At 72.3% G+C, this 902979-nt stretch carries 876 protein-coding genes, 11 tRNA genes, 16 pseudogenes and 3 riboswitches (2 of these 906 running past the window's edge); of the genes and pseudogenes, 391 read left to right on the top strand and 512 right to left on the bottom strand.

Annotated features, from left to right (window positions below):
• Positions 1-308, bottom strand: the 5' portion of a protein-coding gene (locus ACQP26_RS04795) for a hypothetical protein (RefSeq protein ID WP_433495045.1). It extends 46 nt beyond the left edge of the window; only the first 308 of its 354 coding nucleotides appear in the window; it begins with the start codon at positions 306-308; its stop codon lies off the left edge, out of view.
• The gene (locus ACQP26_RS04790; RefSeq protein WP_269702130.1) at positions 305-772 is read right to left on the bottom strand and encodes a hypothetical protein; all 468 of its coding nucleotides are present in this window, start codon (positions 770-772) and stop codon (positions 305-307) included. The genes ACQP26_RS04795 and ACQP26_RS04790 overlap by 4 nt, the downstream gene beginning before the upstream one ends.
• Before the next feature lie 205 nt (positions 773-977).
• Between ACQP26_RS04790 and ACQP26_RS04785 the strand changes: the two genes are divergently transcribed.
• The 5 genes from ACQP26_RS04785 to ACQP26_RS04765 all read left to right on the top strand — a co-directional run bounded on the left by ACQP26_RS04785 (position 978) and on the right by ACQP26_RS04765 (position 7543).
• Positions 978-2768, top strand: coding sequence for an N-acetylglutaminylglutamine amidotransferase (locus tag ACQP26_RS04785; protein ID WP_433495044.1), 1791 nt, complete (start codon positions 978-980; stop codon positions 2766-2768).
• Positions 2769-2770: 2 nt separating this feature from the next.
• Entirely contained in the window at positions 2771-4609 is a 1839-nt protein-coding gene (gene ngg, locus ACQP26_RS04780; RefSeq protein WP_433495043.1) for an N-acetylglutaminylglutamine synthetase, read from the top strand.
• Entirely contained in the window at positions 4606-5790 is a 1185-nt protein-coding gene (locus ACQP26_RS04775; protein WP_281578992.1) for an osmoprotectant NAGGN system M42 family peptidase, read from the top strand. The genes ngg and ACQP26_RS04775 overlap by 4 nt, the downstream gene beginning before the upstream one ends.
• Before the next feature lie 317 nt (positions 5791-6107).
• The gene (locus tag ACQP26_RS04770; RefSeq protein ID WP_433495042.1) at positions 6108-7037 is read left to right on the top strand and encodes a ribonuclease Z; all 930 of its coding nucleotides are present in this window, start codon (positions 6108-6110) and stop codon (positions 7035-7037) included.
• Positions 7034-7543, top strand: a complete 510-nt coding sequence (locus ACQP26_RS04765; RefSeq protein WP_433495041.1) for an N-acetyltransferase family protein — start codon at positions 7034-7036, stop codon at positions 7541-7543. Before ACQP26_RS04770 ends, ACQP26_RS04765 begins: the two co-directional genes overlap by 4 nt.
• Positions 7544-7631: 88 nt before the next feature.
• On the opposite strand, the gene ACQP26_RS04760 is transcribed toward ACQP26_RS04765, so the two are convergent.
• Both ACQP26_RS04760 and ACQP26_RS04755 read right to left on the bottom strand, forming a co-directional pair.
• A complete protein-coding gene (locus tag ACQP26_RS04760; protein ID WP_210873750.1) occupies positions 7632-9002 on the bottom strand; it encodes a cystathionine beta-synthase in 1371 nt (456 codons plus the stop codon).
• A gap of 76 nt (positions 9003-9078) precedes the next feature.
• Positions 9079-9435 carry a YkvA family protein gene (locus ACQP26_RS04755; RefSeq protein WP_013474058.1) on the bottom strand — a complete coding sequence of 119 codons (357 nt, stop codon included), beginning with the start codon at positions 9433-9435 and terminating at the stop codon, positions 9079-9081.
• Between the two features lie 140 nt (positions 9436-9575).
• Here ACQP26_RS04755 and ACQP26_RS04750 point away from each other — a divergent pair, with 140 nt between their 5' ends.
• From ACQP26_RS04750 to ACQP26_RS04735, 4 genes are all read left to right on the top strand, one after another.
• The gene (locus ACQP26_RS04750) at positions 9576-10622 is read left to right on the top strand and encodes an SGNH/GDSL hydrolase family protein (RefSeq protein WP_433495040.1); all 1047 of its coding nucleotides are present in this window, start codon (positions 9576-9578) and stop codon (positions 10620-10622) included.
• Positions 10623-10698: 76 nt separating this feature from the next.
• Positions 10699-11511 (top strand): SGNH/GDSL hydrolase family protein, encoded by an 813-nt coding sequence (locus tag ACQP26_RS04745; protein WP_433495039.1) that lies wholly within the window; start codon positions 10699-10701, stop codon positions 11509-11511.
• Between the two features lie 58 nt (positions 11512-11569).
• Positions 11570-12832, top strand: coding sequence for an acetyl-CoA C-acetyltransferase (locus ACQP26_RS04740; RefSeq protein ID WP_281578994.1), 1263 nt, complete (start codon positions 11570-11572; stop codon positions 12830-12832).
• Between the two features lie 40 nt (positions 12833-12872).
• Positions 12873-14357: a CHAD domain-containing protein gene (locus tag ACQP26_RS04735; protein ID WP_433495038.1), complete on the top strand. Its 1485-nt coding sequence runs from the start codon at positions 12873-12875 to the stop codon at positions 14355-14357.
• 105 nt (positions 14358-14462) lie between these two features.
• Here the strand turns inward: ACQP26_RS04735 and ACQP26_RS04730 are convergent, their stop codons facing one another.
• The 4 genes from ACQP26_RS04730 to ACQP26_RS04715 all read right to left on the bottom strand — a co-directional run bounded on the left by ACQP26_RS04730 (position 14463) and on the right by ACQP26_RS04715 (position 16791).
• Positions 14463-14783: a hypothetical protein gene (locus ACQP26_RS04730; protein ID WP_433495037.1), complete on the bottom strand. Its 321-nt coding sequence runs from the start codon at positions 14781-14783 to the stop codon at positions 14463-14465.
• Positions 14784-14872: 89 nt separating this feature from the next.
• Complete coding sequence (locus ACQP26_RS04725; RefSeq protein ID WP_433495036.1) at positions 14873-15628, bottom strand: Bax inhibitor-1/YccA family protein; 756 nt, start codon at positions 15626-15628, stop codon at positions 14873-14875.
• Positions 15629-15754: 126 nt separating this feature from the next.
• Entirely contained in the window at positions 15755-16600 is an 846-nt protein-coding gene (locus ACQP26_RS04720) for a Bax inhibitor-1/YccA family protein (RefSeq protein WP_433495035.1), read from the bottom strand.
• Between the two features lie 110 nt (positions 16601-16710).
• A tRNA-Leu gene (locus ACQP26_RS04715) sits at positions 16711-16791 on the bottom strand.
• A 90-nt stretch (positions 16792-16881) separates the two neighbouring features.
• Here ACQP26_RS04715 and ACQP26_RS04710 point away from each other — a divergent pair.
• A complete protein-coding gene (locus ACQP26_RS04710) occupies positions 16882-18714 on the top strand; it encodes a hypothetical protein (RefSeq protein WP_433495034.1) in 1833 nt (610 codons plus the stop codon).
• A gap of 67 nt (positions 18715-18781) precedes the next feature.
• Here ACQP26_RS04710 and ACQP26_RS04705 read toward each other — a convergent pair whose 3' ends face one another.
• From ACQP26_RS04705 to ACQP26_RS04670, 8 genes are all read right to left on the bottom strand, one after another.
• A complete protein-coding gene (locus tag ACQP26_RS04705; RefSeq protein ID WP_047891391.1) occupies positions 18782-20113 on the bottom strand; it encodes an NAD(P)/FAD-dependent oxidoreductase in 1332 nt (443 codons plus the stop codon).
• Positions 20114-20216: 103 nt separating this feature from the next.
• Complete coding sequence (locus tag ACQP26_RS04700; RefSeq protein ID WP_269702147.1) at positions 20217-20780, bottom strand: hypothetical protein; 564 nt, start codon at positions 20778-20780, stop codon at positions 20217-20219.
• Between the two features lie 55 nt (positions 20781-20835).
• Positions 20836-22197, bottom strand: a complete 1362-nt coding sequence (locus ACQP26_RS04695) for a DUF58 domain-containing protein (RefSeq protein WP_433495033.1) — start codon at positions 22195-22197, stop codon at positions 20836-20838.
• Positions 22197-23195, bottom strand: a complete 999-nt coding sequence (locus ACQP26_RS04690; RefSeq protein ID WP_194798551.1) for an AAA family ATPase — start codon at positions 23193-23195, stop codon at positions 22197-22199. The genes ACQP26_RS04695 and ACQP26_RS04690 overlap by 1 nt, the downstream gene beginning before the upstream one ends.
• Positions 23195-23755, bottom strand: a complete 561-nt coding sequence (locus tag ACQP26_RS04685) for a hypothetical protein (protein WP_269706914.1) — start codon at positions 23753-23755, stop codon at positions 23195-23197. The genes ACQP26_RS04690 and ACQP26_RS04685 overlap by 1 nt, the downstream gene beginning before the upstream one ends.
• Before the next feature lie 20 nt (positions 23756-23775).
• Positions 23776-24504 carry a DUF4129 domain-containing protein gene (locus ACQP26_RS04680; RefSeq protein ID WP_433495032.1) on the bottom strand — a complete coding sequence of 243 codons (729 nt, stop codon included), beginning with the start codon at positions 24502-24504 and terminating at the stop codon, positions 23776-23778.
• A 19-nt stretch (positions 24505-24523) separates the two neighbouring features.
• On the bottom strand, positions 24524-25237 hold the full coding sequence (locus tag ACQP26_RS04675) for a uracil-DNA glycosylase (protein ID WP_433496088.1): 714 nt from the start codon (positions 25235-25237) through the stop codon (positions 24524-24526).
• 19 nt (positions 25238-25256) lie between these two features.
• Positions 25257-25943 carry a dienelactone hydrolase family protein gene (locus ACQP26_RS04670; RefSeq protein ID WP_269696141.1) on the bottom strand — a complete coding sequence of 229 codons (687 nt, stop codon included), beginning with the start codon at positions 25941-25943 and terminating at the stop codon, positions 25257-25259.
• A gap of 177 nt (positions 25944-26120) precedes the next feature.
• Between ACQP26_RS04670 and ACQP26_RS04665 the strand changes: the two are divergent.
• Together ACQP26_RS04665 and ACQP26_RS04660 are read left to right on the top strand one after the other, a co-directional pair.
• A pseudogene (locus ACQP26_RS04665) lies at positions 26121-26482 on the top strand (type II toxin-antitoxin system RelE/ParE family toxin).
• Positions 26479-26796 (top strand): helix-turn-helix domain-containing protein, encoded by a 318-nt coding sequence (locus tag ACQP26_RS04660; protein WP_433495031.1) that lies wholly within the window; start codon positions 26479-26481, stop codon positions 26794-26796. Before ACQP26_RS04665 ends, ACQP26_RS04660 begins: the two are co-directional and overlap by 4 nt.
• A gap of 83 nt (positions 26797-26879) precedes the next feature.
• Here the strand turns inward: ACQP26_RS04660 and ACQP26_RS04655 are convergent, their stop codons facing one another.
• From ACQP26_RS04655 to eno, 9 genes are all read right to left on the bottom strand, one after another.
• On the bottom strand, positions 26880-27833 hold the full coding sequence (locus ACQP26_RS04655) for an HAAS signaling domain-containing protein (protein WP_433495030.1): 954 nt from the start codon (positions 27831-27833) through the stop codon (positions 26880-26882).
• Positions 27830-28162 carry a PadR family transcriptional regulator gene (locus tag ACQP26_RS04650; RefSeq protein ID WP_026268078.1) on the bottom strand — a complete coding sequence of 111 codons (333 nt, stop codon included), beginning with the start codon at positions 28160-28162 and terminating at the stop codon, positions 27830-27832. The genes ACQP26_RS04655 and ACQP26_RS04650 overlap by 4 nt, the downstream gene beginning before the upstream one ends.
• 156 nt (positions 28163-28318) lie before the next feature.
• Positions 28319-28696 carry a type II toxin-antitoxin system death-on-curing family toxin gene (locus ACQP26_RS04645; protein WP_116504050.1) on the bottom strand — a complete coding sequence of 126 codons (378 nt, stop codon included), beginning with the start codon at positions 28694-28696 and terminating at the stop codon, positions 28319-28321.
• Positions 28693-28896, bottom strand: coding sequence for a ribbon-helix-helix domain-containing protein (locus ACQP26_RS04640; RefSeq protein ID WP_073824963.1), 204 nt, complete (start codon positions 28894-28896; stop codon positions 28693-28695). The genes ACQP26_RS04645 and ACQP26_RS04640 overlap by 4 nt, the downstream gene beginning before the upstream one ends.
• 35 nt (positions 28897-28931) lie before the next feature.
• Positions 28932-29873: an exopolyphosphatase gene (locus tag ACQP26_RS04635; protein ID WP_433496087.1), complete on the bottom strand. Its 942-nt coding sequence runs from the start codon at positions 29871-29873 to the stop codon at positions 28932-28934.
• 52 nt (positions 29874-29925) lie between these two features.
• Positions 29926-30435: an amino-acid N-acetyltransferase gene (locus ACQP26_RS04630; RefSeq protein ID WP_194798555.1), complete on the bottom strand. Its 510-nt coding sequence runs from the start codon at positions 30433-30435 to the stop codon at positions 29926-29928.
• Position 30436: 1 nt separating this feature from the next.
• Positions 30437-30994, bottom strand: coding sequence for a DUF501 domain-containing protein (locus tag ACQP26_RS04625; protein ID WP_194798556.1), 558 nt, complete (start codon positions 30992-30994; stop codon positions 30437-30439).
• A gap of 23 nt (positions 30995-31017) precedes the next feature.
• Positions 31018-31653: an FtsB family cell division protein gene (locus tag ACQP26_RS04620; protein WP_269702154.1), complete on the bottom strand. Its 636-nt coding sequence runs from the start codon at positions 31651-31653 to the stop codon at positions 31018-31020.
• A 28-nt stretch (positions 31654-31681) separates the two neighbouring features.
• Positions 31682-32965, bottom strand: a complete 1284-nt coding sequence (eno, locus tag ACQP26_RS04615) for a phosphopyruvate hydratase (RefSeq protein WP_013284093.1) — start codon at positions 32963-32965, stop codon at positions 31682-31684.
• 212 nt (positions 32966-33177) lie between these two features.
• Here eno and ACQP26_RS04610 point away from each other — a divergent pair, with 212 nt between their 5' ends.
• Both ACQP26_RS04610 and ACQP26_RS04605 read left to right on the top strand, forming a co-directional pair.
• Positions 33178-33870 carry a hypothetical protein gene (locus ACQP26_RS04610; protein WP_433495029.1) on the top strand — a complete coding sequence of 231 codons (693 nt, stop codon included), beginning with the start codon at positions 33178-33180 and terminating at the stop codon, positions 33868-33870.
• Between the two features lie 20 nt (positions 33871-33890).
• Positions 33891-34691: an NAD(+) diphosphatase gene (locus ACQP26_RS04605; RefSeq protein WP_433495028.1), complete on the top strand. Its 801-nt coding sequence runs from the start codon at positions 33891-33893 to the stop codon at positions 34689-34691.
• 33 nt (positions 34692-34724) lie between these two features.
• Here ACQP26_RS04605 and ACQP26_RS04600 read toward each other — a convergent pair whose 3' ends face one another.
• The 4 genes from ACQP26_RS04600 to mfd form a co-directional block, all read right to left on the bottom strand.
• On the bottom strand, positions 34725-36344 hold the full coding sequence (locus ACQP26_RS04600; RefSeq protein ID WP_433495027.1) for a DUF885 domain-containing protein: 1620 nt from the start codon (positions 36342-36344) through the stop codon (positions 34725-34727).
• A gap of 281 nt (positions 36345-36625) precedes the next feature.
• Positions 36626-37606, bottom strand: coding sequence for a nucleoside triphosphate pyrophosphohydrolase (locus tag ACQP26_RS04595; protein ID WP_433495026.1), 981 nt, complete (start codon positions 37604-37606; stop codon positions 36626-36628).
• Complete coding sequence (locus ACQP26_RS04590) at positions 37603-38373, bottom strand: SurA N-terminal domain-containing protein (RefSeq protein ID WP_433495025.1); 771 nt, start codon at positions 38371-38373, stop codon at positions 37603-37605. The genes ACQP26_RS04595 and ACQP26_RS04590 overlap by 4 nt, the downstream gene beginning before the upstream one ends.
• 158 nt (positions 38374-38531) lie before the next feature.
• Entirely contained in the window at positions 38532-42188 is a 3657-nt protein-coding gene (gene mfd / locus ACQP26_RS04585) for a transcription-repair coupling factor (protein WP_433495024.1), read from the bottom strand.
• Between the two features lie 155 nt (positions 42189-42343).
• Between mfd and ACQP26_RS04580 the strand changes: the two genes are divergently transcribed.
• Positions 42344-43255: a cyclase family protein gene (locus ACQP26_RS04580; RefSeq protein ID WP_433495023.1), complete on the top strand. Its 912-nt coding sequence runs from the start codon at positions 42344-42346 to the stop codon at positions 43253-43255.
• 212 nt (positions 43256-43467) lie between these two features.
• Here the strand turns inward: ACQP26_RS04580 and ACQP26_RS04575 are convergent, their stop codons facing one another.
• Positions 43468-44508, bottom strand: a complete 1041-nt coding sequence (locus ACQP26_RS04575) for a S66 family peptidase (protein ID WP_433495022.1) — start codon at positions 44506-44508, stop codon at positions 43468-43470.
• A gap of 84 nt (positions 44509-44592) precedes the next feature.
• Here ACQP26_RS04575 and ACQP26_RS04570 point away from each other — a divergent pair, with 84 nt between their 5' ends.
• On the top strand, positions 44593-45621 hold the full coding sequence (locus ACQP26_RS04570) for a hypothetical protein (RefSeq protein WP_433495021.1): 1029 nt from the start codon (positions 44593-44595) through the stop codon (positions 45619-45621).
• Positions 45622-45744: 123 nt separating this feature from the next.
• Positions 45745-48531: a phosphoenolpyruvate carboxylase gene (ppc, locus tag ACQP26_RS04565; RefSeq protein ID WP_269702165.1), complete on the top strand. Its 2787-nt coding sequence runs from the start codon at positions 45745-45747 to the stop codon at positions 48529-48531.
• A gap of 80 nt (positions 48532-48611) precedes the next feature.
• Here ppc and ACQP26_RS04560 read toward each other — a convergent pair whose 3' ends face one another.
• The gene (locus ACQP26_RS04560; RefSeq protein WP_433495020.1) at positions 48612-49415 is read right to left on the bottom strand and encodes a hypothetical protein; all 804 of its coding nucleotides are present in this window, start codon (positions 49413-49415) and stop codon (positions 48612-48614) included.
• A gap of 54 nt (positions 49416-49469) precedes the next feature.
• Between ACQP26_RS04560 and ACQP26_RS04555 the strand changes: the two genes are divergently transcribed.
• Positions 49470-50648, top strand: a complete 1179-nt coding sequence (locus ACQP26_RS04555; protein WP_269702167.1) for a DNA recombination protein RmuC — start codon at positions 49470-49472, stop codon at positions 50646-50648.
• 148 nt (positions 50649-50796) lie between these two features.
• Positions 50797-54090, top strand: a complete 3294-nt coding sequence (locus ACQP26_RS04550; protein ID WP_433495019.1) for a S8 family serine peptidase — start codon at positions 50797-50799, stop codon at positions 54088-54090.
• Between the two features lie 61 nt (positions 54091-54151).
• On the opposite strand, the gene ACQP26_RS04545 is transcribed toward ACQP26_RS04550, so the two are convergent.
• Both ACQP26_RS04545 and ACQP26_RS04540 read right to left on the bottom strand, forming a co-directional pair.
• Positions 54152-54562, bottom strand: coding sequence for a hypothetical protein (locus ACQP26_RS04545; protein WP_269702169.1), 411 nt, complete (start codon positions 54560-54562; stop codon positions 54152-54154).
• Positions 54563-54600: 38 nt separating this feature from the next.
• Positions 54601-55590, bottom strand: coding sequence for a 4-hydroxy-3-methylbut-2-enyl diphosphate reductase (locus tag ACQP26_RS04540; RefSeq protein ID WP_433495018.1), 990 nt, complete (start codon positions 55588-55590; stop codon positions 54601-54603).
• A 195-nt stretch (positions 55591-55785) separates the two neighbouring features.
• Here ACQP26_RS04540 and xseA point away from each other — a divergent pair, with 195 nt between their 5' ends.
• Entirely contained in the window at positions 55786-56952 is a 1167-nt protein-coding gene (gene xseA / locus ACQP26_RS04535; protein WP_433496086.1) for an exodeoxyribonuclease VII large subunit, read from the top strand.
• A gap of 12 nt (positions 56953-56964) precedes the next feature.
• The gene (locus ACQP26_RS04530; protein ID WP_135243344.1) at positions 56965-57177 is read left to right on the top strand and encodes an exodeoxyribonuclease VII small subunit; all 213 of its coding nucleotides are present in this window, start codon (positions 56965-56967) and stop codon (positions 57175-57177) included.
• 40 nt (positions 57178-57217) lie between these two features.
• Here ACQP26_RS04530 and ACQP26_RS04525 read toward each other — a convergent pair whose 3' ends face one another.
• Both ACQP26_RS04525 and ACQP26_RS04520 read right to left on the bottom strand, forming a co-directional pair.
• Positions 57218-58057 (bottom strand): hypothetical protein, encoded by an 840-nt coding sequence (locus ACQP26_RS04525; protein ID WP_269702172.1) that lies wholly within the window; start codon positions 58055-58057, stop codon positions 57218-57220.
• 92 nt (positions 58058-58149) lie between these two features.
• Positions 58150-58839, bottom strand: a complete 690-nt coding sequence (locus tag ACQP26_RS04520) for a DUF4245 family protein (protein WP_433495017.1) — start codon at positions 58837-58839, stop codon at positions 58150-58152.
• A gap of 147 nt (positions 58840-58986) precedes the next feature.
• Here ACQP26_RS04520 and glpX point away from each other — a divergent pair, with 147 nt between their 5' ends.
• Both glpX and ACQP26_RS04510 read left to right on the top strand, forming a co-directional pair.
• Positions 58987-60018 (top strand): class II fructose-bisphosphatase, encoded by a 1032-nt coding sequence (glpX, locus tag ACQP26_RS04515; RefSeq protein ID WP_120573972.1) that lies wholly within the window; start codon positions 58987-58989, stop codon positions 60016-60018.
• Positions 60019-60110: 92 nt separating this feature from the next.
• A complete protein-coding gene (locus ACQP26_RS04510; protein WP_433496085.1) occupies positions 60111-60995 on the top strand; it encodes a DMT family transporter in 885 nt (294 codons plus the stop codon).
• Here the strand turns inward: ACQP26_RS04510 and ACQP26_RS04505 are convergent.
• The gene (locus tag ACQP26_RS04505) at positions 60992-61930 is read right to left on the bottom strand and encodes an NAD-dependent epimerase/dehydratase family protein (RefSeq protein WP_433495016.1); all 939 of its coding nucleotides are present in this window, start codon (positions 61928-61930) and stop codon (positions 60992-60994) included. The genes ACQP26_RS04510 and ACQP26_RS04505 overlap by 4 nt on opposite strands.
• A 140-nt stretch (positions 61931-62070) precedes the next feature.
• Between ACQP26_RS04505 and ACQP26_RS04500 the strand changes: the two genes are divergently transcribed.
• Positions 62071-62757, top strand: coding sequence for a TetR/AcrR family transcriptional regulator (locus tag ACQP26_RS04500; protein WP_269702175.1), 687 nt, complete (start codon positions 62071-62073; stop codon positions 62755-62757).
• 11 nt (positions 62758-62768) lie between these two features.
• Here ACQP26_RS04500 and ACQP26_RS04495 read toward each other — a convergent pair whose 3' ends face one another.
• The 6 genes and pseudogenes from ACQP26_RS04495 to ACQP26_RS04470 all read right to left on the bottom strand — a co-directional run bounded on the left by ACQP26_RS04495 (position 62769) and on the right by ACQP26_RS04470 (position 68014).
• Positions 62769-63737, bottom strand: a complete 969-nt coding sequence (locus ACQP26_RS04495) for an NAD(P)/FAD-dependent oxidoreductase (protein WP_269702176.1) — start codon at positions 63735-63737, stop codon at positions 62769-62771.
• Positions 63738-63843: 106 nt separating this feature from the next.
• Positions 63844-64503, bottom strand: a complete 660-nt coding sequence (locus ACQP26_RS04490; protein WP_269702177.1) for a rhomboid family intramembrane serine protease — start codon at positions 64501-64503, stop codon at positions 63844-63846.
• Between the two features lie 102 nt (positions 64504-64605).
• The gene (locus ACQP26_RS04485; protein ID WP_269702178.1) at positions 64606-65295 is read right to left on the bottom strand and encodes a transglycosylase SLT domain-containing protein; all 690 of its coding nucleotides are present in this window, start codon (positions 65293-65295) and stop codon (positions 64606-64608) included.
• Positions 65296-65528: 233 nt separating this feature from the next.
• Positions 65529-66935 (bottom strand): PhoH family protein, encoded by a 1407-nt coding sequence (locus ACQP26_RS04480; RefSeq protein ID WP_269702179.1) that lies wholly within the window; start codon positions 66933-66935, stop codon positions 65529-65531.
• 316 nt (positions 66936-67251) lie between these two features.
• A pseudogene (locus tag ACQP26_RS04475) lies at positions 67252-67676 on the bottom strand (hypothetical protein).
• Positions 67673-68014, bottom strand: a complete 342-nt coding sequence (locus ACQP26_RS04470; protein WP_269702181.1) for a hypothetical protein — start codon at positions 68012-68014, stop codon at positions 67673-67675. The pseudogene ACQP26_RS04475 and the gene ACQP26_RS04470 overlap by 4 nt, the downstream one beginning before the upstream one ends.
• Positions 68015-68278: 264 nt before the next feature.
• Here ACQP26_RS04470 and ACQP26_RS04465 point away from each other — a divergent pair, with 264 nt between their 5' ends.
• The 3 genes from ACQP26_RS04465 to otsB all read left to right on the top strand — a co-directional run bounded on the left by ACQP26_RS04465 (position 68279) and on the right by otsB (position 70128).
• On the top strand, positions 68279-68719 hold the full coding sequence (locus tag ACQP26_RS04465) for an XRE family transcriptional regulator (protein ID WP_269702182.1): 441 nt from the start codon (positions 68279-68281) through the stop codon (positions 68717-68719).
• Positions 68720-68882: 163 nt separating this feature from the next.
• Positions 68883-69236: a hypothetical protein gene (locus ACQP26_RS04460; RefSeq protein WP_013284062.1), complete on the top strand. Its 354-nt coding sequence runs from the start codon at positions 68883-68885 to the stop codon at positions 69234-69236.
• A gap of 67 nt (positions 69237-69303) precedes the next feature.
• A complete protein-coding gene (gene otsB, locus ACQP26_RS04455) occupies positions 69304-70128 on the top strand; it encodes a trehalose-phosphatase (RefSeq protein WP_269702183.1) in 825 nt (274 codons plus the stop codon).
• Positions 70129-70272: 144 nt separating this feature from the next.
• Here otsB and ACQP26_RS04450 read toward each other — a convergent pair whose 3' ends face one another.
• The 4 genes from ACQP26_RS04450 to ACQP26_RS04435 form a co-directional block, all read right to left on the bottom strand.
• On the bottom strand, positions 70273-71043 hold the full coding sequence (locus ACQP26_RS04450; protein ID WP_269702184.1) for an isoprenyl transferase: 771 nt from the start codon (positions 71041-71043) through the stop codon (positions 70273-70275).
• A gap of 31 nt (positions 71044-71074) precedes the next feature.
• Positions 71075-72235 carry a geranylgeranyl reductase family protein gene (locus ACQP26_RS04445; protein ID WP_433495015.1) on the bottom strand — a complete coding sequence of 387 codons (1161 nt, stop codon included), beginning with the start codon at positions 72233-72235 and terminating at the stop codon, positions 71075-71077.
• Between the two features lie 91 nt (positions 72236-72326).
• Entirely contained in the window at positions 72327-73190 is an 864-nt protein-coding gene (locus ACQP26_RS04440; protein WP_433495014.1) for a hypothetical protein, read from the bottom strand.
• A 40-nt stretch (positions 73191-73230) separates the two neighbouring features.
• The gene (locus tag ACQP26_RS04435) at positions 73231-75072 is read right to left on the bottom strand and encodes a phosphoenolpyruvate carboxykinase (GTP) (RefSeq protein ID WP_433495013.1); all 1842 of its coding nucleotides are present in this window, start codon (positions 75070-75072) and stop codon (positions 73231-73233) included.
• Positions 75073-75563: 491 nt separating this feature from the next.
• On the opposite strand from ACQP26_RS04435, the gene ACQP26_RS04430 reads away from it, so the two are divergent.
• Together ACQP26_RS04430 and ACQP26_RS04425 are read left to right on the top strand one after the other, a co-directional pair.
• The gene (locus tag ACQP26_RS04430; RefSeq protein WP_332367328.1) at positions 75564-76100 is read left to right on the top strand and encodes a GtrA family protein; all 537 of its coding nucleotides are present in this window, start codon (positions 75564-75566) and stop codon (positions 76098-76100) included.
• A gap of 62 nt (positions 76101-76162) precedes the next feature.
• Positions 76163-76855: a GtrA family protein gene (locus ACQP26_RS04425; RefSeq protein WP_269702190.1), complete on the top strand. Its 693-nt coding sequence runs from the start codon at positions 76163-76165 to the stop codon at positions 76853-76855.
• 55 nt (positions 76856-76910) lie between these two features.
• Here ACQP26_RS04425 and ACQP26_RS04420 read toward each other — a convergent pair whose 3' ends face one another.
• Positions 76911-77480 carry a PH domain-containing protein gene (locus ACQP26_RS04420; RefSeq protein ID WP_269702191.1) on the bottom strand — a complete coding sequence of 190 codons (570 nt, stop codon included), beginning with the start codon at positions 77478-77480 and terminating at the stop codon, positions 76911-76913.
• A gap of 143 nt (positions 77481-77623) precedes the next feature.
• Positions 77624-78496, bottom strand: coding sequence for a biotin--[acetyl-CoA-carboxylase] ligase (locus tag ACQP26_RS04415; protein ID WP_269702193.1), 873 nt, complete (start codon positions 78494-78496; stop codon positions 77624-77626).
• A gap of 72 nt (positions 78497-78568) precedes the next feature.
• Between ACQP26_RS04415 and ACQP26_RS04410 the strand changes: the two genes are divergently transcribed.
• Positions 78569-80152 carry an acyl-CoA carboxylase subunit beta gene (locus ACQP26_RS04410; protein ID WP_433495012.1) on the top strand — a complete coding sequence of 528 codons (1584 nt, stop codon included), beginning with the start codon at positions 78569-78571 and terminating at the stop codon, positions 80150-80152.
• 43 nt (positions 80153-80195) lie between these two features.
• Here the strand turns inward: ACQP26_RS04410 and ACQP26_RS04405 are convergent, their stop codons facing one another.
• From ACQP26_RS04405 to ACQP26_RS04390, 4 genes are all read right to left on the bottom strand, one after another.
• Positions 80196-81080: a hypothetical protein gene (locus ACQP26_RS04405; protein ID WP_433495011.1), complete on the bottom strand. Its 885-nt coding sequence runs from the start codon at positions 81078-81080 to the stop codon at positions 80196-80198.
• Positions 81073-81576, bottom strand: a complete 504-nt coding sequence (locus ACQP26_RS04400) for a SigE family RNA polymerase sigma factor (RefSeq protein WP_269702199.1) — start codon at positions 81574-81576, stop codon at positions 81073-81075. Before ACQP26_RS04400 ends, ACQP26_RS04405 begins: the two co-directional genes overlap by 8 nt.
• Before the next feature lie 59 nt (positions 81577-81635).
• Positions 81636-82619, bottom strand: a complete 984-nt coding sequence (locus tag ACQP26_RS04395) for a ketopantoate reductase family protein (protein ID WP_433495010.1) — start codon at positions 82617-82619, stop codon at positions 81636-81638.
• 61 nt (positions 82620-82680) lie between these two features.
• Positions 82681-83424: a M50 family metallopeptidase gene (locus ACQP26_RS04390; RefSeq protein ID WP_433495009.1), complete on the bottom strand. Its 744-nt coding sequence runs from the start codon at positions 83422-83424 to the stop codon at positions 82681-82683.
• Between the two features lie 99 nt (positions 83425-83523).
• Between ACQP26_RS04390 and ACQP26_RS04385 the strand changes: the two genes are divergently transcribed.
• On the top strand, positions 83524-84084 hold the full coding sequence (locus tag ACQP26_RS04385) for a Uma2 family endonuclease (protein ID WP_433495008.1): 561 nt from the start codon (positions 83524-83526) through the stop codon (positions 84082-84084).
• Between the two features lie 128 nt (positions 84085-84212).
• On the top strand, positions 84213-84965 hold the full coding sequence (locus ACQP26_RS04380; protein WP_269702215.1) for a GH25 family lysozyme: 753 nt from the start codon (positions 84213-84215) through the stop codon (positions 84963-84965).
• Positions 84966-85028: 63 nt separating this feature from the next.
• On the opposite strand, the gene ACQP26_RS04375 is transcribed toward ACQP26_RS04380, so the two are convergent.
• On the bottom strand, positions 85029-85241 hold the full coding sequence (locus tag ACQP26_RS04375; RefSeq protein ID WP_194798598.1) for a hypothetical protein: 213 nt from the start codon (positions 85239-85241) through the stop codon (positions 85029-85031).
• 88 nt (positions 85242-85329) lie between these two features.
• Positions 85330-87318: a serine/threonine-protein kinase gene (locus ACQP26_RS04370; RefSeq protein WP_269702217.1), complete on the bottom strand. Its 1989-nt coding sequence runs from the start codon at positions 87316-87318 to the stop codon at positions 85330-85332.
• Between the two features lie 92 nt (positions 87319-87410).
• Here ACQP26_RS04370 and ACQP26_RS04365 point away from each other — a divergent pair, with 92 nt between their 5' ends.
• The 6 genes from ACQP26_RS04365 (at position 87411) to ACQP26_RS04340 (ending at position 91982) form a co-directional block, all read left to right on the top strand.
• Positions 87411-87623 carry an acyl-CoA carboxylase subunit epsilon gene (locus ACQP26_RS04365; RefSeq protein WP_013474005.1) on the top strand — a complete coding sequence of 71 codons (213 nt, stop codon included), beginning with the start codon at positions 87411-87413 and terminating at the stop codon, positions 87621-87623.
• Between the two features lie 100 nt (positions 87624-87723).
• Entirely contained in the window at positions 87724-88176 is a 453-nt protein-coding gene (locus tag ACQP26_RS04360; protein WP_269702219.1) for a hypothetical protein, read from the top strand.
• A complete protein-coding gene (locus tag ACQP26_RS04355; protein WP_433495007.1) occupies positions 88173-89525 on the top strand; it encodes a hypothetical protein in 1353 nt (450 codons plus the stop codon). The genes ACQP26_RS04360 and ACQP26_RS04355 overlap by 4 nt, the downstream gene beginning before the upstream one ends.
• A gap of 2 nt (positions 89526-89527) precedes the next feature.
• Complete coding sequence (locus ACQP26_RS04350) at positions 89528-90652, top strand: S8 family serine peptidase (RefSeq protein WP_433496084.1); 1125 nt, start codon at positions 89528-89530, stop codon at positions 90650-90652.
• Positions 90653-90662: 10 nt separating this feature from the next.
• Positions 90663-91319 carry a Maf family protein gene (locus ACQP26_RS04345; RefSeq protein ID WP_433495006.1) on the top strand — a complete coding sequence of 219 codons (657 nt, stop codon included), beginning with the start codon at positions 90663-90665 and terminating at the stop codon, positions 91317-91319.
• Positions 91320-91328: 9 nt separating this feature from the next.
• Positions 91329-91982 carry an O-methyltransferase gene (locus ACQP26_RS04340; RefSeq protein WP_269702226.1) on the top strand — a complete coding sequence of 218 codons (654 nt, stop codon included), beginning with the start codon at positions 91329-91331 and terminating at the stop codon, positions 91980-91982.
• Between the two features lie 66 nt (positions 91983-92048).
• On the opposite strand, the gene ACQP26_RS04335 is transcribed toward ACQP26_RS04340, so the two are convergent.
• From ACQP26_RS04335 to ACQP26_RS04320, 4 genes are all read right to left on the bottom strand, one after another.
• The gene (locus ACQP26_RS04335; RefSeq protein ID WP_433495005.1) at positions 92049-93329 is read right to left on the bottom strand and encodes an MFS transporter; all 1281 of its coding nucleotides are present in this window, start codon (positions 93327-93329) and stop codon (positions 92049-92051) included.
• 64 nt (positions 93330-93393) lie between these two features.
• Positions 93394-94149: an ABC transporter permease gene (locus ACQP26_RS04330; protein WP_433495004.1), complete on the bottom strand. Its 756-nt coding sequence runs from the start codon at positions 94147-94149 to the stop codon at positions 93394-93396.
• Between the two features lie 17 nt (positions 94150-94166).
• Complete coding sequence (locus ACQP26_RS04325) at positions 94167-95126, bottom strand: ATP-binding cassette domain-containing protein (RefSeq protein ID WP_071096823.1); 960 nt, start codon at positions 95124-95126, stop codon at positions 94167-94169.
• 117 nt (positions 95127-95243) lie between these two features.
• On the bottom strand, positions 95244-95843 hold the full coding sequence (locus ACQP26_RS04320; RefSeq protein WP_269706918.1) for a PadR family transcriptional regulator: 600 nt from the start codon (positions 95841-95843) through the stop codon (positions 95244-95246).
• 132 nt (positions 95844-95975) lie between these two features.
• On the opposite strand from ACQP26_RS04320, the gene ACQP26_RS04315 reads away from it, so the two are divergent.
• The gene (locus ACQP26_RS04315) at positions 95976-97727 is read left to right on the top strand and encodes an acetyl/propionyl/methylcrotonyl-CoA carboxylase subunit alpha (RefSeq protein WP_433495003.1); all 1752 of its coding nucleotides are present in this window, start codon (positions 95976-95978) and stop codon (positions 97725-97727) included.
• Positions 97728-97852: 125 nt separating this feature from the next.
• Positions 97853-99292: a GuaB1 family IMP dehydrogenase-related protein gene (locus ACQP26_RS04310; protein ID WP_269702232.1), complete on the top strand. Its 1440-nt coding sequence runs from the start codon at positions 97853-97855 to the stop codon at positions 99290-99292.
• Between the two features lie 13 nt (positions 99293-99305).
• Here the strand turns inward: ACQP26_RS04310 and ACQP26_RS04305 are convergent, their stop codons facing one another.
• Positions 99306-99845: a TetR/AcrR family transcriptional regulator gene (locus ACQP26_RS04305; protein ID WP_269702233.1), complete on the bottom strand. Its 540-nt coding sequence runs from the start codon at positions 99843-99845 to the stop codon at positions 99306-99308.
• Positions 99846-99933: 88 nt separating this feature from the next.
• Here ACQP26_RS04305 and ACQP26_RS04300 point away from each other — a divergent pair, with 88 nt between their 5' ends.
• Positions 99934-100377 (top strand): DoxX family protein, encoded by a 444-nt coding sequence (locus ACQP26_RS04300; RefSeq protein ID WP_433495002.1) that lies wholly within the window; start codon positions 99934-99936, stop codon positions 100375-100377.
• A gap of 34 nt (positions 100378-100411) precedes the next feature.
• Here the strand turns inward: ACQP26_RS04300 and ACQP26_RS04295 are convergent, their stop codons facing one another.
• Complete coding sequence (locus tag ACQP26_RS04295) at positions 100412-102034, bottom strand: MFS transporter (RefSeq protein ID WP_433495001.1); 1623 nt, start codon at positions 102032-102034, stop codon at positions 100412-100414.
• Positions 102035-102087: 53 nt separating this feature from the next.
• On the opposite strand from ACQP26_RS04295, the gene ACQP26_RS04290 reads away from it, so the two are divergent.
• From ACQP26_RS04290 to ACQP26_RS04275, 4 genes are all read left to right on the top strand, one after another.
• Positions 102088-102603 (top strand): MarR family winged helix-turn-helix transcriptional regulator, encoded by a 516-nt coding sequence (locus ACQP26_RS04290; protein ID WP_281579031.1) that lies wholly within the window; start codon positions 102088-102090, stop codon positions 102601-102603.
• Positions 102604-102664: 61 nt separating this feature from the next.
• Complete coding sequence (locus ACQP26_RS04285; protein WP_269702240.1) at positions 102665-103186, top strand: MarR family winged helix-turn-helix transcriptional regulator; 522 nt, start codon at positions 102665-102667, stop codon at positions 103184-103186.
• A complete protein-coding gene (locus ACQP26_RS04280; RefSeq protein ID WP_433495000.1) occupies positions 103180-104913 on the top strand; it encodes an ABC transporter ATP-binding protein in 1734 nt (577 codons plus the stop codon). Before ACQP26_RS04285 ends, ACQP26_RS04280 begins: the two co-directional genes overlap by 7 nt.
• 101 nt (positions 104914-105014) lie before the next feature.
• Positions 105015-106970, top strand: coding sequence for an ABC transporter ATP-binding protein (locus tag ACQP26_RS04275; RefSeq protein ID WP_433496083.1), 1956 nt, complete (start codon positions 105015-105017; stop codon positions 106968-106970).
• Positions 106971-107040: 70 nt separating this feature from the next.
• Here the strand turns inward: ACQP26_RS04275 and thrS are convergent, their stop codons facing one another.
• Positions 107041-108255, bottom strand: coding sequence for a threonine--tRNA ligase (gene thrS / locus ACQP26_RS04270; RefSeq protein WP_433494999.1), 1215 nt, complete (start codon positions 108253-108255; stop codon positions 107041-107043).
• A 496-nt stretch (positions 108256-108751) separates the two neighbouring features.
• On the opposite strand from thrS, the gene ACQP26_RS04265 reads away from it, so the two are divergent.
• From ACQP26_RS04265 to ACQP26_RS04250, 4 genes are all read left to right on the top strand, one after another.
• Entirely contained in the window at positions 108752-109375 is a 624-nt protein-coding gene (locus ACQP26_RS04265; RefSeq protein WP_269702246.1) for a DedA family protein, read from the top strand.
• 46 nt (positions 109376-109421) lie between these two features.
• The gene (locus ACQP26_RS04260) at positions 109422-109790 is read left to right on the top strand and encodes a type II toxin-antitoxin system RelE/ParE family toxin (RefSeq protein ID WP_120571659.1); all 369 of its coding nucleotides are present in this window, start codon (positions 109422-109424) and stop codon (positions 109788-109790) included.
• Positions 109787-110119, top strand: a complete 333-nt coding sequence (locus tag ACQP26_RS04255; RefSeq protein ID WP_269702248.1) for a helix-turn-helix domain-containing protein — start codon at positions 109787-109789, stop codon at positions 110117-110119. Before ACQP26_RS04260 ends, ACQP26_RS04255 begins: the two co-directional genes overlap by 4 nt.
• A gap of 95 nt (positions 110120-110214) precedes the next feature.
• The gene (locus tag ACQP26_RS04250; protein ID WP_433494998.1) at positions 110215-110868 is read left to right on the top strand and encodes a DUF998 domain-containing protein; all 654 of its coding nucleotides are present in this window, start codon (positions 110215-110217) and stop codon (positions 110866-110868) included.
• 24 nt (positions 110869-110892) lie between these two features.
• Here the strand turns inward: ACQP26_RS04250 and ACQP26_RS04245 are convergent, their stop codons facing one another.
• Positions 110893-112296 (bottom strand): NAD(P)H-quinone dehydrogenase, encoded by a 1404-nt coding sequence (locus tag ACQP26_RS04245; protein WP_269702251.1) that lies wholly within the window; start codon positions 112294-112296, stop codon positions 110893-110895.
• A gap of 219 nt (positions 112297-112515) precedes the next feature.
• Between ACQP26_RS04245 and ACQP26_RS04240 the strand changes: the two genes are divergently transcribed.
• Positions 112516-112926 (top strand): gamma-glutamylcyclotransferase, encoded by a 411-nt coding sequence (locus ACQP26_RS04240; RefSeq protein ID WP_254188068.1) that lies wholly within the window; start codon positions 112516-112518, stop codon positions 112924-112926.
• A gap of 75 nt (positions 112927-113001) precedes the next feature.
• Here the strand turns inward: ACQP26_RS04240 and ACQP26_RS04235 are convergent, their stop codons facing one another.
• The 4 genes from ACQP26_RS04235 to ACQP26_RS04220 are packed head-to-tail and all read right to left on the bottom strand — an operon-like array spanning position 113002 to position 116349.
• The gene (locus ACQP26_RS04235) at positions 113002-113964 is read right to left on the bottom strand and encodes a GNAT family N-acetyltransferase (protein ID WP_433494997.1); all 963 of its coding nucleotides are present in this window, start codon (positions 113962-113964) and stop codon (positions 113002-113004) included.
• A gap of 42 nt (positions 113965-114006) precedes the next feature.
• Entirely contained in the window at positions 114007-114747 is a 741-nt protein-coding gene (locus tag ACQP26_RS04230) for an SCO6745 family protein (protein ID WP_194798620.1), read from the bottom strand.
• A gap of 43 nt (positions 114748-114790) precedes the next feature.
• Complete coding sequence (locus tag ACQP26_RS04225; protein WP_433494996.1) at positions 114791-115717, bottom strand: hypothetical protein; 927 nt, start codon at positions 115715-115717, stop codon at positions 114791-114793.
• Between the two features lie 2 nt (positions 115718-115719).
• Positions 115720-116349, bottom strand: a complete 630-nt coding sequence (locus tag ACQP26_RS04220) for an MBL fold metallo-hydrolase (protein WP_433494995.1) — start codon at positions 116347-116349, stop codon at positions 115720-115722.
• Positions 116350-116473: 124 nt separating this feature from the next.
• On the opposite strand from ACQP26_RS04220, the gene ACQP26_RS04215 reads away from it, so the two are divergent.
• The gene (locus ACQP26_RS04215; protein ID WP_433494994.1) at positions 116474-117454 is read left to right on the top strand and encodes a DUF4349 domain-containing protein; all 981 of its coding nucleotides are present in this window, start codon (positions 116474-116476) and stop codon (positions 117452-117454) included.
• Here the strand turns inward: ACQP26_RS04215 and ACQP26_RS04210 are convergent.
• The gene (locus tag ACQP26_RS04210; RefSeq protein WP_269702258.1) at positions 117411-118670 is read right to left on the bottom strand and encodes an amidohydrolase; all 1260 of its coding nucleotides are present in this window, start codon (positions 118668-118670) and stop codon (positions 117411-117413) included. The genes ACQP26_RS04215 and ACQP26_RS04210 overlap by 44 nt on opposite strands.
• 471 nt (positions 118671-119141) lie before the next feature.
• Positions 119142-120725: an acyl-CoA mutase large subunit family protein gene (locus tag ACQP26_RS04205; protein WP_174534108.1), complete on the bottom strand. Its 1584-nt coding sequence runs from the start codon at positions 120723-120725 to the stop codon at positions 119142-119144.
• Between the two features lie 203 nt (positions 120726-120928).
• Here ACQP26_RS04205 and ACQP26_RS04200 point away from each other — a divergent pair, with 203 nt between their 5' ends.
• Both ACQP26_RS04200 and ACQP26_RS04195 read left to right on the top strand, forming a co-directional pair.
• Positions 120929-122944 carry a serine/threonine-protein kinase gene (locus tag ACQP26_RS04200; RefSeq protein ID WP_269702260.1) on the top strand — a complete coding sequence of 672 codons (2016 nt, stop codon included), beginning with the start codon at positions 120929-120931 and terminating at the stop codon, positions 122942-122944.
• Positions 122945-122993: 49 nt separating this feature from the next.
• The gene (locus tag ACQP26_RS04195) at positions 122994-124658 is read left to right on the top strand and encodes a phospho-sugar mutase (protein WP_269702261.1); all 1665 of its coding nucleotides are present in this window, start codon (positions 122994-122996) and stop codon (positions 124656-124658) included.
• Positions 124659-124746: 88 nt separating this feature from the next.
• On the opposite strand, the gene ACQP26_RS04190 is transcribed toward ACQP26_RS04195, so the two are convergent.
• Both ACQP26_RS04190 and upp read right to left on the bottom strand, forming a co-directional pair.
• A complete protein-coding gene (locus ACQP26_RS04190) occupies positions 124747-125421 on the bottom strand; it encodes a GOLPH3/VPS74 family protein (protein ID WP_269702262.1) in 675 nt (224 codons plus the stop codon).
• A gap of 98 nt (positions 125422-125519) precedes the next feature.
• Positions 125520-126152 carry a uracil phosphoribosyltransferase gene (upp, locus tag ACQP26_RS04185; RefSeq protein ID WP_120571672.1) on the bottom strand — a complete coding sequence of 211 codons (633 nt, stop codon included), beginning with the start codon at positions 126150-126152 and terminating at the stop codon, positions 125520-125522.
• A 136-nt stretch (positions 126153-126288) separates the two neighbouring features.
• Between upp and deoC the strand changes: the two genes are divergently transcribed.
• The 10 genes and pseudogenes from deoC to ACQP26_RS04135 all read left to right on the top strand — a co-directional run bounded on the left by deoC (position 126289) and on the right by ACQP26_RS04135 (position 137446).
• A complete protein-coding gene (deoC, locus tag ACQP26_RS04180) occupies positions 126289-127248 on the top strand; it encodes a deoxyribose-phosphate aldolase (protein ID WP_269702263.1) in 960 nt (319 codons plus the stop codon).
• Positions 127249-127253: 5 nt separating this feature from the next.
• On the top strand, positions 127254-128684 hold the full coding sequence (locus ACQP26_RS04175) for an aldehyde dehydrogenase family protein (RefSeq protein WP_433494993.1): 1431 nt from the start codon (positions 127254-127256) through the stop codon (positions 128682-128684).
• Positions 128677-129501 (top strand): aldehyde dehydrogenase family protein, encoded by an 825-nt coding sequence (locus ACQP26_RS04170; RefSeq protein ID WP_433494992.1) that lies wholly within the window; start codon positions 128677-128679, stop codon positions 129499-129501. Before ACQP26_RS04175 ends, ACQP26_RS04170 begins: the two co-directional genes overlap by 8 nt.
• 55 nt (positions 129502-129556) lie before the next feature.
• Positions 129557-130003, top strand: a complete 447-nt coding sequence (locus ACQP26_RS04165) for a BlaI/MecI/CopY family transcriptional regulator (RefSeq protein ID WP_269702267.1) — start codon at positions 129557-129559, stop codon at positions 130001-130003.
• A gap of 10 nt (positions 130004-130013) precedes the next feature.
• Positions 130014-130919, top strand: coding sequence for a M56 family metallopeptidase (locus tag ACQP26_RS04160; protein WP_433494991.1), 906 nt, complete (start codon positions 130014-130016; stop codon positions 130917-130919).
• Positions 130920-131022: 103 nt separating this feature from the next.
• Complete coding sequence (locus tag ACQP26_RS04155; RefSeq protein WP_332367329.1) at positions 131023-132270, top strand: cytochrome ubiquinol oxidase subunit I; 1248 nt, start codon at positions 131023-131025, stop codon at positions 132268-132270.
• 11 nt (positions 132271-132281) lie between these two features.
• On the top strand, positions 132282-133289 hold the full coding sequence (locus ACQP26_RS04150; RefSeq protein ID WP_433494990.1) for a cytochrome d ubiquinol oxidase subunit II: 1008 nt from the start codon (positions 132282-132284) through the stop codon (positions 133287-133289).
• Complete coding sequence (cydD, locus tag ACQP26_RS04145) at positions 133286-134965, top strand: thiol reductant ABC exporter subunit CydD (RefSeq protein ID WP_433494989.1); 1680 nt, start codon at positions 133286-133288, stop codon at positions 134963-134965. Before ACQP26_RS04150 ends, cydD begins: the two co-directional genes overlap by 4 nt.
• Positions 134887-136701 (top strand): annotated as a pseudogene (gene cydC / locus ACQP26_RS04140) (thiol reductant ABC exporter subunit CydC); the annotation flags it as partial. The gene cydD and the pseudogene cydC, both read left to right, overlap by 79 nt.
• Before the next feature lie 61 nt (positions 136702-136762).
• Positions 136763-137446, top strand: a complete 684-nt coding sequence (locus ACQP26_RS04135) for a permease prefix domain 1-containing protein (protein ID WP_433494988.1) — start codon at positions 136763-136765, stop codon at positions 137444-137446.
• A gap of 14 nt (positions 137447-137460) precedes the next feature.
• On the opposite strand, the gene ACQP26_RS04130 is transcribed toward ACQP26_RS04135, so the two are convergent.
• On the bottom strand, positions 137461-137802 hold the full coding sequence (locus ACQP26_RS04130; protein WP_013473973.1) for a PadR family transcriptional regulator: 342 nt from the start codon (positions 137800-137802) through the stop codon (positions 137461-137463).
• 145 nt (positions 137803-137947) lie between these two features.
• Between ACQP26_RS04130 and ACQP26_RS04125 the strand changes: the two genes are divergently transcribed.
• The 3 genes from ACQP26_RS04125 to ACQP26_RS04115 all read left to right on the top strand — a co-directional run bounded on the left by ACQP26_RS04125 (position 137948) and on the right by ACQP26_RS04115 (position 142693).
• Positions 137948-138892 (top strand): DNA primase, encoded by a 945-nt coding sequence (locus ACQP26_RS04125; RefSeq protein WP_281579039.1) that lies wholly within the window; start codon positions 137948-137950, stop codon positions 138890-138892.
• A gap of 40 nt (positions 138893-138932) precedes the next feature.
• Positions 138933-141350 (top strand): transposase, encoded by a 2418-nt coding sequence (locus ACQP26_RS04120; protein WP_269702280.1) that lies wholly within the window; start codon positions 138933-138935, stop codon positions 141348-141350.
• Between the two features lie 122 nt (positions 141351-141472).
• The gene (locus tag ACQP26_RS04115) at positions 141473-142693 is read left to right on the top strand and encodes an ABC transporter substrate-binding protein (RefSeq protein ID WP_269702282.1); all 1221 of its coding nucleotides are present in this window, start codon (positions 141473-141475) and stop codon (positions 142691-142693) included.
• Positions 142694-142817: 124 nt separating this feature from the next.
• Here the strand turns inward: ACQP26_RS04115 and ACQP26_RS04110 are convergent, their stop codons facing one another.
• The 4 genes from ACQP26_RS04110 to ACQP26_RS04095 form a co-directional block, all read right to left on the bottom strand.
• Complete coding sequence (locus tag ACQP26_RS04110; protein WP_269702284.1) at positions 142818-143411, bottom strand: GTP-binding protein; 594 nt, start codon at positions 143409-143411, stop codon at positions 142818-142820.
• Between the two features lies 1 nt (position 143412).
• Positions 143413-143790 carry a DUF742 domain-containing protein gene (locus ACQP26_RS04105; RefSeq protein ID WP_091416218.1) on the bottom strand — a complete coding sequence of 126 codons (378 nt, stop codon included), beginning with the start codon at positions 143788-143790 and terminating at the stop codon, positions 143413-143415.
• 100 nt (positions 143791-143890) lie between these two features.
• On the bottom strand, positions 143891-144295 hold the full coding sequence (locus ACQP26_RS04100; protein ID WP_013283992.1) for a roadblock/LC7 domain-containing protein: 405 nt from the start codon (positions 144293-144295) through the stop codon (positions 143891-143893).
• Positions 144292-147945, bottom strand: a complete 3654-nt coding sequence (locus ACQP26_RS04095) for a nitrate- and nitrite sensing domain-containing protein (protein WP_433494987.1) — start codon at positions 147943-147945, stop codon at positions 144292-144294. Before ACQP26_RS04095 ends, ACQP26_RS04100 begins: the two co-directional genes overlap by 4 nt.
• A 502-nt stretch (positions 147946-148447) precedes the next feature.
• Between ACQP26_RS04095 and ACQP26_RS04090 the strand changes: the two genes are divergently transcribed.
• Entirely contained in the window at positions 148448-148744 is a 297-nt protein-coding gene (locus ACQP26_RS04090) for a hypothetical protein (RefSeq protein ID WP_269702288.1), read from the top strand.
• Here ACQP26_RS04090 and ACQP26_RS04085 read toward each other — a convergent pair whose 3' ends face one another.
• Genes ACQP26_RS04085 through ACQP26_RS04070 form a run of 4 tightly spaced genes read right to left on the bottom strand, consistent with a single transcriptional unit; the run spans position 148745 to position 151475 of the window.
• A complete protein-coding gene (locus tag ACQP26_RS04085; RefSeq protein WP_252453230.1) occupies positions 148745-149821 on the bottom strand; it encodes an adenosine deaminase in 1077 nt (358 codons plus the stop codon).
• 51 nt (positions 149822-149872) lie between these two features.
• Positions 149873-150295, bottom strand: a complete 423-nt coding sequence (locus tag ACQP26_RS04080) for a PPOX class F420-dependent oxidoreductase (RefSeq protein ID WP_433494986.1) — start codon at positions 150293-150295, stop codon at positions 149873-149875.
• Positions 150292-150867 carry an NADPH-dependent FMN reductase gene (locus ACQP26_RS04075; RefSeq protein WP_433494985.1) on the bottom strand — a complete coding sequence of 192 codons (576 nt, stop codon included), beginning with the start codon at positions 150865-150867 and terminating at the stop codon, positions 150292-150294. Before ACQP26_RS04075 ends, ACQP26_RS04080 begins: the two co-directional genes overlap by 4 nt.
• Complete coding sequence (locus ACQP26_RS04070) at positions 150855-151475, bottom strand: YczE/YyaS/YitT family protein (RefSeq protein ID WP_433494984.1); 621 nt, start codon at positions 151473-151475, stop codon at positions 150855-150857. The genes ACQP26_RS04075 and ACQP26_RS04070 overlap by 13 nt, the downstream gene beginning before the upstream one ends.
• Before the next feature lie 57 nt (positions 151476-151532).
• Here ACQP26_RS04070 and ACQP26_RS04065 point away from each other — a divergent pair, with 57 nt between their 5' ends.
• Together ACQP26_RS04065 and ACQP26_RS04060 are read left to right on the top strand one after the other, a co-directional pair.
• A complete protein-coding gene (locus ACQP26_RS04065; protein ID WP_269702299.1) occupies positions 151533-152006 on the top strand; it encodes a MarR family winged helix-turn-helix transcriptional regulator in 474 nt (157 codons plus the stop codon).
• A gap of 3 nt (positions 152007-152009) precedes the next feature.
• On the top strand, positions 152010-152861 hold the full coding sequence (locus ACQP26_RS04060) for a putative RNA methyltransferase (protein ID WP_433494983.1): 852 nt from the start codon (positions 152010-152012) through the stop codon (positions 152859-152861).
• A gap of 6 nt (positions 152862-152867) precedes the next feature.
• Here ACQP26_RS04060 and ACQP26_RS04055 read toward each other — a convergent pair whose 3' ends face one another.
• The 12 genes from ACQP26_RS04055 to ACQP26_RS04000 all read right to left on the bottom strand — a co-directional run bounded on the left by ACQP26_RS04055 (position 152868) and on the right by ACQP26_RS04000 (position 167909).
• On the bottom strand, positions 152868-153548 hold the full coding sequence (locus tag ACQP26_RS04055; RefSeq protein WP_269706920.1) for a DUF4272 domain-containing protein: 681 nt from the start codon (positions 153546-153548) through the stop codon (positions 152868-152870).
• A gap of 101 nt (positions 153549-153649) precedes the next feature.
• On the bottom strand, positions 153650-154930 hold the full coding sequence (locus tag ACQP26_RS04050; RefSeq protein ID WP_433494982.1) for a thymidine phosphorylase: 1281 nt from the start codon (positions 154928-154930) through the stop codon (positions 153650-153652).
• A gap of 143 nt (positions 154931-155073) precedes the next feature.
• Entirely contained in the window at positions 155074-155778 is a 705-nt protein-coding gene (locus ACQP26_RS04045; protein WP_433496082.1) for a cytidine deaminase, read from the bottom strand.
• Between the two features lie 104 nt (positions 155779-155882).
• The gene (locus ACQP26_RS04040) at positions 155883-157163 is read right to left on the bottom strand and encodes an ABC transporter permease (RefSeq protein WP_433494981.1); all 1281 of its coding nucleotides are present in this window, start codon (positions 157161-157163) and stop codon (positions 155883-155885) included.
• A gap of 2 nt (positions 157164-157165) precedes the next feature.
• The gene (locus ACQP26_RS04035; protein WP_433496081.1) at positions 157166-158353 is read right to left on the bottom strand and encodes an ABC transporter permease; all 1188 of its coding nucleotides are present in this window, start codon (positions 158351-158353) and stop codon (positions 157166-157168) included.
• 173 nt (positions 158354-158526) lie between these two features.
• On the bottom strand, positions 158527-160023 hold the full coding sequence (locus ACQP26_RS04030; protein ID WP_433494980.1) for an ABC transporter ATP-binding protein: 1497 nt from the start codon (positions 160021-160023) through the stop codon (positions 158527-158529).
• Between the two features lie 279 nt (positions 160024-160302).
• On the bottom strand, positions 160303-161373 hold the full coding sequence (locus ACQP26_RS04025) for a BMP family lipoprotein (RefSeq protein ID WP_269706923.1): 1071 nt from the start codon (positions 161371-161373) through the stop codon (positions 160303-160305).
• Between the two features lie 277 nt (positions 161374-161650).
• Positions 161651-161992, bottom strand: coding sequence for a hypothetical protein (locus tag ACQP26_RS04020; protein ID WP_269702305.1), 342 nt, complete (start codon positions 161990-161992; stop codon positions 161651-161653).
• 167 nt (positions 161993-162159) lie between these two features.
• Positions 162160-163971, bottom strand: a complete 1812-nt coding sequence (locus ACQP26_RS04015; protein ID WP_433494979.1) for a glycoside hydrolase family 13 protein — start codon at positions 163969-163971, stop codon at positions 162160-162162.
• A gap of 142 nt (positions 163972-164113) precedes the next feature.
• Positions 164114-165019 carry a sugar ABC transporter permease gene (locus tag ACQP26_RS04010; protein ID WP_269702308.1) on the bottom strand — a complete coding sequence of 302 codons (906 nt, stop codon included), beginning with the start codon at positions 165017-165019 and terminating at the stop codon, positions 164114-164116.
• The gene (locus ACQP26_RS04005) at positions 165016-166659 is read right to left on the bottom strand and encodes an ABC transporter permease subunit (RefSeq protein WP_433494978.1); all 1644 of its coding nucleotides are present in this window, start codon (positions 166657-166659) and stop codon (positions 165016-165018) included. The genes ACQP26_RS04010 and ACQP26_RS04005 overlap by 4 nt, the downstream gene beginning before the upstream one ends.
• The gene (locus tag ACQP26_RS04000) at positions 166659-167909 is read right to left on the bottom strand and encodes a sugar ABC transporter substrate-binding protein (RefSeq protein ID WP_269702311.1); all 1251 of its coding nucleotides are present in this window, start codon (positions 167907-167909) and stop codon (positions 166659-166661) included. The genes ACQP26_RS04005 and ACQP26_RS04000 overlap by 1 nt, the downstream gene beginning before the upstream one ends.
• 199 nt (positions 167910-168108) lie before the next feature.
• Here ACQP26_RS04000 and ACQP26_RS03995 point away from each other — a divergent pair, with 199 nt between their 5' ends.
• The 3 genes from ACQP26_RS03995 to ACQP26_RS03985 all read left to right on the top strand — a co-directional run bounded on the left by ACQP26_RS03995 (position 168109) and on the right by ACQP26_RS03985 (position 171802).
• Positions 168109-169185, top strand: coding sequence for a LacI family DNA-binding transcriptional regulator (locus tag ACQP26_RS03995; protein ID WP_281579047.1), 1077 nt, complete (start codon positions 168109-168111; stop codon positions 169183-169185).
• Between the two features lie 459 nt (positions 169186-169644).
• Positions 169645-171279 (top strand): glycoside hydrolase family 13 protein, encoded by a 1635-nt coding sequence (locus ACQP26_RS03990; RefSeq protein ID WP_433494977.1) that lies wholly within the window; start codon positions 169645-169647, stop codon positions 171277-171279.
• A 160-nt stretch (positions 171280-171439) separates the two neighbouring features.
• Positions 171440-171802 (top strand): VOC family protein, encoded by a 363-nt coding sequence (locus ACQP26_RS03985; protein ID WP_433494976.1) that lies wholly within the window; start codon positions 171440-171442, stop codon positions 171800-171802.
• 6 nt (positions 171803-171808) lie between these two features.
• Here the strand turns inward: ACQP26_RS03985 and ACQP26_RS03980 are convergent, their stop codons facing one another.
• The 6 genes from ACQP26_RS03980 to ACQP26_RS03955 all read right to left on the bottom strand — a co-directional run bounded on the left by ACQP26_RS03980 (position 171809) and on the right by ACQP26_RS03955 (position 176380).
• A complete protein-coding gene (locus tag ACQP26_RS03980; protein ID WP_269702317.1) occupies positions 171809-172252 on the bottom strand; it encodes a hypothetical protein in 444 nt (147 codons plus the stop codon).
• Between the two features lie 73 nt (positions 172253-172325).
• Positions 172326-172700: a GntR family transcriptional regulator gene (locus tag ACQP26_RS03975; RefSeq protein ID WP_269702319.1), complete on the bottom strand. Its 375-nt coding sequence runs from the start codon at positions 172698-172700 to the stop codon at positions 172326-172328.
• Positions 172697-173638 carry a YhjD/YihY/BrkB family envelope integrity protein gene (locus ACQP26_RS03970; RefSeq protein WP_269702321.1) on the bottom strand — a complete coding sequence of 314 codons (942 nt, stop codon included), beginning with the start codon at positions 173636-173638 and terminating at the stop codon, positions 172697-172699. The genes ACQP26_RS03975 and ACQP26_RS03970 overlap by 4 nt, the downstream gene beginning before the upstream one ends.
• A gap of 56 nt (positions 173639-173694) precedes the next feature.
• Entirely contained in the window at positions 173695-174282 is a 588-nt protein-coding gene (locus tag ACQP26_RS03965) for a 2'-5' RNA ligase family protein (RefSeq protein WP_433494975.1), read from the bottom strand.
• 22 nt (positions 174283-174304) lie between these two features.
• Complete coding sequence (gene trpS / locus ACQP26_RS03960) at positions 174305-175330, bottom strand: tryptophan--tRNA ligase (RefSeq protein ID WP_269702323.1); 1026 nt, start codon at positions 175328-175330, stop codon at positions 174305-174307.
• Positions 175331-175363: 33 nt separating this feature from the next.
• Positions 175364-176380, bottom strand: a complete 1017-nt coding sequence (locus ACQP26_RS03955; RefSeq protein ID WP_269702325.1) for a hemolysin family protein — start codon at positions 176378-176380, stop codon at positions 175364-175366.
• A 177-nt stretch (positions 176381-176557) separates the two neighbouring features.
• Here ACQP26_RS03955 and galE point away from each other — a divergent pair, with 177 nt between their 5' ends.
• Positions 176558-177544 carry a UDP-glucose 4-epimerase GalE gene (gene galE / locus ACQP26_RS03950; protein WP_433494974.1) on the top strand — a complete coding sequence of 329 codons (987 nt, stop codon included), beginning with the start codon at positions 176558-176560 and terminating at the stop codon, positions 177542-177544.
• The gene (galK, locus tag ACQP26_RS03945; RefSeq protein WP_433494973.1) at positions 177541-178692 is read left to right on the top strand and encodes a galactokinase; all 1152 of its coding nucleotides are present in this window, start codon (positions 177541-177543) and stop codon (positions 178690-178692) included. The genes galE and galK overlap by 4 nt, the downstream gene beginning before the upstream one ends.
• Positions 178693-178781: 89 nt before the next feature.
• Here the strand turns inward: galK and ACQP26_RS03940 are convergent, their stop codons facing one another.
• The 10 genes and pseudogenes from ACQP26_RS03940 to ACQP26_RS03895 form a co-directional block, all read right to left on the bottom strand.
• On the bottom strand, positions 178782-180083 hold the full coding sequence (locus ACQP26_RS03940; RefSeq protein WP_269702330.1) for a sulfate adenylyltransferase subunit 1: 1302 nt from the start codon (positions 180081-180083) through the stop codon (positions 178782-178784).
• Positions 180083-180994 (bottom strand): sulfate adenylyltransferase subunit CysD, encoded by a 912-nt coding sequence (gene cysD / locus ACQP26_RS03935; protein ID WP_269702332.1) that lies wholly within the window; start codon positions 180992-180994, stop codon positions 180083-180085. The genes ACQP26_RS03940 and cysD overlap by 1 nt, the downstream gene beginning before the upstream one ends.
• A 79-nt stretch (positions 180995-181073) precedes the next feature.
• Complete coding sequence (locus ACQP26_RS03930; protein WP_281579056.1) at positions 181074-181907, bottom strand: inositol monophosphatase family protein; 834 nt, start codon at positions 181905-181907, stop codon at positions 181074-181076.
• Positions 181908-181960: 53 nt separating this feature from the next.
• Positions 181961-182551 carry an aminoacyl-tRNA hydrolase gene (gene pth / locus ACQP26_RS03925; RefSeq protein ID WP_269702335.1) on the bottom strand — a complete coding sequence of 197 codons (591 nt, stop codon included), beginning with the start codon at positions 182549-182551 and terminating at the stop codon, positions 181961-181963.
• A gap of 100 nt (positions 182552-182651) precedes the next feature.
• The gene (locus tag ACQP26_RS03920; RefSeq protein ID WP_281579057.1) at positions 182652-183347 is read right to left on the bottom strand and encodes a 50S ribosomal protein L25/general stress protein Ctc; all 696 of its coding nucleotides are present in this window, start codon (positions 183345-183347) and stop codon (positions 182652-182654) included.
• Between the two features lie 283 nt (positions 183348-183630).
• Positions 183631-184611 (bottom strand): ribose-phosphate diphosphokinase, encoded by a 981-nt coding sequence (locus ACQP26_RS03915; RefSeq protein WP_013283956.1) that lies wholly within the window; start codon positions 184609-184611, stop codon positions 183631-183633.
• 56 nt (positions 184612-184667) lie between these two features.
• Positions 184668-186134: pseudogene (glmU, locus tag ACQP26_RS03910) on the bottom strand (bifunctional UDP-N-acetylglucosamine diphosphorylase/glucosamine-1-phosphate N-acetyltransferase GlmU); the annotation flags it as partial.
• A 159-nt stretch (positions 186135-186293) separates the two neighbouring features.
• A tRNA-Gln gene (locus tag ACQP26_RS03905) sits at positions 186294-186365 on the bottom strand.
• 15 nt (positions 186366-186380) lie between these two features.
• On the bottom strand, positions 186381-187133 hold the full coding sequence (locus tag ACQP26_RS03900) for a resolvase (RefSeq protein ID WP_433494972.1): 753 nt from the start codon (positions 187131-187133) through the stop codon (positions 186381-186383).
• On the bottom strand, positions 187126-187974 hold the full coding sequence (locus ACQP26_RS03895; RefSeq protein ID WP_433494971.1) for a helix-turn-helix domain-containing protein: 849 nt from the start codon (positions 187972-187974) through the stop codon (positions 187126-187128). The genes ACQP26_RS03900 and ACQP26_RS03895 overlap by 8 nt, the downstream gene beginning before the upstream one ends.
• Before the next feature lie 72 nt (positions 187975-188046).
• On the opposite strand from ACQP26_RS03895, the gene ACQP26_RS03890 reads away from it, so the two are divergent.
• Positions 188047-188715, top strand: coding sequence for a TetR/AcrR family transcriptional regulator (locus ACQP26_RS03890; RefSeq protein WP_269702340.1), 669 nt, complete (start codon positions 188047-188049; stop codon positions 188713-188715).
• A gap of 30 nt (positions 188716-188745) precedes the next feature.
• Here the strand turns inward: ACQP26_RS03890 and ACQP26_RS03885 are convergent, their stop codons facing one another.
• From ACQP26_RS03885 to ACQP26_RS03860, 6 genes are all read right to left on the bottom strand, one after another.
• On the bottom strand, positions 188746-189213 hold the full coding sequence (locus ACQP26_RS03885) for a DUF4383 domain-containing protein (RefSeq protein WP_104113785.1): 468 nt from the start codon (positions 189211-189213) through the stop codon (positions 188746-188748).
• Between the two features lie 116 nt (positions 189214-189329).
• Positions 189330-189785 (bottom strand): DUF4383 domain-containing protein, encoded by a 456-nt coding sequence (locus ACQP26_RS03880; protein ID WP_269702345.1) that lies wholly within the window; start codon positions 189783-189785, stop codon positions 189330-189332.
• Between the two features lie 97 nt (positions 189786-189882).
• Positions 189883-191682 (bottom strand): ABC-F family ATP-binding cassette domain-containing protein, encoded by a 1800-nt coding sequence (locus ACQP26_RS03875; RefSeq protein WP_433494970.1) that lies wholly within the window; start codon positions 191680-191682, stop codon positions 189883-189885.
• A gap of 65 nt (positions 191683-191747) precedes the next feature.
• A complete protein-coding gene (locus ACQP26_RS03870; protein WP_269702348.1) occupies positions 191748-192701 on the bottom strand; it encodes a 4-(cytidine 5'-diphospho)-2-C-methyl-D-erythritol kinase in 954 nt (317 codons plus the stop codon).
• A gap of 86 nt (positions 192702-192787) precedes the next feature.
• Positions 192788-193657, bottom strand: a complete 870-nt coding sequence (gene rsmA, locus ACQP26_RS03865; RefSeq protein WP_433494969.1) for a 16S rRNA (adenine(1518)-N(6)/adenine(1519)-N(6))-dimethyltransferase RsmA — start codon at positions 193655-193657, stop codon at positions 192788-192790.
• Positions 193658-193736: 79 nt separating this feature from the next.
• Positions 193737-194642, bottom strand: a complete 906-nt coding sequence (locus ACQP26_RS03860) for a TatD family hydrolase (RefSeq protein WP_433494968.1) — start codon at positions 194640-194642, stop codon at positions 193737-193739.
• A gap of 81 nt (positions 194643-194723) precedes the next feature.
• Here ACQP26_RS03860 and ACQP26_RS03855 point away from each other — a divergent pair, with 81 nt between their 5' ends.
• Together ACQP26_RS03855 and ACQP26_RS03850 are read left to right on the top strand one after the other, a co-directional pair.
• On the top strand, positions 194724-195968 hold the full coding sequence (locus ACQP26_RS03855; protein WP_433494967.1) for a hypothetical protein: 1245 nt from the start codon (positions 194724-194726) through the stop codon (positions 195966-195968).
• A gap of 61 nt (positions 195969-196029) precedes the next feature.
• A complete protein-coding gene (locus ACQP26_RS03850) occupies positions 196030-196881 on the top strand; it encodes an alpha/beta fold hydrolase (protein WP_269702353.1) in 852 nt (283 codons plus the stop codon).
• A gap of 57 nt (positions 196882-196938) precedes the next feature.
• Here the strand turns inward: ACQP26_RS03850 and metG are convergent, their stop codons facing one another.
• Entirely contained in the window at positions 196939-198741 is a 1803-nt protein-coding gene (metG, locus tag ACQP26_RS03845) for a methionine--tRNA ligase (RefSeq protein WP_269702354.1), read from the bottom strand.
• Positions 198742-198868: 127 nt separating this feature from the next.
• On the opposite strand from metG, the gene ACQP26_RS03840 reads away from it, so the two are divergent.
• Positions 198869-199696, top strand: coding sequence for a hypothetical protein (locus tag ACQP26_RS03840; RefSeq protein WP_433494966.1), 828 nt, complete (start codon positions 198869-198871; stop codon positions 199694-199696).
• A gap of 60 nt (positions 199697-199756) precedes the next feature.
• Here the strand turns inward: ACQP26_RS03840 and rsmI are convergent, their stop codons facing one another.
• Complete coding sequence (gene rsmI, locus ACQP26_RS03835) at positions 199757-200596, bottom strand: 16S rRNA (cytidine(1402)-2'-O)-methyltransferase (RefSeq protein ID WP_433496080.1); 840 nt, start codon at positions 200594-200596, stop codon at positions 199757-199759.
• Between the two features lie 92 nt (positions 200597-200688).
• Between rsmI and ACQP26_RS03830 the strand changes: the two genes are divergently transcribed.
• The 3 genes from ACQP26_RS03830 to ACQP26_RS03820 all read left to right on the top strand — a co-directional run bounded on the left by ACQP26_RS03830 (position 200689) and on the right by ACQP26_RS03820 (position 204727).
• Positions 200689-202359, top strand: a complete 1671-nt coding sequence (locus ACQP26_RS03830; protein WP_433494965.1) for a dolichyl-phosphate-mannose--protein mannosyltransferase — start codon at positions 200689-200691, stop codon at positions 202357-202359.
• A gap of 305 nt (positions 202360-202664) precedes the next feature.
• Entirely contained in the window at positions 202665-203951 is a 1287-nt protein-coding gene (locus ACQP26_RS03825) for a VWA domain-containing protein (RefSeq protein WP_433494964.1), read from the top strand.
• A 2-nt stretch (positions 203952-203953) separates the two neighbouring features.
• Entirely contained in the window at positions 203954-204727 is a 774-nt protein-coding gene (locus ACQP26_RS03820) for a peptidase (RefSeq protein WP_269702361.1), read from the top strand.
• 67 nt (positions 204728-204794) lie between these two features.
• On the opposite strand, the gene ACQP26_RS03815 is transcribed toward ACQP26_RS03820, so the two are convergent.
• Positions 204795-205070 (bottom strand): hypothetical protein, encoded by a 276-nt coding sequence (locus tag ACQP26_RS03815; protein ID WP_269702362.1) that lies wholly within the window; start codon positions 205068-205070, stop codon positions 204795-204797.
• 126 nt (positions 205071-205196) lie between these two features.
• Between ACQP26_RS03815 and ACQP26_RS03810 the strand changes: the two genes are divergently transcribed.
• From ACQP26_RS03810 to ACQP26_RS03790, 5 genes are all read left to right on the top strand, one after another.
• Entirely contained in the window at positions 205197-205853 is a 657-nt protein-coding gene (locus ACQP26_RS03810) for a 4'-phosphopantetheinyl transferase family protein (RefSeq protein WP_433494963.1), read from the top strand.
• Between the two features lie 74 nt (positions 205854-205927).
• Positions 205928-206977: a hypothetical protein gene (locus tag ACQP26_RS03805; protein ID WP_433494962.1), complete on the top strand. Its 1050-nt coding sequence runs from the start codon at positions 205928-205930 to the stop codon at positions 206975-206977.
• Between the two features lie 132 nt (positions 206978-207109).
• Complete coding sequence (locus ACQP26_RS03800) at positions 207110-207826, top strand: VOC family protein (protein ID WP_433494961.1); 717 nt, start codon at positions 207110-207112, stop codon at positions 207824-207826.
• A gap of 98 nt (positions 207827-207924) precedes the next feature.
• Positions 207925-208116, top strand: coding sequence for a general stress protein CsbD (locus ACQP26_RS03795; protein WP_269702368.1), 192 nt, complete (start codon positions 207925-207927; stop codon positions 208114-208116).
• A gap of 63 nt (positions 208117-208179) precedes the next feature.
• Positions 208180-208644 (top strand): hypothetical protein, encoded by a 465-nt coding sequence (locus ACQP26_RS03790; protein ID WP_433494960.1) that lies wholly within the window; start codon positions 208180-208182, stop codon positions 208642-208644.
• Positions 208645-208650: 6 nt separating this feature from the next.
• On the opposite strand, the gene ACQP26_RS03785 is transcribed toward ACQP26_RS03790, so the two are convergent.
• From ACQP26_RS03785 to ACQP26_RS03775, 3 genes are all read right to left on the bottom strand, one after another.
• A complete protein-coding gene (locus tag ACQP26_RS03785) occupies positions 208651-209514 on the bottom strand; it encodes an alpha/beta fold hydrolase (RefSeq protein ID WP_269702370.1) in 864 nt (287 codons plus the stop codon).
• A 110-nt stretch (positions 209515-209624) separates the two neighbouring features.
• Positions 209625-211727 carry a cellulase family glycosylhydrolase gene (locus ACQP26_RS03780; RefSeq protein WP_433494959.1) on the bottom strand — a complete coding sequence of 701 codons (2103 nt, stop codon included), beginning with the start codon at positions 211725-211727 and terminating at the stop codon, positions 209625-209627.
• Between the two features lie 133 nt (positions 211728-211860).
• On the bottom strand, positions 211861-212871 hold the full coding sequence (locus ACQP26_RS03775) for a saccharopine dehydrogenase NADP-binding domain-containing protein (protein WP_433494958.1): 1011 nt from the start codon (positions 212869-212871) through the stop codon (positions 211861-211863).
• A gap of 94 nt (positions 212872-212965) precedes the next feature.
• On the opposite strand from ACQP26_RS03775, the gene ACQP26_RS03770 reads away from it, so the two are divergent.
• The 3 genes from ACQP26_RS03770 to rox all read left to right on the top strand — a co-directional run bounded on the left by ACQP26_RS03770 (position 212966) and on the right by rox (position 215750).
• On the top strand, positions 212966-213904 hold the full coding sequence (locus tag ACQP26_RS03770; RefSeq protein ID WP_433494957.1) for a helix-turn-helix domain-containing protein: 939 nt from the start codon (positions 212966-212968) through the stop codon (positions 213902-213904).
• A gap of 39 nt (positions 213905-213943) precedes the next feature.
• Positions 213944-214210 (top strand): hypothetical protein, encoded by a 267-nt coding sequence (locus tag ACQP26_RS03765; RefSeq protein ID WP_433494956.1) that lies wholly within the window; start codon positions 213944-213946, stop codon positions 214208-214210.
• Between the two features lie 112 nt (positions 214211-214322).
• The gene (rox, locus tag ACQP26_RS03760; RefSeq protein WP_433494955.1) at positions 214323-215750 is read left to right on the top strand and encodes a rifampin monooxygenase; all 1428 of its coding nucleotides are present in this window, start codon (positions 214323-214325) and stop codon (positions 215748-215750) included.
• A gap of 25 nt (positions 215751-215775) precedes the next feature.
• Here rox and ACQP26_RS03755 read toward each other — a convergent pair whose 3' ends face one another.
• Positions 215776-216525 carry a hypothetical protein gene (locus ACQP26_RS03755; RefSeq protein WP_433494954.1) on the bottom strand — a complete coding sequence of 250 codons (750 nt, stop codon included), beginning with the start codon at positions 216523-216525 and terminating at the stop codon, positions 215776-215778.
• Positions 216526-216650: 125 nt separating this feature from the next.
• Here ACQP26_RS03755 and ACQP26_RS03750 point away from each other — a divergent pair, with 125 nt between their 5' ends.
• The 5 genes from ACQP26_RS03750 (at position 216651) to ACQP26_RS03730 (ending at position 219829) form a co-directional block, all read left to right on the top strand.
• Positions 216651-217289 carry a DUF1963 domain-containing protein gene (locus ACQP26_RS03750; protein WP_433494953.1) on the top strand — a complete coding sequence of 213 codons (639 nt, stop codon included), beginning with the start codon at positions 216651-216653 and terminating at the stop codon, positions 217287-217289.
• A gap of 27 nt (positions 217290-217316) precedes the next feature.
• Positions 217317-217664 carry an ArsR/SmtB family transcription factor gene (locus ACQP26_RS03745; RefSeq protein ID WP_364773394.1) on the top strand — a complete coding sequence of 116 codons (348 nt, stop codon included), beginning with the start codon at positions 217317-217319 and terminating at the stop codon, positions 217662-217664.
• A complete protein-coding gene (locus tag ACQP26_RS03740) occupies positions 217661-218140 on the top strand; it encodes an SRPBCC family protein (RefSeq protein ID WP_269702382.1) in 480 nt (159 codons plus the stop codon). Before ACQP26_RS03745 ends, ACQP26_RS03740 begins: the two co-directional genes overlap by 4 nt.
• A 55-nt stretch (positions 218141-218195) precedes the next feature.
• Positions 218196-218978, top strand: a complete 783-nt coding sequence (locus tag ACQP26_RS03735) for a methyltransferase domain-containing protein (RefSeq protein WP_269702383.1) — start codon at positions 218196-218198, stop codon at positions 218976-218978.
• Between the two features lie 155 nt (positions 218979-219133).
• Positions 219134-219829: a proteasome protein gene (locus tag ACQP26_RS03730; RefSeq protein WP_269702384.1), complete on the top strand. Its 696-nt coding sequence runs from the start codon at positions 219134-219136 to the stop codon at positions 219827-219829.
• A 32-nt stretch (positions 219830-219861) separates the two neighbouring features.
• On the opposite strand, the gene ACQP26_RS03725 is transcribed toward ACQP26_RS03730, so the two are convergent.
• The 7 genes from ACQP26_RS03725 to ACQP26_RS03695 form a co-directional block, all read right to left on the bottom strand.
• A complete protein-coding gene (locus ACQP26_RS03725; RefSeq protein ID WP_281579073.1) occupies positions 219862-220071 on the bottom strand; it encodes a hypothetical protein in 210 nt (69 codons plus the stop codon).
• Between the two features lie 120 nt (positions 220072-220191).
• Positions 220192-220265: transfer RNA gene (locus ACQP26_RS03720), tRNA-Ala, on the bottom strand.
• Between the two features lie 190 nt (positions 220266-220455).
• A complete protein-coding gene (gene sepX / locus ACQP26_RS03715; RefSeq protein WP_269702409.1) occupies positions 220456-221238 on the bottom strand; it encodes a divisome protein SepX/GlpR in 783 nt (260 codons plus the stop codon).
• Between the two features lie 169 nt (positions 221239-221407).
• The gene (locus ACQP26_RS03710; RefSeq protein ID WP_433494952.1) at positions 221408-222049 is read right to left on the bottom strand and encodes a GNAT family N-acetyltransferase; all 642 of its coding nucleotides are present in this window, start codon (positions 222047-222049) and stop codon (positions 221408-221410) included.
• The gene (locus tag ACQP26_RS03705) at positions 222046-223359 is read right to left on the bottom strand and encodes a molybdopterin molybdotransferase MoeA (RefSeq protein WP_135243213.1); all 1314 of its coding nucleotides are present in this window, start codon (positions 223357-223359) and stop codon (positions 222046-222048) included. Before ACQP26_RS03705 ends, ACQP26_RS03710 begins: the two co-directional genes overlap by 4 nt.
• The gene (locus tag ACQP26_RS03700) at positions 223356-224345 is read right to left on the bottom strand and encodes a UTP--glucose-1-phosphate uridylyltransferase (protein WP_269702412.1); all 990 of its coding nucleotides are present in this window, start codon (positions 224343-224345) and stop codon (positions 223356-223358) included. The genes ACQP26_RS03705 and ACQP26_RS03700 overlap by 4 nt, the downstream gene beginning before the upstream one ends.
• A 9-nt stretch (positions 224346-224354) precedes the next feature.
• On the bottom strand, positions 224355-226544 hold the full coding sequence (locus tag ACQP26_RS03695; protein ID WP_433494951.1) for a diguanylate cyclase: 2190 nt from the start codon (positions 226542-226544) through the stop codon (positions 224355-224357).
• Between the two features lie 82 nt (positions 226545-226626).
• On the opposite strand from ACQP26_RS03695, the gene ACQP26_RS03690 reads away from it, so the two are divergent.
• The 3 genes from ACQP26_RS03690 to ACQP26_RS03680 all read left to right on the top strand — a co-directional run bounded on the left by ACQP26_RS03690 (position 226627) and on the right by ACQP26_RS03680 (position 228544).
• On the top strand, positions 226627-227274 hold the full coding sequence (locus ACQP26_RS03690) for a 5-formyltetrahydrofolate cyclo-ligase (RefSeq protein WP_433494950.1): 648 nt from the start codon (positions 226627-226629) through the stop codon (positions 227272-227274).
• Positions 227275-227337: 63 nt separating this feature from the next.
• Positions 227338-227694 (top strand): FmdB family zinc ribbon protein, encoded by a 357-nt coding sequence (locus ACQP26_RS03685; RefSeq protein ID WP_433494949.1) that lies wholly within the window; start codon positions 227338-227340, stop codon positions 227692-227694.
• 373 nt (positions 227695-228067) lie between these two features.
• Positions 228068-228544 carry a flagellar biosynthesis protein FlgA gene (locus ACQP26_RS03680; RefSeq protein WP_433494948.1) on the top strand — a complete coding sequence of 159 codons (477 nt, stop codon included), beginning with the start codon at positions 228068-228070 and terminating at the stop codon, positions 228542-228544.
• A 59-nt stretch (positions 228545-228603) separates the two neighbouring features.
• Here ACQP26_RS03680 and ACQP26_RS03675 read toward each other — a convergent pair whose 3' ends face one another.
• Entirely contained in the window at positions 228604-228780 is a 177-nt protein-coding gene (locus ACQP26_RS03675) for a hypothetical protein (protein WP_433494947.1), read from the bottom strand.
• A 120-nt stretch (positions 228781-228900) separates the two neighbouring features.
• Here ACQP26_RS03675 and ACQP26_RS03670 point away from each other — a divergent pair, with 120 nt between their 5' ends.
• Complete coding sequence (locus tag ACQP26_RS03670) at positions 228901-229509, top strand: hypothetical protein (RefSeq protein WP_433494946.1); 609 nt, start codon at positions 228901-228903, stop codon at positions 229507-229509.
• 10 nt (positions 229510-229519) lie between these two features.
• Here the strand turns inward: ACQP26_RS03670 and ACQP26_RS03665 are convergent, their stop codons facing one another.
• Complete coding sequence (locus tag ACQP26_RS03665) at positions 229520-230002, bottom strand: DUF2231 domain-containing protein (RefSeq protein ID WP_269702421.1); 483 nt, start codon at positions 230000-230002, stop codon at positions 229520-229522.
• Positions 230003-230164: 162 nt separating this feature from the next.
• Between ACQP26_RS03665 and ACQP26_RS03660 the strand changes: the two genes are divergently transcribed.
• Entirely contained in the window at positions 230165-230593 is a 429-nt protein-coding gene (locus ACQP26_RS03660) for a Fur family transcriptional regulator (protein WP_030501115.1), read from the top strand.
• Between the two features lie 47 nt (positions 230594-230640).
• Positions 230641-231492, top strand: coding sequence for an oxygenase MpaB family protein (locus ACQP26_RS03655; RefSeq protein WP_433494945.1), 852 nt, complete (start codon positions 230641-230643; stop codon positions 231490-231492).
• Positions 231493-231505: 13 nt separating this feature from the next.
• On the opposite strand, the gene ACQP26_RS03650 is transcribed toward ACQP26_RS03655, so the two are convergent.
• From ACQP26_RS03650 to ACQP26_RS03600, 11 genes are all read right to left on the bottom strand, one after another.
• Positions 231506-232339 carry a RecB family exonuclease gene (locus tag ACQP26_RS03650; protein ID WP_269706929.1) on the bottom strand — a complete coding sequence of 278 codons (834 nt, stop codon included), beginning with the start codon at positions 232337-232339 and terminating at the stop codon, positions 231506-231508.
• Between the two features lie 123 nt (positions 232340-232462).
• Positions 232463-233077 carry a MarC family protein gene (locus tag ACQP26_RS03645; protein WP_269702423.1) on the bottom strand — a complete coding sequence of 205 codons (615 nt, stop codon included), beginning with the start codon at positions 233075-233077 and terminating at the stop codon, positions 232463-232465.
• 31 nt (positions 233078-233108) lie between these two features.
• Complete coding sequence (locus ACQP26_RS03640; RefSeq protein ID WP_269702425.1) at positions 233109-233975, bottom strand: PHP domain-containing protein; 867 nt, start codon at positions 233973-233975, stop codon at positions 233109-233111.
• A gap of 10 nt (positions 233976-233985) precedes the next feature.
• Entirely contained in the window at positions 233986-235203 is a 1218-nt protein-coding gene (locus tag ACQP26_RS03635) for a hypothetical protein (RefSeq protein ID WP_433494944.1), read from the bottom strand.
• Positions 235204-235259: 56 nt separating this feature from the next.
• On the bottom strand, positions 235260-235961 hold the full coding sequence (locus ACQP26_RS03630; protein ID WP_433494943.1) for a SigE family RNA polymerase sigma factor: 702 nt from the start codon (positions 235959-235961) through the stop codon (positions 235260-235262).
• A gap of 106 nt (positions 235962-236067) precedes the next feature.
• Complete coding sequence (locus tag ACQP26_RS03625) at positions 236068-236919, bottom strand: PH domain-containing protein (protein WP_269702430.1); 852 nt, start codon at positions 236917-236919, stop codon at positions 236068-236070.
• A 6-nt stretch (positions 236920-236925) separates the two neighbouring features.
• A complete protein-coding gene (locus tag ACQP26_RS03620; RefSeq protein ID WP_013283898.1) occupies positions 236926-237084 on the bottom strand; it encodes a hypothetical protein in 159 nt (52 codons plus the stop codon).
• 118 nt (positions 237085-237202) lie between these two features.
• Positions 237203-237901 (bottom strand): DUF6758 family protein, encoded by a 699-nt coding sequence (locus tag ACQP26_RS03615; protein ID WP_332367305.1) that lies wholly within the window; start codon positions 237899-237901, stop codon positions 237203-237205.
• A 90-nt stretch (positions 237902-237991) separates the two neighbouring features.
• Positions 237992-238615 (bottom strand): TrmH family RNA methyltransferase, encoded by a 624-nt coding sequence (locus tag ACQP26_RS03610; protein ID WP_269702431.1) that lies wholly within the window; start codon positions 238613-238615, stop codon positions 237992-237994.
• Positions 238616-238650: 35 nt separating this feature from the next.
• Positions 238651-239142 (bottom strand): hypothetical protein, encoded by a 492-nt coding sequence (locus ACQP26_RS03605; RefSeq protein ID WP_433494942.1) that lies wholly within the window; start codon positions 239140-239142, stop codon positions 238651-238653.
• 97 nt (positions 239143-239239) lie between these two features.
• Positions 239240-239755 (bottom strand): MaoC family dehydratase, encoded by a 516-nt coding sequence (locus ACQP26_RS03600; RefSeq protein ID WP_433494941.1) that lies wholly within the window; start codon positions 239753-239755, stop codon positions 239240-239242.
• Positions 239756-240303: 548 nt separating this feature from the next.
• Between ACQP26_RS03600 and trxA the strand changes: the two genes are divergently transcribed.
• From trxA to ACQP26_RS03585, 3 genes are all read left to right on the top strand, one after another.
• On the top strand, positions 240304-240666 hold the full coding sequence (gene trxA, locus ACQP26_RS03595; protein ID WP_269702434.1) for a thioredoxin: 363 nt from the start codon (positions 240304-240306) through the stop codon (positions 240664-240666).
• Between the two features lie 140 nt (positions 240667-240806).
• Positions 240807-241247 carry a hypothetical protein gene (locus ACQP26_RS03590; protein WP_269702436.1) on the top strand — a complete coding sequence of 147 codons (441 nt, stop codon included), beginning with the start codon at positions 240807-240809 and terminating at the stop codon, positions 241245-241247.
• Positions 241244-242140, top strand: coding sequence for an MFS transporter permease (locus tag ACQP26_RS03585; protein WP_433494940.1), 897 nt, complete (start codon positions 241244-241246; stop codon positions 242138-242140). The genes ACQP26_RS03590 and ACQP26_RS03585 overlap by 4 nt, the downstream gene beginning before the upstream one ends.
• Positions 242141-242158: 18 nt before the next feature.
• Here ACQP26_RS03585 and ACQP26_RS03580 read toward each other — a convergent pair whose 3' ends face one another.
• Positions 242159-242578 carry a thiol-disulfide oxidoreductase DCC family protein gene (locus tag ACQP26_RS03580; RefSeq protein ID WP_433494939.1) on the bottom strand — a complete coding sequence of 140 codons (420 nt, stop codon included), beginning with the start codon at positions 242576-242578 and terminating at the stop codon, positions 242159-242161.
• Between ACQP26_RS03580 and ACQP26_RS03575 the strand changes: the two genes are divergently transcribed.
• Together ACQP26_RS03575 and ACQP26_RS03570 are read left to right on the top strand one after the other, a co-directional pair.
• Entirely contained in the window at positions 242577-244703 is a 2127-nt protein-coding gene (locus ACQP26_RS03575) for an intein-containing Rv2578c family radical SAM protein (protein WP_433494938.1), read from the top strand. The genes ACQP26_RS03580 and ACQP26_RS03575 overlap by 2 nt on opposite strands.
• Positions 244704-244740: 37 nt before the next feature.
• Positions 244741-245148 (top strand): CoA-binding protein, encoded by a 408-nt coding sequence (locus tag ACQP26_RS03570; protein WP_433494937.1) that lies wholly within the window; start codon positions 244741-244743, stop codon positions 245146-245148.
• Between the two features lie 10 nt (positions 245149-245158).
• Here ACQP26_RS03570 and ACQP26_RS03565 read toward each other — a convergent pair whose 3' ends face one another.
• Positions 245159-246355, bottom strand: coding sequence for an acyl-CoA dehydrogenase family protein (locus ACQP26_RS03565; RefSeq protein WP_433494936.1), 1197 nt, complete (start codon positions 246353-246355; stop codon positions 245159-245161).
• Positions 246356-246527: 172 nt separating this feature from the next.
• Here ACQP26_RS03565 and ACQP26_RS03560 point away from each other — a divergent pair, with 172 nt between their 5' ends.
• Positions 246528-246929 carry a DUF4190 domain-containing protein gene (locus ACQP26_RS03560; RefSeq protein WP_269702443.1) on the top strand — a complete coding sequence of 134 codons (402 nt, stop codon included), beginning with the start codon at positions 246528-246530 and terminating at the stop codon, positions 246927-246929.
• Positions 246930-246932: 3 nt separating this feature from the next.
• On the opposite strand, the gene ACQP26_RS03555 is transcribed toward ACQP26_RS03560, so the two are convergent.
• Entirely contained in the window at positions 246933-247823 is an 891-nt protein-coding gene (locus ACQP26_RS03555) for an SDR family NAD(P)-dependent oxidoreductase (protein WP_433494935.1), read from the bottom strand.
• Between the two features lie 116 nt (positions 247824-247939).
• On the opposite strand from ACQP26_RS03555, the gene ACQP26_RS03550 reads away from it, so the two are divergent.
• Positions 247940-248503: a DUF4190 domain-containing protein gene (locus ACQP26_RS03550; protein ID WP_433494934.1), complete on the top strand. Its 564-nt coding sequence runs from the start codon at positions 247940-247942 to the stop codon at positions 248501-248503.
• Positions 248504-248546: 43 nt separating this feature from the next.
• Here the strand turns inward: ACQP26_RS03550 and ACQP26_RS03545 are convergent, their stop codons facing one another.
• Entirely contained in the window at positions 248547-249503 is a 957-nt protein-coding gene (locus ACQP26_RS03545) for an HpcH/HpaI aldolase/citrate lyase family protein (protein ID WP_433494933.1), read from the bottom strand.
• A 124-nt stretch (positions 249504-249627) separates the two neighbouring features.
• Between ACQP26_RS03545 and ACQP26_RS03540 the strand changes: the two genes are divergently transcribed.
• Both ACQP26_RS03540 and ACQP26_RS03535 read left to right on the top strand, forming a co-directional pair.
• Positions 249628-250452 (top strand): SDR family NAD(P)-dependent oxidoreductase, encoded by an 825-nt coding sequence (locus ACQP26_RS03540; protein ID WP_433494932.1) that lies wholly within the window; start codon positions 249628-249630, stop codon positions 250450-250452.
• A 42-nt stretch (positions 250453-250494) separates the two neighbouring features.
• The gene (locus ACQP26_RS03535; RefSeq protein WP_433494931.1) at positions 250495-250782 is read left to right on the top strand and encodes a hypothetical protein; all 288 of its coding nucleotides are present in this window, start codon (positions 250495-250497) and stop codon (positions 250780-250782) included.
• Positions 250783-250784: 2 nt separating this feature from the next.
• On the opposite strand, the gene ACQP26_RS03530 is transcribed toward ACQP26_RS03535, so the two are convergent.
• Both ACQP26_RS03530 and ACQP26_RS03525 read right to left on the bottom strand, forming a co-directional pair.
• Positions 250785-252917, bottom strand: a complete 2133-nt coding sequence (locus ACQP26_RS03530; RefSeq protein WP_433494930.1) for an APC family permease — start codon at positions 252915-252917, stop codon at positions 250785-250787.
• A 66-nt stretch (positions 252918-252983) separates the two neighbouring features.
• Positions 252984-253976: a DMT family transporter gene (locus ACQP26_RS03525; RefSeq protein ID WP_433494929.1), complete on the bottom strand. Its 993-nt coding sequence runs from the start codon at positions 253974-253976 to the stop codon at positions 252984-252986.
• A 105-nt stretch (positions 253977-254081) separates the two neighbouring features.
• Between ACQP26_RS03525 and ACQP26_RS03520 the strand changes: the two genes are divergently transcribed.
• Positions 254082-254777: an HAD family hydrolase gene (locus ACQP26_RS03520; protein WP_269702451.1), complete on the top strand. Its 696-nt coding sequence runs from the start codon at positions 254082-254084 to the stop codon at positions 254775-254777.
• 85 nt (positions 254778-254862) lie between these two features.
• Here the strand turns inward: ACQP26_RS03520 and ACQP26_RS03515 are convergent, their stop codons facing one another.
• Both ACQP26_RS03515 and ACQP26_RS03510 read right to left on the bottom strand, forming a co-directional pair.
• The gene (locus tag ACQP26_RS03515) at positions 254863-255396 is read right to left on the bottom strand and encodes a hypothetical protein (RefSeq protein ID WP_269702452.1); all 534 of its coding nucleotides are present in this window, start codon (positions 255394-255396) and stop codon (positions 254863-254865) included.
• Between the two features lie 158 nt (positions 255397-255554).
• Positions 255555-256424, bottom strand: coding sequence for a PhzF family phenazine biosynthesis protein (locus tag ACQP26_RS03510; protein WP_433494928.1), 870 nt, complete (start codon positions 256422-256424; stop codon positions 255555-255557).
• A 33-nt stretch (positions 256425-256457) separates the two neighbouring features.
• On the opposite strand from ACQP26_RS03510, the gene ACQP26_RS03505 reads away from it, so the two are divergent.
• The 3 genes from ACQP26_RS03505 (at position 256458) to ACQP26_RS03495 (ending at position 259566) form a co-directional block, all read left to right on the top strand.
• Positions 256458-257744 carry a magnesium transporter MgtE N-terminal domain-containing protein gene (locus tag ACQP26_RS03505; protein ID WP_433494927.1) on the top strand — a complete coding sequence of 429 codons (1287 nt, stop codon included), beginning with the start codon at positions 256458-256460 and terminating at the stop codon, positions 257742-257744.
• Positions 257737-258345 (top strand): DUF1003 domain-containing protein, encoded by a 609-nt coding sequence (locus ACQP26_RS03500; RefSeq protein ID WP_269702455.1) that lies wholly within the window; start codon positions 257737-257739, stop codon positions 258343-258345. The genes ACQP26_RS03505 and ACQP26_RS03500 overlap by 8 nt, the downstream gene beginning before the upstream one ends.
• Positions 258346-258417: 72 nt before the next feature.
• Positions 258418-259566: an Mrp/NBP35 family ATP-binding protein gene (locus ACQP26_RS03495; RefSeq protein ID WP_071096918.1), complete on the top strand. Its 1149-nt coding sequence runs from the start codon at positions 258418-258420 to the stop codon at positions 259564-259566.
• A 155-nt stretch (positions 259567-259721) separates the two neighbouring features.
• On the opposite strand, the gene ACQP26_RS03490 is transcribed toward ACQP26_RS03495, so the two are convergent.
• Positions 259722-260138 (bottom strand): preprotein translocase subunit TatB, encoded by a 417-nt coding sequence (locus tag ACQP26_RS03490; RefSeq protein WP_433494926.1) that lies wholly within the window; start codon positions 260136-260138, stop codon positions 259722-259724.
• A 72-nt stretch (positions 260139-260210) separates the two neighbouring features.
• The gene (locus ACQP26_RS03485) at positions 260211-261515 is read right to left on the bottom strand and encodes a S1C family serine protease (protein WP_433494925.1); all 1305 of its coding nucleotides are present in this window, start codon (positions 261513-261515) and stop codon (positions 260211-260213) included.
• 290 nt (positions 261516-261805) lie between these two features.
• Between ACQP26_RS03485 and ACQP26_RS03480 the strand changes: the two genes are divergently transcribed.
• Positions 261806-262378, top strand: a complete 573-nt coding sequence (locus ACQP26_RS03480) for an O-methyltransferase (RefSeq protein ID WP_018788951.1) — start codon at positions 261806-261808, stop codon at positions 262376-262378.
• A 24-nt stretch (positions 262379-262402) separates the two neighbouring features.
• Here the strand turns inward: ACQP26_RS03480 and ACQP26_RS03475 are convergent, their stop codons facing one another.
• Positions 262403-263890 (bottom strand): leucyl aminopeptidase family protein, encoded by a 1488-nt coding sequence (locus tag ACQP26_RS03475; protein WP_433494924.1) that lies wholly within the window; start codon positions 263888-263890, stop codon positions 262403-262405.
• Positions 263891-264035: 145 nt separating this feature from the next.
• On the bottom strand, positions 264036-264203 hold the full coding sequence (locus tag ACQP26_RS03470; protein ID WP_013283866.1) for a DUF3117 domain-containing protein: 168 nt from the start codon (positions 264201-264203) through the stop codon (positions 264036-264038).
• 190 nt (positions 264204-264393) lie between these two features.
• On the opposite strand from ACQP26_RS03470, the gene ACQP26_RS03465 reads away from it, so the two are divergent.
• Both ACQP26_RS03465 and ACQP26_RS03460 read left to right on the top strand, forming a co-directional pair.
• Positions 264394-265212: a PaaX family transcriptional regulator gene (locus tag ACQP26_RS03465; RefSeq protein ID WP_018788949.1), complete on the top strand. Its 819-nt coding sequence runs from the start codon at positions 264394-264396 to the stop codon at positions 265210-265212.
• A gap of 3 nt (positions 265213-265215) precedes the next feature.
• Complete coding sequence (locus tag ACQP26_RS03460; protein ID WP_433494923.1) at positions 265216-266007, top strand: enoyl-CoA hydratase/isomerase family protein; 792 nt, start codon at positions 265216-265218, stop codon at positions 266005-266007.
• A 23-nt stretch (positions 266008-266030) separates the two neighbouring features.
• Here ACQP26_RS03460 and ACQP26_RS03455 read toward each other — a convergent pair whose 3' ends face one another.
• From ACQP26_RS03455 to ACQP26_RS03440, 4 genes are read right to left on the bottom strand one after another with little or no spacing between them, the layout of a single operon-like run.
• A complete protein-coding gene (locus ACQP26_RS03455; RefSeq protein ID WP_269702464.1) occupies positions 266031-266654 on the bottom strand; it encodes a hypothetical protein in 624 nt (207 codons plus the stop codon).
• Positions 266655-266690: 36 nt separating this feature from the next.
• On the bottom strand, positions 266691-267275 hold the full coding sequence (locus ACQP26_RS03450; RefSeq protein ID WP_433494922.1) for a DNA-3-methyladenine glycosylase I: 585 nt from the start codon (positions 267273-267275) through the stop codon (positions 266691-266693).
• A 54-nt stretch (positions 267276-267329) separates the two neighbouring features.
• Positions 267330-267830, bottom strand: a complete 501-nt coding sequence (locus ACQP26_RS03445) for an SRPBCC family protein (protein ID WP_269702467.1) — start codon at positions 267828-267830, stop codon at positions 267330-267332.
• Positions 267827-268498: a DivIVA domain-containing protein gene (locus ACQP26_RS03440; protein WP_433494921.1), complete on the bottom strand. Its 672-nt coding sequence runs from the start codon at positions 268496-268498 to the stop codon at positions 267827-267829. The genes ACQP26_RS03445 and ACQP26_RS03440 overlap by 4 nt, the downstream gene beginning before the upstream one ends.
• Positions 268499-268650: 152 nt before the next feature.
• Between ACQP26_RS03440 and folP the strand changes: the two genes are divergently transcribed.
• Positions 268651-269520: a dihydropteroate synthase gene (gene folP / locus ACQP26_RS03435; RefSeq protein WP_433494920.1), complete on the top strand. Its 870-nt coding sequence runs from the start codon at positions 268651-268653 to the stop codon at positions 269518-269520.
• A 14-nt stretch (positions 269521-269534) separates the two neighbouring features.
• Here folP and ACQP26_RS03430 read toward each other — a convergent pair whose 3' ends face one another.
• Positions 269535-269912, bottom strand: coding sequence for an NADH-quinone oxidoreductase subunit A (locus ACQP26_RS03430; protein WP_030273665.1), 378 nt, complete (start codon positions 269910-269912; stop codon positions 269535-269537).
• Between the two features lie 125 nt (positions 269913-270037).
• On the opposite strand from ACQP26_RS03430, the gene ACQP26_RS03425 reads away from it, so the two are divergent.
• The 3 genes from ACQP26_RS03425 (at position 270038) to ACQP26_RS03415 (ending at position 274524) form a co-directional block, all read left to right on the top strand.
• Positions 270038-271453 (top strand): hypothetical protein, encoded by a 1416-nt coding sequence (locus tag ACQP26_RS03425; protein WP_433494919.1) that lies wholly within the window; start codon positions 270038-270040, stop codon positions 271451-271453.
• Positions 271454-271649: 196 nt separating this feature from the next.
• On the top strand, positions 271650-273497 hold the full coding sequence (locus tag ACQP26_RS03420) for a 2-oxoacid:acceptor oxidoreductase subunit alpha (RefSeq protein ID WP_269702474.1): 1848 nt from the start codon (positions 271650-271652) through the stop codon (positions 273495-273497).
• Positions 273490-274524, top strand: a complete 1035-nt coding sequence (locus ACQP26_RS03415; protein WP_433494918.1) for a 2-oxoacid:ferredoxin oxidoreductase subunit beta — start codon at positions 273490-273492, stop codon at positions 274522-274524. Before ACQP26_RS03420 ends, ACQP26_RS03415 begins: the two co-directional genes overlap by 8 nt.
• A gap of 81 nt (positions 274525-274605) precedes the next feature.
• Here ACQP26_RS03415 and ACQP26_RS03410 read toward each other — a convergent pair whose 3' ends face one another.
• Complete coding sequence (locus ACQP26_RS03410) at positions 274606-275253, bottom strand: FMN-dependent NADH-azoreductase (protein ID WP_433494917.1); 648 nt, start codon at positions 275251-275253, stop codon at positions 274606-274608.
• Between the two features lie 86 nt (positions 275254-275339).
• Between ACQP26_RS03410 and ACQP26_RS03405 the strand changes: the two genes are divergently transcribed.
• On the top strand, positions 275340-275822 hold the full coding sequence (locus ACQP26_RS03405; RefSeq protein WP_269702480.1) for a MarR family winged helix-turn-helix transcriptional regulator: 483 nt from the start codon (positions 275340-275342) through the stop codon (positions 275820-275822).
• Positions 275823-275847: 25 nt separating this feature from the next.
• On the opposite strand, the gene ACQP26_RS03400 is transcribed toward ACQP26_RS03405, so the two are convergent.
• On the bottom strand, positions 275848-276861 hold the full coding sequence (locus ACQP26_RS03400; protein ID WP_269702482.1) for a potassium channel family protein: 1014 nt from the start codon (positions 276859-276861) through the stop codon (positions 275848-275850).
• A 154-nt stretch (positions 276862-277015) separates the two neighbouring features.
• On the opposite strand from ACQP26_RS03400, the pseudogene ACQP26_RS03395 reads away from it, so the two are divergent.
• Together ACQP26_RS03395 and ACQP26_RS03390 are read left to right on the top strand one after the other, a co-directional pair.
• Positions 277016-277650 (top strand): annotated as a pseudogene (locus tag ACQP26_RS03395) (helix-turn-helix domain-containing protein).
• A gap of 126 nt (positions 277651-277776) precedes the next feature.
• Positions 277777-278367: an ATP-dependent Clp protease proteolytic subunit gene (locus ACQP26_RS03390; RefSeq protein ID WP_269702486.1), complete on the top strand. Its 591-nt coding sequence runs from the start codon at positions 277777-277779 to the stop codon at positions 278365-278367.
• A gap of 47 nt (positions 278368-278414) precedes the next feature.
• Here the strand turns inward: ACQP26_RS03390 and ACQP26_RS03385 are convergent, their stop codons facing one another.
• Positions 278415-280214 (bottom strand): adenylyl cyclase, encoded by a 1800-nt coding sequence (locus tag ACQP26_RS03385; RefSeq protein WP_281579094.1) that lies wholly within the window; start codon positions 280212-280214, stop codon positions 278415-278417.
• Positions 280215-280271: 57 nt separating this feature from the next.
• The gene (locus tag ACQP26_RS03380) at positions 280272-281111 is read right to left on the bottom strand and encodes an HAD-IIB family hydrolase (RefSeq protein ID WP_433494916.1); all 840 of its coding nucleotides are present in this window, start codon (positions 281109-281111) and stop codon (positions 280272-280274) included.
• Between the two features lie 228 nt (positions 281112-281339).
• On the opposite strand from ACQP26_RS03380, the gene ACQP26_RS03375 reads away from it, so the two are divergent.
• The 10 genes from ACQP26_RS03375 (at position 281340) to ACQP26_RS03330 (ending at position 288714) form a co-directional block, all read left to right on the top strand.
• Positions 281340-282422: a family 43 glycosylhydrolase gene (locus ACQP26_RS03375; protein WP_433494915.1), complete on the top strand. Its 1083-nt coding sequence runs from the start codon at positions 281340-281342 to the stop codon at positions 282420-282422.
• A 41-nt stretch (positions 282423-282463) separates the two neighbouring features.
• Complete coding sequence (locus ACQP26_RS03370; protein ID WP_269702493.1) at positions 282464-283288, top strand: hypothetical protein; 825 nt, start codon at positions 282464-282466, stop codon at positions 283286-283288.
• 275 nt (positions 283289-283563) lie between these two features.
• Positions 283564-283737 (top strand): hypothetical protein, encoded by a 174-nt coding sequence (locus ACQP26_RS03365; protein WP_013283846.1) that lies wholly within the window; start codon positions 283564-283566, stop codon positions 283735-283737.
• Between the two features lie 74 nt (positions 283738-283811).
• Complete coding sequence (locus ACQP26_RS03360; RefSeq protein WP_269702494.1) at positions 283812-284474, top strand: DUF6882 domain-containing protein; 663 nt, start codon at positions 283812-283814, stop codon at positions 284472-284474.
• 275 nt (positions 284475-284749) lie between these two features.
• Entirely contained in the window at positions 284750-285304 is a 555-nt protein-coding gene (locus ACQP26_RS03355; protein ID WP_269702497.1) for an alpha/beta hydrolase, read from the top strand.
• Positions 285305-285811: 507 nt separating this feature from the next.
• Positions 285812-286318 (top strand): hypothetical protein, encoded by a 507-nt coding sequence (locus ACQP26_RS03350; RefSeq protein ID WP_269702498.1) that lies wholly within the window; start codon positions 285812-285814, stop codon positions 286316-286318.
• Positions 286319-286801: 483 nt separating this feature from the next.
• Positions 286802-287242, top strand: coding sequence for a DUF4259 domain-containing protein (locus tag ACQP26_RS03345; RefSeq protein WP_269702500.1), 441 nt, complete (start codon positions 286802-286804; stop codon positions 287240-287242).
• Between the two features lie 430 nt (positions 287243-287672).
• Positions 287673-288059 (top strand): hypothetical protein, encoded by a 387-nt coding sequence (locus ACQP26_RS03340; protein ID WP_269702501.1) that lies wholly within the window; start codon positions 287673-287675, stop codon positions 288057-288059.
• The gene (locus tag ACQP26_RS03335; RefSeq protein WP_269702502.1) at positions 288056-288226 is read left to right on the top strand and encodes a hypothetical protein; all 171 of its coding nucleotides are present in this window, start codon (positions 288056-288058) and stop codon (positions 288224-288226) included. The genes ACQP26_RS03340 and ACQP26_RS03335 overlap by 4 nt, the downstream gene beginning before the upstream one ends.
• On the top strand, positions 288223-288714 hold the full coding sequence (locus tag ACQP26_RS03330) for a tyrosine-type recombinase/integrase (protein WP_269702504.1): 492 nt from the start codon (positions 288223-288225) through the stop codon (positions 288712-288714). The genes ACQP26_RS03335 and ACQP26_RS03330 overlap by 4 nt, the downstream gene beginning before the upstream one ends.
• Positions 288715-288735: 21 nt before the next feature.
• Here ACQP26_RS03330 and ACQP26_RS03325 read toward each other — a convergent pair.
• From ACQP26_RS03325 to fxlM, 13 genes are all read right to left on the bottom strand, one after another.
• Positions 288736-288811: transfer RNA gene (locus tag ACQP26_RS03325), tRNA-Arg, on the bottom strand.
• A 502-nt stretch (positions 288812-289313) separates the two neighbouring features.
• On the bottom strand, positions 289314-292601 hold the full coding sequence (locus tag ACQP26_RS03320) for a CHAT domain-containing protein (RefSeq protein WP_433494914.1): 3288 nt from the start codon (positions 292599-292601) through the stop codon (positions 289314-289316).
• A gap of 83 nt (positions 292602-292684) precedes the next feature.
• Positions 292685-293275 carry a hypothetical protein gene (locus ACQP26_RS03315; protein WP_433494913.1) on the bottom strand — a complete coding sequence of 197 codons (591 nt, stop codon included), beginning with the start codon at positions 293273-293275 and terminating at the stop codon, positions 292685-292687.
• 26 nt (positions 293276-293301) lie between these two features.
• The gene (locus tag ACQP26_RS03310; RefSeq protein WP_433494912.1) at positions 293302-293580 is read right to left on the bottom strand and encodes a hypothetical protein; all 279 of its coding nucleotides are present in this window, start codon (positions 293578-293580) and stop codon (positions 293302-293304) included.
• Positions 293581-293830: 250 nt separating this feature from the next.
• Entirely contained in the window at positions 293831-294583 is a 753-nt protein-coding gene (locus ACQP26_RS03305; protein WP_433494911.1) for a hypothetical protein, read from the bottom strand.
• Between the two features lie 123 nt (positions 294584-294706).
• The gene (locus tag ACQP26_RS03300) at positions 294707-296413 is read right to left on the bottom strand and encodes a PQQ-binding-like beta-propeller repeat protein (protein ID WP_433494910.1); all 1707 of its coding nucleotides are present in this window, start codon (positions 296411-296413) and stop codon (positions 294707-294709) included.
• Between the two features lie 957 nt (positions 296414-297370).
• Positions 297371-298003: a nucleotidyltransferase family protein gene (locus ACQP26_RS03295; protein ID WP_433494909.1), complete on the bottom strand. Its 633-nt coding sequence runs from the start codon at positions 298001-298003 to the stop codon at positions 297371-297373.
• On the bottom strand, positions 297975-298409 hold the full coding sequence (locus ACQP26_RS03290; RefSeq protein ID WP_433494908.1) for an NUDIX hydrolase: 435 nt from the start codon (positions 298407-298409) through the stop codon (positions 297975-297977). Before ACQP26_RS03290 ends, ACQP26_RS03295 begins: the two co-directional genes overlap by 29 nt.
• Positions 298410-298439: 30 nt before the next feature.
• Complete coding sequence (locus ACQP26_RS03285; RefSeq protein WP_433494907.1) at positions 298440-299222, bottom strand: thiopeptide-type bacteriocin biosynthesis protein; 783 nt, start codon at positions 299220-299222, stop codon at positions 298440-298442.
• A gap of 13 nt (positions 299223-299235) precedes the next feature.
• Positions 299236-300309, bottom strand: a complete 1074-nt coding sequence (locus tag ACQP26_RS03280) for a lanthionine synthetase C family protein (protein WP_433494906.1) — start codon at positions 300307-300309, stop codon at positions 299236-299238.
• Positions 300306-303089 carry a lantibiotic dehydratase gene (locus ACQP26_RS03275; RefSeq protein ID WP_433494905.1) on the bottom strand — a complete coding sequence of 928 codons (2784 nt, stop codon included), beginning with the start codon at positions 303087-303089 and terminating at the stop codon, positions 300306-300308. Before ACQP26_RS03275 ends, ACQP26_RS03280 begins: the two co-directional genes overlap by 4 nt.
• Before the next feature lie 68 nt (positions 303090-303157).
• A complete protein-coding gene (gene fxlA / locus ACQP26_RS03270; RefSeq protein WP_088643751.1) occupies positions 303158-303313 on the bottom strand; it encodes an FxLD family lanthipeptide in 156 nt (51 codons plus the stop codon).
• 12 nt (positions 303314-303325) lie between these two features.
• Positions 303326-304567 (bottom strand): methyltransferase, FxLD system, encoded by a 1242-nt coding sequence (gene fxlM, locus ACQP26_RS03265; protein WP_433494904.1) that lies wholly within the window; start codon positions 304565-304567, stop codon positions 303326-303328.
• Positions 304568-305101: 534 nt separating this feature from the next.
• Between fxlM and ACQP26_RS03260 the strand changes: the two genes are divergently transcribed.
• Positions 305102-306487 carry a helix-turn-helix domain-containing protein gene (locus ACQP26_RS03260; RefSeq protein ID WP_433494903.1) on the top strand — a complete coding sequence of 462 codons (1386 nt, stop codon included), beginning with the start codon at positions 305102-305104 and terminating at the stop codon, positions 306485-306487.
• Here the strand turns inward: ACQP26_RS03260 and ACQP26_RS03255 are convergent.
• From ACQP26_RS03255 to ACQP26_RS03245, 3 genes and pseudogenes are all read right to left on the bottom strand, one after another.
• Positions 306460-307648, bottom strand: a pseudogene (locus ACQP26_RS03255) (alpha/beta hydrolase family protein). The gene ACQP26_RS03260 and the pseudogene ACQP26_RS03255 overlap by 28 nt on opposite strands.
• An 883-nt stretch (positions 307649-308531) precedes the next feature.
• A complete protein-coding gene (locus ACQP26_RS03250) occupies positions 308532-309248 on the bottom strand; it encodes a creatininase family protein (protein WP_433494902.1) in 717 nt (238 codons plus the stop codon).
• A 3-nt stretch (positions 309249-309251) separates the two neighbouring features.
• Positions 309252-310482: pseudogene (locus tag ACQP26_RS03245) on the bottom strand (helix-turn-helix domain-containing protein).
• 283 nt (positions 310483-310765) lie between these two features.
• Between ACQP26_RS03245 and ACQP26_RS03240 the strand changes: the two are divergent.
• The 5 genes from ACQP26_RS03240 (at position 310766) to ACQP26_RS03220 (ending at position 315973) form a co-directional block, all read left to right on the top strand.
• On the top strand, positions 310766-312172 hold the full coding sequence (locus ACQP26_RS03240) for an APC family permease (RefSeq protein ID WP_433494901.1): 1407 nt from the start codon (positions 310766-310768) through the stop codon (positions 312170-312172).
• A gap of 5 nt (positions 312173-312177) precedes the next feature.
• Positions 312178-313182, top strand: a complete 1005-nt coding sequence (locus ACQP26_RS03235; protein WP_433494900.1) for an acetamidase/formamidase family protein — start codon at positions 312178-312180, stop codon at positions 313180-313182.
• A gap of 14 nt (positions 313183-313196) precedes the next feature.
• Positions 313197-313880, top strand: a complete 684-nt coding sequence (locus ACQP26_RS03230; protein WP_209959900.1) for a GOLPH3/VPS74 family protein — start codon at positions 313197-313199, stop codon at positions 313878-313880.
• A gap of 44 nt (positions 313881-313924) precedes the next feature.
• Positions 313925-314575 (top strand): GNAT family N-acetyltransferase, encoded by a 651-nt coding sequence (locus ACQP26_RS03225; RefSeq protein WP_433494899.1) that lies wholly within the window; start codon positions 313925-313927, stop codon positions 314573-314575.
• Positions 314576-314860: 285 nt separating this feature from the next.
• Positions 314861-315973, top strand: coding sequence for a tetratricopeptide repeat protein (locus tag ACQP26_RS03220; protein ID WP_433494898.1), 1113 nt, complete (start codon positions 314861-314863; stop codon positions 315971-315973).
• On the opposite strand, the gene ACQP26_RS03215 is transcribed toward ACQP26_RS03220, so the two are convergent.
• Both ACQP26_RS03215 and ACQP26_RS03210 read right to left on the bottom strand, forming a co-directional pair.
• Positions 315893-316174, bottom strand: coding sequence for a class I SAM-dependent methyltransferase (locus ACQP26_RS03215; RefSeq protein ID WP_433496079.1), 282 nt, complete (start codon positions 316172-316174; stop codon positions 315893-315895). The genes ACQP26_RS03220 and ACQP26_RS03215 overlap by 81 nt on opposite strands.
• A 178-nt stretch (positions 316175-316352) precedes the next feature.
• Positions 316353-317813, bottom strand: coding sequence for a site-specific integrase (locus tag ACQP26_RS03210; RefSeq protein ID WP_433494897.1), 1461 nt, complete (start codon positions 317811-317813; stop codon positions 316353-316355).
• A gap of 214 nt (positions 317814-318027) precedes the next feature.
• On the opposite strand from ACQP26_RS03210, the gene ACQP26_RS03205 reads away from it, so the two are divergent.
• Complete coding sequence (locus ACQP26_RS03205) at positions 318028-319416, top strand: hypothetical protein (RefSeq protein WP_433494896.1); 1389 nt, start codon at positions 318028-318030, stop codon at positions 319414-319416.
• Between the two features lie 68 nt (positions 319417-319484).
• Here ACQP26_RS03205 and ACQP26_RS03200 read toward each other — a convergent pair whose 3' ends face one another.
• Positions 319485-319976 carry a DNA-binding protein gene (locus ACQP26_RS03200; protein WP_433494895.1) on the bottom strand — a complete coding sequence of 164 codons (492 nt, stop codon included), beginning with the start codon at positions 319974-319976 and terminating at the stop codon, positions 319485-319487.
• A 752-nt stretch (positions 319977-320728) separates the two neighbouring features.
• On the opposite strand from ACQP26_RS03200, the gene ACQP26_RS03195 reads away from it, so the two are divergent.
• From ACQP26_RS03195 to ACQP26_RS03180, 4 genes are all read left to right on the top strand, one after another.
• The gene (locus ACQP26_RS03195) at positions 320729-320953 is read left to right on the top strand and encodes a hypothetical protein (RefSeq protein ID WP_433494894.1); all 225 of its coding nucleotides are present in this window, start codon (positions 320729-320731) and stop codon (positions 320951-320953) included.
• Positions 320905-321345, top strand: a complete 441-nt coding sequence (locus ACQP26_RS03190) for a hypothetical protein (RefSeq protein ID WP_433494893.1) — start codon at positions 320905-320907, stop codon at positions 321343-321345. The genes ACQP26_RS03195 and ACQP26_RS03190 overlap by 49 nt, the downstream gene beginning before the upstream one ends.
• A 634-nt stretch (positions 321346-321979) precedes the next feature.
• Positions 321980-322864: a replication-relaxation family protein gene (locus tag ACQP26_RS03185; RefSeq protein WP_433494892.1), complete on the top strand. Its 885-nt coding sequence runs from the start codon at positions 321980-321982 to the stop codon at positions 322862-322864.
• An 876-nt stretch (positions 322865-323740) separates the two neighbouring features.
• The gene (locus ACQP26_RS03180; RefSeq protein WP_433494891.1) at positions 323741-326518 is read left to right on the top strand and encodes a restriction endonuclease; all 2778 of its coding nucleotides are present in this window, start codon (positions 323741-323743) and stop codon (positions 326516-326518) included.
• A gap of 74 nt (positions 326519-326592) precedes the next feature.
• Here the strand turns inward: ACQP26_RS03180 and ACQP26_RS03175 are convergent, their stop codons facing one another.
• Positions 326593-327180, bottom strand: a complete 588-nt coding sequence (locus ACQP26_RS03175) for a hypothetical protein (RefSeq protein WP_433494890.1) — start codon at positions 327178-327180, stop codon at positions 326593-326595.
• A 493-nt stretch (positions 327181-327673) separates the two neighbouring features.
• On the opposite strand from ACQP26_RS03175, the gene ACQP26_RS03170 reads away from it, so the two are divergent.
• The 3 genes from ACQP26_RS03170 to ACQP26_RS03160 all read left to right on the top strand — a co-directional run bounded on the left by ACQP26_RS03170 (position 327674) and on the right by ACQP26_RS03160 (position 332517).
• Positions 327674-331393: an NACHT and WD repeat domain-containing protein gene (locus tag ACQP26_RS03170; protein WP_433494889.1), complete on the top strand. Its 3720-nt coding sequence runs from the start codon at positions 327674-327676 to the stop codon at positions 331391-331393.
• Positions 331394-331536: 143 nt separating this feature from the next.
• Positions 331537-331971, top strand: a complete 435-nt coding sequence (locus tag ACQP26_RS03165; RefSeq protein WP_433494888.1) for a hypothetical protein — start codon at positions 331537-331539, stop codon at positions 331969-331971.
• A 372-nt stretch (positions 331972-332343) separates the two neighbouring features.
• A complete protein-coding gene (locus tag ACQP26_RS03160; protein ID WP_433494887.1) occupies positions 332344-332517 on the top strand; it encodes a DDE-type integrase/transposase/recombinase in 174 nt (57 codons plus the stop codon).
• Here the strand turns inward: ACQP26_RS03160 and ACQP26_RS03155 are convergent.
• Complete coding sequence (locus ACQP26_RS03155; RefSeq protein ID WP_433494886.1) at positions 332483-333232, bottom strand: IS3 family transposase; 750 nt, start codon at positions 333230-333232, stop codon at positions 332483-332485. The two genes, ACQP26_RS03160 and ACQP26_RS03155, sit on opposite strands and share 35 nt — an antisense overlap.
• Between ACQP26_RS03155 and ACQP26_RS03150 the strand changes: the two are divergent.
• Positions 333193-333604, top strand: a pseudogene (locus tag ACQP26_RS03150) (transposase); the annotation flags it as partial. The gene ACQP26_RS03155 and the pseudogene ACQP26_RS03150 overlap by 40 nt on opposite strands.
• A 383-nt stretch (positions 333605-333987) precedes the next feature.
• On the opposite strand, the gene ACQP26_RS03145 reads toward ACQP26_RS03150, so the two are convergent.
• On the bottom strand, positions 333988-335310 hold the full coding sequence (locus ACQP26_RS03145) for an endonuclease NucS domain-containing protein (RefSeq protein WP_433494885.1): 1323 nt from the start codon (positions 335308-335310) through the stop codon (positions 333988-333990).
• A 124-nt stretch (positions 335311-335434) separates the two neighbouring features.
• Positions 335435-336626 (bottom strand): annotated as a pseudogene (locus ACQP26_RS03140) (IS110 family transposase).
• A gap of 546 nt (positions 336627-337172) precedes the next feature.
• Here ACQP26_RS03140 and ACQP26_RS03135 point away from each other — a divergent pair.
• Positions 337173-337733, top strand: coding sequence for a hypothetical protein (locus tag ACQP26_RS03135; protein WP_433494884.1), 561 nt, complete (start codon positions 337173-337175; stop codon positions 337731-337733).
• A gap of 39 nt (positions 337734-337772) precedes the next feature.
• Here ACQP26_RS03135 and ACQP26_RS03130 read toward each other — a convergent pair whose 3' ends face one another.
• The 4 genes from ACQP26_RS03130 to ACQP26_RS03115 all read right to left on the bottom strand — a co-directional run bounded on the left by ACQP26_RS03130 (position 337773) and on the right by ACQP26_RS03115 (position 340817).
• Positions 337773-338618 (bottom strand): hypothetical protein, encoded by an 846-nt coding sequence (locus ACQP26_RS03130; protein ID WP_433494883.1) that lies wholly within the window; start codon positions 338616-338618, stop codon positions 337773-337775.
• On the bottom strand, positions 338615-339196 hold the full coding sequence (locus ACQP26_RS03125) for an RNA polymerase sigma factor (protein WP_433494882.1): 582 nt from the start codon (positions 339194-339196) through the stop codon (positions 338615-338617). The genes ACQP26_RS03130 and ACQP26_RS03125 overlap by 4 nt, the downstream gene beginning before the upstream one ends.
• Before the next feature lie 130 nt (positions 339197-339326).
• The gene (locus ACQP26_RS03120; protein WP_433494881.1) at positions 339327-340478 is read right to left on the bottom strand and encodes a hypothetical protein; all 1152 of its coding nucleotides are present in this window, start codon (positions 340476-340478) and stop codon (positions 339327-339329) included.
• A gap of 6 nt (positions 340479-340484) precedes the next feature.
• The gene (locus ACQP26_RS03115) at positions 340485-340817 is read right to left on the bottom strand and encodes a hypothetical protein (RefSeq protein WP_433494880.1); all 333 of its coding nucleotides are present in this window, start codon (positions 340815-340817) and stop codon (positions 340485-340487) included.
• Positions 340818-340878: 61 nt separating this feature from the next.
• Between ACQP26_RS03115 and ACQP26_RS03110 the strand changes: the two genes are divergently transcribed.
• The 3 genes from ACQP26_RS03110 to ACQP26_RS03100 all read left to right on the top strand — a co-directional run bounded on the left by ACQP26_RS03110 (position 340879) and on the right by ACQP26_RS03100 (position 344538).
• The gene (locus ACQP26_RS03110) at positions 340879-343227 is read left to right on the top strand and encodes a TOTE conflict system archaeo-eukaryotic primase domain-containing protein (protein ID WP_433494879.1); all 2349 of its coding nucleotides are present in this window, start codon (positions 340879-340881) and stop codon (positions 343225-343227) included.
• Between the two features lie 94 nt (positions 343228-343321).
• Positions 343322-343888: a hypothetical protein gene (locus ACQP26_RS03105; RefSeq protein ID WP_433494878.1), complete on the top strand. Its 567-nt coding sequence runs from the start codon at positions 343322-343324 to the stop codon at positions 343886-343888.
• A gap of 2 nt (positions 343889-343890) precedes the next feature.
• Positions 343891-344538 (top strand): nucleotidyl transferase AbiEii/AbiGii toxin family protein, encoded by a 648-nt coding sequence (locus ACQP26_RS03100; protein WP_433494877.1) that lies wholly within the window; start codon positions 343891-343893, stop codon positions 344536-344538.
• Between the two features lie 436 nt (positions 344539-344974).
• On the opposite strand, the gene ACQP26_RS03095 is transcribed toward ACQP26_RS03100, so the two are convergent.
• The gene (locus ACQP26_RS03095) at positions 344975-347392 is read right to left on the bottom strand and encodes an FtsX-like permease family protein (RefSeq protein WP_433494876.1); all 2418 of its coding nucleotides are present in this window, start codon (positions 347390-347392) and stop codon (positions 344975-344977) included.
• Positions 347386-348159 (bottom strand): ABC transporter ATP-binding protein, encoded by a 774-nt coding sequence (locus tag ACQP26_RS03090; RefSeq protein WP_269702506.1) that lies wholly within the window; start codon positions 348157-348159, stop codon positions 347386-347388. Before ACQP26_RS03090 ends, ACQP26_RS03095 begins: the two co-directional genes overlap by 7 nt.
• A gap of 169 nt (positions 348160-348328) precedes the next feature.
• Between ACQP26_RS03090 and ACQP26_RS03085 the strand changes: the two genes are divergently transcribed.
• The 3 genes from ACQP26_RS03085 (at position 348329) to ACQP26_RS03075 (ending at position 351051) form a co-directional block, all read left to right on the top strand.
• Positions 348329-349486 (top strand): sensor histidine kinase, encoded by a 1158-nt coding sequence (locus tag ACQP26_RS03085; RefSeq protein ID WP_269702507.1) that lies wholly within the window; start codon positions 348329-348331, stop codon positions 349484-349486.
• A complete protein-coding gene (locus ACQP26_RS03080) occupies positions 349483-350151 on the top strand; it encodes a response regulator (RefSeq protein ID WP_269702509.1) in 669 nt (222 codons plus the stop codon). The genes ACQP26_RS03085 and ACQP26_RS03080 overlap by 4 nt, the downstream gene beginning before the upstream one ends.
• A gap of 63 nt (positions 350152-350214) precedes the next feature.
• Complete coding sequence (locus tag ACQP26_RS03075; protein WP_433494875.1) at positions 350215-351051, top strand: LLM class flavin-dependent oxidoreductase; 837 nt, start codon at positions 350215-350217, stop codon at positions 351049-351051.
• Positions 351052-351122: 71 nt separating this feature from the next.
• Here ACQP26_RS03075 and ACQP26_RS03070 read toward each other — a convergent pair whose 3' ends face one another.
• Both ACQP26_RS03070 and ACQP26_RS03065 read right to left on the bottom strand, forming a co-directional pair.
• Entirely contained in the window at positions 351123-352211 is a 1089-nt protein-coding gene (locus ACQP26_RS03070) for an alkene reductase (RefSeq protein WP_433494874.1), read from the bottom strand.
• 61 nt (positions 352212-352272) lie between these two features.
• Entirely contained in the window at positions 352273-353205 is a 933-nt protein-coding gene (locus ACQP26_RS03065) for an NADP-dependent oxidoreductase (RefSeq protein ID WP_433494873.1), read from the bottom strand.
• Between the two features lie 133 nt (positions 353206-353338).
• Here ACQP26_RS03065 and ACQP26_RS03060 point away from each other — a divergent pair, with 133 nt between their 5' ends.
• On the top strand, positions 353339-353896 hold the full coding sequence (locus ACQP26_RS03060) for a MarR family winged helix-turn-helix transcriptional regulator (RefSeq protein ID WP_433494872.1): 558 nt from the start codon (positions 353339-353341) through the stop codon (positions 353894-353896).
• 156 nt (positions 353897-354052) lie between these two features.
• On the opposite strand, the gene ACQP26_RS03055 is transcribed toward ACQP26_RS03060, so the two are convergent.
• The gene (locus ACQP26_RS03055; RefSeq protein ID WP_433494871.1) at positions 354053-354676 is read right to left on the bottom strand and encodes a TetR/AcrR family transcriptional regulator; all 624 of its coding nucleotides are present in this window, start codon (positions 354674-354676) and stop codon (positions 354053-354055) included.
• 116 nt (positions 354677-354792) lie between these two features.
• On the opposite strand from ACQP26_RS03055, the gene ACQP26_RS03050 reads away from it, so the two are divergent.
• Together ACQP26_RS03050 and ACQP26_RS03045 are read left to right on the top strand one after the other, a co-directional pair.
• Positions 354793-355326 carry an SDR family NAD(P)-dependent oxidoreductase gene (locus tag ACQP26_RS03050; protein ID WP_433494870.1) on the top strand — a complete coding sequence of 178 codons (534 nt, stop codon included), beginning with the start codon at positions 354793-354795 and terminating at the stop codon, positions 355324-355326.
• Positions 355323-355976: an NADPH-dependent F420 reductase gene (locus ACQP26_RS03045; protein ID WP_433494869.1), complete on the top strand. Its 654-nt coding sequence runs from the start codon at positions 355323-355325 to the stop codon at positions 355974-355976. Before ACQP26_RS03050 ends, ACQP26_RS03045 begins: the two co-directional genes overlap by 4 nt.
• 204 nt (positions 355977-356180) lie before the next feature.
• Here the strand turns inward: ACQP26_RS03045 and ACQP26_RS03040 are convergent, their stop codons facing one another.
• Positions 356181-357566 carry a glycoside hydrolase family 6 protein gene (locus ACQP26_RS03040; RefSeq protein ID WP_433494868.1) on the bottom strand — a complete coding sequence of 462 codons (1386 nt, stop codon included), beginning with the start codon at positions 357564-357566 and terminating at the stop codon, positions 356181-356183.
• A gap of 156 nt (positions 357567-357722) precedes the next feature.
• Here ACQP26_RS03040 and ACQP26_RS03035 point away from each other — a divergent pair, with 156 nt between their 5' ends.
• Positions 357723-359006: a GAF domain-containing protein gene (locus ACQP26_RS03035; RefSeq protein ID WP_433494867.1), complete on the top strand. Its 1284-nt coding sequence runs from the start codon at positions 357723-357725 to the stop codon at positions 359004-359006.
• A gap of 68 nt (positions 359007-359074) precedes the next feature.
• On the opposite strand, the gene ACQP26_RS03030 is transcribed toward ACQP26_RS03035, so the two are convergent.
• The 3 genes from ACQP26_RS03030 to ACQP26_RS03020 all read right to left on the bottom strand — a co-directional run bounded on the left by ACQP26_RS03030 (position 359075) and on the right by ACQP26_RS03020 (position 361467).
• Entirely contained in the window at positions 359075-359293 is a 219-nt protein-coding gene (locus tag ACQP26_RS03030; protein ID WP_433494866.1) for a hypothetical protein, read from the bottom strand.
• Between the two features lie 113 nt (positions 359294-359406).
• The gene (locus tag ACQP26_RS03025) at positions 359407-360474 is read right to left on the bottom strand and encodes a DUF2855 family protein (protein ID WP_433494865.1); all 1068 of its coding nucleotides are present in this window, start codon (positions 360472-360474) and stop codon (positions 359407-359409) included.
• A gap of 87 nt (positions 360475-360561) precedes the next feature.
• Positions 360562-361467 (bottom strand): oxidoreductase, encoded by a 906-nt coding sequence (locus tag ACQP26_RS03020; RefSeq protein ID WP_433494864.1) that lies wholly within the window; start codon positions 361465-361467, stop codon positions 360562-360564.
• 133 nt (positions 361468-361600) lie between these two features.
• Here ACQP26_RS03020 and ACQP26_RS03015 point away from each other — a divergent pair, with 133 nt between their 5' ends.
• Complete coding sequence (locus tag ACQP26_RS03015; RefSeq protein WP_433494863.1) at positions 361601-362482, top strand: helix-turn-helix transcriptional regulator; 882 nt, start codon at positions 361601-361603, stop codon at positions 362480-362482.
• 5 nt (positions 362483-362487) lie between these two features.
• On the opposite strand, the gene ACQP26_RS03010 is transcribed toward ACQP26_RS03015, so the two are convergent.
• On the bottom strand, positions 362488-362964 hold the full coding sequence (locus tag ACQP26_RS03010) for a TspO/MBR family protein (RefSeq protein ID WP_269702531.1): 477 nt from the start codon (positions 362962-362964) through the stop codon (positions 362488-362490).
• Positions 362965-363133: 169 nt separating this feature from the next.
• On the opposite strand from ACQP26_RS03010, the gene ACQP26_RS03005 reads away from it, so the two are divergent.
• Together ACQP26_RS03005 and ACQP26_RS03000 are read left to right on the top strand one after the other, a co-directional pair.
• Positions 363134-364297 carry a peptidoglycan DD-metalloendopeptidase family protein gene (locus ACQP26_RS03005; RefSeq protein ID WP_433494862.1) on the top strand — a complete coding sequence of 388 codons (1164 nt, stop codon included), beginning with the start codon at positions 363134-363136 and terminating at the stop codon, positions 364295-364297.
• A 39-nt stretch (positions 364298-364336) separates the two neighbouring features.
• The gene (locus ACQP26_RS03000; protein WP_433494861.1) at positions 364337-364777 is read left to right on the top strand and encodes a hypothetical protein; all 441 of its coding nucleotides are present in this window, start codon (positions 364337-364339) and stop codon (positions 364775-364777) included.
• Positions 364778-364784: 7 nt separating this feature from the next.
• Here ACQP26_RS03000 and ACQP26_RS02995 read toward each other — a convergent pair whose 3' ends face one another.
• The 5 genes from ACQP26_RS02995 to ACQP26_RS02975 are packed head-to-tail and all read right to left on the bottom strand — an operon-like array spanning position 364785 to position 369903.
• Positions 364785-365495, bottom strand: coding sequence for an ABC transporter ATP-binding protein (locus ACQP26_RS02995; RefSeq protein WP_269702535.1), 711 nt, complete (start codon positions 365493-365495; stop codon positions 364785-364787).
• Positions 365492-366460, bottom strand: coding sequence for an ABC transporter ATP-binding protein (locus ACQP26_RS02990; RefSeq protein ID WP_269702536.1), 969 nt, complete (start codon positions 366458-366460; stop codon positions 365492-365494). The genes ACQP26_RS02995 and ACQP26_RS02990 overlap by 4 nt, the downstream gene beginning before the upstream one ends.
• Positions 366457-367323: an ABC transporter permease gene (locus ACQP26_RS02985; RefSeq protein WP_269702537.1), complete on the bottom strand. Its 867-nt coding sequence runs from the start codon at positions 367321-367323 to the stop codon at positions 366457-366459. The genes ACQP26_RS02990 and ACQP26_RS02985 overlap by 4 nt, the downstream gene beginning before the upstream one ends.
• Positions 367316-368338 (bottom strand): ABC transporter permease, encoded by a 1023-nt coding sequence (locus ACQP26_RS02980; protein ID WP_269702539.1) that lies wholly within the window; start codon positions 368336-368338, stop codon positions 367316-367318. Before ACQP26_RS02980 ends, ACQP26_RS02985 begins: the two co-directional genes overlap by 8 nt.
• Positions 368305-369903, bottom strand: a complete 1599-nt coding sequence (locus tag ACQP26_RS02975; protein ID WP_433494860.1) for an ABC transporter substrate-binding protein — start codon at positions 369901-369903, stop codon at positions 368305-368307. The genes ACQP26_RS02980 and ACQP26_RS02975 overlap by 34 nt, the downstream gene beginning before the upstream one ends.
• Before the next feature lie 203 nt (positions 369904-370106).
• On the opposite strand from ACQP26_RS02975, the gene ACQP26_RS02970 reads away from it, so the two are divergent.
• A complete protein-coding gene (locus ACQP26_RS02970) occupies positions 370107-371375 on the top strand; it encodes a PP2C family protein-serine/threonine phosphatase (protein ID WP_269702543.1) in 1269 nt (422 codons plus the stop codon).
• On the opposite strand, the gene ACQP26_RS02965 is transcribed toward ACQP26_RS02970, so the two are convergent.
• Positions 371355-371696, bottom strand: a complete 342-nt coding sequence (locus tag ACQP26_RS02965) for an STAS domain-containing protein (RefSeq protein WP_433494859.1) — start codon at positions 371694-371696, stop codon at positions 371355-371357. The two genes, ACQP26_RS02970 and ACQP26_RS02965, sit on opposite strands and share 21 nt — an antisense overlap.
• A 146-nt stretch (positions 371697-371842) precedes the next feature.
• The gene (locus tag ACQP26_RS02960) at positions 371843-373093 is read right to left on the bottom strand and encodes an MFS transporter (protein ID WP_433494858.1); all 1251 of its coding nucleotides are present in this window, start codon (positions 373091-373093) and stop codon (positions 371843-371845) included.
• A gap of 108 nt (positions 373094-373201) precedes the next feature.
• Between ACQP26_RS02960 and ACQP26_RS02955 the strand changes: the two genes are divergently transcribed.
• Both ACQP26_RS02955 and ACQP26_RS02950 read left to right on the top strand, forming a co-directional pair.
• Positions 373202-374620 carry a PLP-dependent aminotransferase family protein gene (locus ACQP26_RS02955; RefSeq protein ID WP_281579145.1) on the top strand — a complete coding sequence of 473 codons (1419 nt, stop codon included), beginning with the start codon at positions 373202-373204 and terminating at the stop codon, positions 374618-374620.
• Positions 374621-374754: 134 nt separating this feature from the next.
• On the top strand, positions 374755-376338 hold the full coding sequence (locus ACQP26_RS02950) for a mucoidy inhibitor MuiA family protein (RefSeq protein WP_281579146.1): 1584 nt from the start codon (positions 374755-374757) through the stop codon (positions 376336-376338).
• 68 nt (positions 376339-376406) lie between these two features.
• On the opposite strand, the gene ACQP26_RS02945 is transcribed toward ACQP26_RS02950, so the two are convergent.
• The 11 genes from ACQP26_RS02945 to ACQP26_RS02895 form a co-directional block, all read right to left on the bottom strand.
• Positions 376407-376676, bottom strand: a complete 270-nt coding sequence (locus ACQP26_RS02945) for a GlsB/YeaQ/YmgE family stress response membrane protein (protein ID WP_269702551.1) — start codon at positions 376674-376676, stop codon at positions 376407-376409.
• 111 nt (positions 376677-376787) lie between these two features.
• Positions 376788-377612 carry an ion transporter gene (locus tag ACQP26_RS02940; RefSeq protein WP_433494857.1) on the bottom strand — a complete coding sequence of 275 codons (825 nt, stop codon included), beginning with the start codon at positions 377610-377612 and terminating at the stop codon, positions 376788-376790.
• A 234-nt stretch (positions 377613-377846) separates the two neighbouring features.
• The gene (locus ACQP26_RS02935; protein ID WP_433494856.1) at positions 377847-378953 is read right to left on the bottom strand and encodes a magnesium and cobalt transport protein CorA; all 1107 of its coding nucleotides are present in this window, start codon (positions 378951-378953) and stop codon (positions 377847-377849) included.
• Between the two features lie 58 nt (positions 378954-379011).
• A complete protein-coding gene (locus ACQP26_RS02930; RefSeq protein ID WP_269702555.1) occupies positions 379012-379692 on the bottom strand; it encodes a response regulator in 681 nt (226 codons plus the stop codon).
• The gene (locus ACQP26_RS02925) at positions 379689-382235 is read right to left on the bottom strand and encodes a sensor histidine kinase (RefSeq protein ID WP_269702556.1); all 2547 of its coding nucleotides are present in this window, start codon (positions 382233-382235) and stop codon (positions 379689-379691) included. Before ACQP26_RS02925 ends, ACQP26_RS02930 begins: the two co-directional genes overlap by 4 nt.
• Positions 382236-382315: 80 nt before the next feature.
• The gene (locus ACQP26_RS02920; protein WP_433494855.1) at positions 382316-383197 is read right to left on the bottom strand and encodes a potassium-transporting ATPase subunit C; all 882 of its coding nucleotides are present in this window, start codon (positions 383195-383197) and stop codon (positions 382316-382318) included.
• Positions 383197-385371: a potassium-transporting ATPase subunit KdpB gene (kdpB, locus tag ACQP26_RS02915; protein ID WP_433494854.1), complete on the bottom strand. Its 2175-nt coding sequence runs from the start codon at positions 385369-385371 to the stop codon at positions 383197-383199. Before kdpB ends, ACQP26_RS02920 begins: the two co-directional genes overlap by 1 nt.
• Positions 385372-385391: 20 nt before the next feature.
• The gene (gene kdpA, locus ACQP26_RS02910) at positions 385392-387047 is read right to left on the bottom strand and encodes a potassium-transporting ATPase subunit KdpA (protein WP_433494853.1); all 1656 of its coding nucleotides are present in this window, start codon (positions 387045-387047) and stop codon (positions 385392-385394) included.
• Positions 387047-387136, bottom strand: coding sequence for a K(+)-transporting ATPase subunit F (gene kdpF, locus ACQP26_RS02905; RefSeq protein ID WP_433494852.1), 90 nt, complete (start codon positions 387134-387136; stop codon positions 387047-387049). Before kdpF ends, kdpA begins: the two co-directional genes overlap by 1 nt.
• Before the next feature lie 184 nt (positions 387137-387320).
• A complete protein-coding gene (locus ACQP26_RS02900) occupies positions 387321-387740 on the bottom strand; it encodes a hypothetical protein (RefSeq protein ID WP_433494851.1) in 420 nt (139 codons plus the stop codon).
• Between the two features lie 137 nt (positions 387741-387877).
• The gene (locus ACQP26_RS02895; protein WP_433494850.1) at positions 387878-388582 is read right to left on the bottom strand and encodes a GAF and ANTAR domain-containing protein; all 705 of its coding nucleotides are present in this window, start codon (positions 388580-388582) and stop codon (positions 387878-387880) included.
• A gap of 196 nt (positions 388583-388778) precedes the next feature.
• Here ACQP26_RS02895 and ACQP26_RS02890 point away from each other — a divergent pair, with 196 nt between their 5' ends.
• Together ACQP26_RS02890 and ACQP26_RS02885 are read left to right on the top strand one after the other, a co-directional pair.
• Positions 388779-389171 (top strand): STAS domain-containing protein, encoded by a 393-nt coding sequence (locus ACQP26_RS02890; RefSeq protein ID WP_433494849.1) that lies wholly within the window; start codon positions 388779-388781, stop codon positions 389169-389171.
• A 180-nt stretch (positions 389172-389351) separates the two neighbouring features.
• Positions 389352-390062 carry a GAF and ANTAR domain-containing protein gene (locus ACQP26_RS02885; RefSeq protein WP_269702569.1) on the top strand — a complete coding sequence of 237 codons (711 nt, stop codon included), beginning with the start codon at positions 389352-389354 and terminating at the stop codon, positions 390060-390062.
• An 8-nt stretch (positions 390063-390070) separates the two neighbouring features.
• Here the strand turns inward: ACQP26_RS02885 and ACQP26_RS02880 are convergent, their stop codons facing one another.
• Positions 390071-390289 (bottom strand): hypothetical protein, encoded by a 219-nt coding sequence (locus tag ACQP26_RS02880; RefSeq protein ID WP_120574013.1) that lies wholly within the window; start codon positions 390287-390289, stop codon positions 390071-390073.
• Positions 390290-390374: 85 nt separating this feature from the next.
• On the opposite strand from ACQP26_RS02880, the gene ACQP26_RS02875 reads away from it, so the two are divergent.
• Positions 390375-391130, top strand: a complete 756-nt coding sequence (locus ACQP26_RS02875) for an SAM-dependent methyltransferase (protein ID WP_281579159.1) — start codon at positions 390375-390377, stop codon at positions 391128-391130.
• Between the two features lie 38 nt (positions 391131-391168).
• The gene (locus ACQP26_RS02870) at positions 391169-391594 is read left to right on the top strand and encodes an ATP-binding protein (RefSeq protein WP_433494848.1); all 426 of its coding nucleotides are present in this window, start codon (positions 391169-391171) and stop codon (positions 391592-391594) included.
• A 41-nt stretch (positions 391595-391635) separates the two neighbouring features.
• On the opposite strand, the gene ACQP26_RS02865 is transcribed toward ACQP26_RS02870, so the two are convergent.
• Positions 391636-392484, bottom strand: coding sequence for a DUF3152 domain-containing protein (locus tag ACQP26_RS02865; RefSeq protein ID WP_433494847.1), 849 nt, complete (start codon positions 392482-392484; stop codon positions 391636-391638).
• A 139-nt stretch (positions 392485-392623) separates the two neighbouring features.
• Between ACQP26_RS02865 and ACQP26_RS02860 the strand changes: the two genes are divergently transcribed.
• The 3 genes from ACQP26_RS02860 to ACQP26_RS02850 all read left to right on the top strand — a co-directional run bounded on the left by ACQP26_RS02860 (position 392624) and on the right by ACQP26_RS02850 (position 395515).
• On the top strand, positions 392624-393814 hold the full coding sequence (locus ACQP26_RS02860) for a DUF2786 domain-containing protein (RefSeq protein ID WP_281579162.1): 1191 nt from the start codon (positions 392624-392626) through the stop codon (positions 393812-393814).
• A 100-nt stretch (positions 393815-393914) separates the two neighbouring features.
• Positions 393915-394277: a YciI family protein gene (locus ACQP26_RS02855; RefSeq protein ID WP_433496078.1), complete on the top strand. Its 363-nt coding sequence runs from the start codon at positions 393915-393917 to the stop codon at positions 394275-394277.
• The gene (locus ACQP26_RS02850; RefSeq protein WP_433494846.1) at positions 394274-395515 is read left to right on the top strand and encodes an RNA polymerase sigma factor; all 1242 of its coding nucleotides are present in this window, start codon (positions 394274-394276) and stop codon (positions 395513-395515) included. The genes ACQP26_RS02855 and ACQP26_RS02850 overlap by 4 nt, the downstream gene beginning before the upstream one ends.
• A gap of 22 nt (positions 395516-395537) precedes the next feature.
• Here ACQP26_RS02850 and ACQP26_RS02845 read toward each other — a convergent pair whose 3' ends face one another.
• From ACQP26_RS02845 to ACQP26_RS02805, 9 genes are all read right to left on the bottom strand, one after another.
• On the bottom strand, positions 395538-395981 hold the full coding sequence (locus ACQP26_RS02845) for a hypothetical protein (RefSeq protein WP_433494845.1): 444 nt from the start codon (positions 395979-395981) through the stop codon (positions 395538-395540).
• A 15-nt stretch (positions 395982-395996) separates the two neighbouring features.
• On the bottom strand, positions 395997-396506 hold the full coding sequence (locus ACQP26_RS02840) for an EndoU domain-containing protein (RefSeq protein WP_269702582.1): 510 nt from the start codon (positions 396504-396506) through the stop codon (positions 395997-395999).
• Positions 396507-396512: 6 nt separating this feature from the next.
• Positions 396513-397007 (bottom strand): hypothetical protein, encoded by a 495-nt coding sequence (locus ACQP26_RS02835; protein ID WP_269702584.1) that lies wholly within the window; start codon positions 397005-397007, stop codon positions 396513-396515.
• 2 nt (positions 397008-397009) lie between these two features.
• On the bottom strand, positions 397010-397333 hold the full coding sequence (locus tag ACQP26_RS02830) for a hypothetical protein (RefSeq protein WP_433494844.1): 324 nt from the start codon (positions 397331-397333) through the stop codon (positions 397010-397012).
• Complete coding sequence (locus tag ACQP26_RS02825; RefSeq protein WP_281579166.1) at positions 397333-397749, bottom strand: YbaB/EbfC family nucleoid-associated protein; 417 nt, start codon at positions 397747-397749, stop codon at positions 397333-397335. The genes ACQP26_RS02830 and ACQP26_RS02825 overlap by 1 nt, the downstream gene beginning before the upstream one ends.
• 175 nt (positions 397750-397924) lie before the next feature.
• Positions 397925-398098 carry a CsbD family protein gene (locus ACQP26_RS02820; RefSeq protein ID WP_269702589.1) on the bottom strand — a complete coding sequence of 58 codons (174 nt, stop codon included), beginning with the start codon at positions 398096-398098 and terminating at the stop codon, positions 397925-397927.
• Between the two features lie 67 nt (positions 398099-398165).
• Positions 398166-400421 (bottom strand): heavy metal translocating P-type ATPase, encoded by a 2256-nt coding sequence (locus ACQP26_RS02815; protein WP_433494843.1) that lies wholly within the window; start codon positions 400419-400421, stop codon positions 398166-398168.
• A 17-nt stretch (positions 400422-400438) separates the two neighbouring features.
• The gene (locus ACQP26_RS02810; protein WP_281579168.1) at positions 400439-401419 is read right to left on the bottom strand and encodes a hypothetical protein; all 981 of its coding nucleotides are present in this window, start codon (positions 401417-401419) and stop codon (positions 400439-400441) included.
• A gap of 36 nt (positions 401420-401455) precedes the next feature.
• A complete protein-coding gene (locus tag ACQP26_RS02805) occupies positions 401456-401662 on the bottom strand; it encodes a heavy-metal-associated domain-containing protein (RefSeq protein WP_281579169.1) in 207 nt (68 codons plus the stop codon).
• Between the two features lie 80 nt (positions 401663-401742).
• Here ACQP26_RS02805 and ACQP26_RS02800 point away from each other — a divergent pair, with 80 nt between their 5' ends.
• The 4 genes from ACQP26_RS02800 to ACQP26_RS02785 all read left to right on the top strand — a co-directional run bounded on the left by ACQP26_RS02800 (position 401743) and on the right by ACQP26_RS02785 (position 405133).
• Complete coding sequence (locus ACQP26_RS02800; protein WP_013283780.1) at positions 401743-402042, top strand: metal-sensitive transcriptional regulator; 300 nt, start codon at positions 401743-401745, stop codon at positions 402040-402042.
• 124 nt (positions 402043-402166) lie between these two features.
• Positions 402167-402376: an SHOCT domain-containing protein gene (locus ACQP26_RS02795; RefSeq protein ID WP_210895789.1), complete on the top strand. Its 210-nt coding sequence runs from the start codon at positions 402167-402169 to the stop codon at positions 402374-402376.
• A gap of 164 nt (positions 402377-402540) precedes the next feature.
• Complete coding sequence (locus ACQP26_RS02790) at positions 402541-403815, top strand: YibE/F family protein (RefSeq protein WP_433494842.1); 1275 nt, start codon at positions 402541-402543, stop codon at positions 403813-403815.
• Between the two features lie 154 nt (positions 403816-403969).
• Positions 403970-404100, top strand: a riboswitch (cyclic di-AMP (ydaO/yuaA leader).
• Between the two features lie 4 nt (positions 404101-404104).
• Positions 404105-405133, top strand: a complete 1029-nt coding sequence (locus tag ACQP26_RS02785) for a coiled-coil domain-containing protein (RefSeq protein WP_433494841.1) — start codon at positions 404105-404107, stop codon at positions 405131-405133.
• A gap of 57 nt (positions 405134-405190) precedes the next feature.
• On the opposite strand, the gene ACQP26_RS02780 is transcribed toward ACQP26_RS02785, so the two are convergent.
• Positions 405191-405844, bottom strand: a complete 654-nt coding sequence (locus tag ACQP26_RS02780) for a carbonic anhydrase (RefSeq protein WP_269702604.1) — start codon at positions 405842-405844, stop codon at positions 405191-405193.
• Between the two features lie 167 nt (positions 405845-406011).
• Between ACQP26_RS02780 and ACQP26_RS02775 the strand changes: the two genes are divergently transcribed.
• Positions 406012-406353, top strand: a complete 342-nt coding sequence (locus ACQP26_RS02775) for a helix-turn-helix transcriptional regulator (protein ID WP_135243016.1) — start codon at positions 406012-406014, stop codon at positions 406351-406353.
• Between the two features lie 56 nt (positions 406354-406409).
• Positions 406410-407648, top strand: coding sequence for a type VII secretion-associated serine protease mycosin (gene mycP / locus ACQP26_RS02770; protein WP_281579172.1), 1239 nt, complete (start codon positions 406410-406412; stop codon positions 407646-407648).
• 63 nt (positions 407649-407711) lie between these two features.
• Here the strand turns inward: mycP (ACQP26_RS02770) and ACQP26_RS02765 are convergent, their stop codons facing one another.
• From ACQP26_RS02765 to eccCa, 7 genes are all read right to left on the bottom strand, one after another.
• The gene (locus ACQP26_RS02765) at positions 407712-407993 is read right to left on the bottom strand and encodes a WXG100 family type VII secretion target (protein WP_030503508.1); all 282 of its coding nucleotides are present in this window, start codon (positions 407991-407993) and stop codon (positions 407712-407714) included.
• A 28-nt stretch (positions 407994-408021) separates the two neighbouring features.
• Positions 408022-408330 (bottom strand): WXG100 family type VII secretion target, encoded by a 309-nt coding sequence (locus ACQP26_RS02760; protein ID WP_269702607.1) that lies wholly within the window; start codon positions 408328-408330, stop codon positions 408022-408024.
• Positions 408331-408513: 183 nt separating this feature from the next.
• Complete coding sequence (locus ACQP26_RS02755) at positions 408514-408783, bottom strand: hypothetical protein (RefSeq protein WP_433494840.1); 270 nt, start codon at positions 408781-408783, stop codon at positions 408514-408516.
• Between the two features lie 12 nt (positions 408784-408795).
• Complete coding sequence (locus tag ACQP26_RS02750) at positions 408796-409524, bottom strand: hypothetical protein (RefSeq protein WP_269702611.1); 729 nt, start codon at positions 409522-409524, stop codon at positions 408796-408798.
• A 31-nt stretch (positions 409525-409555) separates the two neighbouring features.
• Positions 409556-409849 carry a hypothetical protein gene (locus ACQP26_RS02745; protein WP_269702613.1) on the bottom strand — a complete coding sequence of 98 codons (294 nt, stop codon included), beginning with the start codon at positions 409847-409849 and terminating at the stop codon, positions 409556-409558.
• Between the two features lie 18 nt (positions 409850-409867).
• Positions 409868-410278, bottom strand: a complete 411-nt coding sequence (locus tag ACQP26_RS02740) for a YbaB/EbfC family nucleoid-associated protein (RefSeq protein ID WP_269702615.1) — start codon at positions 410276-410278, stop codon at positions 409868-409870.
• A 75-nt stretch (positions 410279-410353) separates the two neighbouring features.
• Positions 410354-414319 carry a type VII secretion protein EccCa gene (gene eccCa, locus ACQP26_RS02735; protein ID WP_269702617.1) on the bottom strand — a complete coding sequence of 1322 codons (3966 nt, stop codon included), beginning with the start codon at positions 414317-414319 and terminating at the stop codon, positions 410354-410356.
• A gap of 169 nt (positions 414320-414488) precedes the next feature.
• Here eccCa and eccD point away from each other — a divergent pair, with 169 nt between their 5' ends.
• Positions 414489-415886 (top strand): type VII secretion integral membrane protein EccD, encoded by a 1398-nt coding sequence (gene eccD / locus ACQP26_RS02730; RefSeq protein WP_281579176.1) that lies wholly within the window; start codon positions 414489-414491, stop codon positions 415884-415886.
• On the opposite strand, the gene ACQP26_RS02725 is transcribed toward eccD, so the two are convergent.
• Complete coding sequence (locus ACQP26_RS02725; RefSeq protein ID WP_281579177.1) at positions 415870-417042, bottom strand: type VII secretion protein EccE; 1173 nt, start codon at positions 417040-417042, stop codon at positions 415870-415872. The two genes, eccD and ACQP26_RS02725, sit on opposite strands and share 17 nt — an antisense overlap.
• Before the next feature lie 162 nt (positions 417043-417204).
• Between ACQP26_RS02725 and eccB the strand changes: the two genes are divergently transcribed.
• The 8 genes from eccB (at position 417205) to ACQP26_RS02685 (ending at position 423741) form a co-directional block, all read left to right on the top strand.
• The gene (gene eccB / locus ACQP26_RS02720; protein WP_433494839.1) at positions 417205-418674 is read left to right on the top strand and encodes a type VII secretion protein EccB; all 1470 of its coding nucleotides are present in this window, start codon (positions 417205-417207) and stop codon (positions 418672-418674) included.
• Positions 418675-418789: 115 nt separating this feature from the next.
• Positions 418790-419161: a hypothetical protein gene (locus ACQP26_RS02715; protein ID WP_269702623.1), complete on the top strand. Its 372-nt coding sequence runs from the start codon at positions 418790-418792 to the stop codon at positions 419159-419161.
• Entirely contained in the window at positions 419154-420440 is a 1287-nt protein-coding gene (locus ACQP26_RS02710; protein WP_269702625.1) for a WXG100 family type VII secretion target, read from the top strand. The genes ACQP26_RS02715 and ACQP26_RS02710 overlap by 8 nt, the downstream gene beginning before the upstream one ends.
• Positions 420441-420600: 160 nt before the next feature.
• Entirely contained in the window at positions 420601-421038 is a 438-nt protein-coding gene (locus ACQP26_RS02705) for a hypothetical protein (protein ID WP_433494838.1), read from the top strand.
• Between the two features lie 156 nt (positions 421039-421194).
• Positions 421195-422025 (top strand): hypothetical protein, encoded by an 831-nt coding sequence (locus tag ACQP26_RS02700; protein ID WP_269702629.1) that lies wholly within the window; start codon positions 421195-421197, stop codon positions 422023-422025.
• Between the two features lie 189 nt (positions 422026-422214).
• A complete protein-coding gene (locus ACQP26_RS02695; RefSeq protein WP_269702631.1) occupies positions 422215-422559 on the top strand; it encodes a YkvA family protein in 345 nt (114 codons plus the stop codon).
• A gap of 12 nt (positions 422560-422571) precedes the next feature.
• On the top strand, positions 422572-422985 hold the full coding sequence (locus ACQP26_RS02690) for a pyridoxamine 5'-phosphate oxidase family protein (protein ID WP_269702633.1): 414 nt from the start codon (positions 422572-422574) through the stop codon (positions 422983-422985).
• Between the two features lie 147 nt (positions 422986-423132).
• On the top strand, positions 423133-423741 hold the full coding sequence (locus ACQP26_RS02685; protein ID WP_433494837.1) for a C39 family peptidase: 609 nt from the start codon (positions 423133-423135) through the stop codon (positions 423739-423741).
• A gap of 49 nt (positions 423742-423790) precedes the next feature.
• Here the strand turns inward: ACQP26_RS02685 and ACQP26_RS02680 are convergent, their stop codons facing one another.
• A complete protein-coding gene (locus ACQP26_RS02680) occupies positions 423791-423973 on the bottom strand; it encodes an antitoxin (protein WP_269702636.1) in 183 nt (60 codons plus the stop codon).
• Between the two features lie 130 nt (positions 423974-424103).
• Here ACQP26_RS02680 and ACQP26_RS02675 point away from each other — a divergent pair, with 130 nt between their 5' ends.
• Complete coding sequence (locus ACQP26_RS02675) at positions 424104-425270, top strand: AI-2E family transporter (protein WP_433494836.1); 1167 nt, start codon at positions 424104-424106, stop codon at positions 425268-425270.
• Between the two features lie 16 nt (positions 425271-425286).
• On the opposite strand, the gene ACQP26_RS02670 is transcribed toward ACQP26_RS02675, so the two are convergent.
• Positions 425287-425940 (bottom strand): dienelactone hydrolase family protein, encoded by a 654-nt coding sequence (locus tag ACQP26_RS02670; protein WP_269702639.1) that lies wholly within the window; start codon positions 425938-425940, stop codon positions 425287-425289.
• Between the two features lie 225 nt (positions 425941-426165).
• Between ACQP26_RS02670 and ACQP26_RS02665 the strand changes: the two genes are divergently transcribed.
• The 3 genes from ACQP26_RS02665 to ACQP26_RS02655 all read left to right on the top strand — a co-directional run bounded on the left by ACQP26_RS02665 (position 426166) and on the right by ACQP26_RS02655 (position 427116).
• Positions 426166-426558, top strand: coding sequence for a MerR family transcriptional regulator (locus ACQP26_RS02665; RefSeq protein WP_013283752.1), 393 nt, complete (start codon positions 426166-426168; stop codon positions 426556-426558).
• Positions 426528-426875, top strand: a complete 348-nt coding sequence (locus tag ACQP26_RS02660; RefSeq protein ID WP_269702641.1) for a thioredoxin family protein — start codon at positions 426528-426530, stop codon at positions 426873-426875. The genes ACQP26_RS02665 and ACQP26_RS02660 overlap by 31 nt, the downstream gene beginning before the upstream one ends.
• Before the next feature lie 61 nt (positions 426876-426936).
• Positions 426937-427116, top strand: a complete 180-nt coding sequence (locus tag ACQP26_RS02655) for a hypothetical protein (RefSeq protein WP_281579182.1) — start codon at positions 426937-426939, stop codon at positions 427114-427116.
• Between the two features lie 41 nt (positions 427117-427157).
• Here ACQP26_RS02655 and ACQP26_RS02650 read toward each other — a convergent pair whose 3' ends face one another.
• Genes ACQP26_RS02650 through ACQP26_RS02640 form a run of 3 tightly spaced genes read right to left on the bottom strand, consistent with a single transcriptional unit; the run spans position 427158 to position 430794 of the window.
• Positions 427158-429530 (bottom strand): glycoside hydrolase family 65 protein, encoded by a 2373-nt coding sequence (locus tag ACQP26_RS02650; protein WP_281579183.1) that lies wholly within the window; start codon positions 429528-429530, stop codon positions 427158-427160.
• Entirely contained in the window at positions 429527-430279 is a 753-nt protein-coding gene (locus tag ACQP26_RS02645) for an HAD family hydrolase (protein WP_433494835.1), read from the bottom strand. Before ACQP26_RS02645 ends, ACQP26_RS02650 begins: the two co-directional genes overlap by 4 nt.
• Before the next feature lie 47 nt (positions 430280-430326).
• Positions 430327-430794, bottom strand: a complete 468-nt coding sequence (locus ACQP26_RS02640) for a DUF4442 domain-containing protein (protein ID WP_433494834.1) — start codon at positions 430792-430794, stop codon at positions 430327-430329.
• A 131-nt stretch (positions 430795-430925) separates the two neighbouring features.
• Here ACQP26_RS02640 and ACQP26_RS02635 point away from each other — a divergent pair, with 131 nt between their 5' ends.
• The 3 genes from ACQP26_RS02635 (at position 430926) to ACQP26_RS02625 (ending at position 433108) form a co-directional block, all read left to right on the top strand.
• On the top strand, positions 430926-432104 hold the full coding sequence (locus ACQP26_RS02635) for a Fic family protein (protein ID WP_269702651.1): 1179 nt from the start codon (positions 430926-430928) through the stop codon (positions 432102-432104).
• Between the two features lie 87 nt (positions 432105-432191).
• Positions 432192-432716: a hypothetical protein gene (locus ACQP26_RS02630; RefSeq protein WP_269702653.1), complete on the top strand. Its 525-nt coding sequence runs from the start codon at positions 432192-432194 to the stop codon at positions 432714-432716.
• Between the two features lie 62 nt (positions 432717-432778).
• Positions 432779-433108 carry a hypothetical protein gene (locus ACQP26_RS02625; RefSeq protein ID WP_269702655.1) on the top strand — a complete coding sequence of 110 codons (330 nt, stop codon included), beginning with the start codon at positions 432779-432781 and terminating at the stop codon, positions 433106-433108.
• 13 nt (positions 433109-433121) lie between these two features.
• Here the strand turns inward: ACQP26_RS02625 and ACQP26_RS02620 are convergent, their stop codons facing one another.
• Positions 433122-434078, bottom strand: a complete 957-nt coding sequence (locus tag ACQP26_RS02620) for a sulfotransferase family protein (RefSeq protein ID WP_433494833.1) — start codon at positions 434076-434078, stop codon at positions 433122-433124.
• On the opposite strand from ACQP26_RS02620, the gene ACQP26_RS02615 reads away from it, so the two are divergent.
• Together ACQP26_RS02615 and ACQP26_RS02610 are read left to right on the top strand one after the other, a co-directional pair.
• Positions 434077-434826, top strand: a complete 750-nt coding sequence (locus tag ACQP26_RS02615) for an AAA family ATPase (RefSeq protein ID WP_269702658.1) — start codon at positions 434077-434079, stop codon at positions 434824-434826. The genes ACQP26_RS02620 and ACQP26_RS02615 overlap by 2 nt on opposite strands.
• Positions 434808-435185 carry a nuclear transport factor 2 family protein gene (locus ACQP26_RS02610; protein ID WP_269702660.1) on the top strand — a complete coding sequence of 126 codons (378 nt, stop codon included), beginning with the start codon at positions 434808-434810 and terminating at the stop codon, positions 435183-435185. The genes ACQP26_RS02615 and ACQP26_RS02610 overlap by 19 nt, the downstream gene beginning before the upstream one ends.
• Here ACQP26_RS02610 and ACQP26_RS02605 read toward each other — a convergent pair.
• From ACQP26_RS02605 to ACQP26_RS02575, 7 genes are all read right to left on the bottom strand, one after another.
• A complete protein-coding gene (locus tag ACQP26_RS02605; RefSeq protein WP_433494832.1) occupies positions 435175-436116 on the bottom strand; it encodes an aminoglycoside phosphotransferase family protein in 942 nt (313 codons plus the stop codon). The genes ACQP26_RS02610 and ACQP26_RS02605 overlap by 11 nt on opposite strands.
• Before the next feature lie 64 nt (positions 436117-436180).
• A complete protein-coding gene (locus tag ACQP26_RS02600; protein ID WP_269702663.1) occupies positions 436181-437494 on the bottom strand; it encodes an ABC transporter ATP-binding protein in 1314 nt (437 codons plus the stop codon).
• Between the two features lie 157 nt (positions 437495-437651).
• A complete protein-coding gene (locus tag ACQP26_RS02595; RefSeq protein ID WP_433494831.1) occupies positions 437652-439835 on the bottom strand; it encodes a bifunctional glycosyltransferase/CDP-glycerol:glycerophosphate glycerophosphotransferase in 2184 nt (727 codons plus the stop codon).
• Between the two features lie 16 nt (positions 439836-439851).
• Positions 439852-441804, bottom strand: coding sequence for a DUF5941 domain-containing protein (locus ACQP26_RS02590; protein ID WP_433494830.1), 1953 nt, complete (start codon positions 441802-441804; stop codon positions 439852-439854).
• Positions 441801-442544, bottom strand: a complete 744-nt coding sequence (locus tag ACQP26_RS02585; RefSeq protein ID WP_013283732.1) for an ABC transporter ATP-binding protein — start codon at positions 442542-442544, stop codon at positions 441801-441803. The genes ACQP26_RS02590 and ACQP26_RS02585 overlap by 4 nt, the downstream gene beginning before the upstream one ends.
• On the bottom strand, positions 442545-443372 hold the full coding sequence (locus ACQP26_RS02580; RefSeq protein WP_433494829.1) for an ABC transporter permease: 828 nt from the start codon (positions 443370-443372) through the stop codon (positions 442545-442547).
• A gap of 66 nt (positions 443373-443438) precedes the next feature.
• The gene (locus ACQP26_RS02575) at positions 443439-444809 is read right to left on the bottom strand and encodes an L-serine ammonia-lyase (protein WP_433494828.1); all 1371 of its coding nucleotides are present in this window, start codon (positions 444807-444809) and stop codon (positions 443439-443441) included.
• A gap of 1056 nt (positions 444810-445865) precedes the next feature.
• Between ACQP26_RS02575 and ACQP26_RS02570 the strand changes: the two genes are divergently transcribed.
• Complete coding sequence (locus tag ACQP26_RS02570) at positions 445866-446069, top strand: PspC domain-containing protein (RefSeq protein WP_013473752.1); 204 nt, start codon at positions 445866-445868, stop codon at positions 446067-446069.
• Positions 446070-446151: 82 nt separating this feature from the next.
• Here the strand turns inward: ACQP26_RS02570 and ACQP26_RS02565 are convergent, their stop codons facing one another.
• The 7 genes from ACQP26_RS02565 to pdxH all read right to left on the bottom strand — a co-directional run bounded on the left by ACQP26_RS02565 (position 446152) and on the right by pdxH (position 452056).
• Complete coding sequence (locus ACQP26_RS02565; RefSeq protein ID WP_269702670.1) at positions 446152-446922, bottom strand: DUF4230 domain-containing protein; 771 nt, start codon at positions 446920-446922, stop codon at positions 446152-446154.
• 116 nt (positions 446923-447038) lie between these two features.
• Positions 447039-448199, bottom strand: a complete 1161-nt coding sequence (locus ACQP26_RS02560; protein WP_269702672.1) for an acyl-CoA dehydrogenase family protein — start codon at positions 448197-448199, stop codon at positions 447039-447041.
• 31 nt (positions 448200-448230) lie between these two features.
• Complete coding sequence (locus tag ACQP26_RS02555; protein WP_013283726.1) at positions 448231-448536, bottom strand: type II toxin-antitoxin system VapB family antitoxin; 306 nt, start codon at positions 448534-448536, stop codon at positions 448231-448233.
• 53 nt (positions 448537-448589) lie between these two features.
• Complete coding sequence (locus ACQP26_RS02550; protein WP_281579191.1) at positions 448590-449192, bottom strand: nitroreductase family protein; 603 nt, start codon at positions 449190-449192, stop codon at positions 448590-448592.
• A 2-nt stretch (positions 449193-449194) separates the two neighbouring features.
• Entirely contained in the window at positions 449195-450121 is a 927-nt protein-coding gene (locus ACQP26_RS02545) for an aldose 1-epimerase family protein (protein WP_433494827.1), read from the bottom strand.
• 16 nt (positions 450122-450137) lie between these two features.
• Positions 450138-451430, bottom strand: a complete 1293-nt coding sequence (locus ACQP26_RS02540) for an MFS transporter (protein ID WP_433494826.1) — start codon at positions 451428-451430, stop codon at positions 450138-450140.
• The gene (pdxH, locus tag ACQP26_RS02535) at positions 451427-452056 is read right to left on the bottom strand and encodes a pyridoxamine 5'-phosphate oxidase (protein WP_433496077.1); all 630 of its coding nucleotides are present in this window, start codon (positions 452054-452056) and stop codon (positions 451427-451429) included. Before pdxH ends, ACQP26_RS02540 begins: the two co-directional genes overlap by 4 nt.
• Before the next feature lie 272 nt (positions 452057-452328).
• On the opposite strand from pdxH, the gene ACQP26_RS02530 reads away from it, so the two are divergent.
• Positions 452329-453435, top strand: a complete 1107-nt coding sequence (locus ACQP26_RS02530; protein ID WP_210892938.1) for a citrate synthase 2 — start codon at positions 452329-452331, stop codon at positions 453433-453435.
• A 66-nt stretch (positions 453436-453501) separates the two neighbouring features.
• On the opposite strand, the gene ACQP26_RS02525 is transcribed toward ACQP26_RS02530, so the two are convergent.
• Complete coding sequence (locus ACQP26_RS02525) at positions 453502-453900, bottom strand: hypothetical protein (protein WP_433494825.1); 399 nt, start codon at positions 453898-453900, stop codon at positions 453502-453504.
• Positions 453901-454131: 231 nt separating this feature from the next.
• Between ACQP26_RS02525 and serC the strand changes: the two genes are divergently transcribed.
• The 3 genes from serC (at position 454132) to ACQP26_RS02510 (ending at position 457589) form a co-directional block, all read left to right on the top strand.
• Positions 454132-455259, top strand: coding sequence for a phosphoserine transaminase (gene serC / locus ACQP26_RS02520; protein WP_433494824.1), 1128 nt, complete (start codon positions 454132-454134; stop codon positions 455257-455259).
• A 191-nt stretch (positions 455260-455450) separates the two neighbouring features.
• On the top strand, positions 455451-456539 hold the full coding sequence (gene sepH, locus ACQP26_RS02515) for a septation protein SepH (RefSeq protein WP_269702681.1): 1089 nt from the start codon (positions 455451-455453) through the stop codon (positions 456537-456539).
• A 63-nt stretch (positions 456540-456602) separates the two neighbouring features.
• Positions 456603-457589: an aldo/keto reductase gene (locus tag ACQP26_RS02510; protein ID WP_433494823.1), complete on the top strand. Its 987-nt coding sequence runs from the start codon at positions 456603-456605 to the stop codon at positions 457587-457589.
• A gap of 16 nt (positions 457590-457605) precedes the next feature.
• Here the strand turns inward: ACQP26_RS02510 and thpR are convergent, their stop codons facing one another.
• The 5 genes from thpR to ACQP26_RS02485 all read right to left on the bottom strand — a co-directional run bounded on the left by thpR (position 457606) and on the right by ACQP26_RS02485 (position 462146).
• A complete protein-coding gene (gene thpR, locus ACQP26_RS02505) occupies positions 457606-458208 on the bottom strand; it encodes an RNA 2',3'-cyclic phosphodiesterase (protein ID WP_433494822.1) in 603 nt (200 codons plus the stop codon).
• 4 nt (positions 458209-458212) lie between these two features.
• A complete protein-coding gene (locus ACQP26_RS02500; protein ID WP_269702685.1) occupies positions 458213-458722 on the bottom strand; it encodes a hypothetical protein in 510 nt (169 codons plus the stop codon).
• Positions 458723-458798: 76 nt separating this feature from the next.
• Positions 458799-460085 (bottom strand): MFS transporter, encoded by a 1287-nt coding sequence (locus tag ACQP26_RS02495; RefSeq protein ID WP_269702686.1) that lies wholly within the window; start codon positions 460083-460085, stop codon positions 458799-458801.
• Positions 460086-460153: 68 nt separating this feature from the next.
• A complete protein-coding gene (locus tag ACQP26_RS02490; protein WP_269702687.1) occupies positions 460154-460603 on the bottom strand; it encodes a MarR family winged helix-turn-helix transcriptional regulator in 450 nt (149 codons plus the stop codon).
• Between the two features lie 61 nt (positions 460604-460664).
• Complete coding sequence (locus ACQP26_RS02485; RefSeq protein WP_013283713.1) at positions 460665-462146, bottom strand: NCS2 family permease; 1482 nt, start codon at positions 462144-462146, stop codon at positions 460665-460667.
• 94 nt (positions 462147-462240) lie between these two features.
• Between ACQP26_RS02485 and ACQP26_RS02480 the strand changes: the two genes are divergently transcribed.
• On the top strand, positions 462241-462504 hold the full coding sequence (locus ACQP26_RS02480) for a DUF2530 domain-containing protein (RefSeq protein ID WP_135242968.1): 264 nt from the start codon (positions 462241-462243) through the stop codon (positions 462502-462504).
• 4 nt (positions 462505-462508) lie between these two features.
• On the opposite strand, the gene ACQP26_RS02475 is transcribed toward ACQP26_RS02480, so the two are convergent.
• Positions 462509-463348, bottom strand: coding sequence for a DUF3027 domain-containing protein (locus ACQP26_RS02475; protein ID WP_433494821.1), 840 nt, complete (start codon positions 463346-463348; stop codon positions 462509-462511).
• A gap of 87 nt (positions 463349-463435) precedes the next feature.
• Between ACQP26_RS02475 and ACQP26_RS02470 the strand changes: the two genes are divergently transcribed.
• Together ACQP26_RS02470 and ACQP26_RS02465 are read left to right on the top strand one after the other, a co-directional pair.
• Positions 463436-465049, top strand: a complete 1614-nt coding sequence (locus ACQP26_RS02470) for an MFS transporter (RefSeq protein ID WP_269702689.1) — start codon at positions 463436-463438, stop codon at positions 465047-465049.
• Positions 465046-465750 (top strand): futalosine hydrolase, encoded by a 705-nt coding sequence (locus ACQP26_RS02465; RefSeq protein ID WP_433494820.1) that lies wholly within the window; start codon positions 465046-465048, stop codon positions 465748-465750. Before ACQP26_RS02470 ends, ACQP26_RS02465 begins: the two co-directional genes overlap by 4 nt.
• A 54-nt stretch (positions 465751-465804) precedes the next feature.
• On the opposite strand, the gene ACQP26_RS02460 is transcribed toward ACQP26_RS02465, so the two are convergent.
• The gene (locus ACQP26_RS02460) at positions 465805-466788 is read right to left on the bottom strand and encodes an NAD(P)-dependent alcohol dehydrogenase (RefSeq protein ID WP_433494819.1); all 984 of its coding nucleotides are present in this window, start codon (positions 466786-466788) and stop codon (positions 465805-465807) included.
• Between the two features lie 118 nt (positions 466789-466906).
• Between ACQP26_RS02460 and ACQP26_RS02455 the strand changes: the two genes are divergently transcribed.
• Together ACQP26_RS02455 and ACQP26_RS02450 are read left to right on the top strand one after the other, a co-directional pair.
• The gene (locus tag ACQP26_RS02455; RefSeq protein WP_433494818.1) at positions 466907-467617 is read left to right on the top strand and encodes a TetR/AcrR family transcriptional regulator; all 711 of its coding nucleotides are present in this window, start codon (positions 466907-466909) and stop codon (positions 467615-467617) included.
• A gap of 34 nt (positions 467618-467651) precedes the next feature.
• Positions 467652-468482, top strand: coding sequence for a 1,4-dihydroxy-6-naphthoate synthase (locus ACQP26_RS02450; protein WP_281579200.1), 831 nt, complete (start codon positions 467652-467654; stop codon positions 468480-468482).
• On the opposite strand, the gene ACQP26_RS02445 is transcribed toward ACQP26_RS02450, so the two are convergent.
• Together ACQP26_RS02445 and ACQP26_RS02440 are read right to left on the bottom strand one after the other, a co-directional pair.
• The gene (locus tag ACQP26_RS02445) at positions 468443-468829 is read right to left on the bottom strand and encodes a cold-shock protein (RefSeq protein ID WP_030503574.1); all 387 of its coding nucleotides are present in this window, start codon (positions 468827-468829) and stop codon (positions 468443-468445) included. The genes ACQP26_RS02450 and ACQP26_RS02445 overlap by 40 nt on opposite strands.
• A gap of 28 nt (positions 468830-468857) precedes the next feature.
• The gene (locus ACQP26_RS02440) at positions 468858-469481 is read right to left on the bottom strand and encodes an HAD family hydrolase (protein ID WP_262015387.1); all 624 of its coding nucleotides are present in this window, start codon (positions 469479-469481) and stop codon (positions 468858-468860) included.
• Between the two features lie 37 nt (positions 469482-469518).
• Between ACQP26_RS02440 and ACQP26_RS02435 the strand changes: the two genes are divergently transcribed.
• On the top strand, positions 469519-471981 hold the full coding sequence (locus tag ACQP26_RS02435) for a helicase-associated domain-containing protein (RefSeq protein ID WP_433494817.1): 2463 nt from the start codon (positions 469519-469521) through the stop codon (positions 471979-471981).
• A 1-nt stretch (position 471982) separates the two neighbouring features.
• Here the strand turns inward: ACQP26_RS02435 and ACQP26_RS02430 are convergent, their stop codons facing one another.
• Together ACQP26_RS02430 and ACQP26_RS02425 are read right to left on the bottom strand one after the other, a co-directional pair.
• Positions 471983-472219: a hypothetical protein gene (locus ACQP26_RS02430; RefSeq protein WP_269702695.1), complete on the bottom strand. Its 237-nt coding sequence runs from the start codon at positions 472217-472219 to the stop codon at positions 471983-471985.
• A 123-nt stretch (positions 472220-472342) separates the two neighbouring features.
• The gene (locus ACQP26_RS02425) at positions 472343-473218 is read right to left on the bottom strand and encodes a L,D-transpeptidase family protein (RefSeq protein WP_269702696.1); all 876 of its coding nucleotides are present in this window, start codon (positions 473216-473218) and stop codon (positions 472343-472345) included.
• Positions 473219-473391: 173 nt separating this feature from the next.
• Between ACQP26_RS02425 and ACQP26_RS02420 the strand changes: the two genes are divergently transcribed.
• Positions 473392-475071, top strand: coding sequence for a DNA repair helicase XPB (locus tag ACQP26_RS02420; RefSeq protein ID WP_269702697.1), 1680 nt, complete (start codon positions 473392-473394; stop codon positions 475069-475071).
• Positions 475072-475119: 48 nt separating this feature from the next.
• Here the strand turns inward: ACQP26_RS02420 and ACQP26_RS02415 are convergent, their stop codons facing one another.
• The 7 genes from ACQP26_RS02415 to ACQP26_RS02385 form a co-directional block, all read right to left on the bottom strand.
• Positions 475120-476073, bottom strand: coding sequence for a zinc metalloprotease (locus ACQP26_RS02415; RefSeq protein WP_433494816.1), 954 nt, complete (start codon positions 476071-476073; stop codon positions 475120-475122).
• Between the two features lie 141 nt (positions 476074-476214).
• Positions 476215-476556 (bottom strand): type II toxin-antitoxin system HicB family antitoxin, encoded by a 342-nt coding sequence (locus tag ACQP26_RS02410; protein ID WP_433494815.1) that lies wholly within the window; start codon positions 476554-476556, stop codon positions 476215-476217.
• A complete protein-coding gene (locus ACQP26_RS02405) occupies positions 476556-476714 on the bottom strand; it encodes a hypothetical protein (RefSeq protein WP_433494814.1) in 159 nt (52 codons plus the stop codon). The genes ACQP26_RS02410 and ACQP26_RS02405 overlap by 1 nt, the downstream gene beginning before the upstream one ends.
• Before the next feature lie 49 nt (positions 476715-476763).
• Complete coding sequence (locus ACQP26_RS02400; protein ID WP_433494813.1) at positions 476764-477066, bottom strand: hypothetical protein; 303 nt, start codon at positions 477064-477066, stop codon at positions 476764-476766.
• Positions 477059-477916, bottom strand: coding sequence for a GNAT family N-acetyltransferase (locus ACQP26_RS02395; RefSeq protein WP_433494812.1), 858 nt, complete (start codon positions 477914-477916; stop codon positions 477059-477061). The genes ACQP26_RS02400 and ACQP26_RS02395 overlap by 8 nt, the downstream gene beginning before the upstream one ends.
• A 380-nt stretch (positions 477917-478296) precedes the next feature.
• Positions 478297-478995, bottom strand: coding sequence for a TIGR03089 family protein (locus ACQP26_RS02390; RefSeq protein WP_269702704.1), 699 nt, complete (start codon positions 478993-478995; stop codon positions 478297-478299).
• A gap of 27 nt (positions 478996-479022) precedes the next feature.
• Positions 479023-479601: a TetR/AcrR family transcriptional regulator gene (locus tag ACQP26_RS02385; protein WP_269702706.1), complete on the bottom strand. Its 579-nt coding sequence runs from the start codon at positions 479599-479601 to the stop codon at positions 479023-479025.
• Positions 479602-479688: 87 nt separating this feature from the next.
• On the opposite strand from ACQP26_RS02385, the gene ACQP26_RS02380 reads away from it, so the two are divergent.
• Both ACQP26_RS02380 and ACQP26_RS02375 read left to right on the top strand, forming a co-directional pair.
• Positions 479689-480063: a DUF4267 domain-containing protein gene (locus ACQP26_RS02380; protein WP_433494811.1), complete on the top strand. Its 375-nt coding sequence runs from the start codon at positions 479689-479691 to the stop codon at positions 480061-480063.
• Between the two features lie 95 nt (positions 480064-480158).
• Positions 480159-481340 carry a hypothetical protein gene (locus tag ACQP26_RS02375; protein WP_433494810.1) on the top strand — a complete coding sequence of 394 codons (1182 nt, stop codon included), beginning with the start codon at positions 480159-480161 and terminating at the stop codon, positions 481338-481340.
• Here the strand turns inward: ACQP26_RS02375 and ligD (ACQP26_RS02370) are convergent.
• Together ligD (ACQP26_RS02370) and ligD (ACQP26_RS02365) are read right to left on the bottom strand one after the other, a co-directional pair.
• The gene (gene ligD, locus ACQP26_RS02370; protein ID WP_433494809.1) at positions 481267-482181 is read right to left on the bottom strand and encodes a non-homologous end-joining DNA ligase; all 915 of its coding nucleotides are present in this window, start codon (positions 482179-482181) and stop codon (positions 481267-481269) included. The genes ACQP26_RS02375 and ligD (ACQP26_RS02370) overlap by 74 nt on opposite strands.
• Complete coding sequence (gene ligD / locus ACQP26_RS02365) at positions 482171-483109, bottom strand: non-homologous end-joining DNA ligase (RefSeq protein WP_433494808.1); 939 nt, start codon at positions 483107-483109, stop codon at positions 482171-482173. Before ligD (ACQP26_RS02365) ends, ligD (ACQP26_RS02370) begins: the two co-directional genes overlap by 11 nt.
• 87 nt (positions 483110-483196) lie before the next feature.
• On the opposite strand from ligD (ACQP26_RS02365), the gene ACQP26_RS02360 reads away from it, so the two are divergent.
• Entirely contained in the window at positions 483197-484189 is a 993-nt protein-coding gene (locus tag ACQP26_RS02360) for a Ku protein (RefSeq protein ID WP_433494807.1), read from the top strand.
• 49 nt (positions 484190-484238) lie between these two features.
• Here ACQP26_RS02360 and ACQP26_RS02355 read toward each other — a convergent pair whose 3' ends face one another.
• On the bottom strand, positions 484239-484631 hold the full coding sequence (locus ACQP26_RS02355; protein ID WP_269702716.1) for a PPOX class F420-dependent oxidoreductase: 393 nt from the start codon (positions 484629-484631) through the stop codon (positions 484239-484241).
• Between the two features lie 63 nt (positions 484632-484694).
• Here ACQP26_RS02355 and ACQP26_RS02350 point away from each other — a divergent pair, with 63 nt between their 5' ends.
• From ACQP26_RS02350 to ACQP26_RS02335, 4 genes are all read left to right on the top strand, one after another.
• A complete protein-coding gene (locus ACQP26_RS02350; RefSeq protein WP_269702718.1) occupies positions 484695-485444 on the top strand; it encodes an FKBP-type peptidyl-prolyl cis-trans isomerase in 750 nt (249 codons plus the stop codon).
• Between the two features lie 139 nt (positions 485445-485583).
• Positions 485584-486441 carry an SCO6745 family protein gene (locus ACQP26_RS02345; protein ID WP_269706935.1) on the top strand — a complete coding sequence of 286 codons (858 nt, stop codon included), beginning with the start codon at positions 485584-485586 and terminating at the stop codon, positions 486439-486441.
• 106 nt (positions 486442-486547) lie between these two features.
• Positions 486548-487198: an HAD family hydrolase gene (locus tag ACQP26_RS02340; RefSeq protein ID WP_433494806.1), complete on the top strand. Its 651-nt coding sequence runs from the start codon at positions 486548-486550 to the stop codon at positions 487196-487198.
• A gap of 65 nt (positions 487199-487263) precedes the next feature.
• Positions 487264-488277 (top strand): NADPH:quinone reductase, encoded by a 1014-nt coding sequence (locus tag ACQP26_RS02335; RefSeq protein ID WP_433494805.1) that lies wholly within the window; start codon positions 487264-487266, stop codon positions 488275-488277.
• A gap of 180 nt (positions 488278-488457) precedes the next feature.
• Here the strand turns inward: ACQP26_RS02335 and ACQP26_RS02330 are convergent, their stop codons facing one another.
• Positions 488458-490107 (bottom strand): fatty acid--CoA ligase, encoded by a 1650-nt coding sequence (locus ACQP26_RS02330; RefSeq protein WP_281579214.1) that lies wholly within the window; start codon positions 490105-490107, stop codon positions 488458-488460.
• A gap of 85 nt (positions 490108-490192) precedes the next feature.
• Between ACQP26_RS02330 and ACQP26_RS02325 the strand changes: the two genes are divergently transcribed.
• Complete coding sequence (locus ACQP26_RS02325; RefSeq protein ID WP_281579215.1) at positions 490193-490684, top strand: NUDIX domain-containing protein; 492 nt, start codon at positions 490193-490195, stop codon at positions 490682-490684.
• 7 nt (positions 490685-490691) lie between these two features.
• Here the strand turns inward: ACQP26_RS02325 and ACQP26_RS02320 are convergent, their stop codons facing one another.
• Both ACQP26_RS02320 and ACQP26_RS02315 read right to left on the bottom strand, forming a co-directional pair.
• Positions 490692-492359, bottom strand: a complete 1668-nt coding sequence (locus ACQP26_RS02320) for an MDR family MFS transporter (RefSeq protein ID WP_281579216.1) — start codon at positions 492357-492359, stop codon at positions 490692-490694.
• Positions 492360-492415: 56 nt separating this feature from the next.
• Positions 492416-492970, bottom strand: coding sequence for a type 1 glutamine amidotransferase domain-containing protein (locus tag ACQP26_RS02315; protein WP_269702727.1), 555 nt, complete (start codon positions 492968-492970; stop codon positions 492416-492418).
• A gap of 118 nt (positions 492971-493088) precedes the next feature.
• Between ACQP26_RS02315 and rfaE2 the strand changes: the two genes are divergently transcribed.
• A complete protein-coding gene (gene rfaE2 / locus ACQP26_RS02310; RefSeq protein ID WP_433494804.1) occupies positions 493089-494915 on the top strand; it encodes a D-glycero-beta-D-manno-heptose 1-phosphate adenylyltransferase in 1827 nt (608 codons plus the stop codon).
• Positions 494912-495784, top strand: a complete 873-nt coding sequence (locus tag ACQP26_RS02305; protein ID WP_281579218.1) for a glycosyltransferase family 2 protein — start codon at positions 494912-494914, stop codon at positions 495782-495784. Before rfaE2 ends, ACQP26_RS02305 begins: the two co-directional genes overlap by 4 nt.
• Here ACQP26_RS02305 and ACQP26_RS02300 read toward each other — a convergent pair.
• Genes ACQP26_RS02300 through ACQP26_RS02290 form a run of 3 tightly spaced genes read right to left on the bottom strand, consistent with a single transcriptional unit; the run spans position 495759 to position 497953 of the window.
• A complete protein-coding gene (locus ACQP26_RS02300) occupies positions 495759-496907 on the bottom strand; it encodes a glycosyltransferase family 9 protein (RefSeq protein WP_433494803.1) in 1149 nt (382 codons plus the stop codon). The two genes, ACQP26_RS02305 and ACQP26_RS02300, sit on opposite strands and share 26 nt — an antisense overlap.
• A gap of 6 nt (positions 496908-496913) precedes the next feature.
• Complete coding sequence (locus ACQP26_RS02295) at positions 496914-497450, bottom strand: Hsp20/alpha crystallin family protein (RefSeq protein WP_433494802.1); 537 nt, start codon at positions 497448-497450, stop codon at positions 496914-496916.
• On the bottom strand, positions 497447-497953 hold the full coding sequence (locus ACQP26_RS02290) for a DUF2231 domain-containing protein (protein WP_433494801.1): 507 nt from the start codon (positions 497951-497953) through the stop codon (positions 497447-497449). Before ACQP26_RS02290 ends, ACQP26_RS02295 begins: the two co-directional genes overlap by 4 nt.
• A 222-nt stretch (positions 497954-498175) precedes the next feature.
• Here ACQP26_RS02290 and ACQP26_RS02285 point away from each other — a divergent pair, with 222 nt between their 5' ends.
• Positions 498176-498739, top strand: a complete 564-nt coding sequence (locus tag ACQP26_RS02285) for a pyridoxamine 5'-phosphate oxidase family protein (protein ID WP_051611552.1) — start codon at positions 498176-498178, stop codon at positions 498737-498739.
• 15 nt (positions 498740-498754) lie between these two features.
• Here ACQP26_RS02285 and ACQP26_RS02280 read toward each other — a convergent pair whose 3' ends face one another.
• Positions 498755-499303 carry a DUF3592 domain-containing protein gene (locus tag ACQP26_RS02280; protein WP_433494800.1) on the bottom strand — a complete coding sequence of 183 codons (549 nt, stop codon included), beginning with the start codon at positions 499301-499303 and terminating at the stop codon, positions 498755-498757.
• Positions 499304-499339: 36 nt separating this feature from the next.
• The gene (locus tag ACQP26_RS02275) at positions 499340-501514 is read right to left on the bottom strand and encodes an acyltransferase family protein (RefSeq protein WP_269702740.1); all 2175 of its coding nucleotides are present in this window, start codon (positions 501512-501514) and stop codon (positions 499340-499342) included.
• Positions 501515-501642: 128 nt separating this feature from the next.
• Here ACQP26_RS02275 and ACQP26_RS02270 point away from each other — a divergent pair, with 128 nt between their 5' ends.
• Complete coding sequence (locus ACQP26_RS02270; RefSeq protein ID WP_433494799.1) at positions 501643-502470, top strand: TrmH family RNA methyltransferase; 828 nt, start codon at positions 501643-501645, stop codon at positions 502468-502470.
• 26 nt (positions 502471-502496) lie between these two features.
• On the opposite strand, the gene ACQP26_RS02265 is transcribed toward ACQP26_RS02270, so the two are convergent.
• Complete coding sequence (locus tag ACQP26_RS02265; RefSeq protein ID WP_433494798.1) at positions 502497-502919, bottom strand: Atu4866 domain-containing protein; 423 nt, start codon at positions 502917-502919, stop codon at positions 502497-502499.
• Position 502920: 1 nt separating this feature from the next.
• Entirely contained in the window at positions 502921-503643 is a 723-nt protein-coding gene (locus ACQP26_RS02260) for an SDR family oxidoreductase (protein ID WP_433494797.1), read from the bottom strand.
• Positions 503644-503739: 96 nt separating this feature from the next.
• Between ACQP26_RS02260 and ACQP26_RS02255 the strand changes: the two genes are divergently transcribed.
• Entirely contained in the window at positions 503740-504600 is an 861-nt protein-coding gene (locus ACQP26_RS02255; RefSeq protein WP_433494796.1) for a helix-turn-helix transcriptional regulator, read from the top strand.
• A gap of 82 nt (positions 504601-504682) precedes the next feature.
• On the top strand, positions 504683-505339 hold the full coding sequence (locus ACQP26_RS02250; RefSeq protein WP_433494795.1) for a hypothetical protein: 657 nt from the start codon (positions 504683-504685) through the stop codon (positions 505337-505339).
• Positions 505340-505390: 51 nt separating this feature from the next.
• Here ACQP26_RS02250 and ACQP26_RS02245 read toward each other — a convergent pair.
• Positions 505391-505464, bottom strand: a tRNA-Thr gene (locus ACQP26_RS02245).
• 133 nt (positions 505465-505597) lie between these two features.
• Here ACQP26_RS02245 and ACQP26_RS02240 point away from each other — a divergent pair.
• Complete coding sequence (locus tag ACQP26_RS02240; RefSeq protein ID WP_433494794.1) at positions 505598-507328, top strand: metallophosphoesterase family protein; 1731 nt, start codon at positions 505598-505600, stop codon at positions 507326-507328.
• Between the two features lie 116 nt (positions 507329-507444).
• On the opposite strand, the gene ACQP26_RS02235 is transcribed toward ACQP26_RS02240, so the two are convergent.
• From ACQP26_RS02235 to tmk, 6 genes are all read right to left on the bottom strand, one after another.
• Positions 507445-508287, bottom strand: a complete 843-nt coding sequence (locus tag ACQP26_RS02235) for a PSP1 domain-containing protein (RefSeq protein ID WP_269702750.1) — start codon at positions 508285-508287, stop codon at positions 507445-507447.
• Between the two features lie 260 nt (positions 508288-508547).
• Positions 508548-509216, bottom strand: coding sequence for a hypothetical protein (locus ACQP26_RS02230; RefSeq protein ID WP_281579227.1), 669 nt, complete (start codon positions 509214-509216; stop codon positions 508548-508550).
• On the bottom strand, positions 509216-509521 hold the full coding sequence (locus ACQP26_RS02225) for a hypothetical protein (RefSeq protein ID WP_269702754.1): 306 nt from the start codon (positions 509519-509521) through the stop codon (positions 509216-509218). The genes ACQP26_RS02230 and ACQP26_RS02225 overlap by 1 nt, the downstream gene beginning before the upstream one ends.
• A 1-nt stretch (position 509522) precedes the next feature.
• The gene (locus ACQP26_RS02220) at positions 509523-509852 is read right to left on the bottom strand and encodes a YbaB/EbfC family nucleoid-associated protein (protein ID WP_269702756.1); all 330 of its coding nucleotides are present in this window, start codon (positions 509850-509852) and stop codon (positions 509523-509525) included.
• 128 nt (positions 509853-509980) lie between these two features.
• Positions 509981-511249 carry a DNA polymerase III subunit delta' gene (locus ACQP26_RS02215; protein WP_433494793.1) on the bottom strand — a complete coding sequence of 423 codons (1269 nt, stop codon included), beginning with the start codon at positions 511247-511249 and terminating at the stop codon, positions 509981-509983.
• Positions 511246-513312: a dTMP kinase gene (gene tmk, locus ACQP26_RS02210; protein ID WP_433496076.1), complete on the bottom strand. Its 2067-nt coding sequence runs from the start codon at positions 513310-513312 to the stop codon at positions 511246-511248. Before tmk ends, ACQP26_RS02215 begins: the two co-directional genes overlap by 4 nt.
• 304 nt (positions 513313-513616) lie before the next feature.
• Between tmk and ACQP26_RS02205 the strand changes: the two genes are divergently transcribed.
• On the top strand, positions 513617-514825 hold the full coding sequence (locus ACQP26_RS02205) for an amino acid deaminase/aldolase (protein ID WP_433494792.1): 1209 nt from the start codon (positions 513617-513619) through the stop codon (positions 514823-514825).
• Positions 514826-514905: 80 nt separating this feature from the next.
• Here ACQP26_RS02205 and ACQP26_RS02200 read toward each other — a convergent pair whose 3' ends face one another.
• Positions 514906-515481 (bottom strand): TetR family transcriptional regulator, encoded by a 576-nt coding sequence (locus tag ACQP26_RS02200; RefSeq protein WP_269706936.1) that lies wholly within the window; start codon positions 515479-515481, stop codon positions 514906-514908.
• 219 nt (positions 515482-515700) lie between these two features.
• Here ACQP26_RS02200 and ACQP26_RS02195 point away from each other — a divergent pair, with 219 nt between their 5' ends.
• A complete protein-coding gene (locus tag ACQP26_RS02195) occupies positions 515701-517017 on the top strand; it encodes a D-arabinono-1,4-lactone oxidase (protein WP_433494791.1) in 1317 nt (438 codons plus the stop codon).
• Positions 517018-517129: 112 nt separating this feature from the next.
• Positions 517130-518050, top strand: a complete 921-nt coding sequence (locus tag ACQP26_RS02190) for a DUF559 domain-containing protein (protein ID WP_269702764.1) — start codon at positions 517130-517132, stop codon at positions 518048-518050.
• Between the two features lie 46 nt (positions 518051-518096).
• Here ACQP26_RS02190 and topA read toward each other — a convergent pair whose 3' ends face one another.
• From topA to ACQP26_RS02160, 6 genes are all read right to left on the bottom strand, one after another.
• Positions 518097-520961 (bottom strand): type I DNA topoisomerase, encoded by a 2865-nt coding sequence (topA, locus tag ACQP26_RS02185; protein ID WP_433494790.1) that lies wholly within the window; start codon positions 520959-520961, stop codon positions 518097-518099.
• A 269-nt stretch (positions 520962-521230) separates the two neighbouring features.
• Complete coding sequence (locus tag ACQP26_RS02180; RefSeq protein WP_281579233.1) at positions 521231-521839, bottom strand: hypothetical protein; 609 nt, start codon at positions 521837-521839, stop codon at positions 521231-521233.
• Positions 521830-522372: a hypothetical protein gene (locus tag ACQP26_RS02175; protein WP_269702769.1), complete on the bottom strand. Its 543-nt coding sequence runs from the start codon at positions 522370-522372 to the stop codon at positions 521830-521832. Before ACQP26_RS02175 ends, ACQP26_RS02180 begins: the two co-directional genes overlap by 10 nt.
• Positions 522373-522473: 101 nt before the next feature.
• Positions 522474-524822, bottom strand: coding sequence for a sodium-translocating pyrophosphatase (locus tag ACQP26_RS02170; RefSeq protein ID WP_433494789.1), 2349 nt, complete (start codon positions 524820-524822; stop codon positions 522474-522476).
• A gap of 306 nt (positions 524823-525128) precedes the next feature.
• Positions 525129-525566 carry an ATP-binding protein gene (locus ACQP26_RS02165; RefSeq protein ID WP_013283650.1) on the bottom strand — a complete coding sequence of 146 codons (438 nt, stop codon included), beginning with the start codon at positions 525564-525566 and terminating at the stop codon, positions 525129-525131.
• Positions 525566-525916, bottom strand: a complete 351-nt coding sequence (locus tag ACQP26_RS02160; RefSeq protein ID WP_269702772.1) for an STAS domain-containing protein — start codon at positions 525914-525916, stop codon at positions 525566-525568. The genes ACQP26_RS02165 and ACQP26_RS02160 overlap by 1 nt, the downstream gene beginning before the upstream one ends.
• Positions 525917-526008: 92 nt before the next feature.
• On the opposite strand from ACQP26_RS02160, the gene ACQP26_RS02155 reads away from it, so the two are divergent.
• From ACQP26_RS02155 to ACQP26_RS02145, 3 genes are all read left to right on the top strand, one after another.
• A complete protein-coding gene (locus ACQP26_RS02155) occupies positions 526009-528510 on the top strand; it encodes a DEAD/DEAH box helicase (RefSeq protein WP_433496075.1) in 2502 nt (833 codons plus the stop codon).
• Positions 528511-528763: 253 nt separating this feature from the next.
• Positions 528764-528970, top strand: a complete 207-nt coding sequence (locus tag ACQP26_RS02150; protein ID WP_269702775.1) for a hypothetical protein — start codon at positions 528764-528766, stop codon at positions 528968-528970.
• 158 nt (positions 528971-529128) lie between these two features.
• A complete protein-coding gene (locus tag ACQP26_RS02145; RefSeq protein WP_433494788.1) occupies positions 529129-529707 on the top strand; it encodes a hypothetical protein in 579 nt (192 codons plus the stop codon).
• 169 nt (positions 529708-529876) lie between these two features.
• Here ACQP26_RS02145 and ACQP26_RS02140 read toward each other — a convergent pair whose 3' ends face one another.
• The 7 genes from ACQP26_RS02140 to ssd all read right to left on the bottom strand — a co-directional run bounded on the left by ACQP26_RS02140 (position 529877) and on the right by ssd (position 535033).
• A complete protein-coding gene (locus ACQP26_RS02140; protein WP_433494787.1) occupies positions 529877-530311 on the bottom strand; it encodes an Rv3654c family TadE-like protein in 435 nt (144 codons plus the stop codon).
• A 41-nt stretch (positions 530312-530352) separates the two neighbouring features.
• Positions 530353-530727, bottom strand: coding sequence for a TadE family type IV pilus minor pilin (locus ACQP26_RS02135; RefSeq protein ID WP_281579930.1), 375 nt, complete (start codon positions 530725-530727; stop codon positions 530353-530355).
• Positions 530728-530825: 98 nt separating this feature from the next.
• Entirely contained in the window at positions 530826-530993 is a 168-nt protein-coding gene (locus ACQP26_RS02130; RefSeq protein ID WP_216931686.1) for a DUF4244 domain-containing protein, read from the bottom strand.
• Between the two features lie 23 nt (positions 530994-531016).
• Entirely contained in the window at positions 531017-531745 is a 729-nt protein-coding gene (locus ACQP26_RS02125) for a type II secretion system F family protein (RefSeq protein ID WP_269702779.1), read from the bottom strand.
• A complete protein-coding gene (locus ACQP26_RS02120; protein WP_433494786.1) occupies positions 531745-532413 on the bottom strand; it encodes a hypothetical protein in 669 nt (222 codons plus the stop codon). Before ACQP26_RS02120 ends, ACQP26_RS02125 begins: the two co-directional genes overlap by 1 nt.
• 308 nt (positions 532414-532721) lie before the next feature.
• A complete protein-coding gene (locus tag ACQP26_RS02115) occupies positions 532722-533933 on the bottom strand; it encodes a TadA family conjugal transfer-associated ATPase (RefSeq protein ID WP_433494785.1) in 1212 nt (403 codons plus the stop codon).
• Complete coding sequence (gene ssd, locus ACQP26_RS02110) at positions 533930-535033, bottom strand: septum site-determining protein Ssd (protein ID WP_433494784.1); 1104 nt, start codon at positions 535031-535033, stop codon at positions 533930-533932. Before ssd ends, ACQP26_RS02115 begins: the two co-directional genes overlap by 4 nt.
• Before the next feature lie 325 nt (positions 535034-535358).
• Between ssd and ACQP26_RS02105 the strand changes: the two genes are divergently transcribed.
• The 3 genes from ACQP26_RS02105 (at position 535359) to ACQP26_RS02095 (ending at position 538128) form a co-directional block, all read left to right on the top strand.
• Complete coding sequence (locus ACQP26_RS02105) at positions 535359-535976, top strand: hypothetical protein (protein WP_433494783.1); 618 nt, start codon at positions 535359-535361, stop codon at positions 535974-535976.
• Positions 535977-536018: 42 nt separating this feature from the next.
• Positions 536019-536987 (top strand): phosphotransferase enzyme family protein, encoded by a 969-nt coding sequence (locus ACQP26_RS02100; RefSeq protein ID WP_433494782.1) that lies wholly within the window; start codon positions 536019-536021, stop codon positions 536985-536987.
• Between the two features lie 334 nt (positions 536988-537321).
• Complete coding sequence (locus ACQP26_RS02095) at positions 537322-538128, top strand: HAD family hydrolase (RefSeq protein ID WP_013283636.1); 807 nt, start codon at positions 537322-537324, stop codon at positions 538126-538128.
• A gap of 15 nt (positions 538129-538143) precedes the next feature.
• Here the strand turns inward: ACQP26_RS02095 and ACQP26_RS02090 are convergent, their stop codons facing one another.
• Positions 538144-538890 (bottom strand): oxidoreductase, encoded by a 747-nt coding sequence (locus ACQP26_RS02090; protein ID WP_269702790.1) that lies wholly within the window; start codon positions 538888-538890, stop codon positions 538144-538146.
• A gap of 222 nt (positions 538891-539112) precedes the next feature.
• On the opposite strand from ACQP26_RS02090, the gene acs reads away from it, so the two are divergent.
• The 5 genes from acs (at position 539113) to ACQP26_RS02065 (ending at position 548453) form a co-directional block, all read left to right on the top strand.
• The gene (acs, locus tag ACQP26_RS02085; protein WP_269702792.1) at positions 539113-541101 is read left to right on the top strand and encodes an acetate--CoA ligase; all 1989 of its coding nucleotides are present in this window, start codon (positions 539113-539115) and stop codon (positions 541099-541101) included.
• A gap of 231 nt (positions 541102-541332) precedes the next feature.
• On the top strand, positions 541333-544116 hold the full coding sequence (locus ACQP26_RS02080) for an immune inhibitor A domain-containing protein (protein ID WP_433494781.1): 2784 nt from the start codon (positions 541333-541335) through the stop codon (positions 544114-544116).
• A 356-nt stretch (positions 544117-544472) separates the two neighbouring features.
• Positions 544473-546875, top strand: coding sequence for an immune inhibitor A domain-containing protein (locus ACQP26_RS02075; RefSeq protein WP_433496074.1), 2403 nt, complete (start codon positions 544473-544475; stop codon positions 546873-546875).
• A gap of 175 nt (positions 546876-547050) precedes the next feature.
• On the top strand, positions 547051-547389 hold the full coding sequence (locus ACQP26_RS02070) for a hypothetical protein (RefSeq protein WP_433494780.1): 339 nt from the start codon (positions 547051-547053) through the stop codon (positions 547387-547389).
• A gap of 131 nt (positions 547390-547520) precedes the next feature.
• Entirely contained in the window at positions 547521-548453 is a 933-nt protein-coding gene (locus tag ACQP26_RS02065; protein ID WP_433494779.1) for an alpha/beta fold hydrolase, read from the top strand.
• Position 548454: 1 nt separating this feature from the next.
• Here ACQP26_RS02065 and ACQP26_RS02060 read toward each other — a convergent pair whose 3' ends face one another.
• On the bottom strand, positions 548455-548820 hold the full coding sequence (locus ACQP26_RS02060) for a hypothetical protein (RefSeq protein ID WP_433494778.1): 366 nt from the start codon (positions 548818-548820) through the stop codon (positions 548455-548457).
• A complete protein-coding gene (locus tag ACQP26_RS02055) occupies positions 548817-552074 on the bottom strand; it encodes an SseB family protein (protein WP_433494777.1) in 3258 nt (1085 codons plus the stop codon). The genes ACQP26_RS02060 and ACQP26_RS02055 overlap by 4 nt, the downstream gene beginning before the upstream one ends.
• A gap of 152 nt (positions 552075-552226) precedes the next feature.
• On the opposite strand from ACQP26_RS02055, the gene mycP (ACQP26_RS02050) reads away from it, so the two are divergent.
• Positions 552227-553441 (top strand): type VII secretion-associated serine protease mycosin, encoded by a 1215-nt coding sequence (mycP, locus tag ACQP26_RS02050; RefSeq protein WP_433494776.1) that lies wholly within the window; start codon positions 552227-552229, stop codon positions 553439-553441.
• 51 nt (positions 553442-553492) lie between these two features.
• On the opposite strand, the gene ACQP26_RS02045 is transcribed toward mycP (ACQP26_RS02050), so the two are convergent.
• Positions 553493-553786, bottom strand: a complete 294-nt coding sequence (locus ACQP26_RS02045) for a WXG100 family type VII secretion target (RefSeq protein ID WP_269702805.1) — start codon at positions 553784-553786, stop codon at positions 553493-553495.
• A 20-nt stretch (positions 553787-553806) separates the two neighbouring features.
• Positions 553807-554124, bottom strand: a complete 318-nt coding sequence (locus ACQP26_RS02040) for a WXG100 family type VII secretion target (protein ID WP_269702807.1) — start codon at positions 554122-554124, stop codon at positions 553807-553809.
• 244 nt (positions 554125-554368) lie between these two features.
• Between ACQP26_RS02040 and eccE the strand changes: the two genes are divergently transcribed.
• The 4 genes from eccE to rarD all read left to right on the top strand — a co-directional run bounded on the left by eccE (position 554369) and on the right by rarD (position 558140).
• Positions 554369-556171 carry a type VII secretion protein EccE gene (eccE, locus tag ACQP26_RS02035; RefSeq protein WP_433494775.1) on the top strand — a complete coding sequence of 601 codons (1803 nt, stop codon included), beginning with the start codon at positions 554369-554371 and terminating at the stop codon, positions 556169-556171.
• Positions 556172-556238: 67 nt separating this feature from the next.
• A complete protein-coding gene (locus tag ACQP26_RS02030; protein WP_433494774.1) occupies positions 556239-556625 on the top strand; it encodes a phage holin family protein in 387 nt (128 codons plus the stop codon).
• 97 nt (positions 556626-556722) lie between these two features.
• Positions 556723-557211 carry a GNAT family N-acetyltransferase gene (locus tag ACQP26_RS02025; protein ID WP_281579247.1) on the top strand — a complete coding sequence of 163 codons (489 nt, stop codon included), beginning with the start codon at positions 556723-556725 and terminating at the stop codon, positions 557209-557211.
• Positions 557208-558140, top strand: coding sequence for an EamA family transporter RarD (rarD, locus tag ACQP26_RS02020; protein ID WP_433494773.1), 933 nt, complete (start codon positions 557208-557210; stop codon positions 558138-558140). The genes ACQP26_RS02025 and rarD overlap by 4 nt, the downstream gene beginning before the upstream one ends.
• Positions 558141-558239: 99 nt before the next feature.
• Here the strand turns inward: rarD and ACQP26_RS02015 are convergent, their stop codons facing one another.
• The gene (locus ACQP26_RS02015; protein WP_269702815.1) at positions 558240-558929 is read right to left on the bottom strand and encodes an anti-sigma factor family protein; all 690 of its coding nucleotides are present in this window, start codon (positions 558927-558929) and stop codon (positions 558240-558242) included.
• Complete coding sequence (locus tag ACQP26_RS02010; protein ID WP_030274508.1) at positions 558926-559420, bottom strand: sigma-70 family RNA polymerase sigma factor; 495 nt, start codon at positions 559418-559420, stop codon at positions 558926-558928. Before ACQP26_RS02010 ends, ACQP26_RS02015 begins: the two co-directional genes overlap by 4 nt.
• 246 nt (positions 559421-559666) lie before the next feature.
• Between ACQP26_RS02010 and ACQP26_RS02005 the strand changes: the two genes are divergently transcribed.
• Positions 559667-561784, top strand: coding sequence for a PhoX family protein (locus ACQP26_RS02005; protein WP_433494772.1), 2118 nt, complete (start codon positions 559667-559669; stop codon positions 561782-561784).
• 73 nt (positions 561785-561857) lie between these two features.
• Here ACQP26_RS02005 and ACQP26_RS02000 read toward each other — a convergent pair whose 3' ends face one another.
• Positions 561858-562640: an IclR family transcriptional regulator gene (locus ACQP26_RS02000; RefSeq protein ID WP_269702819.1), complete on the bottom strand. Its 783-nt coding sequence runs from the start codon at positions 562638-562640 to the stop codon at positions 561858-561860.
• A 153-nt stretch (positions 562641-562793) separates the two neighbouring features.
• Between ACQP26_RS02000 and ACQP26_RS01995 the strand changes: the two genes are divergently transcribed.
• A complete protein-coding gene (locus ACQP26_RS01995) occupies positions 562794-564002 on the top strand; it encodes an MFS transporter (protein WP_433494771.1) in 1209 nt (402 codons plus the stop codon).
• 94 nt (positions 564003-564096) lie between these two features.
• Here the strand turns inward: ACQP26_RS01995 and ACQP26_RS01990 are convergent, their stop codons facing one another.
• The 22 genes and pseudogenes from ACQP26_RS01990 to ACQP26_RS01885 all read right to left on the bottom strand — a co-directional run bounded on the left by ACQP26_RS01990 (position 564097) and on the right by ACQP26_RS01885 (position 587681).
• Positions 564097-565137: a polyprenyl synthetase family protein gene (locus ACQP26_RS01990; RefSeq protein WP_433494770.1), complete on the bottom strand. Its 1041-nt coding sequence runs from the start codon at positions 565135-565137 to the stop codon at positions 564097-564099.
• A gap of 86 nt (positions 565138-565223) precedes the next feature.
• Positions 565224-566777: an NADH-quinone oxidoreductase subunit NuoN gene (nuoN, locus tag ACQP26_RS01985; protein ID WP_269702825.1), complete on the bottom strand. Its 1554-nt coding sequence runs from the start codon at positions 566775-566777 to the stop codon at positions 565224-565226.
• On the bottom strand, positions 566774-568306 hold the full coding sequence (locus ACQP26_RS01980) for an NADH-quinone oxidoreductase subunit M (protein WP_120572072.1): 1533 nt from the start codon (positions 568304-568306) through the stop codon (positions 566774-566776). The genes nuoN and ACQP26_RS01980 overlap by 4 nt, the downstream gene beginning before the upstream one ends.
• 64 nt (positions 568307-568370) lie before the next feature.
• Entirely contained in the window at positions 568371-570332 is a 1962-nt protein-coding gene (gene nuoL / locus ACQP26_RS01975; protein WP_433494769.1) for an NADH-quinone oxidoreductase subunit L, read from the bottom strand.
• Between the two features lie 7 nt (positions 570333-570339).
• The gene (gene nuoK, locus ACQP26_RS01970; RefSeq protein WP_013283611.1) at positions 570340-570639 is read right to left on the bottom strand and encodes an NADH-quinone oxidoreductase subunit NuoK; all 300 of its coding nucleotides are present in this window, start codon (positions 570637-570639) and stop codon (positions 570340-570342) included.
• A complete protein-coding gene (locus ACQP26_RS01965; RefSeq protein WP_269702828.1) occupies positions 570636-571406 on the bottom strand; it encodes an NADH-quinone oxidoreductase subunit J in 771 nt (256 codons plus the stop codon). The genes nuoK and ACQP26_RS01965 overlap by 4 nt, the downstream gene beginning before the upstream one ends.
• Entirely contained in the window at positions 571403-572050 is a 648-nt protein-coding gene (nuoI, locus tag ACQP26_RS01960; RefSeq protein ID WP_013283609.1) for an NADH-quinone oxidoreductase subunit NuoI, read from the bottom strand. The genes ACQP26_RS01965 and nuoI overlap by 4 nt, the downstream gene beginning before the upstream one ends.
• A 1-nt stretch (position 572051) precedes the next feature.
• On the bottom strand, positions 572052-573407 hold the full coding sequence (gene nuoH / locus ACQP26_RS01955; protein WP_269702830.1) for an NADH-quinone oxidoreductase subunit NuoH: 1356 nt from the start codon (positions 573405-573407) through the stop codon (positions 572052-572054).
• The gene (locus tag ACQP26_RS01950) at positions 573404-575845 is read right to left on the bottom strand and encodes an NADH-quinone oxidoreductase subunit G (protein WP_269702832.1); all 2442 of its coding nucleotides are present in this window, start codon (positions 575843-575845) and stop codon (positions 573404-573406) included. The genes nuoH and ACQP26_RS01950 overlap by 4 nt, the downstream gene beginning before the upstream one ends.
• The gene (nuoF, locus tag ACQP26_RS01945) at positions 575845-577161 is read right to left on the bottom strand and encodes an NADH-quinone oxidoreductase subunit NuoF (protein WP_269702834.1); all 1317 of its coding nucleotides are present in this window, start codon (positions 577159-577161) and stop codon (positions 575845-575847) included. Before nuoF ends, ACQP26_RS01950 begins: the two co-directional genes overlap by 1 nt.
• Positions 577158-578251, bottom strand: a pseudogene (nuoE, locus tag ACQP26_RS01940) (NADH-quinone oxidoreductase subunit NuoE). The gene nuoF and the pseudogene nuoE overlap by 4 nt, the downstream one beginning before the upstream one ends.
• Positions 578248-579573, bottom strand: coding sequence for an NADH-quinone oxidoreductase subunit D (locus tag ACQP26_RS01935; protein WP_269702838.1), 1326 nt, complete (start codon positions 579571-579573; stop codon positions 578248-578250). The pseudogene nuoE and the gene ACQP26_RS01935 overlap by 4 nt, the downstream one beginning before the upstream one ends.
• A 55-nt stretch (positions 579574-579628) precedes the next feature.
• Entirely contained in the window at positions 579629-580363 is a 735-nt protein-coding gene (locus ACQP26_RS01930; protein WP_281579253.1) for an NADH-quinone oxidoreductase subunit C, read from the bottom strand.
• Positions 580360-581040: a NuoB/complex I 20 kDa subunit family protein gene (locus ACQP26_RS01925; protein WP_013283602.1), complete on the bottom strand. Its 681-nt coding sequence runs from the start codon at positions 581038-581040 to the stop codon at positions 580360-580362. Before ACQP26_RS01925 ends, ACQP26_RS01930 begins: the two co-directional genes overlap by 4 nt.
• Before the next feature lie 11 nt (positions 581041-581051).
• Positions 581052-581417: an NADH-quinone oxidoreductase subunit A gene (locus ACQP26_RS01920; RefSeq protein ID WP_013283601.1), complete on the bottom strand. Its 366-nt coding sequence runs from the start codon at positions 581415-581417 to the stop codon at positions 581052-581054.
• Positions 581418-581536: 119 nt separating this feature from the next.
• Entirely contained in the window at positions 581537-582811 is a 1275-nt protein-coding gene (locus ACQP26_RS01915) for a geranylgeranyl reductase family protein (protein WP_433494768.1), read from the bottom strand.
• A gap of 134 nt (positions 582812-582945) precedes the next feature.
• Positions 582946-583164 (bottom strand): hypothetical protein, encoded by a 219-nt coding sequence (locus ACQP26_RS01910; protein WP_269702843.1) that lies wholly within the window; start codon positions 583162-583164, stop codon positions 582946-582948.
• Positions 583165-583238: 74 nt separating this feature from the next.
• Positions 583239-583886, bottom strand: coding sequence for a demethylmenaquinone methyltransferase (locus tag ACQP26_RS01905; protein WP_433496073.1), 648 nt, complete (start codon positions 583884-583886; stop codon positions 583239-583241).
• A gap of 162 nt (positions 583887-584048) precedes the next feature.
• Positions 584049-585302: a cell wall anchor protein gene (locus ACQP26_RS01900; RefSeq protein ID WP_433494767.1), complete on the bottom strand. Its 1254-nt coding sequence runs from the start codon at positions 585300-585302 to the stop codon at positions 584049-584051.
• Between the two features lie 429 nt (positions 585303-585731).
• Complete coding sequence (gene mqnC, locus ACQP26_RS01895) at positions 585732-586922, bottom strand: cyclic dehypoxanthinyl futalosine synthase (protein WP_030500766.1); 1191 nt, start codon at positions 586920-586922, stop codon at positions 585732-585734.
• Between the two features lie 73 nt (positions 586923-586995).
• On the bottom strand, positions 586996-587406 hold the full coding sequence (locus tag ACQP26_RS01890; protein WP_043327321.1) for a type II toxin-antitoxin system VapC family toxin: 411 nt from the start codon (positions 587404-587406) through the stop codon (positions 586996-586998).
• Complete coding sequence (locus ACQP26_RS01885) at positions 587403-587681, bottom strand: type II toxin-antitoxin system Phd/YefM family antitoxin (protein WP_128137404.1); 279 nt, start codon at positions 587679-587681, stop codon at positions 587403-587405. Before ACQP26_RS01885 ends, ACQP26_RS01890 begins: the two co-directional genes overlap by 4 nt.
• A 104-nt stretch (positions 587682-587785) precedes the next feature.
• Here ACQP26_RS01885 and ACQP26_RS01880 point away from each other — a divergent pair, with 104 nt between their 5' ends.
• Positions 587786-588430, top strand: a complete 645-nt coding sequence (locus ACQP26_RS01880; RefSeq protein ID WP_281579257.1) for a hypothetical protein — start codon at positions 587786-587788, stop codon at positions 588428-588430.
• Positions 588431-588449: 19 nt separating this feature from the next.
• On the opposite strand, the gene paaE is transcribed toward ACQP26_RS01880, so the two are convergent.
• From paaE to paaA, 5 genes are read right to left on the bottom strand one after another with little or no spacing between them, the layout of a single operon-like run.
• A complete protein-coding gene (gene paaE / locus ACQP26_RS01875) occupies positions 588450-589562 on the bottom strand; it encodes a 1,2-phenylacetyl-CoA epoxidase subunit PaaE (RefSeq protein ID WP_433494766.1) in 1113 nt (370 codons plus the stop codon).
• The gene (paaD, locus tag ACQP26_RS01870) at positions 589559-590035 is read right to left on the bottom strand and encodes a 1,2-phenylacetyl-CoA epoxidase subunit PaaD (RefSeq protein ID WP_135242884.1); all 477 of its coding nucleotides are present in this window, start codon (positions 590033-590035) and stop codon (positions 589559-589561) included. Before paaD ends, paaE begins: the two co-directional genes overlap by 4 nt.
• 55 nt (positions 590036-590090) lie before the next feature.
• Positions 590091-590813, bottom strand: coding sequence for a 1,2-phenylacetyl-CoA epoxidase subunit PaaC (paaC, locus tag ACQP26_RS01865; protein ID WP_433494765.1), 723 nt, complete (start codon positions 590811-590813; stop codon positions 590091-590093).
• Positions 590810-591154 carry a 1,2-phenylacetyl-CoA epoxidase subunit PaaB gene (paaB, locus tag ACQP26_RS01860; RefSeq protein WP_433496072.1) on the bottom strand — a complete coding sequence of 115 codons (345 nt, stop codon included), beginning with the start codon at positions 591152-591154 and terminating at the stop codon, positions 590810-590812. The genes paaC and paaB overlap by 4 nt, the downstream gene beginning before the upstream one ends.
• 53 nt (positions 591155-591207) lie before the next feature.
• A complete protein-coding gene (paaA, locus tag ACQP26_RS01855; RefSeq protein ID WP_433494764.1) occupies positions 591208-592275 on the bottom strand; it encodes a 1,2-phenylacetyl-CoA epoxidase subunit PaaA in 1068 nt (355 codons plus the stop codon).
• A 359-nt stretch (positions 592276-592634) separates the two neighbouring features.
• On the opposite strand from paaA, the gene ACQP26_RS01850 reads away from it, so the two are divergent.
• Positions 592635-593615, top strand: coding sequence for a hypothetical protein (locus tag ACQP26_RS01850; RefSeq protein ID WP_269702860.1), 981 nt, complete (start codon positions 592635-592637; stop codon positions 593613-593615).
• A complete protein-coding gene (locus tag ACQP26_RS01845) occupies positions 593615-594550 on the top strand; it encodes a hypothetical protein (protein ID WP_433494763.1) in 936 nt (311 codons plus the stop codon). Before ACQP26_RS01850 ends, ACQP26_RS01845 begins: the two co-directional genes overlap by 1 nt.
• A gap of 60 nt (positions 594551-594610) precedes the next feature.
• Here ACQP26_RS01845 and ACQP26_RS01840 read toward each other — a convergent pair whose 3' ends face one another.
• The 5 genes from ACQP26_RS01840 to ACQP26_RS01820 form a co-directional block, all read right to left on the bottom strand.
• Positions 594611-595462, bottom strand: coding sequence for a menaquinone biosynthetic enzyme MqnA/MqnD family protein (locus tag ACQP26_RS01840; RefSeq protein WP_194802049.1), 852 nt, complete (start codon positions 595460-595462; stop codon positions 594611-594613).
• 136 nt (positions 595463-595598) lie between these two features.
• Positions 595599-596849, bottom strand: coding sequence for an MFS transporter (locus tag ACQP26_RS01835; protein ID WP_433494762.1), 1251 nt, complete (start codon positions 596847-596849; stop codon positions 595599-595601).
• A 41-nt stretch (positions 596850-596890) separates the two neighbouring features.
• Positions 596891-597472 (bottom strand): ArsR/SmtB family transcription factor, encoded by a 582-nt coding sequence (locus ACQP26_RS01830; RefSeq protein ID WP_269702864.1) that lies wholly within the window; start codon positions 597470-597472, stop codon positions 596891-596893.
• Between the two features lie 55 nt (positions 597473-597527).
• Positions 597528-597848, bottom strand: coding sequence for a helix-turn-helix domain-containing protein (locus ACQP26_RS01825; protein ID WP_269702866.1), 321 nt, complete (start codon positions 597846-597848; stop codon positions 597528-597530).
• Entirely contained in the window at positions 597845-598216 is a 372-nt protein-coding gene (locus tag ACQP26_RS01820) for a type II toxin-antitoxin system RelE/ParE family toxin (RefSeq protein WP_269702867.1), read from the bottom strand. Before ACQP26_RS01820 ends, ACQP26_RS01825 begins: the two co-directional genes overlap by 4 nt.
• 223 nt (positions 598217-598439) lie before the next feature.
• Here ACQP26_RS01820 and ACQP26_RS01815 point away from each other — a divergent pair, with 223 nt between their 5' ends.
• A complete protein-coding gene (locus tag ACQP26_RS01815; RefSeq protein ID WP_281579264.1) occupies positions 598440-600485 on the top strand; it encodes a HelD family protein in 2046 nt (681 codons plus the stop codon).
• Positions 600486-600523: 38 nt separating this feature from the next.
• Here the strand turns inward: ACQP26_RS01815 and ACQP26_RS01810 are convergent, their stop codons facing one another.
• The 4 genes from ACQP26_RS01810 to ACQP26_RS01795 are packed head-to-tail and all read right to left on the bottom strand — an operon-like array spanning position 600524 to position 602748.
• Positions 600524-601123 (bottom strand): hypothetical protein, encoded by a 600-nt coding sequence (locus tag ACQP26_RS01810; protein ID WP_281579265.1) that lies wholly within the window; start codon positions 601121-601123, stop codon positions 600524-600526.
• A 4-nt stretch (positions 601124-601127) separates the two neighbouring features.
• Positions 601128-601481: a YbaB/EbfC family nucleoid-associated protein gene (locus tag ACQP26_RS01805; protein ID WP_269702870.1), complete on the bottom strand. Its 354-nt coding sequence runs from the start codon at positions 601479-601481 to the stop codon at positions 601128-601130.
• Between the two features lie 9 nt (positions 601482-601490).
• Entirely contained in the window at positions 601491-602417 is a 927-nt protein-coding gene (locus ACQP26_RS01800) for a WXG100 family type VII secretion target (RefSeq protein ID WP_269702871.1), read from the bottom strand.
• Between the two features lie 10 nt (positions 602418-602427).
• Positions 602428-602748, bottom strand: a complete 321-nt coding sequence (locus tag ACQP26_RS01795; RefSeq protein WP_433494761.1) for a type VII secretion target — start codon at positions 602746-602748, stop codon at positions 602428-602430.
• Positions 602749-602898: 150 nt separating this feature from the next.
• Between ACQP26_RS01795 and ACQP26_RS01790 the strand changes: the two genes are divergently transcribed.
• The 3 genes from ACQP26_RS01790 (at position 602899) to ACQP26_RS01780 (ending at position 605386) form a co-directional block, all read left to right on the top strand.
• Positions 602899-603786, top strand: a complete 888-nt coding sequence (locus ACQP26_RS01790) for an ABC transporter ATP-binding protein (RefSeq protein WP_433494760.1) — start codon at positions 602899-602901, stop codon at positions 603784-603786.
• A 9-nt stretch (positions 603787-603795) separates the two neighbouring features.
• Positions 603796-604533 (top strand): ABC transporter permease, encoded by a 738-nt coding sequence (locus ACQP26_RS01785; protein WP_281579268.1) that lies wholly within the window; start codon positions 603796-603798, stop codon positions 604531-604533.
• 94 nt (positions 604534-604627) lie between these two features.
• Positions 604628-605386 (top strand): VOC family protein, encoded by a 759-nt coding sequence (locus ACQP26_RS01780; protein WP_433494759.1) that lies wholly within the window; start codon positions 604628-604630, stop codon positions 605384-605386.
• Between the two features lie 383 nt (positions 605387-605769).
• Here the strand turns inward: ACQP26_RS01780 and ACQP26_RS01775 are convergent, their stop codons facing one another.
• From ACQP26_RS01775 to ACQP26_RS01760, 4 genes and pseudogenes are all read right to left on the bottom strand, one after another.
• A complete protein-coding gene (locus ACQP26_RS01775) occupies positions 605770-606549 on the bottom strand; it encodes an ABC transporter ATP-binding protein (RefSeq protein WP_269702877.1) in 780 nt (259 codons plus the stop codon).
• On the bottom strand, positions 606546-607640 hold the full coding sequence (locus ACQP26_RS01770) for a FecCD family ABC transporter permease (RefSeq protein ID WP_269706941.1): 1095 nt from the start codon (positions 607638-607640) through the stop codon (positions 606546-606548). The genes ACQP26_RS01775 and ACQP26_RS01770 overlap by 4 nt, the downstream gene beginning before the upstream one ends.
• Positions 607641-607717: 77 nt before the next feature.
• Complete coding sequence (locus ACQP26_RS01765; protein WP_433494758.1) at positions 607718-608650, bottom strand: ABC transporter substrate-binding protein; 933 nt, start codon at positions 608648-608650, stop codon at positions 607718-607720.
• A 107-nt stretch (positions 608651-608757) separates the two neighbouring features.
• A riboswitch (cobalamin riboswitch) is annotated at positions 608758-608851 on the bottom strand.
• 120 nt (positions 608852-608971) lie between these two features.
• A pseudogene (locus tag ACQP26_RS01760) lies at positions 608972-610291 on the bottom strand (M14 family metallopeptidase); the annotation flags it as partial.
• A gap of 207 nt (positions 610292-610498) precedes the next feature.
• Here ACQP26_RS01760 and ACQP26_RS01755 point away from each other — a divergent pair.
• The gene (locus ACQP26_RS01755) at positions 610499-611839 is read left to right on the top strand and encodes a C39 family peptidase (RefSeq protein WP_433494757.1); all 1341 of its coding nucleotides are present in this window, start codon (positions 610499-610501) and stop codon (positions 611837-611839) included.
• 111 nt (positions 611840-611950) lie between these two features.
• On the opposite strand, the gene ACQP26_RS01750 is transcribed toward ACQP26_RS01755, so the two are convergent.
• From ACQP26_RS01750 to mqnE, 3 genes are read right to left on the bottom strand one after another with little or no spacing between them, the layout of a single operon-like run.
• Positions 611951-612229, bottom strand: a complete 279-nt coding sequence (locus ACQP26_RS01750) for a DUF4229 domain-containing protein (RefSeq protein WP_269702882.1) — start codon at positions 612227-612229, stop codon at positions 611951-611953.
• A gap of 26 nt (positions 612230-612255) precedes the next feature.
• Positions 612256-612684, bottom strand: coding sequence for a hypothetical protein (locus ACQP26_RS01745; RefSeq protein WP_269702884.1), 429 nt, complete (start codon positions 612682-612684; stop codon positions 612256-612258).
• Positions 612685-612691: 7 nt separating this feature from the next.
• On the bottom strand, positions 612692-613861 hold the full coding sequence (gene mqnE / locus ACQP26_RS01740) for an aminofutalosine synthase MqnE (RefSeq protein WP_269702886.1): 1170 nt from the start codon (positions 613859-613861) through the stop codon (positions 612692-612694).
• 222 nt (positions 613862-614083) lie between these two features.
• On the opposite strand from mqnE, the gene ACQP26_RS01735 reads away from it, so the two are divergent.
• From ACQP26_RS01735 to ACQP26_RS01725, 3 genes are all read left to right on the top strand, one after another.
• Entirely contained in the window at positions 614084-615736 is a 1653-nt protein-coding gene (locus ACQP26_RS01735) for an NlpC/P60 family protein (protein ID WP_433494756.1), read from the top strand.
• A 109-nt stretch (positions 615737-615845) separates the two neighbouring features.
• Positions 615846-617564 (top strand): hypothetical protein, encoded by a 1719-nt coding sequence (locus ACQP26_RS01730; protein WP_269702888.1) that lies wholly within the window; start codon positions 615846-615848, stop codon positions 617562-617564.
• A gap of 188 nt (positions 617565-617752) precedes the next feature.
• Positions 617753-619714, top strand: a complete 1962-nt coding sequence (locus ACQP26_RS01725; RefSeq protein WP_269702890.1) for a DEAD/DEAH box helicase — start codon at positions 617753-617755, stop codon at positions 619712-619714.
• 76 nt (positions 619715-619790) lie between these two features.
• Here ACQP26_RS01725 and ACQP26_RS01720 read toward each other — a convergent pair whose 3' ends face one another.
• Both ACQP26_RS01720 and ACQP26_RS01715 read right to left on the bottom strand, forming a co-directional pair.
• On the bottom strand, positions 619791-620012 hold the full coding sequence (locus tag ACQP26_RS01720) for a hypothetical protein (protein ID WP_269702891.1): 222 nt from the start codon (positions 620010-620012) through the stop codon (positions 619791-619793).
• Positions 620005-620256: a flavin reductase gene (locus ACQP26_RS01715; RefSeq protein WP_269702893.1), complete on the bottom strand. Its 252-nt coding sequence runs from the start codon at positions 620254-620256 to the stop codon at positions 620005-620007. The genes ACQP26_RS01720 and ACQP26_RS01715 overlap by 8 nt, the downstream gene beginning before the upstream one ends.
• Before the next feature lie 186 nt (positions 620257-620442).
• Here ACQP26_RS01715 and ACQP26_RS01710 point away from each other — a divergent pair, with 186 nt between their 5' ends.
• The 3 genes from ACQP26_RS01710 to ACQP26_RS01700 all read left to right on the top strand — a co-directional run bounded on the left by ACQP26_RS01710 (position 620443) and on the right by ACQP26_RS01700 (position 621600).
• Entirely contained in the window at positions 620443-620658 is a 216-nt protein-coding gene (locus ACQP26_RS01710) for a helix-turn-helix transcriptional regulator (RefSeq protein ID WP_036311366.1), read from the top strand.
• A gap of 16 nt (positions 620659-620674) precedes the next feature.
• Positions 620675-620905 carry a helix-turn-helix transcriptional regulator gene (locus ACQP26_RS01705; RefSeq protein ID WP_433494755.1) on the top strand — a complete coding sequence of 77 codons (231 nt, stop codon included), beginning with the start codon at positions 620675-620677 and terminating at the stop codon, positions 620903-620905.
• Positions 620906-620979: 74 nt separating this feature from the next.
• Positions 620980-621600 carry a putative glycolipid-binding domain-containing protein gene (locus tag ACQP26_RS01700; RefSeq protein ID WP_433494754.1) on the top strand — a complete coding sequence of 207 codons (621 nt, stop codon included), beginning with the start codon at positions 620980-620982 and terminating at the stop codon, positions 621598-621600.
• A gap of 9 nt (positions 621601-621609) precedes the next feature.
• On the opposite strand, the gene ACQP26_RS01695 is transcribed toward ACQP26_RS01700, so the two are convergent.
• From ACQP26_RS01695 to ACQP26_RS01685, 3 genes are read right to left on the bottom strand one after another with little or no spacing between them, the layout of a single operon-like run.
• The gene (locus ACQP26_RS01695) at positions 621610-622704 is read right to left on the bottom strand and encodes a PLP-dependent cysteine synthase family protein (protein ID WP_433494753.1); all 1095 of its coding nucleotides are present in this window, start codon (positions 622702-622704) and stop codon (positions 621610-621612) included.
• 22 nt (positions 622705-622726) lie between these two features.
• A complete protein-coding gene (locus ACQP26_RS01690; RefSeq protein ID WP_433494752.1) occupies positions 622727-623557 on the bottom strand; it encodes an SDR family NAD(P)-dependent oxidoreductase in 831 nt (276 codons plus the stop codon).
• Between the two features lie 41 nt (positions 623558-623598).
• A complete protein-coding gene (locus tag ACQP26_RS01685; RefSeq protein WP_030500728.1) occupies positions 623599-624057 on the bottom strand; it encodes an Lrp/AsnC family transcriptional regulator in 459 nt (152 codons plus the stop codon).
• Between the two features lie 257 nt (positions 624058-624314).
• Between ACQP26_RS01685 and ACQP26_RS01680 the strand changes: the two genes are divergently transcribed.
• Complete coding sequence (locus ACQP26_RS01680) at positions 624315-624581, top strand: BldC family transcriptional regulator (RefSeq protein WP_013473529.1); 267 nt, start codon at positions 624315-624317, stop codon at positions 624579-624581.
• A gap of 57 nt (positions 624582-624638) precedes the next feature.
• Here ACQP26_RS01680 and ACQP26_RS01675 read toward each other — a convergent pair whose 3' ends face one another.
• Positions 624639-625283, bottom strand: a complete 645-nt coding sequence (locus ACQP26_RS01675; protein ID WP_281579278.1) for a UbiX family flavin prenyltransferase — start codon at positions 625281-625283, stop codon at positions 624639-624641.
• Between the two features lie 144 nt (positions 625284-625427).
• Here ACQP26_RS01675 and ACQP26_RS01670 point away from each other — a divergent pair, with 144 nt between their 5' ends.
• A complete protein-coding gene (locus ACQP26_RS01670; protein WP_281579279.1) occupies positions 625428-626393 on the top strand; it encodes a terpene synthase family protein in 966 nt (321 codons plus the stop codon).
• A 51-nt stretch (positions 626394-626444) separates the two neighbouring features.
• Here the strand turns inward: ACQP26_RS01670 and mqnP are convergent, their stop codons facing one another.
• The 3 genes from mqnP to ACQP26_RS01655 form a co-directional block, all read right to left on the bottom strand.
• Positions 626445-627347: a menaquinone biosynthesis prenyltransferase MqnP gene (gene mqnP / locus ACQP26_RS01665; protein ID WP_433494751.1), complete on the bottom strand. Its 903-nt coding sequence runs from the start codon at positions 627345-627347 to the stop codon at positions 626445-626447.
• Positions 627347-628804 (bottom strand): menaquinone biosynthesis decarboxylase, encoded by a 1458-nt coding sequence (locus tag ACQP26_RS01660; RefSeq protein ID WP_269702900.1) that lies wholly within the window; start codon positions 628802-628804, stop codon positions 627347-627349. The genes mqnP and ACQP26_RS01660 overlap by 1 nt, the downstream gene beginning before the upstream one ends.
• Positions 628805-628897: 93 nt before the next feature.
• The gene (locus tag ACQP26_RS01655) at positions 628898-629452 is read right to left on the bottom strand and encodes a carboxymuconolactone decarboxylase family protein (RefSeq protein ID WP_433494750.1); all 555 of its coding nucleotides are present in this window, start codon (positions 629450-629452) and stop codon (positions 628898-628900) included.
• 63 nt (positions 629453-629515) lie between these two features.
• On the opposite strand from ACQP26_RS01655, the gene ACQP26_RS01650 reads away from it, so the two are divergent.
• The gene (locus tag ACQP26_RS01650) at positions 629516-629986 is read left to right on the top strand and encodes a MarR family winged helix-turn-helix transcriptional regulator (protein ID WP_433494749.1); all 471 of its coding nucleotides are present in this window, start codon (positions 629516-629518) and stop codon (positions 629984-629986) included.
• Between the two features lie 44 nt (positions 629987-630030).
• Positions 630031-630255, top strand: coding sequence for a hypothetical protein (locus ACQP26_RS01645; protein WP_269702905.1), 225 nt, complete (start codon positions 630031-630033; stop codon positions 630253-630255).
• Here ACQP26_RS01645 and ccsB read toward each other — a convergent pair.
• Genes ccsB through hemL form a run of 6 tightly spaced genes read right to left on the bottom strand, consistent with a single transcriptional unit; the run spans position 630221 to position 636294 of the window.
• Positions 630221-631198, bottom strand: a complete 978-nt coding sequence (gene ccsB, locus ACQP26_RS01640; protein ID WP_269702907.1) for a c-type cytochrome biogenesis protein CcsB — start codon at positions 631196-631198, stop codon at positions 630221-630223. The genes ACQP26_RS01645 and ccsB overlap by 35 nt on opposite strands.
• Positions 631198-632817 (bottom strand): cytochrome c biogenesis protein ResB, encoded by a 1620-nt coding sequence (gene resB, locus ACQP26_RS01635; protein ID WP_433494748.1) that lies wholly within the window; start codon positions 632815-632817, stop codon positions 631198-631200. Before resB ends, ccsB begins: the two co-directional genes overlap by 1 nt.
• Positions 632817-633731 (bottom strand): cytochrome c biogenesis CcdA family protein, encoded by a 915-nt coding sequence (locus ACQP26_RS01630; protein ID WP_433494747.1) that lies wholly within the window; start codon positions 633729-633731, stop codon positions 632817-632819. The genes resB and ACQP26_RS01630 overlap by 1 nt, the downstream gene beginning before the upstream one ends.
• The gene (locus ACQP26_RS01625; protein WP_269702912.1) at positions 633731-634306 is read right to left on the bottom strand and encodes a TlpA family protein disulfide reductase; all 576 of its coding nucleotides are present in this window, start codon (positions 634304-634306) and stop codon (positions 633731-633733) included. The genes ACQP26_RS01630 and ACQP26_RS01625 overlap by 1 nt, the downstream gene beginning before the upstream one ends.
• Entirely contained in the window at positions 634306-634953 is a 648-nt protein-coding gene (locus tag ACQP26_RS01620; RefSeq protein ID WP_184681158.1) for a histidine phosphatase family protein, read from the bottom strand. The genes ACQP26_RS01625 and ACQP26_RS01620 overlap by 1 nt, the downstream gene beginning before the upstream one ends.
• 3 nt (positions 634954-634956) lie before the next feature.
• The gene (hemL, locus tag ACQP26_RS01615) at positions 634957-636294 is read right to left on the bottom strand and encodes a glutamate-1-semialdehyde 2,1-aminomutase (protein ID WP_269702915.1); all 1338 of its coding nucleotides are present in this window, start codon (positions 636292-636294) and stop codon (positions 634957-634959) included.
• A 146-nt stretch (positions 636295-636440) separates the two neighbouring features.
• On the opposite strand from hemL, the gene ACQP26_RS01610 reads away from it, so the two are divergent.
• On the top strand, positions 636441-636773 hold the full coding sequence (locus ACQP26_RS01610) for an STAS domain-containing protein (protein WP_013283540.1): 333 nt from the start codon (positions 636441-636443) through the stop codon (positions 636771-636773).
• Positions 636774-636859: 86 nt separating this feature from the next.
• Here the strand turns inward: ACQP26_RS01610 and ACQP26_RS01605 are convergent, their stop codons facing one another.
• On the bottom strand, positions 636860-638452 hold the full coding sequence (locus ACQP26_RS01605; RefSeq protein WP_433494746.1) for an ABC transporter permease: 1593 nt from the start codon (positions 638450-638452) through the stop codon (positions 636860-636862).
• Positions 638449-639429, bottom strand: coding sequence for an ABC transporter ATP-binding protein (locus ACQP26_RS01600; RefSeq protein ID WP_433494745.1), 981 nt, complete (start codon positions 639427-639429; stop codon positions 638449-638451). Before ACQP26_RS01600 ends, ACQP26_RS01605 begins: the two co-directional genes overlap by 4 nt.
• A 53-nt stretch (positions 639430-639482) precedes the next feature.
• Here ACQP26_RS01600 and ACQP26_RS01595 point away from each other — a divergent pair, with 53 nt between their 5' ends.
• Positions 639483-640007 carry a GbsR/MarR family transcriptional regulator gene (locus tag ACQP26_RS01595; RefSeq protein ID WP_269702921.1) on the top strand — a complete coding sequence of 175 codons (525 nt, stop codon included), beginning with the start codon at positions 639483-639485 and terminating at the stop codon, positions 640005-640007.
• 4 nt (positions 640008-640011) lie between these two features.
• Here ACQP26_RS01595 and ACQP26_RS01590 read toward each other — a convergent pair whose 3' ends face one another.
• Both ACQP26_RS01590 and ACQP26_RS01585 read right to left on the bottom strand, forming a co-directional pair.
• On the bottom strand, positions 640012-640569 hold the full coding sequence (locus tag ACQP26_RS01590; protein ID WP_269702923.1) for a response regulator: 558 nt from the start codon (positions 640567-640569) through the stop codon (positions 640012-640014).
• Positions 640566-644930, bottom strand: coding sequence for a HAMP domain-containing protein (locus ACQP26_RS01585; RefSeq protein WP_269702924.1), 4365 nt, complete (start codon positions 644928-644930; stop codon positions 640566-640568). The genes ACQP26_RS01590 and ACQP26_RS01585 overlap by 4 nt, the downstream gene beginning before the upstream one ends.
• 170 nt (positions 644931-645100) lie before the next feature.
• On the opposite strand from ACQP26_RS01585, the gene ACQP26_RS01580 reads away from it, so the two are divergent.
• A complete protein-coding gene (locus ACQP26_RS01580; RefSeq protein ID WP_281579287.1) occupies positions 645101-647161 on the top strand; it encodes a SpoIIE family protein phosphatase in 2061 nt (686 codons plus the stop codon).
• Between the two features lie 537 nt (positions 647162-647698).
• On the opposite strand, the gene ACQP26_RS01575 is transcribed toward ACQP26_RS01580, so the two are convergent.
• Positions 647699-649282: an FAD-binding oxidoreductase gene (locus ACQP26_RS01575; RefSeq protein WP_433494744.1), complete on the bottom strand. Its 1584-nt coding sequence runs from the start codon at positions 649280-649282 to the stop codon at positions 647699-647701.
• Positions 649283-649382: 100 nt separating this feature from the next.
• Between ACQP26_RS01575 and ACQP26_RS01570 the strand changes: the two genes are divergently transcribed.
• Positions 649383-651476: a S9 family peptidase gene (locus tag ACQP26_RS01570; RefSeq protein ID WP_433494743.1), complete on the top strand. Its 2094-nt coding sequence runs from the start codon at positions 649383-649385 to the stop codon at positions 651474-651476.
• A gap of 6 nt (positions 651477-651482) precedes the next feature.
• Here the strand turns inward: ACQP26_RS01570 and ACQP26_RS01565 are convergent, their stop codons facing one another.
• Positions 651483-652427: a threonine ammonia-lyase gene (locus ACQP26_RS01565; RefSeq protein ID WP_433494742.1), complete on the bottom strand. Its 945-nt coding sequence runs from the start codon at positions 652425-652427 to the stop codon at positions 651483-651485.
• 22 nt (positions 652428-652449) lie between these two features.
• On the opposite strand from ACQP26_RS01565, the gene ACQP26_RS01560 reads away from it, so the two are divergent.
• Complete coding sequence (locus tag ACQP26_RS01560; RefSeq protein WP_166455678.1) at positions 652450-652593, top strand: hypothetical protein; 144 nt, start codon at positions 652450-652452, stop codon at positions 652591-652593.
• A 171-nt stretch (positions 652594-652764) separates the two neighbouring features.
• Here the strand turns inward: ACQP26_RS01560 and ACQP26_RS01555 are convergent, their stop codons facing one another.
• A complete protein-coding gene (locus ACQP26_RS01555) occupies positions 652765-653331 on the bottom strand; it encodes a TIGR03086 family metal-binding protein (protein ID WP_269702938.1) in 567 nt (188 codons plus the stop codon).
• 31 nt (positions 653332-653362) lie between these two features.
• Between ACQP26_RS01555 and ACQP26_RS01550 the strand changes: the two genes are divergently transcribed.
• Positions 653363-654151, top strand: a complete 789-nt coding sequence (locus tag ACQP26_RS01550) for a DUF6597 domain-containing transcriptional factor (protein WP_433494741.1) — start codon at positions 653363-653365, stop codon at positions 654149-654151.
• Positions 654152-654457: 306 nt separating this feature from the next.
• Here the strand turns inward: ACQP26_RS01550 and ACQP26_RS01545 are convergent, their stop codons facing one another.
• Genes ACQP26_RS01545 through ACQP26_RS01520 form a run of 6 tightly spaced genes read right to left on the bottom strand, consistent with a single transcriptional unit; the run spans position 654458 to position 660038 of the window.
• Positions 654458-655996, bottom strand: coding sequence for a SpoIIE family protein phosphatase (locus ACQP26_RS01545; protein WP_269702942.1), 1539 nt, complete (start codon positions 655994-655996; stop codon positions 654458-654460).
• A gap of 2 nt (positions 655997-655998) precedes the next feature.
• A complete protein-coding gene (locus ACQP26_RS01540; RefSeq protein WP_433494740.1) occupies positions 655999-657345 on the bottom strand; it encodes a sensor histidine kinase in 1347 nt (448 codons plus the stop codon).
• Entirely contained in the window at positions 657342-658355 is a 1014-nt protein-coding gene (locus tag ACQP26_RS01535) for a SpoIIE family protein phosphatase (RefSeq protein WP_433494739.1), read from the bottom strand. Before ACQP26_RS01535 ends, ACQP26_RS01540 begins: the two co-directional genes overlap by 4 nt.
• Complete coding sequence (locus ACQP26_RS01530; RefSeq protein ID WP_121684395.1) at positions 658352-658771, bottom strand: ATP-binding protein; 420 nt, start codon at positions 658769-658771, stop codon at positions 658352-658354. Before ACQP26_RS01530 ends, ACQP26_RS01535 begins: the two co-directional genes overlap by 4 nt.
• Positions 658768-659178, bottom strand: a complete 411-nt coding sequence (locus tag ACQP26_RS01525) for an STAS domain-containing protein (protein ID WP_194802097.1) — start codon at positions 659176-659178, stop codon at positions 658768-658770. Before ACQP26_RS01525 ends, ACQP26_RS01530 begins: the two co-directional genes overlap by 4 nt.
• Positions 659178-660038, bottom strand: coding sequence for an STAS domain-containing protein (locus tag ACQP26_RS01520; RefSeq protein ID WP_269702949.1), 861 nt, complete (start codon positions 660036-660038; stop codon positions 659178-659180). The genes ACQP26_RS01525 and ACQP26_RS01520 overlap by 1 nt, the downstream gene beginning before the upstream one ends.
• 159 nt (positions 660039-660197) lie before the next feature.
• Here ACQP26_RS01520 and ACQP26_RS01515 point away from each other — a divergent pair, with 159 nt between their 5' ends.
• On the top strand, positions 660198-660554 hold the full coding sequence (locus tag ACQP26_RS01515) for an STAS domain-containing protein (RefSeq protein WP_018789120.1): 357 nt from the start codon (positions 660198-660200) through the stop codon (positions 660552-660554).
• Positions 660555-660564: 10 nt separating this feature from the next.
• Here the strand turns inward: ACQP26_RS01515 and ACQP26_RS01510 are convergent, their stop codons facing one another.
• The gene (locus tag ACQP26_RS01510; RefSeq protein ID WP_433494738.1) at positions 660565-661833 is read right to left on the bottom strand and encodes an MFS transporter; all 1269 of its coding nucleotides are present in this window, start codon (positions 661831-661833) and stop codon (positions 660565-660567) included.
• A 49-nt stretch (positions 661834-661882) separates the two neighbouring features.
• Between ACQP26_RS01510 and ACQP26_RS01505 the strand changes: the two genes are divergently transcribed.
• The 4 genes from ACQP26_RS01505 to ACQP26_RS01490 all read left to right on the top strand — a co-directional run bounded on the left by ACQP26_RS01505 (position 661883) and on the right by ACQP26_RS01490 (position 663797).
• Positions 661883-662566 carry a FadR/GntR family transcriptional regulator gene (locus ACQP26_RS01505; RefSeq protein WP_281579297.1) on the top strand — a complete coding sequence of 228 codons (684 nt, stop codon included), beginning with the start codon at positions 661883-661885 and terminating at the stop codon, positions 662564-662566.
• A gap of 40 nt (positions 662567-662606) precedes the next feature.
• Entirely contained in the window at positions 662607-663077 is a 471-nt protein-coding gene (gene mscL / locus ACQP26_RS01500) for a large conductance mechanosensitive channel protein MscL (RefSeq protein ID WP_187690944.1), read from the top strand.
• Positions 663078-663153: 76 nt separating this feature from the next.
• Entirely contained in the window at positions 663154-663402 is a 249-nt protein-coding gene (locus ACQP26_RS01495; protein ID WP_026268772.1) for a hypothetical protein, read from the top strand.
• Between the two features lie 29 nt (positions 663403-663431).
• Positions 663432-663797: a hypothetical protein gene (locus tag ACQP26_RS01490; RefSeq protein ID WP_269702955.1), complete on the top strand. Its 366-nt coding sequence runs from the start codon at positions 663432-663434 to the stop codon at positions 663795-663797.
• 4 nt (positions 663798-663801) lie between these two features.
• Here ACQP26_RS01490 and ACQP26_RS01485 read toward each other — a convergent pair whose 3' ends face one another.
• Positions 663802-665013 (bottom strand): benzoate/H(+) symporter BenE family transporter, encoded by a 1212-nt coding sequence (locus tag ACQP26_RS01485; protein ID WP_433494737.1) that lies wholly within the window; start codon positions 665011-665013, stop codon positions 663802-663804.
• A 59-nt stretch (positions 665014-665072) separates the two neighbouring features.
• On the opposite strand from ACQP26_RS01485, the gene ACQP26_RS01480 reads away from it, so the two are divergent.
• The 5 genes from ACQP26_RS01480 to ACQP26_RS01460 all read left to right on the top strand — a co-directional run bounded on the left by ACQP26_RS01480 (position 665073) and on the right by ACQP26_RS01460 (position 669752).
• Positions 665073-665636 (top strand): helix-turn-helix domain-containing protein, encoded by a 564-nt coding sequence (locus ACQP26_RS01480; RefSeq protein WP_433494736.1) that lies wholly within the window; start codon positions 665073-665075, stop codon positions 665634-665636.
• Positions 665637-665729: 93 nt separating this feature from the next.
• A complete protein-coding gene (locus ACQP26_RS01475) occupies positions 665730-666449 on the top strand; it encodes a PP2C family protein-serine/threonine phosphatase (RefSeq protein WP_269702961.1) in 720 nt (239 codons plus the stop codon).
• A 52-nt stretch (positions 666450-666501) separates the two neighbouring features.
• A complete protein-coding gene (locus ACQP26_RS01470) occupies positions 666502-667701 on the top strand; it encodes a GNAT family N-acetyltransferase (protein WP_433494735.1) in 1200 nt (399 codons plus the stop codon).
• A gap of 39 nt (positions 667702-667740) precedes the next feature.
• Complete coding sequence (locus ACQP26_RS01465; protein ID WP_269702965.1) at positions 667741-668490, top strand: ZIP family metal transporter; 750 nt, start codon at positions 667741-667743, stop codon at positions 668488-668490.
• A 113-nt stretch (positions 668491-668603) separates the two neighbouring features.
• The gene (locus ACQP26_RS01460) at positions 668604-669752 is read left to right on the top strand and encodes a hypothetical protein (RefSeq protein ID WP_433496071.1); all 1149 of its coding nucleotides are present in this window, start codon (positions 668604-668606) and stop codon (positions 669750-669752) included.
• Positions 669753-670193: 441 nt separating this feature from the next.
• On the opposite strand, the gene ACQP26_RS01455 is transcribed toward ACQP26_RS01460, so the two are convergent.
• Both ACQP26_RS01455 and ACQP26_RS01450 read right to left on the bottom strand, forming a co-directional pair.
• Entirely contained in the window at positions 670194-671276 is a 1083-nt protein-coding gene (locus ACQP26_RS01455) for an NAD-dependent epimerase/dehydratase family protein (RefSeq protein ID WP_433494734.1), read from the bottom strand.
• A 36-nt stretch (positions 671277-671312) separates the two neighbouring features.
• On the bottom strand, positions 671313-671612 hold the full coding sequence (locus tag ACQP26_RS01450; RefSeq protein ID WP_269702968.1) for a hypothetical protein: 300 nt from the start codon (positions 671610-671612) through the stop codon (positions 671313-671315).
• A gap of 183 nt (positions 671613-671795) precedes the next feature.
• On the opposite strand from ACQP26_RS01450, the gene ACQP26_RS01445 reads away from it, so the two are divergent.
• Positions 671796-672179 carry a DUF6223 family protein gene (locus ACQP26_RS01445; protein WP_433494733.1) on the top strand — a complete coding sequence of 128 codons (384 nt, stop codon included), beginning with the start codon at positions 671796-671798 and terminating at the stop codon, positions 672177-672179.
• 48 nt (positions 672180-672227) lie between these two features.
• Here ACQP26_RS01445 and ACQP26_RS01440 read toward each other — a convergent pair whose 3' ends face one another.
• The 4 genes from ACQP26_RS01440 to ACQP26_RS01425 all read right to left on the bottom strand — a co-directional run bounded on the left by ACQP26_RS01440 (position 672228) and on the right by ACQP26_RS01425 (position 675826).
• On the bottom strand, positions 672228-672890 hold the full coding sequence (locus tag ACQP26_RS01440) for a response regulator (RefSeq protein ID WP_013283505.1): 663 nt from the start codon (positions 672888-672890) through the stop codon (positions 672228-672230).
• On the bottom strand, positions 672887-674053 hold the full coding sequence (locus tag ACQP26_RS01435; RefSeq protein ID WP_433494732.1) for a sensor histidine kinase: 1167 nt from the start codon (positions 674051-674053) through the stop codon (positions 672887-672889). The genes ACQP26_RS01440 and ACQP26_RS01435 overlap by 4 nt, the downstream gene beginning before the upstream one ends.
• 131 nt (positions 674054-674184) lie before the next feature.
• Complete coding sequence (locus ACQP26_RS01430; protein ID WP_433496070.1) at positions 674185-674643, bottom strand: very short patch repair endonuclease; 459 nt, start codon at positions 674641-674643, stop codon at positions 674185-674187.
• Between the two features lie 52 nt (positions 674644-674695).
• On the bottom strand, positions 674696-675826 hold the full coding sequence (locus ACQP26_RS01425) for a DNA cytosine methyltransferase (protein WP_433494731.1): 1131 nt from the start codon (positions 675824-675826) through the stop codon (positions 674696-674698).
• 350 nt (positions 675827-676176) lie between these two features.
• Between ACQP26_RS01425 and ACQP26_RS01420 the strand changes: the two genes are divergently transcribed.
• From ACQP26_RS01420 to ACQP26_RS01380, 9 genes are all read left to right on the top strand, one after another.
• Positions 676177-679284: a hypothetical protein gene (locus ACQP26_RS01420; protein ID WP_433494730.1), complete on the top strand. Its 3108-nt coding sequence runs from the start codon at positions 676177-676179 to the stop codon at positions 679282-679284.
• A gap of 30 nt (positions 679285-679314) precedes the next feature.
• Complete coding sequence (locus tag ACQP26_RS01415) at positions 679315-684777, top strand: DEAD/DEAH box helicase (protein WP_433494729.1); 5463 nt, start codon at positions 679315-679317, stop codon at positions 684775-684777.
• A 31-nt stretch (positions 684778-684808) separates the two neighbouring features.
• Entirely contained in the window at positions 684809-685651 is an 843-nt protein-coding gene (locus ACQP26_RS01410) for a hypothetical protein (protein ID WP_433494728.1), read from the top strand.
• Positions 685652-685692: 41 nt separating this feature from the next.
• Positions 685693-686976, top strand: coding sequence for a ParB N-terminal domain-containing protein (locus tag ACQP26_RS01405; RefSeq protein ID WP_433496069.1), 1284 nt, complete (start codon positions 685693-685695; stop codon positions 686974-686976).
• A complete protein-coding gene (locus tag ACQP26_RS01400) occupies positions 686973-688862 on the top strand; it encodes a DEAD/DEAH box helicase (RefSeq protein ID WP_433494727.1) in 1890 nt (629 codons plus the stop codon). Before ACQP26_RS01405 ends, ACQP26_RS01400 begins: the two co-directional genes overlap by 4 nt.
• 25 nt (positions 688863-688887) lie before the next feature.
• Positions 688888-689778 carry a DUF3883 domain-containing protein gene (locus ACQP26_RS01395; RefSeq protein ID WP_433494726.1) on the top strand — a complete coding sequence of 297 codons (891 nt, stop codon included), beginning with the start codon at positions 688888-688890 and terminating at the stop codon, positions 689776-689778.
• A 280-nt stretch (positions 689779-690058) separates the two neighbouring features.
• Positions 690059-690130, top strand: a tRNA-Lys gene (locus ACQP26_RS01390).
• 143 nt (positions 690131-690273) lie between these two features.
• A complete protein-coding gene (locus ACQP26_RS01385) occupies positions 690274-690549 on the top strand; it encodes a type II toxin-antitoxin system Phd/YefM family antitoxin (protein ID WP_433494725.1) in 276 nt (91 codons plus the stop codon).
• Positions 690546-690803: a Txe/YoeB family addiction module toxin gene (locus tag ACQP26_RS01380; RefSeq protein WP_433494724.1), complete on the top strand. Its 258-nt coding sequence runs from the start codon at positions 690546-690548 to the stop codon at positions 690801-690803. Before ACQP26_RS01385 ends, ACQP26_RS01380 begins: the two co-directional genes overlap by 4 nt.
• Here the strand turns inward: ACQP26_RS01380 and ACQP26_RS01375 are convergent.
• Genes ACQP26_RS01375 through ACQP26_RS01365 form a run of 3 tightly spaced genes read right to left on the bottom strand, consistent with a single transcriptional unit; the run spans position 690788 to position 692888 of the window.
• Positions 690788-691504 carry a hypothetical protein gene (locus tag ACQP26_RS01375; RefSeq protein ID WP_433494723.1) on the bottom strand — a complete coding sequence of 239 codons (717 nt, stop codon included), beginning with the start codon at positions 691502-691504 and terminating at the stop codon, positions 690788-690790. The genes ACQP26_RS01380 and ACQP26_RS01375 overlap by 16 nt on opposite strands.
• 22 nt (positions 691505-691526) lie before the next feature.
• Complete coding sequence (locus ACQP26_RS01370) at positions 691527-692204, bottom strand: hypothetical protein (RefSeq protein WP_433494722.1); 678 nt, start codon at positions 692202-692204, stop codon at positions 691527-691529.
• 45 nt (positions 692205-692249) lie between these two features.
• Positions 692250-692888, bottom strand: a complete 639-nt coding sequence (locus ACQP26_RS01365; RefSeq protein WP_269702979.1) for an NAD(P)-dependent oxidoreductase — start codon at positions 692886-692888, stop codon at positions 692250-692252.
• Between the two features lie 72 nt (positions 692889-692960).
• Here ACQP26_RS01365 and ACQP26_RS01360 point away from each other — a divergent pair, with 72 nt between their 5' ends.
• From ACQP26_RS01360 to ACQP26_RS01350, 3 genes are all read left to right on the top strand, one after another.
• Positions 692961-693473: a MarR family winged helix-turn-helix transcriptional regulator gene (locus tag ACQP26_RS01360; RefSeq protein WP_269702980.1), complete on the top strand. Its 513-nt coding sequence runs from the start codon at positions 692961-692963 to the stop codon at positions 693471-693473.
• A gap of 174 nt (positions 693474-693647) precedes the next feature.
• Positions 693648-696503, top strand: coding sequence for a hypothetical protein (locus ACQP26_RS01355; RefSeq protein ID WP_433494721.1), 2856 nt, complete (start codon positions 693648-693650; stop codon positions 696501-696503).
• Between the two features lie 89 nt (positions 696504-696592).
• The gene (locus ACQP26_RS01350; RefSeq protein ID WP_269702983.1) at positions 696593-697105 is read left to right on the top strand and encodes a cupin domain-containing protein; all 513 of its coding nucleotides are present in this window, start codon (positions 696593-696595) and stop codon (positions 697103-697105) included.
• 83 nt (positions 697106-697188) lie between these two features.
• Here the strand turns inward: ACQP26_RS01350 and ACQP26_RS01345 are convergent, their stop codons facing one another.
• The gene (locus tag ACQP26_RS01345) at positions 697189-698661 is read right to left on the bottom strand and encodes an endo-1,4-beta-xylanase (protein ID WP_433494720.1); all 1473 of its coding nucleotides are present in this window, start codon (positions 698659-698661) and stop codon (positions 697189-697191) included.
• Between the two features lie 288 nt (positions 698662-698949).
• A complete protein-coding gene (locus tag ACQP26_RS01340; protein ID WP_433494719.1) occupies positions 698950-699381 on the bottom strand; it encodes a winged helix-turn-helix transcriptional regulator in 432 nt (143 codons plus the stop codon).
• A 114-nt stretch (positions 699382-699495) separates the two neighbouring features.
• On the opposite strand from ACQP26_RS01340, the gene ACQP26_RS01335 reads away from it, so the two are divergent.
• Positions 699496-700410, top strand: a complete 915-nt coding sequence (locus tag ACQP26_RS01335; protein WP_433494718.1) for an NADP-dependent oxidoreductase — start codon at positions 699496-699498, stop codon at positions 700408-700410.
• A gap of 103 nt (positions 700411-700513) precedes the next feature.
• Here the strand turns inward: ACQP26_RS01335 and ACQP26_RS01330 are convergent, their stop codons facing one another.
• The 5 genes from ACQP26_RS01330 to ACQP26_RS01310 form a co-directional block, all read right to left on the bottom strand.
• Positions 700514-701308, bottom strand: a complete 795-nt coding sequence (locus tag ACQP26_RS01330; protein ID WP_433494717.1) for an ABC transporter permease — start codon at positions 701306-701308, stop codon at positions 700514-700516.
• Positions 701305-702210, bottom strand: coding sequence for an ABC transporter ATP-binding protein (locus ACQP26_RS01325; RefSeq protein WP_433494716.1), 906 nt, complete (start codon positions 702208-702210; stop codon positions 701305-701307). The genes ACQP26_RS01330 and ACQP26_RS01325 overlap by 4 nt, the downstream gene beginning before the upstream one ends.
• On the bottom strand, positions 702207-702578 hold the full coding sequence (locus ACQP26_RS01320; RefSeq protein WP_433494715.1) for a hypothetical protein: 372 nt from the start codon (positions 702576-702578) through the stop codon (positions 702207-702209). The genes ACQP26_RS01325 and ACQP26_RS01320 overlap by 4 nt, the downstream gene beginning before the upstream one ends.
• The gene (locus tag ACQP26_RS01315; protein ID WP_433494714.1) at positions 702578-703180 is read right to left on the bottom strand and encodes a helix-turn-helix domain-containing protein; all 603 of its coding nucleotides are present in this window, start codon (positions 703178-703180) and stop codon (positions 702578-702580) included. The genes ACQP26_RS01320 and ACQP26_RS01315 overlap by 1 nt, the downstream gene beginning before the upstream one ends.
• Before the next feature lie 71 nt (positions 703181-703251).
• Positions 703252-703713 carry a MarR family winged helix-turn-helix transcriptional regulator gene (locus ACQP26_RS01310; RefSeq protein ID WP_433494713.1) on the bottom strand — a complete coding sequence of 154 codons (462 nt, stop codon included), beginning with the start codon at positions 703711-703713 and terminating at the stop codon, positions 703252-703254.
• Between the two features lie 94 nt (positions 703714-703807).
• Between ACQP26_RS01310 and ACQP26_RS01305 the strand changes: the two genes are divergently transcribed.
• The gene (locus ACQP26_RS01305; RefSeq protein WP_433494712.1) at positions 703808-704899 is read left to right on the top strand and encodes an epoxide hydrolase family protein; all 1092 of its coding nucleotides are present in this window, start codon (positions 703808-703810) and stop codon (positions 704897-704899) included.
• Positions 704900-704908: 9 nt separating this feature from the next.
• On the opposite strand, the gene ACQP26_RS01300 is transcribed toward ACQP26_RS01305, so the two are convergent.
• Positions 704909-705391 (bottom strand): carboxymuconolactone decarboxylase family protein, encoded by a 483-nt coding sequence (locus ACQP26_RS01300; RefSeq protein ID WP_433494711.1) that lies wholly within the window; start codon positions 705389-705391, stop codon positions 704909-704911.
• 167 nt (positions 705392-705558) lie between these two features.
• Between ACQP26_RS01300 and ACQP26_RS01295 the strand changes: the two genes are divergently transcribed.
• Positions 705559-706440, top strand: a complete 882-nt coding sequence (locus ACQP26_RS01295; protein ID WP_433494710.1) for an RNA polymerase sigma-70 factor — start codon at positions 705559-705561, stop codon at positions 706438-706440.
• Positions 706441-706490: 50 nt separating this feature from the next.
• On the opposite strand, the gene ACQP26_RS01290 is transcribed toward ACQP26_RS01295, so the two are convergent.
• Positions 706491-707228 (bottom strand): SAM-dependent methyltransferase, encoded by a 738-nt coding sequence (locus ACQP26_RS01290; protein ID WP_433496068.1) that lies wholly within the window; start codon positions 707226-707228, stop codon positions 706491-706493.
• Between the two features lie 151 nt (positions 707229-707379).
• Here ACQP26_RS01290 and ACQP26_RS01285 point away from each other — a divergent pair, with 151 nt between their 5' ends.
• Positions 707380-707862, top strand: a complete 483-nt coding sequence (locus ACQP26_RS01285) for a hypothetical protein (RefSeq protein ID WP_433494709.1) — start codon at positions 707380-707382, stop codon at positions 707860-707862.
• Here ACQP26_RS01285 and ACQP26_RS01280 read toward each other — a convergent pair.
• Both ACQP26_RS01280 and ACQP26_RS01275 read right to left on the bottom strand, forming a co-directional pair.
• Positions 707835-710210 carry a glycoside hydrolase family 65 protein gene (locus tag ACQP26_RS01280; RefSeq protein ID WP_433494708.1) on the bottom strand — a complete coding sequence of 792 codons (2376 nt, stop codon included), beginning with the start codon at positions 710208-710210 and terminating at the stop codon, positions 707835-707837. The two genes, ACQP26_RS01285 and ACQP26_RS01280, sit on opposite strands and share 28 nt — an antisense overlap.
• 108 nt (positions 710211-710318) lie before the next feature.
• Complete coding sequence (locus ACQP26_RS01275; protein ID WP_281579322.1) at positions 710319-711095, bottom strand: prepilin peptidase; 777 nt, start codon at positions 711093-711095, stop codon at positions 710319-710321.
• 559 nt (positions 711096-711654) lie between these two features.
• Here ACQP26_RS01275 and ACQP26_RS01270 point away from each other — a divergent pair.
• From ACQP26_RS01270 to ACQP26_RS01215, 12 genes are read left to right on the top strand one after another with little or no spacing between them, the layout of a single operon-like run.
• Positions 711655-712221, top strand: coding sequence for a hypothetical protein (locus ACQP26_RS01270; protein ID WP_433494707.1), 567 nt, complete (start codon positions 711655-711657; stop codon positions 712219-712221).
• Positions 712215-713168: a hypothetical protein gene (locus ACQP26_RS01265; RefSeq protein WP_433494706.1), complete on the top strand. Its 954-nt coding sequence runs from the start codon at positions 712215-712217 to the stop codon at positions 713166-713168. The genes ACQP26_RS01270 and ACQP26_RS01265 overlap by 7 nt, the downstream gene beginning before the upstream one ends.
• Positions 713165-713833, top strand: a complete 669-nt coding sequence (locus tag ACQP26_RS01260) for an SAF domain-containing protein (RefSeq protein ID WP_269703005.1) — start codon at positions 713165-713167, stop codon at positions 713831-713833. Before ACQP26_RS01265 ends, ACQP26_RS01260 begins: the two co-directional genes overlap by 4 nt.
• Positions 713833-714666, top strand: coding sequence for a ParA family protein (locus ACQP26_RS01255; RefSeq protein ID WP_433494705.1), 834 nt, complete (start codon positions 713833-713835; stop codon positions 714664-714666). Before ACQP26_RS01260 ends, ACQP26_RS01255 begins: the two co-directional genes overlap by 1 nt.
• Entirely contained in the window at positions 714656-716194 is a 1539-nt protein-coding gene (locus tag ACQP26_RS01250) for a CpaF family protein (RefSeq protein ID WP_433494704.1), read from the top strand. The genes ACQP26_RS01255 and ACQP26_RS01250 overlap by 11 nt, the downstream gene beginning before the upstream one ends.
• Positions 716137-717090, top strand: coding sequence for a type II secretion system F family protein (locus ACQP26_RS01245; RefSeq protein WP_433494703.1), 954 nt, complete (start codon positions 716137-716139; stop codon positions 717088-717090). The genes ACQP26_RS01250 and ACQP26_RS01245 overlap by 58 nt, the downstream gene beginning before the upstream one ends.
• Positions 717087-717950 (top strand): type II secretion system F family protein, encoded by an 864-nt coding sequence (locus tag ACQP26_RS01240; RefSeq protein WP_281579327.1) that lies wholly within the window; start codon positions 717087-717089, stop codon positions 717948-717950. Before ACQP26_RS01245 ends, ACQP26_RS01240 begins: the two co-directional genes overlap by 4 nt.
• Before the next feature lie 25 nt (positions 717951-717975).
• Positions 717976-718185 (top strand): hypothetical protein, encoded by a 210-nt coding sequence (locus ACQP26_RS01235; RefSeq protein WP_013283462.1) that lies wholly within the window; start codon positions 717976-717978, stop codon positions 718183-718185.
• Complete coding sequence (locus tag ACQP26_RS01230) at positions 718185-718667, top strand: TadE family protein (RefSeq protein ID WP_269703015.1); 483 nt, start codon at positions 718185-718187, stop codon at positions 718665-718667. Before ACQP26_RS01235 ends, ACQP26_RS01230 begins: the two co-directional genes overlap by 1 nt.
• Positions 718664-719137 carry a TadE/TadG family type IV pilus assembly protein gene (locus ACQP26_RS01225; RefSeq protein WP_433494702.1) on the top strand — a complete coding sequence of 158 codons (474 nt, stop codon included), beginning with the start codon at positions 718664-718666 and terminating at the stop codon, positions 719135-719137. Before ACQP26_RS01230 ends, ACQP26_RS01225 begins: the two co-directional genes overlap by 4 nt.
• Positions 719134-719565: a hypothetical protein gene (locus ACQP26_RS01220; RefSeq protein WP_269703018.1), complete on the top strand. Its 432-nt coding sequence runs from the start codon at positions 719134-719136 to the stop codon at positions 719563-719565. The genes ACQP26_RS01225 and ACQP26_RS01220 overlap by 4 nt, the downstream gene beginning before the upstream one ends.
• A gap of 14 nt (positions 719566-719579) precedes the next feature.
• Complete coding sequence (locus tag ACQP26_RS01215; RefSeq protein WP_269703020.1) at positions 719580-720596, top strand: LysM peptidoglycan-binding domain-containing protein; 1017 nt, start codon at positions 719580-719582, stop codon at positions 720594-720596.
• A gap of 1 nt (position 720597) precedes the next feature.
• On the opposite strand, the gene ACQP26_RS01210 is transcribed toward ACQP26_RS01215, so the two are convergent.
• Positions 720598-721449, bottom strand: a complete 852-nt coding sequence (locus tag ACQP26_RS01210) for a Rieske 2Fe-2S domain-containing protein (RefSeq protein ID WP_281579329.1) — start codon at positions 721447-721449, stop codon at positions 720598-720600.
• Positions 721450-721559: 110 nt separating this feature from the next.
• Here ACQP26_RS01210 and ACQP26_RS01205 point away from each other — a divergent pair, with 110 nt between their 5' ends.
• From ACQP26_RS01205 to ACQP26_RS01195, 3 genes are read left to right on the top strand one after another with little or no spacing between them, the layout of a single operon-like run.
• A complete protein-coding gene (locus ACQP26_RS01205; RefSeq protein WP_064448355.1) occupies positions 721560-721769 on the top strand; it encodes a type II toxin-antitoxin system VapB family antitoxin in 210 nt (69 codons plus the stop codon).
• Positions 721766-722191 (top strand): PIN domain nuclease, encoded by a 426-nt coding sequence (locus ACQP26_RS01200; RefSeq protein ID WP_433494701.1) that lies wholly within the window; start codon positions 721766-721768, stop codon positions 722189-722191. The genes ACQP26_RS01205 and ACQP26_RS01200 overlap by 4 nt, the downstream gene beginning before the upstream one ends.
• 40 nt (positions 722192-722231) lie before the next feature.
• Entirely contained in the window at positions 722232-722996 is a 765-nt protein-coding gene (locus tag ACQP26_RS01195) for a crotonase/enoyl-CoA hydratase family protein (protein ID WP_433494700.1), read from the top strand.
• Between the two features lie 4 nt (positions 722997-723000).
• Here the strand turns inward: ACQP26_RS01195 and ACQP26_RS01190 are convergent, their stop codons facing one another.
• Positions 723001-724485, bottom strand: coding sequence for a dihydrolipoyl dehydrogenase family protein (locus tag ACQP26_RS01190; protein ID WP_433494699.1), 1485 nt, complete (start codon positions 724483-724485; stop codon positions 723001-723003).
• A 92-nt stretch (positions 724486-724577) separates the two neighbouring features.
• Here ACQP26_RS01190 and ACQP26_RS01185 point away from each other — a divergent pair, with 92 nt between their 5' ends.
• Positions 724578-725678: a serine hydrolase domain-containing protein gene (locus ACQP26_RS01185; RefSeq protein WP_433494698.1), complete on the top strand. Its 1101-nt coding sequence runs from the start codon at positions 724578-724580 to the stop codon at positions 725676-725678.
• A gap of 523 nt (positions 725679-726201) precedes the next feature.
• Here ACQP26_RS01185 and ACQP26_RS01180 read toward each other — a convergent pair.
• Positions 726202-727524 (bottom strand): cryptochrome/photolyase family protein, encoded by a 1323-nt coding sequence (locus ACQP26_RS01180; RefSeq protein ID WP_433494697.1) that lies wholly within the window; start codon positions 727522-727524, stop codon positions 726202-726204.
• Entirely contained in the window at positions 727521-728447 is a 927-nt protein-coding gene (locus ACQP26_RS01175) for a phytoene/squalene synthase family protein (RefSeq protein WP_269703030.1), read from the bottom strand. The genes ACQP26_RS01180 and ACQP26_RS01175 overlap by 4 nt, the downstream gene beginning before the upstream one ends.
• Before the next feature lie 64 nt (positions 728448-728511).
• Here ACQP26_RS01175 and ACQP26_RS01170 point away from each other — a divergent pair, with 64 nt between their 5' ends.
• The 8 genes from ACQP26_RS01170 (at position 728512) to ACQP26_RS01135 (ending at position 734039) form a co-directional block, all read left to right on the top strand.
• Positions 728512-729666, top strand: coding sequence for a polyprenyl synthetase family protein (locus ACQP26_RS01170; RefSeq protein ID WP_269703032.1), 1155 nt, complete (start codon positions 728512-728514; stop codon positions 729664-729666).
• Between the two features lie 29 nt (positions 729667-729695).
• A complete protein-coding gene (crtI, locus tag ACQP26_RS01165) occupies positions 729696-731177 on the top strand; it encodes a phytoene desaturase family protein (RefSeq protein ID WP_433494696.1) in 1482 nt (493 codons plus the stop codon).
• Entirely contained in the window at positions 731174-731767 is a 594-nt protein-coding gene (gene idi / locus ACQP26_RS01160; RefSeq protein WP_269703036.1) for an isopentenyl-diphosphate Delta-isomerase, read from the top strand. Before crtI ends, idi begins: the two co-directional genes overlap by 4 nt.
• Positions 731757-732704: a MerR family transcriptional regulator gene (locus ACQP26_RS01155; protein WP_433494695.1), complete on the top strand. Its 948-nt coding sequence runs from the start codon at positions 731757-731759 to the stop codon at positions 732702-732704. Before idi ends, ACQP26_RS01155 begins: the two co-directional genes overlap by 11 nt.
• 76 nt (positions 732705-732780) lie before the next feature.
• On the top strand, positions 732781-733566 hold the full coding sequence (locus tag ACQP26_RS01150) for a polysaccharide deacetylase family protein (RefSeq protein WP_269703040.1): 786 nt from the start codon (positions 732781-732783) through the stop codon (positions 733564-733566).
• A gap of 143 nt (positions 733567-733709) precedes the next feature.
• A tRNA-Glu gene (locus ACQP26_RS01145) sits at positions 733710-733782 on the top strand.
• A 33-nt stretch (positions 733783-733815) separates the two neighbouring features.
• Positions 733816-733889: transfer RNA gene (locus ACQP26_RS01140), tRNA-Asp, on the top strand.
• Positions 733890-733965: 76 nt separating this feature from the next.
• Positions 733966-734039 (top strand) — tRNA-Phe (locus ACQP26_RS01135).
• Positions 734040-734102: 63 nt separating this feature from the next.
• Here the strand turns inward: ACQP26_RS01135 and ACQP26_RS01130 are convergent.
• Entirely contained in the window at positions 734103-734999 is an 897-nt protein-coding gene (locus ACQP26_RS01130) for a LysR family transcriptional regulator (protein WP_433494694.1), read from the bottom strand.
• A 79-nt stretch (positions 735000-735078) separates the two neighbouring features.
• Between ACQP26_RS01130 and ACQP26_RS01125 the strand changes: the two genes are divergently transcribed.
• The gene (locus tag ACQP26_RS01125) at positions 735079-735903 is read left to right on the top strand and encodes an NAD(P)-dependent oxidoreductase (protein WP_433494693.1); all 825 of its coding nucleotides are present in this window, start codon (positions 735079-735081) and stop codon (positions 735901-735903) included.
• A complete protein-coding gene (locus tag ACQP26_RS01120; RefSeq protein ID WP_269703045.1) occupies positions 735903-736313 on the top strand; it encodes a RidA family protein in 411 nt (136 codons plus the stop codon). Before ACQP26_RS01125 ends, ACQP26_RS01120 begins: the two co-directional genes overlap by 1 nt.
• Positions 736314-736399: 86 nt before the next feature.
• Here ACQP26_RS01120 and ACQP26_RS01115 read toward each other — a convergent pair whose 3' ends face one another.
• Positions 736400-736837 carry an ArsI/CadI family heavy metal resistance metalloenzyme gene (locus tag ACQP26_RS01115; RefSeq protein ID WP_269703046.1) on the bottom strand — a complete coding sequence of 146 codons (438 nt, stop codon included), beginning with the start codon at positions 736835-736837 and terminating at the stop codon, positions 736400-736402.
• Positions 736838-736913: 76 nt separating this feature from the next.
• On the opposite strand from ACQP26_RS01115, the gene ACQP26_RS01110 reads away from it, so the two are divergent.
• From ACQP26_RS01110 to ACQP26_RS01100, 3 genes are read left to right on the top strand one after another with little or no spacing between them, the layout of a single operon-like run.
• Positions 736914-737273, top strand: a complete 360-nt coding sequence (locus ACQP26_RS01110) for an ArsR/SmtB family transcription factor (RefSeq protein ID WP_433494692.1) — start codon at positions 736914-736916, stop codon at positions 737271-737273.
• Positions 737270-738007, top strand: coding sequence for an aquaporin (locus ACQP26_RS01105; RefSeq protein ID WP_269703051.1), 738 nt, complete (start codon positions 737270-737272; stop codon positions 738005-738007). The genes ACQP26_RS01110 and ACQP26_RS01105 overlap by 4 nt, the downstream gene beginning before the upstream one ends.
• Positions 738004-738414, top strand: coding sequence for an arsenate reductase ArsC (locus ACQP26_RS01100; protein WP_433494691.1), 411 nt, complete (start codon positions 738004-738006; stop codon positions 738412-738414). The genes ACQP26_RS01105 and ACQP26_RS01100 overlap by 4 nt, the downstream gene beginning before the upstream one ends.
• Before the next feature lie 112 nt (positions 738415-738526).
• Here ACQP26_RS01100 and ACQP26_RS01095 read toward each other — a convergent pair whose 3' ends face one another.
• The gene (locus ACQP26_RS01095; protein ID WP_433494690.1) at positions 738527-739456 is read right to left on the bottom strand and encodes a hypothetical protein; all 930 of its coding nucleotides are present in this window, start codon (positions 739454-739456) and stop codon (positions 738527-738529) included.
• Between the two features lie 197 nt (positions 739457-739653).
• Between ACQP26_RS01095 and ACQP26_RS01090 the strand changes: the two genes are divergently transcribed.
• Entirely contained in the window at positions 739654-740169 is a 516-nt protein-coding gene (locus tag ACQP26_RS01090; protein ID WP_269703056.1) for an SRPBCC family protein, read from the top strand.
• 45 nt (positions 740170-740214) lie between these two features.
• On the opposite strand, the gene ACQP26_RS01085 is transcribed toward ACQP26_RS01090, so the two are convergent.
• Both ACQP26_RS01085 and ACQP26_RS01080 read right to left on the bottom strand, forming a co-directional pair.
• The gene (locus ACQP26_RS01085; protein ID WP_281579343.1) at positions 740215-740919 is read right to left on the bottom strand and encodes a DUF2786 domain-containing protein; all 705 of its coding nucleotides are present in this window, start codon (positions 740917-740919) and stop codon (positions 740215-740217) included.
• A gap of 46 nt (positions 740920-740965) precedes the next feature.
• The gene (locus tag ACQP26_RS01080; RefSeq protein ID WP_043327529.1) at positions 740966-741355 is read right to left on the bottom strand and encodes a hypothetical protein; all 390 of its coding nucleotides are present in this window, start codon (positions 741353-741355) and stop codon (positions 740966-740968) included.
• Positions 741356-741521: 166 nt separating this feature from the next.
• Here ACQP26_RS01080 and ACQP26_RS01075 point away from each other — a divergent pair, with 166 nt between their 5' ends.
• Positions 741522-742859: an ABC transporter substrate-binding protein gene (locus tag ACQP26_RS01075; RefSeq protein ID WP_269703061.1), complete on the top strand. Its 1338-nt coding sequence runs from the start codon at positions 741522-741524 to the stop codon at positions 742857-742859.
• A 57-nt stretch (positions 742860-742916) separates the two neighbouring features.
• On the opposite strand, the gene ACQP26_RS01070 is transcribed toward ACQP26_RS01075, so the two are convergent.
• Positions 742917-743660 (bottom strand): enoyl-CoA hydratase/isomerase family protein, encoded by a 744-nt coding sequence (locus tag ACQP26_RS01070; RefSeq protein ID WP_433494689.1) that lies wholly within the window; start codon positions 743658-743660, stop codon positions 742917-742919.
• Positions 743661-743712: 52 nt separating this feature from the next.
• Positions 743713-744570 carry a 3-hydroxyacyl-CoA dehydrogenase family protein gene (locus ACQP26_RS01065; RefSeq protein ID WP_433494688.1) on the bottom strand — a complete coding sequence of 286 codons (858 nt, stop codon included), beginning with the start codon at positions 744568-744570 and terminating at the stop codon, positions 743713-743715.
• 162 nt (positions 744571-744732) lie between these two features.
• Here ACQP26_RS01065 and ACQP26_RS01060 point away from each other — a divergent pair, with 162 nt between their 5' ends.
• The gene (locus ACQP26_RS01060; RefSeq protein WP_043327533.1) at positions 744733-745020 is read left to right on the top strand and encodes a hypothetical protein; all 288 of its coding nucleotides are present in this window, start codon (positions 744733-744735) and stop codon (positions 745018-745020) included.
• Positions 745021-745073: 53 nt separating this feature from the next.
• On the opposite strand, the gene ACQP26_RS01055 is transcribed toward ACQP26_RS01060, so the two are convergent.
• Positions 745074-745853 (bottom strand): class I SAM-dependent methyltransferase, encoded by a 780-nt coding sequence (locus tag ACQP26_RS01055; RefSeq protein ID WP_433494687.1) that lies wholly within the window; start codon positions 745851-745853, stop codon positions 745074-745076.
• A 54-nt stretch (positions 745854-745907) separates the two neighbouring features.
• Here ACQP26_RS01055 and ACQP26_RS01050 point away from each other — a divergent pair, with 54 nt between their 5' ends.
• Complete coding sequence (locus ACQP26_RS01050; protein WP_269703065.1) at positions 745908-746306, top strand: PPOX class F420-dependent oxidoreductase; 399 nt, start codon at positions 745908-745910, stop codon at positions 746304-746306.
• Positions 746307-746361: 55 nt separating this feature from the next.
• On the opposite strand, the gene ACQP26_RS01045 is transcribed toward ACQP26_RS01050, so the two are convergent.
• The gene (locus ACQP26_RS01045) at positions 746362-746571 is read right to left on the bottom strand and encodes a BldC family transcriptional regulator (protein WP_007073996.1); all 210 of its coding nucleotides are present in this window, start codon (positions 746569-746571) and stop codon (positions 746362-746364) included.
• A gap of 256 nt (positions 746572-746827) precedes the next feature.
• Entirely contained in the window at positions 746828-747667 is an 840-nt protein-coding gene (locus ACQP26_RS01040; RefSeq protein WP_269703066.1) for a hypothetical protein, read from the bottom strand.
• Positions 747668-747842: 175 nt separating this feature from the next.
• Between ACQP26_RS01040 and ACQP26_RS01035 the strand changes: the two genes are divergently transcribed.
• Positions 747843-748925 carry a Leu/Phe/Val dehydrogenase gene (locus ACQP26_RS01035; RefSeq protein ID WP_269703067.1) on the top strand — a complete coding sequence of 361 codons (1083 nt, stop codon included), beginning with the start codon at positions 747843-747845 and terminating at the stop codon, positions 748923-748925.
• 290 nt (positions 748926-749215) lie between these two features.
• Positions 749216-749431 (top strand): DUF3073 domain-containing protein, encoded by a 216-nt coding sequence (locus ACQP26_RS01030; RefSeq protein WP_013283429.1) that lies wholly within the window; start codon positions 749216-749218, stop codon positions 749429-749431.
• 149 nt (positions 749432-749580) lie between these two features.
• Here ACQP26_RS01030 and amcA read toward each other — a convergent pair whose 3' ends face one another.
• The 5 genes from amcA to ACQP26_RS01005 all read right to left on the bottom strand — a co-directional run bounded on the left by amcA (position 749581) and on the right by ACQP26_RS01005 (position 754244).
• Positions 749581-749793, bottom strand: coding sequence for a multiple cyclophane-containing RiPP AmcA (gene amcA / locus ACQP26_RS01025; RefSeq protein ID WP_269703069.1), 213 nt, complete (start codon positions 749791-749793; stop codon positions 749581-749583).
• Positions 749774-750865 carry a cyclophane-forming radical SAM peptide maturase AmcB gene (amcB, locus tag ACQP26_RS01020; protein WP_433496067.1) on the bottom strand — a complete coding sequence of 364 codons (1092 nt, stop codon included), beginning with the start codon at positions 750863-750865 and terminating at the stop codon, positions 749774-749776. Before amcB ends, amcA begins: the two co-directional genes overlap by 20 nt.
• 127 nt (positions 750866-750992) lie before the next feature.
• Positions 750993-752147, bottom strand: a complete 1155-nt coding sequence (gene purM / locus ACQP26_RS01015) for a phosphoribosylformylglycinamidine cyclo-ligase (RefSeq protein ID WP_120572279.1) — start codon at positions 752145-752147, stop codon at positions 750993-750995.
• A 57-nt stretch (positions 752148-752204) separates the two neighbouring features.
• Entirely contained in the window at positions 752205-753722 is a 1518-nt protein-coding gene (gene purF / locus ACQP26_RS01010) for an amidophosphoribosyltransferase (protein ID WP_091414138.1), read from the bottom strand.
• Between the two features lie 168 nt (positions 753723-753890).
• On the bottom strand, positions 753891-754244 hold the full coding sequence (locus ACQP26_RS01005; protein WP_269703075.1) for a sterol carrier family protein: 354 nt from the start codon (positions 754242-754244) through the stop codon (positions 753891-753893).
• Positions 754245-754404: 160 nt separating this feature from the next.
• Here ACQP26_RS01005 and ACQP26_RS01000 point away from each other — a divergent pair, with 160 nt between their 5' ends.
• Positions 754405-756693 (top strand): carboxypeptidase regulatory-like domain-containing protein, encoded by a 2289-nt coding sequence (locus tag ACQP26_RS01000; protein WP_433494686.1) that lies wholly within the window; start codon positions 754405-754407, stop codon positions 756691-756693.
• Between the two features lie 68 nt (positions 756694-756761).
• On the opposite strand, the gene ACQP26_RS00995 is transcribed toward ACQP26_RS01000, so the two are convergent.
• The 4 genes and pseudogenes from ACQP26_RS00995 to purS all read right to left on the bottom strand — a co-directional run bounded on the left by ACQP26_RS00995 (position 756762) and on the right by purS (position 761223).
• A complete protein-coding gene (locus tag ACQP26_RS00995; protein ID WP_269706947.1) occupies positions 756762-757511 on the bottom strand; it encodes a 2-phosphosulfolactate phosphatase in 750 nt (249 codons plus the stop codon).
• Between the two features lie 322 nt (positions 757512-757833).
• A pseudogene (purL, locus tag ACQP26_RS00990) lies at positions 757834-760215 on the bottom strand (phosphoribosylformylglycinamidine synthase subunit PurL); the annotation flags it as partial.
• Between the two features lie 64 nt (positions 760216-760279).
• On the bottom strand, positions 760280-760963 hold the full coding sequence (gene purQ / locus ACQP26_RS00985) for a phosphoribosylformylglycinamidine synthase subunit PurQ (RefSeq protein WP_018785472.1): 684 nt from the start codon (positions 760961-760963) through the stop codon (positions 760280-760282).
• Positions 760960-761223, bottom strand: coding sequence for a phosphoribosylformylglycinamidine synthase subunit PurS (gene purS / locus ACQP26_RS00980; RefSeq protein WP_013473439.1), 264 nt, complete (start codon positions 761221-761223; stop codon positions 760960-760962). Before purS ends, purQ begins: the two co-directional genes overlap by 4 nt.
• Positions 761224-761695: 472 nt before the next feature.
• Here purS and ACQP26_RS00975 point away from each other — a divergent pair, with 472 nt between their 5' ends.
• Both ACQP26_RS00975 and ACQP26_RS00970 read left to right on the top strand, forming a co-directional pair.
• On the top strand, positions 761696-762379 hold the full coding sequence (locus ACQP26_RS00975) for a S1 family peptidase (RefSeq protein WP_269703080.1): 684 nt from the start codon (positions 761696-761698) through the stop codon (positions 762377-762379).
• Between the two features lie 12 nt (positions 762380-762391).
• Positions 762392-762967, top strand: coding sequence for a YbjQ family protein (locus ACQP26_RS00970; protein ID WP_433494685.1), 576 nt, complete (start codon positions 762392-762394; stop codon positions 762965-762967).
• 87 nt (positions 762968-763054) lie between these two features.
• Here ACQP26_RS00970 and purB read toward each other — a convergent pair whose 3' ends face one another.
• From purB to ACQP26_RS00950, 4 genes are all read right to left on the bottom strand, one after another.
• Entirely contained in the window at positions 763055-764479 is a 1425-nt protein-coding gene (gene purB / locus ACQP26_RS00965; RefSeq protein WP_433494684.1) for an adenylosuccinate lyase, read from the bottom strand.
• 88 nt (positions 764480-764567) lie between these two features.
• A complete protein-coding gene (locus ACQP26_RS00960; RefSeq protein ID WP_433494683.1) occupies positions 764568-765317 on the bottom strand; it encodes a hypothetical protein in 750 nt (249 codons plus the stop codon).
• The gene (locus tag ACQP26_RS00955) at positions 765314-765829 is read right to left on the bottom strand and encodes a SigE family RNA polymerase sigma factor (RefSeq protein ID WP_433494682.1); all 516 of its coding nucleotides are present in this window, start codon (positions 765827-765829) and stop codon (positions 765314-765316) included. Before ACQP26_RS00955 ends, ACQP26_RS00960 begins: the two co-directional genes overlap by 4 nt.
• Before the next feature lie 111 nt (positions 765830-765940).
• Entirely contained in the window at positions 765941-767233 is a 1293-nt protein-coding gene (locus ACQP26_RS00950; protein WP_433494681.1) for an acetyl-CoA C-acetyltransferase, read from the bottom strand.
• Positions 767234-767288: 55 nt separating this feature from the next.
• Here ACQP26_RS00950 and ACQP26_RS00945 point away from each other — a divergent pair, with 55 nt between their 5' ends.
• The 7 genes from ACQP26_RS00945 to ACQP26_RS00915 all read left to right on the top strand — a co-directional run bounded on the left by ACQP26_RS00945 (position 767289) and on the right by ACQP26_RS00915 (position 774398).
• Entirely contained in the window at positions 767289-768647 is a 1359-nt protein-coding gene (locus ACQP26_RS00945; RefSeq protein ID WP_135242738.1) for a 3-oxoacyl-ACP reductase, read from the top strand.
• Positions 768648-768856: 209 nt separating this feature from the next.
• Complete coding sequence (locus ACQP26_RS00940; RefSeq protein ID WP_433494680.1) at positions 768857-769705, top strand: MaoC/PaaZ C-terminal domain-containing protein; 849 nt, start codon at positions 768857-768859, stop codon at positions 769703-769705.
• Positions 769706-769791: 86 nt separating this feature from the next.
• The gene (locus tag ACQP26_RS00935) at positions 769792-770544 is read left to right on the top strand and encodes an NUDIX hydrolase (protein WP_121684963.1); all 753 of its coding nucleotides are present in this window, start codon (positions 769792-769794) and stop codon (positions 770542-770544) included.
• On the top strand, positions 770541-771524 hold the full coding sequence (locus ACQP26_RS00930; protein ID WP_269703096.1) for a serine/threonine protein kinase: 984 nt from the start codon (positions 770541-770543) through the stop codon (positions 771522-771524). The genes ACQP26_RS00935 and ACQP26_RS00930 overlap by 4 nt, the downstream gene beginning before the upstream one ends.
• 10 nt (positions 771525-771534) lie before the next feature.
• Complete coding sequence (locus tag ACQP26_RS00925; RefSeq protein ID WP_281579356.1) at positions 771535-772494, top strand: hypothetical protein; 960 nt, start codon at positions 771535-771537, stop codon at positions 772492-772494.
• The gene (locus tag ACQP26_RS00920; protein ID WP_433494679.1) at positions 772491-773750 is read left to right on the top strand and encodes an adenylosuccinate synthetase; all 1260 of its coding nucleotides are present in this window, start codon (positions 772491-772493) and stop codon (positions 773748-773750) included. Before ACQP26_RS00925 ends, ACQP26_RS00920 begins: the two co-directional genes overlap by 4 nt.
• Positions 773751-773774: 24 nt before the next feature.
• Positions 773775-774398 (top strand): DedA family protein, encoded by a 624-nt coding sequence (locus tag ACQP26_RS00915; RefSeq protein ID WP_433494678.1) that lies wholly within the window; start codon positions 773775-773777, stop codon positions 774396-774398.
• A 45-nt stretch (positions 774399-774443) separates the two neighbouring features.
• Here the strand turns inward: ACQP26_RS00915 and ACQP26_RS00910 are convergent, their stop codons facing one another.
• Positions 774444-775085: a TetR/AcrR family transcriptional regulator gene (locus ACQP26_RS00910; RefSeq protein ID WP_269703104.1), complete on the bottom strand. Its 642-nt coding sequence runs from the start codon at positions 775083-775085 to the stop codon at positions 774444-774446.
• A 78-nt stretch (positions 775086-775163) separates the two neighbouring features.
• Between ACQP26_RS00910 and ACQP26_RS00905 the strand changes: the two genes are divergently transcribed.
• From ACQP26_RS00905 to ACQP26_RS00890, 4 genes are all read left to right on the top strand, one after another.
• Positions 775164-775616 (top strand): SCP2 sterol-binding domain-containing protein, encoded by a 453-nt coding sequence (locus ACQP26_RS00905; protein WP_013283405.1) that lies wholly within the window; start codon positions 775164-775166, stop codon positions 775614-775616.
• Position 775617: 1 nt separating this feature from the next.
• Positions 775618-776832: an acyl-CoA dehydrogenase family protein gene (locus tag ACQP26_RS00900; RefSeq protein ID WP_281579361.1), complete on the top strand. Its 1215-nt coding sequence runs from the start codon at positions 775618-775620 to the stop codon at positions 776830-776832.
• Between the two features lie 166 nt (positions 776833-776998).
• Entirely contained in the window at positions 776999-778564 is a 1566-nt protein-coding gene (locus ACQP26_RS00895; RefSeq protein ID WP_433494677.1) for an AMP-binding protein, read from the top strand.
• Between the two features lie 78 nt (positions 778565-778642).
• Positions 778643-780130: a N,N-dimethylformamidase beta subunit family domain-containing protein gene (locus tag ACQP26_RS00890; protein WP_433494676.1), complete on the top strand. Its 1488-nt coding sequence runs from the start codon at positions 778643-778645 to the stop codon at positions 780128-780130.
• Here ACQP26_RS00890 and purD read toward each other — a convergent pair.
• The 3 genes from purD to ACQP26_RS00875 form a co-directional block, all read right to left on the bottom strand.
• The gene (gene purD / locus ACQP26_RS00885) at positions 780114-781361 is read right to left on the bottom strand and encodes a phosphoribosylamine--glycine ligase (RefSeq protein WP_433494675.1); all 1248 of its coding nucleotides are present in this window, start codon (positions 781359-781361) and stop codon (positions 780114-780116) included. The genes ACQP26_RS00890 and purD overlap by 17 nt on opposite strands.
• 90 nt (positions 781362-781451) lie before the next feature.
• Positions 781452-782381: a type IV toxin-antitoxin system AbiEi family antitoxin domain-containing protein gene (locus tag ACQP26_RS00880; protein WP_281579365.1), complete on the bottom strand. Its 930-nt coding sequence runs from the start codon at positions 782379-782381 to the stop codon at positions 781452-781454.
• A gap of 211 nt (positions 782382-782592) precedes the next feature.
• Positions 782593-783882, bottom strand: a complete 1290-nt coding sequence (locus ACQP26_RS00875; RefSeq protein WP_120572356.1) for an adenylosuccinate synthase — start codon at positions 783880-783882, stop codon at positions 782593-782595.
• Between the two features lie 121 nt (positions 783883-784003).
• On the opposite strand from ACQP26_RS00875, the gene ACQP26_RS00870 reads away from it, so the two are divergent.
• Together ACQP26_RS00870 and ACQP26_RS00865 are read left to right on the top strand one after the other, a co-directional pair.
• Complete coding sequence (locus ACQP26_RS00870; RefSeq protein WP_269703115.1) at positions 784004-785002, top strand: diacylglycerol kinase family protein; 999 nt, start codon at positions 784004-784006, stop codon at positions 785000-785002.
• Positions 785003-785076: 74 nt separating this feature from the next.
• Positions 785077-787014 carry a MinD/ParA family ATP-binding protein gene (locus tag ACQP26_RS00865; protein ID WP_269703117.1) on the top strand — a complete coding sequence of 646 codons (1938 nt, stop codon included), beginning with the start codon at positions 785077-785079 and terminating at the stop codon, positions 787012-787014.
• 51 nt (positions 787015-787065) lie between these two features.
• Here ACQP26_RS00865 and ACQP26_RS00860 read toward each other — a convergent pair whose 3' ends face one another.
• Positions 787066-787494, bottom strand: coding sequence for a DUF3151 domain-containing protein (locus tag ACQP26_RS00860; protein ID WP_269703120.1), 429 nt, complete (start codon positions 787492-787494; stop codon positions 787066-787068).
• Between the two features lie 262 nt (positions 787495-787756).
• Here ACQP26_RS00860 and ACQP26_RS00855 point away from each other — a divergent pair, with 262 nt between their 5' ends.
• The gene (locus tag ACQP26_RS00855) at positions 787757-788968 is read left to right on the top strand and encodes an LOG family protein (protein ID WP_269703122.1); all 1212 of its coding nucleotides are present in this window, start codon (positions 787757-787759) and stop codon (positions 788966-788968) included.
• 92 nt (positions 788969-789060) lie between these two features.
• Here the strand turns inward: ACQP26_RS00855 and fbaA are convergent, their stop codons facing one another.
• Positions 789061-790083: a class II fructose-bisphosphate aldolase gene (fbaA, locus tag ACQP26_RS00850; RefSeq protein WP_269703123.1), complete on the bottom strand. Its 1023-nt coding sequence runs from the start codon at positions 790081-790083 to the stop codon at positions 789061-789063.
• Between the two features lie 162 nt (positions 790084-790245).
• A complete protein-coding gene (locus ACQP26_RS00845) occupies positions 790246-790629 on the bottom strand; it encodes a phage holin family protein (protein ID WP_030500566.1) in 384 nt (127 codons plus the stop codon).
• A 137-nt stretch (positions 790630-790766) separates the two neighbouring features.
• Here ACQP26_RS00845 and ACQP26_RS00840 point away from each other — a divergent pair, with 137 nt between their 5' ends.
• Complete coding sequence (locus tag ACQP26_RS00840; RefSeq protein ID WP_018785499.1) at positions 790767-790976, top strand: hypothetical protein; 210 nt, start codon at positions 790767-790769, stop codon at positions 790974-790976.
• A 12-nt stretch (positions 790977-790988) separates the two neighbouring features.
• Here ACQP26_RS00840 and ACQP26_RS00835 read toward each other — a convergent pair whose 3' ends face one another.
• Both ACQP26_RS00835 and ACQP26_RS00830 read right to left on the bottom strand, forming a co-directional pair.
• Positions 790989-792044, bottom strand: a complete 1056-nt coding sequence (locus ACQP26_RS00835; RefSeq protein WP_433494674.1) for an LCP family protein — start codon at positions 792042-792044, stop codon at positions 790989-790991.
• On the bottom strand, positions 792044-792526 hold the full coding sequence (locus ACQP26_RS00830; protein WP_433494673.1) for a SigE family RNA polymerase sigma factor: 483 nt from the start codon (positions 792524-792526) through the stop codon (positions 792044-792046). The genes ACQP26_RS00835 and ACQP26_RS00830 overlap by 1 nt, the downstream gene beginning before the upstream one ends.
• A gap of 166 nt (positions 792527-792692) precedes the next feature.
• On the opposite strand from ACQP26_RS00830, the gene ACQP26_RS00825 reads away from it, so the two are divergent.
• The 4 genes from ACQP26_RS00825 (at position 792693) to ACQP26_RS00810 (ending at position 799363) form a co-directional block, all read left to right on the top strand.
• Positions 792693-794267, top strand: a complete 1575-nt coding sequence (locus ACQP26_RS00825) for an LPXTG cell wall anchor domain-containing protein (RefSeq protein ID WP_433494672.1) — start codon at positions 792693-792695, stop codon at positions 794265-794267.
• Positions 794268-794484: 217 nt separating this feature from the next.
• Positions 794485-795993 carry a 3' terminal RNA ribose 2'-O-methyltransferase Hen1 gene (locus ACQP26_RS00820; protein WP_433494671.1) on the top strand — a complete coding sequence of 503 codons (1509 nt, stop codon included), beginning with the start codon at positions 794485-794487 and terminating at the stop codon, positions 795991-795993.
• Complete coding sequence (locus ACQP26_RS00815; protein WP_433494670.1) at positions 795990-798506, top strand: polynucleotide kinase-phosphatase; 2517 nt, start codon at positions 795990-795992, stop codon at positions 798504-798506. The genes ACQP26_RS00820 and ACQP26_RS00815 overlap by 4 nt, the downstream gene beginning before the upstream one ends.
• 23 nt (positions 798507-798529) lie before the next feature.
• A complete protein-coding gene (locus tag ACQP26_RS00810) occupies positions 798530-799363 on the top strand; it encodes a DedA family protein (protein ID WP_433496066.1) in 834 nt (277 codons plus the stop codon).
• A gap of 176 nt (positions 799364-799539) precedes the next feature.
• On the opposite strand, the gene ACQP26_RS00805 is transcribed toward ACQP26_RS00810, so the two are convergent.
• From ACQP26_RS00805 to ACQP26_RS00725, 17 genes and pseudogenes are all read right to left on the bottom strand, one after another.
• A complete protein-coding gene (locus ACQP26_RS00805; protein WP_007454255.1) occupies positions 799540-799917 on the bottom strand; it encodes an ArsR/SmtB family transcription factor in 378 nt (125 codons plus the stop codon).
• Positions 799918-799974: 57 nt separating this feature from the next.
• Complete coding sequence (gene pyrE, locus ACQP26_RS00800) at positions 799975-800514, bottom strand: orotate phosphoribosyltransferase (protein ID WP_091413808.1); 540 nt, start codon at positions 800512-800514, stop codon at positions 799975-799977.
• A gap of 163 nt (positions 800515-800677) precedes the next feature.
• Positions 800678-801478 (bottom strand): annotated as a pseudogene (locus ACQP26_RS00795) (SDR family NAD(P)-dependent oxidoreductase).
• On the bottom strand, positions 801475-802197 hold the full coding sequence (locus tag ACQP26_RS00790) for a hypothetical protein (protein ID WP_433494669.1): 723 nt from the start codon (positions 802195-802197) through the stop codon (positions 801475-801477). Before ACQP26_RS00790 ends, ACQP26_RS00795 begins: the two are co-directional and overlap by 4 nt.
• A gap of 72 nt (positions 802198-802269) precedes the next feature.
• Complete coding sequence (locus ACQP26_RS00785) at positions 802270-803040, bottom strand: hypothetical protein (RefSeq protein WP_269703132.1); 771 nt, start codon at positions 803038-803040, stop codon at positions 802270-802272.
• A 67-nt stretch (positions 803041-803107) separates the two neighbouring features.
• The gene (locus tag ACQP26_RS00780) at positions 803108-804106 is read right to left on the bottom strand and encodes a hypothetical protein (RefSeq protein ID WP_269706949.1); all 999 of its coding nucleotides are present in this window, start codon (positions 804104-804106) and stop codon (positions 803108-803110) included.
• 64 nt (positions 804107-804170) lie between these two features.
• Complete coding sequence (locus ACQP26_RS00775) at positions 804171-805739, bottom strand: polyamine aminopropyltransferase (protein WP_269703133.1); 1569 nt, start codon at positions 805737-805739, stop codon at positions 804171-804173.
• The gene (locus tag ACQP26_RS00770; RefSeq protein WP_269703134.1) at positions 805736-806509 is read right to left on the bottom strand and encodes a hypothetical protein; all 774 of its coding nucleotides are present in this window, start codon (positions 806507-806509) and stop codon (positions 805736-805738) included. The genes ACQP26_RS00775 and ACQP26_RS00770 overlap by 4 nt, the downstream gene beginning before the upstream one ends.
• Positions 806509-806931: a DUF350 domain-containing protein gene (locus ACQP26_RS00765; RefSeq protein WP_269703136.1), complete on the bottom strand. Its 423-nt coding sequence runs from the start codon at positions 806929-806931 to the stop codon at positions 806509-806511. The genes ACQP26_RS00770 and ACQP26_RS00765 overlap by 1 nt, the downstream gene beginning before the upstream one ends.
• 31 nt (positions 806932-806962) lie before the next feature.
• Entirely contained in the window at positions 806963-807388 is a 426-nt protein-coding gene (locus ACQP26_RS00760; protein ID WP_281579377.1) for a DUF4247 domain-containing protein, read from the bottom strand.
• Positions 807385-807879, bottom strand: a complete 495-nt coding sequence (locus ACQP26_RS00755; protein ID WP_433494668.1) for a DUF2617 family protein — start codon at positions 807877-807879, stop codon at positions 807385-807387. The genes ACQP26_RS00760 and ACQP26_RS00755 overlap by 4 nt, the downstream gene beginning before the upstream one ends.
• A 1-nt stretch (position 807880) precedes the next feature.
• On the bottom strand, positions 807881-808519 hold the full coding sequence (locus tag ACQP26_RS00750) for a DUF4178 domain-containing protein (RefSeq protein WP_433494667.1): 639 nt from the start codon (positions 808517-808519) through the stop codon (positions 807881-807883).
• An 85-nt stretch (positions 808520-808604) separates the two neighbouring features.
• The gene (locus tag ACQP26_RS00745; protein WP_281579380.1) at positions 808605-808979 is read right to left on the bottom strand and encodes a hypothetical protein; all 375 of its coding nucleotides are present in this window, start codon (positions 808977-808979) and stop codon (positions 808605-808607) included.
• A gap of 86 nt (positions 808980-809065) precedes the next feature.
• Positions 809066-810289 carry an MFS transporter gene (locus ACQP26_RS00740; protein ID WP_433494666.1) on the bottom strand — a complete coding sequence of 408 codons (1224 nt, stop codon included), beginning with the start codon at positions 810287-810289 and terminating at the stop codon, positions 809066-809068.
• 270 nt (positions 810290-810559) lie between these two features.
• Positions 810560-813151, bottom strand: coding sequence for an ATP-dependent chaperone ClpB (gene clpB / locus ACQP26_RS00735; RefSeq protein WP_433494665.1), 2592 nt, complete (start codon positions 813149-813151; stop codon positions 810560-810562).
• 159 nt (positions 813152-813310) lie between these two features.
• Positions 813311-813565: a hypothetical protein gene (locus ACQP26_RS00730; protein WP_120572377.1), complete on the bottom strand. Its 255-nt coding sequence runs from the start codon at positions 813563-813565 to the stop codon at positions 813311-813313.
• Positions 813562-813879, bottom strand: a complete 318-nt coding sequence (locus ACQP26_RS00725; protein ID WP_433494664.1) for a DivIVA domain-containing protein — start codon at positions 813877-813879, stop codon at positions 813562-813564. The genes ACQP26_RS00730 and ACQP26_RS00725 overlap by 4 nt, the downstream gene beginning before the upstream one ends.
• Before the next feature lie 204 nt (positions 813880-814083).
• On the opposite strand from ACQP26_RS00725, the gene ACQP26_RS00720 reads away from it, so the two are divergent.
• The 4 genes from ACQP26_RS00720 to ACQP26_RS00705 all read left to right on the top strand — a co-directional run bounded on the left by ACQP26_RS00720 (position 814084) and on the right by ACQP26_RS00705 (position 816701).
• A complete protein-coding gene (locus ACQP26_RS00720) occupies positions 814084-814302 on the top strand; it encodes a winged helix-turn-helix domain-containing protein (RefSeq protein WP_013283372.1) in 219 nt (72 codons plus the stop codon).
• An 81-nt stretch (positions 814303-814383) separates the two neighbouring features.
• Positions 814384-814884: a cation:proton antiporter regulatory subunit gene (locus ACQP26_RS00715; RefSeq protein WP_269703145.1), complete on the top strand. Its 501-nt coding sequence runs from the start codon at positions 814384-814386 to the stop codon at positions 814882-814884.
• A 5-nt stretch (positions 814885-814889) separates the two neighbouring features.
• Complete coding sequence (locus tag ACQP26_RS00710) at positions 814890-816107, top strand: cation:proton antiporter (RefSeq protein WP_269703147.1); 1218 nt, start codon at positions 814890-814892, stop codon at positions 816105-816107.
• A gap of 165 nt (positions 816108-816272) precedes the next feature.
• Complete coding sequence (locus tag ACQP26_RS00705; protein WP_135242700.1) at positions 816273-816701, top strand: hypothetical protein; 429 nt, start codon at positions 816273-816275, stop codon at positions 816699-816701.
• A 59-nt stretch (positions 816702-816760) separates the two neighbouring features.
• On the opposite strand, the gene ACQP26_RS00700 is transcribed toward ACQP26_RS00705, so the two are convergent.
• From ACQP26_RS00700 to dnaK, 5 genes are all read right to left on the bottom strand, one after another.
• A complete protein-coding gene (locus ACQP26_RS00700) occupies positions 816761-816967 on the bottom strand; it encodes a hypothetical protein (RefSeq protein ID WP_043327580.1) in 207 nt (68 codons plus the stop codon).
• 176 nt (positions 816968-817143) lie between these two features.
• The gene (locus tag ACQP26_RS00695; RefSeq protein WP_120572381.1) at positions 817144-817584 is read right to left on the bottom strand and encodes a heat shock protein transcriptional repressor HspR; all 441 of its coding nucleotides are present in this window, start codon (positions 817582-817584) and stop codon (positions 817144-817146) included.
• Positions 817585-817608: 24 nt separating this feature from the next.
• Positions 817609-818796: a molecular chaperone DnaJ gene (gene dnaJ, locus ACQP26_RS00690; RefSeq protein WP_281579383.1), complete on the bottom strand. Its 1188-nt coding sequence runs from the start codon at positions 818794-818796 to the stop codon at positions 817609-817611.
• A 79-nt stretch (positions 818797-818875) separates the two neighbouring features.
• Complete coding sequence (grpE, locus tag ACQP26_RS00685; RefSeq protein ID WP_269703150.1) at positions 818876-819610, bottom strand: nucleotide exchange factor GrpE; 735 nt, start codon at positions 819608-819610, stop codon at positions 818876-818878.
• Between the two features lie 48 nt (positions 819611-819658).
• Entirely contained in the window at positions 819659-821521 is a 1863-nt protein-coding gene (gene dnaK / locus ACQP26_RS00680; RefSeq protein WP_013473404.1) for a molecular chaperone DnaK, read from the bottom strand.
• A 210-nt stretch (positions 821522-821731) separates the two neighbouring features.
• Between dnaK and ACQP26_RS00675 the strand changes: the two genes are divergently transcribed.
• The 3 genes from ACQP26_RS00675 (at position 821732) to ACQP26_RS00665 (ending at position 826565) form a co-directional block, all read left to right on the top strand.
• Positions 821732-823552, top strand: coding sequence for an ABC transporter (locus ACQP26_RS00675; protein WP_433494663.1), 1821 nt, complete (start codon positions 821732-821734; stop codon positions 823550-823552).
• A gap of 76 nt (positions 823553-823628) precedes the next feature.
• Positions 823629-825287: a GTPase gene (locus ACQP26_RS00670; RefSeq protein WP_281579935.1), complete on the top strand. Its 1659-nt coding sequence runs from the start codon at positions 823629-823631 to the stop codon at positions 825285-825287.
• A 51-nt stretch (positions 825288-825338) separates the two neighbouring features.
• Positions 825339-826565 (top strand): hypothetical protein, encoded by a 1227-nt coding sequence (locus ACQP26_RS00665; protein WP_269703153.1) that lies wholly within the window; start codon positions 825339-825341, stop codon positions 826563-826565.
• 89 nt (positions 826566-826654) lie between these two features.
• On the opposite strand, the gene ACQP26_RS00660 is transcribed toward ACQP26_RS00665, so the two are convergent.
• Complete coding sequence (locus tag ACQP26_RS00660) at positions 826655-827419, bottom strand: hypothetical protein (RefSeq protein WP_433494662.1); 765 nt, start codon at positions 827417-827419, stop codon at positions 826655-826657.
• 485 nt (positions 827420-827904) lie between these two features.
• On the opposite strand from ACQP26_RS00660, the gene pdhA reads away from it, so the two are divergent.
• From pdhA to ACQP26_RS00630, 6 genes and pseudogenes are all read left to right on the top strand, one after another.
• The gene (gene pdhA, locus ACQP26_RS00655) at positions 827905-829083 is read left to right on the top strand and encodes a pyruvate dehydrogenase (acetyl-transferring) E1 component subunit alpha (RefSeq protein WP_433494661.1); all 1179 of its coding nucleotides are present in this window, start codon (positions 827905-827907) and stop codon (positions 829081-829083) included.
• Positions 829083-830072, top strand: a complete 990-nt coding sequence (locus tag ACQP26_RS00650) for an alpha-ketoacid dehydrogenase subunit beta (protein ID WP_128138856.1) — start codon at positions 829083-829085, stop codon at positions 830070-830072. Before pdhA ends, ACQP26_RS00650 begins: the two co-directional genes overlap by 1 nt.
• A gap of 5 nt (positions 830073-830077) precedes the next feature.
• Positions 830078-831553, top strand: a complete 1476-nt coding sequence (locus ACQP26_RS00645) for a dihydrolipoamide acetyltransferase family protein (protein WP_433496065.1) — start codon at positions 830078-830080, stop codon at positions 831551-831553.
• A 225-nt stretch (positions 831554-831778) separates the two neighbouring features.
• Positions 831779-831916 carry a hypothetical protein gene (locus tag ACQP26_RS00640; protein WP_013283356.1) on the top strand — a complete coding sequence of 46 codons (138 nt, stop codon included), beginning with the start codon at positions 831779-831781 and terminating at the stop codon, positions 831914-831916.
• A 2639-nt stretch (positions 831917-834555) separates the two neighbouring features.
• Positions 834556-835095: pseudogene (locus ACQP26_RS00635) on the top strand (LppU/SCO3897 family protein); the annotation flags it as partial.
• Between the two features lie 119 nt (positions 835096-835214).
• On the top strand, positions 835215-837047 hold the full coding sequence (locus ACQP26_RS00630; RefSeq protein WP_433494660.1) for an NHL domain-containing thioredoxin family protein: 1833 nt from the start codon (positions 835215-835217) through the stop codon (positions 837045-837047).
• Positions 837048-837107: 60 nt separating this feature from the next.
• On the opposite strand, the gene ACQP26_RS00625 is transcribed toward ACQP26_RS00630, so the two are convergent.
• From ACQP26_RS00625 to ACQP26_RS00615, 3 genes are read right to left on the bottom strand one after another with little or no spacing between them, the layout of a single operon-like run.
• Positions 837108-837857: a LamB/YcsF family protein gene (locus ACQP26_RS00625; protein ID WP_269703161.1), complete on the bottom strand. Its 750-nt coding sequence runs from the start codon at positions 837855-837857 to the stop codon at positions 837108-837110.
• Positions 837841-838704 carry a biotin-dependent carboxyltransferase family protein gene (locus ACQP26_RS00620; protein WP_433494659.1) on the bottom strand — a complete coding sequence of 288 codons (864 nt, stop codon included), beginning with the start codon at positions 838702-838704 and terminating at the stop codon, positions 837841-837843. Before ACQP26_RS00620 ends, ACQP26_RS00625 begins: the two co-directional genes overlap by 17 nt.
• Entirely contained in the window at positions 838701-839315 is a 615-nt protein-coding gene (locus ACQP26_RS00615; protein WP_269703165.1) for a 5-oxoprolinase subunit B family protein, read from the bottom strand. Before ACQP26_RS00615 ends, ACQP26_RS00620 begins: the two co-directional genes overlap by 4 nt.
• A gap of 75 nt (positions 839316-839390) precedes the next feature.
• On the opposite strand from ACQP26_RS00615, the gene trhA reads away from it, so the two are divergent.
• Positions 839391-840068 carry a PAQR family membrane homeostasis protein TrhA gene (trhA, locus tag ACQP26_RS00610; RefSeq protein WP_091413751.1) on the top strand — a complete coding sequence of 226 codons (678 nt, stop codon included), beginning with the start codon at positions 839391-839393 and terminating at the stop codon, positions 840066-840068.
• 70 nt (positions 840069-840138) lie between these two features.
• Here the strand turns inward: trhA and ACQP26_RS00605 are convergent, their stop codons facing one another.
• The gene (locus ACQP26_RS00605) at positions 840139-840429 is read right to left on the bottom strand and encodes a DUF6458 family protein (RefSeq protein ID WP_091413749.1); all 291 of its coding nucleotides are present in this window, start codon (positions 840427-840429) and stop codon (positions 840139-840141) included.
• A gap of 117 nt (positions 840430-840546) precedes the next feature.
• On the opposite strand from ACQP26_RS00605, the gene ACQP26_RS00600 reads away from it, so the two are divergent.
• Positions 840547-841083 (top strand): SixA phosphatase family protein, encoded by a 537-nt coding sequence (locus tag ACQP26_RS00600; protein ID WP_433494658.1) that lies wholly within the window; start codon positions 840547-840549, stop codon positions 841081-841083.
• A 9-nt stretch (positions 841084-841092) separates the two neighbouring features.
• Here the strand turns inward: ACQP26_RS00600 and ACQP26_RS00595 are convergent, their stop codons facing one another.
• Positions 841093-841503, bottom strand: a complete 411-nt coding sequence (locus ACQP26_RS00595) for a winged helix-turn-helix transcriptional regulator (RefSeq protein WP_433494657.1) — start codon at positions 841501-841503, stop codon at positions 841093-841095.
• Between the two features lie 129 nt (positions 841504-841632).
• Between ACQP26_RS00595 and ACQP26_RS00590 the strand changes: the two genes are divergently transcribed.
• Positions 841633-842499 carry an aldo/keto reductase family oxidoreductase gene (locus tag ACQP26_RS00590; RefSeq protein WP_433494656.1) on the top strand — a complete coding sequence of 289 codons (867 nt, stop codon included), beginning with the start codon at positions 841633-841635 and terminating at the stop codon, positions 842497-842499.
• Positions 842500-842505: 6 nt separating this feature from the next.
• Here the strand turns inward: ACQP26_RS00590 and ACQP26_RS00585 are convergent, their stop codons facing one another.
• The 4 genes from ACQP26_RS00585 to ACQP26_RS00570 form a co-directional block, all read right to left on the bottom strand.
• Positions 842506-842775 carry a DUF6458 family protein gene (locus ACQP26_RS00585; RefSeq protein WP_013283345.1) on the bottom strand — a complete coding sequence of 90 codons (270 nt, stop codon included), beginning with the start codon at positions 842773-842775 and terminating at the stop codon, positions 842506-842508.
• Between the two features lie 184 nt (positions 842776-842959).
• Positions 842960-844816 carry an acyl-CoA dehydrogenase gene (locus ACQP26_RS00580; RefSeq protein ID WP_281579395.1) on the bottom strand — a complete coding sequence of 619 codons (1857 nt, stop codon included), beginning with the start codon at positions 844814-844816 and terminating at the stop codon, positions 842960-842962.
• Positions 844817-844932: 116 nt separating this feature from the next.
• Positions 844933-846060, bottom strand: coding sequence for a PP2C family protein-serine/threonine phosphatase (locus ACQP26_RS00575; protein ID WP_269703178.1), 1128 nt, complete (start codon positions 846058-846060; stop codon positions 844933-844935).
• A gap of 68 nt (positions 846061-846128) precedes the next feature.
• Positions 846129-846761: a septal ring lytic transglycosylase RlpA family protein gene (locus ACQP26_RS00570; protein WP_281579396.1), complete on the bottom strand. Its 633-nt coding sequence runs from the start codon at positions 846759-846761 to the stop codon at positions 846129-846131.
• 190 nt (positions 846762-846951) lie between these two features.
• Here ACQP26_RS00570 and ACQP26_RS00565 point away from each other — a divergent pair, with 190 nt between their 5' ends.
• Both ACQP26_RS00565 and ACQP26_RS00560 read left to right on the top strand, forming a co-directional pair.
• The gene (locus ACQP26_RS00565) at positions 846952-847491 is read left to right on the top strand and encodes a phosphoribosyltransferase family protein (protein ID WP_281579397.1); all 540 of its coding nucleotides are present in this window, start codon (positions 846952-846954) and stop codon (positions 847489-847491) included.
• Positions 847492-847544: 53 nt separating this feature from the next.
• Complete coding sequence (locus ACQP26_RS00560; protein WP_433494655.1) at positions 847545-847958, top strand: ASCH domain-containing protein; 414 nt, start codon at positions 847545-847547, stop codon at positions 847956-847958.
• Here ACQP26_RS00560 and ACQP26_RS00555 read toward each other — a convergent pair.
• The 4 genes from ACQP26_RS00555 to ACQP26_RS00540 form a co-directional block, all read right to left on the bottom strand.
• A complete protein-coding gene (locus ACQP26_RS00555) occupies positions 847955-848866 on the bottom strand; it encodes an LLM class flavin-dependent oxidoreductase (protein ID WP_269706953.1) in 912 nt (303 codons plus the stop codon). The genes ACQP26_RS00560 and ACQP26_RS00555 overlap by 4 nt on opposite strands.
• Before the next feature lie 20 nt (positions 848867-848886).
• A complete protein-coding gene (locus ACQP26_RS00550; protein ID WP_433494654.1) occupies positions 848887-849939 on the bottom strand; it encodes a MerR family transcriptional regulator in 1053 nt (350 codons plus the stop codon).
• A gap of 76 nt (positions 849940-850015) precedes the next feature.
• Positions 850016-850582, bottom strand: coding sequence for an NUDIX hydrolase (locus ACQP26_RS00545; RefSeq protein ID WP_433494653.1), 567 nt, complete (start codon positions 850580-850582; stop codon positions 850016-850018).
• A 32-nt stretch (positions 850583-850614) separates the two neighbouring features.
• Positions 850615-851508, bottom strand: coding sequence for a LysR family transcriptional regulator (locus ACQP26_RS00540; protein ID WP_433494652.1), 894 nt, complete (start codon positions 851506-851508; stop codon positions 850615-850617).
• Positions 851509-851595: 87 nt separating this feature from the next.
• Between ACQP26_RS00540 and ACQP26_RS00535 the strand changes: the two genes are divergently transcribed.
• Both ACQP26_RS00535 and ACQP26_RS00530 read left to right on the top strand, forming a co-directional pair.
• Positions 851596-851991 carry a VOC family protein gene (locus tag ACQP26_RS00535; protein WP_433494651.1) on the top strand — a complete coding sequence of 132 codons (396 nt, stop codon included), beginning with the start codon at positions 851596-851598 and terminating at the stop codon, positions 851989-851991.
• A 9-nt stretch (positions 851992-852000) separates the two neighbouring features.
• A complete protein-coding gene (locus ACQP26_RS00530) occupies positions 852001-852507 on the top strand; it encodes a GNAT family N-acetyltransferase (RefSeq protein ID WP_269703187.1) in 507 nt (168 codons plus the stop codon).
• On the opposite strand, the gene ACQP26_RS00525 is transcribed toward ACQP26_RS00530, so the two are convergent.
• Positions 852486-853097: a dihydrofolate reductase family protein gene (locus ACQP26_RS00525; protein ID WP_433494650.1), complete on the bottom strand. Its 612-nt coding sequence runs from the start codon at positions 853095-853097 to the stop codon at positions 852486-852488. The genes ACQP26_RS00530 and ACQP26_RS00525 overlap by 22 nt on opposite strands.
• A gap of 77 nt (positions 853098-853174) precedes the next feature.
• Between ACQP26_RS00525 and ACQP26_RS00520 the strand changes: the two genes are divergently transcribed.
• Positions 853175-853477: a hypothetical protein gene (locus ACQP26_RS00520; protein WP_269703189.1), complete on the top strand. Its 303-nt coding sequence runs from the start codon at positions 853175-853177 to the stop codon at positions 853475-853477.
• A 54-nt stretch (positions 853478-853531) separates the two neighbouring features.
• Here ACQP26_RS00520 and ACQP26_RS00515 read toward each other — a convergent pair.
• A pseudogene (locus tag ACQP26_RS00515) lies at positions 853532-853836 on the bottom strand (helix-turn-helix domain-containing protein); the annotation flags it as partial.
• Positions 853837-854334: 498 nt separating this feature from the next.
• Between ACQP26_RS00515 and ACQP26_RS00510 the strand changes: the two are divergent.
• A complete protein-coding gene (locus ACQP26_RS00510; protein ID WP_269703190.1) occupies positions 854335-854553 on the top strand; it encodes a hypothetical protein in 219 nt (72 codons plus the stop codon).
• Positions 854554-854747: 194 nt separating this feature from the next.
• Here the strand turns inward: ACQP26_RS00510 and ACQP26_RS00505 are convergent.
• A tRNA-Gly gene (locus ACQP26_RS00505) sits at positions 854748-854821 on the bottom strand.
• A gap of 270 nt (positions 854822-855091) precedes the next feature.
• Here ACQP26_RS00505 and ACQP26_RS00500 point away from each other — a divergent pair.
• Positions 855092-856084, top strand: coding sequence for a zinc metalloprotease (locus ACQP26_RS00500; RefSeq protein WP_269703191.1), 993 nt, complete (start codon positions 855092-855094; stop codon positions 856082-856084).
• Between the two features lie 67 nt (positions 856085-856151).
• Here ACQP26_RS00500 and ACQP26_RS00495 read toward each other — a convergent pair whose 3' ends face one another.
• Positions 856152-856697: a pyridoxamine 5'-phosphate oxidase family protein gene (locus tag ACQP26_RS00495; RefSeq protein WP_269703192.1), complete on the bottom strand. Its 546-nt coding sequence runs from the start codon at positions 856695-856697 to the stop codon at positions 856152-856154.
• A gap of 78 nt (positions 856698-856775) precedes the next feature.
• On the opposite strand from ACQP26_RS00495, the gene dcd reads away from it, so the two are divergent.
• A complete protein-coding gene (gene dcd / locus ACQP26_RS00490) occupies positions 856776-857354 on the top strand; it encodes a dCTP deaminase (RefSeq protein WP_269703193.1) in 579 nt (192 codons plus the stop codon).
• A 159-nt stretch (positions 857355-857513) separates the two neighbouring features.
• A complete protein-coding gene (locus tag ACQP26_RS00485) occupies positions 857514-858422 on the top strand; it encodes an IS5 family transposase (protein ID WP_433494144.1) in 909 nt (302 codons plus the stop codon).
• A gap of 38 nt (positions 858423-858460) precedes the next feature.
• Here the strand turns inward: ACQP26_RS00485 and ACQP26_RS00480 are convergent, their stop codons facing one another.
• Positions 858461-859492: an NlpC/P60 family protein gene (locus tag ACQP26_RS00480; protein ID WP_269703194.1), complete on the bottom strand. Its 1032-nt coding sequence runs from the start codon at positions 859490-859492 to the stop codon at positions 858461-858463.
• 13 nt (positions 859493-859505) lie between these two features.
• Positions 859506-859640: riboswitch (cyclic di-AMP (ydaO/yuaA leader) on the bottom strand.
• A 238-nt stretch (positions 859641-859878) separates the two neighbouring features.
• On the opposite strand from ACQP26_RS00480, the gene ACQP26_RS00475 reads away from it, so the two are divergent.
• On the top strand, positions 859879-861912 hold the full coding sequence (locus ACQP26_RS00475; RefSeq protein ID WP_433494649.1) for an N-acetylmuramoyl-L-alanine amidase: 2034 nt from the start codon (positions 859879-859881) through the stop codon (positions 861910-861912).
• 65 nt (positions 861913-861977) lie between these two features.
• On the opposite strand, the gene ACQP26_RS00470 is transcribed toward ACQP26_RS00475, so the two are convergent.
• From ACQP26_RS00470 to ACQP26_RS00460, 3 genes are all read right to left on the bottom strand, one after another.
• Positions 861978-862988, bottom strand: coding sequence for a C40 family peptidase (locus ACQP26_RS00470; protein WP_433494648.1), 1011 nt, complete (start codon positions 862986-862988; stop codon positions 861978-861980).
• Positions 862989-863158: 170 nt separating this feature from the next.
• Positions 863159-864163: a hemolysin family protein gene (locus ACQP26_RS00465; RefSeq protein ID WP_433494647.1), complete on the bottom strand. Its 1005-nt coding sequence runs from the start codon at positions 864161-864163 to the stop codon at positions 863159-863161.
• A complete protein-coding gene (locus ACQP26_RS00460) occupies positions 864156-865463 on the bottom strand; it encodes a hemolysin family protein (RefSeq protein ID WP_433494646.1) in 1308 nt (435 codons plus the stop codon). The genes ACQP26_RS00465 and ACQP26_RS00460 overlap by 8 nt, the downstream gene beginning before the upstream one ends.
• 82 nt (positions 865464-865545) lie before the next feature.
• Between ACQP26_RS00460 and ACQP26_RS00455 the strand changes: the two genes are divergently transcribed.
• Positions 865546-866223, top strand: a complete 678-nt coding sequence (locus tag ACQP26_RS00455) for a GOLPH3/VPS74 family protein (RefSeq protein ID WP_433494645.1) — start codon at positions 865546-865548, stop codon at positions 866221-866223.
• 67 nt (positions 866224-866290) lie between these two features.
• Here the strand turns inward: ACQP26_RS00455 and ACQP26_RS00450 are convergent, their stop codons facing one another.
• Both ACQP26_RS00450 and ACQP26_RS00445 read right to left on the bottom strand, forming a co-directional pair.
• On the bottom strand, positions 866291-868489 hold the full coding sequence (locus tag ACQP26_RS00450; protein WP_433494644.1) for a (Fe-S)-binding protein: 2199 nt from the start codon (positions 868487-868489) through the stop codon (positions 866291-866293).
• Between the two features lie 179 nt (positions 868490-868668).
• Entirely contained in the window at positions 868669-868932 is a 264-nt protein-coding gene (locus tag ACQP26_RS00445; RefSeq protein WP_269703207.1) for a cell division protein CrgA, read from the bottom strand.
• A gap of 230 nt (positions 868933-869162) precedes the next feature.
• Between ACQP26_RS00445 and ACQP26_RS00440 the strand changes: the two genes are divergently transcribed.
• Genes ACQP26_RS00440 through ACQP26_RS00425 form a run of 4 tightly spaced genes read left to right on the top strand, consistent with a single transcriptional unit; the run spans position 869163 to position 872616 of the window.
• The gene (locus ACQP26_RS00440) at positions 869163-869969 is read left to right on the top strand and encodes a DUF881 domain-containing protein (protein WP_269703208.1); all 807 of its coding nucleotides are present in this window, start codon (positions 869163-869165) and stop codon (positions 869967-869969) included.
• On the top strand, positions 869966-871684 hold the full coding sequence (locus tag ACQP26_RS00435; protein WP_433494643.1) for a class E sortase: 1719 nt from the start codon (positions 869966-869968) through the stop codon (positions 871682-871684). Before ACQP26_RS00440 ends, ACQP26_RS00435 begins: the two co-directional genes overlap by 4 nt.
• 3 nt (positions 871685-871687) lie before the next feature.
• Entirely contained in the window at positions 871688-871960 is a 273-nt protein-coding gene (locus tag ACQP26_RS00430) for a hypothetical protein (RefSeq protein ID WP_269703211.1), read from the top strand.
• A 5-nt stretch (positions 871961-871965) separates the two neighbouring features.
• Entirely contained in the window at positions 871966-872616 is a 651-nt protein-coding gene (locus ACQP26_RS00425) for an aminodeoxychorismate/anthranilate synthase component II (RefSeq protein ID WP_269703212.1), read from the top strand.
• Positions 872617-872828: 212 nt separating this feature from the next.
• Here the strand turns inward: ACQP26_RS00425 and pknB are convergent, their stop codons facing one another.
• Genes pknB through ACQP26_RS00390 form a run of 7 tightly spaced genes read right to left on the bottom strand, consistent with a single transcriptional unit; the run spans position 872829 to position 881788 of the window.
• Positions 872829-874664 carry a Stk1 family PASTA domain-containing Ser/Thr kinase gene (gene pknB / locus ACQP26_RS00420; RefSeq protein ID WP_433494642.1) on the bottom strand — a complete coding sequence of 612 codons (1836 nt, stop codon included), beginning with the start codon at positions 874662-874664 and terminating at the stop codon, positions 872829-872831.
• Positions 874661-876037, bottom strand: coding sequence for a serine/threonine-protein kinase (locus ACQP26_RS00415; protein WP_269703214.1), 1377 nt, complete (start codon positions 876035-876037; stop codon positions 874661-874663). Before ACQP26_RS00415 ends, pknB begins: the two co-directional genes overlap by 4 nt.
• A 1-nt stretch (position 876038) precedes the next feature.
• On the bottom strand, positions 876039-877547 hold the full coding sequence (locus tag ACQP26_RS00410) for a peptidoglycan D,D-transpeptidase FtsI family protein (RefSeq protein ID WP_269703216.1): 1509 nt from the start codon (positions 877545-877547) through the stop codon (positions 876039-876041).
• On the bottom strand, positions 877544-879037 hold the full coding sequence (locus tag ACQP26_RS00405) for an FtsW/RodA/SpoVE family cell cycle protein (RefSeq protein ID WP_433494641.1): 1494 nt from the start codon (positions 879035-879037) through the stop codon (positions 877544-877546). The genes ACQP26_RS00410 and ACQP26_RS00405 overlap by 4 nt, the downstream gene beginning before the upstream one ends.
• A 28-nt stretch (positions 879038-879065) precedes the next feature.
• A complete protein-coding gene (locus ACQP26_RS00400) occupies positions 879066-880511 on the bottom strand; it encodes a protein phosphatase 2C domain-containing protein (RefSeq protein WP_433494640.1) in 1446 nt (481 codons plus the stop codon).
• On the bottom strand, positions 880508-880993 hold the full coding sequence (locus tag ACQP26_RS00395) for an FHA domain-containing protein FhaB/FipA (protein WP_269703220.1): 486 nt from the start codon (positions 880991-880993) through the stop codon (positions 880508-880510). Before ACQP26_RS00395 ends, ACQP26_RS00400 begins: the two co-directional genes overlap by 4 nt.
• 6 nt (positions 880994-880999) lie before the next feature.
• The gene (locus ACQP26_RS00390) at positions 881000-881788 is read right to left on the bottom strand and encodes an FhaA domain-containing protein (RefSeq protein WP_026267912.1); all 789 of its coding nucleotides are present in this window, start codon (positions 881786-881788) and stop codon (positions 881000-881002) included.
• Between the two features lie 209 nt (positions 881789-881997).
• Between ACQP26_RS00390 and ACQP26_RS00385 the strand changes: the two genes are divergently transcribed.
• From ACQP26_RS00385 to ACQP26_RS00370, 4 genes are all read left to right on the top strand, one after another.
• A tRNA-Leu gene (locus tag ACQP26_RS00385) sits at positions 881998-882083 on the top strand.
• 71 nt (positions 882084-882154) lie between these two features.
• Positions 882155-883264, top strand: a complete 1110-nt coding sequence (locus ACQP26_RS00380) for an NAD-dependent epimerase/dehydratase family protein (RefSeq protein WP_433494639.1) — start codon at positions 882155-882157, stop codon at positions 883262-883264.
• Positions 883261-884067, top strand: a complete 807-nt coding sequence (locus ACQP26_RS00375) for a WecB/TagA/CpsF family glycosyltransferase (protein ID WP_269703223.1) — start codon at positions 883261-883263, stop codon at positions 884065-884067. Before ACQP26_RS00380 ends, ACQP26_RS00375 begins: the two co-directional genes overlap by 4 nt.
• A gap of 90 nt (positions 884068-884157) precedes the next feature.
• Positions 884158-884760, top strand: a complete 603-nt coding sequence (locus ACQP26_RS00370) for a hypothetical protein (RefSeq protein WP_269703224.1) — start codon at positions 884158-884160, stop codon at positions 884758-884760.
• On the opposite strand, the gene ACQP26_RS00365 is transcribed toward ACQP26_RS00370, so the two are convergent.
• The 3 genes from ACQP26_RS00365 to ACQP26_RS00355 form a co-directional block, all read right to left on the bottom strand.
• The gene (locus ACQP26_RS00365; RefSeq protein WP_262012857.1) at positions 884728-885126 is read right to left on the bottom strand and encodes a hypothetical protein; all 399 of its coding nucleotides are present in this window, start codon (positions 885124-885126) and stop codon (positions 884728-884730) included. The two genes, ACQP26_RS00370 and ACQP26_RS00365, sit on opposite strands and share 33 nt — an antisense overlap.
• A 148-nt stretch (positions 885127-885274) precedes the next feature.
• The gene (locus ACQP26_RS00360; protein ID WP_013283299.1) at positions 885275-885496 is read right to left on the bottom strand and encodes a DUF397 domain-containing protein; all 222 of its coding nucleotides are present in this window, start codon (positions 885494-885496) and stop codon (positions 885275-885277) included.
• Positions 885466-886347 carry a helix-turn-helix domain-containing protein gene (locus ACQP26_RS00355; RefSeq protein WP_269703227.1) on the bottom strand — a complete coding sequence of 294 codons (882 nt, stop codon included), beginning with the start codon at positions 886345-886347 and terminating at the stop codon, positions 885466-885468. Before ACQP26_RS00355 ends, ACQP26_RS00360 begins: the two co-directional genes overlap by 31 nt.
• A 731-nt stretch (positions 886348-887078) precedes the next feature.
• Here ACQP26_RS00355 and ACQP26_RS00350 point away from each other — a divergent pair.
• The gene (locus tag ACQP26_RS00350) at positions 887079-887366 is read left to right on the top strand and encodes a hypothetical protein (RefSeq protein WP_018785581.1); all 288 of its coding nucleotides are present in this window, start codon (positions 887079-887081) and stop codon (positions 887364-887366) included.
• A gap of 98 nt (positions 887367-887464) precedes the next feature.
• Positions 887465-887947, top strand: a complete 483-nt coding sequence (locus ACQP26_RS00345) for a hypothetical protein (protein ID WP_433494638.1) — start codon at positions 887465-887467, stop codon at positions 887945-887947.
• Positions 887948-887950: 3 nt separating this feature from the next.
• Here the strand turns inward: ACQP26_RS00345 and ACQP26_RS00340 are convergent, their stop codons facing one another.
• Together ACQP26_RS00340 and ACQP26_RS00335 are read right to left on the bottom strand one after the other, a co-directional pair.
• A complete protein-coding gene (locus tag ACQP26_RS00340) occupies positions 887951-888853 on the bottom strand; it encodes a PASTA domain-containing protein (RefSeq protein WP_433494637.1) in 903 nt (300 codons plus the stop codon).
• 99 nt (positions 888854-888952) lie between these two features.
• Positions 888953-889624, bottom strand: a complete 672-nt coding sequence (locus tag ACQP26_RS00335; RefSeq protein WP_269703233.1) for a PASTA domain-containing protein — start codon at positions 889622-889624, stop codon at positions 888953-888955.
• A gap of 103 nt (positions 889625-889727) precedes the next feature.
• Here ACQP26_RS00335 and ACQP26_RS00330 point away from each other — a divergent pair.
• Positions 889728-890807, top strand: a pseudogene (locus ACQP26_RS00330) (hypothetical protein); the annotation flags it as partial.
• A gap of 529 nt (positions 890808-891336) precedes the next feature.
• Here ACQP26_RS00330 and ACQP26_RS00325 read toward each other — a convergent pair.
• Together ACQP26_RS00325 and ACQP26_RS00320 are read right to left on the bottom strand one after the other, a co-directional pair.
• Positions 891337-892815, bottom strand: coding sequence for a glutamate--cysteine ligase (locus ACQP26_RS00325; RefSeq protein WP_433494636.1), 1479 nt, complete (start codon positions 892813-892815; stop codon positions 891337-891339).
• 255 nt (positions 892816-893070) lie between these two features.
• Entirely contained in the window at positions 893071-893652 is a 582-nt protein-coding gene (locus ACQP26_RS00320) for a YceI family protein (RefSeq protein ID WP_281579414.1), read from the bottom strand.
• 101 nt (positions 893653-893753) lie between these two features.
• Here ACQP26_RS00320 and ACQP26_RS00315 point away from each other — a divergent pair, with 101 nt between their 5' ends.
• Entirely contained in the window at positions 893754-894245 is a 492-nt protein-coding gene (locus ACQP26_RS00315) for a MarR family winged helix-turn-helix transcriptional regulator (RefSeq protein WP_269703237.1), read from the top strand.
• A 232-nt stretch (positions 894246-894477) separates the two neighbouring features.
• On the opposite strand, the gene ACQP26_RS00310 is transcribed toward ACQP26_RS00315, so the two are convergent.
• The 6 genes from ACQP26_RS00310 to ACQP26_RS00285 all read right to left on the bottom strand — a co-directional run.
• Positions 894478-897012 carry an ATP-binding protein gene (locus ACQP26_RS00310; protein ID WP_433494635.1) on the bottom strand — a complete coding sequence of 845 codons (2535 nt, stop codon included), beginning with the start codon at positions 897010-897012 and terminating at the stop codon, positions 894478-894480.
• 100 nt (positions 897013-897112) lie between these two features.
• Positions 897113-898261, bottom strand: coding sequence for an acyl-CoA dehydrogenase family protein (locus ACQP26_RS00305; RefSeq protein WP_269703241.1), 1149 nt, complete (start codon positions 898259-898261; stop codon positions 897113-897115).
• 118 nt (positions 898262-898379) lie between these two features.
• The gene (locus ACQP26_RS00300; protein WP_269703242.1) at positions 898380-899912 is read right to left on the bottom strand and encodes an acyl-CoA carboxylase subunit beta; all 1533 of its coding nucleotides are present in this window, start codon (positions 899910-899912) and stop codon (positions 898380-898382) included.
• A gap of 206 nt (positions 899913-900118) precedes the next feature.
• Positions 900119-901039 (bottom strand): hydroxymethylglutaryl-CoA lyase, encoded by a 921-nt coding sequence (locus tag ACQP26_RS00295; protein WP_433494634.1) that lies wholly within the window; start codon positions 901037-901039, stop codon positions 900119-900121.
• 25 nt (positions 901040-901064) lie between these two features.
• A complete protein-coding gene (locus ACQP26_RS00290) occupies positions 901065-902402 on the bottom strand; it encodes an acetyl-CoA carboxylase biotin carboxylase subunit (protein ID WP_281579937.1) in 1338 nt (445 codons plus the stop codon).
• A 77-nt stretch (positions 902403-902479) separates the two neighbouring features.
• Positions 902480-902979: the 3' portion of a TetR/AcrR family transcriptional regulator gene (locus ACQP26_RS00285; RefSeq protein WP_120572441.1), read on the bottom strand. 115 nt of this gene lie beyond the right edge of the window; 500 of the gene's 615 nt are visible here — the last part of the coding sequence; the start codon falls outside the window, past its right edge; its stop codon occupies positions 902480-902482.

Here is a 902979-nt window from a genome sequence, read left to right as displayed (position 1 = left end):
CAGGTTCGGGTCTGGTCGTCGACCAGGTACCAGATGCGGCCGCCGGCGGTGACCTCGTACTGCCACTGCGGCAGTGACCGCCCGTTGTGCACCGCGGTGGCGAGGGAGCCCTTGAGGGGGTGCTGGCGGCTGGTCGGCGGAGACGGGCACGGGTGCGCCTCGATCGCGTCGAACGCGCCGCGGGTGTTCGACGCAGCCTGCCGACACAGCTCCTCCCAGCCCTTGGCCGCGTCATTGGTGGCGAAACGCAGGGTGTACCCACCGGGTCGGGGTGGCGGGGCAGCGCGGTCGCCGCGCTTCGCGCTCACTCGCCGGTCGGGCGCGTGACCGGCCCGAAGTCGTCGGCGCTGGGCGCGGACAGGATCCGATGCAGGTCGGGATCGGCGTGCACCTCGGCGGTGTGCCGCCATTCCGCGAGCAGCTGGGACACCGCCGCGGTGCTGCCGACAGCGGCTGCGGCCTCGGCCGTGGCGATGAACTCATCGGTCATCTGCTCGGCGTCCCCCTGCGGGAGAAACCGCATCCAGGGCAGCACGGTCGGGAGCGTCTCCCGGACCAGGGCCGGCTCTCGCCGCGCCAGGCCGGCCAGCAGCCGCGCGGTCAGATCGACCACCGCCCCTTCGGCCTCAGCCCGTTCGGCGGACATCAGCACCAGGTCGGCGGCGTCCCGGCGACGCAGCCGCAGTGCCCGGGTACGGGCCAGTCGTTCCGCGGTTTCCGTGGGCTGGCGCAGCAACTCGGAGAACGGCACCGATTCCAGGGGCATCGACATGACATCAATACTACTTCAGAAGTAACACGCTGCGGCATTCCTCACACCCTCGCGGGTGCCGAATCCGGAGATCTGGTGGAGTGCGGCAGGAACAGCAGGCGTGACAGGCACCCACCCTGCGTGACGGCGCATCGTAGCAAGCTGTCACACGTTCGTCATCGTCTCAACAGGCGAACTGCAACATGCTCTGGCAGCATTGGCTCGTATGTGCGGACTTGCGGGAGAGTTCCGCCGTGACGGTTCACGCGCCGATGTCTCGGCCGTGGAGCGGATGGCGGCCACGATGAGTGACCGAGGGCCCGACGACAGCGGCGTCTGGTCGCAGGGCCCGACAGCGCTGGGACACCGGCGCCTGAAGATCATCGACCTGTCCGCGGCGAGCGGCCAACCCATCGTTGACGCCGCCGCCGGACTGACCGGCGTCTTCAACGGCTGCATCTACAACTACCGGGAACTGCGCGCCGAGCTGCAGGCCAAGGGCCACCGCTTCTTCTCGTCCGGCGACAGCGAAGTAGTGGTCAAGGCGTACGCCGAGTGGGGGCTCGACTTCGTCGACCACCTGATCGGCATGTTCGCGGTCGCGATCAGCGAGCGCGACACCGGCCGCCTGGTGCTGGCCCGGGACCGCCTCGGCATCAAGCCGCTCTACCTGGCCGAGAGCCCCGGCGTGGTGCGGTTCGCCTCCACCCTGCCGGCGCTGCTCGCCGGTGGCGGCATCGACACCACCATCGACCGGGTGGCGCTCGCCCACTACCTGAGCTTCCACAGCATCGTGCCGCCGCCGCGCACCATCCTCGCCGGCGTCACCAAGCTGCCGCCGGCCACGGTCCGGGTGTACGAGGCGGACGGCTCCACCCACGAGCGGGTGTACTGGGACCCGACCTTCGGCCGTGCCGCCGAGCGGGCCGGCTGGTCCGAGCGGGACTGGCAGGACGCGCTGCTCGACTCGCTGACCACGGCCGTACGCCGCCGCATGGTGGCCGACGTCCCGGTGGGCGTGCTGCTCTCCGGCGGCCTCGACTCCAGCCTGGTCGTCGCGCTGCTGGCCGGCGAGGGGCAGGCGCAGTCCGGCCTGGCCACGTTCTCCATCGGCTTCGACGCGGTCGGCGGCCGGGAGGGCGACGAGTTCGTCTACTCCGACCTGGTGGCGAAGACGTTCGGCACCGATCACCACCAGATCCGGGTGCCCACCGGTGACCTGCTGCCGCCGCTGGAGGCCGCCGTCGGGGCCATGAGCGAGCCCATGGTCAGCCATGACTGCGTCGCGTTCTGGCTGCTCAGCCAGGAGGTCGCGAAGCACGTCAAGGTGGTCCAGTCGGGCCAGGGCGCGGACGAGATCCTGGGCGGCTACCACTGGTACCCACCGCTCGCCGGCGTGGACCGGGAGCAGGCGCTCGAGACGTACGCGAAGGCGTTCTTCGACCGCGACGCGGCCGGACTGGCCCGGGTGCTCAACCCGGCGTGGCTGGCCGACGGCGACCCGGCGCGGGAGTTCGTGGCCGCGCACCTGGGCCGCGCGGGCGCGCAGACCGCCGTCGACGCCGGCCTGCGGATCGACACCCAGGTCATGCTGACCGACGACCCGGTGAAGCGGGTCGACAACATGACCATGGCGCACGGGCTGGAGGCCCGGGTGCCGTTCCTCGACCACGAGTTCGTCGAACTGGCCGCGAGCTGCCCGCCGGAGCTGAAGCTGGCCCAGGGCGGCAAGGGCGTGCTCAAGGAGATCGGTCGCCGGGTCCTGCCGCACGAGGTCATCGACCGCCCCAAGGGCTACTTCCCGGTGCCCGGCCTCACCCACCTGGAGGGCAAGCTCCTCGACCGGGTACGCGACGCGCTCACCGCCCCGGAGGCGCGCCGACGTGACCTGTTCCGCGCCGACTACGTCGACGCGCTGCTCGCCGACCCGAATGCCGAACTGACCCCGTTGAACGGAAACAAGCTGTGGCAACTGGGACTCCTGGAAATGTGGCTCCAGAGCCACGGAATCGACTGACCGTGACCGACACCCTCGCCACCGGAACGGCGCGTACCGACCGGGAACGGGTGCTGGGCCGGCGCCGGGAACGCACCGGCCCGGGCGGTGACCCGATCGCACCGGGTACGCCGGAGCCGCGGCGGCCGGAGACCGCGTCCACCGACGCCTCGGGCGTGGTGCTGGACTGCGGCTGGGGCCGGCTCGTGTTCGGGCAGACGTTCGACGACCAGGTGCACGTGGCCGACGTGCTGCGCTCCGAGGCGGTCGGCGCCCGGGACATCTGCATCTACCTGCGCGATCCGCACGTGCTGGTGTCCCGCCTGCCGGACGAGCTGTTCATCGACCCGTCGCTGACGTACCGGCTGCCGCTGGGCGCGAAGCGGCCCGCCGCCACCGAGGGTGGTGACGTGCCCGGGCTGACCGTCCGGCCGCTGCGCGACGCCGCCGACGCCGAGGCGGTGAACCGGATCTACGCGCGCAACGGCATGGTCACCGCCCCGGTCGAGGTGCTGGTGGACAACGCCGGCACGGACCGGTTCCTGCACCTGGTGGCCGAGGACGCCACCGGTGAGGTGGTCGGCACCATCACCGGAGTGGACCACGTCGCGGTGTTCGGCGACCCGGAGAACGGCGCCAGCCTGTGGTGCCTGACGGTGGACTTCAACACCGCCCCGCCCGGCACCGGGCAGGCGCTGCTCACCGCGCTCGCCGACCGGCTCGACGGGCGTGGCCGGGCGTTCGTGGACCTGTCCGTGCTGGCCGAGAACGCGGGCGCGATCCGGCTGTACGAGCGCCTCGGCTTCCACCGCACCGGCACGCTCTGCGTGAAGCGGAAGAACCCGATCAACGAGCGCCTGTTCCTGCCCGCCATGCCCGAGGGGTACGACGAGCTGAACCCGTACGCGAAGATCGTCGCGGACGAGGCGATGCGCCGCGGCATCCGGGTCGAGGTGACCGACCCGAACTGGGGTGAGCTGAAGCTGACCACCGGCGGCCGGACCATCCACACCCGCGAGTCGCTGTCGGAGCTGACCTCGGCGGTGGCGATGAGCCGCTGCGACGACAAGCGGGTGACCCGGCGCATCCTCACCGAGGCGGGGCTGTCGGTGCCGCGCGGCCGCACGGCCACCGGCGAGCCCGACGACGTCGCGTTCCTGAACGACGTGGGCCCGGTGGTGGTCAAGCCGGCGCGGGGCGAGCAGGGCAACGGCATCACCGTCGGCGTGCGTACGCCGGAGGCCCTGACCGCGGCCGTCGAGCTGGCCCGCCGGTTCTGCCCGGACGTGCTGATCGAGGAACTGCGCGCGGGCGAGGACCTGCGGGTCGTGGTGATCGACCACGAGGTGGTCGCCGCCGCGGTCCGCCGCCCGGCGCAGATCACCGGCGACGGGGTGCACGACATCACCGAGCTGATCGAGCGGCAGAGCCGCCGCCGGGCCGCCGCCACCGGCGGTGAGTCCCGCATCCCGGTCGACGACATGACCCGCGAGGTGGTGGCGGAGGCCGGGTACCGGATGCACGACGTGCTCCCGGAGGGCGAGGTGCTCGCGGTCCGCCGGACGGCCAACCTGCACACCGGCGGCACGATCCACGACGTGACCGCCGAGCTGCACCCGGCGATCGCCGAGGCGTGCGTCACCGCGAGCCGGGCGCTGGACATCCCGGTCACCGGGCTGGACCTGCTGGTTCCCGCCCCGGACCAGCCGGAACACGTGTTCATCGAGGCGAACGAGCGGCCCGGACTGGCCAACCACGAGCCGCAGCCCACCGCCGAGCGTTTCGTCGACCTGCTCTTCCCGGGTACCCGGGCACCGCAGCGACTCTGGTCGCCGGCCGGTGCGGCAAGCTCTGGGGCATGACCGCACGCAAGCCCCAACCGCTCAAGCTCGACCTCGACTACCTCCGCCAGGTGCTGGTGGAGCTGCTGGAGATCCCCAGCCCGTCGGGGCGCACCGACCACATCCAGCAGTACGTCGGCGAGCGGCTCTCCGCGATCGGGATCAGCTCCACGCTGACCCGTCGCGGGGCGCTGAGCGCCTGCCTGCCCGGTCCCCGGGAGACCGGCGCCGACCGGGCGATCGTGGTGCACACCGACACCATCGGCGGCATGGTGAAGCGGCTCAAGGAGAACGGGCGGCTGGAGGTCAACCCGATCGGTACGCACAGCGCCCGCTTCGCCGAGGGCGCCCACGTGCGGATCTTCACCGACGACCTGGAGCGGGTCGTCACCGGCCAGGTGCTGCCGCTGAAGGCGAGCGGCCACCGCTACAACGAGGCAGTCGACCTTCAGGGCGTCGGCTGGGAACTGGTCGAGGTGCGGGTGGACGAGCCGGTGCACGACGAGGCCGGGCTGCGGGCGCTCGGCATCGACGCCGGGGACTTCGTCGCGTTCCTGCCCAACCCCACGATCACCCCGAACGGGTACGTCAAGTCCCGGCACCTGGACGACAAGGCGGGCGTGGCGGCGGTGCTGACCGCGTTCAAGGCGATGGTCGACGCCGGGATCACCCCGGCGGTCACCGCACACCTGCTGGTCACCGTCACCGAGGAGATCGGCCACGGCGCCAGCCACGGGCTGGACCCGGACGTCGCGGAGATCGTCTCGGTGGACGCGGCGGTGGTCGCGCCGGGCCAGCAGTCCCGGGAGACCGCCGCCACGCTGGCGATGGGCGACGGGGTCGGCCCGTTCGACTACCACCTGACCCGCAACCTCGCCTCGATCGCCAAGGAGCACGGCGTCGACCTGGTCCGGGACGTGTTCGACTACTACCGCTCGGACGTGGCCGCCGCGGTCGAGGCCGGCGCGCACGCCCGGGTGGCGCTGCTCGGGTTCGGCGTGGACGCCACCCACGGCCACGAGCGCACCCACCTCGACGGCCTGCACCAGCTCACCCAGCTGCTCTGCCTCTACCTGCAGAGTCCGCTGGTCTTCCCCGAGTGGGACGCCGAGCCGGAGGGCGACCTGGCCGACTTCCCGTCGCTCGCCGTGCAGCCGGCGAACGAGGAGGGCCCGCGCGAGGGCCCGATCGGCCTGGACTGACCGGGGCCTGTGATCGAAATCCGTTGCCGTGGCCGCCGCGTAGTGGATAGCGTGGCGGTACACGGGAAAGGAGGTGGTCCAGACTTGTATAGCAATCGGACTCGTGAGGTGGCTGTCCGCTAGCCGCTGTCCTCGACAGTGAAAACTCGCCCGCCGCGAGGCGGGCACCTGCAGGATCGTCGAGACCGTGTGGCAGCGGTGCGGCGAAACCACGACAGCCACCCGACCCCCGGGGTGCCGGCCCAGTCCAGCCGGCCCGCGCGCGAGCGCGGAAGCCCCGGGGGTCGCTTTTTGCCTTCTGCCTTCCGGAGGATGCCGTGTCCATGCGTGAGCTGGTGGTGCTCGGTACGGCCAGCCAGGCCCCGACCCGGCAGCGCAACCACAACGGCTACCTGCTGCGCTGGGACGACGAGGTGATCCTCTTCGACCCGGGCGAGGGCAGCCAGCGGCAGATGCTGCACACCGGGATCACCGCCACCGACCTGACCCGGATCTGCGTCACCCACTTCCACGGCGATCACTGCCTCGGCCTGCCCGGCACGATCCAGCGCCTCTCGCTGGACCGCGTACCGCGCCCGGTGGCGGTGCACTTTCCGGCCGGCGGCGCCGAGTACTTCGCCCGGCTGCGCCACGCCTCCAGCTTCTACGAGACCGCCGAACTCGCCGTCGAGCCGATCGACACCGACGGGCAGCGGATCACGCTGGGCATCGGCACGCTTGAGGCCCGCCGGCTGCGGCACCCGATCGAGACGTACGGGTACCGCCTGGTCGAGCCGGACGGCTGCCGGATGCTGCCGGAGCGGCTGGCCGCGTACGGCATCGCCGGTCCGGACGTGGGGCGGCTGCTGCGCGACGGCCACCTGGACCGCGACGGGCGCCGCGTCACCCGCGACGAGGTGAGCGTGACCCGGCCGGGGCAGCGGTTCGCGTTCGTGATGGACACCGGGCTCTGCGACGGCGTGTACGCGCTGGCCGAGCACGCTGACCTGCTGGTGATCGAGTCGACGTTCCTGGAGTCGGAGGCGGCGCTCGCCGCCGAGGTCGGGCACCTCACCGCCGGCCAGGCCGCGCGGGTGGCGGCCGAGTCGGGGGTACGCACGCTCGTGCTCACCCACTTCTCCCAGCGGTACGCCGACCCGCGCCGCTTCCACGACGAGGCCCGCGAGCACTTCACCGGTGATCTGGTGATCGCCGAGGATCTGCTCACGGTTCCGGTGCCGCCCCGGCGGGTACCGTCGCCCGGGTGACGATCTCCCTACGTTCCGCGACCGAGGCCGACCTGATGGCGGTCGGCGCCCTGCACCAGCGCTCCCGGGTGGCGGCGTACTCGTCGTTCCTCCCGCCCGAGGCGCTCGCCGACCCGACGCCGGAGGCGATGGGCCGCTACTGGGTGGAGCGGCTGACCTGGGAGGGCGCCGACCACCGGATGACAGTGGCCGAGCGGGACGGGCGGCTGGTGGGGTTCAGCTACCTCGGGCCGGACGACGAGGGCGACCCGGCGACCGGGCTGCTGAACGCGATCCACCTGGAGCCGTCCGAGCGGGGCCGGGGCACCGGGCGGGCGCTGATGGTGGACGCGCTGGACGCGATGCGGGCCCGGGGATGGACGCGCGCGGTGCTATGGGTGCTGCGGGACAACGCCCACGCGCGCCGGTTCTACGAGCGCGGCGGCTGGACCGCGACCGGTGAGCAGCGGGACGAGCACATCGGTGCGGTGCTCGTCCCCCAGCTCCGCTACGCCCGCCGGGTGTAAGGAAGGGCCCCTTATTAACGCCTCCGGTAGAGGAAGGGCCCCTTGTTAACACCCGGTGTTAACAAGGGGCCCTTCCTTACAAGCAGGGTCAGCGGGCGCCCAGGTGGGCGAGCAGGTCCTGCCGGGTCAGCACGCCCTTGGGCTTGCCGTCGACCAGCACCAGCGCGGCGTCGGCCTTCTCCAGCAGCCCGACCGCCTCGCTCACCGGCTGGCCGCCGCCGATCATCGGCAGCGGCTCGCCCATGTGCCGCTCGATCGTGTCGTGCAGGTGGGCCTGGCCGGTGAACAGGGCGTCGAGCAGGTCCTTCTCCGCGATCGAACCGGCCACCTCACCGGTCACCACCGGCGGCTCGGCCTTCAGCACCGGGAGCTGCGAGACGCCGTACTCGCGCATGTAGTCGATCGCGTCGCGGACCGTCTCGGTCGGGTGCACGTGCACCAGCTCGGGCAGGCCACCGGGCTTGCCGGCGAGCGCGTCGGCGACGGTCGGCTCGGTGCCCGAGTCGTCCAGGAAGCCGTACCGGGCCATCCACTTGTCGTTGAAGATCTTCGACAGGTAGCCCCGGCCGCCGTCCGGCAGCAGCACCACGATCACGTCGTCCGGGCCGGCCTTGCGGGCCACCTCCAGCGCACCCACCACGGCCATGCCGCAGGAGCCGCCGACCAGCAGACCCTCCTCGCGGGCCAGCCGGCGGGTCATCTCGAAGGACTCCTTGTCCGACACCTCGACGATCTCGTCGGCGATCTTCCGGTCGTACGTCTCCGGCCAGAAGTCCTCACCGACGCCCTCGACCAGGTACGGCCGGCCGGTGCCGCCGGAGTAGACCGAGCCCTCCGGGTCCGCGCCGATCACCTTCACCCGGCCCTCGGACGCCTCCTTGAGGTAGCGGCCGATGCCGGAGATGGTGCCGCCGGTGCCGACGCCCGCCACGAAGTGGGTGATCTTGCCCTCGGTCTGCTTCCACAGCTCCGGGCCGGTGGTCTCGTAGTGCGAGCGCGGGTTGGCCGGGTTGCTGTACTGGTTGGGCTTCCACGCGCCGGGGATCTCCCGGGCCAGCCGGTCGGAGACGTTGTAGTAGGAGCGCGGGTCCTCCGGCGCGACGGCGGTCGGGCAGACCACCACCTCGGCCCCGTACGCGCGCAGCACGTCCTGCTTGTCCTGGCTGACCTTGTCCGGGCAGACGAAGACGCACCGGTAGCCCTTGAGCTGGGCCACCAGGGCCAGCCCGACGCCCGTGTTGCCGCTGGTCGGCTCCACGATCGTGCCGCCCGGCCGCAGGATGCCCGCCTTCTCGGCGTCCTCCACCATGCGCATCGCGATCCGGTCCTTGACCGAGCCGCCCGGGTTCACGTACTCCACCTTCGCCAGCACGGTGGCCTGGATGCCCTCGGTGACGTTGCGCAGGCGTACCAGCGGGGTGTTGCCGATCAGCTCGACGACGTTGTCGTAGTACTGCACCTCGTTGTGCCCTTCGTCGCGCCGCCGTCGTGGGGCGGTCGGTCAGCCGTCAGTTCGCCGACCAGCGTACGTGGCGTCAGGGCACCACATGCCCGGGGATGACGGAGCTGCGACGTGCCTCCCACTCCAGGAAACGCTCGGTCTCGGCGAGCACGCTGCCCGCCAGCCAGGTCACCATGACCGCGTCGTCGGCCAAGCCGAAGATCGCCAGCGGGATCTCCGGCAGCAGGTCGATCGGGGAGACGATGTACGCCGTCGCCCCGGCCATCAGCGCCAGGCGCAGACCGCCGTCGTACTCGCCCCGGGTGGTCGCCCGGATCATCCTCGGCAGCGCCGCCAGCCGGGCACCGAGCGACGGCCCGCCCCGCGTGCCCGCCGCCAGCGCCCGGGCCAGCGCGGCGAACGCGGCGCTGCGCTTCAACGTCTTCCCCATGATGTCGCCCCTCTCCGCTCGACCATGGTGAGGCCCGGTGGCAAGCCCGCGCCCGCTGCCCCATCGGTACCCAATCCGGGCACCGCCCAGCCATCCGATCACGGACAGCAGTGGTCGTACCGGCGCGATACTGTCGGTTCATGGGGGACGCTGGTTCCGTCGCGCCGGTCCGCCGGCAGCGCGCCCGGCAGATCGCCCGCCTCGCGGCGATCGGCACGGGCGCCACGGTGGCGGCCACCGCCGCCACCGGCGGGGTGCTGCTCGGCCAGGCCCGGCAGGCCCGCCGCACCATCCCGATGGCGCAGGCCCCGCCACCCCGCTGCGACGGCGTCTACGGCGCGAAACTTCCCGGCCCACCGGTCACCATGGTGATCCTGGGCGACTCCTCAGCGGCCGGCTACGGCGTGCACAGGCGCCGCGAGACACCGGGCTCGCTGCTGGCCACCGGGCTGTCCCGCCGCCTGCACCGGCCGGTCCGGCTGCACCGGTTCGCCGTGGTCGGCGCGCTGTCGTCCGGGCTGAAGCCGCAGATCGAGTCCGCCCTGGAGGTCGAGCCGGACGTGGCGGTGATCCTGGTCGGCGGCAACGACGTCACCAACCGCACGCCGTTCTCGGTGGCGGTGCGCTACCTGACCGACGCGGTCCGCACGCTGCGGGCGGCCGGCTGTGAGGTGGTCGTCGGCACCTGTCCCGACCTGGGCACCATCCGGCCGATCCAGCCGCCGCTGCGCTGGCTGGCCCGGCGCTGGAGCCGCCAGCTCGCCGCCGCGCAGACGGTGGGCGTGGTCGAGGCCGGCGGCCGTGCCGTCTCGCTCGGCGACATGCTCGGGCCGCGGTTCGCCGCCGAGCCCGCCCGGATGTTCGCCTGGGACCGGTTCCACCCCTCCGCCGAGGGGTACGCGATAGCCGCGGCGGCGTTGCTGCCCACCGTGCTGTCCGCGCTGGGCGCGGTCCCGGAACGCAGGCCTGTCCTGCCCGGCGTCGAAGGCGTACGGTCGCTCCCGGAGGCCGCCCACCAGGCGGCCCGGCACGCCGGCACGGAGGTCAGCGGCGCCCAGCTCCGGGGTCGCGACCGCGGGCCGGGCGGACGGTGGGCGCAGCTTCGCCGGCGGGCCTTCTTCGGCGTCGGCGCGGTGCCACCGACCGGCAGCGCCGCCGACTCGGCAACGCTGGAGGGAACGGCATGAGCGAGCGCAGCGAGCGAATCGGCCAGCTCAGCGCGGAGGTGCCTCATGGCGGCACGGAGCGAAGCGGAGTGACGGCATGAGCGAGCGGAACGAGGTGGCCCGGTGGGGCCGGGCCGCGGCCCTGTCGCTGCTGGCCGGCACGGTGGGTGGCGCGGCTGTCCTCGCCGGCCAGGCCATCGCCGCCCGCACCCGCGAGTACGCCCAGCCCGAGCTGGGTCTGGTGCTGCGCGCGACGGTCGGCCGTGCGGACGCGCCGCCGCTGCGGCTGGTGCTGCTCGGTGACTCGTCGGCGCTCGGCGTGGGCGTGGACCGGTTCGAGGACACCATCGGCGGTCAGCTCGCGAACCTGCTCGCCGAGGGGCCGACCGGCCGCCGGGTGCAGCTGTCCAGCGTCGGGGTCTCCGGCTCGCGCGCCACCGACCTGGCGACCCAGGTGGCCCGGGCACTGCTGGGCGAGCGGCCGGACGTGGCGGTGGTGCTGATCGGGGCGAACGACGCCACGGCGATGGCCCGGCCCGGTGACGCGGCGGCCTACCTCGGCTCGGCGGTACGCCGGCTGCGGGAGGCACACGTCGAGGTCGTGGTGGGCACGTGTCCCGATCTCGGGGCGGTACGCGCGGTTGCCACACCGCTGCGTCAGGTGCTCGGCTGGTCCGGGCGGCGGATGGCGCGGGCCCAGACGGCGGCCGTGCTGGACGCCGGGGGCACCGTGGTCGACCTGGGCACCGAGACCGGTCCGGTGTTCCGCGCGGACGCGGGCACGCTCTGCCACGACGGCTTCCACCCGTCCGCAGACGGCTACCGGGTCTGGGCGCACGCCCTGCTGCCGGCGGTCGAGGCCGCGGCGGCCGTGGCGTTCCGGCACCACCGCCGACCGCCCACGGGGTGACATTTCCCGCCCGCCGCACACCTTCCCGCGCATGTTACTGGCGCGTTAACGTTGGCTCATGCCGATTGAGTCGCCCCGCGACGCCGTCATCGTCGCCACCGCCCGGTCCCCCATCGGCCGCGCGTTCAAGGGTTCCCTCCGCGAGGTCCGCCCGGACGACCTCGCTGCCACCATCGTCCAGGCCGCCCTCGACAAGGTTCCGGCGCTCGATCCCACCACCATCGACGACCTCTACCTCGGGTGTGGCCTGCCCGGCGGCGAGCAGGGCTTCAACATGGCTCGGGTGGTCGCCACCCTGATGGGCCTCGACGGCCTGCCCGGCGCCACGCTGACCCGCTACTGCGCGTCCTCGCTCCAGACCACCCGGATGGCGATGCACGCGATCCGGGCCGGTGAGGGCGACGTGTTCATCTCCGCGGGTGTGGAGATGGTCTCCCGGTACGCCCGGGGCAACTCGGACGCGCTGCCGCCGGAGGCGCAGGCCCTCGTCGGTGGCGGCTGGGAGAACCCCCGCTTCGCCGAGGCCCGGGAGCGTTCCGCGGCCCGCGCCCAGGGCGGCGCCGAGGTGTGGACCGACCCGCGCGAGTCCGGGCAGCTGCCCGACATCTACCTCGCCATGGGGCAGACCGCGGAGAACCTGGCCCAGGTGTACGACGTGACCCGCGAGGACATGGACGCGTTCGGCGTCCGCAGCCAGAACCTCGCCGAGAAGGCGATCGCCGACGGCTTCTGGGCCCGCGAGATCACCCCGGTCACCACGCCGGACGGCACGGTGGTCAGCACCGACGACGGCCCGCGTGCCGGGGTGACGCTGGAGGCGGTGGCCGGCCTGAAGCCGGTGTTCCGCCCGGACGGCCGGATCACCGCGGGCAACTGCTGCCCGCTCAACGACGGCGCCGCCGCCGTGGTGATCATGAGCGCCGAGCGGGCGTCCGAGCTGGGGCTCACCCCGCTGGCCCGGATCGTGTCCACCGGTGTCACCGGGCTCTCCCCCGAGATCATGGGCCTGGGTCCGGTCGAGGCGTCGAAGCAGGCCCTGAAGCGGGCCGGCATGACCATCGACGACGTCGACCTGGTCGAGATCAACGAGGCGTTCGCCGCCCAGGTGATCCCCTCGTACCGGCAGCTCGGCATTCCGGAGGAGAAGCTGAACGTCGCCGGTGGCGCGATCGCTGTCGGCCACCCGTTCGGCATGACCGGCGCCCGGATCACCGGCACGCTGCTCAACGCCCTGGAGTGGCACGACAAGACCATTGGTCTGGAGACCATGTGCGTCGGCGGCGGCCAGGGCATGGCGATGGTGCTCGAACGACTGAGCTGAGACCGGTTCGCCGGGGCACGGGCCGGGTACGGGAGGCCGCATGGCCACCGTCGTGGAACGTGAGCGCAAGTACTCCGGCGACGAGGGTTTCCGGCTGCCCGACCTGACCGGGTGCGGTGGCGTCGTGACCATGTCCGACGCCACCGTCTCGGATCTGGACGCCGTCTACTGGGACACCGACGACCTGCTCCTGCTGCGCAGCCGGCACGCGCTGCGCCGGCGTACCGGTGGGCACGACGCGGGCTGGCACCTCAAGGTGGGCGCTGTGGGTGGCGCCCGGGTCGAGCACCAGTTCCCGGCCGGGGCGTCCGACGACGGCCCGCCGCCCGAGCTGGTCGCGCTGATCCGGGGCGCGTCGCGCGGTCGTCCGGTCGCCCCGGCGGCCCGGGTCGGGAACCGTCGCCGGGAACACCGGCTGCGGGACGCGGACGGCCGGGTGCTGGCCGAGGTGGCCGAGGACGACGTCCGGTCCGAGGATCTGGTGGACGGCACCGCGCGGACCTGGCACGAGATCGAGATCGAGCTGGTCGACGGCGACGAGGCGCTGCTCGACGCCCTCGGTGAGCGGCTGCGCGCGGCAGGCGCCCGGGAGGTGGCGGTCAGCAAGTCGCACCGGGCCGTCGCCGGCCGGATCGCGCGCTTCGACGCCCGGGAGCCGGATGGCCCGGCGGAGCCGGTCCTCGCGTACGTCAGGGCGCAGCGCGACGCGATCGTCGGCAACCACGCGGCCGCCTACCAGGGGGACGAGGACGCGGTCCACGACATGCGCGTGGCGACCCGCCGGTTGCGGGCGACGCTGCGTACCTTCCGGGGCCTGTGGGACCGCCGGGAGGGCGAGGCGCTCCGGGCCGAGCTGCGCCGCCTCGGCGGGGAGCTGGGCCGGGTCCGCGACACCCAGGTGATGGCCGCCCGGCTCACCGACGCGGTGCACGACCTGCCGGACGAGCTGGTGCTCGGTCCGGTGGCGGCACGGATCGGCGAACGGTTCGCCGCCGACCGGGCCGAGGCGACCACCGCGCTGCGGTCCGCGCTGGACGCCGACCGCTATCCCGAACTGCTGGCCCGCCTGGACCGGCTGGCCGACGGCCCGCCCGCCGACGTCGGCCGGCGGTGGGTGGACCGCAGGGTCCGCAAGGCGGTACGCCGCGCCGACACCCGGCTGGACCGGGCGCTTGCCACGACCGGGCCGGACGGGGACGCCGCGCTGCACGAGGCGCGCAAGAAGCTGAAGGCCGCCCGCTACGCGGTGGAGGTGCGCCAACCGGCTGCCGGCAGGCACGCCGCTCGCCTGGTGAAGCGGTTCAAGGCGCTCCAGGACCTGCTCGGCACCCACCAGGACTCGGTGGTCACCCGGGAGGTGCTGCGGCGGCAGGCGCTCCAGGCGTACGCCGAGGGCGAGAACACGTTCACCTACGGTCTGCTGCACGCGAGGCAGGCCGAGGCCGCCGGCCACGACCGCCCGGCGGTCCTGCGGGCGCGCGACCGGTCACGGCACCGAAAGGTACGCCGCTGGCTCAAGCCCTGACGGCTCCTCCCCCCACTCGGTCGATCATGAACTTGACGGGGATCCGCGTCCGTTTTGTCGCCGCCAACTTCATGATCAACGCGGCCGGGGCCCAGGGGGCGGGGGTCAGAGTGCGGCGCGGGTTCGGGTCACGGCGGCGGCGGCCTCGGCCAGCACGGGCTCGGGGGGCGCGGCGAGCGTCAGGTCGGCTGCCACCACGCGGAGCTGGTCGGGCAGGGCCAGATCGGAGGGCAGGCGGGGCACGTCGCGGCGCGGCTCGCCGGCCGCGTCGGCGGCCAGGTTGGCGATCTCCTGGACCAGCTTGTGCATTAGGTCGGCCCGGGACACGTTGCCGCCGTCGGCCTTGGCTGACCAGCGCGGCTGCTGCCAGTGCCCGACCTGTCGGACCAGCAGGGTCACCGCCCGGTCCAGTTCCGCTTCGCTCATCGCCGCCAAGTCTACGGCCGCCCCAGGCCGCGACGCGGCGACAGGCGCCGGAACCGGCATCAGCGGGCGACAGGCGCGCCGGACCGACGTCAGCGGCGGACGTAGCTGAGCAGGCGGAGGATCTGCCAGTACAGGAAGATCAGCCCGACCAGCAGACCGAACGCGCAGTACCAGGCGTAGCGGCGGGGCAGCCGGCCGGCGGACCGCTCGACCAGGTCGAAGTCGAGGATGAAGCTGAGCGCGCCCGCGATGATCGCCACCACCGAGAACAGGTACGGCAGCCAGCCCACCCGGTCACTGAGGCTGTAGACGACCACCCCCTGCCGCCCGGTGAACAGGTACGCGAACAGGTTGACCAGGCCGATCGCCACGATCCCGACGAGCGTGCCGATGACCAGCCGGGCCAGGCGCGGGGTGGCGCGTACCAGCCGGGCCCGGTAGAGCACCGCCATGCCGAGGAAGACGCCGAACGTGCCGACCACCGCCTGCACCACGATGCCCGGATAGACCATCTCGAAGGCGCGGCTGGCCACCCCGAGCAGCAGGCCCTGGAGCACCGCGTACCCGACGACGACCGGCGGGCTGGTGATCTGCTTGAGCGAGATGACGAGCACCAGCGCGAGGCTGGCCAGTGCGCTCCCGGCGAGCGCGGCGGAGATCCACGCGGCCTGCGGCACCACCACCCAGGACACCGCCGCCGTGACGCCGGTGACCAGCAGCAGCCCCACGGTCCGGCTGACCACGTCGGCGACAGTCATCGTGTCGGCGGTCCCGACCCCGAGCACCCGCCGCTCGGCGCGGCCGACGTCGTCCAGCCGGTCCAGCACCGGGTTGGCACTGCGCACCGTGACCACCTCCCGCCCCCGTACCCGGATCCCACTCTGCGCCGGGCGGACCGGCCGGGTCGGGGAAACGGCGACGCCCGCCGCCGCGGATGCGGCAGGCGGGCGTCGTCGGGGAGGACCGTGCGGTCAGTCGTCGCCCTGGAAGTAGCTGAGCAGCCGCAGGATCTCGATGTAGAGCCAGACCAGGCCGACCACGATGCCGAAGGCGGCGGTCCAGGAGTAGCGCTGCGGGAGGCCCATCCGGACCCCCTGCTCGATCTCGGCGAAGTTGAGCACGAAGCTCAGCGCCGCCACCACGATGCAGACCAGGCTGAAGCCGATCGCGAGCGGGCTGCCGTCCCGCAGACCGGTGTTCACGCCGAACAGCGCCAGCACCAGGTTGACCATCATCACGCCGAACAGGCCGGCGATGACCGCCACCATGATCCGGGTGAACTTCGGCGTGGCCCGGATGATCCGCGCCTTGTAGATCATCGCCATCAGGAAGAAGACGCCGAACGTGGCCACGACCGCCTGGAGCACGATGCCGTCGTAGAGCGACTCGAACGCCTTGCTGACCATGCCGACGAAGACGCCCTCGATGATCGAGTACGCCACCACGAGCGCCGGGTTGGCCATCCGGGAGAACGAAATGATCAGGCCGAGCACCAGGCCGACCACCGCGGCGCCGATCCACGCGACGCCGACCAGCGAATCCGGCACGAGCACCCAGGCCGCCGCGGCCGAGGCGCCGAGGATGGCGAGCATGAGGACCGTCTTGACGACCACGTCGTCGAGGGTCATCGGGGTCACGGTGGGCGGAGCCACCGGCTGGCCGTAGCCGCCCGGGTAGGGCTGGGCGTAGGGCTGCTGGGGGTACTGCTGCTGGGGGTATCCGGGCTGACCGTACGGCCCGGGCTGGGCGTACCCGGCCGCCCGCTCACGCTCTGCCGCCTGGCCGAGCCGGGCGAGCACCGGGTTCGAGGACTTCACTTCTCAGGCCTCCCTCAGGGGGTCGATCGCACGTAGACGTGCTACTCCAGGGTAGACGTGGGCGCAAACGCGCGCGTGACCGCTAGCTGTGGGAAAGCTGAGAGTTCTCGTGCCCGGGGCGGGGGTCGAACCCGCACGCCTTGCGGCAGCCGCTTTTAAGGCGGCCGTGTCTGCCGTTCCACCACCCGGGCGGGTGACACCGGCGCGTCGACACGCGGCGGTGCAGATCTCACCGTAGCGGCTCGGCCGTGACGCGGCGTACCCCGACGGGTGCGGCCGTTATGGTCGAGGCCGTGACCAGCGCCGCCCGCACGGCCCTCGGGCCCGACCGTGACCGGGCGGCCCGCCCGGCGGCGATCACGCGGCGGGTGACCGCCGCTCTCCGGCGGCACCGCGCGGACCTGCTCGCGGGGTTGGCGTTCGTCGCGCTCGCCAGCTGGCTCACCCACGGTCTGTGGCCGGCGCCGGGCACGCGGGTGCTCGCGCTCAACCCGGCCGACCAGACGCTGTACGAGTGGTTCCTGGCGCTCGACGCGCGCGCCCTGCGCGGCGAGCTAAGCCTGGTCACCGGCCGGCTGAACGCGCCGGACGGGGTCAACCTGATGGCCAACACCTCGGTCGTGGCGCTCGGCGTGCTGCTCGCCCCGATCACGCTGGCGTTCGGGGCGCCCGTCACGTTCGCCCTGCTCGTCGCCGCGAACATGGCCGGTACGGCGCTGGCCTGGTACCTGCTGTTCACCCGCCTCCTGTGCGCCCGCCCGGCCGCTGCCGCACTCGGGGCTGCGCTCTGCGGCTTCGGACCGGGCATGGTCTCGCAGAGCAACGGCCACCTGCACATGACCGCGCAGTGGCTGGTCCCGGTGCTGGTCTGGCTCGTGGTCCGGCTGCTGCGCGCCGCCGACCCGGCCGGTCGACCGGACGGCCCGGACCGCCGCCGGATGGCGTCCTCGGCGGTCGGGCTCGCCGCGGTCGTCACCGTGCAGGTCTTCGTCGGCGAGGAGGTGCTGTTCCTCGCCGCGCTCACCCTGGCGGTGGCCGCCGTCGCGTACGGGTCGGCCGACCGGGACCTGCTGCGCCGGGCCGGTTCCGGCTTCGCCGGAGGGCTGCTCGCCGCCGCCGGGCTGGCGCTGCTGGTGCTGGCGTACCCGCTGTGGGTGCAGTTCGCCGGCCCGCAGGGCGTCGCGGACGGCCTGTTCCCGCCCGCCTACTTCTCCGCCGACCTGGTCGGCTGGACCCGCCTGTCCGCGCTGACGGTGTTCGGCAGCCCGGAGGCGGTCCGGCTCACCACCGGGCCGGCCGAGTTCACCACGTTCCTGGGCTGGCCGCTGCTGCTGGTCGCCGTGGGCTGCGCGGTCTGGCTGGCCCGGCGCGCACCGGTGGTGGTGGCGCTGGTGGCAGCCGCGCTGGTGACGGCCGCGCTCGCGCTCGGCCCGCAGGTGGTGGCCGGTGGCGAGCGGACCGGGATCCCCGGCCCGTACGCGCTGCTGGCCGGCCTGCCGGTGGTCGACGGCGCGCTGCCGATGCGTTTCGCGCTGGCGGTGCTGCCACTCGTCGGCACCGTGCTCACCCTCGCCGTGCACCGGGCGCTCGGCGAGTCCGGCCGGGCCCGGCGGCTCGTCCCGGTCGCGGTCGGCGCGGCGCTGCTCAGCGTCTTCCCCACGCCGCTGCCCACGATGGGCCGGCCGCCGCTGCCCGAGTTCGTCACCGGCGGCCACTGGCGGCAGTGCGTACGCCCCGGCGGCGTGCTGGTGCCGGTGCCCACCGCCACGCCGCAGGACCCCTGGCCGATGCGCTGGGCCACCGCCACCGGGGTCGCCTTCGCCATGCCGGAGGGCTTCTTCATCGGCCCGTACGGCCCGGACGGCGAGGCCACCATGGGCACCTGGGCGCGTCCCACCTCGGCGTTGCTCGCCGACGTGGCCCGTCGCGGCGTGGCACCGGTGGTGGGTGACCGGCAGCGCCGCCAGGCCGCCCGGGACATCGAGTTCTGGCGTGCCTCGTGTGTCGCGGTGACCGACGGCACGCCGCACGCGGAGATGCTGCGCCGGACCCTGGAGCAGCTGTTCGGCCGGCCGGGTACGCGGCTCGCCGACGCCTGGACCTGGCGGTTCTGAGGGCGGTTTGGGCCCGGACATGACGAAGGGCCCCTCCCGTGCGGGAGGGGCCCTTTCGCGGAACGCGTCAGACGCGCGCGGCGACCGGCGGGGCGGACGCCTCGGCGAACTCCTCGCGCGGGTCGTGCAGCTGGCCCAACGCGACCACCTCACGCTTGAGGAAGAACGCCAGCGTCCAGTCGACCACCACGCGCACCTTGCGGTTGAACGAGGGGATCCGCGACATGTGGTACGTCCGGTGCATGAACCAGGCCGGCCAGCCGGTCATCTTGATGCCGTAGACCTGCGCCACGCCCTTGTGCAGGCCGAGGCTCGCCACGCTGCCGGCGTGCTTGTGCTTGTAGTCGACCGGCTCGCGCCCGCGGATCACGTTGGCGATGTTGTCGGCCATCCGGGCCGCCTGCCGCACCGCGTGCTGGGCGCTCGGGGAGCAGAAGTTGCCCGGCTCCTTGGTCAGGTCCGGTACGGCGGCGCAGTCGCCGGCGCTCCACGCGCCCTCGACCACCCGGTCGCCGTCCACGATCTGCAGCGTCGGCCGGCAGGTGACCCGGCGACGCTCGTCACGCGGGAAGTCCGTCGCGTCCAGCATCGGCGACGGCTTCACACCGGCGGTCCAGACGATGGTGTCCGACGGGAAGCTGTCGCCGTCGGAGAGCTTCACCACACCGTCGACGCAGGACTCCAGCCGGGTGTCCAGGCGGATGTCCATGTCCCGCTTCATCAGCTGCTGCACCGTGTAGGCGCCCATGTCCCGGTCGACCTCGGGCAGCACCCGCTGGGTCGCCTCGACGAGCACCCAGCGCATGTCCTCCGGCTTCAGCTCCGGGTAGTAACGCAGCGCGTCGCGGGCCATGTCCTCCATCTCGGCGAGCGCCTCGATGCCGGCGTAGCCACCGCCCACGAAGACGAACGTCAGCGCGCGGCTGCGGACCGCCGGGTCGGTGGTGGAGGCCGCCACGTCGAGCCGATCCAGCACGTGGTTCCGCAGGAAGATGGCCTCGCCGATGGTCTTGAACCCGATGCCGTTCTCGTGCAGGCCGGGGATCGGCAGGGTGCGGGAGACCGAACCGGGGGCGACGACCACGTGGTCGTACCGGATCTCCCGGGCCGGGCCGCTGATCGGCTGCACCACGGCGGTCATGCGGTCGTGGTCGATCCGGGTGACGGTGCCCGCCACCACGGTGCACTTGCGCAACTCCCGCCGCAGCGGCACGACGGCGTGCCGAGGGGAGATGTTGCCCGCCGATGCCTCGGGGAGGAACGGCTGGTACGTCATGTGCGGCTGCGGGTCGACGACGATGACCTCGGCCTCACGCCTGCTCAGCTTCTTGGACAGGCGCAGAGCGGCGTACAGGCCCACGTGACCGGCACCCACGACAAGGATCCGCTTCGGGTTCACGTCATCTATCTTTCCCCGGGTGCTCCGGGTAATCCCGCGCGAGACCCCCTTCTGTGACGGAGCACAACCGGTGTGACCTGCGCAACGTCGCCGGAACGCTGGGTCACCTGCGCCGAAGCAGCCAGCCCAGCAGCCCGCTCAGCCCCACCGCCACCAGCAGTCCCGCCACCGTCGCCGCCTGGGTGCCGTCGGTCCCGCCCAGTCCCCCGAGCCACGCCAGCACCACGCCGAGCACGGCACTGGCGAGCACCACGCCGCCCGCCCGGCCCAGCCACCGCAGGACCACGTCCGGGTCGATCAGGCCGTCGTAGGGCAGCAGCGCCGCCAGCGCGCAGAGCGAGTGCGCCAGGTAGAGCAGCGTCGCCACGGCGAGCAGCCGCCACAGCGCCGGCGGCCGGTCGAAGCCGAGCGTGGCCAGCAGCCAGCCGCCGACTGTCACCAGCGCGGTGAACGTCGGCCAGATCCGGCGCGGCCCGGCCGCCGGCAGCACCGCGGCCACCGTCAGGGCCAGCAGCGAGCGCGCGGTGAGGGCCTGCACCGGGTACGCGAGCAGGAAACCGGCCAGCACGGTGAGGAAGATGCCGCCGCGGACGAGCAGCGGCAGCGGGCTGACCCGGGCGGCGGCGTACCGCAGCGCCCGCACCCGCTCGACCAGGGCATCCGTCACTGAGCCGGCCTTTCGTTCGCGACTGCGGGACTCCGCTTCGCTGCGTTCCTCGCGCTCACCGCAACCCTGCCTTCGGGGCGGTCGCCAACCGGGCCACGTCGCGCAGCACCTCGTCCAGGCTGCCGGCGCCGGCCCAGCGCACCACCGGCACGCCGTGCTCGCGGAGCTGGCCGATCATCGTGTCCCGGTCCAGCCGCCACAGCCGGTACGCCACCTCGGCCCAGCCGCGTTCCTTCGGCACCGGCAGCTCGGCCGGCAGCGTGTCCACCGCCACCACGAACCGTCCGCCCCGGGCCAGCCGGGCCAGCATCTGCGCGGACCGCTCGTCGAGCAGCGGGGTGAGCACCACCACGAGCGCGTCCGAGGAGAGCACCTGCGGGCCGAAGACCTGGTCGTACGGCTCGTGCGGCGACGACTCGGCGTGCACGTCGAGCAGCCACTCCAGCACTGTCAGGTACTGCCGCCGCCCGGTGGCCGGACGCAGCCGGCGGGCGGCCGGGCCGTACTCCAGCATCGACACCCGGTCGCCGCGGTGCAGGTAGTGCTCGGCGATCGCGGCGGCCGCCCGCACCGTGGTGTCCAGCACGGAAGCGGGCCCGTTGACGCCACCGGAGCGGCCCGCCTCGGCCAGCACGTCCAGTAGCACCACCACCTCGGCGTCCCGATCCGAGAGCGTCGACGCGACGTGCAGCTGGCGGGCCCGCAGCGACACCCGCCAGTCGATGCGGCGCAGCCGGTCGCCGGGTGCGAACACGCGTACCCCGGCCAGCTCGCCGCCCTCGCCCGGCCGCCGCGAGCGGTGCGCGCCGACCAGGCCGGCGGCCCGGGGCATCGCCTCGACCGCGTCGAACGGCTCGGTACGCGGATAGACCCGGGCCCGGATCGGCTCGGTGATCACCGCACGGGAGACCAGCAGGCCGTCAGCGGCGGCGACCCGGACACCGGCCGGGCCGATCGGGTGCCGCCCCCATCGCAGGGCGGTGCCGGTCAGCTCCAGGTCGACGGCGCTGCCCCGGGGTACGGAGGTGACGAACGGGCGGTCCGCGCCGCCGGAGCGGCTCACGTCCAGCCCGGCGCCGCCGAAGCCGACCTGCTCGACCCGCAGCCAGCGCGACATCCGGGTCCGGACCACCGCCAGGTCGTACCCGATCAGGTCGGGGTTGGCCACCGCGACGGTGGCGGCCAGCGGCGCGCCCTCGACCAGGTGGGTGTCCCCGACGCCGAGTTCCAGCTCGGGCAGCGCGGCGGGGCGGCGGCGCAGCGCGTACGCGGTTCCGAGCGCGAACGGTGTGGCGAGCACCACCAGGTCGATGCGGCCGAGCAGGACGGCGACGACGACCAGCACGCCGGTGAGCAGCACGGCCCGGCCGAGCGCCCAGGTGGGCGCCCAGCCGCTCGCCGCGTCGGCCCGGTCCATCAGCGTCCGGCGGCGTAGCTGGGCAGCGCGCCGCTGGCCGGGGCGGGGGTCGACTCCAGCACCTCGCCGACGACGAACGACGGGTCGACCCGGCGCAGCCACATCTCGGGGCGCAGCGTGATCCGGTGCGCCAGCGCGGGCGCCGCCACGGCCTTGACGTCCTCCGGCACCACGTAGTCGCGGTTGGCGAGCACCGCCCGTACCCGGGACAGCAGCAGCAGCGCCAGCGAACCGCGCGGGGACGCGCCGACCAGCACCGACGGGTGCTCCCGGGTGGCAGCGGTGAGCGCCACGATGTACCGCCCGACCGAGTCCTCGACCACCACGTCCTCCAGCGCGGCCTGCATGGCGCGCAGCGTGGCGGCGTCCACCACCGGCTTGATCTCCGCCTCCTCGCGGCGGCGGGCGATCCGGCGGCGCAGCACGTCCCACTCCTCGTCGTGGCTCGGGTAGCCGAACGACACCCGCAGCAGGAACCGGTCGAGCTGCGCCTCCGGCAGCGGGTACGTGCCCTCGTACTCGATGGGGTTGGCGGTGGCGAGCACGTGGAACGGCTCGTCGAGGCGGTAGGTCACGCCCTCCACCGACACCTGCTTCTCCTGCATCGCCTCCAGCAACGCCGACTGCGTCTTCGGCGGCGTCCGGTTGATCTCGTCGGCGAGCAGCAGGTTGGTGAACACCGGCCCGGCCCGGAAGGCGAAGTCGCCACTGCTCTGGTCGTAGAGGAACGAGCCGGTCACGTCGGCGGGCAGCAGGTCCGGGGTGAACTGGAGCCGCCGGAAGTCCAGCCCGAGCGCCTGCGCGAAGCAGCGCGCGGTGAGCGTCTTGCCCAGGCCGGGCAGATCCTCCAGCAGCACGTGACCACCGGCGAGGATGCCGGCCAGCACCAGCTCCAGCGCGTCCCGCTTGCCGACCACGACGGTGCCGACCGCCTCCAGGACGGCCCGGGCGAGCCGGCCCACCTCGGCGGGGGCCATGCTCCGGTCCACGTCGTTCATCAGATCTTCTCCAGTTCGGCGACGATCGCCGCGAGGTCGCGCGGCGACGGAGGGCGGCGGACGGGGGTGGCGAGGAACGTCCACAGTGGCTCGCCCAGCAGGGCTCGGGCACGGGCCGGGTCGGACTCACGGGTGACGCCGTGCCGCTGACGCAGCCGTTCGTCGGCCAGTTCGCCGAGCCGCGGCAGGATGCGTTCGGTGAACCGCTCCCGGTTGTCGGAGGACCAGTCCAGCGGGCGCTCCCAGCCGTTGATCGCGGTACGCAGCGCGTCCCGGGCGGACCAGTTCCAGGTGCCGGGCTCCTCACCGGCGGGCGCCCGGGTGCCCGCCCGGGGCGGCGGCGGAGGTGAGAGCGCGGTGGTGACCCGGCGTACGGCGAGCACGGCGAGCACGCCGGCCACGATGATCCAGATCGGCACCTTCAGGCCGACCGCGCGCAGCCCGACCACGATCACCACGACGACGGCGGCGGTGACCGCCACGGTCCGCAGCAGCGCGCGCGCCCGCCCGCCACCGGACGGACGCTCGGCCTCCCCGGCCGGCTCCTCGCCGAACGACATCAGGTCGTCGATGCTGGTGCTCACGACGCCTCCCCCGCCAGGCTGGTCAACTCGCCGCGCAACCGGCGCAGCGCGGCGCGGGCCTGGTCCCGGGTGCGCTCGTCGACCGGGTGCGTGGCGTAGCGGGCCTCCCGGTAGACGTGCGCGAAACCGTCGAGCACGTCGGCGCTGGCGATCGCCGGGATGCCGGCCGCCGGGTCGCCGCGCAGCAGCCGGCCCACCAGATCGGTCGGGGTGTCGCCGGTGTGCCGGGGCACGCCCGCGTCCTCGGCGGCCTCCTCCAGGCGTACCCAGCAGGCGATCACAGCGGTTCGCGGGTCGGTGGAGCGGTCGTCGAGTTCGACGAGCCCGGCGTCGAGCGCGGCCACCACCTCGCGGGCGGTCCCCTCCGCGGTACGCCGGGAGCGCCGCACCGGCACCGCCCGGGTCGTCCGCCGCAGCGCGCCCCGGAGCACGTTCCACAGGACGTACCCGATGGCGCCCAGCACCGCCGCGAACAGCAACGCCACGGCGGTGGTGGCCAGCCAGTCGGGCACACCGCCCGACGTGGACTCACCCACGTCGCGGGGTTCCACCGGGTACGACGGCATCGCCTCCGGCGACGGGTACTCCGGCACGTACGGGATGGTGTCGGCGGCCGGCGGGATCCGGCTGGCCCCGATGGCGGAGTGACCGGCGGCGAACGCGGCGAGCGCGAGCAGCACCGTCACCGCGGCGACCGGCCACCTGCGCAGTACGCCGAAATCCATCACACCGCCTCAGGTGTTCTCAGTCCACCCCGGCCAGGTCCTTCGCCCGGGTGAACACGTCGTCCAGCATCGCCGGTGTGAGCCGGCCGGTGAACGTGTTCTGCTGGCTGACGTGATAGCAGCCCAGCAACGCCGGCACCGACTCGCCGGACCAGTGTGCCCCATGACCGAACGCCGGTCGCGGTGTGGGCGGTCGCTGCCCGTACACCTGGCGTAGCACCGGCCACCACGCGGCCCACGCAAAGGCACCCAGCGCGACCACGACGCGCAGCGTGGGCCGGATCAGTTCGACCTCGCGGTGCAGCCACGGCGCGCAGGTGTCCCGCTCGACCGGGGTGGGTTTGTTGTCCGGCGGCGCGCACCGCACGGCCGCGAAGATGCGGGTGTCGCGCAGCGCCAGGCCGTCGTCGGCGGCCACGCTCGTCGGCTGGTTGGCCAGCCCGGCCCGGTGCAGCGCGGCGAACAGCACGTCGCCGGACCGGTCCCCGGTGAAGATCCGGCCGGTGCGGTTGCCGCCGTGCGCCGCCGGCGCCAGACCGAGAATCGCGATGCGCGCGTCCTGCGGACCGAGGCCCGGCACCGGCCGTCCCCAGTAGTCCTGGTCGCGGAACGCGGCCCGCTTGACCCGGGCGACCTCCTCCCGCCACGCCACCAGGCGCGGGCAGGCGAAGCAGTCGCTGACCGCGCCGTCGAGGTCGGCCAGGTCGGCCGCCCGCGCGGCGCGGGCGACCACGTCCTGCGGGGTACGCGACTCAGCCAAGCTTCGCCCGGAACAGTTCCAGCGTGCGGGCCCAGGCGGTGGCGGCGGCCCGCTGGTCGTAGTGCTCGGGCCGGTCCTCGTTGAAGAACGCGTGCGCGGTGCCCGGGTAGTCGAACGTCTGGCAGGTGCCACCGGCGGACTCGATGGACCGGCGTACGCTCTGCACCCCGTCGGCGGCGGACAGGCCGTCCGCCTCGGAGCAGTGGATGAGCGCCGCCTTCCCGGCGTAGTCGGCCCAGTCGGTGGCCATGCCCTCCCACGGCAGACGCGGGTAGAACCCGGCGGTGGCCACGATGCGCTCGGAGAACGTGCCGGACCACAGGGCCAGGCTCGCGCCCGCGCAGAACCCGGCACAGCCCACCTTGCCCGCGACCTCCGGCCGGCTCGCCAGGTATTCGGCGGCGGCGGCGATGTCACTCGCCGCCTCGTCCATCTGGGAGCTGTTCAGCATCAGCCGCGGCTCGGTCGGCTTCACGGCCGGTCCGCCGTGCCGGAAGTCGGGCGCGAGCGCGACGAAGCCGGCCTCCGCGAAGCGGTCGACCACGGCCCGGACGTGGGGCACCAGTCCCCACCAGTCCTGGATGACGATGACCGCCGGGCTGGCCGCACCGCCGGAGGGTATCGCGAGATACCCCTCGCTCGTCCCTCCGTTGCCGGTGAAGCTCACCATCTCGCCCATGGGCCCGTCCTCCTAGCGGTCAGTCATCATTGGCTGGTCGCCCAGTTGGCTGATACGTGCCGGTAGCGTGCCACGCGGTCACCGGCCCGGGGAAGACGGAACAACAGTGGCATTCACCTCCTGTTGAACCGCCGGACAGGTACACACGCTTGGTATAGCGATTGCTAAACTGGCCGCGTGGTAGCTGGAGACTGGGACGTCTACCTGGTCGATGAGGTGCGGCAGTGGCTCGACACGCTCGATGCCTCCACCCACGCACGGGTGGTGCAGGCGATCGATCTCCTGGCAGAGCACGGGCCAGGACTCGGGCGACCTCTTGTCGACACCATCCACGGTTCGTCCATGGCGAACTTGAAGGAGTTACGGCCGGGCACCGTGCGTATCTTTTCGCGTTCGACCCGTGGCGTTCGAGCATCCTCCTGGTCGCCGGCGACAAGTCCGGCCGCTGGAAGACGTGGTATCAGGAGGCCATTCCCGTCGCCGAGCACCGCTACGAGCTCTACCTCAAGGACCGGGCACGAGAGGAGGGGAGCGCATGAGCGACTACTCCCGATGGCAGGACATTCGCGCCGACCACGTCTCCCGGGCCGGCGGCGAAGGGGCGGTCGACGCGGGTAAGCAGGAACTCCTCGCCCATGTCATCGGTCACCGCCTCGCGGAGGTACGGCGAGCGCGCGGCCTGACCCAGCAGCAGGTCGCCGACCGGATGGGCGTCACCAAGGGACGGGTTTCCCAGATCGAGCAGGGAAAGATCTCCGGCCAGGAGGTGGTGGCGCGGTTCGCCGCAGCGCTGGGTGGCCGCCTCCACCAGGCGATCTACTTCGACGACGGTGACATCGCCGCCATCGCCTGACAGCCAACCCCCCGCGAGATCTTGGAGGATTCCGGCCCCTATGAGGGCCGTTTCCTACCAAGATCTCGCGGGGTTGAGTCGCTCTACCGCGTGGGCGTGGGTTCCGGGGAAGCGCTGGGGGTGGACGGGGCGGGCGTCGGGGTAATGCTGTCCGTGGGCGCGAATGCTGGCGGGGCGATCGACGGTGAGACCGGCGGGCCGAACGGGGCCCGCTCCGGACAGTACGGGTAGGTGTTACGCATCTCCGGCACCGCGCCCGTGTCGGCCATGCAGCTCGGCCAGCCGAGCGTGATCGGCACGCCGTTCTGGTCGAAGAGCCGCGCGTCGCGGATCAGCCGTCCCTGCTGGTCGTAGACGAAGACGTCCTCGATCCGCTCGTACCGGTGGTCCACCGACGTCTGCTCGTAACTGCCGTAGACGTCGGTGTCGGCGCGCTCGTCCACCTCGGCCAGCACGGCGATGGAGAACAACAGCAGCGCGGCGGTGGCGATCTGGTGCAGTTGTCGCCGCCACCCGGTGATCCCGGCGGATCGGCGACCCCACCACATGGACGCCACGATCGCGCCGATGAGCAGCAACAGCCCCATCGAGCTGTTGCCGTCCAGCCGGGGCACCAGGCCGGACCGGCCGTCCACCATCCAGGCCACGATCAGCGCGGCCAGCCAGCCGCGCACCAGCCACCAGGCCGGGCGCAGCGGACGCAGGAAGTCGCTCACCGTCTCGTGCCCGAGCACCGGGCCGAGTTGGCGGTCCAGCAGGCGGAGCTGCGTGGCCGCCTGCTCCCGCGCCTCGGCCAGCCGGTGGAAGCGCGCCGGTCGCCGCCCCTCCCCGGCGCCGGCGGCGGCGCGCAGCTCGGCCGCGTACGCCTCGGGCGTGCCCAACCGGTCCACGAGCGCGCCCTCGCCCTCGGCGGCCACCTCGGCGAGGTGTTCCGGCAGGTCCTCGGTCAGCTCGTCACGGACCCCGGGCGGCAGGTCGACGAGCGCCGCGCGAACCCGGTCGGCGTAGTCCGTGATCTCCTGCCCAGTGACGGTCATGCCGCCATCCCCCGATCGTCGAGCAGTGCGTCCATGGTGGTGGCGAACGAGCGCCAGGTCTTGCCGGAGCGGGTGAGCTGGTCACGCCCGGCGGCGTTGAGCGAGTAGTACTTGCGGTGCGGCCCGGACTCGCTCGGCACCACGTACGTGGTGAGCAGACCGGCCGCGAACAGCCGGCGCAGCGTGCCGTAGACCGAGGCGTCGCCGACCTCGGCGAGACCGGCCTCGCGCAGGCGCCGCAGGATGTCGTAGCCGTACCCGTCCTCGTCCTTGAGCACGGCGAGCACCGCCAGGTCGAGCACGCCCTTGAGGAGCTGCGTGGTATCCACGCTCCGCACACTAGTGCGCAATCCGCACTACCGTCAACGACACAGCACCATGTCGCCCACCGGGGCCGGTGATCAAGGAGTTGGCGTCCTCAGAGGCGCCCGGATCGGACACAAACTCCTTGATCACCGCCGGAAGGGCAACCTTCCGTCGACGGCTCAGACGTAGAGCTTGCGGAGTTCGCGGGCGATGTCCGAGACCTCGGTCAGGGTGCCGCTCGCCACCGACATCACGAGAGCCTCGGCCTGATCAACGTCGACATCCTGGATCGGCACCTCGTTGAGGGCCAGAAACACCCGCCCCGCCGCCCAGGCGAGACGCTTGTTCCCATCAATCAGCGCGTGGTTCATGCAGACCGAGTGCAGCAGCGCGGCGGCCTTGGTCCAGAGATCGGGATAAGCCTCCTGGCCGAACGCCACGGTGGCCGGGCGGACCACCGCCGAAGAGAGCAGACCGAAATCACGGACCTGCGGCGTCCCACCCAACACGATCGAGGCGATCTCCACGAGGTCGTCGACCTCGAGATAGTGGATCACTCCGCCAACCGCCGCAGCAGCTCGGCGTCACGCTCGGCAACCTCCCGCGCGAGATCCCGCACGCGGGCACGATGACTGCGCGCCGAGACGTACTCCTCGACTGCGACAACGATGGTGGCGTTCATCGACCGGTGCTCCTGCTCGGCAAGCTGCTTGAGCCGTTCGTGCAGTCCGTCGGGAAGATTGACAGTGGTGACCATATGGAAATCATACCGGCCGCACGCAGGGGAACCACCTATCTCGAGATCGCCCCCAGGCTCCAGGCGATGCCGTCGAGGATGTCGTGCTCGGAGGCGACCACCGACGGCATCCCGGCCCGTTCCATGATCACTCGCAGCACCAGCGCGCCCGCGCCGATCACGTCGGCCCGCCCCGGGTGCATCACCGGGTACGCCAGCCGCTGCTCGCTGCTCTTGCCGAGCAGGTCGGCGGTCACCTCGGCCACCTGCTCGTACGAGATGCGGGCGTGGTGGATGCGGCTGGGGTCGTACTCCTGGAGCCCCTGCGCCAGGGCGACCACAGTGGTGACCGAACCGGCGAGCCCGACCAGCGTGGCGGCCTCGCGGCCGGGCACGGCGGCGAGCGCGCGGTCGACGGCGGCGGCGATGTCCGCTTCGGCGGCGGCGATCTGCGCCGCCGTCGGCGGGTCGCCGTGCAGGTGGCGTTCGGTCATCCGGACGCAGCCGATGTCCACCGAGATCGCGCCGCGCACACCGTCGGCGCGGGTGCCGACGACGAACTCGGTCGAGCCGCCGCCGATGTCGACCACCAGGTACGGCGGCTCGGCGTCGGCGGGCAGGCCGCGCACCGCGCCGGTGAACGACAGGCGCGCTTCCTCGTCACCGGTCACCACCTCGGGCGGTACGCCGAGCGTGCGCTCGACCATCGCGCGGAAGTCGGCGGCGTTGGAGGCGTCGCGGGAGGCCGAGGTGGCGCACATGCGTACCCGGTCGGCGCCGGACTTCTCGATCTCGGCCGCGTAGTCGGCGAGCGCCACCCGGGTCCGCTCGATGGCCTCCGGGGCGAGCTTGCCGGTCTGGTCGACGCCCTGCCCCAGCCGCACGATCTCCATCCGCCGGGTGACGTCGCGCAGCGGCGCCGCCTCCCCGGCCGACGCCTCGGGCAGGTCGGCGATCAGCAGTCGGATCGAGTTGGTCCCGCAGTCGATGGCGGCCACACGCGCACTCACGGCGCCCACCCTACGGCAGCCCGCCCCCGGGCCCGCGCGATCAGAGGCGCAGCAGCATTCGAGTGTTGCCCAGCGTGTTGGGCTTGACCCGTTCCAGGTCCAGGAACTCCGCGACGCCCTCGTCGTACGAGCGCAGGAGCTGCTCGTACACCGGCTGCGGCACGGGCGCGCCGTCGATCTCGCGGAAGCCGAACGAGCCGAAGAAGCCGGTCTCGAACGTGAGCACGAAGATCCGGCGGATGCCCAGGTCGCGCGCCGAGTCGATCAGCTCACCGACGATCCGGTGCCCGATCCGGTGGCCCCGGCAGGACGGGTCGACCGCCACCGTCCGGATCTCGGCCAGGTCCTCCCACATGACGTGCAGCGCGCCGCACCCGACCACCGTGCCGTCCGAGGTCACCGCGACCCGGAACTCCTGCACGTCCTCGTACAACGTCACCGTTGCCTTGCTGAGCAGCCGCCGGTCGTCGGTGTAGGTGTCCACCAGCCGCCGGATGCCGCGCACGTCGGTGGTGCGGGCCCGGCGGACCGTGATCTCGTCGGCGCTCATCTCACTGGACCGGCGGCACGTCCACGCAGGGGCCGGCCGCCCACCACTTCTCCACCAGCGCCAGCGTCTCGTCGCCGAACGGGTTGACCCCCGGCCCGGCGGCGAGCGCGTGCCCGAGGTGCACGTGCAGGCACTTGACCCGCCCCGGCATGCCACCGGCCGAGATGCCGGCGATCTCCGGCACCTCGCCGATCGCCTCCCGGCGGGTCAGGTAGTCCTCGTGCGCCGCCCGGTACCGCGCCGCCAGCTCCGGATCCTCCGCGAGCCGCTCGGCCATCTCCTTCATCAGCCCGGCCGACTCCAGCCGGCTGCACGCCGCCGTGGCGCGAGGGCAGGTCAGGTAGAACAGCGTCGGGAACGGCGTGCCGTCGGCCAGCCGGGGCGTCGTCTCCACCACGTCGGGCAGGCCGCAGGGACACCTGTGGGCCACCGCGCGGGTACCGCGCGGCGGGCGTCCGAGCTGCGCGGCCACCGCGGCCAGGTCGGCCTCGGTGGCCGGTTGGCGTTCCGGCGGGGGTACGGAGTCCGCCGCCGGCTCCTGCGGTGGTACGACGCTCAAGGTTGTGCCTCTCGAATCAAAGCTCACTTGTCCCCGCGATCGGCGTTGGCCGCCCGAACGCTCGACCACAGGGTGTCGTACCAGGGCTCGGGCTGCTTCGGCGCCCCCGGCTTCGCGTCCTTGCCGGCGTCCTTCGCGGCGCCCTCCGGGTCGGAGAGCACCACGAGCAGCGTCTCGCCCGGCTTGCCCATGAAGAACCGCTCCCGGGCCTGCGTCTTGACGTACTCCGGGTCCTTCCACTTGGCTGCCTCGGCGGTGAGCCGCTCGATCTCGGCCCGCTGGGCGGCCTGCGCGGCTTCCATCCGCTCGATGTCGGCCTGCTGGTCCAGGTAGACCCGGACCGGATAGGTGTACGCCAGGGCGAGCGCGATCAGCACCGCGAACAGCACTGTGGCGCGCCCGGTGAAGCGCCGGGGTTGGGGTGCGGTGAGCCGCTTGACCGGGCCACCGGCGGCGGTACGCCGGGCCGCGGCGGGGCGGCTCGCGGAGCGTACGCCGTCGGTAGCACGCGACGCGCCGGGTGACCGGCCGGCGGCGCGCGCCTCCGCGCGGACGCCGTTGTCGCGGGCCGTGGACCGGACCCGGGCACCGCCCGTCCGGCCGGGCTGACCCGGCCGACGGGCGGGCCGCTGGCCACCCGGTGTGCGGCGCTGCTGCATCGTCACACCCCTCCCCCGGAGCGCTCGCTCAGGCCGAACGGTAGCGCGGGAACGCGCCGGCACCGGCGTACCGCGCCGCGTCGGCCAGCTCCTCCTCGATCCGCAGGAGCTGGTTGTACTTGGCCACCCGGTCCGAGCGGGCCGGTGCGCCGGTCTTGATCTGCCCGCAGCCGGTGGCGACGGCCAGGTCGGCGATGGTGGTGTCCTCGGTCTCGCCGGAGCGGTGGCTCATCATGCACTTGAAGCCGGCCCGGTGGGCCAGGTCGACGGCGTCGAGCGTCTCGGTGAGCGAACCGATCTGGTTGACCTTCACCAGCACCGCGTTGGCGGCCTGCTCGGCGATGCCCCGGGCGATGCGCTGCGGGTTCGTCACGAACAGGTCGTCGCCGACGATCTGGATGCGGTCGCCGAGCGCGGCGGTGAGGGTGGCCCAGCCGCTCCAGTCGTCCTCGGCCAGCGGGTCCTCGATCGACACGATCGGGTAGTCGCCGGCGAGCTTGGTGTAGTAGTTGCTCATCTCCTCGGCGCTCTTGGCGCTGCCCTCGAACGTGTAGGTGCCGTTGTCGAAGAACTCGGTGGCGGCCACGTCGAGCGCGAAGACGATGTCGGTGCCGAGCCGGTAGCCGGCCTTCTCCACCGCCTCGGCGATGAGGTCCAGCGCGGCGGCGTTGGTGGGCAGGTTCGGGGCGAAGCCGCCCTCGTCGCCCAGGCCGGTCGACAGGTCCTTCTTCTTCAGCACCGACTTCAGCGCGTGGTAGACCTCGGCGCCCGAGCGCAGCGCGTCCCGGAACGTCGGCGCGCCGATCGGCGCGATCATGAACTCCTGGATGTCGACGTTCGAGTCGGCGTGCGCGCCACCGTTGAGGATGTTCATCATCGGCACCGGGAGCAGGTGCGCGTTCGGGCCGCCCAGGTAGCGGAACAGGCTCAGCTCGGCGCTGCCGGCGGCGGCCTTCGCCACGGCCAGGGAGACGCCGAGGATGGCGTTCGCGCCCAGCTCGCCCTTGTTGTCCGAGCCGTCGATGTCGATCATCTTCTGGTCGATCAGCCGCTGCTCGCTGGCCTCGTAGCCGATGAGCTGGTCGACGATCCGGTCCTCGATGTTGGCGACGGCCTTCTCGACACCCTTGCCCAGGTAGCGGTCCTTGTCACCGTCGCGCAGCTCGACCGCCTCGAAGGCGCCGGTGGAGGCGCCGGACGGCACCGCGGCGCGGGCGATCGTGCCGTCGTCGAGCCCGACCTCGACCTCGACCGTCGGGTTGCCCCGCGAGTCCAGGATCTCCCGGGCGACGATTCCCTCGATGGTTGCCACTGAGTCGCTCCTCGTTTGTGTGGTTCCGGTCCGTATGGGCCGCGACGGTGCGGCTGAGGCAGGTGTTGAACGCAGCGTATCGGTCCCCGCCCTGCCGTACCCCGCTCGGGGCGGCCCCCGAGGCGCTTGCTGAGACGGACATTCCCGGATTACCGGTCGTCAACCGGCAACCGGTTTGCGAGACGTTGCGTCAATCGACAAGGCTGGGCATCATGCCTGCCGCCTCGACGACTCTCCGCGTGCTCGCCGCCTCGGTCATCGCGTCGCTCTCGGTCACCGGCTGTCAGGCCCTGGACGACGCGAACGTCGCACTCGGTCGCGCCGACCTGGTCAACGACCTCGCCGCGCGGATGGACCGGGCGCTGGAGCAGACCTGGGCCGCCGACTACCAGCTCGACGGCGGCCGGACCGCCTCGATCGCGCAGACCAGGAAGCCGCTGCGGTCCACGTACACCTGGCCCGGTGGCAAGATCACCGTGACCCAGGAGTCGGTGACCCGGTGCGCCAGCACCGCCGCCCGTACCTCCTGCACCGTCTCGCCACCGGTGCTCACCGCCGGGAAGCCGTCGGTGATCGTCTACGACGAGGCGCGCAAGCAGGGCCTGGTCACGCCGCCCGCGGTGATCCGGCTGCTCACCGACGCGGCGCTGGCGCCGGAGGCGGTCATCGAGCAGAGCGACACCACGCTCGCCGGCCGCCACGCCACCTGCGTCGACGTCACCCACGACGGGGAGCGCTTCAACGCCTGCGTGACGAACGAGGGCGTGCTGGCCAGCTTCTCCGGCACGCTCGACGGCAAGCCCGCCGAGGTGACGCTGAGCCGCTACACCGAGAGCGTCGAGGCCGCCGCGTTCGCGGTTCCGGCCGGCGCCGGTGTGGTGGACCGCCGCCCGTCCACGTCGTGACCACGCCCGGGTTCCGGCCCGTGGCGGATCACGGGCGGCCGCCGCGACCGGACGACCTGGCGCTGCCGGTGGCCGGCCGGAAGCTGCTGACCGGCCCGGACGAGCAGCCGCTGCGCATCGGAGCGCTGTCCGGTGACCTCGCCTGGACCCCGGTCGGCACGCTCGACGGCGTCCCGGCGTGGGCGGCCGAGGTGACCGATCCGGAGTCGCTGCCGGGCCGGTGGCGCAGCTGGCGCGGCCTCGCCGCCGAGCTGCCCGCACCCCGCGCCGACCTGGCCGGGCGGGCCCTCGCCGTGGTCACCTGGCGGCGTACCCACAGGTGGTGCGGGTCCTGCCGGGCCGAACTGGCCGACGTACCGGGCGAGACCGCCCGGCGCTGCCCGGACTGCGGGCTCACCGTGTTCGTCCCGCTGTCCGTCGCGGTGCTGACCGCGATCACCCGCCCCGGCCCGGCCGGCGGCACCGAACTGCTGCTGGTGCGGCACGCGCAGGGGCCGACGCAGCTCTGGGCGCTCGTCGCCGGGTTCGTCGAGGCGGGCGAGTCGCTGGAGGCGGCGGTACACCGCGAGGTCACCGAGGAGGTCGGCCTGACCCTGCGGCGACCGGAGTACGTGGACAGCCAGCCGTGGGCGCTGTCCGGGCCGGGCACGCTGCTCGCCGGATTCACCGCCGAGGTCACCGACCCGGGCGCCGAGCCGGTCGTCGACGGCACCGAGCTGACCGAGGCGCGCTGGTTCCCGGCCGACGCGCTGCCCGCCGAGCTGCCGCCCGCGTACTCCCTGTCCCGCTGGCTGATCGACGCGGTCGCCGCCCGGCGGTGACCGCAGGCCCGGGCCGCCGCCCGGCGGTGAGCCTCACACCCCCAGCAGCGTCCGCAGGTGGCGCGGCGGCGGGCAGTCGTACGCCAGCATCGCGTCGTGCCAGTCCCGCAGCGGCACACCGTCCGGCCGGGCGGCCGCGATGTCGGCCATCTCGCTGTAGCCGACGAAGTACGTGGACAGCTGCGTCGAGGTGAGCAGCGCCCGGCGCCACTTGCCGGCCGCCTCGCCCTCCTCCTGGAAACCGCGCCCGGTCATCAACGCCATCGCCTCGGTCTCGGGCAGGTCGTCGCAGTGCACGAGCTGGTCCAGCAGCGCGTTGATGGTCATCCGGAGCTGCATCTTGAGCTGCTGCAACCGCACCGGCAGCCCACCGAAGCCGAGCCCGGCCATCAGCTCCTCCGCGTAGACCGCCCAGCCCTCGACGAACACACCCGACTCGGTGAGCGCGCGTACCCGGGTCGGGCCGTCGTACCGCCGGGCGTGCGCGAGCTGGAGGAAGTGACCGGGCATCGCCTCGTGCACCGTCAGGTTGCGGATCATGTGGTCGTTGTACTCGCGGTAGAACGACTCGACCCGCTGCGCCGGCCAGTCCGCCGGGGTGGGCGAGATGCAGTAGAACGTGGGCACGTCGGCCGTCTCCAGCGGGCCCGGCGAGTCGCAGTACGCCACCGCCACGCCCCGCGCGAACTCCGGCATCTCCTGAATGACGCACGGGTCGCCGACCATGCTGACCAGGTCGTGGTGGCGGACGAAGTCACTCGCCTCGTCCAGCGTCACCGAGGCGAGGTCGACAATCGTGGCGTCGTCCGGGTGCTCGGCGGCGAGCAGGTCCAACGCCCGGCGTACCGTCTCGTCGTCGGCCGGACCACCGACCAGCTCGACCGACGCCGCGCGGATCTCCTCGGTGACCCGGTCGAGGTTCGCCCAGGCGCGGCGCTGCACCTCGGCGGCGCTCAGCTCGGTGTCGAGCGTGTGCCACAGCCGCGCCTCCCACCGCCGCCGGCCCAGCCGCGGGTCACGCCCCGGGCCGGCGTCGGCGGCCAAGCCCTGCCGCAGCCAGGCCACGAACTCCTCGAGCGCGGCGATCGCGTCGGTGGCCACCGGTCCGACGCGGTCCCGCAGCGCCGGCGCCTCGGCCAGCAGGCCGGGCACCTCGTCGCGGATCAGCGCCGCCGTACCGGTGAACTGCCCGACCGCCGTCTCCGCGTGGACCCGCGGCATGTCCCGCAGCGTCGCGCGCGCCGTCGACAACGCATCGGGTACGGCCGACAGACGCCCGGCGAGACTCGTCAGGCGCTCCTCGGCCGGGGCGAACGGACGGGCCAGCAGGGCGTGCAGCAGCGGCCCCGGATTGTGGCGCAGCGGATCCCACTCGTGCCCGCGGATCTCGGTGGCCTCGAACAGTCCCCGGTCGACGAGGCTGGTGAGCAGCGCGTGGTCGACGCTCTCCGCCAGGTCGAGCGCGTCCGGGTCGATCTCCGCGAGCGCGTCGGCCGCGTCCTTGAGCATCGCCTGGTCGGCGGCGAGGGCGTCGGCGGAGAGGTCGGGCAGCCGATCGTCGTAGCGGTGGTCTCCGACGGAGGTGGCCAGCCCGGGCCGGCTCTCCAGCAACGCCTCCACGATCCGCTCCGCCAGCGGCACGAACGACTCCATCCCCCGACCCTACCGATCACCCCGCCCACTCCCCCGCCCTCACCACCCGCCCTCACCGCCCGCCCGCTCTCGCGTTGATCAAGGAGTTTGTGTCCCCCTCACCCCTCCATCGCCACACAAACTCCTTGATCAACGCTCTCAGGCAGGCGAGAGCGGGTCGGGCAGGTACACCCGGCGATCTTGCGGTTGCTGCCCGGGCGAGTGGGGCATTTGCGACACCACACGGGCCGGAAGTGCAAGATCGCGGGGGAAGGGGGCGGTGCCTGCGCGGTGCCGGGGGGTCAGGCGGGAGGGGTGCGTTCGGTGGCTCGGACTGCCTCGGCGTACGCCAAGGTGGCTCGCCGGAGCGCGGCCTCCGGGTCGATGCCGGCCTGCCGGGCGGCGGCCACTGTGGCCAGCAGGCTCGCGCCGAGCCGGGCCTCCGGGTCCACCTGCGACTCGGCCAGCGGGGGCGGTACGGCGAGGCCGACCCGCCCGGCCCGGTCCAGGATCTTCGCGGCCAGCGACAGCGCGGGCTGGCTCAGCGCGATGCCGTCCAGCACCGACTCGCGGGTCTTCTCGGCTCGCTTGATCCGTTCCCAGTTCGCCTCGATCTCCTCGATCGAGCCGGCCGGCTCACCCGAGAACACGTGCGGGTTGCGCCGCACCATCTTGTCGACCAGGGTGCCCGCGACGTCGTCGACGGTCCAGCTCTTGCCCTCCGGCAGGTTCTCCGCCAGCCGCGCGTGCAGCAGCACCTGGAGCAGCACGTCGCCCAGTTCCTCGCGGAGCGCGTCGGTGTCGTCGGCGCTGATCGCGTCGTACGCCTCGTAGCACTCCTCGAGCAGGAAACCGGCCAGGGTGCGGTGGGTCTGCGCCCGTTTCCACGGGTCGCCGCCCGGGGAGGCCAGCCGGTCCATCACCTCGACCGCGTCGAGCAGCCGGGCGCCGGGCGGATCCCACGAGCCGTACATCAGCTCCAGTTCGGCCAGGCCGGGCTCACGGGCCAGCCGCAGCCCCAGCTCGCGGGCCAGCGACTCGTCGCCGGCCGGGCCGGCCAGCCACACCGCGCCGCCGTGCGCGGCCGCGGCGTCGAGCAGCGCCTGGGTCGCGCCCTCGGTCACCACGCTCACCTCGGCGCCGGCCGTCCGGACCGCCCGGGTCAGCTCGCTCTCCGCACCGACGAGGACCGGCGCGGAGCGTACGGCGTCCCACGCGGCCGAGGTCAGCAGGCCGGCGGGCAGCCGGGGCGAGGTGACGAGCAGGACGATGCGGGCGGTCATGCGGCTCCGGGAGCCGGCGAACCGGAGGCCGGTGCCTCCGGCGTGGAGATGTCGGTGACCGGGCCGTCCTGGTCGACGTACGGCAGGGAGTAGAAGACGAACGACTGGCCGGTGTTGACGAGCGACGGCACGCCCGTCACGCCGAACCGGGGGTTGACGCGGACGTCCGACTTCTCGGCCTGCGCCTGCAGCGCGCTGCTGAGCGCGGTGGCGGTGCGGACGAACCCGGCCTCGCCGAACGCCTGCCGGACCTGGTCGACGCTCAGGCCCGGCTGGATCGCCCCGGTCTTCTCGAGGGCGCGGTAGACGGCCATCAGGGATTCGTCGCTGAGGTCGGCCGGGGGCAGGCTCTGCTGGAGCGTGCCGGAGAGGTCGACCCACTCGCCCCACAGCTTCGTGTACTCGGTGGTCGCCGGCATCCGGAGCGCCTGCTGGATCTGCTCCGGGGAGATCTGATCGGTGACCTGGAGACCCTTGTCGGCCGCTACGCGCTTGCCCAGGTCGATCGCGACCAGCAGGTTCAGCACGTCCTGCCGGGTCACCGAGGACCGCAGCTCCGCCGGCGACGGCGTCTGCGGGGACTGGCTACGGACGGCGTCCGCGTACTGCCGCTGCGCGTCCTCGTAGATCGCGTCGACCCGGTCGACGGAGTAGCGGGTGTCGCCGACGTACGCGGCGACGTCCGGGGCGGAGCGGCCGCAGGCGGCGAGAGAGAGCGCGGCGAGGGCCGCGACGCTGACGGCGACGAGGGAACGGCGAGCACGCATGAGGGCCACTCTCTCACGGCGAGTACGGACCTGTGACTCCGCCCACCTCATCGCGCACCCGCCGGGACCGCACCGGCCAGCTCCTCGGGCTTGCTGTGTCATCGTCCGCTCGCCACTGCGGGGCTGGCAACACCGGCCAGCTCCTCGGGCTTGCCGTGTCATCGTCCGCTCGCCACTGCGGGGCTGGCAACACCGGCCAGCTCCTCGGGCTTGCCCAGGACGTCGGCCAGGAGCTGCCCGCACCACTCCAGCAACGCCTGGTCGCGCAACGGCTCGCCGCCGATCCGCCGGGTGCTCGGCCGGGGCACGCTCACCTGGTCGAGCGCCTGCTTGTAGACCGAGTCCGGGTGGTACCGCTTGAGTCGCATCTGCTTCGAGTCGGGCAGCGGCAGCGGGCCGAACCGGATGTGCTTGCCCTGCATCGACACGTCGGTCAGCCCGTAGCGGCGGGCCAGCAGCCGGAACCGCGCCACCGCGACCAGGTTCTGCACCGGCGCGGGCGGCTCGCCGTACCGGTCGGTCATCTCGGCGACCACCTCGCGCAGGCGTTCCTCGTCGCGGGCCTCGGCGAGCTTGCGGTACATCTCCAGGCGCAGCCGCTCCACCGCGACGTAGTCGTGCGGCAGGTGCGCGTCGATCGGCAGGTCGACCTTGACCTCGGCCTCCTCCTCCGTGCTCTCGCCCTTGAAGGCGGAGACCGCCTCGCCGACCATCCGGACGTACAGGTCGAAGCCGACGCCCTCGATGTGGCCGGACTGCTCGCCGCCGAGCAGGTTTCCGGCGCCGCGGATCTCCAGGTCCTTCATCGCCACGTACATGCCCGCGCCGAGTTCGGTGTGCTGGGCGATGGTGGCCAGCCGCTCGTGCGCGTTCTCGGTGAGCGGCTTCTCCGGCGGGTAGAGGAAGTACGCGTACGCCCGCTCCCGGCCCCGGCCGACCCGGCCGCGGATCTGGTGCAGCTGGGCCAGGCCGAGCAGGTCGGCCCGCTCCACGATGAGGGTGTTGGCGTTCGGGATGTCGATGCCGGACTCGACGATGGTGGTGCAGACCAGGACGTCGAACTCCTTCTCCCAGAAGCCGACCATCACCTTCTCCAGCGCCTCCTCGCCCATCTGGCCGTGCGCCACCGCGACCCGGGCCTCCGGCACCAGCTCCCGCAGCTTGCGGGCGGTCTTCTCGATCGACTCGACCCGGTTGTGCAGGTAGAAGACCTGACCGTCGCGCAGCAGCTCACGGTGGATGGACGCGGCCACCTGCCGGTCGTCGTACGCCCCGACGAACGTGAGGACCGGGTGCCGCTCCTCCGGCGGGGTGGCGATGGTGGACATCTCCCGGATGCCGGTGATCGCCATCTCCAGCGTCCGCGGGATCGGGGTGGCCGACATGGCGAGCACGTCGACCGAGGCGCGCAGCGTCTTCAGGTGCTCCTTGTGCTCGACGCCGAACCGCTGCTCCTCGTCGATGATCACGAGGCCCAGCTGCTTGAACCGGGTGGACGCCTGGAGCAGCCGGTGGGTGCCGATGACGATGTCGACGGTGCCGGCGGCGACCATCTCCAGCGTCTGCTCGGTCTCCTTCGGCGTCTGGAACCGGGACAGCTGCCGGATCGACACCGGGAACTGGCTCATCCGCTCGGCGAACGTGTTGTAGTGCTGCTGCACCAGCAGCGTGGTCGGCACCAGCACCGCCACCTGCTTGCCGTCCTGCACCGCCTTGAACGCCGCCCGTACCGCGATCTCGGTCTTGCCGTAGCCGACGTCGCCGCAGATCAGCCGGTCCATCGGGACGGTCTGTTCCATGTCCCGCTTGACCTCCTCGATGGCGGCCAGCTGGTCGGGCGTCTCCTGCCAGGGGAACGCGTCCTCCAGTTCCCGCTGCCACGGGGTGTCGGGGCCGAAGTTGTGCCCCTTGGACGCCTTGCGCGCGGCGTACAGCTGGATGAGCTGCGCGGCGATCTCCCGGACCGCCTTACGCGCCCGCGCCTTGGACTTCTGCCAGTCCGAGCCGCCCATCTTGTGCAGCGTGGGCTGCTCGCCACCGACGTAGCGGGACAGCTGGTCGAGCTGGTCGGTGGGGACGAACAGGCGGTCGCCGGGCTGGCCGCGCTTGCTCGGCGCGTACTCGATGACCAGGTATTCGCGGCTGGCGCCGTTGACAGTGCGCTGCACCAGCTCGACGTACCGGCCGATGCCGTGCTGCTCGTGCACGACGAAGTCGCCGGCCTTCAGCTCCAGCGGGTCGATGGTGTTGCGCCGCCGGCTGGGCATCTTGCGCATGTCGCGGGTGGAGGTGCCCCGGCCGCCGGTGACGTCGTTGCCGGTGAGCAGCACGAACTTCGACGCCTCGTCGACGAACCCGGCGGTCAGGCAGCCGCAGGACACGAGCAGCTCGCCCGGTGCGGGCGCGGCGGGCACCTCCTCGGTGAGCCGGGCGCCGAGACCGGCGTCGCGCAGCACCTCGACGGCCCGCTGGGCGGGGCCGTGCCCCTCGAAGACGAGCGCGATCGACCAGCCCTCGCCGGCCCAGCGCTTGAGGTCGTCGACCACCCGGGCGGTCTCGCCGTGGTACAGCGGCGCCGGCTGGGCGGCCAGGCTCACCGCGATGGCGTCGTCGGGGGTGACGTCGACCTCGGCGGGCTCGTCCTCCCAGGGCTGCCGGACCGGTGCCGCGTCCGCCTCGACCAGGCCGAACGGCGCGAGCGTCCACCAGGGCTGGCGCAGGGCGCGGGCTGCCGTGCGTACCTCGGCCAGGGTCTTGAAGGCGGCGGCGCCGAGGTCGACCGGGGCCTGGCCGCCGACGGCGGCCGCGGCCCAGCTGGCCTGGAGGAACTCCTCCGAGGTACGGACCAGGTCGTGCGCGCGGGTGCGGATGCGCTCGGGGTCGCAGAGGAGTACGTGGGTACCGGCCGGCATGCAGTCGACGAGCAGTTCCAGCGCGTCGGCGCCGATCAGCGCGGGGGCGAGGGACTCCATGCCCTCGACCGGGATGCCCTCGGCCAGCTTGTCCAGGATCTCGGCCAGCTCCGGGTGCTCGGCGGCCAGCGCGGCGGCCCGCTCCCGCACCGCCGGGGCCAGCAGCAGCTCCCGGCAGGGCGGCGCCCAGAGCTGCGCGACGCCCTCGATGGTGCGCTGGTCGGCGACCGCGAAGGTGCGGATCTCCTCCACCTCGTCGCCCCAGAACTCGACCCGGGACGGGTGCTCGTCGGTGGGCGGGAAGACGTCCAGGATGCCGCCGCGGACCGCGAACTCACCGCGCTTGGTGACCAGGTCGACCCGGGCGTACGCCATGTCGGTGAGCCGGCGGGCGACCTCCTCCAGATCGGCCTCGTCCCCGGCGGCGAGCTGCACCGGCTCCAGGTCGCCGAGGCCCTTGAGCTGCGGCTGGAGCAGCGACCGGACCGGCGCCACGACGACACGCAGCGGGCCGGTGCGGCCGTGCGCGTCGGCGGCGTCCGGGTGGGCCAGGCGGCGCAGCACGGCGAGGCGCCGCCCGACCGTGTCGGAACGGGGCGACAGGCGCTCGTGCGGCAGCGTCTCCCAGGACGGGAAGACCGCCACCTGCTCCGGCGGCAGCAGACTGCCCAGTGCGGAGGCCAGGTCGTCGGCCTCGCGGGTGGTGGCGGTGACCGCGAGCACGGGGCGCCCCGCGCCACCGGCCGGCTCGTCGGCGGCGACCGCGGCGACAGCGAACGGGCGCAGCGCGGCCGGGGCGGTGAGGTCGAGCCCGTCGACCTGCGCGGCACCGGAGCGCGCCAGGTCACGCGCCCGGGCCAGCCCCGGGTCGGCCAGGGCGGCGGAGAAGAGTCCGGTGAGCATCAGTGATCACTTCCAGCGGATCGACACACGACGACGACCCCGCGTCCAGCCGGACGGGGGGTGCACCGTTCGAGCCTATCCCCCTCCACCGACTATCCGGGGCCGCCCGATGTTGGATCTTGACCAGCCGCGACCGGGCGTGGTGCGGTGGGTGGATGGTCGAGTATCGGACGGTCTTCGACGCCGAGGTGGATTTCTCCAACGGCGGTGGTCTGCGCACCGACGGGTTCCGGCTGGACGTGCCGCACCCGGACGTCACCGACGACGAGGTGGCCGCGCTGCTGGTCCGGCACCTCGGGCTGCTCATGGTCGGCGAGGTACGGATCACCAACCGGACCGTCGTCGAGGAGCCGCACAAGGGCGGGCGGGGGGTGGCCGCCCCGGCCGCCTCCGGCGGGCGGAAGCTCGTCGAGCTGAGTCACGTGATCACCGAGGGCCTGGTCACCCTGCCCGGCTGGCCCGGACCGTCGATCACCGACTGGCTGACCCGGGAGGAGTCCCGGAAGCGGTACGCGCCGGGTGTCGAGTTCCACGTCGCGCGGATCAACATGATCGCCAACACCGGCACGTACGTGGACACGCCGTCGCACCGCTTCGCCGACGGCCCGGACCTGACCGGGATGCCGCTGGACCGCCTCGCCGACCTGCCCGGCCTGGTGGTACGCGTGCCGGCCGGTACGCGCGCGGTGGACCGGCTGCTGCTCGCCCCGTACGACGTGGCCGGGTGCGCGGTGCTGCTGCACACCGGCTGGGACGCGCACTTCGGCACCGACGCGTACGCCGCTCCGGAGGCGCCCTACCTGACCGGTGACGGCGCGCAGTGGCTGGCCGAGGCGGGCGCGGCGCTGGTCGGCATCGACTCGATCAACATCGACGACATGACGGCGGCGGCAGCGGGTCAGCGCCCGGCGCACACCGGTCTGCTGGCCGCCGGCATCCCGATCGTGGAGCACCTGACCGGCCTTTCCGAGTTGCCGCCGACGGGTTTCCGGTTCACCGCCGCCCCGCCACGGGTGGCCGGGATGGGCACCTTCCCGGTCCGCGCCTTCGCCGTCGTCGACGCCTGACCCGCGCCGCCGCCCGCCGCCCGCCAAGCGCCGGCTGGAACGCCATGGGTGTCAAAAGGGCGCTGAGACACCCATAGCGTTCCACTGACCGGCACTTCGACGCGTGAGTGGAACGGCATGGGTGTCAAACGGGGACGTAGACACCCATGGCGTTCCACCGAACGGGCGGCGGGCGGCGGGGTGAGGGGTGGGGGCGGGGGGTGGGGGGCGGGTCAGTAGCGGACGGCGATCCGGCGCTCGACCGCGTCCACCCGGATCTCGCCGCCGTACGGGATGATCACCTGCGGGTCGGTGTGGCCCAGGTCGACGTCGAAGACCACCACCGGGTCGTCGGCGTAGGGAGCGAGCGCCGACAGGATCGCCTCCCGCTGGTCGGCGGCCCAGGCCAGCCGCTCCGCGACCGAGTGCGGCCGGTCGAAGTCCCACGCCTTGGGGCGGCCCACCACGATCGCCGGGAAGCCGGCGAGCAGCCCTCGCTCGCCCATGTTCCGCACGATCCGGAAGACCTCCTGCGCGGGCGGCAGCTCGTTCGACGTCTCCAGCACCAGCACCGACCCGGCCAGTTCGGCGGCCGAGGGAACGCGGTCGGTCGCCATCAGCCAGTGCACGATCTCCAGGCAGCCGCCCCACGTCCGGCCCCGCACCACCCGGGCCGGGCCGTGCCAGCGCCAACCGTCGGACGGGTACATCGGCGGCTCCTCGGCCAGCGCGGCCGGATCACGCCAGTCGCACGGCTCGTCACCCCACTCGGGCGCGGCGGTCAGCTCGTACCAGCCGGTGGTGAACAGCGCGGCGCGCAGCGAGTCGAGCGTGAGCGGGTGCGGCTTGCCGGAGCGACCGAGGTGCACCAGCACCGAGCCGCCGTGATAGCCGACGACGCCCAGCCGGTACAGGTGGTTGAGCACGTTGGTGTTGTCCGAGTAGCCGAAGTACGGCTTCGGGTTGGCCCGCAGCACGTCGTCGTCCAGGTACGGGGTGACGGTGATCAGGTCGTCCCCGCCGACCGTCGCCAGCACGGCGGTGATCGTCGGGTCGGCGAACGCGGCGGTCAGGTCCCGCGCCCGGTCGCGCGGGTCGGCGCCCATGACCCGGGTGGTCGGATACTCCACCGGTTCCAGCCCCAGTTCGTCGCGGAGCCGGCGCAGCCCCAGCTCGTACACGTGGGGGAAGAGACCCGGCAGGCCGGCGGAGGGTGAGACGACCGCGACGCGGTCGCCCGGCTGCGGTTTGGCGGGGTAGGCGGGCACCTGCATGATCCGACGTTAACGGCGCGGACCAGCGGTTTTCGGCTGACGAAACCCCATGAGCCGGGCATATGCCCGCAATAGGCTGAGGCCGTGAACGACGAGCCGGAGCTGCGTACCCGGGACTGGCTGCCCCGCACGGCGGCGCTGATCCTCGGCACCCTGGCGCTGGCGAGCGCGTTCATCGCCGCCTACGTCGGCGCGCTGCACAAGCCGGACCCGCGCGACGTGCCGGTCGCCGTCGTCACGAGCGACCAGCAGGCCCAGGCCGTGATGTCCGCCGTCCGCGCCCGCACCGACACGATCAAACCGATCGGGTACGACAGCCGCGGCGCCGCCTCCGACGGCCTCACCGACCGGTCGGTGTACGCGGTCCTCAGCTCCGCCCCGGACGGCGGCCTGACGCTCGCCACCGCCAGCGCCGGCGCGCCCGCCGCCACCGAACTCGTCACCGACGTGTTCACCGAGGCGGCCCGGCAGGCCGGGGTGCCGCTCGAGGTCACCGACGACGTGCCGGTCTCCGCCGACGACCCGCGCGGCCTGGTCCCGTTCTACCTGGCCGTCGGCGTGGTGCTCGGCGGCTACCTGGCGTCCACGGCGCTCGGCATCTCGCTCGGCACCAGCCCGCGCGACCTGCGCCGCGCCGGGCTGCGGATCGCCACGCTCGCGGTGCACGCGGTCCTGCTCGGCGTCATCGGCGCGATCCTCGTCGGGCCGGTGCTCGGCGTGTTCGCCGGTCACGTGGCGACGGTGGCGGTGGTCGGCGCGCTCGCCGCGTTCGCGGCCGGGACGGTCGCCGCCGCCGTGCAGGGCTGGCTCGGGCTGCTCGGCACCGGCATCGTGATCCTGCTGCTCGTGGTGCTCGGCAACCCCGGCTCCGGCGGCATCTACGCGCCGGAGTTCCTGCCGCCGTTCCTACGCGGGATGCACCGCTGGAACGTGCCCGGCCTGGCCACCGACCTGTTCAAGTCGGCGATCTACTTCGACTGGCGCGGCGGCGGCTGGGCGCTGACCGGGCTGCTGGTCTGGGTGGTCGTCGGCCTGGTCGGTCTGCTCACCGCGACCATGTTCCGCGCCCGCCGGCGACCCGCGCCGGGGCGGCACGCCGCCGATCAGGGCTGACCGGCGAACCGTCCCAGAGTGCAGATCATCACGGTGTCCCCCTCCTGTCCCCCGGGCCCACGCGGATACCATCCAGAGGAGTCGGACAGCGCTGTCCTTCGTCCTCGCGTAAGGAGCGCAACCGTGACCGACCAGCATGACCACGACGGCCCCGACGCCGCTCTCCGGGCCGACATCCGCCGCCTCGGCACGCTGCTCGGGCAGACGCTCGCCCGTCAGGAGGGCCGGCCGCTGCTCGACCTGGTCGAGGAGATCCGCGCCCAGGTCCGCTCCGACGCGCCGGCCGCCGCCCAGCGCCTCGCCGGGCTCGACGTCACCACCGGCACGAAGCTGGCCCGCGCCTTCTCCACCTACTTCCACCTGGCGAACATCACCGAACAGGTGCACCGCGCCCGGGACCTGCGCCGTCGCCGCGCGACCCACGGCGGCTGGCTGGACCAGGCGGCCAAGATGATCGCCGAGCGGGGCGTACCGGCCGAGGAGATCGCCGCGGCGGCCCGCCGGCTGGCCGTACGCCCGGTCTTCACCGCGCACCCGACCGAGGCGGCCCGCCGGTCCATCCTGTCCAAGCTGCGCGCGGTCGCCGACGAGCTGGACACCGAGACCGCGAACGCGATCCTCTACGGCGCCAGCGACGAGGGCCCGGCCAACCGCCGCCTCGCCGAACTGCTCGACCTGATGTGGCAGACCGACGAGCTGCGGCTGGACCGGCCGGACCCGACCGACGAGGCGCGCAACGCGATCTACTACCTGCGCGACCTGTACGCCGAGGCCGCGCCGCAGGTCCTCGACGACCTCGCCGACACGCTGCGCACGCTCGGCGTGGAGACGTCGCCGACGTCCCGCCCGCTGAGCTTCGGCACCTGGATCGGCGGCGACCGCGACGGCAACCCGTTCGTCACGCCCGTGGTCACCCGCGAGGTGCTGCGCATCCAGCACGAACACGGCATCGCCGCCACCGAGAAGGCGATGGACGACCTGATCACCGAGGTCAGCGTCTCGCGGCGCCTGCGCGCGGTGTCGCTCGACCTGTCCGCCAGCCTGGCCAAGGACCTGGACGCGCTGCCCGAGGTGGCGCCCCGGTTCCGCCGGGTCAACGCGGAGGAGCCGTACCGGCTCAAGGCGCGGTGCGTGAAGGCGAAGCTCGCCAACACCCGGGAGCGGCTGCGCGCCGACACCCCGCACGTGCCGGGGCGCGACTACCGGGGCTCAGCCGAGCTGATCGCCGACCTGGAACTGCTGCGCGCGTCGCTGGCCCGCAACTCCGGCCAGCTCACCGCCGTCGGGCGGCTCGCCTCGGCCATCCGTACGGTGTCCGCGTTCGGCCTGCACCTGGCCACCATGGACATCCGGGAGCACGCGGAGAAGCACCACGAGGTGCTGGCCCAGCTCTACGAGGCGGTCGGCGAGGTGTCCGACTACCCGGCGCTGTCCCGGCTGGAGCGCACCAAGCTGCTCGCCGACGAGCTGACCGGCCGCCGGCCGCTCTCCACCCAGGACAGCCCGCTCACCGAGTCGGCCCGCAAGACGTTCGACGTGTTCGCGGCCATCCGTGAGGCGCAGGACCGGTTCGGCCCGGAGGTCATCGAGTCGTACATCATCTCGATGACGCTCGGCGTGGACGACGTGCTCGCCGCCGTGGTGCTGGCCCGCGAGGCCGGCCTGGTGGACGTGCACTCCGGGCGGGCCCGCATCGGCATCGTGCCGCTGCTGGAGACCCCGGCCGAGCTGAACGCCGGTGGTGAGCTGCTGGACGAGCTGCTGTCGCTGCCCGCGTACCGGGCGCTCGTGGCGGCCCGGGGCGACGTGCAGGAGGTGATGCTCGGCTACTCCGACTCCAACAAGGAGGCGGGCATCACCACCAGCCAGTGGTCCATCCACCGGGCGCAGCGCGCGCTGCGGGACGTGGCCGCGCGGCACGGCGTACACCTGCGGTTGTTCCACGGCCGGGGCGGCACCGTCGGCCGCGGTGGTGGCCCCACGCACGACGCGATCCTGGCCCAGCCGTACGGCACGCTGGACGGCGCGATCAAGGTGACCGAGCAGGGCGAGGTCATCTCCGACAAGTACACGCTGCCGGCGCTCGCCCGGGAGAACCTGGAACTGACAGTGGCGGCGGTGCTCCAGGCCACGCTGCTGCACACCGCGCCCCGGCAGCCGGCCGAGATGCTGGAGCGCTGGGACGCGGCGATGGACGTGGTGTCGGAGTCGGCGTTCCGGTCGTACCGGTCGCTGGTCGAGGACCCGGACCTGCCCGCGTACTTCTGGGCCTCCACCCCGACCGAACTGCTCGGCGCGCTGAACATCGGCTCCCGGCCGGCGAAGCGCCCGAACACCGGTGCCGGCCTGTCCGGCCTGCGGGCCATTCCGTGGGTGTTCGGCTGGACGCAGACCCGGCAGATCGTGCCGGGCTGGTTCGGCGTGGGCTCCGGGCTGGCCGCCGCGCGCGCCGCCGGGCTGGCCGACGTGCTCGCCGAGATGAACCGGAACTGGCACTTCTTCCGCACGTTCCTGTCGAACGTCGAGATGATGCTGACCAAGACCGACCTGGACATCGCCCGGCGCTACGTCGAGACGCTGGTGCCGAAGAAGCTGCACCCGATCTTCGACAAGATCCAGCAGGAGTACGAGCTGACCAAGCAGGAGGTGCTGGCGGTCACCGCGTCACCGGCGCTGCTGGAGAACTCGCCGGTGCTCCAGCGCACGCTCGCCGTGCGGGACACCTACCTGGAGCCGCTGCACCACCTGCAGGTGGCGCTGCTGCGGCAGTACCGCGAATCGGGCGCCGCCGGGCGGGCGGTGGTGACCGCGCCGGGCGGACGGCGTGCCCCGAACGACGGTACGGCGCTGGAGCGGGCGCTGCTGACCACCGTCAACGGCATCGCCGCCGGCATGCGCAACACCGGCTGAGGTGTAAGGAAGGGCCCCCTCTTAACGCCTCGTGCATAAGAGGGGGCCCTTTTTAACGGCCGCGTGCGCCGCGAGGTCGGCTAGAAGTCGCCGCCGCCGAAGTCACCACCGAAGTCCCCGCCGCCGAAGCCACCGAAGTCGCCGCCGCCGTAGTCCCCGCCGCCGAAGTCGCCACCGGCGTAGTCACCGCCGCCCGCGTCGCCGCCCATGTCGCCGCCCTGGTCGCCGAAGTCCTGGCCGTCGCCGAAGCCCTCCTGGTAACCGGCGTCGTACCCCGGGTCGGCGAACGCGGGTGAGAACAGCGCGTCCGCGATCAGGAGACCGCCGACCACACCGACGCCCGCGCCGAGCGCGGTCTTCCACCAGGGCGTGGAGTACCAGCCGGCCGGCACCGGCCGCCCCTGGAACCGGCCGCCCGGGTAGTAGTAGGGCGTCGCGTTCCCCGGCTGCGGGCCGGCGCGGAACGTCTGACCCTGTACGTCGACCTGGCGCTCCTTGGTGAGCGCGCCGGCACCCTGGGCGGCGGCGAGCGGTGGCAGCTCCGGGCCCGGGTCGATGCCCATCGCGGTCCGCGCCGCCCGGATGTACGCCAGCCCTTCCAGCGCGGTCTCCCGGGCCAGCCCGAACTGACGCGGCGTGGTCGCCTGCTCCAGCTGCGAACCGGCGGCGTTGTAGCGCTCACCGGCGTCGGCGAGCGCCTGCCGGACCGCCGGGGCATCGCCGTGCAGGTTCATCAGCTGGCCGCCGAGCCGCTCGTACCACCGCTGCGCCTCGGCGCGGGCGTCGGCCAGTTCGTTCGACCGGCGCGATCTGCTCCCCCTCCGCCAGAACACGAACGCACCTCCGAGCAGCAGGATCAGGACCAGCCACAACGCGAACTCCATGACTCGAACGTACCCACCGGGCGCTCGTCGTACCCGTTTGGCAAGCTCTTGGCCATGAGCTTTGCGACGCTGGCCGTGGTGGTGCTCTGCCTCGCCGCGGGCGGCGCGGTGGGCTGGCTGGCCGCGCGGGCGCGCGCGGCGGCCGACATCGCCCGCCTGGAGGCGACGCTCGCCGCCACCCGGGCCGGTGAGGGGCGGCTGGAGCAGTCCATGCGGGCGCTGAGCTACGAGGCGACAGCGCAGTCCCAGGAGGCGGTCGCCCGCGCGGTGGCGCCACTGCACGACACGCTGCGCCGCTACGAGCAGCGGGTGGCGGAGCTGGAGCGGGACCGGGTGGACGCGTACGCCGAGCTGCGAGAGCAGGTGCGGTCCATGAGCGCCGTCTCGGGCGAGCTGCGCACCGAGACCAAACAGCTGGTCGCTGCGCTGCGCGCGCCGCAGGTGCGCGGCCGCTGGGGTGAGCACCAGCTCCGCCGGATCGTCGAGGCCGCCGGCATGCTGGAGCACTGCGACTTCAGCGAGCAGGTCACCGCCGCGACCGACCACCAGGGGGTACGCCCCGACCTCGTGGTGCGGCTGCACGGCGGCCGGACGGTGGTGGTGGACGCGAAGGCGCCGTTCGACGCGTACCTGACCGCGATGGAGGCGCGCGACGAGCGCGGGCGCGACACCCACCTGGACGCCCACGCCCGGCACCTGCGTGCGCACGTGGACGGCCTCGCCGCCAAGTCCTACTGGTCGGCGTTCGACCAGACGCCCGAGTTCGTGGTGCTGTTCGTGCCGGCGGATCCGTTCCTCGACGTGGCGCTGCAACGCGACCCGTCCCTGTTGGAGCACGCGTTCGCCCGCAACGTGGTGCTCGCCACACCGGCCACGCTGGTGGCGCTGCTGCGCACGGTGGCCTACTCGTGGCGGCAGGAGGCGCTGGCCCGCAACGCCGCGACGGTCCACTCGCTGGCTCGCGAGCTGTACGGGCGGCTGTCCACTCTGGGTGACCACGTGGGCAAGCTCGGCAGTTCGTTGAGCGGGGCGGTGACGGCGTACAACCGCGCGGTGGGGTCGCTGGAGGCGCGGGTGCTGGTCAGCGCCCGCAAGCTGGCCGAGCTGGGCGTCTCCGACGACGAGCTGGCCGCGCCGGCGCAGGTGGAGCTGGCGCCGAGACAGCCGCAGGCGCCGGAGCTGTTGGGCGCGCCGTCCACATCGGCCGAGAGGTCGACAGACGTCGACGCCTAACACGTCGCACGTGATGACGTAGACCGATTCGTGTCACGGACTGATCACAAACCCAGGCCGGGTAGTGACACGTGTCGTCCTGACACGCAGGATCACCGTCACACGTGCCCTGCCCCTCGAGGGCCCTGTTCTCTGGAGGAAGAGAACGTTGAGTAAACCCCGCACGCGCAGCCGGCGTCCGTCCGCCGCGCTCCTGGCCTCGGTCCTCGCGGCCGGTGCCCTGACCGTCGGAGGTGGCGCCGGCACCGCGAGCGCCGCCCCCGCCGCCCCGCAACCCTCGCAGCCGACCGCCGCGAAGGCACTGGGCGCACACGACGCCAAGTTGCTCGACGAGGCCGAGGCGAAGAACGCGCCGACCGTCACGATGATCATCGCGGCGAAGAAGGGCTCGGCCAAGAAGGTCGTCGACGGCCTGACCGGCCTCGGTGCCACCGTCAGCCAGCGGTACGACCAGATCGGCTACGTGCTGGCGAAGGTCCCGACCGCGAAGGCGCTCAAGGCCGCCACGCTGCCCGGTGTCGCCGCCGTCGACCTGGACGAGACCATCAAGCTCCCCGACCCGGCGCCCGAGGCTGCTCCGAAGGGCGCGAAGACCGCCACCGGCGCCCAGACGCTCGCCGGGCCCGGCGGTGACACCGGCGCGGTGAACCCGTACATGCCGACGAACGAGACCGGCGCGGAGGCCTTCAAGGCCGCGAACCCGCAGTGGGACGGCCGCGGCGTCACCATCGGCATCATGGACTCCGGTGTGGACCTCGACCAGCCGGCGCTCCAGACGACCACCACCGGCGAACGCAAGATCGTCGACTGGGTCACCGCCACCGACCCGCTGGAGGACGCCTCCTGGCGCCCCATGCTGACCGAGGTCAGCGGCCCGTCGTTCACCACCTCGCTGGGCACCTGGACCGCGCCGGCCGGCAACTACCGGTTCAACGTCTTCCGCGAGAACATCACCGCGAACAGCGACGCGCGGGGTGACCTCAACCGCGACGGCGACACCACCGACTTCTGGGGCGTGCTCTACAACCCCACCACCGGTGACGTCCGCGTCGACGCGAACCAGAACAACGACTTCACCGACGACGAGGTGATGCGGCCGTACAAGGAGAAGTTCCAGGTCGGCCACTTCGGCACGGACAACCCGGCCACCGCGGTCCGCGAGCAGATCCCGTTCGTGGTCGAGTACCGGCGCAACGTGAACACCGCCCCGGTCGGCGGCCCCGGCCTGGTCGACTACGTCAACATCGGCATCATCGAGAGCACCCACGGCACCCACGTCGCCGGCATCACCGCCGCCAACGACATGCTTGGCAACAGCGCCTTCGACGGCGCCGCGCCGGGTGCCAAGCTGGTCTCCGCCCGCGCCTGCTCCTGGGGTGGCGGCTGCACCGCCGCGGCGCTCACCACCGGCATGGCCGACCTGGTGATCAACCGCAAGGTCGACGTGGTGAACATGTCGATCGGCGGTCTGCCGGCGCTCAACGACGGTTCGAACGCCCGCGCGGTCCTCTACAACGACCTCATCAACACCTACGGCGTGCAGCTGTTCATCTCGGCCGGCAACTCCGGTCCGGGCGTGAACACCGTCGGTGACCCGTCGGTCGCCACCGACGTGGTCAGCGTGGCGGCGAGCGTCAGCAAGGACACCTGGCTGGCCAACTACGGCTCGGTGGTCCGCAAGGACAACGCCCTGTTCAACTTCTCGTCGCGCGGCCCGCGTGAGGACGGCGGCTTCAAGCCGAACATCGCCGCCCCCGGCTCGGCCATCTCCACCGCGCCGACCTGGCAGCCGGGCAACCCGGTGCCGGAGGCGGGCTACCCGCTGCCCCCGGGCTACCAGATGCTCAACGGCACCTCGATGGCCGCACCGCAGGCCACCGGCGCCGCCGCGCTGCTGCTGTCGGCCGCCAAGGCGACCGGCAAGGGCGTCACCCCGGCCGCGCTGCGCCGGGCCGTCTACACGTCGGCCCAGCCGATCACCGGCGTCCCGACGTACGCGCAGGGCTACGGCATGTTCAACGTGCCGGGCGCGTGGAGCCTGCTCGCCAAGGGCGTGCAGACCCGCACCTACACCTCCGAGGCGCCGGTCTGCACCGAGCTGTCGCCGAACCTGACCCGCTACGACCGGGCCTCCGGCACGTTCGTGCCGAACCCGAACGTCGGCACCGGCCTCTACAACCGCTGCGCCGCCGACCGTGGTGGCCAGAAGGTCAAGGAGAGCCGCCACTACGAGGTGAAGCTGACCCGCACCAGCGGCCCGAACAAGGGCATCAAGCACGAAGTCGCCTTCCGGGGCAACGACGGCACCTACAGCGCCCCCAAGGTGGTCTGGCTGCCGCTGAACAAGACCGTCACGGTCAAGGTGAAGGCCAAGCCGATGACCGCCGGCGCGCACGGCGCCATCATGACCGTCGACGACCCGGCCACCAACGTGGTCGACTTCGAGGTCGCCACCGTCGTGATCGCCTCGAACCCGGTGTCCGCTCCGGCGTACTCCTTCTCGGCCGAGGGCTCGGTCGAGCGGAACAACTTCCGGTCGTACTTCGTGACCGTCCCGCCGGGTGCGGGCGCGCTCCAGGTCAACCTGTCCGGCATCGCGACCGGCTCGCAGACCCGGTTCATCGCCATCAACCCGTACGGCGTGCCGGTCGAGAGCACCGCCAGCACCGCCTGCTACACCAACTTCTCCGACGCGGCGGTCTGCAAGCCGCAGGAGCGGGACTACCAGAACCCGCTGCCGGGCGTGTGGGAGATCGAGGTGGAGGCGCGTCGCACCTCGCCGGCGCTGGACAACCCGTTCCGGCTCCAGGCCCGCGTTCAGGGCGTCACGGTGGAGCCGGCCGTGGTCCAGCTCCCGTCGGTCACCGCCGGCACCCCGGCGCCGGTGAGCTGGAAGCTGACCAACACCTTCGGCCCGGTCCAGGTGACCGGCGTCGGCGGCCCGCTGGCGAGCGTCCGGGCCGAGCGGCCCAGCATCACCGAGGGCGCGACCCAGGAGTACGTGGTGGAGGTGCCCGCGGGCGCCACCTCGTTCACCGCCCGGATCGGCAACCCGTCCGACCTGAGTGCCGACCTGGACCTGACGGTCTTCCGCGGCACCACCCAGGTGGGGCAGTCGGCCGACGGTGACTCGGAGGAGGCGGTCACGCTGACCAACCCGACTCCCGGCACCTACCGGGTCGTGGTGGACGGTTACTCGATGAGCGACCCGAGCACCGCGTACGACTACCGGGACTCGTTCGCGTCCCCGGCGCTGGGCACGCTCTCCGCGCCGTCCACGCCGCTGTCCCTGGCCAACGGCGCCACCGCCACCCTCACCGGCGCGGTGACCGCCCTGTCCACCCCGGCCGAGGGCCGGGAGCTGTACGGCGACATGGCCGTAACCACCACCGAGGGCGCTGTCGTCGGCCGCGGTTCGGTGGAGATCCTCGCGGTCAACTGAGCCGCTGACACGACGGAGCCCCGTCCCCTCTCGCAGGGGGCGGGGCTCCTTCGCGTCGTCGTCAGGCGGGGCGGGCGGACTCGACCACGAACGGGGTGCCCTGCTGGCAGGTGGTCATCATGCCCGGTTCGGGACGGCCGGTGACCTCGACCTTGGCGCCGGCCTTGAGCACGTCACGCGGCCCGCCGACGAGCAGGTGGCCGTCGAGCAGCAGGCAGTTCGGCTCGACGCCGGCCTGCACGGTGCCGCTGATGACGGTGCCGCCGACACCCGGCGGGGTAGACGGGCCGCCCTTCCAGGAGGGGCCGGGACGCTTCGGGCTCGTGCCGGGGTCGGGCTGGCTGGTCACGGGGGCGGCTCCCGTCGTACTCGGGCTCGGGCTGGGATCGGCGGACCCGTCGCCGGGTGCGGCGCAGGCGGTCAGCGCGAGGCCGGCGAGCAGTGCGACGAGCACCGTACGAGGAGTCTTCATGGTCGGTTGGACGCGGCGGCCGGCCGATCCGTTCCCGGTCAGCCGCGGGCCGCGGCGGCGGCCTTCATGTCGCGCTTGAGTTCCTGCGGCAGCGAGAACGTCAGCCGCTCGTCGGCGGTGGTGATCTCCTCGACGTCGCCGAAGCCGCGCTCGGCCAGGTGCGCGAGCACCTGCTGGACCAGCTCGTCGGGCACGCTCGCGCCGGAGGTCACACCCACGGTCCGGGCGCCGGTGAGCCAGGCGTCCTCGATCTCGTGCGCGAAGTCGACCAGGTGCCCGGCACGGGCCCCGGCGTCCAGCGCCACCTCGACCAGGCGGACCGAGTTCGAGGAGTTGCGCGAGCCGACCACGATCACCACGTCGCACTCGGGGGCGATCTCCTTGACCACGTGCTGGCGGTTGGAGGTCGCGTAGCAGATGTCGTCGCTGGGCGGCGACTGGAGCAGCGGCAGCCGCTTCTTGAGCCGGGCCACCGTCTCCAGCGTCTCGTCCACCGACAGCGTGGTCTGGGAGAGCCAGACCACCTTCTCCGGGTCGCGCACGGTGACCTTGTCGACCCCGTCCGGGCCGTCCACGAGCTGGATGTGGGCGGGCGCCTCACCGGCGGTGCCGATGACCTCCTCGTGCCCCTCGTGGCCGATGAGAAGAATGTCGTAGTCCTGCGCGGCGAACCGGCGGGCCTCGTGGTGCACCTTCGTGACGAGCGGGCAGGTGGCGTCGATCGCCCGCAGCGAGCGCTGCTTGGCCTGCTCGTAGACCTCGGGGGCGACGCCGTGGGCGGAGAAGATGACGGTGGCGCCCTCGGGCACCTCCTCGTTCTCCTCCACGAAGATCGCGCCCTGGGCCTCCAGCGTGCGCACCACGTGCTTGTTGTGCACGATCTGCTTGCGCACGTAGATCGGCGCGCCGTAGAGCTTCAGCGCCTCCTCGACGGTCTGCACCGCCCGGTCCACGCCCGCGCAGTAGCCGCGGGGGTTGGCCAGGAGCACGCGCTTGCCGGTCCGGGGAGTCGTCTCAGCGTCAGTCACCCGCCCATCGTACGTGCCGCTCTCCCGCGCGGCAGCGGCCGCGAGGCGCACGCGGGCGCTGTCGGTCCCGGGCCGTAGGGTGGGCGGGTGAGCGCGGGAGAGGACGGCCGGGGGGCACCGGACGGGCGGAGCAGCCCGGACGGGCGGAGCAATCCGGACGGACGGAGCACGGCCGAGGAGCCGTGGCCGGTCCGGGTGGTCAGCCAGAAGGTCGGCGCCTGGATCGCCCGCCTCGGCTGGGTGTGGGTCGACGGCCAGGTCGCGCAGATCAGCCGGCGGCCCGGCGCGAGCACCGTCTTCCTCACGCTGCGTGACCCGTCGGCCGATCTCAGCCTGACCGTCACCACCAACCGGGACGTGCTCGACGCGGGCGCTCCGGAGCTGCGCGAGGGCGCCCGGGTGGTGCTGCACGCCAAGCCGGAGTTCTACGCCGCGCGGGGCACGCTCAGCCTGCGCGCCGACGAGATCCGCCAGGTCGGTCTCGGTGAGCTGCTGGCCCGGCTGGAGAAGCTCAAGAAGCTGCTCGCCGCCGAGGGCCTGTTCGACCGGGCCCGCAAGCGGCGGCTGCCGTTCCTGCCGGGCCGGGTCGGCCTGATCACCGGCCGCGCCTCGGCGGCCGAGCGGGACGTGCTGACGAATGCCCGCCGCCGCTGGCCCGCCGTCGACTTCCGCACGATCAACGTGGCGGTTCAGGGGGCGAGCGCGGTGCCCGACATCGTGGGCGCGCTGAAGGTGCTCGACGCCGACCCGGCGGTCGACGTGATCGTCATCGCCCGGGGCGGCGGCGGCATCGAGGATCTGCTGCCCTTCTCCGACGAGGCGCTGTGCCGGGCGGTCTTCGCCTGCCGCACCCCGGTGGTCAGCGCGATCGGCCACGAGACGGACGCGCCGCTGCTCGACTACGTGGCCGACGTGCGCGCCTCCACCCCTACCGACGCGGCGAAGCGCATCGTGCCGGACCTGACCGAGGAGGTCCGCCTGATCGGCCAGGCCCGGTCCCGGCTGGAACGGGCCGTTCGTCACCTGGTCGACCGGGAGCAGCACCGGATCGACCTGCTGCGCTCCCGCCCGGTGCTGGCCCGGCCGCAGGTCATGGTCGAGCAGCGCGCGGTGGAGGTGTCCGCGCTGCGCGACCGCGCCGGCCGGTCGCTGGAGCACCGGCTGCGGGGCGCCACCGACGACCTGCGGCACACGCTGGCCCGGCTGCGCGCACTGTCCCCGGCCGCGACGCTGGAGCGCGGCTACGCGATCGTGCAGCGCGCCGACGGCCACGTCGTGCGCGCGGCGTCCGAGGTCGCCAAGGGCGATCCACTGCGGGTACGCCTCGCCGAGGGCGAGCTGACCGCCACCGTCGACGGCTGAGGGATGAGGGACATGACCGGGACGAAGCAGGACGAACAGCTCAGCTACGAGCAGGCCCGCGCCGAGCTGGCCTCGGTGGTGGAGAAGCTGGAGGCGGGCGGCACCTCGCTGGAGGAGTCGCTGGCCCTCTGGGAGCGCGGCGAGCAGCTCGCCGGGGTGTGCCAGCGCTGGCTGGACGGCGCCCGCGCCCGCATCGACGCCGCGCGGCAGCGTACCGAGGACTGACGGTGGGGTTCGGCGATCGCGCCGAACCCCACCGCAGAGGTCAGTTGAACAGGTTGTACAGCTCGGCGGGGGCCTCCACGACCTGGTCCGCCGAGGGCTTCTGGGCCGGGGCCGCGTTGCCGTAGTCGGTGTAGGTGATCTTCAGATCCTGCGCGGCGTTCTGGCCGGCGGCCGGGATCTTGAGCACCATCTCGCTGAGCCGGCCCTGCGTGTCGACCTTGGCGGTGAACGGCACCGACTGGGCCTGCGCCCCGAGCGCGGTGATCACGGCCGGGTCGAGCGAACCCGCCTCGGCGGCCTTCGACACGTCGACGGTGCCCTCGTACGCGCCCTCGCCGGTCTGCCGTACCTCGGTGATGCCCTGGGTGAGGACGGCGCTGCCGGCCGGGTCGAGCTTCTCGAAGTCGAAGCCCAGCGACCGGTTGCCCTTGATCCGGTTCTGGTCGAGGTGGTGGTACTTGCCGGTGTTCAGGTTCTTCACGCCGGGGATCTGCGCGGCCGCCGAGCCGCCGAGTTCCAGCTTGACCCAGCTGTCCGGCTTGGCGTGGATGAGGTCCAGCTTCATCATCAGGTCCGACGCCGGGTCGCCGATGGTCATCCGCATGTCGGCGCTCTGGCTCGGCTCGTGCACCTGCCCTTCGGCGGTGGAGCCCGCGCCGGTCATGGTGAACTTGAAGTTGCCCTCGCGGATCGCGTTCGTGGAGTCGAGCAGAGCCTGCTTGGCCGCGCTGCTGGACGCCGTGGCGCTCGGTGCGACGCTGCCGGAGGCACTCGGGGTCGCGGAGGCGCCGGAGGTCGTCGCGTCGCCGTTGCAGGCCGCCAGGCCGGGAATGAGCAGCGCCGCGGCGAACGCGGTGGCGCTGAAGCGTCGTATCTTCACGTCAACCTCTCCAGGTGGGTCGTCCGGGCTCGATGTCCCTTCTGTTCCCGGAAGCGGGGTTCCGCAATCCCGCCTCACCCGGAGGGAGGACGTCAGCGCAGCGACGTGGCGAGCTTGCGCAGCTCCGTCTCGCCCGCGTCACCGACCACGATCACGGTGCGGTCCGGCTCCAGCAGGACGAGTGCCTGCTCGTTGCCGCGCGCCGTGTAGCGCTGCCAGCTCAGCCCGTCGGGCAGGTCGGCCGCGCCCTGCGGCTGCCCCTCGGTCAGCTCCGCGGGCAGCAGCTTCTCCGCCGGGACGTTGCTCTCCACGAGCTGCGCGCCCCGGCCCTCCGGGGTCACGTACCCGATCCGCAGCGTCGAACCGTCCGCCTCGGTGCGGAAGCGGGCATTCACCGTACGCCAGTCGTCACCCAGCCCGGTCGGTTCGCTGACCGGGAACACGTTCGCGGAGCGGGCCTGCTCCAGCGCGGGCGCCGGGTCGACGGTCACCGGCGAGTCACCGCCGAGGAAGCCCCGATAGAAGGCGAGCAGCAGCGCGATCGGGACCAGCAGGATCAGCAGGGACAGCGCCATGTCCTTCGGCGACCGCTCGGACCGGGCCTTCTCCTTGCCGGCGGGCGGCGCGGGGGTGTCCGCCACGGCGGCCGGCTCGCCCCGGTCCGCGACGAGCGCGGGCTGCCCCTCGGGCGGGGTCGGGCCGCCGTCCGGTCGGACCGGCGGCTGTCCCTCCGGCGGGGTGGCGTCGGTCGGTGTGCGGTCGGCAGGCTGCGCGGCTTCCACCCGGCCATTGTCGCAGCCCACCGGGGGACGTGATCCTGGCCTCCTCCGCCCCGCCGGGACGGCGAACCTGAGATCGTGTGAGGATCAGCGACAAAACCGGCGGCGGTGGCCGCCGGTCCCACCCCGCAACGTCGCGAGGAGGCCGCCATGACAACCACCAGTACGCGGACGCCCCAGGATCTCGACCGCAACCTCGCCCTCGATCTGGTCCGGGTGACCGAGGCCGCGGCGATGGCCGCCGGCCGCTGGGTCGGCCGGGGCGACAAGGAGGGCGGCGACGGCGCAGCGGTCGACGCCATGCGCAAGCTGATCAACTCGATTCCGATGCGCGGCGTCGTGGTGATCGGCGAGGGCGAGAAGGACAACGCCCCGATGCTGTTCAACGGCGAGGAGGTCGGCGACGGGACCGGCCCCGAGGTGGACGTGGCGGTCGACCCGATCGACGGCACCACGCTGATGAGCAAGGGCATGCCGAACGCGCTGGCGGTGCTCGCGGTGGCCGAGCGCGGCGCGATGTTCGACCCGAGCGCGGTCTTCTACATGGAGAAGCTGGCGGTCGGCCCGATGTACGCCGACGTGGTGGACATCAACGCCGGCGTGGCCGAGAACATCAACCGGATCGCCAAGGTCAAGGGCACCGACGCCGCCGAGGTGACCGTGTGCGTGCTGGACCGGTCGCGCCACGACGACCTGGTCAAGCAGATCCGGCGTACCGGCGCGGGGATCCGGTTCATCTCCGACGGCGACATCGCCGGCGCCATCGCGGCGGCCCGCGGCGAGTCGGACGTGGACGTGCTGATGGGCATCGGCGGCACCCCGGAGGGCATCACCGCCGCGTGCGCGCTCAAGTGCATGGGCGGCATGATGCAGGCCAAGCTCTGGCCGAAGGATGACGACGAGCGCCGCAAGGCGCTGGACGCCGGGCACGACCTGGACCGGGTGCTGTTCACCGACGACCTGGTCACCGGCGACAACTGCTTCTTCGTGGCCACCGGCGTCACCTCCGGCGACCTGCTGCGCGGCGTGCGCTACCGCTCCGGCGGGGCGTACACGCAGTCGATCGTGATGCGTTCCAAGAGCGGCACGATCCGGGTGATCGACTCGTACCACCGCCTGGAGAAGCTCGCCCTCTACTCGGCCGTCGACTTCGACGGCCGCCCGCTGGCCGAGCAGGAGTGAGCCGAGCCGGGACGGCGGCACCACCGGCACCGCCGACGCTGTCGACCGGGCGACGTGTCGCCGGTGTCGGGTTGGCCACCGCCTCGGGCGTGATGGTCGCCGTCCAGTCCCGGATCAACGGCGAGCTGGGCGTACGCCTGGCCGACGGGATCGCCGCCGCGGTGGTCTCGTTCGGTGTGGGTCTGCTGATCCTGCTGGTGCTGGTCCCCGCCACCCCCGGTGGACGGCGGGGACTGGCCGCCCTGCGGGGTGCGTTGCGCGCCGGCTCGCTGCGCCCGTGGCAGTGCCTGGGCGGCGTGTGCGGCGCTTTCCTGGTGGCGACGCAGGGGCTGACCATCGGCGCGCTCGGCGTGGCGGTCTTCACCGTCGCGGTGGTGGCCGGGCAGTCCGGCAGCAGCCTGCTCGTCGACCGGGCCGGCATCGGCCCGGCCGGCCGTCAGCCGGTCACCCCGAACCGGCTGATCGGTGCGGTGCTCACCGTGCTCGCCGTCCTGCTGGCGGTGGGCGACCGCCTCGGTGACCCGCAGGCGCTGGCGCTGGCCCTGCTGCCGCTGGCGGCCGGGGTGGGCATCGCCTGGCAGCAGGCGGTGAACGGGCGGGTCCGGGCGGCCGCGGGCAGCGCCATGACCGCCACGCTCGTGAACTTCAGCGTCGGCACGGCGGCACTGCTCGTGACCTTCGCGGTGGACCTGGCGGTACGCGGCCGACCGGCCGGCGCGTTCCCGGACGAGCCGTGGCTCTACCTCGGCGGCCCGCTCGGCATCGTGTTCATCGCGCTGGCCGCCGCCCTCGTCCGGTTCACCGGGGTGCTGCTGCTCGGCCTGGCCACGATCGCCGGGCAGATCGTCGGCGCCGTGCTGCTGGACCTGGTGCTGCCGACCGCCGCCTCGCACCCCGGGCTGGACACGCTGCTCGGCGCGGCGCTGACCATGGTCGCCGTGCTCGTCGCCGCCTTCGGCCCGGCCCGCCGCCCCTAACGGGCGGCGGCGGGCGCGGCGGCGCGCAGGCCGGTGACCATCTCGTCGACGACCCGGTCCAGCGGCGTCCCCTCGATCCCGAACGTCTCGCTGGCGGCGGTGGAGTCCATCACGAACGGCCCGGCGAACTGGTGCGCGGTCTCCCGCATCTCCCGGGCGAACGGGTCGGCCAGGCCACCGAGCCAGAGCACCGGGTAGGGCATCCGGGTCAGCCGGGGTGCCGGCGCCCCGGCCCGCTCCGCCGCCCGGTCGGCGAGCGCCCGCATGGACATCGGGGGCGCGCTCGGCACGTGCCAGGCCCGTCCCCAGGCCCTCGGGTCGGTGGCGGCGGCCACGAGGGTACGGGCGACGTCTCCCACGTACGTCCAGGTGTGCGGCGCGTCCCAGGCGACCGGCAGGAACACCCGCTGCCCGGCGACCACCTTGGGCAGCACCATCATGGGCAGCGACTTGCCGCCGAGGCCGATGTAGTCGGAGCCGCGTACCTCGGTGATCCGGGCCCGGCCGGCGCGGTGGGCGTCCAGGGCGTCGGCCCACATCCGGTTGCGGACCCGGCCCTTGACGCCGGTGGCGGCGAGCGCGGTGGCCTCGGTCATCGGTGCGTCGACCGGGCCGTACCCGTAGAGGTTGCCGACTGTGGCGAGCACGGCGCCGCTGCGCTCGGCGGCGGTGAGCAGGGCGGCGGCGAGCGGCGGCCAGTCCGTCTGCCACGTGTGGTACTCCGGGTTGGCGCAGTTGTAGAGCGCGTCTGCGCCCTCGGTGAGCGCGGCGAGCCGGTCCGCGTCGGCGGCGTCGGCGGCCACCCGCTCGATCGCCGGGTGCTCGGGGCCGGTGCCGCGCCGGGTCATCATGCGCACGCGCTCGCCGCGCTCGGCGAGGAGGCGGGCGGTGGCGGTGCCGACGGGACCGGCGCCGACGATCACGTGCAGTGCCATGACAGGTTCCACCTTTGCTGAAGCAGTTGTCCGAAGCGAGAGCACCGCTCTCGAAACAGAGCATGACTCATGCGGGCGGTACCGTCAAGAGCAGTGCTCTCTCTTTTGATTGCTGCTCTCATCCGTGGCAGAGTGAGGGCATGGTCGCTCCCTCGCTCCGCGCCCGGGTCCGCGCCGGGATGATCGAAGAGATCAAGACGGTGGCCCGCCGACACCTGGACACCGACGGCGCGAACCTCTCCCTGCGCGCGGTGGCCCGCGACCTCGGCATGGTCTCCTCGGCGATCTACCGCTACTTCCCCAGCCGCGACGACCTGCTCACCGCGCTGATCCTCGAGGCGTACGACGCGCTCGGCGACGCGGTGGAGGCGGCCGACGCCGGCGCCGACCCGGCCGACCTGCGCGGACGCTGGCTCGCCGTCTGCCGGGCCGCCCGCGCCTGGGCGCTGGCCCACCCCGCCGAGTACGCGCTGCTCTACGGCAGCCCGGTGCCCGGGTACGCCGCCCCCGACGAGACGGTCGCGCCGGCCCAGCGCCCACCGGTGACCCTGATCGGCATCCTGCGCGACGGACTGGCCGCCGGCCGGCTCGCCCCGCCCGGCGAGGAACTGCCCGAGCCGCTACGCGGCGACGTGACCGAACTGGTCGAGCAGATCGGCATGGACGTGCCACCCGCGCTGCTGGCCCGCGGCATGGCCGGCTGGACCCAGCTGTTCGGGCTGATCAGCTTCGAGCTGTTCGGCCGGATCAACCGGGCGCTGCCGCACCGCGACGAGTACTTCGACCACCAGATCGGCCTGATGGCGGACCTCATCGGCCTGCCCTGACGCCGTCGGCGTCAGGTGCCGTCGGAGGAGTGACCGGGGAACAGGTGCGCGGTCGGGTCGATGACGACAGCCGCGTTGTTCACAGCCGTGGCGGCCTCGCCGAAGCCGGTGGCGATCAGGCGGACCTTGCCCGGATATTCGGTGATGTCGCCGGCGGCGAACACACGGGGCAGGTTGGTGGCCATCGCGCTGTCCACCACGATGTGCCGCCGGTCGATGTTCAGCCCCCACTCGGCGAGCGGGCCGAGGTCGGCGGTGAAGCCGAGCGCGGCCACCACCGTGTCCACCGGCAGCGTCTCCACCTCGCCGCCGCGTACGGTCAGCTCGGCGCCGGTGACGGTCTCCTCGCCGTACAGTCGGCTCACCTCGGCGTTGACGACGATCCGCACCGGCAGCGCGCGGACGCGCTCGATGGTGGCGGCGTGTGCCCGGAAGCGGTCGCGTCGGTGCACGAGCGTCACCGACCGGGCCAGCGGGGCGAGCGTGGCGGCCCAGTCGAACGCCGAGTCGCCGCCGCCGACGATGAGCACGTGCCGGTCGGTCAGCTCCGCCGGCTGCGGCACGAAGTAGACGATGCCGCCGCCGGTGAAGCTCTCCGCGACCGGCAGCGGCCGGGGCGTGAAGCTGCCGAGCCCGCCGGTGACCACCACCGCGCCGCAGCTGAACTGCTCGCCGCCCGCAAGGCCCAGCACCGGCCGGCCGTCGAGGTAGGACAGCTTCTCCGCGCGTACGCCGAGCACGTAGTCGGGGTGGAACGGCGCCGCCTGGGCGACCAGGTTCGCGACCAGCTCGCGGCCCTTGATCGCGGGGAAGCCGGCGACGTCGAGGATCAGCTTCTCCGGGTACATCGCGGTGACCTGGCCGCCCGGCTCGGGCAGCGCGTCGATCACAGCCACGGAGAGTCCACGGAAACCGGCGTAGTAGGCGGCGAAGAGCCCGGCGGGACCGGCCCCGATCACGGCGACATCGACCTCGCGCATGGCTCACCGTCACTTTCCGCTTCGGGATCAACCCACGCTGATGCGGAAACGGTAGGCGGGCGGGTGGCCGCGGGCAAGCATGTCCCGGGGTCTGATCAACGCGCCGTCAGGGCAGCGTCATCCTCGGTGAGCCGAGGCGGTCGGCGTCGTCGGTGTCCCTGCGGCGGCGGAACAGGATCGCCGCCACGACGCCGCCGAGCAGCCCGAACAGGTGGCCCTGCCAGGAGACGCGCTCGTCGGTGGGGAGGATGCCGAGCAGTTGCCAGCCGTAGAGCAATCCGACGAGCAGGCCGACGGCGAAGTTCCACCAGCTCCGCTCGACGACGCCCCGGGTGAGCAGGATGCCGAGGTAGCCGAAGATCACGCCGCTGGCGCCGACCACCACCGAGTTCGGCGACCCGGTGAACCAGACGCCCAGACCGCTGACCAGGATGATGACCCCGGTGGACCAGAGGAACCGGCGGGTGCCCGCGGCGAGCACGAACGTGCCCAGCAGGATCAGCGGGATGCTGTTGCTGTAGAGGTGGTTCCAGCCGGCGTGCAGGAACGGTGAGAAGAAGACGCCGTCGAGGCCCTGGATCCGCTGCGGGATGATGCCGGCGGTGTAGTCCAGGCCGAGCCGCAGGCCGACGTCGAGCGCCTCGATGAGGAACAGCACCGGCACGACCGCACACATGGCGACGAAGGCGCGGCCGAGCGCCGCGTAGAACGCATCGGTGCCGAACCGGTGAGGGTCGCCGCCGCGGAGGCTGTCGGGCCAGGTCACCTACCAAGAGCTATCAGCAAAAGTGGCAGCCCGCCAGTCGAGGGCCGATACGACGACGGCGGGACACCGGGTCTCCCCGTGTGTCCCGCCGTCGTCGTGATGTCAGTACCAGCCCGAACTCTGCGACTTCTGCCAGGCGCCGCAGGGGGTGTCGTACCGGCCCTTGATGTAGCCGAGCCCCCACGTGATCTGGGTCGCCGGGTTGGTCTTCCAGTCGTCGGCCACCGAGGCCATCTTGCTGCCCGGCACGGCCTGCGGGATGCCGTACGCCCCGGAGGAGCTGTTGGAAGCCTTCGGGTTCCAGCCGCTCTCCTTGGTCCAGAGCTTGTCCAGACAGGGGAACTGGTCGATGCCGAAGCCCTTGTCGAGCATGATGGCGCAACCGACCTTCCGGTTGCCGCTGTACTCCGCGCACGAGGACGGGATCGGGCCGTTGTACGGCTTGACCTTGGCCTCCGCCTCCTCCTCGGCCGCGGCCCGCTCCTTCTTGCGGGTGGCGGCGGCCGCCTCGGCCTTCTTGGCCCGCTCGGCGGCCTCCTTCGCCGCCGCGGCGGCACGCAGCTTCGCCTGGTACTCGGCGGCACGCTGCCGGGACGAGTCCACGCGGTGGTCGGACAGCCGGTCACGCTGGTACGCGTACTCCGCCTGGTCGACCTCCAGGCCGACCTGCGCGGTCAGGCCCTGCTGCTGGGTCTGTCGATCCTCACCCAGATAGAAGCCGCCGGCGACGCCCACGGAGAGCAGCGCGACAGCGGCCGTACGGGCGCCGAACCGGCTCCAGAGCCGACTCACGAAGTTTCCCTTCGTCGGGGGCAGGGACACGGCACGCGCATGACCGGGTTCGGGTCACGCCGGTGCCGTGAGCGCACCGGTACCGGTGTGACTCCGGGCCGTGTCCGGCTCCCGAGTGGTAGGTGACGCTCGATGGACACCATTGCGCACAGTGAGGCCGGTGGGAAATGGCCGGGCCCAAAAGTGATCTGCGTCACCCTAAAAATGCGTACAAAGTAGGGCAAATGCGGCAGTCAGCCGGGGATGTCCTCCAGCAGATCGGTGACCATAGCGGCGATCGGAGAACGCTCCGATCGGCTGAGCGTGACGTGCGCGAAGAGGGGATGCCCCTTCAACGCCTCGATCACCGCCGTCACCCCGTCGTGCCGGCCGACCCGCAGATTGTCCCGCTGGGCCACGTCGTGGGTGAGCACCACCCGCGACCCCTGACCGATCCGGGACAGCACGGTCAGCAGGACGCCCCGCTCCAGCGACTGCGCCTCGTCCACGATGACGAACGCGTCGTGCAGGCTCCGGCCGCGGATGTGGGTCAGCGGCAGCACCTCCAGCAGCCCGCGCGAGGTGACCTCCTCCAGCACGTTCTCGTGCACCACCGCGCCGAGCGTGTCGAAGACGGCCTGCGCCCAGGGCGACATCTTCTCCGACTCCGACCCGGGCAGGTAGCCGAGTTCCTGACCACCCACCGCGTATAGGGGACGGAACACGATCACCTTCTTGTGCCGGCGCCGCTCCATCACCGCCTCCAAGCCGGCGCAGAGCGCCAGCGCGGACTTGCCGGTGCCGGCCCGTCCACCCAGCGACACGATGCCGATCGACTCGTCCAGCAGCAGGTCGAGCGCGACCCGCTGCTCCGCCGAGCGTCCGTGCACACCGAACGCCTCCCGGTCGCCCCGGACCAGGCGGATCGTCTTGTCCGGCAGCACCCGGCCCAGCGCCGAGCCGCGTCCCGAGTGCAGCACCAGGCCGGTGTGGCAGGGCAGGCCCGCCGCCGCGTCGACGTCGAGCGCCTCCCCCGCGTACAGCCGGCCGATCTCCTCCTCGGCCAGGTCCAGTTCGGCCATTCCGGTCCAGGTCGGGTCGCTGGCCTGGCCGTGCCGGTACTCGTCGGCGCGCAGGCCCACCGAGGCCGCCTTCACCCGCAGCGGCATGTCCTTGCTGACGAGCGTCACCTCGCGCCCCTCGGCGGCCAGGTTGAGCGCCACCGACAGGATGCGCGCGTCGTTGGACTCGTTGCGGAACCCGGGCGGCAGCACCCCGTCGTCGGTGTGGTTCAGCTCCACCCGCAGCGTGCCGCCCTGGTCGTTGGCCGGCACCGGCCGGTCCAGCCGGCCGTGGCGCACGCGCAGCTCGTCCAGCATGCGCAGCGACTGACGGGCGAACCAGCCCAGCTCGGGATGGTGCCGCTTGCCCTCCAGCTCGGAGATGACCACCAGCGGCAACACCACCTCGTGCTCGGCGAAGCGGTGGAACGCCGCCGGGTCGGACAGCAGAACCGAGGTGTCCAGGACGAAGGCCGGTCCGGCTGGTCGGGGCTCCTCGGCCTCGGCGGCGGCGCCACGGCGGCTGCGGGTGGTCCGGCGGGTCGGGGCGGTCGAGGCCGGGGTCTGCTCGGCTCCGGCGGGGGTACGGCGAGTGGTCACAGGCCTGCTCCGCGGATGGGCACCCGGCCACCCGAGTTCCGCCTCTTCCGGTGCCCGGAGGACACGGGGTCGGATGCGGGCCCCGTGCGCGAGGACGCAGGTCCGGGCTGTCCGGATGGCCGGGAAAACCCCGTGCCATGCCTAGACGCTAATCGCCACGGGGCCGCGCGGCTAGAGGCGCGCGTGGATCATCGTGCGGTCGTCGCCGGACGTACACCCGTTCGAGTGACCGGCGCACCGGAACCGGCCGGGATGCATGCCCCCTGCGCGCACCCCGGCCGGTCGTCCACTGCGGCGCCGCGTCGCGGCGCGGGCCTCAGCCCTGCCGGCGCACCAGCGTGCCGGCCCGCGGTCCGGCGCCGCCGCACCGAAGGACGATCCGGTGTACGTGGTGCCCACCCGGCCCACGGCGCCGAGCTGGGCGGTGGCGGTGACCCGCACGGCCGGGGCGGAGCCGGGCCGGGCCGCGACCGCCGCGGGTACGGAGGTACCGGCGAACGGCACGGCCGAGCGCCCGGCCGAGGTCACCACCGTGGGACTGGGACCGGACAGTGCGGAGGCGATCGCCGCCTGGGCGTCGCGGCGGCGGCGGTTCCAGGCGCCGCGGTCGCCGTCGAAGTAGCCCTGGCGGTAGCCGAACCGGTAGCCGATGCGGTAGCTGAGCTGGCCGTGCAGGCGACCGGCCGCGTAGCAGGTCGACCCGAGCACCAGGACGAGCACCACGGCGAGAAAGGGGGTCATCGCTCGTCCGTCCCGGTGAGTGGGTCGGCCACGAGCAGCCGCTCCAGGTCGTCGGTGCTGACCTCCTCGACCAGCTCGACGCTGATCCGGCAGCCGTCGAGGATCACCTCGGCCACCGACGACCGGCGGATCTCCCCGCCGGAGTCGTAGACGCGCACGCTCAGCTCGGGGCAGCCGAGGTGGGTCCGCCAGGCGTCCCACTCCCCCCGGTCGCCGACGCTGAGCGAGAGGTACCGGCACCCGCGGGCGAGGTAGAGACGCCAGGGGGCGCTCAGCCCGGCGGAGACTCCGTCCGCGATCAGCCCGAAGGCCTGGGCGCGGGTCGCGAGCTCGGTCACGAAACCCCCTCGGCACCCGCGGAGTGACGCATGTGAGCACTCGTCGTCTCAAGCACGTGACACACCGTAAGTTGTCTCATGAGCGTGACAGTATCAGCTTTTCAGGCCGTTGCCGCCGTACTGGCGTCCATCTATTCTGCCCGGGTGACACCCCTCAGGAGCAGCACTCAATCGTTTACCGGAAACTCCGGACCATCGTCACGTCGGCGTGACAGCAGCGTGCCGAGCCAGCCTCTCGGGACCGACTGGCCGTACCGTCACGGGGTGACCGAGACGACCAACGCACGGAAGATCGCGTTCGCCACCTTCGTCCGGCGCGCGCTCGACGACGCCCGCGCGCTGCGGGCCTGGAGCGGCACCGAGGTCTCCCGGCGCACCGGCGTCTCCCGCCAGACCATCAACCGATGGGTACGCGGCGACTGGGCCAGCGACCCCGAGGCGGAACGGGTGGTCGCCTTCTGCGAAGGGCTGGGCCTCGACCCGGCAGCCGCGTTCACCGCACTCGGCTGGGACCGGGCCGCCGGGCCGCGTACCGCGCCGACACCGCCCCCGATGGACCCGGACGTGGAGGCGCTGCTGCGCCGGCTGGTCGACCCGAGCGTGTCCGACGCGGAGAAGTTCCACATTCGAGAAACCATTCGTTACCTCGCATACCGCCCAACCTTGCCGGGCGGTGTCCGAAATAGGGGTAAACAGGCCGGGTAGTTCCTCAGATGGCGAAAGAACGGAAGGTCAGACCCGATCGTTTCGCCTCGGGGACGGATCGGACCCGCTAGCGTCCACGTTTGTACTGCTGAGGGCTCGTCATCGGCGGGGGGACGGGATACAGCCGAACCCAGCCCTGCGGGACAGAAGGAGGGGTCTGTCCATGACCCTGAAATGGTTGGCAGTCGTGGTCGCGGTGGTGTCGCTGACATCGTGCGTGACCGGCAACGTGGTGGTCGGCGTACTGGACGGCGGGCAGCTTCCCCTGGTCGTCAACCTTTTCGCGCTCACCACGGCCGGCACCGCGGTCATCCTCGCCGTCGTCGCCGAGCTGCACGATCGGCTCAACGACCGGGTCAGCGCGCTCACCGAGTTCCTGGTGGCGCGGCTCAACGAGATCGAGGCGCACACCGGCGACCGCAACACCGGCTTCGTGGAGGGCTACCTGCTCAGCCACGGGCAGGAGGCGGCCGTGGTGCCGTTCGGTCGCCGGGGACGAGGAGCCGCCGAACGCTGATCCCCGACGTTCCGACGTCACATCTCGGCCACGAATACGCCGCCCGGCGCGGGGTACGCTGACGCGCGTGCCGCCGTTGAATCTGGGCAACCAGCAGCCGAAGACCCCGCTGAACGCGGAGCACGCCTGGCGTGCGACCGCCGCCCGCGCGGGTGACGTCGTCCTCTTCTTCGACTTCGACGGCACCTTGGCGCCAGTCGACGACGACCCCACGGCCGTACGGCCCGCGCCCAACGTGCTCACCGCGCTGGAGGCGCTCGCCCCGCACGTCCGCCGGATCGCCATCGTCTCCGCCCGCCCGGTGGACTTCCTCCGCGACCACCTCGGCGGCCTCGCCGGCATCGACCTGTACGGGCTCTACGGCCTGGAGCACAGCCACTCCGGCGGCGAGACGGTCACCGAGCCGGCCGCCCTGCCGTGGGTGCCGACCATGTCCGAGCTGGCCGAGCAGGCCCGTGCCGAGCTGCCGCCCGGCGCACTGGTCGAATACAAGCGGCTCTCCGTCGCGCTGCACTGGCGTACCGCCCCGCAGCTCGGCGACCTGGTGCAGGAGTGGGGCCGGGCCCAGGCCGAGCGGCTGGGCCTGCGCGCCCAGCCGGGCCGGATGGTGCTGGAACTGAAGCCCCCAGTCGACCGGGACAAGGGCATGGTGATCGGCGAGACGGTCCGGGACGCCGGTGGCGCCTGGTACTTCGGTGACGACGTCTCCGACATCAAGGCGTTCGCCGCGCTGCGCGCCCGCGCCGCCGACGATCCCGACTTCATCGGTGTCTGCGTCGCGGTCGCCAACCCGGAGACGGGTCACGAGGTGGCCGACGCCGCCGACCTGACGCTGGACTCCCCCGCGGCCCTGGCCGACTTCCTCACCGCCGCCCTCCCCCACCTCCGCTGACGCCCCCGGCCCCGCCCCCGAGGCCCGACCTCTCCGCGATCTTGCACTTGCCGCCCCGGCAAAAGGGGGCATAAGCCGCGCCCTCGGGGCCGAAAGTGCAAGATCGCCGGGGCGGGGCGTGGCGAGGGGGGCGGGGCGAGGGGGTCAGGTGCCGAAGCGGCGCTGGCGGGTGGCGTAGGAGCGCAGGGCACGCAGGAAGTCGACCTTGCGGAAGTCGGGCCAGTTCAGCTCGCAGAAGTAGAACTCCGAGTGCGCGCTCTGCCAGAGCATGAAACCGGAGAGCCGCTGCTCGCCGCTGGTCCGGATGATCAGATCCGGGTCCGGCAGCCCCTTCGTGTAGAGGTGCTCGGAGATGTGGTCGACGTCGAGCGAGGTGGCCAGCTCCTCGATCGTGCCGCCGCTCGCCGCGTGCTCCACCAGCAGCGAGCGGACCGCGTCGGCGATCTCGCGCCGGCCGCCGTACCCGACCGCGATGTTGACCTGAGCCCCGCCGTCGCGGTCGCGGGTGCGTTCCTCGGCGGCCTTGAGCGCGGCGGCGTGCTGCGCCGGCAGTACGTCGAGCGCACCGACCATCCGCAGCCGCCAGGGGTTGCCCTCCTCGGCCAGCTCGGTGGTGAGGTCCTCGATGATCTGAAGCAGCGGGTCCAGCTCGGCGGCCGGGCGGGAGAGGTTGTCGGTGGAGAGCAGCCAGAGCGTGACGTGCCCGACGCCGGCCGCGTCGCACCAGCGGAGCAGCTCCTTGATCCGTTCGGCGCCCATCCGGTGGCCGTCGTTCGGGTCGACGAAGCCCATCTCCCGGGCCCATCTGCGGTTGCCGTCGCACATCACGCCGACGTGTGCGGGTACGGGCTTGCCCGCGAGCTTCGCCGTCAGCCGGCGCTCGTACACGGAGTAGAGGAGTTTCCGCAGAGTCATCACCTTGCAGGGTAGCGACCCGCGGGAGAGATCAGTGTCTCGGTGGCATATCACCTGAGGGTGTGCCGGTCCGGCGCGGTCGTGGCAGGTCCGCGCCGATCGCCATCAGGGTGCGCGCGTCCAGCCGGCCGTCGCCGAGTCCCAGCTCCACCACCGTGCGGTAGACGCGCTCGTCCCGCCCGGCCGCGCCGACCGCCGCGTCGACCACCCGGCGCCGACGGGCCAGCCACGCCGCCACCGAGCTGTGCCGCAGGTGGGTGCCGAGCCGGGCGCGCAGCGCGGCGGCGTACGCCCGGGCGGCCCCGGCCGGGTGGCCGGCCGCCGCCGCGCCGGCGAGCGCACCCGAGCGCAGCGCGTAGAAGATGCCCTCGCCGGTGAACGGGTTGATCAGCGACAGCGCGTCCCCGGCCAGCAGCACCCGTCCCCGGCCGGGCGCCGGGCGGTGGGTGGACAGCGGCAGGTGGTGCGCCCGCAGGTCGGTCACCGTGGCCGGGTCGACGTCGGGGAGCAGCACGGCCATCCGGGCCAGCAGGTGCGCGCGGGTCAGCGGCTCGCCGCGCAGCACCTCCCCGTACCCGACGTTCGCGCGACCGTCGCCGATCGGAAAGGCCCAGGCGTACGCGGGCCAGCGCGCCGCCGACGTGACGATGAGCTGTTCGGGCGGCCCGGCCGGGGCGGGCGCGTAGCCCCGGATTGCGAGGGCCAGGTGCCGGTCCGGGTTGACCGGGTGGCCGAGCGCGCGGCGTACCACCGATCCGGCGCCGTCCGCGCCGACCACCGCCCGCGCGGACAGCTCTCCGTCGAGCAGCACCCGGTCGGCGGCGATCTCCACCCGGCGTACCGTGTGCCGCCGCAACTCCGCACCGGCGGCGACCGCCGCCGCCACCAGGCGCGCGTCGAACACCTGGCGGGGCACCGTGTACGCCGGCCGCGGCAGCGTCCTCGCGACGGTGCCGCCGCCGGGGCCGACCAGGCGCAGCGCGGGCAGCGGTGCGTAGCCGTCGACCGCCCCGGTCACGCCCAGCTCGGCGAGGACGTCCAGCGCGTGCGCGGCGATGCCGTCCCCGCACGCCTTGTCGCGGGGGAAGTCGGACCGGTCGAGCAGCAGCACCCGCGCGGCCCCGGCCCTCCGCGCACCGAGCGCCGCCGCGGCCCCAGCGGGCCCCGCCCCCACCACCACCACGTCCCACACCCCCTCATCCTGCCCCGCCGCGCCCCGCCCCGGGCGACGATCATGAGGTTGACGGCATCAACGGAGATCGAAATCGCCGCCAACTTCATGGTCAACGGGGTGGGGTGGGGGTGCGGGTGCGGGTGGCTCGGTGCAGGGACCAGAGGGTCAGGGCGGCGGCGGTGACCAGGGGGGCGCCGTCGCGGATCAGGCCGTCGGTGCCGAGCAGCCACCAGCACAGCGGCAGGTCGATCGCGAGGACGCCGAGGGTGACGACCACCAGGGCCTTCCGCGCCCACGCCTTGTCGCGCAGCAGGAAGGCGGTGCAGAACAGCACGGCGTAGCTGACCGCGATGCCCGCGCCGAACCAGAAGATCACTGCTGGTACGGCGGCCAGCCGCCCGTCCAGCACGGCACCCGTCGCCACCAGCGCCGGCACCAGCATCAGCGGGCTGTAGGTGAACGCCGCGACCCGGGCGGTGAGCAGCCAGCCGTTCGCCTGCGGGCGCTTCGGCGCCATCTCCCGCCAGGCGATCGTCCCGCCCTCGACGACCAGGCCCTTGCGGTGCCGGACCAGGTGGGCGCGGATCGCCTCGGAGCGGTACAGCAGCACCACCACGGCGACGCAGAGCGCGGTGAGCACGGCGAACCCGACCAGGCCGGGCAGCGCGGGCACCCCCTGCCGGGGCACGATCAGCCGCCCGACCGCGAAGATCGTGGTCACCGCCAGGATCAGCCCGAACGGCCGGGCGCCCACCCGGCCCTTGTTCACGTGGCCGATCAGCAGCAGGAAGCCGAGCGACCGGAGCATCGCCCAGCCGGTGCGTACGGCCAGACCGAACTCCTGCTCCGGGGCGTACCAATAATTGAGCAGCTCGACCACGACGGTGGCCGCCGCGGTCACGGCGAGCAGCGTGGTGAGCGCCCGGACGGCGGACGGCCGCCGGACCTCGACAGGTTCAGCGGCCGTCCTCATGGCATCCGATGGTGCCCGGCTCGGGCAACCGGCACACCTGTTACTTCTGCGGCTCCGCGTCGAGGCGGGCGCGCAGCGCGTCCAGCTCGGCCCAGAGCACGCCGGGGAGCTTGTCCCCGAACTTCTCGAACCACTCGTTGACCAGCGGCAGCTCGTTGCGCCACTCGTCCGCGTCGACCTTCAGCGCGATCCGGACGTCCTCCGGGGTCATGTCCAGGCCCTCGACGTCGAGCGCGTCCTGGGCCGGGACCATGCCGATCGGCGTCTCCACGGCCTCGGCGCGGCCCTCCAGCCGCTCGATGACCCACTTGAGCACGCGGGAGTTCTCGCCGAAGCCCGGCCAGAGGAAGTTGCCCTCGGCGTCCTTGCGGAACCAGTTCACGTAGTAGATCTTGGGCAGCTTGGACTCGTCGCCGTCCGCGCCCTTGCCCATCTCGATCCAGTGCCGGAAGTAGTCGCCGGCGTTGTAGCCGATGAACGGCAGCATGGCCATCGGGTCGCGGCGGACCACGCCGACCGCGCCGGAGGCGGCGGCGGTCGTCTCCGAGGAGAGCGTGGCGCCCATGTAGACGCCGTGCACCCAGTCGCGCGCCTCGGTGACCAGCGGGATGGTGTCCCGGCGACGGCCACCGAACAGGATCGCGTCGATCGGCACGCCGTTGGGGTCGTAGTAGTCGTCGGCCAGGATCGGGCACTGCGTGATCGGGGTGCAGAAACGGCTGTTCGCGTGCGAGGAGAGGTTCTCGCTCTCCGGCGTCCAGTCGTTGCCCTTCCAGTCGATCAGGTGCGCCGGCGGCTCACCCATGCCCTCCCACCAGATGTCGCCGTCGTCGGTCAGCGCCACGTTGGTGAAGATGGAGTTGCCCCGGTCCAGCGTCCGCATGGCGTTCGCGTTGGTCTTCCAGTCGGTGCCGGGCGCGACGCCGAACAGGCCGTACTCGGGGTTGATCGCGTAGAGGCGGCCGTCCTGGCCGAACCGCATCCAGGCGATGTCGTCGCCGATGGTCTCGACCTTCCAGCCCGGGATGGTCGGCTCGAGCATGGCGAGGTTGGTCTTGCCGCAGGCCGACGGGAAGGCACCGGCGATGTGGTAGACCTTGCCCTCTGGCGAAGTGATCTTGAGGATCAGCATGTGCTCGGCCAGCCAGCCCTCGTCGCGCCCCATCACGCTGGCGATACGCAGCGAGTAGCACTTCTTGCCGAGCAGCGAGTTGCCGCCGTAGCCGGAGCCGTAGGACCAGATCTCCCGGGTCTCCGGGAAGTGCGAGATGTACTTGGTCTCGTTGCACGGCCACGCCACGTCCTGCTCACCCGGCGCGAGCGGCGCGCCGATGGAGTGCAGCGCGTGCACGAAGTCGGCGTCGTCGCCCATCGCCTCCAGGATCGACGACCCCATCCGGGTCATGATCCGCATCGAGGCGACGACGTACGGGCTGTCGGTGATCTCCACGCCGAACATGGGGTTCTCGGCCTCGATGGGCCCCATGCAGAACGGGATGACGTACATGGTGCGCCCGCGCATGCTGCCGCGGTACAGCTCCGTCATCGTCCGCTTCATCTCGGCCGGCGCCATCCAGTTGTTGGTGGGGCCGGCGTCCGCCTCGTCGACGGAGCAGATGAAGGTGCGCTCCTCCACCCGGGCGACGTCCGTGGGGTCGGTACGCGCGTAGAACGAGTTGGGCTTCTTCTCGGGATTCAGTCGGATCAGGGTGCCGTTCTCGACGAGTTCGTCGGTGAGGCGGCGCCACTCCTCATCAGACCCGTCCACCCAGACCACGCGGTCGGGGGTGGTCAGTTCCGCGACCTCACGTACCCAGGCCAGCAGCTTGGGGTGGGACGTCGGGGCCTGATCGATACCCCGAACAGCAGCCGGAGCAACCATGTCACTTCTCCTTGTGGTCGACGCTGACCGATCTATGGGGTGCACGAGTTCCGGCGGGCTGGTACGCCGCCTCGTGGAAACCTGGGATTGGGCTCAGCGTAAACCGGACTGCCTCGTCAGTCAGTGGGACTGGTTGTGAAGAACTGCACAAGGTACGGCCACGCTGCGGCATCACGATCTGATACCCGCTTTCGCGCGCAGTTTCACGCAAATCCTGCGGTGAACCTTCGACGGCCGGGTCCGGCCCCGGAGTGACCGTGACGTCCGATCCGGGGAGGCGTACGAACATGTCGTGAAAGACGATTCCGTGATGCGCTCCACAGATTCGCACAGCGCGTTACGCTCTGCTCACGGATATCGAGAACGGGCGAGGCCTCCCCCGAGGCGGGTGGCCCGACGGCGACGGCCGCGGCGACCGCGTCGTGGCCGACTCGCCGTTGGAGTCCGCCCGGATACCGGACAACCGGTACTCTCGGCGGGTGGCCGCGACGATGACCGGAGACCAACCGGGCGCTCCGCAGACCCGTCGGGGTCCGATCGGAGCACTGCGCGACCGTTTCGGTCACCTCATCCACGAGTTGAGCAAGTTCGCCACCGTCGGCGGCTTCGCCTTCGTCGTGGACTTCGTCCTCTTCAACTACCTGTCCAGCGGCCGGGACATGCCGCCCCTGGCCGCGAAGACCATCTCCACGGTGATCGCCGCGACCGTCGCCTTCCTCGGCAACCGGTTCTGGACCTGGCGGCACCGGCAGCGGTCGAACCCGGCACGCGAGTACGCACTGTTCTTCTTCTTCAACGCGGTCGGCCTCGGCATCGCGGTGGCCTGCCTGGCGATCAGCCACTACGGGCTGGGCGCGATCTGGCCCGCGGTGTTCCAGACCCCCCTGGCCGACAACATCGCCAGCTTCATCGTCGGCACCGGCCTGGGAACGCTCTTCCGGTTCTGGTCGTACCGACGGTTCGTCTTCGTCGAGGCGGGAACACCTCCCGTTCCGGCAACGAGCCACGACCGAGAGTCCGGGGCGTGACGAACCGCCCATCCCGACCCGCCGGGCCCCGCCGGCCCAGCCAACTGCCTAAGGTGTTCCGCATGCCTGGAGTCCGTCTGCTGCCCGAGCGCTGGCAGAAGTTCATCCACGAGGCGCTCAAATTCGGCATCGTCGGTGGCATCAACACCGTCATCAATTACGCGGTGTTCAATGCTCTGGCACTCACGGTTTTCCGCGACGGCCAGCTGAAGGCGACAGTGATCGCGACGATTGTCGCCACGATCACGTCGTATCTGATGAATCGTCACTGGACGTACCGCGATCGACCGAAATCTGCACTTCGCCGCGAATACGTCCTGTTCTTCGTTTTCAACGGTGCTGGTCTGCTGATCGAACTCGGCGTCCTGGCCCTGGCCAAGTACGGCCTCGGCGTACACGGCCTGCTCGCGCTGAACGTCGCCAAGACCATCGGTGTCCTGCTGGCCACGCTGTTCCGCTTCTGGTCCTACCGGACGTTCGTCTTCCAGCCGGTGCCCAAGCACGCCGAGGAGACCTGGCACTCGGTGCCGCGTGACGAGTGGGACAACGTCGCCGAGATGGACCCGGTCGCCGAGCTGGCCGAGTCGGTGAGCGAGCTGGAGGAGGAGGAACCGCCGCCGAGCGCCGGACGGGCGGCCGACTTCCCGCCACCGCGGGGCCGTCCCGCACCCGCCGACGCCGGGCTCGGCGCGCTCGGTGCCGACCTGGACGCCGAACTCGCCGCGGAACTCCAGCCCCGCCGCGCCCGCCGCTGAACGACGAAAGGCCGGCACCCCTTCTCCGGGGTGCCGGCCTTCTCTGTCCGACGGGTCAGGGCTGGTCGCGCAGGGACTTGCCCTCGGACATGTCGGCCAGGATCTCGCGCATCTCGCCGTCACCCAGGCTGTGCTTGTCGTGGTGCGCCTCGACCAGCTCGTAGAGCTTCGTCTGCACCCTGTCCACGCCCGGCACGTCGTGCAGCACCGACTGGCCGCGCTCACCCGCCGACTCGATGGTCAGCGTGCCGCAGCCGAGCAGCCGCTCCACGAAGCGCTGGTTCATCGCGTGGTCGTTGATCCGGGTCAGCGGCAGGTCCCGCCGGTTGCGCGACAGCACCCCCTGCTGGAGCAGGACGCGCTCATTCGTGAACAGGTAGTGCGTGGTGCGCCAGACCAGAAACGGCCACAGGCCCAGCCACAGCACCAGTGCCAGGGCGACCACGGCGATCGCGTAGAGCGCGATCGTGCCGCCGCTGCCGTCGGGCAGCAGAAGCCAGCCGGCGACGACCGCCGCGACGGCGAGCACGAGCACCAGGACCGGCCGGATCAGGGCCTTCCAGTGCGGGTGCAGGTGCAACACGACGTGCTCGTCCTCGGTGAGCACGTCTTCGGGGAACGCCACGGGGGAACCTCCTCGCAGAACAGGACGCGCTGACCGTAACCGGTCGCCGCGTCCGCCCGGCATCGGCCGCGCGGACGGCTGCCCGTGGTCTGTTAACAGGGGGCCCTTCCTCTACCGGAGGCGTTAACAAGGGGCCCTTCCTTTCACCGCAGGTGCAGCACGTCTCCTGCCGCCAGCCGCAGCGTCTCGGCGCCCGTCTCGACCAGGAGCTGCCCGTCGCCGTCCACGCCGGTGGCGGTCCCGCGCGCCTCGCTGCCGTCGGGCAGCAGCACCCGCACCTGGCGGCCGACGGTGGCGCACCCGGCCAGGTACGCCTCACGCAGCCCACTGGCCTCCGCGTCCCCTCCGGCGTCACGCCAGCGCTCGTACCAGTCGGCGAGCGAGCGCAGCAGCGCCCGCAGCAGCGGATCCCGGTCGGTGGCGGTGGCGCCCGCGAGCTGGAGCGAGGTGGCCGGCAGCCCGGTCGGGTTCTCCGGCAGCTCGTCGGCGCGCAGCGTCACGTTCAGCCCGACACCGACGACGATCGCGGGCGGCCTGTCGTTCTCCCCGGGCACCGCCTCGGCCAGCACCCCGGCGCACTTCGCGCCGTCCACCAGCAGGTCGTTCGGCCATTTCAGCCGCGCGTCCAGCTCGGCCAGCAGGCGTACCGCCTCGACCAGCGCGACACCGGCGAGCAGCGGCAGCCAGCCGTACCCGGTGACCGGCACCGGCGACCAGCCACGCTCGGCGTCCGCCTCGCCGGGCCGCAGCAGCACGCTCGTGGCGAGACCGGCGCGCGGCGGCGACTGCCAGACGCGGCCCCGCCGCCCCCGCCCGGAGGTCTGCCGCTCGGCGACCACCACCAGGCCCTCCGGCTCGCCGGCCCGCGCCGCGGCCACCGCGTCCGCGTTCGTCGAGCCGGTCTCGGCCAGCAGCTCCAAGCGTCGCCAGGGCCCGTTCGGCGCGACCAGCGCGCGCCGCAGCCGGGCCGCCGACAGCGGCGGTCGGTCCAGATCGGTGTACGGCGAACCGGGCATCCCGCCAGCCTACGGCCCGGGTGAGGCGCACTGCACAGCCTCAGACACCTGAACCATCGTTATATTCCACGGGTGACTACCGACACCGGGTTCAACATCCACACCACCGCCGGCAAGCTGGCGGACCTGGAGCGACGGCTCGACGAGGCGGTGCACGCCGGGTCGGCACGGGCGGTCGAGAAGCAGCACGCGCGGGGCAAGAAGACCGCCCGCGAGCGGATCGAGATGCTCCTCGACGAGGGCTCGTTCGTCGAGCTGGACGAGTTCGCCCGGCACCGCTCGACGAACTTCGGGCTGGAGAAGACCCGCCCGTACGGGGACGGCGTGGTGACCGGCTACGGCACCGTGGACGGCCGGCAGATCTGCGTCTTCTCGCAGGACTTCACCGTCTTCGGCGGCTCCCTCGGCGAGGTCTTCGGCGAGAAGATCGTCAAGCTGATGGACCTCGCCATGAAGATCGGCTGCCCGGTCGTCGGCATCAACGACTCCGGCGGCGCGCGGATCCAGGAGGGCGTCACGTCCCTCGGGCTCTACGGCGAGATCTTCTTCCGCAACGTCCGGGCCAGCGGCGTGATCCCGCAGATCTCGCTCATCATGGGCCCGTGCGCGGGCGGCGCGGTCTACTCCCCGGCGGTCACCGACTTCACCGTCATGGTCGACCAGACCTCGCACATGTTCATCACCGGTCCCGACGTGATCAAGACGGTCACCGGCGAGGACGTGGGCATGGAGGAGCTGGGCGGCGCCCGCACCCACAACACCCGCAGCGGCAACGCGCACTACCTCGGCACCGACGAGGAGGACGCGATCGAGTACGTCAAGGCGCTGCTGTCGTACCTGCCGTCGAACAACCTGGACGAGCCGCCGGTCTTCGACGCCCCCGCGATCCTCGACGTCACCGAGGAGGACCGGGAGCTGGACACGCTGATCCCGGACTCGGCGAACCAGCCGTACGACATGCACCGGGTCATCGAGCACGTGCTCGACGACGGCGAGTTCCTCGAGGTGCAGCCGCTGTACGCGCAGAACATGGTGGTCGGCTTCGGCCGCGTCGAGGGACGCCCGGTGGGCGTGGTGGCGAACCAGCCGATGCAGTTCGCCGGCACGCTGGACATCGCCGCGTCGGAGAAGGCGGCCCGGTTCGTGCGCACCTGCGACGCGTTCAACATCCCGGTGCTCACCTTCGTGGACGTGCCCGGCTTCCTGCCCGGCACCGGCCAGGAGTGGGACGGCATCATCCGCCGCGGCGCGAAGCTCATCTACGCGTACGCCGAGGCCACCGTTCCGAAGGTCACCGTCATCACCCGCAAGGCGTACGGCGGCGCGTACGACGTGATGGGCTCCAAGCACCTGGGCGCGGACCTGAACTTCGCGTGGCCGACCGCGCAGATCGCGGTGATGGGCGCGCAGGGTGCGGTGAACATCCTCTACCGCGCGGATCTGGCGAACGCCGAGGACCCGGCCGCGGTCCGCGCCGAGAAGATCGCCGAGTACGAGGACACGCTGGCCAACCCGTACATCGCCGCCGAGCGCGGCTACGTGGACGGGGTGATCCCGCCGCACGAGACGCGTACCCAGATCGTGCGGGCGCTGCGGGTGCTGCGCACCAAGCGCGAGACGCTGCCGCCGAAGAAGCACGGCAACATCCCGCTGTAGTGCGCCGGGTGCCCCCGCCGGTTCAGCGGCGGGGGCACCGGCGTCAGCAGCCCGGGTTCGCGGCCACGCACATCCGCTCGGCCGCGACCCGGGCCATCTGCCGTACCTGTTCCTCGGTCACCCTGCCCTCGGGCGCCTGGCCCATGGGCAGGTCGGTCCGCAGCCGGCCGGCCGGGATCAGTACCGTCACCAGGTCACCCACCCGTACGACGAAGCGGTCCTCGAACAGCGGCGCGTAGCCGGGCGGCCGGCCGTTCGCCTCGTCCGCCGCCACGCTCGCCTCGTGCCGCAGCAGCAGCGCCTCGTCTCCGGCGAAGCCGCTAGCCGCGACGTACCAGCGGTGCACGACCTCGGCGCCGGTCATCCCCCGCTCGGTGTAGACCTGGCCCGTCGTCCGCCACGCGCCGCAGGCCGCGACGGTGCCCTCCAGGTCGGCGACGAACCGGCCCGCCGCGCCGGGCGCCATCCGGTAGACGTCCTGGGTGAGGACCGTTCCGATGGTGGTCGCGGGCTCGGTCGGCGGCTCCAGCAGGGTCTGCGACCGCGAGTAGCGCGAGCGCGGTTCCTCGGCCGGCCGCCCCTGTTCCCGGGCGCAGACCTGGAGGAGGTCGTCGACCCGGACCGGCTCGTCGAGGCCGGTCTCGCTGAGTCGCTCGCCGGTCGAAACGGGGATGTCGGCCGGTTCCAGCATCGCCTCGGCCGCGATCTCCCCCCGTCCGTCAACGGCACCGGCGGCGGGCGGCGGCGCACCGGCCCGGTCCACGAGGGTCGCGGTGAGCGCCGCGACGACCACCACCGAGGCCGCGGCGAGCGCGGCGGAGCGTCGGCTGCGCCGCCGGGCGGTGGCCCGGATCACCTCCGGCTCCGGCCAGGTGACGTTGCGCAGATCCTGGTGCAGCAACTCCACGAGTGCGACGTCGTCAGGCATCTGCCGCCTCCTCCTCCAGATCCACCACGGCGAGCAGCCCGGCGAGTGCGGTCCGCCCCCGGGAAAGCCGGGCCTTGACGGTGCCGATCGGTGCCTCGGTCTCCCGCGCCACCTCGGCGACCGGCATGCCGAGCAGGTAGTGCATGGCGATCGCGGTGCGCTGGGCCTCGGGCAGCCGGCGCAGCGCCTCGACCACCTCCAGCGTCTCGGTGCTCGGCGCCGGCACGTCCGCCACCGCGCCGTGCCGCAGGTAGGCGCGGGCCCGGCTGCGCAGGCTGCGCCAGCGGCTCACCGCGATCCGGCTCGCCACCACCCGTACCCAGGACTCCGGGTCGTCGTACCCGCGCACCGTGGACCACCGCTGCCAGGCCTTGATGTACGCCTCCTGCACGGCGTCCTGCGCCTCGGCGAGGTCACCGGTGAGCACGTAGACGAAGCCGAGCATCCGCTGCCGGCTGCCCCGGTAGAACTCGTCGAAGCCCTCGCTGTCGGGCACCTGCCACCTCCCCGTCTTCGTGAGGGGACACGCCTGGCGGCGCGGCGCGGGTTGCCCGCTCAGCCGAGCAATTTCTCCAACTCGCCGAGCGGGAAGCCGCCGGCCGGAATCCGGTCGCGGACCGCCCGGCGTACCGCGACCTGCACCGCCGCGTTCGCCGGGGTGGGCACGCCGTGCAGGCGCCCGAGCAGCACGATCTCGCCGTTGAGGTGGTCGGTCTCGGCCGAGCCCGCGCCACGGGCCAGACTCTGCCAGGTGGAGCCGCCGGAGCGTTCCTCCCCGTCCACCGGCCGGTGCGACACCCGGTCGCCGCGCTCGGCGGCCTCCTCGTCGACAGTGGTGTGGGCGATGCCCGCGGCGGCGAGCGCCGCCTCGCCCTCGGCGCGTACCCGCTTCGACAGGGTTTCCGGCACGTCCCGGCCGAGCAGGGCCTGGAGGCCGTTGCCGAGGTTGGCGAGCAGCTTGCCGTACTTCCAGCGCATCACGTCGTCCCGGACCGGCGCGACGAACCCGGCTGCGGTCAGGTCGGCGGCGACCGCCCGGGAGGTGTCGTCGGCGCCGCTCGGGTAGCGGCCGATGTGCAGCATGCCCGGGTGCGGATGGCCGTTGGCGACCACCACGCCCGGCTCCAGGTGCGTGGCGGGCAGCCACACGCACACCGGGTGTACGCGGGCGAAGCGACGCAGCGCGGCGGGCTCGTTCGCCACGCCGTTCTGGGCCAGCACCACCGGCAGTCGCTCGCCCGCCGTCCCGCCGCCCTCGACCGGGGCGTCCGCCCAGGCGTCGAGCGCCGCCACGGTGTCCTGCGACTTCACGGTGAGGACCAGCACGGTGTCGGCCGGCAGCGGCGGCCCGTCCGGCCCGGCCACCGCCGGGAGCCGGCCGGTCACGTCACGGTCCGGCGTGCGCAGCGTCAGACCCCGCTCCCGCAGCGCGTCCAGGTGCGCGCCGCGGGCCACGAGCGTCACGTCGCGGCCGGCGTCGGCCAGGAGTACGCCGATGGTGCCGCCGACCGCGCCCGCTCCGATGATCACGTATCGCACGGGTCCGATTCTGCCCTGCCGCGAGGCGGCCCGCTCCGCGACGCGATGCGGATCGGCGTGGTCAGGCGGTGAGGCCCGTGTCGGCCAGGATCGGGCCGGCCAGCAGCAGCGCGCCGGCGGCCAGCGCGCCCACGCTCACCAGCAGGAACAGGCCCACCCAGAACAGTGCCGGGAACGGGGTGATCCGGGCGAGCTGGTCGGCGTCGGACTGTGGCATCCGCCCCCGGGCGCGTTGCCGGTGCAGCTCGAACACCGGCCGTACGCCGCCGATCAGCAGGAACCAGACCGACGTCCAGGCGAACGCGGCCTGCACCTCGGGCGAGGTGTACCAGGAGACGGCGAGCACCACGCCGCCCGTGACCAGCAGCGACAGCACGCCGAACAGGTTGCGGATCATCACCAGCATGGCCAGCAGCAGTGCCACCGCGAGCCAGAGCAGCAGCGTGATCCGGTTGCCGGCCAGCAGCCAGGCGCCGCCGAGGCCGAGCAGCGACGGCGCGACGTATCCGGCGAGCAGCGTGAGGATCATGCCGGGCCCGGTGGGACGACCGGCGGAGAGCGTCAGCCCGGAGGTGTCCGAGTGCAGCCGGATGCCGTGCAGCCGCCGGCCGGTGAGCAGCGCGACGAGCGCGTGGCCGCCCTCGTGCGCGATGGTCACCGCGTTGCGGGCGATCCGCCAGGGCAGCCGGGCCACGACCACCGCGAGCGCGACCACGGCGGTGACCACCACGAGCAGCGGCGGCGGGTCCGGCTGGGCGCTCATCAGCGTGTCCCAGAGCGTGGTGAGACCGTCGATCAGGGGCATGGGCGGGGAGCCTACCGCCCCGAGCCGTGTCGCTCGACCGACCGAGTCTCATAGAGTGTGAGACTGATCGGACGAGGCGCCGGAGCGGAGGTGAGGTCGGTGAGCGCAGCTCCCTTGGAGCCCTACAGCTCGCACGTCGGTCCGTGGACCGAGGCCGACTACCTCGCGTTGGACGACAGCCACGACCGCATCGAACTGCTCGACGGGAGCCTGATCGTGAGCCCTGCCCCGAGCCGACGGCGCCAGCGGGTGGCGCGACGCCTGGCGAACTCCGTCGAGCTGGCGGCCGAGCCGTCCGGCCTGTTCGTCTACGAAGCCATCAACGTGCGGCTGGGCGTGGACCGGATCGTGATCCCGGACCTCGTCGTCACGGACGCCGACGACGACGGCGTGGTCCTCGACGCCGAGCGCGTGGCGCTTGTCGGCGAGATCGTCTCGCCCGGCAACGCCGCCGCTGACCGGCTGGTCAAAATGCAGCTCTACGCGATCGCCCGAATCCCGTGGTACCTGCTCGTCGAGCAGGACGGCGACAGTCACTCGCTGCGGCTGCACCGGCTCGACGGCGCGCACTACGTCGAGGATGCCGTCGCCAAGGCGGGCGAGACGCTGAGTGTCACCGAGCCGTTCCGCTGGGCGATGGACCCGAGCGACCTGCGCTGATCAGCAACTGTCGCGCCATCAGGGCGAACGACGGCCGTCGATGAAAATTTCCTTTCCCCCTATTGCGATCTAGGGCACTAAGCTCCAAAGATGGGCGTCAATAGACGGACGTCCCTCTGGAGGCAACCATGCCCAGCACCAGACTCTCCGTACGCCGGCTTCTCGCCGCCGGCCTGGCCGCCGCCGCCACCGCGGCCGCGGCCCTCGTGGCGACCGCCGGACCGGCCGCCGCCGCGACCACGCCCGGGATCGACGTCTCCCGCTACCAGGGCAGCATCAACTGGACCAGCGTGCGCAACTCGGGCATCCAGTTCGCCTTCATCAAGGCCACCGAGGGCACGAGCTACAAGGACCCGAACTTCAACGCGAACTACGTCAACGCGTACAACGCCGGGGTGATCCGCGGGGCGTACCACTTCGCCCGCCCGAACATCTCCGCCGGCTCCACCCAGGCCAACTACCTGGCCAGCAACGGTGGCGCCTGGTCGGCCGACAGCCGTACGCTGCCCGCCGCGCTGGACCTGGAGGGCAACCCCTACAGCGGCGGCTACTGCTACGGCCTGAGCACCACCGGCATGCGCAACTGGGTCCAGGACTTCCTCAACACCTACCGCTCCCGCACCGGCCGGTACGCGGTCATCTACACCACGACGAGCTGGTGGAACCAGTGCACCGGCAGCTGGAGCGGCCCGTGGGCCAACCACCCGCTGTGGATCGCCCGCTGGGCCAGCTCGCCCGGCACCCTGCCGGCCGGCGCTCCGTTCTACAGCTTCTGGCAGTACACGAGCACCGGCGCCGTCTCCGGGATCAGCGGCAACGTCGACCGCAACTACTGGAACGGCGACCGCAGCCGGCTGATCGCGCTGGCGAACAACACCTGACAGGCACGCGACACCGGCGGGACCGCCTCGTCTCGGGGCGGTCCCGCTGTCGTCGTACCGGAATCAGGCTCGGCGGCGCGCGGTGGCCGGGACGGGCACCGGCGTGCGGCGCGTCAGGCGCCACGCCGCCACACCCACGACCGTGAGCGTCAGCACGCCGAGGACCGCGACCGGCGCGGACAGGCCGGCGCTGATCAGGAGCAGTACGACGTCGCCGAGCGCAACGAGCATCCACAGTGCCAGCCGCGGGCCGGTGTACCTCCGTCGGTAACCCATGTCGCGCCTCCTTCCGTCGTCGGAGGGATTCATACCCCCGAGGACGGAAAGCCATGCGAGCGAGTTTCGTGACCGGCGGGATTCCCGGTCAGTTCTTGCGGTCCGGCACGAAGCCCTTGGTGATGATCTCCCAGTTGGCCAGGTTGGCGTCCCAGTCCTTCGCGGGCACCTCCCAGCGCAGCGCGAAGCCCCGGTTGCTGGCCGTCGCCACACCCCGGTTGCGCACGTGGAAGCGGGTGTCGCCGTTGCGCGTCTCCAGCCAGTCCCAGTCGGCGCAGGTGCGGAAGTAGGGGTCACACTTGGTGATGCCGACCAGCTTGTAATCCCGAACGCGAGAAGCGCGGTACGGCTCCTGGCCCTTCCAGTCGGCGAAAGCGTCGGGCTTCGGCGACGGCGTCCACTGGATGAACAGCACCCGCCGGCTGCCGCCGACCTCGTAGAGTACGACGTTGTCCCGGCCGACCCGCGCCTCGAAACCGTTCGGGATCGGCACCTTGAAACCGTTCGGGCCGGTGTAGAGACGCCACCCGGCCGGCAGCGTGAACCCCGAGGCCGACGGGCTGGCCGACGGCGTGGGGCTGGCCGACGCGCTCGCCGCCGGGGCGCTCGGCGACGCGCTCTCGCTCGGCGCGGGCGGCGCCGCCGCCGACGCCGAGGTGCCTGCAGTCGGCTCACCGCCGTCGCCGTCGTCACCGTTGTTCAGCAGCGGCACGGCCACCACCAGGCCGACGAGCAGCAGCAGAACCAGTGCGCCGATCAGCAGGTTGCGCCGGTTGGGCGCGGACTTCTCGACCGGCAGCACCGTCGCGCGGCCGGTCGACGACGCCTCCTGCACGGGAGCCGGGCTGACCGGCGCGGAGCCGGTCACGGCCGGACTCACCGGCGCCGGGGTGTCGATGACCGGCTCTCCGTCGAGCCGCGTCTCGTCCAGCGCCGGGTCGACGCCGTCCACCCGCGCCTCGTCGTCCACACGCGTCTCGTCGGCCGAGGGCGCCGGGTCGAGCTTCGCCGTCGGGTCGGCGGGCGGCGGGGTCACCTTAGCGGTGGGCCGGGCGTCCGAGGTGGGTGCCGGCACCTTCGCCGTCGGGTCGGCGGCTGCCGCCGTACCCCCGGTTGCGGAGACCCCGGACGCGGCGCCCGCCGATCGCTCGGCCTGGTCGGCCGGGCGCGGCGCGGGCACCAGCGGCGGGCGCGGCACGCGTGGACCGTTCGGCCCCGGCCGGCGTACGCCGTCCAGCAGCGAGATGCTCTTGGCCCGACGGCCGGCGGCCTTGCGCAGCATGCGCTCCGCCACCTCGGCGGTGATCCGCTCGTCCGGGTCCTTGCGCAGCAGGCCCTGGAGCACCGGCTTGAGCGGCCCGGCGTTGCGCGGCGGCGGCATCGGCTCGGTGGCGAGCGCGGCCAGCGTGGCGATCGCCGACGGGCGGGCGTACGGCGACTTGCCCTCGACGGCCGCGTAGAGCGTGGCGCCGAGCGACCAGAGATCCGCCTCCGGGCCCGCGGTGCCGTCGCGGGCGCGCTCCGGCGAGATGTACGCGGGTGAGCCGAGCACCATGCCGGTACGCGTCACGTTCGGGTCGCCGGGGATGGTGGCCAGGCCGAAGTCGGTGAGCACCACGCGGCCGTCCTCGCCGAGCAGCACGTTGCCCGGCTTGACGTCGCGGTGCATGATGCCGGCCTTGTGCGCGGCCTTCAGTGCGTTCAGCACGCCCAGGCCGATCTCGACCGCCTTCGCCGCCGACACCGGGCCGTCCTCGGCGATGGTGTCCTGCAACGACTTCGACGCCACGTACTCCATGACGATCCACGGGTCGCCGTCGGTGCGCAGCACGTCGAAGATGCGGACCACGTTGACGTTGTTGAGGCGGGCGATCGCCCGCGCCTCACGCAGCGAGCGCTCGCGCATCTCGCGGCGCTCCTCCGGAGTGAGGCCGGGGGGCGGGACCAGTTCCTTGATGGCCACGTCCCGGTGCAGCACCTCGTCCCGCGCCTTCCAGACGCGGCCCATGCCGCCTTGACCGAGCGGCGTGAGAAGCCGGTACCGGTCGGCGACGAGTTGGGGGAGCGCGTTCGACATCGCAGAGAACCGTACCCGGCCGCTGCGACGCCCACACCGTCGGCACGCCACTGTACGGCGAAGGTCGAATTCGCGACGCGTACCCTGGGGTCATGTCTGCCGAGGAGCCGCTGTTCCGGATCGTCCGTGGCGTGCCCACCGCCGAGGAGCTGGCCGCTCTGGTCGGCGCGATCGTGGTGCGCACCCGCCCGGCCCAGGCCGCCGCGCCGGCCCCCGTGTCGCAGTGGGCGCGCAGCGCGCGGCCCGCCCTGGCCGGGCCGGTCGCCGGCCCCGGCGCGTGGCGGGCCTCCGGCCTGCCCCGCTGACATCCTCCTCCGCTCGCGGCGCCGGGCGGGGCTGCCGGGATCCACGTGGAGCCATTAACCTCACTCAGGGAAACCGTGTGGTGACGGGCAGGAGGCTCCGATGATCCCGGAGGACAACCAGCCAGCCGGCTGGCTGCGCGGCTACGGCGGCATCGAGGCCGACATCCGACAGATGCGGGAGTTCGCCGACCGCCTCCAGGACGAGGTGACGCGCAACTACTCGCCGCACCTGTCCTACATCGCCGACGACATGAAGGCGCCGGTGCCCAACCCGGCAGACGCCTTCATCGAGTTGGTCCAGTTCCTCCAGGCCCACCACGACACCCAGACCGCGGCGGTGAGCGCGGTGTGGGATCTCGCACCGGCGACCGGGCGGCTCGCCGACGCCGCCGGGCGGATCGCCGCCCGCTACGGCGACGCCGACGCGTTCTCCTCCGCACGCGTGGCCGACGTCGAACGGGCGCTGGCCGGGCCGTCCAGCGCCGTCGCCCGCCCGATGCCACCCCTGGCCGACCCCACAGCCCCCGAGCAGAGCCGGGTGATCCTGCCGTGATCGAACGGGGCAGCGGACGCACCTCCGGGCTGACCGACTGGCGGCTGATGGACGTCCTCAGCATGTGGGCGTGCGTGCAGGACCAGGACACCGCCGGCCAGTGGAAGCAGGTCGCCGGTTGGCGCAAGGTCTGCGACCTCGCCCTGACCCACCTGAGCCGCCTGCGCGAATACCGGCGCGGCCTGGCCGACGCGTGGCCACCGGAGACCAACGCCGCCGCGCGGGCGTACATCGCCGAACTCGACCAGCTCATCGAGCGCGTGCAGCGCACCCACGACGCCGCCGCCGCGAACTACGACGCGCTGGCGGCCGCCGCCCGCGCCATCGGCAGCGCGCGGGCCGAGCTGCAACCGCTGCACGAGGAGTACGAGAAGAAGCTGCGGCAGAAGCAGGCGTACGAGGCGACGATCGCCGACCCGAAGGCGGTGGCGGGCAGCCGGTTGCCGGAGCGGCCCCCGGTGACGGACGACGACCTGGAGCAGTTGAACGTACGGGCGCGCGGGTTGATGACGGGATTGAGCGGCGAACTCCAGCACGCCCAGGTCATGCTTCGCCAGCCGCCACCTCCGGTTCGGCCTCCCCGCGACGTCGCTGCAGACGAAATCGGAGGAAGCGGCGGCGGCGCTGTTCCTCTCATTCCCCCCATCGTTCCTGTGGCGACTGGCCCAAGTAACAGGTCTGTCAATGCCGTGGGGCGTTCAGGAAGACGACTTCCACCAGCTGTAGTGCCGAACCAAGCACCCGTGATCGGGCCCGTGCTTGGAGGCGTCCCGTCTGGCGCAGCAGGAACGATCTCGCAACCCACCACCCCGGCCAACACTGCGCCTCCTGCCCCTGCTGGCCCCGGCACGCCGCCAGTGCTTCCTCCTAACCTACCGGCGAGCAACATTTCCCCAGGTGGGGGAAGACCGTTCGCTACTCCACAACACCCGGACGGCCAGCGCAACGGCTCAGCCGCTGCTCCACGCACCACCCCGCCTGGGCTTATCGGTGGCGCGCCTGCTGCTGGACAGGGGCAAGCGAACCGCTCGGCCCCGCGCAAAATCAATCCAGTTGGCGGCGTTATCGGCGGCGGCGGAGCAGGCACCTCTCCCAGCGGGGCTGCGGGTTCTCGACCCGGCGGCGCTCGAGCATCTGGCCCTTTCGCAGTTCCTGCAAGCGGTCACGCGGCGGGAAGCCCGTTGGGTTACCAACCGAAGACTAGCCGCGGACGTACCGATCAGACGAAAGATTCGGCGTGGGATCCGGATAATCCTTGGGAAACTCAAAAGGGCGTCGAGCCAGTGATGCGACCTCCCGAGGACGAGGGGCCGATTGATCCAGGGCCAGCAATCGGCTTCAGCAGGTGAGCCTGGGGCGAGGCTCGGCATATGTCGCACTGCTGGCAACGCTAGCGGCATTGACAGCCGCAGCAGCAGCAACGCCCGACCACCTCGAACTGAAGTCATCTTCAGCCGAGCAATGGCACTTGCAGTACTTGAAAGCGGAGCAGGCACATGGCCTAACCCGGGGCGAAGGCGTAACCGTTGCAGTGCTAGATACTGGCGTTTCCCCTCATCCCGACCTCGCAGGCAACCTACTCGAAGGCGCAAATTTGATCCGAGGCGGAACGAGTGACGGCCGAAGCGACTCGAGTGGCCACGGCACAGGAATGGCGGGCCTGATCGCAGCAACAGGGCGCGAGGGCTCCGCTCAGGGAATTGCACCACGGTCCAAAATTCTCCCGGTAGTGGTCACTCCGCCGGACGGCCGCGGCGATCCTGATGTGCTAGCGGAAGGCATAGACTTCGCCGCCTCCCGGGGCGCGAAGGTGATTAGCATTTCCAGTGTAGGCGGCGCAAGCCCGAACCTTGTTCGATCAATCCGGAATGCAATAGCGGCAGACATCACTATTGTTGCCGCTGCCGGCAACCGACCTGAGGATGCGTTTGTCGGCTACCCGGCCGTCGAGGAATCGGTAATTGCCGTTGGGGGAGTAGACAGGACAGGGAACCACGCCGCAGTCTCGGTTGCCGGGCCGGAAATTGATGTCGTGGCGCCGGCCGTGGACATCTACAGCACCGGGCTGAACGGAGGCTATCGAGTCGGCACCGGCACGTCGGATGCGACTGCGATCGTTGCCGGGGCTGCTGCTCTCATCCGCTCCAAGTACCCCAACCTCCCCGCCCAGGAAGTCGCCCACCGGCTGACCGCCACCGCCGTCGACAAGGGACCACCGGGCCGCGACGACCAGTACGGCTACGGCGTCATCGACCTCGTCGCCGCGCTCACCGCCGACGTCCCCCCGCTCGGCTTCGAGTCCTCCCAGGTGACTCCACCGGCATCGGCGGAGGCAGCCCCGAAGCAGGACGGCGACAATGCCGCGACCGTACGCGGGCTCGCCACCCTGGGTGTCCTGGTGGCGGCGGGCGGCGGGTACCTGTTCTGGCGGCGGCGCCGACGTGCCGGCGACCCGCCGCCCCGGGTCAGCCGGTAGCGTCGGCGGGGTGTCGACCTCCGTACCGGTGCGCCTCGTGCTCGCCTCGCAGTCTCCCGCCCGCCGCAAGTTGCTCCAGGCCGCCGGGATCGAGCCCGACGTGCTGGTCAGCGGTGTGGACGAGTCGCAGGTGGTCAGCGATCGGGCCGAGGATCTGTGCCTGGAGCTGGCCCGGCTGAAGACGCAGGCGGTACGCGATCGGCTGTGGCCCTCGCCGGACGAGCGCACGCTGGTGCTCGGCTGCGACTCGGTGCTGGCCTTCGACGGCGAGATCCTCGGCAAGCCTGATAACGCGGCGGACGCCACCCGCCGGTGGCAGCGGATGCGCGGGCGCAGCGGCGTCCTGCACACCGGCCACTGCCTGATCGACGTGACGCACGAGTCCCGCGCCGAGGCGGTCGCCTCGACCACCGTGCACTTCGCCGACATCAGCGACGACGAGATCGCCGCGTACGTGGCGACGGGCGAGCCGCTGGCGGTGGCGGGCGCGTTCACCATCGACGGGCTGGGCGGGGCGTTCCTGACCGGGATCGAGGGCGACCCGGGCACTGTGGTGGGGCTGTCCCTGCCGTTGCTGCGCCGGCTGCTCGCCGAGGTGGAGCTGAGCATCGTCGACCTGTGGACGAAGATCGCGCCCGGGGGCCAGGAGATCGAGCATCTCGGCTAACGTCCGGACATGACCACGAAGCCGTTGCCGCTCACTCCGGAACTGCACGCCTACCTGGTGGCCCACGGGTCCACCCCGGACGAGGTCGTCCGGGACCTGGCCGAGGAGACCCTTGCGGCCCTGCCCGCCGAGGCGGTCATGCAGGTCGCGCCGGAGCAGGCAGCGTTCCTGACGTTCCTGACCCGGCTGCTCGGCGTACGGCAGGCCGTGGAGGTGGGCACGTTCACCGGCCTCTCCTCGCTGGCGATCGCCCGAGGACTGGCCGAGGGCGGCCGGCTGACCTGCTTCGACATCTCGGAGGAGTACACGGGCGTGGCCCGGCGCTACTGGGAGCGCGCCGGCGTGCAGGACCGGATCGAGCTACGTATCGGCCCGGCCGCGGAGACTCTGCGCGAGCTGCCCCGCGAGCGTTATCTGGACTTCGCGTTCATCGACGCGGACAAGGTCGGGTACCCGCTCTACTGGGACGAGCTGGTGCCCCGCATGCGTCCCGGCGCGGTGATCGCCGTCGACAACACGCTGCGCGACGGCCGGGTGCTCGCCCCGCGCAACGCCGACGACCGGGCGATCGCCGCGTTCAACGACGCGGTGATCGCTGATGTCCGGGTCGAGGCGGTCATGCTGCCGATCGCCGACGGCGTCACGCTCGCCCGCGTGCTCTGAGCCGGCCGAAGACCACCTCGGCGAGGTGGCGGTGTTCCTGAGCGCGGGATGCCGAAGTGGGGTCGATCAAGCCGCGCGGACCGGGGCAGGCAGGGCACGCCCCAGCCGCACGGCGAGCAGCACCGCCACCGCGATGAACGCGGGCAGCAGCAGGAACGCCGGGTGCGGGCCGACGCCGTCGGCCACCCACCCGAGCGCCACCGGCGCGATCCCGAAACCCACACCCATCGAGTACGCGGACCAGCCCGCCGCCTTGTCGGCGGCCGGACCGGCCACGGCCAGGGCAATCGAGATCGCCAGCGGGTAGTGCAGCGCGTTGCCGAGCCCGAGCACGACCAGCCCGGTGACCGCGAGCCACCCGACAGTGCTCCCCCAGAACAGTGCGAACCCGGCCAGGGAGACGGTGAGCGCGCCGAGCAGCAGCGGCACCGGCGCCCAGCGCAACGCCGCGCGGCCACCGGCGAGCCGGCCGGCGAACATGCCACAGACGATCGCGGCGACCGCCGCCGAGGCCCCGCCCGCGCTCAGCCCGGCGTGGGTCCGCAGCACGTCGGCGGTCCAGAGCGACAGGCAGACCTCGATCGACCCGGTGACGGACATCAAGACCCAGGCGATCCAGTACGCGCGCGGCAGCCGCCCCGACGACGGCACCCCGGGGACGGGCACCTCCGAAGCGGGGGCGGGCACGGCGGCCTCGGACGCCACCGAAGCGGGGACGGCGGGTACCCGGGTGGAGGCGGCGACGAGGACCGGTGCGCCGGCAGCCGCGACAGCGGGGGCACGTCGCGGCCCGCGTACCCGGAACGTCAGGGCGGCGAGCGCGACAAGCGTGATCAGCCCGACCTCGACGGCCATCAGCGGTCGCCAGCCGAGACCGGCGTCGACGCTCGCGCCGATCGTCAGCGGCGCGAGGATGCCCATGCCGGCGCAGGCCGCGTTGGCCTCGGTGAGCGCGGCCGGGGCGGCGGGTCCGTGGCGGGCGGTGAGCACCACGCTGACGCCGCTGACGACCATCATGCCGAAGGTGGCGATGAGCGCGACGGCGGCGAGCGTGGCCGGTAGCGGGCGGAGCAGGCCGAGCGCGGTGACGCCGGCGGCGACACCGGCGAGGCCGAGCCAGATGGCCGCGCCGCGACCGAATCGGCGGGCGACCGGGGCGAACAGCGCGCCACCGGCGAGCGCGCCCACCGCGATGCCGGTGCTGTGCAGGCCGGCGACGGCGGCGCTGGTGCCCTGTTCGTCGCGGAGCAGCGGTACGACCGGGCCGAACCCGTAGAGGAAGAAGCCCCACAGACCGAGCTGTGCGTACGTCAGCCAGGTGATCCGGTCACGGGTGAGGCGAGGCACTGGCCTTACGCTACGCGCGCCCGGCCGGTGCCCCGCCCCTGCTGAGAGGTAGCTCTCCCCCTGCTCAGCGCACGCTGCGGGCGAACTGACGGGCGGCCCAGACCACACCGGCGGCGGCGAGCACCGCGATGATGCCGAGGCCCTGCCAGACCCGGTCGTTGCCGAGGTCGCCGTTGAACAGCGCGCGGGTGCCCTCGACCGCCCAGGAGAACGGGTTCCACTTGGCCACGCCCTGCAGCCAGCCGGGGGCGAAGGTGAGCGGCAGCAGGATGCCGGAGAGCAGCAGCACCGGTTGCGCGACGGTGTTCATCAGCGGGGCGAGCGCGTCCTCGCTCTTGACCTTGAGTGCGATGCCGTAGGAGACGGCCGAGGTCATCAGTGCGATGAGGGCGAGCATCAGGTACGCCAGGAGCAGGTTCCCGATGAACACACGCAGGTCGAACGCGAGCGCCAGCAGCGTGATGATGATCGCCTGCACGATCAGCGAGACCACATCGCGCAGCGAGCGGCCGAGCAGCAGGGCGAGCCGGCTGACCGGGGTGACCCGGGAGCGTTCGATGACGCCGGCGCGCAGCTCGGCGATCAGGCCGAAGCCCTGGAACAGGCCGCCGAAGATGGCCAGCAGCACGAGCAGGCCGGGCACGAAGATCTTGTACGCGTCGGCCTGGGTGGGCGCGTTCAGCGCGGGCTTGAGCAGCGGGGCGAACAGGAGCAGGTACATCACCGGCTGGAAGACGCCGACGAAGATCCACACCGGGTTGCGCAGCAGTAGTTGCGTCTGGCGCTGGAAGATCAGCCAGGTGTCGCGGGCGAGTTTCATGACAGCTACTCCGGGGGTCAGGACTCGCGCAGCGAGCGGCCGGTCTTGGTGAGGAAGACGTCGTCGAGGCTGGGGCGGTGCAGCTCGATCGAGCGCAGGTCCAGCCCGGCGTGGTCGAGGCGGCGCAGCACCTGCGGGATCGCGGTGGCGCCCTCGTCGACGTAGAGACGCAGGCCGCCCTCGTCGACGGTCTCCAGCTTGCTCACGTACGCCTCGGTGTCGAGCAGCTCGGCCGCGCGCGGAGTGGTCGCGGCGTCCAGGCCGACGATCACCACCTCGCCGGAGATCTCCCGCTTCAGCTCGGCCGGTGTGCCCTCGGCGACCACCTCGCCGTGGTCCATGATCGCGATGCGGTCGCAGAGCGCGTCCGCCTCGTCCAGGTAGTGCGTGGTGATGAAGACGGTCATCCCCTCGGTACGAAGCCGGCGGATCTCGTCCCACATGTGCGCGCGGCTCTGCGGGTCGAGGCCGGTGGTCGGCTCGTCCAGGAAGACGATCTTCGGCTCGTGGATGATGCCGAGCGCGATCTCGACGCGCCGGCGCTGTCCGCCGGAGTAGGTCTTGCTCTTGCGGTCGGCGTACTCGGTGAGCTGGAAGGCTTCGAGGGCGCGCTCGGCGCGGCGGTGCGCCTCGGCCTTGCTGATGCCGTAGAGGCGGGCCTGGAGCACCAGCTCCTCGCGGGCGCTCGACTCGTCCCAGGTGCTGCCGCCCTGGGCCACGTAACCGATCCGGCGGCGCACCTCGGCCGGGTTCTTGCGCAGGTCGGCCCCGGCCACCGTGGCCTCCCCGCCGTCCGGCTCGATGAGCGTGGCGAGCATCCGCAGCGTGGTGGTCTTGCCGGCGCCGTTGGGCCCGAGGAAGCCGAAGATCTCCCCCGCCGCGACGTCGAGGTTGACGCCGCGGACCGCGTCCACGGTCTTCGTCTCGCGACCCGCGCGGGAGCGGTACGACTTCCGCAACCCCCTGGTCTCGATCATTTCTGCTCCTGGTCGTCCGGGCGGACCTGAGCGGCCGCCGATCGTCCGCGAGGACGCACGAATCCCCCGCGATTCCCGCCGAGGCTAACGCGATATAGCTCTTGTAGTCAACGTTGATTATGTCGTGTCACCGGAGCCGTCGGTCCAGCCCGACCAACCCTCGGCCCGTTCCATCCCATCGGGCAGGTACGACACTCCCGACTCGATCCGCTCCGCGATCCGCTCGCACCAGGCCGTCTCCGCCTCGGCGCGGGCCAGCCACAGCTCGAACATCCACCCGACGTGCACCGGCTTGCGGGTGCGCACCCAGTCCGAGTCGAGCGAGGCGCGCATCGACTCGACACCGGCCCGGAGCAGGTTCGCCCGGTTGCGCAACGCCGCCGCGGCCTCCTCGCGCGGCATCGCCGGCAGGAACGAGAACGCCGCCACGAACGGGTCCGGCGGCTCCTGGACCTGCCACCACTGCGCCCGCAGCAGCGTCTCGAACTCGTCCTCCCCCTTCGGCGTCACCTCGTACGTGGTGCGCGCCGGACGGGCGCCCACCTGCTCCACCGAGACGGTCCGGAGCAGGCCCTCGTCGGTGAGCTTGCGCAACGCGTGGTAGATCGAGCCCGGCTGCACGTTGGCCCACTTGTCCGCGCTCCAGCTGAGCAACTCGCGGCGCACGTCGTAGCCGTGCACCGGCTGCATCCACCGGACCAAGCCCAGAATCATCATCCTCGTTGCCGACACGGGACAAGCGTAATAACCAAGTTTGACTACAGTGCCGCATCCCACACTGAGCGATCGTTAGGCCTCGCAGCTCGGCCGCTAAACTCCCGGCAACGACCTCCCGGGAGGAGCCCCAAGGTGCGCAAGGTTCTCATCGCCAACCGCGGCGAGATCGCCGTCCGCGTCATCCGCGCCTGCCGCGACGCCGGGCTGGCCAGCGTCGCCGTCTACGCGGACTCCGACCGGGACGCCCTGCACGCCACGCTCGCCGACGAGGCGTACGCGCTCGGCGGCGACACCGCCGCCGACAGCTACCTGCGCATCGACAAGCTGATCGACGTGGCGGCCCGCTCCGGCGCGGACGCGGTGCACCCCGGCTACGGCTTCCTCTCCGAGAACGCCGACTTCGCCCAGGCCGTCCTCGACGCCGGCCTGACCTGGATCGGCCCCACCCCGCAGGCGATCCGCGACCTCGGCGACAAGGTGACCGCCCGGCACATCGCGCAGCGGGCCGGCGCGCCGCTGGTGCCCGGCACCCCGGACCCGGTCGCCAACGCCGACGAGGTGATGGCGTTCGCCGTCGACCACGGCCTGCCGGTCGCCATCAAGGCCGCGTTCGGCGGTGGCGGGCGTGGCCTGAAGGTCGCCCGCACGATGGAGGAGATCCCGCACCTGTTCGAGTCGGCCACCCGCGAGGCGGTCGCCGCGTTCGGCCGGGGCGAGTGCTTCGTCGAGCGCTACCTGGACAAGCCGCGCCACGTCGAGGCGCAGGTGCTGGCCGACCAGCACGGCAACGTGATCGTGGTGGGCACCCGGGACTGCTCGCTGCAGCGCCGCCACCAGAAGCTGGTCGAGGAGGCGCCCGCGCCGTTCCTCACCGACGCCCAGCGCGCCCAGATCCACGACAGCGCCAAGGCCATCTGCCGGGAGGCCGGCTACCACGGTGCCGGCACCGTGGAATACCTGGTCGGCGCGGACGGCACGATCTCGTTCCTGGAGGTGAACACCCGGCTCCAGGTCGAGCACCCGGTCACCGAGGAGACCTCCGGCATCGACCTGGTACGCGAGCAGTTCCGCATCGCCGACGGGGAGAAGCTGCGCTTCACCGAGGACCCGACGCCGCGCGGGCACGCCATCGAGTTCCGGATCAACGGCGAGGACCCGGGCCGCAACTTCCTGCCCGCCCCGGGCACCGTCACCGCGCTGCGCCTGCCGTCGGGGCCGGGCGTGCGGGTCGACACCGGCATCTCGGCCGGCGACGTGATCGGTGGCAACTTCGACTCGCTGCTCGCCAAGGTGATCATCGTCGGCGAGACGCGCGCCGAGGCGCTGGAGCGGGCCCGACGGGCGCTCGACGAGATGGTGGTCGAGGGCATGGCCACCGCGCTGCCCTTCCACCGCCTGGTGATCCGCGACGAGGCGTTCACCGCCGAGCCGTTCACCGTGCACACCCGGTGGATCGAGACCGAGTGGGACAACACCGTCCCGGCCTTCACCGCCACCGCCGGCGCCGCCGACGAACCGGCCGAGCGCGAGACCGTCGTGGTCGAGGTGGGCGGCAAGCGGCTGGAGGTCGTCCTCCCCGCCGGGCTCGGCGCGGGTACGGCGGCAGCCGCGCCCGCCGCGAAGAAGCCGGCCCGCCGGGGTGGCGGGGGCAAGGCGGGCGCCGCGGTCAGCGGTGACACGCTCACCTCCCCGATGCAGGGCACGATCGTCAAGATCGCCGTGGCGGACGGCGACGAGGTGGCCGAGGGCGACCTGGTCGTGGTGCTGGAGGCGATGAAGATGGAGCAGCCGCTGCACGCGCACAAGGCGGGCAAGGTCAGCGGGCTCGCCGCGGAGGTGGGCGCGGTGATCACGTCCGGCGCCGCCATCTGCACCATCGCCTGAGGTGTAAGGAAGGGCCCCTTCTTAACGCGTGCGGTAGAGAAGGGGCCCCCTCTTAACAGCGCGGGGCCGGGTGGTCTGAGCCACCACCGAGGGCGGGAGCGCCGCCGGGCGGGAATGATGGCCGGGTGCGGTTCCTTCACGGCGCGGTCCCCGCGCACGACCTGACCTACAACGACGTCTTCATGGCGCCCAACCGTTCCGAGGTGGGCTCCCGGCTCGACGTCGACCTGGCCACCACCGACGGGACCGGCACCACCATCCCGTTGGTGGTGGCGAACATGACAGCCGTCGCCGGGCGGCGGATGGCCGAGACGGTGGCGCGGCGCGGCGCGGTGGCGGTGATCCCGCAGGACATCCCGATCGAGGTCGTCGCCGACGTGGTCGGCTGGGTCAAGCAGCGGCACCTGGTGCACGACACGGCGATCACGCTCGGGCCGACCGACACCGTCGGCGACGCCATCCACCTGTTGCCGAAGCGGTCGCACGGCGCGGTGGTGGTGGTCGACGCGGACGGCCGCCCGATGGGCGTGGTGACCGAGGCGGACACCGTCGGGGTGGACCGCTTCGCCCAGCTCCGGCACGTGATGTCGACCGAGCTGCACACCGTGCCTGCGGACGCGGACCCGCGTACCGGATTCGACCGGCTGTCGGCGGGCCGCCGGCGGCTCGCGCCGGTGGTGGACGGCGACGGCCGCCTGGTCGGGGTGCTGACCCGGCAGGGCGCGCTGCGCGCCACGCTCTACAGCCCGGCCGTGGACGACCGGGGACGGCTGCGGATCGCGGCCGCCGTGGGCATCAACGGCGACGTCACCGGCAAGGCCGCCGCGCTGCTGGAGGCCGGTGTGGACACGCTCGTCGTGGACACCGCGCACGGGCATCAGGAGCGGATGCTCCAGGCGCTGCGGGCGGTCCGCCGGCTGGACCCGCCGGTGCCGGTGGCGGCCGGGAACGTGGTGACGGCAGACGGCGTACGCGACCTGGTCGACGCGGGCGCGGACATCGTGAAGGTGGGCGTCGGACCGGGTGCGATGTGCACCACCCGGATGATGACGGGCGTGGGTCGTCCGCAGTTCTCCGCGGTGCTCGACTGCGCGGCGGCGGCCCGTTCGCTGGGGCGGCACGTCTGGGCCGACGGCGGCGTACGCCACCCGCGCGACGTGGCGCTGGCGCTGGCCGCGGGCGCGTCGAACGTGATGATCGGCTCCTGGTTCGCCGGCACCTACGAGTCGCCCGGCGACCTCTACACCGACGCCGACGGGCGGCGCTACAAGGAGAGCTTCGGCATGGCGTCGTCGCGCGCGGTGAGCGCCCGTACGGCCGAGGACAGCGCGTTCGACAGGGCCCGGAAGGCGATCTTCGAGGAGGGCATCTCCTCGGCCCGGATGTATCTGGACCCGAACCGGCCCGGCGTCGAGGACCTGATCGACGAGATCATCTCGGGCGTGCGCAGCGCGTTCACGTACGCGGGGGCGCGCAGCCTGGAGGAGTTCCACGAGCGGGCGCTCGTCGGCGTGCAGAGCGCCGCCGGCTACACCGAGGGGATGCCGCTGCCGACGAGCTGGTGACGCCCTGCCGGGCTCAGCCGAACAACCGCCTGATCACGGTGCGGGCGGCGGCCTCCGGGTCGTCGCCCACCCGTGGCGGCAGCGCGCCGGAGAGCCAGAGCGTGGCGAAGCCGTGCACGATCGACCAGGCGGCCAGCGCGTCGGCGTCCGGCTCCCGCCCGGTGTGCCGGGCCACGCCGCCGCGCAGCAGCTCCCCGGACCGGGCGCGGGCGGCGATCAGCTCCGGGTCGTCGGCCCGGTAGAGCTCGGGCCGGAACATGACGTCGAAGTGCGCCCGGTGCCGCACCGCGAACCCGACGTAGGCCACGCCGGTGTCGAGCAGGTCGTCCCCGGCCTCCCGCAACGCGTCGGTCAGCAGGTCGAAGCCCTGGACGGCGAGCGCGGTGAGCAGCCCGGCCTTGTCGCCGAAGTGGTGCGCGGGCGCGGCGTGCGAGACCCCGGCCCGGCGCGCCAGTTCACGCAGGCTCAGCGCGGCCGGCCCGGACTCGGCGATCGCCTCGGCCGCGGTGCTCAGCAGGACGCGACGAAGGTCGCCGTGGTGGTACGAGGCCATGCCGTCACCCTAACTTGTCATTGACAAGATGGCATCCGCCGACGCAATCTTGTCATCGACAAGATGGCTGGAACCGGAGGGATCGACCATGGCACCCCTGATCGCACTTCTCGCCGGCACCGCGCTGGCTCGGATCGCCGGCCTGCTCGGCGTGAACGCCCTGGACGGGTGGCACCCCGCCCTGCGGGTCGGGCTGGCGCTGATGTTCGTGCTGACCGGCGTGGCCCACTTCGCGTCCCGGCGGGCCGACCTGATCGCCATGGTCCCGCCGTCGCTGCCCCGGCCCGGCCTGCTGGTCACCGTCACCGGCGTGCTGGAACTCGCCGGCGCGCTCGCCCTGCTGGTCCCGGCCACCGCGCGCTGGGCGGCAGCCGGGCTGGTGCTGCTGATGCTCGCCATGTTCCCGGCGAACGTGTCGGCCGCGCGGCGGCGCCTCACCCTCGCCGGGCGCCCGGTGACGCCGCTCGGTGTCCGTACCGTGCTGCAGGTCGTCTTCGTGGGCGCGGCGCTGGCGGTGGCCCTCGGCGGATGAGCCCGGCGGGCCGGGCGGGGTGGCCCGGCGCGGCTCAGGCCCGGGCCGGCTCCGTCTCGGCGGGCGGGGAGTCCCCGGTCTCCTCGTGACGAACGGTCGGCAGGCGCAGGCAGGCGACCAGGCCGACCAGCAGGAATCCGGCTCCGGCGAAGGCCGCGTACCGGGTGGCGTCGGAGAACGCCGCCTTCGCCTCCTCGGCGATCGGCGCGGTACGCGGGTCCGCCTCCAGCCCGCCGATCGCCGCGCCGGCGCTCTCCTTGACCGCGCTGACCACCTGGTCCCGCTGGGCCGGGTCGAGGCCGGGCTGGTCGGCCAGGCGGTCGCCGAGCAGCCCGCCGAGGCCGGCGAAGAGCACGGTGCCGAGGACCGCGATGCCGAGCGCGGAGCCGACCTGCCGGGCGGTGCTCTGCAGGCCCGAGCCCTGGCCGCTGCGGCGTACCGGCACCTCGGACAGCGAGACGCCGGTGAGCTGGGCGGTGGCCAGGCCGACGCCGACGCCGTAGACGAACAGGAAGCCCACCGGCGCCCACCAGCTGGTGTCCGGCGCGACCACGAATCCGAGCCCGGCCACGCCGACCAGTTCGGCGGCGACACCGAGCTGGACCACCCGGGCCGCGCCCCAGCGCTGGGTCAGCGGCGCGCCGATGCCGCTGGCCAGGAAGCTGCCGACGGCGAGCGGCAGCAGCGCCAGGCCGGTCCGGAAGGCGCTGTAGCCGAGCACGTTCTGGAACCACAGCGGCAGCGCGAACAGCAGGCCGAACTCGCCCAGGCTGACGATCGCGGCGGCCAGGATGCCGTTGCGGAACGAGCCGATGCCGAACAGCGACAGGTCGAGCAGTGCCGGACGGCCGGCCCGGTTGCGGCGTACCTGCTGGGTCAGGAAGAGCCCGAGCGCGGCGAGCCCGAGGAGCGCGGCCACCGGCACCGGTGAGATCGACGCGGTCCAGTCCAGCCCGAAGAGGCTGAACGGCCGTTCCCGCTCCCACCAGCCGTAGGTGCGGCCCTCGATCAGCGCGAAGACCACGCCGGTCATGCCGATCACGGAGAGCAGCGCGCCGGTGAGGTCCAGGCCGCGTTCGGCCCGGTCGTCGCGGGACTCGGCCACCAGCACGAGCGTCGCCACGATCACGGCGAGGCTGACCGGGACGTTGATGCCGAAGGCCCACCGCCAGGAGTACGTGGTGGTGAGCCAGCCGCCGAGCAGCGGCCCGAGCGCTGCTGCGCCACCGATGGTGGAGCCCCAGACGGCGAACGCGATGCCCTTCTCCCGGCCGGTGAAGTTGGCGTTGAGCAGGGAGAGCGAGGTGGGCAGCATCATCGCCCCGCCGACGCCCTGGAGCACCCGGGCGGCGATGAGCGTCTCGCCGGAGCCGGCGAGCGCGGCGAGGACGCTGGCGACCACGAACACGGTGACGCCGACGAGAAACATCCGCCGCCGCCCGGACCGGTCGGCGAAGCGGCCGGCGACCAGCAGCAACGCGGCGAAGACCAGGGTGTACGCCTCCTGCACCCACTGCGCGTCGGTGGAGGTGATGTCGAGATCCCGGATGATCTGCGGCACCGCGACGTTCACGATCGTCGCGTCCACGATGATCATCGCTACGCCGAGGCTGAGGGCCAGCAGCCCGAACCAGCGTCCGCGTCCGTCGCCGCGCATCTCGCCTCCCTTTAGCTAGATTTTCTAGCTACCCGAGATGCTAGCTTTATCCCATGGAGGGGGTGCCGTCAACCGCAGAGCCCACGCCGGGTCCACCACCGAGCAGCGAGGCTTCCCGCGCGCTGCGCGACGTACTGCGGATCGCCGGTGACACCCGGGCCGCGCTGGCCCGCCGCCTGGGCCTCAACGCGACCGACGCCGCGGCCATCGACCATCTGGTCTCCAGCCCCGAGCCGCTGGGCCCGGTGGAGCTGGGCAACCGGCTCGGCATCCGGTCCGCCTCGGCGACCACTCTCGTGGACCGGCTCGTGCAGGCCGGTCACGTCGCCCGGACCCCGCACCCGCACGACCGGCGGCGGCTCAGCCTCCAGGTGACCGAGAGCGCCGTCGGCGAGGTGCTGGAGGCGCTGCGCCCGATGCTCGTCGGCGTCGACCGGGCGGTCGCCCGGCTCACGCCCGAGCAGGCCGAGGCCACCACCGCGTTCCTGCGCGAGGTCACCGAGGTGATGCGGGAGTACGTCGCCACCGCCCCGGACGAGCCGTCCCGGGCGCGCGCCGACCGCGGCTGAGGAGATTCTCAGAATTAGTTTGGGCCCTGATGATTCGGGAGCTAATCTGACGCTCGTGAACATGGGCCCGCTCGTCCGCTTCCCCGATGCCTTGCACCACGCGCCACTCGGCCGGCTGATCTCGATCGCCGGGCACGTCGTCGAGCAGCACTGGGGGCGTTACCTCGCCGAACACCACGGGCTCACGTCCGCCGGCATGCGGGTCCTGATGATCCTCCTCCGAGCCGGCGACGTGAGCCACCGGGAAATGGCGGAGCTGTGCTTCGTCCGGCCCGCCACGCTCACCGGCATCGTGGACACCCTCGAACGCGACGGCTTCGTCAGCCGCCGTCGCGCGCCGGAGGACCGGCGCACGGTCCGGCTCACCCTGACCGACAAGGGCGGCGAGCACGCCCGCGCCATCATCGACATGATCCACAGCGACCGGCCGTTGACGTCGGTCGACGCCGACCCGGCCAACCGGGCGGTGATCCGCGAGTTCCTGATCGAAATCATCACCGGCATGTCCGACGGGGACCTCCGTCGGTTGAACCGGGACAGCGAGTCCGACACCGAGCCGCCAACGGGGAGCCATCCGTGTTGATCCGCCTGCTCCGCTCACATCTGCGCCCGTACCGACGATGGCTGGCCGCCGTGGTGGCCTTCCAGTTCGTCGGCACCATCGCCTCGCTCTACCTGCCGAGCCTGAACGCCGACATCATCGACCGGGGCGTCGCCGTCGGCGACACCGACCAGATCCTGCGTACGGGCGGGTGGATGCTGGTGGTCAGCCTGCTCCAGATCGCCTGTTCGATCGCCGCCGTCTACTTCGGCGCGAAGACCGCGATGGCGTTCGGCCGCGACGTCCGCGGCTCGATCTTCCGGCGGGTCAACAGCTTCTCCGCCCGCGAGGTCGCCCGGTTCGGGGCGCCGTCCCTGATCACCCGTAACACCAACGACGTCCAGCAGGTGCAGATGCTGGTGCTGCTGAGCTGCACCATGCTGGTGGCCGCACCGATCATGAGCGTCGGCGGCGTGGTGATGGCGCTGCGCGAGGACGTCGGGCTGTCCTGGCTGATGCTGGTCTGCGTACCGGTGCTCGCCGTCGCGCTGGGCCTGATCATCCGCCGGATGGTGCCGGGCTTCCGGCTCATGCAGACCCGTATCGACACCGTCAACCGGGTGCTGCGCGAGCAGATCACCGGCATCCGCGTGGTCCGGGCGTTCGTCCGTGAGCCGTACGAGACCGACCGGTTCCGGGTCGCGAACACCGACCTGACCACCACCGCGCTGCGGATCGGACGGCTCCAGGCGCTGATCTTCCCGATCGTGATGCTGGTCCTGAACGTCTCCAGCGTCGCGGTGCTCTGGTTCGGCGCGGCACGGGTCGACTCCGGTCAGATCCAGGTCGGCGCGCTCACCGCGTTCCTCCAGTACCTGATGCAGATCCTGATGGCGGTCATGATGGCCACCTTCATGCTGATGATGGTGCCCCGGGCCGCGGTCTGCGCCGAGCGCATCGAGGAGGTGCTGGACACCGACTCGTCGGTGGTGCCGTCGCCCGACCCGGTCACCGAGGTCACCGGCCGGGGCGAACTGGAACTACGCGGCGCCGGCTTCCAGTACCCGGGCGCGAGCGCACCGGTCCTGCACGACATCTCGTTCCGGGCCGAGCCGGGCCGGACCACGGCGATCATCGGTTCCACCGGCGCCGGCAAGACCACGCTGCTGACGCTCATCCCCCGGCTGGTCGACCCGACCGCCGGCGCGGTCCTGGTCGACGGCGTGGACGTACGGGACCTGGCCCCGGACGAGCTGTGGCGGCGGATCGGGCTGGTGCCCCAGCGGCCCTACCTGTTCACCGGCACGGTCGCGAGCAACCTGCGTTACGGCAACCCGGACGCCACCGACGCCGACCTGTGGGCCGCGCTGGAGATCGCCCAGGCACGCGACTTCGTCGCGGAGATGCCGGGCGGACTGGAGGCGCCGATCGCGCAGGGCGGCACGAACGTCTCCGGCGGCCAGCGGCAACGCCTGGCCATCGCCCGCGCGCTCGTCCGCAAACCGGAGATCTATCTCTTCGACGACTCCTTCTCCGCGCTCGACCTCGGCACGGACGCCCGGCTGCGGGCCGCCCTCAAGCCGGTCACCGCGGACGCGGCGGTGGTGATCGTGGCCCAGCGGGTCTCCACGATCGTCGACGCCGACCAGATCATCGTGCTCGAGGACGGGGGTGTCGTCGGGATGGGACGACATGAGGAACTGCTGGAGAGCTGCCCCACGTACGCCGAGATCGTCGCGTCGCAGCAGACGGCGGAGGTGGCCGCGTGAGCGCGAGGAGCGGGTCGGTACCGCAGCAGAAGAACGAACCGTCGCGACTACCCCCGGCCGGACGCCGGCCCGGCGGTGGCCCGCCGCACATGAGCATGGGCATGCCGGCCGAGAAGGCGATGAACTTCGGGCCGTCGGCACGGCGGCTGCTGGCGCGGCTGCGGCCGTACCGGCTCCAGCTCACCGGCGTGCTCGCGCTGGCCCTGGCCAGCGTCGGGCTCAGCGTCATCGGGCCGAAGGTGCTCGGCCACGCCACCGACATCATCTTCAGCGGGGTGATCGGGCGGCAGCTGCCGCCCGGCACCACCACCGAGGCGGCCGCGGAGGCGGCCCGCGCCGAGGGCAACGGCAACTTCGCCGACATGCTGGCCCGGATGGACGTGATCCCGGGCACCGGCATCGACTTCGACGCGCTGGGCCGGGTGCTGGCGTTCGCCGTCGTGCTCTACGTCGGCGCGAGCATGCTCCAGTGGGCGCAGGGCTGGGTGCTCAACGGCGTGGTGCAGCGCACCGTGCTGACGCTGCGCGCCGACGTGGAGGACAAGCTCAACCGGCTGCCGCTGCCCTACTTCGACAAGCAGCCCCGCGGTGAGCTGCTGAGCCGGGTCACGAACGACATCGACAACGTGTCGCAGACGCTCCAGCAGACGCTGAGCCAGTTGCTCACGTCGCTGCTCACCGTCGTCGGCGTACTCGGAATGATGTTCTGGATCTCGCCGTTGCTGGCGGTCGTCGCGCTCGTCGCGGTGCCGATGTCGGTGGTGGTCACCAGCCTGATCGCCAAGCGGTCGCAGGGCAAGTTCATCGCCCAGTGGAAGCACACCGGCGAGCTGAACGGCCAGATCGAGGAGGCGTACACCGGGCACGAGCTGGTCAAGGTCTTCGGCCGGCAGAAGGAGGTCGAGGCCGCCTTCCACGCCAAGAACGAGGAGCTGTTCCGGGCCGGCTTCGGCGCGCAGTTCGTCTCCGGGCTGATCATGCCGGCGATGTTCTTCATCGGGAACCTCAGCTACGTCGCGATCGCCGTGGTCGGCGGCCTGCGGGTGGCGTCGGGCTCGATGAGCCTCGGTGACGTGCAGGCGTTCATCCAGTACTCGCGGCAGTTCACCCAGCCGCTCACCCAGGTCGCGTCGATGGCCAACCTGTTGCAGTCCGGGGTGGCCTCGGCCGAGCGGGTCTTCGCGGTGCTCGACGCCGACGAGCAGAGCCCGGACCCGGCCGAGCCGGCCCGGGTCGCCGACCCGCACGGGCGCGTCGAGTTCGAGCACGTCTCCTTCCGGTACGACCCGGAGAAGCCGCTCATCGACGACCTGTCGCTGGTCGCCGAGCCGGGTCACACGGTCGCCATCGTCGGTCCCACCGGCGCCGGCAAGACCACGCTGGTCAACCTGGTCATGCGGTTCTACGAGCTGGACGGCGGGCGGATCACGCTGGACGGGGTGGACATCTCCACGATGCGCCGCGACGACCTGCGCGGCCGGATCGGCATGGTGCTCCAGGACACCTGGCTGTTCGGCGGGACCATCCGGGACAACATCGCCTACGGCCGGCCGGACGCCACCGAGGAGGAGATCCTCGCCGCCGCCCGGGCGACGTTCGTGGACCGGTTCGTCCGCAGCCTGCCGGACGGCTACGACACGGTGATCGACGAGGAGGGCAGCAACGTCAGCGCCGGCGAGAAGCAGCTCATCACCATCGCCCGGGCGTTCCTGGCCGAGCCGTCGCTGCTGATCCTGGACGAGGCGACCAGCTCGGTGGACACCCGGACCGAGGTGCTGCTCCAACGCGCCATGGCGGCGTTGCGGTCGGACCGGACGAGCTTCGTGATCGCGCACCGGCTCTCCACCATCCGCGACGCCGACCTGATCCTGATGATGGAGCAGGGCCGGATCGTCGAGCAGGGCACCCACGACCAGCTCGTCGCCGCCGGTGGCGCGTACGCCCGGCTCTACCGGGCGCAGTTCAGCGGCGCGGTCATCGAAGACGAGGTGCCGGCACCCGCCCCGGCCGGCCCGCCGGGAATGCGTGCCGGCGCCGGCACGCCGGTCGGGAACTGACGTGGACCCGGCCACCGGCCCGGCGCCGGTCCCCGTCCGGGCGCCGGGCAGGCACCCGGACGGGCCGGAGTCAGGCCGGGAGCAGCGCCGCCGACCGGCTCGCGACCACCGCGCAGACCAGGCCCAGCGCCTGCGCGGCGGGCATCGGGTCGAGCACCCGGCCGTCGCGCAGGCGCAGCGAGACCGAACCGTCGGCCGCCTCCCGGGGGCCCAGAACCCCGGTGTACGGGACGCGGCGGCGGGACGCGTCCCGGATCCGGGCACCCAGCGAACCGGCGTGGTCCACCTCGACGCGCAGCCCGGCCGCCTCGGCCCGGCGGGCCAGCCCGACGGCCGCCTCGGCCTGCGCCGCGTCGACCGGGAGCAGCAGCAACTGCACCGGGGCGTACCAGACGGGGAACGCGCCCTCGTGCACCTCGATCAGGTACGCGAACAGCCGCTCCATGCTGCCGACGAGGCTTCGGTGCACCATCACCGGCCGTTTCCGGCGGCCGTCCGAGTCGGTGTACGACAGGTCGAACCGCTCCGGCTTGTCGAAGTCGAGCTGGACGGTGGAGATGGTCGACTCCCGGCCGGCCGCGTCCACGATCTGAATGTCGATCTTCGGGCCGTAGAACGCGGCCTCGCCGGGCGCCTCGACGACGTCCACCCCGTCGAGCGCGGCGCGGAGCAGTTCCTCGGCGCGTGCCCAGCCGGCGTCGTCGCCCACGTACCGCTGGTCCTGCCCGCGCAGCGACAAGCGGAACCCGGCGGGACGGACGCCGAGCGCGGCGTGCGCCTCGCCGATCAGCCGCAGGATCTCGCGGACCTCGTCGCCGACCTGCCCCAGCGCGCAGAAGTTGTGCGCGTCGTTGAGCGAGATGGCGCGCACCCGGGACAGCCCGCCCAGCACCCCGGAACGCTCCGCCCGGTACATGCCGCCCAACTCGGCGACCCGCAGCGGCAGCTCCCGGTAGGAGCGGCCGCGGGCGCGGAACACCAGCGCGTGGTGCGGGCAGAGCGCCGGGCGCAGCACGAACTCGTCGTCGGCACTCAGCCGCATCGGCGGGAACATGTCGTCGGCGAAGTAGCCCAGGTGCCCGGACAGCTCGAACAGTTCCCGCTTGCCCAGCGGCGGCGAGTAGACGTGCTGGTAACCGGCCCGGCGCTCCAGCTCCCGGACGTACTCCTCGACGGCGTGCCGGGCGGCGGCGCCGGCCGGCAGCCAGATCGGCAGCCCGGCGCCCGCGAGCGGGTCGGAGACGAACAGCTCCAGGTCCCGGCCGAGCCTACGGTGGTCGATCATGTCGCTCTCCTTGATCGGGTACGACCCGGAGGCGAGCAGGCCCGGTACGCCGCGAGGCCCCGGAGCGGATCGCCCCGGGGCCTCGTCGACGGAAACGTCAGTGCGGCACGCCGGGAACACCCGGCGTCGTGGTCACTACCGCGCTGCGCATGCCACGACGGTAGGCGCGCGGATATCGACGGCGCATCCGAGTTTCGGAGAGAGGGTGCGGGTCGCCGACACGGGACCTGTCGGCGACCCGCCGCGGCCAGGGCATCGGGAACGGGGGACCCGACGGCTCCGGTGCCGCGTCCCGTCAACGGTACGCCGCGATCCGTCGATCCGCCGCCCCGCCCCGGGGCCCCGCCCACCCGTCACCTCCGGCCGGGTCGGCTCGTTGCACACCTGCGGCCCGTCGGTGTCGCCTGTCACCGCCAGGCGGGGCCGGTGGTGGTGACGCCCGACACGGCGTCAGGCTCGATCCGGTCGAACGGAGAACTCCGGCGAGGTGGCGGTCGTGGCCGAACTCATCTCTGACGTCGCGTCGCCCATGTGGGCGTACGCGCTGCTGCTGATCCTGCTGATCGCCGACGCCTTCGTCCCGGTGGTGCCGACCCAGCTCGTCATGATCACCAGCGGGGCGCTGACCGTGTACGGCGGACTCAGCCTGCCGCTCACCATCGCGGTCGGCGCCGCCGGCGTGTTCATCGGGGATCTGGCCTGCTATCTGATCGGCCGCACCACGCCGACCCGCCGCCCGGCCCGCGCGACGACACCCGGACGGGCACGTCGGGCCGTCACCCGGGTCACTCGCGGGCTGCGCGAACCGGGGCCGCTGGTGATCCTGCTCTGCCGCTTCGTGCCCGGCGGCCGGATGGCGGCCTGCTTCTCGGCCGGGCGCAGCCGCTACCCGTACCGCCTCTTCCTGCCCTACGAGGCGGCGGCGGCTCTCGCCTGGTCCAGCTACGGGGCGCTGGTCGGTCATCTGGGCGGTACGGCGCTGACCCACTCGGCGTGGCGGCTGCTGCTGATCGGCGGGGTGGCCGCGGCCGGGTTCGCGCTGGCGGGGTGGGCGATGACCTGGATCAGCAGCACCCGGCAGACCCGCGCCGAGGCCACCGCCGACTCGACCGGCAGCTGACGCGGAGTTGACCCACGCGCTTATAAGTTCTGTTTATATTGACCAGGTGTGGGAGATCAGGCTTCATCCCGAGGTCGAGCGTTGGTTCCTGGACCTGTGCGCGAGTGAACCGAGCACCGCTGACCTCGTCAGCGAGGCACTCGACCTACTGGCGGAGCATGGTCCCGCACTGGGCCGGCCACTGGTGGACCGACTCAAGGGCAGCGCGTATCACCACATGAAGGAGCTGCGACCAGGCTCGAGCGGCGCCTCAGAGGTTCGGATGATCTTCGCGTTCGACCCCTCCCGTGAAGCCATCTTCCTGGTGGCCGGGGACAAGGCGGGGCAGTGGCAGAGTTGGTACCGGCTCGCCATTCCGCTGGCGGACGAGCGGTTCCAGGAGCACCTGATCAACTTGAAGGAAGAACAGCCATGAGTGGTGGGGCGAACTGGCGCGACGTCAAGGCGAAAGCCCGAAGTATCGATCCCTCGTGGGACGACAGCGAGCGTGTGGCCAGGCGGGGACAGTTGCGAGAGCAGATGCTGGCTTCGGTCAGCGGCGCGCAGCTGGCGGAGATCCGCAAGCAGCTGGGCATGACCCAGGCCCAGCTGGCGGAAGCGGCCGGCTTGTCTCAGGCACGGATCAGCCAGATCGAGAACGGCGAGAGTGTCAACCTGGACATCCTGCGCGCCTACGTCACCGGGCTGGGCGGACACCTCGATGTGGTCGCTCGAATCGGGAACATCCGCCTCGACGTGGCCTGACGCGTTCTCGGGGGTCCGGTAGGGGACGACCCGGGTAGCGAAGTGGGTGGTGGTCCCGGATCCGTCTGGGGCGGTTCCGGCGACAGGCTGGCCGTATGCCTGGAACGCGGAGAAGTGGCCTGTTGGCACTCGGCGGGATCGTCCTGGCGGCGGTGCTCGCGACGGTCGGTCATCTTGAGGTGAACGACGATCTGGATCCCTGGTCGCTGACCGTCAGCGACTTCGCCGTCTCCGATCGGGGCGGCGTCATCGACACGGCGATGGCGGTGCTCGCGGCGGCCAGTCTCGTGCTGCTGCCGGCGCTGCGCCGGGCGGGCGCGGGCCGGGTGCCGCTCGTGCTGCTGACCGCCTGGTCGGCCGGGTTGCTGGCCGCCGCCGTGGTGCCCACCAACGAGCCGGGTACGCCGATGGACACCGCCGCGTACGTGCACCGGTACGCCTCGGTGCTGTCGTTCCTGGCGCTGCCGGTGGCCGGCTGGCTGCTCGCCCGGCACCCGGTCGCCGGGGCGGCCGCCTGGCTGCGCGGCCTGACCGCAGCCAGCGTGGTGCTCGCGGCCACGATGATCTGGTCCGCCTACCCGGGTGACCGAGCCCTGCTCGGCCTGATCGAACGCGCGCTGATCCTGACCGAGACGGCCCTCCTGGCCACCCTGGCCCTGCACCTCACCCTGACCAAAGTCGTCGATCATGCAGTTGTGACCCCGCACAGACCGGGCATACCGGTCGGATCGGGGACCGCAACTCCATGATCGACGAGCAGAAGGTGGCGCGCGCTACTCCAGCTCGTGGAGCATGAGCTGGCGGGCGGCCTCGGTGATGGAGCCGGACAGGCTCGGGTAGATGGTGATGGTGTGGGCCAGCTCGTTGACGGTGAGGTTGTTCTCCACCGCCATCGTGATCGGCAGGATCAGCTCGCTGGCCTTCGGCGCCACCACCACGCCACCGATCACCTGGCCGCTCGCCGGCCGGCAGAACAGCTTGACGAAGCCGTCGGCCAGGTCGTCCATCTTCGCCCGGGCGTTGCCGGACAGCGGCAGCATCACCTGGCGGGCCGGGGTCTTGCCGGCGTCCACCTCGTCCTGGGAGACGCCGACGGTGGCCAGCTCCGGGTCGGTGAAGACGTTCGCCGCGACCGTACGCAGCCGTAGCGGCCGGACCGCCTCGCCCAGCGCGTGCCACATCGCGATGCGGCCCTGCATGGCCGCGACGCTCGCCAGCGGCAGCACGCCGGTGCAGTCACCCGCCGCGTAGATGCCCGGCACGTTGGTACGGGAGACCCGGTCGACAGTCACGTAACCGCCCCGGGCCAGCTCCACGCCGTACTCGGCCAGGCCCAGGTCGGCGGTGTTCGGGATCGAGCCGACAGCGATCAGCGCGTGCGAGCCGGTGACCTGGCGCCCGTCGGAGAGCACCACCTCGACCCCGTCGCCGACGCGGCGGACCGCCTCGGCGCGGGAGTTGTTCAGGATGCTCATGCCCCGGTTGCGGAACACCCGCTCGATCGCCGACGCGGCGTCGGCGTCCTCGTGCGGCATGACCCGGTCGCGGCTGGACACCAGCGTGACCTTGACGCCCATGGCGAGGTACGCGCTGGCGAACTCGGCGCCGGTCACGCCGGAGCCGACCACGATCAGGTGCTCGGGCAGCTCGGGCAGGTCGTACACCTGGCGCCAGGTCAGGATGCGCTCGCCGTCCGGTACGGCGGTGGGCAACTGGCGGGGGGTCGCGCCGGTGGCGACGAGCACCGTCGAGGCGGCGATGGAGTATTCGGCGCCGCCGCCGGCCGGGGTGACGATCACCCGGTGGGTGTGGCCGAGCGTGTCCTCGCCCAGCCGGGCGGTGCCGGCGACGAACTCGACACCGGCCTTTACGAGCTTGGTGTGGATGTCGGCGGACTGGGCCAGCGCGAGCCGCTTGACCCGCTCGTGCACCGCGCGGGCGTCGACGGTGACCGCCTCCAGGCCGTCGGAGTGCACGCCGAACTCCTCGGTGTCCCGGTAACCGGTGACCACCTCGGAGCTGGCGATGAACGTCTTGGAGGGCACGCAGTCGGAGAGCACGCAGGCGCCACCGGCCCCCTCCGCCTCGACGACGGTGACCTCGGCGTCCAACTGCGCGGCGACCAGAGCCGCCTCGTACCCGGCCGGTCCGCCGCCGATGATCACGATCTGGCTCACCGAGCCATCCCTTCGTTCGCGACTGCGGGGCTCCGCTCCGCTGCACTCCTCGCGCTCACGGAGCCATCCCTTCGTCGAAGCTCACAGTGCTCACAGTGACTTTCTTCTCCCCGTCCCGTCCGACACGCACTGTCGTATTCTCCCCCACCCGCCCGCCGGGCTATCGTCGTCGCCGTGGGTCTCTACGCTGCTTACGGCTCGAACCTGGATCCCGCCCGCATGCGCGCCTACTGCCCGCATTCGCCGATGGTGGGCACCGGCTGGCTCGAGGGCTGGCGGCTCACCTTCGCCGGCGAGGACGTCATCGGCTGGGAGGGCTCGGTCAGCACCGTGGTCGAGTCGCCGGGTGACCGGGTGTTCGTGGCGCTCTACGACATCCACCCGTACGACGCGGCGCAGCTCGACGAGATCGAGGGCGTGACCGCCGGGACGTACCGCAAGCTGACCGTCCGCGTCTCGACGCTCGACGGTGACGTGACCGCGTGGGTCTACGTGTTCGACGGGTACGAGGGCGGGCTGCCCACCGCGTGGTACCTCTCGGAGCTCGCGAACGCCGCGGAGAAGGCGGGCGCGCCGGACGACTACGTCACCGAGCTGCGGTCCCGCCCCACCGGCACCGCGTCCGCGTAGCGCGTCTCCCACACCGAACAGTGTGCTCCGGACAGCGTTCCGGCCGCTCGGCGACCCCGGTAGGCGGGTGCCGGGTCACACCCGCGAGGCGGGCACGCTCCGCTCGTACATGTCGGTCCAGCGCTCCTCCACCAGCCCGACGGAGCGGTAGAGCGTGACCGGCGCGGTCGGGTTGGCCAGGTCGACGCCGAGCCCGGCGCCGGTCCGGCCCTTCGCCGCGTAGATCGCGAAGGCCCGGCGCAGCAGCGCCGCACCCACCCCGCGGCGCCGGTACGCGGGCAGCACCGACAGCGTCCGCACCCACCCCAGGTCCTGGTCGAGCGCCTGGTCGGAGGACTGGAGCGCACCGGCCGGCTCGCCGTCGACCTCGGCCAGCAGCCACTCGTCCCAGACCTTGCCGTACGACGGCAGCAGGTCCCGCCACCGCTCGAAGTCGAGCGGGTCGTGATCGGGGGTGTCCCGGAACGCGGTGTCGTAGATCCGGTGGAACAGCCGCAGGTCGTTCTCGTCGTCGGCGCGCAGCGGCCGCACCGTCACGCCGGGCGGGGGCGTCGGCTCGGCGGGCAGGTCGGCGAACGTGCGGCTCATCCGGATGTAGCGCTTGATCCGGGTGAACCCGGCCTCGGCCAGCTCACCGGCCCAGCGGGTCTCCGGCGCGTACACCCCGGTGCGCGCGGTCAGCGCGGGCAGGCCGCGCTCGGCGGCCCGCTCGGCGACCCGTTCCAGCAGCCGCGCCAGCAGCGGCGCGCGCAGGTCGGCGCCGCGGTCGGGGTCGACGAGGACATCCACCCACTCCCGGCCCACGCCGCTCGGGTTGGCCAGGATCGACCACGCCACCGCCGTCCCGTCCGGGTCGGTGACCAGCCAGGAGTCCCGGGCCGGGTCGACGAACGGCGCGGTCAGCGCGGACCGCACGTCCTCGTCGTCGAAGTCGGGGTAGCCCACGGCGAACGTGTCGGAGGCGTGCACCACCGCCAGGATCGCGGGTATGTCGTCGAGGGTCGGGCGGCGGGCCGACCAGCCGGCGGGGAGCGTCACGGGCCAGATCGTGGCAGCCGGACCGGCCGGATCGCCTCCCATTTATCCGCCGCGGGCGCGCTGCCGCGCGGCGCCGAGCAGACCCAGCAGCTCGGCGCCCTCGGCCGCGCTCAACGCGCGGAACGCCGCCGACGCCAGCCGGTCGGTCACCGCCTCGGCCCACAGCCGGCGCCGCACCAGCGGCCCGACCGGCGGGTACGGGGGCACCCAGCCGCACGCCGCGGCGCCCGCCTCGCCCTCCGGACCGGCCAGCACCGCCTCCAGCGGCGTCAGCCCGGCGGCGCGCACCGCCAGCAGGTACGCCCCGGCGAAGTGCTCGCGCAGCAGCAGCATGCCGACAGCCGCCCGCGCACCGGGCGAGGGATCGGGTACCGGCATGGCCCGCCAGGCGGCGAACAGCGGCATGCCGCTGCCGTCCGCCGCGTCGACAGCGCGGCCCAGCAGCGCGGCGAGCCGGGACGACTCGGCGCCGTCGCCCAGCCGGGCGGTGCCCCACCGGCAGCACTCGGCCAGGTTGGCGGCGGCCACCTCCAGCGGCGGGACGGTCCGAGCGGCGGCGTCCCAGCCGTCCGTGACCGCCTCGGGTGCGATGAAGCCGAGCGCGGCGGCGACCGTCTCGGCGCGGACGTCACCGAGCGCACCGGCCCGCCCGGTGATGTAGAAGGCCCAGCCGGAGATGCCCAGCAGCCGCGCCCGGCGCAGCGTCGACGGGCAGCGGGCGAACGCCTCCCCGAGTTCCAGCACCAGCGGTTTGCAGGCGGCGGCGAGTTGTTCCGGGGTCATCGGCCGCCCGTCGCCGTGACTCCACCGTAGCCATTCATCACGCTCAGTCTGCCGGGTGGTCACCGGTGTCGGCATCCCCCTCTTCGGCGTCGAGCGCCTCCAACACGGCCTCGACCTCACCGGCCCGGCGCCGGGCGGCGGTGACCGCCCGTTCCGCGCCCCGGCGGGCCAGCCGGGCCCGGCTCAGTTCCTGCTCGGCCACGGCCCGGCGGCGCTCCAGCTCGGCCAGTTCGGTCTCGATCCGGTCCAGCGTCGCGGCGCCGTCCCGCTCGGCCGCGTCGGCCGTCGCCAGCTCCTTCTCCGCCCGGTCCAGGTCCGCGCGGGCCCGGGTCAGCTCCCGGGTCGCGGTCCGCCGCCGCCCGGCCCGTTCGGCCCGCGCCGCCCGCTCGTCGCGGGCCCGGCGCGCGTCGGCCCGCTCGGCCGCCCGATCCGGTACGACGGGCGGCTCCTCGCCCCCTGTCACGAGCCGCAGCTGGGGGCGGGGCACCTCGCCGAACCCGGCGTAGTGGCTGGCCCGCAGCAGGCGTCCGGCGCGCACCTGTTCGGCCACCTCGGTGTCGGACAGCGCGGCGTTGAGTGTCGCCTCCACCTCGCCCAGCGGAAGCTTCCCGGCCGGGGGCGCGGCGGGTTCGGCGGCGGCGAGCCGGCGTACCTCAGCCACCAGCGCGCCCACGACGGCGCGCCGCTGCGCGGAGAGTTCCCGCAGCCTGCCGCCGCGCAGGTCGCGTTGCGCGGCACGCAGCGACTCGGCGAGCTGAGTGAGGTCGGCGACCAGCTCGGGTCGGCGGATCGCCAGCAGGTTGACCAGCCAGGCCGCCACCGTGGGCCGGCGCAGCCTGCCGATCTCCCGGGCGGTACGCGGGTCGCCGGACTGCCGCGCCTGCGCGATGGCGGCGTCCCGGGCCGCGACGAACCGGTCCGGCGGCGTGGCGTAGAGCTGCCGGATCACCTCCGCGGGCACCTCGGCCATGCTCAGGCGTCGATCCGGGTGCCCGGCTCCAGACGGCGGTAGTCGGTGTTGGACATCGCCGTGTACTGCCGGTCCAGCACGCCGAAGCCGTTGTCGTTGAGCAGCCCGTCGTGCAGCGCGTACGCCCGGCGCGGCGCGACCGCCCGGATGAAGTCGAGCACCTCGGAGAACTTCGACCAGGGCGCGTGAATCGGGGCGAACAGCGTGTCCACCTGCACGTCGTCGGGCACGAACAACGCGTCGCCCGGGTGGTAGACCACGTCGGCGAACAGGTAGCCGATGTTCTGGATCACCGGGATGTCCGGGTGGATGACCGCATGCTGCCCGCCGTACGCCCGCACCGGCACCCCGGCGACGGTGAACGACTGTCCGGGCTCGACCGTCACCAGCGCCTCGGCGGCGTCGCCGAGCACGCCGGCCAGCGAGGCGGGGCCGTGCACGGGCACCGGCCGCCGTTCCAGCGCCCGGGTCAGCGTGGCGACGTCCACATGGTCCGGATGTTCGTGGGTGATCAGCACCGCGTCCGCCCCGTCCAGCGCCGCCGGATCGCTGAAGACACCGGGGTCGACGACGAGCACCGCACCGTCGTGCTCCAGCCGGAGGCAGGAGTGCGTGTACTTGGTCACCTGCATCGTGACTCCTCGAATACCGAATCGTGATGTCCTGAGCGCAGTCTGCCGGAACCGGCGCGACCACGCGTCACGTCCGAGGTATCGGTCCCGGCTGGCGGGGCCGCCGACGATCGGAGTACGGGGCATGGGTGGACGACGACTCCGGGGCGTGGCCCTGGTGGCTGTGGGTCTGATAGTTGCGCTGGGTGTGAGCGCGTGCAGCGCGGGCGGTGACAGTGGCAGCGACTCGGCCGCGCCGGCCGCCGACGGAGGCGCGGGGCGCGAGCAGGCCGCCGAGGGCGGCGCGGACAGCGATCAGGCGGCCCCGGGCGGCACCGGCGGCGCGGACCTGCGGGTCGACCAGCGGTCCATCATCTACACCGGCACCATGCAGGTCCGGGTGGACGATGTGGAGGCCGCCGCGCGGGAGGCGATCACCGCGGTGACGGCGGCCGGCGGATTCGTCGGCGCCGACCGGCGGTCGAGCCGGGCCGCCGAGGCGCGGGCGGCGCTGACGCTGCGCGTGCCGGCGGACCGGTTCTCCGCGGTGATCGACCGGCTCGCCGGTCTCGGCCGGCAGGAGCGCCGGGAGATCCGCACCGAGGACGTCACCGAGCAGGTGGTCGACCTGGACGCCCGGATCGCCACCCAGCGGGCGCGGGTGGAGAGTTCCCGCAAGCTGCTCGCCCGGGCCACGTCGGTGGACGAGCTGGTGCGGCTGGAGAACGAGGTGGGCACCCGCCAGGCCGACCTGGCCGCGCTGGAGGCCCGCAAGCGCCGGCTCGCGGACCTGACCGCGCTCTCCACCATCACCGTGACGTTCCTCGGTCAGGACGCCAGCACCGCCGAGGAGGAGGCCGACCTCGGCTTCCTGGCCGGGCTGGGCGGCGGCTGGACGGCATTCCTGGCCTCGGCCCGGGTCCTGCTCACCGTGCTCGGCGCGGTGCTGCCCTTCGCGGTCGTGATCGGCGTACCGCTGTGGTTGCTGCTCCTGTGGCGGCGCCGGGTGCGGGCCCGGCGGACGCCGCCGCCCGGCCCGGGCGCGATGCCGCCGGGCCCGGCCGGGCCCGCCGACGGTCCGGTCAGCGCGCCGCCGCCAGTGCCCGCAGCGCGGTCTGGACCATGAGGCGTACGCCGACCTCGATGGCGCGCTCGTCCACGTCGAACGACGCCCGGTGCAGGTCCACGTTGGGCCCGCTGCGGCCGACGCCGAGACGGGCGAGCGCGCCCGGCACGTGCTCCAGGTACCAGGAGAAGTCCTCGCCGCCCATGCTCTGCGGCGTCTCGGCGATGCCGTCGGGGCCGAGCGCCGCGGCGGTGGCCGCGGTGAGCACGCCGATCGCGCCGGCGTCGTTCGTCACCGGGGGCCGGCCGCGCAGGTATTCCAGGTCGACTGTGGCGCCGGTGGGGGCGAGCACGTCCCGCACCACCTGAGCCACGATCTCGGGGGCCTGGTCCCAGGTGTCGCGGTCCATCACCCGCAGCGTGCCGGCCGCGCACGCCTCGGACGGGATGACGTTGTAACGGGTGCCGGCCGAGGCGTGGCCGAACACCAGCAGCAGCCCGCTGTTGGCCGGCACCCGGCGGCTGATCAGCGTGGGCACCTCGGTCACCAGCCGGCCGAGCGCGTCCACCAGGTCGACGGTCAGGTGGGGGCGGGCGGTGTGCCCGCCCGGCCCGGTGAGCCGGACCGTGACGTTGTCGGCGGCGGCGGTGATCGGGCCGACCCGCAGGCCGACCTTGCCCACCGGCAGGTTCGGGTCGCAGTGCAGCGCGAAGATCTGCACCACGTCCTCCAGGCCGCCGGCCTCGATGACCTCGAGCGAGCCGCAGGGCAGGATCTCCTCGGCCGGCTGGAAGATCAGCCGGACCCGGCCGTCGAGCCGGCCGGTGTCGGCGAGCTGGGCCAGCAGCATGCCGACGCCGAGCATCACCGACGTGTGCACGTCGTGGCCGCAGGCGTGGCAGACGCCCTCGACTGTCGAGCGGTACGACACGTCCTTCGGGTCGCTCAGCGGCAGCGCGTCGATGTCGGCGCGGAGCGCGATCACCGGCCCGTCCGGGCGCCCGTTGATGTCGCAGATGACGCCGTTGCCCTTCGGCAGCAGACGCGGCTTCAGCCCGGCCAGGGACAGCTCGCGGTGCACCAGGGCGGCCGTCTCGAACTCCTCGCCGGACAACTCCGGGTGGGAGTGGATGTGACGGCGCGTTTCGATGAGGCCGGGTACGCGCAGCGCGAGCAGATGGTCGAGCTCGAAGGGCAGGGGCTGGTAATCGGTCGGCGTCTCGGACCGGGACGACGCCAGCAGGCCGCCGGAAGGCAGCGTCAACGCACTCGTCACGTCGAATTCTCGATCACTAGAAGTGGATGGATCTTCGGGTCGGACAGCAGACAGCCTAGACCTCCGGCGGTGACGCTGCGCAACATCTTTCGCGTAGCGGTCGGACCGCGCAGCGTCACGAATGCCCTGGTGGGAGGGCTCGAATATCTGCGGGACAGCAGGTAGATCGCGGTCGAACGCCGTCATCCGCCTCCCACCTCCTACAACGCGTAACCGTTTCATCGGTCACAAATAACGACCCGTCGTTCCGAATTGTCGCATTAGTCGCGGCAATTAACTGCCGCTCCGACAATTGCACGACAACTGTCGGCTGCCGGAAGACTCCCGACGGTGACACGAGCGTCCGACCGCCGACCGCACAGGCTGTCCGTCCCGTTCACCCGATCCGGTTACCCGGAACGGCGAATCGCACACGCGAAAGCGGCCCGCGCCGCGCACTCAGGGTGCACGGCGGGGCCGCCTCCGGACGACTCAGAACCGGTCGCTGGGCCGGTAGATCCCCCACACCTCGCGCAGCGTCCCGCAGACCTCGCCGACGGTGGCGCGGGCGCGCAGCGCCTCCTTCATCGGGTAGAGCACGTTGGCGTCCCCCTCGGCGGCGGCACGCAGCTCCGCCAGGGCCCGCTCGACCGCGCCCGAGTCCCGCTCGGCGCGCAGCCGGGCCAGCCGCTCCCCCTGCGCCGCTTCGATCGCCGGGTCGACCCGCAGCGGCTCGTACGGCTCCTCCTCGTCGATCTGGAACCGGTTGAGCCCGACCACCACCCGCTCGCCCGAGTCGATCTCCTGGGCGATCCGGTACGCGGACTGCTCGATCTCCCGCTTCTGGAAACCGGCCTCGATCGCGTCCACCGCCGAGCCGTGGTCGAAGACCCGGTCCATCAGCTCGGTGGCCGCCGCCTCCACCTCGGCGGTCATCGCCTCCACCACGTACGACCCGGCGAACGGGTCGACGGTGGCGGTCAGGTCCGTCTCGTACGCCAGCACCTGCTGGGTGCGCAGCGCCAGCCGGGCCGCCTTCTCGGTGGGCAGCGCGATGGCCTCGTCGAAGCTGTTCGTGTGCAGCGACTGGGTGCCGCCGAGCACGGCGCCGAGGCCCTGCACCGCCACCCGGACCAGGTTCACCTCCGGCTGCTGCGCGGTGAGCTGCACGCCGGCGGTCTGGGTGTGGAACCGCAGCATCATCGACTTCGGGTTCTTCGCGCCGAACTCGTCGCGCATCAGCCGGGCCCAGATGCGCCGGGCCGCGCGGAACTTCGCGACCTCCTCGAGCAGCGTGGTGCGGGCCACGAAGAAGAACGACAGGCGGGGCGCGAAGTCGTCGACGGCCAGCCCGGCGGCGAGCGCCGCGCGGACGTACTCCACGCCGTTGGCGAGGGTGAACGCGACCTCCTGCGCGGGCGACGCGCCGGCCTCGGCCATGTGGTAGCCGGAGATGGAGATGGTGTTCCACTTCGGCACCTCGGCCCGGCAGTAGGCGAAGGTGTCGGCGACCAGCCGCAGCGAGGGCTTCGGCGGGAAGATGTACGTCCCCCGGGCGATGTACTCCTTGAGGATGTCGTTCTGGATCGTGCCGTTGAGCGCCGCCCCCGGCACGCCGTTCTCCTCGGCCACGAGCTGGTAGAGCAGCAACAGCACCGAGCCGGGCGCGTTGATGGTCATCGACGTGGAGACCTTGTCCAGCGGGATGCCGCCGAACAGCGTGCGCATGTCCTCGATGGAGTCGATGGCCACGCCGACCTTGCCCACTTCGCCGTGCGCGATGGGGTCGTCCGAGTCGTACCCCATCTGGGTGGGCAGGTCGAAGGCGACCGACAGGCCCATGGTGCCGGCGCGCAGCAGCTGGTGGTAGCGCGCGTTGCTCTCGGTCGCGGTGCCGAACCCGGCATACTGTCGCATGGTCCAGGGCCGGGACGTGTACATCGTCGGGTACACCCCGCGGGTGTACGGGAACTCGCCCGGCTCACCCAGCCGGGCGTCCAGGTCCGCCGGAAGGTCTGCCGCCGTGTAGACGCCCTGGATCGGGAAACCCGACTCGCTTGACCGCGCATCGCTCATTACCGGATGGTAGGACGCGCAGACCGCCTGGTGGGTGAGGGATACCGCACACCTCCCGGTGGCGGCGCACCGGAGGTGAACAACCGACCACATACCGTCGAGTAGGTAAACGCCCGCCGCGTCGGGTTTCGCATCGGGCGTCGGAACCAGCAAGATAGAGGGGTTGTGTCCCAGCCCCCTCGATATCCCCCGGTGGCTTTTCTGTGACTCAGATTCCGACGTGGAGCGGCGGACCGGCCAGTCCCCCCACTGGACGCGCGGCGCCCGGCACCACCATCGGTGGTCGCTACTCGCTGCGCTCCCCGGTGGGCAACGGAGGCATGGGCACGGTCTGGCGGGCCACAGACACGTTGCTGCGCCGTGATGTGGCGGTCAAGGAGGTCGTCCTCCCGCCGGGGCTCGCCCCGAGCGACCGCGACGCGCTCTACGAACGGACGCTGCGGGAGGCACGCGCCGCCGCCGCGATCCAGCACCCGGCAGTGGTGCAGGTCTACGACGTGGTCACCGAGGGTGGCCGTCCGTGGATCGTGATGGAGCTGCTGGACGCCCGCAGCCTGGCCGACATGGTGATCGAGGACGGGCCGGTCGCGCCGCGCGCCGTCGCCAAGATCGGCATCGCGCTGCTCGGCGCGCTGGAGGTGGCGCACGCGATCGGCGTGCTGCACCGCGACGTCAAGCCGGCGAACGTGCTGATCTGCACCGACGGCCGCTGCGTGCTCACCGACTTCGGCGTGGCCCGGATGCCCACCGACGTGCAGCTCACCACGCCCGGGATGGTGCTCGGCTCGCCGCACTTCATCTCCCCCGAGCGGGCCATGGGCCAGGAGTTCGGGCCGCCGAGTGACCTGTTCTCGCTCGGCGTGACGCTCTACACGGCGGTCGAGGGCCGGCCCCCGTTCGACAAGGGCGACCCGATCGAGACCATGCACGCAGTGGTCGAGGACCCGCCCGCCACACCGCAGCGCAGCGGCCCGCTCACCGGCGTGCTGATGGGGCTGCTGGAGAAGGACCCGGCCCGCCGGATGGACGTGCACCGTGCCCGCGCCAACCTGCGTGAGCTGCTCGCCGGGCCGCTGACCAGCACCGCCACCGCCGTCAACTCGGTCACCGACCCGTACGCGGTGGTGCCGGTGCCGCGCCCGACCACGCCGCCGGCGATCGCCGCGGAGCCGAAGCCGAGCGGGCAGATCGGCGGCCGGGCGATGATCGGCCCGGACGAGTCGCTAACCGACCGCCTCGCGGCCCTGCGCCGCGGCGAGCGGCCCCAGGCCGAGAAGGCCGCGGCGGGTGCCGCCGCGCTCGACGAGACCAGCGCCGACGCGCTGGCCGGCCCGCTGCACACCCCGACCGGCGCGATGTCCGGGCCGGGCACGCCGGAGGCCACCCAGCGCATCTCGCCGGACGCCACGGTCCGGCTCGGGGCGGGCGCCGGTGCGGACGCGACCCAGGCGGTACCCGCCACCTACGGCCGCACCGTCGACGCCACCCAGCCGGTGTACGGCGGCGGCAACCAGTGGTCGGTGCCCGGCACCGGCCAGGCGTGGACCACCCCGGCGACCGCGCCGGCCGCCGGTGGTGCCGGCACGCTCGGCACCGCCAAGGGCCTGCTCGGCCGGGTGAAGGCGTGGCCGCGCAAGGTCCAGCTCGCCGCCGCCGGTGGCCTCGCCGTGGTGCTGCTGGTGAGCGTGATCGCGCTGACCAGCGGCGGCGACGACGCGCCGCCGCCGATCGTGGGCACGCTGCCCACCACCTCGGCGGCGGCCGCGCCGGAGATGCAGGAGCGGACCGTCAAGGGCGTCACCATCCAGGTCCCGAAGGGCTGGCAGCAGCAGACCGGCGGCCTCTACGTCGACTACGTCGACCCGGAGGACGAGGGCCGCAAGGTGCGGGTCATCGCCGAGAAGTGGGGCGGCACCTCGATCAGCTGGGCCGAGTTCGCCTCGCGGAACCTGAAGAGCAAGACCGCGAACAGCAAGACCTGCCCGGCCCCCTACACCGAGTTGTCCGTCTCCGAGCAGCCACTCGCCGGCCAGACCGCGGGCCAGCTCGAATACACCTGCGGCGAGGGCGAGACCATGCGGCACGGCATCTGGCGGGGCCTGGTCAAGGACGGCAAGGTCTACTCGTTCTACCTCTCCACGACCGACGCGCGATTCGCCGAGAGCAAGCCGATCTTCGACGCGATGGTCGACTCGTTCCAGCTCACGGCGGCCAACTGAGTCGAGGCCGACGGTCGGTGGTGATCCGCCGCCGTGCTTTCATGAGGCAATGGCGGCGGAAACCACTGACCTTGACGACCTTCGCGTACGAGCCGAGCGCTGGCTCGCCGACGACCCCGACCCGGCCGGCCGCGCCGAGCTGCGCGCCGTCCTCGACGGGCTGCCCGGCACGGCGGCCGACCTGGCCGACCGGTTCGCCGGTCCGCTGACCTTCGGCACCGCCGGGCTGCGCGGCCCGCTGCGCGCCGGGCCCAACGGCATGAACCTCGCCGTGGTCACCCAGGCCGCCGCCGGGCTCGTCGGCTGGCTCGCCGCCCAGGGCGGCGAGGGCCCCCTGGTGATCGGGTACGACGCCCGGCACGGCTCGCTGGCCTTCGCCGAGCGCACCGCACAGGTGGCCACCGGTGCGGGCCGGCCGGCGCTGCTGCTGCCCCGGCCGCTGCCCACGCCCGTGCTGGCGTTCGCGGTCCGGCAGCTCGGCGCGGTCGCCGGAGTGATGGTCACCGCCAGCCACAACCCGCCGCAGGACAACGGCTACAAGGTCTACCTGGGCGCGCAACTCGGCGGTGACCTGGGCGCCGGAGCGCAGATCGTGCCGCCCGCCGACGCCGGTATCGAGGCGGCCATCCGGGCGGTCGGCCCGCTCGCGGCGGTCCCGCTCGGCCCGGCCGGGCAGGTGCTCGGCGACGACCTGGTGGCCGCGTACGTCGAGCGGGCCGCCGCCGTGGTGGACCCGGCCGGACCCCGCGACCTGAAGGTGGCGTACACGCCGCTGCACGGGGTGGGCGCCGCCGTGCTGACCGCCGCGTTCGCGCGCGCCGGATTCGGCGTGCCCGGCGTGGTGCCCGAGCAGGCCGAACCGGACCCGGCGTTCCCGACCGTCAGCTTCCCCAACCCGGAGGAGCCGGGCGCGGTGGACCTGCTCGTCGCGCTCGCCGACCGCACCGCAGCGGACCTCGCCATCGCCAACGACCCGGATGCGGACCGCTGCGCGGTGGCCGTCCGCGACGCCGGGTCCTGGCGGATGCTGCGTGGCGACGAGGTGGGCGCCCTGCTCGCGGACCACCTGATGCGGCGCGGTGTGACCGGCCTGTACGCCACCACGATCGTGTCGTCGGCGCTGCTGCGGGCCATGGCGGCGGCCCGGGGTCTGCCCTACGACGAGACGCTCACCGGGTTCAAGTGGATCGTCCGGGCCGGCGGCGGCCGGGAGCCGCTCGTGTACGGCTACGAGGAGGCGCTCGGCTACTGCGTCGCGCCGGGTCACGTACGCGACAAGGACGGCATCACCGCCGCGCTGACGGTCGCCGAGCTGGCCGCCGGTCTCAAGGCCGAGGGCCGTACCCTCCTCGACCGGCTGGACGAACTCGCCGCCGAGTTCGGCGTGCACCACACCGAGCAGCTCTCGGTCCGGGTGGAGGACCTGCGGGTGATCGCGGACTCGATGGCCCGGATCCGGGCGGCCACCCCGACCACGCTGCTCGGACAGCCGGTGACCGAGGCGTCCGACCTGCTCCCCGACGCGGACGTGGTGATCCTGCGTACCGACGCCGCCCGGGTGGTGATCCGGCCGTCCGGCACCGAGCCGAAGCTCAAGGCGTACCTGGAGGTGGTGGAGCCGGTGGCCGGCGGCGACGTGCCGGCGGCCCGGCAGCGCGCGCGGGCCGCGGTGACGGAGCTGCGCAACGAGATCGCCGCCGCCCTCGGCCTCTGACCCCGGATGTAAGGAAGGGCCCCTTGTTAACGCCTGGCGTTAACAAGGGGCCCTTCCTCTACCGGAGGCGTTAAAAGGGGGCCCTTCCTTACCGCTTGCCCAGGGCGGCGTCGACGGCCTGGCCCAGCGCGGCGATGACCAGGCTGATCGACGGGCGCACCACGCTGTCGTCCAGGCTCACCGTGCCGGAGAACCCGGCGCCCGCCGCGATCTCCTCCAGGCGCCGGCCGGCGTCCTCGGCAGCCGGGCCGGTCAGCCCGAGCGCCGGTTCCATCCGCAGCACCGCGACGAGCGTGGCGAGCGCGGCGGTCCGCTCGTCCGGGAGCTGCCCGCTGGTCAGCGCCTCGGCCAGCCGCTGCCGGATGTCCGCCTCGACAGTCGGGTCCGCCATGGGGTAGCGGTGCACGTGGATGAAGCCCAGCTCGGTCTCCTCCACGTCCCGGACCACGCCCCGGCCGCAGAGGTCGGTGAGGATCCGGTCGCGCAGCCCGTGCCGCAGCCGCTGCACCCACGACGACGGCGTGTGCGGTGTCTCTGCGGCGATCTTGGCGAGTACGGCGTCCGCGATCGGCTCGCCGGTCGGGGCCGGGTCGACCACCGCCAGGTTCCCGTCCGCGTACGCGATCCGTCCGGCCAGGGCCAGCTCGACCAGCACCGCGGCGGCCATGCCCAGGTCGAGGCTGATCCGCGGCATGGTGGCCTTGCCGGTTTCGTCGTCATACGCGAGGAGCAGCAACTCCTCGGCGAGCGCAACACCAGTCATGGCCCGGAACGCTAGCGCCTCCCCGCACCCCCGCGCATCGACTCGCCGGGTGGGTCCGGTTCACGGTGCGGAGGGCGGCCCTCCGCACCGGACCGGTCTCAGAAGCGGGGCATGCCGCCGAACTGGCGGTCACCGGCGTCACCCAGGCCGGGAACGATGAACTTCGAGTCGTTCAGTCCCTCGTCGATCGAGGCGGTGACCAGGCGCAGCGGCAGGCCGGAGCGCTCCAGCCGCTCGATGCCGACCGGCGCGGCCAGCACGCAGAGCACTGTGATGTCGGTGCAGCCGCGGTCGGCGAGCAGCCGGCAGCAGTGCTCCAGCGAGCCGCCGGTGGCGAGCATCGGGTCGAGCACCAGCACCGGCAGGCCGGCGAGGTCGCGCGGCAGGGACTCCATGTACGCGCGGGGCTCGTACGTCTCCTCGTCGCGGGCCAGGCCGACGAAGCCCATCGACGACTCGGGCAGCAGGCCGAGCGCGGCGTCGGCCATGCCGAGACCGGCCCGCAGCACCGGCACCAGCAGCGGCGGGTTCGCCAGCCGGCTGCCTTCGGTGGCGGTGACCGGGGTCTGGATCGAGTACTTCTCGACCGGGAAGGAGCGCGCGGCCTCGTACACCAGCATGGTGGTGAGTTCGCGCAGCGCCGCCCGGAACGACGAGGAGTCGGTCCGGGCGTCCCGCATGGCGGTCAGCCGCGTCTGGGCGAGCGGATGGTCAATGACTGTTACGTCCACGATCGCTCAACCTACCGTTTGCCGGCCCGGCACAGGGCGGGTGCGGTACGACCAGCGACACCGCTCACGTATGACGCTCACGACCGCTCGTTCGTGAGCAAGATCACTCGACTCGCGGGTGCGTACTATTCGGGGCATGACGGCGACAACGACGTCGGCCCGGTCGGACCTCACCGAGCTGGGACGATCCGAGACCGCTCTGCGGACCTTCCTGCACGGCCTGCCCGGCGTGGACCAGGTCGGCGCGGAGCAGCGGGCGGCACAACTCGGCACCCGCTCCATCAAGACCACCGCGAAGGCCGAGGCGATCGACCTGGCGATCCGGATGGTCGACCTGACCACCCTCGAAGGGGCGGACACCCCGGGCAAGGTGCGGGCGCTGGCCGCCAAGGCGCTGCGTCCCGACCCGGCCGACCCGAGCTGCCCGCACGTCGGCGCCGTCTGCGTCTACCCGTCGATGGTTCCGTACGTGGCCGAGGTGCTGCGCGGCAGCGGCGTGCACCTGGCCAGCGTGGCCACAGCGTTCCCGTCCGGTCAGGCCCCGCTGGAGATCAAGCTCGCCGACGTGCGGGCGGCGGTCGAGGCGGGCGCGGACGAGATCGACATGGTGATCAACCGGGGCGCGTTCCTGGCCGGGCGCTACCAGGAGGTCTACGACGAGATCGTGGCCACCAAGGACGCCTGCGGGGACGCCCACCTCAAGGTCATCCTGGAGACCGGTGAGCTGGCCACGTACGACAACGTGCGCCGGGCGTCATGGCTCGCCATGCTCGCGGGCGGCGACTTCATCAAGACCTCCACCGGCAAGGTCCCGGTCGCGGCGACCCTGCCGGTGACGCTGGTGATGCTGGAGGCGGTCCGCGACTTCCGCGCCGCCACCGGGCGTCAGGTCGGCGTCAAGCCGGCCGGTGGCATCAAGACCACCAAGGACGCGATCAAGTACCTGGTCATGGTCAACGAGACCGTCGGCGCCGACTGGCTGAGCCCGGACTGGTTCCGGTTCGGCGCGTCGAGCCTGCTCAACGACCTGCTCATGCAGCGCACCAAGCTGACGACCGGCGTCTACGCCGGCCCCGACTACTTCACCCTGGACTGAACGCGATGTTCGAATACGCACCCGCCCCCGAGTCCCGCTCGGTGGTGGACATCAAGCCCTCGTACGGGCTCTTCGTCGACGGCGCGTTCGTCGACCCGGCCTCCGGCGGCAGTTTCAAGTCGGTGAACCCGGCCTCCGAGGAGGTGCTCGCCGAGATCGCCGAGGCCGGCGCCGAGGACGTGGACCGCGCGGTCCGCGCCGCCCGCAGCGCGTACGAGAAGGTCTGGGGTCCGATGCCGGGCCGGGACCGGGCCAAGTACCTGTTCCGGATCGCCCGGATCATCCAGGAGCGCTCGCGTGAGCTGGCGGTGCTGGAGTCGCTTGACAACGGCAAGCCGATCAAGGAGTCCCGCGACGTCGACCTGCCGCTGGTCGCCGCGCACTTCTTCTACTACGCGGGCTGGGCGGACAAGCTCCCCCACGCGGGCTTCGGGCCGGACCCGAAGCCTCTCGGCGTGGCGGCGCAGGTCATCCCGTGGAACTTCCCGCTGCTCATGCTGGCGTGGAAGATCGCCCCGGCGCTGGCCGCCGGCAACACGGTGGTGCTCAAGCCGGCCGAGACCACTCCGCTCACCGCGCTGCTGTTCGCCGAGGTCTGCCAGCAGGCCGACCTGCCCGCCGGTGTGGTGAACATCGTCACCGGCGCCGGCGACACCGGCCGGGCGCTGGTCGAGCACCCGGGCGTGGACAAGGTCGCGTTCACCGGCTCCACCGAGGTGGGCCGGGCCATCGCCCGCTCGGTCGCGGGCACCCGCAAGAAGCTGACGCTGGAGCTGGGCGGCAAGGCCGCGAACATCGTCTTCGACGACGCACCGATCGACCAGGCCGTCGAGGGCATCGTCAACGGCATCTTCTTCAACCAGGGGCACGTCTGCTGCGCCGGTTCCCGGCTGCTGGTCCAGGAGTCGGTGGCCGACCGGGTGCTGGAGTCGCTGAAGCGCCGGATGGCCCAGCTGCGGGTCGGTGACCCGCTGGACAAGAACACCGACATCGGCGCGATCAACTCGGCCGAGCAGCTGACCCGCATCCGGGAGCTGTCCGACGCCGGGTCCGCCGAGGGCGCGGAGCGCTGGTCGCCGCCGTGCGAGCTGCCCGAGCGCGGCTTCTGGTTCGCGCCGACCATCTTCACCGGCGTCACCCAGGCCCACCGGATCGCCCGCGAGGAGATCTTCGGCCCGGTGCTGTCCGTGCTGACGTTCCGCACCCCGGCGGAGGCCGTCGAGAAGGCAAACAACACGCCGTACGGGCTGTCGGCCGGGATCTGGACCGACAAGGGTTCCCGGATCCTGTGGCTGGCCGACCGGCTGCGCGCGGGCGTGGTGTGGGCCAACACGTTCAACAAGTTCGACCCGACGTCGCCGTTCGGCGGCTACAAGGAGTCGGGCTACGGTCGCGAGGGCGGCCGGCACGGGCTGGAGGGGTACCTCAATGTCTGAGCGGGTCGCGGTACGCAAGACGTACAAGCTCTTCATCGGCGGGAAGTTCCCGCGCAGCGAGTCGGGACGGTCGTATCTCGTGCAATCGGCGAACGTGTCTCTTGCCTCCCGGAAGGACGCGCGGGACGCGGTCGTGGCCGCCCGCGGCGCGGTGAAGGGCTGGGCCGGGGCGACCGCGTACAACAGGGGTCAGATCCTCTACCGGGTCGCCGAGATGCTGGAGGGCCGGCGCGATCAGTTCGTCGCCCTGGGCGTCCCGGCCGACGAGGTGGACGCGGCGATCGACCGCTGGGTCTGGTACGCGGGCTGGTCCGACAAGGTCGCCCAGGTGTACGGCGGCGCGAACCCGGTGGCCGGCCCGTACTTCAACCTGTCCGCGCCGGAGCCCACGGGCGTGGTCGCGGTCGTGGCCCCCGAGGAGCCCGCGCTGCTCGGCCTGGTGAGCGTGGTCGCCCCGGCGATCGTCACCGGCAACACGGTGGTGGTGGCCGCGTCCCCGGCGGCGCCGCTGGCGGCGGTGACGCTCGCCGAGGTGCTCGCCACCTCCGACCTGCCCGGCGGGGTGGTGAACATCCTCACCGGCCGGCTGACCGAGACCGTGCCGACGCTCGCCGCGCACATGGACGTCAACGCGATCGACCTGACCGGTGTCGCCGACGCCGACCTGGCGGCCGACCTGGAGGTCAAGGCGGCGGAGAACCTCAAGCGGGTGCTGCGGCCGGCCCCGGCCGACCACGACTGGTACGCCGATCCCGGCATCACCCGGATGACCACGCTGCTGGAGACCAAGACGGTCTGGCACCCGAAGGGCGTCTGACCCGGGCGGTCCCCGGGGGTCGAAGGGGATCTACTACCGGGGGTAGGATTGACGGGTGACTCGGCTGGGGGACCTTGAGCGTGCGGTGATGGACGTGCTGTGGGACGCGGCGCCCGCCTCGTCGGGCGGCGTGACGGTGCGCGAGGTCGCCGACGCCCTGGACGGCCGGGAACTCGCGTACACGACGGTGATGACCGTGCTCGACCGGCTCGCCGGCAAGGGCATGGTGCAGCGCGAGCGGGAGGGGCGCGCCTGGCGTTACCGCCCGGCCGCCACCCGCGAGGCGCACATCGCCCAGCTCATGCTCGAAGCCCTCGATCTCGGCGGCAGCCGGGACGCCGCGCTCGTGCGCTTCGCCCGCTCGGTGACCGGCACGGAGGCGGACGTGCTCCGCGCCGCGCTCGGCGCCGAGGCGGGGGCGACAGTTGAGGACGGGCCGACCGGCCGGGTCGAGGACCCGCGGGCCGGGCGGCCGGCGCTCGACGAGGCGACGGACCGGTAGGGCGGCTGCCGTGGCGTACGCCCTGCACTTCGCCGCGATCATCCTGGCCTGCTGGCTGACCGCGCAGGTCCTCGCCGCCGCGCGCTGGACCTGGCGGGCGCCCCGGGTGGCGATCATCTGCTGGCAGGCGGTCGGGCTGGCGCTCGGCCTGTCCGCCATGGGGCTGCCGATGGCGCTGGGGCTCGACGCGTACGACCGGGCGACCGGGTACGCGCTGCTGGCCCTGGTCGACGACCTGGCCCACGGCACGCTGCCCGCCGGGGTGGGCGCGGTGCACCTCAGCCTGGTCGGCGTCGGTCTCGGCATCGGCGCGGTGCTGCTCACCACGACGGTACGCAGCCTGCACGGCGCGGTACGCGCCCAGCGCCGGCACCGGGAGCTGCTGCACCTGGTGGCCCGGCGGGACCCGACGGTGCCCGGCGCGCTGGTGCTCGACCACCCGAGCGCCGCGGCGTACTGCCTGCCCGGGGTGCGTCCCCGGGTGGTGGTGAGCGCGGGCACGCTCGACCTGCTCGACCCGGCCGAACTGGCGGCGGTGCTCACCCACGAGCGGGCGCACGCCCAGGAGCGGCACGATCTGGTGCTGCTGCCGTTCACCGCGCTGTGCCGGGCGCTGCCCTGGTTCCGGTGGGTGCGGGACGCGCACGCGCGGGTGGCGCTGCTGGTCGAGATGCGCGCCGACGACAAGGCCCGCGAGTTGCACGCGGACGCGCCGCTGGCCGGTGCGCTGCGCCGGTTCGCCGCCGCCGAGCACCGGGTGCAGCCGGCCGGCACGCTCGGACTCGGTGACCGCGATCTCGACGTACGCGTGCAGCGGCTGCTCGTCGCGGGCCGCCCGCCGCGGGTGCGGAGCGCGATGGCGCTGGCGGTCGCCGGCACGCTCGTCTCGCTGCCGTTCGCCCTGTTCCTGAGCTGATCCGCCGCCCCCTAAGGGACTTCTCCGGGTTCGCGCGCCGGTATAGGTAGCGAGACTACGTGTAGGTTGACTACGACAAGCGAGCCAACCCATGGGGGACACAGTGGACCCGCTGCTCCTCGCCCGCCTCCAGTTCGCCACCACCACCTCGATCCACTTCCTGTTCGTGGCGGTCACGCTCGGCCTGGTCACGCTCCTGGTCGGCCTGCAGACGGCCGGCTACCTGACCGGCAAGCCGGTGTACGAGCGGCTGACCCGGTTCTGGGGCCAGCTCTACGTGATCAATTACGTGCTCGGCATCGCCACCGGCATCGTGATGGAGTTCCAGTTCGGCCTGAACTGGAGCGGGCTGTCGCGCTACGTCGGGAACGTGTTCGGCGCGCCGCTGGCCATCGAGACGCTGGTGGCGTTCTTCCTGGAGTCCACGTTCCTCGGCATGTGGATCTTCGGATGGCACCGGCTGCGGCGCGGCGTGCACCTGGCGCTGCTCTGGGGCGTGGCGATCACCGCGTACGCCTCGGCGTTCTGGATCATGGTGGCGAACGCCTGGCTGCAGAACCCGGTCGGGTACGAGGTCCGCGACGGCGTCGCCCACCTCACCGACTTCGGCGCGCTGCTCACCAATCCCACGTTCGGCATGGCGTTCGGCCACGTGATCTCGGCGAGCCTGGTCACCGGCGGCCTGCTGATGGCCGCGGTGAGCGCCTGGCACCTGCTGCGGCGTACGCCCGACTACGCGCTGTTCCGCACCTCGCTGCGGCTCGGCCTGGTCACCGCGGCGCTCTCGGTCACCCTGCTCCAGGGCTTCGGCTTCGCCCAGTTCGGGCCGGTCGCGCAGGTCCAGCCGACCAAGTTCGGCGGCGGGCCGGACCGGGACGCGCTCGTCGCCGACTGGACCGCACGGTTCGGCCCCGGCGACTGGGATCCGCCGGTGCTCTCCAACGTCGGTCTCGGCTTCATGATCCTGATCGGCTTCGCGCTGGGCACCCTCTGGCTCCTGCTGCCGCTGCTCTGGCGGGACTGGATCATTCGGTTGAAGGTCCCCCTCTGGCTGATCCTGCTCGGCCTGCCGCTGCCCTTCGTGGCGATGCTGCTCGGCTGGATCGCCCGCGAGGTCGGCCGCCAGCCCTGGGCCGCGTACGGGCTGCTGCCCACCGCGCAGGCCGTCTCGCCGGTCTCGCCCGGGCTGATGCTCGCCTCGCTGATCGGGTTCAGCCTCCTGCTCGGCGCGCTCGCGGTGACCAACTGGACGCTCATGGCCCGGCACGCCGCACGCGGCGCGCACGACCCCGCCCTCGGCCGCCCGCCCGCGCCCGACACCGACGCCCCCCACCAGCCCGTGCTCGTCTGAGGGAGCCCGCCGTGGAACTCGCCTGGTACGCCCTGCTCGGCCTCTTCTTCGCCACCTACCTCGTGCTCGGTGGCTACGACTACGGCGTCGGCCTGCTGCTGGCCCGGCGCGGCCCGAGACCGGGAAGCCGCGCCACGCTCACCGCGCTCGGGCCGTTCTTCCTCGGCAACGAGGTCTGGCTGGTCGCCGCCGTCGGCATCCTGTTCGGCGCGTTCCCCCGGCTGGAGGGCGAACTGCTCTCCGGCTTCTACCCGGCGGTGCTCGCCGCGCTGGCCGGTGTGGTCCTGGTGACCGCCGGGGTGCAGTTGCGCAGCCGCCCGGCCTCCGCCACCGCTCGCGCCGGTTGGGACCGGGTGGTGGTGGCCGGCGGCATGCTCGCCGCGCTGGGCTGGGGCGCGGTGCTCGGCGGAGTGCTCCAGGGCGTGCCCTTGAGCGCGGACGGGCACGTGGTCGGTGTCGGTCATCTCGCCACCCCGTTCGTCGCCGCCGCCGCGCTGGCCCTGCTCGCGCTGGTCGCGGTGCACGGTGCGACGTTCCTCACGCTCCGGCTGCCGGCCGCCGACGCCCCGGCACTCGCCCGGCTGGCGAGCGGCCTGGTGCCCGCCGCACTGGTCGCGGTCGGCTCGGCCACCGTCCTGGGCCTGCTCTCCGATCGGGTACGCGCCGCCGTGGCGCGACCGGCTGTGGCCGTACTCCTGCCGTTGGCGCTCGTGGCGGCGCTGCTGGCGGCCCGCGCGGCGCTGCGGCGGGGCCGGGCCGGGGTGGCCTTCGTGGCGACCGCGACCGCGCTGGCGCTGCCCGCGCCGCTGATCGGGGCCGCGCTCTGGCCCCGGATCCTGGTCTCCACCGCCGACCCGGCGGCGTCGCTGACGGTGGCCGAGGCGGCCGCGAGCCGTCCGACGCTGGCCCTGTTGGGATGGCTCGCGCTACCGCTCCTGCCGGCCCTACTAGGCTTTCAGGCAATGTGCTGGTGGGTGTTCCGGGGACGGATCGACGGCAGGGCACCGGTGTACTGGTGAACCGCCGCCCGTTCGACCCGCGTCTGCTGCGTCGGGTCCCCGCGGCCCGGCGCGACCTCGCCGTGCTCGCGGTGCTGGGCGGGCTCACCGCGCTGCTGGTGATCGCGCAGGCCACCGCGCTGGCGACGCTGCTCGCCACGGCGTTCGACGGCCGGCTGCACCGGCCGGCACTGGCCGGGTTCGTGGCGGCGGTGGCCGGGCGGGCGCTGGTGAGCTGGGCGCAGGGCACCGTGGCGGCGCGGGCCGCCGCGACGGTCAAGGCGGCGTTGCGCGCCGACCTGCTCGGCGCGGTCGGCCGGCACGGCCCCACCTGGGTCGCCGGGCAGCGGGCCGGGCAGCTCGCCACGCTGGCCGGGCGCGGCCTGGACGCGCTCGACCCCTACTTCACCGGCTACCTGCCGCAGCTCGTGCTCAGCGTCACGGTGCCGGTGGCGGTGCTCGCCCGGATCGTGTTCGCCGACTGGAGCTCGGCGCTGATCATCGCGCTGACCATCCCGCTCATCCCGATCTTCGGCGCGCTGCTCGGCTGGCAGGCGCAGGCCGCCACCGAGCGGCAGTGGCGACGGCTGTCGCTGCTCGGCGGGCACTTCCTCGACATGGTGGCCGGGCTGCCCACGCTGCGCGCGTTCGGTCGGTCCCGGGGGCAGGTCGACGTGGTACGCCGGATGGCCGACGGCCACCGCCAGGCCACCATGAAGACGCTGCGGATCGCGTTCCTGTCCGCGCTGGTGCTGGAACTGGTCGCCACGCTCTCCGTCGCGCTGGTCGCGGTGCCGATCGGCATCCGGCTGCTCGGCGGCGGCATCACGCTCTCCACCGCGCTGCTGGTGCTGCTGCTCACCCCGGAGGCGTACCTGCCGCTGCGGGCCGCGGGCAGCCGGTTCCACGCCAGCATGGAAGGCCTAACCGCGCTGGACGAGGCGCTCACGCTGTCGGCGGCCGACGCGCCCGCCACCACCGAGCCGCGCCATCCGGCGCCGGGCGGCCGCAGCGAGATCCGCTTCGAGGGCGTCACAGTCGCGTACGACCGGACCACGGCGCTGCGCGACGTCACGCTGACCGTCCGGCCCGGCGACCGGGTGGCGATCATCGGGCCCAGCGGCGCGGGCAAGAGCACGCTGCTCAACCTGCTGCTCGGCTTCGTCGCCCCGACATCCGGCCGGATCACCGTCGACGGGGTGGACCTGGCCGGGGTCGACCTCGACGCCTGGCGGCGCGAGCTGGCCTGGGTTCCGCAGCGGGCGCACCTGTTCGCCGGGTCGCTCGCCGACAACATCCGCCTCGGCGCACCGGACACCCCGGATGCCACGCTCGCCGCCGCGGTCACCGGCGCCGCGCTGGACGAGGTGGTGGGCGCCCTGCCCGACGGGCTGGACACCCGCCTCGGCGAACGCGGCCACGGCCTGTCCAGCGGGCAGCGGCAACGCGTCGCGCTGGCTCGCGCGTTCCTGCGGGACGCGCCGATCGTGCTGCTCGACGAGCCGACCGCGCGGCTGGACAGCGCCAGCGAGGCAGTGGTGCTTGATGCGACGCGGCGGCTGGTCGCCGGGCGTACCGCACTGCTCGTCGCGCACCGGCCCGCGCTGCTCGCCGACGCCGACCGGATCCTGCGCGTCGAGGACGGCCGCGTCACCGAACTGCACCCGACCGCCACCGGCCCGGCGGTGCCCCGATGATCCCCGGCGCGGAACGCGCGGTGCTGCGCCTGGCCCGGCCGTACCTGAACCGGCTGCTCGGCGCCGGGCTGCTCGCCGCCGCTACCGAGTTCGCCGGCCTGGCGCTGATGGCCACCGCCACCTGGCTGCTGATGAGCGCCGCCGGCCGGCCGCCGCTGGACCGGCTGACGGTGGCCATCGTCGCCGTCCGGGCGCTGGCCGTCAGCCGGGGCGTGTTCCGGTACACCGAACGGCTCGCCGGGCACGACGCCGTCCTGCGCATGATCACCGACGTACGGGCCCGCGTCTTCGCCACGCTCGCCGCCCGGCGCGAGACCGGCCGCCGTACCGGGGACGCGCTGAGCCGGCTGGTCTCCGACGTGGAGGCGGCCCAGGACCTGCTCCTGCGCGTCCTGGTGCCGGGAGCGGCGGCGGCGCTGGTCAGCGTGCTCGCCGTCGGCGTCGCCGCGCTGATCTCACCGCCGGCCGCCGGCATGCTCGCGATCGGCCTGCTCGTGGCAGGCGTGGCGCTGCCCGCGCTCGCCTCCCGGATCACCCGCCGCGCCGCCGACGAGGTGGCCCCGCTGCGCGGCGCGCTCGCCGTGGACGCTGTCGACCTCACCCACGGCGCCGCCGACCTGGCCGCGTTCGGGGCCACCGGCGCCGCGCTCGCCGCCGCCGACGAGCGGGCCGGACGGCTGGCCCGCCTGGAACGCCGGCTCGCCGCGACCGGCTTCGCGGTGGACGCGCTCGGCGTCCTCGTGGCCGGCCTCACCGCCGCCGCCGTCGTGGCCGTCGCGCTGCGCGCCGACGTCGGCGGCGTGCTCGTCGGCGTCCTCGCGGTCGGCTCGCTCGCCGCCGTGGAGGTGGCCCTCGCGCTGGTCGCGGCGGCCCGTCAGCGCACCCAGTTGCGGGCCGGGCTGGCCCGGGTCGCGGACCTGCTCACCGAGCCCGCCACGGCGACGCCGCGGACCGCGCCGGAGCCCGCGCTCGACGGCCACGACGTGCGGTTCACCGACGTGACGGTCCGCTACCGGGCCGGCGCCGCCCCCGCCCTGACCGGGTTCGACCTCGACCTGCCGGCCGGCCGCCGGGTGGCGGTGGTCGGGCCGAGCGGCGCCGGCAAGAGCACCCTCGCCGCCGTGCTCACCGGCGCGGTACGCCCCGACACCGGCCAGGTCACCGTCGGCGGCGTGCCGGTGTCCGAGATCCCGGCCGAGCATCTGCCCCGGGTGGTCGGCGGCCTGCTCGCCGAGGCGTACGTCTTCCACGCCACAGTCAAGGAGAACCTGCTCCTCGGCCGGCCGGACGCCACCGAGGCGGATCTGGTCGCCGCGACCCGGGCGGCCGGCCTGCTCGACTGGGTACGCGAGCAGCCCGACGGCTGGGACACGGTGGTCGGCGAGCAGGGCGGGCAGCTCTCCGGCGGGCAACGGCAGCGGCTCGCGCTGGCCCGGGCGCTGCTGGCCGCCCCGCCGGTGCTGGTGCTCGACGAGCCGACCGAAGGGCTCGACCCGGCGGCCGCCGACGCGGTGCTGGACTCCACGCTCGCCGCCACCCCGGCCGGGCACTCGGTGCTGCTGATCAGCCACCGGCTCAGCGGCCTGGCCGGACTGGACGAGATCGTGGTGCTCGAGGACGGCCGGATCGCGCAGCGCGGCCGGCACGACGAGCTGGTGGCACGACCCGGCTGGTACCGGGAGCAGTGGCTGCGCCAGGAGGCGGCCGAGCGCGGCTACCTGGCGATCACGCCCTGACACCCGGCCGATCGGGGTTTTCCCTGACGCGGCCGTCGCCCTCCGGTGGCAGGCTGGGCGCATGCGGGTGCATGAGGAGGCAGTGGTCGACCAGCGGCTGCACGAGTTGTCCACGCGGCTGCACGGGCCTAACCGGCTCAAGACCGACCTGCTGACCGAGGCGCGGCACGCGCTGGAGGACGCCGTCGAGGCGTACCGGGAAGGGGGCCTGCCGCGCGCGGAGGCGGAGCGGCGGGCGGTCGCCGAATTCGGCAGTGACCGGCAGCTCGTGCCGGAATTCCAGGCCGAGCTGGCCACCGGGGCGCTGCGCGGGCTGGCGCTGCGCACGCTCCTGATCTCGGTGCCGCTGATCGCCGCCGGTGACCTGACCTGGCAGGGGTCGAGCTGGAGCGGCGGTCCCCCGCCGCCGCAGAGCTACCTGCTGCTCTCCGCCGGGCTGGACGTCATCTGGGTCGTGGTCGCCACGCTGGCGCTGGCCGCGCTGCTGGTCGGCCCGCTCGCCGCCCGGTGGGGGTCGCCCCGGCTCGCCCGCTCGGCCCGGCTGATCGGTTTCGGTCTGACCGGCAGCCTGCTGCTCGGCGCGGTCGCCGGCGGCGCGCTGTTCGGCTGGTCGATCGGGCTGTGGGACGCCGCGCTCACCTGGCCTCCGATGATCATCGGCATGGTGGTGGTCTCCGCGGCCTGGTTCGCGCTGGCCCGGGCGGCCCGCTGCTGGGTGCTCGCCGAGCGGCGGCTGGCCGCCTGAGCGGCCGGGCACCGTCAGGCCGGGGCGGTGGGCGGTTCGTCCGCCCCGAGGAACCGGCCGACTGTGGCGCTGAACTCGCGCCAGCCGGCCCGCTCCCCCGCCAGCGCCCGGCCACCGGCGTCGGTCAGCTCGTAGGTCCGGCGCTCCCGGCCGTTCACCGTGCTCCACGTGCTCGCCACCAGCCCGGCCCGCTCCAGCCGGCGCAGCGCCGGATAGATGGTGCCGGTGGGCAGATCCAGCGTGCCGCCGCTGCGGGCACGCAACGCCTCGATGATCGCGTAGCCGTGCAGCGCGCCCCGTTCCAGCACGGCGAGCAGCAGCGCGTCCAGGTGTCCGTGCAGCGCCTGCGCCTTCATAGGTAGCAACGCTACTTGTCGTGCCGCCGCGACGCCATGGGGTGCGACTCCCGGTCGGAACGGTCGCCCACTAGGGTATGTGCGCAGAGTCACTCGGCAGCGCGACGCCGCCGGGTGGGCAACCCGAACGCACACGGAGGTCAGCGTGGCCCGCCAGTCGCCCCAACGGCCCGACGCCGACGAGCCCGAGCTCGACGACACCGACGCCGCCGCCGCGGCCGACGAGGTCGAGGAGGACCGCCCGCCGGCCGACCGCGCGCTCTGGGAAGAGGTGCGGATCGACCCGGTGGAGATCGCCCTGCCCGCCGGCACCGGCTTCACGCTGCGGGCCTACCGGTCGGCGCGCGAGCTGACCCCGACCGACGTCGCCGAGCGCGACCAGGACGACCCGTTCCTGGCCCGCCGCCAGGTCGTCGAGACCGAGGAGGACGAGGAGGTGGTGATCCTCGACGAGGAGTTCGCCGCCCTCTCCGCCGAGGAGGACGACGAGGACGAGGAGAAGGACGCCAAGTCCCGCCGCAAGGACAAGGCCGACGCCTCGGACGACGACAAGGCCGAGGACGACGAAGCCGAGGACGACGAGGACGAGGACGAGGCGGGCGACGAGGAGGTACCTGTCTTCCTCACCCACAAGGGCCGGCTCCTGCTGTTCAAGACCCCTGAGTCATTGGTCACTTTCATCCGTTCCGGTGCGCCCAACGACCTGTCCCAGCTGGACAGTTGGAACGAACTGTCCGAACGGCTGGAACCGGCCGACATCGCCCCGCTGGACGAGGACACGTACGAGCTCGACCTGGTGGTGGAGAACCTGCGTGGCGGCCACGACGCGTGGGATCACCAGCTGCTCATCGAAGCCGGTGAGATCGCCCGTGACCTGGCGTACGCCCTGCGGCTACCCGCCGTGCTGGACATGCTCTCGGCCGGCTCCAGCCTGGACGACCTGGACGAGGCGCTGCGGGCTTCCGTCAACGGGGGTGTCGGTGGTTTCCTGGGCCGTCGCCGCCTGAAGAAAATCGGGGCACAAACCGCAAGTCTCGGTTGGCGCACCATTGTCGGCAAGATCTCTGCGGTTGTGGACTGGCGCGACTGACCCAGAGCGGGGAGCATCAGTCTCTGGCAGTGCAAGACCTGTGTCCCGGGAGGAGGACGACGCCGTGGCGCTCGTGCGCGTGTACTGCGGTCTGGCCTCGGCAGATCCGGCCGACCGAACGGCTTCGGCCGGAACGACGCTGACGTCCGCTGTGGTCGACGACGCAGGCCGTCTGCTGCACGTCTGCGAGATCGGTGACGATCCCGCCGGTTACGCCCGGCTGGTCGCGCTGCTGGTGGAACGGTCCGGCGGTCCGAGCGGCGCGGCCATCGCCGCCGACAGCGACGACCACATCGTCACCTCTCTGCTGAGCGCCGCCGGCCGGCCGCTGGCGATCGCTGACGACGACTCGGTCGACGACTTCGCCGAGCGCTTCGCCGACGACGACTCCCTGGAGGAGATGCAGTCCCCGCCCGCCGAGCGCCGCGCGGTCGGGCTGGCCCGTGCGCTCCAGGCCGGCGCGCTCTCCGCGGTGACCCTCCCGGCGCCGCGTGAACTCGCCGGATACACGCAGGTCCTGGCCGCGCACGCGGCGCTGGCAAGCGGCCGGCACTCCGCCGCGGTGACGCTGCGCGAGGTGCTCCGCGAGCTCTACCCGGCCGCGCTGCGCGCGTACCCGGACCCCGCCGACCGGGTCGCCCTGGCGGTGCTCGACGCGCTGCCCGAGCCGGGCATGCTCACCGGTCCCGCGGGCCGTGGCGGCCGGGACGGCGCACTGGCCGCCGACGCCGTGGTCGCGCAGCTGTCCGGCGAGGGGGTGGCCGACGCCGACGCCGTCTCCGACGCGGTGACCGCGCTCCGGGTCGCCATCTCCGAGACGCCCCGGCGGGCCACCGTCAACCGCACGCTCACCGCAGCCGTCGCCGAGACCGTCCGGCAGGCCGTCGCCTCGGTGCGGACCTGTGACGCCGGCTGTGACGCGCTCGTCGGCGCGCTCGCCGAGCGCACCTCTCCCGCCCCCGCGACCGGCCGCCGGGCCGCCGCGCGGCGGGGCGAGCAGGTCGACGAGCTGGCCTCGACGCCCGCGGCCGACCTGCGTCCGGTGCGGTCGATCCCGCCGGAGCCGTACCGCGGCCGTCCCGAACCGGCCGGCGCACCCGAACCAGCCGGCGCACCCGAGCCGGCCGGCCGTCGCGGCCTTCCCGAGCCGGTCCCCGGTGGACGACGCAGCCGTCCGGAGCCGGTGTCCGGTCCGGCCGCCACGACGACGCCCCGGCCGCTCGGCCCGCCTCCTGTCGCGCCCGCGCCCGTCACGCCGCCGCCGGTCGCCCCGGCCCCGGTCACGCCCGCCGCTCCGGCGGCAGCACTGGGCCGCCCGGGATCGGTTCCCCCGGCCCGGCCCGAACCGACCGGCGCACCGCTGCCGTCGCGGGTGGACGGCCCCACCAACCGGCCGATCTCCGCGCCGCCACCGCCGCCACCCGGGATCACGCCGATCGCCCCGTCCCCGCGCGGCGCCGTGCCGCCGGCCGAGGCCGGCGAGCCGTTCCGCCCGACGCTCACCACCGCGGCGATCAACAAGGCGCGGGCCGAGCGGCAGCGCACCGTCATCCCGCCCCGCCCGAAGACCAACCAGAACCCGCACCAGGAAGCGCCCACCGGTGGATTCAGCGCCACCGACCTGAGCATCCCGGTGCCGGCCCCGCGCCCGCCCGCGCCGGAGGCGCCGCCGGGCTCCCGCGCGAACTGGCCGCTGGTGAACAACGAGGACGACAGCGCGCGGGAGCGGGAGGGCACCACCTACTCGTACGGGCGGGGCGTGGACGCGCCGAGCGACCCCGGCCGCGTCACCCCGCCGTGGCTCGCCGACGACCTGCCGCAGGAGCCGCCGATGCTGCGGCTCGTGGAGCCGCCGCCGCTCGCCGACCGGGCACTGCGCGACGAGATGAGCCGACCGGCCGACCCCGGCCTGGAGACGCCCCCGCTGCGCCTGGTCGACCAGGGCGACCCGGGTCGCGTCCCGCTTCCCGCCGCACCCGAGCGGCGGCCCGCCCCGAAGGAGCACCGTCCGCCGCCCGTCTCCGACGAGGGTGACGGCGACCTGCTGATCTTCGCGCAGGCGAAGTCCGCCTGGTTCGTCGGGCACGGCGACGAGGCCGACCTGGAGTGGTCGAGCACCGCCGACACCGGCTGGCAGGCGGCCGAGCAGGCGGCCCGCCCGTCCGTGGGCGCGGAGACCAAGGCCGGCCTGCCGAAGCGCGTGCCGCAGGCCAACCTGGTGCCGGGCTCCCCGCTGCGCGAGGAGCGGCCACTGCGGATCGTCCGGAACGCGGCGAGCCTCGCCGAGAACACCACCGGCTACTTCCGCGGCTGGCGGCGCGGCCAGGAGATCGGCGGCTTCGCCGTGGGTGGCCGCCCGGGCCGCGAGGCGGCCGGCGGCTGGGACTTCACCCGCGACACCGGCGACCGCGACGACGACCGGGAGTACGAGTACCGCTCGGCGGGCTACCGCTCCTGACCGGGGCTCGACGGGGTGTTTCATCCCACACCGGGGCGATTTGACGCTGGGCTGGACCGGCCGGGAACATACCCGGCGGACCAGCGGCGGCGCCTGTTCGCCGGGGTGGGAAGGCGATTCCATTGGCGACACCGGCGTTCGACTCCACTGTGCTCACCCGGCGGGGCGTCCTCGCTGCCGCTGCCGGTAGCCTGCTGCTCGCCGGGTGCGCGCCGCAGGGCCAGCGGCCCGACGACGGCCCGTCCAGCAGCGCGCCGAGCGACCAGGACCTGACCGTCGGCGCGAGCCTCGAGCTGACCGGTGCCGGGGCGCTGCTCGGCGTCGCCCAGCGACGTGCCCTGGAACTCACCGCCGACTCGCTCAACCGCACCGGCGTACCGGTCGGGAACCTGGTCCGGTCCGTCCGGCTCCAGATCCTGGACAACGGCAGCAATCCCGAGGTCGCCGCCCGCCATGCCGCCGATCTCACCCGGGCCGGCGCGCAGGCCCTCATCGGCGGTGTGCTCAGCGAGACCTCGGTGGCCCTCGCCGCTGCCGCCCAGCGGGTCAAGACGCCCTTCCTGTCCCTCGGCTACGGTGACCGCATCGTGGCGCCGCTGGACGAGCGCACGTTCACCTACAAGCTCACCCCCGACGCCGTGGACATGGCGCGTCGCCTCGTGGAGCTGTTCGAGTCGAAGCGGATCCGCCGGGTGTCCGTGCTGGCGGCCACCGGGCTGCACGGCGACTCGGGCGTACGGGCGATGCGGGAGGCGCTCACCGAGAGCAGCGTCGACCTGGCCCGCACGGTACGCCTGCCGGCGACCGGCCGGCGCTTCCGTGCCGCCGCCGAGCGGGTCGCGGGCGGCGAGCGGGACGGCGTGGTGGTCTGGGGTACCGCACCCGACTCCGGTGCCGCGGCGCGGGAGTTGCGCGCGGCGGGCCACCGCGGCCCGATCTTCTTCGACGCGGGCGCGGTCGCCGACGACACCGTGCAGGGGGCGAACGCCGACGCCGTGGAAGGCGCGTACGCGGTTCATCCGGCCTGTCTGGACGTCTCCGGGGCCACCGCCACCACGACGGCGCAGCTGGCCCGCCGTGACTTCGTCAACCGCTACACGCAGCGGCACGGCGTCAGCCCGGACTTCGCCCCGTACGCCTCGGACGCGCTCCAGCACCTCGCCACGTCGGCGCGGATGGCGACGAGCCTGGACCGGGGCCGGCTGCGGGCCCTCCTGCAGGCGCAGACAGTCGAGGGCATCGCCGGCGGGTACGCGTTCCGCGCCGACCGGCACGGCGGCATGGAGCCCGACTCGCTCGCCGTCTACCAGGTGTTCCGGGGCACCTGGACCCGGTACGCCTGACCTCGAGCGCCGTCCGGTGACCGTCCCACGTGGAGGGTCACCGGACGATCGCGCAACGTGTCCGACCCCGGACGGCAGGAAGCGCCCGGTGGCCCTGAGGCCGCCGGGCGCTTCCGCGCGTCGGTCAGGCGGGCGCGACGGCCCGCGAGCGCCGCATGGTGAGCACGTACTCGACAAGCGAGATCAGCACGTGCTTCGTGGACTCCCGGTTACGGGCGTCGCACGGCACCACCGGCACGTCGCGGGAGATCGCCAGCGCGTCCCGGACGTCCTGCGGATCGTGGTACTGCATGCCGTCGAAGCAGTTGATGGCCACCAGGTACGGCAGCCGCCGGTGCTCGAAGAAGTCGATGGCGGCGAAGCAGTCGGCGAGCCGCCGCGTGTCGACCAGCACCACAGCGCCGATCGCACCCCGGACCAACTCGTCCCACATGAACCAGAACCGCGTCTGACCCGGCGTACCGAACAGGTACAGGATCAGATCCCGGTCGATCGAGATACGACCGAAGTCCATCGCCACCGTGGTCGTCGTCTTGCCCGGCACCTGCCGGGTGTCGTCGACGCCGACACCGGCGGAGGTCATGATCGCCTCGGTGGTCAGCGGCGTGATCTCCGAGACCGAACCGACCAGCGTCGTCTTGCCGACGCCGAACCCACCGGCGATAACGATCTTCGCCGACGTCACGCGGCCGCTCTGGGCCGGCGGCCGGTGCGACATGTCAGAGCCTGCGAAGTCCACTCAGCACCCTCTCCAGCAGTTCAGTGCCCACCGCGTCGTCGGAGTCGTCCAAAATGGTCGGCTCGTGGACCGCGACCAGGCCGTCCGTCGCCATGTCGGCGATGAGCACCCGGGCCACGCCGAGCGGAAGCTGCATCCGCGCCGCGATTTCGGCGAGCGACTGCACACGTCCGTCACACAACGCGGCGATGTACTGGTGTTCACGACCTTGGCCACCATTGCCAGTGGCAACCGCTCGGCCGCGCACCGTCGTCTCGACGAGTGCCTCCAGGGCGATGTCGAGCCGGGGACGGGTACGACCGCGGGTAACGGCGTACGGCCGGACCAACGCTCCGGTCGGCTCGTCACGATCCGCCATTTCGCCGCTCACCTCCCTCGCACCCGGCACCGGCTCGCCCCGGTGACATCCGTCGCTGTCGTTGTTGTTCCCGCACCTGACCCACCGGCCAGCGCGTCATTCAGCCCATCATCCCCACAGCCGTGCGCGGCTGCGGCGTCAGGGCATCGCCCACCCGGTCCACGAGCAGGGCCATCTCGTACCCGACCTGGCCCACGTCGCAGCTCCGCGCCGCCAGCACGGCGAACGACGAACCGTCGGAGATGGACATCAGGAACAGGAAACCGTTGTCCATCTCGACGACTGTCTGCAACACCGCCCCGCCCTCGAAGCAGCGGGCCGCGCCCTGGGTGAGGCTGACCAGACCGGACGCGATCGCGGCGAGCTGGTCGGCGCGGTCCCGCGGAAGGTCACGGGACGAGGCGAGAAGCAGGCCGTCGGCCGAGACCGCGACCGCGTGCGCCACACCGGGCACCCGGTCGGCGAAGTTGGCGAGCAGCCATCCGAGATCCTGCGTAGTAGTCATCCTTGTTGCTCCTTCTGCCCGCTCCCGGCCACCGGGCCTGAGCCAGACTGCGAGGACTGCTGCCCGCCCGGAGTGCCCTCCGGGCCGGTCGTGTTGCTGTCGGTGTTACGCCCGCGCTGCACGCCCCGATGGTAGGCCGAGAGCAGGCCCCGGACCCCCTCCGGCGTCCGGCGCTGCACCGAGGCAGAAGGCTTGTCGATGCTGCCCGGCACGAGCTGCGCCATCGGCTTCCGCTTCGGCAGGCCCTTCTGGGTGGTCTCCGCAACCGGGACCTCGGTGGCCGCCGAGGCGGCACGCCAGCCGTCGTCGGCCGCCGTCTGCCACGGGGAGGAGGGCTGCGGCGGCGCGGCCGGCTGCCGGGTGGGCAGCCCGCCGGTGTACGCGGGACGCGTGTTCCCGTTCGCCGCGCCGTTGTCACGCGGTGCTCCGCCGGCCGTCGGAGTGTGTGCCATCGGCGTGTTACCTGTCGTTGCGGGTGTCGGCTGCGGCACGGGCCGGCCGGCGGTGTCCACCTTGGCGAACTGCTGGGTGGCGTCGCCACCGTTCGCCGTCGGGGCCGGGGCCGCCGACTCCTCGTTGGGCCCGGGCCGGCGGGTGCGGAACCACGCCGACTCCAGCTCCCGGAAGATCGGCAGCTCCATCGTCTCGTCCGCGTACCGCTGGCGGTTGCCCGGCTGCTGCGGCACGGCCGGTCGTGACGCCGGAGCCGCCGGGGTGGCGGGCCGGGCCTCGGACGGCCGGTCCGCGGGCGGGGCGGCGGCGGGACGGCCGCTCGCCTGCTGCGGGGTGGCCGGCATCTCCGTGCGCGGCACCCGGGGCAGCTCGGTGGTCATGTCCATGCCGCTGGTGGGCCGTTCCGGCGCCACCGGCGCCGGGGTCGGCGCGACCGGGGGCCAGACCGGCGGGGCGCTGACACCCGGTGCGGGCACCGGACGCGCGGGCAGCTGGTTCGCCGGCGGCGCGGAGGCCGGGTGACCGGCGGTGGGCTGACCGGAGACCGGTGCGGCCGACGCGGGGTGCCCGGAGACCGGAGCGGCCGAGACCGGACGGTACGGCAGCGGGTCGCCGGAGACCGGCGCCGCGGAGACCGGGCGGCCCGAGAACGGGTCGCCGGAGACCGGGGCGGCCGAGACCGGGCGGTACGGCAGCGGGTTGCCGGAGACCGGCGCGCCGGAGACCGGGGGCAGCGGCGGCGCCGACACCGGCGGGACCGGCGGCGCGGAGACCGGCGGCGGGCTGTAGGGCCGCGCCTCCGGGCTGCTCGGCAGCTGGCGCGGGATGGCCGGCTGCTGACCGCTGGTGCCCGGGTCGCCCTCGCCCGGGTTGCGCCGCTGCGGCAGCGAGTCCATCGACTGGCCGTTGGAGGGCCGGCCGCCGAAACCGCCGTCCCCACCGGACGGGTTGGCACCGGTCAGGTCGGACCAGGCCGGCATGGCACGGCCGCCACCGGCGTTCGCCGGGGTGCCCGAGCCGTTGCGCGGCGCCGGGTCGAAGGCGCGTCCGCCGAGCGTGACCTGGTTGCCCGAGGAGCCCGGGTGCGGCGCCGGCGGCAGGCTCGGCGGGTTGTTGTTGCCGAAGGCGGCGAGGGCGCCGAACGCGGGCGCCGGACCGCCCTGCTGCGGACCGGCGGCCGGCAGTGCCGGTGCGCCCGGACCACGACCGGCCAGGGCACGCGGCACCAGGACCGAGGTCGGCAGCGTCACGTCGGCGACGGTGCCCCGGTCGGCTCCGGGTCGCAGCTCGACCCGGACGCCGTGCCGGGCGGCCAGCCGCGCGACCACAACCAGGCCCATCATCCGGGAGACCGCGACATCCACCTGCGGCGGCGTGGCCAGCCGCTCGTTGAGGTCACGGAGCTGCTCCGGGCTGATGCCGATGCCCCGGTCCTCCACGTACAGGGAGGCGCGGTCACCGACCCGCCGGGCCTCCACCATGACCTGCGAGTCCGGCGGGGAGAAGGCGGTGGCGTTGTCGAACAGCTCGGCGACGAGGTGCACCAGATCGTTGACCGCGTGGGCGGCGACCTCGATGTCCCTGTCGATCACGCCGAACTCGATCCGGGTGTAGTGCTCGACCTCGGACTGGGCGGCGCGGAGCACGTCGATCAGGGCGGCGGGCTCGCGCTGCACACGGGTGGAGTCCGCGCCGGCGAGGACCAGCAGGTTCTCGTCGTTGCGGCGCATCCGGGTGGCCAGGTGGTCGAGCTGGAACAGCTCGGCCAGGCGGTCCGGGTCCTCCTCGCCGCGCTCCAGCCGGTCGAGGTGGCCGATCAGCCGGTCGACCAGGATCTGCGAGCGGCGGGCCAGGTTGACGAACATGGTCGCGACCGACGCCCGCAGGGCAGCCTGCTCGGCGGCGGTGCGGACGGCCTCCAGGTGGACCGCGTTGAACGCCTCGGTCACCTGGCCGAACTCGTCCTTGCTGCGCACCGGCAGCGGTTCGGCGATCTGGTTCGCCAGCTGGACCGGGGAGAGCTGGCCGGTCACCTGCGGGTCACGCAGCCGGGCGACCGCCTGCGGCAGCCCGTACTGGGCCACCGCCAGGGCGCCCTGGCGCAGGTCGCGCAGCGAGCGGGCCATCGAGCGGGCCACCAGGTACGCGAACAGGATGGCCAGCAGCAGCATGGTGAGCAGCAGGCCGGTCTCCAGGAACACCTGGCGCTGGGTGTCCGACCGCAGCGCGTCGGCCTGCCGGACCACGTTGCCGTCGAGCCGGGACTCAACGGTACGGATCAGCTTGGCGTTGGCGACCATGGTCTGGTCCCACTGGTCCGCCCCGAACGGGGCGTTCTCCATGGAGCCGTTGTTGTTGCCCGAGACGAAACTGGTGAAGCGGTCGGCCTTGCGCAGGTCGGGCCCGGAGACGGTCTGCTCGTAGAACAGCTTGTCGGGCTCGGTGGCGACCGCCTGGAACGTCGCCAGCGACTGCGACTGGCCGGTGCCGCTGGCGATGAACTGCTCGCGCAGCGCGGCGGTGTACTGGTTCTGGGTGAGTGCCTGGTGGACGACCACCCGGCGCTGGGTCAGGTATTCCTTCTGCCGGGCCACGGCGGCCGACGCGCGCATCCGGTCGCTCAGGTCGTTGTTGCCGGCGAGCTGGGTGGCCGAGTCGCGGATCGCGAGCAGGTCCTCGATCAGCTGCCGGTACGCCTGGTCGGCGTCATTGATCTTGAGCTTGCCGTTCAGCACCTGGCTCCGGGTCGCCGGAAGGTCCTTCAGCTGGGTGTCGATCGTGTCCAGCAGCCCGACGAAGTTGCGGGGCAGGTCGTCGATCTCGCCACGCTGCCGCAGGTAGGGCGACTTCGCCTGGTCCACCCGCTGGTTGGCCCGGTTGTAGCCCTCCTGGTACTGCGCCCGGGTCTGGAACTCCTTCGCGCCGAGGAAGAGCACGGCGCCGACCCGCTCGTCCTGCACGGTGTCGACCAGGTCACCCGAGTAGCCGATCAGGTTGGCCAGATCCCCCGCCCGGTTGGCATTGTTGAGCGTCTCCAGGTGGTCGACCAGACCACTGGTGCCCACCACGACCGTGGCGATGGTCGGCACGATCATGATCAGACCGAGCTTGGACCAGATCGGCATGTCGCGCAGCCGACTCATCGGCCGGCGCAGCCGCGACAGGAAGGAGCCCGCCGTCGTTGGCCGTTTGCTCACGTCACCGCCCTCGCATTACCGCGCCCCGCGCCACCCTGAGGGCAACGCCGAGCGACCGACCCGGCGGGTCGGACCTCCGAGATTCCATCACGCCGCTCCGCAAAGAGAAAGACCAGGTTGTCCCTCACCAGAGGTGTGATGAGATGTTGATGCAATTTGATAGCAATCCGTCTGGCCGGAGTCACTGAAGGTAATGGAACACCCGCACCGCGTCGTCCTGCTCGCCGGCCCCTCCGGGTCGGGAAAGTCATACATAGCCCAGCGAACCGGACTTCCGGTGCTCTGCCTGGACGACTTCTACAAGGACGGCGATGACCCTACGTGTCCGCGTCGAAACGGACAGGTGGATTGGGAGTCCCCCTTGTCCTGGGATGCGGACATGGCGGTGCAAACAATCGCCCGACTGGCCCGGGAGGGCAAGGCCGAAGTGCCGGTTTATGCGATCGGCGCGGACCGTCGGGTAGCCACCCGGCCATTCGATGTCGACGGATCGCCAATCTTCGTGGCCGAGGGGATCTTCGCGGCCGAGATCGTGGCCGAGTGCCGGCGACTCGGGCTGCTCGCCGGGGCGTACGCGCTGCGCCGCCCGCGCGGCGCGACGTTCCTGCGCCGCCTCGCCCGGGATCTCACCGAGCAGCGCAAGGCGCCCCGGGTGCTGCTCCGGCGCGGAGTCGCGCTGCTGCGCGCCGAGCCGGCCGTGCTGCGCCGGCAGACCGGGCTGGGCGCCGAGGCGGCCCGGGCCGGACAGGTGCTGCGCGGGGTGGCCGCACTGCTCTCCGGCCACCCCCGCCGGTCGTGATCAGCCGATCATCTCGGCGTACGCCGGCTTGATCACCTCGTCGATGATCCGCAGCCGCTCGTCGAACGGGATGAAGGCGCTCTTCATCGCGTTGATGGTGAACCACTGGAGTTCCTTCCAGCCGTAGCCGAAGGCCTCCACCAGCAGCGCCATCTCCCGCGACATCGAGGTGCCGCTCATCAGCCGGTTGTCGGTGTTCACAGTCACCCGGAACCGCAGGTCGCGCAGCAGACCGATCGGGTGGTCGGCGATCGAGGCCGCCGCTCCGGTCTGCACGTTCGACGACGGGCACAGCTCCAGCGGGATGCGCTTGTCCCGCACGTACGCGGCCAGCCGGCCCAGCACCGGCGGGTTGCCCGGGGTGATGTCGTCGACGATGCGGACGCCGTGGCCGAGCCGGTCGGCGCCGCACCACTGGATCGCCTGCCAGATGGACGGCAGGCCGAACGCCTCACCGGCGTGGATGGTGAAGTGGAAGTTCTCCCGCTGGAGGTACTCGAACGCGTCCAGGTGCCGGGTGGGCGGGAAGCCCGCCTCCGCGCCGGCGATGTCGAAGCCGACCACCCCGGTGTCGCGGTGCCGCACGGCCAGCTCGGCGATCTCCTGCGAGCGGGCCGCGTGCCGCATCGCGGTGAGCAGCGTGCCGATCCGGATCGGGGTGCCGGCCTCGGCGGCCAGCGCGCTGCCCTCCCGGAACCCGGTGACCACCGCGTCGACCACCTCGTCCAGGGTCAGGTTCTGCTCCAGGTGCTGCTCCGGCGCGAACCGCACCTCGGCGTAGACCACGCCGTCGGCGGCCAGGTCCAGCGCGCACTCGCGGGCGACCCGGCGCAACGCGGCAGGGGTCTGCATGACCGCCACCGTGTGCGCGAACGTCTCCAGGTAGCGCTCCAGCGAGCCGGAGTTCGCCGCCTCGGTGAACCAGACACCGAGCGCCGCCGGGTCGGTGGTGGGCAGTTCGTGACCGACCTCAGCGGCCAGCTCGACGATCGTCGCGGGCCGCAGGCCGCCGTCGAGGTGATCGTGCAGCAGCGCCTTCGGGACCTTGACGATGTCCTCGTACGAGATTGCGACCATGCTCAGACCCTAGTCACCCCCGGTACGGGCGTGGCGGTGGACCGGGCCGGTTCAGGGACGCCAGCCGTACACCCGCTCCACCGCGAGCCGGAGCACCACCCGCCCGTCGGCCACCATCGCGGCCCGGTACTCGGCCCAGTCCGGGTGCTCGCCCCGGATCCGGCGGTAGACCTCGACCAGTTCCTCGACCGTGGCGTCGTCGGTGGCGGCGGCCGGCGGGGTGAGCGTCACGGTGCCCTCGGCGACCGCGTACGCCCCGCCGTCGGCGGTGGTCACGTGGAAGCTGGCCCGGGGGTCGCGGCGCAGGTTGCGCACCTTCGCCCGGTCACCTGTGGTGGAGCAGCGGATCAGGCCCGGCTCGGCCAGGTAGTCGAGGTTGGACAGCTGGGGGCGGCCGTCCCGGCGCAGCGTGGCGAGCACCCCGCGCCCGCGCTCGCCGAACAGCTCCCACAGCCGGGCGTTCACCGCGCTCACCGCGCCACTCCGGTCCGCAGCGGCGCGAGCGCGGTGGCCAGCCGGGCGAGCCGGTCGAGCATCAGCGCGGCGGCCTCCTCGCGGCCCGGGTCGGGTCGCAGCTCGCCCGCCTCGTCCAGCGCCTGCCGCAGGAAGACGACCACCTGGTCGTTGACCGGGGTCATGTTCAGCGTGGTCACCACCTGCTTGATCATCTGCACCGCGCGCAGGCCCCCGGAGGTCATGCCGTAGCTGACGAAGCCCACCGGCTTGTGCTGCCACTCGTGGTAGAGGTAGTCGATCGCGTTCTTCAGGGGCGCGCTGAAGCCGTAGTTGTACTCCGGCATCACCAGGACGAAGGCGTCCGCGGCGTCGATCTCGGCGCTCCAGGCGCGGGTGTGCTCGTGCAGGTAGACCCGCTCGGACGGATGGTGCGGCTCGTCGTGGAAGGGCAGTCCGACGTCGGCCAGGTCGAGGAGGCGTACCTCGTCGAAGCCGGCGTGGCGGACGGCGGCGGCGGTGAACCAGTCACCGATGCGGCGGCCGACCCGGCCGGGGCGGGTGCTGGCGACGATGACGGTCAGGCGGGGCATGGTGAGGTCACTCCTGTCGGGACGGCGGCCGGGGCGGTGAGCCGGGGAACGAACCAGGCGACGATCGGCCCGATGCCGATCGCGTAGAGCAGGGTGCCGGGGCCGACGGCGCCGCCGAGCAGCCAGCCGACCGCCAGCACCGTCACCTCGATCCCGGTGCGGGCCGGGCCGAGCGGCAGGCCGCGGGCGGCCAGGCCGGTCATCAGCCCGTCCCGCGGGCCGGGGCCGAGGCGGGCACCGAGGTAGAGCGCGGTGGCGAGGCCGTTGAGCAGGACGCCCGCGACCAGCAGGCCGATCCTGCCGGCGAGCGGGTCCAGCGCCGGCAGCACTGCCAGCGTCGCGTCGAGGGCCAGGCCGACGAGTGCGACGTTCGCGACGGTGCCGATGCCCGGGCGCTGCCGCAGCGGGATCCACAGCAGCAGCACCAGCAGCGCCACTCCGTTGACCAGCAGACCCATCGGCAGGCCGGTGCGGTCGGCGAGGCCCTGGTGCAGCACGTCCCAGGACGCGAGCCCGAGGTCGGCGCGGACCATCAGCGCGACGCTGACGCCGAACAGGGCCAGGCCGGCGACCAGCCGCACCAGCCGCGACGGCAGTTTGGTTGACATGTCATCAACCTAGAGCCCAACTTGGTGACATGTCAACAACACCGGTACGATCGCCGCATGGACGAACCGCGCTGGCTGGACGAGCAGGAGGACCGCGCCTGGCGCGGCTACCGCCGCATGCGCCGCCTGCTCGACCTGGAACTGGCCCGGGAGCTGATGCAGGACGCCGGTCTCTCCGAGCCGGACTACGACGTCCTGAGCGACCTGTCCGAGACCCCGGAACAGCGGCTACGCCTCAGCGAACTGGCCGACCGGATGCTCTGGTCCCGCAGCCGCCTGTCCCACCACATCTCCCGGATGCAGCAACGCGGCCTGGTCACCCGGGAGGAGTGCGCCACCGACGGCCGCGGCTCGGTCGTCGTCCTCACCCCGGCCGGGCGCCGGGCCGTCGAGGCCGCCGCGCCCGGGCACGTCGCGGCCGTCCGCCGGCACCTGATCGACCGGCTCACCCCGGCCGAGGTGGCCGCGCTCGGCACGCTCAGCCAGCGGGTGATCGACCACCTCACCGGCCGCCCGGCAGCGGAGGGCTGAGCCGTGGACGATCGCATCCTCGCCCGGCTGCGCTGCCCGGTCTGCGCCGAGCCGCTCACCGGGACCACCGCCGGCACCGCACGGGCACTGCGCTGCCCGCGCGGGCACAGCTTCGACATCGCCCGGCAGGGGTACGTCAACCTGCTCACCGGGCGCGCCCCGCACACCGGGGACAGTGCCGAGATGGTCGCCGCCCGCGCCGGCTTCCTCGCCGCCGGCCACTACGACACCGTCGCCGCCGCGCTCGCCACCACCGCGGTACGCGTCGCGGGCGTCGACCCGTACCCCCTGGTGGTCGAGCCCGGCGCCGGGACCGGGCACTACCTCGCGGCGGTGCTGGCGGCGCTGCCGGACGCCGCCGGCCTGGCCCTGGACGTCTCCAAGCCGGCGCTGCGCCGCGCGGCCCGGGCGCACCCGCGCGCCGCCGCCGCGCTGGCCGACACCTGGCAGCGGCTGCCGCTGGCCGACCGGTCCACCGCCGTGCTGCTGAACGTGTTCGCGCCGCGCAACGGCCCGGAGTTCCACCGGGTGCTCGACCCCGGCGGCGCGCTCCTGGTGGTCACCCCGGCCGCCGACCACCTGACCGAACTCGTCGACGCGCTGGACCTGCTGCGGGTGGACCCGGACAAGGCCGACCGGGTCGCCGGCAGCCTCGGCGCCCACTTCACCGAGGAGTCCGCGACAGCGCACCGGGCCCGGCTCGCGCTGACCCGCGCCGAGGTCAGCACGCTCGTCGGGATGGGACCGAGCGCCTGGCACGCCGACCCGCAACGGCTCGCCGCGCGCATCGCCGCGCTGCCCGAGCCGGTCCCGGTCACGCTCTCGGTCCGGCTCGGCGTGCACCGCCCGCGCTGACCCGGCTCAGGTGGAGAGGTCGACCTCTTCCCAACCCGGCGGCTCGTCGTGGTACGGCCCGCGCAGCACCACCGCCCACTCCAGCGCCCACCGGCGCTGCCCGATCGCGTTGGCGTCCACCAGCCCCGGCAGCGCGCGCCCGGCCTTCTCGGTCTCCAGGTACGCCCAGTCCAGGCAGTAGTGCAGGTCGAGCAGCGCCGCAGCATCACCGGGGTGCTGCGGCGCGGCCAGGATCCGGGCCCGCCACTGACCGAACGTCTCCCCCGCGACCAGGTTCGGCATCCGCTCGACCAGCCGCTCGTCCACCGGCACCGTCGGGTCCAGTTCCTTCGCCAGCCCGAGCACCCAGGCCAGCGAGAACAGCGCGTCGTGGTGCAGCACGAACGACCTGTGGTCGCCCCGGCCGCCCATCACGAACTGCCACTCCGGCGGCGTCACCGAGTCGACCAGGTGCGACTCCAGCAGCCAGCTCATCGCCGCCTGCGCGGGCATCCCGAAGCAGCGGGCCAGGATCACGTGCAGCACCGCGATCCGCGACTCGATCTCCGGGGTCGGACGTAGCTCGATCTCGTCGCCCGGCTCCCAGACCAGGGGGAACTGCGGCGGTGGAAGCGGAAGACCCAGCCGGGACAACTCGTCCAGGCTCGCCTCCCGGACGGCCCGGGGATCGGGAGCGGGTACGCGCACGGTCAAGCCCCTGTCTGCTCACCTCGGCTCGTCGCCGGCCGATCCCCCCTGGCCTGGGAGGATAGCGGCACCGGCCGGGCCGGCACCATGGCCGGTCCCGGTCAGCCGATCCGCTCGACGACCAGTGGCGTCGCGTCCGGCGCGTCCGGCGCGATCCGCACCGCGCGGCGCGCCTCGGCCAGCGCGGCGGGCATCCGCTCGGCGTGTTCGGCCCGCAGCTCGAACAGCGGGTCGCCGACACGTACCCGGTCACCGCGGCGCTTGTGCAGCACCACGCCGGCCGGGATGCTCACCGGGTCCTCCTTGCGGGCCCGGCCCGCACCGAGCCGCCAGGCGGCCACCCCGATCGCGTACGCGTCGACCTCGGCGACCCAGCCGTCCTCGGTCGCGGTGACCAGCTCGACCTCGTTCGCCGTGGGCATCGGGGCGTCCGGGTCACCGCCCTGCGCCCGGATCATCGTGCGCCAGGCGTCCATCGCCCGCCCGTCGCGCAGCGCGGCGGCCGGGTCGGCGTCCGGCAGGCCGGCCGCGTCGAGCATCTCCCGGGCCAGCGCCAGCGTCAGCTCCACCACGTCGGCCGGGCCGCCACCGGCGAGCACCTCCACCGACTCGGTCACCTCGACCGCGTTACCCACTGCGAGGCCGAGCGGGGTGGACATGTCGGTGAGCAGGGCGACGGTCCGTACGCCGTGCGCGCCGCCCAGCTCGACCATGGTGCGGGCCAGCTCGCGGGCGTCGTCGACGTTCTTCATGAACGCGCCGGAGCCGACCTTCACGTCGAGCACCAGCGCGCCGGTCCCCTCGGCGATCTTCTTGCTCATGATCGAGCTGGCGATCAGCGGGATCGCCTCGACCGTACCGGTGACGTCGCGCAGCGCGTACAGCTTGCGGTCGGCCGGGGCGAGCGCGTCGCCGGCCGCGCAGATCACCGCGCCCACGTCGCGGAGCTGGGCGATGAACTCGTCGTTGGTGAGCGCCGCCCGCCAGCCCGGGATCGACTCCAGCTTGTCCAGCGTGCCGCCGGTGTGGCCGAGGCCCCGGCCGGACAGCTGCGGCACCGCCGCGCCGCACGCGGCCACGAGCGGGGTCAGCGGCAGGGTGATCTTGTCACCGACGCCGCCGGTGGAGTGCTTGTCCACCGTCGGCCGGGACACCGGCGACAGGTCGAGCCGCTCGCCGCTGGCGATCATGGCGGCGGTCCACCGGGCGATCTCCGGCGCGGTCATGCCGCGCAGCAGGATCGCCATGGCCAGCGCCGACATCTGCTCGTCGGCGACCAGACCCTTGGTGTACGCGTCGACCACCCAGTCGATCTGCCCGTCGCTCAGCACACCCCCGTCCCGCTTCGCCCGGATGACGTCAACCGCCGTAAAAGCACTCACTTCTCAAGATCCAATCAATTTGATCGCGCGTGGCCGCACCGACCCGCGAACGGTGACCGTCGAGGAATCGGGCCGACCGTGACCGGCGGAGGGATCAAGCCTGACCGCCCGGAGCCGGTCACGGTCGGCCCGATTCCCCCACCTCAACCACCCCAACGAACCGGAATCTCCGTAGGCGGCTCACCCTCACCAGCCCAGAAGATCGTCCCCGAGGCGTCCACCACAACCACGCGCGGCGTCCGCGCCAGCCCCCACGCGATCGCCTCGGCCGGGTCGTCCCAGGTCGAGCCCTCCTCCAGCACGCCGGTCTCGGCGTCCTCGGTCTCGCCGGACGACCGCTCCCAGTACGTCGTCCAGACCTGCTGCCCGGCCGACAGGTCGGGGTGCACGAACACGGTGCCCCGGCCCCGCCAGGCGGCCAGCCGGTCCGGCACCACAGGCACCGGATGCTCGCCGGTCACCGCCTCGATGTCGGCCACGTCGAACGCGTGCGGCAGCAGCTCGGCCATCCGCAGCGGCCCGCCCTTCGCCTCGACCAGGCACTCCGGCCCGCCCTGTTCCCAGAGCAGCTGCCGGCACCTGCCGCACGGCATCAGCGGCTCACCGGTGGCGTCGACGCAGGACAGCGCCACGATCCGGCCACCGCCGGTCGCGTGCAGCTGCGAGACCACGCCGCACTCGGCGCAGAGCGTGACGCCGTAGCCGGCGTTCTCCACGTTGCAGCCGACCACGACGCGACCGTCGTCGACGAGCGCGGCGGCACCCACCGGGAACTTCGAGTACGGCACGTAGGCGTGCCGCATGACCTCGGTGGCGGCGGTACGCAGCCGCTCCCAGTCGATCTCCATCACGACTCCCATTCTGCCCAATTCAACGCCGATCGGTCGCGGACGCGGCCGGAGACGACGGTGCCCGGCGGGTCGCCCCGCCGGGCACCGTGTCGCGCGGGCGGTCAGCCCTTGATGTACGGCTTGCCGTCGGCGGCCGGCGCCCGGACCTTGCCGACCAGCCCGGCCACGGCCAGGATCGTCGCCAGGTACGGCAGCATCGCCAGGAACTGGCTCGGGATGCTGCTGCCGATCGCACCCAGGTAGGTGGCGAGCTGGTCGGCGAAGCCGAAGAACAGCGCCGCGAGCAGCGCACCGGTCGGGCTCCACCGGCCGAAGATCAGCGCGGCCAGGGCGATGAAGCCCTTACCGCCGATCATGTTCTTGGTGAACGAGTAGAGCGCCAGCGTGTACGAGGCGCCGCCGACGCCGGCCACCAGACCGGCCAGGATCACGTTGCGGTAGCGCAGCCGCAGCACCTTCACGCCCAGCGTGTCCGCCGCGGTCGGGTGCTCGCCGACCGAGCGGGTCCGCAGGCCCCACCGGGTACGGAACAGCGCCAGGTGGATGACCAGCACCAGCAGCAGACCGAGGTAGAGGAAGATGTTGCCCCGGAACAGCGCCGGACCGAGCAGCGGGATGTCGGACAGCAGCGGGATCTCCCAGTTGCTGAACCGGGGCGCGCTGTTGTACTTCGCCGCGTCGGTCTGCATCAGCCGCTCGTAGAGGAAGCCGGTGATGCCGACCGCGAGCAGGTTGAGCACGATACCCATGACCACCTGGTCGACCAGGTAGCGGATGGAGAACACGGCCAGCAGGAACGAGATGAACGCGCCGCCGATGGCGGCGGCCACCAGACCCACCCAGACGCTGCCGGACATGCTGCCGAACAGCGCACCGGAGAACGCGCCCATCAGGAGCTGGCCCTCGATCGCCACGTTCACCACGCCGGAACGCTCGCAGAGCACACCGGCGAGCGCACCGAAGATCAGCGGAAGAGCCAGGATGAACGTGCCGCGGACGACGTTCACCAGCGGCATGAAGTTGCGCCCCTCGGGCGCGGCGGAGACCTGCCAGCACAGGAAGCTCAGCACGAAGGCGACCAGTCCGGCGCCGAGCAGCAGCATGAACCAGCGCTTGGGCACACCGGCCAGCAGCGCGCCTCCGGCCGCGGCGGTGATCAGCCCGAACAGGATCGCGCCGACCGTACCGTTGATCTCCAGGGCGGCCCCGCCCTCGGTCTCGCTGAGCGTGAACCGCGCGTGCTGGTCGGTCGCGAGCGCGCCGAACAGCACCGCCGCGAGCACACCGAGCGACAGCAGGACCGCGCCGATCTTCCGGTTACGGGTCCAGAAACCCTCGTCGACCGCGGTAACGGCGACCTCGGGGACAGCGGTGGTGGACATGCTCACCAGCCCTTCGCGAGGCTCGTCTGCAACCGGGCGGCGCGGGCCGCCCGGAGCTGGAAGATCGTCTTCACCAGGGCAGGCGCGGCGATGAAGATGACGATGAGCGCCTGGAGCACGGTGACCAGTTCCAGCGAGATGCCGGAGTAGGACTGCATCCGGTTGCCGCCGGCCTGGAGCGCGCCGAACAGCAGTGCGGCCAGGAGGACGCCCCACGGCTTCACGCGGCCGAGCAGCGCGACCAGGATGCCGTCGAAGCCGATCTGGGCGATCACCAGCGGGGTCAGCGCGGTGGCGGTGGTGCCGAGCACCATGGTCGAGCCGCCGAGACCGGCAAGCATGCCGGCGAACACCATCACCAGGACGTACGTCTTGGTGACGCTGATGCCGGCGGTCCGGGCCGCGTCCGGGTTCGCGCCCACGGCCCGCAGCTCGAAGCCGAGCGTGGAGCGGTTGAGCAGCCAGGCGATGAACCAGGTGGCCGCCACCGCGAGCAGGATGCCGGCGTGCACCCGCAGGTCGTCGCCGAGCAGGCGGGGCAGCTGCGCGGTGGACTCGACCGGCTTGCTGATCGCGTCCGACCGGTTGGGGTTCTGCACCCCGTTCTGGACGATGATCCAGGACAGGAAGTAGACCGCCACGTAGTTGAGCATGATCGTGTTGATCACCTCGTGCGCGCCCGCCCGTGCCTTCAGGATGCCGGGGATGAAGCCCCAGAGCGCGCCGCCGAGCGCACCGGCGATCAGCGCCACCAGCAGGTGCACGACGGGCGGCAGCGGCAGCGCGAAGCCGGCCACGGCGGCCAGGATGACGGCGATCGTCGCCTGGCCCTGGGCGCCGATGTTGAACAGGCCGCCGCGGAAGGCCAGCGCCACCGACAGACCGGTGAAGACGAGCGGCGCGGCGTAGGTGAGCGTCTCCGAGATCGGGCTCAGGGCGGCGGTGAAGCCGACCGCTTCCGGGTCGAAGATCGCGCCCTTGAACAGGTTCGCGTACGCCTCGCTGACCACCGTCCAGCTGGCGTTCAGCGCGTCCGAGGGGCGAGCCGTGATGTAGCTGTAGGTGGCGAGCACCTCCGGGTCGGACACGATGATCAGCACCGCGCCGACCACCATGGCCAGCAGCACCGCGAGCACCGTCACGGTGAACGTGTTGGCCGCCCAGAGGTTGTCCAGGAACATCCGGCCCATGCCGGGACGGGACTCCCCGGCCGGCTCCGGCCTCTTCGCGGTCGCGGTGGCGGGCACCGTCTGCTCGGTGTCACCGGCCGGCTGCGTCGGCGTCGCCCGGGCCTCGCTCAGCGACTCCTGCGCCTCGGTCGCCGGCTCCTTGTCCGGCGAGCCCGAGACGGGGTTCGGGTTGGTCATGCCTCGTCCTCGTTGCCAGGGCCGTCCTCGGTCGCGGTGGGGGCGTCCGGGGTGGCGGCGTCCGGGGTGATACCGGCCATCAGCAGGCCGATCTCCTCGCGCGGGGTGTCCGGGCCGACGACGCCGATGATCCGGCCGCGATACATGACCGCGATCCGGTCGGCCAGGCCGATCACCTCGTCCAGTTCGCTGGAGACCACCATGACCGCGGTGCCGATGTCCCGCTCGCGGATGACCCGGCTGTGGATGAACTCGATCGAGCCGACGTCCACGCCCCGGGTGGGCTGGGCGGCGATGAAGAGCTTCAGCGGCCGGGACAGCTCCCGGGCCACGATCACCTTCTGCTGGTTGCCGCCGGAGAGTGTGCCGACCGCCGCGTCGGCCGAGGAGGTACGGACGTCGAACTGCTCGATCCGCTCCCGCGCCGACTTGGCGATGGCGTCGGGCTTCAGCGACAGGCCCTTGCCGAACGGCGGCCGGTCGTAGATGTCCAGCACCAGGTTCTCCGCCACGGAGAACTCCTTGACCAGGCCGTCCACGCTGCGGTCCTCCGGCACGTAGCCGACGCCGGCGCGGAGCACCTTCTTGGTCGACCAGCCGTGCGTCGGCTCGCCGTCGAGGCTGATCGTGCCGGCGAGCACCGGGCGCAGGCCCATGATCGCCTCGATCAGCTCGGTCTGGCCGTTGCCCTGCACGCCCGCGACGCCGAGCACCTCGCCGGCGTGCACGGTGAGGTCGACGCCGTCGACCGCGCGTACCTGCCGGTCGTCGTCCACGACCAGGCCGGAGACCTCCAGGACCGGCTTGCCGGGGGTGGCCGGCTTCTTGTCCACTGTCAGCCGGACGCTGCGGCCCACCATCAGCGCGGCCAGTTCATCCCGGCTGGCGCTCGGCTCGGCGGTGCCGACGGTCTTCCCGCGCCGGATCACCGTGATCCGGTCGGCGATCGCCTTCACCTCGCCCAGCTTGTGGGTGATGAACACGATCGACTTGCCGGCGGCCTTGAGCGACCGCATGACGGTGAGCAGTTCCTCGGTCTCCTGCGGCGTGAGCACGGCCGTGGGCTCGTCGAGGATCAGCAGGTCGACGTCGCGGGTGAGGGCTTTGACGATCTCCACCCGCTGCTGGATGCCGACCGGCAGGTCCTCGATCACCGCGTCCGGGTCGACCCGCAGGTTGTACCGCTCGGACACCTCGGCGACCTCGCGCCGGGCCCGCCGCCGGTCGAGGATGCCGGCGAACGGCCCCCTGACCTGCTCGGCGCCGAGCATCACGTTCTCGGCCACGGTGAAGACCGGCACCAGCATGAAGTGCTGGTGCACCATCCCGATCCCGGCGGCGATCGCGTCCGACGGACCCTTCAGCTTCAGCGGCTTGCCGTCGACCAGGATCTCGCCCTCGTCCGGCTGGTAGAGGCCGTAGAGCACGTTCATCAGGGTCGACTTGCCGGCGCCGTTCTCGCCGAGCAGGGCGTGGATCTCTCCAGGCTCCACCGTCAGGTCGATGTGGTCGTTGGCGACCAGATCACCGAACCGTTTGGTGATGCCGCGCAGTTCGAGTCTCAGCGCAACCTCCTGGAGTGCGAGCGATGGTGCAGCGTAGCGATCTGCCGCGCCGCCACCGCGCCGGGTGGGGGTGTGAGGGGATTCAAGGTGATCGGCCGCCCCGGCGCTGGGGTGCGGACCCCGTTGCGCCGGGACGGCCGGATCGTCATGCCTGGTGCCCGCCGGCCCCCGCTGCCGATGATCGCACCGTGGGGACCGGCCGGACGGTCACTTGGTCGGCTGGGCCTTCGAGGTGACGGTGATGGTGCCGGCGGCGATGTCCGCCTTGATCTTGTCGACCTCGGCCTTCAGGTCCGCCGGGACCTTGCTGTCGAAGTCGTGGTACGGCGCGATCGAGACGCCGTTGTTGGCGAGCGTGCCCACGAAGCCCGGGGTGGACGCCAGCTTCTCGCCACCGGCGGCCTTCAGCGTGGCCTCCTTGACGGCGTCCGGGATGTTCTTGACCACGGTGGTCAGGATCGCCGCGCAGTCCGGGGTGCTCTCGCAGCCGTCGATGTCGACCCAGACGACCGAGTACTTGCCGCCCGAGGCCTTGGCCGCGGAAGTGGTGCCCAGACCGGCGCCACCGGCGACCGGCATCACGATGTCGGCGCCCTGCGCGACGAGCGCGTCGGAGACCTTCTTGCCCTCGTCCTGCTTCTCGAACGAGTTGGCGAAGGAGCCCTTCTGGGCGGCCTTGTCCCAGCCCAGCACCTGGACGTTCTTGCTCTTGGCCTTGTTGTAGTACGCCACGCCGTCGGCGAAGCCGTCCATGAAGATGGTGACCGGCGGGATCGGCAGGCCGCCGTAGGTGCCGACCTTGCCGGACTTGCTCATCCCGGCGGCCAGGTAGCCGGCCTGGAACCCGGCCTGCGCGGTGTCGAACTGCATCGGGTAGACGTTCGACACACCCGGGTTGGCGTCGACGATCGCGAACTGCTGGTTCGGGTTCTTCTCAGCCGCGGCCTTGGTGGCGTCCGACATCAGGCCACCGACGGCCAGGATGAAGTCGCACTTCTGGTTGACGAACCCGGTCAGGTTGACCTCGTAGTCCGCCTCGGCCTTCGACTGGACGTACTTGATGTCGATCTTGTCGTTCTCCTTCTGCGCCTCCTGCAGGCCCTTCCAGGCCGAGGCGTTGAAGGACTTGTCGTCGACGCCGCCGACGTCGGTCACCATGCAGGCGCTGAACTTCTTGCCGCCGTCGCCGCCGGCGTTGTTGTCGTCGTCCGGAGCCTCACCACAAGCGGCAGCGCCCAGCACGAGTCCACCCGCCGCAATGACGGAGGCAATCCGCATCCCACGCACAGAGCGCAAGACGTCTCCTTCCCCTTGCACCCCGCGTCGTGCGCGGTGTGCAGCCCTTTCGCCGGCCTGCGGTGTGCCGCCGGCGTCCCACGTTACGGACGGGAGCGTACGCCCGCGCCCACCCACCGGCCGACAATCGTGCACGACTGTTGAGCGTCCGTTACCCCGGCGTAACCCTTGGGTGGGGCACGTCACTTCTCCGGCCGGTAGGCGTGCGCGGTGGTGTCGCGAACGTCCGTTTTCCCGAGCTTCCCCGACTCGCGGCGAACTAACGCCAGAACACCGCGACGGCCGCGTTGACCAGCGTCAACCCGACGATCGCGAGGAAGTGGCCACGGTTGACGGTCTCCCGCTTACGGGAGAAGAAGACCATGACGAAGATGAGCAGCGCGAGCACCAACTTGGTAACAAGTTTCGCCGGGGCGGGCTCGTCCCCGTCGCGCAGCGGAGCGGACAGCCCGATGCCGGTGAGCACCTGGATGATCGCGCCCCAGAGCATGGCCGCGTTGATGCGCAGCTTGCCGGTGACGTACTGGGCGATCCCGCCGCCGAGCAGCAGCGCGAAACCGATCAGATGGACGTAGAGAAGAATCAGTCGAAGAGCTTCCACGCGCCCCATCCTCTCCCATCAACGACGCAACGTAGTAGCCACCCCGCCGACCTGCCGTCATACCGTGACCACCCTCCCCCGCGATCTTGCAGTTTCCGCCCCGGCATCCGGGACGAAAGCCGCGCGACACGGGCCGGAACCGCAAGATCGCGGGGTGGGGACAGGGGTCAGCGGAGGCGCCAGACCTGGAACGTGGGGCCCTCGGCCGGGAGGGTCACCGTGCCCTCGGCGTCGGGGTGGAGGGCGGGGGCGTTGCCGTAGACGTTGTCTGCGGCGCCCACGCCGGTCAGGCGGACCGGGGTGCCTGCGGCGCGTCTCGCCAGCACCAGCACCGTCGACGTGGCCGACTCGCGCAGGAAGACGAGCGTGTCCGCGTCGGCGTGCACCCACCGCAGGCCGCCGTGCCGCAGCGCCGGCTCGTCGCGGCGCAGCGTCAGCAACGACCGGTACGCCTCGAACGTGCGCCGGTCCCAGCTCTCCGGCCGGTGCCACGGCATCGGGGTACGCGAGCCCTCCCCGTTCGTACCGGTCAGGCCCAGCTCGTCCCCGGCGAACACCACGGGCGTACCGGGCATGGTGGCGAGCAGTCCGGCCGCGACCTCCTGCCGGGCCGCGTCGCCGACCACGGTGCGGATCCGGGCCGAGTCGTGCGAGCCGAGCAGCTGCCACGAGTGCGTGTACGACCGCCAGGACACCAGCGACCGGTAGACGTTCATGGTGGCGAGCACCGCGCCCGCGTCGCGCCGCCGTACCCCGCCCGGGGTGCCGAGGAAGTTCGGCACCGGGTCGTCGCCGTGGCGCAACCAGGACCAGACCGGGTCGGTGAAGCCGACGTAGTTCATCGTCCCGTGCCAGCCGTCGCGGTCCAGGTCACCGGTGTGGTCGTGGCCGTGCTCGGCGAGCAGCAGCCCGTCCGGCCGGGTTTCGGCGACCACCTCGCGCAGCAGCCGCGCCACCTCGTGGGTGTACGCGTCCGCACCCCGCCGCCCGGTCATGTTCGCCACGTCGACCCGCCAGCCGTCCAGCCCGTACGGCGGGCGCAGCCAGCGGCGCAGCAGCGAGTCCTCGGCGGTGGCGAACCGGCGGCGCAGTTCCGCGCTGCTCCAGTTCAGCTTCGGCAGCGACTTCACCCCGTTCCACGACTCGTAGTCCGAGCCGGGCAGGTCGAAGTAGTACAGCTCGCGCTCCGGCGCGTCGACGTCGGAGACGGCGGCGGTGAACCAGTTGTGGGCGTCGCCGGTGTGGTTGCTGGTGATGTCGCCCACCAGCCGCCAGCCCCGGGCGTGCACCGCGTCGGCGAGCCGGGCCAGCGCCGCGTCGCCGCCGAGCAGCGGGTCCACGGTGTCGAAGCTCGACGCGTCGTACCTGTGGTTGGAGCGGGCCGGGAAGACCGGCGTGAGGTAGACGGTGTTGACGCCGAGCCGGTCCAGGTGGTCCAGGTGTTCGGTGACGCCGTCGAGGTCGCCGCCGTAGAACTGGCGGGGCGTCTCCGGGCCGCGACCGACGACCGGGGTGTCCCAGTCGCATCCGATGGCCCAGTCCGGCACGGTCCGGCCGTCGGCGGCGGCCGAGCGGGCGAACCGGTCCGGGAAGATCTGATAGATCACCGCGTCCCGCGCCCAGGCCGGCGGCGGGGCGTAGCTGACCAGCTTGAAGTCGCCGTTGTCCGGCACGTCGTGCCCGGCCAGGCCGGCGGCGTTGAGCCATCGGGTGCCGCGTTCGCCGTCGAGCAGGAAGCGGTAGTTGCTGACCGGGTTGCGGACCTCGACGTCGGCCCGCCACCACACGTCGCCGTTCTCGGTGCGGTCGACCCGCGCCTCGGCGAAGCGCGGCTCGCCGTCGCCGGTGGTGCGGACGTGCACCTGGGAGACGCCGGAACCGGCCGGCACCCGCACGAAGACGGGGACGGTCTGGCCGAGCGCGGGCTCCTGCTCCGGGACGTAGGTGGCGGAGCCGTCGTGGTGCGGCTGAAGGGACATGGCGCTGCCTTTCGCGTCGTACCGACAGGGAGAGGGGGCGGGCACCCGCCGCGGCCGGTTCACCCGACCGCGGCGGTCCGCCCGAGAACCGCTCCGGTGTACGCCGACACGACGCCCTTGCCGCAGCGTGAGCCGAGGAGGCTCAGCCCTTTACCGCTCCGGAGGTGAGCCCGGAGACGATGTAGCGCTGGAGCAGTTGGAACACCAGCACCGTCGGGATCGCGGTGAGCAGCGTGCCCGCCGCGAACATCCCGAAGTTGTTGTTGCGCTCGCCGGCCACCAGGCCGTACATGCCGACCGCGAGCGTCTTCGCCTCGGGTTCGGTGAGGAACACGTTGGCGATGATGAACTCGTTGATCGACCCGATGAACGCGAGCAGGCCGGTCACCGCCAGGATCGGCGCCACCAGCGGCAGCATGATCCGGAAGAAGACCTGCACGTGCGACGCGCCGTCCATGGTCGCCGACTCGTCCAGCTCCTTCGGCAGCGTGTCGAAGAAGCCCTTCATCAGCCAGGTGTTCGCGCCCAGCGCGCCACCCATGTAGAGCAGGAACAGGCCCCACGGGGTGTTGAACCCGATCGACGGGTAGAGGTCGGTGAGCGTGGTGAAGATCAGGAAGATCGCCACGATCGCCAGGAACTGCGGGAACATCTGGATCAGCAGCAGCGCGAGCAGGCCGACCCGCCGCCCGGCGAAACGCATCCGCGAGAACGCGTACGCCGCGAGCGACGACAGGAAGATCGACGCGAAGCTGGCCACGCCCGCCAGCAGCAGCGAGTTGAGGAACCAGTGGGCGAACGGGGTCTGATCGAACAGGTTCGTGAAGTTCTCCAGCGACGCCCCGGTCGGCAGCAGCTCGGTGGAGGAGAGCGTGCCGAGCGGGTTGAACGCCGCCGAGATCACGAACAGGATCGGGAAGAGGCTGAACGCCACCGCCAGCACTCCGACCACGTGCCGCCAGCCGACCTGCGCGAACCAGCGTCCACGCGACCGGCGGGCCGGCCCGCGGGTGGCAGTGGGTGCGGGCGTCTCCGCGATGGTGGTCACGAGTACACCTCCTCCTGCTTGCGGGTCCGCCGGAAGCTGATCGCCGAGACCGTCGCCACGATCGCGAAGATGAAGATCGAGACGGTGGCGGCCAGGCCGAACTCGGCGCCCTGTGCGCCGAACGCGAGCCGGTACGTGTAGGTGATCAGCAGGTCGGTGGCACCGTTACGCGGGTTGTCCGGCGCGAACGGTCCGCCCTCTGTGGTGAACAGGATCGCGTTGACGTTGTTGAAGTTGAACGCGAACGACGCGATCAGCAGCGGCGAGAGCGCGACCAGCAGCAGCGGCAGGGTGACCGCCCGGAACGACTGCCAGGGCGACGCGCCGTCGACCGAGGTCGCCTCGGTCAGCTCCCGTGGGATGGCCTGCAACGCGCCGGTGGCCACCAGGAACATGTACGGGTAGCCGAGCCACAACTGCACCAGCAGCACCGCGATCCGGGCCGACCAGTTGCCGCCGAACCAGTCGACGTTCAGCCCGAACAGGTTGTTGAGCAGGCCGAAGTCGGTGTTGAACATGTCCCGCCAGATCAGCAGCATCGCGAACGACGGCATGGCGTACGGCAGGATCAGCAGCACCCGGTAGAAGTTCGTCCCGCGCATCCGGGGTGAGTGCAGCGCGAGCGCGATGGCCATGCCGAGCAGGAACGTCAGGCCGGTGGAGCCGATCGCGAACGCGAAGTTCCAGGCGAGCGTGCCGAAGAACGGGCCGGAGATGTTCGGGTTGGTGAGCACGGTGCTGAAGTTCTTCAGCCCGACGTTGACCTTCCAGCCCTGGGCGAGGCGCTCGCCGTCGGCGGCGACGAAGGAGCCGGACTTCTCGTCGGCGGTCCACGTCTTGCCGGTCTCGCTGTCCTTGACGCAGTCGCACCCGGCGTCGTACGCCCGGACGGCCTTGCCCTCGTACGCCCGGGTCAGGCCGTTGGAGCGGATGGCGCCGTCGTCGGTGGGCACGATCAGCGCGGTGATCGCGTCGCTGCGACCGCTGGCCTGCCCGATGTTCAGCAGGGTGTAGCCGTCCGCGGCGGTGATCTTGCCGCTGAGGCTGCTCACCTCCACGTCGGCGGCGTCGAGCTTGCGCAGCCCGTCCGCGTCGCCGGCGAAGACGTCCTTGGTCTTCGGGTCGCTGAGCAGGAAGATCAGCGAGCCGGTCGCCGGGTCGCCCTTCGTGGCGATGGTGAGGTTGTACTCGGTCGAGCCGGGCACCTGCTTCACCGACGAGGTCTGCACGGCGACGATCGCCTCGTCCTTGCTGCCGCGGTGGCCGTCGCCGAAGTTCGTGAACGCGGTGCTCGCGGTGTAGAGCACCGGGAAGACCTGGAACGCGATCAGGAACAGCGTGCCGGGGACGAGGTACTTGGCCGGGATGTGCCGGCGGCTCAGGTAGAGGTAGAACAGGGCGGCGGTGGTGACCGCCAGGACGCCCAGCGCGAGCCAGTGTTCGGCCTCGATGAGCGGGAAGGCCGCCCAGATCGCGATCCCGGCCACCAGGCCGAGCAGGACCACCTTGACGACGAGGCCGGTCGCGGTGATCGGCGCGTGTTGCCGCGCGGTACGGGACGTGCGCGGGAGCCCACGGCGTACGGGCTCCCGGCCCGGGGTCTGCGGTGCAGACCCCGGGCCGGACAGCGGCGTGCTCATTACTTGATCTGACCCTGGATGGTCTTGCCGGCGGCCGTGATCGTCTTGGCCGGGTCGGCGCCGCCGATGATGGCGGCCTCCGCCTTGCCGAACGGGTCCCAGATCGCGGCCATGGCCGGGATGGCCGGGAGCACCTGGCCGTTCTTGCCGGCCTCGGAGAACTTGGCCAGGTCCGGGTCCTCGCCCTTGACCTGGTCGAAGGCGGCGGTCAGCGCCGGCGGGCGCGGCTCGGCCTTGTACAGCGCGACGGCCAGCTCGGGCTTGGTCACGTAGTTGGTGACGAACTCCTGGGCCAGGGCCTTGTTCTTGCCCTTGGAGGCCACGTAGAACGCCTGGACGCCCACGAACGGCTGGGCCTCCTTGCCGCCGGCGAAGCCGGGGACCGGGGAGATGTCGTAGGAGATGTTGGCCTTCTTGGCGTCGGCCACGGCCCACGGGCCGGAGACCAGGAACGCGCACTTCTTGCCGGTGAAGGTGGCGATGGAGTTCTCGCCGGTGATGGAGCGCTTCAGCGCACCCTCGCCCTTCTCACCCAGCTTGGCGATCTTCTGGAAGGCAGCGATCGACTCCGGCTTGCCCACGCCCAGGTCCTTCGGGTCGTAGTCGCCGTTCGCCGCGGTGCCGAACAGGTAGCCGCCGCCCGAGGTGTAGAGCGGGTAGATGTGGTACGCGTCGCCGTTCTGGCCGGACTGCAGGCACAGGATCTCGCTGGCCTTCTTCTCCGCCTTGAGCTTCTTGCCGGTGGCGACGAGGTCCTCGATCGTCTTCGGCGCCTCGGGGGCCAGCTCGGTGTTGCGGATCAGCGCGACGTTCTCGGTGGCGTAGGGCACGCCGTAGAGCTGGCCGTTGAACGTGACGGCCTTGATCGCGGTCTCGTTGAAACCGGACTTCTGCTCGGCCGCGAGCTGCACCGGGTCGATGGCGCCGTTCTGGACCAGGTTGCCGATCCAGTCGTGCGCGCCGACCACGACGTCCGGGCCGCTGCCCTGCTGCGAGGCGGTGACGAAGTTGGTCTGCAGGTCCTTGGAGACGGCCTGGACCTCGACGGTCACGCCGTTCTCCTTGCCGAACTCCTCGGCGAACGGCTTGAGGGCGGCCGTGCGCTTGTCGTCGGCCCAGATGACCAGCTTGCCGCCGGTCGCCTTGGACTCGCCGGCGGCCGGCTTGTCGTCGCTGCCGCTGTCACCACAGCCGGAGGCGGCGAGCGCCAGGCCGAGGACGGCGACCACACCCGCGGTACGGATGCGCATCGGTACTCCTGTCGTCATGGCGGCCCGCCGGGGGAAGGGCGGCCCGCCAGTGGAAACCTCTGAAAGTTCTTGCTGACCGGCGCCGAGATGCTGCGCCGCTGCTCTCGCATGTTGCGGGGACGTTAGCAAGAGGTTGCAGAGAATGGAAGGGCTTGCAGAAGTGTACGCAAGACTTTGCCGTTGGGCTAAAGTGCCGCACATGCGCGCTCGACTGTCCGACATCGCCCAACAGGCTGAAGTCAGCGAGGCCACGGTGTCGCGGGTGCTCAACGACCGCCCCGGTGTGGCCCCCGAGACCCGGCAGGCGGTTCTCACCGCCCTCGATGTACTCGGCTACGAACGGCCCGCCCGGCTGCGCAAGCGCAGCGCCGGACTGGTCGGCCTGGTCGTGCCGGAGCTGGACAACCCGATCTTCCCGGCGTTCGCCCAGATCATCGAGTCCGCGCTCGCCCCCACCGGCTACACACCGGTGCTCTGCACGCAGACCCCGGGCGGCGTCCGCGAGGACGAGTACGTGGAGATGCTGCTGGACCGGCAGGTCTCCGGCATCGTCTTCGTCTCCGGCCTGCACGCCGACACCGCGGCGGACCACGACCGCTACCGCACGCTGCTGGCCCGGCCGCTGCCGATCGTCATGATCAACGGGTACGCCCCGGGCATCCCCGCGCCGTTCGTCTCCTGCGACGACAGGGAGTCCGCCGAACTCGCGGTCGCCCACCTCGTCGCGCTCGGGCACCGCCGGATCGGCCTGATCACCGGCCCGGACCGGTTCGTGCCGGTGCAGCGCAAGGTCGCCGGCTACAAGGCCGCGATGGGGCGCCTCACCGACATCACCTCCGACGAGTTGGCCGAGCTGACCGAGCTGTCGCTGTTCGGCGTCGAGGGCGGCGAGGCCGCCGCCGGCCGGCTGATCGAGCGCGGCGTGACCGGACTCGTCTGCGGCTCGGACCTGATGGCGCTCGGCGCGATCCGGGCCGCCCGCCAGCGCGGCCTGTCGGTGCCCGGCGACATCTCCGTGGTCGGGTACGACGACTCCCCGCTGATGGCGTTCACCGACCCGCCGCTGACCACAGTGCGCCAGCCGGTCGCCGCCATGGCGGTGGCAGCGGTGCGGGCCCTGGTCGACGAGATCAACGGGCACCCCTCACCGAACTCCGAGTACCTGTTCCGGCCCGAGCTGGTCGTGCGTGGCTCCACCGCGGTGACCCGCCCCGCCGACCCCCCGAAGCGCCAGCGCCCCGCCACCCCCACCCCGCCCCTCCCCATCCCCGCCTGACCCCCGCGCACCTCCCCTCCGCACCCTCCCCGCACCCCTCCCCGCCTCCCGGTTGATCAAGGAGTTCGCGTCCAAGTCGACCTCCCTCCCGGACACAAACCCCTTGATCACCGCCCCGGTCCAGCTCGACCCTCGACGCGTCGATCATGAAGTTGACGGCGACAAATCGGACGCCAAACACCGCCAACCTCATGATCACGCGAGCCATCCCGGCCGCGCTCACTCCGCGCGCACTCCTCCTTGATCACCGCCTGCGGGGCGGGTCGGTCCGGCGGGGGCGGCCGGGTTGGGGTGGCGGGTGTGGGTGTCTCGGGATTCGGGAGAGGGCTCTGAGGTGACGGCGGGTGATGGCTGTCATTTCTTGCGCAAGGAATGCTTGACTCTTGCAGGGCCGTGGCGGCATCCTTCTCAGACACCCTGCGCCGCACCAGAAGCCGCCACAGAACGGGATCGACAGCGATGACCTCCGCCCCCAGCACCACCCCGCGCACCGCCGACGACGACTGGTGGCGGTCCGCTGTCGTCTACCAGGTGTACGTCCGCAGCTTCGCCGACGCGAACGCCGACGGTGTGGGTGACCTCCAGGGCATCCGGCAGCGCCTGCCGTACCTGCGCGATCTCGGCGTGGACGCGCTCTGGCTGACGCCGTTCTACACCTCGCCGCAGGTCGACGCCGGCTACGACGTGGCCGACTACCGGGACGTCGACCCGCTGTTCGGCAACCTGACCGACTTCGACGAGATGATCACCGACGCGCACGCGCTCGGCCTGCGGATCATCATCGACATGGTGCCGAACCACACCTCCAGCGCGCACCCGTGGTTCACCGCGGCGCTCGCCGCCGGACCCGGTTCGCCGGAGCGTGAGCGCTACCTGTTCGCCGACGGCAAGGGCGAGCAGGGCGAGCTGCCGCCGAACGACTGGGAGAGCATCTTCGGCGGCCCGGCCTGGACGCGCGTGGTCGACGGCCAGTGGTACCTGCACCTGTTCGACCCGGCCCAGCCCGACCTGAACTGGCGCCACCCGGAGGTGCGGGCCGAGTTCGAGGACGTGCTGCGCTTCTGGCTGGACCGGGGCGTGGACGGTTTCCGGATCGACGTGGCGCACGGCATGATCAAGGCCGAGGGCCTGCCGGACGTCGGCTTCAACTCGATAACCACCGGCCAGCGCCAGTCCGAGCTGCTGGGCAAGGGCCGGCTGCCGTACTTCGACCAGGACGAGGTGCACGACATCTACCGCGCCTGGCGGCCGATCCTGGACAGCTACCCGGGCGGCCGGATGGCCGTGGCCGAGGCGTGGGCCGAGACGCCGCAGCGGCTGGCCCGCTACATCGGCCCGGACGAGCTGCACCAGGCGTTCAGCTTCGACTTCCTCGACGCCACCTGGTCGGCCGACTCGTTCCGCAAGGTGATCGACACGGCGCTGGCCGAGTCCACGATCGTGGGCGCGCCGACCACCTGGGTGCTCTCCAACCACGACCGGCAGCGGCACGTCACCCGGTACGGCGACGGCGAGGTCGGCCTGCGCCGCGCCCGCGCCGCCGCGCTGCTGATGTTCGCGCTGCCCGGCTGCGCGTACGTCTATCAGGGCGAGGAACTGGGCCTGCCGGAGGTGCTGGACCTCCCCGACGAGCTGCGTCAGGACCCGGCGTTCCGGCGTACCGGGGAGAGCCGGGACGGCTGCCGCGTGCCGATCCCGTGGGGCGGCGAGCTGCCCCCGTACGGCTTCGGGCCGGACGGCAGCGAGCTGAGCTGGCTGCCGGCGCCGGCGACCTGGCGGTCGCTGTCGGTGGCCGCCCAGACCGGTGCCGCCGGGTCGACGCTGGAGCTGTACCGGGCCGCGCTGCGCATCCGGCACGAGCATCCCGCGCTGGCCGGCCTGGACGGCATCACCTGGCTGGAGACCGAGCCCGGCGTCCTGGCGTTCCGCCGCACCGCCGGGGACGCCGAGGTGACGTGCGTGGTGAACATCAGCGGCGCCGAGGTGACGGTGAGCGGCCACGGCCGCCCGCTCGTCGCCAGCGCCGACCTCACCGAGCGGGGCGACGGGTACGTCCTGCCGGTGGACGCGGCTGCGTGGTTCGAACGGCGCTGAGCCGGGTAACCCGCCAACGACCTGGCCGTCCGTTGTGCCCCGCGCCGACGGGCGGCTGGGCTGCCGACCCCTTGTGGTGGGGGGTGAGGTGGCCCCGGCCCCTCGGGATGCGCTCCCGGGGGGCCGGTGTCCATCGGGGAGCACGGGGTACCACCGGGGGATGACCGCACACGTGGCGCAGTACACCCTCGACGTCACCGACCTGGACCTGATGGCCCGGTTCTGGTCGGCCGCCCTCGGCTACACCGTCTCCCAGGGCGGCGACGGCAACGCGAAGCTGTATCCGCCGCCCGGACGGGCGGGCCCGACCGTCTGGTTGCAGGGCTGCGGCACGCCGAAACCGGGCAAGAACCGGCTCCACCTGGATCTGGTCGCCGACGGCGGCCAGGCCGCCGAGGTCGACCGGCTGATCGGGCTCGGTGCGCGACGCGCCGACGTCGGCCAGACCGGCGCGGAGGGCTTCGTGGTGCTCGTCGACCCGGAGGACAACGAGTTCTGCGTGCTCGACGGGCCGCCGCGCTGAGCGTCCTCAGCCGCCCTTGGCGGTGAGCAGCGCGGCGATCCGGGCGAACCCGGCCCGGATCTCCTCCCGGTCGGGCGCCTTCGCCGGCTCGGGCTCCGGCTCACGCTCGGCGGCCAGTTCCAGCTCCTCGTCGATGACGTCCTCGAAGTCGCCGTAGAGGTCCGCCTGGTCGATCTCGGCCGCCTCGTCCTCGGCGGCGATCTGCGCGGCGGCGATCTCGCCGCGGATCTCCTCCGGCGTGAGCGCCGGCAGCAGCGGCTCCACCACCGCCATCAACTGCTCGTCGGCCACCACCGCCTCGGCGAGCGCCAGCGCGTGCGGTCGCTCGTACGGGCCGCAGACCACCGGCTCCCAGTCGTCCTCGGCACCGAGCGGGCCGAACGTGATGATCCACGGCAGGCCCCGGATCGGGGAGTCGTCCGGCAGGTCCAGTGTCACGAGTGCGCCCACCGGCCCATCATGGTCGCCGCGCGTCGGCCCGGGGAACGCAAACATCGGACTCTCCCCGCTTCGGGGACCACGCTCAGCCACGCGTACCGGCATCGAGCGCCGCACGGACCAGCGCGACCGCACGGTCCGGTGGGACGCCCAGGCGACGCGCCTCGTCGGCGTACCCGGCCGCGGCCCGCTGCAGCCGGTCGGTGGCGTCGTCCCGGCCGGGAGCCACCACCGTGCCGTGCCGGCCACGCGTCTGGACCAGCCCGGCGCCCTCCAGTTCCCGGTACGCCCGCGCCACGGTGTTCACCGCCAGCCCCAGGTCGGCGGCGAGCTGCCGCACGGCCGGGAGCCGGGTGCCCACCGGCAGCCGCCCGTCGCCGATGCGCGCGGCGAACTGCGCCCGCACCTGCTCGTACGGCGGCACCGCCGAATCGGCGTCGATCCGGATCCGCGCGCTCATCCCGCCCCTCCCGGCGTCCCCGGTTCGGTTTCCTCGTCGAGCACGTCCGCCTCCACGTCCACCTCCCGGGCCCCGCCCTCGGCCAGGTCCACCACCCGGCCGTACCGGCTGGTGGCGGCGAGCGCGGCGCCGAAGAGCACCAACTGGTTGAGCAGGTAGAGATAGAGCAGCAGGCCCACGGCGGTGGCGACCACGGTGTACGCGGGGTTCCGCTCGGTGCGTACCACGTAGTAGCGCCCCACGGTGTTGAGCAGGGTGATCCCGACGGCGATGGTCAGAATCGCCGGGCGCAGCCGGCGCCGGCTCATCCGCAGCCGGGGCACCGCGAGCAGCAGCGCGGCGGCGAGCACGGCGTTGACGAGCACGCTCAGCACCGCGCTGACCGTGGTCAGGCCCACCGAGCCGGTGCTGCGCAGCAGGAAGCGCAGCAGCGACTCCAGCGCGTCCACTGCGGCGACCGAGACGAACAGCAGCACGAAAACCGCGACCAGCACGCCCAGGTCGACCAGGCGCCGCACCACCAGGTTGCCGGGCTGCTGGTTGAAGCCGTACATCAGCCGCTGCGAGGAGCGGATCGCCTCCACCCAGCCGATGCCGGTGAAGACCAGGATGACCAGGCCGACCACGCCGACGGTGCCGCTGCTCTCGGAGATCTGCGCCGGGTCGAGGAAGGGCAGGTTCTCCTCCAGGAAGTGCGCCGCGCCGCGACTGATCTCCTCGTTGTCCCGCAGCACCGCGCCGAAGATCCAGTAGGCGACGAGCGCGAGCGCGAACACGGCGAAGAAGCCGTAGTACGCGATGGCGGCGGCGAGCCGCCCGGCGAGCAGGTCGGCGTAGAGCGTCCCGGCCCGCCAGACGTGGTCGAAGACCGACGAGCGGCTCCGGGCCGCGTCGATGCGGCGCCCCACCGCCGCCTCGATCCGGCCGAAGACGTTCACCCCGTCATCCTCGCCGATCTCCGCCCGTGACGGAGGTGGCCCGGCCGGTCGGATGTTCAGCTCCGGCCGCCGAGCCGGAAGTCGCGGCGGGGCTGCCACCGGGTCGCCCCGCTGTGCGAGAACAGCGTGAACGCGTCCACCTGGAACAACGCGGAGAAGTCCGCCAGATCCTCGTACGCCTTGTCGAGCACCTCGGGTGGCACGTCCTGCGCCACCGTGACGTGCGGGTGGTACGGGAAACGCAGCTCGCGGCGCAGCTCGGGAGCGGAGTTGATCGCGGCGGCCAGCAGTTCGCACTCGCTGATCCCGGCCGCCACGGCCACGAAGACCACCTGGGTGACCGGGCGGAACGTGCCGGTGCCGCGCAGGTGCAGCGTGAACGGCAGGTGCGTGGCGGCGACCCGGGCCAGGTGCTCCTCGACGGCGGGCAGCGCGCGTACCGGGATCTCGGTGGGCCCGAGGAGGGTGACATGCGCGGGGACGGCGAGCGGGTCGCCGGCCTCGACCCGGCGGCGGGTGAGCATCCCGCCCCAGGGCTCGGGGACGTCGACCGCGATCCCGATCTGGATCGTGTCCGCGCCGCCCGGCGCCGTGTCACTGCCCGCCACGTCGCGCGCCACCCCTCCGGCCACCGGCTGCGTCACCCGTCTCCGCCCGTCCGGGCCGTTACTCGAACCGCACCGGAGGGAAGAAGCCGACCCGCTCGTACACGTCCCGCAGCGTCCCGGCGGCCACCGCCCGGGCCTTCTCCGCGCCCCGCACGAGCAGTTTGTCGAGCTGGGCCGGGTCGTTGAGGTAGGCGTTCGTGCGTTCCTGGATCGGCGTGACGAACTCCCGCACCACCTCGGCGAGGTCCTTCTTCAGGTCGCCGTAGCCCTTGCCGTCGTACGCGGCGACCAGGTCGTCGATGGACCGGCCGGACAGCGCGGAGTAGATGGTGAGCAGGTTGCTGATGCCCGGCTTGCCCTCGGCGTCGAAGACGATCTCGCGGCCGGTGTCGGTGACCGCCGAGCGGATCTTCTTGGCCGAGCGGGCCGGGTCTTCCAGCAGGTCGATGATGCCGGCCGGGGAGGACGACGACTTCGACATCTTGGCCGTCGGGTCCTGCAGGTCGGTGATCTTCGCGGTGTCCTTCACGATGTGCGGGGCGGGCACGGTGAAGGTGCGGCCGAACAGCGAGTTGAAGCGCTGCGCCAGGTCGCGGGAGAGCTCCAGGTGCTGCCGCTGGTCCTCGCCGACCGGCACCGCGTTCGCCTGGTAGAGCAGGATGTCCGCGGCCTGGAGGATCGGGTACGTGAACAGGCCGACGCTGGCCCGCTCGCTGCCCTGCTTCTGCGACTTGTCCTTGAACTGGGTCATCCGGCCGGCCTCGCCGAAACCGGTGATGCAGCCGAGCACCCAGGCCAGCTGCGAGTGCTCGGGCACCTGCGACTGCACGAACAGCGTGCTGCGCTCCGGGTCCAGGCCGAGCGCGAACAGCTGCGCGGCGGCCACCCGGCTGCGGCGCTTGAGCACCTTGGGATCGTGCCCGGCGGTGATCGCGTGCAGGTCGACGACGCAGTAGTAGGCGTCGTGGCTGTCCTGCAACGCCACCCAGTGCCGCAGCGCGCCCAGGTAGTTGCCGAGGTGGAACGAGTCGGCCGTCGGCTGGATGCCGGAGAAGACGCGCGGGCGGGCGGGTACGTCGGACATGGCGGCAATTCTGTCAGCAAGCCCCGGCGTCCGTCATGACGGGCCGGTGGATCGGGCGGGTACGGGCGGAAGCGGACCGTTCACCTCACGCCGGGGCTCGGGCAGCCGCGCGGCGGAGACCGCCAGGCGGGACACGCGGCGGCCGTCGAGCGTGAGCACCCGCAGCAGCCAGCCCGCCGGATCGGCGGGCACCGATCCGGTGGCCGGGTCGAGCGCCACCGGCACCTCGTCGCCCGCGACCGGCAGCCGGCCCAGCGCGGCCATCACGTACCCACCGACCGTCTCGTACGGCCCGGCGGGCAGCGACACCCCGGTGCGCTCGGCGAAGTCGGTCAGGTTGAGCCGGCCGTCGACGACCGCGGGCAGGCCGGCGGGTTCCGGTTCGAGCGGGCCGTGCTCGTCGTCCCGGATCTCCCCGACCAGCTCCTCGACCAGGTCCTCGCAGGTGACGATGCCGGCCGTGCCGCCGTACTCGTCGACGACGACGGCCAGGTGGTGGCCCTCCCGGCGCATCTCGGTGAGCGCCGCCAGCACGCGCTTGCTGTCCGGCAGGCGTTTCACCTCCCGGATCAGCTCGCCGACCAGCAACGGCCGGTCCGCGTCCGGACGCAGCAGCACGTCGCGCAGGTGCACCAGGCCGACCACGTCGTCGTGGGTGCCGTCGACCACCGGGTAGCGGGTGTGCGGGTCGGCCCGGACCAGCCGCTGCGCCTGTGCCAGCGGGAGCGCGGCGCTGAGGAAGACCACCTCGGTGCGGGGCACCATCACCTCGCGGACGAGCCGGGCGCCCGCGACCAGCACCTCGTCGATGATCCGCCGCTCGTCCGGGTCGAGCAGGGTGTTCGCCGCGACCAGGTCCCGCAGCTCGGCCTCGCTGATCCGCTCCCGCCCGGCGGTGGGGCTGGCCCCGAGCAGGTCGGTGACCAGGCGGGTGGCGCCGTCGGCACCGCGCACCACGAGACGGGCCACGGTGCGGGCCAGCGGGCCGGGTTCGCGTCGGGGCCGCCCCGACGGTCGCCGCCGGGGCCCGGGACCACCACCCTCCCGCATGAGAAGGATGGTAGACAGCGACCACCGTGCGCTCGGGCGAATGTTCGGATCTGTTCAATCGTGAAGGATTATGATGGAATGGAGGGCGGCTCGACTCGACAGCCGCGACACAGCCCCCGGCCGTAGGGTGAGCGCGGGACGGCCGCCGCGGGACGCGGCCCAGGCAGGAGGACCGACGTGAAACTGCTCGTCACCGGCGGCGCCGGCTACATCGGCAGCGTGGTGACCCGGATGCTGCTCGACCACGGCCACCAGGTGACCGTGCTGGACGACCTGCGCACCGGTCACCGGGAAGCCCTCGCCCCCGACGCCACCCACGTCGAGCTGCCGGTGCACGAGGCCGCCCAGGTGCTCACCCCCGACGCCGGGTTCGACGGCGTGCTGCACTTCGCCGCCCTGATCGCCGCCGGCGAGTCGATGATCCGCCCCGAGCTGTACTGGCACACCAACACCGTCGGCTCGATCGCGCTCATCGACGCGGTCCGCGCCGCCCGGGTGCCGCGGATGGTCTTCTCCTCCACCGCCGCCGTCTACGGCAACCCCACCGAGCTGCCCATCCCGGAGACCGCCGTCAAGGCCCCCACCAGCACCTACGGCGCCACCAAGCTGGCCGTCGACATGGCGCTCACCTCCGAGGCGATCGCGCACGACCTGGCCGCCGTCTCGCTGCGCTACTTCAACGTCGCCGGGGCGTACCTGCGCGACGGGCAGGCCATCGGCGAGCGGCACGACCCGGAGACGCACCTCATCCCGATCGCGCTCGACGTGGCCGCCGGCTGGCGGGAGAAGCTCCAGCTGTTCGGCGACGACTACCCCACCGTCGACGGCACCTGCGTCCGCGACTATATCCACGTCGAGGACCTGGCCCGCGCCCACCTGCTCGCGCTCGACGCCGCCACCCCGGGCCGGCACCGCATCTACAACCTGGGCAACGGCAACGGCTTCACCAACCGGCAGGTGGTCGACGTGGTCCGCGAGGTCACCGGGCATCCGGTACCGGTCGAGGTGGCCCCGCGCCGCGAGGGCGACCCGGCCGAGCTGGTCGCGTCCTCCGCGCTGGCCCGCGACGAGCTGGGCTGGACGCCGGCCAAGCCGACCCTGCACGACATGGTCGGCGACGCCTGGGCGTTCTACCGCGAGCACGTGGCGGGCCGGCCCTCATGAGCGTCGCCGACCGCGCCACCGCCGGCTTCCGGCAGCGGTACGGCGCCGAGCCGGCGGGCCGCTGGGCGGCTCCCGGCCGGGTCAACCTGATCGGCGAGCACACCGACTACAACGACGGCTTCGTGCTTCCCTTCGCGCTGCCGCTGCGTACCGTGGTCGCCGCCGCGCCCGCCCCCGACGGGCGCTGGACCGTCTGGTCGGAGCTGGACGACGAGCCGGTCGAGTTCGGCGCGGCGGAGGCCGACGAACCCGGCCGGGTCGACGGGTGGGCCGCCTACGTGGCCGGGGTGGTGTGGGCGCTGCGCGCCGACGGCCACGACGTGCCGGGCGCGCGGCTCGCCGTGGCCTCCGACGTGCCGGTCGGCTCCGGGCTCTCCTCGTCGGCGGCGATCGAGTCGGCGGTGCTGGCTGCCCTGGTCGACCTCGGCGGGCTCGACCTGCCCGCCGGTCGGTGGCCCCGGCTCGCGCAGCGGGCCGAGAACGACTACGTCGGCGCGCCCACCGGGATCATGGACCAGTCCGCGGTGATCCGCGGCCGGGCCGGGCACGCCCTGTTCCTCGACTGCCGCACCGAGGAGATCGAGCAGATCCCGTTCGACCTGGACGACGCCGGGCTGGCCGTGCTGGTGATCGACAGCCGGGCGCCGCACCGGCACGCGGACGGCGAGTACGCGGCCCGGCGCCGCAGTTGCGAGCAGGCCGCCGCGACGCTCGGGGTGACCGCGCTGCGCGACGTCGGCGTGGCCGACCTCGACAGCGCGCTGACTCGCCTCGACGACGACGAGACCCGCCGCCGGGTGCGGCACGTGGTGACCGAGAACCAGCGGGTGCTCGACACCGTCGCGCTGCTGCGCGCCGGGCGGGTCCGCGACACCGGTCCGCTGCTGACCGCCTCGCACGCCTCCATGCGCGACGACTTCGAGATCACCGTGCCGGAGATCGACACCGGGGTCGAGGCCGCGCTGGCCGCCGGGGCGTACGGCGCGCGGATGACCGGCGGTGGCTTCGGGGGCTGCGTGCTCGCCCTGGTCGACGCGGGCGCCGCCGACGCGGTGGCGGCCGCCGTCACCCAGGCGTACGCGACGCGCGGCTTCACCGCCCCCGGCACGCTCACGGTGCTCCCGGCCGGCGGCGTCACCCGGCTGTAAGGAAGGGCCCCTTCTTAACGCCTGCGGTAGAGGAAGGGCCCCTTGTTAACAGCAGCTGTCAACAAGGGGCCCTTCCTTGCACGCAGGGGTCAGCCGGCCTCGACGATCATGCCGGCGCCGACCGTACGGTTCGTCGACTCGTCGATGATCACGAAGCCGCCGGTGGTGCGGTTACGCCGGTACTCGTCGGCGAGCAGCGGAACAGTGGTCCGCAGCCGGACCCGGCCGATCTCGTTGAGCTTCAGCTCAGCGGCCGTCTCGTCGCGGTGCAGCGAGTTGATGTCCAGCCGGTAGTGCAGCCCGCGCACGATCGCCCGCGCCGAGCGGGTCGTGTGCTTGATCGCGTACCTGCCGCCGACCTGCAACGGCCGCGTCTCGTCCATCCAGCAGACCATCGCCTCGATGTCCTGCACGGGCGTCGGGGCGTTGTTCGGCCGGCAGATCATGTCGCCGCGGGAGATGTCCAGCTCGTCGGTAAGCCGGACCGTCACCGACATCGGCGGGAACGCCTCGTCGACCGGGCCGTCGGCGGTCTCCACCGCGGCGATCCGGCTGGTGAACCCGGACGGCAGCACCATCACCTCGTCGCCCGGCTTGAGCACGCCCGAGGCCACCTGGCCGGCGTAGCCCCGGTAGTCGGTGACGGTGGTGGACTGCGGCCGGATCACGTACTGCACCGGGAACCGCACGTCGACCAGGTTGCGGTCCGAGGCGATGTGCACCCGCTCCAGGTGGTGCAGCAGCGACGGGCCCTCGTACCAGGGCATGTTCTCCGAGCGGGTGACGATGTTGTCGCCCTGCAGCGCGGAGACCGGCACCACTGTCAGGTCCGGCACGTCGAGCTTCGCGGCGAACGCGGTGAACTCGTCCGCGATCCGCTCGTAGACCTCCTGCGACCAGTCCACCAGGTCCATCTTGTTCACGCACAGGACCAGGTGCGGCACCCGCAGCAGCGAGCAGAGGAACGCGTGCCGGCGGGACTGCTCCACCAGGCCCTTGCGCGCGTCCACCAGGATCAGCGCCAGGTCGGCGGTGGAGGCGCCGGTGACCATGTTCCGGGTGTACTGGATGTGCCCCGGGGTGTCGGCGATGATGAACTTCCGCCGCGGGGTGGCGAAGTAGCGGTACGCCACGTCGATGGTGATGCCCTGCTCCCGCTCGGCGCGCAGGCCGTCGGTGAGCAGCGCCAGGTTGGTGTACTCGTCACCCCGCGCGGCGCTGACCGCCTCGACCGCGGCGAGCTGGTCGCTGAACAGCGACTTGGTGTCGTAGAGCAGACGGCCGATCAGCGTCGACTTGCCGTCGTCGACGCTGCCCGCGGTGGCGAACCGCAGCAGGTCCATCGGCCGGGTGGTGTCGCTCTCGGCCGGGGCCAGGGTCTCGACGCTCATCAGAAGTAGCCCTCTCGCTTGCGGTCCTCCATGGCGGCCTCGCTGACCCGGTCGTCGCCGCGGGTAGCGCCGCGCTCGGTGATCCGCGTGGCGGCCACCTCCTCGATCACCTTCTCCACCGTGTCGGCGTCCGAGCGGACCGCCGCGGTGCAGGAGGCGTCGCCCACGGTCCGGTACCGCACCTGTTCGGTGAACGGCTGCTCACCGGCGCGGGCCCGGAAGAACTCGTTCACCGCGTAGAGCATGCCGTCGCGCTCGATCACCTCGCGCTCGTGCGCGTAGTAGATCGACGGCAGCGGGATCCGCTCCCGCGCGATGTAGTGCCAGACGTCCAGCTCGGTCCAGTTCGACAGCGGGAACACCCGGATCGACTCGCCCGGGTGGTGCCGGCCGTTGTAGAGCGCCCACAGCTCGGGACGCTGGTTCTTCGGATCCCACTGGCCGAACTCGTCGCGGAAGCTGAACACCCGCTCCTTGGCCCGCGCCTTCTCCTCGTCGCGCCGGGCGCCGCCGAACAGCGCGTCGAAGCGGTGCTTCTCCACCGCCTCCAGCAGCACCGGCGTCTGGATCCGGTTGCGCATGCCGTCGGCGGACTCGCGGACCAGGCCCTTGTTCAGCGCCTCCGGCACGCTCGCCACGATGAGCTGCAGGCCCAGCTCGGCCACCCGCTGGTCGCGGTAGGCGAGCACCTCGGGGAAGTTGTGGCCGGTGTCCACGTGCATCACCGGGAAGGGGATGTTGGCCGGCGCGAACGCCTTCTGGGCCAACCGGAGCATCACGATCGAGTCCTTGCCGCCGGAGAACAGCAGCACGGGCCGTTCCATCTCGGCGACGACCTCACGCATCACGAAGATGCTCTCCGCCTCGAGCGCGTCGAGGTGCGACACCTGGTACGCGGCGGGGGACGTCATGACACGAACTCGATTCGCACGGATCCGTACATCGGATTCCAGACCTTTCAGGTCGGACTCGTGAAGAAGAACGCTCAGGTTACCCGGAATGCCGCTGCAACGCTGCAAGCAACCGACTCGCGAGATCCTTGCGGCAGACCAGCAGATCCGGTAGGCGCGGGTCGGCCCCGTTGTATTTCAGCGCAGAACCGTCGATCCGGGAAGCATGCAGACCGGTGGCCGTCGCCACAGCGACCGGAGCGGCCGAATCCCACTCGTACTGACCGCCCGCGTGGATGTACGCGTCGACCTCACCGGTGACCACGGCGGCGATCTTCGCGCCCGCCGAGCCCATCGGAACCAGATGAGCGCCGACGTCCTCCGCCAGGTCGGTCAGGAAAACCGGCGGACGGCTACGGCTGGCCGCCAACCGGATGACCCGCGCGCCGGCCCCGGTGGCCGCCTCCACAGTCATCGGCGGGTACGCCGGCGGGTGGTCCGTGCCGAGCACCCGGTGCTGGGCCGGCAGGGCCACCGCGCCCGCCACCAGGCCGTGCGGCGTCGACGCGTTACGCGACCAGAGCGCCACGTGCACCGCCCAGTCCGCGCGCCCCTCCTCCGCGTACTCCCGGGTGCCGTCCAGCGGATCGATGATCCAGACCCGGTCGGCGTTCAACCGCGACGACGCCTCGTCCGTCACCTCCGCCGTCCAGGCCAGCCGCGACCCCTCGTCCTCCTCGGACAGCACCGCGTCGGCCGGCCGCCACTTCGCCAGCTCGGTCCGGATCACGTCGTGCGAGACCTTGTCCCCGGCCGACCGGAGCGCGCCCGCGTCGGCGAACCCCATCTCCGCGCGCAGGGCCGTCAGCGCCTGACCGGCCCGGGCCGCCAGCCAGCGGGCGAAGCCGCCGTCGATCATCGGAGGACTACCCATGCTGCTCCCGTCGCCCGCTCCCGTCACCAGAGCCGCAGACTACCGATCGCCGCTCAAGCCCCGTGGTAGAGGTTCTGCGTCGGTTCCACGCCCTTGAGAACGACGGACTCCACCACGTCCGCCGCGCGGTCCACCAGGAACTCCAGCTCCTTGCGCTCCGCCGAGGAGAAATCCGAGAGTACGTAGTCAGCCGGGTCCTGCCGGCCCGGCGGCCGGCCGATGCCGAACCGCACCCGCACGTAGTCCTTGGTGCCGAGCGACTTCGACATCGACCGCAGGCCGTTGTGCCCGCCCTCGCCGCCGCCGCACTTCACCCGCACCTGCCCGTACGGGATGTCCAGCTCGTCGTGCACCGCGATCACGTGCGCCGGCGGGATCTTGTGGAACTGCGCCAGCCCGGCGACCGGGCCGCCGGAGAGGTTCATGTACGTCAACGGTTTGAGCAGCACCAGCTTCGGGCCGCCGAACCCCAGCCGCCCCTCGGCGGCCTCGGCCATCGCGCGCTTGTGCCGCCCGAACTTCGCGCCCACCCGGGCCGCCAGCAGGTCGGCCACCATGAACCCGACGTTGTGCCTGTTGTTCGCGTACTCCCGGCCGGGGTTGCCCAGGCCGACCACCAGCCACGGCCCCGCCTCGTCCGTCACCCGACGCCCCTTCCCGCTCGTTCGCCCGACCAGCCGTCCCGATACGCCGACAGGCGCCCCCGGGAACCGGGGACGCCTGTCGCACAGCCTTGCGGACCGGTCAGGCCTCGGTCTTCGCCTCGGCCGGGGCCTCCTCGCCCTCGGCGGCCGGAGCGCCCTCGGCACCCTCGGCGGTCTCCTCGCCGGCCTCGGCCTCGGCCTCCTCGGTGGCCTCCTCGACCTCGGGGAGGGTGGCCTCGAGCTGCTCGGCGGTCGGAGCGGCGGTCACCGAGGCGACAGCGGTCTCCTCGTCGGTGGCCAGCTCGACGCCGGACGGCAGCTGGACGTCGGCAGCGGTGATCGTGGTGCCCGGCTCGGCGCCCTCGATCGACGCCTCCAGGTGGTCCGGCACCTTGGTCGCGTCGGCGGTCACCGACAGCGTGTCGTGGTCGTGCACGATCAGCGTGTCCTTCGCGGCCTCACCGGTCAGCTGGACCGGGACCTCGACGGTGACCTTCTCGCCGCGGCGGACCAGCAGCAGGTCCACGTGCTCGAAGGTGTCCTTGATCGGGTCACGCTGGATCGCCTTCGGCAGCGCCAGCACCTGGGTGCCGTCGCTGACCTCGATCGCGAAGAGCTGGTTCGCGCCGCCCTTGCGGATCGCGGCGGCGAACTCCCGCGCCGGAAGCGCGATGTGCTTGGGCTTCTCGCCGTGGCCGTACAGCACGGCGGGCACCTTGCCGGCCCGGCGGGTACGACGGGCACCACCCTTGCCGAACTCGGTACGGGGCTCGGCGCTGATCTTTACCTCGGACACGGGGAAACTCCTGATGCTTCGCTGCGGCGGCTTGTCGTCTGGCGGTGCTGGGGCGAGGGGCTCGCTGGGGCTAGGGTCATGAACGACCGCCCGGAGCACCGCGTCGATGACGGCGCCTCCGTGCGGTGCTTGTCAGCAGCCCGCCGGGCACCCTCGCCGTGGCAACCGCACCAGTCTACCCGAGGGATTTCCCGGCTCTCCGGCAGTCCCCCATATCACCGCTCCACCGGTTCCGCAGGGCATCGGCCCGGCCGCCGGAGCACCGGCGGCCGGACCGGCGCGCTCAGCTCAGGCCACCGAACAGGGTGGTCACCGAGCCGTCGTCGAAGACCTCCCGGATCGCCCGCGCCAGCAGCGGGGCGATCGACAGTACGGTCAGCTTGTCCAGCTGCTTCTCCGACGGCAGCGGCAGCGTGTTCGTCACGACCACCTCGCTGATCGGGCTGTTCTTCAGCCGCTCCGTCGCCGGGTCGGACAGCAGCGCGTGGGTCGAGGCGACCACGATCTCCGCCGCGCCCTGCTCCTTGAGGATGTCCGCCGCCTTGGTGATCGTGCCACCGGTGTCGATCATGTCGTCCACGATCAGGCACACCCGGCCCTCGACCTCACCGACCACCCGGTTCGCCACCACCTGGTTCGGCTTGAGCGGATCGCGGGTCTTGTGGATGAACGCCAGCGGGCAGCCGCCCAGCCGGTCGGTCCAGCGCTCCGCCACGCGTACCCGGCCCGAGTCCGGCGCGACCACAGTCATCGGCCGGCCCGCGTACTTGTGCTCCACGTACTCGGCCAGCACGTCCATCGCGAACAGGTGGTCCACCGGGCCGTCGAAGAAGCCCTGGATCTGCGCGGTGTGCAGGTCGACGGTCAGGATCCGGTTCGCACCGGCGGTCTTCAGCAGGTCGGCGATCAGCCGCGCCGAGATCGGCTCCCGGCCGCGGTGCTTCTTGTCCTGCCGCGAGTACGGGTAGAACGGCAGGACCACGGTGATCCGCTTGGCCGAGCCGCGCTTCAGCGCGTCGACCATGATCAGGGTCTCCATGACCCAGGTGTTCACGCCGTGCGTCACGGACTGCACCACGAAGGCGTCCGAACCACGGACCGAATCCTTGTACCGTACGAAGATCTCGCCGTTGGCGAAGTCGTACGCGTCGGCCGGCGTCGGCGCGACGCCGAGCACCTCACCGATCTCCTTGGCCAGCTCCGGAAAACCCCTCCCGGAGAAGAGCATCAGGCTCTTGCGGTTTTCGGCGACGATGCTGCCCATGGGCCCGTCTGCTCCCGTATGTCGGTGGTGCCCGGCGGCGGTGGGGCCGGGGACTGTTCGGTTGCAGTATGCCCCCGGTTCAGCGATCCACCCACGGCCCGGCGATCCCCGTGGAGTCAGTCACCTTCGCTTGCGGCGCCGCCCGTGTCGGGCGCACCCTCACCGGCCCGCCGCGCCGCCTCCGCGGCCTCCGTACCGGCCCGCTTGCGCAGCACCCAGCCCTCCACGTTGCGCTGCTGACCCCGCGCCACCGCCATCGCACCCGGCGGCACGTCCCCGGTGATCACCGAACCCGCAGCGGTGTACGCGCCGTCGCCCACCCGCACCGGCGCCACGAACATGTTGTCCGCTCCGGTACGCGCGTGGCTGCCGATGGTGGTGTGGTGCTTGCGTACCCCGTCGTAGTTGACGAAGACGGTCGCCGCGCCGATGTTGCTGTGGTCCCCGATCGTCGCGTCGCCCACGTACGACAGGTGCGGCACCTTCGAACCGTCACCGATCGACGCCTTCTTGGTCTCCACGAACGTGCCGACCTTCGCCTTGCGGCCCAGCCGCGACTCGGGCCGCAGGTACGCGTACGGACCGACGCTCGCCTGCGGGCCCACCTCGGCGCCGAGCGCGTGGCTGCGCACGATGCTCGCGCCCGCCCCCACCACCGTGTCCACCAGCGTGGTGTCCGGGCCGACGAGCGCGCCCTCACCGACCACGGTGGCGCCCTGGAGCTGCGTGTTCTGGTCGATCACCGCGTCCCGCTCGACGGTCACCGTCACGTCGATCCAGGTGGTGTGCGGGTCGAGGATGCTGACCCCGGTCCGCATCCAGCCCTCGTTCACCCGGTCCCGCAGCAGCCGGCGCAGCGCGGCCAGCTCGACCCGGTCGTTGCAGCCGAGCGTCTCCACGTGGTCGGCGGCGCAGTGCACCGCCACCGGCTCCCCCGCGTCGCGCAGCAGCGCGAAGACGTCGGTCAGGTACTCCTCGCCCTGGTCGTTGTCGGTGGAGAGCTTGCCCAGCGCCTCCCGCAGCCGGGCCGCGTCGAACGCGTAGATCCCCGCGTTGATCTCCCGCAGCGCGCGCTGCTGGGGGGTGGCGTCGCGCTCCTCGACGATCTGCTCCAGCTGCCCCTGCACGTCCCGCACGATCCGGCCCAGGCCGGTCGGGTCGGGCACCTCGGCGGCGAGCACCGTGGCCGCGGCCGCGGCCTCCTCGTGCGCCTCGACGAGCGCCTGGACCGTCTCCGGCCGCAGCAGCGGCACGTCCCCGTTGATCACCACGACCGTGCCGGCCGCGTCCGGCACCGCGTCCAGCGCGATGCGGACCGCGTGGCCGGTGCCGAGCTGGCGTTCCTGGAGCACCGGCGTGGCGCCGGGGGCGACCTCGGACAGGTGCTCCCGGACCTGGTCGGCGCCGTGGCCGACCACGACCACGGTGCGGTCCGCGCCGAGCGGCCCGGCCGCGGCCAGGACGTGACCGAGCAGGGTACGGCCGAGCAGCGGGTGCAGCACCTTGGGCAGGGACGACTTCATCCGCTTGCCCTCACCGGCGGCGAGCACGACAACGGTGCGGAGGTGGGGCTGGGACACGACGTGGCTCCCGTCGGGACGGCGACAGTCTCGCGGTCATGCTAACCAGAGCAGCCCGCAGGTTGCCGCGTACCCCAAGAAGGGCACCTATACCTGGAATTGCTCGGCCGCCAGGATTCGAACCTGAAACACAAGAACCAAAATCTTGGGTGTTGCCAGTTACACCACGGCCGAAGGGACGCAGACAGCTTAGCGGGTGTCGTCCACCTCGGGAGGTCTCGGATCGGGGGCAGAGGCCGCGGCCATGCCCTCCACCACGCCGGTCATCCACAGGTACAGGTCGCGCGACCGCGGCACTCTCACGACGAGACATCCCCGGTAGTCCGCCCCGACATTGGTCCGCGTGGTCCGGGGATGGTGTCTCTTCAACGTCGGGCGCTGGAAACAACCGACGTCCACGCCCAGTTCGGCCGCCCACCATCGACCGGCCGCCTCGGCGTCCGCGTTCTCATGGATGGCCACGCGGTATCTCAGCTCATGGCGGCTTCGCCCGGTCGTCTCGACGAAGCGGACGAACAGTTCCACCAGGCGGATGTCGCTGTTGGTGAACGTCAGGTCGTATCGGGGATTGGCCGGTTTACTCTTCGTGCCCTCGCACATGTAGAGCACCGCACCGACGAGTAGCAGTTCCCGCGACGCGAGCGCTCCGACCCAGTCGGCCGCCCGTCTCCGCGCCTCGCACTCGGCCGCCTCGCGCAGCGTCCGCTTCCCCGCCCATCTGAGCGCACGCCGGGCACCGGCCGCCTGACGGCGCTGCGCTGCGGAGTCGGAGGAGGCGTCGAGCGGTATGTGCCCCACCCAGCGATAGGCGGTCGACTTGGCGACGCCGAGCCGGTCTGCGATCTCCCCGACGGTGCAGCCCTCCTCGCGCAGCCGATCTGCGGCCACCTTCAGCTCCGCACGCCGGCCGCGGTCACCGTTGGCATCCGGCCGATCACTCATCTCGCGCCTGTTCCACCGCGCGCCCGACTTCGGCCATCACGCCCTCGATGCGCCAGTAGAGCCACCGGCTGCGCGGAACGGTGATCACCAGGCAGCCGTGGTAGTCCGCCCCGTTGTTCCGCCGCACCGTCGCCGGGTTGTGCCGTTTGATGGTCGCCCGGCCGAACCGCCCCGGCGGAAGAGCCAGTCGCTCCACCCACCAGCGCTCCGCCGCCGCGACATCGGCGGACTCATGGATCAGGAGCCGATAGGCCGGCAGGTCGCGTTCGATCCCACAGCAGGCCAGAAACGCGAGGAACAGGGCGAGCAGCCCGGGGTCGCTGTTGACGAACTCCAACCGGCCCTGGGACCGCCAGGGCTTCGACTTGGCGCCCTCGCACCAGTAGATCGCCGCGCCCAGCATCAGCAGATCCCGCTCGCTGAGCCCGCCGACCATCACGGCCGCCCGGGCGTGCTCCGCCGCCTGCGCAGCGTCCCGCGACTCCCGGTACGCGCTCCAGCGTGCCTCCGTCATCGCCTTCGAGTGCTCGCGGCGCCGCTCCGCGCTCGCGTCGTCGGGATCCAGCGGCAGGTGCCGCACCCACTGGTAGGCGGTCGACTTCGCCACCCCTAGCCGCACCGCGATCTCGTTGACCGACCGGCCCATCGCGCGCAGCCGCAGGGCCTCGGCACGGGCATCGTCCCGGGCTCGCGGCCGCCGGGTCCACTCCGGCGGCGGGATGCCGCGCAGCAGCGCGTACACCCGGTCGCGGCCGATGCCCAGGCGAGCCCGGATCTCGGCGACGGAGAGCTGCTCGTCCACGCGTAGGCGCCGCGCCTCGGCGGCGAGTGGGTCGACCACCGGCACAACGTAGAACGTACGTACGACAGCGACCGGTCGGACCGGGGACGCCGCGCCTGGCAGGATGGACGGGTGACCGACGTTTCCGGCAGCGACCGCACCCGTCGGCGGCCCGTGCCGGCGGCGAAGCCCTCCCGGGTGCGGATGTCCGCGACGCAGCGGCGCGAGCAGCTGATCTCGATCGCCCGGCAGATCTTCGCCGAGAAGGGCTTCGACGCGACCTCGATCGAGGAGGTGGCGGCGCGCGCCAAGGTCTCCAAGCCGGTGGTCTACGAGCACTTCGGCGGCAAGGAGGGGCTCTACGCGGTGGTGGTGGACCGGGAGGTCCGCGCCCTGCTGGACCGGATCACCACGGCGTTGACCGCGGGCAACCCGCGGGAGTTGCTGGAGCAGGCCGCATTGACGCTGCTGACCTACATCGAGGAGGAGACCAGCGGTTTCCGGGTGCTGGTCCGGGAGTCTCCGCTGATGTCGGCGACGGGCAACTTCAGCAGCGTGATGAACGACGTGGCGCACCAGGTGGAGCACATCCTGGCGGGCGAGTTCTCCATCCGGGGGTACGACCCGAAGCTGGCGGAGCTCTACTCCCAGGCGCTGGTGGGCATGGTGGCGCTGACCGGCCGCTGGTGGCTGGAGGTGCGCAAGCCGCGCAAGGAGACGGTGGCGGCGCACCTGGTGAACCTGGCGTGGAACGGGTTGTCGCACCTGGAGTCGAAGCCGGGCCCGATCCCCCGCGGCTGAGGCCGCATCAGCACACGACGACAGCCGCGCTCAGCGCTCGCCGATCGGGTGGTAGCGGCGCTGCCGTTCCTCCTCGGCGTGCTCGGCGGTGCCGACCTTGTCGTAAAGGCCGGTGGCGAGCAGGACCAGCCCGAACAGCAGCGACACGATGACCGTCGACATCGAGAAGTTCAGGAAGTTCGCCGAGGTCTGGAGCACCGACATCATCAGGATGCCGGTGACCAGGAAGACCACGCCGGCGGTGAGGTTCATGTAGTGGCCGAGGTTGTTGCGGCGGGACGCGCCGACCAGCAGGACCGCGCCGAAGACCACCGAGACCAGCGAGAAGGCCAGGTTGGTGCGCAGGCCCAGCGCCCAGTTGCTGCCCCGGCCGAACAGTCCCTCGCCCCAGGTCAGGAAGACGCCGTAGACGCCGAAGACCAGGATGTAGAGGCCGATGAGCCCGGACAGCACCCGGTAGAGCGGCCGCGCGGGGTGGTTCACCGGGAAGTGCGCCATGATGCCCTCCAGGCCGTATGACTGATTCGGGGCAATTGTCGCTTGGGTTGTCTGCTCGCGTCCGGAAAACACCGAAGGCCCGGCGCGTCGCGCCGGGCCTTCGGTGGGAGACGGGATCAGAGCACCAGGCGGGCCTTCTGCCAGGCCTCGTGCTCGTCGTCGGAGCCGACCTTGCCGTACATGCCGACCATCAGGAGCACCAGCGACAGGGTCAGGACCACGACGTCGGTCATGATCGAGAAGTTGAAGATGTTGGCGTCGGTCTGCAGGAACGCCAGCGCGGCCAGGCCGATCACCATCAGCGTGTAGGCCAGCCACTGGTTGATCGCCACGTCGAGGTTGCGGCCGATCGCGGTGCCGACCAGGATCACGACGCCGAACAGCACCGACAGCAGCGAGAACGCCATGTTGGTGCCCTGGCCGAGGACCTTGGTGTCGTCCTGGGCGAGAAAGTCGTTGCCGGCGCTGGCGATGATGCCGAGGCCACCGAAGACGACGAAGTACAGACCAACGAGCCCGCCGATCGCCCGGTAGATCGGCCGCGCGGGGTGGTTGACGGGGGTGTGGGCCATCTCTGCGTCTCCAAAAGACCGTTCGGACGAGGGTTCCACCGGTAATTGTCCCGTACGCCGGTCAGTGACGCCGCACACCCCCCACCCAGGCGGCAGGTCAGCCGCCCGGCAGTTCCTCGGCGAGGGCCAGCCAGGTCTCCTCGGTGCGGTCCCGCTCGGCCCGTACCTCCTTGAGCTGTGCGTCCAGCTCGGCGACCCGCGCGTAGTCGGTGGCGTTCGCGGCGAGCTGCTCGTGCAGGCCCGCCTCCTTCTGTTCGAGCTTGGCGATCTGCCGTTCCAGCCGGTTCAGTTCCTTCTTCGCGACGCGTACCTCGGCCGCTGACATGCCCTCGCGCGCCGGCGCCGCCGTGGCCGGGGTGAGGTCGGCGGGCGCCGGGCCGCCGGCCGCGGCGGCGCGTGCCAGGTACTCGTCGACGCCGCCGGGCAGGTGCACCAGCCGGCCGTCGCCGAACATGCCGTACGCGACGTCGGTGACCCGCTCGATCAGGTAGCGGTCGTGGCTGGCCACGACGATCGTGCCAGGCCACGAGTCGAGCAGGTCCTCCAGCGCGGCGAGCGTGTCGGTGTCCAGGTCGTTCGTCGGCTCGTCGAGCAGGAGCACGTTGGGTTCCCCGGCGAGCAGCCGCAGCATCTGCAGGCGGCGGCGCTCGCCGCCGGACAGGTCGCTCACCGGGGTCCAGAGCCGCCTGTCGTCGAAGCCGAAGATCTCGGCGAGCTGGGAGGCGCTGATCTCCCGGTCGCCGAACTGCACGCGCCGGGCCACCTCCTCGACGGCTTCCAGCACGCGCAGGTGGCCGGGAAGCTCGGCGAGTTCCTGGGACAGGAACGCGGGCCGCACGGTCTGCCCGGCGGCGAAGCGCCCACCGTCGGGGCTCGTCACCCCGGCGAGCAGCCGCAGCAGGGTGGTCTTGCCGGCGCCGTTACGGCCGAGGATCGCGACCCGGTCGCCGGGACCGACCTGCCAGGTCGTGTCGTGCAGGATCTCCTTCGGACCGGCGTACAGCCGGACGCCTTCGAGGTCGTACACCTGCTTGCCGAGCCGGGCGGTGGCGAGCCGTTGCAGCGACATGGTGTCGCGGGGTTCCGGCACGTCGGCGATGAGCGCGTTCGCCGCGTCGATGCGGAACTTGGGCTTGGAGGTGCGGGCCGGCGCCCCGCGGCGCAGCCAGGCGATCTCCTTGCGGAGCAGGTTCTGGCGGCGGGCCTCGGTGGCGGCGGCGACGCGCTGCCGCTCGACGCGGGCGAGCGTCCACGCGGCGAAGCCGCCCTCGTACGCCCGGACGGTCTGGTCGGCGACCTCCCAGGTGGTGGTGCAGACGGCGTCGAGGAACCAGCGGTCGTGGGTGACCACGACGAGCGCGCCCTTGCGGGTGACGAGGTGCCGGGCCAGCCAGTCGACGCCGCCGACGTCGAGGTGGTTCGTGGGCTCGTCGAGGACGAGCAGGTCGGCGTCGCGGACCAGCAGCGCGGCGAGCGCGACCCGGCGGCGTTCCCCGCCGGACATCGGACCGACCGGGGTGTCCAGGCCGAGGTGGGGCATGCCGAGGCCGTCGAGGATCGCGCGCACGCCGGCGTCGCCGGCCCACTCGTGTTCGGCGCCCATGCTCTCGCCGAGCCAGGCGGTGCCGAGCACCACGTCCCGCACTGTCAGTTCGGGGGCCAGGTCGAGGCGCTGCGGCAGCCAGGCCACCCGCAGGTCGCGGCGGTGCGTGACGCGGCCGTCGTCGGGTTCCTCGATGCGGGTCAGCAGCCGCAGCAGCGTCGACTTGCCGGCGCCGTTGAGGCCGACCACACCGACCCGGTCGGCGTCGTCGAGGCCGAGCGAGACGTCGGTGAGCAGCGGCCCCGCGGCGCCGTACCCCTTGGACACCCGGTCCAGGTTGACGATGTTGGCCACTGACCCACCCCTCACGACTCAGGCGTCCCGGGGGCCCGGGACGCCTGAGTCAAGGGTACGGGGCCTCAGACCACGCGGGCGCCGGCGACCGGACCGTGCGCGACGCGGGCCTCCCGGCACACCCCGGCGGCGGTGATCTCGGCGGCGATCCGGACCGCGTCGGACTCACCGGTGGCCAGGAAGACACAGGTGGGCCCGGAGCCGGAGACGAGGCCGGCGAGCGCGCCGGCCGCCTCGCCGGCCTTGAGCGTCTCGGCCAGCGACGGGCGCATGGTCAGCGCGGCGTCCTGGAGGTCGTTGCCGAGCGTGGCGGCGAGCACCCGCGGGTCGCGCTGGCGCAGCGCGGCGAGCAGCGCGTCGGTGCTGCCCAGCGGCGTGCCGGCGGCTCCGGTGTCGCGCAGCCGGTCCAGTTCCCGGTACGCGGCCGGGGTGGACAGGCCGCCGTCGGCGATCGCCACCACCCAGTGCCAGGAGGTGGGGCGGGCCAGCACCGGGCTGACCGCCTCGCCCCGGCCGGTGCCGAGCGCGGTACCGCCGTGGATCAGGAACGGCACGTCGGAGCCGAGGTCGGCGGCGATGCCGGCGAGTTCGTCGCGGGACAGCCCGGTGCCCCAGAGCGTGTCGCAGGCGACCAGCGCGGCGGCGGCGTCGGCGCTGCCACCGGCCAGCCCGCCCGCGAGCGGGATCTGCTTGCGCAGATGCAGCCGGGCGTGCGGGGCGACGCCCGCGTAGCCGGCGAGCGCGTGCGCGGCCCGCAGCACCAGGTTGGTGTCGTCCAGCGCCAGTTCGCCGGCGCCCTCGCCCTCCATGGTGAGGGTGAGCGTGTCGCCACGACGGGCGGTCAGCTCGTCGTAGATGGAGATCGCGTGGTAGACGGTGTTCAGCTCGTGGTAGCCGTCACGCCGCAGCGGCCCGACCCCGAGGTGCAGGTTGACCTTGGCGGGCACCCGCACCTTCACCGGGCCGCTGGACCCGCGCCGCTGCCCGTCCTCGTCCTCCGGTCGCCATGCCTCGGTCACCGGGTGGACTCCACCGGACGTGGGCGGATGTCGAACGGCTTCGGCACGGTCAGCTCCTCGGCGAGGGGTCGGGCAACGGCGCCAGCCTACTGCTCGCCGCCGTGGGCGTCCGGGGCCGACGCGGCGATGGCGGCGAACTGCTCGACGGTGAGCGATTCGCCCCGGGCGCCCGGATCCACGCCGGCGGCGGTGAGCGCGGCGGCGGCCCGGTCCGCGCCGCCGGCCCAGCCGGCCAGGGCGGCGCGCAGCGTCTTGCGGCGCTGCGCGAACGCGGCGTCGACGACCGCGAACACGGCCCTCCGGGGTACGTCCGGCCGGGGCGGCTCGCGCCGGGTGAACGCGACCAGGCCGGAGTCGACGTTCGGCACCGGCCAGAACACGTTCGGCGGGACCTTGCCGGCGGCGCGGGAGCGGGCGTACCAGGCGAGTTTGACCGACGGGATGCCGTACACCTTGGAGCCGGGACCGGCGACGAGCCGGTCGGCGACCTCCTTCTGCACCATCACCAGGCCGTGCCGCAGCGTGGGCAGCTCGGCGAGCAGGTGCAGCACGACCGGCACGGCGACGTTGTAGGGCAGGTTCGCCACCAGCGCGGTCGGCGCCGGGCCGCCCAGGTCGGCGGCGGTGACCCGCAGCGCGTCGGCCGGGTGGACGGTGAGCCGCTCGGCGGCCTGGCCGGCGAAGCGCGCGGCGGTCTCCGGCAGCGCGGCGGCGAGCGCCGGGTCGAGTTCCACGGCGTGCACGTGCGCGGCGACGGGGAGCAGGGCGAGCGTGAGCGAGCCGAGCCCCGGGCCGACCTCCAGCGCCACGTCGTCCGGGGTGAGCCCGGCGGTGGTGACGATGCGGCGGACCGTGTTGGGGTCGTGCACGAAGTTCTGGCCGAGCTTCTTGGTCGGCGTGACGCCGAGGCGCGCGGCGAGTTCCCGGATCTCCGCCGGGCCGAGGAGTCCGGTCACGCCCCGTAGCGTAAGCGCCCCCGGCCGCGGGGAAGGAAGGGCCCCTTCTTAACGCCTCGCGATATGGAAGGGCCCCTTCTTAACGCCACGGCCCGAACGCGCGCTCACCGTTCGTGGAGATGGTGGCGCAGAGGGTGTCCAGGTCGGCCCCGGTGGTCTCGGCGAGGAAGCGGACCGTCAGCGGGATCAGGTACGACGCGTTGGGTCGTCCCCGGTGCGGCATCGGGGTGAGGTAGGGCGCGTCGGTCTCCACGAGCATCTGCTCCGGCGGGGTGACGGCGGCGGCCTCGCGCAGCGCGCTGGCGCTGCCGAACGTGACCGTTCCGGCGAAGCTGAGCAGGAACCCGCGCCGGACGCACTCGCGGGCGAAGTCGGCGTCGCCGGAGAAGCAGTGCATGACCACGGTCTCCGGGGCGCCCTCGTCGTCGACGATGCGCAGCACGTCGGCGTGCGCGTCCCGGTCGTGGATGACGAGCGCCTTGCCGTGCCGCTTGGCGATGGCGATGTGCGCCCGGAAGCTCTCCTCCTGCGCGGCGCGCCCGTCGTCGCCGGTACGGAAGAAGTCCATCCCGGTCTCGCCGACGCCGCGGACCCGGTCCCGGCCGGCGAGCGTCTCGATCTCGCGCAGCGCCTCGTCCAGGTCGGCCAGCCGGGGCGCCTCGTTCGGGTGCAGCGCGACGGTGGCGAGCACCGGGGCGTACCGGTCGGCCACGTCGGCGCTCCACCGGGACGACTCGACGTCCACCCCGACCTGCACGAGCCGGTCCACGCCGACGCGGGCGGCGACGTCGATCGCGGCGGCCACCGGGTCGTCGCCGGGGGTGCCGCCCGGCGGCGTGCCGAACTCGCCGACGGTGATGTCGAGGTGGGTGTGGCTGTCCAGCACGGGTACGGGCAGCGGCTCGGGGGCGGGCGGGAACTCCCCGGCCCGGCGGGCGGCGCGCTGCTTGCGGGTCTCGGTCTGCTCGGTCATCGCGGCCAGCATCACACACCGGCCCGGTGCGGCGTTCCCGGACCGCCACCGCCTGTTCACGTGCCCCACATCTGGCGGGCTTAGCGTCTTGGAGTGACAGTCACCGACCAGGCCGGCGGGCCCGCCTCCGACCGGGCCGGGTTGCGCGTGACGTACGGCGGCCGGGTGCACCCGGCCGAGGAGATCGCCCGGGGTGCGGCGTACGAGTTGTTCAGCGCCGACGAGGCACCCGGGTTCGAGTGGTGTCCCCGGCCGGGCGGCGGCTATCCGTGGCGCCGGTTCGTGCACGTGACCGAGGTGGACGCGGTGCACGGGGGCGCCGGGCCGGCCGACGACACGGACGCGCCGCTGCTGATGCCGGTGCACCGGGACCGGGGCTGGGCGTACGTACACCGGCTCAGCCAGCAGCCGGGTGCGGCGGCCGATCCGACGCTGGCCGCGGTACGGGCGTCGGCGGTGATCCGGCCCGGTACCCGGATGGTGAAGGTGCTCTCGGCCCGGCAGCTCGCCGGGTACGTGCGCGGCTGGCTGCCGCACGGCTTCTGCTACCGGGAGCACGACGTGGCGCACCTGCGGACACCGGCCGGGATGGCGGTGCTGCGGGGCGACTCCGAGGGCGGTGACGTGGCGTACGCGCTGCGCTGGCGGGCCGCCGACCCGGCCGACTACGACGTACCGGTGGGCGCGGCGCACCGGGGGCTGATGGCGTTGCCGCCCCGGGACCGGCTCGGGCCGCCGGTGCTCGGTACCGGGTTCGTGCCGAGCAGCGCGCAGCTCGTGCCGGAGTTCGTCACCCGGGAGTTCGCCGACCTGCCGATGCCGGCGAACGCCACGCTGCTGGCCTACCCGGCCGAGGGGGTGGAGGTGGTGCTCTACACCTACCAGGCGGAGCAGCGGGGCTGGCTGCGCCTGGCGGGTCCGCAGTGGCGGCACCTGCTCGCCGCGGTGCCCGGGCTTTCCGCCGACCAGGAGTACGTGCCGACCGGCGACGCGCCGCGCTCCACCCGGCTCGTCGGCACGTACGCGGGTTCGGAGTACGAGGCGGTGGCCGACCAGCCGGGCGGGTTCCGGGTGCTGGCGATGACCCGGGCGGCCCGGTACCCGGTGGACGCGGCGGCCCGCCGGGTGCGCACGGCGGCGTGGCGCGGCGCGCCGTGCCTGGTGCTGCGGGAGGAGGGCGGCTGGTTGCGGTTGCGGCTGCGCCGCCCGGATCCGGACGCGGTGGCCGCGACGGGTGCGCAGTGTCTGGAACGTGGCGTGTACGAGGTCTGGGCGCCGGGCGCCGAGCTGACCGACGACCGCGTGGTGGACCTGCCGTATCCGGCCCGGCACGCATAGACGGGGGCACGTCGGGAAGGCGTGGGGCGTCCGAGAAACCCGCGCGAGGGGGAATCCCGACATGCCTTTCGTCACCGTCGGTACGGAGAACTCCGCACCCATCGACCTGTACTACGAGGATCACGGTTCCGGTCAGCCGATCGTGCTGATCCACGGTTTCCCGTTCAACGGGGCGACCTGGGAGAAGATGAGCGGTCCGCTGCTGAACGCCGGATACCGGGTGATCACGTACGACCGGCGGGGGTTCGGCAACTCCGCCCAGCCGGCCATGGGCTACGACTACGACACGTTCGCCGCCGACCTGGACGTGTTGATGACCGAACTGGACCTGCGCAACGCGATCCTGGTCGGGCATTCCATGGGCACCGGTGAGGTGACCCGCTACCTGGGCGCGTACGGGTCGGACCGGGTGGACCGGGCCGTCATGATGGCCCCGTTGGCGCCGTACCTGCTGAAGGCGCCCGAGGACCCGGAGGGCGTCGACAAGAGCATGTTCGAGGGGTTCCAGAAGGCGATCATCCAGGACCGGTTCGCCTACCTGACCCAGTTCTGCGACGCGTTCTTCAACGCCAGCGAGAACCGGGGGAAGCTGGTCAGCGACGAGGCGTACCACGCGCACTGGCAGATCGGCGCGCAGGCGTCGGCCAAGGGCACCCACGACTCGGTGGACGCCTGGCAGACCGACTTCCGCGGTGACCTGCCGAACATCGACGTGCCGGTGCTGATCATCCAGGGCGACAAGGACAACGTGCTGCCGTACCCGGTGACGGGCCAGCGGCTGGTGAACATGCTGCCCGACGCCAAGCTGGTCACGCTGAAGGGTGCGCCGCACGGCACGCCGTGGACCCATCCCACCGAGGTCAACAAGGCCATCATGGAGTTCATCGGCAAGCCGAGCATGGCGACCGCCTGACCCGGCGGACGACCGCGGCCCCGGGGAGATCCCCGGGGCCGCGGTTCGCGCGCGTGTTCAGCCGGCCAGGCGGGCCAGCTCCTCCTCGACGATGGACGGGTCGAGCTTGCGGAACACCGGCTTCGGCGCCGCGAGCGGCCGGCCCACTTCCAGGGGTACGGACTCCCAGCGCGCGCCGACCGTGTAGTCACCGGTCAGCACCGGGTACGACGGTCCGCCGTCGAGGTCGTCGACCTCCTCGATCACCGGCATCGGGGCGTGCGTGCCGGTGCCGCCGAGCAGCTCGTGGATCTTCTGGGCGGAGTGCGGCAGGAACGGGGTGAGCAGCGTGTTGGCGTCGCTGACCACCTGGAGCGCGACGTGCAGGATGGTGCCCATCCGGGGCTTGTCGTCCTCGCCCTTGAGCTTCCAGGGCGCCTGCTCGGAGAGGTACTTGTTGGCTTCGGCGACGACCTTCATGGCTTCGCCGATGGCCTGCTTCTGCCGGTGCCGGGCGATCAGGTCGCCGACGGTGGCGAAGCCGGCCTTCGCGGTGTCCAGCAGGGCCTGGTCGGCCTCGGTGAGCCCGGCCGGGTCGACCGGCGGGATCGCGCCGAAGTTCTTCGCCGCCATCGACACCGACCGGTTGACCAGGTTGCCCCAGCCGGCGACCAGCTCGTCGTTGTTGCGGCGCAGGAACTCGGCCCAGGTGAAGTCGGTGTCGTTGCTCTCCGGGCCGGCCACCGCGATGAAGTAGCGCAGCGCGTCGGCGTCGTAGCGCTCCAGGAAGTCCCGGACGTAGATGACCACCTTGCGGGAGGACGAGAACTTCCGGCCCTCCATGGTCAGGTACTCGCTGGACACGACCTCGGTGGGCAGGTTGAGCCGGCCCAGCTCGCCCGGCTCGCCGTCGCGGGCGCCCTCGCCGGAGTAGCCGCCGAGCAGCGCCGGCCAGATCACCGAGTGGAAGACGATGTTGTCCTTGCCCATGAAGTAGTAGGAGCGGGCATCCTTCCCCTCCCCGTCGGCGGACCACCACTTGCGCCAGGCCTCCGGGTCGCCGGTGCGCCGGGCCCACTCGATGGAGGCCGACAGGTAGCCGATGACCGCGTCGAACCAGACGTAGATCCGCTTGTCCGGGCGGTCGCGCCAGTCGTCGAGCGGGATCGGCACGCCCCACTCCAGGTCGCGGGTGATGGCCCGGGGCTGGAGGTCGTCGAGCAGGTTGCGGGAGAACCGCAGTACGTTCGGGCGCCAGCCGTCGCGGTTGTCCAGCCACTGCCGCAGCGCGTCGGCCAGGGCGGGCAGGTCGAGGAAGAAGTGCTCGGTCTCGACGAACTCCGGCGTCTCCCCGTTGATCTTCGACTTGGGGTCGATCAGGTCGATCGGGTCGAGCTGGTTGCCGCAGTTGTCGCACTGGTCGCCGCGCGCGCTGTCGTAGCCGCAGATCGGGCAGGTGCCCTCGATGTAGCGGTCGGGCAGCGTCCGGCCGGTGGACGGGGAGATCGCCCCGGTGGTGACCTTCGGGACGATGTAGCCGTTGCGGTAGAGACCCGTGAACAGCTCCTGCACGACCGCGTAGTGGTTGCGCGTGGTGGTGCGGGTGAACAGGTCGTACGACAGGCCCAGCGCCCGCAGGTCCTCGGCGATCACCCGGTTGTAGCGGTCGGCCAGCTCGCGTGGGGTGACGCCCTCGGCGTCGGCCTGCACCTGGATCGGGGTGCCGTGTTCGTCGGTGCCGGACACCATGAGCACGTCGTGACCGGCCATCCGCATGTACCGGGCGAAGACGTCGGAGGGAACGCCGAATCCGGATACGTGGCCGATGTGGCGCGGGCCGTTGGCGTAGGGCCAGGCGACCGCGGCGAGAACGTGACTCATGAGCAGCAAGCCTAGTGATTGCCGTGGGTGCGCCGCGAACCAATGGGCGGCAGGCTCCGACCGTACGTCCGATTTGTCGCCGACACGCGGCGTGAGCTTCACCGCAAGCCGGGCGTATCGGTGTGAAATGAACATCGTGACCAACAGACCAGCGGCGCCGGAGCCGTCGGCGGCGACCACCCGGCGGGCGCGGCCCGCTCCGGCGGGCGCGCCCGTCGCGCCGCAGCCACGGCTCGACCCGGCGGATCCGCCGGTCGAGGTGGAGCCGACCACCGGGGCGCCGGTGGACGCGGTGCCGAGCCGGGTGCCGGTACGCCAGCCGCGCTGGCAGCGCGCGGCCGCGCCGTCCGGCGGCTGGGCGCCGATCGAGGAGGTGCACTGGGACGGCACCCCGCTGCGCGACGAGCCGCGTCCGGGTCCCGACCGGCTCCCGGCGCGGCGGGAACGCGCCCGCCCGGTCGCGCCGCCGAGCCCGCCCGCCGGCCTGGCCGTGCTACTGACGCTGAGCCTGCTCGCCGCGTTCTTCGCCTGGGTGAGCGCGGGCCCCTTCTGGCTGGCGGCCGGGCACTCGACAGGCGGCACCGTGATGATCACCGAATGCGCGGGGAGCGGGCTCACCCAGCGCTGCCGGGGCATCTTCTCGGCCGACGGCGACCGGTTCCAGGCCCACGGGGTACGGGTCAGCGGCGTACCGGCCGCTCGCACCGACACCGGCAGTTCCCTGCGGGCGCGGATGACCGGGCCGGACGGGTCGACCGCGTACGCGGACACCGGCGTCGGACGGCACCTGCGCTGGCTGCTGGGGCTGACCCTGGTGGCCGGTTGCGCCGCCGGGATCGCCCGGTGGACCGGCGCGACCCGGCTCGCGGACGAACGGCAGCGGCGCTGGGCGGTCGGCCTGGCGCTCGCCGGACCGGCGTTGATCACCGTCGGTTTCCTGGCGGCCGCCTGGTGAGGCGGGGTGTTAAAAGGGGGCCCTTCCTCTACCGCAGGCGTTAAGAAGGGGCCCTTCCTTTCAGCTGTGCACGACGGCGTACACCTCGCGCCGCCGCAGCCCGTACGCGGTGGCGACCTCGGTGATCGCGTCGCGGCGGGACAGGCCGCCCGCCTCGCGCTCGGCCACCGCGGCGCGCAGCGTCTCGTCGTCCGGCCGGACCGCGGGCGTGGCCGGTGCGCCCGCCACGACGAGCGTGATCTCGCCCCGGGGATCCCCCTCGGCGGCCCACTCGGCCAGCTCACCCAGCGGCCGGCGGACGACCTCCTCGTAGGTCTTCGTCAGCTCGCGGCAGAGCGCGGCGGGCCGGTCCGGACCGAACGTCTCGGCCAGGTCGGCGAGCGCACCGGCGATGCGGTGCGGCGCCTCGAAGAACACGAGCGTGCGCTCCTCGGCGGCGAGCGCGCGCAGCCGGGAACGGCGGGCCCCGGGGGTACGCGGCAGGAAGCCCTCGAAGCAGAACCTGTCGCAGGGCAGCCCGGACAGCGCCAGCGCGGTGGTGACGGCGCTCGGCCCGGGCGCGGCGGTGACCGGCACGCCGGCGTCCAGCGCGGCCCGGACCAGCCGGTATCCGGGGTCGGAGACGCTCGGCATGCCGCCGTCGGTGACCAGCGCGACCGTGTAGCCGGCGGCGAGCACCTCGGCCAGTTCGGGGGTACGCCGTTCCTCGTTGCCCTCGAAGTACGAGACGATCCGGCCCGGCACCGTCACGTCCATGTCGCGGGCCAGCCGGGTGAGCCGCCGGGTGTCCTCGGCGGCGACCACGTCGGCGGCGGCCAGCACCTCGCGGAACCGGGCGGACGCGTCGGCCGGATTACCGAGTGGCGCACCGAGCAGCACGAGCCGCCCCACCTCGGACATTTCCCCCACGGCGTGTGCTCCTTCATCGAAGGTCGTACCAATTTCGGAGACGACAGACGCCACCGGGCACCCTCGCAGCCTACGATCGCCGGGTGACGAGTGCGTCGACAGCACAGAGCGCGAACCCGGACCCTTCCACCACCGACCGGGGCGACGGCGCCGGACGCGGGCTTCCCGCCGCCGTGCGGCGCCGGCTCGCCACCGTCGACGACCGCATCGGCAGAGGTCAGGCGTGGCTGGCGACCGCGGTGGTGGTGGCCGTCGCGGCGATCCTGCGCTTCGTGGGGCTCAGTTTCCCGCCCGGGAAGATCTTCGATGAGACCTACTACGCCAAGGACGCGTACGGGCTGATCGACCGCGGCTTCGAGTGGAACTACAAGGACAACGGCCCGTCGTACGTGGTGCATCCACCGCTGGGCAAGTGGATGATCGGCATCGGCGAGTGGGCCTTCGGCTACCAGGACGCCGACAGTGGCGTCTCGGTGCCGGGCCACCTGATCACCACCTCGCCGGAGTTCGGCTGGCGCTTCGGCGCGGCGGTGGCCGGCACCCTGTCGGTGCTGCTGCTGGTCCGCATCGGGCGGCGGATGTTCCGCTCCACGGTGCTCGGCTGCGCGGCCGGTCTGCTGCTCGCCCTCGACGGCTACCACCTGGTGCTGTCCCGCACGGCCATCCTCGACATCTTCCTGCTGCTGTTCGTGCTCGCCGCGTTCGGCGCGCTGGTGCTCGACCGGGACGCCCGGCGGCGGCGCTGGGCACGGGCGCTGGAGGCCGGGCTCGACCCGACACAGCCGGGCCGGGCCGGACGGCCGTCGTCGGGCTGGCGGGACTGGCCGTGGTGGCGGCTGGCGGCCGGTGTGCTGCTCGGCTGCGCCTGCTCGGTGAAGTGGAGCGCGGTCTACTTCGTACCGGCGTTCGCGTTGCTGGTGCTGCTCTGGGAGGTCGGTGTCCGCCGCTCGTCCGGGGTACGCCGGCCGTGGCGCGACGCCGTGCTCGACGAGCTGCCGTGGCTGCTCGCCGCCGGCGTGCTGATGCTGGTGACCTACGTGGCGACCTGGTCGGGCTGGCTGCTCGGCCAGGACGGCTACTACCGCCTGGCGGAGCGCTACCCGAACAACCCGGAGCTGAGCGACACCCCGTTCGTCGGGGCGCTGATCAACCTGTGGGAGTACCACAAGGCCGCGTACGGCTTCCACACCCAGCTCGACGACCCGCACAAGTACCAGTCCTGGCCGTGGCAGTGGCTGCTGCTCGGCCGTCCGGTGGCGTTCCACTGGTCCGGGGACGGCAGTTGCGGCGCGCCGAGCTGCGCCTCGGAGGTGCTGCTGCTGGGTACGCCGCTGCTGTGGTGGTCGTTCCTGCCGGCGATCGCCGCGACCGCCTGGCTCGGCCTGGCCCGGCGCGACTGGCGGGCGGGCGCGATCCTGCTCAGCGTCGCGGCCGGCCTGCTGCCGTGGTTCTGGTTCGCCTTCGACGGCCGGACGATGTTCTCCTTCTACGCCGCCCCGGCGGTGCCGTTCCTGGTGCTCGCGGTGGTCTACGTGCTCGGCGCGATCGCCACCCCGGCGCCGGTGACGAACCCGGCCACGCCACCGGACCCGCAGCAGGTCCACGACCGGCGGTTGGTGGGCGGGATCATCGCGGGCGCATACGTGTTGCTCGTGGCGCTCTGTTTCGCCTACTTCTACCCGATCTTCGTGGGCCGGGTGCTGCCGTACGCGGACTGGTCGGCCCGGATGTGGCTGGACGGCCGCTGGATCTGAGGCGGGGGCGCCGGGCACTGCACGGCGCCGGGCACATAGAAGCGCGCCCCGATCGCCTGCCACGGGGGAAGCGGGCGATTGGGGCGCGCAAGACAGAGCTTAACCACACTCCGGCAACCGCACAACGGGTGCGGGCCGGTCAGATTTCCGACGAGTACCCCACCGGCCGAAAGGTTTACATGGTGCAGCTAACGGTGGGTGGCCGAGCGCGGCCGTGACGGCCCCGGCGGACGCCGGAAACCGGGCTTCGGCGGGCACCCCGACCCGGATGATCTTCCAAAGTGGATCTCACTACACTTCGCCCGGTGATCAACAAGAGACGATCGACGGCTGTCCTCGTCGGACTGCTGGCGGCGGCCGCGCTGATCGGGCCGAGCCCCGCCGGGGCCGACGACGAGACCACCGAGCCCGTCGCCGAACCACCGAAGGTCGAGCTGGTCCTCGACGTCAGCGGATCGATGCGGGCCCGCGACATCGACGGGCGCAGCCGGATCTCCGTCGCGCAGCAGGCGTTCAACGAGGTGGTCGACGCCCTGCCGGACGAGACACAGCTCGGCATCCGGGTGCTCGGCGCCACCTACCGGGGCAAGGACAAGAAGCAGGGCTGCCTGGACACCCAGCAGATCGTGCCGGTCGGCCCGGTGGACCGCACCCAGGCCAAGGCCGCCGTCGCCGGGCTGCGCCCGACCGGCTTCACCCCGGTCGGGCTGGCGCTGCGCTCCGCCGCGCAGGATCTCGGCACCGGCAGCACCACCCGGCGGATCGTGCTGATCACCGACGGTGAGGACACCTGCGCCCCGCCCGACCCGTGCGAGGTGGCTCGCGAGCTGGCCGCCCAGGGCACCCGCCTGGTGGTCGACACGCTCGGCTTGGCGCCGGACGAGAAGGTACGCAAGCAGCTGCTCTGCATCGCCGGCGCGACCGGAGGCACCTACACCGCCGCGCAGAGCGCCGACGAGCTGACCGGCCGGATCAAGCAGCTGGTCGACCGCGCCCGGGACACGTACACCGCCACCCCGGCGGTGGTCGGCGGCGGCGCGGCGTGCGAGGGCGCCCCGCTGCTCGCCCCCGGCGTCTACAGCGACCGGGAGGCGTTTTCCGAGCACCGCTGGTACCGGGTGCCGGTGCGTGCCGGGCAGGAGCTGCGCGCCTCGGTCAGCGTCGCGCTGGACCGGCCGGTCAACCCGGACTACGGCGTGCTGCTGCGCGCCACCGCGCCGGACGGGCGCGAACTCGTCCGGGGCGTCGACGCCGGCAGCGGGCGTACCGACGTGGTCTCCGCCGGGCTGCGCTGGTCGGCCGCCGACGAGGACGAGGACGGCCCGAGCCCCGAGCCGAGCGCCGGCGCGGAGCAGACGACCGTCTGCCTGGTGGTCAGCAACTCGTTCGCGGCCAAGCCCGGCACCCGGGCCCGGCCCGGCATGCCGGTCGAGCTGACGGTGGACGTGGTTCCCGCCTCTCCCGCGCCGGACGGGCCGGACCTCGGCCGCGGCTGGGTGCTGCTGCTTCTGCTCACGCTGGCCGGACTGCTCACCGGGCTGGTCGCCGGGCTGCTCACCCGCTGGTGGGTGCACACGTGGAGGGTGAACTGAGCATGCGTACGCTGATCCGCGCCGCGGCGGCCACGACCGTCGCGGGACTCGCCCTCACCCCGGCGGCGGCCCTGGCCGCGCCCACCCCGTCGCCGGGCGCGACCCCGGTGACCAAGGCCGGCACCTCGTTCCTCACCGCCACGACCGTCACCGCCGGCCAGCCGGTGCAGGTGGGCGCGTCGACGGGTGACCACCTGTACTGGTCGTTCCGCGCCGACGCCGGGCAGGTGCACGAGATCACCGCCACCGTCACCTTCCCGAAGGCACGCGGCGGCGCGTCCACCTGGACCGTCGACGTCTTCGACGGGTTGCGCCGCCGGCAGGCGTGCACGGCGGGCGCGCAGACCCCCACCGCGGACGCCACCGCGACGAGCGTCGCGCTCGGCTGCACGCTGCGCCGGGTACGGCCGTGGGCCGAGCCCTGGTCGGGTGACCCGCTGCCCGGCACCTACTACGTCCGGCTCTCCGTCACCGACCTGCCCGAGCCCGACCTGGGTCAGCCGATCGAGGTGGAGATGCTCGTCGGCGCGACCGACGAGGGCGGAGCGTCCGGCGACGACGGCGAACTGGCCGCGCCGCTGGTGCCGAACACCAGGGCCGGCACCGTGCTCGGCGCGGAGCCGACGCCCGAGCCGGTGGCCGACGAGGAGATCGACCTGACCGGATGGCTCCCCGAGGCCGGATCGCGCTGGGTGTGGACAAGCGTGGGCGGCGTGCTCGCCGCCGTGGCCGGCGTGGTCGGCTTCGCGCTCACCCGGCGGCCCCGCCGCCCCTGAGCACCGCCGCCCCTGAGACCGCAGCCGGTGGCCGCCGCGAACCCGACGCGGCGGCCACCGGACGCGCTCACGCCTCGGCGATACGCGGACCGCGCGGCACCCAGCCGATGAACCGGTCCTGGAGCGCGGTGACCGGCACGGAGCGCAGATCCTGCGTCGCCGCGGCGAGGCAGGATCCGAGATAGACGCTCAACGACGCCCGGTCCACCTGGTACTCGCGCAGCAGGTGATGACGTTTCGTGGCACAGGGCCAGTCGTCACCGCACGAGCCGCAGGTCCAGTCCGGGGTCACCGGCACGTGCTCGCCGTCGGTACTCCCCGAAACCTCCGCGCCAGGCGTCATCGGCCGCTCCTTCCGAGTCAGGAATGGTGGTGATGGACCGGTTGCCTCCCCGCAACGTTCCTTCAGCGCCGCGGCACGCCCCACCGTTACGGTACGTTCACCGCGTGTCCCCGTCATCCACCTCTCGTGCGTGATCTGCTTCCGGCCGTGGTCGCCGTGGCGGTGGCCGGGCCGGCCGACTGGGCCGGTGACCTGCTCCCGGCCGAGCTGGCGGCCCTCGGCGAGCGCGCGGTGCCCGGCCGTCGCCGCGACTTCACCGCCGGGCGGGTCTGCGCCCGCCGGGCACTCGCCGCGCTCGGCCTGCCCGCCACGCCGGTACCCGCCGGCGCCGACCGGGCCCCGATCTGGCCGCGCGGCGTGGTCGGCGCGATCACCCACACCCGCGACTACTGCGCCGCGGCCGCCGCCCGGGCCGCCGACGTGCGCGCCGTCGGCATCGACGCCGAGCGCCACCGGCCGCTCTCCCCAGGGGTACGACGAAAGGTGTGCCGCCCCGACGAGGAGGCGGACCTGGCCCGGCTGCCGTCCGGCACGCCCTGGCCGACGGTGCTGTTCAGCGCGAAGGAGACCGTCTACAAGGTCTGGCACCCGCTCGTCGGAACGTGGCTGGGCTTCGCCGACGCGCGCGTCACGCTTGACCCGGAGGCGGGCACGTTCCACGCCGAGATCGCACCGGCCCGGCTCGCCGCCGCGCCGGTGCCGGATCCGCCGTCAGCGGTGACGGGGCGGTTCGCCGTGGACGACGACCTGGTCCGCACCGCTGCCGTCCTGCCACACCGATGAGGCACCACCGGCCGGTTGCCCCCTGCCGGTACCGTCGTTGCGACTGAAAATCCAAAGGCGCCCCTAGGAGTACGGTGAGCCACCCTCAGCCTCCATCCGGGTCACCGGACCCGAACCAGCAGCCGCCGGAACCGCCGACGCAGGCGTTCCCCACCGCACCGATGCCGCCGGCGCCGGACAGCCCGTACGCGCCACCGCCCGTCTCCGGTCCGCCGCAGCCGCCGGTGTCCGGGGCGCCCTACCCGCCGCCGGGCAGCGAGTACCAGCCCCCGGGCGGTACGTACCCGCCGCCGGGGTCCGAGTACCAGCCCCCGGGTGGCGCGTACCCGCCGCCCGGGTCCGAGTACCAGCCCCCGGGCGGGACGTACCCGCAGGCGGGGTCCGGGTACCCGCAGGCGGGTGGGGCGTACCAGCCGCCGGGCGCCTATCCGCCTCCGGGCGGTTACCCGCCGCCGGGTGGTGGCGCGTACCCGCCGCCGCCGGGAGCGCCGTTCGGGCCGCCGGCGAAGAAGTCGAACAAGAACGTCTGGATCACGATCGGCGTCGTCGCCGTGATCCTGCTGCTGCTGTGCTGCGGTGGCGGCATCTTCGCCATCTACAGCGGCGCGCAGAAGACGCAGGATGCGATCGACTCGCTGCCCACCCCGGGCGTCACCGACGGCCAGCCGACCACTGCCGCCCCGACGGGCGCGCCCGCCAACACGTCGCCGGGCAACTCCGACGGCAAGACGTTCAACCTGCCGGCCGGCGAGAAACTGTCCGTCAACGACGACCGGGGCACCATCGAGATCACCGTCGGCAACTTCCGGACCCGGAACGCCGCCTGCAGTGAGGTCATGCCCGGGCCGAAGAACGGCATGTTCCTGATCGCCGACGTGACCGCCGAGATCGTCGAGGGCACCGGCTCGATCAACCCGTTCTACTTCACCTGGGTCGCCGCGGACGGCACCGAGGAGAGCGGCATCGGCGGCGCCTTCTCCGGCTGCGGCAAGCTCATGACCTCGGGCACCAACCTGCCCGCGGGTTCCAAGCGCAGCGGGCAGCTCATCTTCGACGTGAAGGACCAGAACGGCGTCGTCGAGTACCGGCATCTCTTCCGTCCCGCCGGTTCCTGGAAGCCCTGACCCACACGTGACCCCGCACGGGGGGGGGCCGGTCCGCAGCGGACCGGCCCCCCGTGTCCGTTCGGACGGCGCCGACAGCCGTTCGGACATTTCCATGGGCGCATGACGGCTCTCGTTCGCCAGGCTCGGGGCATGGCGAACGAGATGACAATTCCCCTGCTGCCCTGCCGCTCTGTGGACGACGTGGCGCCCTTCTACCAGGCCCTCGGCTTCGAGGTCACGTACCGGCAGGAACGCCCGAACCCGTACGTGACGCTGCGGCGGGAGGACCTGCACCTGCACTTCTTCGGGATGCCACAGTTCGATCCCGCCGACTCGTACGGCTCCTGCCTGGTCCTGGTGGACGATCTGGTCGACATCCACAGTGCCTTCGCCGACGGCATGCGTGCCACGTACGGCAAGGTGCTCGTCTCCGGCGTACCCCGGATGACCCGGCCCCGGCCCCGCCGCAACCAGGAGGGTCACTTCGGGTTCAGCATCGTCGACCCCGGCGGCAACTGGATCCGGTTCGTCGGCCGGGCCGCCCCGCCGGAGACCGACGACAGGGGCGGCCTGGCCCGTACGCTGCACAACGCGGTGGTGCAGGGCGACTCGCGCGGCAATCCGGCGCAGGCCGCGCGGATCCTCGACGGCGCGCTGGGCCGCCCGGAGCCCGACGACGACCCGGCCGTCCGGGTGGAGGCGCTGGTCTACCGGGCGGAGCTGGCGCTGCAACTCGACGAGCCGGAGTCCGCGCGGGAGCTGGTGCGGCAGGCCCGTTCGATCCCGCTGGACGACGGTGCGCGCGACGCGCTGGCCGACACGCTGCGGCACGCCGAGGACCTGATCGCCGGCCTGCCACCCGCATGACGTCAGCCGGATCGGCGGCGGCGGTTTGCCGTCCGGGTCAGCGGGGACGCGACGCGGCAGGCGGCGAGCGCCGCCACGCGACGATCCGGGGAGGCGGCATGAGCGTCGAGCGCGCGAGGAACGACCTGGAAGACCTGGCCGGTCCGGCCCGGGCCCGGCTCGGTGACCTGAACCAGGACGAACACGCCGAAGCGGACCGGGTACGCGAACAGGACGAGATCCGGGGCAAGCGCCCCGGCGAGCACATCCAGGCGGACGCCCGCGACGCGGACGACAACTTCTCCACCTGACCCGGCGCCACCACAGATCTTGTGTGGAGGAGCGGTGTCGGGGGTGGTTCCTATCCTGGGGCGATGGTTCTCACCGACGTCACCGGGGCCTGGGCCGGCACCAACGGGTTCCGGCTGATGCCCGCCGATCCGCTCGCCGAGTCGCCGGCCGCGCTCACCGTCGCCACCGCCGCCGGCGGTCACCTGACCACCGTGTCGTACTCGTGGGCCCATCCGGACGACGGCCCGCAGGACGGCCTGCTGGTGATCGCCGCCGGCGACCGGCCGGGCTCGGTCGTCGCCTGGTGGGGCGACTCGTGGCACCAGCAGCCGACGCCGATGACGCTCGCCGGCACGGCGGGCGGCGCGGCGGCGGTCGAGCTGAGCGCCGGCTACGGCGGCGGCTGGGAGTGGCGGATCGTCCTCGACACCGCCGACCCGGCCCTCCTGCGGCTACGGATGGAGAACGTCGTCCCCGCGGACCAGGCCGGGCCCGGCACACCGGCCGGGCCCTACCCCGCGATGCTCACCGAGGTGCGCCGGGCCTGAACTCGATCAGGCGTCGAGGATCTCCCGTAGCCTGCGCGCGAACGCCTCCGGCTGCCCGGCGTAGCCCATCCCCTCGCCGAGGAACCCGCCGTGGTGGCTGGGGAAGACCGCGGCCTTCCCGCCGAGCAGCTCGGCCGTGGCCACCGACGTGCGTCCGGTGAGGGTGTCCGCCGACTCCTCGCCCACCGCGACGACGACCCGGGTACGCGCCGCGCGCAGCGCGTCCACGTCCGGCCGGAAACGGGTGACCGCCGCCGCACGGTCGGAGAGCAGCGGGTCGTCCCGGCTGCCGTCGTCCTCGGTCGGCATGCCGAACGCGGCCGGGTCTGGCAGCGGCTGGGCGAAGTACTCGTCGGTGAACTCGCCCCGCCACGACGTCATGGCCACGAACGCCGCCATGCCCGCGCCCCAACCGCTCTTTTGGTACGCCTCCTGGCAGGCGGCCGTGGCTCGGCGGGCAGCCTCGGCGTCGGGCAGCACCTGGATCAGCGGTGGCTCGTGCGCCACGAGCGTGGCCAGCGCGTCCGGGTACGCGGCCACCAGGGCGAGCGCCGTGACCGCGCCGCCGCTGCTGGCGAACATGTCCACCGGTCCCGCGCCGAGGGCCTCGATGATGTCGCGTACGTCCCGGGCCTGGACCTCGGGCACGTCGTCGCCGCGGCCGTCCTTGCGGACGCTGCGCCCGAGCCCGCGCGGGTCGTACGTGACGACGGTGCGGTCCGGGAAGTACGACGCGAGCGTGGTGAAGCCGTCGGCGCACATGGGCTGGCCGATCATGAACAGGGGACGGTGCCCGGTCTCGGCCGCCGTGGGGGCGTGGACGTCGTAGACGAGGTCGACCTCGGGCGTCTGCAGAGTGAGCGTCTTCATGCCTGTGTCGACCGGCGCCGGCCGGAAAACTCATCGGTCCTGCGGAAACGTGTGCCGGGCGCGGCTCGCGGCGGTGTCGACGCCCACCGCCGCGAGCCGTGCCGTTGCCGTCAGCTCACCGTGCCGGTGACGGTGCTGCCGGACCTGGTGACGTAGTAGGTCAGCTTCGTGCCGCTCCAGAAGTGGAACGTCAGGGTGACCCGCTGCCCGTCGTTGACCTCGGCGAAGAACTCCGGCTTCAGCGCGATCGTGTTGCCGGTGTAGTTCGGCGCGAACGTCACGTCGAACTCCTTGTACGAGGTCCAGTTGTGCGGTCCGGCGTTGCTGCCGTCGGCGTACTTCGCCTCCATCGTGGCGAGCTGGTCGCCGCGGAACTGCGCCGGGAGCGTGAACGCGGCGGTGGTGCCGGTCGCGTTCGACAGCACCGGCGGGTCGTACGTGATGATGCTGATCCGCCACGGCACACCGGCGGAGAAGCGGGCCTGGAGGTTGGCGTTCACCCCGTACGCGCGGGAGCCGACCAGCCGGGTCAGCGCCGACGCGGTGAGCGTGAGGGTGCTGCCGGAGACCGTGTAGTCGGTGCCGTTGACCAGGTCGGTGGTGCCCTGCCGCAACCCTTGGAACGTGGTGCCGTTCAGGTTGAGCGTCAGGCTCTTGGCGGTGATCGAGCCGGTACGCGGCACGTACACCTGGTCGCTGGACGCGGTGCCGGAGCGGGTGGTCCAGCTCGACTTGATCTGCGCGAACAGCTCCGGGTCCTTCCAGACGAAGGACGTCCGGTCGAAGTGCTGGCCGTTGTCCCAGAGCTGGGTGGTCAGTTTGCGGCTGCGCGCGTAGTGGCCGAGGAACTCGAAGAACTTCAGCTTCTCGCCCTGCTCGATGGTGCCGGTGTGCCGGTCGAAGCCGAGCAGCCCGTACTCGCCGATGATCACCGGGATGTTGCGGGTGACGAAGGCGTTGTAGACGCGGTCGAACTGGTCGGTCAGGTCCTGCTGGACCGTGGCGTCGAACCGGGTGCCCCCGGCGACGTTCACGCTGAACGGCCAGTACCCGTAGAAGTGCACGGTGGCGATCAGGTTCGGGTCGTTCAGCGTGTTGAACGTGCTGACCAGCTCGTCCACCCGGGCCTGCTCGGCGGAGGTGTGCAGGGTCGGCAGCACCAGCAGCCGGGTGGCGTTGTTCCCGCCGGACTGGCGGACGATGCGGTGGAACGAGGTGTTCAGCTCGTTGAGCAGCGTGGCGTTCTGCGCGTCGCCGGAGCTGCCGGTGAACTGCGGCTCGTTGACGCTCTCGAAGGTCAGCTTCGGCGAGGAGTCCTTGAACGCGGCGGCGATCTGGGTCCAGAGCGCGTTGTAGCGGTTCAGCACGCCTGTCCGGTCGGTGGGCATCGTGTTGATCCACTGCCACGAGTCGTGGTGGATGTTGAGCACCACGTAGAAGCCGTCGGCGAGCGCCCAGCCGACCACCTCGCGCACCCGGCTGAGCCAGGCCGCGTCGATCGTGTAGTTCGGCGCGGCGCCGTGGTGGTTGCTCCAGGTCACCGGGATGCGGATGCTGTTGAAGCCCTGCGCCCGGACGTTGTCGAGCAGCGCCTCGGTGACACGCGGGTTGCCCCACGCGGTCTCGTCTGCGCCGACCGCGTCGAAGGAGTTGCCGAGGTTCCAGCCGGGCTGCATGGCGGCGACAGCGGCCATGGCGTTGCCGGCCGGCGGCGGCGTGGTGGGCGGCGGAGTCGTGGGCGGCGGCGTGGTCACCGGGGGCGTGGTGGCCGGCGCGGTGGTCCCGACGACACCGCCGGTGCAGGCGACCCCGTTCAGCGAGAACGCGGTGGGCGCGGCGTTGGTGCCGGTCCAGGAGCCGTTGAAGCCGAACGAGACGCTGCCGTTCGTGGCGATGGCGCCGTTGTAGCCGACGTTCGTGGCGGTGACGTCGGCGCCGGAGGAGGTGACGTCGGCGCTCCACGCCTGGGTGACCCGCTGGCCGGACGGGAACGTCCAGCGCAGGGTCCAGCCGTTTATCGGGTCACCGAGGTTGGTCACGTCGACGTTCGCGGTGAAACCGCCGGGCCACTGGCTGGCGGTCGTGTAGTTGACGCGGCAACCGGCCGCCGCCTGGGCGTTCGTCGCCATGACGGCGGTGCCGGTCACGAGCGTGGCGGCGGTCGCCGCGACCAGGCCGACCCGCAATCGGGCGGTACGGGGAGAGCGGAACATGGTGGTTCCTTCGTGGTGGGGTGGGGCGCGTGGACGGGGAAGGCGGGGCGCGCACCCGCCCAGCGCGAGAGTAAGTTTGGAATCTAAACATTGTCAATCGGCAGACGTAGATGCGGCAACCCGTCGGGGCCCGTCAGGCGGCCGGCCGCGTCTCGACGGTGAGGTGCGCCGACAGAGCGTGCAGGAAGTCCGGCGCGTCGAAGATCCGCCCGGCCGAGGCGACACCGGTCGCCCGCGTCCGCCCGGTCAGGATCCGGTGGACCGCCTCGACCGCCAGCGGCGCGCTGATCGCGTAGATGTCCTGCCCGTGGGCCACCACCCGCCGACGGACGTCACCCGACCGCACCACCACGTCGACGGTGAACGTCTGCGCCGACCGGCCGCGCTCGTCCACAGCGGCCGGAGCGTCCCCGGCGGCCAGGTCCCCCGCCGCGTTCGCGGTCATGTAGGTGCACACCTCCGGGATGTCCAGGTGGCTCGGCACCGTCACCACGTCGGCCATGGTGAACTCCCCGAGCACCGGCCGCACGCCCAGCGGCGCCGGGAACTCCCAGTCCCGCCGGGGCAGGTCGCCGTCGGCGTACACCAGGCGCCCGCCGGTGAAGCGGACCCGCCGGCCGTCGCGGCGCTCGCGCGAGACGACGCCGGAGGCGACCGTCCCGGCCGTCGGGTGCCAGCTGCTCAGCCCGTACGCGACGTGCGCCTCGTCGGCCGCCGTCCAGTCCCCCGTCGCGGTGGTGACCAGCAGGTCCCCGAGCCCGCCGAAGAACGCCATGGCGGGCACCACAGCGACTCCAGCGGCCTCGGCGCGCTCGGCGTAGTCGGCGAACGTGTCCCGGTTCGCCTCGATCTCGGCCGCCACGTCGACGTAGGGGATCCCGGCCCGCATCGCGGCCTCGATCAGCGGCCCGGCGGTCGAGGCGAACGGTCCGGCGCAGTTGACCACCGCCGCCACCCCGGCCAGCGCCTTGTCCAGCGTGGCCGGGTCGTCGACCGACGCCACCCGCTGCTCCGTCCCCGGAAACGCCGCCGCCAGCTTCCCGGTGTCACGTCCCACCGGCAGCGGCTCGTACCCCCGCTCCCGCAGCTCCGCCACCACGAACCGTCCGGTGTGCCCGTACGCCCCGAACACCGCCACCTGCATGACACTCCCCCTCGAAGATCGACTGGAATGATCCTCGCCGGGATCCGAGGGCCGGGCCAGTGTCGCAAACGCCAATGCCCGTACAGTTTCGGACATGACCCTGATCGCGCTCGCCGCCACCGACGGGATGCTGCACTTCGAGCTGGCAGCGGCCTGCGAGATCTTCGTCCGCGACCCGACCGGCCTGGCCGACCCCTGGTACGACCTGGTGGTCTGCGGTCCCGACCCGGTCGGCGTCGGCCGGTTCGCGGTCACGCCCGACCACGGGCTGGACCACCTCGCCCGCGCCCACACGGTGATCGTCCCGGCGATCGAGGACACCGACGCCGAGCCGCCGTCCGACCTGGTCGAGGCGGTCCGCGCCGCGCACGGGGCGGGCGCCCGGATGGTCTCGTTCTGCACCGGCGCGTTCGTGCTCGCCGCCGCCGGCGTCCTCGACGGGCTGCGCGCCACCACCCACTGGGCGCACACCGACGCGCTCGCCGCCCGCTACCCGCGCGTGCGGGTCGACCCGGACGTGCTCTACGTGGACAACGGCGACGTGCTCGCCTCCGCCGGGAAGGCCGCCGCGATCGACCTGTGCCTGCACCTCATCCGCCGCGACCACGGCTCGACTGTCGCCAACGCCGTCGCCCGCCGCCTGGTGGTGCCGCCGCACCGCGCCGGCGGTCAGGCCCAGTACGTCACCACCCCGGTCCCGGCCCGCGAGGACCACCCGCTCGCCGCGCTGCTCCCCTGGGCGATGGCGCGGCTGGACCGCCCGCTCACCGTCGCGGACCTGGCCCGCCGGGCGAACATGAGCACCCGCAACCTGGTCCGGCACTTCACCGCCGCGACCGGCGCCACGCCGTCGCATTGGCTGGCCACGCAGCGCATCCGGCGGGCGCAGGAACTGCTGGAGAACACCGACGACAGCATCGACGCCGTCGCGGAGGCATCAGGCATGGGTACGGCGACGACACTGCGCCGGCACTTCCAGCGCACAGTGGGCGTGCCGCCGGACACCTACCGCCGGACGTTCCGCCGCGGCTGACCGGGTTGCCGCGGTGTCCCGCCGGGTAGCAGAGGTGTCATGGATCGACGTACCCGATCGATGCAGAACCGGTGGAACACCTACCCGGCGGCCACCAGCGGGCAGCGGACCACAGCGATCGTCCTGGCCCTGGCCCTGTCGGTGCCGACCACCTTCCTCTGCGTGTGGCTGGCCATGTCGCTGCTGAGCGGGACCCACTGGCTGCTGCAGACGCTCGCCTTCGCGGTCGTCGGTCTCGTCATCGGCGGTGGCGCCCTCGTCCTGCTGTCGAAGCTCGCCGGACGCGGCGGACGCCGGGCGGCCTGAACGAATCTGCCGTCTGCCTGCCCTACGGGGCCCGGGCGTTCCGGCCCGAGGGCTATGGTCGGTTCGTGCCGCCCGACGGGACGGTCGCCTCACACCCGGCACGGGGGATCGTGTGTTCGACGTGATCGTGGTCGGCGGTGGGCCGACCGGCATGATGCTGGCGAGCGAGCTGCGCCTGCAGGGCGTCGGCGTCCTCGTGCTGGAGCGGGACGCCGAACCGCCGCCGTACGTGCGCTCGCTCGGGCTGCACGTCCGCAGCATCGAGGTGATGGACCAGCGCGGGCTGCTGGAACGGTTCCTGGAACACGGCGGCACGCACCCGATCCGGGGCTTCTTCGCCGGCATCGACAAGCCCGCGCCCGCCGACCTGGACACCGCCCACCCGTACGTCCTCGGCATCCCGCAGACGCTCACCGACCGGCTGCTCGCCGACCACGCCGCCGAGGTCGGCGCCGAGATCCGGCGCGGCCGTGCGGTCACCGGGCTGGAGCAGGACGACGACGGCGTGACGGTCCACCTCGACGACGCCGGCGCGCCACCGCTGCGCGCGCGGTTCGTGGTCGGCTGCGACGGCGGGCGCAGCACGGTCCGCAAGCTGCTCGGCGTCGGATTCCCCGGCGAGCCGTCGACGATCGACACGCTGCTCGGCGAGATGGAGGTGACAGCGCCGCCGGACGAGATCACCAGGATCATGACCGAGGTACGCCGCACCGAGAAGCGGTTCGGGCTCGGACCGTCCGGCAGGCCGGGCGTGTTCCGGGTGGTCGTACCGGCGGCCGACGTCACGTCGGTGCCGCCGACGCTCGACGACGTCAAACGGCAACTGACCGCGTACGCGGGCACCGACTTCGGCGTGCACTCCCCCCGCTGGCTGTCGAGGTTCGGTGACGCGACCCGCCTGGCCGAGCACTACCGGGTCGGGCGGGTGTTCCTGGCCGGCGACGCCGCGCACGTCCACCCGCCGCTGGGCGGGCAGGGGCTCAACCTGGGCATCCAGGACGCGTTCAACCTGGGCTGGAAGCTGGCGGCGACGGTGAACGGCTGGGCGCCGGACGACCTGCTGGACACCTACGAGTCCGAGCGGCGCCCGGTCGCCGCCGACGTGCTGACGAACACCCGCGCGCAGATGCTGCTGACCACGAACGAGCCGGGACCCCACGCCGTGCGTGAGGTGCTGACGCAGCTCATGGACTTCGACGAGGTCAACCGCTTCCTGATCGAGAAGGTCACGGCGATCGGCGTCCGGTACGACGTCGGCGAGGGGCACGCCCTGCTCGGGCGGCGGCTGCGCGACGTACCGCTGCGCGGGGGACGCCTGTACGAGCTGATGCGTACCGGCGGCGGGTTGTTGCTCGACGGAACCGGGAAGCTGTCGGTGGACGGCTGGGCCGACCGGGTCGGGTTCGTCGCCGGTACCGGCGACGAGCTGGACGTGCCGGCGGTGTTGCTGCGGCCGGACGGGCACGTGGTGTGGACGGGCGACGACCAGCGGACGCTGGAGGGTGCGCTGACCCGGTGGTTCGGCGGCGCGACGCGGTGAGCTGCGACCGATCGCCCGAGGGCGCTCAGGGTCCGGTCGTCTGGTAGCTGCGGAGCGCGGCTTCGGCGAGTCGGGTGAGGTGATCGTCGCCACCGGGCTCGTTGCCCTGCTCCTGAACGACCACCAGGGTGGAGCCGACCCGGACGAGGATGCTGTCCCATCCCAGGGTGACCGATCCGGAATTCGTGCTGGAGTCGACACGCATGCTCTCGTCGCCCAGTCGTGGCCCCGGTACCACCGCGAAACGGTAGCTGCCTCCGTCCTGGCCCGGTGACGCGACGGTGGGGCACCGGCCGATGAACGTCCGGAGGTCCGCCATCGCCCCTCGGGCGCCGTCGTCGGCGTACGTCCGGAGGACTTCGTTCGCCACCCACGGGTAGTCGGGGCCCTCGGCAGAGCTGACTGTGGCAGCGGCCATCGCCGACGGAGTACCGGTCAGCCGCTTGGCCGACAACAGCGGAATCATGTCCGCACAGGGCACCTCGGGGCCGGGGCGCTGCCGGCCCGCATCCGGGGCCATGACCGTCGCGGTCTCCACGGTGAATCCCGGTGGCAGCGCGTCAGTGGTCACCAGCCGCGCCGACAACGACGCGGAGTAGCCGGCGCCACCGGTCGCCGGAATCGCGGACGGATTCCCGGTGGTGGGCGCGCCGGTCGCCGGGGTCGTGGCGTTAACGGCTTCGTCCGCCGAACGATCCGCTGGACCAGCAGTCGAGGGTCCGCACGCGGCGATCACGCAGACCGCGCCCGTCGCGGCCATCCACCGCAGCACCATCCTGAGCACCGGGCAGACTCCATCTGTCGTACGGGACGCGTCAGGTTACCAACGGACGTGACTCCAGTCGGCCGCCGGCCGCGGGCCGGCTGCCGGACGGGCCGGGGGCGCCTCCGCGCTCCCCTATGCTGCGCCGCGTGACGGTTCTGATGATCTACAGCGGTGACACGGCGCCGGATGCGCCCGGCACGCGTACCGGTGGTGTTCCGCTCGTGCCCGCGGGCTTCGACTGGCCACTGTGCGGCGAGTGCGACGGGCCGATGCAGTTCCTGGCCCAGGTCCGGCTCGACGACATCGACGCGGCCGACAACGAACTTTTGTCGGTCTTCATGTGCCAGAACGATCCGGGCCTGTGTGACGAGTGGGATGCGACAGCCGGCGGCAATCGCGCGTTCGTCTTCCCCCTCGGGGCGTTGGCTCCGTCTGCCGTGCCCTCCGGCGACACCGTCCTGGTGGCCGAGACGTCCGCCGTCACGTACGCGCCGATGCAGGACTCCGACGGTTACGACGAGGCGCGCGAACGCTGGCGCAGTGCGTCCGGCCGACCGCTGCGAGACGTCCTCGGTCAACTCGGCGGCCTGCCGGCGTGGCTCCAGTTCGACCAGACACCCACCTGTCCCGCCTGCGCTCTGCCGATGTCGTTCGTCGTCCAGCTGGAGGAGGGCCACGATCACCGCACCGGCTTCAACTTCGGTGGCGGTGGCTGCGGGTACGGATTCCGCTGCCGGCCGTGCTCGACGGCGGCGTTCCTGTGGCAACAGTGACCCGCTTTTCCAGCTTGACGAACGCCAATGGTTAGCCGTAGCTTACCGTTCGTGGCTACTTACCGAACCGAGGACGGGTGGGACGCCCTGGGCGACCCGACACGGCGGGCGATCATCGCGTGTCTCGCGGAGCAGCCGCGGGCGGTCGGCGAACTGGCCGCGGTGCTGCCGGTCAGCCGGCCGGCGGTGTCGCAGCATCTGCGGGTGCTGAAGGACGCCGGCCTCGTGACGGACCGCACCGCGGGCACGAAGCGTGTCTACCGGCTCAATCCCGCCGGCGTGGCCGCCCTACGAGATCAGCTCGACACCTACTGGAGCCGCGCGTTGGACGGCTTCAAGGACGTCGCCGAGCGCCCTGACGAGGAGGAATCATGAGTGGAACGGATGCGGTGGTACGGCGGCAGATCGTGGTCGACGCGCCGGTCGAGCGCGCCTTCGCGGTGTTCACGGAGCGGTTCGGCGACTTCAAGCCGAAGGAGCACAACCTGCTGTCGTCGCCGATCGCGGAGACGGTGTTCGAGGCGAAGGTCGGTGGGCACATCTACGACCGCGCCGAGGACGGCAGTGAGTGCGCCTGGGCGCGGATCCTCGTCTTCGAGCCGCCGGACCGGCTCGTCTTCAGCTGGGACATCAGCCCGGCATGGCAGCTCGAACAGGATCTGGACAACGCCAGCGAGGTCGAGGTCCGGTTCGTCGCCGAGACACCGCAGCGGACCCGGGTCGAGTTGGAGCACCGCAACCTGGACCGGCACGGTCCGGGCTGGGAGTCGGTTCGTGACGGCGTCGGCCACGACGAGGGCTGGCCGCTGTACCTGAACCGCTACGCCGACCTGTTCACCGAGGCGAGATAGCGCAGACCCTGCGCCGTTGCCGCAAGAGCCGACGCGGCGCAATAGGCTCCGGATCGTGCACGGATTCACCGACGTCGACCGGCAGTCAGACCCGGACTCGTGGGTCGGCGTGCTCGACCGCCTCGCCGACGAGCCCTTCTACCAGGCATATCAGCATCGGGTCCGCGAGCTGCTCCATCCGGTGCCCGGCCGGCGCTACGTCGAGGTCGGTGCGGGCACCGGGGCGAGCGCGGCCCGCCTCCGAGACGAACACGACGCCGGCGTGGTCGCCGTGGACCGCGCCGCGACCATGGCTGCCGCCATGCAGGCGCGCGGCTTGACGCAATGCGCCGTCGCCGACGCCCACCGACTGCCGTTCCTCGACGACTCCTTCGACGGCGCCTGGTCCGACCGCACCGTGCAACACCTCGCCGATCCCCGTGCCGCGATCGGGGAACTCGTCCGGGTCGTCCGGCCGGGTGGCCGCATCGTCCTCGCGGACCCCGACTACGACACGCAGGTGCTCGACATCGCCGACCAGGATCTGGCGCGACGTGTGCTGCGGTTCCGGGCGGACGTCCTCCTCCGCAACGGCACCCTGGCCCACCAGCATGCCGGCATTCTCGCCACGCTTGGCCTGACCGACGTCACCGTCGAACCCCGAACGCTGCTGGTTCGCGACCCGGCCGCCGCCGACAACGTTCTGGGCCTGCGCAGCTGGGCCGCCACAGCGGCTCAGCGCGGCGTACTCGAACCCGGCGAAGCTCGCTCGTTCGAAGACCAGTTCGACGAGGCCGTCGACGCGGGCCGGTTCACCTACGCGGTCACGTTCTTCCTCACCGCGGCCACCGTCACCTGAGGCGGACGTCGGCCACGGCAGCGACCGCCCCGAGACCTCGGACACACTGACCCGCCTTCGTGGGGCAGTGAGCGGGCCGACACCTGCCGGGGTGTAGGCGAACGGGATGCCGGGTACCTCGCGCCTTACCCCGCACCCCTGCCCAGGAGGACCATATGACCGTCGTACTCGCCGTTGTCTGCAAAGACGGGGTGGTGATCGGCGCGGACTCCCAGATCACCGAGAGCGATCGCGGTCTGAGTTTCCCCGCCCAGAAGCTGCACCCCCTGGGCGACTGCGCCGCCTGGGGCGGCAGCGGCGCGCGGGGGGTACTCAACGACCTGCGCCCCCTTCTCCAGGACTCGGCCACCGCCATCCTCGAAGCACCGGACATCGGCGACGAGTTGCAGGAGCGCGTCCTGCCCGTCTTCAAGAAGCACTACGAGAACTACATCCCGGACGTGCCCGGCGAGGGCAGCGGCGGCGGGGTGTCGGCGTACCTGCTCGCGGCCGGCTACAGCCAGGGCGGGCCGTGGATCGTGGAGATCAACCCCAACGGGCTCATCGGCCGCTACGAGGACGTGGGCTTCCACGCCATCGGCTCCGGCGCGCCCATGGCCCAGCAGGCCGGCGCGCTGCTGTCCCACTTCCGGATGACCACGCGCACCGTCGAGTACGGCGTGGTGGGCGTGGTGCGGGTGCTGGAGGCGCTGGAGCGGACCTCGCCGTCGGTCGGCGGGCCGTTCAGTGTGGCGTGCATCCGCGAGGAGGGCGCCCACCACCTCGACGAGAAGGAGATCGCCAAGGCGCTGAAGGACGCCGAGCGCTGGCGCGACCTGGAACAGAAGGCGCTCGACGGCCTGTTCGACTGACGGCGGCGTGTTGGGCGGCCGGGTTCGGAACGTCAGCGGAGCAAGGGCCGCGCGCGCCCAGGTGATAGCGCGTGCGGCCCGTCCAGGGTTGCCCTGACAACGCCCAGCGGAGTCTGCTGCTGCACGTGCTGACGGAAGACATTGCCCGCGCTGACGACCTGCAGGGCGAGGGCGTCTGCCAGAGCCGACGCAGCGGAGGCCAGGTCGACGACCGGTCCGGAGATGAGGGCCACGTTGGGCATGTGTGCTCCCCTGTTGTGCGCCGAAGAGAGCCAAGCCAGCAGTGCACGTGGTTTCGGTGGGCTGCCCCGCACGATCGAAAAAGGCCGTCTCCGACTGGCGGAAACGGCCTTTGAACTGGGTGGAGCTGAGGGGATTTGAACCCCTGACCCCCTCGATGCGAACGAGGTGCGCTACCGGTCTGCGCCACAGCCCCTCCGCCGGCGAACCGGCGTCGGTCCCACCCAGCTTTCACCGGGTGGGCCGGCGACAAGGCTAACAGGTCGCGGCCCCGCGATGCGAACCGACCCACCGCCCCCGTAGATCTTGGAAGCAAGTGGCCCCCAGAGGGGCCCAATTCCTCCAAGATCGCCACCAGGCCCACGCTCGCGAGGCAGGTGAGGGGGTCAGGCGCCTCGGCCGGACTGGTAGGGGCGCCCGCGCAGGCCACCGGCCCGCCGGTAGGACACCGAGCCGCCGCTCGCCGCCGGCGGCAGGTCGGCCGGGCGGTCCAGCCCCATCGCCGTACGCCGGACCGCCTCGCGCTGGGCGGCCAGCCGGCGCTGCGCCTCCCGCCGGGCCGCCGCGCGCCGGGCCTGCTCGCGGCGCACCTCGGCCTGGCGGGCGGCCAGCCAGGCCGCCTCGCGGGCGTCCGCGCGCCGCCGCCGACGCTCGGCCAGGGCACGCTGCCGCAGGTGTACGACGTACGCGACGAGCAGCGCGCCGGTGACCGAGACGCTGATCCAGAACCCGGGTCCGACGAGCACCACGCCGCCCAGCTCGACCAGGTTGAGCAGCAGCAGTGCGGCCAGCACCCGGCGCCGGCGGTAGATCGCCGGGGTGTGCCGCCGCCGGGGCGGGTGCCGTCGGCGGGACTGGGCCGGCACCGCGGAGACCGGCCGCAGTCGCCCCGAGCGCAGACGCAGCGGCGGCGCGGAGACCGGCCGGGCGAGACCACCCGTGTCGGAGTCTTCACTGAGGGTTACGACGAGGGAGCGCGGCGGGTGCAGCGGTCGCCGCCCGGGCACGGTGCGCCGACGACGCCGGCGCTGGAGCACCCGCGCCGTCGACTGCGCCCGCTCCGCCACCAGCCGCTCGGTGGCGTCGTACCGGCGGACCAGCGCCGGAGCGAGGGCGAGCAGACCGGCGGCGGCGAGGACGGCGAGGAGCACCGACGTGGGCACCCTCACCCCTCCCGTCACCAAAGTTCGCCGGCTAGCGCCGCCCGCCGCAACTTCTTCCGTCGGCCGTCGTTTACGGCGCACTTCGTGCGGGCGGGCAGCGCTTGCCGCAGCTTGCAGTTACTTGAGGTTACGGGCCGCCGACCCGGTTCACAGTGCGCCGCGCCGGGCGTTCGCCTCAGCGGCGGTTGTCACGTACGCGGTGCCACCGCGCCAGCAAGCCGCCCTCGGCGACGAGTTCCTCGCCCGTCATCGCGTATCCGATGTGGTCGCGCCACGCGCCGTCGATGTGCATGTAGCGCACGTGATAGGCCTCCTCGCGGAAGCCGAGTTTCTCCACCACCCGCCGGGACGGCGTGTTCTCCGGCCGGATGTTGACCTCGATCCGGTGCAGGCCGCCCGGCCCGAACGCGTGGTCCACGGCGAGCGCCACAGCGGTCGGGATCACGCCGCGACCGGCCACCCTGGAGTCCACCCAGTAGCCCACGTACCCGGAGCAGAACGCCCGCCGCACGATGCTGCCGATGTTGACGTGACCGACCAGCCGCTCCCGGCCGTCCTCGCGCAGGCAGACCGCGAACGGCATGCCCTCACCGGTACGCGCGGACTTGCGCTGGTCGGCGTGCACCAGGCGGAACGCAGCAGGGGAATTTGTCTCGTACCAGCCGCCGGGCACATGGGACTCCCACGGCGCGAGCCAATCCCGGTTGGCGCGCCGGATCTCCGACCAGGCGACGGCGTCCGAACGCCGGTACGGCCGCAGCACCACCGGACCGTCCACCAGCACCGCCGGCCACCCCGGCGCCCGCCGGAACCTCACCGGCGCCGGTCCAACAGGAGCACATCCACGGTAGACCCCGCGGCCGCCGTGGTGACCCGCTCACCGAGCACCAGCAGGCCGTTCGCGTCGGACAGGCCGGACAGCGTGTACGGGCCCCCGGCGAGCGGCTGCACCGTGTACCCGCCGCCGCGTCGCTCGGCCACGTGCGCGGGCCGGAACTCGCGCAGCCCGACCGGGGACGAGACCGTCTCCAGCAGGTGCGCGCGGACGCTCGGCCGGAACACCGGCTCGGCGCCGGCCAGCAGCTGGATGGCCGGTCGGGCCAGCACCTCGAAGCCGATCAGCGCCGCGCCGGGCTCACCGGGAAGACACACCACCGGCACCTCCTCGGCGCCGACCGTACCGAACCCGAGAGCCGTTCCGGGATAGAGGGCCACCTCTGTGAAGGTGACCGGCCCGGCCCGGCCGCCGTCGCGCCGCGACAGGATGCGGCGGACCATGTCACCGGGGCCGGTGCCGGTGCCGCCGGTGGTGATGATCAGATCGGCGCGCAGCGTCTGGTCCTCCAGCAGGCCGCGCAGCGCCTCCGGGTCGTCGTCGCAGATCCCCACCCGGTACGCGAGCGCGCCCGCCTCCGCGGCTGCCGCGGTCAGCGCGTGCGAGTTGGTGTCCACCACCTGGCCGGGCTGGCTGCCCCGGCCCACGTCCACCAGCTCGTCGCCGGTCGCCACGATCACCACGCGCGGGCTGGGCCGCACCACCACGTGCCCGATGCCGGTGGCGGCGAACACCGCTACCAGGGCCGGGGAGACGTACGCGCCGGCGCGGGCGAGGAGCGTGCCGGCGACCAGTTCCTCCCCGGCGCGGCGCAGGCCGTACCCCCGTTTGGGGGCGCGGAAGATCTCGACGGCGGCCATGCCCTGGTCGGTCCACTCCACCGGGACGACCACGTCGGCGCCGATCGGCAGCGGCGCGCCGGCCGCCACCGAGAAGCAGGAGCCGGGGGTGAGCCGCACCGGCCGCCAGCTGGCAGCGCCCAGGTCACCGACCACGTTGAGCCGGATGCTGCGGCCGCCGGGCATACCGGAGGGGGCCGGGACGTAGCCCGGCCCCCGACTCCCACCGGAGATGTCCTCCCAGCGCGCGGCGTACCCGTCCACCGCCGCCTGGTCGAAGGCGGGGTACGAGTGCGGGGCGACCACGTCCTCGGCGAGCACGTTGCCGTACGCCTGGGTCAGGTCGAGGTCGAGTGGAGGCAGCGCGCGTAACCTGCGCAGCACACTGCCCAGGTAGTCGGCGAGCGGCGTCAACTCGTTCGCGGCCGCCTCGGCGTCGGCCGTCGCGGTCATGTATCGGCACCGCCGGACGCGTCGCGGATGCCGTTGAGGACCGCAGCGGTGACCGTCTCGTCGCCCTTGTTGACGAACTCGGCCAGCCACTTGCGGAACTCGGCGCCCAGGTCCTCCCGCTCGGCGGCAATCTGCACCACGGTCTGGAGGTAGCCGAGCGGCATGCCGGTGTCGTAGCGGGTGCCCCGGTAGACGATGGCGTGCACCGGCACCCCCTCGGTACGCAGCAGCTCCATCGCGTCGGTCAGCTGGATCTCACCGCCGCTGCCCGGCTCGGTACGCCGGATCGCGTCGAAGATCTTCCCGGGGAGCACGTACCGGCCGAGGACGGCGAGGTTGCTGGGGGCGTCGGCCGGGCTGGGCTTCTCCACCATGCCGGTGACCTTGACGACCTCGGCGATGTCGGAGTATTCCGACTCGGCCGGCTCGACCGACGCGATGCCGTAGCGGCTGGTCTCGGCCGGGTCGACCTCGAAGAACGCGAGCACCACGCCGCCGGTGCGGGCCTGGAGTTCCAGCATGGCCGGCAGCAGGGGCTCGGACGGCTTGACGAACTCGTCGCCGAGCAGCACCGCGAAGGGCGCGTCGCCGACGTGCGACTCGGCGTACCCGACGGCGTGCCCGAGGCCGAGCTGTTCCGGCTGGCGGACCGTGTAGATCGCGGCGAGTTCCTCGGTGCGCTTGACCTCGGCCAGCAGCTCGGGCTTCTTGGCGAGCCGTTCCTCCAGGTCGGGCCGGCGGTCGAAGTGGTCCACCATCGAGGTCTTGCCGCGACCGGTGATCAGCAGGATGTCGTCGATGCCGGCCTGGGCGGCCTCCTCGACGATGTACTGCAGCACCGGCCGGTCGACGACCGGCAGCAGTTCCTTGGGAACCGCCTTGGTGGCCGGCAGGAACCGGGTGGCCAGGCCGGCGGCCGGGATCACGGCCTTGACCGCGCGGGAGCGACCGTGGGCCGCTGAGGGGTTCGCTGAGTGCTCCGACATGTCGCGAGACTATCGGCCACGGCTCTGCCGCGGCGGGTGAGGACCGGAAGACGCGCCGCCCTGGACGATGCCCGCCGGGTCCGCCGCGCCGGCCCGGGGCAGCCCGTCCGGCGGGCTGAGACCGGCCGCCACCACCGGGATCTCCTGGGTGGGCACCGGATCGGGCGCCGGCGCGAGCCGGTAGCCGTCGCGTCCGGCGGCCTTCGCCGCGTACAACGCGTCGTCGGCGGCGTCGAGCACCTGCTGGCCGTCGGCGGCGTGGTCCGGGTAGACGGCGATGCCGATGGAGACGGTCACCGGCACCCGCACCGGATCGTCGCCGCTCCCCTCCACCGTGACCGGCTGGTCGCGTACCACCGCGCCGAGCCGCTCGGCGACGATCGTCGCGCCCCGGGCGTCGGTCTCCGGCAGCAGCACCACGAACTCCTCGCCGCCCTGCCGGAACGCCAGGTCCACCTCACGGATCACGCCGCGTACCCGGCGGGCGAACTCGACCAGCACGGCGTCCCCGGCCGCGTGCCCCCAGGTGTCGTTGACGTTCTTGAACCGGTCCAGGTCGAGCGCGAGCACGCTGAGCATCCGGCCGAACCGGTTCGCCCGTTCCACCTCCCGGCGGATCGACTCGCGCAGGTAGCGGTAGTTCCACAGCCCGGTCAGCGGGTCGGTGAGGGAGAGCCGTTGAGCCTCCTCGTGCACCCGGACGTTCTCCACGGCGACCGCGGCGTGCCCGGCGAACGTCCGTAGCGTCACCACGTCGTCGTCGTGGAACTCGTGCCCGCCGAGCCGGTCGTAGAGGACCAGCACGCCGAGCGCCGCGCAGGCCGAGCCGGGCGGGTCGCCGTCGGCGGGCGGGTGGCCGGGCCGGTCCGGGCCGCGCGGCTCGGTGCCGCCGGGGGTGGCGAACGGCACCGCCACGTACGTCTCGCAGGACGGCTCCCCGGTCGGTACGTCCGGCGGCGTCCACCGTCCGCGCCGCGGTTCGCCGGTGGCGGCGACCGCGCCGAGCACCCCGGCGCCGACCGGCACCCGCAGCGTCGCCGGATCGGCCGGATCACCGGTCGGCCGGCGTCCGGCCATGCCTTCCACGCACCGGCCGACGAGGACGCCGTCGCCGTCGACGAGCAGCACCGCGCCGGCCCGCGCACCGGTGGCGGCGATCGCGCTGTCCAGGATCACCCGCAGGATGCGTTGCAGGTCGTGCGTGCTGGCGAGCGTGTCTCCGAGTACGGCGAGGTGGTTGCGGAGCTGGTCCCGGCTGCTGGTCAGCGCCGACACGTAGCTGCCGGTCTCCCGGGTCATCCGGTTGAACGCGCTGGCGAGCCGTCCGATCTCGTCGCGGCTGCGCACCGGCACCCGGGCGCTCAGGTCGCCGCGCGCCACCCGGTCCACCGCGCCGGCCAGCTCACCGAGCGGCCGGGTGGTCACCCGGGCCAGCCGCCAGGCCGCGAGCACTGCCAGCAGGGCGGCGAGCGCGACCGCGGCGATCAGTGCCCCGTACAGGCCGGGCGCACGTTCCCCCGGCACCGACAGCACCAGCGGCAGCGGCTGACCGGGAGACGGACCGACGCGCCGCACGTACCGGCCGTCGCCGGTGCCTGTCACCCGGTTCCCGTCCGCCTTGCCGGCGGCGGCCAGCACCGCTGCGCGTACCCCCTGCTCCTCAGTCGTGTGGGTGATGCCGCCGGGGTCGTCGAGGAGGGTGACCCCGACGCCCGTCACGGCGGCGAGCCGCGCCACGAAGGCCCGGTCGACGGGCTGGGCGGCGGCGACCGCGCCCAGGTCGGTGCCGGCCGGGTCGCGGAGCCCGACCTGGGCGGAGAGCGCCCCGACTCCGCTGGCGGGCGTGCCGGCGCAGTCCTGCCAGCGCCCGGCCGGCCCGCCGGGCGTGGCGTAGGTGGTGCGGCCGGCGGCGTCGGCCATCCGCACGGCGGCGGCCAGGCCCCGGGCGACCACCTGGTCGGCCGCACGCGACCGGACGGCCGGGTCGCCCACCAGGGCGACCGCGTCGGCCGCCGCGCGGAGTTGCTGGCAGAGCGCGTCGATCGAGGTACGGACGCCGGCCGCGGCCAGGCCCAGCCGTTCGGTGGCGCGGCTGTGGTCGACGGCGCTGAGCGTGGCCCCGACGAAGAACGCGCCGAGCAGGACGGGGCCGAGGACCACCGCGAGGAAAGCCGCCGTCAACCGCCCGCGTAGCGTCAATCTTCCCCCCGGAAGTTCCGCTCCCTTGGTGCGATGCTGACACAGAGCGACCATTAGGCAAGCGTTGCGTCAGGAGTGTTGCGTGCCGGAATTTTCGGATGAAGCGCACGATGCGAAGCGGGAGATGCGCATCGCGCTACTCGCCGCGCGCCGGTCGCTGTCCGCGGCCGACCGCGCGGTCGCGGCGGCCGCCGTCCAGGCCGAGCTGGTGACCCTGGTACGACGGCTGCGACCGGCCCGGATGAGCGCGTACGTCCCGGTCGCGTCCGAGCCCGGCGGGGACGACCTGCCGGACGTGCTGCGCGCCGCGCTGCCGCCCGACGCCGAGTTGCTGCTGCCGGTGCTCCGCGACGACCTGGACCTCGACTGGGCCCCCTACACCGGCCCGGAGTCGCTGCGCGCCGCCGGCCGGGGTCTGCGCGAGCCGACCGCACCGCCCCGGGGGCGTTCCGCCGTAGCCGGAGCCGGCCTGGTCGTGGTGCCGGCGGTGGCGGTGGACCGCCGGGGCATCCGGCTGGGCCGGGGCGGCGGCTCGTACGACCGCGCGCTGGCCCGGGTGCCCGCGACAGTGCCGACCGTGGCGCTGCTGCACGACGGCGAGTTGGTGGAGGCGGTGCCCGCCCTGCCGCACGACCGCCCGGTGCACTGCGTGATCACCCCGGCGGAGGGGCTGGTGGCGGTCCCGGGTGTGGGCCCGGGCGCTTCCGCTGGACGAACCCGGGGGTCATGACGCACCATTGGCACTCGAAGACCAGGAGTGCCAACAGGCCGTGCCGAAGATCCGGAGGAGAACGTGCCCACGTACCAGTACGCCTGCACCGCGTGCGGCCACCAGCTCGAGGCGGTGCAGTCCTTCTCGGACGAGCCGCTGACCGAGTGCCCGGCGTGTGAGGGGCGGCTGCGCAAGCTCTTCAACTCGGTAGGCATCGTGTTCAAGGGCTCCGGCTTCTACCGCACGGACTCCCGTACGTCCGGCGCCGACAACGGTGCCTCGACCACGAGCAAGCCGGCCAAGTCCGAGTCGTCGTCCTCGTCGTCTGACTCCTCGTCGTCGACGACGTCCTCGTCGTCCGGTTCGTCCTCGTCATCTTCGTCGTCCGGTTCGGGATCGACGGCGAGCAAGGCACCGGCGGCGTCCAGCTCGTCCTGACCCCCCTCTCGCACGCGACAGGTGGCCGTCCCCGTTCGGGGGCGGCCACGTCTTTGCGGGTTGCCGTTTGCCACTCGCAGGTGGCCGGGTGGTTGTTGCCGGGTGATCCGCTCGCCGGCGCGAGCCCGGCGGATCCGCCTTCTCCGCCGTCGCCGCTTGCCTGGCGGATCCGCCGTTCTCCGCCGTCGTCAGCAGGCCCCGCGAGGGCTCACCGTCGGCCACCTGATCGGCGCGTTGGTCCGGGCTTCGGTCGGCGGGCTGACGTTGTCCACAGGAAGGCGGGTTATCCACAGGGGCGGGCGACGGGGCGGCGCGCGCCGGCAGGCCGGGCCTAGCCTGCGGTCGGACGGTAGGTCGGCGGCGGGAGGCAGCGGTGACGGATGACGAGGGGACGTTGCGTCCGGTCCGCTGGCGCGGGCTGCCGCGGCGCCGGACGCTGCTGCGGGTGACACTCGTCGCGGTGCTGCTGGGGTTGGCCGCGGCGGTGCTCCAGACACCGCCGTCCTGCCCGCCGCCCGGCTCGTCCCCGGCCGCCTCGGCGACGGCGTCACCGTCCGGCGGCATCCCTGCCCTCCCGGCCGGTGCGGTGGGCGTCCCGATCCGGCTGGCCGAGCCGGCGGCCCTCGCGGTGCTGCGCCCGGGTGCCCGGGTCGACCTGCTCGTCCTGCCCGCCGGCGGTACGCCCGACCCCACGCTGCTGGCTCCCCGCGCGCTGGTGCTCGACGTGGTCGGCGCCACCGGAGCTGTCGACGGCTCCTCGGCGCTCTACCTGGCGCTGCCGCCGGAGCAGGCCCGGCGGGCGGTCGGGTTGCCGGAGGGCAGCCGCTTCGCCGTGGTGGTACGCGGCTGACGCGAGGCCGCGGTCAAGGGCCGCCGCCCGCGCGAAAGCCCGGCACGAGCCGAAGGCGATCAGCCCCAGTGCGGCGGGCGCTCGGCGAGCAGCCAGTCGTCGTTGCCGCCGGGGCGCTCGCCCCAGCCGCGATCGGTGTCGTCGCTGGTCTGCTCGGGCAGCACCACGAAGTCTTCGCTGAGGTCGACCACGCGGTCGTCGTCGCCGCGCGGTGTCCGGATGACGGGGTCGGTCACGATCAGCAACGATACCGCCGAACCGGCCGCCGGCTCGATCCCGGAAGCGTGGCGGGCCGGGCGGCGGTGATCGACGCGTCGGGCGGCCGACCGGCCGGGGCGTTGGTAGCGTCGGACGGCGTGACGACGCCGAGCGGTGGCAGCCGCGACGACGAGACCTGGCGACGCCCGGAGGGCCATGATCCGGACCGCACCGACGATCCGACAGTGACCGCCGGGCAGCCCGAGCCACGCACCACCGCCGCAGACCGGGCCGTCGCCGGCGGGATCGACACCGCCGGAGCCGCCACCGGAGCCGCCGGAGCCACCGGAGCCACCGGAGCCACCGGAGCAGCCGACACGCCGGAAGCCGCCGAGGCGGCGGACACGCCGGAAGCGGCCGGGAACGCCAGCCCGTGGTCACGCGAAGCGGCCACCGAGAGTCCGTGGGCACGTCCGGAGGCGGCAGGCGGTTGGACGGTGGCCGGCGGCGCGTGGCCGGGCTCGCCCGGCGGTGGCCCGCCGCCGTCGGGTTACGCGGGACCGCCACCGAGCACGCCTCCGCCGCCCGGCTGGCGGCCACCGGTACACGTGCAGCCGTCACCGCCCCGCCGGCTCCCGCCGCAGGACATGGCCGCGATGGACCAGGCCGAGCAGCGCGCCCAGCGGCTCACCTACGGCATCGGAGCGGCCGTGGCGGTGGTGCTGGTGCTGCTCACCTGCCTGCTCTGCTCGCGGGTGCTGTTCTGAGCCGCAGCGGTCAGACCACGCCGTCCCAGACCACCTTGGCGCCACTGTCCCCGGTCAGGTAGACGTACACGAGCGCGAAGACCGCGAGCACCGCCACCACGACGGTGAGCACCACCGGGAGCCAGCGGGGCAGGTTCCGGCCCGCGACGAAGCGGCTCGTCGACAGCACCAGCAGCAGCGCCGCGACGCCGAGCCCGAGCGCGTACCAGAACAGCGTGTCGCCGTACGACGCGTGCTCGCTGATCTGCTGGAGCCGGTCCGGCGGGTAGCCCTTCGCGCGCAGGACCCCCTCGAGTTCCTCACCGGACTCGGTCGCCACCCAGGCGAGGATCGGGGTGATCACGGCGAGCGCCGCGACCGCCCAGTCGAGGCGGGGCCGCCAGCGGGGCAGCACCCCGTACGCGACGGCGAACAGTGCCAGCAGCGGCACCAGCACCACCACCGCGTGGATGACGAGCACATGGACCGGCAGACCGTTGATTTCCCTGAACACCGACACCTCCGGCGAGTGCGTGGTTTGGCGCGCTCAGCGTACGGCGTGACGCCGCCTACCTCCGATACACGCGAGCGCGGCGGCACCGGTTCACCTGTGGCCCCGGCCACGGGTGAACAACGCTCGCTTGTCGGCCCGCCTGCCCCGTGCTGTCATGGATCCATGTCCACGGGTGAGGAGCTGCTCCGGTCGAGGGGCCTACGCGTCACCCGGCCGCGTCTCGCCGTGCTGGACGTGCTCTCCGCCGGCGGTCACCTGGAGGTCGACGAGATCACTCGGCGGGTCCGCCAGCGGATCGACTCGGTCTCCACCCAGGCCGTCTACGACGTGCTCGGCGCCCTGTCGCGGGCCGGGCTGTCCCGCCGGATCGAACCGGCCGGCAGTCCGGCGCGGTACGAGGCCCGGGTCGGCGACAACCACCACCACGTGGTGTGCCGGGGCTGCGGCGAGATCGCCGACGTGGACTGCGCGGTCGGCAGCGCCCCCTGCCTGGACCCGAACGTGGCGCACGGCTTCGAGCTGGACGAGGCGGAAGTGACCTTCTGGGGCCTCTGCCCGGCCTGTCAGTCCCGCCGCTCCGCCGACGACTGACCGCCGCACCGAGGACGCCCGGCGACGGCGCGTGGCACTCTTGATCGGTGGACACCGAAGATCTCGGCCTCTTCGGTCCGGGGTCGGTCACGTGGAAGGTGCACGAGGAACCGATCCTGATCGTCGCCGGCCTGCGCTCGCTCTACCTCCAGGCGCTGCATCCCCGCGCGATGGCCGGCGTCGCACAGAACAGCAACTACCGCACCGACGCCTGGGGCCGGCTGGTCCGCACGGCGAACTACGTGGGCACGACGATCTACGGCACCACCGCCGAGGCGGAGGCGGCCGGGCGACGGCTGCGGACGCGGCACGCCCGGATGCGCGCCACCGACCCGGTCACCGGTGAGGAGTTCCGCATCGACGAGCCGGAGCTGCTGCGCTGGGTGCACGTCACCGAGGTCGAGTCGTTCGTGAGCACCGCCCGGCGGGCCGGTCTGGCGCTCACCGACGACGAGGTGGACGGCTACTACTCCGAGCAGCGCCGGTCGGCGGCCCTGGTCGGGCTGGACCCGGACGACGTACCGGGCACCGCCGCCGAGGTGGCGGACTACTACCGGGACGTGCGCCCGCAGTTGCGGATGACCCGCGAGGCGGCCGAGACCGCGGTGTTCCTGACCGCGCCGCCGATCCCGTGGAAGCTCAGCATGCCGGCGCGGGTCGGACTGAACCTGGGGCCACCGCGCTGGGCGTACTTCGGGATCGCCGCCACCGCGCTGGGGATGCTGCCGCCCTGGGCGTTGCGGCTCTACGGCGGGCTGGGCCTGCCCACCACCGCCCTGTCGGCGGACCTGAGCGCGCGGGCGCTGCGACTGGCGCTGGCCGCGGTGCCCCGGCGCTACCGGGAGGGCCCGCTGCAGCAGGCCGCCAAGGAACGCGCCGCCCGCCTGGCCGCGGCCTGACGGCGACCCGCGTTCACTCCGGGTCGGTGAACCGCTCGACGGCCGACCAGGGCTCCTTGCCGGGGGTCTGCGCGCCGGTCGGGCACGTACGCCGGTAGTCGCACCAGCCGCAGCGCGGACCCGGCTCGGTGGGGAACGCCGTGTCGGGGTCGGCGCCGTCGGCCACCGCGTGCTCGGCGGCCATGATGTCGCGTGCGGTGTCCTCGGCGCGGGTGAGCTGCCGGTGCAGGGACTCCGGCGTGTGCTCGTGGGCGGCGACGGTGCCGGTGGGCAGGTGGTGCAGCTCGACCCGGCGGCACGGCTTGCGGAACACCCGCTCGGCCGCGTACGCGTAGAGCGCGAGCGCCTGCGAGCCGCGCGCGTCGTCGGCGTCGAGCCCGGTGCGGCCGGTCTTGTAGTCGACGATGACCAGCTCGGGCCGCCCGTCCGGGCCGGGACGCGAGTCGATCCGGTCGGTGCGGCCGTTGAAGGCGAGCACCGCGGTCTTCACCGCGACGACCCGTTCCACGCCGACCGGCTCGTCGGCCGGGTCCAGGCCCGCCACGTAGCTCTCGAGCCAGGTCAGGGCCCGCCGGAAGGCGTCGCGCTCCTGCTCGTCGTCGCGGTAGCCCTCGCGGACCCAGGTGCCCTTGAGCAGCGTGCCGAGCACCTCGGGGCGGCGGCGGTCGGGGGCCAGCGCGTACCAGTTCTTCAGCGCGGTGTGGACGCTCGCGCCGAGCGAGTTGTGCGCCCACGGCGGGCCCTTGGGCGGCGCGGGGCGGTCGACGTAGGCGTAGCGGTAGCGGCGGGCGCAGTCCGCGTACGCGCCGAGCTTGCTCGGTGTGCAGACGAACAGGCGCTCCGGCATGCCCTCGAAGCCGAGCTGCTCGGACTGCTCGGTGCGGGGTCGGGGAGCCCGGGAGCCACTGGCTGCTGACTGTCGTCGCACCCGGCAATCCTGCCATCCGGGTACGACACCGGACGGACCCGCTCAGGCGTTGTTGAGGTACTGGGTCACGAACGCGGCGATCGCGTCGGCGATGAGCTGCACGGCGATGGCGGCCAGCAGCAGACCGGCGATCCGGGTCAGCACCTCGATGCCGCCGGGACGCAGCACCTTGACGATGCCGCCGGAGAAGCGCAGCACCACCCAGACGGTCACCATCACGGCGACGATGGCGAGCCCGATGGCGAGGTAGTCGACGGCGCCGCCGGCCTGCTGCACGAACAGCATGGTGGCCACGATGGCGCCCGGCCCGGCCAGCAGCGGGGTGCCGAGCGGCACCAGCGCGATGTTCGAGGTGACCTGCTGGCTCGGGTCGTCCGCCTTGCCGGTCAGCAGCTCCAGCGCGACGAGGATCAGCAGCAGCCCACCCGCCGCCTGGAGGGCGGGCAGGTCGACGTGCAGGTACGCCAGGATCGTCTGCCCCGCCACCGCGAAGATCACGATGACCCCGAGCGCCAGCGCCACGGCCTGCCAGGCGGCCCGGTTCCGGTCACGCGCGGGCAGCGGCCCGGTCAGCGCGAGGAAGATGGGCATCATTCCGGGCGGGTCGACGATCACCAGCAGGGTCACGAAGACCTCGCCGAAGAGCTTGAGATCCACGCGGACACGGTAGCCGTGCCGTCGGATCGCTTCAGCTCGAAGCGACAGGGGTCACCCCGCGGGCCAGCGCGACGATCCGCTCGTACGCCTCGGGCCCTGTGGTGTGCGCGCCGAGCCGGACGGTCTTGTGCGTGCCGTGGAAGTCGGACGAGCCGGTGACCAGCAGTCCCAGGTCGGCGGCGAGCCGGCGGACGTGCGCCCGCTCGGCCGGGTCGTGGTCCTCGTGGTCGGCCTCCAGCCCGGCCAGGCCGGCCGCCGCCAGGTCCGCGACCAGCTCGTCCGGCACGATCCGGCCGCGCCTGCTGGCCTTCGGGTGGGCGAAGACGGGCACGCCGCCCGCCGCCCGCACCAGCGCCACCGCCTGGAACACCTCGATGTCGTCCTTCGGCAGCCGGTACCGCTCGCCGAGCCAGTCCGGCCCGAACGCCTCGGTGGTGGTGGCGACCAGGCCGGCCCGGATCAGCGCCTGCGCGATGTGCGGGCGGCCGACGGTGCCGCCGCCCGCGCCGGCCAGGATCTCCGTCCAGCTCACCGGGATGCCGTCGGCCTGGAGCAGCCGCACGATGCGCTCGCCGCGTTCCTCGCGGGCCCGGCGGACCCGGGCCAGCTCCGCGGCCAGTTCCGGCTCGTCCGGGTCGAACAGGTACGCGAGCAGGTGCAGCGGGAGGGCCGGCTCGACGCCGAACCACCGGCAGGAGATCTCCGCGCCGCGGATCAGGGTGAGCCCGGGCGGCAGGGCGGCGACGGCGGGCGCCCAGCCCGCGGTGGTGTCGTGGTCGGTGAGTGCCACCACGTCGAGCCCGGCATCGGCGGCGGCCCGGACCAGCTCGGCGGGGGTCAGGGTGCCGTCGCTTGCGGTGGAGTGGGTGTGCAGGTCGATGCGGGCCGGGACGCTCACCCGCCCGACGCTACGCCCCGTCCGGCACCGCGGGGACGTCGGCCACCACCACCGGGCGGTCCTCCGGCGCCAGCCCTTCGACGCGCGAGGCCGTCGGCCGGTCACCGGCCAGCACCCGCTCGGGCTTGACCCGGACCAGCCCGCCGGTCGCGTCCACGTGCAACGCCACCCCGGCCCGGGTCCAGGACACGCCGCCGGCCAGCAGCGGGCCGGCCGGGTGGGTCACCGGGCTGGCCGGGTCGCGCAGGTCGACCAGGAGAGCGGTGCGCGACGTGCCGTTGGCGAGCAGCCACCGGCCGTCGAAGGAGACGGCGCCGAGCCCGTCGGTGGCCAGCTTCAGACCGCATCCGGTACGCACCGGGGCGAGGTCGCGTGCCGGGTCCAGCAGGGCCAGGCAGAGTTGCTCGTCCCGCCCGGCGGCGACCAGGCCGACCACCCGGCCGTCGGGCCGCGTGCCGTAGACGGTGCGGACGTCCGGGTTCACCGGGCCCGGCTGCCCGCCCAGCGCGCGGTCCCACACGCTCATCCCGCCGTCGCCGGGCTGCTGGATCAGCACGGCGTCCCCGGCGAATCCGACCGGCACGGCGCCCTCCGGCGCGGCGATCCGGACCGGCGCGATGAGCTGGCCGGCGACCACACCGGCCGCGATCAGGTCCGTGCCGTCCCGCCAGGCGACCTGGCGTCCGTCCGCGGAGACCGCCACCGCGTCCGCGGCGGCGAGCATCACCTGGGGCGTGGCGCCGCTGACCGGCACCCACCAGAGGGTACGGCCGGCGACGGTGGCCGCCGAGGTGAGCAGCCAGCCTTCCTGCTCGTGGATCCGCTGCGCCCGTTCGACGCCGCTCACACCGGTCAGCTGCCGCCGTTCGCCGCCGCTGGTGTCCAGCCGGTCACCGACGAGCAGGTCGAGTTCGGCGCGGACCGGCCCGAACCGGGTGATCGAGGACGGCCCGGCGGTGTCCGGGGACGGGAAGAGGACGGGCGGGTCGCCGAGCACCACAGTGGGCGTGCCGCCGTCGCCGCCCGACGCGCTGAACTGGGCCACTCCGGTCGTGATGAACACGGTGGCGACCCCGGCCAGGGCCAGACCGGTGAGCGTACGCCGCCGGCCCGTGCGCCGCGCCCGGCGCAGGATCTCCCCGGCCGGGTCGACGGGCAGCGGGCGGGGCGTGGCGACGCGGCGGGACAGGGTCTCCCGCAGCGCCCGCTCCAGCTGGTCGTCGCTCACGGGGAATGGACGCTCCGAGCTGCCCGTCCGGTTGTCACCGTGGTGCCGGGTGCCGCTCATCGGCTCTCCGCCGCGATCGGGACGGCGGGACGGACCGCAGTCGCGGGCGGGGCCGGTCGCGGCACCCGGGCGGCGGGCCGCCGCGCAGGGGTACGGGCCGGCTCGCCGCCCCGGGCCGGCGGGACGGACCGGCCGGACGTGGCGGGCGCGGTCGGGGCGGCCGGGTTGGGCGTGGGCGCGTCGGCGGGCGTGGGCAGGCTCAGCGCCGCCTCGGAGCCGAGCCGGCGGCGCAGCGTGTTCAGCGCCCGGGAGGTCTGGCTCTTCACAGTGCCCGGGGAGATCTCCAGCAACGCGGCGGTCTGCGCCTCGGACATGTCCTCGTAGAAGCGCAGCACCAGCACGGCCCGCTGCCGGGCCGGCAGCGCCTGGAGGTGCCGCCAGAGCGCGTCCCGGTCGAGTTGCTGCTCGATCTCGTCGACACCGGCGCGCTCCGGCAGCACCTCGGTGGGGCGCTCGCCGTGCCAGCGGCGCCGCCACCAGCTGGTGGACGTGTTGACCATGACCCGGCGGGCGTACGGCTCGATGGCGTCGATCCCGCCGAGCCGCTTCCAGGCCAGGTAGGTCTTCGTGAGCGCGGTCTGGAGCAGATCCTCGGCGGTGGCCCAGTCACCGGCGAGCAGGTAGGCGGTGCGCAGCAGGGCGCCGGAGCGGGCCGCGACGAACTCGCGGAACTCCTCCTCCAGCGGATCTCTGCTCACCACCACACCCATTCTCCCCCCGTCCTGCCTGGCAGAATGCCACGGCCGGGCCGCCCGGGTCGATGGCGGAAGGTGTGCAGTTCATCCGATGTTCGGACGAAAAGTTTCAGGCTCCGTCGTCGGCCTTGGCCTCGTCGGCCTCCTTGCCCAACCGCGCCTCGACCGCCTGCGGCTCGTACATCTCCTCGACCACACGCAGGTAGAGCTCGTTCGGGTTGGGCAGGTTCTTGATCACCCGGAGCGCCTGTTCCTGGCCGGCCGACTCCAGCACGAACGTGCCGTAGTTGAGGGCACGGCCGGTCGGGCTCTGCTCGTACTTCATGTCGGTGACCCGGGTGAGCGGCATCATCGCGACCTGCCGGGTGATGATCCCGTTGACCACCATGACCCGCTTGTTGGTCAGGATGAACCGGTCGTACCACCAGTCGGCGACCTTCCAGGCGACCCAGCCCATCACGCCGAACCAGAGCAGCACGGCGACGGTGGTCAACGCGCCGACGTCCCGCCCGGCGAGGAAGCCGGACAGGTAGCCGAGCACGAACGTGGCCGCCACGCCGACGATGATCGGGGTGGTGAGGTGGATCCAGTGCCGCTTCCACTCGCCCCGGTAGCGCTCGGTGGGGAAGAGGTAACGCGCCACGAGTGAGCTGGGCTCGTCCTCCAGCGGCAGCACCCGGCGGGGTGCCATGCCGGTGGCGTCGGACCGCAGCCCGGCCAGCTCCTCCTCGGAGATCGGCTGGTCCGGGAAGCCGTCCGGATCGCGCGCCCAGGCCCGGCCGGACCGCCCCTCACCGGCATAGGCGCTGCCGTAGCCGGCGTCGTCCGCGTCCGCGTACGGGCCGGGGCCGTAACCGGCCGGGTCGTCCGGGTCGATCCGGGGGATCGGCTCGGTGTCGCGTTCCCGGCGTGCCCGGTCGGGGTCGTCCGGGTCGAAGGGTGGACCGGAGGGGCTTCCCATGGGCGGCTAGGCGACGAGGTTGGTGAAGAAGTCGCCGAAGCCCTGCGCGATGTCCATGATGCCGCCACCGAGAGACTTGAAGACGTCGGCGGCGGAGTTGGGCCGGTACGCAACAAAGAAGATCAAGAATGCGATGCCGGCCCAGGTGAGGACCTTCTTGACCATAGCGGGCCATCCTCTCGCGCGGCGCCGGGTCCGTTTACCGCAGCGGCACCCAGAGTATCAGCATGGTGTCTTACCGTGAATATCTGCGTCCGCTCCCCGACTCGCCGTGACGGGCCGGTCAGGCCCGCCCGTGCAGATACGGAGACGGTGCGCCGTACACGAGTTCGGGCGGTGTCCACTCGGTGAGGTCGTGCAGCACGACTTCTTCCGCGAGGAGGTGACCCGCACTCGCCGGCCAGGCTATCGCATGGAGCCACATTCCCCGAGCCTCGCCGGCGTACGCGCTTCGATCCGTTTCGGAGCGCACCAGCCACAGTGGAGTCGGGTGCCCCCCCACCCGGATCTTCGCGTGCGGCAACCGCTCGGGATGACCAGGGCCGGGATCGGTGAGCGCCTCCTCCACCTGCGGGCCCGGATCGGGTCCGGGCAGTCCCGCGAAGCGGGATCCGAGACCGACGCCGGGCTCCTCGGCGACGAAGATCAGATCGGCCGGCCCACCGTCCAGGGGGGCCGGTCCGGCACACGCGACCAGGGTGGCCCGGACACCGCCGCGGTCGTCGCCCGCCCAGGCCACGCCGGTGAGCGTCCAGCCCGGAGGCAGCGGCCACGGGCACCACAGCGGCATCCGGAGCCGGCCGGCCGGGTCGGGGTCGGCGGCCATCCGCTCGACCACACTGGCCATGATCTCGGCGCTGATGTGCTCCGGCACGTGCAGCGGCGCGATCGGCCCGCACCGCACGCACCGGTGATCGGCGTGCATCAGGTCCGGCTCGCGCACCGGGCCCGCGCACTTCGGACAACTCACCGCGACAGTCACACCCTCACCGTCGCCCCGGACCGGCGAGGCGTCAAGCGGGGCGGGCCGACGAGCGCGGGATTTCCATCCGGTGGTGGAACCACGCCGAGGTCAGTCGGGCGGCGGGCCGGCGTACGACCGGATCCAGGCGTGCATCGCGATGCCGCTGGCCACGCCCGCGTTGATGGACCGGGTCGAGCCGTACTGGGCGATGGAGAACAGCGCGTCACAGGCCGAGCGGGCCACCGGCGACAGCCCCGGCCCCTCCTGCCCGAACAGGAGCACGCAGCGGCGCGGCAGCACCGCCGTCTCCATCGGCCGGGAGCCGGGCAGGTTGTCGATGCCGACCACCGGCAGCCGCTCGTCGCGCGCCCACGCGACGAACTCCTCGATCGTGGCGTGGTGCCGGACGTGCTGGTAGCGGTCGGTCACCATGGCGCCCCGCCGGTTCCACCGCCGCCGTCCGACGATGTGCACCTCGGCGGCGAGGAAGGCGTTGGCGTTGCGGACCACGGTGCCGATGTTGAAGTCGTGCTGCCAGTTCTCGATCGCCACGTGGAAGTCGTGCCGGCGCCGGTCCAGGTCGGCCACCACCGCCTCGCGCCGCCAGTAGCGGTAGCGGTCCACCACGTTGCGCCGGTCCCCGGTCGCGAGCAGCTCCGGGTCGTAGCGCGGGTCGTCCGGCGGGTCACCGGGCCACGGCCCCACACCCACGTCGAGCTGGTCGTCGGTCACGGTCTGCAGAGGGTACGGCCCGGCGGCGTCATCGGTCAGCGCAGGTCGAGCGCGCCGCCCAGCCGGTCGAGGAAACGCGTGTCGGCGGGACTCGGCACGGTCTCCCCGGTCCGGCACACCCGAGCGGCGACCGACTCCACCCACTGCCGGTACGCCGCCGAGTCGGCCGGATCGGCGCGGCGGCGCAGCACCCGTACCGCGGCCCGGGCGGCGGCCAGCAGGTCGACCAGGTCGGTCAGGCGCTCGTCCCGCTCGGCGGCGCCGTCGTGGCGGGCGTAGATCGCGGCCACCACGGCGCGGACGAGATCGCTGTCGAAGGCCCGCCCGGCGGCCACCGCGTCCAGCCCGGCCAGGCCGGCGGCGACGCCGCGCGGCGGACGACCGGGACCGGGTGAGGCGGCGGCGACGAGGACGCGGCCCGGCAGGTCGGTCAGCAGGTCCCACTCCGCCGCGGAGTAGGCGGCGGTGGTGAGCGGCGCGGCGCGGCGGCCGGCGGAAGGCGGCTCTCCGGCTACGGAGTGGCTCATCGGCAACCTCCAGCCCGAGCATAAGCCCCCGGACGAGGTCCGGGCCCCGTCCCCGCCGAACGGAGAACGAGGCCCGGTGAGCCGGGGAGACGCGAGGTCAGCGCGGCTCGGGGAAGCTGGGACGCTCCGGGTCGACGCCGGCCGGGACGGCGGCGGCCGCGTACTCCTTCTTGGGGACCATGACCTTGCGGCGGAACACGCAGACGAGCGTGCCGTCCTGGTTGTAGCCGCGGGTCTCGACCGCCACCACGCCACGGTCGGGCTTCGAGGCCGACTCCCGCTTGTCCAGCACCGTCGTCTCGCCGTAGATGGTGTCGCCGTGGAAGGTCGGCGCGACATGGCGCAGCGACTCGATCTCCAGGTTGGCGATCGCCTTGCCGCTGACGTCCGGTACGGACATGCCCAGCAGCAGCGAGTAGATGTAGTTGCCGACCACCACGTTGCGCTTGAACTGCGAGGCGGACTCGGCGTAGTGCGCGTCCATGTGCAGCGGGTGGTGGTTCATGGTGAGCAGGCAGAAGAGGTGGTCGTCGTACTCGGTGACCGTCTTGCCCGGCCAGTGCCGGTAGACCGCGCCGACCTCGAACTCCTCGTAGTAGCGGCCGAACTGCATCCTTGTCCCCTTCACGGGCGGCGATGGAGTTCGGCACAGCATGCCTTATCGCTTGTTAAGGCGAGGAGCGGGGCGTTCGCCCGGCGGAAATGTCACACCGGGGGTCCACCGAGGTCTGGACGCAATGAGCGGCGGGGCCCTCCCCGGCACCCGCCGCCCACGCTCTGATGCGAAGAATTCTGCCGTACGACCACCCGCCGCCAACAGAGACGGAGGTCACATTTATCTTTTCGTAACACTACTCAGAGTAATCGACGCGAGGTCGGTAAGCGATCTCCGCAGGCAGGATAGATGCTCGTCAAGGCCAAAGTTACCGATACGTAGCCGCAACTGAGCGTGATCTCCTTGGAAACGCTCCCATCACGTCCCGTCACGCAAGTGCGGCGTGCATTTGCGTTCCGCACGGGCGGAGGGAACAGATGGTGTTCGATGTGCCCAGGGTCACCATCCGGGCGCTCAGCGTTTCGTCACCCGCACGGCGGGAATTCGGACGGACCGACCCTGGTTCCACCGGACGTACGACAATCCGCGGTGATCGGAGAGAGCAAATGGCAACGGTTGAGCTGACCACGGCCAACTTTGACGAGGTGACCGGGCGCGACGGGATCGTCCTGCTCGACTTCTGGGCGGACTGGTGCGGCCCGTGCAAGCGCTTCGCCCCGGTCTACGAGCGCTCCTCGGAGAAGCACCCGGACATCGCCTTCGGCAAGGTCGACACCGAGGCGCAGCAGGAGCTGGCGGTGAAGTTCAACATCAGCTCCATCCCGACGATCATGGCAATCCGTGACGGCGTGATCGTCTTCGCCCAGCCGGGCGCGCTGCCAGAGTCGGCGCTGGAGAACCTCATCGAGCAGGTCCAGGCGCTGGACATGGACGACGTCCGCAAGAAGCTGGCCGAGCACAACCACTGACGTTCCACACGCCGCCGGCCGATCCCACCCGGGACCGGCCGGCGGCGTTCTCGCGCCCGCCGGACCGGCGGGACGGACAGTGAGGAATGGCCGACTGAGGGACACTTTCGGCCGCTTCACTCCCGTATCGTCACCACGCGATGGAGACCTTGACCGCCCGCGGGCGCGCGGTCCGAGTAGGGGTCACCCTGCTCGGCCTGGCGCTGCTGCTCCTGGGCACCGTGCGCGGCACCGACGACGACTTCCCGTTCGGGCCGTTCCGGATGTACTCCACCTCCGACCCACCGAACGCGCCCGCCCCGGACACCCGGGTCGAGGGCGTGGACCGCACCGGCGCGGTGGTCCCGCTCGGCCAGGAGGCCACCGGCATCCGCCGCGCCGAGATCGAGGGCCAGCAGGGCCGGTACGCCGCCGACCCGAGCCTGCTGCGGACCGTCGCCGACGCGTACGCCGAACGCCACCCCGGCGCCCCCGACCTGGTCGAGGTGCGCATCGTCATCCGCTGGTTCGACATCCAGGGCGGCCGCCCGACCGGCAAGTGGACCGACGAGACAGCCGTGCGCTGGGAGACCGGCGGATGACCGCCTGGCTGACCGAGGCGGTCCCGCGCGGCCGGATCGCCGCCTTCCGCACCCTGGTCTACCTCTTCGTCGCCGCCGACCTGGTGATCTTCACCCCCTGGGTACGCACCCGGGTCGACGTACCCGGCGACCTCTACCAGCCGCTGCTCGTCGGGCGGCTGCTCCCGCTGCCCACCCCCACCCCCGCCCTGGTCGGCGTGGTGTTCTGGGCGCTGCTGGTCACCGCGCTGCTCGCCGCCACCGGCCGGGCGCACCGGCTGCTCGGCTGGACGGTCTTCGCGCTGTACTTCGAGTGGATGATCGTGGCGATGAGCTACGGCAAGGTCGACCACGACCGGTTCGCGCTCCTGGTGGCGCTGGCCGTGCTGCCCACCGCCGGCCGCGCCCGGCACGGCGATCCGACCCGTACCGAGGCGGGCGGCTGGGCGCTGCGGGTCACCCAGATCTCGGTCATCTGCACGTACTTCCTCGCCGCCTGGGCCAAGTTCCGCTTCGGCGGATGGGACTGGGCGAACGGCTCGGTGCTGGCCCGGGCGATCATCCGGCGCGGCACCGACCTCGCCGACCTGATCGCGCAGGTGCCGCACCTGCTGATCGTGGCGCAGTTCGGCATCCTCGCGTTCGAGTTGCTCAGCCCGCTGGTGTTCGTGCTGCCGTCGCGGTGGCGGACGACGACCGTCGGCTTCTTCTACTCGTTCCACCTGGTGACCATCGCGACGATCACCATCTCGTTCGCGCCGCACCTGGTGGCGATGACCAGTTTCCTGGCGCTGGAGAAGGTCCGCCCGGTGGTGTTCGTCAGGCGCCTGCTCGGCCGCCCGCCGCCCGCCGCGCCCACGTCGCCGGCGACGGCGCCGCTCTCTCCCGCGCCGGCCCCGTCCTCGACCGCCTGAGCACCGGCACGCAGCCGCTCAGGCGGTCGGCCCCGGACGGCCGGTCGGCCCGTACAGCCGTTCCCGGGCCTCCTGGGGCAACGCGCAGGCGGCGGTGCCGCCCGGCATGCGGTGCCGGTTGCGGGCCACCCAGCGGTACGCGGGCCAGGCCGCCGCGCGGACCGGCGCGAGGCGCAGCCCGGCCCCGGCGAACCGCCAGAGCGGCCCGCTGTCGCCGAGCAGCCGGGCGATGGCGTCCGGCCCGGCGGCGCGGGAGCCGTCGGCGCCCACCCACTGGACCGCCTCCTCGCACTCGGCCTCCGTCAGGCCCAGCGCCGCCAGGTCGGCGAACTGCCACGGCACCACCCGGGCGCCGGTCGGGATGCGACGCTCGATGAACTGCGCGCAACTGGTGCAGAAGGCGCAGTCGCCGTCGTAGACGAAGGTCGACGTCTTCATGCCACCATCCTGCACCCGTCCCGGGCGCGGCGGCGCGCGGTGTCCGGAGCGTCACTTGCGCTTTGTTCGTACACATGTTCGAATGGGGTCCATGCGCTGGGACAACCTCTCCGCTCCCCCGGACGAGGGGACTCCCGATCGGGCGGCGCCGGCGGCTCCACCCCTGCCGCTGGCGCTGCCCGGCGCCGTCACCCGCACCTTCGACACGCCGGACTTCGCCGGCATGACCTTCTACGAGGTCCACGCCAAGTCGATCATCAACCGGGTGCCCGGCGAGTCACGGGTGCCGTTCGAGTGGACGATCAACCCCTACCGGGGTTGCTCGCACGCCTGCGTCTACTGCCTGGGCGGTGACACCCCGATCCTGATGGCCGACGGCCGCACCAAGGCGATCAGCGATCTGGAGCCCGGCGACCGCATCTACGGCACCGCGCGGCGCGGCGCCTACCGCCACTACGTCGTCACCACCGTGCTCGACAAGTGGTCCACTGTGAAGCGGGCCCACCGGGTCACGCTGGCCGACGGCACCACGCTCGTCGCCAGCGGCGACCACCGGTTCCTGACCGAACGCGGCTGGAAGCACGTCACCGGCACCATGCGCGGCGGCGGGCGCCGTCCCCACCTGACCACCCGCAACCGTCTGCTGGGCACCGGCCGGTTCGCGGTGGCGCCGAAGCGCTCGGCCGACTACCGCATGGGTTACCTGCACGCCCTGATCCGCGACGACGACCGGGCCGGCGCCCGGTTCCGGCTGGCCACCGCCGAGGCGGAGGCGCTGGACCGGGCCGAGCGCTACCTGACCGACGCGGGGGTCACCGTCGAGCGGGCCACCGTCGCCCGGGTCGGCCGCCGGGCGACGACCACTGTGGTACGCACAGCCGGCCCGGCCGAGGTGGTCACCGGGTTGTTCGAGCCACCCGACGAGACGACTGACGACTGGGCGCTCGGCTACCTGGCCGGCATGTTCGACGCCACCGGGACGTGCCACCGGGGCGTGTTCCGGATCAGCGTCGCCGACGACGGGAGCCAGGCCCGCGCCGCCGGGGCGCTGGACCGTTTCGGCTTCACGTGGGCGCTCGACGTGCCGGGTGCACGGGGCGCGGCGCGTCAGCTCCGGCTGACCGGCGGGCTGCCCGAGCGGCTGCGCTTCTTCCACCTCACCGACCCGGCCGTCACGGCCCGGCGCTCGATCGAGGGCATGGCGCTCAAGTGCGCGGCGCGACTCCAGGTGACCGCCGTCGAGGATCTCGGCCTCGACCTTCCGCTGTGGGACATCACCACGGGCACCGGCGACTTCATCGCCAACGGCGTGGTCAGCCACAACTGCTTCGCCCGCAATACACACACCTATCTCGACCTCGACCCGGGCGCGGACTTCGACCGCAAGGTGATCGTCAAGGTCAACGCAGGCGAGCTGGTCCGCCGTGAGCTGGCCGCCCCACGCTGGCGCGGCGCGCATGTCGCCATGGGCACCAACGTGGACTGTTACCAGCGGGCCGAGGGCCGCTACCGCCTGATGCCGCCGATCATCGAGGCGCTGCGCGACTTCGCGAACCCGTTCTCCATCCTGACCAAGGGCACCCTGCTGCTGCGCGACCTGCCGCTGTTGCGTCAGGCGGCCGAGGTGACACGGGTCGGGCTGTCGTACTCGGTGGGGTTCGTGGACGAGACACTCTGGCGTGCGGCCGAGCCGGGTACGCCGAGTCCGCGCCGCCGCTTGGACGCGGTCCGCCGGCTCACCGACGCCGGATTCTCCGTCGGCGTGCTGATGGCGCCGATCCTGCCCGGTCTCAGCGACGACGAGGAGTCGATCGACGCCACGGTCGCGGCCGTCGCCGCCTCCGGAGCGGCGAGCGTGACGCCGCTACCGCTGCACCTGCGGCCCGGCGCCCGTGAGTGGTACGCGCGCTGGCTGGCCCGGGAGTTCCCCCATCTGGTCCCCCGCTACCGGCAGCTCTACCAGGCCGGCTCGTACGCGCCGCAGGCGTACCAGCGGGAGGTGACAGCGCGGGTACGGATGGCGGCACGCCGGCACGGGCTGCACCGGGGCGAGAACGGCGACAATCGCCGGCTACCGGAGACCCCGCCGCCCGCCCCGGCCGCGGAACAGCTCTCCCTGCTCTAGCGGGGAGAACCCGCACCGGCGGGGCTAGTCTCGGGGAATGCGTTCCGCTCAGCAGATCCTCGCCGACTCCGCCGTGATCGCCGTCGTGGGCGCCTCCCGTGATCCGGGCAAGGCCGCACACCGCGTGCCGCTGGAGATGCAGCGGCACGGTTGGCGGATCATCCCGGTCAACCCGACGGTGGACGAGTTGTTCGGCGAGAAGGCGTACCCGACGCTGGCCGACATCCCGCACCCGGTCGACCTGGTCGACGTGTTCCGTCCGGCCCGGGACGCGGTCGACGTGGTCCGGCAGGCGGTGGCGATCGGCGCCCCGGCGGTGTGGTTGCAGCTCGGGATCTTCTCAAACGAGGCGCGCCGGATCGCCGAGGAGGCCGGCCTCGACTACGTCGAGGACAGGTGCCTCATCGTGGAGCGGGCCGCTGCCGGACTGACCCGGCGCGCCTGACCGGTTCGCGCTACTGCTTGTACTGCTTGAGCAGGCCGCGCGAGATGATCGTCTTCTGGATCTCCGAGGTGCCCTCGCCGATCAGCAGGAACGGCGCCTCGCGCATCAGGCGCTCGATCTCGTACTCCTTGGAGTAGCCGTAGCCGCCGTGGATCCGGAACGCCTCCTGGACCACCTCGGCGCAGTACTCGGACGCGAGCAGCTTCGCCATGCCAGCCTCGACGTCGTTGCGCTGGCCGGCGTCCTTGAGCCGGGCCGCGTTGACCATGAGCGCGTGCGCGGCCTCGATCTTCGTACCCATCTCGGCGAGCTTGAACGCGACGGCCTGGTGCTTGGCGAGCGGCTGGCCGAAGGTGTGGCGCTGCTGGGCGTACGCGACGGCCAGCTCGAACGCCCGGATCGAGATGCCGCAGGCGCGGGCGGCGACGTTGACCCGGCCGACCTCGATGCCGTCCATCATCTGGTAGAAGCCACGGCCGACCTTGTCCTCGCCGCCGAGCACGGCGGAGGCGGGCACCGTGACGCCGTCGAGCACCATCTCGGTGGTCTCGACGCCCTTGTAGCCCATCTTGTCGATCTTGCCGGGGATGGTGAGGCCGGGCGCGGTCTCACCGAAGCCGGGCTCCTTCTCCAGCAGGAAGGTGCTCATGTTGCCGTAGACCGATTCGGCCCCGGTGTCGGTCTTGACCAGGGTGGCCACCACCGACGAGTACGCGCCGTTCGTCAGCCACATCTTCTGGCCGTTGAGGACGTAGTTGTCGCCGTCGCGGACGGCCTTCGACTTGATCGCCGAGACGTCCGAGCCGCACTCGGGCTCCGACATCGAGAACGCGCCGCGCACCTCACCGGTGGCCATCCGGGGCAGCAGCCGGGCCTTCTGGTCGGCCGAGCCGTGCTGGGAGATCAGGTACGCCACGATGAAGTGGGTGTTGACGATGCCGGAGATCGACATCCAGCCCCGGGACAGCTCCTCGACCACGAGGGCGTAGGTCAGCAGGGACTCGCCCAGGCCGCCGTACTCCTCGTCGATGGTGAGGCCGAACAGCCCCATCTCACGCATGCCGTCGAGGATGTCGCTCGGGTACTCGTCGGCGTGCTCCAGCCGCTGCGCGTGCGGGATGATCTCCTTGTCGGCGAACTCCCGGACGGTTTCCAGGATCGACCGCTGCACGTCGGTCAGTCCGGGTGTCTGGGCGAGTCGGGCCATCTCAGCCTCCGGGGTCGGCGCCTTACTCATGGGTAACTGAACGCTCGGTCAGTATCGGCCCCGGGACCGGCCCCGCCAAGGTGACCAGTCCACACAACCGCTGTGAAAAGGTTCACCGCTGCGGGTAGCGTCCGCAAGTAAGAGGGCCGTTGACCTGGGGGAAGGGGCGCTGGTGACCGACGAGCAGCCACCGTCGCCGTACGAGCCGCCGTCGCACGGCCAGCCGTACGGGCAGCCGCAGTACGGCCAGCAGCACCCGCAGTGGGGCCAGCAACCGCCGTACGCGCCGCAGCCGCCCTACGGCCAGTACGGGCCGCCCGGCCAGGGGCCGGGACCCCGTGGCACGAACGTGCTCGCCATCCTGTCGCTCGTCTTCGCGTTCGTCTTCGCGCCCGCCGGCATCGTCTGCGGCCACCTGGCGAAGCGGCAGATCCGGCAGACCGGCGAGGACGGCGACCAGCTCGCCAACTGGGGCCTGATCCTCAGCTACATCTTCACCGTGATCGGCATCCTGGTCTGCTGCGGCTGGATCGGGCTGGCGTTCTGGGCCAACTCCGACACCAGCACCTACTGACGGTCAGCGGAACTGCGCCTCCCGGACGCTGTTGCCGCCGTCGACCACGAGCATCTGCCCGGTGATGTACGAGGCGGCCGGCGAGCAGAGGAACGCGATCGCCGCGGCCACCTCGTCCGGCGTGCCGGGACGCCCGACCGGCGTACCGAGGCCCTGCTTGATCTCCGCCATCGTGGACGCCGCCGTGTGGATGATGCCGGGCGCCACCGCGTTCACGGTCACCCCGTCGGCGATCATCTCCATCGCCAGCGCCCGGGTCAGCCCGACCACGCCGGCCTTGGCCGCAGCGTAGGCCGCCTCGGTGGGCAGCGCGTTGACCGGCCCGGCGGTGGCGGCCAGGTTGACGATCCGGCCCCAGCCCCGCTCGGCCATGCCGCCGATGAACGCCCGGCTGCACAGGAACGCGGTGGTCAGGTTGCGGTCGATCTCGCCACGCCACTCGTCGTACGTCAGCTGGGCCACCGGCCGCAGCACCTCCGGGCTGGCCCGGCTGGCCAGGCCCGCGTTGTTCACCAGCACCTCCACGTCGCCGAGCTGCTCGGCCACCGCGTCGGCGAGCGCGCCCACCTCCGACTCGTCGGTGAGGTCGGCGACGAAACCGGTGACGCCCAGCTCGCCCGCGCGTTCGTGGATGCGCCGGGTGGTGGACACGATCGCCACCCGGGCGCCCAGGTCGGACAGCCGGCGCGCGGTCGCGTACCCGATGCCGTCCGGGCTGCCCGCGCCGGTCACCAGCGCGACCCGGCCGTCCAGGCGCATGGTGGCCGGTTCCGGCAGCGGCGCCGGCCGTTCGGAGTCGGCGGGGCCGACCGGCTCGCCGCCGCGCGGGCGCCGCACCGACCCCGGCCGGCTCATGTCCCGTCGTGACCGACCCCCACGCGCGTCAAGTGCCATGCCGAGGATCCTGCCCGGTGCCGACCCCACGGGCAACGCGGTGGCCGGAAAGGGGACGTCCGTGTCGCGCGCCGGGTGGCTACCCTGAGCGCGACCACGTACCTGGAGATGATCAGATGACCTATCCCCCACCGTCCGGTGGCTGGCAGGACCCGTTGGCGGCCGGACAGCAGTCGAGCCCGCCGGCCGACCCGATGACGCCGATGGCCGGCAACCCCATCCCGACCCAGCCCACCTCGGCGGACCCGTACGCGTCTCCCGACCCGTACGCCGGCATGAAGTCCGCCGACCCGTACGCGGCGGCCGGTTACCCGCCGGGCGCCTATGCGCAGCCCGGCGGGTACCCGTCCCCGGCTGGTTACCCCGGATACGGGTACGCGCCCGGCCCGAAGCAGAACGGCCTGGCCATCGGCGCGATGATCGTCTCGATCATCGGGGCGCTCGGCCTCTGCGGTTACGGCCTCGGCGGCTACATCGGCCTGGTGGGCGCGATCCTCGGCCACGTGTCCCGTAAGCAGATCAGGGAACGCGGCGAGGGCGGCGAGGGATTCGCCACCGCGGGCATCATCGTCGGCTGGATCTCCACCGCGCTGGCCGTGCTGGCCACCGCCGCCTTCGTGATCCTCATCATCTGGGCGGCCAACCAGGACTCGTCCGGCTACGGCAGCACGAACTACTGAAACCCGGCGGGCCGCCCCGCGAACTCGGGGCGGCCCGGGCCGGTCACTCCGAGGGCGGGGTGAACGAGGACGTACGGGCCATGCCGGCGGCACGGCCCTTCGCGGCGATCACCAGCGCCATCTTGCGGGACGCCTCGTCGATCATCTCGTCGCCGAGCATCACCGCGCCGAGCTTCCCGCCCGCCTCCGAGGTGTAGTAGTCGTACGCGTCGAGGATCAGCTCGGCGTGGTCGTAGTCGGCCTGCGCCGGGGAGTAGACCTCGTTCGCGGCGTCGATCTGGCCGGGGTGCAGCACCCACTTGCCGTCGAAGCCCAGCGCCGCCGAGCGCTTCGCCACCTCGCGGAACGCGTCCACGTCCCGGATCTGCAGGAACGGACCGTCGATGGCCTGCTTGTCGTGCATCCGCGCGGCCATCAGGATGCGCATCAGGATGTAGTGGTACGGGTCACCCGGGTAGTCCGGAATCAGCGCGCCGACCACCAGCGACTTCATGTTGATCGAGGCCATGAAGTCGGCCGGGCCGAAGATGATCGTCTCGACCCGGGGCGAGGCGCCCGCGATGGCGTCGACGTTCACCAGCCCGGCCGCGTTCTCGATCTGCGCCTCGATGCCGATCCGGCCCACCTCAAGGCCGAGCGTCTTCTCGATCTGGGTGAGCAGCAGGTCCAGCCAGTGCACCTGCTCGGCGTTCTGCACCTTCGGCAGCATGATGCAGTCCAGGTTCGCCCCGGCGCCCTCGACCACCTCGATGACGTCCCGGTAGGTCCACGGCGTGGTCAGGTCGTTCACCCGCACCACGCGGGTCTTGCCCGCCCAGTCGCCCTCGTTGAGCGCGGCCACGATGTTCTTGCGCGCGTCCGGCTTCGCCAGCGGGGCGACCGCGTCCTCCAGGTCCAGGAAGACCTGGTCGGCGGGGAGGCCCTGGGCCTTGCCGAGCATTTTGACGCTGGAGCCGGGTACCGCCAGGCACGATCGGCGGGGGCGACCGACAGCGGTCATGGATGCGCTCCTTCCAGCGTCCGGCGCAGGCGCCGGCGCAGCGGTGGATTTCGAGAACTTAACGATCCCAAAGGGCGTGGTGACGCCACGGTAACCTCGTGCCGTGACCGGGGTGAATGGACCTGTGGAAGATCTCACTGAGCGTCGGATCGTGGTGCTGACCGGGGCGAGCTCCGGCATCGGCCTGGCCGCCGCGGAGGAGCTGGCGCGCCGCGGCGACCAGGTGGTGCTGGTCGGCCGCGACCCGGCCCGGCTGCGCGCCGCGGGCGAACGGGTCCGCGAGTGCTGCGGCGAGCAGCCGGAGCTGTTCCGCGCCGACTTCGCGGTGCTCGACGACGTACGCGGGCTCGCCGAGCGGCTGCGCGAGCGGTACGACCGGATCGACGTGCTCGCCAACAACGCGGGCGCGATCGTGCTGGAGCCGATCACCACGGTCGACGGTTTCGAGCTGAGCATGCAGGCCAACCACCTCGCCCCGTTCCTGCTCAGCAACCTGCTGCGAGACCGGATCGGGCGGATGGTGGTCACCGCCTCGGACGCCCACCGCAGCGGCGTGCTCGACCCGGACGACCTCAATTCCGCGCTGCGCTCGTACCGGCCGTTCCGCGCGTACGGCACCAGCAAGCAGGCGAACATCCTGTTCACCGCCGAGGCGGCCCGGCGCTGGCCGGAGGTGCCGGCGCACGCGTTCCACCCCGGCGTGGTGCGTACCCGCTTCGGCAACGAGAGCCGGATCGTGGCGCTCGGCATGCGGCTGCTGCCGTTCCGCAGCCCGGAGAAGGGCGCGGAGACGCTGGTGTGGCTGGCCTGCCAGGATCCGTCCCGGCTGATCGACGGCGGCTACTACGCCGACCGCAAGCCGCACCGGTCCCGGGCCAAGGCGGCCGACTCGGCGCTGGCCGCCCGGCTCTGGACGGCCAGCGCGAAGGCCGTCGGCATCGACGCCTGAGCGGGTCACCACGACCGCCGGTCCGCTGGGACACTCGACGCCATGACGACGGGAAACGAGGTCCTGCTCGTCGCGCTCGTCGACCTGAGCGCCGACGCGGACGCCGGACGGCGGTACGAGGACGCGGTGCTGGCGCTGCTCGGCCGGCACGGCGGCGAATTGCAACGGCGGCTGCGTACCGGCGACGGGGTGACCGAGGTGCACGTGATCCGATTTGCCGCGCGCGCCGGGCTGGACGCGTTCCTTGTCGACCCGGACCGCGTCGCGCTGCGCGCCGAACTCGGCGACGCCGCGCCCGCCACCCGGGTGCTGGAGGTACGCGACGTCTGAGGTCACGACACGTGCACCGGGACGCTCGTGACCACCACGCCGGGCAGCGCGCGCAACGCCGCCCGTAGCCGCTGCTCGGCGCGGCTGTGCAGCAGCCGGTACCGCCGCCGGCGCAGCACCACCTCCGGCACGATCACGGTGAGCGTCAGGTCCGGGTTCGCGGCGTGCAGCGCCTCCAGGTAGTGCGCCAGCGGCCCGATCACCGACCGGTACGGCGACACGATCGTCTCCAGCCGCAGGTGGTCTCCCCAGGCCCGCCACTGTTCCCGGAACCGGTCCGCCTCGGCCTCCTCCGGCGCGAGGTGCACGGCGAGCGTCGGCCGCCCGAGCGAGGTCGCGTACGCCAGCGCGCGCAGCGACGCCCGGTTCAGCCGGGCCACCGGCACGATCACCAGGTGGCGTACCTGCTGGGGCAGTTCGTCGCACTCGGCGGGCGGCGCGGACGGCGGCGGGTGCAGCGCCAGCGCGCGGTGCAGCCGGTCGTAGTGCCTGTGGATCCGGCGGAACAGCAGCACCAGCAGCGGCACGGCGAGCACCACCACCCACGCGCCCTCGGTGAACTTGGCGACCGCCGCGGTCAGCAGCACCAGCCCGGACAGCGCCGCGCCGACCGCGTTGACCGCGAGCCGGCGGCGCCACCCCGCTCCCCGGCGGCGGCGCCAGTGCACCACCATCCCGGTCTGGGACAGCGTGAAGGCGAGGAAGACGCCCACCGCGTAGAGCGGGATCAGCCGCTCGGTGTGCCCGCCGAACGCGACGAACACCACCGCGGCGGTCAGCGCCAGCGCCACCAGTCCGTTGCTGAACGCCAGCCGGTCGCCCATGTGCAGGAACCGGCGCGGCGCGTGGCCGTCCCGGGCCATGAAGAACAGCAGCCGGGGGAAGTCGTTGAACGCCGTGTTCGCCGCGAGCAGCAGGATCAGCGCGGTGGTGGCCTGGAGGATCGCGTACCAGGGCCCGCTCGGGAACGTGACCCGGCCGAGCTGGGACAGCAGCGTCTCGTCCGCCCGGGGCACCAGTCCGTCGAGGTGGATCAGCCCGACCAGGCCGGCGAACAGCGTCACCAGCATGGCGACCATCCAGCCGAGCGTGGTCCGGGCGTTGCGCCACTCGGTCGGGCGGAACGCCGGCACCGCGTTCGAGACCGCCTCGATGCCGGTCATCGACACCGCGCCGGAGGAGAACGCCCGCAGCACCAGCAGCAGGCCCAGGCCCTCGGCGGCGGGCACCGAGGGCGGCGGCAGCGGCGCGAAACCCCGCGAGGCGGCCTTCGCGTACCCCACCGCCAGCACCGCGACGAGCACCACCACGAACGCGTACGTGGGCAGCACGAAGATGTTCCCGGCGGTGCGTACGCCGCGCAGGTTCCCGGCCAGCAGCACGGCGATCACCAGCACGCCGAGCGGCACCGCCCACCGGTCGAGCCCGGGTAGCGCCGAGGTGACCGCGTGCACCCCGGCCGCGATCGACACCGACACGGTCAGCACGTAGTCGAGCATCAGCCCGGCCGCGGCGGCCAGTCCCGGCGTACGCCCGAGGTTGTCCCCCGCGACGATGTACGAGCCGGCGCCGTGCGGATAGGCCGGGATGGTCTGCCGGTAGGAGAGGCCGACAGCGACCATCAGCAGCACCAGCAGGGCGGCGAGCGGCAGGGCCAGACCGAGCGCGGCGCTCCCGGCCAGCACCAGCACCGCGAGCATCGCCTCCGGCCCGTACGCCACGGAACTGAGCAGGTCGGAGGAGAGCACCGGCAGCGCGACCAGTTTGCGCATCCGCTCGTACAGCACCGACGCGCTGGACAGCGGCGGCCCGAGCAGCGCCCGGCGTACCCGGGCGACCGACCGGCCGGTCCGGTCGCCGGGCAGGTCGGCCGCACCGGTGGCGACCAGCTCGTCCGGCTGCGCCACGGTGAACATGTCGATCGGCGCCAGCCGCCCGAAGCGGGTCGGCGCCGGGTGGTGGTCGTGCCGCCCCAGCGTCGGGTCGACCGGCAGGTCGTCGGCGCGGCGCGGGCCGCGCCAGCGCTCGCCGATCCGGCCGAGCGCCGCGCGTTCCTCGTCGCCGAGCGGCGGGAACTCGGCCGAGGGCGTGACGACGGTGCCCGTCTCCGCCGCGTCGTCCCGGTCCGCCCCCACCCTGAGCACTTTTGTGCAAACCGGACGGCCCGGTGGCCGGAACGGCGCGACTTCGCCCCGACCGGCTCAGTCGGGCGCGGTGCCGGGTCGCCGCGTCTGTTCCGCGTCGCCGAGCGGCGTCGGGTCGGCCGGTGCGGCGACCGGCGTGACGCGGCGACCGGCCCGCGCACCGCCGAGCACCACCACCGCCACGCCGGCCAGCAGCAGCGCCAGACCCGGCAGGGCCAGCGGCCGGGGCAACTGTCCGAGCAACACCCAGCCGATCAGCGCCGCGCCGGGCGCCTCCAGCAGGATCAGCACGCTGACTGTGGTCGCGGAGACCCGGTGCAGGGCGTAGTTGAACATCGAGTGGCCGAGTAGTTGGGCGCCCGCCACCAGGGCGAGGATCGCCAGCCAGGTGGGGCCGTCGAAGCCGTGCAGGCGTACCCCTCCGACCAGGCACACCACGAGCAGGACCGCCGCGCAGACGCCGTAGCAGACGGTGGTGTAGGTGGTGGTGCTGATGCTGGCCCGGGCCCGCTCGCCGAAGGCGGTGTAGACGGCCGCGAAGAGGCCGCCGACCACCGCCAGCAGGTCACCGGCGAACGCCCGGCCGGACACGCCGAAGTCGGCGCCGGTGGCGAGCACCGCGCCGAGCACCGCCACCGCGATGCCGGCCCACACCGCCGCCGGCAACCGCCGTCCCTGCCCTCGGGCGATCAACCCCTGCCACACCGGCTGCGTCGCGCCGAGCGCGGTCGCGGCCGCCACCGAGGTGAGCTGCGCGCTCGGCATCCAGGTGGCGAAGTGGGCGGCCAGGGCGACCCCGGCGAGTACGCAGTAGAGCCCCTCACGCCGGGCCGGCCCGACGGTCAGCGCGCGGAGTTCGGCGCGCCGCCGGATCAACGCGACCGGGCCCAGGACCGCCGCCGACAGCGCGGTACGCCAGAACGCCACCGCCAGCGCCGACGCGGCAGCGAACGCCACGAGCGGCGCCGAGGACGAGACCGACGCGACGGCCAGGGCGAGCGCGCCCACAGTCAGCGCGTCGATCGGCGGGCGTTGCGGAACGGTCGGCACGAACGGTAATCCTCACACGGACACCCGACAGACACGGAACGTCAGCACTCGGTTACGATCAGCGTCCCGGCGATCTCCCCCCTCGACGTCCGGAGGCGTTCCCTCATGCCCGGATTCCAGGCGGTGCTGTTCGACTTCTTCGGCACCCTGACCCATGGTGTACGGCGCGGAGCCGCCCACCGCGCCACCGCCGACCTGCTCGGCTGCTCCACCGAGGCCCTGGTGGAGGTGCTGGACAGCAGCTTCCACGAACGGGCCAGCGGATCCTTCGGGGACGCCGAGTCCACCATGCGCTGGGTCTGCGACCGGCTCGGCGTGCGCCCGTCCGACGCGGAGGTCCGCGCCGCCGTCGCCACCCGGCACCGGGCCGTACGCGCCGACACCCGGCTCCGCGCGGAGGCGGTACCGGTGCTGGCCGCGCTGCGCCGCCGGGGCGTGCGCACCGGGCTGGTCAGCGACTGCACGCACGAACTGCCGGCGTTCCTGCCACAGCTCGCCGTGGCGCCGCTGCTCGACGCCCAGGTCTTCTCCGTACGCCTCGGCCGCTGCAAACCGGACCCGGCGCTCTACCTGGCCGCCTGTTACCGCCTCGGCCAGCTCCCGGCCGACTGCCTCTACGTCGGTGACGGCGACAGCCAGGAACTGACCGGCGCGGAGCGGGCCGGGCTGAGCGCGGCCCGGCTTGCTGCCCCGGACCTCGCCGACCACGTGGTCCTCAACGCCGACCACGGCTTCGACGGACCGTCGTTGACCTCGCTGACGGATGTGCTCGACCTGCTCGACCCGGTCCCCGTCGCCTGACCGGGCTTGTCGAACGCGGCCCGGCCCGTCGGACGCGGCCGGGTCGCATCGGGCGTCGGCCGCCTGACACCCCGGTGGTTCGCGGTCAGCGGCGGCGGACGCGGTGCAGGCGGAACGGCTTGCGGACGGCCCGTACCGCGGGGGCCGGGCGGGGCTGCTCGCTCAGCGAGCCGTCCGGCAGGTCGGCGCCGGACACGGCGGTGCCGGCCGGCGCGAGCCGGTTGAGCGCGCACCCCTGCGCCGCCCACCGCTCCACCAGCTCCGTCGCGGAGCCGGAGGCGTTGAGCCGCTTCGCCGCGACCAGCGGCGCGACGGTGTCCCACTCCTCGGTGCCGGGTCGCAGCCGGGTCACCCGCGCAGGCCAGGTGACGATCCGGCCGCCGTGGTCGCCGCGCAGCGTCACGTCGGCCGTGTCGCTGTCGGCGAGCCCTGGTGCGGCCTGCTCACCCGGACCGCTGACCACGAGCAGGGTGCCCTCCAGCGGCAGGCACCACAGCGCGTACGCCGGGCCGGCACCGGTGCTCACCCAGCAGACAGCGGCCTTCTTCACCGCCTCGTCCACCAGGGGCGGCGTCACCCGCTCGTCCACCTCGTCACTCACCCCGCCATCCTCCCCCATCCCGGCCCGTCCCTACCGCCCTCACCCGCCCACCCGCCCCGCCCTCGACCGGTTGATCAAGGAGTTTGTGTCCTCCAGGGGCCGGTTCGCCGACACAAACTCCTTGATCACCGAGGCAAGGCGTCCGGGCGGAGGGCGGCGGGGCAGGGGGCAGGGGGTCAGCCGATGAACGGGGGGACGGTGATCTCGCCTCGGGCCACCGGCATCACCTGGCCGGAGACCGTCGCGCCCAGGGCCAGCCCGCCGGATGCGGTCACCGTGCAGGCCAGCGTGGAGGGGCGGTTGATCTCTATGCCCTGCCGGACGGTGTACTCCGCACGCCCCTCGCCGGGCAGCAGGCCGCTGGCGACCAGCCACACGCCCAGCCCCAGGGCGGCCGAGCCGGTCGCCGGATCCTCCGGTACGCCGAGCCCCGGCACGAAGACCCGGGCGTGCGCGGTTTGCGAATCGGCGTCCCAGGAGAAGAGGCTGACGTGCTCCACTCCGTACCGCTGCGCCGCCGTCGTGTTCAACCGTGCCCGGGCCACCGCGTCCGGGCGTACCGGAAGGTAGGGGAACTCCAGACCGCACCCGGCGACCCGCGGTGGCGGTCCGACGTGGTCGGGGCCGGTCAGGCCGACCATCTCCAGCAGCGGCTCCGGGTCGAGTTCCGGGCCGAGCGTGGGCGTACCGCCGGTGAGCGTCGCGCCGGTCGCCGTCACCTCGATCGGCAGGACGCCGGCGCCGCACTCCTGGGTGACCCGGCCCGCACCGATGACGCCGCGTCGGCTCGCGGTCACCGCGGCGCCGACGCTCGGGTGCCCGGCGAACGGCAGCTCGTCGGCGGGGGTGAAGATGCGGGCCCGGTAGGTGGCGCCCACCTGCGTCGGGGGCAGCACGAAGACCGTCTCGGACAGGTTGAACTCCAGCGCGAGCGCCTGCATCTGCTCGGTGGCGAGCCCTTCCGCGCCGAACACCACGGCCAGCGGGTTGCCGGCGAAGGGGCGGTCGGTGAAGACGTCCACGATCTCGTAGCCCAAGGTCGACATGTTGTTAGAGGGTAGGCCCTTAGGCTGGTGGCCGTGAGCACGCCGAACCGGGTCTACCTCGCTCGACTCGCCGGAGTCGCCGTTTTCGACCCGAACGGCGACCAGGTCGGCCGTGTCCGGGACGCGGTGGCCCGGATGCGCGCGACCCAGCGACCGCCGGAGGTGGTCGGTCTGGTCGCCGAGATGCCGATGCGGCGCCGCATCTTCCTGTCCATCAACCGGATCACCTCCATCGATCCGGACGGAGTGGTGCTCGGCAGCGGCACGCTCAACCTGCGCCGCTTCGAAAAGCGCCCGAACGAGCTGCTGGTGCTGCAGGAACTGCTCGACCGCCGGGTCCAGCTCGACAGCGGGCAGGCCGGCTCGGTCGTGGACGTGGCGATGGAGTGCAGCCGCGGCGGCGAGTGGGCGCTGAGCCGGGTCGCCGTCCGCGAGCAGACCGGCCGGCTCACCCGCCGCGGCCATCTCCACCAGGTCGACTGGGACCGGGTCCGCGGCCTGGGCGTGGTCGGTGACAACCGGGGTACGGCGAACCTGCTCGCCGTCCTGGAGGACATGCGCCCGGCCGACCTGGCGAACGCCCTCCAGGACCTGCCGGACGCCCGGCGCAACGAGGTGGCCGCCGCGCTCGACGACGAACGCCTCGCCGACGTGCTGAGCGAGCTGCCCGAACGCGACCAGGTGGAGATCCTCGCCGCGCTGGACCGGCAACGCGCCGCCGACGTCCTGGAGGAGATGGAGCCGGACGACGCGGCCGACCTGCTCAACGAACTGCCCCCACCGGAGCAGGACGTGCTGCTGGACCTGATGGAACCGGACGAGGCCGACCCGGTACGCCAACTGCTGCGCTACGCCTCCGGCACCGCCGGCAGCGTGATGACCTCGGAGCCGGTGATCCTGCCGCCGGACGCCACGGTGGCCGAGGCGCTGGCCCGGATCCGGGAGCCGCAGCTGTCGCCCGCGGTGGCCGCCCAGGTCTTCGTGACCCGCGCCCCACTGACCACGCCCACCGGCCGCTACCTGGGTATGGTGCATTTCCAGCGGTTGCTCCGGGAGCCTCCGGCCGATCTGCTCGGCGGCATCGTGGTCAACGACATCGACCCGTTGCGGACGTCGACGCCGCTGCCCGAGATCACCCGCCGGATGGCGACGTACGACATGGTCGGCATGCCGGTGGTGGACCGGAACAACCGCCTGGTCGGCGCGGTGACAGTGGACGACGTGCTCGACCACTCCCTGCCACGGGACTGGCGGGACCGGGACGCGGCATCCCCCTCGTCCGCCACCCACGACGGCATCCTGGACGGCGACGATGAGTGATCAGCGACGGGGCGAGCGGCTGGACCAGCCGCGCACCCCGCGGAACCTGCGCCTGCGCCGGATCGACGCGGAGACCTTCGGCCGCTGGGCCGAGGGCATCGCCCGGGGCATGGGTACGGCGAACTTCCTCGTCTACATGACGCTGATCCTGGTGGCCTGGTTCCTGTGGAACACGCTGGCGCCGGCAAATCTGCGCTTCGACCCGTACACCTTCACGTTCCTGACCTTGATCTTGTCGTTGCAGGCGTCGTACGCGGCGCCGCTGATCCTGCTCGCGCAGAACCGGCAGGCGGACCGGGACCGGATTGCGCTGGACGAGGACCGGCGGCGGGCCACGCTCCAGAAGGCCGACACGGAGTACCTGGCGCGGGAGATCGCGGCGCTGCGTATCGCGATGGGTGACGTGGCGACCCGGGACTTCCTGCGCTCCGAGCTGACCCGGCTGGGTGAGGAGCTGGACGAGGCGGCCGAGCGGCGGCGGAAGCTGGAGCGGCGGCAGCAGGAGCGCGAGGGCCGGCGGACGGGCGGCGGCGAGCCGCTGGACGAGCCCCGGGACGAGCTGGACGGCGACTACGTGCGGGACGGCCGGCGCGACGGCTGAGCGGCCATCGAATCGCTCACACCGCCCCCGCCAGCGGCGGTGGCCGATGACCCGCGACGTAGCATTGCGGGCATGTCAGCACCCGTCAGCACCGTCTCCGACGCGATCCAGGCCGCCCTGGCCACCGTCAACGACCCGGAGATCCGCCGGCCGATCACCGAACTCGGCATGGTCCAGTCCGCCGAGCGCGGCGAGGACGGCGTGGTCCGGGTGGAGCTGCTGCTCACCGTGGCCGGCTGCCCGCTGAAGGACAAGCTGCGCAGTGACATCACCGCCGCCGTGGGCGCGGTACCCGGCGTGAGCGGCGTCGAGATCATCTTCGGCGTGATGAGCCCGGAGCAGCGCCAGGAACTGCAGTCGAAGCTGCGCGGCGGCGGCGCCACCGCCGAGCCGGTGATCCCGTTCGCCCAGCCGGGCTCGCGGACCCGCGTCTACGCGGTCGCCAGCGGCAAGGGCGGTGTCGGCAAGTCCAGCGTCACCGTCAACCTGGCCGCCGCGCTGGCGTCCCGGGGCCTGTCGGTGGGTGTGGTGGACGCGGACATCTACGGCCACTCGGTGCCCCGGATGCTCGGCGCGGACGGCGCGCCGACCCGCGTCGAGGACATGATCATGCCGCCGCAGTCGCACGGCGTGAAGGTCATCTCGATCGGCATGTTCACGCCCGGCAACGCCGCCGTGGTCTGGCGCGGCCCGATGCTGCACCGGGCGCTTCAGCAGTTCCTCGCCGACGTCTACTGGGGTGACCTGGACGTCCTCCTGCTCGACCTGCCGCCGGGCACCGGCGACATCGCGATCTCGGTGGCCCAGTTGCTGCCGAACGCGGAGATCCTGGTCGTCACCACGCCGCAGGCGGCCGCCGCCGAGGTGGCCGAGCGGGCCGGCGCGATCTCGCTGCAGACCCACCAGCGGGTGGTCGGCGTGATCGAGAACATGTCCTGGCTGGAGATGCCGGACGGCTCCCGGATGGAGGTCTTCGGGTCCGGTGGCGGCGCGGCGGTGGCCGAGTCGCTGACCCGCACGATCGGCGCACAGGTGCCGGTGCTGGGGCAGATCCCGCTGGACACCCGGGTCCGCGAGGGCGGCGACGCCGGTCAGCCGATCGTCCTGGCGCAGCCGGATGCCCCGGCCGCGAAGGCCCTGTTCCAGGTCGCCGACCGCCTGGCCGTCCGCCGCGAGTCCCTGCTCGGCAAGCCCCTGGGCCTCAAGCCCGCAGGCCGCTAGACCCCGCCTTCTGCTCCCACGCTCCCCCACCGCCCCTTCCCGCCGCACGCGGGAGGGGGCGGTGCCGTCTCAGGGGTCGATCATGAGGTTGGCGGTCGCCGGAGCGGCGTGTCGCGCCGTCAACCTCATGATCGACGGCGCCGGAGGGGGCGCGCTCAGGTGGCGTCGTCGTAGGACGGGCGGGGGGCCGGCGGCGTGGGGGTGGGGGTGCCGGTGGCCACGCTCGGGGTACGCAGGTCGGCGGCCTTCGCCACGTCCTTCAGCTCGTCGTGCACGCCCGTGACGTCCGAGCGCAGGTTGTCGTACATGCCCTGCAGCGGCTTGCGGATCGCCTGCTCGTCTTCCTCGCTGAGCAGGTGCTTGCGGATGAACGCCTTGGGGTGCAGATCCTCCAGCTGAATGTCCGTGCCCAGCTCGCGGCTCAGGTCGCCGGTGGCGTTGCGCGCCATGTTGCGCAGGTTGCGGACCATCCGGAGACCGTCGTTGATCACGTTGGGCAGCCGGTCCCCGAAGATCAACAGCGCCAGGAGCAGCAGGACGCCGATCTCCCACCAGTTCAGGTTCTCGAACACCGCGGCCTCCTCGTCCGTGTCAGGGCAAGACTACGCACGTCAGGTGACCATCGGGGAGGGGGTGACGGGTCCTCACTTCGCATCCGCGGCGAGCGTCACCGACGCGTTCTGCCGCGACGACCCGCGCCGGTACTCGACCGTCACCACCGAACCGGGCGCGTACTTGCGTACCAGGGCCACCAGATCGGTCGGGTCGGTCATCGGGTGGCCGTCCAGCCGGAGCACCACGTCCCCGGTACGCAGACCGGCCGCCGCCGCCGGGCCGGCCGGCTCGACCGCGTTGAGGCGTACCCCGCCGCCGGTGGCGCCGGTGCCGCCCACCTGGGCGCCGATGACCGTACGCCGGGCCTTGCCGGTGCCGATGATGTCCTCGGTGATCCGCTTCGCCTGGTTGATCGGGATGGCGAAGGCGAGGCCGATGTTGCCCGCCTCCTGCCCGTCGGCCACCAGCGACTTGATCGTCGAGTTGACACCGACCACCCGTCCGGCGCCGTCCACCAGCGGGCCGCCGGAGTTGCCGTGGTTGACCGCGGCGTCGGTCTGGATCGCCGCGTAGTAGCGCGTCGGCCCGCCCGGCTCGCCGGCCTGCATGGTCCGGTCCAGCGCGCTCACGATGCCGGCCGTGACGGTGTTGGCGAGCGACAACGGCGACCCGATGGCGAGCACCGGGTCACCGACGGCGAGCGCGTCGGAGTCGCCGAACTGCACCGGGGTCAGCCCGCTGCGCGAGACCTTGATCACTGCGAGGTCCGACTCCGGGTCCTGGCCGACCACGGTGCCGGCGGCGGTGCTGCCGTCGTTGAACACGACGGTGGCCTTGCCGGGGCCGTCGGCGACCACGTGGTCGTTGGTGATGATGTGGCCCTCGTTCGTCACCACGAAGCCGGAGCCCTCGCTGGTGCCGCCGAGACTGACCACCCGGATGGTGACCACGCTCGGCAGGACCCGCTCGGCCACCCCGGCCAGTGACTCGGGCTTGCGCTGGGCCAGCGCGGGGGCCTGGCCGCTCTGCGCACCGATCGTCGGCACGTCACCGCCGCGCAGGAAGGCGTACGTCAGGGCGCTGCCCAGGGAACCGGCCAGCAACGCGGTGACCAGGGAGATCAGCACGACCTGGCGCAGCCCGGGCCGGGCCGGCAGGTCCGGGTCGGTGACCGGCTCCGGCTCCCCCGCCCCCGGCGTCGGCGCCGCCGGAACCACCACGGCGGCGGGTGCGTACGGGTCCCGCCAGGGGTCGGCCAGCGCGTCGGACCACCACGGCGACGTCGCCTGATCCGGGGCGTTGTGCGGCGGTCGTCCGGACGCCGGCCCACCCGGTGCCGGCGATCCGCCGGGCCGCCGCCAGTCCCAGCCGTCGGTCACGTCGGTGCCTCCCACTCCGTCCCGCTGGCCCCGCGCCGGCGACCGGCGGAGCCGGACGACAGTGACGCGCGGGACACATCCAGGATTACACGGATGGCGCGAATGGAGTCAGGGGTTGCCGTCCGTGATCGTCCGACGGCGGACTCGCGGCTGCGCCGGTACCGCCCCGCCTCTACGCTCACAGTGCATACCGCCCCTCGCACCAGTCCGCCCCTCGGAGGTGTCCCATCGCCACGGTCGCCGGTCACGGCAGTTCGACGGCCCAGGCGCTCCACTTCGCCGAGTCTTTCGTCACCGAGGATCTCGTGCTGCGCACGGCCCGCGCCCTCGCCCACGAGGTGGGGGTGGAGGCGGTCACGCCCGGGTCGGGTGCCGCGCTGCGGCTGCTCGCCGCCGCCGGGAACGCCCGGGCGGTGGTGGAGATCGGCACCGGCACCGGGGTGAGCGGCGTGTGGCTGCTGCGCGGCATGCGGCCCGACGGCGTGCTCACCACGATCGACGTCGAGGTCGAATACCAGCGCATCGCCCGGCGGCTGTTCCAGGAGGCGGGCTTCCCGTCGGGGCGTACCCGGATCATCACCGGCCGCGCCCTCGACGTGTTGCCCCGGCTCGCGGACGGTGCCTACGACCTGGTCTTCGTGGACGCGGTGTCGACCGGCTTCGCCGCGTACGTGGACGCGGCGCTGCGGCTGCTGCGCCCCGGCGGGGTGCTCGCGCTCAACGGCGCGCTGGCGGCCGGCCGGATCGGCGATCCGGCCGCCCGGGACGTCGAGACGGTCACCGTGCGGGAGACGATCAAGGCGATCCGCGAGTCGGAGCACTGGGTGCCCGCGCTGCTGCCGGTCGGCCACGGCCTGCTCGCCGCCGTGAAGGCCTGACAGCCGGCCCGGCGCACCGGAACGTCAGCCCAGCGTCGCCAGCCAGCGCAGCAGCCCGCGCACACCCCAGCCGGTGGCGCCCTTGACCAGCTCGCCGTGCGTGTCGTCGGACCACGACGGCGCGGACATGTCCAGGTGCACCCACCGGTCCCGCAGGTCGCCGGTGAACTCCCGCAGGTACAGCGCGGCGACCACCGAACCGGCGCCCTGGGCCGGCGAGCTGTGCAGGTCGGCGACGTCGCTGGCCAGGTATTCCACGTAGTCGTCGGCGAGCGGCATCCGCCAGGCCCGCTCCCCGGCCGCGGTGATCGCGTCGAGCATGCCCGCGGCGAGCGCGTCGTTCTCGCTGTAGAGCGCGGCGTGCCGCTTGCCCAGGGCGACGGCGTTCGCGCCGGTGAGCGTCGCCAGGTCGACAAGCAGGTCGGGTTTCAGCTCGCGGACCGCGTACGCCAGCGCGTCGGCGAGCACCAGCCGGCCCTCGGCGTCGGAGTTGGTGCTCTCGCTCGTGAGCCCGCCGTAGTGCCGGATCACGTCGCCGGGGCGGAACGCCGAGCCGCTGACCATGTTCTCGGCGAGCGGGGCGAGCGTGGTCACCCGTACCGGCAGGCGCAGCTCGGCGGCGCCGAGCGTCGCGGCGATCACGGCGGCGGCGCCGGCCATGTCCTTGCGCATGAGCTTCATGGCGGGCACCGGCTTGATCGAGATGCCGCCGGTGTCGAACGTGATGCCCTTGCCGACGAGCACCACGTGGGTACGGGCGCCCTCCGGCCGCCAGTCCAGCTCCACCAGGCGCGGGCCGCTGGCGGAGCCGCCGCCGACGGCCAGGATGCCGCCGAAGCCCTCGGCCGCCAGTTCCTCCGGGCCGCGTACCCGCAGGTGCAGGTCGGGCCGCCCGGACGCGGCCTCGGCCACCTGGGCGGCGAACCACTCCGGGTTCTTGGTCGACGAGGGCATGTTCGTCAGGTCCCGGGCGAGCCGGGTCGTCTCGGCGGTGGCCCGGGCGGCGGCGAGCGTGCCGGCGAGTGCGTCCGGGTCGTCGACGAGCACCTCGACCTCGGCCAGGGCGGGTCGCCCGCCGGCCTCGGTGAGGCGGAAGCGGTACGAGCCGAGCAGCAGCCCTTCGGCCAGGCCGCGAAGGGCGGTGGTCGCCTCCGCCGGAAGCGCGATGGTGATCTGCGTCTCATCCTTCGCCGCGCGGGCCAGCGCGGCGCCGGCGGTACGCCAGTCGCGCTCGTCGCCGTCGCCGACGCCCAGCAGCCACAGCCGCGACGGAGATCCGCCGGGACGCAGGTGCTGGCGCACCTCGCCGGCCGAACCGGTGAGCCGGGCGGCGGGCAGTACGGCGGCGGCCTCGTCCCGGACGTCGTCACCGGGCGGCACGGCGGTCGGGACCAGCTGGGCCGAGGAGGCCGGGGCGGCCGGCGAGTCCGGCGAGTCCGGCCCTCCGGGACGGACGGGCAGGACGAGAGCGTCGGGCCCGGCGGGCCCACTCACCAGACGAATGACCAGCACGCTGGACCGTACCTCCGAAATGGGTGGAACGGGCACGTTCTGCCACGCGCCCGTCGAGGAAAGACCCTGAGCCACCGGGGATCCCGGTGGCTCAGGGTAGGACGAACCGCCCGCGCGGCGGACGCCACGCGGGACACTCCTCGAATCAGCCCGCGGCCGCCTTCAGCGCGTCACCGAGCGCGGTGGCCTCGTCGGGAGTCATCTCGACGACGAGCCGGCCACCACCCTCCAGCGGGACTCGCATGACGATGCCCCGGCCCTCCTTGGTGACTTCCAGCGGACCGTCGCCCGTCCGCGGCTTCATCGCCGCCATGTTGTCTCCCCTCAGACCTACACCAGGGTCGGTGAGTTGCCCCACAGCCACTTCGCCATCGCCTTCCGCAACCCTCGCGGAAGGCTCGACCAACGATTTTCCCTGATGAACACCGCCGGACCCAAACCGAAGCAGCATTGATGTAACAGCATCTAGCTTATCTTGGATAGGCCTGTCACAATGTGCGGTCATGCAGGCACGGTCGGCACTCTTCGACCTGTACGGCGACCACCTCCGGGCCCGGGGCGGCCGCGCACCGGTCGCCGCCCTGGTCAAGCTGCTCGCCCCGCTGGGGATCGCCCCACCGGCGGTACGCACCGCGGTGTCCCGGATGGTCCGCCAGGGCTGGCTGGAACCGCTCCGGCTCGCGTCCGGACCGGGATATTCGATCACCCCGAAGGCGGCTCGTCGACTCGACGAGGCAGCGTCCCGGATCTACCGGACCGGACGGCACAGCTGGGACGGGCGGTTCGATCTCCTGGTGCTCACCGCGCCCTCCTCCCGCCGGGACCGGCAGCGGCTCGCCGCCAACCTCGCCTTCCTCGGCTACGGCACGCTCGACGACTGCACCTGGGTGGCCACCCGCCCGGGTGAGGACGTCGACCTGCTGCTCGACGAGGCGGGCGTACGCTACGAGCGCTTCACCGCCGCGCACGCGGCCGGCACACCGGGTGCGATGGGCGTGGTCCGCCGCGCCTGGGACCTGGCCGAGATCGGCCGGGCCTACGAGCGCTTCGTCGCCGAGCAGAAGCCGCTGCTCTCCGGCGTCACGGTGCGCAGCAGCGACGAGGACGCGTACGCGGCCCGGTTCCGGCTCGTGCACGCGTGGCGTACGTTCCTGTTCCGGGACCCGCAACTGCCCCCGGCACTGCTGCCCGAGCGCTGGCCGGGCACCAGCGCGGCCAGTTTCTTCGACCGGCACGCGGCCCGGCTCCGGCCGGCCGCCGACCGGTACGTCGAGCAGTGCCTCGACGCCGGCAACCGCCTCGCCCGACAGAAGGGTCGTTAGAACGTGACCGAGCCGCTCCTCGTCGACCGCACCGACGCCGTCGTCACCCTGACGCTGAACCGCCCGACGGCGATGAACTCGCTCGACGTGGCGCTCAAGGAGGCGCTCCGGGACACCCTGGCCGAGCTGGAGACCGACAGGTCCTGCCGGGCGGTCGTGCTCGCGGGTGCCGGCGGCTCGTTCAGCGCCGGGCAGGACCTGCGCGAGCACGTGCGGACGCTGGAGACCTCGGACGCCGACCCGCTGGGCACGGTGCGGGCGCACTACAACCCGATCGCCGCCCGGCTGGCCAACCTGCCCAAGCCGGTGGTCGCCGCGGTGCGCGGGATGGCCGCCGGGGCCGGCGCCTCGCTGGCGTTCCTCGCCGACTTCCGCATCGGCGGCCCGAAAACCCGGTTCCTGATGGCGTTCGCCGGGGTGGGGCTCGCCGCCGACACCGGCGCCTCCTGGACGCTGCCCCGGCTGGTCGGCCACGCCAAGGCCGTCGAGCTGCTGATGCTCGCCGAACCGGTCGGCGCCGAGGACGCCTGCCGGCTGGGCCTGCTGACCAAGCTGGTGGACGACGACGAGCAGGTGCTCCCCAGCGCGCAGGAACTGGCCGCCCGGCTCGCCGCCGGCCCCACGATCGCGTACGGGGCGATCAAGCGCCAGCTCTCCATCGCCGACGCGGGCACGCTCGCCGACGCGCTGGCCGCCGAGGCGGAGGCACAGGCGATCTGCGGTGCCACCGCCGACCACCGGGCCGCCACGAAGGCGTTCGTCGACAAGCAGAAGCCGGTCTTCGAGGGGCGCTGAGCGCCCCTGCGGGCACGGTGGGGTCAGTCGTCCTCTTCCGGATCCTGGTTGGCCTCGACGCCGAGCACGAACGCCTGCATGGCCAGCTCGTCGCCGTAGGGCGAGACGAACGCCGGCAGCTCCCGCGGGCCCAGCTCCTGCACGTAGGACCAGAAGATCCGCACCGCCTCGGCGCGCGACGCGGCCTCGATCGGCAGGTCCAGGCTGACCAGCCAGGTGCTGCGGGCGGGCGGCGGACCGAGCCGGTCGGCCAGCGACCGCCAGCGGGCCGGGTCGATCGCCACGACCGGGCCGTCCGGCGCCGGGCCGTCGACGGGCACCGGCTCGTCGAGCACCCGCCGGGTGTACGTGACCACGAGCGGCCCGGCCGCCGCGTCGGACTGCGGGTCGTCCGGGTCCTCCGCGGTCTCGGACGACGCGGGTGCGACCCGGCCGAGCGCGACCAGGCGCAACGGCTCGTCGACGAGCACCGCGACCCGGTCACCGGGCCGGGGGCGGGCCGCCTCGGACAGACCGGTCAGCTCCAGCAGGTCGTGGTGCACCAGACGCTCGGCCTCGAAGCGCTCGGTGGGCAGCAGCACCGCCCAGGCTCCGGTCGTGGTCGCACCGTCTGTCGTCCCGCTCGTACGCGGCTCGGTGTCGGTCATGCCCCAATCCCATCACGTCGGCGGTGGCGCGCTCCGTCACACCCCGGCCCGGTCACCGCTCACGTGGCAGTCGGCCAGGTGGTCGTCGACCATGCCGGTGGCCTGCATCAGGGCGTACGCGGTGGTGGGGCCGACGAACCGGAAGCCCCGCTTCTTGAGCGCCTTGGCCATCGCGACCGACTCCGGGCTGGTGGCCGGCACCTCGGCGAAGGACCGGGGACGCGCCGCCCGGGGCGGGGGCGCGAACGACCAGAGCAGCGCGGACAGGCCCTCGGGCAGCGCCGACGCGGCCCGGGCGTTGGCGATCGCCGCCTCGATCTTGGCGCGGTTGCGGACGATCCCGGCGTCGGCCATCAGCCGGGTCACGTCGGCCTCGCCGTAACGGGCCACCGACTCGATCCGGAACCCGGCGAAGGCGTCCCGGAACGCCTGCCGCTTGCGCAGGATGGTCAGCCAGGACAGGCCGGACTGGAACGCCTCCAGCGTCAGCCGCTCGTAGAGCGCGTCGTCGCCGCGCAGCGGCCGGCCCCACTCCTCGTCGTGGTAGACGGCGTAGTCGGGGGTGCTCGCTCCCCACGCGCAGCGCGGCAGCCCGTCGGCGCCGGTCACCAGGTCAGTCACGTCGTCCACGATAGGCCGGGCCACCGACAGTCCCGCCGCGCCGACGACCGCCCGTCAGGGCAGGCGGCCCTGCTCGACCAGCCGGGCGAACTTCTTCAGCGCCTGGGTCAGGCTGAACTTCGAGCCGGGCCAGAGCACCGGCCAGGCCACCCGGCCGGCCCGCCCGCCCGGCAGGTGGAACCACTCGTGCCAAACCACCTGCGTGCGGTCGCGGTCCATCGGGGTGCAGCGCAGCACGCCGGGCCCGCGCAGCAGCTTGCCGCAGTGCACCACCCCGACCTCGTACGGCGCGTCGACCCGCACCACACGCATCTCGTCGCGGAGCACTGCCGGACCGAGCGCGGTGACCGCCTCGACCAGGCTGCCCTCGCCACCGTCGCCCTCGACCACCCGGACCCGGGTCAGCGGGATCCAGTCCGACTGCCGCTCCCAGGCGGTGAGCGCGGCGAAGACCCGGTCGGCCGGGGCCTCGACGATCACCGTGGCGGTGACCTCGGCGGCGCCCCGGCGGGACGCCTCGGTGAAGTCGTCGGCCGACGGGCCGGCGCCGGTCACGCCGACTCCGAGCGGACCACCGAACCGCGCTCCCGGTCGGCGTCGTCATCGGCCGGCCCGGCCGCGATCCCGTTCGCCGGGGAGACGGTGTCCTCGGTCGCCGCGGCGGCGGGGGCCTCGGCCACGCCCGCCTCGGCCGGGGCGCGTCCCGGCCGGCCGTCGGCGTCGGCCCGGCCCGGCTGTCCGTCGGCGTCGGCCCGGCCCGGCTGCCCGTCGGCCCCGGCACGGGCCGGCGACTCCGGCTCGGACAGGTCGATCACGACCGGCTCGGTGGACGGGTCGGGTGCCGACTCGGTCTCGGGGCGGGTCGCGGCGGCCTCCTCGCGGGCCCGGCGCAGCGCTTCGGCGTCCTCGGTACGCCCCTCCCGCAGCGCCGCGTTCTCCGCCTCCAGGACGCCGATCAGCTCGGTCTTGTAGCCGATGTCGTACGCCGCCCGGCGCAGCGCCGCGTCGACCTGGTTCATCCGGTAGCCGCGCAGCGCCGTGTCGAAGCGGACGTCGGACACGTCCGACTCGTCGAGTGGACGGCTGCCGGGCAGGGGCACGGCCCGCCCGTCCGGCTCGGCCGGCGTGAGACCCGGATCCTTGCCGGAGACCAGCACCGTCACCCCGAACACCACAGCCGCGACGGTCAGCGCGACGACCAAGAGGAGCAGAACCTCACCCATGCACAGATCGTGGCATGCGGGGCGGGATCGGGCGAGCCCTCCGAGACGTCCGGTCGCCAAATGCGTCCGGCGCACGGGACCGGCACGGGCGGCGCGGCCGGGACCGGATAGCGTCGGACCGGCCGGTGCGGTCCGGCGACGAGGAGGCGGGCATGACCGGGGCGTTACGGCTGGGCGGGCGGACGTTCGGCCCCGGTGAGCTGGTGGTGATGGCGATCGTCAACCGCACGCCGGACTCGTTCTTCGACCGGGGTGCCACCTTCGCCCAGGACAGCGCGCTGCGGGCGGTGGAACGCGCGGTGGACGAGGGCGCCGAGATCATCGACATCGGCGGGGTGAAGGCCGGGCCGGGCGACGAGGTGGACGTGGCCGAGGAGATCCGCCGGACGGTGGACACCATCGCCGCGGTCCGGTCCGCCTTCCCGGACGTGGTCATCTCCATCGACACCTGGCGTGCCGAGGTGGCCGTGGAAGCGGTGGCGGCCGGCGCGGACCTGCTCAACGACACCTGGTCGGGGGCGGACCCGGCGCTGGCCCGGGTCGCCGCGGCGACCGGCGCCGGGCTGGTCTGCTCGCACGCCGGCGGGCTGGCCCCGCGTACCCGGCCGCACCGGGCGGCCTTCGACGACGTGGTGGCCGACGTGGTCGGCACCGTCACCGGGCTGGCCGAACGCGCGGTCGGGCTGGGTGTGCGCCGGGACGGCATCCTGATCGACCCGGCGCACGACTTCGGCAAGAACACCCGGCACTCGCTGGAGATCACCCGGCGGCTGGCGGAGCTGACCGACACCGGCTGGCCGCTGCTGGTGGCGCTGTCGAACAAGGACTTCATCGGCGAGACGCTCGACCTGCCGGTGCCCGAGCGACTGGAGGGGACGCTCGCCGCCACCGCGGTCTCGGCCTGGCTCGGCGCCCGGGTGTTCCGCGCCCACCAGGTCCGCGAGACGCGCCGGGTGCTGGACATGGTGGCGTCCATCCGGGGCGACCGGCCGCCGGCGGTGACCCGGCGCGGGCTGGCCTAGCCGGGCGCGGCGCGTCAGGTCCAGCGCAGGACGCCGCGCCGCCACGCGTAGAGGATGCCGAGCGCGACGATCGCCACGAAGACGCCCATCTCCACCACGGTGGTGGCGCCGAAGCCGGGCCGGTCGAAGACCAGCGCCCACGGGAACAGGAAGACCGCCTCGACCGCGAAGAGCACGTAGAGGTACGCGTAGACGTAGTAGCGGATCTGCATCTGCGCCCAGTCGCCGCCGACCGGGTCGAGACCGCACTCGTAGCTGGCCCGCTTGCCCCACGGCTCGGCCGGCCGGCTCGGACGTAACACCCGGTTCGCCGAGAACGCCGTCACGAAGAAGAGCACGGCCGCGAGGAGCAGCAGACCGAGCGTGGCGTACGAGCCGAGATATCCGGTCACGACCGGAGCGTACCGGTCCCCTCCAGATGTCCCGGACACGTTACGAATTCGTTTCCTCGCAGGACTAGTGCTTGATGGCAAGTATCACCGAATAATGGGATCCCGTTGATCGTCCCGGAGGACAGATGGCCCGCCCCCGCGTTGCACCCGATCGGTGGGTCGCGCTCCGCCGTACCCTCGCGCTGCTGACGCCCGCGCTCGTCGCGGCGCTGGTGGCGGTGGCACCGGCCGGAGCCGTCGCCAACCCGGGGCCGGCCGCCGCGCTCCGGATCGTCGAGCCGGTGGAGCCGGGCGGCGACCCCGGCGGCGAGCCGACCGAGCCCGCGCCCACCGGCGAGCCGACGACCACGGCGACGGCCCCGCCACCCACCGAGCCGCCGCCTCCGGCGACCGAACCGCCGGCGCCGATCACCACCGCGCCACCCCCGCCGCCGCCGACGAGCGCGCCCGCCGAGCCGGCACCGACCACGGCCGCGCCGGCCACCACGGCACCCGCGCCCCCGCCGGTCGTGCCGCCGGTCAAGACCCCGCCGCCCCCGCCGGCGCAGCCGGCGGGCGGACCCCTGGGGGTACGCGTGACCACCGAAGACGTGGTCCTCCCGCCGGCCTACTGGAACGCCGACGCCACGGTGGCCACGTTGCGGGTGACGGTGACGAACACCGGCGGGCGGGCGGAGCGGATCAGCCTGGGCTACACGCTCCCACCGGGGCTGACCGACGCGGGCACCCCGGGCTGCGAGCCGGCAGGTGGCGCCGACCACCGCTGCGTCGGGTGGGACGCCGAGCCGGGCGCCCGGTTCAGCGCGACCATCCGGGTCCGGGTCGACGGCGACGCCTGGCGGACCATGCCGCTGGCCGGATCGGTCCAGGTCACCGCCGTCGCACCCGGGGTGACGGGCGCGGCGTACGACGACGAGGGCTTCGCAGTGCTGTTCCCGCCCGGGCCGCCGGTACCCGGCATCTCGCTGCGCGCCGACGAGGTGCTGTTCGACATCAGCGGCGCGCCCAGCGCGCTCACCGTCCGGCTCGGCAACACCGGCAAGGTCGACGCCGCAGGCCGGGTCGAGGTGCTCCTTCCCGAAGGGGTGAGCGTGGCCGGCGCCGAGAGCGGCTGTGCCCCGGTCTCGGCCGACCGGACCCGCTGCGAGCTGGGCTCCCTGGCGGCCGGGCGGACCGCGACCGTACGGCTGACGCTCGCCGCCTCGGCGGAGGCCCAGCGGCGGGCGCCCCTGTCCGGCGCGGTGATCGGCCGGCTGGACCCACGCAGCGGGCGGGACCGGCAGGTGCAGATGAGCTTCCGGATCAGCGCCGCGGCGGCGGACGCCTCCCCGCCGGTCGGCGCGCCCGCCCCGACCGGCTCGCAGGGTGTGCTCGTCGCCGCCGGCGAACGGGACGGCGGTGACACCTCGACCCGGTGGGCCGCCGTCGCGTTGATCGCGGTGTCCGGTCTCCTGGTCGTGCTCGCGCTGACGCTGGCGACCCGTTCGCTGCGCCGCCGCAGCGACATCACCGTGCCGGAGCGTCCGGTCACCGACCGGTGATCATGAATATATGGTGATCTGGGTTACGGGCCCAGGTACTAAACGCTGCAAAGCAGGGCATACAGCGGCCCGATCCAGTCCCATACGTCGGACCTCGACCAAGGTGGCCCTAACGTGGCGACGTAGGCTCTGACGTGAGAATCGGAGCGGGCCGGGCCGGCGAGGGCGACGGCGCTCAGTTAAGCGAGGTGCGGGTGTGACCAAGCAGATCCGTCAACTGGACCGGGTGGTCATCCGGTTCGCCGGTGACTCCGGCGACGGCATGCAGCTCACCGGCGACCGGTTCACCTCGGAGACGGCGCAGCTGGGCAACGACATCTCCACGTTGCCCAACTTCCCCGCCGAGATCCGCGCTCCCGCCGGGACCCTGCCCGGCGTGTCGAGCTTCCAGGTGCACTTCGCCGACTACGACATCCTGACCCCGGGCGACGCGCCGAACGTGCTGGTGGCGATGAACCCGGCCGCGCTCAAGGCCAACCTGGCCGACCTGCCGCGCGGGGCCGACATCATCGTCAACACCGACGAGTTCACCCGGCGCAACCTGGCCAAGGTGGGCTACGCGACCAGCCCGCTCGACGACAACTCGCTCGACGGGTACGCGGTGCACCCGGTGGCGCTCACCTCGATGACGATCGGGGCGCTGGCCGAGCACGACGTGTCCAAGAAGGACGCCGAGCGGGCCAAGAACATGTTCGCGCTCGGGCTGTTGAGCTGGATGTACTCCCGCCCGTACGAGTCCACGCTGCGCTTCCTGGAGCGCAAGTTCGCGGCCCGCCCCGAGCTGGTCGCGGCGAACGTGGCCGCCTTCCGGGCCGGCTGGAACTTCGGCGAGACCACCGAGGACTTCTCCGTCCGGTACGAGGTCAAGCCGGCCAAGATGCTGCCCGGCACCTACCGGAACATCACCGGCAACGCGGCGTTGTCGCTGGGCCTGGTGGCCGCCGGGGTGCGCTCCGGGCTGCCGGTGTTCCTCGGCGCGTACCCGATCACGCCGGCCTCGGACATCCTGCACGAGCTGAGCAAGCACAAGAAGTTCGGCGTGGTCACCATGCAGGCCGAGGACGAGATCGCCGCGGTCGGTGCGGCGCTCGGCGCGTCGTACGGCGGCTCGCTCGGTGTCACCACCACGAGCGGCCCGGGCGTGGCGCTCAAGAGCGAGACGATCTCCCTGGCGGTGGCGCTGGAGCTGCCTCTGGTCATCGTCGACGTGCAGCGGGCCGGGCCGTCCACCGGCATGCCCACCAAGACCGAGCAGGCCGACCTGAACATGGCCCTGTACGGCCGGCACGGCGAGGCGCCGGTCGCGGTGATCGCGCCGAAGTCGCCGTCGGACTGCTTCCACGCCGCGCTGGAGGCGGCCCGGATCGCGCTCACCTACCGCACCCCGGTGATCCTGCTGTCGGACAACTACGTCGCCAACGGCTCCGAGCCGTGGCTCCTGCCCGACGTCGAGTCGCTGCCCGACCTGCGGGTCGAGTTCGCCACGAAGCCCAACGGCGAGGACGGCACCACGTTCCTTCCTTACCTGCGGGACCCGCAGACGCTGGCTCGCCCGTGGGCGGTGCCCGGCACGGCCGGTCTGGAGCACCGGATCGGCGGTCTGGAGAAGGCCGACAAGACCGGCGACATCTCGTACGACCCGGCCAACCACGACTTCATGGTGCGGACCCGGGCGGCCCGGATCGAGACGATCCCGGTGCCGGACGTCGAGGTGGAGGATCCGGACGGCGACGCCCGGGTGCTGGTGCTGGGCTGGGGCTCGACGTACGGGCCGATCGGTGCGGCCTGCCGTGGCCTGCGTCAGCGCGGGCTCTCGGTGGCGCAGGCGCACCTGCGGCATCTGGCTCCGATGCCGGCCAACCTCGGCGAGGTGCTGGGCCGCTACGACAAGGTGGTCGTGCCGGAGATGAACCTCGGCCAGCTCGCCCACGTGATCCGGGCGAAGTACCTGGTCGACGCGATCGGCTACAACCAGGTCCGCGGCCTGCCGTTCACCGCCGCCGAGCTGGAGACGATGCTGGAAGAGGTCCTGAAGAATGTCTGAGCCCGTCGCCCTCAAGCTCACCGCCAAGGACTTCAAGTCCGACCAGGAGGTGCGCTGGTGCCCCGGTTGCGGCGACTACGCCATCCTGGCGGCCGTGCAGGGCTTCATGCCGGAGCTGAACATCCCCCGGGAGAACATCGTCTTCGTCTCGGGCATCGGCTGCTCGTCGCGTTTCCCGTACTACATGAACACGTACGGCATGCACTCGATCCACGGCCGCGCCCCGGCGATCGCCACCGGCCTGTCGGTGTCCCGGCCGGACCTGTCGGTCTGGGTGGTCACCGGCGACGGTGACGCGCTCTCCATCGGCGGCAACCACCTGATCCACGCGCTGCGCCGCAACGTGAACCTCAAGATCCTGCTGTTCAACAACCGGATCTACGGCCTCACCAAGGGCCAGTACTCGCCCACCTCCGAGGTCGGCAAGATCACCAAGTCGACGCCGGTGGGCTCGGCGGACGCCCCGTTCAACCCGCTGTCGCTGGCGCTCGGCGCCGAGGCCACGTTCGTGGCCCGGACGATCGACTCGGACCGCAAGCACCTCCAGTCGGTGCTGCGGGCCGCCGCCCAGCACGAGGGTTCGGCGTTCGTGGAGATCTACCAGAACTGCAACATCTTCAACGACGGCGCGTTCGACCCGCTGAAGGAGCCGGCCACCCGGGACGACTTCCTGATCCGGCTGGAGCACGGGCAGCCGATCAAGTTCGGCAAGGACGGGCAGTTCTGCGTGGTCCACCCGCCTGGTGGCTTCGGGCTGGAGGTCCGGGAGACCGCGAACACGCCGGCCGACCAGATCGTCGTGCACGACGCGGGCGTGGCCGACCCGGCGTACGCCTTCGCGCTGTCCCGCCTGCCGGGCCTGGACCTGAGCAACACCCCGATCGGGGTGTTCCGGTCGGTCGACCGCCCCTCCTACGACAGCGTGGTGCAGGAGCAGGTCGCGGCCGCCAGGGCCACCGTCGACCAGACCCCGGAGCAGCAGCTCGGCGCGCTGCTCGGCAGCGGCGACACCTGGACGATCCTCTGATCCGCCGCTGACCCGTCACGGACGAAGGGCGGGCCGTTCCCCCGCGGAACGGCCCGCCCTTCGCGGTGTGTGACAGCCCGGTCAGGCGGCCGCCGAGGCGGGCACCCACAGCTCGTCGACGGCCCGCTCGGCCGCGGCGAGGCTCTGCTCGAACAGCGGGATCAGCTCGGCCATCGCCGGGTTGACCGGGGCCAGGGTCAGCTCGGCGCAGATGAACCGCGGCTCCAGCCCGGTCAGGGAGAGGCCGTGCGGCAGCCACGGCTCGGCGTGGTCCCAGCCCTCCCGCGGGGTGCCCGGGCCGTACCCGCCACCGCGGCTGACCAGGACGACGAACTGGCGGTCGCCGAGCAGCCCGGCGTTCGTCGCCGGGTCGTACGCGATGCCGGGGGCGATCAGGTGGTCGACCCAGGACTTCACGCTGCTGGGCGCGCCGTAGTTGTAGAGCGGCAGCCCGAGCAGGACGGTGTCGGCCTGCTTCACCTCGGCCACCACCTCCTCGGTCAGCTGCCAGGAAGCCCGCTGCTCGGCGGTGTGCTGATCCGGGGGCACCATGCGCGCGAGGCCGCTTGCGGTGTTCAGGTGCGGCAGCGGGTTCTGACCCAGGTCGCGGTAGGTGACCGTGCCGTCCGGGTGGGCGGCGCGCCAGGCGGCGGCGGCGCGGGCGGTGAGCCGCCGGCTGATGGACCGCTCCCCGGTGATGCTGGAGTCGATGTGCAGTAGGTGTGCCATTGGTGATTCCTCCTCCGACGATCGTTCGTGTAGGACCAACTATTTATAGCAGGTCGATGTTCCTCGGCTCGCGTAAACTGGGTCACATGTCCGCCGCACCGGTCGAGGAGTCCGAGCGCCGCTCCGGGCCCCTGCTCGATCACCTGGCCCGGCGGATGCGGCTGCGCTCGGAGTCGGTTCTGGCCCCGCTGGGTCTGCGCCCCCGCCACCTGGTGGCGCTCACCGTGCTGCGCGACTCCGGCGGCATCAGCCAGCAGGCGCTCGCCGGCACGCTCCAACTCGACAGCACGAACGTGGTCGGGCTGCTCAACGACCTGGAGGCGGACGGCCTGGCCGAACGCCGCCGCTCCCCGGAGGACCGCCGCCGGCACGAGGTACGCCTCACCGAGGCGGGCACGAAGCGACTGCGCGAGGCCGAGTGTGCGCTCGCCGGAGCCGAGGAGGAGGTTCTCGGCGCGCTCGCTCCCGGCGAGCGGGACCTGCTCTACGACCTGCTGCGACGGGCCACCCAGGGCCGGTCGTCGACCTGCGGTGAAGTGCTGGCCGAGGGCGGCCCGGGCGCCTGCTGACCGCAGGTGCTCAGCGGGCCCCCGGTCAGATCGCGGTGGTGGCCTGCGGCCGGTCGTCCCGGACGTGGACGAGCATGTCGCCGGTCTCGATCACCGAGGCGGCCCGGTCGTTGAGCGTGACCACCTTGCCCCGGCGGACCAGCGCGATGACCAGCGCCTCCAGCTCGCGCGGCGAGCGGCCCACCTCGCTGCGCTCGGCCGACCGCATGGCCAGCGCCATGCCCTGACCCGGGGTGAGCAGGTCCTCCACCACGTCGATCAGGGGCGGGGCCGAGGTCGACAGGCCGAGCAGCCGGCCGGCCGTGGCCGACGAGACGATCACGTGGTGCGCCCCGCTCTGCTTGAGCAGCGGCGCGTTCTCCGCCTCGCGGACCGCCGCGATGATGCGTACCTGACCGGCGGTGAGCTGCCGGACCGTGAGCGCCACCAGCACCGACGCGTCGTCGCTGTCGGTCGCGATGATGACCGACTTCGCGGTACGCACGTGCGCCTGCTCCAGCACCGACGAGCGGGTCGCCGAGCCCTCGATCGTCACCAGCCCGTTCGAGGTGGCCTGCCGCAGCGCCGGCCCGCTCCGCTCGACGACCACGATCTTGGACTTGTCCGTACCGTTCTCCAGCAGGGCGGAGACCGCGCTGCGGCCCTTGGTGCCGTAGCCGCAGATGATGACGTGGTCCTTCACGGTTCTCCTCCACCGCGACAGGCGACGCCCGGTGCGGTACTGCTCGGTCAGGACTTCCAGGGTGGTACCGACCAGGATGATCAGGAACAGCACCCGGGCGGGAGTGATGAACAGGACGTTCGCCAGTCGCGCCGACGAACTGACCGGCGTGATGTCGCCGTACCCGGTGGTGGAGAGCGAGACCACCACGTAGTAGAAGCAGTCGAGCAGGGTCAGGCCGGTGTCGTCCACGTCGCGGTAGCCGTCGCGGTCCAGCCAGACCACGAAGACCGTGGCGAAGACCAGGCCCAGGGCGGCGAGCAGGCGCAGGCTCAGCGCGCTCAGCGGCCCCCGCCGTTGCGCGGGAAAATGGATCACCGTCGGTCCTGCTCCGCCACCTGCACGCCCACAAGATAACGGGTACGCCGGGATCCGGCCCGCCGGGTGACGATCGGTACCCGGCGGGGCCGCTGCCGGCGACGCGGACAGGGCATGATGGGGACGTCGGGACGGCGACCGCGAGGAGGCCGGCATGTCGTTGCTGCGACGCGTGATCGGCGGCGTGCTCCGGCGCATCCGCCTGCGCCAGGGCCGCACGCTGCGCGAAGTGGCCCAGGCCGCCGGCGTCTCCCTGCCCTATCTCTCCGAGGTCGAGCGCGGCCGCAAGGAGGCCTCCTCCGAGGTGCTCGCCGCGATCTGCCGCGCGCTCGGCATCCACCTCGCCGACCTGCTCGAGGAGGCCCGCGACGAGCTGCGCCGCGAGCGGCCGACGCCGGTCGGCCCCGGGATCTCGGCGGCCCGCTTCGACCGGGTGCCGACCGCCCGCACCGGTCCGCAGCTGCGGGTCGGCGCGCCCCGGCTGTCCGTCACGCGCCGTCCGGCCGTGTCGTCCCGGCTGCCCGTGTCCCGCCGGCCTGCCGTCTCGCTCCGGCCGCACGTCGCCCGCCGGCCGGTCACCCCCACGCCGCTGCTGGGCGGCGGGCTGCGGCCCCTGGGCCCCGCGCCGCTCGGCGCGCCCTCGGCGCCGCCACGCCGATCGGGTTCGGTGGCGGCATCCGGATCTGGCCGGCTCCCTCCGCCCCGGCCGTCCGCCCCCGTCCGCGTACCTCCGTCACGCTGGCGCGGCGGCGAGCCCGCGCGGGCCGGCGGCGGCCGGTCGCCGCGTAGCTTCTGCCGAGGGCGAATCTGCCCGGGGCAGAAAGCCTGGGCCGCGTGGGTGCGCCCGGCGGACGCTGGAGACCGCCGGGTTCCCGGGCGGTCCCCCGCCCACCGGCGGCACGGAGGTGGGCGGCGATGAGTGGCATCTGGATGCTCGACGAGGGCCAGCCGGCGTTCGGCGACCGGGTCTTCGAGCGACTGCTGAGGGAGCGGATCATCTTCCTCGGCACCGAGGTCACCGACGCGTCGGCCAACCAGATCTGCGCGCAGATCCTGCTCCTCGCGGCCGAGGACGCGGAGCGCGACATCTTCCTTTACATCAACTCGCCCGGCGGCTCGGTCAGCGCCGGGATGGCCGTCTACGACACCATGCGGTACGTCAAGAACGACGTGGCGACGCTGGCGCTGGGGATGGCCGGGTCGATGGGGCAGTTCCTGCTCTGCGCCGGGGCGGCGGGCAAGCGGTTCGCGCTGCCGCACTCGCGGATCATGATGCACCAGCCCTCCGGCGGGATGGGCGGCACCGCCGCGGACATCACCATCCAGGCCGAGAACATGCTGCACGTGAAGCGCACCATGCAGGAGCTGATCGCGCAGCACAGCGGGCGGACGCTGGAGGAGATCCAGCGCGACTGGGACCGCGACCGCTGGTTCACCGCCGAGCAGGCCCGGGAGTACGGCCTCGTCGACCAGGTCCTCACCCGCGTCGACCAGCTCGCGGCGTGAGCGGGCGCGGCCCGGCCGGTCCCGCACCGGCCGGGCCGCCCTCGCGGTCAGGGGTAGCTGATCACCGTGCTGGTGCCGTACGAGCCGACGACGGGCGTGCCGATCTCGTTGATGGTGCGCTCGATGCCGCCGCTGCCGTCCAGGAACACGGTGATCGCGTCGTGGAACCGCACCCCGGCCCGGCGCGGCGCCTCGATCCCCCTGTCGCAGCGGATGTCCACGCCCTGGTTGAAGTACGAGTACACGCCCAGTCCCCACGCCTCGTGCGTGCGGACGTGGTCGGCCACCTTGTACGAGGCCCAGCCGTTGCCGGTCGGACTGCGCCAGGCCGCCTGGCTCGGCGGGTCGTAGGGCAGCTCGCTCTGGTAGAACACGGTCCGGCCACGCTCGCCGTTCCAGATCGTCTGCCAGCGCTGGTAGTGCTCGACGAACAGCCCGTACGCGGTCACGTCGTCGCCGTTGACGATCACGCCGGTGGCAGCGGTGTTCACGGTCCAGCCGATGGTGCCGGCCCGGCCGTGGTCGCCACGCCAGGCCCAGATGTTGTCGATCAGCGTGTGCCGGCTGTGCACCACCAGGCTGGTCACCGCGCGTCCGGCGTACGGGCCGCCGATGCGGAAGAAGACGTCCTGCAGCGAGATCGGGTTCGTGGCGTGCGACCGGTGGCAGTGCCGCGTGCCGACCTCGACCAGCACCGGCGACTCGACCGGCCCGGCGTCCACGAGCACCCCGGCGATGCGGACGCCGTCCACGTCCTCGATGCGCAGCGCGGCGTCCCCGCGGTCCGGCACCAGGCTCGGCATGCCGAGGCCGAGCACGACGGTGTCCGGGCGGCGTACCCGCAGGGCCCGGTCGAGGTGGTAGACGCCGGGGGTGAGCAGCAGGTGCCGGCCCCGGGCCAGCTCGGCGTTGATCCGCTTCGCCGAGTCGGTGGGACGGGCCAGGAAGAACGCGGACAGCGGCAGCGACGGCACCGGCGCGCCGCCGGTGGCCCAGGTGGTGCCGGCGGTGTTCCGGCGCAGGCGCGGTACGGCGACCCGCCAGGCACCCCGGGCGTCGACGAACAGGTACGGCTTCTCCCGGGTCACCGGGCTGGTCGGCAGCGTGGTGTAGGGCGGGTCGGGGAAGCCCTGCGCGGGCGCGCCGATCACGCCGGAGAAGACCTGGTTCCACACACCGTTGGTCCACTCGCCGCCGAGCTCGCTGTCGCGGGTGAGCCACTGCTGCTGGGAACCGTTGATGGTGATGCCGTCCACCTTGGAGTCCGCGATGTAGCCGCCGCTGGAGTAGCCGCCGTTGCCGGGTTCCAGCCACAGCACGCCCTTGACGTGCACCCGGCGCATCGGTGACGCCTGCGAGACGGCCCATTGGTTCGACCAGTCGGTCGGGGTGACAGCGAGGTTCTCCGCCGAACGCCAGAAGTTGGTGAGCGCGGAGATGCCGGCGGGCGAGTTCGGGTCGGGCTGCCCGATCACCCGGACCGCGCCGTGGATCTCCACGTCGTCCGGGTGCGCGCCGAGACCGGCGACAGTCGTGTAGTAGCCGAGCCGGGCGTCCACCTCGTAGCGGCCGGGCTTGAACAGCACGGCGTACCTGTCGAGGCCCATCTCGTTGCGTTCCTGGGCGGTGAACAGCCGGTCCAGCGTGGACTGGATCTCCTCGACCGGCGTGCTCGGGTCGTACACGAAGACGTTCGGGCCGAAGTCGGGCTCGCGGGCGGGTCGCGCGGCCGGCGACGCGGCCGGGGACGCGGCGGCGGCACCGGCCGGGAGGCCGAGGGCGGTGAGTGAGGCCGCGGAGGCGGTGAGCGTGAGGAAACGGCGGCGGGAGGGGTCGGATGATCGCATCTGCCTGCCTGTTCGGTGATGGGACGGGAGAGCGCTCTCTCGGCTGTTCCTACCGCATCACCGTCGATACCGCCAGAGCCCGCCGGTTCCGGAACCGGCGGGCTCTGCTGCGGGCTGTGCTGAGGCGCGCTCGGCGCGCTGCTTCACCAGGTCGTCGACGAGCTTCTCGACGTAGTCGGCGGTCTCCTCCCAACGGGTGACCGCGACGCAGCGGATGCCCATCGCCTTGACCGGGTAGTCGTTGCCACCGACGTCCAGCCGGTCACCCACGAAGAGCACGTTGTCGATCTTCAGATCCAGGTGTTCCAGCAGCTTCCGCATGCCGTACGCCTTGTCCACACCCTTGCGGGTGACGTCGATCGAGGTCGAACCACCACCACGGACCTCGAGGTCGGGCAGCTTCGCCGCGACCGCGTCCCGCAGCCGCCGCTTCTTGTCGCCGTCCGGGTCCCAGCCGTACTTCTCGGCCGGCGGGGCGGACTGCCCCAGCGCCGAGAAGGTGATCTGGCTGCCCCGGTCCTCGATGATGTCGCCCCAGGTCTTCGCCTCCCACAGGCCCAGCGCCTGCGCCGACTCGGTCAGCGCCGTGACGACGCGGGCCTTGTCGGCCTCGGTGAGATCCTCCGCGTAGACCTGCCGCCAGTCCCCGTCGGACCAGCGGTAGTAGCGGGTGCCGCAGGTCGGCATCAGGTGCAGCCGGTCGCGCTGCTCCTCGGTGAGGTCGAGGTGGGCGAGCACCTGCGACTGGAACTGCTCGAACCGGCCACCGGAGATGACCAGTACGTCCACCTCGGTGAGCAGGTGGCCGAGCAACTCCGCCATCCGACGATCGATCTGGGACTTGGAAATCGCCAGGGTGTCGTCGAGATCGAACGCCACCACTCGAAGATCGTTCACGAATACCTCATGTCGTCGCAGACAGGCCAGGACCTGCCAGGGTACCGACGGGTCCTGGCACCGGCCTGAGGGCCCGGCGGGTGACACGTCCCCTCGACGGAGCGTAACGCGGCAGGCCTCCGGGCGGCCCCGCTTCCCGCTCCCGGCTCCAGCACTCCGCCGTTGACGGCATCGCTGACCGTCGATACCGTTCCTCTGATAATTACCTTCATCAATCAAGGAGTGCCGGTGAAATTCTTTCGAACGCGCGAAGGGCTCGTCGCCCTCGCCGCGGCCGCCCTGGTAGTCACCCCGGCGGCGGTTGCGCCCGCCGCCGCACCCGCCGACGACCTGTCCACGCTGGCGAGCTCGTCCACCTTCCCGCTGGCCGACCCGGACACCCTGCTGGCGAAGGACGGCTCGTACGTCACCTACGGCACCACAGTCGGCGCCGGCACCGGCGCGCGCTGCGGCGCGACCGGCAGGCTGTACGTACCGGTCCTCGTCCACGGCTCCGGCAACAGCGTCGGCATGGCCGACTGCGCCTCGCACGACGCGCTGCCGTCCGGCCCCGGCGCCTGGGCGGAGCCCGGCGGCGCGATCTGGGCACCGGGCGTCGCCCGCTTCGACGGCCGGTTCTTCATGTTCTACACCGCCTCCCGCAAGGGCTCCGGGCAGAAGTGCATCGGCCGGGCCGTCTCCGACAGCGCCCGCGGCCCGTTCCAGAACCAGGGCGAGTGGGCCTGCCCGGACGCCGGCCGCTGGGCACTCGACGCCAACCCCTTCGTGGCCGGCGGGAACCTGTACGTCACCTACCGGGACGACGCCATCGCCTCCGGCGCCGAGACCGGCATCTCCACCGTCCGCACCGACGGCGAGGGCCGCGCGATCTGGGACACCCGCCGGGACATGCTCAAGAGCACCGACATCACCTGGGACACCGCCAAGACCAGCGGCGGTACGCACGTGGTCGAGAACCCGTCGATGTGGAAGGCCGCCGACGGCGACTGGTACCTCATGTACTCCGGCAACAACTGGGACAGCGCGCGTTACTCCACCGGCATCGCCCGCTGCGGGGCCAGTCCCCTGCCCGGCTCCCGCTGCACCCCCATCCGCGAGGGCGTGTCCCGGCCCTTCTTCGGCTTCACCGGAAGCGCCGGCCTCAACCCGATCCGCGACCTGCCCGGCAACCACCAGGGCCCCGGCGGGATGGACGTCTTCGCCGCCGCCGACGGCAGCGAGCGCGTGGTGTGGCACTGGTGGAACGGCTCCACCCGCTTCCCGATGACCGGCGTCCTGACCCGCCCCTCCACCGGCTTCCTCGTCTCGTAGCCGTGCCCCTCCACCTCGTAGCCGAACCAGTAAGGAGTCGCATGGAACGCGTCAGCAGACGACAGGCACTCGGCCTCGCGGGCGGCGTCGCGCTCGCCGGCACGCTCGGCCTCCCCGCACCCGCCGGTGCGGCGACCGCCTGGCGGAACCTCGGCGTCGTCACCGCCAACATCGGACGCGCGAACCTCGAAAAGCGCAAGGCCGCGATCACCGCGGTCCGCAACGCCCTCGGCATGACCGGCCCCGAGGACCGTCCGCTCGTCGGCTGGCAGGAGATCGGCGGGGGTGACGGCGACACGAAGGAGAAGGGCTGGATCAACGATCTGTTCGGCGAGCACTACCGCAATGTGCACCTCAACGACGGCGGGCACTACGTTCCGATCTCCGCGCCCAGGGTGTACGACGTGCTCGACAAGCGCGTCACACCCGTACACGACGGTCTGGCGGGTGTCTCGGTGAACCGCGTCATCTCCGAGGTCCTGCTGGCCGCGAACGACGATGCGGCGCTTCAGTTCGCGTTCCTCAACACGCACTTCGTGGCCGGCGCGTTCAACGGCCAGGAAGATCCGCACGAGGCGTGGCGCCGGAGCAAGTGGGCGCTCCACTTCGATGTCCTCCGGGAGCGGATCTCCAGTTGGCAGGACCGTGGCTACCCGGTGATCTGGACCGGCGACACCAACCGCAACCCGATGCCGAAGCTGTTCCCCGCGAAGGAGACGCGCGCCTTCGACGCCGGCATCGACCAGATCGGCTGGCTCCAGGGGTCGAACGGGGTCCAGATCCAGCTGCGCAACCGCAAGACGGTGCCCATGCACGTGGACGGCCACGACGCCCGCGTGGCGGTGCTCCAACTCCGCCGCGCCTGACCACACGCCTGCTCACCGTAAGCTTCGAGCTGGTCACTTTCGGTAGAACTCGTTCACGGAAAATTGCATTTGGCAAGAGATGGCACCGAAATTTTCTCGATGCGATGCATCTGCTTGTCAGGTATCCGACAGTGAATTACGCACTCTTGTGCTAGCTGTCCGTCGGGAGGATGCTCGAACCGTCGAACGGCACTGCGTCGCCTCGCACAGAGGGCGGCGCCCGGCTGCCACCGGACGCCGCATTCGACTCCACCGCTGCAACGGAAGGAGTCACGTTGACTGTAATCCCTCACGGGTCAGACTTCGAGACACCAGAGGACGAGGACGAAACCGTTGCCGAGCCGACCGACCGGCACCGGCTCATCCTGGCGTACATCAAGACGCTCAGTCCGATCATCGCCGCCGTCGTCGCCTGTATCGGGACGCTGGTGGCGGCGCTGGTCCGCTGACCCGCCGGCCCCGCGCTCCGGCTCCGGCCGGACGCGGGGCCGTCCCGTACCCGAAGGTCTGGCACACTGCGGCGATGCCGACGTTTGATCGACTCTTCGCCGAACATGTCGGCACCGGTCTGGCCCGCCAGATGGCGCTGGCCGACCTGCTCGGCGAGCGAGACTGGCAACTCGACGTGCCCGACGGCACCGTGACGTTCGGGACCGACCTGCGGTACCGCGTCCAACTCCTCGGCACCGAGAGCCACGACGACGGCACCTGGCTGTGGGCCTGGGCCAACGAGGCCAGCAACCTCCCCCCGTCGCTGCTCCATCTCGCCGGTTGGGTCCGCGAGTACGGGCACCGCCAAGGGGTCGCCGAACTCACCGAGCCCACGTTCCCGCTCCAGCGCGCCGACGGTCACCGTCTCGCCCTGCTGGCGTCCGGCCTGACCGGCCGCTGCTACTACCGCGGGCCGTACGACGGCGGCGCCGTCTTCTTCCACCTCGACGACGCCCCGCCACAGATCACCGCGCCGGTCCGGCCGGAACGGGTGCTGACCGTCCTGACGCAGGTCCTGCAGTCCTTCCCGGTGGAGCACCGCGTCGCCGTCGAGTCGTTCCTGCACCAGCAGGGATGGCGGTTGGATCGGGCGCCGATGTCGGTGACGGCGCAGGATCGTGGCGGCTCGGTCCTGCGTGTCGACTTCGACGCGATGGGCCGGGTCAGCAACCTGTCGGGAACGGTCAGCCCGTAGGCGGAATGTGGTGCCCCCGGCAGGATTCGAACCTGCGACACACGGTTTAAGAAGTGTGGACACGAGCGGAAATCGCTGGGCAATGACCTGGCTTGACCTACGCCGCCATGCTGGCAGCCACCTCCAGGACCTGCCCGCCGTTGACCTTCGACGCCCGTGTGATCGGGCACGCGAGGGGCACGGGCCAGTTGGGGCGCCGGGTAGGTTGCCGTTGCGAAGATCCCACGAAGCCCGCCGAGGCTTGTTGGCAGGGTTCTAGCCGCGGGGAGGATGGCATGACGACGCAGCGCACGGTGTTGGTGATTCCGGGCAGCAGTGGCTGCTGGCACGTTCCCCACCAGTTGTTCGCTGCCGATGCGGCGCAGATGCGCGGCGCGCAGATGCACTACGTGTCCTGGAGCGGCGAGGTGCCACCCGAGCCGAAGGCGCGGGGACCGTGGGCAGTGGAGCAGATCACGGCGGCGCTTCGTGGATTGCCCAAGCCGTTGATCATCACCTACTCCCTCGGCACCCTCGCCGCAAATCTTGCTGCCGACTATGAACTGCCGGCGATCTGGATCACCCCGTTGCTGCACCGTTCAGAGGTGGTTGAGGGCCTTCGCCGGGCCAGCGCGCCCTGCCTTCTCATCGGCGGCACGGCGGACAGCAGCTGGCGTCCGAAGCTCGCTCGCGAGCTGTCACGGCATGTGTTCGAAGTAGAGGATGCCGATCACGGGCTCCGCGTCCCTGGGCCAATTGCAAGGTCTGCGGCGGTGCTCGGTGAGATGGCTACGGCGATAGAGGAGTTCCTTGATCGGGTTCTCTGGCCGGCACCATCCCACGTCCGTTGACCGACAAATTATGAGATCAAGTTGCTCACCTTGGTCTACCTGCCATAGCTCCGCCTGGTCTGCGGAAATCCCTCTCGACATCTCTCAGTGCCGGTGGTCGCGGTCCGGCATCTTGAGGACTAAATGAGGACTGATGCAGTGCGGTGCCGCCATCTGATCCGTAGATCCCCAAGGAGCATGCCCAGACCGTCCAATGCCGTCCGCCTGGTCCTGGTCCTCAAGCGGCTCGGCAACTCGATCGGTCCCGTCCCGTCCGGTCCAGTCCGCCCCGGTGGCTCCCACGCGTCGCTCCCAGACTGTCAGCTCCGGAACCGTACAAAATCAGCAGTGTGGTGCCTCTGGCAACGCGCCATCGCGGCACTGAGCGGCCTGGAATACCATGCCGTGACCTCAGCCAATGGCCCGCACTGACGGCTGGAACACACCTGCTCAGCTCGGTGTCCGGTCCCGCCTCAAGACCATAAACCTTGAGCCACCGAACTTGGCAGCGGTCTGCATCATAGGCGTATGAGCTTGGACTGGGCGCCTCCCGCAGCGACGCTGCTAGTTGGCATCCTCGGCGTCGGCGGCACGTTCCTTGCTGGCGAGCGGCTGCGGCGGCATGGCCAGCTGATGGCACGTGAGCAGCGCGAGCAGGAACGCCGCGCTACCGCGTACGTTGACGCACTTGTGTGCGCAGAGAGGATGAAGGGCTATTTCGAGAACGTTGAGCCGCCCGTCGATGTCGGTTTTCCTGTTCCGGATGGTCCGAGCGCTGAGGAACAGGCAAGGACTAAGGCCCTCATCACCGCATACGGTAGCCATGAAGTTCGCGAGCTGTTTGAGTGCTGGTACAACATCGTCGTGATGGCCGGCAGAACTTCTTTTGAGATCAAGCGTCGCGCGTCTGACGACGATGGTTCCCACGAGGTTGAAGAGCTTAGAAGTCGTTTCCACCACGAGATCAAGCCAGAGAACAGCGCGAGGATTGCGCTTGCCCAGAGAATCAACTTGGAGCTCTGTGGCGAAATTTAGCGGAGGTAAGCCGCCGGCGAGCGATGCGTGAGATGCCCTCCGAGCGAGCTGAGCCACGCACACGCTGACACGCAGAGACCTTGGCGGAACCATCGGACCTGCCCCACGGTCTCTGTGTTTGGAGCGGGTGACGGAAATCGAACCCGCATTTTTCAGCTTGGGAACCGGACCGGATCGAACCCTGGCACGGCATGCCGCCCGGTCGGTACGGCCGTCAGGGGCCTGGTTAGCCCTCGGGTGACACCGCCTTGTGGCCCACGGGTGGTCCGACCAACCCTCTGTCTTGCAAAGCTCAAGAATCCTGTCGGCCAGCGTCGGTGACCGTAGCTGACCTGCTCGGCTTGTCGGCTGCCGCCGCTCGTGACCCACGTCTGTCGGCCAGCTTGACTGTACCGATGGCTGTACAGCCAAGCGCTCCCGCCCCTTGTGTCTACGCTCGCCTGGCTTCATGATCCGCTCACCGGAAACGCGGAGGAGGAGCATATGGGCACCTGGGATGACGGTCCGTTTGACAACGACAGCGCCGCCGACTGGTGCGGTGAGCTCCACGATGCCGATCCGTCTGTGCGATCGGCAATGGTTCGTTCTGCCCTGACAGCGGCAGTGCTCAACACCGAATACCTCGACTATGACGATGCTGCCTCGGCTATCGCTGCGGCAGCGATCGTGGCGTCTCAGGTGCCCGGCGGGGAACCGATAACCTCGCCGTACGCGCCGGATTTCCTGCTTGCCGGTGAACCCCTTGACCTAGACGACGATCTGCAACCGCTGGCGGTCGAGGCCCTTGACCGGGTCCTCGGCGACGACTCAGAGTGGCGAAGCCTATGGGGCGAGGGAGGAGCGAGTGAATTTCCGCAGATCAATAAGCTCCGCGCAGTGCTGCTCGGGCCGCCCGAACTGCCCGGACAGATCGCGCTGCTTTGAACTGGCCGGAAGATCGCTGAGGACCCTACCTCTGCGCGTACCGCTCCTCTGTCTCAAGCCCATCTCCGCCGTCTGTTCGGCTTCGCCCGGACTCACGGTGGCGATGGGCGGCCCCCATCTCTGTCGAAGATCCCCGCCGGAGGCATCGGTTCCGGGTTCTTGCGGCAGTCTGCAATCGGCCGGCGCGCCGGCCGATGCCGGCGCTTGCGCCGCCAGCAGGACGAGCGCGGCCGGCGCGGCCCGCTTGCGGGCCGCCTTGATTCTTACAGCTCAATTCGGCAGTGCCGTTGGTAGGCCCTGTGTCCTGCGTCGGCTGATGCGCGACAGTCGTCCGCCAAGTGATCCGCGACGTCCGCACGGATCGCGGCATGAGCGGACGTCCAGGGGGCGGCGATAGACACGTCCTGCCCATTCACCGATCATGGACCTCATGGAGGACCAGCAGGCGCCGCAGTCGGCCGAGAGTGAGGCGAAGGTCATCACGCTCTGCGGCTCAACCAAGTTTGAGGCTGAGTTCGCGGAGGTCAACCAGCAGCTCACTATGGAAGGTTCCGTCGTGATCAGCCTCGGAATGTTCAGCCTCCCCGATCTGCCGAACTACGACTGGACAGTCGACAGCTCGGACCTGAAGGGGCGGCTTGGCGGCGTGCACTTTCAAAAAATTCGAATGGCCAACGAGGTATACATCGTGGATCCGGGCGGCTACGTAGGTGAGTCAACCCGACGGGAGATTGCCTACGCGGAGTCGCTCGGCAAGCCGGTTCGGTATCTGAGTCGCGAGCGCGTGGCGCGAACGGGAGACGGCCCCCAAGAGTGAGTCCGACCGGGCCGACGATCCTCACCGTTGCCCAGGTCGACAAGCTCGCCGCCGCCTGCGACCTTCCGGACCGCGTCCTGGTCCTGCTGCTGGCCTACGGTGGCCTGCGGATCGGGAAGCCCTGGCGCTGCGTCGGCGCCATGTCGACGTTCGGGCGGGCCGGGTGACCGTCGCGCAAGCGGTCGCGCAGCTGCCCGGCGGGCCGGTCATCGATACGCCGAAGAATCACCAGCGGCGGGAACTGGCGGTGCCCGCGTTCGTGGTGGAATCGCTTCGGCAACACCTGGCGACGCTGCCGGATGGACCGGACGTGTTCGTCTTCCCCGGCCGGCAGTCGCACACCAGTCAGCGGCAGCAGAGCTATCACGGGTTCCGCCGTCGCTTCAACATGGCCCTACGGTTGGCCGGGCTGGGCGACGTGACGCCCCATGATCTGCGGGCCACTCACGCGAGCTGGGTCGCGGACTCCCATGGCGTCCTGGTCGGGGCTCGTCGGCTCGGGCACGCCAACGCCAGTGTCAGGACTCGCCACTACGCCCGTGCCGTCGATGGCCGAGACGCTGAGGTCGCTGAGCACCTGGACGTGAGCCGGTCGAAGGTCGCAGGGCGATCGGGCACGCAGCGGGCACGCAAGCCACGGAAGGCGGATCAGTGATCGGTGATCAAGGCTGCGATCTGGTGCCCCCGGCAGGATTCGAACCTGCGACACACGGTTTAGGAAACCGATGCTCTATCCCCTGAGCTACGAGGGCGCGAGGGCCTAGTCTAGCGACCTGGGGGTTCACCTGGGGTGGCAGGGAGTGGCCCACGTTCACCCGCGTCACCCGGACCCGTGTTCTCCCAGCCCAGGACCACAGCTCGAGCACACGAACCCCGGTTTGCGACCGGCGGTCGGTCGCGGTGACCCGCGGTGGCACCGGTTCACCCAGGTTGGCATCCGCTGGAGAGCACACACCGCGCACATCATCGAAGATCAACAGCGCTTCGTCCGCATACCCACAGTCGGCGCCACCATCGGAGACCGGGGAGTGCTCACCCCGGGGTCGCTGGGACCCGCCGCGATTCCGACCATGACGGTGCCCCAAGCGTTCGCACATGGCCGATGAGCGGCCATCTGATCAAGTCGTTGTTATCAATTCGCCACCTTGATCAAGAAGACCGCCGACTGCGACCGGGCGGTGCGTCGGGGCTCAAGGGCAAGTCAGGAGGCGCGCGGTCCTGCATCTGGCGACCGTACTCGTCGAACGAGGAGGGCTACGTCCACCGGCCCGTGGAGAATGTGAATGACCTGGGCTGGCGGCCGTCCGGATTCCTGGTGCCGCGCTCCGGTTCGGGCGGCGTGAGACCGAGCGCGGCGAGCGACTCAAGTCGATCGGGTTTACCGAAGATGTGCCTGCCGAGGGGGATCCAACGGTAAGGGCTGCACCAGTCGGCGCTCACCGTGAGACCGTTGAGAACCTGCGCCCGCCGGCCATAACGCAGTACGCGGAAGAGCCCACGGGCGGGCGTGGACGCATTTAGAAGCGTGAGCACGAGGTCCTCCGGCTGGATGACCAGACGGCCCCGAGCCGACACTGCCGCCGCCGTGTCCTCGATGACCTTCACGAACAACTCCGACAGTGCGCCGGCCACCGGGTGCGGCCGCCGCGCCTCCCATGCGCGGAACGGCCCGAGTGCCGCGTCGCGCAGCAACTCGACAGGAAGCACATCTGCGGCAAAGAGGTTCTGTATGGTTGCGGCGAGCGTGCCGTTCCACGCATCTTCGTTGTTGTCGCTCATCCACTCGGCCGCCATGTCTAGCGTGGTGACGATCTTGGGTCGGATCATCTCGTAGATCGATCCGGCCTGCTCGATGAACCGGACCGCTTCCGCAGACAGCGTGATCGCAGGTTGTGGCCCCGCCAAAGTCGTGCCTGCGGTGGGGGGCGCTTGGCGGTTCGGGGGCTCGTCGGAGAGGTAGGGGTGACCGAGTGGCGCGTAAGCGGCCCACCACAGCGGCGCGGCAGCGCCGTCGCCGTCGCGCCACGCGGCGAGAGCCTTGCGCTGGAAGTCCAGAAGGTGGCAGGCGAGCGTTCTGGTGCGCTCGGGATCGGCGGCCTGCTGTATGAGATGCGCGTCGAGCCGGTGGTTTTCGAAGACCGGGAAGAGCGATACCACGGCAGCGCTTGCGCCGGCCCACAGCGCGGCCGGCCCGATGGAAAGCCACTCGCCGCCAGCGGCTGTCGAGGCATCGGCGGAATCGCATGCGGACAGCACTAGCTCGCTGGGGATGGGAAACGTGGGATCCGTGGCTGAGTCGGTGAGCAGATCCTGGGCGGAGAGTGTCGCGTCGCCCGCCTCCGCGGACGTCGAGGTGAGCAGGAGGCTGCTCTGGGCGGACAGGCCAACCGGCGCGCGACGGCAGTGGCATGCGAAGAACGCGGCGCGATCGGACCCGATGGCCCGCAAGGCGTTGGAGAGGTTCTGTCGGGTGGCGGGTGGCGCGGTGCTGTCCCACGGCCCGGTGAGGACCGTGGCGGTGGCGGGGATGTCGGACTTCAGCTTCTGGGCGTCGGTCAGCGGTACCTTCCGGCCGCGGGCGGATGTCTCGCCGCCCGTGGGATCGAGGACGGCGACACCGAGGCCTTTGGTGGGCGGCGACTGGCGGGTCAGCACGCGGTCCAGAAGTGATACCGACGGTGCGAGCGTCCAGTCGGCGACCTCGACAATCCGTCGGTCGTCGTCGGCGACGTGTAGCAGGCCCCACGGTACGTGGGCCAGTTCGGCTGGCGGTGCGACCACCAGGCAGGGTCGGCTGCCCGGCGCTTCGGTCCGTAGGTGCTCACGCAGCCGTGCTGGGAGGAGCGCGTCGCTCACCTGGCGGATCAGGTCCCGCTCCGCCGTCCAAGTCGTGCGCAGCGGTCCCTGGGCGGCGCGGCGGGTGCTGATCACGGGGGCTTCCTTCGGCCGGGTGACCGGCAGGGCGTCGTGAAGCAGTCGAAGGGCCACACAGGCGGGCGCGTCCGCGTCGAACGGTATCCACCCGCCGAAACTGTCACCAGCGGGCTCGCTCACGCCCCAGTACAGCCGCTCGCCGGAGACCCACAGCCCGAACCAAATGACCAAGCCGGACGCGATCTTCTCACCCGTTTCGCGGATGCTGATCACCTGTCGATCCACAGCGGTTAGGCGTCCGAGCGTGGTGCGCGGGCTTGTGCCGAGCGACACGGCAGTCGCCGATGCCAGCGGCAATTCGCCGGCGACGTACTCGTTATCGGGCGTGGTCCCAGGCAGCGCCTGCAGGCGCAGCGACTCGATGATCTCCAGCAGCGCGCCGTCGTCCCGCATAGCGGTTGCCTCGAGCAGGACTGCCGCAGCGTCGTCGGTAGCGCGGGTCCAGGAGTGGCGATGTGCCTGCGAGCGGAGGAGATAGCGAGACCGGTGGAGCGCGACCAGCGCGCGGGAGCTGTACCACTCGGCCACATCCGACCGGCCCTCCTGCAGCGCGGCCTGGCTGAGCACCAATGCCGCCCGTGCTCCGCCCAGCAGGTCGCCACCGGCGAGGGCGGCGCGACCTGCGGACCGGGAATGGCGGAAACCAATCTTGTCCTCGATTAGGTCCGTGTCACCCTTGGCCATCCGTAGCTGAGCCTGCCGGACGAGCGGGGCCGACAGCTCGATCTCCGCCTCCACAAGGCGATGTACGTTGCTGACAACCACGCTGGCACCACTCGCTGGGAGCAGATATTCCAACTCAATCGCCTCAGTGGCCTCGTCGGCGGCCTCTTCGGCGCCGATGTAGTCTCCGGCCGCCTCCTTGACGGTCGACAACGCCAACCAGTACGCGGTAGTGAGGCGGCGGGAGCGGCGGAAGTCTCCCGCTTTCCCGGCTGCCTCGAGCATCGCGGTGGCCCCTGCGGCCTTCCCCGCCCGGACGAGGATCTCACTGCGAAGAATCGTCGCGCGTGCCTTCAGGAACGGGTCCACGCCCGTTGTCGACTCGACCGCTTCCAAGTGCGTGATGGACTCCTCAGATCGTCCGATTTGCCTAAGCACGACGGCCTGCAGAAACCGGGCAGCCGGTGTGACGGCAGACTTGAGCGCCGGATACTCTCGCGCGAGTCGTTCTGCCCTGATCGCAGCATCGAGCGCCTTCTGGAGGTCGCCCTGCGCCTCGAGCGCTGCGGAACACCGCACCACTGCGGTCGCCAGCAGGTCCACCGGTGGACCGGACTCCGCCGCACGCCGGTACTGAACGAGTGCCTCCGGCGGATTAAAGCGCTGCATGAGCCGGTCACCCTGACGAATCAGCCGGACTGTCTGCGGATGACGCATCGCCTGCCAGCGCTGCAGTCTCGGTAGCGGCGCCTCGACTCGGCCGGTGCGAAGCGACATCTGCACAAGCCGCACTATCAGGTGTAGAACCGGGCCAATCAGGACGCAGTCCCAGTTAAGAAAGTAAAGCACAGCGCCGGCCAGCAGCAGCCAGAGCAGCCTCCGCTTAGCGAATAGCCTCCACGAGACCAGGACGATGATCGTCGAGGCCGCGATGTAGAGCCACACGGCGGGAACGTACCCCGCCCGGGAACCCATCGGAGTACCCCGAAAGGTCAGCAGACCAGACCCGCGTCCATCGGTACGGCACCTCAGCAGGCAGAGGCAGGCTTGATCGTGATGACGTTGGCCATCGCGACGGTGTGCACTGAACCGTTCCGGGCCACCACCGTGACTGTCCCGGCCGTGCTGTCGCGAAGCCGCCCGCAGTATGTGGCCGTCGAGGATCGCACTTCCACAGACTGGCCACCGGACGTGGACGCCGCGGCGAATCCGGCAACCGCCGCGACAATCAGCAGCAAGATGCCGCACAGGCAGCCGGCGCGCGCCCTCCGCAGCGCGCGCACACCGGCCCGCGCTTGCGCAGACTCCCACGCGCGCAGCCGTTCCCCAGTCATTGCCGTCGCGGAGTCCGGAAGGCCGAATGCACCCCGCATCGCCTCCGACGTGCCATACAACAGGACCAGCAGACCCGCGAAGGCCAGCGCGCCGACGAGCAGCCTCCAGCCGCTGGCAAGTTGGCCGGCCAGGTTCGGCGCAGCAATCACCGAGCTAACCGACAGCAGCGTCGTCAGTGCACCCAAGCCAACACGCCACTGCTGCGCCGTCGCCCGTACGTGCTCCAGCTCTTGGAACTGAAGGGCACTCGCCCGCTGCGCCCACCGCTTGTCATCAATGCTCAACCGGCGCTGCAGACGGGGCGACGTGCTCACAGCTCGGCCTCGAACAACCAGTAGGCGCCGCAACTGTTGTCGCCATCAGGGTGGTTCGGGTGCGGATGGCCGCATCCGCAGAACATCGTGAACTCCTCGACTTCGCCGCGCAGGACTGGCGTGCCGGGAATCAGCCTCGGCACATCGGTCGACGTCAGGTGCTCGCAGCGTGGACAGGGACCAGTGAACCGGATCCGGAGGTCGTCCTCTTCGCGGTGAAACTTGGTCGTCCAGGATGAATCGGTCACTTCCGCCCACTCGACGTTGTCTTGCATGCCACACCAGGTATCACCCTCGTGCAACGCCGAGCAAGTGGTACGTGAAGGGTTGGATCGGTAGGGGCGTCACCGCCGCGTGCGGTGGTCAACTACCTGCTCGACGTCACGCGTACTCGTCTACCGCACTGATTGCGTCGGGGCGTACGAGCCTGTCAGGAGGCGCGGCTCTCCGACTGGCGAACGCTCTCCTTGCGAGGGAGATCAGGCAGGGACGTTGCTTTTCCCCCCGCGGCGCAGGGCTGGCGGGTTAGCTCGCGTCCTGGTAGAAGCGTCCGCCGGACTCCTGGTACCGCACGCCGTACGTCTTCGCCGCGCCGGTCAGGGAGAACTCCGCATCGTCCGGGACCTGCGCGATGTCCTGATAAAGGCCTCCGTTGGCGTCGAGGTAGCTGGTGACGGTGACACCGGAGCCGTCAATGTGATCGATGGCGAAGACCCATCGGTAGCCGTGCAGCCGGGCGGACGCTGAGATTCGCAGGGTCTCTCGCTGCTCGACCGTGACGTCTAGGTCGCGGCCGTCGAAGTACGGCTTCTTGTCACTGATCAGCGCCCTTGGTGGCGTATCGAGGTCGAGCTCTACCGCGCGCGCCGGCGGGTCGCCGCCGCAGTATGTCCGCAGCTCGGTGCCGGCCAGATTCTGGGTGGTCTCCAGCCGCGCCACGCGGACGTCCAGGATCCGGGTGGGACGTTGCAGCCGGCCAGTGAAGACGATCTCGATGGTGATTGTGCCGATCGGACTGGCGTGCTGCCGCTGGAGGAAGTCGTCGAAGCTCGGCCCGCCCCTGTCGATGGAGAGCAGCTCCGCAGCCTCGGTCTGCGGGTCGAGCGTGCGGCCGATGGCGTAGCTCTGCCCGCACTTCGGGATCCTCCGGACGGCAGGCTCGAATCCGCTGCCGGGAGTCGGCGTTGGCTCCGGCGGCGGAGGCACGGACCGATTGACATACGCCGTGGCTCCGGCGACAGCAGCGGCCGTGACCACAACGCCCAGGGTGGTGATCATCCAGGTGCTCAGGCGCCGCCACCAGGCTTGGCCCCGATCGTCCGGGGTGCTGGTCGCCGCCGGGGCGGTGCGTCGTCGCGGGGAGCGTCGCCGCTTGCTCATGATCGTCCTTCCTCGGCCGTGCTACGCCGAACATCCTGGGCTGACGGCTGGATCGGCCAGGCTGTCCGCTACCGATCCGCCGAGCGTCTGCAGGGGAGTGCTGTCGCCGAGTGTCTCGACCGTGACAACGCATCGGCCTACGGCGAACGACAGCCGGACGCGTTTCATCAGGTCGACCCCGGGGTTCGTGCCGTCCCATTGCAATGCCGGGTGCCGTTTTTTGCCGACGGTGACCGCGACGGTGTTCTGGCTAGTCTGACCGTCCACTACTCGCCGGGCCTCATCGGCGGCATCTGCCAGCCAGCTCACCGAGACGATCACCTCAGTGCCGTCAATGGACGGGGGGAGGTAGTGGCAACGTGTCGGGGCGGGTAGCTCGGCTCCGGGGAGCTGCGATTGCTCCGCCTTCAGGGCGGGTGTCACACCGGGGTACGCGGCCCGGTACTGGGCGGCGGAGAGGAGCCGGCACGCGTCGGGCCACTGGTCCGCGCTCACCCGGGTACCGAGGAATCCCGAGGAGTGGCCGGTCACTCGTAGCGCCGTGAGTCGGCTCTGGCCGTTGGGACCGTAGGTCAGGTAGAGGGTTCCGTCCGCGCCGGTGCCAATCAGCTCAACGTCGCCACGCCCCGTCGCGGATAGCGTCATGTCACCGGACCGCCCGTCAATCAGCGCGATGACGGCGGGCCACAGAAGGGGCACGACACCAACGACGTACAGGATTCCGCCAGCGAACCGATACGAGTAGGTGCTATCCCCCCAGGAATTGTGCTCGGCCGGGAACGGTAACGCTCGTTCCCATACGGCATGGCCAGAGGCCGGGTCGACCAAGCTGAGGGTGAGCCTACCGCCGTCGTCCTTCTGTAGGAGCAGCCCGTCCGATCCGGGATCTCCAATGAAGTGAACCGGAGCCAACCCGGGTGCGAGCGGCACCGGTTTTCCGTCGGATGCCGCAAAGACCTGGCCAGGACCGAGAGCGGCGACCATCGGGGATTCCCCGGCCATCACCACTGCGACGCGGGCCGCGCCCTGTTCCGGATCCGCAGGGTCCGCTCCTTTCCGATCCCACTTGATCGCCTGCGACCACCGCTGTGCCCCGGAGCCGCCGTCGAGAACGCGCAGCGACTGGTCGTCGTCGCAGGTCACCGTCACGGCGACAATCCCGGCTGCAGAGGCCTCGTCCCTGATGAGGCATCCTTCTTGGGCGGACCACCTCCACGCGGTGGAGCCGTCGGCGACGTTGAGACGAAATAGGGTGCCATCGCACGTCGCGGTCAACCCGTCGGAGTCATCTTCGTCCAGTTTGGGTCCGTCCTCGCCGCAGCCGCCTTCGGCGGTCCACTGCCATCTCTCGGCTCCGGTGTTGGCGTCGAGCGCGATGACGCCAGCGTTGGTCTCCAGTACGATCAGGTCACCGACTAAGCGCGGACTCCCATACGCTTCTGGCCTTGCACGCCAGGCCAGGTCGCCCGTGGACAGCCGCACTCCGTAGACCGGGGCGTTGCCGTACGGCGAGACCGTGGTTTGGAAGGCGAGGCCGCTGGCGGTAGTCGCCAACGTTCCGTCCGGGTTCGTCACCCAGGTGACGTGGGCAGTGACCGCCCACCGCACGGTGCCACGCGCGGAGTCAACGACCTGCAGCCGGTTCGGCTCGTCCGGCCCAACGCCGTAGTCGGTGAGCGCAATGCTTGCGGAACGCTCATCGATGGCGGTCCCGCTGTACTCGCCCACCGGAAGCTCCCACGAGGAGACGATCCCACCCACGGGAAGCACATCTCGCTTGGCGTCCGGCCGGCTGCCCGACGACCCGTCCCGGCGAACGACCACCAACACCACAGCGGCGATCACCAGTAGCGCCGCCGTGCAGGAAGAAACCGCAACGGCGATACGCGGAGACCCTCTGAGAGACATGGCCTCAACGTGATCCACCCGGCCTGCGGCGGCTAGCGAAGTGTCGCCTTCTGGACTCTGATGTAGGACGTCCGTCCGGCTCGTGCCAGTGCTGGCCGACAGGACTTCCGACCGCTCCTCCGCCTCGGCTACCAGGTAGCCCGGCATCCGAACTACCGCTGTCCACTCGGGATAGGCTTGGGATGCTGCGATTAGGGATCGTTATCGTGCTCGGTTCCAAAGCGGTGACGCGGCCGACGCGTCCAGGACTGTTCGCTCAAGTGTCACTGCAGCTTGCCGGTCCTCCGTCACAGCCCATTTGATATGCAGGTCGGCCCAGTGCAAGGCGTCTTGCGCCCAAGCCGCCGCGCGCTTGGGCTGGCCACCGATGAGTTGCTCAAGGTGCTGCTGCACGAAGGCGGAATCGGCGAGGGCCCGATCCAGGACGGCTTCTCCCAGCCCACTGACCGCTGCCTTCCCACGGCGGTACACCGCGAGCCGTCCTCGAAGTCCTTGGCCACGACGCTCGCCGGCCATGCCTACGTAGACGAAACCGCCTGCTGCCCCTTGCCGAGCGAGGTACACGCCTGGAAGACGCGGCGCCGAGACAGCCGCATCGTGGAAGGGTAGCCACGGCGACCACTGTGCAAGGGCTGCGACTACGTCGTTGGCAAACACCGCACCAGCATGCCGCATTTGCGAACGAGGCAAACCTCTGGAGGTATCGCGCTCTCAGGCCGCGGCGATGGCACCCCGCGAGCAGCAGGTCGACCCGGGCAGCGGGCTTCGAACGCCGGCTCACGTCACGACGCGGACGCCGGGCCAGCGTTCGGTGGGGCGGTGGCGGGCGAGTCGCTGTCGGGAGATGTCCGGGCTGAACCTGCTCGGGTTGCGCCGCCGCACCCCGTCGAGCAGGTCGTTGAGGCCGTGCGGCGCGCACACCGCGATCTGGTCCCACGCGTCGAGGCGCACCGCCACGGCGGTGGCGTACTCGGGCCAGGTGGCAACGGCATCGGCGACGGTCCGCAACGGCGCCACCGGACCTCCGCCGAACTTGGCCGGGTACCAGGTGTGCACGGCGGCCTGGTTCTTCGCCTCCCACGGCGGATTCGGCCAGACCGCCACCAGCCGCCGGGTGGCCCGGTCGTCGTTGTCGCGGCTCAGGTCCGTCGGGTCGTGAAAGACGACGTCCACGTCCCGCACCAGCGCGGGGTCGAAGCCGTCGCCGTACCGCTCGCTCCAGACCAGGTCGCGGATGGCGCCCGCGCCGATCCAGGCGTCCGGCAGTCCGGAGTCCCGGACGACGCCCAGCGCCCGGACCAGCCACGGGCTGCGCCGGACCAGATCCCGCAGTTCGTCTTCCCGCCGCGGTTCCCCCGGTTGCCGCTGTTGGGACTCCTGGTCAGTCGAACAACCGGCCCACGAGGGCACCTTGGCCGGCCTGCAGGACGTGCGCCGCCCGTAACGGTATCCAGAAGCACTCGCACCGGGTGGGCTCCTGCTCGCCGTCGTGGTCTTCCCGGCTCGCCCACCGCTCGGGCATCGCCCCGCGCAGCGCCAGCTCGAAGACGTGCCGACACTGAATCTCGAACCGGAGTGGGCTGATGTCGTACTCGATCTCCCCCCGCTTGCGCACGACGGCGAAGCCCGTCAGTCCGGTCTCTTCCCGGGCCTCGCGCAGCGCCGCGTCCGCCGGGTCCTCACCGGGGCGGACGCTGCCGCCCGGCACCTGGATGCCCACCTCCTCAAAGCTGAAGTCGACGTGCCGGAAGACGAGCAACCGCCCTTCCCTCACGACGTAGCAGAGAACCTTGTTGGTGATCACCTTCTTGGGCATGGCGGCTTCCTCTACTCGCTCGTGGTGCGTCTACCCGAGGTCTGGCAGGGGCGGATCGGCCAGGCCGAAGATGGCTTCCTGGGCCGCTCGGGCGAGGTTGGCCTGGGTGGTGGCGGGTAGGCCGAGCCTGTTCCAGTGGAAGATCACGTGCAAGGCGATTACCGCCCGGAGGCCACGGGTGAGGGTGCCCGTTTCCCGTTGGCGGTGCAGGGCTGCGCCGGCGTTCGCGAACGCGGTGTGCCAGTTGCCGGTGGTGTGAGGTGCGCCGAGCAGCAGGCTTCGAACGTCTCCGGTAAAGCTCTCCCACTTGCGGGTATCGGTCGCGGGTGTCTGGTTGAGGTGTGCTGCACGGTGCTCGACGACTTGTGCCCATACGTCGCCTTGCTCGTTGAGGTCCAGCCCTGCTGCGCGCATCAGGGCGCTACACAAGATCAGGGAGTGTTCGCGCCGGGTGGTGGGGTGCTGGTGGAGGTAGGTGAGGAGGTGGCGGCTGTCGTGGTGGAACAGCGTATGGGCGGTGATCATGGCGTCGTGGCCGCCGAAGGCGTGGGTCTCGGGTTCGTAGAGGTCGCTGGTCCAGGTGACCCCTTCAGTGAGTAGCCGGCGGGCCTGGTCGCCGCCGTCTGGGCTGTTTGTGAGGAGGTAGCGGATGCGCCAGGCGCCTTTGCGGATGAACCACCAGGAGGTGGTCAGGCCGGCGGTCTCGGCGGCGGGGAGCACCCGGCTGAGGTGGGTGACTGCCTGTTGCTCGCGCTCCCGGGCGGTCTGGCCGAGGTAGCTGATGTTGATCTGATGCCAGGGGGTGTGGTCCACGGCGGCTCTTTCGTCAGGTGAGGAGGAGGCAGGCGTCCCAGGCGGTCGTGGTGACGGCGGTGACGAGGGCGGCTCCTGCCTTCCCGTCGAGGAGCCCCTCGGGCTCGTTGCTGGTGGGGGTGGCTTGCTGGTGGAGATCGGTGACGAGATCGAGTGGTATGGGGGTGAGTGCGTCGGAAGCGATGCGGCGAGCGGTGGCCAGGAGTCCGGCGGTGCCGTGGCACAGGCTTCGGTCGGTGAGCCGCTTGAGTTGTTCGGCGTCAGTGACGCAGGTGGTGAAAGCGGTCTCGGCGAGGTGCTGGCCTGTGGTGTCGTGCAGGGCGTGTGCGGTGAGTTGCTGGGCGCGGGCGATGCCGGGGGTGCCGTAGCACCAGGACGGCCGTAGCGGGGTTCTCTGCGCTGGAGATCCGTTGTGTAAGTCGGTGAGGGTGATGGTTTGCGGCCACCAGATCGTGCCGCCGGTGTGCTGCTGCCAGGTGTCCAGCCATTTGCTGATGCGGTTGATCGCCGTGGTGTGTCCGGCGACGGTGATGCCGTCGCGGTGGGTGAGGGCGAGCAGTGCGAGTGGGCCGGTGATGCCGTGGGCCATGCCGAAGTTCGCGTGACCGCCGGTGGGAGGCGGCTGGCGGCGTTCGGGCCCGTTCCAGCACCACCAGCCGGGTAGCTCGCCTTGCGGTTCGGTGAGTCGGACGAGGTAGTCCAGGACTTGGCGGAGCAGGTCGTGATCGCCGAGCTGGCGTAGGACGACGCCGAGTCCGGTCAGTCCGCGGATGAGGTCGTACTCGGCGTAGTGCGGCTGCTCGTGGCGGTCGATGCGGCGGTGGGCGGCGTCGAGCCGTCGGCGGGTCACCGTGGCGGTGCCGGCGGCGGTTGCCGCTCGTGCCTGGGCGAGCCCCGGGTGGTCGGTGGTGGCGAGGACGAATGCGAGTGCGGGAGCGCCGTAGAAGAGGCTGGCCCCATCGGCGATGCTCACACCATCGGCGGTGGCGTCGCGCAGTGCCTCGTACGCTGCCGGCCTGTTGCCGATTTCGAGGTGCAGCAGGGCGATGCCGGCCGCGCCGTCGGCAAGGGACTGTCCTGCGGTCACGGCTTGAGCCCGGCGAGGGTGGTGCGGGCGATGTTTCTGGCCAGCCGCAGGCAGTGATGTTCGGAGGCGGGGTCGACGCCGATCATGCGGGCGTGGTGCAGGTGCAGCAGGTCACCCAGCACGTCGTCGGGGTCGAGCCCGTCATCGGCGACCATGGCGCGGTAGGCGGCCAGCGCTGCCGCGAGTCGCTCGTCATGCACTGGACGTCGGGCGTGTTCGAGCTGGGCGGGGTCGAGGCGGGGGCCGGTTCGGTGAGGGACGTGGGTGGCGAGCCAGCGCGGCCCGTCGCCGGTGAAGCCGTCGGCGATAGCGATCATCCCGGCGGCGGTGGTGGCTTGTCGGTCTCCGCTAAGTCGGCACAGGGCGGCGCGGGAGTCGGCGGCGAACACCCGCTCGGCGGCGGCTAGGGTCGCCGCGGCGCCGTGGCGGGTTTCGGGGCGGTACGGGTGCAGGCTGTAGTCGTGCACGAGGGCGTCATCGTGCAGGTGCTGCACCCAGCCGGCGAGATGGCGGGCGGTGTCGGCGAACCGGTCAGTTTCCGGAAGCGGGATGCGTAGCCGCAGGTGCGGCTCGGGATGGGGATACCTCAGGAACCACCAGCCGGCTGGTAGGTGGCTGGCGGGGCGGCCGGCGAGGTCGGTCAAGATGTCATCGAGCCGACCGTGTACGTGTGCCTCCAGCCACCGTGACCGCCCAGGCCAGTGCTGAACAGTGGTGGCTGGTCGGGCTGGTCGGGCTGGTCGGGCTGGTCGGGCTGGTCGGGCTGGTCGGGCTGGTTGAGCGGCCGGCGCGGGGTGGGTGAGGGTGAGCAGGAGTTCGGCGGGGCGGTCGTCGATCCAGCCCGCTGGCCCTGGAGCCTCGGTGATCATGGTGCGGGGATGCCGGTCGAGGTGGTCGCGTAGAACCGCCAGGTGGGCGGGGTTGTCCAGGTCAAGGCGTAGGCGTATGTCGTCCTCGCCGACCAGGACCTGCTCCGGGATGTGCCGTTGGTGGCGGTGTCGTCGCCAGGCGTCACACCACTGCGCCCATGCTGTCCCCTGAGCGGGAAGCGCGGTGTGGTCGACGATCCAGCGGGCGGGGTGCACGATGGTGCGTCCCCGTCGCAGGCGGGGTAGGAACGGCAGGCCGCTGGCGTGTCCCCAGTCGAACCGGCTGCACGGTGCCGTCCAGGCGGTCCAGATCTCGGCCAGGAACCGCATCAGCGGCTGCTGCAGGGTAGGCAGCAGGACGCTGTTGAACAGCAGCGGCTCGACGGGCTGACCGGTGGTCAGCGATACCAGCCACAACCGGCGTCCGTCGCCAATCACCGCCAGATCCTCAAGCGTGTACGGCGGTGCCGGGTGGAAGTCGCCGACAGGGAGGACGGGTAGCAGCTCGGGCGTCCGGGCTACTGCGGTGAGGCGGGTGTCAAGGGGTGGTCCGGACAGTTGCAGCGGGGCCGCGCCGGGCAGGGCGGTCGGCAGATTTCGGTACACCTGCTGGAATCCGGCGAGTTCGGCGGGGGTGAGCAGGTGCAGGAACCGGGCCGCGGCGACCCCGGCGTGGCGGGACCCGCTGAGTACCGTCAGGGTGAACGCGCCGCGGTCCAGATCGTGCAGGGTGTCGGCGGCGAGGGCGAACCGCAGTTCGGTGTGCGGAATTGGCGGCCGGTCGTCATTCCCGCGGAGCCGGTCGATCAGCGCGTCGTCGAGCAGCACCTCGGTGCAGCCGTCGAGGGCGGCCTGCTGCGCGAGCTGTCCGAGCACCCGGTCGCGGGCGGTGAACAGCGCTGGGGCGCGGCGAGTGGATCCCCGGTAGCCGGCCGGAAAGCCCAGCACGTTCAGCACCTCACGGATGGGGACAGCCGCTCCTGGACCCCATCGCTCGATGAATGCGTTGTGGTACTCGGCCCATCCGGGGGTAGGTGGTGGCGCTACCGCCACGAGGGTCGACGCGGCCCGCTCCGCCTCGTGCAGGACCGGCGGGGGCAGGGTCACGGCGATGTCGGCACGTAGGTCGACGGCGGTCCGGCTGCCCGGCTCCGGAATGACGCAGTGGCGGGCGACCTGAGCGGCCGGGTTGGTGGCGGTCATGGGCGGGCGGAGAGCCGACAGCAGCACCCCGGTGTGAACCAGGTCGGCCAGCAGCCGCTCGGCGTCGGCGATGCCGGCAGGTACAGCGATCGTCTCGGCGAGGTCGGCGAACCTGACCGGGGACCGCGCCGCCTGGATCGCGGCCCGGATTGGGCTGGTCAGGCGGATCTCGACGTCCCACCGCCGATTGTCGCTGGCGTGGGCGCAGGGCAGCACCCACCTGTCGCCGCGCCGGTATCCCAATGAGTTCGTCACGACGGGGACGGTGCGCAGGGTGGCCAGGTCGTGTTCGGCCCGCGCGGTGTGTTCGGCGATGAACTGGCCGTCGGGGCGTGGGACCGCGCGATGGGCGTCGCCCAGGCGGACTGCCGCGCGAGTGCCGAACTGGACCGGGGCGACGCCGGCGAACGTGCCGAACGGGGTCGCACGGGTGGTCCAGCGCAGCAGGTACCGGACCGCTGACTGCACCAGGCGCCGCAGCCGCTGCCGAGGCAGCGGCTCCCCGCTCAGAGCGCGTTGGATCTGGTCGGCCAGCTGCGGCGCCGCGCCGGTGACGGCTGCCGCGAATCCGGGCAGCGTCCACGTCTTGTCCAGCCACTCGCGCCACTGATCCGGATGACCGTGGGCCATGTCGGGCCAGGGCGGCAGAACGAGGCTCTTGGGGTAGGCGGCGATTCTGATCAGCGCCGCACCAGCTGCGGGAACCATGAGGCACCACCGAATCGTCGGGCCCGGCGTGCTCGACGCCGGGCCCGATCGTGAGAGGAACGGATGGGTCAGTTACCGCCGTCGCACTTGGTGGTGCAGGCGTTGGAGCCGGTGTTGCCGGAGCCGCACCCGTCGTCGGTGGCGGTGGCGTAGCCGCCCGCGGTGGGGCCGGCGTCGACCAGGCTGACGTCCAGGGCGAACTCCGAGGTGTCGGTGTCGTTCACGTGCTTTCCCTTCTATGCGGGGGTGAAGGTGAGGACGAAGCGGCTGTGCCGCTTGTCCAACACCGTCCCGGCCGGCAGGTCGCCGTCGGGAGTACCAGTGGGCAGGACGTGCAGCACCGGTGAAGGGCTGCCCGAATCCAGCCATGCGCGCATCTGTCCGACCATCCGACCGGCCGCCGACGCGGCGTCGGGCCCATGTGCACAGGCGCCGAGGTCAAACATGTCGTCGTCGTTCCAGCGCAGCGTCGAGCGGTAGCAGAACGCGCCGTTGTTGAGGGCGGCCGGTGTGCCGAAGCGCCACGCCGGGGCGACGACGCCGGCATCCACGGCCTCCTGCTGAGCCGTGAGAACAACGAAAAGCTGTCCCGCATCGGTGATGCGGGACGCCAGCCACAGGTCGAGGTCAGCCAGGACGGTACGAGGGGGCAGGCTCACCCCGGCCCACGCCTGCGTCTGCGGCTGCGCCACCAGCTCACCCACGGCGCGGCGATCGACCTGCTGGTCCTCGTCCAGCCGCAGGTGAACCCCGTCAGCGATGTCGACGTACCGCACCTGATGTGCCCCGGCGCCCTGCATCGACACGAACCCGCACAACCGCTGGCTGTGGCTGACCAGCCGATCGCCGGTCCGACGCATCGCCCATGAGCGGGTCATCCCGAACGTCCGTAGCGGCACGACGAGCGTGCCGTTCTCGGCGAGCTGCGCGGTCCAGGCCGGTGAGATGTCCCAGGCGCCGACCGTGACGATGATCAGGTCGTATGTGCGGCCCGGGTTGACCGGTTGCTCGGCGTCCGCGCACACCACGGCCACGTCGTCGTAACCCGCTGCGGTGAGGCAGGCGGTGGCCCGGTCAGTTACCTCACGATCGATGTCTACGGTCGTGACCGAGCCCTCGGGGCCGACCAGCTCGCGCAGCAGCGCGGCGTTGTATCCGCCGGAACCGATCTCCAGGACGTGCCGCCCGGCCAACCCACCGTGCACGGCGTCTGCGGCCTGACCGAGCATCTCCGCGATGAGCCACGGCGCCGACACCGAACTGACCGCCTCGTCGCCGATCCGCTTCGTCACCACGGCCTGGTCGGCCCGGTACGCCTCCGTAAGCGCGGCATCCGGCGTGAACAGATGACGTGGCACGGACCGTAGTGCCGCCTCCACCTCGGGCCGCATGACCAGCCCTTTCTCCATGTGATCAGCGACGAGCTGATCGACCATTGCGGCGTGGAGGTCCTCGCCGCTCGCCGTGTCGACACTCATTCGGGTGCTCTCCCTCTCCATCAGGACCTCCCGATCGGGTGGTCCGCCGTACCGCTCTTCTCGGGCCCAACAGAGCGTCAAGCCGCTGGACTCGCCAAGTCACACGGGTATCTCAAGTCGATGTTGTGCCGGTCGAAGGTCGCGTCCTGCTGGCGGTCATGGGTGCCCGGGTAAGCGCCCAATGCCCATGGGCATGATCGTTCGTGCGGCGGGAAAGCCGGGGCGCAGCCGTTGTACCAAGATCGCGGCGCGGAGCGGACTCCTGCTGCACTGCAGCCTCCCGTGCTAAGGCGATGGCGGATCTGACGAGCAGCCAACGGCACGTCTCCACAATCGCCCGGCGAGTCGGTGGAGTGAATGCCGAGCATGCGGACGAAGCGGCTGTCCGCATGTGCGCCACCGGTGAGCGTCTCCCGTACCTACGCACCTCGGTGTTCGTGGTTGCGCCGCGCTGAACAGCGAGTGACCCTATGTGCGCGATAGTCACGCTGATCATCGCCATAGTGGTGCGAACAGTCACGAGGAGGCGGTGCTATGGGCCAGACCCCGCGGATGCTCCAGCCGTCCCTGTCCGAGCGCCACTTCTTCGGTGCCGAGCTGCGTCGGCTGCGGGAGAGGGCCAACCTCTCCCAGGCGCGGCTCGGCGCGATGATCCGCTTCAGCGCCGACCTGGTGCGTCGGATCGAGACAGCGGACCGTTTCCCATCCCGGGAATTCGTCGAGGCCTGCGACAGGGCGTTGGAAGCCGGAGGGGCCTTGACCCGCCTGCTACCTCTTCTCGAGGAAAGTCGCAACAGCGAGAACATGCGGGCAACTTCCCCGAGCGGTTCTGGCAACGCAGACACCCTGCTGCCCACCCAATTGAAGGAGAAGCCCGGGGTGGCGGGCATGGTCGTCCGTGTTCCCTTCCAGCCCGGTGTCCTCGATCGCGCCGCCCTTGACTGGCTGAACGCTGCGGCGGACCCCCGGCCGCCCGTGGTCGGACGACCCGGCTCGCCTGACCAGGTTGACGAAGAGGATCTTCATGCGGCGGAGACCGCTCTGGCGATGTTCCGGCAGTTGGACCACACCCACGGCGCCGGACGAGTCCACGCGCAGGTGCAGCGGTACGTCGAAGGCGAGCTGAACCGGCTGTTGGCGAACACTCCCACCTCGGAGGCTGTCGGCCGGCACCTGTACACGCTGGCGGCGGGATTCTTCGAGCTCTGCGGGTACCAGGCGGTCGACACCGGTGCCCATGGCCTCGCCCAGCGCCGCTACCTTCGCGCTCTACGTCTGACGGAAGCCGCCGACGACCGCCCGTACGGCAGCTACCTGCTCGCAGTGAACATCGGCCACCTCGCACTGCACTGCGGCCATCCCGAGCCGGCACGCAGGATGGCGCTGACGGCGGTGAGAGGAAGCGAGACCCAGACGACGCCCGCCGTGGCAGCCGCGCTGCACGCGGTGGTGGCGCGCACGCACGCCCGCCTTGGACGCGAAGGCGACTGCCTGACCCACCTCGACATCGCGGAAAGGCAACTGGCCCGTGCCAAGCCCGAGGAGGAGCCGGCGTGGATCGGGTACTTCGACGCGGCGTACCTAGCCGACGAGATCGCCCACTGCTTCCACGACCTGGGCCGACCGCAGCACACCCAACGGCACCTGGGCGACGCCCTCACCGCCCTGAGCCCCACCCACGTCCGGCGACTCGCCATCGACACCGCGCTCCTGGCCTCGTCGCTGGCCGCCGCCGGCCGCATCGACGAAGCCTGCGCCACCGCACGCGAGGCAGTCGACCACGCCGCACGAACCACCTCACACCGTTGCCTGCAGCGCATCGTCGAGGTGCAGGCCGACCTCGAGCCCTACCGGTGCGAGCCGGAGGTCCGCGAGTTCGGCGAGTACGTGCGTCACCGACTACCGCTGGCGGCCGTGTAGCCCCCGTTAGTCGTTGGCCGCATCCGCCATCACCGAGCGGTAGTGACCCAGCTCCGCCTCCAGCGCCGCGCCCGCTTGACGGGACGACGCCACATAGTGGCCGACATCGGCAAGAAGCAACACCTCGGGTGCCATGCCGAGAGACGTCAACTCGTCGGCGAGTTCGCGGACATCATCGACCACGGCCACCTCGTCGGCGGTGCCATGAATGAGCAGCACCGGCCGTTGCACAGCAGCGGCACGGACCCGGCCGGCACCACCTCGCAGCCGCATCGCGTGCGCCCGCTGGAACCGGGGCACCGTCTGCGCCCACCGGTCAGGATCCACGATCGCCGACACGGCCGTGGCAGCGGCGAACGGGCCGTCCTGGGCCACCGCGTGCAACGCGGTGTAGCCGCCGGCGCTGGCACCACGGATGAACACCTGCCCCGGCACCGCCCGTCCCGTCGACAGCAGGTGAACAGCCACCGCCGCGCAGTCGCCGACATCGTCCAGGCCCCACCGGCCGTACAGCGATTCCCGGAAAGCGCGGCCGTACCCGGTGCTACCCAAGTAGTCGACATCAACAACGGCGAACCCGCGGCTGGTGAAGAACTGTGCCTGCCAGTCCAGGCGCAGCAGACAGGACGCGGTCGGCCCGGGATGCGCCCGGACGATCACCGGGGCCCGCCAGTCCGCCGCCACACCCGTCGGCGGATACACCAGGGCAAGGACCTCCCGCCCACTGGCCACTCGGACGCGCAGCTCCGTTGGGGTCGATACGCGCGCGCGGTCGAGTGCGGCGTGCTCCGGCCTGGCAAGCACCTGCACCTGGGGGTCAGCGTCAGCCAGGTCTACGAGCGCGACCTGTGGAGCTACGGTCGGCGATGATCCGATCAACGCCACCGTCGTCCCTCGGAGAGCGAGGTACGGCTTGATCGACGTGTACGGCAGGTCGACCGGGCGGACAGTGCCGTCGGGCTCGATGACAACAAGGCGGTGTCGCGGCCCCTCCTGCACCACTAAGACAATCCGACCGTCATCGAGGAAGCCATACGACGTATAACCCAGCTCCCACGGCTCCGCAGCGCACTCACCCGCGATCGGCGCCACCGCCTCTACCTTGAGGCCGTCCCACCGGTAGAGGTTCCACCAGCCGCTGCGGTCCGACACGAAGTACAACGCCCCGTCGGGTCCCCACTGCGGCTCCACCGCAGACTCCTCCGGACCGCCGGCCAGTCTCACTGCGCCCTCGACCTGATGACGCGGCGAGTAGGACGCCACCCATATCTCACACGCGTCCCAGGGCATGTCGCGCTCGCTCCACTTGGTCCAGGCCAACCAACCCGGACCCGGCCGAGGCGCACCAAGAAACCCCGGGGACGAGACGAGAGTTCGCACCGTCGGAGCACCGGTGAGCGACACCGCGACGAGTTCGTCACCCTGCTCCGACTCCCGCACAGCCAGCAACTCGCCGTCGCCTACCGTCAGGTCACCGAAGGATCCATGAGCGATCAATTCGGGTTGATCGTCGGAACGACGACTCCGGTAGAGGCCATCTCGTCCGACGTACCACAGCGTCCCCTTGGCAGCAGCGAAAGATCCACCCCCGTAGGCGTGAACGCCGCTGGCGACATCAAAGCCCTTCGGACTGACATCACGCTTGCCCTCGCCGGACCGCCATCGTGTCACCGCCGTGCCCCCTCCGGCGTCGGGACGGGTCTCCAGCCAGTACAGGGCGTCATCACCCATACGCAGTTGGTCGTAGCTCACCGAGGCGCGGACGGCGTCTTCCACCGACACTTCAGCGATCCTGTCAGCCGGCCTCACGGGTCCTCCTCGAACAACTGCACGCGGGGCGGACGACGGCGGTCTAGTCAATCGATTGCCGGGACACCGGGACGGCCAGGTCTTTCGTACCGGTGTGCGGGCCCAGACGGTCGACTCTACGTCCGAGCGCCGTGCCCCTGCCCCCGGGCGCGCCCCGCAGAGTGCCTCCGCCCGATCGCTCTCCCTGGGGGCATAGTCGATACGGACAACAGCTCCCGTTCAGCCTCACTCCTGATCATGCCTTGTGTCTCAACAGGAGGCCGTGATGCTCGGCGAAGGAGCGAACGAGGTCTTCGAGTACGGCTCTGCCCTGGGCTGCGGTGGCGTGGGACGGCAGGCCGATGACGCCGCTGGCGGTGTAGCCACTCATGCCCTGTGTGAGGAGGTGACGCCGATCGTCCACTAGATGGTCGGCATGCTGGAAGCCGTCACGCACCACCTCGGGCGCGACGTGCAGGAGCAGCGAAACCTCGAGCTCGCCCGCGTGCATGTCCTGGTGGGCTGTGCTGTGTAGGCCTGCGGCCACTCGGGCGTCGTCCCAGTCGGCCCGAGAGGGGAACAGAGTCATCCTCGGTCCGGCGACGTTGGCTTCCTGAACGACGTTGGCAAGCGCGTAGTTGCCGCCGTGTCCGTTGATCACAGCGAGCTGATTGATGCCTGATTGACGCAGGGAGGCGGCGATGTCACCGACCACGGCGGCGAGCGTGGTGGCGCTGATACTGACCGTTCCACGCCACGCCGCGTGTTCGTGGGAGCAGGAGATCGTCACGGGCGGCAGCAGAAAGAGGTCGTAGCGCTCGGCGACTGCCTTCGCGATCGCGCATGCCACGATGGTGTCCGTCAGCAGCGGCAGGTGGGCGCCGTGCTGCTCAAAACTACCGACCGGAAGGACCGCGACGGACGCTGCTCGCTCGGACTCCTCGGTGCTCGTCGCCGTCGTGATCAGATCCACGGGCTAATGGTTGCACGCTTCAAGAGTGGCCTGCCGATAGGCGCGCACGAAGGTCGCCGCCTCCGGAACGGCTGTCTGCTGGCGCAGGGCCACCGCCGTCGGGTTCAACCAGCGCAGAGCCCGCGCGGACGAGGTACCCGTGGCCAAGGCCAATGCGTTGGTGGCCTCGACCGCTGCGCACTCAACGTCGCCACTGTTGACGTAGGCGGTGGACAAGGCCGATCGCCACAGGGCCTCATCGACGCGCCACTGATCTGGCCATTGGCGCAGGAGTTGCTCGTAGAGATCGGCGGCAGCCGCCGGTTGACCCAGGAGCAGACGGCACTGCTTCGTGGGCAGCCACATACACCAGGTCGCAGTGGGCACCAACATCGACCGGCAACGCCGAGCCCGAATCGGCGCTGCCGGCGATCCTGTGCGCCTGGTCGATGGTGGCTGCGCAGGCGTTCTGGTCACCTCCCATCGCGTAGGCCTGGGCTTGGCGGACCAGCAGTAGAGCGCGGATGCGGCCTGGTAACCGAACCTCGTCCAGCGCCCGCTGCGCCAAGGCAGCAGCATTACGCGGGTCGAAGCGCTCAAGGGCTCGTTGGCTCTGCCTCATCAGGACATAGCTGGCAAGCGCCGGCGCGTTTGCCTCGACGGCGTGCCGCTGGGCGCGTCGCAGCCAGGCGTCGGCCTCGGCGGCGTCGCCCTGCTCGTCGATCCAGCTGAGGAACTCCGCCCACAGCGCCTGCGCGATTAGTACGTCTCGGCGGTCGGCTGAACGGCTTCGCCGCCCGATGGCGGCTGCGACGCCAATCTGCGCATGGGCAGTGGACGCCATCCCGACATATCCGGTGCGGTTTCCGGCCACGGCCAGACTGGCGAGCTGCTCGTGCCACGAACGGAGCAGGTCGGTCTTGTCGGGGTGATCGATGGAGGCCCGGAGTTGGCCCTCCGCACCCTCGGGCAAGCGGTAGCCCGCGCTGGTAAGGCGGCGCGCACTCTCCAGGTCTGCCAGGAAGCGGACCAGCTCGCCACCTGTCTGCAGTGCGCCCTCACACGACTCGACGAAGCGGGCGGACGGCCAACGTTCGGCCTTCTCCACCTTGCCGATGAGGTCCCCACTGACGTGCACCAGCCTGCCTAGAGCACGCTGGGACAACCCGCGGCACTCTCGCCACTGCCGAAGCGCGGCACCGAACCCATGCAGCGCCGACCGATGCGGGCTCAGCTGTCGTGGAGTTTGCGCCACCGGTACTCCTGGGTGCCGTCTGTCCGTCGCTGCCAGACCCGGACAGGTCTGACCGTACGTGGTCGAACGCTACGCGGACAGTTGCATGCGGACAACACCGTATGTCCGCATCAACGGTATCGACTCACCTGGCCCGGTGGGCAATTCTCGTTGCCGAGACACCCGTTCGCATGCTCCACGAAATCGTTTGGGGCGCCTCAAGACCGAAGAAGCATTTGCCTTCGCTGACGAGTGGGCTGCGAAACAGCGTGATTAGCCAGGACCCAAAAGCTTGAGGAGTCTGATGAGTTTCCAGAATGACCTCTCCAAATATGGTTACCGACAGGAGTTGAGCCGTCAACTACGGTTCCGGGACCTGGTCGCGTACGGCCTGGTGTACATGGTGCCGATCGCGCCGATGGCGATCTTCGGCAGCGTGTACGCCGGTTCCGGCGGGATGGTGGCCCTGGCGTACGCGGTCGGTGTGGTCGCGCTGGTGTTCACCGCGTTCTCGTACGCGCAGATGGTCAAGGCGTTCCCCATGTCAGGCAGCGTCTACAACTACGCGGGCCGAGGTATCAGCGCGCCGGTCGGGTTCCTGGCCGGCTGGGTGATCCTGCTCGACTACGTCCTCGTACCGGGCCTGCTGTACCTGGTGGCGTCGGTGGCGATGCACTCCACCGTGCCCGCGGTGCCGGTGTGGCTGTGGTTGCTCGGGTTCGTCGCGGTCAACACGGTCGTCAACTCGGTGGGGATCCGGATGACCGCGCTGGTGACGCGGGTGATGCTCGTCGGCGAGCTGATCGTCCTGGCGATCTTCCTCGCCGTCGCCGGTTGGGCCCTCGCAACGGGCAGGGGCCGGTTCAGCTGGGACGCGTTCTACAACTCCGACACCTTCACCTGGTCGCTCGTCGCGGGGGCGGTGTCGATCGCGGTGCTGTCATTCCTCGGCTTCGACGGCATCTCCATGCTGGCCGAGGAGGCCAAGGGTGGCTCCCGGCAGATCGGGCGGGCGATGGCCGCCGTCCTCGTCCTGGCCGGTGTCCTGTTCATCGCGCAGACGTGGCTGGCCACGATGCTCGTCCCCAAGCCGGCCTCGCTGCTCACGGACGGGGATCCGAACGGCACCGCCTTCTACGATGCCGCGCAAGTGGCTGGCGGAGGCTGGCTGGCGACGTTGTGCGCGGTCGCCACCGCGATCGCGTGGGGCCTGCCGAACTCGATGGTCGCGCAGGTCGCCACGTCCCGGCTGCTGTACGCCATGGCCCGCGACCGGCAGCTCCCGGCCTTTCTGGCGAAGGTGTCGATCCGCCGCAACGTGCCGATCAACGCGACCCTGCTCACGGGCGCCGTGTCCCTCACGCTGGGCCTGTTCATGGCGACCCGAGCGGACGGGATCACGCTGCTGTCGTCACTGATCAACTTCGGGGCGATGGTCGCGTTCCTGGTCCTGCACGTCTCCGTCGTCGTGCACCACCTCATCCGCCAGCGCAGCCGCAACTGGTGGGCACACCTCGTCATGCCCGGTATCGGCTTCGCGATCCTCACCTACGTGGTGGTCAACGCGAACATCGCCGCGCAGCGTCTCGGCCTGGCCTGGCTCGCCCTCGGCATGGTCGTACTCGCCGGCCTGTACCTGTCTGGCCGCCGGCCCGCCCTGTCGGGCCTGGCGCCCGTGCAGCCGCAGGCCCGCTACGTCGAGCGGGTGTAGCGACCATGGACACGATCACCTACCGGCCCGCCCGCGACGAGCTGGCCTACACCTTCGGCGGCCGGATGCCCGTAGCCCACATCCGCTCCGGTGACACCCTGCAGGTACACACCGAGGACTGCTTCGGCGGATTGGTGCGCGGCCCGGCGGACCTGCCGTCGCAGGTGTGCCGCATGCCCTACCTGAACCCGGTATCCGGGCCGTTCTTCGTCGAGGACGCCCAGCCAGGCGACACCCTCGCCGTCCACCTCGTCTCGATCGTCCCGGCCCGAGACTGGGGAGTCTCCTCGACGTTCCCGCACTTCGGGGCACTGACCTCCACCTCGCATACGGCGACCCTGCAGCCACCTCTCGAGGAGCGGGTGTGGGTGTACGCGATCGACCAGCAGGCCGGCACGGTCCGCTTCCACGCCACCGAAACCGACCACACCGTCGACCTCCCGCTAGATCCGATGATCGGCACCATCGGCGTGGTCCCGGGCGGTTTCGAGGCGCGGTCGACCATCGTGCCCGACAGCCATGGCGGGAACCTCGACACACTGGAGCTGCGCGCCGGCACCACCCTCTACCTGGGCGTGAATGTGCACGGGGCGATGCTCGCCCTCGGCGACGGCCACGCCCGCCAGGGCGAGGGTGAGGCCTGCGGCGTCGGGGTGGAGATCGCCACAACCAGCACCCTGATCATCGAGGTCATCAAAGGCGTCCCGACGGTGTGGCCCCGTCTGGAGACCGACACGTCGATCATGTCGGTCGGCTGCGCCCGCCCGTTGGAGGACGCCTACCGGATAGCGCACCGCGACATGGTCGGCTGGGTGGGTGACCTCAATGGCCTGGAGCAGCTCGACGCGTACCAGCTGGTGTCGCAGGCGGGACGGGCGCCGATCGGCAACGTCTGCGACCCGAACTACACGATCCTCGCCGCCGTCGACAAGCTGCTGCTTCCGCAGCCGCAGGCCGCCTACGACGGGGTGCACGCCCGCCTGCGGCAGCACGCCAGCGGGCCGCGGTAGGGGACGGGATCGAGATGACCTCGTCCATCCCGCAGTTGCCGTTGCGGGACGAGTTGTTCCTGCTGGGCCACGACGACGACACCGGCCAGCCGCACATCCACCGCCAAGCCCTCGCCCTCGGCCTGGCTGGTGCGGTTCTCATCGACCTGTTCCTCGCCGGGCGGATCGCCCTCGACACCACCGATGACACCGGGCCGGGCGGGGAGCAGCGGCTGTGGCTGCACCTGGACCGCCCGGTCGGTGATCTGATCGCCGACACTGCCCTGGCATCGATCCGCTACGCCCATCCGGCCCCGCCGCTACGGGGGTGGCTGCGCGGGTTCGCCGCCGACCTGTACGACCGCACCCGCGCCGGCCTGCACGCCGGCGGGATCCTGCGCCACGACGTGCGCCGCCGCCTCGGCGGGCTCGCCCGCACCGACCGCTACCTGCCCACGGACCTGAAGTGGCCGGTCGTCGCCCGCGCCCGGCTGCACTACATCGCCGCCGGCCGTGACCAGCCCGACAACCACACCGCCGCCCTCGGCGGCCTCGTCGCGACCCTCGGCCTGACCAACCACCTGTACCTCGCCGACGACACCGCGGCCCTCACCGTGCAGCTACGCACCATCGCCGCGCAGCACCACCGGCAGGTACGCGACATCACCGCCGCGGTCGACGCCGCCGTCGGTGACCTCGCCACCGCCACCTACCGGTGAGCCCGCGCCATCCCACCCGGATCCGCTGCCCTTGGAGGCATCTCATGGAGGTCATTCCGCGTATCCGTGCCGCCCGGTGGGCGGACAAGGAACCGGTCGCCGCGATCGTCGCCGATGCCCTGCATTCCGGCCCGCTCGCCCAATGGCTGGTGCCCGATCCGACCTGCCGGCGGCGGACCCTGGCCGACGTGGCGGTGATCTGGGTGGAACACGCCATGTTCTTCGGCGACATCCAGATCACCGACGACCTGAGCGCCGCCACGATGGGGTTTCACCGCTACCGCAGCATCCCGCCACCGTCGAACTACCGCAGCCGACTGGCCGACGCCGCCGGCCCGCACGCGCGCCAGTTCGAACTCCTCGACCACATACTCACCCAGGTCCGACCCACCGAACCTCACTACCACCTGGCAGTTCTCGCCGTTCTTCCCGCCGCCCGGCGGCGCGGTGTCGGCGCGGCGATGCTCACCCACCATGAAAGCCGCCTCGACAGCATCGACATGCCCTCGTGGACCGAAATCGCGCCCGACAGCCAGGACCTGTACCGCGGGCACGGCTACCTCCCGAGACCCGCGCTCACCCTGCCCGACGGGCCGGTCATCGCCCCAATGCGCCGCAACCCTCACCCGAACCGCGGCTCCTGGCCCCTGAACACCGCCAAGCCAGCGCGGGCGCAGTCCGACGCCCAACGCTAGGCCCTAGGTTTCGGCGGCCAGGTTGCAGCTCGCACCACCTCTCTGTTGCCGCTCCGCGTCGCCGCCCACCATCTGCGCTGGGCCACATCGGGGCGTTCAAGCCGGTCGCCCGCCCGTAGAGGGAGGGCAGCGGCGACCGAAGTGGCCGGCGACGACAGCCCCCCACTGTCGTCGCCGGCCACACCCTCCGCTCACATGCGCCGTCTACGGGCCGGTACGAACTACACAAACCCGGCGCTACTACCACCGCCTGAACGCAACCATGAACCCCAGGAAGGAATGCCGATGCCGACGCGGACGACAGTCCTCCCCGCGTGGACACCCGCCTTCGTCGCCGAGGTCGTCGCCGCGACCATCGAGCACGCCGCCGTCCACGGCCTGCACCAAGCGCCCCGGGACGTTGCCCGCAGCCACCACCTGTCGCCCGCGACGGTTGAGGAATGGGTCTCGCGGGCCCGCGCCGTGCAGGCCGCGCCCGTGCCACCCGGCCTCCTGGCCTGCCACACCTGCGCGCGATCCATGATCCTCATCCAGCTGCCCGGCAGCGGCAGGGTCTACCTGTGCGCGCCGTCCTGCGGGCGCACACCGGTGCCGGCCGAGGAGATCCGCGACGCCGTGGCCGCGGTGATCCTGCACCGCACCCCACACCTCGTTCCAACCGGAAAGACGACCCAGGCCGCCTCCTACGCGCTCGGCCCGATTCAACGCGTCACCGTCGGCGCGACCGGCACAGACCTGCACATCACCTGGAGAGCCGTCTCCCTACAGGTCACCGGCCCGATGATGGTCATGGCCCAGCGTCTACACCTAGCCCAGCGCCGCGCCGCCGGCAACACGCCCGAGCGTGCCATCGACGTCCTGCGCAGCGGGCTCCTGCACATCGACCCCACCAACAGCCGGCTCGCCCTCGACACCGCGACCGCCCGCGCCGCCGCGCTCCTGGCCACCCTCACCCTCACCAGCGGCGACCCAGCCGCCGCGCTCCCCTGGGCCCAGTGGGGACACCGCAGCCTGCGCCACCTCCTCCGAGACCCCACCAACCCGGAAGTCCGCGCCGCCCTGCGCGTCCTGGCCGCCACCCACCGCGCCGCCGGGAACCTCACCGCCGCCGCCGACTGCTACAGCGACCTCATCCGCCACCACACCCAAGCCGACGGACCCTACGCACTACCGACCCTCGCCGCCCAAGCCACCCTCGCCGTCGTCCTGCACGAACACGGCCGCCAGGAACCGGCGCAGCAACTCCTCGCCCGGACCATCGCCGACCACCGCCGTGTCCATCCCCGCCACCCCGCCATCGCGCGCATGACAGCCGTCCTATACCGCATGCACACCACAGCTACCGGCCCGGGGGAAGGCCGTGGCGCAGACCGCCAGGTCGAAGGTGTCGTCGGGTAGCGGCACAGTGGCGAAGTCGCCCTCGATAACGGTCACGTCGCGGCCCGCGAGGTTCGTTCGCAGCCGGGCCGCCAGCCAGCCACCGAGCTCCACCGCCAGCACCGACGCGCCGGCGTCCACGAGAGGGCGGGTCATCTGCCCTGTTCCCGTTCCGATCTCCAAGACGCGCGTACCCGGTCGCAGCCCGCACTCGGCAAGCACCTCGTACACCCTTGGCGGGTATCCCGGCCGGGCCGCCTAGTTGTCCGGGTTCTCGTCGAAGCTGCCCCGGCTCAGCAACTGGTCGTCACCGCTCACGTCGCGAGCGTATTCGCTCAGGCTGCCGGGGCCGGCCCGGCCGCACGCAGCCGTCCGCTTCTTCTGCGGTGCGGGCTGGGTCTCACCCCGCCCTGCGGCGTTTCTGGCTGATCTTCCTTGCGACGGTGTCGGCGGCGTCCTGGTGCATCCGCTTGGTGACGCTTTGGTAGGTGTCGCGAGTCAGGGTTGTGGTGGAGTGGCCGAGTTGCTCGGAGACGACCTTGATGTCGACGCCGGCGTCGAGGGCGATGGTGGCGGCGCTGTGGCGCAGGTCGTGCAGCCGGATCGGGGGCAGCCCTGCTTTGCGGACGAGCTTGCGGAACCGTTGGGTGACGGCGTTGGGGTGCCACGGCTGGCCGTCGGGGCGGACGAAGAACAGGCCGGTGTCGGGCCATGTGTCGCCGGCGGCGAGTTGCCAGGCGGCGCGGCGGGCCTTGTAGGCGGTGAGGACTTTGGTCGTGTCGGTGTCGAGGGCGACGTCGCGGTTTCCGGCTCTGCTTTTCGGTGGTTTCTGCACGGCGGTGTAGCCGTGGGTGGCGATCTGGTTGTTGATGGTGGTCTCGCGGCGGTGCAGGCGTACCTCGCTGTCGCGCAGGCCGCACGCCTCGCCGCGGCGGGGTCCGCGGTAGGCCATGTAGTGCCACATGGGGTGCAGGTCGGGGGCGTGTACGGCGGCGTAGTCGAGGAACTGCCCGACCTGGGAGTCGGTCCAGACCATCACCGGTCCGGGGACCTCGCCGGTGGCTTTCCAGCGTTGCACGCGTTCGTCCTCCCACACGATCGGTAGGGGCCGGTCGGCGGGGACCTTGACCAGGGCGGCGGGGTTGGCGCCGACGATGAGTTCGTCGGCGAGGGCATCGTTGATCGCCTTGCGCAGGCAGGCGCGGATGCGCTGGCGTGTGGTGGCGCCGGTGGGTCGCAGGCCGGTGACGGACGCGCGCACGGCGGGGTCGCTGCTCGCCTTCGCGGCGGCGATCTCGTCGTTGCGGCGCTCGATGGCGGCGAACATGGCGCGGATATGGGTGGTGCGCAGCTTGTCCAGCGGGATGTCGCCCAGGTGTGGGATTAAGTGGACCCGCGCGATCGATTCGTAGCCGCGCTGCGTGTTCGCGTCGATCGTGAGGTGGGTCAGCCAGCCGGTGAGGTACTCGGCGACGGTGGGCATGTCGGCCAGCGCGCCGTCGCCGCGCAGCCGCTGGCGGATGCGGTCGACCTCGGGCAGGGGACGTTTGGCGCGTACAGCGGTTTGCAGCAGGTCGGCGATCTCGGTGCGGCGGCGCCGGTCACCGGTGGCGAGGGCGAGCAGGTCGCGGGCGTGGTCGAGTTCGTCGGCGGCGGCACGGCGGGTGGGAAAGCTGGAGCGGCGTAGCTGCCGGCGTCCGCCGTCGGTGGTGGGTGGTAGTTCGAGCTGGTAGGCCCAGTGGCCGTGGTCGGAGCTCCAGGCGCGGTTCGCGCGGCGTAGTTTCGGGCAGTCGTTTCCCCATGGTTTGCCGGTGTCGGGGTGGCGGCAGCCGCAGCGCTTGAAGATGCTTCCGTCTGGCATCGGAGGTGTGCTCCCGTTCGTCTGGGTGGCGGGGCATCGGTTTGGTCGATCGACATCCACGCGTGACCGGCGGGCACGATCAAGTCGCCGCGGTTCCAGGTCCGGTGGGTCGTCCAGGCGCTGGGGCCTGTGACCGGCGAAAGTCAGATGCGCCCTGCTGGGGGAGTCTGGGATCCTGTCCGGTTCGCGTGAGATCGGGCATGGAGGACGGCCGATGATGGCGGCAGATGACGTGGCGAGGGGCCGGGCGCGGCGTCCGGAGTTGCACGCGGTAGTGGGCCAGTTGATGGCGGCGGTGCTCGGCGACTTGGCCGCTGGCGACGGCATGCCGGTGTTCGCGACCGTTCCCGACTTCGGCGAGTGGCACCGCCACGGGCAGGAGTCGTTCGTCGCGATCCGCCGCGACGCCTGGCAGATGCCGGCCCGGGTCACCGACTACCGGTTCCTGGACGACTTCGCCGAGATGGAGGCGGTACGCGCCGTCGTGGCCGCCGATGAGGTGCTGCGCGAGCGGGTGGACTGCCTCGTCGGCGTGGAGTTCGCCCTCACGCCTCGGCAACTGGGGTGGACGCTGGTGCAGCACGTCCTGGAACCCATGGTTGCCGCCGCCCGGGGTTACTCGTTCGACCAGGACGCCTTCGACGCCGCGTACAGCAGGTTGGAGGAAGGTCTGCTGGCCACGCGGGCGCGGCTGGTCGAGGTGGTCCCGCTCAACGCCTTCACCCCCACCGCGGGCATCGAGGCGGTCACCTTGCCGGACGGCCTGGTGCTGCAAGCGATGAGCGACCGGCAGGTGAGCGCCGCGATCGGCTACCTCGCGGCGCCGATCGCCTTCGCGGGCGGCCCGAACTCGGTGACCGTGTCGCGGTTCCACCAGTGGGCCCTGACCCGCTGCACCTCGTACCCGGTGTGCTCAGCCATGGACGTACCCGCCCAACCGACGACGCCGGATTCAGGCGCGCTGGTCGAGCCAGCCAGCCGTCTCGTGGCTGCGCTTCGGCTGGTGTGCGGCGGGTCCGTCACCGCGACTCGGGCGATCCGCTGCCCACCGGACGACGACTTTCCCCAGGGCCTGGGGCCGACGGCGTCACTGTCGGCGCTACCCACCTTCGACGAGAAGCGACCAACGATCCTTGGGCAAGAGCAGGTCGAGGCGGTGCGCGAGGCATACGCCCTCCTCGCGCATCCCGCAGTACGGGAGAACCGGGGTCTGCAAACCGCGCTGCGCCGGCTGGTCCTGGCCGGGGCCGACCGGGTACCGACCGACCGGCTCATCGACCTGATCATCTGCGCCGAAGTACTGTTCATCAAACTGCCAGGCCTCCCGGCAGATCGTTGGAAGCAGGACAAGATCGTTGACGGAGCGACCACGCTCCTGGCGGACGACCCTGTCCTGCAGACGCCGCCCGAGCGACTCGAGGCCCTCCTGCGTCTGGGATACCGGCTCCGCAACGACGAAATGCACGGCGACGACCCGAGCAGGCAGGAACTGCGCGCCCTCACCGGCCAGCCGACAAATGACCTATCAGCGGTCGTGGATGACATCGAGCGAGTGTTGCGCCGCGCTCTGGTCCGGCTTCTCTCCCGCGCCGTCGAGCAGTAGCCAGGGCGACTGCACCGGCACGGCGTACGAAGCCGTGCCGGCGAACAATGCGTACTACCCGGGCGGGGTTACGGCGGTGGCCTGCAGCCCGTGGTGTCCCTGTCCGCGCCCGAATGCCCGTCGGTCTCGTCGGCACCCACCCTGTCGGTGTCACCAGTTGTCGATACCGGCGGGGACTCGAGGTGCAGTTTCCGCCGGATCGGGGCGGTCGGCACGCGGTAGTAGGCGCCGGCCCGGAACAGGGGCACCGGGAACGCGTCGCGGGCGGCCAGCTTGTAGGCCGCCGAACGGGAGATGCCGAGAATCGCGGCGGCGGTGACGAGGTCCGTGGTCGCCCCGAGCGCCAGGATGCGCTCCGTGGTCCACGTACAGGCTGCGGCGTCGCTCCGTGGGTTGGCGGCGGGGGCGGGCCTGCGGGTTCGTCGTGCTGATCGCATGAGCGGTATCGGCGGGTCGCCGGCGACCAGGTCGGTCGGTGTCGGATCGACCCCGGCCGGCGGGCCGGTGTCGGCAGTGGGATCGGGGTGCGGGTTGTGGTGCTGCGGCGTGTGCTCGCTCATGTGGTGTCGGCTCCGCGCCGCGCCGTGGTGCGCTGACACCCTCAAACCGGTGTTTGTCAGCCGTGGCGAACACCTGCCCCTCTCACGGTGATCTCGCAGATGTCTGACAGCGGGTTTCCGTCCGCATGGCTGTCCTGACCCCCGGGGACACCCTTGCAGACGCCGGCGCCACGACGTCGGATCAGCGTCAGGAGACTGTCAGAGCCCACCATCAAGCCAGCTCTGTCAGACACCCAGGGTTACGACCACCTCAACCATGACAGCGACGTACGCCGATGACACAGGAGTGCTGGCCGGCGTTGTCAGACCACTGTCCTGGTCCCCAGGGCGGCAGCGGCGTCACCGAGGACACCGGCTCCGGGCCTGCCAGTCGGACGGCGGCTCGTCAGACCGTCACGGCCCGCCGGGCGGACGCTGCCAGCCGGGCACGTCGACGCGCGGCGCCCGAGGGGATGCCGATAGGCGGCGGTGAAGCCGGTCGCGGTCTGACACCGCTGCGCCTTATGGCGCTGTGAGATCGTGTCAACGGGCAGGTCAGCGCGGCTTTGTCGAAACGATGACGCACGTCGACGTCGATCGTCAGTGAACGGTGCACGCCGGGCGGCTGACCCCGCCGACGCGGTGTCCGTGCCTACGCAGCCTGCGCTATCAGGAACCCGTGAGACCACGGTGACGCAATGGCGGTTCAGGCGTGCCGGCCGTACCACTCCGGCCCGTCCTCGACGTTTGCCGCTGACATGGGAGATCGCGACATGACATCCTCCGCCACCGGCTGGCCCGACTCGCCTCTGAACGCCGTGGACACCGCCTTCGCCGACCTGACGTGCGACCCCGACCCGCTGTCACTGGACCTCGACACGCTGGCCGGGCAGCTCGGCGATGACACCGGTCTGCCCGGGGGCGTCATCGCGCTGCCAGCGTTGCGGCAGTGGCTGCTCGAACACCCCCGGTGCGGGACGTGGTACGGCGGGAGCTGATCCGCCGCGCCCGCCGCGACGGGCCCGCCTGGGTCATCACCGCGGTCGCCCTGGCGCCGCCCGCGCTGCGCCGCTACGCCGGCCGACTGCACACCGGCTGGGCCGGCGACGCCCACGACCTGGACGCCGAGATCCTCACCGCCTTCCTGACCGCCCTGCGCGACCGGGTCAACCTGGGCCCGCCCGGCGCCGTACACGGCGCTGACGCTGGTGGAGGCCTGACCGCCGGCCATCCCCGCCGGCGGCCCCGGCGCGAGACCGACCTCCTGATCGGACCGGCGACCGCGTACGACGAACCGACACTTCCCACCCGCGACGACCGGCCCACCCCCGGTGCGGGAAGGTCGTCGCGCTCACTGTCGGATCGCCAGTCGGGAACCTCACCGACCTGACAGTGACGCCCATCGGACGACGCTCGGCGGCTGTGGCACTCCCGCGCCGACGCCCACAGCGGTCCGCCCCGAAGCAACGTGAGCGTCAGACCGGGCCGCTGACCACGGCTGTCAGACATCGGTGAGGTCGTGTCGGAGCGCTGTGGGACCGGCAGGTGTTCGCCACGGCTCACAAACGCCGGTTTGAGGGTGCGGAACTCCTCCGACGCCGTCACGGCGCCATGCGGAGGGTTGGTTCCGCTCCGCCGCCGGGCCAGGGACAGATGGCCGACACGGGACCGGGCGCCTCGGGTGCCGCGCCACGTTGATGCGCTGACACCTCATCGATCACCGCTGACCCGAACGGGAGGACGAGCTCCTCCCGAGGTTCACCGCGCTCCCCTGCCCGGCAGGTGTCTCCCGCGAGGCGTTGCCTCGACGGGTCATCAGCGCTGTGTTCGGCTCGGTCCGGGGTTGCTGTCCGTGTTCCAGTCCGCGCTGCCCACCAGGTCGGGGTCCCGCTTCAGGTGGACGGTGACACGGACCGCACCGGCGTCTGCAGCGCAGCACCGGGCCGGTGTGACAGTCCGCCCCGGTGCTCAGAGACACCACCGGTGTCATCTCTGCCCTACCGCGAAACTCGGAAGGAACCCTCGTGCCTGACCACGTCCTGCGCGTGCAGTCCGTCCTCACCACCCGCGACCATCTCCTCCTCGAATGGCTCACCGACCACGGCGTGTTCACCACACCGCAGCTCGCCCACGCCCTGTTCCCGTCCCTGGACTTCGCCCAACACCGACTCGCCCGACTCACCGCCCTCCGGGTGGTCGACCGGTTCCGGCCCTTCCGCCCCGACGGCGGATCGTTCCCCTTCCACTACGTCATCGACCAGCTCGGCGCGGAAGTCGTCGCCGCCCAACGCGACCAACCCCCACCCCGCCCCGGCCACGCCAAAACGAACCGGCGGCGGTGGACCGCCGCCCGCACCCTCAACCACCGACTCGGCGTCAACGCCTTCTTCACCGACCTCGCCGGCCACGCCCGCACCCACCCAGCACACGCCCTCACCCGCTGGTGGCCCGAGTCCCGCTGCGCACAAACCGGCGCGTTCGCCCGACCAGGCGACCCCGTGGCCCTGCACGCCCTGGCCGCCCCGATCCGCCCCGACGGCCACGGCATCTGGACCGCCCACGGCGCACAGCTGCCGTTCTTCCTCGAATACGACACCGGCACCGAACCCCTGACCGAACTGATGCGCAAACTCATCGGCTACACACAACTCGCCGCCGCCGGCGGCCCCCGCTGGCCGGTGCTGTTCTGGCTCCACTCCGCCACCCGCGCCCGCCACCTCCACCAACACCTCACCACCACCCCCCTCACCGTTCCCGTGGCCACCGCCAGCCGCGACCACGCCACCCACACCCGCCACAGCCCCGCCGGACCAATCTGGCAACTCCACGGCCACCCCGGCCCACTCACCCTCGCCGACCTCGCCACCACCACCTCCACCCCGCCCACCACCCACAAACCACCGAGCTGACCAAGCCGGCGGCGACCTCCCCGGCGACTTGACCTTCACCAAGAGGTGAGCGTGGATGGCTCCCGCCAGAGCCGACGCGCGGCGACACCGTGACCACCGCGCATCAGGCGACCGCCCATGAAGGTGCCCCCGACGAAGGGCCTACCGATGCCCAAGCCTCACCGCGAACGACCCGGACGCCTCGCCGCAGCACCCGACGACATCACCGACCCCCTGCTATGGCGCCTCGCCATCGACGTCCTCGCCGCCCACCAACCCGAATACGACGGCAACTGCCGCAACCTGCAGTGCGCCGGGCAAACCGGCATCTGCACCGCGGCATCCAACGCCCGCCGAGCGCTCACACTCGCCCGAACAGCCACACGTCCCGCCAACCCCGCACCCCTCCCGGTACGCCACGAAGCGGCACCAAGACCACCAACGCCACGCAGCAGGGACTTCATCGGCTGGTTCACGACACCCAAGCCAGCCCCGGCTACCGAACTGCCTGATCCTGGACCCCGGCGAAGACCGATCACATCACTGCGACACGCCGCGTAACACCGACACCCCACCGGCCATCCCCCTGACGACCAACGTGTCAACGCCGCCTCACACGGTGCTCTGGCACACATTCTGTTATTGATCTTGTTGATGGCTCGGCGCCGATCGATCATGTTGGCCACCACGCCGGCCACGGGTCTGGTCTCAACATTGACTGGACCTGTCTGGTCGGTTCTTTGTCCGTGTGGTTGTTGACCAGTGAGCGTGAGGCGACAGCATGTAGTGGTGCTTGAGGATCCGATTAGATGGCGCAGGCTTGTTGCCGAGTACGGTGCGCTTCGCCAGCCGGGCTCCGGGCTGACTCGACAAGCGCGTGGCCAGCGGTTTAACGGGATGATCGCCGAGCTCCTGACGAGCTTTGGCCTGCGAGCGAAGTCGGACCAGCGGGGCGTCGGCGAGTTGGACGTCGTCTTCAACCACGCGGGCCGGCGCTACATCCTGGAGGCCAAGTGGGAGCAGGCCAAGACGGGGACGGGGCCGATCGCGAAGCTCCAACGACGCGTCGAGCAACGCATGGCAGGGGTGACCGGGGTCTTCCTGGCGATTAAGGGTTTCACCGACGAGGCCATAGACGAAGTCGACAAGGGTCGGCGTCTGGATGTGTTGTTGCTCGACCAGTCCCATTGGGAGGCGATGCTCAGCGGTTTCGTGCCGCCACAGGAACTTTTCGAGTTGGTCACTGACGCCGCGTCCTTCCAAGGCCGCGCCTACACACCACTCAACGAACTCCTGAAGCATCGACCCGAGACGCCCAGAGTGACGCGCGAGCCGGTAGCGAATGACACGGACGGGATGCAGCTGCAAGTCTTCACCGTCGGCGCCGTCGATCATGCCGATGCGCGGAGGGCGGGAGTCGCCGTCGACCCGGGCGGCAGACCTTTGCTGACCCTCGAACAGGGCATTCTCGCGGTGGACCTGCCAGCTCAACGTTCCAAATGGGTTGCACCTGTCTTCGGCTGCAACAACGGTTCGTTGGCCATGGCGGATGAGGTGCTTCTCATGGCCCGGGGACACGGCGTTGGCCGGTGGGCGACGGGCCAGCTGACCGTGGTTTCCAGTGGCGCAGCGAACCTCGACGACAGCCACCTGCTGATGAATCCCGACGGATCAGCCTGGTGTCTTGATCGAGGATCGGCAGGGGCAGCTTCGGCTCGCCTCATCAGGCTGGGCACGCAAGTCGGCGATGAAAAATGGTACGAGCTGCCCCTTGCGGTCACGGCGGCAGCCTGGCTGACCACTACCAGACTGGTGGTGTCGGACGGAGCCGACCTCCTCCTACTGTCATCGCAGCTCACCGTGGAACGACGCCTGCTGGCACCAGCAGGACGTGTGCGCGCACTGACCGCCCTGAACGAACGGCAGGTCGTCACGCTATCGGATGATCTGACGCTGATGCGGCTCGATCTCGACACGCAAGAACACAGACCGCTGGGCCGGCTCAGCAGCATGGCCGGGCTCCACGGCGCGCTCGTCGGTCGCAGCGACGATTCCCTCTATGTCATCGGGCGCCTCCTCGCCAAGGAGGGTCACTTCGCAGTCGCGGAGGTGGAAATCGGTCGCCGGCCTGCCGACGGCGAGGTTTCTCACCGACCGGAGCCGGAGGTCGGTGGCAGTGGTCCCTGGGTCTCCCCAGTGGAGCCCACTCCACCTGCCCGAGGCAGGGTCAGGGTAGCTGCGAAACCGGTCGCGGGACCACCAGCCGTTCGAGTCCCCATCGAACTGCCACCGTCGGCGCATGCTGCCGTGCGCGTCAATCACGGGATGTCGGCCGACGAGCGCCTCACCGAGCAGCGCCACGGCTACGCGGACGGCGTGACCGCGGCTGTGGCTATTCCCCTGTACGTCTTGGAGGGCCTCCTCGCCACCAATTTCGAAATCGCGAGCTGGTTGAGGCCGTGGCGAGATCACTGGGATCGCATCGTTTCTGGGCACGCTGCTGACGGGGAGACAGTGCCGGACTGGTTACCTTCGATCGCCCAGTTTCTCGGGGTCTACGCCGCGCCCACTCGCGTGGCCCATGCACAACTCACGCCCTCACTGCCCTATGTCGTCGGCTTCGCCGACGGGTTGAGGGCCGCTTGGCAGGATGCTGTCCGCGGCAGGCTCGTTCCTCCGGATCGAGAGACGCTCAGCCAATGGGTTCGTACCCCACTGTCGCGGCCCGGCCTACCGCTAGGTCTACACACCATCACCGACCTGCGAACCATCGCGGGGCGGGTCCGCAGGGTGAGGACCTGGAAGTGGATCGGGCGCAGTCTTTTGTGGCTGGTGACACTCGTGGTGGGGGTATGCGAGATCGGCGCGATCGGGATCACTGTGACCGGGCAGTGGGAGCCGAACACCGTGACGAATGCGGTGATCGGCAACGCCTGCTTCGGAGTCCCCTTCATCGGCCTCCTCTGGCTCGCCATCTGGGACCTGCGACGGCTGAGCAACGACGGCCAACCTCCGCGTCGGAGCCCGACGCCCCCTCAAGCCCCTCCGGAACATCGACGCACGCCCAGAGCTGAAGCGGCGAGCACCCCGAAGGAGCCGCTGGTCGAGCCGCCTCGCGAGCACGGCGACTGGGTGCTATCCCGCCCGGACCGAGGCAACCCGCCCGCGGAATACGCCGCCTTCGCCGCAAGCAGCGGCATGTACTGGACGATCGTCGGCGTCAACACCCTGTTGGTCATCGTGCTGGCGATCATCATTCCCACAGCACACATCCCGCTCATCCCCAAGGCCCTGCTGGGCCTGTTCGACGCCTTCCTTGTCTTTGCCACCATAGGATGTGCCAACATGGCCAGGAACCCCACTCGGCTGGAGATCGGCAGGGCGGGAATTCAGGTCTACAGTCGCAGCGGGACCTACTGGTTCCCCTGGCAGGCACTGGAAAGCGTCGAGATCATGCGCCTCGCAGCAGGCACTCGCCACCTCGTGGGGTGGTGCAGCAACCCTGAGCTGTTCCCGGAGTCCACCAGCAGCGGCGAAGGACCGCGCTTCCTGCCGAACCTGAACGCGGTCGCCATCTGCCCCCTCAACACCCTCCATACCCGCCGCCACCTCGTCGCCCGCGCTCTCCACACATACGGCGGCAACCGCTATCGCGATCCCAGCAAGCGGCGGTGACAGGCGTCGGGGAGGGCGACTCGTCGCCCAGCAGCGCCGGCCGCTGGGCTTCGAGCCTTCCGCCTGCTGAGCTGCTAGGCGATGGTGCTGTAGTAGTCGTGGAGGTCCGTCTGCCCGGCGTCGGCGCGAGCCGCAGGGCCCACGGGGCCGGCACCGGCGACGCCCTTGTTCAGCTCGTTGCCGCACTCCACCTCACGCCACTGTGACATGCTGAATGGTTCGCGCCAGGTTTCCAGGTCGTAGGACGGACCGGTCTTGTAGCCGCCGACGGAGTCCTTGAGCAGCGCCAGGTGCTGGTGGCACTCGAGCTGGTCGTAGATGAGGTCGGCGCGCGTGCCGTACAGTCCGCGCACGCATGCCTGAGTGGCGTGCCACATGCTGTTGGTGACGTGCCGGGGGTTGCCGTGCCACCGGGCGTCACGCTTAGGGAAGATCTTGATCTTGAAGTGATCGCCCGCCCAGGGCTCCACCTGGATCTCCTCGACGTAGTCACTTGGCCCGCAGTAGATCGGTGCGGCGTGTGCGGTGGCCGTGAACGGGCCGGCAAGCGTCACGCCAGCAGCCACGGCGAGCGAGGCGGCGAGGGACGCCGCACGCCGGCGGCGGCGCGGTTTCGGGTCTGCGGGGCGTGACGCCGCCGAGTTTGGCACTGCCTGGCTCATTACTTCTCCTTCTTCATTCAGTGATCGCTGCGGTCGCTTTTCGGACACTGTTGCGTCAGCTTAGGCCGCAGGCTGCTTTGATCAGGGAAGTTCGCTGGTTGCTCCGCTGACGCAATGGGACGGGTTCACCTCAGCCATGCAACTCGACAATCGCAGTTTGTCATTCGCGGTTGTCATCGTCATGCCGTTTCCACGATCCCGGGTCGAGTGCCAGTCCGCAAGCTCGACGCCCGGCTCCGTACAGCGTCCGTACGGGCTGCCGTACAGCGCCGTAAGGGCTGTACGGCGTAGCGTGCCGCATGCCACCGCTCGCGCTGCAGTGACGTGAGGAGTGCTCTCTTTGGACTCGATGGCCCAGCCGCCCCGGACCCCTGACCCCCGACTGATCCACACGAAGCCCGGTTTCTGCCACGCAATGACCCAGCTTCGCAGGCTTACGCCATTGTCTTATCGGCAGATCGCCGGAAAAATACCTGTCTCAATTGACGGGTCCGTGACGCAGTCGCACACGACGATCGCGGACTGGCTGCGGGGAAAGTCGTTGCCGAGTGTCGGCAGCGAGACGCAGTTCGAACACCTGCTGCGTGTCGTCGGCATCACCGACGACACCGAAATCAAGGAATGGGTGGCAGCGCTCGCCCGCGCACGACGCGAGCCGGCTGACCAACGGGCGCCGTTCCGTGGGCTATCAAGCTACCGGCCAGAGGACGCCGACTGGTACTTCGGCCGGGACGCGCTGACCAGCTTGCTCGTGGCGCGGCTCGTCGCGCTGGACGCAGCCGGCGGCGGCATGGAGTTGGTGGTCGGTGCGTCCGGCGCTGGCAAGACTTCCCTGCTCTACGCGGGACTGATCCCGGCGCTGCGCGCCGAGCAGCTGGGCTGGGTGCCGGACCGGATCGTGTCAATGACCCCCGGCACCGACCCGCTTAACGATCTCGCGGGCTGCCTGCGCCAAGGCGGCGCCGGAGGCGATGGCGACCACAACATCGTCGGTGAGAAGGCCTTGGATGGCGGAGCCGACGGGCGCACCGTTCTTGTCGTCGACCAGCTGGAGCAGCTGTTCACCGCATGCACCGACGAGCAACAGCAGCGAGCCTTCATTGCCGAGCTCAGTCGCCTCGCTACGCGTGGAGTGTTGGTCGTGATCGGCCTACGCGCAGACTTCTACGACCGAGCCCTGCGCCATCGGCCCCTGTTGGACGTGATCGACCGCGGCCAGTTCACGGTCGGTGCGATGACCGAGGCCGAACTTCGGGAAGCTATCGTCGCTCCGGCCGCGAAGGCGAACGCCGATATCGAATCTGGCCTGGTAGAGCTGTTGCTACGTGAGGTCGCTCCACGGCACTCCGACCGGGCTGAATTCGCGCACGACCCGGGCGCGTTGCCCCTGCTGTCGCACGCCCTGTACACGATGTGGCGGCACAGCACGGATCGGCGACTGACCGTCGAGGGGTACTGGCAGGTCGGCGGGATCGACGGCGCGGTGGCCGTCACCGCTAACCAGGTGTATCAGGAACTAGACCCGTTGCAGCGCGACCTGGCCCGCTGCCTGTTCCTGGACCTGGTTCACATCAGCGCCGACGCCGCTGACACTCGCCGCCGGGTCGCCCTAAGCGAGCTCATCGGCGACGGTGACGACGCGATTGCACAGCGGCAAGTGCTGGACCGGTTCGTCGCCCAACGGATTATCACCGTCGACACGGGCACCGTTGAGATCAGTCACGAAGCGGTGCTGACCGCCTGGCCGCAGTTGCGGCAATGGCTGGACAGGGACCGTGCCGGGCACGTCGTTGGCCAGCAGTTGGCCGACGCGGCAGCGACCTGGCGCGCCGAGCCAGACCCGTCGCTTCTCTACCAGGGCAGCCGACTCGCCGCAGCACAGGAGTGGATCACCGACAGGCGCCACCGCGTGCCGCCCAGCACCGAGGCATTCGTCGAGGCCAGTATCCAGCTCAGCAGGCGCCGCACGCGACGCCTTCAGCGCACAGTCACCTTGCTGGGGGTCATGCTGGCGATGGTGGCGGGGCTGGGTTCGGTCGCCGTCTACCAGCGCGGTCAGGCCCTCACGGCTCGCCAGGCGGCCGACCTGCAGCGCGACCAGGCGCAGTCCCGCGCGATCGCCGTACAGGCCAACGATCTGCGCACCAAGGACCCCACTGTGGCCCGGCAACTCGCCTTGGCCGCCTACCGCACGTCGCCGACCGTCGAGGCCCGCTCGGCACTGCTGGACGCCTCGGCGCTCCGCGCGCCGGTACGGCTGCGGGGCGGTGACGGCATCGGAATCATGTACGTGGCCGCGATCGATCCGACCGGCCAGGTCTTGGCCGCCGGCACCGAAACCGGGGTAAGGCTCTGGGCGGTCTCTGGTGAGCGTCCCGTCCACCTCGCCACCCTGCCGACCGGACCCGATGCCAAGGTCTACCATGTCGCGTTCACCCCCGACGGCGGGATGCTGGCTGCGGCTAGCGCCGATGCCACCGTCAGGCTCTGGAACACCACCAACCCGGCCGCACCTACGCCGGTCGAACCAGCGTTGACCGGTCTCGGCGGCAAGGTTTACTCCCTCGCCGTCAACTCCGACGGCAGCCTGTTGGCGGCCGCCACGTCCACTGGACACGTCCACCTGTGGACCCGTGACCACACCGGCCGCCTTAACCCGGCCGGCTCACCGATCCCGGTTTCGGCCGAGGCGGTGAAGTCCGTGGCGTTCCGTGGCCAGGGCACCCTTGTGGCCGCCGCCGCCGACGGCCAGGTCAGCCTGTGGAACGTCACCCAACCGACACGGCCCACCCGCTCCGGCACACTATCCGGGCCGGCCAAGGAGATCGGCCAGATCGCGGTCAGCCCGAACGGGCGCATGATCGCCGCCGGCAGCGCCGACACGAACGCCTACCTGTGGACCCTCACCGACCCGGCCGCGCCGCCGCCGGCTGCGACTGTGCTTCGCGGCGCCAGCAGCTGGATCAACTCGGTCGCGTTCAGTCCGGACAGCACCCGGCTCGCCGTCGCCAGTTCCGACGCCGAGCTCGGCGTCCGAGTCTTCGACGTGGTCACCAGAAAGGTGATGGCGACCCTGCCTCATCCCGCCCCGGTCACCGCCGTAAGGTTCAGCCCCGACGGCGCGACCATCGTCACCAGCGCCAACGACGGCTACGCGCGGCTGTGGCCGGTCGCTGCCCCCACCCTCGAGTTGCCCGGGCTAGTCAGCGCCACCCAGTTCAGCCCCGACGGGCGAATCCTCGCAGTCGGCAGCAACGACACCCGCCTATACGACGTCACCGTCCCGAACCACCCGACGCCGTATAGCCCCGGGTTGCCCAACCGCGACGGCTTCAACTCCGCCCTGGCATTCAGTCCCGACAGCCGCACCCTCGCCGCCGCGCACGGCAGATCCGGCACCGTCCAGCTCTGGAACGTCACCAACGCCAGAAATCCTCGACCGCTCGGCGAAGCGCTGGCCGGGCATGCCCACCAGATCGAAGCGATTGCTTTCAGCCCCGACGGGCGGGTCCTGGCTACCGGCAGCCGCGACATGTCCGTGAGGCTCTGGGACACCACCGACCCGCGCGCCACCACGCCCTTGGCGACCCTCACCGGCTTCACCGGATCTGTTTTCTCCGTCGCCTTCAGCTCGGATGGGCGGCACCTCGCCGCCGCCAGCTCCGACAAGACCATCCGCATCTGGGACCTCATCGACCCCCGCCGCCCGGCAGCCGCAGGAGCCCCACTCACTGCCGCAAACCACTACATCTACTCCGTGGCCTTCAGCCCTGACGGTCGCACCCTCGCCTCCAGCAGCGCCGACCGCACCGTCCGGCTCTGGGACGTCAGCACGATCGACCGCCCCACACCAATCGGGTCGCCGCTGCGCGGCCCAAACGACTACGTGTACTCGGTGGCCTTCTCCGAAGACGGCACAACCCTCGCCGCCGCCGTTACCGACGCCACCGTCTGGCTGTGGAACGTGCACAGCCGCGAACATCCGACCCGCACCGCCACCCTCACCCTGCCCGCTGACGCCGTCTACAGCGTCGACCACCACCCCGACCAACACACCCTGGTCGCCGGCGGCGCCGACGCACGAGGCTGGCTCTGGATGACCGACCCCGAACGTGCCGCCGCCCACACCTGTGCCACCACCGGCGACGCGATCACCGAAGACGAGTGGGTCACTCACATCCCGGACCGCCCCTACCAGCCGCCATGCCAGTGATCGCCGTCCATAAAAAGCACGTTGGGTACGCCCAAGGTGTACGGAAGCCGTACGGCGTCGTCAGTAAGCCTTCTCAATGAGCGCCATGACCGGCTCTGCTCGAGGGGCGGCAGCCCGCCGCCTTTCGCCCAAGGAGCGCAGCGATGACCGTCAAACCGAATCCACCCGCATCCACCGTCCACCCTGCCTTGCCGTGGCGCGTCGCCGCCACCGCCAGCATCGCCGCCGCCCTCGCCGTCGGCGGTATGCTCACGGCCGCACCCGCAGCCGCGGCCCCCGCCGATACCACCCAGGCCGCCATGGCTGCCTGCTGGTACGCCACCTACGCGCCCAACAAGGAGGGCAGCGTCGTGCGCGGCTGGGGCGAGAAGTGGGACTGCGGCGGCTCCACCCGCTGGACCATCACGCTGCAGCGCCTCCGCGGCCCTGGCTGGTGGCAGAACGAGGGCGTCAACACCCACACCGGCGACAACTGGGTCTCCGTCGCCGGCGGCTGCGTGACCGGCACCTACCGCACCATCCTGCAGTCCAACGCGGGCCACCAAATGGTCAGCTCCCACGGCTACATCACCTGCTGACCCGGCTCGCAGAACAGCGGCGACCGCATCGCATTCGAGTCAGCCAGCGGCCGGCTTCCTTCTCGATGACGGTAGGTGTCGCGGCGGCAGCCCGACACCTACCGTCATGCCGACCAAGGAGAGCGGGCCACACAGAACGGCCGACGCAGTGCGCCCATCGACCCGAGATCGGCGGGCGGCCACCGTCGCTGCCCCCCTCAGCGGCGGACAACACCGCCACACGATCGCCCAGATCATGGCCGAGCTGGGCCTCGTCACCAGAGAGAAACGACGCCGGCGTGGGCTGGCCCCGCAGGGCGAGCCGCCAGCCGCCCGGACCTGGTCAAGCGGAGGTTCACCGCGCCCGCGTCGGACGTCACCTGGTGGGGCGACATGACCGAGATCGCCACGCAGGAGTGCAAGCTCTACCTCGCCACCGTCATCGACCTGCACTCCCGGCGGATCCTCGGCTACGCCAAGGGCGACCGACACGATGCCGGCAAGGTCGTCGCCGCGTTGAACATGGCCGCCGTCACCCGCGGCGGCGCTGGTTGTAGAAGTCGGTGATCCAGGTGGCGATCTTCGGTCGGGCTTCTGCGCGGGTGCGGAAGTGGCGGCGGTGGACGTATTCGACCTTGATGGTGGAGAAGGTGGCCTCGGCGACGGCGTTGTCGAAGCACGACCCGACCCGCCCCATCGACTGGCGCACCTTGCATCGGGCGCAGGCCCGGGCGAAGTCCGCTGAGGTGTACTCGCTGCCTCTGTCGCTGTGGAAGATCACCCCGTCGACGCTGCCGCCGCGGGTGACGGCGGCCATGTTCAGCGCGGCGACGACCAGCCCGGCGTCGTGGTGGGCGCCCATCGCGTAGCCGAGATTCCGACGCGAGTACAGGTCGATGACGGTGGCCAGATAGAGCTTGCCCTCGTCGGTGCGGACCTCGGTCATGTCGCCGCACCAGGCGACATCCGGCGCCGGCGCGGTGAACACCCGCTTGATGAGGTCCGGTGCGGCCCGACGCTTACCTTGGCGGGTCAGCCCGCGCCGGCGGCGCTTGACCCTAGCGGCCAAGCCCAGCTCGGCCATCAGCTGCGCGATCGTGTTGTCGGAGACCTGCCAGCCGGACTCGCGCAACTCGATGCCGATACGCGGGATGCCGTAGGTGCACCCCGAGTCGTCGAAGACCTTCCTGACCGCGGCTGCCAGCCGGGCACGCCGATCCTGGCGGGGCGTGGGTGGCCGGTCGCGCCAGCGGTGAGCTGGCGTTCTACCGCTGCTGGTCAACCCAACCCGTTCCCCTGCACCAGCTGGTGGCCGTCGCCGGCCGACGGTGGAGCATCGAGGAATCCTTCCAGGCCACCAAAACCGGCCTCGGCCTGGACCAGCACCAACACCGCCGCTGGCGGGCCTGGCACCGCTGGACCACCCTCGTCATCGCCGCACACGCATTCCTCGCCGCCGCCGCAGCGGCCAGCACCACCAGCCCGGACGGCCTGATCCCGATCACCGTCAACGAAGTCCGACGGCTGTTCCACGCGCTGGTCATCGAACCCGCCCGACGGGTCGGCGACATCATCGCCTGGTCCATCTTCCGACGCCGCCCAAGCCCAAGCCAAGATCAGCCACTACGCCCGACAAGCCCTCACCGAGCCCTGAAACGGATCTCCTGCTGGAGTACTAGGCCTCGGTGCGGCTCAGCCCGGGGTTCAGCTAGGCCTCCGAGACACTGGCGGCCCCCAGCGCGACACTCTTCCGTCCGCGATTCCGCGACGCATTAGAGGCACGGCGTAGCCGTGAGCAGCTCGCGCCGGAGGATTGATCAGCGTTCTAGCGCGCGGTATACGTATTGCTGCAGAAAGAGTGCAAAGTGGTTGAATTCCGGCTTATGCCTTGAGATCAGCTCAGGCATCGGCTCGACACCATGCCACTGTGGCGAGCCGTCTACGATTGAGTCTGGCGGCCGTCGCGTAATCCGGTTATCGATATACTCCAGCTTGGCCCCATCGGGAAACTCCGCACTCCATTCGAACACGGCGTAGTCAAGTCCAAGCTCTTGAAGGAATGTCTGATCTAGTCGCCAGACCTCGCCACAGTTCCTCAAGATTCCCCACTGCACGGGATCTTTGTAGACTCGTTCGAAGGCGAACATAACATCCCTGTATGTATTCAGCGAGACGAGGGTCCCATGGAGGATTCGATCCCGCCCCCCCACCAGAGGCCACCAGCTCTAACGATGGCAAATATCCCTCCAATTTGTCCGGCCACCCGAACGCAAAAGCCGACACAAGATCGCAGGGGCTAAAGACCTTTGCACCGGCATGGGTTGGGGATTTCATGTCAGCCAGCTCCTGCAGCCACGCACTAACAATGGTCGACCATGGGGCATTTGTTGAAAGCGCAAACTGCACCCTTACCGTGAAGCGATTCCATCTCTGGGGATGATCAGACTTAGCCGATCCATTGAATGCAACGTCCGAGATGCCGCCAATAGACGCGCTCGCAATTAGCTCATCCGAGGGGAACAAGACGGGTTCTTCGAACACTCCACCTCGCCTAACCCCAGAGACCTCCCACCTAGTGTCTTGGATTATGCCGGCTAGCTTGTCGGGCCCAACGTGTTCTAGCCTGAGTCCAGTCAGCTCACTGCACAGGTAATGGAGGGCGGCGTACTCGATGTCATACCCTTCCGGAGCCCCTGACATATCGAATGTACGGTCCTTGGCTACTCCCATCAGCCGGGCAACTGCGTCACCTTCTCGCGGGACCCGCCCGAGGACGAGATAGATGCCTGGGTCGTATACTGGATGCCGGATGTCGAACCCGATCAGGTTCTTTACGCCCACCTTGTCCATTCGAGCTTTGATCCCGTGCCAAGCGCCTTCTAGATCGCCATCGTTCGGTTGTATCAAGAGCTGTATTGGTGTCGCATCAACTAGGGATGCCTCGTCAAGCGGCCGAACCTCCCTGGCACCGACGGGGGTAACTCCGTCCCTTTCCAGCACCAACTGGTAGCCCCGCAAGTTTGCGGACCATTCCCGAGCAGCCTGGCTGAATGGCGCAAGCAACTCGCGCCATTCGGTAGAAACAATCAGAACTCGGACATCCGCGCTACCAATGCCCTTCTCTCGCTGCAAAAGCTCAACATACTTGGCCAGTTCATGCAGTGCTTGCCGTGCTGCTGCGTTGCTCCTCTTTAGCTCGATGACAACCAGGCACCCGGTTTCATCGCGAGCGAGAATATCGATTCTTCCCGCACTACCTGCCTTGTTAGGTAGCTTATATTCCTTGGCAAGCAGGACTAATCCCGGCTCGATAAGGTCGAGTCGCATCGCAAGCTCGTCCCGAATGGCGTTCTCACTCATAGGATGACAGTATCGAATATATTTCGCTTGCGACAGCCCGAGTCTCCATGTGACTGCGGTTGATCTTGGCGGGCAGGGTGGATCGGCCGGCGCGTGGGCTCGCGCCGGCGGGGAGCCGATTGGTTCAGGCTGCCGCGCGGATCACCGGTGCCGGTCGAGTGAATGTCTTGCGGTCGCGGATGAGTGCCCAGAGGACGTCGACGCGTCGCCGGGCGAGGGCGAGTATGGCTTGGCGGTGGTTCTTTCCTTCGGCGCGTTTCTTCTCGTAGTAGGGCGCGGGAGGTGGGGCATTCTCGGGCGGCGGTGAAAGCGGCCATCCACAGGATGTGTCGCGGTCTTCGGTGGTAGCGGCGGGGCTGACGGTGATTGCCGGAAACCGTTCCGGAGTCGCGGGAGACAGGTGCAAGGCCGGCGTGGGCGGCGAGTTTCGCGGGGCTGTCGTATTCGGTCATGCCGGCGGTGTGGACGAGCAATTCGGCGGTCAGTAGTGGGCCCACGCCGGGCAGGCTCCCGATGATCGGCGCGAGGGGGTGCTGGTCGAGCTGTTCGGCGATGAGGTCGTCGACGGCGGCGATGCGTTGGTCGATGGCGAGGATCTCGGTGGCCATCTGCCCCACCACCACGGCCGCGGCACGTTGGCCGGGGAGCGTGACGGTCTGCTGGCGGGCGGCGGCCACCATCGCCTCGGCGACCTGGACGGCGTTTTTCACGTGACCGCGTCGGAGTAGGGCGGTGATCCGGTCGACGCCGGCGTGCCGGATTGCGGCCGGGGTCTGCCAACAGGCGAGGACCATCATCGGGGCCTTCCGGTTCAGGTCCACAGCGCGTTCCAGGGCGGGGCTGATGCCGGTGAGGAGTTCCTGCAGCCGGAACAGGGTGGCGACGCGCTGGCCGACGAGGTCGGCGCGGTAGCCGGTGAGCATGCTGAGTTCGGCCAGGAGCCGGTCGGAGGGTTCCAGGATCGGAATGTCGGGGCGCAGGCGGATGGTCTGGGCGATGACGACCGCGTCGCGGGCGTCGGTCTTGTTCTCCCCGGCGAACGCGGCGGCCATGTGGAACGCGACGGTGCCGGAGACGTAACGAACCTGCACCTGCCGCCGCCACAGCAGGGTCAGCAGCAGCGCCGACAGGCCGGTCGTGACGTCGACCGCCCAGCAGACCTCACGGCCGTGCGTTGACACCTCGGCCATCACTGTCAGGAGCGCGGTCTCGTCGTTGGCTACTCGGCGGGAGTAGACGAGCCGGCCGTCACCGTCGACAGCGGCGACGTGGTGGTGGGTCTTGCCGATGTCCACGCCGATCCACAGCTTCGCCACCGTCGTGCTCTCCTTCGTCGGTCGGCTTTTTCTCGAATGCGCCTCGTCTGGGGTTCGGGTTTGCCGGCATCTTCTAACGATGCGAACGCAGGTCGCGGATCTCCATCAGCGGTCTACCGAATCTCACAGACGACGAAGCGGCGGGTGGCATCTCCTACCGTGAGCCAAGCGATCTCGACGAAACACACGCAGCCATACCCACCGCTCTCGGGCATCTCCGGGTCTACGGCCGCCAGGGCCGCGCCCGTTCAACCCGGCCCGCCCGCGGAGCGAGAAGTGGGTGGCACCTCGAGGCTCAGCCACGATCACGGCGGAACACACTTCAGCCATCCCCACCCTCGGACCCGCGGGCGCGGCAACCCTGAGCCTGCCGCCGTCGCCGGCCGGCACCCCGGACACGATGTGCGGGACCTGCGAGCATCAGCGCTCCACCGAGCGCGGGGCAGGCGTTGGGCATCGTGGCCCACGACGGCTGGTCGCCGGCCGCCGCTCCGCGACCGGCCCGATTGCCACGCCAACCGTCGCCGCAGCGGCTTGAATGGTGGTGTGCAGGTCAGCAAGGACGGGCGGGGCTGGTGCGTCGGCACTGCCGCCGACGTGGGCTGGATCGCCGGGCACACCACTGCCGGCGTCTCGATCACCACCGCCATCCCGCCGGTCTTCGACGCCTACGCCACCACGTACCAGACCGACGACGTCACCGCCACCGCCTACGAGCACGCCCTGATCGAGGACCTCACCACGCATACCCCCGACCAGCCGTGGTGGCTCGCCTACCTCGACACCGGCGCCCACGACGTCGTCTTCCCCCACGCCCCGAGGGTGTTCCTCTACTGGAACTGGCCGTACGTGCTGGTCCAGGCCGGCCCCGAACAGGCCCTCACCTGGCGGACCGGTGGTCATATCCGCCACCCGGACGGCGCGCTGCCGGACATGTTCTTCCCCGCCGACCGGTCATGGCTGGTCTCCGCTCTCTGGGACGACACCTGGACCTGCGTCGGCGGCCCGGCACCACTGATCCACACCCTGGAACATGACCCGGTGGCCAGTGCCCGCCAGGTCCGACCTGGCGAGGACGCGCTGCCACCGGGGCTGACCCGCGAGTGACGACCCACGCCCCGGGCAGCGGGCAGCCTCCGATCATGGCTAACGCCCCCACGTCTCGGCGGGACGGCAGTCGCTGGTCGGTTTGCCGTAGATCCGCTTCCCGTCCGGGTCCGCGTAGCAGTGCTCGAGTTGGTCTTCGGCCTGGAACAGCGGACGCCTGTCGATCTCCGTCCCGCGGGCGTCGTAGCTAACCAGTTCAGGGTCGTTGCCGGCCTTGAGTCGGGCGTCGTTGGTCATCAGGCCGAACGCGCCTTCGGACAGTCGTGCTGTGGTGGTGTGGCCGTCGCCGTGGTCGAGCACGAGCCGGTGGACGCGGCTGCTGACCCGGCCGCTGACGCTGACGTCCCCGCCGTCGTGCTCGGTGGAGGTCAGCAGCAGCCGCTGCACCGGCCCGGGCAGCAGGTCACCGTGCGGCCACGGCTCAGTGGCGCCCCCGCCGGACTCGCGGGGAGTCCCCGCCCCGTCCACGTCGCAGGTGGCGTAGCCGACGTCGTTCATGAACAACACCAGCGCACGGTCACCTCGCTCCGTGGCCACCGCGAGGTCGGCCAGGGCCACCGGAACGGTTCGCTCCCCTGGTGCCTGGCGGGTCTGTCGTTGCGGGGAGTTCCACTGCAGGCACCGCTGCGCCGCGTCCCGCAGCGTCGGCGACAGCTCACCGGCCCCCATGGCCAGCACCTGTACGGTCGATCGCTCCGATCGGTCCCACCCCGCCACCGCGGCCCCGGATGCCGCGGCCAGCAGCGCCATCCCGGCCACGGCGATCCGCAGTCGCGGCGTACGCGCCGGACGCGGCCTCACGAAGCCGAGGATCCGGGCCCGCATCGCGTGTGCCGCATCCGGCGGCAGGTCCCGCTCCGCGGGCAGGTCGAGAATGTCGTTCACTGTTCCCCCTCCTGGATCTCCTGCGGCATAAGACGGGCCAGGCGGCTGCGCGCACGACTCACCCTCGACCGCACCGCCACCTCGCTGATGCCCAACACGGCTGCCGCGTCCGGGTACGACACGCCGGACCACAGGCACAACGCCACCGCCTCCCGCTCGGCAGGCGGCAATCCGCGGACCACCGAGAGGACCTCGGTCATCCGCCTTTCGTCGTCGAGCCGAGCGGAAACCTCGTCTGCGAGGTCACCATCGACGTACCGCTCACCCGGTAGACGCCGTAGCAGCGCCAGCCACCGGCGCGCGGACCGCCACTCCGAGCGGACCGCGTTGGTGGCGACGACCAACAGCCACGGCAGCGCCGATCCGTCCACGAGTCGGGCGTCGTGCCGGCGGCGCCACGCGACGAGGAACGTCGCCTGAGTGACGTCCTCAGCCGTCGACCACGACCCGGTCAGCCGGAACGCGTGGTTGTAGACCGGGCGGGAGTATCGGTCAAAGAGCCGACCGAACGCCGCCTCGTCACCGGCGGCGATCGAGGACCACAGGTCCTCGTCCGGCGGCCATACTTGATGCCTCACACCACACTATGGCCGCCCACGCCGACCTTGTTGCAGGCCGACGGTCGACGTCTGAGGCCGTGGCGCCGGCGCGAGAACCGCAGCGCGTGAAGGCGATGGCGGCCAGCTCACCGGGCGGCGAACCATGCCGTCAGGTGTCGAGGCCTGCGAGGTTGAGGCGTTCGAGCAGGCTGGGCTTGCGGGCGTGCACCGCCCGTAGCTCGGCCAGCCGGTGCTGGAACGACGAACTGTCCCCGTCGCGTTCGCTGAGTTCGCGCAGGTCGACGAGGAGTTGAACGGCGGTGTCGTACTCGCGGGGTTTCTTCGTGGCGATGAGTTCGTCGACTCGCTGCCAGGCGGTGGGTTGGTCGACTGCGAGGGTGTCGAGGTGCCGTTGCCGGGCGGCTGCGGCGGACCGTTCCCGGCGAACCCGCTCGCGTTCACGCTGCTCGGCATCCCGTCGTTCCCGCACGGCGCGCAGCTCCGCGGCGGTGGCGAGCAGTTGCCCGCTGGTGCGGGTGGATGTCGGGGCGGACGCGTCGGCGGGATGCTCGTCGCGGTAGCGGCGGCGCAGTCGGCTGCGGAGGTGGCTGTCGCCGCCGGTGATCAGCTCGGCCAGGATGGCGTCCTTGTCCTGGGCGGGCAGCCCGGCGACCCAGGTGCGTAGCTGCGCGGCGGTCGGTTCACCGGAGGCGGCCTGCGGCGATCCGGCCGCTGCGGCCGCGATCAGGTCGGGGTCGATGCGCAGGAACTCGGCGACGGCGGTGAGGGGCGCGTCGAGGGTGTCCAGCCCGGCGGGGACGGGCGGTTCGGGCTCGTCGTCGGCGATGTCCTCGGACTGTACGCAGCGCAGCCAGGCGAGGTAGAGCAGGCGCAGGTCGCCGGCGGCGAGGCTGGCCCGGACCGGGATGATCGAGGTGAGCAGGCCGTGGCCGTCGAGGTCCCACTCGTCCGCGCCGTCCTCGTCCTCATCGTGGAGGTCGATGATGACATGCTTGCCGGCAGTCCACGCGGATGCGCTGTCGCCCTGGCAGTACTGGGCCACCATGGCGAGGTCGAGCACGTGTTTCGGTAGCCGGAGCATGAGCTGGCGGGTTCCCCAGTTCGCCAGGTACAGGTGCGCGTCGAAGTACCGTTCCATCAGCGTGCGCGGGTCGCCCTTGAAGTCGCCCCACTCGTAGGTGTTGACGAAGCTGGTGGCAGTGATGTCGGCCCGTGTCGACAGCGACCGCAGCTCGGCCCGCTCCCGGCCGCTGAGCGGCCGGTCGACGGCGCTGAACTCGTAGTACTGGTACTCGCTCACCGTGGCCTACCTCCCGGCCCAGTGCCGGTAGGCACCGATCCACGCGGCACCGTCCGGCATAGGGGTGGGTAGCGGAAGGTCGAGAAGACCGACACGTTGCCGGTGGCGGCCTCGGGCGCAGACCGCGACGATGCCGTCCGCCGCCAGCTCGACCTTCCGCAGGGTGACCTCGACCTTCCGCACGGTGACCTCGACGCCGAGAACGGTGGTGGTGAACGGTATCGCCAGATGCTCCTCGATCATGGCGAACAGGCCGGCACGCTGGTCCTCGTGACCGTCCGTGTCGACGGTGGCTTCCTCGATCATCGCCTCCAACGCGGCGGTCCCCTTCGATGCCATCGGCGGAGGATAGCGGACCGGTGCCGGGGTGTTCGGCGCCCGATGCGCGAGGATGGCCGGCATGGGTTCGGTGGCCGAGTTCGTCGATCTTCGGCGGGAGGTGGAGCGGTTACGGGCGGAGAACGTCCGGCTGGGGCGTCTGCTGGAGTTGCGGGGTCAGGACACGTCTGCGGCGCCGGAGCAGTTGTCCGCTCCGGTTGAGCCGCCGGGGCTGGTCACCATGGCTTCGCCGACTCGGGACAAGTTGGCGTTGTTCGCTGCCCGGTTCCGGGCCCGGGCCGACGTGTACGCCGTGCGGTGGGACAACGCCCGTACCGGCGCTGCCGGGTGGATGCCCGCGGTCGCGGGCGGTTGGCGTAAGGGTATGGATCGGCGGGGTGCCACCTACCTGCCCCGCACGACGGAGGTCGTCGCGGCACATCTGGTCGGCGACGTGTTCATGGGCCTGTATCCGCTGATGCCCGGCAACACCTGCCACTTCGTCGTGGCCGACTTCGACGGGCCGACGGCGGTGCTCGACGCCCTCGCATACGTGAAGGCGGCACGGGCCAGCGCGGTGCCCGCCGCGTTGGAGATCTCCCAGTCGGGCCGCGGCGCCCACGTGTGGGTCTTCTTCACCGGCGCTGTTCCCGCGGCCACCGCGCGGTCCCTCGGCACCGTCCTTCTCCGTGAGGCGATGGTGCTGCGCGGGTCGATGGACCTCCGCTCGTACGACCGGCTGTTCCCCAACCAGGACGTGCTGCCCGAGGGTGGCTTCGGCAACCTCATCGCCGCGCCGCTTCAGGGTCGCCGCCGCAAGGACGGACTGACCACCTTCCTCGACCTCGGCACCCTTGAGCCGCACGCCGACCAGTGGGCGTTCCTGTCAACGCTGGATCGGCTCAGCCCCGGCGAAGCCGAACACGTCGCCCGGCAGGCCAAGCACACCCTCACCGGCGCGGACGTCGCTACGATGAGCCGGTCCACCGCGACCCAGGTCCACCCTCCGCTGCCCCCGGTGGTCCACGCGGAGGCCGGTGCCGGGCTGAGCATCGACGCCAGGCAGCTCACGCCCGCCGCGCTGGCGACGTTCAAGCACGCCGCCGCCATGGCCAACCCGAAATTCTACGAGTTGCAGCGACTCCGCAAGTCCACCTGGGACACCCCGCGCCTCATCCAGGGCTACGACCTGACCCTCGATGACCGCCTGGTCCTCCCGCGGGGCCTGCGGCACACCATCGCCGCCATCGTCGAGCGCGCCGGGTCACGGCTGGCCGTCACGGACGTACGAAACGCCGGGACCGAGATCGACACCGCGTTCACCGCCGAACTCACTGGCCAGCAGGCCGACGCGGTCGGCGCGCTTCTCGCCCACGACGACGGGATCCTGGTCGCCCCACCGGGCTCCGGCAAGACCGTCATGGCTTGCGCGGTGATCGCCGAACGCAACACCTCCACCCTTGTCCTCGTCGACCGCAAAGCCCTCGCCGAACAGTGGCGCACCCGCATCCAACAGTTCCTCGACATCAAGCCTGGCCAACTCGGTGGCGGCCGACGCAAGCTCACCGGCACGGTGGACATCGCGCTGCTGCCCTCCCTCGCCCGGCGCGACGACGTCGCCACCCTGACCCAGGGGTACGGGCACGTCATCGTCGACGAATGCCACCACCTCGGCGCCGCAGCCTACGAGCACTCGGTCAAACGGATCGCCGCGCAGTTCTGGCTCGGCCTCACCGCCACACCTACCCGACGCGACGGCCTCGGCCAACTCGTCACCTGGCAACTCGGACCCGTCCGCCACACCCTGACCGACGAGAAACAAGGCACCCTCGCGGCCGCGATGCACACCGACGCCGGACCCCGTCGAGCGCTGTTCATCCACGAGACCACTTTCCAACCCGGCGACGTCGACCTGGACGCGCCCGGCGCGCTCGCCGAGGTGCACCGAAGGCTGGCCCTCGACGAGCCCCGCAACACCCAGATCGCCGACGATGTCGCCGCGGCCCTGACCCGCGGTCGCAACTGTCTCGTGCTGACCCGCCGGGTCGCCCAGGTCGAGGCACTCACCGCCCTACTCGCCGCACGCGGACATCAGGCGCTTGTGCTCCAAGGCGCGATGAGCACCCGCGAACGGCGGGCCATCGTTGACCGGCTCGACGGCGCCAAGGCCGGCGACGGCCTCCTTGTCATCGGCACCACACCGTTCATCGGTGAAGGCTTCGACGCCCCCGCCCTCGACACCCTCTTCCTCGCCGGCCCGATCTCCTACGACGGCCTACTCGTCCAATGCGCCGGCCGCGTCATCCGCGCCGCGCCCGGCAAGGACCTCGCCGAGGTCCACGACTACCACGACCCGGCCACACCAATCCTCGCCGCCTCACTCCCACGCCGCATGCCCGGATACCGGGCCCTCGGCTTCACCAGAACATGAGCGCATCAATCGCGATCATCATGACTGGTCCGCCGGCTACAGAGCTACGACGTAAGCCAAGCGCGCTGGGCCTAGCCTGGTAGGCTAACGGGCCATGGGCCGGTTCTCCGAGGATGAGCTGCAGGCGGTTGTCTCCCGGTACGAGGCGACGCGGGCCGCCGCGCTGACCGAGCGGGACGAGCAGCTGCGGGCGTTCCACGCGGCCGGATGGCGGCCGGTGGACCTGCAGCGGGTCACCGGATACAGCCGGGAGACGATCCGCCAGGCGCTACGACCGGAAGTCCGGCGGGCGATCAACATCAACCGGCGCAGGACATCACCCCAGCCGCCAGCGGACTACCGACCCTACGGCGACCGGAAACCCTACGTCGTGGCCGAAACCCTCGCCGCACTGCGCGGCCCGACCGGCGGCACGGTGACGCTTCCGCGTCACCTCGACTGGTCAGGGCAAGCCGAGTACGACCTGAGCCGGACCGCGCGCCTGGCCACCATGTACAAGGTGGTCCTCACCGAAGCCAGTACCGTCGAGGACCTGAACACCTGGCTCGACGCCGACCTCCTCCGGCAGCTCTGGCCCACCCTCTGGCTGCCGCCCCAGCTTCGCCAGCGCTGGGAGGACGCCTTCCCCGAACTCGCCGCGACCCGCAGCAACGCGGCATAGCGGTGGACCCGTTCCACGAACGCCTCGCCCGTACCGGGCTCGCGGCTGCCAATCGATACGGCTTCGCGCTGGCCGGCGGTTACGCGGTGCAGGCGGCCGGGCTGCTGGAGCGGCCCAGTGAGGACGTCGACCTGTTCACCGCTTGGGACCGCCGCGACGAGTTCACCGCTGCGGTCACCGCCGTCGTGCACGCCTACCGGAACGACGGCCTCACCGTCGAGACCGAGCGGCAGTACGACACGTTCGCCCGGCTGGCCGTCACCGACGGCACCCGGGTTTCCAAGGTCGAACTCGGCGTGGCCTGGCGCGCCAACGAACCAATCCTCATGGCGATCGGACCCGTCCTCCACCCTGACGACGCGGTAGCGAACAAGATGAGCGCCCTCTACGGGCGAGCGTTCGCCCGGGACTTCATCGACATCGACGCCACCCTGCGGTCAGGCCGCTACACCCGCGAAGCCCTCCTCACCCTCGCGCAGCGCGCCGACCGCGGCTTCGACCCGCGCATCTTCGCCGACGCCCTCGGACAAGCCGCCCAGCTCGACTCCGACGACTTCACCCAGTACGGCATCACCGGCCCAGCGCTGGACGATCTCCGTAGCCGATTCGCGGAGTGGCGCCGCGACCTGCTCGACGGCGAGGAAGGGTGACTCGGTCCCGACTCCCGGCAGCGTAAGCCTGCACACGCAGGGCCCAGAACGTCCAGCTGATCTTCGGCAAGCGATCGCAGCGAGCCCGCGAAGCGACCGGCACGCCACGAGGGACAGCAGGGAGAAAGCAGGTCGTCGGCCTGTGGACACCGGCAGACCGTCGTCTTAGGAAACCGATGCTCTATCCCCTGAGCTACGAGGGCGCGAGGGCCCAGTCTAGCGACCTTGGGGTTCACCTGGGGTGGCAGGGAGTGGCACATGATTCACCCACCTTCCCCAGAGCGCCGTTGTCCCAGCACAGAACCACAGCTTGAGTGTCATGCACCTTCGGTTGATCTTAACGGCGGTGCGGTACGGCCGACGGGACCGAGATCGCGTCGATGCGACGAGAGCGGATGGCACGCGAGGAGAGCGAGATTCCGGCGTGCGGTTCATCTCAAGCCGACGACCGGGCGGCACGGTCACCCAGTGACTGCCAGGTCGGCAGCGCGCTTGCCAGCACCGCCAAGAGCAGGCAGAGCCCCACCACCCCGCCGACCACGGACCACGGCACCACCAGATCGACCGGTACGCCGGCCTGCTCGGCGAGGCCGGCACGGATGCTCAGCAGACCGACGAACGCGACAGCCCCTCCGAGTAGTGCGCCGATCAACACCACCAAGGCGGACTCGGCCGTGACCAGCCAGATGACCTGCCTTCGGGTCGCACCGGCCATCCGGATCAGCCGCAGGTCGGCCACCCGGCCGGCGGCGGCCATCAGCAACGTGTTCGCCACCGCGACAGCCCCGTAGCCGGCCGAGACACCGATCAGTAGCAGCGTGAAGAGCCAGACGAGGCGGTCCTCGGCGCGGTCCGCCTCGGCCGCCCACTCGGGCACGTCGACGATCCGTGCTCCGGTCGGAGGATCGATCCGGTCCTGGACGTACACCGTGGAGGTGAGCGCCGAGGGGTCGTGTGCCCGCACCACGGATCGGGGCATTAGCAGGTCGCCGGGGATCGAATCGTCGGTGACGACGGCGACCACTCGTAGCAACACCGACTCCCCATCGGCGAAGACCAGCGCGTACGGCTCGGTCGGCCGCCGGTTCGCCGAGGCGGGGAGGACCACCGTGTCGTCGCCGCTCAGGTCGTCCAGTGAGCCGGCGACGACGGTGAGCGCACGGTTCGCGGCGGCGAAGCCCGCCGGGTCCACGCCGAGCGCGGTCAGTGGCCGGTTCGCCGGCGACGAGTTCGGGGCGCTCTCGTAGACCGTCGTCGGGAGGAGGGCGGTGCCCCCGGTCGCCGCTACGGCCTCGTCCGACAGGCCTGGTGCGCGGTCGGGCACGACGATCCAGCCGGCGTTGACGTTGTCGGCCCGGCCCGCCGCGTAGGCAGCCGTGGTGGTCCGCACCATTCCGGCGACAAGCACCGCGAACGCGACAGTGAGCAGCACCGGGGCGGCGATCGAAGCGGTCCGCCGGGTCGCGGTCGACGCCCCGGCCCGAACCAGCATCCCGATCGCGCCACCCGGTCGGCGCATTGGCCACCGCAACATCCGCACCAGCGGGCCGACAACCGCCGGAGCAAGCACTGTGGCACCGGCCACCAGCGCCATCACCGCGTACAGGGCGTACTGCGCCGCGACGCGGGCCTCGCCGGCGGTCGCCGTCCCGATGCTGAGCGCTACCCCCACCGCGACGAGCAGCGAGCCGGTGGCGATGCGCAGCCGCCCGATCGGCCCCTGCTCCACCGCCGCTTCGCGCAACGCCTCAAGCGGTCGAACGCGGGCCGCCCGGCGCGAGGCCGACCAGACGGCCAGCAGCGAGATCACCGGGCCGGCGATGAGCGAGAGCGCGAGCGGCCAGTGCTCGTACCCGACCCGGAAGGTCGACGGTTCGAATCCGGCGTCGACGAGCAGCCGGCCCAGCAGCGGTGCGAGCCCGCCGCCCACCAGCAGGCCGGCGATCCCGCCCGCGGCACCGACGACGAGCGCCTCGCCGTACACCATGCGGCGGACCTGACGCCCGGTGGCGCCGACGGCGCGCAGCAGGCCCAGCTCACGGTGGCGCTGCGCGACGGTGAACGCGAAGGTGGAGGCGACCACGAACACCGTGACGAAGCCGGCGAGGGCTGCCGTGGCGGTGAGCACCTGCGTGCCGATCCAGCGGGTGCGGGCGTCGTTGCGGGGCTCCAGCGCGCCACGCGCGTCGCCGGTGAGAACCGAGCCGTACGCGCCGACGATTCCGCGAGCCGCCGTGGCGACCCGCTCAAGGTCCGCGCCCGCCACGAGCACCAGCCCGATGGCCCGGACGCCGGGCGCGAGCGTGGCAGCCACCTCGTCGGCGACATGGACGCCGGGCCCGTCGACCAGGCCGGTGACGGTGTACGGCTGCGGGCCTACCGCCGTCAGCAGGGTCACCGGCACGCCGGGGCGCAGCCCGAGTGCACGGTCCACCACCACCTCGCCGGGCCTGCCGGGCGGGTCGCCGGCGGTGAGGCGCAGTCCACCGAGTCGGGCGCTGGACCAGCCGTGCCCCTGGTGGGCGTCCTCCCGCCGTCCATCGGTGCCCGCGGGGCGGCCGTCGACGAGCGGCTGCGCGTAGAAGGTCCGGTCCGGCACGGCCGCCGCGACACCGGGCAGGGCGGCCAGCCGGCCGACGAGCCCCGCCGTCGTGGTGGCGGACCAGGGCCGCGTCGGCACGAACGAGTCGGGCGATGCGCCCGCTTCGGGGCTCTGCACCACGACCGCCGCCCGCGCGAACCGATCCGGCACCTGCGGGCGCCCGGAGGCGAGGAGCAGGGTGGCCGCCGCGACCAGCGTGACCCCGATGGACACGGCCACGAACGCACTGACCGACCGCCGGATGCTCAGCACGCCGGCCCCGTCGGCGTCGCCTCGTGCTCGGACGGGCGGTCCGCACGCTCGGCGATCCGCGCGGCGACAACCGCCGCATTGATCTCGCCGTCCAGCTCGTCGACGACGCGGCCGTCTGCGAGCAGCAGGACCCGATCGGCGTACGCGGCGGCGGCGGGATCGTGGGTCACCATCACGACGGTCTGCCCGTGGTCGTCGACGAGTGCGCGCAGCAGTCGGAGCACCTGCCGGGAGGCCGCGCTGTCCAGCGCCCCGGTCGGTTCGTCGGCGAAGACCACCGCCGGGCGGGTGATCAACGCCCGGGCCACGGCGACGCGCTGCTGCTCGCCGCCGGACAGCTCACTCGGCCGGTGCCCGGCCCGGCCGGCCAGACCCACGGCGTCGAGCGCGGCGGCGACGTCCCGAGCCGGCGGGCGGCGGCCGGCCAGGCGCAGCGGCAACTCGACGTTCTGCGCCGCGGTCAGCGTGGACACCAGGTTGAACGCCTGGAACACGAATCCGATCCGATCGCGGCGCAGCCGGGTCAGCTTGTCCTCAGCCAGGTCGTCGAGGCGGGTGCCGTCGATGGTGACGGTCCCTTCGGTCGGGCGGTCCAGCCCCGCCGCGCAGTGCAGCAGGGTGGACTTGCCCGAGCCTGAGGGGCCCATCACCGCCGTGAACGTGCCGCTCGCGAAGCCGGTCGTCACGCCGTCGAGCGCCGTCACCCGCCGGGTCCCGGTGCCGTACACCGCGCGTAGCCCCGTCAGGGTCACCGTGTGTGTGGTCATGGCCGTCACCGTGCCCGATGTACGGACTGCCGCGCGTCGTGCCGACGTGGACACTTTCCGGCCCTCCGCCGGGTGGAGACCAAGGGCCGGAACCGCCGGTACGTCGTCCTCCGGGATGACCGCCCGCGGGTGGACGCGTCGGACCCGGCCGGCCGATACCGTCGTGCGGGTGACCGCTCCCCTGCTGACCCGGCGGCTGCGGCCGGTGGACCTGTACATCGTGGACGCCGTGCTCGCCGTGGCGGTCGGCGGGCTGCTCTGCCCGTATGCGGCCCTGGAATCACCGCTGCACGGTGGCGTACGCGAGCCGCTCTGGTTGTCGGTGCTCGTCGGGATGTCTCTCGGGCTGCCGTTGGCCGTCCGGCGACGGTGGCCGGTCCCCGTCGCCGTCGTGATCAGCGGCAGCACCGCGGCCGCCCTGATCACCGGCGTGATCCCCAACTTCGCCGCTGCCGCTCCGGCGGTCGCCGTCGGTCTGTCCTTCTACACGGTGGCCGCGTCGACGGCCACCCGCCGTTCGCTGCTCAGTGCCACCGGTTGTCTCGCTCTGGTGAGCGTCGCGCTGGCGCTGACCGCTGGTGATCTCTGGTCGCGGACCGGTGCCGTTGTCTACGCCGCCGTCATGATCGCGCCTGCCTGGGTGATCGGCTGGCTTGTCCGCGAGCGACGCGCCCTCGCCGCCCGGCAGGGCGAGCATGTGGTCCGGCAGGCCGTCGCCGAGGAGCGGTTGCGGGTGGCGAGGGAACTGCACGACGTGGTCGCCCACACCTTGAGCCTCATCGTGGTGAAGGCGGCAGTCGCCAACCACGTCGCCGAGACCGACCCCCGCGAGGCGGGGGCCGCACTGCGGGTGATCGAGGAGACCGGCCGCAACGCGCTCACCGATGTACGCCGGGTGCTCGGCGTACTGCGCGAGGACACCCCGTACGCCCCGGCGCCCGGGCTGGACGAGCTGCCCGTGCTCGCCCGGCAGGCGGCGATCGGTGGGGTGGACGTTCGGCTCGACGTACGGCGGGAGGAACCGGCCGGCGCGGTGCCGGAGTCGGTGGGACTGACGGTGTACCGGATCGTGCAGGAGGCGGTGACCAACGTGGTGAAACACGCGGCGCCGGCGGCCTGCCGGGCGACGGTGACCGTCACGCCTCGCGAGGTCCGGGTCGAGGTGACCGACGACGGCCGCCGGCCTGTGCTGCCCTGCGGGGAGGGGCACGGGCTGATCGGCATGCGGGGACGGGTGACGTCGCACGGAGGTGAGTTCCACGCCGGGCCATGCTCCGGCGGCGGCTACGCGGTGACGGCGCGCGTGCCCTACCGGGTGGCCGCGTGATCCGGGTGCTGATCGCCGACGACCAGGCGCTGCTGCGCGGCAGTTTCCGGCTGTTGGTCGATTCGACGCCGGGCCTCACCACTGTCGGCGAGGCGGGCACCGGCGTGGAGGCTGTGGCGCTGGCCGCCGAGCACCGGCCGGACGTGGTGCTTATGGACGTGCGGATGCCGGAGATGGACGGCATCGAGGCGACCCGGCGGATCTGCGGCGACCCCGCCACCGCCGGCACCCGGGTCGTCATCCTGACCACGTTCGACCTGGACGAGTACGTCTACGGGGCACTGCGCGCCGGAGCCAGCGGATTCCTGCTCAAGGACACCCCGCCGGCGGAACTACTGGCCGGCATCCGGGTGGTGGCCGCGGGCGAAGGACTGCTCGCGCCGACGGTGACCCGCCGGCTCATCGACGAGTTCGCCCGTCGACCTGAGCCGACCCGGCCACTCCCGCGACGGCTGGACGGGGTGACCGAGCGGGAACGGGAAGTGCTCACGCTGATCGGCCGGGGCCTGTCCAACGCGGAGTTGGCCGCGCACCTCGGTCTCAGCCTGGCCACTGTGAAGACGCACGTCGGGCGGCTGCTGACCAAGCTGGCGGTACGTGATCGGGCGCAACTGGTCATCGTCGCCTACGAAACGGGCTTGGTCGGACCGGGCGGCCTGCGCTGAGCGAGTCGTCCTCCCGGAAAGTGCATGGATGGCGGGGCCCCTCCGTGGCTAGGCTCGGCCGTCATGACGACCCTCGGCGTGGTGTTCCGGCCCCAGAATCCACCCGAACGCCTCCGCTCCGTCGCACGCGCCGCTGACGAAGCCGGCCTCGACCAGTTGTGGCTCTGGGAGGACTGCTTCCTCGAAAGCGGCATCGCCACCGCCGCCGCGGCCCTGGCCTGGACCGACCGGCTGGCGGTGGGCATCGGGCTGCTGCCGGTGCCGTTCCGCAACGTCGCGGCACTCGCCATGGAGGCCGCCACGCTGCACCGGCTCTTCCCCGACCGGGTGCTGCTCACCGTGGGCCACGGCGTCCAGGACTGGATGGAGCAGGTCGGAGCGCGAGTGGGCTCGCCGCTGACGCTGCTGCGTGAGCACGTCGAGGCGTTGAAGGCGCTGCTGGCCGGCGAGACGGTCACGACGTCGGGTCGGTACGTCCAGCTCGACAAGGTCAAGCTGGACTACCCGCCGGTGGGCACGGCCCGGATCTACGCCGGCGCGACCGGGCCGAAGACGCGTGCTCTCGCCTGCGAGGTCGCCGACGGGATCCTGCTGACCGCCGGCACGCCTCCGCAGGAGGTGGCCGCCGTCAGGTCGACGGCCAAGGCCGTCACCGTGTACGTCCATGCCGCGACCGGCCCCGACGCCGAGGCACGCATGGAACGCGAGCTGGAGTCCTGGAACGAGTCGGACAGCTGGGACGCCACAGCGGCCGGCGACGCAGCCGACATTGCCGCTGTCGTGAACCGCTACCGGGACGCCGGAGCCGACGCCGTGATCCTGCAGCCCACCGCTGACGAACCCGACCTCGAGGGCTTCATTCGATTCACCGCACAGCAGGTCGGTCCATTGGTGCGGTAGCCGGCCGATGTCGCCCCGCGCAAGGCCTGCCCGCAGCGTCAGACGGGGGCAGGCCTCGCGCGCGGCGGTGGTCAGCTCACCGCGCTCGGACTGCCGTCGAGCGTGGGGTAGTCGATGTAGCCGCGGGCGTCGCCGCCGTAGAAGGTGGCCGGATCGGGTGTGTTGTAGGGCCCGCCGGCGGCGAGCCGGGCAGGCAGGTCGGGGTTGGCGAGGAACAGGCCGCCGAAGCTGATCAGGTCGGCGGTGCCGTCCTCGATCAGCGCGAGCTGCTCGGGGCCGGTGACCGTTCCGGGCGTGAACGGGTTGAGGATCAGCGGGCCGTCCCACCGGCGGCGCAGCTCACGGGTGAGGTCGCGGTCGTCGGCCTCGGCGATGTGCAGGTAGGCCAGGCCGAGCGGGTTGAGAGTGTCGGCCAGCGCGGTGTAGGTGTGCTGGTGTGCGTCCTCGGTGATGTCGTTGAACGGGTTGGCGGGAGAGATCCTCAGTCCGGTCCGGTGGGCGCCGATCGCGTCGGCGACCGCGCGGACGACTTCGACGGTCAGCCGCATTCGGCCGGTGACCGTACCGCCCCAGCTGTCGTTGCGCCGGTTGGCATTGGTGGAGAGGAACTGGTGCAGCAGGTAACCGTTGGCGCCGTGCACCTCCACGCCGTCGAACCCGGCGGCAACGGCGTTGCGGGCAGCGGCGGCGAAATCGCCGATGGTCGTGAGGATCTCCGCGTCGGTCAGCTCGCGGGGGGTGACGAAGTCCTGTGGGCCCTGCGCGGTGAACACCTTTCCGGCGGCGGCAACCGGTGACGCACCGACCGGGACGAGGCCCTCGGGCAGCAGGCTGGGGTGACCGATCCGGCCGGTGTGCATGAGCTGGGCGAAGATGACCCCGCCCTGGGCGTGGACGGCGTCGGTGACCTGACGCCACGCCGCGACCTGTTCGGCACTGTGCAGGCCCGGCGTACTGGGGTAGCCCTGGCCGATCACCGAGGGCTGGATGCCCTCGGTGATGATCAGAGCGGCGGAGGCCCGCTGGGCGTAGTAGATGGCGGTGTCGGCGGTCGGCGCGGCACCCGGGCCGTAGGCGCGGCTGCGGGTCATCGGCGCCATCGCGATCCGGTTGCTCAGCTTGGTGCCGGCAAGGCTGAAAGGTTCGAATGCGGTCGTCATCGTGATCTGTCCTCCGTGCAGGGGGTGGGTTGTGGCAGATGTCCCGCGAAGGGCGGGTGGCTCAGGGAATGAGGACGGTCTTGCCGGCCAGCCGACCGGCCTCGGACTCGTCGTGCACGGCGGCCAACTCGCGCAGGGCCCGCCGCTGGCCGACGTCGATGCGCAGGTCACCGGCGTCGACGCGGGCTACCAGCAGCGCGAGCTGGGCGGCGTCGCTGCGAACGAACACCCGTACCGCGCGGATGCCGCGTCCGGGCTGCTCCGGGCCCGGAGCGGTGGTGCTCACGAAGGCGCCGCCGTCGGCGACCAGATCCACGAGCTCGACGCCCTGTTCGGGAGTGATGGGCACCAGGTTCAGCACCACGTCGAACCGTTCGCCCGCCACGACGTCGGTGAGCGCGCTGGCGGTGTGGTCGACGATCCGGTCGGCACCGTAGGAGAGCAGCCGGTCGCGACTGCGCGCACTGGCGGTTGCGGTCACCTCGGCACCCGCCTGCTTGGCCAACTGGACGGCGTATCCACCGACCGCGCCACCCGCACCGTTGACGACGATGCGCTGCCCGCTGGTCAGGCCGGCGTGCTCGAACAGCGACTGCCACGCCGTCAGGCCGGCGGAGGGCAGGGCCGCGGCGTCGGCGAGTTCGCCGGTACGCGGCGCGGCGGCAAGGGCATCGGCGGGGACGACCGCGTACTCGGCGGCCGCCCCCGGCGCGGCCATCGGCAGAAACGCCAGGACCACGTCACCGACGTTCCAGTTGCCGACGCCCTCGCCTACCTCGGTGATTGTTCCGGCGATGTCGAAGTTCGGCGTGTGGGGGAAGGTCAGCGGGAAGACGTCCCGCATGTAGCCGGCGCGGATCGCCACGTCCACCGGGTTGAACGAGGTGCCGGCCACCTGGACGACCACCTCCCCGGCTCCCGCCACCGGCCGTTCGGTGTCCTCATAGGTGAGCACGTCGCTGCCGCCGTGGGAGTGGTAGCGCACTGCCTTCATGGTGTCCTCCTCAGATAACCGCTTCGAAGTCGAAGCATGGCTCGACCCTAAGTCGCTTCGAGTTCGAAGCAAAGACGCGCGAGGCGTGACACCACTCACAATGCTGCGAGTTCGAAGCAGGTAGGGTGCGCACATGACATCCACCCGCACCGCGGGGAACGGCAGCGACGACGGAGTGCCGCCGCTGCACCCCGAACAGCTGCAGACCTACTTCGCGCTCCTGGAGGCCGTCAGCCTGCTGCAACACCACGTCGAGCAGCAGCTACGCACCGAAGGCGGCATCAGCTACGTACAGTTCCAACTGCTGGCCAACCTCGCGCGGTCCGAGACGCCGCTGACCATGACCCAGCTCGCCGACGGCGTCGTCTACAGCCGCAGTGGGCTGACCTATCAGGCCGGACTGCTGGAGAAGGCCGGCCTGATCACTCGCAGCAGCTTTCCCGGCGACGAACGAGCCACCCTCGTCGCCCTGACCGACGCGGGCGCCGCCCTGTTCCGCCGGATCCTGCCCGGCCACATCGAGGTGTCGCGACTGCTGCTGTTCAACTCGCTCTCCGACGACGACGTGCGTCACCTCGGCGACATCATGACCCGGGTACGCGACCACATGCGCGCGCTGCCACCCCGCTCGGCCGCACCACGCAAGCGCCGCCCCAGGTCCACGTCGGATGCCCCAGCCCAGGCCGACTGACCCGCTCCGCCGTCAGCCCCGGACGCTCGGGCCGCCCACCCCGAACGTCACGTGAAACCCATGTGCCACAACGAGATCAACAGCGTCCGTAGTGGAATCCGTCGAGCGGGGAAGCCACCAAGGCCACCCGAGAAGTAGCTGAGTGAGTTCGTGCTACTACTCTCCGGCATTGGGGTGGAGTGCCTCGACGGCCCGCATGGCGACGTCGACGGAGGCCTGAAGATCCTCGCGGCTCGCGCCGGCCGCGGCGTGGACGGCATGCCCCTCGCTGAGCGCCATCACGAAACGGGCGAGCGCCCGGCTGTCCAGGCCGTCCGGGAGATCGCCCTCCTTCGCCGCACGGGACAGCCGTTCTTCGAGCGCCGCCTCGGTGGCCGCCCGGCCGGCGGCGAGGATCTCGGAGATGCGGGCGTTCTCCGGGGAGCAGGCCAGGCCGCCCTGGATGGAGAGGCAGCCGGCGGGGTGGCCGCCCGCGGTCAGGTTGTCGGCACTGGCGCGCAGGAAGGCTTCGATCGCGGCGTACGCGGTCGGCTGTTCGAGGGCGGCGCGCGCGTTCGCGAGGTTGGTCTCGTGGTAGCGGTCGAAGGCCCGCCTGAACAGTTCCTCCTTGCTGCCGAACGCCGCGTAGAGACTGGGCCGGTTGATGCCCATCGCCCTGGTGAGTGAGCTCAGCGACGCGCCCTCGTAGCCCTGCCGCCAGAAGACCTCGGCGGCCCGGTCGAGGACCGTCTGCTCGTCGAAGGCCCGCGGCCGCCCCGGGGTCGGAGTCTCAGTGCCCATGACTCGACTATACCGCTCGGTACAGAAGTGACCCAGCCCACGAACCGATCGGTACAGAAAGCTGTTACGGTGATCCACGAACCGATCAGTACAAAACTGCGGCACGAGGGAAGAGCATGACCATCACGTTGATCACCGGCGCGAACAAGGGCATCGGTTTCGCGACCGCCAGACAGCTTCTCGACCTGGGACACGTCGTCTACGTCGGAGCGCGCGACACCAGGCGGGGCGAGGAGGCCGCTTCGGTCCTCGGAGCGCGGTTCGTGCCCCTCGACGTCACCGACGACGACTCGGTGACCAAGGCGCTGGCGACCATCGAGGCCGACGAGGGGCGGCTGGACGTCCTCGTCAACAACGCGGGCATCGCCGAGCACGCGGTGCAGAAGCATGACGTGGACGCCGTTCCGGACCTCCGCTGGGAGGTCGAGGAACTGCTGTTCGACCGCGACCGGATCGCCGTCCGCGCGATCAACTACGGCACCCCGGTGAAGGAGTGGCTGGGCGTACCGCCCTCCGGCGCCTCGTTCGAGATCGTCGAGTACGCCATCTACAAGGTCAGCGACGGGCGGTTCGTGCAGATGACCGCCCTGCACGACTCGGCCGAGATGCTCCGGCAGCTCACCGCCGCCGCAGACGGCGACCGACGATGACAACCATCGGCATCATCGGCGCCGGTGAGGTCGGCAGCCAGCTCGCCCGCGCGGCGGTAGCGACCGGATACACGGTCGTAATCGCCAACTCGCGAGGGCCGCACACGCTGACGGACCTGGTCGCCGAACTCGGTCCGTCGGCGCGGGCGGCGTACGCGCCGGAGGCGGCGGCAGCGGGCGACTTCGCGATCGTCGCCGTGCCGCTGAAGGTCGAGAACGACATGCCGGTCGAGGAGCTGGCCGGCAAGGTCGTGCTGGACACGAACAACTACATGGTCTGGCGGGACGGGAACATCCCGGTCCTCGACTCGGGCGAGAAGACGGTCCACGAGCTGCGCCAGGAGCAGCTTCCCACGTCGAAGGTCGCCAAGGCGTTCACCCACATCCAGGCGCCACGGCTGCTCACCTCGGCCCGGCCCGCCGGGGCGCCGGACCGGCTGGCGCTCTCCGTCTCCAGCGACCACCCGGAGGCGGTCGAGCTGGTGACGCGGCTCTACGACCGGTTCGACTTCGACACTGTGGACAACAGCCCGCTGAGCGAGTCCTGGCGTACCGGCCCGGGCCAGCCGGCGTGGATCCGCCACGCACACCAGAACCGCGAGGAGTTGGCGCTCAACCTGAGGAGGGCGCGGCGGTTCGCCGCCGCCTGACTCCGCTCGGAGGCTGATGCTAGTCGGGATCGGACTGTCGGGGTCCTGGACGGTGGACGGGTTGCAGGCGGTTGTGGAATCGGCGCTGACGTCCGCAGACCGTGTGTAGCGGGCGGCTCCGGCGTGGTGCGTACCGATGGACGAGGGCGGCCCGGCGTGGAGGAGTTCCTCCACGCCGGGCCGCGACATGAGGGTCGGGTCCGGTCAGGCTGCGCAGGTGGCGGTAGCGCCCTGGCCGGTGCCGGTGCCCTGGAAACCGAAGTTGGTCGTCTGGCCGGCGCCGACCTGCCCGTTGTAGCCCACGTTCGTGAACCGGACGGTGCCGCTGGTGCCGCTGGCCTGGGCGTTCCAGGTGCCGGTGATCGCGGCGCCGCCAGGCAGCGCGACGGTCACGGTCCAGCCGTTGATGCCCGCCGAGCCGGCGGTGACGTTCACGCTGGCGGTGAAGCCGCCGCTCCACTGGTTGATCGCGACCGCTGCGGAGCAGCCGTTACCGCCGGGCGGCGGCGTGGTCGGCGGCGCGGTGGTGGGCGGTGCGGTCGTCGGCGGCGCCGTGGTGGGCGGTGCGGTGGTCGGCGGGTTGGTCGTCGGCGGCGCCGTGGTGGGCGGGTTGGGCGCGCCGTTCGCGAGGCTGAAGGCCAGGTCCGGCTGGAACGAACCGGCCGTGTAGCGGCAGCCGTCCGCCTCACCCGGCGGCTTCACCCAGAGGTACGCGTCGATGTTGGCGTCGCCGGTGTTCGTCGTCGGGTACTGCCCGATGCGCCGGTCGGTGTTGTCGTCTGCGCACCAGTCCCCGGCGGCTCCGCCGTTGCGGCTGGTGTCGATGACCTGGCGCTTGCCGGAGATGCCCATACCGTTGAGCGCGGAGATGACCGCCCGGCCGAAGTTCGCCTCGCTGGAGGTCGGGTTGAAGTTCGACACGTTGGTGAAGAACCCGTCGGCGTACTGCACGCCGGCCGCGCGCAGCCGGTTGGCCGTGTCACTGGCGCTGTTCCAGGTCGAGTGACCGCCGTCGAGGTAGACCTTGGCGTTCGGGTTGCCCGACTTGATGGTCTGGGTCGCCGTGGTGAGCGCCTGGTTGCGCGCGCTGAGTTCGCTGGGGCTCAGGCAGGTCTGGAGCGCGAGCGAGTCGGTCTCCAGGATGATCAGGACCGTCTGGTTGCCGAGCCCTCTGGCGAAGTTGGACACCCAGGTCTGGTACTGGTTGAGGTCCGGCGCGCCACCGGCGCTGGCCCCACCGCAGTCCCGGTTGGGGATCTCGTAGACCGACAGCACCGGGATCTGCTGTGCCGCGTTGGCGGCGCCGATGAACGAGGAGACCTCGGACTGGATGGTCGACGGGTTGAAGTTGGCGTACCAGCGCGCCTGCGGCTGGCTGGCGATCTTGTCGCGGATGACGGCGGCGCGGGAGTCGCCCGGGTTTGCGGCGACCCAGCGAACCACCGCCGAACTCGGGTCGCGGTAGAGCGATCCGGACACGGTGCCGGCGGACGCGCCGCCGACGGCGAGACCGACGCCGGCCGCGGCGAGCCCCGCGACCGCGGCCACGCTGATGGCCGCTGAACTGCGGCGGGACGAGAGGATAGCCACGTCGTGTTTCCTCCTGATCACATAGACGTATCTAAGTTCATGGGAGCGTTCCCACGACGGTAACGGAGGCGGGCGTCGATGCCAAGATGTGAACGCCTGCCACTGCCCCGTAATGTGGCAGCGATCGACGAGGCAGGCGTGGGAGGAAGACCAGGCATGACGGCGCTACCGGGCCAGCAGGCGAGCTCGTCGGTCGCCGGGCAGCCCGCCGACGAGGATCTACGGGCGCTGTTCGGGCAGTCCATCGCCGTGTTCGCGGCGCTTGCCGGGCCGACGCACGTGGTGGAGGCGGCGAACCCGGCGTTCTTCGCCGCCATCGGCGAGGAACGCGCCCGTACCGGGGTCGCCCTCGCCGAGTTGATGCCGGAACTGGACGGCCAGGGCTTCATCGCCCTGCTGGACGAGGTCTACCGCACGGGCGAGGCCTACACCGGCCACGACGCCCGGATCATGCTCGGCACCGGGTCGCAGGCGCGGGAGGCGTTCTTCGACTTCACCTACGAGGCACGCCGCGACGCCACCGGCACGGTGACCGGGATCCGCGTGATCGGGGTGGAGACCACACAGGTCAAGCACGCGCAACGGCTGATGGCCGAACACCGCGCCATGCTGGAGCAGATCGCCCGGCAGGCACCCCTGACCGAGGTGCTCGACGGGATGGCCCGCTGCATCGAGAACCTCGCGCCGCAGGAGGTGCTCGTCTCCGTCCTGCTCGCCGACGCGGACGGCCGGCACCTGCGCCACGGCGCCGCGCCGAGCCTGCCCGACTTCTACAACGAGGCCATCGACGGGATCGCCACCGGTGAGGGTGTCGGGTCGTGCGGCACCGCCGCGCACCGGCGGGAACCGGTCGTCGTCACCGACATCGCCACCGACCCGTTCTGGGCCGACTTCCGTGACCTGGCCGAGCGGGCCGGGCTCGCCGCCTGCTGGTCCACGCCGATCCTGGCGCGTGACGGCAGCCTGCTCGGCACGTTCGCCATGTACCACCGCACCCCGCGTGTCCCGCGCGACGCCGACCTGGCCCTCGCCCGGGTCTTCACCGGCACCGCCGCCCTGGCCATCGAACGTCACCACATCGAACAGGCGAAGGCCGAAGCGGACGCCCGGGCCCGGGCCGCCCACGACGAGCTGGCCCGGGTGGTGCGGGCGGAACGGGAGCTACGGGCCGAGGCGGAACAGCGCGCCGCCGCGGCGGCGGAACTCACCGCCCGGCTGCGCGCCGCGGCCGCCGCGCAGGCCGCCACTCCCCGCCCCGAGCAGTGTCAGCTCGGCGGCGGCGACGGCTGCACGGCACCCGCCGAAATCAAGATCGCCGATTCGTGGGGCGACTCGGCGTGGGGCTGCCCGCCGCACGTCGAGGAGGCGATCATCAACGTCCGTTCGGTCTTCATCGCCAACGAGGAACTGGGCGGCCTGTCCGCCTACCTCAACCGCTGACGTGACCGCGCCCGGCGGTCACGTCGGGCACCGGTGCGCACGGCCGGGGCAGCCGCCCGGGTGAAGGTTCAGCGTCGGGCGGGCTCGCCGGCCGGCTCGCGAGCGGGACGCGCAGCGTCGAACGGGCTGCGCAGGCGGGTCATGGATTCGGCGCTGACGTCCGCGACCGGACTGGGCGCGTCGTCGGTGGCCCCGAGCCCTTCCACACGGAAGGGGTTCGGGGCGAACGTGTCGTCGGGCACGAGGTGCTCCAAGGGAATCTGCACGGCAGCGCTCGACTCAGTCATCGCGGCTGGGAAACCGTGGGAGAAGCAAGGGGTGGCGATCATCGGTACCCCGCGTCGTCAGCCTAGCGCGCATCGGCCGACCGGGCCCGTCACGGTCGAAATCGGCGACGTCCTCAGAGCTGGACGACGTGGCCCACCCGGGGCGGCGTACGGCCCGCGAGCACGTCGAGCCACGCGTCCCGCAGCGCCTCCGGGCCGGTGCCGACCCGCACGTCGAGCCATCCGCTCACCACCTGGGAGAACCGCTGCCAGGCGTCGGCGAACCGCTCGTCGAGGCCGGTCCGGCCCCAGTCCTGGCTCCGCTTGCGGATGCGCACCGGCGCGAAGAAGACCTCCCCGGCGGCACCCGCGTTGGGCGTCTGCTGGGTGAGACCGACGGCGATGTCCCGGACGAGCAGGTCACCGAGGTGCGCGCGCAGGGCGGCGCGGGTCGTGGGTGAGCCGGAGAGGTCGAGGTAGACGGTCGGAATCGCGTCGAGCGTGCCGATGTCGTCGTAGGAGAGGACCTCGTCGTAGCAGCCCAGCGACCGGGTGAAGGCGAGGTTGCCCCGCGAGGTCAGCCCGATCAGGCGCGGGCCGCGGCCGTGCAGTTCGAACGCGGTGGCGTACGCCGTCTTGCTCGACGCCGACGACAGCACCAACGAACGCGCCCCGTAGCCGTCCTCGTCGATCACCTGGTCGGCGAGCATGAACGAGGTGAAGAACAGTGGCCGGAACAGGATGAGCAGGTCCTCCTGCTCCGCCCGGTACGCGGGATCGCCGTCGGTGGACCGGTAGGCGTTGTACGGCGAGGGCAGGCCGGCCCGGTGCGTGCTGGCGTCGCGGAATCCGGACTCGTCCACCCGGTCCGGGCGTACCACCAGGTGACCGGCGGGCGGCAGGTAGCCGTAGACCCGCCGGCCCGGCTCGACTCCCGACACTGTGGATGCAACGACCTCGGCGAAGCCCCACAGCGGCGGAAGACCCCACCCACCGTCGAGCCCTCGGGGCTCCGGCGGGAAGAACTCCCAGTAGCGCATCGCCTCGCCGAGCACCGCGTACGTGACGTTGTTGGCGGTCAGGCCGACGCGGTCCACGCGTAGCAGCGCCTCCCCGTCGGCGAGGTCGGGCACCGCGCCGTCGACGAGTGTGGTGCGAGCGAGGTCGTCACGGGCCACAGCGAACGTCCACGAGTCAGCCATGGCCTGACGCTAGGCAGACGCGGAACTCCAGACAAGTGCACTGGGAGTGCAAAATCCCACTCGGCCGCGTCGTTGCGCGCCACCGGTTCAGAGGTAACGAACACCGGTCAGCTCCGCCGCCGCAGCCCAGAGGCGTTTTCCGACGGCCGGGTCGGCGGCCTGCCGGCTGAGCCGCGCCTCGGTGACCGGACCCCAGGTCTCGAAGAACCGGGACGGACCGAAGAACTGGCCGCCGCGTACCTCCGGGTCGGTCGCGGCCCGCAACTGCGGCAACACGCCCCGCTCGACCGGCTGGGTGGCGAGCGATCCGAGCCGCCCGATCATCCGGCCGAGCCGGCCGCGGTGTTCCCAGGCGCGCGGCGTGAGGTTGCTGCGGGTGAGGCCGGGATGCGCCAGCGCACTGACGACCGGCGACCCGGCCGCGCGCAGGCGGCGGTCCAGTTCGACGCCGAAGACCGTGGTGGCGAGCTTCGACCGGCCGTACGCGGCAGAGGCCCGGTAGTCGCGCTCGGACATCAGGTCGTCGAAGTCGAGCCGCGCGTTGCGGTGGGTGAGGGAGCTGAGGCTCACCACCCGCGGCGCCCGCGCCCCGGCGAGCGCGTCCAGCAGCAGGCCGGTCAGCGCATACGGACCCAGCATGTTGGTGGCGAACTGCAGCTCGAAGCCGTCGGCGGAGGTACGGCGCGGTCCGAGCAGCACCACACCGGCGTTGTTGACCAGCAGGTCGATCGTCGGGTGGTCGGCGGTCAGCTTCGCGGCGAACGCGCGTACCGATTCGAGCTGGGCCAGGTCCAGCTCGCGTACCTCGGTGTCGCCGCCGATGCGGCGGGCGGCCTCCCGGCCGGCGACGGTGTTCCGCACGGCCAGTACGACGTGGGCGCCGCGGCGGGCCAGTTCGGTGGCGGTGACCAGGCCGAGGCCCGAGTTCGCGCCGGTCACGACGGCGACCCGGCCGCGCTGGTCGGGGATGCGATCGGTGGTCCATCCGGTCATCTGCTGCTCCTCGGGTACGGCGGTTCGCGATCAGCGATGACGCTAGGAGCGATCCGGGCGGTCTCGGTCGTTCGCGTTTGCCTAGGTCCGCGGGACCTACCCTGGGCGTGCGGCGTCGCGGCAGACTGGCGGCATGAGCAGCCCACATCCGTACGCACGCGAACTGGGCGCCTTCCTGCGCGCCCGACGTGGCCGGCTGCGCCCGCGCGACGTCGGCCTGGAGCCGGGCGGGCGGCGCAAGGTGACCGGCCTGCGGCGGGAGGAACTGGCCCTGCTGGCCGGGCTGAGCACCGACTACTACCAGCGGATGGAGCAGGGCCGGGAGGTACGCCCCTCCGACGACGTCCTGGACGCGCTCGCCAGCGCCCTCGGGCTGGACGACACCGAACGCCGGCACCTGTTCACGCTGGCCCGGGCCGCCCGGCGGCCGGTGCCCGCCCGTGTCGACCACGGTCCGGAGCGGGTGCCGGACGGCACCCGACGGCTGCTGCGGGTGATGGACACCCCGGCGGTCGTCCTCGGCCGGCATCTGGACCTGCTCGACTGGAACCCGATGGCGCAGGCGCTGCTCGGTGACCCGGCGGACCTCCCGCCCGGCCGGCTCAACATGCTCCTGCTGCTGTTCGACGACGTGCTGACCGGGGGACGGAGCTGCCCGGACTGGGAGCGGCAGGCGCTGGACTACATCGGGATGATGCGCGCCGCCGTCGCCGACGACCCGACCCATCCCCGCGCCACCGCGATCGTCGGCGAGCTGAGCATCCGCAGCGCGGAGTTCCGGCGGCTGTGGGCACGGCACGACGTCCGCGCCTCGGTCAGCGGCACCAAGACGTTCCGGGTGCCCGGGCTGGGCGACATCGTCCTGGACTGGGACACCTATCCGCTGCCGGGCAGCCCCGGCCCGGTCGTGCTGGTCTTCACCGCCGAGCCGGGCAGCCCGGACGCTGACCGGTTACGGCTCCTGGCGTCGTGGCGCGCGACCCGCCCGGCGTCCGCCGACGTCCACCCGGCCTGATCCGGTCACCGTCCCCGGTTGAGGCCGACGATCGCGCCGTTGAGGGCGGTGGCGAAGAGGGTCCACGCGACGTACGGGGCGAGCGCTGCCCCGGCGGGGCGGTCGGTGCGCGCCGCGCGGCGCAGCAGCACCAGATTGGACGCGTTGAGCGCGGCGATCCCGGCCAGCGCGGCGCCGGGCTTGCGGGCGCCGAAGAACAGGGCGCTCCAGCCGGCGTTGAGCGCCAGGTTGAGCGCGTAGTCGCGGGCGAAGGCGGCGCGCTCGGGCCCTTCGGAGCGGTCCAGCGCCCGGGCGCCGGCCACCGCGATCAGCCCGTACAGCGGGGTCCAGACCAGGGGGAACGCGGCCGACGGCGGCTGCCAGGCGGGCTTGCGCAGGCGGCGGTACCAGCGCGACGAGGTGCCGGTGGAGGTGGCGGCGGCGCCCGCGGCGGCGGTCGCGGTGACTGCCGCAGCGGTCTTGACCAGGGTCGGTACTCGCATCCCGCTCAGCTACCCGGCCAGCGGCGACTCAACCCACCACCGCCGGAAGATCCACTTCCGGATACGCCCCGATGCACAGATCCTTCACCGTCGCGCCGAGAGTCGTAGACAACTTTCACCACCGTCGATAGCCTCTCCATTCAGTGACAGATGTCGATAAGGAGGCTCCATGCGACGGCTCATGCTCTCCTGCGCCCTAACGGCCATCGGTGCCTGGGCGGTGGCGCCGGCACCCGCCACTGCGGCACCTCGCGCGACACCCGGACCCGTCGCCGACGCCGTGACCGCGAAACTTCTCGGCTCGGCCGACGCGGCCACCGCCCGCACGGCGGACGCGCAGCAGGCCCGGATCACCGTCACCCGCGCGAACGGCCGGTGGGCCTTCGGCACCGCCGTGCTGCCGGCGGACCGGGCCGCGGACGCGCACCCCACCGGTTCGGTGTTCCTCGCCCGGGCCGACGCCAAGGGCTGGACCGTCGCGTTCGACGGGGAGGCCGCGTTCGGCGACCTGGCCGCCACGTCGCCGCTGGTGAGCGCGACCGAGAAGGCCGTCTTCACCACGCCCGTCACACCGATGTACGCGGGCGGAGACTTCCGCACCGGCATGGCCCTGCCGTTCGCGGTGGGGCAGACGTGGACGCTCACCTCGGGGCCGCACGGCTGGGGCGGCGCCGCCGCGCCGTGGAGTTCGGTGGACCTCGCCGGTGGCGACCAGGTGGTCCGGGCCGCGCGGGCCGGAACCGCGTACACGATGTGCACCGGCTGGATCCGGGTCATCCACGACCGCGGCTACTCGACCGACTACTACCACCTGTGGAGCAGCATCTCCGTGAACGGCGCGGGCGTCTCCCAGGGCACGGTCCTGGGCAACACCGGCACCGACGTCACCTGCGGCGGTTCCGCCACCGGCCGGCACGTGCACTTCGGGCTGCGGCAGAACTCGGCGTACGTCCCGATCGCCGGGCACGGCATCGGCAAGTGGGACTTCGTCAGCGGCGCCGCGGCGTACCAGGGCGGCGCCCGGCACGGGTCCGCCTACGTCGGCGGCGGTGGCGGCGTCTACAACTACGGCGCGCTCGGCTTCAACCAGGGAGTCGTCGACGCCAACGGCGGCGGCACGCTGACCCGGCGCTCCGGCCCCGGAACGGGGTACGGCGCCCTCGGGTCGGTGGCCGACGGCGCCACCGTCACCGTCTCCTGCTCCGCCAACGGCACCTCGCACACCGGCCGCTACGGCACCACCGCCCTGTGGGACCGGCTCAGCGACGGCAGCTGGGTGTCCGACGCCTACCTCTCCACCGGCGTGAACGGGCCGATAAACGGCTGGTGCTGACCGTGCGCGTGGATCATGGCACTGCTACCTTCCGGACGCATGGACGACTCCCCTCGCTGGTACCGCCCGGCCCCCGACATGCTGCTCACGGTCGGCAGCGCCACCGCGCTGCTCGGCTACCTGATCCCGTGGTTCCGCGCCAGCCGCCGCCACCAGTGGTCGTACTCGGGCTGGGCCTACCTGGAGACCGAGGGCGGCTGGACCTGGCTGGTCGTGGTGTCCCTGGTGATCGCCGTCCTGGCCGGCCTCTGGGCCGGGCGGAGCGTGGCGTGCGCCAAGCTCGCGATCGGCGCGGCGGTGGCCGGGATGTTCCTCGCCAGTGCGGTGGTCGCGGTGAGCCTGGGCGCGCTGCCGGAACGCGACAGCATCAACTGGGTCGGTGAGCTGCCGTTCGAGATGGGGATGCCGCTCATGGCGGTCGGATTCGGGGCCGTCGTCGCCGGGGCGCGGGGCACCGTACGCCGCCCCGCCGAGGAGTGACGCGACGTCACGCCGCCGGCAGGTCCACCACCCGGGTGGCCCAGCGGGCCATCAGCGCCGGGTCGTGGGTGATGACCAGGACCCCGGCGCCCTGCCGGCGCTGGTAGTCGGTGACGACGGCGGCGACGTGCGCCTGGGTGGAGGCGTCGAGCATCGCTGTCGCCTCGTCGCAGAGCAGGTAGTCCGGCCGGTGCACCAGGGCGCGGGCCAGGCAGGCGCGTTGCAGTTGCCCGTCGCTCACCGCGTGCGGGCGGCGGGTCAGCAGGTCGGGCGTCAGTCCGACCAGGTCGGCCAGCTCCGCCGCGCGGGCCGCCGCCTGCTCGCGCGGTGTGCCGGTGGCACGTAGCGGCTCGGCGACGATGTCGGCGAGGCTGAGCCGCGGGTCGGTGGCGGCACGCGGGCTCTGGAACAGGACCGCCACGCGGGTGCGCAGTTCCGCCGGCAGGCGGTGGCGGACGCCGCCGAGCGGTCGCCCGTCGATCGCCACGTGACCGCTGTCCGGGGCGTGCAGCAGGGCGAGGACGCGGGCGAGCGTGGACTTGCCGCTGCCCGACGGGCCGCGCAGCCCGACCGTCTCACCGGGGGCGATGTGCAGGTCGACCCGGTCGAGGACGCGCTGCCCGCCGTACGCGACGGAGACCTGGTGCGCGGCGAGCCCGGCGGCCGGCGCGTCGCCCGGGGCGGCGGCGCCGGTGGTGCCGGGAACCGTGACCGTCATGCCGGTACCTCCTCGCGCAGCGGGTGGTGGCAGGCGACCCGGCCCGCGCCCTCGGCGTCGAGACGGGGCACTGTCGCGCAGGTGTCGGTGGCGCGGGCGCAACGCGGGGCGAAGGCGCAGCCGCCGGGCAGGTCGGTGAGCGCCGGCGGGTGGCCCGGCACCGGCACGAACGCGCGGTCGGGCAGCGCGTCGAGCAGCCCGGCGGTGTACGGGTGGGCCGGGTCGTCGAACAGCGCCTCGGCCGGGCGATGCTCGACGATGCGGCTGGCGTACATCACCGCGACCGTGTCCGCGACGCGGCGCGCGGCGGCCAGGTCGTGCGTGATGAGCAGGACGGCCGCGCCGGTGTCGCAGCGGCGGCGCAGCAGGTCCAGCGTGTGATCGACGAGCGGCCGGTCCAGGCCGGTGGTGGGTTCGTCGGCGAGCAGCACCGGCGGGTCCGGTGCGAGAGCCAGCGCGGTGGCGAGCCGCTGGGCCATGCCGCCGGAAAGCTCGTGCGGGAACCGGTCCAGGTCGGCCGGGTCGAGACCGACGTCGGCGGCGATCCGGTCGGCGGCGGCCTGCGCGTCGCGGCGGGCGTGCCCGTGCGCGCGCAGCGTCTCCTCCAGCAGCTTCCGCCCGGTACGCACCGGGGTGAGCGCGGTGGCGGGACTCTGCGGGACCAGGCCGACGCCCCGGCCGCGTACGTGCCGGGCGAGGTGCCGCTCCCCCGCGCCGATCAGGTCGACCTCGGCGCGGCCCGGCGCGTGCAGGCGGGCATGCCCGGTGACCGTGGCGTTGCGGGGCAGCAGGCCGAGCAGGGCGTGCGCGAGGACGGACTTGCCGCACCCGGACTCGCCGACCACCGCCAGCAGCTCGCCGGGCCGCAGCGTGAGGCTCAGGTCGGTGACGGCGTGCACGAGCGCGTCGCGCAGCCGGAAGCGGACGGTCAGCCCGTCGACTGTCAGCAGCGCCGGGGCGGTCACAGGTGCAGCTCCGCCCGTACGCGCGGGTCGAGGCGGTCACGCCACCGGCCGGTGAGCACGGCGAGCGCCAGCGTGGCCGCCACGAGCAGGAGGCCGGGGACGATGCTGGCCCACCAGGCGCCGGTGAGCAGCGACCGCTGCCCGTCGTTGATCATGTTGCCGATCGAGGCGAGGTGCGGCGGCAGGCCCAGGCCGAGGAACGACAGCGCGGTCTCGTGCCAGACGGCGTGCGGCACCATCAGCGTGGTCGCCAGCGCCAGGCGCGGCAGCACGTGCGGCAGCAGGTGCCGGGTCAGCACCCGGACCCGCCCGGCACCGCCGGAGATCGCGGCGTCGACGAACGGCCGGTTCCGCAGGCTGAGCAGCTCGGAGCGGACGATCCGGGCGGTGGACAGCCAGTGCGTCAGCGCGATGGATGCGATCACCGCGCCGAGGCTGGGCCGCAGCATCGCCACGATGAAGATGCCCAGCAGCAGGTGCGGCAGCGCGGCGACGGTGTCCACGACGCGCATGAGCGCCCGGTCGACCCAGCCACCGACGCTGCCGGCGACGGCGCCGACCAGGCCGCCGATGACCGCCGCGACGAGCGCGGCGACCGCGCCGACGAGCAGCGAGACGCGCAGGCCGTAGAGGCTGCGCAGAGCCACGTCGCGGCCGAGGTCGTCGGTGCCGGCCAGGTGCTCCGGCGAGGGCGCGAGGCGGGTACGGGAGAGGTCGACGGCGCTCTGGTCAAGTGGCCACAGGAGCGGGGCGAGCAGCGCGGCGGCGACGACACCGGCGAGCACGACGACGGCGACGGTCGTGCCCACACTGCCGGGGCGGCGCAGGCGCCGGACGCGCGCGGGGAGGGCGAGGTCAGTCATCGAGGCGTACCCGGGGGTCGGCGGCGGCGTAGGCGAGGTCGGTGAGCAGGTTCGCGGTCAGCACCACGACGGTGGTGGCCAGGGTCGTGGCCGCGAGCAGCGGGAAGTCGGCGCCCAGCGCGGCCTCGACGGTGACCGCGCCGAGCCCGGGCAGGGAGAACACGGTCTCCACCAGGACCGCGCCGCCGACGAGTTCGGGCAGGTGCGTGCCGACCAGGGTGAGGAACGGCAACAGCGCGGTACGCAGCGCGTGTCCGAACAGGACGACCCGGCCGGGAAGTCCTCGGGCGCGGGCGGCCAGCACATGGTCGTCGCGCAGGCTCTCGGCGACCGCGTCACGGACGAACAGGACGAACCACGGCGCCTGGGAGATCGCCAGCACTGTCACCGGGAGCACCAGGTGCCGCGCCACGTCCGCCGGGTCGGTGCCGGTGGCGGTGATGTCGGTGAGCCCGCCCGCGGGCAGCCAGCCGAGGCTGAGGGCGAACACGGCGATCGCCGCGAGGCCGATCCAGAACACCGGCATGGACTGCACGGCGTACGCGACGGCGCGCAGCGCCCTGTCGAACCAGCCACCACGGCGGTACGCGGCGAGCGTGCCCAGCAGGACGCTCGCCACCAGCACCAGGGCGAGCGCGGTGCCGACGAGCAGCAGCGTCCACCCGGCCCGGGCGGCGAGCACCGAGGTGACCGGCTCGTGCCGGCTCGTCGACCAGCCCAGGTCGCCGCGCAGCAGGTTGCCGATCCAGCGGGCGTACTGCACCGGCAGCGGGTCGTCGACGCCCCAGTTGGCGCGGATCTGCGCGAGGTTCTCCTCGCTCGTGGTGAACGCCGCCGCGCCCGCGTACTGCTGGGCCGGGTCGATCGGGGAGGCGGCACCGAGGGCGAACATGCCCATGCTGGTGGCCGCCAGCACCGGTACGGCGACCAGCAGCCGCCGCCGGATCACGACGCCCGCCCCGGCCAGTCGCCGCCGGCCGGTCACGATTCTTTCGTCCAGGTGTGCACGTTCCACCAGATGCTGTTGGCGACGTCGTGCTCGTGCGGCTCGACCCGCGGCGTCACCCCGGTCACGGCGTCCTTCAGCACGTAGGTGTGCTGGAGGTAGGTGAGGAACACCCACGGCACGTCGGTGGCGAGCTGCTTCTGGAACGTGGCGTACGCGGCCTTGCGGGCGGCCGGGTCGGCGCTGTCCCGGCCGTCCTGCAACGCGGCATCGGTGACAGTGGACCGGTACGAGCCGGGGTTGAAGAAGCCCTGCCCGGCGAAGGCCGAGCTGAACAGCTTGTAGGAGACGAAGTCCGGGTCGTACGGGGTGCCGTAGCCCATGATCAGAGCGTCGTTCTTCATCCGCGGGGTGATCGCGTCCCAGGTCAGCCCCTCCGGCGTGACCTTGATGCCGACCTTCTTCGCGTCGGCGGTGACGGCCAGCGCGAGTTCCTTGCGCAGGCTGTCGGTGGCCGGGTACATGAGCGCGAACGCGGCCTGCCGCCCGTCCTTGACGCGGATGCCGTCCGGGCCGGGCTTCCACCCGGCGGCGTCCAGCGCGGCGGTGGCCGCGGCCACGTCGGCGGCGGGCTGGCCGGCGATCGACGGCTCCGCGTATTCCGACGTGGGCGGCACCGGCCCGAACGCGGGCTCGCCCGCACCGCCGAGCACCCCCGTCACCATGGCCTGCCGGTCCACGGCGACGTTCAGCGCCCGCCGGATCGCGAGGTCGCCGGTGACCGGGTGGCCCATCGGCAGCATGACGCCCCGGTAGTCGGCGGTCGGCACCTTGTGCACCCGGTAGCCGCCCCGGCCGTCGAACCCGGAGGCGAGCTTCGGCGCCAGCTCCGCCGCGTCGAACTCGCCGGCCCGCATCCGCTGGGCCCGCACGTTGTCGTCGGCGACGAACGCCACCACCACGCCGGAGTTCGCCGGTTTGCCGTCCCAGTACGTCTCGTTCGCCGCGAGCACGAGCCGGTCACCAGGGGTCCAGGAGGTGAACCGGTACGGGCCGGTGCCGACCGGCTCGCGGTTGAACGCGGCCTTGTTGACGTCCTGCCCGGCGAACGCCTTCGCCGGGACGATCCCCAGCGCCAGCCGTTGCAGGAACGGCGCGTACGCGTACTTCAGGGTGAACACGACTGTCGCCGGGTCGGGCGCGGCGACAGAGGCGAGCATGTCCAGATCGGAGCGCAGCGTCGAGTCGACGCCCGGATCGAGCACCGCCTGGTAGGTGAACACCACGTCCTGGGCGGTCAGTGGGCTGCCGTCGTGGAACAGCACGCCCTCGCGCAGCTTCGCGGTGACCGTCTTCCCGTCCGCCGAGACGGTGGGAAGCTCGCGGGCCAGGGCGGGCACCAGTTCGTTGCGGGCGTCCCGGGCGACCAGCCCGTCGAAGATCAGCGACGCGCCGTCGACGCCGTAGTTGAGCACCGGGTTGAGCGTGTCCGGCTCGCCCGCCGTGGCGACCACCAGCGTCCCGGCGTTGTTCGTTCCGCCGGTCGACGCCGTGGGCGACGAGCAGCCCGCGACGGCGAGCAGGGCGGCGGCGAGCATCGCGGCCACGCGTACGGGCTTGGGCTTGATCGCCACCGGCAACCCCTCGAACTCGTCCTGCGGCAGGGCGGGCGCTCCGGCGAAGAACAGATCATCGCGTGCCCGAGCGCCCGCCCGCTTCTGCCACTATTCGGTAGTTGCCAAGCATATGCAATAGAGGGCCATTGACGGTGTGCGGCCCTCCGAGCGCGACGTCCGCTCGTAAGGCGGCCGCGCGGCGCGCTGAATATGCTCAGAGCATGGAGGACAGCGAGCAGGCGGTGCTGGCCGGGATGTTGCAGGCGGCCGAGGACGCCGCCCCCGTGCAGGCGGTCGAGGCCGTCACCGGCGCCATCGCCACGGCGTTGGACGCGCGCGGCGTCTCGCTGCTGATCGCCGACCTCAGCGGCCGTGCGCTGGTCCGGCTGACCCACCAGCCGGCCGCCGGTGGCCCCGGCCGCCGCCAGGGCGAGGAGTCCGCCGAGATTCTCCCGTTCGACGGCGGGCCCTACGAACAGGCGCTCCGTCAGCAGACTCCCCGGGTCGTCCCCGGCGACGGCACCTGGACCGTCGTGGCACCGGTCACCGACCGCGGAGAGGCCATCGGCCTGCTGGAGATCGACCTGCCCGACGAGCCGGACGAGGACGCGGTGGCCCGGATCGCCCGCGCGGCGCACGCGCTGGCGTTCGTCGTCATCGCCAACCGCCGCCACACCGACCTGTTCGAGTGGGGGCAGCGGACCACCCCGTTCAGCCTCTCCGCCGAGATCCAGCGCCGTCTGCTGCCCGCCTCGTTCACCTGCGAGGGCGGCGCCTTCACCCTCTCCGGCTGGCTGGAGCCCGCCGCCAGCGTCGGCGGGGACACCTTCGACTACAGCCTCGCGCGGAACCTGCTGCACCTCAGCGTCACCGACGCGATGGGCCACGGCGTGGCGAGCGCGCTCACCGCCACCCTCGGCGTGGGCAGCCTGCGCAACACCCGCCGGCGCGGCGGCAGCCTGATCGCCCAGGCCGAGGAGGCGAACCGGGCCGTCGCGGAGCACGCGAACGTACGCGGCGCGTACGTCACCGCCGTGCTGGGCCGCATCGACCTCACCACCGGCCGCTGTGAGCTGCTGAACGCGGGACACGTCCCACCGCTGCTGGTCCGGGACGGCCGGGTCCTGCCCGTGGAACTGCCCGGCAACTTCCCGCTCGGCATGTTCCCCGGCGAGAGCTACCGCAGCGGAGAGCTGGCTCTGCTGCCCGGCGACCGGCTGGTGGTGGTCACCGACGGCATGCGCGAACGCAACGCCGCCGACCTGGACCTGCCCGGGGAACTGCTGCGCCTCGCCCACCTGCATCCCCGCGAGGCGGTGCGGGCGCTGTCCGACGCGGTGCTGGCAGCCGCCGGGCCGGTCCTGGACGACGACGCGACGCTGCTCGTCGTCGACTGGTACGACGGCCACGGGCCACGCCGCAGCACCGCCGGCGCCGACACCGCCCGCGTCAGCCCGGACGAGGAACGCTCAGCGCACCGCCGTGGGTGAGCCGTCCTCGGCCTCCCGTACCGTGCCGAACAGCGGGATGACGCGGTCCACCGAGGTGATCGAGAAGACGTTGCGGATCGACTGGCGCACGACGGCCAGACCGAGCCACCCGTCGCGCTCCCGCAGGTTCTTGTAGACGAGCACCAGTGCGCCCAGGCCGCTGGAATCCACGAAGCCGACCCGGGTCAGGTCGACGATCACCGTCCGCGCACCGCCCTCCACCACCTCGAGCAGCCGGTCACGCAACTGCGGTGCGGTGGCCATGTCCAGATCGCCGTCGACCTCGACCACCGGGCCGACACGCCCCTGCCGGGTCGTCACCGAGAACTCCACCACTCCCCCTCCACCGCGTACCCGTCGCTACCCGACACCGTGCCAGAAAGCGGCCCTGATCGCCTCCCGTGGGTGCGTGGCGGCTCAGCCGGTCTTCCCGTGAAGTGGTGGAGGACACCTCAGTGCCGATCCGGTCACGCCGCCGTCTCGGTGCCGGTCCGCCGCACCGGCGCGGGGATCCGCAGCTCGGCGGCGGCCCGGCGCTCGGCGAGGCGTACCGCCAGCCGCATGGCCAGGCCGGCGACCACGAACAGCCCGCCGAGCACCAGCCAGCCCGGGGTGCCCCAGCCGAGCAGCAGCGAGGTCAGCAGCGCCGGGCCGAGCATCCGGGCCAACTGCGGCGCCATGGCGAAGAAGCCCTGGTACTGCCCCTGCCGGTCGGGGCGGGCCAGGGTGAAGCCGACCTCCCAGCCGCTGGCCGCCTGCACCATCTCGCCGAACACCTGCACCAGGGCCGCGCCGAGCAGCACCGCCGAGGCTACCCACGCGCCGCCGACCATCCCGGACACCGCGTACGCGCCGCAGGCGACCAGCAGCACCCAGCCGGCGTGCCCGCTGGCCCGGGCCGCCGTGCCCGGATCGGTCACCCGGCGGGCCACCCGGACCTGCCACAGGACCACGCACAGCATGTTGACGGTGAGCACGATCGCGCCCATCGGCGCCGGGGCGTCGGTCCGCTCCGCGATCCACAGTGGCAGCGCCAGGCTGAGCAGCGGCATGTTCAGGCACATCACCGCGTTGAGCAGCGTGATCAGCGCGTACGGGCGATCGCGCAGCACGGCCAGCCGGCCCGGCTCGGGTCCGGCCGGGACCGGCGCCGCCTCGGGCAGCCGACGCACCAGCAGGGCGGCGGCCAGGAAGCTCGCCGCGTCGAGCGCGAAGGCCGACAGGTACGCCGGGCTGGAGTCCGCCCAGAGCACGAGCGCGCCCAGTCCGGCCCCGGCGGCCAGGCCGGCGTTCGAGACCGACTGCAACCGCGCGCGTACCGCCGTGCGCCGCGCGGGCTCGATCAGCCCGACCAGCAGCGCCTGCCGGCTGGCGGTGAGCCCGGCCTGGCAGACGGCGTAGCCGCAGGCGAGCAGCACGAACAGCGGGAAGGAACGGATCACGAGGAAACCGCCGAGCGCGGCGGCGGTCGCGACCGCGAAGACGCCCGTCATCCGCCGTGCGCCGTAGCGGTCGGCCAACTGGCCGGCGGGCACCCCGGCGAGGATGCCCGTCGACCAGCCCACGGTGAGGGCGATCCCGACCTGCGCCGGGGACAACCCGACCACCCGGATGAAGAACAGCGCCGAACAGGCGTAGAACGCGCCGTCGCCCACCGAGTTGGCGAGCTGCGCCAGGCTCAGCACCCGGACCCGTCGGCCGGTGTCGACATCGGTCATTGCCCGCCCCCGTTCGCCGATCTCCTTCACTCCATCCAAGACCTGCGAATTGGCTCACAGAAGCGCCGATTCCGGGCTATTTGATTGGGCCAATGTAGTGTCGTCGCGGTGGACGTACACGTCAGCCTGGCTGGGCCCGGCGACCGCGCCACCCGGATCCACAGGCAGTTGCTGGAGGCGGTCCTGGACGGCCGCCTGCGGCCCGGCGACCGACTGCCACCGACCCGCGAGCTGGCCCGGCGGCTCGACGTCTCCCGCAACACGGTCGCCGTCGCCTACGAGCGGCTGGCCGCCGAGGGCCTGCTCACCGCCCGGGTCGGCGCGGGCACGTTCGTCGCCGACGAGCTGGTCGCCCGCGCCCGGCCGCGTCCGGCACCGGCCGGTGGGGTACGCCCCCGCGCGTTCTGGGCGTCCGCCGAGCCGGCCCCCACCGCCGCGCCCCGCCCGGGTCACGACTTCCGGGCCGGCACCCCGGACACCGGGCTGTTCCCGCTGGCCACCTGGCGGCGGCTGGTCGCCGGGGAACTGCGTGGCGCGACGATCCGGGGCGGTTACGCCGACCCGGCCGGGCACGAGGGCCTGCGTACCGCCGTCGCCCGGTACGTGGGGCTCGCCCGCGCGGTACGGGCCGCGCCGGAGGACGTCGTCGTCACCCAGGGCGCGCAGCAGGCGCTGGACCTGATCGCCCGGGTCGTGCTCGAACCGGGCGACCGGGTGGCGGTGGAGGATCCCGGCTATCCCCCTGCTCGGCGGCTGTTCGCCGGCCACGGCGCGCGGGTCGTGCCGGTGCCCGTCGACGACGAGGGGATCGACGTACGTGCGCTGCCCGGGGACGCGCGGCTGGTCTACGTCACCCCGTCCCACCAGTTCCCGCTGGGCGTCCGGATGTCACCGGCCCGGCGGGCGGCACTGCTGGACTGGGCGGCGACCCGGGACGCGGTGGTCGTCGAGGACGACTACGACACCGAGTTCCGCTTCTCGGCGCGCCCGCTGGATCCGCTGCAGACGCTGGACCGGGCCGGGAAGGTGGTGTACGTCGGCACGTTCTCCAAGACCCTGCTGCCCATGCTGCGCCTCGGTTTCCTGGTCGCCCCGGCGTCGCTGCGCCCCGCGCTGCTGGCCGCCCGGCAGCTCACCGACTGGCACGGCGACCACACCACGCAGGCCGCGCTGGCCCGGTTCATCGACTCCGGCGAGCTGCCCCGGCACATCCGCAAGGCGACCCGGGTCTACGCCGAGCGACGCGAGCTGATCGACGCCGCGCTGCGCTCCGACCTCGCCGACTGGCTCGACCCGGTGCCGTCCACAGCCGGCCTGCACCTGTGCGCGCGGCTGCGCCCGGAGGCCGGCGTCGACCTGCCGGCTGTCGTCGCCCGGGCGGCCGAGGTCGGCGTCACGGTACGCGAGATCGCCGGCTACCACGCGGGCCCGCCCGGCCCGGCCGGTCTGGTGCTCGGCTACGGCGCCGTCGCCACCGCCGACGTACCCGAAGGGCTCCGGTTGCTCGCGCGCAGCTTCCGCGGCTGACCGGCGGCGACGCAAATTTCTCCGGATTTCGAGCAACCCCGGGAGCCACACCTGGCGTGACTGTCCCGAACCTGATCGGGGGCTTAACCTTCGGTAACCCCGGGGGTGGGCGCGCCTGAACTACCCTCGCGGCCGTGGACACTGTGGAGATCGATGCGCCTGTCGTCGGCGTGACCGTCTACCCGGACCGCGCCCGGGTCACCCGCCGCGGCCGCGTCCGGCTGACCGCCGGCGACCATCGGGTACGCGTCGCCCCGCTCCCGCTGGGCCTGCGCCGGGACTCGATCCGGGTAGGTGGCCGGGGCGCGGTGACCGTGCTCGGGGTGGACGTGGCCGCGTGGCGGCAGGCCCGCAGCACCGACGCCCAGGTCGTCGAGCTGGAACGGCGACGGCGCGAACTGGCCGACGAGCTGGCCGAGGTCGCTGACACCGACGCGATCGAGGACCAGCGCGGCGAGTTCCTCACCCGGCTGGCCGAACGCGCGGGTGGCACGTACGCCCGGGCACTGGCCGCCGGCGACGCGGCCCCGGCCGACGTCGCGGCCTTCACCGACTCGGTGTCCGGTCAGCTCGCCGAGTCCCGGGCCCGGCGGCGCGGGCTGGCCCGGCGGCGCACCGAGCTGGCGGAGGAACTGGCCGCTGTGGACCGGGAGCTGGACGCGGCGCGCGGCAAGCGGCAACCGGACCGGCTGGCCGCCGAGGTGTCCGTCTCGGTGGACGCCGACGACACCGAGGTGGAGCTGGAGCTGACGTACCTGGTGGACGGCGCCCGCTGGACGCCCTCCTACGACCTGCGGCTGGTCGAGGACACCATGACTGTCACCTGGTTCGGGCTGGTCAGCCAGGGCACCGGGGAGGACTGGCCGGAGTGCGAACTCCAGCTGTCCACCGCGCGGCCGGCGGCGGCGAGCGGCGTACCGGAATTGTCGCCCTGGTATCTCGACCGGCTCCGCCCGGCGCCGCCGATGGGTGTCTCGGCCGCGTCGTTCGACGGCATGGTGCCGCCCCAGGCGCCCGGCGCGGCACCGGCGGGCCGTCCCCGCGCGGCGCGGTCCGCGGCGCCTGCGGTGCGGGAGAGCGTCGCCGAGGTGGAGCAGGGCGTGACCGCGGCGACCTACCGGCCCGCGCGGCCGGTGGCGGTGCCCGCCGACGGCAGCGCGCACCGGGTCACCATCGCGGTGCTGGAGCTGCCGGCCCGGCTGGATCACGTGAGCGCGCCGGTGCGCGCGGCCGAGGCGCACCTGCGGGCCACCGTCCGCAACACGTCGGACCACACGCTGCTGCCCGGCCCGGCGTCGGTCTTCCACGGCGCCGACTTCGTGGCGGCGACGCGGCTGACGACGTGGGCGCCGGGCGAGGAGACGGAGCTGGCGCTCGGGGTGGACGACCGGCTGCGGGTCGAGCGGAAGCTGTCCCGGCGCACCGAGAGCAAGGCCACGCTCGGGTCGACGCGGCGGCGTGAGGTGGAGTACCGGATCACGGTGGCGAACCACACGCCCCGGCCGGCCACCGTCGAGGTGCGGGACCAGCTACCGGTGTCCCGGGACGAGGCGGTGGTGGTACGTGAGACCGCGCTGACGCCGCCGCCCGCCGAGCGTACGGAGCTGGGCGAGCTGACCTGGCGGCTGTCGCTGGCGCCGGGTGAGAGCGGCGAGATCGCGCTGGGCTTCCGGGTGGAGCTGGCGAAGGGCGTCGAGCTGACCGGCTGGCGGGAGTAGCCCCGGCGCGCGTCAGGAAGGGCCCCTTCTTGTGCAGAATGCGTCAAGAAGGGGCCCTTCCTTCAGTCTCAGATGCGGCGGCGTCCGTACAGGCCGGCGAAGACGGCGACGCCGATGGCGGCGAAGCCGACCTGGAGCGCCAGCTCGATCCAGTCGATGCCGGGGGTGTCGTCGACGCCGAACGCGCCGGCCACCAGCGTGCCGACGAGCGCGGCGACCACACCGATGAGCAGGGTCAGCCAGATCGGGATGTTCTGCTTGCCCGGCACCACCAGGCGCCCGAGCGCACCGATGACGAGGCCGATGATGAGCGCGGTGAAGAAGCCCGTGATCTCCACGAGAGGCGTCCCTTCCCTCAGATGTGTTGACGCCTCGCTGGTTGCCCCGATCAACGACTTACCCAAACCTGGGAGCCGCTTTCGTCACGGAACTGTCATGACCGTCAGTGATCAGTGGTCCGAGGGCTGGCGGCGACGCGGCGCGCCGGGCAGCTCGTCCCGCTCGATGCGCAGTTCCCGCTCCAGCTCGGCGATGACCATGCGCAGGTCGTCCAGGCGCTGGCTGATCGCGATCCGGTCCACCTCGTCCGGTATCCCGTCGCCGTCTTCGTCGTAGTCCGGCGCCAGCCCTTCGGTCATCTCCAGCCGGCGTGCCTCCTCCATCGAGTTGACGATGACGGCGATGAGGATGTTCAGCAGCAGGTTGACCGCGATCATCACGAAGCTGACGTAGTAGAGCAGCGTCCACGGCGACACCTCCAGGCCCTGTTCCAGCAGGTCCGGCAGCGTCTCCAGGGACAGCAGCACGAACAGCGTGACGAGGGATCGGCCGATGTCGCCGTACTGCTCGGGGTAGCGGGTACCGAAGATCAGCCAGCCGGCCATGCCGTACACGTAGAGCGTGACGGCGGCGAGCGCGAGGAAACCGGCGACGCCGGGCAGGCTGCGCCACAGCGCCGCGACGATGGTCCGCAGGCCGGGTGAGAAGCGGACCAGGCGCAGCACCCGGGCGACCCGGATGAACCGCAGCACCGCCGAGTCACCGTGCAGGCCCGGGATGAAGATGGCGGCGGTGACCAGCAGGTCGAAGACGTTCCAGCCGTGCCGGAAGAAGTCCTGCGGTCGGCGGCCGTACGCGAGCACCCGAATGGTGATCTCCACGACGAAGATCGCCCGGAACGTCCACTCCGTCCACCGCAGCACCGGCCCGGCGGCGCCCAGATTCGGGTACGTCTCGATGCCCAGCACCACGCCGTTGGCCATGATGAGCACCACGATGGCCACCTCGAACGGCCGGGACGCGACGATCCGGGCACAGTGGCCGGCCAGCCCGCGCTTTCCGTTGCTGGTCCGGCGCCCGCCACGCGGGGCCGGAACCGTGTCCCCGATCAGCGTTCCCCTCCGGCACACGAGAGCCGGACGACGCGCGGACGACAGGGGGTAGCCACCCGGACACTTTAGTGGATCACCGACGGCGAACTGCTCCGGCCAGGGCGCGCCCGGCCCGGCTCAGAGCCAGCCGCGCCGCTTGAACAGCAGGTAGAGCGCGCCGCAGACGGCGAGCATCAGGGCCACCGCGAACAGGTAACCGAACCGCCAGCCCAGCTCCGGCATGTGGGTGAAGTTCATCCCGTAGACGGTACCGATCAGGGTGGGCGCGAACAGGATCGCCGCCCACGCGGAGACCCGTTTGATCTCCTCGTTCTGCTCGAAGCTGGCGGCGGTCAGGCTGCGCATCTCCTCGTTCTGCGCCTGCGACACCAGTGTGGCGTTGACGGTGAGGATGTTCTGGAGCAGGTGCCGGAACCCGTCCACCCGCTCCACCACCTGGGTGAGGTGGTCGGCCACGTCGCGCAGCCGGCGGCGCAGCTCCTCGTCCGTGCCGTACCTGTCGAAGCCGTGTGTGAGCGCGTCGACCACCTTCAGCAGCGGCCGGGCGGCCCGCTGGAACTGGATCACCTCGCGGCTCAGCTCGTAGATGCGGCGGCTGGCGTTCGGGTCGCCGCCGAACACCTCGGTCTCGATCTCGTCGATGTCGTTCTCCAGCCCGGCCACCACCGGCGCGTAGCCGTCCACCACCCGGTCCAGCACGGCGTAGAGCACGGCTTCCGGCCCGAGCGCGAGCACCTCGGGTTCGGCCTCCAGCCGCCGCCGTACGCCGGCCAGGTCGGGTGTGCCGCCGTGCCGCACGGTGATCACGAAACCGGGCCCGAGGAACAGGTGCAGCTCGGCGAACTCGACCGCGTCCCGCTCGTCCAGGTAGCGGGCGGCGCGCAGCACCACGAACAGGGTGTCGCCGTAGCGTTCCAGCTTGGGGCGCTGGTGGGCGTTGATCGCGTCCTCGACGGCCAGGTCGGGGAGCTGGAACTCGGCCGCGAGCGTGGCGACCTCCTCCCGGCCCGGCCGGCGCAGCCCGATCCAGGCCATCGCGTCGTCGAGCTGTTGCAGGCAGCGGAACGTGTCGGCGAGGCTCACCGGCGACGCTCGGCGTACGCCGCCGACGTAGACGCCGCTGTCGACCAGTCCGTCGGTTCGCTCCGGCTCGGCCGCGCCCGCGTCGATGGCGTGCTCGTCCAGGCGCCGGCCGAACCCCTCCGAGGACCGGTTGTCCGCCATGCCCCTCCCCCGCTGCTCGGCCGGGTCGCCGAGTCCCCCGCCCGCGCTCGCGCAAACGTCAGGGGCGGTAGCGGTAGCCCATGCCCGGCTCGGTGATCAGATGCCGGGGCCGGGCCGGGTCGTCCTCCAGCTTGCGCCGCAGCTGGGCCATGTACTGCCGCAGGTAGTTCGTCTCGTGGTGGTACTCCGGCCCCCACACGTCGTGCAGCAGCTGGCGCTGGCTGACCAGCTTGCCGGGGTTGCGCAGCAGCTTCTCCAGCATGGCCCACTGGGTGGGGGTGAGCTTGACCTCGACGCCGTCGTCCCGGGTGACGGTCCGGTCGGCCAGGTCGACGGTGTTGCGGCCGATCCGCAGCGCGGGCACGGCGGGCGTGGCCGGGGCGAGCCGCCGGGTCACCGCGCGGATCCGGGCGAGCAGCTCGTCCACCCCGAACGGCTTGGTCACGTAGTCGTCGGCGCCCGCATCGAGCGCGGACACCTTGTCCTCGCTGCCGGCCCGCCCGGAGAGCACGATGATCGGCACGGCGGTCCAGCCGCGCAGGCCCCGGATGACCTCGGTGCCGTCCAGGTCGGGCAGGCCGAGGTCGAGCACCACCAGATCCGGCGGGTGCGCGGCGGCGGCCTTGAGCGCGGCGGCGCCGCTGTCTGCGACCTCGACGTCGTAGCCCCGGGCGCGCAGGTTGATCCGCAGCGCGCGCAGGATCTGCGGCTCGTCGTCGACGACCAGGATCCGGGTCATTCCCGCTGCCCCTCCGGCTGGCTGGCGGCCGGCAGCCGCAGCACCATGGTGAGACCACCACCGGGGGTGGTCTCCGGGGTGATGCTGCCACCCATCGCCTCGGCGAGCCCACGGGACAGCGCGAGCCCCAGCCCCACCCCGGTCTGGTTGTCCCGGTCGCCGAGGCGCTGGAACGGCAGGAAGACGTGCTCCCACTGGTCCTCCGGGATGCCCGGCCCGGTGTCGATCACCCGCAGCTCGACCTGCCCGGCGTGGGCGCTGGCGGTGATCGTCGGCGGCCTACCGGGCGGGCTGTGCCGCAGCGCGTTCGCCACGATGTTGACCAGCACCCGCTCCAGCAGGCCCGGGTCGGCCAGCGCCGCCGGCAGGTCGGCCGGGATGTCGGTGGTCACCTCGGCCGCCGCCGGGCCCAGTTCGTCGAGCGCCAGGGGTACGGCGTCCTCCAGCCCGATCGCGGTGGCGCTCACGCCCAGCGCGCCGGCCTGCAACCGGCTCATGTCGAGCAGGTTCGCCACCAGCCGGCCCAGCCGGTCCAGCGATTCGTCGGCGGTGGCGAGCAGTTCCTCCCGGTCGTCCGCGTCGAACTCGACGTCGTGGCTGCGCAGGCTGCTCACCGCTGCCTTGGCCGACGCCAGCGGCGTACGCAGGTCGTGGCTGACCGCCGCGAGCAGCGCGGTCCGCATCCGGTCGGCGGCGGCGAGCGGACGGGCGGTGGCGGCCTCCTCGGCCAGCCGCTCCTGGCGCAGCGCGACGGCCGCCTGCGCGGCGAACGCCTCGACCACCCGCCGGTCGGCCGCCTCCAGCCGACGGCCGGCGAGCACCACGCTGAGCCGGTCGTCGACCGGCACCACAGTTTCGCCCGCGCTCGGGCTGCCGGGCGGCCGTTCACCGACGCTCGCCACCACCCGCCAGGCGTCCGCCTCCCGGGCCCGGGCCGGGCGTCCCCCGGCGTCGTCGGTCAGCTCCAGCACGCTCACCGCGCGCAGCCCGAACGTCTCCCGCAGCCGGTCCAGCAGCGCGGGCAACGGCCGCTCGCCGCGCAGTACGCTGCCCGCGACGGTGGCCAGGGTCTGCGCGTCGGCGGAGGCCCGGGCCGCCTCCCGGGTACGCCGGGCCGCCACGTCGACCACCCAGCTCACCGCGATGGCGACGCCGACGAACACGCCCAGGGCGAGCAGGTTGTCCGCCTCGGCGATGGTGAGCGTCCGGTACGGCGGCGTGAAGAACCAGTTGAGCAGCAGGGAGCCGCCGAGCGCGGCGACCAGCGCGGGCCACAGCCCGCCGACCAGGGCCACGCCCACCACACCGGCGAGGAACAGCAGGATGTCGTTGGTCAGGGTGAGGTCGGGCAGCGTCCGCAGCAGGAGCGTGAGCGCCGGCATGCCGAGCACCGCGAGCGCGTACCCGATCAGCCGACGCCGCCGGGACAGCGCGGCGGGCACCGCCGTGCCCCGGCGCCCGCGCCCCGCCTGCGGGTGGGTGACCAGGTGCACGTCGATCGGGCCGGACAGCGCGGTGGTGGTCACCCCGACGCCCCGGGCGAACACCTGCGCGAACCGGCCCCGGCGGCTCGCGCCGAGCACGAGCTGGGTGGCGTTGACGCCCCGGGCGAAGTCCAGCAGCGCCGCCGGGATGTCGGTGCCGAGCACCTGGTGGTACGTGCCGCCGAGGCTCTCCACCAGCACCCGCTGCCGGGCCAGCTGGGCCGGGTCGGCGCCGGCCAGCCCGTCGCTGCGTGCGACGTGCACGGCGAGCAGGTCGGCGCCCTTGCTGCGGGCGGCGATCCGGGCGGCCCGCCGGATCAGCGTCTCGCCCTCCGGGCCGCCGGTCAGCGCGACCACCACTCGTTCCCGCGCCTCCCAGGTGTCGGAGATGCCCTGCTGGGCCCGGTACGCGTCGAGCTGCTCGTCGACCTTGTCGGCCAGCCAGAGCAGCGCCAGCTCGCGCAGCGCGGTGAGGTTGCCGACCCGGAAGTAGTTGCCGAGCGCGGCGTCGATCTTGTCGGGCCGGTAGATGTTGCCGTGCGCCATCCGGCGGCGCAGCGCCTCCGGCGTCATGTCCACCAGCTCGACCTGCTCGGCGGCCCGGACCACCTGGTCCGGCACGGTTTCCCGCTGGGTTGTGCCGGTGATCTGCGCGACCACGTCGTTCAGTGACTCGAGGTGCTGCACGTTGACGGTGGAGAGCACGCTGATCCCGGCGTCGAGCAGTTCCCGCACGTCCTGCCAGCGCTTGTCGTGGCGGGACCCGGGCACGTTCGTGTGGGCCAGCTCGTCCACCACGACGACCTCGGGCCGCCGGGCCAGCACCGCGTCCAGGTCCATCTCGGTGAACTCGACGCCCCGGTACGTCATCGACCGGCGCGGCACCACCTCCAGGTCACCGATCATCTCGGCGGTGTGCCGGCGACCGTGCGTCTCGACCAGGCCGATCACCACGTCGGTGCCGCGCTCGGCCCGGCGCTGGGCCTCCTCGAGCATGGCGTACGTCTTCCCGACGCCCGGAGCGGCACCGAGATAGATCCGCAGTTCACCCCTGCCCACGCACCCATCCTCCCCGAGTGGAAGGAAGGGCCCCCTGTTAACGCCTCGCGAGGTGGAGGGGGCCCCTCTTAACGCTTCCGTCAGCGCGCCGGGAACGCCTCGTCCAGCGCGAGGTTGAGTTCCAGCACGTTCACCGCGGGCTCACCCATGAAGCCCAGCGCCCGGCCGGTGGTGTGCTCGGCGACCAGCCGCCGTACCGCCGCCGGGTCCGCGCCGCGCTCCCGCGCCACCCGGGCCACCTGGATCTGGGCGTACGCCGGGGAGATGTGCGGGTCGAGACCGCTGCCACTGGCGGTGACCGCGTCGGCCGGCACGGCGGGGCGGGCCGGGGCGTCCCCGCGTACCGGGGTGACGATGCCGCCCTCGGCCACGTAGTCGTGGCCGGGCTGTGCCGCCTCCACCGGTACGCCCTGCCAGGTGGCCACGAACGGTGTCGCGGGCGCGGCCTGGTTGACGCTGACCACGCGGGTGATCGGGCCGGTGAGGCCGCCGACGCGGAACACGGCGAGCACCGCGCCCACCCCGTCCGGCGTGCAGTACGGGCGCCGCCCGTCCACGCCGTCGAGTTCCCCGACCGCCTTGCTCCGGGCGCAGACCTGGGTGAGCAGGCTCTGCGCCGAGGTCTCCTCGTCGCCGGTGAGCGTGTCCACCACGCTCTCCGGGCCGAGGTTGCCGGCCGCGGTGGCGGTCGGGTCGTAGCCGTCCCCGGCGGCCGACGGGCGGGACTGGAAGTAGCGCGGGACGGGATTGCCGTCCGCGTCGGTGAACGACTGGCCGATCAGCGAGCTGCCGACGGTCCGGTCGCCGACGGTGAGCAGTGAGCCGTCCGCCCTGCCGTCGAGGCCGGGGAGCCGGCCCACGGCGACCAGGGCGAGCGGGTAGACCAGGCCGAGCAGCACGGTGAAGACGAGCACCGCGCGCAGGGCGGCCAGGTGCTGGGAGAGCCAACTGGGAAGGCGCATCACGAGATCCCCGGGACGAACTGGACGAGCAGGTCGATGAGCTTGATGCCGACGAACGGCACCACGATGCCACCGAGGCCGTAGAGCCACAGGTTGCGGCGCAGCAGCGTCGAGGCGCCGGCCGGGCGGTAGCGCACGCCGCGCAGGGCCAGCGGGATCAACGCCACGATGACTACCGCGTTGAAGACGACGGCGGAGAGGATCGCCGACTCGGGACTGGCCAGGCGCATGATGTTGAGCCGGTCCAGCGACGGGTAGATGCCGGCGAACATGGCCGGGATGATCGCGAAGTACTTCGCGATGTCGTTGGCGATGCTGAACGTCGTCAGCGCACCCCGGGTGATCAGCAACTGCTTGCCGATCTCCACGATCTCGATCAGCTTGGTCGGGTCGGAGTCGAGGTCGACCATGTTGCCGGCCTCCTTCGCGGCCGACGTGCCGGTGTTCATGGCGACGCCGACGTCCGCCTGGGCCAGCGCGGGCGCGTCGTTGGTGCCGTCGCCGGTCATGGCGACGAGCCGGCCGCCCTCCTGCTCCTTCTTGATCAGCGCGAGCTTGTCCTCCGGCGTGGCCTCGGCGAGGAAGTCGTCCACGCCGGCCTCGTCGGCGATCGCCTTCGCGGTACGCGGGTTGTCACCGGTGATCATCACGGTCCGGATGCCCATCCGGCGCATCTCGTCGAAGCGCTCCCGCATCCCGGCCTTCACCACGTCCTTGAGGTGGATGACGCCGAGCGTCCGGGCCGGTTCCCCGGCCACGTGCTCGGCCACCACGAGCGGCGTGCCGCCGGTGCCGCTGATCGCGTCGACCAGTTCACCGACCTGCTCGGTCGGGTAGCCACCGTTGTCGCGTACCCACTTCATCACCGCGGCGGCCGCGCCCTTGCGGACGTGCCGGACGCCGCCGTCGGCGTCGAGGTCGACGCCGCTCATCCGGGTCTGCGCGGTGAACGGCACGAACGTGGCGTGCGGAATGAGGCCGGGCTCGCGCTCGCGCAGCCCGAACTCGTTTTTCGCGAGCACCACCACCGAACGACCCTCGGGCGTCTCGTCGGCCAGGCTGGACAGTTGCGCCGCGTCGGCGAGCGTGGCCGCGTCCACGCCGGTCACCGGCAGGAACTCGGCGGCCTGCCGGTTGCCGAGCGTGATCGTGCCGGTCTTGTCCAGCAGCAGCGTGTTCACGTCGCCGGCCGCCTCGACCGCCCGGCCGCTCATCGCCAGCACGTTGCGCTGCACGAGCCGGTCCATGCCGGCGATGCCGATCGCGGACAGCAGCGCGCCGATGGTGGTCGGGATGAGACAGACCAGAAGCGACACGAGTACGACGCCGGTGACGCCGGAGTCGGTGATCGCCGCGGTGTCCGGCGCGGCGGCCTGGTAACCCTTGGCGAAGATCGCCATGGGCTGGAGCGTGACGACGGCGAGCAGGAAGATGATCGTCAGCGCGGCCAGCAGGATGTTCAGTGCGATCTCGTTCGGCGTCTTCTGCCGGTTGGCGCCCTCGACCAGCGCGATCATCCGGTCGATGAAGCTCTCGCCCGGCTTCTGGGTGATCCGCACGACGATCCGGTCGGACAGGACCCGGGTGCCGCCGGTGACCGCGCTGCGGTCGCCGCCGGACTCCCGGATCACCGGGGCGGACTCGCCGGTGATCGCCGACTCGTCGACGCTGGCGATGCCCTCGACCACGTCGCCGTCACCCGGGATGACCTGCCCGGCCTCGACCAGGACGACGTCGCCCTGCCGCAGCTGCGGCGCGGGCACCGCCTCGTCCCGGTACGCGTTCGCGGCGGCGCCGGGCGTCCAGCCGACCAGGCGGGTGGCGACGGTGTCCTGCTTGGCCCGGCGCAACGTGTCGGCCTGCGCCTTGCCGCGCCCCTCGGCGACCGCCTCGGCCAGGTTCGCGAAGATCACGGTGAGCCAGAGCCAGACGGTGATCGCGATCGCGAAGACCGACGGATCGGCCACCGCGAGCACTGTGGTGAACAGCGCGCCGATCTCCACGATCAGCATCACCGGGTTGCGCCACAGCGTGCGCGGGTCGAGCTTGCGCAGCGCGTCCGGCAGCGACGCGATCAGCTGGCGAGGGTCGAGCAGTCCACCGCCGACCCGGTCGTCGCGGCGCCCCGGCGTGCCGGCCACCGGTGTGTCGGCGGTCTGAACAGGTGCGGTCATGTCCTTGTCTCTCATGGTGGTCACAGCCCTTCGGCCAGCGGGCCGAGTGCGAGTGCGGGAAGGAAGGTGAGGGCGACGAGGACCACCGTGACGCCGACGACCATGCCGACGAACAGCGGCCGGTGGGTCGGCAGAGTGCCCTCGGCGGCGGGTGTGGGTTGCTGCCGGGCCAGTGAGCCGGCCAGGGCGAGTACGAAGATGATCGGCAGAAACCGGCCGAGCAGCATGCAGAGCCCGAGTGCGGTGTTCCACCACGGCGTGTTCACGGTGATGCCGGCGAACGCGGAGCCGTTGTTGTTGCTCGCCGAGGTGAACGCGTAGAGCACCTCGGACAACCCGTGCGGCCCGACGTTGAGGCGTGTCGAGTCGTTGCCGGTGGCGAACGCGGCGGCGGTGCCGGCGAGCACCAGCGCCGGGGTGATCAGGAAGTACATCGACGCGAACTTGATCTCGCGCGAGCCGATCTTCTTGCCCAGGTACTCGGGGGTGCGCCCGACCATCAGCCCGGCCACGAACACCGTGATCACCGCGAGGATCAGCAGCCCGTACAGGCCGGCGCCGACACCGCCGGGGGCGACCTCGCCGAGCATCATGTTGCCCAGCGTCATCATGCCGCCCAGCGCGGTGTACGAGTCGTGGAACGAGTTGACGGCACCGGTCGAGGTGAGCGTGGTGGCCGCCGCGAACGTGGCCGAGTTCGACACGTCGAAGCGCACCTCCTTGCCCTCCAGCGCCGCGCCGACCGCCTGCGGCACCGTGCCGTCGCCGGCCAGCTCGAAGACGTTGGTGAGGGCGACACTGGCGAACGCCAGGATCGCCATCACGGCGACGATCGCGTAGCCCTGCCGCTTCTGCCCCACCATCCGGCCGAAGACCCGGGGCAGGCTGAACGGGATCACCAGGATCAGGAAGATCTCCAGCCAGTTCGTCCACGCGGTCGGGTTCTCGAACGGGTGGGCGCTGTTGGCGTTGTAGAAGCCGCCGCCGTTGGTACCGAGCTCCTTGATGACCTCCTGGCTCGCCACCGGCCCGCCGGTGACGGTCTGGGTGCCACCGGTCAGCGTGGTCACGTCGGTGCCGCCGGAGAGGTTCTGCACCACGCCGCCGAGCATCAACACGAGCGCGCCGAGCACCGCGATCGGCAGCAGGATCCGCAGCGTGACCCGGGTCAGGTCGACCCAGAAGTTGCCCAGCTCGCCGGTACGGCTGCGGGCGAAGCCCCGGACCAGCGCCACCGCGACGGCGATGCCCACCGCCGCCGAGACGAAGTTCTGCACTGCGAGGCCGGCCATCTGCACCAGGTGGCCCATCGTCGACTCACCCGAGTACCACTGCCAGTTCGTGTTGGTCACGAACGACACCGCGGTGTTCCAGGCGCCGTGCGGCACCACCGGGTCGAAGCCCAGCGACAGCCACAGGTGGTTCTGCAGGCGCTGGAACGCGTACAGGAACAGCAGGGACACGGCCGAGAAGGCCAGCACCGAGCGGGCGTACACGCCCCAGGTCTGCTCGGCGGCCGGGTTGACCCCGACCAGCCGGTAGATGCCCCGCTCGACCCGGGACGACCGGGTTCCGGCGACCACGCGGTACATGTGGTCGCCGAACGGCCGGTGCACGGCGACCAGCGCCGCCACCAGCGACAGGACGAAGAGCACTCCCGCTGTCGTCATGCTCATCAGAAGCGCTCCGGGAACAGCAGGACGGCGACCAGGAACACGCCCAGGCCGATCGCCAGCACCAGGCCGACGGCGTTGACGGCGTTCACAGCTTCTCCACGCCCCTGACCACGAGGGCGAGAGCCGCGAACAGCCCCACCGTCAGCAACACGAACAGCACGTCAGACACGGCTGATCTCTCCTAGCGGAAGTTGTCCTCGCGACCGCCTCCCGGCCGCGCCGGGCAATCACAGCGCCGTATCCGGCGGACGGACAGGGGTCTTGACGCGACCATCACGCGCGGCCACGGTTTCTTGACGCGCTTTTCACGCCGCTCTCCGGGCCGGTGATCCGGGTCACCGGACGGGCCTCGGCCCCGATCGACCGGAGGTGCCGGTAGCCGGCACCGAGCACCGCGGCGAACCCGATCGGCACGGCCTGGGACCAGGCGTCACCCGAGCCGGTCAGCTCGCCGTAGCGGTGCGCGAGGAACCCGACGAAGACCGCCGCACCCAACGCGGCCACCGCCGCGACCGCGCGCAGATCGGCCACCACAGCGGCGTACGCCCCGACGACGCCCGCCATCACCAGGACCCGCCCCGGCATCTCGTCTGGTGCGAACGCCCCGGCCGCCACCAGTGCCGCGGCGACCACCACTGCGGCGCCGGCGGCCACCCGGAATCCGGTGCACCCGTCCGCCCGTTCTCGTCCCATTTCCGCCTCCCGCGTCGGTACGTCCTTCGCGGGCCATACCAGCCGGGCCGGGTGCGCACGGTCGACGGCTTTGACGGATCCGGTACGGGCGGGCCGGGGCTTTTCACGCCGCCTTCACGCAGCGCGACGTGTGCGGGTCAGCGGGCGGCGGCGCGGGAGACGAGCGCCTCGGCGACCTCGCGCAGCTTGCGGTTGGAGTCCTGGGAGAGCTTGGCGAGCAGCGTGAACGCCTCGTCGGCCGAGCAGCGTCGCTGCCCCATGATGATGCCCTTGGCCTGCTCGATCACGGCCCGGCTGCGCATCGCCTCCTGCATCTGCCGGGCCAGCGTCGCGGTGCTCTCGTAGAGGTGCGTGTTGGCGAGCGCCACCGCCGCGTACGCGGCGAACTCCTCGGCCAGCTCTATCGACGCCTTGTCGAACGCGTGCGGCACGCCGCCGTAGACGTTGAGCGCTCCGGTGACCGCCTCCTGGATCGGCAGGCCGATCGACAGCGAACTCTCCACGCCCGCGGCCCGGGCCCGCGCCGCCCAGCCCGGCCAGCGCGGCTCGTCGGTCAGGTCGGGCAGGGAGACGCTCACCGCGCTGACCGAGGCGTCCAGGCAGGGGCCGTCGTCGTGCTCGTACTGCCACTCGTCGAGACTGCGCGCCAGGTCACTGGTGTAGGCGATCGCCCGGTTCGCCCCGGCCCGCACCAGGGAGACGGACACGTGCACGCTGCCCGGGACCGCCCGGTTGGCCAGTTCGGCGACGCGTGCCAGGATGTCGTCGAGCGCCACCTCGTCGAGCCGGATCCGGCTCAGCTCCGCGAGGGCTTCGCCGGGCTCGATGCGGGGGGCTTCCATGCTCTCGTCCTGTCCTGGTGAAGGTCATCGGCAGCGGTCGTTCCGATGACGGTACCCGGGACGGACCCGTACGAACGCCTCCCACGCTGCGATGTCCACCCGCTCGGCGTATCTTCGGATGCGGGTCAAGACATGCGCCCTCCTGCTCCCGGCGAGTGCCGCCGGGAGCCTCCTCGGACGTTGAGGTGGGGGTACCGTGTCCGACGAACAGCCGATCATGTGGCTGAGCTGCCACGCGGGCACGGACGTGACTCAGGTCTCGGTGGCCGGCGAGGTGGACCTCAGCAACGCGCATCTGCTCACCGAACTCGTGGAGACGGCCGTCGCGGCGCCCGCCCCGCTCGTGGTGATCGACCTCGCGGAGGTCAGCTTCTTCGGCGCGTACGGCACGAACGCGCTGGTGCTGGCGCATCGGATGCTCACCCGGCACGGCCGGCGGCTGATCCTGCACCGCCCCTCCCCGGTGGTCCGGCGCGTCCTCGCCGTCACCGGCACGCTCGCCGCGTTCGAGGTCGTCGATCGCCCGGCGCTACCGGCCGCCGGCCACGCGTCGGCACGTCCCGTCGTACCGACCCGTTCCGGGTCGTAGAGTTGTCCCGGTAGTCGACGTCCCGTCCGGGGCGTCACGAACGAGCGTCAAGAAGCGGCGCGGTCCCGATCTCCGTCAGGAATCGGGACGCCGGTCCGTCACCACGGGCCGATCCCCACCACCAGCCGTCGCGCCCCTCGCGGGCCGGCGGCGTCGCTTCGCACAAGGACGTCACCGCTCATGCCGCAGGACCACCCCGACCTCGCCGCAGCCCTGATCAGACTCGGCCGGATCAAGTACGACGAGGTCGACCTCGACGTGGTGTTGTCGACCATCGCCCAGGTCGCCAAGGACACCCTGCCCGGTACCGCCGAGGTCTCGGTCACCCTGGTCCAGGGCACGCAGGCGCACACCGCCGCGTACACCGGTGAGCTGGCGCTGACGCTCGACGAGTGGCAGTACGCGCAGGGCCGTGGCCCGTGCCTGGACGCGGCCACCACCGGCACCGCCATGCTGGTGCCGGACATGGCGGCGGAGAGCCGCTGGCCGGAGTGGGCAGCACGCGCCCACGAGGCGGGTGCCGCCAGCTCGCTGTCCATCGGCCTGCCCATCCAGGAGGCCGTGGTCGGCGCGCTGAACATCTACGGCGCGTCGCCCGGCGTCCTCGACGAGCAGGTCGAGCTGGCGCAGACGCTGGCCGGGTACGCGGCGATCGCGCTGGCGAACGTCCACCTCTACGAGAGCACGGCGACGCTGGCGCAGCAGATGCAGGAGGCGATGCAGAGCCGGGCCGTGATCGAGCAGGCGAAGGGCATCATCATGGGGCAGCGGCGCTGCTCGGCCGACGAGGCGTTCGCCATCCTGGCCCGGGTGTCGCAGGACTCCAACCGCAAGCTGCGCGAGGTCGCCGAGTCACTCGTCGATCGCGCGGTGCACGGACCCCGTGACTGAGCGTGAGGTCAGCGCGGCATCTCGCGCCAGCCGGAGCCGCTCGCGCGCCACGCCCCGGCCAGGATCGTCGCTGAGCCGCGACTCGGGCACTGCTGAATCTTCGACCGGCCGCTCGCCCCGCCGATCTGCGCCTGGACCTGCCACTGGCTTCCGTCGGTGCGGATGTAGACGTCGCGCCGTCCGCGAGGGTTGCTGACGCCGTTCCACCAGTGTTCCTCGACCACCATGCGGTGACCGTACCCCAGGAGACCCGGACCGGCCCAGACCGGAATTCCGTTGCTCCGCGTCACCGGGCGGCGGCACGCTCCACTGATGACCTCACCAGACCTGCCGCGACAGTTCACCATCCGCGAAGGCGAGCTGCGCATCCTCAACCCGTTCGACAACGTCAAGCTGGCCACACTGGGCCGGGCGATCCGGTTGCGCTCCGGCGACGAGCTGCTCGACCTGTGCAGCGGCAAGGGCGAACTGCTCTGCACCTGGGCCCGGGACCACGGGATCACCGGCACCGGGGTCGACATCAGCACCGCCTTCACCGCCGCCGCCCGGGAACGCGCCGCCGAACTCGGCGTGACCGAGCGGGTACGGTTCGTGCACGGCGACGCCGCCGCGTACACCCCGGAGCGGCCGGTCGACGTGGCCGCCTGCGTCGGCGCGACCTGGATCGGCGGCGGGGTGCCCGGGACGCTGGAGCTGCTCGACCGGGCGTTGCGGCCGGGTGGCATGGCGCTCGTCGGCGAGCCCTACTGGCGGCGTGACCCGCCGGACGACGAGGCGGTCACCGGCTCGCACGCCGGGTCCCGCGACGAGTTCACCGACCTGCCCGGCCTGGTCGCGTCGTTCGGCGAGTGCGGCTGGGACCTGGTCGAGATGGTCCTCGCCGACCAGGACAGCTGGGACCGGTACGCCGCCGCGCACTGGCTGAACCTACGCCGCTGGCTGGACGCCAACCCGGACGACGAACTGGCCCCGGAACTGCGGCGGGAACTGACCGAGGATCCGCTGCGGTACGTCCGTTTCCAGCGCGAGTACATGGGGTGGGGCGTCTTCGCGCTGCTGCGCCGCTGACCTGCTTAACGAACGGCTACGCAGGGTAAAGCCAGATCATGGGACAGTTGCGCACCTCGCCGCCGCCGCCACAGGCCACCGAGCTGGAGCGGTGGGTGCTGGACAGTCCCGAGGATCTGCGCGGCCTGCGCGCGTCGCTGCGCGAGGCGCTGAACCGGCACGGCCTGGTGCAGGGTGAGGACCTGGACGAGGTGCCGCACCTGGTCGTGCTGGTCGCCACCGAGCTGGCGAGCAACGCGCTGCGGCACGGTCGCCCGCCCACCATCATCACGCTGCTCGCCACCGACGACCGGTTCCTGCTCGACGTGGCCGACCACGACGTCAGCTCCGTGCCGGAGCTGACCGACATCAGCCCGACGGACTCGGGCGGGCGGGGCCTGTTCCTGGCTCAGTCGGTCTCGCTCGACGTGGGCTGGTACGCCACCGAGAAGACCAAGAACATCTGGGCCTCGTTCTCCCGGTGACGGCCCGGCCGGGCCACCCGTCGGCCCGGCCACCGGCCCGCTCAGCGGTCCCCGGCCGGGATCGGGTCGTCGTACTGGCCGGGCGGCCCGGACAGCGGTTCGCCGTCCACCAACGGCCACGCGTTCGGGGTACAGCCGTGCAGGCCGAGCGTCTGCTGCACCATCACCGGTGCCGGGCCGCCGGCCCGGGGGCAGCGCTCGTGGCCGCGACCCAGCCGGTGGCCGACCTCGTGGTTGAGCAGGTACTGCCGGTAGCGGTCGAGATCGGTGACGTGCGGCACCCCGTACGCCCAGCGGGCCACGTTGATCACCACTTGGTCGCCGTTGCGGCAGGACGTGTAGCGGTCGCTCGGGTCGCCGCAGAGACGCCCCCGGGTGACAGGCGTGGTGAGCAGCACGGTGAAGTCGGCCCGGTCGTCGCGGCCCACCCGTTGCAGCCGCCACCGGCCGTCGCCGGTCCAGCCCCGCCGGTCGGCGAGGGTGGCGGCGACGTCCCGGGCGAACCGCTCCACGTCCACGTTGCGGATGCCGTCCTCGACCGCGACCCGGTAGCGCAGCAGCTCACCGGAGCGGCCGGCGACCGCGCCGACCGTGTCGGCGGTCCGGAACGTGCCGGCGCCGCGTGCCGGGTAGCCGATGCCGGGGGCCACCCGGCCGGCCGCCGGGACCGGCGCCGGCGCGGCAGTCGGTGTGGGTCGGGCGTCCGGTTCGGGCGCGCTCGGTGCCGCCGCCGGCACGGTCCGCCGCACGTCGATGCGGTCCAGCAGGTCCGGGTGCCGGGCGGCGTACCCGCCTGCGGCGAGCGCGGCCCCGACCAGGACCACCGCCAGGAGCCGCGGTGAACGCGACCTCCGCCGTCGCCGGTGCAGCCCCCGGTCACGTCCGCCCACGTCGATCTCCGTCCGTCGCGCCGCCCCGTTCCGGGCAGGAGTACGGACGCCGGGCCCGGACGGTTGAACGGGCGGGCCGGGTACCGTCGGTGCCGGGGTGGGCGACCTGCCGCCTGTCGGAGTCCAGGGAGAGCCACCCGTGTCACCAGCCGAGCGACTGCTCGACGCCGCCGTCGCGACCGCCCGCGGCACCGACGTACGCGCTGCCGAGCGGGCCCTCGACGGGCTCGTGGTGGCCGACGGCGCGGCGGTGGACGCGGCGCTGCTCGCCCGGCTCACGCGGGACGTGGGCCGGCTCTGGCCGCGTGGCTGGCAGCCCGCCGACCTGGACCGGCTCGCCATCCGGCGGCTCACGCCGCGTGGCGCCCGGCTGCTGCGCGACGCGATGGCCGCGCAGCGACGCACGCTGCCCCCGCCGGTCCCGGCCTGGTTCGACGAGCAGCTCACCGAGACCGGCGCCCGCTGGGACGACGACGCGGGCTGGCTGGACCGGCGCGCCGACGGCGACCGGATCACCACGTTGCGGGACGCGGTCGACGCGGTCGTCCTGGTGGCGGGGCTGCCGCCGATCGCGGCGCTGCGGCCGCCACCCGGCTCGGCCGGCACCGCACTAGCGGCCGCGACACCGAGCGGTTCCCGGATGCTCGACCGGGTACGCGCGCTGCTCGCCAAGGCCGAGTCGACCGGCTACCCGGCCGAGGCCGAGGCGTTCACCGCGAAGGCGCAGGAGCTGATGGCCCGGCACAGCATCGACGTGGCGCTGCTCGACGCCGGGGCCGAACGTTCCGGCGGCCCGGGTGGGGTACGGATCGGCGTCGACGCCCCGTACGCGGCCGCGAAGGCGCTGCTGATCCAGGAGGTGGCGGCGGCCAACCGGTGCGAGTCGGTCTGGTCCGACGACCTGGGTTTCGCCACCGTGCTCGGCTTCCCGGCCGACCTGGCGGCGGTCGAACTGCTGCACACCTCGCTGCTCGTGCAGGCCACCGCCGCGATGCTGCGCGGCCGGGGCGAGCGCGGCAAGGCCGGCGGGCGGCGTACCAAGGGCTACGACGAGTCGTTCCTCAACGCGTTCGCGCTGCGCATCGGCGACCGGCTGCGGGAGGCGAGCGCGGCGGCGGCCGAGGAGCTGGCCGACGACCGGCTGCTGCCGGTGCTCGCGGCCCGCTCGGACGCCGTCCGGGAACGCGTCGACCAGCTCTTTCCCGGCACCACCCGGCACCGCCTCCAGGTGCGTGACGAGCAGGGCTGGGTCTCCGGCACCAGCGCGGCCGACCGCGCCTCGCTCGACCCGGGCCGCCCGGCACGCCGTCCGGTACGCGGTGGTCGCTGACCTTCCCGGGTGATGATGTCGGATCGGGCGGACCGGCTCCGACCCGTCTGCGAGGCGCCACCGCCGGTGGCCCGCATCCGAGGAGTGCACCGTGAAGTACATGCTGCTGATCTGGAACCGGCCCGGCTTCGTGGAGGAGCTGACCGAGGCGGAACGCACCGCGATCTTCGGTGAGGTCGACGAGATCATGAAGGAGCTGACCGAGTCCGGCGAACTGGTCGGCGGGGAGGCGCTGGCCCACCCCTCGCAGACCCGCACGGCCCGCCCGGCGGCCGGTGGCGGCACCGAGATCACCGACGGGCCGTTCATGGAGAGCAAGGAGCAGTTCGCCGGCTACCTGACCGTCGACTGCGAGACCCCGGAGCGGGCCGCCGAGATCGCCGCGCGCTGGCCGGACGTACGGCACGGTTTCGGGGTGCTGGAGGTGCGGGCGGTGATGGAGCAGGCCGGGACGGAGATGTGACAGCACCTGTGGTCGAGGACCTGCTGCGTACGCTCGCGCCGCAGGTCCTCGGCGTGCTCGTGCGCCGGTACGGCCAGTTCTACGCCTGCGAGGACGCCGTGCAGGAGGCGCTGCTCGCCGCCGCCGTGCAGTGGCCGGAACAGGGCCTGCCCGACCACCCCCGCTCCTGGCTGGTCACCGTCGCGACGCGGCGGCTCACCGACGAGTGGCGCAGCGAGCACGCCCGCCGGGCACGCGAGGTCGCGGTGGCGGTGCGGCAACCCGCGTACGCCACCGTCGCCCCGCCCGCCGACGAGGAGCCGCCGAGCGGTGACGACACGCTGAAGCTGCTGTTCCTCTGCTGTCATCCGGTGTTGCCGGTGAGCGGGCAGGTGGCGCTCACGCTGCGCGCCGTGGGTGGGTTGAGCACCGCCGAGATCGCCCGCGCGTACCTGGTGCCGGAGGCGACGATGAGCCAGCGGATCCGCCGGGCGAAGCAGCGGATCGAGGCGGCCGGCGCGCGGTTCACGCTGCCCTCGCCGCCCGACCGGGACGAGCGGCTGGGCACGGTGCTGCGCGTGCTCTACCTGATCTTCAACGAGGGCTACACCGCGTCCAGCGGCGAGGCGCTGCACCGGGCCGAGCTGACCGGGGAGGCGATCCGGCTGACCCGGGAGCTGCGCCGGCTGCTCCCGGACGACGGCGAGGTGGCCGGGTTGCTGGCGCTGATGCTGCTCACCGACGCCCACCGGGCCGCCCGTACCGGGCCGGACGGCGAACTGGTGCCGTTGGCGGAGCAGGACCGCACCCGCTGGGACCGGGACGCGATCGCCGAGGGAGCGGCGCTGGTGACCGAGGCGCTCACCTGGTCGGCGCCGGGGCCGTACCAGGTGCAGGCGGCGATCGCCGCGGTGCACGCGGAGGCGCCCACCGCCGAGGACACCGACTGGCGGCAGATCGTCGCGCTCTACCGGGTGCTGGCGCGGGTCGCGCCGAACCCGATGGTCACGCTCAACCAGGCCGTCGCGGTGGCAATGGTGGACGGCCCGCGCGCGGGGCTGGCGCTGCTGGCCACGCTCGACGCCGACGACCGGACCGCGGGCCATCACCGGCTCGCCGCCGTCCGCGCGCACCTGCTCGACCTGGCCGGCGATCGTGCCGGGGCCCGGGTCGCGTACCTGGCCGCCGCGCGGGCCACCACGAGCCTGCCGGAGCGGCGTTATCTGGAGGTACGCGCGGCGCGCCTGGCCGACAGGTGAGTCCCGCGCGGGTCGGCTCGGGTCAGAACAACCGTCCCCGGTACGGATGCGGCCGCCCCCACCGCTCCTCCCACTGGAGCAGCTCCGCCTGCCACCGCGGCAGGTCGGGCCGGTACTCGCGAATCAGTTCGCGGTTCTCCGGGCGATCGACCAGGAACCGCCAGTAGGACTCGACCGCCTCCCGGGTCTCGTCCAACGAGTAGCGACCCCGCTCGTCCGCGACCCACTCGTTGACGAACTCGACCCCGTCGGGCGAGAAACCGACCTCGTACTTGTCGCTGTCCCACGCCTCGTCGAGCGGACGGCCGTTCGCCACGTCGTCGATCATCTGAAGGGCGTCCAGGCAGGCCGAGTAGGAGATGGAGATGTCGGTGATCAGCCAGGCGCCGAGAGCCCGATAGCGCTGATCGGCCACGTTGAACAGCGGGAGCCGGAACTCATCGACGGAGAAACTGATGAACGCCAACGAAAGTCCTCCGGATCATGGGATGACGACCGGCCATCCGTGGGTGAAGCCGCCCGAGCCATTGTAGAAACCCTCGATCACCAGGCCCTTGTGAGTGCCGCGCCACATGCTGGTGCCGGGCACCGGCTTCGCGTTCTGGAAGGCACCGGTGATGGCGTTGTCGACCTGGGCCGGTGTCCAGTCGTCGGGGAAGAAGGAGCTTTCGCCGCCGTTGCCCTTCTTCGGCTTCCAGGCCCCGTGCGGAGGGTTCAGCGTCGGATCGAAGAACTCGGGTTTGGCGGTGTAGGCGCCGGTCTTGGGGTCCTTGACGACGCTGCCGGGCTGGAGCCGTCGGCCGGGGAAGTCCTCACCGCCGGGCCGGTAGTGGTAGCCCGACCCCTTGGGCATGCCCGGCTTCACGTGGCCGCCCATCACGTGCTCGGTGAAGTGCGGGTTCATCCGGTCGGGCCGGTTACGCGTCTTCGTGCGCTTGAGAAAGCGCAACGCGGCCCGCATCAACCGGCCGCCTGCTTTGCCCCCGCCCATGTCACCTCACCCGTCGACGAGTTTCCAGAGGGCTTCCTGGACGAGGTTGCCGACGATGGTCCGGGCCAGCGCATGGAAGATCGGGATCTCCAGCAGCGAGGCGCCGAAGGTGACCGCCGCGGTGGCGATGGCCTGCGCGATCTGGATGGCGAGGACGACCAGTTGCACGATGACGGCGACCTTGAGGGCGAGCACGATCGCGCCGCAGATGATCAGGCCGGTGCCGGTCAGTACGGCGGCGGTGACGCCGTCGCGCAGGCTGTCGGCCGGGCTGTCCTCCTTGTTCCACCAGGTCTGGAACGCGGTGATGTCCTGGCCGGTGTGCTGGGTCCAGACCGTAGCGGCGCCGGTGTTCGCCTCGCTCACCACACCGGAGAGGGTGTCGGAGAACCGGATCCAGGCGTTGCCCATCTCGAACAGCTTGGTCTCGTCCGCCTCGGGCCAGGTGTAGCCGAGGACGCCGAGCAGCGAGCGCAGCTCACCGGGAAGTTCCATGCCCATGCTCAGCCTCCCAGCATCCGGCGCAGGCCGTCGAGGTTGCTGGTGATGGCCGCTTCCGTCTCGGCGTAGCGGACGGCCATCTTGCCGAGGTCGGCGCCGGCGGCGGCGATCTCGGTGAGCGCGCTGTCGAAGCACTCGAACGCGAACGCGGAGACCTCGTCGTGGGCGGCACCGATCAGCGAGCCGATGTCGTCGGTCCCCCAGGGCCGGCCGAAGGCCGACAGCTCGGCCCGGAAGGCGGTGAGCGCCGTGCCGAACCGGGTGGCGACGGCGTCCAGCGCGGACCCGGAGGCGCCCAGCCGCTCCGGATCGATCTCGACCGGCATCAGCGCCCGTCCTGGCGGGCGAGCCGGTCCTGCGCCTGCATCAGGGCGTCGGTGAACATGCTGAACTGGCGTCCCGCGTCGGCCTGGACGCGGCGCAGCTGCTCACCGAGCGAACCCAGGTCGACCTCGCCCGGGGCGGTGGTGGCCTGCTCCCGCAGGTCGGCGAGCGCGGCGTTCACCGCCGCTTCGATCTCCTCGGCGAGGGCCTCGCTGGCCATCCGCATCACGCGGGGATCGAGCGTCAGCCCGGTGACCTGACCGGGTGGGCCGGCGGTGACCCGGATCAGGCCGTCGGCGGCCTCGCCGACACCTTCCGGTGGTGCCACCTGTTCGCTCGCGTCGGTCTGCCGCTGGAGCGCGGCCATGGTTTCGGACAGCACCCGGCCGAAGCCGGACGGGTCGGCGGCATCGGCCATCGAGGAGCTCCTCCGCGTTCGAGGTCGCCTCGCATCCTATGCACCGGAGCCGATCCCGGTGGTCCCGCAGGATCGATGTGGACGGTGGCATGTGCCACTCGGGATGGTCACCGCCCGTACACAGCACTCCGGGCCGGCCCGTGGGCCGACCCGGTGGTGTGTGTGCGTCGCGTACTCAGCTCTTGAAGGCGTCCTTGACCTTCTCGACGGCCTGCTTGAGCTTGGCACCGGCCTGGTCGTTGCGGCCCTCGGCCTCGAGGCGCTCGTTGTCGGTCGCCCGGCCGATGCCCTCCTTGACCTTGCCCGTGGCGTCCTGCGAGGTGTTGTCGATCTTGTCGTCGAGACCCATGATGACCTCCACTGGTGCGGTTGCCTGACGACAACTGGTTACCCCGGGGGCCATCCGCTCAATCCCCTCACCCGATCGGGCGAAAGCGTCGTAGCCGCAGGCTGTTGCCCACCACGAAGACCGACGAGAACGCCATCGCCGCCCCGGCGAGCATCGGGTTGAGCAGCCCGGCCGCCGCCAGCGGCAGCGCCGCGACGTTGTAGGCGAACGCCCAGAAGAGGTTGCCCTTGATGATCGCCAGGGTCCGCCGGGAGAGCCGGATGGCGTCCGCCGCGGCCATCAGGTCGCCCCGGACCAGCGTCAGGTCGGCGGCCTCGATGGCCGCGTCGGTGCCGGTGCCCATGGCCAGCCCGAGGTCGGCCCGGGCCAGCGCGGCGGCGTCGTTCACCCCGTCGCCGACCATGGCGACCACCCGGCCCTCGCGCTGGAGCCGCTCGACCACGTCGACCTTGTCGGCGGGCAGCACCTCCGCGATCACCTCGTCGATGCCGACCTCGGCCGCCACCGCCTTCGCCACCGTGGTGTTGTCGCCGGTGAGCAGCACCGGCTTGAGGCCCAGCTCACGCAGCCGGGCGACGGCCGCCCGGCTGGTCGGCTTCACCGCGTCGGCCACCGCGAGCACGCCCCGGGCCCGCCCGTCCCAGCCGGCCAGGATCGCCGTCCGCCCGGCGGCCTCCGCGCCGGTCGCGGCCCGCTCGACCTCCTCGGGTACGTCGAGACCCCGTTCCCGCAGCAGCCGGGCCCGGCCGACCACCACGGTCCGGCCGTCGACGGTGCCGGTCACGCCCAGCCCCTCGGCGTTGGCGAACTCGCCGACCGGCGGCAGCGGCCCGGCGTCGGCGGCAGCCTCGGCGACGGCACGCGCGATCGGGTGCTCGGAGGCGGCCTCCAGCGCGCCGGCCACCCGGAGCAACTCGGCGGCGTCCTCGCCGTCGGCGGGCAGCACCTCGGCCAGCGCCATCCGGCCGGTGGTGACGGTGCCGGTCTTGTCCAGCACCACGGTGTCGACCCGGCGGGTGGACTCCAGCACCTCCGGCCCCTTGATCAGCACACCGAGCTGCGCGCCGCGCCCGGTGCCGACGAGCAGCGCGGTCGGCGTGGCCAGGCCGAGCGCACACGGGCAGGCGATGATCAGGACGGCCACCGCGGCGGTGAACGCGGCGGTCGTACCGGAGCCGGTGCCGAGCCACCAGCCGAGCGTGCCCGCGGCCAGCGCGATCACGATCGGCACGAACACGCCGGAGATCCGGTCGGCGAGCCGCTGCACCGCCGCCTTGCCGGTCTGCGCCTGCTCCACCAGCCGCGCCATCTGGGCGAGCTGGGTGTCGCCGCCGACCCGGGTGGCCCGGACGACCAGCCGGCCGCCGGCGTTCACCGTCGCGCCGACCACGGCGTCGCCCGGCCCCACCTCGACCGGCACCGACTCGCCGGTGAGCATGCTGGCGTCGACGGCCGAGGTGCCCTCCTCGACCACGCCGTCGGTGGCGACCTTCTCGCCGGGCCGGACCACGAAGCGGTCACCGACCGCCAGCCGGCCGACCGGGATCCGGGTCTCCTGCCCGTCGCGCAGCACCGCCACGTCCTTGGCCCCGAGTTCCAGCAGCGCGCGCAGCGCCGACCCGGCGGTGCGCTTGGAGCGGGCCTCGAAGTACCGCCCGGCCAGGATGAACACGGTCACCCCGGCGGCGGCCTCCAGGTAGATGTTGCCGGCGCCGTCGCCGCGGGTGATGTCGAAGCTGAACGGGTGTTTCATCCCGGGCATGCCGGCGGTGCCGAGGAACAGCGCCCAGAGCGACCAGCCGAACGCGGCCAGCGTGCCGAGCGAGACGAGCGTGTCCATGGTCGCCGCGCCGTGCCGCAGGTTGACCAGTGCGGCGCGGTGGAACGGCAGCCCGCCCCAGACCACCACCGGGGCGGCCAGCGTGAGCGAGGCCCACTGCCAGTAGTCGAACTGCCAGGCCGGAACCATGGCGAGCACGATCACCGGCACTGTGAGCACGGCGGAGACCCAGAGCCGGGTACGCGCGGTGCGCAGTTCGTCCACCGGCTCGCCGCCCGCCGCGGCCTCCGCCTGCTCGGGCGGCGGCGGCACCACTGCGGTGTAGCCGGTCTTCTCGACGGTGGCGATCAGGTCGGCCGGCGCGATGTCGTCGGCGTACCGGACGGTGGCCTTCTCGGTGGCGTAGTTCACAGTCGCCTCGACGCCGTCCATCCGGTTGAGCTTCTTCTCGATCCGGGCGGCGCAGGACGCGCAGGTCATCCCGCCGATCGCCAGTTCGATCAGGTTCGGCGCGGTGGGCAGCGCCTTTCCCGTGGCAGTCATCGCGGCACCTCCGGCGCTCAACTGTGCCCGTGCCCCGGAGTGCCGTGTCCGGCGTCCGGGGTCGGTGCGGTGGTGGATGCCGGCGCGGCGGGCGGCGGCGCGGTCGGGTCGCCGGCCAGGACGGTGAACTCGGCGGTGTGCACCGCGTCGCCGTGCCGGAAGTCCAGGTAGAGACGGTACGCCCCGGGTGAGGGCACCTCGGCGGCGAACGTGATCGCCGGACCGGCCGGCGTGCGCCCGTCGCCGGGCCTGCCCTCCGGGTGCACGTGCAGGTACGCCAGGTCGCCCTGCCGCAGCGCCACCAGGTGGCCGTACGCGCCGAGGTAGGGCTGCAGGTCGGTGACCGGCTGCCCGTCGCGGCTGACGGAGAGCGTGAGCCGGCTGGTGCGGCCCGGCTCCGGCGTGCCGGTCAGGGTGACCGTGTAGCCGTCGACGGTGGTGCTGGTCGCCGGCGCCGGCAGCGGCCGGGCGGTCAGCTCGCCGGGGACCGTGACGTCCAGGCCGAGGGTCAGCGGCTCCCCGCCTTCGGGGGTGAAGTCGGCGAACGCCCGCCAGACACCGGGGCCGCCCAGCGGCGAGGCGATCCGCCAGGTGCCGTCTCCGGTCATCTCCGGGTGGACGTGCCGGAACCCGGACAGGTCCCGGCGGGCGACGATCAGGTGCATGCGCTTGTCGTGGGCCACCTCGAAGCGGGTGACAGGCGCGCCGTCCGGGCCGGTGATCCGGAAGGCGAACTGCCCGGCCGGCGCGGCGGCGGGCTGGAACGTGTAGCCGCGTTCGGAGACGAGCAGCCCGCCGGGCAGGTGCGCGGAGGCGCCGCCCGCGTTGCTCTCGTCACCGTGACCGGCGTCGCCGGCCCCGTGGTCGCTGTCGCTGTCGTCGTGGCGGGTCTCGGCGGCCGGGGCGACGGGATCGGCCAGGTTGCCGATCCCGTACGCCGCGCCGAACACCGCCACGAGGCCGAGGGCGAAGCCACTGAGCTTCGTCGCCGTGTTCATGGTGTCTCCTCGGTTCTCGCGGGTCCGTCGGACCCGTCACGCACCGACGAGGTCGTAGCCGGCCTCGTCGACCGCCGCGCGGACCGCGTCCGCGTCCAGCGGGTTCTGACTGGTGATGGTGACCCGGCCACTGGCCAGGTCGACCTGGACGTCGGTGACGCCCGGAAGCGCGCTCAGCTCGGTGCTCACCGAGTTGACGCAGTGCCCGCAGGTCATGCCGCTCACCTGGTAGGTGGTCTCCATCTCGCCCTCCGATCCGATACCCCCCAGGGGTACGTTCGGAACGTTAGCATACCCCCGAGGGGTACGCTATCCTCGGTGTCATGACCGCGCCGTCCAGCCCCACCCGGGGCTACACCGCCAGCAAGGACCAACTCCTCGCCCGGCTCCGCCGGATCGAGGGCCAGGTCCGCGGCATCGAGAAGATGGTCGAGGACGACCGCTACTGCATCGACGTGCTGACGCAGATCTCGGCCATCCAGGCGGCGCTGGACAAGGTCGGGCTGGGCCTGCTCGACGGGCACGCCCGGCACTGCATGCACGAGGGCGCCGCCGAGGGCCGGGCCGACGAGATGGCGACCGAGATGATGGCCGCCGTCGGCCGCCTGATGAAACGCGGCTGAGCGGGACCTCCGACCCCCCGGGCAGGGCACATCGACCCGCGCCGACGCGTCGTGCCGGTCGTACCGTCGAAGTGGCGGGCAGGCCGGACCGGCGGACCCGCGGCGACGGACGGAGGGCGGCCCGATGATGTGGCAGAGCCCGATGATGGGCTGGATGTGGATCTGGTCCCTGCTGGTGCTCGCGGTGCTGGCGGGGCTCGTCTGGGCGGCCGTGCGGTGGACCGGCCCGCAGTACCTGGGCCCGACGACGGCCCGGCGCATCCTCGACGAGCGGTACGCCCGCGGCGAGATCGACGAGGACGAGTACCGGCGACGCCGGGCCGGACTGACCTGACCCGCACGGCGCGCGTGTCACCGGCCACGGCGTCCGGGAGCGCCCGACCGGGCTGCCTACCATGGCCGGGCGACGACCCGGACGTGGTCGACACGTCCGCGCCGGCCGGGTGACCACACCGGTCCGGCGGACCAGGCGTCGCCGCGACCGTTGGGAGAGACCTCATGGGTGCCGACCACACCCACCCCGCGCCCGCCGCGCCGCCGGGCGTACGACGGCTGCTCGTCGCCGTGGTGGTGCCGCTGTTCGCGCTCACCGTGATCGCGGCGCTGGTGCTCTGGCCCCGGCAGGACCGGGAGCCGGTCGGCGGGGCGGACGTCCCCCGCTACCACGGCACGGTGACCCGGGTCGTCACCGAGCCCTGCCCGCCCACCCCGGAGGCCCCGGAGGGCGGCGGTGGCCCGTGCGGCACCGTGACGGTCACCGCCGAGCAGGGCCCGGACGCGGGCCGGCAGGTCGAGACGCCGATCCCGGCCGGGCCGGGCGCGCCCCGGGTCGCGGTCGGCGACGAGGTCGTCCTGGTCGAGCTGACCGACCCGGCCGACCCGTCGGTGAAGTCCTACAACATCGCCGAGCACCAGCGCGGTACGCCGCTGATCTGGCTGATGGTGCTGTTCGCCGCCGCGATCGTGGCGTTCGGCCGCTGGCGCGGGCTCGCCGCGCTCGGCGGCCTGGTGGCCAGCTTCGCCATCCTGCTCGGCTTCGTGCTGCCCGGTATCGGTGCCGGCCAGCCACCGCTGCTGGTGGCGATCGTCGGCGCTGCGTTGATCATGTTCGTGGTGCTCTACCTGACGCACGGGATCACCGCGCAGACGTCGGTGGCGGTGCTCGGCACGCTCGGCAGCCTGGTGATCACCGGCGTGCTCGGCCTGCTCGCCACGTCCGCCACCCACCTGACCGGCTTCGGCAGCGAGGACGCCACCACGCTGTCCATGTTCCAGGGCGACGTGGACCTGCACGGGCTGCTGCTGGCCGGCATCATCATCGGCTCGCTGGGCGTCCTGGACGACGTGACGGTCACCCAGGCGGCCACCGTCACCGAACTGGCGCACGCCAATCCCGGGCTGTCCCGGCGGCAGCTCTACCGGGCCGCGACCCGGGTCGGCCGGGCCCACATCGCGTCCACCGTCAACACCATCGTGCTGGCGTACGCGGGCGCCTCGCTGCCGCTGCTGCTCCTGCTGGTCGCCGACTCCCGCCCGGTGAGCGAGATCCTCACCAGTGAGTTCCTCGCGCAGGAGATCGTCCGCAGCGCGGTGGCGACGCTCGGCCTGATCGCCGCCGTACCGCTGACGACCGGACTGGCCGCGATCGTGACCACCGCCGGACGGCGCTCGCGCGGCGCGGAGCCGGCGCCGCCCGCGCCCCGGCCGCCGGCCGGACGGGACGACGCGCTGGAGGCGCTCGGCGGCGGAAGGAGTACGGAGGCCGCATGGTGACACTCCGCAGCGTGACCATCGATTTCAAACGCGACGCTGGTCACGGTGCGCCACGGCGAAATCTCGCTATTGGTCGGCTTCCGGACGTAGATCCTCAGGAGTGCTGTCAGGTAACCTCGCTGCCGGTCACCGCCGAAGGCGCGCACCGGCGCCAGCGGTGCCGCCGCCCAATCGCCCGCGGGCGAGCCGGGGAACCAGGTACATGGGGTGAATCCGCGACAGCGGTAGGGGCCACTTCCGTCCCGAACCCGTCAGCTAACCCGGTCGGCGGCCGACGGAAGGGAACACTGTGACGGCACCCCTGCGCCGCTGGCTGACACCCGTGGTGGCCGTGCTGGCCTCGCTGGCCGTGCTGGCCGGGCCGACCCCGGCGACCGCGGCACCCACCGCGGCGGCCCCCGGCACCCCCTCGGGCCACGAGGAGGACGGCGAACCGCCGCTCATCACCGAGGCGATCGACGCGGCCAACCGGAACTTCCTCCAGGCCAAGGCGAAGCTCGCCAAGTCCCAGGACCGCCAGCGGCGGCTGGCGGCCGAGGTGAAGACGGCACAGGCCGAACTCGACGCGCTCAGCCCGCAGGTCAACCAGCTCGCCGCCCAGTCCTACCGGACCGGCCGGATGGGCGCGATGGCGATGCTGCTGGAGAGCAACTCGCCCGACTCGTTCGTCCGCCGGGTCAACGCACTCGACGAGCTGAACCTCCTCAACGCGCAGCGCCTGGCCGCCATCAACGCGGTCAAGACCCGCGCCGAGCAGGCCAAGATCGCGCTCGACGCCGAGGTGCGCGAGCAGGAGAAGCAGAAGAACGCGATGGAGCGCGAGAAGGTGCAGGCCGAGCGCGCGCTGAAGCTCGTCGGCGGTCTCGGCTTCACCGGCGGCCTGGTCTCCGCCACCTCACCGGTCGCCAAGATCGCCCCCGGTCGCACCGCGGACGGCGGCTGGAAGTCCGAGTCGTGCAGCGAGGACGACCCGACCACCTCGGGCTGCGTCACCCCGCGCACGCTGCACGCGTACAAGGAGGTCCGGCGCGCGGGCTTCAAGCGCTTCGTGGGCTGCTACCGGTCCGGCGGGCCGTGGGAACACCCCAAGGGCAAGGCGTGTGACTGGTCGCTGCAGAACAGCGGCTTCGCGCCGTGGCACAACAACGACACCCGCCGGTACGGCAACGAGGTCGCCGCGTTCCTCATCCGCAACGCCGACCGGCTGGGCATCTACTACGTCATCTGGAACCGGCAGATCTGGTTCCCGGCCACCGGCTGGCGTTCCTACAGCGGACCGTCGAACCACACCGACCACGTCCACATGTCGCTGCTCTGACCCGGACACCACGAAAAAGGGGCCGCCCTCGGGCGGCCCCTTTCGCGTCCGAATGTGTCAGCTCGCCAGCGCCGGGTCGGCGGGCGCCGCCGGCGCGGGCACCGGGGCCGGGGACTGCGCCACGGTCCGCACCTCGCCGCCGGCGAGCCGGTACGACATGCCCACCACCGTGCACCGCCCGGCCGCCACCCGCTCGGCCAGCACGGCGGACCGGGCCAGCAGCGTCTCCACGGTCTGCGCGATGTGCACGTCGATGATGCCGTCGAGGTCCTCCACGCCCTGACGGGCGGCGCGCAGCAGGCTGGGCGAGACCGCGTCCACCACCGCGCCCAGGTGCCCGACCGGGGCGGCCCCGGTCCGCACCCCCTCCCGGGCGGCCTGGACCGCGCCGCACGAGTCGTGCCCGAGCACCACCACGAGCGGCGTGCCAAGCACGGTGACCGCGTACTCGACGCTGCCGAGCACCTCCGGCCCGGCGGTGTGCCCGGCGGTACGCACCACGAAGAGGTCTCCCAGGCCGCGGTCGAAGATGATCTCGGCGGCGAGCCGCGAGTCGGAGCAGCCGACGATCACCGCGAAGGGATGCTGACCGTCGGCGACAGCTGTCCGGTGCCCGGCGTCCTGATTCGGATGCTGCGGGGCGCCGGTGACGAACCGGTGATTACCGGCACGCAGCTCGTCCAGTGCCTGCTCCGGGGTGCTCGGCGTCATGTCCCTCACCTCGTCTACCTGGGGAACCACCAGGCCGAACGGCCTCGCGACCCACGGTCACACGCACCTCGGGGCCCGTCAAGATTCGTGATACGCATTTCATACTTTCCCCGTCGCCGGACGCACCGGCCCGCGCCGATTCGGCCGGTGACGCGGGTGGCCATAGCATGACCACCATGGCGACCACACCAGTTGAGGACGGGAGCCGCCGTAACTGGACCTTCCTCACCAACCACGGCCATGTGCTGCTGGCGATCGCGCGCAACCCCACCGCCCGGCTGCGGGACGTGGCGGACGAGGTGGGCGTGACCGAACGGGCGGCCCAGGCCATCGTCGCCGACCTCGAGGCCGGGGGTTACCTGCGGCGTACGCGGGTGGGACGGCGCAACGAGTACACGATCAACCCGAAGGGCCGCTTCCGGCACCCGGCCGAGGCCGACCAGCAGGTCGGCGCGCTGCTGGCCCTGTTCGCCGCCGAGCCGGCCGGCGACGCCACCGCCGGCAGGTGACCCGGACGGGCACCACGTGTGCCCGCGCGGACGGGTGCGGCGGGTAATCTCACCGCGTGCGCGACAGCTTGCGGCCGGGCGCGACCACGGGACGCGTCCGGGCCGGACACCGGATCAGGTCCGTCCTCTCCGGAGCGGCGGTGACCGCCCTGCTCGGCGGCGCGCTGGCGGTGCCCGCGCCCGCGCTGGCCGCCCCGAAGTGCGGGCCGACCGGCGGCCCCGCACCCACCGAGGTGCCCTGGGCGCTGAGCCGCCTCGACCCGGCCGCCGCCTGGCGGGTCGGCAAGGGCGCCGGGATCACCGTCGCGGTGATCGACTCCGGGGTCTCACCGACCCATCCCCTGCTGCGCGGACGGGTGCTGCCGGGTGACGACTTCAACCAGCTCGTCCGCCTCCAGGGGCAGTGCGACCTGGTCGGCCACGGCACCATGGTCGCCGGCATCATCGCCGGCCGGGAGGGCACCGGCTCGCCGTACACCGGCATCGCGCCGGAGGCGAAGATCCTGCCGCTGCGGGTACTGGCCGAGAACAAGGAGAACTTCGACCCGGACGTGCCGGCCGAGATCGGCAAGGCGATCCGCTGGGCTGTCGACCACGACGCCGACGTGATCAACCTGTCCCTGGTCACGCTCGACGACCCGGCGCTGAAGTCCGCGGTGCAGTACGCGCTCGCCAAGGACGTGGTGGTCGTCGCCTCCGCCGGCAACCGCCAGGAGAACCGGGAGGACCGGCCGGCCTATCCGGCGGCGTACGAGGGTGTCATCGCCGTCGCCGGGATCGACGAGCAGGGCGGGCATGTCGGCAGCTCGGTCAGCGGGGACTATGTGGACATCGCCGGCCCCGGCCTGAACATCGTCGGGCCCGCGCCGCAGGGATCGGGCTACCGCGCCGAGCCGCAGGGCGGGACGAGCTTCGCCACCGCGTACGTCTCCGGAGCGGCCGCGCTGGTGCGGGCCGCGCACCCGGACCTCAGCGCCGACGAGGTCGCCTACCGGCTGACCCGTACCGCCGACAACCCGCCCGACGGGCACAACGCCGAGGTCGGCTTCGGGATGGTCAACCCGTACCGGGCGGTCACCAGCCTGCTGGGCACCCGGGACGATCCGCCGCTGGGCGCGATGCCGCCGCCGGCGCCGCCGGCCGACCCGCTGGCGTGGCAGCGCACCGTCGCGATCTGGGTCGCCGTCGTGGGCGCGCTGCTGGCCGGCGTCCTGCTGACGCTACGGCCCGTCGTGGTACGCGGACGGCGGCGTGGGTGGCGCCCCGGACGGCGCGACGTCCCGCAGGACGCCTGAGAACGCACGACGGCTCCGCCCGGCACGAGCCGGAGCGGAGCCGTTGTGCAGACCGGTCGGGGGTCAGCTGCCCCAGACCTTGGAGTTGCTCATCTCCGTGGTCATGTAGTTCTCGCGCGCGATGCCCACAGCGCCGCCGATCTCGTTCAGGACCTTGTTGATGTCCCGCACGGCGGCGTCCCACTGGGCCTGGTGCTGCTGGTAGGCGGCCCGGTCCTGGCCCTCCCACTCGAGCTTGGTCAGCATCGCCCGAAGCGTGTCCAGCTTCTCGTCGATGACCCGCGAGATGGCCTGCATCTGCTGGTTGCTGCTCTCCAGAACAGCGTAATCAACCTTGATGCTCATCGATTCCTCCTCTGCCTGTCTTCGCGGATCACGGGTTGAGAGCAGCGTGGAACTTGTCCAGCATCTGCTGCTGCTCTTCGTCGTTGACCTGGTGCGTGGTGCCCGACTTGTCGAGCAGGTCCGCGATGTTGTCCATCGCGGTCAGCAGCTTGTTCGTGTCCTCGGTCCAGCGGTTCATCAGGCCCTGGAAGCCCGTGGACGCCTGGCCCTTCCAGGCCATCGCGAGGTCGTCGACCACGTTCCACAGCTTCTTGAGCTCGCCGTCAACCTCGCTGCGCGTGGACCGCACGTCACTCGCGGCGGTGTGCAGAGTTGCTGCGGTTACCTCGAACGCCATGCTTCACACCCTTCCGTCATCTTGTGGCGGCGGTTCCGCCGCGCCCCTCCCCCGCGGCAAGGCGGACACACCCCACCGACGGACACTTCATCCGAACCGTAGCGGACGATGTCCAACCCGCGCAGCCCTGCCGGCCCGTCGTTCGCATTCGGACACCCCATTGTCGACAGACGCGACCGGGGGTCAGGACCGTTCGCGTGACGATTTGACGACCGTCGACACGCCGAAGGCCAGCACCGCGACCAGCAGCACGACCACGATCCACAGCACCGGCTTCTCGAACGCCCGCTGGAACGCCAGGACCAGCAGCGCCGCGCAGGTGCTCAGCGACACCACCTCGGCGGCCCGTCGCAGCCGCGCCGAGCGGGTCAGCCCGGCCACCAGCATCAGCACCACGAAGACCGGAATCGAAAGCAGGACGTACAGCAGCAGCGAGAAGAGCAGGGTATCCACGCGTCGCCCCCGTCAGCCGTAGAACTTGGAGTCCCGCACCCAGTCGATCTTGATGTCCTTGATGTCGGGGTCGGTGCCGGTCGGCGCCCAGCCGGGACGGGAGTCCGCGGTGAAGGTGAACCGGTTGTCGGTGTGGAACGCGGCCAGCAGCGCGTGCAGCAGCGCGCTGATCTCACCGAAGACCAGGACCAGGATGGCGGCGGTGGCGGCCAGGCCGGCGATGCCGATGGCCTGGGCCAGCGCGGTGGTGGCGGGGAAGAACTGGAGCGCGATCGAGGCGATCACCGCGACCAGGATCGGCATGAGCGCTTGAGCCAGGCCGGAGACCGCGTCGTTGTACGCGTCCCGGGCGGCGGTGAGCGTGTCCCGGTTGGCGGCGAACGCCTCGGCCAGCGAGTTGATCTCCGCGCCGAGCTTGCGCAGGAACAGGTCGAACGCGTCCCGGTCGTCGAAGTCCCACTCCGCCGCGTCCGGCGGGACCGCCGCCATGGCCGCGCCGAACTGGTCCGCGCCGAGCAGGCGGGCCGCCTCGTCCCACTTCTTGATGGCCTCGTTCACCTCCTGGTTGTCGAACGACTCCAGGTAGAGGATCGTGCCGATCAGTGCCGCCGAGGCGGCGATCCAGACCAGGTTGCCCTTGGCGATGGCCGCCGCCGACCGGACCGGCGCCGTGGTCTGCGCGACCGACACCGAGCCGGTCACCGTCCCGGACGCGTTGGCGATGAGGATCTCCGGTGGCATCAGGCGCCCCTCCCGTGACGGGCCCGGCCGGTCACTTGACCACCCAGGGCTGATCCGACTTCTCCCAGTTCTTCGCGGTCTGTTCGAGCTGCGCGGCGGCCCGGCGCAGATGCTCCACGCCGGTCCGGACGTTGTCCAGGTGCCCGTCCACCGCCGCGTTGTGCCGCTCGACCGCGCCGGTGCCGAACCAGCTCAGCGCACCCCCGGGCAGCTTCACCTCGGCCAGCAACGTCTCGACGTTGCGGAGGTACTGGATCGGGCCGTCCGGGGCGTCGAGCCGCCGGCCCGCCTTCCGGATTGCGTCGACGTCGACCGTGTTCGGCATCCTCGGCCTTCCTCTCGCTCAGCGCCGCAGATTGCGGGTCGGGTCGGACAGGTCCACCCCGAACTGGCGGAACCAGTCCTCCGGGGTCAGCGTGCCATCCTGGGCCCGGCGGACCATCTCCGAGTCGCCGAGCATCTCGCCCAGCAGCTCGCGCTGCCGCTCCTCGAAGGCGGCGTAGGCCGCGTCGATCGCCGCCTGCATCGCCTCGGCCAGAGAGAAGCTGTCCAGCCGCATCGCCCGCGCGTTCAGCTCGATGTCGCCGACCTTCATGTCGCCGTCCACCGTCACCCGCACCAGGCCGTCCGGGCTCTCCCCGGTCACCCGCAGCTCGGCGCGCTGCCGCTGGACCTCGGCCAGCCGGCGCTGCTGCTCCTGAGCCTGCCGCAGCAGGCCCTCCAGGGCTCCACCGATACCCGACGGGCTGCTCAACTCCGGGCCCTCCCCGTAATCGCGACGATCGATCGGGCCGACGCTACCGGAAACCCGCGACGATCGTCCGTCCCGTCAGGCCGGCTCCGTCCACGCGGTCTGGATCAGCTGCTGGCCGTCGCGGCGGCGCACGAGCGTGCCCCGGCCCGGCGGCTGCGGAGTCGGCCGCAGGTTGCCGAACACCGCGCCCTCCTCGCGGCTGCCGGACATCAGCAGGCCCGGCGAGTCCAGCTCGCGCAGGCGCTGCAGCACCGGCTCGTACAGCGCCCGGGCCACACCGCCGACCCGGCGCGTGATGATCAGGTGCAGGCCGATGTCCCGCGCCTGCGGCAGCAGCTCGTGCAGCGCGCTGAGCGGGTTGCTGCCACCGGAGGCGACCAGGTCGTAGTCGTCCACCAGGATGTACAGGTCCGGGCCCTTCCACCAGCTCCGGTCGCGCAACTGGGCGGTGGTCACGTCCGGGCCGGGCAGCCGGTTCTGCAACGCGCTGCGGATCGAGCCGAGCCCCTGGCTGAACACCTGGTTCGACGGCGCGTAGTCGAGCAGGTGGTCCCCCTCGACCGCGCCCAGCAGACCGCGCCGGTAGTCGGCGATGACCAGCCGCGCCTGGGCCGGGGTGTAGCGCTCGGCGATCCCCCGGGCGATCAGCCGCAGCAGGTTGGTCTTGCCGCACTCGGCGTCGCCGAACACGGTCAGGTGCGGCTCGCTCGCCAGGTCCAGATAGACCGGGGCGAGCGCCGACTCGTTGACGCCGATCGGGATGCCCGGCGCCGACCTGTCGACCACCTTCGCCAGCTCGGTGACCGCGAGCTTGCGCGGCAGCAGCCGGACCTTCGGCGCCGGCTGCCCCGGCCAGTTCGCCGCGACGTGGCCGGCGAGCGCCACCGACGCCTCGGTCAGGTCCTCGATGTCGCGCTTGCCGTCGATCCGCGAGATCGCGGTCAGGAAGTGCAGCTTGTCCCGGGTCAGGCCGCGACCCGGCGCGCCCACCGGCACGTTCTGCGCGGCCCGCCGGTCGATCTCCGACTCCGACGGGTCACCGAGCCGCAGCTCCAGCTTGGTGCCGAGCAGGTCCCGCATGTTGATCCGGATCTCCGCCCAGCGCACCGCCGTGATCACCACGTGGACGCCGAAGCCCAGACCCCGGTTCGCCAGGTTCGTGATCGTCTGCTCCAGCTCCTCGTACTCCTGGCGCAGCGTGTTCCAGCCGTCCACGACGAGGAAGACGTCACCGAACGGGTCGTCGGCGAACTCACCCGCCGCCCGGCGGCGCCGGTAGCTCGCCACCGAGTCGATGCCGTGCTGGGTGAACCGGTTCTCCCGCTCGTCGATCACGGCGACCACCTCGGCCACCGTCCGCCGGACCGCCTCGGTGTCCCGCCGCCCCGCCACGCCCGAGGTGTGCGGCAGTCCGTCCAGGCTGCGCAGCGCGCCGCCACCGAAGTCGAGGCAGAAGAACTGCACCTCGCGCGGCGTGTGGGTGAGCGCCAGCGACGCCAGCATCGAGCGCAGCATGGTGCTCTTGCCGCTCAGCGACGCCCCGACGATCACCACGTTGCCGCCGGCCCCGGCCAGGTCCACCATCATCGGGTCGCGGCGCTGCTCGTACGGCCGGTCCACGATGCCCACCGGCACCGCGAGCCGGCCACGGCCCGGCCAGTCGGCGGTGGTCAGCCCGTACGCCGGGTGCACGCTCAGCTTCGGCAGCAGCTCGGCCAGCCCGGACGGCTCGGCCAGCGGCGGCAGCCACACCTGGTGCGCCGGCTTGCCGCGGCCCTTGAGCTGCTCGATCAGCACGTCCAGCATCGCCACTGCCTTGCCGTCGCCGCTCTGCTCCGGCTCCGGGGCGGACTCGGCGGGGCTCGGCTGGGCGGGCACCGGCACGTAGTCGATGCCGTACGGGACGATCCGGCGCTGCACCTGCGCCCGGGTGGAGCGCTGCACCTGCCCCGGCGCCCGGTACGGGCCGGACACGTACGCGGCGCGGAACCGCAGCATGGTCGCGGTGTCCGTCTTCAGATAGCCGTGACCGGGCGCGCTGGGCAGCTCGTACGCGTCCGGCACGCCGAGCACGATCCGGCTCTCCACCGCCGAGAACGTGCGCAGACCGATCCGGTACGACAGGTGCGTGTCCAGGCCGCGCAGCTTGCCCTCCTCCAGCCGCTGCGAGGCGAGCAGCAGGTGCACCCCGAGCGAGCGGCCGAGACGGCCGATCATCACGAACAGGTCGATGAAGTCCGGTTTGGCCGCGAGCAGCTCGGAGAACTCGTCACAGATGATCAGCAGACTCGGCATCGGCTCCAGCGGCTCACCCGCGGCCCGCGCCTTCTCGTAGTCGTACCGGGAGACGTAGTTGCCCGCCGCCCGCAGCACCTCCTGGCGGCGGTTCATCTCACCGGCCAGCGCGTCCCGCATGCGGTCGACCAGCGGCAGCTCGTCGGAGAGGTTGGTGATCACCGCGCTGGTGTGCGGCAACGCGTCCAGCGAGGCGAACGTGGCGCCGCCCTTGAAGTCGACGAGGACGAAGTTCAGCTCCTCCGAGGAGTGCGTCACCGCGAGCGCCGCGACGACCGTACGCAGCAGTTCGCTCTTGCCGGAACCGGTCGCGCCGATCACCAGGCCGTGCGGGCCCATGCCCTCGTGCGCGGACTCCTTGAAGTCCAGCTCCACCACGTTGCCGTCCGGGCCCAGGCCGAGCGGGATGCGCAGCCGGTCGCGGTTGCTGCGCGGACGCCAGGTCTGCCGGACGTCCACGGTGGCCGCGTCGCCGACACCGAGCAGGTCGGGCAGCTCCATGCTGCGGGACAGCGGCTCCTCGGTGCTGGCGCCCTGCTGCTGGGAGAGCCGGAACGGGGCGATCTGACGGGCCAGCCCCTCGGCCGCGCTCAGGGACAGCCGGTCCGGGCGGCCGAGCCGCGAGGTGGCGGTGCCGCGGACCAGGTCGAGCCCCGTGCCGTCCCCGGCGTCCAGGCAGAGCAGCCAGCGCCCGGCGTCGCGCGGGACCGCGCCGGACAGGTCGAACACGGTCGTGCCCAGCAGACCCGGCCCGGTCAGCGCGCAGGTCGCCGAGACCTCGCCGCCGTCCAGCACCACCACCACGTGCGGCGCGGTCGTCAGCGGCTTCGCCTCCGGCGCGAACCGGGGCCGCCCGCCCAGGTCCTGGGCCAGCGCGGTCTCCGCCTCGTCCAGCGCGGCGAACACCATCCGGCGCGCGCCCGCCGCGTCCGTACGCCCCGGGTGCTGGGCGTGCGGCAGCCACTTCACCCAGTCCCAGGCCGGCTGCCGGTCCGGCGCGGCCACCACGACCACCAGGAGATCCTCCGGGGCGTGGAACGTGACCAGCTGGCCCAGCGCGGCCCGGGCCAGGTCCAGCACCGGCTCCCGGTCGCCGCGCAGGGCGATCCGGCTGAACGCGCGCAGCGACAGCGCGGTCGGCAGGTCCGGCACGCTGGAGTGGGCACGGACGAACCGGCGCAGCGCGATGGCGCTCATCGGCTCCAGGTCCTCCACCGGCTTGGTCTCCGGCGGCACGATCTCCACGGCGAGCCGCTGCGGGCCGAGCGCGATCCGCACCTCACCGAAGTCGTCCTCGGTGATCCGCCGCTCCCAGAGCCGGCGCGAGGCGGCGATCGACCAGAGCGCGTCCGGCTCCGGGTGCCGCCAGGTCATCGCGGCGCGCTGCTGCTCGGCCGCCCGCCGGGTGCGCTTGCGCATCTGCGCGAGGTAGCGCATGTAGTCGCGCCGCTGCGCGTTCAGCTCGGCCTTGTCCTTGCCGCCGTTGCCGAGCGTGCCGATCGCCATGCCCAACATGGACACACCGAACAGGCCACCCGCGACGTACGTCATCATGCCGCCGCCCCGGCCGGCGTAGAGGAACGCCATCGCGCCGACGCCACAGAGCATCGGCAGGATCATCAGCACCTGCCCCATGCCCTTGGCCTGCGGCTCCGGCAGCTCGGGCGGGGATTCCAGCAGCACCTCGCCGCGCGGCAGCGCGGGCCCCGGTTGACGCGGAAGTCGGCGGAACACCACCGTACTCACGGCTCTCCCCTCCCCAGAAGCGGCCCTGATCGTGGTCTGCCACCGCCGGTGAGCGTCGGGTGGGCAACCTGTGCGACCGCCATCGTAGGTAATCTCCGTCAGGCGTCGTGGACCCGTGGGGGCGACGCCGACGGCCCAGCGGATCGTATGCGAGCACGAGGAGGCCACTGTGGCGACGAAGACGGCGACCGGCGGGCTGAGCCGGATCACCATCGTGGCGCCGCGTACCAGGATGGATCTGGCGCTGCCGTCCGACGTGCCGCTCGCCGACCTGCTTCCCACGCTGCTGCGGTACGCGGGCGAGGATCTGGCCGACGAGGGTGTGCGGCACGGCGGCTGGGCCCTGTCCCGGCTCGGCGGGCAGCCGCTCGACGGTGGCCGTACCGCCGCGCAACTCGGTGTCCGCGACGGTGAGGTGCTCTACTTCAACCCGCGTGCCGCGACCGCCCCCGAGATCGTCTTCGACGACGTGGTGGACGCGGTCGCCACCTCCACCACCCAGCGGGCGGGCGCCTGGCAGGTGGGCACGACGCGGGTGTTCGCGGTCCTGCTGGCCGCCTCGGCGCTCGCCGGGGGCGCGGTGGCGGCGCTGCTCACCGGTCCGCCGCAGCTGCCCGGCGCGGCGGCCGCGTTCGTGGCCGCGGTGGCGCTGCTGGTGGGCGCCGCCGTGCTGTCCCGCGCCGCCGGTGACAGCCGCACCGGCGCGGTGCTGGCCCTGGTCGGGATCGGTTACGCGGGCGTCGGCGGCCTGCTGGTGCTCGCCGGGGACCGGACGCTCGGCGAACTGGCCGCGCCGCACGTCCTGATCGCCGGGACCGCCGTGGTGGTCTTCGGCGCGATCGCCGCCCTCGCCGTCGGCGACCGGCTGCCGCTGTTCCTCGGCGCGGTGGGCGTGGGTGCCGCGGTCGGTCTCGGCGCGGTGCTCAGCCTGTCCTTCGGCATCGGGGCGGCGGCCTCGGCGGCGGTGGTGGCGACAGTCGCGTTCGGCGCGCTGCCCGCGCTGCCGATGCTCGCCTACCGCCTGGCCCGGCTGCCGGTGCCGTCCATCCCCACCGGCCCGGACGACCTCAAGACCGACACCGAGTCGGTGGACGGGCCGTCGGTGCTGCGCAACAGCGAACGCGCGGACGCGTTCCTCACCGGTCTGCTCTGGACCGTCTCGCTGCTTGTGCTCGGCGGCGAGGTGGTGCTGGCCGAGGACGGCCGGCTCCCGGCGGTCCTGCTCTGCCTGGTGCTGGCGCTGCTTTCGCTGCTGCGGGCACGCCCGTTCCTCAGCCGCGCCCAGCGCACGCCGGTGCTGCTGTCCGGCACCGTCGGCCTGGGACTGGTCGCCGCCGCCACGTTCGCCGCCGGCTCGCTGGCGGTACGGCTCGGCCTGATCCTCGGTGGCCTGGCCGTGGTGGCCGTGATCAGCCTGGTCTACGGCCTGACCGTGGCCGGCAAGCGGATCTCCCCGGTCTGGGGCCGGACCCTGGACATCATCGAGATCCTGCTGATCATCGCGCTGGTGCCGCTGGCCGTCTGGGTCTGCGGCGCGTACGGCTGGATCGTCAACCTTCGACCGTGACGGTGCCCATCGCGGTGCCGACCGGTGCGGTGGCGTAGACGCCGGGACCGTGCTGGCCGTCCAGCGGGCGGGCCGGCACGCCCGCGCGCCGGGCCATCTCCCGGACCGCCTTCACCAGCGCCTCGGCGTGCCCGTCCATGGCGGCCACCCGCAGCAGCGGCGGCACCCGCCGGCCGCCCGGGAGCACCACCGCGGCGACGGTGTGCGAGGGCGCGGAGGTGGCGGTGACCGCGTCCACGAGCGCGCCGAGCGAGCCGTTGGGGCGTACCCGCAGGGCCAGGCAGCGCTGCGTCCAGCCGCCCCCGCGCAGGCTGGTCCACGTCTCCACCGGGGACTCCGGCGCCAGGTCGAGCCCGGCACCGGACACCACCGCCGCGTGCAGCTCGTTGCGGTCGAGCACCCGGTGACCGAGGCCGGCGGCGTTGAGCGCCTTGCCGAGCCGGCCGACCCCGGCCGCCACCGTGCGGTGCACGCCGCGCAGGCCGCCGCCCCGGCTCACCGTCTCGGCGCGCGCGTCGGACACCGACAGGCGCAGCGCCACCCACACGGTCCGGTACGCGGACGGCGGCGCGCCGGGTGCCGGGTACCAGACCAGGGTGTGCGAGACGACCTGGGTCTGGGTGACCGGGCCGGAGAAGTCGGCGAGCACCGCGAGCGCGCGGTCCACCGCCGCCGCCTCGATCGTGCCGGCGGGCGCGCCGGGACGGCCGGTCAGCGCCAGCGCGGCGAACCAGCCCCGGTCGTCCTGCCCGATGCCGAGCCGGGTGCCGCGCTCGGTCAGTTCCACCACCGACAGTTCCGGGGCGAGCGCCGCCAGCCGCGGGTCACCGCCGGGCACCGCGCCCCGGGCCCGGTCGCGGCGCCGGCGCAGCCGGCGGCGGAGCATCAGATCCTCGTACCACCAGCGGCCGCCCCGGCGCGCGAACGCCGCGACCACCGCCAGCAGCGCCAGGACGGCGACCACCGCGAGCAGCCACGTCGGGCCGGCGGTGGCGAACCAGACGGCGAGCGCCGCGCACTCCACCACCACCAACTGCCCGACCACGACCGGGCCGAGCCGTCCCCGGCGGCGCTTGTCCGCCGGGGCGACCGGCCGGTCCCCCGGTACGGCGGCAGCGGTGGCGGTACGACCGGGTGGCGCCTGGAGCTGCGTCATCGGTGTACGTCCCTTCTGGACATCCTGGGCATCCGCCGGGCGGGTGCGGTCGTTCGGGCGGCGGACGGGGTCCGGCGCACCCCCGACGGCCCCTTATCGTAGGGAAGCCCGCGGCGCTGTTCGGACCTGTCGCCGTGGACCCACCCCCGCCGGAGGTTAGTCATGCGGACCCGCCGCGATCAGGTGCAGGCGTACCGCTTCGTCACCCGCCGCATCGTCTCGGCGCTGCTCGCCGGTGATCCGGAGACAAACGACCTGCCGATGCGCCGCCTCGGCATGGCGGTGTTCGGCAGCGTCATCGCGGCCGCGGTGGTGCTCGGCGGCGTCGGCGCGTACGGGCAGCTCACCAGCAACTCCGCGCCGCTGGAGCCGAACACGGTGGTGATCGAGCGGGAGACCGGCGCGACGTACTACTTCGGCGAGGACAAGGTGCTGCGCCCGACGCTCAACTACGCCTCGGCGCGGCTGATCGTCAACGACGCCGGTGCGACGCCGCGCACCATGTCGCAGGCGTCGATCAAGGACCGTCCGCGCGGGCGGCTGGTCGGCATCGTGGGCGCCCCGGACGACCTGCCCGATCGCAAGTCCCTGGTCGGGCTCCCCTGGTCGGTGTGCGACGTACCGGATCCGAACGACCCGCGGCGCTCGACCACGCACCTGGTGATCGACCGCGCGCTGCCCGGCGGGACGGCGCTGACCGACCGGGCCGTGGTCGTGCGGACCAGCGACGCCCGTTACCTGCTCACCGGCGGCTCCCGGCTGCGGGTGGCGGGCGACGAGCAGGCGCTGGTGGCGTTGAAGATGGCCGGTGCGACGAACCTGACCGTCGGGCAGCAGCTGCTGAACGCGGTGCCCGTCGGGCCCGTGCTGCGCAAGCCGTCGATCGCCGGGGACGGCGGCGCGAGCGGGCTCACAGTGGCCGATCGGCCGGCCCGGATCGGCCAGGTGTACCAGGCCGCCGGCCAGTACTACGTGCTCACCCGGCAGGGCCTGGCGACCGTCCGTGAGGTCACCGCGCTGCTGCTGCTCGGCAGCGGCGGCGAAGTGACGCAGATCACTCCCGACGAGGCCGGACGGCTCCTCACCGATCAGCGGCTGGACGCGGACGGTCTGCCGGCCCGGCTGCCGACGCTGCACGAGGTCCGGCCGGGCCGCACGGTGCTCTGCGCCACCTACCGGCCCGGGCCCGCCGGTCAGCCGCCCACCACCACGCTCGAGGTGTTCGACTCCCCGCCGGCCGAGCTGACCTCGGCGACCGCGATGCCGGCCCGGCAGGGCGGCCGGGACGCGGTACGCACCGCCGAGAACGTGCTGCTACCCGGCGGCAAGGGCGTGCTGGTGCAGGCCACGGCCGGGGAGACCGGCAAGGCGGCGGCCGGTTCGACCGTCTACCTGATCACCGCGCAGGGCATCCGCTATCCGCTCGGCACCACCGGGGGCGACGCGAAGAGCGCGCTCGGGTACGGCGACGTGACGCCGATCGCCGTACCGGCCTCGCTGCTGGCGCTGGTGCCGACCGGCCCGACGCTGTCCCGCGAGGACGCGATGACCTACTTCGATGCGGCAGCGCCTCCGGAGGCCACCGCGACGCCCTCGGCCGGCGGTGCGGCGGCGCAGGTCCAGGGCGGTTGACCGGCCGCCACCGGATCCGAAGTGGAGGAAGCCCGTCACGGGTCGCCCGGGTTGGCTCGCTTCGACTAACCTGAGTGCGGCGAAGGTTATCGACGATGACTACGGGGATGCAGCCATGACGGGGCGCACGACGGTAGACGTACTGTCCTTGGAGGACTTCCACCAGCGGCTCGAGCGGCGCCTGCAGGAGGCGGAGTCGGTGTTGCGCAAGCTCAACACCCAGATGCAGTGCCGCCCGCCGGCGCTCGGCACGTTCACCGACGCGACCGACAACGCGCGTCGCTACTCCGAGACGCACCAGAGCTACGTCAACCACGTCGACCGGTTGCGCCGGGCGATCCTGGCCGCCCGCGAGGCGACCCACAAGATCATGACGAACTACAAGACCGCCGAGGCCCGCAACGCCGCCGCCGCGGCCGACATCGCCGCCGCCCTCTCCGGGCTGAACGAGGCGATGAAGCAGCCGAAGGAGGACCCGCGTGTCTGAGTACACCCGGCGCTACGAGCACGTCAGCCACGAGGAGCTCTACCAGGGCGTCAACGCCGGCGACCCGAAGCAGATCGAGGCGCTCAGCGCCCAGTGGACCTCCCTGAAGAGCACGCTCGACGACCTCGGCCGCGACCTGACCGCCGACCTGGAGGCGCTGTCCAAGAGCTGGACCGGCGACGCCGCGCGCGAGTTCACCAGGCGGCTGGACATGGTCGTGCGCTACTCCGGCAACCTCGCCGAGGGCATGACCGGCATCCGGCAGGGCCTCGACATGATGTCCAGCGAGCTGCGGGCCGCGCAGTCCAAGGCGGAGACCCCGGAGAAGACCGACGACAACGACAAGCTGCTCGCCGGCGCCGGCAAGGGCTTCCTGCTCGGCGGCGCCCCGGGCGCGGTGATCGGCGGGATCGTCGGCCACCAGCAGGACAAGGCCGAGCAGGAGAAGGCGCACCAGCGGATGGTGCAGGTCGTGGCGAAGCTCGCCGAGGGCTACGACTTCTCCGCGTACGGCCGCATCGTCGTGCCGGACCCGCCGGAGACCGAACTGCCGGGCCACACCAGCAACGGCGACCCGACGCTGCAGAACGGCCCGTCGGTGAAGACCCCGACGTCCGGCCCGAGCCTGGGCAGCTTCGGCCCGGGCGCCGGCGCCACCGCGACCACCTCGGGCGTGCACCACACGGCTCCGACCGGTGGCACGCCGGGCGAGGGCACGCCCGGTGCGGGCACTCCGGGCGGCCAGCCCGGCGCCGGCGCTCCGGGTTCGGTGCCGACCAGCGGCACCGTCGAGCCGGGCGGCACCTCGCTGGCCGGTGCCACTCCGCTGACCAGCACCGTCGGTGGTCCGACTGTCGGCGGCGGCCCGGGCTTCGGCCCCGGCGGCGCCGGCTCGACGACGATGACCGCGGGCGGACCGGGTGGTGCGCTCTACGGCGCCCCCGGCGTGCTGAGCACCGGCTCGCTGGCCGGCACGGGCGCCAACTCGGCGTCGGCGGCCCGCCTCGGCGGCATGCCCGGCGCCGACAACCGCTCCGCCGCCGGCACGGGCCGGCTCACCTCCGGTCGTGGCCTCGTGGTCGACGCCGGGAGCAAGTCCGCCGAGCGCACCGGCGGCGCCACCGGGCGGCCCGCGATGGCCGGCCGCAGCGGCGTGCTGGGCGGGCGCGGCGGCCACGGCGACGACGAGTCCGACGGCCGGCTGACCTGGCTCACCGAGGACGAGATGGTCTGGGGCGACGGCGACGCCGCCCCGCCGCCGGTGCTCGGCGGCAACTGAGTCCGGCATCCACGGCACGGCGCGGCACCCCGGCAGGGGCGCCGCGCCGTTCCGCGTCCGGCCTGCGTCGGTGTCCGTCCACAGCGACCCGTGGGGTGGCTCACGTAACCCGCAAGATCCTTGAGCTGCGAGATCGTCCGCCGACGGATAGGTTGAACAGGTGCTGCCCGTAGCGTTCGCCCCGTCCACCTGGACGGCGACGCTGCGCCGGATCGCCCGCACGGCCGTGGCCAGCCTGGTGCTGATCGCCGGCCTCCAGGGCATCGCCGCCACACCCGCCCACGCCGCCGCGGCCCCGCACGCCACCGTCGCCTCGCACGCCGTCGCCACCGAGCACGTCCTGGCAATCGAGAACGTCGTGGCGATCGAGCACGCCGCGACGCGGCAGGCGGTCACCGCCGGTGCCGCGCGTCCCGCCGAACTCATGACGGGCGACGCCACGACCGCCGCCCTGCGCGCCACCGGCCCCGGCAGCGGCCCGGCCGTCACCGAGGCCCCGTCGACCGACTCCGCCGCGGGCGTTCCCGGCGTCGAGGTCGTCGCCGCCGCCGACCCCGGCCGGGCGGACATCGCCCGTCGCGGTCCGCCGCGCGCCTGACCGGGCACCCTTCCGGTACGCCCCGGCGCGGCCCCACCCGCCGCACGCCGCGCGCCCTGCCGCGCGTCCCGTCGCGTCCGAGTCACGACGCGCACCCGCCCGGATCTCCGGGCCACGACCGTTCATCGTCTTTCGTTCCACCCTGAGGTGCTGGTGATGCAGACCGTCTTCTCCGCCGTCCTGCCCGACATGCCCGCGGCCGCCGTGATCTGGCTGGTCCTGCTCGCCGTGGCCGCGACAGTGGTCGCCGCGCTGATCGTCCGCCCGTCGCGGTTCCGCTCGGAGCTGGTCGACCGGATCAGTGACGCGGCCCGGCCGAGCAGCATCGAACGTGCCGAGCGAGCCCGCGTACGGGACCAGGAGCGGACCCGCTACGCCGACGAGGTGGCGGTGGCCGCCTCCCGCGCGACGGCCACCGCGGAGCGGAGCCGGGCCGAGTGGCTGACCGCCCAGGAGGAGTCCGAGGCCGCCTGGCAGGCGTACCAGGCGGCTGAGGAGGACGTCCGGCGCCTCACCGCCGCCGCGGCGCTGCCGCTGCCCCGTACCGCCAAGACCCCGGCCGAGTACGCGGACCGGGAGCGCTGGCTGCACCGCGCCGCGATGGACGCCCAGTGGCGCAACGAGATCACGGTGCGGCAGCTCAGCGACATCCTCGGCGGCAACGGCTGGGACCCGAGCCGGCACCCGGTCGAGCAGGAACTGCTGCTGCGCCGGCTGGTCCGGGACAACATGGCGGCCCGGCACCGGGCCGCCACGCAGCGGGAGCAGGCCGCCTGGCAGGCAGCCGAGCTGGCCGCCGCGGCGGCGCAGAGCCTGCGCGACGAGGCGTTCGCGGCGCTGCATCCGGTCGCCGAGCCGCAGACCGCGCTCTCCATCGTGGGCTTCGCCGGGCCGGAGACCACCCGGGAACTGCCGGCCGGCACGGTCGCCGACGTCACCCGGGAGCTGCCGCCGGTGGCTCGCGGCCGCGCGGCCGTGGCGACCTGAGCCGGCTCCGCGCTGCATTCCTTCCGAGCGATATGACTGAGGGGCATATTTATGCCTCTCAGTCATATGCGTTTCCGGGAGTCATCTCTCGGCGGTGGCTACGGCGAGTAGCCGACGCTTTCCCGAGCGGGGCGGGGGGATGGACCGCGCCCGCGGGCGGCCTGGGCCCGGCTCGGCTAGCGTGATGCCGTGTCCCGTGAATCCTGGGTGCTTGTCGCACTCGCCGCCGTCCTCGCGGTGGCCATGCTGGCCGGGGCGGTGCTGCTCGCCATCCGGGTGGTCCGCACCCGCCGCATGCTCGGCGCGCTCGGCGCCGGCGGCAAGGTCGCGTTCTACGGCGCGCTGATCTACACCATCCTGCCGGTGGACCTGCTGCCCGACCCGATCTACCTGGACGACATGGGCGTGCTGGCCGGCGCGCTGTTCTACCTGGGCCGGCTGGTCGCGAAGCACCGTGCCGAGCAGCGGGCCGCCCAGTCCGCCCAGGCGATGCCGCTGGCCGTAGCGCCGCCGCGTCCGTCGGATCGTCCCTGACGAGGAGACAGCATGGCTGGGCGTCACCGGTTGGATCCGCACGACGAGCGGGTCGCCCGGTTCTTCGCGGACCGGCACCTCGCCACCCTCACCACACCGCGTGCCGACGGCACCCCGCACGTCGTACCCGTGGGGGTGACCTTCGACCCGGCGGCCGGGCTGGCCCGGGTGATCACCTCGGCCGGGTCGGCCAAGGCCCGGCACGTCGCGGCGGCCGGGCCGGACGGCGTCCCGGTCGCCGTGTGCCAGGTCGACGGCCGCTGGTGGCTGACCGTGGAGGGCCGGGCGGTGCTGCGCCGCGACCCGGAGTCGGTGGCGGAGGCCGAGCGGCGGTACGCCGAGCGTTATCGCACGCCGCGCCCGAATCCGGAGCGGGTGGTCATCGAGATCGCGGTGACCCGGCTCCTGGGAAGCCTCCCCGGCTGAGGCGTCTGTCCGGTTCCGCGGTGGCCCCGGTCACGCCCGGAAATGGGCTGCCGCGGCAGGGCGGTTGAACTCTCCGTACGCCGAGCGCCACTCCTGGTGCCGCGTCTCCCCGCACGGAGCCGTCGACCCCCGAATGGAGCCTCGACCATGAACCCGATCATCCGTAAGTGTGTGCTGTCCGTCGCCGGCCTGGCCGCGGCCGGCGGTGCCGTGGCCGGCCCGGCCGCCGCCCACGCCGCCCCGGTCAAGAGCAAGGGTGACCGGGCCGCCGACTACGAGTACCAGGCCCAGCCGAACTACTTCTACTGCGGTCCCGCCTCGACCCGGATCGCGCTGTCGGCCGAGGGCAAGGACGTGAGCCAGGACGAGCTGGCGGCCAAGCTCGGCACCACCGAGAACGGCACCGACTCGGCCATCGACATCACCCGGGTCCTGAACGAGTACACCGGCGGCAAGTACAAGACCACCGAGATCCGCGACGACGTGGCCACCCGGGAGCAGGTCGACCGCCTGCGCGCGGACATCCGTACCGCCGTGGACGACGACCGGCCGGTGGTGGCGAACATCCTGGGCGGTGCCCGGGACATCGACGGGGTGGAGCACAGCTACCCCGGCCACTACGTGACAGTCGTTCGGTACGAGGGCGACGGCGACCGGGTGCTCATCGCCGACCCGGCCCGCCCGGACGAGCCGACGTACTGGATGGACGTGACCGAGCTGGCCAACTGGATCGCCGGCCGCGGCTACAGCTCCTGACCCGCACGGGCCGGTCCCCTTCTGGGGGCCGGCCCGACGTCGGGGTACGTCAGCGGCCGGTGTCGCCCTCGCCGGTGCGCTGCTGCGCCATGTCGACGCCCTTGTCGATCTGCGCGTCGTACTTGCCGCCGCTGCGCTTGTCGGCCGCGTCACCCGCCTTCTCGATGCCCTGGTCGACCTGCTTGTCATGCTTGTCCGCGAAGTCCTTGGCCTTGTCCATGAAGTCGCTCATGCCCGATCTCCCTTCGATACGGTGAATGCCTTCCCTGAGGCCGAGGGCACAAACACGGGGTGGGCGGTTACGGCCCTGGTGTCGGATCGGCCCGCGTCGGGTACCAACGGCCCGGATCGAGGAGGGCGACGTGGACGACGACGCTGGAATACCTGGCCGGGCGCCGACCGCCGGACCGCGGCAGACCTGGGCGGGACTGCCCTGGCCGGTACGAACGGCGGTCACCTGGAGCGCCTGTCTCCTGGTGGTCACCGCAGGGCTGTGGCTGCTCGGGCAGATCGCCGTACTACTGGCGCCGCTGGCGGTGGCGCTGGCCGGCACGCTCTTCCTCGCCGCGCTGCTCGACCCGGTCCTGGTACGCCTGCGCCGGCTCCGGGTGCCGGCCGGGCTCGCCGCCCTCCTGAGCATCCTGCTGCTGCTCGGCATCCTGGGCGGCGCCGGCGTCCTGGTCTGGAACCTCACCGCGAGCCAGTTCAGCGAGCTGAGCCAGCAGCTCGACGAGGGGTTGCAGCGCACCCGGGACTTCGTCACCTCCAGCCTGCCGGTCACCGACCAGCAGCTCGACCGGCTCGTGGAGCAGATCCGGAAGGGCCTGAGCAGCGGCGCGCCCGATCCGGTCGCCGGGGCGCGCAAGGTCGCCGAGGTCGCGGGCGCGGTGCTGCTCGCCTTGGTGCTGCTGTTCTTCCTGCTCAAGGACGGCCGTTCGATGTGGCACTGGGTGCTGCGGCGGCTGACCGGACCACGCCGGGAGCTGACCGCCGAGGCGGGACGGGCGGGCTGGCGGACGCTCGGCGCGTACAGCCGGGGCACGATGATCATTGCCGCGATCGACGCCATCGGCATCGGGCTGGCGCTTGTCGTGTTGCGCGTCCCGCTGGCCCTGCCGCTCGCCCTGATCACGTTCCTCGGCGGGTTCGTACCGATCATCGGCGCAACAGTGGCCGGTGCGGTGGCGGTGCTCGTCGCGCTCGCCGCGAACGGTCCCACCACCGCGTTGCTGACCCTGGCCGCCGTGATCGCCGTCCAGCAGGTCGAGGGCAACCTGCTGGAACCACTGGTGATGCGGCGGCAGGTGCAGCTGCACCCGGCGGTCATCCTGGTCGTGGTCACCGCCGGCACGCTGGTCGCCGGGGTGGCCGGGGCATTCGTGTCGGTGCCGATCGCGGCGGTGCTCTGGCGGGTGCTGGACACCGTGCAGCGGCACCGCGCCGCCGAGCGGAGCGGTACCGAGCGCAGCGGCACCGGCGTACCCGCGCCGACCGCCGACCCGGGCCGCGCCGCCGAAGCAGCGGGCTGACGACCTGCGCGGCCGTTCAGGCGGGGTGCGGCTGGCGCAGGTGCGTGATGAACCACGTACCTGCCTGGTCGGCCACCTGCTCCAGCGTGCCGGGCTCCTCGAACAGGTGCGTGGCGCCGGGCACGATCCGCAGCTCCGCCACTTCGCCGAGCGCGTCCCGGGCCTGCTCGTTGAGCACGATCACCTGCTCGTCCAGGCCGCCGACGAGCAGCAGCGTCGGTGCGCGTACCGCCGTCAGTGAGCTGCCTGCCAGATCCGGCCGGCCGCCCCGGGAGACCACCGCGCCCACCCGGTCCGGCCGGGCCGCGGCGGCGACCAGCGCGGCGGCGGCGCCGGTGCTGGCGCCGAACAGCCCGATCGGGAGCCGCCCCAGCTCCGGGTCGGCGCCCATCCAGTCGACGATCCCGGCCAGGCGCTCGGCCAACATGCCGATGTCGAAGCGCAGCTCGGCGGTGACCTCGTCCCGGGCCTCCTCGTCGGCGGTCAGCAGGTCGACGAGCATCGTGGCCAGCCCGCGCTCGTTGAGCGCACGCCCGACGGCCATGTTGCGCGGGCTGTGCCGCGAACTGCCGCTGCCGTGCGCGAACAGCACCACCCCACCGGCGTTGCCGGGCACGCTGACATCCCCGACGAGCCCTCCGTCCACCACAGGCACCGAAACCTCACGCATATCCCTCCACCCCCACCCACCCGATACCCGCCAGCCGAACGATCATGAAGTTGACGGCCCAGAAAGCGCTTCCCCACCCCGCCAACTTCATGATCACGCCATCCGGGCAAGACCACGGGGAACGCCCGCGGGGAACCCCGCGCGGGGAGGCCGACGCGTGCGGGGTTGCGTTGACGTCGGCGGCAAGGTTTAGCGTCGATTCACGGAGACGGACGGGGGGCGGCGATGCGGATCGGGGAACTGGCGCAGCGGGCCGGTACGAGCACCCGCACCCTGCGCTACTACGAGGCACACGGGCTGGTCCGGCCGAACCGGTCCGCAAACGGATACCGGGTCTACGACGAGGCGGAACTACGCGTCGTCCGCGAGATCCGGTCCCTGCTGGCGATCGGCTTCGGCCTGGACGACATCCGCCCGTTCGTCGCCTGCCTGCGCGCCGGAAACGACTCCGGTGACGTCTGCCCCGATTCGGTGGCGGTGCTGCGGCGCAAGCTCGCCGAGGTGGACGACTACCTCGACCGGCTCGGCGACGTCCGCCGCCGGCTGCACGACCAGCTCGCCCACGCGATCGCCCAACGGGAGGAAACATGCCTCAGGACACGGGGACCGGCCGGCTGACCCCGGTCACCGACGACACCTTCGCGGCCGCCGTGCTGGCCGCCGACCGGCCGGTGGTGGTGGACTTCTGGGCCGAATGGTGCCCGCCGTGCCGGGTGGTGTCGAAGCACCTGGCCGAGCTGGCCGAGGAGTTCGGCGACGCGCTGCGCTTCGTCACCCTCAACACCGACGAGAACCCGGCCACCACCCGCGCCCACCGGATCATGTCCGCGCCGACCATGCTGGTGTTCCGGGGCGGCGAGGTGGTCGGCTCGATCGTCGGCTCCCGCCCGAAGGACCACCTGCGGCGCAGCTTCGCCCAGCACGCGGACGGTTGAGCCGCCGCCGGGCGGGAACGCGCCGGGTGACCACGGACCCCGACCGATCGCGAGGATCGTCATGGCGAAACAGGACAGGTCCCGGGAACAGGAACTCACCGACCAGGAACGCCGTAAGCAGGAACTGAAGGGCTCACCGGACTGGGCCGACCGCGCCTCGACGGCGCGCACGTCCGACGATCCGCGGGCCACGGCGCCGCGCGACGCCGGCGGGCGTCCGTCGAACGGCCGCCAGTTCTGAGGTACGCGTACCGAGCGGCCCCGCCCGTCGTGGCGGGCCGCTCAGTTCGTGCGTTCCGGCAGGTGCATCAGCGGCGCGCGGCCCTGCGGCTGCTCCGGCTGCGACCCGCTCGGGTGTGCCGGCGGCACCGCCACGGTCACCGGCTGCGCGGAGGTGACCCGCACCGGCTCGCCGTGGTGCCGCAGCTCGACGACGGTGTCCGGCCCGCCGTTGCGCAGCGAGTACGTCGTCTGGTGCGGCCGGACGTCGACCCGCAGCCGCATCCCGCGCCACTGGAGCGAGAACTCCAGGCGGCTGAGGCGGCTGGAGAGCCGGGGCGCGAAGGAGAGCGTCCCGTCGTGGTCGCGCAGCCCGCCGAACCCGGCCACGAGCGCGATCCAGGCGCCGGCCAGTGATGCCATGTGCACACCGTCGCGGGTGTTCTCGTTGAGGTCGTGCAGGTCCATCAGCGCGGCCTCGCGCAGGTAGCGGTGGGCCAGTTCGAGGTAGCCGACCTCGGCCGCCAGCACCGCCTGGGTGCAGGCGCTCAGCGACGAGTCGCGTACGGTGCGCCGCTCGTAGTAGACGAAGTTGCGCAGCTTCTCGGCGGCGCTGAACGCGTCGCCCCGCCAGTGCATGGCCAGCACCAGGTCGGCCTGCTTGACGACCTGCTTGCGGTAGAGGTCGAAGTACGGGTAGTGCAGCAGCAGCGGGTACTTCTCCGGCGGCGTGTGCTCGAAGTCCCACTCCTGGAAGCGGGTGAACCCCTCCACCTGCTCGTGCACGTCGGTCTCCGCGTCGTACGGGACGTGCATGTCGTTCGCGGCGTCCCGCCAGGCGGCGGCCTCCTCCTCGGTGACGCCGAGGTCGAGCGCCTGGTCGCGGTAGCGCATCGCGCAGTCCGCGGCGGTACGCAGGTTCCGCTGGGCCATCAGGTTGGTGTAGACGTTGTCGTTCTTGACCGCCGTGTACTCGTCCGGGCCGGTCACGCCGTCGATGTGGAACCGTCCGGCGCGGTCGTGGTGGCCGAGCGAGCGCCACAGCCGGGCGGTCTCGACAAGCAGTTCCAGCCCGATCTCCCGTTCCAGCGCCTCGTCGCCGGTGACCAGTACGTAGCGGCGCAACGCGTCGGCGACGTCGGCGGCGATGTGGAACGCGGCGGTCCCGGCCGGCCAGTACGCCGACGACTCCGGCCCTTCGATGGTGCGCCACGGGAAGGCCGCGCCGGCGAGGTTCAGCGTGCGGGCGCGTTCCTGCGCCTGGGCCAGCGTGTCGTACCGCCACTGCAACGCGTCACGCACCGCGGTCGGCTGCGTGTAGGTGAGCACCGGCAGCACGAACATCTCGGTGTCCCAGAACGCGTGGCCGTCGTACCCCGGGCCGGTGAGGCCCTTGGCCGAGATCGGCCGGCGTTCCGCGCGGGCGCCGGCCTGGAGGACGTGGAACAGGCCGAACCGGACGGCCTGCTGCACCTCGGGGTCGCCCTCGACGCGCACGTCGGCGGCGTCCCAGAACGCGTCCAGGTATTCGCGCTGGGCCCGGCGCAGGCCGTCCCAGCCGTCGAGCCGGGCCGCTGCGAGCGCCGCGCCGACCTGGTCGCGCAGCGCCGGGAGCGACCGGCGGCTGGACCAGCCGTACGTGAGGTACTTGACCACGCGGAGCGTCTGGCCGGGCTTGAGCACGCAGCCGATGGTGGTGCGGACCCAGTCCTCGTACCCCTCGCTCTCGATCGTGGTGCGTTCGGGCCCGTCGACGTCGTGGCCCATCGCGGCGGCGACCCGCAGGCCGCTGACCTTGGTGCGGTGGATGAGCTGCCCGCCGTCGTCGGTGGTCAGCTCCTCCTCGGCCTGCAACGGCGACTCGAGTACGGCGGCGACCCGGGGGTCGCGGCTCTGCGGCGGCAGCGACTCGTTGGCGACCAGCTCGGACTGGAGGATCAGGCGCAGCGGCCCGTCGACCGGCTCCACCTCGTAGTGGATGGCGGCCACCGAGCGCTGGGTGAACGACACCAGCCGGGTGGTACGGACCTTGACCTCGCGACCGGCCGGGGAACGCCAGTGCAGATCCCGCTGGAGGGTGCCGGCGCGCATGTCGAGGACCCGCTCGTGGGCGAGCAGTTCGCCGTAGCGCACGTCGAGCGGCTCGTCGTCGACGAGCAGCCGGATCAGCTTGCCGTTCGTGACGTTGACGATGGTCTGCCCGGACTCGGGGAAACCGAAGCCGGCCTCCGCGTACGGCAGCGGGCGCAGCTCGTAGAACGAGTTCAGGTAGGTGCCGGGCAGCCCGTGCGGCTCGCCCTCGTCGAGGTTGCCCCGCAGCCCGATGTGCCCGTTGGAGAGCGCGAACACCGACTCGGACTGGGCCAGCACGTCCATGTCGAGCTGCATCTCCCGGACGTGCCAGGGCTCGACCGGGTACGCCCGTTCCCGGATCACGCGGCCGGCTCCGCCGCGAGCAGGTCGGCGAGGTCGGTGACCACCACGTCGGCGCCGTGCGCCAGCAGTTCGTCGGCCTGGCCGACCCGGTCGACGCCCACCACGTACCCGAATCCGCCGGCCCGCCCGGCAGCCACACCGGCGAGGGCGTCCTCGAAGACGGCCGCGTGCGCCGGTTCGACGCCGAGCAGTCGCGCGCCCTCCAGGAACGTGTCCGGGTGCGGCTTGCCGCGCAGCCCGCTCGCGCGAGCGACCACGCCGTCCACCCGGGCCTCCAGCCAGCGTTCCAGCCCGGCGGCGTGCACCACGGCGGCGCAGTTGGCGCTGGCCGAGACGACGGCGCGGCGCAGCCCGGCCGAGGTGGCCGCTTCCAGGTAGCGCACCGAGCCCTCGTACACCTCGACGCCGTTGTGCTCGATCCGCTGGAGCAGCACGACGTTCTTACGGTTGCCGAGGCCGTTGACGGTGTCCGCCTCGGGCGGGTCGTCCGGCGATCCCTCGGGCAGCGTGATGCCGCGCGAGGCCAGGAATGTGCGCACCCCGTCGGCGCGCGGTCTGCCGTCCACGTACCGGTTGTAGTCCGGTCCGCTGTCGAACGGGTGGAACGGCTCGCCGGTTTCCGCCGACCGTCGCCGCAGATACGCGTCGAACGTCTCCGCCCAGGCGGCGTTGTGCACCTTGGCGGTCTGCGTCAGCACACCGTCCAGATCGAAGAGACAAGCGCGCACGTGCGCGGGGAGGCCCAGCATCGCTTGAATCTAACCAGAGCCCGCGCCGGGCAAACACCATTCAGGGCTCAGCGGTTCGGGCGCAGCGTCCAGATCACGGTGAGCGAGGAGGTGAGCGTGCCGTCCTCGGCGCGGACCTCCACCTCGACCGGGAACTCCGGCCGCTGCCCGGCGTCCAGCTCGGCCAGCACCTCGGCGGGTACGCCACCGAGCCGCGCGCTAGCCAGCACCGGCCCCATCGCGATCTTGCGGAAGTGGACGGAGGCGGTCACCGGCAGGGGTACGGCCCGGTCGAGGACGTGCCCGAAGGCGGCCAGGACGACAGCGCCCGAGGCGCTCTCCCCGAGCGTGAACATGGCGCCGGCGTGCGGCCCGCCGAGGTGGTTGTGGTGCGCCGCGATGTCGGGGAGCCGGGCCACGACCCGGACCCCGCCCTCGGCCTCGGGCGCCACCTCGACGAACTCGATCCCGAGCGTGCGGGCGAACGGCACGGCGTCGAGGATTCCGGCCGCCACCTGGCGAGAGTCGATGCTCATGCCCGAACGCTACTCGCCGGTAACAACCCCGGCAAGATGCCGGAACACGCTGGCCAAATGTCACCAAGTAAGTGACATCCGCACCGCATGGAGCTAGCGTTGTCTCTTATTAAGAGACATTGGGACATGAGATGATCTTCTCCACCCCTGAACTCAGCGATCACGACGAGACCGTGCTGGCCGAGGTGCACGACATGCGTCGCGTGCTCGCCGATGTCCTGCGCACTCCTCGCCGGTGGACCGGTGGCCTCCGGCGCACGATGTTGGCCCGCGCGATTCTCGGCTCCAACAGCATCGAGGGCTACGTGGTCGCCGAGGACGACGCCGCTGCCGCGCTGGACGGCGAGGAGCCGCTGAGCGCCGACGACCGAACCTTCGCCGAGATTCGGGGCTATCGACAGGCTCTGGGATACGTGCTGCAGACCGCCGGGGATCCGCATTTCCGCTTCGAGACGTCGGTGATCCGCAGCATGCACTACATGATGCTCTCGCACGATCTGGGCAAGAGCCCGGGGCAATATCGCAAGGGCCCGATCTACGTACACGATGAGCGGACCGATGAGCGGGTGTACGAGGGCGCGGACGCCGACCACGTGCCTCACCTCATGGAGGAGCTAACCGAAGATCTACGGTCGGATGTCACCGCCTCCCCGCTCGTCAAAGCAGCCATGGCGCATCTGAACCTGGTGATGATCCATCCGTTCCGTGACGGCAACGGACGGATGGCACGCGCCCTTCAGACGCTGGTGCTCTCCCGCCGTGCGATCGTCGAGCCGGCCTTCTCCAGCATCGAGGAGTGGCTGGGCAGCAACACCGAGGACTACTACCGCGTGCTGGCGGTTACCGGGCGTGGCCGCTGGAACCCCGAAGGTTCGGCGCGCCTCTGGGTGTCGTTCAACCTGCGCGCCCATCACATGCAGGCACAGACCGTCGCTCGCCGCTTCGATGAGGCGTCCGGCATCTGGTCGGAGTTGGACGCGATCGTTGCCGAGAAAAGACTCCCTGAGCGGGTGACCGATCTGCTCTACGAGGCAGTCCTGGGCTACCGCATCCGTCGCTCCGGGTACGTCAAACTCGCCGATGTCGAGGATCGGACCGCATCTCGTGATCTGGCCAACCTTGTCGAGCAGGGCCTGCTGGAAGCACGAGGTGAGCGGCGGGGAAGGCATTACGTCGCCGGCCCCACGCTGGTCGTGGTACGGGAACGGGTCCATGCGCGGCGCAAGCCGATCAGGGATCCCTACCCGGCCATGCCGGTCGTTCTCGCGACCGAGGCTGCCAATTCGACCGGCTCGGGTGAGCGGTTGTAACCACGGTCCATGTCACGGCGCTGTCCGGCCCGATGGATCAGCTCAGCGGCGTTTCGGCGGCTGTCGACTTCGGGTAGCGAGTGGCCCATGAACCGCGATCTCGCGCGCGGGCTGACGGTGGCGTGGGCACTGCCGGAGTTCCGCGACGGGCTACGTCACCTCGTCGACCTCGACGAGGTGACAGTGCTGCTGGCCGCACTGTCCCTTCCGGACCGCGACCGCGAGGTGGAGCGGAGCGCGCTGGGCCTGCTGCGGTCCGGGCTCGACAGCACCGAGGTCCGGGAGGCGGTGTTGCTGCTGCTGGAGCGGGACACCGTACGCCGGCCGCTCGTCGCCGCGGCGGTCGAGCCGCTCGCCGACCGGCCCGGCCTGGTCACCGCCGTCACCTCCGCGGCCGAGGATCCCCGGGTACGCCACGAGGTACGGGCGATGCTGGACAGCGCGGGCGTCCGCGAGCTGATCTGGCGGGCGGTCGACGACCAGGTGAGCGACAACCGGTTCGGGCTGGTCCGCCGGGCGGCGGTGCTGTTCGTGCGGCACCCGAGCGCGCGGCGCCTGGGGTGGGCGCTCCGCCGGCACGGCGTTCTCCGCGAACTGCGCCACAGGGCGTGACCTGATCCTGCTGTTGCCCGGTCGTGTCACCGCCGAGATCTTCGGGCCCTACCGTCCAGTCGATGCGATCCCGTGCGGCGAAGGCGGCAGCGACTCTGGTGACCGTGCTGGGCACGCTGCTCGTCGTCGCGAGCTGTCTCAGTTGCATCCCGCTTCTGGCGCCGTCGGCGCCGTGCGACGGTGACACCTACGCTTCGGCGCAGGCGGCGAGGGACGCGTACGCCCTGCTGGTCCTGGCGATGACGGCGACGGCGGTCCTCTCCGTCGTCGTGGCCCGGGTAGGCATCCGGCCCCGCGTCCGGAACCCCTGGCCGTGGCTGTCGGTCGCCGTACTGGGAATCGCCGTGAGTGCCGGCCTGCTGATCCCGATCGATCGCGCCGGCTCCTGCTGAGGCCGATCGGCAGTCACTCGTATCCCATCGCGGGGATGATTTCGCCCATTTCGCGCTCGACGTACGCGCGGGTGCCGGCGTCGAATTGGTCGTCGCGGTGCGCGAGCTTGTCCGCCTGGAACGTCGACGGGGTGACGGCGTCCTCGACGCCGAGCCGCTCGAACAGGGCCCGCCGCTGCCCGGGCCAGTCGGCCGCCAGGTCTTCCGCCCTCACCTCGACGTACCGCCGGCTCGTCAGGTCGGCCGCGTCCTTCCAGGCCAACCATCGCTGGTAGACCGGCACGAGGTAGGCCAACGCCCCGTCGACGGTGGACGGCGCCCACGGCTGGGCCAGGTGGGAGGCGAGCACCGCGACCGGATGACGCTTGATGTGCACGATCGTCGCCTCGGGGACCAGTTCCCAGAGGAAGTCCATGGCGAAGAGGTTGAACGGCGTCTTCTCGCACCAGGTCGGCTTGCCCGCGTCGGCCGCCGCCCCGCCGAACAGGGTGTCGACCAGGCTCCGCAGGACGCCGACCAGTTCGCCCCGGTCACTGAAGTACCTCGGCACGACCCGCCGTCGGCTGGCCGGCCCGAACGGCCCGGCCGGCCGGTCGCCGTCGCCGAAGCCCTCCGCAGGCGCGGGCTCCTCGAAGGCGTACGCGATCACCTGCGGCCAGAGCCGGTGTACGGCGTCCCGGTACCGACCCACGCCGACCAGCTCGGGCACGGTCTTGCCACGGTCGTCACGCCGGCCGGGCACGCGTACGGTGAGGAAGTGGCTCAGCCGTTGCAGCGCGTCCTCACCGACGATGGGGTCGTACCGGTCGGTGAGCGCGTCGGCCAGGTCCCGCAGGCCACCCGGTTCGACAAGGAACTTGGTCTCCATGGGGATCCGGTGGATCAGCGGATGCTGGCCGATGACGTCGGCGATCCGCGACGTGCCCGAGCGGCCCGTGCCCGCGACGAAGACCGGTGAGGGAGACGGCATGGACGGCAGTCAAACTTCCGGCCCGGCGCGGGGGCAACCCCATTATCCCCGCCGCGATCAGCTGATCGATTTCCTGGCCGACGCGGTCGGGTCCGTCACCGTGGCACACCCGACCCGGGTCGCCGTCGACGGGCCGCCCGCCGCCGGCAAGACCACGCTCGCCGACGAGCTGGCCGCCGTCCTGCGGGCCCGGGGCCGGTACGTCATCCGGGCGACCGTCGACGACTTCCTCTTCCCCCGGGCGCGGCGCTACCGGCGCGGCGAGTTCTCGGCCGAGGGCTGCTACGTCGACACCCACGACCACCAGTCGCTGAACCGGGTGCTGCTCGACCCGCTCGGCCCCGGCGGCGATCGACGCTTCCGGCGCACGATCTACGACCACACCACCGACGCGGTGCTGTCCCCGCTGCCCACCACCGCCCCCGCCGACGCCGTGCTGGTGTTCGACGGCGTCTTCCTCCTGCGCCCGGAACTGGTCGACCGGTGGGAGCTGCGCGTCTTCGTGTCGACAGCGCTGGACCGTACCGTCGATCGTGCGGTGGTCCGGGAGAGCCCGGTGTCGTCCCGGGCCGACGTCGAACGGCGCTGGCGCGAGCGTTACCTGCCCGCCCAGCGGCTCTACTTCGCCACTGCCCGCCCGGTCGAGCACGCCGACGTCGTCGTGCACAACGACGACCCCGGACAGCCGATGTGGGAGACCCGGACGGCCTTGGATGGCAGGCTGCAACCATGGACAGGAAGCGGGTGACCGCCTGGATCGCGGCGTACGAGCAGGCGTGGCGCACGCCGGGAACGGCGGCGCTCGGCACGATGTTCACGACCGACGCGAGCTACCGGCAGGGGCCGTACCGGGATCCGGTCGTCGGCCTGCCCGCCATCACCCGCATGTGGGACAGCGAACGCGACGGGCCCGACGAGGTCTTCGACATGACCGCGGAGGTCGTCGCGGTCGACGGCGACACCGCCGTGGCACGGATCCAGGTCCGGTACGGCGACCCCGTCCACCAGGAGTGGCGCGATCTCTGGATCATGCGCTTCGCCGAGGACGGCCGGTGCGCGTCGTTCGAGGAGTGGCCCTTCGCGCCGGACAAGCGGGCTACCGGTTGAGGCCGGCCGCCTGATCCGTGAGGATCTCCCCGAGAACGCGGTGCGCGTCGGCTGCCTCCTCCGCGTCCTCGGGGTCGTCGAAGGTGCGGGACCAGGTGGAAAGGGTCTTCCAGAGGGCCCAGCCGCGTCCGCGCGCCCACGTCGCGTCGTCCACCGACAGGCGCTCGCGGAACGCCGCCCGGCCCTCGGCGGTCAGCAACGTCCAGGCGATCGCCAGGTCGCAGGCCGGGTCACCGACGCCGCAGGTGCCGAAGTCGATGACGGCCGCCAGCCGGCCGTGCGTGAGCAGCAGGTTCCCCGGGGCGATGTCGCCGTGGAACCAGCGGTCCACCCCGTCCCAGCGGGCGCCGACCGCCCGTGTCCAGATCTCGCGTACCAGCGCGGCGTCGACGTGGCCGTCCAGCGCCACGAGCGCATCCTCGACTTTCTTGTCGTACGTGCGCAGCGTGCCGCCCCGGAACCAGTTGTGCACACCCGGCTGCGGGCCGTCCGCGGCGTCCACGTCCCGCAGGGCCGCGAGGAATTCGGCCAGGTCGAGCGCGAAGCGCACCGGGTCGGCGATGCGGTCCGGCCGGGCGGGCTCGCCGTCGAGCCATCGGTAGATCGACCACGGGTACGGGTAGCCCGCACCCGGCTCGCCCTTCGCCACCGGGGCGGGGATTGGTAGCGGCAGCCGAGCGGCGAGGACCGGGAGCCACAGGTGTTCCTTCTCGACCGCCAGGGCGTACGCGGCAGCGCTGGGCAGACGCACCAGTAGCTCGGGGCCGAGGTGGAAGGTCCAGTTGTCCCAGCCGCCGTTGGCGACCGGCTCGATCGGGAGGCCGGCCAGGTGCGGGAACTGGCCGGCCACGAGGCGGCGCACCTGCTCCACGTCGACGGCGATGCGCTGTGGCGGAGGGCCGAGGTCGTAGCCGGAGTCGTCCGCTCCCACCGGGCGGTGGTTGTTAATAAGGGGCCCTTCCTCTACCGGAGGCGTTAACAGGGTGCCCTTCCTTTCACCGCCAGCCGACGTCGATGCGGTCGCCCCGCTCGTCGAAGAAGTGCAGCGCGTCCATCCGCACCTGCACTGCGAGCGGGTGCCCGGGCGACACCTGCGGGTACGGCGCCAGCCGTACCGCCAGTTCCGCCGGACGACGGTGGTGGCGGCCCGGGTCGGGCAGCACGCTCGTCCGGTTGCCGCCACCCCCGCCCGGTTCCAGGGCGGGCGCGGAGGACTCCGTCGCGCGCCCGGTGAGCCGCTGCATCACCTGGTTGAACCGGCGCAGGCCGCGCTGGCCCGGTGCGGCCTGCTCGACCGGGGTGCCCATCTCGTCCACGACGATCGCGGTGGCGCCGATGTCGAGGAACGCCAGCGACTCGTGCCCGTGGTGCTCCAGGTAGCGGATCCGCCCGTGCAGCACGTCCCCGGCGGTGTCAGGCGCGACCGGGGTGAGCGCCTCGGCACGCATGCCGACCACGATCCGCTCACCGTGGTAGTGCGCCACCGCCCGGCTGCGGATGTCGTCCCAGGGCAGGTAGAGCGACTGCTCACCGAGGTTCAGCGCGACGTACCGGTCGAGGTGGACGTAGACCGACGCCTCCAGCAGGTTCATCCGGGGACTGCCCAGGAACGCGGCGACGTAGAGCGTCGCCGGCCGGCCGTACACCTGGGTGGGGGTGCCCACGTCCTGGAGGACACCCTTGCGCATGATGGCGACCCGGTCGGCCATGGTCAGCGCCTCGGCCTGGTCGTGGGTCACGTAGATGGTGGTGACGCCCAGTTCGCGGGTGAGGCCGGAGATCTCCGCCCGCAGCTCGGCGCGCAGCCCGCTGTCCAGGTTGGACAGCGGCTCGTCCATCAGGAACAGGCCGGGCCGGCGCACTATCGCCCGGCCCATGGCGACCCGCTGCCGCTGGCCGCCGGAGAGCTGGCTGGGCTTGCGCGCGAGCACGTCGCCGATGCCGAGCGCGCTCGCCACGTCCTGGATCCGCTCGCCGCGCGGGCCCGGCTCGACGCCGCTCAGGCGCAGCGGGAAGCCGATGTTGTCGCCGACTGTCATGTGCGGATAGAGCGCGAAATCCTGGAAGACCATGGCGATCTTCCGGTCGCGTGGCGGCAGGTCGTTCGCCAGCTCACCGCCGAGCATGATGGCGCCGGTGGACGGATCCTCCAGCCCCGCGATCATGCGCAGTACCGTCGACTTCCCGCAGCCCGACGGGCCGAGCAGCACCATGAACTCGCCGTCGTTGACGTCCAGATTGATGGTGTCGACCGCGACCGTTCCGTCCGGGAACACCTTGGTGACATCCTTGAGCGCGACGGTAGCCACCGCCACCTCCCCAGTTTTCTCTCCCAAACCCGGGAATGACTGTGACCAGGATCATCTGATCCGCACATCGGGTAAACGTGCCATGTTCGGCTCGTGACAGTCCTATTAAGCGGTATTCGCCGGGCTCCACGATTAAGTGACCAGCGAGTAGCCGCTTTTACGGCGTTTCGCCGAGGAACACCCGGCGCACCACGCGCTCGGCGGCGTGCCCGTCGTCCAGGGCGCAGAACCGCGACCGGAACGCCGTCCGGGCCCGCTCGGCCGCCTCGTCGTCGACAGCACCGGAACGGAACAGGTCGAGCAGACCGGGGAAGTCCAGCGCGACCGCGCCGGGCGGCTCGGCAAGCAGGTCGAAGTAGACGCCACGAGCCACCCGGTAGGCATCCCAGTCCGGCGCGTAGACCACGATCGGCCGGTCCAGCACCGCGTAGTCGAACATCGCCGAGGAATAGTCGGTGATCAGTACGTCCGCCGCCAGGTAGAGGTCCTCCACCCGGTCGTACGCGCTCACGTCCAGCACCCCGTCCGCAGCCGGTCCCCGGGGATGCCGCTCCCGGTCGTGGAAGTAGTGGCTGCGCATCAGCAGCCGGCCCCGGGGCCCGAGCACGTCGAGCATCCGGTCCGGGTCGAACGGCGGCCGCCACCCGGGCAGGTGCTCGCGGTGCGTCGGCGCGTAGAGGACCACGTACTCGTCGGGTGCGATGCCCAGCGCGGCGCGGACCTGGCCGCGGTCCTCGGCGGTGGCCAGCGCCAGCCGGTCGTTGCGCGGGTAGCCGACCTCCAGCGTGGTGTAGTCCGCCGGGTACGCCCGCTCCCACATCTGGGTGGAGAAGCTGTTCGAGGTGATGCTGTAGTCCCACCGGTCGACCCGGCGCAGCAGCCCGGCGAAGTTCATCCCCATCGCGCCCACCGGGTAGCGCTGCTGATCCAGCCCCATTACCTTCACCGGCGTGCCGTGGTGGGTCTGCACGTGCACCGAGCCCGGCCGCTTGCGCACGAAGTCCGGGAAGTTGACGTTGTTGACGAGCCAGCGGGCGCGGGCCAGGACGCGGTGGTACTCGCGGCTGCCGGCCACCACGTACTCGACGCCCGGCGGCAACGCGGCCACCCGGTCCCGGCGGACGATCCACACGCCACGCACCTGCGGCGCCAGCCGGCGGGCCGCCTCGTAGATCGCCGCCGGATTGCACGAGTAGCCCCGGTACCAGTAGGCCGCGTAGACGGCGAGCGTCGGGTCGACCGGCCGGTGCAGCTCCGCCCGGTAGTACTCGCCCAGCGCCAGGTCACGGGCCCGCCGGGCGGTACGCCGCACCACCGGCGTGACCCGTCGCCGGGCCCGCCGCGCGGTCCGCCGGGCCGTCTCCCCCGCCTGGTGCGCCTCCCGCAACGCGCTGAACGTCCGCCAGCGGCCGGCCGCCACCAGCCGATGCTTGAGCCCTTCCGCGCCGGGCGGGACCGGATAGCCCTCGGGCGGCAGGAACCGCACGTAGTCGGCGTGCATCTGGGCGAAGAACGGCGCCCGCAGCTCGGGCGCGATCCGGTCGCCGTTGCCGAGCACCGTGAGGTAGTGCCAGATCATCCGCTCGAAGACCGCCGGCCGCAGCCCGGTCACCTTCCAGCGGTCCATCAGCCCGAACACCCGGTGCCACTGGGCGAAGACCTCGAAGTGCCGGTCCCCCCGGGTCTTCGTGATCGCGCCGGTGCGGCGCTGCCGGTAGTTCAGGCAGATCCGGTCGAGTACGCCGATCCGCTCGGCCGCCATCAGCGCCGGATAGCTGAACGAGACGTCCTCGTACCAGCCCGGCTCGAAGCGCAGCCCGCGTTCGAGCAGGAACTCCCGGCGTACCACCCGGTTCCACGCGGTGTGCAGCAGTTTCAGCGTCTCGGGCCGGTCCCGCAGCGCGAATGTCGTCGCGCCCGGCGGCACCGGGAACACGTCGCGCATCGCGCTGCGGGTGCCGACGTTGTTCCAGTGCGCCCGGACGTGGTCGACGATCAGCACGTCGGGCGCGGTGTCGCGGAGCCGGTCCGCGACGTGCGGCAGGCAGCCGGGCACCAGCCAGTCGTCCCCGTCGACGAACCACACGTACTCGCCGACGGCCCGGTCCAGCCCGATGTTGCGGGCCGGACCGAGCCCGACGTTCTCGGCGAGCCGCACCGGGCGGACCCGGGGGTCGCGCAGCGCGTACTCGGCCAGGATCTCGCCGCTGTCGTCGGGGGAGGCGTCATCGACACCGATCACCTCGATGTCGCCGAACGGCTGGTCGAGGATCGAGTCGAGGCACTCCCGCAGGTATCCCTGCACCTTGAAGGCCGGCACGACGAAGCTGATCAAGGTCACCCCGGCCCGCCCTCCGTCAGCCCGGCGAGCGCACACCCCCACGGGCGCGGGCCGGCAGGACCACCCAGGCGAGGACCACGCTCGCGACAAAAACCACGAGAAGGTACGCAGCGAGTGTAGCCAGAGCGATACTCGCATATCCGGCGATCAGCCCGATTGCCAGTAACACCGAACGTGCCGGCCAGCCCAGCGTGGCGGCGTGCAGCGGCGGCGCCGACTGCCGCTTCTCCAGCCGGGCGGTCAGGTCGTAGTGGTGCAGCGTCAGCACCAGCACGTACCCGAAGATCAGCCACGCGGGCGCCCGGCCCGCCACCCCGATCGCGATCGCGAACAGGTACTCGGCGGCCCGCAACGCGGCCGGCACCAGCCAGTCCAGCGACCCGTCGTGCGACGCTCGCGAGCCCTGCGCCGCACCGAGCAGCAGCACCAGCGCGAGCACCGGCACCCAGACCGGCAGATCCCCGCCGCCGTGCACCGCGAGCAGCGCCCACACCAGCGTCCCGGCCGCGCCGAGCGCGCCGAACACCGCCAGCAGCAGCGGCCGTCGTGCGACCGGCAGCGTCCGGGCCAGCAGGCCGTCGTCCCGGTGCAGAGCCGCGTCCACGGTGGCCATCACCGGCACCCGCATCCACCGCGCCCGCAAGGTCCGCAACCCCCCGGTGTACGCGAACGCCAGCGTCCCCCAGACCAGCACCGCGACCAGCGCCACCAGCGGCCCGACCAGCGCGGCGGCGATCGCGATCAGTGCCCACCGCTCACCGATCGGGAACACCACCGTGCGCTTCAGCCAGTACGACACCGAGCCGGTGTCCGCCTGCACCCGCGTCGACGCGGCGTTCAGCTTCCCGCCGATGCCGCCCGCGTCGGCGCTGACCACCTTCGGCCGCCGGGCCGCCTCGTCGTGCAGCGCGCCGTACCAGGTGTCGGTCATGTGCCGCACGGTCTGCAACGTCATCGCGGCCAGCGCCAGCGCCCAGCCGTACCGGAACCCGGCGTGCGTGGCGCCGTAGCCGAGACCGGCGTAGACCACGTACTCCTTGAAGCGGTCGGCCATCGTGTCCAGCCAGCCGCCCCAGGCGCTGAAGTGCCGGGTGTAGCGGGCCAGCTGCCCGTCCACGCAGTCGAGCACGAACCCGAGGTAGAGCAGGACCGCGCCGGCCACCAGCGCGGGCCGTCCCCCGGCGCCGAACAGCACCGCCGCGGCCACCGCGAACGCCACCGAGACCATGGTGACCCCGGTCGGCCCGATCCCGATCCGGGCCGCCGCCTTCGTGACGAACGGGGACCAGGTGCTGACGAAGTACGTGGTGAAGAAGTCGTCCCGCTCCTTCACCGACAGTCTCAACTCGGCGCGGTCCTCGTCGACGGCCGCCACCGCAGCCTCGGCCGCCGCCCGCTGCGCCTCGTCGCCGACCCGGTGCGCCACGAGCAGACGTACCCTCTGGGCGAAGATCAGCGTGCCGCGGGCGGCGAGGTCGGCCACGAGCCGGTCCACCGCGTTCCGCGGCCCGCCGTCCGCGGCGCGGCGGGCGGCCTCGGCGAGCGCCGGCAGGTCGGCCGCGCCCACCCGCAGCGCGCCGCCGAACACGCCGCTCGCGTCGGCGGCGTCGACCTCGACCACCTGGCCGCGCTCCTCGCGCACCGTGGCCTGCCCGGGCGCGGGCGGATCGGTGAGCACCAGCGCCACCGTCGGCCCCACCGGGCTGGTCGCGAGGTGCTTGAGTACGGCCGTGTGCGCCACCAGGTCGGCGCCACTGACCAGCACCGGGCCGGTCGCGGCGGCCACCAGGTCGGCCAGCTCGGTCAGGTCGGCGGCGACGCGCACGTCGTCCGCCCCGGCCCGGCGCCACTGCGCCGCCAGCCGTTCGGCGAGCGGTTCGATCGGGCGGCCCGGCTCGGTCGGGCGGCTCGACGGCTCGGTGGAGCGGCCCGCCGCCGGATCGGCGGCGAGCACGATCGCGAGCGTCACCGCTTCGCCGCGTCGGCGTAGGCGGCCAGCGCCTCGTCGATCGTCCCGTCGACGATCAGCCGTCCGGCATCGAGGTAGAGCCCCCGACGGCAGAACCGGGTGAGGTCCTTGTCGTTGTGTGACACCAGCACCAGCGTGCGCCCTTCCGCGAGAAGTCGCTCGATGGTCGCATAGCACTTCGCGCGGAACTCCGCGTCCCCGACCGCTGTAACTTCGTCCACGAGCAGTACGGGGTGCGGCAGGTGCGCGATCACCGCGAAACCCAGCCGCACCTTCATCCCCGACGAGTAGTGCCGCACCGACGTGTCGATGGCGCGTTCCACCTGCTCACCGGCGAACGAGACGATCTCGTCGAAGTGTTCCCGCAGGTACGCCGACGACAGCCCGTGCAGCCCGCCCACCAGGTAGAGGTTCTCCCGGCCGGTCAGATCGCCGGAGAACCCGGCGGACAGTTCGAGCAGCGGCGCCACCCGGCCGTGCACCCGGATCGAGCCCTCGTCCGGGATGAGCACACCGGCGATCAGCCGCAACAGCGTGCTCTTGCCGGTGCCGTTGCGGCCCACCACGCCCACCGTCTCGCCCGGCTCGACCCGGAACGACAGGTCGCGCAACGGCCAGAACCGGCCCGCGTCCGGGTCGCGGGCGCCCCGGTGCACGATCAGCTCCCGCAGCCGCAGCTGGCGGCGCCGGTTGCGGACGAACCGGATGCCGAGCCCGTCCGCCTCGATGATCGGGGCCATTCAGAGTTCCTTCAGCACTGCCGGTTCGAGGCGGTGGAACGCCCACCAGCCCAGCGCCAGCACTGCCACGCTGCCGGTCACCGTGATGATGAGCAGCCGGGCGTCCGGGAACTCGTCCGGATACCAGACCGCGTGGTGCAGCTGGAAGATCCCGACCAGCGGGTTCAGCTCGTACCCGATCTTGAGCCAGCCCGGCATGCCCGACTCCCGGACCAGGTCGAGCGGATAGATGATCGGCGTCGCGTAGAACAGCAGCCGGATGACCAGCCGCATGGTGCGTTCGATGTCGCGCATCAGCACGTTGCCCGCCGACAGCAGCAGCGCCAGGCCCACCAGCAGCACGAACTGCACCGCCACCGCGAGCGGCAGCGCGAGCAGGCTCCAGCCGGGGCGGATCTTTCCCTGGCTCGCGTAGAGCGCCGCGACGGCGGCCAGGATCGGCAACCCGGCCAGGTACTCGGCGAACCGGCCGGCGACCCGCCCGATCGGGAAGATCGGCCGGGGCAGGTTCATCGTCGTGATCAGCCGGGACTGCCCGGTGAGCGCGTTCGCCGCCTCGGTCAGCGCCGAACTCGCCCACATCCAGGCGAAGATCCCGGTGATCAGAAACAGCGGGTACGACCCGGCCGCCTCACCAAGGTGCCGCCGGGTCGCACCGGAATAGAGCACGCCGAAGACGAACCAGTAGATCAGGCCCATGCCGAGCGGCTCGATCAGCGACCAGAAGTAGCCCAGCACCGACTGCTGGTACTTCACCGCGAGATCCCGCCGGACCAGGATGCGCAGCGAGGTGCGGGCGGACCAGAGCGCCGCGACGCCTGACGTCACCGCATGATGGTCGCCTTGTCAGTCGCGCTCCCGGGCCGGGTGCGGGCCGGGATCACCCCAACGAGGTCAGCACTCGATCACGTTGACGGCGAGGCCGCCGCGCGCGGTCTCCTTGTACTTGACCTTCATGTCCGCGCCGGTCTCCCGCATGGTCTTGATGACCTTGTCCAGCGACACGTGGTGCACCCCGTCGCCGCGCAACGCCAGCCGGGCCGCCGTGATCGCCTTGATGCTCGCCACCGCGTTGCGCTCGATGCACGGGATCTGCACCAGGCCGCCCACCGGATCGCAGGTCAGCCCCAGGTTGTGCTCCATACCGATCTCGGCGGCGTTCTCCACCTGCTCCGGCGTACCGCCGAGCGCCTCGGCCAGCCCGGCCGCCGCCATCGAGCACGCCGAACCGACCTCGCCCTGGCAGCCCACCTCGGCGCCGGAGATCGACGCGTTCTCCTTGAACAGCACGCCGATCGCGCCCGCCGCCAGCAGGAACCGGACCACGCCCTCCTCGGAGGCGCCGGGTACGAACCGCGTGTAGTAGTGCAGCACGGCCGGGATGATCCCGGCGGCGCCGTTCGTCGGCGCGGTGACCACCCGCCCGCCGGCCGCGTTCTCCTCGTTGACCGCGAGCGCGAACAACGTCACCCAGTCCATCGCGCGCAGCGGGTCCTGGCTGCCGGTCTCCGCCTCCAGGCTGCGCCGCATCTCCGCCGCGCGTCGCCGGACCTTCAACCCGCCCGGGAGTACGCCGTCGCGGGTGCAGCCGCTCTCCACACACTCGCGCATCACGCGCCAGATCTCCAGCAACCCCGCGCGGACGTCCGCCTCGCTGCGCCACGACAGCTCGTTGGCGAGCATCACCTCGCTGATCGACAGGCCGGTCCCGGAGGTGACGGTCAGCAGTTCCGCGCCGGTGAGGAACGGGTGCCGTACGCGGGTGGTGTCGGCCTTGATCCGGTCCGCCCCGGCGGCCGCCTCGTCCACCACGAACCCGCCGCCGACCGAGTAGTACGTGCGCGTCCGCACCTCGTTCCCGGCCGCGTCGTACGCCGCGAACGTCATCCCGTTCGGGTGGTACGGCAGCGAGCGCCGACGGTGCAGCACCAGATCGGCGTCCGGGTCGAAGTCGATCCCCTGGCTGCCGAACAGGTCGAGCCGCCGCTGCGTGCGGATCCGCTCGACGCGCGGCCCCACCGAGTCGGTATCGACGGTCTCCGGGACCTCGCCCTCCAGCCCCAGCAGCACCGCCCGGTCACTGCCGTGCCCGTGGCCGGTCGCGCCGAGCGAGCCGAACAGCTCCGCCCGTACCCGCGCCACGTCGGCGAGCTGTCCGTCGGCCTTCAGGCCCGCCACGAACGTACGGGCGGCCCGCATCGGCCCGACGGTATGCGAGCTGGACGGCCCGATACCGACGCTGAAAAGATCGAAAACACTGATCATGTGCTGCTTCCTCGCCGTCGTCCCCGTTGTGCGGAGCCGAGCCGGTGCGTGGGTGCCGCGCCCGCCGGGCGGGTGGACGGCCGGCGCCCGGGGTGGGGGCGCCCGACCGGCGAGCCTACCTCGCCCCCGTGAATACCCGCCCCCACTCCACGCCATGCCCGCCCTTGTTGCGCGCGGTCCGCCCCACCCTCCACCGCTCCGTCCGGGCAAGCTGCCGGGGCGGCGACCTCAAGATCGCCCCCACTCTCCCGTCGATCTTGGAGTTGTGGCGCCCAGAATCGACGTCTTTGCGGCATACACGAACTGCCACAACTCCAAGATCGCCACCCCCCAGCCCTGCCGCGGGCGCTCCCGGCTCCCGGCTCCCGGCTCCCGGCTCCCGGCTCCCGGCTCCCGGCTCCCGGCTCCCGGCTCCCGGCTCCCGGCTCCCGGCGAGATCTTGGTACAAAACGGCCCCCATAGGGGCACTTTCCTACCAAGATCTCCACCAATCCCACTTCGCGGAACGCTTGTCTCATAAGACGGAAGGCGCTCGACGCAGCAGGCAGCCGAACGAGGAGCCCTCGCCCAGCCCACCCCACAACTCCCGCGATCTTGCATTTACGGCCCTCAACAATGGTGCGAATCGGGCACAACCAGGGCCCAAAGTGCAAGATCGCGGAGGCGGAGGCGGGGGCGGGGGCGGAGCGGGGAGCCGGGAGCCGCCCGCGGCGGGGCTGGGCGCGGGCGGATCGGGGGTCGGAGCGGGCGGGAAGGGCGCGCAAGCGGGGCGGGAAGCGGCGCGGTGGCGCTCGACGGGCGATCGTGGAGGGCGACCTGAGCGACCGGGCGAGTTCGGCGGGCTGGGGCGACCGGGCGGGGGGCTGCGGGTTGGGTGGGCTGGGTGGGCTGGGGAGCCTCTGCGGACAACCAGGTGGGTGCGTCGGTGGGGATGGTCCGGGGTAAGCACCTACGGGTGCCCGGGTCGCCGATCCTCCTCGGGGCTGAGGGCGCGGCGCGTACCCCTTTCTACCGTGGAATCAGCGCGGCGGATCGCCGCAGAAGTGGGAGACGACGATGAGTCGCAAACTGGTCCGGCCCCGCCAGGGGCGCATGATCGCCGGTGTCTGCGCCGGCCTGGGGCAGCGGTTCGGCATGTCGGCCGGGATGGTCCGGCTGCTGTTCCTGCTGTCGCTGCTGCTGCCCGGCACGCAGGTGATCATCTACCTGATCCTGTGGATCCTGATGCCGAACGAGGACCGCTACCTCGCCACCCGCTGACGCGACACGAGCCGGGACGCCGGCACGCGAACGCGCCCGCCCCGGACGATCGGGGCGGGCGCGCGGCGTCAGGGCACGAAGGTCAGGGCGCGGTGTAGGTGACTGTCACCTTCTCGTACCCGAGGGAGCGCAGCAGCCCTTCGAGCATCTTGCGGGTGTTCTCCTCGGCCCGGGCGGTGAGCCCGCTGTCCCGGGCGGCGGCGGTGATCCGGTCCTCGGCGAGCTTGTAGATCTGCTGCTGCCGGTTGGGATCGCCGGCGACCAGGTCGTTGAGCCGGTTGATCAGGCCCCGCTGCTCGGCGAACACGTAGCTCTTGTCCATGTCCAGATCGGTCTCGCCGAGCTGCGGCGCGGGCAGCTTGATCTCGGCGGACTTGCCGTCCTCGGAGACCACCACGGCCCCGTCGGCGATCTTCGAGAAGTCGACGTACGCCTCGACCCGGCCCGCCCCGACGAACAGGGTGCGCTCGTTGAGCAGGAAGTCGGGCACGTTGCGCCTGTCGTTCTGCACGTCCACCACCACCTGGAAGTTGCCCTCGGCGGCGACGTAACGGCTCAGGTCACGGATCGACTTGAGCAGCGGCGGCTGGCTGCGGTCGGTCTGCTCCTTGGCGAACGGGTTGCGGAAGTCGGGCAGCAGACCGGTGGCCTGCACGCCGAGCAGCACCACCACCGCGAGCGCCGCCGCGCCGAGCACCCAGAGCAGGCCGCGCGCCGCACCGCCGCCCGACGCCGGGGTGCCCGGACCAAGGTCCGGATCGGGCGAGCCCTCCGCCCGGTCGCGAAGGGACTCGCTGGTGGGGTAGTCCGGGAACTCCCGGGTGGGCTCGTTGATGTCACCGTCGCGGGCCATCGCCCTCACCGTCCTAGTCCGACTCATGTCCTCGTCCGACACATCGACTGACAATGACGGTACGGCCACCGTGCGACAGTCGCGCGCCGAGCGACCCGATCGGGTGAACCCGCAGGTCAGGCGAACGCGGACACGCCTGTCAGCCGCTGGCCGATGACGAGCTGGTGGATCTCGGAGGTGCCCTCGTAGGTGAGCACGCTCTCCAGGTTGTTGGCGTGCCGCATCACCGGGTACTCCCCCGACACGCCGTTGGCGCCGAGGATCGTGCGGCACTGCCGGGCGATGGCGAGCGCCTCGCGGACGTTGTTCAGCTTGCCCACGCTCACCTGGTGGGGCTGCAGCGAGCCGGCGTCGGCGAGGCGGCCCAGGTGCAGCGCGAGCAGCATGCCCTTGTTCCACTCCACCGCCATGTCGGCGAGCTTGGCCTGGGTGAGCTGGAAACCGGCGAGCGGGCGGCCGAACTGGGTGCGCGTGGTCGCGTACTCCAGGGCCGTCTCCAGGCAGTCACGGGCCGCGCCGAGCGCGCCCCAGACGATGCCGTGCCGGGCCTCGGTCAGGCACCCCAGCGGCGCCTTGAGCCCGATCGCCTCGGGCAGTCGCGCGTCGGCCGGCAGCCGGACGTCGTCGAGCGCGATCTCGCCGGTCACTGACGCGCGCAGCGACATCTTCTGCCGGATCTCGCGCGCCGTCACCCCCGGCGTGTCCATGGGTACGGCGAAGCCGCGCACCCCGTCGTCGGTACGCGCCCAGATCACGCCCACATCCGCGATCGGCGCGTTGGTGATCCACAGCTTGCTGCCGTTGAGGATCCAGTCGTCGCCGTCGCGGTGGGCCCGGGTCGCCATCGAGGCGGGGTCGGAGCCGTGGTCGGGTTCGGTGAGCCCGAAGCAGCCGATCGCCTCGCCGGCCGCCATGGCGGGCAGCCAGCGCTGCTTCTGCTCCTCGCTGCCGTAGCGCCAGATGGCGTACATGGCCAGCGATCCCTGCACCGAGACCAGGGACCGGACGCCGGAGTCGCCGGCCTCCAGTTCCAGACAGGCCAGCCCGTACGCGACGGCGGAGGAGCCGGCGCAGCCGTACCCGGTCAGGTGCATGCCGAGCAGGCCGAGCTTGCCGAACTCGCGGGCCAGTTCGCGGGCCGGGACCTGGCCGTCCTCGTACCATCCGGCGACGTGCGGGCGTACCCGGTCGGTCACGAGCCGGCGCACGACGGCGCGGATCTGCCGCTCCTCGTCGCTGAGCGACGCATCGATGTCGAGCAGGTCGAGAGGAGTCATGGCGTCACCTTAACCATGACTCAGAAAGGCGTCACTCGCCCTGGTCACCGAGCACGAGCACCCGCGCGTGGATCTGGTTGCGCTGCTGGAGCGCCGCACGCAGCGCCCGGTGCAGGCCGTCCTCCAGGTAGAGGCCGCCGTTCCACTGGACGACGTGCGGGAAGAGGTCGCCGTAGAAGGTGGAGTCCTCCGCGAGAAGCTTGTCCAGCGCGAGTTCGCGCTTGGTGGTGATGAGCTGGTCAAGCCGCAGCGGGCGCGGCGGAATCTCGGCCCACTGCTTCAGCGTGAGGTTGTGCTCCGGGTAGGGACGCCCGTCCCGGACCGCCCTGAAGATCACGGCGTGCTCTCCTCCCCAGGCCAGGCTGACAATGTGGATGTCAGCCTAACCGCTCAGGTCCACCGTCCCCGCCGCACCACATCCTGCACCGGACGCCGCCCTCGGCGCAGCGACGGTGACCGGTGGTCGACGGCTCGATAACCGACAGTGATGGCGCCGATCGGGTGCAGTTCCGGCGGTACCCCGAACGCCTCCCGGTACGCCCCGATGCGCTGCGGCGGGATGCCGAAGAAGCAGGCGCCCAGCCCTTCGTCGACGGCGGTGAGCAGCATCAGCAGTGCCGCGAAACCGGTGTCCACGTACCAGTAGGGCACCGGCCAGCGGTCCTCGTCGCGGTCCGCCCAGCCCTTGTCCGCCTCGGCGTAGCGGTCCAGGTAGGCGTCGCGGTTGGCGTGCGGCACCACGATCAGCGGCGCCCGGCGCATCCCGGCGAGCCAGCGTTCCCGGCCGCCGCCACCGGGAGTGGTGGCGGCCCAGAACCGTTCCCGGTCCTCGGGTTCCTCCAGCACGAGGAAGCCCCAGCCCTGGGAGAAACCGGCCGACGGGGCCCGGACGGCGTGGTCCAGCAGCCGGTCGACGACCTCCGGTGGCACCGGCCGGTCGGGGTCGTAGTTGCGCACCATCCGGCGGCGCCGGACGACCTCGGCGAACTCCACGCTCAGGCCTCCGGGCGGACGCCCCAGGCGCCCCGCCAGGTCTGCCCCGGCTCCAGCATGATCAGGTCCTTGCCGGAGCGGAACGCGTCGGGCGGGCAGGTCATCGGCTCCACCGCCACCGACCGGCGGTGCCGTTGCCCGCCGAGGGTGTCGCCGGTGAAGACCTGCCACCAGCCGAACTCGCGGTCCGCCCAGATCCGCAGGCCGGACGAGCCGTCCGGCGCGCTGAGCACCACCGCCGAGCCGCCGTCGGCGTCCCGCTCGACGTCACCGAACGCGGTGTCGAGCACCAGGTCGCCGATCGGGCGCGGGCTGGTGAAGTCGTACTCGGAGCCGGCCACCTCGGCGGCGGCGACCGGTAGCAGGCGGCTGTCCACCAGCACCCGCCGCCGGGCCGGCAGGTGCAGCCGCAACTCGTCCACGCCGACCTTCGGCAGTTGCAGGTAGGGGTGCACGGAGAAGCCGAACGGCGCGGGCTCGTCGGCGAGGTTCGTCGCCTCGTGCTCGGCCCGAAGGCCGTCCGGGCCGACGCTCCACCGGGCCCGCAGCCGCAGCGCCCACGGGTAGCCGGGGCTCGGCGGCAGGTCGTAGCCGATGGTCACGCTGTCCGCGGACTGCTCGATCGGCTGCCACCGCACCCAGTTGACCAGGCCGTGCAGGGCGTTGTGCCGCTCCGGCTCGGTCAGGTCGAGCTGCAGCGACCGCTCCCCGACCGTGTAGACGCCGTCCCGGATGCGGTTCGGCCAGGGCGCCAGCACCTGGCCGGCCGAGCCGGGGCAGACCTCGTCCTCGGCGTACCCGTCGAGGTGGTCCACGCCGTCGTAGCGGTAGGCCCGCAGCCCGCCGCCCACCTCGACCACGACGGCCTCGTGGCCGTCGGCCGCGATGGTCCACTGTGTACCGGAAGGTGGCTGCACGTCGATCCCCATGTCGGCGACCCTACCGTCAGCGGTCCTCCTCGGCGGGGGTGGTCGAGCGATAGCGCAGCAGCGCCGGGAACGCCACCACCAGCGCCACCGCGAGGACGGCGGCGGCCAGGCCGCCGCCGACCATGGCGAATCCGGTGCCAAAACCGGCAGCCATCGCACCGGCCCGCAGGTCGCCCAGGCGCGGGCCGCCGGCCACCACCACCGTGTTCACGCCCTGGAGACGGCCGCGCATCCGGTCCGGCGCGTAGACGAGCAGCATCGACTGGCGCAGCGTGGCGCTGACCAGGTCGGCGGCACCGGCGACGCCCAGCAGCACCACGGCGACCCACAGCTGACCGGCCAGCCCGGCGAGCGCGATCGCCACACCCCAGCCGACCACCGCCACGGTGAGCGCGAGGCCCTGGCGGCGGACCCGGCCGATCCATCCCGAGGTCAGGCCGCCCAGCATCGCGCCGATGGCGATGGAGCTGTAGAGCCAGCCGACCGCCGAGGCGCCGCCGAAGCGTTCCTGCGCCAGCTCCGGGAACAGCGCCCGCGGCATGGCCAGGATCATCGCGATCAGGTCGATGGCGAAGGAGAGCAGCAGCACCCGCGTGGTGGCCAGGTAGCGGAAGCCGTCGACGATGCTGGCGAACCCGGCCTTGCGGACGCCGCCGTCCGGGTCCGGCGTGGGCGGCATCGCGGGCAGCCGCAGCGTGGCCCAGAGCGCCGCCGTGTACAGCAGCGCATCCGCCGCGTACGCGATGGGCAGCGCCACCCCGACCTGCCAGGCGGCGAAGATCAGCCCGGCGGCGAGCGGGCCGAAGACGGCGGCGGCGGTGAACGTGGTGAAGTTCAGCGTGGTGGCGGCCGGGACCAGCTCGGCCGGCACGAGCCGGGGCAGGATCGCGCTGCGGGCCGGCGAGGTGATCGCGAAGGCGGTCGACTGGAGGGCGACGAGCAGCAGGAGCAGCAGCGGGCTGCGCACCCCGGCCAGCGACTGCACCAGCAGCCCGAGCGTGGAGGCCCAGAGCACGCAGCCGCCGACGAGCAGCACGCGGCGGCGGTCCCGGGCGTCGGCGACCGCGCCGCCCCAGAGCCCGAAGACCAGCAGCGGTACGAAGCCGGCGATGCCCAGCAGGCCGACCCAGAGCGAGCCGCCGGTCAGGTCGAACATCTCCACCGGCACCGCCACGGCGGTGAACTGGAAGCCGAACATGGCGATCGCGTTGCCGGTCCACACCCGCCGGTACGCGGGCACCCGCAACGGACGCAGGTCGATCGCCCAGCGGCGCGCTCCCCGCCGCCGGGGTGTTGTGACATCGGTCACGGCGCGAGCCGCTCGACGACGAATACCCCGTCCCCGGTACGCCGGAAGCGCAGCCGGTCGTGCAGCCGGCTGGCCCGGCCCTGCCAGAACTCGACGGTCTCCGGCCGGACCCGGAAACCGCCCCAGTGCGGCGGCGCGGGAATCGGGTCCACGGCGGCGAACCGCTCGGCCGCCGCCCGGTACGCCTCGTCGATCGCGGCCCGGTCCGGCACCACGGTCGACTGGGCGCTGGCCCAGGCGGCCAGCTGCGAACCGCGCGGCCGGCTGGCGAAGTACGCCTGCGTCTCGGCCCGGTCCACCTGCTCGACCCAGCCGGTCACCGTCACCTGCCGCTGCATCGGGAACCAGGGGAACACCAGGCTGGCCCACGGGTTCCCGGTCACCTCCGCGCCCTTGCGCGAGCCGTGGTTGGTGTAGAAGACGAAGCCCTCCGGGTCGTACCCCTTGAGCAGCACGGTGCGCCCGCTGGGCCGGCCCTGCGCGTCGGCGGTGCCGAGCACCATCGCGTTCGGCTCCGGCAGCGGATGGGCCACCGCGTCGGCGAACCAGCCGGCGAACTGGGTGTGCCAGTCCGGCGCCAGGTCGGTCTCGGTCAGGCCCAGGTCGGCGGCGTACTCGTTACGCATACCGGCCGGGGCGGGTGTGTCGCCTGTCACTGTGGCAGTCCCTCTCCCGGGCGTACCGGCGTCCCCCGACGCTGGCCAGGCCCCGGTACCCAGTCTTCTCCTTCCCGAACGGACGTCCAGCGGCGGGGATGTCGCGTGGCGCACAGTGGCTGTGGGTCGCGCAGCTGGTTACCCACCGGGCAAGATGTTCCGAACCACACCCTGAAGGGTCGCCTGAGCTGCGGGGCTCGATCAGCCCGCCCGGGCGCGCCGAGCCGAAGCCAGGAGACGACATGTCCGATTTCAAACCGGGCCTGGAGGGCGTCGTAGCCTTCGAGACCGAGATCGCCGAACCCGACCGCGCGGGGGGATCACTGCGCTACCGGGGCGTGGACATCGAGGACCTGATCGGCCAGGTCTCGTTCGGCAACGTCTGGGCGCTGCTGGTGGACGGCCGCTTCGGCCCCGGCCTGCCGCCGGCCGAGCCGTTCCCGGTGCCGGTGCACTCCGGTGACATCCGCGTCGACGTGCAGTCCGCGGTCGCCATGCTCGCGCCGTACTGGGGGCTCAACCAGCTTCTCGACATCTCCGACGAGCAGGCCCGCGAGGACCTGGCCCGGGTGTCGGTCACCGCGCTGTCCTTCGTCGCCCAGTCGGCGCGCGGCCTGGGCCTGCCGGCCGTCCCGCAGAAGGAGATCGACAAGGCGGAGACCATCGTCGAGCGGTTCATGAAGCGCTGGCGGGGTGAGCCCGACCCGCGGCACGTCAAGGCCGTCGACGCGTACTTCATCTCGGCCGCCGAGCACGGCCTGAACGCCTCCACCTTCACCGCCCGGATCGTCGCCTCCACCGGCGCGGACGCCGCGGCCTGCATCTCCTCCGGCATCGGCGCACTCTCCGGCCCGCTGCACGGCGGCGCCCCGTCCCGGGTGCTCAGCATGCTGGAGGCGGTCGAGCGCAGCGGCGACGCCGACGGGTACGTCAAGGGCGTGCTCGACCGGGGCGAGCGCCTGATGGGCTTCGGCCACCGGGTCTACCGGGCCGAGGACCCGCGCGCCCGCGTGCTGCGGCGTACCGCCAAGGAGCTGGGCGCGCCCCGCTTCGAGGTCGCCGAGGCGCTGGAGAAGGCCGCGCTGGCCGAACTGCAGGCCCGCCGCCCGGACCGCGTTCTCGCCACGAACGTCGAGTTCTGGTCGGCGGTGGTGCTGGACTTCGCCGAGGTGCCGGCGCACATGTTCACCTCGATGTTCACCTGCGCCCGGATGGGCGGCTGGTCGGCGCACATCCTGGAGCAGAAGAAGCTCCAGCGGCTGGTCCGTCCGTCGGCCACGTACGTGGGCCACGGCTCGCGCAAGCCGCAGCAGGTCGAGGGCTGGGACGCCATCCCGCACGGCGTCTGACGTCTCGCCCGGAGCCCCGTTCCCCTGCCGGTGGAGCGGGGCTCCGGCACGTCCGGGGCGCCTCGGTCAGCGCCGCCACAGGCCCAAGGTCATCACGCCCATGACCACCGCCCCGGTCAGCGCGATGGCCGGCAGGAGGAACGGCAGAAGGTGGGTGCGGGTGTCCATGGCGTACCGGGACGGGTCGTCCGAGTGGTACCGCAACGGCACCTCGTCGCCGACCCGGGTGCCGGAGTAGACGTCGATCACGGCGACCACCTTTCGGCCGTCGGCGGCGACGAAGGCCACCCGAGCCGAGTCGCCCCTGAACCCTTGCACGACGCCGGTGGCGGTGTGCTCCGCCCGGAGCAGGCGCGCCTCCTGGTCCGTCTTGTCGATGGCGAGCGCCAGGAAGACCACCGCGGCCACGGCGCCGAACGCCAGCGCCAGCCACTCCCCGAACGGGCGGCGGTGTCTTCGGCTCATCCGTCACCTCCGCAACTCATGATCGCGGACGCGGTCAACCCGCCGTCGCCGCCCGTGTGGCGGACGCCTCACCGACCGGGGTGGGACAGCCCGCCGGACGTGCCCGGACAGGTGCGAGGATGGCCGTGGCAGTGTCGCCGGAACGGGCTCGGACGCCCGCCGCCACGCGGCAGCACATCGTCCGCGCCCTGCCAGCTCACCTCTCGCCCATGCGGAAGGATCTTCAAGACCGTGGCTGACGCACCGACCATCCGGATTCCCGACGAGATCAGGCCCGCCGACGGACGATTCGGCTGCGGCCCGTCCAAGGTCCGTCCGGCCGCGGTCTCCGCCCTCGCCGACGTCGCCACCAGCTACCTGGGCACGTCGCACCGGCAGAAGACGGTCCGCGACGAGGTGGCGCGGCTGCGCCGCGGCCTGGCCGAGTTCTTCTCCCTGCCCGAGGGCTACGAGGTGGTGCTCGGCAACGGCGGCACCACCGCGTTCTGGGAGGTCGCCACGTTCGGCCTGATCCGCGACCGGGCCCAGTTCGCCAGCTTCGGCGAGTTCGGCGCCAAGTTCGCCAAGTCCGTCTCCGACGCGCCGTTCCTCGGTGAGCCGACGGTACGCAAGTCCGACGCGGGCAGCGCCCCGGCGCTGGTGGCCGAGGCCGGCGTGGACGTCTACGCCACCCCGCACAACGAGACCTCCACCGGCGTCGCGGTGCCGATCAGCCGGGTCGCGGGCGCCGACGAGGGCTCGCTGCTGCTCGTCGACGCCACCTCCGGCGCGGGCGGGCTGGACGTGGACGTCGCCCAGACCGACGTCTACTACTTCGCCCCGCAGAAGTGCTTCGGCTCCGACGGCGGGCTCTGGCTGGCCCTGATGTCGCCGGCCGCGCTGGCCCGGGCCACCGAGGTCAAGGAGTCGGGCCGCTACATCCCGGCCTTCCTCGACCTGGTCACCGCGATCGACAACTCGCGGCTGGAGCAGACGTACAACACCCCGGCGCTGGCGACCATCTTCCTGGCCGCCGAGCAGACCGACTGGATGAACTCCCAGGGCGGGCTGGCCTGGGCGGCCAAGCGCACCGCCGAGAGCGCCGGCATCGTGTACGGCTGGGCCGAGCGCTCCTCGTTCGCCACGCCGTTCGTGTCGGACCCGGCGCTGCGGTCCAACGTGGTCGCCACCATCGACTTCGCCGACGGGGTGGACGCCACGGCGATCGCCAAGGCGCTGCGCGCCAACGGCATCGTCGACACCGAGCCGTACCGCAAGCTGGGCCGCAACCAGCTGCGGGTGGCGCTGTTCCCGGCCGTCGAGCCGGCCGACGTCGAGGCGCTGGCCGCGTCCATCGACTACGTGGTCGAGCGACTCTGATCACTCGGTCACGGTGCGTGGCCGTCGGGGCTCCGGCGGCCACCCACCGTGATCGTTACCGCAGCTCAGTCACGACATGCCGGGGTGTCGCAGTCCCCATCGGCGGGTAGATGAGCGTACGGTGGTGCGAGACGCCCGGGTGGCCGGCTCCCGTGGCGTGACGGCCAGCGAAGCGGGACGGAGGCAAGCCCATGCGCCCAGTACGCTTCGTCGCCCTCTCCGAGGACGGCCAGGCCCTGGTGCTCGCCGACGAGGTGGGGCGCCTGCTGGCGCTGCCCATCGACGAGCGGATCGCGTCGGCGCTGCACGCCGAGCCGGGCGCCCCGCCGCTCGCGGTGGTGCCGAGCGCCACCGACCCGACGCCGTCGCTGTCCCCTCGGGACATCCAGGCCCGGATCCGGTCCGGCGAGTCCGCGGAGGACGTCGCCCGCATCGCCGGTGTGCCGGTCGACCGGGTGCTGCGCTACGCCGGCCCGGTGCTCCAGGAGCGGGCCATGCTCGCCCAGCACGCCCGCCGCACCCGGCTCAAGGGCGCGGAGAAGCCGACCCCGCTGGCCGAGGTCGTCAACGGCCGGCTGGCCCAGCACGGCATCGACACCGAGAAGATCTCGTGGGACGCCTACCGCCGCGACGACGGCACCTGGCGGATCATCGCGACCTGGCCGTCCGGCAAGGCCACCGCGCAGGCGGTGTGGGACCTGGACAAGACCCGGCAGCACGTCGCCCCGCACGACGACATGGCGCAATACCTGTGCGCCGAGCGGCCCACGCCGATCCTCGGCCAGGAGCCGGCGCCGGAGCGGGGTGGTCACGCGCTGCCCGGTCCGTCGCGTGGCGAGCCGAGCCGAGGTGGGCACGGCCTGCCGGCCGCCTCCGACCACGCCCGTCCGGGGCGTGACCCGATCCGCGCCGGCCGGGACGCGCTGCTCGCCTCGCTGGACCGGCCGCTCGGCGGCACGTCCGGGCGTGGTCTCGACACCCGCTCCCCGGCCGCGCTGGCCGGGTCGGAAGCGCCCCGTCAGCGGGCCGTCGCCGGTGGTGCCGCCGCGCTGCTCGGTGGTGGGCAGGGTTCGGCCTTCGACGACGACTCGGACGCGCCGAAGGAGATTCCGGCCGTACCCTCGCTTGCCGTGCTGCGGCCCCGCCGCACCGGCCCGGCGGCGGCGACCGGCGGTGCGACCACCGAGTCCACCGATGCCGCCGGCAAGCCGCGCAAGCGGCTTCCGAGCTGGGACGACGTGCTGTTCGGCACCGGCCCGGCGGCCCGCGAATCCTCCTGATCGCAAGCTCCACCCTGGCCCGTTGAGAGGGCACTCGAAGTGCCGGCGTGCCAGGGTGGAGTCATGGAGTACACGAACCTGGGACGCACCGGTCTGTCCGTGAGTCGACTCTGCCTCGGCACGATGAACTTCGGTCCGCAGACCGACGAGCCGGACAGCTTCGCCATCATGGACCGGGCGCTCGAACACGGGATCAACTTCTTCGACACCGCGAACGTCTACGGCTGGAAGCTCGGTGAGGGCCTCACCGAGCAGATCGTCGGCCGCTGGTTCGCGCAGGGCGGTGGGCGCCGCGACAAGGTCGTCCTCGCCACCAAGGTGTACGGCAAGATGGGCGAGTGGCCCAACGAGCAGGGCCTGAGCGCCCGGCACATCATCCGGGCCTGTGAGGACTCGCTGCGCCGCCTCCAGACCGACACGATCGACCTCTACCAGATGCACCACATCTCCCGGAGCACGCCGTGGGAGGAGATCTGGCAGGCGATGGAGACGCTCGTCGCGCAGGGCAAGGTGATCTACGTCGGCTCGTCCAACTTCGCCGGCTGGCACATCGCGCAGGCCCAGGCCGCGGCCGGTAAGCGCAACTTCCTCGGCCTCGTCTCCGAGCAGTGCATCTACAACCTGCTGACCCGGTACGTCGAGCTGGAGGTCGTACCGGCCGCGCAGCACTACGGGCTGGGCATCATCCCCTGGTCGCCGCTGCACGGCGGGTTGCTCTCCGGCATCATCCGCAAGATGGCCGACGGCAGCGCGGCGCGCGGCACCACCGGCCGCTCGGCGGACGCGCTGGCCGAGCACCGGAACACCATCGAGGCGTACGAGAAGCTCTGCGCGGACCTGGGTCACGACCCGGCGGATGTGGCGCTGGCGTGGCTGCTGTCCCGGCCGGGCGTGACCGCGCCGATCGTCGGTCCGCGCACCATGGACCAGCTCGACCGCAACCTGGGCGCCCTCGACGTCCAGTTGGACGAGGCCACGCTCACGCGCCTCGACGAGCTGTTCCCGCCGGTCGGCAACGGCGGTCCGGGCCCGGAGGCCTGGGCCTGGTGAAAGGAGGGGCCCCTTCTTAACGCCTCCGGTAGAGGAGGGGCCCCTTCTTAACGCCGCGCCGCCCACCCGCAAGCGGCCAGGCGGCGACGCGGGTGTGGCGCGGGGTTCGGCCCGGGTGGCTGCGGATCAGGCGCAGCTCGGTGGCGGACCACTGCGGCCCGGCGTAGTCGTGCAGCGTGTGCAGGTCCGAGCGGATGTCGGCCTCGGGCACCCGGTCGCCGGGGCGGGCGATGGTCAGGTGTGCCCGGAACGGCTTGTCGTCGCAGGGCAGCCCGGCCTCGCCCAGCCCGTCGCGGATCGAAAGGGCGAGCGCGTCGAGCGCCTCGACCTCGCCGCGTACGTCGACCCAGAGCACAGTGGACCGGCCCTGGCCGAAGCAGCCTCCGCCCGCGAGGCGCAGCAGTGGCGAGCGTGCCGTCCGGGCGGCCGAGGCGAGCGCGTACTCCACATCGGTCAGCCGGTCGTCCGGCACCTCGCCGAGGAACGCGAGCGTGAGATGCAGGTCGGCCGGGTCGGCGAGCCGGGCGTGGCGAGCGGACGCGACCCGCAGGCCCTTGATGCGGGCGGTCAGGTCCGCGACCGCCACCGCGGGCGGGTAGATCGCCGCGAAGAGACGCACCCGGTCAGCGGTGCCGCTGGTGGTGCGCGGCGCGGGCGGCCGGCAGGGTCAGCCCGGCGGCGTGCAGCAGCCCTTCGACGCGTACCCGTTCGATCTCCCGGTCCACGCCGTCCAGCTCGGTCAGGTGCTCGGCGATGCCGAGCGCGTGGCAGGCGGCGCGCAGCCGTTCGTCGTACGCCTCGATGACCGCGCCGTGCCACACCACGCTGCGGTCGGCGGCGGCGAGCCGGTGGCCGCCGAGCCGGCGCAGGTCGGTGGCGAGCTGTTCCAGCGGACGGCGGCCGTCCCGGTCGAACTCGGTGAGGTCGATGTCGCGGGTCAGCGCCTCGGCCTCGATGGCCCGGTCGAGCCGCGCGATGGTACGGCGTTCCCGCCGCTGCTCCCGCCACTCGGCCCATCCGCAGGCGACCCGATCGATGATCTCGTCGGCGCAGAACAGCAGCGCGAACAGGGCAGGCAGGCAGCAGACGGCGAGGATCGCCAGCGCCAGCAGCAGTCCCTGCCCCACTTCCACACATCGACGCTAAGCCCTGCCGCACCGGCCCGCCACCCGTTTGGGTAATCGGGCCGGTACGACCGGCTATCGAGGGCTACTTCGCCCCGGGCGACACCACGTAGAAGCGGGGCATGGGCAGCACCCGCATGCGCAGCCGGGCGCCGGAGCGGCGCAGCTGCCAGGTGAGCGCGAGCAGCGCGGCGGTCAGCGAGATCAGGCCGCCGGCCCAGATGCTCGCGCCCGCGCCGTACTTCTCGGCGACCCAGCCGATCAGCGGCGCGCCGACCGGGTTGGTGCCCAGGAACACCAGCACCCACAGCGCCATCACCCGTCCCCGGAAGGAGGCGTCGACGCCGAGCTGCACGCGCTGGTTCGCGGCCTGGGCGAAGTAGATCATGAAGAACCCGGCGGGCAGCAGCAGCGCCACCACCGCCCAGTAGGCCGGGGCGAGCCCGACCAGCGTGCCGAAGACCGCGCAGCCGATCGCGGCGCCGAGCACGAGCCAGACCGAGGGCCGGCTGCGCCGTCCGGTGCCGGCCAGCGCCCCGACCAGCGCGCCGGCCGCGAGGGCGGTGCTGAACAGACCGAACGAGGCGGCGCCGGTGTTGAACACGGTCTTCGCGAGCGCGGCGAGGGTGAGCTGGAAGTTGAACAGGCTCATCCCGATCACCGACATGAGGACCATCGGCAGCAGGATGTCGGGGCGGCGTGCCACGTACCGGAGGCCGTCGACCACCCGGGCCTGGTCCCGCTCGCCGACCGGCGGCAGGTCGTTGCGGTGCAGCTCCTCGGTACGCATCCGGACCACGTTCACCAGCGGGGCGATCGAGCTGAGCGCGGTGACCAGGAAGACCGGGCCGACGTCGACGACGGCGATGGCCAGACCGGCGACGGCGGGACCGACGATCCGGGCGGAGTTGAACACGGCCGCGTTGAGCGAGAGCGCGTTCGGCAGCAGCGGCATGCCGACCAGTTCGGAGACGAACGCCTGGCGGACCGGCGTCTCGACCGCGTTGGAGACGCCGAGCAGGGCGGCGAACGTGAAGACGTGCCAGAGCTGCACCAGGCCGGTGAGGACCAGGATGCTCATGGCCAGCGCGAGCACGGTCCAGAACGCGTTGGCGACGAAGAGCAGCATCCGCTTGTCGTAGCGGTCGGCGAGCCGGCCGGACAGCAGCGTGAGCAGGAGTACGGGCGTGAACTGCAACGCGGTGACCACGCCGAGCGCGGTCGCGGAGTTGTCGCTGAGCTCGAGGACGAGCCAGTCCTGGGCGATGAACATCATCCAGACGCCGATCAGTTTGATCAGCTGTCCGGTGGCGAAGAGCCGGTAGTTACGGACTCGTAGGGACTGGAACATCGTGCTCAGCTTGGCCTGCACTCTAGGTGCGCCTCCTTGCGTCGGTACGCTTCATCCACAGCTGACGAAGCGAACCGCGGGCGGCGGTGTCAGGCGCGAGCGATGCCCTGGAGGATCTCCGCGGCACGCCGTAGCGTTTCGCGTTCGTCCTCGGTCAGCGCGGCCAGCCGGGTGGCCAGCCACTCGTTGCGGGCCCGCTCGAACTGGTCGAGTACGGCCCGTCCCCCTTCGGTCGCCGCCAGGATGACCTGCCGTCCGTCGGTCGGATGGGGGGTGCGCTGCACGAGGCCGCGCTCCTCCAACTTCGCGACGATCTTCGTCATCGTGGGCGGCTGCACCCGTTCGACATCAGCCAGTTCCCGTGGCGTGAGGGCGCCCGCCAGATTGAGGCTGGTGAGCGCCGACAGCTGGGTGACCGTGAGGTCGCCGACCGGCCGGGCCTGTCGGACCCGCCGGTTGAGCCGGGTGATCGCATCTCGCAGCTGAGGAGCCAGCTGCGCCGGTGGCACGCGTCTCGCCGTCACCGTCCGCTCCGTCACACTAGTTAGCTTAACTAATGAGCCTGGCTAACGACATGCGTTATGACCAGGCTCACCAGCGTCAGAGCAACACGGACTCGACCGGCCCGCGCAGGAAGTACACGATGAACAGCACGGCGACCCCGTACAGGAGCGGGTGAACCTCCCGGGCCTTACCCTTCGCGACCTTCAGCAGCACGAAGCTGATCACGCCGGCCCCGATGCCGTTGGAGATCGAATAGGTGAACGGCATCAGCGCGATGGTGAGGAACGCCGGGATGGCGATCTCGTAGTCGGTCCAGTCGATCGTGCGGACCGCCGTCATCATCAGGAAGCCGACCACCACCAGCGCCGTCGAGGCGGCCTCGAACGGCACGATCAGCGACAGCGGCGCCAGGAACATGGCCAGCAGGAACAACGCGCCGGTGACCAGGTTGGCCACGCCGGTCCGGGCACCCTCCGCGACACCTGCGGCGCTCTCGATGTACGACGTGTTGCTGGACACCGAGGCGGCGCCACCCGCGGCGGCGGCGATCGAGTCGACCAGCAGGATCTCCTTGGCCTTCGGCGGGGTGCCCGTCTCGTCGAGCATGTCCCCTTCCTGGCCGATCGCGACCATCGTGCCCATGGTGTCGAAGAAGTCCGTGATGAGCAGCGTGAAGATGAACATCAGCGGCACCAGCCAGCCGACCCGGCTCCACGAGTTCAGCACGTTGAACTGGCCCAGCAACGACAGGTCGGGCAGGTCCACGATCTGTTTGGGCAGCTCGGGCACGTTCAGCGCCCAGCCCTTCGGGTTCGGCTTGCCGTCGACGAAGGACGGGCCGACGTTGGCGATCGCCTCGACCACGATGGCCAGCACGGTGGAGGCCAGGATGCCGATCAGGATCGCGCCGCGGACCCGGCGTACCACCAGAACCAGGGTGATCAGCAGACCGACCACGAAGACGAGCATCGGCCAGCTGACGATCTTGCCGTTGATGCCCAGCCCGACCGGCACCGTGGAGTTCGCGGCGTCCGGCACGCGCCGCACGAAGCCGGCGTCGACCAGGCCGATGATGGTCAGGAACAGACCGATGCCGACGCCGATCGCGGTCTTGAGCTGCGTCGGCACCGACCGGAACACCGCGGTACGCAGCCCGGTGAGCACCAGGATGCCGATCAGCACACCCTCGATGACCACCAGACCCATCGCGTCCGCCCAGGTCATCTGCGGCGCGATCTCGTACGCGACGAGCGCGTTCACACCCAGGCCGGCCGCGAGCGCGATCGGGAACCGGGCCACCACGCCCATCAGGATGGTCATCAGGCCGGCGACGAGCGCGGTCGCCGCGGCGAGCGCCGGGATGGCCAGCGAACGGCCGTCGCCGTCCTTCCCGCTGCCCAGGATCAGCGGGTTCAACACCACGATGTACGCCATCGTGAAGAACGTGGCGAAGCCGCCTCGCAGCTCCCGGCTCAGCGTCGACCCGCGCGCCGAGATCAGGAAGAAGCGGTCGAAGGCGTTTCGTGGATGCGCGGGATCGGGCGGCGTGCCGTGATCCGGCGGCGGAGCAATTGACATCGGGTCCTCATCTAGGTCATCGGCCGGATTTTGTCGCGCGCATCGTCCCAGATCACCTGGCAGACAGGGAAGAACGATCACGTACGCTGGGCCGGTGTCACAGGAGCAACAGCCGCGGCCGGAGCCGCTCGACCCGCCGATGGTGCCGTTCGCCGTCGCCGGGCTGATCGCCTGGGCGGTGGCCGGCCTGGTGCTACTGATCTTCTTCCGGGACTGGCTCACCGAATCCGGGCGTCAGAACTGGCTCTGGACCTGCCTGGCCGGTTTCCTGTGGGGCTTTCCCGGCTTGGCGGTGATGATGCGCCACGACGCCAACCGGCGTCGACGGCGCGCGGCCGCCGCGCAGCGACAGCGCTGACCGGTCAGGGGTGGCCGTACGGCTCCGCCGGCTCGGCCGCCTCCACCGAACCCGGGGCCCGGCTGACCGTCATGGCCTCGACCGCGCTGTCGTCGTAGACGGTCGGCAGTTCGTCGACGGGCGTCTCCGGCGTCTCCACAAGCGTCTCCGAGTGCGCGCCGCACCCGTGGTCGGCGCTCACCACCCGGCCGTCGTCAGGGGCGTAGAAGTTGCCGCAGGCGCCGAACGCCAGCCGCAGCGAACCGGCGAGCGGCAGGTAGAAGCCGCAGGTGCCGCAGCGGGCGGCGGCCGGCGCGGCGACCGAGATCGCGGCGTCCGGGCCGTGGTCGCCGTCGTACCAGCGCTGGGCGGCCTCGGCGCGGCCCTCCCGGGACAGCACCCGGGGCCGGCCCAGGCCGAGTTCCCACGCGGTCTCCTCCACCGCCGGGTCGTCGGAGAGCAGGTAGCCGGGGGCGAGCCGCTCGTCGTCGGCCGGGGTGGGCAGCAGGTCACCCGGACCCAGGTCGCCCGGCTTGAGCCGCTCCTGCCAGGGCAGCCAGCCCGGCGCGAGCAGCGCGTCCGGGCCGGGCAGCAGCACCGTCTCGCAGATGGTGACGTGCCGGCTGCGCGGCACCCGGGTCACCGTGACGGCCCAGCGCCAGCCGCGGTAACCGGCCATCCGGCATTCGAAGTAGTGGGTGACGATCCGATCACCCTCGGCGACCGCCTGGAGATGATCGCCGATGTCGGTGGGCTCCACCTCGGTGATCGCGTCGCGGGCCACCTCGACGGCGGCGGCGCAGACCTGGTCGAGCCGGGGAGCGCGGGCGGAGGCGGGCCTGGTCACCGGACCATTGTTCCCCATACCCGTCCACGGGCGACAGGCACTCCCCGGAGTCATTCTCTCCGGGTGATGCGGCGCACGTGGAAAGGATGGGCGAGGATGGGACGCATGGCGCTGTCCTCCCGCTCCGGCCGCTCCTTCCTCGGGCGGACCGTCGGCACCGGCATCCGCGCCACCCGGCTGCTGCTGCGGGGCTCGCTGCACGGCGGGCGCTGGATGACCCGGCGGGCCGGCACCGCCCGGGCCCGCAGCGCCGGCAACGAGGTCGGCATGGTCCGCCTGTTCGACCTGCACGCCCTCTCCTGCGCCGGTGACACGCTCATCGCGATCGGCCTGGCCGGGACGATCTTCTTCGACGTGCCGCTGGGCGAGGCGCGCAACAAGGTGGCGCTCTACCTGTTGGTGACCATGGTCCCGTTCGCCATGCTCGCCCCGGTGGTCGGCCCGCTGCTCGACCACTTCCGGCACGGCCGGCGGTACGCGCTGGCCACCACCATGCTCGGCCGGGCGTTCCTGGCCTGGTTGATCTCCGACTACATCGGCGGCTTCGGGCTCTACCCGGCGGCGTTCGGGGTGCTCGCGCTCTCCCGGGCGTACGGGGTGGCCCGCTCGGCGGCGGTCCCCCGGCTGCTCCCCGAAGGGCTCGGGCTGTCCCAGGTCGGGGCGCGCGCGAGCGTCTACGGCACGGTGGCCGGCGCGCTCGTCGCACCGATCGGGCTGGCCGCGTTCTGGTTCGGGCCGCAGTGGCCGCTGCGGGTCGCCTCGGTGATCTTCCTGATCGGCATGGTGATCTCGCTGCGGCTGCCGCCGAAGGCCGACTCCGAGCCACCGGAGCGGATGCCGCACCCGTTGCGCGCGATGCGCCGCCGCGACGGGGAGCGCCCGCTGGGCCGGGGCCGCCCCAGCGGCCGGCTGGTGATCGCCACGCTGATCGGGGCGGCGGCGCTCCGCGGCCTGTACGGCTTCCTGCTGCTGTTCCTGGCCTTCGCGATCAAGGCCGGTGACCTGACCACCGATTTCTTCGGCCGCGACCTCGGCGCCCAGGGCGCGCTGGGCCTGGTCGGCGGCGCGCTGGCGGTCGGCACGTTCCTGGCCACCGCGATCGGCACCCGGCTGCGCATCCATCGGCCGACAGCGCTCCAGTCCAGCGGCACGATCGTGGTGGCCGGTGTGGCGGTGCTCGCCGCGCTGAAGTTCTCGCTGCCGATGGTGGCGCTGCTCTGCCTGGTCGCCGCGATGATGAGCGGCATCGCCAAGCTCGCGGTGGACGCCTCGATCCAGGAACGCATCCCGGAGCGGCTGCGCGCCAGTTCGTTCGCGCACTCGGAGACCGCGCTGATGCTCGCGTTCGTAGCCGGGGGCGGGCTCGGGCTGGTGCCGTTCACCGGCCTGATCGGCGTGACTGTCGCCGCCGCGGTGGCGGCGCTGGTGGCCGTACGCGGTGTGCTGGTCGCCGGCAAGCTGCGCGGTGAGCACCTGGCCGGCCGCCCGCTCGGTGACGAGGAACTGGCGGCGGAGCAGGCCACCCGGGCGAGGGAAACGGCCGACACCTCGTCGGACGACGTGACGCCCACGTCACCGGCACCCCAGCGCTCCGGCCCGCCGGACGACGACGGGCTGGCCCCGCCCGGCTTCCACATCTACCGGCCGTCGTCCTCGGTGGGCGGCCCCGGCGGCGTCGAGGACACCGAGCGGCGCGACCCCCGGGGGCCGGTGGCGTGACCGGTCTGCTCGTGGTCACGGCGGTGCCCGCCGAGGCCGAGGCGATCCGCGCCGGCCTCACCGCGTCAACCGCACCGACACCGCCGGACGGGACGGCACCGCCGGACGTGACAGCACCGCCGGACGTGACGGTGCTGCCGGTCGGGGTCGGCCCGGCCGTCGCCGGTGCCGCCACGGCACGGCTGCTGGCCCTGGCGGAGGCAGCCGGGCGGCCGTACCGGGCGGTGGTCAGCGCCGGCATCGCCGGCGGGTTCGTCGGACGGGTCGCGATCGGCGGCACGGTGCTCGCCGACCGCAGCGTCGCCGCCGACCTGGGCGCCGAGTCGCCGGCCGGCTTCATCCCGGTCGAGGACCTGGGCATGCCCCCCGAACTGCTGGGCGGCGGCCGGATCGTGCCCGCCGATCCGGGTCTGCTGGCCCGTCTGCGCGCCGCCCTGCCGGGGGCCACGGTCGGCACGGTCCTCACCGTCAGCACGGTGACCGGCACCGCCGCGAGCACGGCGGCCCTCGCGCAACGGCACCCGGACGCGGTGGCCGAGGCCATGGAGGGGTACGGCGTGGCGGTCGCCGCCGCGCAGGCCGGCGTGCCCTTCGCCGAGCTGCGGACGGTCTCCAACCCGATCGGGCCGCGCGACCGCAGCGCGTGGCGGATGCGGGAGGCGTTCGCCGCGCTCACCGCCGCGGCGGTCGCCTTCCACTGACGCGTCCACCTGTGGACAACCCTGTGGAGAAGTCGCCGGGCTGGGGACGACGGGTCAGACCGTGATGACGACCTTGGCTCGCGCGTGCTCGCTTTCCAGGTAGCGGATGGCCTCGGGCACCTCGCGCAGCGGGTACGTCCGGTCGATCACGGGCGCGAGCCGGCCCGCCTCGGCGTGCTCGCGCAGCACGTCGAGGTGCGCCCGGCCGGGTGACGTGGCGAGGACGACGACGCGCTGCCGGACAACCGGTGCCAGCAACCGTCCCCGCGCCAGCAGCCCGATCGGGCCGAGCAGGCTGCCGCCGCGGTAGACGCCGCCACCGGAGAGCACGAGCGTCCCGCCCGGCGTCAGCGCCCGCCGCAACGCGGTCAGGGAACGGTTGCCGACCAGGTCGAACACCACCTCGTAGCGGCGCCCGTCGCGGGTGAAGTCGTCGCGGGTGTAGTCGACCACGTGGTCCGCGCCGAGCGAGCGGACCAGCGCGACGTTGCGGGTGCGGCACACGCCGGTCACCGTCGCGCCGAGCGCCTTGGCCAACTGGACGGCGAGCGTGCCGACGCCGCCGGAGGCCCCGTTGATCAGGACGCGGTGGCCGGGCCGGACCTGCCCGGCGTCGCGCAGACCCTGGAGCGCGGTGACGCCGGCGAGCGGCAGGGACGCTGCCTGCGCCGGCGTCAGGTTCGCCGGCCGCGGCGCGACCAGGTGCTCGGGCACGCGGACGTACTCGGCGAACGCGCCGTCGGCCTCGCCGAGGTCGCCGAAGACGGCGTCGCCGGGGCGTACGTGCCGGACCTGGGCGCCGACGGCCTCGACCCGGCCGGCGACGTCGCGGCCACGGATGCGGGCCCGGGGCCGCCCGAGGCCGAGCGCCAGCCGCGACAGCCGGGGGTCGCCGCGCATGACGTGCCAGTCGTACGCGTTCACGGCGGCGGCCTCGACCCGCACGAGGACGTCGCCGGGGCCGGGTTCGGGCGTCTCGACATCGGCGAGCGCGAGTGTCTCCGGGGGGCCGTACCGGTCCTGGACGATCGCCTTCATGTCCCTGCTCCCTCCCAGGTGTACGGCGTACACCCTGATGGGACCAGGCTAGGTGTACGCCGTACACCCGTCAAGACGGTTACTGTGTCAACGGCCACCGGGAGGGACTGGGGACGACATGGCTGAGCAGGTGGAGACGGTGCGCCGGACGCCGCTGACCAGGGATCGCGTCCTGCGTACCGCCGTCGCGCTCGCCGACCGGACCGGGATCGAGTCGCTGAGCATGCGCAACCTCGCGCAGGAGCTGGGCGTCGTGCCGATGGCCCTCTACAAGCACGTGGCGAACAAGGACGAACTGCTCGACGGCATGATCGACATGGTCGTCGCGGAGATCGACCCGCCGACGCCCGGCGACTGGAAGCAGGCGGTCCGCCGGCGCATCCTGTCGGCGCGGCGGATGCTGCTCCGTCACCCCTGGGCGTCGCTGGCGATCGAGTCCCGCACCGCGCCCACGCCGGCCGTCCTGGCCTACCTCGACTCGACTGTGGGCGCGCTGCGGGCGGGCGGGTTCTCCACCGACCTGGCCCACCACGTCATGCACGCGCTGGGCAGCCGGGTGCTGGGCTTCAGCCAGGAACTGTTCGACACCTCCCGGCAGGCCGGCCGATCCGGCGCGCCCGTGCCGGAGGCCCCGGCCGATCTGCCGCCGGAGATGGCCGCCCGGTTCCCGAACCTCGCGGCCATCGCCACCGCGGCGTCCCACGACGACGACTCGGTCGTCGGGCCGGGCTGCGACGACCAGTTCGAGTTCGAGTTCGCCCTGGACCTGCTGCTCGACGGCATCGAGCGGCTGCACCGGAACGGCTGGACGTCACACCGGACGCTGTGACGGGCGGCCCGGGTGCCGGGGTTACGGTGGGACCGTGGCGCTCTCCCTGGCGATCTCCCCCTGCCCCAACGACACGTTCGTCTTCGACGCCCTGGTGCACGGCCGGGTGCCGGGCGCGCCGCCGGTCGAGGTGACCTACGCCGACGTCGACGTCACCAACACCGCCGCCGAGCGTGGGGCGTTCGACCTGGTGAAGGTCAGCTACGCCGCGCTGCCGTGGCTGCTCGACGACTACCACCTGCTGCCCTGCGGCGGCGCGCTGGGCCGGGGCTGCGGCCCGCTGGTGCTGACCCGCGGTGACCGGACCGACCTGTCCGGCGCGACGGTGGCGGTGCCCGGCGAGCGGACCACCGCGTACCTGCTGTTCCGCCTCTGGGCGGCCGACCAGGCCCCGGCACGCATCGAGGTGGTGCCGTTCCACGAGATCATGCCGGGCGTGGCCGCCGGCCGGTACGACGCGGGCCTGGTCATCCACGAGGCGCGCTTCACCTACCCGCGACACGGGCTGACCGCGCTGGTCGACCTGGGCGAGTGGTGGGAGGGCGACACCGGGCTGCCGATCCCGCTGGGCGCGATCCTGGCCCGCCGGGGCGCTGTCGACCCGGTCGAGGCCGCCGCCTGGATCCGCGAGTCGGTACGCCAGGCGTGGGCCGACCCGGCTGCGAGCCGCGAGTACGTCCTCGCCCACGCGCAGGAGATGGAGCCCGACGTGGTGGACCGGCACATCGGCCTCTACGTCAACGAGTTCACCGCCGACCTGGGAGAGGCCGGCTTCGCCGCCGTGGAGGCGCTGCTGGGCCGGGCCGCCGACGCCGGGCTCGTCCCTCAGACCTCCAGCTCGCGCGCCACCGCGTGGACCAGCTGAGCGATCTTCTGGGAGGTCTTCCGATCCGGGAAGCGACCCCGGCGCAGGTCCGGCTGGACCTTCGCCTCCAGCACCTTGATCATGTCTTCCACCAGGCCGTGGAGTTCCTCGGCCGGCCGGCGGCGCAGCTCCGCCACCGACGGCGGCGCCTCCAGCAGCTTGACCCCCATCGCCTGGGCGCCCCGCCGGCTGTCGACCACGCTGAAATCGACCCGCTGGCCACCCTTCAGGTCGGCGACACCCGCCGGTAGCGCGCCCTTCGGCAGGAACACGTCGCCACCCTCGTCACTGGTGACGAACCCGTACCCCTTGGCGGCGTCGTACCACTTCACTCGACCCGTCGGCACCTGTTGAACCCCGCTCCACTCGAACCGTCTACCCCTCCAAGGCTAGCCCGATGATCCGGTCCAGCGCCCTCGGGAATTCGACGAGATCATCAAGCACCAGGTACGCCCCGGCCTCGGTCAGTTCGTCGGCCGAGCACGGGCCGGTCGCCACTGCCACGCCTGGGATTCCCGCAGCTCGCGCGGCGGCCATGTCGGCCACGTGATCGCCCACGTAGAGCGTCGCGCCGTGCTCGCGCAACGCGACCGCCTTCTGCTCCGCGAACACGTCCCCGGCCAGCTCGTCCACGGGCAGCCCGAGGTGGTCCAGGTGCAGCTTCGCCAGCCGGCCCATCTTCGCGGTCACCACCATCGTCCGGCCGCCGCGCGCCTGCACCGCGCGCAGCGCGGCCTCCGCACCCGGCATCGGCACGGTCGGGGTGATCGCGTACGCCGGATACAGCTCCCGGTAGAGCGTCACCGCCTCCTCGACGCGCTCCGGCGGGAACCAGTGCGCCAGCTCGGTCCGCAGCGGCGGGCCCAGCCGCGACACGGCCAGTTCCCCGTCCACGTGCACCCCCGTGCGGGCGGTGAGCGCCCGGAACGCGGCGGCGATCCCCGGGCGGGAGTCGACCAGTGTCATGTCGAGGTCGAAGCCGACCATCAGCGGAGGCATGCCGAGAACCTACCCAGCGGGCTAGCGTGGTACGACGATGACCACCTCACTCGCCGACCACCTGCGGGCCCTCCCCGACGAGTCGCTTGCCGCCCTGCTCCAGCTGCGGCCGGACCTCGTCGTGCCGGTGCCGGCCGACGTGTCCGCCCTCGCCCTGCGCGCCCAGTCCCGGGTCTCCGTGGCCCGGGTGCTCGACGGGCTGGACCAGTTCACCCTCGGAATCCTCGACGCCGCCCGGCTCACCCGTGGCCCCGAGGGCACCACCTCCACCGACCAGATCCTGGCCATGGCCACCGCCGGGCCGCACCCGCCCGCACCCACAGCGGTCCGCGCCGCCGTCGACCGCCTCCGGGCCCGGTTCCTGCTGTACGGCCCCGAGCACGCCCTGTGCGTGGCCGGTGGCATCGACGAGGTGTCCCCGTACCCGGCGGGGCTCGGCCGACCGGCGGCGGAGCTGGACCCGCGCGCGGCGGCCCTCTGCGCGGACCCGGCGAAGCTGCGGCGGACGCTGCTGTCCGCGCCGCCCTCGGCCCGGGCGGTCCTGGACCGGCTCGCCGCCGGGCCGCCGGTCGGGACCGTGGCGCCCGGGGCGCTGGAGGCCCCCGCCACCGGCGCCGAGGACGTGCTCCCGCCCGACCTGGTGAACGGCGGCGCGCCGACCGGCTCCCCGATCCGCTGGCTGGTCGAGCATCGGCTCCTGGTCCGGATGTCCGGCGGCCGCAACGGCACCGTCGAGCTGCCCCGCGAGGTGGGGCTGGTGCTGCGCCGCGACTCCGGTCCGCTCGGCCCGCTGCGCACCAGCCCGCCGGTGGTGTCCGGCCCGCCGCGCGAGGTCAAGTCCGTCGACTCGGCCGGTGCCGGGCAGACCATGGAGGTGGTCCGGCACACCGAGGCGATGCTGGAGGCGCTGACGGCCGAACCGGCCCCGGTGCTGCGTTCCGGCGGCGTCGGCGTTCGCGACCTGCGGCGGCTCGCCCGTGGCCTCGGGCTGGACGAGACGACCACCGCGCTGCTGTTCGAGGTGGCGTACGCGGCCGGGCTGACCGGGGAGATGGAGCTGACCGGCGCGGCCACCACCCGGTACGGCGGCGACCAGCAGATCCTGCCCACCGGCGGGTACGAGGTGTGGCGCGCGGTGTCGCTGGCCCAGCGCTGGGAGCAGCTCGCCCGCGCCTGGATGTCGATGCCCCGCCAGGCCGGCCTGATCGGGCAGCGCGACGACCGGGACCGGCCCATCTCGGTGCTCTCCGCCGAGGCGGAACGAGCCGGTGCGCCGGCCGCCCGTCGTGCGGTGCTCGCCGTGCTGGCCGACCTGCCGGCCGGCACCGCGCCGACCACCGACGAAGTGCTGGAACTGCTGGACTGGCGTGCGCCACGGCGGGCCCGGGGCCGGGAGACGGCGCACCGGGAGGTGCTCGCCGAGGCCGCCACGCTGGGCGTGACCGGGCTCGGCGCGCTCACCACGTACGGGCGGCTGCTGCTCGCCGAGCTGACCGAGGCCGACGAGCGCGGTGACGACCCCCTCGGGTTGCGCTCCGACGCCGAGTCGGGCGACGCCTCGACGACGGTACGGGCGCTGGACGGGCTGCTGCCCGCGCCGGTCGACCACGTGCTGGTGCAGGCCGACCTGACGGTGGTGGTGCCCGGCCCGCCCGACCCGGCGCTCGCCGCCGAACTGGACGTGGTGGCCGAGCACGAGTCGGCCGGCGGAGCCAGCGTGCACCGGGTCACCACGGCGAGCATCAGGCGGGCGCTGGACGCCGGCTACACCGCCGACGACCTGCACGCGCTGTTCCGCCGCCGGTCGCGTACCCCGGTGCCGCAGGGCCTGACCTACCTGGTCGACGACGTGGCCCGCAAGCACGGCGGGCTGCGCGTCGGCTCGTCCGGCGCGTACGTGCGCAGCGACGACGAGGCGCTGCTCAGCGAGGTGCAGGCGGACCGGCGACTGGAGCCGCTGGCGTTCCGCCGGCTCGCGCCGACGGTGCTGGTCACCCCGTACCAGGTCAACCGGATGCTCACCGCGTTGCGCGACGCCGGGTACGCCCCGGTGCCCGAGGACGCCAGTGGCGCGACAGTGCTGACGCGGCCGAAGACCCGGCGGGCGCCGGCCCGTACCGCGATCGGTCGTGCGGTCGACCCGCTCGCCACGCCGAAGCTGCCGATGCCCCGCCTGCTCGGCGTGGTGGAGCAGATCCGGCGGGGCGAGGCGGCGGCCCGGGCGGCCCGGCGCGCCCCGGCGGTGGTTCGCGGCGGCCCGGCGGCGGCCGGTCCGGCGCCCGTGTCCGGGCACGGCGACGCGCTGGCGGTGCTCCAGCAGGCGGTACGGGACAAGGCGCTGGTCTGGGTGGGCTACGTCGACGCGCACGGGGCGACCGCGTCCCGGCTGGTCCGGCCGGTGTCGATCGGTGCCGGCTACCTGCGCGCCGAGGACGACCGGACGGAGATGCTGCACACGTTCGCCCTGCACCGGATCACGGCGGCGGTGCTGGAGGAGTGAGCTACTCCCCGTTGCGGCGCAGCGTGCCGATCACCGACACGGCCAGCAGCAACGCGAACGCGGTACCGGCCGCCTCACCCACCGAGTCGACGAAGCCCTGCTGCTGCACGAGCAGCCCGAACAGGAACCAGCCGAACACCCCCGCGGCGGCAGCCGCGTAGGCGAGCACCACCGCCGTGGGCACCTCCTGCTGCCGCGCCCGTTCGTCCTCGGGAAGCACGTCCTGGTCAACGGTCATGGCAGTCCCTCCCCGTCCCGGCATGGACCCGGCTTCCAGGGTTACACCAACCGGAGCGCGCGGACAGGGGTTAAAACCCTGATCCGGGCGGTCCGGTCACGGGTGGGACGGGTTCCGGCGCGCTCAGGTCCCGGGGCGGCGGCCGATCACGACCACGCGGGTGCCGACCGAACCCAGCTCCCAGAGGCGTACCGCGTCGCGGTGCAGCAGGTTCACGCAGCCGTGCGAGCCGATCGCGCCGTTGTGCAGGTAGGTGGTGGTCTCGTGGAAGCCGATCCCGCCGTTGAACTGCTGCCAGTACGGCAGCCACACCTCGTACGGGTTGGACCACTCGCGCGGGTTCTTCCGGCCCACCGAGTACGTACCGGCCGGGGTGGCGTAGCCCGACATGCCGGTGCGCGTGACGGTCGGACCCATCACCACCTTCCCGCCGCGCATCGCCCAGACCGTCTGCCGGGTCAGGTCGACGCAGAAGGTGAGCCGGGAACCAGCCTTGCACCGCGCGGTGTCGGTGGCGGCGAGCCGCTTCGCCACGTCGTACGTGGTGGGACCGGCGCGACCGGAGGACGGGCTGATCCCGTACCGGACCTGGAACTTCTTGATCGCCGCGCAGTCGGCGGCGGACTGCTCGCCGTCCACGGTCAGCGTCCCGAAGCCGCCCAGCCGGGTCAGGTACGTCTCCACGGCCCGCTGGTGCTCCCCCTGCGGGCACCCGGCGGACGCGCTCGGCTTCGGCTTGGGCTTCGTCGTCTTCGTCGCCTCCGGCGACCGGGAGGGTTTCGGCGAGGCCGTCCGGCTCGGCTGCGCCGACGGGGACGTGACCGGCTGTTCCGGCGTGGGCGACGCGCTCGCCCCCGATGCGCCCTCCGTCAGCCCGACCGGGCCGGGGGTGCTCCCCCCGGCGCCGTCCGCCTGCGGATCGAGCGCGCAGGCGCCGACACCGACCAGCACGACCACCGCCAGGGCGGTGGCCCGTGCGAGAAACCGGACACGCTGCATGGGCCCTCCCTGGACAGTCGTCCCGATTGCTAGACGTGTGGGACGAGTATGACGTTGCCTGTCCAGCGAGACTTTTTTGCGGCGCCCTCCGGCGTGCAACACTGGATGGTCGGCCTGCGGCAGGTCAGCCGGGGTCTGGGCGGGGGTTCCGGGCGATGCGAGAGGACGCTGGCGTGAGCGGTGGACCACTGATCGTGCAGTCGGACAAGACGCTGCTGCTGGAGGTGGATCACCCCGACGCGCAGGCGTGCCGGATGGCGATCGCGCCCTTCGCCGAGCTGGAACGCTCCCCCGAGCACGTGCACACGTACCGGCTCACGCCGCTGGGCCTGTGGAACGCGCGGGCCGCCGGCCACGACGCCGAGGGCGTGGTCGACTCGCTGATCAAGTACTCCCGCTACCCGGTGCCGCACGGGCTGCTCGTCGACGTGGCCGAGACGATGGACCGGTACGGCCGGCTCCAGCTCGCCAACGACCCGGTGCACGGCCTGGTGCTGCGCGCGCTGGACCGGGTGGTGCTGATCGAGGTGGCCAAGAGCAAGAAGCTCGCCGGCATGCTCGGCACCAAGATCGACGACGACACGATCGCGGTGCACCCGTCCGAGCGGGGCCGGCTCAAGCAGGCGCTGCTCAAGCTGGGCTGGCCGGCGGAAGACCTGGCCGGGTACGTGGACGGCGAGGCGCACCCGATCGAGCTGGCCGAGTCCGGTAAGGACGGCGGCAAGCCGTGGACGCTGCGGTCGTACCAGCGGGAAGCCGTCGAGGCGTTCTGGGCCGGCGGCTCCGGCGTGGTGGTGCTGCCCTGCGGCGCCGGCAAGACACTCGTCGGCGCGGCGGCGATGGCCGAGGCGAAGGCGACCACGCTGATCCTGGTCACCAACACGGTGGCCGGACGGCAGTGGAAGCGGGAACTGATCGCCCGCACGTCGCTGACCGAGGAGGAGATCGGCGAGTACTCGGGCGAGCGCAAGGAGATCCGCCCGGTCACCATCGCCACGTACCAGGTGCTCACCTCGCGGCGCGGCGGCGCGTTCACCCACCTGGACCTGTTCGGCGCCCGCGACTGGGGCCTGGTCGTCTACGACGAGGTGCACCTGCTGCCCGCGCCGATCTTCCGCTTCACGGCGGACCTCCAGGCCCGCCGCCGGCTCGGCCTCACCGCGACTCTGGTACGCGAGGACGGCCGTGAGGGCGACGTGTTCAGCCTGATCGGCCCGAAGCGGTACGACGCGCCGTGGAAGGACATCGAGCAGCAGGGCTGGATCGCCCCGGCGGAGTGCACCGAGGTACGGGTGACGCTCACCGACGCCGAGCGGCTGGCATACGCGACGGCGGAGGCCGAGGAGCGCTACCGGATGGCGGCGACCGCCCGCACGAAGCTGCCTGTGGTGCGCGCGCTGGTGGACCGGCACCCGGACGAGCAGGTCCTCGTCATCGGCGGGTTCCTCGACCAGCTGCACCAGCTCGGCGAATACCTGGACGCGCCGATCGTGCAGGGCTCCACCACGAACAAGGAACGCGAGCGGCTGTTCGACGCGTTCCGCTCCGGCTCGTTGCGGACGCTGGTGCTCTCGAAGGTCGGCAACTTCTCCATCGACCTGCCCGAGGCGGCGGTGGCGATCCAGGTGTCCGGCACGTTCGGCTCCCGGCAGGAGGAGGCGCAGCGGCTCGGCCGGGTGCTGCGGCCGAAGGCCGACGGCCGGCAGGCGCACTTCTACACGGTGGTCTCCCGGGACACCATCGACACCGAGTACGCCGCGCACCGGCAGCGGTTCCTGGCCGAGCAGGGGTACGCGTACACCATCGTGGACGCCGACGACGTGCTCGGACCGCCGCTGCCCACTGTCGACTGACCGGCGTGCCGGGCGGGCCGCTGTGGCGCGGCCCGCCCGGTCCCGCGGTCAGCCCTTGCCGCTGGCGCGGAACGCGACCCAGGCGTCGCTCATCCGGTCGGCCTGGCCCGGGGTGAACATGTTCATGCAGGAGTCCTGCGTGTAGTCCATGAAGTTGTGGATCGGGTCCAGCCCCGGCGCGGTGCAGGTGTCCGCCCCGATCGGGCAGTTGAACTGCGGCGCCGCCTCACGCGGCGTGTCGGCCACGAAGTCGCCGGACGCGGAACAGCCGTGCGCGAACGTGTGCTCCAGCATCAGCCAGTGCCCGACCTCGTGCGTCAGCGTGTCGCCGAGCGCGTACTTGCCGGCCGTGCCGCCCGGCATCGACTCGTCGAGCATCACCACGCCGTCCATGTAGTCGCGGCCGTTGTTGTAGCCCTTCGGGAAGTACGCCCAGCCGAGCAGCCCGTCCCCGATGTTCGCCGCGTAGACGTTCAGGGTGCGCGAGTCACCGGTGTAGAGCGCCTTCTTCATGTCCCGCTCGTTCTTGCCCGGCACCACCGTGTACCAGGCGCTGTTCACGGTCCACGTGGTGTCGACCAGCGAGAAGCGGAACGGCGTGTCCGAGGCGTCGGCCGCGGTACGACCCGCGAACGAGTCGTTGAGCACCGTCATCTGCGCCGAGATGAGCGTGTTCCAGCGAGCCTTCTCGGCCGCGCTCAGCTCGTGGTCGGAGATCATGTGGAAGATCGTCGGCACGGTGACGCTGCCGTTTGCGAGGCGCGGCGAGTCCTTGATGACGCCGTACGCCTTGGCCTCGTTCGTCGAGTAGAGCGCGGGCTCCTTGGCGGTGGCGCCCTCGCGTACCCGGGCGGCGCTGTGGCTGTCCGCGCCCGGCTCGCACTCGGCGACCATCGGGGAGGCGGCCACGGGTGCGGGCGTGGCGGAGGCCCCTCCGGCGGTCAGGAAGGTGGCGGCGGCAGCGACGAGCACTGCCAGGTGGATCGTCGGTTTCCTGTGCATCGTTGCACCTTTCGGAAGGCATGAAAGGAGTACCGACGCGGGGTTGTCAAAGCTGCGGATCGATGACGTCGTCGTTCCCGACATAAGACCACGTCAATGGGCATCGGCAACAGTCCCCGGCAGGGACCGCTCCGGGACGGTTCAGGCGGCGCTCAGCTTCCTTAGCAAGTACTGGTTCAGGCTCATGCCTTCCTCGGCGGCGTGGATGGCCAACTCTCGGTGCAGGCTCTCGCCGACCCGCAGGTTGAACTTGCCCGAGTACCTGCGCTCGGACAGCGGCTCCGGGATCTGCTCGCCCTGTTCGGCCATGTCGGCGATCACCTCACGCAGCATCTCCTGAAGCCCCTGGAGCGCCTCGATCTGGGTGCTGGCGAGCCAGGATAGAGACGGGAACTCGGCGCAGGTGGCCACGAACTCCAGGTCTTCGAGGGACCAGGTGACGCGGTACGTGTAGTGCGAGATCTCGGGACGGGACTCGGACATCACATGGCCTCCTTCTTGTCGATCGCCTTGAGCACCTGCCGTACCTGATAGGCCTTGGCCTTGCCCTTGTCGTCCTGGATGTTGACGCGCGGGTCTCCCGCCCACGGCATCTTGAACACGGCGTGGAACGTGCCGGCCTGCCTTGCGCATCGCTTCAACGAGCCTGGCTATGGACGACACCAGACCATGGTACCGCCAGTAGTACCACTAGGGGTCAATCGGTGTCATCGCGTCGGCGATCACCCGCGCCACGCACTCGTAGTCGCGTACCAGCGGCCCGACCAGCGCACGGTCCGGCTCGAACGCGGCGACCAGTCCGCGTACCAGATCTTGGATGCGCTGGTCCCGGCTGAGCCGCCGCCCCCGGTGCCGGTGCGCGACGCTGCGCCAGCGGCGCAGGCCGACGTCGGCGAGCCGTTCGTGGCACTGCGGGTCGGCGACGATCGGGCAGCCCTGCGCCCGCAGTGCCGCCAGCCCACGCAGGACGGCCTCCCGCGTCGGCTCAGTCATGGAGGTAGCGGGCGCGGCGGCCGAAGTCGCGGAAGCCGAGCCGCCGGTACAGCCCGGCCGCCGGGTTGTCGTCGTTCACGCAGAGCCACGCGGCGTCCGCGCCCGCGTCGGCGAGGCCGCGCAGCACACGCGCCACCAGGTACGCGCCGACTCGCCGCCCGCGCCACCCGGGCACCACGCCGATCTGGTCGATCCAGTTGTCGAGCACCGTGACGAAGCCGGCCGCCGCGCCGTCCGGGCCGCGCGCGAGCAGCGTCAGCTCCGGCCGGAAGTCCTCGTCGTCGCGCAGGTCACCCAGCCACTCGTCGGCCTCCGGCTCGACGAATCCGGGCCGGTCGGCGAACGACGCGCGGTAGGTGGCGAACAGCTCCGGCCCCAGCGCGGCAGGCTCCACCGTCACCCCGTCCGGCGCGGCGACCTCGGGCAACGCGTCGAGGCCGTGCCGCAGCACCCACTCCAGGAACGTCCGCGTGTAGTCGCGTGCGGCGAACAACTCCTCCGCGCCCGCGTTCCACGTCTCCGTGGTGACCAGCAGTCCAGCGTCGCCGGCGTGCTTCTCGGCCCAGTCGAGCAGCGCGCCGCCGAGCCCGCGACCGCGCCACGCGGGGTGCACCAGGCCGGTGGCGGTGGCCGGCGTCCGCCCGTCGCCGACCCCGACGGCCGCAACCAGGTCGCCGCCGGACCACGCCCCGTGGGTACGCGTCTGGAGCAGCCGCGCCCGCACCAACGGGGTACGCCCGAACAGCGGCAACCCGCCGTCAGTGGCGAGGCACGCCTGCGCCAGACCGGTCAGCGCGGGCAGGTCGTCGTCGCCGAACTCCCGCCACAGAAGCGCATCCGTCCCACCCACGCCCACTCCCGCCACTCCGCCCGACCCGACGGTCCAGCACTCCGACGCAGTAGGCCCCACCCGGCCCCCCACGGTCAACCAGATTCCCCACCCGCCCACCCCGCTCGCCGCCCACCCCGCCGCCCGCCCAACCCGCGCCGATCTTGGAGTTATGGCGCCTCAGATGCCCGCTTCGCGACTTACGCGAGGTGCCACAACTCCAAGATCAACGCGAGTACGTGGGCAGCCCGGGCGAGAGCCGCGCGCGGCCACCTCGCCGCCCGCAGCGAGAGACGAGGGTGTCGGGGGTCGACGCGAGACGCCAGGAACGCCGTTGATCTTGCAGTTACGGCCTCGGCAAGAGCCACAAAACCGGCACCTGAGGGGCCGCAACTGCAAGATCAGCGAGGCGAAGAGGCGGAGGTGGCGTGGATCAGGACTGTGGCTCGGGCGGACAGAGGGGCCAGCAGCCACTTCAAGGGCTGCTCGTCCTCGGTCGGGTCGACCACGAGGCGGTCACCGGGATGCAGGTCCATCTGGGTGGCGATCTCGGCGGCCAGGCGTCGCCACGCGCCGAAGCTGGTGCCGTCCGCCGTGGCCGGGCCGGACGGGTCGACGGCGGTGTAGTCCGGCGGGTCGGTGGGGTGCCGCAGCACCTCGGCCGACCAGTCCAGCCAGCCGGGCGGCACCTCGCCGAGCGACCCCGGCCCGGTGCCCACCAGGTAGCGGTGTGTCCCCTCGGGTACGTCCTCCAGCCAGTCGTCAAGGCGTTCCGGGGTCACGAACACCGCGTCGTACGGCCGGTCCGCGCCCGGCTCGAGCACCGGCAGCCCGGCCAGAGCGCGGGGACGGAACGACACCGTCAACCCGACCGACCAGGCGCCGAGCAGCACCGCCGCGGTACGCCAGTGCGGCGGCAGCAGCACCGCCACGCGGTCGCCGGGGCGCAGCCCGCACCCGTCGCGCAGGAGTCCGGCGCTGCGGGCCGTCCACTCGCCCAGTTGCGGCCCGGTCAGCTCGGTGCGCTCGCCGGTGGCGTCGTCGAGGTAGGTCAGCAGCGGCTCGTCGGTCGCGACGGCGGCGGGTGCGCGGGTGGCCATCGGGTGTGCTCCTCCCTGGCGGTCAGCTCACCCTAGCCGGGTGAACCGGTCGACCAGGAGGGCCAGCCGCCGCGCGTGTTCCGCCCGCCGCAGACGGCCGTCGCGCATCAGCGTGACCTGGCCGTGCAGCCCGCTCCAGAACGTCTCGGTGAACGTCTCGAGGTCGTCGTCACCGGCGAACGGACGCAGCGTCTCGGCCAGCTCGGCGAAGGCCCGGACCAGTTCGACCGGGGTGTCCTGGCTGGCGAAGGAGAGGGTGACAGGGAGGGTGAAGATCGCGTCGTAGAGCGCGGGCCGGCGTTCGGCGAACGCGGCGTACGCCGTGGCGATGCCGGCCACCGCGGCCCGCGGGTCGGTCGCGGCGGCCCGGGCGGCGGCGAGCTCGACGGCCAACTCGGCGCAGCCCTCCAAGGCGACGGCCGCCATGATGGCGTCCTTGCCCCGGAAGTGGCTGTAGAGGACGGGCTGGCTGTACTCGATCTCGGCGGCCAGCCGACGGGTGGTGACCGCGTCCCAGCCCTCCGACTCGGCCAGGTCGCGGGCGGCGGTGACGATCGCCCGTTCCCTTTCCGCCCGCTCCCGCTCCCGGCGCGCCCGAATCGACATGACCAGAACTCTAGCATCGCTAGCCAATCTATCGACGCTCTGCTAGCTTCGCTCTCACACCTAGCACTGCTAGAAATCGGAGCCGACATGCTCACCCCCATCGCCTACGGGCTCGCCGTCGTCCTCAGCCTGTTCATCGTCCTGATCGGCGCACGCTTCCTCCTGGCTCCCCGAGCCGCCGCCGCCGGCTACGGCGTCCCGGCCGCGGAGGGGACAGGAGATCCGGCGTACCTAACGGTCAAGGGGATACGTGACCTCACCTACGGCCTGGTCGGCCTCGCCCTGATCGCCTTCACCAGCGCCGACGCCGTCGCCTGGTTCATGCTCGTCGTCGCGCTGGCGCCGCTGGGCGACACCGTCATCGTGCTGCGGCACGGTGGTTCCCGGGCGGTTGCCTTCGGCGTCCACTTCGCCACCGCCGTGGTCGTCCTCGTCAGCGCCGCCCTGCTGTTCGCGCTCTAGCCGGACCCACCGGTCCGCAGCGGTCGACTTTGGTCGCGGGTCCGGTCGCCCGACGGCCGTATCGAAGGGCTGGATGGCTGCGGGACCGTGCGGGCATGACGACCGAACCTCGGCGTGGGCGGCTGGTGCCGCCGATCGCGTTGCTGCTGCTCGCCCCGTGGACCGCCGAGTGCTCCTGGGGCGGCTTCACCCTCACCGGCATGCCGTTCGTCGTGCTGGTGCTCGCCCCGATGTACGGCGGAGCGGCGCTGCTGATCCGCGAGACGGCCCGGCGGCTCGGGCTCGGCTGGCCGGGGATCGCGCTGCTCGCCGCCGCGTTCGGCGTGATCCAGGCCGGCCTGGTCGACCAGTCACTGTTCAACCCCGGGTTCCTGGACGACACCGAGTTCGCCGGCACCCGGGCCGCTGCGGAAGCCACGCTGGTGCCCGGCCTCGGGTTCAGCGCCCGGCAGGCGGTCGACTACGTGGGCAACCACGTGGTGCTGACCATCTGCGCGCCGATCGCGCTCGTCGAGTCGTACCTCGGTGCGGGCCGCCGGGCGCGGCCCTGGCTGGGCCGACCAGGGCTGGTCGCGGCGGCGCTGCTCTGGCTCGGCGGCAGCCTGCTGGTGTTCGCCGACGACGGTGGCCGCAAGAACTTCCTGGCCTCGCCGGCCCAGTTGGCGTTCGCCACCGGCGTGGCGCTGGCCCTGATCGCCGCCGCACTGCTCCGCCGCCGGCACGCCGGGCCCCCACCCGACGCGCCAACGCACGCACCGACGCCCGCCCGACCAACGCACGCACCGACGCCCGCCCGACCAACGCCCGGGCCGATGCCCGACGCGCCAACGCCCGAGCCGACGTCCACCGAACCAACGCCCGCCGGCCGATCCCGCACCGAAGCCGGCCCGCCCCGGCCGGTCTGGCCCGCCCTGGTCGTGGTGGGGGCGTACCTGGGTTCCGGGATAGCCCCGGGCCGGCCGGGAGTCGTACTCGCCCTCGCGCTCGCCGCGGTCGCCGCCGCCCTGCTCACGCGCTGGTCCCGTCGGCCCGGCTGGGGGCAGCGGCACGTACTCGCCACCGGCTCGGCCGGCCTGGTCGTCGCGGCCGCGCTCGCGTACACGGTGCCGACCTATGCCCCGGCGAGCCCGTCGGCGGCGCTGGTGGGTGACGTGGCGATCAGCGTGATCGTGTTGCTGCTCGTGGGCGGCGCGTGGTGGCGGGTCAGCGGGCGGGCAGCTCGGGACCGCCGTCGAGCAGCGGCGCCAGCAGGTCGCCCTCCTTCTCCACCCGCTTGAGCACCTCGCCCGCCGTGTACGGCCGCGTCGACGGCCGCTTCCCCGCCGCTCCGGCCTCCACCTCGTCCCAGGTCAGCGGCGTCGACACCGAGGGCACCGGCTGGGCCCGCAGCGAGTACGGCGCCACTGTCGTCTTCGCCGCGTTGTTCTGACTCCAGTCGATGAAGACCTTGCCGGGGCGCAGGTTCTTCGCCATCTTCGACACGATCAGCTTCGGGTGTGCCTGCTCCAGCTCCTGCGCGATCCGCTTGGCGTAGTCGGAGACGATCTCGGCGTCCTGCGTGCCGGCGATCGGGCAGCAGAGCTGCATGCCCTTCTTCCCGGACGTCTTCGGGAACGAGGAAATCCCGTCGGAAGCCAGCCGGTCGCGCATCAGCAGCGCCACCCGGCAGCACTGCTTGAGCGCGGCCGGGGCACCCGGGTCCAGGTCGACGACCATCATGTCCGGGTGTGTGCCGATCTTCCACTGGGGAGTGTGCAGTTCCAGCGCGGCCAGGTTGGCCAGCCACACGAGCGTCGGCAACTCGTCGCAGACCACGTAGTCGATGGTCTCCCGCCCCTTGGTCGACCCGGGGGCGGGCAGGTTCTCGGTGCGTACCCAACCGGGGGTCGCGGCGGGTGCGTTCTTCTCGAAGAACGAGCCGCCGTCGACGCCGTTGGGGAACCGGATCCGGGTGAGCGCGCGGTCGCGCAGGTGCGGCAGCAGCACCGGGGCGATCCGGGTGTAGTAGTCGATCACCTCGCCCTTGGTGAAGCCGGCCTTCGGGAACAGCACCTTGTCCAGGTTGGACAGCTCCAGCGAGCGCCCCTCGACCTCGACCTTGAGCCGGTCAGCCGGCATCGTCGACCTCCTCGGGCGGCTTGTCCGGGCGCAGGCGCAGGATGCGCGGGAAGCGCAGCCGGCCGTCCGGCGTGCGCTGGCCGTACTTGACCTCCACCACGACCCGGGGAGTTACCCAGATCGCGCCCCGGGCATCCTCGCGCGGCACCCCGGCGGCGAACGGCGTCGTGGTGGACCGCAGCGGTTCCAGTTCGCGCAGCAGTTCCCGTTCGATCGCCGCCCCGATGCCGCCGCCGACCCGCCCCCGGTAGATCAGCCGCCCGTCCGGGCCGGGCACGCCGACCAGCAGACCGCCGATGCGTCGCGCGCCCGGTCGCCAGCCGCCGACCACGAAGTCGCCGGTGACCTCCAGTTTGACCTTCACCCAGTCCGGCGAGCGCACGCCGGGCCGGTAGAGCGAGTCGACCCGCTTGGCCATCACCCCCTCCAGCCCGTGCTCACCGGCCGCCGCGTAGGTGGCCGGGCCGTCGCCGAAGACCGGCGGCACCGCCCACCGGGCGGCGCCGAGCCCGAGCGACTCCAGCGCCGCCCGCCGCTCCCGCCACGGCCGGGCGGTCAGGTCCTCGCCGTCGAGCCGCAACAGGTCGAAGATCATGTACGTGACGGGTACGGTCGCCGCCAGCCGCGCCGCCTTGGCCGGGTTACGCACGTGCATCCGCTCGGCGAGCGCGGTGAACGACGGCTGCCCGTCGGTGAAGAGGACCACCTCGCCGTCGAGCAGCGCGTCGCCCACCTGCTCGGCCAGGTTCAGCAGTTCCGGGTACGCGGTGGTGATCTCGACGCCGGAGCGGGCGTAGAAGTGCCTGTCGCCGCGGGAGATGTCGGCGAGCGCACGGACGCCGTCCCACTTGAACTCGTACGCCCAGGCGGCGCCGGCCGGGAGCTGCCCGGTCGTCGCGAGCATCGGCTTCAACGGCGCGCCGGGCACCTCCTGACTGTAGTTGCGTAGCGAAGCGCGTGCGTCCCGTTCGATCGTTTGCGATTCTGGTGGTCAACCGGGGAGAGGAGCGCGGGTATGCGGGCGATCTGGAAAGGAGCGGTGTCGTTCGGCCTGGTGTCGATCGGGGTGAAGGTCTACTCGGCCACCGAGGAGAAGGACATCCGTTTCCACCAGGTGCACCGTGAGGACGGCGGCCGCATCCGCTACAAGCGCACCTGCTCGGTCTGCGGCGAGGAGGTCACCTACGACGACATCGCCAAGGGGTACGACATCGGCGGCGGCGAGATGGTCATCCTCACCGACGAGGACTTCACCGATCTGCCGTTGAGTACCTCGCACGCGATCGACGTGCTGGAGTTCGTACCGGCCGAGCAGGTCGACCCGATCCTCTACAACAAGGCGTACTTCCTGGAGCCGGAGGGCTCGGCGACGAAGCCGTACGTGCTGCTCCGCGACGCGCTGTCCGACTCGGAGCGGGTGGCGATCGTCAAGGTGGCGCTGCGCCAGCGGGAACAGCTCGCCACGCTGCGGGTCCGCGAGGGCGTCCTGCTGCTCAACACCATGCTGTGGCCGGACGAGATCCGCCGGCCCGACTTCGGCTTCCTGGACGAGGACCTGAAGGTACGCCCGCCCGAGCTGGCCATGGCCAGCTCACTGATCGACTCGATGGCCGGGGAATTCGAGCCGGACGCGTTCACCGACGACTACCGGGCGGCATTGCAGGAGGTCATCGACGCGAAGGTCGAAGGCCGCGAGGTGGTGCAGCCCGAGGAGGAAGAGGCTGCCCCCGCCGCCGCGGTCGACCTGATGGCCGCGCTGAAGGCGTCCGTGGAGCGGGCCCGCGCCGCCCGGGGCGAGGCGCCGTCCGGCGGCGGCGCCGAGCCGACCCCGATCTCGTCGGCCCGCTCCGCCAAGAAGGCCGCGAAGAAGGCGCCGGCGAAGAAGGCCGAACCGGCGAAGAAGACGGCGGCCAAGAAGACGCCCGCGAAGAAGACGGCGGCGAAGAAGGCCGAACCGGCGAAGAAGACCGCCGCCAAGAAGACGCCCGCGAAGAAGAAGAGCGCCTGACGCGTACGGCGAAGGCCCCGCCCTCGACGGACGGCGGGGCCCGCGCCGCTCAGCCGCGGCCGAGCTTCTCGGTCGGGGTGACACGGACGATGACGCGTTCCTCGCCCGGTCGGCGCCAGGGGTAGGTGTCCTGGCCGAGGTACTTCTTCGCCATCCGGTCGATGTGCTCGTCGGCGCCCTCGGTGACGAACTCGACGGTGCCCTTGATCCACAGGGTGCGGTAGTCGTCGGCCTTGTCCGCCACCGACACCGCGACCACCGGGTTGCGGGACATGTTCAGGTACTTCTGCCGGCCCTTTGCCGTGTTGAACACGACGTGCTCGCCGTCGGTGTCGACCCAGACCGGGGTGACGTGCGGGGTGCCGTCGGCCTCGATCGTCGCCACGTGCGCGAGCTGCGGCTCGCCGAGCAGGGCCAGGTCTTCTTCGCTGAGGATCGCCATGGCCGGAACCTACCCCGCGCGGTGCCCTCGTATCGGGCTTCGTGTCCGGATCGTGGTGGCCGTATGGGCACGCTGGGGCTCCGGGCGGGTACCGTGTGCGCTGGCCTCGGCGGCGGCCCGCCGGGGGCGCACCCACCCACCCTGCAGGGAGTCGACGTGAGCGAGCGTGTGGAGAACCGGTCGGCGGGCCAGGCCCCGGCCACCAAGGCACAGCGGCGGCTGGCCGCCCAGCTGGCCGAGAAGAAGGCAGCCGAGGCGCGTCGTCGCCGGCAGTCGATCCTCGGCGCGGCGGTCGGCGTGCTCGCGGTGGTGGCCCTGGTCGGCGGCCTGGTGTGGCTGAACAGCGGGGACGACGACAAGGCGTCCACCGCCGGTTCCTCGGCCAGCCCGACCGCGCCGGCCGAGCCCAGCGCGCCCGCCCAGGAGCTGCCCGCCGACATCGACCCGGCGCTGAAGACCAAGCCGACCGTGCAGGCCGGCACCGGCGAGCTGAAGAAGCTCACCGTCACCACCCTCGTGAAGGGCACCGGGCCGGCGGTGAAGGCGGGTCAGAACATCACCACCAACTACGTGGGTGTCTTCTACAAGGACGGCAAGCAGTTCGACGCGTCCTGGGACAGCGGCCAGCCGGCCACCTTCCAGATCGGCGTGGGCCAGGTCATCAAGGGCTGGGACCAGGGCCTGGTAGGCGTGCCGGTGGGCAGCCGGGTCCAGCTGGACCTCCCGGCCGAGCTGGCGTACGGCAACGACGCCGCGGGCGGCCGTCCGGCCGGGCCGCTGCGCTTCGTCGTCGACGTGCTGGCTGCGCAGTAGATCACTCCGGGCTTCCGTCCGGTCACCCAGCGGCAGTAGGTTCATGGTCACCACGGGCGGCACATCCGTCCGTGGTGATCTGCCCACCGACGCGGAGGTGCACGTGGCGGCGCTGGACGAGGCCGGGGTGACCCGGCAGATGTGGACGCTCTACGAGCCGGTCCACGCGGTGACCTACTTCCACCCCCGTGCCCGGGCCGCGTTCGAGGCGGTCGGGCTGCGGGGCTACTGGCGCGGCTACTTCGCCGGACGGGCCGCGCCGCTCGGGCCGGTCGACGCGCCGGCGGTGACCGCGGCCTTCTTCAGCTTCGCGCCGGCCATGGTGGCCCGCGCGCTGCCGTCGGTGTGGCGCCTGGCCACCCCGGAGGAGGCGCTGCGGGCCCGGCTCACCGGTGGTGTGCAGGCGCTCGCCGAGTTCACCTACGAGCTGCCCGAGTCGCACCTGGTCGAGGCCGCCGACCTGCTGGAGGAGGCGGCCGGGCTGGTGGACACGGCCGGGCGGGTGCTCGGCGCGGTGAACGCCGCCCTGCCCCGGGGCGAGTACCCGCTGGCCCGGCTCTGGCAGGCCGCCGCGACGCTGCGCGAGCACCGCGGCGACGGCCACGTGGCGGCGCTGGTCACGACCGGGCTGGAACCGGTCGAGGTGGTGGCCTGGCGGTGCCGGGTCGACCAGTCCCGCGAGTTCCACCAGCCGGCCCGGGGCTGGACCGACGAGCAGTGGACCGCGGCCGAGCAGCGCCTGGTGGACAAGGGCTGGCTGACCGCCGACCTCGCCCCCACGCCGTACGCCACGGAGACGTTCCGCGCGGTCGAGGAGGCCACCGACCGGGCCGCGTCGGGACCGTGGCGGGCGCTGGGCGCGGAGCGTACCGCCCGGTTGGCGGAGCTGCTGGAACCGATCGCGACGCGCTGCCGCACGATCATCCCGGCCAAGGCGCCGATCGGCCTTCCGGCGCAGCGCGGCGCCGGCACGGACGCGGCGGCGCGGGCACGCTGAGCCGCACGCCGCCGACCCGGCACAACCCTCGGCGTGACCGTCACCCGGATCCGGGAAGGGGCGGCCGTTCCTGACGGGAGTGCGGCCCGTCCGGCAGGATGGTCACGTGGTGGACGCGGTGCTCTTCGACCTGGACGGCGTGATCGTGGACTCCGAGCCGGTCTGGGAGGAGGTCCGGCGGGCGTACGTGGCGCAGCACGGCGGCGTCTGGCAGCCGGACACCCAGCACCGCCTGATGGGGATGAGCACCGGCGAGTGGGCCGAGTACCTGAGCGGTGAGCTGGGCGTCGACAGGTCGCCCGAGCAGGTCGCCACCGAGGTGGTGACCGAGATGGCCCGCCGGTACGCGCAACACGTACCGCTGATCGACGGCGCCGACGAGGTCGTGCGCCGCATCGCCGCGCGGTGGCCGCTCGGGCTGGCCAGTTCCTCACCGACCCGCCTGATCGCGGCGGCGCTCGACGCGACGCGCCTGGCCGGTTCGTTCGGCGCGACGCTGTCGACGGAGGAGACCGCCCGGGGCAAGCCCGCGCCCGACGTGTGGCTCGCGGTGGCCGGGCGGCTCGGCGTCGACCCGGCCCGGTGCGTGGCGGTGGAGGACTCGTCGAACGGGGTCCGCTCGGCGGCCGCCGCCGGGTGCCGGGTGGTGGCGGTACCGCACGGGTCGTATCCACTCGATCCGGACGCGGAGGCGCTCGCGGCGGTGCTGCTCCCCTCGATCGGCGCGCTCACTCCCGCTGTGGTCGAGGGGTGTTGACAAGGGGCCCTTCCTCTACCTGAGGCGTTAACAGGGGGCCCTTCCTTGAATTGATCGGAGGGCGGATGAAGGCGATCGTGTACGAGCGCAGCGGGGACGCCTCGGTGCTCCAGGTGGTCGAGCGGCCGGTGCCGGAACCCGGGCCGGGCGAGGTGCTGGTGCGGATGGCCGTGTCGGGGGTGAACCCGACCGACTGGAAGGCCCGCCAGGCGTGGCCGCTGCCGGCCGGCTGGCAGATCCCGCACCAGGACGGCGCCGGGGTGGTCGAGGCGGTCGGCGAGGGCGTGGACCAGACGCTCATCGGTGAGCGGGTCTGGGTGTGGGAGGCGGCGTGGCAGCGGCCGTGGGGCACCGCCGCCGAGTACACGCTGGTCCCGGTCCGGCACGCGGTGCCGCTCGGTCCGGCCTCGTTCGACCTGGGTGCGGCGCTCGGTATCCCGTTCATGACCGCGCACCGCTGCCTGACCGCCGGTGAGTTCATGCCGGACAAGCTGCACGCGGGTGCGCTGAGCGACCACGTGGTGCTGGTGCAGGGCGGTGCGGGCGCGGTGGGCAACGCGGCGATCCAGCTCGCCCGGTGGGCCGACGCGTGCGTGATCGCCACGGTGAGCAGCCCGGAGAAGGCGCAGCTCGCGGCGGCGGCAGGGGCCAGCTTCGTGATCAACTATCGCGAGCAGGACGTGGTCGAGGAGGTCCGCAAGGTCGCGCCCGACGGGGTGCACACGATCGTCGAGGTCTCCGCCGCCCGCAACGCCGCCGCCGACGTACGGATGCTGCGCACCGGCGGGGCGGTCTGCGTGTACGCCGACGACGGCGGCGACGAGGTGACGTTGCCGATCCGGCCGCTGATGGCCCCGAACGCGCGCTGGCAGTTCGTGCTGATCTACACCGCGCCGAAGGTGGCGAAGGCGCAGGCGGTCACCGACATCGCGGCGGCGGTGGCGCAGGGCGCGATCCGGGTCGGCGAGGAGGCCGGCCTGCCGCTGCACCGGTATCCGCTGGTGGAGGCCGCTGCCGCGCAGCAGGCGGTGCAGGACGGCGTGGTGGGCAAGGTGCTGGTGAGCACCGCCGACGAGTAGGCGACCGGATTTCCCCGACAGCCGGACAGACGCGAACAAGTTTCGCAACAATGACGGTGCGGGTCACCCCGTAACGGACGGGCGGCCCCGGCGCGGTGCGAACGCCGGGGCCGCCCTCTGGGAGGAATGTCCGTTGGGAACGCCTTCCTACCCGTGTAGGCGACGGTACGCCGCGAAACGTTACGACGCGGTCAGTTCCCGCACGTCGAGCCCGCCGTCGGCGTACCGCGAGCGCACCACCTTCTTGTCGAACTTGCCGACGCTGGTCTTCGGGACCGCGTCGATGAACGCCCACCGCTCCGGCAACTGCCAGCGGGCCACCGAGGCGGCCAGGAAGTCCCGCAGCTCCTCGGCGGTCACCGACGCGCCCTCGCGGACCACCACAGTGGCCAGCGGCCGCTCGTCCCAGCGCTCGTCCGGTACGCCCACCACGCACGCCTCCAGCACCGCCGGGTGCGCCATCAGGGCGTTCTCCAGCTCGACCGAGGAGATCCACTCCCCGCCCGACTTGATCACGTCCTTGGCGCGGTCGGTGAGGGTGATGTAGCCGTCCGGCGAGAGCGTGCCGACGTCACCGGTCCGCAGCCAGCCGTCCCGGAACTTCTCCTCCTCCGGGGCGTCGTCGCCGATGTACCGGGCGGTCACCCACGGGCCGCGTACCTCCAGCTCGCCCACGGACGTCCCGTCGGCGGGCAGCGGCTCGCCGGCCGGGCCGACGATCCGCGCCGTCACGCCCGCCGGGACGCGGCCCTGCGTGTAGCGGTAGCGCCAGGCGTCGTCGCCGGTCGCGCCGGCCGGTGCCCGGGAGACCGAGCCCAGCGGCGACATCTCGGTCATGCCCCAGGCGTGGATGACGTCGATGCCGTAGCGGTCGTGGAACGCGTGCATGAGCGCGGGCGGGCAGGCCGACCCGCCGACGATCACCTCCTTCAGCGAGGAGAGATCCACCTCGTGCGCGTCCAGGTAGGCGAGCAGGTCGGTCCAGATGGTCGGCACCGCGCCGGCGAGGGTGGGCCGCTCGGCGGCGATCATCGCAGCGATCGGCTCCGCCTGGAGGAACCGGTCCGGCATGATCAGCGAGGCGCCGGAGAGGAACGCCGCGTACGGCAGGCCCCACGACATGGCGTGGAACATCGGCACGATCGCCAGCTCACGATCGTTCGGGCCGAGCCCGAAGCCCTCCGGCATGCAGACCTGGAGCGAGTGCAGGTAGATCGAGCGGTGCGAGTAGGCGACGCCCTTGGGGTTGCCGGTGGTCCCGGAGGTGTAGCAGAGCGCGGCGGCGTCGCGCTCGTCCACCTCCGGCCAGTCGTAGTGGTCCGGGCGGCCGGCCAGCAGCGCGTCCCAGTGGTGCACGGTGATCCGGTCACCGGCCGCGGACAGCAGCGGGGCCGGGTCACCGCCGCCGACCACCACCACGTGCGCAACGGTGGTCATGTCGCCGATCACCCGGGCGAGCAGTGGAATGAGCGTGGTGTCGACGAGGACCACCCGGTCCTGCGCGTGGTTGGCGATGTAGGCGACCTGGTCGGGGAAGAGCCGGATGTTGAGCGTGTGCAGCACCGCGCCCATGCTCGGCACGGCGAAGTACGCCACCAGGTGCTCGTTGTTGTTCCACATGAACGTGCCGACCCGCTCGTCGCCGGTCACCCCGCACTCCTCGCGCAGCGCATGGGCCAGCCGGGCGGCGGTGCGGCCGACCTCCGCGTACGTCATCCGGCGGGGTTCCGCGCCGGTCCAGGTGACCACCTCCGCCGCGCCGTGCACGGTGGCGCCGTGTTCGAGGATCCGGGCGACCTGGAGAGGGGCATCCATCATCGTGCTACGCATGGGTAACAACGTAGTGGCGTCGGTCACATCTGCGGAACCCCCCGGAATCGCCGAGGTGATCACGGATGATGCGTAGATTGTCCGGGTGAGCATCTCGTGGGCCGACTCGTACGTCGGGCAGCTCCGCGCCCTGGCCGGTGACCGCACCCTGATGTTCGTCGGCGCACGCGCCGTGGTGCGCGACAACGCCTCCCGGGTGCTGCTGATCCAGCGGTCCGACAACGGCCAGTGGGCCCTGCCGGCCGGTGCCATGGAACTCGGCGAGTCCATCGCCGACTGCGCCGTCCGGGAGGTGCGGGAGGAGACCGGGCTGCGGGCGCTGCGGGTGAGCGCGTTCGCGCTCTACACCGGACCCGACCGCACCCACACCAACATGTACGGGCACACGTACCAGGTCTTCACCACGGCGTTCCGGGTCGACGAGTGGGACGGCGAGCTGGCCCGGTTCACCGACGAGACCACCGACTCCGGGTTCTTCCGCCCGGCGGACTTCCCGCACCCGCTGTCGTCGAGCGTGCACGAGACGCTCGCCGACCTCGACGTGTTCGAGCAGACCAACCGGTTGATCCTCAAGTAGCCGCCGGTCACAGCATCGTCTGCGACTTGGCCTCCATGTCGGCGGCCGCCTCCTCCTTCGACTCCTTGGTCAGCGGCTTGCCGCCGGGCGCGGGGGCCTTGCCGCCGATCGGGTCGGCGCCGCCGGTGGCGCCCTGCGGGCCGGTGCCCCGCAACTGAAGGTTCGGCATGGCCAGCGTGACCAGCACCGCGACGATCGCGATCAGCCCGGTGGTCAGGAAGACCAGGTGCAGCGACTCGACGAACGAGGCCTGGACGGCCGCGCGTACCGGGGCGGGCAGGGCGAGGATGGCCGCCGGGTCGTTGATCGAGAAGTTCCCACCGGCCGACACCGCGGCCCGCTGCTCCGGCGGGAGCTGCGCCAGCGCACCAGGCAGCCGCGTGGACAGCTCGGCGGTGAGCCGGGACGACAGCACCGCACCGAGGATGGCCACGCCGAACGAGCCGCCGAGCGACCGGAAGAACGTGGCCGACGAGGTACCCGCACCCAGGTCGCGGACGCTCACCGCGTTCTGCACGGCCAGGATCAGCGACTGCATGCACAGGCCCAGCCCCACGCCGATCACCACCATGTAGCCGAACGCGGCCCAGAGCGTGGTGGCCACCTGGAGCTGCTGGAACAGCAGCATGCCGACCACCAGCACGGCAGCGCCCGCCACCGGGAACCACTTGTACCTGCCGATCCGGCTCATCGCCCGGCCGGTGATGATCGAGGTGATGATGACGCCGGCCATCATCGGCAGCATCAGCAGACCGCTGCGGGTCGGTGAGGCGCCCTTGACGATCTGGAGGTAGAGCGGGATGAAGATGATCGACCCGAACATCACCAGACCGAGCACGAACCCCGCGCCGTTGGCGAGCGCGAACGTGGCGCTGCGGAACAACCGCAGCGGAAGGATCGGCTCCTTGGTCCGGGCCTCCTGGACGACGAACAGCACGCCCAGCACCACGCCCGCGGCGAACAGCCCGACGATCACGCCGGAACCCCAGGCGTACTCGGCGCCGCCCCAGCTCAACGCCAGCAGCAGGCAGCTCACGCCGGCGACGAGCAGCGCCGCGCCGATCCAGTCGACTGTGTGCTCCCGGCGCTCGAACGGCACCAGCCGCATCACGTGCCAGCAGACCACGATGGCGAGGATCGCCAGCGGCACGTTGATGTAGAAGATCCACCGCCAGTTGGTCTCCGCGAAGTAACCGCCGACGAGCGGCCCGGCCACCGAGGAGACGCCGAACACCGCGCCGAACAACCCCTGGTAGCGACCACGCTCCCGGGGCGAGACCACGTCCGAGATGATGGTGAACGCCAGCGTCATCAGGCCACCCGCGCCCAGGCCCTGCACGCCGCGCGTGACGATCAGCTGGGTCATGTTCTGCGACAGCCCGGCCAGCAACGAGCCGAGCAGGAACATGCCGATCGAGAACAGGAAGACCGGCCGGCGTCCGTACAGGTCGGCCATCTTGCCGTACAGCGGCGTCGAGGCGGTCGACGCCAGCAGGTACGCGGTGACCACCCACGAGTAGTGGTTGATGCCGCCCAGTTCGCCGACGATCGTCGGCAACGCGGTGCCGACGATCGTCTGGTCCAGCGCCGCCAGCAGCATGCCGGTCATCAGACCGAACATCAGCAGGCGGATCTGGCGGGCGGGCAATGCGGGCGGGGCGGCCTGGGCGGTCATCCCGCTTCCTATCCCACCGGGGGCGGATCATGCCCCCGGTGGGCCTGTGACTTTCCTCAGGCGGCGTGCCGGCCCTCGGCGAACTCCTCGACGATCTTCGCGCAGAACGCCGGCAGGTCGTCCGGCTTGCGGCTGCTGACCAGCCCGTTGTCGGTGACGACCTCCTGGTCGACCCAGTTCGCGCCGGCGTTTGTGAGGTCGGTGCGCAGGCTCGGCCAGGAGGTGATGGTGCGGCCCCGCACCACGTCCGCCTCGACGAGCGTCCACGGGCCGTGGCAGATCACCCCGACCGGCTTGCCGGCGTCGAAGAACGCCTTGACGAACCGGACCGCCTCCGGGTCCGTCCGCAGGAAGTCGGGGTTCGCCACGCCACCGGGCAGGACCAGGCCGTCGTACGCCCCGGCGTCCGCCTCCTTGGTGGTGACGTCGACCTGGTACTGCTTGCCGTGGTCGAGGTGGTTGAAGGCCTGGATCGTGCCGGACTCGATGGAGACCAGCTCGACCTGGGCGCCGGCGTTCTCCACCGCCTCCCGGGGCTTGGTGTACTCGACCTCCTCGACGCCGTCGGCGGCCAGGAAGGCGATGCGCTTGCCCTGAAGTGTCGCTGCCATGCTGCTTCTCCTCTCCGGGGTACGTCTGCACGGTTCCCTGGGCCGATGCCGCGAAACCGGACGCATCGGGTGGCCCACGTCGCGTTTGGCCCGACGGCCCGGGGGGATCCGCAGAGGCATGGCAGGAGCAGCAGCGGAAGAGCGCCGGCTCGCCACCGTGGTGGCCAGCTGGCAGCAGCGTCCCGTGCTGGTCGTCGGGGACGCCATGCTGGACGAGTGGCGGTTCGCCGAGTCGGAGCGGCTCTGCCGGGAGGCGCCCGCGCCGGTCCTCACCCTGCGGCGGCGGATCTCCGCGGCCGGGGGCGCCGCCAACACCGCGGTGAACGTCGCAGCGCTGGGCGGCCGGGCCGCGCTGGTCGCCCCGGTCGGTGCCGACGTGGCGGGCGACGAACTGCACGACTGCCTGGACCGCGCGGCGGTCTGGGACCGTACGGTGAGCCAGCCGGGCCGGCCCACGCCGGTCAAGCGGCGGATGCTCGCCGGCAACCAGATCCTGCTGCGGGAGGACTCCGGCGGCCCGGAGGACGGCTTGGACGCCGACGGGGTGGCCCGCCTGCTGACCGCGTTGCACTGCGCCACCGAGGAGCTGCGCGCGGTGGCCGCCGGTCAGCCGCTCACGCTCGTGGTCTGCGACTACGGCTTGGGCGCGCTGCCCTCGGCGGTACGCGCCTGGCTGGTCGCCAACCGCGACCGGTACGGCACCGTGGCGCTCGACGCGCACGACCTGGCCGACTGGCGCGGACTGAACCCGACTGTGGTGACGCCGAGCTTCGCCGAGGCGACCCGGCTGCTGGCCCGCGCCGCCGCGGGGTTCGCGCACGCCGAGCGGGGTGCCGTCCCCAGCGGCGACGTGCATCTGGACCACACGGCCGAGGCCGACGGCCCGTCCGAGCTGATGGTGGGCGCCGCGCCCGGCGGGTCCGGCGAGCGCGCACCCGGCAGCCCGCACCCGACCTCCGGCACGCCCGCCGCCGAGGCCCCCGCCGGGCCGACCGGCGAGCCGATGCCGGGCGAGGAGCGGGTGGCGCTGACCGGCGACGGGCTGAGCGTCACCGGGACCGGCGTGACGGTGAGCGCGGCGGCCGGCACCGGCGTGGACCGGGCCGTGCTGGCCGAGTCGCGCCTGTCCGAGCTGCGCGCGCACACCGGCGCCGACGTGGTGGCGGTGACCCTGGACACCGAGGGCGCGGTGGTCGGTGGCGCCGAGGGCGAGCCCCGGCGCAGCCACAGCACCCCGGTCCCGGCCAGCCACGCGGTGGGCGCCGGGGACGCGTACCTGGCGGCCATGACGCTGGCGCTGGCCGCCGACGCGGGCCTGCCCACCGCCGCCCAGCTCGCCCAGCTCGCCGCCACCATCACGGTGGCCGACACCGGCACCTGCGTGTGCCGCCGGCAGGACCTGCTGGCCGCGCTCGGTACCGGCGCGGACGAGGGTGGGCACCCGGCCCTGGTCGGCGCGGACGAGCTGGCCGCGCTGGTGGACGAACACCGGCAGGCCGGGCGGTCCGTGGTGTTCACCAACGGCTGCTTCGATGTGCTGCACCCGGGGCACGTCCGCTACCTGACCCAGGCCCGCGCGCTCGGCGACCTGCTGATCGTGGCGGTCAACTCGGACGGCAGCGTACGGCGGCTCAAGGGCCCGGACCGGCCGGTCAACCCGGTCGAGGACCGGATCGCCCTGCTGGCGGCGCTGGCCTGCGTGGACCACGTGGTGGTCTTCGAGGAGGACTCCCCGGCCCGGCTGATCGAGGCGGTCCGACCCGACGTCTACGTCAAGGGCGGCGACTACCCGCCGGAGATGGTGCCGGAGGCGCCGCTGGTACGGCGGCTGGGCGGGCAGGTACGCACGCTCGGCTACGTGCCGGACCGCTCCACCTCGGCGATCATCGACCGGATCCGCGCCCAATCTGTCACCGACACGGTCGGCGAGGGCAGGCCGGCGTGACCCGACCGCTCGACCCGGGCACGCCCGAACGGTTCCGGCAGCACCGCCGCCTCGACGTGCTGATCCCCACCCGCAACCGGCCCGCCGAGCTGGCGGTCACGCTGTCCGGGCTGGCCGCCCAGGAGGGCGTACCCGGGTTCGGCGTGGTGGTCAGCGACCAGTCCGACGGCGAGCCCGCGTACGCGCACCCGGCCGCCGCCACGATGGTCCGCGCGTTGCGGCACCGGGGGCACCCGGTGCTGCTGACCCGGCGGCTGCCCCGGCGCGGCCTGGCCGAGCACCGGTCCTACCTGCTGGCCCAGTCGGCTGCCGACGCGGTGCTCTGCCTCGACGACGACGTGTGGCTGGAGCCGGGCGCGCTGGCCCGGCTGGTCACCGCGCTCGGCGAGTTGGGCTGCGGGTTCGTCGGCAACGCGGTGCACGGCCTCTCCTACGCCGACGACGTCCGCCCGGAGACGCACGAGCACTACGAGGAGTGGACCGGGCCGCCGGTACCGGAACGGATCATGCCCGGGACGCCGGAGTGGCACCGGGCGTCCATCCATCCGGCGGCGAACCTGTTGCACGTCACCGAGAAGCTGGACCTGGCGGCGGGCGAGTGGCGGGCGTACAAGATCTCCTGGATCGGCGGGTGCGTGCTCTACGACCGGGCCAAGCTCGTCGAGGCCGGCGGCTTCGACTTCTGGGAGCGGCTGCCCGAGCGGCACCAGGGCGAGGACGTCGCCGCGCAGCTCGCCGTGCTGGAGCGCCACGGCGGCGCCGGGGTCCTGCCCAGCGGGGCCTACCACCTGGAGTCGCCGACCACAGTCACCGAACGCGACGTGGAGGCGTGGGAAGTGGTGCTCAGCGAGTCGCCCGCGGAGGTGTGAGCAGCTCCCGGGCCGCCTCGAGCACCTCGGCGGCGGGCACGTCGGCGACGAACGAGACGCGGTGCGGGCACTCGCCGTCGCCCGGCCGGTGCGGGTAGATCCCGGGTGTGCAGTCGACACCGCAGACCGGGCAGTGGGTGGTCCAGGCGGCGATCGGGCGGTGCCGTCCGCGCAGCGGCGACGCCCCGTTGATCAGGTTGCCGACCCAGAAGACGCCCACTGTCGGCGCGCCCACGGCAGCGGCCAGGTGCAGCGGTCCGGTGTCGTTGGAGACCACGAGCGCGCAGTCCGCGTACGCGGCCGCGAGCGCGCCCAGGCTGAGCGTCCCGACCTGGGGACGTACCGGCACCCCGGCTGCCGCCACCACCGAGTCGACCGTCTCCTGCTCGGCGGGGGTGCCGGTGACCAGCACCTCGTACCCGTCTGCGGTCAGCTCGCGGGCGACCTCGGCGAAGCGTTCCGGCGGCCAGCGCCGCCGCGTGTCGGTGGCGCCCGGGTGCAGCGCGACCCGAGGGCGGGTGGGTTCGCCGAGCACGGCGGCGGCCTCCGCCCGGTCGGCGGCGGTGACCGCGAGCGCCGGGGTGATCGTGGTGGCGGGCGCCCCGACCAGGGCCGCGACCTCCAGGTAGCGGATCACCTCGTGCTGGTAGTAGACGTAGCGCAGCCACCGGTCCAGCGGCGGCGCGCCCTCGGCGCGCAGGCCGGCGGTCACCCGCGCGCCCAGCCCGGCCACGAACGGGTTCGAGTTGGCCCCGCCGCCGTGCACCTGCAACGCCAGGTCGAACCGTTCGGCGCGGGCGGCGGCCAGGAACGCCGGGACGTCACCCGGCGACTCGCCGGGCCCCGGGTCGCGGATGCCGGGCGCCGCCGGCACCACCAGCACCCGGTCCACCGGGCCGGGCCGGTCGCGCCAGAGCGCCGCGTGCCACGGCGCGCCGAGCAGCACGATCTCCGCCGACGGGTACGCGGACCGCAGCGCGTCGAGCGCCGGCAGCACGAAGATGAAGTCGCCGAGCGCGTTGGCACGCAGCACGGCGATCCGCTCGACATCAGGGACGCGCTCGCCGACCGGGCCGAGCACCTCCGGGTCGCGGCGCGGCGAGCTGGCGGGCGGGCTCGTCACGCGGCCCTACGGCCTGTCGATCTCGTCGAGCGCGGTGTCCGGGTGGTGCAGCTCCCGGTCGGCGGCCGGGTCGGTGGGCATCGGCGTACGGTCGGCGCCCGGCCGTGGGCCGGTCCGGCCGACGGTGATGGTGCGCGGCGCGGGCCGGGTCGCCCGGGGCAGGCGCACCCGGAGCAGGCCGTGGTCCATCACCGCGTCGATCCGGTCCGGGTCCACGCGGGACGGCAGGTCCACGCGGTACTCGAAGCCCCGGGTGGTGAACCCGCCCGGGATGCCGTGGTCCGCGTTCACCTCGGCCTCCGACCGGGCGCGGACGCACAGCTCCCGGTCGTCCAGCTCGACGGCGACCTCCTCCGGCGCGACACCGGGGAGCCGGACGACCACCTCCCAGCCGTCGGCCGTCTCGGTCAGGTCCACGTCCGGGCTGCCGGAGCGCCCGCCGACCAGCCGGCTCAGCTCGGAGCGCAGCGACTGGAGTTCGCCCATCGGATCCCAGCCCTGCTGGCGGCCACGCCAGCCCCGTCCGCCGCTCTGTTCCGTCATCGCGCGTCTCCGATCCGCTGTGTCGCCGAGTGGGGTCGCAGCGAGCTGGGCGCGTTGAGATCGTGCTCCGGGTCGACGCCGACACCGAGCCGGTCCACCAGTTCGCCGCCGAGCCAGGCGCTGACACCGAGGATCGCCAACGCGACCACCTCGATGGCGATCAGCGCGCCACCGGCTGCGCGGGAGTCGGCGTTGAGCCGTACCGCCCAGACCGCGGCGAACAGCAGGATGACCGCCACGTTGGCGGCGGCGTGGGTGAGCCCGACCCGCTTGGCGCGGGTGCCGGCCGGCAGGGCGAGCAGGTCGAACGCCCCCGCTGCCGCGGCCAGCAGGCCGCCGATCAGGCCGACGGTGATGTTCCAGTACGCGACCTCGGCGAGGAAGCCGGGCCCGCCCACGGTGTCCACCAGGTCGAAGATCACCGCGGTCACGAAGAGCGCCACCGGGAACATCACGAGCATCGGATGCACGGGATGGCCGAGCACCTTGAGCCGGCTCTCCATCTCGGCCTCCATCCGTCACGTCCGGACGCACGCTGCGAACCGGTCCCTACCCGCCGGCTCCGGGGGCAAACCGGCACTCGACGCGTCTCCTAGGCTGACAGTGGCGGAAACCAGGCCGTCGCGGGCCGGAACCGTCGTGACGATCAACGGACGGGGGAGGAAGACGTGACGACCCGGGAGATCACCAACGAGGCCGAGCTACGCGAACTGATCGGCACACCGATGCCGAGGGCGGCCGCCAAGGACCGCCGTACGCTGCACGAACGCGACCGGGAGTGGCTCGCCGCCTCGCCGTTCTGCCTGATCGCCACCGCCGGCGCGGACGGCACCTGCGACGTCTCCCCCAAGGGCGACCCGCCCGGTTTCGCGCTGGTGCTCGACGACACCACGATCGCGATTCCGGAGCGGCCCGGCAATCGGCGGGCCGACGGCTACCGCAACATCCTGGCCAACCCGCACGTCGGGTTGATCTTCCTGATCCCCGGCCGTACCGACACGCTGCGGATCAACGGGCGCGCCCGGCTGATCGCCGACGCGCCGTGGTTCGCCGACATGGAGGTCAAGGGCCACCGGCCGGTGCTCGCCGTCGAGGTCGCGATCGAACAGATCTTCTACCACTGCGCGAAGGCGTTCCTGCGCTCCGAGCTGTGGCAGCCGGAGACCTGGCAGCCGGACGTGCTGCCGACCCGGGCCCGGCTGATCAAGGAGGTGGAGGCCCCGGCGGAGAGCCTGGCCGACCTGGAACGCCACTACGGCCCGGCCTACCTGGAGACGCTCTACCGCTGACCCGGTCGCGGACGGTCAGCGCCGGACGTTGCGCTTGCGTTTGCCCCGGCCGACATAGCCGCGGCCGTCTGTTGCCGGTGCCACCGGGCGCGGCCGACGGGGGCGGGCGGCGCGCCGGCGCTGGATGCGGGACAGCATGAGCGTCACCCCGGTGCCCAGGGCGACCAGCCCGACCGCACCGAGTACGCCCTGCACGCGCCCGCGGTGCCCGCTGAGCTGCCCGTAGTCGGTGACGAAGTCGCCCGGGTCCGCCGGGTTGACCCAGATCGGCACCTCGGTCCCCGTAGCCCGGCACACCTCGAAGCAGGGCACCTCCTGCGAGTGCGTGCGGCCGTCGACCACGTAACGGAAGTACATGGTGCGCGACGAGGAACTCCGGTTGCCGCCACTCTTCGTCACCTGGTCGACGACGAGCGCCTGTGCGGGCGTACCCCGCTCGCGCAGCGTCACCCCCCAGTCGTCGAGCGCCGACTGCGTGTGGAACGGCAGCCAGAGCAGGACGCCACCGGCGACCGCCAGCAGCACGTACGCGATGCCGAGCGGTGACGGCCAGCGGATGGTCACGAGGCCATCGTGACCGGACGCCGCAACCCGAGCGAGCTACTGGGCCGGGCTGAAGCGCGCCGGCACGCCCACGTCGGACAGGGCACGGGCGAGGTGCGGTGCGGTCGTCTTCACGTACGCCGCGCCGATGTGCGAGCCACCCCGGTAGATGAGCACGTTGCCGAACACCACAGGGCACCTGTCGGTCGGGCAGACGGCGTCGAACAGGTCGATCATCTTGACCTTCGGCGCGCCGGACACCGCCTGCCGCTGCATCCGGTACGCCGGGTCCTGGTCGTGCCGTTCCCTGTCGAACGCGCACCGGGACAGGCGCTTGCGGTTCTTGTCGGCGCACGTCACCGCCGGCCCGGGGCCGGGGTTGTTGGCGAGCACGACGACCTGCGTGCCCACGGCGTCGAGCTTCTTCCACGCCGACCGGACCCCGGCGACCATCGCCTCGACCGTCGGCTCCTTCGCGCCGCTGTCGAAGGCGCGCGCCGCGCCCTGCGAGGTGACCAGGTAGTCGGGTCGCTCCTCGACCAGTTTGCGCATCAGCGACCGGTTCCAGTCGATGCAGTCGGTGTAGAGCTTGCTCGGGTCGTCCGCCCGGACCGCGGGCGCGCTGGTGAACGGGCACGACGCCTTCGCGGCGATCAGGATCTTCCAGTCGTTCTGCTCGGCCAGCACCTGGAACGCCGGCAGCCACTGGTCCATCTTCGAGTCGCCGACGAGCGCGACGGTGGTGGCGGCGTTCGGGTTGCCGTACGTGCAGGACAGCACCTCGGCGCCGTCGACCTGCTGGAAGCACTTGTCCCGATTCGTGTCGGGCACGTCCATGAAGCCCTGCCGGATCTGCAGCGGGTCCGGTTTGATCACGTCGAACCGCTCCGGGACCGGGCCGATCGGGGCGGTGCCGGGCGCCGTCGACAGCAACGCGGCCCCCGGGGCGTACTGGCCCTTGGTGGTGGTCGCGGCGGCGGCCCACGCGCCCATCAGCACCAGGACCATGCCGGCGCAGATGCCGGCGAGCGTGAAGTTGCCGCCCAGGCTCAACGCCAGACGCGGCGACGTGGAGATCTTCCGCGAATAGCGCAGCGGGTTCTCCACCAGCCGGAACGTGATCCAGGCCGGGATCACCGAGGCGAGCGCCACCAGCAGGCCCTCGGTCAGCGACAGGTCACCGAAGTGCGCGGCGGCCACCACGAGCATCGGCCAGTGCCACAGGTAGAGCGAGTACGACAGGTCACCGATCCACTGGAACGGACGCGTGCCGAGCACCATCACCGGCCCGCGGGGGCCCGCCGCCGCGCCGGCCGCGATCACCGCCGCCGCGCCGAGCGTGGGCAGCGCCGCCGCGTACCCCGGCCATGCGGTCTTCCCGCTGACCAGCAGCGCCGCCGCGACGATCGCGGCGAGGCCGAGCCACCCGAGGACGACCGCCACGGACCGGGGCATCCGCGCGGCGCGGACCGCCAGCAGCGCGATGGCGGCGCCGACCCCGAGTTCCCACAGCCGCGTGGTGGAGACGAAGAACGCCCGCTGCGGCGAGTTGGCCGTCTCGATGATCGACCAGACGAACGACGGCACCGCCAGCACCGCGAGACCGACCCACAGGACCGGCCGTACGTTGGCCCGCCGGAGCTTGCGCGCGGCGAGGATGGCCAGCACGATCAACAGCGGCCAGAGCAGGTAGAACTGCTCCTCCACGGCGAGCGACCAGAAGTGCTGGACCGGCGACGGCGCGACGTCCTCGGCCAGGTAGTCGACCGCGCGGTCGGCGAAGCGCCAGTTCACGATGTACGTGGCCGCGGCGGCGATGTCACCGCCGACGACCTGCCACTCACCCCGGGGTACGAACAGCCGGACCGCGACGGCGGTGGCCGCCAGCACCACGGTTGCGGCGGGCAGGATGCGCTTGGCCCGGCGCGCGTAGAAGCCGATCAGCGAGACCCGGCCGCTGCGCTCGATCTCGGAGATGAGCTGCCCGGTGATGAGGAAGCCGGAGATCACGAAGAAGACGTCGACGCCGACGAAACCACCGGGGATGAACGGCAGCCCGGCGTGGTAGAGCAGCACCAGCCCCACGGCGACGGCCCGGAGCCCGGCGACGTCGGCCCGGAACCGGCTCGGCGTCGCCTCCTTGCCCGGCTCGCGTGCGGTCGCCGTACCGCCCGGCTCCTCGGAGGGTGAGCCTTCCCGATCGGCAACCTTCGTCAACGGCGGGGAAGTCATCGCGATCCTCAAACTCTGCGGCTGGGGGCGAGGGAACGATAGCGGCTGGTCACTCGGCGGGACAATCGCGCCGCGTCACCACCTCACCGGCGCGTGGCGTCGAAACCTGATGCGGTTGAATCGGCTGCGTGGCGAAGACCCTGACGATCACCACCCGCAACGCGAGCTTCCAGCAGTGGCAGGCGCTGCTGACCAATCGCACCAAACGGCAGCGTACGGGGGAGTTCCTGGTCCAGGGGGTACGCCCGATCACCGTGGCCCTGGAGCAGGGCTGGCAGATCCGCGCCCTCCTGTACCCGGACCGGCAGCCGCTGTCCCGCTGGTGTCGTGACCTGCTCGACCGCGCCGACGCCCGGCGGGTCGCGCTCGCGCCGGAGCTGATGCGGGAACTGAGCGGCAAGGACGAGGAGTCCCCCGAGTTGCTCGCCGTGGTGGCGCAGCCCGCCGACGACCTGGCCCGCATCCCGGTCGGGCCGGCGATGCTCGTGGTGGTCTTCGACCGCCCCAAGACCCCGGGCAACATCGGCACGCTCATCCGCTCCGCCGACGCCTTCGGCGCCTCCGGCGTGATCATCACGGGCCACGCCGCCGACCCGTACGACCCGAAGGCGGTCCGGGCCAGCACCGGCTCGCTGTTCGCCGTACCGGTGGTGCGCGTCGCCGGCCACCGCGACGTCCTGGACTGGGTCGCCGCGGTGCGCGCCGACGGACGTCCGCAGATCCAGATCATCGGTACGGACGAACACGGGGACGTGGACGTCGCCGCGCACGACCTGACCGGTCCCACTCTCCTGCTGATCGGCAACGAGACGCACGGACTCAGCAAGGGCTGGCAGGAGGCCAGTGACCGGATGGTGCGCATTCCGATCGTGGGAGCGGCGAGTTCGCTGAACGCGGCGGCGGCCGGGACGGTGGCGCTGTACGAGGCCGCCCGGCAACGCGCCGGGCGCCGGTAGCGGGCGCCCGGCGCTCCCTGTCCGGCCTATCCGGACGGGCGATTCGACGCCCGCTCCGCGACGGCGTTTCGGTGGGCCGCGCTGCCCTCTCGGTAGAACAGGTAGCCGCCGTGGTGCAGGACGTCGCCGTCGAAGCGGCCGTCGGCGGTGAAACCGCTGTCGTCCCAGTAGTCGATGTGCTCGCCGGTCACCTCGTACCGGCCGGTGTAGGCGCTCGCCCGGTCGCCGCGCGCCTCGTCGTACCGGCCGTCGGGCAGCAACTCCTGCCGGATGTGGCCGTCGGCGGTGACCCACATCCCGACGTACGGATGAACGGTCCCGGAGACCGGGGACCGCGCCTGCGTCGCGGACGGAGTGGCCTGCGGTCCGGGCGGTGTCTCCGTGCCGCAGCCGGTGAGCGCCGCCGCCAGGAAGACGGTGGCGGCCTTGCGATGGTGGGAACCTGACATGTCAGCCTCGCTGCCGGGTCGGACGGATGATGATCTCGTTGACGTCCACGTCCGCCGGCTGGCCGACGGCGTACGAGATGGCCCGCGCGATGGCATCCGGTGAGATCGAGTTCCGGCGGTATTCCCGCATCGCCTCCCGGGCCACCGGGTCGGTGATCGACTCGGCCAGTTCCGACTCGACGACGCCGGGCGTGATCGTGGTGACCCGCAGGCTCGGATCGGCCTCCAGTCGCAGACCCTCGGTGATCGCCCACGCCGCGAACTTCGTCGCCGAGTACACCGCGGAGGTCGGCACCACCTCGTGCGCGCCGACCGAGGCGACGGTGATCAGGTGGCCACCGCCCTGTCGCTGGAAGACCGGCAGGGCGGCCGCGACGCCGTGCAGCAGACCCCGTACGTTGACGTCGATCATCCGGTCCCACTCGTCCACCAGCAGGGCGTCGAGCCGGGACAACGGCATCAGACCCGCGTTGTTGACGAGTACGTCGACCCGTCCGAACTCGGCCACCGCACTGTCGACGAACGCGGTGACGTCGTCGCGGTCGGTCACGTCGAGCCGCCGTACCCTGATGTTGTCGTGCCGTTCGGCGAGCGCGGCGAGCCGCTCGCGGCGCCGCGCGCCCGCGACCACAGCGTGCCCCTCGGCGGCCAGGCGTAGTGCGGTCGCCTCGCCGATGCCGCTGCTCGCGCCGGTGACCAGAACGCCCTTCGGTGTGGATTCCATGAGTCCACGGTGCGGAGTACGGCCTGCTGCAACCAGGGTGCGTCACACCCCGGCTGAGCCGCCTGGCGGCCGGTCGATCGCGGTTATGTTGGGGTGGTGGACGGCATCAATCCGCTCGGCGAGTTCCTGCGCGCCCGGCGGGAGACGACCAGCCCGGCGGAGGCCGGCATCGTCTCCTCCGGCCGGCGCCGGACGCCGGGTCTGCGGCGCGAGGAGGTCGCCCAGCTGTCCGGGGTCAGCACCGACTACTACGCCCGCCTGGAGCAGGGGCGGGAACAGCACCCGTCGGAACAGATGCTGAACGCGCTGGCCCGCACCCTCGGACTCGACGCCGAGGAGGCGGCGCATCTGCACCTGCTGGCCAGGATCGGCCGCAAGCCTGTCCGCCGGGGTACGCGGGAGACCGTCCGGCCGAGCCTGCTGCGCCTGATGGACGGCTGGTTGCACACACCCGCGCTGATCATCGACCGCAGGATGGACGTGCTTGCCGCCAACCGGCTCGGACGCGCCCTGTTCGCCACGCTGTTCGAGGCCGACGAGCCCAACCTCGTCCGGTTCGTCTTCCTCGACCCGGCGGCCCGCTCCTTCTATCCCCACTGGGACCGGGTCGCGCGGTCCAGCCTGGGCGCGCTGCGGGCCGCCGCAGCCGACATGCTCGACGACGCGCGGCTCACCGAACTGGTCGGGGAACTCTCGCTGAAGAGCCCGGAGTTCCGCCGGCTGTGGGCCCGCCACGACGTACGGGGAAAGACGCACGAGGCGAAGCTGTTCCACCATCACGACGTCGGCGAGCTGACCCTCACGTACGACTCGCTCACCGTCGCGGGCGCGACCGGCCAGCAGATGGTCGTCTACCAGGCCGAGGCTGGCAGCCGTTCGGCGCAGGCCCTGGCGCTGCTGGGCACGGTCGCCGCCGACCTGACCGCTCCGGGCAGAAGAGCACGGGCGGCCTCGTAACCGCGATTACAGCCGAAACGCTACTGGTGATCCCGACTGTTCTCCTGATGGGATTTCCCAGCGGCGCGAGGACGATCATCCGATGCGACAGGAGCATCCGCGGCACGTACCCGATTGCGCCGACCCGGGCAGATGGGCGGTCGCCCGCTGGCGGCGCGCCCTGGCGATTCTCGCGCCGCTGGTCGCCGCGGTGCTCGGCGCCGCGATGGCCACGCAGTGGGAGGTCGGCGGCGGCCGAGCCGTCAGCTCTCTCCCCGCTCCAATGCGATGGTTGGCAGAGAACCTGCCGTTGTTCGACGGTGGGGAGCCGGCGTGGATCTGGCGTGGGCCCTTCTTCGTGTCGGTGCTGCTGACGCTGCCGCTCGTCTGGACGGTGACCGGCCACGCCACCGCGACGCCCCGGCGCCTCACGCGGTACGGGCTCGTCGCCGCCGCCATCGCGATCGGCCTGGAATACAACAGCCCCGGGTACGGGTGGATTTTCGACCTCGTGGCCCTGCTGACGGCGCTGGTGGGCACCGTCTGGTGTGGCCTGCAAGGGCTGCGTCGCGGTGTGCTGCCACGCCGCGTCGCGTGGGCGCTCGTCGCGGCACTGCCGTTGACGCCACCGGCCGGTTTCCTCACGTTCTGGTACCTGCCGCCCGGCCTGACCATGGGCGTACTGCTGGCCTGGGCGGCTGCCGGTGTCTTGTCCGGCCGGCCGCGTTCGCGGACCGGCACCCCGTCGGTGGAGGGGTGATCGGCCTCGGAAACGGCGAAGCCCAGGCCGATGACCTGGGCTTCTGTACCGAGCCGCCTGACGGAATCGAACCGTCGACCTACGCATTACGAGTGCGTCGCTCTAGCCGACTGAGCTAAGGCGGCAACGATCGTCAAGTGTACGGCACGCCCCGCCGGAAGCCGAACCGGATCCCCCCGCCCCCGAAACCGGACATCGGACCACATCCGCCCCGCCACGGGAGAGACTTCGCGCCCGGTCCGGACTACCCTGCGGCGGGTGACCGACGAACCGCCGCGACCACCGGCTCCCGAGGCGCATCCCGGCGAGCGGGCCACCCGCCGCCCCCGCAGCATCGACCCCCGGGAGCTGGGTTTCACCCCGCGCCGGCCGGTGCCGTGGCTCGCGCCCCTGCTCCTGATCAGCACCGGCCTGCGGACACTGCTGGCGATGCTGTTCGGGGCGTACCTGGACAAGCGCGAGTTGCAGAACGCGTTCGGCGACGGCACGTTCCGGCAGGTCGGGCCGGACGGTGGGCTCTGGCTGGACTACGTGGCCGACCTGGGTGACGGCTTCGACGCCACGTACTCGCTGGCGTACCTGCTCGCCCAGCCGGAGCTGACGGTGGACGGGCATCGCCTTCCCCGCGCGCAGACGCTGGTGATGGGCGGCGACCAGGTCTACCCGGCGGCGGGCTACGAGGCGTACGAGGACCGCTGCAAGGGCCCGTACCAGTCTGCGCTGCCTGTCGCCCCGCCGGAGCAGCCGACGCTGTTCGCGGTGCCGGGCAACCACGACTGGTACGACGGGCTGACCGCGTTCCTGCGCCTGTTCGTGCGTACCCGGGACCGGCACTTCGGCGGCTGGGGCACCGGCCAGTCCCGCTCCTACTTCGCCGTCGAACTGCCGGCCGGCTGGTGGCTGCTCGGCCTCGACGACCAGTCCGGCTCTTACCTGGACGACCCGCAGCTCACCTACTTCGACGAGGTGGCCCGCAAGCTCACCCCGGAGTCCAAGGTGATCCTGGCGGTGCCGGCGCCGACGTGGGTCAAGGCCGTCGACCACCCCAACGCGTACGACTCGATCGACTACTTCATCCGTACCCTCGTCGCGCCAACCGGCGCGCAGGTGCGGGTGCTGATCTCCGGCGACCTGCACCACTACGCCCGCTACGCCGGGACGGACCGGCAGCTCATCACGTGCGGCGGTGGCGGCGCCTACCTCTACCCCACGCACCGGCTGCCGGAGAAGCTGGAGGTCCCGCCGCGTGACACGCTGACCCGCCGGGCCAGCAACACCCAGGAGTACGACCTGGCGGCGCGCTACCCGGACAAGGCGCGCTCCCGCCGGTACGGCTGGGGGATCTTCGCCCGGCTGCCGTTCCGCAACCCGGGCTTCACCACGCTGCTCGGCACCCTGCACACGCTGCTGATGCTGGCGATGGCCGGGGTGGCGGTGCAGCGGGTGGGCACCACCGAGCAGCGGCTGTTCAGCGTGCCGCTGGCGATCATGCTGGTGGTGGCCATGATGGGCGCGGTGTTCTTCGCCAAGCCGCCCACGGCGGGCGGGAAACGGCACGCCCGGCACTGGATCCTCGGGGTGGCGCACGGGCTGGCCCAGATAGCCCTCGCCGCCGGCGGCACGTGGGTCTGGTTGCAGCTGCCGTTCTACGACTGGCCGTGGCCGCTGCCGGCGGTCGCCGCCGTGGTGCTGTACGGCCCGGTGAGCGGGCTGGTCGCCAGCCAGGTCGTCGCGCTCTACCTGCTGGTGGCGGGCGCGTTCGGGGTGAACCTGAACGAGCTGTTCGCGGGGCAGGGCATCGAGGACTCGAAGGCGTTCATGCGCCTCCGGATCGACAGGGACGGCACGCTGACGATCTACCCGATCGCCGTCGACAAGGTGTCCCACGACTGGCAGCTGAACCCCGACCAGTCCCCCACCGCCTCCTGGCTGACCCCGAAGACCCCGCTGACCCCCCGCCTCGCCGAACCCCCCATCGTCATCCGCTGACCCCACCCGGCCGACTCACCCCGTTGATCATGAAGTTGGCGGCAAAGTCGATCACCATTTCGACCGCCAACTTCATGATCGACGGAGAAAGACAGGGTGGGAGGAGAGGCAGCGGGTCAGGGCTGGGGGTAGTGCTGGTCGTGGGCCTGCCTGGGGCCGCACACCGACGCGCGGGAGCACATCGAGCGGGAGCCGTCCGCGTCCAGCCGGACCGTCACCGCGTCGCGCGGGACGCTGTGGCCGACCACCTTGCCCTCGCCCTGTGGCGTGGACACCCGGCTGCCCACCGCCGGGGCCGTCTCCTGGAATTTCTGATACAGCGGGTGCTCGTACTTCAGGCAGCACATCAGCCGCCCGCACGCCCCCGAGATGCGCAGCGGGTTGAGCGGCAGGTCCTGGTCCTTCGCCATCCGGATGGTCACCGGCTCGAAGTCGGTCAGGAACGTGGCGCAGCACAGGTCACGACCGCAGGAGCCGATGCCGCCCTGCACCCGGGCGGAGTCGCGGGCGGAGAGCTGCCGCAGTTCGACCCGGCAGTGCAGCGTGGCGCCCAGGTCGCGGACCAGCGAGCGGAAGTCGACGCGGTGCGGCGCGGTGAAGTAGATCGTGGTGCGGTCACTGCCGTTCTCCGGCGTGGCCAGGACGTGGTCGACGGCGACCACCTTCATCGGCAGGCCGTGTTCGCGGATCAGCCGCTTGGCGGCGACCTTCGCCTCGGCCTTGCGCCGGCGCAGCATCTCGTCGCGGCGCAGGTCGTCGTCGCCGGCGATCCCGGCCAGCTTCGGGAAGCCGTCGGTGTCCTCGCTGACCCACTGCGCGGCCCACACGCACTCGGCCACCTCGGGCCCGTCGTCGGTGGGCACCAGCACCCGGTCGCCCACCTGCGGGCGCAGCTCACCCGGGTCGAGGTAGTAGAGGCGCCCGTACCGGTTGAAGCTGACCGCGCAGAGCATGCCCATACGCCCCACCCTACGCGGATCGACGCCCGCCGCACGGCGCACCAGTCGCCGCCCGGTCACCCACCGCAGCGATCATCGTCGTCGACCCGGCCGAACCGGCCCCTTCGCCTCGCCCGGACGGCTGAATCTCCGACGGGCCCCTGACAAACACCGCCCGGGCGCGTTGAGTGAAGGCATACCTGCGGGGGGTGCAGGGGAAGGCCACGGCGTCGCCGCCGTCACCCGGCCACGGCCGGATCGGCGCGCGACGCCGTGGACCGTCAGTAGCCGATGCGGGTGGTGCCGCCGTAGCGCGGGCCGGTGATGGCGCGGTCCCGCCACTGTGTCTCGGCCAGGCTCGGCCCCCACTGGCGCAGCAGCGTCTCCGCGCCGTCGTAGGCCACCCCCAGCACACCCAGGATCCGGGTGGCGATCTCGGCCGCGGCCGACGCCCCGGCCCGTCCGGCCCCGGCACCGGGCCGTGTCGCCGCGTGCACCGCCACCGCCTCCGCCGAGCCCAGCACCTCGGCCAGCGCCCGGGCAAGCGCGGCCCGGCTGCCCTCCACCCAGCCGGCCAGCGCGTCGGCGTAGCCCGCCGTCGACTCCAGCCGCCCGACCAAGCTGTCCGGGCCTTCGTCCAGGTGCCGCAGCAGGGCGGCACGCGCTTCGTCGTACGCCGACGCGGCGGCACCGGACCAGGCGACCTGGTCGGCCAGCACGGCGCAGGTGTCGTCGTACCCCCGGACGAGCCGGCGCACGGCGTGGCCGGCGCCGGTCAGCGGCGCGGGATGCAGGTCGAGGAACTCGCGCACGGCCGCGCCGGGGAGCACCTGCATGCGGCGCAGCAGCGGCCAGAGCCGGTGCCCCTCGGGTGCGCCGGCGGCCAGCAGCGTGTCGACGCGGGCGAGCAGGTCGAGCCCCGGCTCGGCGAGGCGGTCGAGCGCGTCCATCAGGCCTCCCGGGCCATCCGCCGGGCGACCGCGTCGTCGGCCGCGGCGTAGCGGTCGGCGGCACTGCGCAGTGCCGCCGCGGCGGCGGCCAGCCGGACGGCGGCGGCCTGCGCCTCGCGTGCCCGGTCGGCCGTGGCCAGGGTCCACTGACGGTGCAGCGCGCGGCCCACCTCGCCGGGGCGGCCGGTGGCGTCCGCGCCGAACGCGGGGTGCGGCGGGTCGGTGGCGGTCACCGTGCGCGAGAGGGTGGCGAGGGTCGCGCCGGCCTCGTCGAGACGGGCGGCCAGCGCACGCAGCGTCTCCATGTCAGGCCCCCGCCAGCGGCCGGTAGGCCGCGAACGTCTCGTTGTGCAGCTTCTCCCGCGCCCACTGCGCCGCGTCGGCGGCAGCCGTCACCGCGGCCTGCACCGAACCGGCCACGTCGCGCGGGCTGCGGTGGTGCAGCGCCCCGAGGAAACGCACGTCGGTGATCCGCCCGCCGGCGGTGACCACCACCTCGACGAGCCCGTCGGGTGAGCGGACGGTGACCTCGACCGTCGCGACCGCCTGGTCGAACTCGGCCTGCAGGTTCTCGATCCGGCGGTAGCGCCGCACCGCCTCCTCGATCCAGGCCTCGTCGATCTCGCCCCGCGGCATCGGCGGACTCCTCCCGGCCGGTCCGGCCTTCACTGAGCGTGCCGCCTCGGTCACCGCGGCATCACCGGACCGTACCGCACGCCAATCGCGCGTGTCGATGCCCTGTGGACAGTGCGGAAGGGGCCGGTTCAGCCGCGCCAGAGGGCCAGCATCATCGCCTCCACCGCGATCCGCGGCTTGACGTTGGCCTCGATGGCCGCGCGGCACTCCAGCACCGCCTCCAGGCGGCGCAGCGAGCCCTCGGCGTCCCACTTCTGCGCGCCCGCCCCGGCGAGCGACGCGGTGTCGGTGTGCACCGGGGCGACCGGCGCCCGCAACGCCATGACGATCGCGTCCCGGTAGAACCCGGCCAGGTCGACCAGGGCGCGGTCGAGCGCGTCCCGCTGGGCCCGGGTGGCCCGCGACTTCTGCCGTTTCTCCAGGTCCTTGAGCTGGCCGGCCGCGCCGCGCATCGCGCCGGCCGCGCCCCGGCCGGTGCCGCCCGCGCCGAGCGCGGTCTGCAACGCCGTACGCTCCGCCTCGTCGATCTCCGCGACCGAGGCGGCGGCCTCCGCCTCGGCGGCCTCGATCAGCGCCGAGGCCGCGTCGAACGCCGCGCCCACGCCGGTCAGCCGACGCGGTACGGCCAGCACCGCGTCCCGCCGCTGCCGGGCCTCCGGGTCGCGGGCCAGCCGCCGGGCCCGGCCCACGTGCCCCTGCGCCGCCGCGGCGGCCCACTCGGCCACGTCCGGCGCGATGCCGTCGCGGCGGACCAGCACCTCGGCCACCGCGGCCGGCGGCGGCTGCCGCAGCGGTACGACGCGGCAGCGCGAACGGATGGTCACGGAGATGTCGTCCGGGTGGGTGGACGGGGCGCAGAGCAGGAAGACGGTACGCGGCGGCGGCTCCTCGATCGCCTTGAGCAGCGCGTTGCCGGCTGCCTCGGTGAGCCGGTCGGCGTCCTCGATGATCACGATCTGCCACCGGCCGCCGGAGGGCGCGCTGGCCGCCCGCAGCACCAGCGCGCGCATCTCGTTGACGCCGATGGACAGGCCCTCGGGCACCACGAGGCGGACGTCCGCGTGGGTGCCGGTGAGCGTGGTGTGGCAGCCGGGGCAGCTCCCGCACCCGGTGCCGTGCACGCACTCGAGGGCGGCGGCGAACGCGCGGGCGGCCACCGAGCGGCCCGATCCGGGCGGGCCGGTGAAGATCCAGGCGTGGGTCATGCCGGCGCCGGGATCGGCCGGCGCCGGAGCCGGGTCGCCGTCGTACTCCTCGGCGAGCGCGTCGAGGTCGTCGTGCCCGCCCGCGGGCACCGTCACCGGCGTGCGCAGCAGGGCGGCGGCCGAGGCGGCGGCCCGCCGCAGCATGGCCACCGCCTCGTCCTGCCCGACCAGATCGCCGAAGACGTCGGTCATCGTCGGGGTTGCTCCATCGTCACCAGCTCCGCGTCGGATAACTCGGGCTGGACCGAGGTGTCCGGGCCCTGCGCCGGACGGGGGTGCACGATGCCGGCCGGGTCGGTGAGCAGCTCGCCCACCCGGCGGGCGACCGCGTCGGCGGTCTCGTCGATCGGGCGGGACGCGTCGAGCACCAGGTATCGCTTCGGGTCGCCGGCGGCGAGGTCGAGGAAGGCGTACCGGACCCGCTCATGGAACGTCAGCGACTCGGCCTCCAGCCGGTCGGCCCCCTCGTTGCGGTCCTCGACCCGGCTCAGGCCGGTACGCGGCTCGACGTCGAGCAGCACCACCAGGTCGGGCTTGAGGCCGCCGGTGGCCCAGGACGAGAGCCAGGAGACCTCGTCCACCGGAAGCGTCCGGCCGGCGCCCTGGTAGGCGAGCGACGAGTCGACGTACCGGTCGCTGATCACCACCGCGCCGCGCACGAGCGCCGGACGGACGACGGTGGCGACGTGGTGCGCCCGGTCGGCGGCGTAGAGCAGCGCCTCGGCGCGCGGCGACGGCGCCTCGCCGGGAGTGGTGCCGAGCACCAGGGAGCGGATCCGCTCGCCGACCGGCGTGGCGCCCGGCTCGCGGGTGACCACCACGTCGCGGCCCTGCGCGCGCAGCCGCTCGGCGAGCGCGGCGAGCTGGGTGGACTTGCCGGCGCCCTCGCCGCCCTCGAAGACCACGAACAGGCCGCTGGACACGAACGGCTCGGCCGGCATCAGCGGACGGCCCCGGATCGAGCCCCAGAGGTCCGCGAGGACCGGTACGCCCTTCTTGTCGTCCATCTGGCCGAACGCGCTGATGCCGGCGATGATGCCGGCCGCGCCGGCGGCGAGCAGCAGCAGCCGGGTCGAGGAGATGGAGATGCCCAGGTCGGCGATGGTGAGCTGGCGGGAGCCGCCGACGCCGACCAGGAGGCTGCTCAGCGCGATGGCCAGGATCAGCACCAGCCGGGTACCGATCTGCACCACCGCGAAGACCCGGCCGCGCACCTCGTCGGCCACCTCGCCGCCGAGCAGCGTGGTGCCGGCCAGGAACGCCATGCCGGCGCCCGCGCCGACCAGGATCGCGCCGAGGATGGCCATCGACAGGTGGATGGCGAAGGCGAGCACCAGCACGGAGGCGCTGGCGAGCACGATGCTCATGCCGAACCAGCGGCGGCGGGACATGTCCCGCACGATCATCGGCCCGAGCCCGATGCCGAGCGCCAGGCCGACGAAGATCGCGCCGAAGAGCAGCGAGAACGCGGCGTCACCGGCGCCGAGCGAGTTGGCGAAGAACTTGGCGGTGCCGACCACGATGCCGCCGCCGGCGAACGCGCCGAAGATGCCCAGCACCAGGCCGCGCACGAGCGGGGTCTGGCCGATGTATTTCCAGCCCTCGGAGAACTGCCGGAACATGCTCTGCTCGGAGCGCTCCGCCTCGGCGCGCTGGGCGTGGCTGATCTCCTTGATCCCGAACGCCACCACGAGCGCGGTGGCCAGCCGGGAGAAGGCGTTGAACCAGAGCGCGAGCTGGGCCGGTTCGGCCCAGTCGGGCAGGTCGCCGCCGACCGCACCCCGGACGCCGCGGTCCAGCACGGCCAGCGCGATGGCCGCGGCCACCGGTGTCAGGCCGTACGTGGTGATCAGCGTGAGCTGGTTGGCCGCCTCCAGCCGGGTACGCGGGATGAGGTTGGGGACCGCCGCCTCCTTGGCCGGGATCCACATCAACGTGATCGACTCGATCAGGAAGGTGGCGATCAGCGCCCAGCCGACCACCAGCCCGCCCGCGGCGCCGGTGAGCGCGTACAGCGGGATCGAGGCGAACAGCACGAAGCGCAGCAGGTCGCAGATGACCATGGTCCACCGGCGGTCGAACCGGTCGGCGAACACACCGGCCACCGGGCCGAGCACCAGCGCCGGGAGCAGCCGGATCGCGGTCACGCCACCGAACGCGGCGCCCTGGGCGGTGCTGCCGGAGACCTGGGAGGCGGCGAACAGCGCGGTGGCGAGCAGGCCGAGCCAGTCGCCGAAGGAGGCGGCGCTGAGCACGATCCACAGCCTGCGGAACGGCCGGATGCGCAGCACCGACCGGATGGCGGCGACCCCGGAGTGGTCGGCGGCTGTCCCGGACGACACGCCGGGCGACTCGCCGTTGTTCTGGCTTTCGATGGCCGTACCTCCACGTGCCGGCCCAGGTCTGGGCATCCCCGGTGGAACACTCTAGTCGCGCAGGAAGGGTCGTCCCCCGCGACATTCGCCTGCTCGCCGAGCCTAGGCCGCCGGGACCACCGCCCGCAGCCCGGACAGACGCGAGGGTATTTCGCATTGCCGTCCAGACAGTTAGCGTGCAGACGTGGCCATCGACCGTGACAAAACTCGCGATCGTCTCGACCGGGCGACCGCTCATCTCGACCCGCCGTACGCCGTTGTCGACCTCACCGCGTTCGACGCCAACGCCGAGGCGCTCGCCGGGCGGTCCGGCGGCAAGCCGCTGCGCGTGGCGAGCAAGTCGGTACGGGTCCGCGAGCTGCTGACCCGGGCGCTCAAGCGGCCCGGGTGGCGCGGCGTGATGGCCTTCACGCTGCCCGAGGCGCTGTGGTTGGTCCGCTCCGGGGTCAGCGACGACGTGCTCGTGGCGTATCCGACGGCCCACCGGGGCGGCCTCGCCGACCTGGCCGCCGACCCGGCGCTCGCCGATGCCGTCACGCTGATGATCGACGACACCGCACAGCTCGAACTGATCGACCAGGTGTGCCCGCCCGCGCGCCGCCCCGCGCTGCGGATCTGCCTCGACCTGGACGCCTCCTGGCGCCCGCTGGGCGGCCGGGTGCACGTCGGCGTGCGCCGCTCCCCGGTGCACAGCGCCACGGCGGCCGGCGCGCTCGCCGCCGCCGTCGCCGGGCGGCCGGGCTTCCGGCTGGTCGGCCTGATGTCGTACGAGGCACAGATCGCCGGCCTCGGCGACGCGCCGCCCGGACAGGCGATGCTCGGCTCGGCGATCCGGGTCGCGCAGCGCGGGTCGTACCGGGAACTGCTCGCACGCCGATCGGCCGCGGTCAGCGCGGTACGCGAACACGCCGACCTGGAGTTCGTCAACGGCGGCGGCACCGGCAGCGTGGCCGCCACCAGCGCGGACCCCGCGGTCACCGAGGTCACCGCGGGCTCCGGCCTGTACGGGCCGACGTTGTTCGACGCGTACCGTGCCTGGCGGCCGGCCCCGGCGGCGTTCTTCGCCTGCGCGGTGGTCCGCCGCCCGGCGCCCGGGCTGGCCACGGTGCTCGGCGGCGGCTGGATCGCCTCCGGCCCGGCGGCGGACAGCCGGCTGCCGCAGCCGTGGCTCCCGGCCGGGCTGAAGCTGCTCGGCGCGGAGGGCGCCGGCGAGGTGCAGACCCCGCTGGCCGGAAAGACCGCCGACGACCTGCGCGTCGGAGACCGGGTGTGGTTCCGTCACGCCAAGGCCGGCGAGCTGTGCGAGCACGTCAACGAGGTGCACCTGATCGAGGGGGACGCGATGGTCGCCACCGTGCCGACCTACCGGGGCGAGGGGCACGCCTTCCTCTGAGCCACCCCGGGGCTCCGCCCTACCGCGTGACGACGGCGGGTCCCGGCGCACTCTCGGGAACCCGCCGCTCGGCGTGCCGCTCAGCCCTGGTGGACGGCCTCCGTGGGGGCGTTCACCTGCCGGTGCAGGTACTCCCGGATGAGCGCCTTGGCCTCGGCCAGCACCCGCTCGTCGCCGTCGGTGCGGCGGCGGAAGGCCAGCTTGATCAGGGCGTCGGCGGCCTCCACCGCGACCTCCAGGTGGAACCGCAGGTCGGGCACCCCGGCCAGGCCGAAACGCTCGGTGAGTACGCGGGCGAGCTGCTCCGCGATCACCCCGTTGTTGTCCCGCTGGTCGTCCAGCAGGTGCAGGTCGACCACGTCGCCGAAGTGCAAGGTACGGAAGCCGGGCACGGTGCGGTGCATCGAGATGTACTCGTCGATCGCCGCGTCGACCCCGTCCCACCAGTGGGTCAGGTCGTCCGAGGAGAACCGCTCGTCGAGCCGCTGGAGGTAGGACTCCATGGTGCGCAGGGTCAGTGCCTGCACGATCGCCCGTTTGTCCGGAAAGAACTGGTAGACCGACCCGATCGCCACCTCGGCGCGCTCGGCGAGCAGGGTCGTGGTCAGCCCTTCGTACCCCACCTCGTCGACGAGCTCGGCGCAGGCGTCCAGCATCCGCTGGACCCGCGCGACACTTCGACCCTGCACCGGTACCCGACGCAGCGGCCCGGTCGTGGCGGCTGGTGTGGACACTCGGCGCCACCCCCCTTCGACGGATGAACATATCTGCACGTCACGAGTCTGTGACTACCGGTACAACGAGCCGGGCTCGATTGCGGTATTTACCAGGCACAACGTTCCTGATATGAATTCAGTTCATATTCATGTCGAGGAGTGGCAGCCATGTCCGGTACCACCGCCACCTGGTCCAACTGGGCCGGCAACCAGCACAGCACCGCGCTCCTCACCGTGCGCCCGCACAGCGTCTCCGACGTCGTCGAGGCGGTTCGCCAGGCCGCCGCGGCGGGCCGGACCATCCGGGCCACCGGCAGCGGCCACTCCTTCACCGCCACCGCCGTCGCCGACGGGCACCGGATCGACCTCGCCGCGCTGGAGACGGACGTCACAGTCGATGTGGCGCGCCGCCTGGTCACCGTACCGGCCGGGATGACGTTGCACACGCTCAACGAACTGCTCGCCGGGCACGGCCTCGCCATGCCGAACCTGGGCGACATCGACGCCCAGACCATCGCCGGTGCGCTCTCCACAGGCACCCACGGCACCGGGGCGAAACTGGGCTGCCTGTCCACCTTCGTGGCCGGGCTGACGCTGGTCACCGGCACCGGCGAGGTGCTGCGCTGCTCGGCCGAGGAGAACCGCGACGTCTTCGACGCCGCCCGGGTCGGGCTCGGCGCGGTCGGCGTGCTGGTCGAGGTCACGCTGCGCTGCGTGGACGCCTTCGTGCTGCGCGCGCACGAACGCCCGGCCCCGCTCGCCGAGGTGCTCGACGACCTGCCCGGCCTCTACGACGCGCACGATCACGCCGAGTTCTACTGGTTCCCCTACACCGACCGGGTGCAGGTCAAGACCAACGACCGGGTACCCGCCGACGACCGGCCGCTGCCCGGCTGGCGCGGCTGGCTGGACGACGAGTTCCTCTCCAACACCGTCTTCGCCGGCGCCTGCCGCCTCGGCCGCGCCGTACCGGCCCTCGTGCCCACGATCAGCGCCGTCTCCGCCCGCGCGCTCACCGAACGCACCTACACCGGCCGCTCCGACCGCGTGTTCTGCACGCCGCGCCGGGTCCGCTTCGTGGAGATGGAGTACGGCCTGCCGCGCGAGGCGCTTCCGACCGCGCTGGCCGAGTTGCGCCGGATCGTCGACCGGCTGCCGTTCAAGGTGCTGTTCCCGGTCGAGGTGCGGTTCACCGCCGCCGACGACATCTGGCTGTCCCACTCGTACGGGCGGGACTCGGCGTATATCGCCGTGCACCAGTACGTGGGTATGCCGTACGAGCCGTACTTCCGCGCGTTCGAGGAGGTGGCGACGGAGATGGGCGGCCGCCCGCACTGGGGCAAGCTGCACTGGCGCAACGCGGAGTCCCTGGCGAGCGCCTACCCGAGATTCGCCGACTTCCAGTCCGTCCGCTCCCGCCTGGACCCGTCCCGCATCTTCCAGAACCCCTACCTGTCCCAGGTCCTGGGCTCCTAAGGATCTTGGTACGAGGGCGCCCGTGGAAGGGCGTTTCCGTACCAAGATCTCGGCGGCTGTCCACAGGGACAGCCAAGACGGGTGCTGTTCGGGTGGGGTTGCCGGTGTGGAGATGCCGGGGGATTTCGCGGACGAGCTGAGCTGGTTGCTGTTTCGTCAGCGACGGGTGCTGGGAGCGGCGCAGGCTCGACGGTTCCTGTCCGAGAAGGCGATCCGGCACCGAGTCGCCAGCGGACGGTGGCAGCAGGTGCACCCCCGGGTCTACGTCACCCATGACGGTCCCGTCGGCCCGGAGGAGCAACGCTGGGTCGCGGTGCTGGCGGCGGGACCGGCCGCGACGTTGGGCGGGCTGACCGCGGCACAGTGCTGGGGACTCAGGCGCTACGAGAGCCGCCTGATCCATCTGCTGCTGCCGGCTCGGCACCAGACCCGGGTGCTGCCACCTGGGGTACGGATCCACCGCACCACAGTCCTGCCGCCGGAGGATGTACTCACCGTCGGCCAACCCCGCCGGACCATGCCGGCCCGCTCGCTCGTCGACGCGGCACAGTGGGCGGCGACCGACGAGGAGGCACGGGCTGTCATCGCCGCAGGATTCCAGCAACGCCTGGTCTGGGGTGACGACCTACACCGGGTGCTGGAACGACTCCCCCGCGCACGGCGGCGTCGGCTGATCCTGGCGACCGCCACGGACGCGGCGGGCGGCGCCCACTCCCTCGCCGAACTCGACTTCCTCGACCTCGTCCGCCGGGCCGGGCTGCCCGAGCCGTCCCTTCAGGTCGTCCGCCGGGACGCCAACGGGCGGCGGCGTTACCTGGACGTCTGGTTCGAGCGGTGGCGGGTGCACGTCGAGATCGACGGCGGGCAGCACCTCGATCCGAGGGCCGCCTGGGCGGACATGCAGCGGCAGAACGACATGTGGGCCGCCGGTGACCGGGTGCTCCGCTTCCCGGCCTGGGCCGTCCGCACCAACCCCACCCGAGTCGTGACCCAGTTACGAGCCGCCCTGCGATCCGCAGGCTGGCCCGGCTGAGATCTTGGTACGGACACGCCCTTCCAGGGGCGGCTCCGTACCAAGGTCACTCCTTCGGGGTTGAGGTCGCCTTCTTGGGGGCGGCCTTCTTCGCGGGGGCCTTCTTCGCCGCCGTGGCCTTGGCAGCCGTCGTGGCCTTGGCGGCCGTGGTCTTCTTCGCCGCGGCCGTCGTCTTCTTCGCCGCCGTCTTCTTGGCCGCTGTGGTCTTCTTCGCCGGAGCGGCCTTCTTCTTCGGCGCCGGGCCCTTCGCGCGCTTCTCGGCCAGCATCTCCGACGCCTGCTCCAGCGTCAGCTCCTCCGGCGTCTGCCCGCGCCGCAGCGACGCGTTGAACTCGCCGTCCGTGACGTACGGCCCGAAGCGCCCGTCCTTGATCACCAGCGGCTTCTCGGTGAGCGGGTCGTTGCCCATCTCCCGCAGCGGCGGCGCGGCGGCCCGGCGCTGACGCGTCTTCGGGGCGGCCAGCAACGCCAGCGCCTCGTCCAGCGTGACGGTGAACATCTTGTCTTCCGAGTCCAGCGAGCGGAACTCGTCACCGCGCTTGACGTACGGGCCGTAACGGCCGTTGTTGGCGAACACCTCGGTGCCGTCCGGGGCCACGCCGATCAGCCGGGGCAGGCGGAGCAGCTGCAACGCCTGCTCCAGGGTGAGGCTGTCCGGGGACTGCGAGCGCAGCAGCGAGGACTTGCGCTCGCCGCTGGCCACGTACGGGCCGAACCGGCCGGACTTGAGCAGGATCGGCTCGCCGGTCGACGGGTCGTCGCCGAGCTTGCGCTCACCGCCACCGCCGAGGAACAGCTCGTGCACCTTCTCCGGGGTCAGCTCGTCCGGCGCGAGGCCCTCCGGAATCGGCGCCCGGTCGCCCTGCGAGCCGCCCTCCTCGCCCTCACCCTCACCCGAGGCCGAGGCCGAGCCCGAACCCGGGCCCGGAACCGAGCCGGGCAGCGCCCGCTGCAGGTACGGCCCGTACCGGCCGACCCGGACGACGACCTCGCGGCCCTCGTCGTCGGTGAACAGCGGGATGGAGTTGACGCTGCGCGCGTCGATCTCGCTGAGGTTCTCGGTCACCAGCTTCTTCAGCCCACCGGCGTGCGCGATGGCCTGGTCGCCGGTGCCGTTGGTGCTGCCGAAGTAGAAGGAGGTGAGGAAGTCGACGGCGGCATGGTCACCACCGGCGATCTCGTCCAGCTCGTTCTCCATGCTGGCCGTGAAGTCGTAGTCGATCAGGCGCGGGTAGTGCCGCTCCATCAGCCCGATCACCGCGAACGCCAGGAACGACGGGATCATGGCCTGGCCGCGCTTCACCACGTATCCGCGGTCCTGGATCGTCTGCATGATCGACGCGTACGTGGAGGGCCGGCCGATGCCCAGCTCCTCCAGCGCCTTGACCAGCGACGCCTCGGTGTAGCGGGCGGGCGGCTGGGTGTGGTGGCCCTGCGCGGCCAGCTCGTCGGCGGTGAGCGGCTGGTCCTTGACCAGCGTGGGCAGCCGCCGCTCGGCGTCCTCCGCCTCGGCGTTCTCGTCGTCGCTGGACTCGACGTACGCGCGCAGGAAGCCGGGGTCGGTGATGGTCTTGCCGGTCGCGCCGAAGTCGGCCTCCTCCTGGGCGGAGGAGACGGCACGGATGCGCACCGACACGCTGGAGCCGACCGCATCGGTCATCTGCGAGGCGATGGTGCGCCGCCAGATCAGCTCGTAGAGCTTGTACTCCTCGGCGGACAGCTCCTTGGCCACCTCGCCGGGGGTGCGGAAGTTGTCGCCCGCGGGGCGGATCGCCTCGTGCGCCTCCTGCGCGTTCTTCACCTTGCCGGTGTAGCGGCGCGGCTCCGGCGGCACGCTGCGCTCGCCGTACAGCTCGACGATCTGCCGGCGGGCGGCTGCGATGGCCGTCTCGGACAGGTTCACCGAGTCGGTACGCATGTAGGTGATGTAGCCGTTCTCGTACAGGCGCTGCGCGGTGCGCATCGTCTGCTGCGACGAGAACCGCAGCTTGCGGGCCGCCTCCTGCTGGAGCGTGGAGGTGATGAACGGCGCGTACGGGCGGCGGCGGTAGGGCTTCTCCTCGACCCGGGTGACCGTGAACGGCTGGTCGGCCAGTCGGGCGGCGAGCCCTCGGGCCCCGCCCTCGTCGAGGTGCACGACACCCGCGCCGGCGCGAACGCGACCCGTGGTCGGTTCGAAGTCCTTGCCGGTGGCGATCCGGTCGCCGTTCAGCGCGACGAGCGTGGCGTTGAACGTGCGCGGACCCTCGCCCGGCTTCGCCACCGCGAGCGTGGCCAGGATGTCCCAGTATTCGGCGGTGCGGAACGCCATCCGCTGGCGCTCCCGCTCGACCACGATCCGCGTCGCCACGGACTGCACCCGGCCCGCCGAGAGCTTCGGCATGACCTTCTTCCACAGCACCGGCGAGACCTCGTACCCGTAGAGGCGGTCGAGGATGCGCCGCGCCTCCTGGGCGTCGACCAGGTCGCGGTCGATCTCCCGGGGGTTCGCCACCGCGGCCTGGATGGCCGGCTTGGTGATCTCGTGGAAGACCATCCGCTTGACCGGCACCTTGGGCTTGAGCGTCTCCACCAGGTGCCAGGCGATGGCCTCGCCCTCGCGGTCCTCATCCGTCGCCAGGAAGATCTCGTCGACCTCCTTGGCCAGCTTCACCAGCTTGCTGATCTGCTGCTTACGGTCGGGCGAGACCACGTAGAGCGCGTGGAAGCCGTTGTCGACGTCGACGCCGAGGCGCGCCCACGGCTCACCCTTGTACTTCGCCGGGACGTCGGCGGCGTTGCGGGGCAGGTCCCGGACGTGGCCGAAGCTGGCCTCCACGACGTACCCCGGGCCGAGGTAGCCCGAGATCGTCTTGGCCTTCGCCGGAGACTCGACGATGACCAGACGGGTGGTTCCAGCGTTGCTCGGCACGTCTCTCCCCGACCTCACTCCTACGCCATGCCCGCTTCGGGCCGTGTTGCGCCACCCGGACCACAGGCGGTCCGGATGTCCAACGTAACGCGCCGTCCGCGTTCCGGGTTTCGTGGGCGGCAAACGGGCCGCCCTCCCGGCGACCGCCGGCCGCACCCTGCCGGACGGCGTCACGGTACACCGTGGGTAGGGCGGCAGGCGTGTCACTGTGACGATCGCGTACACCCGGCGGAGTCGTCTCCGGGTGTCCGGGTTCGGACACCGGACGGTCAGCCGTGCGACCCGGGCCACTCCGTCGCCGGCGCCGTGGCCGGCCGTTCGCCCACCAACTCGGCGAGTCGCGACATGCGCCGCCCGCCGATCCGGAACGCGGGCCCGCCCTCGTCCGGTTCCACGAACGCGGCCGGCAGGCCCACCGCCGCCAGGGCGGCGCGGACCACCGGCCAGGACTGCTCGTCGGCCGGTCCGAGGCGCAGCCGGAACCCGGCCGGCTCGGCCGTGCCGGCCGCCGCCGCCCAGAGCCGCAGCCGACGTCCGTCCAGGTGGAAGCGGGCCGGAGGCCGCTTCGCCGCGCCGCGCAGCCAGGCCCGCGCGAGCGGCGCCAGCATGCTCGTGTACGCGGTGCGCACCCGGTGTCGCCCGTCCTCGGTCGGCTCCCAGCTCGCCGGCACGCCCCGGGCGGCCAGCTCGGCCACCAGCACGTGCACCCGCCAGGCGGCGTCCACCACGACGGAGATGCGGGCCGTGCCGCCCATCCGCCCCACCTCACCCGGCCCGGCGAGCAGGCCGGCGAGATCCGCCAGCGCGGGATCGGCCGCCTCGGTGGAGAACAGCGAGGGCTGGCGGGCCGGTTTCGGGGTGGGAGGGGTCAGCGACACTCCGGGACCTCGTCGAAGGCCTCTTTCAGCTCGGTCGAGTTGAGCTTGCTGGTGTCCAGCGCGCTCGCGTCGTACTCCTTGTTGAGCGTGTCCACGGCGGCGCGCACGCCGTCGTAGAACGGACCGGCCTGGGCGGTGTCGAGCCGGTCGACGGTGTCCCGGGCCCGGCCGTACGCGTCACGCATCTTGCTCAGCGACCCCAGGAACCCGGCGGACACCTCGGCGCCGCGCTCGGCCTCGGGCACGCCCGCCTCCTCGACCTTGCGCCGGGCCGTCTCGCTGGCCTGTTCGGCGCCGGCGAAGAGCCGGACCAGGTTCTCCTTGGCCTGCGCCGGAGTGGTCTGCGCGGTCATCTGCTGCTGCGTGCTGCTGGTCAGCTTGGAGATCTCCGCGCGCCACGGGGTGAGCGCCTGGCACACCGACGCGGCCCAGACCCGGGGGTTGGGACCGCCGCCGCATCCGGTGACCACGAGGACCAGCGTGGCCAGGACCACCGTGAGCTTTCCGGCGGTTGCCGCCCGGCGCGTACGCATGCGTTGCAGCGTACGACCTCCGGGCGGAACCGCCACCGGTCAGGTTTGCCGGACCCGGGGTTCCCGGCCGGCCGGGGCCGGCCGGGAACCGTCGCGTGCGATCAGGCGTTCACCGTCTCCGGACGCTGGTCCGGGGTGCCGGCGTCGCTGTCCGAGTCGGACATCGCCACGCCCTTGCGCTTGCTGAACACCACCGCCGCCGCGATGATCAGCGCGGCGACCACGGCGATCGTGATGCGCAGCGGGTTGTTCTTGTCGTCGCCCACGCTCCAGGCCACCACGGCCGGGGCGATCAGCAGCGAGACCAGGTTCATCACCTTGAGCAGCGGGTTGATCGCCGGGCCGGCGGTGTCCTTGAACGGGTCGCCGACGGTGTCGCCGATGACCGTGGCGGCGTGCGCGTCGGAGCCCTTGCCGCCGTACGCGCCGTCCTCCACCAGCTTCTTGCCGTTGTCCCAGGCGCCACCGGAGTTGGCCAGGAACACCGCCATCAGCGTGCCCGCACCGATCGCACCGGCCAGGTACGCGGCCAGCGCGCCCGGGCCGAGGCCGAAGCCGACAGCGATCGGGGCCAGGATGGCCAGCAGGCCGGGGGTCATCAGCTCGCGCTGCGCGTCCCGGGTGCAGATGTCCACGACCTTGCCGTACTCGGGCCGCTGGGTGCGGTCCATGATGCCCGGCATCTCGCGGAACTGCCGGCGTACCTCCATCACCACGGCGCCGGCCGAGCGGGAGACCGCGTTGATGGCCAGGCCGGAGAAGAGGAAGACCACCGCGGCGCCGATGATCAGGCCGACCAGGTTGCGCGGGTTCGACACGTTCAGCGAGTTGAGGATCTCGCTCCCGACGTCGCCCACGCCCGCGTCCTCGTAGGCGGAGCGCAGCGTGTCGGTGTACGACCCGAACAGCGCCGTGGCGGCCAGCACCGCCGTGGCGATCGCGATGCCCTTGGTGATCGCCTTGGTGGTGTTGCCGACGGCGTCCAGCTCGGTGAGCGTCCGCGCGCCGTGCTCGTCGATGTCGCCGGACATCTCGGCCACGCCCTGGGCGTTGTCCGAGATCGGGCCGAACGTGTCCATCGCGACGATGACGCCGACAGTGGTCAGCAGGCCGGTGCCGGCCAGCGCGACCGCGAACAGCGACAGCGTGATCGAACTGCCACCGAGCAGGAACGCGCCGAACACGCCCGCGGCGATCAGCAGCGCCGAGTAGACGGCCGACTCCAGGCCGACGCTGATGCCGGCCAGGATGACGGTGGCCGCGCCGGTCTGCGAGCTCTTGCCGATGTCCTGCACCGGGCGCCTGTTGGTCTCGGTGAAGTAGCCGGTGAGCGCCTGGATCGCGGCGGCCAGCACGATACCGATCACGACCGCGCCGATGGCCACCAGCCGCGGGTTGCGGTCGACGTCGGTGAGCCCGCCCTCCAGCTCGGCGAACGTGGCCGGAAGGTACGCGAAGGCGGCGATCGCGACGAGCACGGCGGCGATCAGCGCGGACAGGTAGAAGGCCCGGTTGATGGCGGTCAGGCCGTTGCGGTCGCTCGCGCGCAGCCGGGTGATGAAGACGCCGACGATCGCGACCAGCACGCCGATGGTGGAGATGATCAGCGGGAAGACCAGACCGGTCTCGCCGAACGCGGCCCGGCCGAGGATCAGCGCCGCGACGAGCGTGACCGCGTACGACTCGAACAGGTCGGCGGCCATGCCGGCGCAGTCGCCGACGTTGTCGCCCACGTTGTCGGCGATGGTGGCGGCGTTGCGCGGGTCGTCCTCCGGGATGCCCTGCTCGACCTTGCCGACCAGGTCGGCGCCGACGTCGGCGGCCTTGGTGAAGATGCCGCCGCCGACCCGCATGAACATGGCGAGCAGCGCGGCGCCGAAGCCGAAGCCCTCCAGCACGGTCGGGGCGTCGCCCCGGAAGATCAGCACGACCAGCGCCGCACCGAACAGGCCGAGGCCGACGGTGAGGAAGCCGACCACGCCGCCGGTGCGGAAGGCGATCTTCATGGCGCCCTCACGGCCGCCTTCTCGCTCCCGCGCGGCCGCCGCCACCCGCAGGTTGGCGCGGGTGGCCAGCCACATGCCGGCGCCGCCGATGAACGCGCTGAACAGCGCACCCACCACGAAGAACGCCGAGCGGCCGACCTTCACCAGCGTTTCGTTGCCGTCGGTGTCGTGCACCGGCAGCAGGAAGAGCAGCACGACGGCGATCACCACGAAGATCGCCAGCGTGCGGAACTGCCGCAGCAGGTACGCCGACGCGCCCTCCTGCACCGCGCCGGAGATCTCCTGCATGTTGGTGGTTCCCTTACCGGCCGCCAGGACCGCCCTGGTGAGGGCGGCCGCGAAGACGAGCGCCACCAGCGCGATGACCGCGGCGATGACGACGTACGTCACGTTGGCTCCGGTAAGGGACAGTGCGCCGCCGTCGGCGGCCAAGGTCCCGGACATCTATGTCCTCCTGTACCGAACAACTCGCGCCGACCTGTGGAGACGCACGGGCCGACGCCTGAATGCGGACTCGCAAGCGCGCGCCAACTCACCCCGGCGGACCGTTCCCGCTGGCTACGGGACGGGATCACTTGCTGACAACCCGGGTACTGTAGCCCTCCGGCGTGGCGGAGGTCACACCGAGGGGCCACCGTGTCTCGATGATCTTCGTAACTGTGTTAGGTGAGGAAATCTGATATATGGCGTGGCCAATACGACGAGGCCGCGCCCCCTCTGCGGGAACGCGGCCTGCGTGTGCGATTCGGGTCAGGCGCGGCCGGCCGGCCAGGACATCCGCACCTCGGTGCCGACGCCGTCGTCCACCGGGCGGACCTGGAGGTCCTCCACGAAACCGGCGAGCAGCGCGAAGCCCACGCCGGTGGTGAGCGCGTCCTCGCTGAGCGACTCCTTGGCCAGTTCGTCCGGGCCGAGCGCGGCCAGGCCGAGGCCCGCCTCGATCGGGGCCCGGTCCACCACCCGGACCGTGTAGCCGCCGCCGTCGGACATCTCCACGTACACCGGGTCGGCCAGGCCGTACTGCCGGTGCAGCGCGACCGCCCGGGTGCACGCCTCGCCGATGGCCAGGCGCACCTCGTCCAGCAGGTCCTCGCGTACGCCGGCCCGCCGGGCCACCGCGACGCCGACCAGGCGGGCGGTGCGCACGTGCACCGGGGCCGGAGAGAAGGACAGCTTGACGGTCGCCATCACGCGCCGGTGGAGTCGGCGGCGATGGCCGCGTCGACCGTCGGATGCAGCGGGAAGACCTGGTCCAGGGCGGTGATTCGGAAGATCTTGAGCAGCGGCTCCTTGTCGCACACCAGCGCGAAGGAGCCACCGGCCGTGCGCAGCCGCTTGAGCGCGCCGACGAGCACACCGAGCCCGGTCGAGTCGAGGAAGTCCACCCGGCCGAGGTCGACCACCACGTGGCGGGCCCCGCCGTCGATCAACTCCAGGAGCCGTTCCCGCAGGCGGGGGGCGGTGTAGACATCCACCTCACCACCGACCTCGAGCACCGTGTGCTCCCCCACGGCGCGGGTCGCCAGCGACAGCTCCATCGGTCCCTCCTCGGTAAACTCTCCTGGGCATCTAACCATCCCCCCGCGCGGCCCTCTCGGGTCACCGGCCACGCCCTCCCCATACCCCCACCCTGCGGTTCCCAATTCCGAACACCAGTGCGAGAGTGCAGGACGTGACCGACCACAGCCCCGGCCCGCGGCGTGCTCCGGGCGAGCTGCTGCACCGGCTGCGGCTGCGTCACCCCACCGACCCGGTCACCCACGTCGAACGCGTCCCGGCCCGCGCCGGTGAGCCGGTCGGGTGGCCCGGCTGGGCGCCGGAGGAACTGCGGGCGGCGTTCGCGCGGCGCGGCGTCGTCGCCCCGTGGCGGCACCAGGCCGAGGCCGCCGAGCTGGCGTACGCGGGCCGGCACGTGGTCGTGGCCACCGGCACGGCGTCCGGCAAGTCCCTGGCGTACCAGCTCCCGGCACTGAGCACGCTGCTCGCCGACCCGCGCGCCACGGTGCTCTACCTGGCGCCGACCAAGGCGCTCGCCGCCGACCAGCTCCGCGCCGTCGCCGGTCTCGAACTCGACGGGGTACGCCCCGCCACCTACGACGGGGACACTCCGCGCGCCGAGCGGGAGTGGATCCGCCGGCACTCCCGGTTCGTGCTGACCAACCCGGACATGCTGCACCACGGCATCCTGCCCGGGCACGCCCACTGGTCCGGCTTCCTGCGCCGCCTCGCGTACGTGGTGGTCGACGAGTGCCACACCTACCGGGGCGTCTTCGGCTCACACGTCGCGCACGTGCTGCGGCGGTTGCGGCGGCAGTGCGCGCGCTTCGGGCGTACCCCCGGTCAGGCGCTCGCAGGCTCGCGCGGCACCCCGACCTTCCTCCTGGCATCGGCCACCTCGGGTGACCCGGCGACGGCGGCCGGGCGGCTCACCGGCCTGCCCGTCACCGCCGTCACCGAGGACACGTCGCCGCGTGGCGGCGTCACGTTCGCGCTCTGGGAGCCGCCACTGCTGCCGCCCACCGACTCCTCCGTCGACGCCGACCTCGTCCAGGTCCGGCGCTCGGCGCTGCGGGAGACCGCCGACCTGCTCGCCGACAGCGTCGTCGAGGGGGTACGCACGCTCGCGTTCGTGCGGTCCCGCCGGGGCGCCGAGGTGGTGGCCGCGAACGCCCGGCGGGCGCTCGACGAGGCGGTACCCGGGCTGGGCGACCGGGTGGCCGCCTACCGGGCCGGCTACCTGCGCGAGGAGCGCCGCGAGCTGGAACGGGCGCTGCTGCACGGCGACCTGCTCGGGCTCGCCTCCACCAACGCGCTCGAACTCGGCGTCGACCTGGTCGGGCTGGACGCGGTGCTGATCTGCGGCTGGCCCGGCACCCGCGCGTCGCTGTGGCAGCAGGCCGGGCGGGCCGGGCGCTCCGGCGACGAGGCGCTCGCCGTGCTGGTGGCTCGGGACGACCCGCTCGACACCTACCTGGTGCACCACCCGGAGGCGTTGTTCGGGCGGCCCGTCGAGGCGACGGTGCTCGACCCGGCCAACCCGTACGTGCTCGCGCCGCAGCTCGCCTGCGCCGCCCACGAGTCCCCGCTCACCCCCGCCGACCTGGACCTGTTCGGCGAGGGCGCGAAGGAGGCGGTGGACTCGCTGGTCGAGGCGGGGGCGCTGCGGCAGCGGCCCACCGGCTGGTACTGGCGGCACCGGGAACGCCCCGAGGTCGACCTGCGCGGCGAGGGCGGCGCACCGGTGTGCGTGGTGGAGGAGTCCACCGGCCGCCTGCTCGGCACCGTCGACGGCGGGTCGGCGCACTTCCTGCTGCACACCGGGGCGGTCTACCTGCACCAGGGCGTCTCGTACGTGGTCGACTCGCTCGACCTGGCCGACGGGTGCGCGCTCGTGCACGCCGAGGAGCCGGACTGGTCCACCCACGCCCGCGACGTCACCTCGCTGTCGGTGGTGTCCGTCCGCTCGTACGTGGACGCCGGACCGGTCGGGCTGTTCCTCGGCGAGGTGGACGTGACCAGCCAGGTGGTGTCGTACCAGCGGCGGCGCATCGCCACCGGCGAGGTGATCGACACCCGCCCGCTGGACCTGCCGGCCCGGGAGCTGCGCACTGTCGCGGTCTGGTTCACGCTCTCCCCCGAGTCGCTTGCCGCCGCCGGTGTCGAGGCGCCGGACGTGCCGGGCGCGCTGCACGCCGCCGAGCACGCCGCCATCGGCCTGCTGCCGCTGATGGCGACGTGCGACAGGTGGGACATCGGCGGGCTGTCCACCGCCCTGCACCCGGACACCGAGGCGCCCACAGTCTTCGTCTACGACGGTCACCCCGGCGGGGCGGGTTTCGCCGAGCGGGCGTACGGCACCGCCGCCGCCTGGCTGCGCGCCACCCGGGACGCGATCGCCGAGTGCGGCTGCGAGACCGGGTGCCCGTCCTGCGTCCAGTCCCCGAAGTGCGGCAACGGCAACAACCCGCTGGCCAAGGCGGAGGCGGTGAAGGTCCTCGACGTGGTGCTGGCCAACCTCGCCACGGTCACCGCCCCGGAGGCGGGCGTCGGCCCGGGGCGAGGCGAGATGTTGCCCCGGCAGGGCGACCGGGTGGCCCGCCCGGCCCAGCCAGCCGGTGACCCATCCGCGTGACCAGGCCGGGTGGGTGGCCTGCCCGTCCGCCAGTTCGGGGAGGTTGCGGTATCGGCGGGTGTTGAACCCCGCCACTTCCCCGAGCTGGTGTCGATCAAGCTGGCTCGGGCGGCCTTCCATAGGCCGGGGTGTCTGGTTGGTGGGACGAAGGCATGAGCACGGAGCGGTCGGGGCATTGATGTATGGGAGCGCTTCCATGCATCATTTCCGGTAGCGCAGGTGACCCGAGACCCGTCCCGCCGGAGGTGCCGCCGTGGCCGACACGATCGCCGAGACCGTCGAGCTGCTCTACACGATCGATCAGGAAAACCTCACCCCCGACCAGCAGATAGCGCTGGGCACCGCGATGGCCACGCTCGCCCAGGCGGAACGGCTGGAGCAGATCAACGAGCGTCTGCGCGGCATCCATCAGGTGCTGAACACCTGGGCGATGAAGGCCACTGTCGACGGCGGTCGCTGACCCTTGCGTTCCGCCCGGCGTGCCGGTGCCGCGGTCGGCCGGCCCGCGCCAGGGGCGGCGCTCGACGCACCTCCGGCAGCGGCTGCTGGGTGGGTGCGACCGGGCGAGCGGTGGTCGCCCTGCTGTGCAAGACTCCGGCGACCCTCGAAGGAGATCCCATGTCGCCCGACAACCTGCAGGCCCAGCACCGCTTCATCATCCGTCAGCGGCTCCGGATGATGGTCAACCAGTACGAGGTGCAATCGGTGGCACCCGACGGCTCCGAAGGCGGGCTGCTCGCGTTCGCGCAGCAGAAGCGGCTCGCCTTCAAGGAGCAGGTGACCATCTACACCGATGACTCCAAGCAGTACCCCCTTCTCGGCTTCAAGGCCCGTCAGCGGCTCGACCTCGGCGCCACCTACGACGTGACCGATCACGCGGGTAACCCCATCGGGCTGTTCCGCAAGGACTTCGCCCAGTCGCTGCTGCGCTCGACGTGGCACGTCGAGCAGCCCGGTCTGCCGCCTGCCACCGGGCAGGAGCGCAGCCTGCCGGTGGCGCTGCTGCGCCGGTTCGTCGACTCGCTGTCCTGGCTGCCGTACCACTTCGACTTCATGGCCGGCGGCCAGCCGGTGTTCTCGGTCGACCGGAAGTGGGGCCTGCGGGACCGGTACTCCGTGGAGATCCAGCACCCGCAGATCGACCGCCGTCTGGTGATCGCCATGGCGGTCGGACTGGACGCGCTCCAGTCCCGCTGACCTGGCCCGACGGTCCGCATCCGCCGAGCCGGGCTTGGTCCTCGGCCTCACTCGGCCCCGCTCCCGGTCCCGGCTCGGCTTCAGATCTCGGCGCGGGCTCCGGGCCTGGCCCGGCTCTCGGTTCCGGTGCGGCCCTCGGGCCCTCGGTTCAGGCGCGGCACCCCGCCCGTCAGGCCCGGGCGGGGCCGGCCCGGGACGTCGCGGTGGCGTCCCGGGTCAGCCCCGGCAGCGGCGCGACACGGACCCGCGCCGTGACGATCAGGTCCAGTCCGTCGGCCCGGCATCCTGTCATCCGGCCGCCGTTGGCAGTGACCAGGTCGGCGGCGCGAGCGCAGGCGGCATCGGCGCCGTCGAGCACCTGCCCGGCACCCGCCAGCGCACCGAAGTCCGCCGCGTTGCGGGCCTGATGCCGCGCGCAACGGGCTGCCCCGAGCGCGGCGCCGAACGTCCCGACCAGCACGAACACCAGCCCGATCGCGAGCAGGCACACGGTCGCGCCGCCCCGGTCGGACTCCCGCCGTTTCCCGCGCCTGGTTGTTCCGGGCCCGCTTGCTGCGGTGCATGATCGGTCCGGCTCGATCGTGACCGGCAGTCCTTCCGCCATCAGCCGGCGCAAGGACGGGTCAGCCCGGGCACCGCCGGTGCTCACGGCACCGGCCCCGGCGCACCGGGTTCCACGGCGGCCACCGCCTCCCCCGACACGACCAGGCGAGGCAGCCGCGCACCGAGCGTCCGGACCGGCGCCCGGACCGTCGCCGTGACCCGATCGCCTGTCACCGTCACGGTCACCTCGGCACCCTCCGGGGCGTACCGGCTTCCAGCGGCAGTGCCGGTCTCGCCCCGGGCCGCGGCGAGAGCCGCCTCCCGGGCCGCGTCGACACACGAGACCCGCACGCCCACCGCGTTCACCGCGGTCAGACCGGCGACGAGGAGCAGCATGAGCGCCGGCAGGCCGGCCGCCAGCTCGGCGGTGAACGAACCCCGCTCGCACGCGACCCACGAGCGCCACCGGCGCCACACCGTCCCGGCCCGGCGACCGACGGTGTCCTGGACGGAATCGGTCGGCACGTCGAGCAAGTGGAGCCGCCGGCCACCACGGCCGGCCCGCCGGCGCCCGATCACTTCAGGGCCCGGTCGATGACGGCGGTCAGCGCGGACTGCACGTTGCCGGAGGTGAGCACCTTCAGCAGGATCCCGGCGAAGGCGACCGCGGCGAGGGTGCCCACGGCGTACTCGGCGGTGTTCATGCCGGCGTCACCCCGCAGGCGGGTGAAGAGCTTACGCATGTCGTACGTCCCTTCTCGATGGTTCACAGCACGTCGCCGAGAACGGCGACGATCACCGGCACCAGACCGGCGAGAATGAAGGCGGGCAGGAAGCACAGCCCGAGCGGCAGCACGATGAGCACTCCCGCGCGGCGGGCCGCCGCCTCGGCCGCGGTCGAGCGTTCGGCACGCAGGTCGTCGGCCAGCCGGGTCAGCGCGCGAGCCAGGGCGGCGCCGCTGTTCGACGAGCGCACCGCTGCCGCGACCACGGGCTCGGCCCCGGTCACGCCGTCCAGGTGCGACCAGGCTTCGCCAGGGCTGCCACCGAGCTGCAGAGTCCGGCCGACCCGGCCGAGTCGCTCCGCGAGTGGGCCGCCGAGCGCCTCCGCGACGGCGAGCACCGAGCGGTCGACCGGCGCGCCGGCCCGCAGCGCGGCGGCCAGCAGGTCCGCGGCCAGCGGCAGGTCGGCGGTCTCCCGCAGTCGCCGTTCCCGAGCGGCGCGTGGCTCGATCCGGCGCAGCAGACGGTCGGCGGCGACACCGGCCAGCAGCCCGAGGACCAGGCCCGTCGCACCGCCGACGACCACCGCCACGGCGACCCCGGCCAGCGCTGCGCCGAGGCGTACCCGATCCGGCCACCATGCTGGGCGAGTCGGCGGCGGCGCCGGGGCGAGCCGGCGCAGCCGCCGCGCCGGGCGGACGACCGGACCGGCGACGACCAGGAGCGACGCGGCGCCGCCGAGGCACACGGCGGCCAGCACCTGCCGCGACATCAGGCGGCCTGCCCGGGCGTGACGCCGAGCCGCTCGGCCCAGAGCAACCCACCGACCTGCAATACGACTGCCGCCACCGCGCTGCCACCGCCCACCGGCGTGTGCAGGAGCACCGCCACCGGGTCCACCCCGATGCCGTAGCCGAGACCGATCCCGCCGAGCGGCAGTGCGGCGAGCAGCCAGGCGGTCGCCCGCGCCCCGGCAGCCTGGGCGGCGGCAGCGGCAAGGCCCCGGTCGGCGGCGCGGGCGTCGGCCTCGATCCGTTCCAGGAGATCGGCCAGCGGCGCGCCCGTCCGGTCGGCCAGCCTCCCGGCGGCCAGGGCCAGCCGCGCCACGCGTCCCGGGCCGTCGTCGATGCCGCCGTCGGCGGGTAGTCCGGCCCGCAGGTCGGCGGCGACAGCGCCAAGCCGGTCGAGTTCGCGGCGGTGCGCGAGCGCCGCCGTCCGATGGGTACGCCGACGCAGCACCGCCCGGGCCGCGAGCACGCCGTAGGTGGCGAGCACCAGTGCGGCCACCGGACCACCGAGCAGCGCCCCGGTCACGGCGCCGCCCAGCGCCGCCACCGGCAGCACGCGTCCGGCGGAGAGCGCCGGAGCGGCAGGCGAGTGGTCGGCCGATCGACGCGAGTTCGCGCCGAGGCGGGCCCATCGCCGGACCCGCTGCGCCATCCCCGGAGCCGATGCCGACCACCCGGAAGCCGCAGCCGGTCCGAGGCCTGGCCACCGTCGTGCCTGGTGCTCGGCTCCGGGTCGACGCCGTTCCCGGCCGCGGCCGGGTGGCCGGGCGGGCGCCTTCGGCCCGGAGTCGAGCGGACGTCGTGGCGGCCGGGCCACCGCACCCGCACCCCTCGCCCGCTCAGCCGGGGTGCCGGCATCGCCCAGGACTGCCAGGCGCCGGGCGCGACCGGCCCGTACCGGCCAGGCGACGGCGACCGCCGCTGCGGCCAGGAGCAGGACCGCCGGCCAGAGGTGGCCGGTCACGACGGTTCCGCCGGGGTGGGCCACGCCGCCCGGAGGATCGGCGGCACCGGCACTCCCCGCTCCCGCAGCAGGCCGGCGAGCAGCCGGGCCGCCGGCGCAGGGCCTCGGCCGCGAGTCCAGGCCGGGACCACTGCCACCACCCGGTCGGGCCCGTCGGGCAGCAGCAGGCCGATGGAGTCCAGCACGCGCCCCTCGCCGCTACGACGGAGCTGAAGGACGACCTGCAACGCGGCGGCGACCTGGGCGTGCAGCGCGAGCCGGGGCAGGCCACCGAGCATCCCCAGCGCCTCCAGGCGGGCCGGGACGTCGGCCGGGGCGTTGGCGTGCAACGTTCCCGCCCCGCCGTCGTGGCCGGTGTTCAGCGCGGCCAGCAGATCGACCACCTCGGCGCCCCGGCACTCGCCCACGACCAGCCGGTCCGGCCGCATCCGCAGCGCCTGCCGCACCAGATCACCGAGACCGACGGCACCGGCACCCTCGACGTTGGCCGTACGCGCCTGCAGGCCGATCACGTGCGGGTGCACCGGGCGCAGCTCGGCGGCGTCCTCCACCAGCACGATCCGCTCGGTGCCGGGCACCAGCCCGAGCAACGTGTTGAGCAGCGTCGTCTTGCCGGAGCCGGTACCGCCGCTGACCAGGTACGCGAGGCGGGCCGCCACGACTGCGGCGAGCAGTGGGGCGACCGGCCGGGGCACGGTGCCCCGCTCGACGAGTTCGTCCAGCGTGAACGGCCGCTGCCGGAAGGTGCGCAGCGACAGGTACGGCCCGTCGGTCGCCACGGGAGGCAGCACCGCGTGCAGCCGGGTGCCGTCGGGCAACCGCGCGTCGGCGTACGGCGAGGCGTCGTCGAGCCGCCGGCCGGCCGCCGAGGTGAGGCGCTGCGCCAACCGGCGTACGTCGTCGAGCGTGCCCAGCGGCACGGCGACCTGTTGCAGTCCCCGGCCCCTGTCGACCCAGACCCGCACCCCGTTCACCAGCACGTCGGTGACCTGCGGGTCGGCGAGCAGCGGCGCCAGTGGCCCGGCGCCGACCAGATCGTCGTGCACCCGGTCGGCGATCCGTAGCAGCGTGGTGTCACCGAGTACCGCTGTCGCCGGTTCGGCGCGTACCGCGGAGACGATCGCGGCGGGTGTGACAGGGGTGGCTTCGGCGGCGAACCGGTGCCGGACCCGGGCCGCCAGCTCCCCCGGGTCGGCCGGCACGGTCATGCCGCACCCGCTGCGGACGACCCGACCAGTTCGTCCACGAGCCGCTGGCACAGCGCGGCGAGCGGTCCCTTCCCGCTCGCGCCCGGCGCCTCGCCCCGCTCAAGCCCGCGGCACAGTCCCGGCTCGGGTCGCAGCGTGCCGGCGAGCGGCAGTCCCAGCGCCCGGGCCACCTCTGCCGCGCGCAGCCGACCGGGCGCCGGGCCGCGCACGACGACAGACAGATCGACGCAGTGCGGCGCGGCGACGGCGGCGACCCGTGCCGCCGCGGCCGCTGCCCGCAGCTCGGCCGGTACGACGAGCAGCGCGCGATCGGCGGCCTGGAGCGCGACCACCGCCGCGTCGTCGAGGTGCCGGGGCAGGTCGAGGACGACCAGGTCCCGCCCGCGGCGGCCGGCGTCGACGGTGGCAGCCATCGCCTCGGCCGGCAGGTGCCGCAGGTCGCCCCGGTCCCAGGAGAGCACCACCAGGTCGCCTCGGCTGGGCAGCGCGCGGATCAGCGACGGCGGGTCGACCCGCCCGTCCGTGCCGGTCAGTTCGGGCCAGCGCAACCCGTCGAGCTGCTCCCACCCGAGCACCAGGTCGAGACCGCCACCGAGCGGGTCGGCGTCGACGAGCAGCGTCCGCAGCCGGGACCGGGCCGCGCTGACGGCGAGCCCACCCGCCAGCACGCTGGCTCCGGCGCCGCCCCGGCCGCCGAGCACCGCCACCACCCGGCCCGAGCCGGGGCCGACCGGGCCTGTCACGCACTCGGCGAACCGGTCGACCAGCCAGGGCTCGGCCGCCGGCAGCGTCGCGACGTGCTCCGCGCCGACGAGTTCGGCCAACTCCGTACCCGGATCGAGCTCTCCGGAGCGACCGACCAGGACCGTGCGGGCGCGGCGGGGAAGGCGTGCCCGCAGGCAGGCCGCCGCCTGGTCGGCGCCGATGAGGACCAGCGGCGCCGGGGCCCAGCGGGCCCGGGCGGCGGCCGGATCCGCCGCCAGCTCGACCTCGGTGCCGCCGGCGGCCGCGAGTCGCAGCAGCTCGTCGAGAAGGTCGCCGTCGGAGGTGACGAGTAGGGGCAGGCGACGGTACGGCGGGAGCGGGGTACGGGGCGGCATGGCGGCCTCCAACTGTCGAACTCGGACGTGCCGGGGTGCAGCCTGCCCGGCCGGAGGAGGCGAGGTCTGTGCCCTGTGGACAACCGAGGGGGTTGTGGACAGACCTCGGTGAGCCGGTTGATCTGCTATGTGCCGGAGACGGGAGAAACGATTCGCCCGCCGGGCATTGACGGCAGGGATGATCAGTAACGGATAATCGGGGCCCCTCGCCGCTCAATGGACGGCACCGGCTTGCGGAATCGAGGCCATGACCGATTCACCGCGCCCCCTCGCGACCCCCTCGGTTCGACCCCACTCGCGGTCCGCCCCGACGGCCGGTGGCCAGGTGTGGCTACGCGATCCGTCGCCGATGCTGCTCGCCGCGATCGCACTCGGGCTCGTGGTCGTGGTGCTGGCGAGCATCGTCAGCGTCTTCGCCGCACCGCGTCGCCCCGACCTCCCGCCGCCGCTCGAAGGTCAGGCGATCCTGGCCTCCCCGACCCGGGCGGGGTCGGTGACGGAGACGCCGGAGAAGTCCTACGCGCCGCCGTCGGTGTCGTTCTCCAGCCGCGCCGTGGCGCCGACCCGCACCACCGCACCCACTCGCCGCGCCGCCCCGAGCAGCCGCGCGGCCTCTCCGGCGCCCACGCGTCCCCGGCCGAAGCCGCCGGTGGTCAGGCCCGGTGACCTTGCTCCGCTACCGGCCTCGCGCGAGTCGCGGCTGCGCTCGCACGGCGGTGGCCCGTCGACGTTCATCGACTTCGTCAACACCCGTGAGTCGACAGTCGTGGTCCACTGGATCAACTACGACGGCCGCCGACAGCAGTACGCGGTGCTGCGGCCCGGGCAGTCGTACCGGCAGCAGACGTACGTCGGTCATCCGTGGGTCGTGGCCGACGAGCGGGGCCGAGGGCTGGTGTGCTTCGAGCCGGCCCGGCAGACGCTGCGCGCGGTGATCCGGTAACTCCCTTGCCGGGTCCCGCCGGCGGCTGCGACGCTCCGTCGGGTGATCGACAGGCCCGACATCGACGAGCGGATGCTGGCGGCGGAGGTCGCCGCCGCCTGGTCGGTGGATGTCAACCACCTGGCGTTCATGCCGGTCGGACTCGACGGGCACGCGTGGGCGTACCGGGTGGAGACGTCCGACGGCGGGCGCTACTTCCTGAAGGTGCGGCGGGGTGACTTCGCGCCGGCCGCCGTCCTGCTGCCCGGCTTCCTCCGGGCGCAGGGCCTTCGGCAGGTGGTCGCGCCGCTGAACCTTCGCCTCCATGGCGGGGTCGCACGTCGATTCGGGGACTACCGGCTACTGCTCTACCCGTTCCACGACGGCGGCAGCCTGTGGGGTCGCGGTCTCACCGACCGCCAGTGGATCGAGTACGGCGAGTTCCTGAGCCGGCTGCACCGGGTCACGCCGAGCGCGGAGGTCGCCGCGGCCCTGCCGACCGAGACGTACCGGTCGAGCGCGGGCGAACGGCTGCGGACCCTCGGCGCGCAGGCCGCGACGAGCGAGGTTCTGGGCGCCTTCTGGGCGCGGCACGGCGCCGCGCTGCACCGGTTGGCGGAGACCGTCGACGACCTGGCGTCGCGCGTGACGCCGGGGCAGCACGTCATCTGCCACGCCGACATCCATCCCGGCAACCTGATCGCCGACGGCGACGGTCCCCTGCACGTCGTCGACTGGGACGCGCCGATCCTCGCGCCGCGCGAGCGGGACCTCATGTTCGTCTACAGCACCGACTTCGGCGACCACCCGATCAACGGGCGCCGGGCCGAACTCTTCCGTGCGGGGTACGGAGCAGTGGAGCTGGACCGGACCCTGCTGAGTTACTACCGCAGCGAACGGCATCTCGACGACGTAGCGGTGTTCCTGGGCAGCATTCTCGATCCGGGGGCCAGTGCGGAGTCGCGGGCCAATGATCTGCACTGGCTCACCCGTATCGCCGAGGCGGTGGCCGACCCCGGTTACCGGCCCTGATCCCGGGGCGGAACGCGGACCGCGCAAAGGGACGACCCCCGTCGGGGGGAGACGGGGGTCGTCTTGTGGTTCGGCTCCGGGGGGGTCGAGCCGAACCGACTCAGCGGTTACGGGGGGTGCAACCGCCGAGGCCTATCGACGCCGGGTATGCGAACTCCCGTCGCGAGGACAAGCATGCCGCAGTCGACCCTTATACGTCGAGTGTTGTTCACTCCACGCAAAGCTAAATTCATCGATAGCTACCTGTGACCACCGTCACTCCACCGGGTGCTCATCGGCTTTCCCGACCCGCGCGGACGCCTCCGCGTCTCCGGTCGGGCTAGACTTTCGCGCCGTGGGCCGTAGCGCCGCTTTCTTCGATCTCGACAAGACCGTCATCGCCAAGTCGAGCGCCCTGGCGTTCGGTCGGCCGTTCTACCGGGACGGGCTGATCACTCGGCGTGACGTGGTCAAGTCGGCGTACGCGCAGTTGATGTTCCGGCTGGGCGGCACCGACGAGCAGACCATGGCCCGCACCCGGGACTACCTCGCCACGCTCTGCAAGGGCTGGCCGGTGGAACAGGTCCGCCAGATCGTCGCGGAGACACTCCACGAACTGATCAACCCCTATGTGTACGCCGAGGCAGCCGCCCTGATCGAGGAGCACCAGGCCGCCGGGCGGGACGTCGTACTGGTCTCCGCCTCCGGTGACGAGATGGTGCGGCCGATCGGTGAGCTGCTCGGGATCACCGACGTGATCGCCACCCGGATGGGTGTGGTGGACGGCCGCTACAGCGGCGAGGTCGAGTTCTACGCGGCCGGCCCGAGCAAGGTCGAGGCGGTCAGCGAACTGGCTCTGGAGCGCGACTACGACCTGGCCGACTCGTACGCGTACTCCGACTCGTACTCGGATCGGCCGCTGCTGGAGTGCGTGGGGCATCCGACGGTGGTCAACCCGGACCGCGCGTTGCGCAAGCTGGCGGTGGAGAACGCGTGGCCGGTGCTGGAGTTCCGGCACCCGATCCCGCTGGGCCGGCGGCTGCGCGAGCGGCCGGCGGTGCCGGTCGCGGCGGCGGCACTCGGTGTGGGCGTCGGCGTGGCCATCGGCATCGCCTGGTACGGCCGGCACCGGCGCACCCGCGCCGCCGCACCGACCGCCTGACACCCCGCGCGCCCGTCAGGACGCGGCGAGGATCTCGTCGCCGATCAGCGTGATCTGGTCGGCGCCGACCTCCACCGCCGTCATGTAGTGCCGCAGCCAGGAGCGCAGGCCGTCGGGCGTGCCGGTGGCGAACGCGCCGGCCGCGCCCACGTACTCCGGTTCGCGCTCGCGGTGACCGACGTCCACCGCGACCAGCCCGCGGGGATCGAACCCGGTGGAGATCAGCACCAGCCGGGCGGCGGCGCGGGCCACCACCCCGGACGGGCCCGGGAACGGGCGCAGGTTCAGCAGCTCGCCGTGTACGACGGCGGCCAGCACCAGCGGTGGCACCTTCGTGCCGCCGGCGACCAGGGCGGCCAGCCCGTCGAGGCGGGCCGCGACCACCGGGTCGGCGACCGGGCGGCCCAGTTCCTCCTCGGTCACCACGTCCCGGGCGGCGAGTACGTGCAGCCGGGCCATCACCTGCCGGGGCGCCTTGGGCCAGAGGTCGCTCAGCCCGGGCAGCGCCCCGGCGACCCGCAGCGCGCCCTGGAGCACGGGGTCGGTGACGGTGCCGGCGCGTACCTCCTCGCGGTCGTGGACGCGGCCCTCCAGCGCGGCGCTGGCCACGGCGGAGCGGAGGCTGACCTCGGCGGCGACCTGGCCGCCCTGGCGGCGCAGCGCGCGGTGCCGGTGGGCCTGGTCGACCCGCTCGCGGGCCTGGTCGACGGCGGTGGCGACGTCGGCGAGCGCGAGCAGCGGGGCGAGCGGATCGGTGGTCACCCCGTCACGCTAGCGACCACCGGACTCCTCCCGAGCCCGGGGTTGTTAATAAGGTGCCCTTCCTCTACCGGAGGCGTTAACAAGGGGCCCTTCCTTACACCTCGGCGCGGGGAGGGGGCCGCTGGGCGCGCGGTGCGGGGCGGGGCGGTCGCGGCCGGGGTACGCCGGGACTAACCTTCCCCGCATCAGGAGACGCAGGTCACGCGACGAAGGAGTCACCGCATGAGCGAGGCATTGGCCAACTTGCTGAACGAGACGCGCCAGTTCCCGCCGCCGGCTGAACTCGCCGCGAACGCCAACGTGACCGCCGAGGCGTACGAGGAGGCGGCCGGTGACCGGCTGGCCTTCTGGGAGCGCCAGGCCGGCCGGCTGGCCTGGGCCCAGCAATGGGAGCAGGTGCTCGACTGGTCGAACGCCCCGTTCGCGAAGTGGTTCACCGGCGGCAAGCTCAACGTGGCGTACAACTGCCTGGACCGGCATGTCGAGGCGGGTCTCGGCGACAAGGTGGCGATCCACTGGGAGGGCGAGCCCGGCGACACCCGTACCGTCACCTACGCCGACCTGCACCGGCTCACCTGCCAGGCGGCGAACGCGCTGACCGAGCTGGGCGTGACCGCCGGTGACCGGGTGGCGATCTACCTGCCGATGATCCCGGAGGCGGCGGTGGCGATGCTCGCCTGCGCCCGGGTCGGCGCCACGCACAGCGTGGTGTTCGGCGGCTTCTCCGCCGACGCGCTCACCAACCGGATCCAGGACGCCAGCGCCAAGGTGGTGATCACCGCGGACGGCGGTTTCCGCCGGGGCAAGCCGTCGGCGCTCAAGCCGACGGTGGACGAGGCGGTGGCGAACTGCCCGTCGGTGGAGCACGTGCTGGTGGTCCGGCGCACCGGTGAGGAGGTCGCCTGGTCGGCCAAGGACCACTGGTGGCACGAGACGGTGGAGACGGCGTCGCCGGAGCACGAGGCGCAGGCGTTCGACGCCGAGCACCCGCTGTTCATCCTCTACACCAGCGGCACGACGGCCCGGCCGAAGGGCATCCTGCACACCACCGGCGGCTACCTGACCCAGGCGTCGTACACCACCCACGCCGTGTTCGACCTGAAGCCGGAGACGGACGTGTACTGGTGCACCGCCGACATCGGCTGGGTGACCGGGCACTCCTACATCGTGTACGGCCCGCTCTCCAACGGCGCCACCCAGGTCATGTACGAGGGCACGCCGGACACCCCGCACAAGGGCCGGTTCTGGGAGGTCGTCGACAAGTACAAGGTGACCATCCTGTACACCGCGCCGACGCTGATCCGCACCATGATGAAGTGGGGCGAGGACATCCCGGCCGGGTACGACCTGTCGTCGCTGCGCCTGCTCGGCAGCGTCGGTGAGCCGATCAACCCGGAGGCGTGGATCTGGTACCGGCAGCACGTCGGGCGCGGCGAGCTGCCGGTGGTGGACACCTGGTGGCAGACCGAGACCGGCGCCATCATGATCTCGCCGCTGCCCGGTGTGACCGAGGCGAAGCCCGGCTCGGCGATGAGCCCGCTGCCCGGCATCGTCGCCGACGTGGTCGACGACCAGGGCCAGTCGGTGCCGAACGGCGGCGGCGGGTACCTGGTGCTGAAGGAGCCGTGGCCGTCGATGCTGCGGACGATCTGGGGCGACGACAACCGGTTCCTGGAGACGTACTGGTCCCGGTTCGGCGCGGGCGCGAACACCGGCGACGAGTGGGTCTACTTCGCCGGTGACGGCGCCAAGAAGGACGACGACGGGCACATCTGGCTGCTCGGCCGGGTGGACGACGTGATGCTGGTGTCCGGTCACAACATCTCCACGACGGAGGTGGAGTCGGCGCTGGTGAGCCACCCGTCGGTGGCGGAGGCGGCGGTGGTCGGCGCGACCGACCCGACCACCGGCCAGGCGATCGTTGCGTTCGCCATCCCGCGCGGCAGCACGGAGATCTCGGGTGACGCGGGCGAGCAGCTCATCGCCGAGCTGCGCAACCACGTGGCGAAGACGCTCGGCCCGATCGCCAAGCCGCGGCAGATCATGCTGGTGCCGGAGTTGCCGAAGACCCGCTCCGGCAAGATCATGCGCCGGCTGCTGCGGGACGTGGCGGAGAACCGGTCGCTCGGCGACGTGACCACGCTCCAGGACTCCTCGGTGATGGATCTGATCTCGTCGGGGATGAGCGGCGGCAAGTCCGACGAGGACTGACCACAGCCCGACCAGGGGGCGGACCGCACTGCGGTCCGCCCCTTCGTCGTACCCGGAATCCGCGCTGGTCGATCGGTGGACCCGAGCTGACCTGATCGGCCAGAGCACTTTTCCACCACTGTCGATGTCGCTGCTTGTCGGTTACGTTCAGCCGCACCGGCGGATTTCGACGAGCGTCAGTGAGACGGCCGGTTCCCCACCATTCTCTACGAACGGAGTGGCATGCTCCCCATGTCGCAGCACAGGGCACGGCGACGCTTACTCGTCGCGCTGCCCGCCATCGCGCTCGCGGCCACGTCGCTGACCGTGACGGGCAGCGCGGCGGCTCAGCCGGCCCGATCCGCACCGGTCACGATCGGGGCGGACGAGCACTACATCAACTACGCCGAGCCCGAGGTCCAGCCGGACACCGGCGGCAAGGAGGTCAAGGGCCGCGACGGCGTCTTCTCCTCGCCCGCCGACGAGGCCCGCGCCTACGACCGCAAGTACGCCGGGGGCAACCCGGTCGCCGCCCGCGAGCTGGCCAAGCTGGAGGCCAAGTCCATCCGGACCGGTCACAGCCCGCGGAAGATCAAGAAGGCCAAGAGCACGCAGACCGCCAAGCTGCTGACGCTGCTCGTCGAGTTCAACGACAAGGCCAACGACGACTTCACGAACGTGATGGTCCCGAAGACGGTGTTCGAGGACCGCACCTGCGTTCCCGGCACCGTGCAGAACGGGCCGCGGCACAACACGATCCCGAACCCGGCCACGCTGCCGCACAAGGACAACAACTCGATGTGGGTGCCGGACTTCTCCCCGGCCCACTACGACAAGATGCTGTACAGCAAGAAGGGCATCACCGAGCGGGTCCGCAAGGACCTGAAGGGGCCGGACGGCAAGCCGGGCATCAGCCTCGCCGGGCGGACCATGCACAACATGTACCTGGAGATGTCCAAGGGCGCGTACACCGTGGACGGGCAGGCCAGCCCGTGGATCACGGTGCCGCACTCGGAGGGCTGGTACGCCGCCTCACGCTGCTTCCAGGACGAGAACGGCAACTGGGTCGCCGGGCGTGAGCAGTCGATGAACGGCCACCCGGACAACCCGCAGGGCGCGGGCCGGCTCGCCACCGACGCGATCGACGCGCTGGCCGCCGCCGACCCGAACTTCCCGTGGGCCGACTACGACATCGAGGACCAGAGCGACCGCGACGGCGACGGCAACTACCACGAGCCGGACGGCGTGATCGACCACCTGGTGCTGGTGCACGCCAACCAGGGCAAGTCCCGTGGCGGCGGCGACGTCGGGATCTACTCGGTCTGGGCGCACTCCTCGACCGTGACCGGCGGCTACACGATCCCGGGCACCAACCTGAAGGTGTCGAACTACATCGTGCAGCCGGAGGACGCCGGCGTCGGCGTCTTCGCCCACGAGTTCGGGCACGACCTGGGCCTGCCGGACCTCTATGACACCTCCGGCAACGCCGACTCCGACGTGGACTTCTGGGACCTGATGGCGTCCGGCTCGCACTCCGGCGAGATCTTCCAGGCGCTGCCCACCCACATGGGTCTCTGGGACAAGTGGGTGCTGGGCTGGGCCGAGCCGAAGACGTTCGGGCCGGGCGACCGGGCCAAGCTGGTCAACCTCGGGCAGACGTCGCGTACGCCGGTAGGCACCGAGGACGGCATCAAGATCGATCTGCCGGACAAGGTGATCTCGCTGGCCACGCCGCACAGCGGCGGGAACATGTGGTACTCCGGCGCCGACCAGAACTGGGCCGACGTCAAGCTCAGCCGCACGGTGACCGTTCCGAACGCCGCTGACGCGAAGTTCTGGATGTGGAACAACTACGTCATCGAGGCGGACTGGGACTTCGGCTTCGTCGAGGTCTCCACCGACGGCGGCGCCACCTGGAACGAGCAGAAGGTGTACGCCGAGGGCGGCGCGCTGGTCTCCACGAATGACGGCTACGCCGACCCGAACGGCCGCATGGTCGACTTCGGCAACAAGAAGTACGGCCTGACCGGCAGCACCGGCGGCTGGCGGCACGACTACGTCGACCTGTCGTCGTACGCCGGGCAGACCGTGCAGGTGCGGCTGCGGTACGCGACCGACGAGGCGTTCGTGGAGCGCGGCTGGTTCGCCGACGACTTCTCGGTGACCGGCGGCGGCGCGACCACGTGGAGCGACGACGTGGAGAGCGGCGCGGCGGGCTGGACCCAGACCGGCGGCACCTTCACCGACACCAGCGGCGCGGGTTGGTACATCGACTCGGGCACGCAGGTGAAGTCGCACTACTACCTCGCCGAGTGGCGTAACTTCGACGGCTTCGACAAGGGCCTGAAGTACACCTACGACACCGTCTACTCGCACGAGGCGTGGAAGGTCGACCGGATCGCGTACAACGCGCCGGGCATGCTGGTCTGGTACCGGGACACCCAGCTCGGCGACGTCAACCACGTCACCGCGCAGATGACCGCCCTGCCCAGCTACGGCGCGAAGGGCGGTCTGCTGATCGTCGACTCGCACAACGACCCGCTGCGCCGCAAGGGCGTCGCGGCCGAGAAGGACCCGTCGGTGCTGAAGAACCTGCCCAGCCGGCCGCAGTCCTCCAACGCCGCGTTCGGCCTGAAGCCCACGTACCCGTTCAAGGAGTGCCTGGAGGCGGCGGACGAGCCGTACAGCGAGTACTGCACGAAGTTCGGCCCGCAGGCTCCGGTGCGTGGCTTCACCGACGCCAAGGGCTGGTACCCGGGCATCGAGATCCGCGACGGCGCCGCGTACGCGCGGGACAACGACGCCTCGGTGGTCATCCCGTCGCGGGGCAACCAGCAGTACACGACCCGGGTGGTGAACCCGGACGGCACGCCGGCGACGGACTACTACGGTTCGACGCTGGGTGGCGGGGCGATCGTGCTCGGCACCGGCAACCCGGGTGACGCGGGCGTCCAGTACGGCGTCTCGATCATCATCAAGCGGGCCGCGAAGGACAACTCGTACGCCCAGGTGTACGTGGTTCCGCCGCGGAGCTGAGCCGTACGTTCAAACCGGAACCGGAATGACCGGAAAATGAGCTGAAGATGCTCGATGGGGGAAGGGTCGGGAGCGCTCGCGCTCCCGACCCTTCCGCGCAGTCGGTTAATCCATGATTGTCACTGCACTCCATGATCGAGACATCGTTGCTGGTCAACGGCTCGGCGACGGGCCGGCGTGTGACGGTGGAAAGCATTCCCAACAAAAAGTTGCTACAAATCGACGCACACATCTTCCCACCAGTCGCAGCAGTGTCTATGTTCACCATTGGTCCCACTAGTGGGACGTTCCACCGGCCCGTACCCCCAGTTGGGCCGGTTCCCTCACACCGGAGGTACCACGTGCGCAAAGTCGCAGTGGGTCTGCTCGGGCTTTCGCTGACCGCGACGGGGCTGGTGGCGGGCACGTCCGCCAGCGCCGCGCCGACGCCGAAGCTGCCGGCCGCCGCTCCGTCGGTGGCCGAGCCTGCGCAGGCTGAGCACGACCTGCCCAACCCGCTCGAGGAGAAGCGGCGCGCGCTGCGCCAGGAAGGCCTCAGCGAGGTCCTGTCCGGCAGGGCGAAGGCCCAGAAGATCAACGGCAGCACCGTCGTCAAGGTCGGCGAGAAGGCTGCCGCCGGTTCCGCGGCGGGCAGGTCCGCCAAGAGCACCAAGGCCGGCAAGGGTCCGACCGAGGACCAGTACATCGAACTCTCCCGCGAGCGGACCGACAAGATCTTCGTCATCCTCGCGGAGTTCGGCGACGAGCGGCACCCGAACTACCCGGACCAGGACACCGACCCGGACACCCCGGGCCCGACCCGGTTCGACGGTCCGCTCCGCAACCAGATCCCCCAGCCCAACCGTGCGGTGGACAACTCCACGGTCTGGCAGGCCGACTACAGCGCCGACCACTACCGGCAGCTGTACTTCGGCACCAACCCGGGCGACGAGTCGCTGAAGCAGTACTACGAGGCCCAGTCCTCGGGTCGGTACAGCGTCGACGGCGAGGTCACCAACTGGGTGAAGGTGCAGTACAACGAGGCTCGCTACGGCCGTTCCGACGGCTACCCGTGCGCCTCGAACGTCTGCACCAACACGTGGGCGCTGGTCCGCGACGCCGCCAACCAGTGGGTCGCCGACCAGAAGGCGCAGGGCCGCTCCGACGCGGAGATCGCCGCGGACGTCAAGGCGATGGACGAGTGGGACCGGTACGACTTCGACGGCGACGGCAACTTCAACGAGCCGGACGGCTACATCGACCACTTCCAGATCGTCCACGCCGGCGGCGACCAGGCCGACGGTGACCCGTACCAGGGTGAGGACGCCATCTGGAGCCACCGGTGGTACGCCTTCGCCAGCGACCAGGGCAACACCGGCCCGGAGAACTTCCCGGCCGGCGGCACCCAGATCGGCAACACCGGCGTCTGGATCGGTGACTACACGATCCAGCCGGAGAACGGTGGCCGGAGCGTCTTCTACCACGAGTACGGCCACGACCTCGGTCTGCCGGACGACTACAACGTGGTCAGTGGTGGGGACAACAACAACGAGCACTGGACCCTGATGGCCCAGAGCCGGCTCGGCGCCAAGAACGACGGCGGCATCGGCGAGCGCGGTGGCGACCTCGGCGCCTGGAACAAGCTCCAGCTCGGCTGGCTCGACTACGAGGTGATCGTGGCCGGCCAGAAGCGCACCCTGGAGCTGGGCCCGCAGGAGTACAACTCCGCCAAGGCCCAGGCCGCCGTGGTGGTGCTGCCGCAGCGGGAGTACACGTTCCAGAACGGCAAGCCGTTCGAGGGTACGAAGCAGTTCTTCTCGGGCAACGACGACGACCTGAACAACACGATGACGCGCACTGTCGACCTCACCGGGAAGACCAGCGCCGCGCTGTCGATGAAGGGTCGCTACAGCATCGAGGCGGACTACGACTACCTGTTCTTCGAGGCGTCCACCGACGGTGGCCAGACCTGGGCCTCGCTGCCCGGTACGGCCAACGGCACCCCGCTGAAGGAGATCTCCCCCGGGCGCTACGCCCTGGACGGCTCCAGCAACAACCAGTGGGTCGACGTCAACATCCCGATGGACGCGGTCGCCGGCAAGGTCGTGCAGTTCCGGCTCCGCTACCAGACGGACGGCGGTGTCTCCGAGGGCGGCTTCTACGGTGACGCGATCACCGTGACCGCCGACGGTCAGACCGTCCTCACCGACGGCGCCGAGGCCGGTGCCAACGGCTGGACCCTCAGCGGCTTCAGCATCGTCGAGGAGACCTACACCCGTAAGTTCGACAACTACTACATCGCCGGCAACCGGTCGTACGTCTCGTACGACAAGTACCTCAAGACCGGCCCGTACTTCTTCGGCTACGCGAACACCCGCCCGGACTACGTGGACCACTACGCGTACCAGGAGGGTCTGCTGATCTCCTACTGGAACCTGCGGTTCGCGGACAACGACACGTTCGCGCACCCGGGTGAGGGTCGGAACATGATCATCGACGCGCACCCGCGGCCGATCTACAACCTGACCGGCCAGCCCTGGCGGGCCCGTGTCCAGGTCTACGACGCGCCGTTCAGCCTGAAGAAGGCCGACTCGTTCACGCTGCACCTCAACAGCCAGCCGCAGTACATCCGCGGCCAGGCGGCGCAGCCGCTGTTCGACGACACCAAGCAGTACTGGTACCCGGAGCTGCCGAACCACGGCGTCAAGCTCCCGGCCACCGGCACCAAGATCAAGGTTCTGGAGCAGAACGGCACCTCGCTGAAGGTCCGCTTCTCCTGACCCACTGATCGACGCACCACGCGATGCCCGGGCGGGGAACCGCCCGGGCATCGCCCTTTCCGGGGAACCCGGCACACCGCAACGGCGTCCCATCCCGGTGACGCCCCGCACCACGCTGCCGGCCGCGTTCGCGACGGCCTTGCCCGCCGGCGCTCGCAGCCGAGACGGAGGATCCGTGTCCGACGACCACCAGCCCGCCACCGGCGACGCGGCCTCGCCCGCCGGTCGCCCCACGCCGCGCTCCGCCGGCGACCTGCCGACCCTTCGCCGGCCCGCCGGCCCGCCGAAGAAGCCGACCGACAACCGGCCGACGGGCGTCGTCGCCGGCTGGATCACCAGGGGCGGGTCCGGGCCGTGCTACGGGCTGATGGACGAGAACGGCACGGAGTACGCGGTGTACGGCCCCAACGCCGGCGAGCTGCGCAAGGGCGACCTGGTCACGCTGCGGCTCACCGCACGGGACCGCTCCGTCGACTGCGGACCCGGCATCCCGATGCGGATCATCGAGGATTGACAGCCGGTAGCGGCGCGTTCACACGCCTCCGGAGCATCGGGGTTCGCGGTTCCGGGTGACCGCCCGGAGAAATCCCTGATCCTCGTCACCTGCGGGGCCGGTAGGTGACCGGCAGCCCTAGGCTGTGCCCCATGACCGACCAGCGCGGCGGACCCGTCGACGAGTCCTGCGTCCTGCCCGAAGGGCCGTGGACGCACCGGTTCGTCGGCGCCAACGGCAGCCGGTTCCACGTCGTCGAGGCGGGCACCGGCCCGATGGTGCTCTTCCTGCACGGCTTCCCCGAGTACTGGTACGCCTGGCACGAGATGCTGCCGGCGGTCGCCGACGCGGGCTTCCGCGCGGTCGCGGTCGACCTGCGCGGTTACGGCGCGAGCGACAAGCCACCCCGGGGGTACGACGGCTACACGCTCGCCGCCGACGTCGCGGGCCTGATCCGGGCGCTCGGCGAACGGTCCGCCACCGTGGTCGGCACCGGCGCGGGCGGGCTCATCGGCTGGACCGCCGCCTCCTTCCACCCGACCCTTGTGCGCCGGCTCGTGGTGCTCGGCGCGCCGCACCCGCTGCGGCTGCGGGCGGCCATCTTCGCCGACCCGCGCGGCCAGTTCACCTCGGCCACCGCGACCCTGAAGTTCCAGCTCCCCCGCTACGAGCACGTGCTGACCCGGGACGACGCCGCCGAGGTGGAGGAGATCCTGCGCCGGTGGGGTGGCCCGCGCTGGGTGTCCGGCTCCGACTTCGCCGACTACGCGCACTGCTGCCGGGTGGCGATGCAGATCCCGCAGGCCGCGTTCTGCGCGATGGAGGGCTACCGCTGGGCGTTCCGCTCGGTGCTGCGGCTGCACGGCTACCGCTTCGTGAAGCTGATGCAGAAGCCGCTGGTCACGCCGACCCTGCAACTGCACGGCGCCCTCGACCGTGCCTCGCTCCCTCGTACCGCCCAGGGCTCCGGCCGCTACGTCACCGCCCCGTACGAGTGGCGGCTGCTCGACGACGTGGGGCACTTCCCGCACGTCGAGGCGCGGGACCTGGTGCTCGGCGAGATCCTGCGCTGGGCGAAGTCCTGACTCAGACCCGCTGCTCGCCCAGGTCGGCCACCTCGGCCGCCGGCGCCCAGCCCTGGTAGACGCCGAAGTCGAACGCCTCCAGCCCCATCGCCTCGGCCACCGGCCAGCGCCCACCGGTGTACTCCAGCCGCAGCCAGCCGTCGTGCTCGGCCAGCACGATGAACGGCTGCCCCTGCCAGGTGCAGGTGGTCCGCACGTACGCCAGATCGTCGACCTCGGCGGCCGACACCACCCGGACGTACCGGCCGGGGCGTACCTCGGTGAAGCCCTCGTCCGGGCCGGGCTGGTACAGGCGGATGTTGTCGCCGTCGGGGCTGGCCTGGTACTCCCGGCCCTGCCAGCGGGCCACGTAGCCGTCGCGGGTCACGCCTCGGCCGCCTTCCGCCACAGCAGCTCGTCGGTGTCCAGCACCGCGACCAGCTTGCTGTCGCCGTCCGCGCCGACCCGCCACAGCTCGGCGCCGTGCGGGAGCCGGGCACTGTCCACCTTGAACTCGGCGATCACGTCGCTGCTCTCCCCCGGCGCGAAGCCGTTGCCACGGAACGGGGGCCGCTCGATCACCCAGCCCTCCATCGCCCGCATCGCCGTCTCGGTCGGACCGCCGTACGGGATCCGGTAGAGGCTCGGCCGGTAGGCGGGCCAGCGCAGCAGGTAGATCTCCTCGTCGTCCGGGGAGAACGGCGAACCCGGGTGGCCGAGCCCGAGCGCCCGGTACAGCTCCGCCGGGGTACGCAGGTGCGCCAGCTCCCCGGCCCGGTGCACGAAGCCGGAGACCCGGTCGTAGCCACGCTCCAGGTAGTACGCGAGCTGGCTCGCCGCGATCGCCTTCTGCATGGTCACCGGCCGGTTCGCGGCGATGGTGGGCGCCTCCGGGCGCTGTCGTTCCGCGGACTGCGGCGCGGCGGCCGGCTCCGGATCGTCGCCGAGGCCCACCTCGGCCGCCCAGTTGGCGAGCGCGAGGACCTGCTCCCCCGGGTACGTCGCACCGACCGGGCTGCCCGGGTTGACCCGGAACGACCACGCCACATCCGGCCACCTGCGGATGAGCTGGACGAACTTGACCCGTACCGTCTCGACCTGGCCCTCGGTGTGCTCGGCCAGGCGTTCCGGCGAGGTGTAGACCGAGACGCACCGCTCGCCGTCGACCCGGTCGGCGTGCCAGACGAAGCCGGGGTCTCCCGGCCGGCTGCCGGCGGCCGAGTCGGGCGCGACCGGCAGCAGCACGCGGGCCAGCAGCAGCGTGGTGAGGAATCCGTCGGTGCTGCCGCTGCCCGCGGCGGCCAGCAGGTCTTCCTCGACGTCGTTCGCCGGTACGAAATCGGCGGCCGGTCCGTCGTCGGACGGCGGGACGTCCGGCGCCGCGGGCGCTGCGGGCTCCGGTGTGGACAGCGCTTCGGTCGGGTCGTCGGAGGCGAACAGCGACGTGGTGACCGCTTCGTCGGCGGTCGCCGGCTCGAAGAGGGACACGGTCGGCTGGTCCGCCGGCACGTGGCCGGACAGCGACACGGTCGGCTCGGCCGAGACCGGACCGGTCAGCGGGGCGGTGAGGTCGTCCGGCACGGGCAGCGCTGTCGTCGGCTCCGCCGAGACCGGATCGAACAGCGACACCGTCGGTTCGGCCTCCGCCGAATCGAACAGCGACACCGTCGGCTCGGCCGACGCCGACGGCGTGAACAGCGGCGCGGTGACCTCGCCCGCCGGGGCCGGCGACTCGAACAGTGACGTGTTGGGCTCGGCCGCCGGCGCGGGCGACACCGTCGGCTCGGCCCCGGCCGGACCCGACAGCGACACGGTCGGCTCGGCCGACGGCGACGGCGTGAACAGCGGTGCGGTGACCTCCGCTGCGAGGGCCGACGGCTCGAACAGTGACGTCGTCGGCTCGGACGACGACGCGAACGACACCGTCGGCTCGGCGGGCGGCGTGCTCCGGTCGGGCGTACCGGTGGCGTCGAGACGGGTCGGCGCCGGCTCGGCGAGGTTCACCGTGTCGTCGGCGACCGGCGCCGCGGAGAGCGGCATCGTCGGGTCGGTGGTGCCGGCCCACGGCGTGGTCGCGTCCTCGGCCGGCTCCGGACGTATCGGGCCGGCCTGCTGCGCGGACCAGAACGGCGCGGGCTCGGTCAGGTCGCGGGCCTCGATCACGGTGCCCTCGATGACGATGGGTGTGAAGTCGCGGCGCGGCGCGGGCGGCGCGGAGACCGGCTCGGCGATCGACGGGGGCAGTTCCTCCACCGGCTCGGCGAGCGTCTCCCACCGCACGGTCTCGCCCTCGGTGCCGTCCGGTGCGGCACCCCACCCGTCGGCGGCGGCCGGTCCGGCGTTCGCTGTCGTAGCCGGTCCGGCGTGCGTCACGGTGCCCGGTCCCGCGTGCGCGGCCGGGCCGGCGGGCCGCCGGGGCAGCGTCTCGGTCGCGTCCTCGGCCGGACGGGTCGGCCGGAACGCCTGGGTAGCCTCCTCCGACCGGGACGTCGGCGGCGGCTCGTCCGGTTGCGCCGGGAACGCGTGGGTCGGGCCCTCGCGTACCGGCTCGTTCAACGGCCGCCGCCGTGGGAACGGCTGCCCGCCGGCGAACCGGGTCGGCGGGGTGGCCCGGTCACCGGCCCGGCGCGACGGGTCCAGCGACGACGGGCGCCGCGCCGATCGGCCACCGGACGAGGGCTCGAAGAAGGAGCGGGACGGCGGCGGCACGGAGGTCGCCGGTGACTCGTCGGGCGGCGCCGCCGGGGCGGCGGCGAAGGGGTCCGGCTCGTCCGGGCGGCGGCGCAGGTCGGTGAGCCAGCCGTCGAGGGCGTCCGTATCGGGCTCGGCACCGGGGGCGGTCCGGCTCGGGACGTCGTTGTCCGGTGCCCGGCGGCGGGGCGGCACGGTGGGCAGCCGCCGTCCCAGGACCGAGGCGGCCCGCATCGGCACCGTGGACGGCTCCTCGCCGCCCATCAGCCGCTCGGAACGGCCCGGCACACCGGCAGCCGGCGGCACGGCCGGGAACGGCACCGCGGGCGGCGGCACGGCGGGAGGCGGCACCACGGGCGGCGGCACCGCGGCCGGGGGCACGGCCGGAGGCGGCACCGCAGGCGGCGGCACAGCGGCCGGCGGAAAGACGGCAGAAGGCACCGGAGCAGGCGTGACGGCGGCCGGCGGGACGGGAACGGCCGGCGGGCGGGGTGCGGGCTCGGGCACCGCGTTGCGCGCCCCCCGGGTGGCGTTCTCCACCCGTTCTAGCCGGGCGCGGGCGCCCATGGTGCGGCCGGGAAGCCGGATGTCGCCCCGGGAGAGCTGGGCCACGTACCAGGCGGGCAGGTAGCCCTCGATCGGCAGGCCGGGGTTGACCGCCAGCCACCATTCGGGGTTGGGCCATCCGGCCGCCAGGTCCGGGTAGGGGACGCGACGGGTCGGCCCCGCGTTCTCCCCCAGGCTCGCGCGCAGCGCGGCGGCCGACGTGAAGGCCAGCACGTGGGTCCGGCCCCCGGCGGTCCAGGTGCCCCACCCGGCGGACGGCCCGCTCGCGACCGGAAGCAGGAGATCGACGCGCGTCAGCACGCGGAAGTACTGCTGCTGGTCCTGCGCGCGCAGCGCGTCCCGCATCGCCACCTCGGCCTCGGTGGCCGGCTCCCATCCGGTCACGGCCACCTCTCCTTCCGCGAACAGGCCACAGGCATCGCCTACAACCTACAAGGTGGCAGCAAGATCAGGACTTCTGGCCATCGACGGGCGGCCCCGGACTGAGCGAGGCGCTAACATCCCGTTCCGGAGCCGACACGTTACGGAGGTCATCGATGCCTCGGCCAGTCGCGTACCCCGCCGTGGCCGCCCTGGCGACGCTCCTCGTCACCGCATCGCCGGCCGCACCGGCGGCGGCCCGCGCGCCGGCCGGCTGCGCCAACCCGCCCGCGCCGGCCCGGACGGTGGCGGACCAGCCGTGGCCGCAGCAGCGGTACGCACCGGACCGGCTCACCCCGCTCGCGACCGGCGCCGGAGTGGTGGTCGCGGTGGTCGACTCCGGAGTGGACAGATCCCATCCGCAGCTCGCGGGCCGCGTACTCGACGGCTCCGACTTCCTCGACCGGGGCGGGGACGGCACCCGGGACTGCGCCGGGCACGGCACCGGGGTGGCGAGCATCATCGCCGCCGCCCCGCAGCCCGGCGTCGCGTTCCGCGGCCTCGCGCCGGACGCGCGCATCCTGCCGGTACGGGTGAGCGAACAGCAGGTGGTCGAGGGGCGGGAGTCGGGGCGTACGGTCGACGCGGCCGGATTCGCCCGCGCCATCCGCTGGGCCGTGGACCACGACGCCGACGTGCTCAACCTCTCGGTCGTGCTGTACGCGGACGACCCGGCGGTACGCGCCGCCGTCGCCTACGCGGTGCGCCGGGACGTGGTGGTCGTGGCCGCAGCCGGGAACCTGCACGACAACGGTGATCCCCGGCCCTACCCGGCGGCGTACGACGGGGTGCTCGGCGTCGGGGCGATCGGGCGGGACGGGACACGCTCGGCGTTCTCGCAGACCGGCGCCTACGTGGACGTGGTCGCCCCCGGCAGCGAGGTGCTGATGGCGGCGCCCCGGGCGGGACACCAGCGGGCCGAGGGGACCAGCTACGCCACCCCGTTCGTGGCCGGCACGGCGGCGTTGCTGCGTCAGTACCGGCCCCGGCTGAGCGCGGACGAGGTGACCGCGCGGATCGTGGCCGCCGCCGACCCGGCACCGGGGCGGGACGCGGGCTACGGCGCGGGGGTGCTGAACCCGTACCGGGCGGTGACCGAGTCGGCCGGTGCGGCGGATGCCCGTACCCGCCCGGGTGCGGTGCTTCCCGCCGACCGGCCGGGGCCGGCCGCGCTGGCCCGGCAGTCCCGCCGGGAGACGGCTCGGGACCGGGCGCTGCTGGCGGCGGCCGTGGCGGGCGGGGCGGTGGCGCTCGTGGCGGCACTCGCCCTGGTGCTGCCGCGCGGAGCACGCAGGCGGTGGCAGGCGGCCGCGACGGACGCTCCGAGATGACCGGCGCCATCGCACGGCCCGGGTCAGCTGCCCGGGCCGTGCGGCGTCGCTTCACTGGAACAGGTTGGCGTTGCGCTTCTCGGTGTCCAGGTAGTCGGTCGCGGAGTCCTCCACCGCGAGCTTGATGTCGCGCAGCATCGCCTGGAGGTCCTGCGAGGCGGCCCGCCACCGGGACTGCCGCACCTCGTACGCCTCGCGGGCCTCGCCGTTCCAGCCCGCCACCAGCGGGGCGGCGTCGCGTTCGAGCTGACCGAGCTGGCTCTCCAGGGTGGACAGCGCCCGTTGGATGTCGGCGCCCGCCTGTTGCAGGGCGGCGAAGTTGACGACCAGCACACCGTGCTCCATGGGTTCGATCCTTCCGGTTGTCAGAGCGGCAGCTGGATGCCGCGGTTGGTGCCCGCCACCCGGCCGGCGGCCTCGGTGTCGGAGGCGTCGTACTGGCGGCCGGCCGTGCGGATCGCGGTGGCGGTCTCGCGCAGCGCTCGTTGCAGGGCGGCCTGGTCCTGTGCCCACTGCTGCTTGACCTGCGCGAACGAGCGCCCACCGGCGCCGCGCCAGGCCTGCTGCAACACCTCCAGCTCGGCCATCAGGCCGCTGAGCATGGTCTGGAGCGACTGATCGACCTGCTCGAACTTCGCGGCGGTCTGCTGCATCACCGCGGCTTCTGCCTGGGTCTGGGACATCCCGGACGTCACCTCGTCTCCTCGGTCGTGGCTGGCCACCGAGTGACCACCGTGGACTCGTCGGTGGGCGCCCGGGGCCGGTGGAGGGGAAGCCTGGCGGCGGCGGACACGCGACTCGACGATTTCGTCGCTGACGGTAGCCGTCCGACTCCGGTTCTGCTACCCCTTCGGGCTCCCCTGTGGACAACTCGCCCACTACGATGAGCCACGACTACGTCACGCGGAGGCCCGGCGAGGAGGTGCGGTGACCGCGAGCACGTCCGAGCGGCCCGCGTCCGTTCCGGTCCGCACACCACAGTGGACGACCCGCCCGGCCGCGCGGCTGCGCGCCGGCCAGATCGTGGCGACCCAGGTCGCGGTCGCTGTGCTGATCGCGACCGCCGGGCGGGGGGTCGTACCGACAGCCGTCGCGCTGCTGTCGGCGGCCCTGCTGCTGCCGGCCGCGTGGGTCCGGGTGCACGGCCGGTGGCTGCACGAGTGGCTCGTCGTCGCCGCGGCGTACCTGACCAGGCGGCGCGCCCTGCCGGCGGCGGCCGATCCGGCGGCGCTGCTGGAGCTGCTCCGGCCGGGCTCGGTGGTCGGCGCGACGGAGGCGTCCGGCGGTGCGGCCGTGCTGCACGACGCCGCCGGCCTGACCGCGCTGCTGGAACTGGGTGACCCGGACGACCTGCTCGGCGACCACGCGCCCGAGCTGCCCGCGCCGTTCGACCTGCTTCCCCCGGCCGCCCCGGACGCCCCCGCGATCCGGTTGCAGCTGGTGTTCTCGTCGTCGCCCGCACCCGCGCCGTCGGTCGCGGGCGGCCCGGCCGGTACGTCGTACCGCCAGCTCACCGACGGCCGGGTCGCCGGGCGGACCCGCGTGGTGCTGGCCGTCCAGGTGCTGCGCGCCGACGGCTGGCCGGACGAGGACCTGTTGCGGGCCCTGTCCGGCACTCTGCGGCGGCTCGTCCGCCGGCTCGACCCGCTCACCGCCCGGCCGCTGGGCGGTGACGCGGCACCGCGGGTGATCGCCGAGCTGGCCCATCACGAGCCGGGTGCCCCGGTCCGGGAGACCTGGCCGCTGCTCACAGTGGGTGGTTTGGCGCAGGCCACCTGGCGACTGCGCCGATGGCCCGATCCGCGCGGCGAGGCCGCCCGAGGGCTGCTGGGACGGCTGCTCGCCCTCCCGGCCACCGCCACCACCGTCGCGCTGACTGTCGGTCCGCGCATCGGCCCGGCACCGGTTCCGGCCGAGCTGGCGGTACGGGTCGCGGCGGGCAGCGCGGCCGAGCTGTCGACCGCGGAACGCACGCTGCGCCGGGTCGCCGGTGACGTCGGCGGCGAGCTGCGCCGGCTCGACGGTGAGCACCTGGCCGGGTTGGCCGCCACGCTGCCACTGGCGGTGACCGGCGGCGCCGCGCCCCCGGCCGGGTCGCCCCCGCCCGTGCTGGATCTGCCCTCGGCCGCCGCCGGCCTGATGGTGGGCGCGAACCGGCACGGCGCGGCGCTCACCGTCCGGCTGTTCCGGCCGGCCACGACCCGGGTGCTGCTGGTCGGCGGCGTGCCCGCGGCGCAACTGCTCGTGCTGCGGGCGCTGGCGCTCGGCGCGCGCGTGGTGGTGCAGACCGGCCGTCCCCGGTTCTGGGAGCCGTTCGTGCGGGGTGTCGGGACGGTCGGCGGCGGCGTACCGCTGATCCCGCCGGGCCGTCCGATCGGTGGCGCGCCCGGCTCGCCGCTGTGCCCGCTGCTGGTGGTGGTGGACGCCGGCCCGGTGCCGCCGGAGGCCGGACCGGCCGCCGCCTGGCAGTCGGTGCTGGTCGTACGCGACGAGCTGACCCCGGCCGACACGCAGGCGCTGGCCCGCGCCGACCTGGCGATCCTCCAGCCGCTCGACCCGGACGAGGCCGCGCTGGCGGGCGCGGCGCTGGGCCTGGGCGGCTCCGCGGAGTGGCTGACCCGGATCCGCGACGACATGGTGGCGGTGGTCAACCGGCGGGCCCTGCGCTGGGCGCTGCTCTCGCCCACACCTGTCGAGTCGCAACTGGTCGGTCGCCCGGCCCGCCACTGACGAGCCGCACCGCCGCGTACCAGGTCGAGCCTTCCGCTGGTGGTACGGCCGTGGCACGATCCCGGCCATGGATTTCCTGAAGGGTCTTCTGATTCGCGTGGGCTCGACGGCGGTGGCGTTCTGGCTCGCCACCCTGCTCATCCCCGGCATCTCGCTCGACTCCGACTCGGCCACCGAGACGGTGATCACGCTGGTGCTCGTCGCGGTCATCTTCGGCGTGGTGAACGCGGCGCTCCAGCCGATCATCAAGACCGTGGGGTGCGGCTTCTACCTGCTCACCCTCGGCCTGATCGCGCTCGTGGTGAACGGCCTGCTGTTCCTGCTCACCAGCTGGATCGCCGGTGAGGCCGGACTGCCGTTCCACGTGGACGGGTTCTGGCCGGAGGCGGTGCTGGGCGCGCTGTTCGTCGGCATCGTCACCTGGATCCTCGGCGCCGTCCTCGACCGCGACTGACGCCACGGTCCCGGCCGGGCGCGACGGCGACCGGCCGGGGCCACCAGGAGGGAATTGGCTGGCGGGAGGGCCGGGCGGCGGTACTAGCCTCGGCCTGGTGTTCATCCTGACCCGCGCGGACGGCTACGAGATCAGCACCGACCCGGACCGGATCGACCTGGACCGGGTCCACGCCTGGCTCTCCACCGACGCGTACTGGGCGCTGGGGCGGGAGCGGGAGACGGTGGCGCGCGCGTTCGCCGGCTCGGTCGGCTTCGGCGTCTACCGGCCGGATGACGGGCGGCAGGTGGCTGTCGCCCGGGTGGTCACCGACGGGGCCACGTTCGCCTGGCTCTGCGACGTGTACGTGGACCCGGCCGAGCGGGGTCGCGGGCTGGGCACCTGGCTGGCCGGGGCGGTTCGCGACCACCTCGCCGAGCTGGGCGTACGCCGGATTCTGCTCGCCACGCTCGACGCGCACGGGGTCTACGCGAAGATCGGCTTCCGCCCGGTCGCGGCGGATCGGTGGATGGAGCTGGACCAGCGGGTGACGCCGGTCACCGATAAGGATCAGGACAGTGATCCACCACTTACGGTGGAGCGGTGAACCAGCTCCGGCTCGGCTACCTGTACGGCGTCGGCGCGTACCTGATCTGGGGTTTCTTCCCGATCTATTTGAAGCTGCTGCGCCCGGCCGGGCCGGTAGAGATCCTCGCGCACCGGATCCTCTGGTCGGTGGCGTTCGTGGCGTTGCTGCTGGCCGCCACGCGGCACGCCGGCTTCCTGCGCAAGCTGGCCCGGCGGCCCCGGGCGCTCGCCGGCATCGGGCTCGCCGCCGCGCTGATCGCCGTCAACTGGGGTACGTACATCTACGGCGTCAACTCCGACCGGGTGGTCGAGACGGCACTCGGCTACTTCATCAACCCGCTGGTGTCGGTGCTGTTCGGCGTGCTGGTGCTGCGGGAACGGCTGCGCCGGGCCCAGTGGGCGGCGCTCGGCGTCGGCGCGCTCGCGGTCGCCGTACTCACCGTCGACTACGGCCGCCTGCCCTGGCTGGCGCTCACGCTGGCGTTCAGCTTCGCCGGGTACGGGCTGGTCAAGAAGCAGCTCGCACTGCCCGCCACGGAGGGGCTGTTCGTCGAGTCGGCGGTGCTGGCGCTGCCCGCGCTGGCGTACCTGGGGTGGCTGTCGACGCGCGGCGACTCGACGTTCGGGCACGTCTCGGCCGGGCACACCGCGCTGCTGGTGCTGGCGGGTGCCGCCACCGCGATCCCGCTGCTGCTGTTCGCCGGTGCGGCGAACCGGCTGCCGCTGTCCACTGTCGGCATGTTGCAGTACCTCGCGCCGATCCTCCAGCTCGGCTGCGGCGTGCTGATCTTCCACGAGCCGATGCCACCGGCCCGGCTGGCCGGCTTCGCCCTGGTCTGGCTCGCGCTGGTGGTCTTCACCGCCGACGCCCTGCGCCACTCCCACCGCACCCGCGTAGCCGCCCGCACCTCAGCCACCCCGACCCCTGCCCCCACCCCGTCGCGCTGATCTTGCACTTCCCGCCCCGGCGAAACGGGTGATAACACCCGCGCCGAGGGCCGAAAGTGCAAGATCAACGGGGAGAGGACGGGCGGGCGGCGGGCGGGCTCAACGGAGGTCGTAGGCCAGGACGGGGGAGTTTGTTCCTCGGAGCAGCTCCAGGCGGACCAGTTCACCCTTGGTGAAGCGGGTGACGCCGGAGAAGCGCAGGTCGTCGCCGGGGGCGGCGAGCCAGGAGCCGATCTGCTCAGTCGCGCCGTCCGGGCCGTGCGCCACCAGGCGGAACGTGTACGCCTCCCGATGCCCGGCCCGCCTGTCGTACCCGCAGTGCATGGTGACCTCTGTGCCCCACGGCGTCTCGGTCAGCCCCACCTCGGCGTGCACCGGCACCGTGCCGGCCACCGGCCGCATGGAGGCCAGCGCCACCGGCGGCTTGGACGGTTCGGCGGGCGGCTGCACGAGCCCCACGCCGACACCGGCGATCACCGCGAGCGCGGCGGCGGCGAGCGCGGTCAGCGCGTACCGTCGGCGGGAGCGGGACCGGTCGCGGCGCTTGCGCTCGCGCGCGGCGTCGAGCAGCGCGGGCACCCGCGACGTCTCCGGCCCGACCTCCAGGAACTGCTCCAGCCCGGCCGGGTCGAGCCGGCCCAGGAGGCCGGGCAGCACGGCGATCTCGGCCACCGCCTCCCGGCACTGCGCGCACCCGGCCAGGTGCCGCTCGTAGGCGACGCGCTCCGCCGGAGCGAGGGCGCCGAGCACGTAAGCCCCGTCGTCGTGCGCGAACTCGCAGCGTGTCACCCGGTCACCCCCATCTCGGCCAGCGCCAACCGTAGTGAGCGCAGCGCGTAGTGGGTACGCGACTTCACCGTTCCCGGTGGTACGCCCAGCCGCGCCGCCGCCTCCGCCACCGAACGCCCCTGGTAGAAGCACTCGACGAGCACTTCCCGATGGGTCGGGCTGAGCCGGTTGAGCGCCTCGGCGACGGTCCACGCCTCCACCGCGCGCTCGGTCTCGTCGACCGTCTCCGCGGTCTCGGGCAGCTCGTCGGTGTACACCTCGCCGACACGGGCCGAGCGCCGCCGCCAGGCGTCGATGGCGAGGTTCCGTGCGGTGGTGAACAGCCAGGCGCGTACCGAGCCGCGTCGCGGGTCCAGCGACTCGGGGTGCCGCCAGGCGCGCAGCAGCGTCTCCTGCACCAGGTCCTCGGCCCGGGGCCGATCGCCGTTGACGAGCCGCAGGGCGTGCGCGTACAGCGCGTCGGCATGCTCGTCGTGCAGCGCGCGCAGCAGCTGGGCGTCGTGGTCACTGATGGCGGTACCTCGCTTCCGGCGGCGGGGAAACCGGCGATGCGTTCGCCCTTCCATACGTGCCGTGACGCCGAACGGTTCATCCGCAGGTCAGCGCGGAGCTGTTCACGTCCGGTTCAGATCCGGGCCGATCGCCGCTCACCGTGCCCTGGCAGCGTCCGGCGGGTGAGCGCGCGGGCCTCCTCGTCCGTGCGCATTCCCCCACGTCCGATCAGGAGGCTCCACCCCATGAGCGACCGGCCTCGCCTGCTTCCGCTGCTGGGCGGCACCCGCCACGGCAGCCGCGACGCGATGACCTGTCTGTACCGGTGCGGCAACGCGTGCGACCACCCGGTGCCGAACCCGACCGACAACCCGTACTTCGGGGACGTGGTCGGCACCGAGATCTCCCGGCGCGGCGTGGTCCGGGCCGGCGCGGTCGGCGCGCTGGTGCTCGGCTTCGGCGGCGCCGCCGCGGGCGCGCTCGCCGGCGCGGCACCGGCCGTCGCGGCGCCCGCCGCACCGCCCGCGCCCGGCGGCGGCCCGGTGCCTCCCGCCGATCCGGGCAACGGCAAGCTGACGTTCAAGCCGATCCCGCCGAACAAGCTCGACACCCTCGTCGTCCCGAACGGGTACGACCACTCCGTGGTGATCCGCTGGGGCGACGAGGTCGTGCCCGGTGCGCCCGCGTTCAGCCTGGGCCGGCAGACCGCCGCCGCCCAGTCCCAGCAGTTCGGCTACAACAACGACTTCGTCGGGGTGCTGCCGATCGACCGTCGGCGCGCGCTGCTCGTGGTGAACCACGAGTACACGAACGAGGATCTGATGTTCCCCGGCTTCACCGGCCAGGACGCGCTGACCGTCGAGCAGGTGCGGGTGGCGATGGCCGCGCACGGCATGTCCGTGGTCGAGCTGGAGCGGGTGGAGAACACCGGGCAGTGGCGGCCGGTACGGCGTGGCCGGCGCGAGTACAACCGGCGGGTCACGGCGCTGGCCACGAAGTTCGAGCTGACCGGCCCGGCGGCCGGCTCGGCCTGGCTGCGTACCGCCGCCGACCCGAAGGGCCGGACGGTGATCGGCACGCTGAACAACTGCGCCGGTGGCGTGACCCCGTGGGGCACCGTGCTCTCCGGCGAGGAGAACTTCAACCAGTACTTCGTCGGCGGCGACGGCGTGCCGGAGGAGCAGAAGCCGAAGCTGACCCGGTACGGCATCCCGACCGACGTGCGCTACCCGAGCGGCAGCCGCAAGTGGGAGCGGGCGGACGAGCGTTTCGACCTGGCCCGGCACCCCAACGAGGCGAACCGGTTCGGCTGGATCGTCGAGATCGATCCGTTCGACCCGCAGGCCAAGCCGCGCAAGCACACCGCGCTGGGCCGGTTCAAGCACGAGGGCGCGAACGTGATCGTGGCGCGCAACGGCCGCGTGGTCGCGTACATGGGCGACGACGAGCGTTTCGACTACCTCTACAAGTTCGTCTCGGACAAGAAGTTCATGCCGGGGAAGTCGTCGGTGGCCCGACGGCACAACCTGACGCTGCTGGAGTCGGGCACGCTCTACGTCGCGAAGATCGAGGGCGACAGCCCGGCCGCCGAGATCGACGGTTCCGGCACGCTCCCGGCCGACGGCGGGTTCGGCGGCCGGGGCCGCTGGATCAAGCTGGTCAGCGGCAACCGCTCGTACGTCGACGGCATGACCGCCGCCGACGTGCTCACCTTCACCCGGCTCGCCGGTGACAAGGTCGGCGCGACCAAGATGGACCGTCCCGAGGACGTCGAGCCGAGCCTGCTCACCGGCAAGGTCTACGTGGCGCTGACGAACAACAGCGACCGCGGCAAGGCCGGCAAGGCGCCCGCCGACGAGGCGAACCCGCGCAACAGCAACCGGCACGGGCAGATCCTGGAGCTGGTCGAGGACCGCGGCGACAACACCGCGGAGACCTTCGCCTGGTCGCTGCCGATCGTCTGCGGCGACCCGGCTGACGCCTCGACCTACTTCGCCGGGTACGACAAGACCAAGGTCTCGCCGATCTCCTGCCCGGACAACGTCGCCTTCGACGCCACCGGCAACCTGTGGATCTCGACCGACGGCAACGCGCTGGGCAGCAACGACGGCCTGTTCGCCACTGCCGTCGAGGGTCCGGAGCGGGGCCACCTGAAGCAGTTCCTCACCGTGCCGCTCGGCGCGGAGACCTGCGGCCCGTTCATCACCGGCGACAACCGCTCGGTGTTCGTCGCGGTGCAGCACCCGGGCGAGGTCACCGGCGCGTCGGTGGAGAACCCCGCCTCCACCTGGCCGGACGGCGACTTCGCCAAGCCCGGCGTGGTGGTCACCTGGCGCCTCGACGGCGGCCCGGTCGGCAGCTGACCCACCCCGGGGGCGGTCCGGCGCCGGCCCGCCCCGCGAGGGGCCGCCGACCCACCAGGTCGGCGGCCCTTCGTCAGTTCTCGGAGGCGATCCCGTCGGCGATGGCGCGCGCGGCGGTGAGCAGTTTCGCGCGGACCACCCGGGCCGAGGTCATCATCTCGCCGGCCGGCAGCGCGCACGCCAGCACCACCCGGCGCTCCATGTCCTTGTCCGGGGCGACGAGCACCGCCGCGCACGCCACGCCCTGCCGGAACTGCCCGAGTTCCAGCTGCATCCCGCGCCGGTCACCGGCGGCGAGGTCCGCCTCGAACGCCTCGACGGTGGTGAGGGTGGCGGTGGTGAACGGGCGCATGCCGTACTCGCGCAGGTAGCGGAAGCGCTGTTCGGTGGTGAGCGTGGCGAGCAGGCTCTTGCCCAGCGCGGTGGCGTGCGCGCCCTCGTCGAAGCCCGGCACCAGGTCTTCCAGGTAGGGCGAGCGCGGCCCTTCGGCGGACGCGGTCACCGCCACCTGTCCGCCGACGAAACGGCCGAGGTAGTGGCTCCAGCCGGTGTCCGACGCCGCGCGGCGCAGCGCCTCGCCCACCGCCGGCGGTCCCCGGAACGCGGTGACCAGCTCGCGGTAGCGGTCGGCCACCTCCAGCCCCACGATGTACGTCCCGTCCTCGCGCCGTATCACGTAGCCCTCGTACGCGAGCGTGCGCACGAGGTGGTACGTGGTGGCCACTGTCAACTCGCAGCGCCGGGCGATCTGCTTCACGGTGAGCCCTCTCGGCGCACGGCCGACCGACTCGAGCACTCGAAGCGCGCGGGACACGCTTCGGATCAGGTCCGAAGGTTCCGCCAGGGGGTCGCGCACAACCACCTCCGCCGCCGGGGACTTACACCATATGAAAAACCGGCCGAGTGCGAAATGCCTGTTCGGATGGAGGATGCCAGAAGACCGGACACACACAGTGTGCCGACGGACACGATGAGCAGCCAAAACGTTCCGGCGTAAGGTGTGCTCGCGATGACCGAAACTGTTTCGCGAACCGACGCGCCGACGGCCCGACACGCCGTCTCCGTGGGCGCCGGCGCCACCCTCACCACGATCGTGTGCGTCCTGCCCGTCTTCCTGGTCGGCGGTCTCGCCGTGCAACTCGCGGACGAACTCCGCTTCAGCCCGGCCGGGCTGGGCCTGGCCGTCTCGATCTACTTCGGCGTGAGCGCGCTCGCCTCGGTGCCCTCCGGCGCCCTGGTCGAGCGCTTCGGCCCGGCACCGGTCGCCCGGGCCGCCATCCTGCTCTCCGCCGCCTCGTTGCTCGCCGTGGCCGGGCTCGCCCGGTCGTACCCGGTCCTGGTGGCGCTGCTGGCCCTCAGCGCCGCCGCCAACGCCCTCGGGCAGCTCGCCAGCAACGCCGCGCTCGCCGAGCACGTACCCGCCCACCGGCAGGGCCTCTCGTTCGGCGTGAAGCAGGCCGCCGTACCGGCCGCCACGCTGCTGGCCGGTCTGGCCGTCCCCACGGTCGCGCTCACCGCCGGCTGGCGCTGGGCCTTCGTGGCGGCCGCCGCAGCCGCGCTGGCCGCACTGCCGGCCGTACCGAGGGCCGGACGGGACCGGCGGGCCCGGACCGCCTCCGGCCGCCGCAACGGCGGTACCGGCCCGCTCGTGGTGATCGGGCTGGCCGCGACGCTCGCCGCCGCGGCGGCCAACGCCCTCGGTACGTTCCTGGTCGACTCGTCGGCGGCGCGAGGGCTCTCTCCCGGCCTGGCCGGCCTGACGCTGACGCTGGGCAGCGTGGTGTGTGTGCTCGCCCGGGTGGGCCTCGGCTGGCTGGCCGACCGGCGCACCGGCGGGCACGTCGGGCTGATCGCCGGGATGCTGCTGACCGGCTCGGTGGGCCTGATCCTGCTCGCGGTGACCGGCTCGGTGCCGCTGATCGCGGGCGTGGTGCTCGGCTTCGGTCTCGGCTGGGCCTGGCCGGGGCTGATGAACTTCGCCGTGGTCCGGCTCCACCCGCAGGCCCCGGCTGCCGCCACCTCGATCACCCAGACCGGCGTGTACGCGGGCGGCTGCCTGGGACCGCTCGGCCTGGGCGCGCTGGCCGACGCGTCCGGTTACCCGGCGATGTGGCTGACGGCTGCCGCAGCGATGCTCCTGGCCGCCCTCCTGATGCTGCTGGGCGCCCGCCTCCTCCGCCCCACCCCGCCCGGCCCGGCCCAGCTGCGTCGATCATGAAGTTGGCGGCGCGACACGCCGTCCCGGAGCCCGTCAACTTCATGATCGACGGAGCGCCAGGGCGGCAGGTGGGGTGCGGGGAGGGGTGGGCCGGTCAGCTGGTGCGGTCGGCGATGTAGTCGCAGAGCGACTCCAGCGCGCGACGCGCCGGGCCCTCGGGAAGCGGGGCCAGCCGGGCCCGGGCGTCCTCGGCGTAGCTGCGCACCGTCTCCCGGGCTCGCTTGAGCGCCGGGGACTCCCGCAGCAGGCCGAGCGCCTCGGCGTGCAGCGCGTCGTCCACCAGCGGGCCGGTGGCCAGGATCTCGCGCAGCCGTACGCTCGCCGCGTCCGCGTCGTCCGAGGCCATCGCGTAGAGCACCGGCAGGGTCGGCACACCCTCGCGCAGGTCGGTGCCGGGCGTCTTGCCGGACTGTTCCGACTCGCTGGCGATGTCCAGCAGGTCGTCGGAGAGCTGGAACGCGACACCGATGATCTCGCCGTACTCGGCCAGGGCCTCGACGTGCGCGGGCGCCGCGCCGCTGAACATGCCGCCGAAGCGGGCCGAGGTCGCGATGAGCGAGCCGGTCTTCTCGGCGACGACGTGCAGGTAGTGCGCGACCGGGTCGGTGTCACGCGGGCCGACCGTCTCGGCGATCTGGCCGTGCACCAGCCGGGCGAACGTGCGCGCCTGCAGGCGTACGGCCTCGGGGCCCAGGTCGGCGGCGATGTCGGCGGCGCGGGCGAAGAGGTAGTCGCCGACCAGGATGGCGACGGAGTTGGTCCAGCGGGAGTTGGCGCTCGGCGCGCCACGCCGCACGGCGGCCTCGTCCATCACGTCGTCGTGGTACAGCGTCGCCAGGTGGGTGAGTTCCATCACCACGGCGGCGGGGACGACCTGGTCGGCGTCCGGGGCACCGAACTGGGCGCCCAGCGCCACCAGCAGCGGACGGAACCGCTTGCCGCCGGCCTCGACCAGGTGCCGGGACGCCTCGGTCACCAGCGGGTCGGCGCTGGCCACGCTCGCCCTCAGGCTCACCTCGACCCGGTCGAGCACGCCCAGCACGGAGGCTTCGACGCGCGGGTCGGCGAGGTGCAGGCCGAGCGCGCCGAACTGACCTGAACGCTCGCCAGCCGGGTTCGCCACGTCCTCAACCATGCCACACCCGTTCGACCTGCTCGTCGAGGGGGATACGCCGGGGGCCGGCACGCCACGGCGTACCGGCCCCGGTGGGATCACCTCTGTCATCTGACGAATTCGGCGGCACCGGTCGTCAGGTCGAGCAGCGGACCGGGCACCACGCCGAGGACCAGCGTGGCGAGCACGCCGATGACCAGCGCGGCCGAGGTGAGCGCCCCCGGCACGGTCACCGTCGGGGTGGACTCGCCCGGCTCGGAGAGCCACATCATCACCACGACCCGCAGGTACGGGAAGGCCAGCACCATGCTGGTCAGCACGCCCGCGATCACCAGCCACGCCTGGTTCGCCTCCAGGGCCGGGCCGAAGACCGCGAACTTGCTGGTGAAGCCGCTGGTCAGCGGGATGCCGGCGAAGGCCAGCAGGATGAACGTGAAGATCGCCGCGAAGAACGGCGAGCGGCGGCCCAGCCCGGCCCAGCGGGACAGGTGGGTGGCCTCCCCGTCGGCGTCGCGCACCAGCGTCACCACGGCGAACGCGGCGAGCACCGAGAAGCCGTACGCGGCCAGGTAGAACATGGTGCCGGAGAGCCCTTCACGGCTCGGGGACAGCACACCGACGAGCAGGTAACCGGCGTTCGCGATCGACGAGTACGCCAGCAGGCGCTTGATGTCGGTCTGGGTGACCGCCAGCACCGCGCCGACCAGCATGGTCAGCACCGCGATCGCGCCGAGCACCGGGGTGAAGTCCCAGGAGGCCCCGGCGAACGCGACGTGGAAGACGCGCAGCAGCGCGCCGAACGCGGCGACCTTGGTGCAGGCCGCCATGAAGCCGGTCACCGGGGTCGGCGCGCCCTGGTAGACGTCCGGCGTCCAGACGTGGAACGGCGCGGCGGCGGCCTTGAACAGCAGGCCGATGGCGAGCAGCGCCATGCCGGCGAACAGCAGCACCGGGCTGGCCGGCGACTCGGTGACCGCGGCGTGCACGGTGGCGAAGTCGACGCCGGCCGTGCGACCCGGGATCCCGGAGGTGAAGCCGTAGATCAGGGCGACACCGAACAGGAAGAACGCCGAGGCGTACGCGCCGAGCATGAAGTACTTCAGCGCCGCCTCCTGGCTCAGCAGACGCCGGCGGCGGGCCAGCGCGCAGAGCAGGTAGAGCGGCAGCGAGAAGACCTCCAGCGCGACGAACATGGTCAGCAGGTCGTTCGCCGCCACGAAGATCAGCATGCCGCCGATCGCGAACGACATCAGCGGGTAGACCTCGGTGGCGCCACCGACGCCCTCGGCCTGCCGGCGGTCCTCCGCCGACTCGGCGGTGACCGCGGCGTGCGCCACGAACGCGCCGCCCCGCTCCACGGTGCGCTCGCCGACGAGCAGCAGCGCCATCACCGCGAGCACCAGGATGGCGCCCTGCAGGAACAGGGTGGGGCCGTCGATCGCGATGGCGCCGCCGATGGTGATCAGCCGGTCGTCGGAGTTCAGGATCACCATGACGATCGCGGCGAGCATCGCCACCAGGGCGAGCCCGAGTTGCACCGCGTTACGCAGGCGGCGCGGCACGAACGCCTCGACCAGGACCCCGAGGAGCGCCGCGCCCAGCATGATCAGGATCGGAGCGAGCGCCGCGTAGTCGATCGACGGCAGCTTGAGCTCGGTCATTTTGCGGCCTCCTGGACGCTGCCGACCTCAGGGGCGGGGTCGGACTTGCCGACGTCCTGCATGGTCGCCTGGACGGCGGGGTTGATGACGTCGGTGACCGGCTTCGGATAGAAGCCGAGCAGCACGATCAGCGCGATCAGCGGCGCGACGACCACCTTCTCGCGCAGGGTGAGGTCGCGGCGCATGCCCTCGACCTCGGTCAGCGCCGGGTTCAGCGTGCCCTGCGTGGTGCGCTGCACCATCCACAGCACGTACGCCGCCGCCAGGATGATGCCCAGCGTGGCGATCACCGCGACCGGCTTGTTGACGGTGAACGTGCCGATCAGCACCAGGAACTCGGAGACGAACGGCGCGGTACCGGGTAGCGCCAGCGAGGCGAGACCGGCGAAGAAGAGCACACCGGCGAGCACCGGCACGAGCTTGCCCGCGCCGCCGAAGTCGCTGATCAGCGCCGAGCCGCGCCGGGCGATCAGCATGCCGACCACCAGGAACAGCAGGCCGGTGGCCAGGCCGTGGTTGAGCATGTAGAGCACCGCGCCGGTGCCGGCCTGGGTGGTGAACGCGAAGATGCCGACGCCGATGAACCCGAAGTGCGCGATCGAGGTGTACGACACCAGGCGCTTCAGGTCGTTCTGGCCGACCGCCAGCAGCGCGGCGTAGATGATGCCGATGACGCCGAGCGCCAGCGCCCACGGCGCGAACCAGCGCGACGCCTCCGGGAACAGCGGGAGGCAGTAGCGCAGGATGCCGAACGTGCCGACCTTGTCCAGCACGCCGACCAGCAGCGCGGCGGCACCGGCCGGGGCCGCCCCACCGGCGTCCGGCAGCCAGGTGTGGAACGGGAAGAACGGCGCCTTGATCGCGAAGGCGACGAAGAAGCCGAGGAACAGCCAGCGGGCCGTGTCGGTGGCGAACTCCGCCTGGCTCAGCGCCTGCCAGTCGAAGGTCTTCCCGCCGACCACCCAGAGGCCGATCACCGCGGCCAGCATGAACAGACCGCCGACCAGCGAGTAGAGGAAGAACTTCACCGCCGCGTACTGCCGCTGGTGGCCGCCGTAGCTGCCGATCAGGAAGTACATCGGCACCAGCATGACCTCGAAGAACACGTAGAACAGGAAGACGTCGGCGGCGGCGAAGACGCCGATCATCGTGCACTCGAGGACGAGCAGCAGCGCGAAGTACGCGGGCACCGAGCGCTTCGACGCCTCGGCGTCGTGCCAGGACGCCAGGATCACCAGCGGCACCAGGATCGCGATCAGCATCAGCATGACCAGCGCGATGCCGTCCACCTCGAAGGTGAAGCTCACGCCCCAGTTCGGGATCCACGGGTACGACTCGCGGAACTGGAACCGGTCACCACCGGCGGAGAAGGCGAACCACATCACCACCGAGAGCACCAGCACCAGCAGCGACCAGCCGAACGCCACCAGCTTGGCCAGGTCCGGACGGCTGCGGGGCAGCAGTGCCACCACCAGGGCGCCGACCAGCGGCGCCACGGTCAGCACCGAGAGGAACGGGAAGTTGGACATTATTCGGCCTTACCTCCGTCGTGACTGCGTGGCCCGCCGGCGGGGGCGGCCGCGTTGAGGTCGATCACGCCAACCACCCCGCCTGGACCGCGAGGAACGCCGCCACCACGAGCAGCGCGCCGGTCAGGATCGAGGTCGCGTACGACCGCACGAAGCCGGTCTGGAGCCGCCGGAGCCGGCCCGAGCCTCCGCCCACGGCGGCGGCCAGGCCGTTGACCAGCCCGTCCACGCCCCGGTTGTCGAGGAACACCAGCGCCCGGGTGAGGAAGATGCCCGGCTTCTCGAAGACCGCCTCGTTGAAGGCGTCCGTGTAGAGGTTCCGGCGGGCGGCGGTGACCACCACACCGGCCGGCTGCGGCTCGGTGGCCGTACCGGAGCGGAACAGGAACCAGGCCAGCCCGGCGCCCAGCACGGTGACCAGCAGCGACAGCGCGGTGAGCAGCCAGTGCGCCAGCACCGGCGCGTGCTCCCCGCTCTCGCCGCCGAGCCCGTTGGTGGCGGTGAGCCAGTCCGGCACGGAGGTGGCGAGCAGGAAGCCCGCGCCCACCGAGCCGATCGCCAGCAGGATCAGCGGGATGGTCATCAGCTTCGGCGACTCGTGCGGGTGCTCGATGTCCTCGGTCCAGCGCTTCGGGCCGTGGAAGGTGAGCACGAACAGCCGCGTCATGTAGAACGCGGTGAGCCCGGCGCCGAGCAGCGCGGCCATGCCGAACAGCCAGGCCGTCCAGCCCTCCCGCTCGAACGCGGCCACGATGATCGGCTCCTTGGAGAAGTAGCCGGAGAACGGGAACATGCCGATGATGGCGAGCCAGCCCATCATGAACGTCAGCCAGGTGACCTTCATGTACTTGGACAGCCCGCCGAAGCGGCGGATGTCCACCTGGTCGTTCATGCCGTGCATGACCGAGCCGGCGCCGAGGAACATGTTGGCCTTGAAGAAGCCGTGCGCCAGCAGGTGCACGATGGCCAGCGCGTACGCCGCGCCGCCGAGGCCGACGCCGAGGAACATGTAGCCGATCTGGCTCACCGTCGACCATGCCAGCACCCGCTTGATGTCGTCCTTGGCCGCGCCGATGATGCAGCCCATCAGCAGCGTGAGCGCGCCGACGCTGACCACCACGAGCTGGAGCGTCTCGTTGGCCGAGAAGATCGCGTTGGAGCGGGCGATCAGGTAGACGCCGGCGGTGACCATGGTGGCCGCGTGGATGAGCGCGGACACCGGGGTCGGGCCCTCCATCGCGTCCGGCAACCACGCCTGCAGCGGGAACTGGCCGGACTTGCCGGCCGCGCCGAGCAGGAGCAGCAGCCCGAGCACCAGCACGGTGGTCGAGGTCATCGAGCCGACCCCGTTGAACACCTCGTCGTACTGGGTGGTGCCGAGCATCGCGAACATGATGAAGATGCCGATGGCCAGGCCGGCGTCGCCGACCCGGTTCATCAGGAACGCCTTCTTGCCGGCGGTGGCCGCGCTGGGCCGGCCGTACCAGAAGGAGATCAGCAGGTACGACGCCAGACCGACGCCCTCCCAGCCGAAGTAGAGCATCACGTAGTTGTTGCCGAGCACCAGCAGCAGCATGGCGGCGACGAACAGGTTGAAGTACGCGAAGAACAGCCGCCGGCCCGCGTCGTGCGCCATGTACTCCACGGCGTAGAGGTGGATCAGGAAGCCCACCCCGGTGATCAGCAGGACGAAGACCGCGGCCAGCGGGTCGAAGAGCAGACCGAAGTCCACCCGCAGGTTGCCGACCGCCATGAAGTCCCAGAGGCTCAGCTCGACCTGCTTGTTCTCCAGGCCGCGGAGCTGGAAGAAGTAGGTGAGCCCGAGCACGAAGGCGGCGCCGATGGCGCCCACACCCAGCCAGTGGCCCCAGCGGTCGGCCCGCTTGCCGAGCAGCAGCAGGATCGCCGCGCTGACCAGCGGGATCGCCACCAGCAGCCAGACACTGCCCAGCATCCCGTCCGCCGTGGCGAAGGTGACGGCTTCGGCTGGCTCAGACTGGGCGATCGTCAGAATCTGTTCCACCACGAGCCCCTCAGTACTTCAGCAGGTTGGCGTCGTCGACGCTGGCCGAGCGCCGGGTCCGGAAGATCGCCATGATGATCGCGAGCCCGACCACGACCTCGGCCGCCGCCACCACCATCACGAAGAACGCCATGATCTGGCCGTTCAGGTCGCCGTTGATCCGGCTGAACGTGACCAGGGTCAGGTTGGCCGCGTTGAGCATCAGCTCGATGCACATGAACAGCACGATCGCGTTGCGCCGGACCAGCACGCCCACGGCGCCGATGGTGAACAGCACCGCCGCGAGGATGAGGTAGTAGTCCGGGGTCATTTGTCAGTCCCCTTCGGTGCGGTCTCCTCGGCCGTCAGCTCACGCACCGGCATGATCTCCGGGATGCTGCGGTCGGTCAGCCGGCCGTCGGGCAGACGGGCCGGGGTGGCCACCGAGGAGGACGTGGCGTAGACACCCGGGCCGGGCTTCGGTCCGGGGTAGTTGCCGGGACGGAACCGCGCCTTCATGGTGGCGATCTGGTCCATCCGGTCCGCCTTGCGCCGCTCCACGTGCGCCAGCACCATCGCGCCGACGGCGGCGGTGATCAGCAGCGCCGAGGTCAGCTCGAAGGCGAAGACGTACTTGGTGAACAGCAGCCGGGCGATGCCCTGCACGTTGCCCTCACCGTTGGCCTCGTCGAGCCCGACCGCCTGGACGCCGTCGAGCGCCCGGTAGAGGCCGGTGCCCACCAGACCGGCGAAGCCGAGCCCGAGGACCACTGCCGCGACCCGCTGGCCGCGCAGCGTCTCGATGAGCGAGTCGGACGCGTCCCGGCCGACGAGCATCAGCACGAACAGGAACAGCATCATGATCGCGCCGGTGTAGACGATGATCTGCACCATGCCGATGAACGGCCCGGCCTGGAGCACGTAGAACACGCCCAGGCAGAGCATGGTCAGCACCAGCCAGAGCGCGGAGTGGACCGCGTTGCGGGCCCACACCATGCCGATCGCCCCGAGCAGGGCCAGCGGCGCGAGGATCCAGAAGGTGACCTCCTCACCCCCGGACACCTGGCCGGCGGCGGCGAGCACCGTAGCCGAGGTCATGCCTTGCCTCCCTTGCCCGCCGCGGCGGCGGACCGCTGCTCGGCCTGCTCGGCGCCGGGGAAGGTCACACCGGGGTGCTCCTCCACCTGGTACCGGCCGGGGCCCATCGGCGAGCGCTCGGCGCCGGCCGAGGTGCCCGGGTTGGTGAGCGCGCCGACGTAGTAGTCCTTCTCGCTGTCGCCCAGCCGCATCGGGTGCGGCGGCTGCTCCATGCCTTCGAGCAGCGGCGCGAGCAGCTGCTCCTTGGTGAAGATCAGGTCCTGCCGGTTGTCCCGGGCCAGCTCGTACTCGTTGCTCATGGTGAGCGAACGGGTCGGGCAGGCCTCGATGCAGAGCCCGCAGAAGATGCACCGGGCGTAGTTGATCTGGTAGGTGCTGGCGTACCGCTCACCCGGGGAGAAGCGCTGCTCCTCGGTGTTGTCGCCACCCTCCACGTAGATCGCGTCGGCCGGGCAGGCCCAGGCGCACAGCTCGCAGCCGATGCACTTCTCCAGCCCGTCCGGGTGCCGGTTGAGGATGTGCCGCCCGTGGTAGCGCGGCGCCGAGACCGGCGGCTTGAACGGGTAGTCGGTGGTGACGACCTTCTTGAACATGTGCGAGAAGGTGACACCGAAGCCCTTGAACGTTCCGGTGATCGCGCCCACGTCACACCTCCCTGGAGTCCGGGCCGGCGACGACGTTGGCCGGCTCCCGCTCGGCGAGCACGCGCTTGGTACGCGGGCTCGGCGGAACCTGAAGATCCATCGGCGGCAGCGGGAAGCTGCCGTACGGCCGGGTGTCCGCCTGCTCCTGGAGCGACGGCTTCAGCTCCTTCTTCCGCGACGGCCAGAAGAGCGTGATCAGCAGCAGCACGCCCGCGCCGACGGCGGTGACGAGCAGCCGGTCCCGGGCCTGCCAGTCCTCGATCGAGCGCAGCCCGGCGAGCACCATGATCCAGACCAGGTTCAGCGGCAGCAGCACCTTCCAGCCGAAGCGCATGAACTGGTCGTACCGGAGCCGGGGCAGCGTGCCGCGCAGCCAGACGAAGACGAACACCAGCAGGATGACCTTGCCGAAGAACCACAGCATCGGCCACCAGCCCTCGTTGGCGCCCGACCAGATGGTGATCGGCCACGGCGCGTGCCAGCCGCCGAGGAACAGCGTCACGGTGAACGCCGACATGGTCACCATCGCGACGTACTCGCTGAGCATGAACAGCGCGAACTTCAGCGAGCTGTACTCGGTCTGGAAGCCGGCCACCAGCTCCGACTCCGCCTCGGGCAGGTCGAACGGCGCCCGGTTCGTCTCACCGACGATGGCGATGAAGAACATGATGAAGCTGGGCAGCAGCAGGATCGCGTACCAGCCGGGCGCGGCGAGGTCGAAGCCGCCGATGCTCAGCCGGGTGCCGTCGCCCTGCGCGGCGACGATCCCGCTCGTCGACATGGTGCCGGCGGTCATGAAGACCGCGACCACGCTCAGGCCCATGGTGACCTCGTACGAGACCAGCTGGGCCGCCGAGCGCAGGCCGCCGAGCAGCGGGTAGGTCGAGCCGCTGGCCCAGCCGCCGAGCACGATGCCGTACACGGCGAGCGAGGAGAAGGCCAGCACCACCAGCACCGCCACCGACACGTCGGTGACCTGCAGCGGCGTCCGGTGCCCGAAGATGCTCACCATCGGCCCGAACGGGATCACCGACAGCGCGGTGACCGCGCAGACCACCGAGATCACCGGGGCGAAGAAGTAGACGACCTTGTCGGCCTTGCGCGGGAGGATGTCCTCCTTGAAGGCCAGCTTCACGCCGTCCGCGAGCGTCTGGAGCAGACCGAACGGGCCGGCCTGGTTGGGGCCGGGCCGGACCGCCATGCGGCCGACGACCCGGCGCTCGAACCAGACGCCGAGCAGCGTGGCCGCCACGGCGACGACGAACGCGAACAGGATCTTGCCGAGGACCAGCCACCACGGGTCCTTGCCGAAGTCGGCAAGCGTCGGGTCCTGCGCCGCGAGGATGACGGGGTTCACTGCACCCACCTTTCGTTCCCGACTGCGGAGACGCTCACCACGTCGCCGGACGTCGCACCGAGGCCACGCCGCACGGTGGAGCCGGGTGAGTTGGTCGGCAGCCAGACGACGCCGTCGGGCATCTCGGTGATCGCCGCCGGCAGCGTGATAGCGCCGCGGTCGGTGCCCACCGTGACCGGGTCACCGTCGGCGACGCCCAGCGCCTCGGCGGTGCCCTTGCCGAGCCGGACCACCGGCGGGCGGGCGGTGCCGGCGAGGTGCTCGTCGCCGTCGGTGAGGCTGCCCAGGTCGATCAGCTGGTGCCAGGTGGCGAGCACTGCCTCGCCCGGTCCGGGCTGCCGCACGGCGGCCGCCTCGACCGAGGGCGCCGACGGGCGCTCGACCCGGGTACGCGGCAGCGCGCCCAGCTCGCGCCGGATGCTCGGCACGTCGCCCGTGCCCAGCCGCACGTCGAGCTGCGCGGCGAGCGCGTCCAGGATGCGGGCGTCGGTCATCGCGCCGGTGTCCAGCACCTTCTCGAACGTGCGCAGCCGGCCCTCCCAGTCCAGGAAGCTGCCGGCCTTCTCGACCACCGGCGCGACCGGCAGAACCACGTCGGCGCGGCGGGACACCGCGCTCATCCGCAGTTCCAGGCTGACCAGGAACGGCACCGCGTCCAGGGCCGTCTCGGCCAGACGCGGGTCGGCCAGGTCGGCCGGGTCGACGCCGGCCACCACCAGGGCGCCGAGCTGACCGTTCGCGGCGGCGCTGAGGATGCCGTCGGTGTCGCGGCCGGCCTGGCTGGGGATCACCCCGGCCGGGATGTCCCACGCCTCGCCCAGCTCCGCGCGCGCGGCCGGCTCGGTCACCACACGGCCGCCGGGGAGCAGGTTCGGCAGGCAGCCCGCGTCGACAGCGCCGCGGTCACCCGCGCGCCGCGGCACCCAGACCAGCCGGGCACCGGTACGCCGGGCGACGTCCGCCGCCGCCGACAGCCCGCCCGGCACCTCGGCCAGGCGCTCGCCGACGATCAGGATCGCGCCGGGCTGCCCCAGCGCCTCGGCCACCGTGGCGTGCTCGGCCAGCACGCCGGCCTCCTCGCCGGGAACCACCCGGGCGAGCTTCGCCCCGAGTTTCTCCAGGCCGCGGGTCGCGAACGGCGCGAGCGCGTACACCGTGAGCTTCTTCTTCAGGTACGCCTTGCGCAGCCGCAGGAAGAGGATCGGGCACTCCTCCTCCGGCTCCAGGCCGACCAGCACCACGGCGGGCGCGTTCTCCACGTCCGTGTAGGTCACGTCGGTGACCCCGGCGACGCTGCTGGCCAGGAAGTCGGCCTCCTCGCGGGAGACCGGGCGGGCCCGGAAGTCGATGTCGTTCGTGTGCAGCGCGATGCGGGCGAACTTCGCGTACGCGTAGGCGTCCTCGACGGTGAGCCGGCCGCCGGTCAGCACCGCCGTGCCGGTCGCGCCGTCGCGGGCCGCGCGCAGCCCCTCGGCGGCCCGGGTCAGCGCCTCGCTCCAGGACGCCTCGCGCAGCTCACCGGTCTTCTCGTCGCGCACCATCGGGGTGCTGATCCGGTCGAACGCGCGGGTGTACTGGAAGCCCCAGCGGCCCTTGTCGCAGTTCCACTCCTCGTTCACCGCCGGGTCGTCGCCGGCCAGCCGGCGCAGCACCTTGCCGCGCCGCCAGTCGGTGCGCTGGGCGCAGCCGGCCGAGCAGTGCTCGCAGACGCTGGGCGTGGAGACCAGGTCGAACGGGCGGGCCCGGAACCGGTACTGCGCGCCGGTGAGCGCGCCCACCGGGCAGATCTGCACGGTGTTGCCGGAGAAGTACGAGTTGAACGGGACGTCACCGGCGTCGCCGTCCTCGCCGTACTCCTCGTCCCGGTAGATGTTGATCTCCTCGTGCGAGGAGCGTCCCATCAGGTCGATGAACTTGTCCCCGGCGATCTCCTCGGAGAACCGGGTGCACCGCTGGCAGAGCACGCAGCGCTCGCGGTCGAGCAGCACCTGGGTGCTGATCGGCAGCGGCTTCGGGTACTCCCGCTTGTGCTCGTGGAACCGCGAGTCCGTCCGGCCGGTGGACATCGCCTGGTTCTGCAGCGGGCACTCGCCGCCCTTGTCGCACATCGGGCAGTCCAGGGGGTGGTTGAGGAGCAGCAGCTCCATCACCCCCTCCTGGGCCTTCTTGGCGACCGGGGAGGTGAGCTGCGTCCGCACCACCATGCCGTCGGCGACGGTCTGGGTGCAGGAGGCGACCGGCTTGCGCTGGCCCTCCACCTCCACCAGGCACTGCCGGCAGGCGCCGGCCGGGGCCAGCAGCGGGTGGTCGCAGAAGCGGGGGATCTCGGTGCCCAGCTGCTCGGCGACCCGGATCAGCAGCGCCCCCTTGGGGGCGGTGACCTCGACGCCGTCGATGGTCAGCGTGACGGTCTCGGTCTGCTTGGCTACGTCGGTCATCAGTGCGCCCCTACCAGGGTCTTCTCCGACAGCTTCGGAGCGGTACGTCCCTCGATGTAGTCGAGGTAGTCCTGCTTGAAGTACTTCAGCGACGAGGTGACCGAGCTGGTCGCGCCGTCACCCAGACCGCAGAACGAGCGGCCGAGGATGTTGTCGCAGGTGTCGAGCAGGGTGTCCAGGTCCTCGTGGGTGCCCTGGCCGGACAGGATGCGCCGGTAGACCCGGACCATCCAGTAGTTGCCCTCCCGGCACGGGGTGCACTTGCCGCACGACTCGTGGTGGTAGAACTCCAGCCACCGGTAGGTCGCGTACACCGGGCAGTCCTGGTCGGAGAAGATCTGCGTAGCGGTGGTGCCCAGGATCGAGCCGGCCCCCGCCACCCCCTCGAAGTCCAGCGGCACGTCCAGGTGCTCGGCGGTCAGCAGCGGCGTCGACGAGCCACCCGGGGTCCAGAACTTCAGGTTGTGCCCGGGCTTCATCCCGCCGGCCAGCTCGATCAGCTCGCGCAGCGTGATGCCCATCGAGCACTCGTACTGGCCCGGGTTGGCGATCCGGCCGGACAGCGAGTAGATCATCGGGCCGGACGACTTCTCCGTGCCCATCGTCTTCCACCAGTCCGCGCCACCGAGCACGATGTACGGCACGCTGGCGATGGTGCCGACGTTGTTGACCACGGTCGGGCTGGCGTACAGGCCGTGGGTCGCCGGGAACGGCGGGCGCAGCCGGGGCTGGCCGCGGAAGCCCTCCAGCGAGTCCAGCAGCGCGGTCTCCTCACCGCAGATGTACGCCCCGGCGCCGGAGTGCACCACCAGGTCCAGGTCGAAGCCCGAACCGAGGACGTTGCGGCCGAGATACCCCTTGGCGTACGCCTCGTCGACAGCGCTGCGCAGCCGGCGGGCGGCGTGCACCGCCTCACCGCGGATGTAGATGTACGCCCGGTTGGCCCGGATCGCGTACGAGGCGATGATGACGCCCTCGACCAGCGAGTGCGGGTCGTAGGTCATCAGCGGCAGGTCCTTGCAGGTGCCCGGCTCGCCCTCGTCGGCGTTCACCACCAGGTAGTGCGGCTTGCCGTCGCCCTGCGGGATGAACCCCCACTTGAGACCGGTCGGGAAGCCCGCGCCGCCCCGGCCGCGCAGTCCGGAGTCCTTGATCAGCTGGATCAGGTCGTCCGGGTGCGCCTTGAGCGCCTTGCGCAGGGCGGCGTAGCCGTCCAGCTTCTCGTAGGTGCCGAGCCGCCACGCGTCCGGCGAGAGCCAGCGCTTGGTGAGCACCGGCGTGAGCTTGGCCAGCGTCTCCGGCCGAGGAGTGGTCACTTCCGGACCCCCGATCCGTTGGCGTCCGCCGGGTCGGCGCCGTCCGCGCCCGTACCGGACTCCGCTTCCTTGAGGTTGCGCTCCTGCGCGCCGGCGTCGTCGCCGGCGGGCTTGCCGTCGCCGGCCGGCGGGTTCGCCGCCGCGCCGGCGCCTCCGCCGCCCGCGCGTCGCGCGGCGCCGGGGCCGGTCCGTCCACCGGGACCTTGGTGCCGGGGGCGTCCGGCACCGGGGTGCTCGCGTCCGGCTGCCGGGTCTCGGCGGTACGCACCTGCGGCGACTTGGCGTCCGGTGCCTTCACGTCCGGCGCGGTGCTGCCGGAGGCCGCCTTCGGCTCGGCCGGCTCGGGCGCGGGGGCCGGCTTCGCGGCCTCGGCCTTCGCCTTCGCCTCGGCGGCGGCCCGGTCGGCCTCGGCCTTGCTGCGGATCGGGGTCTTCGGGTCGAAGCCCGGCACCGAGACTCCGTGCTGCTCGGCCAGGCGCAGGCCGCGCAGGCTCGGCTCGCCCGGCCCGCCGTCGGACACCGCGCCGTCGCGCTCGTCGGCGAAACCGGCGAGCTGGACCGCCATCTCCTTGAGCGTGCAGAGCCGCGCCCCACGGGTCGGCATCGGCCGGCCGCCGGCACGCAGCTCCTCGACCACGTCGAGCGCGGCCTGCGGCTCCACGTTGTCGAAGAAGTCGTAGTTGACGGTCATCACCGGGCCGTAGTCGCACGCCGCCAGGCACTCGGCGTGCTCCAGGGTGATCTTCCCGTCGGCGGTGGTCTCCTCGTGCCCGACGCCGAGGTGCTCGGCCAGGGTGTCGTAGACCTTCTGCCCGCCGAGCACGTCGCACATCGTGTTGGTGCAGACGCTCACCAGGTAGTCACCGGTCGGCTTGCGCTTGTACATGGTGTAGAAGGTGGCGACGGCGCCGACCTGGGCCTTGTTGAGCCCGAGCACCTCGGCGCAGAACTCGACACCGGCCGGGGAGACGTAGCCCTCCTCGGACTGCACCAGGTGCAGCAGCGGCAGCAGCGCCGAGCGGGACCGGTCCGCCGGGTACCGGGCGATGATCTCCCGCGCCCGGGCGCGAGTCGTTTCGGAAAAACTCATCGGTCACAACCACCCATCACGGGGTCCAGCGAGGCGCCGCCGGCGATCACGTCGGCGATCAGGCCGCCCTCGGCCATCGCCGGGAGGGCCTGGAGGTTGACGAAGCTCGGCTCCCGGTAGTGCACCCGGTAGGGCCGCGTGCCGCCGTCGGACACCGCGTGCACGCCCAGCTCGCCGCGGGGCGACTCGATGCCGACGTACACCTGGCCCGGCGGAACCCGGAAGCCCTCGGTGACGAGCTTGAAGTGGTGGATCAGCGACTCCATCGACTGACCCATGATCTTGGCGACGTGCTCGAGCGAGTTGCCCATGCCGTCCACGCCGATGGCGAGCTGCGCCGGCCAGGCGATCTTCTTGTCGGAGACCATCACCGGGCCGGGCTTCAGGCGGTCCAGCGCCTGCTCGATCAGCTTCAGCGACTCGCGGATCTCCGCGACCCGGACCAGGTAGCGGCCCCACACGTCACCGTCGGTGTGGGTCGGCACGTCGAACTCGTACGTCTCGTAACCGCAGTACGGCATCGTCTTGCGCAGGTCCCAGGCGAGACCCGCGGACCGCAGCACCGGGCCGGTGACGCCGAGCGCCATGCAGGCGGTCACGTCGAGCACCGCCACGTGCTGCGTACGCTCCAGCCAGATCGGCTGGCCGGACAGCAGGTTCTCGTACTCCTTGAGCCGCTTCGGCATCAGCTGGAGGAAGTCGCGGATCTTGCGGATCGCGTCGTCCGGCACGTCCTGCGCCACTCCGCCCGGCCGCACGTACGCGTGGTTCATCCGCAGGCCGGTGATGGTCTCGAAGATGTCGAGGACGTACTCCCGCTCGCGGAAGCCGTACAGCATCATGTTGATCGCGCCCAGTTCCATGGCGGTGGTCGCCAGCCAGACCAGGTGCGACGAGACGCGGTTGAGCTCCATCATCAGCACGCGGATGGTGGTCGCCCGCTCGGTGATGTCGTCGGTGATGCCGAGCAGCTTCTCCACCGCGAGCGCGTACGCCGTCTCGTTGAACAGCGGCGAGAGGTAGTCCATCCGGGTCACGAACGTCGAACCCTGGACCCAGTTGCGGTACTCCAGGTTCTTCTCGATGCCGGTGTGCAGGTAGCCGACGACCGAGCGGGCCTCGCGGACCGTCTCGCCCTCCAGTTCCAGGACCAGCCGGAGCACGCCGTGGGTGGACGGGTGCTGCGGACCCATGTTGACGACGATCCGCTCGTCGTTGATCGGGTCCGTGCCGGAGACGACCTCGTCCCAGTCCCCGCCGGTGACGGTGAAGACCTTGCCCTCGGTCGTCTCGCGCTCGGTCGCGTAGTTCGACGTGCTCACAGTGCCAACCCTCCGATCGCGGCTGCGGGGCTCCGCTTCGCTGCACTCCTCGCGCTCACTGGTACGACCGCCGCTTGTCCGGCGGGGGAATCTCCGCACCCTTGTACTCAACCGGTACGCCGCCGAGCGGGTAGTCCTTGCGCTGCGGGTGCCCCTCCCAGTCGTCCGGCATGAGGATCCGGGTCAGGGCGGGGTGGCCGTCGAAGATGACGCCGAACATGTCGTACGCCTCCCGCTCCTGCCAGTCGGCGGTCGGGTAGACGGCGGTGACGCTCGGGACGTGCGGCTCCTCGACGGAGACCGCCACCTCCAGCCGGACCGTGCGCCGGTAGGTCATCGAGGTGAGCTGGTAGACCACGTGCAGCCGGCGCTCCGCGCCCAGGTAGTCCACACCGGACACCGACGAGAGCAGTTCGAAGCGCAGCGCGAGGTCGTCGCGCATCACCTGGCAGACCTCGGCGATCCGCTCCGGGCGGACGTGCAGGGTCAGCTCGCCCCGGTCGACCACGACCTTCTCGATCGCGTCGCCGAAGTCCGGGTACGCCTCCTCCAGCGCGTCCCGCACCTCGTCGAAGTAGCTCCCGTACGGCCGGGTCGCCTCCTCGATCGGCTTGCGCTGGCGGACCAGGCCGCCGTAGCCGGAGACGTCACCGGTGCCCTGGTTGCCGAACATGCCCCTACCGGCGGGGCTGGCCGGCGGGTACTCCGCCGGTGCGGTGGAGCTGGCACCGGCCGGGGTGGTGGGTACCGGCACCCCGCCGTCGTTGTTCTTGTCGTTCGGTGCGGTCATTTCGGGCCCCTATGCGACGCCTGAAGGTGGTTCTGCGCCTTCATCCAGTTCTCGATCCGGAGCTGCTCCTCGCGCCCCTCGCGGACCGCCTTCGTCCACTCGGCACGGCGGGCCTTGTCGCTGCGGTACGACGAGGGCATCGAGCCGTACGGCACCACCGGCACGTCACCGCGCGCCTGGCGGGCCTCCAGCATCTTGCGGCCGTTCGGGCCCAGCGGCTCGTGCATGATCTTCTCGCGCAGCTTGAGCACCGCGTCGATGAGCATCTCCGGCCGGGGCGGGCAGCCGGGGAGGTACATGTCGACCGGGACGACGTGGTCGACGCCCTGCACGATGGCGTAGTTGTTGAACATGCCGCCGCTGCTGGCGCAGACGCCCATCGAGATGACCCAGCGGGGCTCGGCCATCTGGTCGTAGATCTGGCGCAGGACCGGTGCCATCTTCTGGCTCACCCGGCCGGCCACAATCATCAGGTCCGCCTGGCGGGGCGAGGCGCGGAAGACCTCCATGCCCCAGCGGCCCATGTCGTAGTGCGGGCCGCCCGCCGCCATCATCTCGATGGCGCAGCAGGCCAGACCGAACGTGGCGCCCCAGACCGAGGTCTTCCGCGTCCAGTTGACCAGCTTCTCGACGCTGGTGAGCAGGACGCCGGAGGGGAGCTTCTCCTCGATGCCCATCTGCTACCTCCTCAGTCCCAGTCCAGGCCGCCGCGACGCCACACGTAGGCGTACGCGACGAAGACCGCGACGATGAACAGGACCATCTCCACGAAGCCGAAGATCGGCAGGGCGTCGAAGGAGACCGCCCAGGGGTAGAGGAAGATGATCTCGATGTCGAAGACGATGAAGAGCATCGCCGTCAGGTAGAACTTGATCGGGAACCGGCCGCCGCCGACCGGCTGCGGGCTCGGCTCGATGCCACACTCGTACGCCTCGAGCTTGGCCTTGTTCAGACGCCGCGGGCCGGCGAGTCGGGCAGCGGCCACGGAGAACAGCGCGAACGCCGCAGCGAGGGCGAACAGCCCGATGATGGGTGCATAAGGAGAGAGCGTCATCGTTGTCCCCTGCTCGTCCTTCCCTGACCTCGGTGGTTGGCCAAAATCACACTATTCACGTCCCTGAGACCTCGGTCGTCGGGGGGTCGATCTCTGTCCGGCTCGTGGTCGGTCGTCTCCTACACGGCCGGGGCCGCCTTCGTCATCGCGTTGATGACCCGGTCCATCGCGTCCCCGCCGCGCGGGTCGGTCAGGTTGGCCAGCAGCTTGAGCACGAAGCGCATGAGCATCGGGTGCGGCATGCCGTGCTTGGTCGCCATCCGCATGATCTCGGGGCGGCCGATGAGCTTCACGAAGACGCCGCCGAGCCGGTAGTAGCCGCCGAAGCGGGCCTTCAGCTCCTGCGGGTACGCCATCAGCGCCCGCTCCCGCTCCGCGCCGGCCGGGCGGGCCAGGGCCTGCACCACGACCTCCGCGGCCATCTCGCCCGATTCCATCGCGTACGCGATGCCCTCGCCGTTGAACGGGTTGACCATGCCACCGGAGTCGCCGACCAGCAGCACGCCGCGGGTGTAGTGCGGGACCCGGTTGAAGCCCATCGGCAGTGCGGCGCCGAGGATCGGGCCCTCCGCGTTGGCCTCGTCGGTCATCCCCCAGTCCTCGGGGGTGTTCGCGAGCCAGTCGGTGAGCAGCTTGCGGTAGTTCGTCTTGCCGAACGCCGAGGAGGAGTTGAGGACGCCCAGGCCGACGTTCACCCGGCCGTCGCCGAGGCCGAAGATCCAGCCGTAGCCGGGCAGCAGCGCGTCGCTGCCCTTGGCCCGCAGCTCCAGCCAGGACTCCAGGTAGTCGTCGTCGTACTTGGCGGGCGAGCGGTAGTAGCGGCGGACGGCCACACCGATCGGGCGGTCCTCCCGCTTGGCCAGCCCGAGGGCGAGCGGGAAGCGGCCGGAGACGCCGTCTGCGGCGACCACGAGCGGCGCGTGGAACGTGGCGGGTTCCTTGTCCGGGCCGACCTCGGCCTGCACGCCGATCACCCGGTCGTCGGCGCCCAGCACCGGCCCGAGGACGTTGACGCTGGTCCGGAGCTTCGCCCCGGCGGCGACCGCGCGCTGGGCGAGCAGGTCGTCGAAGTCGAGCCGGGTGCGCACCAGGCCGTAGTTGGGGAAGCTGGCCAGGTCGGGCCAGTCCAGCTCCAAGCGTACTCCGCCGCCGATCACCCGCAGGCCCTTGTTGTGCAGCCAGCCGGCCTCGGGCGAGGTGTCCACGCCCATCCGGATGAGCTGCCGCACGGCCCGGGGCGTGAGCCCGTCACCGCAGACCTTCTCCCGGGGAAACTCCGTCTTCTCCAGCAGCAGCACGCGTACGCCGTGCCGCGCCAGGTGGTACGCCGTGGCCGATCCTCCGGGACCGGCGCCCACGACGATGACGTCGGCGTCGTTCTCCACCGCGGTCATCCGCGCCTCCTCCCGCATGCTCGTGAAATGCTTCACAAGCCGATCCGGATGGAGTCTATGACCGCCGTTACACCAGTACGCGGTGAGGGGGGCCTAACTTCGCGGAAACGGGCCGGTAGGAGCGCCGAAACCGGTCACGGACGGGCCGGCGAGGCCGGTCCCAGCCCGGCGTCGAGGCGGATCGCCTCGGGCAGGTGGTCGCGCAGCGCGCCACCGGCCGCCCGGTCCAGCGCCGCCAGCACCTCGGCGACGACCTGACGTACGTCGGCGGGATCCGCGCCGGCCAGCTCGCGAAGCTGCGCGATCAGCTCGGCGGCGTCGTCGTCGGTGGCGGCCTGGTCTGGTCCCGTCATGGGGGCGAGCCTACGGGACAAAGTAGACCAGAACCGGATATTCACGAAATGCCCAGCGCTTGCTGGCCGGACGGTCAGTTTCGGACGGCCCGGTGCAGCGCCACGACGCCGCCGGTCAGGTTGCGCCACGCCACCCGGCCCCAGCCGGCCGCGCCGATCCGGGCGGCCAGCGCCGCCTGGTCCGGCCAGGCCCGGATCGACTCCGCCAGGTAGACGTAGGCGTCCGGGTTGCTCGACACCGCGCGGGCGACGGCCGGCAACGACCGCATCAGGTACGACAGGTAGACGGTGCGGAACGCCGGGTTCACCGGCGTGCTGAACTCGCAGACCACCAGCCGCCCGCCCGGCCGGGTCACCCGGGCCAGCTCGGCCAGCGCGGCGGCGGTGTCGTTCACGTTGCGCAGCGCGAAGGAGATGGTCACCGCGTCGAAGCTGGCGTCGGCGAACGGCAACCGCAGCGCGTCCCCGGCCAGCAGCGGCACCGACGGGCGGGTGCGCTTGCCCGCGTACAGCATGCCCAGCGACAGGTCGGCGCCGACCGCGTACGCCCCGGAATGGGCCAGTTCCTCGGTCGAGACGCCGGTGCCGGCGCCCACGTCGAGCACCCGCTCGCCCGGCCGCAGCCCGAGCGCCGCCCGGGTGGCACGCCGCCACGACCGGTCCTGCCCGAAGGAAAGCACGGTGTTGGTCAGGTCGTAGCGGGCCGCGACACCGTCGAACATCGCGGCTACCTCGTGCGGCTGCTTGTCCAGGCTGGCGCGCTGGCCCTGCGGGGTACGGCTCACCCCTCCACTCTGCCAGCCGCGCCGCTCCCGTCCCGCCCCGGGTACGCGAGAGGGCGGGGTGGTCACCCACCCCGCCCTGATCGCGTAACGGTTCGCCGGTCAGTCCTCGGCGCGCTCCTCGCCCGGCGTGACGAGCACCACCTTGCGGCGGCGGGACAGCATCATCAGCGCCGCGCCGGCCGCGAGGACGGCCGCGCCGATGCCGCCGATCAGGCCGACCTGCATACCGGTCACCGGCAGGCCGCCGTCGCCGGTGCCGCCTCCCGTACCGCCACCGGCGGTCGGCACCGCCGTCACGCTGCCGGTCGGAGTCGGCTCGGCGGTCGGCGTCGAGGTCGGGCCGGCGGTCGGCGTCGGGCTCGGCGTCGACTGCGGGCTCTGGTCGACGAAGACGTCGAACTGGGCGGTGTTGTCACCGTCGTCGGCCTCGGAGAACGCGCGGCGCTGTGCCGAGGTGGCGGCCTTCGGCCGCTCCTCCGGCGTGCCGGAGGCCGCCTCCAGCCCGGCGGCCCAGACGAAGCCCGGCCGGAGCAGCTTCTCGGTCACGTCCGCGCCGACAGTCACCCGCACGTCGGCGGTGTAGTACTGGCCGGGCTTGAGCACCGCGCCCAGGTCCTCGCAGTACGCGTTGGCGAACCCGCCCAGGTTCTGCTCGACGCAGCCCTCGGGCAGCTCGGCGAAGGTGACGCCGGCCGGCAGCGTGATGCCGTAACTGACGCCGGTGGCGTTCTCGCTGCCGTCGTTGAACACGGCCCAGTCCAGCGGCGCGGTCTGGCCCGGCCGGACCGGGCGCAGGCCCGACTCACCGGCGTCGTCGCCGTCGACCACCACGTCGGCGTACACGTCCTGGACCCACGTGGTGAGGTCGTAACCGGGGTCGGTGACGGTGATGTCGTGGTCGACCGTGTCCAGCACGCCGGTGCCGTTCGCCGCGCTGATCGAGACCGTGAGCGTGCCGGCCGCGCCAGTGCCGCCGGTGGAGAACAGCGGGATGCCGAAGTCCTCAGTGGTCCCGGCGGGCAGGTCGCCCAGCAGGCAGGAGAAGGCGGTGCCGCGGATGTCGCAGCCGGCCGGGACCAGCACACCGACCTTGGCCCTCACGAGGCCCTTCGTCTCGACCGTGACCCGGACGTCCTTCGCGTCCACCGTCCCGACGGTGTTGTTCACCTGGAACTTGAACGGCTTGGCCTTGGCCTCGCTGACGCCGTTGGCGAGCTGGTAGCTGAGCGGGATGAGCTGGAGGTCGGCCTTGTCGGCCGCCTGGGCCGGGCCGGCGAGCGCGCCGAGACCGGCGGTGGAGAGCAGGGCCACGACGCCGGCGCTGGCCAGCGTGGACCGGTAGCGGAAGGTCATTGTTCCCCCGGGGGTAGGGACGTGCCGATCAATGCACGGAACGAAGGGACGGTACCGGAGCGACGCGTCGCCACGCCAGCGTCCGACGGTGGGAATTCCCGTCGATACCGACAGACGGCAAGGGCGGGATGGTCACCCATCCCGCCCTTGCCGCGGTGCGTTATGTGAACGGCCCTCATGGGCCGATGGAGGACGACCGTCCCCGACGGACGCCGCCAGCGTAAGGGCGTCGTCGGCTCACCGGGCCGTGCTCGACCGGGTCGCCGCCGACCTGTTACCTGCCTGCTCGCGGCCCGGATCGGTGGTGTCGCGCGGGCAGGCTAGCCGCCGGTGATCACGCAGGTGAAGACCCCTGACCGAAGCTTCACCGGAAACGGGCGGACCTCCGGCCGCACGACGGACGGTGACCGGCCGAACGGCCGAACCCGCTCAGTTGACCTCGACCAGCGGCAGCGACTTGCCGGCCCCGCCGCCGGGCAGGGCGATCGACGAGAAGTGCGAGACCACCCGGTCGTCGCTCGGGTCGTCGGCGGGCGTGTGGTGCACCGCGAGCCGGTTGTAGAGCGTGTCCCGCTGGGCCGGGATCCGGTCGGCCGACCGGATCATGCCGATCAGCTCGTGCAGGTTGGAGCGGTGCCGGGCGCCGGCCGAGGAGATGACGTTCTCCTCCAGCATGATCGAGCCGAGGTCGTCCACGCCCATGTGCAACGCGAGCTGCCCGACGTCCTTGCCGGTCGTCAGCCAGGACGCCTGCAGGTGCGGCACCGTCTCGAAGAACAGACGGGCCACCGCGACCAGGCGTAGGTATTCCAGCGTGGTCGCCTGGGTGCGGCCCTTCAGGTGGTTGTTCTCCGGCTGGTACGTCCACGGGATGAAGGCCCGGAAACCGCCGGTGCGGTCCTGCACGTCACGGATCATCCGCAGGTGCTCGATGCGCTCGGCGTTCGTCTCGCCGGTGCCCATCATCATGGTGGCCGTCGACTCCAGGCCCTGCCGGTGCGCCAGCTCCATGACCTCCAGCCAGCGGGCGCCCGACTCCTTCAGCGGCGCGATCGCCTTGCGCGGCCGGTCCGGCAGCATCTCGGCCCCGGCACCCGCGATCGAGTCCAGGCCGGCGGCCTTGATCCGGGCGATGGCCTCGTCCAGGCTCACGCCGGAGACCTTCGCCATGTGCAGGATCTCGCTCGGGCCGATCGAGTGGATCGCGAGCTGCGGGTACGCCTTCTTGACCGAGGAGAACAGCTCCTCGTAGTACTCGACGCCGTAGTCCGGGTGGTGCCCGCCCTGGAGCATGACCTGGGTGGCGCCCAACTCGACCGCCTCGCCGCAGCGGCGCAGGATCTCCTCGGTCGGGTGGGTCCAGCCCTCCTTGTGCTTGGGGGCCCGGTAGAACGCGCAGAACTTGCACGCCGTCACGCAGACGTTCGTGTAGTTGATGTTGCGGTCGATCAGGTACGTGACGATGTTGTCCGGGTAGCGGCGCCGCCGTACCGCGTCGGCCGCCTCGCCCAGCGCGTGGAAGGGCGCGTCGGTGTAGAGCAGCAGCGCCTCCTCGGGCGTGATCCGCCCGCCGTCCGCGCCGCGTTGCAGGATGTCGTCGATCTCCCGGTTCGCCGTCACATCCCCGAGCGTACGTCGCGGGCCCGACGGCGGGAAACGCCACTCCTCACCTGGTGACGAGAGACCCACCCGGTCAGGGCATGCCCGGACTGGCCACCGGCAGCCCGATCGCCCTGGCCGCCTCCAGCAGCCGCTTGTCGTACGTGACGAACGCGACGAACTCGGCCGCCGCCTGCCGGGCCAGCACCTCGGCGGTCGCGAGATGGACGGCGTCCAGGCTGCGCAGCATCGGCTCCGGATACGCGCCCGCTGTCGCCCGGACCGTGGCGTCGATCTCGACCCGGTAGAGACGTCCCAGCACCGAGGGGACACCCACCAGCGCCTGTGGAGCGGCACGACGCAACGCCCGTGGCACCTCCACCTCGACGAGAGCCGACGACACCAGGGCGGTGCCGGCGCGCTCATTCAGCCAGCCGAGCAGATCCGGCGTCTCCGCCTCCCGCCGCAGCATCTTGATGACCGCCGCCGAGTCGAGGTAGATCACCAGCGCTCCTCGTCGCGCGCCTCGACCAGCGCGGCTGCGGCGTCCACCGTGGGATCCCCGAGCACCGGCGGCATCGGGACCGGGCCGATTGCGGTCGGGGCCGTAGCCCGACCCTCGGCCACCAACCGGCCGAGGAGCGCGTCGCCGGCCAGCACCGGGACGAGACGGGCGATCGGCTCACCCCGATCGGTCACCTCGACCGTCTCACCGGCGCGCACCCGCGCCAGCACCCGGCTGGTGTGCTGGTTCAGCTCCCGGACGGCGATCTGCTCCATGAGCCAAGTGTAGGACGCAACGTTCTACGTGTCACGGATGGTGGTCGACCCGAAACGCCACTCCGGAAAGCGGAGCGCTGGCGTCGCCCACCTACGCTCTCGGCGTGTCAGTCGTATCCACTCCCGTACGCGTGGCCGGTGCCCGCTCCGCCCTCTGGTCCCTCACCATGACCGCCGTCCTTGTCGGCTTCGGCCTCGCCGTGATCGCGGTGAACACGCTCGTCGGCTACCTGACGGTAGGGCTGTCCCAGGCCGTGCCGATCTGCCTCGGCCTGGTGGGTTGCTTCGCCTTCACCGTCGCCCTGCGCCTGCTGCACCGGGCCTGGTGGCTGGCCGTCCTGTCGGTGGTGCCTTCCCTCTTCGTGCTGGTGGGAAGCGTGCAGCTCGCCCCCGAGGCGGTGCTGCGGGATCGGGGCGTCGCCCAGCAGGTCACCATCACCGACGTGCAGACGGCCGGCAAGCGGCACGAGTTCGCGCTCCGCGGCGACTCCGGTCCGCTCGACGAGCCACTCGTCTACTCGGGCAGCGCTCCCGGCTACCGGGTCGGCCAGCGGCTGACCGTGCTCGCCGACCCGCAGGGGCAGGTGGAGCTGGCCGACGCCGAGAAGGTCGACGTCGCCGGCAAGCGGAGCATGCTCGTGCTCGGCGCGGCCGGCTGGACGCTGTTCGCGCTCCTGGCCGGATGGCGCGGCCACGTCCGCCGGGCCCGGGGGCGTGAAGCGTCGGCGCCGCTGCCGCTGCCGTTCTGACCGACGGGCACCGGCCACCTCACGCGTCGTAGTCGACTGTCAGCTCGTCGGTGACCGGGCTGGACTGGCAGGTCAGCACGTAACCGGCGGCCACCTCGTCCGGCTCCAGCGCATAGTTGCGCGCCATCGTCACCTCGCCGACCGTCACCTTGGCCCGGCAGGTCGAGCACACGCCGCCCTTGCACGCGTACGGCAACTCGCCGCGCACCCGCAGGGCCGCGTCCAGCACCCGCTCGTCCCGGCCCATCGTGAAGCTCGACGAACGGCCGTCCAGCAGGATCGTCACCTCGGTGCCCGCCTCGGGCCGGTCGGTCTCCCGCCGGACCGGCTCCGGCGGGGCGTCGACGTGGAACAGCTCGGTGTGCACCGCCGCGTCCGGCACGCCACGACCCGCGAGCACCGCCTTCGCGTCCACCACCATGCCGTACGGGCCGCAGAGGAACCACTCCTCGATCTCGTCACCGGGCACGACGGTGTCGAGCAGCCGGGTCAGCCGGTCGGCGTCGATCCGCCCGGACAGCAGCGCCGACTCCCCCATCTCGCGGGACAGCACGTGCACCAGGTGCAGCCGGGTCGGGTAGCGGTCCTTCAGGTCGGCCAGCTCCTCGGCGAACATCACCGAGTTCGCCGTGCGGTTGCCGTACACGAGCGTGAACGTGCTGTGCGGCTCGGTCGCCAGCGCGGTCGCGGCCAGCCCGAGGACCGGGGTGATGCCGGAACCGGCGACCACCGCGCCGTACCGGCGGGCCCGGTCCGGGGTGAACGCGGAGGTGAAGTGGCCCAGCGGCGGCAGCACCTCGACGGTGTCGCCGCCACGCAGCGCACCGCAGGCGTACGCGGAGAACGCCCCGCCCGGAACCTCACGCACCCCGACCCGCAGCCGGCCGTGCCGGGCCAGCTCGTCGGGGGTGGAGCAGATCGAGTACGACCGCCGGACCTCCTCGCCGTCGCCGCCGGCCGGGCGGCGGACGGTGAGGTGCTGCCCGGCGGAGAACGCGAACGTGTCGCGCAGCTCCTCCGGTACCGCGAACGTGATCGACACCGAGTCGTCGGTGAGCCGGTCCACGGCGGCGACGGGCAGCGGGTGGAAGACCGGCCGGCGGCGAACCGGCCGCGTGATGGTGACAGTCACAGCGCCTTCAGGTGGTCGAAGGGTTCGGAACAGGAGCGGCAGCGCCACAGCGCCTTGCACGCGGTCGAGCCGAAACGGCTGATCTGCGTGGTCTCCGGCGATCCGCAGCGCGGGCAGCGGACGGCCAGCGTCAACGGCACCACCGTGTCGTCGCCGCGCGGCGCGGGCGGGGCGATGCCGGCGGCGGCGAGCTTGGCCCGGCCGGTGTCGGAGATCCAGTCGGTGCTCCACGCCGGGTGGTAGACGGTACGGACCTCGGCGTCCGGATGCCCGGCGGCGGCCAGCGCACGGCGGATGTCCTCCCGGATCACGTCCATGGCCGGGCAGCCGGTGTAGGTGGGGGTGATGGTGACGACGACCCGGCCGGTGTCCGGTTCCTCGTCGACCGCGCGCAGGATGCCCAGCTCGTCGATGGTGATGACCCGGATCTCCGGGTCCACCACCGCCGCCGCGGCCGCCCTGGCGTCGGTCACCAGCGCCGCCCTCCGTTCGCGACTGCGGGGCTCCGCTCCGCTGCACTCCTCGCGCTCACCAGCTTGCTCCGGGGTGGGCGCGGTGCAGCACCTGCATCTCGGCGAGCAGATAGGAGAGGTGCTCGGTGTGCAGGCCGTCCCGGCCTCCACCGGGCGTCCAGCCCGTCTCCGGGCGGGTCAGCGTCGCCTCGTCCAGCACCGCGGACACGGTGGCGTCGAAGTCGGCCCGAAGGGTGGACGGGTCGACCGGCGCCGCCGGATCCGGGGTGAACAGCTCGTGGACGTACGGCCACACCTCGTCGACCGCGTCCTGCATGCGCCGGTGCGACTCCTCGGTGCCGTCGCCGAGCCGCTTCACCCACAGCGCGGCGTGGTCCAGGTGGTACGCCGACTCCTTGCGCGCCTTCGCGCCGACCGCCGCCAGCCGTTCGTCAGCGCAGCCGGCCAGCGTCGTGTAGAGCGGCGACTGGTACGCGGCCAGGAAGAACAGCTTCGCCATGGTCACGCCGAAGTCGCCGTTGGGCAGCTCGACCAGCAGGCAGTTGCGGAACTCGCGGTCGTCGCGCAGGTAGGCCAGGTCGTCCTCGTCGCGGCCCGCCCCCTCCAGCTCGCCCGCGTACGTGAGCAGCAGGCGCGCCGCGCCGAGCTGGTCGAGGGCGATGTTGGCGAGCGCGATGTCCTCCTCCATCTCGGGAGCGCGGGAGGTCCACTCACCGAGGCGCTGCGCCGCGATCAGCGCGTCGTCGCCGATGGCGAGCGTGAAGTCGAACAAGCTCATAGATGCGCAGCCCCTTCGGGGACCTCGTAGAAGGTGGGGTGCCGGTAGACCTTGTCGGCGGCCGGGTCGAAGAACGCGTCCTTCTCGTCCGGGCTGGACGCGGTGATCGCGCTCGCCGGCACCACCCAGATGGAGACGCCCTCCTGGCGGCGGGTGTAGAGATCCCGGGCGTTGCGCAGGGCCAGCTCGGCGTCGGGGGCGTGCAGGCTGCCGACGTGGGTGTGCGACAGGCCACGGCGGGCCCGCACGAAGACCTCCCACAGGGGAGAGGACGAGCCGCTCACGCCGGATTGGCCGGGCATGCCCTCACGGCCCTCGCTCCGCTCAGTGCGTTCGCTCATGCCGTGCTGGCCGGGCATGCCCTCACGGCCCTCGCTCCGCTCGGTGCGTTCGCTCATGCCGCCACCGGCTCCTTTCGCTCTGCCCGCTTCGCGGCGTACGCCGCGGCGGCCTCCCGTACCCACGCGCCGTCGGCGTGCGCCTTGCGCCGGTGCGCCATGCGCTCCCTGTTGCACGGCCCGTCGCCCTTGATCACCCGCATCAGCTCGTCGTAGTCGGGCTGGGTGTAGTCGTACGCCTGCCGCTCGTCGTTCCAGCGCAGGTCGGGGTCGGGAAGGGTCAGGCCGAGCACCTCCGCCTGGCCGACGCACATGTCGACGAAGCGCTGACGCAGCTCGTCGTTGGAGAAGCGCTTGATCTTCCAGGCCATGGACTGGGCGCTGTGCGTCGAGTCGCCGTCCGGCGGGCCGAACATGGCCAGTGACGGATACCACCAGCGGTCCACCGCGTCCTGGGCCATCGCCTTCTGCGCTTCGGTGCCGTGCGCCAGCGTGTGCAGGATCTCGTAGCCCTGCCGCTGGTGGAACGATTCCTCCTTGCAGACCCGGATCATGGCCCGGGCGTACGGGCCGTAGGAGCAGCGGCACAGCGGCACCTGGTTGACGATCGCCGCGCCGTCCACGAGCCAGCCGATCGCGCCCACGTCGGCCCAGGTCAGCGTCGGATAGTTGAAGATCGAGCTGTACTTCTGCCGCCCCTCGAGCAGCAGCTCCACCAGCTCGTCGCGGCTGATGCCGAGCGTCTCGGCGGCCGCGTAGAGGTAGAGGCCGTGACCGGCCTCGTCCTGCACCTTGGCGAGCAGGATCGCCTTGCGCTTGAGCGACGGCGCCCGGCTGATCCAGTTGCCCTCCGGCTGCATGCCGATGATCTCGGAGTGGGCGTGCTGCGCGATCTGCCGGATCAGCGTCCTGCGGTACGCCTCGGGCATCCAGTCGCGGGGTTCGATCTTCTGGTCCGCGCTGATGACGTCGGCGAAGTACGCCTCGACGTCCTCGTCCGGGGCCGCACCGCCGCGCCGGGCCCGCGCCGCCGCCTCGCGCAGCGCCGCTTCCGCCGCCTCCACCTCGCCGAGCAGGCCGCCGCCCGGAGCGTCCTCCGGCGGGGCGAAGTCGTTGCCATACATGCAGCCAGTGTTACAGCTCGCCACGAATGACACCAGAGGGTGTAACAGGTTTCGAGGGACACCTCGCGTCACCGGGCATGTGCATGCCGACATCGGCCCTGGTAGCTGTGATGTCGATCACTCGCAGTGGGTGAAATCCCCCAAGGATGGCAAAGCGGCTCAATATCCCGCTCACCCGGCAAACTCACGGGTGTCGAGACCTGGCATCGAGGCTGTCCGGAAGTAGACTTCCGACCGGCAAACCGTTCGGCTTCATGATCGTCACCGTTCAGGCCATCGTCCCCCGGCCTAGTGGCGACCGGGCCGAACCCATGCGGAAGCGCCGGTCCCCCCGGCCAGACATCTGGAGCTCACCACTCATGCGACCTCGCGTGACCATGGTGCTCGCCATCGTGGCGGTCCTCATCGGCGGCGTCATGCTGGTGCCGGCCGCGTACGCGAAGTTCTCCACCGGAGACGGCGTCGGCGGTTTCGGCGGCGGCGAGCAGGTCCCGGCGCCGGCACCGACCGCGCCGGCGGCCCCGACGCTCGCCGACGCCCCGGTGTCGGTGAACTTCAAGGGCGAGTTCTTCTCCTGGGCCCTGATGGACCGCGAGACCGGCACCGTCACCGGCGCCGAGAACATGAACCAGACCAGCTCCACGGAGTCGATGCTCAAGGCCTGGATCGTCGCGGACTACCTCCGCCAGCTCGGCGACAGGCAGCCGAGCGCCGGTCTGAAGAAGGCGGCGATCCTCGCGATCCGGGACAGCGACGACGACGGCGCGAACGCGGTCTACCGGGCGGCGGGAGGTTCCTACCGGCCGCAGCCGGGCGGGCGGCCCGACCCGGTCATCGCGCGGGCCATCCAGATCTGCGGTCTGACCGACACCAGGCCCGGCAACGTGCCCGACTACAAGGGCTGGTGGAGCTTCACCGAGATGTCCCCCCGGGACGCGGTCCGCCTCGGCGACTGCATCGCCGACGGTCGCGCCGCCGGCCCCAAGTGGACCAAGTGGCTGCTCAGCGAGATGACCAAGGTGGCCGGCAGCGTCAGCAAGCAGGGCACCCGGTCCGGCGGCGGCCGGTGGGGCATCATCGACGGCCTTCCGGCGACGATCAAGTCGCAGGGCCCGGTGCACATGAAGAACGGCTGGACCCAGCTCGCCTACGACGGCAACTGGCACGTCAGCTGCCTGGCGTTCACCGACAAGTGGAGTCTCGCCGTGATGATGCGGTACCCGGGCCGCGCCGGCCTGCCGTACGGTGCGAAGATGTGCGCCACCGTCGCCACCCAGCTCGTGACGCCGCAGCCCGGCGCCGCGCTCAAGGTGCCGCAGCAGCCGGTCGGGAAGCTCTGATGGCCGGTGCCCGGCGTCGGCCCGGCAGCTATCGGCGGCCGCTGGCGTTCAGCGTCCTGGCTGCGGTCCTCGTCGGCCTTCTCGGCCTCTCCCTGCGCGTGATCCCCGGTTCGCCGCTGGAGGCGACCGCGAACTCGCGTCCCGAGCCGACGAGCGAGCGGTCCGCCCGGCAGCCCGTCGACCGCAACGCGAACCGCGTCGCCCCCTCACCGTCGATCGCCCCGCTGCCGTTCCAGGCGAAGAACCTGGACAGCCTGAAGATCAAGGGCTGGTACGCCTGGTCCGTGCTGGACAAGCGCACCGGAAAGATCATCGGCTCGGCGAACATGGGCGAAACGAGCACCACCGCGTCCCTGATCAAGTCCTGGGTGGTGGCCGACTACCTACGCCTGAGCGCCGCGGACGGCAAGACGCCGAGCGACGCGAAGCTGGCCGACGCCACGAAGATCATCCGGGACAGCGACAACACCCGGGCCCAGGAGTTCTACAAGAACGTCGGCGGTTCGGACTCGATCGAGCGGCTGATCTCGATCTGCAAGCTGACCGACAGCGAGGTCGCCGATGACGGCGGCTGGAGCCGCACCGAGCTGTCCCCTCGGGACACCGCCCGCCTCGGGCTCTGCATCGACGACGGGCGGGCCGCCGGGCCGAAGTGGACCAAGTGGCTGCTCAACGAGATGCGCCAGGTCCGCGCTCCCGGCGACTTCGGCATCCGCAAGGCGTTCCCGGCGGCCCAGCAGAAGAAGATCGCCATCAAGAACGGGTGGATCGACCGGGACAAGGAAGAGGAGTACCACGTCAACTGCCTGGCCATCGGCGACACCTGGACGATGGGCGTGATGCTGCGCACCCCGTTCGGCGTCGAGGGCGGCTGGGAGTACGGCATGGACGCCTGCGAACGGATCACCAAGGCGCTGCTGCGCCCGGCGACCTGACCCGGGCACGCCCGGCCTGACTCCGCGCGGCCCGCGCGGTCAGCCCTCGCTCGCCCGCGGTCAGCCCTGGAAGAACTCCGGTCCGCCGGCCGGCAGCGCCGGCACCTCCCCGTACGCGGCCGCCCGGCGGGCGAACTCGCGCAGCCCGGCCACCTGCCGCTCCCCCAGCGAGAAGTCCAGCGCCCGGAAGTACGTGGCGAGCGTCGCCGCGTCGAACGTCTCCCAGCGGGCCGCCGCCTCCGCCACCTGGTCCAGCTCGGCCAGGCACAGGTCGCGCGAGCGCAGGAACGCCTCGTGCACCTCCTTGACCAGCCCCGGGTGGGCGGCGGCGAACTCGCGGCGTACCGCCCAGACGGCGAACACCATCGGCAGGCCGGTCCAGTCGTGCCACGCCTGCCCCAGGTCGGTCACCTCGAGACCCTTGGCCGGCGCCTCGTAGAGCGCGCGCAGCGCCACGTCGCCGATGAGCACTCCGGCGTCGGCCTCCAGCAGCATCTGGGTCAGGTCCGGCGGGCAGCGGAAGTACTCCGGGCGCACCCCGTGCCGCTCGGCGAGCAGCAGCTGGGCCAGCAGCACCCCGGTACGCGACGTGGAGCCGAGCGCCACCCGGGCGCCGTCCAGCTCGCCCAGCGGGCGGGTGGACACCACGTTCACCGAGAGGACCGGCCCGTCGCTGCCTACCGCCAGGTCGGGCAGGAGCAGCAGGTCGTCGGCGTGCTTGAGGAACTCCACGAGCGTGATCGGGCCGATGTCCAGGTCACCGGCGACCAGATCGGCGCTCAGCCGGTCCGGCGAGTCCTTGTGCAGGTCGACGTCGATGAGCGCGCCGGACCGCATCAGCCCCCAGTAGATGGGCAGGCAGTTCAGGAACTGGATGTGCCCCACCCGGGGGCGGGCGATGCGATCGGCCATGACCCGACCGTATCGCCGTGGCTTCCGCCGCGCCGCCGGGGGAGCCGATGAAGTGGCGAACCCCGCTCCCGCCGGGAAGGAAGGGCACCTTCTTAACGCCTCCGGTAGAGGAAGGGGCCCTTGTTGACACCGGCGATCAGACCGGCTCCGGCGCCACGGCGGCAGGCGTGGCCGTACGGGCGGCGGCGCGCTCGGCGCGTACCGCGCGGCGGACCGGCCAGGCCAGCGCCACCACCACGAGCAGGCCGGCCACGCCGCATCCGGCGACGAGCGTGCGCGGGCCGGCCACCTCCAGCAGCAGGCCACCGATCAGGTATCCGCCCATCGCGGCGCCCTGGGCGGCCGCCCCGAAGGCGGCGAACGCCCGGCCCCGGGCCGCCTCCGGCACCCGGCGTGCCAGCAGCAGGTTGTTGAAGACGTTGTCGCCGCCGTTGCCCACGCCGCCCAGCAGCCAGATGGGCACGAGCAGCCAGGCCGAGGGCACCGCCGCCGAGACCAGCACCGCCAGACCGCAGCCGCCGAGGAGCAGCAGCCCGGCACCGAGCAGCGCGCCGTCGTCGGCGAGCCGGCGGGCGACGCGGGCGAACAGCCACGCGCCGAGCACGATGCCGAGCGTCCAGGAGCCGGTGACCAGGCCGTACACGGTCGCGCTGCTGCCGAGCGTCTCCCGGATGAAGAAGACCTCGATCACGTTCACCGCGCCGACCGCGCCGATCACCGCGGCCACGCTGCCGACCATCACCGTCAGCAGCGGGTCGCGGCGCAGCCGCCACGGGGGTGCGACCACGGCGGCGGTCCCGGCCGTCGCCCGGCGGCCTCCCCTGCGGGTACGGACGAGCAGCCCGGCCGCCACCAGCGAGAGATAGCTGAGGGCGCCGAGGAGCAGCGGTACGCGGGTGCCGAACTGGCCGACGAGCAGCCCGGCCAGCGCCGGTCCGGCGAGTGCGCCCAGCGTGCCGGCGGTCTGGTTAAGCGCACCGGCACGGGGCAGGTCCTCGGGCAGCACCATGGCCGGCACCAGCGCGGCGATCACCGGCTGGGTGACCGCGAGCCCGGTCGCGAGCAGCGCCACAAGTGCGATCACCAGCACCGGATCCGTGGCGTACGCGAGCGCCACGCATGTCGCACCCTGGCCGGCCCCGGCGGCGATCAGCAGCACCCGGCTGTCCACCCGGTCGGCGAGGCGGCCGGTCAGCGGGGCGAGCGCCACGAGCGGCAGTGTCGCGGCGAGCAGCAGCCCGGAGACCGCGAGCCCACCGGCCCCGGCGGACTGGAGCGCAAGGGTAAGGGCGCTGGTGACCAGGAAGTTCCCGCAACTGGAGACGCCGCGCGCGGTGGCCGCGAGCCAGACGTCCGGCCAGCGCGACGCAGCAGTTGTGAAGGACATACTTCGAAAGTAATCCTTCACAACTGCCGTGCGCAACCCCGTCAATCGAGCGGCATCGCCCGATACTGCGTCGCCACCGGCCGGGCTCCGGCCGGTGGATCGGTCCGGGTCCGTCGCCGGTACGGCTCCATCAGCGCCTGGATCGCCTGGTTCAGCTCCGTCAACTCCTCGGCGGTCATGAGCAGCACGCTGTCGCTGAACCAGGTCGCCGCGTACCACTCCGGCGGCTCGTCCGGCGCCCGGCGCAGCCACTCCCGGACCCGCTGGGCGTCCCGGACCATGTGCGCCTCGACCAGGGCCGCCTCGGCGGCATGCGCCTCCGGGTCGGCGTCCGGTCCCACCTCGACGTGGTACGACGGATTCACCGCCTGCCAGACCCGCTCCCGGGCGTCACCCCGGCCGGGCGCCTGCCGGACCAGCCCGAACTTCGCCAGCTCGCGCAGGTGGTAGCTGGTCGCGCTCGGCGACAGCCCGGCGATCTCGGCGCACTCGGTCGCCGTCGCACCGCCCTCCAGCGTGCCGAGATGTTCCATGATCGCCATGCGCGCCGGGTGAGCGAGCGCCCGCATCACCTGCGGGTCGCTGATCGTCACCCGGCTCCTGCCGGGAAGCGCCTCGGTCATGCCTCAATGATCCCGCGTCCACAGACGCCGGGATCCAGTGGTGAACCCATCGGATTCAGGCAACCTTGAGCTGCTCGTCGCCGAAGTCGGCGATCAGCTTGAGGGTGCCGCCGAGCGCGCCGATGTAGCGCGCGAGCACCTCCTGGGTCGCCACGTTGCCCGACTCGATCTGCGACACCCGGGCGACCGAGACACCCATTCTCGATGCCACCTGCTCCTGGGTCATCTCCCGCCGCTTGCGCAATTCAGCGAGCCGCCACCCGCGGGCGTGATCGAGCATCGCCCCGACCTCGGCCTCGAACGCACGCGGGCCGCCGGCCGTGTCGATAGCCCGGTCCAGGTTGGTGGTGTCACGCCAGCGCTTGACCCCGCTCATCGGTTCTCCTCCTGCCGTTCCTTGAGGTACGTGTCGTACAGCTGCTCCGCCTCCGGAATGGCTTCGCGATACCACCGTGCCCACTGCCCGGACTTGTCACCGGCGACCAGCAGCACCGCCGAGCGCCATGGATCGAAGACGAACAGAACCCTGATCTCGGTCCGCCCCGCCGACGGGGGCCGCAGCTCCTTGAGATTGCTCAGACGCGATGCGGTGATGCTGTCGACGAGAGGCCGCCCTTCGGTCGGCCCGTTGCGTTCGAGCACCAGGATGGCCTGGTTGACGAGGCGGTGGGATTCGCGGTCGAGAACGTAGAGCTGGTCGAGGAACTCCTCCACCTGCCCGGTCATCAGGATCTCCCACTCCATCCCCCGCACCTCCGGACTTAATAATATTCTTAAGGCGGAGGCGGGTCGAGCGAAACGGCAGCCACCAGGAAATTGGTTGGCGCGACCGGCCGGCGCTCCCGTAGCGTGGAGGGCCGCCCGACGGCCGCGGTGAGCATGCACCGCAGCGGACGTCCCCGCGCCGGGAGCAGGCCAACCGCCCCGGATACGCGAGCGAGCCTCAGTTGAGCCATCGGAGTTCACAGTGCCCGCAACCGACCTTGACGCCACACCCGGCCTCGACGCCGAACTCGCCGCCGAGCGTGCCCACCTCACCGCCTCCCGCGCCGCGCTGACCCGGATGCGGGAACGCGCCGAGTCGCTCTTCGCCACCGGCGACAAGGTGGCCGGCGACTCGTACACCGCCGAGCAGCTCGGCCGGCACATGGCCCGGCGGGTCAAGGAGCTGGCCGACGATCCGACCACCCCGCTGTTCTTCGGGCGCCTGGACTTCGGGGAGGCAGACCCGGACCATGCCGGCCGGGAGTACCACGTCGGGCGGCGGCACGTCACCGACGAGCTGGGCGAGCCGCTGGTGCTGGACTGGCGGGCGCCGGTCTCCCGGTCGTTCTACCGGGCCAGCGCGCGCGACCCGCAGGGTGTCGCGGTACGCCGCCGGTTCGGGTTCAGCGCCGGGACGCTGACCAGCTTCGAGGACGAGCACCTGGACCGGGGGGAGGAACTCGGCACCGCCAGCCGCATCCTCACCGCCGAGATCGAGCGCCCCCGCGTCGGCCCGATGCGGGACATCGTCGCCACCATCCAGCCCGAACAGGACGAGCTGGTCCGGGCCGACCTGGCCGACTCGATCTGCGTCCAGGGCGCTCCCGGCACCGGGAAGACGGCGGTCGGGCTGCACCGCGCCGCGTACCTGCTCTATCTGCACCGGGAACGGCTGCGCCGCTCGGGCGTGCTGATCGTCGGACCGAACCGGGCTTTCCTGTCGTACATCGCGGCGGTGCTGCCGGCGCTCGGTGAGGTCGAGGTCGAGCAGGCCACGGTGGAGGACCTGGTCGCGCGGGTACCGGTCCGCGCGGTCGACGATCCGGCCGCCGCCGCGCTCAAGCACGACGTCCGGATGGCCGAGGTGCTGCGCCGGGCGGTCGACGCCCACATCGGTACGCCCACCGAGCCGATCATGGTGTCGGACGGCTCGTACCGGTGGCGGATCGGGCTCGACCCGCTGCACCGGCTGGTCACCGAGACCCGCCGGGAAGGTCTGCCCTACGCCACCGGCCGGGAACGGGTCCGGGCGCGGGTGGTGGGGCTGCTGCAACGCCAGGCCGAGGCCCGCCGGGCGGAGTCACCGAGCGACGCCTGGCTGCGCCGGATGAGCCGGATCAAGCCGGTCACCGACCTGCTCGACGCGGTCTGGCCGGCGCTCACCGCGGACGGGCTGCTGCACCGGCTGCGCACCGACGCCGACGCGCTCGCCGCCGCCGCGGACGGCCTGCTCACGCCCGAGGAGCAGGAGCTGTTCCGGTCCGGCAAGGTCGCGCGCACCGCGAAGGCGACCCGGTGGACCGCCGCCGACGCGGTGCTCATCGACGAGGTGGCCGGGCTGCTGGAACGGCCCGCCGGCTTCGGGCACGTGGTGGTCGACGAGGCGCAGGACCTGTCCCCGATGCAGTGCCGGGCCATCGCCCGGCGCAGTGAGCACGGCTCGATCACGCTGCTCGGCGACCTGGCGCAGGGCACCGCGCCGTGGGCGGCCACCGACTGGCGGGAGTCCCTGGCCCACCTGGGCAAGCCGGACGCCGCCGTGGTGCCGCTGAGTGTGGGCTTCCGGGTTCCGGCCGCCGTGGTGGCGTTCGCGAACCGGCTGCTGCCGGCGCTCGCCGTCGACGTACCCCCGGCCCGCTCGCTTCGCCACGACGGCGCGCTGGATGTGCGTACCGCCAAGGACCTGACGGCCGCGACGGTGGCCGAGGTGCGGGCGGCGCTTGCCCACGACGGCTCGGTCGGTGTGATCGCCGCCGACGACGCGGTGGACCGGCTCCGCGCGGCGCTCGCCGACGCGGGTGTCGAGACCGCGACCGCCGACGACGTCGAGGCCGCGGCGCGCGTCACGGTGGTCCCGGCGACGCTGGTGAAGGGCCTGGAGTACGACCACGTGGTGGTCGTCGAGCCGGCCGCGATCGTGGCCGCCGAGCCGCGCGGGCTGCACCGCCTCTACGTGGTGCTGACCCGGGCGGTCTCCCGCCTGGCCGTGCTGCACCGCGAGCCGCTGCCCGCGCCGCTGGCCGCCTGACGGGAGCGGACCGGCCACCGGTGACACCGGCGGCCCGGTCAGGCGGACAGTGCGGTGGCGACGTCGCGCAGCGGGCGGCCGGACTCGGCGATCGGCACGGTGAACGACAGCCAGGAGCCGTCGGTGAAGTCGATCCGCAGCCGCTTCGGGTTGAGCCGGTGCCACCCCACCCGCGCGGAGGCGATCTCCGCGCGCGCGGCCGACCAGGCCACTGCGGTCTCGGCCAACGCACGTTCCTCGGCCTCGCGCCCGGCCAGCAGCTTCACCCCGCCGGTACGGCAGACGACCAGCCGCCGGTCGGTGACCGCGAGCAGCGTCTCCCGGACCTGCAGGTCGGGCCGGGGCGGACGGAGCGCGCGGTGCAGGCGCGAGGCGGCCGAGCCTGGGGCACCGCGCCCGGCGATCCCCCAGCCGATCGCGTCGACGAGGCGGTCCCCACGGTCCCAGGTGGCCAGTGGCAGCAGCACGTTGAGCAGCACCGAGCCGACGGTCCGCCGGCCCGGGTCGGTGGTGGACTCCGGCTCGGGCGGTGGCGCCGGAGCTAGTCCCTGGCCGACGTCGGCCTTGGCGTGGGCCAGGACGCGCTCGCCCGGCTCGACGAGCAGGCCGATCCGGTCGCGGTATCTGGTCTCGTCCATCGGCTCAGTATCGGTCGTGGCCGTAGCCGTCGTCGGCGGGGCGCTCCGCGGCGGGGGCGTTGCCCATCACCTCGCCGACGATCTCGCGTACCCGGGCCGCGGCGGCCTCCTGCGCCCGGTTCGCCGCCGAGGTGATCTCCTCGGCGAGCGTGTACGAGTCGAAGCGCATGGCCCGCGCGTTGATGTCGGTGGAGAGGATCTTGCCGTCGGCGGCGGCCACGACGGTGACCAGGCCGGAGTCGCTCACCCCCTCGGCGCTGCTCTGCTCCAGCTCGGCCATCCGCGCGCCGAGTTCGCGCTGCCACCCGTCCAGGTTGCGGGCGAGCGCCTCGATCCGGTCCAGGGCCGGGAACGTCATTGCTGCCTCTCAGTTCACGATCGAGTCGAACACGTTCTGCACGCCCTTGGTGTACGGGCCGAGGTCGTCGCGGTACGTGCCGTCCGTCAGGTAGTTGCGGTCCTTGCGCCCGTCGGAGACGTCGTGCAGGCCCATTCCGGTGTCGAGCAGGGCGCCGCCGATGCCGGGGATGTTCACCGGGGACGCCTGGTTGATGACGAACTTGCCCGGGAAGAGCACGGCGGCGCGTTCGACCTTGAAGGCGAGCGCCGCCTTCGTGTAGCCGGACTTGCTGAACGCGCTGTACGCCTTCTTGGCCCGGCGCAGCTCCATCACCACCTTGGCGTAGTGGTCGAGCAGGTTGGCGACCTTCTGGAGCTTGGTGGCGAGCTTCGTGAGGATCTCTGCGAACCGCGCCACGATCTTGACCATGCGGCCGACGGTGGTGGCGAGCCGGGCCAGCACCCGCACCACTGTGGCGGCCAGGCTCACGCCGGCGCTCAGCGCCGCCGCCACCGCGGCGATGATGACCTCGGTCAGGAACCAGAGCAGGAACTCCAGGATCAGCTCGACCAGCAGGTTGAACGCGTCCACCGACGCGTTCGCGGAGTCGACGAGCACCTCCTTGGTGCCGTCCAGCCCCTTGGCCAGATCGTCCATCGCCTCCTCGATGGACTGCATCGAGGCGTGGAACTTCTCCGCCGCGTCGCCGTCCCAGGCGCCGCGCAGCCGCGCCCGGTCGGCGATCTGGTCACCGGCGATCTGCCGGACCGCCTCCCCGGTGGTCATCGCGAGCTGGGCCGCCCGCATCAGGTCGTCCGGCTCACCGGCGACCAGTTCCAGGAGCTGCTCGAACGGCCACAGCACCGCGTTCGACAGCGGCTTGAACGGGTCGGGCGTACCCGACACGATCTGCTCGAAGTAGGTCTTGTTGCGCTGGAGCGCCTCGGTGCTCATCCCCGCTCCCTCAGCCACCCGCGGTGAACATGGTGTCGTTCGCCGAGTCCGTGTCGTCGTACGCGGCGGCGGTCTCCATCAGACCGGCGGCGATGGTCAGCATGGTCTCGGCGCCGTCCGCCAGCCCCTGCAGGCACGCCTCGAACTGCTGCTCGTACGCGGCGGCAAGGCTGAACGACGCGGGCATCACGCCGAAGGAGTGCCGGGCCACGTGGCCGTCGCGGAACGTCCGCTCCAGCTCACGGAACCGGGAGGACCGGTCCCGGGAGGCGAGGGCGAACGCCCTCAGCGCCTCCGGCTGGACGTCGAGATTCCTGCTCGGACTGGTCACGGACCCTCCCCAGTGTCCGGTTGGAACTTCCACCGTCGTCGACGGCGCCACCAGACTAGGGGATGCGCGCAGCCGGGCAGGGGACACCGCGACTGGCACGGGCACGGTAGACAGGGAAGGCACAGCCCCCTCCGCCCGAGGAGAAGACCGATGATCCTGACCCGCGCCGAACAGGTCAGCCGCCGCTACGGCGAGGTGCTGGCGCTGGACCGGGTCGACCTCACCGTCCGGGCCGGCGAGCTGGTCGGCCTGCTCGGGCCGAACGGCGCCGGCAAGAGCACGCTGATCAACCTGCTGGTCGGGCTGCGCCGCCCGACCACCGGCCGGGTCGAGCTGTGCGGCGGCGACCCGCGCGACCCGGCGAGCCGGCGGCAGCTCGGTGTCACCCCGCAGGAGACCGGCCTGCCCGGCACGCTGCGGGTCGGCGAGGTGGTCGACTTCGTCTCCGCGCACTTCCCCGACCCGGTGCCCCGGGGCGAGCTGCTCGACCGGTTCGGCCTCGCCGACCAGGTACGCCGGCAGACCGGTGGTCTCTCCGGCGGCCAGCGTCGCCGGCTGGCCGTGGCGCTGGCGTTCGTCGGCCGTCCCCGGCTGGTGGTGCTCGACGAGCCGACCACCGGCCTCGACGTGGAGGCGCGGCACGCCCTCTGGGACGCGATCCGCGACTTCCACGCCGACGGCGGCACCGTGCTGCTGAGCAGCCACTACCTGGAGGAGGTGGAGGCGCTCGCGCAGCGGGTGGTGGTGATCGGTCACGGGCGGGTGCTGGCCGACGACTCGGTGGCCGCGATCCGCGGGATCGTCGGCGTACGCCGGGTCAGCCTGGTCGCCGACGACCTGCCGGCGCTGCCGGGCGTGGTCGCCACCGAACGCACCGACGGGCGGGTGCACCTGCTCACCACCGACGCCGACCAGCTCGTCCGCGACCTGGTCACCGCCGGGGTGGCCTTCCGCGACCTGGAGGTCCGGCCCACCTCGCTGGAGGAGGCGTTCCTCGCCATCACGGCCGAAGACCGGCCCGCGCCCACAGCCGCCTAGGAGACCGCCGTGCCGCTCGCCCTCGTCCACGCCCGCTACCAGCTCCTGGAGGTCATCCGGATCCCGGTGGCGGTGGTCGGCAGCGCGTTCTTCCCCGCCGCCGCGATGCTCTTCTTCGTGGTGCCGTTCGCCGGCGACGATCCGACCGGCGCCACCTACGCCACCGCCGCCATGGTGACGTTCGCGGTGATGAGCGCCAACATCTTCCAGTACGGAGTGGGCGTCGCCGAGGACCGCGACCAGCCCTGGAACCCGTACACCCGGACCCTGCCGGCCGGACCGGCGCCGCGGCTGGCCGGGCGGATCCTGGCCGGGCTGGTGCTGACGTACGTGTCGATGATCCCGGTGGTGGTGATCGCGGCGGTCGCCACCGAGGCCCGGGTCGGCGCGGTCCAGTTCCTGCTCGGGCTCGGCGCGGTGGCCGTGATCTCGGTGCCGTTCACGCTGCTCGGCCTGACGATCGGCTACTCGCTGCCGAGCAAGGCGGCGATCGTGGTGGCACAGGTGATCTTCTTCCCGCTCGCGTTCGGCGGTGGCCTGCTCTCCGGGCCGGACGACGCGCCCGGCTTCATCAAGGCCATCGCCCCCTACCTGCCGACCCGGGGCGCCGTGGAACTGCTCTGGGCGGCGGTCACCGACTTCACGCCGGACACCCGGGCGCTGGTGATGCTCGTCGTCTGGGTGCTGGTGCTCGCCGCGGCGGCCGGCTGGGCGTACCGGCGGGACGAGGGACGCCGCTTCAGCTGACCTTTTGTCCGGTTCCGGCCCGGCGGCCGACCGGGCGGTGCCACGATGCCGACAGGGCGGGCGAGCGGAGCCGCCCCCGGCGAGAGGGGTCACCGTGAACGGCGTCGAGCCCGGCACACCCTGCTGGACCGACCTGGCCACGCCCGGTCTGGACGACGCACGACGGTTCTACCCCGAGCTGTTCGGCTGGACCGGGGAGATCTCCCCCGAGCCGGACGCGGGCGGCTACACCGTGTTCCGCAAGGGCGGCAAGGCGGTCGCCGGGGCCGGGCCACCCGGTACGCCGGACCAGGTGCCGGTCTGGTCCACGTACGTGGCGACCGACGACGCCGACCTGGTCGCGACCCGGGTCGAGGCGGCCGGCGGGCAGGTGGTCGTCTCCCCGTTCGACGTCGCGCGGCAGGGCCGCATGGCGGTGCTCGCCGACCCGGCCGGCGCGGTGTTCAGCGTCTGGCAGCCGATGGCGATGCGCGGGGCGGAGCTCTACAACGCGCCGGGCGCGATGTGCTGGAACGAGCTGGTCACCCCCGACCCGGACGGCGCGAAGGAGTTCTACGCGCTGGTCTTCGGGTGGCACCCGGAGGAGCGCCCGGTCGGGCCGGTCGCGTACACCGGGTGGCGCTGCGGCGCCCGCATCGTCGCGGGCATGCTGCCTTGGGCCGAGCCGCTGCCGGAGGACCTGCCCGCGTACTGGGCGGTCTACTTCGCAGTGGAGGACGCCGACGCCGCCGCGGCCCGGGCCGCCGAGCTGGGCGGCACCATCCTCGTCCCGCCCCGCGACAACCCAGCCGGCCGCAGCGCCGCCCTGCGCGACCCGTCCGGTGCCCTCTTCTCCATCTCCACCCTCCGCTGACCCCACCCCACCCCGCCGTCCCCTCCTCGCCCCGCCCCGCCTCGCCGATCTTGCACTTGCAGCCCGCGCGACGTCACATACGCACCTTTCGCCGGGGCCGAATCTGCAAGATCGAGGGGAGAGACGGGAACCTCGGAGATCTTGGTACGGGACGGCCCCCAGGAGGGCCGATTCGTACCAAGATCTATCCGCCCTCCCGCAAGGCGCAACGCCGACCCGGGGATCGAGACGGCGAACGCCGTGGGGTGGGCAGGAACACCCACCCCGTCGATCTTGCGGTTGTGGCCCGCGTGGCGCGACATTCGCACCTTTTGCCGGGGCCGGAAGTCCAAGATCGACGGCGCGAGAGGGCGAGGACGGGCGAGGGCCGGGACGGGGCGGGGTCAGGTGGGGCGGACGGGGACCACCAAGGGGCCGTGGTCGCCGGGGATCACCCGGATGTGGGCTCGGTAGTGGCGGGCCAGCAACTCCTCGGTCAGCACGTCCTCGGGCGGGCCGGCGGCTGCGACCCGGCCGTCGGCGAGCAGGACCAGGCGGTCGGCGTACTCGCCGGCGATGGAGAGGTCGTGCATGGTGGCGAGCACGGTCAGGCCGTGCGCGCGGCGGAGCTGGTCGACGAGTTCCAGCACCTCCTGCTGGTGCCCGATGTCGAGCGCGCTCGTCGGCTCGTCCAGCAGCAGCAGGGTGGCGCCCTGGGCCAGCGCGCGGGCCAGGAAGACGCGCTGCCGTTCGCCGCCGGAGAGCGTGGCCAGCTCACGGTGCGCGAACGGGCCGAGGTCGAGGCGTTCCAGCACCTCGTGCACGGCGGCCAGGTCGGCGGCCGACTCGCGGCCCAGCGCCGGGATGTACGGGGTGCGCCCGAGCAGCGCGTAGTCGAAGACCGACATGCCGGCCGGCACCACCGGGGACTGGGCCACGGTGGCCACCACCCGGGCTCGTTCGCGGCGCCGGAGCGCGCCGATCGGCGTACCGAAGAGTGCGACCTCGCCCGGGCCGGTCAGCAGGCCGCCGACGGCGCGCAACAGGGTCGACTTGCCGGCGCCGTTGGGGCCGATCACGGTGACCCACTCGCCCGCGGCGACGGTCAGGTCGACGCCGGTCAGGATCGGGTTGCCGCCGAGGTCGACCCGCAGGTCGTGGACGCGCACGGCGGGGGCGTTCACATCGCCACCCGGCGGGCGGTACGCAGGACGAGGACGAAGAACGGGCCGCCGAGCAGCGCGGTGACCACGCCGATCGGGATCTCGGCGGGTGCGGCGGCGGTACGGGCGACCACGTCGGTGAGCGCGAGGAACGCGCCGCCGAACAGCATCGACAGCGGCAGGATGATCCGGTGGCTGGAGCCGAAGAGCAGCCGCATGGTGTGCGGCACGATGATGCCGACGAAGCCGATCAGCCCGGACGCGGAGACGGCGGCGGCGGTACCGAGCGACGCGGCGGCGATCAGCAGGTAGCGGGAGCGCTGCGGGTGCAGGCCGAGACCGGTGGCCTCGTCGTCGCCGACGGAGAGCACGTCCAGCTCACGCCGGTGCAGCAGCACCACCACGGCGGTGAGCACGAAGTACGGCAGGACCAGCCACACGTCGTGCCACCCGGCGGTGGCCAGCCGCCCGAGCAGCCAGGAGTAGACCTGCTGGATGTTGTCGGAGTGCTGTTGCAGCAGGTACGTCTGCCCGGCGCCGAAGAACGCCGAGACCGCCACCCCGGCCAGGATCAGCGTGGCCGGTGACCGGTCCCGCCCGCCGGCCGCGCCGAGCAGGTACGTCAGCACGACCGCGCCGAGCGAGCCGACGAACGCGGCGAGCGGGATGGTGATCGGCAGCCCGGTCAGCGCGCCGCCGGCTCCGGCGCCGAGCACGATCGCCGTGGTGACGGCGAAGCCGGCGCCGGCTGCCACGCCGAGCAGGTACGGGTCGGCCAGCGGGTTGCGGAAGACGCCCTGGTAGCAGCCGCCGGCCAGGGCGAGGAGCGCGCCGACGAGCAGCCCGAGCACGACCCGGGGCAGCCGCAGCTCGGTGATGATGGCGACTTCCCGCTCGGTGAGCCCGCTGTCGAGGTGCACCCCGGGTAGCAGGTTGAGCAGTTCGGCCGCGACGCTGCCGGGCGGCAGGCTGACCGGGCCGAGCGAGACGCCCGCGACCAGCGCGACGAGCACCGCCACGACTCCGGCGAGCAGCCAACGCTTGCGCAGCCCGGCGGGCCGGATCGGGGCGCCGCCCGCCCCGGGCGCCCCGCGCCGCCCGGGGCGGGACAGCGGCCGGATGCCCGGCCGGGACGCCCGAGGCGTTCCGGCCGGGTTCGGGGCGGAGTCCGCCTGTCGAAGGGCCACGGTCAGGCCGGGACCTTGGCGGTGGCGTCGACGATGACCTTCAGCAGGTCGACCACGCGCGGGCCCCAGCGCGAGGCGATGTCGTCGTCCAGTTCCACGATCTGGTTGTTCTTCACCGCGTTGATGCCGGTCCACCCGCTGCGCGCCTTCACCGTGTCGGCGCTCTGCTTGCAGCACTTGGTGTCGGAGAGGAAGACGAAGTCGGGGTTCGCCTTGACGATGACCTCCTGGGAGAGCTGCGGGTAGCCGCCGTTCTTCCCGTCGGCGTCGGACGGGTCGGCGATGTTCTCCAGCCCGGCGAGCGCGTAGATGGTGCCGATGAACGTCTTGCTGGTCGCGGTGTACAGCTCCGGGCCCAGCTCGTGGAAGTAGGTCAGCTTCTCGGTGCGCTTGGGCAGGTCCTTGGTCAGCGCGGTGATGTCGTCCTTCATCTTCTGCACCACGGCGTCGGCCTCGGACCGGTGGCCGGTGAGCGTGCCCAGGTCGGTGAGCTGCCGGTACGTGTCGTCGAGCGTGGCCGCGGCGGGGATCTGCAGGACCGGGATCTTCAGCGCGACGAGCTGGTCGGCGATCTTGTTGAGGTTGTCCGAGATCACCACGAGGTCGGGGTTGCGAGAGGCGACGGCCTCGGCGTTCGGCTGGTAGCCGGACAGGTCGGTGCGGGGCGCCTCGGCCGGGTAGTTCGACTGGTCGTCGACGGCGGTGACCTGCTTGCCGGCGCCGATGGCGAAGAGCATCTCGGTGGAGGTCGGCGAGAGCGAGACGATCTTCTCGGGCCGCTTCTCCAGCGTCAGCTTGCCGACGGTGGCCGGGAACGCGCCGCCGGAGGCACCGGCGGCGGGGGTGTCGGTCGAGGTCTTCTCGGCGCAGCCGCCGAGGAGCAGCACGCCGGCCGCGAGTGCGGTGGCGAAGAGCCGGGGGGTACGTCTGGACATGAAGCCTCCTGTCGGTCGAGGAGTGTGGTGCTTCGCCGACAGGAGAAAAGGCCCGCCCGCGAGGCGCCCTTCCTCGAGAGCGCGTGTCGCGACCGGGCCGCAGGCGACCTGGCTCGTCCCACGTCCGTCGGCGCCGGCGGGAGGCCGACGCCGCGCGTACGGGGCATCACAGTTGCGGGACAGCGCCGGTTTCGCACCGGCTTCGCTGTGGCACGGTCGGTGCCACGGTAGCGCACGACCAGCGGAGATCGTCCGGACGGTGGGGGTGGGTGGGAACCCCGGCGGGGGTGGAACCGGGGTTCCCACCCGGTGGTGAGGTCAGCAGTACTGGCTCTGCTTGCCGATCGCCCGGTACGGGCAGTCGGCGTACTCGGACAGAATCAGCACGGCCTCCCGGTTGCGTGAGGTCTGCGCCGGGATCACCTCGTCCGGCGGGTAGAAGCCGCCGCCGGAGGCCGAGCCGGGGTACATCTCGAAGGTGTACGCCCAGATCTTGTGGGCGCCCCACATCCAGTCGATGCTGGTGCCGTCGGCGATGTAGAGGTCACTCGACTGTTCCGGGGTGTAGTTGTTCGTCGCCGCCATCTGCCGCCCGATGGTGGCGAAGGTGTTGTACTGGTCGGTGTTCATCCCGGTGGCGGTGTTGTTGTACGTGTACCCGTACGGCCAGAGCACCAGCTGCGAGTACGTGTGGAAGTCGATGTTCGCCTTGATCTGCTGCACCCCGCCGACGACGCGGCTGTTGACGAAGTTGCGCAGCGCCGCGGTCTCCGGGGCGGAGAAGGCGGACGGGCCCCGGTAGGTGTCCGACGACTTGGTGCCGGACGAGCCGCCGCAGCAGCCCCACTGGTAGCTCCAGTTGCGGTTCAGGTCGGTGCCGATGGCTGTGGAACCGCTGTTGGGCTGCCGGTTCTTGCGCCAGGAGCGGTACGAGCCGGTGGCGATGTCGTACTCGCTGCCGTCCGGGTTGACGGTGGGGACGATCCAGATCTCCCGGGTGTTGACGATGCTTGTGATCCGGGAGTCGCTGCCGTAGTTGTCGGTGAAGAGGTTGAGCAGGTAGATCGCCATCTCGACGGTCAGGTGCTCACGGGCGTGCTGCTGGGCGTTGAACAGGATCTCCGGCTCGGCCTCGTCGGTGGCGACGTTGTCGGAGATCTTCACCGCCATCAGGTCCCGGCCCTGGTACGACGTGCCGATGCTCAGTTTCCGGGCGATGGTCGGGTGGTCGGCGACCACCTTGTTCACCACGGCGGTCAGCTCGGCGTAGTCGTGGTAGTTCGAGTCGGCGGGCGGGAACGCGTTGGCGGTCATGCCCCCGTCGGCGTGGTTGTGCTCCGGCACGGCGTCCTTCTCGAGCCGGAATCCGAGCCGGGTGATCGCGTTGGCCTCGGCCTTTGTCGCCGTGACATGCAGCACACCGTGCTCGGAGTAGTCGATCGCCGCGCCGGTGGAGGCGACGGCGGTGCGGTCGGCCGCCGTACGCGGTCCGAGCACCCGGTAGGCGACGGTGGACGGCTCGCCGGAGCCTTCCGGTGCGGGTCGCGCGACCGCCGGCGCGGCGGCCGCGGCGGCGATGGTCAGGCCGACGGCGGCGGCGAGCGCCAGACGGCGGCGGAGCGGAGAGGTGCGGAAGGCCATGGACAACCTCCTGGGGGTACGGGAGAGCTCCCGTTGTCCGCACACTCCACCAGGAGACACATGGTCATATCAATATCTGTCTTTCTCTTTAGCCATCCCGACCTGATCGTCACTTCGGCAATGATTTTCTTGGCCCGAACATCTGGCGAAACTTCCCGCCAAGCGCGACAGTGAACGGCAACGATGCCGTCTCCCTGTGGAGCTGCCATGTTCGGAAGACCAATGCGCGCGGCCGCCCTCGCCGGCCTCACCGCGCTCACCCTCCTCGGCACCAGCGCACCGGTCCAGGCACAAACCCCGCGACCGGGCGTCACGCACGACGAACAGATCACCTTCCAGGAGTTCTCCCGCTTCCCCGACTGGCGTACCGGCACCCACCAGGGCACCCGCGCCGTACCGGGCCGCCACCCGGCGCTGACCATCGACCGGCCGGCGGGCACCACCGAGTTCACCGACGAGCACACCGGCACGACACGCACCTGGGAGTACGCCACCTGGACCTCGCCGGAGCGGCGGATCGGCTTCGACGCCACCGAGATGGTCGCGTCGTGGAACGCCGCCACCCCGGCCGGCACCTGGATCCAGGTCGAGCTGCACGGCACGTACAACACCGGGGCGCAGACCCCGTGGTACGTCATGGGCCGCTGGGCCTCCGGCGACCAGGACATCAAGCGGTCCACGCTGGACGGCCAGGGCGACCCGTGGTCGAGCATCTGGACCGACACGTTCTCGATCGACGACGCCGACGCCGGGGTGCTGCTGCGCTCGTACCAGTTGCGGCTGACGCTCTACCGCGCGCCCGGCCAGGCCGCCGCGCCGCAGGTCCGGATGCTCGGCGCGATGGCGTCGAACGTGCCGGACCGGTTCACCGTCACGCCGAGCCGCGGCGGCATCGCCTGGGGCACCGAGCTGGCCGTGCCGCGCTACTCGCAGAACGTCCACATCGGCGAGTACCCCGAGTACGACGGCGGCGGCGAGGCGTGGTGCTCACCCACCTCGACGGAGATGGTGGTCGAGTACTGGGGCCGCAAGCCCTCGGCCGAGGACACCTCCTGGGTCGACCCCTCCTACCCCGACCCGACCGTCGACCACGCCGCCCGGATGACCTACGACTACGAGTACGAAGGCGCCGGCAACTGGCCGTTCAACACCGCGTACGCGGCGAGCTTCCCCGGCCTGGAGGCGCGGGTCACGCGGCTGCACTCGCTGGACGAGGCGGAACGGTTCATCAAGGCGGGAATCCCGGTGGTGACCTCGCAGTCGTTCCTCGCCAGCGAGCTGGACGGCGCCAACTACGGCACCTCCGGGCACCTGTTCGTGATCGTCGGCTTCACGGCCGAGGGCGACGTGATCGTCAACGACCCGGCGTCCTCGTCCAACGACGCGGTCCGCAACGTCTACAAGCGGGAGCAGTTCGAGCAGATCTGGCTGCGCACCAAGCGCTACCGGGCCAACGGCACGGTGGCCTCCGGCTCCGGCGGCATCGCCTACCTGATCAAGCCGGCCGACCGGCCGTGGCCGGTCGTTCCGGGCTCGACCAACTGGTGAACGGCCCGGTCAACCGGTGAACGGCCCGGTCAACCGGTGAACGGCTCGACCGGCCGATGAACGACGAGGGGCCCGGCGCCGCAGATGGCGCCGGGCCCCTCGTTCGTCCGCTCAGCCGTCGCGGCGTTCGGCGTCCGGCTCGGCCTGGTCCTCACCGGCCAGCGCCGAGCGCAGCCGATCCTTCTCCACGCGACGCCGCTCCGCCGCCTCCGCCATCTCCCCGGCCATCTGGTCCCGCAGGCCCTTGAGCAGGAAGAACGACAGCGTGGCGGAGAAGATCAGCGCCAGCATCAGCCGCAGGAACATGTTCATGTCGACGAACCAGAGGGCCGCCAGCACGGCGACGAACAGCCCGATCCGGCCCAGCGTGTACTTGAGCGCCGCGCTCATTCCCGCATTCCCACTCTCTTCGTGCCTCAGCCCGTACGCCGGGCCAGCCAGTGCACGCCATGAAACCAGATGACGGCGTAGACAACGGTGAACACCGCCGCGGCCAACGCGCCGGTGACCAGCGCGGGCAGCCCGGAGGCCAGGCCCGCGGCCAGCAGACCGGCGACGATCCCGAGCCCGAGACCGGCCAGCGCGGCCACCACCCGGGCGGCGCCGAACTCCCAGGCCCGGAACTCGTCCCAGAACAGCCAGAGCGGCAGGATCACCGCGAGCCAGCCGTTCGTGCCCCCGAATCCGCTGTCGCCCACCGTGGCGAACGCGAACTCGAAGACCAGCAGCGCCAGCACCCCGATGACCAGGCCGGCCAGGGTCACGCCGAGCAGGTCACCGAGGGTCAGGATGCGCCCCTCGGCGTCGCGCCGGGGAAAGCCGCGCTGCTGTTCCTCGTCGCTCATCGCCAGGTCAGGCCCAGACCTGCTGCGGCTCGGACCGGCGCTCCGCCAGCGAGGGCGGCCCGTCGTACTCGCGGACGATCTCGTAGCGGGTGTTCCGCTCGACCGGACGGAAGCCGGCGTCCCAGATCATGTGCAGCAGGTCGTCGCGGTGCATGGTGTTCGGCGTGCCGTACGAGTCGGCGTCGTGGGTGATCTTGTATTCCACGACCGAGCCGTCCAGGTCGTCGACGCCGAAGTTCAGCGAGAGCTGCGCGACCGACAGGCCGTGCATGACCCAGAAGCACTTGACGTGCGGCACGTTGTCGAACAGCAGCCGGGAGACCGCGAACGTCTTGAGCGACTCGGCCGGCGAGGCCATCGTGGTCCGGGCCTGGATCCGGTTACGGATCTTGCCGTCCGCCGAGTCGACGAAGTCGTGCTGGTAGCGCAGCGGGATGAAGACCTGGAAGCCGCCGGTCTCGTCCTGCAGCTCACGCAGCCGCAGCACGTGGTCGACGCGGTGCCGGGGCTCCTCGATGTGGCCGTAGAGCATCGTCGACGGCGTCTTCATGCCCTTCGAGTGGGCCAGCCGGTGGATGCGCGACCAGTCCTCCCAGTGGCAGTTGTGGTCGACGATGTGCTGCCGGATCTCCCAGTCGAAGATCTCCGCGCCGCCGCCGGTGAGCGACTCCAGGCCGGCGTCCATCAGCTCGTCGAGGATCGCGTCGGCGCTGAGCCCGCTGATCTTCTCGAACCACTGCACCTCGGTCGCGGTGAACGCCTTGAGGTTGACGTTCGGCAGCGCGGCCTTCAGCTCGCGCAGCACCTTCGGGTAGTAGCGCCAGGGCAGCGTGGGGTGCAGGCCGTTGACGATGTGCAGCTCGGTGAGCTGCTCGTCCTCCATCTCCTTGGCCTTGCGGACCGCCTCGTCGATGCGCATCGTGTAGGCGTCCTTCTCGCCCGGCTTGCGCTGGAACGAGCAGTACGCGCACGACGCCGAGCAGACGTTCGTCAGGTTCAGGTGACGGTTGACGTTGAACATCACCCGGTCGCCGTTGAGCTCCGTACGCCTGTGGTGGGCCAGCCGGCCCAGCCAGGTCAGGTCGTCGCTGTCGTAGAGGGCGATGCCGTCCTCGCGGGTCAGCCGCTCCCCCGCGTACACCTTCGCCTCGAGTTCGCGCTTGAGTCCGGCGTCCATCCGAAAGCCACGTCCTTCCACCTGGGTTCCCGATCGAGCGTACGTCGCGGGTCCGACCGGCCGCCGACGTGGTCACGGCGGTTCACCCGTCGTCACGCTCCGCACATCGACATCGTCGCAACCGTGAGGTAAGACAGGGTGGGGCGGAACACACACCAGGGCCGTCCTGTCCCGACACGCCCCAACCACGCGTGACGGACCCCAGACCGGACGGGGAGCGGTATGGCTCACAGCACCAAGGCCCGACGGCGACGAGGACGGCAGCCGGTGATCTCACCGATCCTGCGCCCGGCGCTCTGGTCCGCCCTGCTGGGGGCGGTAGCGGCCGCGGCGCTCGCCACACCCGCCTGGGCCGACCCGCTGCCCGACGTGGTGCCCGACACCGGTTCCCGGCCCCAGGTCACCGGCCCCCTGCAGCTCCCCGGCGCGTCCGGCTCCGGCCGCGGCGCACCCGGCACCGTTCCCGGCGTACCGGGCACCGTCCCCGGCCTGCCCGGCACCGTCCCCGGTCTGCCCGGTGTCACCGTCCCGGGTCTGCCCGGCGCGGGTGCCACCACCGGCGTGACCAACCCGGCCGACGGCCCGCTGATCGCGCAGATCAACCAGCTCGACGTCCGGGTCACCCAGCTCGGCGAGGCGCTGCTCCGGATCAAGACCGAGCGGGACGCCGCACAGACCGAGCTGACCCAGTCCGCCGCCCGCCTCAAGGAGGCCCAGGACGCGCTCGCCCGCGCCCAGGACAACGCCAAGAGCGCCGCCGCCGACGCCGTGAAGGCCGACGCGGCGCTGCCGCCCGGCGAGTTCGGCGCCAGCCTGCGCGACTTCGCCAACCTCCAGCGCATCACCCGCGGCGACAAGGCCGCGGGCGCCACCACGTCGGTCACCGGCGAACTCCTCCGCGCCACCAGCGCCGAGCAGGTCGCCCGGGAGGCACACGAGTCGGCCCGGCGCCGGGCCACCGAGAAGGGCGCGGAGTACACCCGCGCCGAGGCCGACCTGCGCAAGCATGAGGCCGCGCTCGTCGCGCTGCGCAAGGAGAACGCGGCGAAGCTGCTGGAGATCGAGCGGCTGGCGGACGCCGCCGAGCAGCAGCTCGGCACCTCGTACGTGGTCGACCAGAGCATCGACGGCCTGGTGGCGGACCCGCGGGCGCTCGCCGCCGTGCGGTACGCCCTCGCCCAGCTCGGCGACCCCTACCTGTGGGCCGCGGAGGGCCCGGACCGGTTCGACTGCTCCGGCCTGATGCTCGCCTCCTACCAGGCGGCCGGCTACCGGGGCCTGCCCCGCGTCGCCAAGGACCAGTACTTCGCCACCCGTTCCCGCACCGTCTCGCCGAACGCTCTGCTCCCCGGTGACCTGCTGTTCTTCGCCTCGGGCAGCAGCTGGACCAGCGTCCACCACGTCGCCATGTACATCGGCAACGGCAAGATGGTCGAGGCGCCGCGGACCGGTGACGTCGTCAAGATCTCGGTGGTCCGCTGGTCGCGGCTCTACGCGGCGACCCGGGTGATCGGTGCGGTACCCGCCCCGGCCACTCCCGCCCCGCCGCCCACGCTGCCGGCCACGCCGAAGCCGTCGACCACCCCCAAGCCGACGCCCACCACGCCTAAGCCGTCGACCACGCCCAAGCCGACACCGACGACGCCGAAGCCCACCACGCCGACGCCGGATCCGACGACGTCCAGCCCGGCGCCCAGCTCGCCGCCGCCCAGCGAGTCGGCGGAGCCGGAGCCGAGCCAGAGCGCGAGCGCCGAGCCGGACACCAGCAGCGCCGCGCCGAGCAGCAGCAGCGTCGCCCCGAGCACCAGCAGCGCCGCCCCGTCGAGCAGCACGTCCGGCAGCGGCTCCGCCAGCCCGAGCAGCAGCGCCGACTGACCCAACCGCCACTCCGGCTGTGCTCCCGGGCTGGAATATGGCACGGTGAGATCCAGGCACTTCCGGTCGACGCCACGGCCGGAGGCGAGCGTGGGTGCGGAGGGGCGAGATGGGCGAGCAGGACGTTCCGGCGGAGAAGGTCCACCCGGGACCGACGCCCGACCCCGCCGACCCGGCCGGCGACGACGACCGCGGTTCGGCCCCGGCGGTAGCCGTGGCGCGGGCACGGGTGTCGGTCGCCGGCGCGGCCGTGCCGCCGCCCTCCGGTGACGAGCAGCCGCTTCCGCAGGCCGGCCCCACGACGTACCGGGCGGGCACCCCGGCGGACACCCCACCGCCGCTGGATCGGCGCCTCCCCGGCGCCACCGTGCCACCGTCCAGTTGGTCCGCCTTCGCTGTGGCCGAACGCCAGGCGCCGCCCCAGCCCGCCACCGTGCCGCCCGCCTCGGCCGGCACGGCAGCCACGCCCGCCGCCGAGGTGAAGCCGGACGGCGACGCCTTCCCGGGTACGCCCGGCAGTGCTCCGGCGGCCATCCCGGCACCCCGCGTCTCCGGTTCCGCACGCGTGCCCGCATCCACTCCGCCCGCCGCCCCGGACGCCGCGGTCGTGGACGCCGCCGCACCGGCCGTCACCGCGCCGGACCGCGACACCGCACCGGCCCGGCAGGCGGACGCGGCCGACGGGACGGCCTCGGAGCCGGACGACGGCTCCCCGGCCGGGACCGCCGATTCGCTTCCGCGCGAGCCTGCCGACTCCCCGCCGGAAGCGGCACCGGTCTCCACCACCGACCGCCCCGCCGCGCTCGCCAGCGGTACCGGAGCGGCATCCGCCCGGGCCAGCGCGTCGGTGCCCGGCCTGAGCCGCGTCTCGGCCGAGGAGGTCGCCGCCTCCGTGGTGGCCGCTCCGCCCGCCGCCGCCACCGTCTACCGGGCCGGGCCGGTGAACCCGGAACCGCCGGAGCCGGTCCAGCCGCCGGAGCCGGCGCAGCCTCCGGCGCCGAACGGCCCGGAGCCCGAGCCGGCACCCACGCCGGTGCCCGGTCCGACGCCGCCGTCGCCCGCGCCGCCGGTACCCGAACCGGAGCCTCCGCTGCGGCCCACGCCGCCGCTGCCCGCGCCGCCCGCGCCGCCGACGCCGACGCCCGGACCGGTGCCGCCGATCCCCGGCCCACCCGTCCCGCCGCCGGGTCCGCCCGTACCCCCGCCGCCGCCCCCGCCGGGCCCGATGCCCGCGCCGCCGTTCCCGCCGCCACCGGCGATGACCGGCGGGGCGGACCCGCTGCCCGCGCCGCTGTTCCCGGCCCCGTCGGCCGCCCCGGCGTTCCCGCCCGCGCGGGCCGCCGTCCCGAGCCCGCCGGCCGCGCCACCGCCGCCGGCCCCGCTCGTCGCACCGCCGGTCGGCGCCACGCCGCCGTCGTGGGCCGCCGCGCCCGTGTCGGACCCGCCTTCGCCGGTGGTGCCGGCCCCGGCGCTGCCGACCTGGCCGCCGCCGGCCACGCCCGCCCGCGACGCCGACACGACCCGTCCGGTACGTCCGCAGCCCGCCGGCCCGGATCTCGCCACCGCCGCGTACGGCGGAACCGACGGGCCCGGTTTCGCCACCGTGTCGTTCCCGCAGGGCAACCCGCTGGAGAACTCCGGATCGCTGACCGGGCACATCCTGGCCCAGGGCTGGTCCGAGGAGAGCCCGGCGGCCCGGGGTGGCAACACCAAGGTGATCATCGTGCTGGCCGTCGCGCTGACCATGTTGATCGCGATCAGTCTGCTCGTGGTCTTCCTGGCCAACGATGCGTTGAGCGGGCTGACCGGGGCGATGCCGACCGAGTGACGGGGTGAGCCCGCCCACTACGATCTCGCGTCGCCGTGGCGGAGCGGGCTTTGCGCCGTACACTTGTCTCTGATCACTGACCTGGCGCGCCCGATGCGCGCGCCCATGGGCGATCTTGCGGGCGATTCGGCGGCGTGACAGGCCGCGGCGGGCCATCGCGAAGATGCGCCCCGCTCGAGAGGTATTTCTTGACCACCTTCGCTGAATCCAGCATGTCCCCGTCCGTCGACCCGACGCCCGAGACCGTCGACTTCGCCTCGCTCGGCCTGCCCCGGCAGCTCGTCGAGGCGCTCGCCCGGCAGGGCATCACCACCCCGTTCGAAATCCAGCGGGCCACCCTGCCCGACTCGCTCGCGGGCCGCGACGTGCTCGGCCGGGGCCAGACCGGCTCGGGCAAGACGCTCGCCTTCGGCCTGCCGGTGATCGCCCGGCTCGCCGACCGCAACCGGGCCCGGCCGCTGCACCCGCGCGCCCTGGTCCTGGTCCCCACCCGGGAACTGGCCATGCAGGTCAACGACGCGCTCGTGCCGCTCGGCAAGGCGGCGGGCGTGTTCCTGAAGACCGCCGTCGGCGGCGTGCCGTACGACAGGCAGATCGACGCGCTGCGGCGCGGCGTGGAGATCGTCGTGGCCACCCCCGGGCGGCTGGGCGACCTGATCGAGCGCGGCGTGTGCCGCCTCGACGACGTCGAGATCACCGTGCTGGACGAGGCCGACCAGATGGCCGACATGGGCTTCCTGCCCGAGGTCACCCAGCTGCTGTCGAAGACCCCGGCGGACGCGCAGCGGCTGCTGTTCTCGGCCACTCTGGACAACGACGTCGACACGCTCGTCAAGCGGTTCATGACCGACCCGGTCACCCACTCGACCGCACCGGCCACCGCCGCCGTGTCCACCATGGATCACCACATGCTGCTGATCCCGCCGCACGACAAGTTCGCTGTCGCCGCGTCCATCGCCGCCCGTGAGGGCCGCACCATGCTGTTCGCCCGTACGCAGCTCGGCGTGGACCGGCTCGTCGAGCAGCTCGCGGCCGTCGGCGTACGCGCCGGTGGGCTGCACGGCGGCAAGACGCAGCGCATGCGTACCAAGACGCTCGCCGAGTTCCGCGAGGGCCGCACGCCCGTGCTGGTCGCGACCGACGTGGCGGCCCGCGGCATCCACGTCGACGGCGTCTCGCTGGTGCTGCACGTGGACCCGCCGAAGGACCCGAAGGACTACCTGCACCGGGCCGGCCGTACGGCCCGCGCCGGCGAGTCGGGCGCGGTGGCGACACTCGTGCTGCCCAAGCAGCGCCGCACCACGCTGGCCATGATGGAGAAGGCGGGCGTCGAGCCGGCCGAGACCCGGGTCCGGGCGGGCGACGAGGCGCTGGCCGAGCTGACCGGCGCGCGTGAGCCCAGCGGCGTACCGGTGCGGGACGAGCCGGAGCCGCGACGTGGTGGCGGCTCGCGCCGCTTCGGCGACCGCGACGGCCGGGGCTTCGACCGTGGCGGGCGCGGCTACTCCGACCGGGGCGAGCGCCGGTTCGGCGACCGTGACGGTCGTGGCGAGCGCCGCTTCGGTGACCGGCCCACGGGCGAACGCCGCTTCGGCGACCGGCCTGCGGGCGAGCGGTCCGGGGACCGGTTCGCGGATCGCGGCGGTGACCGCCGATTCGGCGACCGGCCGGCCGGCGAGCGCTACTCGGGCGAGCGGTCCGGCGGCGAGCGCCGCTTCGACCGGCCCGAGCGTCGCGACGACCGGAGCTACGGTGACCGGAGCTACGGTGACCGGAGCTACGGCGACCGGCGGCCCGACGACCGGCGCTTCGGCGAGCAGCGGTCCGACGACCGCGGCCAGCGCTTCGGCGGCCAGCGCGGCGACGACCGGCGCTTCGGCGACCGGGCCGACCGGCCGTACGGCGACCGGCAGCGGCCGGCGGCCGGACGCGGGTACGACCGCGACGAGCGGCGGTACGACGACCGGCCGGGCGGCTCGCGCGGCTTCGGTGACCGGCGCCAGGACGACCGCCCGCAGGCCGAGCGGCGTTTCGGTGACCGGGGCGACGCACGGCCGGCCGAGCGCCGGAGCGGCGGTTTCCGGGCCGAGGGGCGGGGCCGGGACGACAGGCGCGGCTTCGGCGGGCGCCCGCCGGCACGTACCCACTGATCTGAGCGCACCCACCGCCGCCGCCGAGCACCCGCTCGGCGGCGGCGGTGCGTCTGGGGTGATGTCGGCTCCCGGTCTAGCTGCGCGGTGTGAGGACGGGATACCGCCGAGTCGGCTCATTCCACAGCGACAGGCGATGACGAGGCTGCCAGTCGGGCGGCGGCGTCGGGATGGTCTTGTCGATGGTCTGCCGCAGGCTGCGGCGAGCGGATCGGCCCCACGACCAGGCGACCCAGCAGCCGAACGCCTGGGCGATGACGGCGGCCAGCAGCAGGCCGGTGCCGATCGGGTCAGACATTGCGCACCGACCGCAGCCAGCCCAGGAACCGGATGTGCATCTCGGCGGGATCCGGCGGCTCGGAGTAGAGCCGGGTCAGGTCATGGGTTGCCTGCCGCATCAGGGCGGCCAGATCGACGGCGAGGTGACGCCGGTCGTGCTCGTAGTCAGCGACCAACTCGACCTTGGCGTTCTCGCACGGCCAGTTGAGCAGGTCTGCCGTACAGACCCAGAGGGGTTTCAGCGGAGCGTGGCGCTGGGTCACTCGGGGCCTCCTGCACGGGTCGGCTTCCAGGTGGCACCCCCGTCCGCCGCGAACTCGCCACCGGGCGGGGGGCCTGATCCATCAGATCGCTCACTTGCTCCCCTGTCAACATTGACGGGTCCACGTAGGTGCGATTATTTGTTCGCGTCGCCATAGGCGGGCAAGCCCGCTCCTACCTTCGACGTCGTGACCAAGGAGACGGGACCGGGTGAACTCGTCGCGGCCGGTGAGATCTTGAAGATGCTCGGCGTGGGCAGGTCGAGATTCCGCGAGATCCGGCGGCATCCCGCATTCCCCGCGCCGTATCAAGAGCTGTCCGTCGGCGCGGTCTGGCTGAAGCGGGACGTGGAGCGGTACATCCGGGAGCACCGGCCGCCCCGGCCGGCGGACGACGACGAGTAGCCCCGACGAGGCCTCTGTGGCCACCCTCAAGCGAGAGCCCCGGCCGCCACGCCTGTACGGGCCCGGCGAGCTGGCCGCCCTGTTCGGCGTATCGCGTCAGCGGGTTCTCCAGATCACCCGCCGCCCCGGGTTTCCCGAGCCGCTCGCCCGACTGATCGGCATGAACGTCTGGGACGCTGATGAGGTCGACGAGTGGGCCCGCCACAACCGGCCGCCCCGCCTCACCGAGGGCGACGAGCAGGGGTAGTCGGTCGCCCCCGGCTCGCGGCGGCGTTCGCGCATCCGCTGCCGTCGACGGCCGGGTCGCGTAACGTCCGGACCATGCCGAAGTCGCTCTTCTGGGCCCGGACCGACACCGCCGGCTCCGAGCACGTCGTGCTCGGCGACGGTCCGGGGCTGACCGCGCAGGGTGCGGCGCTCGCCGTGGATCCGATCCCGTACACGTGCCGGTACCGGCTGGAGGTCGGGCCGGACTGGTCGACGAACCGGCTTGAGGTCGAGTCCGAGGGCGCGGGCTGGTCGCGGAGCGTACGCCTGGAGCGGGGCCGGGACGGGTGGCGCGTGCGTACCGGCGAGGAGGGCGACCTGGACGCGGCGCTGAGCGCAGCCGGGCACCCACCGGCGGGCCTACCTGGTACCGACGACCCGGGCCGGCTGGCCGAGGCGCTCGACGTGGACCTGGGCGGCTCGCCGCTGACCAACACGCTGCCGATCCGCCGGATCGGGCTGGGGCGGCTGCCCGCCGACCTGGCGACGGCCGTGAACGTGGCCTGGGTGCTGCTGCCCGGCCTGGCCGTGGTGCCCACCGAGCAGGTCTACACCTCGCTGGGCCCGGGCCGGGTCCGGTACGCGAGCGGCACGTTCACCGCCGACCTGGAGGTCGACCCGGACGGCTTCGTGGTGCGTTACCCGGGGCTGGCCGAGCGGGTCGATCCGCGCTGACCGCCCGGTTCAGGCCGCCGGCCAGGTGCCGTCGGTCAGGAACCGGTCGATGGTGGCGAGGTGCGGGGCGAGGTCGAGGCCCTGCGCGGCCACCCACTCGTCCGAGTAGTAGGTGTCGGCGTACCGGTCGCCCGGGTCGCAGATCAGCGTGACCACCGAGCCGGTACGCCCGGCCGCGCGCATCTGCGCGATCAGCCCGAACGCGCCCCACAGGTTGGTGCCGGTGGAGCCGCCCACACGGCGGCCGAGCACCGCCGAGCCGGCCCGCATCGCGGCCAGCGACGCGGCGTCCGGCACCTGCACCATCCGGTCCACCACGCTGGGCAGGAAGGACGCCTCGACGGTGGGCCGCCCGATGCCCTCGATCCGGGAGCCGCGGTCGGTGCGTACCGACCAGTCACCGGCCTGCCAGGCGGGGTAGAACGCGGAGTTCTCCGGGTCCACCACGCAGAGCTTGGTGGGCAGCCGGCGATACCGGGCGTACCGGCCGATGGTGGCGCTGGTGCCGCCGGTGCCGGCGCCGACCACGATCCAGGCGGGCACCGGGTGCCGTTCCAGCGCGAGCTGGGCGTAGATCGACTCGGCGATGTTGTTGTTGCCCCGCCAGTCGGTGGCCCGCTCGGCGTAGGTGAACTGGTCCATGAAGCGGCCGCCGCTGTCCTCGGCGAGCCAGCGCGCCTCCACCACGACCTTGGACGGGTCGTCCACCAGGTGGCAGCGCCCGCCCTGGAACTCGATCTGGGCGATCTTCTCCGGCGACGTGGAGGCGGGCATGACCGCGATGAACGGCAGCCCGAGCATCCGGGCGAAGTACGCCTCGGAGACCGCCGTCGAGCCGGACGACGCCTCGACGATCGTGGTGTCCGGGCCGATCCAGCCGTTGCAGAGGCCGTAGAGGAACAGCGACCGGGCGAGCCGGTGCTTCAGCGAGCCGGTGGGGTGCACCGACTCGTCCTTGAGGTAGAGGTCGATCCCCCACTGGCGGGGCAGCGGGAACGGCAGCAGGTGGGTGTCGGCGGAGCGGTTGGCGTCGGCCTCGACAGTGGCGATCGCCTCGGTCACCCAGCGCCGGCTGGCCTCGTCGCACCTGTCGAAGTGAGTCACGTCGGCAACGTTACAAGCGAGGTCAGCTCGGGTTTCCTCGGACCCGGCGGGCCTGCCGCCGCTGACCGGCCCGCCCGGTGGCCCGGATCACCGGCGTGAGGGCCAGGGCGAGCCGGGGGAATGCGTCCAGGAGCCGTACCTGGCCGCCGCGCCAGCGCGGCAGGCTGACCACCGGCCGGGGCCGCCGGGCCAGCCGGACGGCCCGCGCGGCCACCCGCTCCGGCGTGAGCAGCGCGCCGGTGAAGGACGCCAACGCGCCCGGGTCGTCCAGCTTGTCGTGCAGCATCGGCGTCCAGATGCCGTCCGGGCACAGGCACGACACGTGTACGCCCCGGACGCCGGCCATCCGCAGGTCACTCAGGGTGCCGAGGCTGAACGCGAGCAGGGCGTGCTTGCTGGCCGCGTACACCGTCTCGCCGGGCGCGGCGATCAGCCCGGCCAGCGAGACGACGTTGAGCACGTGGCCGCGGCCCTGCTCGCGCATCACCGCGACGGCGGCGAGCGTGCCGTTCATCGCGCCGAGCGCGTTCACCTCGACCACCGCGCGGCGGGTCCGGGCGTCGTGCGCCCAGGACGGGCCGGTGGCCAGGATGCCCGCGTTGTTCACCCAGAGCCCGAGGCCGCCGGGTGCGGCCGCCGCCTCGGCGGCGACGTCCGCGCAGGCGGCTTCGTCGCGTACGTCGAGCGGGCGGGACCAGCCACCCAGCGGCGCGGCGGCGGCCGACGCGGCCCCGGCGTCGACGTCGGTGAGCAGCACGTTCCAGCCGTCGGCGTGCAGCGCGGCGGCGATGGCCCGGCCCAGCCCGCCGGCCGCTCCGGTGACCACTGCGGCACCACGTCCCGAGGTCGTCATCGGCGCACGGTAACCGCAACGCCGCCGCGGGGCCAGAGGCGTCAGGCGGTGGGCGGTTCCAGCGGCTGCGGGCGGTTCTCCCACTTGGTCGACAGGGCGATGCTGGTACGGGTGGACGCCACGCCCGCCGTCCGGTTCAGCCGGACGATCAACTGCTCCAGCTCGGCGATCGTGCCGACCCGCGCCTTGAGCAGGAAGGACTCGACGCCGGCCATGAAGTAGCAGGACTCGATCTCGGGGATGCGGCGGAACGCCTCCAGCACGTCGTCGGTGTCCGCGTCGGAGTCCTCGATGATGCCGATGAGTGCGGTGACCCCGAGCCCGATCGACTCCGGCTCGACCTCGGCCCGGTACGCCCGGATCACGCCGCTGGACTCCAGCTTGCCGACCCGCTCGTGCACGGCCGGGGCGGAGAGGCCGACCTGACGGGCCAGCTCGGCGTACGACAGACGGGCGTTGCCCCGCAACAGCTCCACGAGGCTCAGGTCGATCGTGTCCACGGAGAGTGACCCTATCCGTTCGGCGACCACGGAATGCGGTCGGTACCCGTGGACCGGCCCTTCACAAACGTACGATCACGGGGGTTCTCCGCCGGTACCATTTCCTATCCTTCCCAGTGTGTGCGTTTTTCGCGTTTGGCGGACACGTCCGGTAGCCGGTGCTGTAATTGCCATACGTCCCTCATGACGGCTCTGGGCTCGCACCGGCCGGGGGCAGTGTGTTCAGCCGGGGGCTTCGTCGACGCGAGGAGGGGGCTGTGGACACTGGAGATCGCCTGCTGACACCGGGTGAGGTCGCTGCGCTGTTTCGGGTTGACCCGAAGACCGTGACCAGATGGGCAGCGGCCGGCCGGATCGGCAGTATCCGGACTCCAGGAGGGCACCGCCGGTTTCGGGAATCCGAGGTGCGGGCCCTGCTCGAGGGGGAGGGCATGCTGGACGAGGCGGAGGACATGGGCAAGGCCCGCAACATGGGCCCGACCGCTTCCACCGGCCCCGGACCGGCGAACGCCGGCATGTACTGAACGTGCGGGGCGCGGTCCGGTCGAGGGCCGCGCCCCCGCACGTCGGCCACGGGTCCGTCAGGCCGGATCCGCCTCCCGGCGACCGGCCGCCAGCTCACCGGACCATCGCCGGAACAGCGTGTGCTCGACGCCCAGCGCGTCGAGCACCTTTCCGGCCACGAAGTCCACGAGCTGCCCGGCGGACGCCGACGCGCCGGCGCCGTAGAAGCCCGGACTGGCCGGCAGCACCACCGCACCGGCGTCGTGCAGCGCGATGAGATGTTCCAGGTGACTGCGGGTCACCGGCGTCTCCCGGGGCACCACGACGACCGGCCGGCGCTCCTTGAGGTTCACCTCGGCGGCGCGCTGGAGCAGGTCCTTCGACAGCCCGATGGCGATGCCCGCGCACGCGGCGGTGCTCGCCGGCACCACCGCCATGCCGCGTACCGGGTAGGAGCCGCTGCTCGGGCCGGCGGCCAGGTCACCGGCCGGCCAGTGCCGGATGTCCGCGCCGGTGAGGTCGCGGTCGAGCCAGGCGGCCAGGTCCTCGGCCCAGTGCGCGTCCCGGAACGGCCGGCCGGTCTCGTCCAGCACGGTGAGCCGGGCCGCCCGGGAGACGATCAGGTCCACCGCCTGGCCGGCGTCGAGCAGGCCCCGGACGACAGCCGCCGCGTACGGCGTCCCGGACGCGCCGGAGACACCCACCACCCATGGTTCGCGCATGCCCTCCAGCGTGCCTGGTCGGCGCGGGCGGCGGGCGACGACCCCCGTTCGGTCGGCCCGCCCGGGATGTCCAGACGGTTCACGGAACGTCCCGCGGCATGAAATTCTTCGATCGGCGATCCCACTTTCACGGAGGGGCCGGTGATGACGGCGGCGGTGCTGCGGGCGCTCCGCTCCGGCTGCCCCATTCCGCCCCGCCTCTCCCCGTACGCCGACGACGTGCAGGGCTGGCTGGTGGAACACATCGACCGGCTCGGCCTGCCGGCTGACCCGGCCACCCGGCGACGGCTGGCGGCGGCCGGTTTCGCCCGGTACGCGGGCCGCCTCTACCCGGACGCCACCGAGCCCGACCTGCGGGTGCTGACCGCGCTGTTCACCTGGTTCTTCCTCGTCGACGACGCCTGCGACGGGCGGGACGGGCTGACGCCGCCGCAGATCCGCGCGTTGCGCGACGGCGCGCTCGCCCTGCTGCGCGAGGGCCCGCGCGCCCGCCACCCGGGCTTCTCCGGCCCGCTGCGCCGCCTCCTCGTGCAGGCGTGGCGGGAGCCGCGCCGCCGGATGCCGGCCCGCTGGCGGCTGCGCTTCGCCGACGCGGTCGCCGACCACCTCGACGGCGTCCACCGGGAGGCCACCGCCACCGGGTCCGGCCGTCCACCGGGCGTCGCCGAGTACGTGCGGCTGCGCCGGGCCACGTCGGCGGCCTACGTGTCGTACCCGCTGATCGAGTTCGCGTCCGGGCGTCCGCTGCCCGACGCGGTCTACCACCATCCGGCGCTGCGGCGGCTCGCCGGCCTCGCCAACGACCTGCTCTCCTGGTTCAACGACATCGCCTCGCTGGAGCGCGACCGGGCCACCGGCGGCGGGCACAACCTGGTGCTCGCGACGGCCGCCGAGCGGGGCGTGCCGGTGCCGGCGGCGGTCGACCTGGTGGCCGCGCACTGGCGTGCCGAGATGGACCGGTTCGCGGCGCTCCGGGCGGCGGCGCCGTCGTTCGGGCCCACACTCGACGACGCCGTCGCCATCCACCTCGACGGGCTGGCCGCCGCCGTGCGCGGCACCGTCGACTGGACGCTGGAGAGCGCCCGCTACCCGGTCGCCGCGGCGTCCTGACCGGGGTGCGGCCCGGCGTCCTGACCGTCACCGGCGCCCCGGCGTCCCTGCTCAGGGCCGCAGGCCGAGCCGGACCACCAGGTCGAGCAGTGCGAGGACGAACAACGCGATGCCGACGAAGCCGTTCGCGGTGAAGAACGCCCGGTTGACCTTGCTCAGGTCGGTGGGGCTGACCACCATGTGCTGATAGGCGAAGGCGACGGCGGTGAGCGCCAGCCCGATCCACCACAGCCAGCCGAAGCCGACCCAGGCGCCGAACCAGATGAACAGCGCGAACGTCACCACGTGCGCGACGGTGGAGGCGTGCAGCGCGAAGCGCCGGCCGTACCGGGCGGGGACGCTGTGCACCCCGATCTCCCGGTCGATCTCCGAGTCCTGGCAGGCGTAGATCAGGTCGAAGCCGCCGATCCACAGGCCGACGGCGGCACCGAGCAGCCAGGCCGGGCCGGAGCCGTCGAGCGTGCCGGTGACCGCCAGCCAGGCGCCGACCGGGCCGACCGCCTGGGCCACCGCGAGGATGGCGTGCGGCCAGTTGGTGAACCGCTTGCCGTACGGGTAGGCCACCAGCGGCACCACGGCGAGCGGCGCGAGCACCAGGCAGAGCGGGTTGAGCAGGGCGGCGGCGGCCAGGAACACCACGAGCGCGACCGCCGCGCCGGTCCAGGCCGTCCGCACGCTCACCGCGCCGGTGACCAGTTCCCGGTTCGCGGTACGCGGGTTCCGCGCGTCGATCCGCCGGTCCAGGATCCGGTTCGCGGCCATGGCGAACGTCCGCGCGCCGACCATCGCCACGGTGATCAGCAGCAGGTCCAGCCAGCGCACCCGGCCGCCGTTGAGCTGCATCGCGGTCAGCGCCGACAGGTACGCGAACGGCAGCGCGAAGACCGAGTGCTCGATGGCGACGAGCTTGAGGAAGGACGAGACCCGGCCGGGACGTTCCTGCACCGCCGTCATCAGATTCCGTATTCCTTCCAGCGCTTGTCGACGAGCGAGACCACCTCGGGCGACATGCGCATCTCCTCCGGCCAGCCCCGGGTGTAGCCCTCCTCGGGCAGCTTGCGGGTCGCGTCGATGCCCGCCTTGCCGCCCCAGAACTGCTGGTACGAGGCGTGGTCGAGGTGGTCCACCGGGCCCTCGGTGAGCAGCAGGTCGCGGGCGTAGTCGACGTTGCCGAAGGCGCGGAACGCGACCTCGTTGTAGTCGTGCACGTCGCAGTCCTCGTCGACGATCACGATCAGCTTGGTCAGCGACATCATGTGCGCGCCCCAGATCGCGTTCATGACCTTCTGCGCGTGCTTCGGGTAGCGCTTGCGGATCGACACGATCGCGCAGTTGTGGAAGACACCGGCGGCGGGCAGGTCGTAGTCGACGATGTCCGGGATCAGGAAACGCAGCAGCGGCGCGAAGATCCGCTCGGTGGCCTTGCCGAGGCCGTGGTCCTCCTGCGGCGGCTGGGACGTGACGATCGAGTGGTAGACCGGGTCGCGCTGCATGGTCATGCACTCGATGTGCATCACCGGGAACGGCTCGACCGGCGTGTAGAAGCCGGTGTGGTCGCCGAACGGCCCCTCGGGCAGGCGCTCGCCCGGCTCGATGTAGCCCTCCAGCACGATCTGCGCGTGCGCCGGCACCTGCAGCGGGACGGTCAGGCAGTCGACCATCTCGACCCGCTCACCGGCGAGGAACCCGGCGAACAGGTACTCGTCGATGTCGGCCGGCAGCGGCGCGCTGGCCGAGTACGCCACCACCGGGTCCGCGCCGATCGCGATCGCCACCGGCAGCCGCTGGCCGAGCCGCTCGGCGACCGCGTGGTGCGCGGTCGAGTTCTTGTGGATCTGCCAGTGCATGCCGATGGTGTTGTGGCTGTGCTGCTGGAGCCGGTAGAGCCCGAGGTTGCGCTTGCCGGTCTCCGGGTGCTTGGTGTGGGTCAGCCCGAAGTTGTGGAAGATCCCGCCGTCACCGGGCCACACCTGCAACCCGGGCAGCCGGTTCAGGTCGACGTCGTCGCCCCGGTAGACCACCTGCTGGCAGGGGGCGGTCTTCACCTTCTTCGGCGGCATCGACTTGAGCTGCATGACCTTGCCCAGGCCGCCCATCATCCCGGAGAAGCCCTGCGGCAGTTCCGGCTTGAGCATGTCGCCGATCCGCTCGCCGATCTCGTCGAGGTTCTCCACCCCGAGCGCCATCGCCATCCGCTTCTCGGTGCCGAACAGGTTGATCGCCACCGGCATCTCACCCCGGGTGGGGCGCTCGAACAGCAGCGCGGGTCCGCCGGCCCGGACGGTACGGGTGACGATCTCGCTGATCTCCAGCGTGGGGTCGACCGGCGCGCTCACCCGCCGCAGCTCGCCCGCACGCTCCAGCGCCGCGAGGAAGTCCTTCAGATCGGTGTACGGGAAGCGAGCCGCCATACCGCCATCCTCCCGTACCCTCCTGCGGAGGTAAGGACGGGCCCCCTTTTAACGCCTCCGGTAGAGGAGGGGCCCCTTCTTAACACCCGCAGCTCAGGCGGCGGGCGTCCAGGCGTACGCGGCCAGGGGCTCGTCGAGCGGGGCCTCGGTGAGCCGGTTGGCGAAGGTGGAGATCGTGTACGTGCCGACGCCGAGCACCACGTCCAGCGCGTGCCGGCGCTGCCATCCGGCGGCCAGCAGCGCGTCCAGGTCGGCGTCGGGGACCGCGCCCCGGTGGTCGAGGACGGCGACGGTGAACCGGCGCAGCACCTCCAGCCGGGGATCGGGCAGCGAAGCACCGGTCCGCAGCGCCTCGATCAGCTCCGGCGCGGCGCCGTGCCGGAGCAGCGTCGCGGTGTGCATGGCCACGCAGAGGTGGCAGCCGTTGCGGGTGGCGACGGTGAGCACGACCACCTCCCGGGCGACCGGATCCAGGTCGGTGGCCTCGAACGCGGCGTTGGCGGCGAGGAAGCCCTTGAGCAGCTCGGGGGAGCCGGCCATCAGCCCGACGGCGGCGGGCAGGTGGCCCAGCGTGCGGCGTACTCCGGCCATGACCGGGCGGGCGGCGGCGGGTGCGGTGTCCGGCTCGTACGCGGTGAAGCGGGACATGGCTGTGCCCCTCTCGTAAGGTAGTCAACGTGGTTGACGAAATAGTAAACGTGGTTGTCGAACATGGCAACGCCTGACCGCCCCGGCTTCGCGCTGCCGCTGCTCCTGCTCGCCGGTTTCCGTACGCTCGTCGACGACCTGCACGCCGAACTGGCCCGCCAGGGGCACCCCGACCTGCGCCCGGCCCACGGGTTCGTCCTCCAGGCCGTCGGCCCGGACGGCACCACCGCCTCCGACCTCGGGCAACGGCTCGGCGTCTCGAAGCAGGCCGCCGGCAAGACGGTGGACCGGCTGGTCGCGCTCGGGTACCTGGAACGCGTGGACGACCCCGCCGACGCCCGCCGCAAGCTGGTCCGGATGACCGCGAAGGGCCGCGACGGACTGCACCGGTCGGCGGTGGTCTTCGACGAGCTACGCGACCGCTGGGCGACCACGCTCGGCGCGGACCGCGTCGCCGCCATCGAGGACGACCTGCGCCGGGTGGTCCCCGCCGACGTGTTCCGCCTCGACGTCCCCGGCTGGTTCGGCGGATGAATTCGTCACTGACAGCCACGCCGGCGGCGGTTCATCATCGACGGATGGACGACGCATACGTGGTGGGTGACCCGGACGGCCTCAGCCCGCTCCAGTCAGAGATCCGCGACGCGGTGGCCCGCGAGCTGCACGCCCAGTTCGCGCTGCGGGCGGACCGCCTCGAACTGGCCGACCTGCCGGAGGTGGCCTACCAGATCACGCGCCGGGTGGACGAGGTGCTGAGCGCGCGCCCGGTCACTCCACCCCGGCGTACGAGTGCAGACCGGTGAAGAAGAAGTTGACCCCGAACAGGTTCATCATCACGGTCAGGAAGCCCACGATGGCGATCCAGGTGGCCACGTTGCGCTTCACGCTCGGCGTGGCCCGGGCGTGCAGGTAACCCGCGTACACCACCCAGGAGATGAACGCCCAGGTCTCCTTCGGGTCCCAGCCCCAGGCGCGACCCCAGGCCGCCTCGGCCCAGATCGCCCCCGCGATCACCGCGAAGGTGAAGATCGGGAACGAGAAGGCGTGCAGCATGAAGGTCAGCCGCTCCAGCCCGGCCGCCTCCGGGAGGCGGCGGGCCAAGGTGTACGGGAAGCTGCGCCGCCCCTGCTCCCAGCCGGCCCGCATCAGGTACGCGGCGGCGGGCACCACGCCCAGCAGGAAGATGCCCGAGGCGAAGATGATCGTCGAGACGTGGATGATGAACCACCACGACTGCAGCGCCGGCATCAGCGGCTCGATCGGCACGTAGAGCTTCAGCTCGGCGAACGCCAGCAGCAGCACCATGACCAGCGTCAGGAACAGCCCGAGCCGGCGCAGCCACGGCTGCTTCCAGAGCACCACGAGCCAGGCCGCCATGCCGATCCAGGTGCCGGTCAGCACGAACTCGTACATGTTGCCCCAGGGCATCCGGTCGGCGGCGAGGCCCCGGGTGACCACGGCGCCCAGGTGCACGGCGGCGGCCAGCACGGTGAGCCAGGCGGCGATCCGGCCGGCCAGCACTGCCCGGGCGCCGGTGCGGTCCGGCCTCGGCGGCGTAGCCGCGACGGCCGGCTCGTCGACGGTGCCGCCGGCGCCGCCGACGCCCGCGCCCACCAGCTCACGCGCCGGTGCGGCCGCGGGCACCCTCCGCGCGTTGCCCAGCGCGAACTCCACGGCGTGGCTGATCATCGCGATCAGGTACGCCAGGATCGCGAACGCGACCAACTGGTCGGAGAGTGCGGACATCACTCGTCTCCTTCTCGCGCCCGCCGCGCGTCCGGCGCGTCACCGCTCACCGCGGCGACGAGCTGCGCGAACTCGTCGGCGAACCCTGGGTGCTCGGTGCGCGGCAGCCCACCGGCCTCCACCAAACTACTACCGCCCGTCGGAGATCCGCCCTCGGGGGGCGAAACCCGGAACCACACCCGGCGCCGCCGGGCGAACAGCGAGCCCATCAGGCCGAGCAGCAGCGTGCCGCTCGCCACCAGCAGCAACGTCTGCCCGGGCGCGTGCCGGACCGCGAGCGTGACGTACGGCTTGGTGCCGACGAACTCCAGCGTGCTGCCGTCGTCCAGGGTCCACTTCTCCCCCGGCCGCAGCAGCTTGGTGCCGATCTCCTTGAGCTTGCCGTCGTCGATCTGGCTCCGGTCCAGCGCGTAGACCGAGCCGGGGATGCCCGCGTCCAGCCCGAGATTGCCCCGGTACGCGGTCAGGTTCACCATCGGGTTGCGCTCGGCCGGGTACTGCGACGCCACGTACGGCGCGCTCTCCGGCGCGGTGGGCAGGTAGAGCCCGTCGAAGGCGATCTGCTGGTCCGGGGCGCGCGCGCCGGTCTTCGGGTCGACGTTGGCATCCGGGAAGATCGCCACGCCCTCCTCGGTCGCGTTCGAGTCGCCGGTACGCAGGAACGGCGCCTCGCTGGTCTGGCTGCGGCCGTACTTGTCGGTGTACTTCAGCAGCGGCGCGTAGCCGTTGCCGAGCAGGTAGACGTTCGCCGAGCCGAGCCGCAGCGGCGAGTTGACCGAGAATCCGGCGGTCCGCTCCGCGCCACCCGGCTCGTCCACGGTGACGGTGGCCCAGTAGCGGGACGCCTGCCCGGACGGCAGGTAGTCGGCCTCGAACTTCTCCAGCGTCAGGCAGAACGGAGGCAGGTCGGAGCTGTCCACGCGCGGGCCGAGCGACGCCTCGGCGTACTGCTGGCGGGTGTTGCAGAACGCGTTGTCCTCTCCGGCGACCAGGATGCGGTTGCCGTGCCATCCGTACCAGGAACCGAGCGCCACCCCGAGCAGGACGGCGACCAGCGACACGTGGAAGAGCAGGTTGCCGGTCTCCTTGAGGTAGCCCTTCTCGGCGGAGACCTCGTTGCCGCGCACGGTGACCCGCCACCGGCGACGGCGCAGCACCGCCGCGATCGCCTCGGGATCGGCGGCGGCCGGGGCCTCCAGCACCGCGTGCTGGGGCAGCCGGTCGAACCGCCTCGGCGCGGCCGGCGGCCTCATCCGCAGCGCGCGGACGTGGTCCCGGGCGCGGGGCAGGATGCAGCCGATCAGCGAGGTGAACAGCAGCAGGTAGATCGCGGAGAACCAGACCGAGCCGAAGACCTCGAACGCGCCGATCTGGTCCAGCCGGGGCGCGAGGTCGGGGTGGTCGAGGAACCACTGGTTGACGCGTTCCGGGTTCACACCGCGCTGGGGCAGCACCGAGCCGGGGATGGCCGCGATGGCGAGCAGGAACAGCAGGATCAGCGCCGTACGCATGCTGGTGAGCTGCCGCCACGAGTTGCGCAGCAGGGCCAGCACCGGGTTGACCCGTCGCCGGGGCGCCTGCGCGGGTGGGGTCGACGGCCGGTCGTCCACGGTCGTCATCAGATGCTCACCTCGCCCACGCCCACGTTCGTCTGCAGCCAGATCACCACGTTCACCCAGCCGCCGGTGATCAGCGCCAGGCCGATCGCGATCAGCAGCGCGCCGCCGATCCGGGTGACCCAGCGGCTGTTGCGCCGGACGGCGCGGAACACCCCGAGCAGGCGCTGGAAGCCCAGCCCGAAGACGACGAACGGTATCCCCAGCCCGAGGCAGTACGCCACGGCGAGCAGCACCGCGCGATCGGTGCCACCCTCGGTGGCCGCCATGCCGAGCACCGCGCCGAGCGTCGGGCCGGTGCAGGGCAGCCAGCTGAGCGCGAAGACCGCGCCGAGCACCGGCGCGCCGAGCAGCCCGGCGGAGGGCAGCCAGCGGATGCGGAACTCCCGCTGCATGCCGGGGATCACCCCGAGGTAGCCGAGCCCGAGCACCACCACCAGCGCGCCGATGACGATCTCCAGCGTGCGCTCGTACCGGAAGAAGAGCTTGCCGACGCCGGAGAAGAGGATCGCGGTGGCGACGAACACGACTGTGAAGCCGGCGATGAACAGCAGCGTGCCGGCGAGCACGCGGCCCTTGACGGCGGCGGTGGTGCGCTCCGGCGCCGCCCGCTCGGCGACGCTCACGCCGCCTGCGCTGCCGGTGCCACCGGTGCCACCTGCGCCGCCTGCGCTGCCGCCGCCGGCGGTGCCGGTGTTAAGAAGGGGCCCTTCCTCTACCGGAGGCGTTAACAGGGGGCCCTTCCTTGCACCGCCCTCCAGGTCGGAGCCGGCCAAGCCCGTCACGTACGACAGGTAGCCGGGCATCAGCGGGAGCACGCACGGGGACAGGAAGCTGACCAGTCCGGCCAGTGCGGCCGCGCCGACCGCGAGCAGCAGCGGGCCGGACTCGGCGAGCTGCCGGAACGTCTCACCCATCAGCGGGCGCCGTTCGGCGGTGGCGACTCGGCGGCGATGTCCTCGACGATCGGCCGCAGCTCGGCCTGGGTGACGGCCCGCCGGATCACCACGGCGATCCGGCCCTCGCGGTCGAGCACGACGGTGGCCGGGGTGGTGTTCGGCGGGATGTCGAAGTTCAGCGCCTGCCGGCTGGCCGGGTCGAAGATGCTCGGGTACGTGACCCGGCCCTCCTCGAAGGCGATCGCCTTGTCCTTGCTGTCCTGCACGTTGATGCCGAGGAACGTCACGCCGGAGCCCTTGGTGGCCTGGTAGGTGGCCTCCAGGTCGTCGGCCTCGGCGCGGCAGGGCGCGCACCAGGAGCCCCAGAAGTTGACCACGACGACCTGGCCGCGGTCCCGGGAGATGTCGTAGCTGCCACCGGTGAGCAGGTCACCGCTCACCTTCGGCGTCTTGGAGCGCTGGTCCGGGGCACAGGTGACGGTGGAGCCGTCGGCGGCACACCGGCTCTCCTGGCTGTCGGAGGAGCAGCCGACCAGCGCCGTACCGGCGGTGACGGCGGCGAGCAGGGCGGCGGCGAGCCTCCGGGTGAGCATCAGGCCCCCTTGGCCGTCCGGGCGGTCGGCGAGATCGAGACGAGGTGGGCCGCCGGCTCGGAGTACCCGATACCGACGATCTTGGCGCCGTCGAAGTGGAACGAGGTGAGGCTGGCCAGGCCGCACTGGCGGCGGCGCGGGTCGTGCCAGAGACGCTTGCGTTCGACGTGCCGGCGCAGCGTCCAGATCGGGAGCTGGTGCGACACGAGCACCGCCTCGCGCCCCTCGGCGGCGACGCGGGCGGCGTGCAGCGCGGCGAACATGCGCTCGGCGATGACCCGGTACGCCTCGCCCCAGGACGGGGTCACCGGGTCGCGCAGCACCCACCAGTTGCGCGGGTCGCGGAACGAGCCGTCACCGGGCGAGACCTTCTTGCCCTCGAACCAGTTCGCGCTCTCGATCAGGCGCTCGTCGACGCCGACGGAGAGACCGAACTGCGCCGCGATCGGCTCGGCGGTCTGCTGGGCGCGCTCCAGCGGGCTGGCCACCACGTGCACGACGGTCCGGTCGGCGAGCGCCTGCGCCGCCGCCTTGGCCATCTGCACGCCCAGCTCGGAGAGGCGGAACCCGGGCAGGCGGCCGTAGAGGATGCCGTCCGGGTTGTGCACCTCACCGTGCCGCAGCACGTGCACCACTGTCTCCGCCATGAGTTATCCCCCGCTTCCCGCCGCTGCCGCCGCCCGCGCCGCCACCGGCAGGGCGGCGGCGATCTGCTCCCACGCCGCGTCGTCGATCGCGGTCGAGACGAACCACGACTCGAACGCGCTCGGCGGCAGGTAGACGCCGGCGGCGAGCATCGCGTGGAAGAACGCCTTGAACGCCGGCACCACCTGGGTGCGGGCGCTGTCGTAGTCGTGCACGTCCGCGTCGGTGAAGAAGACCGAGAACATGTTGCCCGCGGTGGAGAGCCGGTGCGGCACTCCCGCCGCGGACAGCGCCTCGGTGGTGAGCTTGCCGAGCGCGGCGGCGGTCTCGTCGAGCCGCCGGTAGAGCGCGTCGTCGGCCAGCCGCAGCGTGGCCAGCCCGGCCGCGCAGGCCAGCGGGTTACCGGAGAGCGTGCCGGCCTGGTAGACCGGGCCGGCCGGGGCGAGTCTCGCCATGATCTCCGCGCGCCCGCCGAACGCCGCCGCGGGCAGGCCACCACCCATGACCTTCCCGTACGTCCACAGGTCCGCGTCCGACGGGTCGAGGCCGTGCCATCCGGCGCGGGACACCCGGAACCCGGTCATTACCTCGTCGACGATGAGCAGCGCGCCGTTGGCGTGGGCGATCCGGGCCAGCTCGGCGTTGAAGCCGTCGCGGGGCGCGATCACACCCATGTTGCCGGCCGCGGCCTCGGTGATGATCGCCGCGATGTGCTGCCCCTCGGCGGCGAACGCCTCCTCGACCGCGCGCAGGTCGTTGTACGGCAGCACGATGGTGTCGCCCGCCGCCGCGCCGGTCACGCCGGGCGAGTCGGGGAGGCCGAAGGTGGCCACGCCAGAACCGGCGGCGGCGAGCAGCGCGTCCGAGTGGCCGTGGTAGCAGCCGGAGAACTTGATGATCTTGGCGCGGCCGGTGAAGCCGCGGGCCAGCCGGATCGCCGACATGGTCGCCTCGGTGCCGGAGTTGACCAGGCGCACCTGCTCCACCGGCGTCCGCGCGATGATCTCCTCGGCCAGGTCCACCTCACCCGGCGTCGGCGTGCCGAAGCTGGTGCCGAGCGCCGCCGCCTCGCGCAGCGCCTCCACCACCGCCGGGTGCGCGTGGCCGAGGATCAGCGGGCCCCAGGAACAGACCAGGTCGACGTAGCGACGACCGTCGGCATCGAAGAGCCACGGCCCCTCCCCCCGGACCATGAAGCGCGGGGTGCCGCCGACGGCACGGAACGCGCGCACAGGAGAGTTGACCCCGCCGGGCACGACGGCCTTGGCGCGGTCGAACAGGGCCTCGGAGGCCGGGGCGTCGGCCGGGTAGCGGCCGGATCCGGCGGAATGCGTCTCGGTCACGATGAGGCCATTGTGTCAGCGCCGGAGTGCTGCCTGGCAGGCACCCCGCGGCGGGGGTTACCAGGCTCACCCGCCTGAGCGGCGCGACGGGCCGACGGCGATCCGCTCGACAGGACCGCTGGTCGAGATCGCGATAGGCTGACCGGGTGGATCGTGCCGAACTGTCCATCACCGTACACCGGACGGGTGACGAAGCCGTGCTTCGCCTGGCCGGTGAGATCGACATGCTCACGGCCGCCCAGCTCTCGACGGTGGTCAACGAGGTGCTGGCGGATCCGCCCCCGCGCATCGTGCTCGACCTGGCCGGGGTCACGTTCTGTGACTCGCAGGGCCTCGGCACGCTGGTGGTGCTCAGCCGCAAGGCCAGTCACACCCAGTGCCTGCTGATGCTCACCAACGTCGGCGACTTCCTGATCCGCGTCCTGGACATCACCGGCCTCCGCAGCGCCCTGATGATCCGCAACGAAGCCACCCCGTAGGCCCTCCCCCGCGATCTTGCACTTGCGGCCCTCGGCGAGGGTGATTCACCCCTTTCGCCGGGGCCACAAGTGCAAGATCAACGCGTTCAGAGGACGGGGATGTCGCGGCGGCGGAACGTCAGCAGGCCCGCTGTGGCCAGGGTCACCGCCAGGGCCGTGAGGACGTAGAGCGGGGTGGCGGTCCAGCTGTCGCGCAGCACCTGGGGGGTGTGCGTGAACGGGGACACGTCCAGCAGCCACTGGTCCAGCTCCAGCACGGCGCCGAGCTGCCCGAGCAGCACGCAGACCGCCAGCACCACCCACGCGGCCGACGCGAGCCGGGGCAGCAGGCCGTAGAGCAGCACGGCGAGCCCGGCCAGCACCCATGCCGCCGGCACCTGAGCCAGCCCGGCGGCGAGCATCCGGCCCAGCTGGCGGGGCACGTCGCCGGTGCTCACGCCGTACGTGAGGCCGGTCGCCAACCCGGTCACCGCGAGCACCACCACCGGGCCGAGCAGCGCGAACGTCACGTGGGAGAGCAGCCAGGTCGAGCGCCGCGTACCGGTGGCGAGCACCGGCTCCGCGTGCCCGGCGGACTCCTCCGCGCGCATCCGCAGCGCCGCCTGGATGCCGTACCCGGCGGCGGCGAGCCCGGCCAGGCTCAACGTGACCCCCAGGTACGCGTCGGCCATGCCGGACGCCCCGCCGAGCCGGGCCACGATCTCCTCCATCCGCGGGCTCCCCTCGACCGACCGGCCGGCCGCCTCGGCGGCGCCCCCGAGGATCAGCCCGAGCAGGCCGAACCCGACCGACCACCAGAGGATCTGCCCCCGGTGCAGCCGCCAGGCCAGCCCGAACGGACCGGACAACGCGCCGCCCGCGCCGGCCGGGCCGAGCCGGGGCGGCAGCACGCCCGCGCCCAGGTCGCGGCGGACCGAGATCGGGTACGCGAGCACGGCGAGCAGCACCGTCGCGGCCAGCGGCAGCAGCAGCACCCACCACCGCTCCCCCTCGTACGGCCGGACGCGCGCGGCCCAGCCCAGCGGGGACAGCCAGCTCGGCCAGTCGTTGCCGGCGGTGTCCCCGGCCAGGCGCAGCCCGAACGCAGCGCCGAGACCGGCGAGGCCGATGCCCCGCGCCCCACCCGCGGTCTCGGTGAGCTGGGCGGCCAGCCCGCCGAGCGTGGCGAAGACCACGCCGGTCAGCACGGTGACCAGCCCGTACGCGAGCGAGCCACCGACCGGCAGCCCGGTCGAGATCAGCCCGGCGGCGGTGAGCAGCCCGAGCACCAGGTCTGCGGCGTACGTGACGAGCAGCGCGGCGGTCAGCCCGGCGTGCCGCCCGAGAACGCTGCCGCCGAGCAGTTCCCGCCGCCCTGCTTCTTCCTCGGTGCGGGTGTGCCGGATGACCGTGAGCAGGCTCGCCAGCGCGACGATGAGCAGCAGGAAGCCGCTGCGCTGGGCGGTCAGCCCGCCGATGCTGTCGCCGTACGCCGGGCCGAGCAGCGCGACGATGGACGGGTTGCGGGCGGTGCCCTCCAGGTACGCGGCCCGCTCGGCGGCGGTCGGGAACAGCTCGAAGTAGCTGGCCGCGTACGTCGTCGGCAGCACCGCGAGGATCAGCACCCACAGCGGCAGCAGGAGGCGGTCCCGGCGCAGGATCAGCCGGACCAGGTGGCGCGTGCCGGTGAGCGTGCTCATGACCGGTCCGCCGTCTCGGGGCGCGCCGCGTCGGAGGAGGACGCCGCGCCGGAGGAGGACGCCACGCCGGAGGAGGACGTCGCGTCGGAGGAGGACGCCGTCTCGTAGTGCCGCAGGAACAGTTCCTCGAGCGTCGGCGGCGTGCTGACCAGGCTGCGGACGCCGAGTTCGGTGAGCCGGCGCAGCGCGGCGTCGAGCGACGCGGTGTCGACGTCGAACCGGACCCGCTGCCCGTCCACCCGCAGGTCGTGCACGCCGGGCAGGTCGGCCAGGCCGTCGAGTGGCGCGGTGACCTCGGCGTCGATCGCGGTGCGGTGCAGGTGGCGCAGGTCGCCGAGCGTGCCGGACTCCACCGTCCGGCCGGCCCGGATGATCGTCACCCGGTCGCAGAGCGCCTCCACCTCGGCCAGGATGTGGCTGGACAGCAGCACGGTGCGCCCGTCCTGGACGGCCCGGCGGACCCAGTGCTGGAAGACCTCCTCCATCAGCGGGTCGAGCCCGGAGGTCGGCTCGTCGAGGATGAGCAGGTCGACATCGGAGGCGAGCGCGGCGACCAGGCCGACCTTCTGCCGGTTGCCCTTGGAGTAGGTGCGGCCCTTCTTGCGCGGGTCCAGCTCGAACGACTCCAGCAGCTCGGCGCGGCGTTTCGGGTCGAGCCCGCCGCGCAGCCGGCCGAGCAGGTCGATCACCTCGCCGCCGCTGAGGCCGGGCCAGAGCGTGACGTCGCCGGGCACGTACGCGAGGCGGCGGTGCAGCGCCACCGCGTCCCGCCAGGGGTCGCCGCCCAGCAGTCGGGCGGCCCCCGCGTCCGCCCGCAGCAGGCCGAGCAGCACCCGGATGGTGGTCGACTTGCCGGAGCCGTTCGGGCCCAGGAAGCCGTGCACCTCCCCGGTGCGGACGGTCAGGTCGAGCCCGTCGAGGGCCCGGGTGCGGCCGAAGGTCTTCACCAGGCCGGACACATCGATTGCCGTTTCCATGCTTCAGAAGTTACGCTCGTTTCACAAACTTGTGAAGACTGTAGGGTCACGGGGTGAGTGTCGAGGAGCCGACCATGAACGTGCCGTCCCGTCACGACGAGGAGGAGGTCCACCTCTTCATCGAGCGGATGGCGATGGCCTTCGCCGACGTGGGCTTCCCCCGGATGGCCGCCCGGGTCCTGTTCACGGTGATGAGCGCCGACGACCCGCTCACCGCCGGCGAGATCGCCGAGCGGCTCGGCGTCAGCGCGGCGGCGGTCAGCGGCGCGGTGCGCTACCTGACCCAGTTCGCCATGCTGGTCCGCGAGCCGGTCAAGGGGTCCCGGCGCGACCGCTACCGGATGCCGGACAACCCCTGGTACGAGGCGACGATCACCAAGACCACGCTCTACAAGAACTTCATCGACATCGCCGCCGGCGGGGTCGACGCGCTGCACGGCCGCAGCACCCCGGCCGGTGAACGGGTGGCCGAGATGCGCGACTTCTTCCTCTTCGTACAGGAGGAACTGGAATCGCTCGGCGACCGCTGGCGGGCCCGGCGGGCCGCGACCGGGCACGGCGGCCCGGCCGGCGGCTGAACCGTCAGCGGGTGTTGCCCCAGCGCGCCTGCTCCAGCAACTCCACCGCGCGGTCCCGGGTGGACGGGTCGTCGTCGGCGCGCAGCATCGCTGTCGCCTCGTCCACCGCGTCGGTCAGGTGCCGCCACTGCAGGTCCCGCTCCCGCACCAGGTCCGACTGGGCGGCGAGCTGCCGCGTCTTCACCCACAGGTCGACGAAGACCGTCACCTTGGCCCGCAGCACCCACGGGTCGAACGGCTTGGTCAGGTAGTCGACCGCGCCGGCCGCGTAGCCGCGCAGCGCGAGCTGGGCGTCCTTGTCCGCGGCGGTCAGGAAGATGATCGGTACGTGCCGGGTGCGCTCGCGCCGCTTGATGTGGGTGGCGGTCTCGAACCCGTCCATGTCCGGCATCTGGGCGTCCAGCAGGATCACCGCGAAGTCGTCCACCAGGAGCTGCTTGAGCGCCGCCTCGCCGCTCTCCACCGCGACCGACTGCACCGGGAGGCCCTGGAGGATCGCCTCCAGCGCCATCAGGTTCTCCCGCCGGTCGTCCACCAGCAGGGCCTTGGCCGTCTGCGTCACGCGTTCTCCTCGCCTCGGCTCCGGCCGATCCAGGACGCCATCAGTTCGATCAGCTCGTCCAGGTCCACCGGCTTGGTGATGTAGTCGCTGCCGCCGGCGCCGAGCGCCGACTCCCGGTCGCCGGGCATCGCCTTGGCGGTCAGGAAGACGATCGGCAGGTCCGCGAACCGGTGGTTGCGGCGGATCTGCGCTGTCGTCTCGTACCCGTCCTGGTCCGGCATCATGGCGTCCATCAGGACGATGTCCACCTCCGGGTGCTCGGCGAGCTGGCGGACGCCGTCCGCCCCGTTGTCCGAGTACAACACGGTCATCCCGTGCAGTTCCAACGCGGACGTCAGCGCGAACACGTTCCGCACGTCGTCGTCGATGATCAACACGGTCACGCCGTCCAGGCGCCGGGTCGCGGGCGTCTCCTGCGGCTGCGGCAGCTCCATGGGCATGAGCAGCGACGACGGCAGGCCCGCGCGGCTCGGCGACGGTGGCGCCGGTGCCACCACCGCGTCCGGCGCCAGCACGTCGGGTACGAACAGAGTGAACGTCGAACCCTGACCGGGCGCGGACGAGACGGTGATCGTGCCGCCGAGCAGGCGGGCCAGGTCACGGCTGATGGACAGCCCGAGACCGGTGCCGCCGTACCGCCGGCTGGTGGTGCCGTCCGCCTGCTGGAACGCCTCGAAGATCAGCGACAGCTTGTCGTCGGAGATCCCGATGCCGGTGTCGATCACGGTGAACGCGATCACCCGCTGCGCGTTCGTCAGCGCCGGTACGTCGAAGACGGCGTTCTCGGCCGCCGGGCCGATGCGCAGCGTCACGGCGCCGTTGTCGGTGAACTTCACCGCGTTGGACAGCAGGTTGCGCAGGATCTGCTGCAACCGCTGGGCGTCGGTGACCAGCGCGGGCGGCAGGTCCTGGCTCACCCGTACCTGGAAGTCCAGGCCCTTCTCCTCGGCCTGCGGCGCGAACGCCTGCTCGACGTAGCTCCGGATCTCGGCGAACTGGATCTCGGTGGGCTCCACGTCCATCCGGCCCGCCTCGATCTTCGACAGGTCGAGGATGTCGTCGATCAGCGACAGCAGGTCCGACCCGGCGCCGTGGATGGTCCGGGCGAACTCGATCTGCTTCGCGCTGAGGTTGCGCTCCGGGTTCTCGGCGAGCAGCCGGGCCAGCAGGAGCAGCGAGTTCAGCGGCGTCCGCAGCTCGTGGCTCATGTTCGCCAGGAACTCAGACTTGTACGCCGAGGCCCGGGTGAGCTGTTGCGCCTTCTCCTCCAGGCCGAGGCGGGCCAGCTCGATCTCCCGGTTCTGCGTCTCGATGTTGGCCTTCTGCTCGGACAGGAGCTTCGCCTTGTCCTCCAGCTCGGCGTTGGTGCGCTGCAACTCGGCCGACTGGTCCTGCATCTCGTGCGCCAGCCGCTGCGACTGCGCCAGCAGCTCCTCCGTACGCCGGTTGGCCTGGATGGTGTTGACCGCGACGCCGATGGTGAGCACCAGCCGCTCCAGGAACGCCAGGTGCAGCTCGGAGAAGGTGGCCACGCCGGCGAACTCGATCACGCCGAGCAGCTCGCCCTCGAACTGGACCGGCAGCACCACCAGGTCGGCCGGGGGCGTGTCGGCCAGCCCGGACCGGACGACGAGGCGCCCGTCCGGCTGCGCCTTCACCCGGATCGTCCGGCGCGACAGGGCGGCCTGCCCGACCAGCCCCTCACCCGGGCCGAACGTGACGTCGTGGCCGCGTGCCACGTACCCGTAGGAGGCGGTGAGCCGCAGCCGCATGCTGCCCTCGGAGCTGTCCGCCAGGAAGAACGCGCCGAGCTGCGCGTCCACCAGCGGGGTCACCTCCTGCATGATCATCCGACAGACCTCGCCCAGGTCGCGCTGGCCCTGCAGCAGACCACCGATCCGGGCCAGGTTCGAGTCGAGCCAGCCCTGCTCGGCGTTCTTCTTCGTCGTCTCCCGGAGGGTGACGATCATCTGGTTGATGTTGTCCTTCAGCTCGGCGACCTCGCCCTGCGCCTTCACGTTGATCCGCTGGGTCAGGTCGCCGCGGGTCACCGACGTGGAGACCTGCGCGATCGCGCGCAACTGCGTGGTCAGGGTCGAGGCGAGCTGGTTGACGTTCTCGGTGAGGTCACGCCACGTACCGGAGACGCCCTTGACCTGGGCCTGACCACCCAGCTTGCCCTCGGTGCCCACCTCGCGCGCCACGCGCGTGACCTCGTCGGCGAACGACGACAGCTGGTCCACCATCGTGTTGACGGTGTTCTTCAGCTCGAGGATCTCGCCCTGCGCGTCCACTGTGATCTTCTGACCGAGGTCGCCGTTCGCCACGGCGGTGGTGACCGAGGCGATGTTCCGCACCTGGCTGGTCAGGTTCGACGCCATCGAGTTCACGTTGTCGGTCAGGTCACGCCACGTACCCGAGACGCCCTTGACCTGGGCCTGACCACCCAGCTTGCCCTCGGTACCCACCTCGCGCGCCACGCGCGTCACCTCGTCGGCGAACGACGAGAGCTGGTCCACCATCGTGTTGACAGTGGACTTCAGCTCCAGGATCTCGCCCTGCGCGTCCACGGTGATCTTCTGCGACAGGTCACCCTTGGCGACAGCTGTCGACACCTGGGCGATGTTGCGCACCTGCGCGGTCAGGTTCGACGCCATCGAGTTCACGTTGTCGGTCAGATCCCGCCAGGTGCCGGCGACGCCGCGCACCTGGGCCTGGCCGCCGAGCTTGCCCTCGGTACCCACCTCGCGCGCCACCCGCGTGACCTCGTCGGCGAACGACGACAGCTGGTCCACCATCGTGTTGACAGTGGACTTCAGCTCCAGAATCTCGCCCCGGGCGTCCACGGTGATCTTCTGACCGAGGTCGCCCTTGGCCACCGCCGTGGTGACCGAGGCGATGTTCCGCACCTGGCTGGTCAGGTTCGACGCCATCGAGTTCACGTTGTCGGTCAGGTCACGCCACGTACCCGAGACGCCCTTGACCTGGGCCTGACCACCCAGCTTGCCCTCGGTACCCACCTCGCGCGCCACGCGCGTCACCTCGTCGGCGAACGACGACAGCTGGTCCACCATCGTGTTCACGGTGTTCTTCAGCTCGAGGATCTCGCCCTGCGCGTCCACGGTGATCTTCTGCGACAGGTCGCCCTTCGCCACCGCCGTGGAGACCTGGGAGATGTTGCGGACCTGGCTGGTCAGGTTGCCGGCGAGCTGGTTGACGTTCTCGGTGAGGTCACGCCAGGTGCCGGAGACGCCGCGCACCTGCGCCTGGCCGCCCAGCTTGCCCTCGATGCCCACCTCACGGGCCACCCGCGTGACCTCGTCGGCGAACGACGACAGCTGGTCCACCATCGTGTTCACGGTGTCCTTCAGCTCCAGGATCTCGCCCTGGGCCGCCACCGTGATCTTCTGCGACAGGTCGCCCTTCGCGACCGCCGTCGACACCTGGGCGATGTTGCGCACCTGCGCGGTCAGGTTCGACGCCATCGAGTTGACGTTGTCGGTCAGGTCCTTCCAGGTGCCGGCCACGCCCGGCACCTCGGCCTGCCCGCCCAGCTTGCCCTCGGTGCCCACCTCGCGGGCCACCCGGGTCACCTGCTCGGCGAACAGCCGCAGCGTGTCGGTGAGCGAGTTCATCGTGTCGGCCAGCTCGGCCACCTCGCCGCGCGCCCCGACCGTGATCTTCTGCGACAGGTCGCCCTTCGCGACGGCTGTCGCCACCTGGGAGATCGACCGCACCTGCCCGGTGAGGTTCGACGCCATGGTGTTCACCGAGTCGGTGAGGTCCTTCCAGGTGCCGGCCACCCCGCGTACGTCGGCCTGCCCGCCCAGCTTGCCCTCGGTGCCCACCTCGCGGGCCACCCGGGTCACCTCGTCCGCGAACGACGACAGCTGGTCCACCATCGTGTTCACGGTCCGGCCGATGCGCAGGTACTCACCGCGCAACGGACGGCCGTCGATCTCCAACGCCATGTGCTGGGACAGGTCGCCGTCGGCCACCGCCACGATGACCCGGGCGATCTCGGTGGTCGGCCGACCCAGGTCGTCGATGAGCGAGTTGACCGCCCGCTGCCCCTCCGCCCAGGAGCCGTCCAGGCCCTCGTCGTCCAGCCGCTCGGTGAGCCGGCCGTCGCGGCCGACGATCCGGCTGATCCGCCGCAGGTCGAGGTGCTGCCGTTCCTGCAACGACACCACGTCGTTGAAGGCGTCGGCGACCTCACCGGGCAGACCCGCCCGCCGGGGCAGGCGCACCCGCAGATCGCCGCGCCCCACCCGGCGCAACGCCTCGACCAGTTCGCCGAGGAGCACCTCGTGGTCGGACGCGGACGGGTCAGCGGTCACCGACTGATTCACCGTGGCCATCGTTCCTCGCTCCGCTCGGGCTCGTGCGGTCACACGGGCCATCCCATCATTGTGCCGCGCGATCCGTCGAGGTCACCGCGTGTGATCGCGCGTCACGTGCGGTATCGACCCGGGTTGTGGGTTCCCCGGGACGCTTGGCACCCGGGGCAGGCGCGGTGGAGGATACGAAGGTGTCAGCGGAGGCAGGGCCGGCCAGCGGCGGCGCGGACGAGCGCGTCCGCCGGGTCCGCCTCCCCGCCGACCGCCGCACCCCCGCGGCGGCCCGCGCGCTGGTCCGCACCATGCTCCTCGAAGCGCGGCTGCCCGAACTGCTGAACGAGGCGCTGCTGCTCACCACCGAGCTGACCACGAATGCCGTCGAGCACGCGCGCACCGAACTGGACATCGAAGTCGACACCGACCGCGACGGCCTCACCGTCACCGTCACCGACTTCGCCTCCGGCCCGGTGGACGAGCTGATCGTGGGCGTGCGCAACACCACGTCCGACATCACCGAGGTCGCCGCCAGAGGGCGCGGGCTGCTGCTCGTCGACCACTTCTCCAGCCGGTGGGGCACCACATACCTGCCCACCGGCAAGGGCGTCTGGTTCCGGCTCGACCGGCCCGGTCCGGGTGGGTCCGCCCGGCCGTCGGCCGGCCCGCTGCGGGTCGTCGAACCGGAACGGGCCGGCGACGGTACGCCGAGCGCCGCGGCCATGAGCGACCTGATGCAGCTCACCCCGGACGCGTACGCCGACGAGCCGCTGCCCGAGTTCGCGGTCGGGCTGCTGACCCGGGTCGCCGAGATGGTGGGCGCCGCCGGTGGCACCGTCCGGCTCGACCGGGGCGACGGACTCGGCACCCAGGTCTTCGCCCGGTACGGCCGGCCGCCACGCGAGGGCAACGAGCTGCTGCGCGTCCCGCTCGCCGTGCACCGGCCGTACGCCGGTGAGCTGGAGCTGGACGCGGCGCCCTCGGCGTACGCCCGGCCGCTGGCCGTACTGGCCGCCGAGCGGCTGTCGCTGCACCTGGAGAACGACCGGCTGCGCCGCGCCGACGTACGCCGGTCCACCTGGCTGACGTTCCTCGCCGAGGCCAGCGAACTGCTCGCCCAGTCGCTGGACGTCGAACTGACCATGGCGCTCGTCCCGCAGCTCGTGGTGCCCCGGCTCGGCCAGTGGTGCGCCGTGCACACCACAGACGAGTGGGGCCGCCTGCGCCTGGCCGCGTCGAGTCACGCCGACGAGGCGATGCTGCCGCAGCTGCACCGAATCCTCCAGGAGACCGGCCCGGACTCGATCCAGTCGCGGCTGCGCGAGGCGTCCCGCAACGCCGCCCAGGTGCCGCTCGGCGGGCCGATGGAGGGCTTCGCCGTACCGTTGATCGCCCGTGGCCAACGGCTCGGCACCCTCGCCGTGGGCCGGCACCAGCGGCACCGGCACGACCCGGACGAGGTCTCGGTGCTGGAGGACGTGGCCCGCCGCGCCGCCCTCGCCATCGAGAACGCCCGCATCCACGCCGAGCGCCGCCGGGTCGCCCAGACGCTCCAGCAGTCGCTGCTGCCGCCGGTGCTCCCGGTGGTCGAGGGCATCGGCTTCGCCGCCGAGTACGTCCCGACCGGCGACGACGCGGAGGTCGGCGGCGACTTCTACGACGTGCTCCCGCTGCCGGACGGCCGCTGGCTCGTGGTGGTCGGCGACGTGTCCGGCAAGGGCGTGCAGGCCGCCGCCGTGACCGGGCTGGTCCGGGACGTGATCCGGGTGCTCGTCGGCGACGGCAAACCGCTGCCCGAGGTGCTCGGCCGGCTCAACGAGACGCTCGTCGAACGTGGCGGCGGACGCTACTGCACGCTGGCGCTGGCGGCTGTCGCTCCCGGCGACGGCGACCAGCTCGACGTCTCGCTGCACCTGGCCGGCCACGACCGCCCGGTGCTGCTGCACGGCGGTGGCGGGGCGACGTTCGTCGGGGCGGGCGGTACGGCGCTGGGCCTGCTCGACACGATCACCACACCGACCGCCGAGCTGACGCTCAAGCCCGGCGACGCGCTGATCTTCTACACCGACGGGGTCACCGAGCGGCGGCGCGGACGGGAGCTGTTCGGCACCGAGCGGCTGCGCGAGTCGGCGGCGCCGCTGGCCGGGTACTCGGCCGACGTGGTGGCCGCACGGCTGCGCGCCGCCACCATCGCCTTCTCGGTCGAGCCCCCACGCGACGACATTGCCATCCTGGTCCTCCGAAACGACACCCCCTAGCCCTCCCGGTCCCCGCGCCCGGCCCCGTCCGGTCCCCGCGCTCGGCCCCCGGGCGCCCGATCTCGGTTGATCATGAAGTTGGCCGCCCAATTCGCCCGATTCCTCCACGCCAACTTCATGATCAACGCGCTCCGGCACGCCACGGACACCTCAGCCCGCCCGCAGTCGCGCTCCAGTCCGCCCTCGTCCCCTCCCGCCCGCCCATCGGCGGTGATCAAGGAGTTTGTGCTCTCTGGGGGCGCGAAATCTGACGCAAAGTCCTTGATCACCGGGTCGAGGTAGTGCGCGCGGGACGGGAGGCGGGGACGCGGGTGGCGCCGAGGCTGTGTGCGGGCCGGGGCACCCGGCAGGCGAGGGCGCCCGGCCAGGTGAGGGCGCCGGCCAGGTGAGCCGGCCAGGCGAAGGCGCCCGGCGAACACTGCCGTCGAGCGGGTGCCGGCACGGGTAAGGGCGGACGTCGGCAGGCTGGCGCTCGGGGATACGGCGCACCATCCGGTCGGCGAGCGCCGGAGCGTGCCGAGTCAGCGCGCGGGCTGGTCAGAGGCCGCCGGGGAGACGGCCGGGGGCCAGCCGGTGGTGCGGGTCCAGGTGGGCCTTGGCGCTGCGCAGGCGCGGCAACGCGGGCAGCTCGCCCCAGAGGTCCACGGCACGGCGTACCGCCGCGGGCGCGGCCACCACCACGCACCGGCCCCGCCGGGCGATCAGCACGCTGCGGACCGCGGTGAGGATCGAGGCGACCCGCTCCGGCGGCAGCGCGCCGGACAGGGCGGCGTGGACGGTGCCCGAGCCGGCCGAGCCGCGTACCGGCACCGGGCCGCCGGTCGCGTCGCGCAACGCGTAGACGGCCGCGTGCAGGTCGCCTATCGGCACCTCGATACGTAGCGCCGTGTCGCCGGGCGCGAACGGGTAGCGCCCCCACCATTCCGGCGCGTGGTGACTGACCATCGCCTCGGCACCGAGGACGGCGCTGAGCCGCTCGGCCCGCTCGGTCACGTCGGCCGGGCCGCCCTCCAGCAGCACCACCAGGCTGCCGGCAGCGGGTCGCCCGGTCACGGCCGGATGATCGGGGCGATTGATCACCGACGGGTGGGTCGGCGGAATGCGGCGCCGGGGCAGCGGTACCGGCACCGGCAGGTCCAGTTCGACGGCGGCCGGATCGACGCCCGCGGCCAGGACGGCCTGGACCAGGTCGTGCACCTCCAGTGGCGTCCACACCGGGCGGGACACCCAGAGCCGGCCGGCCGGGATGGCGTGCACCCGCATGGTGGCCGAGACCAGCACCCCGAGCCCGCCCTGCGAGCCGCAGAGCAGCCGGGCCACGTCCAGCCCGGGCAGGTCGCCGCGACCGAGGATCGCATCCCTGCCACCCGGAGCGTCGCCGAACGCACCACCGGCACCCCAGCCCGCGCCGCCCGCCGGACCGTCCGTCGGACCACCGGGTCCAAAGCCGCCACCAGGCCCAAAGCCGCCGGCACCCCGCCCGGCAGCACTGCCACCATCGCCCGCCGGACCGCGCCCGCTCGCCTGGCCACCGCCGCTGCCCGGGGCAGCCCGGCCGAGCGCCTCCGTGCCGGACTCGCCGACGCTCACCAGCTCACCGTCTGCGTCGAGGTAGCGCACCCCGACGAGCTGGGCGCACGGGCTGCCGTGCCGATGGCGCAGCGGACCGGACTCGTCGGCGGCGAGCACCCCGCCGAGGGTCGCGCCCGGCGACGGCGCGTCGACAGGCAGCCGCCGGTTGGTACGCGCCAGCGTGGCCTGGACCGCGCGCAGTGGCGTACCGGCGCCGATCTCGGCCACCGCCGCGTCGCGCGGCTCGTGCCAGACCCCGGCGAGGCGGCCCGTGTCGAGCATGATGTCCACCTGTGCCGGAGCGGCACCCCAGTCGATCTTCGTGCCGGCGCCGCGGGGCACCACTGTCAGGTCGTACGCCGCGGCCAGCCGCAACACCTCCGCCGCGGCGTGCGGGCCACCCGGCACCGCCACCCATCGGGCGGTACGGCCGGCCACCTCGTCGGCCGGACCGGCGAAGCGGGCGAACGGTTCGCCGCAGATCGCGGCCAGCTTCCGGGTGATGTCGAGGGCTCCGAGTCGGTCGGTGGAACGTGCCGCATCCGCCATGGCGGTTATCGTACACATGTTCGAAAGACCTGGCGGCGAGTCGCGGGATTCGGGCGGCGGGCGCGCCCGGCGGCGGCCCGCCGACCGGTAACGTGGCGCCGTGACCGAAACCCCACCGCCCGTCGCCAAGCGCGTCCCGACCGAGCGCGTCCATCACGGTGACACAGTCCTCGACGAGTACGCCTGGCTCGCCGCCAAGGACGACCCGGACACGATCGCGTACCTGGACGCCGAGAACGCGTACACCGAGGCGCGCACCGCCCACCTGGCCGGGCTGCGCGCGGAGCTGTTCGAGGAGACGCGCCGGCGCACCCAGGAGACCGACCTGTCGGTGCCGACCCGCAAGGACGGCTACTGGTACTACACCCGCACGGTCGAGGGTCAGCAGTACGGCGTGCACTGCCGGCGCGCGGTCCGGCCGGGCGAGACGGCGCCGCCGGTCAGCGCGGACGGCGCCCCGCTCGACGGTGAGGAGGTGCTGCTCGACGGCAACCAGCTCGCCGAGGGGCACGACTTCTTCTCCCTCGGCGCGTTCGACGTCAGCCCGGACGGGCGCTGGCTGGCCTACTCCACCGACTTCTCCGGCGACGAGCGCTTCACGCTGCGGATCAAGGATCTGACCACCGGCGAGTCACTGCCGGACGAGGTGCCGGACACGTTCTACGGCACGGCCTGGTCCAGCGACGCGTCCACGCTGTTCTACGTGACAGTGGACGAGGCGTGGCGGCCGAACCGGGTCTGGCGACACACCGTCGGCACCGCGTCCACCGAGGACGTGGTGGTCTACCAGGAGGACGACGAGCGGTTCTGGGTCGGTGTCGAGCTGACCCGCTCCGAGCGCTTCGTGGTCATCGACATCCACAGCAAGATCACCAGCGAGGTCCGGGTGATCCCGGCCGCCAACCCGACCGGCGAGCCCGCCGTCGTGGCCCCGCGGCGTCAGGGCATCGAGTACGCGGTGGAGCACCACGGCCACCGCTTCCTGATCCTGCACAACGACGGCGCGGAGGACTTCGCGCTGGCGTACACCTCGGCGGACACGCCGGGCGACTGGGTGCCGCTGATCCCGCACACGCCGGGCACCCGGCTGGAGGCGGTCGACGCGTTCGAGAACCACCTCGTGGTGTCGCTGCGCACCAACGGCCTCACCGGCCTGCGGGTGCTGGCGGTGGGCAGCGACGACAGCTGGGACATCAACTTCCCCGAGCCGATCTACAGCGTCGGGCTGGACGCCAACCCGGAGTACCGGACGAACGAGGTGCGGCTGCGCTACACCTCGCTCGTCACCCCGGACTCGGTCTACGACTACGACCTGGTCACCCGTGAGCTGACGCTGCGCCGGCAGAAGCCGGTCCGTCCCGGGCCGGACGGGCGGGCGTACGACCCGGCCGACTACGAGCAGCACCGGGACTGGGCGCCGGCCGACGACGGCACCCGCGTACCGATCTCGCTCGTCTGCCGCCGCGGCACGCCGCGCGACGGCTCGGCGCCCGCCGTCATCTACGGCTACGGGTCGTACGAGGCGAGCATGGACCCGTGGTTCTCGATCGCCCGGCTGAGCCTGCTCGACCGCGGCGTGATCTTCGCGGTGGCGCACATCCGGGGCGGCGGTGAGCTGGGCCGGCGCTGGTACGACGAGGGCAAGATGCTGGCCAAGAAGAACACGTTCACCGACTTCGTGGCCTGCGCCCGGCACCTCGTGAAGGCGGGCTGGACGGCGAGCGACCGGCTGGTCGCCCGGGGCGCCTCGGCCGGTGGCCTGCTCATGGGCGCGGTGGCGAACCTCGCCCCGGACGCGTTCACCGGGATCGTCGCGCAGGTGCCCTTCGTGGACGCGCTCACCTCGATCCTCGACCCGTCGCTGCCGCTGACAGTGACCGAGTGGGAGGAGTGGGGCAACCCGCTCGACGACCCCGAGGTCTACGCGTACATGAAGTCGTACACGCCGTACGAGAACGTGACCACCGTCGAGTACCCGGCGATCCTGGCGGTGACCAGCCTCAACGACACCCGCGTGCTCTACCACGAGCCGGCCAAGTGGATCGCCCGGCTGCGATCGCTGGCGCCGGCCGGCGACTACCTGCTCAAGACCGAGATGGGCGCGGGCCACGGCGGTCCCAGCGGCCGGTACGACTCGTGGCGCGAGGAGGCGTTCGTCAACGCCTGGATCCTCGACCGCGTCGGCCGCACGTGAAGCGGGTCAGGCGGCCAGCGCCGCGGTGAGCACGTTCGGGTCGGCGTTGCCGCCGGTCACGACCGCGACGGTACGGCCTGCCGGCAGCTCACCACTGTGGAAGAGCCGGGCGGCCAGGGCGACCGCGCCGCTCGGCTCGGCCACCAGTCGCGCGTCCCGGATCAGCCGGCCGGTGGCCGCCATGATCTCGTCCTCGGTCACCGTGACGACGCCGTCGAGCCGGTCCCGCAGGTGGGCCAGCGTCAACGCGGACAGGCTGGTCCGCAGCCCGTCGGCGCACGTCCGGTAGGTGCGTTCGACGTCCCAGACGACCACCTCACCGGCGGCGAGTGACTCCTGGGCGTCGGCGGCCAGTGCCGGCTCCACGCCGATCACGGCGGCGGACGGGCGCAGCGCCTTGACCGCAGTGGCCACGCCCGAGCCGAGCCCGCCGCCGCCCACCGGCACCAGCACCACTTCCACGTCCGGCAGGTCGGTGACGATCTCCAGCCCGACGGTGCCCTGACCGGCGATGACCGCCGGGTGGTCGAACGGCGGCACCAGCGTCGCACCGGTCCGGGCCACGATCCGCTCCGCCTCGGCGTGCCGCCGGGCCGGCGGCACCAGCCGTACGTCCGCGCCGAGCGCCCGCATCCGGGCCACCTTGACCTCCGGCGCGCCCTCGGGGACCACCACCGTGCAGGGCGCGCCGAGGGCGCGGGCCGCGTACGCCAGGGCTTGCCCGTGGTTTCCCGACGAGTGGGTGACCACCCCCCGGGACCGGGTCGCCGGATCGAGCCGGGCCACCGCGTGGGTGGCGCCGCGCAGCTTGAACGACCCCACCGGTTGCAGGTTCTCCGGCTTGAGCCACAGCTGATCGTCCCAGAGCACCGGCACCAACGGAGTCCGCAGCACGGTGCCGGCCACGTCCTCGACGGCGTCGCGGATGTCGGCGATCGAGATCAGCTCCATCGCACCAACCTAGACTGCCGGCATGAGTGCGGAGGAGCCCTCGGCGGCGCGACGGGGACCGACCTGGCTGATCCTCGTGGTGGTCGCTGCCGCGCTCGTCGTCTGCTGCTGTTCGACGGTGATCGGGCTGGTCGTCGCCGGCTCCGCCGGGCTGCTCGGCCGCTGACCGCCGGGCGGGACGTCGACCGTCCCGGCCCGGCGGGTGCCGCGTCCGTGCCGCTCGCCGCCCCGTGCCGGCAAGCAACAGCGGAAAGTGCGGGCCTTACCGAGCCATTCGGTACGCGGACCCGGCGCACCGCGGCCGAACGGCCCGCGCGGGACAACGCGGGCCGTTCGATCAGCGGGTCCAGGCCGGATCGCGCCCGGCCCGGCCGAGCAGCGCGTCCATGCTGGCCGGTGCCGCGTCGGTGGGCACCGGCGGGCCGAACGCGCCCATCTTCTGGCCCATGTCGCCCATCCGGTCCATGAACTCGTGCCCCGCCGCCACCACGGCCGGGTCCACGCTCAGCTCCTGGCCGGTGGCCCGCGCCAGATCCCATCCGTGGATGGTGAGGTCGATCAGGGCCATCAACCCGACCGTCTCCTGCGGCAGCCCCATCCCGGGCGATACGCCCTCCAGCGCGGCCGGGTCGGACCACGCCTCGATGAGCCGGGTCGCCTCGGTCGCGAACCGGTCGCGCCAGCCGTCGGTCAGGTGGTCGGTCTTGCCGGACCAGTCAACCTCCTCCCGTCGGGCCATCGTCTGGAAGTTGACCACCACGTCGAACAGGTGACCGAGCAGGTCACGCACCGTGTAGTCGGGACAGGGCGTGGGCAGGCCGAGTTGATCGTCCGAAATTCCCCGCACCACCGCGGCCGTACGCGGCGTCGTGACGGCGAGCAGCTCACTAGTCTTCGTGCTCATAGGGGCAGCGTAGGAGGGTGGTATTGAAGAAATGCGACACGAACCGCGGCGCGACAACCGCGGCATCCTCGACCCGGGCCGGTTGCGCCGGCAGGTGCGGTTCCGGCGCCGGATGGCCGCCCCGGCGCTGCGTCAGTGGGTCGAGCACTACTGGTTGATCGACTGGGATCTGGACGAGCCGTTCGAGCAACGGGTGGTGCCGCACCCGACCGTGAACGTGGTGTTCCAGGCGCAGGACGGCGCGGCCGAGCACGGTGAGATCGCCGGCGTCGACACCGGCCTGTTCGCCGTCACGCTGCACGGCGTCGGCCGGGTCTCCGGTGTCCAGTTCCGCCCGGGCGGTTTCCGGCCGTTCTGGCGGCGCCCGGTCGCGGAGCTGACCGGACGGCACGTACCGATCCCCGACGGGCCGGTCTGCCCGGGCACCGACGACGAGCGCTGCGCGCGGCTGGACGACCTGCTGACCTCGTGGTCGCCGGTCGCTGATCCGCTCGCCGCGGAGGCCACCGCGCTGGTCGAGGAGATCCGCGCCGACCGGACCGTGCTGCGGGTGGCCGACTTCGCCCGGCGGCACGCCGTCTCCACCCGCCGGCTCCAGCGCCTGTTCCTGGACCACGTCGGCGTCGGTCCGAAGTGGGTGATCCGCCGATACCGGCTCCAGGAGGCGATCGAACAGGCCGCCGCCGGGCCGCTCGACTGGTCGCGGGTCGCGGCCGATCTGGGGTACGCCGACCAGGCCCACCTGGTCCGCGAGTTCACCGCCGTCGCCGGGGTCTCACCCGCGGCGTACGCCCGCTCGCTGGCGGCCCTGGGACAGTGACGCGGGTCCGGCCCTGCCGAGCGCGGGCCGGCCCCGACTCCGCAGTGACGCACGGTGACAGTCGGCCCAGGCAGCGGGCCTCGCCTCGCGCCGCCTTTGCTCTGCACCCACTGACGCAGCACGCACGCGCGGTGACGGTAGCTGCGCGACGCCGTCGACCATGGGCAACGGAAAGTGCCTGCTCAGCCGCCTGCTGCGCCGATGGCTGCAGAGCAAAGGCGGCAGCAAGCCCGCTCGCTCGCCCGGGCGGCAGCGGTGACGCAGCGTGACAGGAACCTCAGCTACGGTACGTGACGGGAGCGCGCGTCAGCGGCGGCGGACCGCCACCACCGCCACGTCGTCCTGGATCTCCGGCGGCGCCAGCTCGACGAGCAGCCGCCGGCAGAACTCGTCCAGGTCGTCGTCCACCCTGGTGGCGGCCACGCCGAGCGCTGCCATGCCGTCGTCGATCGTGGCGTCCCGCCGTTCGATCAGCCCGTCGGTGTAGAGCACGAGCGTGGCCCCGGCGGGCAGCACGAACTCCAGGTCGGGCGGGCGCGGCGCGCGTACGCCGAGCAGCGGCGCGGACTGCGTCACGAACTCGACCCGCCCGTCCCGGCTCAGCAGTGCCGGCAGGTGCCCGGCGCTGGCCAGCCGGACCAGCCCGGTCGGCGGGTGGAGCAGCAGCACGCAGATGGTGGCCAGCTCGGTCGGCAGCAGGTTGCGCATCAGTTCGTTGACGCGGTCCAGGATCACGCCCGGCTGGTGCCCCTCGACCGCGTACGCCCGCACCGCGTGCCGCAGCTCGGCCATCACGGTGGCGGCGTGCAACGAGTGCCCGGCCACGTCGCCGATCGCCACCAGCAGGTGGCCGTCGAGCATCACCAGCTCGTAGAAGTCGCCGCCCACCTCGGTCTGCGCGCTCGCCGGCTCGTACCGGACGGCCAGGTCCAGGCCGTTCACGTCGGGGAGCCGCTGCGGCAGCAGGCTGCGCTGCAACGTCACCGCGATCCGGTGCTCCTCGTCGAAGGACCGCTGCGCCTCCACCGCCGAGGCGACCGCCTGGGCGAGTTGCACCAGCACCGGAGTACGAACGGTCTGGGTGGCGGTCGGCACCACCACGTAGAGCGGGGCCCGGTCCTCGCGCAGCCGGGAGGCGGCCACCGTGACGGTGTCGCCGTCCGGCCAGCCGGTCAGCGCCCAGTTGGCCGGTTCGTCGACGCGTACCCGGGTGCCGATCGGCACTCCGGTGTCGTCCACCACCCAGGGCACGATGGTGGCCGGCGTGTGCGGGTCGACCGCCACCCCGGCCAGGCAGTCCCCGTCGAACGTCTCGGCGACCACCGCCGCGGGCGCCTTGAAGATCCGCGCCGCGCCGCTCGCGGCGGCCTCCAGCAGCCGGACGAAGTTCGGCGTCGCGTGCATCTCCACAGTGGCGTCGGCGAGTGCGGCGAGCCGTTCGGCGAGCTGCTCGGCCCGCCGCCGGGCCTGGTAGTAGCGCAGCACCGCGTGGGCGGTGGCGACCAGTTCCTCCGGCTCGATCGGCTCGGCCAGGTAGGCGTCCGCGCCCCGGGTGAGGCCCTGCGCCCGGTCCACCACGTCGACGGCGTGCGCGGAGACGTGGATGACCGGGATCGACTGGTTTTCCGCCTTGATCCGCTCGCACACCTCGAAACCGCTCATGTCGGGCAGCCGTACGTCGAGCACCACGAGGTCGATGTGTTCCCGGGCCACCCGCTCCAGCGCCGACGTGCCGTTCTCGGCCTCGACGGTGATGAAGCCGGCCCGGGTCAGCCAGTTGACCAGCAGGTATCGCTTGGGGCCGCTGTCGTCGACCACAAGCACGGTCACCGGCCCGCTGTCCACCGTCACGCTCCGCCCGCGGGGAGGACCACTGTGAACGTGCTGCCCCGGCCGGGTTCGCTGGTCAGCTCCAGCGTCCCGCCGAGCAGCGTGATCAGCCGTCGCGCGTACGGCAGGCCGAGCCCGGTGCCACCGACCCGGGTCGTGCCGGGCACCTGGTAGAACTCCTCGAAGACCCGTTCGTGCAGCTCCGGCGGGATGCCCACGCCGGTGTCGGTGACCGACAGCGTCCACTGCTCGCCCCGGTACTCGGCGCGCAGGCGCACCTCGCCTCGCTCGGTGAACTTCAACCCGTTGTGCAGCAGGTTGCGCAGCACCTGGGCGAGCAGTACCTCGTCCGAGCGCACGGTGGCCGGCGACGGCGGTTCCTCGACCACCAACTCCACCTCCGGACGGGAGGCGAGGGCCCGCAGCGTGCCGCGCAACTGCCCGAAGACGGCGCGCAGGTCGACGTCGGACCAGTCCGGCTCGATCCGGCCCGACTCCGCCTTGGCCAGGTCGAGCAGCTCGTTGACCAGCCCCAGCAGGTCGCCCGCCGAGGAGCGGATCAGCCCCACCTGGCGGGCCTGCTCACCGGTGAGCGGGTCGGAGGCGGAGTCGGCCAGCAGCCGGGCCAAGCCGATGATCGCGGTGACCGGGGCGCGCAGCTCGTGGCTGACGTTCGCCAGGAACCGGCTCTTCGACTCACTCGCGGCCCGCAGCTGGGCGGACTTCTCGTCCAGCTCGGCGTAGAGCGCCACCACGCCGCGGTTGGTCTCCTCCAGCTCCTCGGTGAGCTGGTTGTAGAGCGCCATCACGCCCCGGTTGGTCTCCTGGAGTTCGGCGTTGAGCACCGCCAGCTCGTCGCGCTGGCTGCGTACCTCGTCGAGGGCGCCGATGAGCTGCGCGTTCTGGGCGGCCAGCTCGTCCAGGGCCGAACCCGGGGCGCGCTCGGCCAGCTCGGCACGAAGCTCGGCGGCGCGCTCCGCCGTCAGCTCCCCGGCATGGTCGGGCACTCGTCGGGACATCCTGACGACCGTATCGCCCTCGACGGCCACGACCCGCAACGTGTCCACCAGACGCGCGACGGCACCGGACTGCGGCTCGTACCGTCCACCGGGCAGCGGACGCAGCGGCGACAGGTCCACCTGCAGAACCCGGCGGCCCACGCCGTCGCGGTCGAGGGCGAACGTCACGTCCGCGCCGTCGACCCCGTGCAGCAGCTCCCGCGCCACCTCGCTCAGCGCCGTGGCGATGCGTACCTGGTCCTGGTGTTCCAGCCCGACCGCCGCGGCCACCTCCCGGCCGCGCTGCCGGACCAGGAAGATGTCCTGCTCCACCCGGAGTGCGAGATGCAGGAGGGGTTCGGTCATGCCGCCCCCCGGGCCACCAGGACGCAGGCGTCGTCGCGACGGACACCCGCGTCACGCAGCAGGGTCGCGGCGGCCAGCAGGGGGGTGCGGCCGGCGAGCCCGGGATAGTCGTCCAGATCCCAGCGATCCACCACCCCGTCACTGTGCATGACCAGGGTGGCGTCGCGCGAGAAGGGGTAGTCGTACCCGCGGATCGTCGGACGCTGGTGCCCGGCGATGCCCGGCAGCGAGACCAACCCGCGCCGCCGCTCGCCCGGCGCCACGATCATCGCGGCGATGTTGCCCAGCCCGGCGTAGCGGAGCAGCCCGGCTGCGGGATCCGGTTCGGCCACCGCGAGTGCGGCGCCCCGGGTGTGCGACATGGCGCCGTGCAGGTGCCGCACCACGACATCCGGCGGACCGTCCGGCGCCGAGCGGAACGCGGACACGGCGGCGCCGGTGGCGGCGGCGGCCAGAGGCCCGTGGCCCAGCCCGTCGGAGACGAGCACCTGCCGCCGTCCGTCGACTTCGCGGACCGCGTACCCGTCGCCGCTGCTCTGCTCGCCGGTGATCGGCCGGGCCAGCCCGGCCGCCCATTCCGGCTCCGGCGGCGTGGTGTCCCAGACCTGGACGACCAGGACCGTGCCCCGGCCCGGCAACGAGTAGCCGTCGAACCGGCTCGACTGCCGGGCGATCGCGCCGAGCCCGATGCCGAGCGTGCCGGCGGTGGAGTGGCCGTCGACCGAGGAGAGCGTCAGGTCCGCCATGCCGGGGCCGGAGTCGATCGCCACCAGCTCCACCCCGGCGTACTCGCCCCGGCGCGCCGGACGCATCAGCAGCGTGCCCTCGCGGGCGTGCTTGACCAGGTTGCTGGTGAGCTCGGCGGTGACGATGGCCAGGTCCGCGACGCGCGGCGCGCTCAGTTCGAGCTGACGGCCGAGGCGCTCGGCCGCCCGGCGTACGCTGCCGGCTGTCGCGCCGGTGTCGACCCGGAACCAGATGCCGTGGTCGGGTACCACGTCGGCGGTCATCTGGACCACTTGGTGACGGTGATCCGCGTCCCCTCGCCGACAGCCGTGCGGATGTCGAAGTCGTCGACGAGCCGGCGGGCGCCGCTCAGTCCCAGGCCCAGCCCGCCGCCGGTGGTGTAGCCGTCGGTGAGCGCCAGGTCGAGGTCGGGGATGCCCGGGCCCTCGTCGGCGAAGACGATCCGCACGCCACGCCGGCGGCCGTCGGACACGGTGCTCACCTCGGCGCTGCCCCCGCCGCCGTAGATCAGCGTGTTGCGGGCCAGCTCGCTGGCGGCGGTGACGAGCTTCGTCTGGTCGACGAGGGAGAGCCGGACCGCGACGGCTGTGGTACGCACCAACTGCCGGACCCGCACCACGTCCTCGTCGCTGCGGATCGCCTGGGTCGCCGGCACACCCAGGTCGACGCCCGTGGTCATGCCGTCGCCGTCGTCTCGGTGTCCTCGTCGTCGGCCGCCTCGTCCCAGTCGTCGGCGCGGCTGGCCGCGATCAGCTCCATGCCGCGCTCGACGTTCAGCGCGGTACGGATGCCGTTGAGCGACAATCCCAGCTCGACCAGGGTGATGGCGACGGCCGGACGCATGCCGACCACCACCGTCTCGGCGTCCAGCACCTTCGAGATGGACGCGATGGTGGACAGCATCCGGCCGACGAAGGAGTCGACGATGTCCAGCGCCGTGATGTCGATGATCACGCCGTGGCAGCCGGTGGCGACGATCCGCTCGGCCAGGTCCTCCTGCAGCTGGATGGCCGTCTGGTCGGACATGTCGACCTGGATGGAGACCAGCAGGATGTCGCCGATCTTGAGGATCGGCACGCGTTCCATCAGGACTCCCGCCGCGGGCGGCGAGCGGTGGTCTCGACCCCGGTCAGGCGCAGCACATGGCGCAGCGCGTCGGCGAGGCTCGCCTTGGTGGCGATGTCACCGAACTCGATGCCGAGGGCGACGATCGTCTGGGCGATCTGCGGGCGGATGCCGGAGATGATGCAGTCGGCGCCCATCAGCCGGGCGGCCACCACGGTCTTGAGGATGTGCTGCGCGACCTGCGTGTCCACCGCCGGTACGCCGGTGATGTCGATGATCGCGTACGGCGAACCGGTGTCGACGAGCGTCTGCAGCAGCCGCTCCATCACCACCTGGGCGCGGGCCGAGTCCAGCGTCCCGACCAGCGGGACGGCGACCACGCCCTCCCAGAGCTTGACCACCGGGGTGGACAGCTCCAGCAGCTGCTCCGCCTGGTCGGCGATCAGACTCTCCCGGGCCCGGACGAACGTCTCGAAGGTGAACAGACCCATCTGGTCGACGAGCGCGGAGAAGGCGACGAAGTCGCGCAGGGTGTCGTCACCCTTCTCCTCCTCCATCAGCTCCAGCAGCGCGTCCTTGAACGCGAACACGCTGATCGCGGTCTCGGTGGCGGAGAATCCCTGGCGGGCCCGGTTGGTGGACAGCTCGGACAGCACCGCCCGCAGCTCACCGCCGTGCTCGTCGGCCAGATCGGCGACGCCCTGACTGCCGGCGTCGACAAGCGCGCGGTGCAGTTCCTGGACCTGCCGGGCCAGCTCGGCACGGCTCAGGCGACCGCGCAGCGAACTCGCGACGATCTCCGTCCAGCGGTTGGTCAACCGGTCCGCGTGCTGACTGAGCAGGTGGGCGAGCCGGCCACCCTGTTCGGCACTCAACGCCATGCTGACCTCCCTGATTTGGACGGGCGGACTCTATCACCGGGGCCTGACGCGGTACTTGTCGCGGAGCAAAGAATGATCGACCGCATCCGTGACCGCTCCCGTTCTGCGCGGCGCGCCCGTCGTGGGATACCGTTTCCACCGAACACAGGAGGTCGACGAATGTCCTTGACGGTGCACACGGAACAGCGCGGCGACGTGGTCGTCGTGTCGGTCGCGGGCGAGCTGGACATGGCCACGGCACCGCAGCTGCAGGACCAGATCACGGATCTGCTGGACAAGGGGCGCAGCCGCCTGGTCTTCGACCTGGCCGAGGTGTCGTTCTGCGACTCCACCGGCCTGTCGGTGTTCGTCCGGGCGAAGAACAACTGTGACGAGGCCGGCGGCGTGGTCCGCCTGGCCGCCCCGCAGCGCGGCGTGCTGCGCATCCTCGAGGTCAGCGGCCTGGTCGAGGTGCTGCACACGTACCCGACGGTCGAGCAGGCCGTCGCGGGCGACCCCACCCCGGCCTCCTCCTGACCGGTCCCGCTCAACGCTCGTCCTCGATGTAGCGGGGACGAGCGATCACCATGCCCGCCGCCGTCTGCACGGCGAGCGCCGCCAGCAGGAAACCGATCGGGGCGGTCCAGCCACCGGTCGCCTCGTAGAGGATGCCCACCAGCAGCGGCCCGAGTGCGGCGATCACGTAGCCGGTGCTCTGCGCGAACGCGGACAGCGCCACGGTGCCCTCGGCGGTCCGGGCCCGCAGCCCGATCGTGGTCAGGATGAGCGGGAACGCGCCCTGGCCGAGCGCCAGCAGCAGCACCCACAGCGGCGCCAGGCCGTGCGGGGCCAGCGCCAGACCGGTGTACGCGGCGGCGGAGAAGACGGTCAGCGACAGCACCAGCGGCCGGAGCGTGGCCAGCCGGCCGGCCAGCGTCGGCATCATCAGCGCCACCGGCACGCCCAGCGCGGTCACGCCGGCGAGCAGCAGCCCGGCCGCCTCCGGCCGGTAGCCGGCGTCCCGGAAGAGCTGGGCCAGCCAGCCCATGATCGCGTACCCGCTGAGCGACTGAGCCCCGAAGTACACCGCCATGGCCCAGCCGAGCCGGGTCCGGGCCGGCTGCACCCGGGCCGGGGCGGCGACGGCCACCGCCGGGGGCGCGTTCCGTCGCGCGGCGCGGGCCCGCAGCGCCAGCGGCACCCACGGGAGTACGGCCAGCGCGGCCAGCCCGGCCCAGATGCCGAGTCCGGCCCGCCAGGAGCCGAACGCGTGCGCCACCGGCACGGCGGCCGCGGCGGCCACCGTCGTGCCCACCGTCAGGGCCATCGTGTACGCCCCGGTGACGAGTCCGGTGCGGTGCGGGAAGTGCTGCTTGACGAGCATCGGCAGCAGGATGTTCGCCACCGCGATGCCGGCGAGCGCGAGCGCGCTGGTGAGCACGAAGACCGCGGCCGAGCCGGTGAGCGCGCGCAGCACCTGCCCGACGGTGAGCGCCAGCATCGCCAGCACCAGCACCCGGGGCGCGGCCCAGCGGCGGACCAGCCAGGGGGTGAGCGCGCCCAGCCCGGCGAACGCGATGGTGGGCAGCGTGGTGACCAGACCGGCCATCGCGCCGGAGAGGCCCAGCCCGACCCGGATCTCGTCGAGCAACGCACCGAGGCTGGTCACCGCGGCCCGCAGGTTCAGCGCGACGAGCAGCATCCCGGCGAGCACCAGCAGACCGCCCCGGACCGGGCCGACGGCAGGGGCGGGACCCGCCGCGGGGGTGACGCCCGGTGCGGGCACTGTCGCGGCGGGCGCAGGTGGCGGAGTCATGACCTCGAACCTACAATCATGGGATGAATTTCGGCACGAGGTGTAACCGGTGACACCCGCCCGGGATTCCGTCGCCGCGCCTCCGCGCGGTCACCGGGTCCGGCAGACGATCGAGCAGCTCCGGGAACGGATCCTCGGCGGCGAGTGGCCGGTGGGCGGGCGCATCCCCACCGAGCCCCAACTGGTCGCCGCGCTCGGCGTGGGGCGGAACACGGTCCGCGAGGCGGTCCGGGCGCTCGCGCACGCCGGGGTGCTGGAGTGCCGGCAGGGCTCCGGCACCTACGTGGTGTCGACCGACGAGCTGGCACCCGTGGTGGCCCGCCGGCTCACCGACGACCGGATGACCGAGGTGATCGAGGTCCGGCGCGCGTTCGAGGTGGAGGCCGCCCGGCTCGCCGCGTTGAGGCGTACCCCCGAGGACCTGGCGGCGCTCGACGGCGCGCTCGCGGCCCGCGAGGCCGCGTGGCGCGGCGGCCGGGTGGACGAGTTCGTCGAGGCGGACGCCGCGCTGCACACGGCCGTGGTGGCCGCCGCGCACAACGCCATGCTCGCCGAGCTGTACGCCTCGGTCGGCGCCGCGCTGCGCAGCACCGTGGCCCAGGCGATGGGCGAGGCGCTGACCCCGGAGCGGTACGTGGATCACGGCCGGCTGGTGGAGGCGATCCGGGCCGGCGACCCGCAGCGGGCGGCGATCGAGGCCGGTGCTTTTCTCGAAGGGCCCGCCGGGGCATAGGTTGTCCCCGACGCAGACTCATCAGGGCACGGGAGTACGGATGCTCAAGGGCTTCAAAGACTTCATCATGCGCGGCAACGTCGTCGACCTGGCGGTCGGTGTCGTCATCGGCGCGGCTTTCACAGGCGTGGTGACCCAGCTCACCAAGTCGTTCCTGGAACCGCTGGTACGCGTGTTCATCGCGCTGATCACCGGCAGCAAGGACGGCCTCAGCGGCTCCACCCCGAAGTTCCGGGGCATCCCGTTCGACTGGGTGGCCTTCGTCAACGCGGCGATCACGTTCGTGCTCACCGCGGCGGCGCTGTACTTCCTGGTCGTCTACCCGATGAACAAGCTCGCCGAGCGCCGCAAGCGCGGCGAGGAGCCGCCGCCGTCGGCCCCGAGCGAGGAGGTCAAGCTGCTCACCGAGATCCGCGACGCGCTGCTCGCCGGCAACCACGGCACGCCCGGCCAGCGCAGCGCCCTGGACGACGTGCTCGGCCGCCGGCAGGAGCCGCCCGCGCCGCGCTGACGCATAGCCGATCGGCCCTCGCGGGAATCCCGCGGGGGCCGACGTGTATCGAACACATGTTCGATAGAGTCCGGGCATGGAGCAGCGCAGGCACTGGTGGAACGGGAAATGGGGACGGCTCGCCCGGCGTGACGTCTTCCTCCGGGTGGACGGCGACCGCTGGCACGTGGAGCAGCGGGCCGGCGGCGCCGAGGGGGTCTCCCGGTTCTACGAGCACGCCAGCGTCGAGGAGGCCGAGGAGACGGTCCGGGCGCTGCTGGACGGCACCGACACCTGGCGCGAGTTGTCCCCCCGCCCACCGGGCGGCTGGGCGCCCTCCGTTTAGCGCCCGCACGCCCCGGGAACCGCTTCTGCATGAGCCAGCAGCAGGACACCGTCTCCCGGGTCACCACCGGCATGCGGGTGGTCGACTCCGCAGGCGTCGAGGTGGGCACCGTCGATCTCGTGCAGCGCGGCGACCCGGCCGCGGTGACCGTGCAGGCGCCCGCCCCTGTCGACCCGGGCAGCAGCCTCGACGAGCTGATCGAGTCGGCGGCGGCCGAGGAGCCGGACGTACCGGCCGACCTGGCCGCCCGGCTGCTGCGCGACGGCTACCTCAAGGTCTCCACCGAGCTGGTCCGCACCGGCGCGGTCTACGTGCCGGCCGACCGGATCGCCGCGGTGAACGACGGCGCGGTACGTCTCACCGTCCCGGCCGCGGAGCTGCCCGCCGAGGAGTGACGGGTCACCCGGTCCGGCCGGAAAGCGACGGGGCGGATTCGGTCCGGGGCGGCTCGACCGGCGGGGGCGCGGCCCGGCGGCGGAACAGCAGCAGCATCAACCAGCCCGCGACCAGTCCCCAGAACGCGCCGCCCACTCCGAGCAGGCTCACCCCGGAGGCGGTGACCACGAACGTCACCACCGCCGCCTCCCGCGCGTCCGGCTGGGCGACCGCCGCGGTGACCGCTCCGGCGAGCGCGCCGAGCAGGGCGAGCCCGGCGACGGCCTCGACCAGCACCGGCGGGGAGAGCAGCACCAGGGCGGTGGCCACGCCGGCGCCCAGGCCGAGCAGGGCCAGGCCGATCCCGGCGGTGACCGAGGCGATCCAGCGCCGCTCCGGGTCCGGGTGGGCGTCCGGGCCGGCGGCCAGCGCGGCGGTGATCGCGGCAAGGTTCACCGCGTGCCCGCCCGCCGGGGCGCCGAGCGCGGTGGCGATGCCTGTCACCCGCAGCGCCGAGCCCAGCGGAGCGCGGTAGCCGTACCCGGCGAGCACCGCCGTGCCGGGCACGTTCTGGGCGGCCATGGTGACCAGGAACAGCGGCAGCGCGAGCCCGACGACGGCGGGCAGCGTCCAGGCCGGGGCGGTGAGCGCGACGACCGGTGCGGCGTCCAGCCGGGCCGGGCCGGTGGCGGTGAGCGCGATCGCGACGACCGCCACGGCGAGCGCGCCGGGTACCGCCCAGCGGCGGGCGAACCGGTGCAGCAGCAGCCAGACCAGCACCACCGGCCCGGCGAGCCGGGGGACCTCGACGAGGGCGCGTACCGGAGCCGTGCACAGCGGCAGCAGCACCCCGGCGAGCATGGCGGAGGCGATCGGGGCGGGGATCGCGGCGACCGCGCGGCCGAGTGCGGGGATCAGCCCGGCCGCGATGATCAGCAGCCCGGCGAGCAGGAAGGCGCCGACCGCGGCGGGCCAGCCGCCGGGGACCGGCCCGGTGGCCACGAGCAGCGCCGCGCCCGGCGTGGACCAGGCGATGGCGAGCGGCAGCCGGTGCCGCAGGCCGAGCCATACCGCGCAGGCGCCGCTGGCGACGCAGAGCGCGAGCAGGCCGGAGGCGGCCTGGTCGGGGTTGGCGCCGACCGCGCGCAGCCCGGCCAGGACGACTGTGAACGAGCTGGCGAAGCCGACCAGGGCGGTCACCACGCCGGCCAGGACGGGTTGGAGCCGACCCCCCATTGCTCTCCTCCTCCGACCGTTCCGTTTACGGAACGGCACGGTGTAGCACGATAGCCCCCATGACAGCCGCCGCACCAGCCGACGACCAGGGAGCCCGGGAGGTGGGCCGGCGCATCCGCTCACTCCGTACCGAGCGGGGGATCTCCCTGTCCGAGCTGGCCCGCCTCGCGGGCGTCGGCAAGGCCACGCTCTCCGGCCTGGAGAACGGCGTGCGCAACCCCCGGCTGGAGACCCTGTACGCGATCACCGCGCAGCTCGGCGTACCGCTGACCGCCGTGCTCTCCGCGCCCGGCGAGGCGCCGACCGTACGCGGGGCCGCGGTCGGCGCCACGCTGCTGGAGGTGTTCGACGACCGGGAGGCGACCTACGAGCTGTACCGGATGCGGGTCGCGCCGGGGCCGGCGCAGCTCTCCCCCGCCCACTCCACCGGCGTGACCGAACACGTGACGGTCTTCGCCGGCGTGCTCCGCGCCGGCCCGGCCGACGCCCCGCTGACCGCCGGTCCCGGTGGCTACCTGCGGTGGACCTCGGACGTGCCGCACACCTACGCGGCGGTGGGCGGGGAGGAGGTCCACGCGAGCCTCCTGTTGCGTTATCCTCGTCCGTCCACACCGGACAGTTGACGCATACCCAGGATGCAAGCGGATGACATTTCTTTCAGCAGACCCGCGAGCGCGTGCAGACGCGGAGCCGTTCTTCTTGGCAAGCTTGTCGTCATGACGCTCATCCTCCGCTCGGCCATCCTCAACGACGTCGGCCTCGTCCGGACCAACAACGAGGACTCCGCCCTCGCCGGTGACCGCCTCGTGGCGGTGGCCGACGGCATGGGCGGGCTCCCCGCCGGCGAGGTGGCCAGCGAGATCGTCATCCGGATCCTGGACGAGCTGACGCCGCCCACCGGCGCCGACGAGGCGGCCGACGCGCTGCGCGCCGTCGTCAGCACCGCGAACCAGCGCATCCGCGCCGCCATCACCGTCGACCCGGCCCGCGACGGCATGGGTACGACGCTCACCGCCGGCCTGCTCGCCGGGGACACCCTGGTCCTGGCCCAGGTCGGCGACTCCCGCTGCTACCTGCTGCGCGACCACGAGCTGACCCAGCTCACCCGCGACGACACGTTCGTCCAGGCGCTCGTCGACCAGGGCGCGCTCTCCCGCGACCAGGCCCGGCACCACCCGCAGCGCTCCCTCGTCACCCGCGCGGTGCAGGGCTCCGACGCGCCGCCCGCGGTCGGGGCGCTCACCGTCTTCCCCGGCGACCGGCTGCTGCTGTGCAGCGACGGCCTCTCCGACTACGTGGAGGACGCCGCCATCGCCGCCGCGCTCGCCACCTACGGGGACCGCCAGCAGTGCGGCGAACAACTGGTGAAACTGGCCCACCAGGCCGGCGCGCCGGACAACGTGACGGTGGTCATCTCGGACGTCACCGAGGCGTGAGCGAGCGCCCTTTCCGGTTGCGGACCGCGCCCGGTGCGGTTGGGATGAACGGATGCACATCCGCCGGCTGGCCGCCGATGAACGACTGACCACCAGCTTCCCGCTCCAGGCGTACGCGTTCGAGGCCTCGCCGATGGTCGCCTCCCGGACCGACCAGTTCCGCGCGTACCTGCCGTACAACGCCGGGAACACGACGCTGGTGGCCGAGGAGGACGGGGTCACCGCGGCGGCCGTGTCGGCGATACCGATGCGGCAGAACCTGCGCGGGGCGGTGCTGCCGATGGCCGGTGTCGCGGGCGTGGCCACCCATCCGCTGGCCCGTCGGCGCGGCCACGTCCGCGCGCTCATGCAGCAGCTCCTCGACGGCGTACGCGACGAGGGCCACCAGCTCACCGCGCTGCACCCGTTCCGCGCCTCGTTCTACGAGCGCTTCGGCTACATCGGGCTGCCCCGGCGGCGTACCGCGATCTTCAACCCGGCGGACCTGGCGCCGCTGCTGCGGGCCGAACTGCCCGACGAGCTGGTCTGGGAGCGGATCGGCGTGGGGTATCCGCGCTGGCGCGCGTACACCGAGCGGTGCCTGCGCGAGCGGCACGGCTTCGCGGTCTTCCCGGACTTCCGCGCGGTCGGCCTGCGCGACCGGGACGACCGCTGGCTGGTCAGCGTGGTGCGCGGCGGCGAGACGGTCGGCGCTGTCACCTACCGCATCGACGACCACGCGGGCACGCTGTTCGCCGACGACCTGTTGGTCGACGACGCGTACGCCCGCGCCTCGGTCCTCCAGTTCTTCGCCCGCCACGTCGACCAGGTGGCCCGGATCAGCGTCCAGGTGACCCCCGACGAGCTGCCCGAGCTGTGGCTCACCGACCTCGACGTGCAGGTGGAGGCGCGGGTCGCCCGGCCCGACCCGACCGCGCCGATGGCCCGGCTGCTCAGCCTGGACGCGCTCGCCGACCAGCCCGTCGGGGTCGGCCGGGTGCTGGTCGAACTGGTCGGCGACCGGTGGCTCGCCGGCCGCCACCTGCTCGACGGCACCACCGGCAAGCTCGCGGTGCTGCCCGCGCAGACCGCCGCCGAGGGCACCGTGCCGACCGCGCGGCTCACCGCCGCCGGGCTGTCCGCCCTGGCGTACGGGGTGCTCGACCCGGCCGAGGTGGTCGTCCGCGGGCTGGGCGAGGTGCCGGTGGACGCGGCCGGTGAGCTGCGCCGCCTCTTCCCACGCGAGCTGCCGCACCTGTTCGCCGACTTCTGACCCGGTTGACGGCACCGCGCCGGGGGTAGGGTCCAGCGCGTGCCGGAGTGGCTGGAAGCGGGATTCTGGGGCCTGCTCGCCGGGTCGGCCCTGCTGATCGGGGCGGCCGTCGGGTTCTTCGCGCGCGTACCGCGCCGGGTGACCGCATCGGTGATGGCGTTCGGGGCGGGCGTGCTGCTGTCCGCCGTCTCGTTCGAGCTGATCGACGAGGCGCACGAGCAGGGCGGCCTGCTGCCGGTGGCGATCGGCGCGGCGGCGGGCGCGCTGCTGTACACCGGGGCGAACGTGCTCCTGGCCCGGCACGGCGCGCGGCACCGCAAGCGTTCCGGCGACGAGCAGCCCTCCGAGCGGGAACAGCCCGGCTCGGGTACGGCGATCGCGGTCGGGGCGCTGCTCGACGGCGTACCCGAATCGGTGGTGATCGGCGCGAGCCTGCTCGCCGGCGGCCCGGTCAGCCTGGTCACCGTCATCGCGGTGTTCCTCAGCAACGTGCCGGAAGGGCTCTCCAGCGCGGCCGGCATGCGGCAGGCCGGCCGGACCCGGCGCTACGTGTTCGGGCTGTGGACGGCCATCGCGTTGGTCTCCGGCGCGGCGTCGCTGGCCGGGTACACGCTGCTCGGCGGCGCGCCGCCCGAGGTGCTGGCGACGATCACCGCGCTCGCCGCCGGTGCGATCCTGGCGATGATCACCGACACCATGGTCCCGGAGGCGTTCGCCGACGCGCACCTGCTGGTCGGGCTGATCACCGTACTCGGCTTCCTGGTCGCGTTCGCGCTCTCGCACGCCTGACCGGCGCACGCGGCGTCGCCTGCCGCCGCGCGGCCGCCGGCTTAGCGGTGGGTTAAGGATCGCCTGTGGAGTCGTGCCGGGGCGGCCGGTCCTCCTAGCATCGGGCGGTGCGCGTGAAGTCCGCTGTCACCCTGCTCGCCCTCGCCCTGACGACGGCGACGCTCCCCGCCTGCGGCGGCGACGATCCGGCCCCCGCCCCCGCCCCGGCCGCCGCCACACCGGCGGCCTCCGGCGCTGCCCCGGCGGCCTCCCCGAGCGGACGGGCCGGTCTCGGCAGCGCCCGGCCGAGCCCCGGCGCGGCCACCGTCACGTTCCGCGCCGGCAACCCGGACGGCCGGGCCGCCGTACCGGCCGAGGCGCGGGCGGTGGACACCTCGCGCCCGACCCGTACCGTCGGCAGCGGCACCCCGGCGAGCTGCACCTCGGAGGCGGTGGTGAAGGCCGTCGCGGCCGGCGGTGTCATCACCTTCGACTGCGGGCCCGCGCCGGTCACCATCACCATGAAGGCCACCGCGAAGGTGGTGAACTCGCACGGCCCGCGGGTCGTGCTGGACGGCGGCGGCACTGTCACGCTGAGCGGCGGCGGCAAGCGCCGGATCCTCTACATGAACACCTGCGACGAGGCGCAGGGCTGGACCACCTCGCACTGCCAGAACCAGGACCACCCGCGGCTCACCGTGCAGAACCTGACGTTCGCCGACGGCGACTCCACCGGCGACCGGACCGAGGGCGGCGGAGGCGGCGCGATCTTCGTACGCGGTGGGCGGTTCGCCGTGATCAACTCGCGGTTCGTCGACAACCGCTGCGACCGTACCGGCCCGGACCTCGGGGGCGCCGCGCTGCGCGTGCTCAGCCAGTTCGAGAACAAACCGGTGTACGTGGTGAGCAGCACCTTCACCGGCGGTGTGTGCGCGAACGGCGGGGCGCTGAGCAGCATCGGCGTCTCCTGGACCGTGCTGAACAGCGTCTTCCGCGACAACCGCGCGGTCGGTACGGGCGCGAACCCGGCCCGGGGCGGCACGCCGGGTGGCGGCAGCGGCGGCGCGATCTACTGCGACGGCAACGAGTTCGCGGTGCGGATCGCCGGCACGGTGATCGAGGGCAACAGCGCGAACGAGGGCGGTGGCGCGATCTTCTTCGTCAGCAACAACCGCACCGGCACCCTGAAGATCGACAGCAGCACCCTGTCTCGTAACCCCAGCCGAGGCTTCGAGACAAAGGGCCACCCGGGCATCTTCTTCCTGGGCGCCCAAATCTCCTGACCCGTCCCGCCCTGCCCTGCCGTGCCCTGCCGTGCCCTGCCCGCCGCGCCCCGTCGATCATGAAGTTGGCGGTCCCCCCGTCGGCGTGTCGCGCCGTCAACCTCATGATCGCCGCCCTCATTGCCCTGCCCCACCCATCCCGCCCTGCCGATCATGAAGTTGACGGTTCCGTCATCGGCGTGTCGCCCCGCCAACTTCATGATCGCCGAGCAATCCCCGGCCGGAGAGCGGCAACTCCGCCCGCGCTCCCTCGCGCCCGCCCCCGGCTCGGTGATCAAGGGGTTTGTGTCCTAGTTGATCTCTGTGCGCAACACAAACTCCTTGATCAACAGGGCGAGGTAGGGCGAGGCGGGGTGGCAGCGAGGCGGGGCGAGGGGGGCCAGAGCCGGGCCGGGCCGACGCCGGACGGGACAGGGCAGCGCGCAGCGGCGAAGCGCGGGGTCAGTAGGGGTTGGGGTGACCGGGGAGGTCGCCTCTGGTCAGGGGGGCGGGACGGCCGGGCAGCGTCGGGTCCGGGGACAGCGGCGGGGAGTCGGTGCCGGCCCGAGCGGCCATGCCGGCGAACAGCTCCTTCAGGGCGGTCACCGTGTCGATCCTCGGGCTCCAGCCGAGTTCGGTCTCGGCCCGGTGGCTGGACATCAGCGGCACGTTCAGCGCCAGGTCGACCCAGCCGGTGTCGACCGGCTGCAGCCGCGCCCGCCAGGTCACCGCCGCCGCGGCGCGCAGCACCGGCACCGCCACCGGCACCGTCCAGCCGTGGAAGTGCCGGGCCACCAGCTCCGGCGTCAGCACCGGGTCGGCCGCCACGTTGAAGGCGCCGCTCGCATCCCCGACGACCGCCCGGGCGTACGCGTCCGCGACGTCGTCGGCGTGCACCGCCTGCATCCGGAGTCGCCGGTTCGACGGCACCAGCGGAATCCGGCCGTACCGGAGCAGGCGCACCGGCACCAGCGGGCCGAGGAAGTAGCGGCTGATCTCCGTACCGGCCTCCCGCTGGAAGATCAGTCCCGGCCGCAGGCGTACGACGCGCAGGTTCGGGTGCTCCCGCTGCACGCCGTCGAGCAGTGCCTCCACCTCCGCCTTGTCCCGGCTGTACGACGACGTCTCCACCCCGGTCGCCGGCCAGTTCTCGCTGACCGGGTGGTTCTTCGGGCCGGGCGCGTAGGTGCCGACCGACGAGGCGTACACCAGGGCCGGAACGCCGACGCGGACGGCGGCCTCGATCACCGCGCGGCTGCCGCCGACGTTCGTCCGGTAGAGCGTGCGCCGGTCGTGGCTGGGCTGGATCTGCCAGGCCAGGTGTACGACTGCCCGCGCCCCGGCGAAGATCCGCACGAGCTGGTCGGCGGCGCCCGGTGCGCCGATGTCGCAGGAGTGCCACTCCACGTCGTCGTACGGTTCACCGGCGTCCGGTCCGGGCAGCCGCCGGGCCACGCCGACCAGTTCGGTGCCCGCCTCCCGCCGCAGCCGGCGCAGCACCGCCGTCCCCACGTTGCCGGTCGCCCCCACGATCACGATGCGCATGGTCGTGCCGTACCCGCTGAACCGGGCAGCAACCGCTCACGGACGGGGGTTCGTCCGCACCCAGCCCTTCTCCCGGTCGCGGCGACCGGCGGTGGCGGCGAGGCAGCGCGGGCAGAGCCAGCCCTCCGGGTCGGCCTCGGTGAGCACGTCGGTGCCGGAGTAGTCGAACGGCACGTGCGGGAAGCGGCGCAGCCGGGTCCGGCTCAGCGGCAGCCCGCACAGCGTCTGGTTCCGCCCCGGCAGCCAGGCGTGCACCTCACCGCCGGGCCGGCGTACGCCGTCGTCGCCCGGCACCTCGCGGGACGCCGCCACGGCGGCGGTGCTCGTGACTCGCATGGTCGCCCAGGTTCCCCGGCCGCCGCCGTTCACGCCTGACGGGTCACAACCCCTGGGGTACGCGGGCGGAGCGCGTACTCCCGTGGTGGTAGCCCGCTCGACGACTCCGGGACGACGACCGGCGGCGATGCCCGTCCATACGCTGCGGCCGTCACCACTTGTCGCGACCCGAGGGAGTCTCAGATGTCCATCCGTCACCTGCTCGCCACCACAGTCGTCGGAGAGTTCGCCCCGGCCGCGCACACCTCGCTGGCCGAAGGGGGCATCGGCGGCTCCGGCCGGGCCGGCGCCACTGCCTTCGCCGTGGTGGCCCTGGCCAGCGTGGTCGTCGGCGGGCTGGCGCTCAACCGCTCCCGCCGCGGGGCGGGCGAGGGGCGCGTCCAGGCCCTCGTGGCTGCCGCGGCGGGAGTGGTCGGGCTGGTCCTGAGCGCGTGGCACCTGGCGCTGACCACCGAGGGTCTCGGCAGCGGTCAGGGCCGGGCCGGCGCGGTCGCCGGTGTGGCGTTCGGGCTGATCGGGGCGGTGCTGGGCGGGCTGGTGCTGGCCCGTTCCCGGCGTACCGCCTGACCGGCCGCTCGGTCCGTCCCGGCAGCTCGGTCCATCCCGGCCTCTCGGTCAGGACGCGGTGAGCCAGCCGGGCACGGTGAGCCCCGACTCGTACGCGAGCACCACCAGCTGGGCCCGGTCCCGTACCCGCGTCTTGGTCATGATCCGGCTGACGTGCGTCTTCGCGGTGGCCGGGCTCAGCACCAGCCGGGCCGCGATCTCGTCGTTGGACAGGCCGGCGGCGACCAGGGCGAGTACCTCCCGCTCCCGCTCGGTCAGCGCGTTCAGTCGGGGGCCCGGGTCCGGGTGCCGGGTCCGGGCGGCGAACTCGGCGATCAGCCGGCGGGTGACGGCCGGGGCGATCAACGCGTCGCCCCGCGCCACCACCCGTACGCCGTGGATCAGCTCCGCCGGCTCGGTGTCCTTGACCAGGAACCCGCTCGCGCCCGCCCGCAACGCGCCGTAGACGTAGTCGTCCAGGTCGAAGGTGGTCAGGATGATCACCCGGGCGTCGGTGCCGGCGACGATCTCCCGGGTGGCGGCGAGCCCGTCCAGCAGCGGCATCCGGATGTCCATGAGGACGACGTCCGGCCGCAGTTCCCGCGTCAGCCGTACCGCAGTGGTGCCGTCGGCTGCCTCGCCGACCACCTCGATGCCGTCCTCGCCGTCGAGGATGGAGCGGAAGCCGGCGCGTACCAAAGTCTGGTCGTCGGCGAGCAGCAACCGGATCATGTCGTCTCCCCCCGTGCCGTGCGTGGCGCCGGGACCGGCAGCGGGGCGGGCCGCAGCGGAAGGCGGGCCCGCACCAGGAACCCGCCGTCCGGCCCGGGCCCGGTGGTGAGCGAGCCGCCCAGCGCCCGGGCCCGCTCCTCCATGCCGAGGATCCCGTTCCCGGGCGGACCCGTGGGACCGGCGCCGTCGTCCGCCACCTCCACGAGCACCTCGTCGCCGTCCGGCACGACCCGGACCACCGCCGTGCGCGCGCCCGCGTGACGGCTCACGTTGGTGAGTGCCTCCTGGACGATCCGGTACGCGGACAGATCCACCTCGGGCGGCAACGGCCCGGTCTCCGTCACCTCGGTACGCACCGTCAGCCCGCATCGCCCGGCCGCCGTGACCAGCTCGTCGAGGCGGTCGAGACCGGGTGCGGGACGGCTCGGGGACGTACCCTCCTGGCGGAGCACGCCGAGCGCCGCCCGCAGCTCGCGCAGCGTCTCCCGGCTCGTCTGCTTGATCACGGCGAGTGCCTCCGCGGACCGCTCCGGATCGGGCCGGTGCAGCGCGGCGCTCGCCTGCACGCTGATCAGCGACAGGTGGTGGCCGAGCAGGTCGTGCAGCTCGCGGGCGATCCGCAGCCGCTCCTCGGTGGCCCGGTGGCGGGCCTCCTCTTCCTTACGCTGCTCGGCTGCGAGCACCCGGGCCTGCACCTCGGCGAGATAGGCCCGCCGGTTACGGGTCACACCGACGATGACCGCGACCAGCCAGCCGGCGTGCAGCAGCGTCGCTCCGTTCCCACCGGCACCGGTCCGGGTGTAGCTGTCGGCGACGGCGAAGGAGACGACCGAGGCCAGGCCGAGCCCCACCGCGACCGCGAGGTGCCCCTCGTCGACGACCGTGTACAGCGCCACGACGAACACCAGCATGATCGGCCCGGGCCGGTGCAGCAGAGCCCCGTACGCGGCGACCGCGGCCAGCGCCACCAGGCCCACGGCCACCGGTTGTCGCCGGCGCAGGTAGAGCGCGCCGGAGGACACCAGGACGACAAGCAGCGCCACGAACTCGGCGGTGGTGTCGACGCCCTCCGCCTGCACCACCAGGCCGAGCAGGGCCACCAGGGCGACGGCAGGCACCACTGCGGCTTCCGCTTTGAGGCCGTGCCGGCGCCAGCTCGACATTGCCGAAGCGTAGCGGTCCGCGGACGCAGCGGAGGGCCCCGACATGGGTTTCGTGGCGGCCGGAGGGCGTCGGGAGGGTCGCTGCGCAACGCACGCCGGATTGATCCGGTTTCGGGCAACCGCAAGATCAATTACGGAGCTCTGAGATTTCTCTCATTCACAGCCCACTCGCGGCGATCTGTGCCTGAACGGATCGCCCCCCTTTTTTCTGACGTCGGACCGCTCTTGAGAGCGGCCCATACGCGCGCGACCGACTCCTCGGTGGCAGTGTGCTCCCAGAGCCGGATCACCTGCCAGCCAGACTCGCGTAGAGCCTGATCAACCGCGCTATCCCGCTCTTGATTCCGAGCAATCTTTTTATGCCAATAGCCGCTCGGATCGCTCGGCATCCTCCCGTGACTGGGACATCCGTGCCAGAAGCAACCGTCGACGAAGACTGCCACACGAGCCCGGGTGAAAACTACGTCCGGGCGCACGCTCCGGCCAGGCACGCTGACCTTCAGGTTCACCCGATAGCGCAGGCCGGCCGCGAACAACGCCCGCCTCAGCGCGAGTTCTGGCTTGGTGCCGGCACTACGGTTGGCCCTCATCGCCTTGGTAGCCGACGACGGCGGCGGAGTGGGCGGCAGCGGCACTGGACGGCTAACCTTCGCCGGCTTTGTCGGAGGCAAGCACCGGAATTAGATAGTGCTGTCCGATCCACCGCACGACATCTACCACGACTGCGTCACCGAAACCGAACAATTGCTGGTTAGGGGTGCCCGCAACCAATCGGTAGCTGTCGGCTCCCATAAGCCGCGCATACTCATTAGGCGTCATCCACCGTATCCGGGGTTCGCGGCGCATGCCGAGCTCGACGAGCGCCTGCTTGCTTGAGCCACCGCCTGTCGTACGCAGGCATCCCGCGATGGCGTCACGGCGCAGCTCCCACATGGAGACGCCCTGTCGGGTCCGGCGATAGGCGGACCGATAGGAGATAATATCTTGGTCGCGCAGCGCCTCGAACCGGCTGCGTTGGACCGGGCTGAGGGAGCCGACGAATGCGTCTACTCGGCCGGCGTCCCACCACGCGTCCGCCGGAACGTCATGGTCTACGACCCCATTGAGATCCTTCGGGCCTTCAGGGAGCGGCGGAAGATCTAGATAATGCATATCGCAGGTGCTGCTGTGCCGTTTGTGCAGCGCTGTCACCCACGGCGGGCGGACGTCGCTGGGAGCAGGAACGCCGATGTGCGAGCTCTTTGGCAACTTGTCCTTCGAAATGCCGACTATGAACATCCGGGGCCGCGACTGCGGGACAAAATGCTTGGCGTCGATCGCGAGCACATCAAGAGAATAGTCCAGCTCAGAAAGTTTGACAAAGGCACGTTCAATGTCCTTTCCGCCATGACTGGTGGCAAATCCGTGCACGTTTTCCAGCAATACAACACTCGGCCTTTGCCGCATGCCTTCGAGGATTCGCGCAAACTCAAAGAACATTCCAGACTGGGTGCCATCCAGGCCAAGCCGATTACCCGCGAGCGACAAGTCGATGCAGGGAAAGCTGCTTGTCGCTAAATCAATTCGAGGCGGCAAGTCTGCCGCATCAACCTTGCGTATGTCAACAACCTTGAAGTGCTTGTCAGCATCCGGGTAGTTCGCGCGGTAGGCGTTGAACTTCGCCTGCTTGATGTCGTTGGCCCAGACAACCTGGACACCCAGAGGCTCAAGGGCAGTCCGAACCAGCCCGATACCGGCGAAGAATTCGGCCGCCCGGATCACCCCGCCTGCCACGCGCCCCCCTCCGTCGATCGTCGCTAGGCAGCCTAACCGGCTGCGCCGTCAACGAGGCGCAACCCCGGCCAGGTGTTCGATCATACGTTCCACCGAAGCCAGGGCCCGATCGGTGGAGATGCCCGCCAAACGGACATTAATGACCAACTCATGGTACGGCCAGTAACCCATCGACGTGCGGATCACGTCGGAGCGTTACATGGCTTAATGTTCCGCTAAGGAAGGTGTCGAATGTTGGCGCCTCCAGTTCGGAACGCACACGTCGAAGGACATCGCTTGTTCGAAGCGCGACCCTTCCTTTACTCTGCGAGACTTGACTCTGCCGATACGAAGCGATAGCTGGTCAGCACATGCAACCTCAGCCGGTAGATCGATGGAGGCACTACAGCGCCTTCAACCGAGCCATCGCCGACGTTTTTTTCACCCAGGACGCTGCAGGGCTGCCGGTCTACCTGGACTTTGACGAGGACACCCTGGCACGTATCGGGCATCGGCTGCGACTGTCCACCGACAAGGTGTGGGACTCGTTAGCGCGCTCGGTCGTCGGGGTGCTGTCGTTGCAGTCGCGCTACAGCGACATCTTCGGCCTGCCGTTGCGGCACACGCGGGAATGGCTACGCCGATGGCACGGCACCCCCCGTGACGAACGGGCGGACCTACCCGCCCCGCCCGTGCTGACGCTGCTTGCCGTCTTCAGCATGGCCGCGGAACGCATGGGCAGTGACAACACGATGGCGGCGAGCAACTATTTCGGCCCTCTCGCACAGCTCCTGCGGATCCATGATCCGCAGGAGAAGGAGCGCCTGGCCACCCAGTACCGGCAGCACGTCGAGCTGTTCTGGAGCGTGCTCGGCCTTTGGCTAACCGGCCTGGACGGCATGCGGGGACTGCCGTCGGCGGTGGCACTTTCGCACCGCTACGTCGGGCTGTCAATGTCGCAGGCACTGGTACGGGAACACGACCGGGGCAAGCTTCCCCGGTTCTTTGCCACCTATGGCCTGGACCCGGGTCGAGAGGTCACACCCCGCGAGATTGAGCCGTACCTCGACGATTGGATGCGACGCAAGCCCTCACCGATCAGCCGAAACCTGGCCACCTTGTGGGCTCGGCAGCCCGCCGCACGAGAGCGGATCGCCACCGTCGTCGCGCTTGAGCTACAGACCTGGGACGGCAACGACCGCGACACCTCTCCCCGGGCACCGGCCGGCACACACTGCGGCGAGGCCCGACTGGTCGCTCTAATCCGCTCGAACCTGTTCGGCCGCAATCTCGAATTCAGCCTGGTCGTCAAGCTGCCCGGCCACCACGAGCCGCGGCGCATGCAGGTCGTAAGCGCGGTGGGCTCGCAGAAGCCGGTTCTCGACTTCGTACCCGACGTCAATGGCTGGCACCGCCTGCACCGGCCGGCGGAACTGTCTTACAGCTCAATTCTCGACGGAGTCCTGCGCCTGGACGGTGCCGACGGCGCGCCTCCCGTCTTGCGCCGCCCGCGTCAGGTGTTGCCGATGCGCAAGGACGAAGCGCTCGGGCAGTTCGTTGAGGTCGAGCGGTTGCAACTCGCGGAGGACGGGCTCGTCTTCGCGTTCGATCGGCTCGCTGACGAGGTCGAGAGCCTGCTCGCCCAGGTTGCTCGACCCGGCTACCGGCGGGTCCCTGGAGGTCAAGAAGGTGTGCCTCCTAACTGGACCATGTTTGCTGACATTCAGTTACTAGGCCTGCTTGCGCCCGAGGCCCGCGCCAAACTGCGTGACGATCTCAACGTGCTGCAGCCCTCGGTCTCGTCGCAACTCACCCTCGCGGGAGGAATGAAGTTGCCCGGCCGGATGCGCAAGTATGCCGTGCACGCCCCCCCTGAGCTGCGAGCCGTGACTGTGGCCGCGGAGCACATCAAGCTGGAGATCATCCGCAAGGACGCCGATGCGCTTGACGCCTTCGACGACGCCACGCCGATCACCATCGACCACGTGGTCGCCACTCGCGAGTCGGACGACGCTGCCCTGGTGTTCCCGCTCGCAGACGCCGATCTTGTCGAGGGCGACTACGAGGCCTTGGTGTTCGTCAACCGGTCGAAGGATCCCGCCCAGCGACTGCCCTTCTTCCTACGCTCCGGCGACTACGTCGACCTGGCGCTATGGGCGCGCGCGACCCGACTCACCTACCTGCCGAGAGCTCGACAGGGGTGGGGGGTGCTCAGCGCGGACGAGTACGCCGGGGAATCCGCAGCGGTTGTCGACGGTGCCATCGTCATGGGCGAGGATGTCGCTCCGCGCTACCCAGCGCCTCAGGCCGTGTGGTGGACGGAGCCACGGCCGGCAGCCGGCTCGGCCCTGCCCGAGGCTATGCTAGCGGTGCCTGACCCGAACTCTTGTCTGGTCACCCCGGCACACCATTGGAAGCTGCCGTACGCCGGGAGCAAGGCGCTTGCCGTCGAAGGCACCTGCCTGCGTTGTGGCCTGGTCAAGCGATTCCCGACTACGCCTTGGGCAGCCGAAGCCCGCAAGAAGGCGCGTGACCGCCTCGAGGCCCGGTACCACGTGGACGTGCACCACGTAGCACCCGTGCAGCCGAGCGAGCTGACCTGGGACATTGGCCTCGACGCCCTGATGCACGCCGGCGGCGGCGCCTACTCCTCCTTCGAGCGGGTTGCGTTACAGATCGAGGGCTCCCTGCTGTTCGCTCACGTTTTCGCACACACGCTGGAGTCGCTCGGCCACATACAGATCCGTCGCGACCCCCAAACCCTCGAACCACATGACTGGGAAATTGCTCCGTCCGCAATGGCTGCGCTTGTCGATGGCTCGTATCTGCTAGTCGGCTACTGGCCCGCCGGGTACGTGAACGCCGTCAAGGATTGGGTCCTCGGCACACCAGGACGCCTTGACGTACAACCCGACGCGGAGGGCCCGAGCCGACGGGTACTGCGCGGGCTGCCCGTCGACCAGGTTCACAAGCTGGCAGCCGAGCTCGGAGTCGCTGTTGCGGCCGCGCCGGCGACGGCGATCCTCGGTGCCACACCCGGGCTTAGCGATGTGCTGAGCACGCTGCCCCGGGTAACAATGCCCGGAGCGCGCAGCGTGCAGCAGTTCCACCTCGGCTCTGCTACCTGGGTGACGCAGATACGGCCCGATGCTTCCGGCGCGTACGCGCTGGAGTCCTTCGGCAAGACGTATGTGTTCCGCGACGCCCAGGACGTCGCCGCTGGTACCGCACGTCTCGGCACCGCAAATCTGGTCAAGCATCTCGCCGCTCTGCAGGCTGGCCGCCCGTTGCTGGCCTTCCGACCGGAGGAACGCGCCCTCGACGTTCCACTGGGCGCCGAGCTTCCTGGGCTGTATGGCCGCGCCGCGGTGCTCTGTGCCGGTCGCCCGCCCCGCAGAATCAGGCGGCTACGGGTACTGCGCTACCACGGCGTGCCTCCTGAGATCGCCGAGATGCTGACCGCACGCCTAACGAGCTGATCCCTCTGCCGCACCGAGATAAGGACCGTTATGTCGAAGAACGACGCCGCCACGCCAAGGCCGCGTTTCCCGATGCCGACTCGGGTCTATCGAGAGCTGCAGGACGCATACCTGCGATACTTCGACACGGCTTACTGGCTGCGCGATAAGCCACTGCGCGAGGAGCGCCGGCGGCTGCTGGAGGCACCCGGGTTGCTGTTTACCGACGTGCTGCTCGAACCGGTGGTGCCCTACGACGCCGACTATCCATTGGCCGAGGCGGCGCAGCAGGCTGGCCTGGACCCGGTTGCGGCACGCATCGTCGGCGAGGCGCTGTTCGGCGACTTCGTCCAGCCGGGGCAACAGATGATGCTGCGCCGCCACCAGGCCGAGGCGCTCATCCGATCGTTGAGTAATTCAGCAGGCGAGCCGCACAACGTGATCGTCACCTCCGGCACCGGATCCGGCAAGACCGAGTCCTTTCTGCTGCCCGTACTCGCCCGATTGGTTCAGGAGGCACTCACCTGGTCTCAGCAACCTGAACCGGACCGCTGGTGGGAAGCCACTGACAGCGCCCTCAGCTGGCGGCCGTTACGCGCCCCGGAGAACCGACCTGCGGCGCTACGCACCGTCGTTCTGTACCCCACCAACGCGCTAGTCGAGGACCAAGTCTCCAGGCTGCGCCGCGCACTACGCCGGATTGCGGCGACCGGCGAGGTGTCACCGCTGTGGTTCGGCCGTTACACCGGCGCCACCGCCGGTTCCGGCGACCTACCAGGGCCTAAGGACAAAGACAAGGTACGCGAGGCCGCCGCCGAGATCAGGAGCGCAGCCCAGGATTTCCTCCAGCTGGCCAGCGCGTACGCGGACAGCTCCGACCAACACGCCGTGGAGCAGATGCTCGCTCAGTTCGCCGATCCCCGGCAGGGGGAGATGACCACTCGCTGGGACATGGTCGCCTCACCGCCAGACCTGATGGTCACCAACTACTCCATGCTCAACGCAATGCTGATGCGCGACATCGAGCAGCCGATATTCGCCGACACCGCGGACTGGCTCGCTTCCGACGAGCAGAACACCTTCACCATCGTCGTTGACGAGATGCACCTGTACCGCGGCACGCAGGGCAGCGAGGTCGCCATGGTGGTCCGCAACCTGCTGTCACGGCTCGGCCTGGACGCGAATTCCTCGCAGCTACGCTGCCTGGCTACCAGCGCCTCAATCACCGACGACGGCAAGGGCCGGGGTTACCTGGAGGAGTTCTTCGGCGTTGACCGGTCCAGCTTCCTCCTCACCGCCGGCCAGCCCCGAGCAATCCCCACCCGTGAGCTGCTGTCGCGCGCCGCATTCGAGAAGCACGCCCAAACCCTTCCCGCCCATGGGGTCGAACGCGCGGTCGCGCTCAGCGCCCTGGCCGCCGAGTACCGGCTTTCGGAAGCCATTGCCGCTGCATGTCGCGCCCACCCGGAGGCGCCGACACGGGCGACCAGACTCCCTGACATCCAGCGCCGCCTCTTCGCCGAGCCACCACCTGCCGACGGCGACAGCGCGGCATTCGATCTCGTGATGGAAGCCGCGTCGGAAGCCTGGGACGACCCGGCCATGATCCCACTACGCGCGCACATGTTCGTCCGCACCGCCAGCGGGCTGTGGGCCTGCGCCAACTCGTCCTGCGGCGAGGTGCGCCCCGAGCACGCGTACGCCGGACGGAAGATCGGCCGCTTGTACAGCCGGCCGGCCACGACGTGCCCCTGCGGGGGGCGGGTTCTTGAGGTGCTGTACTGCTTCGACTGCGGCGAAATCAGCCTGGGCGGCTACGTCATCGACCGCCTGCCCGGGACCAACCCGCCGATCCTCGCCCTCGGCTCGTTGGCCGAGAAGGTTCCGTCGGACCAGACCCGCCCGGTCAACCGCCGGGCGCACGGCGAGTACATCTGGTACTGGCCCGAGCCGGACAAGAAAGCCGAAGGCAAGCCCTGGAAGCACAAGCTCGAGGGCAGTGGCGCCAAGGGGCGTGAGATCAACTTCTCGTTTACACAGGCGCGGCTGGATCCGATGTCCGCGCTGATCGTCGAGGACTCCCATAACCCGACCGGTTACGTCCTCCGGGTCAGCCCGATGGGGGAGACCAGAGCCAAGGCACCCGCGCTCCCGGAGAGGTGCCCCCGCTGCGGCGCCCAGAACGTCAACAACGATCTGCAGAAATTTTGGCGCGGCATCGTTCGGTCGCCGATCCGAGGGCACCGATCCGGCCAGTCACAGTCGATCCAGCTCTACCTCGCCCAGTTGTTCCGCAGCATGGGCACGACCGCCGCCGAATCGCGCACCATCCTCTTCACCGACAGCCGCGACGACGCAGCCCGCACCGCCGCCGGCGTGGCCAAGAACCATCACCGCGACCTGGTGCGGCAGCTCATCCGACATGAGCTGGAGCAGCCCGAAATCGACGCTGTCGATGCCGTGCTGGGGATGCTCAGCGGTAAGCCGACGCCGGCGGGGCAGGCGGCTTTTGTCGCCATGCAAAGCGAGCATCCCGAGCTGTTCCAGGCGCTGGTGAAGAAGGCGGCGTTGGGTGTCGCTCCGCCCGAGACGGATGCGCTGATTGCGGCGTACCGGGCGAGTAGAGCAACCGCCCAGCTGCCGTGGTCGGTCACCGCCACCCGGCTTGAGGAGGCCATGGTGCAGCGGGGCATCCACCCTGCCGGACCGGGTGCATCGATGCAGACGTGGCAGGGCGAGCCCTGGTACCGGGTATACGATCCGCCAGAGCCAGATCTCTGGACACCGCTGCACCCGGAGATCCAGATAAAGGGCTACGAGCGCTACCGTCGGGAACTGGCCACGGCGATGGCCGAGGCGGTGTTCGACCGTGCCGCCCGCGACTTGGAGTCCACCGGCCTGGTGGTGGTGGAGCCGCGCAATCCCCAACTGCACGATGCCGGCGTCGCCGAGGACGTCGCGCTGCAGATCCTCCGATCGGTCATCAGGATCCTCGGCATTCAGGGTCGTTATGCGGGCAACAAATACTTCACACCCGCATTCGACATGCCGGGTTCAGTAAAGGGCTACCTGAAGGCTGTCGCCAAAGAACATGGCCTGGCTGGCTCCGGCATTCTGGAAACGTGGGTGAGCCGCGAGATCAGCGGGCGGGTGGCACCCGAATGGGGGCTGCGCGTGGACAGTGTGGAAGCGCCGTTCTTGCTGACGAGAGCCGGGGCGGCGGTCTGGGTATGCCGCCGGTGCAGTTATCGTCACTTGCACGGTTCGGCAGGGGTGTGCGCCGCCCGCGGGTGCCACTACCAAGGCTTGGAGAGGCTTGAGGCCGGCGAACAGGAGCAAGACTACTACGCGTGGCTCGCGGGGCTGGAACCGCGGCGGATGACCGTTGCCGAGCTGACCGGTCAGACCAAGCCCTTGAAGGTCCAGCGACAGCGTCAACGCTGGTTCAAGGAGGCGTTGCTGAAACAGCCGCTTGAGAACCGGTTAACGACACCGCTGGACGTACTCAGCGTGACGACCACGATGGAAGTCGGGGTCGACATTGGCTCGCTGCGCTCAACAGTCATGGCCAATATGCCGCCACAGAGGTTCAACTACCAGCAACGTGTCGGCCGAGCCGGACGCCAGGGACAGCCGTACTCGTACGCTCTGACGGTCGCCCGCTCCCGCACCCACGACGACTACTACTTCAACGCCACCGAGAGGATGACCGGCGACGTTCCACCACAGCCGTTCCTCGATTTGGAACGTACTCGCATCGCCCGTCGCGTAGTGGCGGCTGAGCTGTTGCGCCGGGCCTTTTCGGTATGCATGCCCTCACCAGTGCGGACCCGCGACAGCATCCACGGCATTTTCGGCCTTCGCGACCAGTGGACCGACACCTATCGGCCGCAGGTCAAGCTGTGGCTCGACCATGCGCCCGACGTGGTGGAGGTTGTCGCGGCGCTTACCGTGCGCACCGGCATGACCGCGGCAGAGATAGCAGAACTGGAACGTTGGGCCCGTCTCGACCTCGTATCAGACATCGATGCTGCGCTGAGCAACCCGTTCTACCAGCAGGATCAACTGAGCGAGGTGCTGGCCAACGCGGGCGTCCTGCCGATGTTCGGCTTTCCCACACGCGTGCGCAACCTCTACAAGGGCTACCCCAAAGACAAGCGTGACCTCACGAGCCTGGTGGTGTCCGACAGGTCCCTGGACATGGCGGTGGCAAGTTTTGTGCCCGGCGCGGAGGTCATCCGCGACGGTGAGATTCACACGGCCGTGGGCTTCGCCGCGTACGAAGTCAAAGGGCCACGAGTGCTGCCTGTGGACCCGCTGGGCAAGCCAATCGATGTTAGCAAGTGTCAGAACTGCGGTCGCACATCGGTGGGAGTGGACACGCGGCCGTGCCCTGCCTGCCAGGGAGAGGTCATCACCTTTGTGATGTTCCAGCCGCTCGGGTTCCGCACCGACTACCATGCGCGCGACTACGACGTCGACGGCGAGACGGTGGCGGTCATGGGCTTTCCCGAGCTGGGGGTCGCATCCAACCCGCACCGTTCGGGGACGGTTGAGGCCCTGCGTATCGAGGTATACGAACTGGCCGACATCCTGCGCGTCAATGACAACCTGGGCCGGCTCTTTCCAATGGAAGAGGCGGCCGGCCGGTCGATCGTCGTGAAGGACAGCTCGCTCTACAGTAACGATGTCAAGCTGCCGGCTACCCAGGGACACCGCATAGACGCCGCAATCGGCGAGGTCCGCAAAACCGATGTGCTGGTTGTGACCGCCAGTGACTTGGACATTCCCGGTGGCGTCGTGCCGACCGACGCGGGCGTGCTGCCCGCTGGCCTGCCGGCAATGTGGTCGTTTGCAGAAGTGCTACGCCGCGGCGTGCAGGCCGAGCTGGACATCGACCCGAACGAGTTGTCGGCGGGACTGCAGCCTGTCCGAATCGGCGGCGTTCAGGTGCACCGAGTGTTCCTCGCCGACGCACTTGAGAACGGCGCTGGGTATGCGACGCTGCTCGGTGATCCCCAATTGTTCAGGAAGGTACTCGAAGGCGCCCTCGATGACCTGGGCGCGATGTGGCTCAGCCGGTGCCATGCTACGGAGTGCACCGCCTCATGCCCGGACTGCCTGCGCTCCTTCGATAACCAGCGGATCCACGGTGCGCTCGACTGGCGGCTGGCCCTCGACATGGCCGAGCTTGGGCTGGGCCGCCCCGTCAACTGGGAGCGGTGGTTGGGCCGAACCGGGCCGCTGGTCGCCGGCTTCATGAGTTCCTTTACCTCCTTGGGAATCCAGCAGCATGAGGTTGAGGGAATCGCAGTGCTAGCTCACACGGGCAGCCGCAAGGCAGTCATCCTGCGACACCCGCTGTGGCGTTCAGAGCCAGAGCTATGCACGCCCCAACATCACCGCGTCGCGAGCTGGGTCACCGACGAGCTCGGCTACCGAATCGAGCAAGGCGATCTCTTCGAATTGGACCGCAATCCGGTACGTATCGCCCAACGGCTGCTGACGGAGTGACTAGGCCGGGCACGAGGGAGGACTGAAGACAGTGTTACCCGACGAGGCCGCGCCCTGCCGCCACGCGGGGGCGCCGCCGCCAGCGGTCGTGCAAAGGGTGCAGGACCTCGTTCAAAATCTTGTCGCAGAACGTGATGTCCTCGCCCGGTACGGCTTAACTGCTGAGGAGTACCGCGACGCCCTGCCGGCGGCGATCGAAGCGGCGCGTGGCAGCATGAGCGCGGGCAACACCGACCGCCGCCAGTTCCTTGTCGACATCCTTCAGGCGCTACAGGATACAGGCCTGGTGAATGGCGTCACCAGACCTCGGTACGGCGATAACACCGTGTACCGGCTCGCGGTGCCGGAATTCGGCGACATAGCTATCATTCAAAAGGGTTGCCCGGACGGGGCGCACAGCAGCGTCCGCTGGTCAGTGCCAGATTGGGCTCGTGAGGCCTACCTCTGGTGGCTGTGCGACAGCCTGAAGGCTGAGCCCGGCGAGCACGTCGTCAAGGGAATTCAGAGGATGCGCAGCCGCTTCTTCGACTCGACGGACCGGACAGTCGACGGCGTCATCTTCCACAATCACCTCTGCGGTACACCCATACGCCTCTGCCCGAAACAGGACCGAGCTGTGCAGATCGGCGGAAAACTGGTTCCGCCGCCCTGTGTGTACGTCACGCCCGACAGCGACTCGCATGCGGCCAGCCTGAATTGGGAGGGAAGGCAGCAACGCGTCTTCCCCGGCATCCTGCTCAGTCTCTTCGGCATGGACGACCAAACACAGCCAGCGTACGTCGGACACGTCGGATTCCAGCGGAAGGTCGGCGGAATCCGCACCGTCATATCGGCTAGGTTCGGCGTCGGCAACTCTACCGCTTACAGGAGATGATTCGTTTGCCCAACCCGATGCTTGACCAGGATCGAGTGGCAATGCTTCAGGCGCGCAAGCCCATCCGGCCTGTGACGGTCCCGGCCTGGCCGCGCGAGCAGAAGGAGCTTCCGCAGGTCGAGGTCGAGGTCACCTGGGTGCGCTTTTCCACGCTCAACCATCGCACCAAAGCTGAACAGCGTCGCGAAGTTCACCTGGCTGGCCAGCCAGACCTATTCACCGCCGACCCGCTCGGTCCGGCTGCCCAGGACGCGCAATACCGCATCCTGACCAGCCAGGAGGGCTTCAAAGAACTCAAGGAGGACCTGAGAGAGCGCGGGCAGCAAGAGCCCGCCATCGTCACCGCCGAGGGCGTCCTGATCAATGGAAACCGGCGCGCCGCGGCCCTGCGCTCGCTCTATCAGGACGATGACTGGCTTAAGGCGCGGTACGTCCAGTGCCTCATCCTTCCGGACGATGCCCAACCTGACGAGCTAGTCGACCTTGAGGCCGAGCTTCAGATCGCGCGCGACTTCAAGCAGGACTACTCCTGGATCAACGAGGCGTTCTTGATCGAGGAGCTTTACGACCGCGAGGGCAAAGACTTCGCCCGTGTCGCCCGCCGCATGCACCGCGACGTAGCGAAGGTACGGGACCTGCACGAGAAGCTCCAGCAAGTGCACCAGCTAGTCGACCTGGCCAAGGGTGCACGCCTGCACGTCGACTTCACCGACAACGAGTCGGCGTTCGCCGAACTCGCCCGACACATTCGGAACAAGCCGCCAGCCGAGGCGAACAGCGTACGGTCGGCCTATTTCCTCGGCACCTTGGCCAACGTCGAGTACCGGAAGCTGCGGCACCTGCAACGAGCCGACGCGGCCGAGCTCATCCAGCGAGAGATCGAGCGTGATCCCGCGCTCAAGCCGGTGCTCGACGCCGCCCAATCCGCAACAGATTCCGGGCCTACCGACGACCTGCTGGACGACCTGCTCGGCGACGACCCGCCCGCGCAGCCCCTCAATGAGCTGCTGGGCCTGGTCGCTGCTCGGAAGCCCGACGAGAGCCTGCCTCTTGGCAACGGCAACAAGGTGTCCGCCCGCCAGGTGCTCAGCTCATTGCGAGGCGCGATCACCACCGTTGCCGACGAAGCGGCGGACGAGGCCGCAGAGCAGTCGGCGACCAAGGCGCCACTCATCCATGCCGACAAGGTGATCAACGGCTTGAAGCGGATTCTCAAGGACCTCCCAAAGGCCCGCGCCCAGGTAGAGTGGGATGAGCACACCTTTGCCCGCAAGGTCGCCGAAATTGAAGGGCTGCTGGACGAAATCGAGGGCCGCGCTGCGTGATCATCGCCGAGCTCTACAAACAGGGCCGCCCTATCGTCGTCGTCACGCGGCAGGCCCCGGCCGTCGCCGGTGCGTGGGCCCGCTTGCAGGCAGCCATGTCCCGCGGCATTGTCGGTGGCTCTACTGATCGCATGGATGTGCGCGTCGACGTATTCCTCGCCGAGCTCGCGGCACTGCGGGAGGCCCGGACGATCTTCCACGAGCAGCTGCAGCTCGGTCCGACACTGCAAGACCAAGTGCGTTCACTCATCAGCGACCAGAAACGCCGCGAGGACGTCGCAGCCCGTGTTAGACCGGTATCCCCAGAAGCCCTCGCGGCCGAGCTTTCCGAGGCTGGCTTCCGCCGCGAGCTACGCGATTTTCAGTTAGAGAATCTCGCGCTGATCCAACAACTGCCGCATGGTGCCGATTTCTCCGTGCCCGGTGCCGGCAAGACCACGGTTGCGTTAGCTAATCATGCCCTCGCCCGCGCCCGCGGCCAGGTTGAACAGCTCCTCGTTATTGCCCCGTTGGCCGCCTTCGAAGCCTGGCAAGAGGATGCCGCCGCCTGTTTCGTGCGCCTGCCCACTATCACCGTCCACGCCGGAGCCACGACAATCGACAGCGACGTGGAGGTCCTCCTGACGAATTACAACCGCGTCGCCTCCGACTACGATCGAGTTCGCGCTTATGTGGGGCGCCGCTCCACGCATGTGATCCTCGATGAGGCACATCGGGTCAAACGCGGCGCGCAGGGAGTACACGGCCGCGCAGTGCTCGATCTCGCTTATGCTGCGCGACGCCGCGATGTCCTGACTGGGACCCCTGCACCTCAGGGGACTTTCGACCTAATTGCACTCATCCGTTTCCTCTATCCCGGGCAGGACCAACGGATTCTGCCGGCCAGCGCCTACAACGAGCGGGCCGGCCGTGATGACGACGTGCTACGCGAGACCACCAAGGCGATTCAGCGCTACTTCGTCCGCACCCCCAAATCTCGCCTTGGCTTACCCGCCACCACCTTCAATGTGGTTACACAAGCGATGAGCCCGATCCAGAGGGCGATCTATGACGCTTTGGTCGGTCGCTACCGCGGCGACTTTGAGCTGGACCGTCCGGCTCGCCGGCACTTCGACCGGCTCGGTCGGGTGGTCATGTATCTACTGGAGGCCGCGACCAACCCCATGCTGCTAGTCGCCGGCTCCGACGAGGCCGACGAGCAGGGCTTCTTGCACCCGCCGCTCGCTCTGGATGGCAGCGAGCCACTCGCTGAATTGCTCTCCCACTATCGCAACTACGAGACGCCTTGGAAGTACGAGTATGTCAAGGTGGCGGTCGCGCAGGCTCGAAGCCGCGGCCAAAAAGTCATCGTTTGGTCGACCTTCGTCCGCAACATCCGATCTCTTGCCACCCACCTGGACAGCTTCCATCCGGCCGTTGTACACGGCGGAGTGCCATCGCGGGACAGTGCGCCAGCCGGGGCGGTGACACGCGAGGCCGAGCTGAACCGCTTCCGCCATGATCCAGACTGTCACGTCCTGCTGGCCAATCCGGCTGCATGCGGCGAAGGTGTCAGCTTGCACCACTGGTGTCACCACGCTATCTACCTTGACCGGACCTTCAACGCTGGCCACTTCCTGCAAAGCCAGGACCGGATCCATCGGCTCGGGCTAGCAGCGAACGTCACAACTCGTTTTACACTGCTGCTCAGCGAGGAGAGCATTGATGAGACAGTCGACGTGCGGCTGCGTGAGAAGATCGTCGCGCTTTCCGCGCTGATGAACGACCCGGGATTAGTACGTGTCGCTCTGCCCGAGCCGGACGAGGGCACACCTGAACAGCCAGCAGCGTCGGATGACATTCAGGCTGTCATGTCACACATCAAGGCACAGCTCGATGTTACCTAGGCGCGGTGCGGCATATGCGGTTCTGTTGCTCTGCCACGCCGCCCGCCTTACGGCACGCCGGAACATCACCGAATGGGTCGACGCCGCACGGGGACACGGTGCCTTCGTAGCGGCCGCCACCGACCTGAGCACTCCCGCCGAGCACCTATTGGCTTCGGGGCTCGCGAAACAGGCGGAAACGATTGTGCTGATGCCTCCGCTAGTCGGGATCGCTGGCACGGCCGACAGTGTTACGTTACGTCACGTCGCCCGGGTGTTGTTAATTACCGATCCGCCCGCCTGGCTGCGTATCGCGGTTTCCCTCGAAGGCGTTGCCCGTGAGTACATCCCCACCGCCGATCTACGTGCGCTGGAATGGCTCGATCCCGAGCTGGACGAAATGCTCATTGACGTCTTCCGCGCAGTGAACGGCCCTCTCGACACGGAGGTCCGCAAACGCATCGGAGACGCCGCCGAGGCTGTCGTGCTGGCAGCGCTGCGCGCTGACGGTAGACATCCAACGCACGTTGCGAAGATCTCTGACGCGTTTGGCTACGACATTGAACTCACCGGCCCTCCAAGGCTCCGCTTTGAGGTCAAGGGCTGCAGCGAGAACGGCCGTGGCACTTTCCATCTGAGTCGCAACGAGTATGACAAGAGCCAGATTTACGCGGACGAGTGGGTGCTGACCCAAGTGGTCTTCAATAACTGCGCCTTCGTAGCTTCCCATCTTGAGCGAGCGCACATTGCTGGCATCTTTGAGGCTACTGCCCACGAGATCGGGTCAGCCGTACTGCCAGATACCGAGAGATTTACCTGGACCGATTCGGCGTTGATCAGCCTACCTCCTGGGGTGTGGCGACCCGCACCGTACGCGGTCGCCGACATCGCCCTGCCCGGCCTGGCCGGCAGCAAACACGAAGCCTCCGAACAATGAGAGCCCTACCCATGAACCCGAGCGCGCCGCCGGACCGCGATCGCTCGACCAGCAGTGGGCCGCCCTGTGGGGAGGCAACGTCCGGCGATGGCGAACTTGTGCTACCCACCTGGTTGTAAGATCCTTTGGATCCTCGTGACCGACGGCCAGCATCTCGGCATCACTCCACTAACCACTCTGGGCCGTTGTGCTTGATTCGGGCAACCCTTCCGGCACCGGCCATGCGCACTGGCTGGCAGCCACCGGTCCGGCGGGTGATCAGGTAACCTGATGGGCCGACGGGCCGCTAGCTCAATGGCAGAGCTGTGGACTTTTAATCCATAGGTTCAGGGTTCGAGTCCCTGGCGGCCCACTCTCCCGCAGGTCAGCGACATCTTGTGGGCTGGCGCGAACCGCGATCCCGACGCGCACAGCGGCGAAGGACAGCATCGGCCAGGAGTGTGGCACCAGCGCCCACTAGAGGTACAATTTTCTGTACCTGCCCTGGAGGTCGCCATGCGGACCGTGAACTTCACCCAACTACGCCAGAACCTGGCCGCCGAACTCGACAGCGTCATCAACGACGCCGAGGAAGTGGTGGTGACCCGCTCGGGCCACGAACCGGTGGTCATCGTGCCGCTTGCCGAGTACGAGGCGATGAAGGAAACCGAGTACCTCCTGCGCAACCCGACCAACGCCGCAGCCCTGCGCCGTTCGATCGCCGAGCTTGAGGAGGGCGACGCCGCCGAGCGCGAGCTGATCGACCCGGCGACCGTGCGGGACGTCGCGTGAGGCTGGTCTTCACCGCGACAGCCTGGAATCAGTACCTCAGCCACACCGACCGCAAGCTGGTCAAACGCATCAACGACCTCATCACCGACGTCATGCGCAACGGATATGAGGGCATCGGCAAGCCGGAACCCCTTCGGGGCGAGCTGTCCGGCTTCTGGTCCCGCCGAATCGACCGCGAACATCGGCTGGTATATCGGATCACCAAGAACGACGTCGAGATCATCGCCTGCCGATACCACTACGGCGACCGATAGCTCGATGCGGCAACTGCGTCGGGCCCGGCGGGCGGAACGGCCGGCTCGGGTGCACGTCGGATCAGGATGACGCTGTACGCCACGATCCACACCAGCCAGAGGAGCCACCCGGCGAGGCCGAGCAGGGCGAGGGGGTTGACGCTGCCGACGCCGTACGGGCTGGTCGTCGCGCTGAGGAAAAGCAGCGTCGCGGCGAGCAGGCCGGTGCCGGCGTGCCATCGGGCTATGGCGCCGGTGCGGATGCCGAACATGGACAACCCGAGCAGCGCGGTCGCCAGGAAGACCTGGTTGAAGCCGAACAGGGCGGTGTACAAGCCCCAGAGGCCGTCGACGCCGCCGTCGTGCCGGGCTGCGGAGATCAGGGCGAGGCGGGTGGCCTCGACGCAGGTGAACACGACCGACTGCATGAGCACTCCGGCGAGTCCGACGAGGGACCACGGGTCCGTCCGGGTCCGCCTGTCACGTCCGATGCACACGCACACCCCGACGGCGAAGATCGTGGCCAGCAGCCAGGCCAACGGCAGCAGGGCCGAGGCCAGGCGCAGCGGCTCGGCGCCGGCGGCGAAGACCGCGGTGATCTCGTCGCGGGACGCGGCTTCGGACGGGGTGGGCAGGCCCGCCGTGGTCAGCAGCAGGTTCGCCACGACGAGGATGGCGACGAACCCCAGGCCGGCGATGCCGGCAAGGCGGGAGAAGCTCACGGCAGTCTCCTTCGATCGAGCGTTACGCCGACGTGTGGACGAGCTTGTGGACGGCCGGCAGGGCGCGCATCCCGTGGGCGTCGAGGGTGGCGCGTACGAAGCGATGGAAGCTCGGGCGCGTGAGTTGCCCGGCCAGGAAACGGATCGGTCCGGCGGGCAGACGCGCGTAGTTGACGAGCGCGAACGGCGAGGGTCCGACGGGCCGCAGGGCGGTGGAGTTGTCGACTCCGGTCTTCATGGTGTACCAGCCGGTGACCGAGCGCCAGACGGCTTCGGCGTCGGTGTCCGGCGCGGCGGTGAAGTGGTTGAGTAGGAAGGCGCCGTCGGTCCGGGCGTCGGTGTCGCCGATCCGGGCCACGTTGACGCCGGCGAGAATCTCCTCGCCGGCGAGGGCCGAGACCTCGTCACAGGTACGCACCGTCTGCAGCTGGTCCACGCGCCTCGTGCGGATCAGCATGGCGAGGTCGTACCGTGGTGCGCCCGGCAGTGGCGGGATGAACACCGCCCGGAAGATGCGGACGGACACGACGTCCTCGCGGTCCACGAGGGCGGGAACGGCCTCTACCAGTTCTGCCGCCGCCTGTTGCCGGCGCGGGGTACGGGTGTGGACGGGTGACCGTTGTACGGGCTCGATCTGGAAGCCCAGGTAGATGAATCCGTACGGTTCCGGTTCGGCGAACCGGGGTGGCGGATAGGGCATGGTGCCTCCGTCGGGATTGCCGTTCGCGGGCAGGTCCGCAAGAAGTCAGTACGCGACGCCGATCGCCCGGTGGATGGTCGCGGGATCGTCTGCGGCGGCGAGCATGGCGTGGGCCACGTCGGCCCGCGAGATCGTGTAGCCGCGCGCGACGCTACTGCCGATGGCGGTGCGGTAATGGCCGGTCAGCGGTTTGTTCACCAGCTTCGGCGGCCGTACGACGGTCCATTGCGCCGGGCTGTCCGCCATCGCGTCCTCCATGGCGCGCAGGTCCGCGTACAGGTCTTTGAGCAGCGCGCTGATGGCCGGTAGAAGGATGCGGCGGTTGAGGAAACTGTCCCCGTCGGGTGCCGGGCCGACCGGAGCGGCGCTGACCGCGACGAGGCGGCGGACACCTTCGGCGTGCATCGCGCCCAGAATCGCGCGCGTGGCGGTGGAGGCGACGGGTCCGTCGTGGCGGCCGCGCGGGCCCACGCAGGACAGGACCGCGGCGCTGCCGCGCACCACGGGAGCCAGCGCGTCGATGTCGTCGAGTGTCGACACCGTCGTGACCTCCAGCGCCCTGTGACGCAGGTCGGGGTGGATCGGGTGGCGGGCGACAGCGGTCACGGTGAACCCGCGGTCGAGCGCCTGTCGCACGACGTGGCTGCCGATGCGGCCGTTCGCACCGAAGACGGTCACCCTCATCGACATCCTCCAAATGCGGAGTGGCAGTGACTGTTACCGTAGCGGACAATAACTAGGCCGTACAATATCGGGGTGTACGACGACTCCGCACCACGCGCCGACCGGCCGCTGGCCGGCCGGGCAAACTTCCTGCTGTCACAGCTCGGGTTCCACGTCGCGCAGACGTTCGCCGCGCAGCTGGCACCGCTGGGCATCGCGCCGAACCACTTCGGGCTGCTCATGCACCTGGAGAGCAGCGAAGGCAACACCCAGCAACAGCTCGCCGACGCGCTGGCCATCCACCGCAAGGTCATGGTCGGCCTGCTCGACGACCTCGAGCAGCGCCATCTGGTCGAACGTCGGCGGCATCCCGGCGACCGTCGTGCCCACGCCATCCACCTGACCGACGCCGCGCGCGAGCTGCTGCCCCGTGCTCGTCAGCTCGCCGACCAGCACGAGGCCGAGATCCTCGCCCCGCTCGACGCCGGTGAACGCGCCCGGCTCGTCGCCGTCCTGCAACGGCTCGCCGAGCACACCGGGAACCCGGCCGGCGTCCACCCGGGGCTGCGCCAACCCGCCGCCCGATCTCGCCGGTCCGTCGACTGACCGGGCATCGCCCGGACCACGAGGCCGACCCGGCTCGACCGGCCGACGCCGACAGCGGCGTTGTCCTGGCAAAACGTCGACAGTCAGCCGGCCCCCATCGCATGGATTTCCCTCGCTACGATGACGCCCGCCGGCGTCGATGGAGGCGCCGCCACGGGGGAGGTACGCGTCCACATGAAACGCCTCAAAGCTGCTGTCCCGATCACGGTCCTCGCCGTCGTCGCCGCCGGGCTGACGGTCGGCTCGCCGGCCTCGGCCGCCACTTCCTACGACGTCTCGCTGAAGAGTTGGGCCTATCTCGACTCGCAGAGCCCCAGGACGAAGTTCGTCGACGCGGACGTGACCCCGCCGGTCGGCACGTCGCGCGACGACGCCGACCGGACGCACACCTACCGCTCCTACTTCACGTACGACCTGACCAGCTTGAAGGGTACGGTCGTCCACAGCTCGTACCTGTCCACCGTCGAGAAGACGGTCACCGACTGCTCGGCCCCGGCGACCATCGAGGTGTGGCGGACCCGCCCGGTCACGGACAACACCACCTGGCTGCGTCCCCCGGCCGAGATCGAGAAGCTGCTGACCGCCACGCGCGGGGCCGGTGCCTACTGCCCGGGCTACCTCGGCCTGGACATGACGGCCACGCTCAACGGGGCGCTGGGCCGGGGCGAGAAGAGCATCACCCTGGAGCTTCGGGTCGCAGCCGCGCAGGAAGCCGACGCGCGGACGGGTCGCACCTTCGCGAAGCCGCTGCTCAGTGCCAGCGCGAACCATCCCCCCACGATCACGGGCCTGCAACTGAAGTACCCGGACCGGCCCTGCGGAACGCTCGCCAAGCCGTCGCCGGCGGCGCGGAACACGGTGTTCGCGGCCACCGCCACCGATCGGGACGAGGGCGACTACACGAGCGTGCTGTACGCGATCTGGCCGGTTGACCACCCCGAGCAGCGTCGCGAGTTCCACGACTACTACGGCACGGACCTGAGCCAGTACGCCGACGGCACGGTCCTCGCCTGGCAGGCCCGGGCCAGCGACTACGACGACCAGGGCCCGTGGAGCAAGACCTGCTACATCGTCATGGACGTGACCGCTCCGGCGAATCCGCCGCAGGTCTCGTCGCGGACGTATCCGGAGGGCGACTCCCCGGGCGGTGGCACCGGCATCGAGGGCACGTTCCGCTTCGACGGGGCCGGTGACCGCGACGTGGTCGCCTTCTTCTGGCGTGACTCCTGGGGGTATTCCGGGCAGGTTCCCGCCCGGCGCCCGGGCGGCACGGGGATCCTGAAGTACACCCCGAAGCTGCGGTTCAGCACCGACCTCTACGTCGCGTCCGTCGACGCGGCGGGCAACCGCGGGCCCGAGAAGAACTACCGGTTCCGGGTCGCCGAGACCGCGCCGTACGCCGACGTCGTGGTGAACGGTGTCGGCCTGCCGAGCACGATCACCCTTATCGCTTCCAAGCCCGAGACCACCGCGTTCGGGTACCAGCTCAAGGACGGCGCGGAGGTCCGCCTCCCGGCCGTCGACGGCAGGGCCACCGGTCCGGTCACTTTCACCACCACGGGCCAGGTCGACCTGGCCGTCCGCAGCTACACCCGGAACAAGCTGATCGGGCAGGAGACGCTGCAGGTCTGGGTCACCGACGCCCCCGACGTCGAGTCGACGGAGTTCAACCTGGACACCGACCAGGTCGCGGGCAAGGTCGGCACGTTCCGCTTCACCCCGCGCAACAGCGACGTCGTCGCCTACCAGTACTACCTCGAGGACGAGTGGAAGACCGTCGCGGCGGCCGAGGACGACACCGCTGCGCTGTCGTGGACGGCGACGCCGGGCTGGCACTCGATGGTCGTCCGGTCGGTGAAGGCGGACGGTTCCACGTCGATGGAAACCACCTATCAGTTCAACATCGTCGACCCCCGTCCGAACGCCTACGCTCATGACTTGACCAGCTGGCCGCGCCGGGACGGCGTCGGTGTGCCGTTGCGCATCGAATTCGACAGCAGGCTGCCGAACCTGACCGGGTTCGTCTACCGGTTCGACGGCGGCGCCGAGCAGACCGTGTCCAGCGGAGGCAACCCGTACGCCTACGTCACCGTCACGCCGCAGCACGCCGGCGACAATGCGGTGGTCGTCCAGGCGCTGCTGGCGGACGGCACCCGATCGCCCGCCGCGACCCACACGTTCCGCATCTGGTCCGGTCCCGTGGTCACGTGGGCACCGGAGGGCGACGCCGTTGTCGGCCGGCCCATGACGTTCACCTTCCGTCCGGGGCTGCCCGATGTCGCCTCGTATCGCTACTCCCTGAACGGTGCCGACGAGGAGACGATCGCGGCCGGTCCCGACGGCACCGCGACCGTCACGTACACGCCGGGTTCGTGGGGCTACAACGACGTACGGGTCACGAGCGTCGGCGCGGACGGCACCGAATCGGAGCTGCGGATCGCGTCCTTCAGCGTCCGGGACAACAGGGTCAGCGTGTACAGCACGTACGACTGGTCGCGGGTGGGGATCGGCTGGACCGGATACTTCCACTTCCACACCCAGCTGTTCGGCGAGGTGACCGAGTACCACTACCGCGTCAACGACGGCCCGGAGCAGGTCCTGCCGGCCAACACCGAGGGCACGTCGACGCTGGTCGCGGTGCCGTTCGACCGCAACGGCACCAACACGATCCACGTGCGGAGCCGTACGGCGAGCGGGGAGTTCTCGCCCGTGACGGACTTCGAGTTCACTGTCGGCAACGCGCCCTACGTCGCGAGCGCGCAGTATCCGAACGGCACCTGGTCGGGCGGTCCTGGTGTTCCCGGCACCTTCGAGTTCAGCGGCGGCACCCCGGGGATCGTGTCCTTCACCTGGCAGATCGACGGCGGACCGTCGACCGAGGTGCCGGCTGACAGCCAGGGGAAGGCGACGATCACCTACACGCCGACGCAGAGCTACCAGACGTACACCCTGTCGGTGACCGGTCACAAGGCGGACGGCACGGACACCGATGTCACCCAGTACACCATCTACGTGGCAAACGGCGGCTGACGACGACGGCCGCCGGGAGTGCCGCGTTTAACGGCACTCCCGGCGGCTAAAAGGGTACGGATTTGCCGATCCGATGATGGAGAGAGTCGATGGCCGCTATTCCGTCCGACGATCCGACCCGTACCCTCGTCCACGCCCGTCCCGACGACCCCGCCCTGGCGCACCTCGCCATCGCGGGCGGCACCTACACGATCCTGGTCACCGGCGAGCAGACGGCCGGCCGATACTGCCTGATCGACATGCGGGTTCCGCCGGGTGGTGGGCCGCCTCCGCACCGGCACGACTTCGAGGAGATGTTCACGGTGCTCGACGGGGCGGTGGAGTTCACGTTCCGGGGCGAGCAGACAGTCGCGCGGGCCGGGGAGACGATCAACATTCCGGCGAACGCGCCGCACTTCTTCCGCAACTCGTTCGACCAGCCCGCGCGGCTGCTCTGCATGTGCACCCCGGCGGGGCAGGACGAGTACTTCCTGCGGGTGGGCGACCGGGTGGACGGTCCCACCTCACCGCCGCCGGCCCTCACCGAGGAGGAGCAGGCCGAGCGCCGGAACCGGGCGGCGGCGCTGGCCCCCGACTACCGCACCGAGTTGCTGATCGGCTGACACCGGCAGCGCGCGAGCACAACGCGAACGGCTCACCGCCGTGGCCGAGACCACGACGGTGAGCCGTTTTCCGTACGAGAGGATCAGCTCGTTGCGACGAGCTGGAACCGCTGGTTGGCCTGGCCGTTGCAGGCGTAGAGCTGCACCTGCTGGCCGTTGCCGGTGCCCCAGACGTCGAGGCAGCGGCCGGACTGGACTCCGGTGATGGTGCCGTTGGAGTTGACGTTCCACTGCTGGTTCGCCTGCCCGTTGCAGCTGTAGATCTGGACCGCCGAGCCGTTGCCGGAGCCGGCGGCGTCCAGGCACATCGAGCCGTACACGGTCAGCTGCCGGCTGGAGGTGTAGGTCCACCGCTGGTTGGTCTGGCCGTGGCAGTCGTAGAGCTGCACCCGGGTGCCGTTGCTCTGCGAGGAGTTCGGTACGTCGATGCACCGGCCGGACTGGCTACCGACGATGCGGCTCGCGCCGGTGGTCGGCGGCGGCGTGGTCGGCCCGCCGGTCGGCCCGGCGGTCGGCGACACGGTAGTGGTCGGCGTGGGGTTGGGCGACGCGGAGTTGAGGACGTTGAGGACCGAGTTGTACGCGGCCTTCTTGTTGCCGCCGCCGTCGAACAGCAGCGGGCTCTCGTTGGAGCGCCACGAGTCGCTGTCACGCACGCCCCACACCGTGATGCCGATGCAGCGCGGCACGTTGATGCACGCCTGGGTCAGACCCGCGTACTGACTGGTCGAGGAGTTGGTGACGTCGACCTCGGTCAGCGCCACGTCCACGCCGAGCGCGGCGAAGTTCTGCAGCGTGGTCTGGAAGTTGCCGGGCAACGAGCTGCCGCCGGTGAAGTGGGTCTGCAGACCCACACAGTCGATCGGCACACCACGGGACTTGAAGTCCCGGATCATGTTGTACACACCCTGCGTCTTGCCGTACGACCAGTTCTCGATGTTGTAGTCGTTGTAGCAGAGCTTCGTCGACGGGTCGGCCGCCCGCGCGGTGCGGAACGCCACCTCGATCCAGTCGTTACCGGTGCCCTGCAGGTTCGAGCTGCGGCGGCTGCCGTCCTCGTTGAACGCCTCGTTCACCACGTCCCACGCGGCCAGCTTGCCCCGGTAGTGGGCCATCACGCCGTTGATGTGGTCGATCATCGCCTGACGCAGGTTGCTGCCGCTGAGGCTCTGCATCCAGCCCGGCTGCTGCGCGTGCCACGCCAGCGTGTGACCACGGACCTTCAGGCCCCGCTGTGTGGCCCAGTTGTAGATCTGGTCACCGGAGGAGAAGTTGAACTGGCCCCGGTTGGGCTGGAGCGCTTCCGGCTTCATCTCGTTCTCGGCGGTGATCATGTTGAACTCACGCGCCGCGATGGTGCTGTACGTGGAGTCGTTCAGCCGGTTCGCCGCGATGGCCGTGCCGAAGTACCGGCCCGACTGCGCGGCGGCGGCACCGAGCGTGCTCTCCGCTGCCTGGGCCAGGCTGGGCACCACGAGCGCAGCACCGGCCAGGGCCAGCGCGCTGCTGACGGCGGCCAGCACCACGCGGTGGCTGCGCCTCGGTAGATGTTTCATGACACTCCTCTGCATATCGGACGATGATGCGCTGGCGATGCCCGGCTGGACGCGGGTGGGAGCCGGCGGTGCGCCCACCCCCGCGTCACTGCCCTGAAACTTTTCGAAGATGTACCGGTAACTTCCCTGGGAAGATATCCGCGACGGCACGATCGGTCAATGTCGATGTCGAATCGAACATGGACTCAACCGGCTGATCAGCGCGGGAGCCCATACATGACCATGAGAGCGAAGCGCGAAGAGAGGCGCGACGCGGACCGAAAGTTTCGGAGAATCCGGCGTGGCCGGTCAGTGCTGGGCGGCCGCGTCGTACCGCTCGCGGTTGGCGTGCACCTCGTCCATGTGCGCCTCGGCCCACAGCTTCATGCCGTACATCAGCCGGTGCAGCGACTGGCCGAGGTCGGTCAGCTCGTACGTGACGGTCACCGGCACGCTCGGCGTCACGGTGCGGTTGACCAGGCCGTCGCGTTCCAGTGAGCGCAACGTCTGGGTGAGCATCTTCTGGCTGACCCCGGCCAGCCGGCGGGACAACTCGGAGTAGCGCATGACCTGCGGCTCCGCGTTGCGGTCCGGGCCGTCGCGGCCGAGCGCGGCCAGGATCAGCGCCACCCACTTGTCGGAGATCCGGTCCAGGAGCTGCCGGCTCGGGCAGCCGGCGAGGAACGCGTCGTACGCCTCCCGCGCCTGCGCCCGCTTCTCCGCCGCCGTCTGCGTCGGCATCGTCCGCCTCCTACCCGGGGGTACCCAACGCACTCCGAAGTGCGTACTTCCCGATGGAAAGTTACCCCTCCATCGTGGAGCAGGGAATCCCCACGAAACAAAAGGAGACACACCATGGGTACGCGTACCTTCCGCACTGCCGTCGTCCGCACCCCGGGCGGACCCGACGCCATCGAGATCATCGACGTCCCGGAGCGCGAGCCGGGGCCCGGTGAGGTCCGGGTGGACGTCGCGGCGGCTCCGGTCAACCCGGCCGACCTCGGCGTCGTCGGCGGCTTCTTCCACTCGCTGGGGCTCATCCGCCAGCCGCACCACACCGGCCTGGGCTGGGACTTCGCCGGTGTCGTCGCCGCCGCCGGGCCGGGCGTCGACCTCGCCGTGGGCACCCGGGTCGCCGGGCTCGTCGGCGGGTTCGACCGCGACTTCGGCACGTACGCCGAGCAGCTCGTCGTACCCGTGGCCGACCTGGCGGTCGTACCCGATGATCTGGATCTGGTGGCGGCGGCGACGGTGCCGCTCAACGGCCTGACCGCGGCGCAGATCGTCGACCTGCTCGGCGACCCGCCCGCCGGCGGCCGGCTGCTGGTCACCGGCGCGGCCGGCGCGGTGGGCGGCTACGTCGTGCCGCTCGCCCGGGACCGGGGGTGGCGGGTGACCGGCCTGGCGCGGGCCGAGGACGAGGAGTTCGTGCGCGGGCTCGGCGCCGACTTCACCACCGCCGCCGAGCCGGGCTGGGAAGCGGTCGCCGACGCCGCGGTGCTCCAGGACCGCGGGCTCGCGCTGGTGGGTGACGGCGGCGTGTTCGTCGGGGTACGGCCGAACGCCCACCCGGCCGCCGAGCGCGGCGTCACGGTGCGCGCGGTCGAGGTGCACGCCGACGGGGTACGCCTGGCCGACCTGCTCGCCCGCACCGCCGCCGGTGAGCTGCCCGCGCGGGTGCACGCGGTGGTGCCGCTGGACCGGGTGGCGGACGCCCACCGGGAGGCGGCCAAGGGCGGAGTACGCGGACGCTACGTGCTGCGCCCCTGACCGCCGCGAGCGCGGTCCAGCACCTCCTCGACGGTGAGCGGGCTGCGCGGGTGGTGGGTCAGCGAGAGCGAGGTCCCGATCGTGCGGGGCGCCGCGGCGACACTCAGGTGATGTCGCGGCGCATCGGGACGACCACGGCGAGCGCGGCTGCGGTCAGCGCGTACGCGGTCAGCAGCAGGGCGCCGGCAGCCGGCGGCAGGAGCGCCACGGCGTCGCTGCCGAGCTGCGCGGACATCGCGTCGGCGACGTAGGTGAAGTCGGTGAGCGCGGCGGTGGCCCCGCCGGGCAGGAGCGGGTAGAGCGCGTTGACGCCGGGGATCATCATCAGGACCGGCTCGGCCAGGTACAGGTAGCCGACCACCACGCAGACCGCCGCGACCTGGTTACGGAGCAGGGCGCCCACGCCGACGCCGACGAGCAGGTAGACAGCCATCGCGACGCCGATGCGGGCGAGCAGCGCCAGCACAGTGGGGGCGGGCAGGCCCAGCGGCACGCCGCGCGCGGCGGCGACCGTGAACAGGGCTGCCGAGGCGGCGACGGCGAGCGCGAGTCCGTAGGCGAGGCCGACGACCGCGTGGGTGACGAGTTTGGCGACGAGCACCCGCCCACGGCGCGGCGCGAACACGAACGTGACGGCGGCGGTGCCGTGCCGGTACTCGGAGGTGGCCGCGAGGGCACCGGCGGCGGCCGGCACGAAGGCGGTGAAGCCGAGGATGCCGAGGATCGACCGCAGGCCCTCCTCGGTGTGCAGGCCGGGCATCGGCGGGTCGAAGTTCTCCGGCCCGACCAGCGCCATCATCCCGACCAGGCCGCCGCCCAGCGCGACGGACGCGAGCAGCAGCGCACCCCACATCCGGGTCGCCAGCACCCGGCGCAGTTCCGCTCTGAGCAGGTTCATCGGGCCTCCGCCTTGTCGGTGGTCAGGTCGAGGAAGAGCTGTTCGAGACTTGTGGTCTCGGTGACCAGCTCGTGGACCCGCACGCGATGGGCCGCGGCGAGGTCGGCGACGCCCGGCGCGTCCAGTCCGCGTACCCGCAGCCGGCCGGGCCCGGCGGCCTCGACGGACACGGCGGCGGCCGCCAGCGCGGCGGCCAGAGCTGTCGCGTCCGGCGAGGTGACGAGCACCGTCGGCGGGCCGGTGAGCCGGGACCACGGCCCGGCGGCGACGAGTTCCCCGCGCCGGATGACCACCACGTCGTCCACCACCTGCTGGACCTCGTGCAGGACGTGGCTGGAGATCAGCACGGTGCGGCCCTCGTCGGCGAGGCGGCGCAGCAGCCCGCGCAGCCACGACATGCCTTCCGGGTCCAGGCCGTTCGCCGGTTCGTCGAGCAGCAGGACACGCGGGTCGCCGAGCAGCGCCGTGGCGAGGCTGAGCCGTTGCCGCATGCCGGTGGAGAACCCTCGGGTACGACGGTCGGCGGCGTGGGCGAGGCCGAGCAGGTCCAGCAGTTCCGCGACCCGGCTGCCCGGGCAGCCTGCCATCGCGGCGTAGACGCCCAGGTGGTCACGGGCGGTGTGGCCGGGGTGGAACGCGTTGCCGTCGAACACCGCGCCGACGGTCCGTGCCGGCTGGACCAGCCGGCCGTAGGGCTGCCCGCCGATGGTGGCGGTGCCGCTGGTCGGCGTCACCAGACCGGTCAGCATGCGCATCGTGGTGGTCTTGCCGGCGCCGTTCGGGCCGAGGAAGCCGGTGACGGCGCCGGGTCGCACGGTGAAGGTCAGATCGCGTACGGCGGTGACGTCGCCGTAGCGTTTGGTCAGGCCCGACGCCTCGATCGCCAGGTGGTCGCCGGTCATGGCCGGCCCCGCGTCGCACGCCCGATCGTCTCGGCGAGGCCCGACGCGGCCGGGTGGGAGACCACCACCTCGTCGAACTCCCCGCCGGCCGCCGCGCGGTCCAGCACCAGGTGCAGGCCGGGCTGACCGCGCCGGGCCGCCACGAGCTGCCGGGGACCGCCGAACAGACCCCAGATGCCGATCTTGGCGAAGCCGGACACGGCGTACCCGCGCCGGGCGCCGCGGGCCAGCCGGATCGGCTCGTCCACCGGGGCGGCGTGCCGCACGGCGGCCAGGCGCAGCGCGAACCGCTCCCGCCCGACCCACAGCCGTTCCCATCCGGTGAACCGGATGTCGATCACGTCGCCGTTGAGCATTACGGAGGCCATCAGTCGTCGCCCTTCGTCGTGTCGGAGTCGTGCGCTGACGGGTGCGTGTCGCCGGGGGTCGCCTGGCGATCGGCGGGCATCAGGATGGTCGCCAGCAGCCGGGGGGTCCGGCCGTCGCCGGGCCCCTTGGCGAGCAACGGGCCGACCAGCGCGTTGAGCCCGGCTGCGAACTCGTGCAGCTCGGCGTCGGTCAGGTGCAGGACGAGCTGCTGGTATCCGACCCCGTCGGCGACGAAGTCGACGGACTCCCGGGCGAGGTAGCGGGAGAACTCGGACAGCAGGCTCGACACGAACGCGGTGAAGTAGCGCGCGTGGTCCTCCGGCGTCGCCGTCGCCAGGGCCGCCGGGTCCAGCGCCGCGCCGTGCGCGGGCAGCGCGTACACCCGCTCGACGGCGCCGCGCACCTTGCGCTCCTCCACCACGTCGAGCATCCCGGTCTTCACGAGCGTCGCCAGGTGCCGGTAGAGCGTGGCGTGCGGGACGTCGGGCAGCAGCTCGACCAGGTCGTGAGTGGTCACCCGGGTGCCCGCCACGGCACGCAGGACGCGGAGCCGCACCGGGTGCAGCGCCACCTCCGCCCACCGCTCCATCGACATCGCCATGACCGAACGCTATCACTATCAATAGTGATAGCGGTAGTGGATGGAGCGGTCGGGGAGCGAAGGCTGGTCGATCAGACGGACGGACGGGTGTGGTGAGCCAGCACCCGAGCCAGCAGCCGGGTCAGGTCCGCGCGCTCATCAGCCGACAGTGGGGCGAGCAGCTCGTCCTGCACGTCGGCGAGGCGCTTCTCCAGCCGCCGGAGCTGCCGCCGCCCCGCCGCCGTGATGGTGACGACGTTGCGCCGCCGGTCGGCCGGGTCCGGGGCGCGGACCACGAACTCCCGCTCGGCGAGTTCGTTGAGGGCGGCCACCACGTCGCTGACGTGGATGCCGCTGCGCCGGCCGAGCGCCGCCTGGCTGGCCGGGCCGAACTCGTCGAGCGTGGCGAGCAGCCGGAAGTGGTAACCGCGCGCGTCGACCGCCGCCAGCCCGTCGCTCACCAGCCGGCCGGCGCGTACGGCGGTCTGGGTGATCAGCCAGCTCGGCAGGCCGGCCAGGCGGGTCGGTACGAGGTCCGGCTCCGGGTTCTCCACGTGCCCAGCCTATCCGGAAACCATTGGCGCCCCCAACGATCTGCGCTACCGTTGGTCCCCCTAACGTTTGTGGCACCAATGAAAGGCGGCGGTCGTGATCGCACCGTTCCGAGTCCACGTCCCCCAGGCCGACCTCGACGACCTTACGGACCGCCTGACCCGCACCCGCTGGCCCGACGAGCTGCCCGGCGCCGGGTGGGACTACGGCATCCCGCTGGCCCGCGTACGCGAGCTGGCCGAGCGCTGGCGCACCGCGTACGACTGGCGGGCGGCCGAGGCCGAGCTGAACCGGTACCCACAGTTCACCACCACCATCGACGGGCAGAACATCCACTTCCTGCACGTACGGGCCGCCGATCCGGACGCGCTGCCGCTGATCCTCACCCACGGCTGGCCCGGCTCGGTCGTGGAGTTCCTCGACGTGCTCGGCCCGCTGTCCGAGCAGTTCCACCTGGTCGTACCGTCGATCCCCGGATTCGGCTTCTCCGGGCCGACCCGGGAACGCGGGTGGGACGTCGACCGGGTCGCCCGCGCCTGGGCCGAGCTGATGCGCCGGCTCGGCTACCGGCGGTACGGCGCACAGGGCGGCGACTGGGGTTCGGTCATCTCCACCCGGCTCGGCGGCATCGACAGGGACCACGTCGTCGGCGTGCACCTCACCTACCTGCCCACCCCGCCGCCGCCCGGCTGGACCGGGCAGGCCGGACTGTCCGAGGAGGACCGGGATCGGCTGGCCCGGATCATGCGGCTCAAGACGCAGCGGCACCCGCACCAGGTGCTCTACGCCAGCCGCCCGCAGACCGTCTCGTACGCGCTGCACGACTCACCCGTCGGTCAGCTCGCGTGGATCGCGGAGAAGTTCACCGAGTGGACCGACCCACGCTCCACGGTCAGCGTGGACCGCATCCTCACCGACGTCTCGGTCTACTGGTTCACCGGCACCGCCGCGTCGTCGGCCCGGCTGGTGCGGGAGAGCGCGTTCGGTGGCCCGCCCACGCCCTGCCCGCCGCCGATCGGGGTAGCCGTGTTCGCGCACGACATCACCCGGTCCGTGCGTCCGATCGCCGAGCTGACGTACACGATCCGGCAGTGGAGCGAGTTCGACCGGGGCGGTCACTTCGCCGCGCTGGAGGTGCCGGACCTGTTCGTCGACGACGTCCGGTCGTTCTTCTGGAACCTGCGATGACGGCCGCGCTCAGCTCATCGCCGCCGCGAACATCCCCGGCTCGTACGAGCCGCCGCGCTGGTGCACGAGCACCGCGAACCGGTTCGCCGCGTTGATCAGTCCGAGCAGGCACACCAGCGCGGCGATCTGGTCGTCGTCGTAGTGCTTGCGCACCTGCTCCCACGTCTCGTCGGACACCCCCTGGGAGGCGTCGGCGAGCCGGGTGCCCTCCTCGGCGAACGCCAGCGCCGCGCACTCGGCCTCGGTGAACACTGTCGACTCGCGCCAAGCCGCGACCAGGTTCAGGCGGACCGCGCTCTCGCCGCCGGCCACCGCCTCCTTGGTGTGCATGTCGATGCACCAGCCGCAGCCGTTGATCTGGCTGGCTCGCAGCGACACCAGCTCCTGCACCGTGCGGGGCAGCGACGACTGGTGGATCACCAGGCCCGCGCCGGCGAAGCGCTTCATGAACGTCGCGGAGACCGGGTTCTCGAACAGGTTGAATCGGGTCATGGTGGCGCCCTCTCTGCTGGGGTGGGTGTCGGACGACCACGAGATGCCGGGGACCGCCTCGGCGTGACGGCAACGCCGGGTGAGGACCGCCACAGCGGCCCGGTGTCACACGGCGGCGGCGGGCGGCGTCTGGTGGGGAACGCACCCGATCGGCGAAGGAGCCAGCCATGGCGGACCCGGCCACCGAGGACTTCCTCGCGCACCGGAACCTGCTCTTCACCGTCGCGTACGAGATGCTCGGCTCGGCCGCCGACGCGGAGGACGTGGTGCAGGAGACCTGGCTGCGCTGGGCCGGCGTCGACCTCGACGAGATTCGGGACCGCCGCGCCTACCTGGTGCGGATCACCACCCGCCAGGCGCTGTCCCGGCTGCGCACGCTGGGCCGGCGCAAGGAGTCGTACGTCGGCTCGTGGCTCCCCGAGCCGCTGCTCACCGCGCCCGACGTCGCGGACGACGTGACGCTGGCGGAAAGCGTGTCGATGGCGATGCTGCTGGTGCTGGAGACGCTCACGCCGACCGAGCGGGCCGTGTTCGTGCTGCGGGAGGTGTTCGACGTCGGCTACGACGAGATCGCCGAGACGGTCGAGCGGACCCCGGTCGCGGTGCGGCAGATCGCGCACCGGGCACGGGCCCACGTCGCGGCGCGCCGCCCCCGGCGTACGGTCCCGGCGGCCGAGGCCCGCGACGCCCTGGAGGCGTTCCGGCGGGCCGTCGAGACCGGCGACCTGGACGGGCTGCTCCGCGTCCTGGCCCCGGACGCGGTACTCGTCGGCGACGGCGGCGGGATCAAGCAGGCGCTCGCCCGCCCGGTCACCGGCGGCGACAAGGTGGCCCGGCTGCTGGCCGGCGGCTGGGGCCGGATCGCCGCCGTGGCGTCGATGGAACCGACGCAGGTCAACGGGTATCCGGCGCTGCTGGTACGCCTCGACGGCGAGCTGGACACCGTCGTCGCGGTACGCCTCGACGACGGCCGGATCAGCGGCCTCTACGCGGTGCGCAACCCGGAGAAGCTGTCCCGCATGACCCGGGAAACCACACTGCACCGGTGAGCACGCGATCGTGCGACCATCGCCGGAGGACTGCGCTGGACCGACCGCGCTCAGCGGCGGACGCCCACCCCGCCGTAGCCGTGCGACACCGCTGCCTGCGGTTCCCCGTCGGGCCGCCAGTCCGCCACCTTCACCAGGCCCGGCTCGACCAGCTCGTACCCGTCGAGGAAGCGGGCCACCTCGTCGCGGGTGCGGGGCACCAGCGGGGAGCTGCTGCGGCGGTAGATCGCGGTGCCCTGCTCGGTGGGCAGCGTCGGGAGGCCGTCCAGGGTGAGGTGGGACAGCGCGAGCACGCTTCCCGGGACGGTGGCGTCGCGCAGGGTCGCCACCGCCGCGTACGGGGCGTCGGCGTCCGGCACGAAGTGCAGCACCGCGAGCAGCAGCACCGCGACCGGCTCGCTCAGGTCGATGGTGGCCCGCAGCGTCGGGTCGGCCAGCAGCTCGCCGGGCCGCCGCAGGTCGCCCCGGAGCACCACGGTACGGCCGTCGGCGGGCAGCAACCGCCGGGCGTACGCGACGGCGACCTCGTCGTGGTCGACGTAGACCACCCGGGCGTCGGGGTGGATCGCACGGACCACCTCGTGCACGTTGCCCTGGGTGGGCAGGCCGGCGCCGATGTCGAGGAACTGACGAATCCCCTGCTCGGCCGCCCAGCGCACGACCCGGCGCAGAAACGCGCGGTTGCTCTGCGCGGCGACGCCGGTGTCCGGGAAGATCCGCAGGATCTCCTCGGCGGCGGCACGGTCGGCGGCGAAGTTGTGGCAGCCGCCCAGGTAGTAGTCGTACATCCGGGCGACATTGGGTCGGTTCTCAGCCTCCGTCACGCCTCGATGTCTAGCACTCTGGGCGACACACCGCTGACCCGTCGTGTCGGTGATCCGGCCGATCCCGGCCGCCACCTGGTACGACGGTGGGACACGCCGTCGCGAGGAGGTACCGATGACAGGTGGACGGGAGACAGTGGAGGTCGAGCCGGCGGTGTTCCGCGCCGTCTACGACTCGCCCGCGTCACTGCCCGGGCGGCACCGGTGGACCACACCGGAGGCGGACGTGCGGCGGCTGGAGAAGCTGCTGAACATGCCGGCGCGCAGCATCGGCGCGCCGCTGTGGGTCAGCGGCGACGAGCCGGACTGCCCGAAGTGCGGGCGGCGGGTCACCTGGTACGACATCGTCGCGTCCGCGCTGCACGGCGTGCACGACCACACGATGATCGCGCGGGTGATCCTCGGCGAGCGCAAGTACGTGAACATCGAGGTGCCGGACGCGATCCCCGGTGTCCACTGTGCCGACTGCCGCACCCCGATCACCGGGCTGCGCAGCTTCAAGTGCCACAACTGGGCGTACGCGTTCGAGGCGCTGGAGGAGGTCGTCGCCCGGATGTCCGGCCTGCCGGTTCAGTCGTCGCCGCCGGCCGCCTCCTGAGCACGCCGTTCGGGACGGCGGCCGGGCGGGGACGGCGGTTCGGGACCGGGATCGGGCACCGGCGGCATCGGCCGGGTGACCGGTCCGTCGCCGGTGACCCGGAGCGGTTCGCCGTGGTGCCACAGCTCCACCGCGTCGCCCGACCCGCCCTCCGGCAACTCGTAGCGGGCCTCGTGCTCGGTGAGCGTGACCCGGAGCCGGTGCCCGTGCCGGCGCAGGTGGAACACGAGCCGGGTGATCGGCGCGGGTAGCCGCGGCTCGAACGCGAGCTCGCCCCGGTCGTCGCGCAGCCCGCCGAAACCCTGCGCCACCACCAGCCAGGCGCCGGCCAGGGACGCCAGGTGCAGCCCGTCGGCGGTCTTGTCGCCGAGGTCGGCGAGGTCCTGGAGCGCCGTCTCGGCGAACAGGTCGTACGCCAGGTCGAGGTGCCCGACCTCGGCGGCGAGGATCGCCTGCGCGGACGCCGACAGCGACGAGTCCCGGACGGTCCGCGCCTCGTAGTAGGCGACGTTGCGCGTCTTCTCCTCGGCGGTGAACTCCCCCGGGCAGCGCAGCATGGCCAGCACCAGGTCGGCCTGCTTGACCACCTGTTTGCGGTACAGCTCCTGGTAGGGGAAGTGCAGCAGCAGCGGGTAGTCGTCCTCGCCGGTGCCGGCGAAGTCCCACTCCGGCTGCGCGGTGAAACCGGCCGACTGCTCGTGCACGCCGCGCTTGCCGTCGTACGGGACGAACATCGCGTCGGCGGCGGCCCGCCAGCCGGCCACCTCGGCGGCGTCGACGCCCAACCGGGCGGCCACCTCCGGGCAGCGCTCGGCGGCGTCGGCGGCGCCGCGCAGGTTGCGCCGGGCCATCAGGTTGGTGAAGACGTTGTCGTCGACGAGCGCGGAGTACTCGTCCGGGCCGGTGACGCCGGTCAGGTGGAACGCGCCGCCGTCGTCGAAGTGGCCGTAGCCGTGCCACAGCCGGGCGGTTTCGATCAGCACCTCGGCGCCGCACTCGGCGAGGAACGCGGTGTCGCCGGTGGCCGCGACGTACCGCAGGATCGCGTCGGCGATGTCGGCGTTGACGTGCAGGCCCGCGCTGCCCGCCGGCCAGTAGCCGGAGCACTCCCGGCCGCTGAGCGTCCGCCACGGGTAGGTGGCGCCGGTGAGGCGCAGCTCCGCCGCGCGGTCGCGCGCCTCGGGCAGGTGGGCGTGCCGCCAGCGCAGCGCCGAGCGGGCCAGCTCCGGCGCCAGGTACGTCAGCACCGGCAGGACGTAGCCCTCGGTGTCCCAGAGCACGTGCCCGTCGTAGCCGTTGCCGGTCAGCCCCTTGGCCGGGATGGTCCGGGCACCGTCGGCGCGGCCGGACTGGAGCAGGTGGAACACCGAGAACCGGACCGCGAGCTGCAGTTCCGGGTCGCCGTCCAGCTCGACGTCGGCGGTGGCCCACGCGGCGTCGAGCGCGGCGCGCTGCTCGGCGAGCAGGGCGTCGAACCCGTCGGCCCGGGCCGTGTCCGCCTCCGCGACGACCAGGTCGGCCAGCTCACCGGCCGGGGTGCCGTCGACGTCCGCGCACTCGTACGCGGCGAACCGGGTGACCCGGATCCGCTCGCCGGGGCGTACCGGGCCGGACAGCGCCAGCCGGAACCGGTCGGCGGTCAGCTCGGTGTCGGTGGCGATCTCGTCGGGCGCCCCGACCCGGTGCGCGACGGCGACGGCGACCCGCTGGCCGCTGCGCCCGGTCCGGTGCACGAGCACGCCGTCGAGGCCGTCGTGGCGGCGGAGTTCACCGGTGAGCGGGTCGTGGATCACCGAGGCGGCCCGGGGGTCGTCGGCGCGTTCCGGCACCCGCTGGTTGGCGAGCAGGTCGGCGCCGACACGCAACCGGACCGGCTCGTCCAGCGGCTCGACCGTCCAGTCGAGCGCGGCGACCGGGCGGCGGGTCAGCGACACCAGGCGGGTGCTGCGGATCCGGACGCCCCGGCCGCCCGGCGAGACCCAATCGGTCTCCCGGCGGACCACCCCGGCGCGCAGGTCCAGCTCCTGGTGGTGCTGCCGGATCGTGCCGGTGCCCAGGTCCAGCGGCTCGTCGTCGACCCAGAGCCGGATCAGGGCCGCGTTCGGCGCGCTGATCACGGTGTCGCTGCGTTCCGGGAACGCGTACCCGCTCTCCGGGTAGCTCAGCTCGTGCTGCTCGTGGAACCCGTTGAGGTAGCTGCCGGGCATGCCGCAGGGCTCGCCCTCGTCGAGGGTGCCCCGCCAGCCCACCCAGCCGTTCGCGAGCGCGAAGACCGACTCGGTTTCGCCCAGCCGGTCCAGGTCCGCGCTCGTGCGCCGGATCCGCCAACCGTCGTCGCCCTGCGGCACGTGCCCTCCCGAGTCCGAAGCCTGGACCGCCACCGAACCAGACCCGGCTGGGAGGCGGCTGGGACTCGATACCCCTGGGATTGCCCGCCCGCACCTGCGGGTGGCCGATCACACGGTGACGAGCACCAGCGTGGCGGCGGCGCCCAGCACCAGGAACGGCCCGAACGGCAGGTGCCCGGACCAGCGGACCCGCCGGGCGGCGAGCAGCACCACCCCGGCCAGTCCGGCGAGGGTCACCGCGAGCATCAGCCCGGCCACCAGCACCGGCCAGCCGTACCAGCCGAGCAGCGCGCCCGCGCCGAGCGCCAGCTTCGCGTCGCCGAGGCCGAAGCCCCGCCGCCCGAACAGCAGCGTGGTCGCGGCGAAGCCGCCGCCGAGCGCCAGACCGGCCAGGACGGCGCGTACCAGCGGGTCGGCGCCCGGACCGGTCAGCGCGGCCACCCCGAGCAGCGCCCACGCGCCGGCGGCGGCCGGCCAGGTGAGCCGGTCGGGCAGCCGGTGCGCCATCGCGTCCACGATCGTCATCGGTACCGACCACACCAGCCACCACGCCAGCGCCAGGCGCGCGGCGGGCGCGCCGCCGGCGACCACCGGCACCGCCACCGCGAGCAGCAGCGCCACCTCCACCACCGCGGGCGCCGCGCCGACCCGGGCCCGGCAGGCCGGGCAGCGGGCCGCGGGGCTGAGCGCCGGCAGCGGCCGGTCCAGCCCGATCGGGGCGCCGCAGCCGTCGCACGCCGTCCGGTCCGCAGACCCCGGCGGTACGGCGTAGCGCGCCACCGCCAACCGGAGCAGCGGTACGACCGCCAGGGCGGCGGCCAGCCGGGCGCCCGGACGGCGGACATCGACCACCGGTCCGGTACGCCGCACCCGTTCGGCCGTCATGCCGGCTCCCCCGTCCGGTCGCCGTGTGTTCCATCGTGGAGCACGCAGAGTGATTTCCCGTTCGCCCACGTGTGACGGGGGAGGCCCGTGGCGGCGTGTGGCGCGACGCGCGACCGGCCGGGACGAGCCACGGCGTGACCCCCGGCGGAGCGGCGGGACGGATCGGACGAGCGGCACGCTCCCCACCCATACCGACGGCCCGTCGACACCGCCGCGGGGCGTACGGGTGAGCACACGCCCGCCGGCCCGGAGCGCCGCGGAAGCCCGCTCGTCATCGTGGTGACACACACCGGCCACCACCTCCCGTCTTCACTCACCGTGTTCACGTGAATTGCCTCTGTTGCATCGGCGGACGTGAGCCTATGCTCGCCCCTTGGGTACGACGCAACCCCCGATCAATTGGCGTCGGAGGAGTCAGGGCACCGAATCCGCAGCGATCAGTACAGGTCAATACAAGTGATGGCGACGGGGGCCCGGAGTGACAGATCCGGGCGCGCTTCCGCATGCCCGGAGCGGGTCGGCGTGATCGCCCCGGGCCGGCACCGAGGAGGGATCGGCGTTGCGCACACGGCAATCCCGCCGATGGGAAATCTTCCTGCTCAGCGTCGTGCTGGTGGTCGGCACGGCCGGCTGCGGCACCGAACCGGAGGCGGCCACCGGTCCGCTGACCGGCCGCACCGTCGCACCCGCCGGCCATTCCAGCGCCGAGGAGAACGCCGCCGGAAAAGCGGCGCTGGCCGCCTATTCCGGCTATCTCGACGCGTCCCGGGCAGCCAGTGCGCGCAGCGATCCGTCCCATCCCGCTCTGACCCGATTTCTGGCTGACCCGCTGCTGACTCGGGTGCGAATGGCGATTCTCGACGCGAAGGAGCACGGCGCGATGCGTACCGGGAAACTGATCTCCAACCCTGAGGTCGTCTCGGTCGACCTGACCGCGAGCCCACCCACCGTCGAGATCCAGGACTGCCTGGACGCCAGCGGCTACCGGCTCGTCTACGCCAAGAACCGCAAGGCCGTGCCCGGCACCCGCGGCGGGCGCTACCTCGCCACCGCCACAGCGGTCCGCTTCCCGGACGGCCGGTGGCTGGTCAACGGCGGCGCCGCGCACCAGGACCAGCCGTGCTGACCTGGGGAGGAAGGGGTGTCCCGGCCCATCCGACCCGGGCCGGGACGCCCCGCCGGCTGCTCCTCGCCGCCGGCCTGGCCGCGCTGCTGACGCTCACCGGCGCACCCGCCCGCGCCGCCGACCCGGGCGGCTCCTGCCCACCGGAGCAGACCGACTGCGACGTCTGGGACGACGACCCCGGCACCCCGGGTGGTCCGGGCGGACCGGGTGGCGGCGGGGACAACGGTGGCGGGGGCGGCAACGGGGGCGCCGCGCCGAAGTGTCAGTGGAACGGCCGCGTCATCCCCTGCTACCACGAGGTGCTCGGCTGGTTCAACAACGCCGACGGCTGCTACTACAAGCTCGAGGAGCCGCAGGGCGAGGCGCCGCCCGGCCAACAGTGGTACCAGCTCACCTGCAACGGCGGCGACCTCGGCAGCATACGGCGGGCGCTTCTCGACGCCCCGCCGCCCGGATACGGCGTGCCGCCGGACCCGGAGGAGCTGGCCCGCCGCGCGCTGGCCTCGATCTCGCTGCTCCCGCCCCGGGTGTCGGTGGCGCCCCGGCGCAGTCAAGGCCCCGGCCTGGTCGGGCTGCCGGTCTGGATGTGGGCCAGCCCGGGGGCCTCGTACTTCGGGCCGCTGAGCGCGTCCGCCTCGGACCGTGGGCTGACCGTGGAGATCACCGCGAAGGTGACCCGGATCGTCTGGCACATGTCCGACGACATCGACGTCACCTGCGACGGTCCGGGCACGCCGTACCGGGCCGACGGGCCGCGAGCCGGCTCCACCTCACCCGACTGCGGTCTCGACGCGGGCTATCCGAAGGCCGACACCTACCAGGTGAGCGCCACGACGTTCTGGACCGTCGAGTGGTCCGGCGGCGGGGAGAGCGGCGTGATCGCCCAGAGCCGGTCCAGCGGCGTCATCCCGGTACAGATCAACGAGCTTCAGGTGGTGACCCGATGAGTGTCGTGGCAGCCCGCAACGGAACCCCGGTGGAGGCCCCGGTCGCGCCGCCGAAGGTGGTCCGGCAACGACGCGTCCGCCCCGGCCTGCTCGGCCTGGCGGTCCTGCTGATCGCCCTCGGCGGACTGGGCGCCGCGTTCGCTGTCACCTCGGTCCGCTCCACCGGCACGTACCTGGCGGTGGCCCGGCAGGTCGACGTGGGACAGCAGCTCACCGCCGACGACCTGGTACCGGTACGCGTCTCCGGCGGCCGGGAACTCCGGCCGGTGCCCGCCGACCGGATGAACGAGGTGCTGGGGTTGCGGGCGGCCGTCCGGCTCACCCCCGGCACGCTGCTCACCGCGGCGCAGCTCACCGAGGCCCCGCTGCTCGGCGCCGGTCAGCAGCAGATCGCGCTGGGGCTGGAGCCCGAGCAGGTGCCGGCCCGCAAGCTGAACCCCGGCGACAAGGTGCTGCTGGTCAGCACACCCTCCAACGCCACCGGAGGCGGCTCGGAGGCGTCCCGTGGTGGCGGCACCCGGTTCGAGGGCACCGTGATCGACACCGCCACGCCGCAGAACGGCGACGTGGTGGTCTACCTGGCGCTGGCCGTGCGGGACGTGCCGGCCGTCGTGGCGCTCGCCGCCGACGACCGGATCGCGCTCGTGCTCACCGAGGCGGCCTGATGGCGATCATCGCCCTGGTCTCGGCGAAGGGCTCGCCGGGCGTCACCACCGCCGCGCTCGCCGCCGCGCTGAGCTGGCACCGGCGGCTCGTGCTGGCCGAGTGCGACCCGGCGGGCGGCTCGATCCTCGCCGGTTACCTCGGCGGCGCGCTGGACGGTCCGCGCGGCATCGGTGAACTGGCGGTGGGTGAGCTGCGCGACGGCAGCCTGGAGCACGCGTTCTGGTCCCAGCTGGTCGACCTGGACGCCCCCCGCCGTGAGCGGCTGCTGCTGCCGGGCGTGGTCGACCCGGCCCAGGCCGGCAGCGTCATCCCGCTCTGGCAGCGCTTCGCCGACTACTTCACCGGGCTGGAGCGGGGCGAACCGCCGTACGACGTGCTCGTCGACTGTGGCCGGTTGGCAGTGGGCGGTCCACCGTGGCCGCTGCTGCGGGCCGCCGCGGTGGTGCTGCTCGTCACCCGCGCGCACCTGCCCGACCTCTCCGCCACCCGGGCCACCGCCCGCGCGATCGAGCGGGACCTCACCGAGCACCGCGTACCGCCGGGCACGCTGCGGCTGCTGGTGGTCGGGGAGGGGCACGGCACCAGCGAGATCAGCAAGGCGCTCCGGCTGCCGGTGATCGCCCGCCTGCCGCACGATCCGCGTACCGCCGAGGTGCTCGCCCACGGCGGCACCGTACGCGCGAACCGGCCGCTGATGCGCGCGGCCGGCGCCCTGGAGGTGCCGGTCCGGGCGCTGCTGGACCGGCGGCGCGCCCGGCTGGCCTGGCCCGGGGCGACGACACCGCGCGCGGTGACCGCGCCGAGCCTGCCGGGGGTGTCCGATGCGGTTTGAGCCGGTCTCCCACGACCCGCGCGTCCAGCAGCCGGGCGTCGTCTCCACTGTCCCCCCGCTGGCCCCGCCGAACGGGCGGCACCACGTACCCGGCCCGCTGCCCGCCGCGCCGGCGGCGCCGCCACGCCCCCGGGTCGACTTCGCGGTGGTCCGCGAGCTGCGCCGGGAGCTGAGCGAGCGGCTCACCCACTGGCAGCGCGGACGCGAGTTCGACGCCGACGCCGAGGAGGTCGAGCGCGCCCGGCTGGCCGTGGCGGTGGTCTCCGCGTACGCCGACTCGGTACGCCGGTCCGGCACCCCGATGGCAGCGGACTTCGAACGGCTGCTGCTCGACCAGGTGACAGCCGAACTCGTCGGGCTGGGCCGTCTCCAGACGCTGCTCGTCGACGACAGCATCGAGGAGGTGCACATCCTCGGCTGCGACCAGGTACGCATCACCCGGCACGGCGGCGGCGTCGACTGGGCCGAGCCGATCGCCGAGACCGACGACGAACTGGTGGAGATCCTCCAGGCGGCGGCCCGCCGGGCCGGTGCCACCGAACGCTCGCTGTCCACGTCGAAGCCCACGCTCGACCTGCAACTTCCCGACGGCAGCCGCCTCGCCGCCGTGTTCCTCGTCAGCCACCGCCCGTACGCGGTGATCCGCAAGCACAACACGCTCGAGGTGAGCCTGGAGGACATCGCGGGCGGCCGGCCCGACCTGGACGAGATGATCGATCCGTTGCTGCGCGACTTCCTCCGCGCGTCCATGCGGGCCGGGCTGAACATCATGGTGGCCGGGCTCGCCGGGGCCGGGAAGACCACTGTCATCCGCGCGCTGATGGACGAGATCCCGGCCGACGAGCCGTACGTGCTGCTGGAGGAGAGCCGGGAACTGCTGCCGGCCCGGCGCGGGCACAAGCACCGCGCGGTGATGAGCTTCGAGTCCCGGGAGGGGCACGGCGAGCGCGGTGCGGACGGGCGGCCGGCGGGTGAGGTCAGCATCGCCGACCTGATCCCGGTGTCGCTGCGCATGGGCGTGCTGCGGATCATCGTCGGCGAGGTGCGGTCCCGGGAGATCGTGCCGATGCTCCAGGCGATGACCACCAGCCGCGGGTCGATGTGCACCATCCACGCGCGTACCCCCTCGGGGGTGAGCGAACGCATCATCGAGCTGGCGCTGTCCCACGGCCGGGAGATGACTGTCGACCAGGCCCGCCGGATGGCTGGCAACGCGCTCGACCTGATCGTCTACGTGACGGTCGAGGACGAGACGGCGATCGGCGGGCGCAAGCACCGGTTCGTCTCGCACGTCGAGGAGGTCATCGGCGTCGGCGAGGGCAACCGGATCACCACGACGACCGTCTTCGGCCCCGGCCCGGACGGCCGGGCGGTCCCCCGCCACCTGCCCGAACGCGTCCGCGACCAACTGCTGCGCGTCGGCTACGACGCCCGCCTGCTCACCCGGTTCGTCGAGGCCGGGGTGGGCGCGTGGCGGCGGCCCCGGCACACCCGCCTCGGGGCGCGGCCGAGCGGAGGCCCGTCGTGACGCAGATCGAACTGATCGCCCTGGTCTCCGGTGCGGCCTGCGTGGCCGGGCTGGTGCTGACGGTGGTCGCGCTGGTCGGCACCCGCCGCCCGCCGGGTCCGGCGCCCGGCTCCGGGCCGGGTCTGAGCCGGCTCTGGACCGGTTCCGGTGCGAGCCGCGCCGACCAGCGCCGCTACCAGCTCCTGCTCGGTGCCGCTGTGGTCGCCGGGGCGGCGGCGTTCCTGCTCACCGGGCTGCCGGTGGTCGGCCTGCTGGTGGTGCTCGCGGTGCCGGGCGTGCCGTGGCTGTTCGCTGTGGGCCGGGCCGAGCAGCGGGCCATCGCCCGGGTCGAAGCCGTAGGCGAGTGGACCCGCCGGCTCAAGGACATCTCCGCCACCGGCCAGGGGCTCCAGCAGGCGATCATCGGCACCATCGCCACCGCGCCGGAGGAGATCCAGGAGGAGGTACGCACGCTCGCCGCCCGCCTCCAGGCCGGCTGGCTGGCCCGCTCCGCCCTGCTCGCCTTCGCCGACGAGATCGCCGACCCGGTCGCCGACCAGGTGGTGGCCGCGCTGATCCTGCACCTCACCGACCGGGGCGAGCGCCTCGGCGACGTGCTCGGGTCGATCGCCGGCGCCGCCTCGGCCGAGGTGGCGACGCGGCGCGAGGTCGAGGCCAAACGCACCCAGCCCCGGTTCGCGGTCCGCTTCCTCACCGGCATGACGCTGGCGACGCTCGCGTACGGGCTGGTGAACAGCGACTACATCCGTCCGTACGGGACGGTCACCGGTCAGCTCGTGATGGCGGTGCTCGGTGCGGCGTTCGTCGGCCTGCTGGTCTGGGTGCGCTCGATGAGCCAGCCGCCCCGGCCGGCGCGGTTCCTGCCGGCGCCCGACCTGGACGAGGCGATCGCATGATCCTCAACTGGCAGATGGCGATCGCGGTGCTCGGCGGGTGCGCGGTCGGGCTCGGGCTGTTCCTTGTCGTCCGCGAGACGCTGCCGGCCACCCCGGCGCTCGGCCCGGCGCTGCGCCGCCTGCACCAGCCGCCCGGCCAGCCCTCGGCCGCCGGCGCCGGGCCGGACTGGCTCGGCGGGTTCGCCCGCTGGCTGCGCCCGCCGCACCGGCAACTCGCCCTGCTCGACCGCACCCCCGAGCAGTACGCCCTGTCCGTGCTGCTCTCCGCGCTCGTCGGGTTCGCCACCCCGGCGGTCGCCTCGGCAGTGCTCTTCGTCGGCGGGGTGGCGCTGCCGGTGGCCGTACCGGTGGTGGCCAGCCTGGGCCTTGCGCTCGGCGCCGGTCTGCTGGCGCACCGCGCGGTCCTGGCCAAGGCCGACGCCGCCCGGGACGAGTTCCGGCAGGCCGTCTGCACCTACCTCGACCTGGTGGCGTTGCAACTGTCCGCCGCGCACGGCCCGGTCCAGTCGCTGGAACGCGCGGCGGCGGTCTGCGACGGCTGGGTGTTCGACCGCATCCGGGAGGCGCTGCGGCTCGCCCAGCTCCAGATGCACTCGCCCTGGGACGAGTTGCAGGAGCTGGCCGACCGGATCGGCATCCCGGAGCTCGGCGACGTGGGCGCCATCATGCGCTCCTCCGGCAGCGAAGGCGCCCAGGTGCACGAGACGTTGCGGTCCCGCGCCGACTCGCTGCGCGACCAGATCCGTACCGACAACCTGGCGCGGGCCGAGGGGGTGACCAGCAAGTTGGACATCCCCGGCTCACTGCTGGTGTTCGTCCTGCTCGGCTTCGCCGTCTATCCGTTCCTCGCCCGCCTGTGAACCCACCTTCGAGAAGGAGACGACCATGCACCTCTACGCCTACCTGTACGTGGCGGTGAGCACCCGCCTCGCCGAGCTGCGCCGGGACTCCGAGCGCGGCGACAGCCCCGTACCGACCGCGGTGATCATCTTCGGGCTGGTCGCGGTGGCCATGGCGGTCACCGGGCTCGCCCTGGCCAAGGCGAACAACTGGATGAACGCCATCCCGAACAACACGGCGCCGCAGGCCCCGTGATGCCGCGCCCCGCCCGTACGGTCCGGAGCCGGCCGGCGTCTGCCGGCCGGCCCGCCGGCCCGCCCGGTCGGGGGCGGTTCGCCGCTGCCCTGCGCGCCCGCCTGGCCGAGGGTGAGCGGGGCGCCAACCCGGTCGAGCTGGCCGTGGTGATGCCGGTGATCCTGGTGATGCTGTTCGGCTCGATCCAGGTCGCCGTCTGGTTCGTGGCCCGGTCCACAGCGCTCAACGCCGCGCAGACCGCGGTGAACGCCCAGCGCACGATCGACGCCGGGCCGGACGCCGGCCGCCAGCGGGCGATCAGCTTCCTGCAGCAGTCCGGGGACTGGCTGGTCGGCTGGGAGCAGACCGGCCCGACCTGCGTCGAGACGGCCACCGACGTCACCTGCACGGTGCGGGGACGCTCCCTGTCGGTCATCCCGGGCGTGTCGTTCGAGGTCACGCAGACCGCGCACGGCCCGGCCGAACGGTGGACCACCGGATGAGCGCCGGGGCGCGGCGGGACCGGGGTTCCGTCTCGATCGAGGTGGCGGTGCTCGCGCCCGCCTTCATCGGACTGATGGTGCTGGCCGGCGTCGCCGGGCGGACCGCTGTCGCGGACGAGGCGGTGGAGTCGGCGGCCCACGACGCCGCCCGGGCCGCCTCGCTCGCCCGCAACGCCGACGACGGCGCGGAGGCCGCCGAGGAGGCGGCCCAGGACCAGCTCGGCTGGGCGGGACTGAAGTGCACCGGTCCGCCCCAGATCGACCTCGCGGGCTCGGTGGCCGGTACGACGACGAGCTTCGCCGCCGCGTACCAGAGCGCCGCAGGCGTGCCGGCGACCGTGACTGTCACCGTGACCTGCACCGTTTCCTTCGACGACCTGAGCGCGCCCGGCCTGCCGGGCGTGCCGGGTGGCAAGACCGTCTCGGCGAGGTTCACCTCGCCGCTGGACACCTACCGGAGCCGCGGATGACCGGGCGACGCGCGGCGGAGAACGGTCGGGTGAGTCTCTTCCTGGCCGTGGCGATGACCGGCGTGCTGGCGATCATCAGCCTCGCCTACGACGGCGCCGGTCAACTGCGCACGCTGCAGCGCGCGGACAACCTGGCCGCCGAGGCGGCCCGCGCCGGCGGCCAGATGATCGACCGCGCGCGGGCCATCGAGGGCGGTCCGAAGCGGATCGACCAGGTCGCCGCCCGCGCCGCGGTCGCCGCCTACCTCGACGCCGCGGGCGGCGTCCGGGACCACGAGGTCGACTTCCCCGTGGTCGGCGCCGAGACCCAGATCCGGGTACGCGTGCAGATCACCTACAGCCGGGACCTGCTGGGTCTGTTCGGCGTGCAGAACACCGCCATCGTCTCCGGTGAGGCCACCGCTCGGGCGCTCACCGGCCCACCGTAGGAAGGAAGGCCGCCATGCGTGCACCCCGACGCTCCCCCGTCCGCCGCGCCGGCCAGGTCCTCACCGGGCTCGGCGCCCTCGTCGTGCTCGTCGGGGTGCTGGCCGGCGGGCCGGTCGCGTTGCTGGCGTTCGCCGGCAATCCACTGCCGGATCACCTGCCCACGTTCGCCGAGATCGGTACGGCGTTGACCAGCCGCGACGACGGCCAGCTGTTCCTGCGCGCGCTGGCGGTGGTGGGCTGGTTCGGCTGGGCCACGTTCGCGTTCTCCGTCGTGGTGGAACTGCTCGCGGCGGCGGTACGGCGGCCGGCACCGAAGCTGCCCGGCATGCACCGCCAGCAGAAGGCCGCCGCCGCGCTCGTCGGGTCAGTGGCGCTGATCCTGGTCGCGAGCCCGGCCGCGGCGAGCGCCGCCGCGCTGACCGCCCCGCAACCGGCGGTCGCCGCCGTCACCTCACCGGCGGTGGCCGCGAGTCAGGTCGCGGCCCCGGCCCCGGTCGCGCCGAAGGTGGGCGACCCGGCCGTGTACCGGGTGGCGAAGGGCGACTACCTGGGCGAGGTGGCGGACCGCTACCTGGACGACTTCGACAGGTACAAGGAGCTGGCGCGATTGAACCGGCTCGCCGACCCGGACCGGATCCGCCCCGGTCAGCTCATCACGCTGCCGGACGGCGCGACGGATTCGGGTGCCCGGCGACACGCCGCCGGACGGATCGTGGTCACCAAGCCGGCCGAGACGGCACCGGCGAAGCCGGGCGGTGGTGGCGCCTCGTCGACCACCCCGAAGGCCAAGCCGAAGCCCACGCCGCGCGACGCGACGCCCACGGTGGAGGCACCTGTCGCGCAGCCGCCGGCCATGTCGGCGGGCGCGTCCCGGGCCACCGCCGAGGAGGGCATCAACCGTCCGCTGGCCATCTCGGCGGTGCTGGCCGTGGCGAGCATCGTGGGTGCGCAGATCGGCGCGCTGCTCGGGCTGCGCAAGCGGCCGGTACCCGCGCGGGCGCTGTCCAGCGGTCGGCACCGGCGGGACTGACTCAGGGCAGCCGGGCCTCGACCCGGCCGGCGACCACGCGGCTGGGCAGCACGATCTGGTCGTTCGCGGCCGGGCCGTGCACCACCTCGCCGCCGTCGAGCCGGAACGCGCTGCCGTGCCAGGGGCAGACCACGCAGGCGTGGCCGTCGATCTGCTCGACCGTGCCCTCGCCGAGCGGGCCGCTCTGGTGCGGGCAGCGCTCCAGCATGACGCTGACGTCGTCGCCGTCCCGGTAGAGGATCACCGAGACCTCGTCGATCTTCTTGGTGACCAGTTCGTGCCGGGGCAGGCTGCTCAGGTCGCCGACCCGGTGCCAGCCGTCGCTGATCAGGTGCAGCTCGGAGACGCTCTGGCTGGCCTGGGCGCCCTGCTTGTACGCGAGGTGCCCGCCCAGGTACGCCCCACCGCTCGCGGCGGACAGCCCCAGGTAGGACAGCGCCCGGCCGAGGCCGTGCCGTCCGTTGAGCCGGGCCGCGAGCGAGCCGGCGAACAATGCCAGACCGACCGTGTTGGCGGCGGCGTGCACCAGCCCGACCCGGCGCTGGTCACGGGAGAGCGAGGCCCAGTCGTTGAGCCCGGCGACCGCGGCGGGCAGCGCGCTGACCGTACCGAGACCCACCAGCGCGGTGGCGGCCCGGCGCTGACCGGGCAGCAGGTCCACCACGGCGGCGGAGATCCAGGCGCCGACCGGCACCTGCACCATCGCGGGGTGCAGCGGATGGCCGAGCCACACGCCGTGCAACGCGTCGCGTACCCGCTGCGAGCGCAGCGTGCCCTGGACGGCGCGCTGCAACCGGTCACCCACCCGGTCGAGAACGGTGGCCTGTTCGATCTTCGTCAGTAGTTCGCGCACCCGTTCCGACTTCCCGGCAGGAGAGCCCCCAAACCGGACGCCCCGGAATTCCCTCGCACGACCTCCCCGCTGGATATACTCGGGCGGCTGGTCGTATATAGGGAGCCGCGATGACCAAGATCCTGGTGGATGTCGACGACGAGGCGCTGGCGGATGCCGCCGAGGCGTTCGGCACGAAGACCAAGAAGGACACGGTGAACGTCGCTCTCCGCGAGGGCGCGGCGAGACTGCGCCGCGCCCGAGCGCTGGCGGACCTGGCCGAGCGCGGGCAGGCCGGTGACTTCGACGAACTGCTCGACAAGGGCGCCTACCGCTCGTGAAACTGGCCGACTATCTGATCGACACCAGCGCCCTCGTCCGGCTCCTGCGCGATCCCGACGTGCTGGCCCGCTGGGAACCACAGGTGACAGCGGGCCTGCTCGCCGTGTGCCCGCTGGTCGAGCTGGAATTCCTCCACACCGCCCGGTCGGTCGCCGACCGGACGCGCCTGACGGAGCAGCTCCGGGCCGCCTTCGGCTCGGTGGTCATGCCGGACCGGATCTACGAACGCGCCGCCGAGATCCAGGCCGAGCTGACCGCGCGGGGCACGCACCGCTCGGCGGGCGCCGTCGACCTGCTCATCGCCGCCACCGCCGAATACCACGGCCTCTCGCTGCTGCACTACGACCGGGACTTCGACCAGGTCGGCGCCGTCACCGGCCGGCCGATGCGCTGGCTGACCCGACCCGGCACGATCAAATAGGCCGTAGCCACGGCAGCGCCGTCGCGGGCATGCTGGTCCCATGGGGGTACGCGTCGAGCACGCCGGTGCCGTGACCACTGTGATCCTGGACCGGCCCGAGGCGCGTAACGCCGTGGACGGGCCGACCGCACGAGCCCTGGCCGACGCGTTCCACGCGTTCGACGCCGACCCGGACGCGGCGGTCGCCGTGCTCTGGGGCGCGGGCGGCACGTTCTGCTCCGGCGCCGACCTCAAGGCCGTCGGCACGCCGCGCGGCAACCGCGTCGAGCCCGACGGCGACGGGCCGATGGGGCCCACCCGGTTGCGGCTGTCCAAGCCGGTGATCGCCGCGATCTCCGGGTACGCGGTGGCGGGCGGGCTGGAGCTGGCGCTCTGGTGCGATCTGCGGGTTGCCGAGTCGGACGCGACGCTCGGCGTGTTCTGCCGCCGGTGGGGCGTACCGCTGATCGACGGCGGGACGGTCCGGCTGCCCCGGCTGATCGGGGAGAGCCGCGCGATGGACCTGATCCTCACCGGCCGGCCGGTGGGCGCCGACGAGGCGTACGCGATGGGTCTGGTCAACCGGCTGGTCGCGCCGGGTGAGGCCCGCGCGGCGGCCGAGGAACTGGCCGCCGCGATCGCCCGGTCTCCGCAGACGTGCCTGCGCAACGACCGGGCGGCGGTGCTGGACGGCGCGGGGCTGCCCGAGCCGGAGGCGATGGCGACCGAGCTGGCCTACGGCCTGGAGTCGCTGGCGGTGGACGGGGTACGCGGTGCCGGCCGGTTCGCCGACGGGGCCGGCCGGCACGGTGCGCCGGCCGGCTGAGGCGTCACTTCAGCGCGCGCAGGGCGTCGGAGACGGCGCGGTGGAACGTCGGGTACGCGTAGATCATGTGCCGGAGCTGGCTGATCGGCACCGCCGCGTGCACCGCCACGACGAGCGCGGAGAGCACCTCGCCGCCGGCCGGTCCGGCCGAAGTGGCGCCGACGAGGACGCCCTGGTCGGCGTCGGCGATCAGCTTGATGAACCCGGCGTTGCCGGTCTTGTGGATCCAGCCGCGGGCCGACGAGGTGAGGTCGGCGTATCCGACCTGGACGTTGACGCCGCGCTCGCGGGCCTGCTGCTCGGTGAGGCCGACCGCGCCGACCTCGGGGTCGGTGAACGTGACCCGGGGCAGCGCCCGGTAGTCGGCGACCGGGACGCTGCCCGGCGCGGCAGTCGACCCGCCCGCGCTCATCGCGCCGCCGACCGAACTGACCACCCCGGCCGCGCCGCCGACGACACTCGCGGTGCCGCTGGCGTCCGGGCCGCCCTTGGTACGCCGCATGTGGTCGAGCACGTCCGCCACCACGATGCCGGCCTGGTACATGGCGATGTGGGTGAACGCGCCCTCGCCGGTGAGGTCGCCGACCGCCCAGATCCCCTCGGTGACGTGCATCCGGTCGTTCACCGGCAGGTAGCGCTGCCCGGCGTCCACCCCGACGGTGTCCAGGCCCAGCTCCTCCAGGTGTGCCTTGCGGCCGGTCACCACGAGCAGCTTCTCGCCGGTGAACTCGGCGCCGTCGGCGTACACGGTGAACGCACCGCCGTCGTGGCCGACCCGGCCGGCCTTGACCCCGGTGTGGATCTCCATCCCGTCGGCGCGCAGCGCGTCGGCGGCGAGCGCGGACGCCTCCGGCTCCTCGACCGCGAGCACCCGGTCGGCCGCCTCGATCACCGTCACCCGCACGCCGAACCGGGCGAAGACCTGTGCCAGTTCCAGCCCGATCGCGCCGCCGCCGAGCACCAGCAGCGACGCGGGCAGTTCCTCCACCTCGATGGCCTGGTGATTGGTCCAGTACGGCGTGTCGGCCAGCCCGTCGATCGGCGGGACCGAGGGCCGGGTGCCGGTACCGAGCACCACGCCGTAGCGCGCCTGGAACACCTGGTCGCCGACGCGTACCCGGTTCGGGCCGTCGAGCCGTCCGCTGCCCCTGACGAACCGGCCGCCCTTGCCGGTGAACCGGTCCACCGCCACCTTGTCGTCCCAGGTGTCGGTGGCCTCGGCCCGGATCCGCTTCGCCACCGGTGCCCAGTCGGGCCGCACCTGGGCGGACCCCGCCAGCTCGTTGACCCGGTGCGCCTCGGCCAGCGCGTTCGCCGCCCGGATCATCATCTTGCTGGGCACGCACCCCCAGTAGGGGCATTCGCCGCCGACCAGATCCCGTTCGATGCCGACCACGGTGAGGCCGGCCTCGGCGAGCCGCCCGGCCACCTCCTCGCCGCCGACTCCGAGCCCGACCACCACTACGTCCACCAGTTCCGGCTCCGCCATTCCGCAAGCATTCCGCACCTTCGGGACACCGACCACCGCACCGGGCCGGAATTCCCGCGCTCGTCACGAACGCGACCGCCTACCGTGGCCGCATGCACACGCGCTTCACCCCGGTCCGGGACTGCTTCCACGACCTGTTCGCCACCGGCCGGGAGACGGGCGCGTCGCTGGCGGCGTGGCACGGCGACGTACCGGTGATCGAGCTGGTGGGCGGCACCACCGCGGCGGTCCCGCCCGGCGTGGTCGTACCGGTTTCCGGGGCGGACCGGCCGTGGCGGCCGGACACGCTCGTCGACGTCTACTCGGTCGGCAAGCCGGTGGTCGCGCTCTGTCTGCTGCTGCTCGTCGACCGGGGCCGGGTCGACCTGGACGCGCCGGTCTCGGCGTACTGGCCGGAGTTCCGCACCCCGGCCACCGTCCGGCACGTGCTCGCCCACACCGCCGGGCTGCCCGCCTTCCCGGTGCCCCGGCCCGCCGCCGCCGTCGCCGACTGGGATCTGCTCTGCGCCGACCTGGCCGCCGCCGACCCCGAGTGGACGCCGGGCGCCGTCGCGGCCGAGCACGCCTGGACGTACGGGCACCTGGTGGGCGAGATGGTCCGCCGGGTGGACGGACGCTCGGTGGGCCGGTTCCTTGCCGAGGAGATCGCCGGACCGTGGCGCCTGGACGTCGCCTTCGGACTGGACGAGGCCGGCCGGCGGCGGTGCGCCGACCTGTCGTACGCCGATCCGGCCTGGCCGGACGCGATGCGCGGCGAGCCGGGCTCGTTGCGGGCGCGGGCGCTGGACAACCCGCCGGGCGGGCGCGACGTCGCGATGGTGAACAGCGACCTCTGGCGGGCCGCCGAGATCCCGGCGGCGAACCTGCACGCCACCGCCGCCGGGCTCGCCCGGCTGTACGCGGGCCTGCTCGCCGGCGGCACGCTGGACGGGGTACGCCTGTTCAGTCCGGAACTGGTCGCGGAGGCGACGCGGGTGCAGTACAGCGGGCCGGACCTGCTGCTGGACCGACCGGTGGACTGGACGCTCGGCATGCAGTGGGAGCCGGACGGCAGCTGGGGCATGGGCGGGATCGGCGGCAGCAGCGCCTGGGCCGACCCGGAGCGCGGTTACACCTTCGCGTACGCGACCGCCCGGCTGGCCGACCACGATCGGGTGGAGGACCTGGTCGAGGCGCTGCACTCCTGTCTCTGACGGGCCGTCACGCTCGGTAATTGCAGGGCGTCATCACGCAGCGCATTCGGCCGGCCGGGCAGCCTGGACTCCCCTTTCCGCCTTTGCTCTGCAGCCATCGGCGCAGCATCGCGTTGAGCAGGGGTTTCGTCGCAGGTCCGAAAACCGCGCGAGGCGCTTTCGGCCACGTTCCGCAACCGGTGCGGATATGGCTGCAGAGCAAAGGGGGCCAGAGGTGAACGACGCCGGCAGGCAAGCGATCACCGAGGGTAACCGATGGAGGCGGCCTGCGACGCGCGGGAGGTCTGCGCCGGCGGCGTTCGTGACCGTGCGCGGGCGACGCATCTGGCGCGACCGCCCGCGCGTCCCCGCAAGCCGGCGCGCGGCGGGTCGGCGGGTCGGCGGGCGGCGGCGGGGCGAGGCGGCGGGGCGGCGTGCGGCGAGGCGGCGGGCGGCGAGGCGGCGGCGTGCGTGACCGTGCGCGGGCGACGCATCTGGCGCGACCGCCCGCGCGTCCACGCAAGCCGGCGCGCGGCGGGCGGCTTCAGCGGAGCCAGACCGGGTCGGTGCCCGGCACCTCCAGCGGTGGCGGGTAGTCGAGCGTGCGGCGTACCTCGCCTGGAAGCCGCCACGGCTGGTGGACCGCCTTGCCCGCCACCGACGCAAGCTCCGGCACCCAGCGCCGCACGTACGCGCCGTCGGGGTCGTAGCGCTCGGCCTGCCGTACCGGGTTGAAGCCGCGGTACGGCCGGGTGTCGTTGCCGGTGCCGGCCACCCACTGCCAGTTGCCCGAGTTGTTGACCCGGTCGCCGTCGAGCAGCCGGCGGAAGAAGACCTCCAGGCCGGGCCGCCAGTCCAGTCCGAGGTGCTTGGTCAGATAGCCGGCGGTGATCAGCCGCGCCCGGTTGTGCATCCACCCCTCGGCGCGCAACTGGCGCATGCCGGCGTCCACGATCGGCATGCCGGTACGCCCCTCGGTCCAGGCGTCGAGCGCGTGCGCGTCTTCGCGCCACTCCTCGCGGGCGCCGCGCCGGTAGGCGACAGTGGACAGGTCGGGGAAACCGGCCACCACCTGGTGGTAGAAGTCGCGCCAGCAGAGCTGCCGGACGAAGGGTCCGTCCCGGTCACCCGCCCGGTTCGCCACAGTCAGCGGCGACACGCAGCCGAAGCGCAGGTACGGGCTGAGCCGCGAGGTCTCGTCGCCGGCCATGTCGTCGTGGATGTCGTCGTACCGATGGAGGGTGGGCAGCCAGGCGGTGAGCCGGCGCCTGGCGACGGCCTCGCCGCCGATGGCGGCATCCGGGCTGTCGCCAGTCGGCGGGTCCGGCAGGCGGCCGGGGTCGACGCCGTCGGGCAGCCGGACCCGCTTCGGCGCGGCCAGCTCGTCCCGCCACCGGGCGCCCTGCCAGGCGCGGAAGTAGGGGCTGAAGACGCGGTAGTGGTCGCCGCCGCCGGGGCGCAGCGCGCCGGGCTCGACGACGGTCAGGCCGGGGAACAGGCGCAGGAACATCCGGTGCCGCTCGCACTCGGCGCGCAGCCGGCGTTCCCGGCGGTGTGCGTAGCGGCTGACATCGGCCGAGAGCCCGACGCCCTCGGCGCCCACCTTCCGGGCCAGCTCGATTGTTTCGGCCACCGGGTCGCCGCGCCGGATCACCAGGTCCCCGCCGCGTCTGCGGAGCGCCTCACGCAGGTCGGCCAGGCTCTGATGCAGGAACCGGGTGCGGTTCGGCGAGAGCCTCTGCAACGCCGGATCGAGCACGTAGAGCGGCACCACCCGGTCGAACGCGGAGCAGGCGGCGGCGAGCGCCGGGTGGTCGTGCACCCGCAGGTCACGGGTGAACAGCACGACCGCCGTGCGGCCGGTCATCCGGCCAGGGCCGGTTCCAGTGCCGGGCCGGGCACCCGCACCGGCGTGCCCGACGGGGTGAGCAGCGCCCGCGCGGCCACCGCCATCCGGCGCCGCTGCGGCACCAGGGCCCGGCGGACGAAGACGTCGTAGTCCTGCGCGGCCACCTCGTCGAGGATGCCGCCGTAGAGCGCGTACGCGGTGCGCATGCACGCCTGCGAGGCGGGGTGGAGCAGCGGGATGCCGGGCGCGGCGGCCACGTAGTGGGCCTGGGCGCGGGTCACCTCGTACTCGATCAGCTCGCGGATGCGCGGCGTGGTGCGGCCGGCGGCCTTGGCGGCGAGCAGGTCGTCGCGGGTGAGGTCGAACTTGGCCAGGTCCTCGTCGGGCAGGTAGGTCCGGCCCCGGTCGAGGTCCTCGGCGACATCGCGGATGAAGTTGGTGAGCTGGAACGCGAAGCCGAGCTGGCGGGCGGGCTCGCGGGCGGCGGCCGGGTCGGAGCTGCCGAGGATCGGCAGCATCATGGTGCCGATGACCGCGGCCGAGCCCTCCATGTAGTCGAGCAGGTCGTCGTAGGTCGGGTACGACATGACCGTCAGGTCCATCGCCATGCTGCGCAGGAACGACGCGAAGTCGTCGCGGTCCAGGTCGAACACGGCGATGGTGTGCAGCACCGCGGGGAGCAGCGGGTCGTCGACCGACGCGCCGTGCAGCCCGGCGACGAATCGATCCGACCACTCGCGCAGCCGGGCCGCGCGCTCGGCCGGCGGCAGGTCCTCGGTGCGGTCGACGATCTCGTCCGCGTAGCGGGTGAAGCCGTACAAGGCGTGCACATGCCGCCGTTTCCAGGCGGGAAGCAGCCGGGTGGCGAGATAGTAGGTACGGCCGTGACGCCGGTGCAGCTCGCGGCAACGGTCATAGGCAGCGGTCAGATCCGTGTCCATCGGCCCTCCTCAGTTTCGACGCAGCAATCGACGCAACTCGTAACCCTAGGGTACGCTCGCCCACATGGCCAACGACGCAGTTGCGGGTAATGCGCTCCGCGTCGCGCCGGCTCAGCCCGGGGCGACGGACGATCCGGTCCGCGGCGTACTGGCCGCGTTCACGAAAGACCTGATCAAAGGGGTCGATGAGACGCTGGTGGCGTTCCTGGCCGCGGAAGTCGACTCGCTCACCGAGATCGACGCAGCGATGGGTGGTTTCGCCGCGACGGCACGCGACAGCGTGCTGGCCGGCGGCAAGCGGGTCCGCCCCACGTTCGCGTACTGGGGATGGCGAGGTGTGGTCGGCGGTGAGGAACCGCTGTGCTCGGTGCTCCCCGCGCTGTCCGCGCTGGAACTGCTGCACACGTTCGCGCTTGTGCACGACGACGTGATGGACGCCTCCGACACGCGGCGAGGGCTGCCCACCGCGCACCGGGCCGCGGCCGCCCGGCACCGGGCCGCCGGGCACACCGGCGACCCCGACCGGTACGGCGAAGCCGTCGCCGTCCTCATCGGCGACCTGTGCATGGTGTGGGCCGACCGGCTCATGGCACACGCGGCGGTCCCGGCGGACCGGCTGCTCGACGTACGCCGCTGCTACGACCAGATGCGGGTGGAGACGGTCGCCGGGCAGTTCCTGGACGTACTCGGCGAGAACGACTCGGCGAACTGGACCGTCGACCGGGCGCTACGGGTGGCCCGCTACAAGACGGCCAGCTACACCGTCCAGCGTCCGCTGCTGTTCGGCGCCTGCCTGGCCGGCGCCGACGCGGACGGCCCGCTCATCGCCGCGTACACCCGGTACGGGCTGGCCGTCGGCGAGGCGTTCCAGCTCCGCGACGACCTGCTGGGCGTCTACGGCGACCCGGAGACCACCGGCAAGCCGGCCGGGGACGACCTGCGTACCGGCAAGCCGACCGCGCTGCTGATGCTGGCCCGGCAACTCGCCGACCCGGCGCAGCGCCGCGTCCTGGAGCGGGCCGGCTCGGTCACGTCGGCACACGAGGTGGACCGGCTGGCCGACGTGGTCCGGGACACCGGGGCCGCGGCCCGGGTGGAACGGATGATCTCCGAGCGGGTGACCGAGGCGCTCGCCGCGCTCGGCACCGCACCGATCGACGAGACCGCGCGCACCGCGCTGACCGGCCTCGCCACCGCTGCCACGGCGCGGCGGGCATGATGAGCAACTTCGCGAGCAAGGGGGCCGGAATGCGTACCGTCAAGGGACGGACCGACCGGGTGGTCGTGGTCGGCGCCGGGCTGGGTGGGCTGGCCTGCGCGCTGCACCTGGCCGGCAGTGGCCGGCAGGTGACAGTGCTGGAACGCGAGCCGGTGCCGGGCGGACGCGCCGGGCGGCTGAGCGTCGACGGGTACGAGTTCGACACCGGCCCGACCGTCCTCACCATGCCCGACCTGATCGCCGAGGCGCTCGGCGCGGTGGGCGAGGAGCTGACCGACTGGCTCGACCTGACCCCGCTCGACCCGGCGTACCGCGCCTACTACCCGGACGGGTCGACGCTCGACGTCATCACCGACACCACCCGGATGGCGGCCGAGATCGCCCGCGTCTGCGGTCCCCGGGAGGCGGACGGCTACCTGCGTTTCGTCGACTACGCCCGCAACCTGTGGCAGTGGGAACGGGCCGACTTCATCGAGCGCAACCTCGACGCGCCGACCGACCTGCTCACCGGCAACCTGCTGAAGCTGTTCGCGAGCGGCGCCTTCCGGCGGCTCCAGACGAAGATCAACCAATTCTTCCGCGACCCGCGTACCCAGCGGATCTTCTCCTTCCAGGCCATGTACGCGGGCCTGTCGCCGCACGACGCGCTGGCCATCTACGCGGTCATCGCGTACCTCGACTCGGTGGCCGGGGTGTGCTTCCCGCGCGGCGGCATCCACGCGGTCTCGCGCGGCATGGCCGGCGCGGCCGAGAAGCACGGCGTGCAGATCCGGTACGGCACCACGGTGACCCGGGTGGAGACCGCCAACGGCCGCGCGACCGGCGTCGTCACCGCGGACGGCGACTTCGTCCCCGCCGACACGGTCGTGCTCAACCCTGACCTGCCGGTCGCCTACCAGGACCTGCTGCCGCCCAGCCGCCAGCGCAAGCTCACCTACTCGCCGTCCTGCGTGGTGCTGCACATCGGTTCGACGCAGGGCTATGGCAAGATCGCCCACCACAACATTCACTTCGGGCGGTCCTGGAAGGGCACGTTCGACGAGGTGATCCGCCGAGGCGAGCTGATGACCGACCCGTCGCTGCTGGTGACGAACCCGAGCCGCACCGACCCGTCGGTGGCGCCGGCCGGCAAGCACACCTACTACGTGCTGGCGCCGGTGCCGAACCTGGAGCGCGCGCCGTTCGACTGGACGGGCGACCTCACCCAGCGGTACGCCGACCAGCTCGTGAGCACGCTCGAGGAGCGCGGCTACGTCGGCTTCGGCGACGGCATCGAGGTGATGCGGGCGGTCACCCCGGCCGACTGGGCGGCGCAGGGCATGGCCGCCGGCACCCCGTTCGCCGCCGCGCACAGCCTCTTCCAGACCGGCCCGTTCCGCCCCTCCAACCTGCACCGGACGCTGGACAACGTGGTGTTCGTCGGCTCCGGCACGCAGCCGGGCGTCGGGGTGCCGATGGTGCTGATCAGCGGCAAGATCGCCGCCACCCGGATCAACGGGACGATGTCGTGAGCGAGCGGGAGACACATCTCGTCGAGCTGGTCGGCGACGACGGCCGGGTGCTCGGCGAGACCACAGTGGCGAGCGCCCACCAGCCACCCGGGCGGCTGCACCGTGCCTTCTCGGTGCTCCTCGTCGACCCCGAGGGGCGGGTGCTGTTGCAGCAGCGGGCCGCGGTCAAGACGCGGTTCCCGCTGCGCTGGGCGAACTCCTGCTGCGGGCACCCGCTGCCCGGCCAGTCGCCGGCCGAGGCCGCCAACCGGCGGCTCGCCGAGGAACTCGGCGTCGACCCGGTCGACCTCACCGAGGTCGGCGTCTACCTCTACTACGCCGAGGACCCGGCGACCGGACGGGTCGAGTTCGAGTACGACCACGTGCTGCGCGCCGACGTACCCGCCGACCTGGTGACACGGCCCGACCCGGACGAGGTGGCCGACCTGCGCTGGGTCGACCCCGGCGCGGTGGTGGCCGACCTGGACGCCCACCCCCGCGAGTACGCCCCGTGGCTCGGCGGCGTGGTCAACCGGCTGCTGCACCCGACCGACGCGTCCCGGCCGGGCGTACCGGCCACCGAGGCACCGGAGCGGTCGGGTGGCCGATGAGGCGCTGAGCGCGGGGGCCGTCGCACGCCGACTGGGCGTGGCGGTCACCACGCTGCGTACCTGGCACCAGCGCTACGGTCTCGGTCCCAGCGAGCACGTACCGGGCCATCACCGGCGGTACACGCCGGCCGACCTCGCCCGCCTGGAGATCATGCGCCGGCTGACCACCGAGGGGGTGGCGCCCGCCGAGGCGGCCCGCTGGGCGCGGCAGGCACCGGCCGTGCTGCCGCCCGAGCGGCTCGGCCTCAAGGCACGGGTCTCGACGGTACGCGACGGGGGCGGCACCACCATCCCGGTCGGCCGGGCCGGACCGGCGGCGCGCGGGCTGGCCCGTGCCGCCATGCGACTGGACTCGGTGACCATCGGCCGGACCATCGCCGACGCGCTGGCGGCCGACGGCGTGGTGGCGACCTGGGAGGGTCTGCTGCGCCCGGTGCTCGCCGGCATCGGGGAGCGGCACGCCGCCACCTCCGCGCTGATCGAGGTGGAACACCTCATGTCCCGGTGCGTCTCCGAGGCGTTCGCCACAGTGGCGCAGTCCCATCCGACCAGCGGCCCGCCCCGGATCCTGCTCTCCTGCGCCGACGAGGAGCAGCACTCCCTGCCGCTGGAGGCGCTCGCCGCCGCGCTGGCCGAGGTCGGTGTGAGTTACCGCATGCTCGGCGCCCGCGTACCGGTGCCGGCCCTGGTCGAGGCGGTCAACCGGACCGGACCGGCGGCGGTGGTGCTGTGGTCGCACATCCGCGCGACGGCCGACCCGTGCCAGCTCACCGCGCTGCTGGCGGTACCGCGCCGGCCGCTGCTGGTGCTCGCCGCCGGGCCCGGCTGGCGGGCCGACTCGCTGCCGGCCGGGGTGGTTCGGCCGGTGGACCTGGCCGAGGCGTTGTCGCTGGCCGTGGCGGTACGGGACTCGCTGGACCAGTCGACGACGAGCTGAGCCCCTCTCCCGTTCCGGGTCGACGTCCACTACGGTCGGAAAGTCCGTCTGACCCCGACCCCTCCGGGAGCGACGAATGCGTCCACGCGCCCTGTCGGCGCTCGCCCTGGGCCTGGTGCTCCTCGTCACCGGCTGCGGCGAACCCGGCAAGTCACCCGAGAAGGCCGCCGCACCGCCGTCGGCCTCGGCGTCGCCGTCCCCGACGCCGGTGACGAAGCCCTCACCGACCACCACCCCCGCGAAGCCGAAGCTGCGCCCGGTGCCGAAGAAGCTGCCGGCGGGCCTGCACCGGGCCAGCGGGAGCAACGGCGTGGCGCTCACCTTCGACGACGGTCCGGATCCCCGCTTCACCCCGCAGATCCTGGCCCAGCTCCGGGCGGCCCGCGTGAAGGCCACCTTCTGCGTCGTCGGCAAGCAGGCCAAGCGCTACCCGGAGCTGGTGGCCCGGATCGTCCGGGAGGGGCACCAGCTCTGCAACCACAGCTGGCACCACGACGTGAACCTGGGCCGGCGGTCCGCCGCCGAGATCCGATCCGACCTGGAACGGACGAACGAGGCCATTCACGCCGCCGCGCCGAAGGCGCCGATCACCTGGTTCCGCCAGCCCGGCGGCCGCTGGACGGCCGAGGAGGTCGTGGTCGCCAAGCAGATGGGCCTGCGCCCGCTGCACTGGAGCGTGGACCCGCAGGACTGGGACCACCCGCCGGCGAAGACGATCATCAAGCGGGTGAAGGGGGCCACCCGGCACGGTTCGGTCGTGCTGATGCACGACGCGGGCGGCGACCGGGCCCAGACGATGGCGGCGTGCCGGCACCTGATTCCGGACATCAAGCGCCGGTTCGGCATCGCCCTACCGCGCTGACCTGCGGTTTTGTCCGGCTCCACGGTCATGCCCATACCGGTTTGGCCGTCCGTGCAGGCATGACATATGCTTCTCCTGCCTCCGGCGGGGCCGGATGGGAGCAAGTCCGCTTGAAGTTGCGAGTGTGCAATGATGGCGGGGCCGCCCTCATCGTCTAGCGGCCCAGGACGCCGCCCTTTCAAGGCGGTAGCACGGGTTCGAATCCCGTTGGGGGCACGGTCCGGCTCGCGCCGGATGCAACACCAGCCAGGTCCTGTGGAGCAGTTGGAGTGCTCGCCGCCCTGTCAAGGCGGAGGTCGCGGGTTCAAGTCCCGTCAGGACCGCAAGCGCTGACGCCGCGCAGCTCGATGCGCGGCGTTCTGCGTATCGGCCCGTGCGGTAGCATGTGCCGAGCACCACGGCCAGGTAGCTCAGTTGGTACGAGCGTCCGACTGAAAATCGGAAGGTCGGCGGTTCGACCCCGCCCCTGGCCACATAGCCTTTCGCCGGGCTACAGGAACGCCGACCAGCGGGAACGCAGGTCGGCGTTCTGCTTTTCAGCCCAGGTGGGCCGCCTCCGCCCGCAGATGCTCGAGAAACTGCGTGACCGTCGGCGACGGCGTCCTGCCCCGCACGGTCGCCGCGAATATCTGCCGTACCGACTCGTCGTCCGGATGCAGGCGTAGCAGGGCGATGTCCGGTGGGGTTCCGCGTACCGCCAGGGCCGGGACCAGAGCCACCCCCAACCCGGCGGCGACGCATCCCAGCTTGCCGGTCCACTCGGCCGCGACGATGTCGATGCGCGGTGAGAAGCCGCTGGGCAGGCTTGCCCGGAGCAGGCTGTTCTCCGCGGTGGCCGAGCCCACGACGAACGCGTCCTGGGCAAGGTCCGCCAGGCGCACCGAGCGGCGGTGCGCGAGCCGGTGGTCACGCGCGACCGCGACCAGGAGCCGCTCGTCGAGCAGATGTCGCAGGTCGAATCGTTCGCGGTCCAGCTCTCCTGTGGGCGAGGTGCTGACCACTGCCACATCCGCCTCCTCCGCGAGCAGGCGCTCCAGCAGCCGCGGCGTCACGCCCTCGACCAGCGACAGCGAGATCTCGGGATGGGACGAGCGGAACGACGCCATCGCCCGGGGTACGAGAGCCGCGACAGCGGTCGGGAAGGCACCCACACGCAGCCGCCCTCGGCCGAGCCCGCGCAGGTCCTCAAGGTCACGCCGGGCCGCGTCGAGCCGGTCGAGGACCGCCTCGGCGTGCGGGAGCAGCTCTCGTCCCTCCTCGGTCAGGGTGACGCCACGGGGCAGCCGGTCGAAGAGCCGAGCGCCGATGTCGGCCTCGAGCGCGGCGATCTGCCGGGAGACAGCCGATTGGGTGAAGCTGAGGGCGCGTGCGGCGGTGGTGATCGAGCCGTGCCGCGCGACGGTGCGGAACACCTCCAGCAGCTCAGTCTCCATGGCAGGCATGGTAATCACGCATGGCAGGCATGCGAGACATTCGTTGGTCGCATTGCTCTCACCGGCCTAGCGTTACGGCGTGAAGATCATCGCGGTTCTCGGGACAGGACACATGGGTACGCCGATCGCGCGTCGCCTCCTTGCCGGTGGCAACCGGGTCAGAGTGTGGAACCGCAGCCCGGAGCGTTCGGAGCCGCTCGCCGCGGTCGGCGCGACGGTGGCCGTGAGCCCGTCCGCCGCGGTCGACGGAGCCGACGTCGTCGTCGTCATGCTCGCCGACGCCGGCGCGGTCGAGACGGTGCTGTTCGGGCCGGACGGCGCCGCCACCGCGCTCCGGCCCGGGACGGTCGTGGTACAGATGTCGACGATCGGGCCGGACGAGGTACGAGCGGTGGCCGACCGGCTTCCTGCGGGCGCCTCCCTCCTCGACGCCCCCGTCGGCGGCAGCGTCAACGCCGCCGAGGCCGGCACGCTGGTGATCTTCGCGGGCGGCCCTGCCGATGCCGTGGAGAGTGCGGCTCCGGTGCTGGGGCGACTCGGGACGGTCCGCCACTGCGGTCCGATCGGCGCAGGCGCCGCCGTCAAGCTCGTCGCGAACACGGGCTTGGTGACTGCTGTCGCCGCGCTGCACGACGCGCTCGCTGTCGCCACGGCGCTCGGTGTCGACAGGCAGACCGCCCTCGACGTCCTCGGCCGTGGGGCCCTTGCCGGCGCGGTCGGACGGGCCACAGCCCCAAGCGCCTCGTTCGCAGTCGCGTTGGCGGCGAAGGACGCGCGGCTGGCGCTGCGCCGCCCGGCGCCGGCTCCCGTGCTGGAGGCCGCCCTCGACCTGATGCAGGCCGCGCCTGACCAGGACGCGGATCTCTCCTCCCTCGTCTCAGCCGATTTCCCGAAGGGATGCTGATGCGCCTCACCCTGGACAACCCCGCAGCCGTCGCGGCGCCGTTCGGCGACCGCTTCGCGCACGTCGCCCGGATCGATGTCGGCGGCGGCGCGCTGCTGATGCTCGCCGGACAGGTCGCCGTCGACGACGAGGGCAAGGTGGTGGCCCCCGGAGACCCTGGCGCCCAGGCCGAACGGATCTTCGAGATCGTGAGCGGCGTGCTCGCGGCGCACGGCGCGTGCTTCGACGACGTGCTGCACATCCGCACGTTCATGACGGACCTGGCTGACCTGCCGGCGTACGCGGCCGTCCGGCGCCGGATCTTCACGGGCACACCGCCGCCGGCGAGCACGACTGTCGAAATCAGCAAGCTCTTCCTACCGGGCGCTGTGCTCGAGGTCGAGGTCACGGCGGTGGTCCGGTCCCGCTAGGGCTCGGCGCTCAGGCGGCGTAGCTGAACCGTCGGGAAGGATCCCCACCGGCGGACACTCCGATGGGGATCCTTGCCGTATCCGGGTCAGACCGCGGCGGGCTGCTCGGCGGTGTCCGAGGCGCAGCAGGCGCTCTCGGTCACCTTCTCCAACTGCGGCGAGTCGGCCTTGACCGTGTAGACCTCCCACGGCTCGTCGCCGGGACCGCGCACCCACACCTTGTCCTGGAGCGCGTAGCAGCACTCGGTGTCGTTCTCCTCGAGCGTGATCAGGCCGGACTCGGTGAGCCGGCTGGTCGCGGCGTTCACCTCGTCGGTGGTGGCCACCTCGACCCCGAGGTGGTCCATCACCGTCGGCAGGCCGGGCTCACCTTCGAGGAGTACGAGCTTCAGCGGCGGGTTCTCCACCGCGAAGTTGGCGTAGCCGGGGCGGCGCTTCGCCGGCTCGACGCCGAACAGCTTGCTGTAGAAGGCGACGGAGCCTTCGAGGTCGGACACGCGCAGGGCGAGCTGGACGCGGGACATGTGAACTCCCTGTCTAGATGATTATCGAAGCAGGACCAACCTTGCCCCCTGTTTTGAAGTCTGTCAACCTAGAGGAATGTCGAAACAAGCGCTGCCGCTGGTGGACGTCAACGCGGTCGCCTGCTGCCCGCCGATGTCCGTACGCCCGATGGAGCCGGACCAGGCGGCGGTGGTGGCGCCGATGTTCAAGGCGCTCGGCGACCCGGTCCGGCTGCGCCTGATGTCGATGATCGCCTCGGCGCCGGAGATCTGCGTCTGCGACCTGACCCCGGCGTTCGACCTGTCCGGGCCGACCATCTCGCACCATCTCAAGGTGCTGCGGGACGCCAGGCTGGTCGACTCCGAGCGGCGCGGCACCTGGGTCTGGTACCGGGTACGCCCCGAGGTGTTCCGCCAGCTCGGCGCGCTGCTCCAGATCCCCGCCCACGACTCGTGACGCTCGCCCTGCCTCGGCGTGCCTCGGCGGAGTTCGCGGGCACCGCGCTGCTGGTCACCGCCGTGGTCGGCTCCGGCATCGCGGCCACCCGGCTCTCCCCGGCCGACACCGGGCTGCAACTGCTGGAGAACGCGATCGCCACCGCGCTCGCGCTGGGCGCGCTCATCCTGATCTTCGGCCCGGTGTCCGGCGCCCACTTCAACCCGGTGGTGTCCGCCGTCGACTGGTGGCTGGGCCGGCGCGCGGGAACCGGCCTCACCGGGCGGGACCTCGTCGCGTACGCCGTGGCGCAGGTCGGCGGCGCGATCACCGGAGCCGTCCTCGCCCACCTGATGTTCGGCCTGCCGGCCGTGACCTGGTCCCGCACCGCACGCGGCGGAGGCCACCTCCTGCTGGCCGAGGTGGTCGCCACCGCGGGCCTGGTGGTGCTGGTGTTCGCGCTCGCCCGGTCCGGCCGTACCGCCGCCGCGCCGGCCGCCGTCGGCGCCTGGATCGGCGCGGCCTACTGGTTCACGTCGTCGACCTCGTTCGCCAACCCCGCCGTCACCGTCGGCCGGGCCCTCACCGACACGTTCGCGGGCATCGCGCCCGCCTCGGTGCCCGGCTTCGTCGCCGCCCAACTGGCCGGCGGCGTGGTCGCCGTCGCCGCCCTCGCCCTCTGGTACCCGCACGCCGCCGACACCGCGGACGACGTGGTGGTACCGCACCTCACCCGGGAGACCGAAGCGCGATGAGTGACAAGCCGAGCGTCCTGTTCGTCTGCGTGCACAACGCCGGCCGCTCCCAGATGGCCGCCGCGTGGCTCCGCCATCTGGCGGGCGACTCCGTCGAGGTCCGCTCCGCCGGGAGCGAGCCCGCCGACCGGATCAACCCGGTCGCGGTCGAGGCCATGCGGGAGGTGGGCATCGACCTCGCCGGTCAGACGCCGGCCCGGCTGACCTGGGACGCCGCCGAGGCCGGCGACGTCATCGTCACCATGGGCTGCGGCGACGCCTGCCCGGTCTTCCCCGGGAAACGGTACGAGGACTGGAAACTCACCGACCCCGCCGGCCAGTCCCTCGACGTGGTGCGAGGCGTACGCGACGAGATCCGGGCCCGCGTCGAGGCCCTGCTCGCCGACCTCGGCCGCGATCTCAGCTGAAGCACGGACACCCGGTTGATCAAGGAGTTGGTGTCATCCAGGGCGGGTGAACCGGACACAAACTCCTTGATCACCGCGCTGAGGGTGGGCTGGGCGAGGGCGGGCGGGCGGGTTAGGGTTTGGGCGGGCGGCGGTTCTGGGTGGGGCTGCCCTGGATCGCCTCCCAGACGCTTCGGCCTGCCTGCCGGAGCGCCTGTCCGGCCTGTCCCGCCAGCTGCGCCGCCTCGGCTGCGGCGCTCGCCGGCTGGCCGGTTCGCTCCGAACCGCGGCCCTTCTCGCCGGACCGGTCGGCCGACGAGCCCGCGCCGGCGCCCCGCTCCGAGCCGGCAGCGCGCTCGGACTTCGCCTTGCTCTCCCGCCCGGCGCCAGGGGCCGGTGAGCCAGTGGGCGATGGTGACGGCTCCGGCGGCCGGGCACCTCCTGCCGGTGACGGCTTCGGCCGATCGCCACCAGCCGGTGGGGACTCCGTCCGGGCCGGGCGCTGGGGCGGTTCGGGTGCCTCGATCGGGCCGGACACCGCCGGCCCCGCCCGATCGACCACCTCACCGGCCGCCGGCGCCGCCCGATTGACCGCCGCCGGAGCGTTGCGCTCGACCACCTCGCCGGCCGCGGCCACCGTACGCCCGGTCTGGTCCACGACCGGCGCGGCGAGCCGGTGCACGTCGTCCAGGGCGACCCCGGCCGAGCGGGCCAGCGCGTCGATCAGCTGCGGGTTGCGGTCGATGGTGGTCAGCGCCCGGTCCAGGATCTGCACGAGCTTCTCCAGCCGCACCTTGAGCAGCGCCTCGGCGCTCACCCCGGTGATGTCCAGCTCGACGCCTTCCAGGTGCACCCGGACCCCGGCGTCGAGTTGGAGCAGATTGGCCAGCCGGGCGCGCAGCGACAGGTCGGCGTCGAGCCCGTCCACCGCGAGCCGGATCTCGTCGACGGTCAACTCCGGGACGTCGAGCAGGACGTCCGGCTCCGACTCGGGATCGACCGGCTTGGTAGGCGGCTCGTAGCCGGGGTCCGGCACTGGTTCGGTGGCTCGCCTGTCGCTCATGCGCTCCGCTCTCCCATCGGTCCGGTCGGCGGCGCTTACCCGCTTTCCGGTACGGCATCCGTCACCTGCCCCTGCCGGGCCTTGCACAGAGCGCCTGTACCGCCACTCAGTGTTGTCGGGAACCGGTGTTCCCGGTGTCCGGAAGCGGGCGGAACGGAAGCTGCGCACCGAGACATGAGCCGGTATGGTCCGGACCTATGGGACAGGAGATGGCCGATCCGGATGAGGTCCGGCAGGAATCCGACCGGTTCTCCCTCCGCAGCAATCTGCTCGCCCCGGCGTCCGCCGAGCGGGCGTACGCCGTGTTCACCGAAGCGCTCGCCGACTGGTGGGTGCGGGAGTACACCTGGTCCGGCCCGGAGGCGCTCGCCGCGATCGGCATCGAGCCCCGGGCGGGCGGCATGCTCTACGAGATCGGGCCGTACGGCTTTCGCAACGACTGGGGTCGCGTGCTGACCTGGGATCCGCCCCGGCGCCTGGTCTTCACCTGGCAGATCGGCCCGGACCGGGTGCCTGTGCCCGATCCGGCACGGGCCAGTGAGGTGGAGGTCCTGTTCCACGCCGACGGTCCGGAACAGACCCGGGTGGACGTCGAGCACCGTTACTTCGACCGGCACGGCACGGCGGCCGAGGGCTACCGCGAGGCGCTCACCGCGGGCTGGCACGAACTGCTCTGCCGCTACCTGGCGACCGTCGCCCGCACCGCCGCCTGACCGCGCCGAGGCGAGCGCCCGGGCCGGCAGGCCCCGCGGGCCCGGTCAGCCGCCGATGCCGGGCGCCGCGCCGGTTCCTCCCACGCCGGGGCCGCCGAGGTCGGCCCGGCGGCCGGCGTCCGCGCCGGAACCGAAGCCGCCGCCCGCCAGCCGTCGTCGCGGGGCGGTGCGCAACCGGGGGTACGCCTCGGCGACCCGGCGCTGGACGCGATCGGATCGGTCGGTCAGCACCAGTGCGGTCGAGGGTCCACCCGACTCCGCCACCGCCTTGCTCTCGGCCGCGCGCAGTCGTTCCGCGACGACGTACGCGAAGCCGGCCAGCCAGGTACGCCGGAACGCCGCCGGGTGCTCCCCAGCCGGTACGACAGCACCTGCCAACCCGTGCGCGGCCTGCACCAGCAGCGAGGTGAACAGCAGCTCTACCCGTTCCAGGTCGCTGGCGAAGCCGAACATGTGCATGACGAAACCGCTGCCCTCGCGGCGGCGTACGCATCGGCAGCGCAACGGTTCGGCGACCGACGCGAGCAGGCCGGCCTTGTCCCGGGCGTACGGCGCGACCACCTCGACGGTCCGGTCGCCCACCGGATCGGCGGCCGGGTCGCGTGCGGCGAGCAGCGCCCGGTCGACGCCGTAGCGGGCGATCAGCTCGGTGGCCTTGGCCATGAAGGCGGCCGACTCGGCGGGCGTGCAGGCCGGGTCCTCGGCCTGGGCGAGCAGCTTGCGCACCTTGCTGAGCATCGCCTCGGACATGCACCCACAGCTACCACAGCCGGGGCGTTGTGCCACGCGGCGGGGTTCAGTCCGACCGGCTGCGCAGCGTGGCGATTGTCGATCCGGCGAGGGTGAGCAGGCAGTCGGGCAGCAGGCCGTCGGCGGCCGCCGCCCCGAACAGCGCCTCGCCGGTGTCGGCGTCGTCGTTGGCGCACGCGCTGACGAAGCGGGCCACCCAGCGGGTGTCGTAGTCGGCCTGGTCGATGCCGGGGAAGTCGAGGGCGGCCCCGCCGGCCGGTGCGTCGTCGCCGAGCATGGTGGCGGCGAGGCACCACGCCACTCCGTACGCCCCGGCGAGGCCGGAGCGGTCCACCACCGCGTCGAACGTGCCCACCACGCCTGCGCCGTCCCCGGCGAGGGCCGAACGGAGCACGGCGGTCGCGTCGTCGAGCGTCTGCTGTGCTTCGTCGTTCACCCGCGGAACAGTATCGCCGGGGGTCAAGCCGTGACCCGCGAACAGCACTTTGACCACGCAGAGTGATACCCGCAGTCGGGGTGCCGACGGAGCCGACTCCACAGTCCCGCCTGCCGCGCGAGCACGCTAAGGTGCGCAGCGGACCTTCGCCGGAGGAAGGACGACCATGCTGAGAACACGCACGTCGCGCGCTGCCCTGTCCATGGCTTGCGCGGCGCTTCTGCTCGCCACGAGCGCCTGCGGGAGCGACGAGCCGGAGGAAACGCCTGCCACCCAGGTTCGCCTCTACGGCACCGACGGCAACATGCTCAATTCATACCCCACGGAGCTAAAGGACCGGGCGGACCTGGTGAACGGGATGAAGGGCACCACGCCCCTCACTCCGCTGGCCGACAGCTTCAAGGAGCGACTACTCGCCGTAGACCCGAAGCTGGGTGACTTCCTCTACTCCGCCGAGTCGTACGACGCGGTCGTGATCAGCGCGCTGGCCGCCCAGCTCGCCGGCACCACCGCGCCGGCCGAGATCGCCGAGCAGATCGTCGGGGTGACCACCGGCGGCGAGCGCTGCGACGACGTGTCGGCCTGCCTGGAGCTCGCCCGCGCCGGCCGTGACATCGAGTACCGGGGCGTGTCGCTGACCCGCGCCGGGTTCACCGACACCGGCGAGCCGGCCACCGCGAGCTACGGCACCATGCACTTCGACAACCAGAAGATCGACGACAGCAAGACCGAGTTCGTCGGTGCCGGTGAGGAGTCCGGGGCGAGCACCAAGACCCCGCCGCGGGGCCGCAAGCTGCGCGACGGGAAGGCGAAGGACGCCCCGCTGGTCCTCGGCGGGCTGCTGCCGAAGACCGGTGACCTGGCGCTGGCCAACCCGCCGCTGGCCGCCGGCGCGGCACTCGCGATCCGGGAGGTCAACGCCGCCGGTGGGGTGCTCGGTGAGCCGGTGAAGTGGATCGAGGGCGACGACGGCACCAACCCCGAGGTCGCCAAGGCCACTGTCGCCTCGCACGTCAGCAAGGGCGTCCACGTCATCATCGGCGCGGGCGGCTCCGGCATCTCGCGGGCCGTGCTGCCGGACGTGGTGGCCGCCGGCCGGATCCTGTTCTCCCCGTCGAACACCGACGCGGGGCTGAGCGCGGTGGACGACAAGGGCCTGTACTTCCGTACCGCCCCGCCGGACAGCCTCCAGGGTCGCGCGCTGGCCGACGTGATGCTCCGGGACGGGCCGCGCAAGATCGCCATCCTGGCCCGTAAGGACTCGTACGGCGAGGGCCTCCAGGAGAACGTCCGCTCGGAGCTGGAGAAGGCCGGCATCGGCGCGGACCGGATCAAGCTGCTCACCTACGAGCCGCCGGCCGACCCGAAGACGCCCGTCGACTTCAGCGGCACCGCCAAGGAGATCAAGGCGTTCGGGCCGGAGGCGCTGCTGCTCATCGGCTTCGCCGAGTCCGCGCCGGCGATCACCGCGCTGGACGACGCGGGAGTCGACATCAAGAACTGACGCGTACCGACGCGAAGGGCCGCACCGGGAACACCGGTGCGGCCCTCGTCGTCTGGCTCAGCGGGTCCGGCGCCGGTCCAGGAACTCGGTCATCCGCCGGTGCTTCTCCTCGTCCTCGAAGAGCACCGCCTGGCTCAGCAGGTCGAGCTGCGGGTGCGCGGCCGCCGGGGCGTCCACCGCCATCTTGGTCAGCCGCAGCGCCAGCGCGGAACCCTTCGCCATCTCGTCGAGCAGGCCGTGCGCGGTGGGCAGCAGCTCTGCCGGGTCGGCGACCACCCGGTTCACCAGCCCGATCCGCAGCGCCTCCTCGGCGTCCACCCGCCGGCCGGTGAACAGCAGTTCCTTGGCCCGGGCCTCACCGATCAGCGCCGGCAGCCGGTAGGTCGCGCCGGCGCCCGCCAGGATGCCCAGCCGCACCTCGGGCTGGCCGAACACCGCGCGGTCCGTGCACACCCGGAGATCGCAGGCGTACGCGAGTTCGGCGCCGCCGCCCAGCGCCGGCCCGTCGACTGCCGCCACGGTGGGCATCGGCAGGGCCCGGATCCGGGCGAAGACGCCCTGGTTGATGGCGGCCAACGCGTCCAGCCGGCCGCGCTCGCGGAGCTGGGCGATGTCGGCGCCCCCGGCGAAGATGCCCGCCGTCCCGCCGGTGAGCAACAGCAGCCGGGGACGCACCTCCAGGTCGGCGCAGACCGCGTGCAGCTCACCCACCAGGTCGGCGTCGATCGCGTTGCGCTTCTCCGGCCGGTCCAGCGTGACCACCAGCCGGTCCGGCAGCTCCTCGATCCGCAGCCCACTCACTGCGCCGGCCCTTCGTTCGCGACTGCGGGGCTCGCAAGCTCACTCCTCGCGCTCACTGCTTCACGCCGTCCTTCCAGGTGTAGAAGCCCTGACCCGACTTCTTGCCGAGCTTCCCGGCGGCGACCATCTCGACCAGCAGCGGCGGCGGCGCGAAACGGTCGCCGTACGCGGCCTGGAGCGTGCGCGCGATGTCGAGCCGCACGTCCAGCCCGACCAGGTCGGTCAGCTCCAGCGGGCCGATCGGGTGCCGGTAGCCGAGCACCATCGCCTTGTCGATGTCGGCCGGGCTCGCCACCTCGTCGGCCACCATCCGGATCGCCTCCAGGCCGAGCGTGACGCCGAGGCGGGAGGTGGCGAAGCCGGGCATGTCGCGTACGACGACGGGGTCCTTGCCCAGCCGGGCGGCGAGCGCGACGGCCGCCTCGGTGGTCTCCGGCGCGGTGGCCGGGCCGACCACGACCTCGAGCAGCGCCATCGCCCACACCGGATTGAAGAAGTGCAACCCGACGAAGCCGGCGGGCCGGTCCAGCCCGGCGGCCAGTTCGGCGATCGGGATACTGGACGTGTTGCTGCCCAGCAGCACCGGCCGGCGGCTCTCCGCCTCGCGCAGGACGGCGCGCTTGAGGTCGAGCCGCTCGGGCACCGCCTCCACGATCACGTCGGCGCCCTCGGCCACCTCGGCGAGTCCGGCCCGGAGCGTGACGCGCTCACGGTTGGCGGTGGCGGCCTCCTCGGTCAGCTTGCCGCGCCGCACCCCCCGGTCCCAGAGTTCGCCGAGCCGGCGCAGGGCCTCGGCGCCCCGGGCGGGGTCGACCTCGACCAGTTCGACCGCGTACCCGGCGCCGGCCGCCACGTACGCGATGCCGAGCCCCATGGTGCCGGCCCCGACGACCACAAAACGACCACTCATCGGTGTCCCCTCGCCGCGGCGGGGGCGCGCGGGGTCTCCGCCGCCGGGCCCGTCCGCTCGCTCGTTCCTGCGTGCGACCCTATGCAGGGCCGGGCCGCCGGGATGCGTGGGGGCGGAGCGGACGGGGTAAGGACGGCCGTCAACGCCGAAGGAAGGAACGAGATGAGCCAGGCACCGGAGAGCGCGGAGAACACCGAGACGGTCGAGACCCGCGGCGACGAGCGGGTGGACCTGCTCCGCGCGGACACCAACAACGACGGCAAGACCGACGTGTGGGTGGTGGACACCGACGGCGACGGCAAGGCCGACCTGTTCCAGTTCGACACCGACGGTGACGGCAAGGTGGACATCACCATGGTGGACATCGACGAGGACGGCACGCCGGACGAGGTGGTCGACGGCGACGGCGGGCTGCCCCCGGAGCAGACCACCCCCACCGTCCAGGTCTGAGCATGTAAGGAAGGGCCCCTTCTTAACGCCTAGGCGCTTGAAAGGGGCCCTTCCTAACGTCGCAGCTCCAGCGTGGCGAGGTAGTAGGGATGGTCGGTGTCGTCCACGTCGGCCAGTCGCCACGGAGAGCCGTCAACCAGCTCGGCGAACTCCTCCGGCGAGCAGACCAGGTAGTCGAACCACTCGGTGCCGAGCAGCCGGTAGCGCAACCGCAGCCGCAGTTGCCCGCCGAGCCGGCCCCGCTGCCGGTTGCGCTCGTGATAGGCGGTGTGCACCGGGTCGGTGGTCCCGTACGGGTCGGCGCCATGGGCGATCACCCGCGCGCCGGGGCGGGCCAGCGCGGCGAGCGCGGCGAGCATCGCCGGGGCGCGTTCCCGCCCCTCGAACAGTCCCAGGTTGTTTCCGAGCAGCAGGAACGTGTCGTACCGGTGGCCGTCGGCGGCGTGCTCGTCGACGGTGCCGTGCACCAGGTCGCGTACGCCCCGGTGCCGGCTGACCCGCAGCGCGCCGATGGACGTGTCCAGCCCGGTGACCGGTATACCCCGGTCCTGGAGGTGCAGCGCGATCCGGCCAGCGCCGACGCCGACGTCGAGCACGTGCCCGCGTACCCGGTCCACGGCCCGGTGGTCGTGCGGCTGCCACCGCTGCGGCGGGTCCAGGTAGTGCCCGGCGGGCGCGCCGTTGATCAGCCCGTCGTCGCGCTCGATGATCTCGATGACCGGGCGGGGCAGGCGACCGCCGGCCATCGGGCGCGGTCCGATCCCGGTGGCGACCGCGTACGCGTCGCGGATCATCTCGCCGAACACGTCGCCGATCTCGGGTTCCCCGGTCATGTGAGCACGCTATCCGGCGGTCGGCGGTGCCGTGGCGGCCGTATCCTTGGCGGCGTGACCGACCTGGACCGCCTGGCGGCGGAGAAGTACGTCCTGCTCACCACGTTCCGCAAGGACGGCCGGGCGGTGCCGACTCCGGTGTGGGCGGTACGCGACGGCGACGGGCTGGCGGTGTGGACGGTGGCCGACTCCGGCAAGGTGAAGCGCATCCGGCGCGACGGCCGGGTCACCGTGGCGCCGTGCGACGTACGCGGCCGGCCGCACGGCGAGGCGGTGCCGGGTCACGCGACGATCGCCGACCCGGAGAGCACGAACCGGGTCCGGGGGCTACTCAAGCAGAAGTACCGGCTGATCGGGCGGCTGAGCCTGCTCGGTAGCCGGCTGCGCCGGGGCGAGCGCGGCACGGTGGGGCTGCGGATCGTGCTGGACGGACCGGGCTCCGGACACGACTAAGGGCGGCGCCGTGACGGCACCGCCCTTGATCGGAACGCCGGAGAACGCCGGTTCGTCAGTCTCCCTGGCGCTGCTGGGGGATCTGCCCCTGCAGCAGGGCCCGAACCTCCGACTCGCGGTAGCGGCGGTGGCCACCAAGGGTCCGGATGGCACTGAGCTTGCCAGCCTTCGCCCACCGGGTCACCGTCTTCGGGTCGACACGGAACATCGACGCCACCTCGGCCGGTGTGAGTAGCGGCTCAGGTTCGTGCGTTCGCGATGCCATCGGGGTCACTCCTCCACATGTATAGACATCGGCCGGGGTCCCGCCGGCCGACGCGTCTCCCATGGTCCGGCTAGTCCCCGATGTCCGACATGGGCCGAACGGCTGAAGGTCCCTAGACGGACGGATGAACCATGCCCGATTTTTACTACTTTTATGCCGCAGAAAGTACCTTATTCGGACTCATGATCACGGTTCGTGACGCATCAGCTACGAGACACTCTCGTGTCCAAGGCCACTTAGCGGGGTAAACCGGGCGTCAGTTGCAGCGCTCCAGCAGCTGCACCGCGCGCCAGCGGGCGACCAGCTTGTCGTACGCGGCGGACGCCTCCTCGGCCTCGCCCCGGCCCAGTCCGGACAGTCCGGTGGCCACCAGATCGGTCGAGTCGTCGGCCTCGAGCGTCTCGTCCGGCAGAAGTTGCACCAGACCGCCGTAGTCCAGTTCGACCACCGAACGCGGGTGGAACTCCTCCAGCCACCGGGCCGCCTCCTCGACCGCCTCGGTGATCGGCGCCTCCCCGATCGACTTGCGCAGCACCGACAGCGCGCGCGACGCCCGGCGGCGCGCCTTGGAGATCTCGGTGCGGTAGCGCAGCGCCCGCCGCTCCGGCTCGGTCACCAGATGCCGCTCGCCGGCCTCGAACAGCACGAACCAGCGCAGCGGCACTCCCCAGGTGGCGATCTGCTCGTGCACCCGGGGCACCCCGTGCTCCAGCACCCGGGCCCCGCTGCGCCAGTCCTCCACCACGGCCCTCGCCTGCCCGGCGAGCACCGGCGGCACGAACGCGTCGGCGAGTACCGAGGGCACGCCGTCGCGGGCGCTCAGCGCCGCCTCGGCGACCCGGATACGCAGGTTCCAGGGGCAGACCAGCAGCGCGTCGTCGGACTCCAGGACGTACGCCTCGTCGGGCAGGTCCGGCAGCCGGGTCCAGCCGGCGCCGAGCGCCTCGATCACCGCGGTCCGCTGCCGCACCGGACCCTCCAGCGGAGCGATCGCGCGGCCCTCGCTGACGTACCGGCGCCAGTACGACTGCCGGTCCCGGTCGAAGGCGGTGAGCGGCTCGTACACGCGCAGGTATGAAGCGAAGAGCGACGGCACGGCGCGATCCTCCCACGAGACGGGACCGCCCGTCGCCGCCCTCGGGCCCGTGGCGTGACATGCGCGACAGTACGGTTCGGGCCGATATTAGGCTCTACGACACCGGCAGCATCCCGCCGGCGTGCCACCCGGGTTCCGCGCCCCACAAGGGCGCACACCGACACAGGAGTCAGCCATGGGCGTATTCGCCAGTACCGACGACCCCGTCTCCACGGGGCATGAGCAGGTCGTGTTCTGCCAGGACAAGCAGTCCGGCCTGAAGGCGATCATCGGGATCTACTCGACCGCGCTGGGCCCCGCGCTCGGCGGCACCCGGTTCTACCCGTACGCCAGCGAGGCCGACGCCCTCGCCGACGTGCTCGACCTCTCGCGCGGCATGGCCTACAAGAACGCCCTGGCGAACCTCGACCTCGGTGGTGGCAAGGCGGTCATCTGGGGTGACCCCGAGCAGATCAAGAGCGAAGCGCTGCTGCGCGCGTACGGCCGCTTCGTCGAGTCGCTGAACGGCCGCTACTACACCGCCTGCGACGTGGGCACCTACGTGGCGGACATGGACGTGATCGCCCGCGAGACCCGCTACGTGACCGGCCGCAGCGTGGAGCACGGCGGCGCCGGGGACTCCTCGATCCTCACCGCCTGGGGCGTGTTCCAGGGCATGCGGGCGGCAGCCGAGCACGTCTGGGGCAGCCCGACGCTGGCCGGCCGGCGGGTCGGCGTGGCCGGGCTGGGCAAGGTCGGCAAGTACCTGACCGCACACCTGCTCGACGACGGCGCCGAGGTCGTGGCGACCGACGTCAACCCGCGCGCCCAGGAGTGGGCGCGCACCACCCACCCGCAGGTCACCCTGGTCGACGACACCGAGGCGCTGGTCAGCTCCGACATCGACGTGTACGCGCCGTGCGCGCTCGGCGGCGCGCTGAACGACGACACCGTGCCGGTGCTGCGGGCGAAGGTTGTCACCGGGGCGGCGAACAACCAGCTCGCCCACCCGGGCATCGAGAAGGTGCTGGCCGACCGGGGCATCCTCTACACGCCGGACTACGTGGTGAACGCGGGCGGCGTGATCCAGGTCGCCGACGAGATCGAGGGCTTCAACTTCGACCGCGCCAAGCTGCGCGCGACCCGGATCTTCGACACCACCCGGCAGATCCTCCAGCTCGCCGACGACGAGGGCGTGCCGCCGGCGGTCGCCGCGGACCGGCTCGCCGAGCGGCGGATGGCCGAGGTCGGCCGGCTGCGCACGATCCATCTGCGGTGAAGCTCACTCCGGGGGCGGAGCGGCGCTCCACCCCCGGAGGCCGCGCGCGTTAAGCTGAATCTCGGGCTTGTTCGTACGCATTTGTCCGGTGTCACGGCCAGCCCCGGGCCTTACCCCTTACCCGGTACACTTTGTGACGGCGGGACCACAGCGACGCGCAGGTCCAGCCGACGGTGACCCGAGGTGCCGAACGATGGCATCCCCATGTACCGTAAGAGCCACGAGAGATGCCTGACGTCATCGGGGCCCGCCTTCGGGCTGCCCCGCATTCTGTGCGAGGGGGTCGAGCCATGGGGCGCGGCCGTGCTAAGGCCAAGCAGACGAAGGTGGCCCGGGAGTTGAAGTACCACTCCCCGAACACCGACCTAACCGCCTTGCAGCGCGAACTGGCGGGTAGTGGTAAGTCTGAGCACAACTTCGACGACGACTACAAAGAGTATGTCGACGACGATGACGAGGACCACGCGGACGACGACCCGGACACCTGGGCTCGTCCGACCCGCTGACCTCCGGTCACATCTGAGCACGCGGCAACCCCCGCGTGCTCACGCATGTGCTCTGCTGAGCCGGCTCACGACCGACGATCAGGGACCTGCCGGCGCTCCGGGCGTCCGCTCCGACGCGCCGGCAGGTCCTTGATCGCGGAACCGTCCCCTCAGCGCGGCCGGTTGTTCCAGTTGTAGAACGTCGGGATGTTCTCGAAGTGGTTCCACGCGCACACCGCGTTGGCGCCGTCGCCTCCCGGCACCTCCGCCCGCAGCAGCCGCGCCGCCTCCGCCTCACGGAGCAGAGCGGTAAGCCCCGCAGCGGCGTCCCGCACCCGGTCGGCAACCGCCTCCCGGTCGGTGTCACTGATGGTCTCGGGCATGCTCCAACACTCCCTCCAGTAGGCGGATCTTGCTGTTGCGGCAGTGCTCGGTCTCCGTACCGTCGAAACGCCCCAGCTCGAAGTAACGGTTGGCGGCGTGCCCACCGCCACAGAACCCGAAGTACGCGCAGGACGTCCGGCACGCCTCCACGCCGGTGAGGAACTCGTCCACCCACGGTGTGCCGGCCGCGCCGGCGAGGATGTCGCCCAGCGGCGTGGTGAGCACGTTTCCGCTGGCGAAGTCGCCGTACCGGGCGTCGGTGAAGCCGGCCAGCTCGGGCGAGAGCACCACCACCGAGCCGTCGTGCCCGACCGTCGGGATCGGGTCGAGGCTGCGGGGCAGCAGGTCGTCCGCGGTGCCGGCCAGCACCGCGCCCGCGTACCGCAGCGACCACTCCACCTCACGCAGATGGATCCGGGGATCCCGGCGCCAGGCCGCGACCAGCTCCGCCCAGAACCCGGTGACCGCGCCCTCGTCGCGCGCGTTCGTCCGCGTGTTGACGCCCTCGGTCTCCTCGATGTTGACGCCGAGCACGTCGCAGCCCAGGTCGAGGAAGTAGTCGTACAGTTCGGTCGCCAGGCCCGGCTCCGGCCGCGAGACCACCGCGAGCGCCGAGAAGGGCAGACCGTGGCGGCGCAGCGCCGCCACACCCGCCACGATCCGGTCGTACGCGGGCCGCCCGCCCCGGGTGACCCGCTCGCCGTTGCGCGCCCGCGGCCCGTCCACGCTGACGCTGACCCGCACCCCGTGCTCCGCGAAGAACGCGCACCAGGCGTCGTCGATCAGCGTGGCGTTCGTCTGCACGTGGTGCTCGACGTCCGGCCCGAAGGGCGCCAGCAGCGCGGCCAGGTGCTCCCGGCCGGCCGCGAGCGGCTCGCCGCCGTGCCAGACCACGGAGAAGCGACCGCCCACCGCCCACGGGTTCACCGACGCCGCCACCGCCTCGGCGACGGCCACCGGCATCCGCCTGTCGGCCGCCCGGAAGGGGAGATAGCAGTAGGCGCAGTCGAGGTTGCACAGCGTCGTCGGCTGCATCACCACGTACGACGGGACGGCGGCGATGCCCCGCATCCCTTCGGGCGCGCGCGCAGCCATCAGCACCTCCCCCGCCTGCCTGAAAACCGAACCTCCAGGCTAGGCCGCGGCGACCGCTCGGGTGAACCCCCGATCACGTGCCCGGCCGATCGGCGCAGGGTGATCAGCCTCGGGTGTGCTGTCCGACCATCTGCACGTTGCCGGACCCCTCGATGATCTCGCCGGCCTGCCAGGCGTCCACGCCCCGGCCGGTCAGGGTGGCCAGCGCGCGGTCGGCGTCCTCGGCGGAGACGATGGCGAACATGCCGACGCCCATGTTGAACGTGGCCTCCATCTCCGGGTCCTCGATCCGGCCCTTGGACTGGATCAGGTCGAAGATCGGCTGCGGCTTCCAGGTGGAGCGGTTGACCACGGCGTCGACGTTCTCGGGCAGCACCCGGACCAGGTTGCCGGGGATGCCGCCGCCGGTGACGTGGGCCAGCGCCCGCACCTCGGCCTCGGCGATCAGCTTGAGGCAGTCCTGCGCGTAGATCTTGGTCGGGGTGAGCAGCTCCTCGCCGAGCGTCCGCTGGCGGCCGAAGTCGTCGATCACCACGTCCAGCCGCATCCGGCCGGCGCCGAGCAGCACGTGCCGGACCAGGGAGTAGCCGTTGGAGTGCAGGCCGGACGAGCGCATCGCGATCACCACGTCGCCCACCTCGACCCGCTCCGGGCTGAGGATCTCGCTCTCCTCCACCACGCCGACGCCGGTGGCGGAGATGTCGTACTCGTCGGGGCGCAGCACGCCCGGGTGCTCGGCGGTCTCGCCACCGAGCAGCGCGCAGCCGGCGTACCGGCAGCCGTCCGCGATGCCGGCGCCGATCTCGGCGACCTTGTCCGGTACGACCTCGCCGGTGGCGATGTAGTCGAGCAGGAACAGCGGCTCGGCGCCGCAGGCCACCAGGTCGTCGACGACCATGGCGACCAGGTCGATGCCGACCGTGTCGTGGATGTCGAGCTGCTGGGCGATCACCAGCTTGGTGCCCACGCCGTCGGTCGAGGACGCCAGGATCGGGTTCTTGTACTTCTTCGTGTCCAGCCGGAACAGGCCGGCGAAGCCGCCCAGGTCACCCATGACCTCGGGGCGCCGGGTCTCCTTGACCTTGGACTTGAGCAGCTCGACAGCGCGGTCGCCCGCCTCGATCGACACCCCGGCGTCGGCGTACGAGACCGAGCGTTTGCGCTGCGTCCGGCCGGACCCCGCCGACCAGGGCTGGCGGTCGCCGCCGGCGCCCGTCGGGCTGGATCCTGCGCCGCTGCGCTCGGACACGTGCGTCACGGTTCTCCCCTTTGTGGTTCCCGCGAGCCCGGAGCGGCCGGACCCGCGTCGGTGGTGCTACGGGTGGTGGGTCGGTGTGGCGACGAGCGGACCGGTCGGCCCGGCCGCCTCGGCGGCGACCCGGCGTCCCACTCCTTCGAGCACGTGCTTGCCGATCAGGTTCCCGGCCGGCAGTTCGATCGGGTACTCCCCATCGAAGCACGCCCGGCAGAGCCGGCTCTTCGGCTGCTCGGTCGCGGCGATGAGACCGGGCAGCGATACGTAACCGAGCGAGTCGGCGCCGATGGACCGCCGGATGCCCTCGTTGTCCAGCCCGTTCGCGAGCAGCTCGGCGCGGGTGGCGAAGTCGATGCCGTAGAAGCAGGGCCAGCTGACCGGCGGCGAGGAGATCCGGACGTGGACCTCCAGTGCGCCCGCCTCGCGCAGCAGCCGGACGATCGCCCGCTGGGTGGTGCCCCGCACGATCGAGTCGTCCACCACGACCAGACGCTTGCCGCGGACGTTCTGCCGCAGCGGGTTCAGCTTCAGCCGGACGCCGAGCGCGCGCAGCGTCTGCGAGGGCTGGATGAACGTGCGCCCGACGTACGGGTTCTTCATCAGGCCCTGGCCGTAGGTGATGCCGGATTCCTCGGCGTAGCCGATCGCGGCCGGCGTGCCGGACTCCGGCACCGGGATCACCAGGTCGGCCTCGACCGGGTGCTCCTTGGCGAGCTGGCGGCCGATCTGCACCCGCGCGGCGTGCACGTTGCGGCCGGCGATGGTGGCGTCCGGCCGGGCGATGTACACGTACTCGAAGAGACAGCCCTTGGGCTCGGGCGAGGCGAACCGGCTGGACCGCAGCCCGTTCTCGTCGATGGCGATCAGCTCGCCCGGCTCGACCTCGCGGACCACGCTCGCGCCGACGATGTCCAGCGCGGCGGTCTCGCTCGCCACCACCCAGCCGCGTTCGAGCCGGCCGAGCACCAACGGGCGTACGCCGTGCGCGTCACGCGCCGCGTAGAGCGTCGACTCGTCCATGAAGACGAAGCTGAACGCGCCACGCAGCTGCGGCAGCACCTCGAGCGCGGCCGCCTCGACCGACAGGTCGGGCCGGCTCGCCAGCAGCATGGTGACCAGTGAGGTGTCGTTCGTCGAGCCGTCGGAGTCGAGCCCGCGCACGGCGGCCTCGCGCTGCAACTCGGCGGTGTTTACGAGGTTGCCGTTGTGCGCCAGCGCGATCGTGGTGCCGGCACTCGTGGCCCGGATGGTCGGCTGGGCGTTCTCCCAGGTCGAGCCGCCGGTGGTGGAGTAGCGCGCGTGCCCGATCGCGACGTGCCCGCGCAGGCTCGCCAGCGTCGGCTCGTCGAACACCTGGGCGACCAGGCCGAGGTCCTTGTAGACCACGACACCGGAACCGTCGCTGACCGCGATGCCCGCGGCCTCCTGACCCCGGTGCTGGAGGGCGTAGAGCCCGAAGTAGGTGAGGTTGGCGACCTCTTCACCCGGCGCCCAGACGCCGAAGACGCCGCACGCGTCCTGTGGGCCGGGTCGCTGGGGGTCAAGGTCGTGGCTCAGCCGGCCATCGCCTCGGGGCACCTGCCGCTCCCTCGCAGTGGGGTCTGGACTGGCCTGGCGGAGTCAGGGGGGCAGCTCCGCACGCATGGGCCGGGACCGTCGTCGGCTCTCAGTGTACGCGACCAGCAGTCGCCACTGACAGTCACGGAGTCTCCGCTCAGCGTGAGCAGGGTTTGCGCTGCCCGACGCCTAAATCGGGAGGTACGGGGAGAGGTCAGCCCGGTTTCCGGAAACCCGGATGCGACCCTCCGTGACCGTTTCCGCCCACCCCTGTCGCCCGGTGGCAACCGCCAGCCAGGTCGCCGGATCCATCTCGACCACGTTCGGCGGCGTACCGCGGGTGTGTCGTGGACCACTCACGCACTGGACCGCACCGTAGGGTGGGACGCGCACCTCCACCGATCGGCCGGGGGCGCGATCCGCGAGGGCAGCCAAGAGGGTCCGGACCGCCTCCCGGAGCACCGGCCGTTCGGGCGTACGCCCCTCGTCCAGCGCCGCCAGCGCGGCGAGTACCGCTTCGGAATAAGCGTGCGGAGAGGACACGACGGGACGATACGACCCGGCAGAAGGCCGTCCGACGGCGGCCCTGGGTAGAGATGATCCGGTCAGACAAGGCATAGTTGCCGACGGCGTTATTCGTACCGTGAGTGATCAACCCCGGCCGAGCGGCCGGTGGGGAGGTCAGACCCGGAAGGCGGTGGACGTGTCAACACACCGACGTGCCTGGAAGCAGCGGGCCGGTGTGGTCGTAGCGCTGGTCTTCGGCGCCCTGCTCACCGTCCCCGCATCCCCCGCCCTCGCGGCACAGATCGTCACCGCCACCAACTCCGTGACTGTTGAGGCAGGCAAGAGCAGCACGGTTTCAGTCACGGTCCGCCCGACCGGCGGTGAGACATCCGCCGACGTCGACGTGCAGGACCTCCCCGACGGCGTCAACTGCGGAGGTTGCGGTCGGGTCGATTTCAACGGCGATCAGGATCAGACGGTCACGCTGACTTTGACCGCAGCCGCCAACGCGCCGGCTGACAACCGGTCCGCGAGAATCACGGTGAGCGGCGGGCCGCCTCGGCAACTCCGGGTGACCGTGCGGGCTGCTGCCCCGCCCACGCCGCAGCAGCCGCAGACCGTCAAGACGGTCTCCGGCAAGGTGGTCAACGCTGACGGCGACCCGATCGAGGGCGCCCTGGTCATGCTCCGTGACAGCGCGGGCAAGGAACGCCGCACCAACACCAGCGGCAACGGCAACTTCAGCTTCAGCGGCTCCGACTCCAACCCGATCGCGCCCGGCCGGATCGACCTCGGCGCCTCCACCGACGGCGCCTCGCCCGTCGCCCGGTCGATAAACGCGAACGCCGGCCAGTCGGTGACCGGCGTCCGGCTCAGCATCCAGCTGCGGGCGTCGGCTAGCCCGAGCGCCACCCCGTCGGCGAGTGAGTCCGCTCCGCCGTCCGAGGAGCCGCTCGACGAGGAGGCGACCGACACCCCGTCGGCGGAGGCGCCCGCCGCGCAGCAGCCGGCCGCCAACGAGGACTCCGGCGGCTTCGGCTCCTGGCTGCTCATCCTGCTCGGCGGCCTCTTCGTCGCCGTCGGCGTGGGCACCATCGTGCTGCTCTACATGCGCCGCAAGAACGAGGGCGACGACGACGGCGACGGTCCGGGTGGGCCGACCGGTCCGGGTGGCCCGGGTGGGGCCGCCGCGGCCGGCGCGATTCCGGCGGCCCGGGGCGCGTACCACGGCACCGACGACCAGACCCGGGTGGTGAACGGCATGGGCGCCGGACCGTCCGCGACGATGGTCGGCGGCCCCTCGATCAGCGACGCCCCCACCATGCTCCAGCGGCCGGTGGTGGACGACGTCCCGCCGGACCCGTACGGCGCCCCGCCCGGCCCGTCCTACGGCGTCGGCGGTGGCCAGGGCGGTTACGGCTACGGCGACGACGCACCGGGCCAGGGTGGTTACGGCGGCGCGGGCGGCTACGGCAACGCGCCCTCCTCGGGCGGCGGCTACGGCAACGGCCCCTCCTCCGGTGCCGGCTACGGCAGCCCGGACTACGCCGCCGGTGCCGGGGCGGCCGGCGCGGCCGGTTACGCGGCCCAGGGCGGCGGCTACGGCAACGAACGCTTCGACGAGCCGACCGGCCGCTACACCGGTGACAGCACGCAGTACGCGCCGGCGGCCGACCCGTACCCGACCAGCACCTACCAGCCGGAGCAGGAGCGCGGCTACGACCAGGCCGGCTCGGCCCCGTACGGCCGTGGCGCGGAGCAGGCCGACGGTTACGGCGCGGCCGGTGGCTACGGCGGCGCCGCCTCGGGCGGCTATGACAACGGCGCGACCGGCGGGTACGACAACGCTCGGCCGCAGGGCGGATACGGCGAGGCCACCGGCGCCTACGGCAACGCCGCGGGCGGTGGCTACGGCGACAACCCGACCGGCGGGTACGGCGACGCCCCGGCGTACGGCGGCGGCCGGACCGCGGGCGGCGGCTACGGCGACGCGCCGACCGGCGGGTACGACAACGCCCCCGCGGGTGGCTACGGTGACGCCCCGGCCGGCGGCTACGACGGTGGTCGCGCGGCAGGCGGCGGATACGGCGACGCGCCCGCAGGCGGCTACGACAACCCCGGTGGCTACGACAGCCGCTCGCAGGGTGGCTACGACAGCAACGCGACCGGTGGCTACGACAACGGCCGTCAGCAGGGCGGCTACGGCGACGCGCCGGCCGGTGGCTACGGCAACGCCGGTGGCGGTTACGACGGCGGTCACCAGTCGGGCGGCTACGGCCAGCAGGGCGGCGGGTACGGCGACGGCTACGGCCAGGCCCCGCAGGGTGGTTACGGCCAGCAGGGCGGCTACGGTCAGGAGCCGCCGCAGCAGCGCGGGGGCGGCTACGACAACGGCTACCCCAACGACCCGGCGCAGGCGGGTCGCGCCCGCCCGGACGGACAGGCGGACCGGGGCGGGCGACGCCTCGACTGGCTGGACGACTGACCGGCACCAGACGTGAGAACTGTGGCCGCCCGCGAACAGCGGGCGGCCACAGTCGTCAGCAGGGGGAATCAGGCGGGGGCGAAGTAGCCCTGGCGGAGCACCGGCACCACGTCGGAGACGCCCACCTCGGTCGCGACCGCGACGTCCTCGGCGAAGCCGCCCTCGACGAGTTCCCGCCCGGAGACACATCCCCGGACCGCCGCCGGCACGTCCGGCGTGCTCGCCAGCGCGGCGAGCGCCATCGCGGCCTCCACCGAGAGCCCGCCGGGCACCCCGGCCAGCGCGTCGAGCACGCAGGCCGCCCCGAGCTGGTCCTCCACGCACGGCCGCAGTGACCCGTCGGGCCAGCGCTCACCGGCCGCCACCACACCCACCGGGGCGTCCTTCGAGCCGTACCCCTCGGCGCGCAGCCAGCGCCCGACGGCGGGTGCGTTACGCAGGCACGCCGCGACCACCGGCACGCCGGTGGCGCTCGCGGCGGCGCTGATCGCCGAACCGTTCGGAGAGGGCAGCACCAGGTCGGCGACGACCGGCGCGGTCCGCAGCGCCGCCGGGGAGAGCGACCACGGGTGCTCCGCGGTCGTCTTCCGGCGGCCCACAGCGGCCACGGCCCCCACCCGGCGGGCGTAGTCGGCGGCCTGCTCACCCCACGGGAACGGGTGGACCCGCATGCCGCGGCTCACCGCCACCTCCACGGCGGTGGTGAACGACAGCACGTCCACCACCACCAGTGCGGCGCAGACCCGGCCGAGTTCCGCCGCCCCGGTCAGCCCCCAGTCGAACCGGGCACCGGCGCCGGGTTGGGTGAAGACGGCCAAGGCGAGCGCCTCAGCGCTGGCCCGGTGCCGGCTCACCGGAAGCCGGACCGTCGGACCCGTCGGCAGGCGCCGACTCGTCCTGGGCCGGGGCTTCGTCGACGGTCGGCGTCGCGTCGGCCTGCGCGGCCTCGTCCGGCGCGTCGGAGGCCGCCTCGACAGCGGGCGCGGACGCCTCGGCGTCGGCCGGCGGGGTGTCCCGACCGGCCTTGGCGATCGGCTCGGCGTCGACAGCGGCCGGGTCCACCCCGACCGGCTGCTCGGCCGTGGCCGGAAGCACAGTGGTGGTCCCGGTACGGGTCGCCGCCACCTCCACCCGGGCCGCCTCGGCGGCGCCGAACAGGCGAGGGAGCGTACCGGTGTGCGCCTCGCGCAGCTCGTCCAGGCCGATCCGGAACTGGCCGTGCACCTCGAGCGCGCCGGAGGCCGGGTCGGTGACGCCGATGAACTCCCACGGCACGCCGCGCTCGCCGCAGAGGGCGGTGAACGCCTTCTCGTGGCCACGCGGCACCGACACCAGCACGCGGCCGGCGGACTCGCTGAACAGGAAGACGAACGGCATCGAGCCACCGGCGAAGTGCTCCGGCACCACGACCCGGGCGCCCACGCCTCGGCGCAGGGCCGACTCGACCAGGCTCTGCGCCAGACCGCCGTCGGACAGGTCGTGCGCGGAGCTGAGGTGCCCGACCCGGGCCGCCTCGGCCAGCAGCTCGGCGAGCTGCCGCTCGCGGGCCAGGTCGACCTGCGGCGGGATGCCGCCCAGGTGCTCGTGCGTCACCCAGGCCCACTCCGAGCCGGACAGCTCGACGTGCGTCTCGCCCAGCAGGAACAGCTGGTCGTGGTCGCCGGCCGGGCGCGGTACGAAGCCCATCGGCACGCGGTCGGCGACGTCGTCGAGCACGCCCAGCACACCGACCACAGGGGTCGGGTGGATGGCCGCGGCACCGGTCTGGTTGTAGAAGCTGACGTTGCCGCCGGTCACCGGGATGCCCAGCTCCAGGCAGCCGTCCGCCAGGCCGCGCACGGCCTCGGCGAACTGCCACATCACGCCCGGGTCCTCCGGCGAGCCGAAGTTCAGGCAGTTGGTCACCGCGATCGGCTTCGCGCCGGTCACCGCCACGTTCCGGTACGCCTCGGCCAGCGCCAGCTTCGTCCCGTGGTACGGGTCGAGGCGGGCGTACCGGCCGTTGCCGTCGACGGAGAGCGCGACACCGAGGCCGCTGCGCTCGTCGATCCGGATCACGCCGGAGTCCTCCGGCTGGGCGAGCACGGTGTTGCCGAGCACGTACCTGTCGTACTGCTCGGTGACCCAGGTCTTGTCGGCCAGGTTCGGCGACGCGATCATGCGCAGCACGGTCTCCCGGAGCGCCTCCGGGGTGCTCGGCCGGGGCAGCGTCTCGGCGCGGTCGGCCTGGAGCAGGATCAGGTCGGCCGGCTCACGCATCGGCCGGGCGTACACCGGACCGTCGTCGACGAGCGAGCCCGGCGGCACGTCCACCACGAGCTGGTCGCGCCAGGTGACGACCAGGCGGCCCGGCTGACCGTCCGGCGAGGGCGCGGTGACCTCGCCGATGGCGGTGGCCCAGACGCCCCACTTCTCGGCGGTCTTGAGCACCGCGTCGAGCTTGTCCGGCGAGACGACGAGCAGCATTCGCTCCTGGGACTCGCTGGCCAGGATCTCGTGCGGCTCCATGGACGGCTCGCGCAGCGGTACCCGCTCCAGCCACACCCGCATGCCGGTGCCGGCGGAGGCGGCGGTCTCGGTGAGGGCGCAGGTCAGGCCGGCGCCGCCGAGATCCTGGATGCCGACGACCAGTTCGGCGTCGTACAGCTCCAGGCACGCCTCGATGAGCAGCTTCTCCATGAAGGGGTCGCCCACCTGCACGGACGGGCGGCGCTGCTCGCTGCCCTCGTCGAAGGTGGCGCTCGCCAGCACGGACACGCCGCCGATGCCGTCGCGGCCGGTCTTGGCGCCCATCAGCACCACGATGTTGCCGGGGCCGGTGGCGTCCTTCTTCTGCAGCCGGTCGACCGGCAGCACGCCCAGGCAGAGCGCGTTGACGAGGGGGTTGCCCTGGTAGCAGGGGTCGAAGACGACCTCGCCGCCGATGTTGGGCAGGCCCAGGCAGTTGCCGTAGCCGCCGACACCGGCGACCACGCCGGGCAGGACGCGGGCGGTGTCCGGGTGGTCGGCCGCGCCGAAGCGCAGCGGGTCCATCACGGCGACCGGGCGGGCGCCCATGGCGAGGATGTCGCGGACGATGCCGCCGACGCCGGTCGCCGCGCCCTGGTACGGCTCGACGAAGCTCGGGTGGTTGTGCGACTCGACCTTGAAGGTCACCGCCAGCTCGTCGGAGACCCGGACCACGCCGGCGTTCTCTCCGATGCCGGCGAGCAGCCGGTCGCTCGGCGGTGCCTTCTCGCCGAACTGGCGCAGGTGCACCTTGCTCGACTTGTAGGAGCAGTGCTCGCTCCACATGATCGAGTACATGGCCAGCTCGGCCTGGGTGGGCCGGCGGCCGAGGATGTGCCGGATCCGGTCGTACTCGTCGTCGCGGAGGCCCAGCTCGGCGTACGGCTGAAGCTCCTCCGGGGTGTCGGCGGCCCGGGGAACGGTGTCCACGCCCAGCGCCCAGTCGTCGGTCGGGCCGGCCTGCGGCACCACGCTCTGCGCTTCGCGCAGGGCCGGGTCCGGATGGGTGGTCATGACGTCTCCTTGCTGCGCTCGCCGCCGGTGCGGCGGGTGAGCCGACCGTTGTTCCCGGCCACCATCACGCCGGCGCTCCCACCAGATGCTTGAGCACCGAGGTGAAGAAGCCGAGGCCGTCCAGGGAGGGGCCGGTGAGCGCCTCCACCGCGTGCTCGGGGTGCGGCATGATGCCGACGACGTTGCCGGCCTCGTTGGTGATCGCCGCGATGTCGCGCTGCGATCCGTTGGGGTTGCCGCCGACGTAGCGGGCGACGACGCGGCCCTCGCCCTCCAGCCGATCGAGCGTCGCGGGGTCGGCGACGTAGCAGCCCTCGCCGTTCTTGACCGGGATGAGCACCTCCTGGCCCGGCTGGAACGCGTTCGTCCAGGCGGTGCCGGTGCTCTCGATCCGCAGGACCTGGTCCCGGTTGCGGAAGTGCAGGTGCTGGTTGCGGGTGAGCGCGCCGGGCAGCAGGTGCGCCTCGCAGAGGATCTGGAAGCCGTTGCAGATGCCGAGGACCGGCAGGCCACCGCGCGCGGCCTGGACGATCGTCTCCATCACCGGGGCGAACCGGGCGATGGCGCCGCAGCGCAGGTAGTCGCCGTAGGAGAAGCCGCCGGGCAGGACGACCGCGTCCACCCCGTGCAGGTCCGGGTCGCCGTGCCAGAGCCGGACCGCCTCGGCGCCGGCGATCCGTACGGCCCGGGCCGCGTCCCCGTCGTCGAGGGAGCCGGGGAAGGTGACCACACCGACCCGGGCGGTCACGACTGCGCGCCCGCGGTCTCGTCGGCGGTGACCACGCGGACGGTGAAGTCCTCGATGACCGGGTTGGCCAGCAGCTTGTCGGCGATCTCCCGGGCCCGGTCCAGGTCCGGTTCGCCGGTGAACTCGATCTCGATCCGCCTGCCGATCCGAACCGAGGCGACGTCACTGACGCCGAGGCGGGGCAGCGCGTTTGCGACGGCCTGGCCCTGCGGATCGAGGATCTCGGGCTTGAGCATGACGTCGACTACGACGCGAGGCACTGGGCACTCCTGACTGTGTACGCAGTTGGGTGCCGGCCCAACAATCGGGCGAGCGCAGCCAGCCTACCTGGCAGATACCGCCCGGCCCGCACCGGCCGGGGGCAGTTCCGGCACCGATCGGCCCCACCGGCGGGACCGGACGGGCACCGTTGCCCGTTCGTTGCGGCGTCGATGCGAATTCGTTGCGCTCCGCGCTTGTGGACGCCCCTCGGCACCACCTCCTACCAGGCATTCTGCCGTGAAACACCCCACCTTGGACCGGTATCCGACAGCACACCCGGGCGGTACGCGGCGCGCGTCACGCCATCGGCGCGATTCGATCCGCACCTTGTGACAGAGGGTGTCGCGGTCGTAGCATGCATCGTCAGATGTCGATGAGTTAGATCGATGTCCCTCGCCGGCCCACCCCAAGCCGGCGGGTGTCACCCCCTGCCCGGCAACCCCCGGGCGTCCGCGCAGAAGGAGCTCCGACATGCGCCTCCGTCCCCTGCTCGCCGTGCTGACCACCGCGCTGGCCGGCGTCCTGGTCGCCGCCTCCGGCGCCACCGCCGCGCCAGCCGGCCCCCAGCCGATCATCGGCGGCGGCACCGTCTCGTCCGCGCCGTGGGCCGCCGCCGTCTTCAGCAACGGCTCGTTCACCTGCTCCGGCAGCGTCATCGCACCCCAGTGGGTGCTAACCGCCCGGCACTGTGTCAGTGGCACCATGTCCGTCCGGGTCGGCAGCGTCTACCGCGCCTCGGGCGGCGTGACCCGCACCGTGAGCGCCTCGTACACCCGCTACGACCTGGCCCTGCTGCGCCTGTCCAGCACGGTTAGCACCTCCGCCGTGTCGCTGGCCACCAGCAACCCGCCGGTCGGCTCCACGAACACCATCTACGGCTGGGGCATGACCTGCTACAGCGGGTGCAGCGCTTCGTCGCAGCTCAAGACCGCCAGCGTACGGGTGACCAGCACCAGCGTCACCGACGCGTACGGCGGCCAGGCGATCCGGAGCACCCGGGTCAACGGCAACGCGTGGCGGGGGGACTCGGGCGGCCCGCAGTTCTACAACGGCCGGCAGGTCGGTGTCGCCTCCACCGCCGACGGCCAGAGCATCCAGAACTACGGCAGTGTTGCGTACAACCGGTCCTGGATCACCTCGACGGCCGGTGTCTGACGGTTGATGCCGATGCGGCGCGGATCGGCCGGGTGTGGCCCGGCCGTCCGCGCCGCGCCGTTTTTCAGCATCCGATCAGCTGAACACCGCTCGCGAACCACCCGGCCGGGGACTGACAGCATCGGAAGCGTGCTGGTCGTGACGACGGATCAACTGCCCGGCTACGAGATCCGCCAGATCCTCGGCGAAGTGGTCTCCTCGATGGCGAGGACCCGAAACCCGTACCGCGAGGGGGTCAAGAACCTGCGCGGTGGCGCCTACGACCCGTTGGCGCCGGACAACCTGACGCGGTGGCGTACCGACTCGGTGGCCCGCCTCGGCGAGGAGGCGCGCCGCCTGGGCGCGAACGCGGTGATCGGCATGCGCTTCGACAGCCGGGACTGCGGCGAGATGTGGATGGAGATCTGCGCGTACGGCACCGCAGTGATCGTCGCGCCGAAGATGCCTGATGTCATGCCGCCGGACCAGCCGGCGATCGCGGCCGAGACCGCCCACGACCCGGAGATCGCCTCCGCCCCGGGCGGCATCGCCGAACCGGCCAGCGCCCCCAACCTGAGTTCCGCGGCCGAGACCCCCACCGGCCCCTGACCGGCCCGTTCAACGGTCGATCATGAGGTTGACGGCAGGAACGATCTCCCTGAGTGCCGCCAACCTCATGATCGACCAGGTAAAAGGTCAGAGGATGGGGGGCGGGGAGTAGGTGGCGGCCTGGGGGTGGGTTTCCACGACCTTGGTGATTCTGGCGGTTACGCGGGTGACCTGGTCCGTGGCGGCGCCTACGAAGGCGTTGCGGTCCGCGACCAGGGTGTCGATCTCGGCCCGGGTGAGGCCCAGCCGGCCGTCGGCGGCCAAGCGGTCGAACAGGTCGTTCTCGGCCGCGCCCTTCTCCCGCATGGCGAGCGCCACGGCGACCGCGTGCTCCTTGATCACCTCGTGCGCGACCTCCCGGCCGACACCCCGGCGCACGGCGGCCACGAGGATCTTCGTGGTGGCGAGGAACGGCAGGAAGCGCTCCAGCTCCCGGTTGATCACCGCCGGGTACGGGCCGAACTCGTCCAGCACGGTGAGGAACGTCTGGAACAGCCCGTCGGCGGCGAAGAACGCGTCGGGCAGCGCGACCCGGCGCACCACCGAGCAGGAGACGTCACCCTCGTTCCACTGGTCACCGGCCAGCTCGCCGACCATCGACAGGTAACCCCGGATGATCACCGCGAAGCCGTTCACCCGCTCCGACGAGCGCGTGTTCATCTTGTGCGGCATCGCGCTGGAACCGACCTGGCCCGGCTTGAAGCCCTCGGTGACCAGTTCCTGGCCCACCATGAGCCGGATCGTGGTCGCCAGCGAGGACGGCGCGGCGGCCACCTGGGCCAACGCGGCGACGACCGCCATGTCGATCGAACGCGGGTAGACCTGGCCGACGCTGTCCAGCACCCGGCTGAACCCCAGATGCTCGGCCACTCGGCGCTCCAGTTCGGCCACCTTGCCGGCGTCGCCGTCGAACAGGTCGAGCTGGTCGGCGGCGGTGCCCACCGGACCCTTGATCCCGCGCAGCGGGAACCAGCCGATCAGGTCCTCCAGCCGCTCGTACGCGATGAGCAGCTCCTCGGCCGCCGACGCGAAGCGCTTGCCCAGTGTGGTGGCCTGCGCGGCGACGTTGTGCGACCGGCCGGTCATCACCAGCGCCGAGTACTCGCCCGCGTGCCAGCCCAGCCGGGCCAGCGTGGCGACCACCCGGTCCCGGATCAGCTCCAGCGAGGCCCGGATCTGGAGCTGCTCGACGTTCTCGGTGAGGTCGCGGGAGGTCATCCCCTTGTGCACGTGCTCGTGCCCGGCGAGCGCGCTGAACTCCTCGATCCGGGCCTTCACGTCGTGCCGGGTGACCCGCTCCCGCGCCGCGATCGAGGCCAGGTCGACCTGGTCGACCACCCGCTCGTACGCCTCCACGACCCCGTCCGGCACCGGCACGCCGAGGTCACGCTGGGCCTTGAGCACCGCAAGCCAGAGCCGGCGCTCCATCCGGACCTTCTCCTCCGGCGACCAGAGGGCGACCAGTTCGGGCGAGGCGTACCGGTTGGCGAGCACGTTCGGGATCGTCGTCACGTACCTCAGTCTTTCACGACGCCCGGGCCGGCCCCGGCGACGCCGGTACCCGGTCCGGCCTGTGGGCGGGCCGGACCGGGACACGCCGTCAGCCCAGCCGGATCTCCGGGTCGAGCGCGACCGCGGCCATCTCCTCGACTGTCATCAGGTGCCGGTCGGTGGACGAGACCGTCTGCACCGACACGTTGGTGCCGTCGGCCCGCTCGACGGTCACGCTACGCAGGACCGTGCGCTTGGTCACCGACCCGACCAGGTTCCTGCCCTCCGTGTCGTGCGCCACCACGAGCTCACCTGCGGGGCCGGTGAAGGACCGGCACGTGACCTGGCCGGGGGTGCAGTCGCCCGGGCTCGTGTGGCCGGGGCGCATCCTGCCCACGTTGATGGTCAGATACGACCGGACCTCGCCCCTAGCGGCGATACCCACCGCGAACCAGCCGGTCATGGACTCCCACTGGAACGGCTTCACCGTCCACGGCGGCGTGTCGGTGACCGGGCCGTCCCAGGTCTCGCGGTCGGCGGTCGAACCGCCCTGCACCCACCGCAGGTCCGGCGCCTCCCGGTGGAACGCGGTCAGGATCGCCGCTTGCAGGCGCTCCGGCTCGGATCGGGCGGAGGCGGAGGCCGACGCGACCGGGAGGGTGGGCGCCGGGCCGCCGGACGCACCCGGCTGCACGACCACGCCGACGCCGAGCGCCAGCGCCAGCACCGCTGTCGCCGAGGCGTACGCGCCCACCCGACGCCGGCGACGCCGGCCCTCCCGCGCCACCAGTGCGTCCACGTCCACCGCCGTCGGCGGCGCGTCCCCGATCGCCTCGTCGAAGATCTGCCGGTACGTCATCGCTGCCTCCCGCTCTCCACTGCCGAATGGTGCGAGGCGAGCAGCCGCAACGTCTCCAGCGCGCGGGCGGCCTGACTTTTCACGGTGCCGGTGCTGACGCCCAGGATCTGCGCGGTCTCCTCGACGGACAGGTCGCAGTAGAACCGGAGCACCACCACCGCCCGTCGCCGCGGCGCGAGCCGGCCCAGCATGTCCAGCAGCATCTCCCGCTCACCGACCGACGGCTCCCCGGCCGCCAGGTCCGCCCGGTCCGGCACCTCGTCGGTGCTGTGCTCCCGCCGCCACGGGCGGCGCCGCTCGTCCAGCCAAGCGTTGGTGAGCATCCCCCGGACGTACGCGTCGATGTTGTTCGCGCCGAGCGCCCGCCGCCAGTTGCGGTAGAGCTTGCCCAGCGTGATCGACACCAGGTCGTCCGCCGTGTGCCAGTCCCGGCAGAGCAGGTACGCCGTGCGGCGCAGCGGCTCCAGCCGGGCGGTCACGTAGTCGCGGAACTCCTCGTCACGCCCGGTCACGGGGCGCCGCTTCTCGTTCGCCTCATGCCCAGGGGACGGAACGGGCCGGCAGGCGGGTTGCCGGCCCGGCGAAAAAGGGACCGCCCGGTGTGAGCCGGGCGGTCGGTGTCGTCAGCGCTCCAGGATCGCTGTCACGCCCTGCCCGCCTGCCGCACAGATGGAGATCAGACCGCGCCCGCTCCCCTTCTGATCCAGCAGCTTGGCGAGCGTGGCGACGATCCGGCCGCCGGTGGCGGCGAACGGGTGCCCGGCCGCCAGCGACGAGCCGTTGACGTTGAGCTTGTCCCTGTCGATCGAGCCGAGCGGGGCGTCCAGGCCGAGGCGCTCCTTGCAGAACTCCGGCGACTCCCAGGCGGCGAGCGTGGCCAGCACCTGCGAGGCGAACGCCTCGTGGACCTCGTAGAAGTCGAAGTCCTGGAGGCTCAGCCCGGCGCGGGCCAGCATCCGGGGCACGGCGTACGCGGGGGCCATCAGCAGGCCCTCGTCGCCGTGCACGAAGTCGACGGCGGCGGCCTCGGACCAGGAGAACCAGGCCAGCACCGGCAGGTTGTGCGCCTTGGCCCACTCCTCGGAGGCGAGCAGCACCGTCGACGCGCCGTCGGTGAGCGGCGAGGAGTTGCCGGCGGTCATGGTGGCCCGCTCGGCGTCCGCGCCGGAGGCGCCGAAGACCGGCTTGAGCGAGCCGAGCTTCTCCAGGCTGGTGTCCGGCCGCAGGTTCTGGTCGCGGGTCAGCCCCAGGTAGGGGGTCATCAGGTCGTCGAAGAACCCCTTGTCGTACGCGGCGGCGAGCCGCTGGTGCGAACGCAGCGCCAGTTCGTCCTGCGCGGTCCGGTCGACGTTCCAGCGCAGCGCGGTGCGGGCCGCGTGCTCACCCATGGACAGCCCGGTACGCGGCTCGGCGTTGCGCGGGATGTCCGGCTTGAACGGCTGGTGCGGGCGCAGCTTCGCCGCGATCTTGAGCCGTTCGCCGAGCGTACGGGCGGAGTTGAGCTGGAGCAGCGTGCGCCGCATGTCCTCGTTGACGGCGAGCGGTGCGTCCGAGGTGGTGTCGACGCCACCGGCGATGCCGACCTCGATCTGCCCGAGGGCGATCTTGTTGGCGACCAGGATGGCCGCTTCCAGCCCGGTGCCGCAGGCCTGCTGGATGTCGTACGCGGGGGTGTGCGGGTCGAGCCGGGAGCCGAGCACCACCTCACGGGTGAGGTTGAAGTCGCGGGAGTGCTTGAGCACCGCGCCGGCCACCACCTCGCCGACCCGCTCGCCGGCCAGCCCGAACCGGGCGACCAGCCCGTCGAGCGCCGCACCGAGCATGTCCGCGTTCGACGCGTGCGCGTAGCGCGAGTTGGACCGGGCGAAGGGGATGCGGTTGCCCCCGATGACCGCGACCCGCCGGACACTCTGCACGATCGGCCTCCCTCGAAACTGTTGCCCGAACCCTACTCGCCAGTAGGCTACGCCTATGACCGACAGGTACGCGAGCTTCGTCCAGACGGGGGCCGGTCGCGCGCTGGTCAAGCGCCTCGGGCTGCCCGACCCGCCCCGACTGCGCCGACACACGCCGGGTGACCCGCTCGTTCCCGGGCCGGTCCTGCTCGGCTCCTCGGCCGGTGGCCGGATCGCCGAGCCGGCCGGGAAGATCCTGACCGCCGCCGGGGTCGAGCTGGCCGATCCGGTCGCCGCCCACGACGCCGACCGCCGCTTCGCGGCCCTGGTGTACGACGCCAGCGGCATCACCGACTCCGCCGGGCTGCGCCAGCTCTACGACTTCTTCCACCCGCAGGCCCGTTCGCTGCTGCCGAGCGGCCGGGTGATCGTGCTGGGCACGCCGCCGGCCGAGTGCGGCTCCCCCCGGGAGGCTACCGCCCAGCGTGCGCTGGAGGGCCTGACCCGCAGCATCGGCAAGGAGTTCGGCCGGGGCGTGACCGCCCAGCTGGTCTACGTGACACGCGAGGGTGACGCCGGCACCCCGGTGAGCCTGGAGTCCACGCTCCGGTTCCTGCTCTCCGGCCGGTCCGCGTACGTCTCGGGCCAGGTGATCCGGGTCGGCGCCGGCACCGCCGTCGCGCCGGCCGACTGGGACCGGCCGCTCGACGGGCAGGTGGTGCTGGTGACCGGCGCGGCCCGGGGCATCGGCGCGGCGCTGGCGAAGGTGCTGGCGCGCGACGGTGCCCAGGTGGTGGCGCTGGACATCCCGGCGGCCGGGGACGAGCTGGCCGCCGTCGCCAACGACATCGGCGGCAGCGCGGTGCAGCTCGACCTGACCGCGCCGGATGCGCCGACCCGGCTGGCGGAGCACCTGGCGTCCCGGCACGGGCGGGTCGACGTGGTGGTGCACAACGCGGGCATCACCCGGGACAAGACGCTGGGCCGGATGGACGCCGACCGGTGGGACTCGGTGATCGACGTGAACCTGTCCAGCCAGGAGCGCATCAACGACGTGCTGCTGGAACGCGACCTGATCCCGGCCGGCGGCCGGATCGTGTCGGTCTCGTCGATCGCCGGGATCGCCGGCAACCGGGGGCAGACCAACTACGCGACCAGCAAGGCCGGCGTGATCGGCCTGGTCGACTCGCTCTCCCCGGTGCTGCGCGAGCGCGGGATCAGCCTGAACGCCGTGGCGCCGGGCTTCATCGAGACCCGACTGACCGCGCGTATCCCGCTGACCATCCGCGAGGCGGGACGCCGGATGAACAGCATGGCCCAGGGCGGCCTGCCGGTGGACGTGGCCGAGACGATCGGGTGGCTCTCCTGGCCGGCGAGCGGCGCGGTCAGCGGCAACGTGGTCCGGGTCTGCGGCCAGAGCCTCCTGGGGGCGTGATGCCGAAGGACCACGAGGACGACGACCTGACCCTGCACGACCTGATCGAGGGCCCCACCCGCGACCTCACGGCAGCCCGGGCCGCCGCCCTCGCCCAGTCCCGCACCCGCCCGGCCTCCGTCGATCATGAAGTTGACGGTACGTCTGGAGATCCACAAGGCAGCCAACCTCATGATCGACGGGGTGAGGGAGTGGCGGGGCGGCGGCGGATGGAGTTGGACGGGCTGCCTGCGAGTTCGGCGTTGTATCGGCGGGCGCTACTCGGGGTGGTGCCTGGGGTTGGGGGGCGGCGCGGGGCGGACGTGCCGGCGGTCGAACTGGCCGTCTCGGGAGTCGCCGTGGATCAGCGGCACCTGGCGGACTACGACCGGGTGTGCGGGTTCCGGCTGACCGACCGGCTGCCGGCCACGTACCTGCACGTGCTCGGGTTTCCGCTGTCGCTGCGGCTGATGACGAGCCCCGGCTTCCCGATCCCGCTCACCGGCGTGGTGCACGTCGCCAACCGGATCACCGTGCACCGTCCGGTCGAGGCCGGCGAGAGCGTCGACTTCCACACGTACGCGGAGAACCTGCGCCCGCACGAGCGGGGCCGCCAGCTCGACGTGGTGCTGGTCGGAACGATCGGCGGCGAGGAGGTGTGGCGCGGCGTGTCCACGTACCTCGGGAAGGAGCGCGCGTCCGGCGGCGGTCCGCGGCGCGACAGGGGTGACCGCCCCGCGCCGCCCGCCGCCTCGGCCCGATGGCGGGTGACGCCCCGGGTCGGTACGGACTACGCCCGCGTCTCCGGCGACCACAACCCGATCCACACGTCCAAGCTGGGCGCGCGGCTGTTCGGCTTCCCGCGCCCGATCGCGCACGGCATGTGGAGCAAGGCCCGCTGCCTGGCCGCGCTGGAGCCCCGGCTACCAGAGGCGTACACGGTGGACGTGTCGTTCAAGCTGCCGGTGCCGTTGCCGTCGACTGTGGCGTTCAGCGCCTCGGCGACCGGTGCGGGCTGGGACTTCGCGCTGCACAGCGCCCGGGACGGAAGGCCGCATCTGGTCGGTTCGGTGCGCTGAGCGAAAGAGGGGACTTGCCGTCCCCTCTTTTCGACGCTAAGTTGTTCTCAGATTGAGTTGTTCTCAACCTGAGAGAGTTGGTAACAGTGAACGAGCAGGAGTTCCTCGCCGGATACGACCCCCGGGACTATCCGGCGGTCGCGGTCACCGTCGACGTGGTCGCCCTGACCATCCGCGAGGGCGCGCTGCACCTGCTCCTGATCCGCCGGGGCGCGCCGCCCTACGCGGGGCACTGGGCCCTGCCCGGCGGCTTCGTCCAGCCGGACGAGGACCTGTCCGCCGGTGCCCGGCGCGAACTGGCCGAGGAGACCGGCCTCGGCGGCGAGCGGCTACGCCGGGTGCACCTGGAACAGCTCGGCAGCTACGGCGCCCCGGACCGCGACCCGCGCATGCGGGTGGTCTCGGTCGCGCACCTGGCGTTCGCCCCCGACCTGCCCGACCCGGTCGCCGACACCGACGCCGACGAGGCGATCTGGCTGCCGGTCACCGCGCTCACCAGCCGGCAACTCGCCTTCGACCACGGCCGGATCATCGACGACGGGCTGGAGCGCGCCCGCTCCAAGCTGGAGTACACGCCGCTCGCCACCCGGTTCCTCGCCCCCGAGTTCACGATCACCGAGCTGCGCGAGGTCTACGAGACGGTCTGGGGCCACCCCCTGCACGCCGGCAACTTCCACCGCAAGGTGCTCTCCGTGCCCGGCTTCGTGGAGAGCACCGGCGCCAGCACCGAACGCGGCGGCGCGCGCGGCGGCCCCCGGGCCAAGCTCTACCGCGCCGGAGACGCCCGGCTGCTGCACCCGGCGCTGCTGCGCCCCGCCCGGGAGGAGACGGTGCGGTGAGGACCGACGAGGCGATCCGGCTGGTCACGGCCGCGCGTACCGACGCCGACCTGTTCGGCACGCAGGAGCCGGCCCGCCGCTACCGCGAGCTGGTCGGCGCGCTGCACCCCGACCGGCTGGGCGCGGCCGACCCGGGCGTACGCGCCGCCGCGGCCGAAGCGCTCGTCACCGTCACCACCCGGTGGCGCACTCCCGCCCCCGCGTACACCGGCGACGTCGCCACCCTGCACGAACGAAAGGAAGGGCCCCCTGTTAACGCCTCCGGTAGAGGAAGGGCCCCTTCTTATCACCTGGCCAAGGTGGCCCGGCACCCCGGCGACAACGACCTGATGGCCCGCGAGGCGCGCGCGTTACGCCGGATCGCCGAGCGCGGCGACCCCAAGCACCTCGCGTACGTGCCCCGGCTCGTCGACTCCTACCCGGCGCGCGACCCGTCCACAGGCGTGCAACGGCAGGTCAACGAGCTGGTGACCGTACCCGGGCTGCGCAGCCTGGACGACGTACGCCGCGCGTACCCGGACGGGCTGGACCCGCGCGACGCGGCCTGGATGTGGCGGCGGCTGCTCGTGGCGCTCGGCCTGGCCCACCGGGCCGGCGTCGTGCACGGCGCGGTGCTGCCCCGGCACGTGCTGATCGAGCCGGACGCGCACGGCCTGGTCCTCGTCGACTGGTGCTTCTCGGCCGAGCCGGGCGGGCTCGTGCCGGCGCTGGTGCCCGGCCACGAGGACTGGTACCCGCCGGAGGTCGCCGCGAAGCGGCAGTGCGGGCCGGGCACCGACATCGCGCTCGCCGCCCGCTGCATGACCTGGCTGATGGGCGACCGCGCGCCGCGCGAGCTGCGCGCCTTCGCCGACGGCTGCCAGGGCACCGCGCTCGCCACCCGGCCCGACGACGCCTGGCGGCTGCTGCGCGAACTCGACGAGGTGCTGCACCGGCTGTACGGGCCGCGCACCTTCCGACCCTTCACCCTCAACCCGTAGGGAGGCTGCCATGGGCAGTGGAATCTGGTCCACCGACGTGTACGACGCCGCCGACCGTTACCGGCGCCGCACCGGCAAGAGCGCGTTCTCGTACAGCGACAGCGGCGCCCGCAAGGTGCACCCGGCGCTCGATCCGCGCGACGCGCTGCGGGAGAGCCGCGACTCCGCCGAGCACCCCCAGTCGACGCCGATCGCCGTGCTGTTCGACGTCACCGGCTCGATGGGACACGTGCCCCGGGTGCTGCAGAGCAAGCTGCCGCAGCTGCTCGGCCTGCTGCTGCGCCAGGGGTACGCGACGGACCCGCAGGTCATGTTCGGCGCGATCGGCGACGCCACCTGCGACCGGGTGCCGTTGCAGATCGGGCAGTTCGAGTCCGACAACCGGATGGACGACGACCTCGGCCGGATCGTGCTGGAGGGCGGCGGTGGCGGCCAGATGATGGAGTCGTACGAGCTGGCGCTGTACTTCATGGCCCGGCACACGGCCACCGACAGCTGGGACAAGCGCGGCCGGCGCGGCTACCTGTTCATCATCGGCGACGAACTGGCGTACCCGGCCGTGAAGACCGCTGAGGTGGCCCGGCTGATCGGCGACGACCTGCGCGAGGACATGCCGGTCCGGCAGATCGTGGACGAGGTGACCGCGCGCTGGGACACCTACTACCTGCTGCCCGCCGGCAGCCACTACGCGGGCAACCGCAAGGTGCTCGACTTCTGGCGCGGCCTGCTCGGGCAGAACGCCGTCGAACTGGACGACCTGGACGCGGTCTGCGAGACGATCGCGCTCACCGTCGGCCTGGGCGAGCAGGCCATCGACCTGGACGCCGGGCTGCGCGACCTGGACCGGGCCGGCTCCACCGCCACCCGTACCGTCTCGAAGGCCCTGGCCCGGCTCGGCTCGGGCCGGCGCGCGGTGGCGACGCTGCCGTTCAGCCCCGCCGACGGCGGAAGCGGGGTCACCCGGCTGTGAACCACGTGATGGTGGTCGACCTCGGCTACGGCGACGCCGGCAAGGGCACCGTGGTGGACCTGCTCTGCGCCACCCGGCAGGTGCACACGGTGGTCCGGTTCAACGGGGGCGCGCAGGCGGCGCACAACGTCGTCCTGCGCGACGGGAGGCACCACACGTTCGCGCAGTTCGGCGCCGGAACGTTCCGACCCGGCGTACGGACACACCTGGCGCGGCACGTCGTGGTGGACCCGCTGGCGCTGGCCGCCGAGGCCGACCACCTCGCGTCGGTCGGCGTACCAGACGCGCTCGACCGTCTGACAGTGGACGGGGAGGCGCTGCTCGCCACCCCGTACCACCGGGCCGCGAATCGCGCCCGGGAGATCGCCCGGGGAGCCGACCGGCACGGCTCCTGCGGGCTCGGGGTGGGCGAGGCTGTCGCGTACGGCCTCGCCCACCCCGACGAGGCACCCCGGGTGGCGGACTGCCGCCGCCCGGCGGTGCTGCGCCGGCGGCTGACCGCGCTGCGCGACCGGCTCACCGCCGAGCTGGGGCCGCTGGACGCGCCGCCGGTCCAGGACTGCCTGCCCGCGTACGCGGCCTTCGCGCGCCGGGTCGCGATCGTCGACCGGACCTGGCTGGCATCGGCGCTGCGCGAGGGCACCTGCGTCTTCGAGGGCGCCCAGGGGGTGCTGCTGGACGAGTGGCACGGCTTCCACCCGTACACGACGTGGAGCACCACGACGTTCGCCAACGCCGAGACGCTGCTCGCCGAGGCGGGCATGGCCGGTACCGCGCAGCGGCTCGGCGTGCTGCGGACCACCACCACGCGGCACGGTCCCGGGCCGTTGGTCACCGAGGACGCGGCGCTGCCGTTCACCGACCGCCACAACGGGACGAACCCCTGGCAGGGGCGGTTCCGGTTCGGGCACTTCGACGCGGTCGCCCACCGGTACGCGCTGGAGGTGGCCGGTGGGGTGGACGGGCTGGCGCTGACCCACCTCGACCTGGCCGGTCCGGAGCTGCGGATCTGCCGCCGGTACGAGGGCATCGACCGGCTCGTCCCCGGCCCGGCCGGTGACCTGGACCGGCAGGCGGCGCTCACGCAGCGGCTGCTGCGTGCCCGGCCGGTGCTCGGCGAGTCACCGGCCGACTGGACGGCGGCCGTCTCGGAGGCGCTGGGCGCGCCGGTGGTGCTCACGTCGCGCGGGCCGACGGCCGAGGAGAAGGAAGGGCCCCTTGTTAACGCCTTTTGCATGGGAAGGGCCCCTGCTTAACACCGCACCCCCGAGCATGGGTGCATGGGGGACGTGCTTGACCTGCTGCACCAGACGGTGACCTCACCGTGGGTGTACCTGCTGATCATCGCGGTCACCGCGGTCGACGCGTTCTTCCCGGCGGTCCCCGGCGAGACCGTGGTGATCACCGCCGGGGTCTTCGCGGCCGGCGGCGAACCGAACCTGGTGCTGGTGATCGTGACCGCCGCGGTGGGCGCGCTCGTGGGCGACCACATCTCGTACGCGATCGGGCGCGGCGGCGGCGCGCACCGGCTGGCCCGCTTCCCGGCGGACAGCAGGCGGCGGGCCAGCTCGGAGTGGGCCCGCCGGGCGGTCGACAGGCGCGGCGGGATGATCCTGACCACCGCCCGGTACGTCCCCGGCGGCCGGACCGCGGTCACGCTGACCATGGGCGCGGTCCGCTACCCGGCGCGCACGTTCCTGCTGTACGACGGCCTGGCGTGCACCACCTGGGGGGTCTACTGCGGGCTGCTCGGCTACTTCGGTGGCCTGGCGTTCGAGCACAACCCGCTGTCCGGGCTGCTCGCCGGCGTCGCCATCTCGCTGGCGGTCACCGGCCTGTTCGAGGCCGTCCGCTGGGGCCGGCGGCGGGCGCGCCGGCGGGCTGCCGCCCGGCGCGACTGTTAAAAGGGGACCCTTGTACTACCGGAGGCGTTAATAAGGGGCCCTTCCTTACCCCGCACCCGGCGGATGCCACGTCACACCACGCAGCAGTTGGCCGGCGCCCAGCCAGGCGGCGTTCATCATCCGGGTCGCAGTCTTCTCCGCGTCCGCCTCCGGATGGTCGGCCAGCCAGTCGGCGAGCGACTCGGTGGCCCCGACCAGGGCGTACGAGACGACCTCCAGGTCGGTCGCGCCGACCTCGCGCCCCTCGGCCCGCAGCGCGTGGTCGAGCATTCCGGCGACCACCTCGACCAGCCGGCCGCGCATGGCGGCGAGTTCGGTGGCGAACGGCTGGGAGCCGCGGGCCTGCCGGTAGAGCACCGCCCAGCCGTCGCGGTGTGCGCCGACGAAGCCGAAGAACGCGCGCAGCCCGCGCCAGAGCCGCTCGTCGGCGGGCAGGTCGGGGGCGGCGGCGCCGGCGATCGCCTCCATCATCCGGGTGCTCTCCCGGTGCAGGCAGGCGATGAAGAGTTCCTCCTTGGTGCCGAGGTAGGCGTAGACCATCGGCTTGGAGATGCCGGCGTCGTCGGCGATCTCGTCCATGCTGGCGGCGTGGAAGCCGCGGCGGGAGAACACCTTCACCGCCGCGTCGAGCATCTGCTGCTCGCGTACGGCCCGGGGGAGGCGCTTGAAGGTCGGCGTGCTGGACACCCTTGCGAGCATACCTACCCGTGCGTAAGGTTACGCCAGAGTAACCAAAGTGGCCCCGCCCGAGAGGTGCAATCCCCCATGACTGACTTCGACCCGGCCAACTTCGCGAACGTCGGCCCGAAGGAGTTCGCGCAGCTGGTCAAGTCCACGCCGGACGCCAAGATCAACGAGATCATGTCCGGTGAGGCGCGCGGCAAGATCCTCAGCGAGGTCTTCAACCGGATGCCCACGCTGTTCCGCGCCGACCGCGCCGGTGCCACCAACGCGGTCATCCACTGGAACATCACCGGCCGTCCGGACGGTGGCACCGACACCTACGAGATCGTCATCGAGAACGGCACCTGCACCGTCTCGGAGACCGCGACCCGTGACCCGAAGCTGAGCCTCACCATGGGCCCGGTCGAGTTCCTGAAGATCGTCTCCGGTGGCGCCAACCCGGTGATGATGTTCATGACCGGCAAGCTGAAGGCCAAGGGCGACCTGGGCCTGGCCGCCAACATCGCCAACCTGTTCGACATCCCCAAGGCCTGACATGGCCGAGTTCTCGCTCGACCTGAACGAGGAACAGCGGGACCTTCGCGACTGGGTGCACGGCTTCGCAGCCGAGGTCGTGCGCCCGGCCGCGGCCGAGTGGGACGCCCGGGAGGAGACCCCGTGGCCGATCATCCAGGAGGCCGCGAAGGTCGGCCTGTACGGGTTCGAGTTCCTCGCCACCTGCTGGGCCGACCCCACCGGCCTCTCCCTGCCGATCGCCAGCGAGGAACTCTTCTGGGGTGACGCCGGCATCGGCCTGAGCATCTTCGGCACCTCCCTCGCGGTCGCCGCGATCTACGGCGCCGGCACCCCCGACCAGCTCGTCGAGTGGGTGCCGCAGTGCTTCGGCGACGTCGACTCCCCGGCCGTCGCCGCGTTCTGCACGAGCGAGCCGGAAGCCGGTTCCGACGTCGGCTCGATGCGTACCCGCGCCGTCTACGACGAGGCCACCGACGAGTGGGTGCTCAACGGGCAGAAGGCGTACGCCACGAACGGCGGCATCGCCGGCGTGCACGTGGTGACCGCCTCGATCGACCCCGAGCTGGGCTCGCGCGGGCAGGCCGCGTTCGTCGTACCCCCGGGCACGCCCGGTCTGGCCGCCACCCGCAAGCTGCGCAAGCTGGGCCTGCGCGCCTCGCACACCGCCGACGTCTTCCTCGACGACGTCCGGGTGCCCGGCCGCTGCCTGCTCGGTGGCAAGGACGCGCTCGACGAGCGCCTGGCCCGCGCCCGGTCCGGGCAGCGCGCCTCCGGCCAGGCGGCGATGCGGACGTTCGAGCTGTCCCGTCCGACGGTCGGCGCGCAGGCGCTCGGCGTGGCCCGCGCCGCCTACGAGTACGCCCTGGACTACGCCAAGGAGCGGGTCCAGTTCGGACGGCCGATCATCGAAAACCAGGCGGTCGCGTTCGCGCTCGCCGACATGAAGATGGAGATCGACGCGGCCCGGCTGCTGGTCTGGCGCGCCTCCTGGATGGGCCGCAACAACCGGCCGTTCACCGCCGGCGAGGGCTCGATGTCCAAGCTCAAGGCCGGCGAGGTGGCCGTCTCGGTGACCGACAAGGCGGTCCAGCTCCTCGGCGGCGCCGGCTTCCTGCGCGACCACCCGGTCGAGCGGTGGTACCGCGACGCCAAGATCTACACCATCTTCGAAGGCACCTCCGAGATCCAGCGGCTGGTCATCTCCCGGGCCATCTCCGGGATGCAGATCCGCTGACCACCGGCGGGCCGCGGCCCGACCCGTGACGGCACGAGAGTCGTCGCGGGCCGGGCCGCCGCTCCCGGGCCGACCCGAACCGCGATCGGGCACAAGATCACGCCGAACCGGGCGGCCGACCGTCCGGAGCCTGGTCGACGAACCACGAACGCGAAGGAGTTGCGCCGTGGACCTGCCGTTCATCGCCGCCACGCTGACCCGACGTGGACTGCTCGCCCCGGGCGGACCGATCCGGGTGGTCTCCCAGCTGAACGCGCTGCGCCGGTGGGGCTGGAGCCTCGCCGGGGAGCTGCGCCAGGCCGCCGCCCGCGACCCCGGCCGCGTCGCCGTGGTCGACGAACGCGGCGCCACCATGACGTACCAGGAACTGCTCGACCGCTCCGAGCGGCTGGCCCGGTCGCTGCGGTCCCACCTCGGCGTCCAGACCGGCGACCGGGTGGGGGTGCTCTGCCGCAACCATCACGGCCTGATCGAGGCGATAGTGGCCACGATGCTGCTCGGCGCGGACGCCGTCCTGGTCAACACCGGGCTGTCCGCCGCGCAACTGGTGACGGTGGCCGAGGAACAGGGCCTGCGCGTCCTCGTGCACGACGGCGAGTTCACCGAGCGCGTCCTCGGCCTCCCGGCCGAGCTGTACCGGGTCGACGAGCGGCGGCAGGAGGAGCTGATCGCCGCCGCGGTCCCCGGCGAGAAGCTCCAGCCGCCGGAGCGCGAGGGCCGCACCATAGTGCTGACCTCCGGCACCACCGGCGCGCCCAAGGGCGCCCGGCGGCCCACCCCGCACGGCTTCGGCCCGCTGGTGTCCATCATCGACCGCATCCCGCTGCACGCGAAGAACACCGTGATGATCGCCGCGCCGGTCTTCCACACCTGGGGGTACGCCGCCCTTCAGGTCTCGTTCGCGCTGCGCGCCACAGTCGTGCTGCATCGCCGCTTCGACCCGGCGGCCACGCTCGCCGCGCTGGTCGACCAGCGGTGCGACGCGATGTTCGCCGTACCGGTGATGCTGCAACGGCTGATGGAGGTGGCGCCGCCGCAGCCCCGGCCGGCGCTCAAGGTGGTGGCGGTCAGCGGTTCCGCGCTGCCCGGCAACCTGGCCGTCGCGTTCATGGACCGGTACGGCGACGTGCTCTACAACCTGTACGGCTCGACCGAGGTCTCCTGGGCCTCCATCGCCGGCCCGCGCGAGCTGCGCGCCGCGCCCACCACCGCCGGCCGGCCGCCGCACGGCACCCGGCTGGCCATCCTGGACGAGACCGGCCGGGCGGTCCGCGACGGCGAGGTCGGGCGGATCTTCGTGGGCAACGAGATGCTGTTCGAGGGCTACACCTCGGGCGCCGGCCGGGAGAGCCGCGACGGCCTGCTCGACACCGGCGACCTGGGCCGGCTGAACGCCGACGGGCTGCTCTTCGTCGACGGCCGCGCGGACGACATGATCGTCTCGGGTGGGGAGAACGTCTTCCCGTCCGAGGTGGAGGATCTGATCGCCCGGTTGCCGCAGGTCCGCGAGGTCGCTGTGATCGGCGTACCGGATCCCGACTACGGCCAGCGGCTGGCCGCGTTCCTGGCGCTGCACACCGGCGAGACGCTCGACCCGGAGGCGGTCCGCGAGTACGTCCGCCGCTACCTGGCCCGCTTCTCCGTGCCCCGCGACGTGGTGTTCGTGAAGTACCTGCCGCGCAACGCCACCGGCAAGGTGCTCACCCGGGAGCTGCGCCGCTACTTCGACTGATCGACATCGGACAGACAGCCCTGACCGCCCGGTGCTACGTTCTCCCCCGATCGAACGGGGACAACGGGGAGCACCACAATGGACCGGTTTCGGCGGCGTACCGCGCTCGGCCTCCTCGTCGGCGGCGCGTCCGCCGCCGCGCTCGGCTCGTTCGAGCCGGTCCACGGCAGCCGGCCCGACGACCCACCCACCCGGTGGCCGGTTCCGCCCGTCGAGCGGGAGAACCGCGCCGGCGGCGAGCCGTGGTGGCCCGCGCACGGCGGCCCGGCCTCCGACGACAGGCGGCGTCAGATCCAGGGGTACGCCTCGACGACGAGCGTCGCCCCCGGCGAGGTGATCGATTTCCACGTCGCGGTCAACCCCGGCGGCCGGTTCCGGATCAGCGTGCACCGCATCGGCTGGTACGACGGCGCGGGCGCCCGCACGATGCTGACCAGCCCCGAGCTGAGGGGCAAGCCGCAGCCGGTGCCGGTCGCCGACCCGGAAGGTGTGCTCGACTGCCGGTGGCCGGTGTCCTGGCGCCTGCCCGTCCCGCACGGCTGGACCTCCGGCCTCTACCAGGCGGTCTTCACCTCGGCCGGCGGCTGGCGGGCCTGCACGCCGTTCGTGGTGCGTGACGACAGGCGCCCGGCCGCGCTCTGCGTGGTGCTGCCGGTGACCACCTGGCAGGCGTACAACCAGTGGCCGCGCGACCGGCGGGTCGGCAAGAGCCTCTACAACGGCTACCGGCCCAGTGGGCGGCGCGACCCGGCGCTGCGGGCGCGCGCCGTCTCGTTCGACCGCCCGTACGCCGACGCGGGCCTGCCCACCCACTTCGACCGCGACGAGGCAGCGGTCCGGTGGCTGGAACGCAACCGCTACGACGTCAGCTACGCCACCAGCTTCGACCTGCACTCCGGGCGACTCGCCCCGGCCCGTTACCGGGGTCTGGTGTTCTGCGGGCACGACGAGTACTGGTCGGCCGAGATGCGCAGCGCCACCGAGGTCGGCCTGGACGGGGGCACCAGCCTCGCGTTCCTCGGCGCGAACAGCGTCTACTGGCACGCCCGCGTACGCCCCGCCGCGGACGGCCGCCCCGAACGCGTCGTCGAGTGCGCCAAGACACTGCCCGACCCGGGCGCCGGCACCGGCGACCCGACAGTGACCTGGCGCGACCTGGACCGGCCGGAACAGGCGCTCCTCGGCGTGCAGTACAACGGCATCGTGCTGACCCCGCAGCCGCTCGTGGTGCGCGCCGCCGACCACTGGGTGTGGGCCGGCACCGGCGTCGCCGACGGCGACCGCATCCCGGGCGTGGTCGCGGGCGAGGCGGACGGGCTGCACGCCGCCCTCCCCCGGCCCGCCGGGACCACGCTCAGCTCGTCGCCGTATCCGGCCCAGCAGGGCGGGCGGCGCCTCCAGAGCAGCCACGTCCACGAGACGGCACGCGGAGCTGTCGTCTTCGCCAGCGGCACGCTCGGCTGGACCCTGGCACTGGACCGGCAGGGGCACCGCGACCCGCGCATCGAGCGGGCCACGGCGAACGTGCTCGACCGGATGGTCGGGCCGGTCAGCCCGAGATCGTGATCCGGCCGTCCACAGCCGCCGCCGCGATGTCGGTGCGGTGGTGGGAACCGGCCAGCTCCACGTCGCGTACCAGGGCGTAGGCGGCGTCGCGCGCGGCGGCCAGGTCCGGCCCGGTCGCCGTACCGCAGAGGACCCGGCCGCCGGCGGAGCGCAACGTGCCGTCGGCGTCCCGGCGGGTCCCGGCGTGGATGATCCCGGCGCGGTCCGCGCCGGTGATCACATCACCGGTACGCGGGCCCGCCGGATAGCCGTCAGCCGCCACCACGACCGTGACCGCCGCGCCGTCGCGCCAGCGCAGCGGCGGGTGCGCGCCGAGCGTGCCGGTGGCGGCGGCGTGCAGCAGCCCACCCAGCGGCGTCTCCAGCAGGGCGAGCACGACCTGCGTCTCCGGGTCGCCGAAGCGCGCGTTGAACTCGATCACCCGCGGGCCGGACGGCGTGATGGCCAGGCCCACGTAGAGCAGGCCGGCGAACGGCGTGCCCCGGCGGCGCAACTCCGCCAGCGTCGGGTGCACCACGTCGCGCATCACGTCGTCGACCAGGCCGGGCGGGGCCCACGGCAACGGCGCGTACGCGCCCATGCCGCCGGTGTTCGGGCCGGTGTCGCCGTCGCCGACGCGCTTGAAGTCCTGCGCGGGCAGCAGCGGCACCGCCGCCTCGCCGTCGGTGACCACGAACAGGGAGACCTCGGGACCGGACAGGTACTCCTCGATCACCACCCGGCCGCACTCCGCGGCGTGCCGCTCGGCAGCGGCCCGGTCGTCGGTGACCACCACGCCCTTGCCGGCGGCGAGCCCGTCGTCCTTCACCACGTACGGCGCGCCGAACTCGTCGAGCGCGCGCGCCACCGCCGACGCGTCCTCGCAGGTGTACGCGCGGGCGGTCGGCACACCGGCAGCGGTCATCACGTCCTTGGCGAACGTCTTCGAGCCCTCCAGCCGGGCCGCCTCCGCGCTCGGGCCGAACACGGCGATGCCCTTGGCGCGTACCGCGTCGGCGACGCCCGCCACCAGCGGCGCCTCCGGCCCGATGACCACCAGGTCGGCCGCGACCTCGACGGCGAGGGCCGCCACTGCCGCCGGGTCGGTGGGTGTCACCTCCCGCAACTGCGCCACCGCAGCGATCCCCGGATTCCCCGGAGCCGCGAACAGCGCCTCGACGGCCGGATCCCCGGCGAGTCCGAGCGCGAGAGCGTGCTCCCGCCCACCACCACCCACAAGAAGTACGCGCACGACCGGCATCCTACTGACCGCCCCACCCCACCCCGTCGATCATGAAGTTGACGGCAGGATGTGAGATCGACATCGCCGTCAACTTCATGGTCAACGCCGGGTCCTCGCGGCCAGTGCCTGGCGGATCACCTGGGGGATGTAGTCGGGACGGAGGGTGTCGGGCCAGGTGAACCTGAGGACGGTCCAGCCGGCGTTGGTCAGACGGTTCTGCCGCTGCCTGTCGTCGAATAGCGCATCGGGCGTGGAGTGCGGACCACTTCCGTCCGCCTCGGCGATCACCCGGGCGGTCCGCCAGCCCATGTCGCCGATGCCGAGCAGGTAGCCGTCGGCGTCCCGCACCTCGACCTGGAGTGCGTCCGGCGGGACGCCGCCGTCGACGCACCGGAGACGGGTACGCGTCTCCAGCGGCGACTGGGCGCCGCCGTTCGCCTCGGCCAGGTAACGACGTGCGTTCACCACGCCCCGGCGGCCCGCGATCAGGGCGGGGATGGCCGCGAACTCGTCCTCACTGATCCGTCCCTGGTTGAGCGCCGAGTCGAGCAGGGCCACCGCGACGTAGCGACGTACCCGGAGGACGAGTTCCGCGAGCGTGTGCGTGGGAGCCGTCACCGGAATGCCGTCGACAGTCGTCAGCGCCTGCTCGGGATGCTCGAACTGGTGCAACGCCACGGCGGGATCCCTGACACGGGCCGGCCGCGCCGCGTGCCCCGGCACCGCGACGTGAATCGTGCCCGTCCTCGGCAGCCCCGCGATCCCGTGCAGCTCGGCTGCCGTGCCGAGAACGGCGTGCGCCTCCGGACCCAGCGACAGGACCGCCGCCCGGATCTGACGGCGTCGCTCCGCGCCGTCGGGTCCGGGGCGGTCGACGGCGTACGTCGCGCGAGCCAGCCGCCGCCACCGACGCGAGGTGAGAAGATTGTCGATCTCGTGCCGGCTGAAGCCGGCCCGGAGCGCCTGTGCACGGGTGACGACGCCACCCTGGTCACTCGCGATCTGCCGGATCACCCAAGCCCGTTCCACCCACCGAGCGTCCCCGCGCACGCCACCCACGCGAGACCCCTGTGGATAACCCACCCAACCCTGTGGACAACCCCGACCGGCCTTCGCCGTCGCCCCGTTGATCATGAAGTTAGCGGCAATGTGGATCTACAAAACGGCCGTCAACTTCATGATCAACCGGGTGGGTCCGGGCGGGGACCGGGGGCCCCGGGGGGTGGGGACGGGGTGGGGGTTAGGGGAGGAGGGGGTGGCGGAGGACGTTTTCCTCTCGGCCTGGGCCTACGCCTACCACGCTCACCCGGGTGCCGGTCAGCTCCTCGATGCGGGCGATGTAGCGCCGCGCGTTCTCCGGGAGCTCGTCCTCGGTGCGAGCCTTGGTGATGTCCTCCCACCAGCCGTCGAGCTCTTCGTAGATCGGCGTGGCGTGGTGGAAGTCGGTCTGCGTCATCGGCATGTCGTCGAAACGCTCACCGTTGATCTCGTACCCGACGCAGATCGGCACCTTGGCGAGGCCGGTCAGCACGTCCAGCTTCGTGACCACCAGGTCGGTGACGCCGTTGAGGCGGCACGCGTACCGGGCCACCACGGCGTCGAACCAGCCGCAGCGGCGCTCCCGGCCGGTGGTGGTGCCGTACTCGTGGCCGACCTTGCGCAGGTGCTGGCCGTTGTCGTCGAACAGCTCGGTCGGGAACGGGCCGGAACCCACCCGCGTCGTGTACGCCTTGCTCACCGCGATGACCTTGGTGATCGCGGTCGGCGGGATGCCCGCGCCCACGCACGCCCCGCCGGCCGTCGGGTTCGACGAGGTGACGAAGGGGTAGGTGCCGTGGTCCATGTCGAGCATGGTGGCCTGGGCGCCCTCCAGCAGCACGGTCTCGCCGCGGTCGAGCGCGTCCCAGAGCATCACCCGGGTCTCGGCGATGTACGGGCGCAGCCGCTCGGCGTACTGGAGGTACTCCTCGACGGTCTCCTCGACGTCGATCGCCTTGCGGTTGTAGATCTTGAACAGCAGCTGGTTCTTCTCGCGGAGCGCCAGTTCCAGCTTCTTGCGCAGGATGCCCGGGTCGAGCAGGTCCTGCAGGCGGATGCCCATCCGGGCGACCTTGTCGCCGTACGCGGGGCCGATGCCCCGGCCGGTGGTGCCGATGCGAGAGCTGCCGAGGTAGCGCTCCACCACCCGGTCCAGCGCCCGGTGGTGCGGCATGATCAGGTGTGCGTCACCGGAGATGCGCAGGCGGGACACGTCCACGCCGCGCTCGGCGAGGCCGTCGATCTCCTGCAGCAGCACCTTCGGGTCGACCACCACGCCGTTGCCGATCACGATCATCGCGCTCGGTGACAGCGCACCCGACGGCATGAGGTGCAGCGCGTACTTCTGGCCGTCCGGCGTGATCACCGTGTGGCCTGCGTTGTTGCCGCCGGAGTAGCGCACGACGTAGTCGACCCGCTCACCCAGCAGGTCGGTAACCTTGCCCTTGCCCTCGTCGCCCCACTGGGCGCCGAGCAGCACGATCGCTGGCATCTTCTCGCCTCCAGAAGGCTCGGGTGCCAGGTGGCGACCGGTCAGCGAGCCCGGGGTGTCAGGCTAACAAGTAGTGACGGTGGGACCAGCAGGGGTTGGTCGAGAAGCAGGAGGCTCCTTCGTGTACGACGTGGTGCTGCTCACCCTCGGCTCGGACCGGGACGCTCCCGGTGGTGGCTGCGGCAGCGGCGGCGCCTGCTGCGGCGGCGCGGACGACACCGCTGCCGAGAGCGGCGAGGAGCGCTGCGAGACGCCGCGCGTACCGGTGCTGGCCTGCGCGGACGAGCTGACCGCCCGCGGCGCCCGGGTGACCACGGTGACCGCGCGATCGGACCGGGAGATCGACGAGGTGCTGGCCCGCCTCGACGGCCCGCCGCGCGCCGACGGCCTCACCTGGCCCGACTCCGACGGCAAGACCCGGCTGGTCGTCGCCACGGCGAGTGACGGCCAGTTGCGCGCCGTCCTGCGCCGGCTGGTCCGCCGGTACGCTCCGCCGCCGAGCCGCCGCCCCGCGGACCTGGCCGACAACCGTACGGTGCCCGACCTGCCCCCGGTGGGCGTACTCCCGCTCGATCCGGCCCGGTCCGGGACGGCGCGGGACCTGGCCGCGCAGCTCGGGCTGCCCCGGGATCCGGCGGGTGTGGCCGCCGCGGTGCTGGACGGCACCGCCCGGCGGCTGGACCTGCTGCGCAACGACGGCGGCTCGGTGACGCTGGACGGCGCGCTGCTCGGCGCCGCCGACGACGCCGGCCGCCCGCTGCACTGGCGGGCCCGGGTCGAGGTCGACGGCACGGTGCTCAGCGACGGTTCCGAGCCGATCACGGCGTGCGCGATCGGCAACGCGGGCGGGTACGCGCGCCTGGGTGAGGTGGACCTGCTGGGCGGTCCGGATCCGGCCGACGGCCGGGTGACGGTGGGCGTCGCCGTACCGGTGGTGAGCCGGTCGGCGTTGGGCCGGAAGAAGGTCCGGCTGGAGGTGCGCCGGGCGCGGGGCCGTGCGGTGGCGGTGGTGCCCCGCGACGAGAAGGTGCCCTTCCTCGACGACGGCGTCGAGGGCGAGCTGAGCCGCAAGCGCTCCTGGTGGACCGAGCCGGGCGCCTGGGCGGTCTGGACGGGCTGACCTCGGTCGATTCCCTCCCGGCTCGCGGCGCTGGCCGGACCGCCTATCCTCGGCGGAAGGAATGGGGAGGAACCGTGGTGCACGAGAACGACGACCGGGCCCACGTACCGGGCCGGCCGCAGGTGCCGCAGCGGGACGTCGAGCCGCTCTGGCCGCCGGAGGAGACCGACGCGGCGGCGGCCACGATCCCGCCGTGGGCGTCGGTGCCCTGGCCGCTCCCGTCGGCCGACGCTCCGACACCGCCGGCGGCGGACGTCCCGGCACCACCGGCGGCGGACGTTCCGACGCCGCCGGCGCCCGCGGTCGACCTGGACCTGCCGTTCACGCTCGACCAGGCGACGTCCGGCCCGTCACCGGCCCAGCCGGCACCGACGACCACGCCCGCCCCGGACACGACCGCCGCCCGGGAGACCTCCGACGCGGACGACGAGGGCGCCGGGAACGGACGGGCCACCTCGCCGTGGGCACAGCCGCCGCAGCGGGCCGGGTCGGACTCCACCACCACGCCGGTCCCCGCCGACGCCACGGCCGCGGAGCCCGAGGCAGCGGAGGCCGACGGCACCGCGTCCGGCCGCGCCACCGTGCCGTCGCCGTCGCCGTCGCCGTCCGACGCTCGCTCCGAAGACGGCACGGTTTCCGGCCGCGCCGCTGTCACCGCGGTACCGCCCGCACCGTCCGACGCCCTCCCCACCGACGGCACCGTCGCGGGCCGGGCCACTGTCGCCGGTACGCCGGCCCCGCCGTCGCCGGACACCGGCTCCGGAGCGACAGGGCCCGGCGGTCCCGCGCCGGAGCCGCCGCGCCTCGGGCCGTTCCCGCCGTCGCCGGGCGTGCCGGCACAGCCGTCCCCCTACGGCAACGGCTACCCGCCGCCCGGCTACCAGCCACAACCCGGCCAGCCCGGGTATCAGCCGCAACCTGGCCAGCCCGGCTGGTACCCGCCGACCGGCTGGACGCCCCAGGCCGGCGTGCCACAGCCGGGCGCTCCGATGCCCCCGCAGGCGCCCGTGTCCGGCCCGGTGGCACCCCCGCCGGCGCATCAGCCCCCGGCCCACCCGGAGCAGGGCTGGACGCCGCAGCAGGCGGTGCCCCCGACCGCCGAGGACTTCGCCCGCCGCCGCCAGGCCCGGCCGGTCGACCCGGTGGCCACCATGGGCGTACGCGCGGTGGTCAATAAGATCGGGCTGGTCCGGCTCGCGCCCGGGCGGCACGAGCAGGAGATGAAGCGCGACATCGAGATGGTCCGCCGCAACTTCGGCGGGCTGCGCCAGGTGACGGTGGTCAACCCGAAGGGCGGCGCCGGCAAGACGGTGGCGATCCTGCTGCTCGCCATGACGTTCGGCCAGAAACGCGGCGGGTACGTGCTGGCCTGGGACAACAACGAGACCCAGGGCACCCTCGGCATGCGGGCGCAGCAGGACTTCCACGCCCGTACGGTGCGGGACATGCTGCGCGACCTGGCCCAGTTCCAGGGGCCGCACGGCCGGGTCGGCGACCTGTCGCAGTACGTCCGTTCGCAGGGCGAGGGCATGTTCGACGTGCTCGCCTCGGACGAGTCCGCGACCGGCGGCGAGATGCTCACCGCCGCCGCGTTCGCCGAGATCCGTGAGGTGGTCAGCCGCTTCTACAAGCTGATCTTCGTGGACACCGGGAACAACGTCCGGGCGCAGAACTGGCAGGCCGCCATGGACGCCACCGACCAGCTCGTGGTGACCATGTCGGCCCGTAACGACTCGGCCGAGACCGCCGCCCGGATGCTCGACCACCTGGAGCAGAGCGGCCGGCAGCGGCTGGTGCGGCAGGCGGTGACGGTGGTCTCGATGCCGCCGTCACGCAAGGAGATCGACCTGCCCGCGATCCAGGCCCACTTCGCGGCGCGGACCCGGGCGGTGCTGCTGGCGCCGTACGAGCGGCTCATCGACACCGGCGAGCCGCTGCGGTACGGGCAGCTCTCCTCCGCCACCCGGGACGCCTGGCTGAAGATCGCCGCGTCGGTGGCGGAAGGGCTGTAGGACGGGCGCGACGGCCGGCCCCCGGATCGGGACCGGCCGTCGCGGCAGTGGTCAGTCGCCGGAGAGCGCGTCTCCGGCGGCCGGGTCGCAGTCGCGGAGGAACTGGGCGCACCGGGCCGCCTCGTCCGCCTCGCCGATCTCCCCCGCGGCGCGGGACAGCACGTAGAGGCAGCGGAGGAAGCCCCGGTTGGGCTTGTGCGACCAGGGCACCGGGCCGTGACCCTTCCAGCCGCTGCGGCGCAGCTGGTCCAGGCCCCGGTGGTAGCCGGTGCGGGCGTACGCGTACGCCGCCACGACCTGACCCGCGGCGAGCGAGCGGCCGGCCAGCGCGGCCCACGCCGCGCTGTGGGTCGGGAATCGGGCCGCGACCTCGGCGTACGCCTCGTCGGTGCCCTGCTCGGCCGCCGCCGCCAGCGCGGCGTCGGCCTCCTCGTGGGCCGGGAGCAGGGTGGCCGGTGGCTCAGGCAACAGGTTCTGCATCGCCCCATTCAACCCGCTTCGCCCTCGGGTACGCGAGGGGCCTCGCCCGTACGGTTGGCTGAACGGCTGAGGGTTTCGTCACGCCTGCGGCGGGAGCACACGTACCCGCGGCCCATGCCGCCGCCGTGGTTCTTGCACTACAAATACAGATCCGGAGCCTCCCCAGGACCCGGTTACGCAGGAGCCCGGCGGCGTGCCCGCCGGGCTCCTGTCGTTCCCGCCCCCGGTTTCGGCACTTGCCGTGCGGGGGCAGGATGGCCTGGTGCCGACCCCACCACCCGCGGACGTCATCGAGCCGCACGCGCCCCACGTCAACGAGATCGAGACCCGCACCGCGTTCGAGCAGCGGCTGGCCGGGGGAACCCTGGCCGGTCTGACCGTGCAGGGCCTGCGCCTCGACCTCGACCCGGTACCCGATCTGCGCGGGATCGACGTCACCGGCACGCTCTTCGTGGGCTGCCGGTTCGCCGGCCGTGAGGTGGGCGCGGATCTGGTCCGCCGGGGCGCCAACGTGGTCCCGCCGTTCTCCGGGCTGCCCTACCCGACCCAGCCGTCGCACCTCTACACCGCCGACGAGCTGGCCGCCGGGTTCGCCGAGGGCGGGTTCGCCGAGATGTACGACACCCGGGTGTACGCGCACTTCCGGGCGCACGGCGGCGCGCTGCCGGACGTACGCGAGGCGCTCGGGCAGCGACTGCACGACCACGGCGTGGACAACGCGCTGGCCGACGCCACCCGGTCGTGGCTGGCCGCGCACGGGCCGCAGTCGGTCGTCGGGGTGATGGGCGGGCACGCGGTGCCGCGCGGCAGCGTCGCGTACCGGATGGCCGCCGTGCTGGGCTGGGAGCTGGCGCGGGCCGACCGCCTGGTGGTCACCGGCGGCGGTCCGGGCGTGATGGAGGCGGCGAACCTCGGCGCGTTCCTCGCGGCCTGGCCGGCCGAGGAGCTGTCCGCCGCGATCGACGTGCTCGCCGTCGCGCCGGACTTCACCGACCACGACCGGTACACGGCGGCGGCGCTGGCGGTGCGCAAGCGGTACGCGGACGGCCCGTCGCTGCCCTCGCCCCGCCCGTCGGCACCGGGCGCCGAGTGGGCCCGTTCCGGCGGGCTGGCCATCCCCACCTGGCTGTACGGCCACGAGCCGGCGAACCTGTTCGCGGGCCGGATCGCGAAGTACTTCTCCAATGCCATCCGGGAGGACACGATCCTGCGGCTGGCCCGGGGCGGGATCGTGTTCGCGCCCGGCAAGGCCGGCACCGTGCAGGAGGTGTTCCAGGCGGCCACCAAGACGTTCTACGGCACCGACGGGGCGAGCGGGGCGTACGTCTTCCTGGACCGCACGTACTGGACCACCGAGCTGCCGGTGGAGTCGTTGCTGCGGCCGCTGTTCGCCGCGTCCCCGTTCGGCGACCTGTCGCACACGATCCACCTGACCGACGACGTGCACGACGCCATCCGCCTGCTGGTGCAGTGAAAGGAAGGGCCCCCTCTTAACGCCTCCGGTAGAGGAAGGGCCCCTTGTTAACCGCTGCGGTTAACAAGGGGCCCTTCCTTACCCGCGAGGGGTCACTTCATGGTGGTGCCGGTGGAGCGCAGGTGCTCGCAGGCCTCGACCACGCGGGCGGCCATGCCGGCCTCGGCGGCCTTGCCCCAGACGCGCGGGTCGTACATCTTCTTGTTGCCGACCTCGCCGTCGACCTTCAGCACGCCGTCGTAGTTGCGGAACATGTGGTCCGCGACCGGGCGGGTGAAGGTGTACTGGGTGTCGGTGTCGATGTTCATCTTCACCACGCCGTAGTCCAGGGCCTCCCGGATCTCCGACAGCAGCGAGCCGGAGCCGCCGTGGAAGACCAGGCTCAGCGGCTTGTCCTTGCCGTACTTGGCGCCGACCGCGTCCTGGATCTGCTTGAGCACCTCGGGGCGCAGCTTCACGTTGCCCGGCTTGTAGACGCCGTGCACGTTGCCGAAGGTCAGCGCCGCCATGTAGCGGCCCTTCTCGCCCAGGCCGAGCGCGTCGACCATGGCCAGGCCGTCCTCGACGGTGGTGTAGAGCTTGTCGTTGATGGCGTTCTCGACGCCGTCCTCCTCGCCGCCGACGACGCCGACCTCGATCTCGAGGACGATCTTGCCCTTGGCGGCCTCGGCGAGCAGCTGCTCGGCGATCTCCAGGTTCTCCGCCACCGGCACGGCCGAGCCGTCCCACATGTGCGACTGGAACAGCGGCTCCTGGCCGGCCTTGACGCGCTCCTGCGAGATGGCCATCAGCGGCCGGACGAACTTGTCCAGCTTGTCCTTCGGGCAGTGGTCGGTGTGCAGCGCGATGTTCACCGGGTACTTCTTGGCGACCTCGTGTGCGTACGCGGCGAACGCCACGGCGCCGGTCACCATGTCCTTCACGGACGGGCCGGACAGGTACTCCGCGCCGCCGGTGGAGACCTGGATGATGCCGTCGCTCTCCGCATCGGCGAAGCCCTTGAGCGCCGCGTTCAGCGTCTGCGAGGAGGTCACGTTGATCGCGGGGTACGCGTACCGGCCGGCCTTGGCCCGGTCCAGCATCTCCGCGTAAGCCTCAGGGGAAGCGATGGGCATGTCGAACGCTCCTTACTTACCGCTCTCGGCCGTGCAGGCCGCTGTCTTCCATGGGCGCGACCGTTCCGGTCGCTCACGTCCATGGGTGCGCCGGACCGCGCTGTCCACCGCGGGCAGTATCCCGCAGGAGCGCGAGCGGGGCGCAACCGGCCCGGACGCCGCTCACCGATTCTCCAGCCGGTCCGGTACGACGACGCTGATCAGCCAGCTCACCACCGCGACCACGATGGCGCCCCAGAAGGCGGCCCAGAAGCCGTCCACGTGGAACGGGAGCTTCAGCACGCCGGCGATCCAGTCGGTCAGCATGAACAGCAGCGCGTTCACCACGAGCGCGAACAGACCGAGCGTGAGCAGGTAGAACACGCAGCCGAACACCTTGATGAGCGGCTTGAGCACCGCGTTGACCACGCCGAAGACCAGTGCCACCACGATCAGGGTGAGCACGTTGTTGCCGGTGTTGCGGCCGCTCACCTCCACCCCGGGCACGATCAACGTCGCGATCCACAACGCGACCGCGGTGATCGCCAGTCGGATCAGGAAGCCCATGGCAACCATCCTGGCACCGGCCGCGCTCCCGGAGCGGGACAATCGCCGACTCCGCGTTCCGCCCGCCACCCAGCGGCGGCCCGGAGCAGCCCGTACGGTGGTGGGGACGTTGCCCGCACGGAGATCAGGGAGGGACGATGGGTCAGCCCGACGAGGACTTCGCGCCCAGTGACCACCTCGCCCCGGAGGAGCGGGATCTGGAGGCCGAACCGGCCGACGCGGTGGAGCAGGCCACCACGGTGACCGACGACACCGACGGCGAGCCGCACCGCGGCATGGAGGTCGACGACTGGGACGCCATGGAGCAGGCCCGCGTCGTCACCGCCGACGAGGACGACTACCGCTGACCCGGCGCCGGGTCACCGCAGGGCGGTGGCCTGGGCCGGGTGGGCCGCGGCCCACTCCGCCAGCCGGTCGGCCCGCAGCGCGTCCAGGAACCCGGGGCTGAGCGCCGGGTCCGGCTCGAATCCGTGCCCCTTCTCCTCTGCGATGCGCACCGGAAGACTCAGCGCGACCGGCTCGGCGCCACCGGCCCGGCTGGTCGCGCCCACCAGCGCCGGCAGCGACAGGTCGCCGGTGTCGACCGTGACGGCCGATCCGACCCGCAGGAGCAGCCGGCCGAGTTGTGCCGGGTCCGTCGCCGTCCCCTGCTCCCGCAGCTGGTGGAGCAGGCCGGCGGCGTAGCGCGCCGCGTTGCGGTCGCGGTCCAGTCCGCCGTCGCGCAGGCCGTACCGCTGCCGCAGCAGGTCCACCGCCGCCGCGCCGCCCAGCCGCTGGCACCCGGCCGGGAACCGTCGCTCGGTGTGCACCGAGCGCACCGGCTCCGGCAGGCAGACCGGTACGCCGCCCACCGCGTCGGTCAGCTCCCGTGCCCCGGGGTACGTGAGCACGGCGCCGGCGTCGACGCGTACCCCGGTCAGCCGGGCGACCGCCTGGCGGGTCGTCCGGTAGCCGGCGGCCAGGTCGGTGCCCGCCCCGGGGGCGCGGGAGAAGGTCGCGTTGAGTTTCTCCGACCCTCCGCGCGCCGGTATCGGCACCAGCAGGTCGCGCGGGAGCGACACGAGGTAGAGCCGGCTCCGGTCGGCCGGCACGTGCACCAGCAGGATCGAGTCGGCACGGCGGCTGCCGGCGTCCTGGTCGACGCCGAGCAGCAGCACGTTCAGCGCGCCGCCGGGTTCCGGCTCCGGCGTGGCGAGCAGGGGCGCCACTGTGGGTGCCGGCGGCCGGGGCGCCATCGCGGTGAAACCGACCAGCGCGACGGCGGCGACCGCCAGCGCGGTGCCGGCCAGGCGTACGCGCCGACGGCGCCGACGGCGCATGACGACCGCCCGGTCGACGGCGGCCCGGACCGGGCCGACGGGCGGGGTGGACTCCTCGAGGCAGGCGAACGCGGCCCGCAGTTCGTCCTCGATCATCAGCAGACCTCCACGAGTTCGGCTCGGAGGGTGGCCAGCGCGCGCGAGATGCTGGACCGGACGGTGCCCACGGCGCAGCCGAGGATTTCGGCGATCTCCCCGTCCGGCAGGTCCTCGTAGTAGCGCAGCACCAGGGCGGCGCGCTGCCGCCGGGGCAATCGGGACAGCCAGGACCGGATCTGGTCCCGGTCGACGGTGGACTGGGCGTGGTCGGCAGTGGCGGGCACCGAGTCGTCGACCTCGCCGCGCAGCAGCACCCGTCGCGCCCACGAGCCGCGCCGCCAGTCGATGAACTGGTTGGTGAGCATGCGGCGCACGTACCGCTCCGGGACGTCGCTGCGAGCCACCCGCCGCCAGTGGAGCTGGACCCGGACCATGGTCTCCTGCACCAGGTCCTGGGCCTGGTGTGGGTCGCCGGTCAGCATGACCGCGTACCGCAGCAGGGCGCCCAGCCGCGCGTCGGCGAACTCCTCGTACGTCACTGCACCTCCCGGTGTCCGATTGATGGACGGTCCCGGGCAGCTGGAACATTGCGGTGACACCGATCATCCGTTCGGTCAATATTCATGATGTGGGACAACGCGATCCTTTAAGGAATCTTTAAGCTCCGTGGGCTCCACCTGAACACCCCCACGGGAGGACCCCCACATGCTCAGCAACTCCAGCCGGCGTTGGCTCGCCGGGTTGGGCGTCGCAGGCGCGTTCGTCGCCGCCTCCGCCACCCCCGGCTACGCCGCGGACTCCGAGGTCAAGCTCGGTGTCTTCTTCGGCGACACCACGATCGCCACCGATTCGGACGGCAAGATCGAGTCCAGCACCGTCCACAGCTCGGCCCCGGTCGTGCTGCACGACGTCACCGTCCGCTACGAGCTCACCGGCCTCGCCGGCAAGGTGACTGTCGGCAAGGATGAGGACACCTCCGCCGACTGCACCTCGCCGTCGGCGAACGTGCTCGTGTGCACGTTGCCCTGGGAGGTGGAGGTCGACGAGTGGGGCCACGGCGGGCTCTTCCCGGTGCAGATCAAGGCCACCGACAAGGCCGCGGACGGCGACGCCGGCACGATCAAGGTGACGCTGTCGGCGAACGGCTTCGACGGCGTCTCGCACGAGGCCAAGGTGCGCGTCGGTGAGGGCGTCGACCTGGCGGCCGGCCCGGAAACCACGGTGTCTGCCGCCCCCGGCAAGAGCTTCACCGCGCCGCTGAAGGTGACGAACGTCGGCGAGACCACCGCCAAGGGCGCCGCCGTCATCTTCTACAACGACTACGGCCTGAACTCCACCAAGCACTACAGCAACTGCACGTACGTCGGCGACGAGCTGCGCACCTGCCGGTTCGACGAGGAGCTTCCCGCCGGCGGCACGTTCGGCGCGACGCTGCCGTACGCGCTCGGCGCGGACACCATGGCACCGGGCTCCCGGTACGGCGAGATCATCTGGATGACGCCGAACGAGTTCGAGGACTTCGAGGGCTACCTCGACAACTACGACGTGACCATCGGCGAGCCGGGCACCGACGGCAAGCTGACGCTGGCCGAGGCCGCCGGCAAGGCCGCGGCGCGGGGCTTCCAGGCCGACCCCCGGCCGGAGAACAACGGCACGTACCTCGAGGTGAAGGTCACCGGCAACAACAGCACCGACCTGGAGGCGCTCGGCGCCACCGTGACCGGCAAGGCGGGCGCGACCGTCAAGGCGACGGTGGGGCTGCGCAACAACGGCCCGGCCACCCTGGACTACAGCCGCTCCGGCAGCTCGGTCACGTACCTGACCTTCGACGTGCCGAAGGGCACCACCACGACGGCGGTTCCGGAGAACTGCGCGCCGGTCAAGGGCGACGAGTGGGGTGAGCCCGGCCAGCCGGGTGGGCGTCACTACCGCTGCTACTTCGGCTCGCAGCTGAAGGTTGGCGAGACCGTCACGCTCGACTTCGGCCTGAAGATCGACAAGGTGATCGCCAACGACACCGGCCTCGTGAAGATCAACGTGCCGTGCGAGTGCGACGGTGGCTTCTACCGCGACGTGAAGCCGGCCAACGACACCGCCAAGGTCGTCGTCAACGCGGCGGCGGGTGGCGGCGACGGTGGGCAGGGCGGCGGTGACGGCGGCACGCTGCCGATCACCGGTTCCTCCACCAGCCTGATCGCCGGCATCGGCGCGCTGCTGCTCGGTGCCGGCGCGGTCGGCTACGTGCTGACCCGCCGCCGCCGGACCCGCTTCGTAGCCTGACCCGAAGCACCCCAGGTGCCCCGTCGACCCACCGGTCGGCGGGGCACCGCCACATAGAGACAAACAGACCAAGCAGCACGCCCGTCGACGAAGCCGGACCACGTCAGGTTTCCGGGGAGCCCGGCCCGCGCAGGGATCAAGCCTGACCGCCCGGAGCGGGTCGGGCTCCCCGGAAACCCCCACGACACGGACCAACAAACCAAGAGATCATCGACAAGTGCTGCTGACCCTCACCACGACCCACCGCCCCGCGACCGACCTCGGCCACCTCCTGGTGAAGCACCCGGACCGCGTACAGACCTTCGATCTGCCCGCCGGTGCCGCGCATGTGTTCTACCCGGAGGCGGACAAGGCGCGCTGCACGGCGGCGCTGCTGGTCGAGATCGATCCGCTCAAGCTGGGCGGCGGCCACCGGAACCGGGCACCGGAGGGCTTCGCGCTCGGGCAGTACGTCAACGACCGTCCGTACGCCGCCTCCAGCCTGCTCTCGTCAGCGCTGTCGAAGGTGTTCCGCTCCGCCCTGCGCGGCGAGTCGCGCGACCGTCCCGAGCTGGCGGCGAGCGCGATCCCGCTGGCCGTACGGGTGCCGGTGCTGCGCTGCCGGGGCGGCGCCGAGCTGGCGGTACGGATCTTCACCCCGCTGGGCTGGACCGTGACTGCGACCCCGATCCCGCTCGACGAGACGTACCCGGAATGGGGCGACAGCCGGTACGTCGACCTGACGCTGAGCGGCACGCTGCGGCTCGCGGACGCGCTCAACCACCTGTACGTGCTGCTGCCGGTGCTCGACGACGCCAAGCACTACTGGGTGGCGCCGGACGAGGTGGACAAGCTGCTGCGCGCCGGTGCCGGCTGGCTGGCCGGGCACCCGGAGCGGGGCCTGATCACGCGCCGCTACCTGGCGCACCGCCGCGCGCTCGCGGGCGAGGCGATGGCGCGCCTGACCGAGCTGCGACTTGCCGACGAGCCCTCCGCGGACGACAGCATCGAGCCGTCGACCGGAGAGCCGGCCGAGTCGCCGGGCGGCGGGGCCGGGACGGCGGAGGACGTCCGCCGCGCCTCCCTCGCGGTACGGCGTCGGGAGGCGGTGCTCGCCGCGCTGCGGGACAGCGGCGCGAGCCGAGTGCTGGACCTGGGTTGCGGTGGCGGCGCGCTGCTCACCGCGCTCGTCGCCGACCGGCGGTTCACCGAGGTGGTGGGCGTCGACGTGTCCGACCGGGCGCTGGCCGTGGCGGCCCGGCGGCTGCGCCTGGACCGGCTGCCGGAGCGGCAGCGGGACCGGATCCGGCTGTGGCAGTCCGCGCTGACCTACCGGGACGACCGGCTCCGGGGATACGACGCGGCGGTGCTGATGGAGGTCGTCGAGCACCTCGACCCGCCGCGCCTGCCGGCGCTGGAGGACGCGGTGTTCGGTCACGCCCGGCCGGGCACGGTGGTGGTGACCACCCCGAACGTCGAGTACAACGTGCGCTACGAGGGGCTCGAGCCGGGCCGGTTCCGGCACGCGGACCACCGGTTCGAGTGGACCCGGGCCGAGTTCGCCGCCTGGGTGGACCGGGTGGCGGCGGCCCACGGCTACACGGCGGTGCTCGGCGGCGTCGGCGACGACGACCCGGAGGTGGGCACGCCGACCCAGATGGCGGTGCTCACCCGCGCCGACCGCGACGAGCTGCCCGACCGCAACGAGAACACCGGCAACGACCGGAAGGAGGCGACGAACCGATGACCGTCCTGGACATCCCCGAGCTGGCACTGGTGGCGCTCGTCGGCGTCTCCGGCTCCGGCAAGTCCACGTTCGCCCGGCGGCACTTCGCGCCCAGCCAGGTGCTCTCCTCGGACACGTTCCGCGGCCTGGTGGCCGACGACGAGAACGACCAGTCCGCGTCGGCCGACGCGTTCGACGCGCTGCACCACGTCGCCGCCATCCGGCTGCGCCGGGGACTGCTCACCGTGGTCGACGCGACGAACCTCCAGCCGCACGCCCGCGCCGGGCTGATCCGGGTGGCCCGGGAGCACGACGTGCTGCCGGTGGCGATCGTGCTGGACGTGCCGGAGGCGGTGGCCTGGGAGCGTACGGAGGCGCGCGCCGACCGCACGCACGGTCGCCAGGTGCTCAACCGGATGCGCCGCGACCTGCGGCAGTCGTACGGGCGACTGGCCCGGGAGGGCTTCCGCAAGGTGCACGTGCTGCGCGGCGTGGAGGAGATCGACGCCGCGGAGATCCGCTACGAGAAGCTGTTCAACGACCGGCGCGACCTGACCGGCCCGTTCGACGTGATCGGGGACGTGCACGGCTGCCGTGCCGAGCTGGAGGCGCTGCTGTCCCGGCTCGGCTACGTGCTGCGGCACGACGACGCGGGCCGCCCGGTGGACGCGGCGCACCCGTCGGGGCGTACCGCGGTCTTCGTCGGTGACCTGGTGGACCGCGGCCCGGACTCGCCCGGCGTGCTCCGCCTGGTGATGGGCATGGTGGCGGCCGGCCACGCGATCTGCGTGCCTGGTAACCACGAGCAGAAGCTGCTGCGCAAGCTGCGCGGCCGGGACGTCAAGCTGACCCACGGCCTGGCCGAGACGATGGAGCAGCTCGCCGCCGAGTCGCCGGAGTTCGTCGCCGGGGTGGAGACGTTCATCGACGGCCTGGTCAGCCACTTCGTGCTCGACGGCGGCCGGCTGGTGGTGGCGCACGCCGGGCTGAAGGAGGCGTACCACGGGCGGGCGTCCGGCCGGGTGCGGTCGTTCGCGCTCTACGGCGAGACCACCGGCGAGACCGACGAGTACGGCCTGCCGGTGCGCTACCCGTGGGCGCGGGACTACCGGGGCTCGGCGATGGTCGTGTACGGGCACACGCCGACGCCCGAGCCGGAGTGGGTGAACAACACCATCTGCCTGGACACCGGTTGCGTGTTCGGCGGGAAGCTCACCGCGCTGCGCTACCCGGAGAAGGAGCTCGTCGCGGTCCCGGCGGTGAAGGAGTGGTACGCCCCGGCGCGTCCGCTGGTCCCGGTCGCGCCCGCGCGTCCGGACACCGTGCTGGACCTGGCCGACGTGACCGGGCGACGGCACGTCACCCACGCGTACGGGTCGCTGACCGTGCCCGCCGAGAACGCCGCTGCCGCGCTGGAGGTGATGAGCCGGTTCGCGGTCGACCCGGGGCGGCTGGTGTGGCTGCCGCCGACCATGGCGCCCTGCTCCACGTCAACTGTCGAGGGGTTCCTGGAGCACCCGGCCCAGGCGTTCGCCGACTACCGGGCCGCCGGTGTCGACCGGGTGGTGTGCGAGGAGAAGCACATGGGCTCGCGGGCGGTGGTGCTCGTGGAACGGGAGCCGGGCCGGTTCGACGGCGGGGTGGTGCACACCCGTACCGGTAGGCCGTTCTTCGGCCCGCCGCTCGACGGCGAGCTGCTGGCCCGGGTGCGCGCGGCGGTCACCGCCGCCGGTCTCTGGGCCGAACTGGGCACCGACTGGCTGCTGCTCGACACCGAGCTGCTGCCCTGGTCGGCGAAGGCGGGCGGGCTGATCCGCGAGCAGTACGCCGGGGTGGGCGCGGCCGGGCGGGCCGCGTTGCCGGCGGTGCTCGGGGCGCTGGACACGGCCGCCGGGCGCGGGCTGCCGGTGGCCGGGCTGCGCGACCGGATGGCCGGGCGGGCCGCCGAGGTCACCGCCTACTCGGCGGCCTACCGGGCGTACGTCCGGCCGACCGACGGGCTGCGCGGGGTGACGCTGGCGCCGTTCGCGGTGCTGGCCGGGGCCGGGGCGAGCTACGCCGACCGGGACCACGGCTGGCACCTGGCGCTGGCCGACCGGCTCTGCGCCGCCGACCCGGAGTTCTTCACCCCGACCCGGCGGCGGGAGGTGGACCTGGCCGACGAGGCGGCGGTGGCGGACGCGACGCAGTGGTGGCTGACGCTCACCGCGGCCGGCGGCGAGGGCATGGTGGTCAAGCCGTACGCGGGCCTGGCCGCCCGGACGCCGAAGGGCTCGCTGCTCCAGCCGGGGATCAAGTGCCGGGGCCGGGAGTACCTGCGGATCATCTACGGTCCCGGGTACACCGAGGCGGCGCAGCTCGCCGCGTTGCGCCGCCGGTCGCTGGGCCGCAAGCGCGGGCTCGCCCTGCGCGAGCACGGTCTGGGCCTGGCCGCCCTGGACGCGCTGGCCGAGGACGCCCCGCTCTGGCGCCGCCACGAGCTGGTGTTCGCGATCCTCGCCTGCGAGTCCGAGCCGGTCGATCCCCGCCTCTGACGACCATGCCCGGTCCGGCCGAAATGCCGGACCGGGCCGGGGTACCCTGTGTGGCCGTGGACACAGCAGAGAAGACCCGGATGTTCTCCGAGAGCGTGGCGTTGAACCCGCTCGACCCGAAGGACCTCATCCACACCTTCGGCATGATCGGCGTCTGGGTGATCCTCTTCGCCGAGACCGGGCTGCTGGTCGGCTTCTTCTTCCCGGGTGACTCGCTGCTGTTCCTGGCCGGGGTGGCCGCCTCCCCGGTGGCCGACGCCATCTTCGGCGACGGCACCCGCGTGTCCCTGGCCGGGCTGCTGATCGGCGGTCCGCTCTGCGCCATCGTCGGCGCCCAGCTCGGGCACTGGCTCGGCGCCCGGTTCGGCCGCCGCATGTTCGACAAGCCCAACTCCCGGCTGTTCAAGCGGGAGTACGTGGAGAAGGCGGAGTACTACTTCCAGAAGTTCGGCCCGGCGAAGGCCGTGGTGCTGGCCCGGTTCATCCCGATCGTGCGGACGTTCCTCAACCCGGTGGCCGGGGTGCTGGGCATGTCGTCCCGCCAGTTCTTCCTGTGGAACGTGGTGGGCGCGATCCTCTGGGTGGACGGCATCCTGCTGATCGGCTACCTGCTGGCCCGCCAGATCTACGACGCCATCGGCGACAAGATCGACAGGTACATCCTGCCGGTGGTCGCGCTGATCATCGTGATCTCGGTGCTGCCGATCTTCTTCGAGTTCCTGCGGGACCGGCGGGCACGCAAGCGCGGCGAGGCGGTCGCGGTGATCACCGCGGCGACCGTGGCGGGCACTGTGGAGGCGGCCCGTGAGGGCATCCACGAGCACGGTGACGGGCACGACGGTTCGCACCGCCGCTGAGCGGCCGTGTAAAGACAGCGAAGGCCGGCCCTCGGGCGAGGACCGGCCTTCGACGTCACTGCTCCAGCCGGGTCACACGGACGACGACAGCCGTCACCGTGCGCTGATGGCGCCACCCCTCGCACGCCACCGGTCACCCGGTCGGGACGACCCTCGTTCGGGTCGGCCCGAAGGTTTCAGCGAGCCTTCTTGGTGGCCCGCTTCCGCGGCGGGGTGAGCAGATCCGCGATCGTGGCGATCGCGGACGGCACCAGCCGGTAGTACGCCCAGACCCCGCGCTTCTCCCGCTCCAGCAAGCCGGCCTCGGTGAGGATTCGCAGGTGGTGGCTGACCGTCGGCTGCGAGAGGCCGAGCGGCGCGGTGAGGTCACACACGCACGCCTCCCCCTCGGGAGCCGACTGGATCAGGCTGAGCAGCCGCAGCCGTGCGGGGTCAGCGAGGGCCTTGAGGACCCCCGCAAGCCGCTCGGCGTCGGCGCGTTCGATCGGCTCGCCGGCAAGCGGCGAGATCTGAGGCATGGTCATTTCAGCCAACGCAGTTCCCACGTATTCCATCCTTCCACCAGCAGCATCGATCCGCCTGCATATCAGCAGATCCGAATCGGCAAACTTTTACGCCACAAGGCCGAGGTCAGCCAACGTATAGGCCGCCCGATAGGGCAATCCGGCGGCTCGCACCGTGTCGCCGGCACCTCGATCAACAATAACCGCCACACCCACCACCTCGGCCCCTGCCTCACGCAATGCCTCGACAGCCGTCAACACACTTCCACCGGTGGTGGAGGTGTCCTCGACCGCCAGCACCCGCCGCCCGGAGACGTCCGGCCCCTCGATCCGGCGCTGAAGACCGTGAGCCTTGCCCTCCTTGCGGACCACGAAGGCGTCGACAGCGCGGCCGGTGCCCGCCGAGGCGTGCAGCATGGCGGCGGCCACCGGATCGGCGCCCAGGGTCAGCCCACCGACCGCGTCGTACGCCCAGTCGGCGGTGAGGTCACGCATGACCCGACCGATCAACGGAGCCGCCTCGTGATGGAGCGTGACGCGACGCAGATCCACGTACCAGTCCGCCTCGCGGCCCGACGAGAGCACCACCCGGCCATGCACCACAGCGAGGTCAGTGATGAATTTGCGCAGGTCGTCGTGGTCGCCCATGGCCCAAGAGCGTACTTCGCAAGTCTGAGCGCCGTGCTTCGGGTCTGCCCTGGTCAACCCTGCGGGCGACGGACGGGTGGCAATGGGCGGCTACGCTGTGCGACCGTCCATCCCGGCCGGCCGTCGCACCGGCTCGCCGACGGTCGGCCACCGGTGCGCCGCGCTACCGGCCGACAGTCCCCCGGGTGTCCCGCCGGAAGCCACGCAGCAGGCGTTTCGGCGCGTGCCGCAGTCCGGCCGCCGCCACCTTGTACTTCCAGTCCGGGACACTCACGGACTTGCCTTTATGCAGGTCACGAAGCCCTTCGGCGACCACATCGTCGGCTCGCAGCCAGGCCCAGGCGGGCAGGCGGGACATGTCGATGCCCGCGCGTTCGTGATTTCCGGTTCGTGTGTAGCCGGGGCAGAGCGCCATCACGCGTACGCCGAGCGGCGCGACGGACTGGCCGATCGATTCACTGAAATTCGTCACCCACGCCTTGCTGGCCGAGTACGTGGATCCCGGCATGGGGACACCGAAGCCCGCGACGGAAGAGACATTTATCACTGCCCCGTGGCCTCGTTCGATCATCGGACCGAGGGCGGCATGGGTCAGACGCAGCACCGCGAGCACGTTGAGCCGTACGAGTCGCGCCTCGTCCGCCACCGACGAACGGACGAACGGGGTGTTCAGACTGATGCCGGCGTTGTTGACGAGCAGCTCGATCGGCGTACCGGCGGCCAGCCGGTGTTCGACAGCCGCACAACCGTCCTCGGTGGACAGATCGGCGGCGATCGTCTCGGCGTCGCCACCGTGCCGGCCGGTCAGCTCGGCCGCCAGCGCGTCGAGCCGAGCCGCGTCCCGGGCCACCAGGACGAGGTCCTAGCCGTCGGCGGCGAGCCGCCGGGCGAACGCCTCGCCGATGCCGAGGCTGGCGCCGGTGACCAGGGCGCGGCGCCGGGAGGGGTGGGTGTCACCGGTCATCGGCGGTCCTCGGGGGGTGGCGGGAACCCGCCCGACGGGGCGGGCGGCGCGGACGGCTGGTGCAGGCCGGGCGGCGGTCCCCAGGGCGTCGGCCCGGTGTTCGGCGCGCCGGACACCGTCGCGCCGTAGCCGGACAGCCGCAGCGGTGCGGTGCGGCGGCGCAGGAACGCGCCGGACGACGGCAACGTGAGCAGCGCGGCGACCACCAGGTAGCCGAGGATCTGCGCCACCGACACCGTCGCGTTCACCGGGATCCACCACGAGGGGTAGGCGTCACCGACCAGTCCCAGCAGCTCGGCGGTGATCCGGTCGTCCGCGCCGAGCCGCAGCGGGGCGGCCCGCTGGCCGACCAGCACCGCCAGCCCGCAGCATCCGCAGAGCAGGCCCGTACCGGCGACCACCCAGGTCGCCGTGCGGGCGGCGGGACGGCCGGCGAGCAGGCCGAACGCGAGCCCGGCCAGCAGCAGGGCGGCAAGCACGCCGATGACGGCGGCCAGCACCGTGGAACCGCGCAGCAGGCCGGCCACCTGGTCGATGTCGCCGCCGCTCGCGCCGGTCCGTTGCGCCGCCGCGTTCCGGAACCGGTCCACCGTGCCGCCGCCGACGGCCAGGTTGGCCACCGCGTACGCCACGGCGCCCACCGCCATCGCCAGCAGCAGCGCCGCCGCGGCGAGGACCGTGCCGGGCCGGCGGGGTGCGGCCCGATCGGGGTACGACACGACTGATCCCTCCGGTAGGCGTCGGCTTGCAACCTACTCGGAGGGATCGTCGGCGTCGCGTCAATCCGGACGTCAACTTCCGGATGGCGGCTCCGGGTCACGGCGCTCGCCCGGCTGACCGCCCGGCGCGTGCGGCGGCTGACCACCCGGCGCGGACGGCGGCTGACCGCCGGGCGTCGACGGCGGGGTGCCGGGAGCCGGCGGGTACGACGGGTACGCCGGGTCGCCGGACTGGCCCGGGTACGCCGGGTAGGCGCCACCCGGCACCGGCGGCTCCCAGCCGGCCTTGGGCTTGCGGAAGAACTCGTTCGCCTTCGGCAGCGCCAGCAGGATCAGCGCGGCCAGCAGGGCGAGCAGCGCGATCAGACCCAGCAGCAGGTTGACCGGGGTGTACCAGGACGGCAGCGCGTCGTCCAGCCGGCGCTGGATCTCCTCGGCGCTGGGCATGTCACCGCTGGTGGTGCCGCTGCCCGTCATGCCGCCGGTGAGACCGGTCAGCAGCCCGCCGCCGGTGCAGCAGAACAGGATGCCGCCCAGCACCCAGGTGGTGATCCGGGAGCCGTTCTTGCCCCGGTTGTTCAGCAGCGCGAGGACGACGAGCCCGGCCGCGATCAGCAGCGACACGACCGCCGTGATGAGGCTGAACGCGTACGCGATGTCGGCGGCCCCCTCGGCCGAGGTGCCGGCGTACGCGTCGGTGAGAACGTCTCGGATCTTGCCGACGACGGCCAGTGCCACGATCAGGTTCACCACCTGGATCGCGGCGACGAGGATGAGCAGCCAACTGGAGAGCGTCACCACGCCGGGACGCGTGCGGGGCGGGGTGCCCGGAGCATCGACCATGATTCTCCCTTCCTGGATCAGATGCCCACCGTAGCGATCTTCCACCAGCTCAGCACGCCGGAATGGCTCACCTCTCGGCGGCGCGCCGCAACCGGCGGTGCTCGGCGGTGACCACGCCGAGCAGCGCGAGGTCGAGCGCGACGGCGGAGACCGCCCCGAACTGGTTGACGGTGAAGTTGAATACCTGCCCGAACAGCAGGTCGACGAGCAGCGCCAGCTTGAACAGGCGGAACGCCTCGGCCCGGTTGCGCCGCAGCAGCCAGGCGGCCCAGAGACCGAGCACGGCGGTGACGAGCGCGGTGGCGCTGACGCCGAGCACCGCGCCCCACTCCCGCTCCTGGTCCAGGTGCCCGGTCACGCCGTCGAGGAACACCGCCACCACCGTCAGCACCGGCTCGACGACCAGGTAGACCACCACCGGCCAGACCAGCCAGCGGCGTCCGGCCGCCCAGACGGCGAGGCGCCGGGCCCGGTCCGCCGCCCGCTGCCAGAGCGGCACCGGCGGCGGTTCCCGGTGTGGGACAGCGTCCAGCAGGTGCGCCACCGCCGCCTCGGTGTCCGGTCCGGTGCCCTGCACGAGCCGCAGTACGGCGATCCGGCGCCTGTCGGTCAGCCCGCCCGGCAGGCCGCTGAGCACCATGTCCAGCGCGTTCGCGGTGCGCTCGGCGGGGGTCAGGCGGGACCGGCCGGTGCGTCCGCGTACGGCCTGGGTGAGCAGGACCAGCAGCGCGAACGCGACGTAGATGATGGCGGCGGCGGGGGCGTAGAAGTAGTCGGTGCCGGTGGTGACGAACTTGCCCACCTCGTCGATGAACAGCCCGAACCCGATGCCGCCGACGATCGCCCCGCCGGTGCGGGCGCCGCCGCCGAGGAAGACGAGCGGGATGCCCAGGCCGACGGCGAGCAGCAGGCCGCCCCAGAGCACGTGCGCGATGTGCAGCCCGCCGCCGCCGAGCTGCGGATAGTCGGTGGCCTTCAGGTACGCGCGGACGGCGAGCACGGTCACCACGCCGGAGAGCACGAACGCCTGGAGGTAGGACGCCGCCTCGACCGCCCGGGTCGGCAGCCGGCGGACCAGCCAGCCGATCCCCGGTCGGTGGCGCGGCGATTCGGGTGGCATGTCCCGAAACCTAGTAGCCGCGCCACTCCTCGCGGGCGTAGTCGAGCACCCTGGGCCGCAACAGCGTGGAGGCCGGCACGTCCAGCCGAGCCCGGTCGGCGGGGAACGTGGCGGCGGCGGCGAGCACGTCGGGCGTGAGGAAACGCAGCGGCGGCGGATCGGCCGGCAGCGCCAGCTCCGGCGCGACGTCGCCCGGCGCGGCGAGCACGAACCCCCAGTCGCCGAAGCTCGGCACGTCGACGTGGTACGGCACGGTGGCGAAGCCCGCCTCGCGGATCGACCGCTCGATCGACCAGTACGACCGGGGCGCGAAGTAGGGCGACCCGGACTGCACGACGAGCCGCCCGCCGGGAGCCAGCACCGGCCGGATCAGCGTGTAGAACTCGATCGTGTAGAGCTTCGCGGTGGCCGTCTCGTCCGGGTCGGGCAGGTCGGCGATCACCACGTCGAAGCGGTCCGTGGCGGTACGCAGCCAGGCGAACGCGTCCAGGTTGAGCACCCGTACCCGGGGGTCGGTGAGCGACTCCCGGTTCAGCTCGCGCAGCTGCGGCTCGCGGCGGGCCAGCTCCACCACGGCCGGGTCGAGGTCGACGAGCGTCACCGACCGCACGTCCGGGTACTTGAGGATCTCCCGCGCGGCCAGCCCGTCCCCGGCCCCGAGCACCAGCACGTCGCCGTGTGCCCCGCGCATCGCCGGGTGCACGAGCGCCTCGTGGTAGCGGTACTCGTCGATCGAGCTGAACTGGAGGTCGCCGTTGAGGAACAGCCGCAGGTCGGTGGCGGAGTGGCCGGGCTCGCGCACCGAGCGGGTCAGCACGATCTCCTGGTAGCGGCTGCGCTCGGCGTGCACCACCGGGTCGCGGTAGAGCTGCTGGCGGGTGGTCACCTCGAAGTCGTGGGCGGTCACCCACGCGTACCCGAGGAGCAGACCGACCACGACGGTGGCGGCGCCCAGCGCGGCCCGCGCCCGACGGCTGAGGTCGGCCCGGAACACGGTGAAGACGAGCACCACCCCGGCGACCGCGTTCACCGCGCCCACCACGAGCGCGCCCTTGAGCTGGCCGAAGACCGGGATCAGCAGGAACGGGAAGGCCAGCCCGCCGAGCAGCGCGCCCACGTAGTCGGCGGCGAACAGGTCGGCCACCGCGCTGCCCGCGGACTGCTCCCGGATGCGTTGCAGCATCACCATGAGCAGCGGGATCTCCGCGCCGATCAGCAGGCCGAGCACGAACGCGGTGCCGACGAGCGCCGGTCCGTACAGGTCGAGCCAGGCGAACGCGGCGTAGAGGCCGAGCACGGACAGGCCGCCGAGCAACGCCAGCGTCAGCTCGATCACCGCGAACGAGACCACCGCCCGGGACTGCAACGGCTTCGCCACCAGCGCGCCGACGCCCATCGCGAAGACCATCACGCCGAGCACGATCGACGCCTGGCCGACCGTGTCGCCGATCAGGTAGCTGCCGAGCGCCACAAGCGCCAGCTCGTACACCAGGCCGCAGGCCGCGCAGACGAAGACCGCGAGCAGGACCGCCGCGCGGGCCAGGCGCCACCGCGGCCGTGCGGCCACGTCGACGGTCACTGTCTGCTCCGGGTACGTCCGGCGGCTCCCGCCCCGGCGCGCTGCGCGGGCACCCGTGCCCGGTGGTTGCGGCGCTGTCGCACGCCCACGGCGAGGAACAGCGCGGCGAGCAGGAACAGGCCGACCGAGCTGAGCACGTAGATCCAGCGGTCCCGCCAGAAGTCGTTGCCGGCGTCCGGCAGCGGAGCGGCGGCTGTCGACGGCGCGGCGGTGGGCGTCGCGGCCGGCTCGGCGAGCCCGCGCTCGGCGGCGAGCAGCGGCAGGATCGTGGCGGCCCGGGTGACGGCCCAGCCCGGGTCGTCGACGAACGCCTCCTCGTCCAGCCCGAACCGGCCCAGCCGGGTCTCGATCGCGGCGAGGTCGGCGAACTCGATGTCGTCCGAGCCCTTGATCCGGATCGTGGCGGAGTCCTCCGACTCGCTGCTGGACGAGGTGTACCTGACGTTCGCGGAGACCGCGAGCCAGCGCGCGCAGCCGGGCGCGTCGATGACTGTGGTGCCGTCGCCGAGGTTGGAGCCGACGCTCACGTCGTCGTACACGTCGAGCAGTTCCCAGCCGTAGCAGATGCCCTGGCTGTCGGCGGCGGCGCGGAGGATCGGCACGGTGCCGGACCGCTCGTCGGCGATCGGTGCGGGGACGGAGGTGTCCGAGTCGCCGCTGAACGCGCCGATGGCGCAGACGACGACCACGATCCCCACGACCACGGACCAGATCACCGTCTGCGTGCGCTTGTCCTTCCCCACCGAGTGCTTGGCGGGCCTGCCGCTCATCAGATGATCGCGGCCGCGATGATCGCACCGGTGGCGAGGTGCACGGTGGCGGAGACCCACACCGCCGGGTGCGGCTGCGGGTCGACGAGCAGCTCACCGAGCTTGCCCGGGGTGGCCACGTCGAGCAGCACGAACGCCGCCGCCATGATCACCAGGCCGAGGATGCCGTACGCGGCGGCGCCGATCAGCCCCAGCGTGAAGTCGTCGTCGCTGGCGACGATCGCGGCGACCACGATCGTGCCCACCCCGAGCAGGTTCGACGAGAGCAGCAGCGCCGCGTTGCGGTTGCGCTCGGCCCAGATCAGCTCGTGGAGCTTGCCGGGGGTGGCCAGATCGACCAGCACGTAGCCGATCGCCATCAGGACGACGCCGACCGCGCCGTACGCGAGGGTGACCAGCAGGTCGGTGACGAGATGCTGCACAGAGGACTCCAGGATGAGGGGATCGACAGGGCTACTTGCCGGAGCCGGGGCCGCCGCCCCGGACCGTGCTGCCTCGGCCCCAGCCCCAGCTGTTGCCGACGACGCTGTGGTACCGCGGGTAGGCGGTGGTCATCCTCTCCAGCAGGATCACCGAGCCGACGGCGAGCGGGAGGATCACCACCGAGTCGTCGTCGTAGCGCAGGTAGACCCCGCTGCCGTCGACGTACTGGTCGGCCGGCCGCCAGGCGTCGGTGATCTGCTTGGACACCTCGCTCGGCGCCTTGTTCGAGGTGTACGCGATCGCGTTCGAGCCGATGTCCCGCCCGGAGGCGCGGGAGAAGTTGTCCTCCACGTAGCCCCGGGGCGAGAAGTTGCCGTAGAAGATCGCGAAGGCGGCGATGAGCGCGCCGATGACGGCGACCGCCACGCCCACCACGAACCACCGTCGGTACGTCACAGCTCCTCCACCACGGTCTCGGTCAGAACCAGCTCGTTCGTCTGCGGGTAGACGTGCCAGGTACGCCAGGCGAGCGCGCCGTCCGGCGGCCGGGGCCGGACGGAGAGCGCGGTGACCGCGTCCTCGTCGCCGGGGAAGACCCCGATCAGCGCGTACGGATCCTCGGCCAGCTCGGCGCGCAGCGCCGCGACCCGGGTACGCAGGCCGTCGCCGTCCGGCCGCAGCACGGTCGCCATGAACCGGTAACCGGCCGTCTCGTCGTGCAGCGCCTCCGGCAGGTGCGGCGGGCGTCCGGGCAGGCAGGCGACCGTCTCGGTGAGCCCACCGAGCACCACCTGGTGCGAGGCGCCGAGCAGGCGCAACCGCAGCCGGGGCAGGCCGGGCAGGTCGATGTCGCGTACGGCGAGCGCCGGCAGCTCCGGGCCACCGAGGGCCAGGCTCAGATCGGCGGCGCTGGTGTCGACGTAGGGCGTGTGCAGGGAGACGAGCACGTCAGCGCACCGTCTCCGGTCCACCCTGCGGGTAGATCATCACCTCGGCGCGGCGCAGCTCCTCACCGAGGTTGACCTCCCAGCCGGCCTCCCCGTACGCCTCGAACGACAGCCGTGCGCCGCCAGGCGCCTGGTAGTCGTAGTAGCGCATGGTGCCGTGCGGGTCGAGGCCGGTGCCCTCGGTCGCGGTGTACCGGGCCTGGCCCGACTCGTCCCAGTTGTAGCGGCGGCCGGCCATCTCCAGCGTCGGGGCACCAGGCGTGACGGTGGCCCCCGGCTCGCTGGTCCAGAGCACCAGTTCCAGGTCCGGGTCGGATTCGACGGAGAGCCAGCGCTTCACCCCACCCGCGTCGTCGAGCAGGTGCTCCGCCCAGCTCCACCCGCCCTCGACCAGGTGCACCGAGCCGCGCACGGTGTACGGCACCGAGCGGATCTCGACGATGTCACCGGGCTTGAGGGCGCGCGGGTCGCCACGCAGCGCGTCCGCGTCCCGGTCCCGGAACGGGTCACCCGGTGCCGCCTTCGTCTTCGGGCCGGACGCCGACCGGGACCTCCGCAGCGCGATCACGGCGATCACCACACCGGCCACCCCGACGAGGCACCCCAGCGTGGTCACCACGTACGCCAACGAACCGTTCACTACCGCCTCCCCCAACCCGCTCGGCGGGAACGGTAACAACCGCACGCACGCCTTCTGAAGTCCTGTTCGCTGAGTGTGCGGTCAGTTACCGCTCGCCGCCAGCGAGCCGGTCGGCGGCGTACTCGCGCAGCGTGGCGCGGCCCATGAGGCAGCCGGAGAACGTGGTGAACTCGCCGTCGTCGCCGCGCAGCCGGGTCCACGCCGCCCGCCCGGCGGCCGGGTCGACCGCCTCCAGCAGCGTCGCCGCGTACGCCCGCCCGGCCGGTGAACCCTTGCGGAGCAGCTTGTCGACCCGCTTGCGGGCCGCCTCCGGGTGCTCCCGCAGCCCCTGCTCCAGCCGCCGGTACGCCTCGGTCGCGGGCAGCACCTGACCCGCCAGTCCCACCCCGCCGAAGGCGAGGGTGTCCGCGCCGTCGAGTTCGCGCGCCGCCTCGTCCAGTTCCCGCTCCCACGCACTCATGCCCCACTATGTGCCCAGCCCACCACCCCCTCCAACCACAAGGAAGGGCCCCCTGTTAACGCCTCCGGTAGAGGAAGGGCCCCTTGTTAACCACAGGGTCGGGTCAGCCGGGTCGCGTCGCGCAACGGACGCCAGGCGAACACGGCGATCGCCGCCATAGCCCCCGCCGCAGCCCAGAACGGTGTGGTGATCTGCCAGGTCCCGGCCAGCAGACCGCCGAGGAGCGCACCGATCGCGGCTCCGCCGAGATCGAGCAGCGCATACACGCTGCCAACCCGCCCACGCAGGTGGGACGGCACGATTCGCTGCCGGACCGACGCGGCGGTGATGCCCCAGACCATGGCGTGGACGCTGAAGACGATCAGGACAGCGGCGGCGATCCAGGGCGCCGTCGTGACGGCCAGGGTCACGTGTGTGACGACCTCGACGACCAGGCCGCCACGCAGCACCGTGCCGGCGCCGAAAGCCCGGGTGAGTGCGCCGGCAACCGTCGTGCCGAACAGGCCCCCGACAGCGAACGAGGTCAGCAGGAACCCGTACCCGACGTCGGACAGGCCCAGTCGCTGCCGGCAGTAGAGCACGAACACCGCGAATGCGGCACCGAACGCTACGTTGCCCAGGCCCATGCTCACGGCGAGCGTCCGCAGCAGGCGGTGCCGCCACAGCCAGCGCACACCCTGGCGTATCTCGCCGCGCAGCGAGCCGCGCGGACGGGCCTCGTCCGGCACGGGCGCCCGTCGGATGCCGGCGATCAGGGCCGCCGCAGCCGCGAAGGTCAGCGCGTCGAGCCCGAACGGCACAGCGGCGGAGACGACGAACAGCCACGCGCCCAGCGGCTTGGCGACGAACTGGTTGCCGATGGTGAACGTCGCGTACAGCCGGGCGTTGGCGGCGGGCAGCCTCTCGGATGCGACCACCGCCGGGAGCAGAGCGCCCATCGCGGTGTCCACGAGGGTTTCACCGACGCCGAGCAGGAACAGCACCACGTAGATGACCGCCACGGTGACCGTGCCGGTGGCGACGGTGAGCGTCAGCCCGGCCAGCGCCGCGGCGCGGAGCAGATTGACGACGACGACCAGCAGACGTCTGTCGAGCCGGTCCACGTAAGCGCCGCTGACCAGCGCGAACAGCAGCCAAGGCAGTTGTTGGGCGAAGACGGCGCCGGCGATCAGGGCCGGATCGTCGCTGACGGCGGCCACCAGCAGCGGGCCGGCGGCCATGGTGACACCGTCACCGATGTTGGAGACCGCCGAAGCGGTCCACAGTCTGGTGAAGTCCGCGCCGAGACGCGCGGGTGGAAGGGCACGCAAGAAGAGCTCCTCGAGCCAGGAGGGAAACGGTCATGAGGGACCGCTTCGCGGCGAGGAGCACCGCCGCCGGGATCCGGCGGCGAAGCGTCAGCGAGCGGTGTGCTCTCGCGGCGAAGCGGGGACCGCCGGCAGGCTGAGGCGCATCTGCGGCTCCTTAACTGTCGATTGACGTTCCGGGCAGGATATTCGGCTGTCGCCCGCTGCGCCGCCCGTCCCACCGGACGGCGAAGGCCCGGCCTTGAGGGGCCGGGCCTTCGCGGGTGGGACGGGTCAGGCGGCGGTGACCGCCAGGGACTCCTTGGTGTCGGACAGGTCGACGCGGACCGTGTCCCCGTCGCGGATGTCACCGGCCAGCAGCGCCTTGGCGAGCTGGTCGCCGATCGCCGACTGCACCAGCCGGCGCAGCGGGCGGGCGCCGTAGATCGGGTCGTACCCGTGCTCGGCCAGCCACGTGCGGGCGGCGTCGGTGATCTCCAGGCCCAGCCGGCGGTCCGCGAGACGGGTACGCATCCGGTTGAGCTGGATGTCCACGATCGAGCGCAGGTCCTCGCCCTGGAGTGCGGCGAACACCACGATGTCGTCGAGCCGGTTGAGGAACTCCGGCTTGAAGTGCGACCGGACCACCGCGAGCACGCCCTCCCGGCGCTCGTTCTCGCTGAGCGTCAGGTCGCTGATCACCGACGAACCCAGGTTCGAGGTGAGGATCAGGATCGCGTTGCGGAAGTCCACGGTACGGCCCTGACCGTCGGTGAGCCGGCCGTCGTCGAGCACCTGGAGCAGCACGTCGAAGACGTCCGGGTGGGCCTTCTCCACCTCGTCCAGCAGGATCACCGAGTACGGGCGGCGGCGTACCGCCTCGGTGAGCTGGCCGCCCTCCTCGTAGCCGATGTATCCGGGCGGGGCACCGACCAGGCGGGCCACCGAGTGCTTCTCGCCGTACTCGCTCATGTCGATGCGGACCATAGCCCGCTCGTCGTCGAAGAGGAACTCGGCGAGCGCCTTGGCGAGCTCGGTCTTGCCGACGCCGGTCGGGCCGAGGAACAGGAAGCTGCCGGTCGGGCGGTCCGGGTCGGCGACGCCGGCCCGGGCGCGGCGTACCGCGTCGGAGACCGCGCCCACCGCCTCGGCCTGGCCGACCACGCGGGCCCGCAGCGACTCCTCCATCCGGAGCAGCTTGGCGGTCTCGCCTTCGAGCAGCCGGCCGGCGGGGATGCCGGTCCAGGAGGCGACCACGGCGGCGATGTCGTCCGCGCCGACCTCCTCCTTGAGCATCGCGCCGTCGGCCTGGAGCCGGGCCAGTTCCTCCTCGGCCTGCTTCAGCTCGGCCCGCAGCGCGGGGATCCGGCCGTACCGCAGCTCGGCGGCGCGTTCCAGCTCGCCGTCGCGCTCGGCCCGCTCGGCCTCGCCGCCGAGGCGCTCCAGCTCCTCCTTGGCGGTGGAGAGCTTGGTGATGTGGCTCTTCTCGGTCTGCCAGCGTTCGGAGAGCGCGGTGAGCTGCTCGCGCTTGTCGGCCAGCTCCTTGCGCAGCCGCTCCAGGCGCTCGGCGGACGCGGCGTCCGGCTCCTTGGCCAGCGCCATCTCCTCGATCTCCAGGCGGCGCACCGCCCGCTCGATCTCGTCCACCTCGACCGGACGCGAGTCGATCTCCATGCGCAGCCGGGACGCCGACTCGTCCACCAGGTCGATCGCCTTGTCCGGCAGGAAGCGGTCGGTGATGTACCGGTCGGAGAGCGCGGCGGCGGCGACCAGGGCGGCGTCGGTGATGCGTACGCCGTGGTGCACCTCGTAGCGCTCCTTGAGCCCGCGCAGGATGCCGATGGTGTCCTCGATGGTCGGCTCGCCGACCAGCACCGGCTGGAAGCGGCGCTCCAGCGCCGGGTCCTTCTCGATGTGCTCGCGGTACTCGTCGAGCGTGGTCGCGCCGACCATCCGCAGCTCACCGCGCGCCAGCATCGGCTTGAGCATGTTGCCGGCGTCCATCGAGCCCTCGCCCTTGCCGGCGCCGACCACGGTGTGCAGCTCGTCGAGGAACGTGATGACCTGGCCGTCGGAGTTCTTGATCTCCTCCAGCACGGACTTCAGCCGCTCCTCGAACTGACCGCGGTAGGACGCGCCGGCGACCATCGCGCCGAGGTCGAGCGAGACCAGCTTCTTGTCCCGCAGCGACTCCGGCACGTCGCCGGCCACGATCCGCTGGGCCAGGCCCTCCACGATCGCGGTCTTGCCGACGCCCGGCTCGCCGATCAGCACCGGGTTGTTCTTGGTACGCCGGGACAGCACCTGGATCACCCGGCGGATCTCCGAGTCCCGGCCGATCACCGGGTCGATCTTGCCGTCGCGGGCGCTGGCGGTGAGGTCCACGCCGTACTTGGCCAGGGCCTGGTAGGTCTGCTCCGGGTCGGCGGTGGTGACCCGGCGGTCCCCGCCCCGGACGGTCGGGAACGCGGCGACCAGGTTCTCCTCGGTGGCGCCGGAGTTCTTCAGCGCGACCGAGACGGCGCCGCCGACCCGGGCGAGCCCGGCCAGCAGGTGCTCGGTGGAGGTGTACTCGTCGCCCAGCGGCCGCGCGATCTGCTCGGCGGCGCCGATGGCGTTGACGAACTCGCGGGCCAGCGTCGGCTCGGCGATGCTCGACCCGCGCGCGGCGGGCAGCGCGTCGACCGAGCGCTGGGCGACGCGGCGCAGCTCGGCGGGGTCGGCCCCGACGGCGCGCAGCAGGCCCGCGGCGGTCGAGCCCTCGGTGTCCAGCAGTGACAGCAGCAGGTGCCAGGGCTCCACGGTGGCGTGACCGCGCTGGTTCGCCAGCGCGACGGCACCGGTGATGGCCTCGCGGCTCTTGGTGGTGAGACGTTCCGTGTTCATGGGCTCCCCCGGATCGGCGTGTCCACTGGACATGACACAACCAGAGTTGAGTCTATTCCGCTCAACTCCACGCCTGTGACCTGGGTCACCAGTCGCCGGGCCGGCCAGAGAGATCTTGGTACGAAACAGCCCCTCCGAGGGCCCTTTCGTACCAAGATCTCAGCGACGTGGCAGGCGCGCGAGGCACGGGGTCTCGTGGTCGGCGCGCAGCACGCAACGCCGGCCGCCGTCCAGCTTGCGGTCGCAGAACACCCAATGGCGTACGGCCTGGTCGTCCTCGGCCGAGACGGTGATGCCACCCAGCTCCACCACCGCGAGGAACGCCAACGACCGTCCGGCCGTGCGACCGAGCATCTTCGCCCGAGCCAGATCGGCCGCACGCACCGGCAGATGGATCACGTAACGCCCGGTCACGGCCGCCCGGCCAGGTCGCGCATCGACGGGGCCTGCCGGGACTGCCACTCACGCAGGGCGCTCTTGATCCGGGCCGTCTCCTCACGACTCCGGGCGACTTCGGCGTACGCGGCGGCGAGGTCCCCGGCGACGCGATCGAGGAACGCGGCGACCTCGGCGGGGTCCAGCCCTCGGCGGCGCGTCGCGAAGCAGCGGCCCCGCACCTGCCAGGGCCGGAGCGGAAGGTACGACGCGGAGCGGTAGGCACCGACCGGCGCGGAGTTGGGCGGGGTGAGGCTCCGCCGCTTCGGACGTATTCGCAGGAGATTGCGCACGACGCTGTCCCTTCTCGCGGAGGACGGGGTCGGGACGAGCCACGGGGGATGCCCGCCCCGACCCGGGAAAGCTCCAGGTGCCATCCGGGAGCGTTCGTCAGCAACCTACAATCGGTACCAGTTGTAGGTCAACGATCGACCCACAATTGCTTGAGGTTGGAGGTGGGTGCATGGTCGAATGGGCGTGCCATCCGGGGAGTGTGTATGCCCAAGCAGCAGTACCAAGTGCTCGCAGACGAACTGAAGAGCAAGATCGATTCGGGAGAGTGGCCGCCCGGCACCAAGCTGCCGAGCCGCGCCCAACTGTGCAAGGAGTACGGCGTCTCCGACACCGTCGTCGGCAAGGCGATGATGATTCTGCGCGCGACCGGCCTCACCGAGACGCTCGAAGGTGTCGGCGTGTTCGTGGCCGAACGGACATAGACGAGCCGTCCGAGCCACATCGACCGGTCTGCAGTTCGGCCCCGGACGCGGCAGGTGCGCGCCCGGAGTAGCCTCACCCGCGTGCGAGTACGTGTCGAGCAGACCTCCCTGCCCGGGATCGGCGTACGTCATGATCTGATGACGGAGTCCGGCCGCCGGCTCGGTGTGGTCTCCCACCGCAATGGCCGTCGCGACCTGGTCCTCTACGACCCGGACGATCCCGACTCCTGCCAACATGACATACCCCTGACCGACGACGAGGCGGAGGCGCTCGCCGACATCCTCGGCGCGTCGCTGATGCTGGGTCAGCTCTCGGGTCTGCGCGAGCAGGCCGCCGGGCTGCTGACCGAGCAGGTCGCCATCCCGGCGGGGTCGAAGTACGTCGGCAAGCGGCTCGGTGACACCAAGGCGCGCACCCGGACCAGCGCGTCCATCGTGGCCGTGCTGCGTCAGGGCGCGGTGAACGTCTCGCCCGAACCCACCTTCCGGTTCGAGGCCGGCGATGTGGTCGTCGTGGTCGGCACCCGTCAGGGGCTCGACGGCGTGACCGCGATTCTCGCCGAGACCGATCCGGACGGCTGACGCGTATGCACGAAACCACAATCCTGCTCATCGAAGTCGGTGCGCTGCTGCTCCTGCTCGGCCTGCTCGGCCGGCTGAGCCGTCGCTTCGGCGTCTCGCCCATCCCGCTGTACCTGCTCGCCGGCCTGGCGTTCGGGCACGGCGGGCTGCTGCCGCTCAACGCCAGCGAGGAGTTCTTCGCCGTCGGCGCCGAGATCGGCGTGATCCTGCTGCTGGTCATGCTCGGTCTGGAGTACAGCGCCAACGAACTGGTGGGCAACCTCCGGTCGGCCGCGCCGGCCGGCGTGATCGACGCGGTCTTCAACGCGCTGCCCGGTTTCGCCTTCGCGCTCCTGCTCGGCTGGGGCTGGGTGGCGGCGGTGGTGCTCGCGGGCGTCACGTGGGTGTCGTCGTCCGGCGTGATCGCCAAGGTGCTCGGCGACCTGGGCCGGGTGGGTAACCGGGAGACGCCGGTGATCCTGTCCGTCCTGGTGATCGAGGACCTGGCCATGGCCCTCTACCTGCCGTTGGTCACCGCGCTGCTCGCCGGGGTCGGCCTGATGAAGGGCGGCATCGCGCTCGCCATCGCGGTGTTCACCGTGGTCGTCGTGCTGGCCGTGGCGATCCGGTACGGCCACCTGATCTCCGCCGCGCTCTCCGCCAAGGATCCGGAGGCGCTCCTGCTCGGGGTACTCGGCCTCACCCTGCTGGTCGCGGGCGTCGCGGCCAAGCTCCAGGTCTCCGCGGCGGTCGGCGCGTTCCTGGTGGGCATCGCGCTGTCCGGGCCGGTCGCGCACCACGCCACCGAACTGCTCTCCCCGCTGCGTGATCTCTTCGCCGCGGTCTTCTTCGTGTTCTTCGGGCTGGTCACCAACCCGCTGGACATGCCGCCGGTGCTGGTGCCGGCGCTGCTGCTCGCAGTGGTCACCATGGCGACGAAGGTGGCCACCGGCTACCTGGCCGCCCGCCGGGTCGGGATCGCCGAGCCCGGACGCTGGCGGGCCGGTCTGGCGCTGACCCCGCGTGGCGAGTTCTCCATCGTCATCGCCGGGCTGGCCGTCTCGGCCATCTACCCGGTGGAACCGAAGCTCGCCGCGCTCGCCACCGCGTACGTGTTGATCACGGTGGTGACCGGGCCGCTGCTCGCCCGGCTGCCCGACACGCGATGGTTCAAGCAGTGGCTGCGCAGCCGCGCCGCCGCCGCACGGCCGCCCGCGCCGCTGCCCCTGGGCTCCGGCGACTGACACGGCGCGGGGCCGGATCAGCCGAGGGCAGATCCGGCCCGGCGTTGTCAAATTGATCCCGGGAAGGTCTACCACTGCTCCGCCCAACCGCGTTAACGTTTCGGCCCAGCAGCCAGGGTCCGCGGGTGGCCTGCGCCCCCGCCAGCGCAAGCGGAAGGTCGGCCGGTGAGCGTGCAGGAAGAGACGTTCCGCGGCTTCGCCAACCCGGTCGATCCCTCGCCCGCCGAGCTCCGCTCGTGGGCGTATCAGCCGGATTCGGTGCCGCTGACCTCGATGCCGCCCGACTGGGATCTGCTCGTCGCCGGTGACCACCTGGTGCAGACGCTGTTCGACCTGGCGATGGACCAGGGCTGCCCGGCGCGGCGGTTCGCGCTGCACTGCCTCTACATCTACGCCGCCGACGGCATCCGGACGAACTTCCGCGCCCACCCCAAGCGCCGGTTCCGCAAGCTGGTCGAGCAGGCCGAGAAGTCCGGCGACGACCTGATGCGCAACTGGGCGCACAACAGCCGGGTGCTGCTCGCCCGGCCGGACCTCTTCGTCTACCGGGACTGGTGCGAGGGCGGCCTGGTCCGCGAGAACCGCCGCCTCTGACACGAACGACGAACGGGCCGGGATCCCCCGTGGATCCCGGCCCGCACGTCGGCGGATCGTCAGGTCGATCCGCCCTGCTTCTTGCGCCGCTCGTCGTCCCGTGCCCGGTCCACACCGTGGTCCGTCTGGTCGGCGAAGCGCCCTTCCTTGACCTTGTCGCTGAAGCGTCCCTCGGTGACCCGGTCGAACCGCTCGCGGACGTTCTCGGCCACCTTCTCCAGCCGTTCCTCCGCGCGCTCGGCCACCTTCTTCGCCGGTTCCGCCATGGCTCCCCCCGCCAGCCCGGAGTCCGCTATGAGGCTTTTGCCCCTGCGGAAAGCCTAATCGACAGTGCCCCGCCGTACCCCGGATTCCCCTGACCCGGGCCGCGAACCGGCCCGGGAAAGGACGAAGGCCGGCGCCGCCCCAGGGGAGCGGGGCGCGCCGGCCTTCCGGTACGAGGTCAGCGGTCGGGAGCGCGGCGCGGACGCCAGACGACGAGCGCGGTGGACGTGCGGTTGGTGGGTACGAGATCGCCGCGGGGGAAGCCACCGAGCGACTCCAGCTCGGCGATCCGCCGGTACGCGGCGTCCAGTTCCGCCTCCAGCCGGGCCACCCGCTGCTGCGCCTCTTCGAGCAGCCGCTCCAACCCGATGATCCGCTTGACCCCGGCCAGGTTGATCCCGTCGTCCTGGCTGAGGCGCTGCACCTCGCGGAGCAGCACCACGTCCCGGACGCTGTACCGGCGACCGCCGCCGGACGCCCGGCCGGCCTGCACCAGGCCCAGCCGGTCGTACTGGCGCAGCGTCTGGGGGTGCATCCCCGCCATCCGCGCGGCCACCGAGATCATCAAGACCTTGGCCTCGTAGGCCGGGTCACCCGAGCCGACGTACTCCTCCGACATGCCCGCTCACCTCCGCTGCCGACCTCAACTGAATCGACGTACCCGCGCGTCGAGATGTTCCCGCGCGGCGGGCGGAGTCTGCGCCGCGAAGGTCTCCAGCGCCGCCCGCGCCTCGTCCGACACCTTCGCCGGGACCACCACGTCGAGCGTGACCAGCAGGTCACCGGCGCGGCCGTCCTTGCGTACGACGCCCTTGCCGCGGGCGCGCAGCACCCGCCCCCCGGGCGTACCCGGTGGCACCCGCAGGGTCACCGTCCCGTCCAGGGTCGGTACGCGCAGGTCCGTGCCGAGAACCGCCTCGGCGTACGTGATCGGGACGGTCAGGGTCAGGTCGTCCCCGGTACGCCCGAACAGCTCGTCCGGGCGGACCTTCACCTGCACGAACAGGTCACCGGCCGGGCCGCCCCGCTCGCCGGGCTCGCCCCGGCCGGCCAGGCGGATCCGCTGCCCGTCGGCCACACCGGCCGGGAAGCGCACGTTGAGCGTGCGGGTCTTGGTGACCCCGCCGGTGCCGTGGCACTCCGGGCACTTCTCCTCGACGATCGTGCCGACGCCCTGGCAGTTGCGGCACGGCTCGGAGAAGCTGAACGACCCCTGGTTGCGGGTGGTCACCCCGGCGCCGTGACAGACCGGGCAGGCCACCGGCTGGGTGCCGGGCTTCGCGCCGTTGCCGTGGCAGGTGTCGCAGACTCCGGGGGCGCGCAGCGTCAGCGGCAGCGTGACGCCACGTACCGCGTCGGTGAAGTCGAGCGCGACCTCGGTCTCGACGTCCCGCCCGCGGGCCGGGCCACGCGGACGTGCCGGACCGCCGGCGCCCCCGCCACCGGAGAAGATCGAGCTGAACAGGTCGGTGAAGCCACCACCGCTGAACCGGGTGTCGCCGCCGCCCGCGCCGCCGCCGAACAGGTCGGAGACGTCGAACGGCATGCCGCCCGGCTGGCCCCCGCCGCGGGCGTTGCGCCGGAAGGCACCGGAGCCGAACAGCGAGCGCATCTCGTCGTACTCGCGGCGCTTCTTCTCGTCACCGAGCACCGCGTACGCCTCGGAGACGGTCTTGAACCGCTCCTCGGCACCGGTGTCGCCGGGGTTGTGGTCCGGGTGCGACTCCCGGGCCAACTTGCGGTACGCCTTCTTGATCTCGTCCGAGGAGGCGGACTTGTCCACGCCCAACGCGGCGTAGTAGTCCTTCTCGATCCAGTCCTTGGAACTCACCGGTCCACCCCCTTCCACGGGTCGAATCCCGGTCGTCCCGCCCGCCCGGTGCGGGCGGGCGGGACGTCACGGGTCGGCACTACTCCGGGTCCGCGACCGCGACCATGGCGGGCCGCAGCAGCCGCTCGCCGAGCTGGTAACCGCGCCGCATGACCTGTACGCAGGTCGGCTCGGTCACGTCGGCGGAGGTCTGGTGCGCCACCGCCTCGTGCCGGGTCGGGTCGAACGGGTCACCGGTCTCGCCGAACGCGGTCAGGCCGAACTTGGCCAGCGCGCCGGTGAGCTGCTCGGCCACACTGCCGAACGGGCCCACCAGGTCGCCGTGCTCGCGCGCCCGGTCCAGGTCGTCGAGGATCGGCAGCAGCGCGGTGAGCACCGCCCCGGTTGCCTGCTCCTGCACCAGGTTGCGGTCCCGGTCGACCCGCTTGCGGTAGTTGGCGTACTCCGCCGTGACCCGCTGGAGGTCGCGGGTGCGCTCCTCCAGGTCGGTGCGGAGCGACTCCAGCTCGGCACCGAGCGGCGCGTCCGTGCCGGTCCCGCCCTTCGGCTCGGCGGGCGCGTCGACCACGGCCGGACCGCTGACCTCGGCCTCGCCGCCGATCTCGTCGACCACGACCTCGGCCTCCTCGACCAGCCCTTCGGCGGGCGCGTCGGCGGCCGCGTCGGCCGCCGAGGCGTCGTTCGCGGGCTGCTCGGTCACCTTGCCGAGCTTGCGCTTGTCACGGATGACGACCCGGGGTTCGTCGCCGGCGTCCTTGCCGGCGCCCGCCGACCCGGTGGCACCCGGGTCGGCCGCGCGTGGCTTGTCCGTCATGCGGTTACCTCATCCCTCTGCCGTGCGAATCGTGTCCGGGACCGGATGTCACTTCTTGTCCTCGTCCACGATCTCCGCGTCGACCACGTCGTCGTCGCCACCGGCCTTCGGGCCACCGGCCGCACCGGCACCGGCACCCGGCCCGGCAGCGCCCGGGGCGGTCTGCTCGCCCTCCTGCTGCTGGGCGTAGAGCAGCGAGCCCGCCTGCTGGGAGACCTGCGCCAGCTTCTCGTGCGCGGACTTGATCTTCTCGATGTCCTGCCCGCCGAGGGCGCTACGCAGCTCGCCGAGCGCCTCGTTGAGCTGGTCGCGGTTCTCGCCGGGCAGCTTGTCGCCGCTCTCGGCGAGGAACTTCTCGGTCTGCCACTGGAGCGCCTCGGCCACGTTGCGGGTCTCGGCCTCCTCACGGCGACGCTTGTCCTCGTCGGCGTGCTCCTCGGCGTCCCGGCGCATCCGCTCGATGTCGTCCTTCGGCAGCGAGGAGCCGCCGGTGATCGTCATCTTCTGCTCCTTGCCGGTGCCCAGGTCCTTGGCGTGCACGTTCACGATGCCGTTGGCGTCGATGTCGAACGTGACCTCGATCTGGGGCACGCCGCGCGGGGCCGGCGGGAGACCGGTCAGCTCGAAGGTGCCGAGCTTCTTGTTGTAGGCGGCGATGTCCCGCTCGCCCTGGAACACCTGGATCAGCACCGACGGCTGGTTGTCGTCGGCGGTGGTGAACACCTCGGAGCGCTTGGTCGGGATGGTGGTGTTGCGCTCGATGAGCTTGGTGAAGATGCCGCCCTTGGTCTCGATGCCCAGGCTCAGCGGGGTCACGTCGAGCAGCAGGACGTCCTTGACCTCGCCCTTGAGCACACCGGCCTGCAGGGCGGCGCCGACGGCGACGACCTCGTCCGGGTTGACGCCCTTGTTCGGGTCGCGGCCGGTGAGCTGCTTGACCAGGTCGGTCACGGCCGGCATCCGGGTCGAGCCGCCGACCAGGATGACGTGGTCGACGTCGGAGATCTTGATGCCGGCGTCCTTGACGGCCTGCTCGAACGGGCCCTTGCAGCGGTCCAGCAGGTCCTGCGTCATGCGCTGGAACTCGGCGCGGCTGAGCGTCACGTCGAGGTGCAGCGGGCCGGCCGAACCGGCGGTGATGTACGGCAGGTTGATGTTGCTGGTAGTCGCGGCGGACAGCTCGATCTTGGCCTTCTCGGCGGCCTCCTTGAGCCGCTGCATGGCCATCTTGTCCTGCGAGAGGTCGATGCCGTGCTCGCCGCGGAACGTCTTCACCAGGTGGTCGATGATGCGCTGGTCCCAGTCGTCACCACCGAGCTGGTTGTCACCGCTGGTGGACTTGACCTCCACCACGCCCTCGGCCAGCTCCAGCAGCGACACGTCGAAGGTGCCGCCGCCGAGGTCGAAGACCAGGACGGTCTGCTCCTTGGAGCCCTTGTCCAGGCCGTACGCCAGGGCCGCCGCGGTCGGCTCGTTCACGATCCGCAGCACGTTGAAGCCGGCGATCTCACCGGCCTCCTTGGTGGCCTGACGCTGCCCGTCGTTGAAGTAGGCCGGGACGGTGATCACCGCGTCGGTGATCTGCTCGCCCAGGTACGCCTCGGCGTCCCGCTTGAGCTTCATCAGCGTGCGCGCCGAGATCTCCTGCGGGGTGTACTTCTTGCCGTCGATGTCGACGGTCCAGTTGGTGCCGATCTCACGCTTGACCGACCGGATGGTCCGGTCGGGGTTGGTCACCGCCTGGCGCTTGGCGACCTCACCGACGAGCACCTCGCCGTTGCGGGCGAACGCGACGATCGAGGGAGTCGTACGCGAGCCCTCGGCGTTGGCGATGACGGTGGGCTCACCGCCCTCGAGAACGCTGACGCAGGAGTTCGTCGTGCCGAGGTCGATGCCGACCGCACGTGCCATGTTCGCTTCCTCGCTTCGTAACGGGTGAGCAGGTCAGACGGCCTGCCCGGCGGGTCGCCCGGAAGCGACCGCACCATAAGTTGAGTGAACTTGACTCAATAGTGCCACGCGATCGCCAATCCGCAAGTCGAGGTTGAGCCGACCCGGCGCAACCCGACCGTTACTACTGTCCGGTTGTCTTACCTTGCGTCGGTCGGGCACGCTTTAGCGGTGACGACGCATGGCGATTCCGCCACCCGTGCCGGCGCGCCCGCCGTCGCAGCCCGCACCGGAGCCACCACCGGCGACGACCAGCCTGCTCACGCCGCCGACGGCCTGCCCGCCGCGCTCTCCGGCCTGCGGGCGGCGATTGATGCGGCCCGCTTCCCGCTCGCCCTCCCCTCGGCCGAGCCGGCCCGGCACGCCGCGGCGAGCGTCACCGACCAGCTCGACGACTACCTGCTGCCCCGGCTGGCCCGGCTCGACGCCCCGCTCCTGGTGGTCGTCGGCGGCTCCACCGGCGCCGGCAAGTCGACGCTCGTCAACAGCCTGGTCAAGGCGCGGGTCAGCGCGGCGGGCGTGCTCCGCCCCACCACCCGCTCCCCGGTGCTGGTGTGCAGCCCGACCGACGCGGCCTGGTTCCGGCAGGGGGACCTGCTGCCCGGCCTGACCCGGACCACCGAGCCCAGTGAGCAGCCGGGCACCCTGCACCTGGTCACCGCGCCGGCACTGCCGCCCGGCCTGGCCTTCCTCGACGCGCCGGACATCGACTCGGTGGTCGACGCCAACCGGGCGCTCGCCGGTCAGCTGCTCGCCGCCGCCGACCTCTGGCTGTTCGTCACCACCGCCGCCCGGTACGCCGACGCCGTCCCCTGGGAGCTGCTGCGCAGCGCCCGCGCCCGGGGCACCGCCGTGGCGATGGTGCTGGACCGGGTCCCCCCGGAGGCAGCCGACGAGGTCGCCGCCCACCTGTCCGAGATGCTCGCCGAGCAGGAGCTGGGTGCCGCGCCGCTGTTCGTGCTGCCGGAGACCTGGGTGGACGGGCAGGGGCTGCTGCCGGACCGGATCACCGCACCGCTCAGCGACTGGTTCTCCCGGCTCGCCGCCGATGCCGAGGCCCGCGCCGCGGTGGTCCGGCAGACGCTCGACGGCGCGCTGGCCGCGCTGCACCCGGTGGTGGAGGCGCTGGCCGAGGCCGCCGACGAGCAGGTCACCGCCGCCGACGCGCTGGACGAGCGGGTCCAGGCCGCGTACCGCAGCGCGGAGCGCAGCGTCGACCAGGGGCTCAAGGACGGCCGGCTGCTGCGCGGTGAGGTGCTGGCGCGCTGGCAGGAGTTCATCGGCACCGGCGACTTCTTCCGCGGGCTGGAGGCCCGCATCGGGCGGCTGCGCGACCGGGTGGTCGCGGCGGTCACCGGACGGCCCGCTCCCGCCGCGGAACTGCGTACCGCGATCGAGTCCCAGCTCGTCACGCTGCTGCGCGGGGTGGCGGCCGAGGCGGCCGAAAACGCGTACACGGTCTGGAAGGCGCACCCGGCGGGCGCGGCGCTGCTGGAGCCGGACCTGGCGCACCCCTCGGCCGACCTGCCGGAGCGGGCCGAGCAGCTGGTCCGCGACTGGCAGCGCGGCGTGCTGGAGTTGGTCCGGGTCGAGGGCGGCGACCGGCGGTTCGTGGCGCGCACCGCCGCGTACGCGGTGAACGCCACCGGCCTCGCCGTCATGATCGGTGTGTTCGCCTCCACCGCGTTCATCCCCACCGGGCTGGAGGTCGCCGCGGGCACCGGCACGGCGGTGGCCGGGCAGACGGTGCTCCAGGCGATCTTCGGCGATCAGGCGGTCCGCAACCTGGCCCGCAAGGCCCGCGTCGACCTGCTCGACCGGGTGGGCAAGCTGCTGGCCGAGGAGGCCGAGCGCTTCCTGAGCCGCACCGAGGCCGAGCGCCCGGCCGCGAACGCCGGTGCGGCGCTGCGCTGGTCCGCCGTCGAGGTCGAGCGGGCCCGGCACCGCAGCGGTCTGTTCCCGACGAACACCGAGCAGGACGGTCGCCTGTGAGCGCGAGGAGTGAGCCGATCCTGCGAGCCCCGCAGGCGCGAACGAGGATGACACAGTGAGCAACGTCGTCGGACGGATGCGTGACGCGCTGCGCGGCGAGCAGCGGGTCGACCCGGACGTGCTGATCGAGCGCCTCCAGGCGATCCAGCGGTTCCTGGCCGCGGTGGACGGCGACGTGCCCGACGCTCAACTGGTCGCCGCGCACACGGTGGTCGAGCGCGCCGGTGACCGGCTCGCGCTCTCCGGCCGACACACGGTGGTCGCGCTCGCCGGTGCGACGGGCAGCGGCAAGTCGAGCCTGTTCAACTCGCTGGCGCGGCTCGACCTCTCCCCGGTGGGCGTACGCCGCCCCACCACGGGTGTCGCGCACGCCTGCGTGTGGGGCCCGCTGGACGGCGCGGTCCGGCTGCTCGACTGGATCGGGGTGCTGCCCCGGCACCGGTTCGTCCGGGAGAGCCCGCTGGACGCCGACGACGAGTCGAACCTGCACGGCCTGGTCCTGCTCGACCTGCCCGACTTCGACTCGGTGCAGCACGGCCACCGGCTGGAGGTGGACCGCCTGCTCGGCCTGGTCGACCTGGTGGTCTGGGTGGTCGACCCGCAGAAGTACGCCGACCGCGTGATCCACACGAGCTACCTGCGCGAGTTCCACAGACACAAGGACGTCACGGTCGTGGTGCTCAACCAGGCCGACCGGCTGCACCCGACCGAGCTGCCCAGGGTCCTGGACGACCTGCGCCGGCTGCTCGATGACGACGGGCTGGGCGGGGTGCCGCTGCTGCCGACCGTCGCGGTGGACCCGAACGGGCTGGACGGGCTGCGGGCCGAACTGGAGCGTACGGTCGCCGAACGGCAGGCCGCGCTGCGCCGGCTCTCCGGCGACGTGGACGCCGTGGTGGACGATCTCGAACCGCTCGTCGGGCCGGAGCCACCGCGCACCCGGCCCGGTGACGCCTCGGCGCAGGAGCTGACCCGGGCCCTCGCCGGCGCGGCCGGGGTGCCGACGGTGGCGGCGGCGGTCGAGGGGGCGTACCGGCACCGGGCGGTCGGCAACACCGGCTGGCCGCTGCTGCGGAGCTGGCGCAAGCTGCGGCCGGATCCGCTGCGCCGGCTGCACCTGTCCGGGCGGGATCCGGACGCGCCGGCGGAGAGCCTGGTCGCGGCCACCTCCGTACCCGATCCGACGGCCGCGCAGCGCTCGGCGGTCACGCTGGCGATCCGCGCGGTGGCCGAGCGGGCCGGTGGCGGTCTGCCCGCGCCGTGGCCCGCCGCGGTGACCGCCGCGGCCCGGGGCCGGCAGGCCGACCTGCCGGGCGCGCTCGACCACGCGGTCGCCGCGACCGACCTGGGCATGGACCGCCGGCCCGCCTGGTGGCGGGTGGTCGGCGCGCTGCAGTGGGTGGTCACCCTCGCCGCGCTGGCCGGCCTGGTCTGGCTGATCATCGGGTACGCGGTGCGCCTGCTCGGCCTGCCGCCGCTGGAGCACCCGACGCTCGGTGTGGTGCCCTGGCCCACCGTCCTGCTGCTCGGCGGCCTGCTGGCCGGGCTGCTGATCGCGGCACTGACCCGGCCGGTGGTCGGGTGGGCGGCCCGGCGGGCCCGGGCGCGGGCCGAGCAACGCCTGCTCACATCCGTGGGCAGCGTCTCCGAGAAGTACGTGCTGGACCCGGTCTGGGCGGTGCTGACGCGCTACGGCACGGCCCGGGACGCGCTGCGCGAGGCGGGACGGCGCTAGACCGGCGTGCTGACCGGTGTGGGGGCGGCCGGTGCGGCGTAGGGTCGATACATGGCCACGCCACAGACCCCCTACGACGCGGTGCTGCACGCCGCGCGCGACGTGACGAGGCTCGACTCGGCCCTGGACGCGGAGATGCTCGGCGCCGCGTTGCTGGGCAGCGTCTACGCCGTCGCGGAGCACGACCGGGAGCAGGCCGTCCGCGACTTCGTCACCGGTTTCCTCGCCGCCACGTCCCGGCGCCGCAGCGCCGCCGCGACCACCCTGCGGGCCGTCTTCGCCGCCCTGGTGCCCGACGCCGAGGGCGCCGCCCGGGTCCGGCCCGGCGCGTACGCCCCGTCGTGGGCCGGTCAGCTGGGCCGGGTGCGCGTCACCGGCGCCTGGGCCTACGGCGACGTGTACGGCGACCAGACCTCCTACCTCGCCACGTTCGCGTACGACGACGAGGAGGAGGGCGGCCCGGAGCACGCGCTGGTGGCCTTGGTCGACCACAACATCGGCATCACCAAGGACGTCTTCGTCGGCGGCCCGGCCGGGCGGATCGTCGAGCAGGCCCGGGAGATCTGCACCGAGGACGAGTTCACCTGGTTCCGTACCGAGGACCCGGCCCGGATGCACGCCGAGGTGAGCCGTCACCTGGCGGTCACCGACGACCTGGCCGAACTGCCCGCGCAGGGCTCGCTCGCCACCGACCGGGCGCTCGTGGGCGCGCGGCTGGCCGCACTCCCGGGGCCGACACCGCCGGCCGGTCCGGCCGTGATGCCGGCGCCCACCGACGAGGAGCGCACCCGTCTGGTCCGCGCGTTCCTCGACTCGCCGGAGGCGGCCCGCTTCGGCCTGCCCGAGGTGGCCGACGGCGAGCTGGCCTCGCTGCACTTCTGCCTCGGCCTGCTGCTCGACCACGCGGCCAGCTTCCCGGACGCCGACCCGATGCGGTGGAGCCCGATGGTGGCCGAGCTGTTCCTGCTCGACTGGGTGCACCGCCGCGCCGTGCTGGACATGGACGACGCGGCGATGCTGCCCCGGGTGCTGCGCGCCTGGGCGGCGTACGCGGCCCGGCAGCGCGGGCTGTCGCAGTCGGCCGCCGCCCGGACGGACGAGGCGATCACCGAGATGGTCCCGGAGTTCGCCCGGCTCTACAGCACCGGCGAGCGGCGCAGCCCCGCCACCGCGGCGGTGGCCCAGCTCATGGCGGACGGGGTGGACCCGGACGACCCGGAGGCGCTGAACGCCTGGATCGAGGCGAACCGCCACCGCCTGACCGACGACCCGGCCTAGGCATTCACGCCCGCATGATCGGCACCACCTCGGCGAGGTGGCTGCATCGGGCCGGGTGGGATCGCACCACTACGGCGAAGTGGTGTCGATCATGAGGGGTGGGACACCGATGGCCGGGCCGGGCCGGACGGAACAGAGGTGGCGGACGGTCCGGCGGAACCCGGCGGATCGGCGGGGCCTGACGGATCGACAGGACCGGACGTACCCGATGGGCCGGAGGGCTCGGACGTCGGTTCCGACGAGGGCTCGGAGGTGGGCGTCGGCTCGGCCGTCGTGACCGACGGCTCGGGGCTCGGGCTCGGCTCGGGCGTCGGCGTGGCCGGGTCGGACGGCGAGTGTGACGGCGACGGTGAGGGCACCGGCGACGGGCGGGGCGGGCGGACCGGGGTGGGCCGGACGGGCGCGGCCGGCGGCGGGGGCGCGGCGACCGGGCGGGACCGGTGCCGGGAGCCGAGGTCGCTGTCGTCGGGCAGGGCCGGTGCCGCCGGGAGCACCGGCCGCGCCGGGGGCACCGAGGTCACGTCGACGGCGGGCGTGGGCGTGGACGGCACCGGGGCCTGGGTGCCCTGGGGCATCGGGATGACCACCGGACCGACCGAGGGGGTCGGCAGGAACGGGGTGCTGGTGTCGGGAAGGGCGCTGTTGCCGACGGTGGCGGATCCGGTGCTGATCGCGGCGAGGATCGGCATGGAGGCGGTGCCGGCGAGCAGCGCCACGGTGAGCAGATAGCCGCGGCTGGGACCGCCCGTTCCGGGGGCGCGGTGGGCGCCCACGACCCGGCGGTACGGGGAGGCGGGCAGGGCCCGGTGGCGGCCGAGGAAGGGCGTACCGGGCGGACCCTCTGGTTCGGACACCGGCACACTCCTCACGCACGGACGGGACGAAGAGCACGCGCGAATATCAGGACAAATGCCGCGCCGTGGCTCATCGCAAGCTTGACCCAGTGACGCTCAGTTCACCAGTCGCAACCGCGTGTCGACACACATTTTGTGCGTCGCCCGCTCCCGCCACTGGGGACAAAAGCGCTTATCCGTCATGAACCCGATGGAACCTCACCGGCGAGGGAGGCCATACTGTGGGCCCGCTCACCTCCTCTGCAATCATTCAGACACGACGGCAACGCAGCCGCCACTTCCGCGTACCCCGCGGCTGGTGCGGAACGGTGCCGGCGCTCCCGGGCCTGGGTCTGTCCCGACGGACTCCGGCTCACGCCGCGCGGCAACCCCTACCGGGGTCAGGCGCGGTCGCCAGGGACCGACCCGGCACCAGCCGGGCGGGCGCACGAGGTGCGCGGCTCGGGTAACCCCCGGCGCCGGCGCAGACAGACAGGGAGAGACGGATGGCAAAGGGCGACCCCGGGGCCGCCACCCGCAGTAAGCGGGCCGCACCCCGTACCAGACGCGCCGCCGCGACCGGTGAAGCGGAACTCGTACAGCTGCTCACCCCCGAGGGTGAGCGGATCGAGAGCGCGCTCGGCCCGGACGGGACCGAGTACCGCGTCGACTTCACCGACGAGGAGTACCGCGGGCTCTACCGCGACCTCGTGCTGGTCCGCAAGCTGGACGCCGAGGCCACCGCTCTGCAGCGCCAGGGCGAACTGGGCCTGTGGGCCAGCCTGCTGGGCCAGGAGGCCGCGCAGGTCGGCTCCGGCCGGGCGCTGCGGAAGCAGGACATGGCTTTCCCGACCTACCGCGAGCACGGCGTGCTCTACTGCCGCGGCATCGACCCGATCATGCCGCTGGGCCTGTTCCGCGGCGTCGACCAGGGCGGCTGGGACCCGAACGAGTTCAAGTTCAACATGTACACGATCGTGATCGGGGCACAGACCCTGCACGCGACCGGGTACGCCATGGGTGTCGCCATGGACGGCAAGACCGGCGGCGAGGACGGCGAGGCGGTCATCGCCTACTTCGGCGACGGCGCCACCAGCCAGGGCGACGTCAACGAGTCGTTCGTCTGGGCCAGCGTCTTCAACGCCCCGCTGGTGTTCTTCTGCCAGAACAACCAGTACGCCATCTCCGAGCCGCTGGAGCGGCAGACCCGCGTGCCGCTGTACCGGCGGGCCGGCGGGTTCGGCTTCCCGGGTGTCCGGGTGGACGGCAACGACGTGCTCGCGTCGTACGCGGTGACCCGGCACGCGCTGGACAACGCGCGCAACGGCCAGGGCCCGAGCCTGATCGAGGCGTACACCTACCGGATGGGCGCGCACACCACCTCCGACGACCCGACCCGCTACCGCATCGCCAGCGAGGTCGAGGCGTGGCAGGCCAAGGACCCGATCGCCCGGATGAAGGCGTTCCTGACCAAGCAGAAGATCGCCGACGAGTCGTTCTTCACCGCTGTCGACGAGCAGGCCCGCACCGAGTCGGTGCACCTGCGCGAGCGCGTGCTCGCCATGCCCGACCCGCAGCCGGTGACCATGTTCGACCACGTCTACCCCAACGGCTCTCCCGAACTGGACGAGCAGCGGGCCCGGTTCACGCAGTACATGGAGTCCTTCGAGGGGAGCGCGCACTGATGGCCACGGAGACGCTCACCCTCGGCAAGGCACTCAACACCGGTCTGCGGCGGGCCCTGGAGAACGACCCGAAGGTCGTCATCATGGGCGAGGACGTCGGCAAGCTCGGCGGCGTGTTCCGGATCACCGACGGCCTCCAGAAGGACTTCGGCGACCAGCGCGTGATCGACACCCCGCTGGCCGAGTCCGGCATCATCGGCACCGCCGTCGGCCTGGCCATCCGTGGCTTCCGGCCGGTCTGCGAGATCCAGTTCGACGGCTTCGTCTACCCCGCGTACGACCAGATCGTGTCGCAGGTGGCGAAGATGCACTACCGCTCGCAGGGCAAGGTGCGGATCCCGATGGTCATCCGCATCCCGTTCGGCGGCGGCATCGGCGCCGTCGAGCACCACTCCGAGTCGCCCGAGGCGTACTTCGCGCACACCGCCGGTCTGAAGGTGGTGAGCTGCGCGAACCCGCAGGACGCGTACGTGATGATCCAGCAGGCGATCGCCTCGGACGATCCGATCGTGTTCCTGGAGCCGAAGCGGCGCTACTGGGAGAAGGGTCCGGTGGACCTGGAGGCGCCGATCGCCGACGCGTACCCGCTGCACTCGGCCCGGGTCGCGCGGCCCGGCACCGACGCGACGGTGCTGGCGTACGGCCCGATGGTCCGCACCGCGCTCGACGCGGCCACCGCCGCCGCCGAGGACGGCCGCGAGCTGGAGGTCATCGACCTGCGGACGATCTCGCCGCTGGACCTGACCGCCGCGTACGAGTCGGTGCGGCGCACCGGCCGCTGCGTGGTCGTGCACGAGGCCCCGGGCAACCTGGGTCTCGGGTCGGAGATCGCGGCCCGGATCACCGAGGAGTGCTTCTACTCCCTGGAGTCCCCGGTGCTGCGGGTGACCGGCTTCGACACCCCCTACCCGGCCGCCCGGGTGGAGGAGGAGTACCTGCCCGACCTGGACCGGGTGCTCGACGCCGTCGACCGCACGTTCGGCTGGTGAGCGGCATGTCCCGGATCAAGGAGTTCAACCTTCCCGACCTGGGCGAGGGCCTGACCGAGGGCGAGATCCTCGCCTGGTTGGTCAAGGTCGGCGACGACATCGAGCTGAACCAGCCGATCGTCGAGGTGGAGACCGCCAAGGCGGCGGTCGAGATCCCGGCGAAGTGGGCCGGACGGGTGCAGGCGATCTTCCACCCGGAGGGGTCCACGGTCGAGGTCGGCGTGCCGATCATCGCGATCGACACCGACCCGGGCGCCGGGCCGATCGAGGAGTCCACCACCGCGACTCCCGCGTCGGACCTGCCGGCCCCGTCGGCCGCGTCGCTGGCCGCGGTCCAGGTCGCGCCCGCCGAGGGCATGGTCGAGCCGGGCCTGATCGGTGGTGTGGCCCCGGGTGGGCGTACCGCCGTGCTGGTCGGCTACGGCCCGCGCAACGCCCCGGCCAAGCGCCGCCCGCGCAAGGGTGACGCGCCGGCCGCGGCACCGGCTCAGGCCGCCCCGGTGGCACCCGCGCCGGTCCCCGCCCCGCCCGCGCCTGCGCCTGCGCCTGCGCCTGCGCCTGCGGTGAACGGCAACGGCCGGGTCTCCGGCCCGGTGCTGGCCAAGCCGCCGGTCCGCAAGCTGGCGAAGGATCTCGGCATCGACCTGGCCACGCTCACCGGCTCGGGTCCGCTCGGCTCGATCACCCGTGAGGACGTACAGCGGGCGGCGAGCGCGACCCCGGCGGCGGCCGAGCCGCTGACGGTCGCGGCACCGGCCGCGTCGGCCGCGAGCTTCGGCGCGGACCGCGAGCAGCGCATCCCGGTCAAGGGGGTACGCAAGCTCACCGCGGAGAACATGGCCCGATCGGCGTTCACCGCCCCGCACGTGACGGAGTTCCTGACCGTCGACGTGACCCGGGCGATGAAGGCGCTGGACCGGCTGCGTGACCGGCGCGAGTGGCGCGACGTGCGGGTCTCGCCGCTGCTGCTGGTCGCCAAGGCAGTGCTGCTGGCGGTCAAGCGGCACCCGATGGTCAACTCGACCTGGGCCGGCGACGAGATCGTGGTGAAGGAGTACGTCAACCTCGGCATCGCGGCGGCCACCGAGCGCGGCCTGATCGTGCCGAACATCAAGGACGCCGGGCGGCTCTCGCTGCGCGAGCTGGCGGATGCGATGACGGAACTCGTGCAGACCGCGAAGTCGGGCAAGACGTCCCCGGCGGACATGTCCGGCGGCACGCTCACCATCACCAACGTCGGCGTCTTCGGCGTCGACACCGGTACGCCGATCCTGCCCCCGGGCGAGTCGGCGATCCTCGCCTTCGGCGCGGTACGGGAGCAGCCGTGGGTGCACAAGGGCAAGGTGAAGCCGCGCCTGGTGACCACGCTGGGCCTGTCCTTCGACCACCGGATCATCGACGGCGAGCTGGGCTCGAAGTTCCTCCGCGACATCGGTGAGTTCCTGGCCGACCCGGAGGCGGCGCTGCTCGCCTGGACCTGACGTACCGATCGCTCCGGTCACGGCCGGTGTGCCACGGGTGAACACCCGGCACACCGGCCGTGACCGTTTTGGGAACGGAATCATAGGATCCGGGGGCGCGTCGACCTACGATCCGTAGGTACGTGGTTCAGCTCACCTAATAATCGATGGCGATGGGCGGCCCGGTGCGCTTAAATAGAGACATCAAGGGGCTGACAACCGAATAGCCAGGAGGAGAGACCCAAGATGAGCATGATCGAGCGAATCCGCACCCGCCGCGACGCCAACCGCCGCGCCCGCGCCATCGAGCACGCGCTGCGTTCCGCGAACTCGCCCGCGGTCCGCGAGGAGCTTCTCGCCATCGCCCAGCGTCACATGAGCTGACGTCACAGACCTTTCTCACCTCCTCCAGTCCGAAGACCCGCCCGACACCGGGCGGGTCTTCGGCGTATCGGCATCGGTCGGCACCGGGATTCCACCTCGCTCCACCGCCCGGTACGGTTGGCACGGTCGCCAACCGGTTGGTTCCGGGCCGACGCGGGCAAGTGAAACCCATCGACGTCGTCCGGTGACTGACGGTGACGGCTGATGCTCCCCCGGGCGGCTCCGGGCGACCACCGGATACGGTGCGGGGAGCCCGCACGGCCGGTACCCGCCGGCGACGCCGGTAGCCATGCCGACGGTCCCCCCGACCGGCATCGGCGGCCGACCTGTGATGGAGGAGGCGCACCCATGACGTCCGAGGCTCCGCACCGCCCCGGCCAGGAGCCGGGCGAGGTGTCGCCGGGCACCGGCGGACCGGTGCCGTACGGCGATCAGCCGGCGCAGCAGGACAACGGGTACAACGGCGCACCCGACCTCGGCTGGGCACCGCCCCCGCCGGCCGGTCGGCCCGCGCAGCCGGCCCCGGCCTGGGCCGCGAACGACGACCAGCCACCCGCGTGGGCCCCGCCCGCCGGGCAGCCGGTGACCGGGCGGGCGACCGCCCAGGTCCCGCAGCCCGCCTGGGGCGGCAACGACCAGGGCAACCCCGCCTGGTCCGGTTCCGGTGGCCCGGCCTGGGGCAACCAGGAGCAGTCCGGCCCGGACCGCGGCGCCGAGCAGGCACCGCCCGCCTGGGCCGCCACGCCGCCGGGCAGCCTGGCCGAGCCGTCGCCGGCCCCCTGGGCCGCCGCCGAGCAGAACCGTCCCGGATGGAACGCCGGCGAGCAGCAGCAGGGCTGGTCGCCGTCCGGTGACCCGGCCGCCCGCGGCACCGGCTACGTGCCCGCCCCGGCCACCGTGCCGAACGAGACCTGGGTCACGCCCGCCCCCGCGGACGACCCGCATCGCTCCGGCGGCTTCGCGCCCACCGGCGGGCAGCACGAGGACGCCTCCGGTCGCGCCGGTGGCTGGGCCGCCGCGCAGCAGCAGCAGGACGACCCGAACCGCTCCGGCGGCTGGAACCCGCGCGACGAGCAGCCCGCCGCGTCCGACGACCCGAACCGCTCGGGCGGCTGGAACCCGCGGGAGAGCCAGCCGGCCTGGGCGCCGGGTCAGCAGACCGGCGCCACCTGGCCGCCGGCCGACCCGCCCGCCCGTGCCGCCGCAGCCGTCTCGGTGCCCGGTGCCGCCCGGCCGGACCACGCCTGGTCCACTCCGGAGCAGTCCGATCAGGACAACCGCCCGGCCGAGGACAGCGGCGGCTGGCGCGCGACCGGTGGGCCGCAGCACGACGAGGGACAGCGTTCCGGCGGCTGGCCCGCCCCGCAGGGCGAGAACCGGCCCGGCGGCTGGGACGAGCCGGCCCGCGCCGAGGACCCGGACCGCTCGGGCGGCTGGGCTGCCGGGCGCGCCGCGAACCCCGCCGAGGCGGCGCAGCCGGGCGGCTGGGAGCCGAACCGGCAGTCCGGCGGCTGGGGTGACGGCGCCGACGTACCGCAGCAGCGTGACTCCGGCGAGCAGGCCGGCGCCTGGAGCGGCGCGGCCGCCGTACCGCAGCAGCACGAGCCCGCGCGGCCGGCGGACGAGCCGGCGCAGCCCGCCTGGGCGCCGCCGCGCCGGCCGAGGCGTCGGCCCGCGCCAGCGTGTCCGTGCCGTCGACCGACGCACCCGCCGGCTGGGGCGGCAACCAGGACGAGCGTCCGGCCGCACCGTCGCCCGAGCCGTGGCCGCAGGCCGAGGCGTGGGGCCGGTCCGAGGACTCCGCCCCGGCCTACCAGCCCGCCCCCGCGCCGGGCATCTCCCCCGGCAACGCGGTGCCGCTGCCGGCGCAGCAGCAGCGGGTGCCGGGCGCCGCGCTGGCCGCGTCGTCGCCCACCGACCACCCGGGCAACGAACCCCAGGGGTACGAGCCGGAGCGCGGCGACGGTGGCTGGAACGCGTCCCGTCCCGAGGAGCCGCAGTCGCCCGCCGTTCCCGCACCGCGTACCTCCCCGGAGGGCGGCCCGGTTTCGGCGAGCGCGTCGGTGCCGGTGGCCAGCCGGGTCACCCCGCCGTCCGACCAGCCGCTGCCGACCGGCGGCCCCACGCCGCAGCCCCGGGTGTACGGCCGTCCCGCCCGCCCGGAGCCCGAGGACGCCCCCGAGCCGGACGAGCCCGGGTTCCCCGGCCAGGACGGGCCGCACGGCAACGGCTTCCCCGGCCCCGGCCCGCAGTCGCGGTCCGAGGACGCCGACGGCCCGCAGGGGTACGCCGGCGCGCCCTCCTCGCCCGCCGCGCCGCCGTCGTTCCCGGTCGGTATGCCGTCCTTCGCGGACGCGCCCGGCAACACCCGTCCCGCCAACGGCGTGCACCCGGGCGGCGAGCAGCCCGGCACGGGTCGCGACCCGTTCGGCGGCCCGCAGAGCCCGTACGGCAACCCCGGCGGCCAGGACCCGTTCGGCGGCCCCGGTGGCCGGCCGGAACCGTTCGGCCCCGGCGGTCAGCAGGAGTCGTTCGGCAGTCCCGGCGGTCAGCCCGACCCGTTCGGCGGTCCCGGCGGTCAGCCCGACCCGTTCGGCGGTCCGGGTGGGCAGCAGGCGGCGTTCGGCAGCCCGGCCGGGCGGCCCGAGCCGTTCGGCGAGCCGGACCGGTTCGGCCCGCCCGCCGGAGGACGCGCCTCGGTGGCGGTGCCCGGCCAGGGCCCGGCCGGTGGCGGCAACGCCTTCCCGCCGCCTCAGCAGGCCCCGCCGGCCTGGTCGCAGGACGGGCCCGGCACCGAGCCGGAGCAGGGCCGCTTCGACGCGTTCAAGCCGGATGCCACCGAGTCGCAGACCGAGGCGCCCCCGCCGAAGGTGCGCAACGGCCGGGTGCTCGCCGCCGTGCTGATCGCCGCGGTGCTCATCCTCGCCGTACCGCTCGGCCTGCTGACGCTGCTCGGCAAGGTCGGCGACAAGTCGGACGGCTTCGACCCGGCGGTCGGCTCCTGCGTGAAGCAGTCCGGCACGAGCGCCGTGGCCGCCGACTGCGGCGAGCCGGGCGCGTTCAGCGTGGTGTCGAAGGTGGACAACAAGGACAAGTGCGCCGACCTGTCGCAGCCCTCGGTCTCGGTCGAGGGCGGCGGGACCACCCGGGTGCTCTGCCTGAAGCCCGCCGGCCAGTAACCACACGTACGCGGAGCGCCCACCCCTCGTCGGGGTGGGCGCTCCGCGCCGTTGCGGTGTGCGTCTGTTCACCCCGGGATCGCCGGGAGCGCGCCCGGCCGGTGCGGCACGATGGGGGCATGAGCGCACGCGTACGGGCACCGGAACTGCGGGGTCGGGCCTGGCTGAACACCGGCGGCAAGGCCGTCACACTGGCCGACCTGCGCGGCAAGATCGTCCTGCTCGACTTCTGGACGTTCTGCTGCATCAACTGCCTGCACGTACTGGACGAGTTGCGTCCGCTCGAGGAGAAGTACGGCGACGTCCTGGTCGTGATCGGGGTGCACTCGCCGAAGTTCGAGCACGAGAAGGACCCGGCGGCGCTGGCCGCGGCCGTCGAGCGGTACGGCGTGCACCACCCGGTGCTCGACGACGCCGAGATGGACATGTGGCAGCAGTACGCGGCCAAGGCGTGGCCGACGCTCGCCGTGGTCGACCCCGAGGGGTACGTGGTCGCCACCATGGCCGGCGAGGGGCACGCCGAAGGACTGGCCCGCCTGATCGACGACCTGATCGACACCCACGAGGCGAAGGGCACGCTGCACCGGGGCGAAGGCCCGTACGTGCCGCCCGCCGAGCCGGACACGGTGCTGCGGTTCCCCGGCAAGGCGCTGCCGCTCGACGGTGGAAACCTGCTGGTCAGCGACTCGGCCCGGCACTCGCTGGTCGAGCTGGCCACCGACGGCGAGACGGTGGTCCGCCGCATCGGCGCCGGTTCCCGGGGGCGTACGGACGGCCCGGCCTCCGCCGCCACGTTCGCCGAGCCGCAGGGGCTCTGCCTGCTGCCGCCGCACGTGGCCGAGGTCGCCGGTTACGACGTGGTGGTCGCGGACACGGTCAACCACCTGCTGCGCGGCGTACGGCTGTCCTCCGGCGAGGTGGTCACCGTGGCCGGCACCGGGCGGCAGTGGCGCTCGACAGTCGACGACCACGCGCACGACGCCCGCGCGGTCGACCTGTCCTCCCCCTGGGACGTGGCCTGGTACGACGACCGGGTGATCGTCGCGATGGCCGGCATCCACCAGCTCTGGTGGTTCGACCCGATCAAGCGGACCGCCGGCATGTACGCCGGGACCACTGTCGAGGCGCTGCGCGACGGCCCGCTGCCGGACGTGTGGATGGCCCAGCCGTCCGGGTTGTCGGTCTCGGCCGACGGCGCCCGCCTGTGGGTGGCCGACAGCGAGACCAGCGCGATCCGGTGGGTCTCCGACGGCGAGATGCACACCGCCGTCGGTCAGGGCCTGTTCGACTTCGGGCACGTCGACGGCCCGGCCGACCAGGCGTTGCTCCAGCACCCGCTGGGCGTGTGCGCGCTGCCCGACGGCTCGGTGCTGATCGCCGACACGTACAACGGGGCGGTGCGCCGCTTCGACCCGGAGACCGGCCAGGTGGGCACCGTGGCGGACGGGCTGGCCGAGCCGAGCGACCTGGTGCTCACCGGGGAGGGCGAGGTGCTGGTGGTCGAGTCGGCCGCGCACCGGCTGACCCGGCTGGCCCCGGGCGCGCTGACGTCGGCCGGCGCGAACACGGTGGACGGCCCCCGGCACCGGCTGGAACGCAAACCCACCGACGTGGCGGCCGGTGAACTGACCCTGGACGTGATCTTCACGCCGGCGCCGGGGCAGAAGCTCGACGAGACGTACGGGCCGTCGACCCGGCTGGTCGTCTCGGCGTCCCCGCCGGAGCTGCTGGTCGAGGGCGCGGGCACCACCACCGAGCTGTCCCGCAGGCTGGTGGTCAGCGGCGACGTGGCGCAGGGGGTGCTGCAGGTGACCGCCCAGGCGGCGACCTGCGACGCCGACGTCGAGCACGCGGCCTGCCACCTGACGCGGCAGGACTGGGGCGTACCGGTCCGGGTGGTCACCGGCGGCGCGACTCGCGTACCGCTGGTCCTGCGGGGGATGGACGCCTGACCGGAGGTGTTAAGAAGGGCCCCTTCCTCTACCGGAGGCGTTAAGAAGGGGCCCTTCCTTTCACGCGAACGGAGTGAGCGTGACCCCCGCGTCGACAAGCGCGGCCCGCACCAGCTCCGCGCACCGCACCGCGCCGGGCGTGTCGCCGTGCAGGCAGATCGACTCGACCGGGGTGGGGATCACCGTCCCGTCGACGGCGACCAGCGTCCGCTCGACGGCCATCCGTACCGCCCGGACGGCCACCTGCTCCGGGTCGGTCACCAGCGCGTCGGGTGAGCTGCGCGGCACGAGCGTGCCGTTGGGGAGGTAGTTGCGGTCGGCGAACCCCTCGGCCACCACCCGCAGTCCGGCGCCCGCGGCGAGCTGCGCCAGCACGGTGCCGGGCTGGCAGAGCACCGGCAGCTCGTGGTCGTATCCGCTGATCGCCGCCACCAGCGCGGCGGCCTGACCCTCGTCGTGGGCTGCCGCGTGGTAGAGCGCCCCGTGCGGCTTGAGGTAGCGGACCCGGGTGCGGTAGAGGCGGCAGAAGGCGTCGAGCGCCCCGAGCTGGTAGATGGTCTCGTCGCGCAGCTCGGCGAAGTCGTACGCGATGTGCCGCCGGCCGAAGCCGGCGAGGTCCCGGTAGCCGACCTGCGCGCCCACCGCGACGCCGCGTTCGGCGGCACCGGCGCAGACGCGGTGCATGGTGGCCGCGTCGCCGGCGTGGAAACCGCAGGCGACGTTCGCGGAGCTGATCAGGTCGAGCAGTGCGTGGTCGTCGCCGAGCCGCCAGCTTCCGAATCCCTCGCCGAGGTCAGCGTTGAGGTCCATGGAACGTCACCGTAGTGCCTGGCCGGGCCTGGGCGAGCGCTGTCACGTCGTCCACCACTCCGATGACCGGGTACCCGCCGGTGGTGGGGTGGTCGGCCAGGAAGACCAGCGGTTGACCCGACGGCGGCACCTGCACCGCGCCGAGCACCAGACCCTCGCTCGGGAGTTCGCCGGCCACCGCGCGGGTCAGCGCCGCGCCGGCCAGCCGCGCGCCGACCCGGTTGCTGTCCGGGCTCACCGTGTACGCGTCGCGGCACAGCAGGTCCAGCGCCTCGGGCGTGAACCAGTCCTGCCGGGGGCCGGGACGCACGCTCAGCCGTAGCTCGTCCGGGACCGGCCCGGTGACGGGGACGTCGACGGGTGCGGGTGGGCCGGCCGGGGTGCCGAGCGGCAGCCGGTCCCCGTCGCGCAGCGGCGGCGGTCCGAGGCCGGAGAGTGTGTCGGTGGCGCGGCTGCCGAGCACCGGTTCGACGGCGATCCCGCCGCTGACAGCGAGCCAGGTCCGTACCCCGGCGTGGGCCGGTCCGACGCGCAGCACCGCGCCCGCCGGGAGCGAGAGCGGCCGTCCCACGTCCCCCGGCCGGATGTCCCCGGTCCGCCACTCGACGACCACGTCGGCCGGGGCGCCGATGAGCGCGACGGCGACGGCCCGGATGAACCGCAGGGCACAGCCGGTCATGGTGATCTCCAGCCCGGCGGCGTGCTCGTCGTTGCCGACGAGCCGGTTGGCCAGGCGCAGGGCGGCCGGGTCGAGGGCTCCGGAGCGGGGTACGCCGAGGTGCGCCCACCCGGACCGCCCCTGGTCCTGGACGGTGGTGAGCGCCCCGGCCCGCAGCACCTCGATCACGACGCGTCGACCAGCCGGACGCGGGTGCCGGGGGTGAGCCGGGCCGGCGGGTCGGCGTGCACGTCGAACAGCGGCAGGTCGGTGCGGCCGACGAGCAGCCAGCCACCGGGTGACGCGGCGGGGTAGATGCCCGCGTACGGGCCGGCGAGCGCGACCGAGCCGGCCGGCACCCGGGTACGCGGCGTGGCGAGCCGGGGGACCGCGAGCTCGGGCGGCAGCCCGGTCAGGTACGCGAACCCGGGCGCGAAGCCGCAGAACGCGACCCGGAACTCGGTGCGCCGCAGCCGGTCGACGACGGCGGGCACGTCGGTGTCCCAGTGGCCGGCGACGCGCGGCAGGTCCTCCCCGTCGTACACGACTGGGACCCGGACCTCGGCGGTGGCCGGGCCGGAGACGGCGGTGCGGGGCCGCCAGCCGGCGATCCGCGCGGCGGCCGTCTCCGGGTCCGGTACGCCGTCGAGCAGCACGGTGACCGCGCCCGGGACGATCTCGGTGGCGGTCAGTTCGCCTGCCTCGCGCCGGTGCCACAGTTCGGCCTGCCACGCCTGCGCCTGCTCCGCGTCGTCGCAGTCGAGGAGAAGGGCGTACGCCCCGACCGGCCGGATCCGCATCCGGTCATCCTCCCGCCGGGTGAGGTGACGGTCCACACTACTTGCAAGTAACCTACGCTGTCGTAACCTAATGACGTGACGACCTCCGCACCGTTCCGGCTCCGGCCGGCCGACATCGGGAAGCCGCGTATGCGCGGCTGGCTGCACGCGTACGCGTTCTTCGCCGCTCTCGTCTGCGGCATCGTGCTCTGTTCGATCGCCGCCGGTCGTCCCGGCTGGGCACCGCTGGTGAGCTGCCTGATCTACAGCTTCACGGTGTGCGGGCTGTTCGGCACCAGCGCGCTCTACCACCGGCGGGTCTGGTCCGAACGCGGCTATCAGATCATGCGCCGGATGGACCACTCGATGATCTTCGTGTTCATCGCCGGGACCTACACACCGTTCTGCGCGCTGCTGCTGGACACCCGGCAGGCCACGATCATGCTGAGCCTGGTCTGGGGCGGCGCGATCGCGGGCGTGGCGGTCAAGCTGATCTGGCCGCACGCGCCGCGCTGGGTCTCCGCCCCGCTCTATCTGGCGCTCGGCTGGGTCGCGGTGGCCATGCTGCCGCAGATCCTGCACGCAGGTGGCGTGACCGCGCTGGTGCTGCTGAGCGTGGGCGGCGCGATCTACAGCGTGGGCGCGGTGTTCTACGCGCTGCGCCGGCCGAACCCGTGGCCCACCGTCTTCGGGCACCACGAGTTCTTCCACGCCTGCACGCTCGTCGCGGCGATCTGCCACCACATCGCGATCTACTTCGCGTTGTTCGCCTGAGCCGAGCCGGACCGGCCCCGGACATGCGCGAGGGCCCCGCACCGTTGCGGGGCCCTCGGGTTCTCGGGGGTCAGGCCGGGTAGCCCGAGCCCGGACGGCGCACCTCGCGGTACTCCTCGCGTACGACGCGGTCGTCGCGCACCGGCACCACCGGCTCGGCCACGACCTGCTCGCGTACCGGAGCGGCCACCACGCGGCGGCGGCTGTTCCAGAAGTAGAGCGTGGTGAGCAGGCCGGCGACGCCGGCGAGCATGAGCACCCAGCCCACCACGTTGAGGTTCAGCCATCCGAGATTGGCGTCGACGGCGAACGCGAAGATCGCGCCGAGCGCGATGAGGAAGATGCTGGCACCGATGCCCATGACGTCGCCTCCTTGGCGTCCTGCTGGCGTTTCCTGCCCGCCGCGGCCATGGATGAGGTAGCGGCACTCATCGACATACCCAGGCGCTTTGATCGTCAATCAGGCAAGCTGGGCGGTATGACGGACGGCAGGAACGGGCAGCGGACGCTGGTGCTGCTGCGGCACGCCAAGGCCGAGCAGTCCGGGGACCTCCCGGACGCGGAACGGTCGCTCACCGCGCGGGGGCACGCCGACGCCGCCACCGCGGGCGCCTGGCTGGCCCGGCACGCCCTGCTCCCCGACGTAGTCCTCTGCTCGCCCGCCCGGCGCACCCGGCAGACCTGGCACGACGTGGCGATGGGCATGAGCGGTGCCCCGCCGGAGGGCGGTCCCGCGGGCCCGGCTCCCGCGGTGCGATACGAGGTGACCGCGTACGACGCGCTTCCGGATCAGCTGCTGGAACTGCTGTGGACGGTCGACCCGGCCGCCGGGACGGTGCTGCTGGTCGCCCACAACCCGGGGATCTCCCTGCTGTCGGCGCTGCTCGATCCGCAGCGGGCCGACCCGGACGGGCTGCGGACCACCGACCTGGTGGTGCACCGGCCGACGACCCGCTGGGCCGACCTCGCGCCGGGGAACGCGCCGATCACCGGCCGCCACACCGCGCGCGCCTGAGGGCCGGCCTCAGCCGACGCGGGTGTCGTACGCCGCCCGGTTGGCGAGCACGTCGTCCATGTGCGCCTCCGCCCAGGACTTCAAGCCGCGGATCATCTCGTGCAGGGAGTACCCGAGGTCGGTCAGCTCGTAGGTGACAGTCACCGGCACCGTCGGCTCCACGGTGCGGGTGATCATGCCGTCGCGTTCCAGGGCGCGCAGCGTCTGGGTGAGCATCTTCTGGCTGACCCCGGGGAGCGTGCGGAACAGCTCGGAGTATCGCCTCGGGCGCGGCTCGCCCGCGCAGTCCGCCCCGAACCGGTGCGAGCCGTCGCTGCGCAACGCGGCCAGCACCAGCGTGACCCACTTGTCGGTGATCCGGTCGAGCAGTTGCCGGCTGGGGCACCCGGCCAGGAACGCGTCGTACTCGGCCTTGCTCATCTCTGCTCCTGCCGCCTCGGTGAGCTACGCACTTTGAGGTGCCTACTTCCCGATGGAAAGTTACACGCTGATAGTGGAGGCCGGGCGCCGCGATCCGGCGGCGTCGCGAAAACGACGAGAGGTACACGCATGGCCCGCACCACCCTTCCCGGCGGCACCTGGACGCTGGGCGACCTGACCGTCACCCGGTTCGGCTACGGCGCGATGCAACTCGCCGGCCCCTGGGTCATGGGACCACCGGCCGACCACGAGGGCGCCCTGGCCGTGCTGCGTGAGGCGGTCGCGCTCGGCATCACCCACATCGACACCAGCGCGGCGTACGGGCCGCACGTCACCAACCGGCTGATCCGGGAGGCGCTGCACCCGTACCCGGAGACGCTGCACATCGTCACGAAGGTCGGCGCGGACCGGGACGAGCAGGGCGGCTGGCCCACGGCCCGGGATCCGCAGAGCCTGCGCCGGCAGGTCCGGGAGAACCTGGAGACGCTCGGCGTGGACGCGCTCGGCCTGGTCAACCTGCGGCTCGGCGACGCCGAGGGGCCGAAGCCCGGCTCGCTCGCCGAGGCGCTGGAGACGCTCGTCGCGCTCCAGCAGGAGGGCGTGATCCGCCACCTGGGCCTGAGCAACGTGACGCCGGAACAGGTCGCCGAGGCACGGACCATCGCACCGATCGCCTGTGTGCAGAACCGGTACAACCTGGCCCACCGCGACGACGACGACCTGATCGACGAACTGGCCCGGCAGGGTGTCGCCTACGTGCCGTTCTTCCCGCTCGGCGGGTTCACCCCGTTGCAGTCCTCGGCGTTGTCGGCGGTGGCCGAGCGCCTGGGGGCGACACCGATGGGCGTCGCCCTGGCCTGGCTGCTGCGGCGCTCGCCGAACATCCTGCTGATCCCCGGCACCAAATCCGTCGCGCACCTGCGCGAGAACATCGCCGGCGCCGGGCTGGTGCTCTCCGGCGACGACCTCGCCGAGCTGGACCGGATCGGCCGCTGAGACGCGTCAGGACGGCGGGGCCGTCGGCGGCGGCGGGTCGGGCGGCGGCGGCATCATCGCGGTCGGATGCGACAGCCGGTTCTCCTCCACGATGAGCGTGCGGGCCCGCTTGCGGCGGTCCTGCCAGAACCACAGCGTGGTCAGCAGGACGCCCAGCCCGGCCAGGATGAACACCCAGCCGACTGCGCGCAGGTCGATCCACCAGACGTTGGCCCGGATGGCGAAGGTCATGATCGCGCCGAGCGCGATGAGAAAGATGGCGCTACCAATGCCCATGTGCGCTGCACTCCCCCGTGCGATGGCCTTGGGCGTACTCGGTCGTGGTCCGCGACGGTTACCCGCCACCGGCCCGCCTATCCACCCGTGGCGCACGCACGACGACGGCCGGCGGGCTGGTGCCCGCCGGCCGTCGTCATGAGGGGGAGAGTGACGCTTCAGGGGTGAAAGCCCCCGGAAGGGCTCAGAAAGCCTCCTCCGGGAGGTCCATGATCTCCAGGTCGGTGCCCTCGATGATCCGCCGGTCGGCGCCGATGCGGGGCAGCACCTCGCGGGCGAAGAACCGGGCGGCGGCGACCTTGCCGGTGTAGAAGGACTTGTCGGCCGCGGAGACCTCGCCGGCCAGCGCCTTCAGCGCCACGTCCGCCTGCTTCTGGAGCAGCCAGCCGACCACCAGGTCACCGATCGCCAGCAGGAACCGGCGGCTGCTCAGGCCGACCTTGTAGAGCGCGCGGGTGTCGCCGCCCTGGGCCTCGCCCAGCCAGCCGGTCATCACGCCGAGGATGTTCTGGATCTCGGCGAGCGCCTTGCCGAGCGCCTGACGCTCCTCCTTGAGCTGGCCGTTGCCGGCCTCGGAGGCGATGTGCTCCTGGATCTCGGCGGCGACAGCCATCAGGGCCTTGCCGTTGTCCCGGACGATCTTCCGGAAGATCAGGTCGAGGCTCTGGATCGCGGTGGTGCCCTCGTACAGGGTGTCGATCTTGGCGTCGCGGACGTACTGCTCCAGCGGGTAGTCCTGGAGGAAGCCGGAACCGCCGTAGGTCTGCAGCGACTCGTGGCCGAGCAGCTCGTACGCACGCTCCGAGCCGACGCCCTTGACCAGCGGCAGCAGCAGGTCGTTGACCCGCTTGGCCAGCTTGGTGGCCTTCTCGTCACCGGCCGCCTCGGCGATCGCGACCTTGTCCTGCCAGCTCGCGGTGTAGCAGACCAGCGCGCGCAGGCCCTCGGCGTACGACTTCTGCAGCAGCAGCGAGCGGCGCACGTCCGGGTGGTTGGTGATGGTCACCCGCGGGGCGGTCTTGTCGGCCATCTGGGTGAGGTCGGCGCCCTGCACCCGGTTCTTGGCGTACTCCAGCGCGTTCAGGTAACCGGTGGAGAGCGTGGCGATGGCCTTGGTGCCGACCAGCATCCGGGCGTACTCGATGATCATGAACATCTGGCGGATGCCGTCGTGCTTCTCGCCCAGCAGCCAGCCCTTGGCCGGTACGCCGTGCTCGCCGAAGGTCACCTCGCAGGTGTTCGAGACCTTCAGGCCCATCTTGTGCTCGACGTTGGTGGCGTAGACGCCGTTGCGCTCGCCCAGCTCGCCGGTCTCGGGGTCGAAGTGGTACTTCGGCACGACGAACAGCGACAGGCCCTTGGTGCCCGGGCCGCCGACGCCCTCGACGCCGACCGGACGGGCCAGCACGTAGTGGACGATGTTGTCGCTCAGGTCGTGCTCACCGGAGGTGATGAAGCGCTTCACGCCCTCGATGTGCCACGAGCCGTCCGGCTGCTGGATCGCGCGGGTACGGCCGGCGCCCACGTCCGAGCCGGCGTCCGGCTCGGTGAGGACCATGGTCGAGCCCCACTGCTTGTCGATGAACAGCCGGGCCCACTTCTTCTGCTCCTCGGTGCCCTCGACGTGCAGCACGTGGGCGAAGGACGGGCCGGAGGCGTACATCCAGATCGGGGCGTTGGCGCCGAGCACCAGCTCGGCGAGCGACCACCAGAGGGCGCGCGGGGCGTTGGTGCCGCCCAGGACCTCCGGCAGGTCCAGGCGCCAGAACTCGGAGTCCATGAACGCCTTGTACGACTTCTTGAACGACTCCGGCAGCGGCGCGGTGAACGTCGCCGGGTCGAAGACCGGCGGGTTGCGGTCGCTGTCCGAGTAGCTGGCAGCCAGGTCCTCGCGGGCGAGACGGTCGACCTCGCCGAGGAAGCTGCGGGCGGTGTCGACGTCCAGGTCCGTGAACGGAGCCTGGCCGAGCGTCCGGTCCGCCCCGAATACCTCGAACAGGTTGAACTCGAGGTCCCGCACATTGCTCTTGTAGTGGGTCATGCTCGCTGGCCCCGCTTCCGGACAGGTGTTACCGATCAGTAACTCCAGACTGTATTACTCGCCGGTAGGCAACGACAAGCGGATCTCGGAAGTGACAGCGATTACACACTTCCCGTTCATCCGTCGGCGGCGCCGACCTCCCAGCTCGGAACCGGGGCGGCGGTGGCGCTGCGCGGGCCGACGTACTCCATCAGGACCAGCGCGATGTCGTCGTCGAGCCGGCCGTGCACCCACTCGACAAGGGCGGTCTCCAGCGAGGCCAGCCCGTCGGCGACGGTGCCGTGACCGAGCAGCCGCCAGGCGCGGTCGGCGGTGGGGAAGAATTCGCCGTCCCGGCGCGCCTCGCCCAGCCCGTCGGTGAACAGCAGCAGCCGGTCACCCGGCTCCAGCCGCTCCACCCGGGGCCGGACCACGGGCATGAAGCCGAGCGGCGGCGCGGGCGCGGGCGGCTCCAGCGGGATCACCGCGCCCCGGCGCAGCAGCAACGGTGACGGGTGCCCGCAGTTGACGATGGTGAGCGTGCCGCCGCGCTCCTCGACCAGGGCCGCGGTGACGAAGTCCTCGTCGCCGACGTTGCGGGCCACCGCCCGGTCCAGGTCGGTGACCACCGCACGCAGGTCGGCCCGCTCGTACGCGACGTGCCGGTAGGAGCCGAGCACGATGCTGGCCAGGCGAACGGCGTCCAGCCCTTTGCCCCGTACGTCACCGATGATCATGCGGACGCCGTACGGGGTGTCCATCACCTCGTACAGGTCCCCGCCGATCTCGGCCGTAGCGGTGGAGGAGATGTACCGGGCGGCCACTGCCAGCGTGCCGACCTGCGGGCCGAGCGGTCGCAGCACCGCCTGCTGGGCGACCGAGGCGAGCCGGGACAGCTCGGCGATCCGGTCCACCTGACGCTGGCGCATCGCCGCCGTGGCCGCCGCGATCGCGGTGGCCACCCCGACCGCTGTCACGTTGACGACTGTCACCAGCGGGCTGCCCCGCTCCGCGACCGCGAAGCCGATGCCGAGGGCGATGGCCAGCCCGCCCACCGCGAGCACCACTCGCCAGGACGCCAGCGCCGCCGCGATGAACGGCGCGACCACCATCAGCGCGAGGTAGTGCGCCGGACGGCCGTCGGCCAGTTCCACGGCGACCACGATCGCGAGCAGCGCAAGGGCCGCGCCGAGGCCGGCGCGGGATCCGGGACTCAGCGGGCCTCGGCCCGGCTGGAAGGGTTGCGTGCGTACATCGGACAGCATGCCTGATGGACGTGAGCGGGAGAATGAACCTGGCCCGTCGGTCGTGGAAGTTCTGCCCGAGTGGCCGGTCAGCCGAGCACCTCGTACCGGACGTCGACGTGACCGAGGCTCGTGGCGGCGATGGTCGCGAACGCGGCGCGGGACAGGTCCAGGCACCGGCCCTCGATGAACGGGCCACGGTCGTTGATTCGCACCACCACCGACTTGCCGTTGGCCGGGTTGGTCACCCGGACCTTCGTGTTGAACGGCAGCGTCTTGTGCGCGGCGGTCAGCGCGTTCGGGTTGAACGTCTCGCCGTTCGCCGTCATCTGACCCTCGGCGTAGAAGGAGGCGCCGCAGGAGCCGCTGTCCACGACCTTCGGGCTGCTCGTCTTCTTCGCCGTCGGCGACGGGGAGGCGGTCCGGGCCTTGCTCCGGGAGGCCGCCTGGGTACGGCTCGCCTTCGGGCTGGCGGTGGCCTTCGGCGACGGGCTGAGGCTCGCGCTGGGCGAGGCCGACGCGCTCGGCGAGGGAGAGGCCGACGTGGGGGCGGGCGTGCTGGGCAGCGTCTCGACCACGGCCGGCTCGGCGGGCGGCTCGGCGGAGGTGAGCCGCACGGCGCCGACGGTACCGCCGACCGCGAGGGCCACACCGACCGCCGCGGTCGCGGCGATGGCGGCGGGCGAGGAGAACTTGCGGGTACGAAGGTGCCTAGCAGCCACCGGCCCGGTCCTTTCGTCAACTGACAAACCGGCCCGGACCGTAACGAGAGAAGCACTTCCGAAGTCAACGTGATCATGGTGCTATGCCCGCATTTACCCTGGTACGTGTAGCCGATCACGCCACCGTCGATCGGCCGAACGGCCCACCGATCCGCCAGGACGGAAACCGTGGATCCGCCAGGATGGAAACGTGCTGAACCGTCGCCTGGTCGAGCTGTTCCGGTGGGTCGACCCCGGGCCGGGCAGCACCCACCTGGTCAGTGACATCTCCGGCTGGTGGCGCGACCCCGACGTGCTGGCCCAGGTCGGGCCGGCGCTGGCCGGGCTGTTTCCGGACGCCCGCCCGACCGTCGTGATCGCACCCGAGGTGACCGGGCTGCTGCTCGGCCCGCTCGTCGCGGTCGCCACCGGAGCCGGTTTCCTGCCCGCGTACAAGGACGGTGGCGAGCGACGCCGGGTCGGGCCGACGCGCTGGGCCGACACACCCTCCGACTACCGGGGACGGCAACTGCGGGTCGGCGTGGACGGCCGGCGGCTGGGCCCCGGCGACCGGGTGCTGCTGGTCGACGACTGGGTCGACACCGGCGCGCAACTGGACGCGCTGTGCCAGGTCGTGGCGGACGCCGGGGCCGAACTGATCGGCGCCGCCGCCCTCGTCGCGACCTGCCCGCCCGAGGTCGCCGGGCGGCTGAGGCTGCGTGCCCTGCTCACCGGCGACCAGTTGCCGTGAGACGCCGGCAAACCGGATGAGCCACGGCGGTACGGTGCCGTAGCGTCGACGGCATGTGGCCCCGCATCGGTGGATTGCGCGCACTCGCCCTCGGCACGCCCGGCGAGCTGCGCACCCGGCTCAACACCCTCGTGCTCTCCGGCGTGAAGACCGCCACCGCCGGCCTCGTGCAGGAATACGACGAGGACGGCGAGGAACTGGAGTACGTCGGCGAGCGGCAGGTGCTCGTCGACGACAACGACCAGTTCCTCGCCGTGATCGAGGTGACGGGCGTCGAGGTGGTGCGCTTCGCCGACGTGCAGTGGGACTTCGCCCGCGCCGAGGGCGAGGGCGATCGGTCGATCGAGGAGTGGCGCGAGGGCCACGGCGCCTACTGGGCCCGGCAGGGCACCCCGGTCACCGACGACACCCGGATCGTCTGCCTCCGCTTCCGGCTGGTCTCCACCGAGGGCAGCGTCGGGACCTAGCCGGCCCGGCGCAGCTCCGGCAGCAGCGCCGCCGCCTCCACCAGCACCGCCTCGTCGCCGGCGTACCAGCTGCTGGCCCGGGGCCAGTGCGTCACCACGTCGGTGAAGCCCAGCCGGGCCGCCCGCGCCACCTGCTCGGCGAGGAAGTCGGCACTGGTCAGCGAGAACACCGGAGCCGAGTCGAGCGACAGGTAGCGGTCGAGCGTCGCCGGGTCACGGCCGGCCTGCTCCAGCGTCCGCGTCATCCGGTCGGACAGCTCCGCCACAGTGCCCCACCAGGCCTCGATGTCGTCGCCGCCGAGCCCGGTGGTGACCCAGCCCTGCCCGAACCGGGCGACCAGCCGCATCGAGCGGGGCCCGTTCGCGGCCACCACGAACGGCACCCGGGGCTGCTGGACGCACCCCGGGTTGTTGCGGGCGTCCACAGCGGTGAACCACTCCCCGCGCCAGGTCGTGCCGTCCTCCCGCAGGATCGCGTCGAGCAGCTCGGTGAACTCGGCGAACCGGTCGACGCGCTGCCGGGGCGGCAGCGTCTCGCCGCCGAGCACCGCCGAGTCGAAGCCGATGCCGCCCGCGCCCAGGCCGAGCAGCACCCGACCGTCGGACACGTCATCCAGCGCCGTCACCTGCCGGGCGAACGCCGCCGGGTGCCGGAAGTTCGGCGACGCGACGAGCGTGCCGAGCTTCACCCGGGAGGTCACGCCGGCCGCTGCGGTCAACGTCGTCCACGAGTCGAACCACGGCCCGTCGACCAGGTCACGCCAGCCCAGGTGGTCGTAGGTCCAGGCGTGGTCGAAGCCCCACTCGTCCACCTGCGCCCACCGCCGACGCGCTTCCGACCAGCGCTGGTCGGGCAGGATCACGATGCCGATTCGCATGATCGCCAGGGTACGACCCGGGTCGGACATGCCGACCCGGGTCGCGGGGATCACGCCGCCAGGTCGGCGACCACGCAGGCGATGTTGTCCGGCGCGCCGGCCGCGTACGCCAGCTCGACCAGGCGCTCGACGGCGGTCTCCGGATCGTCCGCCTCCGCCAGCTCGGCGTGCAGCGCGCCCGGGTCCACCACGGCGGAGAGACCGTCGGAGCAGAGCAGGTAGCGGTCGCCGGGCAGCGCGGTACGCAGCGCCAGATCCGCCTCCACCTCCGCACCCGCGCCGAGCGCCCGGGCCAGCAGCGCCCGCTGCGGATGCGATCCCGCCTCGGCCGGGGTGAGCCGTCCCTGGTCGACGAGCGTCTGCACGTACGTGTGGTCCTGCGTGAGCCGGGACAGCTCGCCGCCGCGCAGCAGGTACGCCCGGCTGTCCCCGACGTGCACGAGCGCGAGCCGGGTGCCGCGCCGCATGAGCGCGGTGAGCGTGGTGGCGGGCTGGTCGGCGTCGGTGGCGTGCGCGCGTACCGCCCGGTCGGCCCGGGTCGCCGCGTCGGCCAGCGCGGCGAGCAGATCGGCCTGCGGCGCGTCGGCCTGCTCCAACGGGTGCAGCGCGTCCACCGCGGCGGTGCTCGCGGCGGCACCGGCCGGACCGCGTACGCCGTCGGCGACCGCGAGCAGCGTGGCGCTCGCGTACGCGGTGTCCTCGTTGGAATCGCGGACCGTGCCGGTCTCGCAGCGTGCCGCGTACCGGAAGGTGGTCTCGGACATGGTGGTGCCCCTCTCGCTGAGCGTGTCGACGAGAAGCGCGACGGTCCGGCCGCGTGCTGCCGTGTCCGCGCTGACCCGCCGCCACCACGCGTCGAGCGCCTCGGCGGCGGCAGCGGACGGCAGGCCGCAGACGGTACGGATCTCGGCCAGCGGCATCCCGGCCCGGCGCAGCCCGGCGATCAGCCGCGCCCGGTCCGCCTGCTCCGGCGCGTAGTAGCGGTAGCCCGAGTGCGGGTCCACCGCGGCCGGGGGCAGCAGCCCGCAGTCGTCGTAGATGCGCAGCGCCTTGGCGCTCAGGCCGGTCGCGCGGGCGAACGCGCCGATGGTCAGCAGTCGCACCGTGCCTCCCTCGCGCTCCTCGTGCCGGTCACCGCGACCGGCACCGACCACGCTGGGCCTTGCCGCAGGGGACGGGTCAAGGCGTCGCTGCCGCCAGTTTGGTCAGCATCCGGCCCAGGTGCGGCTCGATCGTGCCGGCCGGCGCCTCGGTCACCTCGGCCGGCGTCCACCAGCGGATGCCGGCGAACTCCACCGGATCGGGCGTGAACCGCTGGTCGCGGTGGGCGGACAGCACGTACCAGAGGCTCACGTCGGTGTGCCGCAGCTCCGGCGGGCCGACCGTCTCGGTGACGGTCAGGAACGCCGGGCGCTCGCCGAACGGCGGCGCGAAGACCGCCGCCACGCCCAGTTCCTCCCGCAGCTCGCGGCGCACCGTGTCGGCCGGGTGCTCGCCCGGCTCGACGTGACCGCCGCTGGGCAGCCACATCCCGGCGAGGCGGTGGTCGACCAGCAGCACCGCGCCATCGGCCGGGTCGCGGAGCAGGAAGTACGCGACCAGGTGCGGCGACGGCGTACGCGGCTTGGCCCGGCGGAAGATGTCCTCCGTGCCGGCCAGCCAGGTCAGTGCGGCCTCCCGGTGCCGCGCCTCCAGATCGTCCCCCGGTGGTAGCTCCTCGACCAGTGCCCGGATCTCGTCCCGCATCTCGCCGATGCTGCCAGCCGGGTACGACGGGATCAGTCCTCCGACAGCGGGTTGGCGTCGGCAGCCGCGCGGACGAACTCGCGTACCCGGGACGTGGTGTTCCCGGCCGGCCACACCGGACCGCGACAGATCGGCGGCGCGTCGTGGATCGGCACGTAGGCCACGTCGGGGCGGGCGTAGAACTGGCGGGTCTGCTCGCCCACCGGCAGCACCCCCCGGCCCAGCGCGACGAGCGCCAGCATCTCGGAGAAGCTGCCGCCCACCGGCCCCTTCGGCACCGGCCGGCCCGCGGGCGTGCGGTCCGGCGTGCGGTCCTGCTTGAACGCGGCCGACGTCACCGCCGGGTACTGCACCACCGGATGGTCGCCCAGCACCTCCAGGGACACCGACTCCTCGGCCGCGAGCGGATGGCCCGCGGCCACCGCGAGCACCCGGCGCTCGCGCAGCAGCACCGGGCCGTTCGCCATGCCGTCGAAGGGGTACGAGGCGATCAGCACGTCGATGGTGCCGTCCACCAGGCTCGACCGGGTGCTGGCCAGCGGCGCCTCGTGCACGTGCACCTCGCAGTCCGGGTGACGCGCGGTGAACAGGGCCACCGCGCGCAGCAGCGCCGGGGCTGCCGACTCACCGACGTACGCCACCCGCAGCTCGCCGGTGAGCCCGCGACCGGCGTCGACGGCCCGCTGGACCGCCGCCTCGATGCCAGCCACCAGCGGGCGCATCTCCTCGGCCAGGCGGGCGCCGATCGGGGTGAGCCGGACGACCCGGCTGGTGCGCTCGAACAGCGGCGCGCCGATCCGGCGTTCCAGCTTGCGCACCACGTGGCTGACCCGCCCGGTGCTCACCCGCATCCGCTCGGCGGTCCGCCCGAAGTGCAGCTCCTCGGCCAGGGTCAGGAACGTCTCGACCTCGTACCGCTCCAGCACCGGGCACCTCCGTCGTTGCCTGCGGGTCAACGATCGTAGTCCGGATCGGGCTTGGTCCGGCTCACCCGGCGGACCAGGGTTGACGGCATGCAGAACCATCTCGTGACGGTGACCGGGTTCGACCACCTCGTGCTTTCGGTGAGCGACGTCGAGCGCTCCCTCGACTTCTACTGCGGCACGCTCGGCCTGGCCCCGGTGCGGGTCGACAGGTGGCGGGCCGGCGAGGTGCCCTTCCCCTCCGTACGCGTCGACGCCGGCACCATCATCGACCTGATCAAGGGCGACCCGAGCGGGTCCAACGTGGACCACTTCTGCCTGGTGGTCGAGCCGGTCGACTGGCAGCGAGTGATCGACTCCGGGGTGTTCACCGTGCTGACCGGCCCGGTCCCGCGCTTCGGGGCGCGCGGCACCGCCACCTCGATCTACGTCAGCGACCCGGACGGCAACACAATCGAACTGCGCTGCTACCCGGCCGGCGCCTAGCCTGAGCCGATGCCGCAGCTGGAACGACTCGCCGCCCACCACGCGCCCGCCGTACTGCGGTTCGAGCGGGAGAACCGGGCCTACTTCGCCCGGTACGTCCCCGACCGGGGCGACGACTTCTTCACCGGGTACGCCGCCCGGCACGCGGCCCTGCTGGACGAGCAGGAACGCGGCACCTGCCACTTCCACGTGCTGGTCGGCGACCACGGCACCGTGCTCGGCCGGTTCAACCTGGTTGACGTCGCAGACGGCAGCGCCGAGCTGGGCTACCGGGTGGCCGAACGCGCCGCCGGGCGCGGGCTCGCGAGTGAAGGAGTACGGCGCGTCTGCGAACTGGCCCGCACCGAGTACGGGCTGCGCCGGCTGGTCGCCTCGGCGGCGCTGGCGAACCCGGCCTCCCTGGCGGTGCTCCGGCGTGCCGGATTCGTACCCGACGGTCCGGTGGTGCTGGCCGCGGAGCCCGGCCTGCGGCACGTGCTCGACCTCCGCGCGCCCTACGCGGCCGCGTCCCCGTAGGTGGGAGCGCCAGCCGGCTCGTACGTCAGCTGGAGCGTCCCGTGGGCGTGGGTGACCGACTCGGTGAGCCGCAGCGCGGTCGGCACCGTGCCGTCGCCGAACAGCCGCTTGCCGGTGCCGAGCAGCACCGGGTACACCCACAGGTTGAGCCGGTCCACGAGACCGGCGCGCAGCAGCGACTGCACCAGGTCCAGGCTGCCGATCACGTGCACCTCGTCGTGGCGGGCCTTCATCTCGGTGACGCGCTCGGCGAGGTCACCGGACACCAGCGACGAGTTCGCCCAGGCCAGCGGCTCGGTGAGGGTACGGCTGACCACGTACTTCGGTACGCCGTTGAGCAGGCCGGTGAAGGGGATCTCCGCGGGCGCCTTCGGCCAGTAGCCGGCGAAGATGTCGTACGTCTTGCGGCCGAGCAGCAGCGCGTCCATGCTGCTCGCCTGCTGGAACATCACCGCGCCGGACGCGTCGTCGAGCAGTGGCATCTGCCATCCGCCGTGGCTGAAGCCGCCCTCGCGGTCCTCGTCGGGCTCGCCGGGCGCCTGCGCCACGCCGTCAACGGTCAGGAACTCGGTCACGATCAGCTTGCCCATGGGTCTGCTCCTCCGGTTTCCGCTCTTTCCCCGTCAGACCCGTCAACGACCCGCAACTCATCGCCGAGGTGTACGTGATGGATTTCGTGGAACTGGTCATCGACGGGCAGATCGACATCGATCGCGACGACCTCGAAGATGCCCTCAACGAGGCTCTCGTCGGGCGCGGCGAGGTGACCGGTGCCGGAACAAGCGAGCACGGCTCGCACCTCGACGTCGACGTCCTTGTGACGGCGGACCGACGAGCCGTCCTGGACGCCGTCTTCGGGGTGCTCGCCGCCTTGAACCTGGGCGACTCGGTGCGGGTCCGGCCCGCCGACGGCCAGACCTGGATCCGCCTGAGCCAGTGGACCCGTTCTACTCGTCCCGGAACAACCTGAAGGGCGCACCCTCGATCTCCGTCACGTAACCGATCACCGCCACCGGGTTCCTCAGTCCAGGATCGCGTGCGCCAGCCGGCGGATCCGGTCCATGGAGGTGCCAGGTCGTTTGGCGGCCGTCGCGAGCAGGGTTATCGCTTCCTGCACGTAGCGCCAGGCGGTGGCCACGCCAATCTCGAAGCCGGCCGCGAGTCGGGTGTGGGGGTAGCCGTTGCGCAGGTGGGCGAGAGCCAGTAGCGCCTGTCGACCGGGGCGAGGCGCCGCCACCGGAATCGGCGCTGCTTGCGGTGTCCGCGGATGCGGCCGGCGAGTGGTTCAGGGTGGCTGGATAACGGAATCGTGACGGGGTAGGACAGCATGGCGAGGCTCCCGGTCGGAGCTTCGAGTCTTGGTCGACAGCTGTCCTACCGGGAGCCTCGCACCCATCGATCACCGGGGTCAGCCCTACTCCCCCCGAGCTGCAAGATCAGTTGGCGGCCCGGCGCAAGCCGAGGCGGGCCGCCGAGGGTGGCCGACCGGCTGCAGAAGCGAGCTAGAGCTCGCAGGTCACGGCTCGGGGTGCTTCTAAAGCGTTCCTTAAGTCTGGGAGGCGATTGCCCTGGTGTGTCCGTTTCGGATGGTAATGGGCGGGTGCGATGAGGCGCTCCTGTCCGGTCGGCCCACTACAGTGCTCAGAGTCCGGAGCACGCGAGATTGCGACCCCAGGTCAAGCTCATCGCGTGGACCCAGTTCCAGGCCCCGGACAACGTGCAGGGTCAACCGACACCGGCACATACGAAAGGCGGGCACCCGGGCGGCTACCCGGGCGCCCGCCGAAGCGCAACACCAATCGCCATCCGTGCGGAAAGGGTCAACGCATGAGGAGCAGGGTACGTCATGCTGCTGCACAGTTGCAGCAGTCGGAGCCGCAGGTTACGCCACGGGAGCGCTCAATTCCGCTCCGCACTCTCGGCTTCCTGGGCATCTCGGCCGCCGTCGGGGTCAGCGCGCAGTACCTTCCCGAGATGGCCACGCCGGTGAGTCTGGCCTTGGCCACGTTTCTCACCTTGGACCGGGTGAACCGGCAGATCCTCTGAGCCAGGACGGCCCTCGCGCCAGTGTCGGTCCGGGGGCCGTCCTGCAGGCCGAACCCACCCGCCGGGGTCAGCGTCGAACCGGTCGGCCATGTCGCTCGGCCGCTCCCGCGACACAGGCCCTATGGCCCGCTTCGGCTCCCTGACAACGCGGAAGCCCTGGTTGGGACTCTCGTCCTGACCAGGGCTTCCATGCGTGGAGCGGGTGACGGGAATCGAACCCGCACTGTCAGCTTGGGAAGCTGATGTTCTGCCATTGAACTACACCCGCAGGCGGCACCACTCTACCTGAAGCCCCCCACCCCCGTGCAGTCAGGTGCCCGCGCGCCACCTCGGCGAGGTGGCGGCATCGGGGGGCGGTTGCCCCCACCGCCTCCCCGAACTGGAGTGGATCAAGCACGCTCCGGAGCCGGCAGGCGCGAAGTTGCACGTCGGAAACGTATGGGCGTTCTCAAATGCGTCGATGGGATGTAACGTCTGCCACACGTTTCCGCACCGGCGTGACACACCCCCTGCCACGCCGTCAGAAAGAGGTGGGCCCATGGGACTTCGTCCCAACCTGCTGACCCGGCGTACCGCCGGTGTCGCGACGTCGACCCTCGCGCTGCTGCTCAGCACCGCCGCCGTCGGCGTCGTCCCCGCTGCTTCGGCCTTCTCGGCCGCCCCGGCCGACGTGTGTGCCGAGCCTGCTGACGCCCACGCCGACGAGCACTCGAACGCGCGCGTCGCCAAGGGTGGCAACGCCAAGCTCGACCCCAACCACCTGACCGCCAAGCAGGTCCAGGACCGGGAGGCCGACCTCGCCGCCGCGCAGCGCGAGCGCGCCAACTTCCGGACCGGCGCCGTCACCCCGCTGGCCACCGTGACGATCCCGGTCGTCGTGCACGTCATCCAGGAGAACAGCACCCGGGCCGGCGGCAACATCACCGACTCGATGATCAACCAGCAGATCACCGTGCTGAACCAGGCGTACGCGGGCTCGACCGGCGGCGCCGCCACCGCCTTCGGGTTCCAGCTCACGAAGATCAACCGGGTGACGAACCCGTCGTGGTACCCGATCGTGCAGGGCTCCTCCGCCGAGCGTTCAATGAAGACGTCGCTGCGTGTGGGCGGCAAGAACACGCTGAACATCTACCTCGGCGAGCTGAGCGACAGCCTGCTGGGCTGGGCGACGTTCCCGAAGCGCACGCTGGACAAGATGGACGGCGTGGTGGTGCTGAACGAGTCGCTGCCCGGCGGCACCGCGACCAACTACAACCAGGGTGACACCGGCACCCACGAGGTCGGCCACTGGCTGAACCTCTACCACACCTTCCAGGGCGGCTGCTCCGGCTCGGGCGACAGCGTCTCCGACACCCCGGCCGAGGCGTCGCCGGCGTACCAGTGCCCGACCGGCCGCGACACCTGCTCGACCGCCGGCAAGGACCCGATCACCAACTTCATGGACTACACGTACGACTCCTGCATGTACCAGTTCACCGCCGGCCAGGCGAGCCGCATGCTCACCGCGTGGAACGCCTACCGCGCAGCCTGACCGTCGTACCGCGTACCGGTGCCGGCCCTGTCCTCGGACGGGCCGGCACCGTTCGTCGTGGGCCGGGTCAGGCGGCCGGGCGGCGGGTGTCGAAGCCGTGCCGGCCCCGCCGGCCCTCGGCGGCGAGCGGGTCGCGCCGGGCCGGCGCGTCGCCGCGCGGATCGAGCCACACCCGCACCTGCGGCGGGGCGGCGCCGGGCTGGGCCACCGGGTCGCGCCGGGTCAGCATCGCCACCTCGACCGTGAACTCGAACAGCCGCCAGTCGCCCCGCGGCGACGCGCGGGCGATCCGGGCCAGCCGCGTCACCGTGGCCGGGTCGGTCACCGGCCGCGCGCGCCCCGCGATGTACGCCTCGTCGTCGCTCTCCTCCGGCGGGAACGAGTGCAGCGCGTAGCGACCGTCGCGTTCGAGGTCGCGGCGCTTCGGTGAGTCGATGACGAAGCACCAGAGCCCGTCGGCGGTGATCACCGGAGAGACCGGATGGACTCGGGGGCCGCCGTCGGCGCGGACCGTGGCGAGGTAGCCGAAGCCCGGCCCGTACTGCTGCATCAGGAGGCGGATCTCGTCGGCGAGGCGGGGCTCGTCGGCGGCGAATTCGGACCAGGAAGCCATGTGGACACTCTATCGAACACGTGTACGAAGATGTAGTGCGACACGCAGGTCACCCATACCGGTCGCTATGGTGTTCCGATGCTGCTCTCCGACCGCGACCTGGTCTCCGAGATCAAGGCCGGCACGCTCGCACTGGAGCCCTTCGAGCCCACGCTGGTGCAGCCGTCGAGCATCGACGTACGCCTGGACCGGCTGTTCCGGGTCTTCAACAACCACCTCTACACGCACATCGACCCGTCGATCCAGCAGGACGACCTGACTTCGATGGTGGAGGTGCCGGAGGGGCAGCCGTTCGTGCTGCACCCGGGCGAGTTCGTGCTCGCCTCCACGCTCGAGGTGATCTCGCTCGGTGACCAGCTCGCCGGCCGGCTGGAGGGCAAGTCGAGCCTGGGGCGGCTGGGGCTGCTGACGCACTCGACCGCCGGCTTCATCGACCCGGGCTTCTCCGGCCACGTCACGCTGGAGCTGTCGAACGTGGCGAACCTGCCGATCACGCTCTGGCCGGGCATGAAGATCGGCCAGCTCTGCATCTTCCGGCTCTCCTCGCCGGCCGAGCACCCGTACGGTTCGGCCGTCTACGGCTCGCGTTACCAGGGGCAGCGCGGACCGACGCCGAGCCGGTCCTGGCAGAACTGGCGTACCTGGCCGACGCGCTGACGGCGCCCGAAGTTGTTAATAAGGGCCCCCTCCTCTACCGGAGGCGTTAAGTGAGTGTTTGAGATTTGGGGTGCGGCGGCGTGTTGGGTTGAGGTGAGGGAAGGCCCTCGGTAGGTCCGGTGGTGTCGAGCCAACCGTTTCCATACCGAGGGCCTTCTGATGACGTTGTACCCGATCACTGTCACGCCGTCCGCGTCGCCCCGCCGTTATCCGTCGCAGCGGGTGCGGCGGGAGCGGGAACGGGCGGTGCGGCGGCGGTATCCCGGTGATCTGACCGATGCGCAGTGGGCGTTGATCGCGCCGCTGGTCACGCCGGTGTCGGTCGGTCGGCGGGGGCGGCCGCCGTCGCATCCGATGCGGGCGATCGTCACGGCGATCTTGTATGTGGCCTGCACCGGTTGTCCGTGGCGGGCCCTGCCGCGGGAGTTCCCGCCCCCGGGGACGGTGTACTGGTGGTTCGCTCGATGGCGCGATGACCACACGTTGATGCGTCTGCACGACCGGTTGCGGGAGCAGTGCCGTACCGCCGCCGGACGGCACGCGCATCCCAGCGCCGGAGCGATCGATTCTCAGTCGGTGCGCGCCGCGGACACCGTGCCCCGACACAGCCGCGGTTTCGACGTGGCGAAGAAGGTCAACGGCCGTAAACGCCACATCGTCGTGGACACCATGGGCCTACTCCTGGCCGTCATGATCACCGGCGCGCACGTCAACGACCGCACCATCGCCCGGGACCTGCTCTGGCGCACCCGGCTGTTCCACCCCCGCCTGCGCCTGCTCTGGGCAGACGGCGGCTACATCGGCACCCTGAGCACCTGGGCCCGCCACGCCCTCGACCTCACCGTGCACCTGGTCCACAAACTCCCCGGACAACACACCTTCGTCGTGCTGCCCCGCCGCTGGGTCGTCGAACGCACCTTCGCCTGGATCAGCAAGAAACGCCGCTGCGTCCGCGACTACGAACGCCTACCGGCCAGCCACGCCGCCTTCGTTACCTGGGCCATGATCCACGTCATGGTCACCCGCCTGGCCCGACACACGAAACCGGCCCAGGCAACCCACACCTGAGCCGGAATCTCAAACACTCACTAAGAGGGGGCCCTTCCTTACACGCGGCCGAAGCTGTTGATGTCGCCGTCGTCGACGCGCTTCATCGTGATGGGCTTGCCGGACTGGGAGGCGTGCACCACCCAGCCGTCACCCACGTACATCGCCACGTGGTGCAGGTCGCTGTAGTAGAAGACGAGGTCACCGGCGCGCAGCTCGGCGCGGCTGATCCGCTTCGTCATCCCGTGCTGCTGGCGTGCGTTGTGCGGCAGCGAGACGCCGCCCTTGGCCCAGGCTGCCATGGTCAGGCCGGAGCAGTCGAAGTGGTCGGGCCCGGCCGCGCCCCAGACATAGATCTTGCCGATCTGGGCGCAGGCGAACTTGACCGCCGCTCCGGCCGCGCCACCGGGGTAGCCGGCCGGGCAGGGTGCCGGGCGCAGCGGACCGCCGCCGCCCTTGCCGTACACCTTGAGCCGCAGCTTCTGCAGCCGGGCGATCTCGGCGTCGATCTGCTTCTTCTTTGCCGCGAGCTGGGCCTCGGTACGGGCCAGCCCGGCGATCATCTCGTCCAGCGGCTTCTTCTTCGCCGCCAGTTCGTCGCGCAGCGCGGCGACGGAGCGCACCTGCTCGTGCTGGCGGTGCGCGAAGCGGTCGAGCAGTTCCAGGCCGTTCACCAGGTCTCCCGGTGAGCGGCTGCCCAGCAGCGCGTTGACGGTGGAGAGGTTGTCGCCCTTGTAGGCGTCGGCGGCGAGCCCGCCGACCTGGCCGAGGGCGGCGTCCACCCGGGCCTGGAGGGGTGCGATCTGCCGGCCGAGGGCGTCGGCCTGCTTGCGCCGCGCGGCGAGCTGCTCGCGTACGGCGTTGACCTGTTCGATGACCGGTTCGAGCTTGTTCCAGTCGCGGTCGATCTGGGCCTCGATCTCGGCGACCGAGGGTTCGGCGTGTGCCGCAGTCGCGCCGCCGGTCAGAACGACGGCGGTGCCGACCAGCGCGGCGAGGGCGGTGGTGAAGCGGGACCAGCGGGAACGCGGCGCGACGCTGGACCGGTCGGTGGACCGGTTCGACGACGGCCGCGGGGCATGGAGTGCCACCGGGCGTCCGTACTCCTTCTTCCGTACCGCCTACCGGGTTAGCTGACGGATTCGGGCGGGAAGGGAGCCGCCCTACCGCATCGCTGCGGATTCACCCCAGGTACCTGGTTCCCCGGCTCGCCCGTGGGCGACTCGGCGGTGTCGGACCGTCACCGACCGGGTTGGACGGTGAGACGTGCGGCCGACGATTCACCAGAGTAGGGACCACCGTTATCGATCCGCAACTTCCAGCGCGGTGACACTCCGTACGCGATGAAGGGCCGCATCCCGGGCGGAGGTGAAGTTTTCTTTCAAGGCTGATTACTCAGTGGAAAGGTATTGACCCTTGCGGGTGTGCGGAGTGAGGGTGGAGACGCAGTGACCCCCATCCCTGTCCAGGAGGTTCGATGCTCCTCTCCGCCCCGCCGTCGGGCAGACGGATACTGCTCGCCGCCGCCGTGGCGACAGCCACCGCGCTGGCGACGACCGGCCCGGTGACCGCCGCGCCGGACACGTCCGCGCCCGCGAGCGACAGGCAACAACAATACGCCGCCGCCGCGGCCGAGTACGGCGTACCGCAGAACGTGCTGCTCGGCGTCTCCTATCTGGAGTCCCGCTGGGACACCCACCCGGGGCAGCCGAGCACCAGCGGCGGCTACGGCCCGATGCACCTGACCGACGCCGCCCACATCCTCGCCACGCCGGGCAGCGCCCACGTCGACGAGGACGAGGACCCGCGCGGCGACGACGCCCGCCCGCTGAAGCTCGACCCGGCCACCGCGGCCGCGCCGAAGCGGGAGACGCCGCTGCCGAGCGCCTCGCTCCAGACGCTCGACGCGGCAGCCGCGCTCACCGGGCTCGACGCGCGCACGCTGCGGACCGACCCGGCCGCGAACATCCGCGGTGGGGCGGCGCTGCTGGCGTCGTACCAGAAGGCTCTGGGTGGGCCGGTCGGTGCCGGCACCGACCCGGCGGCCTGGTACGGCGCGGTGGCCCGGTACTCCGGCGCGGACACCTCCGACGCCGCGGCGGCCTTCGCCGACGAGGTGTACGACCAGCTCGGCCAGGGCGCCAGCCGGACCACCGACGACGGTCAGCGGGTCACGCTCGCCGCCAGCGCAGCGACGCCGGACCGCTTTAGGCTGGCCCGCCTCGGCCTGCGCAACGCACAGCGGCCGGACGGACTGGAGTGCCCCGTCCGGCTCGCCTGCGAGTGGATTCCGGCGCCGTACGAGCAGCTCAGCGACGACCCGGGCGACTACGGCAACCACGACCTGGCCGACCGGCCGAAGCAGCAGAAGATCGAGTACATCGTCATCCACGACACCGAGGGCTACTTCGGCCCGAGCGTCGACCTGGTGAAGCGGGCCGACTACCTGGGCTGGCACTACACGCTGCGCTCGGTGGACGGCTACATCGCCCAGCACATCAAGACCAAGGACGTCGGCTGGCACGCCGGCAACTGGTACGTCAACGCGAAGTCCATCGGCCTGGAGCACGAGGGCTTCGCCGGTCAGGGCACCTGGTACACCGAGGCGATGTACCGCACCTCCGCCAAGCTGGTGCGTCACCTGGCGCTGAAGTTCGGCATCCCGATGGACCGGCAGCACATCATCGGCCACGACAACGTGCCCGGCATCACCGCCGCCAACGTGGGCGGGATGCACTGGGACCCGGGACCGTACTGGGACTGGTCGCACTACTTCGACCTGATGAAGGCGCCGTTCCGCGGCACCGGCACGCCCCGTACCGGCCTGGTCACCATCGACCCGGACTTCGCCACCAACCGGCCGACGTTCACCGGCTGCAACCAGCAGCCGCCCGGCGTCCCGACGCCCCGGCCGCCGGCCGAGCCGTGCCCGTCGCGCGGTTCCTCGTCGGTGATCCTGCGGACTGCGCCGAGCCCGGACGCCCCGCTGGTCAACGACCTCGGGCTGCGCCCGGACGGCACGCCGGACACGATGTACATCTCCGACCACGGCGCCCGCGCCTCCGCCGGCCAGACGTACGCGCTCGCCGGCCGGCAGGGCGACTGGACGGCGATCTGGTACCTCGGCCAGAAGGCCTGGTTCCTCAACCCGGCCTCCGCGCCGACCGCCAAGTGGGCCACCGGCTTCGTGGTGACGCCGCGGCCCGGCAAGGCCACCATCCCGGTGTACGGGCGGGCCTACCCGGAGCAGGCCGCCTACCCGGACACCATCCCGTACCAGACCATCTCGCCGCTGCAGTACACGTTCGCCGCCGGCCAGCGGTACGCGGTGGGCGGGGTGCTGCCCGGCGAGTACTACCGGGCGGTCTCGTTCGACGGTTCGGCACCGGGTGACCGGACCGTGGTCCGCGGCAAGAACCGGTACGTGCAGGTCCAGTTCGGTCACCGGATCATGTTCGTGAACCTGGACGACGTGCTGGTGCTGCCGTCCCCCGTCGGCGCGCCGCGCTGACCATTCCGCGAACACGCGAAGGCCCCCGGTCCCTGCGGACCGGGGGCCTTTCGGTGTGACCGCTGTCAGCTGACCCGGACGAAACCGGCCAGTGGCTGGGTGTTGATGCTCGACACCTGGACCGGTTTACCGGTACGTGGCGCGTGCACCATCACCCCGTTGCCGAGATAGAGCCCGACGTGATGCAGGTCGGAGCCGAAGAACACCAGGTCACCGGGGCGTGCCTCGGAACGGGAGACCCTGCGGCCCTCGTTCCATTGAGCACCGGTGAAGTGGGTCAGCGAGATGCCGGCCGCCTTGTACGCGTACTGGGTGAGGCCGGAGCAGTCGAACGAGTTCGGGCCGGTGGCGCCCCACACGTACGGGTCGCCGACCTGGGCGCACGCCGTCTTGATGGCGGTCCGCGCGGCGCTGCTCACCACACCGTCGATCTTGGGGCAGCCCGCCGGGCGGATCGAGGTCACGGGGAGCATGGCGGTCAGCCGCTTGATCTCCGAGTCGATCTGCTTCTTCTTCGCCGCGAGGTCGTTCTGCTGCTTGATCTCCAGCGCGATCAGCGCGTCGAGCTTTTCCTTCTGCTTGTTGTACTCGTCGCGCACCTTGAGCACACCGGCGATCTGGCGGCGCTGGTCGTCGGCGATCCGGTCCAGCATGACCAGCTGCTCGGCCAGCGTGCCCGGCTTGGTGTTCACCAGCAGCGCGCCCAGCTCCTGCGACGGGCCCTGGATGTAGTACCGGGCCGCGATGTCGCCGACCTTGTTCATGGCGAGCGTGGAGGCGAGCTCCAGCGGCACCATCTTGTCCTTCAGCGCCTTGGACTTCTTCTGGTTGGCGCGGAGCTGCGAGCGGACCTTGTTGAACTGCTCGATGGTGGGCTCGAGCTGCTCCCACTGCTTGTCGATCTGCGCGTCGATCTCGTCCACGGACGGCGCCGCGTACGCCGGGGCCGTCAGCATGCCGGCGCCGACCGCGGCGGCCGCGACCAGGGTGACCAGACGGCGTACCACCCGTTGGAACCCGGCCCGCCGGCCGGGTGGAGCGCTCGGGGCGTGACGTTGAGGGGGCGTGGTTGCCACCGGCACGGACTCCTTTGCAACCGACCGCCGGGCGCCTCGCGAGAGGGAAGGTCGAGGCAGACGACCCACAGCGGTCGGTGCCCCACATTAGGGAAGGCGCCCGATGGAATCAAGGCGACCGTTTGTTCAATCACGTATCCGCAATCGGTTGCACACCAAGGGTATTCAATTCATCTTCCGACGATGGCTGTCAATACGTCGTCGAGCGTCACCACACCCATCGGCCGGCGTCCGTCGCTGACCAGCACCATGTGGCGGCGTTCGCGGCGCATCGCGAGCAGCAGATCGGCGAGCGTACGGTCCGGTGGCACCACCGCCAGCGGCCGGTAGATGTCGGCCGGCACCGGTGCCCGGCGGCTCGCCCCCGCGTACCCGAGCACGTCCTTCACGTGCACGAAACCGAGCACCCGGCGGGTGGCCCGCTGCACCACCGGGAAGCGGGACCGGCCGGTACGGGTTCCCAGCACCTCCAGCGACGCCGGTGAGACGTCCTCGGCCACCGTGGTCACCGTGGACCAGGGCTGCAGTGCGTCCGCCGCGGTACGGCTGTGCAGGGCCAGCGCGCCGGTGATCCGGGCGTGCTCCTCGGCGTCCAGCAACCCCTCGGTACGCGCCTGCGACACCAGGCCGGCCAGTTCCTCGGCCGTGAACACGGTCTTCACCGCGTCGGTCGCCTCCACCCGCCACCACCGCAGCACCTGCCGGGACGCCCACTTCATCGTCAGCAGCAGCGGTTTGGTGGCCAGGCAGAACGCCAGCATGGCCGGGCCGAGCCAGAGCGCCGACGGCTCCGGACCGGCCAGGGTGATGTTCTTCGGCACCATCTCGCCGACCACGGTGTGCAGGAACACCACCACCGCCAGCGCGATGACGAACGACACCGGGTGCACCGCCGAGGCGGGCAGCGCGATAGCGGCGAACGCCGGCTCCAGCAGGTGGGCGAGTGCCGGCTCGGCGATCGCGCCGAGGCCGAGTGAGCACACGGTGATGCCGAGCTGCGCCCCGGCGATCATCAGCGGGATCTGGTTCATCGCCGCCAGCGCCAGCCGGGCCCGCTTCGACGTCGCCGCCAGCGGTTCGATCACCGTACGCCGGGAGGCGATCAGCGCGAACTCGCTGCCCACGAAGAAGGCGTTGCCGAGCAGCAGAACCACTGCCAGGAGGAGTTCAGGCACCGTCGTCGGGCTCCTCGGGGCGCACCACCCGCACCTGCTCGATCCGGTGCCGGTCGACCTCCACCACAGTGAACTCGTAGCCGGCCTCGTCGACCGTCTCGCCCGGCAGCGGGATGTGGCCGAGCCGCGCCATGAGGAACCCGCCGAGCGTCTCGTACGGCCCGTCGGGCAGCCGGAACCCGGTCTGCTCGACCAGCTCGTCGGCGCGCAGCACACCTTCGGTCAGGACCGTTCGCTCGCCGCCGGGCACTGTCAGCTCCGCCGGCCCGAAGCCGTCCACCGCGTCCGGGTCGAACTCGTCGGCGATCTCACCGACCAGCTCCTCCACGAGGTCTTCCACAGTCACCACGCCGTCGGTGCCGCCGTACTCGTCCACCACGATCGCCAGGTCCGCCCCGGCGGCCTTCAGCGCGGCCAGCACCCCGTTCAGGTTCAGGCTCTCCGGGACGTACACCGGTTCCCGGGCCACCGAGGCGACTGTGGTGGCGGCCCGGTGGGCCAGCGGCACCCCCAGCGCGTCGGGTACCCCGGCGACGCCGGTGACCAGGTCGAGCGTCTCCTCGTAGACCGGGAACCGGGTCCGGCCGGTCAGCCGGGACGCCTCCAGCAACTCCGCCACCGTCGCGGTGGCGCGCAGCGCGGTGACGTCCACCCGGGGCGTCATCGCCTCGGCCGCCCGCTTGTCGCCGAAACGGATGGTGCGGCGCAGCAGCATCGCGGTGTCCGGCGGCAGCGCGCCGGCCCGGGCCGAGATGGCGGCGAGCAACCCCAACTCCTCCGGGGAACGGGCGCTCGCCAGCTCCTCCTGCGGCTCCACGCCGAGGCGGCGCACCAGCCGGTTCGCGGATTCGTTCAGCAGCCGGATCAGCCAGCCGAACGTGCGGGAGAAGGCTCGCATCGGCGCGGCGGTGGCGAGCGCCGCGGGCATCGGGCGGGCCAGCGCCAGGTTCTTCGGCACCAGCTCGCCGAACAGCATCGAGATGAGCGTGGCCAGCGCCAGCGCGAGCAGGCCGGAGAAGCGTTCCGCGCCGCCGAGCGGATGCAGCAGCGGCGCGAAGATCCGGGCCAGGGCGGGCTCGGCCAGGTAGCCGGTGAGCAACGCGGTGAGCGTGATCCCGAGCTGCGCGCCGGAGAGCTGAAAGGACAACTCACGCAGCGCGCGGCGGACCGTGACGGCCCGGCCGTCGCCTTCGTCGGCCCGCCTGTCGATCTCCGCCCGGTCGACGGTGACCAGGGCGAACTCGGCCGCGACGAAGAAGGCGTTGCCGGCGGTCAGCAGCACGAAACCGACCAGTGGCAACAGCGTCAGAAGCAGAAGGCCGTCGATGCGCGTGATTGTGGCACGCGCGCGCCGATGGCGGGCCCCCCGTAGCGTGGGACGCATGGACGGCCTGCTGCTCACCGACGAACTGGTCCTGCTCGCCTACGACGACGACGGCGCGAACCGGCTCGGCAGTCCGCACCTCGGCTACGGCCTCGCCGGGGCGGTGCTGCTGGAACTGGCTCTGGCCGGCCGGGTGGAGGTGGTGGACAAGCGGCTCGTGGTCACCGATCCCGCGCCGACCGGCGTACCGCTGCTGGACGAGGCGCTGGCGACTGTGGGGTCCGGCCGCCCCCGCAAGCCGAAGGACTGGATCGGCAAGCTCGCCAGGGGCCTACCGGACCGGGTGCTCGGCGGGCTCGTCGACGCCGGAATCCTGCGCCGGGAGTCCGACCGGGTGCTGCTGGTCTTCCCGCGTACCCGCTATCCCTCGCCGACCGGCGCGGAGCCGGCGGTGGAGACCGCGGCCCGGGAGCGGATGGCGACGGCGCTCACCACCGACGGCCCGGTCGACGCCCGGACCGCCGCGCTGCTCACGCTGACCCGCGCGGTCGGCCTCGACCGCAAGATCTTCCGCGAGATGCCGAAGGAGCGGGTCAAGGCGCGCATCGAGGAGATCGCCGCCGGTGACTGGGCGTCGGCCGCCACCAGGAAGGCGATCGAGGAGATGCAGGCCGCGCTGATGATCGCGATGACGGCCGGGACGAGCGCCGCCATCATGACCACCACGACCAGCTGAACGCGACGGCGGCGGCACCGCTCGGGTGCCGCCGCCGTCGTGGTCCGGCTTCCGCCGGGTGTACGCCTCAGCTCGCGGTCGGCGCGATCTCCGGCTCACCGGCCGGGGCCTCGGGCTTGACCGAGCGCAGCAGCACGCTCGCCACGTCGACCACCTCGACGTCCTCGCCGGCGCCCTTGCCGTTCACGCCGTCGTTGAGCATCGTCGAGCAGAACGGGCAGCCGACCGCGATGGTCTTCGCGCCGGTGGCCATGGCCTCCTCGACCCGGTCCACGTTGATCCGCTTGCCGATCTTCTCCTCCATCCACATCCGGGCACCGCCGGCGCCGCAGCAGAAGGAGCGCTCGCTGTTGCGCGGCATCTCGGTCAGCTCGCCCTGGATCGAATCGCCGAGCACCTCGCGCGGAGCGGCGAAGATCCGGTTGTGACGGCCCAGGTAGCACGGGTCGTGGTAGGTCACGCCGCCGTCGACCGGCTGGACCGGGGTGAGCTTGCCGGCGCTGACCAGGTGGGCCAGCAGCTGGGTGTGGTGGACCACCTCGAACTCGCCGCCGAGCTGGCCGTACTCGTTGCCCAGGGTGTTGAAGCAGTGCGGGCAGGTGGCGACGATCTTGCGCTTGCTCTTCTCCCGGCCCTCGAACGCCTCGTTGAGCGTCTCGACGTTCTGCTGGGCGAGCATCTGGAAGACGAACTCGTTGCCGATCCGCCGGGCCGGGTCACCGGAGCAGGTCTCGCCCTCACCGAGGATGGCGAACTTGACGCCCGCCTCGTTGAGCAGCATGGCGACCGCGCGGGTGGTCTTCTTGGCCCGGTCCTCGAACGCGCCGGCGCAGCCGACCCAGAACAGGTACTCGAAGTCGTCGACCTCGCCGACGCGCGGCACCTCGAACCCGAGGCCCTTGGTCCAGTCCTCGCGGGTGTTCTGCGGGGCACCCCACGGGTTGCCCTTGTTCTCCAGGTTGCGGAGCATGACGCCGGCCTCGGACGGGAAGCTCGACTCGATCAGCACCTGGTAGCGGCGCATGTCGACGATGTGGTCCACGTGCTCGATGTCGACCGGGCACTGCTCGACGCAGGCGCCGCAGGTGGTGCAGGACCAGAGCACGTCCGGGTCGATGACACCGCCCTCCTCGGCGGTGCCGATCAGCGGCCGGTCCGCCTCGGCCAGGGCCAGCACGTCCATGTGGGCGAGCTGCGCCTCGGTGGCCTTCTCCTCGCCGGTGAGGTCCTTGCCGCCACCGGCCAGCAGGTACGGCGCCTTGGCGTACGCGTGGTCGCGCAGGCTCAGCACCAGCAGCTTCGGCGACAGCGGCTTGCCGGTGTTCCAGGCGGGGCACTGCGACTGGCAGCGGCCGCACTCGGTGCAGGTGCTGAAGTCGAGCAGGCCCTTCCAGCTGAACTGCTCGACCTGGGCGACACCGAACTGGTCCTTCTCCGGGTCGGCCTCCTCGAAGTCGAGCGGCTTGCCCTCGCTGGTCATCGGGCGCAGCGGGCCCAGGCCGGAGCCGGCCGCCTTCTCCGGGTCGCGCTTGAAGAAGATGTTCGGGAAGGCCAGGAAGCGGTGCCAGGCCACGCCCATGGTGACGTTCAGCGAGATCACGATGAGCCAGGTCATCGAGATGCAGATCTTGATGAGGGCGGCCACACTGACGCCGGCCTCCCAGTTCGGGAGCACCGAACCGACCGCGTGGCTGAGCGGGGCGGCCCAGACCGGGTACTCGAAGTGGTCGGTGGCGACCTTGAAGCCCCGGATCACGAACCCGAAGATCAGGACCAGCAGGACGACCCACTCGACGAAGTAGCCCTGCCACATGGTCGAGCCGGTGAACCGGGAGCGGTTCTCCGCGCGGCCCGGCCGGTTGCGCAGCCGGATCGCCATCAGCACCAGAATCCCGACCAGGCCGAGGATGCCGATCCACTCGGTGACCAGACCGAAGATCGTCCAGTGCCCGATGATCGGCAGGCCGCCGCCGGTGGAGACCACCTCGAAGTAGGCCTCCAGCACCAGCAGCGACAGCACGATGAAGCCGACCATCACGAACCAGTGGGCCGCGCCGACCACGCTCCACTTGAGCATGCGGGTGTGACCGGCGGTCTCCACCAGCATCTTCTTCGTACGCGCGCCCTTGTCGCCGAACCGTTCCGGCGCAGGTTGGCCGAGCCGGATGACGGCGGTCATCTGCATGACCGCGCGTACCGCGAGCCACACCGCAACGGCGGTGATGGCGGCCGCGAGGATCGTGGTGACGATCTGGACGCTGCCCATCGAGTTGGCCTCCCGGTCTGCTGCTTGTCCGTGCAGCCTACGCGCAAGGTTACCCAGCAGTAACGTGAGTCTTCTCGCACCAGGCCACGCCGCCCTGCGCACACCTTAGGTGGAGCGGCGTCGAAGCGCCGGGCAGGGGCGGCGTGGCGTGACCTACGCCGGGGTGGGGCAGCGCCGGATCAGCGCCAGCGGGAGAGCAGGATCAGCGACGAGACCATCGCGCCGAAGCCCACGGCGAGGTTCCAGTAACCCCAACTGGCGACCGGGTACGCCTGCTCGGACAGGTAGTAGACCACCAGCCAGCCGATGCCCACCACGATCAACGAGACCGCCGTGAACGGCAGCCAGATCGGGCTAGGCTTGCGCGTCGACGCCGTCGCCGTCGGACGTACGTCCGTCGGCGGGGTGTACACCTTCTTCTTGCGGACCTGAGACTTGGGCACGACGCTCTCCAGAGGGGGGTACGACCTCGTCCGGCCTGACAACCGGGCGCGAGGGCGACGGTCCATGGCCAATAATGTTCGACAGCTAGCGTAGTCCCGACGGACCGTCCAGGCCATGAATGGGGCCAGGACGGTGCACTCAGTAACCGGAAAGAGCGGACTTTCCGGGTCGAGCAGGTCGGCTCGCACCGGCGCGGGCCGGAACGAGACGACGGGAAAGGGAACGCCCGGTGGAGTACACGTCCGGCGCCGCCTCCTGGCAGAAGGTCCTCCGCCGCGCGGCAGCCGCCCTGCTGCCCCGGCGCGCACGCCAGCGCCGCGCGGGCTGGTCCGTCGGCGTACCCCTGATCGCCGCCGCGGCCGGTCTGCTCTTCACCACGACCGCCACCACCGCTGGTGGCACTTCCCTGCGTGAGGACCGCCGGCCCCAGCTCACCCAGCTGATCGAGGACCGCCGTGAGGAGGTCGCCGCCAGCGAGGCGAAGGCCGCCCGGCTCCGCGCCGAGGTGGAGGAGCAGACCGCCGCGCTCGCCGGTGCCGACGGGCCGATCAAGACCGAACGGGACCGGGCCGCCGCGAGCCGGCAGGGCGCCGGCTTCACCGCGCTGACCGGCAACGGCGTGACAGTCGAGCTGAACGACGCCGACCGCCGGCCCGACCAGCCGCTGCCGAAGGGCGCCAGCAACGACGACCTGGTGGTGCACCAAGGCGACGTGCAGGCGGTCGTCAACGCGCTCTGGGCCGGTGGCGCCGAGGCCATGTCAATCATGAACGTCCGCGTCCTGAGCACCAGCGCGGTACGCTGCGTCGGTAACACCCTGCTGCTGCACGGCCGGGTGTACTCCCCTCCTTTCAAGATCGTGGCAATCGGCGATCCCGCGGAACTCCAGCGGGCGCTCGCCGCCTCTGAGGGAGTGCGGGTGTTCAAGGAAGTGGCCGAGCACTACCAGCTCGGGTATGTCGAGCGCGTCTCCACAGTCACCGTGCCGGCGTTCGAGGACTCCACCGCGTTGCAGTCGGCGACGGTGCCCCGGTGACCGGCGGCGACCCCCGGGAACGCGCCGGCCACGACCGCCGGGAGGAGGAGCCGACCGCGTTCCTGTCCCGGGTCGAGCGCCCGGCCCCGGCGTCGCCACCCCCGCTCGACCTGCCCTGGCCCGACGCCGGTCCGGCACACACCGCCCCGGCCCGACGCAGCCCGGACACGCGGCTGCCCGCTCCACCGCCGTCCGCCCCGCCACGGACCGGCCCGCCGATCGCTCCGCCGCCGCCGTGGCCGGGGAGCCAGGCGCACCAGCAGGCGAGCGCCTCCCGCCCGGAGTCCGACCCCCGGTTCCGCCCGCCGGCGAGTGAGCTTCCCCGCAGGGGTACGGCCGGCCCGGCGCACCAGGGGGCCGGGCACCACGGGCCGGCGCAGAACGGCCCAGCGCAGCACAGTCCCGCGCAGAACGGTCCCGCACAGCACAGTCCCGCGCGTCATAGGCCGGCGCAGAACGGTCCCGCACCCCAGGGGCCGGCACCCCGGGGCGGCAGCGCCCCCGGGATGCGCCCGGCCGCACCCGGCGACGTTCCGACCCTGCCGGGTGACCGTCCGGCGGGACCGGGGCCCTACGGGCCGGCACCGCACAACGCCGTCCGCCACTTCACCGGTGGGGCGATCCCGCCCGAACGCGGTGGCCGTGGTGGACAACCACCACAGGCAGGCGCCCGCCCGGGGGAGACCGGCGGACGCCCGCCGGAGGCCGGTCGCCGACCGGCGGGGGGTGAGGAACGGCCGCCCGGCGTACCCCGTTTCGGTGGACCGGCCGGCGCGGACCGGAATCCTCCGGTCGATCCCGGAGCCACCACGGTGCTGCCCGCCGTCACCCGGCCGCCGAGGGACCCTCACCTGGACGCCACCGGGCTGATGGGCGCGGTGCCCCCGCCGCCGGACGACGGCGGTGGTGGCGGTGGTGGCGGTGAGCCGCCCGCCGAGCCGCCTCGCCCCCGGCGCGGCGAGCGGGTGGTGCAACTGCGACCCGAGCAGACCGGCGACGGATACCGCAGCGTCTACTCCGAGCTGACCCGCCCCACCGTCGGCTCCCGGCTGCGCACTGTCGTCCGCGGCACCGGTGAACTGCTGATCACGTTCGGCTTGGTGGTGCTCCTCTTCGCCGGGTACGAGATCTGGGGCAAGGCGGTCATCGTCGAGGCCCACCAGAACGACCTGAGCAGCCAGCTCGCCCAGGAGTGGGACGCGGCGGCGGACCCGACGGTCGGCCCGACCACCGGGCCGACGGTGAAGCCGAAGCCACCGGCCGAGGGCAGGCCGGTCGCCGGCCTCTACATCCCCAAGTTCGACAAGCACTGGGTGGTGGTCGAGGGGGTCAGCCCGGACGACATCCGGTACGCGCCGGGCCGCTACCCGGACAGTGCCATGCCCGGCGAGGTGGGCAACTTCTCCGTCGCCGGCCACCGGATCCGCTCCACGTTCTGGCGGCTGGACGAGATGGCCACCGGCGACCCGATTGTGGTCGAGACCAAGACGGAGTGGCTCGTCTACCGGGTCTACCAGCAGCGGATCGTCAAGCCGTCCCAGGTGGAGGTGGTCGCGCCGGTGCCCGGCAAGCCGGGTCAGAAGCCCACCGAGAAGCTGCTCACGCTCACCACCTGCAACCCGAAGTTCGACAACTACCAGCGGCTGATCATCCACGCCCGGCTGGACCACACCCAGGCCAAGTCGGCGGGCCGCCCGGCCGAACTGGAGGCGTGAGCCGTGTACTCGTGGATCTGGCGCAAGCTGCCGTTCGGGCTGCCCGGCAAGCTGATCGGCTCGCTGGTGCTGGCCACCGCCACCGTCGCGCTGCTCTGGTTCGTGGTGTTCCCGTGGGCCGAGCCGCTGCTGCCCTTCGACGACGTGCAGGTCACCCAGGACTCCGGCGTACCCGGGGACGGTGGGATCACCGAACCGACCGGGCTGCCCGGCGAGGAGGAGCTGCCGTACAGCACCGAGACGAACAACGCCCCACCCCCCACCCCGAACAGGTGACAGCGATGCGCGTACTGGTGATCGACAACTACGACTCGTTCGTCTTCAACCTCGTGCAGTATCTCGGCCAGCTCGGGGCCGACTGCGAGGTGCGGCGCAACGACGAGATCGACGTCGCCGAGGTGGGCCGGGCCGGTGCCGCCGGTGTCCTGCTGTCGCCCGGTCCCGGCAGCCCGGACCGCGCCGGCATCTGCCTGGACGTGATCCGCGAGTACGCCGGCAAGCTCCCGATCTTCGGCGTCTGCCTCGGTCACCAGGCGATCGGCGAGGCGTTCGGCGCGACAGTCGCCCGCGCCCCGGAACTGCTGCACGGCAAGACCTCTGAGGTACGCCACGACGGTGTGGGCGTGCTCGCCGGCCTGCCCGACCCGTTCACCGCCACCCGCTACCACTCGCTGGCCGTCCTGCCCGAGACGCTGCCCGACGAGCTGGAGGTCACCGGCCGCACCGCTTCCGGCGTGGTGATGGCGATGCGGCACCGCACGCTGCCGATCGAGGGCGTGCAGTTCCACCCGGAGTCGGTGCTGACCGAGGGCGGTCACCTGATGCTGGCGAACTGGCTGGCCGCCTGCGGCTACCCCGCGGCGCTGGAGCGGGCCCCGGAGCTGGCCGCCGAGGTGGACGCCCGCCGCCAGGCCGCCTTCTCCCCGGCCTGATCCACCCGCCGCACCCCTCCCACCCCGCGCCTCCCCGCCCCCTGCCCCATTGCTCCGTCGATCATGAAGTTGACGGGGACAAATCGGACGCCGAATGCCGTCTACTTCATGATCGACGGGGAAATGGGGGCAACGGAATGGGGGCCGCGAGAATGGGTGCGGCGGCGGCCCCGGGGATCGGGGACGCCGCCGCGTCGTGCGTCAGATGGTGGTCAGCGGTCGGTACGGGTCGGGGCCACGGGCGGGAACGGGAAGCCGCTGCCGCCGCCGCCACCACCGTTGCCCGGCGTGCTCGGGGACGTGCTGGGGGAGCCGCTCGGCGTCGGGCTGGTCGGCTCCTCCTCCTCGCGCGGCACGTCGACCTCGATGGTCACCCGCTCGCCCTTGGCCAGGCTGGTCCCGGCGGACGGCGACTGGCTGCTCACCTTGCCCGCCTGGGACGGCTCGACCTCGTTGCCCTCCCGGACCCGGACCTCGTAGCCGGCCTCCTTGAGCCGCTGCCTCGCCTGCTCCTCGGTGTAACCGCGGACGTTCGGCACCTCGCTGACGTTGCCCCGGGAGACCTTGAGCGTCACCTTGCTGCCCTCGGCGACCGCACTGCCTTCCTTCGGTGAGACGTCGACGACCTGGCCCTTCTGCGCGCTGTTGTTGACGTCCTCGCGCACCGGGATCAGCTTGAGTTCGGTCAGACGGTCGCTCGCGGCGTCGTACGTGCCACCCGTCAGGTTGGTGGGGATGGTCACCTGGCCGGGGCCGGTGCAGACGTTGACGGTGACCTCGGTGTCCTTCTCGACCCGCTGGCCGAACGACGGGCTCTGGTCGACCACCGAGCCCTTCTGGCAGTCGGTGTTCTGCACCGGGTCACCCGTGGCGAACCGCAGCCCGGCCTGGGTGAGCGCCGCCTGCGCCTCGGCCTGCGTGCGGCCCACCACCTGCGGCACCGACACCTTCTCGTTGCCGGCCTGGTTGAGCCAGAGCGCGGTGCCGAGCGCGATCACCGCCAGCACGCCGAGCGCGGCGAACGCGGCGATGACCCAGGACGAGCTCTTGCGCTTGCCCGGGTCACCGACCCGCGCCACCGGCTGCTGGCGGGTCTGCGGGCCCATCATCTGGGTCTGCTGCGCCTGGTGGTAGCCACCACCCGCGGCGGCGCCCATCGGCATGGTCTCGTCGGCCGGCATCACCGGGGTGGCGAGCACCGGCCGCCCGGCGGCGGCGCGGAGCAGATCGGCCCGCATCTCGCCGGCGCTCTGGTAGCGGTTGAGCGGGTTCTTCGACAGCGCCTTGAGCACGATGGCGTCAACAGCGGGGTTGACGTCCGGGTTGATCGTGCTCGGCGTCGGCGGCTGCTCCCGCACGTGCTGGTACGCGACGCTGACCGGGCTGTCCCCGACGAACGGCGGGTGGCCGCAGAGCAGCTCGAACAGCACGCAGCCGGCCGCGTAGACGTCGGAGCGGGCGTCGACCGCCTCACCGCGCGCCTGCTCGGGAGACAGGTATTGCGCGGTGCCGATGACCGCGCTGGTCTGCGTCATCGTGGTGGCGCCGCTGGCCAGCGCCCGGGCGATGCCGAAGTCCATCACCTTGACCTGGCCGGTCTGGGTGAGCATCACGTTTCCGGGCTTGATGTCCCGGTGGATGATCCCGTGCCGGTGGCTGAACTCCAGCGCCGCGCACATGTCGGCGCAGATCTCCAGCGCCCGGCGCGGCTGGAGCCGCCCCTCGACGCCCAGGACCTCCTTGAGGGTCCGGCCGTTGACGAACTCCATCACGATGAACGGCAGGGTCTCGCCCGTGGGGCCGGTTTCCTCACCGGTGTCGTAGACGGCGACGATGGCCGGGTGGTTGAGGGAGGCGGCGTTCTGCGCCTCACGGCGGAACCGCATCTGGAAGGTGGCATCCCGGGCCAGATCGGCACGGAGCATCTTGATCGCGACATCCCGCCCGAGCCGGAGGTCACGGCCGCGGTGCACCTCGGCCATGCCGCCGTAGCCCAGCAGCTCGCCGACCTGATACCTGCCACCGAGCAGGCGGGCCTGCGCTGTCATCGCGTCTCTCGTCCTTCGCTCGTCGTCGTACCGCCGCCGGCCGGCAGGAGGCGTACCTCACGACGGTACGACGTGCGGACCGGATAGTCGCCTCCGTACGCCCGCACCGCGCCGGAGGTCACGCTCACACTCGCCGGGGCGGCTGCGGTATCACCGTATTTCCGGTACAGGAACGAAATCACGCCCGAACAGAGGATGACCAGCACGGCCACCACGATCGCCGTCGTCCACAGCCCGGACCGGGAGCGCCGGGGCGGCGCGGCGACGGGCGGTCGGGCGTACCCCATGGGGTTGTGCGGGGGCACCGGGCGTGGCTGCGGGACGGGGGCCGCGCCGCGCGGCGCCACCGGCGGACGTGGGGCGGGGTGTGCGACCACGGCCGGGTGCGGCATGACAGGCGGGCGCGCCGGGGACACGGGCGGCCGGGGCTGCGGGCGCGGGGCGGCGGCCGGCGGTTGCGGACGCGGCACGGCGGTCGGCACCTGCGCCCGCGCGACGGGCGCGGCCGGCGAGGCGGGTACGCCGGAGATCGGGTGCCCGGAGCGGGCCGCCTGGGAGAGCGCGAGCTTGGCCTGCCGGGCGATGCTCGCCAGCGCGGCGGCGCTGGGCCAGCGCGCGGCCGGGTCCTTCGCCATGGCCCGCTCCACGATCGCCCGGACCTGGGGCGGGATGTCGGCCGGAAGCGCCCGCGGAGTGTCCCGCACGTGCTTCATGGCGATCTCGAGCGGGTTGTCCCCTTCGAACGGGCGACGGCCGGCCAGGCACTGGTACGCCACGACACCCAGCGCGTAGACGTCCGAGGCGGGGGTGGCGACCGCGCCGGTGGCCTGCTCCGGCGAGATGTACGAGGCGGTGCCGAGCACCGAGCCGGCCGCGGTGAGCTGGCCGACCAGCTCCGAGCGGGCGATGCCGAAGTCGGTGAGCACGAGCGTGCCGTTCGGCCGGACCAGCAGGTTGCCGGGCTTCACGTCGCGGTGCACGATGCCCTTCTCGTGCGCCGCGTGCAACGCGTCGGCGGCCTGGGCCATCAGTGCCATCGTGCGGGCCGGGGTGAGCCGGCCGACCCGGCTGAGCGTGGCGGAGAGCGCGTCGCCCTCGACGTACTCCATCACCAGGAACGCGATGTGCTGGTCGCTGCCGAAGTCGTAGACGTCGACCACGCCCGGGTGGTTGATGGTGGCCATGGTCCGCGCCTCGCCGCGGAACCGCTCGGCGAAGCCGGGTTCGTCCAGCAGCGCCGGGAGCAGGCTCTTGACCGCGACGGTACGGCCCAGCACCTGGTCGGTGCCGCGCCACACGTCGCCCATGCCACCGCTGGCGATCCGCTCGTCGAGGCGGTAGCGGTTGCCGAGCTTCACTCCCGGACCGAGCACGTCAGCGCCTCCCGGAGTCGGCGATCGCCGCCGCCATGATCCGGCCGGCGATACGGGCCGCCTCGGCGCTGCCGCCGTTGCCCGCCTGCTCCAGCTCGACGCAGACCGCGGAGAGCGGCGTGCCGTCCTTGTCCAGCGCGAAGCCGATGAACCAGCCGTGGTCCGGGGTGTTCGGGCCGGACTGGGCGGTACCGGTCTTGCCGCCGACGACGTAGCCGTCGATGGCGGCCCGGCGACCGGTGCCCTCCTTCACCACGTTCTGCATCATGTCGCGCAGGTCGGCGGCGACCTGACCGCTGATCGGGCGGCGCAGCTCGCGCGGCTGGGCGGCGTCGTAGACGGTGGTGCGGTCCGGCCCGAGCAGCTGCTTGACCAGGTAGGGACGCATCTGCTTGCCGTCCTTGTTGGCCACCGCGGCGGCGATCATCGCGCCCTGCAACGGGGTCATCCGCACGTTGTTCTGGCCGATCGAGGACTGCGCCAGCGCGGCCTGGTCGGTGCTGCCGTCCGGGTTCTGCATGTCGCCGGTGCGGCTGGCCGCCACCGACAGGCCGCCCTCGCCGAGCTGGCCGACGTTGAGGTCCTCCTGCTCGAAGCCGAACTGCTTCGCCTTCTCCTTGACCTTGTCGGCGCCGAGGCGGACGCCGAGCTGGGCGAAGCCGGTGTTGCAGGACTCGGTCACCGCCTCCCGCAAAGTGACCTGCGACTCGGGGCAGATCGACGGCGCGGCGTTGCGGATCGGCTGGCCGGCACCGGGCGCGGTGTAGCTGGAGCCGGCCGGGATGCGGGTCTGCTGCCCGACGCCGTTCTCCAGCGCCGCCGCGGCCATGATGATCTTGAAGGTGGAGCCCGGGGGCAGCGTCTCGGACAGTGCCCGGTTCGCCAGCGGGCGGTCCTTGTCCTTCTCCAGCGTGTTGTACGCCCGGTCCGCCTCGGTGCTGTTGTGGCTGGCCAGCGGGTTCGGGTCGAAGCTCGGCATGGAGACGAGCGCCTGCACCGCGCCGGTACGCGGGTCGATCGCGATGGCCGCGCCCTTGGTCGCGCCGACCTGGTTGTCGTTCAACTGCTTGAACGCCGTCTCCTGGGCCCGCTTGGAGAGCGTCAGCAGCACGTTGCCGCCACCGGTCTCGTCACCGGTGAACATGTCCTTGATCCGGCTGGCGATGAGCGCGTCGCTGGTGCCGGCCAGGAAGTCGTTCTCCACCCGCTCGATGCCGCTCGCGCTGCCGTTGACCGGCTTCCAGCCGAGCACGTGCGCGTACATCGCCCCGCCCGGGTAGGTGCGCTGGTACTTCAGCTCACCGCCGGTCTCCTTGCTGACCGCGTACGCGGTGCCACCGACCTCGATGTTGCCGCGCTTGCGGTCGTACTCGGCGACCTGGACCCGGCCGTTGTAGTCGCTGTTGCGGTACTCGTCGGCCTTGTAGGCCTGGATCCAGTTCAGGTTCGCGAACAGCAGCCCGAACAGGACCATCACGACCACGCCGACGCGGCGCAGGGGGGCGTTCACGGCCGGATCACCTCCGTCTGGGCGCCGTGCAACTGCTCGGGCGGACCACCGGCGGGCCGGGCGGCCGGACCACGGCCGCCGGTCACCGGTCGGCGGGCGCCGTCGGAGACCCGCAGCAGCACCGCGATGAGCAGCCAGTTCGCCATCAGCGAGGAGCCACCGGCGGACAGGAACGGGGTGGTCTGACCGGTCAGCGGGATGAGCTTGCTGATGCCGCCGACGATGACGAAGACCTGCAGGCCCAGCGTGAACGCCAGACCACCGGCGAGCAGCTTGCCGAACGAGTCCCGCACCGCCAGCGCGGCCCGCAGGCCCCGCTCCACGATCAGCAGGTAGATCACGAGCAGCGCGGAGAGACCGAACAGGCCGATCTCCTCACCGATGCCGGCGAAGATGAAGTCGGTCTGCACCTCGGGCAGCAGTGCCGGCTGGCCGCCGCCCGGCCCGGCCCCGAACAGGCCGCCGGTGCCGAGCGTGAGCAGCCCCTGCACCAGCTGGTAACCCCTGTCGTACGGCTCGGCGAACGGGTCCAGCCAGATCTGCGCCCGGTCGTAGAAGTTCGCGAACGGGCCGCCCACGGTGCTGCCCAGCACGTACGCCAGGTAGGCGCCGCCGAAGAACAGGATCAGACCGATGAGCAGCCAGCTCACCCGCTCGGTGGCGATGTAGAGCGTCACCACGAACATGCCGAAGTAGAGCAGCGACGTGCCCAGGTCCTTCTCGAAGATCAGGACCAGGAGGCTGACCAGCCACACCACGAGCACCGGGCCGAGGTCGCGCCCGCGCGGGAAGTCGATGCCCAGCACCCGCCGGCTCGCGAGCGAGAGCACCTCGCGCTTGCGCACCAGGTAGTAGGCGAAGAACGTCAGCAGGGTCAGCTTGGCGAACTCACCCGGCTGGATCTGCCCCAGGCCGGGCACGATGATCCAGAGCTTGGCGCCGTTGATCTCGGAGAACCGCGACGGCAGCAACGCCGGGATCATCACCAGCACGATGCCGGCCAGGCCCAGGGTGTACGCGTACCGGGACAGCGAACGGTGGTCGCGCAGGATCGCCAGCAGCCCGGCCGCCAGCACCACGGCGGCCAGCGTCCAGGCGAGCTGCCGGCCACCGGTGCCGGCGAAGATGGCCAGGTCCTCCCGCTCTGCGGGCGTGGCCTTGGCCAGGTCGTACCGGCGCAGAAAGCCGACCCCGATGCCGTTGAGCAGCGCCACCGCCGGCAGCAGCGCCGGATCGGCGTACGGCGCCAGCCAGCGGATCACCAGGTGCAGGCCGAGGAAGACCAGCCCCAGCGCGGCGGCCGGGATCCAGAAGTCGGGCGTGATCGTGTCCAGCGCCTTCGCCTCGACCATCGCCGCGTACGCCGCCACGAGCACCATGGCGAGCAGGAGCAGGGACAGCTCGGCGTTACGCCGGGACCGGGCCAGGCGTACGCCGGACTGCTCGCCCGTCGAAGCGGGCGAGGCGGCCGGTACGGCGGCTGCGGTCACGGATACGTCCTCGGGATCGAGCCGGCACTCACTCCGGCGACCGGCAACCCGCCGGGTCGGCCGGCGGAACGGTGTCGGAGGGTACGGCGTCGGGCGTGATGGGCGACGTCGGAGACGGGGCGCCGGCGGTCGGTGAGCCGGCGACCGGCGGCGACGGTACGGCGCTGCCGCCCGCCGACGGGGTCGGCGCACCCGCCGTCGCCACCGGAGTCGGGCTGGTGGACAGGCCGGGCGACGGGTCGGGCGGGCAGAGCGGCTTGAGGTTCGGGTTCGCCGGGTCGTCGCTGGTCAGCTCCGCCAGCCGGCGCTCCGCGTCCGGCTCGTTGCGGGCCTGGATGCCCTGCTTCACCCGCTCCTGGGCGGCCAGGGTGAGGTCGTCGAGCCGGGCGCCGCTGCGCGCGTGCACGTTCGACAGGTCCAGCCCGGCCACCTGGCCGGGCACCCCGCGGAAGACCGCGAGCTGGCCGTCGTCGGTGGCGCCGACGTAGTACTGCCGCTGGGTGTACGTCCAGCCGCCGAACACGCCACCGCCGACGATCACCGCGAGCGCCAGCACCATGGCGACGGTACGCAGCGGCCGGCGGCGACGCCCCTCGGGCTCGTCGTCGCGGTTGTCCACCGGCTCCTCCGGCGCGGGCGGCCGGGGGGCGGACAGCGCCGAGGCGCGGGCCGCCGGGGTGGAGTCGTCGGCCGAGGTCGCCATGCCCCGGTCGCGGGCGGCGGCGCCGCCGACGATCGGGGACGCCTCGACGATGTCCTGGTCGGTGGCGTCGGCGATGATCACGGTGATGTTGTCCGGGCCGCCGCCGCGCAGCGCGAGCTGCACCAGGCGTTCCACGCACCGCTGCGGGTCGGGGTACTCCCGCATGGTGTCCGCGATGGTCTCCGCGCTCACCACGCCGGAGAGCCCGTCGGAGCAGATCAGGTAGCGGTCGCCGGGCAGCACCTGGCGGACGCTGTACTCCGGGTCGATGTCGCGGCCGTCGAGCGCCCGGGTGAGCAGCGAGCGCTGGGGGTGGCTGCTCGCCTCCTCCGCGCTGATCCGGCCCTCGTCGACGAGCATCTGGACGTACGTGTCGTCCTTGGTGATCTGCGCGAACTCGCCGTTGCGCAGGAGATAGGCCCGCGAGTCACCGATGTGGACCATCCCGAGCTTGCTGCCGGAGAAGAGGGTCGCGGTGAGCGTGGTGCCCATCCCCTCCAGCTGCGGGTTGGCGTCCACGGTGTCGCGGAGCTGCTGGTTGGCGGTGCCCACGGCGGAGCGGAGCGCGTCGACCAGGGCGTCACCGGGGACGTCCTCGTCGAGGGGCGCCATGGCACCGATGACGATGTTGCTGGCGACGTCACCGGCGGCCATGCCGCCCATGCCGTCGGCCACGGCGAGCAGCCGCGGTCCGGCGTAGACGGAATCCTGATTGCCGTCTCGGATCAGACCGCGGTCGCTGTGGGCCGCGTAGCGCAGGGTCAGAGTCATGGCCGTAATTCGAGGGAAGTGCGGCCGATCCGGATCGGCACGCCGAGGGGGACGGGGGTTGGTCCGGTGACCTTAGCGCGATCGAGATAGGTGCCGTTAGTCGATCCGAGGTCCTCGACGTACCACTGCCCTTCGCGGGGCACCAGCCGGGCGTGTCGCGCCGAGGCGTAGTCGTCGGTGATCACCAGGGTCGAGTCCTCCGCCCGACCGATGGTGATCTGGGCCTCTCCGAGCGTGATCCGGGTGCCGGCGAGCTGACCGGCGGTGACCACCAACTGGTGGGCGGCCCGGCCGCGCTTGGCCTTCGCCGGCTTCCCCGGCTGCCCGGTCGACGCGCCGATCCCCCGCGGCGCGGCCACCAGCTTGCCCGACCGGGCACCGGCGAAGAGGTCCCGGCGGATCACGCCGACCACCGTGAACACGAAGATCCACAGCAGGATCAGGAACCCGAACCGGGCGACGGTGATGACCAGTTCCGGCAACGCGGGTCAGCCGTCCACGCGGAAGGTCAGCGTCGTGGTGCCGAGCTGGATCATGTCGCCGGGGTTGAGGGCGACCGCCGAGACCCGCTGGCCGTTGACCATCGTGCCGTTGGTGGAGCCCAGGTCGGTCAGCACCACCTGGCCGCCGTCGAAGTCCAGCCGGGCGTGGCGCCGGGAGATGCCGACGTCGGGCAGGCGCAGGTTGGCCTGGTCACCGCGGCCGATCACGGTCGAGCCCATCTGGAGCGGGTAGGTGCGGCCGTCGCCGGAGACCAGGCGGACGTTGCGGCCACCGCCGTGACCGGGCGGAGGGCCGTAGCCGCCACCCTGGTCGTACGCCGGGTACGCCGGGCCGGCGTCGTAGCCGCCGGGCGCGGAGACCGGGGCGACGTCCCCGCCGGTGTAGACCTCGGCGGTGACCCGGAACATGCCGGTGTCCAGGCCCTCACCGCGTTCGACCTCGACGATCACGTCGCCGTAGACCGTCCACGCCTGCTCGCCGATGAACTCGGCCTGCGACTGGGCCAGCTCCTGGGCCAGCGCGGCGGCGTACGGCGCCAGACGACTGTGGTCGTAGGGCGAGAGATCGATCACGTAGCGGTTGGGCACAAGGGTGCGCCCACCGGCCAGGATCGCCTTGTGCGCCTCGGCCTCCCGCTGCATGGCGTTGAGGATCTCCACGGGGTGGACCACCCCTTTGAAGACCTTGGCGAAGGCCCCCTCGACCAGGCCTTCCAGACGCTTCTCGAAGCGTTGCAGCACGCTCACCGGCTCCTCCTCGGGTCCCGAGGCAATGATGGTATCCGGACACCGCCTCCGCAGCTCACACGCCGCTCGGCCGGCTGCCGTCGGCCCGTTCGTGACCAGGCCCGCGGACGTGCTAAAGTTTCGCCCGCCACGAGCGGTGATCGCTCGTGGCGTGACCAGTGGACAGCGTAATATGTCCCGGCACCCGCCGCAGATGGCGGGCGCGGGATGCGATATGGTGTTCCGGGTCGTGCCACGGGGATGTGGCGGAATGGCAGACGCGCACGGTTCAGGTCCGTGTGTCCGAAAGGACGTGGGGGTTCAACTCCCCCCATCCCCACCAGGACAAGGGCTCCGCACTTCGCGGGGCCCTTGCTTCGTATCGGGGCGTTCCGGACGTCACGCTATGCTCCGATGGTTTCCCTGCCTCCCATGGACCAGGAGTGGCGTGTGACTGTCGCGTTGGTGACCGGTTCCGGCGGTCTGATCGGCTCCGAGGCGGCCCGGCACTTCGCCGGACTCGGTCTCGACGTGGTCGGCATCGACAACGACATGCGGCGGTACTTCTTCGGCGAGGACGGCTCGACCGCCTGGAGCCTCGACCGGCTCGCCGCCGACCTCGGCTCCGCGTACACCCACCACGCCGTCGACATCCGGGACCGGGACGGCCTGGAGCAGGTCTTCAAGCGGTACGGCAAGGACATCGCCGTGGTGATCCACAGCGCCGCCCAGCCGAGCCACGACTGGGCCGCCAAGGAGCCGTTCACCGACTTCGACGTGAACGCCGGCGGCACGCTCAACGTGCTGGAGAACACCCGGCGGCACGCGATCGACGCGCCGTTCATCCACTGTTCCACCAACAAGGTGTACGGCGACCGGCCGAACTCGCTCCCGCTGATCGAGCTGGAGACCCGGTACGAACTGCCCGAGGACCACCGCTGGTACGACGGCATCACCGAGGACATGTCGATCGACGAGTCGCTGCACTCGATCTTCGGCGCCTCGAAGGTCGCCGCCGACGTGATGGTCCAGGAGTACGGCCGCTACTTCGACATGAGGACCGCCTGCTTCCGGGGCGGCACGCTGACCGGCCCGGCGCACTCCGCCGCCGAACTGCACGGCTTCCTGGCGTACCTGATGCGGTGCGTGATGGAGGGCCGGACGTACAACCTCTTCGGCTACAAGGGGAAGATGGTCCGGGACGCGATCCACTCGCACGACGTGCTGACCGCGTTCGAGGCGTTCTTCCGTGAGCCGCGCTCGGCCCAGGTCTACAACCTCGGCGGCGGCCGGCACTCGAACACCTCGCACATCGAGGCGTTCCGGATCGCCCAGGAGATCACCGGCCGCGAGGCCCGGATCAACTACGTCGAGCAGGCCCGCACCGGCGACCACCAGTGGTACGTCAGCAGCATGGCCCGGTTCGAGGAGCACTACCCGTCCTGGAAGATCACGTACGACGTGCCGATGATCCTCCGGGAGATCTACGAGGCGAACGTCGACAAGTGGGTGCCGAAGGCATGAGCGCCGGGACCAAGCGCAACGTGCTCGGCGTCGGGGTCGACGCCACCGACTACGCCCGGGCCACCGAGGCCGTGGTGGCGGCCGCGCACGAGCGCCGCCCGCTGGCGCTCACCGCGCTGGCGGTGCACGGCGTGATGACCGGCGTGCTCGACCCGGCGCACAACGCCCGGCTCAACTCGTTCGACGTGGTCACCCCGGACGGGCAGCCGGTGCGCTGGGCGCTCAACCTGCTGCACGGCGCCGGGCTCACCGACCGCGTCTACGGCCCGGAGCTGACCCTGCGGGTGCTCGCCCGGTTCGCCGAGGAAGGGCTGCCGGTCTACCTCTACGGCTCCACCGAGGAGACGCTGTCCCGGCTCGTCCCGGCGCTGGAGAGCAAGTTCCCCGCGCTGAAGATCGCCGGGGTCGAGCCGTCCAAGTTCCGCGCCGTCACGCCGGGCGAGGACGCCGAGATCGCCGACCGGATCCGGGCCAGCGGCGCCCGCCTCGTCCTGGTCGGGCTCGGCTGCCCGCGCCAGGAGGTCTTCGCGTACGCCATGCGCCCGCTGCTGGACATGCCGCTGATGGCTGTCGGCGCGGCCTTCGACTACCACGCCGGCCTGCTCCGCAACCCACCACCGTGGATGCAGCGCGCCGGACTGGAGTGGTTCTGGCGGCTCGGCCTGGAGCCCAAGCGCCTGTGGCGCCGGTACGTCATCCTCAACCCGGCCTACCTGGCCCGGCTCGCGGCCCAGAAGACCGGCCTGTGGAAGGCCACTCCGCCGGCGCCGGCCACCGGGCGTCCCGCCACGTTCGACGTCTGAGCCCGCACCACCCCTACGGGCACAGGTACGGGACGAACCGGGGTGCCGTCCCGGATTCGGCGGGCGTCGAAACGGGCAAGGCTAGGGGGCATGGATGACCGTCTCGCCCTGCTGCTCCCCGTCGCCGCCGTCTGGCTCGCCGCCGGACTCGTCGCGGAGGGCCTGCCCGGGCTGGACCGTGCCCGCGCGCTGCGCCGACGTACCGGATGGTTGTCCGCCCTGGTGCTGACCGGCCTCGCGCTCACCGCGGCGGTCCTCGCCGCGGGCCTGCAGAGCGCCGGTGACACCACCGTGGACCGGGCCGCCGCCGCGCTCGGTCTCGCGGCGGCGCCGGCAGCAGTGGTGGCGGTCTGCACGGTACGGCGGGTCCGGCGGCTGCGGTCCGGCGCGGGCGCGTTCGCGGCGGCGCCGGGAACGCCCGCACCGCACGGGCTGCGGGCTGCGGCGGCGCACCCGCTGATCGCGCTGCCGCTCCAGGCGACGGCGATCGCCGTGCTCGTGGCGGTGCTGCCGGCGTTCGGGGTCGACCTGTTCGCCGCGCCGGGCGTCGCCGGCCCGGCGATCACCGTCGGGGTGCTCGGGGTGTGCGCGATCGGGGTACGCCACGCGCTGCGGCACAACCGGCTCGCCGAGCGGGCGATGCCGGCCGCCGAGACGGTGTCAGCGCGACCGGCTCGCGCCCTGCACGTATAGCAGTTCCAGGATCGCGCGGGTCGCCTCGAACCAGCGGTCCAGCCAGCCGGGCGGGGGCACGCTGCCCTTCGGGGGCAACTCCATCAGCAGGCCGCGCAGCAGCGGGTGATCCACCAGGGACTCCTGCTGCTCGACCGGCCAGCCGCTCGGCGGGAAGGACGGCTCGGTCAGCGGGTTGGGGTCCAGCGACGGCAGGGACAGCGGCGCCGCGGCCTGCTCGGGAACACCACCCTCGCGGGCGTCGTCGCCGTCACCGGAGACCACCTCGGTGAGGACGGTGTCCCGGCGGGCACCCCGGTACTTGCCACCGAACCGCTCGGGCTTGCCCGGGCCGCTGGTGAGGTTCTCTGAACCGATCGTCGTCATCCGTCTCGCCTGCCTTGTTCGGTTGCCGATCCGTGCGGTTCAACGAGGCGGATCGGAACTGGCGACGGGTGCCGCCGCCCGCGCGGGCACCGGACGCGAAAGGTCCCGCCCGGCGGCACTGCCGGGCGGGACCACACTTCGGTGCCGGTCAGCTCCGGCCGAACACGCCGTTTCGGGCGCGGGCGACGAAGGCGTGCCAGTCACCCGGAGCGAAGACCAGGGCCGGGCCGGTCTTGTCCTTCGAGTCCCGCACTCCGACCGCCCCGGTCACGTACGCGACCTCGACGCAGTTGTCGCAGTTCGGCCCGCTCTTCGAGCTCTTGAACCACGTCGCCTGCGTCAGGTCCACGGGGAACTCCTTGGTCGCCATTTCCACAGTGGCTCCTCTGCCAGTTTCGCGATGTGTGCGACGGACTCCTCCGGGCGCATGGCCGCTGCTCGAATGTGATCGAAGATGAAGCTGTACTTCTGCAGTTCGTCACTCTTCTCCAGGAAGAGCCCACCCGTGGCGTTCTCCGCGTACACGACATCGGGATCACTCGGCTCCGGGAAGCTGAGAATCGTGAAGGTCCCGTCCATGCCGGCGTGCGCTCCCACCTCGAAGGGCAGGACCTGCACTGTCACGTTCGGCAGTTCGGCCACCTCCACCAACCGGTTGAGCTGACCACGCATCACCGCGTCGCCGCCAACCGGCCGGCTCAGCACCGCTTCATCGAGCACCACCCACAGATCGACCGGATCGTCCTGCGTCAACAACGACTGACGGCCCAGACGGACACGCACCCGTTGGTCGACCTGATCGTCGGTGAAGTCCGGCCGGGCCGCCCGGATCATCGCGCCGGCGTACTCCTCGGTCTCCAGCAGGCCAGGTACGACCTGCTGCTCGTACGCCCGGATGGAGCTGGCCGCGGCCTCCAGGCCGACGTAGGCACCGACCAGCACCGTGCTGTACGGATGCCACCAGCCCTTCTGCCGGGCCTCCCGGGCGATCTGCACCAGCTCGTCGCTCTCCGCGCCGACCACCCCGTAGATACGGAGCATGTCGCGTACGTCGCGCGGGGTCGCTGTGGTGTGGCCGGTCTCGATCCGGGAGATCTTGGACGCCGAGCACTCCAGCTGCTCGGCGACGACTTCGATGGTGATGCCCGCCGCCTCCCGCTGCCGGCGGAGTTCCGCCCCCAGCCGGCGCCGCCGGATGGTGGGGCTGCGCCGTTCGCTCACGACGCCACCTCAGTTCGCGACTGCGGGGCTCGCAGAACCGGCTCACTCCTCGCGCTCACGACGCCACCTCAGTTCGCGACTGCGGGGCTCGCAGAACCGGCTCACTCCTCGCGCTCACGGCGCCGTCCATCGGCTTGCGGGACCACGCTTCACAGTCACCCGGCTACCTCCGGTCGGTCGCGCCCCGGCCTGGCTCCCACCGCTGGCGCGACCAGCGGGCGGCGGGTGTTCGTTCGCGGCAGGGGTGATGCCGGTCGTCGACCGGCCGCGACGGGCGAAACCGGCGTCCAGTGTGCCGCTCCGATACCTGACGCTTCAAGTTTCGGCGTTTGCGTGTCCGACTCACCTATCAGCAAAACTCGACGTGCAACTTGCATGTCGCACGTCCCTGATGCAGTCTGTCCGTATGGCACGGGTTACTCACCGTCTTCGCTTGATCTCCGGGCGTGGTGGCACCACGGTCCGCGGGACGGCCGGAGGGGAGCCGTCCCGCGCCGAGCGACCTGCCCCGGAATGAAGACCCCGTCGCTGCATGCCAGCTTGGCTGCGGCGGCGGGAGCGGTAACCGGGAGCAGCCGGGTGATGGTCGGGTGGCGGTCCGCCACCGCGGGTACGGCCCGACCAGCACCGACCCACCGACCGCCGGTCCACGAGGCAGACCCCCCGTCACCGGACCAGCAACGACCCCCGTTCAGCGCCGGTCCCACCGGCCGACCCTCCCAGGAGCCCATGTGCTTCCCCGCTCCGGTGACGTACTGCACGTGACGCGCGCGGCGAGTGTCCAGTTCCTCCGACCGATCATGTTCCGGGTGATCCGGGTGCTCGACTGGCCGACCTATGACGGTTGGCTCTGGCTCGACGGCTACGAGTTGAACGCGGCGGGGGACGCGGTCAACCGAAGGTCGATCTTCGTACTCCAGGAGGGGTTGCGGCAGCTCCAGGCCGCGCCGGCTCCCCGACAGCACACGGTGCGGACGGCCCGCCGCCCGGTGGTCCGGACTCCGGTCCGGGTCGGCTGACCTGACGAATCCCGGTCGGGAGGGCGTGCCGTCGCCATAGAATCGGTACGCCCACCCCGGCACGTTCCACCCCGCGCGCCACGGACCCTGAACCTGGGATGGTCATGGTCAATCTGCCCGCCGCGCGGCGGCACCACCGGTCCCGTATCGGCTATGCCCTCGGGCTCTTCCTCTTCCTCGTCACCGCGACGGTGCTCGCGCTCGCGGTACGGCATCCCGCCTTCTCCGCCACCCACCAGCTCGCCGAACCCGTCCCGGCCCCGGAGATCACCGTGGCCGGCGAGGACGGCCGGTCCGAGTCCGACGCGGCCGGTTCCGATGACGCCGACTCGGACGCTGCCGATTCGGACGCGAGGGACGACGAGGACGACTGGGCCGATACCGATCCGGTGGAGGACGCGGACGATCCGGCGGGCACCGGAGGTGGGCAGGGCACCGCGAGCGGCGCGGACGCGCTCGCCGAGCGGCCGACCGGCGCCACCGACAACCTCAGCCGGTCGCTGTTCTACTCCGGGCTGCTCGGGCTCGCCATCTCGCTGGCCGGGCTGGGCCTGGTCGGCACGCGCCGACGCCAGTGGTGACCGTCAGGGCGTCGCGGTCGTCGCCGGGGCGGAGCCAGCGGTGGTCGGGCCGCTCGTCGGCGGAGCGGGTACGGCCACCACGATCGTGACCCGGTCGTCCTCGTCCACCGGGTAGCCGGCCTCGGGATCGGTGGAGATCACCGTTCCGGCCGGGCGGTCCGACGCCCTCCGCTGCACCCGGTACTCCAGGTCCAGCCGGTCGAGCGCCGCCCGGGCGGCGGCCTCCGGCAGCCCCACCAGCGGCGGCATCGGCACCTCGACCGGCTCGGTCGAGGGCGGCGGCGTACTCGGCGGTGAACTGCTCGGCGTCGTCGGCGCGGCGGTCGTCGGGGCGGCGCTCGTCTGCGCCGAGATGCTCGGCACCGGCGGGCCCGGATCGGAGTCCCGGTCGGCGGCGCGCAGCGCCAGCCACACCCCCACTCCGATCAGCCCGAGCAGGAGCAGCGCCAGGACGCCGAGCAGGATCGGCATCCACCAGCGGCGTCCGGCCTGCTCGTCGCCGTACCACTCGCTCCCCGGTTCGGGATAGCCCGCCGGTCGAGGTGGCGGCACGCCGGCCCGGCCGGACCAGGCACCCACCGGCGCCTGCGGGGTGGTCGCGTCGAGCGGACGGCCCGGCCCGCCCGGTTCCGCCGGTCCGCCGGGCAGCGGACGGGTGGCGTCACCCGCGTCCCGCGGCATCGCGCGGGTCGCGTCCACGTCCTCCTCGGCTGCGTTCCTCGGTATCGCCCGGGTGGCGTCCGCGTCCTCCCCAGCCGCGTCCCGGGGCATGGCGCGGGTCGCGTCCACGTCCTCCTCGGCCGCGTTCCTCGGTATCGCGCGGGTGGCGTCGGCGTCCGGATCCGGAGGCAGCGCCCGGGTCGCGTCCGCGTCACCGGCGGGTGGTTCCTGACGGTCGTCGCTCATGGCACGTCCTTTCCCCACCGGGACGGGGGCGCACGGCCCTCGATCGTCCACCGTAGCGGTCCCCGGCCACGGCGGCCGGGATCAGCGCGCCCGCGCTCGTCAGGGAGTCGGCGAGGGGGAGCCCGTCGGCGGCGTGGACGCCTGGCCGCCACAGGTGATCGTCACCTGGTCGTTCCACCAGGCGGTGCTTCCGGCCACCGGCGCCTGTGCCGTGACCGGACCCTGTCGGCCGGTGGCGTACCGGGGATAGAGCCCCGCCTCCACCAGATCGTCCGCGGCGTCGGAGCAGGAATGCGAGCCCACGTCGGGCACGCTGACGGCCGGCGCCGGCCCGGAGACCCACACGGTGACCGTGGTGCCGCGCTTCACCGGGGTGCCGGGGGACGGGGAGGCGCGCTCCACTGTGCGTCCGATGCCCGTACCGAACACCAGTCGCCAGCCGAGCCGGCGCTCGCGCAGGTCCCGGCGGGCCTGCTCGAAGTCGACGCCGACCACCTCGGGCACCGTGAGCCCCGCCGGGGCGCTGGTGCGCGTACCCGTCGGCGGGGCGGCGGTGGTCGGCGGCGCCGTGCTCGCGGAGGCCGATGTGGACGCGGCGTCGGCCGGTGCGGAGGCGCCCGGCACGGCGGGGCGCTCCGGGTCACCGGCCAGGATCCACCCGACGCTGGCGCCGATCACCGCCAGCAGGATCACGGCCAGACCACCGCCGAGGAACAGCCTGGCCCGCCCTGCTCCGGTGTCGTCGCCCGCCGGTTGCCGCTCGTCCGTCATGCTCCCCGCCCCGATCATCGACGACCGTGTCCATTGCTGCCGTACGGTCACGGCCCGTCGCTACGACTCGCCGCGCCGACCTCGGGACGTTACGCTCCCCCGCATGGTCAGACGGGGCTGGGGAGGATCGACAGCCGCCGCGCTCGGCGTCGCCGCCGGCGCGGGCGCCGCGCAGCTCGGTTTCGGGTACGGGCTGGGCATCATCGACTGGTCGCCGGCCGGTGCGGTACGGGACGAGGCCGCCTGGGTGGCGAGCCTCGCCTGGGCCACCTGGATCGCGGCGACCTCGGTCATCGTCGGGGCGGTCTGCGCCCAGCGCCTGCGCGGCCACGACGACGAGCCGCAGGGCGCGCTGCCCCGGCTCGGCCTGGCGCTCGCCGCCGGTGCCGGCGCGCTCGTCACCGTCCTGCTGGTGGCGGTTCCGGCGCGGGCCGCCCGGGTACCGGACGTCTCCGCGCCGCAGGCCGTCGCCGCCGCGTACGCGGGCGCGGGGCTGCTGCTCGGCGTGCTGCTGGCCGTCTGGGCGCTGCACACCCGTGCCGCCGCCACCAACCTGATCGCCACCACGGGCTGGCTCTGGCTGCTCGCCGTGGTGTCGGTGGTCGACGGGGTGGTCGCCGGCCGTGGCCTGACCACCGCCCAGCTCGGCATCTGGCAGATCAGCGCGGACCGTGGCGCGTTCTGGATCCGCGACTACTTCTACTGGCCCGGTGCGCTGCTGTCGGTGCTCTCCGCTCTGGTGATCGGCCTGGTGGCGGCCCGGCGAGCCGCCCGCGCACCGGAGATCCGGGTCGGCGCGGCGGCCTCCGGTGCGGCCGGACCGCTGCTCGTCGCGCTGGCGTACCTGCTCGCCGTGCCGCGCCTGGCCGGGATCGCCGCGGAACAGTTGTCGGCCCACCTGATCGCCCCGTACGCGGTGATCGCCGGCGTCGGCGGCTCGATGGTGATGGCCGCGCTGGCCCAGCGCGCCGAGCGTCGCGGCGTCGAGCGGGTGACCGTGCCCCGTCAGCGCACCGGCGAGCCGGACGCCGTGGACGGGGAGCCTGCGTCGAGCGGCGAGAACACGGCCGAGCCGGGCGGCGAGCCGACCCCTGACGACGTGACCCGGCCGATCGGGTCGGCGTCGGCGATCTCGGGCACGTCGGCGTCCGGCAGGTCGTCCAGGTCGGCGTCGGACCGACCCGCGTCCGGCCGGTCGACGTCGGACCCTTCGGGTCTCGCGACCGGTACGGAGAAGGCGACGGACCCGTTGGCCGGTTCCTCACGGGACGGGGTGACGGAGGGCGAACCAGGCGCGGCATCGGGTCGGACGGAGACGGAGCGGGGTCGCGCCACGCGGTCCACCACCGGCCGCCGTGGACGCGCCGTGCCACCGCAGCGACAGCCCGACGCATCCGAGCAGGCCGTCTCCGCAGGCCCGCGCGACAAGGGCGCGAACGCCGACGAGACGAGCCCACGGAGCACGACGCCGGGCGACTCCGCATCCCCGGCCGGCGCGCCCGACCAGGCCGACCCACCCTCGACCGAGAGCACCCCTCGCCGACGCCGCTGAGCCGACCCGCACCGCCCCGGCCCGGCTCGGCTCGGCTCGGCTCGTCGATCTTGCAGTTATGGTCCCTCAGATGTCCTAAAAGGGAGGTTTGCGGGGGCCACAAGTGCAAGATCGACGGGGCGAGGCGGGCGGGGCGAGGGCGGGGCGGGAACGCGCGGGCTCAGTCGATGGGCCAGGTGTGGACCGGCTCGTTGGCTCGCTGCAGCTCGGCGTACCGCTGGACCATGTGGCGCAGTGCTGCCTCCCGGTCCAGGCCCCGGTGCCGCTCGGCCTTCCAGACCGTCTCCGTCTGCCAGACCGCACCGTTGCGGCCGGTACGGCAGCGGCCCTCGATCACGCCGAGCAGGCGGTCCCGCTCGGCCGGGGCGACACCGAACCGGTCCAGGCCCTCCGCGGCCACCGGCAGCAGCGTGTCCAGCACGAGCGTGGTCACCGGCACGTCACCGAGCCGGGGCCAGTGCAGGACCGCCTCGATGCCGCGCCGGGCGGCGGCGTGGAAGTTCTCCTCCGCCGAGCTGAACGTCAGCTGGCTCCAGATCGGACGGTCCGACTCGGCGAGACCCCGGGCCAGCCCGAAGTAGAACGCGGCGTTGGCGAGCATGTCCACCACTGTCGGGCCGGCGGGCAGCACCCGGTTCTCCACCCGCAGGTGCGGGCGGTCGTTCATGATGTCGTAGACGGGCCGGTTCCAGCGGTAGACGGTGCCGTTGTGCAGCCGCAGCTCACCGAGCCGGGGCACGCCACCGGCGTGCAGCACCTCGACCGGGTCCTCCTCCTCGCAGATGGGCAGCAGCGGCGGGAAGTAGCGGACGTTCTCCTCGAACAGGTCGAAGATCGAGGTGATCCAGCGTTCGCCGAACCACACCCGGGGGCGTACGCCCTGGGCCTTCAGCTCGTCCGGACGCGTGTCGGTGGCCTGCTGGAACAGCGCGATCCGGGTCTCCGCCCAGAGCTGCCGGCCGTAGAGGAACGGCGAGTTGGCGCCGACGGCGACCTGCACGCCGGCGATCGCCTGGGAGGCGTTCCAGTAGTCGGCGAAGCTGTCCGGCGCGACCTGGAGGTGGAACTGGAGGCTGGTGCAGGCGGCCTCCGGCGCGATCGAGTCGGTGTGCGTCCGCAGCCGCTCGACGCCGTTGATGTCCAGCTCGATGTCCTCGCCCCGGGCACCGACGATCTGGTCGTTGAGGACGCGGTACCGCTCGTTCGTGGAGAGGTTGTCGGCGACCAGGTGGCGCTCGGTGAGCGTGGGCAGGATGCCGACCATCATGATCGTCGCGTCGGACTTGGCGGCCCGCTCGTCGGCACGGCTGAGGCTGCTGCGGAGGTCCTGCTCGTAGTCGGCGAAGCCGCTGCCCTCGATCAGCCGGGGCGAGGCGTTCAGTTCGAGGTTGAACTGTCCCAGCTCGGTCTGGAACAGCGGGTCGGCGATGTCGGCCAGGATCTGGTCGTTGCGCATGGCCGGTTGGGCGACGGCGTCGATCAGGTTCAGCTCGATCTCCAGCCCGGTCATCGGGCGGTCGGCGTCGAAGCCGAAGTCGTCGAGCATCAGCGCGAAGACGTCCAGGCATCGTCGTACCTTCTGCCGGTAGCGGACCCGATCCTCGCGGGAGAAGGCGCCCTGCTCGACGTCTCTGCCCATGTGTCCTCCCGGCGCTGGTGCGACGGAACCGTACCGTTCCGCAACGCATTGTGAACCATTCGCGTGGTGGGCGTAAGTGCGCCCGTCCCGCCACCCGCCTGGACGGGCGACAGGTCTGCACCTGTACCCCGTCGCCGCCCCCACCAGCGCTTCCGTGCCGGAGAACTTCACGTGACGAGGCGCACCGCCGCGGCGTACGCGAGAAGGGCCCGCACCGTCGGCGGACGGTGCGGGCCCTGCGGGCCGGTGCCGGGCTCAGCCCTGGCGGATGCCCTCACCCTCGATCTCGATCTTGACCTTGCGGCCGACCAGGACGCCGCCGGTCTCCAGCGCCACGTTCCAGGTCAGACCGAAGTCCTCCCGGTCGATCTCGGTGGAGGCGGAGAAGCCGAAGATGTCCTGCCCGAACGGGCTGCGGCCGACGCCCTCGAACTCCACCTCGAGCTCGACCTGACGGGTCACGCCCTTGATGGTCAGCTCGCCCACGAGCACGAACTCGTTGCCGTCGCGGGACTTCACCTCGGTGCTGCGGAACTCCAGCGTCGGGAACTGCTCGGCGTCGAGGAACTCCGGGCTGCGCAGGTGCGCGTCGCGGTCGGCCTGAGCGGTGTTGATGCTGGCCGCCTGGATGCTGGCGGTGACCGAGGACTGCATCGGGTCGTCGGCGACGGTGATGGTGGCGGTGGCCTCAGCGAACTCACCGCGTACCTTGCTGACCATCATGTGCCGCGCGACGAAACCGACACGCTTGTGCGCGGCGTCCAGCACGTAGGTGCCGGGGGCGGGGATGGTGAGACCCTCCCAGTCGCGGGTAGTCGCCTCGGTGCTGCTGGTCATGATGTTCTCCTCCGGAGAAGAATGTTTAGGTGCCCAACGACTGACTGAGCAACTATAGCTACGACAATATTCCCCGTGTCAAGTGTTGCTAGGATGGTGGCGTGGACCAGAACGTGTTCGACGACCCCCGGATCACTGCCGTCGGCCTGCTCGTCGAGGCGCACGCCGGGCTCGCCGCCCGGTTCGCCGCCCAGTTCGAGGAGCACGGCCTCTCCCCGGTCGAGTTCGAGGTGCTGACCCGGCTCGCCCGCTCACCCAACAACCAGCTGCGGATGACCGACCTCGCCGCACAGACCTCGCTCTCCACCAGCGGTGTGACACGCGTGGTGGACCGGATGGAACGGGACGGGCTGATCTGCCGGCGCGCCTGCCCGTCCGACCGGCGCAGTTCCTTCGCCGTGGTGACCACCGCCGGTCTGAGCCGCCTGGACGACGTCCTTCCCGGCCATCTGCGGATCATCGAGCAGTGGTTCACCAGCCAGCTCGACCCGGCGCAGCTCGCCGGGCTGCTGGACGGACTGCGCCGGGTCCGCGACGCGGTACATCCGGGAGCCACCGCCGGCAGCACCGAGCCGGCCGAGGACGCCGCCTGACGGTTCGACCCGCCGTCCGCTACCCGCCGGTCACCGGCAGAATGACCGGCAGAACCGCCAAACCGACCGGACAAAGCCGTCCGCATATACCTGAATCGGTCGTCGCGCCTCGGTAGTCTTCCGGCAGCGGGGGGCACCGGGGGGTGCTGGCGCGAGCGTGGAGCGAGGGGCAGCACCAGGGGGCTACTTCGCTCGCGCCACCCCCGCGCCCTCCGCCTCCATGGAAGATCGCTCATCGCCCGCGCCGGGCCGACAGCGAGAACAACAACTCCTCCTCCGGCGGCAGCAGGCTGACGCCGGTGACGCGCCGGGCCGCGTCCAGCCGGTCCAGCACCGCCGGGTCCCCGGTGCTGACAGCCAGCCCCACGAGCGCCTCGACCAGATCCCGTCGGTCGGCGACACCCTCCGCCGCGTCGGCCGCCGCGGCGAACCACTCCGCCGCCAGATCCCGGTCGCCCCGGTGCAGCGCCACGTGCCCCTCGATCAACCCGCGCAGCGCGTCCTCGGTGCGGGCGTCCCCACCGGCGCCGGGCGGGTCGAGCCGCTCCGCCGCCGGTGGCCGCCGCCGGCCCGGCACCGCGCCCGATGGCCACAGTCCGGCTGCGGTGGCCATCGCCTCGTCGGTTCGCCCGGCGTGCGCGAGCGCCAACCCGACCGCGCCGATCGTGCGGCGCCGCCGCCCGGGATCGCCCAGCTCCGCGAGCGCGGCCGCGACCCGGCGCCCCTGCTCGACCGCCTCGGCGTACCGGCCCTCCAGGCGGGTCAGCTCGGCCTGATCGGCCCGCGCCAGCACCCGCAGGCGCTGGTCACCGCACTGCGCGGCCAGGCGGTCGACGGTGGCCAGCCGCCGCCGGGCGCCGGCCAGCCGACCCTCGCGTACGTCGTGCCAGATGAGATGGGCCTGCGCGACGGCCATCTCGCGTACCCGGTGATGCCGGGTGGCCGACGCCAGCGCCGCCTCGGCCTGCCCGCGTGCCTCGTCGTGCTCGCCGAGCGCGCGCAACAGTGTGCAGAGAACAGACCGGGCGGACAGCTCCCCGGTCACGTCACCCGCCTCGGAGAAGGTGACCAGGGCGGCCCGGGCCGTCGGCAGCTCCTCCGCCCCCGCGCCGTGTTCGGCCGCCAGCCGGGCCGCACCGAGCATGGCCCAGGCCCGCAGCGTGGGCCGGGCACCCGCGACACGCGGATCGGCGAGCAACCGCCGCAGCAGGCGCCGCCCGGAGACGTCGCGCCCACGCAGCCGCCACCATCGGGGCAGCGAGGCGGCGAGCAGCAGCGCCGTCTCCGGCGCGTGCTCGGCGGCGTACGCCAGCGCGGCGGTGATGTCGCTCGTCGCCTCGTCGAGCACGTGCACCGCGCCGGACATCTGAGCACCCACCAGCCCCGGTGCGGCGCGGTGGACCAGACCGGCGATCACCGACGCGTGCCGCAACCGGATCCGGGCGGTCTCGCCCTCGACGTCGGCCTGCTCGGCGGCGAAGTCACGGACCGCGTCCAGCAGACGGAACCGGAACGGCGCGGTGCCCCGGACGCTGAGCAGGCCCAGCTCGCGCAGCCGGTCCAGCATCGGCGCGGCGTCCCACCGCCGGCCGCCGTCGGCGAGCAGTTCCTCGGCCAGCTCCACGGACCAGCGGTTACGGAACGCGGACAGCCGCCGCAGCGCCGCGCGGTCGGCGGGAGCGAGCAGGTGATAGCTGGTCGCCACCGCCTCGCGCAACGTCACCGTGCCGGCGGACGGGTCGGCGGGTTCCCAGCCGGGGCGTACGCCGGTCAGGTCCAGGACCCGGTCGCCGTAGCGGTCGAGCAGCTCGGTCACGTCGAGGATGCGTCCCCGAGCCGCCATCAGCTCGATGGCCAGCGGCAGTCCGCCGAGCCGGCGCACCAGCGCGGCGAGCGCCGGCAACTCGGCTGCGGTGGGTGGTTCCCGGCGGGCCTGGGCGAGCCGGGCGGCGAACAGCGCGGCCGCGGGCCAGCGGTCCAGGTCGGCCGGGTCGGCGGGTTCGGCGCCGGCCGGCGGTACGTCGAGCGGCGCGACCGGCCGGACCAGTTCCCCGGGCAGCCCGACCGGGCGGCGGCCGGTCACCAGCACCCGCAGCGTCGGGGCGGCGTCGGTCAGAACGCGGAGCGCCTCGGCCACCGGCTCGGGTGCCCGGTCGACGGCGTCGACGAGCAGCAACGCCTGCCGGTCGCCGATCCGGCAGGTCAGGTCGGCAAGACGGTTCACGCCGAACATCGACGCCGACGCGGCGAGCACGTCGGCGGTGTCCGAGCCCTCGCCCACGAGCACCCCGGCCACGCCCGCCGGGTGGCGGGCCGCCACCGCGTGCGCGACTGTGACGGCAAGCGCCGTCTTGCCCACCCCGGCGAGCCCCACCAGGCTCACCACCGGGTACGCGTCGAGCAGGCCGGACACCTCCGCCACGTCCCGCTCCCGGCCGAGCAGCGGTACGGGCTGGGGCAACGCGATCGGCGGACCGTCGGCGGCACCGGTGGCGGGAGGGCGGGGTGCCGCGGGGCGGGCGGTGCCGACGAACTCCCGCCGCTCCTCACCGCTCAGGCCGAGCGCGTCGGCCAGCAGGTCGACAGTGGTGCGCTGGGGCCGGGTGGCTCGCCCTCGTTCCAGATCGCGGACCGTCCGTACGCCCACGCCGGCCCGGCCCGCCAGCTCGGCCTGGGTCAGGCCGACGGCGAGCCGGTGCCCGCGCAGCAGCTCGGACAGACCGGTACGACCGCCTGGGCCCCGCGCACGGTCATGATCCGGAGTCATGGGCACGAAGATTACGGATGGACTCCGACGCTCCACAGCCCATCGTCAACCACCCGACCGTCCACTGCCGATATCCGACAGGGCGCCGTCTGGGGCGTTCTCACATGCCGAGGTCGCGTGCGATGATCATGCGCTGCACCTCGCTGGTGCCCTCGCCGATCTCGAGGATCTTGGAGTCGCGCCAGAAGCGGGCCACCGGGTACTCGTTCATGAAGCCGTACCCGCCGTGGATCTGCGTCGCCTCCCGGGCGTTGTCCACCGCGACGGTGCTGGCGTGCAGCTTGGCGATCGCTGCCTGGCGCTTGAACGGCTCACCGGCGAGCATCCGCGCGGCCGCGTCGTAGTACGCCAGCCGGGCCGTGTGCGCCTTCATCTCCATGTCCGCGATCTTGAACTGGATGGCCTGGTAGTTGCCGATCGGCTGACCGAACGCCTGGCGCTCCTTGGCGTACTTGATCGACTCGTCCACGCAGCCCTGCGCCAGGCCGACGGCGAGCGCCGCGATGGCGATCCGGCCCTCGTCCAGGATGCGCAGGAACTGGGCGAAGCCCCGGCCGCGCTCGCCGAGCAGGTTGGCCGCCGGCACCCGGCAGTCGTCGAACGTCAGCTCGTGCGTGTCCGACGCGGTCCAGCCGACCTTCGAGTAGCCGGGCGCGACGGTGAAGCCGGGCGTACCCGACGGCACGATGATCGTGGACAGTTCCTTGCCGCCGTCCGGCCGCGTACCGGTGACGGCGGTGACGGTGACCAGCGCGGTGATGTCGGTGCCGGAGTTGGTGATGAACGCCTTCGAGCCGTTGATCACCCACTCGTCGCCGTCGAGGACCGCGCGCGTCCGGGTGCCGCCCGCGTCCGACCCGGTGCCCGGCTCGGTGAGCCCGAACCCGGCCAGCGCCTCACCGCTGAGCAGCTTCGGCAGCCACTGCGCCTTCTGCTCCTCGGTGCCGAAGCGGTAGATCGGCATCGCGCCGAGCGACACCGCCGCCTCCAGCGTGATCGCCACGCTGGAGTCGACCCGGGCCAGCTCCTCCAGCGCCAGGCACAGCGCGAAGTAGTTGCCGCCCATGCCGCCGTGCTCCTCCGCGAAGGGCAGCCCGAACAGGCCCATCTTGCCCATCTGACGGACGATCTCGTACGGGAAGGTGTGCTGCTCGTAGTGCTCGGCGATGGTGGGCGCGACCACCTCGCGGGCGAATTCCCGGACGCTCTCCCGCAGCGCCTGCTGCTCCTCGTCGAGCCGGAAGTCCATGTCGATCCTCCTGGAAAGGGCGGGCCGCCGGGCGCTCGTGACGCCGGGAGCGGCTGAAGCGTTAGGAGGGGCCCCTTTACATGCACCAGGCGTTAAGAGGGGGCCCTTCCTTACCGGGTCAGACGGGGGTGACGCCGTGCCGGCGCCGGGAGAAGTGCCGTTCCTTGCCGCGCGCGGCGGCGAACCTGCGTACCAGCTCGGCGCGCAGTTCGTGCGGCTCGACGATCGCGTCCACCACCAGCTCGCTGGCGAGGCGCACCACGTCGATGTCGCGCTCGTACTCCTCGCGCTTCGCGGCCACGAACGCGGCCCGCTCGGCCTCGTCGGAGATGGCGGCGATCTTGTTGGCGTAGACCGCGTTGACGGCGGCCTCCGCGCCCATCACCGCGATCTTCGCGGTGGGCAGCGCGATCGTGGCGTCCGGTTCGAAGCCGGGACCGGCCATCGCGTAGAGACCGGCGCCGTACGCCTTGCGGACCACCACACAGATCTTGGGTACGGTCGCCTCGGAGATCGCCGTGATCATCTTGGCGCCGTGCCGGATGATGCCCTGCCTTTCCACCGCGCTGCCGACCATGAACCCGGGTACGTCGCTGAGGAACAGCAGCGGCACGTTGAACGCGTCGCAGAGCTGCACGAACCGGGTCGCCTTGTCGGCCGAGTCGACGAAGAGCACGCCGCCCTTGAACATCGAGTTGTTGCCGACCACGCCGACGACCTCGCCGTTCAGCCGGCCGAACCCGATGGTCAGCTCCTTGGCCCACAGCGCCTGGATCTCGAAGAAGCTGCCGGAGTCGAGCAGACCCTTGACGTACCGGCGCATGTCGAACGCCTGCCGCTCGCTGGCCGGGACCAGCGCGGCCAGGTCGGCCTTCTCCGGCGCGGCCACCGCCTCGGCGGCCGGTGGGTCCTGCTTCCAGTTCGACGGCAGGTAGGACAGGTAGGTCCGCACCACGTCGAGCGCGTCGTTCTCGGTCTTGCAGAGGAAGTGACCCACGCCGGACTCGGCGCAGTGCACCTTCGCGCCGCCCATCGCCTCCAGCGTGGTCTTCTCGCCGGTGACCATCTCGACCATGCGGTCGGAGCCGAGGTACATGCTGGCGTTGCCGTCCACCATGGCGACCACGTCGCAGAACGCCGGGATGTACGCCCCACCCGCCGCGCTCGGCCCGAACAGCGCGCAGACCTGCGGGATCGAGCCGGAGGCGCGGACCTGGTTCCAGAAGATCTTGCCTGCGCCGCGGCGGCCCGGGAACAGGTCGACCTGGTCGGTGATCCGGGCGCCGGCCGAGTCGACCAGGTAGACCATCGGCACGCCGGTCGCGTACGCCCGCTCGATGATCCGGATGATCTTCTCGACGGTACGCGCGCCCCAGCTGCCGGCCTTGACCGTGGAGTCGTTCGCCATCAGGCAGACCTGGCGGCCGTCGATGGTCGCGGTGCCGGTGACCACGCCGTCGGCGGGCAGCCCGTCGGCCATGGCGTTGGCGTAGAGCCCGTCCTCGACGAAGGAGCCCTCGTCGACCAGGTACGCCACCCGCTCGCGGGCGAACAGCTTCCCCTTCGCCGCGTTGGCCGCGTGGTACTTGTCCGCACCACCGGCGCGGGCGCGCTTGCGCAGCTGCTCCAGTGCCTCACCGTCGAGCGTCACGCCGACTCCCGTTGCCACCGCCCGCGCAGGGCGCCACCGACCTGAACGATCGTTAGGCTACCCCACCCGCACCACCTCCGGCACCCCGCCGCACCCCCGCACTCCATTCACCCCCGCTCATTTCGTTGATCAAGGAGATCGTGTCCCCATTCGGGCGCCCGGAGGACACAAACTCCTTGATCAACGGGGCGGGCAAGGGACGGGGGTCAGGACGGGAGGGGGGTCAGGCGGGAGCGCGGCCCGGCCCGGAGGACTCCGGACGGGAGCTTCTTGCCCACCAGGGACTCGGCCAGCTCGGCGGCAGCGATCAGGGCGTCCAGGTCGATGCCGGTGTCGATGCCCATGTCGTGCAGCATGTGCACCGCCTCCTCGGTGGCCAGGTTGCCGCTGGCACCCGGGGCGTACGGGCAGCCGCCGAGGCCGCCGACGCTGGCGTCGAACTCGGTGACGCCCAGTTCCATCGCGGTGAGCATGTTCGCCAGGGCGGTACCCCGGGTGTTGTGGAAGTGCAGCAGCACCGGCAGGTGGGCGTTGCGGTCCCGGACCGCCGTCACCAGTTCGCGGACGCGCCGGGGCGTACCCATGCCTGTGGTGTCGCCGAAGGCGACGCGGTCCGCGCCGTCGCGGGCGACCCGGTCGACGATCGCGGCCACCCGGCGGGGGTCCACGTCGCCCTCGTAGGGGCAGCCGAAGCTGGTCGCCACGATCACCTCGGCGGTCGCGCCCGCGCCGTGCAGCAGGTCGATCAGCTCGGCGATGTCGTCGAGCGACTCGTCGGTGGAGCGGTTGACGTTGCGGCGGTTGTGCGTGTCGCTGGCCGAGACCACCACCTCGATCTCGGTGAAGCCCGCCGCGAGCGCCCGCTGCGCGCCACGGGTGTTCGGCACCAGGGCCGAATAGCGCACCCCGTCGACCTTCTCCGCCCGCTGCCACACCTCGTCTGCGTCGGCCATCTGCGGGATCGCCTTCGGGTGGACGAAGGAGACGGCCTCGATGCGCCGCACCCCGGTGCGGGACAGCGCGTCGAGCAGCCGCACCTTGGCGTCGGTGGGGATGGGCTCCTCGTTCTGGAGCCCGTCCCGTGGACCGACCTCACGGATGCTCACGGAGTCCGGGAGTTCCGCCATCAGATTCACCTCACTGGGTCGAAGGTCAGCGCATCCGGGAGACGATGCCGGTGTCGTAGTCGCCGGAGAGGAACTCCGGGTTCTCCAGCAGCTCGGCGAAGAACGGCAGGTTGCACTTGGGGCCGGCGATCTCGAACTGGGCCACCGCCGCCCGCGCCCGCCCGACCGCCTCCTCGCGGGTGTCCCCGGTGAGGATCAGCTTGGCCATCAGGCTGTCGTAGAACGGTGTGACGGTGTTGCCGGCGACGTAGCCGGAGTCGACGCGTACGCCGGTGCCGGACGGCTCGTTCCAGGTGGTGATCGCGCCCGGGCCGGGCAGGAAACGCTTCGGGTCCTCGGCGTTGATCCGCAGCTCGATGGCGTGCCCGCGCGGGGTCAGCGCGTCCGGGTCGAACGTCGGCGCCAGGCCGGCCGCCACCCGCAGCTGCTCCTCGACCAGGTCGACGCCGTAGACGTACTCGGTGACCGGATGCTCGACCTGCAGCCGCGTGTTCATCTCCAGGAAGAAGAACTCCTGCGTGGACGGGTCGAGCAGACATTCCACGGTGCCGGCGTTGCGGTAGTTCACCGCCTCGCCCGCGCGTACCGCGGCGGCCAGGAAGCGCTCGCGCAGCTCGGGCGAGACCGCCGGGGACGGCGACTCCTCGACCAGCTTCTGGTTGCGCCGCTGCACCGAGCACTCCCGCTCGCCGAGCGCCACCACCCGGCCGTCGGCCAGGCCGAGGATCTGCACCTCGACGTGGCGTACCCGGGGGAAGTACCGCTCGATCAGCACCGAGCCGTCGCCGAACATCCGCTCGGCGAACGCGCGGACCTTGTCGTACTCGGTGCGCAGCGCCGCCTCGTCGGCGGCCACGCCCATGCCCATGCCGCCGCCACCGGCGGCGGCCTTGACCATCACCGGGTAGCCGATCTCCGCGGCGGCCGCGACCGCCGCGTCCAGGTCGCTCGCCGGTTCGGTGGTGCCGGGCGCGACCGGCACGCCCGCGGCCGCCATCAGGTTCCGGGCGTTGATCTTGTCGCCCATCGCGGTGATCGCGTCGGCGCCGGGTCCGACCCAGATCAGGCCGGCCCCTTCGACGGTACGGGCGAAGTCCGCGTTCTCGGACAGGAAGCCGTAGCCGGGGTGGATCGCCTGCGCCCCGGTGCTCCGGGCGGCGTCGAGGATCGCTTCGACGTTCCGGTAGCTCTGCGCCGGGTTCGCCGGGCCGACACAGACCGCCTCGTCGGCCTCGGTCACGAACGGCAGCGCGCCGTCGGCCTCCGAGTGCACCGCGATCGTCCGGATCCCGAGCCGCCTACCGGTACGGATGATCCGCCGCGCGATCTCCCCCCGATTCGCGACCAACAACGATTCGATCATCTTCTGCACGGACGTGACCCCTTCTCGACGTGAAGCCGGGGTCCCTTCTTAACACGCGTTAAGGTGCGCGCGGCGTGTCAGGTCGGGTCGGTGGGCGCGAGCAGGGCCGCAAGAGTCGCGCCGCGCAGCAGTTCGGCCCGGCGCCGGCGATCCACCTCGCCACCGAGGAACGGGGTCGAGTTCATCAGACCGAACGCCGCGTGGGCGAGCACCCGGGCCTCGCCGTCGGGCAGGCCGGGGTGCAGCGCGGTCAGCACGGTGACCCATTCCTCGACATACATCCGCTGGAGCCGGCGGATCCGGCGGCGCGGCTCGTCCGGGAGGCGGTCCAGTTCGTGCAGGTGCAACGCGATCACGGCCGGGTTGGCCAGCGCGAAGTCGACGTGGAAGTCGATCAGCGACTCCAGCGCGGCACGCGGATCGCCCGGGTGACCGGCGGCGCGTTCCCGCCCGCCCGCGAGCAACCCCTCGCTCACCGGGATCAGCGCGGCGACGAGCATCGCCTCCTTGCCGGCGAAGTGGTGGTAGAGCGCCGGCCCGGTGACCCCGGCCGCCGCGCCGATGTCGTCCATCGACA

The organism is Micromonospora sp. CA-248089 (assembly GCF_050948515.1).
Taxonomy (GTDB): Bacteria; Actinomycetota; Actinomycetes; order Mycobacteriales; family Micromonosporaceae; genus Micromonospora.
Note: the sequence above shows the minus strand (reverse complement) of the source record. Positions and strands in the feature narration are given on the sequence as shown.

What these genes read in the sequence shown, in the direction of transcription:
- ACQP26_RS04790 (WP_269702130.1), bottom strand. Translation starts at nt 772, where the DNA reads ATGTCGATGCCCCTGGAATCGGTGCCGTTCTCCGAGTTGCTGCGCCAG.
- ACQP26_RS04785 (WP_433495044.1), top strand. Translation starts at nt 978, where the DNA reads ATGTGCGGACTTGCGGGAGAGTTCCGCCGTGACGGTTCACGCGCCGAT.
- ACQP26_RS04775 (WP_281578992.1), top strand. Translation starts at nt 4,606, where the DNA reads ATGACCGCACGCAAGCCCCAACCGCTCAAGCTCGACCTCGACTACCTC.
- ACQP26_RS04755 (WP_013474058.1), bottom strand. Translation starts at nt 9,435, where the DNA reads ATGGGGAAGACGTTGAAGCGCAGCGCCGCGTTCGCCGCGCTGGCCCGG.
- ACQP26_RS04750 (WP_433495040.1), top strand. Translation starts at nt 9,576, where the DNA reads ATGGGGGACGCTGGTTCCGTCGCGCCGGTCCGCCGGCAGCGCGCCCGG.
- ACQP26_RS04745 (WP_433495039.1), top strand. Translation starts at nt 10,699, where the DNA reads ATGAGCGAGCGGAACGAGGTGGCCCGGTGGGGCCGGGCCGCGGCCCTG.
- ACQP26_RS04740 (WP_281578994.1), top strand. Translation starts at nt 11,570, where the DNA reads ATGCCGATTGAGTCGCCCCGCGACGCCGTCATCGTCGCCACCGCCCGG.
- ACQP26_RS04735 (WP_433495038.1), top strand. Translation starts at nt 12,873, where the DNA reads ATGGCCACCGTCGTGGAACGTGAGCGCAAGTACTCCGGCGACGAGGGT.
- ACQP26_RS04730 (WP_433495037.1), bottom strand. Translation starts at nt 14,783, where the DNA reads ATGAGCGAAGCGGAACTGGACCGGGCGGTGACCCTGCTGGTCCGACAG.
- ACQP26_RS04710 (WP_433495034.1), top strand. Translation starts at nt 16,882, where the DNA reads ATGGTCGAGGCCGTGACCAGCGCCGCCCGCACGGCCCTCGGGCCCGAC.
- ACQP26_RS04695 (WP_433495033.1), bottom strand. Translation starts at nt 22,197, where the DNA reads ATGGACCGGGCCGACGCGGCGAGCGGCTGGGCGCCCACCTGGGCGCTC.
- ACQP26_RS04690 (WP_194798551.1), bottom strand. Translation starts at nt 23,195, where the DNA reads ATGAACGACGTGGACCGGAGCATGGCCCCCGCCGAGGTGGGCCGGCTC.
- ACQP26_RS04685 (WP_269706914.1), bottom strand. Translation starts at nt 23,755, where the DNA reads ATGTCGTTCGGCGAGGAGCCGGCCGGGGAGGCCGAGCGTCCGTCCGGT.
- ACQP26_RS04680 (WP_433495032.1), bottom strand. Translation starts at nt 24,504, where the DNA reads ATGGATTTCGGCGTACTGCGCAGGTGGCCGGTCGCCGCGGTGACGGTG.
- ACQP26_RS04670 (WP_269696141.1), bottom strand. Translation starts at nt 25,943, where the DNA reads ATGGGCGAGATGGTGAGCTTCACCGGCAACGGAGGGACGAGCGAGGGG.
- ACQP26_RS04660 (WP_433495031.1), top strand. Translation starts at nt 26,479, where the DNA reads ATGAGCGACTACTCCCGATGGCAGGACATTCGCGCCGACCACGTCTCC.
- ACQP26_RS04655 (WP_433495030.1), bottom strand. Translation starts at nt 27,833, where the DNA reads ATGACCGTCACTGGGCAGGAGATCACGGACTACGCCGACCGGGTTCGC.
- ACQP26_RS04640 (WP_073824963.1), bottom strand. Translation starts at nt 28,896, where the DNA reads ATGGTCACCACTGTCAATCTTCCCGACGGACTGCACGAACGGCTCAAG.
- ACQP26_RS04630 (WP_194798555.1), bottom strand. Translation starts at nt 30,435, where the DNA reads ATGAGCGCCGACGAGATCACGGTCCGCCGGGCCCGCACCACCGACGTG.
- ACQP26_RS04620 (WP_269702154.1), bottom strand. Translation starts at nt 31,653, where the DNA reads ATGCAGCAGCGCCGCACACCGGGTGGCCAGCGGCCCGCCCGTCGGCCG.
- ACQP26_RS04610 (WP_433495029.1), top strand. Translation starts at nt 33,178, where the DNA reads ATGCCTGCCGCCTCGACGACTCTCCGCGTGCTCGCCGCCTCGGTCATC.
- ACQP26_RS04600 (WP_433495027.1), bottom strand. Translation starts at nt 36,344, where the DNA reads ATGGAGTCGTTCGTGCCGCTGGCGGAGCGGATCGTGGAGGCGTTGCTG.
- ACQP26_RS04595 (WP_433495026.1), bottom strand. Translation starts at nt 37,606, where the DNA reads ATGACCGCCCGCATCGTCCTGCTCGTCACCTCGCCCCGGCTGCCCGCC.
- ACQP26_RS04590 (WP_433495025.1), bottom strand. Translation starts at nt 38,373, where the DNA reads ATGCGTGCTCGCCGTTCCCTCGTCGCCGTCAGCGTCGCGGCCCTCGCC.
- mfd (WP_433495024.1), bottom strand. Translation starts at nt 42,188, where the DNA reads ATGCTCACCGGACTCTTCTCCGCCGCCCTGGCCGACCCGGGGCTGGCC.
- ACQP26_RS04580 (WP_433495023.1), top strand. Translation starts at nt 42,344, where the DNA reads ATGGTCGAGTATCGGACGGTCTTCGACGCCGAGGTGGATTTCTCCAAC.
- ACQP26_RS04575 (WP_433495022.1), bottom strand. Translation starts at nt 44,508, where the DNA reads ATGCAGGTGCCCGCCTACCCCGCCAAACCGCAGCCGGGCGACCGCGTC.
- ACQP26_RS04560 (WP_433495020.1), bottom strand. Translation starts at nt 49,415, where the DNA reads ATGGAGTTCGCGTTGTGGCTGGTCCTGATCCTGCTGCTCGGAGGTGCG.
- ACQP26_RS04555 (WP_269702167.1), top strand. Translation starts at nt 49,470, where the DNA reads ATGAGCTTTGCGACGCTGGCCGTGGTGGTGCTCTGCCTCGCCGCGGGC.
- ACQP26_RS04545 (WP_269702169.1), bottom strand. Translation starts at nt 54,562, where the DNA reads ATGAAGACTCCTCGTACGGTGCTCGTCGCACTGCTCGCCGGCCTCGCG.
- ACQP26_RS04530 (WP_135243344.1), top strand. Translation starts at nt 56,965, where the DNA reads ATGACCGGGACGAAGCAGGACGAACAGCTCAGCTACGAGCAGGCCCGC.
- glpX (WP_120573972.1), top strand. Translation starts at nt 58,987, where the DNA reads ATGACAACCACCAGTACGCGGACGCCCCAGGATCTCGACCGCAACCTC.
- ACQP26_RS04510 (WP_433496085.1), top strand. Translation starts at nt 60,111, where the DNA reads ATGGTCGCCGTCCAGTCCCGGATCAACGGCGAGCTGGGCGTACGCCTG.
- ACQP26_RS04505 (WP_433495016.1), bottom strand. Translation starts at nt 61,930, where the DNA reads ATGGCACTGCACGTGATCGTCGGCGCCGGTCCCGTCGGCACCGCCACC.
- ACQP26_RS04500 (WP_269702175.1), top strand. Translation starts at nt 62,071, where the DNA reads ATGGTCGCTCCCTCGCTCCGCGCCCGGGTCCGCGCCGGGATGATCGAA.
- ACQP26_RS04495 (WP_269702176.1), bottom strand. Translation starts at nt 63,737, where the DNA reads ATGCGCGAGGTCGATGTCGCCGTGATCGGGGCCGGTCCCGCCGGGCTC.
- ACQP26_RS04460 (WP_013284062.1), top strand. Translation starts at nt 68,883, where the DNA reads ATGACCCTGAAATGGTTGGCAGTCGTGGTCGCGGTGGTGTCGCTGACA.
- ACQP26_RS04450 (WP_269702184.1), bottom strand. Translation starts at nt 71,043, where the DNA reads ATGACTCTGCGGAAACTCCTCTACTCCGTGTACGAGCGCCGGCTGACG.
- ACQP26_RS04440 (WP_433495014.1), bottom strand. Translation starts at nt 73,190, where the DNA reads ATGAGGACGGCCGCTGAACCTGTCGAGGTCCGGCGGCCGTCCGCCGTC.
- ACQP26_RS04435 (WP_433495013.1), bottom strand. Translation starts at nt 75,072, where the DNA reads ATGGTTGCTCCGGCTGCTGTTCGGGGTATCGATCAGGCCCCGACGTCC.
- ACQP26_RS04430 (WP_332367328.1), top strand. Translation starts at nt 75,564, where the DNA reads ATGACCGGAGACCAACCGGGCGCTCCGCAGACCCGTCGGGGTCCGATC.
- ACQP26_RS04425 (WP_269702190.1), top strand. Translation starts at nt 76,163, where the DNA reads ATGCCTGGAGTCCGTCTGCTGCCCGAGCGCTGGCAGAAGTTCATCCAC.
- ACQP26_RS04415 (WP_269702193.1), bottom strand. Translation starts at nt 78,496, where the DNA reads ATGCCCGGTTCGCCGTACACCGATCTGGACCGACCGCCGCTGTCGGCG.
- ACQP26_RS04405 (WP_433495011.1), bottom strand. Translation starts at nt 81,080, where the DNA reads ATGCCTGACGACGTCGCACTCGTGGAGTTGCTGCACCAGGATCTGCGC.
- ACQP26_RS04390 (WP_433495009.1), bottom strand. Translation starts at nt 83,424, where the DNA reads ATGCCCCTGATCGACGGTCTCACCACGCTCTGGGACACGCTGATGAGC.
- ACQP26_RS04380 (WP_269702215.1), top strand. Translation starts at nt 84,213, where the DNA reads ATGCCCAGCACCAGACTCTCCGTACGCCGGCTTCTCGCCGCCGGCCTG.
- ACQP26_RS04375 (WP_194798598.1), bottom strand. Translation starts at nt 85,241, where the DNA reads ATGGGTTACCGACGGAGGTACACCGGCCCGCGGCTGGCACTGTGGATG.
- ACQP26_RS04370 (WP_269702217.1), bottom strand. Translation starts at nt 87,318, where the DNA reads ATGTCGAACGCGCTCCCCCAACTCGTCGCCGACCGGTACCGGCTTCTC.
- ACQP26_RS04365 (WP_013474005.1), top strand. Translation starts at nt 87,411, where the DNA reads ATGTCTGCCGAGGAGCCGCTGTTCCGGATCGTCCGTGGCGTGCCCACC.
- ACQP26_RS04360 (WP_269702219.1), top strand. Translation starts at nt 87,724, where the DNA reads ATGATCCCGGAGGACAACCAGCCAGCCGGCTGGCTGCGCGGCTACGGC.
- ACQP26_RS04340 (WP_269702226.1), top strand. Translation starts at nt 91,329, where the DNA reads ATGACCACGAAGCCGTTGCCGCTCACTCCGGAACTGCACGCCTACCTG.
- ACQP26_RS04330 (WP_433495004.1), bottom strand. Translation starts at nt 94,149, where the DNA reads ATGAAACTCGCCCGCGACACCTGGCTGATCTTCCAGCGCCAGACGCAA.
- ACQP26_RS04325 (WP_071096823.1), bottom strand. Translation starts at nt 95,126, where the DNA reads ATGATCGAGACCAGGGGGTTGCGGAAGTCGTACCGCTCCCGCGCGGGT.
- ACQP26_RS04320 (WP_269706918.1), bottom strand. Translation starts at nt 95,843, where the DNA reads ATGATGATTCTGGGCTTGGTCCGGTGGATGCAGCCGGTGCACGGCTAC.
- ACQP26_RS04305 (WP_269702233.1), bottom strand. Translation starts at nt 99,845, where the DNA reads ATGGCCTCGTACCACCACGGCGACCTTCGTCGCGTCCTGCTGAGCACC.
- ACQP26_RS04300 (WP_433495002.1), top strand. Translation starts at nt 99,934, where the DNA reads ATGGCACCCCTGATCGCACTTCTCGCCGGCACCGCGCTGGCTCGGATC.
- ACQP26_RS04295 (WP_433495001.1), bottom strand. Translation starts at nt 102,034, where the DNA reads ATGCGCGGCGACGGACGCGGACGCTGGTTCGGGCTGCTGGCCCTCAGC.
- ACQP26_RS04290 (WP_281579031.1), top strand. Translation starts at nt 102,088, where the DNA reads ATGGAGGGGGTGCCGTCAACCGCAGAGCCCACGCCGGGTCCACCACCG.
- ACQP26_RS04285 (WP_269702240.1), top strand. Translation starts at nt 102,665, where the DNA reads ATGGGCCCGCTCGTCCGCTTCCCCGATGCCTTGCACCACGCGCCACTC.
- ACQP26_RS04275 (WP_433496083.1), top strand. Translation starts at nt 105,015, where the DNA reads ATGCCGGCCGAGAAGGCGATGAACTTCGGGCCGTCGGCACGGCGGCTG.
- thrS (WP_433494999.1), bottom strand. Translation starts at nt 108,255, where the DNA reads ATGATCGACCACCGTAGGCTCGGCCGGGACCTGGAGCTGTTCGTCTCC.
- ACQP26_RS04255 (WP_269702248.1), top strand. Translation starts at nt 109,787, where the DNA reads ATGAGTGGTGGGGCGAACTGGCGCGACGTCAAGGCGAAAGCCCGAAGT.
- ACQP26_RS04250 (WP_433494998.1), top strand. Translation starts at nt 110,215, where the DNA reads ATGCCTGGAACGCGGAGAAGTGGCCTGTTGGCACTCGGCGGGATCGTC.
- ACQP26_RS04240 (WP_254188068.1), top strand. Translation starts at nt 112,516, where the DNA reads ATGCGCGCCTACTGCCCGCATTCGCCGATGGTGGGCACCGGCTGGCTC.
- ACQP26_RS04230 (WP_194798620.1), bottom strand. Translation starts at nt 114,747, where the DNA reads ATGACCCCGGAACAACTCGCCGCCGCCTGCAAACCGCTGGTGCTGGAA.
- ACQP26_RS04225 (WP_433494996.1), bottom strand. Translation starts at nt 115,717, where the DNA reads ATGGCCGAGGTGCCCGCGGAGGTGATCCGGCAGCTCTACGCCACGCCG.
- ACQP26_RS04220 (WP_433494995.1), bottom strand. Translation starts at nt 116,349, where the DNA reads ATGCAGGTGACCAAGTACACGCACTCCTGCCTCCGGCTGGAGCACGAC.
- ACQP26_RS04215 (WP_433494994.1), top strand. Translation starts at nt 116,474, where the DNA reads ATGGGTGGACGACGACTCCGGGGCGTGGCCCTGGTGGCTGTGGGTCTG.
- ACQP26_RS04205 (WP_174534108.1), bottom strand. Translation starts at nt 120,725, where the DNA reads ATGAGCGATGCGCGGTCAAGCGAGTCGGGTTTCCCGATCCAGGGCGTC.
- ACQP26_RS04195 (WP_269702261.1), top strand. Translation starts at nt 122,994, where the DNA reads ATGGCGGCGGAAACCACTGACCTTGACGACCTTCGCGTACGAGCCGAG.
- ACQP26_RS04190 (WP_269702262.1), bottom strand. Translation starts at nt 125,421, where the DNA reads ATGACTGGTGTTGCGCTCGCCGAGGAGTTGCTGCTCCTCGCGTATGAC.
- deoC (WP_269702263.1), top strand. Translation starts at nt 126,289, where the DNA reads ATGACGGCGACAACGACGTCGGCCCGGTCGGACCTCACCGAGCTGGGA.
- ACQP26_RS04175 (WP_433494993.1), top strand. Translation starts at nt 127,254, where the DNA reads ATGTTCGAATACGCACCCGCCCCCGAGTCCCGCTCGGTGGTGGACATC.
- ACQP26_RS04170 (WP_433494992.1), top strand. Translation starts at nt 128,677, where the DNA reads ATGTCTGAGCGGGTCGCGGTACGCAAGACGTACAAGCTCTTCATCGGC.
- ACQP26_RS04135 (WP_433494988.1), top strand. Translation starts at nt 136,763, where the DNA reads ATGCGGGTGCATGAGGAGGCAGTGGTCGACCAGCGGCTGCACGAGTTG.
- ACQP26_RS04130 (WP_013473973.1), bottom strand. Translation starts at nt 137,802, where the DNA reads ATGAAGGCGCAGGCGCTGCACGGACACCTGGACGCGCTGCTGCTCGCC.
- ACQP26_RS04110 (WP_269702284.1), bottom strand. Translation starts at nt 143,411, where the DNA reads ATGTCGCACCGGCCGCCGGCCCAGAGCGGCCGCGTGACGTCGGCGAAG.
- ACQP26_RS04105 (WP_091416218.1), bottom strand. Translation starts at nt 143,790, where the DNA reads ATGGCGGATCGTGACGAGCCGACCGGAGCGTTGGTCCGGCCGTACGCC.
- ACQP26_RS04100 (WP_013283992.1), bottom strand. Translation starts at nt 144,295, where the DNA reads ATGACTACTACGCAGGATCTCGGATGGCTGCTCGCCAACTTCGCCGAC.
- ACQP26_RS04085 (WP_252453230.1), bottom strand. Translation starts at nt 149,821, where the DNA reads ATGGTCGCAATCTCGTACGAGGACATCGTCAAGGTCCCGAAGGCGCTG.
- ACQP26_RS04075 (WP_433494985.1), bottom strand. Translation starts at nt 150,867, where the DNA reads ATGCCCCGCCTGACCGTCATCGTCGCCAGCACCCGCCCCGGCCGGGTC.
- ACQP26_RS04070 (WP_433494984.1), bottom strand. Translation starts at nt 151,475, where the DNA reads ATGTCAACCAAACTGCCGTCGCGGCTGGTGCGGCTGGTCGCCGGCCTG.
- ACQP26_RS04065 (WP_269702299.1), top strand. Translation starts at nt 151,533, where the DNA reads ATGGACGAACCGCGCTGGCTGGACGAGCAGGAGGACCGCGCCTGGCGC.
- ACQP26_RS04045 (WP_433496082.1), bottom strand. Translation starts at nt 155,778, where the DNA reads ATGGAGATCGACTGGGAGCGGCTGCGTACCGCCGCCACCGAGGTCATG.
- ACQP26_RS04040 (WP_433494981.1), bottom strand. Translation starts at nt 157,163, where the DNA reads ATGTCCACCACCGCTGTCCCCGAGGTCGCCGTTACCGCGGTCGACGAG.
- ACQP26_RS04035 (WP_433496081.1), bottom strand. Translation starts at nt 158,353, where the DNA reads ATGGGCCGGATGTTCCTGGACAACCTCTGGGCGGCCAACACGTTCACC.
- ACQP26_RS04025 (WP_269706923.1), bottom strand. Translation starts at nt 161,373, where the DNA reads ATGCGGATTGCCTCCGTCATTGCGGCGGGTGGACTCGTGCTGGGCGCT.
- ACQP26_RS04015 (WP_433494979.1), bottom strand. Translation starts at nt 163,971, where the DNA reads ATGTCCCTTCAGCCGCACCACGACGGCTCCGCCACCTACGTCCCGGAG.
- ACQP26_RS04005 (WP_433494978.1), bottom strand. Translation starts at nt 166,659, where the DNA reads ATGAGCACGCCGCTGTCCGGCCCGGGGTCTGCACCGCAGACCCCGGGC.
- ACQP26_RS04000 (WP_269702311.1), bottom strand. Translation starts at nt 167,909, where the DNA reads ATGCGCATCCGTACCGCGGGTGTGGTCGCCGTCCTCGGCCTGGCGCTC.
- ACQP26_RS03995 (WP_281579047.1), top strand. Translation starts at nt 168,109, where the DNA reads ATGCGCGCTCGACTGTCCGACATCGCCCAACAGGCTGAAGTCAGCGAG.
- ACQP26_RS03990 (WP_433494977.1), top strand. Translation starts at nt 169,645, where the DNA reads ATGACCTCCGCCCCCAGCACCACCCCGCGCACCGCCGACGACGACTGG.
- ACQP26_RS03985 (WP_433494976.1), top strand. Translation starts at nt 171,440, where the DNA reads ATGACCGCACACGTGGCGCAGTACACCCTCGACGTCACCGACCTGGAC.
- ACQP26_RS03975 (WP_269702319.1), bottom strand. Translation starts at nt 172,700, where the DNA reads ATGAGCGCGCGGATCCGGATCGACGCCGATTCGGCGGTGCCGCCGTAC.
- trpS (WP_269702323.1), bottom strand. Translation starts at nt 175,330, where the DNA reads ATGTCCGACGTACCCGCCCGCCCGCGCGTCTTCTCCGGCATCCAGCCG.
- ACQP26_RS03955 (WP_269702325.1), bottom strand. Translation starts at nt 176,380, where the DNA reads ATGCGGGAGGGTGGTGGTCCCGGGCCCCGGCGGCGACCGTCGGGGCGG.
- galK (WP_433494973.1), top strand. Translation starts at nt 177,541, where the DNA reads ATGAGCGTCGCCGACCGCGCCACCGCCGGCTTCCGGCAGCGGTACGGC.
- ACQP26_RS03940 (WP_269702330.1), bottom strand. Translation starts at nt 180,083, where the DNA reads ATGAGCGTCGAGACCCTGGCCCCGGCCGAGAGCGACACCACCCGGCCG.
- cysD (WP_269702332.1), bottom strand. Translation starts at nt 180,994, where the DNA reads ATGACGTCCCCCGCCGCGTACCAGGTGTCGCACCTCGACGCGCTCGAG.
- ACQP26_RS03930 (WP_281579056.1), bottom strand. Translation starts at nt 181,907, where the DNA reads ATGGGTAGTCCTCCGATGATCGACGGCGGCTTCGCCCGCTGGCTGGCG.
- ACQP26_RS03915 (WP_013283956.1), bottom strand. Translation starts at nt 184,611, where the DNA reads ATGGGCAGCATCGTCGCCGAAAACCGCAAGAGCCTGATGCTCTTCTCC.
- ACQP26_RS03900 (WP_433494972.1), bottom strand. Translation starts at nt 187,133, where the DNA reads ATGAGTGATCGGCCGGATGCCAACGGTGACCGCGGCCGGCGTGCGGAG.
- ACQP26_RS03885 (WP_104113785.1), bottom strand. Translation starts at nt 189,213, where the DNA reads ATGGCGCACTTCCCGGTGAACCACCCCGCGCGGCCGCTCTACCGGGTG.
- ACQP26_RS03880 (WP_269702345.1), bottom strand. Translation starts at nt 189,785, where the DNA reads ATGGCCCACACCCCCGTCAACCACCCCGCGCGGCCGATCTACCGGGCG.
- ACQP26_RS03860 (WP_433494968.1), bottom strand. Translation starts at nt 194,642, where the DNA reads ATGCTGGCCGCGATGACCGAGCAGACCGAGACCCGCAAGCAGCGCGCC.
- ACQP26_RS03850 (WP_269702353.1), top strand. Translation starts at nt 196,030, where the DNA reads ATGCCTTTCGTCACCGTCGGTACGGAGAACTCCGCACCCATCGACCTG.
- metG (WP_269702354.1), bottom strand. Translation starts at nt 198,741, where the DNA reads ATGAGTCACGTTCTCGCCGCGGTCGCCTGGCCCTACGCCAACGGCCCG.
- ACQP26_RS03840 (WP_433494966.1), top strand. Translation starts at nt 198,869, where the DNA reads ATGAACATCGTGACCAACAGACCAGCGGCGCCGGAGCCGTCGGCGGCG.
- rsmI (WP_433496080.1), bottom strand. Translation starts at nt 200,596, where the DNA reads ATGTCCGAGGTGGGGCGGCTCGTGCTGCTCGGTGCGCCACTCGGTAAT.
- ACQP26_RS03820 (WP_269702361.1), top strand. Translation starts at nt 203,954, where the DNA reads ATGCGTACGCTGATCCGCGCCGCGGCGGCCACGACCGTCGCGGGACTC.
- ACQP26_RS03815 (WP_269702362.1), bottom strand. Translation starts at nt 205,070, where the DNA reads ATGACGCCTGGCGCGGAGGTTTCGGGGAGTACCGACGGCGAGCACGTG.
- ACQP26_RS03800 (WP_433494961.1), top strand. Translation starts at nt 207,110, where the DNA reads ATGGCGAACGAGATGACAATTCCCCTGCTGCCCTGCCGCTCTGTGGAC.
- ACQP26_RS03795 (WP_269702368.1), top strand. Translation starts at nt 207,925, where the DNA reads ATGAGCGTCGAGCGCGCGAGGAACGACCTGGAAGACCTGGCCGGTCCG.
- ACQP26_RS03790 (WP_433494960.1), top strand. Translation starts at nt 208,180, where the DNA reads ATGGTTCTCACCGACGTCACCGGGGCCTGGGCCGGCACCAACGGGTTC.
- ACQP26_RS03785 (WP_269702370.1), bottom strand. Translation starts at nt 209,514, where the DNA reads ATGAAGACGCTCACTCTGCAGACGCCCGAGGTCGACCTCGTCTACGAC.
- ACQP26_RS03780 (WP_433494959.1), bottom strand. Translation starts at nt 211,727, where the DNA reads ATGTTCCGCTCTCCCCGTACCGCCCGATTGCGGGTCGGCCTGGTCGCG.
- ACQP26_RS03775 (WP_433494958.1), bottom strand. Translation starts at nt 212,871, where the DNA reads ATGCAGGTGGCGGTGTTCGGGGCGTACGGGCACACCGGACGGTTCGTG.
- ACQP26_RS03770 (WP_433494957.1), top strand. Translation starts at nt 212,966, where the DNA reads ATGACCCTGATCGCGCTCGCCGCCACCGACGGGATGCTGCACTTCGAG.
- ACQP26_RS03765 (WP_433494956.1), top strand. Translation starts at nt 213,944, where the DNA reads ATGGATCGACGTACCCGATCGATGCAGAACCGGTGGAACACCTACCCG.
- ACQP26_RS03755 (WP_433494954.1), bottom strand. Translation starts at nt 216,525, where the DNA reads ATGGTGCTGCGGTGGATGGCCGCGACGGGCGCGGTCTGCGTGATCGCC.
- ACQP26_RS03750 (WP_433494953.1), top strand. Translation starts at nt 216,651, where the DNA reads ATGCTGCGCCGCGTGACGGTTCTGATGATCTACAGCGGTGACACGGCG.
- ACQP26_RS03745 (WP_364773394.1), top strand. Translation starts at nt 217,317, where the DNA reads ATGGTTAGCCGTAGCTTACCGTTCGTGGCTACTTACCGAACCGAGGAC.
- ACQP26_RS03740 (WP_269702382.1), top strand. Translation starts at nt 217,661, where the DNA reads ATGAGTGGAACGGATGCGGTGGTACGGCGGCAGATCGTGGTCGACGCG.
- ACQP26_RS03730 (WP_269702384.1), top strand. Translation starts at nt 219,134, where the DNA reads ATGACCGTCGTACTCGCCGTTGTCTGCAAAGACGGGGTGGTGATCGGC.
- ACQP26_RS03725 (WP_281579073.1), bottom strand. Translation starts at nt 220,071, where the DNA reads ATGCCCAACGTGGCCCTCATCTCCGGACCGGTCGTCGACCTGGCCTCC.
- ACQP26_RS03705 (WP_135243213.1), bottom strand. Translation starts at nt 223,359, where the DNA reads ATGACCGCGACGGCCGACGCCGAGGCGGCCGCGAACGAGTTGACGCCG.
- ACQP26_RS03700 (WP_269702412.1), bottom strand. Translation starts at nt 224,345, where the DNA reads ATGTCGGAGCACTCAGCGAACCCCTCAGCGGCCCACGGTCGCTCCCGC.
- ACQP26_RS03660 (WP_030501115.1), top strand. Translation starts at nt 230,165, where the DNA reads ATGTCCACGGGTGAGGAGCTGCTCCGGTCGAGGGGCCTACGCGTCACC.
- ACQP26_RS03650 (WP_269706929.1), bottom strand. Translation starts at nt 232,339, where the DNA reads ATGCCGGAGCGCCTGTTCGTCTGCACACCGAGCAAGCTCGGCGCGTAC.
- ACQP26_RS03625 (WP_269702430.1), bottom strand. Translation starts at nt 236,919, where the DNA reads ATGGGAAGCCCCTCCGGTCCACCCTTCGACCCGGACGACCCCGACCGG.
- ACQP26_RS03620 (WP_013283898.1), bottom strand. Translation starts at nt 237,084, where the DNA reads ATGGTCAAGAAGGTCCTCACCTGGGCCGGCATCGCATTCTTGATCTTC.
- ACQP26_RS03605 (WP_433494942.1), bottom strand. Translation starts at nt 239,142, where the DNA reads ATGAGCCACTCCGTAGCCGGAGAGCCGCCTTCCGCCGGCCGCCGCGCC.
- ACQP26_RS03600 (WP_433494941.1), bottom strand. Translation starts at nt 239,755, where the DNA reads ATGCAGTTCGGCCGCTACTACGAGGAGTTCGAGGTCGGCGCGGTCTAC.
- trxA (WP_269702434.1), top strand. Translation starts at nt 240,304, where the DNA reads ATGGCAACGGTTGAGCTGACCACGGCCAACTTTGACGAGGTGACCGGG.
- ACQP26_RS03590 (WP_269702436.1), top strand. Translation starts at nt 240,807, where the DNA reads ATGGAGACCTTGACCGCCCGCGGGCGCGCGGTCCGAGTAGGGGTCACC.
- ACQP26_RS03585 (WP_433494940.1), top strand. Translation starts at nt 241,244, where the DNA reads ATGACCGCCTGGCTGACCGAGGCGGTCCCGCGCGGCCGGATCGCCGCC.
- ACQP26_RS03575 (WP_433494938.1), top strand. Translation starts at nt 242,577, where the DNA reads ATGCCACCATCCTGCACCCGTCCCGGGCGCGGCGGCGCGCGGTGTCCG.
- ACQP26_RS03580 (WP_433494939.1), bottom strand. Translation starts at nt 242,578, where the DNA reads ATGAAGACGTCGACCTTCGTCTACGACGGCGACTGCGCCTTCTGCACC.
- ACQP26_RS03570 (WP_433494937.1), top strand. Translation starts at nt 244,741, where the DNA reads ATGCGTTCCGCTCAGCAGATCCTCGCCGACTCCGCCGTGATCGCCGTC.
- ACQP26_RS03565 (WP_433494936.1), bottom strand. Translation starts at nt 246,355, where the DNA reads ATGGCCCGACTCGCCCAGACACCCGGACTGACCGACGTGCAGCGGTCG.
- ACQP26_RS03555 (WP_433494935.1), bottom strand. Translation starts at nt 247,823, where the DNA reads ATGGCACTTGACGCGCGTGGGGGTCGGTCACGACGGGACATGAGCCGG.
- ACQP26_RS03550 (WP_433494934.1), top strand. Translation starts at nt 247,940, where the DNA reads ATGACCTATCCCCCACCGTCCGGTGGCTGGCAGGACCCGTTGGCGGCC.
- ACQP26_RS03545 (WP_433494933.1), bottom strand. Translation starts at nt 249,503, where the DNA reads ATGACCGCTGTCGGTCGCCCCCGCCGATCGTGCCTGGCGGTACCCGGC.
- ACQP26_RS03535 (WP_433494931.1), top strand. Translation starts at nt 250,495, where the DNA reads ATGACGACGGGAAACGAGGTCCTGCTCGTCGCGCTCGTCGACCTGAGC.
- ACQP26_RS03520 (WP_269702451.1), top strand. Translation starts at nt 254,082, where the DNA reads ATGCCCGGATTCCAGGCGGTGCTGTTCGACTTCTTCGGCACCCTGACC.
- ACQP26_RS03515 (WP_269702452.1), bottom strand. Translation starts at nt 255,396, where the DNA reads ATGGGGGAGGATGGCGGGGTGAGTGACGAGGTGGACGAGCGGGTGACG.
- ACQP26_RS03510 (WP_433494928.1), bottom strand. Translation starts at nt 256,424, where the DNA reads ATGTCGACCTTGGGCTACGAGATCGTGGACGTCTTCACCGACCGCCCC.
- ACQP26_RS03500 (WP_269702455.1), top strand. Translation starts at nt 257,737, where the DNA reads ATGAGTGATCAGCGACGGGGCGAGCGGCTGGACCAGCCGCGCACCCCG.
- ACQP26_RS03495 (WP_071096918.1), top strand. Translation starts at nt 258,418, where the DNA reads ATGTCAGCACCCGTCAGCACCGTCTCCGACGCGATCCAGGCCGCCCTG.
- ACQP26_RS03470 (WP_013283866.1), bottom strand. Translation starts at nt 264,203, where the DNA reads ATGGCGGCGATGAAGCCGCGGACGGGCGACGGTCCGCTGGAAGTCACC.
- ACQP26_RS03465 (WP_018788949.1), top strand. Translation starts at nt 264,394, where the DNA reads ATGCAGGCACGGTCGGCACTCTTCGACCTGTACGGCGACCACCTCCGG.
- ACQP26_RS03455 (WP_269702464.1), bottom strand. Translation starts at nt 266,654, where the DNA reads ATGACCGACACCGAGCCGCGTACGAGCGGGACGACAGACGGTGCGACC.
- ACQP26_RS03440 (WP_433494921.1), bottom strand. Translation starts at nt 268,498, where the DNA reads ATGGGTGAGGTTCTGCTCCTCTTGGTCGTCGCGCTGACCGTCGCGGCT.
- folP (WP_433494920.1), top strand. Translation starts at nt 268,651, where the DNA reads ATGACCGGGGCGTTACGGCTGGGCGGGCGGACGTTCGGCCCCGGTGAG.
- ACQP26_RS03425 (WP_433494919.1), top strand. Translation starts at nt 270,038, where the DNA reads ATGGCCCGCCCCCGCGTTGCACCCGATCGGTGGGTCGCGCTCCGCCGT.
- ACQP26_RS03415 (WP_433494918.1), top strand. Translation starts at nt 273,490, where the DNA reads ATGTCTGAGCCCGTCGCCCTCAAGCTCACCGCCAAGGACTTCAAGTCC.
- ACQP26_RS03410 (WP_433494917.1), bottom strand. Translation starts at nt 275,253, where the DNA reads ATGGCACACCTACTGCACATCGACTCCAGCATCACCGGGGAGCGGTCC.
- ACQP26_RS03405 (WP_269702480.1), top strand. Translation starts at nt 275,340, where the DNA reads ATGTCCGCCGCACCGGTCGAGGAGTCCGAGCGCCGCTCCGGGCCCCTG.
- ACQP26_RS03390 (WP_269702486.1), top strand. Translation starts at nt 277,777, where the DNA reads ATGAGTGGCATCTGGATGCTCGACGAGGGCCAGCCGGCGTTCGGCGAC.
- ACQP26_RS03385 (WP_281579094.1), bottom strand. Translation starts at nt 280,214, where the DNA reads ATGCGATCATCCGACCCCTCCCGCCGCCGTTTCCTCACGCTCACCGCC.
- ACQP26_RS03370 (WP_269702493.1), top strand. Translation starts at nt 282,464, where the DNA reads ATGGAACGCGTCAGCAGACGACAGGCACTCGGCCTCGCGGGCGGCGTC.
- ACQP26_RS03360 (WP_269702494.1), top strand. Translation starts at nt 283,812, where the DNA reads ATGCCGACGTTTGATCGACTCTTCGCCGAACATGTCGGCACCGGTCTG.
- ACQP26_RS03355 (WP_269702497.1), top strand. Translation starts at nt 284,750, where the DNA reads ATGACGACGCAGCGCACGGTGTTGGTGATTCCGGGCAGCAGTGGCTGC.
- ACQP26_RS03350 (WP_269702498.1), top strand. Translation starts at nt 285,812, where the DNA reads ATGAGCTTGGACTGGGCGCCTCCCGCAGCGACGCTGCTAGTTGGCATC.
- ACQP26_RS03345 (WP_269702500.1), top strand. Translation starts at nt 286,802, where the DNA reads ATGGGCACCTGGGATGACGGTCCGTTTGACAACGACAGCGCCGCCGAC.
- ACQP26_RS03340 (WP_269702501.1), top strand. Translation starts at nt 287,673, where the DNA reads ATGGAGGACCAGCAGGCGCCGCAGTCGGCCGAGAGTGAGGCGAAGGTC.
- ACQP26_RS03310 (WP_433494912.1), bottom strand. Translation starts at nt 293,580, where the DNA reads ATGCAAGACAACGTCGAGTGGGCGGAAGTGACCGATTCATCCTGGACG.
- ACQP26_RS03305 (WP_433494911.1), bottom strand. Translation starts at nt 294,583, where the DNA reads ATGATCACCACCCTGGGCGTTGTGGTCACGGCCGCTGCTGTCGCCGGA.
- ACQP26_RS03290 (WP_433494908.1), bottom strand. Translation starts at nt 298,409, where the DNA reads ATGCCCAAGAAGGTGATCACCAACAAGGTTCTCTGCTACGTCGTGAGG.
- ACQP26_RS03275 (WP_433494905.1), bottom strand. Translation starts at nt 303,089, where the DNA reads ATGGTTCCCGCAGCTGGTGCGGCGCTGATCAGAATCGCCGCCTACCCC.
- fxlM (WP_433494904.1), bottom strand. Translation starts at nt 304,567, where the DNA reads ATGAGTGTCGACACGGCGAGCGGCGAGGACCTCCACGCCGCAATGGTC.
- ACQP26_RS03260 (WP_433494903.1), top strand. Translation starts at nt 305,102, where the DNA reads ATGGGCCAGACCCCGCGGATGCTCCAGCCGTCCCTGTCCGAGCGCCAC.
- ACQP26_RS03240 (WP_433494901.1), top strand. Translation starts at nt 310,766, where the DNA reads ATGAGTTTCCAGAATGACCTCTCCAAATATGGTTACCGACAGGAGTTG.
- ACQP26_RS03235 (WP_433494900.1), top strand. Translation starts at nt 312,178, where the DNA reads ATGGACACGATCACCTACCGGCCCGCCCGCGACGAGCTGGCCTACACC.
- ACQP26_RS03230 (WP_209959900.1), top strand. Translation starts at nt 313,197, where the DNA reads ATGACCTCGTCCATCCCGCAGTTGCCGTTGCGGGACGAGTTGTTCCTG.
- ACQP26_RS03225 (WP_433494899.1), top strand. Translation starts at nt 313,925, where the DNA reads ATGGAGGTCATTCCGCGTATCCGTGCCGCCCGGTGGGCGGACAAGGAA.
- ACQP26_RS03220 (WP_433494898.1), top strand. Translation starts at nt 314,861, where the DNA reads ATGCCGACGCGGACGACAGTCCTCCCCGCGTGGACACCCGCCTTCGTC.
- ACQP26_RS03210 (WP_433494897.1), bottom strand. Translation starts at nt 317,813, where the DNA reads ATGCCAGACGGAAGCATCTTCAAGCGCTGCGGCTGCCGCCACCCCGAC.
- ACQP26_RS03205 (WP_433494896.1), top strand. Translation starts at nt 318,028, where the DNA reads ATGATGGCGGCAGATGACGTGGCGAGGGGCCGGGCGCGGCGTCCGGAG.
- ACQP26_RS03200 (WP_433494895.1), bottom strand. Translation starts at nt 319,976, where the DNA reads ATGAGCGAGCACACGCCGCAGCACCACAACCCGCACCCCGATCCCACT.
- ACQP26_RS03195 (WP_433494894.1), top strand. Translation starts at nt 320,729, where the DNA reads ATGACATCCTCCGCCACCGGCTGGCCCGACTCGCCTCTGAACGCCGTG.
- ACQP26_RS03180 (WP_433494891.1), top strand. Translation starts at nt 323,741, where the DNA reads ATGATCGCCGAGCTCCTGACGAGCTTTGGCCTGCGAGCGAAGTCGGAC.
- ACQP26_RS03175 (WP_433494890.1), bottom strand. Translation starts at nt 327,180, where the DNA reads ATGAGCCAGGCAGTGCCAAACTCGGCGGCGTCACGCCCCGCAGACCCG.
- ACQP26_RS03165 (WP_433494888.1), top strand. Translation starts at nt 331,537, where the DNA reads ATGACCGTCAAACCGAATCCACCCGCATCCACCGTCCACCCTGCCTTG.
- ACQP26_RS03160 (WP_433494887.1), top strand. Translation starts at nt 332,344, where the DNA reads ATGACCGAGATCGCCACGCAGGAGTGCAAGCTCTACCTCGCCACCGTC.
- ACQP26_RS03145 (WP_433494885.1), bottom strand. Translation starts at nt 335,310, where the DNA reads ATGAGTGAGAACGCCATTCGGGACGAGCTTGCGATGCGACTCGACCTT.
- ACQP26_RS03115 (WP_433494880.1), bottom strand. Translation starts at nt 340,817, where the DNA reads ATGGCATCGAAGGGGACCGCCGCGTTGGAGGCGATGATCGAGGAAGCC.
- ACQP26_RS03110 (WP_433494879.1), top strand. Translation starts at nt 340,879, where the DNA reads ATGGGTTCGGTGGCCGAGTTCGTCGATCTTCGGCGGGAGGTGGAGCGG.
- ACQP26_RS03105 (WP_433494878.1), top strand. Translation starts at nt 343,322, where the DNA reads ATGGGCCGGTTCTCCGAGGATGAGCTGCAGGCGGTTGTCTCCCGGTAC.
- ACQP26_RS03090 (WP_269702506.1), bottom strand. Translation starts at nt 348,159, where the DNA reads ATGACCACACACACGGTGACCCTGACGGGGCTACGCGCGGTGTACGGC.
- ACQP26_RS03075 (WP_433494875.1), top strand. Translation starts at nt 350,215, where the DNA reads ATGACGACCCTCGGCGTGGTGTTCCGGCCCCAGAATCCACCCGAACGC.
- ACQP26_RS03070 (WP_433494874.1), bottom strand. Translation starts at nt 352,211, where the DNA reads ATGACGACCGCATTCGAACCTTTCAGCCTTGCCGGCACCAAGCTGAGC.
- ACQP26_RS03065 (WP_433494873.1), bottom strand. Translation starts at nt 353,205, where the DNA reads ATGAAGGCAGTGCGCTACCACTCCCACGGCGGCAGCGACGTGCTCACC.
- ACQP26_RS03060 (WP_433494872.1), top strand. Translation starts at nt 353,339, where the DNA reads ATGACATCCACCCGCACCGCGGGGAACGGCAGCGACGACGGAGTGCCG.
- ACQP26_RS03055 (WP_433494871.1), bottom strand. Translation starts at nt 354,676, where the DNA reads ATGGGCACTGAGACTCCGACCCCGGGGCGGCCGCGGGCCTTCGACGAG.
- ACQP26_RS03050 (WP_433494870.1), top strand. Translation starts at nt 354,793, where the DNA reads ATGACCATCACGTTGATCACCGGCGCGAACAAGGGCATCGGTTTCGCG.
- ACQP26_RS03045 (WP_433494869.1), top strand. Translation starts at nt 355,323, where the DNA reads ATGACAACCATCGGCATCATCGGCGCCGGTGAGGTCGGCAGCCAGCTC.
- ACQP26_RS03035 (WP_433494867.1), top strand. Translation starts at nt 357,723, where the DNA reads ATGACGGCGCTACCGGGCCAGCAGGCGAGCTCGTCGGTCGCCGGGCAG.
- ACQP26_RS03030 (WP_433494866.1), bottom strand. Translation starts at nt 359,293, where the DNA reads ATGACTGAGTCGAGCGCTGCCGTGCAGATTCCCTTGGAGCACCTCGTG.
- ACQP26_RS03025 (WP_433494865.1), bottom strand. Translation starts at nt 360,474, where the DNA reads ATGGCTGACTCGTGGACGTTCGCTGTGGCCCGTGACGACCTCGCTCGC.
- ACQP26_RS03020 (WP_433494864.1), bottom strand. Translation starts at nt 361,467, where the DNA reads ATGACCGGATGGACCACCGATCGCATCCCCGACCAGCGCGGCCGGGTC.
- ACQP26_RS03015 (WP_433494863.1), top strand. Translation starts at nt 361,601, where the DNA reads ATGAGCAGCCCACATCCGTACGCACGCGAACTGGGCGCCTTCCTGCGC.
- ACQP26_RS03010 (WP_269702531.1), bottom strand. Translation starts at nt 362,964, where the DNA reads ATGCGAGTACCGACCCTGGTCAAGACCGCTGCGGCAGTCACCGCGACC.
- ACQP26_RS03005 (WP_433494862.1), top strand. Translation starts at nt 363,134, where the DNA reads ATGCGACGGCTCATGCTCTCCTGCGCCCTAACGGCCATCGGTGCCTGG.
- ACQP26_RS03000 (WP_433494861.1), top strand. Translation starts at nt 364,337, where the DNA reads ATGGACGACTCCCCTCGCTGGTACCGCCCGGCCCCCGACATGCTGCTC.
- ACQP26_RS02995 (WP_269702535.1), bottom strand. Translation starts at nt 365,495, where the DNA reads ATGACGGTCACGGTTCCCGGCACCACCGGCGCCGCCGCCCCGGGCGAC.
- ACQP26_RS02985 (WP_269702537.1), bottom strand. Translation starts at nt 367,323, where the DNA reads ATGACTGACCTCGCCCTCCCCGCGCGCGTCCGGCGCCTGCGCCGCCCC.
- ACQP26_RS02970 (WP_269702543.1), top strand. Translation starts at nt 370,107, where the DNA reads ATGGAGGACAGCGAGCAGGCGGTGCTGGCCGGGATGTTGCAGGCGGCC.
- ACQP26_RS02960 (WP_433494858.1), bottom strand. Translation starts at nt 373,093, where the DNA reads ATGACCGATGTCGACACCGGCCGACGGGTCCGGGTGCTGAGCCTGGCG.
- ACQP26_RS02935 (WP_433494856.1), bottom strand. Translation starts at nt 378,953, where the DNA reads ATGGCGGACAACCGGTCCTCGGAGGGGTTCGGCCGGCGCCTGGACGAG.
- ACQP26_RS02930 (WP_269702555.1), bottom strand. Translation starts at nt 379,692, where the DNA reads ATGACCCGGATCCTGGTCGTCGACGACGAGCCGCAGATCCTGCGCGCG.
- ACQP26_RS02920 (WP_433494855.1), bottom strand. Translation starts at nt 383,197, where the DNA reads ATGCGCCTTCCCAGTTGGCTCTCCCAGCACCTGGCCGCCCTGCGCGCG.
- kdpB (WP_433494854.1), bottom strand. Translation starts at nt 385,371, where the DNA reads ATGACCGCACCTGTTCAGACCGCCGACACACCGGTGGCCGGCACGCCG.
- kdpA (WP_433494853.1), bottom strand. Translation starts at nt 387,047, where the DNA reads ATGAGCATGACGACAGCGGGAGTGCTCTTCGTCCTGTCGCTGGTGGCG.
- ACQP26_RS02900 (WP_433494851.1), bottom strand. Translation starts at nt 387,740, where the DNA reads ATGGGACGAGAACGGGCGGACGGGTGCACCGGATTCCGGGTGGCCGCC.
- ACQP26_RS02895 (WP_433494850.1), bottom strand. Translation starts at nt 388,582, where the DNA reads ATGGAAGCCCCCCGCATCGAGCCCGGCGAAGCCCTCGCGGAGCTGAGC.
- ACQP26_RS02885 (WP_269702569.1), top strand. Translation starts at nt 389,352, where the DNA reads ATGCCGCAGGACCACCCCGACCTCGCCGCAGCCCTGATCAGACTCGGC.
- ACQP26_RS02880 (WP_120574013.1), bottom strand. Translation starts at nt 390,289, where the DNA reads ATGGTGGTCGAGGAACACTGGTGGAACGGCGTCAGCAACCCTCGCGGA.
- ACQP26_RS02875 (WP_281579159.1), top strand. Translation starts at nt 390,375, where the DNA reads ATGACCTCACCAGACCTGCCGCGACAGTTCACCATCCGCGAAGGCGAG.
- ACQP26_RS02870 (WP_433494848.1), top strand. Translation starts at nt 391,169, where the DNA reads ATGGGACAGTTGCGCACCTCGCCGCCGCCGCCACAGGCCACCGAGCTG.
- ACQP26_RS02855 (WP_433496078.1), top strand. Translation starts at nt 393,915, where the DNA reads ATGCTGCTGATCTGGAACCGGCCCGGCTTCGTGGAGGAGCTGACCGAG.
- ACQP26_RS02840 (WP_269702582.1), bottom strand. Translation starts at nt 396,506, where the DNA reads ATGGGCGGGGGCAAAGCAGGCGGCCGGTTGATGCGGGCCGCGTTGCGC.
- ACQP26_RS02835 (WP_269702584.1), bottom strand. Translation starts at nt 397,007, where the DNA reads ATGGGCATGGAACTTCCCGGTGAGCTGCGCTCGCTGCTCGGCGTCCTC.
- ACQP26_RS02830 (WP_433494844.1), bottom strand. Translation starts at nt 397,333, where the DNA reads ATGCCGGTCGAGATCGATCCGGAGCGGCTGGGCGCCTCCGGGTCCGCG.
- ACQP26_RS02825 (WP_281579166.1), bottom strand. Translation starts at nt 397,749, where the DNA reads ATGGCCGATGCCGCCGACCCGTCCGGCTTCGGCCGGGTGCTGTCCGAA.
- ACQP26_RS02820 (WP_269702589.1), bottom strand. Translation starts at nt 398,098, where the DNA reads ATGGGTCTCGACGACAAGATCGACAACACCTCGCAGGACGCCACGGGC.
- ACQP26_RS02815 (WP_433494843.1), bottom strand. Translation starts at nt 400,421, where the DNA reads ATGACTGCCACGGGAAAGGCGCTGCCCACCGCGCCGAACCTGATCGAA.
- ACQP26_RS02810 (WP_281579168.1), bottom strand. Translation starts at nt 401,419, where the DNA reads ATGAACACGGCGACGAAGCTCAGTGGCTTCGCCCTCGGCCTCGTGGCG.
- ACQP26_RS02805 (WP_281579169.1), bottom strand. Translation starts at nt 401,662, where the DNA reads ATGGAGACCACCTACCAGGTGAGCGGCATGACCTGCGGGCACTGCGTC.
- ACQP26_RS02800 (WP_013283780.1), top strand. Translation starts at nt 401,743, where the DNA reads ATGACCGCGCCGTCCAGCCCCACCCGGGGCTACACCGCCAGCAAGGAC.
- ACQP26_RS02795 (WP_210895789.1), top strand. Translation starts at nt 402,167, where the DNA reads ATGATGTGGCAGAGCCCGATGATGGGCTGGATGTGGATCTGGTCCCTG.
- ACQP26_RS02790 (WP_433494842.1), top strand. Translation starts at nt 402,541, where the DNA reads ATGGGTGCCGACCACACCCACCCCGCGCCCGCCGCGCCGCCGGGCGTA.
- ACQP26_RS02780 (WP_269702604.1), bottom strand. Translation starts at nt 405,844, where the DNA reads ATGACGCCGAGCACCCCGGAGCAGGCACTGGACGAGCTGCGTGCCGGT.
- ACQP26_RS02775 (WP_135243016.1), top strand. Translation starts at nt 406,012, where the DNA reads ATGACCACCATGGCGACCACACCAGTTGAGGACGGGAGCCGCCGTAAC.
- ACQP26_RS02765 (WP_030503508.1), bottom strand. Translation starts at nt 407,993, where the DNA reads ATGAGCATCAAGGTTGATTACGCTGTTCTGGAGAGCAGCAACCAGCAG.
- ACQP26_RS02760 (WP_269702607.1), bottom strand. Translation starts at nt 408,330, where the DNA reads ATGGCGTTCGAGGTAACCGCAGCAACTCTGCACACCGCCGCGAGTGAC.
- ACQP26_RS02750 (WP_269702611.1), bottom strand. Translation starts at nt 409,524, where the DNA reads ATGCCACCGGAGATCCTCATCGCCAACGCGTCCGGGACGGTGACCGGC.
- ACQP26_RS02745 (WP_269702613.1), bottom strand. Translation starts at nt 409,849, where the DNA reads ATGCCGAACACGGTCGACGTCGACGCAATCCGGAAGGCGGGCCGGCGG.
- ACQP26_RS02725 (WP_281579177.1), bottom strand. Translation starts at nt 417,042, where the DNA reads ATGACGCAGCTCCAGGCGCCACCCGGTCGTACCGCCACCGCTGCCGCC.
- eccB (WP_433494839.1), top strand. Translation starts at nt 417,205, where the DNA reads ATGCGGACCCGCCGCGATCAGGTGCAGGCGTACCGCTTCGTCACCCGC.
- ACQP26_RS02715 (WP_269702623.1), top strand. Translation starts at nt 418,790, where the DNA reads ATGACGGGGCGCACGACGGTAGACGTACTGTCCTTGGAGGACTTCCAC.
- ACQP26_RS02700 (WP_269702629.1), top strand. Translation starts at nt 421,195, where the DNA reads ATGCAGACCGTCTTCTCCGCCGTCCTGCCCGACATGCCCGCGGCCGCC.
- ACQP26_RS02690 (WP_269702633.1), top strand. Translation starts at nt 422,572, where the DNA reads ATGGCTGGGCGTCACCGGTTGGATCCGCACGACGAGCGGGTCGCCCGG.
- ACQP26_RS02685 (WP_433494837.1), top strand. Translation starts at nt 423,133, where the DNA reads ATGAACCCGATCATCCGTAAGTGTGTGCTGTCCGTCGCCGGCCTGGCC.
- ACQP26_RS02680 (WP_269702636.1), bottom strand. Translation starts at nt 423,973, where the DNA reads ATGAGCGACTTCATGGACAAGGCCAAGGACTTCGCGGACAAGCATGAC.
- ACQP26_RS02670 (WP_269702639.1), bottom strand. Translation starts at nt 425,940, where the DNA reads ATGCGTGAGGTTTCGGTGCCTGTGGTGGACGGAGGGCTCGTCGGGGAT.
- ACQP26_RS02665 (WP_013283752.1), top strand. Translation starts at nt 426,166, where the DNA reads ATGCGGATCGGGGAACTGGCGCAGCGGGCCGGTACGAGCACCCGCACC.
- ACQP26_RS02660 (WP_269702641.1), top strand. Translation starts at nt 426,528, where the DNA reads ATGCCTCAGGACACGGGGACCGGCCGGCTGACCCCGGTCACCGACGAC.
- ACQP26_RS02655 (WP_281579182.1), top strand. Translation starts at nt 426,937, where the DNA reads ATGGCGAAACAGGACAGGTCCCGGGAACAGGAACTCACCGACCAGGAA.
- ACQP26_RS02645 (WP_433494835.1), bottom strand. Translation starts at nt 430,279, where the DNA reads ATGCTGGGCCTCCCCGCGCACGTGCGCGCTTGTCTCTTCGATCTGGAC.
- ACQP26_RS02640 (WP_433494834.1), bottom strand. Translation starts at nt 430,794, where the DNA reads ATGAGCATCGACTCTCGCCAGGTGGCGGCCGGAATCCTCGACGCCGTG.
- ACQP26_RS02635 (WP_269702651.1), top strand. Translation starts at nt 430,926, where the DNA reads ATGATCTTCTCCACCCCTGAACTCAGCGATCACGACGAGACCGTGCTG.
- ACQP26_RS02630 (WP_269702653.1), top strand. Translation starts at nt 432,192, where the DNA reads ATGAACCGCGATCTCGCGCGCGGGCTGACGGTGGCGTGGGCACTGCCG.
- ACQP26_RS02625 (WP_269702655.1), top strand. Translation starts at nt 432,779, where the DNA reads ATGCGATCCCGTGCGGCGAAGGCGGCAGCGACTCTGGTGACCGTGCTG.
- ACQP26_RS02615 (WP_269702658.1), top strand. Translation starts at nt 434,077, where the DNA reads ATGGACGGCAGTCAAACTTCCGGCCCGGCGCGGGGGCAACCCCATTAT.
- ACQP26_RS02620 (WP_433494833.1), bottom strand. Translation starts at nt 434,078, where the DNA reads ATGCCGTCTCCCTCACCGGTCTTCGTCGCGGGCACGGGCCGCTCGGGC.
- ACQP26_RS02610 (WP_269702660.1), top strand. Translation starts at nt 434,808, where the DNA reads ATGGACAGGAAGCGGGTGACCGCCTGGATCGCGGCGTACGAGCAGGCG.
- ACQP26_RS02585 (WP_013283732.1), bottom strand. Translation starts at nt 442,544, where the DNA reads ATGGCCCCGATCATCGAGGCGGACGGGCTCGGCATCCGGTTCGTCCGC.
- ACQP26_RS02575 (WP_433494828.1), bottom strand. Translation starts at nt 444,809, where the DNA reads ATGATCAGTGTTTTCGATCTTTTCAGCGTCGGTATCGGGCCGTCCAGC.
- ACQP26_RS02570 (WP_013473752.1), top strand. Translation starts at nt 445,866, where the DNA reads ATGAGTCGCAAACTGGTCCGGCCCCGCCAGGGGCGCATGATCGCCGGT.
- ACQP26_RS02565 (WP_269702670.1), bottom strand. Translation starts at nt 446,922, where the DNA reads ATGGCCCGCGACGGTGACATCAACGAGCCCACCCGGGAGTTCCCGGAC.
- ACQP26_RS02560 (WP_269702672.1), bottom strand. Translation starts at nt 448,199, where the DNA reads ATGACTCCTCTCGACCTGCTCGACATCGATGCGTCGCTCAGCGACGAG.
- ACQP26_RS02545 (WP_433494827.1), bottom strand. Translation starts at nt 450,121, where the DNA reads ATGGGGATCGACGTGCAGCCACCTTCCGGTACACAGTGGACCATCGCG.
- pdxH (WP_433496077.1), bottom strand. Translation starts at nt 452,056, where the DNA reads ATGCGTAACGAGTACGCCGCCGACCTGGGCCTGACCGAGACCGACCTG.
- ACQP26_RS02530 (WP_210892938.1), top strand. Translation starts at nt 452,329, where the DNA reads ATGTCCGATTTCAAACCGGGCCTGGAGGGCGTCGTAGCCTTCGAGACC.
- ACQP26_RS02525 (WP_433494825.1), bottom strand. Translation starts at nt 453,900, where the DNA reads ATGAGCCGAAGACACCGCCGCCCGTTCGGGGAGTGGCTGGCGCTGGCG.
- sepH (WP_269702681.1), top strand. Translation starts at nt 455,451, where the DNA reads ATGCGCCCAGTACGCTTCGTCGCCCTCTCCGAGGACGGCCAGGCCCTG.
- ACQP26_RS02510 (WP_433494823.1), top strand. Translation starts at nt 456,603, where the DNA reads ATGGAGTACACGAACCTGGGACGCACCGGTCTGTCCGTGAGTCGACTC.
- ACQP26_RS02485 (WP_013283713.1), bottom strand. Translation starts at nt 462,146, where the DNA reads ATGTCAATTGCTCCGCCGCCGGATCACGGCACGCCGCCCGATCCCGCG.
- ACQP26_RS02475 (WP_433494821.1), bottom strand. Translation starts at nt 463,348, where the DNA reads ATGGGGAACAATGGTCCGGTGACCAGGCCCGCCTCCGCCCGCGCTCCC.
- ACQP26_RS02470 (WP_269702689.1), top strand. Translation starts at nt 463,436, where the DNA reads ATGGCGCTGTCCTCCCGCTCCGGCCGCTCCTTCCTCGGGCGGACCGTC.
- ACQP26_RS02460 (WP_433494819.1), bottom strand. Translation starts at nt 466,788, where the DNA reads ATGAAGGCGATCGTCCAGGACCGGTACGGCCCCCCGGAGACACTCGCG.
- ACQP26_RS02455 (WP_433494818.1), top strand. Translation starts at nt 466,907, where the DNA reads ATGGCTGAGCAGGTGGAGACGGTGCGCCGGACGCCGCTGACCAGGGAT.
- ACQP26_RS02440 (WP_262015387.1), bottom strand. Translation starts at nt 469,481, where the DNA reads ATGCCTCCGCTGATGGTCGGCTTCGACCTCGACATGACACTGGTCGAC.
- ACQP26_RS02435 (WP_433494817.1), top strand. Translation starts at nt 469,519, where the DNA reads ATGACCACCTCACTCGCCGACCACCTGCGGGCCCTCCCCGACGAGTCG.
- ACQP26_RS02430 (WP_269702695.1), bottom strand. Translation starts at nt 472,219, where the DNA reads ATGACCGTTGACCAGGACGTGCTTCCCGAGGACGAACGGGCGCGGCAG.
- ACQP26_RS02425 (WP_269702696.1), bottom strand. Translation starts at nt 473,218, where the DNA reads ATGCAGCGTGTCCGGTTTCTCGCACGGGCCACCGCCCTGGCGGTGGTC.
- ACQP26_RS02415 (WP_433494816.1), bottom strand. Translation starts at nt 476,073, where the DNA reads ATGCACAGGAAACCGACGATCCACCTGGCAGTGCTCGTCGCTGCCGCC.
- ACQP26_RS02410 (WP_433494815.1), bottom strand. Translation starts at nt 476,556, where the DNA reads ATGTCCGAGTCCCGTCCCGAGATCTCGCACTACACGTACCGCGTCACC.
- ACQP26_RS02400 (WP_433494813.1), bottom strand. Translation starts at nt 477,066, where the DNA reads ATGACTGAGCCGACGCGGGAGGCCGTCCTGCGTGGGCTGGCGGCACTG.
- ACQP26_RS02390 (WP_269702704.1), bottom strand. Translation starts at nt 478,995, where the DNA reads ATGGCCACCCGCGCACCCGCCGCCGTCGCGACCGACGAGCCGCTGCTG.
- ACQP26_RS02385 (WP_269702706.1), bottom strand. Translation starts at nt 479,601, where the DNA reads ATGTCGATTCGGGCGCGCCGGGAGCGGGAGCGGGCGGAAAGGGAACGG.
- ACQP26_RS02380 (WP_433494811.1), top strand. Translation starts at nt 479,689, where the DNA reads ATGCTCACCCCCATCGCCTACGGGCTCGCCGTCGTCCTCAGCCTGTTC.
- ACQP26_RS02375 (WP_433494810.1), top strand. Translation starts at nt 480,159, where the DNA reads ATGACGACCGAACCTCGGCGTGGGCGGCTGGTGCCGCCGATCGCGTTG.
- ligD (WP_433494809.1), bottom strand. Translation starts at nt 482,181, where the DNA reads ATGCCGGCTGACCGGCTCAAGGTCGAGGTCGAGGGGCGCTCGCTGGAG.
- ACQP26_RS02360 (WP_433494807.1), top strand. Translation starts at nt 483,197, where the DNA reads ATGCGGGCGATCTGGAAAGGAGCGGTGTCGTTCGGCCTGGTGTCGATC.
- ACQP26_RS02355 (WP_269702716.1), bottom strand. Translation starts at nt 484,631, where the DNA reads ATGGCGATCCTCAGCGAAGAAGACCTGGCCCTGCTCGGCGAGCCGCAG.
- ACQP26_RS02350 (WP_269702718.1), top strand. Translation starts at nt 484,695, where the DNA reads ATGGGCACGCTGGGGCTCCGGGCGGGTACCGTGTGCGCTGGCCTCGGC.
- ACQP26_RS02345 (WP_269706935.1), top strand. Translation starts at nt 485,584, where the DNA reads ATGTGGACGCTCTACGAGCCGGTCCACGCGGTGACCTACTTCCACCCC.
- ACQP26_RS02335 (WP_433494805.1), top strand. Translation starts at nt 487,264, where the DNA reads ATGAAGGCGATCGTGTACGAGCGCAGCGGGGACGCCTCGGTGCTCCAG.
- ACQP26_RS02330 (WP_281579214.1), bottom strand. Translation starts at nt 490,107, where the DNA reads ATGCGTAGCACGATGATGGATGCCCCTCTCCAGGTCGCCCGGATCCTC.
- ACQP26_RS02320 (WP_281579216.1), bottom strand. Translation starts at nt 492,359, where the DNA reads ATGACCGCCCAGGCCGCCCCGCCCGCATTGCCCGCCCGCCAGATCCGC.
- ACQP26_RS02315 (WP_269702727.1), bottom strand. Translation starts at nt 492,970, where the DNA reads ATGGCAGCGACACTTCAGGGCAAGCGCATCGCCTTCCTGGCCGCCGAC.
- rfaE2 (WP_433494804.1), top strand. Translation starts at nt 493,089, where the DNA reads ATGGCAGGAGCAGCAGCGGAAGAGCGCCGGCTCGCCACCGTGGTGGCC.
- ACQP26_RS02295 (WP_433494802.1), bottom strand. Translation starts at nt 497,450, where the DNA reads ATGACGGAACAGAGCGGCGGACGGGGCTGGCGTGGCCGCCAGCAGGGC.
- ACQP26_RS02290 (WP_433494801.1), bottom strand. Translation starts at nt 497,953, where the DNA reads ATGGAGAGCCGGCTCAAGGTGCTCGGCCATCCCGTGCATCCGATGCTC.
- ACQP26_RS02285 (WP_051611552.1), top strand. Translation starts at nt 498,176, where the DNA reads ATGCCGAGGGCGGCCGCCAAGGACCGCCGTACGCTGCACGAACGCGAC.
- ACQP26_RS02275 (WP_269702740.1), bottom strand. Translation starts at nt 501,514, where the DNA reads ATGACTTCCCCGCCGTTGACGAAGGTTGCCGATCGGGAAGGCTCACCC.
- ACQP26_RS02265 (WP_433494798.1), bottom strand. Translation starts at nt 502,919, where the DNA reads ATGTCAGGTTCCCACCATCGCAAGGCCGCCACCGTCTTCCTGGCGGCG.
- ACQP26_RS02260 (WP_433494797.1), bottom strand. Translation starts at nt 503,643, where the DNA reads ATGGAATCCACACCGAAGGGCGTTCTGGTCACCGGCGCGAGCAGCGGC.
- ACQP26_RS02250 (WP_433494795.1), top strand. Translation starts at nt 504,683, where the DNA reads ATGCGACAGGAGCATCCGCGGCACGTACCCGATTGCGCCGACCCGGGC.
- ACQP26_RS02235 (WP_269702750.1), bottom strand. Translation starts at nt 508,287, where the DNA reads ATGGGCATGCTCTGCGCGGTCAGCTTCAACCGGTACGGGCGCCTCTAC.
- ACQP26_RS02230 (WP_281579227.1), bottom strand. Translation starts at nt 509,216, where the DNA reads ATGGACGCGCTCGACCGCCTCGCCGAGCCGGGGCTCGACCTGCTCGCC.
- ACQP26_RS02225 (WP_269702754.1), bottom strand. Translation starts at nt 509,521, where the DNA reads ATGGAGACGCTGCGTGCGCTGGCCGCCCGTCTCGACGAGGCCGGCGCG.
- ACQP26_RS02220 (WP_269702756.1), bottom strand. Translation starts at nt 509,852, where the DNA reads ATGCCGCGGGGCGAGATCGACGAGGCCTGGATCGAGGAGGCGGTGCGG.
- ACQP26_RS02215 (WP_433494793.1), bottom strand. Translation starts at nt 511,249, where the DNA reads ATGACCGACGTCTTCGGCGATCTGGTCGGGCAGGACGAGGCGGTGGCC.
- ACQP26_RS02200 (WP_269706936.1), bottom strand. Translation starts at nt 515,481, where the DNA reads ATGCTGGACGCCTGCGCCGAGCTCGTCGACGAGGTGGGGTACGAAGGG.
- ACQP26_RS02190 (WP_269702764.1), top strand. Translation starts at nt 517,130, where the DNA reads ATGCCGGGGGATTTCGCGGACGAGCTGAGCTGGTTGCTGTTTCGTCAG.
- ACQP26_RS02175 (WP_269702769.1), bottom strand. Translation starts at nt 522,372, where the DNA reads ATGCGTACGCGCCGGGCGGCAACCGCCGGAAAGCTCACGGTGGTCCTG.
- ACQP26_RS02170 (WP_433494789.1), bottom strand. Translation starts at nt 524,822, where the DNA reads ATGTCCGGGACCTTGGCCGCCGACGGCGGCGCACTGTCCCTTACCGGA.
- ACQP26_RS02165 (WP_013283650.1), bottom strand. Translation starts at nt 525,566, where the DNA reads ATGGCGACCGTCAAGCTGTCCTTCTCTCCGGCCCCGGTGCACGTGCGC.
- ACQP26_RS02160 (WP_269702772.1), bottom strand. Translation starts at nt 525,916, where the DNA reads ATGGAGCTGTCGCTGGCGACCCGCGCCGTGGGGGAGCACACGGTGCTC.
- ACQP26_RS02145 (WP_433494788.1), top strand. Translation starts at nt 529,129, where the DNA reads ATGTCGCCCGACAACCTGCAGGCCCAGCACCGCTTCATCATCCGTCAG.
- ACQP26_RS02140 (WP_433494787.1), bottom strand. Translation starts at nt 530,311, where the DNA reads ATGGCGGAAGGACTGCCGGTCACGATCGAGCCGGACCGATCATGCACC.
- ACQP26_RS02130 (WP_216931686.1), bottom strand. Translation starts at nt 530,993, where the DNA reads ATGCGTAAGCTCTTCACCCGCCTGCGGGGTGACGCCGGCATGAACACC.
- ACQP26_RS02125 (WP_269702779.1), bottom strand. Translation starts at nt 531,745, where the DNA reads ATGTCGCGGCAGGTGCTGGCCGCCGTGTGCCTCGGCGGCGCCGCGTCG.
- ACQP26_RS02120 (WP_433494786.1), bottom strand. Translation starts at nt 532,413, where the DNA reads ATGGCGCAGCGGGTCCGGCGATGGGCCCGCCTCGGCGCGAACTCGCGT.
- ACQP26_RS02115 (WP_433494785.1), bottom strand. Translation starts at nt 533,933, where the DNA reads ATGACCGTGCCGGCCGACCCGGGGGAGCTGGCGGCCCGGGTCCGGCAC.
- ssd (WP_433494784.1), bottom strand. Translation starts at nt 535,033, where the DNA reads ATGCCGCCCCGTACCCCGCTCCCGCCGTACCGTCGCCTGCCCCTACTC.
- acs (WP_269702792.1), top strand. Translation starts at nt 539,113, where the DNA reads ATGAGCGAGGCATTGGCCAACTTGCTGAACGAGACGCGCCAGTTCCCG.
- ACQP26_RS02080 (WP_433494781.1), top strand. Translation starts at nt 541,333, where the DNA reads ATGTCGCAGCACAGGGCACGGCGACGCTTACTCGTCGCGCTGCCCGCC.
- ACQP26_RS02065 (WP_433494779.1), top strand. Translation starts at nt 547,521, where the DNA reads ATGACCGACCAGCGCGGCGGACCCGTCGACGAGTCCTGCGTCCTGCCC.
- mycP (WP_433494776.1), top strand. Translation starts at nt 552,227, where the DNA reads ATGCCTCGGCCAGTCGCGTACCCCGCCGTGGCCGCCCTGGCGACGCTC.
- ACQP26_RS02045 (WP_269702805.1), bottom strand. Translation starts at nt 553,786, where the DNA reads ATGGAGCACGGTGTGCTGGTCGTCAACTTCGCCGCCCTGCAACAGGCG.
- ACQP26_RS02040 (WP_269702807.1), bottom strand. Translation starts at nt 554,124, where the DNA reads ATGTCCCAGACCCAGGCAGAAGCCGCGGTGATGCAGCAGACCGCCGCG.
- ACQP26_RS02030 (WP_433494774.1), top strand. Translation starts at nt 556,239, where the DNA reads ATGGATTTCCTGAAGGGTCTTCTGATTCGCGTGGGCTCGACGGCGGTG.
- ACQP26_RS02005 (WP_433494772.1), top strand. Translation starts at nt 559,667, where the DNA reads ATGAGCGACCGGCCTCGCCTGCTTCCGCTGCTGGGCGGCACCCGCCAC.
- ACQP26_RS01995 (WP_433494771.1), top strand. Translation starts at nt 562,794, where the DNA reads ATGACCGAAACTGTTTCGCGAACCGACGCGCCGACGGCCCGACACGCC.
- ACQP26_RS01990 (WP_433494770.1), bottom strand. Translation starts at nt 565,137, where the DNA reads ATGGTTGAGGACGTGGCGAACCCGGCTGGCGAGCGTTCAGGTCAGTTC.
- nuoN (WP_269702825.1), bottom strand. Translation starts at nt 566,777, where the DNA reads ATGACCGAGCTCAAGCTGCCGTCGATCGACTACGCGGCGCTCGCTCCG.
- ACQP26_RS01980 (WP_120572072.1), bottom strand. Translation starts at nt 568,306, where the DNA reads ATGTCCAACTTCCCGTTCCTCTCGGTGCTGACCGTGGCGCCGCTGGTC.
- nuoK (WP_013283611.1), bottom strand. Translation starts at nt 570,639, where the DNA reads ATGACCCCGGACTACTACCTCATCCTCGCGGCGGTGCTGTTCACCATC.
- ACQP26_RS01965 (WP_269702828.1), bottom strand. Translation starts at nt 571,406, where the DNA reads ATGACCTCGGCTACGGTGCTCGCCGCCGCCGGCCAGGTGTCCGGGGGT.
- ACQP26_RS01950 (WP_269702832.1), bottom strand. Translation starts at nt 575,845, where the DNA reads ATGACCGACGTAGCCAAGCAGACCGAGACCGTCACGCTGACCATCGAC.
- ACQP26_RS01930 (WP_281579253.1), bottom strand. Translation starts at nt 580,363, where the DNA reads ATGACCGCACCGAACGACAAGAACAACGACGGCGGGGTGCCGGTACCC.
- ACQP26_RS01925 (WP_013283602.1), bottom strand. Translation starts at nt 581,040, where the DNA reads ATGGGCATCGAGGAGAAGCTCCCCTCCGGCGTCCTGCTCACCAGCGTC.
- ACQP26_RS01920 (WP_013283601.1), bottom strand. Translation starts at nt 581,417, where the DNA reads ATGACGCTCTCTCCTTATGCACCCATCATCGGGCTGTTCGCCCTCGCT.
- ACQP26_RS01915 (WP_433494768.1), bottom strand. Translation starts at nt 582,811, where the DNA reads ATGACCGCGGTGGAGAACGACGCCGACGTCATCGTCGTGGGCGCCGGT.
- ACQP26_RS01910 (WP_269702843.1), bottom strand. Translation starts at nt 583,164, where the DNA reads ATGACGGGACCAGACCAGGCCGCCACCGACGACGACGCCGCCGAGCTG.
- ACQP26_RS01905 (WP_433496073.1), bottom strand. Translation starts at nt 583,886, where the DNA reads ATGTTCGACGGTGTCGCGGCCCGCTACGACCTGACCAACACCGTGCTT.
- ACQP26_RS01900 (WP_433494767.1), bottom strand. Translation starts at nt 585,302, where the DNA reads ATGACCTTCCGCTACCGGTCCACGCTGGCCAGCGCCGGCGTCGTGGCC.
- ACQP26_RS01885 (WP_128137404.1), bottom strand. Translation starts at nt 587,681, where the DNA reads ATGGAGCAGATCGCCGTCCGGGAGCTGAACCAGCACACCAGCCGGGTG.
- paaC (WP_433494765.1), bottom strand. Translation starts at nt 590,813, where the DNA reads ATGAGCTTGTTCGACTTCACGCTCGCCATCGGCGACGACGCGCTGATC.
- paaB (WP_433496072.1), bottom strand. Translation starts at nt 591,154, where the DNA reads ATGAGCGAACGCACTGAGCGGAGCGAGGGCCGTGAGGGCATGCCCGGC.
- paaA (WP_433494764.1), bottom strand. Translation starts at nt 592,275, where the DNA reads ATGTATGGCAACGACTTCGCCCCGCCGGAGGACGCTCCGGGCGGCGGC.
- ACQP26_RS01850 (WP_269702860.1), top strand. Translation starts at nt 592,635, where the DNA reads ATGCGACCTCGCGTGACCATGGTGCTCGCCATCGTGGCGGTCCTCATC.
- ACQP26_RS01845 (WP_433494763.1), top strand. Translation starts at nt 593,615, where the DNA reads ATGGCCGGTGCCCGGCGTCGGCCCGGCAGCTATCGGCGGCCGCTGGCG.
- ACQP26_RS01840 (WP_194802049.1), bottom strand. Translation starts at nt 595,462, where the DNA reads ATGGCCGATCGCATCGCCCGCCCCCGGGTGGGGCACATCCAGTTCCTG.
- ACQP26_RS01835 (WP_433494762.1), bottom strand. Translation starts at nt 596,849, where the DNA reads ATGTCCTTCACAACTGCTGCGTCGCGCTGGCCGGACGTCTGGCTCGCG.
- ACQP26_RS01830 (WP_269702864.1), bottom strand. Translation starts at nt 597,472, where the DNA reads ATGACCGAGGCGCTTCCCGGCAGGAGCCGGGTGACGATCAGCGACCCG.
- ACQP26_RS01825 (WP_269702866.1), bottom strand. Translation starts at nt 597,848, where the DNA reads ATGAGCGGGGTCAAGCGCTGGCGTGACACCACCAACCTGGACCGGGCT.
- ACQP26_RS01820 (WP_269702867.1), bottom strand. Translation starts at nt 598,216, where the DNA reads ATGGAGTGGGAGATCCTGATGACCGGGCAGGTGGAGGAGTTCCTCGAC.
- ACQP26_RS01810 (WP_281579265.1), bottom strand. Translation starts at nt 601,123, where the DNA reads ATGGACGAGACCAGATACCGCGACCGGATCGGCCTGCTCGTCGAGCCG.
- ACQP26_RS01805 (WP_269702870.1), bottom strand. Translation starts at nt 601,481, where the DNA reads ATGACGTTCCCGGCCCTGGACCGGATCGAGGCGCTCGCCCGCAACCTG.
- ACQP26_RS01800 (WP_269702871.1), bottom strand. Translation starts at nt 602,417, where the DNA reads ATGAGCACCGAGGCGCTCCAGCGCAACAAGACCTACTTCGAGCAGATC.
- ACQP26_RS01790 (WP_433494760.1), top strand. Translation starts at nt 602,899, where the DNA reads ATGATCCTGACCCGCGCCGAACAGGTCAGCCGCCGCTACGGCGAGGTG.
- ACQP26_RS01765 (WP_433494758.1), bottom strand. Translation starts at nt 608,650, where the DNA reads ATGTCCAGACGTACCCCCCGGCTCTTCGCCACCGCACTCGCGGCCGGC.
- ACQP26_RS01755 (WP_433494757.1), top strand. Translation starts at nt 610,499, where the DNA reads ATGTTCGGAAGACCAATGCGCGCGGCCGCCCTCGCCGGCCTCACCGCG.
- ACQP26_RS01750 (WP_269702882.1), bottom strand. Translation starts at nt 612,229, where the DNA reads ATGAGCGCGGCGCTCAAGTACACGCTGGGCCGGATCGGGCTGTTCGTC.
- ACQP26_RS01745 (WP_269702884.1), bottom strand. Translation starts at nt 612,684, where the DNA reads ATGAGCGACGAGGAACAGCAGCGCGGCTTTCCCCGGCGCGACGCCGAG.
- mqnE (WP_269702886.1), bottom strand. Translation starts at nt 613,861, where the DNA reads ATGGACGCCGGACTCAAGCGCGAACTCGAGGCGAAGGTGTACGCGGGG.
- ACQP26_RS01735 (WP_433494756.1), top strand. Translation starts at nt 614,084, where the DNA reads ATGGCTCACAGCACCAAGGCCCGACGGCGACGAGGACGGCAGCCGGTG.
- ACQP26_RS01730 (WP_269702888.1), top strand. Translation starts at nt 615,846, where the DNA reads ATGGGCGAGCAGGACGTTCCGGCGGAGAAGGTCCACCCGGGACCGACG.
- ACQP26_RS01720 (WP_269702891.1), bottom strand. Translation starts at nt 620,012, where the DNA reads ATGTCTGACCCGATCGGCACCGGCCTGCTGCTGGCCGCCGTCATCGCC.
- ACQP26_RS01700 (WP_433494754.1), top strand. Translation starts at nt 620,980, where the DNA reads ATGCCGAAGTCGCTCTTCTGGGCCCGGACCGACACCGCCGGCTCCGAG.
- ACQP26_RS01690 (WP_433494752.1), bottom strand. Translation starts at nt 623,557, where the DNA reads ATGACGACCTCGGGACGTGGTGCCGCAGTGGTCACCGGAGCGGCCGGC.
- ACQP26_RS01675 (WP_281579278.1), bottom strand. Translation starts at nt 625,283, where the DNA reads ATGCGCGAACCATGGGTGGTGGGTGTCTCCGGCGCGTCCGGGACGCCG.
- ACQP26_RS01670 (WP_281579279.1), top strand. Translation starts at nt 625,428, where the DNA reads ATGACGGCGGCGGTGCTGCGGGCGCTCCGCTCCGGCTGCCCCATTCCG.
- mqnP (WP_433494751.1), bottom strand. Translation starts at nt 627,347, where the DNA reads ATGACGGCGGTGCAGGAACGTCCCGGCCGGGTCTCGTCCTTCCTCAAG.
- ACQP26_RS01660 (WP_269702900.1), bottom strand. Translation starts at nt 628,804, where the DNA reads ATGGCGGCTCGCTTCCCGTACACCGATCTGAAGGACTTCCTCGCGGCG.
- ACQP26_RS01655 (WP_433494750.1), bottom strand. Translation starts at nt 629,452, where the DNA reads ATGTCCCGCTTCACCGCGTACGAGCCGGACACCGCACCCGCCGCCGCC.
- ACQP26_RS01650 (WP_433494749.1), top strand. Translation starts at nt 629,516, where the DNA reads ATGGCAACGCCTGACCGCCCCGGCTTCGCGCTGCCGCTGCTCCTGCTC.
- ACQP26_RS01645 (WP_269702905.1), top strand. Translation starts at nt 630,031, where the DNA reads ATGGACGACGCATACGTGGTGGGTGACCCGGACGGCCTCAGCCCGCTC.
- ccsB (WP_269702907.1), bottom strand. Translation starts at nt 631,198, where the DNA reads ATGTCCGCACTCTCCGACCAGTTGGTCGCGTTCGCGATCCTGGCGTAC.
- resB (WP_433494748.1), bottom strand. Translation starts at nt 632,817, where the DNA reads ATGACGACCGTGGACGACCGGCCGTCGACCCCACCCGCGCAGGCGCCC.
- ACQP26_RS01630 (WP_433494747.1), bottom strand. Translation starts at nt 633,731, where the DNA reads ATGGGTGAGACGTTCCGGCAGCTCGCCGAGTCCGGCCCGCTGCTGCTC.
- ACQP26_RS01625 (WP_269702912.1), bottom strand. Translation starts at nt 634,306, where the DNA reads ATGCTCACCCGGAGGCTCGCCGCCGCCCTGCTCGCCGCCGTCACCGCC.
- ACQP26_RS01620 (WP_184681158.1), bottom strand. Translation starts at nt 634,953, where the DNA reads ATGGCGGAGACAGTGGTGCACGTGCTGCGGCACGGTGAGGTGCACAAC.
- ACQP26_RS01605 (WP_433494746.1), bottom strand. Translation starts at nt 638,452, where the DNA reads ATGAGCACGCTCACCGGCACGCGCCACCTGGTCCGGCTGATCCTGCGC.
- ACQP26_RS01600 (WP_433494745.1), bottom strand. Translation starts at nt 639,429, where the DNA reads ATGGAAACGGCAATCGATGTGTCCGGCCTGGTGAAGACCTTCGGCCGC.
- ACQP26_RS01585 (WP_269702924.1), bottom strand. Translation starts at nt 644,930, where the DNA reads ATGGCCACGGTGAATCAGTCGGTGACCGCTGACCCGTCCGCGTCCGAC.
- ACQP26_RS01575 (WP_433494744.1), bottom strand. Translation starts at nt 649,282, where the DNA reads ATGGCGGATGCGGCACGTTCCACCGACCGACTCGGAGCCCTCGACATC.
- ACQP26_RS01565 (WP_433494742.1), bottom strand. Translation starts at nt 652,427, where the DNA reads ATGGAGCTGATCTCGATCGCCGACATCCGCGACGCCGTCGAGGACGTG.
- ACQP26_RS01560 (WP_166455678.1), top strand. Translation starts at nt 652,450, where the DNA reads ATGAGTGCGGAGGAGCCCTCGGCGGCGCGACGGGGACCGACCTGGCTG.
- ACQP26_RS01555 (WP_269702938.1), bottom strand. Translation starts at nt 653,331, where the DNA reads ATGAGCACGAAGACTAGTGAGCTGCTCGCCGTCACGACGCCGCGTACG.
- ACQP26_RS01550 (WP_433494741.1), top strand. Translation starts at nt 653,363, where the DNA reads ATGCGACACGAACCGCGGCGCGACAACCGCGGCATCCTCGACCCGGGC.
- ACQP26_RS01540 (WP_433494740.1), bottom strand. Translation starts at nt 657,345, where the DNA reads ATGACCGAACCCCTCCTGCATCTCGCACTCCGGGTGGAGCAGGACATC.
- ACQP26_RS01535 (WP_433494739.1), bottom strand. Translation starts at nt 658,355, where the DNA reads ATGACCGCCGACGTGGTACCCGACCACGGCATCTGGTTCCGGGTCGAC.
- ACQP26_RS01530 (WP_121684395.1), bottom strand. Translation starts at nt 658,771, where the DNA reads ATGACCACGGGCGTCGACCTGGGTGTGCCGGCGACCCAGGCGATCCGC.
- ACQP26_RS01525 (WP_194802097.1), bottom strand. Translation starts at nt 659,178, where the DNA reads ATGGAACGCGTGCCGATCCTCAAGATCGGCGACATCCTGCTGGTCTCC.
- ACQP26_RS01520 (WP_269702949.1), bottom strand. Translation starts at nt 660,038, where the DNA reads ATGGCGTTGAGTGCCGAACAGGGTGGCCGGCTCGCCCACCTGCTCAGT.
- ACQP26_RS01515 (WP_018789120.1), top strand. Translation starts at nt 660,198, where the DNA reads ATGTCCTTGACGGTGCACACGGAACAGCGCGGCGACGTGGTCGTCGTG.
- ACQP26_RS01510 (WP_433494738.1), bottom strand. Translation starts at nt 661,833, where the DNA reads ATGACTCCGCCACCTGCGCCCGCCGCGACAGTGCCCGCACCGGGCGTC.
- mscL (WP_187690944.1), top strand. Translation starts at nt 662,607, where the DNA reads ATGCTCAAGGGCTTCAAAGACTTCATCATGCGCGGCAACGTCGTCGAC.
- ACQP26_RS01495 (WP_026268772.1), top strand. Translation starts at nt 663,154, where the DNA reads ATGGAGCAGCGCAGGCACTGGTGGAACGGGAAATGGGGACGGCTCGCC.
- ACQP26_RS01490 (WP_269702955.1), top strand. Translation starts at nt 663,432, where the DNA reads ATGAGCCAGCAGCAGGACACCGTCTCCCGGGTCACCACCGGCATGCGG.
- ACQP26_RS01485 (WP_433494737.1), bottom strand. Translation starts at nt 665,013, where the DNA reads ATGGGGGGTCGGCTCCAACCCGTCCTGGCCGGCGTGGTGACCGCCCTG.
- ACQP26_RS01480 (WP_433494736.1), top strand. Translation starts at nt 665,073, where the DNA reads ATGACAGCCGCCGCACCAGCCGACGACCAGGGAGCCCGGGAGGTGGGC.
- ACQP26_RS01475 (WP_269702961.1), top strand. Translation starts at nt 665,730, where the DNA reads ATGACGCTCATCCTCCGCTCGGCCATCCTCAACGACGTCGGCCTCGTC.
- ACQP26_RS01470 (WP_433494735.1), top strand. Translation starts at nt 666,502, where the DNA reads ATGCACATCCGCCGGCTGGCCGCCGATGAACGACTGACCACCAGCTTC.
- ACQP26_RS01455 (WP_433494734.1), bottom strand. Translation starts at nt 671,276, where the DNA reads ATGCGCATCGTGATCGTGGGGGCGACCGGCAACGTGGGGACGGCGGTG.
- ACQP26_RS01450 (WP_269702968.1), bottom strand. Translation starts at nt 671,612, where the DNA reads ATGCGAGTCACGAGCACCGCCGCCGTGGCGGCGTCCCGCGAGGTGCCG.
- ACQP26_RS01445 (WP_433494733.1), top strand. Translation starts at nt 671,796, where the DNA reads ATGTCCATCCGTCACCTGCTCGCCACCACAGTCGTCGGAGAGTTCGCC.
- ACQP26_RS01440 (WP_013283505.1), bottom strand. Translation starts at nt 672,890, where the DNA reads ATGATCCGGTTGCTGCTCGCCGACGACCAGACTTTGGTACGCGCCGGC.
- ACQP26_RS01435 (WP_433494732.1), bottom strand. Translation starts at nt 674,053, where the DNA reads ATGTCGAGCTGGCGCCGGCACGGCCTCAAAGCGGAAGCCGCAGTGGTG.
- ACQP26_RS01430 (WP_433496070.1), bottom strand. Translation starts at nt 674,643, where the DNA reads ATGAGGGCCAACCGTAGTGCCGGCACCAAGCCAGAACTCGCGCTGAGG.
- ACQP26_RS01420 (WP_433494730.1), top strand. Translation starts at nt 676,177, where the DNA reads ATGCAACCTCAGCCGGTAGATCGATGGAGGCACTACAGCGCCTTCAAC.
- ACQP26_RS01415 (WP_433494729.1), top strand. Translation starts at nt 679,315, where the DNA reads ATGTCGAAGAACGACGCCGCCACGCCAAGGCCGCGTTTCCCGATGCCG.
- ACQP26_RS01405 (WP_433496069.1), top strand. Translation starts at nt 685,693, where the DNA reads ATGCTTCAGGCGCGCAAGCCCATCCGGCCTGTGACGGTCCCGGCCTGG.
- ACQP26_RS01385 (WP_433494725.1), top strand. Translation starts at nt 690,274, where the DNA reads ATGCGGACCGTGAACTTCACCCAACTACGCCAGAACCTGGCCGCCGAA.
- ACQP26_RS01370 (WP_433494722.1), bottom strand. Translation starts at nt 692,204, where the DNA reads ATGCCCTATCCGCCACCCCGGTTCGCCGAACCGGAACCGTACGGATTC.
- ACQP26_RS01365 (WP_269702979.1), bottom strand. Translation starts at nt 692,888, where the DNA reads ATGAGGGTGACCGTCTTCGGTGCGAACGGCCGCATCGGCAGCCACGTC.
- ACQP26_RS01355 (WP_433494721.1), top strand. Translation starts at nt 693,648, where the DNA reads ATGAAACGCCTCAAAGCTGCTGTCCCGATCACGGTCCTCGCCGTCGTC.
- ACQP26_RS01350 (WP_269702983.1), top strand. Translation starts at nt 696,593, where the DNA reads ATGGCCGCTATTCCGTCCGACGATCCGACCCGTACCCTCGTCCACGCC.
- ACQP26_RS01345 (WP_433494720.1), bottom strand. Translation starts at nt 698,661, where the DNA reads ATGAAACATCTACCGAGGCGCAGCCACCGCGTGGTGCTGGCCGCCGTC.
- ACQP26_RS01340 (WP_433494719.1), bottom strand. Translation starts at nt 699,381, where the DNA reads ATGCCGACGCAGACGGCGGCGGAGAAGCGGGCGCAGGCGCGGGAGGCG.
- ACQP26_RS01335 (WP_433494718.1), top strand. Translation starts at nt 699,496, where the DNA reads ATGGGTACGCGTACCTTCCGCACTGCCGTCGTCCGCACCCCGGGCGGA.
- ACQP26_RS01330 (WP_433494717.1), bottom strand. Translation starts at nt 701,308, where the DNA reads ATGAACCTGCTCAGAGCGGAACTGCGCCGGGTGCTGGCGACCCGGATG.
- ACQP26_RS01325 (WP_433494716.1), bottom strand. Translation starts at nt 702,210, where the DNA reads ATGACCGGCGACCACCTGGCGATCGAGGCGTCGGGCCTGACCAAACGC.
- ACQP26_RS01320 (WP_433494715.1), bottom strand. Translation starts at nt 702,578, where the DNA reads ATGGCCTCCGTAATGCTCAACGGCGACGTGATCGACATCCGGTTCACC.
- ACQP26_RS01315 (WP_433494714.1), bottom strand. Translation starts at nt 703,180, where the DNA reads ATGGCGATGTCGATGGAGCGGTGGGCGGAGGTGGCGCTGCACCCGGTG.
- ACQP26_RS01300 (WP_433494711.1), bottom strand. Translation starts at nt 705,391, where the DNA reads ATGACCCGATTCAACCTGTTCGAGAACCCGGTCTCCGCGACGTTCATG.
- ACQP26_RS01295 (WP_433494710.1), top strand. Translation starts at nt 705,559, where the DNA reads ATGGCGGACCCGGCCACCGAGGACTTCCTCGCGCACCGGAACCTGCTC.
- ACQP26_RS01290 (WP_433496068.1), bottom strand. Translation starts at nt 707,228, where the DNA reads ATGTACGACTACTACCTGGGCGGCTGCCACAACTTCGCCGCCGACCGT.
- ACQP26_RS01285 (WP_433494709.1), top strand. Translation starts at nt 707,380, where the DNA reads ATGACAGGTGGACGGGAGACAGTGGAGGTCGAGCCGGCGGTGTTCCGC.
- ACQP26_RS01275 (WP_281579322.1), bottom strand. Translation starts at nt 711,095, where the DNA reads ATGACGGCCGAACGGGTGCGGCGTACCGGACCGGTGGTCGATGTCCGC.
- ACQP26_RS01260 (WP_269703005.1), top strand. Translation starts at nt 713,165, where the DNA reads ATGAGTGTCGTGGCAGCCCGCAACGGAACCCCGGTGGAGGCCCCGGTC.
- ACQP26_RS01255 (WP_433494705.1), top strand. Translation starts at nt 713,833, where the DNA reads ATGGCGATCATCGCCCTGGTCTCGGCGAAGGGCTCGCCGGGCGTCACC.
- ACQP26_RS01250 (WP_433494704.1), top strand. Translation starts at nt 714,656, where the DNA reads ATGCGGTTTGAGCCGGTCTCCCACGACCCGCGCGTCCAGCAGCCGGGC.
- ACQP26_RS01240 (WP_281579327.1), top strand. Translation starts at nt 717,087, where the DNA reads ATGATCCTCAACTGGCAGATGGCGATCGCGGTGCTCGGCGGGTGCGCG.
- ACQP26_RS01235 (WP_013283462.1), top strand. Translation starts at nt 717,976, where the DNA reads ATGCACCTCTACGCCTACCTGTACGTGGCGGTGAGCACCCGCCTCGCC.
- ACQP26_RS01230 (WP_269703015.1), top strand. Translation starts at nt 718,185, where the DNA reads ATGCCGCGCCCCGCCCGTACGGTCCGGAGCCGGCCGGCGTCTGCCGGC.
- ACQP26_RS01225 (WP_433494702.1), top strand. Translation starts at nt 718,664, where the DNA reads ATGAGCGCCGGGGCGCGGCGGGACCGGGGTTCCGTCTCGATCGAGGTG.
- ACQP26_RS01220 (WP_269703018.1), top strand. Translation starts at nt 719,134, where the DNA reads ATGACCGGGCGACGCGCGGCGGAGAACGGTCGGGTGAGTCTCTTCCTG.
- ACQP26_RS01215 (WP_269703020.1), top strand. Translation starts at nt 719,580, where the DNA reads ATGCGTGCACCCCGACGCTCCCCCGTCCGCCGCGCCGGCCAGGTCCTC.
- ACQP26_RS01205 (WP_064448355.1), top strand. Translation starts at nt 721,560, where the DNA reads ATGACCAAGATCCTGGTGGATGTCGACGACGAGGCGCTGGCGGATGCC.
- ACQP26_RS01195 (WP_433494700.1), top strand. Translation starts at nt 722,232, where the DNA reads ATGGGGGTACGCGTCGAGCACGCCGGTGCCGTGACCACTGTGATCCTG.
- ACQP26_RS01190 (WP_433494699.1), bottom strand. Translation starts at nt 724,485, where the DNA reads ATGGCGGAGCCGGAACTGGTGGACGTAGTGGTGGTCGGGCTCGGAGTC.
- ACQP26_RS01185 (WP_433494698.1), top strand. Translation starts at nt 724,578, where the DNA reads ATGCACACGCGCTTCACCCCGGTCCGGGACTGCTTCCACGACCTGTTC.
- ACQP26_RS01180 (WP_433494697.1), bottom strand. Translation starts at nt 727,524, where the DNA reads ATGACCGGCCGCACGGCGGTCGTGCTGTTCACCCGTGACCTGCGGGTG.
- ACQP26_RS01175 (WP_269703030.1), bottom strand. Translation starts at nt 728,447, where the DNA reads ATGGACACGGATCTGACCGCTGCCTATGACCGTTGCCGCGAGCTGCAC.
- ACQP26_RS01170 (WP_269703032.1), top strand. Translation starts at nt 728,512, where the DNA reads ATGGCCAACGACGCAGTTGCGGGTAATGCGCTCCGCGTCGCGCCGGCT.
- crtI (WP_433494696.1), top strand. Translation starts at nt 729,696, where the DNA reads ATGCGTACCGTCAAGGGACGGACCGACCGGGTGGTCGTGGTCGGCGCC.
- ACQP26_RS01150 (WP_269703040.1), top strand. Translation starts at nt 732,781, where the DNA reads ATGCGTCCACGCGCCCTGTCGGCGCTCGCCCTGGGCCTGGTGCTCCTC.
- ACQP26_RS01130 (WP_433494694.1), bottom strand. Translation starts at nt 734,999, where the DNA reads ATGGAGACTGAGCTGCTGGAGGTGTTCCGCACCGTCGCGCGGCACGGC.
- ACQP26_RS01120 (WP_269703045.1), top strand. Translation starts at nt 735,903, where the DNA reads ATGCGCCTCACCCTGGACAACCCCGCAGCCGTCGCGGCGCCGTTCGGC.
- ACQP26_RS01115 (WP_269703046.1), bottom strand. Translation starts at nt 736,837, where the DNA reads ATGTCCCGCGTCCAGCTCGCCCTGCGCGTGTCCGACCTCGAAGGCTCC.
- ACQP26_RS01110 (WP_433494692.1), top strand. Translation starts at nt 736,914, where the DNA reads ATGTCGAAACAAGCGCTGCCGCTGGTGGACGTCAACGCGGTCGCCTGC.
- ACQP26_RS01100 (WP_433494691.1), top strand. Translation starts at nt 738,004, where the DNA reads ATGAGTGACAAGCCGAGCGTCCTGTTCGTCTGCGTGCACAACGCCGGC.
- ACQP26_RS01095 (WP_433494690.1), bottom strand. Translation starts at nt 739,456, where the DNA reads ATGAGCGACAGGCGAGCCACCGAACCAGTGCCGGACCCCGGCTACGAG.
- ACQP26_RS01090 (WP_269703056.1), top strand. Translation starts at nt 739,654, where the DNA reads ATGGGACAGGAGATGGCCGATCCGGATGAGGTCCGGCAGGAATCCGAC.
- ACQP26_RS01085 (WP_281579343.1), bottom strand. Translation starts at nt 740,919, where the DNA reads ATGTCCGAGGCGATGCTCAGCAAGGTGCGCAAGCTGCTCGCCCAGGCC.
- ACQP26_RS01075 (WP_269703061.1), top strand. Translation starts at nt 741,522, where the DNA reads ATGCTGAGAACACGCACGTCGCGCGCTGCCCTGTCCATGGCTTGCGCG.
- ACQP26_RS01065 (WP_433494688.1), bottom strand. Translation starts at nt 744,570, where the DNA reads ATGAGTGGTCGTTTTGTGGTCGTCGGGGCCGGCACCATGGGGCTCGGC.
- ACQP26_RS01060 (WP_043327533.1), top strand. Translation starts at nt 744,733, where the DNA reads ATGAGCCAGGCACCGGAGAGCGCGGAGAACACCGAGACGGTCGAGACC.
- ACQP26_RS01055 (WP_433494687.1), bottom strand. Translation starts at nt 745,853, where the DNA reads ATGACCGGGGAACCCGAGATCGGCGACGTGTTCGGCGAGATGATCCGC.
- ACQP26_RS01045 (WP_007073996.1), bottom strand. Translation starts at nt 746,571, where the DNA reads ATGGCATCGCGAACGCACGAACCTGAGCCGCTACTCACACCGGCCGAG.
- ACQP26_RS01035 (WP_269703067.1), top strand. Translation starts at nt 747,843, where the DNA reads ATGGGCGTATTCGCCAGTACCGACGACCCCGTCTCCACGGGGCATGAG.
- ACQP26_RS01030 (WP_013283429.1), top strand. Translation starts at nt 749,216, where the DNA reads ATGGGGCGCGGCCGTGCTAAGGCCAAGCAGACGAAGGTGGCCCGGGAG.
- amcA (WP_269703069.1), bottom strand. Translation starts at nt 749,793, where the DNA reads ATGCCCGAGACCATCAGTGACACCGACCGGGAGGCGGTTGCCGACCGG.
- amcB (WP_433496067.1), bottom strand. Translation starts at nt 750,865, where the DNA reads ATGCGGGGCATCGCCGCCGTCCCGTCGTACGTGGTGATGCAGCCGACG.
- ACQP26_RS00975 (WP_269703080.1), top strand. Translation starts at nt 761,696, where the DNA reads ATGCGCCTCCGTCCCCTGCTCGCCGTGCTGACCACCGCGCTGGCCGGC.
- ACQP26_RS00970 (WP_433494685.1), top strand. Translation starts at nt 762,392, where the DNA reads ATGCGGCGCGGATCGGCCGGGTGTGGCCCGGCCGTCCGCGCCGCGCCG.
- ACQP26_RS00960 (WP_433494683.1), bottom strand. Translation starts at nt 765,317, where the DNA reads ATGACGTACCGGCAGATCTTCGACGAGGCGATCGGGGACGCGCCGCCG.
- ACQP26_RS00945 (WP_135242738.1), top strand. Translation starts at nt 767,289, where the DNA reads ATGACCGACAGGTACGCGAGCTTCGTCCAGACGGGGGCCGGTCGCGCG.
- ACQP26_RS00940 (WP_433494680.1), top strand. Translation starts at nt 768,857, where the DNA reads ATGGAGTTGGACGGGCTGCCTGCGAGTTCGGCGTTGTATCGGCGGGCG.
- ACQP26_RS00925 (WP_281579356.1), top strand. Translation starts at nt 771,535, where the DNA reads ATGGGCAGTGGAATCTGGTCCACCGACGTGTACGACGCCGCCGACCGT.
- ACQP26_RS00915 (WP_433494678.1), top strand. Translation starts at nt 773,775, where the DNA reads ATGGGGGACGTGCTTGACCTGCTGCACCAGACGGTGACCTCACCGTGG.
- ACQP26_RS00905 (WP_013283405.1), top strand. Translation starts at nt 775,164, where the DNA reads ATGACTGACTTCGACCCGGCCAACTTCGCGAACGTCGGCCCGAAGGAG.
- ACQP26_RS00900 (WP_281579361.1), top strand. Translation starts at nt 775,618, where the DNA reads ATGGCCGAGTTCTCGCTCGACCTGAACGAGGAACAGCGGGACCTTCGC.
- ACQP26_RS00890 (WP_433494676.1), top strand. Translation starts at nt 778,643, where the DNA reads ATGGACCGGTTTCGGCGGCGTACCGCGCTCGGCCTCCTCGTCGGCGGC.
- ACQP26_RS00875 (WP_120572356.1), bottom strand. Translation starts at nt 783,882, where the DNA reads ATGCCAGCGATCGTGCTGCTCGGCGCCCAGTGGGGCGACGAGGGCAAG.
- ACQP26_RS00860 (WP_269703120.1), bottom strand. Translation starts at nt 787,494, where the DNA reads ATGCAGAACCTGTTGCCTGAGCCACCGGCCACCCTGCTCCCGGCCCAC.
- fbaA (WP_269703123.1), bottom strand. Translation starts at nt 790,083, where the DNA reads ATGCCCATCGCTTCCCCTGAGGCTTACGCGGAGATGCTGGACCGGGCC.
- ACQP26_RS00845 (WP_030500566.1), bottom strand. Translation starts at nt 790,629, where the DNA reads ATGGGCTTCCTGATCCGACTGGCGATCACCGCGGTCGCGTTGTGGATC.
- ACQP26_RS00840 (WP_018785499.1), top strand. Translation starts at nt 790,767, where the DNA reads ATGGGTCAGCCCGACGAGGACTTCGCGCCCAGTGACCACCTCGCCCCG.
- ACQP26_RS00835 (WP_433494674.1), bottom strand. Translation starts at nt 792,044, where the DNA reads ATGATCGAGGACGAACTGCGGGCCGCGTTCGCCTGCCTCGAGGAGTCC.
- ACQP26_RS00825 (WP_433494672.1), top strand. Translation starts at nt 792,693, where the DNA reads ATGCTCAGCAACTCCAGCCGGCGTTGGCTCGCCGGGTTGGGCGTCGCA.
- ACQP26_RS00815 (WP_433494670.1), top strand. Translation starts at nt 795,990, where the DNA reads ATGACCGTCCTGGACATCCCCGAGCTGGCACTGGTGGCGCTCGTCGGC.
- ACQP26_RS00810 (WP_433496066.1), top strand. Translation starts at nt 798,530, where the DNA reads ATGCCGGACCGGGCCGGGGTACCCTGTGTGGCCGTGGACACAGCAGAG.
- ACQP26_RS00805 (WP_007454255.1), bottom strand. Translation starts at nt 799,917, where the DNA reads ATGGAATACGTGGGAACTGCGTTGGCTGAAATGACCATGCCTCAGATC.
- pyrE (WP_091413808.1), bottom strand. Translation starts at nt 800,514, where the DNA reads ATGGGCGACCACGACGACCTGCGCAAATTCATCACTGACCTCGCTGTG.
- ACQP26_RS00785 (WP_269703132.1), bottom strand. Translation starts at nt 803,040, where the DNA reads ATGGTCGATGCTCCGGGCACCCCGCCCCGCACGCGTCCCGGCGTGGTG.
- ACQP26_RS00770 (WP_269703134.1), bottom strand. Translation starts at nt 806,509, where the DNA reads ATGAGCGGCAGGCCCGCCAAGCACTCGGTGGGGAAGGACAAGCGCACG.
- ACQP26_RS00745 (WP_281579380.1), bottom strand. Translation starts at nt 808,979, where the DNA reads ATGAGTGCGTGGGAGCGGGAACTGGACGAGGCGGCGCGCGAACTCGAC.
- clpB (WP_433494665.1), bottom strand. Translation starts at nt 813,151, where the DNA reads ATGAACACGGAACGTCTCACCACCAAGAGCCGCGAGGCCATCACCGGT.
- ACQP26_RS00720 (WP_013283372.1), top strand. Translation starts at nt 814,084, where the DNA reads ATGCCCAAGCAGCAGTACCAAGTGCTCGCAGACGAACTGAAGAGCAAG.
- ACQP26_RS00710 (WP_269703147.1), top strand. Translation starts at nt 814,890, where the DNA reads ATGCACGAAACCACAATCCTGCTCATCGAAGTCGGTGCGCTGCTGCTC.
- ACQP26_RS00700 (WP_043327580.1), bottom strand. Translation starts at nt 816,967, where the DNA reads ATGGCGGAACCGGCGAAGAAGGTGGCCGAGCGCGCGGAGGAACGGCTG.
- ACQP26_RS00695 (WP_120572381.1), bottom strand. Translation starts at nt 817,584, where the DNA reads ATGTCGGAGGAGTACGTCGGCTCGGGTGACCCGGCCTACGAGGCCAAG.
- grpE (WP_269703150.1), bottom strand. Translation starts at nt 819,610, where the DNA reads ATGACGGACAAGCCACGCGCGGCCGACCCGGGTGCCACCGGGTCGGCG.
- dnaK (WP_013473404.1), bottom strand. Translation starts at nt 821,521, where the DNA reads ATGGCACGTGCGGTCGGCATCGACCTCGGCACGACGAACTCCTGCGTC.
- ACQP26_RS00670 (WP_281579935.1), top strand. Translation starts at nt 823,629, where the DNA reads ATGCGTGACGCGCTGCGCGGCGAGCAGCGGGTCGACCCGGACGTGCTG.
- ACQP26_RS00665 (WP_269703153.1), top strand. Translation starts at nt 825,339, where the DNA reads ATGGCCACGCCACAGACCCCCTACGACGCGGTGCTGCACGCCGCGCGC.
- pdhA (WP_433494661.1), top strand. Translation starts at nt 827,905, where the DNA reads ATGGCAAAGGGCGACCCCGGGGCCGCCACCCGCAGTAAGCGGGCCGCA.
- ACQP26_RS00650 (WP_128138856.1), top strand. Translation starts at nt 829,083, where the DNA reads ATGGCCACGGAGACGCTCACCCTCGGCAAGGCACTCAACACCGGTCTG.
- ACQP26_RS00645 (WP_433496065.1), top strand. Translation starts at nt 830,078, where the DNA reads ATGTCCCGGATCAAGGAGTTCAACCTTCCCGACCTGGGCGAGGGCCTG.
- ACQP26_RS00640 (WP_013283356.1), top strand. Translation starts at nt 831,779, where the DNA reads ATGAGCATGATCGAGCGAATCCGCACCCGCCGCGACGCCAACCGCCGC.
- ACQP26_RS00630 (WP_433494660.1), top strand. Translation starts at nt 835,215, where the DNA reads ATGAGCGCACGCGTACGGGCACCGGAACTGCGGGGTCGGGCCTGGCTG.
- ACQP26_RS00625 (WP_269703161.1), bottom strand. Translation starts at nt 837,857, where the DNA reads ATGGACCTCAACGCTGACCTCGGCGAGGGATTCGGAAGCTGGCGGCTC.
- ACQP26_RS00615 (WP_269703165.1), bottom strand. Translation starts at nt 839,315, where the DNA reads ATGCGGATCCGGCCGGTCGGGGCGTACGCCCTTCTCCTCGACTGCGAC.
- ACQP26_RS00605 (WP_091413749.1), bottom strand. Translation starts at nt 840,429, where the DNA reads ATGGGCATCGGTGCCAGCATCTTCCTCATCGCGCTCGGCGCGATCTTC.
- ACQP26_RS00600 (WP_433494658.1), top strand. Translation starts at nt 840,547, where the DNA reads ATGACGGACGGCAGGAACGGGCAGCGGACGCTGGTGCTGCTGCGGCAC.
- ACQP26_RS00595 (WP_433494657.1), bottom strand. Translation starts at nt 841,503, where the DNA reads ATGAGCAAGGCCGAGTACGACGCGTTCCTGGCCGGGTGCCCCAGCCGG.
- ACQP26_RS00590 (WP_433494656.1), top strand. Translation starts at nt 841,633, where the DNA reads ATGGCCCGCACCACCCTTCCCGGCGGCACCTGGACGCTGGGCGACCTG.
- ACQP26_RS00585 (WP_013283345.1), bottom strand. Translation starts at nt 842,775, where the DNA reads ATGGGCATTGGTAGCGCCATCTTTCTCATCGCGCTCGGCGCGATCATG.
- ACQP26_RS00580 (WP_281579395.1), bottom strand. Translation starts at nt 844,816, where the DNA reads ATGACCCACTACAAGAGCAATGTGCGGGACCTCGAGTTCAACCTGTTC.
- ACQP26_RS00575 (WP_269703178.1), bottom strand. Translation starts at nt 846,060, where the DNA reads ATGCTGTCCGATGTACGCACGCAACCCTTCCAGCCGGGCCGAGGCCCG.
- ACQP26_RS00560 (WP_433494655.1), top strand. Translation starts at nt 847,545, where the DNA reads ATGTGGCCCCGCATCGGTGGATTGCGCGCACTCGCCCTCGGCACGCCC.
- ACQP26_RS00555 (WP_269706953.1), bottom strand. Translation starts at nt 848,866, where the DNA reads ATGTCCGACCCGGGTCGTACCCTGGCGATCATGCGAATCGGCATCGTG.
- ACQP26_RS00545 (WP_433494653.1), bottom strand. Translation starts at nt 850,582, where the DNA reads ATGCGGGACGAGATCCGGGCACTGGTCGAGGAGCTACCACCGGGGGAC.
- ACQP26_RS00535 (WP_433494651.1), top strand. Translation starts at nt 851,596, where the DNA reads ATGCAGAACCATCTCGTGACGGTGACCGGGTTCGACCACCTCGTGCTT.
- ACQP26_RS00530 (WP_269703187.1), top strand. Translation starts at nt 852,001, where the DNA reads ATGCCGCAGCTGGAACGACTCGCCGCCCACCACGCGCCCGCCGTACTG.
- ACQP26_RS00525 (WP_433494650.1), bottom strand. Translation starts at nt 853,097, where the DNA reads ATGGGCAAGCTGATCGTGACCGAGTTCCTGACCGTTGACGGCGTGGCG.
- ACQP26_RS00520 (WP_269703189.1), top strand. Translation starts at nt 853,175, where the DNA reads ATGGATTTCGTGGAACTGGTCATCGACGGGCAGATCGACATCGATCGC.
- ACQP26_RS00510 (WP_269703190.1), top strand. Translation starts at nt 854,335, where the DNA reads ATGAGGAGCAGGGTACGTCATGCTGCTGCACAGTTGCAGCAGTCGGAG.
- ACQP26_RS00500 (WP_269703191.1), top strand. Translation starts at nt 855,092, where the DNA reads ATGGGACTTCGTCCCAACCTGCTGACCCGGCGTACCGCCGGTGTCGCG.
- ACQP26_RS00495 (WP_269703192.1), bottom strand. Translation starts at nt 856,697, where the DNA reads ATGGCTTCCTGGTCCGAATTCGCCGCCGACGAGCCCCGCCTCGCCGAC.
- dcd (WP_269703193.1), top strand. Translation starts at nt 856,776, where the DNA reads ATGCTGCTCTCCGACCGCGACCTGGTCTCCGAGATCAAGGCCGGCACG.
- ACQP26_RS00485 (WP_433494144.1), top strand. Translation starts at nt 857,514, where the DNA reads ATGACGTTGTACCCGATCACTGTCACGCCGTCCGCGTCGCCCCGCCGT.
- ACQP26_RS00475 (WP_433494649.1), top strand. Translation starts at nt 859,879, where the DNA reads ATGCTCCTCTCCGCCCCGCCGTCGGGCAGACGGATACTGCTCGCCGCC.
- ACQP26_RS00455 (WP_433494645.1), top strand. Translation starts at nt 865,546, where the DNA reads ATGGACGGCCTGCTGCTCACCGACGAACTGGTCCTGCTCGCCTACGAC.
- ACQP26_RS00450 (WP_433494644.1), bottom strand. Translation starts at nt 868,489, where the DNA reads ATGGGCAGCGTCCAGATCGTCACCACGATCCTCGCGGCCGCCATCACC.
- ACQP26_RS00425 (WP_269703212.1), top strand. Translation starts at nt 871,966, where the DNA reads ATGCGCGTACTGGTGATCGACAACTACGACTCGTTCGTCTTCAACCTC.
- pknB (WP_433494642.1), bottom strand. Translation starts at nt 874,664, where the DNA reads ATGACAGCGCAGGCCCGCCTGCTCGGTGGCAGGTATCAGGTCGGCGAG.
- ACQP26_RS00400 (WP_433494640.1), bottom strand. Translation starts at nt 880,511, where the DNA reads ATGACTCTGACCCTGCGCTACGCGGCCCACAGCGACCGCGGTCTGATC.
- ACQP26_RS00380 (WP_433494639.1), top strand. Translation starts at nt 882,155, where the DNA reads ATGGTTTCCCTGCCTCCCATGGACCAGGAGTGGCGTGTGACTGTCGCG.
- ACQP26_RS00375 (WP_269703223.1), top strand. Translation starts at nt 883,261, where the DNA reads ATGAGCGCCGGGACCAAGCGCAACGTGCTCGGCGTCGGGGTCGACGCC.
- ACQP26_RS00370 (WP_269703224.1), top strand. Translation starts at nt 884,158, where the DNA reads ATGGATGACCGTCTCGCCCTGCTGCTCCCCGTCGCCGCCGTCTGGCTC.
- ACQP26_RS00365 (WP_262012857.1), bottom strand. Translation starts at nt 885,126, where the DNA reads ATGACGACGATCGGTTCAGAGAACCTCACCAGCGGCCCGGGCAAGCCC.
- ACQP26_RS00360 (WP_013283299.1), bottom strand. Translation starts at nt 885,496, where the DNA reads ATGGCGACCAAGGAGTTCCCCGTGGACCTGACGCAGGCGACGTGGTTC.
- ACQP26_RS00345 (WP_433494638.1), top strand. Translation starts at nt 887,465, where the DNA reads ATGGTCATGGTCAATCTGCCCGCCGCGCGGCGGCACCACCGGTCCCGT.
- ACQP26_RS00340 (WP_433494637.1), bottom strand. Translation starts at nt 888,853, where the DNA reads ATGAGCGACGACCGTCAGGAACCACCCGCCGGTGACGCGGACGCGACC.
- ACQP26_RS00335 (WP_269703233.1), bottom strand. Translation starts at nt 889,624, where the DNA reads ATGACGGACGAGCGGCAACCGGCGGGCGACGACACCGGAGCAGGGCGG.
- ACQP26_RS00325 (WP_433494636.1), bottom strand. Translation starts at nt 892,815, where the DNA reads ATGGGCAGAGACGTCGAGCAGGGCGCCTTCTCCCGCGAGGATCGGGTC.
- ACQP26_RS00320 (WP_281579414.1), bottom strand. Translation starts at nt 893,652, where the DNA reads ATGACCAGCAGCACCGAGGCGACTACCCGCGACTGGGAGGGTCTCACC.
- ACQP26_RS00310 (WP_433494635.1), bottom strand. Translation starts at nt 897,012, where the DNA reads ATGACTCCGGATCATGACCGTGCGCGGGGCCCAGGCGGTCGTACCGGT.
- ACQP26_RS00305 (WP_269703241.1), bottom strand. Translation starts at nt 898,261, where the DNA reads ATGGACTTCCGGCTCGACGAGGAGCAGCAGGCGCTGCGGGAGAGCGTC.
- ACQP26_RS00295 (WP_433494634.1), bottom strand. Translation starts at nt 901,039, where the DNA reads ATGGCGGAACTCCCGGACTCCGTGAGCATCCGTGAGGTCGGTCCACGG.
- ACQP26_RS00290 (WP_281579937.1), bottom strand. Translation starts at nt 902,402, where the DNA reads ATGATCGAATCGTTGTTGGTCGCGAATCGGGGGGAGATCGCGCGGCGG.